This is a genomic window from Pseudooceanicola profundus (genome assembly GCF_054919315.1).
On record NZ_CM142898.1, the window covers coordinates 2,346,038 to 3,244,879 of the forward strand.

821 protein-coding genes, 11 tRNA genes, 7 pseudogenes and 1 riboswitch (2 of these 840 only partly in view) are annotated in these 898,842 nt (G+C 67.7%); of the genes and pseudogenes, 461 read left to right on the forward strand and 378 right to left on the reverse strand.

Annotated features, from left to right (window positions below; translation table 11 throughout):
• A protein-coding gene (locus tag ACX9MO_RS10745) for an AEC family transporter (RefSeq protein WP_222493678.1) crosses the window boundary here: on the reverse strand, positions 1–99 show its 5' portion. It extends 783 nt beyond the left edge of the window; the window shows 99 of its 882 coding nt (coding positions 1–99); the start codon lies at positions 97–99; its stop codon lies off the left edge, out of view.
• An 84-nt stretch (positions 100–183) separates the two neighbouring features.
• Between ACX9MO_RS10745 and hspQ the strand changes: the two genes are divergently transcribed.
• A complete protein-coding gene (gene hspQ / locus ACX9MO_RS10750) occupies positions 184–510 on the forward strand; it encodes a heat shock protein HspQ (RefSeq protein ID WP_222493675.1) in 327 nt (108 codons plus the stop codon).
• Positions 511–610: 100 nt separating this feature from the next.
• On the opposite strand, the gene ACX9MO_RS10755 is transcribed toward hspQ, so the two are convergent.
• From ACX9MO_RS10755 to dapE, 3 genes are all read right to left on the reverse strand, one after another.
• Positions 611–2,113 (reverse strand): lytic murein transglycosylase, encoded by a 1,503-nt coding sequence (locus tag ACX9MO_RS10755; RefSeq protein WP_462211837.1) that lies wholly within the window; start codon positions 2,111–2,113, stop codon positions 611–613.
• 313 nt (positions 2,114–2,426) lie between these two features.
• Complete coding sequence (gene rnr, locus ACX9MO_RS10760; RefSeq protein ID WP_462211838.1) at positions 2,427–4,733, reverse strand: ribonuclease R; 2,307 nt, start codon at positions 4,731–4,733, stop codon at positions 2,427–2,429.
• Between the two features lie 353 nt (positions 4,734–5,086).
• Positions 5,087–6,250, reverse strand: a complete 1,164-nt coding sequence (dapE, locus tag ACX9MO_RS10765) for a succinyl-diaminopimelate desuccinylase (protein ID WP_462211839.1) — start codon at positions 6,248–6,250, stop codon at positions 5,087–5,089.
• Positions 6,251–6,470: 220 nt separating this feature from the next.
• On the opposite strand from dapE, the gene ACX9MO_RS10770 reads away from it, so the two are divergent.
• The gene (locus ACX9MO_RS10770) at positions 6,471–7,538 is read left to right on the forward strand and encodes a Hint domain-containing protein (protein ID WP_462211840.1); all 1,068 of its coding nucleotides are present in this window, start codon (positions 6,471–6,473) and stop codon (positions 7,536–7,538) included.
• Between the two features lie 232 nt (positions 7,539–7,770).
• On the opposite strand, the gene ACX9MO_RS10775 is transcribed toward ACX9MO_RS10770, so the two are convergent.
• From ACX9MO_RS10775 to dapD, 3 genes are all read right to left on the reverse strand, one after another.
• Positions 7,771–8,151: a hypothetical protein gene (locus ACX9MO_RS10775; protein WP_462211841.1), complete on the reverse strand. Its 381-nt coding sequence runs from the start codon at positions 8,149–8,151 to the stop codon at positions 7,771–7,773.
• A gap of 204 nt (positions 8,152–8,355) precedes the next feature.
• Positions 8,356–8,607 carry a GlsB/YeaQ/YmgE family stress response membrane protein gene (locus tag ACX9MO_RS10780; RefSeq protein ID WP_222493665.1) on the reverse strand — a complete coding sequence of 84 codons (252 nt, stop codon included), beginning with the start codon at positions 8,605–8,607 and terminating at the stop codon, positions 8,356–8,358.
• 203 nt (positions 8,608–8,810) lie between these two features.
• Positions 8,811–9,638 carry a 2,3,4,5-tetrahydropyridine-2,6-dicarboxylate N-succinyltransferase gene (gene dapD / locus ACX9MO_RS10785; RefSeq protein WP_222493750.1) on the reverse strand — a complete coding sequence of 276 codons (828 nt, stop codon included), beginning with the start codon at positions 9,636–9,638 and terminating at the stop codon, positions 8,811–8,813.
• Between the two features lie 141 nt (positions 9,639–9,779).
• On the opposite strand from dapD, the gene ACX9MO_RS10790 reads away from it, so the two are divergent.
• Positions 9,780–10,625, forward strand: coding sequence for an LOG family protein (locus tag ACX9MO_RS10790; RefSeq protein WP_222493663.1), 846 nt, complete (start codon positions 9,780–9,782; stop codon positions 10,623–10,625).
• A 134-nt stretch (positions 10,626–10,759) separates the two neighbouring features.
• Here ACX9MO_RS10790 and lpxK read toward each other — a convergent pair whose 3' ends face one another.
• The 5 genes from lpxK to ACX9MO_RS10815 all read right to left on the reverse strand — a co-directional run bounded on the left by lpxK (position 10,760) and on the right by ACX9MO_RS10815 (position 15,705).
• Complete coding sequence (lpxK, locus tag ACX9MO_RS10795; protein ID WP_462211842.1) at positions 10,760–11,758, reverse strand: tetraacyldisaccharide 4'-kinase; 999 nt, start codon at positions 11,756–11,758, stop codon at positions 10,760–10,762.
• Positions 11,758–12,975 carry a 3-deoxy-D-manno-octulosonic acid transferase gene (locus ACX9MO_RS10800; RefSeq protein WP_222493659.1) on the reverse strand — a complete coding sequence of 406 codons (1,218 nt, stop codon included), beginning with the start codon at positions 12,973–12,975 and terminating at the stop codon, positions 11,758–11,760. Before ACX9MO_RS10800 ends, lpxK begins: the two co-directional genes overlap by 1 nt.
• Before the next feature lie 6 nt (positions 12,976–12,981).
• The gene (locus tag ACX9MO_RS10805; RefSeq protein ID WP_224819129.1) at positions 12,982–13,227 is read right to left on the reverse strand and encodes a DUF4170 domain-containing protein; all 246 of its coding nucleotides are present in this window, start codon (positions 13,225–13,227) and stop codon (positions 12,982–12,984) included.
• Between the two features lie 344 nt (positions 13,228–13,571).
• A complete protein-coding gene (locus ACX9MO_RS10810; protein WP_222493657.1) occupies positions 13,572–14,372 on the reverse strand; it encodes an inositol monophosphatase family protein in 801 nt (266 codons plus the stop codon).
• Positions 14,359–15,705: a TldD/PmbA family protein gene (locus ACX9MO_RS10815; protein ID WP_462211843.1), complete on the reverse strand. Its 1,347-nt coding sequence runs from the start codon at positions 15,703–15,705 to the stop codon at positions 14,359–14,361. The genes ACX9MO_RS10810 and ACX9MO_RS10815 overlap by 14 nt, the downstream gene beginning before the upstream one ends.
• Before the next feature lie 671 nt (positions 15,706–16,376).
• On the opposite strand from ACX9MO_RS10815, the gene ACX9MO_RS10820 reads away from it, so the two are divergent.
• Positions 16,377–17,132 (forward strand): SDR family oxidoreductase, encoded by a 756-nt coding sequence (locus tag ACX9MO_RS10820; RefSeq protein WP_462211844.1) that lies wholly within the window; start codon positions 16,377–16,379, stop codon positions 17,130–17,132.
• Positions 17,129–17,734 carry an enoyl-CoA hydratase/isomerase family protein gene (locus tag ACX9MO_RS10825; protein WP_462211845.1) on the forward strand — a complete coding sequence of 202 codons (606 nt, stop codon included), beginning with the start codon at positions 17,129–17,131 and terminating at the stop codon, positions 17,732–17,734. Before ACX9MO_RS10820 ends, ACX9MO_RS10825 begins: the two co-directional genes overlap by 4 nt.
• On the opposite strand, the gene ACX9MO_RS10830 is transcribed toward ACX9MO_RS10825, so the two are convergent.
• Positions 17,731–18,042 carry an HNH endonuclease gene (locus ACX9MO_RS10830; protein ID WP_222493653.1) on the reverse strand — a complete coding sequence of 104 codons (312 nt, stop codon included), beginning with the start codon at positions 18,040–18,042 and terminating at the stop codon, positions 17,731–17,733. The genes ACX9MO_RS10825 and ACX9MO_RS10830 overlap by 4 nt on opposite strands.
• A 37-nt stretch (positions 18,043–18,079) precedes the next feature.
• Here ACX9MO_RS10830 and ACX9MO_RS10835 point away from each other — a divergent pair, with 37 nt between their 5' ends.
• Positions 18,080–19,240: a TIGR03862 family flavoprotein gene (locus ACX9MO_RS10835; protein WP_462211846.1), complete on the forward strand. Its 1,161-nt coding sequence runs from the start codon at positions 18,080–18,082 to the stop codon at positions 19,238–19,240.
• 313 nt (positions 19,241–19,553) lie between these two features.
• Here the strand turns inward: ACX9MO_RS10835 and ACX9MO_RS10840 are convergent, their stop codons facing one another.
• From ACX9MO_RS10840 to leuS, 4 genes are all read right to left on the reverse strand, one after another.
• A complete protein-coding gene (locus ACX9MO_RS10840) occupies positions 19,554–20,162 on the reverse strand; it encodes a glutathione S-transferase family protein (protein ID WP_222493650.1) in 609 nt (202 codons plus the stop codon).
• 93 nt (positions 20,163–20,255) lie between these two features.
• Positions 20,256–21,281, reverse strand: a complete 1,026-nt coding sequence (holA, locus tag ACX9MO_RS10845; protein WP_462211847.1) for a DNA polymerase III subunit delta — start codon at positions 21,279–21,281, stop codon at positions 20,256–20,258.
• A 4-nt stretch (positions 21,282–21,285) separates the two neighbouring features.
• Entirely contained in the window at positions 21,286–21,810 is a 525-nt protein-coding gene (locus ACX9MO_RS10850; RefSeq protein WP_222493646.1) for a twin-arginine translocation signal domain-containing protein, read from the reverse strand.
• Positions 21,797–24,343 (reverse strand): leucine--tRNA ligase, encoded by a 2,547-nt coding sequence (gene leuS / locus ACX9MO_RS10855; protein WP_462211848.1) that lies wholly within the window; start codon positions 24,341–24,343, stop codon positions 21,797–21,799. Before leuS ends, ACX9MO_RS10850 begins: the two co-directional genes overlap by 14 nt.
• Before the next feature lie 163 nt (positions 24,344–24,506).
• Between leuS and ACX9MO_RS10860 the strand changes: the two genes are divergently transcribed.
• The gene (locus ACX9MO_RS10860) at positions 24,507–25,751 is read left to right on the forward strand and encodes a glycosyltransferase (protein WP_462211849.1); all 1,245 of its coding nucleotides are present in this window, start codon (positions 24,507–24,509) and stop codon (positions 25,749–25,751) included.
• A 77-nt stretch (positions 25,752–25,828) separates the two neighbouring features.
• Here the strand turns inward: ACX9MO_RS10860 and ACX9MO_RS10865 are convergent, their stop codons facing one another.
• Entirely contained in the window at positions 25,829–26,320 is a 492-nt protein-coding gene (locus ACX9MO_RS10865) for a DUF3576 domain-containing protein (protein WP_222493640.1), read from the reverse strand.
• 588 nt (positions 26,321–26,908) lie between these two features.
• On the opposite strand from ACX9MO_RS10865, the gene ACX9MO_RS10870 reads away from it, so the two are divergent.
• Complete coding sequence (locus tag ACX9MO_RS10870) at positions 26,909–27,781, forward strand: porin (RefSeq protein WP_462211850.1); 873 nt, start codon at positions 26,909–26,911, stop codon at positions 27,779–27,781.
• Positions 27,782–27,966: 185 nt separating this feature from the next.
• A complete protein-coding gene (locus ACX9MO_RS10875) occupies positions 27,967–28,614 on the forward strand; it encodes a YggS family pyridoxal phosphate-dependent enzyme (RefSeq protein ID WP_462211851.1) in 648 nt (215 codons plus the stop codon).
• A gap of 48 nt (positions 28,615–28,662) precedes the next feature.
• Here the strand turns inward: ACX9MO_RS10875 and ACX9MO_RS10880 are convergent, their stop codons facing one another.
• The 10 genes from ACX9MO_RS10880 to ACX9MO_RS10925 all read right to left on the reverse strand — a co-directional run bounded on the left by ACX9MO_RS10880 (position 28,663) and on the right by ACX9MO_RS10925 (position 40,339).
• Positions 28,663–29,409, reverse strand: coding sequence for a gamma-glutamyl-gamma-aminobutyrate hydrolase family protein (locus ACX9MO_RS10880; RefSeq protein WP_222493634.1), 747 nt, complete (start codon positions 29,407–29,409; stop codon positions 28,663–28,665).
• The gene (locus ACX9MO_RS10885) at positions 29,406–30,386 is read right to left on the reverse strand and encodes an amidoligase family protein (RefSeq protein WP_462211852.1); all 981 of its coding nucleotides are present in this window, start codon (positions 30,384–30,386) and stop codon (positions 29,406–29,408) included. Before ACX9MO_RS10885 ends, ACX9MO_RS10880 begins: the two co-directional genes overlap by 4 nt.
• Before the next feature lie 61 nt (positions 30,387–30,447).
• Entirely contained in the window at positions 30,448–31,635 is a 1,188-nt protein-coding gene (rlmN, locus tag ACX9MO_RS10890; protein WP_222493630.1) for a dual-specificity RNA methyltransferase RlmN, read from the reverse strand.
• A 171-nt stretch (positions 31,636–31,806) separates the two neighbouring features.
• Positions 31,807–32,334, reverse strand: coding sequence for an invasion associated locus B family protein (locus tag ACX9MO_RS10895; RefSeq protein WP_222493628.1), 528 nt, complete (start codon positions 32,332–32,334; stop codon positions 31,807–31,809).
• A 318-nt stretch (positions 32,335–32,652) separates the two neighbouring features.
• Complete coding sequence (locus ACX9MO_RS10900; protein ID WP_462211853.1) at positions 32,653–34,050, reverse strand: M16 family metallopeptidase; 1,398 nt, start codon at positions 34,048–34,050, stop codon at positions 32,653–32,655.
• Positions 34,047–35,402 (reverse strand): M16 family metallopeptidase, encoded by a 1,356-nt coding sequence (locus tag ACX9MO_RS10905; RefSeq protein WP_462211854.1) that lies wholly within the window; start codon positions 35,400–35,402, stop codon positions 34,047–34,049. The genes ACX9MO_RS10900 and ACX9MO_RS10905 overlap by 4 nt, the downstream gene beginning before the upstream one ends.
• 452 nt (positions 35,403–35,854) lie before the next feature.
• Complete coding sequence (locus ACX9MO_RS10910; RefSeq protein WP_462211855.1) at positions 35,855–36,361, reverse strand: DUF3035 domain-containing protein; 507 nt, start codon at positions 36,359–36,361, stop codon at positions 35,855–35,857.
• A gap of 69 nt (positions 36,362–36,430) precedes the next feature.
• On the reverse strand, positions 36,431–36,901 hold the full coding sequence (gene lspA, locus ACX9MO_RS10915) for a signal peptidase II (RefSeq protein ID WP_222493749.1): 471 nt from the start codon (positions 36,899–36,901) through the stop codon (positions 36,431–36,433).
• Between the two features lie 88 nt (positions 36,902–36,989).
• A complete protein-coding gene (gene purH / locus ACX9MO_RS10920) occupies positions 36,990–38,579 on the reverse strand; it encodes a bifunctional phosphoribosylaminoimidazolecarboxamide formyltransferase/IMP cyclohydrolase (protein WP_462211856.1) in 1,590 nt (529 codons plus the stop codon).
• Positions 38,580–38,602: 23 nt separating this feature from the next.
• The gene (locus ACX9MO_RS10925; RefSeq protein WP_222493617.1) at positions 38,603–40,339 is read right to left on the reverse strand and encodes a heparinase II/III family protein; all 1,737 of its coding nucleotides are present in this window, start codon (positions 40,337–40,339) and stop codon (positions 38,603–38,605) included.
• A gap of 198 nt (positions 40,340–40,537) precedes the next feature.
• Between ACX9MO_RS10925 and ACX9MO_RS10930 the strand changes: the two genes are divergently transcribed.
• A complete protein-coding gene (locus ACX9MO_RS10930; RefSeq protein ID WP_462211857.1) occupies positions 40,538–42,703 on the forward strand; it encodes an esterase-like activity of phytase family protein in 2,166 nt (721 codons plus the stop codon).
• Between the two features lie 141 nt (positions 42,704–42,844).
• Here ACX9MO_RS10930 and ACX9MO_RS10935 read toward each other — a convergent pair whose 3' ends face one another.
• The 10 genes from ACX9MO_RS10935 to ACX9MO_RS10980 form a co-directional block, all read right to left on the reverse strand.
• Positions 42,845–44,197, reverse strand: coding sequence for an aspartate aminotransferase family protein (locus tag ACX9MO_RS10935; protein ID WP_462211858.1), 1,353 nt, complete (start codon positions 44,195–44,197; stop codon positions 42,845–42,847).
• A gap of 11 nt (positions 44,198–44,208) precedes the next feature.
• Complete coding sequence (locus ACX9MO_RS10940) at positions 44,209–45,282, reverse strand: phosphotransferase (RefSeq protein ID WP_462211859.1); 1,074 nt, start codon at positions 45,280–45,282, stop codon at positions 44,209–44,211.
• 61 nt (positions 45,283–45,343) lie between these two features.
• A complete protein-coding gene (locus tag ACX9MO_RS10945; protein ID WP_462211860.1) occupies positions 45,344–46,777 on the reverse strand; it encodes an amidase in 1,434 nt (477 codons plus the stop codon).
• A gap of 5 nt (positions 46,778–46,782) precedes the next feature.
• The gene (locus ACX9MO_RS10950; RefSeq protein WP_462211861.1) at positions 46,783–48,150 is read right to left on the reverse strand and encodes an aspartate aminotransferase family protein; all 1,368 of its coding nucleotides are present in this window, start codon (positions 48,148–48,150) and stop codon (positions 46,783–46,785) included.
• 78 nt (positions 48,151–48,228) lie between these two features.
• Entirely contained in the window at positions 48,229–49,839 is a 1,611-nt protein-coding gene (locus tag ACX9MO_RS10955; RefSeq protein ID WP_462211862.1) for an ABC transporter ATP-binding protein, read from the reverse strand.
• A gap of 1 nt (position 49,840) precedes the next feature.
• The gene (locus ACX9MO_RS10960; RefSeq protein ID WP_222493605.1) at positions 49,841–50,680 is read right to left on the reverse strand and encodes an ABC transporter permease; all 840 of its coding nucleotides are present in this window, start codon (positions 50,678–50,680) and stop codon (positions 49,841–49,843) included.
• The gene (locus ACX9MO_RS10965; protein WP_222493603.1) at positions 50,677–51,645 is read right to left on the reverse strand and encodes an ABC transporter permease; all 969 of its coding nucleotides are present in this window, start codon (positions 51,643–51,645) and stop codon (positions 50,677–50,679) included. Before ACX9MO_RS10965 ends, ACX9MO_RS10960 begins: the two co-directional genes overlap by 4 nt.
• An 86-nt stretch (positions 51,646–51,731) precedes the next feature.
• A complete protein-coding gene (locus ACX9MO_RS10970) occupies positions 51,732–53,300 on the reverse strand; it encodes an ABC transporter substrate-binding protein (RefSeq protein ID WP_462211863.1) in 1,569 nt (522 codons plus the stop codon).
• 248 nt (positions 53,301–53,548) lie between these two features.
• Complete coding sequence (locus tag ACX9MO_RS10975) at positions 53,549–54,517, reverse strand: LysR family transcriptional regulator (protein ID WP_222493599.1); 969 nt, start codon at positions 54,515–54,517, stop codon at positions 53,549–53,551.
• A 185-nt stretch (positions 54,518–54,702) separates the two neighbouring features.
• The gene (locus ACX9MO_RS10980) at positions 54,703–55,947 is read right to left on the reverse strand and encodes a M20 family metallo-hydrolase (protein WP_222493597.1); all 1,245 of its coding nucleotides are present in this window, start codon (positions 55,945–55,947) and stop codon (positions 54,703–54,705) included.
• 279 nt (positions 55,948–56,226) lie between these two features.
• On the opposite strand from ACX9MO_RS10980, the gene ACX9MO_RS10985 reads away from it, so the two are divergent.
• From ACX9MO_RS10985 to ACX9MO_RS10995, 3 genes are all read left to right on the forward strand, one after another.
• Positions 56,227–56,826 (forward strand): LysE/ArgO family amino acid transporter, encoded by a 600-nt coding sequence (locus ACX9MO_RS10985; RefSeq protein ID WP_462211864.1) that lies wholly within the window; start codon positions 56,227–56,229, stop codon positions 56,824–56,826.
• A gap of 127 nt (positions 56,827–56,953) precedes the next feature.
• The gene (locus tag ACX9MO_RS10990) at positions 56,954–57,904 is read left to right on the forward strand and encodes a DMT family transporter (protein WP_462211865.1); all 951 of its coding nucleotides are present in this window, start codon (positions 56,954–56,956) and stop codon (positions 57,902–57,904) included.
• 126 nt (positions 57,905–58,030) lie between these two features.
• Positions 58,031–58,282 (forward strand): YdcH family protein, encoded by a 252-nt coding sequence (locus tag ACX9MO_RS10995; protein WP_462211866.1) that lies wholly within the window; start codon positions 58,031–58,033, stop codon positions 58,280–58,282.
• Here ACX9MO_RS10995 and ACX9MO_RS11000 read toward each other — a convergent pair whose 3' ends face one another.
• Positions 58,283–59,680 carry a helix-turn-helix domain-containing protein gene (locus ACX9MO_RS11000; protein ID WP_462211867.1) on the reverse strand — a complete coding sequence of 466 codons (1,398 nt, stop codon included), beginning with the start codon at positions 59,678–59,680 and terminating at the stop codon, positions 58,283–58,285.
• A gap of 185 nt (positions 59,681–59,865) precedes the next feature.
• Positions 59,866–61,089 carry a multidrug effflux MFS transporter gene (locus tag ACX9MO_RS11005; protein WP_222493588.1) on the reverse strand — a complete coding sequence of 408 codons (1,224 nt, stop codon included), beginning with the start codon at positions 61,087–61,089 and terminating at the stop codon, positions 59,866–59,868.
• A 190-nt stretch (positions 61,090–61,279) separates the two neighbouring features.
• On the opposite strand from ACX9MO_RS11005, the gene ACX9MO_RS11010 reads away from it, so the two are divergent.
• The 7 genes from ACX9MO_RS11010 to ACX9MO_RS11040 all read left to right on the forward strand — a co-directional run bounded on the left by ACX9MO_RS11010 (position 61,280) and on the right by ACX9MO_RS11040 (position 67,306).
• Positions 61,280–62,812, forward strand: a complete 1,533-nt coding sequence (locus ACX9MO_RS11010) for an acyl-CoA carboxylase subunit beta (RefSeq protein ID WP_222493586.1) — start codon at positions 61,280–61,282, stop codon at positions 62,810–62,812.
• 4 nt (positions 62,813–62,816) lie between these two features.
• Entirely contained in the window at positions 62,817–63,185 is a 369-nt protein-coding gene (locus ACX9MO_RS11015) for a hypothetical protein (RefSeq protein ID WP_222493584.1), read from the forward strand.
• A 7-nt stretch (positions 63,186–63,192) separates the two neighbouring features.
• On the forward strand, positions 63,193–63,579 hold the full coding sequence (locus ACX9MO_RS11020; RefSeq protein WP_462211868.1) for a DUF6497 family protein: 387 nt from the start codon (positions 63,193–63,195) through the stop codon (positions 63,577–63,579).
• 217 nt (positions 63,580–63,796) lie between these two features.
• A complete protein-coding gene (locus ACX9MO_RS11025; RefSeq protein ID WP_222493580.1) occupies positions 63,797–63,937 on the forward strand; it encodes a hypothetical protein in 141 nt (46 codons plus the stop codon).
• Between the two features lie 114 nt (positions 63,938–64,051).
• Positions 64,052–64,462 carry a hypothetical protein gene (locus ACX9MO_RS11030; protein ID WP_462211869.1) on the forward strand — a complete coding sequence of 137 codons (411 nt, stop codon included), beginning with the start codon at positions 64,052–64,054 and terminating at the stop codon, positions 64,460–64,462.
• Between the two features lie 394 nt (positions 64,463–64,856).
• Positions 64,857–65,069: a hypothetical protein gene (locus ACX9MO_RS11035; protein ID WP_222493577.1), complete on the forward strand. Its 213-nt coding sequence runs from the start codon at positions 64,857–64,859 to the stop codon at positions 65,067–65,069.
• 191 nt (positions 65,070–65,260) lie between these two features.
• Entirely contained in the window at positions 65,261–67,306 is a 2,046-nt protein-coding gene (locus ACX9MO_RS11040) for an acetyl-CoA carboxylase biotin carboxylase subunit (protein ID WP_462211870.1), read from the forward strand.
• Positions 67,307–67,436: 130 nt separating this feature from the next.
• On the opposite strand, the gene ACX9MO_RS11045 is transcribed toward ACX9MO_RS11040, so the two are convergent.
• Positions 67,437–67,931, reverse strand: coding sequence for a DUF4174 domain-containing protein (locus ACX9MO_RS11045; protein ID WP_222493573.1), 495 nt, complete (start codon positions 67,929–67,931; stop codon positions 67,437–67,439).
• Positions 67,932–68,100: 169 nt separating this feature from the next.
• On the opposite strand from ACX9MO_RS11045, the gene ACX9MO_RS11050 reads away from it, so the two are divergent.
• Both ACX9MO_RS11050 and scpA read left to right on the forward strand, forming a co-directional pair.
• Positions 68,101–69,048 (forward strand): hypothetical protein, encoded by a 948-nt coding sequence (locus tag ACX9MO_RS11050; RefSeq protein WP_462211871.1) that lies wholly within the window; start codon positions 68,101–68,103, stop codon positions 69,046–69,048.
• Positions 69,020–71,149: a methylmalonyl-CoA mutase gene (scpA, locus tag ACX9MO_RS11055; protein ID WP_222493569.1), complete on the forward strand. Its 2,130-nt coding sequence runs from the start codon at positions 69,020–69,022 to the stop codon at positions 71,147–71,149. Before ACX9MO_RS11050 ends, scpA begins: the two co-directional genes overlap by 29 nt.
• A gap of 257 nt (positions 71,150–71,406) precedes the next feature.
• On the opposite strand, the gene ACX9MO_RS11060 is transcribed toward scpA, so the two are convergent.
• Positions 71,407–72,051 carry a pyrimidine 5'-nucleotidase gene (locus ACX9MO_RS11060; protein ID WP_222493557.1) on the reverse strand — a complete coding sequence of 215 codons (645 nt, stop codon included), beginning with the start codon at positions 72,049–72,051 and terminating at the stop codon, positions 71,407–71,409.
• A gap of 110 nt (positions 72,052–72,161) precedes the next feature.
• On the opposite strand from ACX9MO_RS11060, the gene ACX9MO_RS11065 reads away from it, so the two are divergent.
• Positions 72,162–72,809 (forward strand): GntR family transcriptional regulator, encoded by a 648-nt coding sequence (locus tag ACX9MO_RS11065; RefSeq protein WP_462211872.1) that lies wholly within the window; start codon positions 72,162–72,164, stop codon positions 72,807–72,809.
• Here ACX9MO_RS11065 and ACX9MO_RS11070 read toward each other — a convergent pair.
• Positions 72,760–74,694 carry a glycosyltransferase family 2 protein gene (locus tag ACX9MO_RS11070; RefSeq protein ID WP_462211873.1) on the reverse strand — a complete coding sequence of 645 codons (1,935 nt, stop codon included), beginning with the start codon at positions 74,692–74,694 and terminating at the stop codon, positions 72,760–72,762. The genes ACX9MO_RS11065 and ACX9MO_RS11070 overlap by 50 nt on opposite strands.
• 222 nt (positions 74,695–74,916) lie before the next feature.
• Complete coding sequence (gene carA / locus ACX9MO_RS11075) at positions 74,917–76,080, reverse strand: glutamine-hydrolyzing carbamoyl-phosphate synthase small subunit (protein ID WP_222493554.1); 1,164 nt, start codon at positions 76,078–76,080, stop codon at positions 74,917–74,919.
• A gap of 311 nt (positions 76,081–76,391) precedes the next feature.
• Between carA and ACX9MO_RS11080 the strand changes: the two genes are divergently transcribed.
• Entirely contained in the window at positions 76,392–76,853 is a 462-nt protein-coding gene (locus ACX9MO_RS11080; protein ID WP_222493553.1) for a GatB/YqeY domain-containing protein, read from the forward strand.
• 279 nt (positions 76,854–77,132) lie between these two features.
• Here ACX9MO_RS11080 and ACX9MO_RS11085 read toward each other — a convergent pair whose 3' ends face one another.
• Entirely contained in the window at positions 77,133–77,534 is a 402-nt protein-coding gene (locus ACX9MO_RS11085) for a GFA family protein (protein ID WP_462211874.1), read from the reverse strand.
• 416 nt (positions 77,535–77,950) lie between these two features.
• Here ACX9MO_RS11085 and ACX9MO_RS11090 point away from each other — a divergent pair, with 416 nt between their 5' ends.
• The 5 genes from ACX9MO_RS11090 to ACX9MO_RS11110 all read left to right on the forward strand — a co-directional run bounded on the left by ACX9MO_RS11090 (position 77,951) and on the right by ACX9MO_RS11110 (position 84,628).
• The gene (locus ACX9MO_RS11090; RefSeq protein ID WP_462211875.1) at positions 77,951–78,940 is read left to right on the forward strand and encodes an AraC-like ligand-binding domain-containing protein; all 990 of its coding nucleotides are present in this window, start codon (positions 77,951–77,953) and stop codon (positions 78,938–78,940) included.
• Positions 78,941–79,150: 210 nt separating this feature from the next.
• Positions 79,151–80,491 carry an 8-oxoguanine deaminase gene (locus ACX9MO_RS11095; protein ID WP_462211876.1) on the forward strand — a complete coding sequence of 447 codons (1,341 nt, stop codon included), beginning with the start codon at positions 79,151–79,153 and terminating at the stop codon, positions 80,489–80,491.
• 380 nt (positions 80,492–80,871) lie between these two features.
• The gene (locus tag ACX9MO_RS11100; RefSeq protein WP_462211877.1) at positions 80,872–82,248 is read left to right on the forward strand and encodes an aminotransferase; all 1,377 of its coding nucleotides are present in this window, start codon (positions 80,872–80,874) and stop codon (positions 82,246–82,248) included.
• A gap of 20 nt (positions 82,249–82,268) precedes the next feature.
• Positions 82,269–83,717, forward strand: a complete 1,449-nt coding sequence (locus ACX9MO_RS11105) for an aldehyde dehydrogenase family protein (RefSeq protein WP_462211878.1) — start codon at positions 82,269–82,271, stop codon at positions 83,715–83,717.
• Positions 83,718–83,719: 2 nt separating this feature from the next.
• Positions 83,720–84,628, forward strand: coding sequence for an ABC transporter ATP-binding protein (locus ACX9MO_RS11110; RefSeq protein WP_462211879.1), 909 nt, complete (start codon positions 83,720–83,722; stop codon positions 84,626–84,628).
• A gap of 351 nt (positions 84,629–84,979) precedes the next feature.
• On the opposite strand, the gene ACX9MO_RS11115 is transcribed toward ACX9MO_RS11110, so the two are convergent.
• On the reverse strand, positions 84,980–85,417 hold the full coding sequence (locus tag ACX9MO_RS11115; protein ID WP_462211880.1) for a VOC family protein: 438 nt from the start codon (positions 85,415–85,417) through the stop codon (positions 84,980–84,982).
• Positions 85,414–86,949: an ABC transporter permease gene (locus ACX9MO_RS11120; RefSeq protein ID WP_462211881.1), complete on the reverse strand. Its 1,536-nt coding sequence runs from the start codon at positions 86,947–86,949 to the stop codon at positions 85,414–85,416. Before ACX9MO_RS11120 ends, ACX9MO_RS11115 begins: the two co-directional genes overlap by 4 nt.
• 578 nt (positions 86,950–87,527) lie before the next feature.
• Here ACX9MO_RS11120 and ACX9MO_RS11125 point away from each other — a divergent pair.
• From ACX9MO_RS11125 to ACX9MO_RS11165, 9 genes are all read left to right on the forward strand, one after another.
• On the forward strand, positions 87,528–88,517 hold the full coding sequence (locus ACX9MO_RS11125) for an ABC transporter substrate-binding protein (RefSeq protein ID WP_462211882.1): 990 nt from the start codon (positions 87,528–87,530) through the stop codon (positions 88,515–88,517).
• Between the two features lie 12 nt (positions 88,518–88,529).
• Positions 88,530–89,645 carry an NADH:flavin oxidoreductase/NADH oxidase gene (locus ACX9MO_RS11130; RefSeq protein WP_462211883.1) on the forward strand — a complete coding sequence of 372 codons (1,116 nt, stop codon included), beginning with the start codon at positions 88,530–88,532 and terminating at the stop codon, positions 89,643–89,645.
• A gap of 94 nt (positions 89,646–89,739) precedes the next feature.
• Positions 89,740–90,765, forward strand: coding sequence for an aldo/keto reductase (locus tag ACX9MO_RS11135; RefSeq protein ID WP_462211884.1), 1,026 nt, complete (start codon positions 89,740–89,742; stop codon positions 90,763–90,765).
• A gap of 171 nt (positions 90,766–90,936) precedes the next feature.
• Positions 90,937–91,980 carry an AI-2E family transporter gene (locus tag ACX9MO_RS11140; RefSeq protein ID WP_222493529.1) on the forward strand — a complete coding sequence of 348 codons (1,044 nt, stop codon included), beginning with the start codon at positions 90,937–90,939 and terminating at the stop codon, positions 91,978–91,980.
• Between the two features lie 109 nt (positions 91,981–92,089).
• Complete coding sequence (locus tag ACX9MO_RS11145) at positions 92,090–93,388, forward strand: extracellular solute-binding protein (protein WP_462211885.1); 1,299 nt, start codon at positions 92,090–92,092, stop codon at positions 93,386–93,388.
• A 102-nt stretch (positions 93,389–93,490) separates the two neighbouring features.
• Positions 93,491–94,459 carry an ABC transporter permease subunit gene (locus ACX9MO_RS11150; protein ID WP_315900515.1) on the forward strand — a complete coding sequence of 323 codons (969 nt, stop codon included), beginning with the start codon at positions 93,491–93,493 and terminating at the stop codon, positions 94,457–94,459.
• A gap of 4 nt (positions 94,460–94,463) precedes the next feature.
• The gene (gene ugpE, locus ACX9MO_RS11155) at positions 94,464–95,306 is read left to right on the forward strand and encodes a sn-glycerol-3-phosphate ABC transporter permease UgpE (RefSeq protein WP_222493740.1); all 843 of its coding nucleotides are present in this window, start codon (positions 94,464–94,466) and stop codon (positions 95,304–95,306) included.
• Positions 95,306–96,379 (forward strand): sn-glycerol-3-phosphate import ATP-binding protein UgpC, encoded by a 1,074-nt coding sequence (locus ACX9MO_RS11160; RefSeq protein ID WP_462211886.1) that lies wholly within the window; start codon positions 95,306–95,308, stop codon positions 96,377–96,379. Before ugpE ends, ACX9MO_RS11160 begins: the two co-directional genes overlap by 1 nt.
• Positions 96,376–97,347: an endonuclease/exonuclease/phosphatase family protein gene (locus ACX9MO_RS11165; protein WP_462211887.1), complete on the forward strand. Its 972-nt coding sequence runs from the start codon at positions 96,376–96,378 to the stop codon at positions 97,345–97,347. The genes ACX9MO_RS11160 and ACX9MO_RS11165 overlap by 4 nt, the downstream gene beginning before the upstream one ends.
• Before the next feature lie 154 nt (positions 97,348–97,501).
• Here the strand turns inward: ACX9MO_RS11165 and ACX9MO_RS11170 are convergent, their stop codons facing one another.
• The gene (locus tag ACX9MO_RS11170; RefSeq protein WP_462211888.1) at positions 97,502–98,161 is read right to left on the reverse strand and encodes a GntR family transcriptional regulator; all 660 of its coding nucleotides are present in this window, start codon (positions 98,159–98,161) and stop codon (positions 97,502–97,504) included.
• Positions 98,162–98,293: 132 nt separating this feature from the next.
• Between ACX9MO_RS11170 and ACX9MO_RS11175 the strand changes: the two genes are divergently transcribed.
• The 7 genes from ACX9MO_RS11175 to ACX9MO_RS11205 all read left to right on the forward strand — a co-directional run bounded on the left by ACX9MO_RS11175 (position 98,294) and on the right by ACX9MO_RS11205 (position 106,629).
• Positions 98,294–99,808, forward strand: a complete 1,515-nt coding sequence (locus tag ACX9MO_RS11175; protein WP_462211889.1) for an ABC transporter substrate-binding protein — start codon at positions 98,294–98,296, stop codon at positions 99,806–99,808.
• A gap of 83 nt (positions 99,809–99,891) precedes the next feature.
• The gene (locus tag ACX9MO_RS11180; RefSeq protein ID WP_222493520.1) at positions 99,892–100,809 is read left to right on the forward strand and encodes an ABC transporter permease; all 918 of its coding nucleotides are present in this window, start codon (positions 99,892–99,894) and stop codon (positions 100,807–100,809) included.
• 3 nt (positions 100,810–100,812) lie between these two features.
• A complete protein-coding gene (locus tag ACX9MO_RS11185) occupies positions 100,813–101,724 on the forward strand; it encodes an ABC transporter permease (protein WP_222493519.1) in 912 nt (303 codons plus the stop codon).
• A 3-nt stretch (positions 101,725–101,727) separates the two neighbouring features.
• The gene (locus tag ACX9MO_RS11190; RefSeq protein WP_462211890.1) at positions 101,728–103,377 is read left to right on the forward strand and encodes a dipeptide ABC transporter ATP-binding protein; all 1,650 of its coding nucleotides are present in this window, start codon (positions 101,728–101,730) and stop codon (positions 103,375–103,377) included.
• Positions 103,378–103,495: 118 nt separating this feature from the next.
• Positions 103,496–103,837: a RidA family protein gene (locus ACX9MO_RS11195; protein WP_462211891.1), complete on the forward strand. Its 342-nt coding sequence runs from the start codon at positions 103,496–103,498 to the stop codon at positions 103,835–103,837.
• Between the two features lie 9 nt (positions 103,838–103,846).
• Complete coding sequence (locus ACX9MO_RS11200) at positions 103,847–105,079, forward strand: NAD(P)/FAD-dependent oxidoreductase (protein ID WP_462211892.1); 1,233 nt, start codon at positions 103,847–103,849, stop codon at positions 105,077–105,079.
• Between the two features lie 35 nt (positions 105,080–105,114).
• The gene (locus tag ACX9MO_RS11205; RefSeq protein ID WP_462211893.1) at positions 105,115–106,629 is read left to right on the forward strand and encodes an amidase; all 1,515 of its coding nucleotides are present in this window, start codon (positions 105,115–105,117) and stop codon (positions 106,627–106,629) included.
• 128 nt (positions 106,630–106,757) lie between these two features.
• On the opposite strand, the gene ACX9MO_RS11210 is transcribed toward ACX9MO_RS11205, so the two are convergent.
• Complete coding sequence (locus ACX9MO_RS11210) at positions 106,758–107,573, reverse strand: metallophosphoesterase (protein WP_462211894.1); 816 nt, start codon at positions 107,571–107,573, stop codon at positions 106,758–106,760.
• A 441-nt stretch (positions 107,574–108,014) separates the two neighbouring features.
• Here ACX9MO_RS11210 and ACX9MO_RS11215 point away from each other — a divergent pair, with 441 nt between their 5' ends.
• The gene (locus ACX9MO_RS11215) at positions 108,015–108,917 is read left to right on the forward strand and encodes a cation diffusion facilitator family transporter (protein ID WP_222493508.1); all 903 of its coding nucleotides are present in this window, start codon (positions 108,015–108,017) and stop codon (positions 108,915–108,917) included.
• Positions 108,918–108,997: 80 nt separating this feature from the next.
• On the opposite strand, the gene ACX9MO_RS11220 is transcribed toward ACX9MO_RS11215, so the two are convergent.
• Positions 108,998–110,413, reverse strand: a complete 1,416-nt coding sequence (locus tag ACX9MO_RS11220) for an amidase (RefSeq protein ID WP_462211895.1) — start codon at positions 110,411–110,413, stop codon at positions 108,998–109,000.
• A gap of 473 nt (positions 110,414–110,886) precedes the next feature.
• Between ACX9MO_RS11220 and ACX9MO_RS11225 the strand changes: the two genes are divergently transcribed.
• The 7 genes from ACX9MO_RS11225 to ACX9MO_RS11255 all read left to right on the forward strand — a co-directional run bounded on the left by ACX9MO_RS11225 (position 110,887) and on the right by ACX9MO_RS11255 (position 118,570).
• Positions 110,887–111,963, forward strand: a complete 1,077-nt coding sequence (locus ACX9MO_RS11225; RefSeq protein WP_462211896.1) for an ABC transporter ATP-binding protein — start codon at positions 110,887–110,889, stop codon at positions 111,961–111,963.
• Positions 111,964–111,967: 4 nt separating this feature from the next.
• On the forward strand, positions 111,968–112,882 hold the full coding sequence (locus ACX9MO_RS11230; protein WP_462211897.1) for an ABC transporter permease: 915 nt from the start codon (positions 111,968–111,970) through the stop codon (positions 112,880–112,882).
• Complete coding sequence (locus ACX9MO_RS11235) at positions 112,875–113,675, forward strand: ABC transporter permease (protein ID WP_222493501.1); 801 nt, start codon at positions 112,875–112,877, stop codon at positions 113,673–113,675. The genes ACX9MO_RS11230 and ACX9MO_RS11235 overlap by 8 nt, the downstream gene beginning before the upstream one ends.
• A gap of 32 nt (positions 113,676–113,707) precedes the next feature.
• Positions 113,708–114,736 carry an ABC transporter substrate-binding protein gene (locus tag ACX9MO_RS11240; RefSeq protein WP_462211898.1) on the forward strand — a complete coding sequence of 343 codons (1,029 nt, stop codon included), beginning with the start codon at positions 113,708–113,710 and terminating at the stop codon, positions 114,734–114,736.
• Positions 114,737–114,813: 77 nt separating this feature from the next.
• Positions 114,814–116,475: an amidohydrolase gene (locus tag ACX9MO_RS11245; RefSeq protein ID WP_462211899.1), complete on the forward strand. Its 1,662-nt coding sequence runs from the start codon at positions 114,814–114,816 to the stop codon at positions 116,473–116,475.
• Between the two features lie 269 nt (positions 116,476–116,744).
• Positions 116,745–116,999, forward strand: a complete 255-nt coding sequence (locus ACX9MO_RS11250; RefSeq protein WP_462211900.1) for a YjhX family toxin — start codon at positions 116,745–116,747, stop codon at positions 116,997–116,999.
• Between the two features lie 266 nt (positions 117,000–117,265).
• Positions 117,266–118,570, forward strand: coding sequence for an MFS transporter (locus ACX9MO_RS11255; RefSeq protein ID WP_462211901.1), 1,305 nt, complete (start codon positions 117,266–117,268; stop codon positions 118,568–118,570).
• 131 nt (positions 118,571–118,701) lie between these two features.
• Here the strand turns inward: ACX9MO_RS11255 and ACX9MO_RS11260 are convergent, their stop codons facing one another.
• Together ACX9MO_RS11260 and ACX9MO_RS11265 are read right to left on the reverse strand one after the other, a co-directional pair.
• Positions 118,702–119,748, reverse strand: coding sequence for a phosphotriesterase family protein (locus tag ACX9MO_RS11260; RefSeq protein ID WP_462211902.1), 1,047 nt, complete (start codon positions 119,746–119,748; stop codon positions 118,702–118,704).
• 1 nt (position 119,749) lies between these two features.
• Complete coding sequence (locus ACX9MO_RS11265; protein WP_462211903.1) at positions 119,750–121,045, reverse strand: aspartate aminotransferase family protein; 1,296 nt, start codon at positions 121,043–121,045, stop codon at positions 119,750–119,752.
• Between the two features lie 168 nt (positions 121,046–121,213).
• Here ACX9MO_RS11265 and ACX9MO_RS11270 point away from each other — a divergent pair, with 168 nt between their 5' ends.
• Positions 121,214–121,945, forward strand: coding sequence for a TetR/AcrR family transcriptional regulator (locus ACX9MO_RS11270; protein WP_462211904.1), 732 nt, complete (start codon positions 121,214–121,216; stop codon positions 121,943–121,945).
• Between the two features lie 83 nt (positions 121,946–122,028).
• Here ACX9MO_RS11270 and fabI (ACX9MO_RS11275) read toward each other — a convergent pair whose 3' ends face one another.
• Both fabI (ACX9MO_RS11275) and ACX9MO_RS11280 read right to left on the reverse strand, forming a co-directional pair.
• Positions 122,029–122,793 carry an enoyl-ACP reductase FabI gene (fabI, locus tag ACX9MO_RS11275; RefSeq protein ID WP_462211905.1) on the reverse strand — a complete coding sequence of 255 codons (765 nt, stop codon included), beginning with the start codon at positions 122,791–122,793 and terminating at the stop codon, positions 122,029–122,031.
• 240 nt (positions 122,794–123,033) lie between these two features.
• The gene (locus ACX9MO_RS11280; RefSeq protein WP_462211906.1) at positions 123,034–123,795 is read right to left on the reverse strand and encodes an IclR family transcriptional regulator domain-containing protein; all 762 of its coding nucleotides are present in this window, start codon (positions 123,793–123,795) and stop codon (positions 123,034–123,036) included.
• 130 nt (positions 123,796–123,925) lie between these two features.
• On the opposite strand from ACX9MO_RS11280, the gene ACX9MO_RS11285 reads away from it, so the two are divergent.
• From ACX9MO_RS11285 to pcaF, 3 genes are read left to right on the forward strand one after another with little or no spacing between them, the layout of a single operon-like run.
• The gene (locus tag ACX9MO_RS11285) at positions 123,926–124,633 is read left to right on the forward strand and encodes a 3-oxoacid CoA-transferase subunit A (protein ID WP_462211907.1); all 708 of its coding nucleotides are present in this window, start codon (positions 123,926–123,928) and stop codon (positions 124,631–124,633) included.
• Complete coding sequence (locus ACX9MO_RS11290) at positions 124,633–125,307, forward strand: 3-oxoacid CoA-transferase subunit B (RefSeq protein WP_462214446.1); 675 nt, start codon at positions 124,633–124,635, stop codon at positions 125,305–125,307. Before ACX9MO_RS11285 ends, ACX9MO_RS11290 begins: the two co-directional genes overlap by 1 nt.
• 12 nt (positions 125,308–125,319) lie before the next feature.
• Positions 125,320–126,519: a 3-oxoadipyl-CoA thiolase gene (gene pcaF / locus ACX9MO_RS11295; protein WP_462211908.1), complete on the forward strand. Its 1,200-nt coding sequence runs from the start codon at positions 125,320–125,322 to the stop codon at positions 126,517–126,519.
• Positions 126,520–126,720: 201 nt separating this feature from the next.
• On the opposite strand, the gene ACX9MO_RS11300 is transcribed toward pcaF, so the two are convergent.
• From ACX9MO_RS11300 to ACX9MO_RS11310, 3 genes are all read right to left on the reverse strand, one after another.
• Positions 126,721–128,667 carry a MacB family efflux pump subunit gene (locus ACX9MO_RS11300; protein WP_462211909.1) on the reverse strand — a complete coding sequence of 649 codons (1,947 nt, stop codon included), beginning with the start codon at positions 128,665–128,667 and terminating at the stop codon, positions 126,721–126,723.
• A 1-nt stretch (position 128,668) separates the two neighbouring features.
• On the reverse strand, positions 128,669–129,844 hold the full coding sequence (locus tag ACX9MO_RS11305) for an efflux RND transporter periplasmic adaptor subunit (protein WP_462211910.1): 1,176 nt from the start codon (positions 129,842–129,844) through the stop codon (positions 128,669–128,671).
• Between the two features lie 170 nt (positions 129,845–130,014).
• On the reverse strand, positions 130,015–131,142 hold the full coding sequence (locus ACX9MO_RS11310; RefSeq protein ID WP_462211911.1) for a THUMP domain-containing class I SAM-dependent RNA methyltransferase: 1,128 nt from the start codon (positions 131,140–131,142) through the stop codon (positions 130,015–130,017).
• Between the two features lie 468 nt (positions 131,143–131,610).
• Between ACX9MO_RS11310 and ACX9MO_RS11315 the strand changes: the two genes are divergently transcribed.
• The 8 genes from ACX9MO_RS11315 (at position 131,611) to ACX9MO_RS11350 (ending at position 141,181) form a co-directional block, all read left to right on the forward strand.
• The gene (locus ACX9MO_RS11315) at positions 131,611–132,672 is read left to right on the forward strand and encodes a dipeptidase (protein WP_462211912.1); all 1,062 of its coding nucleotides are present in this window, start codon (positions 131,611–131,613) and stop codon (positions 132,670–132,672) included.
• Between the two features lie 51 nt (positions 132,673–132,723).
• The gene (locus tag ACX9MO_RS11320) at positions 132,724–134,325 is read left to right on the forward strand and encodes an ABC transporter substrate-binding protein (RefSeq protein WP_462211913.1); all 1,602 of its coding nucleotides are present in this window, start codon (positions 132,724–132,726) and stop codon (positions 134,323–134,325) included.
• Positions 134,326–134,463: 138 nt separating this feature from the next.
• Positions 134,464–135,396: an ABC transporter permease gene (locus tag ACX9MO_RS11325; protein ID WP_462214447.1), complete on the forward strand. Its 933-nt coding sequence runs from the start codon at positions 134,464–134,466 to the stop codon at positions 135,394–135,396.
• Positions 135,393–136,328 (forward strand): ABC transporter permease, encoded by a 936-nt coding sequence (locus ACX9MO_RS11330; protein WP_462211914.1) that lies wholly within the window; start codon positions 135,393–135,395, stop codon positions 136,326–136,328. Before ACX9MO_RS11325 ends, ACX9MO_RS11330 begins: the two co-directional genes overlap by 4 nt.
• Positions 136,325–137,182 (forward strand): ABC transporter ATP-binding protein, encoded by an 858-nt coding sequence (locus tag ACX9MO_RS11335; protein ID WP_462211915.1) that lies wholly within the window; start codon positions 136,325–136,327, stop codon positions 137,180–137,182. The genes ACX9MO_RS11330 and ACX9MO_RS11335 overlap by 4 nt, the downstream gene beginning before the upstream one ends.
• Entirely contained in the window at positions 137,179–137,931 is a 753-nt protein-coding gene (locus tag ACX9MO_RS11340) for an ABC transporter ATP-binding protein (protein WP_462211916.1), read from the forward strand. The genes ACX9MO_RS11335 and ACX9MO_RS11340 overlap by 4 nt, the downstream gene beginning before the upstream one ends.
• 437 nt (positions 137,932–138,368) lie before the next feature.
• Positions 138,369–139,031, forward strand: coding sequence for a DUF1236 domain-containing protein (locus tag ACX9MO_RS11345; protein ID WP_222493471.1), 663 nt, complete (start codon positions 138,369–138,371; stop codon positions 139,029–139,031).
• Positions 139,032–139,384: 353 nt separating this feature from the next.
• Positions 139,385–141,181, forward strand: a complete 1,797-nt coding sequence (locus ACX9MO_RS11350; protein ID WP_222493469.1) for an ABC transporter transmembrane domain-containing protein — start codon at positions 139,385–139,387, stop codon at positions 141,179–141,181.
• A gap of 60 nt (positions 141,182–141,241) precedes the next feature.
• Here ACX9MO_RS11350 and ACX9MO_RS11355 read toward each other — a convergent pair whose 3' ends face one another.
• The 6 genes from ACX9MO_RS11355 to ACX9MO_RS11380 all read right to left on the reverse strand — a co-directional run bounded on the left by ACX9MO_RS11355 (position 141,242) and on the right by ACX9MO_RS11380 (position 149,726).
• On the reverse strand, positions 141,242–142,441 hold the full coding sequence (locus ACX9MO_RS11355; RefSeq protein ID WP_462211917.1) for a UbiH/UbiF family hydroxylase: 1,200 nt from the start codon (positions 142,439–142,441) through the stop codon (positions 141,242–141,244).
• A gap of 119 nt (positions 142,442–142,560) precedes the next feature.
• Positions 142,561–142,800: a hypothetical protein gene (locus ACX9MO_RS11360; protein WP_222493466.1), complete on the reverse strand. Its 240-nt coding sequence runs from the start codon at positions 142,798–142,800 to the stop codon at positions 142,561–142,563.
• Positions 142,801–143,523: 723 nt separating this feature from the next.
• Positions 143,524–146,418: an isoleucine--tRNA ligase gene (ileS, locus tag ACX9MO_RS11365; protein WP_462211918.1), complete on the reverse strand. Its 2,895-nt coding sequence runs from the start codon at positions 146,416–146,418 to the stop codon at positions 143,524–143,526.
• Between the two features lie 355 nt (positions 146,419–146,773).
• Complete coding sequence (locus ACX9MO_RS11370; RefSeq protein WP_462211919.1) at positions 146,774–147,826, reverse strand: YcjF family protein; 1,053 nt, start codon at positions 147,824–147,826, stop codon at positions 146,774–146,776.
• Positions 147,823–148,314 (reverse strand): GNAT family N-acetyltransferase, encoded by a 492-nt coding sequence (locus tag ACX9MO_RS11375; protein ID WP_315900514.1) that lies wholly within the window; start codon positions 148,312–148,314, stop codon positions 147,823–147,825. Before ACX9MO_RS11375 ends, ACX9MO_RS11370 begins: the two co-directional genes overlap by 4 nt.
• The gene (locus ACX9MO_RS11380) at positions 148,311–149,726 is read right to left on the reverse strand and encodes a YcjX family GTP-binding protein (RefSeq protein ID WP_462211920.1); all 1,416 of its coding nucleotides are present in this window, start codon (positions 149,724–149,726) and stop codon (positions 148,311–148,313) included. Before ACX9MO_RS11380 ends, ACX9MO_RS11375 begins: the two co-directional genes overlap by 4 nt.
• Positions 149,727–149,886: 160 nt before the next feature.
• Here ACX9MO_RS11380 and truA point away from each other — a divergent pair, with 160 nt between their 5' ends.
• Positions 149,887–150,654 carry a tRNA pseudouridine(38-40) synthase TruA gene (truA, locus tag ACX9MO_RS11385; protein WP_462211921.1) on the forward strand — a complete coding sequence of 256 codons (768 nt, stop codon included), beginning with the start codon at positions 149,887–149,889 and terminating at the stop codon, positions 150,652–150,654.
• Here the strand turns inward: truA and ACX9MO_RS11390 are convergent.
• A complete protein-coding gene (locus ACX9MO_RS11390; RefSeq protein WP_222493461.1) occupies positions 150,651–151,271 on the reverse strand; it encodes a TetR family transcriptional regulator C-terminal domain-containing protein in 621 nt (206 codons plus the stop codon). The genes truA and ACX9MO_RS11390 overlap by 4 nt on opposite strands.
• A gap of 237 nt (positions 151,272–151,508) precedes the next feature.
• Here ACX9MO_RS11390 and ACX9MO_RS11395 point away from each other — a divergent pair, with 237 nt between their 5' ends.
• The 9 genes from ACX9MO_RS11395 (at position 151,509) to ACX9MO_RS11435 (ending at position 162,013) form a co-directional block, all read left to right on the forward strand.
• Positions 151,509–152,759, forward strand: a complete 1,251-nt coding sequence (locus ACX9MO_RS11395; RefSeq protein WP_462211922.1) for a Zn-dependent hydrolase — start codon at positions 151,509–151,511, stop codon at positions 152,757–152,759.
• A 114-nt stretch (positions 152,760–152,873) separates the two neighbouring features.
• Positions 152,874–154,334, forward strand: a complete 1,461-nt coding sequence (gene hydA / locus ACX9MO_RS11400; RefSeq protein ID WP_462211923.1) for a dihydropyrimidinase — start codon at positions 152,874–152,876, stop codon at positions 154,332–154,334.
• A gap of 97 nt (positions 154,335–154,431) precedes the next feature.
• Complete coding sequence (locus ACX9MO_RS11405; RefSeq protein WP_462211924.1) at positions 154,432–155,214, forward strand: ABC transporter ATP-binding protein; 783 nt, start codon at positions 154,432–154,434, stop codon at positions 155,212–155,214.
• A gap of 342 nt (positions 155,215–155,556) precedes the next feature.
• The gene (locus ACX9MO_RS11410) at positions 155,557–156,474 is read left to right on the forward strand and encodes an ABC transporter permease (protein ID WP_462211925.1); all 918 of its coding nucleotides are present in this window, start codon (positions 155,557–155,559) and stop codon (positions 156,472–156,474) included.
• Positions 156,471–157,316 carry an ABC transporter permease gene (locus ACX9MO_RS11415; protein WP_222493452.1) on the forward strand — a complete coding sequence of 282 codons (846 nt, stop codon included), beginning with the start codon at positions 156,471–156,473 and terminating at the stop codon, positions 157,314–157,316. Before ACX9MO_RS11410 ends, ACX9MO_RS11415 begins: the two co-directional genes overlap by 4 nt.
• 48 nt (positions 157,317–157,364) lie before the next feature.
• The gene (locus ACX9MO_RS11420) at positions 157,365–158,354 is read left to right on the forward strand and encodes an ABC transporter substrate-binding protein (RefSeq protein ID WP_222493451.1); all 990 of its coding nucleotides are present in this window, start codon (positions 157,365–157,367) and stop codon (positions 158,352–158,354) included.
• Positions 158,355–158,585: 231 nt separating this feature from the next.
• A complete protein-coding gene (locus ACX9MO_RS11425) occupies positions 158,586–159,092 on the forward strand; it encodes a histidine phosphatase family protein (protein ID WP_462211926.1) in 507 nt (168 codons plus the stop codon).
• 115 nt (positions 159,093–159,207) lie between these two features.
• Positions 159,208–160,020: a TIGR00282 family metallophosphoesterase gene (locus ACX9MO_RS11430; protein ID WP_222493449.1), complete on the forward strand. Its 813-nt coding sequence runs from the start codon at positions 159,208–159,210 to the stop codon at positions 160,018–160,020.
• A 214-nt stretch (positions 160,021–160,234) separates the two neighbouring features.
• Positions 160,235–162,013, forward strand: coding sequence for an SLC13 family permease (locus ACX9MO_RS11435; protein WP_462211927.1), 1,779 nt, complete (start codon positions 160,235–160,237; stop codon positions 162,011–162,013).
• A gap of 4 nt (positions 162,014–162,017) precedes the next feature.
• Here ACX9MO_RS11435 and ACX9MO_RS11440 read toward each other — a convergent pair whose 3' ends face one another.
• The gene (locus tag ACX9MO_RS11440; protein WP_462211928.1) at positions 162,018–163,793 is read right to left on the reverse strand and encodes an SLC13 family permease; all 1,776 of its coding nucleotides are present in this window, start codon (positions 163,791–163,793) and stop codon (positions 162,018–162,020) included.
• A 377-nt stretch (positions 163,794–164,170) separates the two neighbouring features.
• Here ACX9MO_RS11440 and ACX9MO_RS11445 point away from each other — a divergent pair, with 377 nt between their 5' ends.
• The 3 genes from ACX9MO_RS11445 to ACX9MO_RS11455 all read left to right on the forward strand — a co-directional run bounded on the left by ACX9MO_RS11445 (position 164,171) and on the right by ACX9MO_RS11455 (position 167,885).
• Positions 164,171–164,911, forward strand: a complete 741-nt coding sequence (locus ACX9MO_RS11445) for a YebC/PmpR family DNA-binding transcriptional regulator (RefSeq protein ID WP_462211929.1) — start codon at positions 164,171–164,173, stop codon at positions 164,909–164,911.
• 313 nt (positions 164,912–165,224) lie between these two features.
• Positions 165,225–167,006, forward strand: a complete 1,782-nt coding sequence (gene aspS / locus ACX9MO_RS11450; protein WP_222493443.1) for an aspartate--tRNA ligase — start codon at positions 165,225–165,227, stop codon at positions 167,004–167,006.
• Positions 167,007–167,114: 108 nt separating this feature from the next.
• Positions 167,115–167,885, forward strand: a complete 771-nt coding sequence (locus ACX9MO_RS11455; protein ID WP_462211930.1) for a BglII/BstYI family type II restriction endonuclease — start codon at positions 167,115–167,117, stop codon at positions 167,883–167,885.
• A 159-nt stretch (positions 167,886–168,044) separates the two neighbouring features.
• Here ACX9MO_RS11455 and ACX9MO_RS11460 read toward each other — a convergent pair whose 3' ends face one another.
• The 3 genes from ACX9MO_RS11460 to ACX9MO_RS11470 all read right to left on the reverse strand — a co-directional run bounded on the left by ACX9MO_RS11460 (position 168,045) and on the right by ACX9MO_RS11470 (position 169,642).
• Positions 168,045–168,677, reverse strand: coding sequence for an MT-A70 family methyltransferase (locus tag ACX9MO_RS11460; protein WP_462211931.1), 633 nt, complete (start codon positions 168,675–168,677; stop codon positions 168,045–168,047).
• 199 nt (positions 168,678–168,876) lie between these two features.
• A complete protein-coding gene (locus ACX9MO_RS11465; RefSeq protein WP_222493438.1) occupies positions 168,877–169,356 on the reverse strand; it encodes a hemerythrin domain-containing protein in 480 nt (159 codons plus the stop codon).
• A 124-nt stretch (positions 169,357–169,480) separates the two neighbouring features.
• Complete coding sequence (locus tag ACX9MO_RS11470; RefSeq protein ID WP_462211932.1) at positions 169,481–169,642, reverse strand: hypothetical protein; 162 nt, start codon at positions 169,640–169,642, stop codon at positions 169,481–169,483.
• A 180-nt stretch (positions 169,643–169,822) separates the two neighbouring features.
• Between ACX9MO_RS11470 and ACX9MO_RS11475 the strand changes: the two genes are divergently transcribed.
• Positions 169,823–170,542 carry a GNAT family N-acetyltransferase gene (locus ACX9MO_RS11475; protein ID WP_462211933.1) on the forward strand — a complete coding sequence of 240 codons (720 nt, stop codon included), beginning with the start codon at positions 169,823–169,825 and terminating at the stop codon, positions 170,540–170,542.
• Positions 170,543–170,618: 76 nt separating this feature from the next.
• On the opposite strand, the gene ACX9MO_RS11480 is transcribed toward ACX9MO_RS11475, so the two are convergent.
• Both ACX9MO_RS11480 and ACX9MO_RS11485 read right to left on the reverse strand, forming a co-directional pair.
• Entirely contained in the window at positions 170,619–171,494 is an 876-nt protein-coding gene (locus tag ACX9MO_RS11480; protein WP_462211934.1) for a branched-chain amino acid aminotransferase, read from the reverse strand.
• Between the two features lie 399 nt (positions 171,495–171,893).
• On the reverse strand, positions 171,894–172,382 hold the full coding sequence (locus ACX9MO_RS11485) for a VOC family protein (RefSeq protein WP_462211935.1): 489 nt from the start codon (positions 172,380–172,382) through the stop codon (positions 171,894–171,896).
• A 279-nt stretch (positions 172,383–172,661) separates the two neighbouring features.
• Here ACX9MO_RS11485 and ACX9MO_RS11490 point away from each other — a divergent pair, with 279 nt between their 5' ends.
• The 4 genes from ACX9MO_RS11490 to ACX9MO_RS11505 all read left to right on the forward strand — a co-directional run bounded on the left by ACX9MO_RS11490 (position 172,662) and on the right by ACX9MO_RS11505 (position 176,378).
• A complete protein-coding gene (locus ACX9MO_RS11490; protein ID WP_462211936.1) occupies positions 172,662–173,948 on the forward strand; it encodes a lipoprotein-releasing ABC transporter permease subunit in 1,287 nt (428 codons plus the stop codon).
• Complete coding sequence (locus ACX9MO_RS11495) at positions 173,941–174,633, forward strand: ABC transporter ATP-binding protein (RefSeq protein ID WP_222493428.1); 693 nt, start codon at positions 173,941–173,943, stop codon at positions 174,631–174,633. The genes ACX9MO_RS11490 and ACX9MO_RS11495 overlap by 8 nt, the downstream gene beginning before the upstream one ends.
• Positions 174,633–175,352, forward strand: coding sequence for an alpha/beta family hydrolase (locus tag ACX9MO_RS11500; protein ID WP_462211937.1), 720 nt, complete (start codon positions 174,633–174,635; stop codon positions 175,350–175,352). Before ACX9MO_RS11495 ends, ACX9MO_RS11500 begins: the two co-directional genes overlap by 1 nt.
• 87 nt (positions 175,353–175,439) lie before the next feature.
• Positions 175,440–176,378, forward strand: a complete 939-nt coding sequence (locus ACX9MO_RS11505) for an MYG1 family protein (RefSeq protein WP_462211938.1) — start codon at positions 175,440–175,442, stop codon at positions 176,376–176,378.
• A 515-nt stretch (positions 176,379–176,893) separates the two neighbouring features.
• Here the strand turns inward: ACX9MO_RS11505 and ACX9MO_RS11510 are convergent.
• The 16 genes from ACX9MO_RS11510 to ACX9MO_RS11585 all read right to left on the reverse strand — a co-directional run bounded on the left by ACX9MO_RS11510 (position 176,894) and on the right by ACX9MO_RS11585 (position 195,816).
• The gene (locus ACX9MO_RS11510) at positions 176,894–178,468 is read right to left on the reverse strand and encodes a gamma-glutamyltransferase (protein ID WP_462211939.1); all 1,575 of its coding nucleotides are present in this window, start codon (positions 178,466–178,468) and stop codon (positions 176,894–176,896) included.
• 2 nt (positions 178,469–178,470) lie between these two features.
• Positions 178,471–179,712 (reverse strand): MFS transporter, encoded by a 1,242-nt coding sequence (locus ACX9MO_RS11515; protein WP_462211940.1) that lies wholly within the window; start codon positions 179,710–179,712, stop codon positions 178,471–178,473.
• A 34-nt stretch (positions 179,713–179,746) separates the two neighbouring features.
• Positions 179,747–180,490 carry an SDR family NAD(P)-dependent oxidoreductase gene (locus ACX9MO_RS11520; RefSeq protein WP_462211941.1) on the reverse strand — a complete coding sequence of 248 codons (744 nt, stop codon included), beginning with the start codon at positions 180,488–180,490 and terminating at the stop codon, positions 179,747–179,749.
• Positions 180,487–181,497: an ABC transporter ATP-binding protein gene (locus ACX9MO_RS11525; protein WP_462211942.1), complete on the reverse strand. Its 1,011-nt coding sequence runs from the start codon at positions 181,495–181,497 to the stop codon at positions 180,487–180,489. Before ACX9MO_RS11525 ends, ACX9MO_RS11520 begins: the two co-directional genes overlap by 4 nt.
• Positions 181,494–182,549, reverse strand: a complete 1,056-nt coding sequence (locus ACX9MO_RS11530) for an ABC transporter ATP-binding protein (protein ID WP_462211943.1) — start codon at positions 182,547–182,549, stop codon at positions 181,494–181,496. Before ACX9MO_RS11530 ends, ACX9MO_RS11525 begins: the two co-directional genes overlap by 4 nt.
• Positions 182,546–183,388, reverse strand: a complete 843-nt coding sequence (locus ACX9MO_RS11535) for an ABC transporter permease (RefSeq protein ID WP_222493414.1) — start codon at positions 183,386–183,388, stop codon at positions 182,546–182,548. Before ACX9MO_RS11535 ends, ACX9MO_RS11530 begins: the two co-directional genes overlap by 4 nt.
• Positions 183,385–184,389, reverse strand: a complete 1,005-nt coding sequence (locus tag ACX9MO_RS11540; RefSeq protein WP_222493412.1) for an ABC transporter permease — start codon at positions 184,387–184,389, stop codon at positions 183,385–183,387. Before ACX9MO_RS11540 ends, ACX9MO_RS11535 begins: the two co-directional genes overlap by 4 nt.
• Positions 184,390–184,520: 131 nt before the next feature.
• Complete coding sequence (locus tag ACX9MO_RS11545; protein WP_462211944.1) at positions 184,521–186,074, reverse strand: ABC transporter substrate-binding protein; 1,554 nt, start codon at positions 186,072–186,074, stop codon at positions 184,521–184,523.
• A gap of 114 nt (positions 186,075–186,188) precedes the next feature.
• On the reverse strand, positions 186,189–187,079 hold the full coding sequence (locus ACX9MO_RS11550) for a polysaccharide deacetylase family protein (RefSeq protein ID WP_462211945.1): 891 nt from the start codon (positions 187,077–187,079) through the stop codon (positions 186,189–186,191).
• A gap of 12 nt (positions 187,080–187,091) precedes the next feature.
• Positions 187,092–187,841: an SDR family NAD(P)-dependent oxidoreductase gene (locus ACX9MO_RS11555; RefSeq protein WP_462211946.1), complete on the reverse strand. Its 750-nt coding sequence runs from the start codon at positions 187,839–187,841 to the stop codon at positions 187,092–187,094.
• Positions 187,838–189,850: a hydantoinase B/oxoprolinase family protein gene (locus ACX9MO_RS11560; protein ID WP_462211947.1), complete on the reverse strand. Its 2,013-nt coding sequence runs from the start codon at positions 189,848–189,850 to the stop codon at positions 187,838–187,840. Before ACX9MO_RS11560 ends, ACX9MO_RS11555 begins: the two co-directional genes overlap by 4 nt.
• Positions 189,840–191,897 carry a hydantoinase/oxoprolinase family protein gene (locus tag ACX9MO_RS11565; protein WP_462211948.1) on the reverse strand — a complete coding sequence of 686 codons (2,058 nt, stop codon included), beginning with the start codon at positions 191,895–191,897 and terminating at the stop codon, positions 189,840–189,842. The genes ACX9MO_RS11560 and ACX9MO_RS11565 overlap by 11 nt, the downstream gene beginning before the upstream one ends.
• On the reverse strand, positions 191,897–192,700 hold the full coding sequence (locus tag ACX9MO_RS11570; protein ID WP_462211949.1) for an IclR family transcriptional regulator: 804 nt from the start codon (positions 192,698–192,700) through the stop codon (positions 191,897–191,899). Before ACX9MO_RS11570 ends, ACX9MO_RS11565 begins: the two co-directional genes overlap by 1 nt.
• Before the next feature lie 323 nt (positions 192,701–193,023).
• Positions 193,024–194,289 carry a TRAP transporter large permease gene (locus ACX9MO_RS11575; RefSeq protein ID WP_462211950.1) on the reverse strand — a complete coding sequence of 422 codons (1,266 nt, stop codon included), beginning with the start codon at positions 194,287–194,289 and terminating at the stop codon, positions 193,024–193,026.
• Positions 194,286–194,828: a TRAP transporter small permease gene (locus ACX9MO_RS11580; RefSeq protein WP_462211951.1), complete on the reverse strand. Its 543-nt coding sequence runs from the start codon at positions 194,826–194,828 to the stop codon at positions 194,286–194,288. Before ACX9MO_RS11580 ends, ACX9MO_RS11575 begins: the two co-directional genes overlap by 4 nt.
• A gap of 1 nt (position 194,829) precedes the next feature.
• Positions 194,830–195,816, reverse strand: coding sequence for a TRAP transporter substrate-binding protein (locus ACX9MO_RS11585; RefSeq protein ID WP_222493397.1), 987 nt, complete (start codon positions 195,814–195,816; stop codon positions 194,830–194,832).
• Between the two features lie 355 nt (positions 195,817–196,171).
• Between ACX9MO_RS11585 and ACX9MO_RS11590 the strand changes: the two genes are divergently transcribed.
• Together ACX9MO_RS11590 and ACX9MO_RS11595 are read left to right on the forward strand one after the other, a co-directional pair.
• Positions 196,172–196,507, forward strand: coding sequence for a hypothetical protein (locus ACX9MO_RS11590; RefSeq protein ID WP_462211952.1), 336 nt, complete (start codon positions 196,172–196,174; stop codon positions 196,505–196,507).
• A gap of 55 nt (positions 196,508–196,562) precedes the next feature.
• The gene (locus ACX9MO_RS11595; protein ID WP_462211953.1) at positions 196,563–198,917 is read left to right on the forward strand and encodes a calcium-binding protein; all 2,355 of its coding nucleotides are present in this window, start codon (positions 196,563–196,565) and stop codon (positions 198,915–198,917) included.
• A gap of 546 nt (positions 198,918–199,463) precedes the next feature.
• Here ACX9MO_RS11595 and ACX9MO_RS11600 read toward each other — a convergent pair.
• The 3 genes from ACX9MO_RS11600 to ACX9MO_RS11610 form a co-directional block, all read right to left on the reverse strand.
• Positions 199,464–199,538, reverse strand: a tRNA-Gln gene (locus ACX9MO_RS11600).
• Between the two features lie 142 nt (positions 199,539–199,680).
• The gene (locus ACX9MO_RS11605; protein ID WP_462211954.1) at positions 199,681–201,087 is read right to left on the reverse strand and encodes a mechanosensitive ion channel domain-containing protein; all 1,407 of its coding nucleotides are present in this window, start codon (positions 201,085–201,087) and stop codon (positions 199,681–199,683) included.
• A 181-nt stretch (positions 201,088–201,268) separates the two neighbouring features.
• Positions 201,269–201,811, reverse strand: a complete 543-nt coding sequence (locus ACX9MO_RS11610) for an SH3 domain-containing protein (RefSeq protein ID WP_462214448.1) — start codon at positions 201,809–201,811, stop codon at positions 201,269–201,271.
• Positions 201,812–202,087: 276 nt separating this feature from the next.
• Between ACX9MO_RS11610 and ACX9MO_RS11615 the strand changes: the two genes are divergently transcribed.
• The 3 genes from ACX9MO_RS11615 to thpR are packed head-to-tail and all read left to right on the forward strand — an operon-like array spanning position 202,088 to position 204,445.
• On the forward strand, positions 202,088–203,074 hold the full coding sequence (locus ACX9MO_RS11615) for a 2-hydroxyacid dehydrogenase (RefSeq protein WP_222493393.1): 987 nt from the start codon (positions 202,088–202,090) through the stop codon (positions 203,072–203,074).
• A gap of 7 nt (positions 203,075–203,081) precedes the next feature.
• Positions 203,082–203,891 carry a hypothetical protein gene (locus tag ACX9MO_RS11620; RefSeq protein ID WP_462211955.1) on the forward strand — a complete coding sequence of 270 codons (810 nt, stop codon included), beginning with the start codon at positions 203,082–203,084 and terminating at the stop codon, positions 203,889–203,891.
• Positions 203,888–204,445 (forward strand): RNA 2',3'-cyclic phosphodiesterase, encoded by a 558-nt coding sequence (gene thpR / locus ACX9MO_RS11625; RefSeq protein ID WP_462211956.1) that lies wholly within the window; start codon positions 203,888–203,890, stop codon positions 204,443–204,445. Before ACX9MO_RS11620 ends, thpR begins: the two co-directional genes overlap by 4 nt.
• On the opposite strand, the gene ACX9MO_RS11630 is transcribed toward thpR, so the two are convergent.
• The 5 genes from ACX9MO_RS11630 to ACX9MO_RS11650 form a co-directional block, all read right to left on the reverse strand.
• Complete coding sequence (locus ACX9MO_RS11630; RefSeq protein ID WP_462211957.1) at positions 204,442–205,158, reverse strand: hypothetical protein; 717 nt, start codon at positions 205,156–205,158, stop codon at positions 204,442–204,444. The two genes, thpR and ACX9MO_RS11630, sit on opposite strands and share 4 nt — an antisense overlap.
• 2 nt (positions 205,159–205,160) lie before the next feature.
• On the reverse strand, positions 205,161–205,733 hold the full coding sequence (locus tag ACX9MO_RS11635; protein WP_462211958.1) for a cob(I)yrinic acid a,c-diamide adenosyltransferase: 573 nt from the start codon (positions 205,731–205,733) through the stop codon (positions 205,161–205,163).
• Between the two features lie 4 nt (positions 205,734–205,737).
• Entirely contained in the window at positions 205,738–205,938 is a 201-nt protein-coding gene (locus ACX9MO_RS11640) for a twin transmembrane helix small protein (RefSeq protein WP_462211959.1), read from the reverse strand.
• A 93-nt stretch (positions 205,939–206,031) separates the two neighbouring features.
• Entirely contained in the window at positions 206,032–206,859 is an 828-nt protein-coding gene (locus tag ACX9MO_RS11645) for an SDR family NAD(P)-dependent oxidoreductase (RefSeq protein WP_462211960.1), read from the reverse strand.
• Positions 206,860–207,064: 205 nt separating this feature from the next.
• On the reverse strand, positions 207,065–207,724 hold the full coding sequence (locus ACX9MO_RS11650) for an SH3 domain-containing protein (RefSeq protein ID WP_222493379.1): 660 nt from the start codon (positions 207,722–207,724) through the stop codon (positions 207,065–207,067).
• A 163-nt stretch (positions 207,725–207,887) separates the two neighbouring features.
• Between ACX9MO_RS11650 and ACX9MO_RS11655 the strand changes: the two genes are divergently transcribed.
• From ACX9MO_RS11655 to ACX9MO_RS11690, 8 genes are all read left to right on the forward strand, one after another.
• Positions 207,888–210,209 carry a DNA topoisomerase IV subunit A gene (locus ACX9MO_RS11655; protein WP_462211961.1) on the forward strand — a complete coding sequence of 774 codons (2,322 nt, stop codon included), beginning with the start codon at positions 207,888–207,890 and terminating at the stop codon, positions 210,207–210,209.
• Between the two features lie 399 nt (positions 210,210–210,608).
• Positions 210,609–211,958: a 3-phosphoshikimate 1-carboxyvinyltransferase gene (gene aroA, locus ACX9MO_RS11660; RefSeq protein WP_222493376.1), complete on the forward strand. Its 1,350-nt coding sequence runs from the start codon at positions 210,609–210,611 to the stop codon at positions 211,956–211,958.
• Between the two features lie 3 nt (positions 211,959–211,961).
• Entirely contained in the window at positions 211,962–212,501 is a 540-nt protein-coding gene (locus tag ACX9MO_RS11665) for a hypothetical protein (protein WP_462211962.1), read from the forward strand.
• A 5-nt stretch (positions 212,502–212,506) separates the two neighbouring features.
• Entirely contained in the window at positions 212,507–213,118 is a 612-nt protein-coding gene (locus ACX9MO_RS11670) for a (d)CMP kinase (RefSeq protein WP_222493723.1), read from the forward strand.
• Positions 213,119–213,266: 148 nt separating this feature from the next.
• Positions 213,267–214,745: a UbiA family prenyltransferase gene (locus tag ACX9MO_RS11675; RefSeq protein ID WP_462211963.1), complete on the forward strand. Its 1,479-nt coding sequence runs from the start codon at positions 213,267–213,269 to the stop codon at positions 214,743–214,745.
• Positions 214,742–215,155, forward strand: a complete 414-nt coding sequence (locus ACX9MO_RS11680; RefSeq protein WP_222493372.1) for a GtrA family protein — start codon at positions 214,742–214,744, stop codon at positions 215,153–215,155. Before ACX9MO_RS11675 ends, ACX9MO_RS11680 begins: the two co-directional genes overlap by 4 nt.
• On the forward strand, positions 215,152–216,468 hold the full coding sequence (locus ACX9MO_RS11685; protein WP_462211964.1) for an FAD-binding oxidoreductase: 1,317 nt from the start codon (positions 215,152–215,154) through the stop codon (positions 216,466–216,468). Before ACX9MO_RS11680 ends, ACX9MO_RS11685 begins: the two co-directional genes overlap by 4 nt.
• The gene (locus tag ACX9MO_RS11690) at positions 216,465–217,202 is read left to right on the forward strand and encodes an SDR family oxidoreductase (RefSeq protein ID WP_462211965.1); all 738 of its coding nucleotides are present in this window, start codon (positions 216,465–216,467) and stop codon (positions 217,200–217,202) included. The genes ACX9MO_RS11685 and ACX9MO_RS11690 overlap by 4 nt, the downstream gene beginning before the upstream one ends.
• A gap of 73 nt (positions 217,203–217,275) precedes the next feature.
• On the opposite strand, the gene ACX9MO_RS11695 is transcribed toward ACX9MO_RS11690, so the two are convergent.
• The 4 genes from ACX9MO_RS11695 to fsa all read right to left on the reverse strand — a co-directional run bounded on the left by ACX9MO_RS11695 (position 217,276) and on the right by fsa (position 220,869).
• Positions 217,276–217,968, reverse strand: coding sequence for a CDP-alcohol phosphatidyltransferase family protein (locus ACX9MO_RS11695; protein WP_222493720.1), 693 nt, complete (start codon positions 217,966–217,968; stop codon positions 217,276–217,278).
• A gap of 44 nt (positions 217,969–218,012) precedes the next feature.
• Positions 218,013–218,948: a tyrosine recombinase XerC gene (locus ACX9MO_RS11700; protein WP_222493366.1), complete on the reverse strand. Its 936-nt coding sequence runs from the start codon at positions 218,946–218,948 to the stop codon at positions 218,013–218,015.
• Positions 218,948–219,658 carry a DUF484 family protein gene (locus ACX9MO_RS11705; protein ID WP_222493364.1) on the reverse strand — a complete coding sequence of 237 codons (711 nt, stop codon included), beginning with the start codon at positions 219,656–219,658 and terminating at the stop codon, positions 218,948–218,950. The genes ACX9MO_RS11700 and ACX9MO_RS11705 overlap by 1 nt, the downstream gene beginning before the upstream one ends.
• A gap of 557 nt (positions 219,659–220,215) precedes the next feature.
• Entirely contained in the window at positions 220,216–220,869 is a 654-nt protein-coding gene (gene fsa / locus ACX9MO_RS11710) for a fructose-6-phosphate aldolase (protein ID WP_462211966.1), read from the reverse strand.
• Positions 220,870–220,959: 90 nt separating this feature from the next.
• Here fsa and ACX9MO_RS11715 point away from each other — a divergent pair, with 90 nt between their 5' ends.
• Positions 220,960–223,155, forward strand: a complete 2,196-nt coding sequence (locus tag ACX9MO_RS11715; protein ID WP_462211967.1) for a primosomal protein N' — start codon at positions 220,960–220,962, stop codon at positions 223,153–223,155.
• 251 nt (positions 223,156–223,406) lie between these two features.
• Here ACX9MO_RS11715 and ACX9MO_RS11720 read toward each other — a convergent pair whose 3' ends face one another.
• Positions 223,407–224,015: a TlpA disulfide reductase family protein gene (locus tag ACX9MO_RS11720; RefSeq protein ID WP_462211968.1), complete on the reverse strand. Its 609-nt coding sequence runs from the start codon at positions 224,013–224,015 to the stop codon at positions 223,407–223,409.
• Positions 224,016–224,037: 22 nt separating this feature from the next.
• Here ACX9MO_RS11720 and argH point away from each other — a divergent pair, with 22 nt between their 5' ends.
• The 5 genes from argH (at position 224,038) to ACX9MO_RS11745 (ending at position 230,129) form a co-directional block, all read left to right on the forward strand.
• Positions 224,038–225,429 (forward strand): argininosuccinate lyase, encoded by a 1,392-nt coding sequence (gene argH, locus ACX9MO_RS11725; RefSeq protein WP_222493357.1) that lies wholly within the window; start codon positions 224,038–224,040, stop codon positions 225,427–225,429.
• Positions 225,426–225,632 carry a hypothetical protein gene (locus ACX9MO_RS11730; RefSeq protein WP_222493355.1) on the forward strand — a complete coding sequence of 69 codons (207 nt, stop codon included), beginning with the start codon at positions 225,426–225,428 and terminating at the stop codon, positions 225,630–225,632. Before argH ends, ACX9MO_RS11730 begins: the two co-directional genes overlap by 4 nt.
• Positions 225,629–225,943, forward strand: coding sequence for a DUF2834 domain-containing protein (locus tag ACX9MO_RS11735; protein ID WP_462211969.1), 315 nt, complete (start codon positions 225,629–225,631; stop codon positions 225,941–225,943). The genes ACX9MO_RS11730 and ACX9MO_RS11735 overlap by 4 nt, the downstream gene beginning before the upstream one ends.
• Before the next feature lie 235 nt (positions 225,944–226,178).
• Positions 226,179–227,444, forward strand: coding sequence for a diaminopimelate decarboxylase (gene lysA / locus ACX9MO_RS11740; protein WP_462211970.1), 1,266 nt, complete (start codon positions 226,179–226,181; stop codon positions 227,442–227,444).
• Between the two features lie 33 nt (positions 227,445–227,477).
• Positions 227,478–230,129, forward strand: coding sequence for a TIGR02302 family protein (locus tag ACX9MO_RS11745; RefSeq protein WP_462211971.1), 2,652 nt, complete (start codon positions 227,478–227,480; stop codon positions 230,127–230,129).
• A 380-nt stretch (positions 230,130–230,509) separates the two neighbouring features.
• Here the strand turns inward: ACX9MO_RS11745 and ACX9MO_RS11750 are convergent, their stop codons facing one another.
• Entirely contained in the window at positions 230,510–231,523 is a 1,014-nt protein-coding gene (locus ACX9MO_RS11750) for a zinc-ribbon domain-containing protein (RefSeq protein WP_462211972.1), read from the reverse strand.
• 243 nt (positions 231,524–231,766) lie between these two features.
• Here ACX9MO_RS11750 and ACX9MO_RS11755 point away from each other — a divergent pair, with 243 nt between their 5' ends.
• Genes ACX9MO_RS11755 through ACX9MO_RS11770 form a run of 4 tightly spaced genes read left to right on the forward strand, consistent with a single transcriptional unit; the run spans position 231,767 to position 234,666 of the window.
• Entirely contained in the window at positions 231,767–232,444 is a 678-nt protein-coding gene (locus ACX9MO_RS11755) for a cell division ATP-binding protein FtsE (RefSeq protein ID WP_222493346.1), read from the forward strand.
• A gap of 29 nt (positions 232,445–232,473) precedes the next feature.
• Complete coding sequence (locus ACX9MO_RS11760) at positions 232,474–233,346, forward strand: cell division protein FtsX (RefSeq protein WP_222493718.1); 873 nt, start codon at positions 232,474–232,476, stop codon at positions 233,344–233,346.
• Positions 233,346–234,074 (forward strand): lysophospholipid acyltransferase family protein, encoded by a 729-nt coding sequence (locus tag ACX9MO_RS11765; RefSeq protein ID WP_462211973.1) that lies wholly within the window; start codon positions 233,346–233,348, stop codon positions 234,072–234,074. The genes ACX9MO_RS11760 and ACX9MO_RS11765 overlap by 1 nt, the downstream gene beginning before the upstream one ends.
• Positions 234,061–234,666, forward strand: a complete 606-nt coding sequence (locus ACX9MO_RS11770; RefSeq protein ID WP_462211974.1) for a pyridoxamine 5'-phosphate oxidase family protein — start codon at positions 234,061–234,063, stop codon at positions 234,664–234,666. Before ACX9MO_RS11765 ends, ACX9MO_RS11770 begins: the two co-directional genes overlap by 14 nt.
• Positions 234,667–234,871: 205 nt before the next feature.
• Here ACX9MO_RS11770 and ACX9MO_RS11775 read toward each other — a convergent pair whose 3' ends face one another.
• The 10 genes from ACX9MO_RS11775 to mdh form a co-directional block, all read right to left on the reverse strand.
• On the reverse strand, positions 234,872–235,678 hold the full coding sequence (locus tag ACX9MO_RS11775; protein WP_462211975.1) for a glycosyltransferase: 807 nt from the start codon (positions 235,676–235,678) through the stop codon (positions 234,872–234,874).
• Between the two features lie 401 nt (positions 235,679–236,079).
• Positions 236,080–237,474 (reverse strand): dihydrolipoyl dehydrogenase, encoded by a 1,395-nt coding sequence (lpdA, locus tag ACX9MO_RS11780; protein ID WP_462211976.1) that lies wholly within the window; start codon positions 237,472–237,474, stop codon positions 236,080–236,082.
• A gap of 124 nt (positions 237,475–237,598) precedes the next feature.
• Complete coding sequence (locus ACX9MO_RS11785) at positions 237,599–238,012, reverse strand: MAPEG family protein (protein ID WP_462211977.1); 414 nt, start codon at positions 238,010–238,012, stop codon at positions 237,599–237,601.
• Positions 238,013–238,019: 7 nt separating this feature from the next.
• The gene (locus ACX9MO_RS11790) at positions 238,020–238,409 is read right to left on the reverse strand and encodes an MAPEG family protein (protein ID WP_462211978.1); all 390 of its coding nucleotides are present in this window, start codon (positions 238,407–238,409) and stop codon (positions 238,020–238,022) included.
• A gap of 183 nt (positions 238,410–238,592) precedes the next feature.
• A complete protein-coding gene (gene odhB, locus ACX9MO_RS11795; RefSeq protein WP_462211979.1) occupies positions 238,593–240,113 on the reverse strand; it encodes a 2-oxoglutarate dehydrogenase complex dihydrolipoyllysine-residue succinyltransferase in 1,521 nt (506 codons plus the stop codon).
• Positions 240,114–240,118: 5 nt separating this feature from the next.
• Positions 240,119–243,079 carry a 2-oxoglutarate dehydrogenase E1 component gene (locus ACX9MO_RS11800; protein WP_462211980.1) on the reverse strand — a complete coding sequence of 987 codons (2,961 nt, stop codon included), beginning with the start codon at positions 243,077–243,079 and terminating at the stop codon, positions 240,119–240,121.
• On the reverse strand, positions 243,076–243,576 hold the full coding sequence (locus tag ACX9MO_RS11805) for a DUF805 domain-containing protein (RefSeq protein ID WP_222493328.1): 501 nt from the start codon (positions 243,574–243,576) through the stop codon (positions 243,076–243,078). Before ACX9MO_RS11805 ends, ACX9MO_RS11800 begins: the two co-directional genes overlap by 4 nt.
• A 106-nt stretch (positions 243,577–243,682) precedes the next feature.
• Positions 243,683–244,567 (reverse strand): succinate--CoA ligase subunit alpha, encoded by an 885-nt coding sequence (gene sucD, locus ACX9MO_RS11810; RefSeq protein ID WP_222493326.1) that lies wholly within the window; start codon positions 244,565–244,567, stop codon positions 243,683–243,685.
• A gap of 4 nt (positions 244,568–244,571) precedes the next feature.
• Entirely contained in the window at positions 244,572–245,765 is a 1,194-nt protein-coding gene (gene sucC / locus ACX9MO_RS11815) for an ADP-forming succinate--CoA ligase subunit beta (RefSeq protein ID WP_222493324.1), read from the reverse strand.
• Between the two features lie 675 nt (positions 245,766–246,440).
• Entirely contained in the window at positions 246,441–247,403 is a 963-nt protein-coding gene (mdh, locus tag ACX9MO_RS11820) for a malate dehydrogenase (RefSeq protein WP_222493320.1), read from the reverse strand.
• A gap of 174 nt (positions 247,404–247,577) precedes the next feature.
• On the opposite strand from mdh, the gene ACX9MO_RS11825 reads away from it, so the two are divergent.
• Entirely contained in the window at positions 247,578–248,336 is a 759-nt protein-coding gene (locus ACX9MO_RS11825) for a sulfite exporter TauE/SafE family protein (protein WP_462211981.1), read from the forward strand.
• Between the two features lie 8 nt (positions 248,337–248,344).
• Here ACX9MO_RS11825 and ACX9MO_RS11830 read toward each other — a convergent pair whose 3' ends face one another.
• Positions 248,345–248,656 (reverse strand): hypothetical protein, encoded by a 312-nt coding sequence (locus tag ACX9MO_RS11830; protein WP_462211982.1) that lies wholly within the window; start codon positions 248,654–248,656, stop codon positions 248,345–248,347.
• 324 nt (positions 248,657–248,980) lie between these two features.
• On the opposite strand from ACX9MO_RS11830, the gene ACX9MO_RS11835 reads away from it, so the two are divergent.
• The 29 genes from ACX9MO_RS11835 (at position 248,981) to ACX9MO_RS11975 (ending at position 277,770) form a co-directional block, all read left to right on the forward strand.
• On the forward strand, positions 248,981–249,841 hold the full coding sequence (locus tag ACX9MO_RS11835) for an HpcH/HpaI aldolase/citrate lyase family protein (protein ID WP_462211983.1): 861 nt from the start codon (positions 248,981–248,983) through the stop codon (positions 249,839–249,841).
• A gap of 67 nt (positions 249,842–249,908) precedes the next feature.
• Positions 249,909–250,454 (forward strand): NnrU family protein, encoded by a 546-nt coding sequence (locus tag ACX9MO_RS11840; protein ID WP_462211984.1) that lies wholly within the window; start codon positions 249,909–249,911, stop codon positions 250,452–250,454.
• A gap of 4 nt (positions 250,455–250,458) precedes the next feature.
• Entirely contained in the window at positions 250,459–250,662 is a 204-nt protein-coding gene (locus ACX9MO_RS11845) for a DUF1737 domain-containing protein (RefSeq protein WP_222493311.1), read from the forward strand.
• Entirely contained in the window at positions 250,662–251,693 is a 1,032-nt protein-coding gene (locus ACX9MO_RS11850) for a MaoC family dehydratase (RefSeq protein WP_462211985.1), read from the forward strand. The genes ACX9MO_RS11845 and ACX9MO_RS11850 overlap by 1 nt, the downstream gene beginning before the upstream one ends.
• Before the next feature lie 379 nt (positions 251,694–252,072).
• Positions 252,073–252,462, forward strand: coding sequence for a succinate dehydrogenase, cytochrome b556 subunit (sdhC, locus tag ACX9MO_RS11855; protein ID WP_462211986.1), 390 nt, complete (start codon positions 252,073–252,075; stop codon positions 252,460–252,462).
• A gap of 11 nt (positions 252,463–252,473) precedes the next feature.
• A complete protein-coding gene (sdhD, locus tag ACX9MO_RS11860) occupies positions 252,474–252,845 on the forward strand; it encodes a succinate dehydrogenase, hydrophobic membrane anchor protein (protein ID WP_222493306.1) in 372 nt (123 codons plus the stop codon).
• 25 nt (positions 252,846–252,870) lie between these two features.
• The gene (gene sdhA, locus ACX9MO_RS11865; RefSeq protein WP_462211987.1) at positions 252,871–254,679 is read left to right on the forward strand and encodes a succinate dehydrogenase flavoprotein subunit; all 1,809 of its coding nucleotides are present in this window, start codon (positions 252,871–252,873) and stop codon (positions 254,677–254,679) included.
• Between the two features lie 10 nt (positions 254,680–254,689).
• The gene (locus tag ACX9MO_RS11870) at positions 254,690–255,469 is read left to right on the forward strand and encodes a succinate dehydrogenase iron-sulfur subunit (RefSeq protein WP_222493302.1); all 780 of its coding nucleotides are present in this window, start codon (positions 254,690–254,692) and stop codon (positions 255,467–255,469) included.
• A 182-nt stretch (positions 255,470–255,651) separates the two neighbouring features.
• Complete coding sequence (locus tag ACX9MO_RS11875; RefSeq protein WP_222493300.1) at positions 255,652–255,798, forward strand: hypothetical protein; 147 nt, start codon at positions 255,652–255,654, stop codon at positions 255,796–255,798.
• Between the two features lie 422 nt (positions 255,799–256,220).
• A complete protein-coding gene (locus ACX9MO_RS11880) occupies positions 256,221–257,675 on the forward strand; it encodes an NAD(P)-binding domain-containing protein (RefSeq protein ID WP_462211988.1) in 1,455 nt (484 codons plus the stop codon).
• Complete coding sequence (locus ACX9MO_RS11885; RefSeq protein ID WP_222493296.1) at positions 257,669–258,691, forward strand: hypothetical protein; 1,023 nt, start codon at positions 257,669–257,671, stop codon at positions 258,689–258,691. The genes ACX9MO_RS11880 and ACX9MO_RS11885 overlap by 7 nt, the downstream gene beginning before the upstream one ends.
• A 103-nt stretch (positions 258,692–258,794) precedes the next feature.
• Complete coding sequence (locus ACX9MO_RS11890; protein WP_222493716.1) at positions 258,795–259,829, forward strand: ABC transporter substrate-binding protein; 1,035 nt, start codon at positions 258,795–258,797, stop codon at positions 259,827–259,829.
• A gap of 83 nt (positions 259,830–259,912) precedes the next feature.
• On the forward strand, positions 259,913–260,692 hold the full coding sequence (locus ACX9MO_RS11895) for an ABC transporter ATP-binding protein (protein WP_315900511.1): 780 nt from the start codon (positions 259,913–259,915) through the stop codon (positions 260,690–260,692).
• On the forward strand, positions 260,689–261,459 hold the full coding sequence (locus tag ACX9MO_RS11900) for an ABC transporter permease (RefSeq protein WP_222493292.1): 771 nt from the start codon (positions 260,689–260,691) through the stop codon (positions 261,457–261,459). The genes ACX9MO_RS11895 and ACX9MO_RS11900 overlap by 4 nt, the downstream gene beginning before the upstream one ends.
• Before the next feature lie 9 nt (positions 261,460–261,468).
• Entirely contained in the window at positions 261,469–262,443 is a 975-nt protein-coding gene (locus ACX9MO_RS11905; protein WP_462211989.1) for a substrate-binding domain-containing protein, read from the forward strand.
• Positions 262,444–262,474: 31 nt separating this feature from the next.
• Positions 262,475–263,356: a polysaccharide deacetylase family protein gene (locus tag ACX9MO_RS11910; RefSeq protein ID WP_462211990.1), complete on the forward strand. Its 882-nt coding sequence runs from the start codon at positions 262,475–262,477 to the stop codon at positions 263,354–263,356.
• Positions 263,356–263,676: a hypothetical protein gene (locus ACX9MO_RS11915; protein ID WP_462211991.1), complete on the forward strand. Its 321-nt coding sequence runs from the start codon at positions 263,356–263,358 to the stop codon at positions 263,674–263,676. The genes ACX9MO_RS11910 and ACX9MO_RS11915 overlap by 1 nt, the downstream gene beginning before the upstream one ends.
• Positions 263,677–263,683: 7 nt before the next feature.
• Positions 263,684–264,643 carry a CobW family GTP-binding protein gene (locus tag ACX9MO_RS11920; protein WP_462211992.1) on the forward strand — a complete coding sequence of 320 codons (960 nt, stop codon included), beginning with the start codon at positions 263,684–263,686 and terminating at the stop codon, positions 264,641–264,643.
• Positions 264,640–265,629, forward strand: coding sequence for an asparaginase (locus tag ACX9MO_RS11925; protein WP_462211993.1), 990 nt, complete (start codon positions 264,640–264,642; stop codon positions 265,627–265,629). Before ACX9MO_RS11920 ends, ACX9MO_RS11925 begins: the two co-directional genes overlap by 4 nt.
• Before the next feature lie 262 nt (positions 265,630–265,891).
• A complete protein-coding gene (locus tag ACX9MO_RS11930; protein WP_462211994.1) occupies positions 265,892–267,373 on the forward strand; it encodes a 4-hydroxyphenylacetate 3-hydroxylase family protein in 1,482 nt (493 codons plus the stop codon).
• A 4-nt stretch (positions 267,374–267,377) separates the two neighbouring features.
• Positions 267,378–268,553, forward strand: coding sequence for an amidase (locus tag ACX9MO_RS11935; RefSeq protein ID WP_462211995.1), 1,176 nt, complete (start codon positions 267,378–267,380; stop codon positions 268,551–268,553).
• Positions 268,550–269,464: a polysaccharide deacetylase family protein gene (locus ACX9MO_RS11940; RefSeq protein ID WP_462211996.1), complete on the forward strand. Its 915-nt coding sequence runs from the start codon at positions 268,550–268,552 to the stop codon at positions 269,462–269,464. The genes ACX9MO_RS11935 and ACX9MO_RS11940 overlap by 4 nt, the downstream gene beginning before the upstream one ends.
• Positions 269,461–270,939: an amidohydrolase family protein gene (locus tag ACX9MO_RS11945; protein WP_462211997.1), complete on the forward strand. Its 1,479-nt coding sequence runs from the start codon at positions 269,461–269,463 to the stop codon at positions 270,937–270,939. The genes ACX9MO_RS11940 and ACX9MO_RS11945 overlap by 4 nt, the downstream gene beginning before the upstream one ends.
• On the forward strand, positions 270,936–271,460 hold the full coding sequence (locus ACX9MO_RS11950; protein WP_222493264.1) for a flavin reductase family protein: 525 nt from the start codon (positions 270,936–270,938) through the stop codon (positions 271,458–271,460). Before ACX9MO_RS11945 ends, ACX9MO_RS11950 begins: the two co-directional genes overlap by 4 nt.
• A gap of 18 nt (positions 271,461–271,478) precedes the next feature.
• Complete coding sequence (locus tag ACX9MO_RS11955; RefSeq protein ID WP_462211998.1) at positions 271,479–272,225, forward strand: maleate cis-trans isomerase family protein; 747 nt, start codon at positions 271,479–271,481, stop codon at positions 272,223–272,225.
• 117 nt (positions 272,226–272,342) lie between these two features.
• Positions 272,343–272,543, forward strand: a complete 201-nt coding sequence (locus ACX9MO_RS11960; protein ID WP_462211999.1) for a hypothetical protein — start codon at positions 272,343–272,345, stop codon at positions 272,541–272,543.
• 254 nt (positions 272,544–272,797) lie between these two features.
• Complete coding sequence (locus ACX9MO_RS11965; RefSeq protein WP_462212000.1) at positions 272,798–273,967, forward strand: type III PLP-dependent enzyme; 1,170 nt, start codon at positions 272,798–272,800, stop codon at positions 273,965–273,967.
• Between the two features lie 260 nt (positions 273,968–274,227).
• On the forward strand, positions 274,228–275,160 hold the full coding sequence (locus ACX9MO_RS11970; RefSeq protein ID WP_462212001.1) for an ABC transporter transmembrane domain-containing protein: 933 nt from the start codon (positions 274,228–274,230) through the stop codon (positions 275,158–275,160).
• Positions 275,161–275,361: 201 nt separating this feature from the next.
• A complete protein-coding gene (locus ACX9MO_RS11975) occupies positions 275,362–277,770 on the forward strand; it encodes a mechanosensitive ion channel family protein (protein ID WP_462214449.1) in 2,409 nt (802 codons plus the stop codon).
• Positions 277,771–277,807: 37 nt separating this feature from the next.
• Here the strand turns inward: ACX9MO_RS11975 and ACX9MO_RS11980 are convergent, their stop codons facing one another.
• The 5 genes from ACX9MO_RS11980 to ACX9MO_RS12000 all read right to left on the reverse strand — a co-directional run bounded on the left by ACX9MO_RS11980 (position 277,808) and on the right by ACX9MO_RS12000 (position 284,933).
• Positions 277,808–278,818, reverse strand: coding sequence for an NAD-dependent epimerase/dehydratase family protein (locus ACX9MO_RS11980; protein ID WP_462212002.1), 1,011 nt, complete (start codon positions 278,816–278,818; stop codon positions 277,808–277,810).
• A 140-nt stretch (positions 278,819–278,958) separates the two neighbouring features.
• Positions 278,959–280,113 carry an ABC transporter permease gene (locus tag ACX9MO_RS11985; RefSeq protein ID WP_462212003.1) on the reverse strand — a complete coding sequence of 385 codons (1,155 nt, stop codon included), beginning with the start codon at positions 280,111–280,113 and terminating at the stop codon, positions 278,959–278,961.
• Positions 280,110–281,099, reverse strand: a complete 990-nt coding sequence (locus tag ACX9MO_RS11990; RefSeq protein ID WP_409996987.1) for an ABC transporter permease — start codon at positions 281,097–281,099, stop codon at positions 280,110–280,112. The genes ACX9MO_RS11985 and ACX9MO_RS11990 overlap by 4 nt, the downstream gene beginning before the upstream one ends.
• Before the next feature lie 35 nt (positions 281,100–281,134).
• Positions 281,135–283,132: an ABC transporter substrate-binding protein gene (locus ACX9MO_RS11995; protein ID WP_462212004.1), complete on the reverse strand. Its 1,998-nt coding sequence runs from the start codon at positions 283,130–283,132 to the stop codon at positions 281,135–281,137.
• Positions 283,125–284,933 (reverse strand): dipeptide ABC transporter ATP-binding protein, encoded by a 1,809-nt coding sequence (locus ACX9MO_RS12000; protein WP_462212005.1) that lies wholly within the window; start codon positions 284,931–284,933, stop codon positions 283,125–283,127. Before ACX9MO_RS12000 ends, ACX9MO_RS11995 begins: the two co-directional genes overlap by 8 nt.
• 333 nt (positions 284,934–285,266) lie before the next feature.
• On the opposite strand from ACX9MO_RS12000, the gene ACX9MO_RS12005 reads away from it, so the two are divergent.
• The 8 genes from ACX9MO_RS12005 (at position 285,267) to ACX9MO_RS12040 (ending at position 293,303) form a co-directional block, all read left to right on the forward strand.
• Entirely contained in the window at positions 285,267–285,758 is a 492-nt protein-coding gene (locus ACX9MO_RS12005; protein ID WP_222493246.1) for a class I SAM-dependent methyltransferase, read from the forward strand.
• Positions 285,759–285,884: 126 nt separating this feature from the next.
• Entirely contained in the window at positions 285,885–287,159 is a 1,275-nt protein-coding gene (locus tag ACX9MO_RS12010) for a nucleotide sugar dehydrogenase (protein ID WP_222493710.1), read from the forward strand.
• A 32-nt stretch (positions 287,160–287,191) separates the two neighbouring features.
• Complete coding sequence (locus ACX9MO_RS12015; protein WP_462214450.1) at positions 287,192–288,409, forward strand: glycosyltransferase family protein; 1,218 nt, start codon at positions 287,192–287,194, stop codon at positions 288,407–288,409.
• Positions 288,406–289,740: a glycosyltransferase gene (locus ACX9MO_RS12020; protein WP_462212006.1), complete on the forward strand. Its 1,335-nt coding sequence runs from the start codon at positions 288,406–288,408 to the stop codon at positions 289,738–289,740. Before ACX9MO_RS12015 ends, ACX9MO_RS12020 begins: the two co-directional genes overlap by 4 nt.
• Positions 289,737–290,822: a glycosyltransferase family 4 protein gene (locus ACX9MO_RS12025; protein ID WP_462212007.1), complete on the forward strand. Its 1,086-nt coding sequence runs from the start codon at positions 289,737–289,739 to the stop codon at positions 290,820–290,822. Before ACX9MO_RS12020 ends, ACX9MO_RS12025 begins: the two co-directional genes overlap by 4 nt.
• Positions 290,819–291,406 carry a histidine phosphatase family protein gene (locus ACX9MO_RS12030; RefSeq protein ID WP_462212008.1) on the forward strand — a complete coding sequence of 196 codons (588 nt, stop codon included), beginning with the start codon at positions 290,819–290,821 and terminating at the stop codon, positions 291,404–291,406. The genes ACX9MO_RS12025 and ACX9MO_RS12030 overlap by 4 nt, the downstream gene beginning before the upstream one ends.
• Positions 291,403–292,533 carry a glycosyltransferase family protein gene (locus ACX9MO_RS12035; RefSeq protein WP_462212009.1) on the forward strand — a complete coding sequence of 377 codons (1,131 nt, stop codon included), beginning with the start codon at positions 291,403–291,405 and terminating at the stop codon, positions 292,531–292,533. The genes ACX9MO_RS12030 and ACX9MO_RS12035 overlap by 4 nt, the downstream gene beginning before the upstream one ends.
• Positions 292,530–293,303, forward strand: a complete 774-nt coding sequence (locus ACX9MO_RS12040) for a polysaccharide deacetylase family protein (RefSeq protein WP_462212010.1) — start codon at positions 292,530–292,532, stop codon at positions 293,301–293,303. Before ACX9MO_RS12035 ends, ACX9MO_RS12040 begins: the two co-directional genes overlap by 4 nt.
• Positions 293,304–293,530: 227 nt before the next feature.
• Here ACX9MO_RS12040 and ACX9MO_RS12045 read toward each other — a convergent pair whose 3' ends face one another.
• Positions 293,531–294,121 carry a GNAT family N-acetyltransferase gene (locus ACX9MO_RS12045; protein ID WP_462212011.1) on the reverse strand — a complete coding sequence of 197 codons (591 nt, stop codon included), beginning with the start codon at positions 294,119–294,121 and terminating at the stop codon, positions 293,531–293,533.
• 92 nt (positions 294,122–294,213) lie between these two features.
• Positions 294,214–294,507, reverse strand: coding sequence for a GNAT family N-acetyltransferase (locus tag ACX9MO_RS12050; RefSeq protein ID WP_462212012.1), 294 nt, complete (start codon positions 294,505–294,507; stop codon positions 294,214–294,216).
• 95 nt (positions 294,508–294,602) lie between these two features.
• Between ACX9MO_RS12050 and ACX9MO_RS12055 the strand changes: the two genes are divergently transcribed.
• On the forward strand, positions 294,603–295,451 hold the full coding sequence (locus tag ACX9MO_RS12055; RefSeq protein WP_462212013.1) for an urea carboxylase-associated family protein: 849 nt from the start codon (positions 294,603–294,605) through the stop codon (positions 295,449–295,451).
• Positions 295,452–295,614: 163 nt separating this feature from the next.
• Here the strand turns inward: ACX9MO_RS12055 and deoD are convergent, their stop codons facing one another.
• From deoD to ACX9MO_RS12080, 5 genes are all read right to left on the reverse strand, one after another.
• Positions 295,615–296,319 carry a purine-nucleoside phosphorylase gene (gene deoD, locus ACX9MO_RS12060; RefSeq protein WP_222493230.1) on the reverse strand — a complete coding sequence of 235 codons (705 nt, stop codon included), beginning with the start codon at positions 296,317–296,319 and terminating at the stop codon, positions 295,615–295,617.
• On the reverse strand, positions 296,316–297,386 hold the full coding sequence (locus tag ACX9MO_RS12065; protein WP_462212014.1) for a LysR family transcriptional regulator: 1,071 nt from the start codon (positions 297,384–297,386) through the stop codon (positions 296,316–296,318). Before ACX9MO_RS12065 ends, deoD begins: the two co-directional genes overlap by 4 nt.
• An 18-nt stretch (positions 297,387–297,404) precedes the next feature.
• Positions 297,405–297,950 carry a polyhydroxyalkanoate synthesis repressor PhaR gene (gene phaR / locus ACX9MO_RS12070; RefSeq protein WP_222493228.1) on the reverse strand — a complete coding sequence of 182 codons (546 nt, stop codon included), beginning with the start codon at positions 297,948–297,950 and terminating at the stop codon, positions 297,405–297,407.
• 186 nt (positions 297,951–298,136) lie between these two features.
• Positions 298,137–298,580, reverse strand: coding sequence for a phasin family protein (locus tag ACX9MO_RS12075; RefSeq protein ID WP_222493227.1), 444 nt, complete (start codon positions 298,578–298,580; stop codon positions 298,137–298,139).
• 134 nt (positions 298,581–298,714) lie between these two features.
• Positions 298,715–300,526: a PHA/PHB synthase family protein gene (locus tag ACX9MO_RS12080; RefSeq protein ID WP_222493226.1), complete on the reverse strand. Its 1,812-nt coding sequence runs from the start codon at positions 300,524–300,526 to the stop codon at positions 298,715–298,717.
• Positions 300,527–300,634: 108 nt separating this feature from the next.
• On the opposite strand from ACX9MO_RS12080, the gene phaZ reads away from it, so the two are divergent.
• Entirely contained in the window at positions 300,635–301,903 is a 1,269-nt protein-coding gene (phaZ, locus tag ACX9MO_RS12085) for a polyhydroxyalkanoate depolymerase (RefSeq protein WP_462212015.1), read from the forward strand.
• Between the two features lie 81 nt (positions 301,904–301,984).
• On the opposite strand, the gene ACX9MO_RS12090 is transcribed toward phaZ, so the two are convergent.
• Positions 301,985–302,449, reverse strand: a complete 465-nt coding sequence (locus tag ACX9MO_RS12090; RefSeq protein ID WP_222493223.1) for a methylated-DNA--[protein]-cysteine S-methyltransferase — start codon at positions 302,447–302,449, stop codon at positions 301,985–301,987.
• Between the two features lie 150 nt (positions 302,450–302,599).
• Here ACX9MO_RS12090 and purU point away from each other — a divergent pair, with 150 nt between their 5' ends.
• Complete coding sequence (gene purU / locus ACX9MO_RS12095; RefSeq protein ID WP_462212016.1) at positions 302,600–303,484, forward strand: formyltetrahydrofolate deformylase; 885 nt, start codon at positions 302,600–302,602, stop codon at positions 303,482–303,484.
• Between the two features lie 91 nt (positions 303,485–303,575).
• On the opposite strand, the gene ACX9MO_RS12100 is transcribed toward purU, so the two are convergent.
• A complete protein-coding gene (locus tag ACX9MO_RS12100; protein WP_462212017.1) occupies positions 303,576–304,145 on the reverse strand; it encodes a PAS domain-containing protein in 570 nt (189 codons plus the stop codon).
• Positions 304,146–304,236: 91 nt separating this feature from the next.
• Here ACX9MO_RS12100 and ACX9MO_RS12105 point away from each other — a divergent pair, with 91 nt between their 5' ends.
• The 10 genes from ACX9MO_RS12105 to ACX9MO_RS12150 all read left to right on the forward strand — a co-directional run bounded on the left by ACX9MO_RS12105 (position 304,237) and on the right by ACX9MO_RS12150 (position 315,710).
• Positions 304,237–305,412 (forward strand): acetyl-CoA acetyltransferase, encoded by a 1,176-nt coding sequence (locus ACX9MO_RS12105; RefSeq protein ID WP_462212018.1) that lies wholly within the window; start codon positions 304,237–304,239, stop codon positions 305,410–305,412.
• Positions 305,409–306,917 (forward strand): AMP-binding protein, encoded by a 1,509-nt coding sequence (locus ACX9MO_RS12110; protein ID WP_462212019.1) that lies wholly within the window; start codon positions 305,409–305,411, stop codon positions 306,915–306,917. The genes ACX9MO_RS12105 and ACX9MO_RS12110 overlap by 4 nt, the downstream gene beginning before the upstream one ends.
• Positions 306,918–307,238: 321 nt before the next feature.
• Positions 307,239–308,219 carry a TRAP transporter substrate-binding protein gene (locus tag ACX9MO_RS12115; RefSeq protein ID WP_462212020.1) on the forward strand — a complete coding sequence of 327 codons (981 nt, stop codon included), beginning with the start codon at positions 307,239–307,241 and terminating at the stop codon, positions 308,217–308,219.
• A 10-nt stretch (positions 308,220–308,229) separates the two neighbouring features.
• Entirely contained in the window at positions 308,230–308,595 is a 366-nt protein-coding gene (locus tag ACX9MO_RS12120) for a cupin domain-containing protein (RefSeq protein ID WP_462212021.1), read from the forward strand.
• A gap of 168 nt (positions 308,596–308,763) precedes the next feature.
• Entirely contained in the window at positions 308,764–309,333 is a 570-nt protein-coding gene (locus ACX9MO_RS12125; RefSeq protein WP_222493210.1) for a TRAP transporter small permease, read from the forward strand.
• Positions 309,330–310,607 carry a TRAP transporter large permease gene (locus ACX9MO_RS12130; protein WP_462212022.1) on the forward strand — a complete coding sequence of 426 codons (1,278 nt, stop codon included), beginning with the start codon at positions 309,330–309,332 and terminating at the stop codon, positions 310,605–310,607. The genes ACX9MO_RS12125 and ACX9MO_RS12130 overlap by 4 nt, the downstream gene beginning before the upstream one ends.
• Before the next feature lies 1 nt (position 310,608).
• On the forward strand, positions 310,609–311,349 hold the full coding sequence (locus ACX9MO_RS12135; RefSeq protein ID WP_462212023.1) for an IclR family transcriptional regulator: 741 nt from the start codon (positions 310,609–310,611) through the stop codon (positions 311,347–311,349).
• On the forward strand, positions 311,346–313,421 hold the full coding sequence (locus ACX9MO_RS12140) for a hydantoinase/oxoprolinase family protein (RefSeq protein ID WP_462212024.1): 2,076 nt from the start codon (positions 311,346–311,348) through the stop codon (positions 313,419–313,421). The genes ACX9MO_RS12135 and ACX9MO_RS12140 overlap by 4 nt, the downstream gene beginning before the upstream one ends.
• Entirely contained in the window at positions 313,418–314,971 is a 1,554-nt protein-coding gene (locus ACX9MO_RS12145; protein WP_462212025.1) for a hydantoinase B/oxoprolinase family protein, read from the forward strand. The genes ACX9MO_RS12140 and ACX9MO_RS12145 overlap by 4 nt, the downstream gene beginning before the upstream one ends.
• A complete protein-coding gene (locus ACX9MO_RS12150) occupies positions 314,958–315,710 on the forward strand; it encodes an HpcH/HpaI aldolase family protein (RefSeq protein WP_462212026.1) in 753 nt (250 codons plus the stop codon). The genes ACX9MO_RS12145 and ACX9MO_RS12150 overlap by 14 nt, the downstream gene beginning before the upstream one ends.
• Before the next feature lie 81 nt (positions 315,711–315,791).
• Here ACX9MO_RS12150 and ACX9MO_RS12155 read toward each other — a convergent pair whose 3' ends face one another.
• The 5 genes from ACX9MO_RS12155 to ACX9MO_RS12175 form a co-directional block, all read right to left on the reverse strand.
• Positions 315,792–316,724 carry an AEC family transporter gene (locus ACX9MO_RS12155; protein WP_222493198.1) on the reverse strand — a complete coding sequence of 311 codons (933 nt, stop codon included), beginning with the start codon at positions 316,722–316,724 and terminating at the stop codon, positions 315,792–315,794.
• A 39-nt stretch (positions 316,725–316,763) separates the two neighbouring features.
• Entirely contained in the window at positions 316,764–317,105 is a 342-nt protein-coding gene (arsC, locus tag ACX9MO_RS12160; protein WP_315900509.1) for an arsenate reductase (glutaredoxin), read from the reverse strand.
• The gene (locus ACX9MO_RS12165) at positions 317,102–318,160 is read right to left on the reverse strand and encodes a quinone-dependent dihydroorotate dehydrogenase (RefSeq protein WP_462212027.1); all 1,059 of its coding nucleotides are present in this window, start codon (positions 318,158–318,160) and stop codon (positions 317,102–317,104) included. The genes arsC and ACX9MO_RS12165 overlap by 4 nt, the downstream gene beginning before the upstream one ends.
• The gene (locus tag ACX9MO_RS12170; protein ID WP_462214451.1) at positions 318,157–318,495 is read right to left on the reverse strand and encodes a DUF952 domain-containing protein; all 339 of its coding nucleotides are present in this window, start codon (positions 318,493–318,495) and stop codon (positions 318,157–318,159) included. Before ACX9MO_RS12170 ends, ACX9MO_RS12165 begins: the two co-directional genes overlap by 4 nt.
• A 115-nt stretch (positions 318,496–318,610) precedes the next feature.
• The gene (locus ACX9MO_RS12175) at positions 318,611–318,832 is read right to left on the reverse strand and encodes a hypothetical protein (RefSeq protein WP_222493194.1); all 222 of its coding nucleotides are present in this window, start codon (positions 318,830–318,832) and stop codon (positions 318,611–318,613) included.
• Positions 318,833–318,903: 71 nt separating this feature from the next.
• Here ACX9MO_RS12175 and ACX9MO_RS12180 point away from each other — a divergent pair, with 71 nt between their 5' ends.
• Together ACX9MO_RS12180 and ACX9MO_RS12185 are read left to right on the forward strand one after the other, a co-directional pair.
• The gene (locus ACX9MO_RS12180; RefSeq protein ID WP_462212028.1) at positions 318,904–319,530 is read left to right on the forward strand and encodes a TetR/AcrR family transcriptional regulator; all 627 of its coding nucleotides are present in this window, start codon (positions 318,904–318,906) and stop codon (positions 319,528–319,530) included.
• Between the two features lie 136 nt (positions 319,531–319,666).
• Complete coding sequence (locus ACX9MO_RS12185; RefSeq protein ID WP_462212029.1) at positions 319,667–321,223, forward strand: bifunctional metallophosphatase/5'-nucleotidase; 1,557 nt, start codon at positions 319,667–319,669, stop codon at positions 321,221–321,223.
• Positions 321,224–321,475: 252 nt separating this feature from the next.
• Here the strand turns inward: ACX9MO_RS12185 and ACX9MO_RS12190 are convergent, their stop codons facing one another.
• Entirely contained in the window at positions 321,476–321,976 is a 501-nt protein-coding gene (locus ACX9MO_RS12190) for a DUF4405 domain-containing protein (protein ID WP_222493188.1), read from the reverse strand.
• A gap of 153 nt (positions 321,977–322,129) precedes the next feature.
• On the opposite strand from ACX9MO_RS12190, the gene ACX9MO_RS12195 reads away from it, so the two are divergent.
• Positions 322,130–322,444, forward strand: a complete 315-nt coding sequence (locus ACX9MO_RS12195) for a DnaJ family domain-containing protein (RefSeq protein WP_462212030.1) — start codon at positions 322,130–322,132, stop codon at positions 322,442–322,444.
• A 14-nt stretch (positions 322,445–322,458) separates the two neighbouring features.
• Here the strand turns inward: ACX9MO_RS12195 and ACX9MO_RS12200 are convergent, their stop codons facing one another.
• Positions 322,459–322,902: a hypothetical protein gene (locus ACX9MO_RS12200; protein ID WP_462212031.1), complete on the reverse strand. Its 444-nt coding sequence runs from the start codon at positions 322,900–322,902 to the stop codon at positions 322,459–322,461.
• 222 nt (positions 322,903–323,124) lie between these two features.
• On the opposite strand from ACX9MO_RS12200, the gene ACX9MO_RS12205 reads away from it, so the two are divergent.
• From ACX9MO_RS12205 to ACX9MO_RS12215, 3 genes are all read left to right on the forward strand, one after another.
• Entirely contained in the window at positions 323,125–323,451 is a 327-nt protein-coding gene (locus tag ACX9MO_RS12205; RefSeq protein ID WP_222493182.1) for an ElaB/YgaM/YqjD family protein, read from the forward strand.
• Between the two features lie 6 nt (positions 323,452–323,457).
• Positions 323,458–323,826 carry a phage holin family protein gene (locus tag ACX9MO_RS12210; RefSeq protein ID WP_462212032.1) on the forward strand — a complete coding sequence of 123 codons (369 nt, stop codon included), beginning with the start codon at positions 323,458–323,460 and terminating at the stop codon, positions 323,824–323,826.
• A gap of 229 nt (positions 323,827–324,055) precedes the next feature.
• Entirely contained in the window at positions 324,056–326,395 is a 2,340-nt protein-coding gene (locus tag ACX9MO_RS12215) for a penicillin acylase family protein (protein WP_462212033.1), read from the forward strand.
• 415 nt (positions 326,396–326,810) lie between these two features.
• Here the strand turns inward: ACX9MO_RS12215 and ACX9MO_RS12220 are convergent, their stop codons facing one another.
• Genes ACX9MO_RS12220 through ACX9MO_RS12235 form a run of 4 tightly spaced genes read right to left on the reverse strand, consistent with a single transcriptional unit; the run spans position 326,811 to position 330,495 of the window.
• Positions 326,811–327,575 (reverse strand): IclR family transcriptional regulator, encoded by a 765-nt coding sequence (locus ACX9MO_RS12220; RefSeq protein ID WP_462212034.1) that lies wholly within the window; start codon positions 327,573–327,575, stop codon positions 326,811–326,813.
• A 54-nt stretch (positions 327,576–327,629) separates the two neighbouring features.
• Positions 327,630–328,898, reverse strand: coding sequence for a TRAP transporter large permease (locus tag ACX9MO_RS12225; RefSeq protein ID WP_462212035.1), 1,269 nt, complete (start codon positions 328,896–328,898; stop codon positions 327,630–327,632).
• A 50-nt stretch (positions 328,899–328,948) separates the two neighbouring features.
• Positions 328,949–329,485 carry a TRAP transporter small permease gene (locus tag ACX9MO_RS12230; RefSeq protein ID WP_462212036.1) on the reverse strand — a complete coding sequence of 179 codons (537 nt, stop codon included), beginning with the start codon at positions 329,483–329,485 and terminating at the stop codon, positions 328,949–328,951.
• A complete protein-coding gene (locus ACX9MO_RS12235) occupies positions 329,482–330,495 on the reverse strand; it encodes a TRAP transporter substrate-binding protein (RefSeq protein WP_462212037.1) in 1,014 nt (337 codons plus the stop codon). Before ACX9MO_RS12235 ends, ACX9MO_RS12230 begins: the two co-directional genes overlap by 4 nt.
• 152 nt (positions 330,496–330,647) lie before the next feature.
• Between ACX9MO_RS12235 and ACX9MO_RS12240 the strand changes: the two genes are divergently transcribed.
• Complete coding sequence (locus ACX9MO_RS12240) at positions 330,648–331,115, forward strand: MarR family winged helix-turn-helix transcriptional regulator (RefSeq protein WP_462212038.1); 468 nt, start codon at positions 330,648–330,650, stop codon at positions 331,113–331,115.
• A gap of 18 nt (positions 331,116–331,133) precedes the next feature.
• Here the strand turns inward: ACX9MO_RS12240 and ACX9MO_RS12245 are convergent, their stop codons facing one another.
• The gene (locus ACX9MO_RS12245) at positions 331,134–331,634 is read right to left on the reverse strand and encodes a flavin reductase (RefSeq protein ID WP_222493168.1); all 501 of its coding nucleotides are present in this window, start codon (positions 331,632–331,634) and stop codon (positions 331,134–331,136) included.
• Positions 331,635–331,933: 299 nt separating this feature from the next.
• Here ACX9MO_RS12245 and ACX9MO_RS12250 point away from each other — a divergent pair, with 299 nt between their 5' ends.
• From ACX9MO_RS12250 to ACX9MO_RS12265, 4 genes are all read left to right on the forward strand, one after another.
• Positions 331,934–332,431 (forward strand): N-acetyltransferase family protein, encoded by a 498-nt coding sequence (locus ACX9MO_RS12250; RefSeq protein ID WP_462212039.1) that lies wholly within the window; start codon positions 331,934–331,936, stop codon positions 332,429–332,431.
• 62 nt (positions 332,432–332,493) lie between these two features.
• Positions 332,494–333,186 carry a molecular chaperone DjiA gene (locus ACX9MO_RS12255; RefSeq protein WP_222493164.1) on the forward strand — a complete coding sequence of 231 codons (693 nt, stop codon included), beginning with the start codon at positions 332,494–332,496 and terminating at the stop codon, positions 333,184–333,186.
• Positions 333,186–334,211, forward strand: coding sequence for an endonuclease/exonuclease/phosphatase family protein (locus tag ACX9MO_RS12260; protein ID WP_462212040.1), 1,026 nt, complete (start codon positions 333,186–333,188; stop codon positions 334,209–334,211). Before ACX9MO_RS12255 ends, ACX9MO_RS12260 begins: the two co-directional genes overlap by 1 nt.
• Before the next feature lie 39 nt (positions 334,212–334,250).
• The gene (locus ACX9MO_RS12265; protein ID WP_462212041.1) at positions 334,251–334,664 is read left to right on the forward strand and encodes a hypothetical protein; all 414 of its coding nucleotides are present in this window, start codon (positions 334,251–334,253) and stop codon (positions 334,662–334,664) included.
• A 106-nt stretch (positions 334,665–334,770) separates the two neighbouring features.
• On the opposite strand, the gene ACX9MO_RS12270 is transcribed toward ACX9MO_RS12265, so the two are convergent.
• The 4 genes from ACX9MO_RS12270 to ACX9MO_RS12285 form a co-directional block, all read right to left on the reverse strand.
• Positions 334,771–336,327 carry a Ppx/GppA family phosphatase gene (locus ACX9MO_RS12270; RefSeq protein ID WP_462212042.1) on the reverse strand — a complete coding sequence of 519 codons (1,557 nt, stop codon included), beginning with the start codon at positions 336,325–336,327 and terminating at the stop codon, positions 334,771–334,773.
• An 83-nt stretch (positions 336,328–336,410) separates the two neighbouring features.
• Positions 336,411–338,585: an RNA degradosome polyphosphate kinase gene (locus tag ACX9MO_RS12275; RefSeq protein WP_462212043.1), complete on the reverse strand. Its 2,175-nt coding sequence runs from the start codon at positions 338,583–338,585 to the stop codon at positions 336,411–336,413.
• 63 nt (positions 338,586–338,648) lie between these two features.
• Positions 338,649–339,332, reverse strand: a complete 684-nt coding sequence (locus tag ACX9MO_RS12280; protein ID WP_222493154.1) for a P-loop NTPase family protein — start codon at positions 339,330–339,332, stop codon at positions 338,649–338,651.
• Position 339,333: 1 nt separating this feature from the next.
• The gene (locus ACX9MO_RS12285) at positions 339,334–340,404 is read right to left on the reverse strand and encodes an AI-2E family transporter (protein ID WP_222493152.1); all 1,071 of its coding nucleotides are present in this window, start codon (positions 340,402–340,404) and stop codon (positions 339,334–339,336) included.
• A gap of 156 nt (positions 340,405–340,560) precedes the next feature.
• Here ACX9MO_RS12285 and proS point away from each other — a divergent pair, with 156 nt between their 5' ends.
• The 3 genes from proS (at position 340,561) to ACX9MO_RS12300 (ending at position 344,416) form a co-directional block, all read left to right on the forward strand.
• Entirely contained in the window at positions 340,561–341,913 is a 1,353-nt protein-coding gene (proS, locus tag ACX9MO_RS12290) for a proline--tRNA ligase (RefSeq protein WP_462212044.1), read from the forward strand.
• Between the two features lie 705 nt (positions 341,914–342,618).
• Positions 342,619–343,764, forward strand: a complete 1,146-nt coding sequence (locus ACX9MO_RS12295) for a M20 family metallopeptidase (RefSeq protein WP_462212045.1) — start codon at positions 342,619–342,621, stop codon at positions 343,762–343,764.
• Between the two features lie 274 nt (positions 343,765–344,038).
• The gene (locus ACX9MO_RS12300) at positions 344,039–344,416 is read left to right on the forward strand and encodes a hypothetical protein (protein WP_222493146.1); all 378 of its coding nucleotides are present in this window, start codon (positions 344,039–344,041) and stop codon (positions 344,414–344,416) included.
• A 155-nt stretch (positions 344,417–344,571) separates the two neighbouring features.
• On the opposite strand, the gene ACX9MO_RS12305 is transcribed toward ACX9MO_RS12300, so the two are convergent.
• From ACX9MO_RS12305 to ACX9MO_RS12315, 3 genes and pseudogenes are all read right to left on the reverse strand, one after another.
• Entirely contained in the window at positions 344,572–345,675 is a 1,104-nt protein-coding gene (locus tag ACX9MO_RS12305; protein WP_462212046.1) for a tyrosine-type recombinase/integrase, read from the reverse strand.
• A gap of 231 nt (positions 345,676–345,906) precedes the next feature.
• Complete coding sequence (locus tag ACX9MO_RS12310; protein WP_462212047.1) at positions 345,907–346,422, reverse strand: HNH endonuclease signature motif containing protein; 516 nt, start codon at positions 346,420–346,422, stop codon at positions 345,907–345,909.
• A gap of 34 nt (positions 346,423–346,456) precedes the next feature.
• Positions 346,457–346,767 (reverse strand): annotated as a pseudogene (locus ACX9MO_RS12315) (transposase); the annotation flags it as partial.
• Between the two features lie 152 nt (positions 346,768–346,919).
• Between ACX9MO_RS12315 and ACX9MO_RS12320 the strand changes: the two are divergent.
• Positions 346,920–347,330: a hypothetical protein gene (locus ACX9MO_RS12320; RefSeq protein WP_462212048.1), complete on the forward strand. Its 411-nt coding sequence runs from the start codon at positions 346,920–346,922 to the stop codon at positions 347,328–347,330.
• 80 nt (positions 347,331–347,410) lie between these two features.
• Here ACX9MO_RS12320 and ACX9MO_RS12325 read toward each other — a convergent pair whose 3' ends face one another.
• The 3 genes and pseudogenes from ACX9MO_RS12325 to ACX9MO_RS12335 form a co-directional block, all read right to left on the reverse strand.
• Positions 347,411–348,427, reverse strand: coding sequence for a hypothetical protein (locus ACX9MO_RS12325; protein WP_462212049.1), 1,017 nt, complete (start codon positions 348,425–348,427; stop codon positions 347,411–347,413).
• Positions 348,424–348,738, reverse strand: coding sequence for a hypothetical protein (locus ACX9MO_RS12330; RefSeq protein ID WP_462212050.1), 315 nt, complete (start codon positions 348,736–348,738; stop codon positions 348,424–348,426). Before ACX9MO_RS12330 ends, ACX9MO_RS12325 begins: the two co-directional genes overlap by 4 nt.
• Positions 348,739–348,892: 154 nt before the next feature.
• Positions 348,893–349,414 (reverse strand): annotated as a pseudogene (locus ACX9MO_RS12335) (transposase); the annotation flags it as partial.
• 56 nt (positions 349,415–349,470) lie between these two features.
• Here ACX9MO_RS12335 and ACX9MO_RS12340 point away from each other — a divergent pair.
• A complete protein-coding gene (locus ACX9MO_RS12340; RefSeq protein WP_462212051.1) occupies positions 349,471–349,647 on the forward strand; it encodes a transposase in 177 nt (58 codons plus the stop codon).
• A pseudogene (locus ACX9MO_RS12345) lies at positions 349,596–349,901 on the forward strand (IS3 family transposase); the annotation flags it as partial. The gene ACX9MO_RS12340 and the pseudogene ACX9MO_RS12345, both read left to right, overlap by 52 nt.
• Positions 349,902–350,146: 245 nt before the next feature.
• Here ACX9MO_RS12345 and ACX9MO_RS12350 read toward each other — a convergent pair.
• Positions 350,147–350,221 (reverse strand) — tRNA-Thr (locus ACX9MO_RS12350).
• 241 nt (positions 350,222–350,462) lie between these two features.
• Here ACX9MO_RS12350 and ACX9MO_RS12355 point away from each other — a divergent pair.
• From ACX9MO_RS12355 to ACX9MO_RS12435, 17 genes and pseudogenes are all read left to right on the forward strand, one after another.
• Complete coding sequence (locus tag ACX9MO_RS12355) at positions 350,463–350,648, forward strand: hypothetical protein (RefSeq protein WP_222493144.1); 186 nt, start codon at positions 350,463–350,465, stop codon at positions 350,646–350,648.
• Between the two features lie 6 nt (positions 350,649–350,654).
• Positions 350,655–351,923 carry a UDP-N-acetylglucosamine 1-carboxyvinyltransferase gene (murA, locus tag ACX9MO_RS12360; RefSeq protein ID WP_222493142.1) on the forward strand — a complete coding sequence of 423 codons (1,269 nt, stop codon included), beginning with the start codon at positions 350,655–350,657 and terminating at the stop codon, positions 351,921–351,923.
• Positions 351,920–352,390, forward strand: coding sequence for a DUF2948 family protein (locus ACX9MO_RS12365; RefSeq protein WP_222493140.1), 471 nt, complete (start codon positions 351,920–351,922; stop codon positions 352,388–352,390). The genes murA and ACX9MO_RS12365 overlap by 4 nt, the downstream gene beginning before the upstream one ends.
• Before the next feature lie 98 nt (positions 352,391–352,488).
• On the forward strand, positions 352,489–353,793 hold the full coding sequence (gene hisD, locus ACX9MO_RS12370; protein WP_462212052.1) for a histidinol dehydrogenase: 1,305 nt from the start codon (positions 352,489–352,491) through the stop codon (positions 353,791–353,793).
• Positions 353,794–353,796: 3 nt separating this feature from the next.
• Positions 353,797–354,276, forward strand: coding sequence for a UPF0262 family protein (locus tag ACX9MO_RS12375; RefSeq protein ID WP_222493136.1), 480 nt, complete (start codon positions 353,797–353,799; stop codon positions 354,274–354,276).
• A gap of 66 nt (positions 354,277–354,342) precedes the next feature.
• A complete protein-coding gene (locus ACX9MO_RS12380; protein WP_462214452.1) occupies positions 354,343–354,738 on the forward strand; it encodes an arsenate-mycothiol transferase ArsC in 396 nt (131 codons plus the stop codon).
• Positions 354,739–354,788: 50 nt separating this feature from the next.
• A complete protein-coding gene (locus ACX9MO_RS12385) occupies positions 354,789–355,184 on the forward strand; it encodes a ketosteroid isomerase-related protein (protein ID WP_462212053.1) in 396 nt (131 codons plus the stop codon).
• Complete coding sequence (locus tag ACX9MO_RS12390; protein WP_462212054.1) at positions 355,181–355,762, forward strand: GNAT family N-acetyltransferase; 582 nt, start codon at positions 355,181–355,183, stop codon at positions 355,760–355,762. Before ACX9MO_RS12385 ends, ACX9MO_RS12390 begins: the two co-directional genes overlap by 4 nt.
• Positions 355,763–355,876: 114 nt before the next feature.
• On the forward strand, positions 355,877–356,749 hold the full coding sequence (locus ACX9MO_RS12395; RefSeq protein WP_462214453.1) for a carbon-nitrogen hydrolase family protein: 873 nt from the start codon (positions 355,877–355,879) through the stop codon (positions 356,747–356,749).
• A gap of 79 nt (positions 356,750–356,828) precedes the next feature.
• A complete protein-coding gene (infA, locus tag ACX9MO_RS12400; RefSeq protein ID WP_010137880.1) occupies positions 356,829–357,047 on the forward strand; it encodes a translation initiation factor IF-1 in 219 nt (72 codons plus the stop codon).
• Between the two features lie 85 nt (positions 357,048–357,132).
• A complete protein-coding gene (locus ACX9MO_RS12405; protein ID WP_462212055.1) occupies positions 357,133–357,711 on the forward strand; it encodes a Maf family protein in 579 nt (192 codons plus the stop codon).
• Positions 357,708–358,742, forward strand: a complete 1,035-nt coding sequence (locus tag ACX9MO_RS12410) for a ribonuclease E/G (RefSeq protein ID WP_462212056.1) — start codon at positions 357,708–357,710, stop codon at positions 358,740–358,742. The genes ACX9MO_RS12405 and ACX9MO_RS12410 overlap by 4 nt, the downstream gene beginning before the upstream one ends.
• The gene (locus ACX9MO_RS12415) at positions 358,739–358,957 is read left to right on the forward strand and encodes a DNA gyrase inhibitor YacG (RefSeq protein ID WP_222493124.1); all 219 of its coding nucleotides are present in this window, start codon (positions 358,739–358,741) and stop codon (positions 358,955–358,957) included. Before ACX9MO_RS12410 ends, ACX9MO_RS12415 begins: the two co-directional genes overlap by 4 nt.
• A 101-nt stretch (positions 358,958–359,058) precedes the next feature.
• A tRNA-Phe gene (locus ACX9MO_RS12420) sits at positions 359,059–359,133 on the forward strand.
• Between the two features lie 154 nt (positions 359,134–359,287).
• Positions 359,288–360,343, forward strand: a pseudogene (locus ACX9MO_RS12425) (tyrosine-type recombinase/integrase); the annotation flags it as partial.
• A 91-nt stretch (positions 360,344–360,434) separates the two neighbouring features.
• A complete protein-coding gene (locus tag ACX9MO_RS12430) occupies positions 360,435–361,031 on the forward strand; it encodes an HsdM family class I SAM-dependent methyltransferase (protein WP_462212057.1) in 597 nt (198 codons plus the stop codon).
• Positions 360,989–362,033, forward strand: a pseudogene (locus ACX9MO_RS12435) (IS3 family transposase); the annotation flags it as partial. The gene ACX9MO_RS12430 and the pseudogene ACX9MO_RS12435, both read left to right, overlap by 43 nt.
• 56 nt (positions 362,034–362,089) lie before the next feature.
• Here the strand turns inward: ACX9MO_RS12435 and ACX9MO_RS12440 are convergent.
• Both ACX9MO_RS12440 and nikR read right to left on the reverse strand, forming a co-directional pair.
• A complete protein-coding gene (locus tag ACX9MO_RS12440) occupies positions 362,090–363,664 on the reverse strand; it encodes a M10 family metallopeptidase (RefSeq protein WP_462212058.1) in 1,575 nt (524 codons plus the stop codon).
• A gap of 317 nt (positions 363,665–363,981) precedes the next feature.
• The gene (gene nikR, locus ACX9MO_RS12445) at positions 363,982–364,479 is read right to left on the reverse strand and encodes a nickel-responsive transcriptional regulator NikR (RefSeq protein ID WP_462212059.1); all 498 of its coding nucleotides are present in this window, start codon (positions 364,477–364,479) and stop codon (positions 363,982–363,984) included.
• 229 nt (positions 364,480–364,708) lie between these two features.
• Between nikR and ACX9MO_RS12450 the strand changes: the two genes are divergently transcribed.
• The 5 genes from ACX9MO_RS12450 to ACX9MO_RS12470 are packed head-to-tail and all read left to right on the forward strand — an operon-like array spanning position 364,709 to position 368,087.
• Complete coding sequence (locus tag ACX9MO_RS12450) at positions 364,709–365,476, forward strand: DUF4198 domain-containing protein (protein ID WP_462212060.1); 768 nt, start codon at positions 364,709–364,711, stop codon at positions 365,474–365,476.
• Between the two features lies 1 nt (position 365,477).
• On the forward strand, positions 365,478–366,110 hold the full coding sequence (cbiM, locus tag ACX9MO_RS12455; RefSeq protein WP_462212061.1) for a cobalt transporter CbiM: 633 nt from the start codon (positions 365,478–365,480) through the stop codon (positions 366,108–366,110).
• Positions 366,107–366,667 carry a cobalamin biosynthesis protein CbiL gene (locus ACX9MO_RS12460; RefSeq protein ID WP_462212062.1) on the forward strand — a complete coding sequence of 187 codons (561 nt, stop codon included), beginning with the start codon at positions 366,107–366,109 and terminating at the stop codon, positions 366,665–366,667. The genes cbiM and ACX9MO_RS12460 overlap by 4 nt, the downstream gene beginning before the upstream one ends.
• Positions 366,664–367,374 (forward strand): cobalt ECF transporter T component CbiQ, encoded by a 711-nt coding sequence (cbiQ, locus tag ACX9MO_RS12465; RefSeq protein WP_462212063.1) that lies wholly within the window; start codon positions 366,664–366,666, stop codon positions 367,372–367,374. Before ACX9MO_RS12460 ends, cbiQ begins: the two co-directional genes overlap by 4 nt.
• Entirely contained in the window at positions 367,371–368,087 is a 717-nt protein-coding gene (locus tag ACX9MO_RS12470; protein WP_462212064.1) for an energy-coupling factor ABC transporter ATP-binding protein, read from the forward strand. Before cbiQ ends, ACX9MO_RS12470 begins: the two co-directional genes overlap by 4 nt.
• Positions 368,088–368,135: 48 nt before the next feature.
• On the opposite strand, the gene ACX9MO_RS12475 is transcribed toward ACX9MO_RS12470, so the two are convergent.
• Positions 368,136–369,479 (reverse strand): hypothetical protein, encoded by a 1,344-nt coding sequence (locus ACX9MO_RS12475; protein ID WP_462212065.1) that lies wholly within the window; start codon positions 369,477–369,479, stop codon positions 368,136–368,138.
• A 312-nt stretch (positions 369,480–369,791) separates the two neighbouring features.
• Entirely contained in the window at positions 369,792–370,523 is a 732-nt protein-coding gene (locus ACX9MO_RS12480; RefSeq protein ID WP_222489022.1) for an SDR family NAD(P)-dependent oxidoreductase, read from the reverse strand.
• A 504-nt stretch (positions 370,524–371,027) separates the two neighbouring features.
• Here ACX9MO_RS12480 and ACX9MO_RS12485 point away from each other — a divergent pair.
• Both ACX9MO_RS12485 and ACX9MO_RS12490 read left to right on the forward strand, forming a co-directional pair.
• Positions 371,028–371,990, forward strand: a complete 963-nt coding sequence (locus ACX9MO_RS12485) for an NAD(P)-dependent oxidoreductase (RefSeq protein ID WP_462212066.1) — start codon at positions 371,028–371,030, stop codon at positions 371,988–371,990.
• A 207-nt stretch (positions 371,991–372,197) separates the two neighbouring features.
• On the forward strand, positions 372,198–373,358 hold the full coding sequence (locus ACX9MO_RS12490) for an ABC transporter substrate-binding protein (RefSeq protein ID WP_462212067.1): 1,161 nt from the start codon (positions 372,198–372,200) through the stop codon (positions 373,356–373,358).
• 651 nt (positions 373,359–374,009) lie between these two features.
• On the opposite strand, the gene ACX9MO_RS12495 is transcribed toward ACX9MO_RS12490, so the two are convergent.
• The gene (locus ACX9MO_RS12495) at positions 374,010–374,576 is read right to left on the reverse strand and encodes a hypothetical protein (RefSeq protein ID WP_462212068.1); all 567 of its coding nucleotides are present in this window, start codon (positions 374,574–374,576) and stop codon (positions 374,010–374,012) included.
• Between the two features lie 340 nt (positions 374,577–374,916).
• Here ACX9MO_RS12495 and ACX9MO_RS12500 point away from each other — a divergent pair.
• Positions 374,917–375,207 (forward strand): annotated as a pseudogene (locus ACX9MO_RS12500) (methyl-accepting chemotaxis protein); the annotation flags it as partial.
• A 39-nt stretch (positions 375,208–375,246) separates the two neighbouring features.
• Positions 375,247–375,438: a hypothetical protein gene (locus ACX9MO_RS12505; protein WP_462214500.1), complete on the forward strand. Its 192-nt coding sequence runs from the start codon at positions 375,247–375,249 to the stop codon at positions 375,436–375,438.
• Between the two features lie 492 nt (positions 375,439–375,930).
• On the opposite strand, the gene ACX9MO_RS12510 is transcribed toward ACX9MO_RS12505, so the two are convergent.
• The 9 genes from ACX9MO_RS12510 to atpD are packed head-to-tail and all read right to left on the reverse strand — an operon-like array spanning position 375,931 to position 382,763.
• Positions 375,931–376,779 (reverse strand): F0F1 ATP synthase subunit gamma, encoded by an 849-nt coding sequence (locus tag ACX9MO_RS12510; protein WP_462212069.1) that lies wholly within the window; start codon positions 376,777–376,779, stop codon positions 375,931–375,933.
• On the reverse strand, positions 376,776–378,392 hold the full coding sequence (locus ACX9MO_RS12515) for a F0F1 ATP synthase subunit alpha (RefSeq protein ID WP_462212070.1): 1,617 nt from the start codon (positions 378,390–378,392) through the stop codon (positions 376,776–376,778). Before ACX9MO_RS12515 ends, ACX9MO_RS12510 begins: the two co-directional genes overlap by 4 nt.
• The gene (locus ACX9MO_RS12520; RefSeq protein ID WP_462212071.1) at positions 378,382–379,128 is read right to left on the reverse strand and encodes a F0F1 ATP synthase subunit B family protein; all 747 of its coding nucleotides are present in this window, start codon (positions 379,126–379,128) and stop codon (positions 378,382–378,384) included. The genes ACX9MO_RS12515 and ACX9MO_RS12520 overlap by 11 nt, the downstream gene beginning before the upstream one ends.
• A 7-nt stretch (positions 379,129–379,135) precedes the next feature.
• On the reverse strand, positions 379,136–379,384 hold the full coding sequence (locus ACX9MO_RS12525) for a F0F1 ATP synthase subunit C (RefSeq protein ID WP_222489029.1): 249 nt from the start codon (positions 379,382–379,384) through the stop codon (positions 379,136–379,138).
• The gene (locus tag ACX9MO_RS12530; protein WP_462214454.1) at positions 379,381–380,094 is read right to left on the reverse strand and encodes a F0F1 ATP synthase subunit A; all 714 of its coding nucleotides are present in this window, start codon (positions 380,092–380,094) and stop codon (positions 379,381–379,383) included. The genes ACX9MO_RS12525 and ACX9MO_RS12530 overlap by 4 nt, the downstream gene beginning before the upstream one ends.
• Positions 380,091–380,378, reverse strand: coding sequence for an N-ATPase subunit AtpR (locus ACX9MO_RS12535; RefSeq protein ID WP_261397882.1), 288 nt, complete (start codon positions 380,376–380,378; stop codon positions 380,091–380,093). The genes ACX9MO_RS12530 and ACX9MO_RS12535 overlap by 4 nt, the downstream gene beginning before the upstream one ends.
• Complete coding sequence (locus tag ACX9MO_RS12540) at positions 380,375–380,758, reverse strand: AtpZ/AtpI family protein (protein ID WP_462212072.1); 384 nt, start codon at positions 380,756–380,758, stop codon at positions 380,375–380,377. Before ACX9MO_RS12540 ends, ACX9MO_RS12535 begins: the two co-directional genes overlap by 4 nt.
• Positions 380,755–381,339 (reverse strand): F0F1 ATP synthase subunit epsilon, encoded by a 585-nt coding sequence (locus ACX9MO_RS12545; RefSeq protein ID WP_462212073.1) that lies wholly within the window; start codon positions 381,337–381,339, stop codon positions 380,755–380,757. Before ACX9MO_RS12545 ends, ACX9MO_RS12540 begins: the two co-directional genes overlap by 4 nt.
• The gene (atpD, locus tag ACX9MO_RS12550; RefSeq protein ID WP_462212074.1) at positions 381,336–382,763 is read right to left on the reverse strand and encodes a F0F1 ATP synthase subunit beta; all 1,428 of its coding nucleotides are present in this window, start codon (positions 382,761–382,763) and stop codon (positions 381,336–381,338) included. The genes ACX9MO_RS12545 and atpD overlap by 4 nt, the downstream gene beginning before the upstream one ends.
• 325 nt (positions 382,764–383,088) lie before the next feature.
• Between atpD and ACX9MO_RS12555 the strand changes: the two genes are divergently transcribed.
• Positions 383,089–383,283: a hypothetical protein gene (locus ACX9MO_RS12555; protein WP_222489031.1), complete on the forward strand. Its 195-nt coding sequence runs from the start codon at positions 383,089–383,091 to the stop codon at positions 383,281–383,283.
• A 198-nt stretch (positions 383,284–383,481) separates the two neighbouring features.
• Positions 383,482–384,777: an RsmB/NOP family class I SAM-dependent RNA methyltransferase gene (locus ACX9MO_RS12560; RefSeq protein WP_462212075.1), complete on the forward strand. Its 1,296-nt coding sequence runs from the start codon at positions 383,482–383,484 to the stop codon at positions 384,775–384,777.
• Positions 384,778–384,871: 94 nt separating this feature from the next.
• Here the strand turns inward: ACX9MO_RS12560 and ACX9MO_RS12565 are convergent.
• Positions 384,872–384,945 (reverse strand) — tRNA-Cys (locus ACX9MO_RS12565).
• A 331-nt stretch (positions 384,946–385,276) separates the two neighbouring features.
• Here ACX9MO_RS12565 and ACX9MO_RS12570 point away from each other — a divergent pair.
• The 5 genes from ACX9MO_RS12570 (at position 385,277) to ACX9MO_RS12590 (ending at position 392,817) form a co-directional block, all read left to right on the forward strand.
• Positions 385,277–386,575 (forward strand): HlyD family efflux transporter periplasmic adaptor subunit, encoded by a 1,299-nt coding sequence (locus tag ACX9MO_RS12570; RefSeq protein WP_462212076.1) that lies wholly within the window; start codon positions 385,277–385,279, stop codon positions 386,573–386,575.
• 13 nt (positions 386,576–386,588) lie between these two features.
• Positions 386,589–388,640: a glycosyltransferase gene (locus ACX9MO_RS12575; RefSeq protein WP_462212077.1), complete on the forward strand. Its 2,052-nt coding sequence runs from the start codon at positions 386,589–386,591 to the stop codon at positions 388,638–388,640.
• Positions 388,641–388,829: 189 nt separating this feature from the next.
• Positions 388,830–389,480: a protein-L-isoaspartate O-methyltransferase family protein gene (locus ACX9MO_RS12580; RefSeq protein WP_462212078.1), complete on the forward strand. Its 651-nt coding sequence runs from the start codon at positions 388,830–388,832 to the stop codon at positions 389,478–389,480.
• Positions 389,481–389,565: 85 nt separating this feature from the next.
• Entirely contained in the window at positions 389,566–390,981 is a 1,416-nt protein-coding gene (locus tag ACX9MO_RS12585; RefSeq protein ID WP_222489039.1) for a TolC family outer membrane protein, read from the forward strand.
• A 165-nt stretch (positions 390,982–391,146) separates the two neighbouring features.
• On the forward strand, positions 391,147–392,817 hold the full coding sequence (locus tag ACX9MO_RS12590) for a hypothetical protein (protein WP_462212079.1): 1,671 nt from the start codon (positions 391,147–391,149) through the stop codon (positions 392,815–392,817).
• Between the two features lie 401 nt (positions 392,818–393,218).
• On the opposite strand, the gene ACX9MO_RS12595 is transcribed toward ACX9MO_RS12590, so the two are convergent.
• Both ACX9MO_RS12595 and ACX9MO_RS12600 read right to left on the reverse strand, forming a co-directional pair.
• On the reverse strand, positions 393,219–394,676 hold the full coding sequence (locus ACX9MO_RS12595; RefSeq protein ID WP_462212080.1) for a cobyric acid synthase: 1,458 nt from the start codon (positions 394,674–394,676) through the stop codon (positions 393,219–393,221).
• 184 nt (positions 394,677–394,860) lie between these two features.
• Entirely contained in the window at positions 394,861–395,181 is a 321-nt protein-coding gene (locus tag ACX9MO_RS12600) for a DUF6280 family protein (protein WP_028093509.1), read from the reverse strand.
• Positions 395,182–395,394: 213 nt separating this feature from the next.
• On the opposite strand from ACX9MO_RS12600, the gene efp reads away from it, so the two are divergent.
• Positions 395,395–395,958, forward strand: a complete 564-nt coding sequence (efp, locus tag ACX9MO_RS12605) for an elongation factor P (RefSeq protein WP_222489041.1) — start codon at positions 395,395–395,397, stop codon at positions 395,956–395,958.
• 93 nt (positions 395,959–396,051) lie between these two features.
• On the opposite strand, the gene ygfZ is transcribed toward efp, so the two are convergent.
• The gene (ygfZ, locus tag ACX9MO_RS12610) at positions 396,052–396,783 is read right to left on the reverse strand and encodes a CAF17-like 4Fe-4S cluster assembly/insertion protein YgfZ (RefSeq protein ID WP_462212081.1); all 732 of its coding nucleotides are present in this window, start codon (positions 396,781–396,783) and stop codon (positions 396,052–396,054) included.
• A gap of 66 nt (positions 396,784–396,849) precedes the next feature.
• On the opposite strand from ygfZ, the gene ACX9MO_RS12615 reads away from it, so the two are divergent.
• Positions 396,850–397,398: a glycosyl transferase gene (locus ACX9MO_RS12615; protein WP_462212082.1), complete on the forward strand. Its 549-nt coding sequence runs from the start codon at positions 396,850–396,852 to the stop codon at positions 397,396–397,398.
• A 10-nt stretch (positions 397,399–397,408) separates the two neighbouring features.
• Here ACX9MO_RS12615 and ACX9MO_RS12620 read toward each other — a convergent pair whose 3' ends face one another.
• Together ACX9MO_RS12620 and ACX9MO_RS12625 are read right to left on the reverse strand one after the other, a co-directional pair.
• On the reverse strand, positions 397,409–399,382 hold the full coding sequence (locus ACX9MO_RS12620; RefSeq protein WP_462212083.1) for an ABC transporter ATP-binding protein: 1,974 nt from the start codon (positions 399,380–399,382) through the stop codon (positions 397,409–397,411).
• Complete coding sequence (locus ACX9MO_RS12625) at positions 399,382–400,065, reverse strand: tyrosine-protein phosphatase (RefSeq protein WP_462212084.1); 684 nt, start codon at positions 400,063–400,065, stop codon at positions 399,382–399,384. Before ACX9MO_RS12625 ends, ACX9MO_RS12620 begins: the two co-directional genes overlap by 1 nt.
• A 146-nt stretch (positions 400,066–400,211) precedes the next feature.
• Between ACX9MO_RS12625 and ACX9MO_RS12630 the strand changes: the two genes are divergently transcribed.
• On the forward strand, positions 400,212–401,408 hold the full coding sequence (locus ACX9MO_RS12630; protein ID WP_222489046.1) for a pyridoxal-phosphate-dependent aminotransferase family protein: 1,197 nt from the start codon (positions 400,212–400,214) through the stop codon (positions 401,406–401,408).
• Between the two features lie 243 nt (positions 401,409–401,651).
• Here the strand turns inward: ACX9MO_RS12630 and ACX9MO_RS12635 are convergent, their stop codons facing one another.
• The gene (locus tag ACX9MO_RS12635; protein ID WP_462212085.1) at positions 401,652–401,852 is read right to left on the reverse strand and encodes a histidinol phosphate aminotransferase; all 201 of its coding nucleotides are present in this window, start codon (positions 401,850–401,852) and stop codon (positions 401,652–401,654) included.
• Between the two features lie 77 nt (positions 401,853–401,929).
• A complete protein-coding gene (locus tag ACX9MO_RS12640; protein ID WP_462212086.1) occupies positions 401,930–403,057 on the reverse strand; it encodes a pyridoxal phosphate-dependent aminotransferase in 1,128 nt (375 codons plus the stop codon).
• Between the two features lie 162 nt (positions 403,058–403,219).
• Here ACX9MO_RS12640 and ACX9MO_RS12645 point away from each other — a divergent pair, with 162 nt between their 5' ends.
• Complete coding sequence (locus ACX9MO_RS12645) at positions 403,220–404,008, forward strand: crotonase/enoyl-CoA hydratase family protein (protein ID WP_462212087.1); 789 nt, start codon at positions 403,220–403,222, stop codon at positions 404,006–404,008.
• Between the two features lie 200 nt (positions 404,009–404,208).
• Here the strand turns inward: ACX9MO_RS12645 and ACX9MO_RS12650 are convergent, their stop codons facing one another.
• On the reverse strand, positions 404,209–406,974 hold the full coding sequence (locus ACX9MO_RS12650; protein ID WP_462212088.1) for a hypothetical protein: 2,766 nt from the start codon (positions 406,972–406,974) through the stop codon (positions 404,209–404,211).
• A 162-nt stretch (positions 406,975–407,136) separates the two neighbouring features.
• On the opposite strand from ACX9MO_RS12650, the gene ACX9MO_RS12655 reads away from it, so the two are divergent.
• A complete protein-coding gene (locus ACX9MO_RS12655) occupies positions 407,137–407,829 on the forward strand; it encodes a thiamine diphosphokinase (RefSeq protein ID WP_462212089.1) in 693 nt (230 codons plus the stop codon).
• On the opposite strand, the gene ACX9MO_RS12660 is transcribed toward ACX9MO_RS12655, so the two are convergent.
• From ACX9MO_RS12660 to ACX9MO_RS12670, 3 genes are all read right to left on the reverse strand, one after another.
• Positions 407,750–408,706: a DMT family transporter gene (locus ACX9MO_RS12660; protein ID WP_462212090.1), complete on the reverse strand. Its 957-nt coding sequence runs from the start codon at positions 408,704–408,706 to the stop codon at positions 407,750–407,752. The genes ACX9MO_RS12655 and ACX9MO_RS12660 overlap by 80 nt on opposite strands.
• Positions 408,707–408,844: 138 nt before the next feature.
• The gene (locus ACX9MO_RS12665; protein WP_222489053.1) at positions 408,845–409,456 is read right to left on the reverse strand and encodes a cysteine hydrolase family protein; all 612 of its coding nucleotides are present in this window, start codon (positions 409,454–409,456) and stop codon (positions 408,845–408,847) included.
• A gap of 89 nt (positions 409,457–409,545) precedes the next feature.
• The gene (locus ACX9MO_RS12670) at positions 409,546–410,397 is read right to left on the reverse strand and encodes a GntR family transcriptional regulator (RefSeq protein ID WP_462212091.1); all 852 of its coding nucleotides are present in this window, start codon (positions 410,395–410,397) and stop codon (positions 409,546–409,548) included.
• Between the two features lie 152 nt (positions 410,398–410,549).
• On the opposite strand from ACX9MO_RS12670, the gene ACX9MO_RS12675 reads away from it, so the two are divergent.
• The 7 genes from ACX9MO_RS12675 to ACX9MO_RS12705 are packed head-to-tail and all read left to right on the forward strand — an operon-like array spanning position 410,550 to position 417,647.
• Positions 410,550–411,722 (forward strand): FAD-dependent oxidoreductase, encoded by a 1,173-nt coding sequence (locus ACX9MO_RS12675; protein WP_462212092.1) that lies wholly within the window; start codon positions 410,550–410,552, stop codon positions 411,720–411,722.
• Positions 411,719–412,441 carry an SDR family NAD(P)-dependent oxidoreductase gene (locus ACX9MO_RS12680; protein ID WP_462212093.1) on the forward strand — a complete coding sequence of 241 codons (723 nt, stop codon included), beginning with the start codon at positions 411,719–411,721 and terminating at the stop codon, positions 412,439–412,441. Before ACX9MO_RS12675 ends, ACX9MO_RS12680 begins: the two co-directional genes overlap by 4 nt.
• Positions 412,442–412,451: 10 nt before the next feature.
• Positions 412,452–413,942, forward strand: coding sequence for an aldehyde dehydrogenase (locus ACX9MO_RS12685; RefSeq protein WP_462212094.1), 1,491 nt, complete (start codon positions 412,452–412,454; stop codon positions 413,940–413,942).
• A gap of 50 nt (positions 413,943–413,992) precedes the next feature.
• Positions 413,993–415,003, forward strand: a complete 1,011-nt coding sequence (locus tag ACX9MO_RS12690; RefSeq protein ID WP_462212095.1) for a TRAP transporter substrate-binding protein — start codon at positions 413,993–413,995, stop codon at positions 415,001–415,003.
• Positions 415,004–415,014: 11 nt separating this feature from the next.
• Complete coding sequence (locus ACX9MO_RS12695; protein ID WP_222489059.1) at positions 415,015–415,560, forward strand: TRAP transporter small permease; 546 nt, start codon at positions 415,015–415,017, stop codon at positions 415,558–415,560.
• 6 nt (positions 415,561–415,566) lie between these two features.
• Positions 415,567–416,880, forward strand: a complete 1,314-nt coding sequence (locus tag ACX9MO_RS12700; RefSeq protein ID WP_462212096.1) for a TRAP transporter large permease — start codon at positions 415,567–415,569, stop codon at positions 416,878–416,880.
• Positions 416,871–417,647, forward strand: a complete 777-nt coding sequence (locus tag ACX9MO_RS12705) for a maleate cis-trans isomerase family protein (protein ID WP_462212097.1) — start codon at positions 416,871–416,873, stop codon at positions 417,645–417,647. The genes ACX9MO_RS12700 and ACX9MO_RS12705 overlap by 10 nt, the downstream gene beginning before the upstream one ends.
• A gap of 361 nt (positions 417,648–418,008) precedes the next feature.
• Here ACX9MO_RS12705 and ACX9MO_RS12710 read toward each other — a convergent pair whose 3' ends face one another.
• From ACX9MO_RS12710 to ACX9MO_RS12755, 10 genes are all read right to left on the reverse strand, one after another.
• Complete coding sequence (locus ACX9MO_RS12710; RefSeq protein WP_462212098.1) at positions 418,009–419,379, reverse strand: L-serine ammonia-lyase; 1,371 nt, start codon at positions 419,377–419,379, stop codon at positions 418,009–418,011.
• A gap of 601 nt (positions 419,380–419,980) precedes the next feature.
• Positions 419,981–421,408, reverse strand: a complete 1,428-nt coding sequence (gene xylB, locus ACX9MO_RS12715; protein WP_462212099.1) for a xylulokinase — start codon at positions 421,406–421,408, stop codon at positions 419,981–419,983.
• 8 nt (positions 421,409–421,416) lie between these two features.
• A complete protein-coding gene (locus ACX9MO_RS12720; protein WP_462212100.1) occupies positions 421,417–422,988 on the reverse strand; it encodes an FGGY-family carbohydrate kinase in 1,572 nt (523 codons plus the stop codon).
• A 14-nt stretch (positions 422,989–423,002) separates the two neighbouring features.
• Positions 423,003–423,671 carry an HAD family hydrolase gene (locus ACX9MO_RS12725; protein ID WP_462212101.1) on the reverse strand — a complete coding sequence of 223 codons (669 nt, stop codon included), beginning with the start codon at positions 423,669–423,671 and terminating at the stop codon, positions 423,003–423,005.
• Position 423,672: 1 nt separating this feature from the next.
• Positions 423,673–425,148: a mannitol dehydrogenase family protein gene (locus tag ACX9MO_RS12730; protein WP_462212102.1), complete on the reverse strand. Its 1,476-nt coding sequence runs from the start codon at positions 425,146–425,148 to the stop codon at positions 423,673–423,675.
• 57 nt (positions 425,149–425,205) lie between these two features.
• Positions 425,206–426,207: an ABC transporter ATP-binding protein gene (locus ACX9MO_RS12735; protein ID WP_462212103.1), complete on the reverse strand. Its 1,002-nt coding sequence runs from the start codon at positions 426,205–426,207 to the stop codon at positions 425,206–425,208.
• 11 nt (positions 426,208–426,218) lie between these two features.
• Positions 426,219–427,049 carry a carbohydrate ABC transporter permease gene (locus tag ACX9MO_RS12740; RefSeq protein ID WP_222489068.1) on the reverse strand — a complete coding sequence of 277 codons (831 nt, stop codon included), beginning with the start codon at positions 427,047–427,049 and terminating at the stop codon, positions 426,219–426,221.
• 280 nt (positions 427,050–427,329) lie between these two features.
• Positions 427,330–428,202 carry a carbohydrate ABC transporter permease gene (locus ACX9MO_RS12745; protein ID WP_222489069.1) on the reverse strand — a complete coding sequence of 291 codons (873 nt, stop codon included), beginning with the start codon at positions 428,200–428,202 and terminating at the stop codon, positions 427,330–427,332.
• 136 nt (positions 428,203–428,338) lie between these two features.
• The gene (locus ACX9MO_RS12750) at positions 428,339–429,655 is read right to left on the reverse strand and encodes an ABC transporter substrate-binding protein (protein ID WP_462212104.1); all 1,317 of its coding nucleotides are present in this window, start codon (positions 429,653–429,655) and stop codon (positions 428,339–428,341) included.
• 404 nt (positions 429,656–430,059) lie between these two features.
• Positions 430,060–431,013 carry a sugar-binding transcriptional regulator gene (locus ACX9MO_RS12755; protein ID WP_462212105.1) on the reverse strand — a complete coding sequence of 318 codons (954 nt, stop codon included), beginning with the start codon at positions 431,011–431,013 and terminating at the stop codon, positions 430,060–430,062.
• A 190-nt stretch (positions 431,014–431,203) separates the two neighbouring features.
• Between ACX9MO_RS12755 and ACX9MO_RS12760 the strand changes: the two genes are divergently transcribed.
• Entirely contained in the window at positions 431,204–432,124 is a 921-nt protein-coding gene (locus ACX9MO_RS12760) for a carbohydrate kinase family protein (RefSeq protein ID WP_462212106.1), read from the forward strand.
• 263 nt (positions 432,125–432,387) lie between these two features.
• Here the strand turns inward: ACX9MO_RS12760 and ACX9MO_RS12765 are convergent, their stop codons facing one another.
• Positions 432,388–434,016: an AMP-binding protein gene (locus ACX9MO_RS12765; protein WP_462212107.1), complete on the reverse strand. Its 1,629-nt coding sequence runs from the start codon at positions 434,014–434,016 to the stop codon at positions 432,388–432,390.
• A 188-nt stretch (positions 434,017–434,204) separates the two neighbouring features.
• On the opposite strand from ACX9MO_RS12765, the gene ACX9MO_RS12770 reads away from it, so the two are divergent.
• A complete protein-coding gene (locus tag ACX9MO_RS12770; RefSeq protein ID WP_222489074.1) occupies positions 434,205–434,849 on the forward strand; it encodes a sulfotransferase family 2 domain-containing protein in 645 nt (214 codons plus the stop codon).
• Between the two features lie 287 nt (positions 434,850–435,136).
• A complete protein-coding gene (locus tag ACX9MO_RS12775; protein WP_462212108.1) occupies positions 435,137–435,796 on the forward strand; it encodes a Hint domain-containing protein in 660 nt (219 codons plus the stop codon).
• Between the two features lie 236 nt (positions 435,797–436,032).
• Here ACX9MO_RS12775 and ACX9MO_RS12780 read toward each other — a convergent pair whose 3' ends face one another.
• The 7 genes from ACX9MO_RS12780 to ACX9MO_RS12810 all read right to left on the reverse strand — a co-directional run bounded on the left by ACX9MO_RS12780 (position 436,033) and on the right by ACX9MO_RS12810 (position 443,643).
• On the reverse strand, positions 436,033–438,222 hold the full coding sequence (locus tag ACX9MO_RS12780; protein ID WP_462212109.1) for a 3-hydroxyacyl-CoA dehydrogenase NAD-binding domain-containing protein: 2,190 nt from the start codon (positions 438,220–438,222) through the stop codon (positions 436,033–436,035).
• 11 nt (positions 438,223–438,233) lie between these two features.
• On the reverse strand, positions 438,234–439,445 hold the full coding sequence (locus ACX9MO_RS12785) for an acetyl-CoA C-acetyltransferase (RefSeq protein WP_222489077.1): 1,212 nt from the start codon (positions 439,443–439,445) through the stop codon (positions 438,234–438,236).
• Positions 439,446–439,696: 251 nt separating this feature from the next.
• Positions 439,697–440,335, reverse strand: coding sequence for a glutathione S-transferase family protein (locus tag ACX9MO_RS12790; protein WP_222489078.1), 639 nt, complete (start codon positions 440,333–440,335; stop codon positions 439,697–439,699).
• An 18-nt stretch (positions 440,336–440,353) separates the two neighbouring features.
• Positions 440,354–440,566 (reverse strand): hypothetical protein, encoded by a 213-nt coding sequence (locus tag ACX9MO_RS12795; RefSeq protein WP_462212110.1) that lies wholly within the window; start codon positions 440,564–440,566, stop codon positions 440,354–440,356.
• Between the two features lie 165 nt (positions 440,567–440,731).
• Positions 440,732–442,510: an acyl-CoA dehydrogenase C-terminal domain-containing protein gene (locus tag ACX9MO_RS12800; RefSeq protein ID WP_462212111.1), complete on the reverse strand. Its 1,779-nt coding sequence runs from the start codon at positions 442,508–442,510 to the stop codon at positions 440,732–440,734.
• A 42-nt stretch (positions 442,511–442,552) separates the two neighbouring features.
• The gene (locus ACX9MO_RS12805) at positions 442,553–442,960 is read right to left on the reverse strand and encodes a MerR family transcriptional regulator (RefSeq protein ID WP_222489081.1); all 408 of its coding nucleotides are present in this window, start codon (positions 442,958–442,960) and stop codon (positions 442,553–442,555) included.
• A 305-nt stretch (positions 442,961–443,265) separates the two neighbouring features.
• Entirely contained in the window at positions 443,266–443,643 is a 378-nt protein-coding gene (locus tag ACX9MO_RS12810) for a MerR family transcriptional regulator (protein WP_222489082.1), read from the reverse strand.
• A gap of 178 nt (positions 443,644–443,821) precedes the next feature.
• Between ACX9MO_RS12810 and ACX9MO_RS12815 the strand changes: the two genes are divergently transcribed.
• The 10 genes from ACX9MO_RS12815 to ACX9MO_RS12860 all read left to right on the forward strand — a co-directional run bounded on the left by ACX9MO_RS12815 (position 443,822) and on the right by ACX9MO_RS12860 (position 454,694).
• A complete protein-coding gene (locus ACX9MO_RS12815; protein ID WP_462212112.1) occupies positions 443,822–444,265 on the forward strand; it encodes a PaaI family thioesterase in 444 nt (147 codons plus the stop codon).
• Positions 444,262–444,774 carry a PaaI family thioesterase gene (locus tag ACX9MO_RS12820; protein WP_462212113.1) on the forward strand — a complete coding sequence of 171 codons (513 nt, stop codon included), beginning with the start codon at positions 444,262–444,264 and terminating at the stop codon, positions 444,772–444,774. Before ACX9MO_RS12815 ends, ACX9MO_RS12820 begins: the two co-directional genes overlap by 4 nt.
• A gap of 13 nt (positions 444,775–444,787) precedes the next feature.
• Positions 444,788–446,149 carry an MATE family efflux transporter gene (locus ACX9MO_RS12825; protein ID WP_462212114.1) on the forward strand — a complete coding sequence of 454 codons (1,362 nt, stop codon included), beginning with the start codon at positions 444,788–444,790 and terminating at the stop codon, positions 446,147–446,149.
• Positions 446,150–446,438: 289 nt separating this feature from the next.
• Positions 446,439–447,320: a LysR family transcriptional regulator gene (locus ACX9MO_RS12830; RefSeq protein ID WP_462212115.1), complete on the forward strand. Its 882-nt coding sequence runs from the start codon at positions 446,439–446,441 to the stop codon at positions 447,318–447,320.
• A gap of 94 nt (positions 447,321–447,414) precedes the next feature.
• Complete coding sequence (locus ACX9MO_RS12835; RefSeq protein ID WP_462212116.1) at positions 447,415–447,900, forward strand: formate dehydrogenase subunit gamma; 486 nt, start codon at positions 447,415–447,417, stop codon at positions 447,898–447,900.
• Complete coding sequence (locus ACX9MO_RS12840; protein ID WP_462212117.1) at positions 447,897–449,423, forward strand: formate dehydrogenase beta subunit; 1,527 nt, start codon at positions 447,897–447,899, stop codon at positions 449,421–449,423. The genes ACX9MO_RS12835 and ACX9MO_RS12840 overlap by 4 nt, the downstream gene beginning before the upstream one ends.
• Before the next feature lie 117 nt (positions 449,424–449,540).
• The gene (fdhF, locus tag ACX9MO_RS12845; protein ID WP_462212118.1) at positions 449,541–452,441 is read left to right on the forward strand and encodes a formate dehydrogenase subunit alpha; all 2,901 of its coding nucleotides are present in this window, start codon (positions 449,541–449,543) and stop codon (positions 452,439–452,441) included.
• Positions 452,442–452,550: 109 nt separating this feature from the next.
• Complete coding sequence (gene fdhD, locus ACX9MO_RS12850) at positions 452,551–453,330, forward strand: formate dehydrogenase accessory sulfurtransferase FdhD (protein ID WP_462212119.1); 780 nt, start codon at positions 452,551–452,553, stop codon at positions 453,328–453,330.
• On the forward strand, positions 453,320–453,550 hold the full coding sequence (locus ACX9MO_RS12855; protein WP_462212120.1) for a formate dehydrogenase subunit delta: 231 nt from the start codon (positions 453,320–453,322) through the stop codon (positions 453,548–453,550). The genes fdhD and ACX9MO_RS12855 overlap by 11 nt, the downstream gene beginning before the upstream one ends.
• A 349-nt stretch (positions 453,551–453,899) precedes the next feature.
• Positions 453,900–454,694 (forward strand): ion transporter, encoded by a 795-nt coding sequence (locus tag ACX9MO_RS12860; protein ID WP_462212121.1) that lies wholly within the window; start codon positions 453,900–453,902, stop codon positions 454,692–454,694.
• Between the two features lie 57 nt (positions 454,695–454,751).
• Here ACX9MO_RS12860 and ACX9MO_RS12865 read toward each other — a convergent pair whose 3' ends face one another.
• Positions 454,752–455,876: a helix-turn-helix transcriptional regulator gene (locus ACX9MO_RS12865; protein ID WP_462212122.1), complete on the reverse strand. Its 1,125-nt coding sequence runs from the start codon at positions 455,874–455,876 to the stop codon at positions 454,752–454,754.
• Positions 455,877–456,432: 556 nt separating this feature from the next.
• On the opposite strand from ACX9MO_RS12865, the gene ACX9MO_RS12870 reads away from it, so the two are divergent.
• Positions 456,433–457,068 (forward strand): invasion associated locus B family protein, encoded by a 636-nt coding sequence (locus ACX9MO_RS12870; RefSeq protein WP_462212123.1) that lies wholly within the window; start codon positions 456,433–456,435, stop codon positions 457,066–457,068.
• 51 nt (positions 457,069–457,119) lie between these two features.
• Here ACX9MO_RS12870 and ACX9MO_RS12875 read toward each other — a convergent pair whose 3' ends face one another.
• From ACX9MO_RS12875 to ACX9MO_RS12890, 4 genes are read right to left on the reverse strand one after another with little or no spacing between them, the layout of a single operon-like run.
• Positions 457,120–457,905 carry a heme ABC transporter ATP-binding protein gene (locus tag ACX9MO_RS12875; RefSeq protein ID WP_462212124.1) on the reverse strand — a complete coding sequence of 262 codons (786 nt, stop codon included), beginning with the start codon at positions 457,903–457,905 and terminating at the stop codon, positions 457,120–457,122.
• A gap of 2 nt (positions 457,906–457,907) precedes the next feature.
• Complete coding sequence (locus ACX9MO_RS12880; protein ID WP_462212125.1) at positions 457,908–458,978, reverse strand: FecCD family ABC transporter permease; 1,071 nt, start codon at positions 458,976–458,978, stop codon at positions 457,908–457,910.
• Entirely contained in the window at positions 458,978–459,841 is an 864-nt protein-coding gene (locus ACX9MO_RS12885; RefSeq protein ID WP_462212126.1) for a heme/hemin ABC transporter substrate-binding protein, read from the reverse strand. Before ACX9MO_RS12885 ends, ACX9MO_RS12880 begins: the two co-directional genes overlap by 1 nt.
• Positions 459,842–459,843: 2 nt before the next feature.
• The gene (locus ACX9MO_RS12890; protein ID WP_462212127.1) at positions 459,844–460,908 is read right to left on the reverse strand and encodes a hemin-degrading factor; all 1,065 of its coding nucleotides are present in this window, start codon (positions 460,906–460,908) and stop codon (positions 459,844–459,846) included.
• A gap of 265 nt (positions 460,909–461,173) precedes the next feature.
• Here ACX9MO_RS12890 and ACX9MO_RS12895 point away from each other — a divergent pair, with 265 nt between their 5' ends.
• A complete protein-coding gene (locus ACX9MO_RS12895) occupies positions 461,174–463,132 on the forward strand; it encodes a TonB-dependent receptor domain-containing protein (RefSeq protein ID WP_462212128.1) in 1,959 nt (652 codons plus the stop codon).
• A 195-nt stretch (positions 463,133–463,327) separates the two neighbouring features.
• On the opposite strand, the gene ACX9MO_RS12900 is transcribed toward ACX9MO_RS12895, so the two are convergent.
• Both ACX9MO_RS12900 and ACX9MO_RS12905 read right to left on the reverse strand, forming a co-directional pair.
• Positions 463,328–464,644 (reverse strand): surface lipoprotein assembly modifier, encoded by a 1,317-nt coding sequence (locus ACX9MO_RS12900; RefSeq protein ID WP_462212129.1) that lies wholly within the window; start codon positions 464,642–464,644, stop codon positions 463,328–463,330.
• 226 nt (positions 464,645–464,870) lie between these two features.
• Positions 464,871–465,554 (reverse strand): hypothetical protein, encoded by a 684-nt coding sequence (locus ACX9MO_RS12905; RefSeq protein ID WP_462212130.1) that lies wholly within the window; start codon positions 465,552–465,554, stop codon positions 464,871–464,873.
• A 215-nt stretch (positions 465,555–465,769) separates the two neighbouring features.
• On the opposite strand from ACX9MO_RS12905, the gene ACX9MO_RS12910 reads away from it, so the two are divergent.
• The 8 genes from ACX9MO_RS12910 to ACX9MO_RS12945 all read left to right on the forward strand — a co-directional run bounded on the left by ACX9MO_RS12910 (position 465,770) and on the right by ACX9MO_RS12945 (position 475,538).
• Positions 465,770–468,067 carry a sensor histidine kinase gene (locus ACX9MO_RS12910; RefSeq protein ID WP_462212131.1) on the forward strand — a complete coding sequence of 766 codons (2,298 nt, stop codon included), beginning with the start codon at positions 465,770–465,772 and terminating at the stop codon, positions 468,065–468,067.
• Positions 468,068–468,071: 4 nt separating this feature from the next.
• The gene (locus ACX9MO_RS12915; RefSeq protein WP_222489101.1) at positions 468,072–468,716 is read left to right on the forward strand and encodes a LuxR C-terminal-related transcriptional regulator; all 645 of its coding nucleotides are present in this window, start codon (positions 468,072–468,074) and stop codon (positions 468,714–468,716) included.
• Positions 468,717–469,060: 344 nt separating this feature from the next.
• Entirely contained in the window at positions 469,061–469,849 is a 789-nt protein-coding gene (gene rpiA / locus ACX9MO_RS12920) for a ribose-5-phosphate isomerase RpiA (RefSeq protein WP_222489102.1), read from the forward strand.
• 9 nt (positions 469,850–469,858) lie between these two features.
• Entirely contained in the window at positions 469,859–471,217 is a 1,359-nt protein-coding gene (gene gor, locus ACX9MO_RS12925) for a glutathione-disulfide reductase (RefSeq protein ID WP_462212132.1), read from the forward strand.
• A gap of 58 nt (positions 471,218–471,275) precedes the next feature.
• Entirely contained in the window at positions 471,276–472,445 is a 1,170-nt protein-coding gene (hflK, locus tag ACX9MO_RS12930) for an FtsH protease activity modulator HflK (RefSeq protein WP_222489104.1), read from the forward strand.
• Complete coding sequence (hflC, locus tag ACX9MO_RS12935; protein ID WP_462212133.1) at positions 472,445–473,551, forward strand: protease modulator HflC; 1,107 nt, start codon at positions 472,445–472,447, stop codon at positions 473,549–473,551. The genes hflK and hflC overlap by 1 nt, the downstream gene beginning before the upstream one ends.
• Positions 473,548–473,745, forward strand: a complete 198-nt coding sequence (locus ACX9MO_RS12940) for a DUF2065 domain-containing protein (protein ID WP_222489106.1) — start codon at positions 473,548–473,550, stop codon at positions 473,743–473,745. The genes hflC and ACX9MO_RS12940 overlap by 4 nt, the downstream gene beginning before the upstream one ends.
• A gap of 323 nt (positions 473,746–474,068) precedes the next feature.
• Entirely contained in the window at positions 474,069–475,538 is a 1,470-nt protein-coding gene (locus ACX9MO_RS12945) for a DegQ family serine endoprotease (protein WP_462212134.1), read from the forward strand.
• Between the two features lie 87 nt (positions 475,539–475,625).
• Here ACX9MO_RS12945 and ACX9MO_RS12950 read toward each other — a convergent pair whose 3' ends face one another.
• Positions 475,626–476,186: a peptidoglycan-binding domain-containing protein gene (locus tag ACX9MO_RS12950; RefSeq protein WP_261397797.1), complete on the reverse strand. Its 561-nt coding sequence runs from the start codon at positions 476,184–476,186 to the stop codon at positions 475,626–475,628.
• Between the two features lie 377 nt (positions 476,187–476,563).
• On the opposite strand from ACX9MO_RS12950, the gene ACX9MO_RS12955 reads away from it, so the two are divergent.
• Both ACX9MO_RS12955 and ACX9MO_RS12960 read left to right on the forward strand, forming a co-directional pair.
• Complete coding sequence (locus tag ACX9MO_RS12955) at positions 476,564–476,887, forward strand: 2Fe-2S iron-sulfur cluster-binding protein (protein ID WP_462212135.1); 324 nt, start codon at positions 476,564–476,566, stop codon at positions 476,885–476,887.
• Positions 476,884–477,627 carry an FG-GAP repeat domain-containing protein gene (locus ACX9MO_RS12960; protein WP_462212136.1) on the forward strand — a complete coding sequence of 248 codons (744 nt, stop codon included), beginning with the start codon at positions 476,884–476,886 and terminating at the stop codon, positions 477,625–477,627. Before ACX9MO_RS12955 ends, ACX9MO_RS12960 begins: the two co-directional genes overlap by 4 nt.
• Positions 477,628–477,791: 164 nt before the next feature.
• Here the strand turns inward: ACX9MO_RS12960 and ACX9MO_RS12965 are convergent, their stop codons facing one another.
• Both ACX9MO_RS12965 and purD read right to left on the reverse strand, forming a co-directional pair.
• On the reverse strand, positions 477,792–478,511 hold the full coding sequence (locus ACX9MO_RS12965) for a hypothetical protein (protein WP_462212137.1): 720 nt from the start codon (positions 478,509–478,511) through the stop codon (positions 477,792–477,794).
• Between the two features lie 190 nt (positions 478,512–478,701).
• Positions 478,702–479,967 (reverse strand): phosphoribosylamine--glycine ligase, encoded by a 1,266-nt coding sequence (gene purD, locus ACX9MO_RS12970; RefSeq protein ID WP_222489111.1) that lies wholly within the window; start codon positions 479,965–479,967, stop codon positions 478,702–478,704.
• Positions 479,968–480,315: 348 nt separating this feature from the next.
• Between purD and xseA the strand changes: the two genes are divergently transcribed.
• Complete coding sequence (gene xseA / locus ACX9MO_RS12975; protein WP_462212138.1) at positions 480,316–481,896, forward strand: exodeoxyribonuclease VII large subunit; 1,581 nt, start codon at positions 480,316–480,318, stop codon at positions 481,894–481,896.
• Between the two features lie 57 nt (positions 481,897–481,953).
• Here the strand turns inward: xseA and ACX9MO_RS12980 are convergent, their stop codons facing one another.
• Both ACX9MO_RS12980 and ACX9MO_RS12985 read right to left on the reverse strand, forming a co-directional pair.
• On the reverse strand, positions 481,954–482,409 hold the full coding sequence (locus ACX9MO_RS12980; protein ID WP_462212139.1) for a hypothetical protein: 456 nt from the start codon (positions 482,407–482,409) through the stop codon (positions 481,954–481,956).
• A gap of 149 nt (positions 482,410–482,558) precedes the next feature.
• On the reverse strand, positions 482,559–483,590 hold the full coding sequence (locus ACX9MO_RS12985) for an alkane 1-monooxygenase (protein ID WP_462212140.1): 1,032 nt from the start codon (positions 483,588–483,590) through the stop codon (positions 482,559–482,561).
• Between the two features lie 240 nt (positions 483,591–483,830).
• On the opposite strand from ACX9MO_RS12985, the gene ftsY reads away from it, so the two are divergent.
• The 3 genes from ftsY to ACX9MO_RS13000 all read left to right on the forward strand — a co-directional run bounded on the left by ftsY (position 483,831) and on the right by ACX9MO_RS13000 (position 487,084).
• Entirely contained in the window at positions 483,831–485,228 is a 1,398-nt protein-coding gene (gene ftsY, locus ACX9MO_RS12990; RefSeq protein WP_462212141.1) for a signal recognition particle-docking protein FtsY, read from the forward strand.
• A 256-nt stretch (positions 485,229–485,484) separates the two neighbouring features.
• Positions 485,485–486,390 (forward strand): DMT family transporter, encoded by a 906-nt coding sequence (locus tag ACX9MO_RS12995; RefSeq protein WP_462212142.1) that lies wholly within the window; start codon positions 485,485–485,487, stop codon positions 486,388–486,390.
• Between the two features lie 28 nt (positions 486,391–486,418).
• The gene (locus ACX9MO_RS13000) at positions 486,419–487,084 is read left to right on the forward strand and encodes an inner membrane-spanning protein YciB (protein WP_222489117.1); all 666 of its coding nucleotides are present in this window, start codon (positions 486,419–486,421) and stop codon (positions 487,082–487,084) included.
• Positions 487,085–487,187: 103 nt separating this feature from the next.
• On the opposite strand, the gene ACX9MO_RS13005 is transcribed toward ACX9MO_RS13000, so the two are convergent.
• Entirely contained in the window at positions 487,188–489,491 is a 2,304-nt protein-coding gene (locus ACX9MO_RS13005; RefSeq protein ID WP_462212143.1) for a sensor histidine kinase, read from the reverse strand.
• A gap of 13 nt (positions 489,492–489,504) precedes the next feature.
• Positions 489,505–489,963, reverse strand: coding sequence for a response regulator (locus tag ACX9MO_RS13010; RefSeq protein ID WP_462212144.1), 459 nt, complete (start codon positions 489,961–489,963; stop codon positions 489,505–489,507).
• Between the two features lie 385 nt (positions 489,964–490,348).
• Between ACX9MO_RS13010 and ACX9MO_RS13015 the strand changes: the two genes are divergently transcribed.
• Complete coding sequence (locus ACX9MO_RS13015) at positions 490,349–491,833, forward strand: SulP family inorganic anion transporter (protein WP_462212145.1); 1,485 nt, start codon at positions 490,349–490,351, stop codon at positions 491,831–491,833.
• A gap of 10 nt (positions 491,834–491,843) precedes the next feature.
• On the forward strand, positions 491,844–492,698 hold the full coding sequence (locus ACX9MO_RS13020) for a universal stress protein (protein WP_462212146.1): 855 nt from the start codon (positions 491,844–491,846) through the stop codon (positions 492,696–492,698).
• A 227-nt stretch (positions 492,699–492,925) separates the two neighbouring features.
• Here the strand turns inward: ACX9MO_RS13020 and ACX9MO_RS13025 are convergent, their stop codons facing one another.
• The gene (locus ACX9MO_RS13025; protein ID WP_462212147.1) at positions 492,926–493,630 is read right to left on the reverse strand and encodes a glutathione S-transferase N-terminal domain-containing protein; all 705 of its coding nucleotides are present in this window, start codon (positions 493,628–493,630) and stop codon (positions 492,926–492,928) included.
• Positions 493,631–493,795: 165 nt separating this feature from the next.
• Positions 493,796–493,872: riboswitch (SAM riboswitch) on the forward strand.
• 78 nt (positions 493,873–493,950) lie between these two features.
• Here ACX9MO_RS13025 and metZ point away from each other — a divergent pair.
• Entirely contained in the window at positions 493,951–495,132 is a 1,182-nt protein-coding gene (gene metZ, locus ACX9MO_RS13030; protein ID WP_462212148.1) for an O-succinylhomoserine sulfhydrylase, read from the forward strand.
• Positions 495,133–495,163: 31 nt separating this feature from the next.
• On the opposite strand, the gene ACX9MO_RS13035 is transcribed toward metZ, so the two are convergent.
• The gene (locus ACX9MO_RS13035) at positions 495,164–496,351 is read right to left on the reverse strand and encodes an aminotransferase class III-fold pyridoxal phosphate-dependent enzyme (protein ID WP_462212149.1); all 1,188 of its coding nucleotides are present in this window, start codon (positions 496,349–496,351) and stop codon (positions 495,164–495,166) included.
• Between the two features lie 273 nt (positions 496,352–496,624).
• Between ACX9MO_RS13035 and folE2 the strand changes: the two genes are divergently transcribed.
• The 13 genes from folE2 (at position 496,625) to ACX9MO_RS13100 (ending at position 506,307) form a co-directional block, all read left to right on the forward strand.
• Positions 496,625–497,719 carry a GTP cyclohydrolase FolE2 gene (folE2, locus tag ACX9MO_RS13040; protein ID WP_222489125.1) on the forward strand — a complete coding sequence of 365 codons (1,095 nt, stop codon included), beginning with the start codon at positions 496,625–496,627 and terminating at the stop codon, positions 497,717–497,719.
• Positions 497,720–498,031: 312 nt separating this feature from the next.
• Complete coding sequence (locus ACX9MO_RS13045; RefSeq protein WP_462212150.1) at positions 498,032–498,694, forward strand: urease accessory protein UreD; 663 nt, start codon at positions 498,032–498,034, stop codon at positions 498,692–498,694.
• A gap of 1 nt (position 498,695) precedes the next feature.
• Positions 498,696–498,998: an urease subunit gamma gene (locus tag ACX9MO_RS13050; RefSeq protein ID WP_222489126.1), complete on the forward strand. Its 303-nt coding sequence runs from the start codon at positions 498,696–498,698 to the stop codon at positions 498,996–498,998.
• Positions 498,999–499,020: 22 nt separating this feature from the next.
• The gene (locus tag ACX9MO_RS13055; RefSeq protein WP_462212151.1) at positions 499,021–499,143 is read left to right on the forward strand and encodes a PA1414 family protein; all 123 of its coding nucleotides are present in this window, start codon (positions 499,021–499,023) and stop codon (positions 499,141–499,143) included.
• Complete coding sequence (locus ACX9MO_RS13060; protein ID WP_462212152.1) at positions 499,140–499,445, forward strand: urease subunit beta; 306 nt, start codon at positions 499,140–499,142, stop codon at positions 499,443–499,445. The genes ACX9MO_RS13055 and ACX9MO_RS13060 overlap by 4 nt, the downstream gene beginning before the upstream one ends.
• A gap of 137 nt (positions 499,446–499,582) precedes the next feature.
• On the forward strand, positions 499,583–500,155 hold the full coding sequence (locus tag ACX9MO_RS13065; protein WP_462212153.1) for a hypothetical protein: 573 nt from the start codon (positions 499,583–499,585) through the stop codon (positions 500,153–500,155).
• Between the two features lie 4 nt (positions 500,156–500,159).
• Positions 500,160–500,564: a lysozyme inhibitor LprI family protein gene (locus ACX9MO_RS13070; RefSeq protein ID WP_462212154.1), complete on the forward strand. Its 405-nt coding sequence runs from the start codon at positions 500,160–500,162 to the stop codon at positions 500,562–500,564.
• 27 nt (positions 500,565–500,591) lie between these two features.
• Entirely contained in the window at positions 500,592–502,340 is a 1,749-nt protein-coding gene (gene ureC, locus ACX9MO_RS13075) for an urease subunit alpha (RefSeq protein WP_222489130.1), read from the forward strand.
• 260 nt (positions 502,341–502,600) lie between these two features.
• Entirely contained in the window at positions 502,601–502,813 is a 213-nt protein-coding gene (locus ACX9MO_RS13080) for a hypothetical protein (protein WP_222489131.1), read from the forward strand.
• 37 nt (positions 502,814–502,850) lie between these two features.
• A complete protein-coding gene (locus ACX9MO_RS13085) occupies positions 502,851–503,459 on the forward strand; it encodes an urease accessory protein UreE (protein WP_462212155.1) in 609 nt (202 codons plus the stop codon).
• Positions 503,449–504,090, forward strand: a complete 642-nt coding sequence (locus ACX9MO_RS13090; RefSeq protein WP_462212156.1) for an urease accessory protein UreF — start codon at positions 503,449–503,451, stop codon at positions 504,088–504,090. The genes ACX9MO_RS13085 and ACX9MO_RS13090 overlap by 11 nt, the downstream gene beginning before the upstream one ends.
• Positions 504,091–504,103: 13 nt before the next feature.
• A complete protein-coding gene (gene ureG / locus ACX9MO_RS13095; protein WP_462212157.1) occupies positions 504,104–504,730 on the forward strand; it encodes an urease accessory protein UreG in 627 nt (208 codons plus the stop codon).
• Between the two features lie 128 nt (positions 504,731–504,858).
• Complete coding sequence (locus ACX9MO_RS13100) at positions 504,859–506,307, forward strand: TrkH family potassium uptake protein (protein WP_462212158.1); 1,449 nt, start codon at positions 504,859–504,861, stop codon at positions 506,305–506,307.
• A 406-nt stretch (positions 506,308–506,713) separates the two neighbouring features.
• On the opposite strand, the gene ACX9MO_RS13105 is transcribed toward ACX9MO_RS13100, so the two are convergent.
• On the reverse strand, positions 506,714–508,510 hold the full coding sequence (locus tag ACX9MO_RS13105; protein WP_462212159.1) for a serine protease: 1,797 nt from the start codon (positions 508,508–508,510) through the stop codon (positions 506,714–506,716).
• Positions 508,511–508,706: 196 nt separating this feature from the next.
• On the opposite strand from ACX9MO_RS13105, the gene ACX9MO_RS13110 reads away from it, so the two are divergent.
• The 9 genes from ACX9MO_RS13110 (at position 508,707) to glmM (ending at position 520,732) form a co-directional block, all read left to right on the forward strand.
• A complete protein-coding gene (locus ACX9MO_RS13110) occupies positions 508,707–509,651 on the forward strand; it encodes a glycine--tRNA ligase subunit alpha (protein ID WP_222489137.1) in 945 nt (314 codons plus the stop codon).
• Positions 509,648–510,181 (forward strand): DUF6446 family protein, encoded by a 534-nt coding sequence (locus ACX9MO_RS13115; RefSeq protein ID WP_462212160.1) that lies wholly within the window; start codon positions 509,648–509,650, stop codon positions 510,179–510,181. Before ACX9MO_RS13110 ends, ACX9MO_RS13115 begins: the two co-directional genes overlap by 4 nt.
• 412 nt (positions 510,182–510,593) lie before the next feature.
• Entirely contained in the window at positions 510,594–511,466 is an 873-nt protein-coding gene (locus ACX9MO_RS13120; protein ID WP_462212161.1) for a DUF1206 domain-containing protein, read from the forward strand.
• 243 nt (positions 511,467–511,709) lie between these two features.
• On the forward strand, positions 511,710–512,162 hold the full coding sequence (rpiB, locus tag ACX9MO_RS13125) for a ribose 5-phosphate isomerase B (protein WP_222489140.1): 453 nt from the start codon (positions 511,710–511,712) through the stop codon (positions 512,160–512,162).
• A gap of 260 nt (positions 512,163–512,422) precedes the next feature.
• The gene (gene glyS, locus ACX9MO_RS13130; RefSeq protein WP_462212162.1) at positions 512,423–514,648 is read left to right on the forward strand and encodes a glycine--tRNA ligase subunit beta; all 2,226 of its coding nucleotides are present in this window, start codon (positions 512,423–512,425) and stop codon (positions 514,646–514,648) included.
• A 296-nt stretch (positions 514,649–514,944) separates the two neighbouring features.
• A complete protein-coding gene (locus ACX9MO_RS13135; protein WP_222489142.1) occupies positions 514,945–517,479 on the forward strand; it encodes a putative PEP-binding protein in 2,535 nt (844 codons plus the stop codon).
• A gap of 155 nt (positions 517,480–517,634) precedes the next feature.
• Entirely contained in the window at positions 517,635–518,249 is a 615-nt protein-coding gene (locus ACX9MO_RS13140) for a cell wall hydrolase (protein ID WP_222489143.1), read from the forward strand.
• A gap of 129 nt (positions 518,250–518,378) precedes the next feature.
• The gene (gene folP / locus ACX9MO_RS13145; protein ID WP_462212163.1) at positions 518,379–519,389 is read left to right on the forward strand and encodes a dihydropteroate synthase; all 1,011 of its coding nucleotides are present in this window, start codon (positions 518,379–518,381) and stop codon (positions 519,387–519,389) included.
• Positions 519,389–520,732, forward strand: coding sequence for a phosphoglucosamine mutase (glmM, locus tag ACX9MO_RS13150; RefSeq protein WP_462212164.1), 1,344 nt, complete (start codon positions 519,389–519,391; stop codon positions 520,730–520,732). Before folP ends, glmM begins: the two co-directional genes overlap by 1 nt.
• 63 nt (positions 520,733–520,795) lie before the next feature.
• Here glmM and ACX9MO_RS13155 read toward each other — a convergent pair whose 3' ends face one another.
• Positions 520,796–521,683: a LysR family transcriptional regulator gene (locus ACX9MO_RS13155; protein ID WP_462212165.1), complete on the reverse strand. Its 888-nt coding sequence runs from the start codon at positions 521,681–521,683 to the stop codon at positions 520,796–520,798.
• A 103-nt stretch (positions 521,684–521,786) separates the two neighbouring features.
• Here ACX9MO_RS13155 and ACX9MO_RS13160 point away from each other — a divergent pair, with 103 nt between their 5' ends.
• On the forward strand, positions 521,787–522,803 hold the full coding sequence (locus tag ACX9MO_RS13160) for a YeiH family protein (protein WP_462212166.1): 1,017 nt from the start codon (positions 521,787–521,789) through the stop codon (positions 522,801–522,803).
• Positions 522,804–522,897: 94 nt separating this feature from the next.
• On the opposite strand, the gene ACX9MO_RS13165 is transcribed toward ACX9MO_RS13160, so the two are convergent.
• Positions 522,898–523,326, reverse strand: coding sequence for a c-type cytochrome (locus tag ACX9MO_RS13165; protein WP_462212167.1), 429 nt, complete (start codon positions 523,324–523,326; stop codon positions 522,898–522,900).
• 216 nt (positions 523,327–523,542) lie between these two features.
• Positions 523,543–524,565 carry a ketol-acid reductoisomerase gene (ilvC, locus tag ACX9MO_RS13170; protein WP_222489148.1) on the reverse strand — a complete coding sequence of 341 codons (1,023 nt, stop codon included), beginning with the start codon at positions 524,563–524,565 and terminating at the stop codon, positions 523,543–523,545.
• 147 nt (positions 524,566–524,712) lie between these two features.
• Between ilvC and ACX9MO_RS13175 the strand changes: the two genes are divergently transcribed.
• Together ACX9MO_RS13175 and ACX9MO_RS13180 are read left to right on the forward strand one after the other, a co-directional pair.
• Positions 524,713–525,168: an Lrp/AsnC family transcriptional regulator gene (locus tag ACX9MO_RS13175; RefSeq protein WP_222489149.1), complete on the forward strand. Its 456-nt coding sequence runs from the start codon at positions 524,713–524,715 to the stop codon at positions 525,166–525,168.
• A gap of 28 nt (positions 525,169–525,196) precedes the next feature.
• Positions 525,197–525,664, forward strand: coding sequence for an Lrp/AsnC family transcriptional regulator (locus ACX9MO_RS13180; RefSeq protein ID WP_222489150.1), 468 nt, complete (start codon positions 525,197–525,199; stop codon positions 525,662–525,664).
• A gap of 552 nt (positions 525,665–526,216) precedes the next feature.
• On the opposite strand, the gene trmD is transcribed toward ACX9MO_RS13180, so the two are convergent.
• From trmD to ACX9MO_RS13245, 13 genes are all read right to left on the reverse strand, one after another.
• Complete coding sequence (gene trmD, locus ACX9MO_RS13185; protein WP_462212168.1) at positions 526,217–527,014, reverse strand: tRNA (guanosine(37)-N1)-methyltransferase TrmD; 798 nt, start codon at positions 527,012–527,014, stop codon at positions 526,217–526,219.
• A gap of 92 nt (positions 527,015–527,106) precedes the next feature.
• Positions 527,107–527,892, reverse strand: a complete 786-nt coding sequence (locus ACX9MO_RS13190) for a sulfotransferase (RefSeq protein ID WP_462212169.1) — start codon at positions 527,890–527,892, stop codon at positions 527,107–527,109.
• 3 nt (positions 527,893–527,895) lie between these two features.
• The gene (rimM, locus tag ACX9MO_RS13195) at positions 527,896–528,399 is read right to left on the reverse strand and encodes a ribosome maturation factor RimM (protein ID WP_462212170.1); all 504 of its coding nucleotides are present in this window, start codon (positions 528,397–528,399) and stop codon (positions 527,896–527,898) included.
• Between the two features lie 25 nt (positions 528,400–528,424).
• Entirely contained in the window at positions 528,425–528,565 is a 141-nt protein-coding gene (locus ACX9MO_RS13200) for a hypothetical protein (RefSeq protein ID WP_462212171.1), read from the reverse strand.
• A gap of 17 nt (positions 528,566–528,582) precedes the next feature.
• A complete protein-coding gene (rpsP, locus tag ACX9MO_RS13205) occupies positions 528,583–528,948 on the reverse strand; it encodes a 30S ribosomal protein S16 (protein WP_222489154.1) in 366 nt (121 codons plus the stop codon).
• Between the two features lie 58 nt (positions 528,949–529,006).
• The gene (locus tag ACX9MO_RS13210; protein ID WP_222489155.1) at positions 529,007–529,327 is read right to left on the reverse strand and encodes a chorismate mutase; all 321 of its coding nucleotides are present in this window, start codon (positions 529,325–529,327) and stop codon (positions 529,007–529,009) included.
• Complete coding sequence (locus ACX9MO_RS13215) at positions 529,320–529,922, reverse strand: GNAT family N-acetyltransferase (RefSeq protein ID WP_222489156.1); 603 nt, start codon at positions 529,920–529,922, stop codon at positions 529,320–529,322. The genes ACX9MO_RS13210 and ACX9MO_RS13215 overlap by 8 nt, the downstream gene beginning before the upstream one ends.
• Complete coding sequence (locus ACX9MO_RS13220) at positions 529,919–530,425, reverse strand: GNAT family N-acetyltransferase (protein WP_222489157.1); 507 nt, start codon at positions 530,423–530,425, stop codon at positions 529,919–529,921. Before ACX9MO_RS13220 ends, ACX9MO_RS13215 begins: the two co-directional genes overlap by 4 nt.
• 70 nt (positions 530,426–530,495) lie before the next feature.
• Positions 530,496–531,038: a GNAT family N-acetyltransferase gene (locus tag ACX9MO_RS13225; RefSeq protein ID WP_462212172.1), complete on the reverse strand. Its 543-nt coding sequence runs from the start codon at positions 531,036–531,038 to the stop codon at positions 530,496–530,498.
• The gene (locus tag ACX9MO_RS13230) at positions 531,035–531,565 is read right to left on the reverse strand and encodes a GNAT family N-acetyltransferase (protein ID WP_462212173.1); all 531 of its coding nucleotides are present in this window, start codon (positions 531,563–531,565) and stop codon (positions 531,035–531,037) included. The genes ACX9MO_RS13225 and ACX9MO_RS13230 overlap by 4 nt, the downstream gene beginning before the upstream one ends.
• The gene (locus ACX9MO_RS13235) at positions 531,562–532,089 is read right to left on the reverse strand and encodes a GNAT family N-acetyltransferase (protein ID WP_462212174.1); all 528 of its coding nucleotides are present in this window, start codon (positions 532,087–532,089) and stop codon (positions 531,562–531,564) included. The genes ACX9MO_RS13230 and ACX9MO_RS13235 overlap by 4 nt, the downstream gene beginning before the upstream one ends.
• Before the next feature lie 81 nt (positions 532,090–532,170).
• Complete coding sequence (gene ffh, locus ACX9MO_RS13240; RefSeq protein ID WP_462212175.1) at positions 532,171–533,703, reverse strand: signal recognition particle protein; 1,533 nt, start codon at positions 533,701–533,703, stop codon at positions 532,171–532,173.
• Between the two features lie 549 nt (positions 533,704–534,252).
• Positions 534,253–534,450: a hypothetical protein gene (locus ACX9MO_RS13245; protein ID WP_222489162.1), complete on the reverse strand. Its 198-nt coding sequence runs from the start codon at positions 534,448–534,450 to the stop codon at positions 534,253–534,255.
• Between the two features lie 248 nt (positions 534,451–534,698).
• Here ACX9MO_RS13245 and ACX9MO_RS13250 point away from each other — a divergent pair, with 248 nt between their 5' ends.
• Together ACX9MO_RS13250 and ACX9MO_RS13255 are read left to right on the forward strand one after the other, a co-directional pair.
• Positions 534,699–535,589 (forward strand): LysR family transcriptional regulator, encoded by an 891-nt coding sequence (locus ACX9MO_RS13250; protein ID WP_462212176.1) that lies wholly within the window; start codon positions 534,699–534,701, stop codon positions 535,587–535,589.
• Positions 535,586–536,536 carry a DMT family transporter gene (locus tag ACX9MO_RS13255; RefSeq protein ID WP_462212177.1) on the forward strand — a complete coding sequence of 317 codons (951 nt, stop codon included), beginning with the start codon at positions 535,586–535,588 and terminating at the stop codon, positions 536,534–536,536. Before ACX9MO_RS13250 ends, ACX9MO_RS13255 begins: the two co-directional genes overlap by 4 nt.
• Here the strand turns inward: ACX9MO_RS13255 and ACX9MO_RS13260 are convergent.
• Complete coding sequence (locus tag ACX9MO_RS13260; protein WP_462212178.1) at positions 536,533–536,901, reverse strand: ArsR/SmtB family transcription factor; 369 nt, start codon at positions 536,899–536,901, stop codon at positions 536,533–536,535. The genes ACX9MO_RS13255 and ACX9MO_RS13260 overlap by 4 nt on opposite strands.
• A 192-nt stretch (positions 536,902–537,093) precedes the next feature.
• On the opposite strand from ACX9MO_RS13260, the gene ACX9MO_RS13265 reads away from it, so the two are divergent.
• The 6 genes from ACX9MO_RS13265 (at position 537,094) to ACX9MO_RS13290 (ending at position 540,538) form a co-directional block, all read left to right on the forward strand.
• Positions 537,094–537,615: an OmpA family protein gene (locus ACX9MO_RS13265; RefSeq protein ID WP_222489166.1), complete on the forward strand. Its 522-nt coding sequence runs from the start codon at positions 537,094–537,096 to the stop codon at positions 537,613–537,615.
• A 228-nt stretch (positions 537,616–537,843) separates the two neighbouring features.
• Positions 537,844–538,203, forward strand: a complete 360-nt coding sequence (locus tag ACX9MO_RS13270) for an AtpZ/AtpI family protein (protein WP_222489167.1) — start codon at positions 537,844–537,846, stop codon at positions 538,201–538,203.
• Positions 538,204–538,205: 2 nt separating this feature from the next.
• Positions 538,206–538,964: a F0F1 ATP synthase subunit A gene (locus tag ACX9MO_RS13275; RefSeq protein ID WP_222489168.1), complete on the forward strand. Its 759-nt coding sequence runs from the start codon at positions 538,206–538,208 to the stop codon at positions 538,962–538,964.
• Positions 538,965–539,082: 118 nt separating this feature from the next.
• Complete coding sequence (locus ACX9MO_RS13280; protein ID WP_222489169.1) at positions 539,083–539,319, forward strand: F0F1 ATP synthase subunit C; 237 nt, start codon at positions 539,083–539,085, stop codon at positions 539,317–539,319.
• 78 nt (positions 539,320–539,397) lie between these two features.
• Positions 539,398–539,970, forward strand: a complete 573-nt coding sequence (locus ACX9MO_RS13285; RefSeq protein WP_222489170.1) for a F0F1 ATP synthase subunit B' — start codon at positions 539,398–539,400, stop codon at positions 539,968–539,970.
• Between the two features lie 4 nt (positions 539,971–539,974).
• Positions 539,975–540,538: a F0F1 ATP synthase subunit B gene (locus tag ACX9MO_RS13290; RefSeq protein ID WP_462212179.1), complete on the forward strand. Its 564-nt coding sequence runs from the start codon at positions 539,975–539,977 to the stop codon at positions 540,536–540,538.
• Positions 540,539–540,649: 111 nt separating this feature from the next.
• Here the strand turns inward: ACX9MO_RS13290 and ACX9MO_RS13295 are convergent, their stop codons facing one another.
• Positions 540,650–541,084, reverse strand: coding sequence for an acyl-CoA thioesterase (locus ACX9MO_RS13295; RefSeq protein WP_462212180.1), 435 nt, complete (start codon positions 541,082–541,084; stop codon positions 540,650–540,652).
• Positions 541,085–541,308: 224 nt separating this feature from the next.
• On the opposite strand from ACX9MO_RS13295, the gene gap (ACX9MO_RS13300) reads away from it, so the two are divergent.
• The 4 genes from gap (ACX9MO_RS13300) (at position 541,309) to ACX9MO_RS13315 (ending at position 546,235) form a co-directional block, all read left to right on the forward strand.
• Positions 541,309–542,340 carry a type I glyceraldehyde-3-phosphate dehydrogenase gene (gene gap / locus ACX9MO_RS13300; RefSeq protein WP_462212181.1) on the forward strand — a complete coding sequence of 344 codons (1,032 nt, stop codon included), beginning with the start codon at positions 541,309–541,311 and terminating at the stop codon, positions 542,338–542,340.
• Positions 542,341–542,522: 182 nt separating this feature from the next.
• Complete coding sequence (cueR, locus tag ACX9MO_RS13305) at positions 542,523–542,918, forward strand: Cu(I)-responsive transcriptional regulator (RefSeq protein ID WP_222489174.1); 396 nt, start codon at positions 542,523–542,525, stop codon at positions 542,916–542,918.
• A gap of 75 nt (positions 542,919–542,993) precedes the next feature.
• Positions 542,994–544,640: a glycerol-3-phosphate dehydrogenase gene (glpD, locus tag ACX9MO_RS13310; RefSeq protein WP_462212182.1), complete on the forward strand. Its 1,647-nt coding sequence runs from the start codon at positions 542,994–542,996 to the stop codon at positions 544,638–544,640.
• Positions 544,641–544,957: 317 nt separating this feature from the next.
• Entirely contained in the window at positions 544,958–546,235 is a 1,278-nt protein-coding gene (locus ACX9MO_RS13315) for an NAD(P)/FAD-dependent oxidoreductase (protein WP_462212183.1), read from the forward strand.
• Between the two features lie 36 nt (positions 546,236–546,271).
• Here ACX9MO_RS13315 and ACX9MO_RS13320 read toward each other — a convergent pair whose 3' ends face one another.
• From ACX9MO_RS13320 to ACX9MO_RS13335, 4 genes are all read right to left on the reverse strand, one after another.
• Entirely contained in the window at positions 546,272–546,745 is a 474-nt protein-coding gene (locus ACX9MO_RS13320; RefSeq protein ID WP_462212184.1) for an aminoacyl-tRNA deacylase, read from the reverse strand.
• Positions 546,742–547,098 (reverse strand): DUF4186 domain-containing protein, encoded by a 357-nt coding sequence (locus tag ACX9MO_RS13325; protein ID WP_222489178.1) that lies wholly within the window; start codon positions 547,096–547,098, stop codon positions 546,742–546,744. The genes ACX9MO_RS13320 and ACX9MO_RS13325 overlap by 4 nt, the downstream gene beginning before the upstream one ends.
• Positions 547,095–547,442 (reverse strand): YigZ family protein, encoded by a 348-nt coding sequence (locus ACX9MO_RS13330; RefSeq protein WP_462212185.1) that lies wholly within the window; start codon positions 547,440–547,442, stop codon positions 547,095–547,097. The genes ACX9MO_RS13325 and ACX9MO_RS13330 overlap by 4 nt, the downstream gene beginning before the upstream one ends.
• Positions 547,443–547,603: 161 nt before the next feature.
• Positions 547,604–548,518 (reverse strand): LysR substrate-binding domain-containing protein, encoded by a 915-nt coding sequence (locus tag ACX9MO_RS13335; protein ID WP_462212186.1) that lies wholly within the window; start codon positions 548,516–548,518, stop codon positions 547,604–547,606.
• Between the two features lie 146 nt (positions 548,519–548,664).
• Here ACX9MO_RS13335 and amaB point away from each other — a divergent pair, with 146 nt between their 5' ends.
• The 13 genes from amaB (at position 548,665) to ACX9MO_RS13400 (ending at position 562,326) form a co-directional block, all read left to right on the forward strand.
• On the forward strand, positions 548,665–550,188 hold the full coding sequence (amaB, locus tag ACX9MO_RS13340; protein ID WP_462212187.1) for an L-piperidine-6-carboxylate dehydrogenase: 1,524 nt from the start codon (positions 548,665–548,667) through the stop codon (positions 550,186–550,188).
• A 375-nt stretch (positions 550,189–550,563) separates the two neighbouring features.
• Positions 550,564–551,886 carry a tyrosine-type recombinase/integrase gene (locus ACX9MO_RS13345; protein ID WP_462212188.1) on the forward strand — a complete coding sequence of 441 codons (1,323 nt, stop codon included), beginning with the start codon at positions 550,564–550,566 and terminating at the stop codon, positions 551,884–551,886.
• A gap of 371 nt (positions 551,887–552,257) precedes the next feature.
• Positions 552,258–552,452 carry a helix-turn-helix transcriptional regulator gene (locus tag ACX9MO_RS13350; protein WP_462212189.1) on the forward strand — a complete coding sequence of 65 codons (195 nt, stop codon included), beginning with the start codon at positions 552,258–552,260 and terminating at the stop codon, positions 552,450–552,452.
• Between the two features lie 121 nt (positions 552,453–552,573).
• Positions 552,574–553,824: a hypothetical protein gene (locus ACX9MO_RS13355; protein WP_462212190.1), complete on the forward strand. Its 1,251-nt coding sequence runs from the start codon at positions 552,574–552,576 to the stop codon at positions 553,822–553,824.
• Positions 553,817–554,227 carry a DUF6074 family protein gene (locus ACX9MO_RS13360; protein ID WP_462212191.1) on the forward strand — a complete coding sequence of 137 codons (411 nt, stop codon included), beginning with the start codon at positions 553,817–553,819 and terminating at the stop codon, positions 554,225–554,227. The genes ACX9MO_RS13355 and ACX9MO_RS13360 overlap by 8 nt, the downstream gene beginning before the upstream one ends.
• Positions 554,220–554,942, forward strand: a complete 723-nt coding sequence (locus ACX9MO_RS13365) for a hypothetical protein (protein ID WP_462212192.1) — start codon at positions 554,220–554,222, stop codon at positions 554,940–554,942. The genes ACX9MO_RS13360 and ACX9MO_RS13365 overlap by 8 nt, the downstream gene beginning before the upstream one ends.
• Before the next feature lie 74 nt (positions 554,943–555,016).
• Positions 555,017–555,424, forward strand: a complete 408-nt coding sequence (locus ACX9MO_RS13370; RefSeq protein ID WP_462212193.1) for a hypothetical protein — start codon at positions 555,017–555,019, stop codon at positions 555,422–555,424.
• Positions 555,424–556,020: a hypothetical protein gene (locus ACX9MO_RS13375; protein WP_462212194.1), complete on the forward strand. Its 597-nt coding sequence runs from the start codon at positions 555,424–555,426 to the stop codon at positions 556,018–556,020. The genes ACX9MO_RS13370 and ACX9MO_RS13375 overlap by 1 nt, the downstream gene beginning before the upstream one ends.
• Before the next feature lie 420 nt (positions 556,021–556,440).
• Entirely contained in the window at positions 556,441–557,256 is an 816-nt protein-coding gene (locus ACX9MO_RS13380; RefSeq protein ID WP_462212195.1) for a hypothetical protein, read from the forward strand.
• A 65-nt stretch (positions 557,257–557,321) separates the two neighbouring features.
• The gene (locus ACX9MO_RS13385; protein WP_462212196.1) at positions 557,322–557,732 is read left to right on the forward strand and encodes a hypothetical protein; all 411 of its coding nucleotides are present in this window, start codon (positions 557,322–557,324) and stop codon (positions 557,730–557,732) included.
• Entirely contained in the window at positions 557,722–558,219 is a 498-nt protein-coding gene (locus ACX9MO_RS13390) for a hypothetical protein (protein ID WP_462212197.1), read from the forward strand. Before ACX9MO_RS13385 ends, ACX9MO_RS13390 begins: the two co-directional genes overlap by 11 nt.
• A 976-nt stretch (positions 558,220–559,195) precedes the next feature.
• Positions 559,196–559,594: a hypothetical protein gene (locus ACX9MO_RS13395; RefSeq protein ID WP_462212198.1), complete on the forward strand. Its 399-nt coding sequence runs from the start codon at positions 559,196–559,198 to the stop codon at positions 559,592–559,594.
• 1,616 nt (positions 559,595–561,210) lie between these two features.
• Positions 561,211–562,326 (forward strand): hypothetical protein, encoded by a 1,116-nt coding sequence (locus tag ACX9MO_RS13400; protein WP_462212199.1) that lies wholly within the window; start codon positions 561,211–561,213, stop codon positions 562,324–562,326.
• 510 nt (positions 562,327–562,836) lie between these two features.
• Here ACX9MO_RS13400 and ACX9MO_RS13405 read toward each other — a convergent pair.
• On the reverse strand, positions 562,837–563,736 hold the full coding sequence (locus ACX9MO_RS13405) for an EF-hand domain-containing protein (RefSeq protein ID WP_462212200.1): 900 nt from the start codon (positions 563,734–563,736) through the stop codon (positions 562,837–562,839).
• A gap of 251 nt (positions 563,737–563,987) precedes the next feature.
• Between ACX9MO_RS13405 and ACX9MO_RS13410 the strand changes: the two genes are divergently transcribed.
• Complete coding sequence (locus ACX9MO_RS13410; protein ID WP_462212201.1) at positions 563,988–564,344, forward strand: nucleotide-binding protein; 357 nt, start codon at positions 563,988–563,990, stop codon at positions 564,342–564,344.
• A gap of 17 nt (positions 564,345–564,361) precedes the next feature.
• Here ACX9MO_RS13410 and ACX9MO_RS13415 read toward each other — a convergent pair whose 3' ends face one another.
• Positions 564,362–564,913, reverse strand: coding sequence for a thermonuclease family protein (locus ACX9MO_RS13415; protein ID WP_462212202.1), 552 nt, complete (start codon positions 564,911–564,913; stop codon positions 564,362–564,364).
• Positions 564,914–564,972: 59 nt separating this feature from the next.
• On the opposite strand from ACX9MO_RS13415, the gene ACX9MO_RS13420 reads away from it, so the two are divergent.
• Positions 564,973–565,410 carry a hypothetical protein gene (locus ACX9MO_RS13420; protein WP_462212203.1) on the forward strand — a complete coding sequence of 146 codons (438 nt, stop codon included), beginning with the start codon at positions 564,973–564,975 and terminating at the stop codon, positions 565,408–565,410.
• Positions 565,411–565,457: 47 nt separating this feature from the next.
• Here the strand turns inward: ACX9MO_RS13420 and ACX9MO_RS13425 are convergent.
• The 4 genes from ACX9MO_RS13425 to pobA all read right to left on the reverse strand — a co-directional run bounded on the left by ACX9MO_RS13425 (position 565,458) and on the right by pobA (position 569,372).
• Positions 565,458–565,531: transfer RNA gene (locus ACX9MO_RS13425), tRNA-Gly, on the reverse strand.
• A gap of 379 nt (positions 565,532–565,910) precedes the next feature.
• Positions 565,911–567,251, reverse strand: coding sequence for a sulfatase-like hydrolase/transferase (locus ACX9MO_RS13430; RefSeq protein ID WP_462212204.1), 1,341 nt, complete (start codon positions 567,249–567,251; stop codon positions 565,911–565,913).
• Positions 567,252–567,437: 186 nt separating this feature from the next.
• Positions 567,438–568,106, reverse strand: coding sequence for a class I SAM-dependent methyltransferase (locus ACX9MO_RS13435; protein WP_462212205.1), 669 nt, complete (start codon positions 568,104–568,106; stop codon positions 567,438–567,440).
• Positions 568,107–568,163: 57 nt separating this feature from the next.
• The gene (pobA, locus tag ACX9MO_RS13440) at positions 568,164–569,372 is read right to left on the reverse strand and encodes a 4-hydroxybenzoate 3-monooxygenase (protein WP_462212206.1); all 1,209 of its coding nucleotides are present in this window, start codon (positions 569,370–569,372) and stop codon (positions 568,164–568,166) included.
• A 134-nt stretch (positions 569,373–569,506) separates the two neighbouring features.
• Between pobA and ACX9MO_RS13445 the strand changes: the two genes are divergently transcribed.
• Positions 569,507–570,388, forward strand: coding sequence for a helix-turn-helix domain-containing protein (locus ACX9MO_RS13445; protein WP_462212207.1), 882 nt, complete (start codon positions 569,507–569,509; stop codon positions 570,386–570,388).
• 147 nt (positions 570,389–570,535) lie between these two features.
• On the opposite strand, the gene ACX9MO_RS13450 is transcribed toward ACX9MO_RS13445, so the two are convergent.
• The 3 genes from ACX9MO_RS13450 to ACX9MO_RS13460 form a co-directional block, all read right to left on the reverse strand.
• Complete coding sequence (locus tag ACX9MO_RS13450) at positions 570,536–570,799, reverse strand: DUF6525 family protein (protein ID WP_462212208.1); 264 nt, start codon at positions 570,797–570,799, stop codon at positions 570,536–570,538.
• A 32-nt stretch (positions 570,800–570,831) separates the two neighbouring features.
• A complete protein-coding gene (locus ACX9MO_RS13455) occupies positions 570,832–572,049 on the reverse strand; it encodes a GTP-binding protein (protein ID WP_462212209.1) in 1,218 nt (405 codons plus the stop codon).
• A gap of 293 nt (positions 572,050–572,342) precedes the next feature.
• Positions 572,343–572,837, reverse strand: coding sequence for a MarR family winged helix-turn-helix transcriptional regulator (locus ACX9MO_RS13460; RefSeq protein ID WP_222489197.1), 495 nt, complete (start codon positions 572,835–572,837; stop codon positions 572,343–572,345).
• A gap of 166 nt (positions 572,838–573,003) precedes the next feature.
• Between ACX9MO_RS13460 and ACX9MO_RS13465 the strand changes: the two genes are divergently transcribed.
• The 10 genes from ACX9MO_RS13465 to ACX9MO_RS13510 all read left to right on the forward strand — a co-directional run bounded on the left by ACX9MO_RS13465 (position 573,004) and on the right by ACX9MO_RS13510 (position 584,780).
• Complete coding sequence (locus tag ACX9MO_RS13465; RefSeq protein WP_462212210.1) at positions 573,004–573,807, forward strand: enoyl-CoA hydratase/isomerase family protein; 804 nt, start codon at positions 573,004–573,006, stop codon at positions 573,805–573,807.
• A 143-nt stretch (positions 573,808–573,950) separates the two neighbouring features.
• Entirely contained in the window at positions 573,951–574,619 is a 669-nt protein-coding gene (locus ACX9MO_RS13470; RefSeq protein WP_462212211.1) for an ABC transporter ATP-binding protein, read from the forward strand.
• Complete coding sequence (locus ACX9MO_RS13475) at positions 574,616–575,632, forward strand: ABC transporter ATP-binding protein (protein WP_462212212.1); 1,017 nt, start codon at positions 574,616–574,618, stop codon at positions 575,630–575,632. Before ACX9MO_RS13470 ends, ACX9MO_RS13475 begins: the two co-directional genes overlap by 4 nt.
• A gap of 23 nt (positions 575,633–575,655) precedes the next feature.
• On the forward strand, positions 575,656–577,182 hold the full coding sequence (locus ACX9MO_RS13480; protein ID WP_462212213.1) for an ABC transporter substrate-binding protein: 1,527 nt from the start codon (positions 575,656–575,658) through the stop codon (positions 577,180–577,182).
• Positions 577,183–577,249: 67 nt separating this feature from the next.
• The gene (locus tag ACX9MO_RS13485; RefSeq protein WP_462212214.1) at positions 577,250–578,170 is read left to right on the forward strand and encodes an ABC transporter permease; all 921 of its coding nucleotides are present in this window, start codon (positions 577,250–577,252) and stop codon (positions 578,168–578,170) included.
• Positions 578,167–579,072 carry an ABC transporter permease gene (locus ACX9MO_RS13490; protein WP_462212215.1) on the forward strand — a complete coding sequence of 302 codons (906 nt, stop codon included), beginning with the start codon at positions 578,167–578,169 and terminating at the stop codon, positions 579,070–579,072. The genes ACX9MO_RS13485 and ACX9MO_RS13490 overlap by 4 nt, the downstream gene beginning before the upstream one ends.
• A 65-nt stretch (positions 579,073–579,137) precedes the next feature.
• On the forward strand, positions 579,138–580,238 hold the full coding sequence (locus tag ACX9MO_RS13495) for a M24 family metallopeptidase (protein ID WP_462212216.1): 1,101 nt from the start codon (positions 579,138–579,140) through the stop codon (positions 580,236–580,238).
• 90 nt (positions 580,239–580,328) lie between these two features.
• Positions 580,329–581,843, forward strand: a complete 1,515-nt coding sequence (locus tag ACX9MO_RS13500; protein WP_462212217.1) for a malonate--CoA ligase — start codon at positions 580,329–580,331, stop codon at positions 581,841–581,843.
• 182 nt (positions 581,844–582,025) lie between these two features.
• The gene (locus ACX9MO_RS13505) at positions 582,026–583,567 is read left to right on the forward strand and encodes an acetolactate synthase large subunit (protein ID WP_462212218.1); all 1,542 of its coding nucleotides are present in this window, start codon (positions 582,026–582,028) and stop codon (positions 583,565–583,567) included.
• Positions 583,568–583,697: 130 nt separating this feature from the next.
• Positions 583,698–584,780 carry an Ldh family oxidoreductase gene (locus ACX9MO_RS13510; RefSeq protein ID WP_462212219.1) on the forward strand — a complete coding sequence of 361 codons (1,083 nt, stop codon included), beginning with the start codon at positions 583,698–583,700 and terminating at the stop codon, positions 584,778–584,780.
• Positions 584,781–584,946: 166 nt separating this feature from the next.
• Here ACX9MO_RS13510 and paoC read toward each other — a convergent pair whose 3' ends face one another.
• Genes paoC through paoA form a run of 3 tightly spaced genes read right to left on the reverse strand, consistent with a single transcriptional unit; the run spans position 584,947 to position 588,744 of the window.
• Positions 584,947–587,145 (reverse strand): aldehyde oxidoreductase molybdenum-binding subunit PaoC, encoded by a 2,199-nt coding sequence (paoC, locus tag ACX9MO_RS13515; RefSeq protein ID WP_462212220.1) that lies wholly within the window; start codon positions 587,143–587,145, stop codon positions 584,947–584,949.
• Between the two features lies 1 nt (position 587,146).
• A complete protein-coding gene (locus ACX9MO_RS13520) occupies positions 587,147–588,097 on the reverse strand; it encodes an FAD binding domain-containing protein (RefSeq protein WP_462212221.1) in 951 nt (316 codons plus the stop codon).
• The gene (paoA, locus tag ACX9MO_RS13525; protein ID WP_462212222.1) at positions 588,094–588,744 is read right to left on the reverse strand and encodes an aldehyde dehydrogenase iron-sulfur subunit PaoA; all 651 of its coding nucleotides are present in this window, start codon (positions 588,742–588,744) and stop codon (positions 588,094–588,096) included. The genes ACX9MO_RS13520 and paoA overlap by 4 nt, the downstream gene beginning before the upstream one ends.
• 398 nt (positions 588,745–589,142) lie before the next feature.
• Between paoA and ACX9MO_RS13530 the strand changes: the two genes are divergently transcribed.
• The gene (locus tag ACX9MO_RS13530) at positions 589,143–590,336 is read left to right on the forward strand and encodes a PQQ-dependent sugar dehydrogenase (protein WP_462212223.1); all 1,194 of its coding nucleotides are present in this window, start codon (positions 589,143–589,145) and stop codon (positions 590,334–590,336) included.
• A 358-nt stretch (positions 590,337–590,694) separates the two neighbouring features.
• A complete protein-coding gene (locus ACX9MO_RS13535; protein ID WP_462212224.1) occupies positions 590,695–592,101 on the forward strand; it encodes a calcium-binding protein in 1,407 nt (468 codons plus the stop codon).
• 424 nt (positions 592,102–592,525) lie between these two features.
• Here the strand turns inward: ACX9MO_RS13535 and ACX9MO_RS13540 are convergent.
• Positions 592,526–592,615: transfer RNA gene (locus ACX9MO_RS13540), tRNA-Ser, on the reverse strand.
• A 933-nt stretch (positions 592,616–593,548) separates the two neighbouring features.
• Here ACX9MO_RS13540 and pdxA point away from each other — a divergent pair.
• The 10 genes from pdxA to ACX9MO_RS13590 all read left to right on the forward strand — a co-directional run bounded on the left by pdxA (position 593,549) and on the right by ACX9MO_RS13590 (position 602,079).
• Positions 593,549–594,556 (forward strand): 4-hydroxythreonine-4-phosphate dehydrogenase PdxA, encoded by a 1,008-nt coding sequence (gene pdxA / locus ACX9MO_RS13545; protein WP_462212225.1) that lies wholly within the window; start codon positions 593,549–593,551, stop codon positions 594,554–594,556.
• Positions 594,556–595,230: a beta/alpha barrel domain-containing protein gene (locus ACX9MO_RS13550; protein ID WP_222489233.1), complete on the forward strand. Its 675-nt coding sequence runs from the start codon at positions 594,556–594,558 to the stop codon at positions 595,228–595,230. Before pdxA ends, ACX9MO_RS13550 begins: the two co-directional genes overlap by 1 nt.
• 382 nt (positions 595,231–595,612) lie before the next feature.
• Entirely contained in the window at positions 595,613–595,777 is a 165-nt protein-coding gene (gene hemP, locus ACX9MO_RS13555; protein ID WP_222489234.1) for a hemin uptake protein HemP, read from the forward strand.
• Entirely contained in the window at positions 595,774–596,262 is a 489-nt protein-coding gene (locus ACX9MO_RS13560) for a hypothetical protein (protein ID WP_462212226.1), read from the forward strand. The genes hemP and ACX9MO_RS13560 overlap by 4 nt, the downstream gene beginning before the upstream one ends.
• A gap of 27 nt (positions 596,263–596,289) precedes the next feature.
• A complete protein-coding gene (locus ACX9MO_RS13565; protein ID WP_222489236.1) occupies positions 596,290–597,570 on the forward strand; it encodes an imelysin family protein in 1,281 nt (426 codons plus the stop codon).
• A gap of 124 nt (positions 597,571–597,694) precedes the next feature.
• Entirely contained in the window at positions 597,695–597,988 is a 294-nt protein-coding gene (locus ACX9MO_RS13570; protein WP_222489237.1) for a (2Fe-2S)-binding protein, read from the forward strand.
• Positions 597,936–598,421, forward strand: a complete 486-nt coding sequence (gene bfr, locus ACX9MO_RS13575) for a bacterioferritin (protein WP_222489238.1) — start codon at positions 597,936–597,938, stop codon at positions 598,419–598,421. Before ACX9MO_RS13570 ends, bfr begins: the two co-directional genes overlap by 53 nt.
• Entirely contained in the window at positions 598,393–599,970 is a 1,578-nt protein-coding gene (locus tag ACX9MO_RS13580) for a di-heme oxidoreductase family protein (protein WP_462212227.1), read from the forward strand. The genes bfr and ACX9MO_RS13580 overlap by 29 nt, the downstream gene beginning before the upstream one ends.
• Positions 599,970–600,995, forward strand: a complete 1,026-nt coding sequence (locus tag ACX9MO_RS13585; RefSeq protein WP_462212228.1) for an imelysin family protein — start codon at positions 599,970–599,972, stop codon at positions 600,993–600,995. The genes ACX9MO_RS13580 and ACX9MO_RS13585 overlap by 1 nt, the downstream gene beginning before the upstream one ends.
• Before the next feature lies 1 nt (position 600,996).
• Positions 600,997–602,079, forward strand: coding sequence for a DUF1513 domain-containing protein (locus ACX9MO_RS13590; protein WP_462212229.1), 1,083 nt, complete (start codon positions 600,997–600,999; stop codon positions 602,077–602,079).
• 394 nt (positions 602,080–602,473) lie between these two features.
• Here the strand turns inward: ACX9MO_RS13590 and ACX9MO_RS13595 are convergent, their stop codons facing one another.
• The 5 genes from ACX9MO_RS13595 to rplS all read right to left on the reverse strand — a co-directional run bounded on the left by ACX9MO_RS13595 (position 602,474) and on the right by rplS (position 607,228).
• A complete protein-coding gene (locus ACX9MO_RS13595; protein WP_462212230.1) occupies positions 602,474–603,883 on the reverse strand; it encodes a pyridoxal phosphate-dependent decarboxylase family protein in 1,410 nt (469 codons plus the stop codon).
• 299 nt (positions 603,884–604,182) lie between these two features.
• Positions 604,183–604,992, reverse strand: coding sequence for a division plane positioning ATPase MipZ (locus ACX9MO_RS13600; protein ID WP_462212231.1), 810 nt, complete (start codon positions 604,990–604,992; stop codon positions 604,183–604,185).
• A 123-nt stretch (positions 604,993–605,115) separates the two neighbouring features.
• Complete coding sequence (locus ACX9MO_RS13605) at positions 605,116–606,327, reverse strand: APC family permease (RefSeq protein ID WP_462212232.1); 1,212 nt, start codon at positions 606,325–606,327, stop codon at positions 605,116–605,118.
• A gap of 284 nt (positions 606,328–606,611) precedes the next feature.
• Positions 606,612–606,833 (reverse strand): 50S ribosomal protein L31, encoded by a 222-nt coding sequence (rpmE, locus tag ACX9MO_RS13610; RefSeq protein ID WP_222489245.1) that lies wholly within the window; start codon positions 606,831–606,833, stop codon positions 606,612–606,614.
• Positions 606,834–606,844: 11 nt separating this feature from the next.
• Positions 606,845–607,228, reverse strand: a complete 384-nt coding sequence (rplS, locus tag ACX9MO_RS13615) for a 50S ribosomal protein L19 (RefSeq protein WP_462212233.1) — start codon at positions 607,226–607,228, stop codon at positions 606,845–606,847.
• Positions 607,229–607,847: 619 nt separating this feature from the next.
• On the opposite strand from rplS, the gene ACX9MO_RS13620 reads away from it, so the two are divergent.
• The 6 genes from ACX9MO_RS13620 (at position 607,848) to plsY (ending at position 614,031) form a co-directional block, all read left to right on the forward strand.
• Positions 607,848–609,731: an acyl-CoA synthetase gene (locus ACX9MO_RS13620; RefSeq protein WP_462212234.1), complete on the forward strand. Its 1,884-nt coding sequence runs from the start codon at positions 607,848–607,850 to the stop codon at positions 609,729–609,731.
• Between the two features lie 324 nt (positions 609,732–610,055).
• Entirely contained in the window at positions 610,056–611,003 is a 948-nt protein-coding gene (locus ACX9MO_RS13625) for an aspartate carbamoyltransferase catalytic subunit (protein WP_222489248.1), read from the forward strand.
• The gene (locus ACX9MO_RS13630; RefSeq protein ID WP_462212235.1) at positions 611,003–611,629 is read left to right on the forward strand and encodes an aspartate carbamoyltransferase catalytic subunit; all 627 of its coding nucleotides are present in this window, start codon (positions 611,003–611,005) and stop codon (positions 611,627–611,629) included. The genes ACX9MO_RS13625 and ACX9MO_RS13630 overlap by 1 nt, the downstream gene beginning before the upstream one ends.
• The gene (locus ACX9MO_RS13635) at positions 611,626–612,165 is read left to right on the forward strand and encodes a hypothetical protein (RefSeq protein ID WP_462212236.1); all 540 of its coding nucleotides are present in this window, start codon (positions 611,626–611,628) and stop codon (positions 612,163–612,165) included. The genes ACX9MO_RS13630 and ACX9MO_RS13635 overlap by 4 nt, the downstream gene beginning before the upstream one ends.
• The gene (gene pyrC, locus ACX9MO_RS13640) at positions 612,162–613,421 is read left to right on the forward strand and encodes a dihydroorotase (RefSeq protein WP_462212237.1); all 1,260 of its coding nucleotides are present in this window, start codon (positions 612,162–612,164) and stop codon (positions 613,419–613,421) included. Before ACX9MO_RS13635 ends, pyrC begins: the two co-directional genes overlap by 4 nt.
• Before the next feature lies 1 nt (position 613,422).
• Positions 613,423–614,031, forward strand: coding sequence for a glycerol-3-phosphate 1-O-acyltransferase PlsY (gene plsY, locus ACX9MO_RS13645; protein WP_222489252.1), 609 nt, complete (start codon positions 613,423–613,425; stop codon positions 614,029–614,031).
• A 126-nt stretch (positions 614,032–614,157) separates the two neighbouring features.
• Here the strand turns inward: plsY and rodA are convergent, their stop codons facing one another.
• The 5 genes from rodA to ACX9MO_RS13670 form a co-directional block, all read right to left on the reverse strand.
• Complete coding sequence (gene rodA, locus ACX9MO_RS13650; RefSeq protein ID WP_222489253.1) at positions 614,158–615,297, reverse strand: rod shape-determining protein RodA; 1,140 nt, start codon at positions 615,295–615,297, stop codon at positions 614,158–614,160.
• Positions 615,294–617,246 (reverse strand): penicillin-binding protein 2, encoded by a 1,953-nt coding sequence (gene mrdA / locus ACX9MO_RS13655; protein ID WP_462212238.1) that lies wholly within the window; start codon positions 617,244–617,246, stop codon positions 615,294–615,296. Before mrdA ends, rodA begins: the two co-directional genes overlap by 4 nt.
• Position 617,247: 1 nt before the next feature.
• The gene (locus tag ACX9MO_RS13660) at positions 617,248–617,793 is read right to left on the reverse strand and encodes a rod shape-determining protein MreD (RefSeq protein WP_222489255.1); all 546 of its coding nucleotides are present in this window, start codon (positions 617,791–617,793) and stop codon (positions 617,248–617,250) included.
• Entirely contained in the window at positions 617,786–618,697 is a 912-nt protein-coding gene (mreC, locus tag ACX9MO_RS13665; RefSeq protein WP_222489256.1) for a rod shape-determining protein MreC, read from the reverse strand. Before mreC ends, ACX9MO_RS13660 begins: the two co-directional genes overlap by 8 nt.
• A gap of 79 nt (positions 618,698–618,776) precedes the next feature.
• Positions 618,777–619,823, reverse strand: coding sequence for a rod shape-determining protein (locus tag ACX9MO_RS13670; protein ID WP_315900393.1), 1,047 nt, complete (start codon positions 619,821–619,823; stop codon positions 618,777–618,779).
• A 158-nt stretch (positions 619,824–619,981) separates the two neighbouring features.
• Here ACX9MO_RS13670 and rlmJ point away from each other — a divergent pair, with 158 nt between their 5' ends.
• Entirely contained in the window at positions 619,982–620,752 is a 771-nt protein-coding gene (gene rlmJ / locus ACX9MO_RS13675; protein WP_222489257.1) for a 23S rRNA (adenine(2030)-N(6))-methyltransferase RlmJ, read from the forward strand.
• A 122-nt stretch (positions 620,753–620,874) separates the two neighbouring features.
• Here the strand turns inward: rlmJ and ACX9MO_RS13680 are convergent, their stop codons facing one another.
• The 3 genes from ACX9MO_RS13680 to ACX9MO_RS13690 all read right to left on the reverse strand — a co-directional run bounded on the left by ACX9MO_RS13680 (position 620,875) and on the right by ACX9MO_RS13690 (position 626,488).
• Positions 620,875–623,916, reverse strand: a complete 3,042-nt coding sequence (locus ACX9MO_RS13680; protein ID WP_462212239.1) for an efflux RND transporter permease subunit — start codon at positions 623,914–623,916, stop codon at positions 620,875–620,877.
• Complete coding sequence (locus ACX9MO_RS13685; RefSeq protein ID WP_462212240.1) at positions 623,913–625,088, reverse strand: efflux RND transporter periplasmic adaptor subunit; 1,176 nt, start codon at positions 625,086–625,088, stop codon at positions 623,913–623,915. The genes ACX9MO_RS13680 and ACX9MO_RS13685 overlap by 4 nt, the downstream gene beginning before the upstream one ends.
• Before the next feature lie 329 nt (positions 625,089–625,417).
• Complete coding sequence (locus ACX9MO_RS13690) at positions 625,418–626,488, reverse strand: efflux RND transporter periplasmic adaptor subunit (protein ID WP_462212241.1); 1,071 nt, start codon at positions 626,486–626,488, stop codon at positions 625,418–625,420.
• Positions 626,489–626,611: 123 nt separating this feature from the next.
• Between ACX9MO_RS13690 and ACX9MO_RS13695 the strand changes: the two genes are divergently transcribed.
• Positions 626,612–627,280, forward strand: a complete 669-nt coding sequence (locus tag ACX9MO_RS13695; RefSeq protein WP_462212242.1) for a TetR/AcrR family transcriptional regulator — start codon at positions 626,612–626,614, stop codon at positions 627,278–627,280.
• Here ACX9MO_RS13695 and ACX9MO_RS13700 read toward each other — a convergent pair.
• Positions 627,268–628,326 carry a YeeE/YedE family protein gene (locus tag ACX9MO_RS13700; RefSeq protein ID WP_462212243.1) on the reverse strand — a complete coding sequence of 353 codons (1,059 nt, stop codon included), beginning with the start codon at positions 628,324–628,326 and terminating at the stop codon, positions 627,268–627,270. The two genes, ACX9MO_RS13695 and ACX9MO_RS13700, sit on opposite strands and share 13 nt — an antisense overlap.
• Positions 628,327–628,475: 149 nt before the next feature.
• Between ACX9MO_RS13700 and ACX9MO_RS13705 the strand changes: the two genes are divergently transcribed.
• The 4 genes from ACX9MO_RS13705 (at position 628,476) to ACX9MO_RS13720 (ending at position 632,624) form a co-directional block, all read left to right on the forward strand.
• Positions 628,476–629,711: an MFS transporter gene (locus ACX9MO_RS13705; RefSeq protein WP_462212244.1), complete on the forward strand. Its 1,236-nt coding sequence runs from the start codon at positions 628,476–628,478 to the stop codon at positions 629,709–629,711.
• Positions 629,698–631,059, forward strand: a complete 1,362-nt coding sequence (locus tag ACX9MO_RS13710; protein WP_462212245.1) for an MATE family efflux transporter — start codon at positions 629,698–629,700, stop codon at positions 631,057–631,059. Before ACX9MO_RS13705 ends, ACX9MO_RS13710 begins: the two co-directional genes overlap by 14 nt.
• Positions 631,060–631,193: 134 nt before the next feature.
• Positions 631,194–632,066, forward strand: coding sequence for a 50S ribosomal protein L11 methyltransferase (locus ACX9MO_RS13715; RefSeq protein ID WP_462212246.1), 873 nt, complete (start codon positions 631,194–631,196; stop codon positions 632,064–632,066).
• 201 nt (positions 632,067–632,267) lie between these two features.
• Positions 632,268–632,624: a hypothetical protein gene (locus ACX9MO_RS13720; protein WP_462212247.1), complete on the forward strand. Its 357-nt coding sequence runs from the start codon at positions 632,268–632,270 to the stop codon at positions 632,622–632,624.
• Between the two features lie 152 nt (positions 632,625–632,776).
• On the opposite strand, the gene ACX9MO_RS13725 is transcribed toward ACX9MO_RS13720, so the two are convergent.
• Entirely contained in the window at positions 632,777–632,986 is a 210-nt protein-coding gene (locus ACX9MO_RS13725; RefSeq protein WP_462212248.1) for a DUF1127 domain-containing protein, read from the reverse strand.
• Between the two features lie 431 nt (positions 632,987–633,417).
• Here ACX9MO_RS13725 and ruvC point away from each other — a divergent pair, with 431 nt between their 5' ends.
• From ruvC to ACX9MO_RS13820, 19 genes are all read left to right on the forward strand, one after another.
• Positions 633,418–633,912, forward strand: a complete 495-nt coding sequence (gene ruvC / locus ACX9MO_RS13730; protein WP_462212249.1) for a crossover junction endodeoxyribonuclease RuvC — start codon at positions 633,418–633,420, stop codon at positions 633,910–633,912.
• A complete protein-coding gene (gene ruvA / locus ACX9MO_RS13735; protein ID WP_462212250.1) occupies positions 633,909–634,607 on the forward strand; it encodes a Holliday junction branch migration protein RuvA in 699 nt (232 codons plus the stop codon). Before ruvC ends, ruvA begins: the two co-directional genes overlap by 4 nt.
• A gap of 34 nt (positions 634,608–634,641) precedes the next feature.
• On the forward strand, positions 634,642–635,670 hold the full coding sequence (ruvB, locus tag ACX9MO_RS13740) for a Holliday junction branch migration DNA helicase RuvB (RefSeq protein ID WP_222489270.1): 1,029 nt from the start codon (positions 634,642–634,644) through the stop codon (positions 635,668–635,670).
• Between the two features lie 3 nt (positions 635,671–635,673).
• Positions 635,674–635,985, forward strand: a complete 312-nt coding sequence (locus tag ACX9MO_RS13745; RefSeq protein WP_462212251.1) for a pyrophosphohydrolase domain-containing protein — start codon at positions 635,674–635,676, stop codon at positions 635,983–635,985.
• On the forward strand, positions 635,982–636,647 hold the full coding sequence (locus ACX9MO_RS13750) for a hypothetical protein (protein ID WP_462212252.1): 666 nt from the start codon (positions 635,982–635,984) through the stop codon (positions 636,645–636,647). Before ACX9MO_RS13745 ends, ACX9MO_RS13750 begins: the two co-directional genes overlap by 4 nt.
• 168 nt (positions 636,648–636,815) lie before the next feature.
• A complete protein-coding gene (locus ACX9MO_RS13755; protein ID WP_462212253.1) occupies positions 636,816–637,898 on the forward strand; it encodes a Hint domain-containing protein in 1,083 nt (360 codons plus the stop codon).
• A gap of 89 nt (positions 637,899–637,987) precedes the next feature.
• Complete coding sequence (gene ybgC, locus ACX9MO_RS13760; RefSeq protein ID WP_222489274.1) at positions 637,988–638,377, forward strand: tol-pal system-associated acyl-CoA thioesterase; 390 nt, start codon at positions 637,988–637,990, stop codon at positions 638,375–638,377.
• Positions 638,378–638,514: 137 nt separating this feature from the next.
• A complete protein-coding gene (tolQ, locus tag ACX9MO_RS13765) occupies positions 638,515–639,210 on the forward strand; it encodes a protein TolQ (RefSeq protein ID WP_222489275.1) in 696 nt (231 codons plus the stop codon).
• 3 nt (positions 639,211–639,213) lie between these two features.
• Complete coding sequence (tolR, locus tag ACX9MO_RS13770; RefSeq protein WP_222489276.1) at positions 639,214–639,705, forward strand: protein TolR; 492 nt, start codon at positions 639,214–639,216, stop codon at positions 639,703–639,705.
• Between the two features lie 7 nt (positions 639,706–639,712).
• A complete protein-coding gene (locus ACX9MO_RS13775) occupies positions 639,713–640,900 on the forward strand; it encodes an energy transducer TonB (protein ID WP_462212254.1) in 1,188 nt (395 codons plus the stop codon).
• A gap of 53 nt (positions 640,901–640,953) precedes the next feature.
• Entirely contained in the window at positions 640,954–642,234 is a 1,281-nt protein-coding gene (gene tolB / locus ACX9MO_RS13780) for a Tol-Pal system beta propeller repeat protein TolB (RefSeq protein ID WP_462214455.1), read from the forward strand.
• A 76-nt stretch (positions 642,235–642,310) separates the two neighbouring features.
• On the forward strand, positions 642,311–642,844 hold the full coding sequence (gene pal, locus ACX9MO_RS13785; RefSeq protein WP_222489279.1) for a peptidoglycan-associated lipoprotein Pal: 534 nt from the start codon (positions 642,311–642,313) through the stop codon (positions 642,842–642,844).
• A 24-nt stretch (positions 642,845–642,868) separates the two neighbouring features.
• Entirely contained in the window at positions 642,869–643,720 is an 852-nt protein-coding gene (gene ybgF / locus ACX9MO_RS13790) for a tol-pal system protein YbgF (RefSeq protein ID WP_462212255.1), read from the forward strand.
• A complete protein-coding gene (tilS, locus tag ACX9MO_RS13795; RefSeq protein WP_462212256.1) occupies positions 643,717–644,970 on the forward strand; it encodes a tRNA lysidine(34) synthetase TilS in 1,254 nt (417 codons plus the stop codon). Before ybgF ends, tilS begins: the two co-directional genes overlap by 4 nt.
• An 81-nt stretch (positions 644,971–645,051) precedes the next feature.
• Positions 645,052–646,959 carry an ATP-dependent zinc metalloprotease FtsH gene (gene ftsH, locus ACX9MO_RS13800; protein WP_222489281.1) on the forward strand — a complete coding sequence of 636 codons (1,908 nt, stop codon included), beginning with the start codon at positions 645,052–645,054 and terminating at the stop codon, positions 646,957–646,959.
• Positions 646,959–647,741 carry a methyltransferase domain-containing protein gene (locus tag ACX9MO_RS13805; RefSeq protein WP_462212257.1) on the forward strand — a complete coding sequence of 261 codons (783 nt, stop codon included), beginning with the start codon at positions 646,959–646,961 and terminating at the stop codon, positions 647,739–647,741. The genes ftsH and ACX9MO_RS13805 overlap by 1 nt, the downstream gene beginning before the upstream one ends.
• Positions 647,742–647,957: 216 nt before the next feature.
• Positions 647,958–648,563 (forward strand): MOSC domain-containing protein, encoded by a 606-nt coding sequence (locus tag ACX9MO_RS13810; RefSeq protein WP_462212258.1) that lies wholly within the window; start codon positions 647,958–647,960, stop codon positions 648,561–648,563.
• Between the two features lie 203 nt (positions 648,564–648,766).
• Positions 648,767–650,443, forward strand: a complete 1,677-nt coding sequence (locus tag ACX9MO_RS13815) for a formate--tetrahydrofolate ligase (RefSeq protein ID WP_222489284.1) — start codon at positions 648,767–648,769, stop codon at positions 650,441–650,443.
• Positions 650,443–650,754, forward strand: a complete 312-nt coding sequence (locus tag ACX9MO_RS13820; RefSeq protein ID WP_462212259.1) for a chorismate mutase — start codon at positions 650,443–650,445, stop codon at positions 650,752–650,754. The genes ACX9MO_RS13815 and ACX9MO_RS13820 overlap by 1 nt, the downstream gene beginning before the upstream one ends.
• A gap of 217 nt (positions 650,755–650,971) precedes the next feature.
• On the opposite strand, the gene ACX9MO_RS13825 is transcribed toward ACX9MO_RS13820, so the two are convergent.
• From ACX9MO_RS13825 to ACX9MO_RS13840, 4 genes are all read right to left on the reverse strand, one after another.
• Entirely contained in the window at positions 650,972–651,397 is a 426-nt protein-coding gene (locus tag ACX9MO_RS13825) for a PaaI family thioesterase (RefSeq protein WP_462212260.1), read from the reverse strand.
• Positions 651,398–651,417: 20 nt separating this feature from the next.
• Complete coding sequence (gene pdeM / locus ACX9MO_RS13830; protein ID WP_222489286.1) at positions 651,418–652,080, reverse strand: ligase-associated DNA damage response endonuclease PdeM; 663 nt, start codon at positions 652,078–652,080, stop codon at positions 651,418–651,420.
• A 160-nt stretch (positions 652,081–652,240) separates the two neighbouring features.
• Positions 652,241–654,685 carry a ligase-associated DNA damage response DEXH box helicase gene (locus ACX9MO_RS13835; RefSeq protein ID WP_462212261.1) on the reverse strand — a complete coding sequence of 815 codons (2,445 nt, stop codon included), beginning with the start codon at positions 654,683–654,685 and terminating at the stop codon, positions 652,241–652,243.
• Between the two features lie 149 nt (positions 654,686–654,834).
• Positions 654,835–655,413 (reverse strand): MarR family winged helix-turn-helix transcriptional regulator, encoded by a 579-nt coding sequence (locus tag ACX9MO_RS13840; RefSeq protein WP_222489288.1) that lies wholly within the window; start codon positions 655,411–655,413, stop codon positions 654,835–654,837.
• A 271-nt stretch (positions 655,414–655,684) separates the two neighbouring features.
• Here ACX9MO_RS13840 and ACX9MO_RS13845 point away from each other — a divergent pair, with 271 nt between their 5' ends.
• Positions 655,685–657,220, forward strand: a complete 1,536-nt coding sequence (locus ACX9MO_RS13845) for an MDR family MFS transporter (protein ID WP_462212262.1) — start codon at positions 655,685–655,687, stop codon at positions 657,218–657,220.
• 534 nt (positions 657,221–657,754) lie between these two features.
• On the opposite strand, the gene ACX9MO_RS13850 is transcribed toward ACX9MO_RS13845, so the two are convergent.
• Positions 657,755–659,071 (reverse strand): ATPase, encoded by a 1,317-nt coding sequence (locus ACX9MO_RS13850; RefSeq protein ID WP_462212263.1) that lies wholly within the window; start codon positions 659,069–659,071, stop codon positions 657,755–657,757.
• Between the two features lie 205 nt (positions 659,072–659,276).
• Complete coding sequence (locus ACX9MO_RS13855) at positions 659,277–659,606, reverse strand: hypothetical protein (RefSeq protein WP_462212264.1); 330 nt, start codon at positions 659,604–659,606, stop codon at positions 659,277–659,279.
• Between the two features lie 31 nt (positions 659,607–659,637).
• Here ACX9MO_RS13855 and ACX9MO_RS13860 point away from each other — a divergent pair, with 31 nt between their 5' ends.
• Positions 659,638–660,810, forward strand: a complete 1,173-nt coding sequence (locus ACX9MO_RS13860; protein ID WP_462212265.1) for a hypothetical protein — start codon at positions 659,638–659,640, stop codon at positions 660,808–660,810.
• Positions 660,811–660,944: 134 nt separating this feature from the next.
• On the opposite strand, the gene ACX9MO_RS13865 is transcribed toward ACX9MO_RS13860, so the two are convergent.
• From ACX9MO_RS13865 to ACX9MO_RS13920, 12 genes are all read right to left on the reverse strand, one after another.
• Positions 660,945–661,439 (reverse strand): prepilin peptidase, encoded by a 495-nt coding sequence (locus ACX9MO_RS13865; protein ID WP_222489292.1) that lies wholly within the window; start codon positions 661,437–661,439, stop codon positions 660,945–660,947.
• Between the two features lie 8 nt (positions 661,440–661,447).
• Positions 661,448–662,305, reverse strand: coding sequence for a tetratricopeptide repeat protein (locus ACX9MO_RS13870; protein ID WP_222489293.1), 858 nt, complete (start codon positions 662,303–662,305; stop codon positions 661,448–661,450).
• Positions 662,306–662,346: 41 nt separating this feature from the next.
• The gene (locus tag ACX9MO_RS13875; RefSeq protein ID WP_222489294.1) at positions 662,347–662,928 is read right to left on the reverse strand and encodes a tetratricopeptide repeat protein; all 582 of its coding nucleotides are present in this window, start codon (positions 662,926–662,928) and stop codon (positions 662,347–662,349) included.
• A gap of 4 nt (positions 662,929–662,932) precedes the next feature.
• Positions 662,933–663,907 carry a type II secretion system F family protein gene (locus ACX9MO_RS13880; protein ID WP_222489295.1) on the reverse strand — a complete coding sequence of 325 codons (975 nt, stop codon included), beginning with the start codon at positions 663,905–663,907 and terminating at the stop codon, positions 662,933–662,935.
• A gap of 10 nt (positions 663,908–663,917) precedes the next feature.
• On the reverse strand, positions 663,918–664,883 hold the full coding sequence (locus ACX9MO_RS13885; protein ID WP_222489296.1) for a type II secretion system F family protein: 966 nt from the start codon (positions 664,881–664,883) through the stop codon (positions 663,918–663,920).
• A gap of 5 nt (positions 664,884–664,888) precedes the next feature.
• Positions 664,889–666,394, reverse strand: a complete 1,506-nt coding sequence (locus tag ACX9MO_RS13890; RefSeq protein WP_409996959.1) for a CpaF family protein — start codon at positions 666,392–666,394, stop codon at positions 664,889–664,891.
• Positions 666,395–666,455: 61 nt separating this feature from the next.
• Positions 666,456–667,700 carry an AAA family ATPase gene (locus tag ACX9MO_RS13895; RefSeq protein WP_222489297.1) on the reverse strand — a complete coding sequence of 415 codons (1,245 nt, stop codon included), beginning with the start codon at positions 667,698–667,700 and terminating at the stop codon, positions 666,456–666,458.
• Positions 667,701–667,918: 218 nt separating this feature from the next.
• Positions 667,919–668,566 (reverse strand): OmpA family protein, encoded by a 648-nt coding sequence (locus tag ACX9MO_RS13900; protein ID WP_462212266.1) that lies wholly within the window; start codon positions 668,564–668,566, stop codon positions 667,919–667,921.
• Between the two features lie 20 nt (positions 668,567–668,586).
• Complete coding sequence (locus ACX9MO_RS13905) at positions 668,587–670,005, reverse strand: type II and III secretion system protein family protein (protein ID WP_222489299.1); 1,419 nt, start codon at positions 670,003–670,005, stop codon at positions 668,587–668,589.
• A gap of 191 nt (positions 670,006–670,196) precedes the next feature.
• Positions 670,197–671,063, reverse strand: a complete 867-nt coding sequence (cpaB, locus tag ACX9MO_RS13910) for a Flp pilus assembly protein CpaB (RefSeq protein WP_222489300.1) — start codon at positions 671,061–671,063, stop codon at positions 670,197–670,199.
• Between the two features lie 282 nt (positions 671,064–671,345).
• Positions 671,346–671,525 (reverse strand): hypothetical protein, encoded by a 180-nt coding sequence (locus ACX9MO_RS13915; protein ID WP_222489301.1) that lies wholly within the window; start codon positions 671,523–671,525, stop codon positions 671,346–671,348.
• Between the two features lie 106 nt (positions 671,526–671,631).
• Positions 671,632–671,817: a hypothetical protein gene (locus ACX9MO_RS13920; protein WP_222489302.1), complete on the reverse strand. Its 186-nt coding sequence runs from the start codon at positions 671,815–671,817 to the stop codon at positions 671,632–671,634.
• A gap of 367 nt (positions 671,818–672,184) precedes the next feature.
• Here ACX9MO_RS13920 and ACX9MO_RS13925 point away from each other — a divergent pair, with 367 nt between their 5' ends.
• Positions 672,185–673,048: a lytic transglycosylase domain-containing protein gene (locus ACX9MO_RS13925; RefSeq protein ID WP_462212267.1), complete on the forward strand. Its 864-nt coding sequence runs from the start codon at positions 672,185–672,187 to the stop codon at positions 673,046–673,048.
• Positions 673,049–673,331: 283 nt separating this feature from the next.
• On the opposite strand, the gene ACX9MO_RS13930 is transcribed toward ACX9MO_RS13925, so the two are convergent.
• From ACX9MO_RS13930 to tldD, 5 genes are all read right to left on the reverse strand, one after another.
• Complete coding sequence (locus tag ACX9MO_RS13930) at positions 673,332–673,955, reverse strand: CoA transferase subunit B (protein ID WP_462212268.1); 624 nt, start codon at positions 673,953–673,955, stop codon at positions 673,332–673,334.
• Positions 673,955–674,659, reverse strand: a complete 705-nt coding sequence (locus ACX9MO_RS13935; protein ID WP_462212269.1) for a CoA transferase subunit A — start codon at positions 674,657–674,659, stop codon at positions 673,955–673,957. The genes ACX9MO_RS13930 and ACX9MO_RS13935 overlap by 1 nt, the downstream gene beginning before the upstream one ends.
• A 302-nt stretch (positions 674,660–674,961) precedes the next feature.
• A complete protein-coding gene (topA, locus tag ACX9MO_RS13940) occupies positions 674,962–677,619 on the reverse strand; it encodes a type I DNA topoisomerase (RefSeq protein WP_462212270.1) in 2,658 nt (885 codons plus the stop codon).
• A gap of 394 nt (positions 677,620–678,013) precedes the next feature.
• A complete protein-coding gene (gene dprA / locus ACX9MO_RS13945; protein ID WP_462212271.1) occupies positions 678,014–679,333 on the reverse strand; it encodes a DNA-processing protein DprA in 1,320 nt (439 codons plus the stop codon).
• Between the two features lie 111 nt (positions 679,334–679,444).
• Positions 679,445–680,866: a metalloprotease TldD gene (gene tldD / locus ACX9MO_RS13950; RefSeq protein ID WP_222489308.1), complete on the reverse strand. Its 1,422-nt coding sequence runs from the start codon at positions 680,864–680,866 to the stop codon at positions 679,445–679,447.
• 213 nt (positions 680,867–681,079) lie between these two features.
• Here tldD and coxB point away from each other — a divergent pair, with 213 nt between their 5' ends.
• The 11 genes from coxB to ACX9MO_RS14005 all read left to right on the forward strand — a co-directional run bounded on the left by coxB (position 681,080) and on the right by ACX9MO_RS14005 (position 691,513).
• The gene (coxB, locus tag ACX9MO_RS13955) at positions 681,080–681,919 is read left to right on the forward strand and encodes a cytochrome c oxidase subunit II (protein ID WP_222489309.1); all 840 of its coding nucleotides are present in this window, start codon (positions 681,080–681,082) and stop codon (positions 681,917–681,919) included.
• A 123-nt stretch (positions 681,920–682,042) separates the two neighbouring features.
• Positions 682,043–682,981 carry a heme o synthase gene (gene cyoE, locus ACX9MO_RS13960; RefSeq protein WP_222489310.1) on the forward strand — a complete coding sequence of 313 codons (939 nt, stop codon included), beginning with the start codon at positions 682,043–682,045 and terminating at the stop codon, positions 682,979–682,981.
• A gap of 2 nt (positions 682,982–682,983) precedes the next feature.
• Positions 682,984–683,145 carry a hypothetical protein gene (locus tag ACX9MO_RS13965; RefSeq protein WP_261397807.1) on the forward strand — a complete coding sequence of 54 codons (162 nt, stop codon included), beginning with the start codon at positions 682,984–682,986 and terminating at the stop codon, positions 683,143–683,145.
• The gene (locus ACX9MO_RS13970; protein WP_222489312.1) at positions 683,142–683,726 is read left to right on the forward strand and encodes a cytochrome c oxidase assembly protein; all 585 of its coding nucleotides are present in this window, start codon (positions 683,142–683,144) and stop codon (positions 683,724–683,726) included. Before ACX9MO_RS13965 ends, ACX9MO_RS13970 begins: the two co-directional genes overlap by 4 nt.
• A 30-nt stretch (positions 683,727–683,756) precedes the next feature.
• Positions 683,757–684,557, forward strand: a complete 801-nt coding sequence (locus ACX9MO_RS13975; protein ID WP_222489313.1) for a cytochrome c oxidase subunit 3 — start codon at positions 683,757–683,759, stop codon at positions 684,555–684,557.
• Between the two features lie 113 nt (positions 684,558–684,670).
• A complete protein-coding gene (locus ACX9MO_RS13980; protein WP_462212272.1) occupies positions 684,671–685,402 on the forward strand; it encodes an SURF1 family protein in 732 nt (243 codons plus the stop codon).
• The gene (gene thrC, locus ACX9MO_RS13985) at positions 685,399–686,787 is read left to right on the forward strand and encodes a threonine synthase (RefSeq protein WP_462212273.1); all 1,389 of its coding nucleotides are present in this window, start codon (positions 685,399–685,401) and stop codon (positions 686,785–686,787) included. Before ACX9MO_RS13980 ends, thrC begins: the two co-directional genes overlap by 4 nt.
• Positions 686,788–686,837: 50 nt before the next feature.
• Entirely contained in the window at positions 686,838–688,046 is a 1,209-nt protein-coding gene (locus ACX9MO_RS13990; protein ID WP_462214456.1) for a M16 family metallopeptidase, read from the forward strand.
• Positions 688,046–688,630, forward strand: coding sequence for a GNAT family N-acetyltransferase (locus ACX9MO_RS13995; RefSeq protein WP_222489317.1), 585 nt, complete (start codon positions 688,046–688,048; stop codon positions 688,628–688,630). The genes ACX9MO_RS13990 and ACX9MO_RS13995 overlap by 1 nt, the downstream gene beginning before the upstream one ends.
• 543 nt (positions 688,631–689,173) lie before the next feature.
• Entirely contained in the window at positions 689,174–690,034 is an 861-nt protein-coding gene (locus tag ACX9MO_RS14000) for an MBL fold metallo-hydrolase (protein WP_462212274.1), read from the forward strand.
• 45 nt (positions 690,035–690,079) lie between these two features.
• Positions 690,080–691,513, forward strand: coding sequence for an FAD-binding oxidoreductase (locus tag ACX9MO_RS14005; protein WP_462212275.1), 1,434 nt, complete (start codon positions 690,080–690,082; stop codon positions 691,511–691,513).
• Between the two features lie 123 nt (positions 691,514–691,636).
• On the opposite strand, the gene ACX9MO_RS14010 is transcribed toward ACX9MO_RS14005, so the two are convergent.
• On the reverse strand, positions 691,637–692,851 hold the full coding sequence (locus tag ACX9MO_RS14010; protein WP_462212276.1) for a DegT/DnrJ/EryC1/StrS family aminotransferase: 1,215 nt from the start codon (positions 692,849–692,851) through the stop codon (positions 691,637–691,639).
• A gap of 268 nt (positions 692,852–693,119) precedes the next feature.
• Between ACX9MO_RS14010 and ACX9MO_RS14015 the strand changes: the two genes are divergently transcribed.
• Positions 693,120–693,908, forward strand: coding sequence for an inositol monophosphatase family protein (locus ACX9MO_RS14015; RefSeq protein WP_462212277.1), 789 nt, complete (start codon positions 693,120–693,122; stop codon positions 693,906–693,908).
• Positions 693,909–693,985: 77 nt separating this feature from the next.
• Here ACX9MO_RS14015 and ACX9MO_RS14020 read toward each other — a convergent pair whose 3' ends face one another.
• Complete coding sequence (locus tag ACX9MO_RS14020; protein ID WP_462212278.1) at positions 693,986–694,732, reverse strand: rhomboid family intramembrane serine protease; 747 nt, start codon at positions 694,730–694,732, stop codon at positions 693,986–693,988.
• 142 nt (positions 694,733–694,874) lie between these two features.
• Here ACX9MO_RS14020 and ACX9MO_RS14025 point away from each other — a divergent pair.
• Positions 694,875–694,960 (forward strand) — tRNA-Leu (locus tag ACX9MO_RS14025).
• Between the two features lie 423 nt (positions 694,961–695,383).
• On the opposite strand, the gene ACX9MO_RS14030 is transcribed toward ACX9MO_RS14025, so the two are convergent.
• Both ACX9MO_RS14030 and ACX9MO_RS14035 read right to left on the reverse strand, forming a co-directional pair.
• Positions 695,384–695,635, reverse strand: a complete 252-nt coding sequence (locus ACX9MO_RS14030; RefSeq protein WP_462214457.1) for a tyrosine-type recombinase/integrase — start codon at positions 695,633–695,635, stop codon at positions 695,384–695,386.
• A 275-nt stretch (positions 695,636–695,910) separates the two neighbouring features.
• Positions 695,911–696,186, reverse strand: coding sequence for a DUF2312 domain-containing protein (locus ACX9MO_RS14035; protein ID WP_462214458.1), 276 nt, complete (start codon positions 696,184–696,186; stop codon positions 695,911–695,913).
• Positions 696,187–696,432: 246 nt separating this feature from the next.
• On the opposite strand from ACX9MO_RS14035, the gene ACX9MO_RS14040 reads away from it, so the two are divergent.
• The gene (locus ACX9MO_RS14040) at positions 696,433–696,645 is read left to right on the forward strand and encodes a DUF2312 domain-containing protein (protein ID WP_462212279.1); all 213 of its coding nucleotides are present in this window, start codon (positions 696,433–696,435) and stop codon (positions 696,643–696,645) included.
• Positions 696,646–697,000: 355 nt separating this feature from the next.
• On the opposite strand, the gene ACX9MO_RS14045 is transcribed toward ACX9MO_RS14040, so the two are convergent.
• The 5 genes from ACX9MO_RS14045 to ACX9MO_RS14065 all read right to left on the reverse strand — a co-directional run bounded on the left by ACX9MO_RS14045 (position 697,001) and on the right by ACX9MO_RS14065 (position 699,219).
• Positions 697,001–697,213 carry a hypothetical protein gene (locus ACX9MO_RS14045; protein ID WP_462212280.1) on the reverse strand — a complete coding sequence of 71 codons (213 nt, stop codon included), beginning with the start codon at positions 697,211–697,213 and terminating at the stop codon, positions 697,001–697,003.
• A gap of 79 nt (positions 697,214–697,292) precedes the next feature.
• Positions 697,293–697,709: a hypothetical protein gene (locus tag ACX9MO_RS14050; RefSeq protein WP_462212281.1), complete on the reverse strand. Its 417-nt coding sequence runs from the start codon at positions 697,707–697,709 to the stop codon at positions 697,293–697,295.
• Positions 697,706–697,999 carry a hypothetical protein gene (locus ACX9MO_RS14055; RefSeq protein ID WP_462212282.1) on the reverse strand — a complete coding sequence of 98 codons (294 nt, stop codon included), beginning with the start codon at positions 697,997–697,999 and terminating at the stop codon, positions 697,706–697,708. The genes ACX9MO_RS14050 and ACX9MO_RS14055 overlap by 4 nt, the downstream gene beginning before the upstream one ends.
• Positions 698,000–698,170: 171 nt before the next feature.
• Entirely contained in the window at positions 698,171–699,070 is a 900-nt protein-coding gene (locus tag ACX9MO_RS14060) for an IS3 family transposase (protein WP_462212283.1), read from the reverse strand.
• Entirely contained in the window at positions 699,067–699,219 is a 153-nt protein-coding gene (locus tag ACX9MO_RS14065) for a hypothetical protein (protein ID WP_462212284.1), read from the reverse strand. The genes ACX9MO_RS14060 and ACX9MO_RS14065 overlap by 4 nt, the downstream gene beginning before the upstream one ends.
• A gap of 321 nt (positions 699,220–699,540) precedes the next feature.
• Between ACX9MO_RS14065 and ACX9MO_RS14070 the strand changes: the two genes are divergently transcribed.
• Together ACX9MO_RS14070 and ACX9MO_RS14075 are read left to right on the forward strand one after the other, a co-directional pair.
• On the forward strand, positions 699,541–700,200 hold the full coding sequence (locus ACX9MO_RS14070) for a hypothetical protein (RefSeq protein ID WP_462212285.1): 660 nt from the start codon (positions 699,541–699,543) through the stop codon (positions 700,198–700,200).
• A 299-nt stretch (positions 700,201–700,499) separates the two neighbouring features.
• On the forward strand, positions 700,500–700,652 hold the full coding sequence (locus ACX9MO_RS14075) for a hypothetical protein (protein ID WP_462212286.1): 153 nt from the start codon (positions 700,500–700,502) through the stop codon (positions 700,650–700,652).
• A 204-nt stretch (positions 700,653–700,856) separates the two neighbouring features.
• Here ACX9MO_RS14075 and ACX9MO_RS14080 read toward each other — a convergent pair.
• From ACX9MO_RS14080 to ACX9MO_RS14095, 4 genes and pseudogenes are all read right to left on the reverse strand, one after another.
• Positions 700,857–701,009: pseudogene (locus ACX9MO_RS14080) on the reverse strand (integrase core domain-containing protein); the annotation flags it as partial.
• A gap of 185 nt (positions 701,010–701,194) precedes the next feature.
• Positions 701,195–703,222 (reverse strand): calcium-binding protein, encoded by a 2,028-nt coding sequence (locus ACX9MO_RS14085; RefSeq protein ID WP_462212287.1) that lies wholly within the window; start codon positions 703,220–703,222, stop codon positions 701,195–701,197.
• Between the two features lie 827 nt (positions 703,223–704,049).
• The gene (locus tag ACX9MO_RS14090; RefSeq protein ID WP_462212288.1) at positions 704,050–705,705 is read right to left on the reverse strand and encodes a calcium-binding protein; all 1,656 of its coding nucleotides are present in this window, start codon (positions 705,703–705,705) and stop codon (positions 704,050–704,052) included.
• Positions 705,706–705,926: 221 nt separating this feature from the next.
• Positions 705,927–706,802, reverse strand: coding sequence for a c-type cytochrome (locus tag ACX9MO_RS14095; protein WP_462212289.1), 876 nt, complete (start codon positions 706,800–706,802; stop codon positions 705,927–705,929).
• 347 nt (positions 706,803–707,149) lie between these two features.
• Here ACX9MO_RS14095 and ACX9MO_RS14100 point away from each other — a divergent pair, with 347 nt between their 5' ends.
• Positions 707,150–708,247: an efflux RND transporter periplasmic adaptor subunit gene (locus tag ACX9MO_RS14100; protein ID WP_222489324.1), complete on the forward strand. Its 1,098-nt coding sequence runs from the start codon at positions 707,150–707,152 to the stop codon at positions 708,245–708,247.
• Positions 708,244–711,321 (forward strand): efflux RND transporter permease subunit, encoded by a 3,078-nt coding sequence (locus ACX9MO_RS14105; protein ID WP_462212290.1) that lies wholly within the window; start codon positions 708,244–708,246, stop codon positions 711,319–711,321. Before ACX9MO_RS14100 ends, ACX9MO_RS14105 begins: the two co-directional genes overlap by 4 nt.
• A gap of 51 nt (positions 711,322–711,372) precedes the next feature.
• Here the strand turns inward: ACX9MO_RS14105 and ACX9MO_RS14110 are convergent, their stop codons facing one another.
• The 4 genes from ACX9MO_RS14110 to ACX9MO_RS14125 all read right to left on the reverse strand — a co-directional run bounded on the left by ACX9MO_RS14110 (position 711,373) and on the right by ACX9MO_RS14125 (position 715,786).
• Positions 711,373–711,705, reverse strand: coding sequence for a hypothetical protein (locus tag ACX9MO_RS14110; RefSeq protein ID WP_462212291.1), 333 nt, complete (start codon positions 711,703–711,705; stop codon positions 711,373–711,375).
• Positions 711,702–712,634: a DnaJ C-terminal domain-containing protein gene (locus tag ACX9MO_RS14115; RefSeq protein WP_462212292.1), complete on the reverse strand. Its 933-nt coding sequence runs from the start codon at positions 712,632–712,634 to the stop codon at positions 711,702–711,704. The genes ACX9MO_RS14110 and ACX9MO_RS14115 overlap by 4 nt, the downstream gene beginning before the upstream one ends.
• 78 nt (positions 712,635–712,712) lie before the next feature.
• Positions 712,713–714,680 carry a hypothetical protein gene (locus ACX9MO_RS14120; protein ID WP_462212293.1) on the reverse strand — a complete coding sequence of 656 codons (1,968 nt, stop codon included), beginning with the start codon at positions 714,678–714,680 and terminating at the stop codon, positions 712,713–712,715.
• Positions 714,677–715,786: a phosphatase PAP2 family protein gene (locus ACX9MO_RS14125; RefSeq protein ID WP_462212294.1), complete on the reverse strand. Its 1,110-nt coding sequence runs from the start codon at positions 715,784–715,786 to the stop codon at positions 714,677–714,679. The genes ACX9MO_RS14120 and ACX9MO_RS14125 overlap by 4 nt, the downstream gene beginning before the upstream one ends.
• A gap of 237 nt (positions 715,787–716,023) precedes the next feature.
• Here ACX9MO_RS14125 and ACX9MO_RS14130 point away from each other — a divergent pair, with 237 nt between their 5' ends.
• Entirely contained in the window at positions 716,024–717,619 is a 1,596-nt protein-coding gene (locus ACX9MO_RS14130; RefSeq protein WP_462212295.1) for a hypothetical protein, read from the forward strand.
• A gap of 497 nt (positions 717,620–718,116) precedes the next feature.
• Here ACX9MO_RS14130 and ACX9MO_RS14135 read toward each other — a convergent pair whose 3' ends face one another.
• From ACX9MO_RS14135 to ACX9MO_RS14160, 6 genes are all read right to left on the reverse strand, one after another.
• Positions 718,117–718,512, reverse strand: coding sequence for a (R)-mandelonitrile lyase (locus tag ACX9MO_RS14135; RefSeq protein WP_222489331.1), 396 nt, complete (start codon positions 718,510–718,512; stop codon positions 718,117–718,119).
• A gap of 23 nt (positions 718,513–718,535) precedes the next feature.
• Entirely contained in the window at positions 718,536–719,171 is a 636-nt protein-coding gene (locus ACX9MO_RS14140) for an NADPH-dependent F420 reductase (RefSeq protein ID WP_462212296.1), read from the reverse strand.
• Between the two features lie 309 nt (positions 719,172–719,480).
• Positions 719,481–720,236: a carboxymuconolactone decarboxylase family protein gene (locus tag ACX9MO_RS14145; RefSeq protein WP_462212297.1), complete on the reverse strand. Its 756-nt coding sequence runs from the start codon at positions 720,234–720,236 to the stop codon at positions 719,481–719,483.
• Positions 720,237–720,400: 164 nt separating this feature from the next.
• Entirely contained in the window at positions 720,401–721,330 is a 930-nt protein-coding gene (locus ACX9MO_RS14150; RefSeq protein ID WP_261397809.1) for a LysR family transcriptional regulator, read from the reverse strand.
• A 72-nt stretch (positions 721,331–721,402) separates the two neighbouring features.
• Entirely contained in the window at positions 721,403–722,434 is a 1,032-nt protein-coding gene (locus ACX9MO_RS14155) for a PQQ-dependent sugar dehydrogenase (RefSeq protein WP_462212298.1), read from the reverse strand.
• Positions 722,424–722,873, reverse strand: a complete 450-nt coding sequence (locus ACX9MO_RS14160) for a (R)-mandelonitrile lyase (protein WP_462212299.1) — start codon at positions 722,871–722,873, stop codon at positions 722,424–722,426. Before ACX9MO_RS14160 ends, ACX9MO_RS14155 begins: the two co-directional genes overlap by 11 nt.
• Positions 722,874–723,247: 374 nt before the next feature.
• On the opposite strand from ACX9MO_RS14160, the gene ACX9MO_RS14165 reads away from it, so the two are divergent.
• The 3 genes from ACX9MO_RS14165 to ACX9MO_RS14175 are packed head-to-tail and all read left to right on the forward strand — an operon-like array spanning position 723,248 to position 726,254.
• Positions 723,248–723,694: a (2Fe-2S)-binding protein gene (locus ACX9MO_RS14165; RefSeq protein ID WP_462212300.1), complete on the forward strand. Its 447-nt coding sequence runs from the start codon at positions 723,248–723,250 to the stop codon at positions 723,692–723,694.
• Between the two features lie 11 nt (positions 723,695–723,705).
• Entirely contained in the window at positions 723,706–725,883 is a 2,178-nt protein-coding gene (locus ACX9MO_RS14170) for a xanthine dehydrogenase family protein molybdopterin-binding subunit (protein WP_462212301.1), read from the forward strand.
• An 8-nt stretch (positions 725,884–725,891) separates the two neighbouring features.
• Positions 725,892–726,254, forward strand: coding sequence for a c-type cytochrome (locus ACX9MO_RS14175; RefSeq protein WP_462212302.1), 363 nt, complete (start codon positions 725,892–725,894; stop codon positions 726,252–726,254).
• 157 nt (positions 726,255–726,411) lie between these two features.
• Here the strand turns inward: ACX9MO_RS14175 and ACX9MO_RS14180 are convergent, their stop codons facing one another.
• The gene (locus tag ACX9MO_RS14180) at positions 726,412–727,275 is read right to left on the reverse strand and encodes an aldo/keto reductase (protein WP_462212303.1); all 864 of its coding nucleotides are present in this window, start codon (positions 727,273–727,275) and stop codon (positions 726,412–726,414) included.
• A 369-nt stretch (positions 727,276–727,644) separates the two neighbouring features.
• Complete coding sequence (locus ACX9MO_RS14185) at positions 727,645–727,842, reverse strand: hypothetical protein (RefSeq protein ID WP_222489337.1); 198 nt, start codon at positions 727,840–727,842, stop codon at positions 727,645–727,647.
• Between the two features lie 513 nt (positions 727,843–728,355).
• On the opposite strand from ACX9MO_RS14185, the gene ACX9MO_RS14190 reads away from it, so the two are divergent.
• Positions 728,356–730,383, forward strand: a complete 2,028-nt coding sequence (locus ACX9MO_RS14190; RefSeq protein ID WP_462212304.1) for a bifunctional DedA family/phosphatase PAP2 family protein — start codon at positions 728,356–728,358, stop codon at positions 730,381–730,383.
• 53 nt (positions 730,384–730,436) lie between these two features.
• Here ACX9MO_RS14190 and ACX9MO_RS14195 read toward each other — a convergent pair whose 3' ends face one another.
• Together ACX9MO_RS14195 and ACX9MO_RS14200 are read right to left on the reverse strand one after the other, a co-directional pair.
• The gene (locus tag ACX9MO_RS14195; RefSeq protein ID WP_462212305.1) at positions 730,437–731,996 is read right to left on the reverse strand and encodes a hypothetical protein; all 1,560 of its coding nucleotides are present in this window, start codon (positions 731,994–731,996) and stop codon (positions 730,437–730,439) included.
• Between the two features lie 359 nt (positions 731,997–732,355).
• A tRNA-Thr gene (locus ACX9MO_RS14200) sits at positions 732,356–732,431 on the reverse strand.
• Between the two features lie 307 nt (positions 732,432–732,738).
• On the opposite strand from ACX9MO_RS14200, the gene ACX9MO_RS14205 reads away from it, so the two are divergent.
• Both ACX9MO_RS14205 and ACX9MO_RS14210 read left to right on the forward strand, forming a co-directional pair.
• On the forward strand, positions 732,739–733,233 hold the full coding sequence (locus ACX9MO_RS14205; RefSeq protein ID WP_261397811.1) for a hypothetical protein: 495 nt from the start codon (positions 732,739–732,741) through the stop codon (positions 733,231–733,233).
• A gap of 75 nt (positions 733,234–733,308) precedes the next feature.
• A complete protein-coding gene (locus tag ACX9MO_RS14210; RefSeq protein WP_462212306.1) occupies positions 733,309–735,864 on the forward strand; it encodes a methyl-accepting chemotaxis protein in 2,556 nt (851 codons plus the stop codon).
• Positions 735,865–736,188: 324 nt separating this feature from the next.
• Here ACX9MO_RS14210 and metG read toward each other — a convergent pair whose 3' ends face one another.
• On the reverse strand, positions 736,189–737,901 hold the full coding sequence (gene metG / locus ACX9MO_RS14215; RefSeq protein WP_462212307.1) for a methionine--tRNA ligase: 1,713 nt from the start codon (positions 737,899–737,901) through the stop codon (positions 736,189–736,191).
• Positions 737,902–738,051: 150 nt separating this feature from the next.
• Positions 738,052–739,272: an MFS transporter gene (locus ACX9MO_RS14220; protein ID WP_462212308.1), complete on the reverse strand. Its 1,221-nt coding sequence runs from the start codon at positions 739,270–739,272 to the stop codon at positions 738,052–738,054.
• A 499-nt stretch (positions 739,273–739,771) separates the two neighbouring features.
• On the opposite strand from ACX9MO_RS14220, the gene ACX9MO_RS14225 reads away from it, so the two are divergent.
• Together ACX9MO_RS14225 and ACX9MO_RS14230 are read left to right on the forward strand one after the other, a co-directional pair.
• Positions 739,772–740,815, forward strand: coding sequence for an aldo/keto reductase (locus ACX9MO_RS14225; protein WP_462212309.1), 1,044 nt, complete (start codon positions 739,772–739,774; stop codon positions 740,813–740,815).
• A 77-nt stretch (positions 740,816–740,892) separates the two neighbouring features.
• Positions 740,893–741,795 carry an EamA family transporter gene (locus ACX9MO_RS14230; protein WP_462212310.1) on the forward strand — a complete coding sequence of 301 codons (903 nt, stop codon included), beginning with the start codon at positions 740,893–740,895 and terminating at the stop codon, positions 741,793–741,795.
• Between the two features lie 21 nt (positions 741,796–741,816).
• Here ACX9MO_RS14230 and ACX9MO_RS14235 read toward each other — a convergent pair whose 3' ends face one another.
• Both ACX9MO_RS14235 and ACX9MO_RS14240 read right to left on the reverse strand, forming a co-directional pair.
• The gene (locus ACX9MO_RS14235; protein WP_462212311.1) at positions 741,817–742,509 is read right to left on the reverse strand and encodes an NUDIX hydrolase; all 693 of its coding nucleotides are present in this window, start codon (positions 742,507–742,509) and stop codon (positions 741,817–741,819) included.
• A 205-nt stretch (positions 742,510–742,714) separates the two neighbouring features.
• Positions 742,715–743,116, reverse strand: a complete 402-nt coding sequence (locus tag ACX9MO_RS14240) for a DUF983 domain-containing protein (RefSeq protein ID WP_462212312.1) — start codon at positions 743,114–743,116, stop codon at positions 742,715–742,717.
• Positions 743,117–743,440: 324 nt separating this feature from the next.
• Here ACX9MO_RS14240 and ACX9MO_RS14245 point away from each other — a divergent pair, with 324 nt between their 5' ends.
• From ACX9MO_RS14245 to ACX9MO_RS14260, 4 genes are all read left to right on the forward strand, one after another.
• Entirely contained in the window at positions 743,441–744,166 is a 726-nt protein-coding gene (locus tag ACX9MO_RS14245) for an EF-hand domain-containing protein (protein ID WP_222489347.1), read from the forward strand.
• 225 nt (positions 744,167–744,391) lie between these two features.
• Positions 744,392–744,991, forward strand: coding sequence for an RNA polymerase sigma factor (locus ACX9MO_RS14250; protein ID WP_462212313.1), 600 nt, complete (start codon positions 744,392–744,394; stop codon positions 744,989–744,991).
• Entirely contained in the window at positions 744,984–745,469 is a 486-nt protein-coding gene (locus tag ACX9MO_RS14255) for a hypothetical protein (protein ID WP_462212314.1), read from the forward strand. Before ACX9MO_RS14250 ends, ACX9MO_RS14255 begins: the two co-directional genes overlap by 8 nt.
• 3 nt (positions 745,470–745,472) lie before the next feature.
• Positions 745,473–746,027 (forward strand): periplasmic heavy metal sensor, encoded by a 555-nt coding sequence (locus tag ACX9MO_RS14260; RefSeq protein WP_462212315.1) that lies wholly within the window; start codon positions 745,473–745,475, stop codon positions 746,025–746,027.
• 174 nt (positions 746,028–746,201) lie between these two features.
• On the opposite strand, the gene ACX9MO_RS14265 is transcribed toward ACX9MO_RS14260, so the two are convergent.
• Positions 746,202–746,891: a GGDEF domain-containing protein gene (locus tag ACX9MO_RS14265; RefSeq protein ID WP_462212316.1), complete on the reverse strand. Its 690-nt coding sequence runs from the start codon at positions 746,889–746,891 to the stop codon at positions 746,202–746,204.
• On the reverse strand, positions 746,816–747,895 hold the full coding sequence (locus ACX9MO_RS14270; protein ID WP_462212317.1) for a response regulator: 1,080 nt from the start codon (positions 747,893–747,895) through the stop codon (positions 746,816–746,818). The genes ACX9MO_RS14265 and ACX9MO_RS14270 overlap by 76 nt, the downstream gene beginning before the upstream one ends.
• Positions 747,896–748,001: 106 nt before the next feature.
• Here ACX9MO_RS14270 and ACX9MO_RS14275 point away from each other — a divergent pair, with 106 nt between their 5' ends.
• Complete coding sequence (locus ACX9MO_RS14275; RefSeq protein ID WP_222489351.1) at positions 748,002–748,286, forward strand: DUF3572 domain-containing protein; 285 nt, start codon at positions 748,002–748,004, stop codon at positions 748,284–748,286.
• A 329-nt stretch (positions 748,287–748,615) separates the two neighbouring features.
• Here the strand turns inward: ACX9MO_RS14275 and ACX9MO_RS14280 are convergent, their stop codons facing one another.
• Complete coding sequence (locus ACX9MO_RS14280) at positions 748,616–749,077, reverse strand: MarR family winged helix-turn-helix transcriptional regulator (RefSeq protein WP_222489352.1); 462 nt, start codon at positions 749,075–749,077, stop codon at positions 748,616–748,618.
• A gap of 427 nt (positions 749,078–749,504) precedes the next feature.
• Here ACX9MO_RS14280 and ACX9MO_RS14285 point away from each other — a divergent pair, with 427 nt between their 5' ends.
• The 4 genes from ACX9MO_RS14285 to ACX9MO_RS14300 all read left to right on the forward strand — a co-directional run bounded on the left by ACX9MO_RS14285 (position 749,505) and on the right by ACX9MO_RS14300 (position 754,206).
• Entirely contained in the window at positions 749,505–750,215 is a 711-nt protein-coding gene (locus tag ACX9MO_RS14285; protein WP_462212318.1) for an HAD family hydrolase, read from the forward strand.
• Between the two features lie 457 nt (positions 750,216–750,672).
• A complete protein-coding gene (locus ACX9MO_RS14290; RefSeq protein WP_462212319.1) occupies positions 750,673–752,460 on the forward strand; it encodes a hypothetical protein in 1,788 nt (595 codons plus the stop codon).
• Positions 752,461–752,605: 145 nt separating this feature from the next.
• Positions 752,606–753,178: a heme NO-binding domain-containing protein gene (locus ACX9MO_RS14295; protein ID WP_222489355.1), complete on the forward strand. Its 573-nt coding sequence runs from the start codon at positions 752,606–752,608 to the stop codon at positions 753,176–753,178.
• Positions 753,175–754,206 carry a diguanylate cyclase domain-containing protein gene (locus tag ACX9MO_RS14300; protein ID WP_462212320.1) on the forward strand — a complete coding sequence of 344 codons (1,032 nt, stop codon included), beginning with the start codon at positions 753,175–753,177 and terminating at the stop codon, positions 754,204–754,206. Before ACX9MO_RS14295 ends, ACX9MO_RS14300 begins: the two co-directional genes overlap by 4 nt.
• 203 nt (positions 754,207–754,409) lie before the next feature.
• Here the strand turns inward: ACX9MO_RS14300 and ACX9MO_RS14305 are convergent.
• The 4 genes from ACX9MO_RS14305 to ACX9MO_RS14320 all read right to left on the reverse strand — a co-directional run bounded on the left by ACX9MO_RS14305 (position 754,410) and on the right by ACX9MO_RS14320 (position 760,533).
• Positions 754,410–754,484: transfer RNA gene (locus ACX9MO_RS14305), tRNA-Gly, on the reverse strand.
• Positions 754,485–754,951: 467 nt separating this feature from the next.
• Positions 754,952–755,026 (reverse strand) — tRNA-Gly (locus ACX9MO_RS14310).
• Between the two features lie 660 nt (positions 755,027–755,686).
• Positions 755,687–759,130, reverse strand: a complete 3,444-nt coding sequence (locus ACX9MO_RS14315; RefSeq protein WP_462212321.1) for a pyruvate carboxylase — start codon at positions 759,128–759,130, stop codon at positions 755,687–755,689.
• A 263-nt stretch (positions 759,131–759,393) separates the two neighbouring features.
• The gene (locus tag ACX9MO_RS14320; RefSeq protein ID WP_462212322.1) at positions 759,394–760,533 is read right to left on the reverse strand and encodes an alpha-hydroxy acid oxidase; all 1,140 of its coding nucleotides are present in this window, start codon (positions 760,531–760,533) and stop codon (positions 759,394–759,396) included.
• Between the two features lie 301 nt (positions 760,534–760,834).
• On the opposite strand from ACX9MO_RS14320, the gene ACX9MO_RS14325 reads away from it, so the two are divergent.
• Together ACX9MO_RS14325 and ACX9MO_RS14330 are read left to right on the forward strand one after the other, a co-directional pair.
• Positions 760,835–763,201 carry an ATP-dependent helicase gene (locus tag ACX9MO_RS14325; RefSeq protein ID WP_462212323.1) on the forward strand — a complete coding sequence of 789 codons (2,367 nt, stop codon included), beginning with the start codon at positions 760,835–760,837 and terminating at the stop codon, positions 763,199–763,201.
• Between the two features lie 261 nt (positions 763,202–763,462).
• On the forward strand, positions 763,463–763,906 hold the full coding sequence (locus ACX9MO_RS14330) for a phosphotriesterase family protein (RefSeq protein WP_462212324.1): 444 nt from the start codon (positions 763,463–763,465) through the stop codon (positions 763,904–763,906).
• A 1,068-nt stretch (positions 763,907–764,974) separates the two neighbouring features.
• Here ACX9MO_RS14330 and ACX9MO_RS14335 read toward each other — a convergent pair.
• Complete coding sequence (locus tag ACX9MO_RS14335; RefSeq protein ID WP_261397813.1) at positions 764,975–765,190, reverse strand: DUF1127 domain-containing protein; 216 nt, start codon at positions 765,188–765,190, stop codon at positions 764,975–764,977.
• Positions 765,191–765,443: 253 nt separating this feature from the next.
• Between ACX9MO_RS14335 and ACX9MO_RS14340 the strand changes: the two genes are divergently transcribed.
• The 10 genes from ACX9MO_RS14340 to ACX9MO_RS14385 all read left to right on the forward strand — a co-directional run bounded on the left by ACX9MO_RS14340 (position 765,444) and on the right by ACX9MO_RS14385 (position 778,288).
• On the forward strand, positions 765,444–766,535 hold the full coding sequence (locus ACX9MO_RS14340; protein WP_222489361.1) for an Mrp/NBP35 family ATP-binding protein: 1,092 nt from the start codon (positions 765,444–765,446) through the stop codon (positions 766,533–766,535).
• A 1,580-nt stretch (positions 766,536–768,115) separates the two neighbouring features.
• The gene (locus ACX9MO_RS14345) at positions 768,116–768,601 is read left to right on the forward strand and encodes a division/cell wall cluster transcriptional repressor MraZ (protein WP_462212325.1); all 486 of its coding nucleotides are present in this window, start codon (positions 768,116–768,118) and stop codon (positions 768,599–768,601) included.
• A 3-nt stretch (positions 768,602–768,604) separates the two neighbouring features.
• Complete coding sequence (rsmH, locus tag ACX9MO_RS14350) at positions 768,605–769,597, forward strand: 16S rRNA (cytosine(1402)-N(4))-methyltransferase RsmH (RefSeq protein WP_462212326.1); 993 nt, start codon at positions 768,605–768,607, stop codon at positions 769,595–769,597.
• A complete protein-coding gene (gene ftsL / locus ACX9MO_RS14355) occupies positions 769,594–769,962 on the forward strand; it encodes a cell division protein FtsL (RefSeq protein WP_222489364.1) in 369 nt (122 codons plus the stop codon). The genes rsmH and ftsL overlap by 4 nt, the downstream gene beginning before the upstream one ends.
• On the forward strand, positions 769,959–771,740 hold the full coding sequence (locus ACX9MO_RS14360) for a peptidoglycan D,D-transpeptidase FtsI family protein (RefSeq protein WP_222489365.1): 1,782 nt from the start codon (positions 769,959–769,961) through the stop codon (positions 771,738–771,740). Before ftsL ends, ACX9MO_RS14360 begins: the two co-directional genes overlap by 4 nt.
• 65 nt (positions 771,741–771,805) lie before the next feature.
• Entirely contained in the window at positions 771,806–773,293 is a 1,488-nt protein-coding gene (locus tag ACX9MO_RS14365; RefSeq protein ID WP_462212327.1) for a UDP-N-acetylmuramoyl-L-alanyl-D-glutamate--2,6-diaminopimelate ligase, read from the forward strand.
• The gene (locus ACX9MO_RS14370) at positions 773,290–774,774 is read left to right on the forward strand and encodes a Mur ligase family protein (protein ID WP_462212328.1); all 1,485 of its coding nucleotides are present in this window, start codon (positions 773,290–773,292) and stop codon (positions 774,772–774,774) included. Before ACX9MO_RS14365 ends, ACX9MO_RS14370 begins: the two co-directional genes overlap by 4 nt.
• A 15-nt stretch (positions 774,775–774,789) precedes the next feature.
• The gene (mraY, locus tag ACX9MO_RS14375; RefSeq protein ID WP_222489368.1) at positions 774,790–775,872 is read left to right on the forward strand and encodes a phospho-N-acetylmuramoyl-pentapeptide-transferase; all 1,083 of its coding nucleotides are present in this window, start codon (positions 774,790–774,792) and stop codon (positions 775,870–775,872) included.
• A 13-nt stretch (positions 775,873–775,885) separates the two neighbouring features.
• Complete coding sequence (gene murD, locus ACX9MO_RS14380) at positions 775,886–777,280, forward strand: UDP-N-acetylmuramoyl-L-alanine--D-glutamate ligase (RefSeq protein WP_462212329.1); 1,395 nt, start codon at positions 775,886–775,888, stop codon at positions 777,278–777,280.
• 72 nt (positions 777,281–777,352) lie between these two features.
• Positions 777,353–778,288: a 2-hydroxyacid dehydrogenase gene (locus tag ACX9MO_RS14385; protein WP_462212330.1), complete on the forward strand. Its 936-nt coding sequence runs from the start codon at positions 777,353–777,355 to the stop codon at positions 778,286–778,288.
• A 117-nt stretch (positions 778,289–778,405) separates the two neighbouring features.
• On the opposite strand, the gene ACX9MO_RS14390 is transcribed toward ACX9MO_RS14385, so the two are convergent.
• Positions 778,406–779,407, reverse strand: coding sequence for a polyprenyl synthetase family protein (locus ACX9MO_RS14390; RefSeq protein WP_462212331.1), 1,002 nt, complete (start codon positions 779,405–779,407; stop codon positions 778,406–778,408).
• A 56-nt stretch (positions 779,408–779,463) separates the two neighbouring features.
• Here ACX9MO_RS14390 and ACX9MO_RS14395 point away from each other — a divergent pair, with 56 nt between their 5' ends.
• The 3 genes from ACX9MO_RS14395 (at position 779,464) to ACX9MO_RS14405 (ending at position 780,756) form a co-directional block, all read left to right on the forward strand.
• Positions 779,464–779,679: a putative signal transducing protein gene (locus tag ACX9MO_RS14395; protein WP_222489372.1), complete on the forward strand. Its 216-nt coding sequence runs from the start codon at positions 779,464–779,466 to the stop codon at positions 779,677–779,679.
• On the forward strand, positions 779,672–780,469 hold the full coding sequence (locus tag ACX9MO_RS14400; RefSeq protein ID WP_462212332.1) for a tRNA1(Val) (adenine(37)-N6)-methyltransferase: 798 nt from the start codon (positions 779,672–779,674) through the stop codon (positions 780,467–780,469). Before ACX9MO_RS14395 ends, ACX9MO_RS14400 begins: the two co-directional genes overlap by 8 nt.
• 116 nt (positions 780,470–780,585) lie before the next feature.
• The gene (locus ACX9MO_RS14405) at positions 780,586–780,756 is read left to right on the forward strand and encodes a YdcH family protein (protein WP_222489374.1); all 171 of its coding nucleotides are present in this window, start codon (positions 780,586–780,588) and stop codon (positions 780,754–780,756) included.
• A 416-nt stretch (positions 780,757–781,172) separates the two neighbouring features.
• Here the strand turns inward: ACX9MO_RS14405 and phbB are convergent, their stop codons facing one another.
• The 3 genes from phbB to ACX9MO_RS14420 form a co-directional block, all read right to left on the reverse strand.
• Complete coding sequence (phbB, locus tag ACX9MO_RS14410; RefSeq protein ID WP_462212333.1) at positions 781,173–781,895, reverse strand: acetoacetyl-CoA reductase; 723 nt, start codon at positions 781,893–781,895, stop codon at positions 781,173–781,175.
• A 221-nt stretch (positions 781,896–782,116) separates the two neighbouring features.
• Positions 782,117–783,292: an acetyl-CoA C-acetyltransferase gene (locus ACX9MO_RS14415; RefSeq protein WP_462212334.1), complete on the reverse strand. Its 1,176-nt coding sequence runs from the start codon at positions 783,290–783,292 to the stop codon at positions 782,117–782,119.
• 644 nt (positions 783,293–783,936) lie between these two features.
• Positions 783,937–784,773: an EAL domain-containing protein gene (locus ACX9MO_RS14420; RefSeq protein ID WP_462212335.1), complete on the reverse strand. Its 837-nt coding sequence runs from the start codon at positions 784,771–784,773 to the stop codon at positions 783,937–783,939.
• A 330-nt stretch (positions 784,774–785,103) separates the two neighbouring features.
• Here ACX9MO_RS14420 and ACX9MO_RS14425 point away from each other — a divergent pair, with 330 nt between their 5' ends.
• Entirely contained in the window at positions 785,104–785,694 is a 591-nt protein-coding gene (locus ACX9MO_RS14425; RefSeq protein ID WP_222489378.1) for a DNA-3-methyladenine glycosylase I, read from the forward strand.
• Here ACX9MO_RS14425 and ACX9MO_RS14430 read toward each other — a convergent pair.
• The 4 genes from ACX9MO_RS14430 to groES form a co-directional block, all read right to left on the reverse strand.
• A complete protein-coding gene (locus tag ACX9MO_RS14430; protein ID WP_462212336.1) occupies positions 785,691–786,842 on the reverse strand; it encodes an alpha-D-ribose 1-methylphosphonate 5-triphosphate diphosphatase in 1,152 nt (383 codons plus the stop codon). The two genes, ACX9MO_RS14425 and ACX9MO_RS14430, sit on opposite strands and share 4 nt — an antisense overlap.
• 38 nt (positions 786,843–786,880) lie before the next feature.
• A complete protein-coding gene (locus ACX9MO_RS14435; protein ID WP_462212337.1) occupies positions 786,881–787,363 on the reverse strand; it encodes a GNAT family N-acetyltransferase in 483 nt (160 codons plus the stop codon).
• Between the two features lie 379 nt (positions 787,364–787,742).
• Positions 787,743–789,386, reverse strand: a complete 1,644-nt coding sequence (gene groL, locus ACX9MO_RS14440; protein WP_462212338.1) for a chaperonin GroEL — start codon at positions 789,384–789,386, stop codon at positions 787,743–787,745.
• A gap of 43 nt (positions 789,387–789,429) precedes the next feature.
• Positions 789,430–789,717 carry a co-chaperone GroES gene (gene groES / locus ACX9MO_RS14445; protein ID WP_222489382.1) on the reverse strand — a complete coding sequence of 96 codons (288 nt, stop codon included), beginning with the start codon at positions 789,715–789,717 and terminating at the stop codon, positions 789,430–789,432.
• Positions 789,718–790,109: 392 nt separating this feature from the next.
• Between groES and cysS the strand changes: the two genes are divergently transcribed.
• The 5 genes from cysS to ACX9MO_RS14470 all read left to right on the forward strand — a co-directional run bounded on the left by cysS (position 790,110) and on the right by ACX9MO_RS14470 (position 796,343).
• Positions 790,110–791,507, forward strand: coding sequence for a cysteine--tRNA ligase (gene cysS, locus ACX9MO_RS14450; protein WP_462212339.1), 1,398 nt, complete (start codon positions 790,110–790,112; stop codon positions 791,505–791,507).
• Between the two features lie 119 nt (positions 791,508–791,626).
• A complete protein-coding gene (cimA, locus tag ACX9MO_RS14455) occupies positions 791,627–793,255 on the forward strand; it encodes a citramalate synthase (RefSeq protein ID WP_462212340.1) in 1,629 nt (542 codons plus the stop codon).
• A 130-nt stretch (positions 793,256–793,385) separates the two neighbouring features.
• Positions 793,386–794,189: a squalene/phytoene synthase family protein gene (locus ACX9MO_RS14460; RefSeq protein WP_462212341.1), complete on the forward strand. Its 804-nt coding sequence runs from the start codon at positions 793,386–793,388 to the stop codon at positions 794,187–794,189.
• 150 nt (positions 794,190–794,339) lie between these two features.
• The gene (locus ACX9MO_RS14465) at positions 794,340–795,389 is read left to right on the forward strand and encodes a lipoyl protein ligase domain-containing protein (RefSeq protein ID WP_462212342.1); all 1,050 of its coding nucleotides are present in this window, start codon (positions 794,340–794,342) and stop codon (positions 795,387–795,389) included.
• A gap of 498 nt (positions 795,390–795,887) precedes the next feature.
• Positions 795,888–796,343, forward strand: a complete 456-nt coding sequence (locus ACX9MO_RS14470) for a GNAT family N-acetyltransferase (RefSeq protein WP_222489386.1) — start codon at positions 795,888–795,890, stop codon at positions 796,341–796,343.
• Positions 796,344–796,374: 31 nt separating this feature from the next.
• On the opposite strand, the gene ACX9MO_RS14475 is transcribed toward ACX9MO_RS14470, so the two are convergent.
• The 6 genes from ACX9MO_RS14475 to ACX9MO_RS14500 all read right to left on the reverse strand — a co-directional run bounded on the left by ACX9MO_RS14475 (position 796,375) and on the right by ACX9MO_RS14500 (position 802,237).
• Positions 796,375–797,592 carry an MFS transporter gene (locus tag ACX9MO_RS14475; protein WP_462212343.1) on the reverse strand — a complete coding sequence of 406 codons (1,218 nt, stop codon included), beginning with the start codon at positions 797,590–797,592 and terminating at the stop codon, positions 796,375–796,377.
• A 76-nt stretch (positions 797,593–797,668) separates the two neighbouring features.
• The gene (cobA, locus tag ACX9MO_RS14480) at positions 797,669–798,520 is read right to left on the reverse strand and encodes a uroporphyrinogen-III C-methyltransferase (RefSeq protein ID WP_462212344.1); all 852 of its coding nucleotides are present in this window, start codon (positions 798,518–798,520) and stop codon (positions 797,669–797,671) included.
• Positions 798,521–798,822: 302 nt separating this feature from the next.
• Positions 798,823–799,332 carry a bactofilin family protein gene (locus tag ACX9MO_RS14485; RefSeq protein WP_222489389.1) on the reverse strand — a complete coding sequence of 170 codons (510 nt, stop codon included), beginning with the start codon at positions 799,330–799,332 and terminating at the stop codon, positions 798,823–798,825.
• Entirely contained in the window at positions 799,322–800,653 is a 1,332-nt protein-coding gene (locus ACX9MO_RS14490) for a DUF5930 domain-containing protein (protein WP_462212345.1), read from the reverse strand. The genes ACX9MO_RS14485 and ACX9MO_RS14490 overlap by 11 nt, the downstream gene beginning before the upstream one ends.
• Positions 800,654–800,853: 200 nt before the next feature.
• Complete coding sequence (locus tag ACX9MO_RS14495; RefSeq protein WP_222490518.1) at positions 800,854–801,648, reverse strand: ferritin-like domain-containing protein; 795 nt, start codon at positions 801,646–801,648, stop codon at positions 800,854–800,856.
• 127 nt (positions 801,649–801,775) lie between these two features.
• Positions 801,776–802,237, reverse strand: a complete 462-nt coding sequence (locus ACX9MO_RS14500) for a peroxiredoxin (protein ID WP_462212346.1) — start codon at positions 802,235–802,237, stop codon at positions 801,776–801,778.
• A gap of 113 nt (positions 802,238–802,350) precedes the next feature.
• Between ACX9MO_RS14500 and ACX9MO_RS14505 the strand changes: the two genes are divergently transcribed.
• The 5 genes from ACX9MO_RS14505 (at position 802,351) to lpdA (ACX9MO_RS14525) (ending at position 810,414) form a co-directional block, all read left to right on the forward strand.
• Positions 802,351–805,692 carry a YhdP family protein gene (locus ACX9MO_RS14505; protein WP_462212347.1) on the forward strand — a complete coding sequence of 1,114 codons (3,342 nt, stop codon included), beginning with the start codon at positions 802,351–802,353 and terminating at the stop codon, positions 805,690–805,692.
• 50 nt (positions 805,693–805,742) lie between these two features.
• A complete protein-coding gene (gene queA / locus ACX9MO_RS14510; protein WP_462212348.1) occupies positions 805,743–806,795 on the forward strand; it encodes a tRNA preQ1(34) S-adenosylmethionine ribosyltransferase-isomerase QueA in 1,053 nt (350 codons plus the stop codon).
• 114 nt (positions 806,796–806,909) lie between these two features.
• Positions 806,910–808,187: an MFS transporter gene (locus ACX9MO_RS14515; protein ID WP_462212349.1), complete on the forward strand. Its 1,278-nt coding sequence runs from the start codon at positions 806,910–806,912 to the stop codon at positions 808,185–808,187.
• 99 nt (positions 808,188–808,286) lie between these two features.
• Entirely contained in the window at positions 808,287–808,865 is a 579-nt protein-coding gene (locus ACX9MO_RS14520) for a DUF924 family protein (protein ID WP_222489395.1), read from the forward strand.
• 154 nt (positions 808,866–809,019) lie between these two features.
• On the forward strand, positions 809,020–810,414 hold the full coding sequence (gene lpdA / locus ACX9MO_RS14525) for a dihydrolipoyl dehydrogenase (RefSeq protein WP_462212350.1): 1,395 nt from the start codon (positions 809,020–809,022) through the stop codon (positions 810,412–810,414).
• Positions 810,415–810,523: 109 nt separating this feature from the next.
• On the opposite strand, the gene ACX9MO_RS14530 is transcribed toward lpdA (ACX9MO_RS14525), so the two are convergent.
• A complete protein-coding gene (locus tag ACX9MO_RS14530) occupies positions 810,524–810,886 on the reverse strand; it encodes a rhodanese-like domain-containing protein (protein ID WP_462212351.1) in 363 nt (120 codons plus the stop codon).
• A gap of 163 nt (positions 810,887–811,049) precedes the next feature.
• Between ACX9MO_RS14530 and uvrA the strand changes: the two genes are divergently transcribed.
• Complete coding sequence (gene uvrA / locus ACX9MO_RS14535) at positions 811,050–813,908, forward strand: excinuclease ABC subunit UvrA (protein ID WP_462212352.1); 2,859 nt, start codon at positions 811,050–811,052, stop codon at positions 813,906–813,908.
• Positions 813,909–814,024: 116 nt separating this feature from the next.
• On the opposite strand, the gene ACX9MO_RS14540 is transcribed toward uvrA, so the two are convergent.
• The 8 genes from ACX9MO_RS14540 to ACX9MO_RS14575 all read right to left on the reverse strand — a co-directional run bounded on the left by ACX9MO_RS14540 (position 814,025) and on the right by ACX9MO_RS14575 (position 821,026).
• A complete protein-coding gene (locus ACX9MO_RS14540; RefSeq protein WP_222489399.1) occupies positions 814,025–814,489 on the reverse strand; it encodes a hypothetical protein in 465 nt (154 codons plus the stop codon).
• Positions 814,490–814,784: 295 nt separating this feature from the next.
• Complete coding sequence (locus ACX9MO_RS14545; RefSeq protein ID WP_462212353.1) at positions 814,785–815,237, reverse strand: excinuclease ABC subunit A; 453 nt, start codon at positions 815,235–815,237, stop codon at positions 814,785–814,787.
• Between the two features lie 137 nt (positions 815,238–815,374).
• Positions 815,375–815,578 carry a YgaP family membrane protein gene (locus ACX9MO_RS14550; protein WP_222489400.1) on the reverse strand — a complete coding sequence of 68 codons (204 nt, stop codon included), beginning with the start codon at positions 815,576–815,578 and terminating at the stop codon, positions 815,375–815,377.
• A gap of 178 nt (positions 815,579–815,756) precedes the next feature.
• On the reverse strand, positions 815,757–816,629 hold the full coding sequence (gene mmsB, locus ACX9MO_RS14555; RefSeq protein ID WP_462212354.1) for a 3-hydroxyisobutyrate dehydrogenase: 873 nt from the start codon (positions 816,627–816,629) through the stop codon (positions 815,757–815,759).
• An 85-nt stretch (positions 816,630–816,714) separates the two neighbouring features.
• Positions 816,715–817,746 carry a 3-hydroxyisobutyryl-CoA hydrolase gene (locus tag ACX9MO_RS14560; RefSeq protein ID WP_462212355.1) on the reverse strand — a complete coding sequence of 344 codons (1,032 nt, stop codon included), beginning with the start codon at positions 817,744–817,746 and terminating at the stop codon, positions 816,715–816,717.
• Between the two features lie 3 nt (positions 817,747–817,749).
• Complete coding sequence (locus tag ACX9MO_RS14565; RefSeq protein WP_462212356.1) at positions 817,750–818,892, reverse strand: acyl-CoA dehydrogenase family protein; 1,143 nt, start codon at positions 818,890–818,892, stop codon at positions 817,750–817,752.
• Between the two features lie 148 nt (positions 818,893–819,040).
• Positions 819,041–819,460, reverse strand: coding sequence for a hypothetical protein (locus tag ACX9MO_RS14570; RefSeq protein WP_222489404.1), 420 nt, complete (start codon positions 819,458–819,460; stop codon positions 819,041–819,043).
• Positions 819,461–819,526: 66 nt separating this feature from the next.
• Positions 819,527–821,026, reverse strand: coding sequence for a CoA-acylating methylmalonate-semialdehyde dehydrogenase (locus ACX9MO_RS14575; RefSeq protein ID WP_462212357.1), 1,500 nt, complete (start codon positions 821,024–821,026; stop codon positions 819,527–819,529).
• Between the two features lie 100 nt (positions 821,027–821,126).
• Between ACX9MO_RS14575 and ACX9MO_RS14580 the strand changes: the two genes are divergently transcribed.
• The 3 genes from ACX9MO_RS14580 (at position 821,127) to coaD (ending at position 823,144) form a co-directional block, all read left to right on the forward strand.
• Positions 821,127–822,017, forward strand: coding sequence for a LysR family transcriptional regulator (locus tag ACX9MO_RS14580; protein ID WP_462212358.1), 891 nt, complete (start codon positions 821,127–821,129; stop codon positions 822,015–822,017).
• Between the two features lie 62 nt (positions 822,018–822,079).
• Positions 822,080–822,514 (forward strand): CBS domain-containing protein, encoded by a 435-nt coding sequence (locus ACX9MO_RS14585; protein WP_462212359.1) that lies wholly within the window; start codon positions 822,080–822,082, stop codon positions 822,512–822,514.
• Between the two features lie 132 nt (positions 822,515–822,646).
• A complete protein-coding gene (gene coaD / locus ACX9MO_RS14590; protein ID WP_222489408.1) occupies positions 822,647–823,144 on the forward strand; it encodes a pantetheine-phosphate adenylyltransferase in 498 nt (165 codons plus the stop codon).
• Positions 823,145–823,168: 24 nt separating this feature from the next.
• Here the strand turns inward: coaD and ACX9MO_RS14595 are convergent, their stop codons facing one another.
• The 4 genes from ACX9MO_RS14595 to tkt all read right to left on the reverse strand — a co-directional run bounded on the left by ACX9MO_RS14595 (position 823,169) and on the right by tkt (position 827,823).
• Positions 823,169–824,110, reverse strand: coding sequence for an alpha/beta fold hydrolase (locus tag ACX9MO_RS14595; protein ID WP_462212360.1), 942 nt, complete (start codon positions 824,108–824,110; stop codon positions 823,169–823,171).
• Between the two features lie 21 nt (positions 824,111–824,131).
• Positions 824,132–824,275, reverse strand: coding sequence for a hypothetical protein (locus ACX9MO_RS14600; protein WP_462212361.1), 144 nt, complete (start codon positions 824,273–824,275; stop codon positions 824,132–824,134).
• A gap of 81 nt (positions 824,276–824,356) precedes the next feature.
• Positions 824,357–825,361: a type I glyceraldehyde-3-phosphate dehydrogenase gene (gene gap, locus ACX9MO_RS14605; RefSeq protein ID WP_222489411.1), complete on the reverse strand. Its 1,005-nt coding sequence runs from the start codon at positions 825,359–825,361 to the stop codon at positions 824,357–824,359.
• Positions 825,362–825,807: 446 nt separating this feature from the next.
• The gene (gene tkt, locus ACX9MO_RS14610; RefSeq protein WP_462212362.1) at positions 825,808–827,823 is read right to left on the reverse strand and encodes a transketolase; all 2,016 of its coding nucleotides are present in this window, start codon (positions 827,821–827,823) and stop codon (positions 825,808–825,810) included.
• A 391-nt stretch (positions 827,824–828,214) separates the two neighbouring features.
• On the opposite strand from tkt, the gene ACX9MO_RS14615 reads away from it, so the two are divergent.
• The 4 genes from ACX9MO_RS14615 (at position 828,215) to ACX9MO_RS14630 (ending at position 830,429) form a co-directional block, all read left to right on the forward strand.
• Complete coding sequence (locus tag ACX9MO_RS14615; protein WP_222489413.1) at positions 828,215–828,781, forward strand: hypothetical protein; 567 nt, start codon at positions 828,215–828,217, stop codon at positions 828,779–828,781.
• Positions 828,781–829,200, forward strand: coding sequence for a cell division protein ZapA (locus ACX9MO_RS14620; protein WP_222489414.1), 420 nt, complete (start codon positions 828,781–828,783; stop codon positions 829,198–829,200). Before ACX9MO_RS14615 ends, ACX9MO_RS14620 begins: the two co-directional genes overlap by 1 nt.
• On the forward strand, positions 829,200–829,544 hold the full coding sequence (locus ACX9MO_RS14625) for an MliC family protein (protein WP_222489415.1): 345 nt from the start codon (positions 829,200–829,202) through the stop codon (positions 829,542–829,544). Before ACX9MO_RS14620 ends, ACX9MO_RS14625 begins: the two co-directional genes overlap by 1 nt.
• 342 nt (positions 829,545–829,886) lie before the next feature.
• Entirely contained in the window at positions 829,887–830,429 is a 543-nt protein-coding gene (locus ACX9MO_RS14630) for a CHAP domain-containing protein (RefSeq protein ID WP_222489416.1), read from the forward strand.
• 137 nt (positions 830,430–830,566) lie between these two features.
• Here the strand turns inward: ACX9MO_RS14630 and grxD are convergent, their stop codons facing one another.
• The 4 genes from grxD to ACX9MO_RS14650 all read right to left on the reverse strand — a co-directional run bounded on the left by grxD (position 830,567) and on the right by ACX9MO_RS14650 (position 834,972).
• Positions 830,567–830,938: a Grx4 family monothiol glutaredoxin gene (gene grxD / locus ACX9MO_RS14635; protein ID WP_222489417.1), complete on the reverse strand. Its 372-nt coding sequence runs from the start codon at positions 830,936–830,938 to the stop codon at positions 830,567–830,569.
• Between the two features lie 182 nt (positions 830,939–831,120).
• Positions 831,121–831,357, reverse strand: coding sequence for a BolA/IbaG family iron-sulfur metabolism protein (locus ACX9MO_RS14640; RefSeq protein ID WP_222489418.1), 237 nt, complete (start codon positions 831,355–831,357; stop codon positions 831,121–831,123).
• A gap of 121 nt (positions 831,358–831,478) precedes the next feature.
• Positions 831,479–833,638: a phosphoribosylformylglycinamidine synthase subunit PurL gene (purL, locus tag ACX9MO_RS14645; protein ID WP_462212363.1), complete on the reverse strand. Its 2,160-nt coding sequence runs from the start codon at positions 833,636–833,638 to the stop codon at positions 831,479–831,481.
• A gap of 428 nt (positions 833,639–834,066) precedes the next feature.
• Positions 834,067–834,972, reverse strand: coding sequence for a LysR family transcriptional regulator (locus ACX9MO_RS14650; protein ID WP_222489420.1), 906 nt, complete (start codon positions 834,970–834,972; stop codon positions 834,067–834,069).
• Positions 834,973–835,172: 200 nt separating this feature from the next.
• On the opposite strand from ACX9MO_RS14650, the gene ACX9MO_RS14655 reads away from it, so the two are divergent.
• The 10 genes from ACX9MO_RS14655 to ACX9MO_RS14700 all read left to right on the forward strand — a co-directional run bounded on the left by ACX9MO_RS14655 (position 835,173) and on the right by ACX9MO_RS14700 (position 846,963).
• Entirely contained in the window at positions 835,173–838,601 is a 3,429-nt protein-coding gene (locus tag ACX9MO_RS14655; protein ID WP_462212364.1) for an indolepyruvate ferredoxin oxidoreductase family protein, read from the forward strand.
• A 65-nt stretch (positions 838,602–838,666) separates the two neighbouring features.
• A complete protein-coding gene (locus tag ACX9MO_RS14660) occupies positions 838,667–839,572 on the forward strand; it encodes a lysophospholipid acyltransferase family protein (RefSeq protein ID WP_222489422.1) in 906 nt (301 codons plus the stop codon).
• Between the two features lie 7 nt (positions 839,573–839,579).
• Positions 839,580–840,392 (forward strand): glutamate racemase, encoded by an 813-nt coding sequence (locus ACX9MO_RS14665; RefSeq protein WP_222489423.1) that lies wholly within the window; start codon positions 839,580–839,582, stop codon positions 840,390–840,392.
• Positions 840,393–840,470: 78 nt separating this feature from the next.
• The gene (gene argC, locus ACX9MO_RS14670) at positions 840,471–841,499 is read left to right on the forward strand and encodes an N-acetyl-gamma-glutamyl-phosphate reductase (RefSeq protein ID WP_222489424.1); all 1,029 of its coding nucleotides are present in this window, start codon (positions 840,471–840,473) and stop codon (positions 841,497–841,499) included.
• A 24-nt stretch (positions 841,500–841,523) separates the two neighbouring features.
• Entirely contained in the window at positions 841,524–841,994 is a 471-nt protein-coding gene (ccmE, locus tag ACX9MO_RS14675) for a cytochrome c maturation protein CcmE (RefSeq protein WP_222489425.1), read from the forward strand.
• 62 nt (positions 841,995–842,056) lie between these two features.
• Positions 842,057–842,671, forward strand: coding sequence for a holin-associated N-acetylmuramidase (locus ACX9MO_RS14680; protein ID WP_462212365.1), 615 nt, complete (start codon positions 842,057–842,059; stop codon positions 842,669–842,671).
• On the forward strand, positions 842,662–843,177 hold the full coding sequence (locus ACX9MO_RS14685) for a holin family protein (RefSeq protein ID WP_462212366.1): 516 nt from the start codon (positions 842,662–842,664) through the stop codon (positions 843,175–843,177). The genes ACX9MO_RS14680 and ACX9MO_RS14685 overlap by 10 nt, the downstream gene beginning before the upstream one ends.
• Before the next feature lie 361 nt (positions 843,178–843,538).
• Positions 843,539–845,506, forward strand: coding sequence for a heme lyase CcmF/NrfE family subunit (locus ACX9MO_RS14690; protein ID WP_462212367.1), 1,968 nt, complete (start codon positions 843,539–843,541; stop codon positions 845,504–845,506).
• 47 nt (positions 845,507–845,553) lie between these two features.
• Entirely contained in the window at positions 845,554–845,988 is a 435-nt protein-coding gene (locus tag ACX9MO_RS14695) for a cytochrome c-type biogenesis protein (protein ID WP_462214459.1), read from the forward strand.
• A 198-nt stretch (positions 845,989–846,186) separates the two neighbouring features.
• The gene (locus ACX9MO_RS14700; RefSeq protein WP_462212368.1) at positions 846,187–846,963 is read left to right on the forward strand and encodes an enoyl-CoA hydratase-related protein; all 777 of its coding nucleotides are present in this window, start codon (positions 846,187–846,189) and stop codon (positions 846,961–846,963) included.
• 152 nt (positions 846,964–847,115) lie between these two features.
• On the opposite strand, the gene ACX9MO_RS14705 is transcribed toward ACX9MO_RS14700, so the two are convergent.
• From ACX9MO_RS14705 to gltX, 3 genes are all read right to left on the reverse strand, one after another.
• Positions 847,116–847,541 (reverse strand): GFA family protein, encoded by a 426-nt coding sequence (locus tag ACX9MO_RS14705; protein WP_462212369.1) that lies wholly within the window; start codon positions 847,539–847,541, stop codon positions 847,116–847,118.
• 196 nt (positions 847,542–847,737) lie between these two features.
• Positions 847,738–849,033: a citrate synthase gene (gene gltA / locus ACX9MO_RS14710; RefSeq protein WP_222489432.1), complete on the reverse strand. Its 1,296-nt coding sequence runs from the start codon at positions 849,031–849,033 to the stop codon at positions 847,738–847,740.
• Positions 849,034–849,114: 81 nt separating this feature from the next.
• Positions 849,115–850,527, reverse strand: a complete 1,413-nt coding sequence (gene gltX / locus ACX9MO_RS14715) for a glutamate--tRNA ligase (RefSeq protein ID WP_462212370.1) — start codon at positions 850,525–850,527, stop codon at positions 849,115–849,117.
• Positions 850,528–850,668: 141 nt separating this feature from the next.
• Here gltX and ACX9MO_RS14720 point away from each other — a divergent pair, with 141 nt between their 5' ends.
• Entirely contained in the window at positions 850,669–852,801 is a 2,133-nt protein-coding gene (locus ACX9MO_RS14720; RefSeq protein WP_462212371.1) for a ComEC/Rec2 family competence protein, read from the forward strand.
• Here the strand turns inward: ACX9MO_RS14720 and lexA are convergent.
• The 4 genes from lexA to ACX9MO_RS14740 form a co-directional block, all read right to left on the reverse strand.
• Positions 852,795–853,502, reverse strand: a complete 708-nt coding sequence (lexA, locus tag ACX9MO_RS14725; RefSeq protein ID WP_462212372.1) for a transcriptional repressor LexA — start codon at positions 853,500–853,502, stop codon at positions 852,795–852,797. The genes ACX9MO_RS14720 and lexA overlap by 7 nt on opposite strands.
• Positions 853,503–853,719: 217 nt before the next feature.
• The gene (locus ACX9MO_RS14730) at positions 853,720–853,968 is read right to left on the reverse strand and encodes a tail fiber assembly protein (protein WP_462212373.1); all 249 of its coding nucleotides are present in this window, start codon (positions 853,966–853,968) and stop codon (positions 853,720–853,722) included.
• Positions 853,965–854,294, reverse strand: a complete 330-nt coding sequence (locus ACX9MO_RS14735; RefSeq protein ID WP_462212374.1) for a hypothetical protein — start codon at positions 854,292–854,294, stop codon at positions 853,965–853,967. The genes ACX9MO_RS14730 and ACX9MO_RS14735 overlap by 4 nt, the downstream gene beginning before the upstream one ends.
• Positions 854,295–854,305: 11 nt before the next feature.
• The gene (locus ACX9MO_RS14740; RefSeq protein WP_462212375.1) at positions 854,306–855,247 is read right to left on the reverse strand and encodes a hypothetical protein; all 942 of its coding nucleotides are present in this window, start codon (positions 855,245–855,247) and stop codon (positions 854,306–854,308) included.
• Between the two features lie 37 nt (positions 855,248–855,284).
• On the opposite strand from ACX9MO_RS14740, the gene ACX9MO_RS14745 reads away from it, so the two are divergent.
• Positions 855,285–855,569, forward strand: a complete 285-nt coding sequence (locus ACX9MO_RS14745) for a ParB N-terminal domain-containing protein (protein WP_462212376.1) — start codon at positions 855,285–855,287, stop codon at positions 855,567–855,569.
• 211 nt (positions 855,570–855,780) lie between these two features.
• On the forward strand, positions 855,781–856,488 hold the full coding sequence (locus ACX9MO_RS14750; protein ID WP_462212377.1) for a LexA family transcriptional regulator: 708 nt from the start codon (positions 855,781–855,783) through the stop codon (positions 856,486–856,488).
• Positions 856,489–856,877: 389 nt separating this feature from the next.
• Here the strand turns inward: ACX9MO_RS14750 and ACX9MO_RS14755 are convergent, their stop codons facing one another.
• From ACX9MO_RS14755 to ACX9MO_RS14765, 3 genes are all read right to left on the reverse strand, one after another.
• Positions 856,878–857,888, reverse strand: a complete 1,011-nt coding sequence (locus tag ACX9MO_RS14755; protein WP_462212378.1) for an O-methyltransferase — start codon at positions 857,886–857,888, stop codon at positions 856,878–856,880.
• The gene (locus tag ACX9MO_RS14760) at positions 857,885–859,345 is read right to left on the reverse strand and encodes an ATP-binding protein (protein WP_462212379.1); all 1,461 of its coding nucleotides are present in this window, start codon (positions 859,343–859,345) and stop codon (positions 857,885–857,887) included. The genes ACX9MO_RS14755 and ACX9MO_RS14760 overlap by 4 nt, the downstream gene beginning before the upstream one ends.
• Positions 859,346–859,444: 99 nt before the next feature.
• Positions 859,445–860,560, reverse strand: coding sequence for a DNA cytosine methyltransferase (locus ACX9MO_RS14765; RefSeq protein WP_462212380.1), 1,116 nt, complete (start codon positions 860,558–860,560; stop codon positions 859,445–859,447).
• Positions 860,561–861,163: 603 nt separating this feature from the next.
• Between ACX9MO_RS14765 and ACX9MO_RS14770 the strand changes: the two genes are divergently transcribed.
• The 3 genes from ACX9MO_RS14770 to ACX9MO_RS14780 all read left to right on the forward strand — a co-directional run bounded on the left by ACX9MO_RS14770 (position 861,164) and on the right by ACX9MO_RS14780 (position 863,269).
• Positions 861,164–861,325 carry a hypothetical protein gene (locus ACX9MO_RS14770; protein WP_462212381.1) on the forward strand — a complete coding sequence of 54 codons (162 nt, stop codon included), beginning with the start codon at positions 861,164–861,166 and terminating at the stop codon, positions 861,323–861,325.
• A gap of 255 nt (positions 861,326–861,580) precedes the next feature.
• Positions 861,581–862,120 carry an HNH endonuclease gene (locus tag ACX9MO_RS14775; protein ID WP_462212382.1) on the forward strand — a complete coding sequence of 180 codons (540 nt, stop codon included), beginning with the start codon at positions 861,581–861,583 and terminating at the stop codon, positions 862,118–862,120.
• 105 nt (positions 862,121–862,225) lie between these two features.
• Positions 862,226–863,269 carry a hypothetical protein gene (locus tag ACX9MO_RS14780; protein WP_462212383.1) on the forward strand — a complete coding sequence of 348 codons (1,044 nt, stop codon included), beginning with the start codon at positions 862,226–862,228 and terminating at the stop codon, positions 863,267–863,269.
• A gap of 741 nt (positions 863,270–864,010) precedes the next feature.
• On the opposite strand, the gene ACX9MO_RS14785 is transcribed toward ACX9MO_RS14780, so the two are convergent.
• From ACX9MO_RS14785 to trpD, 8 genes are all read right to left on the reverse strand, one after another.
• The gene (locus ACX9MO_RS14785) at positions 864,011–864,706 is read right to left on the reverse strand and encodes a YoaK family protein (protein ID WP_462212384.1); all 696 of its coding nucleotides are present in this window, start codon (positions 864,704–864,706) and stop codon (positions 864,011–864,013) included.
• 113 nt (positions 864,707–864,819) lie between these two features.
• Positions 864,820–865,839 carry an LLM class flavin-dependent oxidoreductase gene (locus ACX9MO_RS14790; protein WP_222489436.1) on the reverse strand — a complete coding sequence of 340 codons (1,020 nt, stop codon included), beginning with the start codon at positions 865,837–865,839 and terminating at the stop codon, positions 864,820–864,822.
• A gap of 408 nt (positions 865,840–866,247) precedes the next feature.
• On the reverse strand, positions 866,248–867,486 hold the full coding sequence (gene pepT / locus ACX9MO_RS14795; RefSeq protein ID WP_462212385.1) for a peptidase T: 1,239 nt from the start codon (positions 867,484–867,486) through the stop codon (positions 866,248–866,250).
• Between the two features lie 359 nt (positions 867,487–867,845).
• Positions 867,846–869,018 (reverse strand): molybdopterin molybdotransferase MoeA, encoded by a 1,173-nt coding sequence (locus tag ACX9MO_RS14800; RefSeq protein ID WP_462212386.1) that lies wholly within the window; start codon positions 869,016–869,018, stop codon positions 867,846–867,848.
• Positions 869,015–869,491, reverse strand: a complete 477-nt coding sequence (gene moaC / locus ACX9MO_RS14805) for a cyclic pyranopterin monophosphate synthase MoaC (RefSeq protein ID WP_222489439.1) — start codon at positions 869,489–869,491, stop codon at positions 869,015–869,017. Before moaC ends, ACX9MO_RS14800 begins: the two co-directional genes overlap by 4 nt.
• The gene (gene trpC / locus ACX9MO_RS14810) at positions 869,491–870,306 is read right to left on the reverse strand and encodes an indole-3-glycerol phosphate synthase TrpC (RefSeq protein WP_462212387.1); all 816 of its coding nucleotides are present in this window, start codon (positions 870,304–870,306) and stop codon (positions 869,491–869,493) included. The genes moaC and trpC overlap by 1 nt, the downstream gene beginning before the upstream one ends.
• Positions 870,303–870,983: a uracil-DNA glycosylase gene (locus ACX9MO_RS14815; protein WP_462212388.1), complete on the reverse strand. Its 681-nt coding sequence runs from the start codon at positions 870,981–870,983 to the stop codon at positions 870,303–870,305. The genes trpC and ACX9MO_RS14815 overlap by 4 nt, the downstream gene beginning before the upstream one ends.
• 7 nt (positions 870,984–870,990) lie before the next feature.
• Complete coding sequence (trpD, locus tag ACX9MO_RS14820) at positions 870,991–872,016, reverse strand: anthranilate phosphoribosyltransferase (RefSeq protein WP_462212389.1); 1,026 nt, start codon at positions 872,014–872,016, stop codon at positions 870,991–870,993.
• A gap of 272 nt (positions 872,017–872,288) precedes the next feature.
• Between trpD and ACX9MO_RS14825 the strand changes: the two genes are divergently transcribed.
• Entirely contained in the window at positions 872,289–874,196 is a 1,908-nt protein-coding gene (locus tag ACX9MO_RS14825; RefSeq protein WP_462212390.1) for a divergent polysaccharide deacetylase family protein, read from the forward strand.
• 312 nt (positions 874,197–874,508) lie between these two features.
• On the opposite strand, the gene ACX9MO_RS14830 is transcribed toward ACX9MO_RS14825, so the two are convergent.
• From ACX9MO_RS14830 to fabI (ACX9MO_RS14845), 4 genes are all read right to left on the reverse strand, one after another.
• Positions 874,509–876,347, reverse strand: a complete 1,839-nt coding sequence (locus tag ACX9MO_RS14830) for a SurA N-terminal domain-containing protein (RefSeq protein ID WP_462212391.1) — start codon at positions 876,345–876,347, stop codon at positions 874,509–874,511.
• A 468-nt stretch (positions 876,348–876,815) separates the two neighbouring features.
• The gene (locus ACX9MO_RS14835) at positions 876,816–877,997 is read right to left on the reverse strand and encodes an aminotransferase (RefSeq protein WP_462212392.1); all 1,182 of its coding nucleotides are present in this window, start codon (positions 877,995–877,997) and stop codon (positions 876,816–876,818) included.
• A gap of 195 nt (positions 877,998–878,192) precedes the next feature.
• A complete protein-coding gene (gpt, locus tag ACX9MO_RS14840; protein ID WP_462212393.1) occupies positions 878,193–878,696 on the reverse strand; it encodes a xanthine phosphoribosyltransferase in 504 nt (167 codons plus the stop codon).
• A gap of 29 nt (positions 878,697–878,725) precedes the next feature.
• The gene (gene fabI, locus ACX9MO_RS14845; protein ID WP_462212394.1) at positions 878,726–879,532 is read right to left on the reverse strand and encodes an enoyl-ACP reductase FabI; all 807 of its coding nucleotides are present in this window, start codon (positions 879,530–879,532) and stop codon (positions 878,726–878,728) included.
• 143 nt (positions 879,533–879,675) lie between these two features.
• Here fabI (ACX9MO_RS14845) and pdxH point away from each other — a divergent pair, with 143 nt between their 5' ends.
• The 5 genes from pdxH (at position 879,676) to ACX9MO_RS14870 (ending at position 882,435) form a co-directional block, all read left to right on the forward strand.
• Positions 879,676–880,281 carry a pyridoxamine 5'-phosphate oxidase gene (pdxH, locus tag ACX9MO_RS14850; protein WP_462212395.1) on the forward strand — a complete coding sequence of 202 codons (606 nt, stop codon included), beginning with the start codon at positions 879,676–879,678 and terminating at the stop codon, positions 880,279–880,281.
• Between the two features lie 197 nt (positions 880,282–880,478).
• The gene (locus ACX9MO_RS14855; RefSeq protein WP_222489448.1) at positions 880,479–880,994 is read left to right on the forward strand and encodes a cold-shock protein; all 516 of its coding nucleotides are present in this window, start codon (positions 880,479–880,481) and stop codon (positions 880,992–880,994) included.
• A complete protein-coding gene (locus ACX9MO_RS14860; RefSeq protein ID WP_462214460.1) occupies positions 880,994–881,512 on the forward strand; it encodes a DUF192 domain-containing protein in 519 nt (172 codons plus the stop codon). The genes ACX9MO_RS14855 and ACX9MO_RS14860 overlap by 1 nt, the downstream gene beginning before the upstream one ends.
• 231 nt (positions 881,513–881,743) lie before the next feature.
• Positions 881,744–882,343, forward strand: a complete 600-nt coding sequence (locus tag ACX9MO_RS14865) for a P-loop NTPase family protein (protein ID WP_222489449.1) — start codon at positions 881,744–881,746, stop codon at positions 882,341–882,343.
• 15 nt (positions 882,344–882,358) lie between these two features.
• Positions 882,359–882,435: transfer RNA gene (locus ACX9MO_RS14870), tRNA-Pro, on the forward strand.
• 113 nt (positions 882,436–882,548) lie between these two features.
• On the opposite strand, the gene ACX9MO_RS14875 is transcribed toward ACX9MO_RS14870, so the two are convergent.
• Both ACX9MO_RS14875 and ACX9MO_RS14880 read right to left on the reverse strand, forming a co-directional pair.
• Positions 882,549–883,259, reverse strand: coding sequence for a hypothetical protein (locus ACX9MO_RS14875; RefSeq protein WP_462212396.1), 711 nt, complete (start codon positions 883,257–883,259; stop codon positions 882,549–882,551).
• A gap of 3 nt (positions 883,260–883,262) precedes the next feature.
• Positions 883,263–883,913 (reverse strand): hypothetical protein, encoded by a 651-nt coding sequence (locus ACX9MO_RS14880; protein WP_222489451.1) that lies wholly within the window; start codon positions 883,911–883,913, stop codon positions 883,263–883,265.
• A gap of 285 nt (positions 883,914–884,198) precedes the next feature.
• On the opposite strand from ACX9MO_RS14880, the gene ACX9MO_RS14885 reads away from it, so the two are divergent.
• Entirely contained in the window at positions 884,199–885,692 is a 1,494-nt protein-coding gene (locus tag ACX9MO_RS14885; protein WP_462212397.1) for a caspase family protein, read from the forward strand.
• Here ACX9MO_RS14885 and ACX9MO_RS14890 read toward each other — a convergent pair.
• Both ACX9MO_RS14890 and ACX9MO_RS14895 read right to left on the reverse strand, forming a co-directional pair.
• The gene (locus tag ACX9MO_RS14890) at positions 885,689–887,077 is read right to left on the reverse strand and encodes a methyltransferase (RefSeq protein ID WP_462212398.1); all 1,389 of its coding nucleotides are present in this window, start codon (positions 887,075–887,077) and stop codon (positions 885,689–885,691) included. The two genes, ACX9MO_RS14885 and ACX9MO_RS14890, sit on opposite strands and share 4 nt — an antisense overlap.
• Positions 887,078–887,172: 95 nt before the next feature.
• Positions 887,173–889,287, reverse strand: coding sequence for a serine/threonine-protein kinase (locus ACX9MO_RS14895; protein WP_462212399.1), 2,115 nt, complete (start codon positions 889,285–889,287; stop codon positions 887,173–887,175).
• Between the two features lie 108 nt (positions 889,288–889,395).
• Here ACX9MO_RS14895 and tssH point away from each other — a divergent pair, with 108 nt between their 5' ends.
• From tssH to tssG, 8 genes are all read left to right on the forward strand, one after another.
• Positions 889,396–892,137, forward strand: a complete 2,742-nt coding sequence (gene tssH / locus ACX9MO_RS14900) for a type VI secretion system ATPase TssH (RefSeq protein ID WP_462212400.1) — start codon at positions 889,396–889,398, stop codon at positions 892,135–892,137.
• A gap of 219 nt (positions 892,138–892,356) precedes the next feature.
• A complete protein-coding gene (locus ACX9MO_RS14905; protein ID WP_462212401.1) occupies positions 892,357–893,490 on the forward strand; it encodes a type VI secretion system protein TssA in 1,134 nt (377 codons plus the stop codon).
• Positions 893,491–893,511: 21 nt separating this feature from the next.
• The gene (gene tssB, locus ACX9MO_RS14910) at positions 893,512–894,051 is read left to right on the forward strand and encodes a type VI secretion system contractile sheath small subunit (protein ID WP_222489457.1); all 540 of its coding nucleotides are present in this window, start codon (positions 893,512–893,514) and stop codon (positions 894,049–894,051) included.
• Between the two features lie 3 nt (positions 894,052–894,054).
• The gene (gene tssC, locus ACX9MO_RS14915; protein ID WP_222489458.1) at positions 894,055–895,563 is read left to right on the forward strand and encodes a type VI secretion system contractile sheath large subunit; all 1,509 of its coding nucleotides are present in this window, start codon (positions 894,055–894,057) and stop codon (positions 895,561–895,563) included.
• A gap of 30 nt (positions 895,564–895,593) precedes the next feature.
• Positions 895,594–896,103 (forward strand): Hcp family type VI secretion system effector, encoded by a 510-nt coding sequence (locus ACX9MO_RS14920; protein WP_222489459.1) that lies wholly within the window; start codon positions 895,594–895,596, stop codon positions 896,101–896,103.
• A gap of 35 nt (positions 896,104–896,138) precedes the next feature.
• Positions 896,139–896,861, forward strand: a complete 723-nt coding sequence (tssE, locus tag ACX9MO_RS14925) for a type VI secretion system baseplate subunit TssE (protein ID WP_462212402.1) — start codon at positions 896,139–896,141, stop codon at positions 896,859–896,861.
• Positions 896,861–898,738, forward strand: coding sequence for a type VI secretion system baseplate subunit TssF (gene tssF, locus ACX9MO_RS14930; protein ID WP_462212403.1), 1,878 nt, complete (start codon positions 896,861–896,863; stop codon positions 898,736–898,738). The genes tssE and tssF overlap by 1 nt, the downstream gene beginning before the upstream one ends.
• Positions 898,702–898,842, forward strand: the beginning of a protein-coding gene (gene tssG, locus ACX9MO_RS14935; RefSeq protein ID WP_462212404.1) for a type VI secretion system baseplate subunit TssG. 924 nt of this gene lie beyond the right edge of the window; the window shows 141 of its 1,065 coding nt (coding positions 1–141); it begins with the start codon at positions 898,702–898,704; its stop codon lies off the right edge, out of view. The genes tssF and tssG overlap by 37 nt, the downstream gene beginning before the upstream one ends.

The following is an 898,842-nucleotide window of genomic DNA, read 5'->3' on the forward strand; positions in this document are numbered from 1 at the left end:
GATTCGATACTCATGTCCCGATTTGACCCAGACGTATCCGAAGGCTGCGAGCAGGAAGACGGGAGCGACGGTCTGGAGGACTGTCAGAACAAGGTTCACAAACTGTTTCTTTCGGTTTTTTGATGGCGGTTGGACAACCACCCGCGCTTCACGGTAGTAATGGGGTTAATGGGCTGCAAGATTATGATGACAACACGCGCGAAATATTCCCTGGGACAGGTGGTACGCCATCGGAAACACCCATTTCGTGGTGTGATTTTCGACGTCGATCCTCAGTTCAACAACACCGAGGAATGGTATGCCGCCATTCCCGAGGAAAGCCGTCCGTCCAAGGAACAGCCGTTCTATCACCTGCTGGCCGAGAACGAGCAGAGCTACTACGTGGCCTATGTCTCGGAGCAGAACCTCGTCGCGGACTACTCGGGCGAGCCGGTGGACCATCCGGACATCCCCGATCTCTTCGGTCCGTTCGAGGATGGCTCCTATCCGCTGCACTTCCAGCTGAACTGAGACCGGGCCTGACTGAGACCGGGCCTTCCGACGCAACGAAAAAGCCGCCCCCAGGGGCGGCTTTCGTCTGTTCGGGCGTCTGCTCGGGGCAGGGGCGCTTTCAGCGCCGCAGCCGTTCCAGCAGTGTCAGCGAGGCATAGCCATCGGGCACGAGCCCGACGCTCGACTGGAAGGAGCGGATCGCGGCCTGCGTATTGGGCCCGATGATGCCGTCGGGCGTGCCCGCGCCGTGGCCCTTGCGGCCCAGAAGGGCCTGCAATTCCTTGCGTTCGTCCCGTTTCAGCCCGCGTTCGTCCTGCGGCCAAGCGGCCACGAAGGGCCCCGCGCCGCCGATCCGGTCGCCGAGGTGCCCGACGCCGAGCGCATAGGCATCCGAGGGGTTGTAGCGGCGGATCACGTCGAAATTCTTGAACACGAGGAAGGCCACGCCATTGGCCCCCGCAGGCAGCAGGATGCGGGCCGACCCGAAGTCGGGCACCGGGTCGCCTGCCACGTTGCGCACGCCGAGCGCCGCCCAGTCGGAGGGCATCTTCTTGCGCCCGTCGGCCTGGGCATAGTCGAAGCCCGCGGGCAAGCGCACTTCCACGCCCCAGGGCTGGCCTGCGATCCAGCCGAACTTGGCGAGGTAGTTGGCGGTGGAGGCAAGCGCGTCACTGGGGTTGTCGTCCCAGATGTCGCGGCGTCCGTCGCCGGTGAAGTCCACGGCGTATTCGAGGTAGGAGGAGGGCATGAACTGGGTGTGCCCCATGGCCCCGGCCCAGCTGCCCTTCATCCGTTCCGGCGTGGTGTCGCCCGCGTCGAGGATCTTCAGCGCGTCGACCAGCTGCGTCTCGAAGAAGCTGGCGCGACGTCCCTCGAAGGCCAGCGTGGCCAGCGAGGAGACGACGCCGTTGCCGCCCCGGTAGGAGCCGAAGTTCGTCTCCATCCCCCAGACGGCCGCCACGATGTCCCGGTCGACGCCGTACTGGGCCTCGATCCGGGTCAGAGCGTCCTTGTGCCGTGCCACCGCGGCACGGCCATTGCTGACGCGGGTGTCCGAAACGGCGGTGGAGAGGTAATCCCCGATGGTCTTGGTGAATTCCGACTGGCTGCGGTCAAGCTCGATCACCTTGGGCAGGAACTCGGCCCGGGCAAAGGCGCGATCGAAGGTGGCGGGCGAAATGCCCTGCGACAGCGCGCGCGGCCGGAAGCCCTGCACCCAGCGGTCGAAGCCCGCGGGGTTCGAGACCGGCTGTGGCGTGGCCTGTTCCGCCGGGGGCGCTGCCGGCGTCGCGAGGCTGAGCGAGGCGGGACGGATGCGGGGCCGCAGGCTGCGGGCGGGGCTGCCGCTGTCTTCGCCGATCGCGGCCACCGCGGGCTGTGGCGCGAGGCTCGGGGCGGTCGCCGGGGGCGTCGGCGAGCTGCGCGGGGCGCTCTCGACGTCGGCCAGTGCCGCCGTCACCTGTGCCACTGTCGCGGCGACGAGGTCCAACTCGACACCCGCGGGCGGGCTGATCATGGCGGGACGCGCCATGGGCCGCAGGGACCGCTCCACCGATCCGGTGGCGGTCATCGTCTCGACCGATCCGGTTGCGCTCACTGCCACCACGGGCAGCGAGACCATGGGCAAAGAAATCAGTACGGCCGGGAAAATGCGTTTCATCGGGTGCCTGCTCGCCTTCATGACGTTTTCCGTATCCTACCCGGAAACAGTGTGAATCGGAAGGATCGTGGCACGAGGCGGCGGGGAGACGCGGAAAACCGCCCCACAGCGCCGCGCAGGAGGCAGGGCCACCCCCGGCCGCGGGCCTGTCGGCGCCGTTCGGCCGGGCGCAAAAAATTCTTCGAAGAATTTTCCCAAGAATTTTCGAAAATTCTTGTGGCGCGCCGGCGAGGGGTCTCGGAGGCGGCGGCCCCTGAGAGGCCGCCGCCCGGGATCAGCTGCGCCGGGTGCGGGTGACCTTGCGCTTGGTCTTGGCGGTCTTCTTCTTCGCCTTGGCCAGCTTGCGCTTGGGCGAGGTGCCGGGGCGCTTGCGGCCGGGCTTGAAGCCGCCCTTGCGGCCCTGCGATCCGCCGCCGCCGGGCATCTCCTTGTCCTCGAGGGTCAGCAGTTCCAGTTCCAGCCCCCCGGTGACGGGGGCGGCCTGCACCAGCTTGACCATGACCCTCTGGCCGGGTGTGATCACCACGCCGCTGTCGGCGCCCATCAGGGTCATCTCCTCGCGGTCGTGGTGGAAGTACTCGCGCCCGAGCGAGCGGATCGGGATCAGACCGTCGGCGCCGGTCTCGTCCAGCCGGACGAAGGCGCCGAAGCGCGCCACGCCCGAGATCCGGCCCGGGAACTCGCTGCCCACCCGTTCCGAGAGATAGGCGGCGAGGTAGCGGTCGGTCGTGTCCCGCTCGGCCATCATCGAGCGGCGCTCGGTCTCGGAAATATGGGCGGCGGTGTCTTCCAGCCGCTCCACGTCCTCTTCCTTCAGCCCGTCATCGCCCCACTTGTGCGAGGAGATCAGCGCCCGGTGCACGATCAGGTCGGAATAGCGCCGGATCGGCGAGGTGAAATGCGCGTAATTCGCCAGTGCCAGCCCGAAGTGACCGAAGTTCACCGGCGAGTAATAGGCCTGCGTCATGGACCGCAGGGTCGACATGTTGATCAGCTCGGCCTGTTCGGTGCCGGCGGCGGCGTTCAGCAGGTCGTTCAGGTGCCGGGTGCGGATCACCTGACCCTTGGCGAGGTTGAAGCCTGCCGCCTGCGCGGTTTCGCGCAGCGCCTCCAGTTTCTCCGCCGGCGGTTCCTCGTGGACGCGGAACAGCAGGGGGGACTTCTTGGCGATCAGCGTCTCGGCGGCGGCCACGTTGGCGAGGATCATGAACTCCTCGATCAGCCGGTGCGCGTCGAGGCGGTCGCGGAAGTTGACCGAGGTGACCTCGCCCTCCTCGCTCAGCACGATGCGGCGTTCCGGCAGGTCGAGGTCGAGCGGCTGACGGTCCTGCCGGGCGCTGCGCAGGGCGGCATAGGCGCCGTAGAGCGGCTTGATGACATCCTCGAGCAGCGGGCCGGTGCGGTCGTTGGTCTGGCCGTCCATGGCGGCCTGCACCTCGGCGTAGTGCAGCGAGGCGGCGGAGCGGATCAGCACCCGGTGGAAATCATGGCCGATCTTGTGCCCCTGCGCGGTGATCCGCATGCGCACGGCAAGGGCGGCGCGCGGTACGCCCTCGTGGAGCGAGCAGAGATCGCCGGAGAGGCGGTCGGGCAGCATCGGCACGACGCGGTCGGGGAAATAGGTCGAGTTGCCGCGCTTGCGCGCCTCGCGGTCGAGGGCGGAGCCGGTCTGCACGTAATGGGCCACGTCGGCGATCGCGACCCAGATCACCCAGCCGTCGCGGTTGTCCTCGGCGCTGTCCGCCTCGACATAGCAGGCGTCGTCATGGTCACGCGCATCGGAGGGATCGATGGTGACGAAGGGCATCTCGCGCAGGTCCTCGCGCCCCTTGAGGCCCGCGGGTTTCATGCCATCGGCCTCCTCCACGACGCGGTCGGGGAAGGCATCGGGGATGCCGTGCTGGTGGATCGCGATGAGCGAGACGGCGCGCGGCGCGGTGGGGTCGCCGAGGCGGGCCACGACACGGGCCCGCGGCAGCCCCATGCGGGAGCGCGGCCCGGCCTGTTCGGCCTCGATCAGCTCGCCGTCCTTCGCGCCGTGGATCGCGCCGGCCGGCACCAGCCATTCGAGGTCGGCGCCCTTGTCGATGGGCACGATGCGCCCGCCCTCGGCGGTCTTGCGGAAGATGCCGAGGATCCGGCGCGGGTTGGTGCCGATCTTGCGGATCAGGCGCGCGTCATACTGGTGATCGCCGATGCGCTCGTCCTCCTCCAGCAGGGTGAGGCGGGCGAGGATGCGGTCGCCGGGCCCGAGCGCCGGGTCGGAGTTGCGCAGGAGCACGTGGATCTCGGGCTCCGGTCCCTCGCCTTCCCACTCCAGCGGGCGGGCGGTGAGGTCGCCGTCATCTGTCGTCTCGCCCACGAGGAGGACGGAGACCGGCGGCAGCCTGTCGGGATCGCGGTAGGTCTTCTTGCGCTTCTCCAGCAGGCCTTCGTCCTCGAGCTCCTTCAGCAGGCGCTTGAGGTCGATCCGGGCGGCGCCCTTGATGCCGAAGGCCTTGGCGATGTCGCGCTTGGCCGTCTGGGTCGGGTTGTCCGAGATGAACTTGAGGATCTCGGCCTTGCTGGGGATATCTGTCATGCGCCAGCGGTAGCACGGGGCGCAGAGGCGCGGAAGAGGGCGCGCACGGGCGGGAGGCCGGCACCGCCGGGGGCTCGGGGCGATCTGGGCCGGAGCCGGGGGCGCGTGGGGCGCATCACGTGGGCCGCATCAAGTGGGCCGCATGACCTGATGGTCGCCTGCGGCGACGCGATGCCCGGCCGCGCGGGGCGCGGCCTGACAGTCACGCCCCTGCGGGCGTGGGCCCTGCCCGGCCCGGGCAGGGCCGGGGCTGTCTGCCCCCCTTGGCCCGCGGGGCGCGGGCCAATCCCCCCGTGAGTGCTTGGGGAAAGATGAAGGGCGGCAGACGGGATCAGGCGGCCCGCCCCTTCGGCTCAGGCGAAGTAGTCGCTGAGGATGCGGCTGTAGATCCGCCTGAGCTGGGTGATCTGCTCGGTCTCGATCCGTTCGTCGACCTGGTGCATCGTCTTGCCGACGAGGCCGAATTCCACCACCGGGCAATGGTGCTGGACGAAGCGCGCGTCCGAGGTGCCGCCGGAGGTGGAAAGCTCGGGGGTGACGCCGGTCTCGGCGGTGACGGATTTCGCGATCAGCTCCGAGAGCGGGCCCGGCGGGGTCAGGAAGGCCTCGCCGGAGATCTTGACCTCCATGTCCACCTTCACGCCGAAGGCAGTGGCGATCTGCTGGGCCTCGCGCTGCATCCAGGCCGAGAGGCTGGCGCCGGTGTGGGTGTCGTTGAACCGCAGGTTCACCGTCGAGCGGCACTGCGCCGGGATCACGTTGGTGGCCGGGTTGCCGGTGTCGATGGTCACCACGGCGAGGGTGGAGGCATCGAAGTGGTCGGTGCCCTCGTCCAGCGTTTCGGAGGCGAGGCGGTCCATCAGCCGTGCCATGGCGGGCAGCGGGTTCAGCGCCCGGTGCGGATAGGCGGAATGGCCCTGCTTGCCGGTCACGGTGAAATGCGCGTTCAGCGAGCCACGGCGGCCGATCTTCATCATGTCGCCCATCACCTCGGGGCAGGTCGGCTCGCCCACGAGGCAGTCGGTCATCGCCTCGCCATTGTCCTGCATCCAGTCAAGCAGCGCCGTGGTGCCGTCGAGCGCCGGGCCTTCCTCGTCGCCCGTCAGCGTGAGGATCACCGCGCCGTCGGGAGGCGTCGTCCGGACGAAATCGATGGCGGCGGCCACGAAGGCGGCGACGCCGGATTTCATGTCGGTCGCACCGCGGCCCCAGAGCACGCCGTCCGCGTCGATGTCCCCGGAGAAGGGCCCGTGGGTCCAGGCGGCCGCGTCCCCCACGGGGACCACGTCGGTGTGGCCATTGAAGCCGAAGCTGCGGTTCGCGCCCTTCAGGCCCCAGCGGGCGAAGAGGTTGGACGTGCCGTTGCGGTCGACCCGGGTGCAGGTGAAGCCGGCCTCGGTCAGCATGCCCTCGAGCAGGGTCAGCGCGCCGCCTTCCTCGGGGGTGACCGAGGGGCAGCGGATCAGCGCCTGGGTCAGGGCGACGGGATCGGTTTCGGTGGGCGCAGCAACGGGCATCATGCCTCTCCTTCGGGTGGCACCCGCAGGCGGGGCGGGCGGGGCGGAGACCATGACAATTGCGCGACGCTGTCAAGCGGCCAGCGGCGGTGCAAAGGCAGGGTTTCCCATGGGGAAATGGGATGTATTCCGGCCAAGTGTCTGTTTCCGGTTGGGGATTTCGCAGTATATAGGGGAAGAGGCGGCGCAGACCGCCATATCTGTTGCAGGACGAGGGCATATGGGCTGGTTGGCCGTTTCACCGCTGGACGAGGGGCAGGATGGCCCCCTCTTGCGGGCGGATGCGCCGCAGCTGCTGACCTCGGGCAGCCTCGTGCTGGAGGCCCTCTATCGGCCGGGCAGCGGGGGCGCGCGTCTCTTCACCGTGAAACACAAGCGTCCGTGGTCGGGCGGGCTCGAGATCCGGCTGTTGCCCGGGGCCCGGGTCTCGCTGCGGCTGACGCAGGAGCAGCGCGTCTGGGAGGCCGAGGCGGCCCTGCCCGACGCCGACCGCGAGGAGCTGCTGCGGCTGAGCTATCTCTGGCATGCGCCGGCGCGGATGGGGCGGCTCTGGGTCGAGCGCCCGGACCGGGACATGCCCGCGCTCTGCGTGGACCTCGCGGGGCCGCCGCCGCTGCCGACGCTGGCGCTGGCCGAGGAGGTGGCGGGGGTGCGCGGCCATGCGCTGGGCGGGCGGACCGACTGGGCCGCGCTCTCCGACCGGGTGGAGCCGGTGGGGCCGATGCCGCTGCTGACCGGGATCGTCCCGGTGGAGATGGCCGATGGCCAGCTGCGGCAGCTGGACCGGCTGAAGCTGGGCGACCTCGTGCGCACGGCGCAGGGCGGGGTGGCGCCGGTGCTGGGGCTCTTCTCTCACACGGTGCCAGCGCGCGGCCGGTTCCGGCCCCTCGTGCTGCGCCGGCCCTACCTCGGGCTCCAGCGCGACCTCGTGGTGGGGGCGGGCCAGCGGCTCGAAAGCGCGGGCGCCGCGGTGGATTACCTTTTTGGCTGCGAAAGTGTGCTGGTGGAGGCGCGGCACATGCTGCATGGCGCGGCCGCCCTGCCGGCGCCGACGCAGGCGGTGATGCGCTACTGGCAGGTGCTGCTGCCCGCCCGCGAGGCCCTGGAGGGCGCCGGGATCGGGCTCGAGAGCCTCGCCATCGGGCGGATGCGGATGCGCAAGGGCCTGTGGTCGGCGAGCCTGCTGGCGGGCGTGCCGCGCGGACGGCTGCCGGATCACGGATCGGTGGCGAAACGGGTGCTGGACCGGCACGAGGCGGTCACGCTGGCGGCGCAGCGTGTGGCCTGAGCCGGTGGTCTGGCGCGCCGACTGAACGGGCCGGAGGCGGCTGGCGCAGGTCGACAGGTGCAGAGATGGCTGTGGGGCCGTTTGGGGCCCCTTGCCGGGACGTCTCTCGGGCGCGGTTCAACAGATGGCGTGGACTGTCAGGGGCCAGGTGACGCCGTCAGGCCCTGCCGGAGAGGCGGACCCGGGCAATGCGTCCGGGAGGGGGCGGCCAGAGGGCAGGGACGCCGGGCGCTCAGTTCGGCGCCTCGTCCTCGTCCTCCATCGATTCCTCGCCGTGGTAGAAGGGCGTCATCTGCGCCACGATCACCGCGTTCTCGTCCAGCGCGCGCTGCATCAACTCACGCTCGTCCGCGTCGATCTCGTGATTCTGCGCGATCCGGTCGTCGAGCGTGCCATAGCCGGTGACGTCGAGCGGGTTCAGGTCGGCCTGTTTCAGCACCGCCACCGTTTCGCGCACCGCCTCGGCCTCGTCCACGCCGGAGGCATAGCAGAGCAGCCCGGCGCCAGTGGCCTTCTCCGGCAGCCCGTCGCCGTCGCGGCGGCCGACCTGCACCAGCAGCGTATAGACCTGCTGACGGGAGGGCTTCTTGGGTTTCTTGGTCTCGCCGGACATTCTTTTACCCTCTTTTCCCATGACTGGACCCCGCAAAGGCGGGGCCGGGAGTGGCTGTCTTCCGGAGGTCTCAGAATTGCGGGCGGCTGTAAAGGGGGCGGGCAGGGCGGAACGCGAAAACGGGACGCCGTGGGGCGCCCCGCTTCGTGTCTTGTGTCGAGCTTTGAGGCGGGGCCCCGGGCTCCGCGGAGGCTCAGGCCCCTCTCAGGCCCTGCGCAGCATCCGGTACCCGGCGATCAGCAGGCAGGCGCCGATGATCCCGATGATCAGCTGGCCGACAATGCCGCCGAGGGTGCTGCCGACGATGGCGAGCAACAGGAAGTTCAGCACCACCGCGCCGATGATCCCCAGCACGATATTGGTCAGCAGCCCGTGATCGGCCCGCATCAGTTTCTCTGCGATCCAGCCCGCGAGGGCGCCGACGATGATGGCGGCAATCCAGCCCAGTCCTTGCATCTCGTATCCTTTCCGTTTGGTTGCCGGGACAACGGGGAAAGGGGGCGTCAGGTTCCCGCAGGTGTGCGTCGGCCAGCACAAGGCCCGCCATGCAGCCCCATCGCGCAAGGCCCGAGGGCCCACGAAAAAGGGGCCCACGAAAAAGGGGCGCGGCCTGCGCCACGCCCCTGTCGATACTGTCTGCGATACGCTTCGCGACGCGATCAGTCGCGCAGCAGCTCGTTCACGCCGGTCTTGGAGCGGGTCCGCTCGTCCACGCGCTTCACGATGACGGCGCAGTAGAGGTTCACGCCGTTCTTCGAGGGCATGGTGCCCGCGACGACCACCGAGTAGGGCGGCACTTCGCCGTAGGAGACGGTGCCGGTCTCGCGGTCGACGATCTTGGTCGACTGGCCGAGGAACACGCCCATGCCGAGGACCGAGCCCTCGCGCACGATCACGCCTTCGGCCACTTCCGAGCGCGCGCCGACAAAGCAGTTGTCCTCGATGATGACGGGGCCGGCCTGCAGGGGCTCCAGCACGCCGCCGATGCCCGCGCCGCCCGAGATGTGGCAGTTCTTGCCGATCTGCGCGCAGGAGCCGACGGTGGCCCAGGTGTCGACCATGGTGCCGCTGTCGACATAGGCGCCGAGGTTCACGAAGGAGGGCATCAGCACCGCGCCGGGCGCGATGTAAGCCGATTTGCGCACGACGCAGTTGGGCACGGCGCGGAAGCCCGCGGCCTTCCACTGGTTGTCGCCCCAGCCCTTGAACTTGCTGTCGACCTTGTCCCACCAGCCGGAGCCCTGCGGGCCGCCGTCCTGCAGTTCCATGTCCTTGATCCGGAAGCCGAGGAGCACGGCCTTCTTGGCCCACTGGTTCACCTGCCAGTTGCCGTCGGCCTGCTTCTCGGCCACGCGGAGCTGACCGCTGTCGAGCGCGTTCAGCGTGTCCTCGATGGCCTCGCGGGTTTCGCCGGTGGTGGCGGAGGTGATCGTGTCGCGCGCGTCCCACGCGGCTTCGATGGCGGTTTCCAGACCCTTGGTATCCATGGTGCTCCTCGTCTGCATGTCTTTTGCTTGGCGACGGTCATAGCAGATCGGGGGAAGGGTGCAATTGCGCAGGGGAAAGCAGGTGGAACTGGCCGAGCGTCCCGCGCCGGGCTAGGTTGAAGGCAAAGAAGGAGAGAGCGGATGAGTGACGACCGCCACAGCCGGTTCCGTGATGCCGGTTCCGACTACGAGGCCGCGCAGGAGGCACGCGGCACCGAGCAGACCCGGAGCCCGTCCTACCGGCTGGCCTATGCCGACGAGGACTTCCTGCTGCGCGACGAATTGCGCCCCGTGCGCCTGCAGCTGGAACTGCTCAAGCCCCAGATGATCCTCGACGAGCGCAAGGTGGAATCGACCATCGTGCTCTTCGGAGGGGCCCGCATCCCGCGCCCCGAGAAGGCCGGCGAGGCCCGGACCCCGCGGCTGGCGGAACTCTCGGGCCAGTACGAGGAGGCGCGCCGCTTTGCCCGCATGGTGACGGAACGCTCGCTGGCGGGCGGCTGCCAGCATGACGTGATCTGCACCGGCGGCGGACCGGGCGTGATGGAGGCCGGCAACCGCGGCGCGGCCGAGGCGGGGGGCTGTTCCATCGGCCTCTCCATCGTGCTGCCGCACGAGCAGGAGCCGAACGAATACGTGACGCCCGAGCTGACGTTCAACTTCCACTACTTCGCCATCCGCAAGATGCATTTCCTGATGCGCGCCAAGGCGATCTGCGTCTTCCCCGGCGGCTTCGGCACGCTGGACGAACTCTTCGAGAGCCTCGTGCTGATCCAGACCGGGCGGATGGAACAGGTGCCGGTGCTGCTCTTCGGGCGCTCCTTCTGGGAAGAGGTGGTGAACTGGCAGGCGCTGGCCGATGCGGGCACGATCTCGCAGGAGGATCTCAAGCTCTTCCGCTTCGTCGAGACCGCCGAGGAGGCGCTGGAGGCGATGGACAATTGGGACGGTGCCGGGACCAAGCGGTCGCGCATTCCGGGCCGCTGATTTGGCCGCCGGTTGAGCCTCAGATTCAGACGTTGCCGCGACCGGTGAATGCGCCGCAGCGGGGCACCCTGCCGGGGCGCTGACGGCGGCCCCCTGGTAGTACCTGCCGCCCGGCCTGCCTCGCGGCGGGCAGGTCAGCCGGCGGCGAAGATCCGGTCGAGCGCGGCCTCCAGCGCAGTGTCATCCGCGAGGCTGAGCCGCACCGGAAGCGACAGCACCTGCGACCGCATGGCCGGGGGCAGGCGCACGGCATCCTTCTCGGTCGTCACCATCTGCGCCCCGAGGCGGGCAGCGTCCCGTTCCAGCCGGGTCAGCAGCGCGGACCCGAAGGCCTGATGATCGCCAAGCGCATGGGTCGCCACGAGATCGGCGCCGAGCGCGCGCAGCGTGGCAAAGAACTTCTCGGGATGGCCGATGCCCGCAAAGGCGAGGACGCGCTGCCCGGCCCAGTCCATGCCGGTCTCCAGCGGGGCGAGGGCGCCGGTCAGGTGCGGCAGGGCAATGCTGTCGCCCCAGGCCCGGGCAAAGCTCTCCTGCGCGGCATCGGGCCCGATCGACAGCAGCAGGTCGGCGCGGGCCAGGCCCTTGGTCACCGGCTCCCGCAGGGGGCCTGCCGGCAGGCAGCGCCCGTTGCCGAAGCCGCGCGCCGCATCCACCACGATGAGCGAGAGGTCCTTGTGCAGGGTCGGGTTCTGGAACCCGTCGTCCAGCACGATGGCCTGCGCGCCCTCTGCCACGGCGGCGGCGGCACCCGCGGCGCGGTCCCTCGCGATCCACGTGGGGGCGAAGGCGGCCAGCAGCTGCGGCTCGTCGCCGGTCTCTGCCGCGCTGTGGCGCTGCAGGTCGACCTGCACCGGCCCTTCTAGGGTGCCGCCATGGCCGCGGCTGACCGCATGGGCGCGGATGCCGCGGGCCTGCAGGCGCATCAGCATGTCGATGGCCGTCGGGGTCTTGCCGGTGCCGCCCGCGTTGAGGTTGCCGATGCAGATCACCGGCACGCCCGGGGCGATGCCGGGCCCCTGCGCCAGGCGGCGCGCCGTCGCCCCGGCATAGAGCTGTCCCAGCGGCGCCAGCAGGCGGGCGCGCCAGTCGGGCCGTGCGGGCGGGGTGAACCAGAATCGCGGTGCGTGCATCATGCCTCCGGCCGCAGGTCCATCAGGTCCTGCACCAGGTCGAGGACCCGGTCAGTGACTTCGGCGCCCTCGGTGGCCACGGTCCAGGCCGCATGGGCCATGGCCGCGGCCCGGTCGGGCGCGGTGAGCTGCGAGACGGCGGCCGAGAGCGTGTCGGCGTCGCGCACGATACGCGCGCCCATAGCCTGCGCCAGGCGGGAATAGGCGTCGAGGTGACGGCTGACATTGGGGCCGTAGAGGATGGCGGAGCCGAGCGCCGCCGGCTCGAACGGGTTGCGCCCGCCGTGGCCCGGCGTCAGCGAGGAGCCCATGAAGGTGATCGGCGCCAGCCGGTACCAGAGCCCCATCTCGCCCCGGGTGTCGGCCAGCAGGATCTGGGTGTCCTCGCGCAGCACGTCGCCCTCGGACCAGACCCCGAGGCGCCAGCCCTCGCGCCGCAGCTGTGCCGCCAGCGCCGGTCCCTCGTCCTCGTCGTCGGGCACGACGATCAGCAGCAGGCGGTGGGCATAGCGGTTGGCCTGCCGGTGGGCGCGGGTCACGGTTTCCAGCTCGTCCGGCTGGATGCGGGCGGCCAGCCAGACCGGCCGGGTGCCCAGTTCACGCGCCAGCGACTCGCGTTCGCCCATGTCGCAGGGCAGGGCGGTGCCGCCCTCCAGCATCGGGCCGGTGATCGCGATCCGCGCCGGATCGACGCCGAGCCGGCGCAGCCGCCGCGCAGCCCCCTCCGAGGCGGTCAGCATGGCATGGAACGGCGCCATGACCGAGCGGCCCATGGCGGGAAGCCAGCGCCAGCGAAGCTCGTCGAAGGCATCTTCCTCCGCATCCACGAGGATCAGCGGCAGGCCGGTCTTGCCGGCATGGGTGATCAGCGCTGGCCGCAGGTGGCCACTGGTCCAGAGCCCGACACTGGGGCGCCAGTGGCTCAGGAAGCGGGTGATCGCCTCGGTGTTCTCGGGCGGGGCGGGGGCCCAGATCAGCCCGGGTTTGAGCCGGGCCGGGGGCCGGATGCCCTCGGCCGCGGTAAGGACCATCGAGAGGTCCGGGCGCTGTGCGATCAGGCGCTGGCCGAGTTCCGCGAGCGCGGGCAGGCTGCGCCCGCGGGCGGCATGGCCCCAGATGACAGGCCCCTCGGGCCGGTCAGGACCGGGATCGTAGCCCTCGCGGAGGCCACGCCCCGCCAGCGCCATGTAGGCAGCCAGACTGACGGAGCGGCTCATGCTGGATCAGTTACCCAGCTCTTCGGTCGAAGAGGCAGCCATCTCCTCGTCGCGCAGCCGGTGCAGGTGGGCGATGTAGTAGCGGGTGTGGGCGTCGTCGACCGTGCGCTGTGCCTCGGCCTTCCAGGCGTCGTAGGCGGCGGCGTAGTTCGGGTACATGCCGACGATGTGGAGGTTCTCGACGTCCTTGAAGACGTTCTTCGACGGGTCGACGAGTTCGCCCCCGAAAACCAGATGCAGGCGTTGGGTCATGGCACTTCCTTTCCGGCAGAGTAGGCGCAGTCCGCGCGGGGCTGGCCCGGGATCAAGCGATCTGCGGCCTCCCCGCCCGCGTGGCGCTTCTGGCGCCAAAATATCCGTCCGGGCCGGGGGCGCAAGGCACGCCGAGGCCTTCACAGGCGAGAGGCGCGGGATTCTTGGGAAATTTCCCGTGCGCTGCCGTTGCGGCAGGGTGTGAAACAGGGGGCGGACGTCCTTTGCCCCGGACGCTGAAAATTCTTCGAAGAATTTTCCCAAGAAGTTTCGAAAATTCTTGGCTGCGGGCCAGTGGCGTCTCGCGCCCCGGCGCCGTCCGCCAGGCGTCAGCCAGTGACCGATCAGGGCGTCAGCGCCGACAGGAGGGCGGCGTGCAGGCCGGGGGCGGAGGCCACGACGCCCTTCACCTGCGGATGCGGATTGTTGAAGCGCAGCGTGCCTCCGCGCCGGTCCGAGGTGGTGGCGCCGGCTTCGCGCAGGATCAGGTCGCCCGCGGCGATGTCCCATTCCCAGCTGTCGCGCAGCGTGAGCATCGCATCGAAGCGTCCCTCGGCCACCAGCGACAGCCGGTAGGCCAACGAGGGCCGGTAGTGGCGGATCAACTGCGGCACGGCCCCGCGCCAGTGCTGCGGATCCCAGGCCGGTTTCGCGGCCAGCAGCGTGGCCCCGTCCAGCGAGTCGCGCTCCGAGGCGCGCATCGGCCGGTTGTTGATCCGCGCACCCTGGCCCCGGGCGGCGGCATAGAGCTTGCCCTTCACCGGCAGGTAGACGACGGCGGCCACCACCTCGCCACGCTCCGCCACGGCCAGCGAATGCGCCCAGGAGCCGGAGCCCTCGATGAAGCTGCGGGTGCCGTCGATCGGATCGACGATGAAGACGCGGTCGCGGTGCAGCCGCGCCTCGCTGTCGGTGCTCTCTTCCGAGAGCCAGCCGTAGTCGGGACGCGCCCCGCGCAGCTCGCGCTCCAGCATCTCGTTCACGGCCATGTCGGCCTCGGTCACGGGGCCGAGGTTGCCGGGCTTGTCCCAGGCCCGCGCCGTGGGGCCGGTGTATTGCAGGGCCACCCGGCCTGCCTCCCGCGCGGCCTCGGCCAGCAGGGTCAGGTCGGCGAGATCCCGGGCGGTGGGGTCAGGTGCCTGCAATCGTCAGCCCCTCGACCAGCAGCGAGGGCACGACCCGCGACAGGTGCGCCCGCGCGTCGTTCGCAGGCACGATCCGCTTGAGCATGTCGCGCAGGTTGCCTGCGATGGTGCATTCCTGCACCGGGTAGGCGATCTCGCCGTTCTCGATCCAGAAGCCAGAGGCGCCGCGGGAATATTCGCCCGTGTTGGCGTTGATGGTGGAGCCGATCATCGAGGTCACCAGCAGCCCGGTGCCCATCTGCCGGATCAGCTCCTCGCGGGTCACGCTGCCCTGGGTCAGTTCCAAGTTCCACGTGCTGGGCGAGGGTGGGGCCGAGAGGCCACGCGCCGCGTTGCCCGTGGAGGACAGGCCCAGCTTGCGCGCCGTGGCCAGATCGAGCGTCCAGCCGGTCAGGCGGCCGTTCTCGACGATGGTGCGCCGGGCCGTGGGCAGCCCCTCGGCATCGAAGGGGCGCGAACCGGAGGTCCGCTTGCGCAGCGGGTCTTCCACCAGCGACAGGCTCTCCGGCAGCACAACCTCCCCGAGCGCATCGCGCAGGAAGGAGGCGCCGCGGGCGATGGCCTGTCCGTTCACGGCGCCCAGCAGATGGGCGATGAGCGAGCCCGCGATGCGCTCGTCGTAGAGCACCGGGTAGCGGCCCGTGGCGGGACGGCGGGCGTTCAGCATGGCGGCGGCGCGTTCACCGGCGCTGCGGCCGATGTCCTCGGGGCTGCGCAGGTCGGACTGGATCAGCCGCCCGTCGCCGTCCCCGTCGCGCTGCATACCCGCGCCGTCTCCCGCGATGGCCGAGCAGTAGAGCGAGCGCTGCGTGCGGCTGTAGCCCCCGGCGAACCCGTTGGTGGCGGCGATGAAAATCTCGGTCCGGCCATAGCCTGCGGAGGCACTGTCGATCTTGGTGACGCCCGCGACTTCCATGGCGGCGGCCTCGGCCCGGGCGGCGTCATCCTGAAGGGTTTCGGGCGCGGGCTCGGGCGCATCATCGGCCAGTTCGAGGCCTTCGGCGTCGCGCCGGGCGGACAGCTGGTCGGGATCGGCGAGGCCGACATAGGGGTCCTCGGGGGCTTCCTTCGCCATGGCGACGGCACGGGTGGCCATGGCCTCCAGCGTGTCGGGGCGCGTGTCCGAGGCCGAGACGCAGGCCTGCCGCTGGCCGATCAGGACGCGCAGGCCGATTTCGGTGGCTTCCGACCGTTCGGCATGTTCCAGCGTACCGCCCCGCATGTCGACGGCGAGAGCGGTGCCGGACCGCGCCATGGCGTCGGCGGCATCGGCGCCCGCGGCCTTGGCCGCGGCGAGGAGGGCCTGCGTGAGATCGGAAAGCGCTTGCGTCATAGGGGGGTCCTTTCGGCCTTGCGGCATTGATTTCCCCTACCGGATGCGCGGTGGACGGGCAAGGGAGGGGCGTCCCGCGGCGCTGCGTCTCTGGGGCGGTGCTGTGGGAGTGTGCCGTGAGAGCGGGCAGGGGGGCGGTTCCGGGCAGGAGGGGGGTGGCGCGCGGTTTGCTTGCTGGATGGCTGGTAAATGCCCCGGCGCGCCCCTTGCCTCTGGATGAACCTTAGGCGCCATCCTCTCGACATGTCCCGCCCGGCCGATAGGCCGGGCAGCGCCGACCCGCCCCCCGTCGCCATTGGGGCTCGAACCAATGGCGCACCAATGGCGACCGGCGCTATTGCGCCACCCCGTGGGCCGGCGCTGCCCTGCGTGGGTGCCGGATAGGGGCATGGAAGGGACCTGTCGGGTGCGCGCCATCCAAGGCCGTGGCGCCCGGCTGCCCGCCGGGCAGATGCGCGTGAGTGGCGTGTGCGGACGCAGGTCAAGCGACGTGACGGCGAACCGTCAGACCCATCCGCGTCCTCTTTCCCGCTCAGACCCTCCCTCGCCCCCGCGTTGCAGCGCCCTTGATCATCCGGCGCGTCGCCACATCCCCCTCGCCGCCCGGGCTCTGGACCCTACCTTCTCTCCAAGCTACCAAAGACCCGATCCGCAGCGCGAAGGAGGAGCAGATGACGCAGTTCGAAGGCAAGGTCGTGATGATCACCGGTGCGAGCCGTGGCATCGGCGAGGCCGCCGCCCGGCTCTTTGCCGAGGCCGGCGCCAAGGTTGCCCTGCTGGCCCGCGGCCGGGACGAGATCGCCCGGATCGCCGGCGAGATCGGCCCCGATGCCATCGCCGTGCCCTGCGACATCTCGCGTTACTGGGAGGTCGAGGCCGCGGTGAACGCCTGCCTGCAGGCCTTCGGCAAGCTCGACATCCTGATCAACAACGCCGGGGCCCTGAAGCCCATCGCGCCGCTGATCGAGGCCGACCCCGAGGAATGGGGCCACGTTCTCGACGTGAACACCAAGGGCGTCTTCAACGGGATGCGCGCGGCGATGCCGGTGATGCTGGCGCAGGGCGGCGGCACGGTGATCACCATCAGTTCCGGCGCGGCCCACCGCCCGCTGGAAGGCTGGAGCGCCTATTGCACCTCCAAGGCGGGCACGGCGATGCTGACCCGCGCGGCGCACCTCGAAAACGCGGACAAGGGCCTGCGCATCATGGGCCTCTCGCCCGGCACGGTGGCGACGCAGATGCAGCGCGACATCAAGGCCAGCGGCGTGAACCCGGTGAGTCAGCTCGACTGGGAGGATCACGTGCCCCCCGAGTGGCCCGCCAAGACGCTGATGTGGATGTGCACCCCCGCCGCCGATGGTTACCTCGGCGAGGAGATCAGCCTGCGGGAGGAGGAGGTCCGCCGCACCGTGGGGCTCATCGCATGATCCGCCTTGAGAAGGACGGCGGCTTCTGGACCCTGACCATCGACCGGCCGGAGAAGGCAAACTCCCTCACGCGGGAGATGCTGACCGAGTTGGCGGATATCGCCACCGCGGCGGCCGAGGCACAGGTGCTGGTGATCACCGGAACGGGCAAGGTCTTCTCCGCAGGCGCCGACCTCGACGAGGCCCGTGCGGGGCTGGCGACCGATCCGGTCTGGGAGCGTCTCTCGGGTGGGGTGGCGGCGCTGCCCGGCCTCACCATCGCGGCGCTGAACGGCACGCTGGCGGGCGGGGCCATGGGGATGGCGCTGGCCTGCGACCTGCGCCTCGCGGTGCCGGGGGCGAAAGTCTTCTACCCCGCGATCAAGCTCGGCTTCCTGCCGCAGCCCTCGGACCCGGTCCGCATGGCGCAGCTGATCGGGCCTGCGCGGACCAAACTGATCCTCATGGGCGCGCAGAAGCTGACGGCGGAGGAGGCCTATGCCTTCGGGCTGATCGACCGGATCGTCGAGGGTGACGTTCTGGCGGCGGCGCGGGAGATGTCCGCGGACGTGCTGGCCGCCGATCCGAAGGTCACGGCCGGGATCAAGGCCCTGTGCCGCTAACGGCGCCCCCTCCGCGGGCCGGCCGTGCGGGCGTGAAACTCCGGCGGGCGCCTGGCGATCCAGCGCAGGAACCCCTGCAGATCGGGGTGGGCGCGCAGCGCCTCGGGCGTGTTCAGATCGCGGGCCAGTTCGGCCTCGGTGAAGGTCTTGTGGATCGTCGTGTGACAGATCTGGTGCAGCAGCACCTTGGGCCCGTGGGTGCCGCCCTTCAGCCGCGGCACGAGGTGATGCAGGCTCTGGCGCGCCTGCGGCGGAATGGGCCGCAGGCAGAGCGGGCAGATCGGGCTGGCGTCGCTGTCCTCCGTCATGGGGCTAATCTGGCCGAGGGGCCGGGAAAGGCAAGACGTGGCTGAGATCTGGGTGATCGGTGCGGGCCCCGCGGGGCTGATGGCGGCAGAGGCCGCGGCGGGGCAGGGCCATCGGGTCGTGCTGGCCGAGGCGATGCCCTCGCCTGCGCGCAAGTTCCTGATGGCCGGCAAGTCCGGGCTGAACCTGACCAAGGACGAACCCTTCGACCGGGTCCTCGCAGCCTATGGCGGGGCGGCGCCCGTGCTGCGCCCGATGCTGGAGGCCTTCGGTCCGCGCGACGTGCAGGACTGGGCCGACGGGCTGGGACAGGCGCTCTTCACCGGCTCCACCGGGCGGGTCTTCCCGAAGGTGATGAAGGCCTCGCCGCTGCTGCGGGCCTGGCTTGCGCGGCTCGACGGGCTGGGGGTGGTGCTGCACCGGCGCTGGCGCTGGACCGGCTGGGGCGACAGCCCGCGCGCCCTGCGCTTCGACACGCCCGAGGGGCCGCGGGAGGTGACGCCCGACGCGGTGGTGCTGGCCTGCGGCGGGGCCAGCTGGGCGCGGCTCGGCTCCGACGGGGGCTGGGCGGCGTGGACCGGGCCGGTGGCGCCCTTCCAGCCGGCGAACTGCGGTTTCCTCGTGGACTGGACCGAGAAGATGGCACCCCAGTTCGGCCGCCCGGTGAAGGCCGTGGCGCTGCGCGCCGGGGACCGGGTGAGCCGTGGCGAATTCGTGATCTCGGCCCGGGGCATCGAGGGCGGGGCGGTCTATGCCCTGGCCGACCGTCTGAGGGAGGGCGTGCCGTTGCTGCTGGACCTCGCGCCCGACCTGGGCCTCGAGGAGGTGCGGGCCCGGCTGTCACGCCGCAGGCGCGGGGATTCACTGGCCAGCCACCTGCGCAAGGCGCTGAAGTTCGACCCGGCGAAACGGGCGCTTCTGATGGAATGCGCACGTCCCCTGTCGGAGGACGTGGCGGGCGCGATCAAGGCGCTGCCCCTGCCGCTCGCGGGTCCGCGGCCGATGGACGAGGCGATCTCCGTCGCGGGCGGGCTGCGGTTCGAGGGGCTGGATGCGGAGCTTGGCGTCGTGGCGCGGCCGGGCGTCTTTGCCTGCGGCGAGATGCTGGACTGGGAGGCCCCTACCGGAGGCTACCTGCTGACCGCCTGCCTTGCGACCGGTCGCTGGGCCGGCCTTGCCGCAGCGCGCGCCTGCGCCTGAGGCCCAGTCCGGAAAATGCACATTTTCCGGTCCGTTTTCTTCGAAGAAAACGGGCAGGGCCGAGGGGCTGCAGGTCGTTCCGGCCGGGCGCGGAAAATTCTTCAAAGAATTTTCCCAACAATTTTCGAAGATTCTTGGGTGGGTGCCGGGGCCTGTGCGCTTGGGGACATGCTGGAGGGGGGCTGTCTGCCCCCCCGCCGCTGGCGCGGCCCCCCCGAGGATATTTCTGCAACGGAAATGAAGGGCCCCGGCGCGCGATGTGGCGGGGCCTTCTTTATCGGGGCGGTGCTTAGGCGGGGGGAGGCGGCGCTGGTCAGGCGGCCTGGGCCGTCTTTTCCGAGGTGACCGCGCGCTTGTAGCCGGGGCGGGCGCGCAGGCGGGCGGCATAGGCGGCCAGCGGCGCGGGCGGTTCCGGGAAGCGGGCGGCGGCGGCCCAGTTCAGGCAATGCAGTGCCAGGATGTCGGGCACGGTCATCTCCTCGCCCGCGAGGTAGGGCTGATCCGCGAGGCGCGTGGCGAGGCTGGTGAGGTTCTTCTCGTACTCCCATCGCAGCGCGGGCTTGATGTCGGGCACGCGGCGCTCCTCGGGCAGGATGAAGGTATGGCGGGCGGCGGTCCAGATCAGCGCTTCGATCTCGTCCAGCACCTGGTGGGTCAGCGCGTCCTGCCGGGCGCGGGCCAGCGTGCCTGCCGGATGGGTCAGGCCGCCGTGGCGATCCGCGAGATAGGTCAGGATTGCGACGGAATCCGTCACCGGCTCGTCATCCACCAGAAGGATCGGCACCTTGCCGAGGGGCGAGAGGGCACAGACCGCGGCGGAGCGCGGCTGTTCGATCTGGCGGGTGTAGGGCTGCTCCAGTTCCTCCAGCGCCCACAGGACGCGGAAGGTGCGGTTCATCGGGCTGCCGATCAGCGTGTACATGTCTGTCCTCCTCCTCGGGCACGGCTCCTCCACCGGCCCATGGCGTCAGCAGAGCCGAAAAGCGGCAGCGCGTAAAGGGGAGGCGGATGAGCCCTAGCGGCGCGCCAGCATGGAGAGCCGGATCAGCGCACGCTCCACGAGGGCCTGCTGCGGGGCGCTCTGCCCGGCGGAGCGCAGGGCGAGGTCGGTGTCCGTGAGCAGGGTGATCGCCTGTTCCAGGCGCTGCGGGTCCCAGCCCTGTGCCTGTCGCAGCACCTTGTCGCGGCGCGGTCCGAAGACCGGCGGGCGCAGCCGGCCGATGCCCTCCTGCGGGCCGCCGGGCGCGGAGGAGACGGTGTAGAGCGTGCGGAAATGGCGCATCGCCCCGATGCAGAGCGTCACCGGCGCCACGCCCTGACCCTGCAGGCGGCGCAGCACCATGCCGAGGTCCCTGGCGCGGCCCTCGGCCACCACGTCGAGCGCATCGTCGAGGGCCGCCTCGATCGAGCGCGGGGCGACCTCGGCGATGTCCTGCGCGGTGACCGGCGTATCGTCGCGGAACTTGTAGAGCGCGAGCTTCTCCAGCGTCTGGCGGAAGTCGCCGGGATCGAGCGTCTTGGCGAGGTCGGAAAGATCGCGCAACGCCTCGGGCGGCAGGGTCTTGAGGCCCGCGCGCTTCAGGTCGGCCTCGATCTCCTCCTGCGTGGGCGGGTTGTCGTAGATCGCGGCGCAATAGGCCGAGCGGTGGTTCTCGAAGGCCTTGCGGATCTTGGAGGTGGGCTTCAGCTGGCCGGCGGTGATCACGATCTGCGCGTCGCCGGGGCGCCAGTCCTCCAGCGCGGTGAGGATCGCGGGGGCGGCGGTCTCGTTCGCCTCTTCCACGAAGGCCACGCGCGGGCCGGGGAAGAACCCCTGCGCCTTGATCGCGTCGATAAGCTGCGCCGGGTCCTTGCGCAGGTCGCCGCCCTGCATCCGGGTTAGGCGCATCTCGGCCTCGCCCTCGTGGCCGATCAGGGCCGCGATGACCTCCTGCCGCTTCAGGGCCACGCGCATGGCGTCGGGCCCGTAGATCAGCAGGCCCGTGGCCTCGGGATCGGGCCGGGCGAAGTAGCGCGGGGCGTCGCGAGGCGAGAGTTTCATCGGCTCAGACCGCCGACGGGTCGGCGGGTAAATCGGGGGCGATGGCGTAGAGCCGGGTGGCGATCCGGTCGGCGAGGATGGTCATCAGCCGTTCGCGGGCGTCCATTGCGGCGGATTGCGTCGCCACGGTGGAGCCGGTGGCGGAATAGCCGGTGAAGCTGGAGACCTCGCCCGAGGTGATCACGTCCCCCGTGGCCACGGCCGTCAGGGTGAACATGGCCGCGCCGGTCACGTTGATCCGGGTCGCGATGTTCGAATCGGTGATCGCCATGCGCTCCTCGTCTACCCGCAGGGTCAGGTCGAGGAAATAATCCGGGTTGCCCGACCGGCCGAAGAGCGTCTCAAGGTGGCTGACGACGTCATAGGCGTCGCCGTCGCGCGGCGCCTCGATCTGCATCCGGTTCACCAGCCGGGTGGCCCCGCCCTGCGGCGCATAGGCGGGGGTGAAGCCGCAGGCGGCAAGGCCGCCCACGGATGCGCCCGCGGCTGCGAGCAGGGTCAGAAACCGGCGTCGGTCAGACAACGACATTCACGATCCGTCCGGGGACGACGATGATCTTCTTGGGCTGGGCCCCGTCCAGCGTCCGGATCACAGCTTTGCTGGACATCGCCAGCTTTTCAACCTCGTCCTTCGGCATGTCGCGCGGCACGGTGATTTCGCCCCGGCGCTTGCCGTTCACCTGGATCGGCAGGGTGACCGTGTCCTCGACCAGCATCGCCTCGTCGGCCTGCGGCCAGGGCGCGTCTGCGATCAGGCCCTCGCCGCCCAGCAGGGACCAGACCTCTTCCGCGAGGTGCGGGGTCATCGGCGACATCAGCTGGGCCAGAACCAGCGCCGCCTCGCGCTTGGCCGCGCCCCCGGCCTTGGACTTGCCGAGCGCGTTTGTGAAGGCATAGAGCCGCGCGATGGAGGCGTTGAAGCCGAAGCTCTCGATCCCCAGCGTCACGTCGCGCACGGCCTTGTGCATCTCGCGCAGCAGGGCCTCGTCCTCGGTCGCATCCGCAGGCGCCGCAGCGTCGATCTCGGCCGCGATGCGGTAGACCCGCGAGAGGTGCCGGTGCGCAGCCTCGGCGCCGGCGGCGGTCCATTCCACGTCCCGTTCCGGCGGGCTGTCGGAGAGCACGAACCAGCGCGCGGTATCCGCGCCGTAGGCAGAGATGATCGAGACGGGGTCGACCACGTTCTTCTTCGACTTCGACATCTTGGCCGAGGGGATGATCTCCACCTCGGTGCCATCGGCCAGCTTGCCGTCGGTCACATCCTCGGGGAAGTGATAGACGGGGCGGTCGTTGGCGTCCTTGGTCTGGTAGATCTCATGGGTCACCATGCCCTGCGTGAAGAGCGCGTTGAACGGCTCCTGCGCGGTGGAGGGCAGGTGCCCGCAGATGTGCATCGCCCGGGCGAAGAAGCGCGAGTAGAGCAGGTGCAGGATCGCGTGCTCGATGCCGCCGATGTACTGGTCGACGTTCATCCAGTAGGCGGCCTCGGTCATGTCGATGGGCACATCGGCGCGCGGCGAGGTGAAGCGCGCGTAGTACCACGAGCTGTCCACGAAGGTGTCCATCGTGTCGGTCTCGCGACGGGCGGGCTTGCCGCAGGTCGGGCAGCTGCAGTCGCGCCACGTCGGGTGCCGGTCCAGCGGGTTGCCGGGCGTGTCGAAGGTGACATCGTCGGGCAGCCTGATCGGCAGGTTTTCCTTCTTCTCGGGCACGACGCCGCAGTCGGCGCAATGCACGACCGGGATCGGGCAGCCCCAGTAGCGCTGACGGGACAGGCCCCAGTCGCGCAGGCGGAACTTGGTCACGCCGCGGCCCACGCCGTTGGCCTCGCAGAAGTCGATGGCGGCATCGACGCCCTGTTCGCCGGTCTGGATTTCTTCGCCCGCGAAGCCGCGCACGTAGCGGACCTTCTCGGACTTCAGCGGCACGAAGGCCTCGCCCGCCGGATACTCGCCCTCGACCGGTTCGAAGGTGGTGACGATGGGCAGCTCGTACTTCGAGGCGAACTCGTAGTCGCGCGGGTCATGGGCCGGGCAGCCGAAGATCGCGCCCGTGCCGTAGTCCATCAGGATGAAGTTCGCGATGTAGACCGGAAGTTCCCATGCGTTGTCAAAGGGATGGCGGGCCTTGAGGCCGGTGTCATAGCCCAGCTTCTCGGCGGTCTCGATCGCCTCTTCGGTGGTGCCGCCCTTGCGGCATTCCTCGCAGAAGGCGGCGATCTTCTCGTCCTTCGCGGCCAGTTCCTTGGCCAGCGGGTGATCGGCCGAGATGCCGACGAAGGAGGCGCCCAGCAGGGTGTCGGGGCGGGTGGTATAGACCTCGACCCGGTCATGGCCGAGCTCTTCCTCGCCCTCGACGAGGCCGAAGGAGAATTGCAGGCCGCGCGACTTGCCGATCCAGTTGGCCTGCATCAGCTTGACCTTGGCGGGCCAGTCGTCGAGCCCGTCGAGCGCCTCGAGCAGGTCCTCGGAGAAGTCGGAGATCTTGAAGAACCACTGGGTCAGCTCGCGCCGTTCGACCAGTGCGCCCGAGCGCCAGCCGCGCCCGTTCTCGACCTGCTCGTTCGCCAGCACGGTCATGTCGACCGGATCCCAGTTCACCACGGCGTTCTTGCGGTAGACGAGGCCCTTGTCGAGGAAGTCGAGGAAGAGCGCCTGCTGCTGGCCGTAGTACTCCGGATCGCAGGTGGCGAATTCACGCGACCAGTCGATCGACAGGCCCAGCGGCTTCATCTGGCCGCGCATGTCGGCGATGTTGTTGTAGGTCCACTCCTTGGGGTGACCGCCCGAGGCCATTGCGGCGTTCTCGGCGGGCATCCCGAAGGCGTCCCAGCCCATCGGGTGCAGCACGTTGTGCCCGGTGGAGGACTTGTAGCGCGCCACGACGTCGCCCATCGTGTAGTTGCGCACGTGGCCCATGTGGATGCGCCCCGACGGGTAGGGGAACATCTCGAGCACGTAGTACTTCGGTTTGTCCTGCGCCACTTCGGCGCGGAAGATGCCGGCCTTGTCCCAGGCCTCTTGCCACTTGGCTTCGATTTCGGCGGCGGAATAGCGCGACATGCGGCGTCCCCTGCGGTTTGAATGCTTGGGAGGCGTGATATGCGCCCGCGCCGGGCGGGTCCAGAGGATATCCCGTGGAATTGCGGCATTGGCGGGTCTTCCCCGGCGGTCTCGGACCGGTATAACGGGGACCAGAGGCAGGAACGGTGCAAGGGCGGGCAGAATGAAGATATTGGTGATCCACCAGAACTTTCCGGGGCAGTACAAGCATCTCGCCCCGGCCCTGGTGCGGGCCGGCCACGAGGTGACGGCGCTCACGCTGCGGGTCGAGAAGCCGGTGGTCTGGAACGGCGTGCGGGTCATTCCCTACAAGATCGGGACGAAGGCGAAGCAGCAGACCCACCCCTGGGTGCTGGATTTCGACAGCAAGGTGACCCGGGGCGAGGCCTGTTTCCGCGCGGCCCGTGCCCTGCGCGAGACCGGCTATACGCCCGATGTGATCCTCGCCCATCCCGGCTGGGGCGAGTCGATGTTCCTCAAGGACGTCTGGCCCGGCGCGCGACTGGGGCTCTACTGCGAGCTCTATCACCTGGCCGAGTATCCGCACACGCAGTTCGATCCCGAGTTCACCAGCAAGGACCCCGAGGCGGACAAGCTGCGCCTGCGCCTGAAGAACCTGAACAATCACCTGCAGTTTCCCTTTGCCGATGCAGGCATCAGCCCGACCGCCTTCCAGGCGGATACCTTCCCGCCGGAATTCCGCGACAAGATCAGCGTGATCCATGACGGTATCGACACCGATGCCCTTCAGCCCCGACCGAGCGCGACCTTTACCCTGCCGGGGGGCCGCGTGCTGAGCCGCGAGGACGAGGTGATCACCTTCGTGAACCGCAACCTCGAACCCTACCGCGGCTACCATGTCTTCATGCGGGCCCTGCCGGAGCTTCTGCGGCGGCGCCCGGGGGCAGAGATCCTCGTGGTCGGCGGCGACGGCGTGAGCTACGGCGCGCAGCCCCCCGCGGGCAAGACGTGGAAGCAGATCTACATCGACGAGGTCCGCGGGCAGATTTCCGATGCCGACTGGGCCCGGGTGCATTTCCTCGGCCGCATTCCCTATGACCGGTTCGTCGCGATGTTGCAGCTCAGCCGGGCGCATATCTACCTGACTTATCCCTTCGTGCTCAGCTGGTCGATGCTCGAGACGATGAGCGTCGGTGGCGCCCTCGTGGCCAGTGCGACCGCGCCGGTGCAGGAGGTCCTGACCGACGGCGAGACCGGGCTGCTGGTCGATTTCTTCGACGGTGCCGGGCTGGTGGACCGGGTGGAGGAGCTGCTGGAGGACGAAGGCCTGCGCCAGAGGCTCGGGGCAGCGGCGCGCGAGGTGGTCGTGGGCGGCTATGACCTCAAGCGGCATGGCCTGCCGCGGCAGATGGACTGGGTGGCCACATTGGCCGGGCATCCGCTCTGAACCCGGGCGGGGAGACGGCATGAAAAAGGCGCCCTGCGGGGCGCCTTGTCATGTCCGGAGCGGCGTGGTGCGCCGGCTCACCGTTTGCCGTCGGCCACGCGCAGCTGGCGGGCGCGGGTCAGGATCGCATCCTCGACCGCACGCTGCGTGGAGGTGGCGACCTGCCGACCGGAGCGATCCATCAGTGCCACGTGCAGCGAGCGCGCCTCGAGAGCCGGGTCGCTGACGAGGATCGTCGCGCGGTAGGCCTGACCGCCGCCCGGGGGCACGCCATAGCCGGTGGTGATCACCCCTGTGAAGGGGTCGACGGACTCGACCGGCAGGAAGCTCAGCACGTCGAGGGAGGCATTCCAGAGGTAGCGATTGACCGCCACGGTGGTGCCGTCGTCGCGCTGCCGGAAGAGATCCCAGATGGTGCTGCCGCCCAGACCTTCGGGGTTGGCGCCGGTGGTGCGGATCCGCTCCATGGTCGCGTCATTCTCCGCGGTCGGGGCGCTGCCAACGCCGCAGCCGGTCAGGAAAATCGTGGCCGTCAGGCCCAGAACAGCGGTGGTGCGCGTCAGGTTCATGCGAGGATCCCGTTCCAGTCGTCTGCACCGATGTACCGAAGCCGGGAACGCGGGGCAAGCGCCTTTCCCCCGCCGCCGCGGGCCCTGAACCAGCCGTGACCGCTGCTGCGCCGCAGGGGGAGTGGCCGATCCCGAAACCTGTGCCGGCGCCCCGGCTACTATAGACTCGCTCCATGCGATCCGGGCGGCGGGACAGCTTGCCTGCCCAGTCAGGCAGGGCACCCGGCCCGGGTGGACGCCAGCCGGGGCCCTCCCGGCCAGCCTTGGGCGGGTCCTCTTCGCCCGTCGATCCGGGCCGGGCGGGCGCGGGCCGCATCGGTGCGCCGCGCCACATGGCGTCCGCATCCTGCCGCCTGCCCTGCCTGATCCTCGCGGCGGCTGCCGTTGCATCTGTCCGCCCGTCTGACCCAGAGCAGGCCGTCGCTGGCCGGGGGCTGCGGAAACTGTGGCACCTTTGCACCAATTGCGGCGCCGGTTTGTCCCCCCCTCGGCGGCAGACTTGCAATGAAAGGGTGAAAAGAGCGAAAGACGCTGCATACCCAATCCGGATTCTCCGATTGGGGCACTCTGAGAAACCGAGGGAAACACATGAAAAAGATTCTCTTCGCGTCGACTGCCCTGGCCCTGACCGCCGGCGCCGCCGCAGCAGAAACCAGCATCGCAGGCTATGGCCGTTTCGGTGTTGTCTACGACGAGTCGCGTGCTGACGAGACCTACATCGAGCAGCGCTTCCAGCTGACCTTCACCGGCACCACCACTGCCGACAACGGTCTGGTCTTCGGCGGCAAGATGCGTATCCGTTCGCAAGAATCGGGCGACGTGACCCTGGACTCGACCGCAAACGCGGCTCAGATGTTCATCAAGACCGGCGGCCTGACCCTGCAGGTTGGCAACGTTGACTGGGCATTCGATAACATGCCCGGCGCTTCGTTCAACACCACCATCGGTCTGCAGAACTTCGAAGGCCCGGCCGGCATCAGCGCGTACTCCTCGCGCGGTTCGTCGAACACCGGCGTTGCGCTGATCTACTCGATGGCTGGCTTCACCGGCCACATCTCCTACGACGTCAACACCGACGACGTGGACGGCGTGATCTCGTACGAAACCGGCGGCTACACCTTCGCTCTGGGCCTGTCGGACTACGACGACGCACTGGGCGCACCCGAGTGGATCCTGACTGCTGGCGGCACCGTCGGCATGTTTGACTTCTCGGCTGGCTACACCGGCTACGACGACTACGGCTTCTGGTCCGTGTACGGCGGCACCGACGTCGGCGCAGCAACCAAAGTCCGTGGCTTCCTGGGCTACGACGACGACGCAGAAGAGTGGGCATACGGCGCAGACGTTGCACACGACCTGGGCGGCGGCGCTGCTCTGAAGGCCGGCGTCTTCGACAAGTACAGCCGTTCGCTCGGCGACCGTTACACCGAGGCCGACCTCGGCGTGACCTTCAGCTTCTAATTCTTAGAAGCCGGGTTACTCGGTACAAGGGGGCGGTTCCGCAAGGAACCGCCCTTCTTCTTTTCCGCGCTCGGCCCTCTCCGCCGGCGTGCCGCCCGGACCCGCGTCCGGGTGTTTTCGTTTCCGGGTCTTTTCATTTCGGGCGCCATGTTGTTCCTTGGCGCAGAACTGCAAGAGGCCCGTCCATGTCCCTGTCCGAGATCCGCACCCGTATCGCCAAGGCCGAGGCCGACGCCGGCCGCCCCGCGGGCGATGTCACCCTGATCGCCGTGTCCAAGATGCAGCCCGACGACCGCGTCGAGGAGGTTCTGAAGGAAGGCCAGCGGGTCTTCGGCGAGAACCGCGTGCAGGAGGCCGCCGGCAAGTGGCCGATGTTCCGCGAGACCTACGACGGGATCGAGCTGCACATCATCGGCCCGCTCCAGACCAACAAGGCGCGGCAGGCGATGGAACTGGCGCAGGCGATCCATTCGGTGGACCGGCCCAAGCTGGCCACGACGCTGGCCCGTCTGGCGCAGGAGACCGGCAGCTGTCCCGAGCTCTACATCCAGGTGAACACCGGCGAGGAGCCGCAGAAGGCCGGCATCCTGCCCGCCGACGCCGATGCCTTCGTGGCGGAGTGCCGCGGGCTCGACCTGCCGGTGCAGGGCCTGATGTGCATCCCCCCGGTGGAGGAGGAGGCCGCGCTCCACTTCGCCCTGCTGGCCAAGATCGCCGAACGCAACGGGCTGGCCGGTCTCTCCATGGGAATGAGCGGCGATTTCGAGAAGGCGATCAGCTTCGGGGCCACCCATGTGCGCGTGGGCTCTGCCATCTTCGGCGCCCGCGACTGACATGGCACGCCGGGGCCTGACGCCCCGGACCGGCGCAATCGGACAGTCTCACAGCGGGCGCAGGGCCTCCGCCACGGCGTCGAGCTGCGCGCCCGGCTCGCCCTCGGGCGCGGCGCGGCCGGTGCGGGCGGCGGTCACCAGCGCGCGGAACAGCGCGCGCTGGCGATTGGCATAGAAGAGATGTTCCGGGTGCCATTGTACGCCCACGGCGAAGGGCGGCGCCGCCCGTTCGATGGCCTGGATCATCCCGCCCTCGTCCCGGGCCGCCACGCGCAGCCCTTCGCCGAGGCAATCCACCGCCTGCGTGTGCAGGGCGTTGACCTTCATCGGTGCCTCGCCCGCGATCAGCGACAGCTGCGTGTCGGGCTGTATCTGCACGCGCTTGCGGGGCAGGATGGTGCGGATGTGCCGGCTGTCCATGTAGCGGCCATAGGCGTCCTGTTCCAGCGTGCCGCCGAGGGCGACGTTCAGCATCTGGCTGCCCCGGCAGATGCCGAGCACCGGCTTGAACGCGGCCTGTGCCTCCTCGACCAGCCGCCGCTCCAGCGCATCGCGGGCGGCATCGAAACGGGCCGAGGCCACGAGGGCACCGCCGTAGAGATCGGGCGAGATATCGTCGCCGCCCCCGATGACGATCCCGTCCACGAGGCCCACGTGGGCGGGCCGTCCCGCACCCCAGCGGACCGCCTGACCGCCGGCCAGCCAGATGTTCAGCGCCACGAGCGGAAAGATCCGCCAGCCCGACCGGGCGGAGGTGGTGACCCCGATCAGGGGCCGCCCATCGGTTGAGGTCATCGCGGCAGCTCCAGCCCGCTTTCATGCAGCAGCGCACCGCAGCGCCGGGCCCAGTTCTGGCGGCTCAACGTGATCGGCCCGTGGCTGCCGAGCCACGCGTTCGCCAGCCGTTGGAGGAGGACCGTGTCCTCGGCGATCCGTTCCACCAGCAGCCAGCGGTTCCATTCATCCGCGAAGGACCAGCGCGGATCGTCGATCCGGCAATCGGGCAGGCGGAAGTGGAACGCGGGCCGTGCACCGGTGCCATGGTCCGGCCCCAGCGCCCGCTCCACCGTCTGCGGATCGCGCCACGCGAAGATCGGCAACATGTCGAGGCCGAAGTTCCGGCTCTGCAGATGCTCGAGGTAGGTGCCCTGCACCCTGTCGGGCGTGGCGTCCGGCCCGAGGCGGGCAAGGTCGGCCACCAGGCGGGTGGGATAGGGCGCGGTGAAGGGCAGCACCTTGCGGCTGTCGTCGATCGGCAGGGCGCGGCGCATCCAGTCCTCGATCAGCGCATAGGCCAGCAGCGGCCGGGTGATCCCCGCCGCATCCTCCGAGGCGATCTGGATATTCAGGTGCAGGCCGAAGCCATAGAAGACATGGGCCGAGGAGCCCTGCGCCCCCTCGCGGCGCATCGGGCCCCGCAGCGCGTCCAGCGCCTCCAGCCCGGCGAGGTCCAGCGGCTCGGTCACGATCTCGACCGGGATCACCTCGCGGCCCAGCTCCATGCCGGCGACCCGCACGGTGCGCGAGGCTGACTTGCGCAGGGCGGTGTCGAGATAGATCTCGATCTTGCCCAGCTTGGAGCCGGTGATTTCCCAGTCGGTCTCGTCGGTGCAGCGGGCCTTGCCACCCAGTTCGCGGGCCAGCAGGCGCGCGGTCTCACTCTCGGTCAGGCCGGTGAATTCGATCTCCACGCCGCAGAGGCGCGGATCGCCCTCCGGCGTCTGAGGCCGGGGAAGGGGGGTAAAGCGGTTCAGGGTCGTGCGCTCGGTCATCGGTGTCTCAACCTCGTGATCGTTGCGTCGGTTCCCTTTCTGACCGGTTTTGCCCGTTCTGTCAGCCCTGCGAGGCTTCCGCCTCGATCTGGGCGCGCGACTTGCGGGCGCGTTCCGTGGCCGATTTCAGCTGCCCGCAGGCGGCCATGATGTCCTCGCCCCGCGGGGTGCGGATCGGCGAGGCATAGCCCGCCTTGTGGACGATGTCGGCAAAGGCCTCGATCCGCGACCAGTCCGACCGCTCGTAGGGGGCGCCGGGCCATTCGTTGAAGGGGATCAGGTTGATCTTGGCCGGGATGCCCTTGATCAGGTTCACGAGGCGGCGCGCGTCGGCATCCGTGTCGTTCACGTCCTTCAGCATCACGTATTCGAACGTGATCCGCTCGCTGTTGGAAAGGCGCGGATATTCCTTCAGCGCGGCGATCAGCGTCTCGATGTTCCAGCGCTTGTTGATCGGCACCAGCTTGTTGCGCACCTCGTCGGTGGTCGCGTGGAAGGAGACCGCCAGCAGGCAGCCGATCTCTTCCGCGGTCTTCGCGATCTCGGGCACGACGCCGGAGGTCGACAGCGTGATGCGGCGGCGCGACAGGGCGATGCCCTCGCCATCCATGGCGATCTTCATCGCGTCGCGCACGTTGTCGAAGTTGTAGAGCGGCTCGCCCATGCCCATCAGCACGATGTTGGACAGCAGGCGGGTCTCGTCCTTCGGCTCGCCGGGCTTGGGCCATTCGTTCAGGTCGTCGCGCGCCAGCATGATCTGGCCCACGATTTCGCCCGCGGTCAGGTTGCGGACCAGCTTCTGGGTGCCGGTGTGGCAGAAGGAGCAGGTCAGCGTGCAGCCCACCTGCGAGGAAATGCACAGCGTGCCCCGGTCGCTTTCGGGGATATAGACCACCTCGACCTCATGACCGCCGGCGATCCGGACGAGGTACTTGCGCGTGCCATCGGCCGAGACCTGCTTCGACACTATCTCGGGCAGGTCGATGGTGAAGGTCTCCGCCAGCAGGGCGCGGTAATCCTTGGAGAGGTTCGTCATCTCCGCGAAGTCACGCACGCCCCAGTGATAGACCCACTGCCAGACCTGGTTGAGCCGCATCTTGATCTGCTTCTCGGGCGTGCCCGCCTCGATCAGGGCCGCGCGCATCGCGTCCCGCGTCAGGCCGACGAGGTTCAGCTTGCCGGTTTCGGGCAGCTTGCGCGGGATGGTCATCACATCCTGCGTGATGGGCGCGGTGGCGTCATTGGGCATCGGAAAGGTCCGGTCTGTCAGGCAGATATCAGGGCGATAGGGCATATAGGGCCCGTCGAAGCGCAGATAAATAGCGGATTCGCGGGCAAAAGGAAACAGCGCCGTTCGCGCGGCGCTGTCGGGGGCCGTGCTGGCCCGGTTTGCAGTGGCCGGGGCAAGCCCCGGGCCGGATCAGTTGGTGCAGCGTTTCTCGGCTTCTTCGACCATCGCGGTGAAGCCCAGAAGCGAGAAGGTGTCCTTGGTCGCGGTGCCGCGGCCCGAAACGCCGGTGACGACGGCAGAGGAGCCACGCTTCATCGCGGTCAGGATCTTGCTGTCCTCGGAGGGGGAGGCGGGCCAGGCCCACTCGCCCTCGGTGAAGAGCTCGAACTCGGTGCCGTCGACGTTCAGGTTCACGGTCGAGCCATCGCGGAACGGGTAGCCGCCGGTGAAGGTGATCTGGCCAGCCACTTCCGCGCCGGGGCGGAAGAAGGCCATCAGCAGGATGTCCCCGCGGCGCACCGAGACGGTCCGGCCGTCCTTGGTGTTCACCGTCTCCTTCGGCGCCGAAACGGCCCAGCATTCGCGGGGTTCGCTGCCTTCGAAGACACTCCAGTCCGTGCGCTCGGCGACTTGATTGTCGCTGACCTGCTGCGCAACTGCACCCGAAGCGGCCAGGGCGATGTAGCCGGCCACGGCGAACGCAATTCGTGATTTCATATGTCCAGCCTCCAAGCTGTCCTTGCCCCTGAGGGCGCCTCAATCGGCCCCGCCCGCGTTCAACCGCCTGTTCCGGCATCGGGCCATTTTGCACTCGACAGTGCAATATTAGCTCGAATTCCGCCACAGGCGAAAGGGCGATTGGCAAAAAATCGCGTAGCTGTGAGGCCCTGTCAGAGCGCCCTTCGCAGCCTGCCGCGCCGCAGGGGCGTGCCGGTCACCGGCGCCGGGCACGGCTTGTCCGTCCCAAGGGGGAGGGCCATGAAAAAGGGGCCGCCGAATGCTCCGGCGGCCCCGTCCGATCCCGTGATCCGCGGCTCAGTTCGAGGTCTCGAGCGGCACTGCGTCGGGCGTGGTTTCGGTCTCTGCCTCCGCATCTGTAGTGGCGGGCGCGATCACCGGCGCATCGTCCAGCCCCTCGGGCTGGCCGACCACGACGAAGCTCAGCTTCTCGGGGTCCATCAGCTCGCGCGCCACGCGGTTCACGTCGTCCAGCGTCACGGCCTCCACCTTGGCGTTGCGGGTGGCGATGTAGTCGATCGGCATCCCCGACATCTGCATCCCCACGAGGATGTTCGCGATCGGCCCGTTGCCGTCGAAGCGCAGCGGGTAGGCGCCGGTCAGGTACTTCTTGGCCGCGGAAAGCTCCTCCTCTGTCACGCCCTCTTCGCGGGCCTTGCGCCACTCGTCCCGCACGAGGCCCACGGCCTCGGCCACGCGGTTGTTCGCGGAGGCGAGCGAGCCCATCCAGACCTTTGCCTGGTCGCGGTCCACGAGGTAGGAGTAGACGCCGTAGGTCAGGCCGCGCTTGACGCGCACCTCCTTCATCAGGCGGCTTTCGAAGCCGCCGCCGCCGAGGATCGTGTTCAGCAGGTAGGCGGCGAAGAAGTCCGGATCGTCCTGCCCCATGCCGGGCTGGCCGAAGAGCACGACCGACTGCGGCGTGTTGAACGGCACCTGACGCACCTGCCCGTCGAAGGCCGGGTTGGCCGGACCGGGCAGGGGGGCGCCGGCGGTGGGCAGATCCCCCAGCAGGTCGTCGAGCAGGGTCTTCAGCTCGTCCGGGGTGATGTCGCCCACGGCACCGACATAGAGCCGGTCCTGCGCGAGGGCATTGTGCTGGGCATGGATCAGGTCCTCGCGGGTCAGGGCGCTGACGCTCTCCTCGGTCCCCTCCATGGCGGTGCCGTAGGGGTGCATCCCGTAGGTCTGCCGGGCAAAGGCCTCGCCGGCGATGTCATTCGGGTCCTGCGCGTTGGAGCGGATGATCGAGAGCACCTGCGCCCGCACCCGGGTGATCGCATCCTCGTCGAAGCGCGGCTCGGTCAGGGACTGGTGCAGCAGGTCGATCGCCTCGTCCCGGTTCTCGGTCAGGAACTTGGCCGAGACGGAGAGCGTGTCATCGCTCACGTCGTAGCTGAAGGAGGCGGCGAGGTTCTCCCGCGCGCGGGTGAAATCCTGCGCGTCCATGTCGCCGGAGCCTTCCTCGAGCAGGCCGCTCATCAGGTAGGTCGCGCCGCGCTTGCCGGGTTCGTCCAGCGAGGCGCCGCCCCGGAAGCGGAGCTCCAGCGCGGTGAAGGGGATCGAGTGATCCTCCACCAGCCAGGCGGTGATGCCCCCGTCCGAGGTCACCTCCTGGATGTTCACCTCGGCCCGCAGCGGCAGGGCCGCAAGCGAGAGGGCGATCGGGGCCATCAGGCGGAACAGCATGGTCATTGGGTCACCTCTTCGCCGGTCAGCCAGCCGGTGACGGCGCGATCCCGGTTCAGGACCTCCCGCGCGGCAGCCATGATGTCGTCCTCGGTCACGTCCTGCAGGATCTGCGGCCAGTCCTGCACGTCCTGCACCGTCAACCCCTGTGTCAGCGCCGAGCCGTAGCGCCGGGCGAGGGCATCCACGTCGTCGCGGGCATAGATCTGCGAGGCGCGGATCTGCATCTTGATCCGGTCCAGTTCCTCGGTGTCGACGCCGTCTTCCATGAAATCGGCCAAAGCCTGGTCCAGCGCCGCCTCGCCCTCCTCGAGGGAGACCCCCTGCGAGGGTACGATGTAGACCCCGAAGAGCGTGTCATCGAGCGAGGTGCCGTCGTAGTAGGCCGAGGCATAGACCGCGGTCTGGCTGTCGTACTGCAGCTTTTGCGTCAGGTAGGAGGTCTGCCCGCCGCCCAGAAGCTCCGCCAGCAGCGTCAGCGCGGCGGCCTCGGTCTGCTCGCCCGCGTCCCGCTCGGGGGCAAGGTAGGTGCGGCTGACATAGGGCTGCGCGATGCGCGCGTCGCGATAGGTCAGGCGGCGCTCGGCGGTCTGGGGCGGCTCCTGCGGGCGCACGCGCTCCGGCAGGTCGGGAGTGGCCGGCAGCACGCCATAGTACTTCTCGGCCAGCTCCTTCACGCCCTCGGGGGTCACGTCGCCCGACACCACGAGGATCGCGTTGTTCGGCGCGTAGTAGGTCTTGTAGTAGTCGAGCGCGTCCTGCCGGCTCAGGGCCTCCATCTCGTGACGCCAGCCGATCACCGGGATGCCGTAGGGAGAGTTCAGGTACTGCGCCGCCATCGCCTGCTCGCGGTAGAGCGCCTGCGGGTTGCTCTCGGTGCGCTGGTTGCGCTCCTCGATGATCACCTGCCGCTCGGTGGCGATGTCGTCCTCGGAGAGGTTCAGGTTGACCATCCGGTCACTCTCCATCTTCATCATCAGTTCCAGCCGGTCGGCGGCGACGCGCTGGAAATAGGCGGTGTAGTCCTGCCCGGTGAAGGCATTGTCGGTCCCGCCGTTCTCGGCCACGGTCTTGGACAATTCGCCCGAGGCCATGGTCTTGGTGGCCTTGAACATCAGGTGTTCCAGGAAATGCGCCACGCCGGAGACGCCGGGCGTCTCGTCGGCGGCGCCGTTGCGGTACCAGACCATCTGCTGCACCACCGGCGCGCGGTGATCCTCGATCACCACCACCTCCATGCCGTTCGACAGGGTGAAATCCGTCACCAGGTCGTTCAGCCCCGGTTCCGCCGCGCCGGCGGCAACGGGAAGCGCGGCTCCCAGCCCCAGCGCCAGCAGGGGCCCGATTACACGTTGCATGAAAGTTCCTTTCCCCATGGGCTCGCCCAGCAAGATACGCCAGTGGCCCAACCCTGCAAGACACCTGACGGGGATGTGACAGCCGGAGACCGGCGCCCCGCCGCCTTCATCCACTGTTCCCAAATATCCCGGGGGGACACGCCGCAGGCGTGGCGGGGGCAGCGCCCCCTCTGCCGCGCAAGGACAGCCCCCGGCCCGCACGGACACGCACAGCCCGAACCGCTGCCCGTTTTCTTCGAAGAAAACGGACCGGAAAATTCGAATTTTCCGGGGAGCGCCGCACTGTCTCGGCTTGGGCTGTCTCGGCGTGGGCTGTCGGGGCTTGGACTGTTGCCGTCTGCCCGGCGAAAGCGCGCGCGCTTCAAGGCGCGCCCTGCACGGGACCTGCCCGGTTCACGCTGCCACGGTGAAGACTGCGCCGGACCACACGGTCATGGGGGCTCGGCCGGGGGTTACTCGGCCGGCGGGCTGGTGGGCGTTTCCGCGCCGGCGGTACGCCATTGCCAGGCGGTGCCACGGCCGTTCAGGGACTCGTCCCCGTAGGCCTGGTAATAGCGGTCCACGTGGAACAGGCGGATCTTGGTGAACCGCTGTTTGCGCTCGCGGAAGTTCTGGTCTTCCTGCGCCAGTGTCTGGCGGATGTCCGGCTGCACGCCGTTGCGCGTCGCATGCGCGACGAGCTGGCCTTCGTCCGAGGGCACGCCCTGCTGGGCCAGCGTGGCGCGGCTGCCGCCGAGGGCGGCCACGGCGTCGGCATTGGGGGTCTGGTCCGTGCGGTTGCTGCCGCCGGGGGTCGGCGTCGGCAGGCTGGCATAGCTCTCGGGCTGCTGCAGTTCCTTGCCGGGCAGGATCGCAAATTCCTCGGGGCCGTCCGACGAGTTCTTGAAGGACCGCAGCTGGGTCACGCCCTCGGGCGTGCCGGAGCAGGCCGCGAGAGCCAGAACCGAAATCAGAAGCATGCCGCGCGTCAGGTGCATCGGGTCCCCCTTGCTCACTTTCGCCCTGTGTAACGGATCACGCGACCGAGGTCACGCGCCCTTTTTCCGGGCCGGCAGCAGCACCAGCGCCAGCGCGCCGATGAAGATCGTGATGTCGGCCACGTTGAAGGCATAGGGGTTCTCGATCCCGCAGCAGGACATGTTCAGGAAGTCCGCCACCGCGCCGTAGAGCAGCCGGTCGACGACATTCCCCAGCGCCCCGCCGATCAGCAGGCCGGCGGCGATCATGCCCCAGCGGCCCGGGCGTTCCTTGCGCGTCCACAGGAAGACCGCCACGCAGATCACCAGCGCCAGCCCGATCAGCACCCAGCGGCCAAGGTCGGCGCTCTGCGAGAAGAGGCCGAAGTTGATGCCGTAGTTCCACGCCATGCGGAAGTTCAGCAGAGGCGGCAGAACATCGATCTCGCCCAGGGTCCGGAGGTCCATCATGTGCACCACCACGTACTTGCTGACCTGGTCGATGAGGAAGGTCCAGAAAGCCGACCAGAAGAGAATGCGCATCCGCATCGAGGCGTGACCTCTTTCGCTGTCGTTGAAAAGGGCGGGGCGGCCCGAGACAGGCCGCCCCGCGTGTTCATCTTGTCCGGGATCAGTGCCGGAAGTGGCGCATGCCGGTCATGACCATGGCGAGGCCGGCCTCGTCCGCGGCCTTGATCACCTCGTCATCGCGCATCGAGCCGCCGGGCTGGATCACCGCGGTGGCGCCGGCCTCGGCCGCGGTCAGCAGGCCGTCGGCGAAGGGGAAGAACGCATCCGATGCCACGACCGAGCCCTGCGTCAGCGGCGTGGAAAGCTCCAGCGCCTCGGCCATGTCCTGGCTCTTGCGGGCGGCGATGCGGCAGCTGTCGACGCGCGACATCTGGCCCGCGCCCACGCCCACGGTGGCGCCGTCCTTGACGTAGACGATCGCGTTCGACTTGACGTGCTTGGCGACTTTCCACGCGAAGAGCAGGTCCTTCATCTCCTGCTCGGTGGGGGCGCGCTTGGTCACGACCTTCAGGTCGTCCTCGGAGATGAAGCCGTTGTCCTTGTCCTGCACCAGCAGACCGCCGGACACCTGCTTGTAGGCCAGCGCGGCCTCGGCGGGGTTGGCAAGGCCCGGGGTGACCAGCAGGCGCAGGTTTTTCTTCTTGGCGAAGATATCCAGCGCGTCGTCATGGACGCCGGGGGCGATGACCACCTCGGTGAAGATCTGGCTGATCTCTTCCGCCGTCTCGCGGTCGAGGCGGTGGTTCAGCGCGATGATGCCGCCGAAGGCCGAGGTGCGGTCGCAGTCGAAGGCCCGCTGGTAGGCTTCCTTCAGCGTGGCCGCCTTGGCGACGCCGCAGGGGTTGGCGTGCTTGATGATCGCGCAGGCCGGGCCGTTCTCGGGCAGGAATTCCGACACCAGCTCGAAGGCCGCATCGGTGTCGTTGATGTTGTTGTAGGACAGTTCCTTGCCCTGCAGCTGCTTGGCGGTCGCCACGCCCGGACGGTTGGAGCCGTCTGTGTAGAAGGCCGCACGCTGGTGCGGGTTTTCGCCATAGCGCAGGTTTTGCGCCAGCGTGCCGGCGAAGGCCCGGCGGCGGGGCGAGGTCTGTTCCAGTGCGCCCGCCAGCCAGGTCGAGACGGCGGCGTCATAGGCGCCGGTGCGGGCATAGGCGGTCAGCGCCAGCTGCTTGCGGTAGCCGAGGCGGGTCTTGCCGCCGTTGGCCTTCAGTTCCTCGATCAGCGTGGCGTAGTCCTCGACGTCGGTGACGACGTTGACGAACTTGTGGTTCTTGGCCGCGGCGCGGATCATCGCGGGGCCGCCGATGTCGATGTTCTCGATGCAGGTGTCGTAGTCGGCACCCTTGGCGACGGTTTCCTCGAACGGGTAGAGGTTCACGACCAGCAGGTCGATGCCTTCGATCCCGTGCTGGTTCATCGCCGCCACATGCGCCTCGTCATCGCGCAGGGCCAGCAGGCCGCCGTGGACGTTGGGGTGCAGCGTCTTCACGCGGCCGTCCATCATCTCGGGGAAGTTGGTGATCTCGGACACGTCCTTGACCGTCAGACCCTCGGCGCGCATCGCCTTGGCCGTGCCGCCGGTGGACAGAAGCTCGATGTCCATCGCGGCCAGCTCGCGGGCCAGGTCGATCAGTCCGGTCTTGTCGGATACGGAAAGGAGCGCGCGGCGCACGGGGTAAAGGTCGGTCATCGGGTCGGTCCAGTTATGTTGCGTCAGCTTCCGGCGTCGCCGTCGTCCCGGTGCAGGTCCCGGATGGATATAGGGGTGTCCTGCGCCTTGGCCAGCGACCAGCGGATGCGGGTCGCATAAAGCATCGCGCGGGAGGATAGAACGATTTGTTTGGTCGCGCGGGGCTTCAAACGGTTCTTTTCGAGATAAACCGAGGGGTCGAGGCGCAATTCGGCCTTGCCGTCGTGCCGGAAGACCCACAATTCCCCCGATTTCAGCGCCAGCGAGACCGCAGCCCCCCCCATGTCGATCTGCGCTTCGACGTCCGGATGCAGGTGAAAGCGGATCTGGTATGGGATTCCCGCGAGGCTGGACGAATCCATCGCCTTGTCGAACCGCTTCTTCTCGCGGTCCTCGATCGCCAGCATCAGGTCCTCGCCCGCCATGCCGCGCCCGTCGAAGGTCAGCTCCAGCGTGCGGGCGTGGGTCAGGCCGTGCGAGCGCAGGTAGCCGTCGTGTCCACCTTGGAAACGCAGCCCGTCGGGGGCCTGCGACATGCGGATCGGCACTTTCCTCGGCCCGTCGATCAGCGGCTCGCCCTTGGCGGTGGCCGGGCCCAGCCGGGCGGAGGAGAGCCCCTCCAGCGCCAGCGTCGAATGCGAGGGCGTGGCCCGCCCGGCGCGGCGCCAGTCCAGCCCGAAGCTGATGCCCGAGCCACAGTTCACCACCACGGGACGGCGGCCCGAGGTCAGTTCGAAGGCCAGTGTCGAGGCATGGGCGTTCATGCTGGCCTTGCCCTCGGGCGGGGCGGCGGCGTCCACGATGACCGAGGTGCGCCCGGCGGAGAGCCGGGCATAGCCCATCGAGAGCCCGTCCGGGTGCCGGGTCTTCACCCCCGAGGCCGCAAGCGCATGGTCGAGCCGCCCCTCCGCGCCACGTCCGCCGCCGTGGAACCGGGCCAGGCTGCCGTCCGCGTGGCGCAGGGTGCGCAGGGTGGGGGCGATGCGTTCGATCGCGCCCAGATGCTCCTGCCCGGGCGTCTGCCCGGTGTCCGTCAGCGCGGAGGCGGCCCAGGACAGCAGAGTGAAGACCTCCAGCAGCTCCTCGGGGTTGCGGGTCGGCAGGCCGCCCTGCGCGTCGATCTGGGTGGCGCATTCCCGCGCCAAGGCGCGGGCGGCGGGGCCGACATGCTTTTCCATCCCCTGCAGGGCGAGGCCGGCATAGACCATGCCGGTCAGCGCCTCGAACCGGGGCAGGCCGGGGGCCGCGCCCTTCCAGCGGCGCGAGAGGAAGATGGTCTGCCGCGCCAGCGAGCGGAAGAAGGCGTCCGAGGCCGCCTTGTCCTGGCCGCGCATCACGAAGAGCGCGTGGTTGATCCAGCGGATCAGCCGCCGACCGGCGAGGTCCGGTGTCCAGCCCGGCCCGCCGCCGCGCCCGTAGCGGTCGATCCAGAGCCAGAGCCATTCCTGCGCCTTGGCGCGGGTGCTCTGATCGCCCACCGCCGCGAGGTCGTCGAGCCATGAGAAGCCGTGGATCTCGTTCAGGAAGGCCGGGTCGGGCGCCGGCAGGTCCCAGAGCGGCGCGCTGCTCTGCTCCACGAGGTGCCCGGCAAAGAGGTAGTTGCCCGCCACCAGCTGCCGTCCGCGGGCAAAGGAGCCGATGGTGCGGGGCTCGGGCTGGGAGGTGAAGGCGGTCGCGGGACGGGCCAGACCCGACAGGCGGGCATGGAACCGGTTCAGCAGCCTCGTGCCGCGCGCCTCCCTCGTCTCCGATGCCGTCATGCCCTGCCTTTCACGCTCTTTTGGCGTTGCCACGGCACCTTAGCCGCGCCCTTCCCCAAAGTCATGGCCCAAAGCCGCGGCTTCGTCCATGGCCTCGCGCCCCCCGGCGCACCGGACTTCACGGCGTCGTCACGAAACCGTCATCCAACTTTTGCAAACAGGGCGCAGTGCCTTCCGCAGAACCTATGGGGAGTTTCCATGTCCAAGTCTCTTTTGACGGCTGCCTCTGTCCTCGCGCTCTGCGCAGGCGCGGCTCAGGCCGAGATGAACTTCAACCGCATCGCCTCCTTCGCGACCCCGGACAACATGGCCGAGGGTGAGGATCGCACCCGCGAGACCAGCGCCGAGATCATTGCCGCCACCGCGGACGGCATGACGCTGATCTACACCGACAGCCCGCTGGAAAGCGTGGGCCGGATCGACATCACCGATCCTGCCAATCCGCAGCCGATGGGCAACGTGGAGATGGGCGGCGAGCCGACCTCGGTTGGTGTCATCGGTGAAACCGCCTACATCGGCGTCAACACCTCCGAGAGCTTCACCAATCCCTCGGGCAAGCTGGTCGCGCTGAACGTCGCCATCGGCGAGGTTCTGGGCGAATGCGACCTTGGCGGTCAGCCCGATTCGGTCGCCGTGGCCAAGGACGGCAGCTTTGTCTCCGTCGCCATCGAGAACGAGCGCGACGAAGACCTCGGCGACGGCCGCGTGGGTCAGATGCCGGCGGGCTACCTCGCCATGGTCCAGCTGACCGACGGCGCGATCGCCTGCGACACGCTGAACAAGGTCGACCTGACCGGCCTGACCGAGATCGCCCCCGAAGACCCCGAGCCCGAGTTCGTCGACATCAACAGCCTCGGCGAGACGGTGATCACGCTGCAGGAGAACAACCACCTCGTCATCGTCTCGAAGGACGGTGAGGTGACCGCGCATTTCTCTGCCGGGGCCGTGGATCTCGAGGGCATCGACGCCACCGACGAACGCGCCGCGCTGATCTTCGACGAGAGCCAGCCGGGCCGCAAACGCGAACCCGACGCGGTGAAATGGATCGACGACGATCACTTCGCCATCGCCAACGAGGGCGACATGGACGGCGGTTCGCGTGGCTGGACGATCTTTGCCAAGGACGGCACCGAGGTCTATGAATCCGGCACCTCCTTCGAGCAGGCGCTGATCATGATCGGCCACTACCCGGACAAGCGTTCCGACGCCAAGGGCGTGGAGCCCGAAAGCATCGAGACCGCCACCTTCGGCGGCACGCCGATGGTCTTCGTGGGCTCCGAGCGCGGTTCGGCCGTGGGCGTCTACGACGTGACCGATCCCGCCGCTCCGGTGCTCAAGCAGGTGCTGCCCTCGGGCATCGGGCCGGAAGGCTACGTCGCCATCCCCGCGCGCAACCTGCTGGTGTCCGCCAACGAGAGCGACCTGATCGAGGATGGCGGCGTGCGCGCCCATGTCATGCTCTTCGAATATCAGGACGCACCGGCGGCCTATCCGACCCTGACCTCGGAAGGCATGGACGAGCTGACCGGCTGGGGCGCGATCTCCGGCATGGTGGGCGACGCGGAGCAGCCCGGCATCCTCTACGCCGTGAACGACAGCTTCTATGGCTACCAGCCCACGATCTTCACCATCGACGCCACGTCGACGCCCGCCAAGATCACCCGTGCGCTGCGCGTTACCCGCGGCGGTCAACCGGCGCAGAAGCTGGACATGGAAGGCATCACGCTGGACGGCAAGGGCGGCTTCTGGGTCGCCTCCGAGGGCCGCACCGACCGTCTGGTGCCCCATGCGCTCTACAACGTGAACGCCAAGGGCGAGATCAAGAAGGAGATCGCCCTGCCTGCCAGCCTGCTGGCGGTGGAGAAGCGCTTCGGCTTCGAAGGGGTGACCCGCGTCGGCGACACGCTCTGGATGGCCGTGCAGCGCGAATGGGCCGATGACGAGAAGAACCACGTCAAGCTCGTCTCCTACAACATCGAGACCGGGGAGTGGGGCGCCGTGCTCTACGAGAAGGCCGCCCCCGCGACCGGCTGGACCGGCCTGTCCGAGATCACGGCCCACGGCGATTACTTCTACGTGGTCGAGCGCGACAACCAGATCGGCGCCGCCGCCGTGACCAAGAAGATCTACCGCATCCCCGCCGCCGAGATGGTGCCTGCACCGCTCGACGGGGAACTGCCCGTGGTCAGCAAGGAAGAGGTCCGCGACCTGATCCCCGACCTGAAGGGCTGGGGCGGCTATGTCGTCGACAAGGTCGAGGGGCTGGCCGTGGATGCGGCGGGCGAGGTCTTCGTCTCCACCGACAACGACGGCGTGGACGACAGCTCGGGCGAGACCTTCTTCTGGTCGATCGGCAAGTTCTGAGCCCATTCCCGCGATGACGGGGCCCTGCGACGTGGGGCCCGGCAATAAGGAAAGCCCCGGCACATGTGCCGGGGCTTTCTCGTTGAGCGCCAACGCGACGGGCAGCGGCTGGGGAGGGGGCCGGCGGCCGGCCCCGGCCCCTCAGATCTTGGAGAGGACCTTCTCGACCGTGCTCAGCAACCGGTCGACATGCGCCTCGGTGAAGATCAGCGGCGGGCGGATCTTGAGGATGTTCGCATCCGGCCCCGTGGCCGAGATCAGCACCCGCTCCTCGCGCATCCCGTTGACGCAGGCCCCGGCGGTCGCCGCGTCGGGCGTCTTGGCCGCGTGGTCGGTCACGAATTCGCAGGCCACGTAGAGGCCCGCGCCGCGCACGTCGCCGATGCGGCCATCCTTCTTGGCGATCGCCTCCAGCCCCTCGCGCATCAGCGTGCCCATCTTCAGCGAGTTCTCCTGCAACTTCTCGTCGCGGATCGTGTCGAAGACCGCCTGCGCCGCGGCCACTGCCACGGTGTTGCCGCCGAAGGTGTTGAAGTAGCGCGTGTCGGCGCCGAAGCCCTCGATCACCTCGTGCCGGATCGCCATGCCCGCCACCGGGTAGCCGTTGCCCATGGGCTTGCCCATCGTCACGATATCGGGGTCGAGCCCGTGGCGCTGATAGCCCCACATCGCCTCGCCCGAGCGGGCAAAGCCCGACTGGACCTCGTCCGCGATGTAGAGACCGCCGTGTTCGCGCACCACCGCGGCCACCGGGGCCAGCAGGTCGGTGGGATGGGAATAGATCCCGTCCGAGGAGAAGAGCCCATCCGCAATGAAACAGGCGATCCCGTCGCCATGGCGTTCCAGTTCGAGGATCTGCGCCTTCACCTCGGCGGCCATCTTCTGTCCCAGCGTGGCGGGGTCATGGCGATAGCTGTCCGGCCCGGCCACGCGGCGCACCCAGGTTCCCAGTGGCGACTTGCCCCCCAGCGAGGGAGAATAGCCCGCCGTCAGGTGCGAGTTGCCGTGATAGGCCTCGGCGGTCACGATCACGCCGCGCTTGCCGGTCTTGTGCATCGCGATCCGCGTGGCGAGGTCATTCGCCTCCGAGCCGGTGCAGGTGAACATCATGTGCCCGTCCCGCGCGATCGTGCCGCCGAAGGAGGGCAGCATCGTCTCGGCCAGCGTCAGGATGCTTTCCTGCACATAGCGGGTATGGGTGCAGAGCACGCCCAGCTGTTTGGTGATCGCCTCTACCACGCGGGGGTGCGAATGGCCCAGCGACACCACGTTGTTGTAGGCGTCGAGGTAATCGTTGCCCTCGGGATCGAAGAGCAGCGCGCCCTCGCCCCGGGCCACGGTCAGCGGCTCCTTGTAGAATAGGCGATAGGCCGGTCCCAGCAGACGCTGCCGCCGCTCGATCCGGTCCGCGAGGACGGGGTCGAGGTCGCGGGTCGTGCCGGGGTCGAAGCTGTTGACCATCTTGCCGCCGGAGGGGGCGCTCTGGGTGTTCATGGCTATGTCCTTCAGGTGGGGCAGGGCAGGAGAAGGGCCGAGATCTCCTCGACCGGGCGCGCGATGAACCATGCCAGCTGTCCCCAGCTGGGCCCGGAATTGCGCAGGATGTACTCGCGGTTGTTCGGCATCAGGGCAGCGCGCCATTCGTTCATCACCGCGCGCAGCAGCACGCGGGCCATGACGAGGTGCGGCACCATGGCCAGCTCTTCCTCGCCGATGGGGGCGTGGGCAGCATAGCCCTCCACCACCGCGCGGGAGGGGGCGAAGATGTCGGCCTCGGGCGGGAAATCCCGCAGCATCTGGTTCATCACGGCGGTGGAGAGGTCGATGGCCACCGCGGTTTCCACCACGTCGCCGAAGTCGATGATGCCGGTGATGAACTGCGGCGTGGCGGGATCGCCGACGAGGTTGTTGCCGCGGAAATCGTTGTGCACCACCTGCCGGGGCAGCGCGTCGATGCGCGGTTGCAGCGCGGCCAGCCGGTCAAAGACCGCCTCGGCCAGGGCGACGCGCTCGGGCGTGGTGTCGATCTGGGTCAGCAGCGGGCGCAGGATGCCCGCGTGACGCACATCCCAGGCCAGCACGCGGCCCTGCGCGGGATGCGAGAAGGCGGCGAGCGCCAGGCGCAGCTCGGCAAGGGCACGGCCGTAGTGATACCGCTGGTTGGCGTCCAGCCCGGCATCCTCGACCATCTCGCCCTCGACATAGGTCATCATCCGCACCAGCCGGTCGGAACCGGCAAGCCGCGCGATGTAACCGCCCGCTTGCAGCGGTACGGCGCGGGGCACGTCGATGGGGAAGCCGGTCTCTTCAAGGTGTCGCAGGGCGGCGAGTTGCAGGTCCAGCTCGCTCTCGGCCTCGTCGGGATTGGCCACCTTGAGGATGAAGCGGCCCTGATCCGTGGTCAGGCGGAAGGTATCGTCCTTCTCGGTGTCAAGCCGGTCGAGCGGGCCCTCCATCCCGTAGAGATCGCGGCAGATGCCTGCGGCCTCCTCGGCGGTCAGCCGGGTGAAATCGGTGGCAAGACCACCTTGCCCGGCCAGCTCCAGCGCCCGGGTCAACGCTGCATCGCGTTCAGTCATTCTTTTCTGCTTTCGCTGTCGGCCGGGCCCGTGACGGGGCCCGGCCTGTTGCCTTGAGGCCTCAGCCGCGCGGGGCCGAGGGGAAGGCCTCGGGGTGCATGGCCTGGTAGGCGGCGGCGAGGGCCAGAACGGTCTCGTCCTCGAACCAGCGGCCCACGAACTGCAGGCCGATCGGCAGGCCGTCCGCATCGAAGCCGCAGTTCACCGACACGGCGGGCTGCTCCGTCATGTTGAACGGATAGGTGAAGGGCGACCAGTCGGTCCACTCGGTCATGCCCGAGTCCCGCGGTACGTCCACACCGGCCTCGAAGGCCACCAGCGGCATCGTCGGCAGCATGAGCGCGTCGTAGGTCTGGTGGAACTTCGCCATCGTGACCTTGAGCTGCGCGCGGACCTGATCGGCGGAGATGAAATCGCGGGCCGACAGCAGGCGCCCCTGCTCGGTGATCGAGAGGAAGCCGGGGTCCATTTTCTCGCGCTGCTCGGGCGTCGGGTTCGCCTGTTCGACGGCCCAGGCCTGCGCGGCGTACCAGAGGTCCAGCAGCGCCTTCTGCGGCGAGGCGAAGCCGGGATCGGCCTCCTCGACGATGGCGCCCATGGCAGCCATGCGCTCTGCCGCGCGGTCCACGGCAGCGGCGACCTGCGGGTCGACCGGTGCGCCGGCCAGCGTGCGGGCATAGCCGATGCGCATGCCCTTGATGCCCTCGGGCCCCTTGCGGCAGGCCGCGGCAAAGTCCGGCACCTGTGCGGGCGAGCGACCGTAGAGCGCGTTGACCGAGGGACCGGCGACCGCGTTCAGGAAGAGGCCCGAGTCCTCGACCTTGCGGGTCAGCGGGCCGCGGTGGGCCAGCTCAGCGAGGCCGGTGGGGCCGGTGGAGGGCACCCAGCCGAAGGTCGGCTTGATGCCGAAGACGCCGCAGAAGGACGACGGAATGCGGATCGAGCCCGCCCCGTCGGAGCCTTCGTGCAGCACGCCCATGTTCAGCGCCGCCGCGACGGCCGCGCCGCCCGAGGAACCGCCCGAGGCCCGCGTGGTGTCCCAGGGGTTCACGGTGTTGCCGCCCACGGGGCCGTGGGTCAGACCCTTCCAGCCGAATTCCGGCGAGGTGGTGGTGCCGAGGATCGGCGTGCCGGCCTCGCGCAGTTTCACCACGATCTCCAGATCGGTCTCGGAGGGTTCCGTCTCGCCGAGGATCGACCCCTTGCGGAAGGGGATGCCCTTCACGCGGGTCAGTTCCTTGATCGTCGCCGGCACCCCGTCGATGGGCGACAGCGGCTTGCCCGCCTTCCAGCGTGCCTCCGAGGCGCGGGCCTCGGCGATCGCCTCGTCCGCAACCACGGTGACGAAGGCGTTGACTGCCCCGTCGAACGTCTCGATCCGTGCCAGCGCCGCCTGCACCGCCTCGACCGGCGAGGCCGTGCCCGCGGCATAGGCCGCGGTCAGCTCGGTGGCGCTCATTTCGCCCAGATCGGTCTTTTCCATCACGTCGGCCATGGGTCTCAGGCCTCCTCAGCCAGCTCGGCGGCCAGATCGTCCAGCGCGCGCTCGACTGCGTCGAACATGTCGTTGATCTGCTCTTCGGTGATGATCAGCGGCGGGCAGAAGCACAGCGCGTCGCCGATGGCGCGGCAGATGACGCCCTGCTTGAGCAGGTGTGCCTGCGCCTTCGGCCCCATCAGGCCCGGCTTCTCGCCCGGCTTGAGCTCGATCGCGCCGATCAGGCCCACGCCGCGCGACCAGAGGGTCTGGCCGTGGTCTTCCAGCTTCTTGAGACGCGCGAGGAAGGGTTTCTCCATCCGCGCGGCATTGCCGACGAGGTCCCGCTCTTCGATGATCTTGACGTTCTCAAGGCCCACGGCGGTGGCGACGGGGTGGCCCGAGGCGGTGAAGCCGTGGCCGAAGACGCCCAGACGGTGGCTTTCCTCGGCGATCGGCGCGTAGAACTCCTGGCTCATCAGGATGGCCGAAAGCGGCATGTAGGAGGAGGACAGCTGCTTCGAGGTGGTGATGACGTCGGGCTTGATGCCGTAGGTCTCGCAGGCGAACATCTTGCCGGTCCGGCCAAAGCCGCAGATGACCTCGTCCGCCACCAGCAGGATGTCGTATTTCTTCAGCACGGCCTGGATGCCGTCCCAGTAGCCCTTCGGCGGAACGATCACGCCGCCCGCGCCCATGACCGGCTCACCGAACATGGCGGCGATGGTCTCGGGGCCTTCGGCGAGGATCAGGTCTTCGAGCGCCTGTGCCATGCGGGCCGAGAACTGCTCCTCGGTCTCGCCCTCGAGGTGATCGCGGGGGTAGTCCGGGGTTTCGGTGTGGATCATGCGATCCAGCGGCAGGTCGAAGCTGGTGTGGTTCGGCGCGAGGCCGGTGACGGAACCGGCTGCGATGGTCACGCCGTGGTAGGCCTTCTTGCGGCCGATGATCTTCTTCTTCTCGGGCTTGTTCAGCGCGTTCGAGCGGTACCAGATCATCTTGACGATCAGGTCGTTCGCTTCCGAGCCGGAGGAGGTGAAGTGCACCTTCTTGATGTGCTCGGGCGAGATCTCCACCAGCTTCTCGGCGAGGTCCACGGCGGGGCCCACGGCCTTGTAGTTGAAGTTGTGGTAATAGGGCAGCTTGCGCATCTGCTGGTAGGCCACGTCGGCGAGGCGCTCCTCGTCGAAGCCCACGGCCACGGACCACAGACCGGCAAGGCCTTCGATGTACTTGTTGCCGGCGTTGTCGTAGACGTAGATCCCCTTGCCCTTCTCGATGATCAGGCCGCCCTCGTCCTCATAGCGCTTCAGGTCGACGGAGGGGTGCATGTGGTAGGCGATGTCGCGCGCCTCGGGCGAATTCGGTGCGGGTTTGACCTTCGCATCCATGGGAGAGTTCCTTCACTGGTGGTGTCCCCGCCCGTCCTGCGGGCGGGGTATGCTGATATACCTGTCGCGGGACGGCCCTCAGGCCGCCTCGGCGTCCCAGTCCTTGCCCGGGATCGCCTCGATGAGGGACCGGGTGTAGGGGTGGCTGGGGTTGTCGAAGACCTGCGAACCCGGGCCGATCTCGACGCATTCGCCCTTCTGCATCACCATCACGCGGTCACAGATCTGGGCTGCGACGCGCAGGTCGTGGGTGATGAAGACCAGCGAGAGGTCGAGCTCGCGCTTGAGTTCGTCGAGAAGCTCCAGCGCCTGCGCCTGGATCGACACGTCGAGCGCCGAGACGGCCTCGTCCGCGACGATCACCTGCGGCTTGAGCGCAAGCGCACGGGCAATGCCGATCCGCTGCCGCTGACCGCCCGAGAACTCGTGCGGATAGCGTTTGCCGGCGCCGGGCAGACCCACCCGTTCCAGCAGGGCATCCGCCTCGGCCATGGCCTGCGCCACGGGGGTGCCGTGGGCGATGGGGCCGTCCGCGATGGTGCGGCCCACCCGGATGCGCGGATTGAGCGAGCTGTAGGGGTCCTGGAAGATCATCTGGACCTTGGCGCGCAGTTCCTGAAGGTCCTTGCCCTGCGCCTTGGTGATGTCCTGATCGCCCAGCAGGATCTGGCCCTCGTCGGTGTCCTGAAGCCGCACGAGGCAGCGCCCGAAGGAGGACTTGCCCGAGCCGCTTTCGCCCACGATGCCGATGGTTTCCCCCCGGCCGATGGTCAGGTTGATGTCCTTCACGGCGTGCACTTCGCGCACCGGGCGGAAGAGGCCACCGCCGGAGCGGTAGGTCTTGGAGACGCCCTTCACTTCCATCAGCGGCTCGCGCGCGGGGGCGGCGGCGCGCCCGGCGCGCAGCTTGGGGATCGCGTCGATCAGCTTGCGGGTATAGGGGTGCTGCGGGTTGGACAGCACCGTGGCTGCGGGGCCTTCCTCGACGATCTTGCCAAGCTGCATCACGGTGACATGGTCCGCGATCTCGGCCACGACGCCGAAGTCATGGGTGATGAACATCACGGCCATGTTCCGCTCGACCTGGAGGGTGCGGATCAGTTCGAGGATCTGCGCCTGCGTCGTCACGTCGAGCGCGGTGGTCGGCTCGTCCGCCACCAGCACTTCCGGCTCCAGCGCGAGCGCCATGGCGATGACCACACGTTGCCGCTGCCCGCCCGAAAGCTGGTGCGGATAGGCCCGTGCGGCGCGGGCCGGATCGGGCAGCCCGACCTCGGTCAGCAGCTCCACGGCGCGCTTCTTGCGCTCGGCAGGTTTCAGCAGGCCATGGGCCTCGAAGACCTCGGCGATCTGGTCCTCGATCCGCATCAGCGGGTTGAGGGCCGACAGCGGCTCCTGGAAGATCATCGCGACGCGGCGGCCGCGCAGGTCGCGCATTTCCTCGTCGGTCAGGCCGACAAGGTCGCGGTCGCCCAGGCGGATACGCCCGTCGGAGACATGGACGCCCTCGGGCAGCAGACCCATCAGCGCGTTGGCCGACATGGACTTGCCCGACCCGGACTCGCCCACCACGCAGAGGATCTTGCCCGGGAAGAGGTCGAAGCTGCAGGTGTCCACGGCGTAGGGCCGGTCCGCCCCTTCGGGCAGCGCGATCTTCAGGTTTTCGATACGAACGATCGGATCGGTCATCTCAGCCCCTCCGTTTGGCAAGGCGCGGGTTCAGGGCGTCGTTCAGCCCCTCGCCGATCAGGTTGAAGGCAAGCACGGTCAGCAGGATCGCAACACCGGGGAAGAAGCTGATCCACCACGCCTGTTGCAGCACGGTCCGGCCAGCGCCGATGATGTAGCCCCAGCTCATCACGTTCGGATCGCCAAGGCCCATGAAGGAGAGCGCGCTTTCGGTCAGGATCGCAGTGGCGACCATCATCGAGGCCAGAACGATCACCGGAGAGATCGTGTTGGGCAGGATCTGACGGGTGATGATCGTGAAGCCCGACTGGCCCGACAGCTCGGCCGCCTCGATGAACTCGCGGTGTTTCAGCGACATCACCTCGCCGCGCAGCAGACGGGCCACGGGGGGCCAGCTGACGACGGCGATGGCGACGATCATGGAGGTGATCGAGGGCTCGAAGATCGCGACCAGCACGATGGCGAAGGCGAAGGAGGGGATCACCTGGAAGAACTCGGTGATCCGCATCAGCACGTCATCCACCCAGCCGCCGAAGTAGCCTGCCGCGGCGCCCAGGGGGATGCCGATGCAGAGGCTGACGATGGTCGAGACGAAGCCCACCAGCAGCGAGATGTAGGCGCCGTGGGCAAGGCCCGAGGCGATGTCGCGGCCCAGCGTATCGGTGCCGAGCGGCACGGAGCTGTCCACGCCGGGCGCCATGAAGGGCATGTTGACCATGTCCCAAGGCGAGGTGGTGTAGAGCATCGGGGCAAAGATGCTGGCCAGCAGGACGATCGCGAGGATGACGAGACCGACGACGGCGCCCTTGTTGCCTTTGAAGGTTGTCCAGAAGTTGCTCATTTCAGGCGGATCCTCGGGTCGACGATACGGTAGGTGAAGTCCGTGATCAGGTTGAACATCAGCACGAGCGCGGCCGAGACGGTGAAGACGCCGAGCAGGACGTTGTAGTCACGGCTCTGAAGCGCTTCGAACATCAGCCGGCCGATGCCGGGCCATGCGAAGACGGTCTCGATGAGGACCGCGCCACCGACAAGCTGGCCGGCATGAAGACCGGCAAGGGTGACGACGGGCAGGATCGCGTTGCGCAGCACGTGGCGGCGCTGGATGACCGAGGGTTTCAGACCCTTGGCGCGGGCCGTCTTGACGAAGTCGAGGCGGTTCACTTCCAGCATGGAGGCGCGGGTGATCCGCACGTAGGTCGCCATGAAGAAGAGGCCCAGCACGACCGACGGCAGGATCAGGTGGTGCGCGATGTCCAGCATCCGGGCAAGGCCCGTCATGTCGGAGGCCGCGGTCTCGTAGCCGAAGGCAGGCATCCAGCCCAGCTGGACCGAGAAGAGCAGCACCGCCATCAGCGCCATCCAGAACAGCGGCGTGGCGTAGAACAGTAGCGCGATGGTCGAGATGATGCTGTCGGAGGCCTTGCCCTGACGGGCAGCGGCGATGACGCCGGCCACGACGCCGAGGATGAGGGAGATCAGGAAGGCCGAGATCGACAGCAGCAGGGTCGCGGGCAGGCGGTCGAGGATCAGTTCGCTGACCGGCATCTGCTGGCGATAGGAGAAGCCGAGGTCGCCGGTGGCGAAATGGCTGACATAAGTCCAGAGCTGCACGATGAACGGCTTGTCGAGGCCGAATTGGGCGCGCAGGTCTTCGATGAATTTCGGGTCGGCATCGCCGGCTTCCCCGGCCATGACAAGCGCGGGATCGCCCGGCGCCATGTGAATCAGGCAGAAGTTCAGGATGGTAATGGCCAGGAGGATCAGAGCGATCTTGACCATCCGTCCCAGGATGAATCGGAGCATGGGTCAGGTCCCGTGGTCGGGGGTAGTGAGGGAGCCGGATGCGTGGAGGGCACGCACCCGGCTGGGGAGAAAACGATCAGGAAGGGTTACTTCTTGATCCAGGTCTCGCCGAGCGAGTTGCCGATGCCGTTGGCCGTCGCGACGAGGCCCTGCACCGAGCAGTCGTAGAGGGTCGGGAAGCTGAGCTCGGTCAGCCATGCGACCGGCACGTCTTCCTGCAGGATTTTCTGCACCTCGGTGTAGGCTGCCTGACGCTCCTCGTCGGAGGGGGCAGTCGCCGCCTTGGCAAAGAGTTCGTCAACCTTCGGGTTCGAGTAGCCCTCGACGTTGTTGAACGGGTTGCCGAGCGCGATCTGGCTGGTGATGTAGTTCCGCGCCACGCCGATTGCCGGGTCACCGTTCTCGTAGAGGTAGGTGAAGGCGAGGTCATAATCCCACTGCGAGGTCTTCTGGTTCCAGCCGGCAACGTCGGTGGATTCGATCTCGACCGGGATGCCGACGGCCTTGAGGTTCTGTTTCACGACCTCGGCCCAACGCTGCCAGGTTTCGCCGTAGGGCAGCGGCAGCAGGCGCAGTTCCTTGCCGTCGTAGCCGATCTCTTCGAGCAGCTCCTTGGCCTTCTCGGGGTTGTACTCGTAGGTCGGCTCGACCGCGTCGTAGAACGGGATGGTCGAGGTGATCGGGCCGGTGGCAACCTTGCCATAGCCGTTCCACAGCACCTTCAGCATCATCTCGCGGTTCATCGCGTACATGATCGCCTGACGGAACTTCTTGTTGTCCATCGGTGCGGTGCGGTTGTTGATCCACATCCACGACAGGGGCGCGTTGTATTCCCAGCCCTTCTCGGTGGTGCAGACGCCTTCTTCGGCGGCCAGACGCGGGATGTCGAAGTTCTCGACCGAGCCGCCGGGCAGCACGGAGACGACGCGGGTCTCGAAGGCCGTGGCGCGCGAAGCGGCATCGGGCACGACGTGATAGACGACGTCATCAAGGTAGGGCAGGCCCTCGCGCCAGTAGTTCGGGTTCGCGTCCAGCTCGATGTAGGAGCCGCGCTTCCACTCGGCCAGAACGTAGGGGCCGGTGCCGATCGGGGTGTCGTTGGCCGGGTTGGTCGCGTATTCCGTGCCCTCGTAGACGTGGGCGGGGACCATCGGGGCCACGTTGTAGCTGAGCGAGCGGATGAAGGGGCCGAAGGGCTCTTTCATGGTCACGACGACGGTCATGTCGTCGGGCGCGGTCACGTCGGCGACCGGCTCCATGATGGCGCGCCACTTGGACTTCGTCTCCATGAGGAAGTCCTTCATGGTGAAGACGACATCTTTGGAGGTGAAGGGCTCACCGTCGGAGAAGGTCACGCCTTCCTGCAGGTGGAACGTGTAGGTCAGGCCGTCCTCGGAGATCTCCCAGCTCTTGGCCAGCGAGGGCATCGGCTCGAGGTTCTCGTCGTAGCGCAGCAGGCCTTCGTAGATCGAACCGCCGACCAGCAGGCTGGGCCCGTTGGTGGTGATGCCGATCATCAGGCTGGTGGGTTCGGGCTGCACCACGAGGTCAAGCCGGCCGCCCTTGACGGGCGTTTCCTGGGCCATGCCGGAGGTGGCAGCAATCGAGCAAGCGGCAGCGATCGCCGCGCGTCGCATCGCGGTCGTTGAAAGCATCTTGTAGACCTTCCTGTTGAAGTGGCCGTGTGTCCGGCCTTGTCTGGGTGAGCGCGTCCCGGTGGGAGGCGCCAGAGGTTTCAGGACATCTGTCGTCCTGCTTTCAAGACTGCGAAGCGCGTTCCACTATGTCGAATTATAATCACGAATAGATCGCATTACCCCCTGCTATGCAGGCCCATGACACGGGGATATGCGCCCCCGGCCCGCGGCGCGGGGTCGTCATAATTCCCTTACAATGCTGAATTTTATCGCTGCAGCGGGCTGTGCTGTCCGTAGACGCGCGCCTCGGGCGGGCGCTTGTCCGCCTGTTCCGCGAAGGCGCGGTGCAGTTCATTTTCTATGCGACTGCGCAGCGACGGCGGATGGGTGACGAAGTAGATCTCGGCCCGCGGGGTGCTTTCGAAGGGCGGCAGGCGCCAGAGTCGCCCGGCCAGAACGTCGGCTTCGACGCAGTGCACGGGCAGGGGGCCGATGCCGAATCCCGCGATCACCATGCGCTTGACCTCTTCGAGGTTGTGGGAGGTGCCCACAACCACGGGGTTCAGCCCGGTGCGCAGGCGCAGCGCGGCCAGTTCCCGCATCGCCTGATCACTGCGTTCGGTCAGGTAGCCGACGCTGTCCTGCCCGGCCAGATCGGCCATGGTCAGGTCACTCCGGCCATAGAAGGGGTGCGTCGGCCCGCAGTAGAGGCCGAAGTGTTCCTGGAAGAGGAAGTTGTACTCCAGCTGCGGGTTGCGCTCGCCGATCAGGCAGATCGCCATCTCGGCCTTGCGCGCGGCCACCATGGCAAGCGCCTCCCGGGAGGCTTCGACCTGCAGTGTCAGGCGGACCTGCGGATGGCGGCGGTGGAAGGCCTCGAGCCCGGCGTCAAACTCGTCACAGGTGATGTGCGAGGCCATGACGATGGTCGCCTCGCCGGTCAGCACCTTCTCGGCGGCGCCGAGGCTGGCGGGCAGACGCGACACCGCGGCGGTGATCTCCAGCGCCTCCGCCAGCAGGCTGCGCCCGGCGGAGGTCAGCTCGAACATGGTCGAGGAGCGTTCGATGAGCCGGTGGCCGACCTGCTCTTCCAGCCGTTTGAGGCTGACAGACACTGCCGGCTGCGTCAGGTGCAGCCGCTGCGCGGCATCGGTGATGGAATTCGACTGCGCGATCGTCACGAAGGTGCGCAGCAGATTCCAGTCGAGGTGGGAAAACCCAACGTCCCGCATCATGATCCTCATGTCAGGTGGCCCGGCCGGTGTCTCAGCCTAGGGCCGCCCCGGGGGAAAGTCCACCGATCAGGCGCCGCCTTGAAGGTCAAGCGCCTGTGAGGGCCGCGGGCAAACTGCGCCGCGGCTGCGGGAATTTCAGGCGGATTGCCCGTCGGAACGGGCAATCCCGAGGCATCTGCCGGGGCTCAGGCCGCCGCGTCGCGGACCATCGCCAGAAGCAGCTCCGCCCCCTTGGCGGCCTGCTGTGCCGTGCACCATTCCGCCTCGCTGTGGGAGACGCCGCCCCGGCAGGGCACGAAGATCAGAGCCGTGGGGCAGCGCGACGACAGGGTCAGCGCGTCATGGGCCGTCAGCGTGGGCATGGTCTTGCAGGCAAGGCCCATCTCCGCCGCCTTCGCCGCGCCCGCCGCGATCAGGTCGGCGTCGAAGATGCAGGGCTCGCGGTAGTGCTTGTGCTCCAGCGCGATGTCGAGCCCGGTCTCCGCGGTGATCCGGGCGACCTCGGCCTCGATCCGCGCCACGATCTCGTCGCGGCCCGCCGGGTCCATGTGGACGACCGCCCAGCTGAGCTTGGTCAGGTGCGGGATGTTCACCCGGTTGTTGGGCCAGTTCTCCACCACGGAGGCGCTGACCATCCCCTCGGGGGCGACCGAGGCACCGATCGCCTCGATGGCGAGGATCATCTGCGCGGCGGCGACGAGGGCATTGCGGCGCAGCGGCATGGCCAGCGTCTGCGTATGGCCGTTCTGGCCGTTGATCGTGGCATAGCCGGAACACATGGCCGAGGACCGGGTGACCATGGCCACGTCCAGCCCCTCGGCCTCCAGCTCGGGCCCCTGTTCGATGTGCAGCTCGTAATAGGCCTCGGGCGCGTCTCCGGGTACCGCGGCGTCGCCCGCCTGACCGGTGCGCTCCAGCTCCGCCCCCAGCACGCGGCCCTGCGGGTCGGTGCGGGCCAGCGCCTCCTCCAGCGCCAGCGTGCCGGCATGCACGGCCGAGCCCATGACGCCGGGCTGGAAGCGGGCGCCTTCCTCGTTGGTCCAGTTCACCACCTCGATCGGGCGCGTCGTCTCGACCCCGGCGCGGGTCAGCGCGCGGCAGACCTCCAGCCCGGCCAGAACTCCCAGCACGCCGTCGAACTTGCCGCCGGGCATCTGGGTGTCGAGGTGGCTGCCGATCATCACCGGCTTTGCCGTCGGGTCTGTTCCCGGGCGGCGGGCGAAGATGTTGCCGATCCGGTCGGTGCGCAGCTCCAGCCCGGCCTCCTGCGCCCAGTGGCGGAAGAGCGCGCGGCCTTCCCGGTCCGCATCCGACAGCGCGGGCCGCATGGAGCCGCCACCCGCCGTGCCGCCGATGGCACCCATGGTCATTAGGTCGGACCACAGCCGCGCCTCGTCGATCCCCTGCCGCATGTCCTGCGCTGCATCCATCTGTCTTGATCCCTGTTTTTCTGTTGTGTCGATCCTGCCGGGCCCATGGGCCGCGCGCCCGGTCCCGGGACGCAGGCGTCCGTTCCGGGTGAGCGAAGCACGCCGCGCGGAGGCTGACCAATAAAAGCTGGCGATATGGCACATGCCCCGGATCTATGCGCCGGGGCACATTCCGGGTGGGGCCCTGAAAAACAAGGCTTGGGTCGCACCACCGTGCGGGATAGGAAGGCCCTCCGGGGCCGCAGGCAGCGGTCGGGTGTGCGCAAGGAGCAGGCAGGGATGCAGGCATATCTGGCAGGGTTCGGGCTGGGCCTCTCGCTCATCGTGGCGATCGGGGCGCAGAACGCCTTCGTGCTGCGGCAAGGGCTGCGGCGCGAGCATGTCTTCTGGATCTGCCTTGTCTGCAGCCTCTCCGATGCCCTGCTGATCGGCGCCGGCGTGGCGGGCTTCGGCGCGCTGACGGCCCGGGTTTTCTGGCTGGAGCCGGTGATGACATGGGGCGGGGCGGCCTTCCTGCTGGTTTACGGTGCCATGGCCTTCCGCAACGCGTGGCGCGGCGGCGAGGTGCTGGAGGCCGCGGGGCAGGGCGGGCAGAGCCTTGGCCGGGCGCTGGCCACCTGCCTGCTGCTCACCTGGGGCAATCCGCATGTGTACCTCGATACGCTGGTGCTGATGGGGGCCGTCTCGGCGCCCTATGACAAGCTGGGCTTCGCCGCGGGCGGGATGAGCGCCTCGCTCGTCTTCTTCTTCTCGCTGGGTTACGGTGCGCGCCTGCTGGCGCCGCTCTTTGCGCGGCCGGTGGCGTGGCGGGTGCTCGACGTCCTCGTGGGGCTGGTCATGTGGAGCGTCGCCTTCAGCCTCCTGCGCGGGCAGTTCTGAGCCCGCCCGTTCGCGGCCTTGCCGGTGTCCCGGGCCGCACTTCAGTCTGGCTTCGTCCGTTTCATTTTCAACTCTGGGGGGTTGTCGGAATCGGGCGTTACTGTATGCAGATGTCATGGATATGCGTATGTCAAAGACCTCTCGCCGCGCAGCGGTCAGTCCCGTGCCCCCGGCGCCGAAGGCGAAACCGGAGCAGCGCCCGGTCCTTGGCGTGGCCTACATGGTCATGGCCGGGTTGCTCTTCGTCGGTGTGACGGCGGGCGTGCGCTACATCGGGACCGGCCTGCCGGCCGCGCAGGGCGCCTTCATCCGCTACGCCTTCGGCATCATCCTGACGATCCCGGCGCTCTACGTGCTGGCACGGCAACAGCTGACCCGGCGCCAGTGGGGCATGGCGGGACTGCGCGGTGTGGTGCATTCGGCGGGCGTGATCCTGTGGTTCTACTCCATGGCCCGCATCCCGCTGGCCGATGTGACGGCGCTTGGCTACCTGACGCCGATCCTCGTGACCATCGGGGCCGCGCTCTTCATGGGCGAGCGGCTGGCCGTCCGCCGGATCGTGGCCGTGGTCGTGGGTCTGATCGGGGCCTGCATCATCCTGCGTCCCGGCCTGCGCGAGATCGGGCCCGGCCATCTGTCGATGCTGGTGGCGGCGATGCTCTTCGCGGTCTCCTACTCGGTCGCCAAGGTGATGACCGACGATATCGGCCCCGTGCCGGTGGTTGCGCTGATGTCCCTGACCGTGACCATCGGGCTGGCCCCGGCGGCGATCCCGGTCTGGCAGGCGCCCACGGGCGAGCAATGGGCGGTGCTGGCCTTCGTGGCCTGCGTGGCGACGGCCGGGCACTACCTGATGACGCTGGCCTTCCGCGAGGCGCCGATCACGGTGACCCAGCCGGTCACCTTCCTGCAGCTGGTCTGGGCGGTTCTGCTGGGCGTGCTGGTCTTTGGCGAGCCGATCGACCCCTGGGTGGTCTTCGGCGGTGTGGTGATCATCTCGGCGGTGTCCTTCATCACCTGGCGCGAGAGCCGGCTGAAGCGCCGGGTGACCCCGCCCGCGCCCGCGACCAAGCTCTGAGCGATCGCATCCCGACGGGGCGGGCCGCTTTGTCGCAGGGCGGGGCGGCGTGACTTGATCCCTGTCAAAGAAGGGTCTGCGACATGGGTCTAGCCTCTCCTCAAAGCAACAGGAAAGGGAACGCCAATGTCCAAGGCTCCGCACCAACTTCATGACGACTTCCCGGAATATGCCGCCACGATCACGGCACTGAAGACGCAGGACACGCATTTCGCGCGGCTGCTGGCCGAATACGCCGAGGCGAACGACAAGATCCACCTGGCCGAAACCAACGTGACGCCGATGGATGACCTCGCCATCATCGAGTTGCGCAAGCAGCGGAGCGCCCTGAAGGACGGGCTTTTCGCCCTCCTGAAGGCCGCCCAGCCCGCGGGCTGATCAGCCCACGTCGTAGGGCAGCACGTCCCGCGTGTTCACATCAATGGTCAGCCGCCGCTCCAGCGGCGGCACCGACCGTTGGTGGCAATGCACCCGCTCGCAGATCCGGCAGGAAATCCCGATCGGTTCGAAGGCCTTGGGCTTGTTCAGGTCGAGGTCATCCGCGTAGACGAGCGCCGGCGCATGGGCCACCTCGCAGCCGAGCGCGATGGCGAAGCGGCGCACCGGTGCCCCGAAACTCCCCCCCGATTTCGACACGTCCCGCGCGAGGTTGATGTAGCGCACCCCGTCCGGCGTCTCCGCCAGCTGGCGCAGGAAGCGGCCCGGCGTCTCGAAGGCGCGGTGCACGTTCCAGAGCGGGCAGGCCCCGCCGAAGCGCGCGAACTGCAGCCGCGTGGCCGAATGGCGCTTGGTGATCGTGCCCGCCTGATCGACCCGCACGAAGAAGAAGGGAATGCCCTTCGCCCCCGGCCGCTGCATCGTCGAGAGCCGGTGCGCCACCTGTTCGATGGAGGCCCCGAAGCGCGTCGCCAGCAGCTCCAGGTCGTGGCGCACCTCCTGCGCGGCATGGAGGAAGGCGGTATAGGGCATCAGCGCCGCCCCGGCGAAGTAGTTCGCCAGCCCGATCTTGGCGATGGCGCGGCTTTCGGAGGACTGGAAGCGGGCGAGGTCCAGCGTGGCCTCCAGCAGCTTGTCCTGTTCGAGCAGCGCCACCTGCAAGAGCAGTTGGAAGGTCTGCGTCTCGGGCGCTGCGCGGTGCGAGAGGGTCAGCACGCCCGCCTCGACGTCGAAGCGGCGCAGCACCGGCGTTTCGGCGAAGTCCACCGTGATGCCCCGCGCGCCGAGCGCGGTGACGGCGCGGACGCGGATATTGTGTTCCGGCCCCGTTGGGTTGGCAAAGCGTTCCGCCGCGCGGTCCACCGCGTCAATGTAGTTGTCGCAGTAGTGGAAGAAATCGCGCACCTCGTCCCAGGGCGAGGTCTGGCTGCGGGCATCGTCGCGGCCAAGCGCCTCGTCCAGCGAGGCGAGGCGTTCATGGGTCTGGCGATAGGCGCGGTGCAGTTCGAGGAAAGCCCGGGCGAGGGCGGGCGCGTTGGATGCGGTCAGCCGCAGGTCCGCCAGCGGCGGGGCGACCTCGGCCAGCACGGGATCGGCCATGGCCTCGCGCATGTCGCTGACCAGCCGCTCGCTGTCGCCGGTCGACAGCTCTGTCACGTCGAAGCCGAACTCCTGCGCCAGCGACAGCACGACCGAGGTGCTGACGGGCCGGTTGTTGTTCTCCATCTGGTTCAGGTAGGGCAGCGAGACGCCGAGCTTGGCGGCGAAATCCTTCTGGGTCAGCCCCAGCCGCTGCCGCGTCTCGCGCAGCTTGGCCCCGGCATAGAGTTTCTGCGCCATGTCCTGTCCCCTCCGCCGCGGGTGGTGCCGCGTCCTGTCGTCCGGGGATGGCTTTGCAGATTTGCTGCGCCCCGGGTGCCGGAGACGCTAGCTTTGCAAACTGTGGTTAACAAGCTGTTTTGACGGCCTGCCTGCGGTCGCAATGGCTGTCGCGCCCGCCGTTGTAGCTGCCGTCGTAGCCGCGGTCACAGGCCGGCGGCGGCAAGGCTCTTTTCGCGCCGGATCACGAGGTAGATCGCCACCAGCCCCGCGAGGCCACAGCCCATCTGGAGCCAGAGCAGGGGGAAGGGCGCCTCGGCCCCCTGCAGCAGCACGCCCGCGAGGATCGAGAGCATCGCGCCGCCGCCGATCATGATCGTCCCGCCGAGGCCGGAGGCCGTGCCTGCAAGGTGCGGCCGGACCGAGAGCATCCCGGAGGTGGCATTGGGCATGGTCAGCCCGTTGCCCATGCCGACAAAGATCATCGCCCCGAAGAAGACGAAGGGCCCGCCCAGCCCGATCGCGTGCAGCAGGATCGACCCTGCAAGGCCGCAGGCCATGATGACCGAGCCCCAGATGATCAGCAGGTTCACCCCCACCTTCGCTGCCATCCGCGCGGTGGTGAAGTTGCCGACGAAGTAGCCGATGGCCGGGGCCCCGGTGAACATGCCGAAGACCGCGGGCGTCAGGTGATACATCTCGGTCCCGATGTAGGGCGCGCCGCCGAGGTAGGCGAAGAACGCCCCGGCCGAGAGCGCGGAGGCCATGCAATAGCCCCAGAACCGCGGCGAGGTCAGCAGTTCGGGGTATTCGCGGAACTGCTGGACGAGGGTCAGTCCGCTGCTTTCCTTGGTCTCCCCGAGATCGAGGTAGACCACGGTGAAGAGTCCCAGCCCCATCAGCAGCAGGGCCCAGAAACAGGCCTGCCAGCCGAAGGTCTGATCGAGGAAGCCGCCGATCATCGGCGAGAGCATCGGCACCAGCGACATGCCCATGGTGACATAGCCCAACATCGAGGCGGCCTTGTCGCGGGAGTAGATGTCGCCCACCACGGCACGGGACAGCACCAGCGAGGCGGCGATGGTGGCCTGCATCATGCGGAAGATCAGGAAGACCGTGATGTTCGGCGCCGCAAGGCAGCCCGCCGTCGCAAGGCAGAAGAGCGCGATCCCGCCAAGGGCCACCGGGCGGCGCCCAAACTTGTCCGAAAGCGGGCCGATGAAGATCTGCATCACCGCATTGGTGGCGAGGAAGAGCGCCACCGCCAGTTGCATCACGGAATACTCAGCCCCGAAATGCACCGCCATCGCGGGCAGCGACGGCAGGAAGAGGTTGATCGCCATGGCCGAGGCCCCGGCCATCAGGATCAGGGTCGAGATATGCGGCGCTGAACGCCGGTCGAGGTACCGCGATTTAGATGCGTCTGTCATGCAATTCTCGTATGGCGCGGCTGGCGTCTTGTCTATCCCCTGTAGGCGCGGGCACGGGCCGACTTTGCATCTTTGCAATTTGCAAAAGCCGCATTGCCAATGATTTGCAAATATGCCGGATTCTTCTTTGAGCGCGCGCGCTGCTCCACTATGGTCCCGGAAAATCGCACTAGAGCCATGGGGACCCATCATGAAGGATATTCTTCAGGAACTCGACGATCGCCGCAAGATTGCGCGGCTGGGTGGCGGCGAACGGCGCATCGCGGCGCAGCATGCCAAGGGCAAGCTGACCGCGCGCGAGCGGATCGAGCTGCTGCTGGATGCGGACAGTTTCGAGGAATTCGACATGTTCGTGGCCCATCGCTGCACCGACTTCGACATGGAGAAGGATCGCCCCTACGGCGACGGTGTCATCACCGGCTGGGGCACGATCAACGGCCGCATGGTCTATGTCTTCAGCCAGGATTTCACCGTCTTCGGTGGGTCGCTGTCGGAAACCCACGCCCAGAAGATCTGCAAGATCATGGATATGGCCGTGCAGAACGGCGCGCCGGTCATCGGCCTGAACGACTCGGGCGGGGCCCGCATCCAGGAAGGCGTCGCCTCGCTCGCGGGCTATGCCGAGGTCTTCCAGCGCAACGTGCTCGCCTCGGGCGTGGTGCCGCAGATTTCCGTCATCATGGGCCCCTGTGCCGGCGGCGCGGTCTATTCGCCCGCCATGACCGACTTCATCTTCATGGTGAAGGACAGCTCCTACATGTTCGTCACCGGCCCCGACGTGGTGAAGACCGTGACCAACGAGGTCGTCACCGCCGAGGAGCTGGGCGGGGCGTCGACCCACACCAAGAAATCCTCGGTCGCGGACGGCGCCTTCGAGAACGACGTCGAGGCGCTGGCCGAAGTGCGCCGCCTCGTGGACTTCCTGCCGCTCAACAACCGCGAGAAGCCGCCGGTGCGTCCCTTCTTCGATGAAGTGGACCGGATCGAGGCCAGCCTCGACACGCTGATCCCGGACAACGCCAACACCCCCTACGACATGAAGGAACTGATCCTGAAGGTCGCGGACGAGGGCGATTTCTACGAGATCCAGGAAGACTACGCCAAGAACATCATCACCGGCTTCATCCGCCTTGAAGGTCAGACGGTGGGGATCGTCGCCAACCAGCCGATGGTGCTGGCGGGCTGCCTCGACATCGACAGCTCCCGCAAGGCGGCACGCTTCGTGCGCTTCTGCGATGCCTTCGAGATCCCGATCCTGACCTTCGTCGACGTGCCGGGCTTCCTGCCGGGCACCGGTCAGGAATACGGCGGCGTCATCAAGCACGGGGCCAAGCTGCTCTTCGCCTATGGCGAGGCGACGGTGCCCAAGGTGACCGTGATCACCCGCAAGGCCTATGGCGGCGCCTATGACGTGATGGCCTCCAAACACCTGCGCGGCGATTTCAACTACGCCTGGCCCACCGCCGAGATCGCGGTGATGGGCGCCAAGGGCGCGACCGAGATCCTCTATCGCTCCGAACTGGGCGATGCCGAGAAGATCGCGCGCCGCACGCAGGACTACGAAGACCGCTTTGCCAACCCCTTCGTCGCGGCCGAGAAGGGCTTCATCGACGAGGTGATCCAGCCCCGCTCGACCCGGCGGCGCGTGGCGCGGGCCTTTGCCAGCCTGCGTGGCAAGAAGCTGCAGAACCCCTGGAAGAAACACGACAACATCCCGCTCTGATCCCATGTCCCGGACCCGTTGGCATATCCTGCGGCAGGACGGCGCGCTGACACTGGCGCGCCAACTGCCCGCGCGCTTCGACCTGCAGGCGGAAACGCGTCTGCCGGGCGGGTCGAAGACCGCGATCGCGCACCAGGTCCGGCAGGACCTGTGGCGCGCGCTGCAGCATCTGCGCGGCTTTTCGCCGGTGGTGCGGGTCGAGGATACGGGCGAGGGCCTGCGGGTCACCGCCGGCGGGCGGGTCGACGGGGCGTTCGGACGCGCCGCGGCCGAGCAGGCGGTTGCCGCGCTGCTGGCCAGCCCCGCGCATCGCGCGCGGTGGGTGCGCCACGCCGGTCGTGGACGCCGTGACGGGGAGCGGTCCGATGCTTAGGGCCGCCATGACATCTGCCGTTCTCGGAGGGGCCCTCTTTTGGGCGACGGCACCGGTCGCGGGGCAGGAGGACGCCCCGACCGTTCCCTCCGGTCTGACCCTGCATCTGCAGGAGATCAGGCTGGACGACGCCTCGGAGGGGGGCGTCGTCCGGTTCAGATACGTGGCGGACGGGCTGACCGATGCCGCCTATGACCGGGTCGAAGGCGACTTTGCCGCGCTCTGCGAGGGGCAGGTTCTGCCCTGGGCGGCGGGGCAGGGGGACCTGCCCGGACAGGCGATCATCTCGCTTGCTTCCGACGCGGTTGATTTCGGTGTTTCGGCGCCCGATGTGACGCAGTATTTCGAGGCGTTCCGCCTCGAAGAAGGCCGCTGCATCTGGGAGATGTTCTGATGACCGCACCACATATTGAGAGACCCTGCCGGGCCCCCCGGCGGGATGATGCTTTACCACCACAGGCCGCAGGCACGCTGTGTGCCGGATATGAAATTTGCCCGAACTCCGCTATGTTGTCGGAAGGTCGCGATCATGTGACCTCAAACCCGTGGTCGGGGTTCCGGGCCCCAGAGGCCGCGGACTACCCGCCCCAGCAACGAAGCAGGAGTATTGGATGTCCAAGAGCATCAAGAGCATCCTCGTTCTCGGTCTGGTCGCCGTCGCAGGCGCCTGTGCCCAGCCGGAGGAAGAATACGTCGTGGTCCAGCCCGAGCCGATCTCGATGGAACCCGTCTACACCGGCAAGTACAAGTAAGCCGCGTGTGAAGACACCGGGTCCGGCCCTGCGGCCGGACCCGATCAAGCAGGCCCGTGCGCGACTGGTTTCCGGTCTGCCGATCTCCGCCCTCCTGATGTCTGGAGGTGCAGCATGATCAAGCATCGTGGCTTCCCGGGCCGTCTGCCCGGTACGGATTTCCAGTTCACCATCCGCCGCGCCAACCCCAAGGGCGTGACCCCGATCACCAAACGGGAACGGTATCGTGACCGCAAGGCCGCCGATCGCCGTGCGGATGCAGGCTTCATGGCGGCGCTCTGGGAGCATTTCGGCGCCGAGCCTTTCGAGCGCGGCAACCTCGACGCCGGTCGCCTGTCGTGGCTCTTCGGCCGCGAGGTCGTGGCCGTGGAGGATCCCTTCGATCCCAAGAGCTACGATGCGCTGCTCGTCATCGACGAAGCCGTGGCGCGCCGGTCCTTCCCCGATGTCTTCGCGGATGACGCCGAAGACTGGGACGACGAGGAGGATGACGACTGGGGCGACGACGAAGACGGGGAGGAATAGGCGTGAATCTGCCGCTGACCCCCCTTTTCCGGCAAGGAATGGCCCACGCAGTTGCGCCCCGCATTTCAATCTTGGCGGGAGCGATTCTGACGGGCAGCATCAAGAATGCTGCAGGGCGGTTTTCCTTGTCCGATCAGGACCTGCGTCCAGCGGCGTGTCTATACCGTTACCCTTCCCCTTATGGGCGGCCCGGTTCCCCCAACAACCGGCCGCCCGCCTTTTTCCCGGACATCCCGCGCGGGTACTCCGCTCCTGCCACGTCACGTGGCGGCTTCACGCCGGTGGCCCGCCGGGCTGCGGCGGTTTCCCGCCGCGTCGTGATCAAAGCTATGGAACCGGCGGTGCGTTCGCGTGTTCTATCCCCCAGATACGCAAACATTTGGGGTGAGATACGATGCTCAAGAACAGCAAGAAATGGATCCTGGCAACCGCACTTCTGGGCGGCCTCGCAGCCTGTGGCGACACGCTCGGTGAACAAGCCGTCCTCGGCGCCGGTGTCGGCGGTGCAGGCTCGGCCGTCGCGGGTGGCAGCCTGGCAACCGGCGCCCTCGTCGGTGCTGCGGCCAACGTCGCCTACTGCAACCAGTATCCGCATCGCTGCAACTGATCGCGCTCCGGCCCCCCGGTCGGAACCCGGTCCTGCACGACAAAATCCGAACGCCATCGCGGTGCCTGCCGCGGTGGCGTTTTCGCGTCTAACGGGTGCCCGCTGGCCGGGTCTCCGGAGGGCAGGACACACCACGCCGGGCGCAGTGGCGCCGGGCCGGGACACGAACCAAGACCGGGAAGGGGCATGACATGTTCGACAAAATCCTGATCGCCAACCGGGGCGAGATCGCCTGCCGCGTCATCAAGACCGCGCGCAAGATGGGCATCAGCACCGTGGCCGTCTATTCCGACGCCGACCGCAACGCCTTGCACGTTGCCATGGCCGACGAAGCCATCCACATCGGCCCGCCCCAGGCGAACCAGTCCTATATCGTGATCGACAAGATCATGGAGGCGATCAAGAAGAGCGGCGCGCAGGCGGTGCACCCGGGCTACGGCTTCCTGTCGGAGAACCCCAAGTTCGCGCAGGCGCTGGAGGCCGCGGGCGTGGCCTTCGTGGGCCCGCCGGTCAAGGCCATCGAGGCCATGGGCGACAAGATCACCTCGAAGAAGATCGCGCAGGAGGCCGGTGTCTCCACCGTGCCCGGCTACATGGGGCTGATCGAGGACGCCGAGGAGGCGGTGAAGATCTCCGGCGAGATCGGCTATCCGGTGATGATCAAGGCCTCCGCCGGCGGCGGGGGCAAGGGCATGCGGATCGCGTGGAACGACACCGAGGCACGCGAAGGCTTCCAGTCCTCCAAGAACGAGGCCGCGAACTCCTTCGGCGATGACCGGATCTTCATCGAGAAGTTCGTCACCCAGCCGCGCCACATCGAGATCCAGGTGCTCTGCGACAGCCACGGCAACGGCATCTACCTGGGCGAGCGGGAATGCTCGATCCAGCGCCGGAACCAGAAGGTCGTCGAAGAGGCACCCTCTCCCTTCCTCGACGAGGAGACCCGCAAGGCGATGGGCGAACAGGCCGTCGCACTGGCCAAGGCCGTGGGCTATGCCTCTGCCGGGACGGTCGAATTCATCGTCGACGGGTCCAAGAACTTCTACTTCCTCGAGATGAACACCCGCCTTCAGGTGGAACACCCCGTGACCGAGCTGATCACCGGTGTCGACCTTGTCGAGCAGATGATCCGCGTCGCGGGCGGCGAGCCGCTGACCATCACGCAGGACGACGTCACCCTGACCGGCTGGGCGATCGAGAACCGGCTCTATGCCGAGGACCCTTATCGCAACTTCCTGCCCTCCATCGGTCGCCTGACCCGCTACCGTCCGCCCGAGGAGCAGGCCGCCGGCCCGCTCCTGGTGAACGGCAAGTGGCAGGGCGATGCGCCCGCGGGCGACACGGCCGTGCGCAATGACACCGGCGTCTACGAGGGCGGCGAGATCTCAATGTACTACGACCCGATGATCGCCAAGCTCTGCACCTGGGCGCCGACCCGCGAGGCGGCGATCGAGGCGATGCGCATCGCGCTCGATCGGTTCGAGGTCGAGGGCATCGGGCACAACCTGCCGTTCCTCGCCGCCGTGATGGACCATCCGAAGTTCGTCTCCGGCGACATGACCACGGCCTTCATCGCCGAGGAATACCCCGAGGGCTTTGACGGCGTGACCCTACCGGAGGCCGAGCTGAAGCGCGTGGCCGCCGCCTGTGCCGCGATGAACCGCGTGGCCGAGATCCGCAAGACCCGCATCTCGGGCCGGATGGGCAACCACGAGCGTCAGGTGGGCGACGACTGGAACGTCGCGCTTCAGGGCGCCAGCTTCGACGTGAAGGTCGATGCCTCGCCCGACGGCGCGACGGTGACCTTCGACGACGGCACCGCGCTGCGGGTGGCCGGCGACTGGACCCCGGGCGACCAGCTGGCCGAGATGACGGTCGAAGGCGCGCCGCTGGTGATGAAGGTCTCCTACATCTCGGGCGGGTTCGCGGTGCGGATGCGCGGGGCCGACATGAAGGTCCACGTGCGCACGCCGCGTCAGGCCGAACTGGCCCGGCTGATGCCCGAGAAGCTGCCGCCCGACACCTCCAAGATGCTGCTCTGCCCGATGCCGGGCCTCGTCGTGAAGATCGACGTGGAAGAGGGGCAGGAGGTGCAGGAAGGCCAGCCGCTCTGCACCATCGAGGCGATGAAGATGGAGAACATCCTGCGCGCCGAGAAGAAGGCCGTGGTGACCAAGATCAACGCGGCTGCGGGCGCAAGCCTCGCGGTCGACGACGTGATCATGGAATTCGAGTGATCTTCGGGGCCGTCATACCGCCTGCGGGGCCCTGTGCCCCGTGGGCCGGACGGCCCGGAATGGCCGGTCCTGAACTGGCTTGTCCTGAACTGGCTGGCCCTGAACTCGCGGGTCCGGGGGCGCTGCAATCCTATTGCAGCAGCCGCCGTTCCTGCAGTTCCTGCCGCCGCAGCGGCGTCTTGTCGATGGTGGCGGACAGCTCGCGCACGGTCAGCGGCTGCGGCTTGCGCAGCGTGACCTGCCCGTTCTTGTCGATCAGCACCACGTTGAACCCGCGCGGGCGCAGCTTGCGCCGCAGCGGGCCGCTGGCGGCGGGATCGGTATCGGTCAGCACGATGACATCGCGGTCCAGCAGTTCGGCCGGGCGCTCTTGGAGGTTCTCGATCTGGCGCCGGTACTGCGGGTCATTGGGCGTGTCGGCAAAGACCACCACGGGGCGTTTTTCCCAGAGGAAGCTGTCGAGGTCCGGTGTCTCGCCGGTCCAGAACACGCTCTCTTCCACTGGGGTTTCCACGGGCGCGTCCGGCGCCGCCGCGTCGGGAACGCTGGTCGCCTGCTGCGCGGCGGCACCGAGCGGCGCAAGCACGAGCAACAGGGCGCTTAGGCATGTCTTCACTGATGTCATGGCCCCTCCTGTCCGTCCGGATATAAGCGCAGACCACGAAAATACTACGAAAATCCTTTGTGACATTGCGACAAATCCGCAGGTTAAGCCTCTTCTCACGTCTCCCCGCGCAGGGTTGCGGGGACGGACCGTCGCCCTCCGGGCGCGGCAGCAGAAGGGGCGCAGAGGAATGGAGATCATCCTGCACGCGGGGGCGCATCGCACCGCTTCCACCACGTTTCAGGCCTATCTGGCAGGCAATGCCGCGCAGCTGGCGGGCCATGGCATCGGTGTCTGGGGCCCGCCGCGGACCCGGCGCGGGCTGCTGGCGGGTGTCAACGGCGGGCCGGGGGCCGCGCGGGCGCGGGGGCGGATCGCCCTCAACCTCGAGGCTGCGCGGCGTGATGGTGTCCGGTGGCTGATCGTCTCCGACGAGAACATGCTGGGCGCGCCCCGCGCCAACCTGCGCGAGGCCACGCTCTACCGTGACGCGGGCGAGCGGATCGCGCGCCACGTCGCTGCCTTCGGGTGCCGGCCCCGGCGTATCGCGCTGTCGATCCGGGCGCAGGCGCCGTACTGGGAATCCTGCCTCGCCTTCGCGGTGATGCGGGGCCACCGCCTGCCCGACGCCGCCCTGCTGGACCGGCTGGTAACCCAGCCGCGCGGCTGGCGCGCGGTGATCACGGATATCGCGGTGGCGGCTGGCGGGGCCGAGGTACTGGTGCTGCCGCATGAGACCTATGCCGGGCTGCCGGAAACACGCCTGTGGCACATGGCATGCCATGCCGTGCTGCCGCCGCTGACCCATGCGCGGGAGTGGCTGCACCGCCGCCCCGACCTGCCCGCCCTGCGCGGCGCGCTGAGGGATCGCGGTGCCGATCCGGCGCGGCTGCCCGGGGGGCAGGGGCCTTGGCGGCTCTTCGACGACAGCCAGCGGGCGGCGCTGGAGGCCGCCTACAGGCAGGATCTCGACTGGTTGCGCGCCGGGGCCGACGGCCTTGCGCGGCTGGTGCAGGAGGATTGGGCCGGGACATTCCTGGTCAGACAGAAGGAGGCGCGGCAGGCGGGGACAACATCCGCCGCGCGGCGAGAGACAAGAGGACAAGCACATGGCACAGACGAAGGACGCGTGGCGTAACCTGGCCGAGAAGGAGCTGAAGGGCAAAAGCCCCGACAGCCTCGTCTGGGACACGCTGGAAGGAATTCCGGTTCAGCCGATCTATACCGCCGAGGACACGGCCGAGCTGCCGCACATGGGCACGATGCCGGGCTTCGGCCCCTTCACCCGCGGGGTGAAGGCGACGATGTACGCGGGCCGGCCCTGGACGATCCGGCAATATGCGGGCTTCTCCACGGCGGAGGAATCGAACGCCTTCTACCGCCGCAACCTCGCCGCCGGTCAGCAGGGCGTCTCGGTCGCCTTCGACCTCGCGACGCACCGCGGCTATGACAGCGACCACCCCCGCGTGGTGGGCGACGTGGGCAAGGCCGGCGTGGCGATCGACAGTGTCGAGGACATGAAGATCCTCTTCGACGGCATCCCGCTCGATCAGGTCTCGGTCTCGATGACCATGAACGGCGCGGTGATCCCGATCCTGGCCTCCTTCATCGTCACCGGTGAGGAGCAGGGCCACGACAAGGCGCTGCTGGCGGGCACGATCCAGAACGACATCCTCAAGGAGTTCATGGTCCGCAACACCTACATCTATCCGCCCGAACCCTCGATGCGGATCATCTCGGACATCATCGAGTACACCTCGAACGAGATGCCCAGGTTCAACTCGATCTCGATTTCCGGCTACCACATGCAGGAAGCGGGCGCGAACCTCGTGCAGGAGCTGGCCTATACGCTGGCGGACGGGCGCGAATACGTGAAGGCCGCGATCGAGGCCGGCATGGACGTGGACAAGTTCGCGGGCCGGCTGTCATTCTTCTTCGCCATCGGCATGAACTTCTTCATGGAGGCCGCCAAGCTGCGCGCGGCACGGACGCTCTGGCACCGCGTCATGACGGAGTTCGACGCCAAGTCCGAACGCTCCAAGATGCTGCGCACCCACTGCCAGACCTCGGGCGTGAGCTTGCAGGAGCAGGACCCCTACAACAACGTCATCCGCACGGCGTACGAGGCGCTGTCGGCGGTCCTCGGTGGCACCCAGTCGCTGCACACCAACGCGCTGGACGAGGCCATCGCCCTGCCGACGGACTTCTCGGCCCGGATCGCGCGGAATACCCAGCTCATCCTGCAGGAAGAGACCGGGATCACCAACGTGGTGGATCCGCTGGCAGGCTCCTACTACGTCGAGAGCCTGACCGCCGAGCTGATCGAGAAGGCCTGGGCCCTCATGCAGGAGGTCGAGGAGATGGGCGGCATGACCAAGGCCGTGGCCTCGGGCATGCCCAAGCTGCGGATCGAGGAGACCGCGGCGACCCGGCAGGCGATGATCGACCGGGGACAGGAGGTGATCGTCGGGGTCAACAAGTACCGTAAGGACAAGGAAGACCCGATCGACATCCTCGACGTGGACAACGTGAAGGTCCGCGAAAGCCAGATCGCCCGGCTGACCTCGATCCGCGACACCCGCGATCAGGCGGCCTGCGATGCGGCGCTGGACGAGTTGACGCGCCGCGCGCGCGAGGGAGGCAACCTGCTGGAGGCCGCGGTCGAAGCCGCGCGCGCCCGCGCCACCGTTGGAGAGATCAGCATGGCGATGGAGAAGGAATTCGGACGTCACCGGGCCGAGGTGAAGACCCTCGCCGGGGTTTACGGGGCCGCCTACGAGGGCGACGAGGGCTTTGCCGCGATCCAGAAGGCGGTCGAGGACTTCGCCGAGGTCGAAGGCCGCCGCCCGCGGATGCTGGTGGTGAAGATGGGGCAGGACGGCCACGACCGAGGGGCCAAGGTCATCGCCACGGCCTTTGCCGACATCGGTTTCGACGTGGACGTGGGCCCGCTGTTCCAGACCCCGGACGAGGCCGCGCAGGATGCCATCGACAACGACGTGCACGTGGTCGGCATCTCGTCGCAGGCGGCTGGCCACAAGACGCTGGCTCCGCAGCTGATTGCCGCGCTGAAGGAGAAGGGCGCCGAGGATATCCTCGTGATCTGCGGTGGGGTGATCCCGCAGCAGGATTACGACTTCCTCAAGAAAGCCGGCGTGAAGGCGATCTTCGGCCCCGGCACCAACATCCCGCAGGCGGCGCAGGACATCCTGAAGCTGATCCGCGAAGCCCGCGGCTGAGCCTCGCCCGGCAGGGCCACCCCAGTGGCGGCCCTGTCCGGAAAATGCGCATTTTCCGGTCCGTTTTCTTCGAAGAAAACGGGTAGGACCGGGAGGAAGACGCCTTGCAATGGCGACGGGACAAGAGAAGGGCGGCCTGCGCGAGACGCGGGCCGCCCTTTGACGTGACAGGTCGTTGCCGACTGGCTGCGATGACCGGCTGCTGTGACAGGCTGCCATAACCGGGGGATGGGGCTCCGATCCCGGTCGCGGTTCGCTCAGGTCAGCCGGTGCAGGAAGCCCGCGAGGTCATCGGTGTGGAAGTGGATATGTTCCGCCTCCATCGGCTCCTCTGCGACATAGACGGTGCGCATCCCCAGCCCGTGGGGCACGGCGAGGTTGCGGGGGTCGTCCTCGAACATCGCCGCCGTCTCGGTCTGGACCCCGTCCAGCTCGAAGACCTTGGCAAAGGCGCCGGCCTCGGGCTTGGGCAGGAAATCGGCATGTTCCACGCCGTAGACCGCATCGAAAAGCCCGTTCAGCCCGCGGGCCGCGATGACCCGCTCGGCATAGGGCGCGCAGCCGTTGGTGTAGACGATCTTGCGGCCGGGCAGGGCGCGGATGCCCTCGGCCAGCTGCACGTCCACCTCGAGGTGGCTCATGTCGATCTCGTGCACATGGGTCAGGTAGGGCCCGGGGTCCACGTCATGCAGGCGCATCAGCCCGGCCAGCGTGGTGCCGTGCTCGCGCCAGTAGAGCTTGCGCAGGCGGTCGGCCTCGGCGGCATCGACCTTCAGCGCGTCCATCACGTATTGCGTCATCCGCGCCGATATCTGGTCAAAGAGCCGGGCGGCGGGGGGATAGAGCGTGTTGTCGAGGTCGAAAACCCAGGTCGTGACGTGGGTGAATGCATCTTTTGCCATGGGCCGGACCATACGCCCGGGCGCGGGGCTGGACAAGCTGTCGCCTTGCCCCTGACGCGGCGGCGCACTAACGTGCCCCGATGGACGGAACGATCAGAGAGAAACGCCCCATGAAGCCGGCTCAGAAGGATGCCTATACGCTCATCCTCGAGGCGATCGACGTGGGGCTCTACCGCCCGGGCGACCGGCTGGTGGAAAGCGAGCTGGCAGAGCGTTTCGGCGTGTCGCGCACGCCGATCCGCGAGGCGTTGCAACGGCTTGAGACCCAGTCGCTGCTGACCCGGGACGGGCGTTCGCTGATCGTGGCCTCGCTGGATCATTCGCAGCTGGCCGAGCTCTATGCCGTGCGGGCCGAGCTCGAGGGGCTGGCCGCCGGTCTCGCCGCGCGCCATGCCTCGCCCGAGGAGATCCGCGTGCTCTTCGACATGGTCGACGAGGACCGCACCCTGATCGGCGATCCCAAGGCGCTGTCGCGGGCCAACAAGCGGTTCCACAAGCAGCTGCACCTCGCCTCGCACAATCGCTACCTCGTGCAGCAGCTCGACCTCGTGCACCGGACCATGGCCCTGCTGGCGACAACTTCGCTGGCCGCCGAGGGGCGCGATGCCACCGCTCTGGCGGAGCATGAGGCCATCGTGCAGGCGATCTCGGAGCGGGACGAGGCCAAGGCCTCCGCCGCGCTGCGCGATCACATCTCCAAGGCCTTCATCACCCGTCTGAAGATCGACAGCGGCGAGATCGGGACGACCGGAAACTGAGCGCCGGGCGCGGCGCGGAATGGCCGTGCTGGGTCTTGTCCCAGTAGAAGGGCATGACCACCAGTTCGAAGAGCGCCTTGTAGGCCGCGAGACATCCCAGCGGGAAATAGAGCATCAGGCTGGGCACCCACGGGGCCAGGTGCCGGTGGGCCGGGCCCGAGACGGCGATCAGGCTGACGAGGGCAAAGAAGGCCTCGAACGTGAAGAAGCTGTAGACGAAGACCTGAAAGAGACCCTCGTCCGTCATACGTTGCAGAGGATGTGACAGGCCGAAGGGGATGAACCACATGCACCAGAACACCGGCGCCAGGAGGAATTGGGACAGCGCGCTGACGAAGTGCGCGTTGAATCCAAGGAACGGCCAAGTCCCCAGTTCGCGGTGGAGCCGCGCCGGTTGGCGCATGTGGACGAGATAGGTCACCATGTAGCCCTTGAGCCATCGTGAGCGCTGCTTGATCCAGCGGATCGGGAAGCAGTTTGCCTCTTCCCGCGTGGTGCTCTGCAGGATCTCGGTTTTGTAGCCACGTCGGTACAGCCGGTACCCGAGGTCTGCATCCTCGGTCACGTTATGCGCATCCCACGCGCCGATCTCCTCCAACACCTGCCTGCGGATGAAAAGCGTCGTCCCCCCGAGGGGGAGACCAAGGCCCAGCCTCGCGAAGCCGGGCAGGATCAGCCGGAACCACGTCGCATATTCGATGGTAAAGCAGCGCGCCATCCAGTTCTGGCGCGGGTTGTAGTAGTCGAGCGCCCCCTGCAGGCAGGCAACCTGCGGCGCGGCGGCCTGAAAGTGCAGGGCGACTTTCATCAACTGATCTGGGTCGGGGGCATCTTCTGCGTCGTAGATGCCGATGATCTCGCCCTCGCAGAAGTCGAGAGCATAGTTCATGGCGCGCGGTTTCGTCTGGGGCGATCCGCGCGGCACCACGACCTGCCGGAACCACGGTGGCAGGGCGGTCCGTGCCGCGGTCTCGCGGGTGAGGGTATCATCTTCCTCGAGAACAAGTACGATCTCGAGCAGTCCGCGGGGGTAGTCGAGTTTCTGAAGCCGAATGAGAAGGGTCTCCGCGATCATGGCCTCCCGGAACAGCGGCACGAGGATCGAGATCATCGGCAGTTTCGCATCTTGCGGAACCGCTGTTAACGCGGGATCGCAGTTGAGCAGCGGGTCGTCCGGGGCGCGCCGTGCCGCGATGGCCCAGGCGATCAGAGCCGAGGCCCGCAGCCCGGCGGCCAGCACCAGCGTGAAGAGCGCCCAGACTGTGAGTGCGGTGAAGAGCGCCCCAGGCAGGATGCCGAGGCCCGCCAGCAGCACTGCGGGCATTCCGATGGCATAGAACTTGCGGCGACGGCCCTTGTCCTGCCATGTCCGGCAACTCAACTCGGCTGGCGTGCGGGTGCTCATGGCGTCGGTCAGTGCCCCGCGATGGTGCCTGGACAGGGCCTCCCGTATCGCCTGCCGCGCCCCGATGCGCAGCGGCAGGCTGCGGCAACTGGCGGGCAGGTCGCAGCCCATGCGAAGCAAGCGGTCGGGGTCTGGCGTGACGAGGACGAGCGCGCCTTCGGTTTCCAGATACGGCATGAAACAGTGTTTGAGGCATAATCGGACCGGCAGTTCCGGCAGGTCCGTCACGCAGCCCGAGTCCGGTCGCCAGAGCGTTAGCCCGTAGTGCGCCGCGGTGATCTCAAGCAGCTTGGTTTCGGGGAGGGCGGTCTCGCGCAGTAGCAATGTCTGGAAATCGGACCTCTGCCATGTCAGCTTCTGGCGGACACGGATCACGTCGGAGGCCGTGAGCCCGCCCTCAGTGATCAGGCGCCGGCTGAACGAATGCAGCTGCGCAGCGCCGCGACCTGTCTCTATCAGCTTTAATTCGGTCGGTGCCATGACCCGTCTCCGCAGATGAACCGCAGAGGATCAGGCGCTGTCTTGGCTAATTAAACGCAAACGGATGGTAAAGGAGGCCTTAATGGCCGATCCGGGTCAGAGGTCCGAGGGAGCGTCCTGTACCGCGCGTGGAGGCCGAACGCGAAGAAGCCCCCAAATATGGGGGCTTCTGGTTAACGCGCGCCCGGCAGCATTGGGCGAAAATCTGGGCGAAATTCGAGGTCAGCTGACCTTCGCGTTGTCCATCGAGGCGGCGAACCGCTCGAACAGGTAGAAGCTGTCCTGCGGGCCCGGGCTGGCCTCGGGGTGGTACTGCACCGAGAAGACCGGCCGGTCGGTCATGCGAATGCCGCAGTTGGAGCCGTCGAAGAGCGAGACATGGGTCTCTTTCAGCCCCTCGGGCAGGGTCTGGCTGTCGACCGCGAAGCCGTGGTTCATCGAGGTGATCTCGACCTTGCCGGTTTCGAGGTCCTTCACCGGGTGGTTCGCCCCGTGGTGGCCGTGGTTCATCTTGACCGTCTTGGCACCGAGCGCGAGGGCCAGCATCTGGTGGCCGAGGCAGATGCCGAAGACGGGGATCTGGGTCTTGGCCATCACGTCCTGGATCATAGGCACGGCGTAGACGCCGGTCGCGGCGGGGTCACCGGGGCCGTTCGACAGGAAGAGCCCGTCGGGATTGTGGGCCAGCACGTCCTCGGCGGTCGCGGTGGCGGGCAGCACGGTCACGTCGCAGCCGGCGGAGGCGAGGCAGCGCAGGATGTTGCGCTTGGCGCCGTAGTCGATGGCGACGACCTTGTGGCGCGGGGCCTCCTGCTTGCCGAAGCCGTCGGGCCAGGCCCAGCGGGTCTCGTCCCAGCGGTAGGACTGGGCACAGGTGACCTCCTTGGCGAGGTCCATGCCTTCGAGGCCGGCGAAGCCCCGGGCGCGGGCCACGAGGCCGGCGATGTCGAAGTTGCCTTCGGGATCATGGGCGAGGGCGGCATGGGGCGCGCCCTGCTGGCGGATCGCCCGGGTCAGGCGGCGGGTGTCGATGGACCCGATGGCGATCCGGCCGCGGCTGGCGAGCCAGTCGCTCAGGCGTTCGGCGGCGCGCCAGTTCGACGGCTCGGTCGGGTCCCATTTCACCACCATGCCCGCGGCCACCGGATCGGCGGTCTCGTCATCCTCGGCGTTGACGCCGACGTTGCCGATGTGCGGGAAGGTGAAGGTCACGATCTGCCCGGCATAGGAGGGATCGGTCATGATCTCCTGATAGCCGGTCATAGCGGTGTTGAAGCAGAGCTCGGCCTGGGTCTCTCCGGTCGCGCCGAAGCCCTTGCCGTAAAAGATGGTCCCGTCCGCCAGTGCGAGGCAGGCAGTCGGCTTCTTTCCATAAGTATGGGGCATGGAGATTCTCCGGCGATGGTGAGGGGCGGCAAATTGGCGCGAAACTATGCAACAGTGCCCGGAGGGTCAAGGGGAGGCGCGGCTGGAACTTGACCCTGCTGCATTGCGGCGTGTAAGGGCGCGCGGCTGCACGGGTTGACCGGGGGCAAGCCCTTGATAACCCATGTTTTGCGGGGCTTTCGCGGCCTGCTTGCGGCCGGCTTTTGACGGGTCCGCGGCCCCGCTGCCGTGCTGCGCTGCCGCAATTGGTTGCCGGAGCCATGCCTTTCGAGTAGGGTGGGGCTTCCGATTTTGCCATGGGGATGGGATGTATGGAACTGCGTGAACGGGTCAATTCGGCCCTGAAACAGGCTATGCGCGATCGGGCAGCAGACAGGCTCTCCACTCTGAGACTGATCAACGCTGCCATCAAGGACAAGGATATAGAGGCCCGCGGCGACGGCAACGAGGACGGGGTCGGGGATGCAGAGGTTCTCGCGATCCTCGGCAAGATGTCCCGCCAGCGTCAGGAAAGCGCCCGGGTCTACGAGGAAGGCGGTCGCATCGACCTCGCCGAGCAGGAGCGCTCGGAGATCGAGGTGATAGAGGAATTCCTGCCGCGCCAGCTCAGCGACGAGGAAGTCGCCAAGGCGATCGAATGCGCGATCAAGGAAACCGGCGCGGATTCGATCCGCGACATGGGCAAGGTGATGGGCTCGCTCAAGTCCAAGTACACCGGCCAGATCGACTTCGGGTCCGTGGGTCCGCAGGTCAAGGGGCGCCTCACCGCCTGAGAGACGGCCTGTGACCGCTCGCTTGCCAGCCATTTGCCAGCCAAGTGCGGGCTGTCGGTCCGGATCAGGGGCATGACAGGGCGCGGGACAGGGTCCGATCAAGACAAGAGCGAGAACAAGACAAGGGACGCCTTCGGGCGTCCTTTTTCGTTCAGGCGGTCCTGAGCCTGTCGGACCTGACGGTCATCTCGCCCGCGCCATTTGCCGTCGGATGGCTGCGTGACCGAGCGGGACAGGGCGTCCGGGTACGGGTTACGTGACCGCGGACCGGCGGGACGCTCATTCCGACAGGACCGGCCCGCTGCGGCCCTGCCTGTGGGCCTCCTCGGTCACCGACATCGTGGGGCCGCCGGTGCCGTGGCTGATTTCCAGCGTGGCGATGTCGAAGTCTTCGAGGCAGGTGGCGTTCACCCCGTATTGCGTCGGGTCCGAGCGGCGCTGGTGGAAGGTGTAGATGCCGCAGGTCGGGCAGAAGAAGTGCCGCGCGACGCCGGTGTTCCACCGATACTCGCTGAGCGCCTCCCACGGGGTGTCGAGCGTCAGTTCCTCGATGGGGACCGTCGCCATGATGGCGTTGCGGCGCCGGCAGAGCGAACAGTTGCAGGTGCGCGCCTCTTGCGGGGCGCGGGCGAGGCGGAAGCGGACCTGGCCGCAGTGGCAACTGCCGTGGATCTCGGTCATTGGTGTCTCCTGTCGGGGGCGAGGATACCCGCCACGGGCACAGGGACAAGGGCCGGGAACATGTGGGCCGGGTGCGGATCGGGGACTTGAGGAAGGTGCGGGCGCAGGCATGGCCACCGCGCGCGCCGGCAGGGCTGCCTGCCCCCTGGTGCAGTGGCCGTACCGGCGGCCTCTCTCTGGTCAGCGGTCAAATTTTCAGCGTGACGCGGCGGCGGGGGCCGGGCTCCGTGCCGGCTTGCTTGACAGGGTCGAAACCGGGTTCCTACGCTGAAGGGACAAGGCCGGCTGCAAGGGACGAAAGCGTCTGGCGCCGGAACGCACCGCGGGGGCCCGCATTTCGATGGCCCCTCGCGTACAGCATCACTCACGGACGACATGACTGCCGGCCCCACTCCCGGGCCGGATCGGAGACCTGTATGACCGAGGCCCTCAGTGCCGCCGGGGCCCGCCCGGCCCATGGCTGGAACCTGCTGCGCACCGAGGGCATCGCGCCCGGTGAACGGCTGGAGTTCTGGCGCCATGCCACCAGCACGCTGTTCCCGCCGACACAGGTGCGGCGGGCCAGCGGCGAGGGCTTCTATGGTCGCATCTCGTGGCAGGAGTTCGGGCGCGTTACGCTGGCGGATATCGTCTCGACCGATATCGAGGTGTCGCGCACCGAGGCGCAGATCGCCAGTGGCGACGACTGGTACGAGGTGAACCTGCAGGTCGAGGGTACCACCGCCTTCGCGCAGGGCGGGCGCGACGTGATCGCCCGCCCGCGCACCATGCTGCTCTATGACAGCCGGCAGCCCTACCGCATGCTCTTCGAGGGGCATTACCGGCAGCTCTCGCTCAAGGTGCCGCGGCAGGCGCTGCGCGACCGGGTGCCGGGGATCGACCTGCTGATCGCGCGCCCGATCCCCGCGGAAACCCTGCCGGGCCGCTTCCTCTATGACTTTGCCACCACGCTCTGCGATCTGGGGCAGGAGGGGCAGGCACAGGCCTTTGCCGGGCGGATCGAGGCCCATGTAATCGACCTGCTGGCCACCGCGCTTTCCGGTCTGGGGGAGGGTGTGCCGCTCTCGGCCGGGCGGCAGGCGCAGCTGGGGCGGGTGAAATCCCATGTCCTCGCCCAGCTCGACGATCCGGACCTGACCCCCGCCGCCATCGCGCAGGCCCAGCAGATCTCTCTGCGCTCGCTGTACGAGCTTTTCGAGGGCGAACCGCATCAGGTGGCTCAGTGGATCAAGCTGCAACGGCTGGACCGCATCCGCGCCGATCTCTGCGATCCGCTGCAGCAGGGGCTGCCGATCACCACCATTGCCCTGAAGCGGGGGTTCAAGGATTTCTCGCACTTCAGCCGGGCGTTCCGGGCCCGCTACGGGATTTCCCCGCGGGCATTCCGCAAGAGCCAGCTGCACTGAGCGGCAGGAGCGCCGCGCCCTGCAGCGGGCGCTCGCCCGGGCGCGCGGGGTGGCCGAGCCCCTCCGCTGACGGTCAACCTTTCCCGCAGGGGCGGCCATGTTCCGGCTCTGGCTGTGGCGCCGGGCGGGCTGTCTAATCCGCTGGAAACGCGGCGGTCCGGGGCAGGTCTCGCCGGTCTGTCCTGACCGCCCCACTGAACGGAGCTCCCCATGCGCCTCTGGATCAAGTCGCCGCTGGCCATGCTGGCCGATGCCGCCCCGGGCGGGCTGGTGGTCGAGGACGGGCGGATCGCCGAACTGGTCGGCGCGCAGGGGCCCGCCGCGCCCGTGGACGAGGTCTTTGACGCGTCGCGCCATGTCATCCTGCCGGGCCTCGTGAACACCCATCACCATTTCTTCCAGACCCTGACCCGCGCCCACCCGGAGGCGATCAACAAGGAGCTCTTTCCCTGGCTCAAGGCGCTCTATCCGCTCTGGGGGCAGCACCTGAACCGGGATAGGTTCCGCCTTGCGGTACGGCTGGCGCTGACCGAGCTGCTGATGTCGGGCTGCACCACCGCCTCGGATCACCTCTTCGTCTTTGCCGCCGACATGCCCGATGCCGTGGATATCGAGGCCGAGGAAGCGGCGACGCTGGGGATGCGGGTGGCGCTGACGCGGGGGGCGATCAACCTTGGCACCAAGTCGGGTGGCATCGCGGATGAGCGCCTGATGCAGGACTACGACACGGTGCTGTCGGACTGCGAACGGGTGCTGGGGCGCTACCACGATACCTCTCACGGGGCGATGACCACGGTGGCGCTGGCGCCCTGCGCGCCCTTCAACGTGACGAAACAGCTGATGAAGGACACGGCCCTGCTGGCCGAGACACACGATTGCCGCCTGCACACCCATCTGGGCGAGACCCATGACGAGGACGACTTCTGCCTGCACCATTTCGGCTGCCGTCCGCTCGATTACCTCGAAGAGGTCGGCTGGCTGTCGGACCGGGTCTGGCTGGCCCATGGCATCCACTTCGACGCGGGCGAAATCGAGAGGATAGGGCGGCATCGGATGGGGGTCTGCCATTGTCCGACCTCCAACATGCTGCTGGCCTCGGGGCAGTGCCGGACGAAGGACCTGGAGGCCGCTGGCGCCGTGGTGGGGCTGGGCGTGGATGGCTCTGCCTCCAACGACAATTCCAACATGATGGAAGGCGTGCGGCAGGCGCTGCTGCTGGGGCGGCTGACCTATGGCGCGGCGGCGGTGACCCATCACGATGTGCTGCGCTGGGCAAGCGAGGGCTCGGCGCACTGCCTCGGGCGCAGGGATATCGGCAAGATCGCGGTGGGGTATCAGGCGGATCTGGCGCTCTTCACGCTGGACGAATTGCGCTTCTCCGGGGCGGGGGACCCGCTGGCGGCGCTGGTGCTCTGCGGGGCGCATACGGCGGACCGGGTGATGGTGGGCGGCGACTGGCGGGTCGTGGATGGCCAGCCGGTGGGCGTGGATCTGATGCGGCTGCGCGAAGAGCATGGCGCGGCTGCGCGGGCGTTTCTGGAGGCGGTGTGAGGGGGCGGGCATGAGCTGACCTGTCTGGTGCAACGCTTGTGACCCACACGGAGGGCAGCGCCGTCCCGCGGGGTGGCGCATAAGCGCCGCCCCAGGGGGGCGGGTCGGCGCTGCCCGGCCTGCGGCCGGGCGGGACGTCATTTTGATGTGGGCACTCTGGTGCGGTGAGGACAGGTGCCGTGGCCGCTCCCGGGGGCTGCTGGATGTCCCTGTTGCACACAGCCCGCGGGCCCCCCGCCAGACATCCCCCGCACGGGCGGACAAGTTTTGCCGCGGTCCCGTCCCAGCCCGCCATCTGGCCCCCCGCCGGTGCCGATGGGACACTGCCGCATCCGTCCGAAGCACCGGCGCTTACCGGGCGGTGCAATCCGGATGACCCCATGAACAGCCCGCAGCGCAACACGCAGGAATGGCAGGTTCTCGACCGCGCCCATTACATGCATCCCTCCACCGACCATGCCGCCTTGCGCCAGACCGGCGCCCGCGTGGCGATGCACGCCGAGGGCATCCATGTGTGGGACAGCGACGGCAACCGGATGATCGACGGGCTCTCCGGGCTCGGCAACGTGAACCTTGGCTATGGCCGGACCGAGATCGTGCAGGCCGTCGCGGCCGAGATGCAGGATCTCTCCTACTGCCAGTCGTTCTTCAACACGACCCACCCGGCGGCGGTGCTGCTGGCGCAGAAGCTCTCGCAGATGCTGCCGGGCGACCTGAACCACGTCTTCTTCCAGTGCTCCGGCTCCGAGGCGAACGAGACCGCCGTGCGCGCCGTGCGCCGCTACTGGGACCTGAAGGGCCAGCCGGAGAAGCGCCTGCTGATCGCCCGCGAACTGGCCTACCACGGCTCGACCCACATGGCGGCCTCGCTGACCGGCATCCTGCCGATGCACGGGGCCGGGGGAGACATCCCGCTGCCTTCGGTCCACCGGATCAGGACGGCCTACCAGTATCGCAACGGCCCGGACATGACGGAGGAGGACTTCGGCCGCCTCGCCGCCAGCTGGCTTGAGGAGAAGATCCTCGAACTCGGCCCCGAGAATGTCGCGGCCTTCGTGGCGGAGCCTGCCCAATCCGCGGGCGGGGCGATCTGCCCGCCGATGACCTACTGGCCCGAGATCCAGCGCATCTGTCGCAAGTACGACGTGCTCCTCGTCCTCGACGAGGTGGTGATGGGCTTTGGCCGCACCGGGCAGTGGTTTGGCGCGGACTACTACGGCATCCAGCCCGACCTGATGCAGCTCGGCAAGGCGATCACCTCGGGCTACATGCCGCTCTCGGCCTGTGTCCTGTCGGACCGGGTCGCGGATGTGCTGATCGACCGGGGCGGCGAATGGGCGCATGGCTACACCTACTCGGGCCACCCGGCCAGCTGCGCCGCCGCGCTGGAAAACATCCGCATCCTCGAGGCGGAGGGCATCGTCAGCCGGGCGGGCCAGACGCTGGCGCCCTATTTCGCCGCGAAAATGGAGAGTTTCGCCGATCATCCGCTGATCGGGGACATCCGCCACGTGGGCCTGATGGGCGGGATGGAGATCGTCCGCGACAAGACAACCCGCGCGGCCTACCCCTACGAGGCGAGGATCGGGGCCTTCTGTTCCGAGGAGGCGGGCAAACGCGGTCTGGCCTTCCGGGCCAATGGCGATACGATGAGCCTCATGCCGCCCCTGATCATCACCGAGTCCCAGCTGGACGAGGTGTTCGACATCGCCCGGGAGGCGCTTGATGCCACGGCCAAGGCCTTTGGCGTGATCTGAACTTCCGAGACCGGACCCGAATGCCCGACAAAGCTCTCTTCTATATCGACGGCCTGTGGGTTGCCCCCACCGGCCCGCAGTCCATCCCCGTCGTGAACCCCGCCACCGAGGAGGTTGTCGCCCGCGTCGGCGCCGGCACGCCAGAGGACGTGGACCGCGCCGTCGCCGCCGCGCGGAGGGCCTTCCCGGCCTTCGCCGCCACCTGCAAGCGGGGCCGCGCCATGCTGCTGCGCCGGATCGCCGATGTCTTCGAGGCCCGGCAGGAGGAACTGGCCGCCCTCGTCACCATGGAGATGGGCTCCCCCCGCGATCTCTCCATGTGGATGCAGACCGGCGCCTCGATCACCTATTTCCGCGAGGCGGCGAACATCCTCGACGGGTTCGACTTTGCCCCCGAGGGGCAGGGCATGGCCGAGACCTCGCGCCTGCGGCTGGAGCCGATCGGCGTCGTGGGGCTGATCACGCCGTGGAACTGGCCTCTGAACCAGATCGTGACCAAGCTGGCCCCGGCACTGGCGGCGGGCTGTACCGTGGTGCTGAAGCCGTCCGAGATCTCGCCGCTCTCGGCGCTGCTGCTGGCCGAGGTGCTGGAGGAGGCGGGCGTGCCGCCGGGGGTCTTCAACCTCGTGAATGGCACCGGGCCGGACGTGGGCTCCGCGATCTCGAAGCACCCGGGCATCGACATGGTCTCCTTCACCGGCTCGACCCGGGCGGGCGTGCAGGTGGCCATCGACGCGGCCCCCACGGTCAAGCGGGTGCATCAGGAACTGGGCGGCAAATCCGCCAATATCGTGCTGGCGGATGCGGACCTCGACCTGGCCGTGACGGACGGGCTGGCGCGGATCTTCATCAACTCGGGTCAAAGCTGCATCGCCCCCAGCCGGATGCTGGTGCCCGAGGCGCTGAAGGACGAGATGCTGGCGCGGCTGGTGGCCGGGGCCGCCAATGTCGTCGTCGGCGATCCGACCGAGGCCACGACAACCATGGGGCCGGTCAGCAATGTCGCGCAATACGACCGGGTGCAGGCGATGATCGGCAAGGGGATCGACGCGGGTGCGACGCTGGTGCTGGGGGGCCTCGGCAAGCCCGAGGGGCTGAACCGCGGCTTCTATGTCCGGCCCACGATCTTTGCGGATGTGACCAACGACATGGAGATCGCCCGGCAGGAGATTTTCGGCCCCGTGCTCTCGGTGCTGACCTATGCGGACGAGGACGAGGCCGTCGAGATCGCCAATGACAGCGACTATGGCCTTGCGGGCTATATCTATTCCCGCGACGTGGGCCGGGCCAATGCGCTTGCCGACCGGCTGCGGGCGGGGCGCATCTTCCTCAACAACCCGCCCTTCGATTTCAACGCGCCCTTCGGCGGCTACAAGCAGTCCGGCAACGGGCGCGAGCTGGGCGAATTCGGGATGCGCGATTTCCTCGAAGTGAAGGCCGTGCTGGGTGCGCGCCCGGTGGAGGGCTGAGCTTGGCCAAGGCGCCAGCCGACCACGGGCCCGATGAGGTCAGGCGCGATGAGGCTCTGCCCGATGAGGTTAGCCCCCGCGAGGGCCGTCTCGATGACGCCGGGCTCCTTGACGCCGGACCCATTGAAGTCAGCCCCGCCGATCTGGTGATCGAGAACGCGGGCAAGACCTTCGCCACGCCGCAGGGTCCGTTGCAGGCGGTGGCGCCGGTGAACCTGAAGGTCGCGCGCGGCTCCTTCGTGGCGCTGATCGGGCCATCGGGATGCGGCAAGTCTACCCTGTTGCGGATGATCGCGGGGCTCGAGACGCCCGACGCGGGCGGCGGTCTGCGCATCCGGGGCAAGCAGCCCGAGGTCTTCCGCGCCGAGGGCGGGCTTGGCATCGCATTTCAGGACGCGGCCCTGCTGCCGTGGCGCTCGGTCTATGCCAACGTGGCCTTCCCGTTGCAGGTGCTGGGCCGCAAGGTGAAGCCCGAGGACGCCCGGATCCGCGAGATGATCGCCCTTGTCGGCCTCGCGGGCTACGAGGAGGCGCTGCCGTCGCAACTCTCGGGCGGGATGCGGCAACGGGTGGCGATCGCGCGGGCGCTGGTGACGCAGCCCTCGGTCCTGCTTCTGGACGAGCCTTTCGGGGCGCTCGACCAGATCCTGCGTCGGACGATGAACATCGAGTTGCAGCGGATCTGGGCCGCGCAGCGGACCACGACGCTGCTGGTGACCCACGGGATCGACGAGGCGGTCTTCCTCGCGGACGAGATCGTGGTGATGGCCGCCAAGCCGGGCCGGATCGCGGAGGTGGTGAAGGTGCCCTTCGCACAGCCCCGCGGGCCGGAGCTTTTCGCCGCGCCGGAGTTTCACGCGCTCTGCGAGGCGCTGATGCACAAGCTGCACCCGGAGGTGGCGGGGGGGTGAGGGGCTCAGGTTATGCCTGCACCCAAGCCAAGCCCGAGAGATAGGGCCGCCCCTAGGCCGTAGATCAATCTGAACTGGCATTGCAGTGCATGCGAGGCTAGGTGCTGAGCTCCCGCGAAACCCGAGGGCCGCGCCCGCACTGGGGTCGGAGGGCGTCTCGCAAAGGCTCCGGGGGAGCCTTTGAGCCCCGAGAGGGCGACAGCCCCGGTGCGCAGAGCGCACCCGCCCCTGGGGCAGGGCGGGCGCGGCCCGGACGCGGGGCGTCCTGTCGGTGATTTGCAGAGAGCGAGGGGCTTGGGGCGGGCAGAGGGGACTTTGCTGCACTTTGCCGGAGGGGGCGGCTGTCCCGCGTCAGCCTTGGCCCTTCAACCACTCGATCTCGACGAAGGCCCCGCCCGGCACCTTCAAATAGGCCGCGCGGCCGCCGGGCCAGTCGATTGGCGCGCCGATGACCTCGGCCCCGGCCTCCGCGCACGCCCGTAAAGCCGCGTCGAAATCCGCCACGTGGAAGGCCACATGCCCCGCGCCGGGCCGCCATGGCGCGGCGTCCGCGGCCATCGCCCCGCCCGCGCGGTGAAAGCAGATCACCTCCAGCACCACGCCGCCCGCCGGCCCGCGCATCTGGACGAAATCGCAGCTCAGCCCGGCCTCGCCTGCCATCACGGCGATGTCGGTCATGCCGTCCTCGCGGACCTCGACGGCGTAGCCGAAGACCGTCTCGAAGAAGGCCACCGCCGGGTCCAGCGCCGCCACGCTGAGCGAGGCGTGATGCAGCCGCGCGCCGATCACACGCGCACCCGGCGTTCCAGCGCGCCCACGATCTCGTAGACCGCGACCGAGATCACGATCGAGACCACCGCTCCGGCCCAGACCATCTCGTAGTCCAGCCGTGCGCGCGCCATGTTCAGAAGGTTCCCCAAGCCGATCCCCGACAACAGCCACTCCGCCACCATGACCCCCAGCAGCGCCTGCGGCGCCACCAGCCGGGCGGCGGCAAAGAGATAGCTGATCGAATAGGGAATGGCGACATGCACCAGCTGCTTCATCCTCCCGCCGCCATAGACCTGCACGAGGTCATTGGCCGCCCGCGGAATGGTCGAGAAGCCCTGGTTCAGCAGCACGTAGGCCGGAAAGAAGACGACCAGCACCGCCATGAAGACCGAGGCGGTGACTCCGCGCCCGAACATCAGCACCACGAAGGGGACGAGCGCCACCAGCGGCATGTTCTGCAACACCATCGCCACCGGCAGAAGCGCCCGCGCCAGCGTCGGCGCGAGGATCGAGAGCGCCGCGAGGACAAAGGCGAAGCCCAGCCCCGCCAGCAGTCCCAGCCCCGCCATGGGCAGGGTCTGGCCGAGGGCAGCGAAGAGATCGCGCCAGCCGCCGTCGAGCACGAAGTCCAGCGTGCGCAGCGGGCCGGGTGCGACGATCGGGTTGATCCCCGTGAGCCACAAGCCGAGGGACCAGAGCACGAAGGGCAGGACGGCGGCCACGAGCGCCAGCGCCCAGACCCGCCAGCGGTCGCCGGGGCTGGGCAGGGTGGGGCGAGCGGCGGCCATGGTGACGGCGGAGGTCGAGGACGCCAGCCGCCGCGCGGGCAGCAGGAAGGCCACGAAGCCTGCAAGCGCGATCAGCGAGGTGGCGATGCCGATACCCCAGAGCCGCGCGGGAATGCCCTGCGGCAGGGCGGCAAGGAGGAAGGTGCCGAAGCCCCAGCGGGCGCCGGAGCCGAACTCCCCCAGCACCGCCCCCAGCACGGCGAGGGGGGCGGCCACCCGCAACCCGGCCAGCAGCGAGGGCAGGGCCCCGCGCAGCCGTACGTGGCGCATCAGCTTGCCCGGCCCCCCGCCATAGACGGCGACAAGGTCGGCCAGCCGCGGGTCCACCTCCTTCAGCCCCAGCAGGCAGGTCGACATGGCGGGGAAATAGACCATCAGCGCGGCAAGGATGATCTGCGGCCAGTTGCCCTGAAAGAAGATCACCAGCAGCGGGCCGATGACGATGGCGGGCATGGCGAAGATCGCGATGTTGAGGCCCCGGAACGCCAGCTCCAGCGCGGGGGAGAGGCAGAAGACGAAGGCCGCCAGCAGGGCAGCGGCGGTCCCGATCAGGAACCCCAGCCCGGCCGAGCGCAGGGTGCTTAGACCGTGGAGCCAGTAGAGCTCCCGGTCCGTCCAGAACTGCGCAAGAATGCGGTCCGGCGGCGGCAGGATGAAGCGGCCCCACTCGGTCGTATGGCCGACGTATTCCCACAGCGCGAAGAGCGCGAGCGTCCCGATCAGGATGCGGAGCGGGGCCTGCCGGTCGCTGCTGGGAGTCATGGATCGTCCTTTGCCTGAGACGCGCCGCCAGCCTGCCATCGCCCGCAGTGCAGGGCAATCGGGGCGAGGGAAGGCAGGCTGGCCGCGCATGGGAAAAGTGAAGCCTGTTGCTTGATCAGACGCCAGTTGGGGCACTGGTCCGGCGTGGCGCAAAAATATGCCTGTCCGTGCGTGGGTTTGGCGGGCGCGTGGGGACCGGGCAGCGCGGGCCGGAAAGCGGTGATTGCCTGCGGAAGGAGGGCCGCTGCGCGCGCCCTGGACAGTGAAGGGTGGGGAGGCGCGTTGAGCGAGCTTCTGAAAAATAAATGTAAGTCAGCGTGTTAGCATATGTTGTCCCGGGCTCTCCGCGCGGGGGCGCCCGTTGTCCGAGGCGCACCGGCTTGCCGCCCGCGCCCGTTGTTTCGGGAGGACGCGATCGTGCATCAGGCCGGCCCGAACCACCCGGGGCGGCCCCTGTCCCGCCTCTCGCGGTTTTGTTGACTTGGCCCCCGGCGGCTTTCCTAATCAGCCCGGAGAATGCGCAGGCCACCCGTCGGAACCGGGAGAGCACGGCGCCATCCGTCACAGGGAGAGACCCGATGAAATCCATGATGTCCCGCCGCGCCTTCACGCGCACCGCGCTCGCCGGCCTTGCGGCTGCGCCCTATGGCGGGCTGATCCGCCCCGCCCGTGCCGCCGACCTGACCGAGGTCTCGTTCCAGTCGATCTGGATCAACGACCCGGAGTTCAGCGGCTACTACATCGCCATGCAGGAGGGCTACTACGCGGAGGAGGGGCTCGAGATCAATTACCTGCCCGGCGGGCCCGACGTGATCCCGCAGGCCTCGCTGCTGACCGGCAAGGCGGATATCGCCCTGACCTCGACCATCGAATGCGCTGAGGCGATCGTCAACAAGGGCGCCAGGTTCAAGGTCGTGGGAGCGCAGTTCCAGAAGAGCCCGGACAGCATCATCAGCCTCGAGGAGACCGGCATCAAGACGGTGCAGGACCTCGTCGGCAAGACCGTCGCCTGCCCGCCGCTGAACGCAGGCCCCTTCGAGGTGCTGCTGGAACTGAACGGCGTGGCCAAGAGCGACGTCACCATCGTGCCCTACACCTTCGACCCCACGCCGCTGGCCACGGGGCAGGTGGATGCGGTCATCGACTTCATGACCTCGCTGCCCTTCATCGTCGAGCAGACCTCGGGCAAGAAGACCTCCTTCATCCTCTTCTCCGACGCGGGCATGGCCTTCGGGCAGGACCTCGTCACCGTGAACGAGGAGTACCTCGCCGAAAACCGCGAGACGGTGGTGGGCTTCCTCCGTGCCAGCCGGAAGGGCTGGGAGGACGAATTCGCCGATCCCGAGAAATACGGCAAGATGTTCGAAGAGACCTGGTACAAGGGCAACGGCTATACCCCCGAGGCGACCAAGTTCCACGCCAATATCCAGATCCCGCTGATGGATCACCCGGGCGGTGTCTTCTCCATGGATGATGCCTGGATAGACGCCTCCATCGCCTCGCTGGCGAAGATCGGAATGGAGGCGCCCCGGGACATGTTCGATCCTTCCCTGCTGGACGAGATCTGATAACAGATCTGCATGACTGATACATCCTCTGCCCTCTTCATGCCCTTCACCACGCGGGGCGTGACCTTCAAGAACCGCATCGTCGTTTCGCCCATGTGCCAATACGCGGCCGTGGACGGCCACGCGACGGACTGGCACTTCGAGCACTATGCGCGCCTCGCCCTCGGCGGGGTGGGCGGCTGCGTCGTGGAAAGCACCGGGGTGCTGCCGCAGGGGCGGATCACGCCCGGCTGTCTGGGCATCTGGTCCGATGAGCATGTGGGCGGCCTGTCGAAGATCGTGGAGAGCTTCAAGCGGCAGGGTGCGGCCATCGGGCTGCAACTGGGCCATGCCGGGCGCAAGGGCTCGTCCGCGACGCCGTGGGACGGCGGGCGCGGCCTGCCGGAGGGCGATCCGCAGGGCTGGACCTGCGAGGCGCCTTCGGCCATCTCCTACGACGGCGAACGCCCCGCGCCCCATGCGCTGACGGTCGAGGAGATCGCCGGCATCGTCACCGCCTTCGCCGAGGCCGCGAAACGCGCCGTGGCGGCGGGCTTCGACTTCGTCGAGCTGCACGGCGCCCATGGCTACCTGATCCACTCCTTCGTCTCGCCGGTCTCGAACACGCGCGACGACGCCTATGGCGGCAGCGCTGAGAACCGGATGCGCCTGCCGCTGGAGATCGCCGCCGCCGTGCGCGCGGCGCTGCCGGAGGAGATGCCGCTCTTCTACCGGGCCTCCTGCATCGACCGGCTGGGGGATGAGGGCATCCAGCTGGAGGATACCGTCGAACTGGCCAGGCGGCTGAAAGCCGTGGGCGTCGACGTGATGGACTGTTCCGGCGGGGGCGTGCTGCTGCGCACCAATCCCGGCCAGATCAAGGAAGGCCCCGGCTTCCAGGTGGGCTTCGCCGAACGCATCCGCGCCGAGGCGGGCATCGCGACCATGGCCGTGGGCGGGATCACCGATCCCGCGCAGGCCGAGGAGATCGTGGCGCAGGGTCGGGCGGACCTCTGTGCGCTGGGCAAGGAGATGCTGGCGGACAGCAACTTCGCCCACCGCGCGGCGCTGGCGCTGGACATCGAGAAGCCGGATTTCGTCCTGCCGCAGCGCTACGCCTTCTACCTGCAGTTCCGGCCCCGGGCATGATCCCGCGGCCCCTCGGAGGGATGGGGGCGGTGACGCTCTGCCGGGCGCTTGTCCCCGGTGTTTCGAACGGGAGTGTTTCGATCGGGGGCAGGGGATGAGCGCGCCGGTCGCAGGGCTGCCCTCCGCGCCGCTTGGGCGGACGGGGCTGACGGTCTCACGGATCGGCTTCGGCTGTGCGCCGCTGGGGGATTTCTTCGACCGGCTGGACGAGCGCCAGTGTCTCGACACGGTGGCGGCCGCCCATGCGGCGGGCGTCACGCTCTTCGACGTGGCGCCGCACTATGGCAACGGGCTGGCAGAGCACCGGCTGGGCACCGCCCTGCGCGGGATGGACCGGGGGCGGATCGTGCTGTCCTCCAAGGTCGGGCGCTACATGGTGCCGCAACGCGGGGCGGGGCCCGCGCGGGGCTTTACCGGCGGTCTGCCGCACCGGGCCGTCTTCGACTACAGCCACGACGGCACCCTGCGCGCGGTGGAGCAATCGCTGCTGCGGCTGGGGACGGACCGGCTGGATCTCGCGCTGATCCACGATGTCGACGACTGGACCCACGGGGTCGAGGGTGCCGAGGCGCGTTTTGCCGAGGCCATGCAAGGTGCGGTGCCCGCGCTGGAGCGGCTGAAGGCCGAGGGCGTGGTGGGCGCGATCGGGCTGGGGCTGGATGATCACGTCTTTGCCGAGCGTTTCCTGCGAGCGGGCGATTTCGACGTGCTGCTGCTGGCGGGGCGTTATTCGCTGCTGGAACAGCCCGCTGCCGCGACGCTGCTGCCGCTGGCGGCGGCGCAGGGGGTCGGCGTGATCCTCGGCGGGGTCTTCAACTCCGGCATCCTCGCCACCGGGGCGGTGGCGGGCGCGCGCTACAACTACGACCCGGCGCCGGAGGAGATCATGTCGCAGGTGGCGCGGATCGAGGCCGTCTGCGCGGCCCACGGCACGCCGCTGCCGGTGGCGGCGCTGCACTTCGCCCTCGGCCATCCGGCGGTGGCGAGCGTGGTGCTGGGCGCCGTGCATCCGCAGGAGGTGACCCGCAACATCGCCGCGCTGGATGCCGTGCCGCCCGCCGCGCTCTGGTCCGATCTGCGGGCCGAGGGGCTGATCTCGGAGACGGCCGTCCTGCCATGAGCGGCGCCCGGGGTGACGTGATGCCGGCTTGCGTCAGGCCGATCCTGTCGCGATGCTGTCAGAACGATCATCTTTGCGCGAGCGGATCGGCGGAGATCTGCTCTTCCCTTTCCTGTGCGCCCCGGATCGGTAAGGTGTTCCCCGTCCGATAAGGGGGGAACCGCAGGCAGCATGAATGTCGAGCTGAGGAATTTCACGTATATCACGGCGCTCGTGCTCATGCTCGGCTGGCTTCTCCACATCGGCAAGGCGGTGCTGCTGCCGGTGATGCTGGCCATGATCGCCCTCTACATCGTCACCTCCGCCGCAAGCCGCCTGCAACGGGTGCCGCTGATGGGGCGGCTGTCTGCGCCACTGCGCCGGGCGCTGGTGCTGCTGCTCTTCGCGGCCATCGTGGGGCTGGTGATCACCTACCTCGTCAGCACGCTGAGCCAGGTCGCCTCGGTCCTGCCGCGCTACGAGAGCAACCTGAACGCGCTCGTCACCCGCACCGCGCGTATCCTCGGTGTGGATGACGAACCCACGTGGGAGACGATCCGCGATGCGACGCTGGGGCAGATCAGCCTGCAGCAATGGGTCACCCCGGTGATTTACTCGGTGCAGGGCCTCAGCGGGATGCTCTTCCTCGTGGTGCTCTACTCCTTCTTCTTCATGGCCGAACGGGGGCGTATGGCCTCGAAGTTGCTGCTGGCGCTGAACGATCAGGAGAAGGGCAAGCGGGCGCTGGCGATCCTGGCGCGGATCAATGCGCGGGTCGGTGAATACCTGTCGGTGAAGACCGTGGTGAACATCATCCTCGGCGTGCTCTGCTTCGTGATCATGTATCTCTTCGGGCTGGAGTTCGCGCTCTTCTGGGCGATCCTGATCGGGCTGCTGAACTACATCCCCTACATCGGCTCGATGATCGGGGTGATCTTCCCGGTGCTGCTGAGCCTCGCGCAGTTCGGCAGCTTCGGCTGGGCGGGCGCGCTGGCGATCCTGCTGACCACGGCGCAGATCGGCGTGGCCTCCTACCTCGAGCCGATGATGATGAGCCGGGCCTTCAACCTCTCGCCCTTCGTGGTGCTGCTGGCCCTGGCGTTCTGGAGTGCGCTCTGGGGGCTTTCGGGCGCGATGCTGGCGGTTCCGCTGACCGCGACGCTGATCATCGTGCTGGCCGAAATCCCGCCGACGCGGCCCGTGGCGATCATGCTTTCGGCAAACGGCAAGGTGTAGCCGCACATATTTTCCTTACGCAGGGGTGGTTTACAAAACTGTCACCCAAGCGTCATCCATGCATCACCGAACGCGCTGATACCTCCGACAATCTTTTCAGGAGGCAATCATGCTCAAATTCGCGACGGTTTCCACGATCGCATTCTCGACCATCGCCGGCTCGGCCATGGCTCAGACCGACATCAGCTGGTGGCACGGGATGGGCGGCCGCAACGGTGAGGTCATCAACGAGATCTCCCAGCAGTTCAACGACGCGCAGGATGCCTGCAAGCTGACCCCGCTGTCGCGCGGCACCTACGAAGAGGCGCTGTCCTCCTCGATCGCGGCCTTCCGCTCGGGCGAGCAGCCCAACATCGTGCAGGTCTTCGATGCCGGCGCTGCCACCATCATGAACGCCCCCGGCGCCGTGATCCCCGCCGAGGACCTGATCCTCAACGCGGGCGAAGAGTTCAGCCGTGATGCCTTCATCGCCGGCGTGCGGAACTTCTACGCCGACAGCGAAGGCAAGTTCGTGGGCATGCCCTTCAACTCCTCCGCGCCGATCATGTACATGAACACCGAAGCCTTCGAGAAGGCCGGTGTCGAAGCGCCCAAGACCTGGGAAGACTTCGAGGCCATCGCGCCCAAGCTGAAAGACGCCGGTTACATCCCGATGACCGCCTCGCAGCTGACCTGGATGATGGTCGAGAACTTCAAGTCGCGGAACAACCAGCAGTTCGCCACGAACAACAACGGCTATGACGGCGTCGACGGCACCCAGCTGATCGTCAACGACGAGAACACCGTGATGATGTTCGACAAGCTGAAGGCCTGGGCCGACGATGGCCTGTACGGCTTCTACGGCGCAGGCTGGGGTGACAACCTCAAGCCCTTCGAAGAAGGCAAGGTTGCCATGTGGATCGGCTCTTCGGGCTCCTTCGGTGGCCTGCAGAAGTCGGCCCAGATGCCCTTCACCGCCGATTTCATGCCCTACTGGGGCTCGATCGAAGGCGCCGGCACCCAGTCGTTCATCGGCGGCGCAGCCCTCTTCGCCATGGCGGGCAAGTCGGACGAAGAGAACGCCTGCACCGCGCAGTTCTTCTCCTTCCTGACCTCGCCGGAAGTGCAGGTCTACTGGCACGAGAACACTGGCTACGTGCCGATCACCGAGGCCGCCTACGAGCTGGCCAAGGAAGAAGGCTACTACGACGAGAAGCCGGTTGCCGAGGTTGGCATCAAGCAGCTGATGCTGCCGGGCGGCGAATGGTCCAAGGGCTACCGCCTGGGCTTCTACCCGCAGATCCGCTCGGTGATGGAACGCGAGTTCAACCGCATCTTCTCGGGTGAGACCACCCCCAAGGCCGCCTTCGACACGATCCAGCAAGAGGGCGACGCCCTGCTGGCCCGTTTCGCCAAGACCAGCGGCTGATCTGACGATCTCACACGAGGGAGGGCTCCGGTGACCGCACCGGGGCCCTTCCGGCATTCCGAAAGGGCCGCGCGACGCGGCCAGACGCAAAGGCGCTGCCCCGTGACCGACACTCCGATGACATTGCCGCCGAGCCCGGGCCTGATGGCGCGGCTGCGCGGCTTCTGGGAGGGCTCCTCCCGCAATCCCGCCAAGCGGGTCCAGTTCGACCGCCCGCTGACGCCGTGGCTCTTCGTGCTGCCGCAGCTGCTGATCGTGGCGATCTTCTTCTACTGGCCCTCCGTGCAGGCGGTGACCTCCTCCTTCTACCTCGAGGATCCCTTCGGCTTCGGCTCCACCTTCGTGGGGATGGACAATTACACCGATGCGATCTCCTCGCGGGAATACCGCCGGATCGCGGGCTTCACGGCCTTCTTCGCCGTGATGGTCACCGCGTTGTCGCTGTCCATCGGGCTGCTGCTGGCGGTGAAGGCGGACAAGGTCATCCGCGGGGCCTCTGCCTACAAGACGGCGCTGATCGCGGTCTATGCCATCGCGCCGCCGGTGTCGGGGCTGATCGGGATGATGTTCTTCGACATGCACATGGGCCCCTTCACCGAGATGGCCGCATGGTTCGGCTACGAGATGAAGGTGGGCATCAACTACAACGACACCGCCTTTGCGCTGATCCTCGTCGCGGTGTGGAAGCAGATCCCCTACAACTTCATCTTCTTCCTGTCGGGCCTGCAATCGGTCCCCGTCTCGGTCCGCGAGGCGGCGCTGATCGACGCGCGCTCGGGCTGGCGGCGGTTCAAGGACATCGTGCTGCCGCTGCTGGCACCGACGGCCTTCTTCCTGCTGATCATCAACATCACCTATTCGCTCTTCGACACCTTCGCGATCATCGACGTGATGGTGAAGGACAAGCCGGCGAACAACCCGATGACGCTGGTCTACAAGGTTTACCTCGACGGGTTCAAAGGCAACGACATCGGCGGCTCCTCCGCCCAGTCGGTGATCCTGATGGTCGTGGTGGCCGCGCTGACCGTGGCGCAGTTCCGCTTCCTCGAACGCCGCGTGCACTACGGGTGACATCATGCAGAGACTAAAACCCTTCGACCACCTGATCCTGATCCTCGGCGCGCTCTTCCTGTGCATGCCGGTGGTGATGGCCTTCGCCTCTTCGACCCACACCGCGATCGACATCCATTCCAACGGGCTTTACGTGACGCCCGGCAGCAACGGGGCCGAGACCTATACCAAGGTCCTGACCCAGCGCGGCGGCTTCACCGGCGAGGTGACCGGCCTGACCATGCTGATGAACTCCATGATCCTCGGCGTCGGCTTTGCCGTGGGCAAGATCGTGCTCTCGATGATGGCGGCCTATGCGCTGGTCTACTTCCGCTTCCGCTTTGCCACGCCGATCTTCTGGGTGATCTTCACCACGCTGCTGCTGCCGCTGGAGGTGCGGATCATGCCCTCCTATCAGGTCATGTCCGAGCTGAAGCTGCTGAACACATACCAGGGCCTGATCGTGCCGCTGCTGGCCTCGGCCACGGGCACCTTCTTCTTCCGCCAGTTCTTCAAGTCCGTGCCGGACGAACTGCTGGAGGCCGCGCGCATCGACGGGGCCGGGCCGGTGAAATTCTTCATCGACATCCTCGTGCCGCTGTCGCGCACCATGATGGCGGCCATCTTCATCATCATGTTCATCTATGGCTGGAACCAGTACCTCTGGCCGATGCTCATGACCACGGACGAGAGCTTCTTCACCCTGATGCGCGGGATCAAGACGATCCTTCAGGTCTGGGTCGGCAGCCAGATCCCCGACTACAACGAAGCCTTTGCCCTTGCCGTGCTGGCCATGGTGCCGCCCCTCGTGGTGGTGCTGGTGTTCCAGCGCATGTTCATCAAGGGCCTGACGGAAAGCGACAAGTGATGGGACAGATTTCCTTCAAATCCGTGGGCAAGACCTACGCCGGTGGCGTGACCGCCGTCTCTGACGTGACCCTCGACGTGGCCGAGGGCGAGTTCATCGTCCTCGTCGGCCCCTCGGGCTGTGGCAAGTCCACCCTGCTGCGCATGGTGGCCGGTCTCGAAGAGATCACCGACGGCGAGATCGACATCGCCGGCCGCGTGGTCAATCGGCTCGACCCGGCGGATCGCGACATCGCCATGGTGTTCCAGAACTACGCGCTCTACCCGCATATGACGGTGAAAGAGAACATGGCCTATGGCCTGAAGAACCGGCGCACCCCCAAGGCCGAGATCGAGACCCGCGTGGCCGAGGCGGCCCGGATGCTGGAGCTTCAGCCCTATCTCGACCGCAAGCCGCGCGCCCTTTCGGGCGGTCAGCGCCAGCGGGTGGCCATGGGCCGGGCCATCGTGCGCCAGCCTGCCGCCTTCCTCTTCGATGAACCGCTCTCGAACCTCGACGCCAAGCTGCGCGTCTCGATGCGGATGGAAATCCGCAAGCTGCAGCGCCGGATCGGGACCACCTCGCTCTACGTGACCCACGACCAGCTGGAGGCCATGACGCTGGCCGACCGCCTCGTGGTGCTGAACGGCGGCAAGGTGGAGCAGATCGGCAAGCCGCTGGAGGTGTATCACCGCCCGGCCTCGACCTTCGTGGCCAGCTTCATCGGCTCGCCCGCCATGAATCTGCTCGACGCCCGCGTCGAGGGCGGGCAGGTCTGGCTCGGCGGCGCCGCCATGGGGCCCGCCGGTCGCGCCGAGGGGCCGGTCACGCTGGGCATCCGGGCCGAGGACCTGCGCTCCGCGCCCGCCTCGCAGGGCGTTGCCCTGAAGGTGGAGCATGTGGAGGAACTGGGCTCGGGCCGGGTGGTGCATGGCCACGTGGACGGCCAGACGCTGGCCGTGGCCATGGCGCCGGGTCTGCCCATCGGGGACGCGCTGCACGTGGGCGCCGCGCCCGAGGCGCTGCATCTCTTCGACACCACCACCGGGCGGCGGATCGAGACCCGCACCCGCGCGGCGGAGCTTGTCCAGTGATCACCAACACCGTGGCGGAGCTTCAGGCGCCGCCCCTGCCGGACCTCTCGGGCGTCACCCGCGACGTGCCGACCCATGACGCCCTGATCGCCGACCTGCCCTGTTTCCAGACGCTTGAGGCCGGCGGCAGCGCGCCCTCGGCGCCGCTGGCGCTGCCCGTCACCGTGGGGGCGTGGAACCTTGAGCGTTGCCTCTTCCCGGAGGCTTCGGCGCTGAAGGTGGCGGATTGCGATCTGCTGCTGCTCTCCGAGATGGACAGCGGCATGGCGCGGACCAAGCAGCGCAATACCACCGCCGCCGTGGCCGAGGCCAATGGCTATGCCTACGCCTACGCGCTGGAGTTCCTCGAAATGGGGCTCGGCTCGCCCATCGAGCATGAGTTCTGCGACGACGACCACAACCTGTCGGGCTTCCACGGCAATGCGGTGGCGGCGCGGACCACGCTGGTGCGGCCCTTCGCGCTGCGGCTCTCCGGCCATCGCCAGTGGTTCACCGACGCCGAGCAGCCCCGTCTGGGCGAACGGGTGGCCGTGGGCGCGGTGGTGGAAACCTCCGCCGGGCCGCTGCTCGCGGTCTCTACCCATCTGGAAAGCGCGGCGGGGCAGGGGCACCGGCGCGACCAGATCGCCGGGCTGATTGCCTCGCTCGATGACGCCTTTCCGGGGGTGCCGGTGCTGATCGGGGGCGACCTGAACACCGGGAACCACAGCGACGGCACGTGGCGGGACGAGGAACTCTTCGACGTGGCCCGGGACTCGGGGTTCATTGTCCATGGCGGGCCGGAAGAGCAGATGACCACGCGGCCCTCGCTCATCACCCGCTGGCCCGACCGGGCGATGAAGCTGGACTGGTTCCTTGCGCGCGGTGTCACGCTGGAGGCGGTGGAGATCCGCAGCTCGCTCGACCCCAATGGCACGCCGCTCTCGGATCACGACGCCATCGTGGCGCAGATCACCGGGCTCGGTTGAGCCCTCGCAGTCGGGCGCGCAGGCGCCCGGATGTCTTTCGCTGGCGCGAAAAACTCTTATTGTACAATGGACAAGATGCGGAAAACGTTGTATAATTCCGCCTATTGATTGAGCAGTCGCCCCCTTTGACCCGCCCGAAATGGGGGGCTTGCTGTCAGGAACGGGCTTGGCGGAACGCTTCGTAGAACTCGCTCTGAACCTGGACGTGGCGACGGATGAGTTTGCTGGCGCGATCCGGGTCATGGTCAATCAACGCATCCAGAATCGCCCGGTGTTCGGTCATGGATTTGACCATCCGGCCATCGTGTCCCAGCTGAATGCGTCTGTATGAGGCAAGCCGCTCCTGCAATTTGCGCGTTTCTTGTGCAAGAAATGCGTTGCCGGAAGCTTCGTAGATCAGCGCATGAAAGGCCGCGTTTTCCGTGTAGTAGGTGGCAACGTCCGCTGCGCGGAAAGCGGTTTCGCAGCGCACGAGGTGGTCCTCCATCAGGATCAGCTGGGCGCGGGTCGCGCGGAGCGCGGCAAGGCGGGCGCACCAGGCCTCCATCTCTGACATTACCTCAAACATTTCAACTACTTCGCTGAATTTCGGCAGGCGCACGAATGCCCCCCGGTTGCGCCTGATTTCAACGTGGCCGCGGGCTGAAAGCAGGCGGAAGGCTTCGCGCACTGGGGTGCGGGAGGTGTTGAATTTCTGTGCCAGCCGATTCTCGTCGAGCCGTTCGCCATCTTCGAAGCCACCAGCGGCAATGAGCTGCTCCAACTGGTCGCAGACCTGCTCTGATGTGCTCATTTTTTCATCAACCGCGGACATGGACAGGTTCCCTCGCATACTTTTGCGGGGAATTGTATGTAATCCGGCGATCCCATGGAAGAAGCATTGATCCCGAGCGGGCCGGTAAGGTTCACTCTCACGCATCAAAAACAAACCGACAGGGATGACATTATGAGCCTGAAGCGTTTCCTCTCAGCAGGGGCCATCGCACTTGCACTGCCGGCGACCGCCTCCTACGCGGACAAGGCAAACGACACGGCTGAAATCGTGTTTATGCGAGATCTCGACAATCCGGATCTGTACTACTCGACTGCGCGTTCCGCGGTGATCGCCGGTTTCCAAGCCTTCGACACGCTGTTCTACCGCGACACCGAAACCGGTGAATACGTCGGCAACCTCGCCACCGAATGGGAATGGACGGACGACGTGACCCTCAAGGTCGTCCTGCGCGAGGGCGTGACCTTCCACAACGGCGAAGCCTTCAACGCCGATGACGTGGTCTTCACCTTCGAGCATTTCGGTGGCCCTGATGGCGTCGCCAAGGGCCGTCCGGGCTTCAACTGGATCGAGTCCGTGGAGAAGGTGGATGACTACACCGTCATCTTCCACGCCAAGGCACCGTTCCCGGCCGCCATGGCCTACCTCGCCATGTCGAACTACATCTACCCGAACGAGTACTACGCCGAAGTCGGCTCGTCGAAGTTCGCCGAGAAGCCCGTTGGCACCGGCCCCTACATGTTCGACAGCATCGATCCGGGCAAGGGCTACGTTCTGAAGGCAAACCCGAACTACTTCGAGGGGCCCAAGCACAAGGCGCAGATCGGCACGATCAACGTCCGCACGATCCCTGACGTGAACACCCAGCTCGCCGAGATGATCGGTGGCAACGCGGACTTCCTGTGGAACATCCCGGAAGACCAGGCGCAGAAGCTGCAGTCCTCGGGCCGCGCCGAGATCATCAATGCGGGCGCCGTGCGCATCGGCTATATCACCATGGACGCGGCAGGCCGGACCGATCCCGAAGGCCCCTTCACCAAGAAGGAAGTCCGTCAGGCGGTGTCCTATGCCATCGACCGCCAGGCCATCAAGCAGGCGCTTCTGTCGGAGGCCAACACGGTCATCGACTCGGCCTGTAACCCGGTTCAGTTCGGCTGTGAAACCGACGTGACGAAGTACGAGTACAACCCCGAGAAGGCCAAGGAACTGCTGGCCGCAGCGGGCTACCCGGATGGTTTCACGACCAAGTTCTACGCCTACCGCGACCGTCCGATCACCGAGGCCATGCTGAACATGCTGGCCGAAGTGGGCATCAAGACCGAGCTGACCTACATGCAGTACGCCGCAACCGCGGAAGCGCATGGCAAGGGCGAGATCCCGATCACCTTCCTGACCTGGGGTTCGGGCTCGATCACCGACGTTTCGGCCATCACTTCGCGCTTCTTCAAGTTCGAGAGCCGGGATGACGCCCGTGACGAAGAGGTCAAACAGTGGCTGGACGAAGGCGACTCCTCGGTCGACCCGGAAGTCCGCAAGGCTGCATACTCCAAGGCGCTGAAGAAGATCGCAGACGAAGCCTACTGGCTGCCGCTCTGGACCTACTCGATCAACTACGCCCTGTCCGACGAGCTGGACTTCGTCCCGACCGAAGACGAAGTCGTCCGCTTCTACGACATGAGCTGGAAGTAATCGCACCACCGATGCCGGGCCGCGTCAGCGCGGCCCGGTGTTGCACATAATAAGACCCTAGAAAAGGGAAGGCAGAGGGACAGATGGTCCGGTTTATCCTGACAAAACTCGTTATGGCCGCCATGGTGGCGCTGACGGTTTCCATTATCAGCTTCGGGCTGGTCTACATGGCCGGCGATCCTGCGATCGCCCTGGCCGGCGAGACCGCAACCGACGAGGAAATCGCCGTCATCCGGGAACAATACGGCTTCGACCGTCCGATCCCCGTGCAGTACCTCGACTGGCTGGGCAACGCCGTGCGCGGCGATTTCGGCATCAGCTACTATTACAACATGCCCGTGTCGGACATGATCTTCAGCCGGCTTGGCACCACGGTGACCCTCGGCCTCTGCGCGATCAGTTTCGCGCTGCTGATATCGCTTCCGATGGGGGTGCTTTCGGCGATCAAGCCGAACTCCCTGCTCGACCGGGTGGCCGTGTTCATCGCGGTGGTGGGGGAGGCGATCCCCAGCTTCTGGTTCGGCCTGCTGCTGATCGTCCTGTTCTCGATCAACCTCGGATGGCTGCCGGCCTCCGGCTCCGACAGTTGGCAAAGCTTCATCATGCCGACGATCGTGCTTGGCTACTACGCCACGCCCGCCCTGATGCGACTGACCCGCGCGGGCATGATCGACGTGCTGTCCTCCGACTACATCCGGACCGCCAAGGCCAAGGGCCTGCGGCCGCGCAAGGTGCTGTTCAAGCACGCGCTGCGCAACGCGGTCATTCCCGTGGTTTCGCTGGCGGCGGTGCAGATGGGCTTCATGCTCGGCGGCTCCATCGTGACCGAGACGGTCTTCGCGCTGCATGGCGCAGGCTTCCTCGCCTGGCAGTCGATCTCGCGCAACGATCTGTCGACGATGCAGGCGCTGATCCTGATCTTCTCGATGTTCTACATCGTCTTCACCTTCCTGGCCGACGTGCTGAACGCCTGGCTCGACCCCCGTCTGCGGAGCGGCTGATCCATGTCCACCACCGATACTTCTGCCTCTGAAGGCAAGACCGTGACCCAGAAGAAAGAAATCACTCCGCGTCAGGCGCTGATGAAGCGCGCGCTCAAGAACCGCAACCTCATGGTGTCGGGCGGCATCCTGCTGCTGATCGTGCTGATCGCGATCTTTGCGCCGCTTCTGGCGCCCCATGACCCCTACAAGCAGAACCTGCTCGCCCGCATGGTCCGTCCCGCCTTCATGGGCGGTGACAGCACCCACCTGCTGGGCACCGACGCGCTTGGCCGCGACATGCTTTCGCGTCTGCTCTACGGGGCCCGGGTCTCGCTCGGTGTTGGCCTGCTGGCCACGCTGATGTCGGGGATCATCGGCACCACCATGGGCCTGCTGGCCGGCTACTTCGGCGGCCGTATCGACCAGGTCGTCCAGTTCCTGATCAACGTCCGCCTCGCGCTGCCCGCGATCCTCGTGGCGCTGGCCTGCGTGTCGCTCTTCGGTGGCTCGATCACCGTGGTGACCGTGACGCTGGGCCTGCTGCTCTGGGACCGCTTCGCCGTCGTGATCCGCGCCGCCACCATGCAGCTGCGCAACATGGAGTACGTCTCGGCGGCGGAAGTGCTGGGCGCCCGGATGCCGCGCATCCTGCGCAAGGACATCCTGCCCAACGTCACCAGCCAGCTGGTCGTGATCGCCTCGCTCGAGATGGCCTCGGCCATCATGCTGGAAGCGGGCCTGTCCTTCCTTGGCCTCGGCGTTCAGCCGCCCACGCCGTCCTGGGGTCTGATGATCTCGGAAGGCAAGGAGATGCTGCTCTTCGAAAGCTGGCTGATCACGATCCCGGGTCTGTGCCTCTTCGTGCTCGTCTTTGCCATCAACGTCTTCGGCGACGGTATCCGCGATATCTCGTCCCCCGAGGGAAGGAACTGATCCATGAGCGACACGCAAGACACCGTCCTCTCGATCCGCAATCTGACCATCGACCTGCCGGAAGGCGGCGACCGGCCCCATGCGGTGGAAAACCTGAACCTCGACGTGAAGCGCAATGAGATCGTCTGCATCGTGGGCGAATCCGGTTCGGGCAAGTCGATTACCTCCTTCACCACCATGGGGCTGCTGCCCCGGGTGCTGAAACCCTCGCAGGGCGAGGTGCTCTTCGAGGGCACCGACGTGCTCAAGCTGTCGGACAGGCAGCACTCCAAGCTGCGCGGCAACCGCATGGCGATGATCTTCCAAGAGCCGATGTCGGCCCTAAACCCCTGCTATACGGTGGGGGACCAGATCGAGGAGGTCTTTGCCACCCATTCCAGCATGTCGAAGTCGGAGCGCCGCGCGCGCACGATCAAGCTGCTGGACGAGGTGCACCTGCCCGAGCCGGAGCGGATCTACCATTCCTTCCCGCACCAGCTCTCGGGCGGTCAGCGTCAGCGGATCGTCATTGCCATCGCCCTTGCCATGGACCCGGCACTGCTGATCGCGGACGAGCCGACTACCGCGCTCGACGTGACGACGCAGGCGCAGATCCTCAGCCTCTTCAAGCAGCTGAAGGAGACGCATTCGGCCGGCATCATGTTCGTGACCCACGACTTCGACGTCGTGGCCGAGATCGCCGACCGCGTGGTCGTGATGCAGAAGGGCCTCGTGGTGGAGCAGGGGACGGCGGACGAGGTCCTGAACCGGCCCAAGCACCCCTACACCCGTCAGCTGATCGACGCGGTGCCGCGCCGCACCCGCGAGGCCCCGCCCTCGATCGAGGGCAACGAGGTGGTGATGAAGGTCGTCGCGCTGGAAAAGACCTTCCACACCGCGCGCACGCTCTTTGCGCCGGCCCGCACCGTGAAGGCGGTGCAGGACGTGAACCTCGCGATCCGCAAGGGGGAGACCCTGGGCATCGTGGGCGAATCCGGGTCGGGCAAGTCCACGCTGGTGCGCTGCCTGATCCGCCTGACCGACATCGACGATGGCGCGGTCTGGATCGGCGGCAAGGAATTCTCACGCATTCCGCGCGGGCAGCTCCATGACTGGCGCAAGAAGATCCAGATCATCTTCCAGGACCCCTACGGCTCGCTCAACCCGCGCCGCACGATTGGCGACCAGCTGGTCGAGGGGCCGGTGAACTTCGGCGTGCCCCGCAAGGTGGCGATGCAGAAGGCCCGCGAGCTGCTGCGCATCGTGCGGATGGAGCAGGACGCGCTGCACCGCTATCCGAACCAGTTCTCGGGGGGCCAGCGTCAGCGGATCTGCATTGCCCGCGCCCTGATGGTGGAGCCGGAAATCCTGATCGCGGATGAAAGCGTCTCGGCGCTGGACGTGTCGGTGCAGAAGGAAGTTCTGAACCTGCTGGCCGAGATCAAGGAAGAGATGGGCCTGACCATGCTCTTCATCACCCACGACCTGCGCGTCGCGGCCCAGGTCAGCGACAACATCGTGGTGATGAACAAGGGCCAGATCGTGGAACGGGGCAACTCGGACCAGGTCTTCTCGAACCCGCAGAACGAGTACACCAAGAAACTGCTTGCCGCGATGCCGGGCCAGGGGTGGGAAGTTCCCGACATCGCCGCATTGGAACGGGCGGGGGCCTGACACAGCGCCCCCGGTCGGGGGCAGTGTCACGCGCTTGCCGGTTCCCGCCCGTCCAACCAAATCCCCTCGGGGCGCGGCCTTGGCTGCGCCCCAACTTACGACAGTGAAAGGAAAATCAATGTCTGTCCCTCTTTCCAAGGTCCGCAAGCTCGGCAACACCTACTACCTCTCGGGTGAGCTCGGCTTCTCCGCGCCCGGCCTTCTGGCCGAAGGCGGCGTTGCCGGTCAGACCAAGCAGTGCCTGGAAAACATCAAGGCCACGCTGGCCGGTGAAGGCCTGAGCCTCGACGACGTGGTCACCGCCACCTGCTACCTCGTGAACCCCTCCGACTTCGGCGCGTTCAACGAGGTCTATGCCTCCTACTTCGGCGATCCCAAGCCCTCGCGCACGACCGTCGGCATCGAGCTGATGCTGCCCGAGGCGCTGGTGGAAATCACCGTCATCGCCGAGGGGAAGTGATCCCCGCCCATGGCTGACGTCATCGTTCTCGGCGCCGGCATGATCGGCGTGTCGACCGCACTGGCCCTGCAGGCCCGCGGTCGCGATGTGCTCCTGATCGACCGCAAGGCGCCCGGGCGCGAGACCAGCTATGGCAACGGCGGCCTCATCCACGGTGAGGCCGCCGAACCCTATCCGATGCCGCGGGACCTCTCCGCGCTGTGGAACGTCGCGCTGCGGCGCGACAACAACATTCACTGGACCTTCGACGCGCTGCCGTCGCAGGCCCGCGCGCTCTTCGCCTACTGGTGGCACTCGCAGCCCGCGCGCCACATGGAGCTGTCGAAGACCTACCACGCGATCACCGCGCGCTCGCCCGCGGACCACCACGGGCTGATCGAGGCGTCGGGCGCCTCCGACATCATTCGCCACAAGGGGTACCGTACCGGCTTCGGCAGCAAGGACGGGTTCGACGGGGGCCGGGCGGAGGCGCAGGCGGTGGCCGATCGCTGGGGCCTGAAGCTGCGGGTGCTGAGCGGCGACGAACTGGCCGCCGAGGAGCCCGCGCTGACCCGCCGCTACGCCGGGGCGATCGAATGGCAGGATGCGATCTCCTGCACCGATCCCGGTGCGCTCGTGCAGGCCTATGCCGATCTCTTCACCCGTCGCGGCGGCAAGGTCGAGAAATCCGAGATCTCCGCCATCGCCCCGATCGGGGCCGGCTGGCGCGTCCATGGCTCTGCCGGGACCCATGAGGCCGGCGACCTGGTGCTCGCCGCCGGGCCCTGGACGCCGCGCCTGATCGCGCCGCTGGGGTATCGCCTGCGCATGGTACGCAAGCGCGGGTATCACCTGCATTTCAAGGGCGGCACCGCGCTCGACATGATCTTTGCCGATGCGGATCGCACCGGCGTGCTGATCCCCACGCGCATGGGCACCCGCCTGCTGACCGGGGCGCAGGTGGTGCGGGAAGGCGCCGCGCCGAACCCTGTGCAACTGGCCAAGGTCGAGGCCCAGACCCGTGAGTTCATCGACCTTGGCCGACGGGTCGAGGCCCAGCCCTGGCACGGCGACCGGCCCTGCATGCCGGACATGCTGCCGGTCGTTGGGGCGCTTTCGAAACACAGGGGCCTGTGGCTGAACACCGGCCACGGGCATCAGGGCTTCACGCTGGGGCCGACCACCGCCGAACTGCTGGCGGACGACATGCTGACGGGACAGACCGCCCATCCGGTTCTGCGCCCGGCACGATTGGGGCTCTGACCTGCGGGTCGGGCCGGATGACAGGAGAAGACGAGATGACCGATACGCCGAAACTGGCCACCGATCCCGCGGACCTCAGCGCGATCGAGGCCCGCAGCCTGATTGCCCGCCGCAAGCTTTCGCCGGTGGAACTGGCCGAGGCCTGCATCGCGCGGACCGAGGCGGTGAACCCGGCCGTCAACGCGCTTGTGGACTACGACTTCGAGCGCACGCTGGCCGAGGCCAAGGCCTCCGAGGCGCGGGTCGCCAAGGGCGAGACGCTGGGCCTCGTCGAGGGGCTGCCCTTCGGCGTGAAGGACATGATCGACGTGACGGGCCTCAAGACGACCCTCGGCTCGACCATCTACAAGGACAATGTCGCCACCAAGGACGACGCCATCGTGGCCGCCATGCGCGCCGCCGGGGCAGGGGTGCTGGGCAAGACCAACAACCCCGAGTTCTCGGCCGGGGCCAACACCCGCAACGCGGTCTACGGGGTCACCGCCAACCCGCATGACCTGACCAAGAGCTGCGCCGGCTCCTCGGGCGGGTCTGCCGTGGCACTGGCCACCGGCATGGCACCGCTCTGCACCGGCTCGGATACCGGCGGCTCGCTCCGCAACCCGGCCGCCTTCTGTGGCGTCGTGGGCTATCGCCCGACCCCCGGCGTGGTGCCCGGCAATACCCGCGGCCCGGCGCTGATCCCGCTGCCGACCTCGGGCCCGATGGCCCGCACCGTGGCCGATGCGGCTCTGATGCTGGCGGTGCTGGCGCGGCCCGACCGCGATGATCCCTACACCTATGTCTCCGGCGGCAAGACGCCCTGGGACCCGATGGCCTTCACCAACCTGCCGCGGGTCGACCTGACGACGCTGAAGTTCGCGATGACCGAGGACTACGGCTTCACCCTGACCGAGAACATCGTGCGCCGGGCCTTCCAGAAGACCTGCAAGGGCCTCGCGCCCTATCTCGGGCAGCTGGACGAGGGCACGCCGGACTGCACCGATTGCGACCGGATCTTTGCCGTGCTGCGCGCCGTGATGATGATGGCCGGTCACGAGGACCGGATGAAGCATCACGCCGACCAGATGGGCCCGAACGTGACCGCCAACTGGGAAGAGGGGCTGGGGTATTCCGGTCTCGACGTAGCGCAGGCACTGACCCAGCAGGGGGCCTTCTACCGCCGCTGGCAGGCCTTCTTCGAGACCACCGACTACGTGCTCTCGCCCGCCGTCACCATCTCGCCGCGCAACTGGCGCGAGCTCTACCCCGAGGAGATCGACGGCCAGAAGACCGAGAGCTACTACCACTGGCTGTCGCTGGCCTATGCCTCGACCGTGGCGGGCCATCCGGCGATCACCATCCCCGTGGGCCGCGACGAGGCGGGCATGCCCTTCGGCCTGCAGATCGTCGGCAAGCGCGGCGACGACCTCGGCGTGCTGGCCGTGGCCGCCGAGATCGAGGCGCTCTTCAAGGATGATGCCGAGTTCGGGATGCCCAAGGTGGACATCGCAGCCCTCAAGGCCGCGCCGAAACTCTCGGAGGCCGACGGTTTCTTCGGGTTCGCCTGAGCGGCAGGCTTCGCGCCCCTGTCGGGCGTGACGCCGTGAGTATTTTCGGAAAGATGAAGCCCCGGGGGACACCTCCCGGGGCTTTGTCGTGTCCGGCGCGGGCTATCGACGGAAGGGCAGGCCGCGCCTCAGGAAAAAGCCCGCAGGCGTTCCATGGGGATTTCCTTGATCGGGCGGGGTTCCTCCAGCGGGACGAAGGTCACCTGAAGCCCGGCCTCCTGCAGGTCGCAGATGGCGAAGCTACTGCCCTCCACCACCGAGAGCGCATCGGTCCGGGTCAGGTCCACCGTCGACTGGTGGCCGCTGGTGATCACCACCGGCACCCCGTGCCAGAGGCTCATCCGGTTGTAATGCACGTGACCGGAGAGGATGCAGAGCACCTGCCGGTCCGCGATCAGGGTCTGGAGGCGTGCGCTGTCCTCGGCGCTCAGCGTGGCCCAGGGCAGGCCGCCGTTGCCGGGGATCGTCTTGGGCGGGTGGTGCAGGACGAGGATCTTCGGCAGGTCGAGGTGCCGCCCGAGCGCGCGTTCGAGGACGGCGAACTGCGCCTCGTCCAGTGCGCCACCCACCTTGCCGGGCACCGAGGTGTCCAGCGCGATGACATGCAGCCCCGCGTGCACCGCCTCATGGTCCACCGGGCCGTCCGGGGCGGTGGCGTAGCCCTCGAAGACCGCGTGGAACGGGCCGCGCCGGTCGTGGTTGCCCAGGGTCAGCACCACCGGCATGTCGAGCCCTTCGAGAATGCGCTGCACGTGGCGATAGCTCGCCTCGTCGCCCACGTTGGTCAGGTCGCCAGAGGCGATGACGAGGTCGGGCGCCGGGTGCAGGCGGTTGGCGATCTCCACCAGCCGGCGCAGGACCGCCTCGGTGTCGCCGTGGCGCTCGGGGTCGTCGGTCTCCGGGGCGGAGACATGCAGGTCGGTGATGTGCAGGAAACGGGTCATCTTCTGTCCTTCGGAACGACGGGCGGGCCGCGTCCTCCACGCCACGCGCCCTGCCGGGAATTCTCTGCCCCGGCCCGGACCAGCATCCGCGCGGGCGGGCAAACGTCAAGGCCGGGTCCGGGTGGGCGGGCGAGGGTGGGCGCGGCGCAGGGGGGCGTCCCTCTCCTAGGCAGGGGCTGTGACGCTTCCGTGACGCCGGGGCGTGACGCCCGGGCAGGCACCCGGGGCAGGGTGAGTCGCCCGCCTGACGGCGGAAGGGGACCACGCGGGTCAGGGAGGTGCTGGCCAGGGCGTGCTGCGCTGCGGCGATTTTCATTGTGTGGCAAGGGGTTGCAGTGCGGCGCGCGCTGCCTTTGCAAGTCATTCTTATTAATAAAAACAAGGGCTTGCGTGATCCTGGATCGGGGCTATGTTGCGCGCCCAAGCCAAGAGGACCGCCCCATGACCAACACGATGAAACTCGCCATCGGCTCGCTGGTGGTCGGGGTGGCCGTCCTTCTCCTGAAGTCGATTGCCTATTGGATGACCGGGTCCGTCGCGCTGCTCTCTGACGCGCTGGAGAGCACGGTAAACGTGGCCACGGCCATCGCGGCGCTGGTTGCGATCCGGGTCGCCGCGCGGCCCGCCGATGACAACCACCCCTACGGCCACCACAAGGCGGAGTTCTTTGCCGCCGTCTTCGAGGGGGTGATGATCGTCATCGCCGCGCTGCTGATCCTGCGCGAGGCCTGGCATGGTATCCAGGAGCCGCGCGTGCTGGACACGCCCTTCGGCGGCCTTGCGATCAACCTGCTTGCGACGGCGGCGAACGGGTTCTGGGCCTGGATGCTGATCACCCGCGGGCGGCGCCAGAAGAGCCCGGCGCTGGTGGCCGACGGCAAGCACCTGATGACCGACGTGGTGACCTCCTTCGGCGTGGCCATCGGCCTGCTGCTGGCGGTGTCGACGGGGATCTGGATGCTTGACCCGATCATGGCGATCCTCGTGGCGCTGAACATCCTGTGGTCCGGTGCCAAGGTGATCCAGGAGAGCCTCAGCGGCCTGATGGACGAGGCCGTGCCGGAGGAGATGCTGTCCAAGCTGCGCGACATCATCGCGGCGGAATCGAACGGCGCGATGGAGGCCCACGACCTGCGCACCCGCCACGCCGGGCCGGTGACCTTCATCGACTTCCACCTTGTCGTGCCGGGGACCATGTCGGTCTTCAAGGCGCATGAGATCTGCGACCGGATCGAAAGGGAGCTGGAGCGCCAGATCGGCGACACCAAGGTGACGATCCACGTGGAGCCGGACCACAAGTCCAAGTACGACAACCCGCAGGAACAGGTGATCCTGCCGAAGTGATCCGGCCAGGGTTATCCTGCCAGGGTTATCCTGCCAGAGTTATCCTGCCGAAGTGATCCGGCAGGACCGGCCCTGTGGGTTCAGAACCCGATCGGATCGATCGGCGCGATGGCCCCGATGGCGCGTTCCAGCACGGCGCCGGCCTCCAGCAGGCGCTTGTCCTGGAACCGGTCGGAGAGCAGCTGCACCCCCATCGGCTTGCCGGGCGCGGAGCCGACCGGCACGGAGAGCCCCGGCAGCCCGATGATCGGCGTGCCCGAAAGCGGCGCACAGATGCCGTAGAACCACGCGGCATCCGCGTCCTCCGAGACATCGTAATCGTCGATCATCGGTTTCGCCCATGTGGTGGCGGTCAGCACCAGAGGGAATTTCTGGAAGAACATCTGCCAGTCCACCAGCAGGGCGGAGCGCCTGGTCAGCGCCTTGAGGAAGGCGTCGCGGCTGTCGAGTTCGGGCACCCCTTCGAGCAGCAGGTCGATGGATTTCTTCATCTTCCAGTCGCCGTTGTCCATCATCAGCCCCTGAAGGCCCGCGCGCATCTCGTTGCCGAGGATCAGGCGCCAGTAGTCCATCAGTTCGGCAAAGGAGGGCGGGGTGACCTCTTCCACGGTGTAGCCCGCATCGGCGAGGATCGCGCCGGCCTGCCGGATCGCGGCGCTGACCTCGGGGTCGACCGGGGCCTCGTCGGTTTCGGCCAGCATGGCGACCTTGCAGGGCGCGTGGCCCAGGGGGCCGAAGATGTCGCCTGCGGGCACCTGCCAGATGTCGCGCGGATCATGGCCCGAGAGGGCGAGCGCGCCGAGGCGGATATCCTCGATCGAGCGCGCCAGCGGCCCCTGCACCGAGGCCATCTGCGAGACGATCATCCGGTGCGGCACGCTGGGCGAGGTGGCGGCCAGCAGGCCCGAGGTGGGGCGCAGGCCGTAGACCCCGCAGGCATAGGCCGGGTAGCGGACCGAGCCGCCGATGTCGTTGCCATGGCCGATGGCGCCGATCCCCGCCGCCGTGGCCGACCCCGCCCCGCCGGAGGAGCCGCCGGGGGTCAGCGCCTTGTCATGCGGGTTGTAGGTCGCGCCGTGCAGGTCGTTGTTGGTAAAGGCGCGCATGGAATAGCAGGGCGTATTGGTCCGCCCTAGGATCACCGCGCCCGCGGCCTTCATGTTCTGCACCACCGACCCGTCGGAGGCGGCGATATTGTCCTTCTGCGCCACGACCCCGTTGGTGGTGGCCCGCCCGCCGTAATCGACGTTGATCTTCACCGTGACCGGCACGCCGTGCAGCGGGCCGCTGGGGCCCGAGGTGCGCAGGGTGGCATCGGCCGCGCGGGCGGCCTCCATGGCCTGCTCCTCCAGCGGGTCGACCACGGCATTCAGCGCCGGGTTCACCTGCGCCATGCGGGCCAGTGCGCTTTCCGTCGCCTCGACGCTGGTGATGCGGCCAGCGGCGATCCCGTCCGCAAGCTCGGCTGCGGTCCATTTCCAGAGGTCGGTCGTCATGGGAGCTCTCCTTGATCCGGGGGCAGGGCGGCCCCGCACGCAGGGGCAAGCTAGGCCGCAGCCAGCGGACAGAGCAATTCCCCCATATGGTGTAAAATGGAGGGGCGGCGGCATGGGCCCCCCGGGATATCGGCTCATTGCCCGATTTTTGGGCGCTGCGCCCGGGCCCGCGCCGCAGCGTCACGATCCGCCTGTTCAGGCTCCGGGCCCGCTGGGCCTAGGTCATTTGTAGGCAAACTACCTCCGGTGAGCTGTCAAGGAATTGTTAATCGTTGATTTTGTGTCGGGAGTTTGCCGCAATGCCGGCAGGAGCGGGCCCGTGGCGGCCCTCCATTGGGACAGGCGGGGCCGGATTGCGCGCCTGTCGCGCGCGGCGGCGGACCCGCCGTTGGAACCAGTGCCGGAGCCAGAGTCGGGGCCCGATCCGGGACCAGGGCTGGGACCCGAGCAGAGACCGGAAAGGACATGTGCCGATGATCGAGATCGAAAACGTCACCAAGATTTACGGCGAAGGCAAGAGCGCCTTCCGCGCCCTCGACGACGTGTCGGTCACGATCAAGGATAACGAGTTCTTCACCCTGCTGGGGCCCTCGGGCTGCGGCAAGACCACGCTTCTGCGCACCATCGCGGGTTTCGTCGATCCCTCCAGCGGGTCGATCCGGCTGGGTGGCAAGGACATCCTGCAAAGCCCGCCCTACAAGCGCCCGGTGAACACGGTGTTCCAGAATTACGCGCTCTTCCCGCACATGACCGTCGCGCAGAACATCGCCTTCGGCCTCGAGATGCTGGGCAAGCCCAAGCGCGAGGTGAAGGCCACCGTCGAGGAGATGCTGGAACTGGTGCGGATGACGCCCATGGCGGACCGCCAGACCGGCCAGATCTCGGGCGGGCAACAGCAGCGGGTGGCGCTGGCCCGGGCGCTGGCCCCGCGTCCACAGGTGCTGCTGCTGGACGAGCCGCTCTCGGCACTCGACTTCAAGCTGCGCAAGGACATGCAACTGGAGCTGAAGCGCCTGCAGACCGAAACCGGGATCACCTTCGTCTTCGTCACCCACGATCAGGAAGAGGCGCTGACCATGTCCGACCGGATCGCCGTGATGAACGCGGGTGAGATCCGGCAGATCGGCGGCGCGCGTGACATCTACGACCAGCCGGCCGAACGCTTCGTGGCGGATTTCATCGGGGATACGAACTTCCTCGACGTCGAGGTGCTGGAGATCACCGGCGACGCCGCCCGCGTGCGCCTTGCCGGAGGGGCCGAGACCACGGCGCGCGGGGCCGCCGAGGCGGGCACCGGCATGGGCGCGGCCACGCTGGCGACCCGGCCGGAACATGCGCGCCTCGTCCCGGCGGGGCAGGGGGTGATGGAGGGGCTGCTGTCGCAGGTGGTCTATTTCGGCACCGATACCCATTACCACGTCACGCTGGCCGATGGCGCGGCGTTCACCCTGCGCCAGCAGAACACGCCGGACATGGCCCATGCCTTCACGCAGGGCGACCGGGTGGGCATCCACCTCGCCCCCGGCGTCGGCCAGCTGCTGAAGGATTGAGGCCATGAGCGACCTGTCCGCCGCCCGCCGCGCCACGGAACGCCGCAACCGCTGGCTTCTGCTCAGTCCGGCGCTGCTGATCCTGATCTTCGCCGCCGCAGGCCCGCTGCTGATCGTCGTGGTCTATTCCTTCCTCACGCCGGGCGACTACGGCGGGGTGAAGCCAGACTTCTCGTGGAACGCGTGGTTCTCCGTGGTGATGGAGCGGGACTTCTTCACCGAGGAGCTGACCTTCGCCGATGCCCACCTGTCGATCTTCTGGCGCTCGCTCAAGCTGTCGCTGATGACCACGGTGGCCGCCTTCGTCTTCGGCTTCCCGACGGCCTATTTCATCGCGACGCGGCCCAAGCGCAGCCGGGATGCATGGATGCTGCTGATCATGATCCCGTTCTGGACCAACCTGCTGATCCGCACCTTCGCGATCATGGAACTGATCCGGGCCGAGGGCACGGTGAACACGCTGCTGCTGTGGCTGGGGATCATCGACGCGCCGATCCAGATGCTCTTCACCGAGTTCTCGATCATGCTGGGCATGGTCTATGTCTACCTGCCGTTGATGGTCCTGCCGATCTACGCCTCGATGGAGCGGTTCGACTTCTCGCTGGTCGAGGCGGGCTATGACCTCTACGCGACCCGGTGGAAGGTCCTCTCCAAGGTGATCGTCCCGCTGGTGAAGCCGGGCGTCATCGCGGGCTCGATCCTCGTCTTCGTGCCCTGCCTCGGGGCCTATGTGACGCCCCGCGTGCTGGGCGGCGGCAAGAACCTGATGCTGGGCAACCTGATCGAGCTGCAGTTCGGACAGGGCCGCAACTGGCCGCTGGGGGCCGCGCTGTCGCTGACGCTGCTGGCGATCGTCATGGTGGCGCTGCTCTTCTACGTGCGTGCCGCCGGTCAGGACGGGGAGAAGAGCCATGGCTAAACCCTTCGACATCCGCAAGCAGACCGGGTTCACGCCCCTCGCCATCCTCTGCTTCGTGCTGCTTTACCTGCCGATCATCCTGCTGGTGGTCTATTCCTTCAACGCCGGCTCCTCCATCGCGCTGTGGGAGGGCTTCTCGCTGCGCTGGTACGCAAGCGCGTGGGAAAACGAGGCCGTGCAGGCGGCCACCATCCGCTCGGTCGTCATCGCCTCGGCGGCCTCGGCGCTGGCGACCACGGCGGCGGTGCTGGCGGCGCTGGCCACCACGCGGGTCAAGCCGTGGCGCGGGCAGGGGGCGGTCTTTGCCCTGATCAACCAGCCCCTCATGGTGCCCGAGATCGTGACCGCCGTGTCGCTGCTGATCTTCTTTGCCATGATCAAGGTCCAGACCGGCTACACCGGGTTGTGGTACCTGATCCTCGCCCACGCGGCCTTCTGCATTCCCTTCGCCTACATGCCGATCCGGGCGCGGCTGCAGGGCATGGACCTGACGCTGGAACAGGCGGCCTCGGACCTCTACGCGACGCCGTGGCAGACCTTCCGCCGCATCACCCTGCCGCAGCTGTTCCCGGGCATCCTCGCCGGTGCCATGCTGGCCTTCGTCATCTCGCTGGATGACGTGGTGATCACCGAATTCGTGAAATCCGCCGGGCAGGACACCCTGCCGACCTACATGCTGGGCCAGCTGCGGCGGAACATCACGCCCGAGGTCAACGCGATTTCCACCGCGTTGCTTGCCGCCTCCATCATTCTGGTGGTGGCCTTCTTCTTCCTCAGCCGGACGCGAAAATGATCCGGTCCAACCATCCAACTGGGAGTAACCACATGAAACGGACGCTGCTTCTGTCCACTGCCGCCGCCATCGGCCTGACCGTTCCGGCCCATGCCGAAGGGGTGCTGAACCTCTACAACTGGGGCAATTACACCAGCCCCGAGATGATCGAGAAGTTCGAGAAGGAATTCGACGTCAAGGTCACGATCACCGACTACGACAGCAACGACACCGCGCTGGCCAAGATCAAGGCCGGTGGCCACGGCTTCGACATCGTCGTGCCCTCGGGGACCTATGTGCCGATCTTCATCGAGGAAGGTCTGCTGATGGAGTCCATGCCGAGCGAGATGGAGAACTTCAAGAACATGGACCCGCAGTGGGTCGACGTGCCCTTCGATCCGGGCCGCAAGTACACCGTTCCGTGGCAATGGGGCACCGTCGGCATCACCGTGAACACCGCGGTCTATGGCGGCGACATCAACACCGCCGACCTGATCCTGAACCCGCCGGAAGAGCTGAAGGGCAAGATCAACGTCGTCCCCGAGATGATGGACGTGATGCGTCTCGCCATCTTCGCGCTTGGTGGGGAGCAGTGCACCGGCGACAAGGAGGTGCTGATGAAGGTGCGCGACACCCTCGTCGAGGCCAAGAAATCCTGGCTCTCCATGGACTACGGCAACATCGAGAAATACGCCAAGGGCGACCTCGCCGCGGGCGTGAACTGGAACGGTGCCTCGCTGCGGGCGCGGCTCCAGAACGAGGACATCGCCTTCGGCTATCCCCAGACCGGCTACCCGATCTGGATGGACAACGCCGCGATCCTCGCCGACGCGCAGAACGTGGAGAACGCCAAGCTGTTCCTGAACTTCATCATGGACCCCGAAAACGCGGCCATGCTGTCGAACTTCGCCCGCTATGCCAACGGCATCGCCGGGTCGGAGCAATACATGGACGAGGTCATGTCCGCCGCGCCCGAGGTGGTGGTGCCGGACGAGCTGAAGGCCGCCGGTGTCGTGTCGATCGTCTGTCCGCCCGAGGTGCAGAAGATCTACACCGCCATCTGGACCGAACTGCAGAAGTGATCTTCTGATGTATCTGGGGGCGCAGGGCCACGGTCCTGCGCCCCGTCTCGTCTGCCCCTACCTTGACGGAGCGCCCCATGCAGACCCCCGACCTGATCATTGCCAACGGCCGCCTCATGACCTTCGACCCGGCGCGCCCCATGGCCGAGGCGCTCGCCATCGCGGATGGCCGCATCATGGCCGTCGGCACGACCGACGCGATCCGCATGCTGGCCGGGCGCGGCACCCGGATCGTGGACGCGGGGCAGGCGACGGTGCTGCCCGGCATCATCGACAGCCATGTGCACCTCTTCGGCGGCTCGGCCGAGCTCGACTACCTCGACCTCTTCGGCGTGACGGGCTTCGACGCGGTGACCGAGAAGGTCCGCGCCTATGCCGAAACCTGCCCGGCGGGCGAGGTCGTCTTTGCCATCATGGCCGAGTACGCGATCTTCGGGGCGGGGCATCAGACCACGCGCCACGATCTCGACCGGGTGCTGCCCGACCGGCCCTTCGCCATCTTCGCCCCGGATCATCACACCATGTGGGCCAATACGAAGGCGCTGGAGATGGGGGGCGTCCTGCAGGGCGGTGCGGTCGAGAAGGGCTCGGAAATCGTCATGGGCGCGGACGGACTTGCCGCCGGCGAGCTGCGCGAATCCGGGGCCTTCGGGCCGGTGCTGCGCTGCACCCGCTATGGCGGGCGGGAGCTGATGGGCATGGTGACCGGCGCGGACCCCGAGGGCGCGGGCCCGGCGGAACGCGCGATGGACCGCGACGTGCTGGCGCGCGGGCTGAAACACTGCGCCCGTCAGGGGATCACCGGGCTGCACAACATGGACGGCAATTTCTACACTGCCGAGTTGCTGCAGGATCTCGACGCCGACGGGCGGCTGCTCTGCCGGACCGAGATCCCGTTCCACTACAAGAATTTCGATCCCCTCGACCGGTTCGAGGAGGCCGCGGAAATGCGCCGCCGTTTCACCGGTGACCGTGTCTGGTGCAACCGGGTGAAGTTCTTCATGGATGGCGTGGTGGAGAGCGGCACCGCGCTGATGCTGCGGCCCTATCCGAACAGCGAGAGCATCGGCGACGCGATCTTCGAGACCGATCACTTCAACGCGGCGATTGCCCGGGCCGATGCGGCGGGCTTCCAGATCGCGGTCCATGCCATCGGTGACCGGGCCGTGCGCCAGACCCTCGATGCCTATGAGGCCGCGCAGGCGGCCAACGGGGTGCGAGACAGCCGCCACCGCATCGAACATGTCGAGACGCTGCGTCCCGACGACCTGCCGCGCTTCGCGGAACTGGGTGTCGTGGCCTCGATCCAGCCCGGCCATGCGCCGCGCGGGGGCTACTTCCCGCCCCACGGTCTGGATGAGCGGCTGCACGCGGATCAGATCCCGCTGGCCTTCGCGTGGCAGGACATCCGCGAGAGCGGCGCGCGGGTCTGCTTCTCGACCGACTGGCCGGTGATCCCGGTGGACGTGATGCGCACGATCAAGGCCGCCGTCGCGCCGCTTGCGATGCCCGCGCCGTGGAAGGACCAGCGCCAGTCGCTCTTCGACACGCTGAAAAGCTACACCGCCGACAACGCCTGGGTCGGGTTCCAGGAGGATCGGCTGGGGCAGCTGAAGCCCGGGATGCTGGCAGACGTTGTGATGCTCTCCCACGACCTCGAGGCGCTGGACCCCGAGGAGATCACCAAGGCCAGTGCCCAGCTGACCCTCTGCGGCGGGCAGGTGACCTGGGAGGCCTGAGGCCTGATGCCGGGGGGCGCGCGCCGCGGGGCGGGCCGCGATCCGCCCTGCGGCCAGCTGCCGCGCTTGACCGGGGCAGGGGGGCTGCCCATCTTGGCACCAGACACCGCCGGCGCCCGCCATCGGGGCGCGGCCTGCATGGAATTGTAGATGTTGGAGCTTGTTCAGACCCGCTGAGTTTCCGGAAAGACCGGGAACGCCAGCCGCACAGCGCCCCGGCGAGGCCGGGTGTGCCCGTGCCCCCATCGCGTCTGACACAGGCAACCATCATGAACATATCACGACAGGAACAGCGCGTGCTTCACGTGCTGGCACAGGGCGGCTGCATCCGCCATGAACGCGAGGGTGCACGCATTGCCGCCGTCCTCTGCTTCACCCGCGACGGTTTCGTCCTCGCGGATTTCACGCTCGAGGTCTTCGGCAAGCTGCGGCGCAAGAGGCTGATCGCCTCGACCAACGCGCAGCCTTACCGGATCTCGGACCGGGGCCGGCGCGCAGTGCGCAGCCAGCCCGACAACCGCTGAGCCGCCGCGCGGAAGCGCCGGGGCCCGGCAGAGCGGGAGGCAGGCGTTGGGCTTGCCTCCCAGCTGTTGGCCGCCCCGATCCACCCGGAACAGCCCCCGCCCCGCGAAATGCCGCCCCATGCCCCGTGCAGGCTGCGGCGTTTTGCGCAACCCCGTTATGCGACGGCAATTTTCATGCGCTATACGGGTTACAGGCGTTCCAACCTTGCGTTAACGAGCCGTGTTTCCGCAATGGATACGACTTTAACGAAACTGGAATCCCTCCCATGCCCAACGGTACCACCCTCGAGGTGCCCGCTGGTGCGGCAAGGACCGCGACGCCGTCCAACTCCCCGGCCCGCGTCCTGCTGGCCAGCCTCATCGGCACCACCATCGAATTCTTCGATTTCTACGTCTACGCGACCGCCGCCGTGCTGGTCTTCCCGTCGCTGTTCTTCCCCAACAGCGATCCGATGACCGCGCTTCTGGCCTCCTTCGCGACCTTCTCCATCGCCTTCTTCGCCCGTCCCTTCGGCGCGATCGTCTTTGGCCACTACGGCGACCGCATCGGCCGCAAGGCCACGCTGGTCGCGGCCCTGCTGACGATGGGCATCTCGACCGTGGTGATCGGCCTGCTGCCGACCTACGAAACCATCGGCGTCGTCGCGCCGCTGCTGCTGGCGCTCTGCCGCTTCGGCCAGGGCTTCGGCCTCGGCGGGGAGTGGGGCGGCGCCGTGCTGATGGCGACCGAAAACGCCCCCGAGGGCAAGCGCAGCTGGTACGGGATGTTCCCGCAGCTCGGCGCGCCCGTGGGCCTCTTCCTGTCCTCCGGCATGTTCTGGATCCTGCTGCACTTCATGCCGCAGGAAGACCTGCTGTCCTGGGGCTGGCGCGTGCCCTTCCTGTCCTCGATCGTGCTGATCGTGGTCGGCATGTGGGTGCGTCTGTCGATCACCGAAACGCCGGACTTCCAGAAGGCCATCGAGAAGGAAGAGCGGGTCTCCGTGCCCGTGGTCGAGGTGTTCAAGAACCACAAGGTCAGCCTCGTGCTGGGGACCTTCGTGGCGCTGGCGACTTTCGTACTGTTCTACATCGGCACCGCCTACCTGCTGTCCTACAACGTCAAGGTCGTGGGCATTCCCTTCCTCGACGCGCTGGAAATCCAGCTCTGGGGGGCGATCGTCTTCGGTCTCTTCATCCCGGTGGCGGGCAAGCTGGCAGATCGCTTCGGCCGTCGTCAGGTGCTGACCGTGACCACGATCCTGATCGCGCTCTTCTCCTTCCTCGTGCCGGTGCTGATGACCGACAACGAAGGCCGCATCTTTGCCTTCGTGACGCTGGCGATGCTGCTCATGGGCCTGACCTACGGCCTGATCGGGACCGCGCTTGCCGCGCCCTTCCCGACCCATGTGCGCTACACCGGCTCGTCGATCACCTTCAACTTCGCGGGGATCTTCGGGGCCTCGCTGGCGCCCTACATCGCGACCTACCTGCAGTCGAACTACGGCATGGCCTACGTCGGCTACTACCTGCTGGCCGCCGCGCTGATCACGCTGCTCTGCATCTTCGCCTCGGCGAAGGGCAAGGTGTGATCCGGGCCTGACTGCGGGCCCAGTTCCAGGCCCGACAGGTCGAGACAAACAGAAAGGCCGCCCCCCGGGGCGGCCTTTTGCGTCTTGGCCGCATGTCGTCCGATGACAACCGACGCCTGCCCGTGCCGGGCTCAGGCGAAGGTCAGCAGCCTGCGCGGCGTATCGACCATGATCCGGGTGATCTCCGCCTCGGTGAAGCCGCGCCGCCGCATCAGCGGCAGGACGTTGGCAAAGATATGCTGGAAACCATGCCCGCCGAACCGCTCCAGCCGCCCCTTGGTGCAGATGTCGTGGCTGATCAGGATCTGGTCGAGGTGCCCGCGCGCGATCAGCTTGCGCAGCCATTTCAGGCGCACGCCGTCGTTGGGCAGGTCGATGTCCGGGTTGGGCCAGTAGTAGGTCGTCTCCCAGCCGAAGAGATCGTATTCGATCACCACGCCTGTATCGGCGAGACGGAAGAGCGTGTCCTCGTCGAAGATCGTCCGGTCGATATGGCTGAGGATCACGCGGCCCATCGGCGCGCCCCGCGCGGCGCAGAAGGCGGCCACCTCCTGCGGCTGATCCTTCATCCGCCCCGGGTGGACGTTGAGCGCGGCCCCGGTGGCCGCCTGCGCCGCAAGCGCGCCCTCCATCACCAGCTTCTCCTGACCGGTCCAGGGTGTCTGGCAGCCGATCTCGCCGATGATGCCCGCCCGGGCACTGTCGCCCCAGGCGCGATCGAGGATCTGGCCGGTGATCTCCTCCGCGAAGCTCTCGGCCGACCGGTCGGCATTGGCCGCGTCCTGGTAGGCGTTCACATAGTGGCCCGAGCCCATGACGATCGGCAGCCCGGTGCGCTCCGACACGGAGCGCAGCATGGCAGGCCGGGGGCCGAGGCCGCCGACGGTCAGATCCACCACGGTGCGCCCGCCTGCCTTCTTCATCTCCGTCAATTCGGCGACGACGATGTCCTCGCTCTCGATCCGGAACTCGTCCGAGAAGAACTCCTGCCCGTAGCGCGCCCGGAAGCAGTTGCAGATGTCGAGCGGCTCGTGCCGCATGTCTTCCTGCGCCAGATGCGGCGGCGTCAGGTCGATGAAGAGATGCTCGTGCATCAGCACCTGCCCGAGGTCGTCGGGGTCGATCAGCCCGGTGACGGTCTGGACCTTGCCGGTCAGGTCGGAACGGGTCAGCGCCATCTCAGGCCTCCTCTGTCAGCATGTCGCGGTGGCTCAGCAGGAAGGCCTCTGCCGCCGCAAGAAATCCCTGCGTCTCTTCCTGACCCAGCGGCAGCGAGAGCGCAATGAGCCCGCGCGCGGCGAAGTAGTAGCCCGCCTCCAGCATCTCGAACTGGAGCAGCCGGCGCAGCATCTCGGCGCGTTCGGGCAGGGCCGCGACGCCGTGGATGTTCATGATCGAGCCGAGGCCCGAGACACGGTATGGCGCTGCATGGCGCGTGAAAAGCTCTGACAGGGCGGTGCGGAAGGCCTCGCCCCGGTTGAAGAGGGCCTCCAGCGCCTCACCCGTCAGCAGGTGGTCGCAGGCGGCGATCCCCGCCGACATGGTCAGCGTGTTGTTGTTGAAGGTGCCCGCGTGGGGCAGGGCGCCGGGCTGCGCGGGATCGAAGCGGGCCATCAGATCCCGTCGCCCGCCGAAGGCGCCGAAGGCCAGCCCGCCGCCGAAGAACTTGCCGATGACCGTCAGGTCCGGGGTGATTCTCAGCCGGTCCTGCATCCCGCCAAGCGCCATCCGCGCGGTCTGCACCTCGTCGAAGATCAGCACCGCCCCGGCCTCGGCCGTCAGGCGCCGCGCCGCTTCGAGAAACGCCCGTGTGGCGGGAATGCAGCCGCCCGCGCCCAGCATCGGCTCCACCACCAGAGCGGCGATCTCCGGCCCCCCCTCGAAAGCAGCCTCCAGCGCGGCGACGTTGTTGAAAGGCAGCACCAGCCAGTCATGGGGGGCGTTCACGGGCGACCCGCCGCCGCCGAAGCTCATCAGCCCGCCGTGGTAGCCGCCGTCGAAGACCACGATGCGGCCCCGCCCGGTCACGGCCTTGGCGAGGGCCACGGCCATCAGGTTGGCCTCGGTCCCCGAATTGCAGAAGCGCAGCAGCTCCATCGAGGGGAAGCGCGCCACCAGACGCTCCGCCAGCCCGATCTCGGCCTCGCTGTGGGAGGAGAGGCTGATGCCCTTGTCATGGGCCTCGGCCACCGCCTGTGCCAGCAGGGGCGAGGAATGGCCGAAGATGCCGGCCGTGAACTCACCGAGGAAATCGACGAAGCTGTGGCCGTCCACATCGGTCAGCCGGCAGCCCTCCCCGGAGGCGATGCAGAGCGGGAAGGGGCCGGACCAGAGCGAGGAGCGGGTATTGCCCCCGGGCATCACCGCGCGGGCCTGCTCCAGTCGCGCATGGCTGGTGGCGCGGGTGTCCTCGTAGCACGCCTGTGCAGCACTGAAGGCGCGGCCAAGGGCGCTGTTGGGCAGGGATGCTGTCATACCGGGACCTCTCACTGGAAAAACAGGGCGATCCCTCATCGCTATACGGCGTATATTGTTCTGGCAATCCCCTTTGACGCCATAGCGCGACACATGGCGCTAGACTTGCATCAATTGCGGCCATACCCTGTAGACTTGGGGAAAATACGACCATGAAGGGGGAGCTCCATGGCGGATGGAACGGGGACGGGCGTCGGCGACGCCGGGCACGACGGGATGCGCAAACGCGCCGGGCGTGCAGAACTATCACCGGAAAAGGTGCTGGCGAAGGCGATCGAGGTGATCGACAGCGACGGGCTGGAGGCCTTCTCGATGCGGCAGCTGGCCAAGGGTCTGGGCGTGACGCCCATGGCGCTCTACTGGCATTATCCCAAGCGGCACGACCTCGTGCGCGCCGTGGTGGCCGAGGTGCTCTCGGACGTGGTGCCGGCGCATGCGCCGCATTGGGAAGACTGGCTGCGGGACTACATGCACCGCTTCCGGGCGGCCATTGCGCGGCATCCGAACGTGGCGCCGCTGATCGGCGGGCAGCTGATCTCCAATGTCTCCGGCAACCTCGACATGATCGAGGCCCTGCTGACCCGGCTGGAAGAGGCGGGCGTGCCGGAGCATCGGATGGTGCAGGCCTACAACAGCGTGATGGGCGGCATGGTCGGCTTCGTGACGCAGGAGTTCGCCCTCGTGCCCGCGCAGTCGGACGCGGGCTGGGACAGCCGCATGAAGGAGGTCCTCGGCGGGATCGACGCCGAGCGGCATCCGCATCTGCACGCCATGCGGTCGCGGATGGAGAACCGCAGTTTCATCCTGCGGTGGGAAAACGGCGCGACCAAGCCCATGGACGACAGTTTCGACACCTTCACGGAGGTGATGATCGCGGGCATCCGGGCCCTCACGGTCTGACACCATCGGTCTGAACAAGGACGGCCCGGACCTCGCTGGTCCGGGCCGTTTGTCGTTGCGTGCGATGGTCGCGCGGCGTCGGGTCAGCCGACGATGTGATAGCCGCCGTCGATGTAATGCACGTCGCCGGTGATCGTCTTGGCCCCGTCCGAGGCGAGGAAGGCCGCATAGGCCCCCACGTCGTCCAGCGTGGCGAGGTGGTGCATCGGCACCTTCTCGGCGTTCTGCGCCAGCAGGTCGTCGAAATGGCCGATGCCGCTGGCCGCGCGGGTCTTCAGCGGGCCGGGGGAGAGGGCGTTCACCCGGATGCCCTTTTCGCCCAGTTCGGCGGCCATGTACTTGGTGACGGATTCCAGCGCGGCCTTCACCGGGCCCATGACGTTGTAGTTCTCCACCACCTTCTCGGCCCCGTAATAGCTGACCGTCATACAGCTGCCGCCCGCGGTCATCAGCGGCTCGGACTTGCGCACGAGATGCAGGAAGGAGCCCACGGAGATGTCCATCGCGGTCTGGAAGCCCGCGCGCGAGCAATCGGTGACACGGCCGTGGAGGTCCTCCTTCGGGCAGTAGGCGATGGAATGCAGCAGGATGTCGAGCTGTCCCCACTCCGCCGTCAGCGTATCGAAGAGCGCGTCGATCTGGGCCTCTTCGGTCACGTCGAGCGGGGCGATGACCTTGGCGCCCAGGGCCTCGGCCAGGGGGCGGACATGGGGCTCGGCCTTGGCGTTCAGGTAGGTCACGGCCAGCTCGGCGCCGGCCTCCTTCAGCGCCTTGGCGCAGCCCCAGGCGACCGACTGGTCGTTTGCGATACCGACGATGAGCGCCTTGCGGCCTGCGAGCGAGAACATGGGGGACCTCCGGACTGGCAACTGACAGCCCCTGTGTCGCGCGCGGCGGTGACAAACGCGTAAAGAAAAATGCCGCAACGCGGCGTAAGTCTGCGGCGGGCCCGCGGGCTGCCGCTTTCCGGGGCGGGTTGCTGCCTGCTGAAGCAGTTCGGGGCGTCCCGGTATCTTCGCTGTCTCTTCCGGGCGTTCCGCAGGAAGGGCGTCCGTCCGAGGCAGGGGGCTACTGCGGGCCGCCTTGGCTCAGGGCAGTACGCGCCGCAGCCCCGCCTGCACCTTCAGCAGCGGCGGCAGGAACTCCGCCACCACCGTCTCGGGCCCGTCCTGGGTGGCGGCAAAGCCGGTGTTCAGCGCCGCCACGACCCGGCCCGCGCTGTTGTAGAGCGGGATCGCCAGCGACCGCAGGCCCAGTTCGATCTCCTGGTCGATGACGGCATAGCCCTCGGCGCGGACCTGCGCCAGCCGGGCCATGATCTCTTCCGGGTCGCTGAGCGAGCGCGGCGTGCGCGGGCTGAGGTCGGAGCGTTCGATCACCGCGCGGGCCTCCTCCTCGGGCAGGGCGGCCAGCAGGATGCGCCCCATCGAGGTGCAATGGGCGGGCAGGCGCGAGCCGGGCATCAGGCCGATCGACATCACCCGGCGCTGCGCCGCACGGGCGAGGTAGACGATCTCCGTCTCGTCGAGGATCGAGACCGAGGTGGATTGTCCGATCTGGTCCGAAAGCTGGTCCAGCCACGGCTGCACGATATGGGGCAGGGGCAGGGCGGCCAGCGCCCCCATCCCCAGCCGCATCACCCGGGGTGTCAGCTGGAAGAACTTGCCGTCGTAATCCGCATAGCCCAGCCGGTGCAGCGTCAGCAGGCATCGCCGCGCCGTGGCCCGGTCGAGCCCCGTCGACTCGGCCGCCTCCGAGATGGACAGCCGGGGGTGATCGGCGCTGAAACACTCGATCACCTGCAGCCCTTTCGCCAGCGAGGCGATGAAATCGGTCGACTTGTTCACCATGCGCACAAACGAAGCCGCAGTATGAACAAATGTCAATATGCGCACGGGAGCGATGGTCATGGCGCTGCGACGCGGCTAGCAACATGCCGCTGCGGCGGCCTTCCGGGCGGCCGCGACAGAGGAGAATGCCATGGACAAGACACTCGCCACCCTGGCGGAGACCGTCGCGGATATCCCCGACGGCGCCACGGTCATGATCGGCGGCTTCGGCGGCTCCGGCGCGCCGGTAGAGCTGATCCACGCCCTGATCGACGCCGGTCCCAAGGACCTGACCGTGATCAACAACAACGCAGGCACCGGCCGGATCGGGATCGCCGCGATGATCGACGCCGGCATGGTGCGGAAGATGATCTGCTCCTTCCCCAAGTCGTCGGACCCGCGCGCCTTCACCGAGCGCTACCTCGCCGGCGAGATCGAGCTGGAGCTGGTGCCGCAGGGCACGCTGGCCGAGCGTATCCGCGCCGCGGGCGCAGGGATCCCGGCCTTCTACACGCCGACCTCCTACGGGACCGAGCTGGCCGAGGGCAAACCGGTCCACGAGTTCGACGGGCGGCCCTATGTGCAGGAACGCTGGCTCAAGGCCGACTATGCGCTGGTCAAGGCCGAGCTGGGCGAAGCCATGGGCAACCTGACCTACCGGCTGGCCGCGCGGAACTTCAACCCGATCATGTGCATGGCGGCGACCACCACCATCGCGCAGGTGTCCAAGATCGTGCCGGTCGGCGGGATCGACGCCGAGCAGGTGATCACCCCCGGCATCTTCGTCAACCGCGTCGTCGAAGTGCCGAACCCGCAGCAGGAAGAACAGCTGATCCGTTCGGGAGCGACCTACGCATGATGGACGATATCAAACTTTCCAACGACCAGATCGCCTGGCGCGCCGCGCAGGACATCGAGGACGGCGCCTACGTGAACCTCGGCATCGGCTTCCCCGAGAAGGTGGCGCAATTCACCGTCGAGGGCCGCGAGCCGGTGTTCCACTCCGAGAACGGTGTGCTGGGCTTCGGTCCCGCGCCGAAACCGGGCGAAGAGGACTGGGACCTGATCAACGCCGGCAAGAAGGCCGTGACGCTGAAGCCGGGCGCTGCCTTCTTCCACCATGCCGACAGCTTCTCGATGGTGCGCGGTGGCCACCTCGACGTGGCGATCCTCGGCGCGCTGCAGGTGGCCCAGACCGGTGACCTCGCCAACTGGCGCGTGGGCAACAAGGGCGTGCCCGCCGTGGGCGGGGCCATGGACCTCGTGCACGGGGCCCGGCGCGTGGCGGTGATCACCGATCACGTCACCAAGAACGGCGATCCCAAGCTGGTCGAGACCTGCACCTTCCCGCTGACCGGCGTGCAATGCGTGACCCGGGTCTACACCTCGCTCGCCGTGGTCGACATCGAGGACGGCCATTTCGTCCTGCGCGAGAAGCTGCCGCAGATCAGCTTCGACGAGCTGCAGGCCGTCACCGGGGCCGAGCTGAAGACCCAGGGCGAGGTCGGTGACCTCGTCGTGCCGGAACTCTGAGGAGGAGTAGAGATGACCGACGTTTACATTTGCGCCTATACCCGCACCCCCATCGGCCGCTTCGGCGGCACGCTGGCCCCGGTGCGGGCCGATGACCTTGGGGCGGTCCCGCTCAAGGCCCTGATGGCGGCCCATGACTTCGACTGGACCGCTGTCGACGAGGTGCTCTTCGGCTGCGCCAACCAGGCCGGCGAAGACAACCGCAACGTGGCGCGCATGTCCTCGCTGCTGGCGGGCCTGCCCGAGAGCGTGCCCGGCGGCACGATCAACCGGCTCTGCGGCTCCGGCATGGATGCGATCATCACCGGCGCCCGCGCGATCAAGGCCGGCGAGGCCGAGCTGATCGTGGCCGGCGGCGTCGAAAGCATGACCCGCGCGCCCTTCGTGATGCCCAAGGCCACCACCGCCTTCAGCCGCTCGAACGAGGTCTTCGACACCACGATCGGCTGGCGCTTCGTCAACCCGCTGATGAAGAAGCAGTACGGCGTGGATTCGATGCCCGAGACGGGCGAGAACGTGGCCGAGGACTTCAACATCTCGCGCGAGGACCAGGACGCCTTTGCCCTGCGCTCGCAGCAGAAGGCCGCCGCGGCCATCGCCTCGGGCCGTCTGGCCAAGGAGATCACCCCGGTGACCATCCCGCAGCGCAAGAAGGACCCGATCGTCTTCACCACGGATGAGCATCCGCGCGAGACCACGCTGGAGAAGCTGGCCAAGCTGCCGACACCCTTCCGCGAAGGCGGGTCGGTGACGGCGGGCAACGCCTCGGGCGTGAACGATGGCGCGGCTGCGCTGATCCTCGCCTCGGAAGCCGCGATCAAGAGCCACGGGCTGACCCCGATCGCCCGCGTCCTCGGCGGGGCCACCGCCGGTGTCGCGCCGCGCATCATGGGCTTCGGTCCCGCGCCTGCCTCGAAGAAGCTGATGGCGCGCCTCGGCCTGAAGATCGACGACTTCGACGTGATCGAGCTGAACGAGGCCTTCGCGTCCCAAGGTCTTGCCACGCTGCGCGACCTCGGCGTGGCCGACGATGATGCCCGGGTGAACCCCAACGGCGGCGCCATCGCGCTTGGCCACCCGCTCGGCATGTCGGGCGCCCGGATCACCGGCACCGCCGCGCTCGAGATGAAGCTGAACGGCGGCAAGCGGGCGCTGGCCTGCATGTGCATCGGCGTGGGCCAGGGCATCGCCATCGCGCTGGAAGCCGTCTGAGGCACGCCTCACGGACTGGGAAAAGGCCCCGGGAAACCGGGGCCTTTTGCGTTTCCCTCTCCATTCGGCATCCAAGAATTTTCGAAAAATCTTGGGAAAATTCTTCGAAGAATTTTCCGCGCCCCGGGCGGGCGGCCCGCGCCCCTGACCGGAAAATGCGCATTTTCCGGACCGTTTTCTGCGCAGAAAACGGCGGGCACCTCACTCGCGGCTCAGCGCCTCCACCGGGTCGAGTTGCGCGGCCGAGCGGGCGGGCAGGAAGCCGAAGGTCACCCCGATCAGCGTCGAGGAGAGGAAGGCCGCCAGCATCGCCACCAGAGAGAAGCTGAGCCGCAGGTCGGCGTTGAGCTCGCTCACCAGCGCACCGCCCGCAAGCGCGGCCAGTACCCCCAGCACCCCGCCCACGAGGCAGACCAGAACCGCCTCGATCAGGAACTGGCTCACGATGTCCGAGCGCCGCGCGCCGATGGCGATCCGCACGCCGATCTCTTTCGTCCGTTCGGTCACCGAGACCAGCATGATGTTCATCACCCCGATGCCGCCCACGATCAGCGAGATCACGGCGATCATCGCCACCAGCAGCGTCATGGTCTGGGTGGTGGAGGTGATCGTCGCGCGGATCGTGTCGGAGTTCTGCAGGAAGAAGTCCTTGGTCCCGTGCCGCTGCAACATCAGCGCCTCGATCTGCGCCTCTGCGGTGGCCATGTCGTAGTCGTCCGAGACCCGGACGCCGATGCTGTCCACGTTGTCCTGTCCGGTGATCCGCGACATCGAGGTGGTATAGGGCACCCAGACGTTCAGCGAGGAGGGGCCGAAACTGGCCCCGGAGGAGCGCACCACCCCGATCACCCGCACCGGCACCCGGCCCAGCAGGAGCACCTCGCCGATAGGGTCCTGCCCGCTTGCGAAGAAGGTGTCGCGTGTGTCCTCGTCGATCACCGCGACCTGTGCCCGGTCGGTCACCAGCGCGGCGTCGAAGACGCTGCCGGTGACGGTCTGGTAGGAATGCACGTCGAAGTAGTCGCCGCTGACGCCGTTGATCGTGGCCGTGGCCTCGGTATTGCCGTAGATCACCGAGGCCGAGGAGGAGACCGCAGGCGAGACGCCGAGCGCATAGTCCTGAAGGCTCAGCGCATCCGCATCCGCCGGCACCAGCGTCTTGATCCGGCTGGCCCCCCGCGCGCCGAAGCCACTGCCCGCCCGCACGGTGATCGTGTTGGTGCCGAGCGAGGAGATGTCCTCGAGGATCTTCTCCTGGCTCCCGGTGCCGAGCGCAACCACCAGCACCACCGAGGCGATGCCGATGATGATCCCCAGCATGGTCAGGAAGCTGCGCAGCCGATGCGCCAGCATGGCGCGCAGCGACATGGTCGCGGCCTCCTTCAGGCGCAGCAGCCCGGCCATCGGGCCGCTCGTCCGGGGCCTTCGGGGCAGGCGCTCGGGCTGGGCCGGGGCGTCGCCCTGCTTGCGGGTGTCCGCGGTGATGCGCCCGTCGCTGATCTCGATCACCCGGTGGGCGTGGGCGGCGACCTCGGGGTCGTGGGTCACCATGACGATCGTGTGGCCGCGGGCGTTCAGGTCCAGCAGCAGGGCGATGAGTTCGGCGCTCGACTTGGTGTCGAGCGCGCCGGTGGGCTCGTCCGCGAGGATCACCTCGCCGCCGTTCATCAGCGCCCGCGCGACGGACACTCGCTGCTGCTGGCCGCCCGACAGCTCCGAGGGGCGGTGGTCGAGGCGGCTTTCCAGCCCCAGTTGCGCCAGCAGGTCGGCGGCGCGGTCACGGCGGCTGGCGCGGGTCTCGCCGGCGTAGATCGCGGGCACCTCCACGTTGCCCACGGCGTCGAGATCGGGCAGCAGTTGATAGCGCTGGAAGATGAAGCCGAAATGCTCGCGCCGCAGCCGGGCCAGTTCGTCGGGCTCCAGCCGGGATACGTCCTGCCCGTCGAAGTGGTAGGTGCCGCTGGTGGCCCGGTCGAGACAGCCGAGGATGTTCATCAGCGTCGACTTGCCCGAGCCGGAGGCCCCGATGATCGCCACCAGTTCGCCGGGATGAATGTCGAGGTCCACGTCGCGCAGCACGGTGATCGTCTCCGATCCCGCCTGGAAGCTGCGGGTGATGCCGCGGACGGAAATCAGCGGATCGGTCATGTCAGAACCCCATCGGGCGCGGGCCCCCGCGGCTCGACGATGTGCTGCTGGCCGCTGCCACGGCCGCGCCGGTCACCACGCGGTCGCCCTCGGAGAGGCCGGAGGTGATCTGCGCCGTGACCTTGTTGTTCAGCCCGACCTCGACCGCCACGCTGCGCGGTGCGCCGGTTGCCGGGTCCACCACCTGCACCGTATAGCCGCTGCGGGCCGAGCCCTTCAGCGCGGCGGCGGGCAGGGTCAGCGCGCCCTCGGCGCGGTCCAGCACGATGGAGACTTGCGTCGTCATCCCGATCCGCAGGGTATGATCCGGGTTCTCCACGTCGAAGAGCCCGTTGTAGTAGATCGCCTCGTCGGTCGAGATCGTGTCGCTGTCCTTGATCTCGGAAGGTGCGGGTTCCACGTCGCGCACGGTGGCGGTGAACTGCTGCTCCGGCTCGCCGAGGATGGTGAAGCGCACCTCCTGACCGGCGCGCACATGGACCACGTCGGCCTCCGAGATCTCGGCCTTCACGACCATCTGGTCGAGGTTGGCCAGCTTCACGATCGTCGGTGCATCTGTGTTGGCGTTCACCGTCTGGCCCTCGTTCACCACGATGGCGACGACGGTGCCAGTGATCGGCGCGGTGATCCGGGTGCGGTCCAGTGCGATCTGCGCGGTGGAGACGGTGACCTCGGCCTTGTCCTTCTGGGCGGCGAGCGCGGCCAGATCGGCCTTGTAGACCTGCACGTCGGCGGTCGCGCTCTCCACGTCCACCTGCGAGGTATAATTCTGGGCCTGCAGCTTTTCGGCCCGCTCCAGCAGCAGCTGCGCCTTGCGCAGGTTGGCTTCGTTCGCGGCGATCTGGGCCTCGATCTGGGCGAGGTCCGCCTTGGCCTGAAGCACGTCGTTCTGCTGGTCCTGATTGTCGATCTGGGCGATCAGGTCGCCTTCCTGCACCTGCTGGCCCAAGGTCACGGCCAGCGTCTCGACCTGACCGGAGACCCGCGCCCCGACCGAGATCAGCTGCTGCGCCTCGATGATCCCGGAGGCAAGGACGGTTTCCTCGACGGTGCCCCGGGCGACGGGCGCGGTGGTCAGCTGTACCGGCGGCTCAGGCTTGAAAAACTGGCTCCAGACGGCATAGCCGCCGCCCCCGAGAAGCAGCAGCACGATCGCGATTTTCAGATATTTGGGCATCCGGCAGCCTTTCCCCGCGTTCCGGTTCCATCGTGACGTGACACGCAGGGCGGGGCGTATTCCGTCGGAACCGTGACGCCGCGTCACGGGACGCGGCGGGGGTGGAGTGCTGAACGGTAGGGCTGAGACGTGGCCAAGTCGGGCCGTATGACGCCCGGATCAGGCAAGCATCAGGGCAGGGGATCGGTGCGGAACAGCGTGACCTTCAGCCCGCCATGGGCAATCGGCGCCTGCGTGGGCAGGAAGGGCAGGGCGGTGGCCTTGGCCAGCCCCGCGTCCGAGGTCACGATGCCCACGCGCCAGCCGCTGAAGCGTTCCTTGAGCACCGTGCCCATGGCGCCGTGGAGTGCGAAGAGCATCTTCCGGTTGCCGATCCGCGTGCCGTAGGGCGGGTTGATCATGACGAGGCCCGGCGGGCCCTCGGGGCGCTGCACCTCGCTGAGGGGCGCGCAATGGAACCGGGTGATCCCGGCCACGCCCGCGCGCTCTGCATTGGCGGTGGAGGCCCGCACCGCGCCCTGATCCCGGTCGGAGCCGTAGAAGACCTGCGCCGTGTCGCGCGCGGGGCCGCTGCGGCGCAGGGCCTCGCAGGCGGCGGCGTCATAGGTGGCGAGGTCCTCGAAGGCGAAGCGCCGGGCGCGGCCGGGCTGAAGCCCGAGCGCGATTTCCGCCGCCTCGATCGGGAAGGTGCCCGATCCGCACATCGGGTCCAGCACCGGCTCGTCCCCGGTATAGCCGCAGCCGCGCAGCAGCAGGGCGGCCATCGTCTCGCGCATGGGGGCCTTCACCACCGCCGTCTTGTGGCCGCGCTTGTGCAGCCCCTCGCCGGAGGTGTCGACGCTGAAGGTCACGAGGTTGTCGTCGATCCGCACCTTCAGCACCAGCGACGCCTCGGGAGAGATCGTGGCGCCGAGGCTTTCCTTCAGCGCGGTCTCGATCCGCTGGGTCGCGGCCCCGGCGTGGTAGATCTTGGACTTCTGCGTCGTCGTCTCCACCCGCAGCGGCACATCGGCGCGCAGCACGTCCGCCCACGGGAATTTCCGCGACCGCTTGTCGAGCTGGGCAAGGTGGAAGGCGCGGAACTCACCGATCCGCACCAGCACGCGGCTGGCGCCGCGCAGCTCGAGGTTGGCGCGCCAGACCTCGGGCCAGCCGCCCCGGCAGGTGACGCCGCCGGGCAGCTGCGTGGCGCCCTTGAACCCCGCCTCGCGCACCTCGTCGAGCAGGAGCGCCTCCAGCCCCGGCGGGCAGGAAAGGAAGATCTTGTAATCGGTCGGGGCGGTGGCGGTCTGGGTCATGGGGCCTTCTATCCGGTTGCGGGGCAGGGGGCGAGAGGGAAACGCCTGCCCGGATCGGTCGCAGGTACATGCCTGTCGCATGTTTTTTCCGCCCCGCCCCCTTGGCAAGGCATCCCGCGCCGATAGGCTGGCCCGCAGCGAGTCCCGCGCCCGCGCCCCGATCCCCTGTCCGGTCGGGGCAGGACGCCCCTGCGCAGGAGACCCCTATGGCAGACCACATCACCGGCCCCTCCGTATCTGCTGCGGACCGGGAGACCCGACCGGTTCGTCGCGCCCCGCCGGCCGCGAAAACGCCTCCGGGCGGGGTGCGCCGCGCCTGTCCCGGCGCGTCCGGGCCCGGTTTGCCGGCGGCTCCGGCCTGACAACGGGTTTTGCCTGAACGTCACGACGACCGCAGCCGCGACGTCATCTTTGCATCGGTCAAAAGGCCGGTGCCACATTCCCCCACCACGCGAAAGTCTGAACAAAATGCCCACCGACGCCACCCAGCCCCTCATCTTCGACGGCCACAATGATCTCGTCCTGCGCTTGCTGACCGGCAAGGTCACCGCCGCACAGGTCGCCGAAGGCCTCGAAGACGGCCACATCGACCTGCCGCGCAGCCGCGTGGGCGGCTTTGCCGGCGGGTTCTTCGCGATCTTCGTGCCCAGCCCCGCCGACAACTCGCTGGCGAAGGACGCGATGCGCGCGGCGGAATACGACCTGCCGCTGCCCGCGATGCTGGACCAGCAGATGGCGCTCAAGGAAACGCTGAAGGGGTTCGATCACTTCGACGAACTGGAAGCGGCGGGGGTCATCAAGACCTGCACCACGGTGGCCGAACTGGAAGCCGCGCTGCCGGGCGATGCCATGGCCTGCGTGCGCCACATCGAGGGCGCCGAGGCGATCGGCCCCGACATGGAGGCGCTGCACCAGCTTCATGCCCGCGGCCTGCGGTCGCTGGGCCCGGTCTGGAGCCGCCCGACGATCTTCGCCGAGGGCGTGCCCTTCCGCTACCCGTCCTCGCCGGACATCGGCGGCGGGTTGACCGAGGCCGGCAAGGCGCTGGTGAAGGAGTGCAACACGCTCGGCATCATGCTGGACCTGTCGCATATGAACGAGAAGGGCTTCGACGACGTGGCGGCCCTGTCGGATGCGCCGCTGGTGGCGACTCACTCCAACGCCTGGGCGATCTGCCCCCATGCCCGCAACCTCACGGACCGGCAGCTTTCGGTCATCGCGGAAAGCGACGGCATGGTGGGCATCAACTTCGCCTCGGGCTTCCTGCGGCCGGATGGCCAGATGGATGGCGACTTTTCCCTTGACGTGATGATGCAGCATCTTGACCATCTGATCAAAATGCTGGGCGAGGACCGTGTCGGCATGGGCTCGGACTTCGACGGCGCCACCATTCCGGAGGGGATCAAGGATATCGCGGGGCTGCCCGCCCTGCGCGAAGCGATGCGGGCCCACGGGGTCGACGCGGCGCTGATAGACAAGCTTTGCTACGGCAACTGGATGCGCGTTCTCAGGAAAACCTGGGGCGCATGAGAAAACCGTAAAGGTTTCACCAAAACCCGACAAACCACAGGGAGAGTACCAATGAAAACGTTTACCACCTTCGGCAAGGCGGCGCTGGTCGCCACGCTGCTCGGCAGCGTCGCGATGCCCGCCTTCGCGGAAACGCCGCCGAACATGCTGGTGATCGCGAACCGGATCGACGACATCAAGACCTTCGACCCGGCGGAAAGCTTCGAGTTCGCGGGCGCCGACGTGTCGCGCAACGTCTACGAGAAACTGGTGAACTTCGACCCGCTCGACCTCGACGCGGGCTATGCGCCGCAGCTGGCCGCCAGCTGGGAGGTCTCCGAGGACGGCAAGACCATCACCTTCACCATGTCGGAGGGCCATGTCTTCGCCTCCGGCAACCCGGTGACGGCCAAGGACGCGGAATTCTCGCTGCGCCGCGCGGTGCTGCTGAACAAGACGCCCTCGTTCATCCTGACCCAGTTCGGCTTCACCGCCGACAACGTCGAGGACACGATCAAGGCGACCGATGACAAGACCCTCGTCATCACGCTCGACAAGCAATACGCGCTGTCCTTCGTGCTCAACTGCCTGACCGCCACCATCGGCGGCATCGTCGACAGCGAAACCGTCATGGCGAACGAGACCGACGGCGACATGGGCAACGCGTGGCTGCGCACCAATACCGCCGGCTCGGGCCCGTACAAGGTCATGGACTGGAAGCCGAACGAGTCGGTCATGATGGACCTGAACCCGAACTACGGCGGCGACGAGCCGGCGATGAAACGGGTGATCGTGCAGCACATCCAGGAATCCGCCACCCAGCGTCTGCAGCTGGAACGCGGTGACATCGACATCGCGCGCAACCTCTCGCCCGAAGACGTGGCCGGCCTCGAAGGCAACGCCGACGTCAAGGTCGTGGACGAGCTGCGCGGCCGCCTGATGTACTGGTCCGCGAACCAGAAGGTCGAGGCGCTGACCGATCCCAAGGTCCTCGAGGCGATGAAACTCGCTGTCGATTACAAGGGCATGGCCGACAGCTTCCTCAAGGGGCAGTACACCGTGCACCAGGCCTTCCTGCCGCTGACCTTCCTCGGCGCGCTGGAAGACAAGCCCTTCAGCTTCGACATCGAGAAGGCGAAATCGCTGATGGCCGAAAGCGGCTATCCCGATGGGTTCGACCTGAAGATCTCGGTGCGCGAAGCGCAGGAGCGGATCGACATCGCGCAGTCGCTTCAGAACACCTGGGGCCAGATCGGCATCAACGTGGAACTGATCGTCGGCACCGGCGCCCAGACCCTCGACCGCTACCGTGCGCGCGAGCATGACATCTACGTCGGCGCCTGGGGCCCGGACTATCCCGACCCCAACACCAACGCCGGCACCTTCGCCTACAACCCCGACAACGCGGATGAAGCGGGCGCAACCGGCCTGCTGGCATGGCGTAACGCCTGGGGCATCCCCGAGATGAGCGAAGAGACCCTCGCCGCCGTGGTCGAGAACGACACCGAGAAGCGGAAAGAGATGTATCTCGAGCTTCAGAAGGAGTTCCAGCAGGTCAGCCCCTTCGGCATGATGTTCCAGCAGATCGAACAGAACGCCATGGCCGCCAACGTGGAGAACTTCGTGGCCGGTGGGGCAACCACCGCCGTCTCCTACTGGGTCATCACGAAGTAAGTCGCAGAGACAGTGGCACAGACAACATCCCAGACGGGCGGGCAGCGCAGGCTGCCCGTCCCCTCGTGGCTCCGCAAGACGCTGACCACGTTCGCGACCGTGGCGATCACGCTGCTCGGTCTTCTTTTCGTGACATTCATGATCGGGCGCGTCATGCCGATCGACCCGGTTCTCGCCGTCATCGGCGAGCGGGCCACACAGGCGCAATACGACGAGGCCTACCTCGCGCTCGGGCTCGACAAGCCGCTGCTGGTGCAGTTCGGCATCTACGTGACCGACGTGCTGCAGGGCGACTTCGGCACCTCGATCCGCACCGGCAAGGACGTGAGCGAGGACATCGCCCGCGTCTTCCCCGCCACGCTGGAACTGGCCACGCTGGGCACGCTGATCGGCGTCGTCCTCGGCGTTCCGCTGGGCGTGCTGGCCGCAGTCTACCGCGGCAGCTGGATCGACCAGATCTCGCGCTTCGTCGGCCTCATCGGGTATTCCATGCCGATCTTCTGGCTTGGCATGATGGGCCTGCTGATCTTCTACGGCATCCTCGGCTGGGTCGCGGGACCGGGCCGTCTGGGGGTCTTCTACCAGGGCCTCGTGCCCGACCGGACCGGCCTGCTGCTGATCGATGCGCTGATCGCGGGCGACTGGACCGTCTTCAAGGACGCGCTCTCGCATATCATCCTGCCGGCCTGCCTGCTGGGCTACTACTCGCTGGCCTACATAAGCCGGATGACACGCTCCTTCATGCTGGAACAGCTGAACGCCGAATACGTCACCACCGCGCGGGTCAAGGGCCTGAGCGAATGGGACGTGGTCTGGAAACACGCCTTCCGCAACATCGCCATTCAGCTGATCACGGTGATCGCGCTGGCCTATGCCAACCTGCTCGAAGGCTCGGTCCTGACCGAGATCATCTTCGCATGGCCCGGCATCGGCAGCTACATCACCACCTCGCTGCTTTCCAATGACATGAACTCGGTGCTGGGCGGCACGGTGGTCATCGGCACGGTCTTCGTGGCGCTGAACATCTTCTCCGACCTGCTGTACCGCTTCTTCGATCCGAGGGCGAAATGACACTGCCCACAGCAAAACCCCAAGAGACCCTCGGCTGGCGTGCCTGGCTGACGGCGGATGTGCCCGCCTCTCGCGCGCAGGCGCGGGCGGCGGCCTGGTTCAACGGCTGGCTCCGCTTCCGGTCCAACACGCTGGCGATGGTCGGGCTGGTCATCCTGCTCTTCATCATCCTCTGCGCGGTCTTCGCACCGCTGCTGGCGACGCATGATCCCTTCGTGCAGAACCTCGGCAACCGGCTTCAGCCGCCGGGCGCGGACGGCCATATCTTCGGCACCGACAGCCTGGGCCGAGACATCTACTCGCGGCTGCTCTTCGGGGCCCGGATCTCGATCTACATCGTGCTGCTGGTGGCCCTCGTGGCGCCGCTGCTGGGGCTGATCGTGGGCACCATCGCGGGCTATGCCGGCGGCTGGGTGGACGTGACCCTGATGCGGTTCACCGACATCTTCCTCGCCTTCCCGCGGCTGATCCTGGCGCTCGCCTTCGTGGCCGCGCTCGGGGCCGGGATCGAGAACGCCGTGCTGGCGATCTCGATCACCGCCTGGCCACCCTATGCGCGGATCGCCCGGGCCGAGACGCTGACCATCCGCAACTCGGACTTCATCCACGCGGTACGCCTTCAGGGGGCAGGTCCGGTGCGGATCATCATGCGCCACATCTGGCCGCTCTGCATCTCCTCGCTGGTGATCCGGGTCACGCTGGACATGGCGGGCATCATCCTGACCGCGGCGGGCCTCGGCTTCCTCGGCCTCGGCGCACAGCCGCCGAGCCCGGAATGGGGCGCCATGATCGCCGAGGGACGCAAGTACATCCTCGACTACTGGTGGGTCGCCACGATCCCCGGTCTCGCCATCTTCTCGATCTCGCTGGCCTTCAACCTTCTGGGTGACGGGCTGCGCGACGTGCTGGACCCGAAGGAGGCCGGACGATGAGCCATCTTCTGGACGTTGAAAACCTCTGGGTGAAATTCCCGACCCGCAACGGCGTCTTCGACGCGGTGCGCGGCATCTCCTTCTCGCTGGGGCGCGAGCGCCTCGGCATCGTGGGCGAGTCCGGTTCGGGCAAGTCCATGACGGGGCGGGCCGTGCTGCAGCTGATCCGCAAGCCCGGCCGGGTCGAGGCCGACCGGATGGAGATGAACGGCACCGACCTGCTAGGCGCTTCCGACAAGGCGATGCGCAAGATCCGGGGCCGCCATATCTCGATGATCATGCAGGATCCGAAGTATTCGCTGAACCCGGTGATGAGCGTGGGCCAGCAGATCATCGAGGCCCTGCGCACCCACGAGAAGGTCTCTCAGGTGGAGGCCCGCAAGCGCGCGCTGGAGATGCTGGACGCCGTGGCGATCCGCGATCCCGAGCGGGTCATGGGGCTCTACCCGCACGAGGTGTCGGGCGGCATGGGGCAGCGGATCATGATCGCCATGATGCTGATCCCGAACCCCGAGATCCTGATCGCGGACGAACCCACCTCGGCGCTGGACGTCTCGGTCCAGCTTCAGGTGCTCGAGATCATGGACAAGCTGGTGAAGGACCGGGGCATGGGGCTGATCTTCATCAGCCATGACCTGAACCTCGTCTCCAAGTTCTGCGACCGTGTCGTGATCATGTATGCCGGGCGGATCGTGGAGGTCTGCGAGGCTTCCAAGCTGCACGAGGCCAAGCATCCCTATACCCAGGGCCTGCTGAACTCGGTGCCCGATCTCGTCCATCCCCGCCCGCGGCTGGAGGTGCTGACGCGCGATCCGGCCTGGCGCGAAGCCCCATCGGTGAGTGCCCTGCTATGAGTGCGATCGACATCAACGCGCTGAACGTCTGGTTCGGCGAAGGCGACGACCGCAACCACGCGGTCAAGAACGTCTCTCTCAAGATCGCCAAGGGCGAGAGCTTCGGTCTGGTGGGCGAATCCGGGTCCGGCAAGTCCACCGTGCTGCGCACGCTGGTCGGCCTCGTGGATGACTGGGACGGCCGGATGGAGGTCGACGGCAAGGTGCTGGGCCGCAAGCGGGACGGGGCCTTCTACAAGACCGTACAGATGGTCTTCCAGGACCCCTACGCCTCGCTGCATCCGCGCATGACCGTGGACCAGGTGCTGAGCGAAGTGCTCAAGCTCCATGGCTTCAAGGACGTGAACGACCGGGTGAACCGCCTGCTGGAGCAGGTGGGCCTCGGCGGCGGGTTCCGCTTCCGCTATCCGCACCAGCTGTCCGGCGGGCAGCGGCAGCGGGTGGCCATCGCGCGGGCGCTGGCGTCCGAGCCGCGCATCCTGCTGCTGGACGAACCGACCTCGGCGCTCGACGTCTCGGTGCAGGCGGAGATCCTGAACCTGCTGACCGACCTGCGGGCGGAGTTCGGGCTGACCCACCTGATGGTGTCGCACGACCTCGGCGTGATCGGGCACATGTGCGAGCGGATCGCGGTGATGCAGTTCGGCGAGATCGTCGAGGAACTGGACGTGGAGAACATGCGCAAGCTGAGCGCGGGCCACGCCTACACGCAGCACCTGCTGGAAAGCTCGCTGGGCAGCGTGCGCTGAGCGGCGAAGAGAGACACCGAAAGGGCCGTCCGGGAGACCGGGCGGCCCTTTTGGCTTGAAGGAGTGCCCTTGGGTGGCGGCCCCTTTCGCGGGGACCTGCTCCAGAAGCCGGTCCGCCCGGCGCGCTCTGCTCACCGTGTCCTGCCCGGGCTGTGTCGCACGGCCTGTGGCCATCGTACCGGGCGGCCCGCCGTAACGACCACGTCGGGACGTGCCGCATCAGACCGCGCCGCTGAACCTCCTAAAGTTCCACGCAAAATTCGCCTGCGCGCGCTCCCGCCTGTTTCTGCGCTCCCTCTCAGCGCCTAATCGCCTGAGCCCCGGTCCCGCCAGAAAAGGGGGGAACAGACCGCGCCGGCCGCCGTTCTCCCCTCACGATGCCGGCGGCGAGGAGGCCCCGGCCAGCCAACGAAGACTTGTCTGAAGAGGAGACACCCATGTTCGGTAAACTCGTTACCCTCACCACCGCCGGCGTTCTGGCGACGACCACCGCAGCCTTCGCAGCCACCGATGCGACTGCCGTCACCGATCTGAACCTGCGCGCAGGCCCCTCGTCGCAATCCGCCGTCATCGGCGTGATCCCGAACCAGTCCCCCGTGTCGATCACCGAATGCTACGGCACCGGCGAATGGTGCGAGGTCAGCTACAACGGCCAGGAAGGCTGGGCCTACAGCCCCTACCTGACCGCGTCGATGAGCGGCACGCCGGACCCGGTCGTGGTCTATGACAACCGTCAGGCACTCGACATCCAGACCGTCGAGAAGGACGGCACCAAGGAAGAGGGCGCGCTGGTCGGCGGTGCCGCAGCCGGTGCCCTTGCCGCCTCGCTGGCCGCCGGCCCGATCGGCGTCGCGGGTGCCGCCATCGCGGGTGCCGTTGCGGGCTCCGCCTCGCAGCCCGGTGACGAGGTGACGACCTACGTGCGCCAGAACCCGACCCAGCCGGTCTACCTGAACGGTGAAGTGGTCGTGGGCGCAGGCGTGCCGCAGGAAGTCCAGCTCCAGCCCGTGCCGGAGAGCGATTACTCCTACGTCTACATGAACGGCGTGCCGGCGATCGTGAATCCCGCTGACCGCACGGTGGTGCAGGTCGTGCGCTAACCGCACGCGATCGCAAGTCGTGCGCTAACCGCACGCGATCGCAAGTCGTGCGCTAACCGCACGCGATCGTAAGTCGTGCGCTAACCGCACGCGACAGCAGGTCGTGCGCCCCGCGGGCGCTCCCGGCCTCTGACGACCCGGACGCCGCGCCCGGACGGCGTGCAGGGCCCGGTCCGCATAGCGGGCCGGGCTCTTTGCATCTGTTGGGCCACGGCTGGGCCATGTGGCGGCCGGGCAAACCCGCGTGAGCGGCATGCTGTCCCCTTGACCCGCGTGGCCCCGCCCTGCATGACAGCCGCGCACAGGCGGGCGGGGGCGTCCTCCTGTTCCGTGAAGCAGGGGAGACAGTGAATATGGCGCGCAGACCCGTGGACCCGGCCGCAGCCGACCGGGACAAGTCCCGCAACGTGGGCGCCCTGCGCGAGCTCTGGCCCTACATCGCCCCCTATCGCCGGCTGATGGCCGGCGCGATCCTCGCCCTTGTGCTCACAGCCTGTGTCTCGCTGATCCTGCCCATGGCCGTGCGCCGGGTGATCGACAACTTCGGCGCGGGCGAGACCCAGATCCTCGACATCTACTTCGGCGCGGCCATCGGCATCGCCGCACTTCTCGCGCTTGGCACCGGGCTGCGCTATGCGCTTGTCACCCGTCTTGGCGAGCGGGTGGTGGCCGATATCCGCAAGGCCGTCTTCGGCCGTGTCATCGGCATGAGCCCCACCTTCTACGAAAGCCACATGACCGGCGAGGTCCTGAGCCGGATCACGACGGACACGACGCTGATCCAGTCGGTCATCGGCTCCTCTGTCTCGATTGCGCTGCGCAACATGCTGATCTTTGCGGGCGGCATGGTGCTGATGCTCTTCACCTCGGCCAAGCTGACCGGGCTGGTGCTGCTGATCGTCCCGCTGGTGATCGTGCCGATCCTCGTGCTCGGCCGCCGCCTGCGGGCGCTCAGCCGCGAGAACCAGGACTGGATCGCGCAATCCTCCGGCAATGCCTCCGAGGCGCTTCTGTCGGTGCAGACGGTGCAGGCCTTCACCCACGAGGCGCCCTCGCGCGCGGCCTTCGACACGGTGACGGAGCAGAGCTTCGACGCCGCCCGCCGCCGCATCTCGACCCGGGCGTTGATGACGGTGATCGTGATCTTCCTGATCTTCACCGGCGTCGTCGGCGTGCTCTGGATCGGGGCCCATGACGTGCGGGCGGGCACCATGTCCTCCGGCGCGCTGGTGCAATTCGTGATCTATGCGGTCATGGTCGCGGGCGCGGTCGGCGCGCTTTCCGAGATCTGGGGCGAGCTGCAGCGCGCCGCCGGTGCGACCGAACGTCTGGTGGAACTGCTGCGGGCGCAGGACAGTGTTACCGATCCGGTGAGCCCTGTCGCGTTGCCCGCGCCGGTGCGCGGCGGTCTGAGGTTCGAGAGCGTCAGCTTCCGCTATCCCTCGCGCCCGACGCAATCGGCGCTGGAGGACATCGACCTGACGATCCAGCCCGGCGAGACGGTGGCCTTCGTCGGCCCCTCGGGGGCGGGCAAGTCGACGATCATCCAGATGATCCTGCGCTTCTACGACCCGGCGGCAGGCCGCATCACCCTGGATGGCACGGATATTTCCGAGATCACCCGCCACGAACTGCGCCAGTCGCTGGCGCTGGTGCCGCAGGACCCGGTGATCTTTGCAGCCTCCGCGCGGGAGAACATCCGCTTCGGTCGCCCCGGTGCCTCGGATGCCGAGGTCGAGGCCGCCGCGCGCGCTGCCGCGGCCCATGACTTCATCGTGGCCCTGCCGCAGGGCTACGACAGCCCGGTGGGCGAACGGGGCGTCATGCTCTCGGGCGGGCAGAAGCAGCGCATCGCCATCGCGCGAGCGATCCTGCGCGACGCCCCGGTGCTGCTGCTGGACGAGGCGACCTCGGCGCTGGATGCCGAGAGCGAGCGGCTGGTGCAGCACGCGGTGGACGAACTGTCGAAGGACCGCACCACGCTGATCGTGGCGCACCGCCTCGCGACGGTGAAGAAGGCCGACCGCATCGTGGTGATGGAAGAGGGCCGCATCGTGGCACAGGGCTCGCACGATCAACTGGTCACGCAGGACGGTCTCTATGCCCGCCTCGCGCGGCTGCAGTTCACCGACGGCATCGCCGCGGAGTGATCCCCGGCACCTTGCCGGACCGTTCTGTCGAAGACGTGAAAAGAGGCTGAGGGGAGACCCTCAGCCTTTTGCACCAAGACCCATCTGCATCAGCATCCGCCGCACAGGGGCCGCGCCATAGAGCGCCCCCAGCGTTGCAGCGCGCAGGTCGCGCAGGGGCTGCGCGTGGATTTGCGAGGCGCGGTTCAGCATGTCGATGCCGGCGGCCCGCAGCGTTACCTCGCCATGGCGGGCGCGGTGGTAGTCCTCCATCATCTGCCGGTCGCCCAGACCCGCCGGGCGCGCCACCGCAAGGTCGCGCAGGCAGCGCAGGTCGCCGAGGCTCATGTTCAGCCCCTGCGCCCCGATGGGCGGCACGACGTGGGCGGCCTCGGCCATCAGGGCGACCCGCTGGCCCGACATGCGATCCGCGACCTGAGAGATGATCGGCCAGACCGAGCGCCGCGTCAGCAGGGTCAGCGGCCCGAGAATCCCGGTGGAGCGCTCCATCATCGCGGCCTCGAACGCCTCGACGGGCAGCTGTGCCAGCCGGTCGACCTCGGCCCCGTCCTCCATCCAGACGATGGCCGAACAGGGGCCGCCGTCGCGGTCGGGCAGGGGGACCAGCGTGAAGGGCCCGCCGGAGCGGTGCACCTCGGTCGAGACATTCTCATGCGGGACGGGATGCGACACGGCGAAGGCGAGGGCCTTCTGCCCGTAGCGGATCGTCTTCGCGCCGATGCCTGCCGCCTGCCGCATGGGCGAGTTGCGCCCGTCCGCGGCCAGCACCAGCTTCGTGCGGATGCGGCTGCCGTCGGTCAGGCGCACGAAGGCTTCCGTCTCGCGGGTCAGCAGGCTCTCTGTCCCCGTGCCGGGGCGGAAGGTGACGTTGGCGAGCTCCTCGATCCGGGCCAGCATCTCGCGCCGCAGCAGCCAGTTGGGCAGGTTCCAGCCAAAGGGCAGGTCGCCCAGATCCGAGGCCTCGAAGTCGCGCACGAGGCGGGCCGTGGGCTCGGTCCCGCCCGCGTCCACGATGCGCATGATCTGCAGCGCCGCCGCATGGGGATCGAGCCGCGTCCAGAGGCCCGCCTCCTCCAACAGGGAGCGGGCCGGTTGCAGGAAGGCGGTGGTGCGCAGGTCCGCGCCCTCGGCCCCGCCATCGGTGACGGGTGGGGCGGGATCGACGCAGAGCACGGAGAACCCGGCCGCGCCCATGACGCAGGCCGCGGTCAGGCCCGCGACGCCGCCGCCGGAGATGAGGATGTCGTAACGCTGGTCCATCGGCGCTGCCTCCGCTTGGCGCCCCGATGCGGGCGCAGGTGGCCCCGCCCCCATGCGGGGCGGCCTGGCCCCTATCTAGGGCGCGGGGCGGGGAGGGGAAAGCGGCAAAGCGGCGCGGGCTACTTGCCGACGGTGATCAGGATCAGGATCGTGAACATCACCGGCACCATCGCGAGCGCGGTGAGCCCGAGGGCGACGAGGCCCCAGGTCTTGATCGCGAGGATCAGCAGCGTGGCGAGGATGACGAGCAGGTAGGGCGCATTGCCCTTGAAGTCGCGGGCGAGGTCACGGGCGAACCAGCCGATGACGGGGATCGAATAGACGAGGCCACGGGGGGCCGGGCGGGAGGCGTCGGTCATTGAGGGCTCCGGAATGAGAAGATGTGGGGGAAATGGGGGTTTCTGCCGCGTCGCGCAAAGCGACATTCCGTCCCGCTGCGGCGGGCCGCCGCAGGGATGCGAGGCGGTGGGCGGAGGTTTGCCGTTGGGGAGGGAGGACGCGCAATCTGGCTCTGGACGCCCCGGGCGTCGAGCGACATCTCTCCCCGAGACCCCGAGACCCCGAGACCCCGAGACCCCGAGACCCCGAGACCCCGAGACCCCGAGACCCCGAGACCCCGAGACCCCGAGACCCCGAGACCCCGAGACCCCGAGACCCCGAGACCCCGAGACCCCGAGACCCCGAGACCATGCGCGGGTGAGGCGGCCCGCCGGGTGTGTGATGCGTTCTTGTTATTGGGCCGACTTCGCTTCGCCGCGCCCCCTCTCGCCAGCGTTGCCGGTCAGCGAGCCGTCCCCTCTGAAGGCCCCGCCCGGCCTCAGGCCGGGCAGCGCCGTCCCGCCCCCCGTCGCCATTGGTGCTCGGACCAATGGCGCACCAATGGCGACCGGCGCTATGCGCCACCCCGCGGGACGGCACTGCCCTTCGTGGCAATTCGGGCCGTTGGAAGGGGACGGCACATGGGCACAAAGAAAAACCCCGCCGAAGCGGGGTTTTCGAACTCGTCTCATCAGGCTTGTGCGAGGGCCCTGATCATAGGCCCAGTCACCGGTCCCGGCCACTGGCCCTGATCACCGGTCCTGTCAGCCAAGTGCCTCGTCGCAGCGCTTGCAGACATGGGCGTGGGCGTGGGTCCCCACGTCCGGCAGGATCTTCCAGCACCGCTGGCATTTCTCGCCCTCGGCCTTCTCGAAGACCACGCCGACGCCCGGCACCTCGGAGAGACGGAAGGCCTCGGCCGGGGCCGCGTCGCCGGTCAGCGACAGGTCGGAGGTGATGCAGATATCCTCGAAGGACACCGACTTCAGCGCCGCCAGCATCTCTGCATCCTCGATGTGGACCACCGGGGCGGCCTCCAGCGAGGCGCCGATGACCTTGTCGGTGCGCTGCACCTCCAGCGCGGCGGTCACCACGCGGCGGGCGGCGCGGACCTTGGCCCATTTCGCCGCCAGCGCATCGTCGCGCCAGTCGGCGGGGCTCTCGGGCATGTCCTGCAGGTGGACCGAGTTGTCCTCGCCCGGGAAGCGGGACAGCCAGACGTCCTCCATCGTGAAGACCAGCACCGGCGCCAGCCAGGTGGTCAGGCGGTGGAACAGCAGGTCCAGCACGGTGCGGGCCGCATGGGCGCGCGTCGTCTCGCCGTCGCAGTAGAGCACGTCCTTGCGCACGTCGAAGTAGAAGGCCGAAAGCTCCACGGTGCAGAAGTTGAACACCGCCTGGAACACGCCCTGGAAGTCGAAGCTGCGATACCCCTGGCGCACGACCTCGTCGAGCTCCGACAGGCGGTGCAGCACCCAGCGTTCCAGTTCCGGCATGTCGGCGGGCGCCACGCGGTCCTCCTCGCGGAAGTCGCTGAGCGAGCCGAGCATGAAGCGCATGGTGTTGCGCAGCCGGCGGTAGCTGTCGGCGGTCCCTTTCAGGATCTCCGGGCCGATCCGCTGGTCGGCGGTGTAATCGGCCTGCGCCACCCAGAGCCGCAGGATGTCCGCACCGTATTGCTTCACGACCTCCTCGGGGACGATCGTGTTGCCGAGCGACTTGGACATCTTGTTGCCCTTCTCGTCCAGCGTGAACCCATGGGTGACCACGTTGCGATAGGGCGCGCGGCCGGTGGTGCCCACCGATTGCAGCAGGGAGGAGTGGAACCAGCCGCGGTGCTGGTCGGTGCCTTCCATGTAGACATCCGCGATGCCGTCCTCGGTCCCGTCGGGACGGTCGCGCAGCACGAAGCTGTGGGTCGAGCCACTGTCGAACCACACGTCCAGCACGTCATAGACCTGCTCGTAGGCCTCGGGATCGGCGGCGTCGCCGATGAAGCGGGCCTTGGCGCCGTCCTCGTACCAGCAATCCGCGCCCTCCACCTCGAAGGCCTCGGCGATGCGGGCGTTCACGGCCGGATCGCGCAGCAGGAAGTCCGGGTCGGTCGGCAGCCTGTCCTTCCGGACGAAGCAGGTCAGCGGCACACCCCAGGCCCGCTGGCGCGAGAGCACCCAGTCGGGGCGGCTTTCCATCATCGAATAGAGGCGGTTGCGGCCCGACTGCGGGGTCCACTTCACCTGGTCGATGCAGGTCAGCGCCCGCTGGCGGATCGTCTTGCCGTTCTGGTCCTGCCCGTCGTTCACGTCACGGTCGATCGCGGCGAACCACTGCGGCGTGTTGCGGAAGATGACCGGCGCCTTGGAGCGCCAGGAGTGCGGGTAGGAGTGCTTGACCCGGCCGCGCGCGATGATGCCGCCGGCCTCGACCAGCTTGGCGATCACGGTGGTGTTCGCCTTGCCTTCCTTGCCCTTGCGGTCAAAGACCTGAAGGCCCGCGAAGAACGGCACATGGGGCAGGAACTCGGATTCCTCGCCCACGTTGTGGGTCATCCGGTCGATCCAGTTGCGTTTGACGAAGCATTCGTAGTCGTCGGCCCCGTGGCTGGGCGCGGTATGGACGAAGCCCGTCCCGGCGTCGTCGGTCACGTGGTCGCCGTCGATCATCGGGACCTCGTAGTCCCAGTAGCCGTCCGCGCCGTCGAGACCGGCGAAGGGGTGTTTCATGACCGAGGCGGCAAGGTCCTCGACCGCCACGTCGCCCACACGGGTCCACATGCCCTGCTCGAGCCGCGCCTTGCCGAGGGTCTCCTCTGCCAGCGCATCGGCCAGCAGGTAGCGGTCGCCCACGGCGCACCAGCATTCCTCGGGCGTGCCCGTGACCTCGTAGAGGCCATAGGCGATCTTGGGGTTGTAGGCGACGGCCTTGTTGGACGGGATGGTCCAGGGCGTTGTGGTCCAGATCACGGCCTTCGCGCCCGAGAGCGGACCGGAGACCACCTCGAACGGCACCCAGATCGTGTGGCTCTGGTGATCGTGGTACTCGATCTCCGCCTCGGCCAGCGCGGTCTTCTCGACCGGCGACCACATCACGGGTTTCGAGCCCTGGTAGAGCGTGCCGTTCATGAGGAACTTCATGAACTCCTCGGCGATCACCCGCTCGGCATGGAAGTCCATGGTCAGGTAGGGATCGTCCCAGTTGCCGGTGATCCCGAGACGCTTGAACTCCTCGCGCTGGATCTCGACCCAGCCCTCGGCGAACTTGCGGCATTCCTGCCGGAAGTCGACGATGTTCACCTCGTCCTTGTTCTTGCCCTTGGCGCGGTACTGCTCCTCGATCTTCCACTCGATCGGCAGGCCGTGGCAGTCCCAGCCGGGAACATAGCGCGCGTCATGGCCCATCATCTGGTGCGAGCGGACGATCATGTCCTTGATCGTCTTGTTCAGCGCGTGGCCGATGTGCAGGTGGCCGTTGGCATAGGGCGGGCCGTCATGCAGCGTGAAGGGCGTGCGGCCCTCCTTCTCGCGCAGGCGGTCGTATACGCCGATCTTCTCCCAGCGGGCCAGCCATTCCGGCTCGCGCTTGGGAAGCCCTGCGCGCATCGGAAAGTCGGTTTCGGGGAGGTTCAGCGTGGTCTTGTAGTCAGGCGTCTCGGCGGACATGGATGGTCTGTCCTTCGTCGAATTGGGAAAATGAGGATGAGGGCGGCGCGGCAGCCCATGCGCCTTGTCCCGGCCGCTCCGAGGTCTCAGAGCGCCGGGCGACTAATTCGAATGATCAGCGCCGGTATCCGTGTCATGGGCGCCTTATAGGCAAAGCCCCTGCGATGGTCCAGCACCCAGCGGGGGGCATGGCCGCAGCACCTCATCTTTCCCCAAGTACTCCGGGGGCGCCCGCCGCAGGCGGGCGGGGGCAGCGCCCCCGCCGGGCTGTCGCAGACAGCCCGCACGGACTTTTGCAAAAGTCCGGTCCGGAAAATTCGAATTTTCCGGGGGCCCAGCCGTGGCCTCGCCCGCCTCAGGTCTCCCGGTCGAAGAGCCCGGTCAGCGCCCGTTGCAGCACGTTCGTCACCCGCGGCTTGCGCAGCCGGTCGAAAGGCAGGGGGCGGCAGACCTCCATGGCGGCGATGCCCACGCGGGCGGTCAGCGCCCCGTTCACCACGCCCTCGCCGAAGCGGCGCGACAGTTTCGTCAGCAGGTGCCCGCCCGCGACCGAGCCGATCAGGTCATCGCCCACCGCCACGGCGCCGGTGGCCACTAGGTGTGTCATCACCGCCCGCGTCAGCCGGAGCGAGCCCAGCGTGCCCGACCGCCCGCCATAGATCTCGGCAATGCGCCGGATCATCCGCAGGTTCGCGGTCAGCGCCGTGACCACGTCGGCCAGTGCCAGCGGCAGCAGCGCGGTCACCGTGGCGACCTGCCGGGCCGCGGCCTCCACCTCGCGCCGGGCGGCAGCGTCGAGCGGGGCCATCAGCTGTGCCTCGGTCAGGCCCAGCAGGGCGGCGGCATCGAACTGCTCCGGCCCCTGCCGGGCGAGGGTCTCGCGTGCGAGGGTCAGCTCGGGCCCGTGGCCATAGACCCCCTCGAGCTGCTTCACCAGCTTGCGGGCGCGGCCGAGGTCGGCCTCGGCCAGCGTGGCCACGGCCTCCTCGTGCAGCCGGTCCATCCGCGCGAGGCGCGAGAAGGCGGCGATCTCCTTGACGGCGATCGCCAGCAGCACCAGCACGAAGGCGGCAAAGAGCACTGCCACCGCGAGCCCCAGCAGGGGCACCTGCGCGATCAGCCCGGTGACGAAGCTCCAGGCCGCGACCGAGATCACCACACCGATCAGCGTGACCAGCAGCGACCAGAACCACCGCGCCAGCCGCGAGGGGCGGCGTGCGGCCAGCGTGGCGACGGTCTGCATCGCGCGGCCCTCGGGGGCGGGGGCCACGGGATCGGGGACCGGCGGTGCGCTGTCGGGTCCGGGCCGGGCCTCGCCCTCGTCCAGTTCGAAAAGCCGTGGCCCGCGGCGGGGCCCGCGCGGGGACCTGTCGTCGTCGCTCTTGTCGTCACGCGTGTCGGGGCTCATTCCTGCGCCTCCCTCGTCCAGACCATCTTGATGTCGGGCAGGGCCTCGTCGTTGCCCTCGCCCATGCCGCGTCCGGCCTCGGTAAAGCCTTGGGCGGTGTAGAAGGCGCGCGCGGCGGCATTGGCCTCCAACGTCCAGAGGATCAGCCGGTCGCTCTCGCGCTTGGCCTCCTCCAGCAGGCGCCCGCCCAGACCCCGGCGGCGGGCGCGGGGATGGACGTAGAGCGCGTGGATCACCTCGCCCTGCCGTGCGATGAAGGCGACCACGCCGCGGCGGTCGCGGATATGGCGCACCCAGCCGTCGCGCACGATGCGATGCATGACGCGCAGGTCGGTCCGGCGGCTGCGCACCTGCGGCAGCCAGGGCGTCGCGCGGGTGAAGGACCACAGCACCCGCGTCAGCGCGGGCGTATGCCAGACCCGCGCGCGGCGCGGCGCACCGGCCCGCAGGGCCTCGGGCGGGCCTTTCGGCCGCGCGGGGCGGGTCACAGCCGGTCCCCGATCAGGAATTGCGCCGCCTGGTCGAGGCGGATGTGCGGCGGTCCCTCGCCGGGTTTCAGCCGCAGGGGCGCCGGGGCAAAGCCCATGATCTGGTAATCCCCGTCGAGCCACTGCGCCTCGCCGGCCCGCGCCGGGTTCAGCAGGCGCGCCGGGTCGTCCGGCAGGTCGCCGGGATAGAGCGCGGCCAGCTTGCCGGTCTCCATAAGTCGCCCGCGCACGCAGTCGAGGCTTTCGCCCTCGTGGGTCATCGTCTCTTCCACCGTGGCGCGCAGGGCGGCGATGGCCATGGCATGTGTCTTCGCGCCCGCGAAATTCGCACGGTCGGCGGCATCGCGGACCAGCGCCTGCATGATCCCGGTCAGGCGGCCATGCTGGGAATGGTGCAGGTGATCGGCCTTGGTGGCGGCGAAGAGGATCTTCTCCACCCGCTTGCCCATGAGGATGCGGGTCAGGAAGGCGTTCCGCCCGGGCCGGAAGGCCCCGAGGATGTCGGACATGGTGCGGCGCAGGTCCTCGACCGCCTGCGGCCCCTTGTGGATCGCGCCGAGCGCATCGACCAGCACCACCTGCCGGTCGATCCGGGCGAAGTGATCGCGGAAGAAGGGCTTCACCACCTTGGACTTGTAGGCCTCGTAGCGCCGCTCCATCTCGCGCCAGAGCCCGCGGCGGGGGGCGTCGCTTTCGGGCGGCAGCGGCGCGAAGGTCAGGACCGGAGAGCCCTCCATCTCGCCCGGCAGCAGGAACCGGCCCGGCGTCAGGTCGGAGAACCCGGCCTTGCGCGCGCCTTCAAGGTAAGTGGTGAACCCGCGGGCGAGGGCCTGCGCATCGGCCTCCTCCCAGTCGCGTCGGCCCGACATCCGGGCGGCCTGCGCAAGGAAGGCCTCGGCCGCGGGGCGGGAGGCGATCCGGTCCAGCGCCTCCTGCGACCACTCCGCATAGGATTTCTCCAGCAGGCCGAGGTCGAGCAGCCATTCGCCGGGATAATCCACGATGTCGAGATGCACGGTGCGCGGCCCGGACAGGCCGCCGAGCAGGCCGGTGGGGCGCACCTTCAGGGAGAGGCGCAGCTGGCTGACGGTGCGGGTGCTGTCTGGCCAGTGCGGCTCGGCGCCCGTCAGGGCGGCCATGTGGGCCTCGTAGTCGAAGCGAGGCAGCGTGTCGTCGGGCTGTGGTTGCAGGTAAGCGGCGGCGATGCGCCCGTCACCCGCTGCGGCCAGCTGCGGCATCCGCCCGCGGTCCAGCAGGTTGGCCACCAGCGAGGTGATGAAGACGGTCTTGCCGGAGCGCGCAAGCCCCGTGACCCCCAGCCGGATCACCGGCTCGAAAAAGGTCTCCGAGACCCGGTCGCCCACTGCCTCGACCGAGCGGCTCACGCCCTCGGCCATTGCCCCGATCACCACTTGCCGTACCCTGCCGTCCTGTCCATTGACCTCAAGATAGGGGCGCACGGGGCGTGTGACCAGTGTCAGGACCCGCAGCAGGGGCGCGGGGCCGGGGCGGGGAGGGGCGCAGGGGGCCATGGCCCTTGCCGGGCAGGGCCGCTTCGCGCTATCGGGCGCCATGCCCAGATATGCCCTGAAAGTCGAATACCACGGTGCGCCCTTTGCCGGATGGCAGAGGCAGGCCGACCAGCCCTCGGTGCAGGGGGCGATCGAGGCCGCGCTTGCGAAGCTGGAGCCGGGGCCGCACACGATTGCCGCCGCCGGGCGGACCGACGCGGGCGTCCATGCCACGGGGCAGGTGGCCCATTGCGACCTGCAGAAGGACTGGGACCCGTTCAAGCTGGCCGGGGCGCTGAACTATCACCTGAAGCCTTCGCCGGTGGCCATCGTGGCCTGCGCCGAGGTGGCGGAGGACTGGCACGCCCGTTTCTCGGCCATGGAGCGGCGCTATTTCTTCCGGCTGCTGATGCGCCGCGCGCCGGCCACGCTGATCGACGGGCTGGTGTGGCAGGTGGCGCAGCAACTGGATGCCGAGGCGATGCGCGCGGGCGCGGCCCACCTGATCGGGCATCACGATTTCACCACCTTCCGCAGTTCCATCTGCCAGTCTGCCAGCCCGGTGAAGACGCTGGACGAGATCACCATCGAGGAGGTCGAGGGCCAGTGCGGGCCCGAACTGCATTTCCGCCTGCGGGCGCGCAGCTTCCTGCACAACCAAGTCCGTTCCATCGTGGGCACGTTGGAGCGTGTCGGCGCGGGCTCATGGGCGCCGGAGCGGGTGAAGGACGCGCTTGAGGCGGCGGACCGCAGCCGCTGCGGCCCGGTGTGTCCGCCGCACGGACTTTACCTTGCGGGAGTGGGCTACCCCGACGATCCCTTTGCCTAGGGTTTAAGCGCCAGCATCCGGGTGAAGAGCGTGATCACGTAGTCTTCGGCCTCGGGGAAGGGGTCGGTGTCGCCGCTGCCGAGCACCGCACGCACCTGCACGTCGAAATCCGCGTAGTGCTGCGTAAGCGACCAGATCGAGAAGATCAGGTGGTAGGGATGGACCCGCTGAATGCGCCCTTCCTCCATCCATCTGCTCAAAACCTTGGCTTTTTCGTCCACCAGATCCTTCAGTTCGCCCTCTAGCGTGGGCAGGATATGGGGCGCGCCCTGCACGATCTCATTGGCGAAAAGACGTGATTCGCGGGGGAAATCGCGGCTCGCCTCCAGTTTGCGGCGGATATAGGCGAGGATTTCCTCCAGTGGATCGCCCTCCGGGTCCATCTCGCGCAGCGGGTCGAGCCATGTGTCCATCAGCGTGGCCAGAAGGTGCTGGTGGATCGCCTCCTTGGAGGGGAAATAATACAGCAGGTTGGGCTTCGACAGGCCCGCCGCCTTGGCGATCTGGTCGACGGTCGCGCCGCGGAACCCATTGGCGGAAAACACTTCCAGGGCAGCTTCGGTGATGGCCGCTGTATTGCGCCGCTGGATACGCGTGGTGCCGGCGGTTTGGTTCATGAAAACTTGTCTCGTCTTCTAATCTTAATGTGGGCAATTGTTCCGGGCGGGGAGGGGCTTGTCCAGACTGATCACAAATTGATCACTTGCCCCGGTGGCGGACCGTTCCGTCCGGCGCGGCGGCGATTTTCTTGACTGGCTACTGCCCTTTGATAGCGTGACTTTGACCGTTTGGTCAAATGCGACAGGCCGGCGTACCTTTGGGGACGACCGGCCGGAACGACAGGAAGGACGATCATGCCAGCCCCCGGTGAGAATTTCAGGATCAATGCGGACAGGCTGTGGGACAGCCTCATGGAGATGGCGAAGATCGGCCCCGGTGTCGCGGGCGGCAACAACCGCCAGACCCTGACCGACGAGGACGCCGAGGGCCGCGCCCTGTTCCAGACATGGTGCGAGGCCGCGGGCTGCACCATGGGCGTCGACAAGATGGGCACCATGTTCATGACGCGCCCCGGCACCGACCCCGACGCGCTGCCGGTCTACGTGGGCAGCCACCTCGACACCCAGCCCACGGGCGGGAAATACGATGGCGTTCTGGGGGTGCTGGCCGCGTTGGAACTGGTGCGCACGCTCAACGACATGGAAGTCCAGACCAAGCATCCGATCGTCATCACCAACTGGGCGAACGAGGAAGGGGCACGTTTTGCCCCGGCGATGATGGCCTCGGGCGTTTTCGCCGGTGAGATCGACATGGATTATGCCTATGGCCGCACCGACCTCGAAGGCGCGTCCTATGGTGACGAGCTGAAGCGCATCGGCTGGGTCGGTGACGAAGAGGTCGGGGCGCGCAAGATGCACGCCTATTTCGAATACCACATCGAACAGGGGCCGATCCTCGAGGCAGAGGAGAAATCCATCGGCGTCGTGACACATTGCCAGGGCCTGTGGTGGCTGGAGTTCACCCTGACCGGGAAGGAAGCGCACACCGGCTCGACCCCGATGGAGATGCGGGTGAACGCGGGTCTCGCCATGGGGCGGATCCTCGAGATGGTGCAGGAAGTGGCCATGGCCGCCCAGCCCGGCGCCGTGGGCGGTGTCGGCCAGATGAAATTCACCCCGAACTCGCGCAACGTGCTGCCGGGCAAGGTGGTCTTCACCGTCGACATCCGCACCCCCGACCAGGCCAAGCTGGACCGGATGCGGGCCGAGATCGAAACCCGCGGGGCGGCGATCTGCGAGGAACTGGGCGTCGGCTGCGCGATCGAGCCGGTCGGCCATTTCGACCCGGTGACCTTCGCGCCCGAACTCGTCTCGCGGGTGCGCAGTGCCGCGGAAACGCTGGGCCACAGTCACATGGATATCATTTCCGGCGCCGGGCACGATGCCTGCTGGGCCGCCAAGGTGGCGCCGGCGACGATGATCATGTGCCCCTGCGTGGGCGGGCTCAGCCACAACGAGGCCGAGGAGATCAGCAAGGAATGGGCCGCGGCGGGCGCCGACGTGCTGCTGCACGCGGTGGTCGAGACGGCGGAGATCACCGCCTGAGGCCTCGGGGGAGGGGGCTCTGCCCCCGCCGCCTGACGGCGGCCCCCCGGGATATTTGGGAACAGTGGATGACAGGGGCGGCAAACGCCCCGGCGGACATCAGGGAGACAAGAGATGAGCAAGGTGATCAAGGGCGGCATCGTCCTGACCGCGGACCGGCAGCGCGCAGCGGACGTGCTGATCGAGGGCGAGACCATCAAGGAGATTGGCGAAGACCTGAAGGGCGACGAATATATCGACGCCTCGGGCGCCTACGTGATCCCGGGCGGGATCGACCCGCATACCCACCTCGAGATGCCCTTCATGGGCACCACGGCGGCGGAGACCTTCGAGACCGGCACCTGGGCCGCCGCCGTCGGCGGGACCACGATGCTGATCGACTTCTGCCTGCCGGGCGAGGACGGGTCGATCAAGAACGCGATCCAGGAATGGCACCGCAAGTCGGCGCCGCAGATCTGCTCCGACATTGGCTATCACATGGCGATCACCGGCTGGAACGAACAGATCTTTGCCGAGATGAAGGATGCCGTGGACGCGGGCGTGAACTCCTTCAAGCACTTCATGGCCTACAAGGGCGCCCTGATGATCGAGGACGACGAGATGTTCGCCTCCTTCGCGCGCTGCAAGGAACTGGGGGCGCTGCCCATGGTCCATGCCGAGAACGGCGACCTCGTGGACCTGATGCAGAAGAAGTTCCTCGCCGAGGGCAAGACTGGGCCGGAATGGCACGCGCGCTCGCGCCCCGCCGAGTTCGAGGGCGAGGCCGCGAACCGGGCGATCACCATCGCCGATGCGGCGGGCGTGCCGCTCTATATCGTGCATGTCTCCTGCGAACAGGCGCATGAGGCGATCCGGCGCGCGCGCCAGAAGGGGATGCGCGTCTACGGCGAGCCGCTGGCGCAGTTCCTGACGCTGGATGAGGACGAGTACCTGAGCGAGGACTGGCTGCATTCTGCCCGCCGGGTGATGTCGCCGCCGTTCCGCGGCAAGGAGCATCAGGACGGTCTCTGGGCAGGCCTCCAGTCCGGCTCGCTGCAGGTGGTGGCCACCGACCACGCGGCCTTCTCCTCGAAGCAGAAGATGATGGGGCTCGACGATTTCACCAAGATCCCCAATGGCACCAACGGGCTGGAAGAGCGCCTCGCCGTGCTCTGGACCCGGGGCGTCGAGACCGGACGCCTGACGCCCGAGGAATTCGTCGCCGTCACCTCGACCAACGTGGCGAAGATCCTGAACATCTATCCCAAGAAGGGCGCCATCGTCGAAGGCGCGGATGCGGATATCGTGGTCTGGGACCCCAAGATCACCAAGACGATCTCGGCCTCGAACCACCATTCGATCCTCGATTACAACGTCTTCGAGGGCATGGAGGTCTCGGCGCAGGCGCGCTTCACCCTCTCGCGGGGCGAGGTGATCTGGGCCTGGGGCCAGAACTCGCAACCGCAACCGGGCCGGGGCCGCTTCGTGCCGCGCCCGGCCTTCCCCTCGGCGCACAAGGCGCTGTCGAAGTGGAAGGAGCTGAACTCGCCCCGCTCGGTCCAGCGCGATCCGCTGAACATTCCCGCCGGTATCTGAGCCGGACGCAGTGCAATATCCGGGTCCGCCAGCACGGGCCCGGCAAGAACCGACCGGCCAGACCCGCAGGGGCATTGCCGGCACAAGGGAGACAGGCGTGAGCCAAGCCACTGTCATAGAAGCGAAACATCTCGACCTCACGTTCCAGACCGCCGACGGGCCGGTGCAGGCGCTGCGGGACGTGACCCTTTCCATCGACCAGGGGGATTTCGTCAGTTTCATCGGGCCTTCGGGCTGCGGCAAGACCACCTTCCTGCGCTGCGTGGCGGCGCTGGAGACGCCCACGGGCGGCAGCCTGACGGTGAACGGGATGACCCCGGACGAGGCCCGGCGCAAGCGCGCCTACGGCTATGTCTTCCAGGCGGCGGGGCTCTACCCGTGGCGGACCATCGCCAAGAACATCAAGCTGCCGCTGGAGATCATGGGCTTCTCCAAGGCCGAGCAGGAGGAGCGCGTCGCGCGGGTCCTCGACCTCGTCGACCTCGCGGGCTTCGGCGGCAAGTTTCCGTGGCAGCTGTCGGGCGGGATGCAGCAGCGGGCCTCGATCGCCCGGGCGCTGGCCTTCGACGCCGACATCCTGCTGATGGACGAGCCCTTCGGCGCGCTGGACGAGATCGTCCGCGATCACCTCAACGAGGAACTGCTGAAGCTCTGGGCCCGCACCGGCAAGACCATCGGCTTCGTCACCCATTCGATCCCTGAGGCGGTCTACCTCTCCACCAAGATCGTGGTCATGTCGCCGCGCCCGGGCCGGATCACCGACGTGATCGAGAGCCCACTGCCGAAGGAACGCCCGCTCGACATCCGCGATACGCCGGAATTCCTCGAAATCGCCCACCGCGTCCGCGAGGGCCTGCGCGCGGGGCATGCCTATGACTGATCGCTTCGCTCCGAGTGCGACCTGCTGCGTCTCTGGGCCATCTGCCTGCTCCACGCGCCAAAGGGGAAACAGCGCCCGCGCTGTCGCACCCGCTGCGGCCCGAAGTGTGCCGGTAGCCCGGCGCACCCCGGTGCCGCCCCGCGCTTTGGGTGGGGAGGCGGGCTCCGCCTTCACCTTTCACGGTCATCGGCTCTCCAGCCTGTACCGCCCGCCCATGAAACGCGACAATCCTTTCATCTTTCTAAAAATACTCACTGCGCAGGCCCTGCCTCGGGCGCAGCGCAGTGAGTACTTGGGGAAAGATGAAGCCCGGTGGGCTACCTGCGCCGCGGGGGCTGTCTGATGCGCTCCATCGTTCCCGTTCTCACCGTCGTGGCGGTGATCATCGCGCTCTGGTACGCGGCCTGCGTGCCGATGAACATCAAGTTCGCCCTGACCATGGCCGAGCGTGAGGGCGCCGTCGTCGAGCCCGAGGGGGCCGCCGCGCGGCGTGACCTCTCGGCCATCGGGCTGGCGCTGCGCAATCCGGATCAATGGGGCGACACGCTGGCACAGGACAAGCCACGGCTGCCCGCCCCGCACCAGGTGCTGGTGGAGCTCTACGATACGGTGATCGACAAGAAGATCACCTCCAAGCGCAGCCTTGTCTTCCACGGCTGGGTCACGCTGTCGGCCACGCTTCTGGGGTTTGCCATCGGTACGGTCGGGGGCATCGTGCTGGCGGTGGGGATCGTCCACAGCCGGGCGATGGACATGTCCGTGATGCCCTGGGCCATTGCCAGCCAGACCATCCCGATCCTCGCCATCGCGCCGATGATCATCGTGGTGCTGAACTCGGTCGGCATCCAGGGGCTGCTGCCCAAGGCCTTCATCTCGGCCTACCTGTCGTTCTTCCCGGTGGTCGTGGGCATGGTGAAGGGGCTGCGCAGCCCGGACCAGATGCAACTCGACCTGCTCAAGACCTATTCCGCCAGCAAGGGCGCGGTGTTCTGGAAGCTGCGGCTGCCGGCCTCGGTGCCCTATTTCTTCGCCTCGCTGAAGATCGGCATCGCGGCGAGCCTCGTGGGGGCCATCGTGGGCGAACTGCCCACCGGCGCGGTGCGGGGCCTCGGTGCGCGGCTGCTGACGGGCAGCTACTACGGGCAGACGATCCAGATCTGGTCGGCGCTCTTTGCCACGGCGATCCTAGCGGCGCTCCTGGTGGCGGTGATCTCGGGCCTCGAGAGGGGCACGCTGAAACGGATGGGGCTGGGCCGATGACCCTGGTGATTGCAGCTCTCCTCCTCTGGGCGCTCGCCTGGGCGCTGAACGTGAAACTGGCCAACGGCCCGGGCGCGGAGAGCGCGGGCGTGAAACTGGCGGTGCCGGTGATCTTCGGGCTGACCCTGCTGGCGGTCTGGGAATTGCTGGTGCGGGGCCTCGACATCCCGCTTGTGATCCTGCCCGCCCCCAGCGTCATCGCCGCGCGGTTCCTGAGCGAGATCCCGACCCTCTGGGCCGATTTCGTGCAGACCTTCGTGAAGGGCGCGCTCTCGGGCTATGTCATCGGCTGCCTTGCGGCCTTTGCCACGGCGATCCTCGTGGACCGGAGCGATTTCCTGCGCCGCGGGCTGCTGCCGGTGGGCTCCTTCGTGGCGGCGCTGCCGATCGTGGGCACCGCGCCGATCCTCGTGATGTGGTACGGGTTCGACTGGCAGTCCAAGGCGGCGGTGGTCGTCGTCATGGTCTTCTTCCCGATGCTGGTGAACATCGTCGCCGGGCTGAACGAGACCTCGGCCATGCAGCGCGACCTGATGAAGACCTATGCCGCCTCCTACTGGCAGGGCTTCTTCAAGCTGCGCCTTCCGGCGGCCATGCCCTTCCTCTTCAACGGGCTGAAAATCTCATCGACGCTGGCGCTTATCGGCGCCATCGTGGCGGAATTCTTCGGATCGCCCATTGTGGGCATGGGCTTCCGCATCTCAACATCCGTGGGGCAGCTCGCGCTCGACATGGTCTGGGCCGAGATCGTGGTGGCCGCCATTGCCGGCTCTGCCTTCTACGGGACCGTGGCCCTGATCGAGAAGCGGGTCACCTTCTGGCATCCCTCGCAAAGAGGGTAACGACACCCCGCAAGAGCGGGGGACTAGACCAACCATGGGAGTAACATGATGAAGACGTTTCTGACCGGTGCCGCGACGGCGCTCGCCCTGGCCGCGCCGGGCATGGCCTTCGCCGCCGACGAGGTGAAGCTGCAGCTGCAGTGGGTCACCCAGGCCCAGTTCGCGGGCTACTACGTGGCGCTGGAGAAGGGCTATTACGAAGAGGAAGACCTCGACGTGACGATCCTGCCCGGCGGCCCCGACATCGCGCCGCCGCAGGTGCTGGCAGGCGGCGGGGCCGACGTGATGCTGAACTGGATGCCCTCCGCCCTGGCCGCCCGTGAAAAGGGCCTGCCGGTGGTGAACATCGCGCAGCCGTTCAAATCCTCCGGCCTGATGCTGACCTGCTGGAAGGACACCGGCATCACCGGCCCGCAGGACTTCAAGGGCAAGACCATCGGCGTCTGGTTCTTCGGCAACGAATATCCCTTCCTGTCGTGGATGAGCCAGGAAGGCATCTCGACCGACGGCGGCGATGACGGCGTGACCGTGCTGAAGCAGGGCTTCAACGTCGATCCGCTGATCCAGCGTCAGGCGGACTGCATCTCGACCATGACCTACAACGAGTATGGCCAGGTTCTGGACGCGGGCGTCTCCGAGGATGAACTGGTGACCTTCAAGTACGAGGATCAGGGCGTCGCCACGCTGGAAGACGGCATGTACGTGCTGGAAGACAACCTCTCGGACCCGGCCTTCAAGGACAAGATGGTCCGCTTCGTGCGCGCCTCCATGAAGGGCTGGAAATGGGCCGAGGAAAACCCGACCGACGCGGCAGAGATCGTGCTGGACTACGATGAGACCGGCGCCCAGACCGAAGCGCACCAGGTCCGCATGATGAGCGAGATCGCCAAGCTGACCGCGGGCTCCACCGGCGCGCTGGACGTGGACGACTACCAGCGGACCGTCGACACGCTGCTGGCCGGCGGTTCGGACCCTGTCATCTCGAAGGCCCCGGAAGGCGCCTACACGCTCGACATCACCGATGAGGCGCTGAAGTAATCACGCCCCCCTCGGGGCGACGCAACGGGCCGGGGTTTCCCGGCCCGTTTTGCGTTGGCGTGACCCGGTGCCCGTCCGCCTCGGCCTCGCGCGGTCTGGCACAGCAGGGGATCGCGGCCCCGCCCCGGTCCACGGCGGATCAGGGTCTAAGGACTGGATTTTCGCGCGGCCCCTGCGTTACCCTCGAGCCTTGAAAGGGGCCGTGGCCCCGGTGTTGCGAGGGAGGGGGCGATGGTATCTCGCCGGAGGATCATCCGCATGGCCGCGGGGTTCGGGCTAGTCGGGGCGGCAGGCTGCGCCCTGTCCGGGCGGGAACGGATGGCGCCCGACAGCCGGCTCATCGTGTTGCGCCACGCCGACCGTGCGGGCGAGGTCCTGACCGACAAGGGTGAGGCCCGGGCCCGCGCGCTGGTGACCGCGCTGGAGGGGCTTCCCGTCGATGCGATCTATACCCCCGGCATTCACCGCAACGAGCAGACGGCCGCCCCGCTGGCCGCGGCCCGCGGGCTGCCGCTTGAGACCCTCAGCGTCGAGGACCCCACGGCCGAGCTGATCCGACGGGGCGCGGGCCGGAGCGTGGTCTGGGTCGGCAACAAGAACAACCTCGCCGTGATCTGGGATACGTTGGCGCAGCCGGATCCGCCGCCGGTCGACTACGGCGATCTGTTCATCCTCGAAAGTGACACCGAGGGCCGGGTGCAGCTGGAACGCCGCCATGTGGCGGCAGAGGGCGGGTGAGGCGATGGCCTCCATGCCCGTCATGGCCGTCGCGGGCCGGTCACGGCACCCGCGACGCGATGGCAGCGGCCGCGAGGCTCTTGCCCCGGGCGGTTCTGCGACGTAACGCTGTGCCATGAGACTTCTATTTCTAGGTGACGTGATGGGCCGGGCCGGCCGCGCCGCGGTGGTCGAGAGACTGCCCAAGCTGCGCGAGGACTGGCGGCTCGACTTCGTGGTGGTCAACGGCGAGAACGCCTCGAACGGGGCCGGGTTGACCGGGGACCACGCCAAGCTGCTTCTGGACGCGGGCGCGGACTGCCTGACGCTGGGCGACCATGCCTTCGACCAGAAGGACATGCTGCAGTACATCGAGAAGGAGCCGCGCATCATCCGGCCCCTGAACTACGCCAAGGGCGCCCCCGGCAAGGGCTTCCGCGTCTTCGAGGCGCGGGGCGGGCGCAAGGTGCTGGTGACACAGGTGCTGGGGCAGGTCTTCATGAAGCGGCCCTTCGACGATCCCTTCTCGGCCATGGAGACGGTGCTGAAGACCCACCCGCGCGGCGGGCTGGTGCAGGCCTCGATCGTGGACGTGCACTGCGAGGCGACCTCCGAGAAGATGGCCATGGGCCACTACTGCGACGGCAAGGCGAGCCTCGTGGTGGGCACCCACACCCATGTCCCCACGGCGGATGCGCAGATCCTGCCCGGCGGCACGGCGCTGCTGTCGGACGCGGGCATGTGCGGCGACTACGACAGCGTCATCGGGATGGAGAAGGCCGAACCCCTGCGGCGTTTCATCACCGGGATGCCCAAGTCCCGGTTCACCCCCGCGGCGGGCGAGGCCACGCTGTCGGGTGTCTATGTCGAGACCGACGACCGCACCGGTCAGGCCACGCGCATCTGCATGGTGCGGCAGGGCGGGCGGCTGGAACAATCCGGGCCGTGACAGGGACTGCCGGCCGGGCGCGCGCCCGGCCATGGCCCCGTCTCTCCGGGGCCGGCGGCCGCTGCGCGGCCCGACATCCGACCCCTGCAAAGACCTCCCCGTGCCGCGTTTTGTCCGCGTCCTCCGCAGGTTGCATGCTTCCGGCACTGAAAAGGTCGCTTGAAAGACAGGGGGCTCGCCCAATAGAACCGTCTGAGGGGAGCCGGAGTCTGACATGAACCTGTTCGAGATGTCGCAGAACGGCGAGGCGATCCTCGCGCTGCTGGTCGTGGGCGCGATGTTCGTTCTTTTCGTGCGGGAAATCTATCCCACCGAGGTCGTGGCGCTTGCCGGGGTCTGCGTCCTGCTGCTCACGGGCGTGCTGCCCTATGACGCGGCGGTGGACGTTCTGTCGAATCCCGCGCCATGGACCATCGCGGCGATGTTCATCGTGATGGGCGCCCTCGTGCGGACCGGCGCGCTGGATGCCTTCACCCGGACCGCCGAGAAATACGCCGAAACCCATCCGCGCCTTGCCATCGCGGCGATGATGACCTTCGTCGTGGCGGCCTCGGCCGTGGTGTCGAACACGCCGGTGGTGGTGGTCATGATCCCGGTCTTCGTGCAACTGTCCCGCAAGCTCGGCATCATGGCGTCCAAACTGCTGATCCCGCTCAGCTACGGCGCGATCATGGGCGGCACGCTGACCCTGATCGGCACCTCGACCAACCTGCTGGTGGACGGCGTTGCGCGGGCGCAGGGCCTCGCGCCCTTCTCGATCTTCGAGGTGACGCCCATCGGCCTGATCGTCGTGGCCTGGGGCATGGTCTACCTGCTGACCGTCGGCCGATGGCTGCTGCCGAACCGGGACAGCATGGCCAGCCTGCTGTCCGACAAGTCGAAGATGAAGTTCTTCACCGAGGCGGTCATCCCGCCGGAATCGAACCTGATCGGTCGCGAGGTGACCTCGGTCCAGCTGTTCAAGCGCGAGGGCGTGCGGCTGATCGACGTGATCCGGGGCGACGACTCGCTGCGGCGCAACCTGCAGGGCGTGATCCTGCAGGTCGGCGACCGTGTCGTGCTGCGCAGCCGGATCACGGAACTGCTGAGCCTGCAGCGCAACAAGGGGCTCAAGCGCGTTGACCAGGTGGCCGCGATCGAGACCACCACCGTGGAGGTGCTGATCGCGCCGGACTGCAAGATGGTGGGGCGGACGCTGGGCTCCATGCGGCTGCGCCGGCGCTTCGGGGTCTATCCGCTGGCCGTGCACCGCCGGAACCAGAACATCGGCCGGCAGCTCGACGACCTCGTGGTGCGGGTGGGCGACACGCTGCTGCTGGAAGGCGCGCCGGACGACATCCGCCGCCTGAGCCAGGAGATGAACATGGTCGACGTCTCCAAGCCGGACGTCCGGGCCTTCCGCCGCGGCCATGCGCCGATCGCGATCCTCTCGCTCTTCATGATCGTAGGCCTTGCCGCCGTCGGCGTGGCGCCGATCCTGATGCTGGCCGTCTTCGCCGTGGCCGCCGTGCTGCTGACCCGCTGCATCGACGCGGACGAGGCCTTCTCCTTCGTCGATGGCCGGCTGCTGGCGCTGATCTTCTCGATGCTGGCCATCGGCGCGGCGCTGGAGGCCTCCGGGGCCGTGGAGCTCATCGTGAGCGCGATCGCGCCCCTGTTGCAGAACCTGCCCGGCGTGGTGGTGATCTGGGCGATCTACCTGCTGACCTCCGTGCTGACGGAACTGGTGTCGAACAACGCCGTCGCCGTGGTGGTGACGCCCATTGCCATCGGCCTCGCGCAGGCCATGGGCATCGACCCGCGCCCGCTGGTGATGGCGGTGATGATCGCGGCCTCCGCCTCCTTCGCCACGCCCATCGGCTACCAGACCAACACGCTGGTCTACGGCCCGGGCGGCTACAAGTTCTCGGACTTCCTGAAGGTCGGCATTCCGCTCAACCTCTCCATGGGGGTCATCGTCTCGGCGCTGATCCCGGTGTTCTGGCCGCTCTGAGGGCTCAGAACCCCCAGACCAGCAGGATCGTCGGGATCGAGACCGCCACCACGAGGATCTCCAGCGGCAGGCCGATGCGCCAGTAATCCCCGAAGTGATAGCCCCCGGGGCCGAGGATCAACGTGTTGTTCTTGTGCCCGATCGGCGTCAGGAAGGCCGAGGAGGCCGCCACCGCCACAGCCATCAGGAAGGGATCGGCCGAGACATCCAGTGCCTGCGCCATCTGGATGCCGATCGGGGCCGCGACGATGGTCGTGGCGGTGTTGTTCAGCACGTCCGACAGCGTCATCGTCACCAGCATCAGCGCGGTCAGGATCGCCCATGCGGGCCAGCCCTGCGTCAGCTGCACCAGCCAACCGGCGATGAGCTGCGTGCCGCCGGAGGCCTCCAGCGCCGAGCCGAGCGGGATCATCGAGCCCAGCAGGACCACGACCGGCCATTCGATGTGATCGTAGAGTTCGTTGATCGGCACGATGCGCAGCAGAAGGTAGCTGATCACCACGAGGCCAAGCGCAATGGGCAGGCTCAACAGGCCGAAGCTGGCAATCGCCACCGCCCCGGCGAAAAGCCCGATGGCCGCCCACGTCATGCGGTCCTGCGTCACGGCGAGGCCCCGGCTGGCCAGCGTGAGGCAGCCCAGCCAGTCGATCACGTCGGGGCCGGTGTCCTTGGGTACCAGCAACAGCAGGATGTCGCCCGGCTGCACCTCGGTCTTGCGGACCTGTTCGGTGATGCGGCGACCCTGCCGCGAGATGCCCAGCAGGACGGCCCGCTGGCGCCAGCTCAGCCCGATCTCCTGCGCGGTGCGCCCGTTGATCCGCGCCTCGGCGGGGACCACGACCTCCAGCATGTCGAGCCCCTCGCCATCGGCACGCAGCAGCTCCTCGCGCTTCTCGTCCGAGAAGGTCAGCGCAAGCGCGGAGCGGAATTCCTCCAGCGCGCCGGGCGTGGCCTCCAGCACCAGCGCGTCGCCTGCCTGAAGCAGGTTGTGGCGCGCGTTGCCGTAGAGCCGCCGGTCGTTGCGGATCAGGCCGATGATGGCCACGTCGGCCTTGTCGGCGATCTCGGTCAGCTCGGCCACGCGCTTGCCGATCTGCTTGTTGCCCTCGGGGATCGTCAGCTCGGCCACGTAGGGCTTGAGGTCGCCGCTGCCCGCGGCACTCGCGTCCTCGCGGGTCGGGATCAGGCGCCAGCCGATCAGCGCCACGAAGGCCAGCCCGGCCAGCGCGGTGAGCCCGCCCACCGGGGCGAAGTCGAACATCCGGAAGGACTCGCCGAGCGCCTTCTCGCGGTAGGAGGCGATGATGATGTTGGGGGGCGTGCCGATCAGCGTGGCCATGCCGCCGAGGATCGTGGCGAAGGACAGCGGCATCAGGCTGAGCCCCGGGGAGCGGCCCGCCTTGTGCGCGGTCTGGATGTCCACTGGCATCAGCAGCGCGAGGGCGGCGACGTTGTTCATGAAGGCCGAGAGAACCCCGCCGATCCCGCCCATGATCGCGATATGGGTGCCGAGCCGCCGGGAGCTGTCCACCAGCGTCCGGGTGATCAGGTAGACCGCGCCGGAGCGCACCAGCCCGGCCGAGACCACGAGGACGAGGGCCACGACGATGGTCGCCTCGTGGCCGAAGCCGGTGAAGGCGTCCTCCTCCGGCACCACGCCAAGGGCGACCCCCGCCATGAGCGCGGTGAAGGCCACGAGGTCATAGCGCCAGCGGCCCCAGAGCAGCAGGGCGAAGACGGCGAAGAAGATGGCGAAAAGCGTGGTCTGTTCGTAGGTCATGGGCGCCCTGAAAGTGAAGCCGTATCCCGCGGCACGGCATCCAGAGCGTAGCGCGGCCCGGGCGCCGGGCAAGGGCCGCGGTCCCGTGGCCCCGTCGGCGGCGGAAGACCCGCGGGCCCCGTCCAGGGGGCTTCCGGGCGGCGTCGAGACGGGCGGCGGCGCGCTAGGTCCGGTACAGGTCGCCCGGCCAATCGAGGGGGCAGGACCGGTGCCGAGCCGTGCTGCAGGTGGTTTCAGGGCGGAATATCCCCGGTTTCCTGCGCTTCCCGGGCGGCGGACCCCCGCGGGATATTGCAGGCCGGCCCCCGCATGGGATATGGACGCGCGAACTGCACGACAATCCTGATACCAGATCTAACAGACGACGGAGGGCAGCCATGGCGGGCCATTCTAAGTGGGCGAACATCCAGCACCGCAAGGGGCGGCAGGACGCCGCCCGGTCGAAGCTCTTTTCCAAGCTCTCGAAAGAGATCACCGTGGCCGCCAAGATGGGCGACCCCGATCCTGACAAGAACCCGCGCCTGCGCCTCGCGGTGAAGGAAGCCAAGTCGAGCTCGGTCCCCAAGGACGTGATCGAACGGGCGATCAAGAAATCGCAGGCGGGCGACGGCGACGACTACGAGGAAATCCGCTACGAGGGCTATGGCCCCAACGGCGTGGCGATCATCGTCGAGGCGATGACCGACAACCGCAACCGGACCGCCTCGAACGTGCGCTCGACCTTCTCCAAGAACGGCGGCAACCTCGGCGAGACCGGCTCGGTCGGCTTCATGTTCGAACGCAAGGGCGAGGTGGTCTACCCCGCCAGCGTGGGCGATGCCGATGACGTCATGATGGCGGCCATTGAGGCCGGCGCCGAGGACGTGGAAAGCTCCGAGGACGGGCACGTGGTCTACTGCGCGGACACCGACCTCGCGGCGGTGGCCAACGCGCTGGAGGAACAGCTGGGCGAATCGGATTCGACCAAGCTGATCTGGAAGCCGACCACCACCACGGACATGGACCTCGAAGGCATGCAGAAGCTGATGAAGCTGATCGATGCGCTCGAGGATGACGATGACGTGCAGCGCGTCACCGCGAACTTCGAAGCCTCCGACGAGGTGATGGAGCAGCTCTGAGGGCTGCCCCGGACCGGCCCGCCGCCCACGCGGGGCAGGCGGGTCTGACCCGACGGCGCGCCTGCGGCGCACACGATGTTTTGCCCGGCCCCTCCTGCGGAGGGACCGGGCGGCCTCCGGCGGGGAGCGTTGACGCAAGAAAACGATTTCGGCGTCCCCGCGCCCTCCGAGGCAGGGTCCCATACCTTTTCTTGCCGCAAATATCCCCGCCGGAGGCTTGGCCCGCAGGGCCAATCCTTGACTTTCCGCGCGCATCCATGTGTATCGGCCCCTGTTCCGAACCGCGTTTCGCGCCATCCCGAAGGAAGAGACCATGCACGCCTTTCGCAGCCATACCTGCGCCGCTCTGACCAAAGCCAACGTGGGCGAGACCGTCCGCCTTTCGGGCTGGGTGCACCGGGTGCGCGATCACGGCGGCATCCTCTTCATCGACCTGCGCGACCACTACGGCACCACGCAGGTCCTCTGCGATCCCGACAGCCCGGTCTTCGCCGAGGTGGAGAAGGTGCGCTCGGAGTGGTGCATCCGGATCGACGGCGAGGTGAAAGCCCGTGCCGAGGACCTCGTGAACCCCAAGCTGCCCACCGGCGAGGTCGAGGTGTTCGTCCGCGACATCGAGGTGCTGGGCGCCGCGAAGGAACTGCCGCTGATGGTCTTCGGCGATCAGGAGTACCCGGAAGAGACCCGGCTGCGCTATCGCTACCTCGACCTGCGCCGCGAGGTGATGCAGAAGAACATGACCCTGCGCTCGGACGTCGTCGCCTCGATCCGCAAGCGGATGTGGGACAAGGGCTTCCGCGAGTACCAGACGCCGATCATCACCGCCTCCTCGCCGGAAGGCGCGCGCGACTTCCTCGTGCCCTCGCGTCTGCACCCGGGCAAGTTCTACGCGCTGCCGCAGGCGCCGCAGCAGTTCAAGCAGCTGCTGATGGTCTCGGGCTTCGACAAGTATTTCCAGATCGCGCCCTGCTTCCGCGACGAGGACCCGCGCGCCGACCGTTCGCCGACCGACTTCTACCAGCTCGACATGGAAATGAGCTTCGTCACCCAGCAGGACGTTTTCGACACGATCTCGCCGGTTCTGGCGGGCGTCTTCGAGGAGTTCGGCGGCGACAAGACCGTCGACGCCCCCGAGAGCTGGCCGCAGATTTCCTATGCCGATGCCGCGCTCTGGTACGGAACTGACAAGCCCGACCTGCGCAACCCGATCAAGATGCAGGTCGTGAGCGAGCATTTCGCAGGCTCCGGCTTTGCCATCTTCGCCAAGCTGCTGGAGCAGGAAGGCACCGAGATCCGCGCCATCCCCGCCCCCAAGGGCGGCAGCCGCAAGTTCTGTGACCGCATGAACGCCTTCGCCCAGAAGGAAGGTCTGCCGGGCATGGGCTACATCTTCTGGCGTGACGGCGCCGACGGCATGGAAGCCGCCGGTCCGCTGGCCAAGAACATCGGCCCCGAGCGCACCGAGGCGATCCGCCAGCAACTGGGCCTCGGCGTGGGCGACGCGGCCTTCTTCCTCGGCGGCAAGCCGAAGTCCTTCCAGACCGTCGCGGGCAAGGCCCGGACCGTCATCGGCGAAGAGCTGGGCCTGACCGATCTGAACCGGTTCGCCTTTGCCTGGATCGTGGACTTCCCGATCTACGAGAAGGACGAGGAAACCGGCAAGCTGGACTTCGAGCACAACCCCTTCTCGATGCCGCAGGGTGGCATGGAGGCGCTGCAGGGCGATCCGCTGGAGGTCAAGGGCTTCCAGTACGACCTCGCCTGCAACGGTTACGAGCTGGTCTCGGGCGCGATCCGGAACCACAAGCCGGAGATCATGTTCAAGGCCTTCGAACTGGCGGGCTACCCGAACGAGGAAGTGATCAAGCGCTTCGGCGGCATGGTCAACGCCTTCCAGTACGGCGCCCCCCCGCACGGCGGCTGCGCCACCGGCATCGACCGCGTCGTCATGCTGCTGGCCGAGGAGCAGAACATCCGTGAGGTGATCCTCTTCCCGATGAACCAGCGGGCCGAGGACCTGATGATGGGCGCGCCCTCCGAGCCGACGCCGGAGCAGCTGATGGAACTGAACCTGCGGGTCATCCCGCAGGAATGATCCGCGCCGTGGCGTCCTGCGCCAGATGAGGATTAAGCTCTCAAGGCCGGCCCCGATTTCGCGGGTCGGCCTTTTTCACAGGATTTGCACCACGCGCGGGGACAGCCCATGTTCGATGCCCTCCGGGATGCCGGGTTCGATGTTCTGACCAAGAACCACGCCGAGGCGATCCTCAGCGTGGATTTCCCCACCGAGACGGCGGAGCTGATCGGCGCCCTGATGCGGGTGTCGATCCCGGCGGCGGAGCTGATCGCCTCGGGCGGGGGCGAGGCGAAATCGACCCAGCGGATGCGGCGCGAGCTGTCCTCTGCCGGGTGGGCCAAACACAACTTCCGGATCGAGACCACGGTGGACGGCGTGCCCGTCGGCGATGGCACCAGCCACGAGATCGACCATATTCGCCGCGGGCCCAAGGGGCTGCTGGCGCTGGAGATCGAGTGGAACAACAAGGACCCGTTCTTTGACCGGGATCTCGAGAACTTCCAGCGGCTGCACGCGCAGTCGATCATCTCGGTCGGGATCATCGTGACCCGGGGGGCGGCGCTTCAGGCCGCCATGGCGGGCACGGTGGAGGGCTTCCTCAAGCGGGCGGGCATCTCCTCGGAGGAGGGGCTGCTGGCCTACGGCATGAAGGAGCGCACCGCCCGGCAGCGCAATTTCGTCGCCAAGGCGCAGGCGCAGGGCGATGACTTCGCCACGGCCTTTGCGCGGTTCTTCGTGATGGACAAGTACGGGCCGTCCTCGACCCACTGGTCCAAACTGGAGGCCCGGGTGGCCCGCGGCGTGGGCAATCCCTGTCCGCTGCTGCTGATCGGCCTGCCGGAGGGCACGGTGCGCGAGGCCGCGGAGGCCCCGGAGGAGGAGCCGCGGCTCTTCTGAGGCGCGCGCTCCGCGGCGGGCGTCAAGGCGGGGTTTTCCGACGGGACTGACGGGACCCTGCGAGGGAGGCCTCGAGGCGGGGGCCGAGGCGGGGGCATTGAAACACGCGCGGGTCATGCGCCCCGCAGGGCGGCGCGAGGCCCTCCGGCGCGGGCGGGTTTATTCCGCCGCCACGCCCGAGTTGTAGGAATAGGTCTTCCAGTTCGGCTTGTAATCCGCATCCGCCTGGTTGCCCCAGACCGTCCAGCCGTCGCGCACGCCCCGGCCGAAGAGTTCGAGGTAGGGGCCCCAGGAGCAGCTCTCGATCAGCTCGTACTGTTCGTCCGGCTTGCGCGAATGTTCGCGCTTGCGGGTCTGGAGCATGTTCACCTGGCTGCGGCCCGGTGGCAGGGTGCGGGCGTTCTTGCCCCGGGTGCCGAAGAGCAGAAGCTCGGTCACGTTGCGGAAGTAGAAGCCCACGCCGCGCCCGTCCGAGCCGCCGTCCTTGCGGATCTTGTGCCAGACTATGTTGGACTTGTACTCGAACCCCCAGGCGGAGAGCACCTGAAGCCCTTCGGGCAGCAGGGCATTGGGCACCCACATGTAGCAATGCGCCCGGTCCTCGAGATACTCCTCGACCGGCAGGGCACAGATGTCCTCCAGCGTCATCGTGGGATAGCGCGACAGCCGCTTGTGTTCCGGAGCGACCTTGCCGGTCCGGTTGGCGAACCGCCACGGCGGATCGGCCATGACGCAGGCGAACCGATCCTTGCCAAGGAAGTCGCGCAAATCTTGAGAGGGGGTGCTGGACATGTCCTAGATATAGCCCGGCCTTGGGGAAGCTGTCATCCGGGAACGATAGGGGAACACGCCGGTCACGGCAACCGGCTTGGACGTCCGTGACGCGCGATTGCGCGAAAAAGCAGTGGAAAAGTCCGGCGCGGTGGGGCGCGGCCCCGCGCGACGGCACACCCCCGGCCGGTTCAGGCCGGAGGCGCCAGTCGGACATGGCTCAATCGTCGTGCAGCGCGTCTTCGCGTTTCTTCTCGACGAGCTTCTCCTCGGTCGCCTTGTGGTCGAGGAATTTCTTGCCGAAGGCGTCATTGTGCTCGGCCCCGATCACCTTCTTGGCGCGGGTGAAGACCTCGTCTTCCTCCTCTTCCATATGGTGTTCGTAGTCGTGCTTGAGGGTCTTGAAGCGGGTCAGCCAGCCGGGCGAGGACATGTCCATCTCGCGCAGCTCTTCGAGGATCTCGTCCATCTCGGCATGCTCATGGACCGAGTGGCGGGCGGCGTCCTGGCCCCAGGTGTCCTCCATCAGCTTGGAGTAGAAGGTCTCTTCCTCCGCGGCCGAGTGGGACTTGATGTCGTTGTAGAAGGCATCCCAGGCCTCGCGGCGGGTGTCACTGTCGCCCGAGGTTTCGGCGATCGTGTTCAGCCACTCGCGATGGCGGTCGTGGTCTTCCTTGATGGCGTCGTAGATGGACGGCATGGGCCCCTCCTGTCGGTTGCTGTCTGTCGGGCAACGGAGGAGGGGGGCGTTCGGTTCCGGATAAAGGGCGCGGCGTGGGCATTCTGCCCGCGGTGTCTTCTGAACGGGCCGGCCTTGCTCCGGGTCAGGTCTGGCTGAGCAGCACGATGGCGTAGATCAGCGAGAGTGCTCCGGCAGCAAGGATGACGGTGTCGATCCCAATACGGGGAAGGCGACGGCCGTTGCTGCCAAATTGCTTCATAACATTATCCTCTTTAAATCTGACAGCCTGCTTATCGGCGCGCATTGTGGCGGCATTGGGGAGGATTTGCGCCGGGGATCGCGTCTTTTGCGGGCGCGGTGGAGGGCGCCTCTTCCGCCCGGTTGCGGCGCTGATAAGGTGGCGCGAAATCCGGGGCCGGAGGGCCCCGACAGACTAACCCGGAGGCCCGACGGCCCCGAGAGACCGTAGAGAAGGATGCCGAGAATGCGTGAGGACCGCCCCCGCGGGCCCGTCGTCGAGGGCTGGCAGGTGCCGCTCGCCCCGCCCGCCGACCTTGTGCTGGAGGGCCGCTGCGTCCGGCTGGAACCGCTGCAGGCCGAGCGTCACGCGGCGCTGCTGCATGACCAGTTCGACGGGCAGGACTGGATCTGGGACTACATGGGCTATGGTCCGTTCCATTCCGCCGCTGCCTATCACCGCTGGATGCACGGGGTCGAAGACGGGACCGATCCGAAGTTCTTCGCGCTCTGGGAGCTTGAGACGAAAGCCTGCGTCGGCGTCACCTCCTACCTGCGGATCGCGCCCGAGGCCGGGTCCATCGAGGTCGGCAACATCCACTATGCGCCCGCCCTGCAACGCACCCGCGCCGCGACCGAGGCGATGGCGCTGATGATGCAATGGGCCTTCGATGCGGGCTATCGCCGCTATGAGTGGAAATGCGATGCGCTGAACATGCCCTCGCGCCGGGCGGCGCAGCGGCTGGGGTTCAGCTACGAGGGCACCTTCCGCAAGCACCTGATCGTCAAGGGTCGCAGCCGTGACACCGCGTGGTTCGCCATCACCGATGACCAGTGGCCCGCGCTGAAGGAGGCCTACGACGTCTGGCTCTCGCCCGCGAACTTCGATGGTGAGGGCCGCCAGCAGGAGAGGCTGGGCGATCTGACCCGCCTCGTGCGCGTCTCGGGCGATCCGCTTCAGGGCTGAAGCTCAGGTCCGGGGAAACGCAAACGGCCCGCGTCTGGCGAGACGCGGGCCGCTGTCATTCGGTCGGGGGCGTGGATCAGACCTTCAGGTCACCCTGCGCCCAGTCCCAGTAGAGCTCCCGCGCGCGCTTGGTCACCGGGCCGATCTGGTACTGGCGATCCTCGAAGGCACTGACCGGGGTCACCTTGTTCAGGTTGCCCGAGAGGAAGACCTCGTCCGCCGCTTCGAAATCGGCATAGGACAGGACGGTCTCGGTCACCGTGAAGCCATCGGCACGCAGGTTCTCGATATGCCGTGCGCGGGTGATGCCCGACAGGAAGGTGCCGTTGGCGATCGGGGTGAAGACCTCGCCGTCGCGCACCATGAAGACGTTGGCGGTGGCGCTTTCGGCCACGTTGCCCATGGCATCGGTCACAAGGGCATTGGCAAAGCCGCGGGCGCGGGCCTCGCGCAGCATCCGCCCGTTGTTGGGGTAGAGCGCACCGGCCTTGGCGTTGCAGACCGCATCGGCCAGCACGGGGCGGCGGAAGGAGGTCTTGCACAGGGTCGTGGCGGCCTCGGCCGGGGCCATGGGGATCTCCTCCAGCGCGATGGCAAAGCCGGTGGCATCCTCGGTGTGCTTGGGCACCAGAACGGTCTCGTCACCATCGGTGGCCCAGTACATCGGGCGGATGTAGACGGCGGCGCCCTTCGGATAGGCGCGCAGGCCTTCCAGCGCGATCTCGACCATCTCCTCGGGGGCGACGGTGGGCTTGATCCACATCGACTCGGCCGAGCGGTTCACCCGGGCGCAGTGCTTGGCGAGGTCCGGGGTCAGACCGTCGAAGAGCCGCGCCCCGTCGAAGACGCTGGAGCCCTGCCACATCGCGTGATCGCTTGCGCCGAGGACGCGCACGTCGCCTTCGTGCCAGGTGCCGTTGTAGTAGGTGCGGATACCGGTTCCGGCTGCCATCGTCTTGCTCCTTCTTGTCGCGCGCCCCTTATGACAAGAGGCGGCGGCAGGGGGAAGGCCCCCCGGGCGGGAGGCCGAATTGCCCCCGGCGCGGGGCCGGGGGCGTTCGATGATGAAATCGGCAGCAAGAATGACCGGGGGCCACCGGACGCGGTGGCCGGAAATCACCGGCAAGCACCTGCGGGCCTTGCCGTATTTGTGCTGGGGACACGAGCGCGGGGCAGGCAGGGCGGTGCAGAGGCATGCGGGCCACCGGCACGCTAGGGGCTCTTCGTGACGGATCGGTGGCGGCCCGGTAACGGCAAGATGAACGTTTCATGGCAGGCGGCGGGCGCACCGGCGCGTCGAGCCGGGGTCTGGCCGTCGTCTGGTCGCCGTCTGGCCGCAACCCACCCGGCTTCAGTCAGCCTCGGCCAGAAGCGCGTCCAGATCGAGGCGCCGGGTGAACATCACCAGGTCACCGGCCTCGTCCCGGGGCCAGTCTGCCTGCGGCCGGTCCCAGTAGAGCTCCACCCCGTTGCCATCGGGATCGCGGAGGTAGAGCGCCTCGCTCACCCCGTGGTCCGAGGCACCGTCGAGGGCGACGCCCTTGGCCCGCAGCTGTTTCAGCACATTCGCGAGGTCGCGGCGCGTGGGGTAGAGGAAGGCGGAGTGGAAGAGGCCCGGGTAGTGCTCCGGCGCCGGTTCGCTGCCCTCGCTGTGCCAGGTGTTCAGGCCGATGTGGTGGTGGTAGCCCCCGGCCGACAGGAAGGCGGCCTTGGCGCCGTAGCGCTGTTGCAGTTCGAACCCCAGCACGTCGCCGTAAAAGGCAATCGCGCGGTCGAGGTCGGAGACCTTGAGGTGGACGTGGCCGACGCGGGCGCCGGCAGGGGCGGTATAGGAAGTCATCGTCTTGTCCTTTCTCGGGTGGGCCCGCGCGCCTTCGTGGGGCGCGGCCGTGTCGTTTCGCCGTAGGGTCCCGGCCTGTGTTGACGCAAAGGTAGGGGCCCCGCGTCTGCCGCACCATTCCGCAATTCCGGACCTATTCTGTGCAGGACCGCGCGAAGCGGGCCCGCGCCGATGACGCCGGTTTGAGGCTGCAAGGCCCCGCCCGCGCTTGACCTTCCCGTGCGCAGACGACACCTTCCGCCCGGATCAAGCACCAGACCCGGCGGAGCCACGGACCAGATGCAGAGCAGAGTTTCCCCCTTCGCCCCCTTCGAATGGCTGATCGCCTGGCGCTACCTGCGGGCCCGGCGCTCGGAAGGGGGTGTTAGCGTGATGACATGGATCTCGCTGATCGGGATCACGCTGGCCGTCTGGGCCCTGATCGCCACGCTGGCAGTGCGCTCTGGCTTCCGCGAGGAATTCGTCGATACGATCCTGGGCGCGAACGCCCATGTGACAGTCTATTCCGCCGGGGTCCGCACCGAGAGCGGCTATGTCGACCGCACCCTGCCTGACTACGAGGAGATGGCCGAGCGCGTCCGCGCCGTGCCCGGCGTCAGCCGCGTTGCCCCCCTCGTGCGCAGCCAGGTGATGGCCAACGTGCGAGGCCGCAACGCGGGCGTCGAGGTCTTCGGCATCACGCCCGAAAACCTCTCGACCGTGCCGCGTATTGCCGAGCCGCTGGAGGCGCGCGGCGACTTCTCCCGCTTCGGCGAGGGGATCGCGATCGGCTCGGGCGTGGCGCGGGAACTGGGCGTGGACGTGGGCGGCAAGGTCAAGCTGATTTCGCCCGACGGGGTCAAGACGGCCTTCGGCACCTCGCCCCGGACCAAGGTCTACGAGGTCACCTACATCTTCACCGCCGGGCGCTACGACATCGATCGGACGCGGGTCTACATGCCCTTCGCCGAGGCGCAGACCTTCTTCAACCGCGACGGCGTGGCCGATGAGCTGGAGGTCATGGTCGACGACCCCGAGACCGTCGACAAGCTCGACACCGCGCTCCTGGCCGCGGCCGGGGACAAGGCGCTGCTCTGGACGTGGCGCGATGCGCAGGGCGGCTTCCTCCGTGCCCTCGACGTGGAGGACAACGTGATGTTCATCCTCATGTCGATCCTCGTGCTGATCGCGGCGATGAACATCGTTTCGGGCCTGATCATGCTGGTGAAGAACAAGGGCCGCGACATCGGCATCCTGCGTACCATGGGTCTGACCGAGGGCTCGGTCCTGCGGGTCTTCTTCATCTGCGGCGCCTTCACCGGGCTGATCGGCACCGCGGTGGGCGTCGTGCTGGGCTGCCTCTTCGCGATCTACATCGACCAGATCTTCACCGTGGTGAACTACATCGCGGGGGGCGGGGTCTGGGATCCGGCGATCCGCGGCATCTACCAGGTGCCCGCCAAGCTGGAGCTGAACGACGTGCTCTCGGCCGTTGGCCTGTCGCTGGGGCTGTCCTTCATCGTCACCATCTTCCCCGCGCGCCGCGCCGCCCGGATGAACCCCGTGGAGGCCCTGCGCTATGAGTGAACCGGTTCTGGAACTGACAGGGATCGAGAAGACCTACAACACCGGCCAGCCGAACGAGATCGCGGTGCTGCGCGGCGTCGACCTCGTGCTGCAACCGGGCGAGGTGGTCGCGCTCGTGGCGCCCTCGGGCTCGGGCAAGTCGACGCTGCTGCATATCGCGGGGCTGCTGGACACGGCGGATGCCGGGTCTGTCAAGATCGGCGGCGAGGAGATGACCGGCCTCTCCGACCGGCGCCGCACCACGGCGCGGCGGCAGGACGTGGGCTTCGTCTACCAGTTCCACCACCTGCTGCCCGAGTTCACGGCGCAGGAGAACGTGACCCTGCCGCAGCTGGCCAATGGCACCGCACCCCGCCTGGCGCAGGAGCGCGCGCGCGGCCTGCTGGAAAGCGTGGGCGTGGCGGCGCGGGCGGATCACCGCCCCGCGGCGCTTTCGGGCGGGGAACAGCAGCGGGTGGCCTTCTGCCGGGCGCTCGCCAATGCGCCGCGCCTGCTGCTGGCGGATGAGCCCACCGGGAACCTCGACCCCGCCACCTCGGACCGGGTGTTCGACGCGCTGATGACGCTGGTGCGCGATACCGGCCTCTCGGCGCTGATCGCGACCCACAACCTTGATCTTGCCGCCCGGATGGACCGGCAGCTCTACCTCGAGGACGGCCGGCTGGTGCCGGGGCCCCGGGGCTGATGACCGGGCGGGATACCGCAGCGGACACTGCGCCCCACACCGGCCCCGACGCGGAGTCTGGCACGGGGCCTGACTTCCGGATCGACGGTGCGGGCCCGGGGCGGACCACCGTGCTGCTGGCCCATGGGGCGGGGGCGGCGATGGACACGCCCTTCATGACCGCGGTGGCGGACGGTCTGGCCGCCCGCTGCCTGCGGGTGGCGCGGTTCGAGTTCGCCTACATGTCCAGCCGCCGGACCGGCGGATCAAAGCGCCCGCCGCCCAAGGTGGACCTGCTGCAGGAGGAATTCCGCGCCGCCATCGACGCGCTTGCCCCTGAGGGGCCGCTGATCATCGGGGGCAAGTCCATGGGCGGCCGCGTGGCAAGCCTGATCGCCGGTGACCTGCATGCGCAGGGCCGGGTCGCCGGGCTGCTCTGTCTCGGCTATCCGTTCCACCCGACCGGCAAGCCCGAAAAGCTGCGCGTCGCGCATCTTGAGGACCTCGCGGTGCCGACCCTGATCTGTCAGGGCACCCGCGATCCCTTCGGCACCCGCGAGGAGGTCGCCGGCTATGCCCTGTCGCCGCAGATTGCCGTGACGTGGTTCGAGGACGGCGAGCACGACCTGAAACCGCGCAAGAGGCTGACCGGCCTGACCCAGCAGGACCACCTCGCCGCGGCCTGCGCGGCGATCGCGGGCTGGGCCGCGCAGCTGCCGGAGGCGGGTCCCGGGGCGTGAGGTCTGCATGTCCCCCGGATCGGGTGCTTTCGCAGCGCCGCCGGGAATGCTAGGGCCCGTGGGTCGCATCGCATCCGGGAAGCTTTCATGTCCATCACCCATCTTGTCACCCACTCCGGCGGTTTCCATGCCGACGAGCTGCTGTCCTCGGTCATCCTGACCCGGCTGCATCCGGAGGCGCGCATCCTGCGCACCCGCGATGCCGCGTGGATCACCCCGGCAGAGGGGCGGATCATCTATGACGTCGGTCTGGCCTATGACGCGGAAGCGGGCATCTTCGACCACCACCAGCGCGAGGCGCCGCTGCGCGAGGATGGCCAGCCCTACAGCTCCTTCGGCCTCGTCTGGCTGCACTTCGGCCGCGACTACCTGCGCGCGCTCGCCGTGCCGGAGGAGGACATCGACGGCGTGCACGCCTCCTTCGACCGGGGCTTCGTCCTGCCGGTCGACCTGATGGACAACGGCGCGCTGAGCGCGGGCGTCGCGGGGCCGCTGTCCGCGCTGACCCTGCCGGTGCTGCTGGAAAGCCTGAAACCGGTCTTCGACGACACGACGCCGGGCGCCGATGACGCGGCCTTCCACGCGGCGCTCGCGGTGGCCCGCTCCTTCGTCGAGGCCTCCATCGCCCGCAAGGCCGCCAAGCGGCGGGCCGAGTCGATGGTCATGGCCTCGATCGAGGCGGCGGGCGAGGGGCGCATCCTCGAACTGCCCATGGGCATGCCGTTCCGCGCCGGCGTCGAGAAGGCGGGGGCGGATCACCTGCTCTTCGTGGTGAACCCGCGCGGCGACGACTGGTCTCTGGGCGGCATCCGGCTGGGCGACGAGGGCTTCGAGCTGCGCGCGGACCTGCCCGCCGCATGGGCCGGTCTGACCGATGCGGCGCTGGAAGAGGCCTCGGGCGTGAAGGGCGCGAAGTTCTGCCACAAGGGCCGGTTCCTCGCCATGGCCTCGAGCCGCGAGGCGGTGATGGAAATGGCGCGGCTGGCGGTCGCAGAGGCGGAAGCCGAGGCGGCGAAGGCGGAGTGACGTCTTGTGAGCGATGAGGAGAGCCGGGCGCGTGAGGCGGCCCGGCTTTTTTCGTTTTGCGGAGTTGTTGGGGCGGGGGACTGCCGCAGCGTTGTCAGCATATGCTCTGATCGGAACGGAGCGCGCCCACATCTGACTTAGGACCGCGCACCACCTCTCGATCCACCACGCAGGGCAGCGCGGTCCCGCGGGGGGGGCGGGCCCCCGTGGGCCCCGCACAACATGGGGCAGGACCTTTCGATCCACCACGCAGGGCAGCGCCGTCCCGCGGGGTGGCGCAATAGCGCCGGTCGCCATTGGTGCGCCATTGGTTCGAGCCCCAATGGCGACGGGGGGCGGGTCGGCGCTGCCCGGCCTCACGGCCGGGCGGAACTTCAGTGGAGAGCGCGGGGAAAGAGGAGACGCCGCGCGGTCGCTTGAAACACAGGAACTGCACCGGGCCAGCGTTGTTCGCCTATCGGCCCCGTACCTCCGTACCCCCGTGTGCATCAAACTGGGAACACAGGCCCCAGCCCTCACACCTCCTCTTCGCGGATCGCATCGCCCCAGGGGGTCATGATCTCGGTCGCGCCGCAGTTCCGGCCCGCCTTGCGCATCACGCCCGCAGGCACCGCGAAGGCATAGGGATGCACCGTGCGCTTGGCCTTCTTCACCGGGCCGAGCGCCGCCAGCGCCTCACCCACCGCGCCGGGCAGGTCCTCGTCCACCACGGTGCCGCTGGCGCCCGAGGCGTCGATGCGGGGCGTGTGGATCGCCTCTTCGAGATCCATGCCGAAATCCGCGATGAAGCTGGTCAGATTCGTCACGGCAGGCAGGATCTTCCGCCCGCCCGAGGCGCCGATGGCGAACATCCGGTCGCCCGCCTGACCCACCGTGGGGCAGACATTCATCAGGCAGCGCTTGCCCGGCGCCAGCGAGTTCGGCTTGCCCGGTTCGGGGTCGAACCACATGATCCCGTTGTTCAGCAGCATCCCGGTCTGGGGCGACACGACGTGGCTGCCGAACATCGACAGCAGGGTCTGGGTCACGTTCACCATGTTGCCGTGCCGGTCCACCACGCTGAAGGTGGTGGTGCAGGCGGGGGCCTGCGGGCTTTCGCCGGAGTCGCCGCCATGCTCCAGCCGGTCGCGGTAGGCCGCGCCGAGCGAGGCCGCCATCACGGCATAGCTCTCGGGCGAGGGGGTGTCACCGGGGGTGAAGCCCGCCTCCATCGCCTCCAGCGCCTTGACCAGTTCGGCCCCGGCCGAGAGGCCCGAGGGCGCATGGATCACCGCGTCGCGGTAGTGGATCGTACGCGGCTCGGAGGCCACGGCGCGGTAGGCGGCAAGGTCCTCCAGCGCCAGCGATCCGCCCTTGGCCTGCACGTCCTCGACCAGCATCCGGGCGACCTCGCCCTCGTAGAAGTCCCGCGCGCCATGCTCGGCCAGCCGTTGCAGCGTGGCGGCATGGGCGGTCTGGTTCAGCCGCGCATCCGACAGGGCGGTCCAGCCCGCGATATTGGGCCACTGCCCGTCCACGAGGAAGAGATCGGCGGCGTCCTTGTCCTGCGCCAGCTGCCGGGTGGCGGAGGCGATCATCAGCGAGGCGTACCAGTCGATCAGCATCCCCTCACCGGCGAGGGCCACGGCGGGGGCCAGCAGCTCGGCCCAGGCCTTGCGCCCGTATTTGCCATGGGCCAGCTCCATCCCCGCGACGGTGCCGGGCACCGCGACGGCGGTGGCGCCATAGACGTTGCGGTCCCCCGTCACGCGGGTCCAGGGGAAGAGATCGCCGGCCTTGGCGCCGGGCTCCAGCGGGTAGTCCTCCAGTTTGAGGCCCGCGGGCGAACGCATCCCGAACTCGATCGTCTCGGCGCGCTCCTCGTCGGCGCGCCAGAGGGTCATCATGCCGCCGCCCATGGGCCCGGACATCCACGGCTCCACCACGCCCACGGCAAAGGAGGTGGCGACCGCCGCGTCGATGGCATCGCCGCCGGCCGCCAGCACGGCGGCGCCCACCTCGGCCGCCTTGCGGTGCTGCGAGGCGACCACGCCGCCCTCGGTCCAGATGACGTCCTTGTGGATTTTCTGGGTCTTGGAGAAGTTGCTCATGGTCAGCCTTTCGTCTTGTCATCGCGGCGCCGGCGGGCGCCGATCATCAGGGCGGTGCCGGCGAGAACGGGGGCGAGCCCCGAAATCACCAGCCCGGTGGCATAGCCTTCGGTGGCGGCGAACACGGTCTGGATCAGCACGGGGCAGAGGACATAGCCGCTGAAGAGGACGAAGGTCCCCGCGGCGGTGATCTCTCCCACGCGGCCCTCGGGGGCGGTTTCGGCCAGCCCGGTCAGGAAGACCCCGTTCCACGAGATCACCGTGATCCCGGCCAGAACCGAGAGCAGGACGATCCAGGCCACCGGGCTGTTCGGGCCGATGGTGGCCAGCAGCGCCATGGTGAGGCCCGAGACGAAGCACAGCCCCGAGAGCGCGCGCACCGGATCGCCGATCCGGTCCGAGAGCCAGCCCATGGTGATCCGACCGGCGACGCCCGCGCCCTGCAACAGGGCGAAACCCGCCCCGGCGGCGGCCAGCGACCAGCCCGCGTGGTCGGACAGGAAGACGGCATAGAAGGCCATCAGGATGCCCTGCGCCACGCCGAGGCAGAAGCCCGCCGCTGTCAGCAGCCGCAGCTGGCGGTCGCGCATCAGCAGGGCGATCAGCCGCACCGGCGCAAGCGCGAGGTCGCGGAAGGGCAGGGCGCGGGTCGGCGGCGGGCTGTCGTCCATCGCGCCCTTCCAGAGCGCGAGTGCCGCGGCAGAGCCGAGCGCGAGCACGCAGGCCGTGATCATCGCCGCCGGTACGCCACCGAAATGCAGCGCCACGAAGGGCAGCAGCAGCCCGGCGGCCAGACCGCCAAGCGGCACGCCCGCCTGCTTGACCGAGAAGATCGTCGCGCGCCGGGCCTTGGGCACCACCTTCATCAGCAGGTCCGCGCCCGCGGGCGTGGCGGTGCCATAGCCCAGCCCGATGACGAAACTGGCCAGCAGCATCGCCTCCCACCGGTTGAAGAGGCAGAAGAGCAGAGCCGCCGCCGAGGTGACGCACCCCAGTTGCAACTGTTGCAGCGAGGAGAAGTGCACCAGCGCCGTCGGCCCCCAGAGGAAGAAGCACATGGAGCCGAAGGCCGCCGCCGAGGACAGCTGTCCCACTGCCTCGGGCGGGACGCCGCTGGCCTGTGTCAGGGGCATCCCCAGCAGGGGCAGCACCCGGATCATCAGGGCCAGCACCGCCTGCACAAGGGTGACGGTCACCACGATGGGCACCCACGAGGGGGCGGTGGCGGTGCGGACGTCTGTCATGGCGGCTCCTTCAGGTGCGCTCACCGGCGGCGGGTCAGATCACCCATTGGAAACCGTCGATCTTGATGTCTTCGCCGGTCACGAAACAGGGTTCGCTCAGGGCAAGAAAGGCCACGACCTGTGCCACGTCGGCGGGCGTCCCGGTCCGCTGGAGGGAGATCCCGGATTGCAGTTCGTCCTTGCGGGCGCGGATCAGGTCGTTGGACCGTTCGGTTTCGATGATACCGGGGCAGACGGCATTGACCAGAACATGGGGGGCCATTTCCTTGGCCAAGGCCTTGGTCATGCCCAAAAGTCCAGCTTTGGCAGTGGTGTAGGCGAATTTCGAGACAGCCGACGTCACCCCGCCGGTATAGGCGTTGATCGAGGACATCATGACGATGCGCCCGGCCTGCGCCTGCATCATCCCCGGTGCCACGGCCCGGGTCCAGTTGAAGGCGCCCTTGAGGTTGATCGCGATGGTGCGGTCAAAGCTCTCCTCGGTGATCTCGCAGATGCCGTCGGTGTTCGACTTGCCCGCGTTGTTGACCAGCACGGCGATGGGGCCGGTCTGGGCCTCGACCTCGGCCACGATCTCCTGCGCGCGGGCAAAATCGGCCACGTCGGCCACATAGGTGCGGCAGCTCCGGCCCATGGCCTCGATCTCGGCCTTGGTGTTGGCGAGGTCCTCGGGGACCAGGTCGGCCAGAACGATGTCACAGCCCTGCCGGGCCAGTTCATGGGCGCAGCCGCGGCCAATGCCGCGACCGCCGCCGGTGACGATGGCTGTCTTGCTCATGCGGGGGTACTTTCCTTCGGAGTGGGGACGGGCGGGAAGACCTCGCCCGCGAAATGGCAGGCGACGGTCTGGGCGCCCACGGTGCGGTCGGCGGGGTCTTCCTGCCGGCAGATCGGTTTCACATGGGGGCAGCGGCCCTGGAACCGGCAGCCTGCCGGCAGGTTCGAGGCATCCGCCGGTTCGCCCTCAAGCCAGAAGTTTTCGGTCACGCGGGGGCCGTTGACCTTGGGGATCGCGGCCAACAGGGACTGCGTATAGGGGTGCTTGGGGCTGTCCATCAGCTCCTCCACCGGGCCCACCTCGACGATCCTGCCAAGGTACATCACCGCCACCCGGTGACACATGAGCCGCACCACCGAGAGGTCGTGCGAGATGAAGATGTAGGTCAGGTCGAAGGTCTCGCGCAGGTCGCGGAAGAGCCGCAGCACCGTCGCCTGCACCGAGACGTCGAGGCCCGCGGTCGGCTCGTCGAGGATCACGACCTCGGGGTTCAGCATCAGGATGCGGGCAAGGCCCACCCGGCGCTGCTGCCCGCCCGAGATCTCATGCGGGAAAAGGTCCGCGTGACCGGCCGGCAGGCCGACCGAGGTCAGGATCTCGCGCACCTTGGCCAGCCGCTCCTTGCGGGGCAGGTCGGTGTGAATGATCAGCGGCTCTTCCAGCGATTTGCCGATCTTCCAGCGCGGATCGAGCGAGGCGCCCGGATCCTGATAGGCATATTGCAGGCGGCGGCGCAGGGCGCGCGCCTCGCGCGGGGTACGGCCCGCGATCTCCTTGCCCTCGAAGGTGATGGAGCCGGAGGTGGGCGCCTGAATGCCCATCAGCGTCTTGCCGAGCGTGGACTTGCCGCAGCCGGATTCCCCCACGAGGCCAAGGATTTCCCCCTGCGCGAGGTCGAAGCCGATCCCGTCGAGGGCCTTGATCTCGCCCAGCTTGCGGGCGAAGGGGCCGCGGATCGGGAAGCGGACCGTCAGGTCCGACACGGTCAGGATCGGGGCGTCTGTCATGCCTGCACCTCCTTGAGCGGGGCGGCGGGGGTGGTCTGGAACAGCGGATGGGCGCAGCGCACCACATGGGCCGGCCCGGCCAAGTCGGGCGCGGGACGGATGCGGCAGGCCTCGGTCGCCCGGTCGCAGCGGGTCTGGAACCGGCAGCCGGGCGGCGGCGCGTAGAAGCTGGGCAACTCGCCGGGGATGCCGGTCATGCCGCCGCCGCCCTCGGGCAGCGAGGCCAGCAGCTTGGCGGTGTAGGGATGCGTCGGGCGGTTGAAGAATTCAGCCACCGGGGCGGCCTCGACGTCTTGACCGGCGTACATCACGGTGATCCGGTCGCAGATCTCATAGGCCGAGCCGAGGTCATGGGTCGTCAGCATCACCGCCACCCCCCGGTCGTTGGCGAGATTGCGCAGCAGGCCGAGGATCTGTGCCTGAATCGTCACGTCGAGCGCGGTGGTCGGCTCGTCCGCGATGATCAGGTCAGGCTCGGGTAGCAGGGCCATGGCGATCATCAGCCGTTGCCGCTGTCCGCCCGAGACCTCGTGCGGGTACTTCTTCAGCAGCTGTTCAGGCCGGGGCAGCTGAACGAGGTTCAGCATCTCCATGATCTTCTCGCGGTCCGCCTTGCGCCGGGCGCGGGGATAGGGCGTCAGCAGGGTCGGCGCACGCGAGGGCCCCACGGGGCGGCGCGGTGATTTCCACTTCATCAATTCCTCGATCTGCTGGCCGATGGTGAAGACCGGGTTCAGCGAGGTGAAGGGATCCTGCGGGATGAAGGTCACCCGGCGGCCCCGGACGGCCTGCTGCTGCGCGCCCTGCGCGGCATCCAGCATGTCGATGCCGTCGAAGCGGATGCGCCCGCCACGGATCTCCAGCGCGTGGCGCGGCAGCACGCCGAGGATGGCACTGGCCAGCGTGGTCTTGCCGCAGCCGCTTTCGCCCACGAGGCCCATGATCTCGCCCCGCTTCATGGTCATGTTGGCGCCGTCGAGGATATGGGCAAAGCCGCCATCCCCGCGGAACCCGAGAGACAGGCCCTCGACGGTCAGGAGCGCATCGGTCATCGGCTTCCCTTTCTCAGTTTCGGGTCGAGGATGTCGCGCAGGCCATCGCCCAGCAGGTTAAAGCCCATGACGACAAGGAAGATCGCAAGGCCGGGGGCGGCGGCGTACCACCAGGCTTCCGGCAGGAACTCGCGCGCCTCGGAAATGGTCCGGCCCCATTCGGGTGTCGGCGGCGGCGCGCCAAGGCCGAGGAAGCCGAGGGCGGCGGCGGTGAGGATCGTGGCCCCCATGCCGATCGAGGTCCGCACGATGATCGCGGAGGCGGTGTTGGGCAGGATGTGCAGCACCATCACCCGCCAGTCCGAAGCGCCAAGCGCGAGCGCCGCCTCGACGAAGGTCTGCGCCTTGAGCGACTTCGTCTCGGCGTAGACGAGGCGGGCCCAGAACGGCCAGTAGGTCAGCGACAGTGCGAGGATGACGTTCTCGACCGAGGGCCCGAGGGTCTGCGCGATGGCGATGGCCAGCACGATCTGGGGCACGGCGAGGAAGATGTCCGAGGTCCGCATCAGGAACCCGCCCGGGAAGCCGCCGTAGTAGCCCGCGATCAGCCCGATGGGCACGCCGATCCCGACCGAGACGCCCACGGCGATGACCGCGATGGTGATGGTGATCCGCGCCCCGAAGAGGATGCGCGAGAAGACGTCGGAGCCCATCCTGTCGGTGCCGAAGAGGTGGTCGGCCGAGGGCGGTTGCAGCCGTTCCGTCAGGTGGAAGGCGGTGACGTCCTCGGGGTAGGGGGCCAGCACGGGCGCAAAGATCGCGACGAGGATCAGGCCGAGGATGAGGGCGGCCCCGATGGTCGCGGCCCGGTCCGCCAGAAGCCGTTTCAGAGCGGTCATTTCAGGGTCCTCGGGTCGATGAAGGTGTGGATGATGTCGACGAGGAGGTTCACGCCGATGAAGACGACGCCGACGATGATCGAGAAGCCGAGGATCGCCTTGGTGTCCGATTGCAGGATCGACTGCACCGCGTAGGTGCCAAGGCCCGGCCAGTCAAAGACCGCCTCGACCACCACGGCGCCCGCAAAGAGCGAGCCGAAGATCAGGCCGATCTGGGTCACGGTGGAGATCAGCGCGTTGCGCAGCACGTATTTCCACGTGATCAGCGTGGTGGGAAAGCCCATGGCGCGTTCGTAGAGCACGAAGTTGGAGTTGATCACTTCCAGCACGCCCGCGCGGGTGAAGCGCACCAGCGTGGCGGCGGCTGGAAGGGCCAGCGTGATCGCGGGCAGCAGCATGTGGTGCAGCGTGTCCCAGAACGACGCCCAGTCCCCGGTGAGCAGCGAGTCGAGCAGGTAGAAGCCGGTGATCTCCTCCGGTCCCCAGCCGGCGATCCGGCCGTTGAGCGGCGTCCAGCCCAGCTTGGTCGAGAAGTACATCTGAAGCTCCATCGCCAGCCAGAAGCTGGCCACGGCGAGGCCCGAGACCGAGAGCACCCTGAGGGTCTGGTCGATCATGGAATTGCGCTTCACCGCCGAGATGACGCCGAGCGGCACGCCAAGGCCGATGGCGAGGACCATGGCGGCCATGGTCAACTCCAGCGTGGCGGGCAGCCGGTGCAGCAGGTCCTCGGAAATCGCCCGCTGGGTATAGAGGCTCTTGCCGAGGTCCCCTGTGGCGAGGTCGGCGACATAGCGGCCGAACTGGACGTGAAGCGGCTGGTCGAGGCCCATCTCGGCGCGCAGCGCCTGTACCTGTACCTCGGTCGCGTTCTCGCCCGCAATGATCCGCGCCGGGTCGGTCGGGATCACGTTGGAGATGAAGAAGACCACGAAGACGAGGCCGAAGAGGGTAGGAATGAACCAGACGAGGCGGGACAGGATGATTTCCAGTCTGCGCATGGAGGAAGCTCCGATCGGGCTGGGAAGGTCTTGCTGGGTGAAGAGGGCGAGGCGCCGTGACGGGGAGAGAGGCCGCGGCGCCCCGGTCAGGCCCCCCGGAGGGGGCCGTCAGAGGGGGGCGTCAGAGGGGATCACTCCTCGAGGTAGGCCCACCGCATGTCCTGGCCGTTGCCGACCGGGCAGAAGCGGACGTTCTTCACGTTGGAGGCATAGGGGCCGAACCACTTGGTGTTGTAGATCCAGATCCCGGCGGCATCCTCGTAGATCTGCGTGGTGGCGTCGGCGTAGAGCTGCGCGCGCGCGTCCTGATCGGTGATGATCAGGGCCTGCTCCAGCTTCTCGTCCACCGCGTCGTTGTGATAGTCCGAGACGTTCCGCGTCGGCGCATAGCGCGAGGCATAGAGCTCACCCACCCAGTTGTTCGGATCGACGTAGTAGGTCGACTTCCAGTAGGGCACCATGTCGGGCATCGTGTCGGGGTTCTGCATCGCCGAGGAGATCACCGGCCAGGGCGAGCTCTCGATCTCGACCTCGATGCCGAGCTGCGAGAGCCCGTTCTGCATCAGCGCCGCGGCCTGTTCGGTTTCCGAGAAGCCGGCCAGCGTGCCGATCTTGATCGTGCGGATGTCGTCGCCATGTTCGGCCTTGTAGGCGTCGAGGTATTCCTGCGCCTTTTCGAGGTCGTAGTCGTAGCCCGGCACGTCCGGTGCGCCCCAGAGGTTGCCCGGCATGATCGTGGGGTTGCGGGCGACGGTGCCCTGCATGATCTCGTTGATGTAGCCGTCGTAGTCGAAGGCATGCACCATCGCCATGCGGAAGTTCTTGTCGTCCAGGGGCGCGCGGCCGTTGTGCATCGCGATGTGGAAGACGCGCATGGATTCTTCTTCCATGATCTGCACATCTTCGTCGGCGCGCAGGCGTTCCACCTGGTCGGGCGCAAGGTAGCCGTCGAGGCCCTGGTAGTCGCCGCGCATCAGGCCCTGGATCCGGGTGTTCGTCTCCAGCACGGTGCGGAACTCGATCTCGTCGAAGTACTTCTCGCCCCAGCCGGCAAAGTGATCGGCAAAGCGTTCGCCGATGAAGCCGCGCGCCGGGTCATAGCGTTGCAGCATGTACGAGCCCGAGCCCGCGACGTGGTCGATCATGTAGGCCTGGCCCCAGTCGCCATCGACCTCGTTTTCCTGCACCAGCGTCGAGTTCACCACGAGGATATCGGGCACCAGCGCCGCGAAGATCGCGGAGGGTTCCTTGAGGGTGAAGGCGACGGTGGTGTCGTCCACGGCCACGGTCTGGCCCGGGTCGATCATCGGCAGGAAGAGCGAGCCCGCGCCACGCTTCAGCTCCAGCATCCGCTCGAAGGAATAGACGACATCCTCGGCGGTCATCTTGGTGCCGTCGTGGAAGGTCACGTCGTCGCGCAGGTTGAAGGTCCAGGTCAGCCCGTCCTCTGAGACCGAGTGATCGGTGGCCAGCCACGGGATCAGCTGCGGGGGATTGTCCACCCAGCGGTACAGCCCGTCGTAGAAGTTGAGCCGCGAGGCCACGCGGGCCACATCGCGCACGGTGTGCGGATCGAGCGTGTCATAGGCGGAGTTGTTGGCATGGACGTAACGGTCCTGTGCCACACCAAGGGTCGGCGTCATCAGCGCAAGTGCCGAGCACAGCGCCAGAACGGAATGTTTCATGACGTATCTCTCTGTTGGTTGATGTTGCAGTGTTTTCTTCGTTTTGGCCGCACCGGGGAGGGACCGGAACGGCAAGGGCCCGTGCGGGGCCGCGTGGGGATGACGGGGCGGGGGTCAGCCGTTGGCCTTCACCCAGTCCACGATCTCGGCATGGGTGGCGAACCAGACGTCGCCCTTTGCCTTTGCCAGCTTGATCAGCTCTTCGAAGATCCAGACCCGCGACCGGTAGCCGGTGATGTGCGGATGCATCGTGAGCTGGAACAGCCCGCCCTCGGCGTAGGCGGCTTCGAACTCCTTCGAGAAGATGTCGAAGACGGCCTCGGGCGGGGTGTAGGGCCGCAGCGCCGAGAAACGGTTCATGTTGAAATAGACGGCGTCGTCGCGGATCCATTCGACGGGCAGTTCCACCACGCCGGTGTCCGCGCCATCGAGCAGCAGGCGGTAGCAATCCACGTCCGCCATGAGCGAGCTGTCATAGGCCAGCCCCATGTCGCGGGTGATTTCCAGCGTGGCCTGCGAGAAATCCCACGACGGCGTGCGGATGCCCACCGGGCGCGCGCCGCTGATCTTTTCCAGCATATCGGCGGAGCGCATTTGCAGGTCGCGCTCCACCGGCTCGGGCAGGACCGAGTTGCGTTCGTGGATCCAGCCGTGGATGCCGACCTCGTGGCCCTCGGCCACGAACATGCGGGTCTCCTCGGGGTAGAGCTGCGCCACCACGGCGGGGACATAGAAGCTGGCCTTGATGTCGTGGCGGCGGATGATCTCCATCACGCGGGGGATGCCCTGACGGTTGCCGTACTGGCCCCGGCTCATGGCGCCGATGGACTGGCCACCGTCGCGCAGCTCATTCGTCTCGTGGTCCACGTCGAAGGACATGGCGACGGCGCATTTCGCGCCACCGGGCCAGGTGGCGGGCTTGAGGCTTTCACCGGCGCGCACGCGATCGACCTTGCCGCGCCAGACCTCTTCGGGCCATTCCCAGGGGTTTTCGGATATGCTCATGATCTCAGGTCCTTAGGGGAAGGGGTGGCCGGATACGGGCAGCACCTGCCCGGTGATGAACCCCGCCCGGTCCGAGGCGAGGAAGGCGCAGGCAGCGGCGATGTCGGCGGGTTCGCCCAGACGGCGCATGGCAATGTTCTCGACCATGCGTTTCTGGCCCTCCTCGCCGTAGCCCGCCCATTGCTTTTCATAGTCGGGCGAGGTGCGCAGGAAGCCCGGCGCGACGGAGTTCACGGTGATCCCGAAGGGCCCCAGCTCCAGCGCCATCTGGCGGGTCAGGCCGATCAGCCCGTGCTTGGCCGAGCAGTAGGACTGGATGCCGGTCAGGCTGGGTTTCAGCCCCGCACCCGAAGAGATCGTCACGATCCGGCCCGAACCGCGCGCCTTCATGGCCGGGATCACGGCGCGGATCAGGTTGAAGGCCGACATGACGTTGCCGTCATAGATCGACATCCATTCTTCATCCGTGACCTCTTCCAGCGGTTTCTTGGTGTTGCCGCGCACGCCGCCGGCGGAATTCACCACCACGTCGGGGGCCAGATCGCCGAAGCGCGCCTTGACCGCCTCGAAATCGCCAAGGTCGATCACCTCCGTCTCGACGCCCGGATGGGCGGCGGCAAAGGCGGCCAGTTCGTCGCCAAGGATATCGGCGGCCACGACGCGGGCCCCTGCCGCTGCGAATTCAGCGGCGATGCCCGCCCCGATGCCGCGGGCGGCCCCGGTCACGAGGACGGTCTGGCCGGAGAAGTCGAAGCTGATCATTCCGCCGCCTCCTGCACCTGCATCGACCGGGCGAGGCCGGGCACGCGGGTTTTCACGGCCTCCACGGCCTCCCAGACCTCGCTGCCGTCGCCCTTGCGGGCGGTTTCGGGCAGGGCCTCGATCCGGTCGAAGACCTCGCGTTTGACGAAGTGGCGCCAGTGCACCGGCATCATGGTCAGCGCCTGCGTCAGCGCGGCATAATTGGCATCGGTCCAGATCGCCTCGTAGGCGCGGCGGCTTTCGTTGTAGCTGAAGGTCGTGGGGGCGGGGGCCACATGGGCATCGCGCAGGGCCTTGGTTGCGGCCTCGTCCAGCACGCCCTCGCGATCCACGACGACGCCATAGCTGGCCTTGGCCTTCTCGGGCGTGACCGAGCCGCGCAGCACGTCGCGCACCACCAGATCCACCGGGCGCGCGAAGGGATCGCCGTAGCCCGCGCCGCCGCCCGAGGTCAGGTTGAACACGTCGCCCGGCCCCATGGTCACGACATCGGTATTGCCGAGGTTGATCTCCTCGCCTTTGGGCGTCACGCGGGTGAAGAGCGAGGGCGCGCCGGGCAGCCCGCCCGAGCCGCCCCATGCGGCAAAGATCGTGCGGTCGCGGTTGCGCGCGGTGATGACGGTGTCGGGGGTGAAGACCTCCACCTCCAGCTCTGTCGCCATGCCGCCCCGCGCGGTGCCGGGGCCGCCGCTGTCGGGCACGAGGCCATAGCGTCGGAACTTGATCGGCACCTCGACCTCGTTGATTTCGACCGGGGTGTTCTTGAGGAAGGCCGAGTTGGCCCCGGAGCCGTCGGTGCCATCGCCAAGCGCCGAGCCGCCCGCGCCGCCCGTCACCGGGTCGATCGAGGCCATGGAGAGCTTGCCGCTGGCGGCGTCGAAGGTCTTGACGTTCACGATCCCGCCGCCGCCCGCCGCGCCCACGGGCAGACGGTCCGGGGCGGCGGCGTGGAACGCCCCCATGATGACCCCCTGCAGCCGCCCGCAGGTGAGCGAGCGCATCCCGACTGCAGCAGGGTACTGGGGATTGAGCACCGTGCCCTCGGGCACGACGCAGGTCGCTGCCCTGAGGATGCCGCCGTTCAGCGGGATCGACGGGTCGAGCGTGTAGAGACAGTAGTTGTAGCCCACCATCAGCAGGATGTGCCGGGGGTTGCCCCCGGTGGGCATGTTGAGCGCGGATTTCAGCTGTGGGTCGGAGCCGGTGAAGTCCATGATGACCTCGTCCCCGCGCACCTTCAGCGTCAGTTCCAGCCGCACCGGCACGCCGCCCGGCCCGTCCTCGTCAAGGTAATCGACAAAGCGGTGGTCGCCGTCGGGCAGGCCCGAGATCACGGCACGCGCCCGCGCCTCGCCCACGTCTAGCAGGTCCTCGATGCCGTTCTTCACGGTCTCGACGCCGAACTTCCGGATCATCTCGTGCATCTTGGCTTCGCCGGTGTTCACGGCGGCGATCTGCGCGTTCAGGTCGCCCCGGTTCTGATCGGGCATGCGGACGTTCAGCATCATCGTCTCGATCAGCTGTTCGTTCATCACGCCGCGGCTGATCAGCTTGGTGGGGCGGAAGCGGATGCCCTCCTGATGGACCTCGGTATTGGCCCGCGACAGCGAGGCGGGCACCGCGCCGCCCATGTCGGTGTTGTGGATATGGCCGACGGCAAAGGCGATGATCTCGCCCTCCCAGAAGATCGGCTTCCAGATGTGCATGTCCGGCGTATGGGTGCAGACGAAGCCCGAGTAGGGGTCGTTCGTCACGCAGATGTCGCCCTCCTCGTAGTCGTCGATCATCTCCAGCGCGCCCTTGTAATCAAGGCCGATGAACCACGTGGCGCCAAGGTCGCGCGGGCTGGCGAAGGTCATGCCCGAGGGCGTGACGAGGCCGGTGGTGAAATCCTCGGTCTCTTTCACGAAGGTCGAATGCGCGGTGCGGAAAAGGGTGAAGGCCATGCTTTCGGCCACGGCCTGCGCGTGGTTCTCCAGCACTTTGAGGGTGACGGGATCAGTGCGCATCGGCGGTCTCCGCGAGGGTGAGGATCAGGTTGCCATGGCCATCGACCTCGCCGCTGAAGCCGGCGGGCACGATGGTGGTGGTGTCGTCCTGCGCGATGACGCAGGGGCTGACGAAGGTGGCACCGGGCGTCAGGTCGGTCCGCTTGAAAAGCGGCACCTCGCGGCGCGCGCCGTCCAGCCAGGCCGACATGCTGGCCTGCGCCGTCACCGTCTTCGGCTGGGGCGTGCTGCGCGGCAGGGTCGGCGTGGCCGAATGGCCGGTCACCACGAGGTTGATCGCGATGATCTGGATCGGCGCCTCGGGGTCGGCATGGCCATAGAGGCGGCGGTGCTCGGCGTGGAAGGCCTCGGCCACCGGGGTGATGTCGCCCTTGGCCAGCGTGGCAGGGTCGATGGGCACCTCGATCTCGAAGCTTTGCCCGCGGTAGCGCATCTCGCCCGAGGCGTGGAAGACGGGCGTGCCCTCGTAATGCTGCGCCTCGACCATCCAGCGGCGGGCCTTTTCGGTCAGCCGGGCGATGGTCTCGCCCATGCGCGGGGCATTGGCGGGGGCGAGGTCGTAGTAGGCGGTTTCGGTGAAGTCGTTGCGCACGTCCGCCGTCAGCCCGCCGAGCGCCGAAAGGACGCCGGGGGAGGGGGGCACGATCACGCGTTTCATGCCGAGGTCGCGGGCAAGGAAGCAGGCCATCATCGGGCCGCCGCCGCCGAAGGCCAGCAGGGAGAACTCGCTCACGTCGATGCCACGGCGCGAACACAGCTTGGACACCTCGCGGAACATGCCCGAGACGGCGATGCCCACGATGCCCTCGGCGGTTTCCTCCAGCGTGCTGCCAAGGCTGTCGGCCAGCGGCTGGATCACCTCGACGGCCTTGTCGCGGTCGACCGAGACCATGCCATAGCCAAGCGCCGAAAGGTCCAGCAGGCCCAGCGTCACGAAGGCATCGGTGATCGTCGCCTGCGTGCCGCCCCGGCCATAGGCCGCAGGCCCGGGGGTGGAGCCCGCGCTGTCAGGGCCAACGGTCAGCATCCCCGCCGCGTCGATCCGCGCGATGGAGCCGCCGCCCTCGCCGATGGAGGTGACCGAGACCGTGGGCACGAAGATCGGGAAATCGCCCACGACCTCGTTCATGCCATAGCCTGGCTGGCCGCCGGTGATGATCGCCACATCCGCCGAGGTGCCGCCGATGTCGAGGCTCAGCACCTTGTCTTCGCCGGCCTCGCGGGCCACGAAGGCCGCGCCCATGACGCCCGCCGCCGTACCCGACAGCAGCATCTCGACGCAGGCGGTCTTGCCGACCTCGACCGACATGATGCCGCCGTTCGACTTGGTGATCATCGGCTCGGGCGTCACGCCGATGCCGGACAGGGCCTCTTGCAGCGCGCCGAGGTACTGGGAGACGCGGGGCTGCACATAGCCATGGATCACGGCGGTGGAGGAGCGTTCGTATTCCCGGATGATCGGGCGCACCTCGTGCGAGGTGAAGACATGCAACTCGGGTGCGATTTCGGCGATCAGGCGTTTGGCCTGCTGCTCATGCGCGGGGTTGCGGTAGCTGTGCAGGAAGGAGATCACCACGCCCTCGGCGCCCCGTGCCTTGGCCGCCGCGACGGCGGCGCGCAGGCTGTCCTCGTCCAGCGGGCTGTCGACGGTGCCGTCGGCCAGCATCCGTTCCGCCACGCCGAAGACGAGGTCGCGGGTCACCAGCGGCTCGGGCCGGGAGGACAGCAGGTGGTAGGGATCGGGCATCTTGAGGCGCGCCAGTTCCAGCACGTCGCAGAAGTTCTCGGTGGTGAACATGGCAAGGCGGATGCCCTTGCGCATGATGATCGAGTTGATGCCCACGGTAGTGCCATGGGTGAAATACGAGATATCGCCGGGCGCGATGCCAAAGCGGTCTTCCAGCGCCTTCAGGCCGTCGATGACCTCCTGTCCCGGCTTGTCGGGGGTGGTCAGAACCTTGACGGTGCCCATGCTGCCCGCCGTTTCGTCGAATGCGCAGAAGTCGGCAAAGGTGCCGCCGATGTCCACGCCCACGCGATAACCCATCACGCGTCTCCTTGTGGTGTCAGTGTCTGGTTGTCTTCGGGGGCGGGCCGATAGCCGAGCCGCGTGCTGATACGGGCGGCGCCCTCCAGCACGGCGGCCAGCATCTCGTCCCGGCGCTGTTCGTAGCGGGCGGTCACGGTGGCCACGTCGATCACGGCCACGACGTTGCCTTCCGCGTTGCGGATCGGGGCGGCGATGCCGGCCCCGCCGGTGGCGTATTCGTCGACGATGGTGCCGAAGCCGTCGGCGCGGATCTGGGCGAGGGCCGCGCGGATCGTGGCCTCGTCCGTGGGGGTCCGGTCGTTGAAGGCGCGCAGCTCGGTCCGGGCGAAGTAGTCGTCGATCACCTCATCCGGCTGGAAGGCCAGCAGGACCCGGCCCATCACCGTGCCGTAGCCCGGCAGCGAGGATTGGTCCGAGGCGTCGTAGCGGATCGGCTGGCGGCTGACGGCCTTGGTGACCAGCCGGGCGTTCTGTTCCGGGGTGCGGACGCAGACGAAGACCGTCTCGTCCAGCAGGTCGCGCATCTCTTCCACCACCGGGGCCGCGACGGAGGTCAGGAAGCCCTCCAGCCCGCCGACCCAGCCGAAGCCCTGCCGGAAGGTTTCGACGATGGCATAGCGGTCGGCGCTGTCCTTCTTGACGTAGCCACGCGCCACGAGGGTCGTAAGCAGCCCGTAGGCCGAGGACTTGGGAAAGCCCAGCCGGGCCACAAGCTCGTTCAGGCGCATCGGTTCCGGCTGGCGGGAGAGCAGCTCCAGCACGTCGAGGACCCTTGCGGCGGACTTGACTTGGTTGTTCATGTATGTGAACCTTGTTCGCGTCTGTAACCAGTTGACGGAACGGCAGGGCCGTCTGTCAACACCCGTGTGGGTTGCGGCAGCGCAGCATCGGCCGCGCACGGCCAGAGGCCCGCCACGGTGCGAGGCACTGCGCGGGGCAGGTCGTCACAGACCTGTTACATCCAGTTGAGCGTTGTGGAATTGACCCCGGAGGCATCAAGCCGAGGGCGGATTTCACGCGCGGAGCGCACCCGTGAGAACGTAAAACGGCCCCTCAGGGGGCCGCGAAACTTTTTCTCAAATATGCACGCAAGATGGGCATCTGGCCGGGCAGGGGGCGCGAATCACGCCCCCGCGCGGGGTAAGAAGGCCAGCGGCACGAAGGCGATCAGCAGGTAGACCAGCACCAGCACCGCCAGATAGGGCAGCACGGCGCGGGTGATCCGCTCGATCGGCAGGCCCGAGGTGGTGGAGGCGACGAAGAGGTTGATCGCCACCGGGGGCGTGACCATGCCGATGGCGAGGCCCACCACGATGATGATGCCGAAGTGCACCGTCCCCAGCCCCAGCTGTGCCGCCAGCGGCAGCAGCATCGGCGTCAGGATGATCAGCGCCGAGGCCGTTTCGAGGAAGACGCCGGCCAGCAGGATCACCACCATGATGATCAGCAGCAGCACGTAGGTGTTCGACGAGAGCGACAGCGCGTATTCGGCGATCTGGTTCGGCACCTGCCAGCTCGACAGGGTCCAGCTGAGGACCGAGGAGGCGGCGATGACGAACATGATCACGGCAGTTGTGACACCTGCGCGGATCATGATCTGGTACAGCTGCTTCAGCGACATGTCGCGGTAGATGAAGAGCGAGACGAGGATCGCGTAGTTCACCGCGACGACGGCGGCCTCGGAGGGGGTGAACTGCCCCGAGAAGATGCCGCCGAGGATGATCACGGGCGCCATCAGGCCCCAGCTGGCGGAGAGGAACGTCCGCCCGATGGTGCGCAGGTTCAGCGCCGTGCCGCGCGGGTAGGCGCGCTTGTGCCCCTGCCACAGGGCCACGGCGATCAGGCCGATGCCCATGGCAACCCCGGGGATGAAGCCGTTGAGGAAGAGGGCGCGCACGCTTTCCTGCGCGATCACCGCGTAGATGATCATCGGGACCGAGGGCGGGATGACCACGCCGATGGTGCCCGAGGCGGCGATGAGCGAGGCGGCGGAGGCGGGGTCATAGCCCTTGCGCTTGAGTTCCGGCACGAGGCTGGCGCCCACGGCCGCCGTGGTGGCCGCCCCCGAGCCCGAGATCGCGGCAAAGAACATCCCCGCCAGCACCGAGACGATGGAGAGGCCGCCCTTGATGAAGCCGAAGAGGCTGTCGGCGAAGGCCACGAGGCGTTTCGAGATCTCCCCCTGTGCCATGATATCGCCCGCGAGGACGAACATCGGCACGGCGACGAGCGCGAAGGAGTTGATGCCCGAGAACATCTGCTGCGGCACCACCATCAGCGGCATGCCCGAGAGGTTCAGCGCCGTCATGGTGGCCGCGCCGATCACGATGGCGACCGGCAGGCCCAGCAGGAGGAAGAGAACGAAGAGACCGGCGAGAACGAGGCTCATGTGCGGTCCTCCGGGGCAAGGTCATGTTCCAGCGTCTCGTCCATCTCCACGTGGGCCTCGCGCAGCGGCAGGCCGGCGATCAGGCGGATCAGGTCGATCCCGGAAAGCCCGGCCATCACGAGGGCGGCGGCGGGCATGACGGCATAGACGTAAGTCATCTTGAGCCGCAGCGAGGGCGACTTCTGGAAGCTCTGCATGTTCATGTACTGCCAGCCGATCCTGGCCAGCGTCAGAAGGAACACGATCGCCACGAGGATCGCCACGCCGGAGGTGATCCGGCGCAGCATGGGGGGCAGGTTGTCCCGGAGCAGGGTGACGGCGATGTGCCGTCCCTGCTGCCAGGCCAGCGTGGCACCGATGAAGGTGATCCAGATCAGCAGGAAGCGCGCCACTTCCTCCGTCCAGCTGACGGAGGTGAAGAAGAGACGCGACACGATCTGCAGCGTGATCACCGCCGTCAGCCCGGCCATGCCGGCGAAGACGACGGGTTTCAGCACCGTGCCGACCATCCGGTCGATCCACGCCAGCCCCTTGAGCATCTTACTTCAGCGCCTCCTGGATGCGCGGCAGGTAGTCGCCGAACTTGGCGCCGTACTTCTCGTAGACCGGAGCGATGGCGGCGGAGAAGGCGGAGAGGTCGGGGTTCTCTTCCACGGTCATGCCGGCGTCCTTCAGCGCGGTCAGCTGCTCGGCGGCGGCTTCGGCGTTCAGGTCACGCTCGTACTGGGCCGCTTCGCGGGCGGCGTCGGTCACGATCTGCTGCACCTCTTCCGAGAGCTGGCCCCACTTCGGCATGCCCATGACGAAGACCGCGGGCGCATAGGTGTGGCGCGTCAGGGTCATGTTGGTCTGGGTCTCGTTCAGCTTGAAGGAGTAGACCACGTTCACCGGGTTTTCCTGCCCGTCGATGGTGCCCTGCTGCATCGCGGTCAGCGCTTCGGTCCAGGCCATCGGGATGGCGTCGGCGCCGAGTTCGCGGAAGGTGTCGATGTAGACGGGGTTTTCCATGACGCGGATGCGCAGGCCCTTCAGGTCCTCCGGCGTCGTCACGGCCTTCTTGGAGTTCGTCAGGTTGCGGAAGCCGCGTTCGGCATAGGCGAGGCCCTTGAGGTTCACTTCCGACAGCCGGTCCAGCAGTTCCTGGCCGATCTCGCCGTCGAGGACTTCATAGGCCTTCTCGGGGGAGGGGAAGAGGAAGGGCAGTTCGAAGACGGCCATCTCCTCGAGGAAGTTGGAGACCGGCCCGTTGGTGATCAGGCCCATGTCCACGGTGCCGATCTGCATGCCTTCCAGCAGCGTGCGCTCGTCGCCCAGCGTGGCGTTGGGGAAGATCTCGACGGTGATCGCCCCGTCGGAGGCTTCGCCGACCAGTTCCTGGAACTTTACGGCGGCAGCGTGGTAGGCGTCCTGCTCGTTCACCACATGCGCGAGGCGCAGGGTCACGGGCTTGATCTCGGCGGCCAGCGGCAGGGCCGAGCCGGCAAGCGTCAGGGCGGCCAGGGCGGCCGCTTTCACGTAGTAGGTCATGTATCCTCCCAAACGGGTCTGAGGGGCGCAATGGGGCAGCGCCCGGGGCAACAAACAATCGCGCACCCGCTCCCTCCCGTTGCTTTTGGTTCTCAGACGCCGGGCGGAGTGGCGATTTGTTGCGCTTATGGGATGGATACAGGGGGAATTGCAAGGCAGGGCGGGGAAATCGCGACCTTGCGCAGGCGGCGGGGGCCATTGGCGCGGATGGCTGCCACCGGGCGAGGGGCGATCGCACGGTCGCTCCGGCCCTGCCGCCTGTCCGGGGCCGGACCTTTCGCGACAGGACCGGGGGCCGTCCGACCGGGCGGCCCGTTCTCCATGTCTGGTGCCGGGGCCGAGCAGCCGACCGCCATTGGCCGCGCCGCTGCCCCGCGCCGCAATAGGCGGGCCGGGTAAAAATGCGCCGAAATGGTGCCGCGAAGTGCCCGTTGAAACCGAGGCGGCGGCGCGGATCGGGGGCGAGTTTCACCTGCGCCGGAAAAAAATCGGCTGTTGGGCGAAATTTTTTTCAGTTCCTGTTTGGCCCTCTGGGAATTATTCACGAAATCCGCACTTAAAGATACATTTCAAAACATTGTTTCAAATTCAGCACCTTACAGATTTAAACGGACAGTCTGTAAACAAGCCTTTGAAATTGAATGTTTTTTACTCACGCGGTCCTCACGCCGTCGTGACCGGAGACGTCTGAAACTCGACCCTTTAACGCTACGTGACTTCGGACGCAACCAACGGAGGAAATTGTTGTGGCCTATTTGGAACAGTCTTTTGAAGAGTTTCGCGCGTCGCTTTCGGGCGCCGCATCGACCTACACGGTCGACTTTGCAGCCCTGAATAATTCGGGCGTGCTCGGCAATGCCGTGCTGGCGCTCGGCGAGCCGCAGGAGGACGGCACGCAGCTTCTCACCGTTGCGGTGCGTGTGACCGGCATGGAGGCCGGCGCGCCGGTGCCCCAGCACATCCACGGCCTCTTTGACGAGGACGGCAACCCGATCGATTCGATGGCGCCGACCATTGCCAGTGACGCTGACGGCGACGGCATGGTCGAAGTGCTGGAAGGCGTGCCGAGCTATGGCGACGTCCTGCTGTCCATGGGGGCCGATGACGGCCTGCCCACCACCGAGGCCGACGGCAGCTTCACCTACATTCGCAGCTTCAACGTCAACGATGCCAGCCTGTTCGGCAGCCCGGTGACCGGCGCTGACTACGACGGTGCCGACATCATGCCGCTGGCCCTGCGCGAGATCGTCCTGCATGGCGTGAACGTCCAGCCGGGGATCGGTGAAGGCACCGGCGGCGAAATCGACGGCAGCCAGGATGGTTTCGTTCCGATCCTGCCCGCGGCAGCCGGCAGCATCGAGATCGCCCGCCTGGACGAGGCGCTTGAGGTGCTCGGCACGATGCAGGCCAGCCTCGGCGTGGAGGTCATGCTGGGCGATGACGGCAACGACGTCTCGGGCACCGAAGGTGACGACGTCATCGAAGGTGGCGCCGGTGACGACGTGATCGCAGGCCTTGCCGGGCGTGACATGCTGACTGGCAACGGCGGCATGGATGTCATCGACGGCGGCTGGGGTGACGACACGGTGATGGCCGGTGACGACACCAACATGGAAAACGGTGCCGACAGCGGTGCCTCGGGTGCCCTGCCGCTGAGCGAATATGACAATGGCTACGCCGGTGGCGCGGGCAACGACATGCTGGTCGGTGGCGCAGGCGATGACATCATCACCGGCGACGACGAAAGCCGCGTCTCCACCGTCACGGGCGAGACCTTCGATGCCGGCGCCGATGGCTCCGACACGATCTATGGCGGTGCCGGCAACGATGAAATCCACACCGGCAGCTGGGCCGATGGCGATGATGGCTTCGGCAACACCCACACCGGCATGATGGACGACACCGCCTATGGCGGCGACGGCGATGACATCCTGCGGGGTGCGGGCGGCAACGACTGGCTGTCCGGCGACGCGGGCAATGACAACATCGGCGGCGGCGGCGGCCACGACACCATCGCCGGTGGCATGGGCGACGACAGCCTCTTTGGCAACGCCGGCATGGACTTCGTCTCGGGTGGCATGGGCAATGACACGATCGAAGCCGGCAGCGGTGACGAGAACACGCCCACCCGGTCGGACTGGGGTGCTTCGGGGGCCCTGCCCATCGAAGACTATGACAACGGCAGCGCGGGCGGCGCAGGCGACGACCTGATCCGTGGCGGTGACGGCGATGACCTGATCACCGGGGACGACGACAGCCGCGTCTCGGCCCACACCGGCGAGACCTTCGACCAGATGGCCGATGGCTCTGACACGATCTTCGGCGGTGCCGGCAACGATGAAATCCACACCGGCAGCTGGGGCGATGGTGACCAGGGCCTTGGCAACACCAACTCGGGCATGATGGCCGATGTCGCCTATGGCGGTGACGGCAACGACATCCTGCGCGGCGCGGGCGGCAACGACCGTCTCTTCGGCGATGCGGGCAACGACAACATCGGCGGTGGCGGCGGGTCCGACACGATCATGGGCGGCACCGGTGACGACTTCCTGTTCAGCGGTGGCGGAGACAGCGACACGGCGGACATGTTCTATGGCGGTGCCGGGAATGACACCATCGAAGGGGGCGCCGGGAACGACGCCGCCTGGGGTGGCTCCGGCAACGACATGATCTCCGGCGGGGCCGGGTCCGACACGCTGGCTGGCAACGAAGGCAATGATGTCGTCAGCGGCGGCGCCCTCGCCGACTTCCTGTTCGGCGGGACCGGCGATGACTTCATCAACGGTGGCTTCGGCCATGATGAGTTGTATGGCGGCGCCGGGGCGGATCGGTTCTTCCACGCGGGAGCCGAAGGCCACGGCACTGACTGGATCGGCGATTACGACGCCTCGGAAGGGGACGTGCTGCTCTTCACCGCGGGCCAGACCGTCGACAACCTCGGGGTCAACTTCGCCAACTCGGGCGCAGGCGACGCGGGCACGGACGAGCTCTTCGTCAGTGACCTGACCACGGGCCAGACCCTCTTTGCGCTGGTGGACGGCGCCGACCTGACTTCGCTGAACGTGATGATCAACGGGTCGGAGTACGACCTCCTCGTCTGAGGCACGTCCTGCGACTGACCTCCGACGCGGGGCGACAGGAAAGGGGCCGGAGAGTTCTCCGGCCCCTTTCTCATGCGCGCAAGGGAACATGCGGCGCCCCGGTGCCGCGGCCACGACACTCTCCCTACTGGTGGGCCAACCGGGTCGGTTTCGGAGGAGCGCTGGCCAAAGTGGCCCGCTCGGCCGCCGTGACCGTGGCGGTGCTTCATCTGGCACGCGGGTTCAGAAGGGGCGCTCTCACAGGCCGCAGGCACGGAGGTCACCGCCTCTGCACTGGATGGGATAGGCACGTCTCGCGGGACGTGGCGGAGGCGTTGAGGAGAGAGGCGCGCCCTGATCCTGGGCGCGCGCTCAGCCAGGTGACTGTGATCTCGGTTCGGGTGCCTGCGAGGCGCTGCCAAGTCCCGCGGCCCTCACATGTCACCTCCAAGATCGCGGAGTTCGATACATCTGTGGAACTCTTCCGCTCACATGAGGCGGACGACCGTTCCCGGTGCGAAAACCCTGCACCGCTGACGCGGTCGATTTTCAGTTCTCAAGGAAAAATGGCTGGGGTGGTAGGATTCGAACCTACGGTACACTGTACCAAAAACAGTTGCCTTACCACTTGGCTACACCCCAACTGTGGGGCGCTGATTACTCTGAGCTTGCGGGCGGTTCAAGCCCCATTCCGGAAAAAAATCACCCGCCGGAGACGATTTTTGCGCCGGGCGTCGGGTGCCCTCGGGTCACCACCGTCGTGCCGCAGGGGAAGGCCCCTGCGTCACTCGGAGGGCGCGTCGCGGGTGAGGAGATTCTTGCCTGCCGCATCGGCCCGTTCATGCTCCACGATCCGTTCCAGCGCCTGGTCCGTGCCGGCGTCGAGGTCCGGGATGTCCGCGGTGCGCACCGCATCCGGGCGGGGCGTGTCGCGGGGCGGGAGGCGCTCTGCCCGTGTGCCGGACTGTGCGCCGGCCTGTGCGCCGGGCGGGGCTTCGGTCGGGGCGCCGGAGGGGACGACAAGGCCTGCGCCGCTCAGGCGGAAGCCGGGTTCGGGCATGGCGATTCCCTCGGCCGCGAAAACGAGCATCAGCTGGCGGATCGCCTCGCCGCGGGCGGCGAGCAGGCCGGTCTGCGTCTGGTCGACCCAGCCCTGCATCCGCAGGGTGACCGTGCTGTCGCCGGCCTCGTGGACAAAGGCCGTGGGGGCGGGCGTGGCCAGCGTGTAGGGCAGGGCGGCCAGCGTCTCCTCCGCGAGGGCCCGGGCGTGGGCGAGGTCGGTCTCCGGTGCGACGCCGAGGTCGAAGCTGAACCGCCGTTCGAGGTTGGTGGAATAGTTGACGATCCGGCTCTTGAAGACGGTGGCGTTGGGAATGCGGATCTGGTTGCCGTCGTAGGACAGCAGGATCGTTGCCCGGCTGGTCAGGCGGATGACCTTGCCCTCGTCGCCGTTGATCTCCACCGAGTCGTTGGGCCGGAACGGCTGGCGCATGGAGAGCATGATCGAGGCGATGAAGTTCTCGACTGTGTCCTTCACGGCAAACGAGATCGCCAGCCCGATGATCCCCGCCGCGCCGAGGATGGTCGACAGCAGGGCCGTCGCCCCGAGGATGTCGAGCGCCACGACGATCCCCGCGATGGTGAAGGCGAGGCGCAGGATCTGGCGATAGATGTCCGCGATGAAGGCATTGGGCGCGATCCGGTCCCAGGGCTGGCGCATCCGCGCCAGCAGCAGCCCCGCGCCGAGCACCAGCAGGAAGGCCAGCGCCGCCACCGCCAGCAGCGGCAGGTAGGCGATGGTCTGCCACGCCCGGTCGCGCATCCGCTGCACCGCGGGGTCGAGCCTGCGGATCACGTCCGTCGTCTCGATAACCTCGTTGCGGATCGCCACCACGCCCTCCACCCGCGCCGCCAGAACGTTCAGCCGCGCTAGGTCGGCCGCATCCAGCACGCTGCCGCGCAGGGTGACGATGCCCGAACTGACGGTCACGGTGACGTCGTCATAGCTCTCCAGCTCGTGCAGGATGTCGCGGATGCGCACGGCGATGGCGGCATCCTGGTCAGCGCTGTCGGTGACCGTGATGGTGCCGGAGGGCTGGTCGCTCTCCTGCGCGGAAAGCGGCGGCGCGGGGCAAAGCAGCAGCAGGACCAGCAACGGCAGCCACCGCGGATGCGGAAAGCGCATCGGCATGGGGGACAATTCCTTGGGCTCAAATCACCTGGCCCGAGGAAAGCACGCGCTGTGATGCCAGACAATAGGCGGGACTGCGGATGCGCGGGGGCGTCAAGCCCTCGTCGCAGGCCGTGTCGACGGCAGCGCCGGTTCCGGGCCCTTCGGTCGGGCGCCCCGGTCAGGTACCGCGTTCAGGCGATCAGTCGCGGACCTCGTCTGCGTCCACGCCCCAGAGCCCGTCCTTGTGGGCCCAGCCCTTGTAGCCCGAAACCGACAGGCGGCACCATTCGAGCGAGCAGTCGCCCAGCTTGGCCACCACCCCGCGCTGCAGCTTGGCCACCAGCGGGGCGCCGTCGTTGGCGCGGCTGTGCAGCGGGATCTCGTCGGCCTCCACCAGCACGGTACGCACGCCGGAGAGCAGCGAGTAATGCACCCAGCCGCCGAGGCCCTCGTGGTCACGGACCCGGCGCCAGTGGCCGAATTCCGCCGTGATCTCGAGCGGCTGGTCCTTGCGGACATAGACCCAGTCGATCTTGTGGGTGCGCGAGGGGCCGCGGCGGGCATTGCCCTTGCTGGCCTTCATCGAGACGTAGCGCGGCATCGGCAAGTTGGTGACCGGGCCGCGCTCGGGCTGGTCATGGCGCGGGCCGGCCTCGGGGATCAGCTGCGGATCGGGGACGCGCAGTGCAAGGTCCTCGCCCCGCTCGCCGGCATCGGGGCCGGTCAGGTCCGCCGGGCGCATCGGGGGGCGGATGCTGTCGAGCGGCGCGGCCTCCGTTGCGGGGGCCGTCTGGGCGGTCTCGGGGGCATCGGTATTCGCCTCGCCCATGCCGCCGGAGAGCGACAGGACGATGCCAAGCGCAAGCGCGCCGGATCGTGAGAAGCGCATGGGACGGCCTGTCCTTCTTCCTGCTCGAAATAATCTTGCTTTGCCTCTGCCGGGGTTCTTGTGCCCCGTGCTGTTCTGCGCCACTTTGCCCGTAACGTGCGCCGATTGGAAGCTTGTGGGAGGGGCGGAATGCCATCTGAACGTCTGAGTGTTGTCGTTACGCGACGCTTGCCCGAGCGTGTCGAAGCCCGGATGAAGGAGCTCTTCGACGTGCAGCTGGGTCCGGAGGATCGTCCGATGACCCGCGAAGAGCTTGTGCAGGCAGTGAAAACCGCCGACGTGCTGGTGCCGAACCTGCGTGACACGATCGACAGCGGTCTGCTGGCGCAGGCCGGGCCCAACCTGCGGCTGATCGCCAACTACGGCGCGGGCGTCGATCACATCGACGTGGCCACCTGCCGGCAGCGCGGCATCCTCGTGTCCTACACGCCCGGCGTGGTGACCGAGGACACCGCCGACATGACCATGGCGCTTGTGCTTGCCGTCACCCGCCGCATCCCCGAGGGACTGGCCCTGATGCAGGGCGGCGAGTGGGAGGGCTGGTCGCCGAACTCCATGCTGGGCGGGCGCATCGCGGGCCGCCGGATCGGCATCCTCGGGATGGGCCGCATCGGGCAGGCCGTGGCGCGCCGCGCCAATGCCTTCGGGATGCAGGTCCATTACCACAACCGCCGCCGCCTGCGCGAAGAGACAGAGCGCGCGCTCTCCGCGACCTACTGGGAGAGCCTCGACCAGATGGTCGCGCGGATGGACGTTCTGTCGATCAATTGCCCGCACACGCCCTCGACCTTCCACCTGATGAACGCCCGCCGTCTCAAGCTGATGAAGCCCGAGGCGGTGATCGTGAACACCTCCCGCGGCGAGGTGATCGACCAGAACGCCCTGACCCGGATGCTTCTGGCCGGTGAGATCGCGGGCGCGGGCCTCGACGTCTTCGAGAACGGCCGGGTCACCAACCCCGAGCTGAAGACCCTGCCCAACGTCGTCCTGCTGCCGCACATGGGCTCGGCCACCGTCGAGGGGCGGATGGAGATGGGCGAGAAGGTGATCATCAACATCAAGACCTTCGCCGACGGCCACCGCCCGCCGGATCAGGTCGTTCCCGGTATCCTGTGAAGGCATCATGAACCGATTTTTCTCGGGCTTCGGGTCGCTGCTTGCAGCGGCCCTTTGTCTTTTCCTCGCCGTCTCGCCCAAGGTGAACCCGCTGACCACGCAGGCGCAGGCCTTCCAGCGCGACATCGCCGTGGCCAGCGGCGCGACCTATATCTCGCTGCGCGCGATCAATGCCGCGCTCTCCTTCGCACAGGAGGTCGAGGTGGGCGCGACGCTGGGGGTCTCGGCCAACGTGCAGCCGCTGAAGTGGCTGGAGCCGGTGGATGACACGGTCGAGCGGGTCTCGGGCCTCGTCTTTGCCGTGGCGGTGCTGACGGGCGTTCTCTCCATGTCCATGGGGCCGGTGGCGGCGGTGGGCTTCCTGCTGCTGGCGCTTGGCCTGCTGGGGCGGTCGACCTGCGAGGCGACGGGCGGCTGGCACCGGGCGCCGGGGCCGTTCCGGCGCGCCTGTGGCGGCTGCGGGGGCTTGGGCTTTGCCATGGCGATCGGCGTGCCGCTGGCCTTCGTGCTGGGCATCTGGGGTGGCGAGGTCCTGACCGCCGAGGCCTGGGCGCAGTCCCACGCGGTGCTGGAGCGGATCGGCGGCGAGGCAGAGCAGCTGATCGGCACCGCCGATCTGGCGGAGGAGCGCAGCTGGCGCGAGGCGATCACCGCCTACACCAACGCGGCGCAGAGCTTCTGGGACAATGCCGATGACCTGCTCGATGCCTCGCTGACCATCACCGGCATCTTCCTGCTGCGGATGATCGTGCTGCCCTCGCTGGCACTGCTTGCCGTGCTGCGGCTGGTGAAGCATCTCTTCGGCGGGGCGGCGTGAGGCTCTTCCTCGCGCTTCAGCTGCCGGAGGCGGCGCAGGACGAACTGGACCGCGTGATGAGTGACCTCGGCGCCGGGCGGCTGATGCTGCCCGAGACCTACCACATCACTCTCTCCTTCCTCGGCGACCAGACCGAGGACGCGGCCGAGGCGGTCCACGAGGAGATGGAGGGCCTTGCCTTTGATCCCTTTCCGCTGGCTCTGGAGAGTTTCGGCACCTTTGGCGACAGCCCCTTCGTTCTCTGGGCCGGGGTGGGGGAGAGCGCCGCGCTGACGGCCCTTCAGCGGCAGGTGGCGGGCGCGGTGCGCCGTGCGGGCGTCGAGACCGAGCGGCGGCGCTTCCGGCCCCATGTCACCGCCGCGCGGTTCCGCAAGCGGATGGGCCCGGACGAGGCCATGGCGCTGGATCTTTTCCTCGCCCGCAACGCGGCCTTCCGGGGCACGCCCTTCGTGGTCGATCACGTGGCCTTCGTGCAGTCGACCCGGCTGTCGGACCGGGCCGTGCACGAGGTGTTGGCCCGTTACCCGGACGGGGACGAACTGGACGGGGGCTAGCTCTTGGGCGCCTTGGTCCTTGGGGTCTGTGCCGCGCAGGCGGCGTCCCGCACCACGTTGCGGCACTGGATCAGGCAATAGGCCGCGCCGATCACCGCGAGGCTGGCCACGATGCAGACGAAGGGCACGAGGAACCCGCCGCTCCACGAGGCGACAACCGCCACGGCAAGGTAGGTCGCCACGATGGCCGCGATGATCACCGGCTCTGCCATCAGGTTGGCATCGCCCACGTGGCGGCCCCGGTCGCGGCGGTTGCGGTGGTCCAGCAGCCAGCCCTCCCAATGGTAGAGATCGGGCGCGCCGTTGCCCGCGCTCGCGGCCCGGTGGTTGATCGCCGGGGCGAGGTGTTCGCGCATGTAGCGCGCCAGCAGGAAGGTCTGCTTGAAGCTGCCGCAGTAGATCACGAGGTAGGACAGGCAGATCAGCGCCACCGCCAGCGTGATGAAGGTGATCAGCGGCGCGGCGGTGCCGAGCGCGCCGAAGAGCCGCTCCAGCGTCGTGGCCCCGTCGGTCACCATCCGCGGCACGCCGGCGGTGGTGTTGTTCTTTACCGCGCCGCTGACGAACCCAACGGTGACCGGAAGTGCCACGCCCGCGACGGTGGTCGCGCGGACGGGCAGGGAGCGGCCATAGGCGATCTGTTCACGCTGCTCCGCGCGGAGGATTTCCATCTCGCGCAGCAGCGCCTCGTCGGCAAGGTCGAGTTCCGCCATCCTCAGCGGTTCGCACCGGGCACCCAGAGCACGTCCTGCGCCCCGTTGTCATTGGCGACGCGGCTGGCGACGAAGAACCAGTCCGACAGGCGGTTGAGGTACTTCACCGCCACCGGATTGCAGCCCTCGTCCGCCATCAGCGCCACGGTCAGGCGTTCGGCCCGGCGGCAGACGGTCCGGCACAGGTGCAGATGCGCGGCCAGCGCCGAGCCCCCCGGCAGGACGAAGCTGCGCAGCGGCGAGAGGTTGGCGTTCATCGCGTCGATCTCGGCCTCCAGCCGGTCGACCTGGCTCTGGACGGCGCGCAGGGGCGTGTACTCCGCCTCGCCGTCCTTCTCCATGTTCGGGCGGCAGAGGTCCGCGCCGAGATCGAAGAGGTCGTTCGAGATCCGTTCCAGAGCCTTGTCCATCTCACCCTCGGCGTGAAGGCGGGCCATGCCGACGGTGGCATTCGTCTCGTCCACAGTGCCATAGGCCTCGACCCGGACCGAGGGTTTCGGCACCCGGCTGCCATCGCCAAGCGCGGTGTCCCCGGCGTCGCCGCCGCGGGTGTAGATCCTGTTCAGTACGACCAAAACGTTATCCCTTGCTGCGCAGCCAGACGATGAGAACGATCACCGCCACGGCCACGAATTGCGCGATCACCCGCGCCTGCATCAGTTTGTTGGATTTCTTCCCGTCATTCTTGCCGGTGACGAAGCCGCCGATGCCGGTGAAGAGAATGCCCACCACCACCGCGAGCGCGATGACGATAAGGATGAAAAGCGGGTCCCGGGCCATGCGCCTCTCCCTGTTGAACGTCTGCGCCCCTTCGCATGAAGACGCGCGGAGGCACAGCCGCCAGATCGGCGCAGGCCCTCCCATGGGCGCACCCTAGCCCTTTGCGAGCAGCCAGTCCAACGCCCGCGTCGGCAGCAGCCGGCGCAGCGTTCCCATCGCGTGTGTCGGGAAGGTGACGTAGTACCGCGCCTTCGGGCGCGGCGCCTCCAGCGCGCGGGCCAGCACCTCGGTCACGGCAGAGGCCGGCAGTTCGAACCGGTCGGGCCCGCGCTCTTCATAGAGCCGTTTCAGCAGCTTGGCGCGGTATTGCTCGGCCCGGGGGGAGGCCTCCCAGTCGATCCACTTCTCGAAATGCGGGATCGAGTTGGCCCGGATGCGCGAGGTGATCGGCCCCGGCTCCAGCAGGATGACCTTGATCGGCGTGTCGCGCATCTCGACCCGCAGGGTATCGGTCAGCCCTTCCATCGCGAATTTCGATGAGACATATGCCGAGCGCCACGGCGCCGTCACCAGACCCAGCACGGAGGAGCAGTTGACGATCCGCCCATGGCCCTGCCGCCGCATCACCGGGATCACCCGTGTCGTCAATTCGTGCGGGCCGAAGAGGTTGGCCTCGAAGACGCTGCGCAACCCGTCGCGGGGCAGGTCCTCGTTGGCGCCCGGCAGGGCGAAGGCCCCGTTGTTGTAGAGCGCATCCAGCGTGCCGCCGGTGGCCTCCAGCACCGTGTCGAGGGCCGCGGCGATCGAGGCGCTGTCGGCGTAGTCGAGCTGCGGGCTTTCCAGCCCCTCGGCGCGCAGGCGGGCGCAGTCCTCCTCCCGGCGGCAGGAGGCGAAGACGCGCCAGCCCCGGGCCTTGAGCCCATGGGCGGCATCATATCCGATGCCCGAGGAGCATCCGGTGATCAGGATCGAACGTGTCATGCCGCCGTGATGCCCGCTGCGCGGCGCAGGGGCAATGGGGCGGGCCTTTGTAGGGGCGCAAAGCGTGGCGCGAAACCGCGTCCAGCCAGCGGATCGGGCAGGGGAGCCGGCAGCGGATCAGGCAGGGCAGGGATCGAAAAAAGGCCCAGCCTTTTGGCAGGGCCCAGAACCGGAACACGCTACCGGAACGCGCTCTGTGCGGGTGTCAGTCCGCGGCGCTGACGAGGTACTCGGCCATCCAGCCGATGCTGTTGCCCTTCACGGACTTCAGCTTAACCCAGCCGTTGCCGGGCTGTTGCAGCACCTCGACCTCGTCGCCACGGGTCAGCGAGGTCAGGACATTGTAGTTGGTGCCCGGGCCCATGCGCAGGTTCACGCGGTTGCCGCTGACGGTGCGGATGTCGCGGGCGGCGGCAGCAGGCTGCGCGGCGGCGTCCTCGCCCTCGGGGCGCAGGGCAGACCCGATGCCCATGTCGTTGAAGACCACCTCCGACACCGTGGCCCGCGGCAGGTCCGCGACCGAGGGGTCGAGCTTGGTGAGAATGTCGCGCTTGGGGGCCTCTATCACCTCGGCCAGCACCTTGGTCGGTGCCTTGGCGGCGTCGCTGCGGTTGATCACGGCCGGGGCAGGGGCCAGCATCGCCTCGTTCGCGGAGGCGACGGCCGGCATCACCTGGGCGGAGGAATCAGCGGCCTGCGCGGCGGCGATCAGGCCGCCAGACGGCTGGGGTTCAGCCTGCGGTAGGGCCGTGGTGGAGACCTCGGAGCCGGCCAGCTGGGCGCCGGGAACGAAGTCCTCGCCCCCGCTCAGCTCATAGAATGCCCAGGACAGGAAGAAGAGCGTGGCAAGAATGAATTTATACATAACGTGTCTCCGTGGCGGCAGCTGTGGGGAGAACGACTTGAAATTGAATAGGTTCCATCCTACCGCGATTCTGTCCGTGGGGGCAGTCGGCAATACTGCCCATGTGACCGGCGCGTGATCTGTCGGCTTTACGACTCTCACAGGCACAGGTATCACATTATCTATGAGCGATACCGTCGATGACCCCAACATGAGCCCCCGAGATTTGGCCGAGCCGCTGCGCCGGGCCATCGGGGAACGCTACCTGACCTATGCCCTGTCCACGATCATGAACAGGGCGCTGCCTGACGCGCGTGACGGGCTCAAGCCGGTGCATCGGCGGATTCTCTACGCGATGCGCGAACTTCGGCTCAGTCCGACGAGCCGCTTCCGGAAGTCCTCCAAGATCTCCGGCGACGTGATGGGGAACTACCACCCGCACGGCGACGCGGCGATCTACGACGCCATGGCGCGCCTCGCGCAGGACTTCAACGTCCGCTATCCGCTGGTGGACGGGCAGGGCAACTTCGGCAACATCGACGGCGACAACCCGGCGGCCAGCCGGTACACCGAGGCCCGCCTGACCGCCGTGGCCGAGATGATGATGGAAGGCCTGACCGAGAACGCGGTCGACTTCCGCGGCAACTACGACGGCACGCTGGAAGAGCCGGTGGTGCTGCCCGCCGCCTTCCCGAACCTGCTGGCGAACGGCTCCTCCGGGATCGCCGTGGGGATGGCCACGAACATCCCGCCGCACAACATCGCCGAGCTCTGCGATGCCTGCCTGCATCTGATCAAGACGCCGGATGCGCGCGACGACACGCTGCTGAACTTCATTCCGGGGCCCGACTTCCCCACCGGCGGCACGCTGGTGGAGCCGCCCGAGTCGATCGCACAGGCCTACCGCACCGGGCGCGGCTCGTTCCGGCTGCGCTCCAAGTGGGAGGTCGAGGACCTCGGTCGCGGCCAGTGGCAGATCGTCGTCACCGAGATCCCCTACCAGGTCCAGAAGTCGAAGCTGATCGAGAAGATCGCCGAGCTGATCCAGACCAAGAAGATCCCGATCCTCGCCGACATCCGGGACGAGAGCGCCGACGACATCCGCATGGTGCTGGAACCGCGCACGCGGACCGTGGACCCCGAGGTCCTGATGTCCATGCTGTTCCGGAACTCCGACCTCGAGGTGAAGTTCTCGCTCAACATGAACGTGCTGATCGACGGGCTGACGCCCAAGGTCTGCTCGCTCAAGGAGGTGCTGCGCGCCTTCCTCGACCATCGCCGCGACGTGCTGCTGCGCCGTTCGCAGCACCGGCTGGAGAAGATCGACCACCGGCTCGAAGTGCTGGAAGGCTTCATCATCGCCTTCCTGAACCTCGACCGGGTGATCGACATCATCCGCTACGACGAGGATCCCAAGCGCGCCCTGATGGCCGAGGACTGGGACCGCAAGGTGGCCCGCGCCACCTCCGAGGCGGATTACGTCTCGCCCCTCGCCGGCGGCTCGGTGCCGGAGGAGGACTACGGCCTCACCGAGGTGCAGGCCGAGGCGATCCTCAACATGCGCCTGCGGTCGCTGCGCCGTCTCGAGGAGATGGAGCTGATCCGCGAGCGCGACGCGCTCATGGCCGAACGCGCCACCCTCGAGGACCTGCTGGAAAACGAGGACGTGCAATGGGCCCGGATCTCGGACCAGATGCGCGAGGTGAAGAAGACCTTCGGCCGTAACACGCCGCTCGGCGCGCGCCGCACCGTCCTCTCCGAGGCGGTGGAGGTCGAGGAGGTCCCGCTGGAGGCGATGATCGACCGCGAGCCGATCACCGTGGTCTGCTCGCAGATGGGCTGGATCCGCGCCATGAAGGGCCATATCGCCCTCGACCAGGAGATGAAGTTCAAGGACGGCGACGGCCCACGCTTCGCCTTCCACGCCGAAACGACCGACAGGCTGCTGGTCTTCGGCTCCAACGGGCGCTTCTACACGGTCTCCGCGGCGAACCTGCCCGGCGGCCGCGGCATGGGCGAGCCCCTGCGCCTGATGGTCGACCTGCCCAACGAGGCCGAGATCGTGGACATGTTCGCCCATGTCCCGGGACGCCGCCTGCTGGTGGCCTCCACCGCCGGGGACGGCTTCGTGGTGCCGGAAGAGGACGTGATCGCCCAGACCCGGTCCGGCAAGCAGGTGCTGAACGTGAAGGACAAGGTCCGTGCGCTGCTCTGCAAGCCGGTCTCGGGCGACACGGTCGCCTGTGTCGGCGAGAACCGCAAGGTGCTGGTCTTCCCCGTCGCCGAACTGCCCGAGATGGGCCGCGGCAAGGGCGTGCGCCTGCAGGCCTACCGCGACGGCGGCCTCTCTGACGCCACGACCTTCACGCTGGCCGACGGCCTCAGCTGGCACGATCCCGCGGGCCGCACCCGCACGGAAACCGACCTCGCGGAATGGGCCGGCAAGCGTGCCTCCTCGGGCCGCATGGCCCCCCGCGGCTTCCCGCGCGACAACAAGTTCAACTGAATGGTCAGATGATCCGGAAGGGGCCCCACGGGGCCCCTTCTGCTGTCCGGCACAGCCCATCCACTGTTCCGAAGTATCCTCGGGGGAGGGCGCGCAGCGCCCGGGGGCAGACAGCCCCCTGCCGCCTTTCCTCCGCACCGCCCTCCGAGATCTGTCACAACCGATCCCCCCGACCCGGAATTTTCGAAAATTCCGCCCCGTTTTCTTCGAAGAAAACGGACAGCCCCTCCACCCGGTCACCCGCCCTCCGCCCGCGCCCAAGAATCTTAAGAAAAATTCTTGTGAAAAGTCTTGCGAAGACTTTTCCGCGCGACCGGCAGGGGCGGGCGCTCCACAGCGGCGTAGACGGCCCGGCGAGGCTGCGCTATCACCACCCGGAACGACAGAAAGGCGCCTTCCATGTCCGGCCACGGTCCCAAGATCCCGATGACCTCGCACGCCTCCGGCCCGCTTTCGGGCGAGGCCCATGTGCCGGGCGACAAGTCCATCAGCCACCGCTCGCTGATCCTCGGCGCGCTCTCGGTGGGCGAGACCCGGGTGACCGGCCTGCTGGAAGGGCAGGACGTTCTGGACACCGCCAAGGCGATGCAGGCCTTCGGCGCGCAGGTCGAGCGCACCGAGGCAGGCGAATGGATCATCCAGGGCGTGGGCGTCGGCGGCTTTGCCGAGCCCGACCATGTGATCGACTGCGGCAATTCCGGCACCGGGGTGCGGCTGATCATGGGCGCCATGGCGACCTCGCCGGTGACGGCCACCTTCACCGGGGACGCCAGCCTCAACAAGCGCCCCATGGCGCGGGTGACCGATCCGCTGGCGCTCTTCGGGGCGCAGGCCATGGGCCGCTCGGGCGGGCGGCTGCCGATGACGATCCAGGGCGCGGCCGATCCGATGCCGGTGCGCTACGTGGTGCCGGTGCCCTCGGCGCAGGTGAAATCCGCGGTGCTGCTGGCGGCGCTGAACGCCCCCGGCCAGACCGTGGTGATCGAGAAGGAGGCCACCCGCGACCATACCGAGCGGATGCTGGCGGGCTTCGGCGCCGAGATCACCACCGAGGTGACCGAGGAAGGCCGCGTCATCACCCTCACCGGCCAGCCGGAACTGACCGGCCAGACCATCGTCGTGCCGCGCGATCCCTCCTCGGCCGCCTTCCCGGTCTGTGCCGCGCTGATCGTGCCCGGCTCGGACGTGCTGGTGCCCAACATCGGGCTGAACCCCACCCGCGCCGGCCTCTTCGAGACGCTGCGCGACATGGGCGCAGACCTGACCTACGAGAACCCGCGCGAAGAGGGCGGCGAGCCCGTCGCCGACCTGCGCGCACGTTACTCACCGAACATGACGGGCATCTCGGTGCCCCCCGAACGCGCCGCCTCGATGATCGACGAATACCCCGTCCTCTCCGTCGTGGCCGCCTGCGCCACCGGCGTGACCGAGATGACCGGCGTCAAGGAACTGCGGGTCAAGGAAAGCGACCGGATCGACGCCATGGCCCGCGGCCTGCGCGCCTGCGGTGTGCAGGTCAAGGAGGGCCCCGACTGGTGGAGCGTCGAGGGCATGGGCGCGGGCAACGTCCCCGGCGGTGCCACCTGCGAGACCTTCCTCGACCACCGCATCGCCATGTCCTTCCTCTGCCTCGGCATGGCCTCCAAGGCCCCGGTCACGGTGGATGACGGCACGGCGATCGCCACCTCCTTCCCGATCTTCGGCCCGCTGATGACCCAGCTGGGCGCCAAGATCGACACCGCGGGCTGAGACTTGCTGCGCTGGAACCGCATCCGCTTCCTCGGAGAGGCGCTGGTGGTGCTGGCGCTGCTCGCGGCGGCCAATGTCTTCTGGACGGTGCCGCATCTCTCGCCGGTGGTGGAGGGCGTCACGCTGCGCCCCTTCGACATGCGCCTCGGGCGCTATGACACCGCGGATGCGCGGATCTACCTTCGGGCCCTCGGGCCCGAGGGCATTTCCTTCTACCGCAACGTGCAGCTGACGCTGGACCTGTTCCTGCCAGCGGCCATCTTTACCGCGGCGGCGCTCGCGGCACGGGCCTTCTATGCCCGCCCGGTCCGCCGCGCGGTGATCTGCCTTGCCATCGCGGCGGTGGGGGCGGATTACCTCGAGAATGCCGCGCTGGCGCATATGCTGGAGATGGGCCCGGCGGAGCTGAGCTCCGGCATTGTGGGCCCGGCCTCGGTGCTGACGCGGATCAAGCTGGTGCTCTACCTGCTGACGGCGCTGGCGCTCCTGCCCGGCGCGCTGATGTCGGCGGGAGAGGCCTTCGACAAGTGGAGACAATCGTGACCGACCTGACCCCTTTCACCATCGCCATCGACGGGCCTGCTGCCGCGGGCAAGGGCACGATCTCCAAGGCCGTGGCAGAGCGCCTCGGCGTGGCGCATCTGGACACCGGGCTGCTCTACCGCGCCACCGGCAAGCGCGTCACGCTGGGGGAGGCCCCGCTGGAGGCAGCGGAGAAGCTGACCGCCGAGGACCTCGCCGCGACCGACCTGCGGACCCCCGCCGTGGCACAGGCCGCCTCGCGCGTGGCCTCGATCCCCGAGGTGCGCGCGGCGCTGGTGGATTTCCAGCGCGCCTTTGCCCGCCGTGCGGGCGGGGCCGTTCTGGACGGGCGCGACATCGGCACGGTGATCTGCCCCGAGGCCGAGGTGAAGCTGTTCGTCACCGCCTCCGACGCGGTCCGCGCCGGGCGCCGCTACCGCGAGTTGATCGCGGGCGGCCACGCGGTGACCGAGGAGGAGGTGCTGGCCGACCTGCGCGAGCGGGATGCCCGCGACAGCGCGCGTGACACGGCCCCGCTGCGGCCCGCCGAGGATGCCGTCGTGCTCGACACTTCCGAGATGGAGATTGAGGCCGCCGTGGCCGAGGCCCTGCGCCTGATCGCCGCCCGCCGCGGCTGATCCCGGCGAAAGTGCTGAAAAAGGAAAGCAAAACGGGCCTTTCGGGGCCCGTTTTCGTTGTTTGACCCGGCGGGCTCGTCTATCCTGTCAAGGCAGGGCCACAATCGGCACATAGACCGGGCCCGCATGGCGAGAGCAGGAGCCGGACATGAGCGCGACGACACCCGCGATGTCTCCCGTGGAGGAGACCCGCGCGGCGGAAGGGATTCCGCCGGTGGTTTTGGTATGCGATCTGGACGGCACGCTGATCCGCTCCGACATGCTGGACGAGACCTTCTGGGCCGCGCTCTCGGTCGACTGGCGCAGTTTCTTCGGGGCGATCGGGGCGCTGGCGCGGGGCCGCGCCGCGCTCAAGGCCTATCTCGCCGGTCGCGTCGACATCGACCCCGCCACCTTGCCCTACGTGGAGCCGGTGCTGGAGCGTCTGCGCGCGCATCGGGCGGCGGGCGGGCGCACGGCGCTGGTGACGGCGGCGGATGCGCAGGTGGCGCAGGCCATTGCCGATCACCTCGGCCTCTTCGACGAGGTCCATGGTTCGGACGGCACCAACAATCTCAAGGGCCCGGCCAAGGCGGCCTTCCTCGCGGATCATTTTGGGGCAGGGGCCTATGATTACATCGGCGATGCGCCGGCGGACCTGCCGGTCTGGGCGGGTGCGCGCGAAGCGGTGACCGTCGGCGCCGATCCGGGCCTGCGGGCGCGCGTCGTCACGCAGGGCGGGCCCGTGCACCACATCGACCCGCCGCAGCCCGGCGCGCGTCTGGCGCTGAAGGCGATGCGCCCGCACCAGTGGCTGAAGAACGTGCTGATCTTCCTGCCGTTGCTGGCGTCCCATGCGCTGTCCCTCACGACGCTGACGCAGACGCTGCTGGCTTTCGCCTGCTTCAGCCTGACCGCCTCGGGCGTCTACGTGCTGAACGACCTGCTCGACCTCTCCGCCGACCGGGCGCATCCGCGCAAGCGCCGCAGACCCTTCGCCTCGGGCGATCTGCCGCTGCGCCGGGGCATGGCGCTGATGCCCGCGCTCTTCGGCGCGGCCCTTCTGATCGCGCTGCTGCTGGGCCCGCTCTTCCTCGCGGTGATGCTGGTCTATTTCGTCACCACCATGGCCTATTCCATGTGGCTCAAGCGGCGCGCGGTGATCGACATCTGCGTGCTGGCCGGGCTCTATACCCTGCGCATCGTCGCGGGCGGGGCGGCGGCGGACATTCCGCTCTCGGTCTGGCTGCTGGCCTTCTCGACCTTCTTCTTCTTCTCCCTCGCCGCGGTGAAACGTCAGGCAGAGCTGCGCGACACGCTGATGGCGGGCGGCGAGAAGGCGGCGGGCCGCGGATACGAGGTGGGCGACCTCGAGATCGTGACCATGATGGCGCTCGCCTCGGGCTACGTGGCGGTGCTGGTGATGACGCTCTACGTCAACGCGCCCAATGTCACCGCGCTCTACCCCGCGCCGCAGGCGCTCTGGGGCATCTGCGCGGTGTTGCTCTACTGGATCAGCCGCATGGTGATGCTGACGCACCGGGGGCGGATGCATGACGATCCGGTCGTCTTCGCCGCCACCGACCGGGTGAGCCAGGTCTCCTTCCTTGCCTGCCTCGTCTTCTTCATCGCCGGGGCACAGTTGTGAGCGGGCTGCGGCTGGTCGCGGTCTATGCCGCCTTCGCGGTGCTGGCGACGCTGGCGAACCTTGCCGCGCAGCGCGTGGTGCTGGGGCTGACCGGGCCCTGGGGCTACTGGGCGGCGCTGGTCACCGGCACCGGCGTCGGGCTGGTGGTGAAATACGCCCTCGACAAGCGCTACATCTTCGTCGACCGCGCTACGGGGCTGGCGGCGCATTCGAAACGGTTCTCGCTCTACACCCTCATGGGCGTCGCCACGACGGCGATCTTCTGGGGGTTGGAAAGCCTCTTCTGGTACCTCTTCGCGACCGACACAGCGCGGGAGGCGGGGGCGATCCTCGGTCTCGCCATCGGCTACGTGGTGAAATACCGGCTCGACCGGGCCTATGTCTTCACCCCCGACCGGAGGCTGGCATGAGGCGCGAACTCTCCGGCTGGGGCCGCTTCCCCCGCGTCGACTGCGCGGTGACCGCCCCCCGGGACGAGGCCGCCCTGCGCGCCGCCATCGCCACCGGCCCGGTGATCGCGCGGGGCAACGGGCGCGCCTATGGCGATGCCGCCACCCAGAGCCGCGGCACGATCGAGATGCGCCATTTCAACCGTCTCCTCGCCTTCGATCCCGAGACCGGGCAGGTGGCGGCGGAGGCCGGCGTCCTGCTGGCCGACCTGATCGAGGCCTTCCTGCCGCGCGGCTGGTTTCCGTGGGTCACGCCGGGCACCAAGTTCGTCACCCTCGGCGGGGCCATCGCGGCGGATGTGCACGGCAAGAACCACCGCCGCGACGGGGCCTTCCGCAGCTGTCTCGACTGGGTCGAGGTGATGCAGCAGGACGGCAGCGTGGTGCGCGCCGAGCCGGGCGATGACCTTTTCGAATGGACCGTCGGCGGCATGGGGCTGACCGGGGTGATCCTGCGGGCGGGCCTGCGGCTGCGCCCGGTCTCCACCGGCTGGATCCGCCAGCAGATGGTGCCCGCCCCCGATCTCGCCACCGCGATGGAGGTCTTCGAGCGCGACACCGGCACCTATGCGGTGGCGTGGTTCGACTGCCTGGGGCAGGGGGCCAGCCTGGGCCGGTCGCTGGTCATGCTGGGCGATCACGCCACGCCAGAGGACCTGACAGAGGCACAGAGCGCAGCCCCCTTCGACATTCCGCGCCGGCGGCGGCTGAAGGTGCCGATGGATGCGCCCGCCTTTGCGCTCAACCGCTTCACGCTCAAGGCCTTCAACGCGCTCTATTGGCGGGCGGGCCTGCGCAATGCGGGCGAGAGCCTCGTGGACTGGGACAGCTACTTCTACCCGCTCGACACCATTGCCGAGTGGAACCGCATCTACGGCCGTCCCGGTTTCGCGCAGTTCCAGTGCGTGCTGCCGCTGGCGACCGCCCGGCCGGGGCTGGAGGCACTGCTCAAGGCGATCTCCGCCTCGGGGCAGGGCTCCTTCCTCGCGGTGCTGAAACGGCTGGGCGCGCAGGAAAGCCGCTTCTCCTTCCCGATGGAGGGCTACACGCTGGCGCTCGACTTCCCCATCTCGCCCAAGGCGCTGCAGCTGCTGGAGCGGCTGGACGCGATCACCGTGGATCACGGCGGGCGGTTCTACCTCGCCAAGGACAGCCGGCTGCGGTCGGATACATTGCGCGCCAGCGACCCGCGGGTCGGCGCCTTCGTCGAGATGCGCGAGACCGGGCCGCGCTATCGCTTCGCCTCCGGGCAGTCGGAAAGGATCGGCATATGAGCAACGGAACCCTCCTCGTCCTCGGCGGGCGGTCCGACATCGGGCTGGCCACGGCCCGCGCCTTCGCGGCCGCGGGCTGGGACGTGCAACTGGCCGCCCGCGACGCCACGACGCTGGAGGCCGAGGCCAAGGACATAGCCCTGCGCCACGGGGTCGCCGCGACCTGTCACGAGATGGACGCCACCGACCTCGACAGCCACGCCGCCTTCTACGACAGGCTCAGCCCCTTTCCGCAGGTGGTCGTCTGCGCCGTGGGCGCGCTCGGCGATCAGGCAAGGGACGAGGCCGATGTCGCCTCCGCCACCGCTGTGATGCGCGCGAATTTCGAGGGTCCCGCCAGCCTTCTGGCCCATGCCGCCAACCGGATGGAGGGATCGGGCACCAGCACGATCGTCGGCATCTCCTCCGTCGCGGGCGACCGGGGGCGGGCGTCGAACTACATCTACGGCAGCGCCAAGGCGGGGTTCACGGCCTACCTCTCGGGGCTGCGCAACCGGATGACCGGCAAGGGCGTCCACGTGGTGACGGTGAAGCCCGGCTTCGTGGCGACCCGGATGACCGAGGGCATGGACCTGCCGCCCGCGCTGACCGCCACGCCCGATGCGCTCGGGCAGGCGATCTTCACCGCCGTCGCCAAGCAGCGCGACGTGGTCTACGTCAAGCCGGTCTGGCGCCTCGTCATGGCGGTGATCCGCGCCATCCCCGAGGCGCTGTTCAAGAAGATGTCGATCTGAACCCGCGAGACGACAAAGGGGGCCGCAGCCCCCTCCTTCATCTTTCCCGAAATACTCAGATCCGACCCCTCGGTCAGCGCCGCTCGGGGATGATCTGCTGCGCGATCCCGGCAAAGAGCAGGTAGATCGACGTCAGCAGCAGCCCGTAGTGGGCCCAGCTTTCGGGGTGGAAGTCGACCCATGCGGCCCAGCCAGCAAAGAAGGTCCAGATCAGCGCGATCGGCAGCGAGAGCTTGCGCCAACGGGCGGTACGCACCGGGTGGATGAACTTCAGCGGCAGGAACATCGCCACCGCCAGCACCGTCACGATGCTGAGGATCACCCAGAAGTTCGGCGCCCAGGCAAAGAGTACCAGCACCAGCATGTTCCAGCAGCCCGGGAAGCCCGAGAAGGAGTTGTCCTTGGTCTTCATCCGCGTGTCCGCGAAATACATGGCCGAGGCGAAGGTGATGACGATGATCGCGATCCAGCCCGTCCAGCCCGGCAGCAGGTCGCTCTTGAAGAGCGCGAAGGCCGGGATAAAGACATAGGTCAGGTAGTCGATGATCAGGTCCAGCAGCACCCCATCGAAGGTGGCCGCGTTCTTCTTGACGTCGTACTTGCGTGCCAGCGGCCCGTCGATCCCGTCGACGAAGAAGGCGACGACCAGCCACAGGAACATGAGCGACCATTTCCCGTCCACGGCGGCCAGCATGGCCAGCATGGCAAAGACGGCGCCGGTTGCAGTGAGAAGATGGACGGAGAGGGCTTTGGCATGCAATGTCATCTGCTCGTCATGAAGCATCATGCCGCACGTTGCAACGCCCGTGATCAGCTGTCCTGCGATTGGGCGCGCGGGTGGGCGGCGCGGTAGACCTCCATCAGCCGCGCGGCGTCCACGCCGGTATAGGCCTGCGTGGTCGAGAGGCTGGCATGGCCCAGCAATTCCTGGATCGCACGCAGGTCTCCGCCCGCGTTCAGCAGGTGGGTGGCAAAGCTGTGGCGCATGGCGTGCGGCGTGGCCGAGGCGGGCAGGCCCAGTTGCGCCCGCGACCGTTCCATCGCCTTCTGGATCGCCCGCGGGTTCAGCGCCCCGCCGCGGGTGCCGCGAAAGAGCGGCTGGCCGGGCTCCGCCGGGAAGGGGCAGAGCGTCACGTAGTGGTCCACCGCCTCGCGGGCGGCCGCCAGCAGGGGCACGATCCGCTCCTTGCCGCCCTTGCCGGTGATCCGCAGGCTGCGCCCCAGCGGCAGCACGTCCCCGGTGAGCGAAAGCGCCTCGGAGATCCGCAGCCCGCATCCGTAGAGCAGCGTCACCACCGCCATGTCGCGGGCCGAGATCCAGCGGTCCTCGCTTTGCATGCCGACCGTCTCGATCATGTCGCGGGCGGCGTCCTCGGGCAGGGGGCGGGGCAGCTTGCGCTGGTACTTCGGGGCGCGGGCCGACAGCACGGCGGTCGGATCGAAGTCCTCGCGCTCCGCGAGGTAGCGGTAGAAGGTCTTGACCGAGGAGAGCTTGCGCGCCATCGAGCGCGCGCCGATGCCATGGCCCCGGGTGAAGGCCATCCAGCTGCGCATGTCCGAGACGGTCACCTGCATCAGCGGGCCGATGCCCTGTGCAGCGCCCTTGTGATCCCCCATGAAGGCGAGGAACTCCGCCACGTCGCGCTGATAGGCGGTGATCGTGTTCTCGGCCGCGCCCTTCAGCGCGCGCTCCGCATCGATCCAGCCTTGCAGCGCGTCACGGGCGGCGGGCGAGATCAGCGCCATCAGTTCAGCCAGCGGCGCATGGTCCGTTCGAAGACACCGGCGAAGAAGGAAAGCAGGTCCGTCCCCTGCTGCGGCGTGAACTGGTGCGGGTCCTCGGAGCCCATGACCAGCATGCCCGGCAGGCGGCCGCGCCCGAAGTCGAGCCGCAGGCAGGCCTCGGAGCGCACGAAATCGGCCATGTCGCCGTAGATCTCGGGGTTGCCGGCCTGGATCTGGCGCAGGGTGACCTGACGGGCGGGGACATTGCGCCCGCCCTCGATGTAATCGCCCACGAAGCCGACCTGCACCACGCGCAGCACGTTGCCGAGCCGGTTCACCACCGGATCGTCGTCGGTCTGCACGCTTTCCAGCACGAGGTGGATCTGGTCGACGCCGAGGATCTCGGCCACTTCGCCGCCGAGGCCGCGCAGGAAGGTCTCGAATTCCATCGGGTCCAGCATGCGCAGCAGGGCGCGGTGAACCTGGTTGGTGCCGGCGAGGTTCTCGTAAGCCGCCGCGATGACCGAGCGGTGGGTGTCCTCCAGCCGGTCGAGCCGCGCCTCGAGCCGCTCCATGGCGATGCCGCGCAGGTCGATGATATTGCCGCCCATGGCCTTTTCATTGGCGGCGACGAGGGCGCGCATGACGTCCTGATCATCGAGAATGACATCGGGCTCCGCGATGATCTTCGCGCGCAATTCGTCTTCGATCTTGGGTTGGCTGCTGCTCATGGACCGCTCGTTTCGTCTTTTTCTGAAGAATAGCAGAGCGATTCCGTCAATGCTTCCCTTTTCTGGACCGGAAGGGCGGAAATGCGCCCATGGGTGGTGCGAAGGAGTCACGCGTTGGCGGAGGGGTTGATGTCTGGATAGGGGAGGGGCGGCACCCAAGGCGGCCTGCGCTGCGAGACCATTTCGACGATCAGTCCGCCCACCCGCCGGTCAATCGGCATATCCATGTCTCTGGCCCTGTCGAAACAACGAGGCTCTCGACAAAGCGCCCTTGCTCGGTCCCCTCGAAGTATCCCGCCCGGCCGAGAGGCCGGGCAGCGCCGACCCGCCCCCCTGGGGCGGCGCTTTCGCGCCACCCCGCGGGACGGCGCTGCCCTTTGCTAAAGCCGGTGGGGTTTGATTCCGCGGCAGGATTGGGCGTGGCGCAATACATCTGGGCAAGCCGGAGCCAGACCAGACTTATCTAAAGCACACCCTTGGTCCTCAGCCCCGTGAGCGACCCAACGAAAAAGGGCCGCACCCAAGGTGCGGCCCTTCAAACCTCAAGTCGACCCGTCTTACAGGATCGACTGACCGGTCTTCGCCCAGTCCTTCATGAAGGCGTCGAGACCCTTGTCGGTCAGCGGGTGGCTGGCCAGCGACTTGATCACGGAGGGCGGCGCGGTGATCACGTCGGCACCGATCAGCGCGCTTTGCGTCACGTGGTTCACGGTCCGGATCGAGGCCGCGAGGATCTGCGTCTCGAAGCCGAAGTTGTCGTAGATCGTGCGGATGTCCTGGATCAGGTCCATGCCGTCGAGGTTGATGTCATCCAGCCGCCCGATGAAGGGCGAGATGAAGGTCGCGCCCGCCTTGGCCGCCAGCAGCGCCTGGTTGGCCGAGAAGCACAGCGTCACGTTGACCATCCGGCCCTCGTCCGAGAGCACCTTGCAGGTCTTCAGACCGGCCCAGGTCAGCGGCACCTTCACGGTGATGTTTTCCGCGATCTCGGCCAGCTTGCGGCCCTCGGCGATCATCGCGTCCGCCTCCAGTGCCACGACCTCGGCGCTGACCGGGCCGTCCACGATGCCGCAGATCTCCTTGGTCACCTCGAGGATGTCGCGCCCCGATTTCAGGATCAGCGAGGGGTTGGTGGTCACACCGTCCACCATGCCCAGATCGTTCAGTTCACGGATCGCATCCACATCCGCGGTATCGACAAAGAATTTCATGACAGCCCCTCCGCCGGGTTTGACTTTCTCGCCCCGGCTTTAGCGCATAGTGTGGCCTCCCGAAACCCCCTCACCGCCCGGGAGCGACAGGTGGACCAGCCCGAATTCTATGCCGAAGGCGCGCTCGTCAACGTGCTGACGACGCAACCGCTCGACCGCACGCTGGATTACCGCGCGCCCGAGGGCGGCTGCGCACAGGGTGCCTACGTGCAGGTGCCGCTGGGACCGCGGCAGGTGCTGGGCGTGGTCTGGGGCCCGGGGCGGGGCGATTTCGACTATGCCAAGATCCGTCCCGTGACCCGCGTCCTGAACGTCGCTCCGATGCGGGACGAACTGCGCGAATTCCTGATCCGCGCCGGGGAATACACGCTGACGCCGATCGACTCGATGCTGCGGCTGGCGACCCGGGTGCCGGGCCTGTCTGATCCGCCTTCGATGCAGAAGGTCTATCGCCTCGGCGACCAGACGCCGGACCGGATGACCGATGCCCGCGCCCGCGTGCTGGCGGTGCTCGAGGACTACGGCGGGCTTGCCTTCACGCTGAAGGAACTGGCCGACATGGCCGGCACCTCCTCCTCCGTCGTCAAGGGCCTCGTCACCCAGGGCGCCGTGCTGGAAGAGGCCACACCCCGCGACGCGCCCTATCCCGCGCTCGATCTCGACCGCTCCGGCAAGCCGCTGACCGGGGATCAGGAGAACGCCGCCACCCGGCTGCGCGCGGGCCTCCAGTCCGAGAGCTACGGCACCACGCTGCTGCGCGGCGTCACAGGCTCCGGCAAGACCGAGGTTTACCTCGAAGCGGTGGCCGAATGCCTCAAGCTCGGCCGGCAGGCCCTCGTGCTGCTGCCCGAGATCGCCCTGACGGCAGAGTTCCTGACCCGGGTCGAGGCCCGCTTCGGCGCCCGTCCCGCCGAATGGCACTCCGGCGTGACGATGACCGAACGGCGCCGGGCGTGGAAGATGGTCGGGCAGGGCGGCGCGCAGCTGGTGGTCGGCGCGCGCTCCGCGCTCTTCCTGCCGTACCGCGACCTTGGCCTGATCGTCGTCGACGAGGAACACGACAATTCCTACAAGCAGGAGGACGGCTCGCTCTACAACGCCCGCGACATGGCGGTGCTGCGGGCCGCGATCTGCGGGGCGCGGGTCGTGCTGGCCTCCGCCACGCCCAGCCTCGAAAGCTGGGCCAATGCCGAGGCAGGCAAGTACGAACGCATCGACATGACCGACCGCTTCGGTCCCGCGATCCTGCCCGACATGGACGCGATCGACATGCGCTCCGAGGCGATGAGCTCCGGCAAGTGGATCTCGCCCTCGCTGCAGGGCGAGGTCCGCCAGCGGATGGAGAAGGGCGAGCAGGCGCTCCTCTTCCTCAACCGCCGCGGCTATGCGCCGGTGACCCTCTGCCGGGCCTGCGGCGAGCAGATCGAATGCGAGCATTGCTCCGCCTCCATGGTGGAGCACCGCTTCCTCAAGCGCCTCGTCTGCCACCAGTGCGGCGAAAGCCGCCCGATGCCGGAAAAATGCCCCTCCTGCGAGGCGGAAGGCACGCTCGCCCCCATCGGCCCCGGCGTCGAACGCCTCGCCGAGGAAGCGGCCGAACTCTTCCCCGACGCCCGCATCGCCACGCTGTCGTCAGACCTCTTCGGCTCGGCCCGCGCGCTGAAGGCGGGGATCGAGGCCATCGCCCAGGGCGGGGCCGACATCATCATCGGCACCCAGCTGGTGGCCAAGGGGCACAACTTCCCGCTGCTCACGCTGGTGGGGGTCATTGACGCGGACCTCGGGCTTCAGGGCTCCGACCTGCGCGCGGCGGAGCGCACCTTCCAACTGATGCGGCAGGTTGCGGGCCGGGCGGGGCGGTCCGAGCGCAAGGGCGCGGCGCTCCTGCAAACCTACCAGCCCGAGCACCCGGTGATCCGTGCGATCCTCGATGGGGACGAGGAGAGCTTCTGGCGCGCCGAGGCCGACCAGCGCCGCGCCGCGGGCATGCCGCCCTACGGACGCCTCGCGGGCATCATCCTCTCCTCCCCCGATCCGCAGGCGCCGTTCCAGTTCGGCACCACTCTGGCCCGCCACGACGACGCCCTGCGCGAGATCGGCGCCCAGCTCTTCGGCCCCGCCGCCGCTCCCATCGCCCGCATCCGCGGCCGCCACCGTGTCCGCCTGCTGGTGAAGGCCCCCAAGGGCGCGCCCCTGCAACAGGCGATCACGAAATGGCTCGCCCCCGCGCGCCTGCCCAGGGACATGCGCCTCGCGGTCGACATCGATCCGCAGAGCTTCTACTGACCATCTTTCGCTCGAAAATATCCCCGGGGGGACTGGCCCCGCCAGGGGCCAGGGGGGGCAGGCAGCCCCCCGGAAAAGTCTTTCAGAAAGACTTTTCCCAAGAATTTTCCTTAAAATTCTTGTTCGCTCACCCAGCCGGCCCGCGAATGCGCAGCCACGGGCGAGACCTCACCGCGTGAACCGGCCGCCGAGCCGGACCAAGGCCGGATGCTTCGTGGACATGGCCCTGACCACCCGGTCAGCCACACCGCTCACTCACCCTCGATCAGCGCCGAGACGATCGCCCGCGCGCTCTCCGAATGCCAGTCGGCGGGCCCCGTCAGCCGGGCGATCTCGCGTCCCTCGGGGTCGAGGATCATGGTCACCGGCAGGCCCATCACCCCCACGCCCCGCGCGGTCTTGGACCGGGGGTCGCGCAGCACCGGCAAGCCCTCCACACCGATCTCGCCGAAGAACTTCTTGATCGCGGGCGGCGCATTGGGCCCCGAGGCCAGTGTCACCACCGCGAAGTCCTCGCCCCCGAATTCCTCATTCAGGGCCGCCAGCGTCGGCATCTCCTCGCGGCAGGGCGCGCACCAGATGGCCCAGAAGTTCAGCAGCACGTACTTGCCCCGGTAGTCCTCCAGCGAGGCACCGTCCTCCAGCACCTCCACGGGCACCGGCTTCGGCTCCGCATGGAAGGACAGCCCCTTCAGGGAGCCTTCGCGCAGCGCCTCCAGCGCGCCCCTCTCGGGCGCGGCCATGGCGGGCAGGGGGCCCAGCAGGGCAGCATTTGCGCCGAGCGCCAGAGCCGTATAAAGAACCGCCCTGAACGAGACGTTATTGACTTTCTCCTGCCATCTCCGATGCAGCGTGACCATCTTTCCTCCGAAGGCGGACCTCATGACCCAGAAAACCTCGAACCAGATGTGGGGCGGCCGTTTCGCCGCCGGGCCCGATGCGATCATGGAGGCGATCAACGCCTCGATCGGGTTCGACAAGCGCATGGCCGCGCAGGACATCGCCGGTTCGCGGGCCCATGCCGCGATGCTCGCGGCGCAGGGCATCATCAGCGATAAAGATGCCGAGGCGATCCGGGAAGGCCTTCTCACGATCTTGTCAGAGATCGAGGCGGGCGATTTCACCTTCTCCACCGCGCTCGAAGACATCCACATGAACGTCGAGGCCCGCCTGAAGGAGGTCATCGGCGAACCCGCCGGGCGGCTCCACACCGGGCGCTCGCGCAACGACCAGGTGGCGACCGACTTCCGCCTCTGGACCCGCGACCAGGTCGACGCGGCCATCGAGGGGCTCAAGGCGCTGATGCAGGCGCTCCTCGCACAGGCCGAGGCCGGCGCCGACTGGGTCATGCCCGGCTTCACCCACCTGCAGACCGCGCAGCCCGTGACCTGGGGCCACCACATGATGGCCTATGTCGAGATGTTCTCCCGCGACCTCTCGCGCTTCACCGACGCGCGCGCGCGGATGAACGAATCGCCCCTCGGTGCGGCGGCCCTGGCCGGCACTTCCTTCCCGATCGACCGCCACATGACGGCCGAGGCGCTCGGCTTCGACCGCCCGGCGGCGAACTCGCTCGACGCGGTCTCGGATCGCGACTTCGCGCTGGAATTCCTGTCCTGCGCCTCGATCTGCGCCATGCACCTCAGCCGGATGGCCGAGGAGCTGGTGATCTGGTCCTCCGCGCAGTTCCGCTTCGTCGTGCTCTCGGACCGGTTCTCGACCGGCTCCTCGATCATGCCGCAGAAGAAGAACCCCGACGCGGCCGAGCTGATCCGCGCCAAGATCGGGCGGATCTTCGGGGCCAATGTCGCGCTGACCATGGTGATGAAGGGGCTTCCGCTGGCCTATTCCAAGGACATGCAGGAGGACAAGGAACAGGTCTTCGACGCCGCCGACAACCTGATGCTGGCGCTCGCCGCCATGACCGGCATGGTCGGCGACATGACCGCCAACCGCCCGGCCCTGGAAGCCGCCGCCGGCGCGGGTTTCTCCACCGCGACCGATCTCGCCGACTGGCTGGTCCGCGCCCTCGGCATGCCGTTCCGCGATGCGCACCATGTCACCGGCTCCCTCGTCGCCAAGGCGGAAGCGAAGGGCTGTGACCTGCCCGATCTCTCGCTGGCCGAGATGCAGGAGGTCCACGGCGCCATCACCGACGAAGTGTTTACCGTCCTGGGCGTGCACAATTCGGTCGCATCGCGTATGTCTTACGGCGGCACCGCGCCCGCGCGGGTGCGCGAACAGATCGCCCGCTGGAAGGACACATTGTCATGACTCGCCCCACTCTCCGTCTCATCCCCGCCCTCGCGGCGCTCGCCGTCGTGGCGGCCTGCGGCGTGAACGGCCCCCCGAAGGAGCGCGAGCAGATCATCCGCCCGACCTCGGCCAACGGCATGGACATCGAGCTCGGCGCCGACACCCGCAGCGGTGTCACGGTGTCGGGCAATGCCCGCTTCGGCGTCGTCACCCGGCGATGAGCCCGCTCCGGCTGGCCTACCTCGGCCTCGCCCTCTGGGGCGCGGTCCATCCCATGATCCACTTCGCCGGGTGGATTGCCGAACACGGTCTCAGCCTCGCGGGCCTCACCGCGGGCTGGACCGCCAATGCCGCCAGCACCGGGCTGATGTGGGACCTGATCATCGCCGCCGTGGCGCTGACACTCTGGATCTTGGCCGAGGTCGCGGTGCGCCGCAACTTCACCGCCCTGATCGCGATCCCCGCGACCTTCCTGATCGGCGTCAGCTGCGGCCTGCCGCTCTACCTCTTCCTGCGCACGCGCCCGATTTGACGGCCCCATCTGACGGCCCCATCTGACGGGCCCATCTGACAGCCCGAGCCCCCGCCGCCGCGCACCCCGCCGTCCCCCTCATCCACTGTTCCGAAATATCCCGGGGGTCCGGGGGCTGGCCCCCGGGTCTTCCCCGGGTCCCGCCCTTGCGCACAAGCGCCAATTGCGCCGCGCCGCCACCCCGTGTAGACCGCTGCAAGCCCTGACCTGCAGGCCATATCTACCGGGAGCGACCATGGATCATTTTCTCTACCGCGATGGACAGCTTTACGCAGAGGACGTGCCCGTGGCCGAGATCGCGGCCAAGGTCGGCACCCCGGTCTACATCTATTCCACCGCCACGCTGACCCGGCACTTCCGCCTCTTCGACGAGGCGCTCGATGGCATGCCCCACGTGGTCTGCTACGCCATGAAGGCCGCCAGCAACCAGGCGATCCTCAAGACGCTGGCGCAGCTCGGCGCGGGCATGGACGTGGTCTCGGGCGGGGAATACGCGCGGGCCAAGGCGGCGGGCGTGCCGGGTGACCGGATCGTCTTCTCCGGTGTGGGCAAGACCCGCGAGGAGATGCGCGCGGCGCTCGAGGGCGGCATCCGCCAGTTCAACGTCGAGTCGGAGCCCGAAATGCAGGCACTCTCGGAGGTCGCCTCGGAGATGGGCGTGATCGCGCCGATTGCCGTGCGCGTGAATCCCGACGTGGATGCAAAGACCCACGCCAAGATCGCCACCGGAAAGTCCGAGAACAAGTTCGGCATCCCGATCTCCCGCGCGTCCGAGGTCTATGCCACCGCCGCCGCCCTGCCGGGGCTGGAGGTCGTGGGCATCGACGTGCACATCGGCTCGCAGCTGACTGATCTGGAGCCCTACCGCCTCGCCTTCACCAAGGTGGGCGAGTTGGTGGACCGGCTGCGCGCGGACGGCCATGACATCCGCCGCCTCGACCTTGGCGGGGGCCTCGGGATTCCCTACACCCGCGGCAACGAGGCGCCCCCGCTGCCCGTCGAATATGGCAACCTCATCAAGGAGGTACTGGGCGACAAGGGCTGCGAGATCGAGATCGAACCGGGCCGGCTCGTGGCGGGCAACGCCGGTATCCTCGTCTCCGAGGTGATCTACCTCAAGCAGGGCGAGGGCCGCGATTTCCTCATCCTCGACGCCGCCATGAACGACCTGATCCGCCCGGCCATGTACGAGGCGCACCACGACATCGTCCCCGTGGTCGAGCCCGAGGCCGGCGCCGAACAGGCCGCCTATGACGTGGTGGGCCCGGTCTGCGAAAGCGGCGACACCTTTGCCAAGCAGCGCAGCCTGACGACGCTCGCGGCGGGCGACCTCGTCGCCTTCCGCTCCGCCGGGGCCTATGGCGCGGTGATGGCGAGCGAGTACAACACCCGGCCGCTGGTCCCTGAAGTTCTTGTTAAAGATGATCACTTCGCTGTCATCCGTGAGCGACCGAGCTTTGAGGAAATCATAAATCGCGATACCCTTCCGGAATGGCTCTGACGCGATGCCCGTGTCAGGCCGCTGGACCGGAAGATGCCTGAACAGACACCGCTGACCCAGACCCTGCGCCAGCTGGCGCCCGCCCTTCTGCTCACCCGCGCCGGTATGCTGGCCGAACGCCTGACCCGCGCCTTCTGGCCGCTGTGGTCCGTGGTGATCGCCGTGGCCGGGGCGCTGATGCTGGGCCTGCAGGACATCGCCCCGCTGGAGCTTGTCTGGGCCGTGGCCGTGATCGCCCTCGTGGCGGTGGTCTGGTTCCTCTGGCGCGGGGTCCGGCGCTTCCATTTCCCCTCCGCCGCCGAGGCCGAGGCGCGGCTCGATGCCTCGCTGAAGGGCCGTCCGCTGCAGGCGCTGCGCGATGCGCAGGCCATCGGTGGCGAGGACGCGGCCTCTGCCGCGATCTGGGCCGCACACCAGACCCGCATGGCCCGCGCCGCCGAAGGCGCCCATGCGGTGAAGCCCGACCTGCGCATGTCCACCCGCGATCCCTTCGGCCTGCGCTACATTGCGCTGATGGGCTTTGTCACCGCGCTGATCTTCGGCTCGGTCTGGCGGGTGTCCTCGGTCACCCAGATGACGCCGGGCACCGGCGGGGCCGCACTGGCCGCCGGTCCCTCGTGGGAGGGCTGGCTTGAGCCGCCCGCCTATACCGGCCTGCCGGTGCTCTACCTGAACGATATCCAGCCCGGACAGCTCACCGCCGTCACGGGCAGCCGCGTCACCCTGCGGCTCTACGGCGCCCCGGGCGAACTGGTGGTCAACGAGGCGGTCTCGGGCCGCCCGGTGGAGGCCACGGGCGAGGAGGGCGCGGCGCTGAGCCAGGACTTCACCATCTCGCAGGACGGTGCCATTGCCATCGAGGGCCCGGGCGGCCGGGCGTGGAAGATCGCCGTGATCCCCGACCTGCCGCCGCAGATCGGTGTCACCTCGCTGGCCGAGGCCTCGGCCGAGGGCGAGATGACCCTGCCGTTCAAGGCCATGGACGACTACGGCGTCATCGGGGGGCGTGCGCTGATCGCGCTCGACATGGCCAATATCGACCGCCGCTATGGCCTCGCGCCCGAGCCGGAGGACGAGACCGTCATCGAACTGCCGCTGCCCCTGCCGATCGCCGGCAACCGGGCCGAATTCGAGGAGACGCTGATCGAGAATTTCTCCAAGCATCCCTGGGCCAATCTTCCGGTCGTGGTGCAGCTGGAGGCCGAGGACGCCGCCGGCCAGACGGGCATCTCGGAACGGCAGGCCATGCGGCTTGCCGCGCGCACCTTCTTCGATCCGCTCGCCGCCGCGGTGATCGAGCAGCGCCGTGACCTGCTCTGGAACCGCGACAGCGCCCGCGACATCGTGCAGGTGATGCGCGCGATCTCGTGGCAGCCGGAGGGGCTCTTCGATGACGAGACGACCTACCTGCGCTACCGTCACGTGCTGCGCCGCCTCGACACGATCACGCAGTACGCCCGCCTGACCGATCCGCAGCGCGACGAGATCGCCGAGGCCCTGTGGGACCTCGCCCTGCTGCTCGAGGAGGGCGACATCGGCGACGCCATGGAGCGGATGCAGCGCGCCCAGGAACAGCTGACCGAAGCGATGAAGCGCGGTGCCTCGGAGGAGGAGATCGCCCGCCTGATGCAGGAGCTGCGCGATGCCACGCAGGATTACCTGCGCCAGCTGTCGCGGCAGGCCCAGCAGGAAAACCAGGACGGCCAGCAGAACCAGCAGATGTCCGAGAACGCCATGCGCATGACGCAGGATGACCTGCAGCGCATGATGGACCGCATCCAGGAGCTGATGGAAGAAGGCCGCATGGCCGAGGCCCAGCAGGCGCTGCAGGAACTCCAGCAGATGATGGAGAACATGCGCGTCACCCAGGGCGAGGGCGGCGGCCAGCAGAGCCCCGGCCAGCAGGCCATGGAGGGGCTCGCGGAAACGCTGCGCGATCAGCAGGGCCTCTCGGACCATGCCTTCCAGGACCTGCAGCGGCAGTTCAACCAGGGTCAGCAAGGCCAGCAGGGGCAACAGGGCCAGCAGGGTCAGGGCCAGATGGGCCAGAACGACGACGGCCTGCCGCAGGCGCCCGGCCAGCAGGGGCAGGGCGGCCAGCAGGGCCAGCAACCCGGCCAGCAGCAGGGACAGGGCGGCCAGCAGGCCCAGCCCGGGCAGGGCCAGGGTGACGGTCAGAGCGGCGACCCGCGCGAGAACCTCGCCGAGCGGCAGCGCGCCCTGCGCGACGAGTTGAACCGCCAGCGCGGCAACCTGCCCGGCGCGGGCTCCGAAGCCGGTGACGCGGCCCGCGAGGCGCTGGAACAGGCCGAACGGGCCATGGAAGGCGCCGAGGAAGCCCTCCGGCAGGACGATCTGGCCGAGGCGATCGACCGCCAGTCCGAGGCGATGGAGGCGCTCCGCGAGGGGATGCGCAACCTCGGCGAGGCCGTGGCCGAAGAGGAACGCCAGATGCGCGGCCAGCAGGGTCAGGCACAGGGCAATGCGGGTGGTGAACAGAACGATCCGCTGGGCCGCAACGCCGGCTCGAACGGGTCGCTGGGCAATCAGGAAGAGATGTTGCAGGGCGAAGACGTCTACCGCCGCGCCCGCGATCTCCTCGACGAGATCCGCCGCCGCTCCGGAGAGGGGGATCGCCCGCAGGAGGAACTCGACTACCTGCGCCGCCTGCTGGACCGGTTCTGAGCCCCTACGTCTGACCGGTCGCTGAGAGGCCCAAGGGAAAGCTCTCTGTAAGGCCCTGCCTTGGCGGCGGGGCCTTTCTCGTCAAGGGCGGTCTGATCCGGTGAAAGGCGCTTGCGCGGCGGCTGCCTTCGCAGCACCGCTGTCCGAGCCGAGCCGAGCCGAGCCGAGCCGAGCCGAGCCGAGCCGAGCCGAGCCGAGCCGAGCCGAGCCGAGCCGAGCCGAGCCGAGCCGAGCCGAGCCGAGCCGAGCCGAGCCGAGCCGAGCCGAGCCGAGCCGAGCCGAGCCGAGCCGAGCCGTTTCGTGCGCAGGGGCGGAGACGAAGACGGCCAGCAGGACGCTGGCCGTGGATCAGGAGAGGGCGGGCGCGGCGGCTGGAGGGCTCAGGCGCCGTCGGACTCCAGCCAGGCCAGCAGGTTCGCCACCTTGGTGTCGAGCCAGCGGCGGCCTTCGTTCACGTTGGTCTGATAGCTCTGCAACGTCGGCGCGACGGGCGGATAGCGCAGGGCGAGCTTGTCCGCATTGACGTAGACGATGATCGCCAGTGCCGTCACCATCAGCGTCAGGCCAAAGCCGATCCGGAAGCCGCGGCGCTGTTCGCGGGCGGTGTCGGCATCGGCGGCGGGCGTGCTGGCGGCGCGGCGCTCGCCCTTGCTGCGCAGGGTCGAGTTGATCTCCTCGATGTCCGGCAGCAGGTCGCGGCGCGAGGTGGCCTCGGCAGTGGCAGCATCCTCGATGGCGGCAGGGGAGGCGGTGGCGCGGGGCGTCGTCTCGCCCTTCACCTGTGCCATGCGGCGGCGCGCGGTCTCGGCCCGGTCCTTGGGGTCCTCGGAGGGCTGCGTGAGCCCGAGGTCCGGCTGGCTTTCGAGCCCGGTCTGCTGTTCGGCGGCCCGGCGGCGGGCCTCGTGCTCCGCCTCCTCGCGCAGCACGTTCTGAACGCCGGGGTCCAGCCGGCGCGACCGGGCGGGAACGGCGGGCGGGATGATCGCATCCTCGGGCTCGTCGTCCTCGATGATGTCACGGTCGGGATCATGGGCCGGCGCCGGGAAATCGTCGAAGCCGTCGTCGGCCTCCGCGGTCTCGCGGACAGGCGTCGTGTCGGCGTCCCCCGCTGTGTCGTCTGCCGCGTCCTCCGCATGGACGGGGTTTGCGGCTTCCTCTGGCACGGTTGCGCCCTTGGCCCCGGTTGTGTCCTCGGGGATGTGGCCTGAGGCGGCGACGGGCGCTGCCTCGGGGGCGAGCGCAGCCTCGTCCGCCTCGAGGGCAGGCGCATGGGACGGGTGATGCTGGAACCAGGTGTCGCCGCAGGCGGAACACTGCACATCGCGCCCGGCCTCGGGGATCACCTCGTCGGGCACCTCGTATTGCGCGCCGCAGTTCGGGCAGACCAGCCGCATGTTATCCCTTTCGTTTCCCTCGGATGCCTCGCTCCGTTCCGCCTAGCATATGGTCTCCGGGCGGCGGAAAAAAGTCCCAAAGACAGGCGGGTTTGCACGCCGGATCAAAGCCGTGGCCCGGGGGCCGCCGACGGGACCCCGGAGATTGAAACCGGCGCCGCTCTCGTGCAAAAGGAAGCATCATCGCGGCACCATGCAGCCGCGGCATCACGCGGGTCCGCCGGGCCCGAAGAGGGGCAAGCCGTGATCGAACTGGAAAACGTGGCCTATAGCTATGGCGGGGGCGAACTGCTGAGCGAGGTCTCGCTGAAGCTGTCGCCCGGATCGTTCCACTTCCTCACCGGGCCCTCGGGCAGCGGCAAGACGACCTTCCTGCGGCTCTGCTACGGCGCGCTGACGCCGACCGCGGGCCATGCGCAGCTCTTCGGCCGCGACGTGCGCGACATGACCCGCGACGATGTCGCCATGACCCGGCGCCGGATCGGCGTGGTGCACCAGGACTGCCAGTTCCTCGACCACCTGCCGCTGGCCGAGAACGTGGCCCTGCCGCTGATCGTCTCGGGCCGGGACACGCTGCAGGAGCAGACCAACCTCAAGGACCTGCTGGGCTGGTGCGGGCTCAGCCACCGCGCCAAGGCCCTGCCGCCGGAGCTGTCGGGCGGCGAGCGGCAGCGTGCGGCCCTGGCCCGCGCAGTGATCATGTCGCCGGACGTGATCCTCGCGGATGAGCCCACGGGCAACGTCGACTACGAGATGTCGCAGCGCCTGATGACCCTGCTGATCGAGCTGAACCGCATGGGCAAGACCATCATGATCGCCACCCACGACCTCGGCATCATCCGCTCCACCAAGAGCCAGGTGCAGGCCCGCGTGCTGCGGATCGTGAACCGGCGGCTGCAACTGGCGGGGGCGGACCTGTGAAGGCGCTGCGCGACCGTTTCAACACGCTGATGTCGGGCGAGGGCCCGGCGGACCGCGTGGTGCCGCCCACGGGATTCACCGCCTCGCTGACGCTCTTTGCCTCGGCGGTCATGGCCTTCCTCGCGGTCTTTGCCCTGGCACTGTCGCTGGCGACGGGGCGGCTGGCCCATGACTGGGGCGCGGAGCTGGCGCGCTCCGCCACGCTGCGGATCTCGGCCCCCGAAGACCAGATCGAGGCCCAGACCCAGGCCGCCCTGCGGGTGCTGGAGACGACCGAGGGGGTCGCCACGGCCCGTGCGCTCGGCTCGGACGAGCAGCGCGCCCTGCTGGCGCCGTGGTTTGGGCCCGACCTGCCGGTGGACGAGCTGCCGATCCCGCAGCTGATCGAGATCGTGGAAGAGCCCCAGGGCTTCGATGCCGCGGGCCTGCGCCTGCGCCTTCAGGCCGAGGTGCCGGGCGCCGTGCTCGACGATCACAGCCGCTGGCGGCGGCCCCTCGTGCGGGCGGCGGAACGGTTGCGCGCGCTCGGCTGGCTGTCGATCCTGCTGATCGGCGGGGCGATGGGGGCGGTGATCACCCTGGCCGCCAATGCCGCCCTTGCCGCCAATGCGCAGGTCATCACCGTGCTGCGCCTCGTGGGCGCGCGCGACGTCTTCATCGCCCGCGCCTTCGTGCGCCGCTTCACGATCCGGGCCCTCGTCGGCGCGGGGATCGGGATGATCGCGGGCTGTCTCGCCATCCTGGCGCTGCCCGCGGCGCAGGACGAGGGCGGCTTCCTCACCGGCCTCGGCTTCCAGGGTCTGCAATGGCTCTGGCCGCTTGTGGTGCCCCCGGTGGCCGCCGCCGTGGCCTTCTGGGCCACCCGCAGCGCGGCCAACCGTACGCTGAAGGACCTCGCCTGATGCAATACATCCGCTCGGTGATCTTCGTGGTGCAGATGTACCTCGCCATGGTGGTGGCGGCGCTTGTCTTCGGGCCCTGGGCGCTCTTCAGCCGCACCGGCGCCTACAGGGGCGTGAACACCTATTGCCGCTATGTCCGCTGGACGGCGCGGGTGATCTGCGGGCTGCACTCGGAACTGCGCGGGCCGGTGCCCCATGCGGAGGTGCTGATCGCCTCCAAGCACCAGAGCTTCTTCGACATCATCATCCTGTGCAGCGAGCTGCGCCGCCCCAAGTTCATCATGAAGGACGAGCTGCGCTTTGCCCCGATCCTCGGCTGGTACGCGCAGCGCATCGGCTGCGTGCCGGTGAAACGGGGCAAGCGGGCCGCGGCGATGCGCAAGATGGTGCAGGAGGTGACCTCGGGCACCGCGCCCGCCGGGCAGCTGGTGATCTACCCGCAGGGCACCCGCGTCGCGCCCCGGGTCAAGATGCCCTACAAGACCGGTACCGCAGTGCTCTACCACGAAACCGGCCAGCCCTGCGTGCCCGCCGCCACCAACGTGGGCCTCTTCTGGCCGCGCCGGGGAATGCTGCGCAAGCCGGGGCTCGCGGTGGTGGAATTCCTCGAGACGCTGCCCCCGGGCCTGCCCCGGGCCGAGTTCATGGCAACGCTGGAAGACCGGATCGAGACGGCCTCGGACCGGCTCATGGATGCAGCGGAAGGACGGACCGATGGAGTTCATTGACAGCATCGAGGCGCTGGAGGCGCACTACGGCACGCCCGGCGCGGCGGCCATGCGCAAGGTGGCGGACCGGATGACGCCCCTCTACCGCCAGTGGATCATGGCGAGCCGCTTCTGCGTCGTTTCCACCGTTGGGCCCGAGGGCACCGACGGCAGCCCGCGCGGCGACGACGGCCCCGTGGTGACCGAGCTGGACGAGACGACGCTGGCGCTGCCGGACTGGAAGGGCAACGACCGGATCGACACGCTGCGCAACATCGTGCGCGACCCGCGGCTGTCGCTGATGTTCCTCGTGCCCGGCTCCAACAACGCGGTGCGGGTCAACGGCACCGCGAGGATCACCGCCGATCCCGCGCTGCTGGCGCGGTTCGAGTTCAAGGGCAAGCAGCCCCGCACGGTGATCGTGATCTCGATCGAGGAGATCTACAGCCAGTGTGCCCGCGCCCTGATGCGCGCCCGACTCTGGACCGCCGGCGACGAAAGTGCGGGGCTGCCCACGGTGGGCCAGATCCTCGCCGAGATGACCAGTGGCGAGGTCGGCGGCGCGGACTATGACCGCAGCTGGCCCGAGCGCGCGGCCAAGAGCCTCTGGTAACATCATCTTTCCCGAAATACTCCGGGGGAGCCGCCCCTCGGGCGGCGGGGGCAGAGCCCCCCAAAAGTCTTGAAACAAGACTTTTGCGAAGAATTTTCCTTAAAATTCTTATAGGTCCCTGTCTGAGGGGTGTGCCCGGCAGCGGGCCTTGCCCGTTTTCTTCGAAGAAAACGGACCGGAATTTTCGAAAATTCCGGCTGGAGCCTCACCAGGTGCGCGCCAGCCGATCCGCCACGAAATCATAGAAGGCGCGCCCCTGTCCCTCGGCCGCGTAGGCCGCATTCAGCGCGGCCTTGTCCCGGAACACCCGCGCCGCGCGGTGCGCCATCTCCGGCGGCAGGTCCGAGGCCTCGAAGGCGCGCGCGTAGGCGGCATAGGCCGCGGCGACCCGGGCGGAGAAATCCTCCTGCGCGGTCGTACTGTCGCAGCGCAGGTGCAACTCGTAGGTCGCCTCGCCCAGCGGGGCGCTGCCGCCGAGGCGGGCCAGCAGGTCCACCGCATGGGCCACGTCCTGCGCGGGCAGGTCCGGGAAGGGCCGGGCGAGGGCGGCGGCCATCACCGGGTGAAAGCTTGCCCCCGTGGTGCCGAAAGTCTCCAGCGTGATCTCCGCGCGGGCGGTGCCCGGCAGGTCCAGCGCGGGCGCCGTGCCGCGCAGGATGCGCGTCCGCCCGAAGGCGGCGCCATGGGCCTGTGCCAGCGGCAGGAGCGCGGCGAGGTAGCCGGGCGCCCATGTGTCATCCGCATCGAGGAAGGCGTGCCACGCGCCCCGTGCGGCGGCGCGGGCGCGGTTGCGCGTGGCGCCCGGCCCGCTGGCCACCGGGCCGGGGGGCAGGCAGCGCAAGCCCGGCGTCTGGGACAGCAGGTCGCCATAGGCCTGCCCGTCGTCGGGGGCGAGGACGATCTCCACCGCCTCCGGGGGCAGGCCGCAGGTGGCGATGGAGCGCAGCGCGGCGGGCAGCGTCGCCGCGGCGTGGTAGGCGGGGATCAGGACGGAGACGAGTGGATCAGGCATCGGGCTTTTGGCTGGGGCGCCACAGGCGGGCCTGCAGGGCGACAGGACGGCGTTCCCCGGAAGCTAGGACATTTGCCGGGGGAGGCGAAGACTTTCGCGCGACATGGCGGTGGGCATGGTGCGGTACCCGTGGGGGACGGTGCAGGGGCGGTTTGCGCATGACCCTGTGCAGGGGAGCGCGAGGGGCCACGTGTAGGGGCGGCACGGGCAAGACGCGGCGCGGGGCAGCCCGCGCATGACCCGGTGCAGGGGGACAGGACGTGACCCGGTTGCCGAGCCGGTAGGGGCGGGAACCGACGTAGCGGGTGAACGAACGGATCGTTGTCCGCCACGAAAAAGGGCCGCCCTGTGCGGGCGGCCCTTCAGACCCTTGGTGCCGGAGACGCCCCCGGGGCAGGCGATCAGACGTGGATCGCGCCGTCGCCACAGGCGAGTGCTGCTTCGCGCACCGCTTCCGAGTAGGTCGGGTGGGCGTGGCAGGTCAGGGCGACGTCCTGCGCCGAGGCGCCGAATTCCATCGCCACGCAGATCTCGTGGATCATGTCGCCGGCTGCCGGCCCGATGATGTGGGCGCCGAGCACGCGGTCGGTGTCCTTGTCCGCGATGATCTTCACGAAGCCCTCGGAGGCGAAGACGGCTTTGGCGCGGGCGTTGCCCATGAAGGGGAACTTGCCGACCTTGTAGGCGCGGCCCTCGGCCTTCAGGCTCTCCTCGGTGGCGCCGACGGAGGCGACCTCGGGGTGGGTGTAGATCACGCCGGGGATGACCGAGTAGTTCACGTGGCCATGCTTGCCCGCGATGACCTCGGCGACGGCCATGCCTTCGTCCTCGGCCTTGTGGGCGAGCATCGGGCCGGTGATCGCGTCACCGATGGCATAGATGCCCTTCACGTTGGTGGCCCAGTGGGCGTCGGTCTTGACCTGACCGCGGTCGGTCATCTCGACACCGAGGTCGGCCAGGCCGAGGCCGTCGGTATAGGCCTTGCGGCCGGTCGCCACGAGCACGCAATCGGCGTCGAGCGTGTGCTCGCTCTCGTCCTTGCGCAGCTTGTAGGTCAGCTTGGCCTTGGTCTTGGTGGTCTCGACCGATTGCACGGCGGCGCCCAGGATGAACTCCATGCCCTGCTTCTTGAGGATCTTCTGCAGGTTCTTCTGCACCTCGCCGTCCATGCCGGGGGTGATGTTGTCGAGGAATTCGACCACCGTCACCTCGGCGCCGAGGCGCTTGTAGACCGAGCCCAGTTCGAGGCCGATCACACCGGCGCCGACCACGATCATCTTCTTTGGGATCTTCGGCAGCGCGAGCGCGCCGGTGCTGTCCACCACGAGGCCGGCCTCGTTGTCCACGGTGATCCCGGGCAGGGCGGAGGGCACGGAGCCGGAGGCCACGATGATGTTCTTGGCCTCGTGGGTTTCCTCACCGACCTTGACCTTGCCGGCGGCAGGGATAGAGCCCCAGCCCTTCAGCCAGTCGATCTTGTTTTTCTTGAACAGGAACTCGATGCCCTTGGTGTTCCCGTCCACGACCGACTGCTTGTACTCCTGCATGGTCGGCCAGTCGACGGAGGGGGATTTGCCCTTCAGGCCCATGGTGGCGAAGTTGTGCTCTGCCTCGTGCAACTGGTGCGTGGCGTGCAGCAGCGCCTTGGAGGGGATGCAGCCCACGTTCAGGCAGGTGCCGCCGAGGGTCTCGCGGCCTTCGACAACGGCGGTCTTGAGGCCGAGCTGCGCGCAGCGGATGGCAGCGACATAGCCGCCGGGGCCTGCGCCGATGACGATGACGTCGTATTGGGCCATGAGAGGTCTCCTTTGTCTTTGCGGCGCCTCTGCGCCGGATCGGTCTGGTCTGGGCCGGGGAGGGGGCGCTGCCCCCGCCGCGCATGGCGCGGCCCCCCGGAGTATTTCGGGAAAGATGAGGGCCCTAGAAGAGGGCCGCCACCAGCATGATGACGGTGGCCAGAAGGCCGAGCGCCCAGAGGTAGGACCTCCAGGGGGCCCAGCCGAAGGCATAGGCCGGAATATAGAGCACCCGGGCGGCGAGGTAGAGCCAGCCCATGGTGACGGTGAGGGGGCTGGCCGCCTCGCCCAGCACCACGACGAGCGTGGCGATGGTGAAGAGGATCAGCGCCTCGAAGTGGTTGTTCATCGCCCGGTGCAGGCGGCCCGTACGGCGCGACATCAGCAGATAGGGATTGCCCTGCGGCGCATCCTGCGGATCGCGCGGGCCCGTGGTGGTCTTCGTACCCAACTCAAGGTTCGCGGGCACCGCCATCAGGACGATCTGGCCGACCTGAAGCAGGGCCGCGAGGGCGAGAATTGTGAGATGCGGTTCCATCGCGGCCTCAGAGCACCGCGGCGACATACATCGCCGCCGTTGCGAAGAAGCCTGCGGAGAAGATCATCGAGCGCCAGGGCGCCCAGCCGTACTTGTAGGCCGGGATGTAGAGCCCGCGGGCCACGACGTAGATCGCGGCACAGAGCGCGGTGAACCAGCTGGCGCTGTCGGAGAGCAGCACGCAGACCACGGCCCCGATGAAGAGCGGGAAATTCTCGGTATGGTTGGCAAGTGCGCGGCGCAGGCGCATCGTGTCCTCGGCCAGCGGCGGCAGGTCGTCGCGCGGGCCGGCGTTGCCCTCCATCCCGACATCGCGGGTCAGCAGCTTCTGCGACCAGAAGACGAGCACGGCGTGTTCGACAGCCACGAGGGCGAGGGCGAGGAGTTCGGGTGTCATGTGAGGTCCTCCGTAAAGGTCTTCACCTGATCCGGAAGTCCATGAAGGCAAGAGCGGAAAACGGGCGCTGCGGCCGGTCGGGCGCAGGCAGAAAGAAGCGGGGCCCGGCGACACGCCCCTCCGCCGACGGCAGGAAGCCTGCCACCGGACGGAGACGCCGTTCTGCCGGGCCCCGTCATGATCTTACAGGTCCATCAGCAGGCGACGGGGATCTTCCAGCGCTTCCTTGACGCGCACGAGGAAGGTCACGGCGCCTTTGCCGTCGACGATGCGGTGGTCGTAGGACAGGGCGAGGTACATCATCGGGCGGATTTCCACCTTGCCGTTGATGGCCATCGGACGGTCCTGGATCTTGTGCATGCCGAGGATACCGGACTGCGGGGGGTTCAGGATCGGCGAGGACATCAGCGAGCCGTATACGCCGCCGTTCGAGATCGTGAAGGTGCCGCCCTGCATTTCCGCCATGGAGAGCTTGCCGTCCCGGGCGCGGGCGCCCTTCTCGGCGATGGCCTTCTCGATGTCGGCAAACGACATGGCATCGGCGTCACGGATGACGGGCACGACGAGACCGGTGGGCGTGCCCGCGGCGATGCCCATGTGCACGAAGTTCTTGTACACGATGTCGGTGCCGTCGATCTCGGCGTTGACCTCGGGGACCTCTTTCAGCGCGTGGCAGCAGGCCTTGGTGAAGAAGGACATGAAGCCGAGCTTCACGCCGTGTTTCTTCAGGAACAGGTCCTTGTACTCGTTGCGCAGCGCCATGACCTCGGTCATGTCCACCTCGTTGTAGGTGGTCAGCATGGCCGCGGTGTTCTGGCTGTCCTTCAGACGGCGGGCGATGGTCTGACGCAGGCGGGTCATCTTGACGCGCTCTTCGCGGGCCGCGTCGTCGGCGGCGACGGGCGCGCGCGGTGCGGCGGCCGGGGCGGGCGCTGCGGCGGCGGAGGTGCCGGCGGCGATGGCCTTGGCCACGTCTTCCTTCATGATGCGACCGTCACGGCCGGAGCCCGAGACCTGACCAGCCGAGAGGCCGGCCTCTGCCATGGCCTTCTTGGCCGAGGGCGCGTCCTCGACGTCCTTGCCCGACGATGCCGGCGCGGACGTGGTGGCGGCCGGAGCGGCAGCAGCGGCGGGGGCCGCGGCGGCGGCACCTTCGCCCGAGGAGATCACGGCCAGTTTGGCGGTGGCGTCGACGGTGGTGCCTTCGGGCGCCACGATCTCGGTCAGGGTGCCGGCTGCGGGCGAGGGCACTTCGACGGAGACCTTGTCGGTCTCCAGTTCGCAGAGCATCTCGTCCTGGGCGACGGTGTCGCCGACCTTCTTGAACCAGGTCGCCACGGTGGCTTCGGTCACGGATTCACCCAGCGTGGGGACCATGACGTCGACCGAGGCACCACCGGCGGCGGCGGGGGCCGCTGCGGCTTTCTCTTCGGCCTTGGGCTTCACTTCCTCGGGGCCGGCGTTGCCTTCTTCCGAGATGTTGCCCAGCAGGGCGTCGACGCCCACGGTCTCGCCTTCGGCGGCGACGATGTCGGCCAGCACGCCCGCGGCGGGGGAGGGGACCTCGACGGTCACCTTGTCGGTTTCCAGCTCGCAGAGCATCTCGTCCACGGCCACGGCATCACCGGGTTTCTTGAACCAGGTGGCCACCGTCGCTTCGGTGACGCTTTCACCCAGGGTGGGGACACGAATTTCGGTCGTCATGCGTCTTAGTTCCCTTTGACTGTCAGCGCGTCGTCAACGAGCGCTGCTTGCTGTGCTTTGTGCTGTGCGGCCAGGCCCGTTGCGGGCGAAGCCGAGGCGGCGCGGCCGGCGTAGACGGGCCGCTTGTGCTTGGCGTCGATGCGGCCCAGCACCCATTCGATGTTGGGCTCGATGAAGGTCCAGGCGCCCTGGTTCTTGGGCTCTTCCTGGCACCAGACCATCTCGGCGCCCTTGAAGCGTTCCAGCTCCTTGACCAGCGAGATCGCCGGGAAGGGATAGAACTGTTCGATCCGCAGCAGGTAGACGTCGTCGATCCCACGGGCGTCACGCTCTTCCAGCAGGTCGTAGTAGACCTTGCCCGAGCACATGACGACGCGCTTGATCTTGTCGTCCGCGGCCAGCTTGGTCTCCGAGTTGCCGTATTGGGCGTCATCCCAGAGCACGCGGTGGAAGCTGGAGCCGGTGGTGAAGTCCTCGGCCTTGCTGACCGCCAGCTTGTGGCGCAGCAGCGACTTCGGCGTCATCAGCACCAGCGGCTTGCGGAAGTCGCGGTGCAGCTGGCGGCGCAGGATGTGGAAGTAGTTCGCCGGCGTCGAGCAGTTGGCGACGATCCAGTTGTCCTGGCCGCACATCTGCAGGAAGCGCTCAAGGCGGGCCGAGGAGTGTTCCGGGCCCTGGCCTTCGTAGCCGTGGGGCAGGAGCATCACGAGGCCCGACATCCGCAGCCACTTCGATTCACCCGACGAGATGAACTGGTCGAACATGATCTGCGCGCCGTTGGCGAAGTCGCCGAACTGGGCTTCCCACATCACCAGCGCGTTGGGTTCGGCCAGCGAGTAGCCGTATTCGAAGCCCAGCACCGCGTACTCCGACAGCATCGAGTCGATGACCTCGTAGCGGGCCTGACCCTCGCGGATGTTGTTGAGCGGGTAGTAACGCTCTTCCGTCTCCTGGTTGATCAGGGCCGAGTGGCGCTGCGAGAAGGTGCCGCGGGTCGAGTCCTGGCCGGCCAGGCGAACCGGGTAGCCCTCGGTCAGCAGCGAGCCGAAGGCCAGTGCCTCACCGGTGGCCCAGTCGAAGCCTTCGCCGGTTTCGAACATCTTGGACTTGGCATCCAGCAGACGCTCCACCGTGCGGTGCAGCGGGTAGCCGGCGGGCGCGGAGGTCAGCGACTTGCCGATGTCCTGCATGGTCTCGGGCGCGATGGCGGTTTCGCCACGCTGGTACTCGTCCTTCTCGCGGTCGAGGCCCGACCACTTGCCGTCCAGCCAGTCAGCCTTGTTGGGCTTGTATTCCTTGCCGGCCTCGAACTCCTCGTTGAGGTGGGCCTGGAACGCGGCCTTCATGTCCTCGATCTCGCCCTCGGGGATGAGCCCGTCCTTCACGAGGCGATCAGTGTAGAGCGAAAGGGTCGTCTTATGACCCTTGATGTTCTTGTACATGATCGGGTTGGTGAACATCGGTTCATCGCCTTCGTTGTGACCGAAGCGGCGATAGCAGAAGATGTCGATGACCACGTCCTTGTGGAACTTCTGACGGAACTCGGTGGCCACCTTGGCGGCGTGCACCACGGCTTCCGGATCGTCCCCGTTCACGTGGAAGATCGGCGCCTCGACCACCAGGGCGTTGTCGGTGGGGTAGGGCGAGGAGCGCGAGAAGTGCGGCGCGGTGGTGAAGCCGATCTGGTTGTTCACGACGATGTGGATCGTGCCGCCGGTGCGATGCCCGACGAGGCCGGAGAGGCCGAAGCATTCTGCCACGACGCCCTGACCGGCGAAGGCCGCGTCACCGTGCAGCAGGATCGGGATCACCGCGGTGCGATCAGCGTCGTTCAACTGGGCCTGCTTGGCGCGGGCCTTGCCGAGGACCACCGGGTTCACCGCCTCGAGGTGCGAGGGGTTCGCCGTCAGCGACAGGTGGACGGAGTTGCCGTCGAACTCGCGGTCGGAGGAGGCGCCGAGGTGGTATTTGACGTCGCCGGAGCCGTCCACGTCCTCGGGCTTGAAGGAGCCGCCCTGGAATTCGTTGAAGATCGCGCGGTAGGGCTTGCTCATCACGTTGGCCAGCACCGAGAGGCGGCCGCGGTGAGGCATCCCGACCACGACTTCCTTGGCGCCGAGGTTGCCGCCCCGCTTGATGATCTGCTCCATCGCCGGGATCAGGGCCTCGCCGCCGTCGAGGCCGAAGCGCTTGGTGCCCATGTACTTGACGTGCAGGAACTTCTCGAAGCCTTCGGCCTCGACCAGCTTGTTCAGGATGGCGCGGCGGCCTTCACGGGTGAAGGTGATTTCCTTGCCGTAGCCCTCGATGCGCTCCTTCAGCCATGCCGACTGCTCGGGATCCGAGATGTGCATGTACTGCAGGGCGAAGGTGCCGCAATAGGTGCGCTTCACGATGTCCATGATCTGGCGCATCGTGGCGATCTGCAGACCCAGCACGTTGTCGATGAAGATCGGGCGATCCATGTCGGCATCGGTGAAGCCGTAGGACTTCGGGTCGAGCTCGGGGTGGGGGGTCTTGTCGCGCATCCCCAGCGGGTCGATGTCGGCGATCAGGTGGCCGCGGATCCGGTAGGCCCGGATGATCATCAGGGCGCGGATCGAATCCAGCACGGCGCGTTTCACAGCGTCGTCGGAGACCTCGACACCCTTGGCGGCGGCCTTTTCCTTGATCTTCTTGCCGGCGTCCTTGGCTTCCGCGGGGGCGGGCCACATCCCGTCGAGCGCGGCGGTCAGGTCGTCATTGGGCGTCGGCGGCCAGTCGGCGCGATCCCAGGAGGCGCCGGCGGCCTCTTTCTTCACATCGGTCCCGTCGTCACCGAGCGAGCTGAAGAAGGCCTGCCAAGCTTCGTCCACCGACGCGGGGTCGTTGGCATAGCGGGCATAGAGTTGTTCGAGGTATTCGGCGTTCTGCCCCTGCATGAAGCTGGAAGCATGGAAAATGTCGTTTGGAGACTGCTCGGTCATGAGGAGACCTCTTTGGGATTGGCGCCATATTGATTGGCGCCGGGTTGCGACGGGCGGGTGAGCCACCACAGGACGATCAGCGGTGACAGGATGAGGACGATCACGGCAAAGATCATGACGATGCCGAGGAGGCCGGTGAACAGGCCTTCGAAATTGCCGGTCGAGAGCGCATCGGCGGCGCCCATCATGGTGGCAAAGCTGATCACGCCCACGAGGGCGATCAGCGGGTAGAAGAGGTAGAGACCGGAGCGGCCGGTGTCGTGCATCCGCCGGAACCCTGCGGAAAGCATCGGGAGGAAGACGAAAAGCGACGCCAGGACGCTGGCGGGGCCGTCGCTGTCGGGTGAGACGCCGAAGACGGCCTTGTCGATGATGCTGGCAGCGAGGCCCAGCAGCAGCGTGAAGAGAAAGAAATACCAATACTCCGGCCGCGAGGCGCGTCCGGAGAACGTCACATACTTGCGCAGGCAGGTTCTGATGGCGTCAGAAAAACCCATGACCTTGGCTTTGCTTCGCTTCGTTGCGGATCTCCCGGCCCGGCGGTCCCGGATCGGGTCGTGCGTGGGGTGTCCCGGCCACAATATGGGGCCGGGACGCGAGAGGTCAGCCCTTGATGGCTTTCATCACGGCTTCGCCCAGAGTGGCGGGGCTGTCGGCAACGACGATCCCGGCCGACTTCATGGCCTCGATCTTCGATTCCGCGTCACCCTTGCCACCGGCGACGATGGCGCCGGCGTGGCCCATGCGGCGGCCCGGAGGGGCGGTGCGGCCCGCGATGAAACCGGCGGTCGGCTTCCAGCGGCCCTTCTTCTTCTCGTCCGCGAGGAACTGTGCGGCTTCCTCTTCGGCCGAGCCACCGATCTCGCCGATCATGATGATCGACTCGGTTTCCGGGTCCTTGAGGAACATTTCCAGCACTTCGAGGTGCTCGGTGCCCTTGATCGGGTCACCGCCGATGCCGACTGCCGAGGACTGGCCCAGACCGATGTCGGAGGTCTGCTTGACCGCCTCGTAGGTCAGGGTGCCCGAGCGCGACACGACGCCGACCGATCCACGCTTGTGGATGTGGCCGGGCATGATGCCGATCTTGCAGGCGCCGGGGGTGATGACACCGGGGCAGTTCGGGCCGATCAGGCGCGAGTTCGAGGTGCGCAGCGCGGCTTTCACCTTCATCATGTCCAGCACCGGGATACCCTCGGTGATGCAGACGATGAGCGGGATTTCCGCGTCGATCGCTTCCAGGATCGAGTCGGCCGCGAAGGGCGGCGGAACGTAGATCACGGTGGCATTCGCGCCGGTCTTCTCGACCGCCTCGGCCACGCCGTCGAAGACGGGCAGGCCCAGGTGCTCCATGCCGCCCTTGCCGGGGGTCACGCCGCCGACCATCTGGGTGCCATAGGCGATTGCCTGTTCGGAGTGGAAGGTGCCTTGCGAGCCGGTGAAGCCCTGGCAGATCACCTTGGTGTTTTCATCAACGAGAACTGCCATGGTTTCAGCCTTTCACTGCTTTGACGATTTTTTCGGCGCCGTCGGACAGGTTGTCTGCCGCGATCACGTTGAGGCCGGAGTTGGAGATGATCTCCTTGCCGAGCTCGACGTTGGTGCCTTCGAGGCGCACGACCAGCGGAACCTGCAGGCCGACCTCTTTCACCGCGGCGATCACGCCCTCGGCGATGACGTCGCAGCGCATGATGCCGCCGAAGATGTTCACCAGGATGCCCTTCACGTTCGGGTCCGAGGTGATGATCTTGAACGCTTCGGTCACTTTCTCCTTGGTGGCGCCGCCACCAACGTCGAGGAAGTTCGCGGGCTCTGCACCGTAGAGCTTGATGATGTCCATCGTCGCCATGGCGAGGCCTGCGCCGTTCACCATGCAGCCGATCTCACCGTCGAGCGCGATGTAGTTCAGGTCGTACTTGGAGGCCGCCAGTTCCTTGGCGTCTTCCTCGGTCTCGTCGCGCAGGGCGGCGATGTCGGCGTGGCGGTAGATCGCGTTGCCGTCGAAGCCGACCTTGGCGTCCAGCACCTTGAGGTTGCCATCGGGCATGACGATCAGCGGGTTGATTTCCAGCTGCTCCATGTCCTTGTCCATGAAGGCCTTGTACAGCTGGCCGATCAGCTTCACGCACTGCTTCATCGCCTGGCCTTCGAGGCCCAGCGAGAAGGCGACCTTGCGGCCGTGGAACGGCTGGTAGCCGGTCGCGGTGTTGATCGAGAAGGAGAGGATTTTCTCCGGGGTCGACGCGGCGACTTCCTCGATGTCCATGCCGCCCTCGGTGGAGCAGACGACGGACACGGAGGAGGTCTGACGGTCCACCAGCAGCGCGAGGTACAGCTCACGCTCGATGTCCGAACCCGCTTCGATGTAGATGCGGTTGACCTGCTTGCCCGCCGGACCGGTCTGGTGCGTCACCAGCGTGCGGCCGAGCATCTTCTTGGCTTCCTCGGCGGCTTCTTCCACCGACTTGGCAAGGCGGACACCGCCCTTTTCGCCAGCGTCGGCTTCCTTGAAGTGGCCCTTGCCGCGGCCGCCGGCGTGGATCTGCGCCTTGACCACCCAGAGCGGGCCGTCGAGCTCGCCTGCGGCCGTCTTGGCCTCCTCCGCTTTCAGTACTGCACGCCCGTCGGACACCGGCGCACCGTATTCGCGAAGCAGCGCCTTCGCCTGATATTCATGGATGTTCATGAACTCCGTCCCTCGTTGCTACGATTGCACCCGGTATAGCCACATCCTTGACGGGGGATGAACGGTTTTTTCCGCAGTACCGGGGAATTTCGCCGATTTTTCCGGGTTTGTGATCACACGCGAAAATGGTGTGATCACAAATGCCGTGGCGCCTCACTCCGGCGTGAGTGCCTGTGTCGAAAAGGTGGGCAAATCACCCTAGCGGGGCGAGTCGGTTCCCGATGTCTGCCCCGAGTCGCCCGTCGCCGCCCCTGATCCGGCCCAGTGGTAAACCCGCCCGGCACCGTCCTTCTCGCCCGTGTCGGTCACCCCGGGCAACTGGCCGGCGCGGACCGCGTCGAGGAAGGCGTGGCCCGACTGGACCTTCTCGCCGATGGGCAGCCCGGTCCAGTCCGGGCGCAGTTCGGCATAGTGGAAGGGCCGGGCGCGCGGCTGCCCAGGCGTCTGAGAACCTGTGCGAACCTTTCCTCCATGCCTCTCTCCTCTCTCCGGGGGCGACCCGCGGCGCAGCGTCTTCGAAAGTCGCCAAGACCCTCGCAAATGAAGGCCGCGCTGTCACCATCGGATTTGGCCGTGGCACCCACCCGGGGCATGCATGGCGGTCGCGGCAGGCGAAGCGCACGGAAAAAGGCGCCGGACAACCGGCGCCTTTTCCATTCGGACTGTGGTCGAGGCTTACGCCAGCGAACCGTCGATGCCCTTGCAAGCGTCGACCAGGCCTTTGACCGCGTCGACGGACTTGTCGAACATGGCCTGCTCTTCCTTGGTCAGCTTGATCTCGATGATCTTCTCGATGCCGCCGGCGCCGATCACGGTGGGCACGCCCACGTACATGTCCTTCACACCCAGCTCGCCGTCGCAGTAGGCGGCGCAGGGCAGGACGCGCTTTTGGTCTTTCAGGTAGGATTCAGCCATTTCGATGGCCGAGGTCGCGGGCGCGTAGAAGGCGGAACCGGTCTTCAGCAGGCCGACGATCTCTGCGCCGCCGTCCCGGGTGCGCTGCACGATGGCGTCCAGCTTGTCCTGGGTGGTCCAGCCCATGTCGACGAGGTCGGGCAGGGGGATGCCGCCGACGGTCGAGTAACGGACCGAGGGAACCATGGTGTCGCCGTGGCCGCCGAGCACGAAGGCGGTGACGTCCTTCATCGACACGCCGAACTCGACCGACAGGAAGTGACGGAAGCGGGCGGAGTCGAGGACACCGGCCATGCCGCAGACCTTCGAGGCCGGCAGGCCCGAGAACTTCTGCAGGGCCCAGACCATCGCGTCGAGCGGGTTGGTGATGCAGATGACGAAGGCGTCGGGGGCGTATTTGCCGATGCCTTCACCGACGGACTTCATGACCTTCAGGTTGATGCCCAGCAGGTCGTCGCGGCTCATGCCGGGCTTGCGCGGCACGCCGGCGGTCACGATGCAGACGTCTGCGCCTGCGATGTCCTCGTAGGACTGCGTGCCCATCAGCGACGCGTCGAAGCCCTCGGAGGGGCCGGACTCGGCGATGTCGAGTGCTTTGCCTTCGGGGGTCCCTTCAGCGATGTCGAACAGAACGACGTCGCCCAGTTCCTTCAGTGCAGCGAGGTGAGCGAGCGTGCCACCGATCTGACCTGCGCCGATCAGAGCAATCTTGGGTCTGGCCATTGGATTTCATCTCCGGTCCGGTTGAAAATCGCGGCAAGGCGTAGTCCCTTCCCCCTTGGTGCGCAAGGGTTTCACGCGGACGTTACGGCAGGAACCGCCCTAGACCACCTCCGCCGTTAGCGCTAGATCCGCGCTATTGCCCTGAAACCTGCCGTCCGGAGGCCCGCTTTTTTCATGCTCGATCTGACCCCGGCCTTTTTCGCCTTCGCGGTTCCCGCGGTGATCTTTTCCGGCATGTCGAAGGGGGGATTCGGGGGTGGTGCAGCCTTCGCGGCCTTAGCGATTCTGGCGCTCTACCTGCCGCCGCCGGTGGCGCTGGGGCTGATGCTGCCGCTCTTGATGCTGATGGATGTGACTGCGCTGCCGGGCTACTGGCGGCGCTGGAGCTGGCCCGACGCGGCCCCAATGCTCATGGGCGCTCTGCCCGGTGTGCTGCTGGGGGCGCTGCTGATGAAACACGCCGATCCAGATGTGTTCCGCCTGCTGATCGGGGTGATCTGCATCGCCTTCGTGGCCTGGCGTCTGGCGCAGGGGGCGGGGCTGATCCGGCTGGCGCGGATCGACCAGCCGCACAGGGGCTTCGCCGGGGCCGCGGGGATGGCGGTGGGCTTCACGTCCTTCATCAGTCACGCGGGCGGCCCGCCGGCGGCGGTCTACCTGCTGTCCCGCGGTCTCGACAAGATGACCTACCAGGCGACGACAGTGCTGCTTTTCTGGGCGGTCAACCTGATGAAAGTGGGCTTCTACGCCGGGGCCGGGGTCTTCAGCCTGTCGACGCTGACGGCCGATCTGATCCTCGCCCCGGTTGCGATGGTGGGCGTGGTGATCGGGATCAAGGCCCACAAGGTGGTATCCGAGACGCTCTTCTTCGGCATCACCTACACGCTGCTGACCTTCACCGGCATCCGGCTGATCTGGGTCGCTCTGGCCTAGGGCGGCCCCTAGGTGTCCTCGTCCTGCACGGGCAGCGCCTCTGCCAGCGTCTCGTAGGATTCGCCGCTCGCCACGAGGCAGGTGAGCCCGGAGGTCATCGTCACCGTGATGGTCCAGGTCCCGCTGTCGTCGGACGCAAAGACCTCCATTACCCCGTTGTTGGAGCCGAGGCCGATCGCGCGGCGCGTCTCTCCGTAGGTCGTGGCCAGACGGTCGAGCACCCTGTCGCGGGGGGCGCAGTTGCCCGCCTGCGCCGCGGCAGGCGCTGCCGTGAGAAGTAGGAGACAGGCGCCGAGCCCGCCGGGAGTACAGAGTTTCATCGTCAGTCCTTTCCGGTCCTGAAATGCGGGCCCTTGCAGGAGCAGGCGGACGTCCGGTCAGCCCCGCTCCGTGGCGACGACCTGCCTCCTCGATGGGGAGGGCCGGGCCGCGATGGTTCCGGGGGCCGGGCGGGCGACGGGGCCCTCCATTCCCTGTCAGCCTGCCTGACAAGGGACGAAGACAAGGTTAATGTCGGGGGCGTTGCTGCGCCTGCCGTCGAATTTCTCTGCGCTGCGGCAGAATTTCTCTTGAACAATTGAGTTAAAAAGTGCCAAACCCGCGCAAGATTATTGCCGAGACATGGCGATCCCAGGAGGAACCCGATGACACTTGACGCCACGACCCGTCCCTATCGCTCCGTGCTCTACATCCCCGGCTCGAAGGAGCGGGCGCTCGACAAGGCGCGGTCGCTGCCGGTGGATGCGATCATCTTCGATCTCGAGGATGCGGTGACGCCCGATGCCAAGGCCGAGGCGCGCGAGACGCTGAAGGCGGCGCTGGCCGAGGGGGGCTATGGCGCCAAGGCCAAGATCATCCGGATCAACGGTCTGGACACCGACTGGGGCGCAGACGACGTGGCCACGCTGAAGGACAGCGGGGCGGATGCCTTCCTGCTGCCCAAGGTGAATTCCGCCGCCGACATCCAGGCACTTTCGGACATCCTCGGTACCGAAACGGCGATCTGGGCGATGATCGAGACGCCGCTCGGCGTGCTGAACGCGCTGGAGATCGCGGCCCATCCGCAGCTGACCGGCTTCGTCGCGGGGACCAACGACCTCGCCAAGGAGCTCAACTGCCGCGGCCGGGCGGATCGCTTGCCGATGATGTTCGCGCTGCAGCAGATGCTGCTGGCCGCGCGCGCCCACGGGGTGATCGCGGTGGATGGGGTCTACAACCAGTTCAAGGACGAGGAAGGCCTGCGCATCGAATGCGACCAGGGCCGCGACCTCGGCTTCGACGGCAAGACCCTGATCCACCCGGCGCAGGTCGAGGTGACCAATGCCGCCTTCGCCCCCTCCGACGCCGAGGTGGACCTGGCGAAACGCCAGATCGCCGCCTTCGAGGAGACCGAGAAGGCCGGGCAGGGCGTGGCCGTGGTGGATGGCAAGATCGTCGAGAACCTGCACGTGGAAACCGCCCGCAAGACTCTGGCCAAGGCCGAGGCGATTGCACAGCTGGGCTGAGACCGTCAGGGTGGGGGCGAGCGCGGGCTGAGCCCCGCCGCAACCCCTCTGGCAGCAGGTGCTCCTCATGATCCTCCTCATCCTTGGTATACTTCTCTGGGTCCTCGCCCATCTCTTCAAGCGCATCGCCCCCGAGAAGCGGGCGGCGATGGGCGCGAAGGGGCGCGGCCCCGTCGCCATCGGTGTCGGGCTGGGGCTGATCTGCATGATCCTCGGCTATCGCTGGGCGCCCTTCGTCAATGTCTGGTACCCGCCTGCCTTCTTCACCCACATCAACAACCTGCTGATGCTGCTGGCAGTTTTCGCCTTCGCGATCAGCGAATCGAAGGGCGCGCTGAAGGCCAGGTTCCGGCATCCCCAGCTGAGCGCGGTGATCCTCTGGGGGATCGCGCACCTGATGGTGAACGGCGATCTGGCCTCGATCCTGCTCTTCGGCTCCATGCTTCTCTGGGCCGTGGCCGAGATCGTGCTGATCAACCGTGCCGGCCCATGGGAGCGCCCCGCCGCAGGGTCGCCCAAGCGCGACCTCATCACCCTGGCCGCGACGATCGTGGCCTTTGTCGTCATCACGCTGATCCACGGCTGGATCGGCCCGTCACCTTTCCCGGGATAATCTCATGAAAGCCTATCGTCTCCTGACCGAAGTCGACACCTCCGCCTTCTGCCACAAGGTTTCCGAAGCCCTGTCCAAGGGCTGGGAGCTTTATGGCGATCCCTCCTATGCCTTCGACGCCGCGGCGGGCGTGATGCGCTGTGCGCAGGCGGTGACCAAGGAGGTCGACGCGGAATACACCCCCGACACCAAGCTGGGGCAGCTGTGATGAGCAAGACCAATCCGGGACGTTTCTTCGAGGATTACGCCGTCGGTCAGGTCATCGACCACGCGGTGCCGCGCACCGTCGGGCAGGGGGAGCGGGCGCTCTATCATGCCCTCTACCCGGCGCGCCACGCGCTCTATTCCTCCGACGCCTTCGCGCAGGCCTGCGGCCTGCCGGCCTCGCCGCTGGATGACCTCGCGGCCTTCCACGTGGTCTTCGGCAAGACCGTGCCGGATGTCTCGCTCAACGCGGTGGCGAACCTCGGCTATGCCGAGGGCCGCTGGCTGAAACCGGTCTGGCCCGGCGACACGCTGCGCTCCCGCTCCGAGGTGATCGGGCTCAAGCAGAACTCAAACGGCAAGTCCGGCGTGGTCTATGTCCGCACCTCCGGTCTGAACCAGCACGGCGAGACCGTGATGGACTACGTCCGCTGGGTCATGGTGCGCAAAGGCGACCTCGACGCGCCCGCGCCCGAGACGGTGCTGCCGGAGTTGAAGCCGGTTCTGGCGGCGGAGGACCTCGTGATCCCCGAGGGGCTAGACTTCACCGGCTACGATTTCACGCTGGCCGGTGAGCCGCACCGCTGGGGCGATTACGCGGTAGGCGAGGTGATCGACCACGTCGATGGCGTCACCATCGAGGAGGCCGAGCACATGATCGCCACGCGCCTCTGGCAGAACACGGCCAAGGTGCATTTCGACGCGACTTTCCGGCCCGACGGGCAGCGGCTGATCTATGGCGGGCACATCATCTCGATGGCGCGGGCGCTGTCCTTCAACGGGCTGGCGAATGCGCAGATGATCGTCGGGCTGAACGGCGGGGCCCATGCAAACCCCTGTTTTTCCGGGCTGACCGTCAAGGCGTGGTCCGAGGTGCTGGACAAGGCCGAGACCCCGGCCCCCGGCGTCGGCGCCCTGCGCCTGCGGCTGGTGGCGACCACCGGCGCCCCTGCCGGTGCGCTGAAGGGCGAGGACGGAAAGTACCTGCCCGAGGTGCTGCTGGACCTCGACTACTGGGCCCTGATCCCGGTCTGAGGATCGGCGGGCGGGCCCTGTAGACGGGGCCCCGGGCCACCGCCTGCGCGACGGCACGAAACACCACGGCTAGGGCGGCGACGGGCCGCCCGCCAGCGGTCAAGGACCGCCCGGAACGCGCCCGACGCTTGCGGGAAAGGCCGCCAGCCGTTCAAATGACAACAAGAATCAACGCGTAAAACCTAGCAAATCACTCGGAATTCACGCTCTCGGATTTGTTGCACATTTTGTGATCACACAAATAAAATCTGTGATCACAACTCGAAAATTATTTATGTGCCACTGTCAAATTCTTGGGACTGCGACCCCCGGAGAGGATGACAAGCGGGGGCGCTTCTGCGTAAACCGATGCCCGAGGGAAATACGGAAAGGACATCTCATGGCTGATGTGAACCGTGGCAATCGCCCACTCTCCCCTTTCATGCTCGGGCAGTACTACCGCCCCCAGATGACGTCGATCTCGTCCATCATGGTCCGCATCACCGGCATCGCGACGCTTGGCTTCGCTTTCCTGCTGGTCTGCTGGTTCCTTGCTGCGGCCAGCTCGCCCGAGGCCTTCGCGGTCGCGGACGGCCTGCTGACCAGCTGGTTCGGTGACCTGCTGATGCTGCTGGCGACCTGGGCCATCTGGTACCACATGCTGGGCCGCCTGCGGCACGTGATCTGGGATCTGGGCTATTGCATCGAAATTCCGGTGTCGGAGAAAATGGGCTGGGGCATGTTCATCGGCGCCACCGTTCTGACGCTCTTCACGATCATCGTGGTGTAAGGAGACAGCTCATGCGATTTCTGACTGACCGCAAGCGCGCACAGGGTCTGGGCTCCGGCCGGACCGGGACCGAACACCACTGGAAAGCGATGATCAGCTCGGCCGTGATGGTCGTGCTCGTGCCGCTCTTCGTCTTCACCTTCGGCGCGGGCCTTGGCGGCAGCTACGAAGAGGTCCTCGCCTACTTCGGGCGCCCCTGTCCGGCGATCATCACCGCGCTGACCGCGATCGTGGTGATCCTGCACTGCAAGGGCGAAGCAGACGAGGCCATCATCGACTACGTCCACGGCACGCCGGGCAAACTGCTGCTCGTCGCCGTGCAGGCGTTTTCCTACGCCATGATCGTCGCGGTGCTCTTCGCGCTGGTCAAACTGGCACTCTAATTCGCGGGTTGAAGGAAAAGAAAACATGACGGCAGCTTACCAATACGAGACGCATGAATATGACGTCGTGGTCGTCGGGGCTGGCGGTGCAGGGCTGCGCGCGACCCTCGGCATGGCCGAACAGGGCCTGCGTACGGCCTGCGTGACCAAGGTCTTCCCGACTCGATCCCACACCGTCGCCGCACAGGGCGGCATTGCCGCGTCGCTGTCCAACATGGGCCCCGACAACTGGCAGTGGCACATGTACGACACCGTGAAGGGCTCCGACTGGCTCGGCGACACCGACGCGATGGAATACCTCGCCCGCGAGGCGCCCAAGGCGGTCTACGAGCTGGAGCACTACGGTGTGCCCTTCAGCCGGACCGAAGAAGGCAAGATCTACCAGCGTCCCTTCGGCGGTCACACCACCGAATTCGGTGAAGGCCCGCCCGTGCAGCGCACCTGCGCCGCGGCGGACCGGACCGGCCACGCCATCCTGCACACGCTCTACGGCCAGTCGCTGAAGAACAACGCAGAGTTCTACATCGAGTATTTCGCGATCGACCTGGTCATGTCGGACGACGGCGTCTGCCAGGGTGTGGTCTGTTGGAAGCTCGACGACGGCACGATGCACGTCTTCTCGGCCAAGATGGTCGTTCTGGCCACCGGCGGTTACGGCCGGGCCTACTTCTCGGCCACCTCGGCGCACACCTGCACCGGTGACGGCGGCGGCATGGTGGCCCGTGCGGGCCTCGCGCTGCAGGACATGGAATTCGTCCAGTTCCACCCGACCGGCATCTACGGTTCGGGCTGCCTCATCACCGAGGGCGCGCGCGGCGAAGGCGGGTACCTGACCAACTCCGAAGGCGAACGGTTCATGGAGCGCTATGCGCCCCAGTACAAGGACCTGGCGCCCCGCGACTACGTCTCGCGCTCCATGACCATGGAGATCCGCGAAGGCCGCGGCGTGGGCGAGCATGGCGACCACATCCACCTGAACCTCTCGCACCTGCCTGCCGAGGCGCTCGCCGAGCGTCTGCCGGGCATCTCCGAGAGCGCGAAGATCTTCGCCGGCGTGGACGTGACCAAGGAGCCGATCCCGGTTCTGCCGACCGTGCACTACAACATGGGCGGTATCCCGACCAACTACTGGGGTGAGGTGCTGAACCCGACCGCAGAGAACCCCACCGGGGTCGTGCCCGGCCTGATGGCCGCGGGCGAGGCGGGCTGTGCCTCGGTGCACGGCGCGAACCGTCTCGGCTCGAACTCGCTGATCGACCTCGTGGTCTTCGGCCGGGCCGCCTCGATCCGTGCCGGCCAGATCGTCGATCCGTCCAAGCCGAACCCGACGCTCAACAAGGCGTCGATCGACAAGGCCTTCGACCGGTTCGATTACTTCCGCAACGCCAAGGGTGGCGTCACGACCGCAGAACTGCGGCTGGAGATGCAGCGCACCATGCAGGCCGACGCGGCGGTGTTCCGGACCGACAAGACGCTGAAGGAAGGCGTCACCAAGATGACCGAGATCGCCAAGAAGCTGCCCGACGTCTCCGTGACGGACCGGTCGCTGATCTGGAACTCGGACCTGATGGAAACGCTGGAACTCACCAACCTCATGCCGAACGCGATGGCCACCATCGTTGGGGCAGAGGCGCGCAAGGAAAGCCGCGGGGCGCACGCCCACGAGGACTATGCCACCCGCGACGACGAGAACTGGCGCATCCACTCGGTGGCCCATGTCGATGGTGCAGACGTGAAGCTGACCTACCGGCCGGTGATCGTCGACCCGCTGACCACCGAAGACGAGGGCGGCATCTCGCTCAAGAAAATCGCGCCCAAGGCGCGGACGTTCTAAGGAGGACGATATGGTACAATTCTCGCTCCCCAAGAACTCGAAGCTGAAGACCGGCAAGACCTGGCCCAAGCCCGAGGGTGCCACCAATGTCCGCAAGTTCCAGGTCTATCGCTGGAGCCCGGACGACGGTGAAAACCCCCGTGTCGACACCTACTTCCTCGACATGGACAAGTGCGGCCCGATGGTGCTGGACGCGCTGATCAAGATCAAGAACGAGATCGACCCGACGCTCACCTTCCGGCGCTCCTGCCGGGAGGGGATCTGCGGCTCCTGCGCGATGAACATCGACGGGATCAACACGCTGGCCTGCATCTACGGTCTCGACGAGATCAAGGGCGACGTGCGGATCTACCCGCTGCCGCACATGGCGGTGGTCAAGGACCTGATCCCCGACCTGACGCATTTCTACGCGCAGCATGCCTCGATCATGCCCTGGCTCGAGACCAAGACCAACCGCCCCGCCAAGGAGTGGAAACAGTCGATCGAGGATCGCAAGAAACTCGACGGTCTCTACGAGTGCGTGATGTGCGCCTCCTGTTCGACGGCCTGCCCGTCCTACTGGTGGAATTCCGACCGCTACCTCGGCCCGGCCGCGCTGCTCCACGCCTACCGCTGGATCATCGACAGCCGCGACGAGGCCACCGGCGAGCGTCTGGACGAACTTGAAGACCCCTTCAAGCTCTACCGCTGCCACACGATCATGAACTGCGCGAAGACCTGCCCGAAGGGTCTGAACCCGGCAAAAGCGATCGCGTCGATCAAGCAGATGATGGTGGAACGCGCGGTCTGATCCGCGCAGGTCCCCTTGGAAAACAAGGTAAAGCCCCGCAATCGCGGGGCTTTTCTGCATCTGCGAGATACCTTTGCACCTGCAGCATAACGGCTTTGAGAGATTGGCCGATGTCAGGGCGCGGATCCTGCCGCATATTCCCGGTCAGGGAGGGGGCCGATGATAGACCTGAGGCACCCGATATGGACGCACAGAACTACACCCCCGCCGAGGCTCTGGCCATTCTGGAAGATGCCTTTGCCTACTACACCCCGGAAGCGCCGGCCGTGACCGCGCAGGACGACGCACCTGCCGAAGACGCCTACGTGGACTACGCGAACGCCGCCTGAGCGCGCCCGTTTCCCGGTTTCGAAAAGCCCTGCCGTTTGGCAGGGTTTTTTCGTTTGTGAGGGGCGCTTCGGGGCGGCGCCTGCGGCGGACTGGGAGAGCGCCTGCGGCGGGTCAGGCCTGCGCCTGCGGCGGGCGGGGAGGGGGGCTGTCTGCCCCCCGTCGCGTGCCGCGACTCCCCCCGAGGATACTTCGAAGCGAAAGATCAATGGGTCGCCTGCAAATTGAGCGGGAGGTGGATGTCTGGCGATTTTTCAGGCGGTCGGGTTCGGAAGCCGGCCTGGAGAGTGGGAGGGGCTTGGCTGGGTGCATCGGGCTGGCTTTAGTGGGTGGGACGCTTTGAGAACCGTAAGATCGGGTCAAGCACCGCACCACCGGGGAAACCCGGCGCGATCCTTCAGAACCCCGTTTCCGGAGCCCGTCCATGTCCTCTGCCCATCTGGATGCCCTGACCGCACGGGCGCGCGAAGACCTCGCGCGGCTGAGCTATCCTGCGCGGGCGTGGGTGCCAGCGCGGACGGTGGGTGGCCGGCCCGTGCGGGACGTGGTCATCGTGGGCGGCGGGCAGAGCGGCATGACGATCGCCTTCGGACTGGCCCGCGAGGCGGTGCAGAATGTCGAGGTGCTGGATCGCAATCCGGCGGGGGCGGAGGGGGTCTGGCGGCGCTTTGCACGGATGGAGACGCTGCGCACCCCGAAACACGTGATCGGCCCCGACCTCGGCGTACCCTCGCTGCTGCCGCAGGCCTGGTACGAGGCGCGGTTCGGCGCCGGAAGCTGGGACGGGGTCGAGAAGATCCCCCGGATGCTCTGGCATGACTACCTGCTCTGGCTGCGCTCAGTGCTGGACCTGCCGATCCGCAACGGGATCAGCGTGGAGGATATCGCGCCCGTCAGTGACGACCTGCTGGAGGTTACGACCCGCGATGCGCGGGGGGTGGCGAAGATCCTCACCCGGTCCGTCGTGCTGGCCAGCGGGATCGAGGGCGCGGGCGTCTGGACCGTGCCGGACATGATCGCGGCGGCGCTGCCGCGCGGGCTGTATGCCCATACCTCAGAACCCATCGACTTTGCCGCCCTCAGGGGCCGCCGGGTGGCGGTGCTGGGGGCCGGAGCCTCGGCCTTCGACAATGCGGCGGAGGCACTGGCGGCGGGGGCGGCGTCGGTCGACCTCTTCGCGCGGCGCAGCCGGTTGCCCGCCGTAAATCCCTACCGCTGGATGGAGTTCGCGGGCTTCCTGCGCCATTTCGGCGAACTGCCGGATGCGCTGAAATGGCGCTTCATGCGGCGCATCTTCACCATGAACCAGCCGCCGCCACAGCCGACCTATGACCGGTGTGCCATGTATGACGGGTTCCGGGTGCACCTGGGCTGCCCCTTCCTGTCGCTCCGCGAGGGGCCCGGCGGGATTGCCATCGAGACGCCGAAAGGCGTGGTGGAGGCGGATTTCCTAATCGTCGGCACCGGCCTGCGGGTCGATTTCGCCGCCCGGCCCGAGCTGGCGCGGATGGCGCCCCATGTGGCGCTCTGGGGCGACCGCTTCGAGGCGCCGGCAGGGGAGGATGATCCGGTGCTGGAGAGCTTCCCCTACCTGGGCCGCGATTTCGCCCTGCAGGAGAAGGTGCCGGGCAGCGCTCCCTGGGTCAGCCGGGTGCATTGCTACACCTTCGCCGCCATGCCGAGCCTGGCGGGCTCTGCCGGGATCTCGGCGCTGAAATTCGGGGCCGAGCGACTGGTGCGCGGCCTGACCGAGCGATTGTTCCTCGAGGATGCGGAGGCCCATCTTGCCGCGCTCGAGGCCTATGATGAACCCGAACTGAACGAGGCCGCAGCCCGGGGCGAGACCCGAGCGCTGGCCGGGGAGGACCGCAGATGCTGAACACCGTCACCACCGATGACCGCGAGACCCGGATCACCGAGAGCCGCGAGAAGATCCAGAAGCCCTTCGAGCTCGACCCGACGCTGTGCCTCTACTCGCCGCAGGACAATGTCGACAGCCTCGAACATCCGCGCATCGCCCAGTGGATCGACTACATCCTGCACCGTTACGAGCCCGCGCTGCCGCAGGCCGAGAAGCGGGTGCTGCTGATGATGCCCTGCACCAAGACCAAGCCCTATCCCTTCTCCTCCGAGCACCAGGCGATCAACAGCCGCCTGCTGGCCGAAGGCTTCGCGCCGGTGGGGCAGAGCTATCTGCCCGAGGAACTGCAGGACCGGCTGGAGCCGCCGTTTCCGCGCGACGTGCTGAACCTCTCGGTCCTGTCGAACGGCAAGGGGACGGTGATCCACCGCGCCGTGATCTCGGAGCCGATGGCGCTGGTACCCTACGAGAACATCGCGGAGTACGAGGATCGCCCGTCGCCCGCGACCGCCTATGACGATCCCGGCCTCTTCGAGAAACGCGGCAACGCGGTGGCGCCCTGGCGGGCCGATTCGACCGCGACGCGGGTTTCGGCCACGCGCTGGAAATGGGGCGAGGAGGAGAAGCGGGCCTATGTGCTGATGCACAACGAAATGGCGCGGATCCTCGCCGACAGCCTGAAGCGCATCGGCGGCTGTTATACCGACCGGATCGCCTGGGTCGCGCCGGGGCTGACGCACCGGTCCTTCGTGCTGGGCCGCGAGGAGCGCAGCGCCCACAACGTGCCCGCCTATCGCAAGGTGGGCGACGCGCGGCTCGACCTCGTGGGGGCGAACGACCACCTGCCCGAGGGGCTCAAGATCGAGGCGCTGCCCACGACCGACCAGTGCAAGGACGCGATCCGCCGGCTGGCGGAGCGGCTGGGAACGGACGAGTCGAAGGTCGGCGGTGTCTATTCGCGCGGCGGTGCCAATGCCACGCCGCTTGCCCTACCGGAATTGCTGGACGTTCTCGTCTCGCGCGTGTCTGGTTGATTCATGCAGGGGCGGGGATGTCCTCGCCTGCATCCGGACCGGGGGGCACAATCCCGGACGGCAAACGACTGATGTCAAAGACAACATGGAGACAAACAAGATGATGATTTCGCGCCTTTCCCGCGCCGTTCGCACCGCTGCCGGTGCGGCGGTTGGCCTTGGGCTTGCCCTGAGTGCCGGAATGGCCTCGGCCCAGACGCCGATCAAGTTCTCGCTGGACTGGAACTTCGAAGGACCTGCCGCGCCCTTCCTCGTCGCACTGGACAAGGGCTACTTCAAGGAAGAGGGCCTCGACGTCACCATCGACACCGGCGCCGGCTCGGTCGAGCCGTTGAACCGACTGGCCTCGGGCACCTATGACATGGCCTTCGGCGACATCAACTCGCTGATCAAGTTCCTCGATGCCAACCCGGCGACCCCGATCAAGGCGGTCTACATGCTCTACAACAACCCGCCCTTCTCGGTGGTGGGTCGCAAGAGCCTTGGCGTGACCACGCCCAAGGACCTCGAGGGCAAGACGCTGGGCGCACCCGCCCCGGACGGGGCCTATGCCCAGTGGCCGATCTTCGTGGCAGAGAACGACATCGACGCCTCCAAGGTCACCATCGAGAACGTCGGCTTCCCGGTGCGTGAGCCGATGCTGGTCTCGGGCCAGGTGGACGCCATCACCGGCTTCGCCTTCTCGACCTACCTCTCGGTGCGCCGCAACGTGGAAGACCCCGAGGACGTGAGCGTCTTCTTGATGTCGGACTACGGTGTCGATCTCTACGGCAACACCATCATGGTCACCCCGGCCTTTGCCGAGGAGAACCCGGACGCGGTGAAGGGCTTCCTGCGCGCCTTCACCAAGGGTCTGAAGGACGTGGTGGCCGATCCCGAGGCCTCGCTCGAATCCGTGCTGTCGCGCAACCCGGTCGCCAAGAAGGACATGGAACTGGAGCGCCTGACCTATGCGCTGGAAAACAACATCGTCACCGATGAAGTGAAGGCCAACGGCTTTGGCAAGGTCGACATGGACCGCCTGACGCATTCCATCGAACAGCTGGGCCTGACCTACGACTTCCAGGCCACCCCGGAGGCGGCAGCGATCTTCGACAGCTCCTTCCTGCCCTCGGACGAGGACCTGGCCGTCGAATAATCCCGCAGCGGGACGCAAGACCTCTCGGGGGGCCGCATGTCGGCCCCCCGATGCAAGACCGGCACCGACTAGAGGGGGACAGGGTGCAACCATTTATCGAATTCGACGGTGTGGATCACGGCTATGGCGCCGAGGGGCCGCTGGCGGTCCAGGACCTGCATGTCTCCATCGGCGAAGGGGAGTTCGCCGCCGTCGTCGGGCCTTCGGGCTGTGGCAAGTCCACCTTCATGAAACTGACCACCGGGCTTCAGTTCCCCCGCGCCGGCACGATCACCGTGGCGGGCGAGCGCGTGACGAAACCGGTGCGCATGGCGGGCATGGCGTTCCAGGCGCCGAACCTGCTGCCGTGGCGCACAACGATAGAGAATATCCTGCTGCCGCTGGAAATCGTGCCCCCGCACCGGCAGCAGTTCCGCGCCAAGAAGAAGGAATACCGCGAGCGGGCCGAGGCCCTGCTGGAGCGCGTGGGCCTGAAGGGCGCGGGCGACAAGCACCCGTGGGAACTGTCGGGCGGGATGCAGATGCGCGCCGCCTTGTGCCGCGCGCTGATCCACCAGCCCAAGCTGCTGATGCTGGACGAACCCTTCGGCGCGCTTGATGCCTTCACCCGCGAGGAACTGTGGTGCGTGATCCGCGACCTTCATGCCGAGACCGGCGTGACCGTGATCCTCGTCACCCATGACCTGCGCGAGGCGGTCTTTCTCGCCGACCGCGTCTTTGCCATGTCGGCCCGTCCCGGCCGCATCCTCGCCGAGCGGCGGATCGAGCTGGAGCGCCCGCGCGACCTCGAACTGACCTACACGGCAGAGTTCCAGTCCCTCGTGCACGAGCTGCGCGAACATATCGTGACGGCGCGCAAATGAACCGACAGAGCCTCTTCCTCCGCATCTCGCCCATTGCCTCGCTGATCATCGTGCTGGCGCTCTGGGAACTCACCGTCATCGTCTTCAACATCCCCGGCTACCTGCTGCCGAAGCCGTCGACCATCTTCGCGGCCATCGTGGAATACTGGCCCGCGATCCTGCGCGAGAGCACCTATACGCTGGTCACCACGATGGTGGGCTTCGGCCTCGCGGTGGTCTTCGGCCTCGCGCTGGGGCTGCTGGTGGGCTACTCGGCCACGATCTATGCCGGGCTCTATCCGCTGATGGTGGCCTTCAACGCCATCCCCAAGGTCGCGGTGGTACCGATCCTGGTGCTGTGGTTCGGCATCGGCGCGGTGCCGGCGGCACTGACGGCCTTCCTGATCTCCTTCTTCCCGATCGTGGTGAACGTGGCCACCGGCCTCGCCACCATCGAGAGCGAGCTGGAAGACGTGCTCAAGGCGCTGGGCGCCTCCAAGCTGGACATCATGCGCAAGGTCGGCATCCCGCGCGCGCTGCCCTATTTCTTCGGCTCGCTGAAGATCGCCATCACGCTGGCCTTCGTGGGATCGGTCCTGTCGGAAAGCGTCGCCTCGAACCATGGTATCGGCAAGTTCATGATGATGGCGCAGGCACAGTTCCAGGTGCCGCTGATCTTTGCCGGTCTCTTCGTCCTCGGGTTCATGGGCATCGCGATGTACCTCGTGATGGCCTGGATCGAGAAGCGGATGACCGGCTGGGCCCACCGCTCGGGTTTCTCGAACTAAGGGAATGACATGACGATCAAACTCACCTTCGGCGTCAGTGAAAGCGACCGCATGGGCCCGCTCTTGGATGGCACCGTGCCCATCGAGGGGGTCGAGGCCACGTGGAACGTCCACGGGGTGCAGGCGCTCTTCAACAAGCAGCTGTCGGACCACGCATACGACGCCTGCGAATTCCCGCTGGGCACCTACCTGCGCGACATGGAAGGGGCGCGGCGCTACCTCGCCGTGCCGGTCTTCCCCTCGCGCCATTTCCGCCTGTCCTGCGTCTTCACCCACCGCGATGCCGGGATCAGCAAGCCTGCGGACCTCGCGGGCAAGCGCATCGGCATCCCCGTCTGGGACATGGCCGCCGCCGTCTGGCTGCGCGGGATGTTCCAGGATTACTACGACCTGCCGCGCACAGCGCCGATCTATGTCACCAACGGGCTGGAAGAGGCCCGCACCGGGGACGAACACCCGCAGTTCTATCCCGACGGCTTCCAGATCGAGCATTCCCATGCCGAGGGCGGTCTTGCCGGGATGCTGGCGCGGGGCGAGATCGACGCGCTCTACACCGCCCGCGCGCCCTCGACCTATGTCGAGGGGGGCAGCGTGACCCGGCTCTTCGACGATCCCATGGCCGCCGACATGGCCTATTACGAGATGACGGGCATCTATCCCCCGATGCATGTGCTCTGCGTGAAACGCGAGATCGCCGCGGCAAACCCCGGTCTGACCCGCGCGCTCTTCGATGCCTTCACCAAGGCGCAGGAGGAGGCGCGCGCCCGGCTCTATGACAGTGCCGCGCTCAGCGTCATGCTGCCCTGGGCGCTGGAGCATCTGACCATGACCGAGCGCAAGCTGGGCAAGGATTACTGGTCCACCGGGCTGGCCCGGAACCGCGATACGCTGGACACGATCATCCGCTACACGCGCGAGGACGGGCTGATCGAGGGCGCCTTCAGCGCGGCGGACCTCTTCGACACGGATATGGCTGACACCTGAAACAGAGACACCTGAAAGGGGAGAACGACCAATGGCGAAGGAGATACTGGTAGGGTTCGGCGTCGACGTCGACGCGGTGGCGGGCTGGCTCGGCTCCTACGGTGGCGAGGACAGCCCGGACGACATCTCGCGCGGGCTCTTTGCCGGTGAGGTGGGCGTGCCGCGCCTGCTGAAGCTCTTCGAGCGCGAGGGGATCAAGACCACCTGGTTCATCCCCGGCCATTCGGTCGAGACCTTCCCGGAGCAGACCGCCGCCGTGGTCGCCGCGGGCCACGAGATCGGGATGCATGGCTACAGCCACGAGAACCCGATCGCCATGACGCCCGAGCAGGAAGAGGCCGTCCTCGACAAGTGCATCGCCCTGATCACCGAGGTCTCGGGCAAGTCGCCGCGCGGCTACGTCGCGCCGTGGTGGGAGTTCTCGAACGTCACCAACGAACTGCTGCTGAAGAAGGGCATCAAGTACGACCACTCGCTGATGCATGACGACCACACGCCCTACTACGTGCGGGTCGGCGACACATGGACCAAGATCGACTACACCGCGCAGCCCGAAACCTGGATGAAACCGCTGGAGCGCGGCGAGGAGACCGACCTGATCGAGATCCCGGCCTCGTGGTACCTCGACGACCTGCCGCCGATGATGTTCATCAAGGGCTCGCCCAACAGCCACGGCTTCGTCAATCCGCGCGATATCGAGCAGCTCTGGACCGACCAGTTCGACTGGGTCTACCGCGAGATGGATTATGCCGTCTTCCCGATCACCATCCACCCGGATGTCGCGGGGCGGCCGCAGGTGCTGATGATGCTGGAACGGCTGATCAAGCACATCAAGAGCCACGAGGGCGTGCGCTTCGTCACCATGGAAGAGATGGCCGACGATTTCGCCAAGCGCTGTCCGCGGAAGGGCTGATGTGCGCGCTCTGCGGCATCCTCGGCTGTGACGACCACTGGACGGCCGCCGTGGCGCGGGAGGGCGTCTATTCGCGCCTGACCTCGCCACAGGCCCACCGGGCCGAGGCCGCCGCCCGCGCGCGGGTGGTGAACCGGGCGCTGGCGCCTTTGCGGATCACCTTCGGGGACTGGCAGAAACGCTCTTACGTGCTGCGCGGCCCCACCGGCAAGACGGCGATCTTCGAGGGGCTCAATCACCTCTGGGCCGAGGCAGAGACGCTGGCCGGGCGCGAGATAGACCCGCTCGATCCCGCCTATCTCGACCGCCTCGAAGGCTGAGCTTGCGATGATCCCCGTCACCCTGCTGACCGGTTTCCTCGGCTCCGGCAAGACGACGCTGTTGCAGCGGATGCTGGGGGATCCCGCCATGGCGGGCACCGCCGTGTTGGTCAACGAATATGGCGAGGTGGCGCTGGATCATCACCTGCTGGAGCGGATCGACGAGACGGTGATGCTGATGAAGTCCGGCTGCATCTGCTGCACGGTGCGGGGCGAGGTGGCGCAATCCATCCTCGACCTGATCGCGCTGCGGGGGCAGGGGCGGGCCGCCTTCGACCGGATCGTGATCGAGACGACGGGGCTGGCGGACCCCTGGCCCGTGCTCTCGACCCTGCGCGCTCATCCGGTGCTGCAGAGCCAGGTCCGGGCCGGGGGCGTCATCACCACCGTGGACGCGGTGAACGCGCCTGCCATGCTTTCGGGCGCCACCCGGCGCGAGGCGCTGCGCCAGATCGCGGCGGCGGATGTGCTGGCGCTGACCAAGACGGACCTCGCCCCCGCGCCCGGCCTGCCGCTGCAACTGGCCGCGCTGAACCCCACGGCCCGGATGCTGGATGCCCGCACCGATCCGGTGGCCGAGATCGCGTTGGCCGCCCGCGAGGGCCGGCAGGTGCCGCCGCTGGAGACGCACCATGACCATGGCGCGGGCTTGACCTCCACCACCATGGTCTTCGAGGAGGAGATCGACTGGACCGCCTTCGGTGTCTGGCTGACCCTCTTGCTCAATCGGCACGGGGACCGCATCCTGCGGGTGAAGGGTATCCTGAACCTGAAGGGCGAAGAGCGCCCGGTCGCCATCCACGGGGTACAGCGGCTGGTCCACCCGCCGCACCACATGACAGACTGGCCCGATCAGGACCGCCGTTCGCGCCTTGTTTTCATCATGGAGGGGATCGAGCCTTCCCTCTTGCGTCGATCCTTCGATCTGTTCCAGAAGATCGGCCAAAGACAGGAGACGACATCATGAAACGCGTGGTCTGGATTTCGACCGGCGGCACCATCGCCAGCAAGGCCCAATCCCCCGGCGGTCCCGTGTCCGCGGCGATGGACGGCGCCGCCCTGATGGAGATGCTGCACGAACGCCCCGAGGGCATCGAGGTGGAGCTGGTGAACTTCCCCTCCGTGGGCTCCGGCGCGCTGACGATCCCCGACGTGACCGCGATCTGCCGCGCGATCTCGGAGGCGGTCGGACGCTCGGAGGTGCACGGGGTGATCGTCACCCATGGCACCGACACGATGGAGGAAAGCGTCTTCCTCGCCGAGACGCTGGTGGGGGGCGAAAAGCCGGTGGTCTTCACGGGGGCGCAGCGCCACGCGGGCGATCCCGACACCGACGGGCCGCGCAATATTGCCGACGCCCTGCGGGTGGCCGCCAGCGACCGCGCCATGGGACTGGGGGCGGTGATCCTCTTCGAGGGCGACATCCACGCCGCCGCCACGGTGACCAAGGTCCACGCCTCGCGCACCGATACCTTCCGCTCGCCGGGCCTCGGCAAGCTGGGCGAGGTGGATCAGGGCCGCGTGCACATCTACCGCAAGCCCGCCCATCGTCACCGGGTGGCACTGGCCGCCGACCAGCAGCCGGAGGAGCGCGTGGATTACGTGCGCCTCGCCCTCGGCATGACGCCCGACATCCTCGACTGGTTCGCGGAACGCGGCACCCGGGGCGTGGTGATCGACGCCTTCGGACGCGGCAATGGCCCGCGGGGCTGGGGCGCGGCGGTGAAGCGTCTGACCGAGAAGGGCGTGCCCGTGCTGATCTGCTCGCGCTGCGCCGAAGGCCAGACCGGCGCGATCTATGGCGAGGACGGCGGCGCCGTGACCTTCGTCAAGAACGGGGCGATCCTCGCGGGCGCCCTGTCGGGCGTGAAGGCGCGGCTGCTGCTCTCGGCGCTGCTGGGCCGCGGCGCCACGAAGATCGAGATCGAACAGGCCATCGGCGCCTACCAGTAAGGCCGCGCCGCCGTTTGACGTCACAACAGGCGCTGCCCATTCCTTGGGCGGCGCCTTTTTCCATTCCAGGGCGGGTGGGGCGCTGGCTTGACCTCCGCCGCGCCCCGCCGATAGCGTGAGCGCAAGAGACGGGACCGGCACAGGTCTGACCCTAAGATGGGCAGCCGCCGGCCACCGGGTTTCAGACAGATACGTGACGGCAGGCTGCAAGGGGTCATCGGATCCGGCGCCGGTCTCAGACCCAGCTCTCGGAGTATCCGACATGACGAAGGACGGCGCGTCCCACCTTGCCTCGCTGCGCGACGGGCGGAGCATCTTCATCGACGGGAAGAAGGTGGAGGACGTCACCACCTCGCCCGCCTTCCGCAATGCCTGCGCCTCGGCCGCGCAGCTCTACGACTACCAGGCCGCGCCCGAGAATATCGAGGCGATGACCTTTGCCTCGCCCAAGACCGGCGAGCGGGTGAACAAGTCGTGGATGCTGCCGCGCAGCCCTGCGGAGCTGGTCGAGCGGCGCAAGTCCATCGAACTCTGGTCCGCCCAGACCTGCGGCATGCTGGGCCGCTCGCCCGATCATGTCGCCTCGACCTTCGTGGGCTTCCGCATGGGGCTGGACGTCTACAGGGAGAACGATCCGAAGCGGGCAGGCGCGCTGGAAAGCTACTTCGACTACATCCGCGACAACGATCACTTCCTGTCCTACGTGATCATCAACCCGCAGGCGGACAAGAACAAGACCGCTGGCGGACAGGCCGATCCGCATCTCGTGGCCTCCATCGTGGACGAGGACAGCGAGGGCATCACCATTCGCGGCGCCAAGATGCTGGCCACCTCGGGCGTGCTGGCGAACGAGATCATGGTCTCGGGCTTCCAGGCGATCCAGGCTGGGGACGAGGCCTATGCCTTCACCTGCGCCCTGCCGATCGGCACCAAGGGCCTGCGCATGCTGTCCCGCCGCTCCTACGAGGCCGAGGCGACATCGACCTTCGACTACCCGCTGTCCTCGCGCTTCGACGAGAATGACGCGGTGGTGCATTTCGACGATGTGAAGGTGCCGTGGGACCGGGTCTTCGTGCACAAGGACCTGAAGATGGCGCAGGCGCAGTGGCATGACACCCGCGCCCACGTCATGCAGAACTACCAGTGCATGATCCGCCTCAAGGTGAAGCTGAAGTTCCTCCTCGGCCTTGCGCGCAAGATCGCGGAACTGAACAACATCATCAACTTCCCGCAGGTGCGCGAGACGATGGGGCATCTGGCGGCCAAGGTCTCCAACATCGACGCGCTGATCATCGCCATGGAGGCGCAGGGCGAGCACTACAACGGCTACTATGTGCCCGACCGGTCGATCCTGTGCACCGCGCAGGTGATCGCCCAGACGACCTACCCGGAGGTGGTGGAGCAGATCCGCGTGCTCTCGGGCGGGGGCATGATCATGGTGCCGTCGTCCTATGCCGACTTCGAGAACCCCGAGACGGCGGCGATCATCGGCAAGACCCAGCGGTCCCCCATCGCCAACAGCGAGGAGCGGGTGAAGCTGATGAAACTGGCCTGGGACGCGGTTGGGTCCGAATTCGGCTCGCGCCATCTGCAGTACGAAATGTTCTATTCCGGCGCGACCTTCGTGACCCGGGGCAATTCCTACCGCTTCTTCGACTGGGGCGAGGTGAAGGATTTCGTCGACGGCTTCATGGGCACCTATGGGCTGCCGGGCGAGAATGCCCTGAGTTCCGCGGCGGAGTGAGGCCATGAAGGACATCGACCACATCCGCCAGCAGGCCTTCGTCGACCATGGGCCCGCGCCCTTCCGCATGACGCAGAGCGGGACCCTCTCGGACCTCAGCTTCGCGGTGAAGGATCTCTTCGACATCGCGGGCACCGTTACCGCCTGCGGCAATCCCGACCGGCTGGAGGGCACGCCTGCGGTGGCCACCGCGCCCTCGGTCCTCGCCGTGCTGGCGCAGGGGGCGGAATGCATCGGCAAGACCCACACCGACGAGGTTGCCTGCGGCATGTTCGGCACCAACGAGTTCTTCGGCACGCCCGTGAACCCCGCCGCGCCCGACCGGGTGCCGGGGGGCTCCTCCTCGGGCTCCGTTTCGGCGGTGGCGGCGGGGCTGTGCGATTTCGCACTGGGCTCGGACACCGGCGGGTCGGTGCGCGTGCCGGCCAGCTTCTGCGGGGTCATGGGCCTGCGCACGACCCATGGCCGGATCAGTACGGCGGGCGTCATGGCGATGGCGCCCAGCTTCGACACCGTGGGCTGGTTCGCCCGCGAGGCGGAGGTGCTCAAACGCGTGGGCACCGCCTATTTCGGAGAGATCGCCGAGGCGACGGGCACCCGTCTGCTGCTGGCGCGCGATGCCTTCGACATTCCCCGCGCCGACATCGGCGCGGCCCTGCTGCCCAAGGCCCGCGCACTGGGGCCCGAGGCGGAGGTGACGCTCTACCAACAGGGCATCCAGCACTGGCTGGCGACCTTCCGACCGCTGCAACTGGGCGACCTCTGGGCGACCCTTGGCGACTGGTCCGAGGTGCCGGGCCGCCGGGTGAGCGAAAGCATCGCCGAGCGCATGGCGCTGGCGAAATCCATCCCCGCCGAGGCGATCGCCGCCGCGATCCCGCAGCGCGAGGCGCTGACCGCCTACCTGACGGACCTGCTGGGCGAGGATGGCGTGATCATGATCCCCACCGCCCATGACCTGCCCCCGGTGCGGCAGGCCCCGCTGGAGGCGCTGATCGAGTTCCGCGAGAAGACGCTGGCCCTGACCTGCGTCGCCAGCCTCTGCCGCCTGCCGCAGCTGAACCTGCCCGCCACCACGGTGGAGGGCGTGCCCGTGGGCCTCAGCTTCATCGCCGGGCCGCGCGGGGACGAGCGCCTGCTGGCCATGGCGACGCATTGGGCGAAGGGCCTTGCCGCATGAGCGGGCCCGTGCGCGACTTCGCGGGCTACGGACAGCACCCGCCGGTGACCCATTGGCCGGGCGGCAAACGGCTGGCGCTGGTGGTGGTGGTGAACTTCGAGGAGGGGGCAGAACCCTCGATCCCCGACGGCGACCCGGCGACCGAACTGGCCCTGACCGATGGCATCCCCGGCGAGGTGCCCTCCGGCACCCGCGACCTCGTGGCGGAGAGTCTCTTCGAATACGGCTCGCGCGTGGGGTTCTGGCGGCTCTACGAGATGTTCCGCGAGACCGGCGTGCCGCCGACCATGGGGCTCTGTGCGCAGGCCATGCGCCGCAACCCGGAGGCGGCGGAGGCCATTGCCGAGGCGGGCTATGATATCTGCTGTCACGGCGACCGGTTCGCCCGTCACTTCCTGATGGAGGAGGCCGAGGAGGCCGCCACCATCGCCCGTGCCATTGACGGGCTGACGGAGATCATGGGCCGCGCGCCTTCCGGCTGGCAGAGCCGCTATGCCCCCTCGATCCACACCCGCCGCCTGCTGATGGGGCATCCCTCGATCCTCTACGATGCGGACAGCTATGCCGACGATCTGCCCTACTGGGTGGACTGCGAGGGCACGGACCGGCTGGTGGTGCCCCATACCTTCACGCTCAACGACAACCGCCTGCCGTCCGGCAAGCTGGGCACTGCGGAGGATTTCCTCGACCACCTCTCGTCGGCCTTCCGGGTGCTGCATGCGGAAAGCGCGCGTATCCCGCGCCTGATGACGATCAGCCTGCACAATCGGATCAGCGGCCAGCCTGCGCGCTTCGATGCGATCCGGCGGTTCCTCGACCATGCCCTTTCGCACGAGGACGTCTGGTTCGCCTCGCGCGGGGAGGTTGCCCGCCACTGGGCCGCGCATCACCCGCCGGAGGGCGCGGCATGAGTGCGCTTCTTGTCCGGGGCGGGCTGGTCTGCACGGCGGGCGAGGCCCCGCGCCGTGCCGACATCCTGATCGCCCATGGCCGCATACTGCGGGTGGCCCCCGACATCGACGCGCCCGAGGCGCAGGTGATCGACGCCAGCGACCGGATCGTCATGCCCGGCCTCGTGAACAGCCACACCCACGGCCATGCCAACCTCGCCAAGGGCGCGGCGGACCGCTGGACGCTGGAGGCCTCGCTGACGAACGGCCCGTGGATGGGCGGCGCGCGGGACGAGGAGACGGTCTATCTCTCCACACTGCTCGGCGCGGCGGACATGCTGTCGAAGGGCTGCACCGCCTGTTTCGACCTCGTCTACCTGCTGCCGGGGCTGGAGCCCGCGCATATGGCGGCCGTGGCGCGGGCCTATGCCGATGCGGGCATGCGCGCGGTGCTGGCGCCCATGGTGGCCGACCGCAGCTTCGTGGAGTCCATTCCCGGCCTGATGCAGGCGCTGCCCGCCGACCTTCAGGCCGAACTCACCGGCCCGCCGCCGCAGGCCGAGGACATGTTGGCCCGCCTGAAGGAGATCCTTGCCGAGCCGCTGCCGGAGGGGATTTCCTGTGCCGTGGCGCCCACGATCCCGCACCAGTGTTCCGACCGGCTGATCACCGGCTGCGCCGAGCTTGCGGCGGGCCATGACATCCCGCTGCACATGCATATCGCGGAATCGCGCCTTCAGGCCGAGGTCGCGCGGCAGGTCTACGGCGTCTCGCCCATTGCGCATCTCGACGACCTCGGCGTGCTGGGGCCGTCCTTCGTGGCGGCCCATGCCATCTGGCTCGACGGCGATGACCTCGACCGGCTGGCTGGGGCCGGGGCGGCGGTGGCCCATATCCCGGCCTCGAATTTCCGGCTGGGCACCGGCATCGCGCCGCTGGGGCAGATGCTGGACCGCGAGATGCGGGTGGGGCTGGCGACGGACGGGGCCAATTCCTCCGACGCGCTCAACATGTTCGAGGCGATGCGCCTTGCCTCCGACGCCTCGCGGGTCTGGGGTACGCCACGTGCCGACTGGCTCTCCTGTGCCGAGGCCTTCCGGCTGGGCACCGAGGGCGGGGCCGATGTGCTGGGCCTGACCAACGCGGGCCGGATCGCCGCCGGAGAGGATGCGGACCTCGTTCTGCTCGACCTCGGCTCGGTGAACTTCCTACCGCTGACCGACCCGGTGGCGCAGCTGGTGACGGCCGAGAACGGCGCCTCGGTCACCGATGTGATCGCGGCGGGCCGCGTGGTGATGCGCGAGGGCCGGCTGACGACGATCGACATGGCCGACCTGCGCGCTCGTATCGAGAACAAGCTGCCCGCGTGGCATGCGGCCACCGCCGAGGCCCGCGCGCTCTCTGCCCGGATGGAGCCGCTGATCGTGGCCCATGTGGAGGGGCGCGCACAACCCGACCTCGGCTTCACCCGCATGGTGGGGGAGGGGCCGCGATGAGCGCGATCGCCCCGAAGGAATTCCGCACCGCCTGTTCGCGCTTTGCCACCGGCGTGACGATCATCACCACCACCGACGGGACCACCCGCGCGGGGCTGACCGCGAACAGCTTCTCTTCCGTCTCGGTGGAGCCGCCGCTGGTGCTCTGGTCGCTGCGCCTGCGCTCCCGCGCCCGTGCCGTCTTCGAGCGGGCCGGGCGTTTTGCCGTCAACGTGCTGGCGGCGGAACAGGAGCACCTCGCCCGCCATTTCGCGCGCGGTCACGACGATCCGTTCCATGGCCTCGCCCTCGAAGGTCCGGCCCGGGCCATCGCGGGGGATGCGGCGCAGCTGCCGCTGATCCCCGGTGCCCTTGCGCAGCTCACCTGCCGGACGGACCAGATCGTGACGGCGGGCGATCACCTGATCTTCATCGGCGAGGTCGAGGCGCTCACCCAGCGGCCCGGCGCGCCGCTTCTCTTCTACGCGGGCGGCATGGCCGACGGTGCCCCCGCCCTCTGTCAGCCCGAACCCGGCGCCTGACCAGCCAGAGAGCCCCCCATGACGCTTCCCTATCCTTATCCCGATCCTGCCACGCTGCTGCGCGTGGGCCATATCATGCCCTCCTCGAACACCTGGGCCGAGCCGCTGACCTACGCGATGAACATGCCGGTGGCGGATCGCGTCTCGCAGCATTTCAGCCGGACGGAGGTGCAGACGCTGGCCCTGAACGAGGCCTCCAACGCGCATTTCCAGAATGCGCCCATGGTGGCGGCGGCCCGGCTGCTGGCGGATGCGCCGTTGAACGCTCTGGTCTGGAACGGCACCTCGGCCAGCTGGCGGGGGGTGGAGACGGATCAGCTGCTCTGCGAGGCGCTGACCGAGGCGACCGGCGTGCCCGCCACCACCGCGACGCTGGGCTTCTACGAGACCTACCGCCGCTTCGGCTTCAAGGACATCGCCCTTGCGCTGCCCTATACCGCCGACGTGTCGGAGCAGATCGTGGCCGAGTACCAGCGGCAGGGCTACTGCGTGCCCAAGGCGGCCTACCTCGGCATCGCCCGCAACGTCGAGATCGGCAACACGCCCGCCGACCGGATGCGCGCGCTGCTGCGCGACGCGGCCGAGAAGGGGGGCGACTGCATCGCGGTGGTCTGCACCAACTTCCCGGCCACGGCACTGGTGGCGGAGATGGAGGACGAGCTGGGCCTGCCCATCGTCGACTCGATCGCCGTGACCTTCCTCGAGGCCTGCCGCGTCGCGGGCTTCACGCCGAGTTGTCCGGGCTGGGGCAGAATCCTCGCCTAAGCGCCTTGCCCGCTGCAATGCAGCATGTCAGATCCGGGGCATGACGACGCTGCCCCCACATGATCTCGCCTGCCCGCACCCGGGTCGCTCCGGGGACGCTGCCGGAAAGGGGGCGCGATGCTCTTCGTGATCCTCATCCCCGTGGTTTTCGTGCTGCTGGCCATCTACGCCAAGCGCGAGACCCGCGATTGCCGCTGGCGCGCCGACCGCACCCGCGACACCGACGAAGGTGCGCTTTTCCACTGCATCCACTGCGGGGCGGAGATGCGGACCGCGGATGGAAAACCGCCAAAGGTCTGCAGTCAGCCCGAGGCCTGAGGCAGGCTGGAATGTGAGCGATAACGGCCCTGTGCTAAAAGGGGTGCCCCTGCGGCAGGTCGGGAGCGGAAAAAATCGTATCGCGGATGAAAATACCCTCTTGAAGTGAATCGGCAAAAGCCCGATATGCCCGCTCAAGACGCCAACGCACGCGCCTCTGGCGAGAGGGCTTCAGCCCTGCGGTTTACGTAGCGACGGTAACGTCTCCCTTGGAACTGAGCGGTCATATATGGCCGGGTCTATTGGAGATGACCATGAACGCTTACGTCGCCGAATTCTCGGCCCGCACTCCCGTGCACGCATCGCGCGTCGAAACCTTCATCCGTTCGACCACCTTCGACCGCCCGACGCTGGTGCTCGACGTGGATCGCGTGGCCGATCAGTACCACGCGCTCAAGGCAGGCCTCGGCCGTGCCCGCATCCACTACGCCGTCAAGGCCAACCCGACCCGCGAGATCGTGGAGCGCCTGGTCGAGGTCGGCTCGGGCTTCGATGCCGCCTCGCGTGCCGAGATCGAACTCTGCCTCTCGCTCGGCGCCCGTCCGGACCACATCTCCTTCGGCAACACCGTGAAGAAGCCGCGCGATATCGAATTCGCCTTCCACGCCGGTGTGACCCTCTTTGCCGCTGACGCCGAAGAGGAGCTGGAGAAGATCGCGGCCCATGCCCCCGGCGCCTCGGTCTACATCCGTCTGATCGTCGATGCGTCGGAGGCCGACTGGCCGCTGTCGCGCAAGTTCGGCTGCACCCGCGAGAAGGCCATCGGCCTGATGGACATGGCGCGCGGCCTCGGCCTCAAGCCGGTCGGCCTGTCGTTCCACGTCGGCTCGCAGACCAAGCGCGCCACCATGTGGACCACCACGCTCGACCAGGTGGCCGCCGTCTGGCACGCCGCCCGCGCCGCCGGTCATGACCTCACGCTGCTGAACATCGGCGGCGGTTTCCCCGCCTACTACGGCGAGGAGATCGAAGGCCCGACGCCCTATGCCGCCAAGGTGATGTCGCTCATCACCGAACGCTTCGGCGACGTGCCCGACGTGATGGCAGAGCCGGGCCGTGGCCTCGTGGCCGAGGCCGGCATGATCGCCGCCGAGGTGCTGCTGGTCTCGCGCAAGTCGGACAACGACCTGCACCGCTGGGTCTACCTCGACATCGGCAAGTTCTCGGGGCTCGCCGAGACGATGGAAGAGGCGATCCGCTACCAGTTCACCACGGATCGCGACGGTGATCCGATGGGGGCCTGCATCCTTGCCGGTCCCTCCTGCGACAGCGCCGACGTGCTTTACGAGAAGCGCCCGGTGGAACTGCCGCTGACGCTGAAGGCCGGGGATCGCTTCCTCATCCGCAACTGCGGGGCCTACACGTCCTCCTATGCCTCGGTCGGCTTCAACGGCTTCCCGCCGCTGGACGTGGTCGTCATCTGACAAAAAGCAGGACAGGGAACCCCGGCGGGATCAATCGCCGGGGGCCGGGCCGCGCACACACGGTCCGACCCTGCGATGCGACCAGACCTAGCAGGCCGGGCGCGGAGGTTGAGGGGCCTCCGCGCCCGATTTGCGTTTTCGCGGGCGAGGGGCGACTGCGCCCGCCCGCGTCACGACAGGGCTTTACGCGGGCGGGAACACCCGCCAGATTGTCCTGCACTCAGACATGATGATTGCCCGCGGGGCAGCAGGACGGCGCGATGCTTCGGCTTTATTCCCTGATCTGGCGGCTGACCGGCCCGCGCCAGATATTCCTGATCATCGTCTCCTTCCTGATCGCGGGCCTCGCGGCGGCGCCGCTGAAGTTCCAGCAGGACATCATCAACATGCTGACCGACGGCACCGGCACGGCGGACCGGCTGCTGCTGAACGGTGCCGGCATGATGTCGGTGATCCTGCTCAGCCTCGGGCTCAAGTGGGTGCTGGGCTACAGCTCGGGCATCCTTGGCGAGGACGTGATCCGCACGATCCGCAAGCGCCTGCTGCATTCCGCCAGCGAGCACGAGGCCGATCCGCACCATGTCTCGGCCGGCACGCTGTCCACCGCGATCTCGGCGGAGGCGGAGGAACTGGGCAGTTTCATCGGCGGCGCCTTCTCGGAACCGGTGATGCAGATCGGCACGCTGGTCAGCGTGATCGGCTTCGTCACGGCGACCCAGCCCCGGCTGGGTCTGGTGGCGCTGGCCATGGTGCTGCCGCAGGTGCTGATCGTGGTCTTCACCCAGCGGCAGGTGAACCGGCTGGTGGGCGAGCGTGTCTGCACTCTGCGCGGGGCCACCGACAAGCTGACCGCGGAGTTGCTGGAGGATGTCGAGGAGGCGGTGACGGCGGATTTCGACCGGATCTACGGCTTCCGGCAGAAGATCTTCGTCTGGAAGCTCTCGACCAAGTTCCTGCTGAGCACCATCAGCGGCGTCGCCACGGTGACGGTGATCCTGCTGGGGGGCTGGCTGGTGCTGGAGGGGCGCAGCGACGTGGGCACGCTGGTGGCCGCGGTGGCCGCGCTTGGCCGTCTTCAGGGGCCGACCAGCGTGCTGATCACCTTCTTCCGGCAGCTGAGCGTGAACCGGGTGAAGTTCGACCTGCTGCATTCGCTGATGGGACCGTCCCGGGCCACGCAGCCAATCCGCTAGCCCGCGACAGGCGCCGTGGAGAGACGGCAACGGGCCCGCGCGCGGCCTGTGTCCTGACGACACGCAGCGAAAACTCCCTGACGTCAGGAGATTGACCGGCGCACCACGCTTGCTAGGCTGCCGGAACGGTAGCGCAGCCCGGCCTCTGGCGCGGGCTTGCCACCGGTCCCGGGTCCGGTTCGGAGGAAGTGTCGAGTGATCATGCGGTGTGTTGCGGGCCTGCTGGCCCTTTGTCTTGCCTTGGCGCTCGGCCCGACGCCGGCCGAAGCGCAGGCCCAGCTGATCCTCGATGCCACGCGCGGCGCGGAAACCGACGCCGAGAGCGGCACCGGCGGCGTCAAGGTCATCCTGATCGACGAGAACGGCGAGGTCTCGGTGATGGAGAAGGGCGAGGCGATCACGCCGACGACCCGCGTACCGGGGCAGGGCGGCGGCATGGGCCGTGCCCGCAACCCGGACGAGATGGGCTCCATGCTGATGGATGCGCAGGCGGGGGCCAATGCCTTCTGGAAGACCGTCGGCGAACGGCTGGGCGCGCTGCCCGTCGCCTACAACGAGGTGCTCTACATCCTGCGGGCATCCTCGCCCGATGGCACGCTCTGGGCCTTTGTGCGGATCTTCCTGCTGTCCAGCATCGTGCTGGTTCTGGGCACGATCTTCGAACACCGGGTCTTCGTGCGGCGGCTGGCAAAGCGGCTCGTGGTGTCGCGGGTCCGGGACCGGCCCGAGGGCTACCTCGAGAAGATGCCCTTCCTCGTCTTCCGCTTCTTCATGGGGGCGCTCGGCACTGCGGTCTCGATGCTCGTGGGCTTCGTGGCGGGCGTGCTGCTCTTCGGCCGGGCCGAGGATACGGCGGCGCAGTTCACCGTCACCGTCATCTTCGTGGCCTATTTCCTGTTCCGCATGGTCTCGTTGCTGTGGCGGATGGTGCTCTCGCCCTTCCTGAGCCAGTATCGCATCCCGTATTTCTCGGACCGTGATGCCCGGCGTCTGTTCTACTGGTTGACCATCGGGGCCTTCCTGACGATCTTCACGCAGATGCTGGCGATCTGGGTGCTGGAACTGGGCCTGAACGAGGACATCCACCTTGTCATGGTGATGATCTCGACCGGCATCGTGAGCATCTACAACATCGTGCTGATCTTCGCGAACCTGCGCCCGATCACCGAGGCGATCCGGGGCGGGCGGCCGGTCCACGCGGTCAGCAAGAACATCAAGTGGGCCTCCTACCTCTGGGCGCCGCTGGCCCTTGGCTACATCGTGCTCTCGCTGGTGAAGGGGGCGATCTATTCCGTGCGCGGCGAGGCGACTTCGGTGCCCTTGGTGTCGGGGGCCTATGCCACCGTGCTGACGGCGCTGATCGTCTTCGCCACCTTCGCCTATTTCATCGAACGCTACGCGGCCCGGGCGCGGGAAATCCGCCGCCTGAACGAGGCGGCCGAGGCCGCCGCCGCGGACGAGAAGACCACCACGGTCATCGACGGCGTCGAGGTCGAGGTGACGGGCCCGGCAGAGGCCGCCGCCGCCGCCGCGACCATCCGCCGGCAGTATGCCGTGCAGACCTTCGAGGGGCTGGCCTACCGCGTGGCGGGGATCATCGCCCTCGTGGGCGGCATCTGGGCCTGCCTCGTGATCTGGGGCGTGAACACCGATTTCACCCGGACCCAGAGGTTCGAGCGGCTGATGGACATCTCGGTGATCCTCTTCATCGGCTATATCGTCTACCAGACCTTCCGGGTCTGGATCGACAGCAAGATCGCCGAGGAACAGCCCGAAGGGGGAGATGCGGAACTGGGGGACGAGGGCGGCCATGGCAGCGCCAGCCGACTGGGCACGCTTCTGCCGCTGTTCCGCAACTTCATCCTGATCGTGATTGCCGTGTCGATCCTGCTCATCGTGCTGATGGAGGTGGGGATCAACGTCAGCCCGCTCTTCGCCGGTGCCGGGATCGTCGGCCTGGCGGTCGGCTTCGGGGCGCAGGCGCTCGTCCGTGACATCTTCTCGGGGGCCTTCTTCCTGATCGACGACGCCTTCCGCAAGGGCGAGTATATCGACGTGGGCGACGTGAAGGGCACGGTCGAGAACGTCTCGGTCCGGTCGTTCCAGCTGCGCCATCACCTCGGCGCGCTGCACACGATCCCCTATGGCGAGATCAAGTCGCTCACCAACTATTCCCGCGACTGGGTGATCATGAAGCTGAAGCTGCGCCTGACCTACGACACCGATGTCGAGAAGGTGCGCAAGCTGGTCAAGAAACTGGGGCTGGACCTGCTGGAGGATCCGGATCTGGGGCCCTGCTTCCTGCAGCCGCTGAAATCGCAGGGCGTGATCGAGATGCAGGATTCCGCGATGATCCTGCGGGTCAAGTTCATGACCAAGCCGGGCGACCAGTGGATCGTGCGCAAGCGCGTCTACCAGGAGATCCGCGAGCTCTTCGCCCGCGAGGGCATCCGCTTCGCCAACCGCGAGGTCACGGTGCATATCGCCGACGAGCGCTCGGACAAGAGCGCGCCGCTCACCGAGGAGCAGAAGCGCAAGATTGCCGGTGCGGCGCTCGACATGGACGAGGACGGCGAGGAGGGCGGCATGCCCCCGGGCGACGACCGCTGAGTGCCGTCCGCAGGCGCAGACGTCGTGATCAGCGGCCTCAGAGGCCGTAGTAGCCGCGGTACCATTCGACGAAGGCGCTGACGCCCTCGGGCACGTCGGTGTCGGGGCGATAGCCGGTGAGCCGGTGCAGCAGGGTCGAATCCGCCCATGTCACCGGCACGTCGCCGGGCTGGATCGGCATCAGGTTCCGTTTCGCCGTGCGCCCGGTGGCCCGTTCGATCGCGGCAATGAAATCGGTCAGCGGCACCGGGGCCGAATGCCCGATGTTCAGCACCCGGAAGGGCGCCACGGGTGACAGGCCGAATTCCTCGGCCTCGGCGGCGTCCTGCGGCACGGCGGGGGGCAGGTCGATCAGCCGGCGCAATGCCTCGCAGAGGTCCGCGATATAGGTGAAGTCGCGCCGCATCTCGCCGTTGTTGAACACGTCGATCGGCTCCCCGCGCAGGATCGCCCGGGTGAAGATCGACATCGCCATGTTGGGTCGCCCCCAGGGTCCGTAGACGGTGAAGAAGCGGAACATGGTCGTCGGCAGGCCGAAGAGATGGGCATAGGAATGCGCCATGTTCTCGGTCGCCTTCTTGGTCGCGGCGTAGAAGGACATCTGCGTGTCCGTGCGCTCACTCTCGGTATAGGGGATCGCGGCATTGGCGCCGTAGACCGAGGAGGAGGAGGCCAGCAGCATGTGCTTGGGCGGATGGGCCCGGGCGGCCTCCAGCAGCTCGTAGGTGCCGATGATGTTCGCATCGAGGTAGGAGCGCGGGTTGTCGATCGACTGGCGCACGCCCGCCTGCGCGGCAAGGTGCACGACGATCGCCGGGCGCTCGCTGGCAAAGAGGTCCCGCAGCAGGTCCGGCGCCTCGATCTTGGCGCGCAGGCCGCGATAGTTGGGATGCGCCAGCAGCTGCGCCTCGCGGTCGCGTTTCAGCTCCGCATCGCCCATGTCGGTATGGGCATCCACGCCCACGACACGGAAGCCCTCGTCGAGCAGGCGGCGGCTGATGTGATAGCCGATGAAGCCGGCGGACCCGGTGACGAGGACAGTGCGCATGAGACCTCCGGACGACTGACGGCCATCGGGCTATACGCTGCGCCCGGGGGATGCAAGGCGAAGCGCCTGCGGGGCAGGGGCAGGGGGCGATGCTGCGGCCGATGCCGGGGGTGATGCTGGGGCCGTGACGCCCCGGGGGCTCAGCTCCGGTGCGGGTCGAGCGCGTCGCGCAGACCGTCCCCCATGAAGGAGAAGGCGAGGACGACGATGATGATCGGCAGCATCGGCAGCGCGGTCCACGGGTAGATCTCGATCGAGGAGAGGTGCTGCGCGTCGTTCAGCATCACGCCCCAGCTGACCGCGGGGGCGCGCAGGCCGAGGCCGAGGAAGGAGAGCGCGGTTTCGCCCAGGATCATCGAGGGGATCGACAGCGCCGCGGAGGCGATCAGGTGGCTGCGGAAGTTCGGCAGCAGGTGACGCCGGATGATGCGGGAGGGCTTGGCGCCCATCATCTCCGCGGCCTGCACGAAGTCCTCCTCGCGCAGCGAGAAGAACTTGGCCCGCACGGCCCGCGCCAGCCCCGGCCAGTCCAGCAGCCCGAGGATGATCGAGATCGCGAAGAAGACCGAGACCGGCCCCCAGTGCGAGGGCACCGCCGCCGAGAGCGCCAGCCAGAGCGGCAGTTCCGGGATCGAGCGCAGGATCTCGATCAGGCGCTGGATCGCGTAGTCGAGGCCGCCGCCGAAATAGCCCGCGATGGAGCCGAAGAAGATGCCGAGCCCCATCGAGATCGCGATGCCCACGAGGCCCACGGTCAGCGAGAGCTGCGCCCCGTAGAGGATGCGCGAGAAGACATCGCGCCCCAGCCGGTCGGAGCCCCAGAGGAAGACGGTCTTGCCCTCGGGGGCGCAGAAGAGGTGGGTCGTCGAGGGGATCAGCCCGGCAAGGCTGTAGGGATCGCCGGGGCAGAACCACTGCAGTGTCTGGGGCGCCGCCCGGTCGGGGGTGTAGTCCCAGCGATACTCGGCCAGGTTGGCCTCGCCGCGCAGCGGGTAGATATAGGGCGCAGTAAGCCCGCCCTCGTCGAAGACCCGGACAAGCTGCGGCGGGGCAAAGATGTGCTCCGCGTCGCGGGTGTTCGGGCCATAGGGGGCGATGAAGCCCACCAGCGGCAGCAGCAGGTAGCAGGTCAACAGGAACAGCGCCGAGATCAGCCCCAGACGGTGCTGCGCGAACCGGCGCAGTGTCAGGCGGCTGAGCGAGAGGCGGGCCTCCGGCGTGTCGGCGAGGGTGGCCGCTTCCTCGGGGCTGTCGTCTTCGGGCGCGACGTAGCGGCCGTCTTCGAGGCGGATCACTTGCGTTTCTCCCCGATGCGGATGCGCGGGTCCAGCAGGGCCAGCAGCACGTCCGAGATCAGCGTGCCCACCAGCGTCAGGAAGGCCACGAAGACGAGGATGAAGGCCGAGAGGAACAGGTCCTGCGTCTTGAGCGCGGTCAGCAGGGCCGGGCCGATGGTCTGCAGGCCGAGGACGACCGACACGAGGACCGAGCCGGAGATCATCGCCGGCAGCAGCGTGCCGATATCCGCGACGAAGGGATTGAGCGCGGCGCGCAGCGGGTATTTCACCAGCATCCGCGCCGGCGGCATCCCCTTGGCGATCGCCGTCTCCACGTAGGGCCGGGACAGTTCATCGAGGAGCGAGGCGCGCAGCCTCTGCATCATCGCCGCCGCCCCGGAGGTGCCCACCACGAAGGTCGGGATGATCAGGTGGACCAGGATCGAGCGGGCCTTCTCGACGCTCATGGGTTCGTTCTCGAACTCGGGCGCCATCAACCCGCCGATCGGCAGGTCGAGGTACTTGTGGCCGTAGTAGAACAGGATCAGCGCCAGCAGGAAGTTCGGCGTGGCCAGCCCGAGGTAGCCGATGAAGGCGGTGGAGTAGTCGATCCACGACCGGGCCTTCACCGCGGCAATGACGCCGAGGGTCAGCGCCATCACGTAGACGAAGACGAGGGTCGCGACGTTCAGCAGGATGGTCAGCCAGAGCGCCTCGCCGACGATCTCGCTGACCGGGGCGGAGAATTCGAAGGACCAGCCGAACTGGCCCTGCAACAGCCCGTTGAACCCATGCGGGCCGGGCGCCGCTCCGAGCCAGATCAGGTATTGCCGCCACAGCGGCTGGTCGAGCGCGTATTCGTGGCGCAGGAACTCGGCCTTGGCGATGCCGGCCTCCTGGCCGGTGGCGCGCAGCTCCGCCAGCTGGTTGGTCAGGTAGTCGCCCGGCGGCAGGTTGATGATCAGGAAGATCAGCGCCGAGACCACCAGGAGCGTCATCAGCATGGAGGCCGTACGCGACCCGATGTAGAGCAGCAGTTTCAATTCATTGCCCCCGCGGCGCCGGGTGCGAAGAAGAAGCTGTCGGGATGGTAGACGCCGAAATGCGCCCCCGGGTCCCAGGCCCAGAGACCCTCGACCGGCACGTTGTGCAGGTCCTGGTTCACCACGATGGGCTGCGGCGCCCGGGTGATCAGCCCGATGGCAAAGAGCTGGTCGGCATGGATGTCGACGATCTCCTGCCAGGCGGCGGCCCGGGCCTCGCGGGTGGACGCGGCCTCCCAGATGTCGGCCAGCTCCATCAGGCGCTGCGCCGCGGGCAGGTCGGGGGCTTCTCCGGCCTCGCCATGGGTCTGGAAGTACTGGCCCCACATCGGCCAGCTGAAGAATTCCTGCTGCTGCGGCACGGCGAAATCCGGGGGCGTATCGGGCTGCGGCAGCCCGTTGTCCCAGCCGTACCAGACCGCGGCCATGGTCAGCCCGGCGAAGACACGGTTGCGCAGGATGTCCCGGTCCAGCGGGCGCTGCACCAGCTCCACCCCGATGTCGCGCCAGGTGTCCGTGAGGATCTGGAGCGCGTCCTCCACCTCGGAGCGCTCGCCCGCGGTCTCGATCACGATGCGCAGCGGGCGGCCGTCAGGCAGCAGGCGGATGCCGTAGGGCGTGCGGTCGGTCAGGCCGATCTCGTCCAGCAGGGCGTTGGCCTCCGCCGGATCGTAGGTCGCCCACTTGGTCAGGTTCTCGGGCCTGTAGAAGGGGCTCTGCGGCAGCACGGTCATCCCGCCCTCGGCGGCGAGACCGAAGTAGAGCGCCCGGTTGACCATGTGCCGGTCGATCCCGAGCGACAGCGCCCGGCGGAAGCGCACGTCCCGGAACAGGCTCCGGAAGGCCGGATCGGCGTAGTTCAGGTTCGGATGGATCGCGATCTGCGAGGCGGTGCCGTTCTCCCACAGGCGGGTGGCGTAGTTGCCGCCGTCCATCTCGCCCTTCTTGAGGACGGCGATGTCCTTGAACGACAGCCCGCGGGCCTGCAACTGGGTTTCCCCCGCGTTGGCCTTGGTCGCCACGAGGCCGCCGCTCGCCACCAGCATCTCGACCGCGTCGAGGTAGGGCAGTTGCTGCCCGGTGGCGTCGACCCGGTGGTAGTAGGGGTTCCGCTCGAAGACGAAGCGCGACTTGCCGCCCTCGGTTGCCAGCACCCAAGGCTGAAGGCTGGGCAGGCCCGGGTTGTCGCATTCGTACATGTTGTCGAACTTGTTGTGCAGCGCGGCCCAGCTGGCGACCTTGTAGGTTGCCATCTCCGCCTGCAGCGAGGCGGGATCGGTGTAGCGGGCGTGGTAGGTCTTCAGGTAGTGCGCCGGGCGATAGATGAACGGCGGACGGGCCTGCGCCAGCGTCTGGAGGAAGCGCGGATTGCGCACCGGCCAGTCGTAGACGACCGTTTCGGCATCCGGGAAGGTGACGGTGGGCAACTCGCCCTGCGGACGCAGGAAGGGCTCTGGTCCCGCGGGCGTCAGGTCGGGGTTGTTGACCACGTCTTCCCAGTAATAGCGGAAATCCTCGGAGGTGAAGGGCGCCCCGTCCGACCACTTGTGCCCCTTGCGCAGGTGCAGGGTGAAGCGGCGGCCGTCCTCCACCTCGACGCTTTTCAGGATGTCGGGCTGAAGCTCGTAGTTTTCGTCATAGCCCATCAGCCGGGCATATCCGTAGACCGTCATCTGCCGGGTGTCCTTGCGGCGCCCGATCAGCGTGGTGAGCGTCCCGCCGTACTGGCCGGTCTCCTTGCCCATGGCGGGCAGGTCGACCACCAGCGGCTCTGCGGGCAGGCGCTCTGCCAGCGGGGGCAGGCTGCCGTCGGCGACCTTCTCGGCGAAGGCGGGCACCGGCACCAGCCGCGCGGGCAGGCCGGACTGGGCGGTGGCGGGAAGCGGCAGGCCCGCCAGCAGGGCAAGGGCCGCGGCGCGCAGCGTGGCGCGGAACGATCCGGCCGGAGAAAGAGGACGCGTCAGGGCAGGCTGGCAGAGATGGACGTCAGGCATGGGCTCGGACCCGGTGGGGGCCCTCCACCGCGCGCAGCGGCGGTAGGGCGTTGTTGTCGAGGCGATAGGCCGCCGGCCAATTGGCTGGATCGCCGGCACCGCGCGCCACGGCGTCAAGGTCGATGGGGCGCTGCAGGTCGGGCTCCGGCTGGGCGGCGATCAGGGCGCAGGTATAGGGATGGCGGGGATTGTTGAACAGCATCGCCGGCGGCCCCTGTTCCACGATCACCCCCTGCCGCATCACGGCCACCTCGTCCGCAATCTGCGCGATCACCGCGAGGTCATGGGAGATGAAGAGATAGGACAGCCCCAGCCTCTGCTGCAGATCCGCCAGCAGGTCCAGCACCTGCGCCTGCACCGAGACGTCGAGCGCCGAGGTCGGCTCGTCACAGACGAGGAACTCGGGGCCGATCATCAGGGCGCGGGCAATCGACAGCCGCTGCCGCTGACCGCCGGAGAAGGCGTGCGGATAGCGCCCCAGCATGTCGCCGGACAGGCCGACCCAGCCGAGGACCTCCTCGGCCCGCGCCAGCCGCTCGGCCGGGGTGCCGAGGCCGTGGATCTCCATCGGTTCGCAGAGTGCCTCGCGGATGCGCATCCGGGGGTTGAGGGTGGAATAGGGGTCCTGGAAGACCATCTGCGCCAGCCGCTGGAAGGGCATCCGGTTCTCGGCCGTCAGGGTATGCACGGCGATCGGATCGCCGGTGCGGGGGCGGTAGGTCACGGTCCCGCCGGGATCGGGCGCCAGGGCGCCGAGGGCGATCCGGGCGCAGGTGGTCTTGCCCGATCCGCTTTCGCCCGCGATGGCGACGGTGGCGCCGCGCGGCACGGTCAGGTTGAAATCACTCACCGCCGCGAAGGTCTCCTTGCGGGCCCAGGGAAGCTTGCTGCGCAGCATGAAGCTGCGCGAGACGTTGCGCATCTCCAGCAGCGGGGCGTCCTGAGTCGGAACGGCGGTCTCCGCGGGCGCCTCCGGTTCGGACGGGATCTCGGGGGCGGCCGCGATCAGGCGCCGGGTGTAGGAATGCCACGGGCTGCCGAGGACGAGCGCGGCAGGCCCGCTCTCCACCACGCGGCCCTTCTTCATGACGGTCACGTCATCGGCCATGTTGGCGACGACGCCAAGGTCATGGGTGACGAGGACCAGCGCCGCGCCGGTTTCGGCCTGAAGCCGCTTCAGCAGGCCGAGCACCATTGCCTGCGTCGTCACGTCGAGCGCGGTGGTCGGCTCGTCCGCGATGATCAGCCTGGGCCTGTTGATCGTCGCCATGGCGATCATCGCCCGCTGGCGCATCCCGCCCGACAGCTCGAACGGGTAGGACCGGTAGACCCGCTCGGGATCGGTGAACCCTACGGTTTCGAAGGTTTCCAGCACCTTGGCGCGGACCTCGCGCGGGGACAGGTCGCTGTGCAGGCGCAGGACCTCCCCCACCTGATCGCCGGCGGTATGCATCATCGAGAAGGCGTGCATCGGCTGCTGGAAGATCATCGACACATCATTGCCGCGGAACGCCCGCAGGGCCCGCGGTGTCAGCTTCAGCGGCTCGACCTCGTCCCGGCCATCCCGGTAGACGATCGTGCCGGAGCGCACCTGGGCCACCCCGGGCAGCAACTTGAGGATCGCGCGGCAGGACAGCGTCTTGCCGGACCCGCTTTCCCCCACCAGCGCCAGCGTACGTCCGGGCTGGACCGAGAAGTTGACGTCATGCAGCACGTTCTTGCCCGGCGCGAAGCCGATTGTAAGCTCCCTGACCTCGAGGATCGGGGCGGTCTGGGGGGCGTCCGGAATGGCGGTCATCATGGAAGAAGCGGAGCAGGTTTTCCGCGCACTGGCAAGATGAATCACGGCCTTTCCGGGGGGACGCGTGGCCGCTATGCGCCCTGCCGCGGGGTCCTTCATAATGCTGCTGCCGCGGCATTCGGACCCGTCCGTGCCGTGTTTCCCGGGAAACCACGCGGCCCTCCCCGCGGGGGCGGGCGCGGGGCCCGCAACCTGATGCGCGCAGGCCACTTGACGCGGCGAAAGCGGGGGCATGCCTGCCGCAGGGCAGAAAATGCCGGGGGGCGGGGGTTTTCTGCCCCTGCAGAAAGTGCATAGACTGCGCCAGTTGTGACAGGGCGAGAAGGACATGCCATGAGCCGTCTGGACAGATTTATCGAACGGATGGTGTCCCAGCGGGCCAGCATCGACTTCGCCCTCGCGGAAACCGCCGGTCTGGGCGGCCCGATCCTCGAGCTTGGCCTCGGCAACGGGCGCACCTACGATCACCTGCGGGAAAAGGCCGGGCCCGAGACGATCTATGTCTTCGAGCGCGCCGTGGCGGCCAATCCCCTGTCGATCCCCGAGGACGAGATGCTGATCCTCGGCGAGGTGACGGAGACGCTGCCGCAGGCCTTCGCGCGCTTCGGGGCGACGGCGCGGCTGGTGCATTCCGATCTCGGCGCGGGCAACGCACAGGAGAACCTCAAGTTCTCGCGTGCGATCTCTCCGCTGATCGAGCCGCTGGTGGCGCCGGGCGGGATCGTGATCGCGAACGACCCGATGTATTTCGACACCCTCGAGCCGCTTCCGCTGCCCGAGGGCGCGATCCGGGATCGCAGTTTTCTCTACCGGCGCCCGGCCTGACAGGGCCTGACGCGCGGCCCCGCCGCCTTGGACGTGGCCGGGACAGAGAGGCTGCGCGGGACGCAGCCGGGGACAAATGGTCGTGCCAGATGCGGCCGGTGACACAGACAAACGAAGCAATGAATGATGGTCAGTGTGAGTGATACAATCGCAGTGATCGGCATGGGGTATGTCGGTCTGCCGCTTGCGGCGGCTCTGGCCCGGGCCGGCGCGCCTGTCGTGGGCTTCGACGTGAAACGCAGCCATATCGACAGCCTCCGGGAGGGCATCGATCCCAATGGCGAGGTCAGCAGCGCCACGCTGAAGGCCGCCGCCATGCGGTTCACCGACGATGCGGCGGACCTGTCCGCGGCCAGCATCTACATCATCGCCGTGCCGACCCCGGTGACCGAGGCCAAGGTGCCCGATCTGGGCCCGATCCGCGCCGCCTGCGCCGCGATCGCGCCGAACCTGTCGCGGGGCGATCTGGTGGTGGTGGAAAGCACCGTCTACCCGGGCGTGACCGAGGATGTCTGCGGCGCCGAACTGGAAGCGGGCTCGGGCCTGCGCAGCGGTACCGATTTCGTGCTGGGTTATTCGCCCGAACGGATCAACCCGGGCGACGCGGAACATTCGCTGGAGAAGGTCGTCAAGATCATCGCCGCGCAGGATGCCCCGACCCTCGACCGGATGGAGGCGCTCTATACCCCCGTCGCGCGCGGCGGGCTCTACCGGGCCTCCTCGATCCGCACCGCCGAGGCGGCCAAGATCATCGAGAACACGCAGCGCGACCTGAACATCGCGCTGGTCAACGAATTCTCGCTGATCTTCTCGCGCATGGGGCTCGACACGCTGGAGGTTCTGGAGGCGGCGGGGACCAAGTGGAACTTCCTGCCGTTCCGGCCCGGCCTCGTGGGCGGCCACTGCATCGGCGTCGATCCCTATTACCTGACCTATGCCGCCGAGAGCCTCGGCTACCACCCGGAGGTGATCCTCTCGGGGCGGCGCATCAACGACCGCATGGGCCGTCACGTGGCGCGCAGCCTCGTGAAGGAGATGCTGGCGCGCGGGATGCGCCCGGGGGAGGCCCGGGTGCTGGTGCTGGGCTTCACCTTCAAGGAAGACTGCGCCGACATCCGCAACACCCGCGTGGCGGACATCGTCGACGAGTTGCAGGAGTTCTCGGTCACGGCGGAGGTCTATGACCCCCGCGCCAGTGTCGAGGCGATCCGCGAGTCCTACGGGATCGAGGCGCTCGACGCGCTGCCCGAGGGGCCGTTCGACGCGGTTGTCCTCGCGGTTGCCCATTCCGAGTTCCGCGCGCTCGGGTCGCAGGGCGTGCGGGCGCTGCTCGGCGACAAGGGGCTTGTGTACGACGTAAAGGGCCTTTTTGATAGGTCCGAGGCAGAACTCCGACTTTGAGGACAGCGGCGTTGGTATTGAGGGACTTGAAGATCGCGGACCGCCTGACTGCCTTTGCCGAGGGCGCGGGCGAGGCGCCGCGCGTGTTGTTCTACAGCCATGACACCTTCGGCCTCGGCCACCTGCGGCGTTCGCGGGCGCTGGCGACGGCGATCACCGAGACCTATCCCTCGATTTCCTCGATCATCCTGACGGGGTCGCCGGTGGCGGGGCGGTTCACCTTCCCGGCCGGGGTCGATCACGTGCGCCTGCCCGGCGTGACCAAGAACAGCGCGGGGCAATATGTCTCGCAGACCGCGGGCCTCGACATCGATCAGGCGACGGAGCTGCGCTCGGGCATCATCCGCTCGGTGACGGAGAGTTATCGCCCCGACCTGCTGATCGTCGACAAGGAGCCCACGGGCTTCCGCGGCGAGCTTCTGCCCGCGCTCGAGTGGCTGCAGGAGAACACCCAGTGCAAGCTCGTGCTCGGGCTGCGCGATGTCCTCGACAGTCCCGAGACGCTGCGCGCCGAATGGGCCCGCAAGGGCGCGACCGAGGCGACGGAAAAGTTCTACCACGAGATCTGGATCTACGGGCTGCAGGACATCTACGACCCGACCGAGGCGCTGCCGCTCTCGCCCGCCTGCCGGGCGCGGATGCACTGGACCGGCTACCTGCGCCGCGACACCGTGCCGGTGGCCGCGCAGGAGGGCGATCCCTATATCCTCGTCACCACCGGCGGGGGCGGCGATGGCGCGAACCTCGTGGACATGGTGATCTCGGCCTATGAGCAGGACCCGACGCTGGAACCCCGCGCGGCTCTGGTCTACGGGCCGTTCCTGTCCGGTCCCGTGCGCGAGGATTTCGAGCGGCGCATCGCGCGGCTTGACGGACGGGTGCGTACGGTCGGCTTCGAGAGCCAGATCGAAAGCCTCTATGCCGGGGCGCAGGGGGTGATCGCCATGGGTGGCTACAACACTTTCTGCGAGATCCTGTCCTTTGACAAACCGGCGGTCGTCGTGCCGCGCACCTTCCCCCGGATGGAGCAGTACATCCGCGCCAGCCGGGCCGAGGCGCTCTCGCTGATCCGGATGCTGGACGAGCACCGCGACGGTTTCACGCCCGAGGCGATGATCGCGGCGATCCGCGGGCTGGCGACCCAGCCGCCGCCCTCGGCGGGGCATTACGAGGGCCTGCTCGGCGGGCTGGAGGAAGTGACGCGGCGCACCGGCGTGCTGCTGCCGCAACTGGCAAAGGCGGCGCCATGAAGGATACGACCCACGAAGAGGCCCACGGCACGACGCCGGAGGGGCCGGAGGGGCCGCGCCTCGCCGTTGTCGTGAAGGGCTGGCCGCGCCTGTCCGAGACCTTCATCGCGCAGGAACTGGTGGCGTTGCAGGAGGCCGGGCTGGCCTTCGACATCTGGTCGCTGCGCCACCCGACGGACACCAAGACCCACCCGCTGCATGACCGGATCACCGGCGCGCTGCGCTACCTGCCGGAATACCTGCATCAGGAACCCGGGCGGGTGCTGCGCGGGCTTGGCGCCGCGCTGGTCATGCCGGGCTTCGGTCGGGCGTTGCGGCTGTGGCTGGCGGACCTGCGCCGCGATCCCACCCGCAACCGGGTGCGTCGTTTCGGGCAGGCCTGCGTCATGGCGCGGGAACTGCCGCCGGGGACCCGGGCGCTCTATGCCCATTTCCTTCATACGCCCGCCTCTGTCACCCGCTACGCGGCGGTGATGCGCGGGCTGCCCTGGGCCGTGTCGGCCCATGCCAAGGACATCTGGACCTCGCCCGAGTGGGAGAAGCGCGAGAAGTTGACCGCCGACACGGCGGGGGCGGAGTTCCTCGCCACCTGCACCGGCGTGGGGGCAGAGCACCTCGCCGGGCTGGCCGACGATCCGGCCCGCGTGCGGCTGATCTACCACGGGCTCGACTTCGCGCGCTTCCCCGCGCCGCCGGAGCGGGACTGGGCCGCGACCGGCCCCTGCCGCATCCTCTCCGTCGGACGGTTGGTGGAGAAGAAGGGCTTCGACCGGCTGATTGCCGCGCTTGCGTTGCTGAAGGACGCGGAGTGGGAGTGGCACCACATCGGCGGCGGTGCGCTGAAGGAGACGTTGCAGGCGCAGGCCGAGGCCGCCGGGATCGGCGACCGGATCGTCTGGCACGGGGCGCAGAACCAGCCCTTCGTGATCGAGGCGATGCGGCAGGCCGACATCTTTGCCCTGCCGAGCCGGATTGCCGAGGACGGTGACCGCGACGGCCTGCCCAACGTGTTGATGGAGGCCGCCTCGCAGATGCTGCCGATCCTCTCGACGCCCGTCTCCGCCATCCCCGAGTTCATCGACACCGGCGTCCATGGGGTGCTCAGCGATGACGCGCCCGAGGCGCTCGCCGCCGCGCTGCAGGAGATGATCGCCCACCCCGACAAGCGCCGGGCCTATGCCGAGGCCGCCTATGCGCGGCTCAAGGCGGAGTTCTCCATGGCGCCGGGGATCGCGGATCTCTACACGCGCCTCGCCGCCATGACGGGGCAGGAGCGAGGGCAAGGCCATGCAGCGGCGGTGCGGGAGGCCGCGCCGGACAGCCGCCCATGACTGCGATCGCCTTCTATGCGCCGATGAAATCGCCGCGCCACCCGGTGCCCTCGGGCGACCGGGAAATGGCGCGCGGTCTGCTGGCTGCGCTTGCGGGGCTGGGGCAGGGCGGCACGGCGCTGGTGTCGGAATTCCGCAGCTACGAAGGGCAGGGCGATCCCGCCGCGCAGGACCGGCTGCGGGTGGAGGCGGAGGCAGAGGCCGCCCGCCTGATCCAGCGGGGCCGGGCCGAGGGCTGGCGCCTCTGGGCCACCTATCACAACTACTACAAGGCGCCCGACCTGCTGGGCCCCGTCGTCTCCGAGGCGCTCGGCATTCCCTATGTCCTCTTCGAGGCGAGCCGCGCCGACAAGCGGCTGGCGGGACCCTGGGCGGGCTTCGAACAGGCGGCGGGCAGGGCCTGCGACCGGGCGCAGGTGATCTACTGCCTGACGGCCCGGGATCGCGAGGCGCTCGCCGCGGCGCAGCCCCCAGGGCAGGCGCTGGTGCTGCTGCCGCCCTTCCTGAACCGCGAGGCGCTGCCACCGGCGGCCCGCCCGGTGCCGGGGCGGCTGATCACCGTGGCGATGATGCGTGCGGGCGACAAGCTGGCCTCCTATCGCCAGCTGGCCGCGGCGCTTGCCCTTGTGCCCGGGGCGTGGAGCCTCGACGTGATCGGCAGCGGCGCGGCAGAGGCGGAGGTGCGGGCGCTGCTCGCCCCCTTCGGCGCGCGGGTGCGGTTCCTTGGCGCCCTGCCGCCCGAGGGTGTCGCCGCGGCGCTTTCCGAGGCGGCGGTCTACGTCTGGCCGGGGGTCAACGAGGCCTTCGGCATGGCCTATCTCGAAGCCATGGCGGCCGGTGTCCCGGTGATCGCAGAGGACCGCCCCGGCCTGCGGGAAATCGTGCGCGAGGCGGGTCTGGTGCCCGCGGGCGATGCCGCCGCCTTTGCCGGGCGCATCGCCGCATGGCTGGGGCATGAACCGGATCGCGCGGCCCGGGCCGAGGCAGCCCGTGATGAAGTCGCCGCCCGCCATCTGCTGCCTGCCGCCCGCGCGGCGATCCGCGCGGCGCTGCCGGTGATGCAAGGGGAGGCGGGCGCATGATCCGGCTCGGCCTGCTGCGCCACGGGCATACGGAGTGGAACCGCGCCGGGCGGATACAGGGCGCCTCCGACATCCCGCTCGACCCGGACGCGCGGGCGCAGCTGGCGGCCCAACGCCTGCCCGCCGGATGGGATGCTGCGACGCTCTACGCCAGCCCGCTGCACCGCGCGGTCGAGACCGCGGAACTGGTCGCGGGCCATGCGCCGCAGATAGCCCCCGCGCTGCGCGAGATGAGTTGGGGCGAGTGGGAAGGACAGCGCGGCGCAGACCTGCTGGAGGCCGCGACCACCCCGCGCTATCGCCATATCGAGGACTGGGGCTGGCACTACCGCCCGCCCGCCGGGGAGAGCCCCGCAGACCTGCGTGCCCGCCTGCTGCCCTGGCTGGACAGGCTGACCGGAGACGCGGTGCTCGTCACCCATATCGGCGTGATGCGGGTGCTGCTGGCGCTTGCGCACGGCTGGGACTTCTCCGGCGCAGCACCCTTCGCGGTGAAGCGCAACCGGCTCTTCGTGGTGGACTACGAGGCGGGCGTGCTGCGCCCCGGAACGCCGCCGGTGGTGCGGCTGGAGGCCCGCGCATGAAGATCCTGATCGCCGTCACCCACCTGCTCGGCGCCGGGCATCTGACCCGCGCTGCCGCCCTCGCGCGGGGCTTCGCCGGGGCCGGGCATCGCGTCGTCCTCGTCAGCGGCGGGATGCCCGCGGCCCATATCGCCCTCGACGGGCTGGAGGTGGTGCAGCTGCCGCCCGTCCGCTCCGACGGGACGGATTTCACCCGTCTGCTGACGCCCGACGGCCCTGCCGATGCCGACTACCTCGCGCGCCGCGGGGTGGCGATGGAGGAGGCCGCCCGTACCCTTGCCCCGGACGCGGTGATTACCGAACTCTTCCCCTTCGGCCGCCGCATCCTCGCCGCGGAATTCCGCGCCCTGATCGCGGCCGCCCGGCAGGCCAATCCGGCGGTCCGGGTGCTCTGCTCGATCCGGGACATCCTTGCCCCGCCATCGAGCCAGAAGAAGGCCGACCGCATCGCCGCCCTGCTGAGGGAGCTCTACTACGCAGTGCTGGTGCATTCCGACCCGGCCATCGTGCCGCTCTCGCTCAGCTGGCCCATCACGCCCGAGGTGGAGGCCAAGCTGCGCTACACCGGCTTCGTCGTGGCCGGGGCCGAGGCCCCCGCGCCGCAGGCGCGCGGCCGCGAGGTGCTCGTGAGCGCGGGTGGCGGCAGCGTCGGCCGCCCAGTCTTCGAGGCCGCCGTCCCCGCCGCGCGCCTTGCCCCCGATCTCGACTGGCGCCTGCTGGTCGGTGGCGCGGATGCGGGGCAGGTCTGCGCGGCCCTCGCGCAGGACGCCCCGGCCAACCTGCGGGTGGAGCCCGCCCGGCCCGACTTCCGCACCCTGCTGGCCCGGGCCGGGGCCTCCGTCAGCCTCGCGGGCTACAACACCGCGATGGACCTGATCCTGACCGGCGTGCCCGCCGTGCTGGTGCCCTTCGACGCGGGCAGCGAAACCGAGCAGGGCCTGCGGGCCGAGGGCCTCGCGCAACTGCCCGGCGTCACGGTGCTGCGCGCGGCAGAGGTCACGCCCGCGGCGCTCGTCGCCTCCGTCCGACACGTGATGGCCGACACGCCCCGCCCGCGCGGCGGCTTCGCCCTCGACGGGGTGGGGGAGAGCCTGCGGATCGTCACGCAGATGGGAGAAACGTCATGAGCCTCTGGTCCGGTGTGCGTCGCGAACTGGCGCTCTGGGGCGAGGAGGGCCGCGTGCTGCCGGTCTGGTGGCGCGATGACGACGCGGTGGCCGCCACGCCTGAGCTCGACCAACTGGCGCAGGAGGCGCGCGCCTTCGGCCTGCGGATCGACCTCGCCGTGATCCCCGCCGGGCTGGAACCGACGCTGGCCCCCGCCGTGGCGGAGGGGCCGTTCCGCGCCCTCGTGCACGGGTTGCACCATGCAAACCATGCTCCCGCCGACCGCAAGAAGGCCGAGTTCGGCGACACCCGCCCGCTCTCCGACCGGCTGGTCGAGGCGCATCAGGGCCTGGCCACGCTGCGTGCCCGCCTCGGGGGCAGGCTGCTGCCGGTCTTCGTGCCGCCGTGGAACCGGATCGGGGCGGACATGGCGCCGGGTTTGGCGCAGATCGGCTATCGCGGCCTCTCGACCTTCCGCCCGCGCGCGGCGGTCGAGGCGGCGCCCGGCCTGTTGCAGCTCAACACCCATCTCGACCCGATCGACTGGCGCGGCACCCGCAGCGCCGTCGCGCCCGAGGCCTTCGCCGCCCAGACGCTGCGCTTGCTGGAGGACCGCCGCACGGGCCGCGCCGATGCCGAGGAGCCCTTGGGCCTGCTGACCCACCACCTCGTCCACGACGCGGCGATCTGGTCGCTGGTCCGCGCGTATTGGGAGGTGCTGATGGAGGGGCCGGTGCAGCCGGTCGCGCTGGAGGATTACCTCCCGCAGGGGCCCACGCCGACGCCCTGATCGGCCCCTCGATCCGCCGTCAGAGCGCCTGTCTAAATTACCGTCCAAATCCCCGACCAGATCTCTGCCCTGTCCAGCCGCGCAGGCTCAGACGCAGGGGTTCAGGGCTGGGGCTTGCAGGGGCGCGCAGACGCCGTGTTCAGGGGGCAGGGACCTCCCTCCGGCAGGTCCATTGCCTCCCACGGCGAGGGCTTCCCGGCGGGGTCATCAGGCCGCAGCCTGTCCCCTCATCCCGCGCCAAGCGGCTTGGTGATCAGGATCCACTCCGCCACCTCGCTCTCCCAGCCATCTTTCTCGCAGGGCCGCCGCGCCACCTCGCCATATCCGTGCCGGTCATAGAGCCGCCGCGCCCCGGTGTTGCTGTCCGCTACGATCAGGCTCATCAGCCCCAGTCCCTCCGCCCGGGCCCAATCCTCGGCGACCCCCAGAAGGCCGCTGCCCAACCCCCGGCCACGATGGCCCGGGTAGGTCGCCAGCACGTTCACGTACCAGCTGTCCGGGGCGAGGTTCTCCAACTCCTGCAAGGGGCGGAAGAGCGCGGGCATGTCGTCGGGGATCGGCTCGGGATCGGGGCCGATGACATAGCCGGTGAGGCCCGCAACCGCATGCCCGTCGTGATCCGCCACGATGATCTCGCCCGCCGCGGCCTTGGCGGCCTGCCGCCGTCGGCCGACCTCCCAGGGGTCCTCGACGGGGCCTGCCAGCCCCTGCCAGACGACGAGGGGCAGCCCCTCGCCGGCAAAGAACACGAGGTCGGCCAGCTGGGCCGCATCCTCGGCGGTGGCGAGCCTGTAGGGCTCGTGCAGGGTCAGGGTCATGTCCGGCTCTCCTCCCGGTCGCGACAGGCACGCCGCCGGGCCAGCATAGCAGGTTTCCCCGCGCGCCGCGCCTGCCGTGACGGGGCGGGCGGTCAGCCGCCGTCGCGCACGTCCGCCCATTCGGGGTGACGCCGGAACTGCGCCGCCGCGAAGGGGCAGAGCGGCAGGATCTTCCAGCCGCCGGCCCGTGCGTCCTCCACCGCCCGTGTCACCAGCGCCAGCCCGATGCCCTGCCCGCGGAAGGCATCGGGCACCCCGGTGTGGTCGAGGATGATCAGCCGCGCGCTGGCGCGGGAATAGGTCATCTCCGCCTCGTGGCCGCCGTCGCGGTAGAGGTAGCGCCCCTTGCTGCCGGTCTCTTCCAGTTCGATCCGTCCGCTGTCCATGCTCGTTCTCCTGATCGCGCGGCCCCAGCCTGCGCGCCCGGCGCCGATGTCGCAATCTGCTTGATCGCACAGGCGCTGCGCGACATCTTTCCGCCATGACCCAGACCCATGCCCCCCTCGATGCCGAGCTGCGCCGCGCCATCGCGCCGGTGATCTGCTATCCCACCGACAGCCTGCCGCAGCCGGACCTGCCGCTCTATGCCCGGGCCCGCGCCACGGCCACGAAGGCGGCCGAAACCCTCGTGCCCGCCCGCGACGGCGGCAGCTTCGAGGTGCCGGCGGGCAGCTTCTTCCGGATCACCTGCACCGGTGGCCCGCAGGTGGGCGACCTCAACCTCTGGAATGCCCATGACCTCTCTGAGGGGTTCTACTCCGGCAAGACCCGCGCCCTGCATGGCACCCACCTGACGGTCGGCGACCGGCTCTGGTCGCGCTTCCCGCACCTGCGCCCGATGGCGACGATCACCGCCGATACGCTGGACTGGTACGGCACCGATCCTCACGGCGGCCGGGTGCACGACGTGATCGGCACCCGCTGCGATCCCCATACCAACCACCTGCTGACCGGCCAGCACTACCACCACTGCTGCCAGTCCAACTTGACCCGCGCCCTGGCCGCCGCGCGGGGCCTGCCCCTTGCGGAGGCCGAGGTGACCACCCACGACGTGCTCAATGTCTTCATGTGTACGGGCTTCACCCCGGAGGGGCGCTACTTCATGAAGGCCAGCCCCGTGCGCCCCGGCGACTACCTCGAGTTCTTCGCCGAGATCGACCTGCTGGGTGCGCTCTCCGCCTGCGCGGGCGGGGACTGCAGCGCGGAACATTCCTCCGACACCGCCCCCTGCCACCCGTTGCTGGTCGAGGTATTCACCCCCGATCCCGCCAGCCTCGCCGGCTGGTCCAGCCCCGCGCGCAATGGCTACGATGGCACCCACGGCACCTGACGCAGCTGCACCGCCTGCCAAACGGACGCCCGCTCTGGTTTCCGTTTCGCAAATATCCTCGGGGGGAATTGGCCCCGCAGGGGCCAAGGGGGGCAGACAGCCCCCTTATCTGCTCCCTTTCCCGGCCCCCAGACAGGGCGCCGCAGAGGCGGCGCCGCCGGGCTCAGGCGAAGGCCGCCTCCAGCGCGATTTCCACCATCTCGCCAAAGCTCGACTGCCGGTCCGCCGAGGGCAGCGCCTCGTGGCGCAGCAGGTGGTCCGAGACGGTCAGCACGGCAAGCGCCCGGCAGCCGAAGCGCGCGGCGACGGTGTAGAGCTCGGCGGCCTCCATCTCCACGGCGAGGATGCCATGCCGGGTCATCTGCTCGTTCAGGTCGGGGCGTTCGTCATAGAAGACATCGGCCGAGTAGATCCCGCCCGCGTGGACCCGCGTGCCCTTGGCCTGCGCCGCGGCCCAGGCCGCCTGCAACAGACCGTAATCCGCGCAGGGGGCGAAGTTCAGCTCCTTGAAGAAGCCCTTCGACGGGGTCGACATCGTGCTGGCCGTCATGGCGAGGATCACGTCGCGCAACTGCACCGCCTCCTGCATCGCCCCGCAGGAGCCGATGCGGATCAGGGTCTTGGCGCCGAGGTCGCGGATCAGTTCGTTGGCATAGATCGAGAGCGAGGGCATCCCCATGCCGGAGCCCTGGATCGTCACCCGGTTGCCCTTCCACGTGCCGGTGTAGCCCAGCATGCCGCGGACCTCGTTCACCAGCTTCACGTCGTCGAGGAAGGTCTCCGCGGCCCAGCGGGCGCGGTAGGGGTCGCCGGGCATCAGGACGGTTTCGGCGATGTCCTGCGGTTCTGCGCCGATATGGATGGTCATGAGGGGCTCTTCTCCGTGATCGCCTTCGGGGTGGCGGGATCATCGGCGCGCGCGGAGGCTTTGTCCATCCTCGCCCCGCCGTCAGCCGTTCCCTCGGCGGCGCCATGCAGGGTCACGCTGCCGGCCAGCACCGGGTGGGCGGCAAGCGCGGGGGCCAGGACCTCGCTCTGGAGCAGGGCGCGGGTCTCGGCGGCCAGCTCCGCGGGCAGATCCCCCAGAACGCCCTTGCGGGCCGAGAGGACGATGCGGCGCGAGAGCGGCGCGAAGGGCAGGGGGTGGACCTCGAGATCGGGCATCAGCCGTCGGGCGCGCATCAGGGCCAGCGGCGGCAGGATCGTCCAGCCCGCACCGCGCGAGACGATGGCGAGGATGGCGTGGTAGCTGTCCAGCTCGAACCGGTGCGAGAGCGTGAGGTTCTGCTGCGCCAGATGGGTCTGGATCAGCCGCCCCATGTAATGCCGCGTGGTGTAGAGCACGAGCGGGCGCGCCTGAAGCTGCGGCAGCAGCGGCGCCTGCGTGTCGAGCGCACCCCGGGCGGCGGCCACGACGAAGCCCTCGGTCAGCAGCGGATGCCGCTCGGCCCAGTCCTCGGTCCCGCCCATCTCGGCCGCGACCACCAGATCGAGCGCCTCGGATTCCATCTGGTCATGCAGGTAGTGGCTGGCCCCGGTCTCCAGCAGGAACTGGCAGCCGGTCAGCCGGTCGGCCATACGGGTCAGCAGGGCAGGGGTGACGTCGGCCTCCAGGTCCTCGATCATCCCCAGCCGCAGCCGGGTCAGGCGAAAGCGCCCGGCCTGTGCCAGTTCCGCGCGGGCCTGAGCGGCCTCGTTCAGGATCGACTGTGCCCGTCGGCGAAAGACCTCGCCCTCGGGGGTCAGCTCCAGCGGCCGCGCGGAGCGGATCATCAGCGTGACCCCGAGCGCGGCCTCGAGGTTGGTCAGCTGCTGGCTGACGGCCGAGGGGCTGGCCCCCAGCCGTCGTGCCGCGACCGAGATCGACCGCTCCTCGACCGTGGCCACGAAGACCTCGATCCCCCACAGGGTGATCCGTCCGGCGGGCGCGGTCATGGGCAATCCCTCTCGGGGTTACTCGTCCATGTCGGACAGTTTCTTCTGCAACTCGGCGAGCTGTTTCTTGATCGCGGAGAGGTCGTCCTTCTCCTCGGTCTTCTCGTCCTCGCGGCCGGGGCCGGACCAGTTCTGGGCGAAGCCGCTGGTCATGGCCTTCAGGAAGGCCTCCTGCTGCGCCTGCATGGCCTCGAACCCGGGCATCTTGGCCGCCATCGGATTCATCTCGATCATCTTGGACTGTCCGTCGCGCAGCATCTCGAAGGAGGCGGCGAGGAACTGGGGCACCACCGATTGCGCCTGGGTGGTGTAGCTGCGCACGAGATCGGTCAGCACGGCGAGCGGCAGGACGTTCTCGCCACGGCTCTCATGCTCGGCCACGATTTGCAGAAGGTATTGCCGGGTCAGGTCGTCGCCGGATTTCAGGTCGACGATCTGGACTTCGCGGCCCTCGCGAATGAAGCCCGCGATATCTTCGAGCGTGACGTAATCAGACGTCTCCGTATTGTAGAGACGGCGCGAGGCGTAACGCTTGATCAAAAGAGGCTTGCTGGTATCTGCCACGGAAATCCCTCCCAAATGCAGCACTGCAGCAAAGCTTAAGTCAGCTTAGATAAAAAAGAAAGGGCGGGCACATGGCCCGCCCAATCATCTGGCGCCCCTGATCAAGGGGGAGGAGCTACCGGGGCGCCGAGAGCGTTCCGGCCCTTCGCATCCGTATGGAGCGGAAAGCCGGAGTGCTGTCGCGACTTACTTCGCTGCCGCTTTCTTGGCTGCGGTCGTCACGTCCTTGGTCGCCTTCTGAACGGCGGCCGAGGCTTCCTCGGTCATGTCCTTGCCGGCTGCCATCATCAGTTCGACGGTTTCCGACTGCAGCTTCTTTGCGATTTCTGCAAAGGCCGACATGTATTCCGAGGTTGCTTCGGCTTGGGCCGAGGCGAAATCGGTCATCGCTTTGGCGTAGTCTGCGGGCTCCGACTTGGCCTTGGACAGGTCTGCCAGCTTGGTCAGGGTGTCCTTGGTCCACTTGGTCGAAACTTCGGCCGACTTGTCGGCGGCTTCCAGAGCCACTGCCGACATTTTCTCACCCAGCGATGCTTGGGTTTTGAAGGCGTCGTCCATGACCGACATGTCCACGGGGAAGGCCCCCATCATGTCTTTCATCATGGTGGTGAAATCTTGGGTCTTAGCCATTGGTCTTTCCTCTCTTCGCTGTCCGGGCGGGCGGTCCCGGGGGTCATTCGCTGTTGAGAGGAATATGAATGCTGCGGCGCAGAAAATCAAGTCTTTCTTGCTGCGTCGCAGAATATTTACAGGGCCCGGGGGCCTCAGCCCGCCGCCGTCAGGGTGACATACTTGCCCGGCGCGGGCCCGATCGGCGGGTGGTTTTCATCGCCAGGTTCCCTTGCGGCAACCATTTTTCCCGATTTCTTGGCCAGCCACTCGGACCAGCGCGGCCACCAGGAGCCCTCGTTGTAAGTCGCCCCGGCCAGCCAGCCATCGGCCTCCTGCGAGAGGTCGTCGTTGGTGTAGTGGCCGTATTTCTTCTTCGAGGGCGGGTTCACGATCCCCGCGACATGCCCCGATTCGGAGACGATGAAGGTCCGGTCGCGCGACTTGGTCATCCGGTAGCCGCGGTAGCTGTCCTTCCACGCCGCGATGTGATCGCGCTCGCAGGTGACCGAGAAGGTCGGCACCGAGATGTCACTGATATGCAGCGTCTCGCCGAAGAGCTCGATCCCCGTGGTGGTGAACTCGTTGCCCTGGCAGAGCTGGCGCAGGTACTGGATCGCCATCTTGGCCGGCAGGTTGGTGCCGTCCCCGTTCCAGTGCAGCAGGTCGAAGGCGGGCGGGGCCTCGCCCAGCATGTAGCTGCGGATCGCCGGGCCATAGATCAGGTCGTTGGAGCGCAGGAAGGAGAAGGTGCGCGACATGATATGGCTGCGCAGGATACCTTTCTCCCTGACTTCCGCCTCGATGGCATCGACGAAATCGTTCTGCAGGAAGGGCGTGAACTCCCCCTGTTCCGAGAAGTCGGTCAGCGTGGTGAAGAAGGTCGCCGACTTCACCGACTTGTCGCCGCGCTTCTTCATCAGCGACAACATCAGGCTCGTGGTCGTGCCCGCGATGCAGTAGCCCACCACGTTCACCTGCTTCTGCCCGGTGATCGCCTTGGCCTCGTTGATCGCGGTGAGGAAGCCCTCTTCTATATACTCCTCCATCCCGACGTCCCGGTAGCTTTCGTCCGGGTTGATCCAGGACACCACGAAGAGCGTGAAGCCCTGATCGGTGATGTACTTGATCAGGCTGTTCTGCGCCTTCAGGTCGAGGATGTAGAACTTGTTGATCCACGGCGGGAAGATCACCAGCGGGATCGCGTGCACCTGTTCGGTGGTCGGCGTGTACTGGATCAGCTCCATCATCCGGTTGCGATAGACGACCTCGCCCTTGGTGGAGGCGATGTTCTCGCCCATCTTGAAGGCCTTGTCGTCGGCCAGCTTCACGACGAACTGGCCCTTGTTGGCCTCGATGTCGCTGACGAGGTTCTCGTATCCCTTCACCAGCGACTCGCCCTCGGTCTCGATCGCGCGTTCCAACGCGTCGGGGTTGGTGGCGAGGAAGTTGGTCGGCGCCATCATGTCGATGATCTGGCGCGCGAAGTACTGCAGGCGGCGCTTCTCGATCGGGTCGAGATCCTCGGCGTCTTCGACCGCCCGGGAGATTGCCTGAGCGTTCAGCATGTACTGCTGCTTGATGAAGTTGAAGTAGGGATGGGTCTTCCAGAGCGGGTTGGAAAACCGCCGATCCTCGGGAGTCGAGTCGGGCGGAGCCTCGAATTTGCCCTTGGCCAGCGTTTGCTGGGCCTCAAGAAAATGTTTTACGGACTGCCCCCAGAACTCCAGCTGGTGCTCGAAGATGCGCGCCGGGTTCTCCATCGACTGGGCCCAATAGGCGTTTGCTGCATCTGCGAAAAGCGCGGTGTCCGGGGCGTTTAGCCCCGGGTTGGGCTGGTCGCGATTGGCCACGGCGGTGAACAGCCGCTGCGTAAGCGCCTCCACCTTGGCGAGGTTTTCGTCGATCCGTTCAACGGTATCCGACGGGACGTCGCCTTTACCCTCGGACGAGTGATCGGTTGCCATAGTGCCAAATCCCCCCTATTTTTCTGCCATGCAGCAAACGCAGTCGCGGCGCCAGCTCGGGGGAGCACCGCTGACAGCGCGGGGCTTGCCCGAACAAGGAGACGCATTATGCGCTTTATGGCAACCTACGACCTTATGGAGACCATTCGCAACACGAACCAGTGGATGGCCTCCTCCGCCTCTTCGATTACGTCTTATCCCGCCTTCGCCGCGATCCCGAACCCGGCGCTGAAACTCTTCGGGGCGTGGGGCGAGGTGATGGAACGATCCTACAAGCGGATGGTGACCAAGCCGAGCTGGGGCATCTACACCGTAACCTGTGCAGACGGGCGCGATCACGTCGTCTCGGTCGAGACAGTGCTCAAGCGGCCCTTCGGTGACCTGATCCATTTCCGGGTGCAGGGACGTGAAGAGAAAAAGCGGAAAATCCTGCTCGTCGCGCCGATGTCCGGCCACTACGCGACGCTTTGCCGCTCCACGGTGATGAGCCTCCTGCCCGATTGCGAGCTCTACGTGACCGACTGGCACAACGCGCGCGACATTCCCGTCTCCGAGGGCAAGTTCGACGTCGAGGATTACACCCTCTACCTCGTCGACTTCATGAAGGAGCTTGGCCCCGATACCAACGTCATCGCGATCTGCCAGCCGGCCCCGCTGACGCTGGCCGCCGTTGCCTACCTTGCCGAGGACGCGCCCGAGGCGCAGCCCGCGACCATGACGCTGATCGGCGGCCCGATCGACCCGGACGCCACCCCGACCGAGGTGACCGACTTCGGCAACCGCGTGACCATGGGCCAGCTCGAAGAGACGATGATCCAGCAAGTCGGCTTCAAGTATGACGGCGTCGGCCGCAAGGTCTATCCGGGCCTGCTTCAGCTGACGTCCTTCATCGCCATGAACGCCGACCGCCACGCCTCGGCCTTCGTGGACCAGATCTTCCGCGTCGCCCGCGGCGAGGCCTCGGACCACGATCACCACAACCGCTTCTACGACGAGTATCTCGCGGTGATGGACATGACGGCGGAATTCTACCTCTCGACGGTGGAGCGGATCTTCAAGAACTGCGAGATCGCCAAGAACGAGTTCACCGTGAACGGCAAGAAGGTCGACATCGGCGCGATCACCACCGTCGCCGTGAAGACCGTCGAGGGCGAGAAGGACGATATCTCGGCCCCCGGCCAGTGCGTCGCCGCGCTTAAGCTGATGACCGGCGTGCCGGACAGCAAGAAGAGCGAACACCTCGAACCGGGCGCGGGCCACTACGGCATCTTCGCCGGCTCGTCGTGGCGCAACAACATCCGCCCGCTGGTGCTGGAGTTCATCGACGCCAACGCGCGCAAGCCTGCCTCCAAGCCGCAGCTCGTCATCAACGAGTGACGCGGCAGGCCCTGCCTGAACTCTTTGACGGCCGCCCCCGGGGGCGGCCGTTTCGCGGTGCGGCCCGGGGCAGGGTGGCCCTCAGATCAGGAGCCCGGCGGCCCCTTCGTGGCGCAGCAGCGCGACCTTGGTCTCGATCCCGCCCGCGCCGGAAAACCCGCCCAACCCGCTGGCCCCCAGAACCCTGTGGCAGGGGATGATCACCGGGATCGGGTTGCCGCCACAGGCCTGCCCGATGGCCTGTGCGGGCCGTCCCAGCCGTTTCGCCAGATCGCCATAGGTCCGGGTCTCACCGAAGGGGATCGCCGCCATCTCGGCGCAGACCGCCTGTTGCAGCGCCGATCCCGCCACACTCAGCGGCAGGTCGAAGCCCTCCCGCCTGCCCTCGAAGTAGGCCGAAAGCTGGCCGGCGGCCTCCTCCAGCAGGGCTGCATCGGCGTCATCGCCCGCGCTCTCGGGCAGGCTGTCCCAGCCCAGCCGGGTGATCGCGCCCTCCCGTGCCTCCAGCACGAGACGGCCGACGGGTGTATCGAGCGCGCGCAACATCGGGGCATCCTGCCCCTTGCGCAGGGGGGCGGCAAGGGCCAAGGGAAGGGCGCGGGTCGCAACGTCTTCCGGGAATGTCGTTTCCGGCGCTGACGCAGGCCCGCAATCCGGCACATTGCCTGCAACACCGCCAGTTCACGAGGACCCTCCATGACCAGCATCGCCCTGACCGTCCAATGCGAAAGCCGCCGCGGCATCGTCGCCGGTATCTCGGGCTTCCTCGCCGAACATGGCTGCAACATTTCCGACAGCCACCAGTTCGACGATCAGGAGACCGGCCAGTTCTTCATGCGCGTCACCTTCGCCAGCGAGACCGGCGCCACCCAGCCCGATCTCGAGGCCGCCTTCGCCCCGCTGGCGGAAGACTTCGGCATGACCTTCGCCTTCCATGACCAGTCGGAGAAGATGAAGGTCATCATCATGGTTTCGCGCTTCGGCCACTGCCTGAACGACCTGCTCTACCGTTGGCGCATCGGGGCACTGCCGATCGACATCGTGGCGGTGATCTCGAACCACATGGACTACCAGAAGGTCGTGGTGAACCATGACATTCCCTTCCACTGCATCAAGGTGACGAAGGAGAACAAGCCGCAGGCCGAATCCGCGATCATGGACGTGGTCCGCGAAACCGGCGCCGAGCTGATCGTACTGGCCCGCTACATGCAGATCCTCTCGGACGAGATGTGCCAGAAGATGTCGGGGCGGATCATCAACATCCACCACTCCTTCCTGCCCTCCTTCAAGGGCGCCAACCCCTACAAGCAGGCCTACGAGCGCGGCGTGAAGCTGATCGGCGCGACGTCCCACTACGTGACCGCCGACCTCGACGAGGGTCCGATCATCGAGCAGGACACCGTGCGCGTCACCCATGCGCAATCGCCCTCGGACTACGTCAGCCTCGGCCGCGACGTGGAGGCCCAGGTGCTGGCCCGCGCGATCCACGCGCACATCCACCACCGCGTCTTCCTGAACGGCAACAAGACCATCGTCTTCCCGGCCTCGCCGGGCGGCTATGCCTCTGAACGCATGGGCTGAGGCGGCGTCGGATGTGAGTATTTGGGGAAAGATGAAGCCCCGGGGCCTTCCTTTCCGTTTCCCAAATATCCCCGCCGGAGGCTAGAAACTCTCAGCCTCCGGTGCCGATCTCGGGCAGCCCGCTCAGGCGCGCCACGCATTCGGCGGTGTTCTTCGTCCCCATCTTCTCGTTCAGCTTCGCCCGGTGCGCCTCGACCGTGCGCGGCGAGATCGCCAGCAACCGGGCGATGTCCTTCGAGGTCCGCCCCTCGGTCAGCAGCATCGCCACCTGCCGCTCCCGGCGGGTCAGCTGCACGAGCGGACGGCTCTCCGAGATATCCGTCATGCACCAGACCGCGCGGGCGAAGGGATCGCCGGGCGTGAGCGAGCGGCCCTCGACCCGGCACCAGAAGTGGCCGCCGTCGCGGCGGCGCATGATCCGGGTGTCGCCGTAGCGCCCGGTCTCGCGCATCTCGGCCTGTCCGATCTCGCCGATGCGGCGGTATTCCTCGGCAGAGGGATAGAGCCGCGACAGCGACTTCCCCGCGAGGTCGGCGGGCGCATAGCCGAAGATCGCGGCGAATTCCCCGTTGCAGGTCTCGATCTCCCGGTGCCGTGTCACGGCAAGGCCCACGGGGGCGAGGTCGAAGGCGAGGCGCATCGCCTCCAGCCGGTCGGTCACGCAGCACCTCCTCCGAAACCGCGTAGTTTTCCCAATGGGCCTTGGCGGCCCCTCGGGTCTACTATGACCGTCAGCAAGTGGAGGAGACAAGATGGACACCAAGGACGCCTGCATCGTCGGCTGGGGGCACACCCCCTTCGGCCGCCGCGAGGAAGACCTGGAGGGGCTGATCGGCCTCGCCGTGACGGAAGCGATCGAGAGCGCCGGGATCGAGGCCGCGCAGATCGACGGGATCTGGCTGGGGCATTTCAACGCCGGCATGGTGCGCGACGGCTTCGCCTCCTCGCTGGCGCTTCAGGTGGATGACGCGTTGCGCTTCACCCCCGCGACCCGCTGCGAGAATGCCTGCGCCAGCGGCTCGGCCGCGCTCCATGCGGCGCGCAACGCGATCCGGGCCGGTGATGCGAAGGTGGCGCTGGTGATCGGGGCGGAGAAGATGACCGCGCTGGACACCGCCGGCGTGACCGATGCGCTGATGCAGGCGGGCTATGCCAAGGAGGATGACGGGCAGAGCTTCCCGATGATCTTCGCCCGCTTCGCGGAGAGCTATTTCCAGCGCTACGGCGATCATTCCACGACGCTGGCCAGGATCGCCGCCAAGAACCACCGCAATGCGCTTGCGAACCCGCTGGCCCACCTGCGCAAGGACCTGGGCGAGGAGTTCTGCAACACGGTGAGTGAGAAGAACCCGATGATCGCGCCGCCCTTGCGGATGAGCGATTGCTCCCTGATCTCGGACGGGGCGGCGGCGTTGATCCTCGTGGCCGACGACATGGCCGAGGAGTTCGACCACGCCATCGGGTTCCGCGCAGCGGTGCAGGTGAACGACTACCTGCCCATGTCCCGGCGCGAGTTGCTGGACTTCCCCGGCCCGGCCGAGGCCTTCCGCCGCGCCTATGCGGCCGCGGGTGTGGGCGTGAACGACCTGTCTTTCGCCGAGGTGCATGATTGCTTCACCATCGCCGAGCTGCTCAGCTACGAGGCCATGGGGCTGGCGCCCAAGGGGCAGGGCGCGCGCGCCATCGAGGAGGGCACCGTGCTGAAGGGGGGCGCCCTGCCGGTGAACGTCTCGGGCGGGCTGAAGGCCAAGGGGCATCCGGTGGGGGCCACCGGGGTCTCGATGCATGTGCTGGCCGCGCGGCAGCTGGCGGGGCAGGCGGGCGAGATGCAGCTGCCCGGGGCCGAACTGGGCTGTGTCTTCAACATGGGCGGCTCGGGCGTGGCGAACTACGTCTCGATCCTCGAAAGGGTCGGGGGCAAGGCATGAACCCGGCCGAATGGCTGGCCCGCAGTGCCGCGCGCGATCCCGCGCGCCCGGCGCTGCTGGCGGGGCGGGAGGTCGTCGCGGATTACGGCGCCTTCGCTGTCCGGGCGGCGGCCGTGGCCGGGGGGCTTGCGGCGCGCGGGATCGGGCCGGGTGACCGGGTGGCGGTCTTTGCCAAGAACTGCCCCGAGTACCTGATCGCGCTTTACGGCATCTGGTGGCGGGGCGCCGTGGCGGTGCCGGTGAATGCCAAGCTGCACCCGCGCGAGGCGGCCTTCATCGTGGAGGATGCGGGCGCGGCGCTGGTCCTGTGTGACGCAGGACATGCGGCGGGGCTGGAGGCGCTGTGCCCGGGCAGCGCGGTCGTCGCCATCGGCGGGGCGCAGTGGCAGGCGCTGGAGGCCGGGCCGCCGCAGGCGCTGCCCCATGCCACGGCGGCGGAGGAGTTGATCTGGCTCTTCTACACCTCCGGCACCACCGGCAAGCCCAAGGGCGTCATGCTGGAGGCGCGGCATCTGGAGGCGATGGCCTTGGGCTATTTCGCGGACGTGGACGCGGTGACGGTGGAGGATGCGGCGCTCTATGCCGCGCCGATGTCCCACGGGGCCGGGCTCTACAACTTCATGCATGTGATGATGGGCGCGCGCCATGTCATTCCGCCCTCGGGCGGGTTCGACGCGGGCGAGGTCCTGGAACTGGCGGCGGATCTGGGCAATGTCTCGATGTTCGCAGCCCCCACGATGGTGCGGCGGCTGGTGGACGCGGCGCAGGCGCAGGGCAGCCGGGGCGAGGGGCTCAAGACCATCGTCTACGGCGGCGGGCCGATGTACGTGGCCGATATCACCGAGGCGGTGGAGCTGATGGGGCCGCGCTTCGTGCAGATCTACGGGCAGGGCGAATGCCCAATGGCGATCACCGTGCTGGGCCGGGAGGAGGTGGCGGACAGGAGCCGCCCGGACTGGCGTGCAAGGCTGGGTTCCGTCGGGCGGGCGCAGAGCACCGTGCGGGTGCGGGTGGCCGATGCCGAGGGGCGCGACCTGCCGCCGGGCGAGGTGGGCGAGATCCTCGTGCAGGGCGCGCCGGTGATGCGGGGCTACTGGCGCCGGGCCGAGGCCTCGGCCGAGACGCTGAAGGGCGGCTGGCTCTGGACCGGGGACATGGGGGCGCTGGACGGTGCGGGCTACCTGACGCTGCACGACCGTTCGAAGGACGTGATCATCTCGGGCGGCACGAACATCTACCCCCGCGAGATCGAGGAGGCGCTGCTGGAGCATCCGGCGGTCACCGAGGTCTCGGTCATCGGGCGGCCCGATCCGGAGTGGGGCGAGGTCGTGGTGGCCTACGTGGTGGGCGCGGCGGAGCCCGGGGCGCTGGATGCGCTCTGCCTTGAGCGGATCGCGCGGTTCAAGCGGCCCAAGGCCTATGTGTTCCTGCCTGCCCTGCCGAAGAACAACTACGGCAAGGTGCTGAAGACCGAACTGAGGGCGATGGACGCGGAGAGCGTCTGAGCTGCGTTCGGCGGGACGAGGTTGCGCCTGCGGCGGGACGCGATTGCGCCTGCGGCGGGCGGGGAGAGGGGGCTGTCTGCCCCTTCTTGCGGGTCTGCGACCCGCAATTCACCCCCGAGGATATTTTCGAGCAAGAGATGGAGAGTGGCCGGGCCACCCAGGTGGGCCTGTCTTTTTTGTTTTTTATCAATGGGATGTAGGGGTGGTGCAAATGGCACAAGCGGATCGTTGACAGAATCTGATTCGCGGTGTTTCATTATTGTATAGCGTGTTTTGAGGAGTGAAACAACGCGCTTTGACATAAAGGGGAGGAGGCCCTTCATGAAACTGTTCAGTCTGACGGCTGTGCTTGCCTGTGCCTTGCCGGTTGCGGGGATGGCGCAGGAGGTGACGATCAAGATGGGGCATGCCGCCTCGTCGAAACATATCTTCCAGCAGGGTCTGGAAATCTTTGCGGAAAAGGTGGCGGAGAAGACCGATGGCGCGGTCAAGGTAGAGGTCTATGGCGACCGCCAGCTGGGCGACGACAAGCAGCTGCTGGAGGGGCTCCAGATCGGGCTCATCGACGGGGCGCTGGTGTCTTCGGCGACCTTGCCGCTGGTGCTGGGCACCGCGGGCTTCGACGCGCTGCAGCTGCCCTTCGTGGTGGACAGCTACGCGCAGCTCTCGGAGGTGCTGACCTCGGACCTGGGCGACACGCTTCTGGCGACGCTGGAGGACAGCGCGATCAAGGGCGTGGGCTTCGTCGAGGCGGGGCAGCGGCACTTCCTGACCCGGGGCGAGGCGGTCACCGAGACTGCCGGCTTTGCCGGGCTGAAGACCCGGATCGTGCCGATCCCGCTGCACAAGGCGATCTGGGAGGGCATCGGCGTCAACCCGATCGGCATGGCCTATGGCGAGGTCTATTCGGCGCTGGAGACCGGCACGATCGACGCGGTGGAGATCAACCTCTCCTCGATCCAGTCGGAAAGCCTCTATGACGCGGCCAAGAACGTGACCATGACCGGCCATTACTTCTGGCCCGGGGTGATCATGCTGTCCGGCATGACCTGGGACAAGCTGAGCGACGACCAGAAGGCCGCGGTGGAGGCCGCGGGCAAGGAAGCCACCACCGAGGCCTATGCCCTCGCCGCCAGCCAGGAGGCCGATACCCGCGCCTACCTGGAGGAGAACGGCGTGACGGTGTCGGAGCTCTCGGACCTCGACAAGATGCAGGCGGCGACTGCCTCGGTCGTCGAGGACTGGACCGCCAAGGACCCGCTGATCGGCGAGTTCGTGGCGGCCTTCCGGTCCGAGAAGTGAGGGGGCAGGGATGAGCACGAATGTCTACCGCTGGACCGAACTGCCCCGCGAGGACGTGCGCCCGGGGGTGTCCCGGACCGCGTTCCGGGGCGACGGGGCCATCATGGTCATGAACTGGCTGGAGCCGGGCATGGAGAAGAAACCCCATTCCCACCCCTTCGAGCAGCTCGCCTATATCCTGCAGGGGCGCGTGCGCTTCGAGATCGGCGAGGACGTTGTCGAGGTGGGGGCGGGCGAGGTCGTGCGCATCCCCCCCGACGTGGTCCATGCCGGCGAGGCGCTGGGCGAGGAGGTTGCGATCAACCTCGACGTCTTCGCGCCCGCACGGGCCGACTACCTGCACCTGACGGCCTACCAGGAGAAGGACTTCTCCTGACCTGATCCGTCGCGCGGGCGGCCCGGCTGCCCGCGCCATCCAGAGTTTCAACAGACCGTCCCGCGAGCGCTGCGCGGGGACGGGCCCGCGCGGCCTGTCCCCCGGTGCCCTGCACCCCGGCGCCCCGCGCCTGCAAGACCCGGCGCCCGAGCGCCTGAAGGAGGAAGAATGACCCATATGTCCATCCAGAGGCCGTTCCGCATGGCCCTGCGTTGGCTTCTGGTCACGCTGGTCGGCGCGCTGCTGACGCTGATGATCGTGCAGGTCGTGCTGCGCTACGGGTTCAATGCCTCGCTCCTCTGGGCCGAGGAGATGTGCCGCTACATGCTGATCTGGCTGTCGTTCCTGGCCGCCGTGCTGGCCTTCGAGCGGGGCGAGGTCGCCTCGCTCACCTTCCTGGCCAATGCCCTGCCGCGGGTGCCCGCGCTCCTGCTGGCCGCACTCTGCGCGGCGCTTTCCATGGGGCTGTGCCTGCTGCTGGTCTGGTACGGCTGGCTCTATGCCGAGCGGGCGGGGCGGGCGGTGATCCCCGCGATGCGCTTCATCCTCGAGGATATCTTCGGCGAGAATGCCCCGCAGGCGCCCGGCACCTTCTGGGTCTATATCGCGCTGCCGGTGGGCATGGGCCTGCTGGCGCTGCGGCTGCTGGGGGACCTCGTCCTCTGCCTTGCGGCGATCCCGCGGGGCGAGACGCTGGGCCAGGTGCTGGAGCGCGGGCAGGAGGGGCTTGTCGAATGACCCTCTACCTCGTGATCTTCGTGGGCGCGATGGTGCTGGGCATTCCCATCGCCTTCTCGCTGGGGCTGTCCTCGGTGGTCTACCTTCTGGCCTTCGACCGCTGGCAGCTGATGATCGGCTTCCCGCAGAAGATGATCGCCGGCATCGACAATTTCGTCCTGCTGACGATCCCCTTCTTCATTCTGGCCGGAAACCTGATGAATTCGGCAGAACTGACGCGCCAGATCGTGCGCTTTGCGCAGATGCTGGTGGGGCGCGTGAAGGGCGGGCTGGCCGTGGTGAACGTGGTCGCCTCGATGATGTTCTCGGGCGTGTCGGGGGCGGCCACGGCCGAGGCCTCGGCCATCGGCTCGATCATGATCCCGGCCATGGTGCGCGACGGCTACAAGGCGGCCTATGCGGCGGCACTGACCGCAACGGGCTCGATCCTCGGGCCGCTGGTGCCCCCCTCGCTGTCGCTGATCCTCTATGGCGTGCTTACGGGCACCTCGATCTCCGACCTGTTCCTCGCGGGCATCGTGCCGGCCTTCGCGCTCTGCGCCCTGCTGATCTGCTATGCCCTGTGGCGCGCCAAGGTCGAGGACCACCCGCTGCCCGAGGCGATCCCGGCGCAGGAACGCAAGGGGCTGGCCATCAAGGCGCTGCCCGCGCTGCTGCTGCCCGTGATCATCGTGGGTGGCATCCGCAGCGGGGTCTTTACCCCGACCGAAGCCGCCGCGGTGGCCGCGCTCTATGCGCTGATCATCGGCGGGCTGCTGTATCGCACCCTCAGCGCGGCCAAGATCGCGCAGGCCTTCTATGACACGGCGACCATGACGGCGGGGGTGATGCTGATCGTGGCCATGGCCTCGATGACCGCCTTCATCCTTGGGATTGAGAACATCCCGCGCGCCATTGCCGCCGCCCTGCGCGGGGTGAGCGAGGAGCCCTGGGTTCTGATCCTGCTCCTGAACCTCGTGCTGCTGGTGCTGGGCCTGTTTTTGGAACCGCTGGCCGCACTGGTGCTGGCAATGCCGATCCTGAACGAGATCTTCCCGCTGCTTGGCATCGACGCGGTGCAGTTCGGGATCATGGTCGTGCTGAACCTGATGATCGGGATGATCACGCCGCCGGTGGGGCTGTGCCTCTTCATCGTGTCGGCCATCGGGAAACAGCCGCTGGAGAAGGTCGCGCTGGCGATCCTGCCCATGATCGCGATCTGCCTGATCACGCTGCTGCTGGTGGCCTTCGTCCCGGCGCTGACCCTCAGCCTGCCCGCGCTTCTAGGAGGATAACATGGGCGATATTTCCAACTCCAACACGACGAACCAGTCCACCGTGGCGGCTTTTGCCATCCTCGAGGAAATGGCCCGGGTGGCCGAACCCGCGCGGGTGACGGACCTTGCCAACGGCCTCGGGATGCCGCGGGCGCGGATCTACCGCTACCTGCAAACGCTGGTGACGCTGGGCTATGTCCGGCAGGACCCCGAGACGGAGCGCTACCGGCTGACGCTGAAGCTCTTCCACCTCGGGCAGGCGATTGCCGACGGCACCCAGCTGACCGCTGCCGCGCGCCCGATCATGCAGGCGCTGCGCACGCAGGTGCAGCAGACCGTCACCCTCTCGATCCCCGAGGCGAGCGGCATGCGCGTCCTCGATATTTTCCGGGTCGAGACGCCGGTGCAGATCGTCACCAAGCCCGGCGCGGTCCTGCCGCTGGAGACCTCGGCGCAGGGCAAGCTGGCGCTCGCCTTCTGGTCCGCCGTGGCGGGCCGCGATCTGCCGGAACCGCTTGCCTCGCAGGTGGCCGAGGCGCGGCGCAGCGGCTGGGCCGTGGCCCCTCAGGAAACCCTGCCGGGCGTGAACGCCGTCTCGGCCCCGATCTTCGACATCGAGGGACGCTTCGTGGCGACGGTGACCATCGTCGGCTCGGTGCAGCACCTCACCCCGGAACCGGCGGAGGCCTTCGTGGCTGCCGTCACGCGCGCGGCCCGCGAGATCTCGGCCGATCTTGGATGCATGGAGTACCCCGTATGACCCGATATTCCCTCGCCATCGACATCGGCGGCACCTTCACTGATGCCGTTCTGCTGGCCGATGATGGCCGCAGCTTCGTCGACAAGACCCTGACCACGCACAACAATCTTCTGGAAGGCTTCTTCCGCGGGGTGGAGCTGGTCACCGGCCATGCGGGCATCGCACCCACCGACGTGGACGACGTGGTGGTCCATGCCACGACCGTGGTGACCAACGCGCTGATCGAGCGGAAGGGCCCGCCGGTCGGCCTGATCCTGACCGAAGGGTTCCGCGACATCCTCTATATCCGCGAGGAACACCGCTATGACATGTACGATCCGCAGATCGAATTCGCCGAGCCGCTGATCCCGGCGGAGCGGACCTTTACCCTGAAGGAACGCACCTTTGCCGACGGCACGGTGGGCACGCCCGTGGACCGCGACGAGGTCCTCAAGGTCATCGCCGATTGCCGGGCCAAGGGCATCGTGTCGGTCGCGGTCTGCCTGCTGAACGCCTATCGCAACGGGAAGAACGAGGAAGAGGTGCGCCGCATCTTCGCCGAGGAAGCGCCGGACATCTATGTCTCGATCTCCTCCGTCATCGCGCCGCAGATGCGGGAATACCTGCGCGCCTCCACCACGGCGATCAACGCCTACACGGTGCCGATCACGCGGCCCTACCTGACCGCGCTGATTGCCGAGCTGAAGGACCGCGGCTTCAAGCAGCAGCCGCTGATCATGCTGTCCAATGGCGGGGTGATCGGGGCGGAACGCGCCTCGACCATGCCGGTTCGGATGATCGAAAGCGGCCCGGCGGCGGGGGCTCTGGTGGCCTGCTACTTCAGCCGCATCTTCGGGATCCCCGACCTCATCAGCTTCGACATGGGCGGGACCACGGCCAAGGCCTGCATGGTGCAGAACCATGAGCCGCTGGTCACCGGCACCTTCGAGGTCGACCGCCGCTATCGGTTCAAGCCCGGCTCGGGCATGCCGATCACCGTGCCTTCCATCGACATGATCGAGATCGGGGCCGGGGGCGGCTCCATCGCCTGGGTGAACGACCTGGGCCTGCTCAAGATCGGGCCGGAATCCGCGGGCTCCATGCCCGGGCCGGTCTGCTATGGCCGGGGCGGCGAAGACCCCTGCGTGACCGATGCCGACCTCGTGCTGGGCATCCTGAATGCCGACCGCTTCCTTGGCGGGGACATGAAGCTGAACCTCTCGGGGGCCGAGGCCGCCTATGATCGCCTTGGCGAGACGCTGGGCCTGAGCCGCGAAAAAGCAGCCTGGGGCGTCTTCGAGGTCGTCTGCGAACAGATGGCCGCCGCGACCCGGACCCACGCCACCGAACGGGGCATCGACTATCGCGGGCAGCCGCTTTTGGCCTTTGGCGGGGCGGGGCCGGTGCATGCCTGCATGGTGGCCGAACTGACGGAAAGCCCCAAGGTGATCTATCCGCCGCTGGCCTCGGTCCTGTCGGCCTTTGGCACGCTGGTGACGCCGGCGCAGATCGACCTCGTGCGCAGTCATGTGGCGACGCTGGACACGATCGACTGGTGCGGCGTGGATAAGGTGCTGGACAGCATGATCGTTGAGGGCTCCACCGCACTGGCCGAGGCCGGTATCCGCGAGGAGGAGTTCACCTTCACCTTCGCGGCCGAGATGCGCTACCTCGGGCAGCAGTCCGAGGTACGGATCGACCTGCCCGCAGACCCGCGCAAGATGCGCGACGCGCAGGCGATCAAGGACATCTTCGAGGCAGAATACGACAAGCAGTACGGCCTCAAGCTCGACGGGATGGAGATCGAGATCGTCAACTGGCTGGTCACCGCCTCGGGCCGCCAGCCGAAACGCGATCCCGGCCAGGCGGGCCTTGACGGGGACCGGGGCGAGGAGACGCGCCCCGTTCACATCAAGGGCGAGGCGCAGGAGGTGCCGGTCTGGCAGCGCCGCGCCATCAGCGAAACGGACCGCATCGCCGGTCCGGTCATCATCGAAGAACGCGAAACGACGATCTTTGTCCTCGGCGGCTGGGTCGTGACACGCCACGAGAGCGGCAGCCTCGTGGCCGAGAAGACGGGAGAAGCAGCATGAGCATGGATGGCGTCGAACTTCAGATCCTCTGGTCCAACCTGATCGGGATCGTCAGCGAACAGGCCCGCGCGTTGCAGCGCATCGCCTTTTCCCCCATCGTCCGCGAGGCGGGCGATCTGGCCAACGGTCTCTTCGACGAACAGGCGCGCATGGTGGCGCAGGCCGTGACCGGCACTCCGGGGCACATCAACTCCCTTGCCGCCGCCGCGCGCAACCTGCTGGAAAACTGCGACCGCGACAGCCTGAAGCCGGGTGATGTCTTGATCACCAACGACCCGTGGATGTCGGCGGGTCACTTCTTCGACATCACCGTGCTCTCGCCGATTTTCCGGGGCGAGCGGATCATCGGCTATGCCGGGTCCACCATCCACCACGCGGATATCGGCGGCTATGGCATCGGGTCCGGCGCGCGGGACATCCACGAGGAGGGGCTCTGGATCCCCACGATGAAGCTCTACGAGGCGGGCAAGCCGAACGAGACGCTGTTCCAGATCATCCGCCGCAACGTGCGCACGCCCGATGCGCTGATGGGCGATCTGGGCGCGCAGGTGTCCTCGGGCATCATCGCGTCGGACCGGCTGAACGCGCTGTGTGACCGCTATGGCCTCGACGATATTGCAGACCTGTCCGAAGAGATCATCGACCGGTCCGAAAAGGCCACGCGGGACGCGATCCGCAAGCTGCCCGGCGGCACCTATCACGGTGCCTCTACCTTCGATGTGCCGGGGGGGCAGACGATCACCCTCAAGACCGCCGTCACCGTGGATGCGGACAAGGGCGAGATCGTGGTGGATTTCGAAGGCTCCTCGCCGCCGTCCTCCATGGGGATCAACGTCGTGCCCGCCTATACCCACGCCTATGCGACCTTTGCCGTGCGCTCGTCGCTGAACCCGGACCTGCCGAACAACGCGGGTTCGCTGGCGCCGATCCGGCTGAAGCTGCCCGAGGAGTGCGTGGTGAACGCCAAGTATCCCTCGCCGGTGAACGCGCGCCACGTGGTCGGCATGTACGTGCCCTTCCCGATCCTCAAGGCGCTCGCGCAGGTGATCCCCGACAGCGTGGTGGCCGAAGGCTCGGGCGCGGTCTGGACGGTGCAGATTCAAGGCAAGGACAAGGAGGGGCGGCCTTTCACCTCCTCCATGTTTAACTATTCGGGCGGCATGGGCGCGCGGGCGTCCAAGCCCGGCATCTCGGCGGTGTGCTATCCCACCGGCGTCTCGGCCGTGCCGGTGGAGGTGCTGGAGGCGACCTATCCCATCGCCTTTACCTGCAAGGAACTGGAACATGGCTCGGGCGGGGCAGGGCGGCAGCCCGGCGGCGATGGCCAGCGGATCGGCTACAGGATGCGCACCGGGCGGCCCTGGCTGCTGAACACGATCCCGTCGCGGCTGAAGTCGGGGCCCGAGGGCTTGCTCGGGGGCTGCGACGGCAAGCCGGGCGTGTTCCAGATCAACGGCGAAAGCGTCGAGGACACCCGCAAGCGCGAGATGCAGCCGGATGACGAGGTCTTCATGATCACCCCCGGGGGCGGTGGCTATGGACCCGCGTGAGGCCTTTGCCCGCCGCCTGCGCGCGGGCGATCCGCTGACCGGGACCTTCGTGAAATCGCAGGACCCGGCGACGGTGGAAATCCTCGGGCAGGCGGGCTTCGACTGCCTGATCCTCGACGCGGAGCACGCGCCCTACGACCGGGGCACGCTGGCGCTGATGCTGATGGCCGCGCGGGCGGCCGGCATCGCGGCGCTGGTCCGGGTGCCCTGCGAGGTGCCGTGGATCGCCACCGCGCTGGATGCGGGCGCGGCGGGCGTGATGGTGCCGCAGGTGCGCGACGCGGATCACGCACGCGCCCTCGTGCGGGCGATGCGCTTTGCGCCCGACGGCGAGCTCGGCTTCTCGCCCTCGACGGCGGGGGCGGGCTATGGCGCGCGGGGAATCGCGCGCCACCACGCGCAGCAGCAGAAGGAAGCGGTGCTGATCTGCCAGATCGAGGATCCGGCGGCGGTGGAGAACGCAGGCTGGATCGCCTCTGTCCCCGGCGTCGATGCGCTGCTGGTGGGGCCTGTGGACCTGGCCGTCTCCGCGGGGGAGACCGATCCCGCCGCACCTGCCGTTCAGGAGATGTGCCGCAAGGTGATCTCGGCGCAGGGGGCGGCGACGGGGCTGTTCCTCGGCCAGCCCGGACAGGCCGGGCAATGGCGCGAGATCGGGGCCAGCCTCTTCATCCTCGGCACCGATCAGGGGTTCCTGATGCAGGCTGCGCGCGGGGCGGTGACGGCCTTCCGCGGCTGAGACGGGCCTGACAAAGGGCGTGCGACGAAGGCGACTGTCGGGGCGCGCCGTCACGATGCCACGGCGCGGGTGGTTCCGGCGTCAATGCGTCACCATCCAGATCACGGCGCTGACCGTGATGAAAGACAGCGCGGTGGCCACCACCACGGCCGAGGCGGCGGGCATCTCGGCCCCATGGCGCCGGGCGAGGATCGGAAAGATCGTCAGCATCGGCAGGGCGGCAAAGACGATGCCGATGCGCCGCATCTCGGGATCGATGCCGGGCAGCAGGCCCAGCATCAGGGCGGCGGCTGCGGGGTGCACCACCAGCTTGACCAGCGTCAGCACCGACACCCGCCGCCAGACGCCATGGACCTCGTACATGGCGATGGTCCCGCCCACGATCACCAGCGCCGCACCGGGCGCGACAGAGGCCAGCATGTCGATCGAGGTCTGGAGCGGCGTCGGGATCCGGACCCCAAGCGCCACGACCAGCAGGCCGCTGGCGAGGGCGATCACCAGCGGGTTGGTCGCCAGCCCCTTGCCGATCTGGGCCGCGGCAGCCGCAAAGCCCGAGCCGTGGGAATGCAGGTAGTCCGACACGATCAGCGCCACGGGCAGCACCACGAGGTTCTCGACGATGAGGATCGAGGCGACGACCGGGGCGGCCGCATCCCCAAAGACCGCCGACGAGATCGGGATGCCAAGGAAGGACGTGTTCGAGACAGCGGCCCCCAGTGTCATGATCATCGCCTGGTTCGGGGGCTGCTTGAGCCACAGCCGCATGACCGTGAACAGCACCGCCATCGAGATCAGCGAGCCGATGGCGTAGGCGAGGATGAAGACCGGGCTCATGCCGCCGCCGCTGGCGCCCTTGACCACCGCCGAGAAGATCAGCACCGGCAGGCTGACGCGGACGACGAACTGGCTGACCGCGCCCATGTGTTCGCCGGGGAAGTAGTTGGTCTTCACGATCCCGAACCCCAGCACGATCAAGGCGTAGAGGGGAACGATAAGCAGCAGGATGTCGATCACGGCGAGGAGGCTCCGTCAGGCCCGGTAGCGTGGGGCCGGTCAATCGAAGAGGCGCAACACCTCTTCCGGCGGACGCCCCAAGGCGGCCCGCCCGTTCTGGAACACCACCGGCCGTTCGATCAGCTTGGGGTGTTCCGCCATTGCAGCCAGCAGCGCCTCCTCATCGGCACCGGCCAGGTTGAGTTCCTTGAAAAGCGCCTCCTTGCGGCGGATCATCTGCTCCGCCGGCAGGCCAAGCGCCTCCCGTGCCGCCCTCAACTCGTCGAGTGTGGGCGGGTCGTCGAGGTAGCGGCGCACCTCGGGGGTGATGCCGCGCGCCTCCAGCAGGGCCAGCGTCTCGCGCGACTTGGTGCAGCGCGGGTTGTGCCAGATGACCGTCACAGCCAGTCCTCGATGCCGGTGCCCACGGCCTCGGCCACGGTGGCAAAGCCGTCCTGTTCCAGCAGCCGGTCGAGGCCCCGGGCGATGTCACCCGCCAGCGACAGGCCGCGATAGGCCAGCGCCGAGTAGAGCTGCACCGCCGAGGCGCCCGCGCGGATCTTGGCATAGGCCTCGCCAGCCGAGCTGATGCCGCCGACGCCGATCAGGGGCACACGGCCCTCGGTCAGCTTGGCCAGACGGGCCAGTTGCCGGGTCGAGAGGTCGAAGAGCGGCGCGCCGGAGAGGCCACCGGCCTGATCCTTGTGGCGGCTCAGCAGCCCGTCGCGGCGCAGGGTGGTGTTGGTGGCGATCACCGCGTCCACCGGCGCGCTCAGGGCGACCTCGGCCACGTCGGCCAGTTCCTCGGTGCTCAGATCGGGGGCGATCTTCAGGAAGATCGGGATCGGGCGGGGCAGGGCATCTCGCGCCTCCAGCACCCGCGCCAGCAGCGCCGAGAGGGCGGCCTTGCCCTGAAGGTCACGCAACTTCTCGGTGTTGGGCGAGGAGACGTTGACCGTGGCGAAGTCGAGATGCGCCGCGCAATGCTCCAGCACCTTCACGAAGTCGCCGGGCCGGTCCTCGCTGTCCTTGTTCGCGCCGAGGTTCAGGCCGATCACCGCATCGCGGGGGCGCTGCGCCAGGCGGGTGCCGACCACCTCCATGCCCTCGTTGTTGAAGCCGAAGCGGTTGATGACCGCATTGTCCTCGGTCAGGCGGAAGAGCCGGGGCTTGGGGTTGCCGGGCTGGGGCCGGGGCGTCACGGCGCCGACCTCGAGGAAGCCGAAGGCCGCGCGGGACAGGGGCGAGAGCGCCTCGGCGTTCTTGTCGAACCCGGCGGCGAGGCCCACGGGATTGGCAAGGCTCAGCCCCGCCACCTGCGTGCGCAGGCGCGGCGAGGTCACGAGGCCGGAAAGCGGCACGGCCCCGGTGCGCAGCGCCAGCAGGGCCAGCTTGTGCGCGCGTTCCGGATCCATCCGTTGCATGACGCCAAGGCCGAGGCTTTCCAGCGGGTTCATTGCATCGCCTCCGGAAAGACATGCGCGCCGTCGACCAGCGGCAGCGGCGCGTGCCACGCGACGTCCGACAGCTTCAGCCTGCGGTAGAGATGCGGGAAATCGGCCCCGCCGCGCGAGACCTCCCACTTCAGCGCGTCGCCAAGCGCATCGGCCTCCACCGCGGCGAGGATCAGCCCATCGGCCCCGGCGAAATGCTTGGCCGCGGTCTCGGCGGCCTGCGTGGCGGTGGAAAAGTGGATGAAGCCGTCGGCGAGGTCGACGGGCGCGCCCTCGGTCTCTCCCGCAGCTTCGAGCGCCTGCCATTCGGCGGCACGGAAAATCTTGTAGATCAGCATGAGGCGAGCCATGCCAGCCCCCCGCCGCAAGGTCAATCCACCTTGCGCGGCGAGGGCGCAAGGCGAGGGCGGGTGCCCGTTTTCTGATCCGGAAAACGGGCACCCGAACAGGGTGTTACAGCCAGCGGTGGCAGTGGCGGTGAATGCGCGGGATGATCACGTAGACCATCGAGAGCACGACCATCGGGACGATGATCAGCGTGCGCTGCCACATCTGCCAATCGGGCGTCAGGGGCCCGGCAACGTAAAGCAGCGTCGTCACCAGCGGGTAGACGACAAGGAAGACAAAGAGCGAGAGGCGGATGCGGGAAGGGGCTTTACCGGTGGGGGAGGACATGCGAAAACTCCTATCGAAACGGGGCGTACAGGTTATATGTACGATGCGTTTCGTTTTGTAAAGGGGGGACGATGACCAAGGCGGACGAGAGCGGGGGCCCGGCGCGGCGCCAGACCAGCCGGCATTCCATCGGCGCGCGCCGCAATCCCGAGACGGAGGCGGCGGTGCTTGCGGCGGCAGAGGTCCTGCTGCGGGAGAAGGGCGCGCGCGGCCTGACGATGGAGGCGGTGGCGAGACGGGCCCGGGCCTCCAAGGCGACGCTCTACCGCTGGTGGCCCAGCCGGGGCGCGCTGCTGCTGGCGGTCTACAACCGGATGAAGGGCGAGATCGACTATCCCGACACCGGCAGCCTGCTCGACGACATCGGCATCTTCTACGACCTCGTGCAGCGCCACTGGCAGGCCAGCGGCGGCATCGTCTTTGCCCAGATCATCGCCGAGGCGCAGGGCGACCCGGGCGTGGCCGAGGCGCTGAACACCTATCGTCGGGAGCGGCAGGTACAGCTGATCAAGGTGGTCGAACGTGCCATCGGACGTGGCGAACTGCGCGCAGGGGCCGAGGCCGAGGCCCTGAGCGATGCGATCATCTCGCTCATGTGGGTGCGCCTGCTGACCGGGCGGGTGGGGCAGGACGGCCATGTCATGGCGCGCGGCCTGCTTCAGGGCTGGATCCGCGACCCGAATGTAACAGGTGTGTGACAGTTTGATGACAGCTTAAGCGGCGGTGAGCAGCCTGCCGCTTCGTCATGAAGGTGACTCAGAGATCGGTTTTGACTCATGCCCGGGGCCGGGGCAGCATTCCGGCACATCATACCGTTATCGAAGGGATATAGTGATGCCTGTCCGTCTTCTGACGAGCGCCGCCGTGCTGGCTCTCAGCGCCGGCGCAGCAATGGCAGATTACAACCTGACCATTCTGCACACGAACGATTTCCACGCCCGTTTCGAACCGATTTCCAAATATGACTCGGGCTGCTCGGCCGAGGACAACACCGAGGGCAAATGCTTCGGTGGTTCCGCCCGCCTCCTGACCGCGATCGAGGCGGCGCGCGCCGGCTCCGACAATTCGATCCTCGTGGATGGCGGCGACCAGTTCCAGGGCACGCTGTTCTACACCTATTACAAGGGCAAGCTCGCCGCCGAGATGATGAACAAGATGGGCTACGACGCGATGACCGTGGGCAACCACGAATTCGACGACGGCCCCGAGGTTCTGCGCGGCTTCATGGATGCCGTCGATTTCCCCGTGCTGATGTCCAACGCCGATGTCTCGGGCGAGCCGCTGCTGGCCGACGTGCTGATGAAATCCACCGTCATCGAGAAGGCGGGCGAGAAGATCGGCCTCATCGGCCTGACGCCGCAGGACACCGACGAACTGGCCAGCCCCGGCAAGAACGTGATCTTCACCGATCCCTCCGATGCCGTGCAGCACGAGGTCGACAAGCTCACCGCCGAGGGCGTGAACAAGATCATCGTGCTCAGCCACTCGGGCTATGGTGTCGACAAGACCGTGGCCGAGAAGACCACCGGCGTGGACGTCATCGTGGGCGGCCACACCAACACCCTGCTGGGTGACATGGATGGCGCCGAGGGCCCCTATCCGACCATGGTGGGTGATACGGCCATCGTCTCGGCCTATGCCTACGGCAAGTTCCTGGGCGAGCTGAACGTCACCTTCGACGACGAGGGCACGCTCATCGAGGCCTCGGGCCAGCCGCTGATCATGGATGCCGCCGTGACCGAGGACGAGGCGGTCAAGTCGCGCATCGCCGAGGCCGCAGCCCCGCTGGAGGAAATCCGCAACAAGGTCGTCGCCGAGACCGCCGAGGCCATCGACGGCGAGCGCGGCTCCTGCCGGGCGCAGGAATGCACCATGGGCAACCTCGTGGCCGACGCCATGCTGGACCGGGTGAAGGATCAGGGCATCGACGTGGCGATTGCCAACGGCGGCGGCCTTCGGGCCTCCATCGACGCGGGTGAGGTCACCATGGGCGAGGTTCTGACGGTGCTGCCGTTCCAGAACACGCTGGCGACCTTCCAGGTGAAGGGCATGACCCTGAAGGAGGCGCTGGAGAACGGCGTCAGCCAGATCGAGGAAGGCGCAGGCCGCTTCCCGCAGATCGCCGGGATGGCCTTCACCTATGATCCCGCCGCCGAGCCGGGCAGCCGCGTGGTCGAGGTGACCGTGGGTGGCGAGGCGCTGGACCCCGAGAAGGTCTATGGCGTGGTGTCGAACAACTACATGCGGGGCGGCGGTGACGGCTACAAGATGTTCATCAACGCGATGAACGTCTACGACTTCGGCCCTGACCTGGCCGATGTCACGGCCGAATACCTGGCGGTGAACGCGCCTTACCAGCCCTACACCGACGGCCGCATCAAGACGAAGTGAGCCGCGGATCGGGCGGCGGCGTTCCGTGGGCATCCCTCCCGGGCGTGACCGCCCGAACGTCTGATCATCGGGCGTGACCGCCCGGACCGTTGACCCCCGGGCGTGACCGCCCGGACGTTTGAGCAGCGGGCGCTTCTGCCCGGGTCACGGATCATCGGGCGCGATGCGCTCCACAAGAGACATGCGCCCCGCCCGGTCCCTCAACCGGGCGGGGCGTCTCCTTCGGCGCGGTCCCTGCCTTGAGGGGCGGGATCAGTCGCGCGCGAAGGCGACCTGCAGCGCCTGTCCGTTCAGCGCGCGGTCGTTTCCGGTCATCTGCGCGATCGAGGTCTCGGGCGAAGCGGCAAAGCCGCGGGCCTGAAGCGCCGCGACGAGGGTTTCGGGCGTCTTGCCCACCACCTGCGCCACCGCCGACAGCGGGGCCTCCTGCAGCGCGCGGAACATCATGCCGGGGTTCACCCCCGTCGCCTGCGCCCCGGTGAGGTTGACCGAGGTGATCACCGTGGCCAGCACGCCTGCGCCAAGGATGCCGACCGCCAGAGGCTTGCGGAAATAGCCCTTCAGCGGGCGCCAGTTCATCGCGATGTGGAAACCCGCGGCCGCCATGACGGCAAAGCCGATCCACTCGTGCGCCACCCGCGACAGGGTGCCTCCGGTGTGGAAGAAGAGTACGACGCCGGTCACGGCGACGATCAGGAAGGTGGCGGCGGTCAGGGGCGTGGCCCATTTGCGCAGGTTCAGGGTGGCGGACATGGCTGGTTCCTCGTTGGCGTGTCACGAAGGGTTCTACGCCGTGGTCGGAACGTTCCGTCGCAGGGGGGCTATTTAGGATGTTTCGATGTCGCAGGGCGTTCTCCCGCAGGGCGGGGACGCCTATATTGAGGCCAGCGACAAGGAGCGCTTGAGATGGATCACCCCCTGATCGACCTGATCAATGCCCGGATCGCCCAGGCCGAGGCCGAGGGCGCCTTCGACAACCTGCCCGGTGCGGGCAAACCGCTGCCGGCCTGCGATGACCCGGAGAATGCCCTGCTGAACCGGATCGCGAAGGAACAGGGCGCGACGCCGGAATTCGTCAGCCTCTCGCGCGAACTGGCCAAGCTGCGCGAGGAACTGCGCGGCGAGGGCGACCGCACGGCGCGTCACGCGCTGATGAAGGATATCTCGATGATGGAAGCGCGGGTCGACATCGCCCGGCAGGCCTTCACGCGCAGCCGCTGAGGGCGGGGCCTGCCTCAGTTCGGCTGAAGCAGGTCGCTGCTCGTGTAGGTGTAATCCACCTCGTCATCGAGGCTGCCATAGCTCATGTACCCGTAGGACGAGTAGTTGCTGCTGCTGCCGTAGAAGGTGGTGTAGCGGCTGCTGGTCACATCCAGCGTCTGGCTCGAATAGCCGTAGACGGTGCTGACGCTCCAGGAGCCGTTGCTGGCCCGGACGCTCAGCGAATAACCGGTGAGGTTGTTGAACTCGATCCGGTCGCCGCTGGCGACATGGGTGAGGATCGGGAACCAGGCCGCGCCCAGCCAGTAGACCGTATGCGTGGTGCCCGAGTAGGTGAATTCCTCGGACCCGCCGCCACCGCCGCCACCGCCACTGCCCCGGGCGAGCAGGGGCGTCGTACCGAGTGACGTCAGGATCACGGCAATGGCCGGGACGGTCAGAGATTTCAGCTTGGGCATGACGGGCGGTGCCTCGAAATGATGACGGTGTTTTGGTCAGCTTTGTTTCTTAGTCTGCCATTCGGGCAAGAATGAGGCTTGTCTCCGGCGCTCGGCGGGTGATCTGGCGGCACTGCACTTTTTCATGCGGCGGCCCGTCGCAGATGCAGAAAGTTCTGGAACCATGAGCGGGATCCCGCGTTTGCTACAGGAAGACGGAACACATACTGCTAGGAGCACATCATGGTTCGCGCTGTCGAGAACACCAAGACCGAAGCTTCCACCGAAGAAATCCAGGCCCAGCTCGAAGCGCTGCGCGCCGATGTGGCCGGCCTGACGAAGGCCATGGGAGACTACGGTCGCGCGCAGGGTGCCAACCTGCGGGACGCCGCCTCCGAGACGGCAGCCACTGCACAGGCCCGCGCGCAGCAGCAGCTGACCGACGCCGAAGCGCAGCTGAAGTCGGCCTATTCCTCGGCCGAAGCCTCCGTGCGCGAGAACCCTGCCATGGCGCTTGGTCTGGCGGCCGGCGTCGGCTTCCTCGTCGGGCTGCTGACGCGCCGCTCGTAAGACCGGATGTTCGGTTACGTCCAATGGCGCCTCGGTGTGGCGCTGAAGAAATCGGCCCTCGGGGCCGTTGGGCTGGTCCTCATGCTTGTGGGGCTGGCCTTTCTCACCGTGGCGGGATGGATCCTGCTGGCCACCACCTATGACACGCTGATCGCCGCAACGGTCATCGGCTGCGTCTATTTCGGGCTCGGCCTCGTGTTCCTCGGCTTTGCCATGCGCCGTCCGCGCGTGCCGGTGCCGCCCGCGCCGGTGGCCGCGCCCATGGCCGCGATGCCCGGGCTGATGGGGGCCTTCCTGCAGGGGCTCAGCGCCGGGCGCGCCGCCCGCAGCACGCCGCCGCCGCCGCCACCCCCGCCGCCGCAATCGCACTATTGAGCCCCCCGGCTCTCTCTCTGCCGCCCCGCGTGCCGCCCGGCCCGCGGGGCGGTGCCGTTTTGGGGGCAGGGCTTCGCGGGCAGGGTTAGGGGCTGGCCCATCCAAAGCGCGGTTTCCTGACAGGGGTTCTGGACTCGCGGCCCACTTCGCGCAAAAATCAATGCATTCGTATCGTCAGGCGATACGGGTCTGATTTCTGCCCCGCGCGGGGCCATCCATGGGGACGCACATGCCGCACGACACTTCGACAGACCATTCGCTTCAGGGCCTCGACGGCCCGGTCGAGATCAAGGTGGACGAACACGGCGTCGCCCACATCCGCGCGGGCTCCAAGGGCGATCTCTTCTTCGCGCAGGGCTTCAACGCGGCCCGTGACCGGCTGTGGCAGATCGACCTCTGGCGCAAGCGGGGCCTCGGGCTGCTGTCGCAGGATTTCGGCCCCGGCTACATCGAGCAGGACCGCGGCGCGCGGCTCTTCCTCTATCGCGGCGACATGCAGCCGGAATGGGACGCCTACGCCCACGATGCCGAGGAGATCTGCGAGGCCTTCGTGCGGGGCATCAATGCCTATGTCGACGAGGCCATCGCAGGCCGCGCCGTGATGCCGCCCGAGTTCGCGCTGGCCGGGACCCAGCCGTCGCACTGGCAGGCGGCGGACGTGGTCCGTATCCGGACCCACACGCTGACCCGCAACGTGCTGTCCGAACTGGTGCGCAACCATCTGATGGGGCAGGCCGACGCCAAGGTCGACCGCCTGCGGACCGAGCTGAACCCGCCCGTCGCCCCCGCCTATGACGACAGTGTGCCGCCGGGATCGCTGCCGCTGTCCGTGCTGAACGATTTCAAACTGGCCTGCGGCCCGGTGCGCTTCTCCGAGGAGCGCCTGAATGCCCCGCTGGAGGAGGCCGAGCGCTGGACGCAGGTCACCCCCCTTGGTGACGTGGTGCTGGCAGCGGAAAGCGAAGGCTCCAACAACTGGGTCATCTCGGGCGACCGCACGGCGACGGGCCGCCCGATCATGGCGACCGACCCGCACCGCACCCACGCGCTGCCCTCGCTGCGCTACGTGGTGCATCTGACCGCGCCGGGCATCGACGTAATCGGCATGGGTGAGCCCTCGGTCCCCGGCGTGATGATCGGCCACAACGACGCCATCGCCTTTGCGCTGACGATCTTTGGTGCGGATCAGGAAGACATCATGGTCTATGACCTCGATCCCGAGAATCCGCTGCGCTACCGCTACAAGGACGGTTGGGCCGAGATGGAAGTGGTGACCGAGGTGATCCCCGTGAAGGGCGCCTCCGACCAGACCCGCGAGCTGCATTACACCTGCCACGGCCCGGTGATCAGCCGCGACGGCACCCGCGCCTATGGCATCAAGACCGCGTGGAGCGAACCGGGCTCTGCGCCCTACATGGCCTCGCTGGGGATCATGCGGGCGCGGGATCATGACAGCTACATGCAGGCGGTGCAGGGCTGGGGTACGCCCTCGGTCAACCACATCTACGCGGACCTCACCGGCAAGATCGGCTGGCAGACCCTCGGCGTGACCCCGATCCGTCCGAACTGGAACGGCTTGCTGCCGATGCCGGGCGACGGGCGCTATGAATGGGCAGGCAAACTGACGGTCGAACAGCTGCCGCATTCCGTGAACCCCGCACGCGGTTATGTCGCCACGGCAAACGAGAAGCGCACCCCTGACGACTGGGATCACGACGCCCATATGGTGACCTTCGAGTGGACAGACGGCAGCCGTGCGGCCCGCATCCACTCGGTGCTGGACGAAGACGACGCCCATACGATCGAGGCCGCCTGCAAGTTGCAGAACGATGTCTTCTCGGACCCCGCGCGCCGCTGCAAGGCCGTGCTGGAAGGGCTGAGCTTCGACGGCCCGGCGGCGGAGGCGGCGGCACTGCTGGCAGGCTGGGATTGCCACCTGACGGCGGACAGTGCGCCGGGGCTCTTCTACGAGTACTGGATGGCCAAGCATCTGGTGCCGGCCATCGCGCGGGAGTTCGGCGCCGGCGACAAGGCCATCGGCCTCGTCGGCACCGGCGCACCGCAGACGGTGCTGGCGATCCTCGAAACGCCGGCCGACTGGTTCGACGGCGGGGCCGCGACCCGCGACCGGCTGCTGGCGGAAAGCCTCGCCTCCGGCTGGGCGGACTGCAAGACACGCTTCGGTGTCGATGCGGCGGGCTGGGCCTGGGGCGATCTCCACACGCTGCCGCTGCCCCACGCGCTCGCAGGCGCCTATCCCGAGGCCGAGGGCTGGTCGATCCCCGCGATGCCCCTTGGCGGCTCCGGCTCGACCCCGAACATGGCGGTCTACCGGGCGGGCGATTTCCAGACCTTCACCGGGCCGTCCTGCCGGATCGTCATGGACGTGGGCGACTGGGACAACTCGGTCTTCGTGAACCTGCCGGGGCAGTCGGGCGATCCGCGCTCGCCGCATTACACCGACATGAAGACCGAATGGCTGACCGGTGGCTATCGTCCGCTGCTCTATACCGCCGCGGCTGTGGATGCGGCGACGGAAGCGGTGGTGACACTGACGCCCGCAGGGTGATCTGGGGCACATGACAGGACGAGGGGCCGTCTGCGCGCGCAGGCGGCCCTTTCCTGTGTCTGGTACTGCACCCTCTCCACCTGCCTCGCGCCCGACACTCGGAGAGGCGCAAGGCGCCCTCCCCGTGGGGGAGGGTCGGGCGCGGCCCGCGCAGCGCGGGCTGGTGGCAGGCGGTCGGGGGACGGGGCGCGCCAGTTGGAATGCTTGGTTTGCGGATACGCAGCGCGGCCGGGTGGGGGAGTTGGGGCCGCGCGGGTGCACGAAGTGCGACACCCTCTCCACCTGCCTCGCGCCCGACACTCGGGGCGGCGCAAGGCGCCCTCCCCGGGGGGGGGGAGGGTCGGGCGCGGCCCGCGCAGAGCGCGGGCTGGAGAAGGACGGATGGTGTGGGTGGGTGACGGCAGCGGTTGGGATCTTAGCCCGACAGCGCATCCGCCGCGGCGATCGCGTGGGGCGCGAAGCGGCGCCGGTACTCCGCCTCGGACCACTCCGCCAGCGTCCCCGCGATATGCACCGCAGCCACCGGGCGGCCCGCGCTGTCCGTGACCGGGGCGGCCACCACCACCTCGCCCAGAAGCGTTTCCTCCATGACGCAGGCATAGCCCTGCTCGCGCGCCTCGCGGACCTTCTCCAGTACCGCGGCCGGATCGGTCAGCGTCTTGCGGGTCCGCGCCACCAGGTCCGACCGGGCGAGCAGCCGTTCGACCGCCGCATCGCTCATCAGCGCCATGCAGGCCCGCCCGCCGGAGGTGCAGAAGGCCGGCAACCGCCGCCCGGGCAGGGTGGCAAAGAAGGCCTCGCGCCGCGATTGCAGGCGCAGGGCATAGAGGATCGTCGTGCCGTCGAAGAGGCTCAGGTCCACCCGCTCGCCGCAGGTCTCGCGCAGGGTGGCCAGCACCGGGGCGGCGCGTTCGATCAGGGGCGTGATCCGCAGGTAGTCGAAGGCCCGGTCCAGCGCGCGCTTGCCCGGCACCAGCCCGCCCGGCGCGCGTTCGAGATAACCCAGACCCACCAGCGTCTGGCAGATGCGCTGCGCCGCGCTCTTGTCGATGCCCGCGGCCTTGGCGATCTCGCCCAGCGACAGGGCGCGCGGCTCGGCGCTCCAGACCTCCAGCACGGCAAAGGCCCGCGCCACGGAGCGCAGGAACAGCCTTTCGTCGATCTCTCCGGTCTCGGACATGCGCGTCTCTCCTGTCGGGTCGAGCGTATCGCAGGCCGATACCGTCGGGAAGGCTTACATGGAGTTCGGCAGGGCCAGCACCAGCACCGGGAAGGCGATGATCAGCGCTACGCGGACGATGTCCATCGCCACGAAGGGCAGCAGCCCGCGGAAGATCGTGCGCAGCTCCACGTCCTTCACGACTGAGCGCAGGACGAAGGCGTTCATGCCCACCGGCGGGGTGATGTAGCTGATCTCGGTGATCACCACGACGAAGACGCCGAACCAGATCAGGTCGAAGCCCTGTGCCGCCACGACCGGGTAGAAGATCGGCACCGTCAGCATGATCATCGACAGCCCCTCCAGCACGCAGCCGAGCAGCAGGTAGATCACGAGGATCGTCAGGATCACATGCAGCGGCGTGTCGCCGAAATAGGTCACGAACTGCTGCATGTCCTGCGTCATGCCGCTGAGGTTCACGTAGTTGGTGAAGGTCAGCGCGCCGAAGAGGATGAAGAACATCATCGCCGTGGTCTTGGCCGCGTCGAAGAGCGTGGCGAAGGTGGTGGCGAGGGAGAACTTGCCCGACAGCATGGTCAGCAGCAGGGCGCCCGCCGCCCCCATGCCCGCGCTTTCGGTGGGGGTGAAGACGCCGAGGTAGATGCCGCCCATGACGAAGACGAAGAGCACGATGGCCCCCAGCGTGCCGCGCAGGGCGCGGAAGCGCTCGGCCAGCGGCAGCTTGGGTTCGGCCACCAGCTCGATCCCGCGCAGCCGGATCGAGAGCGCAACGGCCAGCGTGTAGCCGAGAATGCCGAGCAGGCCAGGCACGATCCCCGCGAGGAAGAGCTTGCCGATGTCCTGCTGGGTCATGATCCCGTAGAAGACGAGGATCACCGAGGGCGGGATCAGGATGCCCAGCGTGCCGCCCGCCGCGATTGAGGCGGTGGAGAGGTCATCGGGATAGCCGAAGCGCCGCATCGAGGGCAGGGAGATCCGCGTCATCGTCGCCGCCGTCGCCATCGACGACCCGCAGACCGAGGAGAAGCCGCCGCAGGCGATCACGGTCGCCAGTGCCAGCCCGCCGCGGCGGTGGCGCAGCCAGGCATGGGCCGCGTCGTAGAGGTCGCGCGCGATTCCCGATTGCACCACGAAGTTGCCCATCAGCAGGAAGAGCGGCAGCACCGAGAGCGAGTAGTTCCGACCCTGGTCGAAGAAGGTGGTGCCCAGCAGGGACAGCGCGGGCGTCCAGCCGATGATGGAGACGGTGCCCAGCACCCCGATCAGCGTCAGCGCGATGGAAATCGGCAGGCCCACCAGCAGCAGCCCGAAGAGGGCGACCATGCCCAGGGGCCAGGAAGAAAGAAACGACATCGGCATCCTCGGGGGAAGTCTCAGCGGCGCAGAACGTCGCGCAGGGCCACGTAGAGCGTGACGGCAACCGCCACGAAGGTACAAAGCGCACAGAGCCAGGTCACGGGCGCGACCGGCAGGCGCAGGGAATTCGTCACGCCGTTGTAGCTGGCGATCTGCGATCCGTAGACCCACAGCCGCCAGCCCACCACCGCCAGCACGGCGGAGGTGACCAGCGCCAGCACCAGCTTGCGCCAGGGCTGCACCCAGTCCGGCAGGCGCGAGGTCAGCAGGTCCACGGTGACATGTTCATCGTCCAGCGACACGGCGGGCAGTCCGATGAAGACCACCGCCGCCAGCAGCAGCTCGGTCAGTTCGGTGGCGCCGACCAGCGGACTGTTGAAGACATAGCGGCCGATCACGTCCACGACGGTCAGCCCCATCATCACCAGCAGGATCACCCCGCAGAGCACCGCAAGCACGCGGCGCGGCCAGGAGGCGCGGACGACGGAGCCGGGGGCCGGAGACGTTGCCGTCTCCGGGTCTTTCGCGAAATGTTCCGCCGCGTGGGGGCTCATTCGCTCTCCTTGGCGATCTCGGCCTTGAAGAGCTCGAGCGCGGCCTGCGCGTCGATGCCGGTCTCGGCCGCTTCGTCCAGCTTGGCCTGAACGATGGGGGCGAGCTGCTCTTCCCAGCTGGAGACCTGCGCCTCGGTGGCCGGGGTCACGGTGATCTTGCCGTCCATGGCCGCAAGGCCCTTGGCATCCTGACGGTCCCACATCTGGCCGGCCATCCGGGCCAGGGCCTCGCCGGTCACGCCGTCGATCTGGGCCTGTACCTCGGCCGGCAGGCTGTCCCACTTGGCCTTGTTCATGACGATGTAGAACGAGGTGTTGTAGAGCCCGTTCGGCACCGAGATCGCATCGGTCAGCTGCGGGATCAGGCCGAAGAAGTTCACCGACTCGTAGGGGAAGAAGATCCCGTCCGCGACGCCCTGGCTGAGCAGTTCGTAGGTCTTGGAGGAGGGGCCTTCCACCGGCACGGCGCCGAGGGCGCTTGCGATTTCGTGGACGATACCGCCGCCGACGCGGATTTTCTGGCCCTGCATCACGTCGGGCGCGCTGACGTCGCCGCCCTTCAGGAAGATCTCGCCAGGACCGTGGGTGAAGACGGCGAGAACCTTGACCTGGTCATATTCGCCCGCGTCCTTAAGCATCTCGTCGAAGACGCGCCAGTAGGCGACCGAGATCGCCTCGGCACTTTCGCCGAGGAAGGGCAGCTCGACAAGATTGGTGGTCTTGAAGCGGCCCGGCGAATAGCCCTGCACGCCGAAGGTGATGTCGGCCACGCCGTTGACGGCGAAATCGAAATGCGCCGGCGGCGGCCCGAGGGGCGCGGGCAGGATGTTCGCCACGACCTCGCCGCCGGTGGCTTCCTTGATCTGCTCGGTCATGGGCACGATCACCTCGGACACCAGCGGATGCGAGGGCGGCAGCCAGTTGGCCACGGTCAGCGTGGTCTGGGCCATGGCAGAGCCGGCCAGCGTCACGGCGGCCGCGGTCGACAGCATCAGTCGTTTGAGGAACATTTTTCTTTCCCTGTTGTTGAGGTCGTGCGGAGTGAAAGCTCCGGAATTCACATGAACATTCTTCTTATTTGCATATAACCGCCAAGACACTCTCGCATCGCAGGGCCGCGTTGCCTAAAGAAGCGGAAATCTTGGACAAGAAAAGAGGCATAATGACTAGCCTGCCAGACGACGCGACTGGAATGGAAGGGCAATTCCGCAAGACCGAGTGGCCTTTCTACTGGATCACCCGCACATCCGCCCGCTATTTCATGGCGTTGGAGAAGCGGCTCAAGCCCATGGGGCTGGACGTGCCCCGCTGGCGGGTGCTCATGTCGCTCTACGAGGACGAGCATCTGAGTGTCTCCGAGATTGCCGATGTCTGCATCATCAAGCTGAACACGGCGACGAAGATCATTCAGCGCATGGTGGCGGACGGGCTGGTGACGACGCGGTCGCGGCCCACGGATGGCCGCGTGACCGAGGTCGCGCTGACCGCCAAGGGGGACGCCAAGCGGCGCGAGGCGCGGGCGATCGCGGACAGTGTCTTCGAGGCGGCCTTCTCGGACCTCACGGTGGAGGAGCGTCAGCTGCTCAACGGCCTGACGGAGCGGGTGTTTCACCGGCTGGGCGATCTCTGATCCCGCGCCCGGCACGCCTCAGAGTGCCTTGAGCGCGTGAAAATCGCGGCCGAACCAGATCAGCGTCTCGGCCTGACCTTCGGCCAGCTCCATCGCCTGCACCTCGCAGAAGAAGACGGTGTGGGAGCCGACGGGGCTGCTGTCGGTGATCTTGCAGTCGAAGGCGACCGAGGCATCGGCCAGCACCGGGGCGCCGGTGGCCAGCGAGCGCCAGTCGCCGGTGTCGAACCGGTCGGCGTCGCCCTTGCCCGCGAAGGCGGTGGACAGGGCCTGATGCCGCCCGGCCAGCACGTTGACCGCCACGACGCCGTTCTGCTGGATGATGTCGTGGCTGCGCGACGTGCGGTTCACGCAGATCAGCAGGGTGGGGGGCGTGTCGGTCACCGAACAGACGGCAGAGGCGGTCATCCCGTGCTTGCCCGCCGGGCCATCGGTGGTCAGCACCGTGATGGCCGCCCCCATGCGGGCCATGCCTTCGCGGTAGACCTCTGTCCGGATCGGGTCGGTCTGCTCGGTCATCTCGTCCTTCCTCTGGCTGCGCGCCTCTCTGCGCGGTGCCTGCCACGACTTCGTGCGGATCCGGGCCAAGGTCAAGCATCGGGCCGCGGATTTCCTGCCACGTCCTTCGTGCAGCCCTGCACAGTCGAGTTTGCGCGGGCCGGTCCGTGGCCGGCCGCCTGTCCCCGTGCTGCCCGCCCGTGCGGCACCCGGCTGGCATCGCGGGGCCGTTGGCGGGACCGCCCGGGGCTTTCCGCGCGGTTCGCCCTTGCCCTTGGCGCGCCTTGGGCGGAGGAAGGGGCAAACCACCGAGGCCCGCCATGACGATCACCCTGCGCCCCGCCGCCCTGCCTGCCGACACCGATGCGATCCTCGCGATCTGGACGCCGGTCATCCGCGAAACCACGATCACCTTCGCCAGCGAGCTGAAGACGCCCGCGACGCTGGTCGAGTATGTCGAGGGCCGCCGCGCCCGCGGCCGGGAGTTCTTCGTGGCCGAAGAGGCAGGCGCCATGCTGGGCTTTGCGACCTACGACCAGTTCCGCGGCGGCGACGGCTATGTGCACGCGATGGAGCATACGATCATCCTCGGCCCGCAGGCGCGGGGCCGGGGCGTGGGCCGTGCGCTGATGGCGGCGGTCGAGGACCACGCCCGCGCCGCCGGGGCCCATACGATGGTGGCCGGCGTCAGCGGCGAGAACGAGATCGGCATCGCCTTCCACGCGGCGCTTGGCTATGACCACGTCGGGCGGATGCCGCAATCGGGGCGCAAGTTCGACCGCTGGCTCGACCTTGTTCTGATGCAAAAAATCTTGTGACTCCTTGACACATTCTGCGATGCCGCACTGACAGCGGGGATCGCAGCCGATAGGATGGTGCCATGTCTGTCTGGTCCCGCATCAAGGAAGCGCTGAAGGCCCTGGCCGGGGGGGAACCCCTGAGCGAGGTTTTCGACCGTCTGCGCACCCCGCCCGAACGCTCGGTCGCCTTCACCATCGCGGTCATCGCGCTCTCGGCCAAGATGGCCAAGGCCGATGGCATGGTCACCCGCGACGAGGTCACGGCCTTCCGCGAGGTGTTCCAGATCGCCCGCGAGGACGAGGCCGACGCGGCCCGTGTCTTCAACCTCGCCCGGCAGGACGTGGCGGGCTACGAGGTCTATGCCCGCCGTATCGCCGAGATGTTCCGCGACCAGCGCGGCACGTTGCTGGACCTGATGGAGGGGCTCTTCCACATCGCCGTGGCAGACGGGCACTACAACCCGCTGGAGGACGAATTCCTGCTCAGCGTGTCGCGCATTTTCGGCCTGCCGGATGCAGAGTTCCGGGTGCTGCGCGAACGCTTCGCGCCCGGTGTCGCGCGCTGCTGCGATCCCTATGCGGTGCTGGGGCTGGAGCCGGGCGCCACCATGGCCGATGCCCGCAAGGCGTGGCGTCGCGCGGTGCGCGAGAGCCACCCGGACCAGATGATCGCCCGCGGCGTGCCCGAGGAGGCCATCAAGATGGCCGAGAAGCGCATGGTCGACATCAACCGCGCCTGGGAAGAGATACAGGCCAGCCGACAGCCGGCCTGATGCGGATCGCCACCTACAACGTCGAGTGGTTCAACGCGCTCTTCGACGATCAGGGTGGGCTCTTGATGGATGATCGCTGGTCCGCCCGGCATGACATCACCCGCGCGCAGCAGATCGAGGCGCTCGGCCTCGTGTTCAGCGCGCTCGATGCCGATGCGATCATGGTGATCGAGGCCCCGGACCAGAACTCCCGCCGGGCCTCCGTCCCCGCGCTGGAGACCTTCGCCCGGGCCTTCGATCTGCGGGCGAAGTCGGCGATCATCGGCTTTCCCAACGACACGCAGCAGGAAATCGCGCTGCTCTACGATCCCTACCTGATGGACGTGTGCCACGATCCGCAGGGCGACCCCACGGGCAAGAAGGGCGCGAGCGAGGCGCCGCGCTTCGACGGGGTGTTCCGGATCGACCTCGACATCGACGCGACGGAGGACCTCGTGCGGTTTTCCAAGCCGCCGCTGGAACTGGCGGTGCGCACGATGGGCGGGTTCGAGTTCCGCATGATCGGGGCGCACCTGAAGTCCAAGGCGCCCCATGGCGCGGTGAGCGAGGACGATGTCATGCGGCTCTCGATCGCGAACCGGCGCAAGCAGCTGGCGCAGGCGATCTGGCTGCGCCAGCGGATCGCGGCCCATCTGGCCGAGGGCACGCCGCTGATGCTGATGGGGGACCTCAACGATGGTCCCGGCCTTGATGAATTCGAACATCTCTTCGGGCGCTCCTCGGTCGAAATCCTGATGGGGCTGCCGGGGGAGTTGCAGATATTCGATCCCAATGCCCGCCGGGCACTCGCCGCGAAGCTGAATGCCGCGCCGACCTCGGCCCGGTTCTGGATCGAGAGCGAGCACCGCTACCTGCAGGCGCTGCTCGACTACATCATGATCTCGCCCACGCTCACGGCGAAACATCCGAAGTGGCGGATCTGGCATCCCTTCGACGATCCCGGCTGCTGGTCCAAGCCGGAGCTGCGCGATGCCTTGCTCATGGCGTCGGATCACTTCCCGGTCACGCTGGATATCGACCTCTAGGGTCTATGCGCGGGCAGGGGGCGGGCCTATATTGAGCCCATGAGACATCGCCTGACGCTTCCGCTGTCCCTTGTCATGGGTCTTGCCCTGCTGCCCGGTCCCGGCGCGGCCGAGATCGTCGAACCCGATCCGACGCCCGAGATGGAAGAGGCCGAGGACGGCGCGGGCCTTATGGGGCGGGGGGCGCAGCTCTTCTTCCGGGGCCTGCGCGACGAGATGGCGCCCGCCATCGAGGGGCTCGAGGATTGGGCCCGCGACGTAGGGCCGGGCATGAAGTCCTTCATGGAGGAGATGGGCCCGGCATTCCGTGACCTGATGGGCGACATCAAGGACTTCAGCCAGTACCACAAGCCCGAGGTGCTGCCGAACGGCGACATCATCCTGCGCAAGCGCCAGCCGGGCGAAGAGCCCGAGGCGGAGGCCGAGACGGAAAGCGGGCCGATCGACCTCTGATCTGCTATTGCGCGGCGACAAGACGCCGACACGGTGAAGACCGACCGCTGCGTCGACAGGGGCGTCCCCTCCGGCCTACCGCTGTCCTCCGCACTGACCTGCGGGCTCAGTCCCGCACGTCGATCTGCGTCGTCGCGTTCAGCGAGGAGGCCAGCGAGGCAAAACGCGCCTGCGCCACTTCCCCGAAGAGCGGCCAGGCCGCGCGGCTGAGCTTCAGCGTCAGGTGCCGCTTCTTGGGCTGCCAGACCAGCTCGCCCGGATCGGCGTCCTTCTCCAGCCACAGCATCGCGCCGAAGCGCATCGCCTTGCCCAGAACCTCCGCCTGCAGCAACTCCTTCTCGTCGAGGAAGTCGTAGAGGTTCTCGAAATGGGTGCCCGAGCGCTTGTTCTTGTAGCGGTGCAGCAGGGCCACGCCGAGGAAGACCCGTTCGGGGTGGTTCATGCCGCCGAGGTTGGCACGGGTGGCGGTCTCGAAGCAGACCTCGGCCCGGTAGTCGGGATGGGCACGCCAGTTTACGTCATGCATCAGGCAGGCGGCCTTCACGAGGCGCTGCTTCTCGGGCTTGGCACCGTTGAAGAGTGGCTTGATGAAGGTATAGAGCACCCGCCCGAAGCCGGGGATGCGGCTGTCCTTGTTGTCGGAGAACCGCGCGGCCTCGATCAGCGGGTCGCGGTCGCGCAGCGCCTGCGGCATCTGGCCGTAAAGCAGCCCCTCGCGGATCCCGTAGGAGGAAATCGCGATGTCATGGGGCCGGAAGGCGCGCACGACCTCCAGCAGCACCTCGGCCGCCAGCGGCACGAGGGACATCCGCGCCGAGGAAATCCCGCAGCGGCTGCGCAGGTCGGAGGTGTCGCTTTCCTCGATGAATTTGACCGTCTCGCGGACCGAGGTCGCGGTCATCCGGTACTCGTGCAGGACGTGCATCGGGTAGCCCTGCCGCTCCATGTCGATCCGCGCGATCGCCCGCCACGAGCCACCGACGAGGAACATCCGGTTGCGCTGTGCGCCGAGCGCTTCCTGAAGCTTGGCGATCTCGGCCTTGATGTGGGCGCGGCGGCCCTTCTTGCCGCCCTTCACGTCGGCCAGCTTCAGTGGCCCGAGCGCCGAGGTTTCGGCCCGGCCCACTTCTCCGCCCGCGATCTCGGCCAGTTCCATGGAGGAGCCGCCGATGTCGCAGATCAGCCCGTAGGCCCCGGGCCAGCCCAGCAGGACGCCCTGCGCCGAAAGCCGCGCCTCCTGTTTGCCGTCGATGACATGGACGCGGACGCCGGTCTGCTTCTCGACCTCGGCCACGAAATCGGCGCCGTCCTCGGCCTCGCGCACGGCAGCGGTGGCGACGGCGGTCAGGGGCGTGGCCCCCATGCCGCGGGCCAGCAGCTGGAACCGGTGGATCGCGGCAAGCGCGCGGCGGCGGCCCTCGGGGTTCAGCCGTCCGGTGTCGGACAGGCCCGCGCCGAGGGCGCACATGATCTTTTCATTGTAGAAATAGGCCGGCGAGCGGGCCGCCCCGTCGAAGACCACGAGGCGGACGGAGTTCGAGCCCACGTCCACCACGCCCACGCGGCTGAGCGCGCGCGCGGCGGCATCGTTGAAGAGCGGCCGACCGAAGGGGCCCCAATCCGGCTCACCGGCATGTGCGGCGGGTTCGTTGTTGGCGTCCATGGTTCTTTCCGTCTTCTAACCCACGTCAGGCCAGACCCTTATGCGGGGCGCGGCCTCTCCCGGTCAACCGTCACGCAGCCGTGTCAGTTCCGCTCGTGTGTCAGCTGTGGCACGTCGGAGGCCCCTGCCGAGCCCCGGCCCGAGAGCGAGGGGTTTTCCATGAAGAAGCGGTGGCAGTTGAAGGCGAAGGCATGCTCGGGCAGCTCCGCCCGCAGGAATTTCCCGTCCGGCTGCATGACCCAGCTCTGTGCCTGATCGTGCAGGTTTGCGGCCATGATCTGGCTCGTGATCTGCGCTTTCACAGTGGGATTGGTCACCTCCACCAGCGTTTCGACCCGGCGGTTCAGGTTCCGGCTCATCCAGTCGGCGGAGGAGAAGAACACCCGCGCCTTCTGATGCGGCAGCCCGTGGCCGTTGCCGAAGCACACGATCCGCGAATGTTCGAGGAAGCGTCCGACGATGGATTTCACCCGGATGTTCTCGCTCAGCCCCTTGATGCCGGGGCGCAGCCCGCAGATGCCCCGGATCACGAGGTCGATCTCGACCCCCGCCTGGGAGGCGGCATAAAGCGCGTCGATGATCTTGGGTTCGATCAGCGAGTTCATCTTGGCCCAGATCACGGCCGGACGGCCGGCGCGGGCATTTTCGGCCTCGGCCTCGATCATCTCGATCAGGTCGTCCTTCATCCAGTGGGGCGAGATCGAGATGTTCTCCAGCTTCTCGGGCAGCACGTAGCCGGAGAGGTAGTTGAACATCTTCGTCGCATCCCGGCCAAGCGCCGCGTCACAGGTGAAGAAGCTGAGGTCGGTGTAGATCCGCGCGGTGATCGGGTGGTAGTTGCCCGTGCCGTAGTGGGTGTAGGTCACGAGGTTGTCGCCCTCGCGGCGCACCACGGTCGAGACCTTGGCGTGGGTCTTCCAGTCGACGAAGCCATAGACCACGTGGGCGCCCGAGCGTTCCAGCCGGCGTGACTGGCGGATGTTGGCGGCCTCGTCGAAACGGGCCTTCAGTTCCACCAGCGCCGTGACCGACTTGCCCTCTTCCGCCGCCTCGCAGAGCGCCTCGACGATGGGGGAGTTCTTGGAGGTCCGGTAGAGCGTCTGCTTGATCGCCACCACGTCCGGGTCGCTGGCGGCCTGCCGCAGGAAGCGGACCACCATGTCGAAGGTCTCGTAGGGGTGGTGCAGCAGCATGTCCTTCTGGCGGATCGCCGCGAACATGTCGCCGTCGTGGTCCTGCACCCGTTCCGGCACCCGCGGCGCGAAGGAGGGCCACAGCAGGTCGGGCCGGCTGTCGAGCACCAGCTCCGAGAGCATGGCGATGCCGATCATGCCGTCGACCTCGACCACCTCGTCCTCGTGGACGTGGAGCTCGCGCATGATCATGGACTTCAGCGCATCCGGCGCGTTGGCCGAGATCTTGAGCCGCACCACCTCGCCGCGGCGGCGGCGCTTCAGGGCGGTCTCGAACTCGCGCACGAGGTCCTCGGCCTCCTCCTCGACCTCGAGGTCGCTGTCGCGCAGCACGCGGAAGGCGCAATGGCCCGTGGTCCGGTAGCCGGGGAAGAGCTGCTCGATGTTCTCGAGCAGCAGCTCCTCCAGCGGCAGGAAACGGTTCTGCCCCCCTTCGGAGGGCAGGGGCACGAAGCGGTCGATCTGGTGCGGGATCGGCAGCAGCGCCATCAGCGGGCGGCGGTCCTTCTTGCGCTCCAGCGCAAGGGCGAGGGCAAAGCCGGTGTTCGGGATGAAGGGGAAGGGGTGCGCCGGGTCGATCGCCAGCGGCGAGAGCACCGGGAAGACCTTCATCAGGAAGATGTTGTCGAGGTAGTCGCGATCGCCCTGGGTCAGCCCGTCGCGCAGAACGACGGTAATCCCGGCCTCCTGCATCAGCCCGCGCAGAACCCCCAGCACCTTCTGCTGGCGCTCCATCAGCTGGCGCGCGTCCTCGTTGATCAGCTTGAGCTGTTCCACCGGCGTCAGCCCGTCCTGCGCGGGGGTGGTGTTGCCCTCTTTCGCCAGTTCGCGCAGGCCCGCCACGCGGACGGTGTAGAATTCGTCGAGGTTGTTGGCCGAGATCGACAGGAAGCGCAGCCGTTCCAGCAGCGGCACGCGGGGGTTCTCGGCCTCTTCCAGCACCCGCCAGTTGAAGCCCAGCCACGACAGTTCACGGTTATAGAACCGTCCCGGGCCCTCGCGGACAAGCTCGGGCAGGTCGACGGGGGCGGGGAGCGGGTCGTTCAGGAAGTCTGCGGAAATCATGGGGCTGATATGGTCTAACGCTGTAACGGAAACATGTCGGAATTGACTGTCGTTAGAGCGAAATCATGCGCCCTGCAACTCGCCCCTGTCCAGAAACTCCTTGGCCAAGCCGCGGGTGACGGGGCGTTGCCGGGCCAGCGAATAGGCATCCAGCCCCGAGACCACGCGCCGCGCGCTCTCGAAGGAGCGGTCCATGCGGCGCAGCAGGTAGGGCAGCAGGTTCGGCGGCGGCGAGAGTTGCCGGTCGGCGAAGAGCTTGACCAGGATCATCTGGAGCAGCGCGTCGTCCGGCGCCTCGATCACCGCGGCCTGCGTGCCCTGCATCCGGCTTTGCAGGTCGGGCAGGGTCAGGCCCCAGCGGGCGGGCGTGCCGGTGCCGGTGACCAGCAGCGTGTGCCCCTCGGCAAGGACGAGGTTGTGGAGATGGAAGAGCGCGGCCTCCGCGTCGCGGTCGCCCGCGATGCCGGGCACGTCCTCCACCGCCACGGGGCCGCGGGCCAGCATGGGCACATCGGCGCGCGACAGGCCATCGGCCGGCAGGATCGTCGCGCCGGAGCGGGCGGCCCAGACGTGGGCGAGGTGGGTCTTGCCGGCGCCGCGCGGCCCCACGAGGGCCAGCTTGGAGCCGGGCCAGTGCGGCCACAGGTCCACCAGCGCCTTGGCCATGGCATTCGAGGGGGCGGTAAAGAAGTCCTCCGGTGCCCTTGCGGTGCGCACGGGCAGGTTCAGGCTCATCTGCCGCTCCATCTCAGGCAGCCTCGTCGTCCTGATCGAGGCCCCGGTAGAGGCGGCTGTCCTTGTACTGGTCGATCATGAAGCGCGCCAGCACGCCGAGGGCGGCGGCCAGCGGCACCGCGACCAGCATGCCGACAAAGCCGAAGAGCGAGCCGAAGACCGAGAGCGCGAAGATCAGCCAGACCGGGTGCAGGCCGACGGAATTGCCCACCAGCTTGGGCGTCAGGAAGTTGCCCTCGACGATCTGGCCGGTGACGAAGATGCCCGCGACCAGCGCGATCTGGACCCATTCGCCCCAGAACTGGAACAGCGCCAGCCCGATGGCGAGCGCGCCGCCGGTGAGCGAGCCCACGTAGGGAATGAAGGTGACCAGCCCCGCGAAGGCCCCCACGACGAGGCCGAACTGGAGCCCCACCAGCATCAGCGCCGCGGCGTAGAAGGTGCCAAGGATCAGGCAGACGGTGCCCATGCCGCGGATGAAGGCGGCCAGCGTGCCGTCGATCTGGCGGGCCAGCTTGCGGATCGTGGGCGCGTGGTCGCGCGGCAGCAGCCCGTCGATGTCGGCCACCATCCGGTCCCAGTCGAGCAGGAGGTAGAAGGCCACCACCGGCACGATGACGAAGAGCATGATGATGTTGATCAGCGAGCCCACCGAGGTCAGGGCGGTGTTCAGCAACTCTCCGCCCTTGGACTGGATCGTCTCACCGATGCTGGTGAGCGACTGGTGCACGATCGAATCCTGCCGCAGCAGGTCCGGGAAACGTGTCTCGATGAAGGTCTGGAGATCGTCGAAGAGCTTGGGCGCCATGTCGAAGAGCGAAATCGCCTGATCGATCAGGGTCGGGATGACGAGAAGCGCCATCAGCACGAAGATCAGGATCGCGGCCAGCGTGATCGTCACCGTCGCCATGACGCGGCTCAGCCCCGCAGCCTCCAGCCGGTCCGCGACCGGATCGAGGAAATAGGCGACGGCGGCGCCCAGCACGAAGGGCAGGATCACGTCGCCCAGCCACCACAGGGCCAGCACGAAGACCGCCGCGGCGACACCCCAGTATTTCATCTGGTCCCGGACGGGCAGGCCCATGGCGGATTCTCCTTGTTTCCCCGGTATCTTGGGGCAGGGGGCGGCGGATTCAACCTAAAAGCCCGGTTTTGCACGGGATCCCCTCCCTTGCCAAGCGGTCTCACTTGCCGCACAACGCGGAGCCACGTGAACACGCCAAGCCACAAAGGGTCCAAGATGCGTCTGAGCCGTTATTTCCTGCCCGTCCTCAAGGAGACGCCCTCGGAGGCGCAGATCGTCAGCCACCGCCTGATGCTGCGGGCCGGGATGATCAAGCAACAGGCCGCAGGCATCTATTCCTGGCTGCCGCTCGGCTTCAAGGTGCTGCGCAACATCGAGAAGATCGTCCACGAGGAGCAGCAGCGCGCGGGCCATATCCCGATGCTGATGCCGACGCTGCAGTCGGCCGACCTCTGGCGCGAATCCGGCCGTTACGACGCCTACGGCCCCGAGATGCTGCGCATCCGCGACCGGCATGACCGCGACATGCTCTTCGGCCCGACCAACGAGGAGATGATCACCGACATCTTCCGCAGCCACGTCAACAGCTACAAGAACCTGCCGCTGACGCTGTACCACATCCAGTGGAAATTCCGCGACGAGGTCCGCCCCCGTTTCGGCGTGATGCGCGGCCGCGAGTTCCTGATGAAGGACGGCTACAACTTCGACCTGACCAGGGAAGACGCGCTGCACGCCTACAACCGGCACCTCGTCTCCTACGTGCGCACCTACGAGCGGATGGGCCTTCAGGCGATCCCGATGCGCGCGGATTCGGGCCCGATTGGCGGCGATGACACCCACGAATTCCTCGTGCTGGCGGAAACGGGCGAGTCGGAGGTCTTCTACGACAGCGCCGTCACCGACATCCGTCTCGGCGACCGCGAGATCAACTATGACAGCGTCGAGGAGTGCCGCGCGGTGATGGAGGAGTTTACCTCGCTCTATGCCCGCACGGACGAGACCCACGACGCCGCCGCCTTCGAGCAGATCCCCGAAGAGCGCCGCCGCACCGCCCGTGGCATCGAAGTGGGGCAGATCTTCTACTTCGGCACCAAGTACTCCGAGCCGATGGGCGCCACGGTTCAGGGCCCCGACGGCAAGCCGGTGCCGGTGCACATGGGCTCCCACGGGATTGGCGTCAGCCGTCTGCTGGGCGCGATCATCGAGGCGAGCCACGACGAGAAGGGCATCATCTGGCCCGAGGGCGTCACGCCCTTCCACGTGGGTATCGTGAACCTCAAGCAGGGCGACGCCGAGGCGGATGCCGCCTGTGACGCGCTCTACGACAGCTTCGGCGCGCTGGGGCTGGAGGTGCTCTACGACGACACGACCGAGCGGGCGGGTGGCAAGTTCGCCTCCATGGACCTGATCGGCCTGCCGTGGCGCATCACCGTGGGCCCGCGCGGCCTGAAGAACGGCGTGGTCGAACTGGCCTGCCGCCGTACCGGCGAGAGCGAGGAACTGCCGCCCGAACAGGCGGTCGAGAAAGTGGCTGCGATCTACCGCGCCCACGGCATCGGCCGGGTCTGAGGCCCGCACCGGCCCCTCGGGGCTCACCAAGATCAGGACACCGGCCCCTCGCGGGCCGGTTTTCTTTTGGGGCGGCGGGGCAATCGGTGTTGTGGCCTGTGAGGGGGCAGGCCTGTCCGGTTCAAAGTCTGCGAGGGGGCGGGGGACGCCTTTCTCTGATGGATCGTTCCCTCACGGCTCGAGGCCATCGCTGCGCTTAACGCCCCAAATTCTTCGCCGCACCACGCAAAGCCGCGCATCGACGGCGCGCGCGGGGGCGATCCAGCCCTCTCTGGCGGGCAGTTTATCTCAGCCGCACTTATCGTGTTCCATCGAGGGACCGCCCAGCCTCACCAAATCGCCGCCGCGTGGGGGCCTGCCTGCGATGCGCGGCGGCCTGCGGCCTTGTCCCGCGCGGGTGGCGCTCTGTGGGGGGGAGGGCTGGGTTGAAGAGATGTCAGTCGCGGGCTCGCGGCAGATGTGTTGAGGGGCCGCCGTGGCTTGGTGGTGCCCTGACATCGTGGGTAACGCTGGCCCTACTGGCCCATCGGCGAAGGGCCCCGCGATGCCATGTCCGTCGCGCTCCCCGACAGGCGCTGCCACTTCCTGTGCACTGCCCTCAAACCCGGGGCGCCCGCCGGCGCCTCTGCCGCTTTCAATTGTACATCCGACAATAACCCGTGCAGTCTCCGGCCCGACAGTTTCGCAACAGGAAAGACCCCTCAGATGACCCAGAAGACGCTCGACTGGCTGGCCGCGCACGAGGCCGACATGCATGCGCTGCTCGAGGCGCTCGTGAACACGGACAGCAATTCCCATGACCGCGAGGGCGTGAACCGGGTCAAGGACCAGATCGAGGCCTTCCTGACCGAGAAGGGGCTGACCACCTCCACCACGACCCTCGGCCCGGGCGGCGACGCGCTGCACGCCCGTCTCGCCTCCGGCACCGGCAACCGCCCGGTGCTGATGATGGGCCACATGGACACAGTCTTCCCCACCGGCGAAGCCGCGAAACGGCCCTTCACGGTCGAGGACGGCATCGCCTCGGGCCCCGGCTGCGCCGACATGAAGGCAGGCCTCGTGATGAACGCTTTCGTCATGGCCGCCTTTGCCGCCACCGGCGAAAGCCCGGTGCCGCTGCATGCGCTCTTCACCCCGGACGAGGAAATCGGCTCGCCCGCCTCGGCCCCGGTGATCGAGGCCGCGGCCGCGGATGCCCGCGCGGTCTTCAACTCGGAACCCGGCCGGGTCAGCGGGAACGTGGTGAATGGCCGCCGCGGCGGGGCCTTCTACAAGGTCACGATCACCGGTCGCGCGGCCCATGCGGGCCAGAATCCCAAGGATGGCCGCAGCGCCATCGACGAACTGGCCCGCAAGACGCTGGCCTGGCACGCGCTGCCGGAGCAGGACAGCTGGGACATCAACGTGAACGTGGGCCTCGTCTCGGGCGGGCAGTCGGTCAACACCATCGCGCCCTACGCGGAGTGCCAGATCGACCTGCGCTATGCCACCAAGGAGGAATACGAGCAGGCCGAGGCCGCGATCAAGGAGATCGCACTGACCTGCCGCGAGGACGGCGTCAGCGCCACCTTCGAGCGGCTCGGGGCCTTCCTGCCCATGCTCCAGACCGACGGCAGCGCCGACCTGACCGCGGCCTACCTGAAATCGGCCCATGACCTTGGCCAGACCACGCAGGCGGAATTCACCCGCTCCTGCGCGGACAGCGGCATTGCCTCCTACACCGGGACGCCGACGCTCTGCGCCACGGGCCCGCGCGGCGGCAAGGGCCATTCGCCCGAGGAGTTCCTCGACATCGGCACCATGGTGCCCCGCGCACAGGCCATGGCGCTGACCATCCTGCGCATGGTCTGAGGCCGTGATTGGCCCGCGGTCCCGGAAGCGGGGCCGCGCGGCCGGACCGGAACGGCGTGTGTAGGTGCAGGCCGGGCGGCCCGCGTCACATAAAATTCACGCGCGAGGCGCTATTCTTTAGGATAGGAACGCCTCTTTGCGGTAGACTTGCTGGACGTCGCACCTCGGCCCTAGTCATTTTGCCAAGGGAAATGCGGGGGGCGTCAAAGTGTGGGGGCCGGGCCGGTGCTTCAGGGGATATGAAGCAAGGGCCGTTTTGGTTGAGACGTTTTGAATGCTGTATTTCATATGCGCGGCGGGGGTAGCCGCAGTTGCAGCCTTTGTGCTGGTCCGGTGCCTGCGAGCGCCAAGCCTTCCGGATGAGCTGGATGTCATTCCCGTAGGGCAGATCCTGGAGTTCTGCGCACTGGAGCGTGGAACTGTCTCGGTCGAACTGATCGACCCGTCGGGCAGGCCGGTCGATGACCTGGGCCAGTTCGATCAGCCGTGCAAGGCCGTCAGGGCGCTGCAGGCCGCGTTTCGCAAGGCGAATGTCAGGGCCGTCCGGATTTGCGAAAGCCGTCCGCGCCTCTTCGTCGTTCACAGCCTGGCCGAGGTCGACGCCCGCGCCGCGCATCGCCTGGGCGGTGCCGTCCTGCGCAGCTGCGACTGAGGGGCGCGGCTGGCATCCGCAGACCGGAAGGCAGGCACGCCACGGAAACCGCATGCGCTCGCCGCGTTGCCGGCTAGATGATCTTTCATCGGGGGGAGTGGAATGGTGCTGCTGGACAGGATTGAACTGTCGACCTCTCCCTTACCAAGGAGGTCCTAAATTTTTGATTTCCTACCTGTTTTCAATGCGGTGACCTTGCCTCTGTTTTCACGCTGTACGCGATTTGTACGGATCGCGGCGCGTACTGCGGCCTCATCCGCCTCGACGTGAGCGTAGACCGAGTCCGGAAGATCGGCCTTCGCCCACCGTCCCATTGCTGCCGCTGTGATGGGGTCAACGCCTTGGCGGACGCGCAGCTCGGTGTAGAAGCCGTGGCGGCCGGCGGCATGCGGGGACCGGTAATCGACGTCAGCCTTCTTGCACGCGGTGCGCAGGGCGGACGTGAAGCCGCTTCGGTCACCATACCCAAACACGCGATACGGCAGCAGCTTGTCGGTCTTGCGATTGTGTGGCTGTCGCGGCGGCAGGTTGGCGAGCGTTACCATCATCTCGGCGCTAATGGTCACCCATTGGGCGGGGTGGCCCTTCTGGGCGATGATCCAGACGCGCCTGTTCTTCAAGTCCAGGTCTTTCGGGCGGATGGCGACAAGCTGGCCGATGCGTGCGCCGGTCTCGAACATGAACTCCACACCGGCGATGATGTAGGGATTGGCCGAGCCGCGAAGGCTGTCGATCCATTCCCAGTCCCCGGCGACCTTTCTCGGGCGGCTCTGCTTTCCTCGCTTCTCGTCCTGAGCGACGCGTTGCGCTGAGGTGAAGCCTTTGATGCGGATCGGGGGGCACTTGCCGAGGTCGTGCGCGTTGTTGATAACTGCGCTCACCGGCGTGATCACCTGCCGCTTCCAGGTGTCGGTCGAGGCGTCGGGGTAAATCTTCGGGCAGAGGTCTCGGACCAGTTGCGGGGCGATGTCGCTGATCAACTGGCCCGTTAGGTGGGGGTGGACCTTCAGTAGGAACCCGGCATCTGCTGTCTTGGCGTCGTAAAGCAGGATCGCGTCGTCCCAGGTGAAGGACCGCTCTTCCCCGATTATGTGAGTTCGGATCGCTCGTGTCGTGGTCTCGACTATGAATGCTTGCGCGCCTGTTTCTGAAGATGCGCCAGTGCTGATCCGGAGATAGTCCGAGATGGGGCGTCCTTCAAATTCGATACGACCTTTGACCCACCAGACGGTGCCGCGTTTGTACGGTGTGAGCGGCATGAGCGCGCCTCCAGAATCTTGTCCAGTTGGTCGGGTGTAATGAGCATGCCGCCGTGTCCGATGATGTGGCAAGCATCGAGCTTGCGCGCCAGTGCTCGCAGGGTTCTCGCTGATACGGTGATGCCGCGCTCGCTGAACTTCGTAGCCCATTCCTCCGGCGTCCGGGCGCTGTCAAGGATCTCTGATCCGGTCATCACTCCCTCCATTCCGGGCGCTTTGCCGCCGGCCGGTTCATGCCGTGCCCTTCTTCTTCTCGCGCAGCGCATGCTCCAGCTTCGCCGTTGCCATGATCGTCGGCTTCAGTTCCGCCGGCGCGTCGTCGTAGCCTCGCCCGAAGCGGCCATTGAGCCGTGGGGCGAGCGCCATCGGGATGGCCTCCCAATTCGATGGATCGCAGTTGGTCTTGTCGCCGTCCAGGCTCTTGAGGCGGTGGCCATCCGGCACGGGGCCGTTGGCCTTCTCCCAGAGGTAGCGATGCTTGTGCACCGGTCTGGTCGTGCCTCCCGTCCATGGGTTCGGCTCATCCAGGATAAGGATGACGTAGCCGTCCTTGCTGTCGATCCGCTCATGTCCGGCGCCCTTGTAGGTGTGGGGCGTGTTGCCCTTCTTGAAGCGGCCCTTCTCGCTGCCTGGCGGGTTGAACGGCTTTCCCTTGTTGTGCGGCTCGCCGCCCTTGGCGAAGTGCCCGGTGCGGCCGGTCTTCCAGCCCTTCCGCTTGCGGAGAGCATGCAGGTTGGCCGCTGACACGTCATCGCGTCCGAAGGCTTCGGAGAAGGCGCGGTGACGCGGCGCGATGGGCCTTCAGATAGGTGGTGTCGATCATCACTGTCTTTTTCTCACCGTGCTGAGCGGTCAGGCCAGCCATCATCTGCGCAAAGATGCCCTTGTCACTCCATCGCTTTCAACGACTATAAAGCGTCTTGTGCGGACCATACTCTTACGGTGCATCGCGCCAACGTAAGGCATTGCGATTGATGGATATAATTCCACTCAAGGCACGGATGTCATCGACACGAGGCTTGCCGTGGGCTTCGGGAAATGGGGCTCCAACCGCGCCATCTGCGCGTCGGTCAGCCAGAAGAGATCAGGCATGTTCACCGCTCGTTCTCGAGTCGTGAATCACGCGATAGACCTGAAATCAGCGGGCCCTGACCCTAGGGCCCTATCGAACGCTCCCAAGACCGGCGCCATTCCCTTGGCCGCAGGTCTCGGCGGGACCATCATAGCGGCCCGAAGTATGAGCCATGAAAGCTATCCTTCTCGCCGCTGCTGCAGTGTTCTTCGTCGTGTCCGCACAGGCCAACCCCAGCTGCGCCGCGCGTCCCTTTTTGAGCTGGAAACGCTTGGCAAAGACTTCGGTTAGGCCGGCTAGTTTGTGGGGATGGGGAACGGTGCCGTGGTCGAGATGTTCGTCAACCTCAACACCGGGGGCATGGACGACCATCGTTACCTGCCCGGATGGCGTCACCTGTGTGGCTGCGGCAGGGGAAGCCTTCGAGCGGGTGGAAAAGGCGGCTTCGGCTACCATGTTAGGGTCACTCGTGACGCGGGCCGCGCTCAACCATGTTACCAGCAGGCATTTGCAACATCAGGTTGGGCGTCCCGCGTCCTTCCACCTCAACGAGGTGCACCTTGATCTTTCCATCATCGGCTGAGATATGGTCGCGGCAATCGCCATTTTTAGATGCAAACGCGCCGAAAATCTTCCATTTTTCTCTCCTTCTCTGGCCTCGCCCTAACCGGCGGGGCCTTTTGTGTTCTGGGGTTGTAATCTACGGACGACAAAACCGCCGATTTCCATCACTACCCGGAGATCATCGGTCACGGGCAGAGACCCCTTGATGTGGTCATTCTTGAGCTGGCTTTTCGAGTTCCGGGGGCGGATCACCCGGACGGAAACACTGCCGTTCGCGGATCTCACCGGGGACACCAGCCCCCAAGAGACAAACCAAAGCGGGCGTTTCACATCAAAGAAGCCATTATCGAACCGCTGAACGATCTTGTTGCTGCCTCGAAATTCTAGGGCCGCGTGGGTCTGCGCCATGTTGAGGGACACGCCCAGCACCTCAAAGTCGCTGCCATCACCCAGCGCGATCTGGACCGTCTCATCTTCCATGAGTCGCGAAAAAGCCTTGGTGGTGAGACTGGTGGACCGTTCGATTTTCTCTCCTACGTCGCAGTTAATCACATGGATGGGGCTTGCTGTAGAAGATGGCGATGGAACTGCATCAAGGGCGCGGCAGGCGGAAATGATTTCCTCCGCAATTAGTGCCGAGAACTCCACCGTAGGGTGGTTCCCGTCGCGCCATAGGTCTTTGGCCGGGCCGTGGTTAGCTGCCAGCGCGGCTACGTCGATGTAGTCCACCCCCATCTTGGCGCAAATCTCGCGCCACCGATCAACGGAGCCTCGGTTCAACTCCCCTTCAGGGTTGAGGTTGGGTAGCAGCAAAACGACCGGTGCGGCGCCAGAGCGCGCGCAGTGGTCGCGAAAGTGGGTCAGCATCGGTTCGGAGATTCCAACGTTGAATAGGCCCTTTGCGTCGGCGCGCTGCTCGTTAACACACATATCAAGCACGAAGGCATCGCAGTCGGCTTTAGGATCATCCTCAAGTAGCGCGAAGGGGATGACGGTGGGATGGCTAGATCCGATCGACAGGTTTTGCACCACGTCAACGCCGTCTATGCCCTTGAGAGCGTCCGCGTAGCCGCCGGCGATAATACCGTTCGATGTGCCTAGAATCTTGAGTTTCACGGTTCACCCTTGCCTTTCGTGGCCGGTCCCTTGGGATGGTTGGTCTTGATCCAATCCATCAAGGCATCCAGCGACCCGTTCACGCTCGGGATGCTGGATGCCTCAACGGCGGTGAGAAGGCGACCCATGGACAGCGCCCATTCGTCGGCCTCGCGTTCAAGCGATTCTATGGGGTCTGCCGCTGCCACCGTATACTCGGCTGATGACTCAAACAGAGCGCGGGGATATGCCCCGAGCGAATTGTCTTTCAGCGCGGCGGCTGATATCCTCACGTCGTCTGGCAGGTCGTGGTTCTCTGTCTCTTCAAGCATTTGGTGGGCATTTTGCGTTTGGGTTTCTTGATTGGGTTTTGATTGTGCGCTGGCGCACAAGTGAGCGTCAAGGCTTGAGTGGACTTGCCCGGGTTTGGTGGGGTGACTTTAGCTCACTTCCTGGGCCTTTTGCTCGAAGGCAATGGGGCTTAGGTTAAGGGCCGACTCTGGTGCACAAATCAGGTGATGTCCGAGGTTTCCTTTTACCTGGAGGGACTTGTCCCACAGCTTCCGTGACGGGTATGCCGAGCGCGGTGTCTCCGCTCAGGACGGCGATGCGGACCTGGAGCTTAGCGACCTGACGGTCGAAGCCCCGCGCCATAAGGCGCTGCCCCGGCAACTTTTCACGGTGCATCTTTGTCTCGACGCGGCTTCGGCGGTGGTATTCGCCCCATCGCCGCCAGAGCGCGCGGCCCAGGTATTTCGCCGCGCGCAGGGGCTCGTTTTGCGCCTCGGCTCCGGCGGTGATGGTCTTCCAGGGCTTCGCGTTCTTATGGGGCGGCATGACGGCATGGGCGCCGCTGTCGGCTATGCCGTCGTGGCATTTGCGTATGTCGTACGCACCGTCGGCGGTGACGCTGCCGATCCGTTCGTCCGCCGCGATCTGACCGAGCAGGTCGGGTAGCACCGGGGCATCACCGATGTGGCGCCCAGTGATCTCGAGAGCGCGGACTGAATAGCCCCGTGTATCGTGGACGCCTTCTTCGCTAATTTTGAGGCAAGGAGGCCATGATGAGCAGCAGCAAGTTCAGCGACGATTTCAAGAGAGACGCCGTGGCGCAGATCACGGAGAGGGGCTACCCGGTCAGGGAGGTGGCTGAGCGGCTGGTGGCAAGCCCTCGGTCGTGGTCAACAACACCTTGGATCAGGGCAGCCAGTTCACGAGTATCGACTGGGCCACTTTTCTGAAGGCCCACGATCTCGAGCACTCCATGAGCCGGCGCGGCAATTGTCACGATAACGCGGTGGCGGAGAGCTTCTTCAACTTGCTGAAGCGTGAGCGGGTCAGGCGAAGGACCTACCGCACCCGAGAAGAGGCCAAGCGGGATGTGTTCGACTACATCGAGATGTTCTACAACCCGAAGCGCAAGCACGCGCTCAACGGAATGCTGTCGCCCGTCGACTTCGAGCGGCAGCAAAAACTGAGACAAAAAGGCGTCTAAGAAACGCGGGGCTATTCATCGCATGGCTACGCAGAGACGCTGGAGGCGGGGCTGGAGGAGGTCAGGCGCCGTGCGACGGATGATCTGACGGCGGCGGTGCAGCGGGTGCGGTAATTTTTCGCCTGTACGGGATTTGTACGAATTCAGGTGGTTTCTCGCCGCGTGTTGCCTGCTTGTTCTTGCATGGCTGGCCGGTTGGTACTTCGGCGCGCTGGCGTATTTCCGAATTAATTCAGGAAGTTGTATGGTGCTGCTGGACAGGATTGAACTGTCGACCTCTCCCTTACCAAGGGAGTGCTCTACCACTGAGCTACAGCAGCACTATGTTCCAGTTTCTGGCGGCGGTGAGTACCGTCCGAACCGGGCACTGGCAAGACCCTTTCTGTCGTTTCCCGCCTTCCCTCGCGTCGGCGCTTGTGTCGCGATCCGAGGGGCCCATCGCCGGGCGGTGCGGTCAGCTGCGGGCGTGCCCGTCAGGCTGTGGGCGGCTGATTAGACGCATTCGACGCGGGGCGCAAGCGCAATCTGGACCCTTTTTTGCGTCTGAAGTAGAGAAGGGGCATGACCGACAAATCCCGTACCTCTCGGCTGAAGGGCCAGGACCGTCAGGACAGGCTGAAAGCCGCGCTGAAAGCCAACATGGGCCGCCGCAAGGCGCAGGCCCGTGCCCGGCAAGCCGCTGACGCCACTGGCGAAGAGAAACGGACAGAACAAGCCGGCGACACCGGCACACGCGAAGAGGACTGAGAGCGGATGGATTCGATTCTCGTCACCGGCAACGGTGCACTGAACGGGCAGATTCCCATTGCGGGGGCCAAGAACGCCTGCCTGACCCTGATGCCGGCGACGCTGCTCAGCGATGAACCGCTGACGCTGACCAACGCGCCGCGGCTGTCGGACATCAAGACGATGACCCTGCTGCTGCAGTCGCTGGGGGCGGAAGTCTCGGCGTTGCAGGACGGCAAGGTGCTGGCCCTGTCGAGCCACGACCTGACCAGCCACAAGGCGGAATACGACATCGTGCGCAAGATGCGCGCCTCGATCCTCGTGCTGGGGCCGCTGCTGGCGCGCTATGGCGAGGCGATCGTCTCGCTGCCCGGCGGCTGTGCCATCGGCGCGCGGCCCGTGGACCTGCACCTCAAGGCGCTGGAGGCCATGGGCGCGGAGCTGGACCTGCGCGAGGGCTATGTCTTTGCCAAGGCCCCCGGCGGGCTGAAGGGCGGCACCTATGAATTCCCCATCGTCTCGGTCGGAGCGACGGAAAACGCGCTGATGGCCGCGACGCTGGCCAAGGGCACCACGGTGCTCAAGAACGCGGCCCGCGAGCCCGAGATCGTCGATCTGGCCCACTGCCTGCGCAAGATGGGCGCCCAGATCGAGGGGGAGGGGACCTCGACCCTCACCATTCAGGGTGTCGAGCGCCTGCATGGCGCGACCCACCCGGTCGTCACCGACCGGATCGAACTGGGCACCTACATGCTGGCCCCCGCCATCGCGGGTGGCGAGGTGGAGTTGCTGGGCGGGCGCATCGACCTCGTCGGCGCCTTCTGCGAGAAGCTGGATGCGGCCGGTATCTCGGTCACGGAGACGCCGACCGGTCTGGTCGTCGCTTGCAAGAACGGCCGTATCCGCGCCGTGGACGTGATGACCGAACCGTTCCCGGGCTTCCCGACCGACCTTCAGGCGCAGATGATGGCGCTGCTCTGCACCGCCGAAGGCACGTCGGTGCTGGAGGAGAAGATCTTCGAGAACCGCTTCATGCACGCACCGGAGCTGATGCGCATGGGGGCCAAGATCGACGTGCACGGCGGCACCGCCAAGGTGACCGGCGTCGAGCGGCTGAAGGGCGCGCCGGTGATGGCGACCGACCTGCGGGCCTCGGTCTCGCTGATTCTGGCCGGTCTGGCAGCAGAGGGGGAAACGCAGGTGAACCGCGTCTACCACCTCGACCGCGGCTATGAGCGGGTCGAGGAGAAGCTCTCGGCGGTCGGCGCAAAGATCGAAAGGATCCAGGGCTCATGACCGAAGACGCACGTTTCGAAGATGGGCGCGAACGCCCGCTGAACCTCGGAGCGGAGGATGGCGAGGACCTCAAGGTCATCGCCGCCCTGACGCAGGACGCGGTGCTTGAGGCCAAGGACGTGTCCTGGCGGCCCAAGGAGCGGCGGCTGGCGCTGCTGGTGAACCGCTTCCGGTGGGAAGATCGCGGGATGGAGCGTCACGGGCCCGAGCGGGTGCGCTCGCTCCTCGTCATCGAGAACGTGCTGAAGGTTGCGAGCCAGGGCATCGACCCCAAGGACCGCGAGATGGTTCTCTCTCTGCTCTCCATCGGCTTCGAGGCCGACGCGGAGCCGCCCTCGGGCGCGGTGCTGCTGACCTTCGCGGGCGACGGCGCGCTGCGGCTGACGGTCGAGGCGCTGGATGTCAGCCTGAAGGACGTGACCCGGCCCTACCGCGCGCCCTCGGGCAAGGTGCCGAGCCACGAGTGACGCGCCTGCGGGCGCGGGCCTCAGGCGGGCCTTGAAACGCTGCCGCTTGAGGGTGCCGGACACAGGTATTATGGGATGGGCAACCAAGGAGTTGCCCAATGCCCCAGTTTCTCGACACGACCGAGCCGGATTTCGAAGCCCGCTTTGCCGCCCTGCTGTCGGCCAAGCGCGAGGACAGCCCGGATGTCGATCATGTGGTGGCCGGGATCATCGCCGACGTGCGCGCCCGGGGCGATGCCGCGGTGCTGGAGCTGACGGCGAAGTTCGACCGGCTTGAGCTGACCCCCGAAACCATGGCCTTCTCCGCCGAGGAGATCGATGCCGAGATCGCCAAGGTGCCCGCTGGTGAACGCGAGGCGCTGGAACGCGCGGCGCAGCGCATCCGCGCCTACCACGTCCGCCAGATGCCCGAGGACGCGCTCTGGACCGATCCGGACGGGGCGACGCTGGGCTGGCGCTGGACGCCGGTGTCGGCGGCCGGCATCTACGTGCCGGGCGGTCTGGCCTCCTATCCCTCCTCCGTGCTGATGAACGCGATCCCCGCCAAGGTGGCGGGTGTCGAGCGTCTCGCCATGTGCGTGCCCACGCCCGGCGGCGTGGTGAACCCGCTGGTCCTGCTGGCCGCGCGCATCGCGGGGGCCGACGAGGTCTATCGCGTGGGCGGGGCGCAGGCGGTGGCGGCACTGGCCTATGGCACCGACACGATCGCGCCGGTGGACAAGATCACCGGCCCCGGCAACGCCTTCGTCGCCGCCGCCAAGCGTCGTGTCTTCGGCAAGGTGGGCATCGACATGATCGCGGGCCCCTCCGAGATCCTCGTCATCGCGGATGCGGACAACAATCCCGACTGGCTGGCGCTGGACCTGCTGAGCCAGGCGGAACACGACCCCGTGGCGCAATCCATCCTGATCACCGACGATGCCGCCTTTGGCCGCAAGGTGGCCGAGGCGGTGGACAACCGCCTCAAGACGCTGGAGCGGCGCGAGATCGCGGGCGCCAGCTGGGCCGACTACGGCGCGGTGATCGTGGTGCGTGACCTAGACGAGGCGGCAGAGCTGTCGAACCGCGTGGCGCCCGAGCACCTCGAACTCTGCGTCGCCGATCCGCGCGGGCTGGCGGAAAAGACCGTCCACGCCGGTGCCATCTTCCTTGGCGGCTGGACGCCCGAGGCGATCGGCGACTACGTCGGCGGCCCCAACCACGTGTTGCCCACGGCACGCTCGGCGCGTTTTTCCTCCGGTCTGTCGGTTCTGGACTTCCTCAAACGCACCACTCTGGCAGAAATGACCCCGGCGGCGCTGAAAGCCATTGGCCCCGCTGCGGAAACGCTGGCACAGTCGGAGAGCCTGGAGGCTCACGGCCTGTCGGTGCGTGCCCGTCTGGACCATCTGAATGAGGAATGAGCGATGTCCCGGATCAGCCTGATCGAGCTGGATGACAGCAACCTGCCGCCTCCGACACCGGAGATCGAGCAGGAGCGCAAGGTGGCGATGTTCGACCTCCTGGAGGAGAACAGCTTCACCCTGCCGAAACGGGACGAACGCGAGGTGCCCGCCGGGCCCTACCACGTCGGCCTGTCGATCCGCGAGCGCAGGCTGGTCTTCGACATCAAGACCGAGGATGAACAGCCCGCGGCGCAGTTCCTGCTGTCGCTGGGGCCCTTCCGGCAGGTGGTGAAGGATTACTTCGCCATCTGCAAAAGCTACTTCGACGCCGTGAAGAACCTGCCGCCCGCGCAGATCGAGACCATCGACATGGCCCGGCGCGGCATTCACAACGAAGGTGCCCGGGTCCTGATCGAGCGCCTGGAGGGCAAGGCCGAGGTCGACAACGACACGGCGCGCCGTCTCTTCACCCTGATCTGCGTCCTGCACTTCGGGGGCTGACGGGTGCCCGACAAGCTGCCGCATTCGGTTCTCTTCTGCTGCGACCACAATGCCGTGCGCTCGCCCATGGCGGAGGGCATCATGAAGAAGCTCTACGGCCCCGGCGTCTACGTCCAGTCCGCGGGCGTCCACAACGACCTGGAAATCGACGGTTTCGCGATCACGGTCTGCAAGGAGATCGGGGTGGAGCTGGAGCGGCACCGCTCGCGTTCCTTCGACGAGATGCAGCAGCTGGGGGACGACCTGTCCTCCTTCGATCATATCGTGGCGCTGTCCCCCGCCAGCCAGCACCGTGCACTGGAGCTGACGCGGTTCTTCCACCTGACGGTGGATTACTGGCCGATCATGGACCCGACCGGCCTGGGCGAGACCCGCGAGACCAAGCTCAACGCCTATCGCCAGAGCCGCGACCAGATCCTGCGGCACCTGACCGAACGCTGGGGCCCCGCCCGCCAGGGCTGACCGCCCCGGCCCGCCTTCCTGCCACCTTCAAAGCCAGTTCAGAGGACAGAATGAACGACACGATCCGTGCCTATTTCGCCGCCTTCAACGCGGGCGATACCGAGGGAATGCTGGCCTGTCTGACCGAGGACGTGGCGCATCACGTCAACGAGGGCCAGGTGCGCGTGGGCAAGGCGCTCTTTGCCGAATTCTGCGCCCACATGGAGCGCTGCTACCGCGAAGAGCTGACCGACATGGTGATCTTCGCCAACCCGGACGCCACCCGTGGCGCGGCGGAGTTCATCGTGAACGGCACCTACCTCGTGACCGATGCGGGCCTGCCGGAGGCGAAGGGGCAGACCTACCGCCTGCCGGGCGGGTCCTTCTTCGACCTGAAGGATGGCAAGATCGCCCGGGTGACGACCTACTACAACCTCGCGGACTGGATTGCGCAGGTTTCGGCGTGATCGAGACGCGGGTCCTGACCGGAGAGGCGCTTGGCGCCGCGCTCGACGACGTGGCGCGGCTGCGAATCGCCGTCTTCCGGGACTGGCCCTATCTCTACGAGGGCGACCTCGACTACGAGCGGCGCTACCTCGACGTCTATACCACCGAAACGGCGGTTGTCGTGGCGGCGCTCGACGCGGGCCGGGTCGTCGGTGTCGCCACCGGCATGGGGATGGAGGAGGCGGACGCGGATTTTGCCGCCGCCTTCGCGGGGCGGACAGAGAAAGCGGGCGAGGTCTTCTATTGCGCCGAATCCGTCCTGCTGCCGGAGTACCGGGGTCAGGGGCTGGGCCATGCCTTCTTCGACCTGCGCGAAGCCCATGCCCGCGCCCTGGGGCGGCGCTGGTCGGCCTTCTGTTCGGTGGTGCGGCCCTCGGATCACCCGGCGCGGCCCGAGGGGTATCGTCCGCTGGATGTCTTCTGGCGCGGGCGCGGTTATGCGCCGGTCGAGGGGGCAGTGGCGCGCTACCACTGGACCGACGTGGGCGCGGCCGAGCAGACTGGCAAGGATTTGCAGGTCTGGATGCGGGCGCTCTGAGCCTTTTCGGCAGAGTGCGCCTGCGGCGGGCGGGGAGGGGGGCTGTCTGCCCCCCATGTGCCTGCGGCACACTCCCCCCGAGGATATTTTGGAGCGAAAGATGGTGAAGCCATGGTGAAGATCGCGGCGGCGGCCTATCCGCTGGACTGGTTCGAGAGCTGGGAGGCCTATGTGGCCAAGCAGGAGGCCTGGGTGGCCGAGGCTGCGGGTGAGGGCGCGGAACTGCTGCTCTTCCCGGAGTACGGCGCGATGGAACTGGCCTCGCTGGCAGGTGACGCGGCGACGGACCTGGACGTGGCAACCCGCGAGGTGGCGCGGCGCATGGGCGACGCGGTGGCCGTGGCGCAGCGTTTGGCGGCGCGGCACGGGGTGTATATCGTGGCGGCCTCGGGGCCGGTCTTCGACGGCGAGGTCCTGGTGAACCGGGCGCACCTGGTGGCGCCCTCGGGCGCGGTGGAGTTCCAGGACAAGGTGATCATGACGCTCTGGGAGCGCGATCCCTGGGGTGTCGTGGGGCAGGGGCCGCTGAAGGTCTTTGACACCGCCCTCGGCAAGCTGGCGATCAATATCTGCTATGACAGCGAGTTTCCGCTGCTGGCGCGGGCCCAGCGGGAGGCGGAGCTGCTGCTGGTGCCGTCCTGCACCGAGGCCGAGGAAGGCTATTGGCGGGTGCGGATCGGCAGCCAGGCGCGGGCGCTGGAAGGGCAATGCGTGGTGGCCATGGCCTCGACCGTGGGGGCCTATCCCAAGGTGCCCGCGGTGGAGGCAAACACCGGCATGGGCGGGATTTTCGGCCCGCCGGACGCGGGGTTTCCGCCCAATGGCGTGCTTGCGGAGGGGCGACTGGGGCAGCCCGGCTGGACCTACGCGGAGGTCGATCTGGCACAGGTTGCGGAGGTCCGTGCCAACGGCCATGTGCGCAACCTTCGGGACTGGGACGAGCAGCCCGCAGATCACATTTCGCCCGAAGTCATCGCCTTGCGCTGAATCCCCCTTGAAAATCGCGCGCATTGGGACCATTTAGGCGCATCCGTCCCCGAAGGGGGCGCCACTTAAAGGAGACCCCATGGCCAAGGAAGACATTCTCGAATTCCCCGGCGTCGTGAAGGAACTCCTGCCCAACGCGACATTCCGGGTCGAGCTCGAGAACGGCCATGAGATCATCGCGCATACGGCAGGCAAGATGCGGAAAAACCGCATCCGGGTTCTGGCCGGCGACAAGGTGCAGGTCGAAATGACCCCCTACGATCTGACCAAAGGTCGGATCAACTACCGCTTCAAGTAACATCCCGCGCGCGCCCCTGTCCGGGGCGCGCCGGTTTCTTTTCGACCGCCACCGTTCCGGCGGTGGCCTTCTGGCGGGGAGTGCCATGAAACTCATCCTCGGCTCCGGAAGCCCGCGCCGGCTGGAATTGCTGGCGCAGCTGGGCCTCACGCCCGACGCCATCCGCCCCCCTGACATCGACGAGACGCCCCTGAAGGCCGAGCTGCCGCGCCCCTATTGCGCGCGCATGGCCCGGGAGAAGGCGCAGGCCGTGCCCGCGGGCGCGGGCGAAGTGGTGCTCTGTGCGGATACCACCGTGGCGCTTGGCCGCCGTATCCTCGGCAAGCCGGTCGATGCGGGCGAGGCCGAGGGCTTCCTTCGGCTCATGTCCGGGCGGCGCCACAAGGTGATCACCGCCGTGGCGGTGACCTGCGAGGGCCGCCTGTGGGAGCGTGACGTGGTCACCACCGTGCAGATGAAACGCCTCTCCGAGGCCGAGATCGCGGGCTATGTGGCCAGCGGCGACTGGCAGGGCAAGGCAGGCGGATACGGGATACAGGGGCCTGCAGGTGCCCTGATCCCCTGGATTTCAGGCTCGTTCACTGCCGTGGTGGGCCTGCCATTGGCCGAGACCGCGGCGCTGTTGCAGGCGGCAGGCCTGCCGATCTGGAAGGACGCGACATGAAGGGTGCAGAGATTCTGCTGGGAGAATGGCAGGGCCGCGAGGCCGCCGCGCTGATGCGCGACGGGCGGCTCGAGGACCTGCTGATCGACGGGGATGCGCCGCGCCCCGGCTCCATCTACCGGGCCCGGACCGACCGGCCGGTGAAGGGGCAGGGGGGCATGTTCCTCGCCACCCCCGATGGGTCCGCCTTCCTGCGGCAGGTGAAGGGCCTCGCCCCCGGCGTGCCGCTGCTGGTGCAGGTCACCGGCTATGCGGAACCCGGCAAGGCGATCCCGGTGACCCAGCGGGTGCTCTTCAAGAGCCGCTATGCGATCGTCACGCCCGAGGCCCCGGGCCTCAACGTCTCGCGCGCGATCCGCGACGAGGAGATTCGCGACGATCTGCTGGCCACCGCCCATGAGACCTGGGCCGAGGCCGGCGCGCCGGAGGGGGCGGGGCTGATCCTGCGCTCTGCCTGTGCCGAGGCCTCCGCCGAGGAGGTCATCGAGGACATCCTCGCCATGGCCGCGCTGGCGACACAGGTGCTGGCCGATGTCGAGGGCGCGCCGGAGTTGCTGGTGGAAGGCGATGGCCCCCATGCGCTGGCCTGGCGCGACTGGTCCGAACCCGCCCAGGTCACCGAAGGCGCCGATGCGCTGGAGCGGGACGACGTGGCCGGTGCGATCGAAGCCCTGTCCGAGGCGGAGGTGCCCCTGCCCGGTGGCGGCACCATGGTGGTCGAACCCACCAAGGCCTTCGTCGCTGTCGACGTGAACACCGGGGGCGACACGAGCCCCGCCGCGGGCCTCAAGGCCAATACGGCTGCCGCTCGCGAACTGCCGCGCCAACTGCGCCTGCGGGGGCTGGGCGGGGTGGTGATCCTCGATCCCGCGCCGATGCCCAAGAAAGACCGCCGCGGCTTCGAGGGCAGCCTGCGCGCCGCCTTCCGGGCTGACGACGTGGAGACCAACCTCTCCGGCTGGACGCCGCTGGGCAACTACGAACTGCAGCGCAAGCGCGCCCGCCTGCCGCTGGCAGGGGGAACCGCATGAGCTGCCCGATCTGCGGCAAGGACGTGGATGCGAAGTATCGTCCCTTCTGTTCGCGCCATTGCGCGGACGTCGACCTCGGACGCTGGCTGAAGGGCGGCTATTCGGTGCCCTCGACCGATCCGGAAGACATCGAGGAGGCGCTGGACGCGCTGGAAAAAGGCCTCGGCGAAGAGGGCGCCGAGCCCGGTTTCGGGACCCGCGGGAAACCTCACTGAAGACGCCGTAGGGGCAGGCAAATATTTTGCCGAAACCCTCTGGACACCTCCGCGGCGCTGCCATAAAACGCCGCAACCCGAGCGGCTCAGCCGCTCCCCGTGCCCGGGTAGCTCAGGGGTAGAGCAGTGGATTGAAAATCCTCGTGTCGGTGGTTCGATTCCGCCCCCGGGCACCACTTAAACATCCGAGACAGCACAGAGTAGTTCGCTCAAGGGGTGGAATCCCCCTGTTTGTTGAGACTCTTGTCCGAAGACGTTCAGCATCAGTTCGTGACAGCAGATTTGTTTGGGGGTATTTTTGGGGGTATCCGGTTTCGACGGGAGGTTCCCATGACCCTTACAGACAGCGCGATCCGAAACGCCAAGCCTTCGGATAGCCCTTACAAGCTCTTCGATGGTGGCGGGCTGCACCTCCAGATTACGCCCCAAGGCTCGAAGCTCTGGCGGCTCAAGTACCGGTACGATGGGCGCGAGAAGCTCCTCTCATTTGGCCCTTACCCTGTCACTGGACTCAAGAAGGCCCGGCTGAAACGTGACGAGGCGAAGGCTAAGCTGCTCGACGGCATCGACCCAAGCCATGCGAAACGCGCCGCGCGACGCGAAGCCCAGCTGGAACGGGCAAACACATTTGAAGCGATCAGTCAGGAGTATCTGGCGAAGCTGGAGAAGGAAGGTCGGGCGGCAATGACGCTCAAGAAGACCAAATGGCTTCTCGACTTTTCCAAGAACCATTTCGCAAACCGACCCATCAGCGAGATTGAAGCACCCGAGATTTTAGCGTTGCTTCGCGAACTTGAGGCGACCGGAAAATATGAAACCACGCGGCGGTTGCGCTCGCTGATCGGCTCGATCTACCGCTACGCCATTGCGACCGGCAGAGCATCGGTTGACCCGACTTACTCGCTCAAAGGTGCGCTGATCGCGCCGAAGGTTGCCTCCCGCGCTGCTATCACCAACCGCGGAGGCCTTGGCACCCTATTGCGATCTATAGATGCTTTTGATGGGCAACCGACCACCAAGACAGCGCTTCAGCTCCTCGCGCTACTCGCGCCTCGCCCGGGCGAGTTGCGAAAGGCTGAGTGGACGGAGTTCGACTTTGGGGAAGCCGTCTGGCGCATACCCGCCGAGCGGATGAAGATGCGCAGGCCGCACCGAGTTCCGCTGCCGAACCGAGCGGTTGCCCTGCTGAAAGAGCTTCGGCGCATTAGTGGAAAGTCTCCGCTAGTGTTCCCTTCGGTCCGTTCGCTGCGGAAACCGATTTCCGAGAACACGCTCAACGTCGCAATTCGACGGATGGGTTTCAGCAAAGAAGAGATGACTAGCCACGGCTTTCGCGCAACTTTCAGCACGCTCGCCAATGAATCTGGGCTCTGGAACGCGGACGCCATCGAGCGCGCGCTGGGCCATGTTGAAACCAACGATGTGCGCCGGGCCTATCTTCGCGCCGAGTACTGGGATGACGGTCAACCTCAACAAGATGAACCTCGCCGTCCACGGCCTGTCGGGCGATGTCCGCGAGGCCAACACCTACGCGACCGACCTGCGCGAACTGTTCCCCCGCGTCTTTGCCGAGGGCGGCTTCGATTTTGTCATGGCCAACCCGCCCTTCAACGTCTCCGGCGTCCGCAAGGAAGACCTGGAGGGCGACTGGCGCTTTCCCTTCGGCATCCCTAAGCCCGACAACGCGAACTACCTTTGGATTCAGTTGTTCCATTCCGCGCTGAACGATCAGGGACGCGCGGGCTTCGTCATGGCGAACTCGGCGGGCGATGCGCGGGGGAGTGAGCAGTTGATCCGGCAGAAGCTGGTCGAGGACGGCAGCGTGGATGTCATCGTCTCGGTCGGGCCGAACATGTTCTACACTGTCACATTGCCCTGCACGCTGTGGTTCTTTGACAAAGCGAAGCGCGGGGCGGATCGGGGGGGCAGCGTGCTCTTCCTCGATGCCCGGTCGCTCTATCGCCAGATCGACCGCGCGCACCGGGACTTCCTGCCCGAACAGACCGAGTTCCTTTCGAACATCGTGCGGCTCTATCGCAGCGAGGCGGTCGAGGATGGGGGCGACGAGGAATGAGATATCCCGCCTCCGAGAAGCTCGAGATCATCCGGCAGGTGGAGCAATCGCACCTGCCGGCGAAGCGGACGCTGGACATGCTGGGCATCCCGCGTACGACCTTCTACCGCTGGTATGACCGCTATTTGTCGCTTGGCGCCGCCGGGCTCGCAGACCGGCCCTCGCGCCCTGCGCGGGTCTGGAACCGGATCCCAGACAAGGTGCGCAAGCAGGTCGTCGATCTGGCCCTCGAGCAGCCCGAGCTGTCACCCCGGGAGCTCGCCGCCCGCTTCACCGACACTCAGCGTTACTTCGTGTCGGAAGCCAGCGTCTACAGGGTTCTGAAGGCGCATGACCTAATCACCAGCCCGGCCTTCGTGGTGATCAAGGCGGCAGAGGAGTTCCACGAGAAGACGGTCCGGCCGAACCAGCTCTGGCAGACCGACTTCACCTACCTGAAGGTCATCGGTCACGCCGGAGGCGTGCCTTCGGCACGACGGCTGGTTCTACCTCTCGACCATCCTCGATGATTACAGCCGCTACGTCATCGCGTGGCGGCTCTGCACCACGATGAAGGCGTCGGACGTGACCGCAACGCTGGAAGATGCCTTAGTCGCCTCGGGTTGCGACCAGGCCACAGTCGCCCACCGGCCTCGGCTGCTGAGCGACAATGGCAGCAGTTACATCTCCGGGGAACTGGCCGACTGGCTTGCCGGCGAGGGGATGGATCATGTCCGCGGTGCTCCTCGGCACCCTCAGACACAGGGCAAGATCGAACGCTGGCACCAGACCCTCAAGAACCGCATCTTGCTCGAGAACTATTTCCTGCCGGGCGCTCTGGAGCAGGCGATCGGCGACTTCATCGACCACTACAACCAGCACCGCTACCACGAGAGCCTGGGCAACCTCGCGCCCGCCGACGTCTATCTCGGCAGGGCCGAAGCTATTCTGAAAACACGAAAGGAGATCAAAGCCAAAACCATCGAGAAGCGCCGCTTGCTGCATCGCCAGACCGCGGCATAGACTGAAACCACAACGAGCCAGGCCCTCCGTTCTCGATCAGGCCCTCGTGTCCCAAATCATCTGACGACGGACACTGAGAGGAAAGCGGAGATGTCGAACACATCAGTCCCCGCTCCTCCATCAAAAACGTTATCGGGGGATAGCGTCCCGCCATTGAAACCGAGATTGTCATCTCCTTCACCGCCGAGGAGCGTGTCGACGCCGCCATTCCCTCTTAAGGTATCGTCCCCATTGCCACCTTCGAGTCGGTTGCTCTGGAAGTTTCCTTCAAGTATGTCCGCGCCACTACCAGAAACCACGGTCTCAATTGACGAAACTGCTGCAACGGCCGCCCCGCTTGCAAGCGTTCCTGCCGTCAGATAAAGGACATGATCCTCGGTGAGCCCGGATAGGTTGAGCGTGTCGCTCCCCGCCTGGCCTGCATAAGTTTCGCCATTCTCGATCGGAGCATCGGGAAAAAGCACGTCGTCATTCGCGCCGCCATAGAGGGAATCAACGCCCGTCCCGCCACCAAGCGTATCGTTCCCTTCATTGCCATAGAGCTCGTTTGCTGCCTCATTCCCGACCAGGCTATCATTTCCGCTGCCACCGATCGCGTTCTCGATCAGGGACCGTGTATCGCCATCATGTAGCAAGGCGTTGAATATGTTGCCGCGCGAGTAGTTGCTGTCGCCGAGTGAGGCAAGTTGATCGGAACTGAAAACAGAATGCTCACCGGGAGTAAGGTTGACTGAAACACCGGTCGTATAGGCGCTCAGGTCGTAGGTATCGATTCCCCCGCCGTCCCAGATCGTCGCGAAAATTCGATTGGCACCCGGGGCGATCGATATCAAGCCGTCCACGACAGTGTTGCCGGAACCGGGATTCCAAGAGTATACTGTATCTCCTGCATTTGTCGTGTAGTCCGCACCGTACATTTCCTGAAGGGCGGCGATATCCGCCATCATCCAGGTTTGAGCGAACCCCCACTGTTCGTTGCTATATCCGCCGTTTAACGGGTCTCCGACGTATGACCGATACGTCATGATAGAGTATTCCATCGAATCCCTATCTGCAGGCAGCGCCGTGTCGCCGCCGGTTCCGCCCACGTTGTGACCGTGCTTCAGTCCGAGTGCGTGCCCAAGTTCATGGATATGAGTGAGCCAAGCGTAATTTCCAGCCTGGGGTGTGCGAAGGTCGGAAAGCGAGCCGGCGTAGGCGACGCCAAACCATACATCTCCGTTGTCATCGACCTCAGAGGTCAAGTAGTTTCCCGGAAAATCGGACACTCGCGCTGTGTTGACTAGGGTCGATGTGGTTTCGGCAATCCGAATATGCTCTGGCACAGTCGAACTGGCTATCACGTTTTCTACAAGCCCCAGCTGCGTGAACCCTTCGACCGAAAAGCCCAAGGTACCGGAGATGCTGGCGTCCCCCTCCAGTGCGCGGCGAATGGCGGTTTGTTGCGCTGTCGAAACCGTATTGAAGTTGTTGGGCAGGTATGTGTTGGTGGAGTAGCTATAAACCGTATTGCTCGTTGGAAATGAGAAGTAGACGATCGGATCAGCCCAGCGAGTCCCCGTCATAACCCCGTCGACAAAGGCATTTCCGGTACGTGCAATGGTCGTCGTCGTGGCTGCGGTTCCACTCATGTTGTCGCTCCTTTTTCCCGCCGTCGGACACTACTCCGCGGGGACAAAAACTGATTTGAACTAAATTCAGGAATTAATGGGTAATCCGCCGAATGACGGCGTGGATGATTGACGAAGCTTCATCATTTGGCTGCATGAGATCAAGCTTCTTCTCGATCATGGGCGCTGGCTTTTCTTGAGCCGATAGGTGCTAGCTGAAAAGACCAGACCTCTGCGGACCTCGTGACGCCCGGCGAGGGCATCCGGCCTCGCGACGAGCGAGACATGTCCACGCGGGACTGCCGCCGACGCCGCGACGGTGCCCTCCATGCCACCCGTTACTCGCCGGTCTTCGCCCCCGCGAAGCTCGACTGGACCTCGATATGGCGGTGCGGGTGGCGGTCGTCGCCATGGTCGTGGACATGGGTCGCGTGGCTCTCGGCCACGGGCACGAGGGAGAGCGCCCCATGCGCGACGCCGCGTTCGAGGAACAGCGCCTCTGCCGTGGAGCTGATCTCGCCCAGCCGGCCGCGCAGGACTTCGATTTCCAGCGCGGTCGAGTGGTCCAGCGGCACGGAGAGCGCCGCCACATGGCGGTCGTGGGCGTCGAGCCGGCGTTGCGCCAGCCGTGCGCCGAGGTTCCGGGTGGTCTGGTCGACGGTATAGGATACCACGCCGAGGCAGGGGGCCTCCGACGGGCCGTCGGGGCGTTGCAGCATGGCGCGCCGCACGAGGTCGCGGATCGCCTCGGACCGGTTCTGCGCGCCGCTGTCCTGCATGTAGTGATCGAGGGCGCCGGCGATGTCATCCGACAGGGTGATCGTGATGCGCTTCATGAACGCCTCCTTTCCGGGCATGGACCGAGAGTTACCGGCGCGACGGTGGAATTCAATCCCGAGTTTGGCCGGTGGCCGGTCCGTGGATGGTGCAGGTTTGGTCAGTGGATGGGCGCGCGCCACGCGAGGGACGTCAGGCCGGGGCCAGATCTGCAAATCCAAATTGCAGCGATGGCGCTCGTATGATTTTTTCCGAAATGAATCATACTGACGCTGAAGAGGTCCCCCGATGACACCTGTCGCCCGCGCCCTTGCCGCCTGCACGCTCATCTGCGCCGTAACGGGACCGGCCCGCGCGCATTTCCAGGAGATCATCCCCTCGACCGACGTGCTGCCCGACGGGGGCGAGGTGACGCTGGACCTCGTCTTCACCCATCCCTTCGAGGGCGGGCCGGTCATGCCCATGGCGCGGCCGGTGGCCGTGGGGGTGTTGCAGAACGGCGAGAGGACGGACCTGCTGGGCGATCTGGTCGAGGCGCCGCAGGACGGGGCCATGGCCTACAGGCTCACCCATGGGCTGGAGGCCCCGGGGGCTGCGCTCTTCTACATCGAGCCTGCGCCCTACTGGGAGCCCGCGGAGGGGAAGTACATCGTGCATTACGCCAAGGTGGTGGTGGACAGCTACGCCTCGGGCGAGGGCTGGGACGCCAGCCTGGGCTTCCCGGTCGAGATCGTGCCGCTGAGCCAGCCCACCGGGCTCTGGACCGGGAACCTCTTCACCGGCGTGGTGACCAAGGGCGGTGCGCCGGTGCCCTTCGCGGAGGTCGAGGTCGAGTTCATCAACGACCACGGCATCACAGCCCCGAGCGACGCCTACATCACGCAGGTGATCAAGGCCGATGCCAATGGCACCTTCTCCTATGCCATGCCGGTCTCCGGCTGGTGGGGCTTTGCCGCGCTGATCGAAGGCGACGCGTCCATGACCTCGCCCGACGGCGAGGCGGTGCCGGTCGAGGAAGGCGCGCTGATCTGGGTCAACGCGAAGCCGGTGCAGTAGCATGGCCCATATCCCCGATGGTCTCCTCTCGCTGCCGGTGCTGATCGGCGGCAGCACGCTGGCCGCGGCCGGTGTTGCGGCCGGGCTGCGCCGGCTGGACGACCGGGCGATCCCGCGGGTGGCGATCCTCTCGGCGGCCTTCTTCACCGCCTCGCTGGTGTCGGTGCCGGTGGGCCCCTCCAGCGTGCACGTGCTGCTCTCGACGCTGATGGCGCTGATGCTGGGGCCGGGGGTCTTCCCGGCGGTGCTGGTGGCGCTGATACTGCAATCGGTGATGTTCGGCTTTGGCGGACTGACGACGCTGGGGGTGAACACGCTCAACATCGCCCTGCCGGGCTACCTCGTGGCGCTGCTGATCGGGGGCGCGGTGCGCGGCGCCGGCAGGCCGGCGACGGCGGGGGTGATCGGGGGCATCGGGGCGGCGGTGGCCGTCTTCGGGACCGGGGCCATGGTGGCGCTGGCGCTCTGGCTGTCGTCCTCGGCCTATGTTCCGGCGGCGCGGATCCTGCTGGTGACCTACCTGCCGCTGGCGGCGGGCGAGGCGCTGATCTGTGGCATGGTGCTGACCTTCCTCGCCCGCGCCGCGCCGGAACTCCTGCTGCCGCGGCTCGCGGCAGGGGAGCCGGTCGCATGAGGCGCCTGCTGACGGCGCTCCTGCTGGTGCTGGGCCTTGCGGGCCCGGTGCTGGCGCACAGCCTGCGGGTCTTCGCCACCGTCGAGGGGGCGGAGGTCACGGGCTACGGCTTCTTCGTCGGCGGCGGGCGCCCGCAGGCGGTGACCTGGACCGCCACCATGGCCGGGCGCGACATCGCGCAGGGCCAGACCGACAGCGCGGGGGGCTTTGCCTTCCCCGTGCCTGTGCCGGTCGAGGGCACGGTCACCGTCACGATCAACTCCGGCGAGGGGCATATCGCCTCGCGCGCCTTCGGGCCGGAGCGGTTCGGCGCGGCGGCACCGCCGTTGCAGGCCGAGGCCGCGCCTGAGCCCGCGGGCGCTTCGCCCACAGCCGAGGTCACGCCTGAAATGATCCGGACAATGACCCGGACCGCCGTCGCCCAAGAGGTTGCGCCGCTGCTGGAGCGGATCGAGGCGATGGATGCGCGGATGCGCCTGACCGATGTCATCTCGGGGCTGTGCCTGATCTTCGGCATCGCGGGGATCGCCCTCTGGGCCCGGGGGCGGCGGTCGTGATCCTGCCTGCCGATCTGCGCCTGCGCCTCGTGGCGGTGCTCGGCGTGCTGATCCTCCTGTCCTCGCTGACCCATCCGGGGGCAGGGCTGGTCTGGCTCTGCGCGGCGGCCCTTCTGGTGCTGGCCGATCCCGCGCCCTTTCCATGGCGCAGGCTTCTGCATCTGGAGGCCTTCCTCGTGCTGCTGCTGATCACGTTGCCGCTGACCATGCCCGGCACGCCCGTGCTGGAGCTCTGGGGGCTGAGCGCCAGCCACGAGGGCCTTGCGCGGGCGCTGCTGGTGGCGGCGAAGGTGACCGCGGCGATGCTGGTGCTGACCGTGGCCTTCGCCCGGGTGGAGCCGGTGCGTCTGGGACAGGCGCTGCGCGGCCTGCGCTGTCCCGAGAGCCTCGTGCGGCTGCTGCTCGGGGCGGTGCGGTATCTCGGCCTGATCCGGTCCGAGGCGGCGCGCCTGCAGGAGGCGATGCGGATGCGGTCCTTCGCACCGCGCTCGACGCTGCACACGTGGCGCAGCTATGGCAACCTGATCGGCATGGTCCTGCTGCGCGCCATGGCCCGTGCCGACCGGGTGGAGGAGGCGATGCGCCTGCGCGGCTATTCCGGCCGCGTGCCCGTCATCGACCTGCCGCCGGTGCCGCGCGGGGATTGGCTCCGGGGCGCGCTGATCCTCGGCGCGGCGCTCTGCCTTCTGATATGGGACCTGTCATGACCCTGCTTGTCGACGCCGATGCGCTGACCGTTCACCGCGATGGCCGCCCGGTGCTGCGGGAGGCCGGCCTTGCGCTCGCCCCGGGCGAGCGGCTGGCCATCGTCGGCCCGAACGGCGCGGGCAAGACCACGCTGTTGCGGGCCCTCGTGGGGCTGGAGCCTCTGGCGGGCGGCAGGCTGACGCTCTTCGGCAGCCCCTGCCGCCGAGAGGCGGAGTTCCGCGTGGCCCGCCGCCGGATCGGCTTCCTGTTTCAGGACAGCGATGATCAGCTCTTCTGTCCGACCGTGCTGGAGGACGTGGCCTTCGGGCCCCTGAACCTCGGTCAGAGCCGGGCCGAGGCGGAGGCCACCGCCCGCGCGGCGCTGGAGGGTCTGGGGCTTCTCCATCTGGCAGAGCGCCTGACCCACAAGCTCTCGGGCGGGGAGAAACGCCTCGTCTGCCTTGCCGGGCTCTTTGCCATGGCGCCCGATGTCATCCTCCTCGACGAGCCCACCAACGGGGTCGACGCCGCCAATGGCGCGCGGTTCGAGGCCGCGTTGAGCGGCTTTGCCGGGGCGATGATCCTCGTCTCCCATGACGATGGCTTCGTGACCCGGATGGCGACCCGCGGGATGCTGCTGGAAGAGGGGCGGCTGGTCCCAGCCGAGATCCATTCCCACCGTCACAGCCATGCGCATCCCCATATGCATCGCGCCCATGGGGCCAGCGACTGAGGTCAGGCGGGGCAGGGGCGAGACGCGCCCGGGCCCGACTTGCCGCGCTCACTCCCCGTAGGTCATGAACCGGAGCACCCGGTTCATCATCGAAATCGAACTGACCGGCATTTCGTGCCAGGACGTGAAGCGGTAGGCCGCGATGTCCGATGCCGCGACACTGCGCCCGCGCCAGGCGCCGCTGTCGAGCATCTCGGCGAACTTCACCGATTCCTCGCGGTAGCGACTGTCCGCGTCATTCTGCTGTGCAACGCAATCGGCGGGCATCGTCTGACCGGCGGCGTTCTCGTAGGGCAGGTAGGGCAGGCTGCCGCCCGAAATCTTCCAGTTGTCCCGCCAGACGCAGGGCACCGTGCCCTCGTAGCCGGCCTGCCTCGGATCGTTTCCGGAACCCGCCAGCCCGTAATCGGTGTTGGTGATGAAGGTCAGGGTGGGGGCCGTGTCGGGCAGGTCCCGCAGGGCGTCGAGCAGCGCGGCGGTCTTGGCCTTGAAGGCCGCCGGATCGGCGAGGACATAGGGGTAGGGATAGTCGATCACGGTGCTCGCGAGGGACAGCGGCCTCCGGTCCCTGTCCTCCGCCATGATCCGCCCGAAGGGCAGGAGCACGTCTTCGATCAGGTCGCCCGTCGCCCCGGCCGATTTCAGCGCGGGCCGACCGCCGAGCGCCCAGTTCGGCAGGTTGAACAGCAATCCCATCCGGACCGAGAGCCCGCTGGCGGTCGTTGTCTTGTGGGCATCGACCCTGTCGCGCAGGCGCTTCATGTAGGCATGCACCGCCGTGGCGGTCTGCCGTCCCGAATAGCCGCTGCGGGCCTGTCCGACGGCGCAGCTGAACGCCTTTCTGGAGTTGGTGATCAGGCGCAGGAAGGGGCCGTCCACGTCGATCCTCCGGATCGGGATGCCCGCGTCGAGCAGCCGTTTCAGCGCGGTCTCGAATTCCCAGTCCGCGGCCTCCCGGCCGAGGGTTGCCGGATCGTCACCGGGCCCGCAGCCGGTGCCGCCAAGCCCGTAGCCCGCAACATAGGTGACGTGGAAATCGTCCGCCGTGCCCGGCCCGCGGTTCATCGTCTCCCGGACCTGCTTCAGTGCCGGACCGGCGAGGTAGGTGCCATCGGGGCGGCTGCTGTGATCCGGCGCCCGCGGAGAGACCATCCCCTGCGACAGGACCACGCCCCGCAGGCCCGCGGCATAGAGATCGTCCCACATCTTGGCGCGCGTGGCATTCGACCGGTCGAAGACCTTGTCGAAATCGATGGAGCGCAGCCCGGGTCCGAACTCGACCTCGCGGGTGTGGCCTGGAAGGGGCTGCACCAGCAGCAGGGTGGCGGCCAGGCAGATCGCGGTGGACAGACGTCGGACCTGCGATGACAGGCTCAGGGGGAAACGGGTCATGCGGAGCCTCCGTGCTGAGGAAGGGCAGGCGCCGGAAGATCGCGGGTCGGGGCGGCACCGTCGTCCTCAGGATAGGCTGGGCCGCGGCGCGATCAACCGAAAGGCGCGCCCACACGCGGCTGTGACGCGCCGTGGCTGACCGCGCCGTCACAGGGGATGACATATGAGCCGGTTTGCCCTGATCCGGACGTCCTGGGGGTGTGCTTTGGCGCGATGCCGGGCGGGACAGGCGCGGCGTGTCTGGTCGGGGGCAAGCAGGGTGGGGGCGAGATGCCCGAACGACCCTTCGCGCGGCCGGATGGCGCCCTCCGGTCAGGCGTGCTGACCACCGTTTACATCCACCGAGGCGCCATTCACGTAAGATGCCTGCTCGGAACACAGGAAGAGCACGACCCGCGCGACCTCGTCGGGTTTGCCGAGGCGGCGCAGCGGGATCACGTCGGCCATCTTCTCGGTGCCGGGCGAGAGGATCTCGGTCTCGATCTCGCCGGGGGTGACCATGTTGACCCGCACGCCGCGCGGGCCGAGCTCCGCGGCCGCTTCCCGGGTCAGCGCCTCGAGCGCGGCCTTGGAGCAGGCGTAGGCGGCCCCGGCATAGGGGTGGACCTGCTTGCCGACGATCGACCCCACGTTGACCACGGCGCCCTTGGCCTGTGCCAGCTCGGGCAGCAGGTCGCGCATCAGCGCCGCCGGGCCCAGCAGGTTGACGCCAAGCACCTGGTGCCAGATCTCATCGCTGCTGTCGGCAATGCCGAGCCGCGCGCCGCCCTCGCCCTTGGGCGAGATCCCGGCGTTGTTGACGATGGCATGAAGCCCGTCGGGGCCGAGGCTGTCGCGCACCCGGGCCACGAGATCGGCGCGGGCCCCCGCATCGGAGAGATCGCCCTCGAAATGATCGGTGGACCCGGCATGCCACGGGCAGCGGGCGTCGAAGGCGGTGCGCGATACGGTCAGCACGCGCCAGCCCGCGGCCTGGAAGACCTTCACGGTCGCATGGCCGATACCGCGGCTTGCACCGGTCAGAAGCAGCGTTTTCTGGGTCATGGCTCTCGTCCTCCCGGGGCGTTCCCGGGACGTTCGTCCGGGTGGTTCCGACTTAGGAGGCCGCGCGGCGGGCTGCAAGCCCGCGTCTTGCGTCGATCCCCCGGCGGCGGGGGCTGGCCGGGACGGGCGCCTGATATTTCGCCACCTCGGTCGCGGCAGGAAAGGCGCCGCGGCGTCCCTCTTCAGTGCGGCGGCGGGGGGATGGCGGGCCCACCATGGGTCTGTCTCGACGGTTTCGAGCGCGCCAGATCGCGCCTGCATCCCGCCTGCACCGATCCGGCACCGGGTCCACGACCGCGCCCGGAGCGTGCCGCCCCGCAAACGGTGCCCGCTTTCTGGGCGGAACCGCGCATTTACGCCGTAAGGGCCCCGCTGACCGGCCTGGGGCCGCGCGAAACGACGGCGCGGTCTTTCCCTTCGCGCCGCTCCGGCCTAGACGGGGCGCCGAAACGACAAGGAGACACCGATGGCGACCCTCAACGACATCGCACGCGGGGCCCGCGCATGAGCGGCCCGGTCATCGTCAACCACATCGGCCCCGAGGTGAGCGAAGCCCTCAAGGCGCACCCGAGCCAGCCCCGTGTTCTGGATGATTTCGAGCCCAAGACCCCGGGTGACCTGCCCGAGGACGTGGAGATCGTCCTGACCCGAGCCCTCGCGGAATGGCGCCAGTGCTGGGAGGATAGCGATGCGCCCGCCCATGGCCTGCCGAACCTGAAGTGGGTACAGACCTTCTCGGTCGGGGTGGACCGCTATCCGCCGTGGCTGCTGGAAGGGCGCATGGTCACCAACGGCCGCGGCATGACCGCCCGCGCGATCGCCGAATTCACCCTCGCCGCCATCCTCCTGCGGGAGAAGCCACTGGTGAAAGTCTCTGCCACCAGCCGCGACACCTGGGACCAGAAGGCCTTCCCGGGCCGGGTCAACGGCAAGACGCTCGGCATCTTCGGCTATGGCGCCATCGGGCAGGAGATCGTCAAGCGCGCGCTCGCCTTCGAGATGGACGTGGTGGTCTGCCGTCGCTCGGCGCCGCCCGCCGATGCGCCCGCGGGCATGCGCTATGTCACCTCGCTGGACGAGATGATCGGCCAGTGCGATCACCTCGTGATCTCCGCCCCGCTGACCGACGAGACCCGCGAGATCGTCAACGCCGCGATGCTGGCCAAGGCCGCCAAGGGGCTGCACCTGATCAACGTCGCCCGCGGCGCGCTGATCAACGAGGCCGACCTGCGCGGCTGGCTCGACAGCGACCCGGAGGCCTTTGCCACCCTTGACGTGACATGGCCCGAGCCGCCGGTGGAGGGCGATCCGCTCTACACCCATCCGCAGGTGCTGCTGACGCCGCACGTCTCGTGGTCCGGCGACACGATCATGCCGCTCTTCGTGGAGAAGGTGCTCAAGGGCCTCGACGCCTACGTGGCCGGCCAGCCGCCCGAGGGGCAGGTCGACCTCAAGCGCGGCTACTGAGCCACGCCACAGGACAAGGGCCCTTCCGTCCGGCGGGAGGGCCCGCGCCCCGCAGGGGCCAGCGGCTCCGCCGGGCGCAGGCCCGAGGGCGCAAGGTTTCATTAGGGATGTTGGCGGGTTTTCCGGGGATTTGGGTGGCGCCTAAGTCTTTGGAAAGGTCTTCCGTGACATGGCTTCTTCCGACGGACACATCGGAAGGACCCTGCCATGCTACAGCATCTTCTGGGGGCGGCCTGCCTCCTCGCCCTGTGGTCCCTGACGCCCGCCCGGGCGGATCAGGGCATCACCGATACCACGGTCACCTTCGCGCAGGTCGCGGCCTTCGACGGGCCCGCCGCGGCGCTGGGGCAGGGGATGCGCACGGGGATCGAGGCCGCCTTTGCCGAAGCGAACCGGGGCGGCGGTATCCATGGCCGGACCCTCGTGCTGGACACCGTCGATGACGGGTACGAGCCTGACCGCTCCATGACGGAGGAGCGCGGCATCATCGCCGGGGATGCCCATATCGGCCTGATCGGCCCGGTGGGCACGCCGACCTCGCAGGCGACCCAGCCGCTGGCCACCGCGGCCGGGCTGCCCTTCATCGGCCCGTTCACCGGCGCGGGCTTCCTCCGCGATCCGGCGCTCACCAACGTGATCAATATCCGCGCCACCTACGGGGCAGAGACGGCGGTCTGGATCGACCACCTTGTCGGGGGGCTGGGGCTGGAGCGGATCGCGATCCTCTATCAGGACGACGGTTTTGGTCGCGTCGGGCTGGAGGGCGTCAGCGCCGCCATGGACGCCCGCGGCATGTCGCTGGTGGCGCAGGGCACCTACACCCGGAACACCGTGGCGGTGAAGACCGCGCTGCTGGAAATCCGCAAGGCTGACCCGCAGGCGGTGGTCATGGTCGGAGCCTACAAGCCGATCGCGGAGTTCATCCGTCTTTCGCACAAGATGAAGATGGACCCGGTCTTCGTGAACATCTCATTCGTGGGCTCCGATGCGCTGGCCGCCGATCTGGGTACAGAGGGCGAGGGCGTGATCATCAGCCAGGTGGTGCCCTTCCCCTGGGACGCCAGCCTGCCGCTGGTCGCCGACTATCAGGCCGCGCTGACGGCCTCGGACGCCTCTGCCGCCCCGGGCTTCGTCTCGCTCGAAGGCTACATCACCGGACGGGTGGCCATCGAAGCGCTGCGGGCGGCAGGGCCGGAGCTGACCCGCGCAACCTATCTTTCCGCGCTGGCCCGCCTTGGGACGCTCGATCTCGGCGGTTTCACCCTGACCTATGGGGCCGGGGACAATCAGGGCTCGGAGGTGGTTTTCCTCACGCAGATCAACGCGGACGGCAGCTTCACCCCGGTGCCTGTCGGGCAGGGGGGCTGAGGACATGGCGGCGGCATGTGGAGGCGTACAGGCGATGCCGGGGAACCGCGCATGACTGCCGCAGTGGACGGGTCCGGGACGGACCTCGGGCGGGGGGCGTCGGGCTGGCCTGACGTCTTCGGCAGCGTGCTGGCGCGACTTGTCCTGCTGCTTGGCGCGATGACGGGTATGACCGCTGCGGCGGTGCTCGTCGGCTGGACGGTCTTTCAGGCCATCGCCACGGAGGTGGACCAGTTGACCGAAGCGCGGCTGCCGCAGATGGAACAGCGCGCAGCCGTGGCGGAGTCGGCAGAGGCCCTCAGCAAGGTCCTCAAGGATATCCTCGCGGCACCAGACCTGGCCGCGCTCTCCTCTGCCTCCGGCGACGGGGAAACCCACTTCGCGGAGGCCGAGACACGGATCGCGGCGCTGGAGGGTGACACGGGCCGGGCCCTTGCGCCGGAACTGACCCGCGTCACCTCCGCCCTGCGCGCCTTGTCCGCCGCCCGCCGCGTCCAGTTCGAGCGCGGGGCCGAGATCGCGCAGGCCGTCTCCCGTGCGGCAGAGATCGACACGGACCTCTCCGCGGCCCTGGCGACGGTCGCGGATGATGCCTATTTTTCCCTGTCGCTGAGCGGCGAGAGCACGGTCGAAGGGGTCGACACGCGGCTTTCAACGCTTGTCGGGCGCGACGTGGCGCTGCTCTCGGCCGCGCTGCACAGCCGGGCCGAGATCAACCTCGTCAGTGGCCTCGCCCTTGCGGCGGCGCGTACCACGGACCCCGCGACCCTCTCCATCCTGCGCGATCTCGCGCTTTCCTCCGGCCAGGCGCTCAAGGGTCTGGCAGAGGCGCTGACCCGCGATCCGGAAACCGCCTCCGTCGCGGTGGCGGTTCTGGCCGCCCGTGACGGGATGGCCACTGCCTTCGAACCTGTTTCGCTGGCGCGCAAGCCGGATCTCGACACGCTGCTCGAACTGCGGCGCGGGGCCGAGACGGAATTGGCCAGCAGCCTGGACAACATCACCTTCGAGCTGGAGATCCGGACCGAGGACACGAAGGACGGCAATTCCGCCGCGATCCGCCGCCTGCTGGAGGAGCAGGTGACGCGGATCATGGAGATCGGCACGCTCGACACGGCGGCAAAGGGCGTCTTCGCCCTCGCGCTTCAGGCTGTGCTGGCCCGCGACCCGGGAGAGTTGGCGCGGCGACAGGCCGCCCTGCGGGTCGAGGCAGACCACCTGCAGGCGCTGGGCGCGGAGGAAGCGCCCGAGTTGCAGGCCGCGATCGCCGCCATGGTGGCCCTCGCGGATGCCCAGACGGGGCTCGCCCCCCTGCGGTCCGCCGTGTTGGAGGCGCAGGCTGCGGCCACGGAGGCGGCCGAGACCGCGACCGCGGCGGTCACCACGATCCGCGACCTGATCGCCCGGTCAAACGCGCAGGCCCGCGGCGCGATCCGCGGCGCGGCCTCCGCCATCGCGGGCAGTATCGCGGAGGCGCGCCAGACGCTGTCGCTGATCGGGGGCGCGAGCCTTGGGCAATATCGAGGGGTCGTCGAAGCAGATCAGCCGGATCACCGCCGTGATCGACGACATCGCCTTCCAGACCAACCTGCTGGCGCTCAACGCCGGGGTCGAGGCCGCCCGCGCCGGCGATGCGGGCCGGGGCTTTGCCGTCGTGGCGCAGGAGGTCCGCGCCCTGGCGCAGCGGGCCTCGGAGGCCGCGAGCGAGATCAACCGCATCATCGGCGAGTCCACGGCACAGATCGCCAGCGGTGTCAGTTCGGTGGGGCAGGTCGGTCAGGCGCTCGAGACCATCGTCGCCTCGGTCGCCGAGATCTCGGATCATGTAGGTCACATCGCCACCTCGGCCGGCGAGCAATCCATCGGCATCGGAGAGATCAACACCGCCGTGGGTCAGCTGGATAACGCGACCCAGAAGAACGTCGCGATGTTCGAAGAGACCACTGCGGCCTGTGCCGCGCTGGAACAGGAGGCGCAGCAACTCTCGGGCGTGGTGGAGCGCTTCACGGTCGCCCCGCCCGCGACGGGCCCGTCGCATTGGGAGGAGACGCCGCCTACGCCGGACGCCAGCGTGGCCTGAACCAGGTGGTGTCTCAGAGGCAGGGGGCTGGCGCGAGCGCCTGCGAAGGGGGCCGCGCAAGCAGTCGGACGGTGCATGTGCATCGTGCCTGAGGTCAAAGAACTATTGAACGGTTCGTGCGACGCGCGTTCCTTCACTGAGGACTGAGGACTGAGGACTGAGGACTGAGGACTGAGGACTGAGGACTGAGGACTGAGGACTGAGAACGCGAGAGCTTTGGTGGAAGGAGGGCCAGGATAGGGGAGAGGGAGGCTGCAATGCGACAGAGGTTTGCGTTGCCCCGTGTATGCTGGACGCCTCCTTTGCTGATTTTAGGGCTAGGAGGCCATGATAGGTCGCATCAGGTTCAGCGAGGATTTCAGGAGAGATGCCGTCGCGCAAGTCAGGTAAACGGGCGACCCGGTCAGGGAGAGGGCCGGGAGCCGAGACGGAAAGTGACGGCGGGGTCTCGCGGTGGCGGGGCGCGTCGGCCGAGCGTGTCAGCGACGCGGTTCAACCCTGTCGGTGCCCGGCGGCAAGCTCCACGATCTCTTCGGTGATCTCTTCCTGTCGCAGGCGACGGGACTGGGCCACGAGGCTGTCGAGGGTCTGGGTGACATTGTCATGGGCGGCGATCATCGCGTGCATCCGCGCGACGTTCTCGGCGGCGAAGGCCAGCATTACCGCCTCGACCAGTTCGGCAACGATGTACTCCTCGACCAGCCGGGCCAGCAGTTGCTCGGCGGGCAGGGTGAGGCGCGGCGCGGCGCCGTGGGGCGCACGGGGGAAGCGGGCGTAGTCGAAGGGCACGAGACGCTTGGTGATGACCTCGAAACTGCCCGCGCCCACGGGCGTGGCATGGACGACGCTGACGCGCGGGGTCTCGGCCTCGGCGAGCATGGCGAAGAGCGCATCGGTCAGGCCGGTTACCAGTGAGACGGCCTGCGCGGGATGGGCGATCATCGTGTCGGTCCAATGCAGCGCATGGTGGCGTTCCGCGGCGACAAGCGCCCCGCGATCGCCCACGAGGAACAGGTCGGGTGTGCCCTCCAATAGCGGGGCCGCGGCGTCGAAGACCTGCTCGTTGTAGGTCCCGGCAAATCCCTGCTCGGCGGTCAACAGGATCACCGCGTGGTGGCTGGCCGGCGCCGCACCCTGCCCATCGCGCCCGGGGTCGGGCAGCAGGGCCATGGCTTCCGCGATGGCGTCGCCGATGGTCTGGGCATAGGCCCGGATCGCCGTCACGTGCTGGTTGGCGTCCTGCACCCGGGCGGTGGCGATGCCGCGCATGGCGCCGATCACGGACCCCAGTTTGTGCACGGTGCTGATCCGGGCCTCGACCTCCGAGAGGCGGCCGGTCACGGCGCGGCTCCGGTGTCGGCCCCGGCCTCCGTACCAGCGCTGGCGCTGTCCTCGGCGGGGGCCCCTGTCGTATCCGCAGTCCTGTCCCCGGCCCTGTCGCGCGCCATGTCCCGGACGAGGGCGGCGACGGCCTCCGTCAGGGCCTTGCGGGTCTCGGGCGGCAGTTGGCCGGTCTTGCGCAGGGCGGTCACGGCGTCTTCGGCATGGCCGTCGAGCCAGCGGCGCAGGCGGGCCCGCAGCGCGGGGATCTGCGCCGGTGTCACGCTGTCGAGCGCCCCGTCTGCATGGGCCGCCAGCAGGGCGACCTGTTCGACCATCGTCATGCCGGCAAAGCGCGCCTGCGTCAGCAGCGCCCGGATGCGTTCGCCCTGCGCGATCTGCTTCTGCACCCGGGCGTTGGTGACGCCGCCGAACCGGGTGAACATCTCCAATTCCTGGAACTGCGCATAGTCGAGCCGGACCCGGCCGGAGACCTGACGCAGCGCGGGCCATTGCGCCTTGCCGCCGACGCGGCTGACCGAGAGGCCCACGTCCACGGCGGGCCGGTGGTTGGCGGCGAAGAGGCTGGTGTCCAGCACGATCTGCCCGTCGGTGATCGAGATCAGGTTGGTCGGGATATAGGCCGAGAGGTTGCCGGCATCGGTCTCGGCGATCGGCAGCGCGGTGAGGGAACCGCCGCCCCGCGCCTGCGACAGCTTGGCGGCGCGTTCCAGAAGCCGCGCGTGGAGGTAGAAGATATCGCCCGGATAGGCCTCGCGGCCCGGGGGCTCACGGGTCAGCAGCGCCAGTTCCCGGTGCGTGGCGGCATGGCGGGTCAGGTCGTCGATGACGATCAGCGCGTGCTGGCCCCGGTCGCGGAAATGCTCGGCGATGGACATGCCCGCGAAGGGCGCGATCCATTGCAGGCCGGGGCTGGCCGCGGCGCTGCCGACGACGAAGATGCACCGCTCGATGGCGCCGTGGCTGCGCACGGCCTCGATCACCCGCTGCACCGCCGAGGCGGGCTGGCCCACGGCGACGTAGACGCAGATCACGTCGGTGTCGCGCTGGTTGACGATGGCATCCACCGCGAGCGCGGTCTTGCCCGTGGCGCGGTCGCCGACGATGAGTTCGCGCTGCCCGCGTCCGAGGGAGAAGAGGCTGTCCACCACCAGCACGCCGGTCTCCACCGGTTCGGTCACCTCGTCGCGGTCGATGATCGTGGGCGCCGGGCGTTCGACCGGCAGGGTCTCGCGGGTGTCGGGGGCAGGGCCGCTGTCCAGCGGGCGGCCCAGCGGGTCGATCACCCGGCCCAGCAGCGCCTCGCCCACCGGGACCTCCAGCACGCCGCCGGTGTCGATCACCCGTGCGCCCGCCTCGATGGCGGAGGCGGCGTCGCAGATCACGGCGTCGATCTCCTCGGCCCCGAGGCTGTGGGCAAAGCCCATCTGCCCGCCCTCGAAGCGCAGCAGTGCGCCAAGCGCCACGTCCGGCAGGCCCGAGACCTGCGCGATACCGTCTGCCACCCGCTCGACCCGCCCGACCGAGAGCGCCTCGGGGGCGAGCCGGGCCTGTGCCACGGCGGCGCGGCTGCGGTCGCGCCAGCCTGCGGCGCTGTCCTGATCACTGCTCATGGGCGTTTTCCTCGGCGAGTCCCGCCGCGATCCGGTCTAGATCGGCGCGGAAGGTGTTGCGGACAATGGCGTGGGGGGTGTGCAGTTCGAGCCCGGCCACGAGGGCGGGGTCGGTCTCGACGCGCAGCTCGACCGGGCGCCCCAGTGCGGTAGTGAGCCGGGCGCGGGCCTCGGCCTCTTCCGGTTCGCTCAGCGGCTGCGCGGCGCGCAGGATCACCGGACCCTCGGTGCCGATGCGGGCGCGGCTTGGCCCGGGCAGGTCGTCCAGCGCGCTGATCAGCCCGTCGAGGAAGGCGGCGGAGTGCACCCCGCCGGGCAGGCGCGACAGCAGGCGGGCGGCCATCTCCACGGCCAGATCCCCGGCCTCGGCGTGCCAGTGATGCGCCTCCTGCGCGCGCCTGCGGGCGAGGTCGGCCTCGGCCCGGGTGCGGGCGGCACGCGCCTCGGCCTCCGCTGCGGCCAGCAGGGCCTGCTTCTGCCGCGCGGCCTCCTCCTGCGCGGCCGCGATCCGTGCGGCACGATCGGCGGCGGTGGCGTCGCGCACCTCCTGCGCCTCCGCGAGGGCCCGGGTGGCGGCATCCCGGGCGGCCTCGGCCTCGTCGAGGGCGACATGGGCGGCGGCCTGCCGCTCCGCGAGGATGCGGCTCACCGGGCGGAACAGGAACCGCGCCAGCAGCCAGATGAGCACCAGCGCGTTCACGGTCTGCAGGGCGAAGGTCCACCAGTCGAAGCTCATGGCGCGATCAGACGAAGGGGTTGGCGAAAAGCACCAGCAGCGCGATCACGAGCGTGTAGATCGCCATCGTCTCGATCATCGCGAGGCCGACGAAGAGCGTCCGGCTGAGGGTGCCCGCCGCTTCGGGCTGGCGGGCGATGGCATCCATGGCGGCGGCCACGGCGCGGCCCTCGGCGAGGGCGGGGCCGATGGCGCCGAAGCTGACGGCGAGCGCCGCCGCGAGGATCGAGACGACTTCGATCAGGTTGTCGGTCATGGCTGGGGGTCCTTCTTGTCGGTCTGGGAGGAGGGGGGCGCTTGCGGGGCATCCTCGCCCGCCGCCGCGCCGATGAAGACGGTGGCCAGCACCGCGAAGATGTAGGCCTGAACGGCACCGGTCAGCAGGTCGAGCGCCATCAGCGGGATCGGGACGAAGAGCCCGGCCAGCGACAGCACGATGCCGACCACGAAGACGCCGCTCATGACATTGCCGAAGAGGCGCACGACGAGGGAGAAGCTGCGGGTGATCTGCTCGATCAGGTTGAGCGGGATCATCACCCAGGACGGCTCCGCGAAGGTGCCGAGGTAGCCCTTCAGCCCGCGCCCGCGTATGCCGTAGAAGATGGTCGCGGCCAGCACGATGACCGCGAGCGCCGCATCGGTTTCCAGATGCGCGGTGGGCGGTTCGATCCCGGGCAGCAGGGCGCTCCAGTTCGCGACGAGGACGTAGGCGAAGATCGTGCCGATCAGGGCGCGGTAGGGCGCGGGATCGCGTTGCATCGTGTCGCGGACCTGATCGTCGATCACGGTGACGAAGAGTTCCAGCACGGTTTGGGTGCGCCCCGGCCTGAGCGAGAGCCTGCGGGTGGAGAGGAAGCTGAGCAGCCCCAGCCCGGCCATGATGGCCCATGTCACCACCACCGGCGCGGTGATCCCGACCGGGCCGAGGTGGAAGAGCGTGTCGAGGCTGAGCGGGGAGTCCATCAGCGGGCCTCGCGGGTGCGGCGCAGGACGATGGCCCGACCGAGCAGCAGGCCGAGCGCGCCTGCCAGCAGGGGCAGGGCGCCTGCGAGGGCGCAGAGGACAAGGGCCGCCGCCAGCACCGCGAGGCGCGCCAGCTGCAGCGCGAGTGGCCGCCAGAGCGCACCGCCCGAGAGGTAGAGCTCGGTCACCCGGCGCAGGGTGCCGAAATGCACGAGCCCGAGCAGCAGCCCCGCGACGAGTGCCGCGATGGCGGCTGGCACCGGATGGGCGGCGAGGAGGCTGGTCATTGCTGGTGCATCCATTTCCAGGCGGCATGCAGGCCGATGGCTGCGCCGATGAAGATCGCCGGCGCGGTGAAGAACACGCCGGTGTCGAAGGTCCGGTCCGCCAGCCGGCCCAGCACGACGCCCAGGAGGATCGGCGTCACGATGGCCCAGCCGAGGATGCCGATCTGCCCCAGCCGGCTGCCGACCGAGGGTTCGGGGGCGTCGCGGGCCATCTGCTCCCGTTCGGCGGATCGGCGGGCCGCCCCGGCGGTGCGGTCGGTGTCGGTCTGCGGGGTGTAGGGGTTCGCGAGGGGCGGTGGCGCATCCTGCCCGGAGGGGGACGGGGTGGCCTCCGGCGCGCCGGGCGTGTCCTCGGGGCGATCTCCGGACGGCGGGGTCATCGGTGCCCCCCGCTGCCGCCCGACACCTGTGGCGGATGGTCGAAGGCGCCGGGCCGGTCCGGGCGGAGGTAGCGGATGATCTGGCGCACGGCGCGGGAGTGGAGCCGGGCCTGTTCGATCCGGGCACTGCGGTCCGCGTCGGTCTCCTGCCTGCGGAAGGCGGCGATCCGCGCCACGAGGTCGTCCAGATTGTCGCCGAGGATGCCCTCGCGGCAGGAGACGGACACCACGGTTCCCACTGTCACGGTCCCTCCCGGCAGTGTGCCCTCTGCCACGGCCCCCTCTGCGATGGTCCCCTGCGTCACGGGCCCCTCCGTCAGGCGCCCCTCCGTCGCGGAGGCCGGCGAGAGGCTCCCCTGTGTCACGGTCAGCACGCCCGCGCGCAGGGCGCAGTAGCGTGTCGCCCCCCCGGCCTCGTGCCACCGCAGGACGGAGGCGGGCAGGGCGGTCAGGTAGTCCTCGTGCCCGGGCAGGATGCCGAAGGCGCCGCTCTCGTCCTCGGCGCGCAGCCCGCGGACCGTGGTGCTGTCCACGAGCACCGCCATCGGCGTGGTGATCCGCAGGTGCAGCACCCGGCTCATGCGACCGCCTGCTGGTCGCGCGCCGCAGCTTCCTTGGCGCGCGCCTCCTCGAAGGTGCCGATCATGTAAAGCGAGCTCTCCTCCCAGTCGTCCGCCTCGCCGGCGAGGATCGCCTTGCAGCCCGCGATCGTGTCGGCGATCGAGACCGAGCGGCCCTCGATCCCGGTGAAGGCCTCGGTCACGGCGAAGGGCTGGGTCAGGAACCGCTGCAGGCGGCGGGCCCGGGCCACGGCCTGCCGGTCCTCGCGGCCCAGCTCCTCGACCCCGAGGAGCGAGATCACGTCCTGCAACTCGCGGTAGTGTTCGATCGTGCGCCGCACCTGGTTGGCGACGGCCACATGGTCCTCGCCCATGACGGCGGGGTCCAGCAGGATGGAGGTGGAGGCGATCGGATCGACGGCGGGATACATGCCGTCGGCCGCCATGGCGCGGCTGAGCACCACGGTGCTGTCCACGTGGGAAGCGATGGTGGTCACGGCGGGATCGGTGAAATCGTCCGCGGGCACATAGACCGCCTGGATCGCGGTGATTGCCGCGTTGCCGCGCCCGGCGATCCGCTCCTGCAGTTCGGCCACCTCGGTCGCCAGTGTCGGCTGATAGCCCACGCGGCTGGCCATGCGGCCCAGTAGCCCCGAGACCTCGGCCCCGGCCTGCACGAAGCGAAAGACGTTGTCCATCAGCAGCAGGACGTTGCGCTGCTGCTCGTCCCGGAAGTGTTCCGCGATGGCGAGGGCGGTCATCGGGACCCGCCAGCGGGCGCCCGGCGGTTCGTTCATCTGGCCGTAGACCAGCACGGTCCGGTCCAGCACCCCGGCGCCGGTCATGTCCGAGAGCATCTCGTGCCCCTCGCGGGAGCGTTCGCCCACGCCGCAGAAGACGGAAATCCCCTCGTAGCGCGCCACCATGGCGTGGATCAGCTCCATCACCAGTACGGTCTTGCCCACGCCGGCGCCCCCGAACATCGCCGCCTTGCCGCCCTGCGAGAGCGGCGCCAGCAGGTCCACGACCTTGATGCCGGTGCGGAAGATCTCATGCCCGCCCGACTGGGCGGAGAGCGGAGGCGGTGCCGCGTGGATTGGGCGGCGCGGCGTGTCCTCGGGCAGGGGGGCGCCGGTGTCGCCCACGGTGCCCGTGATGTCGAGCAGACGGCCGAGGACGGCATCGCCCACCGGCACCACGACCGGACCGCCGAGCGCCCGCACCGCGGCACCCCGACGCAACCCGTTGGTGGGGCGCAGGGCGATGGCGCGGGCCGTGCGGCTGTCGAGGTGGGCCTGCACCTCGGCCATGAAGCTGGGGCCTGCGGCGGTCTCGATCTCCACCGCGTCGTTGATCGGGGGCAGGGTACCGGGCGGGAAGGCGATGTCGAGCACCGCTCCCCGGATGGCCACGACCCGGGCGCCCTCCTGTGCTGTGCTTTCCATGTAATCCTGTCCCGCTCCTGCCAGATGCCGACCCGTCGAGACTACTCTGCCCCCCGGGCCGGAACAGGATCCAGATCAAAGTGCCGCAAGGGAAGGCGGGACGTTGCGTGCCGATCCGGCGCGGCGCAAGCGCTGCTGCCGGATCAGGCAGGGGGATCGCTTTGGGGTATCGGGGTGGGACGGGCAGAGCGCAGCGGACCTGCGCGCCGCGAGGGCCGCCTTCTCCGGCCCTCGCGCCTGAGAGCCTTGCTTCACCGGGGCCGCCCAGCCTAGGCTGCTCCCGTTGTCCAAAGCTCCTTTTGTCCCCAGCGAGGGAAGTAACCCCATGCGTCTTTTCATTGTTCTTGCCCTTGCGGGCACGGCACTGGCCGGCTGCGAACGCTGCAATCCGCGCCCGAATGCAAATCTCAACATCGGTCTGGGCACCGGCGGTGTGCGCACCGGCCTGAACATCGGCCAGAGCTGCGGGCCGCTCTATGTCGGGGTTCGCGCGGGCGAGTATTATCACCCCTACTGGTGAGCGCAGGCACCGGTGCGGTCCGCGGGCGGGCGACCTCGCCCCGCTGCGCGCCGGAAAATCCCGGTTTCCAAAGACGGGGGCTCTGAGTAAACACGCCCCGTGGCCGCGGGGCCTCTGGTGGCTGGCCCCAAGGGGCAGGCCGTGGCCAGGCGTGCCGCCCCGGTCGCAGCTGCAACCCTTCAGCCCGATTGTCTGCCCGTGACCCCTGCTGCCCGCCTTCTCGACACCCTCGACCTCCTGAGCGACATCGATCGCCTCGCCCGCCCGGCGGATGCCGTGATCTCCGCCTGGGTCCGCGGCCGTCGCAAGATGGACGATGACGACCGGGGGGCCATCCTCGACCGCCTCTATGCCCTCATGCGGCATCGGGCACGGCTGGCCTGGTGGCTGGACCGGCACGGGCGCGAGGATACGTCGCGCAACCGCCTTCTGGCCTGGCTGGCCCTGGCAGAGGGCCGAAGCCCCGAACAGGTGAAGCGCCTCTGCTCCGGCGGGGCCCATGCGCCCGCGCCCCTGACCCGTGCCGAGCAGACGCTTCTGGTCAAGCTACAGGGCAGCGAGATCGAGCATCCCGACATGCCCGAAGAGGTGCGCGTCGAATGCCCGGGCTGGGCGGTCGAACCGTTGCGCCGCCGGTTCGGTGCGGATTTCGGTGTCGAGATGGCCGCCCTGCTGACGCAGCCCGCGCTCGACCTGCGGGTCAATACGCTCAAGGCGACCCGCCCGGTCATGCTGCGCGCGCTGAAGACGCTCGACCTGCCGGCCGCGCCTTCGGAACTGGCGCCGCAGGGGATCCGGCTCAACCAGCGCCTGTCGCTGGGGCGGCTGGCTCCGCTGAAGAGCGGCGAGCTCGAGATCCAGGATGAAGGGTCGCAACTGGTGGCGCTGCTGGTCGGCGCCGGCCCGGGCGACCGCGTGGTCGACTTCTGTGCCGGGGCCGGGGGCAAGACCCTCGCCATCGCGGCCCAGATGGCCAACAAGGGCCGGATTATCGCCTGCGACGTCAACGAGGGCCGACTCAAGCGTGCCTCCGAGCGGTTCCGCCGCGCCGGGGTGCACAATGCCGAAACCCGCCTGCTGGCCAGCGAGACGGACCGCTGGGTCAAGCGCCACAAGGTCAGTTTCGATCGCGTTCTGGTCGATGCGCCCTGCAGCGGCACCGGCACATGGCGCCGCAACCCCGATGCCCGCTGGCGCCCCGAGGACGATCAGGGGCTAGCGACTCTCGTGGCGCTGCAGGGCCGTATCCTGACCAGCGCCGCCCGCCTGGTGAAACCCGGTGGCCGGCTCGTCTACGCCACTTGCTCGATGTTGACGGAAGAGAACGAGGACTGCGTTTCGACCTTCCTCGCAGCGCATCCCGAGTTTCGCGTGGTGCCGCTGCGGGAAGTCGCGCCACAGGTCACCGGATCGGCCCATGACAGCTACCTGTCCCTGACGCCCGCGCGCCACGGGACGGACGGTTTCTTCGCGGCGGTCCTGCAGCGCGGCTGATGGCGGACGCGTAACGGTCCGCGAGACGGGCGTTAGTGTTCGGGAAACTGTGAGCAGATGCACCGAGCCCGACAGAGTGGGGTCGGCGTCATATTGGAGGCGAGTACCGGAATCGAACCGGTGTACACGGATTTGCAATCCGCTGCGTCACCACTCCGCCAACTCGCCATCCGTGGTGTGTGCTCGGCGTTTAGCCGAAGGTGGACGTGGGTGCAAGAGGCTCGATGCGTGACGTGGGGCAGGGCGGATGTCTGCGAGCGGTGGGCGCGCGCGAAGGAGGGCCCGGGGTGGGGCGGCCGGGGGGCTCGGTAGGGCCGGACCTCTGCCGGAACGCCAGCCTGTGGAGAAGCGTGAACAATTCGTTTCCAAACCATAATTTCGCCCCGATTGGGCGCTAGCTTCGGTTTCGACGGGGGCACAACGGCGTGCCGAGGGCTGCGGCCCGACCCGGCAGTCTGAAACCCCTGACCAGCGTATCCTCAGCCGCGGAGAAACCGCCATGCCCCTGACCGTCTTGAGAGTGTCCGCCGCCGCCGTGCTCGTCGCCTCTGTCGCGACTGCCGTCGTGCCTCACCTGACGGACTACATCTCCACCAATGCCATCGTGAACGCACCACTGGTTTCGGTGAATGCGCCCTTCGACGGTGTGGTCGACATGCCCAGCCTCGGCCCCGCACGCGCGGTCCGGAAGGGCGACGTGATCGTCGAACTCCGGGAAGACCGGAATCAGAGCAGCGGCGTCCGGGCGCTCAACAGCGAGGTGGAGACGATTTCGGGCGAAATCATGGCCCTGCAGATGCAGAGGAACCGGCTGCGCGTGCTCTCGGAGGACCTTGAGGCGCGCCGCGTGTCGCAGATCGAGGCGCGGGTCGCCTGGTACGAGGTGCGCCTGCAGGAGGCGCAGGCGGATGTGGCGAGCGCCGAGAGTGCCGTGAGCCGGGCCGAGGCGATTGCCAACCGGGCCGAACGGCTGCAGGAGCGTGGGAACATCGCCGAGAGCGACGTGATCGAGGCCCTGGCCGATCTGGCCGAGGCCCGGGCGGCGCTGGCCCGTCAGCAGGCGGTGATCTCGCGGATGGAGATCGAGCGCGAGTACCTCGCCGGGGGCGACGTCATCGACCTCTCCACCAATGATATCGAGCGGGTGGACTACCGGATCGACGAGCTGGCGGTGCGGGATGCGGATCTCGATGCGCAGCTGCTGTCGCGTCAGACGCGGCTGGCCGCGCTCAAGCGCGAGATCGACGCCCTGCAGGTCGAAAAGCTGCGCAACGAGCGGTTCCGCCCGGTCGCGGCCGCCGAGGGCGTGATCTGGGAATCCTCCGGGCAGAAGACCGCCGCGGTTGCCACCGGGGAACAGGTGGTCCAGATGCTGGACTGTTCGCGCCGCTTCCTCGAATTCATCCTGCCCGAGCGCTACTTCGAGGCGATCACGCCCGGCACCCCGGTGTCGGTGCAGTTGAAGGGCTCCGACGAGACTTTCGAGGCCGAGATTTCCGCCGTCTATGGCGGCGGCGCGCGTCCGAACCTGAAGATGCAGGCGGCACAGCCGCGGCTCGACAACCGCGAAGGGCTGCGCGTGATCGTGCGGATGCCGGCGGTGGATGTGTCGCAGGTGACCGTGGCCCGTGGCTTCTGCGATGTGGGCCGGTCCGCCGAGGTGCGGTTCCGCGGCAAGTCCGAGACGCTGGTAGCCGGGATCCTCGACCGCGTGAAGGACGTGACGGGCCTCTTCCCCGAGGCGGTGGCCCTCGACAGCCGCAGCGACGGGGCGCCGGACGCGCCCGTCACCAACTGACGGAGCGGCCGGAATGCCCGAACACCTGATCCCCCTCGCGCTGGTCGCGGCGGTGCTTCTGGCCGTGCCGCGGCGCTGGCTCAGCGGGCCGGGCCTGCGCAACGGTGCGGTGACGCTGCTTCTGGTGGCGGTGGCCCTTCTGGTCCTGCGCTACCTCGTCTGGCGCGTGACCGAGACCTTGCCGGTCGCGGGGACCCCGCTGGGCGAGGCGGCCTTTGCCTGGGGGCTCTTCGCGCTCGAGATGGTGATCTGGTTTGATACCGCGCTGCTCTTCGCCATGCTTTCGCGCCGACGTGACAATTCCGCGGCCGCCGACGCGGGCGAGGCGCGCCTGCGCGCGACGCCTGCGGCAGAGTTGCCGACTGTTGATGTCTTCATCGCCACCTACAACGAGGAGCTGGAGGTGCTGGAGAAGACCATCGTCGGGGCGCTGGCGCTGGACTGGCCGGCGGATCGGTTGCGGGTGGTGGTGCTCGACGATGGCAAGCGGGACTGGCTGCGCGATTTCTGCGCCGCCAAGGGGGCGGATTACTTCACCCGCGCCGACAATGCCCATGCCAAGGCCGGCAACATCAACGCCGCGATCAAGCGCACCGATGGCGAGTATTTCATGGTGCTGGACGCGGACTTCGTTCCGCAGCACAACTTCCTCTACCGTGCCATGGGGCTCTTCGAGGATCCCAAGGTGGGGATCGTGCAGATCCCGCACTCCTTCTACAACGCCGATCCGATGCAGACGAACCTGCGGATGCGCCACACGCTGCCGGACGATCAGCGGTTCTTCTTCGGGACGATCATGGCCGGACGTGACGGCTGGGATGCGGCCTTCTGCTGCGGCTCGAACTCGATCACCCGGCGCGCGGCGATCGAGGCGGTGGGCGGCGGGCTGCCCTCCGGCTCCATCACCGAGGACATGCTGCTGACCCTCGCGCTGCTGCGCAAGGGCTACGTCACGCGCTACCTGAACGAACGGCTCGCCATCGGGCTGGCGCCGGAGTCGCTCTCGGCGATGTACGTGCAGCGGGCGCGGTGGGCGCGCGGGGCGATCCAGATCCTCTTCCTCCGGCAGGGGCCTCTCGGGCCCGGGCTGGCGCTGCACCACCGGCTGTTCTTCCTGCCGCTGCACTGGATGCTGCAGCCGATGATGGTGCTGGCGACGCTGACCGTCCCGGCAATCTGTCTCTGGACCGGCTGGTCGCCGATGCCGATGATCCCGGTGCGCGAGTTGGTGAACTTCCAGCTTCCGGTGATCCTCGCGACGCTGGGAACGCTGCGTCTTGTGGCGCCGGAGGGGTTCTTCCCTCTGGCCTCCACGGTGCACGCCGCGCTTCAGGCCCCGCGCATCCTGCCCACCGTGATCACCACGCTGATCCAGCCCCATGGCCATGCCTTCAAGGTGACGCCCAAGGGCAGCGCCGCGGCGGACGGGGCAATCGACCGGGTGATGATTTTCGCGCCCGCTGTCCTGATGCTGTTGACCGCACTCGGCTTCAGCTTCAACGCCAATATCAACACCCGTATCCTCGACAGCGTGGAGCAGCTGCCGCTGATGGCCTTTTGGGCCGGCTACGCGATGATGGTGCTGCTGGTCGTGCAGGTGGTGGCAGTCTCCACCGGGCGGCCCCACAGCGAGGAGCGCTTCTTCGTCGAGATGCCCTGCAAGGTCGGGAACCGTCCGAGCAATGCGGTCGCCGCGCGGATCGACTGGCTCTCTCTCTCGGCGGCGGGGGTGACGCTGCTGGAACTGGACAAGATCGGGCACAACCTGCGGTGGGTCGAGCTTCGAATCCCCGGCGTCGGCCCGGTCGCTGCCCGTGTCGTGCGTCAGGAGGATGCCGAGCTGCGCCTGTCCTTCGAGATCACCTCGGAGGCGCGGCGCGACGAGTTGATCCGCAAGCTCTTCACCACCGGGCTGGAGAACCGCATTTCGAGCCGGTGGGCGCTGAACGTGAGCCTCGGGATGGTGTCGCGCGCCTTCCTGCGCACCCGGCGTGCGCGTCCCATGGCCCCCGCAACGGCGCATCCGCAGCCGCCCGCATGGCTGCTGGAGGCAACCGCAGGCTGAGGCGTCGGACCCCCGCGATCCTTTCCCGAAAGTGAAGATTTACGGGCCAATTCACTTGTTTTTGGCCATTTTCAGGGCAGACCGTGACCCCCGTGACCCAGCGTCGGAAAAACCGCCCGCTCAGCCGTTGCCGGGCGCAGGCAATTGTGGCAAAACCCCACTCAAGTTTTCCGAACTCACGAGTTTAGTATGACCGACTTCGCCGCCCGCCGCACAATGATGGTCGATGCACAGGTTCGCCCTGCGGATGTGACCAAGTTCCCGATTATCGACGCGATGCTCGCGATCCCGCGGGAGGCCTTCGTGCCGGGCGAGAAACGCGAGGCCGCCTACCTTGGCGACAATATCGACCTCGGCGGTTCGCGCGTGATGCTGGAGCCCCGCACCCTCGCCAAGATGCTCGACGCGCTCGACATCCAGCCCGATGAACTGGTGCTCGACCTCGGCTGCGCGCAGGGCTACTCCGCCGCCGTCATGTCGCGCCTCGCCGAAGCGGTGATTGCCGTGGACAGCGAAGAGATGCTGGGCGACGCGCAGGCGACCCTCTCGGACGTCGGCGCGGACAGCGTGGTGGTTCAGGCGGGCGATCTGACCGCCGGCGCGCCGGAACACGGCCCCTACGACGTGATCGTGCTGGAAGGCGCGGTCGAGGTGCTGCCTGAGGCGCTGACCGATCAGCTGAAGGAAGGCGGCCGCATGGCCGTGCTCTTCGCCGAAGGCGCGCTCGGCACCGTCAAGGTGGGTTACAAGATCGACGGACAGATGAGCTGGCGCTTTGCCTTCAACGCCGGTGCGCCGGTGCTGCCGGGCTTCGAGCGTCACGCAGCTTTCACGTTGTAAGTGAATACAGCCCGCGAGGGCTGACGGCAGGATAACAAAAAGTGACCTCGGCCTCGATGGCCGCAAAGGGACATGAGGGACGAGCATGAAAGCACTGGCAGGCAAGACCAAAGGGATCGCACTTGCGGCGGGCATCGGGCTCCTGGGCCTCTCCCCGGCAAGTGCGGAAACGCTGACCGATGCCCTGGTCAGCGCCTACGAGACCTCGGGGCTTCTGGAACAGAACCGCGCGTTGCTGCGGGCTGCGGACGAGGATGTGGCGCAATCGCTGGCGCAGCTGCGCCCGATCATCGGCTGGTCGGCGGACGTGACCCACACGGCGTCGGAATCGGCGACAGCCTCTACCAGCTACCGCATGGTGAACAACAACTCGAGCTCGGCCTCGATCGGTCTCTCCGCGCAGTTGCTGGTCTTCGATTCCGGCCAGACCCGTCTGGGCGTCGACGTGGCCAAGGAAACCGTGCTCTCGACCCGTCAGTCGCTGATCGCGGTGGAACAGTCGGTGCTGCTGAACGCGATCACCGCCTATCTGAACGTCCAGCTGAACCAGGAAATCGTGAAGCTGCGCCAGAACAACGTTCGCGTGCTGGGCGAGGAACTGCGCGCCGCACGGGACCGGTTCGACGTGGGCGAGGTGACCCGTACCGACGTGGCACAGGCCGAATCCTACCTCGCACAGGCCCGCGCCTCGCTGACCCTCGCTCAGGGCGACCTGACCGACGCCCGCCTGACCTACATCAACGTGGTCGGCCATGCGCCCGGCAACCTCGCCAACGTGAATGCCGCGCCGATGCTGCCCAACTCCTCCGACCAGGCGGTGCAGGTGGCCCTCGCGGCGCACCCCTCGCTGATCCAGGCGCAGAAGTCCGTCACCATCGCCGAGCTTCAGGTCGAGATCGCGCGCCGTTCGGTTGCGCCCACCGTCTCGCTGAACGGCTCGCTGGGGGCCTCGCGCAGCCTCGACAGCGATGCGAAGTCGAACTCGGCGACCATCGGTCTGAGCGTTTCGGGCCCGATCTACTACGGCGGCCAGATCGCCTCGCTGCAGCGTCAGGCGATGCAGAGCCGTGACGCGGCCCGCGCGAACCTGCTGCAGGTCAGCGACGACATCCGCGAATCCGCCGGCTCTGCCTATGCGCAGATCTCCGTGACGGCCTCCTCCCGCTCGGCCAGTGCCGAGGCGGTGCGCGCCGCGCAGGTCGCCTTCGAAGGTGTCCGCGAGGAAGCTTCGCTCGGCGCACGGACCACGCTGGAAGTGCTCGACTCCGAGCAGGACCTTCTGGATGCCCGCGCCAACCAGATCTCGGCCGAGGTGAACCAGCGTCTCGCCGGCTATGCCCTGCTCTCCGCCATGGGCAAACTGACTGCCAAGGACCTGAACCTGCCGGTCACGCTCTACGATCCGACCGACTATTACAACATGGTCAAGGGCGCCCCCGCCGCGATCTCCGCGCAGGGCCGGAGCCTCGATCGCGTGCTTCGCTCGATCGGAAAACAGTAAAACAGCGCCTATCCGTTGTGTGAACTGGGGCCTCGCGGTACACTCGACCGCGAGGCCCAAAGCAGTGCGAGAATTATGCCCGATCCCGTAACGAATCTTCAGATTGAGGACGTACTGTCCTCCATCCGTAAGCTTGTGTCCGAAAACAACCGGGCAGAGGCGGGGATGTCCGCCGCCGCGAAAACCGCCAGGCGCGAATCGGAGGCCGCCGCTACAAGCACAGCGGGTGTCGCCGCCGGCGCGCAGCAGGCCCCTGACAGGCTTCTCCTGACGCCCTCCCTGCGGGTCGAGGATCAGGCCGAAGACGAGGGCGAGGAGGCCGGGGACTTCGATCTCGAAGCGGCCCTTGCCGAAGCGGAAGCAGACACCGAGGACAGTGTCAAAGTGGCCGCGCCCGAGGAGGATGCGGACGACTTCGACCGGGATCACTTCGCCTTCTCTGCGGACCAGCTGGCCGATCATATTGCCGAGGATATCGCAGCCGCGCTTGCCGCCAGCCAGACTGCGTCCTCTGCGCCCGAGGCTGCCGAACCGGCCCGTCGCCAGACGCCCGAGGCCGGGCGCCGCCGGGCGCCGCTGTTCCCCCGTCTCGGCGGGGAGGCCGCCGCCAAGGCGCCCTCGGCCAAGCCGGAGCCTGCACCTGTCGCATCCGATCTGAGCGCCGAACCGGATGCAGATGGTGCCGACGACGCACAGTCGGCCCATGCTGCCGAAGAGGCGGTGGTCACCGATATCATGTCGCTGCTCAGTGCCGCGCGCTCGGCGCTCGATGCCGTGACGCAGGACAAGGTGACAGAGGCAAAGGACCCGCTGCAGCGGGCGCAGGAAGAACTGCGCCGTCTGTCGGCCACCGTGGCGCCGCTCGCCTCCGTGCCGCAGGCCGCGCGCCGCGCCGCGCCCGTCCAGCCTGAGGTCGTTCAGCCTGAGCCCGGGCAACCAGAGGCCGCACAAGCCGTCGAGGCGGAGCTGGAAGACCATTCCGCCGAGGCCGACAGCTACGTGGCCGAGGAAGACTACGCCGACGACTACGGGGCAGACGGCTACGAGGATTTCTGGGACGGCAACACCGCCCTGCGCGAAGATGATGACAGCGCCGCCGAGGTGCTTTCGGTCGCCGCACGTGCCCCGGTGCGCGACGGCTCGCTCGAGTCCCGGATTGCCGAGCTCGAAGCCGCGATCGCCCATCGGGACGACGAGTGGGAGCCCGACGGCACCGAAGAGGGCGCCGAAGAGGATGTGCTGCCGTGGAGCGGCCAGTTCGATCCGGACGAAGTGCTGGCAGAAGCGGCCCGCGAGGCCGCGGCGAAGCGGGCGGCCGAGGATGAGGCCGACGAGGTCGAGGCGCCCTTCATCGAGGTCACCGAGGAGACTGTCTTCGAGGCCGAGATCGTCCAATGGGATGCAGAGGTCGAGGACGAGACCGAGGCAGAGGACGACGCCTGGGAAGACGTGATCCCCGAGGCGGCCATGGCGCAGGGCTCCGCGGAGGCGCTCGACAGCGAGGATGACTGGCAGGACGCCGACGACGGGCTGACCCGCGCGATCGGGGATCAGGCCGCCGCCGCGGCCTTTGCCGCGGCCTACAGCGCCACCGTCGATGCGGTGGAAGGGGGGCTGGACCACGCCCACGCCCCCGTTTCACGCGAGGTGGCAGAGGCCCCTGACGCCGCGCCCCTGCTGAGCGGTGCCATCGACCGCGAGGAACTGCGGGAGTTGGTGAGCGAAATCGTCCGGCAGGAGCTTCAGGGCGCGCTCGGCGAGCGGATCACCCGCAATGTGCGCAAGCTGGTGCGCCGCGAGATCCACCGTGCGCTGATCTCGCAGGACCTGATCTGACCGGACCTTATCTGTAGGCGAGGCGATCTTTAAGCAGGGCGCCCGGCTACGCCGGGGCCCGCCCAACTGTGGCTTTGCATCGGTTGTGGCTCTGGCCCGGTGCTATCCGGTACGATGCGATCCGGGCCGATCCAGACCGCACACGCCCAGCCAGCCCCTCGTGGCCAGCCCGGTGCTCAGCCGGTCTGAGCATTTCGCTTTAGCTTCGCCAGAGCCAGCTCGAGCCGCGCGGTTTGTTCCGGGCCACCGTTTGCCTGACCACGCACCGTCCCCAGTTGCGTAGACCTTGCCGCCGCGTCGGTCTCCCGCTGTCAGCGGGGAGACCTCCTCCTGTCTTCCGGTCGCGCGGCGATGGGGCATTCCGGCCTTCGCGTGCGGTCTCGCTGGCGCAGCGTGCGTCTTCAGCCGGTCGGCATCTCCCGCGCGAGGGTCCAGAGGTGGTCGAGGTCCAGATGCGCCTCCAGATGCGCGGCGAGCGCATCCAACGTGTCCTCCACCCCGGTCTCGTAGCCCGGCTGCGACGCGGCACCGATCCCGGCGAGGTAGGCCGCGCGGAAGCCATCGGCGGCAAAGAGCCCGTGCAAGTAGCTGCCGCGCACCTGGCCCGAGGCGCTGCTGGCTCCCTCGGCCCGTGCGCCGACCGAAAGCCACGCCCGCCCGCAATCGGGGCCCGTGGTCTCGCCGAGGTGAATCTCGTAGCCATCGAGCGCCGTGTCGCTCTCGGGATGGTGCGCCTGCACCAACCCCAGCCGCTTGGCCGGCCGCATGACGGTCTCCACATCAAGCAGACCCAGCCCCTCGACGCTGGACGGCGCGCCCTCCAGCCCCTCCGGGTCCGAGACCTGCCGCCCGAGCATCTGGTAGCCGCCACAGAGCCCCAGCACATGCCCGCCGCGCCGCACATGGGCTGCAAGGTCGATGTCCCAGCCCTCGGCCCGGAAGGCGGCGAGATCGGCTATGGTGGACTTGCTGCCGGGGATCAGCACGAGCGCTGCATCGCCGGGCAGGGGCTGGCCCCGGCGGATCAGCTGCACCTCCACCCCGGGCTCCGCCACCAGCGGGTCGAGATCATCGAAGTTGGCGATCCGGGGCAGGCAGGGCACGGCGATCTTCACCGCGCCGCCCGGCCGCTGGACGAGGTCCAGCACATCCTCCGCCGGCAGCCTCCAGGCCGGCTCGAACCACGGGACGACGCCGAGGGAGGGCCAGCCCGTCGCCTCTTCCACCACCCGCAGCCCGCCATCGAAGAGCCGCGGATCGCCCCGGAACTTGTTCACCGCGAAGCCCGCGATCATCGCCGCGTCCTCGGGTGCCAGAACCGTCTGGGTGCCCACCAGCTGCGCGATGACGCCACCCCGGTCGATGTCCCCCATGAGGATCACCGGCACCCCGGCGGCCCGGGCAAAGCCCATGTTCGCGATGTCACCCGCGCGCAGGTTCACCTCTGCCGGGCTGCCCGCGCCCTCGACCACCACGAGGTCGGCCTGTGCCGCGAGCCGGTGAAAGCTCTCCAGCACCTGCGGAAGCAGGCTCTGCCGCCTGCCGGTGAACTCCCGCGCCTCCCAATGGGCCAGACGCTGCCCGCGCAGGACGATCTGCGCGCCGGTCTCGCTCTCGGGTTTCAGGAGGACGGGGTTCATGTCGACATGGGGCGCGACCCGCGCCGCCCGGGCCTGCAGCGCCTGTGCGCGGCCGATCTCGCCGCCCTCGGGGGTCACGGCGGCGTTGTTTGACATGTTCTGCGGCTTGAAGGGACGCACCCGCAGCCCACGGTTCGCGAAGGCCCGGGCGAGCCCCGCGACGATCATCGACTTGCCGGCGTTGGAGCCGGTTCCCTGGATCATGAGTGCGCGGGCCATGGCAATCCTCCTGCCGCCCGTCTTGGCGGGGCAGGGGGCGCGGTGCAATGGCAATTTAAGGGGCAATTTGGGGGGGCAATCTCGGGGACACGCGCAGGGGCAACCCGGGAGGGCGTGCCGGCCAAGAAAAAACGCGCCCCGCTTGGGGGCGCGTCTTTGTTGGAGGGCTCTTCGTCTGTTCGGATCAGGCCGCTTCGGCCTGCTCGGCGGCGTGCCGGCGTTCGCTTTCCTCGCGCGAGAGGGCGACGGAGGTGCGGACACCCTTGGACACGAATTCCATCAGACCGGACACGACCCGTTCGTTCGGATCGATACCGGCGCAGCTTAGAACTTCCCGACCATCGCGCGACCGGGCCCAACGAGCGATCTGCTCCGGACCGTTGCCGTATTTCTTGTCATCCGCGATGGCGTCGTCGAGTGCAGCCAGTACAACGGCTGCGAACAGTTTACGAGCACGGTTGCCCTGTTCATTATTGAAGGCCGTGCCGTCAACGAAATCTTTCATGATTCGTCCTTTTGTTTTTGCTCTTGTGCTTCTGGGGCGACGCGCTTTATGGCGAATTAGATGCGATTCGGATAGCGTCCTGACGCAAGTCCGTCATGCTTTATTTGCATGGCACGGGAGGGGCGTCGCATATCTCCGGTCTCCTTGCCAGTGGCTCTGCCCGGATATATAGGAGGCACGAATTTTCTATCAACCAGAGCAGCGGTATCCGGCATGCCCAAGATCAACGGCAATGAGATTCGCCCCGGCAACGTGCTGGAGCATAATGGCGGCCTCTGGGCCGCAGTGAAGGTCGACCACGTGAAGCCCGGCAAGGGCGGCGCCTTCGCGCAGGTCGAGATGAAGAACCTGCGCAACGGCTCGAAGCTGAACGAACGCTTCCGGTCCGCGGACAAGGTCGAGCGCGTGCGCCTCGAGCAGAAAGACCAGCAATTCCTCTACGAAACCGACGGGATGCTGGTGTTCATGGACACGGAAACCTATGAACAGATTGAACTTCCTGCAGATCTTCTGGGCGAGCGTCGCCCGTTCCTGCAGGACGGCATGACCATCGTGGTGGAATTCTACGACAGTGAGGCGCTCAACGCGTCCCTGCCGCAGAAGGTCACCTGCAAGATTGTCGAGACCGAGCCGGTGGTGAAGGGGCAGACCGCTGCCAACTCCTTCAAGCCCGCGACCCTCGACAACGGCGTGAAGGTCATGGTGCCCCCCTTCATCGGTCAGGACGAGGACATCATCGTCAACACCGAAACCATGGAATATTCCGAGCGCGCCTGACGCTGCGTCACGGGAATCGAAAAGGCCGGGTCCCTGCGACCCGGCCTTTTTCATGTCACGCAGACGTGACCGATGGGGGAGGGGCTGCGGGCCTCACTCGGCCTTCGCGACCGTCGCATCGCCCGCCCGCATCTCGCCTTCGGCCCGGTCGAAGCGCAGCCAGGCGATGGCGCGGTCGCCCGAACGGGTCATCAGGACGCCCGCGACCTTCTCGCCCGCGGTAATCTCGGTCCCCGGCTCGGCCGGGCCCTCGACGGTCACCAGGGCGAGGCCCTTGCGCAGTTCCGTCTTGTGCTTCATCCGCGCGGTGACCTCCTGACCCACGTAGCAGCCCTTGCGGAAGTCGACGCCGTGCAGCCGCTCGAAACCGTTTTCGAGGATATAGCTCTCCGGCGTCAGTTCGATCCCGGTCTCGGGGATGCAATGGGCCACGCGGATCGCGTCCCAGTCGCTGCCGTCATCGCCGCCCTCGGCACCGTAGAGCCGCCAGCCGAGCGCGTCGTGCCGGGGATCGGCCACCGCGCCCTCGGGCGCCGGGCCGGTGCCGCGTTTCACCTGCAGGTCGGTCTCCTCGATCTCGACCTTGGCGCGCAGCTTGTACATCTTCAGCCGTTGCAGCAGCCCGGGGGCCAGTGCGCTGTCCACGTCCAGCAGAACGGCCTCGCCCTGCGCCACGAGGAAGAAATCCGCGAGGTACTTGCCCTGCGGCGTCAGCAGCGCGGCATAGACCGCGCCCCGGTCGAGCCCCGCGATGTCATTGGTGACCAGCCCCTGAAGGAAGTCCCGGGTCTCGGGGCCGGTGAAGCGGAGGATGCTGCGCGTCATGTCGTCTTCCTTTCCTGCTTGGCACCGTAATATAGGGTTGGGGCGCAGGGACAACAGGGGCCGACCATGCCAGCAGCCATCAGTGTCATCATTCCCGTGGCCAACAGTGCCCGCAGCCTGCCGGGCTGCTGTGCAGCGCTCATGGAGGGGCTGGAGGAAGGCCTGCTGCGCGAGCTTCTGGTGGCCGACATGGGGAGCGAGGACGACAGCCTTCGGATTGCCGACGCCATGGGCGGCGAGGCCGTGCTCGGGCCGAAGGCGCTTGGCGATGCGGTGGCGCAGGCCAAGGGGCAATGGCTGCTCCTCCTGCGGCCTGAGACGCGGCTGGCGCGGGGCTGGACGGTACCGGTGGCCGATCACCTCTCGGCCGGGCAGCGGCCCGTGCATTTCCGCATGGTGCAGGACGCGCCGGGCCTGAGGGTGCGGCTTTCCGCATCACTCATCAACCTGCGCAGTGGCCTGTCCGGCCGCGCCGTGCCGCTTCAGGGCCTGCTGGCGCCGCGTCGCGTGGTCGAAAAGGCCGGCGTGCCCGGCGGTGGCGATCCCATGGCCGGGCTCTTTCGCCGGGTGCGGGGCACGGGCAGCCTGCCTGCGGAGATCCGCGTGACGGGCTGACCGCCTCCGATCAGCCGCGCCGTCCGAAGACGCCCGTCGCCAGCCGGCGCCAGAACCCTGCCTCGGCCCGGTCGCCCGCTGCCTCCTTCGCGGCCCGCGCCCGTGCGGCCTTGTCCCGGGCCATGGCATCCGCGGAGGGCCCGTCGGTGCGGAACTGCAGGTCATGCAGCTTGGCATAGATGCCACCGCGCGCCAGCAACTCCTCGTGGCGGCCCTGATCCACCACCTGCCCGCGGTCCATGACCACGATCTTGTCCGCACTGCGCACGGTCGAAAGGCGGTGCGCGATCACCAGCGTCGTCCGGCCCTTGGCCAGCTTCTCCAGCGCGCCCTGCACCACGGCCTCGCTCTGCGCATCCAGCGCCGAGGTCGCCTCGTCCAGCAGCAGCACCGGCGTGTCGCGCAGCAGCGCCCGCGCGATCGCCACCCGCTGCCGTTGTCCGCCGGACAGCGCCGAGCCGCGCGGCCCCACCGGCGTTTCCAACCCGAGCGGAAGATTGGCCACGAAATCGGCCACGTGGGCGGCCTCCAGCACCTCCTTCAGCCGGGCCTCCGAGATATCGGTGCGTCCCAGCAGGATATTCTCGCGCAGAGTCTCGTCGAAGAGCGCGGCATCCTGCGATACGACCGAGAAGCGGTCACGCAGATCGCCGAGTGCCATCGCCGAAACCGGCACGCCGCCCAGCTCCACCTTGCCCGAGGCCGGGTCCACCAGCCGCGTCAGCAGGTTGAAGATCGTCGATTTCCCCGCGCCCGAGGCCCCGACCAACGCCGTGGTCTGGCCCGGTTCGGCGGTAAAGCTCGCGCCGCGCAGCACCTCCGTCTCGCCGTAGGAGAGGCGAACGTCATCCAGCACCACGCCCGGCACGCCCGTGGGGGCGGGCACCGGCTTGGCGGGCGAGACGATGGAGGGCTTGGTCTCCAGCAGTTCGCGCAGCCGCTCCATGGCGGCGGCGGCCACCTGCCACTGGCCGCTGACGGCCCCGAGGCGCCGCAGCGGCTCGAAGGCAAAGCCGATGGCGGTGAAGAAGGACATGAACTGGCCCACGGTCTTCTCGCCCGCGATGATCTCTCCGCCGCCGAAGATCAGCACGCCGACGAAGCCGACGCCGGCCATGATGTCGATCAGCCCGGGGATCGAGGCGGCCCCAAGCGTGGCGCGCACCTCGGCCCGCACCAGCTGGTCGGTCAGCGCGCCGTAGCGTTCGGACTGGTAGCGTTCCAGCCGGTTCAGCTTCACCGGCACGATGCCGTGGAACACCTCGTCCAGCCGGGTGGCCAGCTTGGCACCCAGATCGCGCGCCTCCCGCGCCCGGCGGCGCACGAACTTCTGCACCACCGCCGAGGGGGCCACCATGACCGGCGCGCCGATGCAGGCGATCAGGGTCCAGCGCCAGTCGACCGAGACGGCCACGCCCATCAGGATCACCAGCGCCACCGCGTCACGTCCCGCCCCGGTCAGCACCGAGGACCAGACGTTGTTGATCTGCTGCACGTCGCTCTGCACCCGCTGGATCAGGAAGCCGGGCGGGTGGCTCTGATGGAAGGAGCCGTCCTGCGTCATCAGCCCGTCGAGCAGATCGCGCCGCATCTTGGCCGAGGATTTCTGCGAGATCGTCGCCAGCAGGCCCTTCTGCGCGACCGAGGCCACGGCCCGGGTCAGGAAGATCGCGAGGATCGCCAGTGCCACGCCGGTCATCGCACCGGTGTTCCCGTCGAGGAAGACCTCGTCGAACATCGGCTTCATCATCCAGCTGAGCGCGCCCAGCATGGAGCCCTCCAGCCCCATGAAGATCACCGCGAGAACGAGCAGCAGGATGTGGTGGCGCAGGTAGCCCTGCCAGAGCCACGTCAGCAGCCCCTTGCCATGGTCCACCGCAAGGGTTGGCGGCGCTGCGGAGGCCGTGGAGGCAGGCGGCGCTGGCGTCCTGTCCGGTGTCTTCCCGGCGGGCGGGGCAGGCGGGGGTGTTTCGGTCTCGGCCATCAGAACAGCTTCTTCGGCGCTTTCTCGAAGGAGGCCTGAGCTGCCTCCTGATCATATTCGGTGGCGACCCACTCCTCGAAGCTGATCGCGCGATGCGCGTTGCGCGCGGCGTAGAGGTCGAGGATGTGGTCCAGCACGCCGGTCTTGGTCCAGCGGAAGTGGACGTATTTCACCGACAGCATCCGGCGCGCCTCTTCCACGGGGCGGCCCTCGACCACCATGAGGTAGACCGCCGACGCAAAGCCTGCGCGGTCGGCGCCCGATTTGCAATGCATCACGAAGGGCGGCTCGATCTCCCGGAGCGCGGCGATCAGGGCCAGCAGCTCGGTGCGGGAGGCGGCCTTGCGGGCATAGAGCCGGGTGGAAATGAGCTTCAGGCCGAGCTGCTCGCAGGTTTCGGCCTCGGTCAGGTAATGCGCCTGGGTGCCGGAGCCGCGCAGGTTCAGCACCGTACGGATCCCCATGGCCTTCATCTTCGCGAACCGCTTCCGCGTCGGGTGGTTCGACCGCCAGACGCCCGGTGAAATCTGGAAGAAGTTGGTCCAGACGCAGCGCAGGACGGCATGATCGAACCAGAGGTTGTAGATCTCTGCCCTGCGGCGGTTTTCCGGCGTCGACAGGTCGGTGTTGTAGGAGCGTCGCAGCTCCTTCTCCCAGCGTTGCAATCTGGCGAAGGGGTTCATGTGGAGTCCCGTGGCTGCTTCTGCCCGCTGAAGGGCCGCAACCATCTAAGCAAGGCTTCCCTGCATGGCAAGCATGGCGCGGGCGATTGACGCGGCGCTTCATCGGGCTAATGGTGTCCGCGCTCCATGATTTCCACGAGGTTGAAATGTCTCTTGCCAACGGCCGCACGCATCTTGCCATTCCGGGCCCCTCGATCATGCCCGATGCGGTGCTGCAGGCCATGCACCGTGCCGCGCCCAATATCTACGAAGGTGATATCGTCACTCTCGTCGAAGGGCTGATCCCCGACCTGCGCAAGGTGGCGCGCACGGAACATGCGGCGACGATCTATATCGGCAACGGTCACGCGGTCTGGGAGGCCTCGCTCTGCAATGTCATCAACCCCGGTGACAAGGTTCTGGTGGCGGCCACCGGGCGCTTTGGTCACGGCTGGGCCGGGCAGGCCGCGGGCGTGGGGGCCGATGTGCAGGTGCTCGACTTCGGGCTCAAGTCTCCGCTCGATGCCCAGAAGATCGAGGACGCGCTGCGCGCAGACACCAACCACGAGATCAAGGCCGTGCTGGTGAACCACGTAGACACCGCCACCTCGATCCTGAACGATGTGCCCTCGGTCCGCGCCGCCATCGACGCCGCCGGCCACCCGGCGCTGCTGATGGCCGATTGCATTGCCTCCATGGGCTGCGACCGCTTCGAGATGGACGCCTGGGGCGTGGATATCGCGATCACCGGGTCCCAGAAGGGCCTGATGGTGCCCCCGGGGCTCGGCTTCGTCTTCTTCGGCCCCAAGGCCAAGGCAGCGCGCGAGACGGTCGAGCGCGTGTCGCTCTACTGGGACTGGAAACCGCGCTCCGAGCCGTCCTACGTGGCCGAATACTTTGGCGGCACCTCGCCCACCCACCACCTCTTCGGCCTGCGCGCCGCGCTCGACATCATGCATGGCGAGGGGATCGAGAATGTCTGGGCCCGCCACGACAGCCTTGCCCGCGCCCTCTGGGCCGCCTGCGATGCCTGGGGCCAGGGTGGCCCGCTTGCCATGAACGTGGCGGATCCCGCGCACCGGTCCCGCGCGGTGACGGCACTGTCGCTCGGCGGTGACAATGGAGAACGGCTGCGCAAATGGTGCGCGGAGGAGGCGGGCCTGACGCTGGGCATCGGTCTGGGCATGGCACCGCGCGGCAGCGCCGAGGCGGCGGGCTTCTTCCGCATCGGCCACATGGGGCACCTGAACGCCCATGTCATGCTGGGCACGCTGGGCACGATCGAGGCCGGTCTCACCGCGCTCGACATCCCCCACGGCACAGGCGCGCTGAGCGCCGCCGCCAAGGTCATCGCCGCCGGCTAAACGCAGAGAGGGGGCACGCCGCCCCCCTTCATCTTTCCCGAAATACTCCGGGGGAATTGCGCCGCCCGCGGCGCAAGGGGGCAGAGCCCCCCGGAATTTTGCAAAATTCCGGACCGGAAAATGCGCATTTTCCGGAGACACCCGCGAGGGTGCGCCCCACTCACCCGAGGCGCAGAAAAGTCTTCAAAGAATTTTCCGAAGAATTTTCCGAAGAATTTTCGAAAATTCTTGGTGTCGCAGGCCTCAGCCGCGCGCGGACCGGCGGCGGTCCAGCAGGGTGATGAGGTGGTTCAGCCCCAGCCCGGCCAGCAGCAGCCCCGGCAGGCCCCAGAGCGCAGAGATGACGCCGAGAATCCAGAGCAGGTTGATGAACCCCATCCAGAGGGTCGCGGTGGTGTAATCGGGGGCGGAGACGTGAGAGGAATCGGGGTAGGAATCGTGCATGGCCGGACTTTCGCGGGGAGAGCCCGATTGAAGCCCGCAGACGGCCCCGGATCAAGCGCCGGGGCTGCGCTGATTGCTCAGGTCCGTTCTGCGGTCCGCGCATGGCGCGCGGTGTCCAGCGCGCCGGGCAGGGCCTCGGCCAGCAGGTCCATCTGGGCGGGCGTGCCACAGGAAATCCGGATGCAGCGGTTCTGCGGCGCCACGAAGGGCATCCGCACGAAGACCCCCTGCGCCACCAGCGCGTCCAGCACGGCCTTGGCAAAGGCCCCGTCCGCGCCGCAGTCCACGGCGACGAAGTTTGTGGCCGAGGGCAGGGCGCTTAGCCCGTTCGCGGCCGCGATCTCGCCGATCCGCTCCCGCGACGTGGCGACGGCGGCGCGGGTCTGCGCCAGCCGCTCGGCATCCTGCAGGGCCGCGAGGGCCCCGGCCTGCGCGGCGCGGTTCATGCCGAAGTGGTTGCGGATCTTGTCGAAGCTGCGGATCAGCTCCGCTGCGCCGAGGGCATAGCCCACCCGGGCGCCTGCCATGCCATAGGCCTTGGAGAAGGTGCGCATCCGGATCACCCGCGGATCGTCGATCGGCAGGGGCAGGGCGGCGTCCTCGGGGGCGAATTCGCCATAGGCCTCGTCGAGGATCAGCAGCGTGTCCTCGGGCAGGGCGGCCAGTGCCTCGGCAATCTCCGCGCCGGGCAGGTAGCTGCCCATCGGGTTGTCGGGGTTGGCGAAATAGACCAGCTTGGCCTTCACCTCGGCGCCGCGTGCGATCAGGGCGCGCAGGTCCTCGCTGTCGCCCAGGTAGGGCACCATCTCCAGCGTCCCGCCAAAGCCGGTGACGTGGTAGTTGAAGGTCGGATAGGCACCCTGCGAGGTCACCACCATGTCGCCCGGGCCCACCAGCAGCCGCACGAGGTATCCCAGCAGCGCGTCGATGCCTTCGCCCACGACGATGTTCTCGACCCCGCACCCATGGTGCGCGGCCAGCGCCTGCCGTAGCTCCCAGGACAGCGGATCGCCGTACATCCAGATCTCGCCCGAGGTCGCCTGCATCGCGGCAATCGCCTTGGGCGAGGGGCCGAAGACGTTCTCGTTCGCGCCCAGACGGGCGGTGAAGGGCGCTCCGCGCAGGCGTTCCATCTCCTCGGGGCCGACGAAGGGCACGGAGGCGGGTAGGGCGGAGACCAGATCGGTATAGCGGGGTCCAGACATGGCAGGCGCGATACGCCCGAAGCTCCGTTCCGGGCAAGCAGATTCTTCCCCTGCTATGTTCACATTCTGCAACAAACCGTTCTGCCGTCACGTCCCGGTGGACCGCCCGGCGGGGCGCGTGACAGGCTCCGGCCACCAGGCGCCATCAGGAGGAGGACCCAGATGCCCCGCGTTTCCGTCGAGATCACCGATCACGTCGCCCATGTCACCCTGACCCGGGGCGACAAGATGAATGCCGTCGACAACGCCATGGCGGAGGCCATCGTCGAGGCCGGCGAGGCGCTGCTGCCGCGGGGCGACATCCGCGCCGTGGTGCTCTCGGGCGAGGGGCGGGCCTTCTGTGCCGGGCTCGACGTGGCCTCCTTCGGGGCGGCGCTGATGCGGGACAGCTCCGACTGGCTGATGCCGCGCAGCCATGGCGCCTCGAACCTGATGCAGCGGGTGGCGATGGTCTGGCACGAGATGCCGGTGCCGGTGATCGCGGCGCTGCAGGGCGTGGCCTTCGGGGCGGGCTTCCAGCTGGCGCTCGGCGCGGACATCCGCATCGCCCATCCCGCCTGCAAGCTCGCGGTGATGGAGATGAAATGGGGCCTCGTGCCCGACATGGGCGGCATGGTCCTGCTGCCGCGGCTCTGCCGCTCGGACGTGATCCGCCGTCTGACCTACACCGCCGATCCGGTGAGCGCAGAGCAGGGCCTCGCCATGGGGTTGGTGACCGAACTGGCCGAGGATCCGCTGGCCGCCGCCCGCACCATGGCCACGGGCATCGCCGGGCGCAGCCCCTCCGCGATCCGCGCGGCCAAGGCGCTGATCGGCCACGCCGAGGGCGGGGCCGGGATGGAGGAAGTGCTGCTTGAGGAGAGCCGCGCGCAGGTCGGCCTCATCGGTGGCAAGGATCAGCGCGAGGTGGTCGCCGCGAACATGGCCGGGCGCGCACCGGTCTTCGGCTGAGCCCTGAGCACCCTGCGGTCAGCGGGGCTCTGCCCCTCTGCGCGAGACAACCACGTGACTGGCCGTGCCCCCGCATCGGCTGGAGCCCGGGACCGGGCCCCGGGGAGACCCCAAACGAAAGGGCGCGCCCGGCAGGACGCGCCCTTTCGTGTCTGGGAACCGTGTCCGGGACCTGAGCGGGCCCGGGGCCTGCGGGCAGATCAGCCCGCGGCGCGTTGGTCGGGGCGGAAGCTGATCCGGTCGGAGACCGTGAACCGGCCGCCCTTGACCTTCCGAATCTTGCCTTCGCGCAGCAGCTGTCCGAAGGAGCGCAGCCCGTCCTCGCGCGAGAAGCCTTCCATCTCCAGCTGGCGGACCTTGGTCATCAGCTGCGGCCGCGAGAACTGATCGCGCCCTTCCACGAAGGAGAGGTAGGACGCCGCGGCCTCCAGCACGTCGGGCAGGGCCACGGCGCCCATGCTCTCGGCGAACTCCGAGAAGGAGCCGGCCTCGGCGGCGCTTGCGGCGACATCGCCGCGGGGCTCTGCCTCGTTGTCATCCTCGACCCGGCGGGCGAGGTCGGCCATGGTCACGCGGCGCGGACGCACCGGGGCCATCTGGCTGACGTCGGTGGTGTCGATGCGCTGCTCGGCCACCAGCTTCAGCGGCGCGGGGCGATCCTCGGCGCGGCGCGTGGGCGTCTGGCCGGAGGGGCGGGCGCGGCGGGGGCGCACGACCTGGGCCAGGTCCTCGCGGTAGGCATCGGTCTTCTTGGGCGCGGCGCCAAGCTCGGAACCGGCCTGCTTCTCGGCGCGGGTCGCGGCCACGGCGGCGCGCAGGTGGGCGATCGCGCTGCGGCGACGGTTGCCTTCGCTCTCGCCCAGCTGGTTGTTGGTCTCGGCGAGGATACGGTCCATGTCGCCTTCGGTGGCGGCTTCGTTCAGGCGGGCGCGGCGGGCCAGAACCGGGCGGCGCGGGGACACCGGGGCAGCTTCTTCGACAGCAGCCTCGTCCTCTTCCGCAACGTCGACCTCCGCGACCGTTTCGTCGTCGGCCTCATAGGCGACCTCATCGGCGGCCTCATCCTCTGCGAGGCTCTCGTCCTCAAAGGCCTCCTCTGCGGTGGCGTCCTCCTCGACGCGCGCCTCGGCGAGGGCTGCGGGTTCCAGAACGTAGGGCGCCTCCTCCTCGAAGGTCTCCTCTTCCGCGGAGACGGCCTCTGCCTCGTCGAAGGCCTCTGCGGTGATCGCGTCCGCCTCGTGCTCTGCCGCTTCGGCCTCGTCCTCGGCGACCAGATCGTCCTTCTCGTCGGAGAGGTCATCCGCGTCATGCGCGGTCAGGTCATCCGCCTCGGCGGTGGCGCTGATCGAGTCCTCGTGGATGTCGCGCAGGGCCGCCCGCAGGTCCGCCTCATCCTCGGAGGACAGTGAGCTCTCGTCGGCGTCGTAGCCGTCGAAATCCTCGGCCTCGTAGGTGTCGTCCTCGGCGTAGGCGGCCTCGTAGGCCTCCTCCTCGAAGCTCTCGTCCAGCTCAAGCGCAGGGGCAGCGTCAGACATCTCGATGGCGTCGGAGGCGTCGTCGATCTCTGCTGCATCCTCGAAGGTGTCGGGCGCCTCGACCATCTCGACCTCGACGGCTTCGGGCTCATCGACCATGTCGAGGGTGTCCGGCATGGCGGTCATCTCGATCTCGGTCTCTTCGATCTCGTCAGCTGCTGCGGCCACAGGGGCAGCGGCAGCCGGGGCGCGCAGGGGCGTCGCGGCGTCGTCCTTCACCACGGAGGCGAGCGAGCGGGCGGCGGGGCGCGGGCCGCCTTCCAGATCGGAGCGCTTGACCTTCATCACGCGGGCCCAACCGGTCGCGGGCTCTTCCGCCGGTGCGGGGGCCTCCTCGGCAAAGGCCACGTCTTCCTCGTAGTCCGCCTCGGCTTCGACCTCTTCGTAGGCCTCGGCGTCGAAGGCGTCCTCGACAAGGGTGTCCTCGTCTTCGTCCTCCGCGTCGAACGCCATCTCCGCGTCATCGGCCTCGTCTTCGGCGACGAAGTCCGTCTCCTCGACAGCGTGCAGCGCGGCGATGTCGATCTCGGCGGTCTCGACCCCGGCGTCCTCGTCCTCGAAGAAGGCGTCTGCGTCGACGATCTCGGCCGGCTGGCGCGAGACGACGGCGCGGATGCGCTGCAGCTTGGCGGCGACGGAATTGTCCATGGCGGGGGCGGCGGGCGTGTCGGCCACGGCCTCGGCGAGGAGGTTTTCTTCCTCGGCATCATCCTCGTCGTCGAAGTAGGACAGGACGGCCTCTTCGTCGGCGTCGGTGTCCTCCTCCGCGGGATGGGCCAGGGCGTCATCCCAGAGGTTGTCGGTGCTCTCGTTCAGCGCGTCCTCGATGGCGGCGCTCAGCAGGCTGTCCTCTTCGGCGGTGTCCTCGGCCACGTCCGCTTCAAGGTCGGTCGCTTCAAGCTCTGCCACTTCGGGCGCCTCGGCCTCCAGCTCCTCCGCCTCGGCAACCACGGGGGCATCCTGCAGCGGGATCTCGACCTCTGCGATCTCCTCGACGGCGACCTCTGCGGCCTCTTCCTCGGCCTCGGGGGCTTCGGCGACCGGCGTTGCGGGGGCAGATTGGGCGGGGGTAGATTGGACGGGGGCGGATTTGACGGGCGCCGCCTGAACGGCCTCTTCCGCGACATCCTCGGCCACGGCCTGCGCCATGGGAGCGGCGGCGGCGGCAGGTGCGGCGGCCAGACCCGGACGCAGCAGGATGCCGCCTTCCTGGGCGCGGGCCTCGACGCGGTGGCCGTCACGGGCCGCGATGCGGGCGATCAGCTCGGGGTCGGGGGTCGGGGGTTCGGCACCGAAGTAGCGGTCATCGGCCGCCAGATCGCGGAAGTATTCCGCGATGGACTTCATCATGTCGAAGGCGTCGTCAAACCCCTCGAGGGTGCAAGAGAACGTGCCATAGGACACCGTGAGGATCTTGTTCGACTCTACCACTGTTCAATCTCGCTTCTAATGCGTTTCTTGGAACAATCCGCGACTTCTACGTCCGGTTTCGATAGCGAGGACAATGCTGTCCAACCTGCCCGAATCTATGGTGCATCCGGTGTCATTTTGTGACGATATTGTGTTTCGAGTCCATTGAGGGCAGGAAGGGCCATGCCCAACGTGATCGTGACCTCTGACCGGCCCGTCGCCCTTTTCGGCGGCGCCGGTGCCGAAAAAGAAGTGGTTAACGCTGTTCTGGCGCTCTGTGGCCGCGTGGCGGCCGCCGATGGCGGGGCCGATGTGGCGCTGGCCCACGGGATCGTGCCGCAGGCGGTCATCGGCGACATGGACAGTCTAAGTGCCGCCGGACGTGCCGCAATTCCGCCGGGATCGATTCACGGAATCACCGAGCAGGAGACCACGGACTTCGACAAGGCGCTGCGCAGCATCGCTGCGCCGCTGATCATCGGCGCCGGATTCCACGGCGCGCGGATGGATCACCAGCTGGCCGCGTTTACCGTGCTGGCGCGCCACGCGGACCGGCGCTGCCTGCTGGCCGGGCCCGAGGACTGCGTCTGCCTGATGCCGCCGCGGATCGAGCTGCAGGCGACGCCGGGCGAGTTCCTGTCACTGTTTCCACTGGGGCCGGTAATGGGCCGCTCCGAGGGGCTGGAGTGGCCCATCGACGGCATTGCCATGACGCCCGCCGGGCGCGGTGGCACCTCGAACCGGGTGACGGCGGACCGCGTGGTGATCGAGGTCGACGCGCCGCTGATGCTGCTGATCAGGCCGCGGGCGGCGCTGGCGGGATCGGCGCGGGCGCTGATGGCCGCGTCCGCGCGATGGCCCGCTCCCGCCAGATGACGTAGAGACCGGCCCCCACGGTGATCGCGATCCCGAGGGCCGCCAGCCCATCCGGCAGGTCGCTGAACAGGATCAGCCCGTAGAGCGTGGCCATCGGGATCTCGAGATACTGCATCGGCGCCAGCGTCGCCGCGGGGGCGAATTTCAGCGAGCCGGTCATCAGCAGGTGCCCGCCGGTGCCCAGCAGACCCAGCAGCAGGATCAGCCCGGCGGTTCCCGCCTCGGGCATCGGCATCGCAAGCGCCTCGATCCCGAAGAGGTTGCCTGCCAGCACCGGCGGCAGCGTCACGAGGCAGGCAATCCAGCCCGAGACGACCTGCAGCGTCACGGCATCCGTCTGTTTCGCCACCTGCCGGGTCACCAGCATGAAGAGCGCAAAGCTTACCGCCACCCCCAGCGGCAGCAGGGCGATCAGCCCGACCTCGGCAAAGCTGGGCTGGATCACCAGCAGCGTGCCGGCAAAGCCCACGGCGCAGGCGATCAGGCGGCGCGGGCCGACTTCCTCGTTCAGGAAGACCTTGCCGAGCAGCAGCAGGATGAAGGGCATGACGAAGGCAATCGCGATCGTATCGGCCAGCGGCATGTAGCGCAGCGCGATGAACATCATGGTGATGCCCGCGATATGTAGCAGGGTCCGGATCACCGAGAGCTTCAGCAGCCGCTCCCGGTAGCGCCAGTCGCGCCCGGTGATCAGCACCACGGGCGTGAGGAAGACCGCCTGCAGGAAGAACCGCAGGAAGACCAGCGGCCAGAGCGGCGCATAGGCCCCGAGGATCTTGGCAAGCGCATCGCCGAGCGGCGCAGTGATGCAGAAGCCCAGCATCAGCAGGATGCCGAGCAGCGGGCGGTCTTCGGTCTGGGTGGGGGTTTGGCTCATGGCCGGGACGCTAGGCAGGGCGCGGGGTTTTGGCAATCCGCATCCTGGGGGCAGGGCGGTCGGCCCGGCGGGCCGGTCTCTGGCCTTTCCCGCGGCGGGCCGGGGCCCCGCGCAGGGCCCGGGCCTTCGCCGGCGGTGTCAGGCGGCGGCGATCTTCTCCACCGCCTCGGCGCAGGTCATCACGTCGGTGACCGACCCCAGCGAGACCAGCGTCGCGTCATGGACCTTCTGCGAGAAGGCCGCGCAGCCGTCCGAGAGCAGCACCGTGTGGATGCCGCGCAGGTGCGCGTCGCGCAGGGTCGAGGCGACGCCGCCGTTGGTGACGATCCCGCCAACGATCAGAGTGTCCACCCCGATGGCCTTCAGCACGTATTCCAGCCGGGTCTGGTAGAAGGCGGAGTAGTTGATCTTCTCCACCGTGAAATCGGCGGGCTTGAGGCTGTCGACGAGGTCATGGCCAAAGCTGCCCGGCTCGAAATCGCCCCGGCCGAGGAAGGGGCGCAATTCCTTCAGGTGCGGGGCGATCAGCGGCTCGCGCCCGTGGTGCGGCACCAGCGTGAACTGGGCCGAGACATAGCTGCCCCCCTTGGCCCGCAGCGCGTCGATCACCGGTTTCACCTTGTCCGGCAGGGCGGCGATCTCGGGCGCGCTCTGACCGCCGCGGCCATAGGCGCCCTCGGGATGGAGGAAATCGTTCTGCAGATCGATGGTCAGCACGGCGGTGCGGGCCGGGTCGATGGGGTGGCTCATGGTCGGGGTCCTTGTTGGGAGAGGCGTTTTTCGTGGCCGCGCGTTGTGGCGCTGCGCCCGGAAGACGCGACGCCCCTGGCGCGGACCGGTTATGGCGTCTTGGGGGCCTTTGCCGCGGGCGCGCCCGGGCGGTCGGGGCGTCCCTCCGGGCGTCCGGTGGGGCGGGGCACCCAGGCGGCGCCGTTGTCGCCCTGCACCCGGCGCATCGCCACTTCGATCTGGTAGAGCTCGGGCCGGTAGAGCACCCGGATGAATTCCACCGCGCGGTCCTGTGCATCGAAGACGACGCGCCGCGTGTCGATGAGCGGGGCGCCCATCGGCACGTCCAGCGCGGCGGCACTGAGCGCATCGGCCAGCGTGGCGGTGATCGTCTGGGTGGCCGAGCTGACGGAAATGCCCGCGCGCTCCAGCTGCAGCAGCATCGGCGTCGGGCTTTCGGCCTCCAGCGCGGCGCCCTCGGCCACCTCTTCGGGGATCCAGGCCTCGAGGAAGGAGACGCTCTGATCGTTCAGCGAGCGGACGCGGCGCGATTGCAGCGCTCGCGCGCCCTCGGGCAGGTTCAGCGCCGCGCGGATTTCAGGCGGGGCGGGCATCAGGGCCGAGGAGAGGACGCGCACGGAAGTGTTGCGCCCCATCTCGCCGACCTTTTCCAGCAGGCCGTCGATACTGGCCTTCAGCGGTTGCGGCGGCAGCCGGTCGGTCACCCGCGTACCGCTGCCGCGCTTGCGGATCACCAGCCCGGTATCGGCCAGTTCGTTGAGCGCCCGCTTGGCCGTGATCCGCGACACGTCATAGGCCTCGCAGAGCTCTGCCTCGCCCATGATCTTGTCGCCGGGCCGCAGGGCGCCGCCATGTATCTGGCTGCGCAGCAGGAGGTAGAGCTGCTGGTAAAGCGGGACCGGAGAGCCCGGATCGAGGGTGGCGCTATTTTGGGCTGTCACGATCTGTCCCTGCTGAAGCTGTCTGCCGGTGTCATCTTTATCGTTGACATAATGATATATCTATAGGCCAAATGAAATGGCTTATTGGCATAACATTATGACAAACGGGCGCCGGCCCTGCCGGATGCCCGAAAAATAGAGGAAAGAGGCCCTTGGCGCAGAAGACAATCCTGATCGTGGGCGCAGGGCCGGTGGGGCTGACCCTTGCATGGCGTCTGGTCGAGGCCGGGCTCGACGTGAAGGTTTTCGAGGCAGATGCCGAGATTTCCGACCAGCTCCGTGCCTCCACCTTCCATCCGCCGACGCTGGACATGCTGGCCCCTGCCGGAATCACGCAAAAGCTGATCGACAAGGGGCGCATCACGCCGACCTGGCAGATCCGCATGCAGTCCACCGGCGAAAAGGCCGAGTTCGATCTTGCCGTGCTGAAGGACGACACCGATCACCCCTATCGCCTGCAATGCCGTCAGGCCGAGCTGAGCCGCGCCGTCCACGCCCTGCTGCCCGAAGGCACGGTGCAGTTCGGTGCCGAGGTGACGGAGGTGTCGCAGGATGCCTCGGGCGTGCGGCTGACGGCCAATGGCGAAGAGTATCGTGGCTGGGCCATCGTGGGCTGCGACGGGGCGCGCAGCCTCGTGCGCAAGGCCGTCGGCGCCGGGTTCGAGGGCACGACCTATCCCGAAAGCACGATCCTAGTGACCACGCATTTCCCGTTCGAAGAGCACCTCGAAGGTCTGTCGGGCGTGAACTACATCTGGAAGCCGGGCGGCACCTACTCGCTCCTGCGGCTGCCCGATCTCTGGCGCGTCTCCCTGCACCCGCAGGAGGGACAGGAGGTCGAGGACGCGCTCTCCGACGAGTCCATCCGCGCCCAGACCCGCGCCGTGGTGCCCGAGGCCGGGGATATCGACATCGAGGAGAAGCGCGTCTACCGCGTCCACCGTCGCGTCGCCTCGACCTATCGCAAGGGGATGATGTTCCTTTGCGGGGATGCGGCGCACCTCAACAGCCCGAAGGGCGGCATGGGGCTGAACGGCGGCGTACACGATGCCTTCAACCTCGCCGAGAAACTGGCCGCGGTGGCGGGGGGCGAAAGCGACGCGCTGCTTGACCTCTACGAGGCGCAGCGCCGACCCATCGCCCGGGATGACATCCTTGCACAGGCGGATGAAAACCGCCGCCGCATGAACACCACCGACCCGGAAGAGCGTATCAACCACCTGCGCCGGCTGCAGGGCATTTCGGCCGACCCGACGAAGGCGCGGGAGTTCCTGCTGCGCTCCTCCATGATCAGCGGGCTGCGCCGCATGGCAGAGCTGGCATGACCCGCGCACTGGCCATCCTTGGCGGCTGCGGCGGGATCGGGCGCCAACTGGTGCACGACGCGCAGGCGGCGGGCTATACGCCGATCGTGCTGGACCTGCCGCGCTCGATCGAGGCGCATCCGCTGGAGGGCGTGACCTGCATCGCCGTCGATGCCACTAGCGAGGACAGCCTCGCCGCCGCCGCCGCGCAGCTGCCGAAACTGGCCGGGGTGGTGAACCTCTGCGGCTACGTGACCGAGGCGCTGCCGGTGATGGATCACGCGGCCTCCGACTGGGCCGCGGCGATGGAGGGCAACCTGCACTCGGCCTTCCTCGCGGCGAAGGCGCTGGTGCCCCATATCGCGCCGGGGGGCGCGCTGGTGATGACCGGCTCGGGCCTTGGCCATTTCGCGCGCCCGGGCTACGGGCCCTATGCGCTGTCCAAGGCGGGCGTCGCCATGCTGACCAGGCAACTGGCGCTGGAACTGGCGCCCGAGGTGCGGGTCAACTGCGTCGCGCCCTCGGCGGTGGAAACCGCCTTCCTCACCGGCGGCACGGGCCGCTCGGATGAGGACGCGCCCAGCCGGTTCGATACCACGGCCTACGGCGCCAACATTCCCATGGGCCGCATCGCGCAGCCCGCGGACATCACCCAACCCATTCTCTTCCTGCTGTCGGATGCGGCTGGCTACATCACGGGCCAGATCCTGCACATCAACGGCGGCGCCTACATGCCATGAAAGACCTGACATGAGCTTCGATCTTCCCATCCAGCCGCCCGAACGCATCACCGGCCTCGTCAACGGGACGGCCAGCCTTGGGGGCGGCATCGACCTGCCGGTCTTCTACCCGGCCACCGGCGCGCAGATCGCCACGCTGACCGAGGATGACGAGACCGCAGTCGCCTGTGCGGTCGAAGCCGCCCGCGCCGCCTTCGACAAGGGCCCCTGGCCTGGCCTGAGCACGGCCAAGCGGATCGAGGCGCTGGAGGCCTGCCGCGAGACGATCCTTGCCAACGTGGACGAACTGGCACGGCTGGAATGCGCGGCCACCGGCCTCGTCCTGAAGGAACTGCGCGCCCGCCACATGGTCCGCGCGGCCTACAACTTCCGCTTCTTCGCCGAATACATCAGCCAGTCGGCGGGGCAGAGCTACACCCAGACCGAAGGCTACCTGACCACGGTCACCCGCGAGCCGGTGGGCGTCGCTGCCCTGATCGCGCCGTGGAACGCGCCGGTGGCGCTGGCCACGATGAAGATCGCCGCAGCCCTCGCCTTCGGGAACACGGCCGTGTTGAAACCGTCCGAGCAGACGCCGATGGCGCTGGCCCGGCTGGTCGAACTGTTGCAGGAGGTGCTGCCCGAGGGCGTGCTGAACATCGTCAACGGGCGCGGCACCGTCACCGGGGCCGCGCTGGTGGCCCATCCCGGGGTCGATCTCGTCAGCTTCACCGGCGGGACGGAAACGGGCCGGGCGATCATGTCCTCCGCCGGGCGCAACCTCGTGCCCTGCACGATGGAACTGGGCGGCAAGTCGGCCAATATCATCTTCGCCTCGGCCGATCAGGACCGGGCGCTGGACGGCGCGCTTCAGGGCATCTTCTCCAACAACGGCCAGCAGTGCCTCGCGGGCTCGCGCGTGCTGCTCGAACGCACGGTCTTTGACGATTTCGTGGGCCGGTTCCGGGAACGGGCGGCCAAGGTCCGCGTGGGTGATCCGCTTGCCGATGACACCGAGGTCGGGCCGCTGGCCTCGCTGGCGCATATGAACCGGGTGCTGGGCTTCGTCGACAAGGCGCGCGAGGACGGCGGGCAACTGCTGGTGGGCGGCACGCGGCGCGAGGACCTGGGCGAGGGTTACTTCATCTCGCCCACGGCGGTGCTGGCGCATTCCAACGCTGACCGCTGCGCGCAGGACGAGATCTTTGGCCCCTTCGCCACCTTCATTCCCTTCGACACGGCGGACGAGGCCGTGGCGATCGCCAATGACACGGCCTTCGGGCTGGTCAGCTATGTCTGGTCGGATCACCTGCCGACGGTCATGGCAACGACCCCGCGCCTGCGCTCCGGCGTGGTCTGGGTCAACACGCCGATGATGCGCGAGCTGCGCGCACCCTTCGGCGGCTACAAGACCTCCGGCGTGGGCCGCGAGGGCGGCGCCTCCTGCGAGGCGTTCTACACGGAAGAAAAGACCACGACCATTCCGACGGCCCCGCCGGCGCTGCGGCGCTTCGGGGCCTGAGGCCGGGTTGATCGGAAGACCTCATAAATAACCAACAGGGAAACGAAACAATGTCTTACTTCAAAACCTTCGCGGGCTCCGTCGCCCTTGCGGTCGCGGCCATGTCCACGCCCGTCGTCGCCGCCGACATGATCAAGGTCGGTGCCTTCGTGCCCGAGCAATCCACCGGCGTGGCCAAGGTCATCAAGCCCTGGCTCGAAGCCGTTCAGGCCGAGGCGGGCGACACGGTCAAGATGCAGCCCTTCTGGGGCGGCACGCTGGGCAAGGACCCGTTCAAGCAGTTCGAACTGGTGCAGAACGGCGTGGCCGACGTGACCTGGGTGCTGCCCGGCTACACCGCGGGCCAGTTCCCGGAAATGGGCCTCTTCGAGCTGCCCTTCTTCTTCCGCACCGCGCAGGAAGCCTCGGCCGTGGGCTGGAAGCTGAACGAGATGGGCCTGCTGACCGGGTTTGACGGCGTCCATGTCGTCGGCTTCTTCGCCGCCGAACCCAACGCGATCTTCATGAAGACCACGGTCGACAGCCTCGACGGGCTCGCCAACCTCAAGGTCCGCTCGGCTGGTGCGATCCAGGCCAAGTGGCTGGAAAGCCTCGGCGCGGCGCCCCAGACGCTCAGCTCGGCCGAGTTCAACGAGGGCATCTCGCGCGGGACGGTCGATGGCGCGATCCAGGGCTGGACCGGTATGAAGACCTTCAAGTCGCTGCCGCTGGTCGATCAGGCGATCGAAGCGCCTGCCGGCGCGATCCCCTTCCTGCTGCTGATGAACGAGCGCAAGTGGGAAGGCCTCTCGCCCGAACTGCAGGAGATCGTCATGAAGCACGGCGGCATGGCCTTCGCCGAGGCCGGTGGTGAGGCCTATGCCTCTGCCGGGGCCGCGATCCGTGAAGAGGTCAAGGCCGAGGGCCGGATCGCGATCATGGAGTTGAGCGACGAAGAACTTGCCAAGTACGAAGAGGCCGCCAAGCCGATCCACGACGAGTGGATCGCCAGCACCCCCAACGGGCAGGCGGTCTATGACGCGGCGGTCAAGCTGCTGGCCGACATGCGCGGCGAAAGCTGAGAGAGGGCGTCATGAACACCGCTCAGAAGATCGACCGGATCACCCAGAACGCGGCCGTCATCGGCTTTTCCGGGCTCGTGGTCATGGCGCTTCTCATCACCTGGGACGGGGCGGCACGCTACCTGTGGCTGCCCCGGATCTCGGGCTTCTCGGACTATGGGGAGGTCGTCTTCCCCATCGTCATCGCAAGCTGTTTCCCGGCCGGTCTGCTGCGCCAGACCAACGTCACCGTCCGGGTCTTCGGCACGCTGGGCGGACCGCGCCTGCACGCCGCGTTGGAAGCTTTCGGCGCGTTGCTGACGCTGGCCTTCTTCGGCCTGCTGACCTGGCAGTTCATCCGCCTCACCGGCCAGTTCGAAAGCGGCGGGCGCACGACCCGCACCATCGGCCTGCCGCTGGCGCCCTACTGGTACGTCGTCACGGCGATCATGGCGGTCTGCGTGCCGGTGCAGGTCTACGTCGCATGGTCGTGGATCAAGGCCGCGCTGCGCGGTGACACGCCCGACATCGCCGCCCTGCGCGATGGCGAAGAAGACCTTGCCGATTTCGAAGGATAAGCCCTCATGTTTTCCGATCCATTCGTGACCGGCCTGCTCGGGCTGGCTGCCATGTTCGCGCTGATCGTCCTGCAGGTGCCCGTGGGCATCGCCATGGGGCTGACCGGCGTGGTGGGCTGCGGCCTGATCATCGGCTTCGGCCCCGCACTGACCCTGCTGGCGACCGAGCCCTCCTCGGCCATGTCCTCCGAGGGCTATGCCGTGATCGCCATGTTCCTGCTGATGGGCAACTTCGCCCATGTGGGCGGCCTCTCGCGCGAACTCTACAAGCTCGCCTATGTCTACCTCGGCCACCTGCGTGGCGGCCTCGTCTTTGCCACCGTCGGGGCCTGCGCCGGCTTCGGCGCGATCTGCGGCTCCTCCGTGGCGACGGCGGCGACCATGGCGCGCATCGCGCTGCCCGAGATGCTGGAGCGCGGCTATGCCAAGTCGCTGGCCGCGGGCTCCATCGCCGCCGGCGGGACGCTTGGGATGATCGTGCCGCCCTCGGTGGTGATGATCCTCTACGGCATCCTGACCGAAAACTCGATCATCGCGCTCTTCCTCGCGGCCATCGTGCCGGGGGTCATCGCCGTGGTCTTCTACTTCATCGCCGTCTTCATCGTCGTGCGCCGCAACCCCGAGGCCGCGCCCGTGGGCGAGAAGGCCCCCTGGGCCGAACGCCGCCGGGTCACGATCCAGAGCTGGGCCGTGGTCCTGCTGGCGGTCATGGTTTCGGGCGGGATCTACTCGGGCATCTTCACCGTGTCCGAAGCCGCCTCCGTCGGGGCCTCCGTCGCGCTGCTGCTGGCGATCTTCCGGCGCCGCCTGACGGTGAAGAACTTCCTCGCGGCGCTTGGCGACACGGCAGCCAACACCGGTATGATCTTCGTCATGATCATCGGCGCCTCGGTCTTTTCCTACTTCGCCACGCTGTCGGGCCTGCCCGCGGCAACGGTGGACTGGATCCAGGGCCTCGGCCTGCCGCCCTTCCTCGTGCTGATGCTGCTGATGGTCTTCTACCTGATCCTCGGCGCGATCTTTGACACGATCGCCGCCATGGTGCTGACGCTGCCCTTCGTCTACCCGCTGATCCTCGGCCTCGGCTACGATCCGGTCTGGTGGGGCGTGGTCAACATCGTGGTGATCGAGCTGGGCATGATCACCCCGCCCATCGGGATCAACGTCTTCGTCCTGCACGGCATGGCCAAGGATCTGCCGCTCAGCACGATCTTCCGGGGCGTGGTGCCCTTCATCTTCGCTGACGTCGCGCGTCTGGTGGTCCTGATCACCTTCCCGGCGCTCAGCCTCTGGCTTCCGGGAGCAATGGGATGGCTGTGAGAGAATATGGCAACGCGGGCACCATCGGGGTCCTGACCCCGCAGGCCAACACGACGGTCGAGCCCGAGCTCTGGTCCCTGCTGCCTGCGCACTGGTCGATGCTGAACGCGCGGCTGACCTCGGACAAGGACACGATCGAGAAGCGGCTGGTGGACTACACCACCAAGTTCACCGAGACCTCGGGCCAGTTCGCCAACGCGCCGGTCGACGTGCTGGCCGCGGCCTGCACCGGGGCCTCCTACCTGATCGGCGGCGCGGAAGAGGCCAAGCGTGTCGATGAGGTCCAGACTGCCCGTGGGCTGCCGTTCCTGACGGCAGCGCTCGCCTCGGTCGCGGCGCTGCGCGAGATGGGGGCGAAGAAGATCGCCCTGCTGACGCCGTACCCCGAGAGCCTGAACGAGAAGTCCACGCCCTACTGGGAGAGCTTCGGCTTCGAGGTGGTGGCCAAGTCCGGCCCCGCGCTGGAGACCGAGGCTTTCCACCCGATCTATGCCATGACCGGCCCGGGGGTCCTGCAGGCCTACCGCGAGCTGTCGCGCAGCGGCGCCGATGCGGTGCTCATGCTGGGGACCGGCATGGCCACGCTCAACCCGATGATCGCCGGGGCGGAGGAGGGGCTGATCCCCTCGGTCTCGTGCAACGTGGCGCTGGTCTGGGGCTGCGTGCAGTGCAAGCCGTGGGAAGAGCTGTCGGGCCATGACCTCGAAGGCTGGACCACGGGCAAGCTCTGGCGCGAGCGGCTGGAGCTGATGTTCCCTGCGGGATAGGGGCAGGATAGGGGCAGGATAGGGGAGGAGCCGCCGTCAGGGACGCTGACCCCTGACGGCGGGTTTCACTCTTTGCGGGGACCGCCGGCGGCGGGTTTCAAGGTTTGCGAGCCTCCCTGACGACGGGTTTCCGGCGCCTCGCGATACTGACTGCGGCAGAGGCGACGGGCCGTGACACCTCCAGCCTCACCAACCACGCTGAGCTTTCCAGATGCCGCCCGCCCGGCCTCAGGCCGGGCAGCGCCTGCCTGCCCCCCGGCAGGCGCTTTGCGCCTCCCCAGGCAGGCGCCGCCCTTCGTGGGGGATTGCCCTGTTGGCGGCATGAGGGGCCGCGCGTTCAGTGGCTCAGTGGCTCAGTGGTTCAGCAGTTCGGCACGTTCACCGCGAGACCGCCCAGCGAGGTCTCCTTGTACTTCTCGTGCATGTCCTGACCGGTCTGGCGCATGGTCTCGATCGCCGCATCCAGCGGGACGAAATGCGTGCCATCGCCGCGCATCGAGAGGCTCGCCGCGGAGACCGCCTTGATCGCCCCCAGCCCGTTGCGCTCGATGCAGGGCACCTGCACCAGACCCTTCACCGGATCGCAGGTCATGCCGAGGTGATGCTCCAGCGCGATCTCCGCCGCGTTCTCGATCTGCGCGGGCGAGCCGCCCAGTACGGCGCAGAAGCCCGCCGCCGCCATGGCCGCGGCCGAGCCGACCTCGGCCTGACAGCCCGCCTCGGCGCCCGAGATCGAGGCGTTGAACTTCACCAGCCCGCCGATGGCCGCCGCGGTCAGCAGGAACTCGGGCACGCGGGCCTCGGTCGCGCCGGGGACGTGGTCCAGCCAGTAGCGGATCACCGCGGGCACCACGCCCGCCGCGCCGTTGGTGGGGGCGGTCACGACCTGCCCGCCGGCGGCGTTTTCCTCGTTCACCGCCATGGCATAGGCCGAGAGCCAGTCGTTCACCACATGGGGCGCCGAGAGATTCATGCCGCGCTCGGCCAGCAGCGACTCGTGGATGCCGCGCGCACGGCGCTTCACGCCCAACCCGCCGGGCAGGATGCCCTCGCCCTCGAAGCCGCGGTTGATGCAGTCGCGCATCACTTGCCAGACCCGCTGGATACCGGCGTCGAGGTCGCGCGCCCCCCGGGCGACCTCGTTGGCGCGTTTCATCTGGGCGATGGTCAGGCCGGAATGGGCCGACATCTCCAGCATCTCGGCGGCGGACTTGAACGGGTAGGGCACCGGTGCGCCCTCGTCGGTGTCCTTGCCGGCGGCCAGTTCGGCCTCGGTCATGACGAAGCCGCCGCCGATGGAATAATAGGTCTCCTGAAGGATGACGTCGCCCTGCGCATCGGTGGCCATCAGCACCATACCATTGGCGTGGCCGGGCAGGGCGGGGCCGAAATCGAAGACCAGATCGCTGTTGGGATCGAAGGCGAGCACGCCCAGACCCTCGGGCCGGACCTCGCGGGTCTCGTTGATGAGGGCGAGGGCCTTCTCCGCCTCTTCCGCGTCATAGGCCAGCGGCGTGAACCCCGCGAGGCCGAGGATCGAGGCCCGGTCGGTGGCGTGGCCCTTGCCGGTGAAGGCGAGCGAGCCGTGCAGCCGCACCTTGAGGCCCTTCGCGCTGAAGGGCGCGGCGCGCAGCCGGTCGAGGAAGCGCGCGGCGGCGACCATGGGGCCCATGGTGTGCGAGGAAGAGGGGCCGACGCCGATCTTGAAGACGTCGAAGACGGAGAGGAACATGCGGGGCCTCCGGGGAGCAGTTGGGCCCATCACGCGCAGATCAGGGCTGGGGGTGCAAGGCCGGGAACGACGCTTTCGGCGGATGGGACGACGTTGGGGGGATGACTGGGGGAAGGCGATCTCGGCGAGGTCGGTGGTGGATGCGCCGGGGGAGCTGCGTCGCGATGTCCCCGTTCCTCTGCCGCGCCGCGTAAGGTGCAGCGATTGCCAAATGCCGCATGGCTGCGGTGGTAATCAAGGTTTGCGGTGTGTGCGAACCTGTCGGCTCTCCACGCGCCTGGATCAGCGTCAGATCGCGGTGCGCCATCCATCTATCACCCGCCCGGCCGATAGGCCGGGCAGCGCCGACCCGCCCCCCCGTCGCCATTGGCGCTCGGACCAATGGCGCACCAATGGCGACCGGCGCTTTGGCGCCACCCCGCGGGACGGCGCTGCCCTCGTCGACTGGCGGTTGTGTTAGTTCTTGCAGCTCGGATCTTCGTTGGGCGGCGGCTCTTACACACCAGAACGCAAGGACGCTGGCACATGGAAAGCACCTTGAGTGCGCTCGCAAGCGGCATGCCTGTGCCCAACCGACCCGCTCTTGAGGCTCAACGTGCTTTCACCGCAACCCGCGGAACCGCTCCAAGGCCTCCGCAAACGCCGGCTGCACCGCTGCCACGGGGGCGATCACCTCTGCCGTCGCGGGCCGGGTGCAGACCTCCTCGACCGACCGTCCCGCCGCCATGGCCCCCAGCCGCGCGGCCCCGAAAGCCGCGCCGTAGTCGCCGTCCGCCGGGATCTCGACCGGCAGGTCCAGCACCGTGGCGATCATCTCGAGCCAGTAGCGCGACCGGCTGCCGCCTCCCACGGCGGTGAGCGAGGTCAGCTCGGTTCCGGCCTGCCGCAGGGCCCGCTGGTTGTCGGCAAGGGCAAAGGTCACGCCCTCCAGCACCGCGCGGGTCAGCGCGGCGCGATCGGCGGAATGCGACAGCCCGTGGAACGATCCGCGCAGGGCGGCATCGTTGTGCGGCGTCCGCTCGCCCGAAAGATAGGGCAGGAAGGTCACCGGCCCGGGGGCCTGAAGCGCGCCGCCGAGGTCCCCGGTCAGCGCTTCGGGCGACTGGCCGACAAGCCCCGCGTACCACGTGATCGCGGAGGCGGCCGAGAGGATCACGCCCATCTGGTGCCAGCTGTCCGGCAGGGCGTGGCAGAAGGCATGGACCGCGCTCTCGGGCAGGGGGGCAAAGCCGTCGGAGGCGGCGAAGATCACCCCCGAGGTGCCCAGTGACACGAAGCCATGGCCCGGCGTCACGATCCCGGTGCCGACACCTGCTGCCGCATTGTCACCCGCGCCGCCCGCCACCACGGTGCCGGGGCTCATGCCCCAGCGGCCCGCCAGCTCGGCCCTGAGCCCGCCGAAGGGGGCGGAGCCCTCGACCAGCGCGGGCATCTGGGCGCGGTCCATGCCGCTGGCGGCCAGCAGGTCGTCCGACCAGTCCCGCGCGCCCACGTCGAGCCAGCTGGTGCCCGAGGCGTCCGACATCTCCGAGACATGCTCGCCGGTGAGCCAGAGCCGCAGGTAATCCTTGGGCAGCAGCACCTTGGCGACGTGTCCGAAGACCTCGGGCTCATGGGCCTTCAGCCAGACCAGCTTGGGCGCGGTGAACCCGGGGAAGACGAGGTTGCCCGAGACCTTGCGGAACAGCGGATCGGCGTCCAGCGCGGCCGCCTCGACGTGGGCGCGGGTGTCGTTCCACAGGATGCAGGGGCGCAGCACCTCATCCGCCGCATCCACCAGCGTGGCCCCGTGCATCTGGCCCGAGAGGCCGATGCCGGTCACGGCGGCAAGTGCTGCAGGGGCCTCGGCCTTCAACGCGTCCAGCGCGGCCTCGCAGGCGGCGATCCATGCGGCGGGGTCCTGCTCCGACCAGCCGTCATGGGGGCGGGAAACGTCGAGCGGCGCGGTGCGCGAGGCGACGGCGCGCTGCGTGTCGTCGATCAGGAGCGCCTTCACGCCCGAGGTTCCGAGGTCGATGCCAAGATACATGGGAGGTCTCAATTCATCTGCGCCAGCTCCGCCCGATGCGCCTGCATCCGCCGGAAGATGGCATAATCGCGGTCGTAGATCGCCTGCCGCCCCGGATCGGGCGAGAGGCTGCGGCAGTGGCCCTGCATGGCCTGTGCCGCGGTGGAGAGATCGGGCGCCAGCCCGCCGGCCATGGCGGCGGCGATGGCACTGCCGAGGAGGACCCCGTCAGGCGCGTCGCGCAGGTGCACCTCGCGGCCCGTCACATCGGCATAGAGTTGCAGCAGCAGGGGCGACCGGGTGTGCCCGCCGGTGATCATCAGCCGGCGCACGGGCGTGCCCGCGCCCTCCATCTGCTCGATGATCTGGCGCAGGCCGAGGGCGATGGCCACGGAGGCGCGCCAGTAGACGCGGAGCAGTTCGTGCCCCGTGGTGTCCAGAGACAGGCCCGAGAGCACGCCGCGCAGCAGCGGGTCGGCCAGCGGCGTCCGGTTGCCGTTGAAATCGGGCAGCACGTGCAGGTCGCGGGCGAAGGCGGCGCCCTCGCGCTCCAGCGCCTCGGTCAGCTGCGCCATGACCCGGTTGTGGGCCGAGATCGTGGTGGCCTTGTCGGGGGTTTTTTCGGGGGCAAAGACCCGCAGGACGTGGTCCAGCAGGGCGCCGGTGGCGGATTGTCCGCCCTCGGCCACCCATGCGCCGGGCAGGATCGCCTCGTGGTAGGGGCCCCAGATGCCGGGCGCCTGCCACGGCTCGGGCGTCAGCGCCATGATGCAGGAGGACGTCCCGGCAATCAGCGCCAGATCGCCCGAGCCCGCAGGCTGGCCGCCCAGCACCCCGAGCGCCCCGGCGAAGGCGTCGATCATGCCCGTGGCCACCTGGCAGGTCTCGCTCAGCCCCAGCTCTGCCGCCGCCTGTGCAGTGAGCGGCCCGAGGGGGGCGCCCACTGGCGTGCCAAGGTCGGGCAGGGCGGCCCGGGCGCGCATGTCTTCGAGGCCCATGGCGTCGAGGAAATCCGCCTGCCAGCCGCCGTCATGGGCGAGGTAGGTCCATTTCGCCGTCAGCGTGCAGAGCGACCGGGCATTGCTGCCGCTGGCCCGCCACGTGAGGAAATCGGTCAGGTCCCGGGCCGCGCCGAGGCGGGACCACAGATCGGGGCGCGCCTGCTTCAGCCACATCAGCTTGGGGACCTGCATCTCGGGCGACATGGCGCCGCCGATATGGTCCAGCACCCGGTGACCGGAGGCGGTGCAGCGCGCGGCCTGCGCCACGGCGCGGTGATCGAACCACGCGATGGTGTCCTGCCCCTCGTCGCCAAGCGGCAGCGGCGCGCCGTCCCGGTCGTGCAAGACCAGCGAGCAGGTGGCGTCGAAACCGATGGCGCAGATCGCCTCCGGGGCCACCCGCGCACCGGTCACCGCGTCGCGGACCGCCGCGCAGACCGCGCGCCAGATGTCATCGGAGGCATGTTCGCCGCCGCCGCCGGGTTTTTCCCAGAGCGCGATGGGGCGGACATGGTGGGAGAGGGCCGTTCCGTCCGTCGTGAAAACAGCCGCCCGAGCAGAGCGCGTCCCGACATCGACGGCACAGACATAGCGATCCATTTGGGGCTCCCGGATCAGAACTGCGCCTGCAGACTGTCGGGCAAGTCACGCATCTTGTCCAGCAGGGCGGCGGGGCCCAGCGGGCGGATGCGGTCGGCCAGCCGCGCGGGCCCGGCATGGCCCCCGCCGGTGAAGGCGAAGACGGGCATGCCCGCCGCCTGTGCCGCGCTCACCCCGGCGAGGCTGTCCTCGACCACGGCGCAGGCTTCGGGCGCAACGCCCATTTCACGCGCGGCGTGCAGGAAGAGATCGGGGAAGGGTTTGCCCCGTTCCACCATCGTGGCCGAGAAGACATGCGGCCCGAAAAGCGGCGCCAGCCCGGTCAGCTCCAGCGAGAGGCGGATGCGTTCGGGCTGCGACGAGGAGGCGACGCAGACCTTGCAGGGCAGGGCGCGGATCGCCTCTGCCATGCCCTCGATCGGGCGCAGGTCGGTGCGGAACCGGGCATAGAGCTTCTCGCGCATCTGCGCGAGGTGCGCCTCGGTCAGCTCCATGGCGAAATCGTCGCGCAGCACCTGCAGGGTGCTGGTCAGCGACCGGCCGAGGAAGCGATCATAGATCGTGGCGGCGTCGACGGGGCATCCGGCCTCGGCCAGCACCTCTGCGAGGACCTCGGTCGAGATCGGCTCGCTGTCGACGAGGACGCCGTCACAATCGAAGATCACCAGCCCCGGCCATGCCATGTCAGAGGGTGTCCTCGACATAGCGGGTCAGCACCGCGGCGGTGCCCTCGGACCAGAGCGCGGTCAGCGCATTGGCGAAGGCGGCGGCAAAGACCGGATCGCTGCCCAGATCGCCGTAGATGTCGCGCATCTCCAGCCAGGCCTGCGGACGGTCCCTGGCCTCTTTCGCCACCGGTTGCAGCCGGTCCCAGTTGGGATCGTTCGGCGCGATCTCGGCCCCGCTGTCGGAGACCCCGGCGCAGTAGCGGCACCAGAGCGCGCTTTCCAGCGCCAGCCCGGTGATCTTGCCCTTCCGCTTCAGCGCATCCGCGATGGAGGGGATGATGAACTTGGGCTGCCGGTTGGAGCCGTCGAGGCACAGCCTGCGGATCGTGTCGCCGATCTTGGGGTTGGCGAAGCGCGAGGCGATCAGGTCGTAATAGGCCGAGGTATCCGTATCGGGCACCGGCGGCACGCCGGGGATGATCTCTTCGCGCTCGATCTTGTCGAGGAAGGCGCGGATCAGCGGATGTTCCATCGCCTCGTGGACGAAGTGGATGTCCATCAGCCCGCCGGGGTAGGCGATGACCGCGTGGCCGCCGTTCAGGATGCGCAGCTTCATCAGCTCGTAGGGCGTCACGTCGGGGACGAACTGAACGCCGGCCTGCTCCAACGGCGGGCGGCCTGCGGGGAAGTCGTCCTCCAGCACCCACTGGATGAAATTCTCGCAGAAGACCGGCCATTGGTCGGCCACGCCGAATTCGTCGCGCGCGATGCCGCGTTCCCGGTCCGAGGTGGCGGGGGTGATCCGGTCCACCATCCCGTTCGGGAAGGCGACGCTGTCCGCCACCCAATCCGCAAGCGCCGGGTCCGAGAGGCGTGCCAGCCCGGTCAGCGTGCGCTTGGTCACCGAGCCGTTGTGGGGGATGTTGTCGCAGCACATGATGGTGAAAGGCGCATGGCCCGCGTCGCGGCGCGCGCGCAGCCCCTTCAGGAGCAGGCCGAAGACCGTCTTGGGCGCATCCGGCGCGGCGGCATCGGCCACGATGGCCGGATGTGTCGGGTCGAAGTTGTCGTCGCTGTCGAGGAAATAGCCGCCCTCGGTGATCGTCAGCGACACGATGCGGATCGCGGGATCGGCCATGGTGGCGGTGAGCCGGTCGATATCGCCGGGCGCGATGTAGTCGATCATCGCGCCGGTGACGCGGGCGGTCGACAGCGTCGCCTCCTGCTCCACCACGGTGGTCAGGTAGTCCTGCGCCTTGAGGATCTCACGCGCCTTGGCATCACCCGGCATGACGCCCGCGCCGACGATGGCGAAGTCGCGGCCTTCGCCTTGGGTGAACAGCCGGTCGAGATAGACCGCCTGATGCGCCCGGTGGAAGTTGCCGACGCCGAAATGCAGGATGCCGGCGGTCAGGTCCTCGCGGGCATAGCCCGGACGGGCGACCGCGACTGGCAGGTCGGGGAGAGTGGAGAGGGAAAGCTCGGGTGCCATGGAAGGGGTCCTTGGACGGGGTCTTTGGGCGAGGTCTGTAGCGGGGGCGGGTACGCGTCAGCGCAGCGCCAGCCCCCCGGCATCGAAACGGTGGATCTTGGAGGGATCGGGGCTGAGGAAGACGGTGTCGCCGTACTTGACCTTCACGTCACCGATGGCGCGCACGGTCAGTTCCCCCAGCGAGCCCGCATCGACCCGCAGGAAGGTGTCCGAGCCGAGGTGTTCGGCCAGACCGACCTTGCCCTGCCATGCGCCGCTCTCGGTCGAGATGGTCAGATGCTCGGGCCGGATGCCGATGGTGTGGGCGTCATGCTGGGCCGCCTCGGGGCCTTCGATGAAGTTCATCCGCGGGCTGCCGATGAAACCGGCCACGAACTTGTTGCGCGGCGTCTCATAGAGCTCCAGCGGGGCGCCGACCTGTTCGATCTTGCCCGCCTGAAGCACCACGATCTTGTCGGCCATGGTCATGGCCTCGACCTGATCGTGGGTGACGTAGATCATCGTGGTGTCCAGCGTGCGGTGCAGCTCGCTGATCTCGGCGCGCATGTTGACGCGCAGCGCGGCGTCGAGGTTCGACAGCGGCTCGTCGAAGAGGAAGGCCGCAGGTTCCCGCACGATGGCCCGCCCGATGGCGACCCGCTGGCGCTGACCGCCCGACAGCTGGCCGGGCCGGTGGTCGAGGTACTCGGTCAGGTTCAGCACCTTGGCGGCGTTGGTGACCTTCTCGTCGATCTCGGACTGGCTCTTCTTGGCCATCTTCAGCGGGAAGGCGATGTTCTTCTTCACCGACATGTGCGGGTAGAGCGCGTAGGACTGGAACACCATCGCAAGGCCACGCTTGGCGGGGGCGGCGAAGGTGACATCCTCGCCGTTGATGCTGATCTGGCCCGAGGTCACGTCCTCAAGGCCCGCGATCAGCCGCAGCAGGGTGGACTTGCCGCAGCCCGAGGGACCGACGAAGACGACGAATTCGCCTTCGTTGATCTGAAGGTCCAGCGGCGGGATGACTTCCTTGGGACCGAAGGTCTTGGTGATCTGGGAAAGAGTGATGCTGCCCATGACAGGTGTCCTTATTTCACGGCGCCGAAGGTCAGGCCCCGGACCAGCTGTTTCTGGCTGAACCAGCCAAGGATCATGATCGGCGCGATGGCCATGGTGGAGGCGGCCGAGAGCTTGGCGTAGAAGAGCCCCTCGGGCGAGGAATAGGAGGCGATGAAGGCCGTCAGCGGCGCCGCCTTGGCGGCGGTCAGATTCAGCGTCCAGAAGGCCTCGTTCCAAGCAAGGATGACGTTCAGCAGCAGGGTCGAGGCGATGCCCGGCACCGCCATCGGCGTCAGAACGTAGAGGATTTCCTCGCGCAGGCCCGCGCCGTCCATGCGGCTGGCCTCGAGGATCTCGCCGGGGATTTCCTTGAAGTAGGTGTAGAGCATCCAGACGATGATCGGCAGGTTGATCAGCATCAGCACGATCACGAGGCCGATGCGGGTGTCGAGCAGACCGAGGCTGCGGAAGATCAGGTAGATCGGGATCAGCACGCCCACGGGCGGCAGCATCTTGGTCGAGAGCATCCACATCAGCACGTCACGGGTCCGCTTGCCGGGCACGAAGGCCATGGCCCATGCGGCGGGCACGGCGATGATCACGCCCAGCAGGGTGGAGCCGACCGAGATCACGACCGAGTTCCAGAAATGCCGCCCGTAGTTGGAGCGCTCCTGCACGGTGGCGTAGTTCTCCAGCGTCCAGTCGAAGTTGAACCAGACCGGCGGATCGGCGATCGCCACGGCCTCGGTCTTGAAGGAGGTCAGGACGGTCCACAGGATCGGGAAGAAGAGCAGAAGCCCCACGGCCCAGGCCAGGACGGTCATCAGCGCCTTGCGGCGGGTCGAGCTGCGGCGGGACATCAGCGGTCTCCCTCGATCAGCGAGAATTGGACGGGGGACGCCGCGGAACGGGGCAGGGCCCTTGCCGACTGGTATGTCGGCTGCGTTCCGGACTGCGCCGGGTCTTCCCCAGCAGACGGCGCAGCAGCGCCCCCGTTTTGCCGGGCCTGTGCCCCTGCGGCGGCAGTCGCGCGGAGGAGGTCCGCGGGTCTGCCCAGCGTAGCCGACAGGAAGCCGATCCCGGCGATATGGATCGTCAGAGAAGTCATCGTCAGAGAAGTCATGGAAGGCGCCTGCATGATCATGCGTCCAGGTTCTTGCCGATCATCCGCATCAGGAAGATCGCGACGATATTGGCCAGCACCACCGCGACGATGCCGCCCGCAGCGCCCCCGCCCACGTCGAACTGCAGCAGCGACTGCGCGTAGACGAGGTAGGTGATGTTGGTCGAGGCATAGCCCGGCCCGCCGTTGGTGGTGACGAGGATCTCGGCAAAGACCGAGAGCAGGAAGATCGTCTCGATCAGCACGACCACGGTGGCGGCGCGGCTGAGGTGCGGCACGGTGATGTAGAAGAAGCGGGCAAGCGCGCCTGCGCCGTCCATCTCGGCCGCCTCGATCTGCTCGCGGTCGAGCGACTGCAGCGCGGTCAGCAGGATCAGCGTGGCGAAGGGCAGCCAGGTCCAGCTGACCATCCAGACGATGGAGAAGAGCGGCGCCTGGCCCAGCCAGTCGAAGGGCTCCAGCCCGAGGGCCTGGAAGAGATAGGCGAAGAGGCCGTTCACGGGGTTCATGAACATGTTCTTCCACACCAGCGCCGAGACGGTCGGCATGACGAAGAAGGGCGCGATCGTCAGGATGCGCACGATGCCCTGGCCCCAGAAGTCCTGATCCAGCAGCAGCGCCAGCAGCACCCCGCCGATGGTGGTGATCAGGAGGACCCCGCCCACCAGCAGCAGCGTGTTCTTGAAGGCGGCGTAGAAGGCCGGATCGGTCAGGAAATAGCGGTAGTTGTCGAGCCCGGTAAAGCTCTCCATCCCCGGCATCAGCAGGTTGTAGCGCAGCAGCGAGAAGTAGATCGTCATGCCGAGCGGCACGAGCATCCAGCCCAGGAGCAGAAGAACTGCGGGCGAGATCATCAGGCGGGCTGCGGTTTTGGAGTGGGCGGTCGCCATCGGGACCTCCTGCAAGGCGGGGAAGGACGGGGCCGGTCGCGCGCGGGCGACCGGCCCCGGGGTGTTTGAAAGGGACTAACGAATTGCGGGGGCCCGGCTCACGGTGGAGTGGGTGCTGGCCCCCGCAAGGCGGCGCTTACTTGATGTAACCGCTCTTGCGCATCTCACGCTCGGTCAGAGCCTGTGCGCTTTGCAGGGCCTGTTCGCCCGACACGGTCCCGGCGAGGGCCGCCGAGAATTGCTGACCCACCGCGGTGCCGATGCCCTGGAATTCGGGGATCGAGACGAACTGTGCACCGGAGTAGGGGATTTCCTTGACCGAAGGCGCCGAGGTGTCGACCGCGTTGATCGAGTTCAGCGTCATTTCCGCGAAGGGCGCGGCGGCCTGGTAATCGGCGTTTTCATAGAGCGAGGTGCGGGTGCCCGGAGGCGCCGCGCGCCAGCCTTCTTCCTCGGCCACGATCTCGGTGTAGTGCTTGGAGGTCGCCCAGGCCACGAAGGCCTTGGCAGCCTCCTCGTTCTTGGTGCCCGCGGGCACGGCAAGGTTCCACGACCACAGCCAGTGGCCGCGGTTGTCCATGCCGTCCTGTGCCGGGAACTGGGCGAAGCCCACGCTGTCGGCCACGGTCGAATCCTTCGGGTCGGTCACGAAGGAGGCCGCCACGGTGGCGTCGATCCACATGCCGCACTTGCCCTGCTGGAACAGCGCGAGGTTCTCGTTGAAACCGTTCGAGGAGGCACCCGGCGGGCCGTAGTTGGTCATCAGGTCGAGGTAGTCGGTCAGGGCCGCGGTCCATTCCGGGCCGGTGAACTCGGGCTTCCAGTCCATGTCGAACCAGCGCGCGCCGTAGGAGTTCGCCATGGCGGTGATGAAGGCCATGTTCTCGCCCCAGCCGGCCTTGCCGCGCAGGCAGATGCCGTAGATGCCGGCGTCCTTGTCGGTCATGGCCTCGGCGGCGGCCTTGATCTCGGCCCAGGTCGGGGCGTCGGAGATCGTCACGCCGGCCTTCTCGACCAGGTCCTTGCGGTACATGACCATGGCGCTTTCGCCATAGAAGGGCGCGGCGTAGAGCGTGCCGTCGACCGAGAGGCCGCCTGCGATGGCGGGCAGCAGGTCATCGGCGTCGTAGTCGTCGCCCATGTCGGTCAGGGGGACGAGCCAGCCCTGTTTCGCCCAGATCGGCACCTCGTAGTTGCCGATGGTCATCACGTCGTACTGGCCGCCCTTGGTGGCGATGTCGGTGGTGACGCGCTGGCGCAGGACGTTCTCCTCCAGCGTCACCCACTCCAGGTCGATATCCGGATGGGACGCGGTGAAGTCCTCGGTCAGGCCCTGCATCCGGATCATGTCGCCGTTGTTCACGGTGGCGATGGTGATCGTCTCGGCATGGGCCGCCGCGGCCAGAGCGCAGGTGGCAGTGGCGCCCATGAGGGCGCGGGTCAGCTTGTTCATGGAACTCCTCCCGAAGCATTTGAGCAATGGCTAATTGCTTGGGCAAATGTTCACATTGAGCCGTGCCAAGTCAACAGCCAAGCGCCTAGCCGCAGTGCAGAACTGCGGATGTATCTTTTTAAGATATTGATTAAACGTTGTTTAATCGCCGTGTGGCAGGCGGGGTTGTGCCGCGGCGCAGCGTCGGCGCTTGTCGCCCAGATGGGGAAAGTCCCGGGATTTCGCAGGGGTCTGGCGGTGGTTTTCGTGCCGCAGCGCGGCATCCCGGGGGCGTGCCGGTTGTTGACTGGCGAATCAACGCGGGCCGGTCGGGCCAGCAGGGGGGGAGCGGCAGGGGCCAGCCCATATGGTCCGGCAAACATGCTCAGGCCGACAGGGCCAGTCCCCGCGGATCGTGCCGATGGTCAGGCCAGCAGGGCGGTGGCCGTCTCCTCGTCGGTGACGAGCCCGTTGAGCAGGCCGCCCTCCAGCGCGCCCCGGATTGCAGGCAACTTGCCGGCGCCGCCCGCCACGCCGAGGATCTGGCGCCCCTCGGCCCCGCCCGCCCAGAGATCGGCTGCCGAGACGCGGTCGTTCATCAGGCCGGGGATCACCTTGCCCTTGGCATCGAAGGCCCAGCCGAGGATCTCGCCCACGGCACCGGCGGCGCGCAACTCGTCCAGCTCGGCCCGGGTGATGAACCCGTCCAGCAGCAGCGGCGCGGCGGCGTCCATCTGGCCCACGCCGACCACGGCAAGGTCGGCCCGCGCGGCAAGGTCGCGGGCGGCGGCGATGGTCTTCTGGGTCAGCAGCATGTCGCGTTCCGCGGCGCTGGCCGCGATGACCGGCATCGGCAGCGGGTAGGTCGGCGCGGTGACCTTGTCGGAGATCGAGAAGAGCACGTTGTAGAAGGCCGTGGAGCCGTCGGGCGCGATGTTCCCGGTGAGCGAGACGATCCGGTGCTGCGGGCAGTCGATCCGGGGCAGGGCCTCGATCGCCGCGCGCAGGGTGCGCCCGGTCCCCAGCCCCATGACGCCGGCCTCGGGCCGCAGGAGCCAGCGTTCGATCACATCCGCCGTGGCATGGGCCACCGGCAGCGAGGCGTCGCTGCCCGGCAGGCTGGGCACCACCTCGCAGAGCGAGAGGCCGAAGCGTTCGCTGAGCGCCGCGGCCAGCGACATGCACTGGCCGATGGGATGGTCGATCCGTACCTTCACGAGGCCCGAGGACATGGCGAGCGAGACCATCCGCTGCGCCGACTGGCGCGAGACGCCGAGGATGCCCGCGACCTCGTCCTGCGTCTTGCCCGCGATGTAGTAGAGCCACGCCGCCCGCGCCGCATCGTCAAGCCGCTTGGTCGCGCGGTCGGGCATGTCCATGGTGGTCCTCCTCCTTGACGCAGGAGACCCCGCGGCGGCGTCCAATGTCCCCGCGCAGGGCCGACCCTGTCAAGGCTGCGGAGGGCATGGCTGCTGCGCGTGACGTGCAGGAAACCTCTGGACAGCGCGGGGGCGAAGCCTTTATGCGCGCCGCAACAGGACGATAGCGCAAACATCGAGGGAGGGGCCCATGATCCTCTGCGCGGGCGAGGCTTTGATCGACATGATCCCGGCGGAAACCACCGCCGGGGAAACGGGTTACGTGCCCCGGGCGGGGGGCGCGGTCTACAATACCGCGGTCGCCCTCGGCCGGTTGGGGGCGCAGGTGTCGCTGGCCACAGGGCTCTCCACCGATGCCTTCGGGGCCCTGCTGGAGGAGGTCGCCGGCGCCTCGGGCGTGGACTGCGCGCCGTCGCCGCGGGTGAACCGTCCGACGACGCTGGCCATGGTGACCCTCAGCGGCGGGCAGGCCAGCTATGCCTTCTACATGCGCGGCACGGCGATGAACGACCTCACCGGGGCCGAGTTGACCGCGCCCGATCCGCTGCCCGAGATGGCGGTTTTCGGGGGCATCTCGCTGATGGCGGAGCCCTGCGGCGCGGCTTTCGAGGCGCTCTGTCTCTCGCTGGTGGCCAAGGGGGTGCCGATTTTCCTCGATCCCAACATTCGCCCCGGCTTCATCGCCGACGAGGCCGCCTACCGCGCCCGGCTGGCGCGGATGATGGCGGTGGCGGACATCGTGAAACTGTCGGACGAGGACCTGCTCTGGCTGGCGGGGCCCGATGCGGCGCCCGGGGACATCCTTGCGCAGGGGCCTGCGGTGCTCTGCCTGACCCGGGGCGCGGAGGGGGCCGAGGCCGTGACCGCGCGCGGCACGTTGCATGTGCCCGCCCGGGCGGTGACCGTCGCGGACACCGTGGGCGCGGGCGACACGTTCAACGCGGGCGTGCTGGCGAGCCTTCAGGCGCAGGGCCTGCGCGGGCGCGATGCGGTGCGCGGCGCCTCGGACGCGGCGCTGGAGGCGGCGCTGAGCCTGGGGATCGCGGCGGCCTCGGTCACCGTCTCGCGGGCGGGGGCGAACCCGCCGTGGCGGAGCGAGCTGCCCGCCTGACCGGGGGCAGGTTCTCGGGGGGGGGGCGAGCAAGAATTTTCGAAAATTCTTGCCAAAATTCTTCGAAGAATTTTGGGGGGCAGCCGGGAGCGGGGGGCTGGACGCAACCGGAGATCGGACAATGCGCATTGTCCGGACCGGGTTTTTCGAAAAATCCGGGGTGGGGCGCTGCCCCCTTGGCCCCTGCGGGGCCAATTCCCCCGGAGTATTTGGGGAAAGATGAAGGGGGGTGGTGTGCCCCCCTTGGTCTGTTCAGCGCCGGGTCAGAGGTCCTTGGCGAGCTTGCGAAGTTCGAACTTCTGGATCTTGCCGGTGGAGGTCTTGGGCAGCTCGGCAAAGACCACCTTCTTGGGGGTCTTGAAGCCCGCAAGGCGCGCGCGGGCGAAGGCGATCAGCTCTTCCTCGCCAGCGGAATGGCCCTCCTTCATTTCCACGAAGGCGCAGGGCACCTCGCCCCATTTCTCGTCCGGCTTGGCCACCACGGCGCAGAGCATCACGTCGGGGTGGCCCATGAGCACGCCCTCGACCTCGACCGAGGAGATGTTCTCGCCGCCCGAGATGATGATGTCCTTGGCCCGGTCGGAGATCTGGATCCAGCTGTCGTCATGCTGCACGGCGATGTCGCCGGAGTGGAAATAGCCGCCCTTGAAGGCCTCGCGCGTGGCGCGCGGGTTCTTGAGGTAGCCCTTCATCACGCCGTTGCCACGCATCATGATCTCGCCCGCCGTGGCGCCGTCGCGGGGCACCGGGGCCAGGCCCTCGTCAAGCACGACCACCTCTTCGCAGCCGGGCATCGGCACGCCCTGGCGGGCCTTGATCGCCGCGCGGGCCTCGCCCTCGAGGCCGGACCAGCGGCTGTCGTCCCAGTAGCATTCGGTGGCCGGACCATAGGTTTCTGTCAGGCCGTAGACCTGCGTGACGTTGAAGCCCATGGGCTCGATCGCGGCCAGCGTGGCGGGGGCAGGCGGGGCACCGGCGGTGAAGACCTCGACCACGTGATCGAAGGCGCGCTTCTGGTCTTCGGGCGCATTCACCAGCAGGTTCAGCACGATGGGCGCGCCGCCGAAATGGGTGGCCTTCTCGTCCGCGATGGCGTCGAAGATCGCCTTCGGCGTGATGTCGCGGCAGCAGATCTCGGTCCCGCCGAGGAGCGGCATCAACCAAGTGTGGCACCAGCCGTTGCAGTGGAACAGCGGCACGATCGTCAGGTAGCGCGGGTGCAGCACCATCCGCCACGAGATCACCTGCCCCATGGCGTTCAGATAGGCGCCGCGGTGGTGGTAGACCACGCCCTTGGGCCGCCCGGTGGTGCCGGAGGTGTAGTTGAGCGCGATGCTCTCCCATTCATCCTCGGGCAGGATCCAGTCGAAATCGGGATCGCCGGTGTCGAGGAAGGCCTCGTATTCCATGTAGTCGCCGTAGGCGTTCACGCCGGCATGGGGATCGGCCACCTCGATCACGAGGGGCGGTTCGTTCTCCATGTCCTCCATCGCGGCGACAAGGACCGGGATGAACTGCGGGTCGCAGAGCACCACCTTGGTGTCCGCGTGGTCGAGGATGTAGGACAGCGTGTCCGCCTCGAGCCGGGTGTTGATCGTGTTCAGCACCGCGCCGCAGGCGGGCACGCCGAAATGGGCCTCGGCCTGGGCCGGGATGTTGGGCAGCAGGGTCGAGACCACGTCGCCCGGCTCCACCCCCGCCTTTGCAAGCGCCGAGGCCAGCCGCGTCACGCGGGCGTGGTATTCGGCATAGGTCTTGCGGTGGGGGCCATAGACGACGGCCAGGTGGTTCGGCCAGATGTCCCGCGCACGGATCAGCCAGGACAGCGGGGTCAGCGGTACGTGGTTCGCTTGTGTCCGTTCAAGTCCCGTCTCGTCCTTCAGCCAGCCCATGGGCCTCTCCTCCTTGTGTCCTCGGATGGCACGGTATGCCGCCGCGCGGCCTGTCACAAGGGCCAGCCTGACGCAGGGTCGCAACGTTCCGCCCATGGGATTATCGTGACGGGGCAGGGGGCTGGCGGGGACCTCCGGCGCGCACGGGGCTCTGGATCGGGCGCGGGGGATCGGCTAGCGTCCGCCCCATGATCCTGTCGCGCGGCCGCCGCTATATCTTCATCCACATCCCCAAGACCGGCGGTACGGCCATGGCGCTGGCGCTGGAAGACCGGGCGATGAAGGATGATATCCTGCTGGGCGACACGCCCAAGGCCAGGAAGCGCCGGCACCGGGTGAAGGGGCAGGCAGCGGCCGGGCGGCTCTGGAAACACTCGACCCTCTCGGACATTCGCGGCCTGGCGAGTGACGCGGAGATCGCGCGGTTCTTCACCTTCACCCTCGTGCGGAACCCCTGGGACCGGGCGGTGAGCTACTATCACTGGTTGCAGGGCCAGAGCTTCGACCACCCGGCGGTGACGCTGGCGCAGACGCTCTCCTTCCCCGCCTTCCTGCGCCACCCGGTCATTGCGCGCGGCTTCGCCGACACCCCGGCGCGGGCCTACATGCGCGGGCCGGACGGCTTCGAGCGGGCCTCGCTCTATATCCGGATCGAGCATCTGGAGGCCGATGCGCAGCGGCTTTGGGACCATCTGGGCTTCGAGCTGGAACTGCCCCGGGCCAATGCCTCGGAGCGGGATGCGGACTACCGGCGCTACTATACGCCGGAAGACGCGGGCCTTCTGGGGCGGCATTGCGCGGAAGACATCGCCCGCTTCGGCTATCGCTTCTGACAACCACAGGGAGATTCGCCCGCAGAGCGAACGGACCGCCAAAGGGCGGTTTCCGCGCGGCGGAAACGCCAGCTGATTGGGCGAGGAACGTGGGCAATCCCTGCCTCACAGGCGGGATTGCGTAAATTGCTACATCAATATTCCCCTATTCGGCCGGCTGCCATGATCCTGCCGCAATAGGTCGCAATGGATGACCCGTCTCCCCCGGCAGGGGAAATCCGGGAGAGGTGGGGCAGGACGCCCCGGACAAAGGACAGACGTAGGGACGAACAATGCTGCAGGGATGGATGCGGGGACACGAACGGTCGCGGAACGAGGACTTCCTGACCACCGGCCCCGCCGCGGCGGAAGAGGTGACCGGGGTCACCACGGGACTGGCCGAAGGCACGCGGGTGGCCACCGCCGTCGGCTGGCAGCGGATCGAGACGATCCGCGCCGGTGACGCGGTGCTGACCTTCGACAACGGCCTGCAGACGGTGCGCGCGGTCTATGCCGATCCGCTCTGGTCCGGCAGCCATGGGTGCCCGGATCGGTTCTGCCCGCTGCATGTGCCCGCCGGGGCCATCGGCAACAGCGAGGAACTGCTGGCGCTGCCGCAACAGGGCGTCATGGTCGAAAGCGATATCTCGGAGGCGCACTACGGTGATCCCTTCGCGCTGATGCCCGTGCACCTGCTGGAAGGCATCTGCGGGATCGAGCGCGTGCTGCCCGACACGCCGGTGAAGGTTTACATGCTGCAATTCGACAATGACGAGATCCTCTTTGCCGCCTCGGGCGCCATGTGTGTCTGCCCGGCAGCCGGGGACATGGTGCATCGCGCCTTCGACGCGGCGCCGGCCTATCGCCTGCTGTCGGGGGAAACCGATGGCGTCATGGTGGAGAGCATCCGCGACGAACTGGTCACCCAGTGGCACAAGCGGCTCGCCAGTCGCCGCGCGGAGAGCTGACAGGTTTCAGCCCGGCGGATGCGGCGGGCTGAACGGAAGGGAGTGGATGGTCGCCCGCAGCCCGGTTGCGCCGCCGCCCCTTCCCCCCTCGGGGAGGAGAGGGGAGAAAGGCGCGGGTCCCTACGGCCCCGCGCCTTTGCTTTTGTCGTCACCCTGCAAGAGACGCCGCCCAACCGGGGCCCAACCGGGGCCCGACCGCCGCCCGACCGGTGCCGGACAGCGGCAGGACCGGTGGCTCAGGCCGCCTTGGCCTGCGGGCCGAAGCGCTTGTAGAAGCTCTCGTTCCCCTCGGCCATCTCGCGCAGCAGCGCGGGCGTGGTGAAACGCGGGCCATAGGTCTCGGCCAGCCGGTCGCAGGTCTCCGCCGCAAACGGCGTGCCCACGATGTCGAGCCAGCTGAACGGACCGCCCGACCACGGCGCGAAGCCCCAGCCGAGGATCGCGCCCACGTCGCCCTCGCGGATGTCCTCCAGCACGCCTTCCTCCAGCGCGCGGACCGCTTCCAGCACCTGCGCGAACATCAGGCGGTGCTGTACCTCGATCACGTCGGGCTGGTCCTCCGCCAGCGGGTATTTCGCCGCCAGACCCTCCCAGAGACCGGTGCGCTTGCCCTTTTCGTCGTAGGCATAGAAGCCCGCCTTGGACTTCCGCCCCAGACGGCCCTCGTCATAGAGCCAGAACATCAGGTCATCGACACCCTTGGCATCGGCCGGATAGGCGTCGCCCATGGCCTGCTTGGTCGCCTTGGCGATCTTCACGGCGAGGTCGATGGAGGTCTCGTCGATCAGTTGCAGCGGGCCCACGGGCATCCCCAGCATCCGGGCGGCATGTTCCACCAGCGCCGGGCTGATGCCTTCGCTGACCATCCGCGCGCCCTCGTTGAGGTAGGGGATGATGCAGCGGTTGGCATAGAAGAACCGCGCGTCGTTCACGACAATCGGCGTCTTGCGGATCTGACGCACGTAGTCGAGCGCCTTGGCCACGGCCCGGTCGCCGGTCTGCTTGCCCTTGATGATCTCCACCAGCAGCATCTTCTCGACCGGCGAGAAGAAGTGGATGCCGATGAACTGCTCGGGCCGCGAGGAAGCCTTGGCCAGCCCCGAGATCGGCAGGGTCGAGGTGTTGGAGGCAAAGATGCATTCCTCGGGGATCACCGCCTCGACGTTCCTGGTGACTTCGGCCTTGACGCCCGGGTCCTCGAAGACTGCCTCGATGATCAGGTCCGCGTCCTTCAGCGTGTCGTAATCCGTGGTCGCGGTGATGCGCGACAGGACGGCTTCCTTCTGCTCGGGCGTGGTCTTCTTCCGGGCGATGCCCTTGTCGAGATAGGCTTCGGTATAGGCTTTGCCCTTGTCCGCGGCCTCCTGCTTCTGGTCGATCAGCACCACCTCGATCCCGGCCTGCGCCGAAACGAGGGCAATGCCCGCGCCCATCATGCCCGCGCCCATGACGCCCAGCTTCTTGACGCGCTGATCCGGCGCCTCGGGCCGGTTCGCGCCCTTTTCCAGCGCTTCCTTGTTGAGGAAGAGCGACCGGATCATCGCGCCCGACGAGGGGTTCATGATGATATGGGTGAACCAGCGCGCCTCGATCTTGAGCGCAGTGTCGAATGGCACCTGCGCGCCCTCGTAGATTGCCGAGAGCATCGCCTTGGGCGCGGGGTAGGCGCCCCAGGTCTCGGCCATGATCATCGCATTGGCGCCCACCATGGTCTGGAAGCCCGCCGGGTGATAGGGCGCGCCGCCGGGCATCTTGTAGCCCTTGGCGTCCCACGGCTTGACGATATCCGCGTCCTTGGCGCCCAGCACCCACGCCTTGGCGGCCGCCACCGGATCGGCGGCGATCTCATCCACCAGACCGGCGCCCTTGGCCTTCTTCGGGTCCACCAGCTGGCCCTGCAGCAGGAAGGGGGCCGCGGCCATGACGCCCAGCTTGCGCACGACGCGGGTGGTGCCGCCCGCGCCGGGGAATATGCCGACCTTGATCTCGGGCAGGCCGAACTTGGCCTTGGGGTTGTCGGCCACAAAGATGCGGTGGCAGGCCAGCGGCAGTTCGAACCCGATACCGAGGCCGGTGCCGGGCAGGGCGGCCGCGATCGGCTTGCCGCCCTTCAGGGACTTGGGGTCCATGCCCGCGCGCTCGATCTTCCGCAGGATCCTGTGCAGCGACATGATCCCTTCGAACACGCCCTCGGCCCCGTTCTTCTGGAAGTCGGCCAGGATGTTCAGGTCCATTCCGGCCGCGAACGTGTCCTTGGCGGAGGTGATGACGATGCCCTTCACCGCCTCATCGGCGAGCGCGTCGTCGATGAACCCGTCGAGGGTGGCCGCGCCCTCCATCGACAGGACGTTCATGCTCTTGCCCGGGACGTCCCAGGTGATCACGGCGACGCCGTCGGCGCCTTTCTCCATCGTGAAATCGGTCATTGTCCCCTCCCTTACACGCGTTCGATGATCGTGGCGGCACCCATGCCGGAGGCCACGCAGAGCGTCGCCAGTCCGACCTCCTTGTCGGTGCGCTCCAACTCGTCCAGCAGCGTGCCGATGATGATCGCGCCCGAGGCCCCCAGCGGGTGGCCCATGGCAATCGCGCCCCCGCAGCTGTTCACCCGGTCCATGTCCACGCCGAAGGCCTGGATGAAGCGCAGCACCACGGCGGAAAACGCCTCGTTCACCTCGAAGAGGTCGATGTCGCCGATGCCCATGCCGCTCTCGGCGAGGATCTTCTCGGTCACCGGTACCGGGCCGGTCAGCATGATGGTCGGATCGGTGCCGATCTTCGCCGTCGCCCGGATGCGGGCCCGCGGCTTGAGGCCAAAGGCCTCGCCGAATTCCTTCGAGCCGACGAGCACGCCCGCCGCCCCGTCCACGATGCCCGAGGAGTTTCCGGCGTGGTGGATGTGGTTGATCTTCTCCAGATGCGGGTACTTCAGCATCGCCACCTTGTCGAACCCGGGCATCACCTCGCCCATCTCCTTGAAGGCCGGCTTCAGCCCGCCAAGCGCCTGCATGTCAGTGCCGGGGCGCATGTATTCGTCATGGGCGAGGATCGGCAGGCCGTTCACGTCGCGGATCGTCACGATAGACCTGTCGAAGCGCTTCTCCTCCCAGGCCTTCGCCGCCAGCGCCTGCGAACGCACGGCGAGCGCATCGGCGTCGTCCCGGCTGATGCCGTATTCCGTCGCGATGATGTCCGCGGAAATGCCCTGCGGCACGAAATACCGCTCCATCGCCACGGTCGGGTCGACCGCCACGGCGGCCCCGTCGGATCCCATGGCCACCCGGCTCATGCATTCCACGCCGCCCGCGATATAGGCCTGGCCGGCCCCGCCGCGCACCTGGTTGGCAGCGAGGTTCACCGCCTCCATGCCACTGGCGCAGAAGCGGTTGATCGACAGGCCGGGAATGCTCTCGTCCAGATCGGACGCCAGCACGGTGGTCCGCGCCAGGCAGCCGCCCTGTTCGAAGGCCTGGGTCGCGTTGCCCCAGATCACGTCCTCGACCGCGTGGCCCTCCAGCCCGTTACGGTCCTTCAGCGCGTTCAGCATCTGCTTGCCGAGCGCGACCGCGGTCACCTCGTGCAGCGACCCGTCGGGGCGCCCCTTGCCGCGCGGGCTGCGCACGGCGTCGTAGATATAGGCGTCGGTCATGGTGTCCTCATCCTTTCCGGTCCAGTGGCGGGGCCTCCACCCCGCCGGGACAGGTCCTCCCCCATCCCATTTCCGTTTCTCAAGTATCCTCGGGGGGAATTGGCCCGTCAGGGCCAAGGGGGGCAGACAGCCCCCGTACCCGCCCGCAACGCGGGCCCCTCTGCGGGCCCCGCGCGACGCTTCCGGTCGGAGCCCCCTTTCAGGCCCCCTCGTCAGAGGCTTCAATCAGGGGCCCGATTCAAAGCCCCCGTTCAAAGCCCCCGATCAGACGGGCGCCCCGGCATCAGGTCGTAGGGGTGTTTCCACCCCGGCAGGCTCTCGATGTTCGACAGCCAGCGGTCGATGTTCGGCCAGTCCTTGCGCTCGAAGGTGAAGGGCTCCGGGTAGAACAGGTAGCCGCAGTTCGAGAAATCCGCGTGGGTCGGCCCGTCGCCCACCAGCCAGTCGCGCCCCTCCAGCCCGGCGTCGAGCACCTTGAAGGCGGCCTTCAGCCGCGCGGCGATGAAGCCGATCACCTCGGCCGAGCGGTTCGCCTCGGGCAGGAAGTTCATCTGGAAGCGCAGCATCCCGCATTGCGACGACATCTTGTGGTTGTCGAAGAACACCCACTTCATCACGTTGCGGGCCTCTTCCGGGGTGGCGCCGCCGAACTTGCCGGTCTTCTCGGTGATGTACATCTGGATCACGCCGGACTGCGACAGGGTCACGTCGCCGTCCACCAGCACCGGGACCTCGCCCATCACGTTCATGGCGGTGTAATCCTTCGAGCGGTGCGCGCCGCCGAAGAAGTCCACCTTCTCGGGCGCCCAGTCGAGGCCCGAGAGCTCCAGCGGCAGGGCCGCCTTGTAGGCATTTCCGCTCTCGCCGAAGCAATAGAGTTTGATCGTCATCTTTCTCTCCCCTTGGGATCAGCGCTTGCGCGCGTCCAGTTCCGAATTGAACAGCCGAAGCCTGTGCGTGAGGTTGTCCTCATCGGTGACGGAGTCAAAGTTTTCGAACAGGAAAGAGAGCGACTCTCCCTCGTCGAGGCCGGCGTCGCGGGCGAATTTCTTCAGCCGGCGATAGCCGTCTTCGGTCATGGCGACGGGGATGCGCCGCGTCAGGCGGAAGCGTTTGGGCATCTCTGCTCCTCCTCCTCGGGCCGGGGCCCGCGCTGTTGGCCGCACCCGGACCGCCTGAAAATAGGGGCGGTCCGGGCGCTTCGGAGCCCCGCGCGTGGCGCGCGGCTCCGCCGTGAGTGGGGGCCGAACCCCCTGTCGGTTCCTATGGCGCGGGTTGATCCCGGCTCAGAAGTTGGCCGCGTCCAGCGCCATGACCGGATCGGCACCCGAAAGGATGCGCTGCAGGTGCATGGCCGTCGCAGGCAGGCGACGGGACATGTAATAGCGCCCCGTCGCGATCTTCGTCTCGTAGAACGCAGCGTCCCCGGTCCCGGAGGCGAGCGCTTCCTTGGCGGCAATCGCCATTTTCGACCACATGTAGCCAAGGCAGACATGGCCGAAGAGGTGCAGGAAGTCGGTGGAGCCCGCAAGCGCGTGGTTCGGGTTCTTCATGCCGTTCTGCATGAAGTACATCGCCGCTTCCTGAAGCTGCTTCGAGGCGGTCTTGAGCGGTTCGATGAACTGCTTGGCGATCTCCTCGTCGTCGGCGTTCTCCTTGCAGAAGGTCTTGATCATCTCGAAGAGCGCCATGGCGGGCTTGCCGCCCTCGGCAGCCAGCTTGCGCCCGACGAGGTCCAGCGCCTGAATGCCGTTGGCGCCCTCGTAGATCATGGCGATACGGGCGTCGCGGGTGAACTGCGACATGCCCCATTCCTCAATGTAGCCGTGGCCGCCATAGACCTGCTGGGCCTGCACGGTGCAGGCAAAGCCCTCGTCCGTGAGGAAGCCCTTCAGCACGGGGGTCAGCAGCGAGATCACGCCCTCGGCCGCCGCATCCTCGGAGCGGCGCGCCTGGTCGATCATCTGCGCGCCCCAGAGCGCGAAGGCACGCGCGCCTTCGACGAAGCTCTTCTGGTCCATCAGCGCGCGGCGGATGTCGGGATGCACGATGATCGGATCGGCGGGGCCGTCGGGGTTCTCGGTGCCGGTGACGGCACGCCCCTGCAGCCGGTCCTTGGCGTAGATCACGGCGTTCTGGTAGGCCGCTTCGGAAACGGCGAGGCCCTGCATGCCGACGCCGAGACGGGCTTCGTTCATCATGGTGAACATCGCGCGCATGCCCTTGTGTTCGGTCCCCAGCAGGTAGCCGGTGGCCTCGTCGTAGTTCATGACGCAGGTGGCATTGCCGTGAATGCCCATCTTCTCTTCCAGCTTGCCGACGCTGACGCCGTTGCGCGCGCCGAGGCTGCCATCCTCGTTCACGAGGACCTTGGGCACGATGAAGAGCGACACACCCTTGATCCCGTCCGGGCCGCCGGGAATTTTCGCCAGCACGAGGTGGATCACGTTGTCGGACATGTCGTGATCACCGGCGGAGATGAAGATCTTCTGGCCGGAAATCCTGTAGCTGCCATCCTCCTGCGGCTCGGCCTTGGTGCGCATCAGCCCAAGGTCGGTGCCGCAATGCGGCTCCGTCAGGTTCATGGTGCCGGTCCACTCGCAGGAGACCATCTTGGGCAGATAGGTCTGCTTCTGCTGGTCGGTGCCGTGGATGTGGATCGCGGAATAGGCCCCGTGGGTCAGGCCCTGGTACATGGTGAATGCCATGTTGGCGGCGGTGAACATCTCACCTGTCGCCACGCCCATCACGTAGGGCATTCCCTGCCCACCGAAGTCGGGATCGCAGTCCAGACCGGTCCAGCCGCCCTCGCGGAGCTGATCGAATGCCGCCTTGAACCCTTCCGGCGTGTGCACCACGCCGTTCTCAAGACGACAGCCCTGCTGATCCCCCACCGGATTCAGCGGCGCCAACACTTCCGACGCGATCTTGCCGGCCTCTTCGAGGATGGCAGAGGTAAAATCGCGGTCCAGCTCGTCATAGCCGGGGATGGCGCTTTCAGAGGCTTTCAGCACGTCGTGAAGGACGAATTGGAAATCCTTCACGGGGGCGGTGTAACTCGGCATGTCTCTCTCCCTAGACTTCGATGGGCGAGGCGGCCGGGTTGGTTATTCGGCCACCTTCTTGGGCGTGCGCAGCGAGGTGATCATCTGTTCCCCCCACCGCATCTGTTCGGACAGCTCCTCGATGGCCTTGTTCAGCTCATCGCGTTGCTTTTCCATTTCTTCCATGCGCTTCTGGGCAACCTCATAGGTGCGCTCCAGCTGGGTCAGCTGTTGGTCACCCTTGTCATAGAGGTTAAGAAGCTGGCGGATCTCCTCGAGGCTGAAGCCAAAACGCTTGCCACGCAGGATCAGTTTCAGCCGGGCCCGGTCACGCCGGGTAAACAGCCGCTTCTGGCCTTCGCGGATCGGGAACAGCAGTTCCTTGGCCTCGTAGAACCGCAGGGTGCGCGGCGTCACCTCGAAGGCGTCGCACATCTCGCGGATCGTCATTGTCTCCGTTCGTTCGGTCATGGTTAACCCATCCTGATTTTTGATCAGGCGGTAAAAACATTTCTTGACCCACGGTTACAATGGGAAACGAAGTTGACGTAACACAAACGTCACGTCACTTTCGCGGTGACGTAAGATCATGAAAAGTGACGCCGGGTAAAGGAAATTTCGTTTCGTTTTGGCGCGGTTTGAAGTGCTTTATTTCACAGGGAAATCACATAAAGGAACAGACGCTCAATAGCGTCTGTAACAATTGCCTTCGGGGCAGCTTTTCGGGGGCTCTTCGGGACCCTGTGGACAGGATTGTCCGCGGTCAGGTGCCCGACTCAGGTGCCCGAATCGAGGTCCTTCGCCACGCCGTCGCGCAGGTCCTTCAGCTCGGCCATGGCCTCGTCCAGCTGGCGGCGCTGTTCGGCCAGTTCGAGGAGCTGCTTGTCGGCCATCTCGACCCAGTTGCGCATCTGCACCTCGGTCCCGTCCTTCTCGTAGATCTGGAGCCACTGGCGGATGTCCTCCAGCGCGAAGCCGAACTTGCGGCCGCGCAGGATCAGCGTCATCCGGGCGATTTCCTTGGGCCCGTAGTAGCGCGAGCGGCCCTGACGCTCCGGTGAGAGCAGCTCGATATACTCGTAGTAGCGCAGGGTCCGCGGCGTCACCTCGAACCGCTCGCACATTTCCTTGAAGCTCAGGGTCGTTTCGCTCATGGCTGTCTACTCGATAAAGTCACGGGAGAGCGGATCCGGGGGGATCCTTGCGTGGGCCGGAGGTTAGGACCCTCTGGTCGCAAGGGCAACCACCGTCAGGGCCGCAGCTGTCCGTTTGGGCTGGCTTGAAAGCTCCGGGCTTTTCCAATCATATACGGGCCAAAGGATCGAGGGCGCGATGAACAAACCAGACCTGGATTTCGTCAAGGAGCATTTCGCGAAAGAGCTCCCCTACGTGGCGGCCCTGAACATGCGCTTCGACGATCTGACCGCAGGCGTCGCCGTGATGACGATGCCCTACGACTCGCGCCTCGTGGGCGATCCCGAAAGTGGCGTGATCCACGGCGGCGCGGTGTCGGCGCTGATGGACACCACCTGCGGCGCGGCCGTCTTCTCCCACCCCGAGGCCTCGATGGGGACGGCGACGATCGACCTGCGGATCGATTACATGCGCGCGGCCAAGCCGGGCTGCGCGATCACCGCGCGGGCGGAATGCTACCACGTCACCCGCTCGGTCGCCTTCGTGCGCGCCACCGCGACGGACGGGGAGGGGGACACGCCCGTGGCCACCGCCACCGGGGCCTTCACGGTCGAACGCTCCGCGCAGGAGGGCAAGGCATGAACCGGCGTCCCCCCGAACCCGTGCAGGTCGTCAAGCAGCGCCGCGATGCGGCGCTGGCCGCGCTCCTGGGCTCCGTGCCCTTCATCTCCTTCCTCGGTGTCACCTTCGACCGCCGGGGGGATGAGCTGACCGCGATCCTGCCCTATCGCCGCGACCTGGTCGGCAACCCGATGCTGCCCGCGCTTCATGGCGGGGCCACGGCGGGCTTCCTCGAGATCACCGCACTGATCGGGCTCAGCTGGGGGATGCTCTGGGAGCAGGTGGAAACCGGGGCGGTCGATGCCGCCGCGCTGGGCGAGGGCTGGTGCCCGAAACTGCCCAAGACCATCGACTTCGCCACCGATTTCCTGCGCTCGGGCCTGCCGCGTGACGCCTATGCCCGGGCCGAGATCACCCGCTCCGGCCGGCGCTATGCCTCGGTACGGGTCGAGGCCTGGCAGGACAACCGGCAGCGGCCCCACGCGCAGGCCATCGGGCATTTCGTGATGCCGCAGGGCCCCATGGCATAACGCAGGCCAGACCGTGACCGACACCACCGTGACCGACACCACCGGGCCCGAGGCCCTCACTCACCGCCGGGTGCTGCGGATCGCGGTTCCGATCGTGCTTTCCAACGTCACCGTGCCAATCCTCGGCGCGGTGGATACCGGCGTCGTCGGCCAGATCGCCGAGGCGCAGCCGATCGCGGCCGTGGGCCTCGGCGCGGTCATCCTCTCGGCGATCTACTGGATCTTCGGCTTCCTGCGCATGGGCACCACGGGCATGACCGCCCGCGCGGCGGGGCAGGGCGACCGGGGCGAGGTCGCGGCCCTGCTGACCCGCTCACTGATGTTCGGGCTGGGGGCGGGGGCGGTGATCGTCGCGCTGCAATGGCCGATCTTCGCGGGCGCCCTCGGGCTGGCCCCGGCGAGCGCCGAGGTGGAAGAGATGTCGCGCGCCTACATGGGCATCCGCATCTGGTCGGCCCCGGCGGCGATCGGGCTCTACGGTCTGACCGGCTGGCTCATCGCGCAGGAGCGCACGATGGCGGTGCTGGCGGTGCAGTTGCTGATGAACACCGTGAACATCGCGCTCGACCTCTGGTTCGTGCTGGGGCTCGGCTGGGGTGTCGAGGGCGTGGCGACCGCCACCTTCATCGCCGAGTGGAGCGGTCTGGCGCTGGCGCTCTACCTCTGCCGGGCGGCGTTCCGCGATCCGGCGTGGCGCGACTGGGGGCGGGTCTTCGACCGGGTGGCGCTGATCCGGATGGGCGTGGTGAACGCCGACATCCTCGTGCGCTCTCTGCTGCTGAAGGCCACCTTCCTCTCCTTCATGTTCCTCGCCGCCGATTTCGGCGACGTGCAACTGGCGGCGAACCAGGTGCTGTTGCAGTTCCTCGAGATCACCGCCTTCGCCCTCGACGGTTTCGCCTTCGCGGCCGAGGCCTTCGTCGGGCAGGCCATGGGGCGTGGAGACCGCGCGGGCCTGCGGCGCGGGGCGCTGCTGACCAGCGGCTGGAGCATCGCGATCTGCGTGCTGCTGGCGCTCTTCTTCGCGCTCGCGGGCGGCTGGCTGATCGACGTGATCACCAAGGCGCCCGAGGTGCAGCTGGCCGCGCGGACCTACCTGCCGTGGATGGTCGCCGTGCCGGTGCTGGGCGTGGGGGCGTGGATGCTGGACGGGATCTTCATCGGCGCGACCCGCTCGCGCGACATGCGCAACATGATGGCGGTGAGCTTCGTGGTCTATGTGGTGGCGGCGGTGGCACTGGTGCCGCCTTTCGGCAACCACGGCCTCTGGGCGGCCTTCCTGATCTCCTTCGTGGCGCGCGGCGTCACCCTGCTGATCCGTTACCCGGCGCTGGAGGCCGAGGCGGATCAGGTGGCGGTGGCCAAGGCGGCGTGACGGCGGGGCGGGTAGAGTGAGGTGGCGTTGCTAACCACGCTGCGTCTCTCGCTTGCGCAAAGTTCGCAAAGCTCGGGATATCGCGCGATCCCACTTTGCGCTCTTTCTCGCTACCTTCACCGTCCCGCGTCTGCCCGTGCTTTGCACGGGCGCGCCCGAACCGCCCCCACGGGGCGGGCGCAGTGCGCCCACCCCTCGGTTCGGGCGCGGCAGGGCCGGATAAGTCGAGGAGGCCCCACCGCTTGCCCTTGCCCCCGCAACCGGGCCAGATACGGCCAAGGGGGATCCCATGATCGAAAAGCTGGAAATGCTCATTGCACTCGCCCGGGAGGAGCACTTCGGCCGCGCGGCCGAAAGCCTCGGGATCACCCAGCCCAGCCTCTCCACCGGGATCAAGCAGCTTGAGGCGCAGCTTGGCGTGCAGCTGGTCTGGCGCGGCTCGCGCTATCTGGGGCTGACGCCGGAAGGGCAGCGTGCGCTTTACTGGTCCCGGCGCATCGTCGGCGATGCCCGCACCTTCCGGGAGGAGATGCGCGCCGTGCACGCGGGCCTCTCCGGGGCGCTTCGCCTTGCGGTGATCCCTACCGCGCTCACCACCGCGGCCCATCTGACCCACCGGTTTTCCGCCGATCACCCGGGGGTCTCGCTCTCGGTCTATTCCCGCAGTTCCGACCAGATCCTCACGATGATCGAGAACCTCGAGGCCGATGCGGGGATCACCTACCTCGACAATGAACCGCTGGGGCGGATGACGGCGATCCCGCTTTACCGCGAGAGCTATCACCTCGTGGTGCGGCGCGGCACGGCGCTGGCCGGGCGGGCGACGCTCGACTGGGCTGACCTTGCCGATCAGCGGCTCTGCCTGCTGACGCCCGACATGCAGAACCGGCGGATCATCAACCTGATGCTGCACAAGGCCGGCGTCGATCCCGAAGCGGGCGTCGAGAGCAATTCCACCGTCGTCCTGATGACCCATGTGGAGGAGGGCGGATGGGCCACGGTGCTGCCTGCCCAGATGGCCCGCTTCCTCGCTGCCGGGCGCGACGTGGTCTCGATCCCGATCCGGCAGAGTAATGCGCCCTCCGTCGGCCTCATCGCGCCATGGCGCGAGCCTCATACCCCGGTGCTGGAGGCGCTGCTCTCTGCCGCGCGCAAACAGGCGGAGGTGTGATGCGCGATAGGTGATGCCTATCGAATGACGGAAAGCTGATATTGATATCGTATGCCACGGTGTGCCAGACCCCGATCACTACGGGAGGACGCCAATGACATCGACACCAGCCCCCTCCGTCGCCCCGGCCGAGGCCGAGATCGACGCGCTCATTGCTGCGCAGCTGCATCTGGAGGGGCCGCTTCTGCCGATCTTCCACGCGCTGCAGGAGGCCTATGGCCATGTCCCGCAGGCGGCGCTGTCGCGCATCGCCGAGGCGCTGAACCTGACCCGGGCGGAAGTGCACGGGGTCATGTCCTTCTACCACGATTTCCGCAGCGCACCGGCGGGCCGCCACGTGCTGAAGATCTGCCGGGCCGAGGCCTGCCAGTCCATGGGCGGCGCGGCGCTGGCCGACCGGCTGCTGGCGAAGCTGGGCCTCGACTGGCACGGCGCCACGCCGGACGGGAAGGTCACGGTGGAGCCGGTCTATTGCCTTGGCCTCTGCGCCTGTGCGCCCGCCGCCATGGTGGACAACAAGGTGCGCGGGCGGCTGGATGACGCCGCCTGCGACGCGCTGATCGCGGAGGTGCGGGCATGAAGATCTATGTCCCCGGAGACAGCGCGGCCAAGGCCGTTGGCGCCGATGAGGTGGCCGCGGCGGTCGCGCGCGAGGCGGCGGCGCGGGGCCTCGATGTCGAGGTGATCCGCAACGGCACCCGCGGCATGATCTGGCTGGAGCCGCTGCTGGAAGTCGAGCGCGCCGAGGGCCGCACCGGCTTCGGCCCCGTCACGGCGGCGGATGTGCCCGCGCTCTTCGACGCGGGCTTCGGTGCCCATCCCAAGGCGCTCGGCCCGGTGGAGGAGATCCCCTTCTTCGCCCGCCAGACCCGCCTGACCTTCGCCCGCTGCGGGCTGACCGATCCGCTGTCGATGGCGGCGTACGAGGCCCATGGCGGCCTTGCCGGTCTGCGCCGCGCGCTGGAGATGACCGGCGAGGCAATCGTCGACGAGGTCAAGGAAAGCGGGCTGCGCGGGCGCGGCGGCGCGGGGTTCCCGACCGGCATCAAGTGGGACACCGTGCGGCTGGCCCATGCGAACCAGAAATACATCGTCTGCAATGCCGACGAGGGCGACAGCGGCACCTTCGCCGACCGGATGATCCTTGAGGGCGATCCCTTCTGCCTCTTCGAGGGCATGGTGATCGCGGGCCTCGGCGTCGGCGCGACGAAGGGCTACATCTACCTGCGCTCGGAATATCCCGACGCGGTCGAGATGACGCGGCGGGCGCTCGACGTGGCCTACCGGGCGGGTCTGCTGGGGGATGTGCTGGGCTCCGGTCGCCGCTTCGATCTTGAGCTGCGGGTGGGCGCGGGCGCCTATGTCTGCGGCGAGGAGACCTCTCTGCTGAACTCGCTGGAAGGCAAGCGTGGCGTGGTCCGCGCCAAGCCGCCGCTGCCCGCGCTGGAAGGCTTCATGGGCCGGCCCACCGTGGTCAACAACCTGATCTCGCTGGCGACCGTGCCGGTGATCTTTGCCAGGGGCGGGGCCTTCTACCGCGACTTCGGCCTGGGCCGGTCGCGGGGCACGATCCCGGTGCAGATCGCGGGCAACGTGAAATACGGCGGGCTTTTCGAGACCGCCTTCGGCATGTCGCTGGGTGAGCTGGTCGAGGATGTGGCCGGCGGCACGGCCACGGGCCGTCCGGTGAAGGCGGTGCAGGTGGGCGGCCCTCTGGGGGCCTACATGCCGGTGTCCAAGTTCGCCACGCCCTTCGGCTACGAGGAATTCGACGGGCAGGGCGGGCTGATCGGCCACGCCGGCCTCGTGGTCTTCGACGACACCGCGGACATGCTGGGCATGGCGCGGTTCGCGATGGAATTCTGCGCGGTGGAGAGCTGCGGCAAGTGCACGCCCTGCCGGATCGGCGCGGTGCGCGGGGTCGAGACGCTGGACCGGATCGCGGGCGGCGACGCGGCGGCGGTCGACCTGCTGGAGGACCTCTGCGAGACCATGAAGGATGGCTCGCTCTGTGCGCTTGGCGGGCTGACGCCCATGCCGGTGATGTCCGCGCTGACGGGGTTTCCCGACGATTTCGCGCGCTCGAAGAAAGCGGCGGAGTGAGATGGGCGGCGCATCGATGCAGGTGTCGTTCCGTGGGGCCGCTGGATGCGCAGCGGGGGCCAGCCCCCGCACCCCCGGGAGTATTTTCGGAAAGATGAAAGGCGAGGAGGCGCGGCCATGAAGGATTTCATTATCCCCCCCAAGGACTGGGACATGGGCACCCCGCTCTCCCGCTCCACCAAGACCGTCACGCTGAGCGTGGATGGGTTCGAGGTCACAGTGCCCGAGGGCACCTCCGTCATGCGGGCGGCGATGGAGGCGGGGATCAAGATCCCGAAACTCTGCGCCACCGACAGCCTCGAGGCTTTCGGGTCTTGCCGTTTGTGCGTGGTGGAGATCGAGGGGCGGCGTGGCACGCCGGCCTCCTGCACCACGCCGGTGGCGCAGCACATGAAGGTCCACACCCAGACGCCCAAGGTGAAGAAGCTCCGCAAGGGGGTGATGGAGCTCTATATCTCCGATCACCCGCTGGATTGCCTCACCTGTTCGGCCAATGGCGACTGCGAATTGCAGGACATGGCGGGCATGGTCGGCCTGCGCGACGTGCGCTACCAGGCGCCGGAAGGGGCGCCGCTGGCGAACCACTTCACGCCCCGCGACACCAGCGGCGCGGCGAACCCGGACTGGACGCCCAAGGACGACAGCAACCCCTATTTCACCTACGACCCCGCGAAATGCATCGTCTGCAACCGCTGTGTCCGGGCCTGCGAAGAGGTGCAGGGCACCTTTGCCCTGACCATCGAGGGACGGGGCTTTGACAGCCGGGTCAAGGCGGGCGCGCCGGGGGATGACTTCCTCGCCTCCGACTGCGTCAGCTGTGGGGCCTGCGTGCAGGCCTGCCCGACCGCAACCCTGCAGGAGACATCCGTCATCGAGATGGGCACGCCCGACCGCTCGGTCATCACGACCTGCGCCTATTGCGGCGTCGGCTGCTCCTTCAAGGCAGAGCTGAACGGCGACGAACTGGTCCGCATGGTGCCCTACAAGCACGGCAAGGCGAACCGGGGCCATTCCTGCGTCAAGGGCCGCTTTGCCTATGGCTACGCCAAGCACAAGGACCGCATCCTGAACCCGATGATCCGCGACACGATCGAGGAGCCGTGGCGCGAGGTGTCCTGGGACGAGGCGTTGAAGTTTGCCGCCACCAGGATGCGCGGGCTTCAGGAGACCTACGGCCGGAAATCCGTGGGTGTCATCACCTCCAGCCGCTGCACCAACGAGGAAACCTACCTCGTGCAGAAGCTGACCCGCGCGGTCTTTGGCAACAACAACACCGACACCTGCGCTCGCGTGTGCCATTCGCCCACCGGCTATGGCCTCGGCCAGACCTTCGGCACCTCGGCGGGCACGCAGGATTTCGACAGTGTCGAGGACACCGACGTCGTCATCGTCATCGGCGCCAACCCCACCGACGGCCACCCGGTCTTTGCCTCGCGGCTGAAGAAGCGGCTGCGGCAGGGCGCCAAGCTGATCGTCGTCGACCCGCGCCGGATCGACCTCGTGAAGACCGCCCATGTGGAGGCGGCGCACCACCTCGCCCTGCGGCCCGGCACCAACGTGGCCGTGGTCACGGCGCTGGCCCATGTGATCGTGACCGAGGGGCTCTTCGATCAGAGCTTCATCCAGGAACGCTGTGACTGGGACGAGTTCCAGGAATATGCCGAGTTCGTCTCGAACCCGCGCCATGCGCCCGAGGCGGTGGAACTGCTGACCGGCGTGCCCGCCGAGGACCTGCGCGCGGCGGCCCGGACCTTCGCGACCGGGGGCAACGGGGCCATCTACTACGGCCTCGGCGTCACCGAACATTCTCAGGGTTCCACCACGGTCATCGGCATCGCCAACCTCGCCATGCTGACCGGCAACATCGGGCGCAAGGGCGTGGGCGTGAACCCGCTGCGCGGCCAGAACAACGTGCAGGGGTCCTGCGACATGGGGTCGTTCCCGCACGAACTGCCGGGCTATCGCCATGTGAAACACCCCGAGGTCCGCGCGGTCTTCGAAGAGGTCTGGGGTGTCGAGATCGACGCGGAGCCGGGCCTGCGCATTCCCAACATGCTGGATGCCGCCGTGGAGGGGACCTTCAAGGGGCTCTACTGTCAGGGCGAGGACATCCTGCAATCGGACCCGGACACCAAGCACGTGGCCAAGGGCCTTGCCGCGATGGAATGCGTCATCGTCCATGACCTTTTCCTGAACGAGACGGCAAACTACGCCCATGTCTTTCTGCCCGGCTCGACCTTCCTCGAAAAGGACGGGACCTTCACCAATGCCGAGCGTCGCATCAACCGCGTGCGCAAGGTCATGGCGCCGCTCAACGGCTATGCCGACTGGGAGGTGACGCAGATGCTGGCCAATGCCATGGGCGCGGGCTGGCACTACACCCACCCGGCGCAGATCATGGAGGAGATCGCCGCGACGACCCCCAGCTTTGCCGGGGTCACCTATGACCTGCTGGAGGAGAAGGGCTCGGTCCAGTGGCCCTGCAACGAGGCGCACCCCGAGGGCACGCCGCTGATGCACGTCGATGGCTTCGTGCGCGGCAAGGGGCGGTTTATCGTCACCGAATACGTGGCCACGGACGAGAAGACCGGCCCACGCTTCCCGCTGCTGCTGACCACGGGGCGTATCCTCAGCCAGTACAACGTCGGCGCCCAGACCCGGCGCACGGAGAACACCGTCTGGCACGATCAGGACGAGCTGGAGATCCACCCCCACGACGCGGAAGTGCGCGGCGTGAAGGAAGGCGACTGGGTCAAGCTGGCCTCGCGTTCTGGCGAGACGGCGCTGAAGGCCACGCTGACGGACCGGGTCAGCCCGGGCGTGGTCTATACCACGTTCCACCACCCGACGACGCAGGCCAACGTGATCACCACGGATTACTCCGACTGGGCCACCAACTGCCCGGAATACAAGGTGACGGCGGTACAGGTCTCGCCCTCGAACGGGCCCACGGACTGGCAGGAGGACTACGAGGCGCAGGCCCGCCGCGCGCGTCGCATCCTGCCGGCGGCAGAGTGACATGGGGCCCCTTCGCACAGGGCCCCTTGGTACGGGCCCCCTTGGTACAGGTCCGCGCGTCCACGAAAGCCGGGCGGGCCTCGCCCGGCGCGACGGGCAGGTCCGCGCCGTGACCCGGCTGTTGCCCGACGAGGTGCCGGTGGCGCTGAGCTATCAGGGCACGACGCAGGCGGTGATGATGGCCAGCCCCGCCGATCTGGAGGATTTCGCCGTGGGCTTCACCCTCTCCGAGGGGATCGTCGCGGAGATCGGCCAGATCGAGAGCCTCGACATCCTGCACCACGATCAGGGCATCGAGGCGCAGATGTGGCTGGCGGGCGACCGGGCGGATGCGCTCTCGGCCCGGCGCCGGGCCATGGTGGGGCCGGTGGGCTGTGGGCTTTGCGGGATCGACTCGCTGGAGGAGGCCTGCCGCGCGCTGCCCGTGGTGCCCGATGCGGCCCTGCGCTTCACCGAGGCGGAGATCGGCGGGGCGACCGAGGCGCTGCGAGATCACCAGCCGCTGCACGATCTGTCCCGGGGCCTTCATGCCGCCGGGCTGATGCTGCCGGGGCAGGGGATCGTTCTGGCGCGCGAGGACGTGGGCCGCCACAACGCGCTCGACAAGCTGATCGGCGCCATGGCGCGGCGCGGCCTCGACGGGCGGGGCGGCGCGGTGGTGCTGACCTCGCGGGTCTCGATGGAGATGGTCCAGAAGACTGCCGTGGCGGGTATTCCCATGATCATCGCCGTCTCTGCCCCCACCGCCTATGCCGCGCGGCTGGCGGAGGAGGCGGGCATCACGCTGGCGGCCTTTGCCCGCGGCGGGGCCTATGACCTTTACGCCAATGCCGGACGTCTGGGCGCCGCCCGTCCCGGCCCGGAGGGGGAGCACACCGATGTCGCATGACAAGCTGATCTACATGGCGAACCAGATCGCCACCTTCTTCGAGACCCAGCCGGGCAGCGATCAGGCCGAGCACGTGGCCGATCACCTGAACGATTTCTGGGAGCCCCGGATGCGGGCGCAACTGCTGGCGATGGTCGCCCGGGGCGAGGCCGAGGGCCTGCGCCCGCTGGCCCGCGCGGCGATGGCGCACGTCCGCGCCCCCGCTGAGCAGGCCGACTGAGGGTCTCCGCCCGCGGGCCGCTGGCCGATGCGCTCGCCTGAGGCCGCCGGCCAAGGCCACCGACCAAGGGCCCCGGGGCGACGGTCTCTGCCCGATGCCTGAAGGGTGACGGCCCCGTCAGACGGCTTTCTTTGGACACCCGCAGCCCGAGGTACGGCGCGGCGGGCGTGCCACGGGCAGGACATGCCACCGCCTGTCCGCAGCTGCCTGTCCCCAGGGCAGGGGGCCGCGCATCCGTCGGGGCAGGGACAGTCCCGGGATCCCCTGTCACCCGACGCCGGTTTTCAAGACGTTGACAGCCCCCGTCTCTCACGCCAGCTAGACCGCGATTTGCGCAACGGTGGGACCCATGGCAGCTCTCAAGACCTTCATTGAATCGCGAACCTTCGAATGGGCGATCACCGCCCTCATCGTGATCAACGCGATCACCTTGGGGCTGGAGACCTCGCCGCGGGTCATGGCGGTGGCGGGTGACCTGCTGCTGACGCTGGACAAGCTGGTGCTGGCGGTCTTCGTCATCGAGCTGCTGGCCCGTTTCGCGGTCTATCGTACGAAGTTTTTCCATGACCCGTGGCGCATCTTCGACCTCTTCGTGGTGGGCGTGGCGCTGGTGCCGGCGACCGGCAGCCTCTCGGTCCTGCGGGCGCTCAGGATGCTGCGGGTGCTGCGGTTGATCTCGGTCGTGCCCTCGCTGCGCCGTGTGGTGGGCGGGCTGATCTCGGCCCTGCCGGGCATGGGCTCGATCGTGGTGCTGCTGGGGCTGGTGTTCTACGTCTTCGCCGTCATGGCGACCAACCTCTACGGCGCCAGCTTCCCCGAGTGGTTCGGCGACATCTCCTCCTCGGCCTACACGCTGTTCCAGATCATGACGCTGGAAAGCTGGTCCATGGGCATCGTGCGCCCGGTGATGGAGGCGCACCCGCTGTCCTGGACCTTCTTCATCCCCTTCATCATCGCCACGTCCTTCACGGTGCTGAACCTCTTCATCGGTATCATCGTCTCCGCCATGCAGGAGGAACATGAGGCCGCCGCCGAGGACGAGCGCAGCACCGCCGCCGACAACCAGCGCCTGCTGTTGCAGGAGGTCCGCGCCCTGCGGGCCGAGGTGGCGCGCCTCTCGGAGCGCACGGGCGCCACGGACTGAGGCCGCGCGCCTCGCGCCCGCGTCGCCGCGCGCGTCACGTCTCTGCCGATGCGCGTCTCACTCCCGCTCGGCGGCGAAGAGGCGCACCAGTTCCGCCTGCCTGCGGGTGCCGGTCTTCTCGAAGATCCGGGTCAGGTGGGTGCGCGCGGTCGAAACGGTGATCCCCAGCCGCGAGGCCGCGGCATCGCGGCCGTCGCCGCGCAGGATCTCGATGGCCAGCGTCGTCTCGGCGGGGGTCAGCTGGAAGTCCTCCTGCATCCGCCGCCGCAGGGCCGCGATCCGTGCCCCCTGATCGGTGAAGACCAGCAGCGCCGCGACCCGGTGCAGGCGCAGGGGCGTGCCGCCGGGATCGGGGCAGGGCAGGGCCTCGACGGTGACCGTGCCGCGCCCATCCGGATCGTAGGAGAGCCGCCCGCCCCGGGGCCGCTCCAGCCGGCGCTGGCCCGCGCAATTGGCGATCAGCCCCTCCAGCCGGGTGGTGAGCGCGGAAGTGGGCAGGGACAGGCGCCCGCCCGAGAGCCGCACCCCGCGCGGCAGGCCCGCCCGGTCCAGCGGTGCACCGAGGTCGGTGATCGGGCGGGCGTCCATGTCCACCGCCAGCGTGATCGCATCGGGCCGCCCGGCCCCCACGCCCAGCAACAGCGTCTCCATCGACAGCCGACGCATCCGCTGCTCCAGCTCCACCGCGCGCACCAGGTGCGGCAGCAGGAGCCCGAAGCGGCCCGCCGCCTCGGTGCCGATCTCGTCCGCGCGCTGGCTGGCCTGAAGCACCATCGAGGCAAAGCTGGGCCCCTGTTCCATCAGGTTCGCCGCAAGGCGTTCGATCCCCAGCCCGGATTTCGCCCAGTAGTCGTTGTGGAATTCGGACCCGGTGAAGGTCTCGCGCCCGGTGTCCTCGATCGAGGTGATCCGCCCGATCCCGGCCCCGGCCGTGGCCTTGACCGTGGGGTCCAGCCGCCACCAGCCGTCCTGCTCATAGGCGCGCACGACCTCCGGGTCGGCGCGCGGTGTCAGGACGGAGGAATACTGGGTCTCGGGGTCCACGACCACCAGCGCCGCATTCTCCACCGCGCAGAGATCGGCGATATGCACCAGCACGTCGGACCAGTCGAGCTGGCCGGCGGCGGCGGCATAAATCTCGTCTATGACACCCAGAAGATCGGTGCCCGGCGGTGTCCGCATCTCGAATAGCTCCCGCGTACGGCGGCTCGGCGGCGGGACTGAAATTGACCTGTTCAAAATAACGCAGAGACGCCGAGACCGCGCGTGATGCCCTTTATCATAAGGGGGAAATGGCCCCTGCGAAGAGGGAAACACTCTGTTCACCAAAAAAGATCGCCATATCGGACGTTGGTATGACGCAAGGTCATTTTCTGCGCTCTAGCCTGTGCTTGCGGCTAAGCCGGACGACCTGAATTTGATGAAGTTATTTCACCCCGGAGGAGAGCGCCCGCAGATTTCCCCAAATGTCGGCTCCATGCTGTGTCCGTGAGTGTGTGGAACAGGCTTTCTTCTGCGGGGGCTCTCCTTCCGAATGTGATAGCGCTGACATCGCCCGTAGTTCGGCCGCGTGTATTTTGACGCGGACCCGGTCGCGGGGCGCGTACGGTCAGCGGTGACGCCGCTCCGTCCTTGCCTGCGTGCCCGCTCCTTCCTGCCTCTCTTCGCCGTGGTCATCCTGCCCTCTGCCATGCTTCAATGGCGCGGGCGCGTTCCGCGTGATGTCAGGGGAAAATGCATGAGACCGAGTTGTCGAGCAGCGCCGTGGATCACGGGCCTCGCCGGGCTGCTCTGCGCGGCGCTTCAGGCTGCGCCACTGGACGCGCAGGCCCGACCGCCGGAACCGGCACGTCCGGCATCGCCTGCGGCACCGCCCTCGGCGGCACTGCCGGCGCGCCCGGCCAGCCCCTTGCGGCCGCCCGCGCCGCCGGTGCCGGAAACCGGGGTCGAGGGGCTGGGCTTCGGTCCCTGGACCGTGGCCTGCGATCTCTTCGACACGGCGGAGGAGGACTGCGTGCTGACCCAGCGGATCGGCTGGGTGTCTGACCGGCTGCGCCCGGTGGAGTTGCGCGCTTTCCCGGGGCCCGGGGGGCAGGCGGTGCTCTCGCTGCTGGTGCCGCCGGGGGCAGCGCTGCGGTCGGAGGTCCGGCTGGAGAGCGCGGCGGGCACAGCGCTGTCGCTGCCGTGGCAGTCCTGCGAATTCAGCTATTGTGAGGCGGCGGCATGGCTGCCGGTTGCCGCGCTTCAGGCGCTGGAGGGCCAGCCGCTCATCGGCCGCTACCGGCCCGAGGTGGACGGGCGGGAGGTGCGGTTCGAGGTCCGGCTCGACGGGATTGGCGCGGGGTTGGACGCGCTGCGGGCCGCGCGCTGGTGATAGCCCGCAGACAGCAGCAATGCGGCCGCTGCGGGCCCCGGGCGTCCTTGGCTATTCCGCTGCCGCGCGGGCGGCATGGGGCAGCAGGTAGGTCTGCGCCACCGGCGGCGTATTGACCCGGATCGGACAGGCATAGGCGTCGGACAGCAGCGCGTCGGTCAGCACCGCCTCGGGCCGGTCCTGCGCCATCACCCGCCCCTGAGCCAGCAGGGCCACGCTGTCCGAGAACATCGCCGTCAGGTTCAGGTCATGCATCACCGCCACCACGCCGCCGCCCGCATCGGCGAAGTCGCGGGCGATCTGCATCACCTGCAACTGGTGCCCGATGTCGAGGGAGGAGACCGGCTCGTCGAGGAAGAGCCAGCGGGCCGCGCCATGGGCCGTCGGCTCCCAGACCTGCACGAGGACGCGGGCCAGCTGCACCCGTTGCTGCTCGCCGCCCGACAGCTCCTGATACATCCGCCCGGCAAAGCCGCCGAGGCCGACGCGGGCGAGCGCCCGCTGGCTCAGGTCCGGCCCGCCCGCGTCGAGGCCGCCCTGCTGGCCAAGGCGCACCACCTCGCCCACGGTGAAGGGGAAGGAAAGCGGCGTGGCCTGCGGCAGCACGGCCCGCAGGGCCGCCAGCCGCCAGGGCTTCGTCTGCGCGACCTCGTGGCCGTTCAGCATGACCGAGCCCTCGTAGGCCAGTTCACCGGTCAGGGCCCGCAGCAGCGTCGTCTTGCCCGATCCATTGGGCCCGACGATGGAGGTCAGCGCACCGGGGCGGGCGGTGAAGCCTGCCTCCGACAGGATCGCGCGGCGGCCGAGGCGCAGGGTCAGGTCTTGGGCGATCAGCATGGTCAGAGCTCCAGCAGGCTGCGGCGGCGCAGCAGGATCCACAGGAAGAACGGCCCGCCGAGGGTGGCGGTGACGATCCCGATGGGCAGTTCGGCGGGGGCGATGATCACCCGGCTGATCACGTCCGCCGCCAGCAGCAGCGCCGCGCCCAGCAGGGCGGAGTTGATCAGCAGAGGCCGGTGATCGGGGCCCGAGACGAGGCGCAGCAGATGCGGCACCACGATGCCGACGAAGCCGATGCCGCCGCTGACCGCCACCGCGGCGCCCACGGCGCCCGCGACGGTAAGGATGGCGGTGCTCTTCAGCCGCTGCACGTCCTGTCCCAGATGCGCCGCCGCCGCCTCGCCAAGGGCGAGGGCGTTGAGACCGCGGGCCAGCGTCGGGGCCGCCGCGAGGGCCAGCAGCATCAGCGGGGCTGCGGTCAGCACCTTGGCCCATGTTGCCCCGGCGATGGAGCCCATGCCCCAGAAGGTCAGGTCGCGCAGCTGCGTGTCATCGGCCATGTAGACCAACACCCCGGACAGCGCGCCCGCAACCGCGCCGAGGGCGATGCCCGCCAGCAGCATGGTGGCGACCGAGGTGCGCCCGGAACGTGTGGCGATGGCATAGAGCAGCAGGGTGGAGACCCAGCCGCCGAGGAAGGCCGCCACCGGCACGGCGTACTGGCCCAGCGTCGCCGCCAGCCCGGCGGGCAGGACGCCCCCCAGCACGATGGCGGTGATCGCCCCCAGACCGGCGCCCGCGCTGACGCCCACAAGGCCGGGATCGGCCAGCGGGTTGCGGAAGAGCCCCTGCATCACCGCGCCCGACACGGCGAGCGAGGCGCCCACCAGCATCCCCATCGCCAGCCGGGGCAGGCGGATGTCGAAGAGCACGACCCGGTCGCGCAGCGAGAGTTCACGCCCGGCCAGCAGGTCGCCCCCGATCTGGCGCAGCGAGATGCCCGAGGCCCCCACCGTCAGGCTGGCGGCGCTGACCGCCAGCAGCAGGAGCACCAGCAGCAGGGTGACGCGCCGGGCGAGGCCCCGGCGGTCGCCGGTCGGGGCGGCGGCGGGTTCGCTGAGCGCCACCATCAGCTGTCGTGCCCCGCGCTTTGGAGTGCTGCGCTCAGCTCGGTCACGGCCTCGCCGACGCGGGGGCCGAAGCCGAGGAGCAGCATGCCGTCTATCCGCACCACCGCGCCGGATTGCCCGGCGGGGGTGATGGCGAGCGCCGGGTGGGCGAGCGCCTGATCGGCGGTGCCATGGCCCGCGTCGGCCGCCCCGCCGCGCGACATCATCAGGATGACATCGGGGCCGGCGGCGGCGATGGCCTCGTCCGTCACCGGCTTGTAGCCAGAGAAGGCGGTCAGCGCATTCTCGGCCCCGGCGAGGGTGATGATCCCCTCGGCCGAGGTGTCGCGCCCGGCGGCGAGGATACGCCCGCCCTGCATGGAGAGGATGAAGAGCACCTTCTTGGCGGGCCTGCCGTGGGCGGCCTCGGCGGCGGCGGCCAGCTGGGCATCGACGCTGTCGGCCAGCACCTGCGCGGCCTCGGGCACCTCCAGCGCCGCGCCCACGGCGAGGATCTTGGCGCGCACCGCCTCGGCGGTATGGCCGCCGGGCACCTCGATCATGGGGATCGCGGCGGCGCGCAGCATCTCCACCGCCTCGGGCGGGCCCGCGCCGTCCTCGGTCAGGATCAGGTCCGGGTCCACCGACATCAGCCCCTCGGGCGAGAGGGCGCGGATATAGCCCACGTCGGGCAGCGCCTCCGCCTCGGGCGGGTAGGTCGACGTGGTGTCCCGTGCCACCAGCCTGTCCTGCTGGCCGAGGGCATAGACGATCTCGGTCACGGAACCGCCGATGGAGGCGATGCGGCTGGCAGGCTCGGCCCAGAGGGCCGGGCCGACGAGGGCGAGGCAGGCGGCAAGCGCCGTGGAGCGCAGCAGGCCCATGGTCACGCCTCCGCCGTCTCGGTGGTGAGATCGGCCAGCAGGGCCTCCCACGCGGGGTAGTGATCGGCATCGGGTTTGCGCAGGCCGAACATCTGGAAGATCACCGTGCCCTCGGCGTCGAAGGCCTCGACCGAGATCGCCATGCCGCGGCGGGTGGGTTTCTCCACCAGCCAGACCTCGGCCACGTGATCGGCGCGCAGGTGCAGGTTGAACGTGGGATCGAGCACGTTCAGCCACGGGCCCATCGGCTTGATCGTGTTGAGCGGGCCGGAGTGGATCTGGATGCAGCCCTTGTTGCCCACGAAGATCATCACCGGCACCTGCGCCTCGGCCACCCGCTCGAAGAGGTCAGGCACGATCCGGGGCGAGAGGGGGCGCGCCAGCGGGGCACCGGCCACGCGGTAGGCGCCGAGGCGGTTCATCTTGAGCTTGGACACCAGCCCGAGGAACTGGTGCGAATCCGTCATGTTGTTCCAGAACTCGCGCAGCTTCTCGGCCTTCTCCGGGTCTGACTTCGGCGCTTCGGGGGCGCGGCGGGCCTCGACCGTCATCTCTTCCGACTGCTCGGGCAGGGCGAGGTCCGCGGCGATCCGGGCAAAGGCCGCCACGTCCGACCCCTCGCGGGAATAGATCTTGTGCACGGCGTCGCCCGCTGCATCGAAGATCATCAGCGCGGGGCGCCCACCGCCGAGGCCCGCCTCGGGGGTGACGGCAAAGGCATGAACCCAGAACTTGGGGAAGATGCGCAGGTCGATCTCGCCGTTCAGCACCATCGAGGCATGTTGCCCGCCGCGGTAATGATCGTAATGGCCGATCTTCTCGTGCACGCAGCTTTCGGTGCGAGTCAGGGCCATGACCTCGCCCAGTTCGGCCACGCGGGGCACCAGCTGGTCGGGATCGGCGCTGATCCGGGTCACGCCATGGCCCGTGAAGGCCGCGACCAGCTGGCCTTCGGTGATCTTCAACTGGTGGGCGAGGTCACGGATGCGCAGCTTGTCATGCGCCTTGCGGGCGGCGCGGATCGCCTCGGGCGAGAGGACAGCGGAGGGGGACGAGAGATCCTGCATGAGGGGCTCCTTCAGGGACAGCGTGTGAGGGGAATGCACCTGGCTGTCGCCGGAAGGGCGGCATGGCTGGATTGCAACAGTCATGAATCGGCGGCGTCAAAAGTGCCGCGAGATTTCTTGACAGATTTAATCGGGTTAGGTAGGCGACGCAAGACCGCGCTGCCCTCGGCGCGTCGCCAATCCGAAAATTTGAACGTGCCAGCCCTTTCGCCAGCCATGTTTCGCGCATGTCCAGAAAGGGACCCCGATGACCGCTTCCTCCCGAATGCGGGCCCTGTTGCTGTGCTCCACGGCAACGGCCCTCGTGCTTGGCGCCATGCCTGCCTCTGCGCAGGACAGTGACGCCCCCATTGTCCTCGATGAAATCAGCGTCGCACAAAGCAAGCGCGGCGTGCGCACCGACACCGCCACCGCGATCACCGTGGTGGAGCAGGAAGAGATGGAGGACCGGCAGGCCTCGACCGTCTCGGAGCTGGTGGATTCGGTCCCCGGCGTCACCCTGCTGAACAGCGGCACGCCGGTGGGCGCAGGCATCAACATCCGCGGCTTCGGGGCCAACGGCACCTATGGCACCGACCAGAAGGTGCTGATCATGATCGACGGCGCCACCGTGGGGAGCGAGGAGCTCTACCGCATCGGCACCCAGCTCTATACCGATCCCGAGCTCTACAAGCAGGTCGAGGTGGTGCGCGGCATGGCCGGCACCTTCGAATACGGCTCCGGCGTGATCGGGGGGATGCTGCGCCTCGACACCAAGGACGCCTCTGACTTCACCGGCGGCGAGGTCGGCTTCCGTGCGCGCCAGACCCTGCAATACGGTTCCAACGGGGACGAGATGGTGTCCTCCTCCATCCTTGCGTGGCAGCCGACGAAGAACGTCGAGTTCCTGGGCAACTACACATGGCGCCAGATGGACGTGCAGGAGGACGGCGCGGGCAATGACATCGGCTCCGAGGGCTACGAGCTGCCCTCTTGGATGGTGAAGGGCAAGGTGACCTTCGGCGATGGCGACAACCAGACGCTGACGCTGTCCTACACCGACACCCAGACCGACGAGCGGGACGTGCCCTATGACAGCTTCGGCTTCACCAGCGGCATCTTCGGCAATGTCGACCGGCAGACCCATTCCAAGACCGCGGCGCTGAAGTACTCCTACGACAGCCTCGACACCGACCTGATCAACCTGACGGCCATCCTCTCCTATGCCGATCAGGAGATCGAGAGCGAGGGCGTCAGCGGCCAGACCGGCGGGTTGGCCGACATCGTCAATGCCGACAACCAGTACGAGACCACCAAGCTGACCGTGAAGAACGAGGCGCTCTTCAGCACCGGCCGGCTGAGCCACAGCCTGCGCACCGGGGTCGAACTGATCCACAAGAAGCGGTTGGAGGCCTCCTCCGCGCCGGGCGGCACCGACAAGCGCTTTGCCGTCTTCGCGGTGGATGACATCGACTTCGGCAACGGGCTGCTGCTGACACCCGCGCTGCGCTACGAGACCCAGTCCATCGAGGGCGATGCCTACGACAGCTACGACAACGACGCGCTGATGGGCGGGCTGACGGCGCGCTATGCCTTCGGCAACGGCTGGGCGGTCTTCGGCTCTGCCGCCTATACCGAAAGCCTGCCGATCATCGACGACCTTGGCACCCCCGGCTACATGACCCAGCCCGAGAAGGCACGCAGCTACGAGCTCGGCTTCTCCTATGACCGCGACGGGCTCTTCGCCGCGGGCGATGCGCTGCGGCTGAAGGTGAATGCCTACCACACCGAGATCTGGGACATCACCTCCTACTCGGGCATCACCGATGCGCGGATGCAGGGGGTCGAGCTGGAGGCCGGCTACAGCCTCGCCTCGGGCTACTACATGGATGTGAACGCCAACCTCGTGCATGGCGAGGATGCCACCCCGGGGGCCAGCGACGATTACTGGGACGGCACGCCGGCGGATGAGCTGCGGGTCACCTTCGGCAAGCGCTGGGGTGAGATGGTGGACGTGAGCTGGGAAGTCGTGGCCGACGCGGAGATGGATCGCTCCTCCTCGCCGTCGGATGGATTTGTCGTCCACAACTTGCGCACTACCTATCGCCCGCAGGAGGGCGTCCTGCGCGGAACCGAGATGCGCTTCGGGGTCGAGAATGTCTTCGACACCGAGTACACGCCGCATCTCTCCACCCGGCCGGCCGCCGGGCGGACCTTCAAGGTGACGCTGGCCAAGACATTCTGATGCCTCATTTCTGTGAGGTACTGACTTTCTGAGCCGTTTCCCTCGGCACTCAGAGGCGGGTCGGGTCCCATGTGGCCCGGCCCGTTTCTGTTTTCAGGGGCCTTATTTTGGGCTCTGGTTTCGGGGTCCCTTTTCAGGGCGCGTTCGGGGCGCGCGCTTGGGGGGCGGTGTCGGGCCCGCCTCGGCCGCCGGGGGTCAGAACTCCCGCGTCAGCCCGAGGGAGGCGGCGAAGTTCTCGTAGCCGTAGAACCCGACCGAGGAGGTCTGCCGCTCGGCCTCCAGCTCCAGCACCGGGGCGAAGCCGCGGAGCGTCAGCCGCCGGTGCAGCAGGCGCAGCGTGGCGGTCACGCGTTCCTCCTTGCGGGTCGCACCGAAGAGCGGGGCCGGGGCATCGTAGTCCGCCCGGCGGAGGCCAAGGTCGAACGAGGCCATCACCCCGCCCCGGAAGGCATAGCTCGCCCCCAGTGTCAGCTCACCCGCTGTCAGGGAATAGCTGGCCACCTCTGCCGCCGTCCGCTCGCCGCGCAAACCGACGCGCAGCAGCAGTTGCGGCGTCACCGCGTGGCTGTAGCCGAGGAAGAGCAACATGCGCGGCCCGTCGAGCGCGGTGAAACGATCGTGGTCATGCCACTCCACCGTCGCCGCGGCCTCGATCCGGCCGCGCTGGCTGAGCATCCGCGCGTAGCCGAGCGTCACGCCCGGCGCCATGGAGAAGCCGCGCCCGTCGATCCAGCGCCGGGTGTAGCTGAGGCTCGCCTTGCTGCGCCCGCTCTCCAGCGCGCCATGGAGCAGCCCGACCTCGGCCCGGGCCTGCACATCGTTGGGGGCGTAACCGTCATAGAGCGTCGCATCGAACGAGAGCGCCAGCCGCGCCCGGGTGGCGGGGGCGACGAGAGGGGCATAGGCCAGCCCGGCCTCGATCCCCAGCCCTGTGGCCGCGCGGGCCCGGGCGCTGTCGCGCAGGGTGAACTCCCGCCCGTCGATCACCACCGTGCGGTCGCTCGTGGCCTTGAACGGGTTGCTCTCCGGCTCGAGGCTGAAGGCGAGGTGTCCGCTCCAGACCCGCCCCTGATCGAGGCCCGACAGGCTGCGCTGGACCCGGTCGCGCTGATCCGCGGTCAGGGTGCCGCCGCCCGCCTGCCGCAGGTGGAAGGCCGCACGCTCGTCCTGCCCGAGGCTCTGCAGCACCTCGCCGAGGGCGAGGCGGAAGGCGCCCACGTCGGGCCGCGCGGCGACCAGCGGTTCGAGGTAGCGCAGGGCCTCCTCCGGGCGGCCGGTGTCGCGCATGAGCACGGCGAGGGCCCAGAGCCGTTGATGCTCCTCGGCGCGGCTGGCGGGGCGCCAGGCCATCAGAAGGGCCTCCGCCTCCTCCGTGCGGCCGGCCTGCATCAGGGCCCGCGCCGCGCCGTAGGTCGTGGCGGCGGTGCCGGACGGGGTGGCGGTCTCTGCCCGATCGGGGATCGGGGCCCCGTCCTGGGCGCGGGCGACAGAGACCGCCGGGAGGCCAAGCAACAGTGCGACGAGGATGGGCCACGCCCCACTGCGCCGCCTTTCGCGCCGTCCCGCAGGCGACGGGGACCGGGGGCAGCCGGGCTGCCCGGTCTCCGACGCGCAGCGGTCGGCGGAAGGGGATGAAAAGGGATTGGTCATTGCAAAAGGGATTTTCGGGGACAGGGCGATCCCAGGCTGTCTCGGGGTGCAACCGGGGACCTCCCTGTCCACGCGCGCTGCGCTGGGCTCAGCGTTCGACGTAGAAGGTGCCGGCGCCCTGGATGTCGCCGAAGCCGTTCGTCGTGTCGAACCAGACCGCCTGCGCCGGGCCGACGATCGCCTGGCCTTCGGAGCCCAGGAACGTCCCGCCGAGGCTGAGCAGAACGTCATCGGCATTGCCGTCGACCTCGAGGTTGCCGACCAGGCTGACCGAGGCCGCGCCCGCAGCCACGTCGACACTGCCGCCGGTGGGCAGCGGGATGGTCTGGACCGTGCGGCTGACGGTGCTGGGGAAGCTGTTGGCCTCGGCCTCGGCGACGGTCATGGTGCCGTTGGCCGCGAATTCTGCCCCGTCAAAGGTACCGCGCACGTTCTGCGCGGTGCCGGACCAGGGGGTGCCGGCCTGTCCATCGGTCCAGTCAAGGTCAAGCGCGAGATCGGCGAAGGCCTCGCCCCGGTTCGCGCCCGAGGTGGTGTCGACCAGATCGACCCGTGCCGCGCCGGTGAAGCTGGCATCCAGCCGGGTCGGCATGTCGCTGGTGGGGGCCTGTCCCGAGACCCGGTCGAATTCGGCCTGGAAATCGGCGGCGGTGACCGGCGCCGTGGTGCCGCCGCCGCTGCCGGAGCCGCCAGAGCCGCTGCCCAGGCAGCCGGCGACCGAGAGGCTGGCCAGCGACAGGGCAGAGAGGCGGAAAATGCCTTGAATAGTCATTGCGTCAAACTCCTTCGGACCGGGGTATCGTCCCGGGTGGATGGATAAGAGAGTAAGCAAGCCACACCGTCGCCCCCCTGAACGGGGGGAGGACCGGAAGCCGTTGCTTTGAAAGGCATTCGAGGCCAATCTGCGGGTATTTCGCCGCTTCGCGGTAAATAATTGATTAATGCAGCTCGGGTCCGGTTTCCGCGTGCCCCGGGTGGGAGGGGAATATGTTCAGGTCACCGGTTCAGACGATGCTGGCCATGGTCGCGCTCGCCTGCGCGATCACGGCTGTGGTGGTGGGGCTCGCGCTGCGTGAACCCTACCTTGGAGTGGACCTGCGGGCCGGGGCGGCCGCGGCCTCCGGCGAGGGCGTCACCGTGGCCCATGTCACCGCAGGCGGACCCGCCGCGCAGGCCGGCCTCGTGGCGGGCGATGTCCTGGTAGCGCTGTCGCCTGTGTCGGGCGGTTCGGGCGCGGGGCTGCGCCTGCCGTTGCGGCCCGTCGACCTGATCGAGGAACCCGACGCCCTGCCCACCGTCACCGCGATGCGGGGCTTCTTCGCAGAGCAGGGCGCGCGTCACGGGCTGCTCTCCGCGGGACCGGTCGCGCTGGAGGTGCGGCGCGGGGGCGAGAGCCTGCGCCTCGTGGCGGAGCCCGCCGGCCACCGTCCGGTGGGCGACCTGCCGTGGGTTTTCTGGACCCAGCTCTTCGTGGGCTTCGCGGCGGTCGTCCTGGGAGGCTGGGCGCTGTCGCTGCGCGGGAGCGAACCCGGGGTGGTCTGCCTCGCGCTCGCCGGTGTGGCGCTCTCGCTCTCGGCCAGTGCGGCGGCGCTCTATTCGACCCGCGAACTGGCCCTGCCGGAGGCGCTCTTCGCGCGGGCCTCGGCGGTGAACACCCTGGGCTCGATCGGTTTCGGCATCGCGATGATCTGCCTCTTCCTGCTGTTCCCGCGCCGCTACCTGCCACGCTGGGTCGTGGGCGCGGTGATCGCCGTCTTCGGCACATGGATGGTGCTGGCGGTGACCCGCGCGCTGGAGCCGGTGGCGATGATCATCCACATCCCCGTGCTGGTCGAGATGATCTGCATCCTGCTGGCGGCCGGCGGACAGGTCTGGGCCACCCGGGGCGATCCCCATTCCCGCGCCGCGCTGCGCTGGTTCGGGCTCTCTGTTTTGCTGGGGGCCGGGGGCTTCGTGGGAATGGTGGCCCTGCCGCAGGCGCTCGGGCTGGCGCCGCAGATGTCGCAGGGGCATGCTTTCCTGCTCTTCCTGCTGATCTACGTGGGCCTCGCGCTCGGGGTCGCGCGCTACCGGCTCTTCGAGCTGGAACGGTGGGCCTATGACATCCTGTTCTACGCCGGTGGCGTGGCGATCCTGCTGCTGCTCGATGCGGCGCTGATCTGGGCGGTGGCGCTGGACCAGCTGCCCGCCTTCTCGCTGGCGCTGATGGCGGTGGCCTTCCTCTACCTGCCGATGCGCGAGCGGCTGGGGCGGATGTTGTCCTCGACCCCGCAGCTGCGGACCGAGGAGCTCTTCGACCGGATCGGCGCGGTGATCCTCTCGCCCGGCGGGCAGAGCCAGTCGGAGCGGATGCGCCAGCTGCTGACCGACCTCTTCCATCCGCTGCACATCGCCGAGGCGCCGGGGCCGGTGCCCGTCGCGCGGCTGCTGGATGGCGGTGCGGTGCTGGAGGTGCCGGGCGTGGACCAGGCGCCGCCGCTGCGGCTGCACTGGGCCCGGCGCGGCAAGCGGCTGTTCTCGCCCCGTGACGTGGATCGCGTGCGCCAGATCCTGCAGATGATGACCCAGGCGGTGGAGCGTCTGCGGGCCTACGACGCGGGCGCCGAGGAGGAGCGCAGGCGCATCAACCGCGACATGCACGACAACATCGGCGTGCAGTTGCTGGGCGCGCTGCACAGCGCCGATCCGCAGCGCAAGGACGCGCTGATCCGCCAGACCCTGACCGACCTGCGCGAGATCGTGTCGAGCCCGGCCGGAGAGCCGGTGCTGCTGGACGACCTGCTGGGCGACATGCGCGCGGAGATTGCCGACCACCTCGGCGCGGCGGGGATCGCGCTGAGCTGGGAGGCGGCCCCGGCGCCGGCACAGGAGGTGGCGCCCCATGTGGCGAACTCGATCCGGGCGATCCTGCGCGAGGCGGCGGGCAACGTGCTGCGCCACGCGGATGCCACGGCGGTGACCGTGCGCATCGGCCTTGCGCTGACCGGGGAGGGGGTGCTGGACCGGGTGATCCTAGAGGTGACCGACGACGGGCGCGGGCCGGCACGCGCCCGTGCCGAGGCGGAGGGACCGGGGCCGGGGCAGACTTCGGGGCAGACTTCGGAACCAGCTTTGCGCCGGGGCTCGGGCAACGGGCTGCGCAACCTGCGGGGGCGGACGGAGGCCCGGGGCGGGCAGTTCGCCTTCGGTGCGGGGCCCGGCGGGCAGGGTGCGCGGCTTCGGGCGGTGCTGCTGAACGAGGCCGTGGCCCCCCTGCGCGAGGGCCTGCGGGATGCGGGGGAGTAGGGCCATGAGACGGGTGCTGATCCTCGAGGATATCGCCGAAACGCGTGACTGGCTCTGCGCGCTGGTGGCCGCGGCCTTCGACGGGGTGGAGATCGAGACCGCGGGGATGCTGCGGCAGGCGCGGGGGCTGCTGGGGCGGCCCTACGACCTTGCGCTGATCGACCTTGGCCTGCCGGACGGGTCGGGGCTCGACTTCCTGCGTCAGATGCGGGTGCAGTCGCCCGGGACGATCTGCGTGGTGACCACGGTCATGGGCGATGACGCCACGGTGGTGGGCGCGCTCTCGGCGGGGGCGGAGGGCTACCTGCTGAAGGAGAACCCGGCCGAGGTGCTCTCGCGCCAGCTCCGGCAGATCGGCGACGGGGTGCCCGCGCTCTCGCCCGCGATCGCCCGGCGCATCATGGAGCATTTCCGCTACACCGGCCCGAGCGCGGGCGAGGAGCAGCAGTTGACGGAGCGCGAGCGCGAGGTGCTGGCGCTGATCGGCCGCGGTCTGCGCAACGCCGAGGTGGCCCGCGAGCTTGGCATCGCGGAGACCACGGTGGCGGGCTACATCAAGGCGGTCTACCGCAAGCTGGGCATCTCCTCGCGGGCCGAGGCCGCCTGGCACGCCGCGCGGCTGGGGCTGCGCCCGTCGGAGGGGGCCTGACTGGCTCTTGACCGGGCGCGGGAGATGACCTGCCGGAGGCGCTGACGCGCCACATGATGTTTTGCGGCCCGGTCCCCGGGCCGCGCGTCCCCTGCGGGGACGGGGGCGGGGATGGGAACCGGGCCGGGCAGGAGAGCGCGAGGAGGACGGGGGCAGGTCGCACGCCTCCGCGCGAACTTCAGTGCGGGCATCCGCCCCGGCACCGACCCTGAGACCGCGCCTCCGATCTGCCCTGACATTTGCGTCAGGAGGGCCCCGGACGGGGCTGCGTGCGGATTTCCGCTCTCGCATCCCGGCGGTGGCTTGCCTATAACCGGAGGCGAGCGCTTATCTGGAGTCGACCGATGCCCGGTGAACTGTCCCCGATCGACAAGGCGAAATTCGTCGCCGCCCGCAAGGCCGTCGACTATGTCGAGGATGGCATGCGCGTCGGTCTCGGCACCGGGTCCACCGCCGCGTGGATGGTCCGTTGCCTGGGCGAGCTGGTCCGGGAAAACGGCCTGCGCATCAAGGGGGTGCCGACCTCCACCCGCACGGCGGAACTGGCGCGGGAACTGGGCATCGACGTGATCTCCCTCGACGAGGCGAAGTGGCTGGACCTGACGATCGACGGTGCCGATGAATTCGACAGCGACCTCAACCTGATCAAGGGCGGCGGCGGCGCGCTGCTGCAGGAGAAGATCGTGGCCACCGCCAGCGACCAGATGATCGTCATCGCCGATGTCGCCAAGGAGGTGGAGACACTGGGCGCCTTTCCCCTGCCGCTGGAAGTGATCCCCTTCGGCTGGCAGACGACGCAGGCGCTGATCGAGGAGATGCTGATCTCGCTCGACGTGATGGGCCGGGAGACCAGCCTGCGCATGAACGGCCCGCGTCCCTTCATCACGGACGAGGGCAACTACATCATTGACCTCCACCTGAACCGGATCGGAAACGCCCGCCAGCTGGCGATGGCCGTGAACCAGATGCCGGGGGTGGTTGAAAACGGGCTTTTCATCGATATCTGCGACGTGGTGATCGTCGGGCACGGCAACGGCAAGGTCGAAGTGCGCGACATCAACGAGGGCACGGTCGAGGAGAGCCGGCTCGATTTCCTGGAGGAGGAAAACCTGTTCTCGGATCTGGGCGAGTAAGGAGCATCCATGACTTTCGACTACGACCTCTTCGTCATCGGCGGCGGCTCCGGCGGGGTGCGCGCGGCGCGCGTGGCTGCCGGTGAAGCAGGCGCCAAGGTGGCGCTGGCTGAGATGGACCGTTACGGCGGCACCTGCGTGATCCGCGGTTGCGTGCCCAAGAAGCTGATGGTCTTCGCCAGCGAATATTCCGCCATCGCGGAAGAGGCCTCCTCCTACGGCTGGTCCGTGGGCGAGATGTCCTTTGACTGGGACACGTTCAAGACGCGGCTCAACAAGGAACTGGACCGGCTGGAAGGCGTCTATCGCAAGCTGCTGGCGGGCTCCGGCGTGACGACCTTCGATGCCCGCGCCAAGGTGAAGGACGGCCATACGGTCGTGCTCTCCACCGGCGAGGAAATCACCGCCAAGCACATCCTTGTCGCCACCGGCGGCCGCCCCGTGCGCCCCGAGATCCCCAATGCCGAGCTTGGCATGGTCTCGGACGACGTGTTCCACATGGACAGCCTGCCGAAGTCGATCCTGATCGTCGGCGGCGGCTATATCGCCAGCGAATTCGCGGGCATCTTCAACGGGCTCGGCGTCGAGGTGACGCAGTTCTACCGTGGGGCGCAGATCCTGCGCGGCTTCGACGACGAGGCCCGCGGCCTGATCGCCGAGGAGATGCAGCAGAACGGCATCGACCTGTCGCTGGGCACCAACATCGAGACGATGGAACCCGTCGAGGGCGGCATCCGCGTGAAGGCCACCACCGGCGAGGAGAAGGTCTTCGAGAAGGTGCTCTTCGCCACCGGCCGCGACCCGAACACATGGGACATGGGGCTGGAAGAGGCGGGCGTGACGCTGGGCCGTCGCGGCGAGATCGTGGTGGATGCCTATTCGCAGACCACCGTGCCCTCGATCTATGCCATCGGCGACGTGACCGACCGGGTCAACCTGACCCCCGTCGCGATCCGCGAGGGCATGGCCTTCGTCGAGACCGTCTTCAAGGGCAACCCGGTCAGCCCGGATCACGACCTGATCCCGACCGCGGTCTTCACCCAGCCGGAATTCGGCACCGTGGGCCTGTCGGAAGAGGCGGCCCGCGACCTGGAGCCGATCGAGGTCTACACCACGTCGTTCCGGCCGATGCAGACCTCGTTCGCGGATCGGCCCAACCGGGTGCTGATGAAGCTGATCGTCAGCCAGGAAAGCCGCAAGGTGCTGGGCTGTCATATTGTCGCGCCGGGCGCGGGCGAAATGATCCAGCTGGCGGGGATTGCCGTTAAGATGGGTGCGACGAAAGAGGATTTCGACCGCACCGTGGCGGTACACCCCACGATGTCGGAAGAGATCGTGACGATGCGCAACCCGACGCGCAAATCTTGAATCCTTGCCCTCAACTGCACAGGTTGAGGGCAGACATGTTTATCAGGGAAGGAAGTTCATGGCTGGCAATTCTGGCGGCCCCTGGGGGGGAGGCTCTTCGGGAGGCGGCGGCGGCGGACGCCCACCTGGCCCGCAGGGTGGTGGAAACGGCGGCGGACGGCGCCCGGACGGTGACGGGCCACAGATTCCGGACATCGACGAACTGGTCCGCAAGGGCCAGGATCAGCTGCGCGTCCTCATGGGGGGCCGCGGCAACAACGGTGGCCGCAACGGCGGCAACGGCAACGGACCCCGCGGTTCGGGGCCGATGTTCACGCGCTCGACCATCGGGCTGGGCATCCTGGGTGCGGTCGCGCTCTGGGCCTTTGCCAGCTTCTACACGGTGAAGCCCGAGGAACAGTCGGTCGAACTCTTCCTCGGCAAGTATTCCTCCACCGGTCAGCCCGGTCTGAACTTCGCGCCCTGGCCCTTCGTGACCTACGAAGTCGTGCCGGTGACCAGCGAACGGAACGAGGAGATCGGCGTCGGCGGGCAGGGGACCAACGCGGGCCTCGTGCTGACCGGCGACGAGAACATCGTCGACATCGACTTCCAGGTGGTCTGGAACATCTCGGACCCGGCGAAATTCCTGTTCAACCTGCGCGACCCGCGTATGACCATCCGGGCCGTGTCGGAATCCGCCATGCGCGAGATCATCGGCCAGTCGGACCTGTCGCCGATCCTCAACCGGGACCGTGGCCTGATCGCGGGCCGCCTGCAGGACCTGATCCAGAGCTCGCTCGACAGCTATGACAGCGGCATGAACGTGATCCGCGTCAACTTCGACAAGGCCGACCCGCCCGCGCAGGTCATCGACGCCTTCCGCGAAGTGCAGGCCGCCGAGCAGGAGCGCGAGCGCCTGACCAACCAGGCCGACGCCTATGCCAACCGCGTTCTCGCCGGGGCCCGCGGTGAAGCCGCGCAGGTGCTGGAGGAATCCGAAGGCTACCGCGCGCAGGTGGTCAACGAGGCCGAGGGTGACGCAAGCCGCTTCACCGCCGTCCTTCAGGAATACCAGCGTGCGCCTGACGTGACCCGCCGCCGTCTCTACCTCGAGACGCTCGAAGCGGTGTACGGCGACGTGGACAAGATCATCATCGACGAAGGCGCCACCGGCGGTTCGGGCGTGCTGCCCTACCTGCCGCTGAACGAGCTGCGCCGAACCACCACCGAAGGAGGGAGCAACTGATGCGCAAGGCAAGTGTCATTCTCCCCGCCGTCGTCGTCGCCATCGTGATCTTCCTGTCCTCGGTCTTCATCGTGGACGAACGCGAAAAGGTGCTGGTGCTCCAGTTCGGCCGGATCGTGGACGCGAAGGAAGAGCCCGGTCTCGCCTTCAAGATCCCGCTGATCCAGGAAGTGGTGCGCTACGACGACCGGATCCTCAGCCGCGACATCGACCCGCTCGAAGTCACGCCGCTGAACGATCGCCGTCTCGTGGTAGATGCCTTCGCGCGCTACCGCATCGTGGACCTCTACCAGTTCCGGCAAGCTGTCGGCACCGGTGGCATTCCCGCCGCGGAATCGCGTCTGGACTCGATCCTGCGTGCCCAGACCCGCGAAGTGCTCGGCTCCGTCACCTCGAACGAGATCCTCAGCCTGAACCGGGATGAGCTGATGGGCCGTGTCCGTCAGGGCGCCCTGGCCGAGGCCCGGGAACTGGGCATCGAGATCGTGGACGTCCGCCTGAAGCGCACCGACCTGCCGCGCGAAAACCTTGACGCGACCTTTGCCCGGATGCGGGCCGAACGGGAACGCGAAGCGGCAGACCTCGTCGCCCGCGGGAACGAAGCGGCCCAGCGTATCCGCGCACAGGCCGACCGGACCCAGGTCGAGATCGTCTCGGATGCCAACCGTCAGGCCGAGATCGTCCGCGGCCAGGCCGATGGTGAGCGCAACAGGATCTACGCTGAAGCCTATGGTGCGGACCCGGAGTTCTTCCAGTTCTACCGCTCCATGTCCGCCTACCGTGCCTCCCTGAAGGGCGAGAACTCGACCATGGTGCTGTCGCCGGACAGCGAGTTCTTCACCTACTTCAAGGACGATGGTGCGGCCAACGCCCCGGTGCCCATGGCGGCCCCGGCCGAGGACGCAACTGCCGTGGAGACGCCGGCGGACGCTGCGCCCGCGATCGAAGGCGGTGCCCCCGTGGCGCCTGATGCGCCTGCGGCCGCGCCCGAGGCAGAGACTGCGACAGAGCCTGAGGCAGAGCCAGAGGCGCCGGTGACCGCCGCGCCCGAGGCTCCGGCCGATGCGGCCCCGGCAGAGGCTGAGACCCAGCCGGCCGGGCAATGATCGCAAACCTGTTCCTGGCCTTCGGGCTGGTACTGATCGTGGAGGGGCTGGCCTATGCGCTGGCCCCTTCGCTTGTGGAGCGCCTGCTGGAGGCGCTGCGCGCGCTCGACGAGGGGCAGCGCCGCCTGCTGGGGCTGGCGGCCATGGCCGTCGGCCTTGTCTTCGCCTGGGCGGCGAGACATCTCGGGGCGTGATGTCCGGCGGCTGATCAGGTGGTCAGAAGGGGTGCGACCCCGTGCCCTACGGCCCGGACGGGCAGCCCCCGCGGGGCGCGCTGAAAATCCTTTGAAGGATTTTCCCACGAATTTTCCAAAATTCTTGTTTGATATCGGGGCCGCTCGGCGGTCCCTCGCCAGTAGCGGCGGGAAAGCCGCACCTGCGTTACAGATCTCTCACGCCCTCTTGACACAATGAGATAGGCTTTGAGTTGCGGGTTCTGCACCCTAGATTACAAATGACAGCAGGTCCTCCGGCGACGCCGGGGGGGTACATTCCGGGAAAAAGGAGAAATACGGGTATGAAACATCAGGCAGTTTCCTCCCCATATCAGGATCGCAGCGGTCCCATGAAGGCCCTCTGGGTCGCCATGGTCGCGACCGTGCTGGTTCTGGTGCAGGCCATGCAGGCCTCGGCCCGGCCCGACAGTTTTGCCGACCTCGTCGACAAGTTCAGCCCGGCCGTCGTCAATATCACCACCTCCACCGTGGTGACCGGTGCATCGGACGACTCGCCCATCCTGCCCGAAGGCTCGCCCTTCGAGGATTTCTTCCGCGAGTTCCGTGACCGCAACCAGGAGCGTGACCGTCCCCGCCGTTCGGGCGCCCTCGGCTCCGGCTTCGTGATTTCCGAGGACGGCTACATCGTCACCAACAACCACGTCATCGAAGGTGCCGACGAGATCGGGGTGCAGTTCTTCAACGGTCTCGAACTGGACGCCACTGTCGTGGGCACCGACCCGAACACCGACATCGCCCTGCTGAAGGTCACGGCCGATGCGCCGCTGCCCTTCGTCAGCTTCGGCGACAGCGACGTGGCCCGCGTGGGCGACTGGGTCCTCGCCATGGGCAACCCGCTGGGGCAGGGCTTCTCGGTCTCCGCCGGGATCGTCTCGGCCCGCGGCCGTGCCCTGTCGGGCACCTATGACGACTTCATCCAGACCGACGCCGCCATCAACCGCGGCAACTCGGGCGGTCCGCTCTTCAACGTGGACGGCGAAGTCATCGGCGTGAACACCTCGATCCTCTCGCCCACCGGCGGCTCGATCGGGATCGGCTTCTCGATGGCCTCCAACGTGGTCAGCAACGTGGTCGATCAGCTGCGCGAATACGGGGAAACCCGTCGCGGGTGGCTCGGTGTCCGCATCCAGGACGTGACCGACGAGCTGGCGCAGGCGATGGATCTGCCCGAAGCGCGCGGCGCCATGGTCACCGACGTGCCCGATGGTCCCGCAGCCGAAGCCGGCATGAAGCAGGGCGACGTGATCCTGAGCTTCGACGGCAAGGACGTGGACGACACCCGGGGCCTCGTGCGCCAGGTGGGCAACACCGCCGTGGGCAAGGCCGTCCGTGTCACCGTCTTCCGTGATGGCAAGAACGAGACGCTGCGCGTCACGCTCGGCCGCCGCGAACAGGCCGAAGCGGCGATCCCCGCCGCCCAGCCGAAGGCCGAAGGCGAAGAGCCCTCCGAGAAGGAAGTCATGGGCATGACCCTTGGCGCCCTCACCCCGGAGGTGGCCGAACAGCTCCAGCTCGACGCCAATGCCACCGGTCTCGTGGTGATGGATGTCGACGAGATGTCCGACGCCTACGAGAAGGGCATGCGCGCCGGTGACGTGATCGCCGAGGCCGGCCGCGAGAAGGTCGAGACCCTGGCCGATCTCGAGACCCGTCTGGACGAGAGCCGCGAGGCAGGCCGCAAGCTGATCATGCTGCTGGTCCGCCGTGACGGCGATCCCCGCTTCGTGGCCCTGCCGATCAGCGAAGACTGAGACCCCTTCACTTTCTCAGAGTGAACCAGCCGCCGGTGCGCCATGCGTACCGGCGGTTTGTCGTTCGGGGGCGCAGGGGCCCGGGCCTCAGCCCTCGATCGGCAGCACCGGGATCACGTCGCCCACCAGCGGCTCGGGGGCCTCCTCCACGGCCAGCAGGCCGAACTGCCGGGCGACCGCCAGCGAGAGCAGGCCGCTGTCGAGGCCCCGGGGCCGCTGGTAGCGGCGCAGCGCGGCGCGGGTGGCATTGTCCATCACGCCGGTGGCGGGACCGGAATAGACCTGCCGCGCCGCGAGGGCCCGTTGCAGCGAGGCGATGAACTCGGGCGTCAGCTCGTCATCGCAGGGGGTGCGGAACCAGACCTCGCGGCGCTCCTGCACGATGGTCTGGCGCACATCGGTGCGATAGCCTGCGGGCCGCGTAACGGTGCCGTCCTCGTCGCGGACCTCGGGGGCGGCCAGCACCTGCTCGGTCACGGTCTCGATCACGGCGGGGGTGAAATCGCGTTTCCAGCAGCTGCCCTCGGGCGCCCCCGGGGGCGCCTCGGAGCGGACCTGCGTCACCTCCGGCTCCCCTAGCCCGGGCACCGGGATGCCGGTGCAGGCCGCCGTCGCGCAGAGCAGTGTTAACGCCGCCAGCCGTGCCAAGCCCCTCGCCGGGCGGTGCGATGCGGCGCGCAGGGGGGCAGGTGCAGGGGGCAGGGCGGGGATCGCGGCAGGGATCGTGTCAGGGATCGCGTCAGGCCGGGGCGCCGGTACCCCCACGACGGGATCGGAAGGCCAGGACAAAGGGCCATGCGGCCGCGGGATCGCGGGGGGCTGGTGGCGCATTCGGGGGGCCTCTGCTTTTCTTGCCTCGGGCGGAGGGTGCCCGCACCTTTGCCCGGCAGAGTAACCGCTTTGCGGGCAGCGCGAAACCCTGAGGGCTGCAGGCCCGGCGTGCCGCGCAAAAGCACTGGCGGCCCGCGTCCGGCTTGGCTAGGAACGCAGGGGAGAATGACGGCAAGACCGGAAGAGGATACGCCATGGCCAAGATCACCTATATCGAGCACAACGGCACCGAACACGTCGTGGACGTGCCCAACGGCCTGACGGTGATGGAAGGCGCGCGCGACAACGGCATTCCCGGCATCGAGGCCGATTGCGGCGGGGCCTGCGCCTGCTCCACCTGCCACGTCTACGTGGACGCCGCCTGGGTCGAGAAGCTGCCCGGCAAGGAGGAGATGGAAGAGGACATGCTCGACTTCGCCTTCGAGCCCGATCCCGCCCGCTCGCGGCTGACCTGCCAGCTCAAGGTGACCGACGCGCTGGATGGGCTCGTCGTCACCATGCCGGAACGCCAGATGTGATCCGCGCGGCGGCTCTCCTCGCAGGCGCGCTCGCCCTCGCAGGCGGCGTGGCACGGGCGCAGGAGGGCTGCCACATCGTCGGGGCCAGCTACACGGCCCCGACTGACCGCTACCCCCACGGCGCCCTTGGCGACCCCTATGAATGGGGCGCGATGGACTGGCGGACCTCCTGTGGCCGGACGCTCGCCATCACCCTGCCGGAGGAGCTGGTCTTCGAGGACACCGCGCCACGGCTCGCCGATCTGGATGGCGACGGCGCGCCGGAGGTCATCGTGGTGGAAAGCCACCGCGATCTCGGCGCCCGGCTCGCGGTCTGGGCGCAGACGCCCGACGGCCCCCTGCGCCGCGCCGCCACCCCCGCCATCGGACAGCGCAACCGCTGGCTCGCGCCCCTCGGCACGGCGGACCTCGACGGCGATGGCCACGTGGAACTGGCCTACGTGGACCGCCCCCACCTGGCCCGCATCCTGCGCGTCTGGCGCTACCTGCCGGGGCAGGGGCTGGAACCGGTGGCGGACCGCCCAGGCCTCACGAACCATCGCTACGGCGAGACGGCGATCGAGGGCGGCCTGCGCGACTGTGCGGGCGAGGTCACGCTTGTGCTGGCGGATGCGGACTGGCGTCAGATCATGGCGGTCACGCTGACGGGGGCGGGGCAGGGGCCGGGGCAAGAGCTGGATGCCCGACCGGTCGGGCGCTACACCGCCGCGGCGCTGGAGGCCGCCCTGCGCTGCAATTGATGCGGCGCGATCCGCCCAGCCTTTCGTGATATCGCCCCGTTGCCGCGCCACGCGGCCATGCGCCCCCGGTGAGACACAGCGCAGGGCAATCACAGGCCTGCAAGTCACCCGATCACGCCCCCGCTTCCCGGCCCACAGTGTAGAGGCAAAGCCCCCCGAGGACGTCAGTGCAGGCTGTGACCGCTCTTCGCCACGCGGCGCCGCGGCGTCTCGGCGTCCCCGGTCTTGGCGGCGTTTTCGGCAGGTGCCTCGTCCGCCTCGGTCCCGCGCTTGATCCCGAGCGCCTTGCTCGCATCCTCGACCGTCAGGGTACCGGCGAGATAGGCCAGCACCGGCGGCAGGGTGCGCAGCGGGACGATGTGGGGCTCTTTCGTGGGGCGATACTTCCACGCCACCACGCCGCCGAAGGCCGCCATGGCCAGCACCAGAGGCCCGTAGGTGAACAGCCCGTCGACCCCGCCGGGCCGGCTCAGCAGCACCGCGACGGTCCCGAGCGCGATCAGCACGCAGAGCACGCCGACCCCGGACATGATCCAGCGCGACCACCCGGTCTCGGAGAGGGTCACGGGCATTTCGGGGTCATGGTCCAGCAGGTGATCCACCACCGCCCCCACGAGCGCGAGATGGGTCGTCATGTCCTCGTCACTGCGCGAGGTCGCCTGTTCGCCGGTGATGGGGATCTGGTCGCGGTTGCGGCCCCGGAACACGTCCATGCGGCGGATCAGGCGACCATGCTGCTTGTGCTGCACCAGTTGAAGCCGGGTCACGTCGGCCAGTCGGACGCGCATGCCCAGTGGGCCCATCAGCATCCCGCGACGCAGGCTGTAGGTCACCGGCCGCTTCAGCGGCGCGGGCTTGTAGGTGAACTCCTGCCCTTCGCTCATCTCGCCTTCCCTCGTGGCACCGCGACTTGCCGCCCCCGCGCGGGAGAGGCGCGGCGGGACGGTCGGGTCGCGCGGTCGCGCACCCCCGTTCCATGATGTCTCATTTCCGTCGGGGAATTTCTATCCCCCTGCCGCGCAAAAGATGCGGATCAGGCGCAATTTGACGCGAAAGCGCTTCGCCCGGGCTGGATCAGCCCAGCATCCGCCAGCCGATGTCGCTGCGGTAGAAGCCCTCGGGCCAGTCGATGCGCGCGGCCATGGCATAGGCGCGGTCGCGGGCCTCCTGCAGGCTGGCGCCCCGTGCGGTGACGTTCAGAACGCGCCCGCCCGTGGCCAGCACCTTGCCGCCCTCCGCCTTGGTCCCGGCATGGAAGCACATCTCGAAGGCGGTCTCGGGCAGGGCGTCGAGGCCGCGGATCTCCGTGCCCTTCTCGTAGGCGCCCGGATAGCCCCTGGCGGCCAGCACCACGGTCATCGCGTGATCGTCGGCCCAGTTCACCCGGGCCTCGGCCAGGCGGCCATCGGCTGCGGCATGCATCAGGTCCAGCGCCTGCGCGCCGAGGCGCAGCATCAGCACCTGGCATTCCGGATCGCCGAAGCGGACGTTGTATTCCACCAGCCGCGGCTGGCCGTCCTTGATCATCAACCCGACGTAGAGCACGCCCTGGTAGGGGGTGCCGCGCTTCGCCATCTCGCGCAGCGTCGGGCGCACGATCTGCTCCAGCGCCTTCTCCGCGATCTCGTCGGAGAGGACGGGGGCGGGGGAATAGGCGCCCATGCCGCCGGTGTTCGGGCCCTCGTCGCCGTCGAAGGCGCGCTTGTGGTCCTGCGCGGTGCCGATGGGCAGGGCGGTCTCGCCGTCGCAGAGCACGAAGAAGGAGGCCTCTTCGCCCTCCATGAACTCCTCGATCACCACTTCCGCGCCGGCCGCGCCGAATTCGCCGCCGAACATGTCGTCGATGGCGTCCAGCGCCTCGGCCTCGGTCATGGCCACGATGACGCCCTTGCCCGCGGCGAGGCCATCGGCCTTGACCACGATCGGCGCCCCCTCGGCGCGGATATAGGCCTTGGCGGGCTCGGCCTCGGTGAAGCGCGCGTAGCCCGCGGTCGGGGCCTGGGCCGCGTCGCAGATCTCCTTGGTGAAGCCCTTGGACGCCTCGAGCCGCGCGGCCGCCTGGCTGGGGCCGAAGACGAGGAAGCCCGCCTCGCGCAGCCGGTCGGCCACACCCTTCGCCAGCGGGGCCTCGGGGCCCACGATGACGAAGTCGATGGCGTTCTCCTCGGCGAAGGTCACGACCGCGCCACCATCCTCGATGTCGAGCGTTGCGCATTCGGCGATCAGCGCGATGCCGGCGTTGCCGGGCGCGACGATGAGCTTGTCGCACTTCGGGTTCTGAAGCGCGGCCCAGGCCAGCGCATGTTCGCGACCACCGCCGCCGAGAATGAGAATGTTCATGAGCGCCGCTCCCCTTGGTTCCGGCCCGCCTTGGGTTTGCCGTCACATAGCGGCGCCCTGACCGGGGGGCAATCCCCGACGGGCCCGCCTTTGCCGGCCTGCGCGTCTCCGCACCAGAACGCTGTCGGCGTGCCCTTGTCATCTCTTGTTCAAAAATATCCTCGGGGGCGGGCCGCAGGCCCGGTGGGGGCAGACAGCCCCCGTGCCCCGCGTCGCGGGGCATTTCCGCCGGCAAGGCAGGGACAGAGGGCCCGACAGGGAGCTGAACACAGACCGTGACGGAGCAAGGAGTGTTTTCATCCCGGCGGCGGAACGGTAGGGAGGGAGGACGACAAGCGGAGCGGGCAGATGGATCTCTTCGAAGGGGCGGACAACACGCCGGAATTCTCGGTCTCGGAGATCTCGGGCGCGGTGAAACGCGTGATCGAGGGCGAATTCTTGCATGTCCGCGTGCGCGGCGAAGTGGGCCGCGTGGTGATCGCCCGCACCGGCCACATGTATTTCGACCTGAAGGACGACCGCTCGGTCATCGCCTGTGTCTCGTGGAAGGGGCAGGTGGCCAAGTTCCAGCATCGCCCCGAGGAGGGGATGGAGGTCATCGTCACCGGGCGGATGACCACCTTCGGCCCGCAGTCCAAATACCAGCTGAACGTCGAAGCGGTGGAACCCGCAGGGGCGGGCGCCCTGATGGCCATGCTGGAGAAACGGCGCAAGGCGCTGGAGGCCGAGGGGCTCTTCGCCCCCGAGCGCAAGCGCCCGCTGCCCTGGCTTCCCGAGGTGATCGGCGTCGTGACCTCGCCCCAGGGCGCGGTGATCCGCGACATCCTGCACCGCCTGCGGGACCGGTTCCCGCGCAAGGTGCTGATCTGGCCCGTGGCCGTGCAGGGCCAGAATTGCGCCCCCGAGGTCGCCCGCGGGATCGAGGGCTTCAACCGCATGACGCCGGGCGGGGCGCTGCCGCGGCCCGACGTGATCATCGTCGCGCGGGGCGGCGGCTCGATCGAGGACCTCTGGGGGTTCAACGAGGAGATCGTCGTGCGCGCCGCGGCAGCTTCGCAGATCCCGCTGATCTCGGCCGTGGGCCACGAGACGGATACCACGCTCATCGACCACGCCGCCGACCGGCGCGCCCCGACGCCGACCGCCGCGGCCGAGATCGCCGTGCCGGTGCGGGCCGAGCTGATGGCCTGGCTGGCCGATCAGGAGGCCCGGCTGATCCGGGGCGGGTCGCAGGCTCTGGTGCTGCGCGGGCAGCGGCTGCGCGACCTCTCGCGCGGCCTGCCACGGGTCGACAGCCTGCTGGAGGGGCCGCGCCAGCGGCTCGACGTCTGGTCCGACCGGCTGCCCAATGCGCTGCACCGGGGCGTGCAGCTGCGCCGGGTCGCGCTCTCCGAGGCGGCGGGCACCCTGCGCCCGGCCCTGCTGCGCCGCCTGATCGAGGGCGAGCGGCGGCGGCTGGAGCAGGGCGGCGGGCGGATCGCGCCGGCGCTTTCGCGGGCCGTGGCCCAGAAGCGCGAGGCCTATGGCCGCCGCGCCGACCGGCTGCGCCCGCAGGCGCTCCAGGCCGAGATCGCCCGGCAGGCACGGGACCTCGACCGTCTCGGGCGGCGGCTCTCCGATGCGGGCGCGCGCCAGATCAGGGGGCTGAGCGACCGGCTGGAGGCACTGGACCGGCTGCGGCTGACGCTGGGCTACGAGGCGACGCTGGACCGGGGCTATGCCGTGGTCCGTGATAGCGCGGGCGCCGTGCTGACCCGCAAGGCCGAGGCCGAAGCCGCAGCGGGGCTGGAGATCCAGTTCGCCGACGGCACGATGAAGATCGGGGGCGGCACGGCGACGCGTAAGGCGAAGGCCTCTCCGCCCGAGAGCAAGCCCGGGGACGACAAGGACACCGACGGCGGCCCCGGCGGTCAGGGCAGCCTGTTCTGAGGGACAAGCCTTCGGACGGCGTCGCGCCCTGCTGACGGCCCTTTTTGCGCTTGCGCCTCAGACGCCCACTTCCGGGCCGAGGCAGGTCATCGGCTGGTCGCTGTTCTGCACCTCGTAGAGCACCGTCTGGGCCGGATCATTCTCGAACCGGGCGATCAGCCCGCCGGCGCCGAGGTAGAAGCTCCAGCATTGCGGATCGCCGTAATCCTCGTAGACGAAACAGATCATCTGGTTCTCCTCGTACCAGCGCCCGTCCTGACATTTCCCGTCGAGGAAGGACCAGCGCACCCGTCGGTTGTCGAGGTATTCCTCGACGCCATAGGCTTCGCCCTGGGCGCCGTAATAGAAGGTCTTGCCCCGCGAATAGGCGTCGAATTCCGCCGCGGTCATGGGGTGTGCTCCATCCGGCGCGCCATCCTGGGCGGCCCCGGCCACCGGGGCCAGGACGGAACTGGCCAGAAGCGAGGACAGCAGCAACGGCTGGAGGGTGCGGGAGAGGAGGCTCTGTGTCATGGGGGCACTCTGTCAGAGCCGCCCCGGGCGGGCCATTCAAATCCGCATGAGCGCGCGGCCATTGTCCGCCCCGTGCAGGCAGACCAGCCGTCGCGGCCCCGGATCGGGCAGTCTTTCCCCTGTGCTCCTGCCGATGGCGTGACCCGCCCTCAGGCCGCGCCCTCCACGGCAAGGCGATCCAGCTCCCGGTGCATCACCCGGAACCAGAGCGGCGGGATCATGGCGAGGGTCGCCATCACCGGCATCGAGTAGGGCAGCACCGGCATCACGACGCGGTCCAGTTGCAACGCGGGATAGTCGCGGGCCGGATGGACGTGGTGATCGGAATGGCGCGGCGCGTTCAGCATCATCGCGGCGCTGAGGGCCTGGGCGGCGTTCCAGCTGTGCTCCGGCCCCACGGGGCGGCGGCGGCCGGCCTCGGTCCAGCCCCGGGCGAGGCCGTAATGCTGTACGTAGTCGGAGAGCAGGATCTGCCCCTGCGCGAAGAGCGCCAGCCCCAGCAGCACCGCGAGCCCGCCCCAGCCCGCCAGCAGCAGCGAGAGCCCGACCATCGCGACCGCCCCGCCGACGTAGCCGACATAGGGGCTCTTCCAGCGGCTGCGGCCCGCACGGGACAGTGCTGCCAGTTCCGCCGCGCGGCCGCGCCGGAAGGAGCCGCGCCAGGCCCGCAGGAAATAGCGATAGAAACTCATCCCGCGCGGGGCGGTGTTCGGGTCGTCCTCGGTCGCCACGTGGGGGTGATGCACCCGCAGGTGGGCCGAGGCGTGATGCCCGAAGAGCATCGTCGTGTAGACCAGCGCCCCCAGCCGCCGGGCGCGGCGTTTCGGCTGGTGGATCAGCTCGTGGGCATTGGGGTGGGACACCTGCCCGAAGAAGACGCCGGTCCCCAGGGCTGCCGGGATCACCGCGAGCCCCTCGGCCCCGCCCGGCCCACCGAGATACCGCAGGGCGAGCACCAGCAGCACCAGATGCGCCAGCCCGAGCACGACGGAGAGCCCCCGGCTCACCGGGAATTCCTGTGCCGGATCGCGGTTCTCCCAGTCCGCGGGCGCCAGATGATCCACCGCGGCGGTGAACAGCGTGAGGTAGAGCAGGGCGCCCCAGCCCCAGGGACCGCCAAGAGAGACGGCCAGCACCAGCAGCACGACCGGCAGAAGCGTGGCGAATGCAAAGAACTTCATGGCATTGTCATCCTTTCGGAAACGATACTGCCGCCGCATTGGGGCAAAACCGGGGGCGAACTCCGGCGTTCGCGAGGCTTCAAGGCCGCACGGGCACAGGGGACGGGGCCGTCTGGCGGGCCTGTAACGGCCCCCTAACGGGATAGAGCCTGTCTTCCCCTTGCCTGCAAGGGCGGGCAGACACTTCCATCCCGGTCCGTTCCGGATTAGGTGAAGGAAACCCCGCATCGGAGCGCAGACATGGCCTTCTTCTCGAAACTCAAGGACCGGCTCTTCAAATCCTCCTCGAAGCTCGAGGAAGGACTGGATGCGATCGTCTCAGAGGGCGGAACGGCCGAGCCGGAAGAGCAGCCCACCCCGGCCCCGCAGGAGGTGCCCGCCGCGCCCACGCCGGAGCTGCCGCCTGCGCGCGATCCCGAACCGGCCCCCGCGCCGGAGCCCGAGGTGCCCTCCGAACCAGAGCCGGCGCCCGAACCCGAGCCCAGCCCCCGGCCCGCGCCCAGCCCGGAGCCGGAGCCCCGCCCGGAAGCGCCCGTCGAAGTGCCGCCCGTGCCCGCACCGGCGCCCGAACCCGCGCCGCCCGCCGAGATGCCGCGCTACGACGATCCCGCGCCCACGCCGGCGCCCGCGCCGGAGATCCCCTCGGACAGCCAGCTGGCCGCCCGGACCGCACCCACGCCCGCACCCATGCCCGCGTCCACGCCTGCGGCCCCTGCGACAGCTCCGGCCGCGGCCAAGCCGAAATCCGTCCTCGGACGTCTCTTCGGCGGCGGGGCGGCCGCGCAGCCGGACGCCCCGGTCCTACGCCGCACGCTCGATGACGAGATGCTGGAACAGCTCGAAGAGCTGCTGATCGCCTCGGACATGGGCGTCGACACCGCCCTGCGTGTCACGGCCAACATGGCCGAGGGCCGCTATGGCCGGCGCCTGTCCACGAACGAGATCAAGGCGCTCATGGCGCAGGAGATCGCCCGGGTGATGGAGCCCGTGGCCCGCCCGCTGCCGCTCTACGCCAAGAAGCCGCAGGTGGTGCTGGTGGTCGGGGTGAACGGCTCCGGCAAGACCACGACCATCGGCAAGCTGGCCTCGCAGTTCCATGCCGCCGGCAAGAAGGTGATCATCGCCGCGGGCGACACCTTCCGGGCGGCTGCCGTGGAACAGCTTCAGGTCTGGGGCGACCGCGCCGGCGTGCCGGTGATGAAGGCCGCGCAGGGCGCGGACCCGGCCGCGCTGGCCTATGACGCCATGGTGCGGGCCGAGCAGGAAGGCGCGGACCTTCTGATGATCGACACCGCGGGCCGCCTGCAGAACCGTGCCGACCTGATGGAGGAACTGGCCAAGATCGTCCGCGTGATCCGCAAGAAGGACCCCGACGCGCCGCACAACACGCTGCTGGTGCTGGACGCCACCACGGGCCAGAACGCGCTGAGCCAGGTCGAGACCTTCCGCAAGATGTCCGACGTCTCGGGCCTGATCATGACCAAGCTCGACGGCACCGCCAAGGGCGGTGTCCTCGTGGCGCTGGCGGACAAGTTCGGCCTGCCGATCCACGCGATCGGCGTGGGCGAGCAGATCGACGACCTCGCGCCCTTCGACCCGGAAGACTTCGCCCGGGCTCTGACGGGGGCGGAGAGCTGAACCGCGCCGTCACCCGGCCCGCCTTCATCTTTCCCCAAATACTCAGGGGGGCCACAGCCCGTGCGGCAGAGCCCCGCACGCCAGTCCCGCGCGCACCGGCCCCACGTTGCGCGACACTCCGCTGCACGCCCCATGTCGGACAGTCCGTGACCGCCTCCCGCGCAACGGTCCCCGGACTTTTCGAAAAGTCCGGTCCGGAAAATTCGAATTTTCCGGGCAGCCCCGCCCTGTCCCCGCTGCTTCGGAAAGGGCACCCATGAGCGACTGGATCTACGAGCTTGAAGGCACCGAGGCCGGGCATCAGGCGGCGCTGCTGCTGGCGCTCTCCGCGGCGCTGCTTCATGCGATCTTTGGCTCGCTCCAGAAGGGCAAGGTCGATCCCTGGCTCTCGCGCGGGGCCATCGACACGGCGCTTGCGGTGATGAGCGCGCCCATGGCGCTCTTCCTCGTGCCCTGGCCCGAGGGCAGCCAGTGGCTGCTGATGGTCGGCGCGATGGTGATCCACTTCGCCTACAAGCTCGGCATGGCGCTGGCCTATTCCAAGGGCGCCTACACGGTCGTCTACCCGGTGGTGCGCGGCATGGGGCCGTTCTTCACGGTCATCGGCGCCTACTTCATCTTCGGCGAGGTCTTCACGCTGGGCCAGTGGCTCGGCGTGCTGGTGCTGATGGGCGGTATCCTCGGCCTCGCGCTCTACAACCTGCGCCACATCGACGTGGACCGGGAAACGCTGGTGCCCGCGCTCTGGCTCGCGGTGATGACCGGGGGGCTGGTGGCGCTCTACACCACCTATGACGCCTATGCGATCCGCGCGATGGAGCCCTTCACCTTCCTCGCGTGGTTCTTCTTCCTCACCGCGCTCGACTTCCCGCTGCTCATGGTCTGGCGCTGGCGGCGGATGAGCGGCACCCGGCCCGCGATCGGGCAGATGGTGCGGATCGGCATTCCCGGCGCACTGGTGGCCTATGGCTCCTTCGGCACGGTGATGCTGGCCACGCGGCTCGACAAGGTGGGGGAGGCCGCGGTGCTGCGCGAGACCTCGACCGTCTTCGCGGCGGTCATTGGCTGGGTCATCCTGAAGGAAACCGTGGGCCCGCGACGGATCGCGCTGATGTCAATGATTGCGATTGGCGCCGTAATCGTCGAAATGGCAGGGAAATAGTTCAGAACATTTGCAGGAGCCGCCCGATATGGCCCAACACCCCGCCGGAAAAACTGGCCCGAAGAAGATCAATCCGCTGGTGAAGACCGGCCTCGAACTGGGGCCGATCATCCTCTTCTTCGCGGCCTACATCTGGCTCAAGGACCGGACCTTCCTGATCGGCGGGCGCGAGTACGAAGGTTTCATCCTCGTGACCGCGGGCTTCATTCCTCTGATGCTGATCTGCACCGGCATCCTGTGGAAGCTGACGGGCCACCTCTCCAAGATGCAGATTGTCACCGCGGTGCTGATCACCGTCTTCGGCGGGCTCTCGGTCTGGCTCAACGACGACCGCTTCTTCAAGATGAAGCCGACGCTGATCTACCTGCTCTTCGGCGGGGCGCTTGGTGTCGGGCTGCTGCGCGGTGAAAGCTGGCTCGCGCTGGTGATGGAGGAGGTGCTGCCGCTGAAGCCCGAGGGCTGGATGGTGCTGACCCGGCGGCTCTGCGCCTTCTTCCTCGGCCTCGCGGTGCTGAACGAGGTGATCTGGCGCACCATGAGCACGGAAAGCTGGGTCTACTTCAAGACCTTCGGCCTGACTGCGGCGATCTTCGCGTTCTTCATCACCCAGAACAAGGTCTTCACCGAATACGCCCTCGAGGAAGAGGGCGGGGACGCGGACAAACCGGGCGGCAAGGGCTCGGACGCGTCCTGATAGGGCGCGGGGCAGCCCGGGTTTCCGCGCGGTCCGGTCGCGGCGCGACTGGACCGTGAGTGTCCCCGCGCCGGGCTGATGCCATGGGCGGGCCTGTCAGCCGTCACGCCGCAAGGCCGGTCTCGGGGTCATGACGATCCTTCGGGTCCTGCAGGTCCGCCGGCAGCGACAGGCGCAGACGGGTGCCGCGGTTCGGGGCGTCCTCGATTTCCAGACATCCCCCCCAGCGGGCGGCGATCTTGGCCACGAAGGCGAGGCCGAGGCCGCTGCCGCCGCCCTCTTCGCGGGTCTTTCCGGTGCGCAGGGGCAGCATCAGCCGCGCGCGGTCGGCCTCGGGGATGCCGGGGCCGTCGTCCTCCACCTCCAGAACGATGCTGTTGCGCGGGGAGAGCAGACGGATCGTGATCTGGCCGTCCTGCCGGTCATGATGCTGGATCGCGTTCTGCAGCAGGTTGCGCAGGGCGATCTCGAACTCGGTCGGCACCATCCGCACCGTCGCGGGCAGGTCGGGCGCCTCGATCCGGAACCCGGCCGGCGGCGAGAGCGTGGCGACGATCCGGGCCACCACCGGGGCCGGGTCGAATGTTTCTGCGCCGCGTCGGTCGCGGCCGATCAGGGAATAGGTCAGCAACCCGTCCACGAGTGCCTCCAGCCGCGTGGTCTGGGCCCGCATCTCCGACAGATGCGCGGCCAGCGGACCATGGATCGCGCCGAGGTCCTCCTCGATCCATGTCGGCAGGACGCAGAGCGCGCGCAGCGGCGTCTTCAGGTCGTGGGCGGCGGCGCGGGCGAAATCCTCAAGCTCCCCGTTGGAGCGCCGGAGTTCCGTATTGGCGATCTGCAGCAGGTTCTTGGCCCGCGTTTCGCGCGACAGGGTGATGTGCAGTTGCGCGGTCATCTGGTTCAGGGCGCGGGCAAGACGGCCGACCTCGTCGCGGCCCTGAACCTCGATCGCGACCCCGCGGTCCCCGGCGGCGAGCCGGTCCGCGATCTCGGACAGGTCGGTCAGGCGTCGCGTCGTGCCGTGGATCAGCAGCAGTGCGCAGCCCGCCGCCAGCAGGGCGATGCCGGCGGTGACGGCCCCGGTCCGGAGGAGGTCCGTGCCGCCGAGGGCGTGGCGGACCTCCGTCGGCAGCGCCACGACGAGGAGCCAGCGGCGCGGCACGACGCCCTGGGAAAGGACGATCCAGCTTGCAGCCGCGTCGTAGGAACGCGCGCCGGCGGTGAGGGTCAGAAGCTCGATCTCCGGCGCGTCCTCCCTGGTCTCCGAGGTGGGTCGGAGGGGTGCTGGCGGTGCGGCGCCGGAATCAGGGCCGGGCCGGGCCGCCGCCGCGTCGGGGCCGGGGCGCGCCCCGGCCGATTGGGGCGGGGGCGTCGCGACACCCGTGGTGGGGCCAGATGGCGCGAGGTGATCGGTGTCGGGCAGGGTGATTCCGGTCGAGACCGGGCGGGCGGTGGCGGACGGAGTTGTCTGGCCGGCCTGCGACGGTTTTGTGGGCGAAGGTGGGGGCGAGGGCCCTTCGGCAGCCTTGTCGGCGCGCGCAACAGGCACCGGAGGGCCGGGTGTGACGGTCTCTCGACGGGTGAGGGCTTCGGTCGGGGGCGCGGGCCGTGCGGCGGTTGCCCGGGACTGGACCACGGACTGAAGGCGCCGGGGGGGCGGAGCGGGGAGGGGGATCCCGAATTCGGCCATGAAGTCGTAACCGCTGTGCAGCTCCTGCCCGTGGAGCCACCCGTCCTCCGGATGGACGAGGTAGCTGCCGGTCTCGTCCGTCATCCGCAGGGTGACACTGCCGAGCCGGGCCGGCGGCAGCAGGGCGGTGCCGCGCAGGTTCAGCACGAGGACGCCACGGCGGCTGCCATTGGCATCGATGAGCGGGGCGGCAAGGCGCAGCGTGGACACATGGGGGACCTGGATCACCCCGCCCTCGCGGTTCAGGTCGAGGCGCGAGATGTAGATCTGCCCGCGCGGCAGGGCGAGGGTCCGCAGCACGTAGTCGCGCCCGGATTTGTCCTGCAGCTCATCGGCTGGGCGGATGCGCAGGACATCATCGGTGCGGTCAATGCGGACACGCTCCCGCCCATCGGCATCGATGAGCCGGGCCTGCAGCAGATCGGGCGAGGCCGCCGCCTGCGCATGGAGCCGCAGCGTGAGCTGGCCGAGCGCCCCCGTGGCAAGGTATTGCGCAACGGCGGGTCCCCGCAGCAGCGCGTGGAGCTGGGTCAGATGCGTGTCGACGGTGTCCTGCACCAGCTGGGCATGGTGGCCGACCCGTGCGGCGAGGGAGGCGCCGATGCTCTGCTGCAGGCGCTGGTCGGTCCGGTAGGAGACAAAGGCCAGCACGAGGATCGAGGTCGCCAGCACGCTGCCGATGGCGATCAGCTGGATGCGGGCGGTCAGCGTCATGCGGGCGTCCTGCTCAGAACCCGGCCCCGGGGCCGCTGTCCTCGGGCGCGTGCCATGCCGGCCCCGCGGGGGAGCGCGCGCGCGCTGCCTCCTGCGGAAGATCCACCAGGCCGGCATAGCGGCTCAGCAGGTCGACCTTCTCGACGAAGGCCTCGTAGGAGCTGCTCTTGGTCAGGTAGCCCGCGACGTTGAAGCCGTAGGCGCGCTGCACGTCCGCCGGATCGCGCGAGGTGGTCAGGACGAAGACGACATGATCGCGCAAATCGGGGTCCGCGCGCAGCTCCTGCAGGAACTCGAAGCCGTCCATGAGCGGCATGTTCAGGTCGAGGATGATCAGGACGGGGCCATCGATTGTGCCGCCCGGTACCCGCCGCCGCAGGCTGTCGAGCGCCCGGCGCCCGTTTTGGGCCACGTGAACCGGACAGGTGAGCCCGACCTTGGAAGCCGCCCGCTGGAAGATCGTCGCATCCATCCTGTCATCTTCGACAAGCAGGAAATTGGGTCCTGAGCCGCTGGCCATCTTGCCTTGCCTCCCGCTCTGCCTCGATTCCGTCCTTGTGTGCCCCATGGCCGTTTCTAGCGGCGGGGGCATGAAGGAAGCGTTACCCGGTGCTTAAGAACCCGTCGAAGCGGACAGTCGCACGGCCCCGGCCCCCCCCCCCGGCGACAGGGCCATCGGCGTGCGATGGAGGGGGCAGGGCAGCTGCGCCGGCAGGCCGCGCCGGGAACCCCCGCCATTGCTGCAATGCAGCGCCTGCCCTGTTGCGCCATGGTCCTGATGGCCTATAAGGCGGGGGATCCCTTTGCGTGCAGGGTTTTGCGCGCACCCAATCCACCCTCAGACGAACCGGACGCACATGATCGATTTCGCCACCTATCGCCAGCAATGGACGGGGTCCATTCGTCCCGACATCCTCTCGGGGCTTGTCGTGGCACTGGCTCTCATCCCCGAGGCCATCGCCTTCTCCATCATCGCGGGGGTCGACCCCAAGGTCGGGCTCTACGCCTCCTTCTCCATCGCCGTGATCTCGGCCATCACGGGGGGACGGCCTGCGATGATCTCGGCCGCGACGGCGGCCACGGCGGTGATCATGGTCGGCCTCGTGCGCGATCACGGGCTGGAGTACCTGCTGGCCGCGACCATCCTGACCGGCGTGTTGCAGGTCCTCGCGGGGATGCTGAAGCTGGGCTACGTCATGCGCTTCGTCTCCTCCTCGGTGATGACCGGCTTCGTCAACTCGCTGGCGATCCTGATCTTCATGGCCCAGCTGCCGGAGCTGATCGGGGTGCCGCCGCTGACCTACGTGATGGTCGCGGCCGGCCTTGCGATCATCTACCTCTTCCCGCTGGTGACCCGTGCGGTGCCCTCGCCGCTGGTCTCCATCGTGGTGCTGACGGCGATCACGCTGACCTTCGGCTTCGACCTGCGCACCGTGGGCGACATGGGCGAACTGCCCGATGCCTTCCCGGTCTTCCTGCTGCCGGACGTGCCTCTCAACCTCGACACGCTGCTGATCATCCTGCCCTATTCGGCCGCGATCGCGGCGGTGGGCCTGCTGGAAAGCCTGATGACCCAGCAGCTGGTGGACGACCTGACCGACACCACCACCTCGCGCAACCAGGAGTGCATCGGCCAGGGCGTGTCGAACTTCTTCACCGGCTTCATCGGCGGCATGGCGGGCTGTGCCATGATCGGCCAGTCGATGATCAACGTGAAGTCGGGCGGCCGCGGGCGGCTGTCGACCTTCGTGGCGGGCATCGTGCTGCTGTTCCTGATCGTGGTGCTGGGCGACATCGTGGCGCGCATCCCCATGGCGGCGCTGGTGGCGGTGATGATCATGGTCTCGATCGGGACCTTCTCGTGGTCGTCGATCAAGACCCTGCGCACCCATCCCAAGAGCTCCTCCATCGTCATGCTGGCGACCGTGGTGATCGTGGTCTGGACCCACAACCTCGCCATCGGGGTGCTGGTGGGCGTGCTGCTCTCGGGCATCTTCTTCGCCTGGAAGATCGCACAGCTCTTCCGGGTCACGTCGGAGATCACGGCGGACGGGCGGCACCGGACCTACCGGGTCGAGGGGCAGCTCTTCTTCGCCTCCTCCGAGGACTTCATGAAGGCCTTCGACTTCCGCGAGGCGCCCGAGAAGTTGACCATCGACGTGAGCGATGCGCATATCTGGGACATTTCCTCGGTTGCGGCGCTGGACATGGCCGTGCTGAAATTCCGCAGGGAAGGGGCCGAGGTGGAGATCAAGGGGCTGAACAAGGCCTCCGCCACCATCGTCGACCGCCTGGCCGAGCACGACAAGCCCGGCGCCATGGACAAGATGCTGAGCCACTGAGGGGACTGACATGACAACGATACTCGCACTGGTCGACGGCTCGGCCTATTCGGAAAGCGTCTGCCGCCACGCGGCCTGGATCGCCGCGCGCAGCGGGGCAGGGGTGAAGCTCTACCACGTGCTCGGCCGCCGCGAGGCGCCGGACCGCGGCGACCTCTCGGGGCAGATCAGGCTGGGCGCCCGCACCCGGCTGATGGAGGAACTGGCGACGCTGGACGAACAGCGCGCCAAGCTGACCCATGCACAGGGCCGCGCGATCCTCGAGGATGCGCAGGCGCTGGTGCAGGAGGCCGCCGAGGGCGTGGCGGTGGAGAGCCGCCTGCGGCAGGGCGACATCGTCGAGACCGTGACCGCCAAGGAGGACCAGGGCGACCTGATCGTCATCGGCAAGCGCGGCGAGGCGGCGGATTTCGCCAAGCTGCACCTCGGCTCGAACCTTGAACGGATCGTGCGGGCGGCGACGAAGCCGGTCTTCGTGGCGAACCGGGCCTTCAAGCCGATCAAGAAGGTCGTGATCGCCTACGACGGCGGGCCCTCGGCGATGAAGGCGGTGGACCTCGTGGCGCGCAGCCCGCTCTTTGCCGGGCTCGACTGCCTCGTGGTGACCGTGGGCGGCGAGACGCCGAAGATCGCGGAAGGCCTGCGCGATGCCAAGGCGACGCTTGCGGCGGGCGGCCACCAGGCCGAGACGCTGGTGGTCGAGGGGCAGCCCGAGACGGCGCTGGCCGAACTGGTGGAGAAACAGGGCGCCGATCTGCTGGTCATGGGGGCCTGGGGCCACAGCCGCATCCGCAACCTGATCATCGGCTCGACCACGACCGAGATGATCCGCTCCTGCAAGGTGCCGGTGCTGCTGATCAAGTGAGCCGAAGGCGTCCCGGTGTCCGGGACGCCGGGACGTTCGCTCCCGAGGTCCTGACCCCGGGGCGCAGCCCCGCCGTTTTCTTCGAAGAAAACGGACCGGAAAATTCGAATTTTCCGGTCATAGCCGCGGGGCCCGTGACCGTCGGACACGAAAGAGGGGGCCGCAACGCTGCGGCCCCCAAATTTCTTCTAAGAGATTTGCCAAGATTTTTCGAAAAATCTTGGGCGTTACCCTTTCTGGCCGAAGAGGATTTTCTGCTCTTCCTTGGTCCGGATGCCGCCGCGCTGGTCCTCGGCCACGGCGCGGCCCTTCTGGACGCCCTCGCGGGCGGCGACGAGGTCCAGCCAGCGTTGCAGGTTCGGCTTGTCCGAGATGTCCTGCTGCTGACCCTCCCAGAGGCTCGCCCAGGGCCAGATCGCCATGTCCGCGATGGAGAAGAAATTCCCCGCCACGTATTCGGCCTGGCCCAGTTGCGTGTCCAGCACCCGCAGCAGGCGGGCGACCTCGTTGCGGTAGCGGTCCTGCGCGTAGGGCAGTTCCTGCGGCGGGTCCATCAGGGGCGCATACTTGAGGAAGTGATGCGCCTGACCGGCCATCGGCCCAAGCCCGCCCATCTGCCACATCAGCCACTGGTCCACCGCGATGCGGTCGCGCTCGGTCGGGCCGCCGAACTGGCCGGTCTTGCGGGCGAGGTACTGCAGGATCGCGCCGCTCTCGAAGATCGCGATCGGGGCACCGTCGGGGCCCTCGGGATCGATGATGGCGGGCATCCGGTTGTTCGGCGCGATCTTCAGGAACTCGGGGTCGAACTGGTCGCCCTTGCCGATGTTCACGAGGTGGAGCCTGTAGGGCAGGCCCATCTCCTCCAGCGCGATGGTGATCTTCCAGCCGTTCGGCGTGGGCCAGTAGTAGAGGTCGATCGGTGCGGTCATGTGCTCTCTCCCCATGTGGGTGCCTGCGGCGGGCCTGCGCCCTCCATCCGGGGTCACATGATGCGGCAATGACGGGCGGGGGCAAGGGGCGCGGCCCCCGATCCGTGCCGCCGCCGGCAAATCCGCCGCGCGGGCCCGTCTTGACGCAGGGGGCTTGCGGGACTAGGGGAGGGACGTGGCGATTTGATACCGGATTGCGGGCCACGTTAAACATTCCGCTAAAAGGTCAGGACAAAGGGACCCCCTTTCGCTTGACCGCGTCTGGGGGTTTTTATTTGGGGCCGGGGCGGCGCGGGCCGTCCGATCCCGGGAGAAGTGCAATGACCGATGCGTGGAAAAAACAGACCAAGGCCGTCCATTCGGGCAGCCGCCGCTCGCAGTATGGCGAGGTGAGCGAGGCGATCTACCTGACGCAGGGCTTCGTCTACGACACCGCAGAGCAGGCCGAGGCCCGCTTCGTCGAACTGGGCGAGGACGAGTTCATCTATGCCCGTTACGGCAACCCGACCACCCGCATGTTCGAGGAACGCATCGCCGCGCTGGAAGGCGCCGAGGATGCCTTTGCAACGGCCTCCGGCATGGCGGCGGTCAACGCGGCCCTCGTGGCGCCCCTGAAGGCAGGCGATCACGTGGTGGCAGCGCGGGCGCTCTTCGGCTCCTGCCTCTATATCCTCGACGAGATCCTGCCGCGCTTCGGCGTGGAGCTGACGCTGGTCGATGGGCTCGACCTCTCGGCATGGGAAGCGGCGCTGCGCCCCGACACCAAGCTGGTCTTCTTCGAATCCGTCTCGAACCCGACGCTGGAAGTGATCGACGTGGAAGCGGTCTCCAAGCTCGCCCATGCGGTCGGCGCGCTGGTGGTGGTGGACAACGTCTTTGCCACCCCGGTCTATTCCCGCACGCTGGAACTGGGCGCCGACGTGGTCGTCTATTCCGCGACCAAGCACATCGACGGGCAGGGGCGGACGCTGGGCGGCGTGATCCTCGGCACGCAGGAGTTCGTCCGCAAGGTGGCGGAACCCTACCTCAAGCATACCGGTGCGGCGATGAGCCCCTTCACCTCCTGGGTGATGCTCAAGGGCCTCGAGACGATGGAACTGCGCGTGCGCGCGCAGGTCGCCTCGGCGGAGGCGCTCGCCTCCGCCCTCGTAGGGCACCCGAAACTTGCCCGCGTGATCTACCCGGGCCATCCGTCCCACGCGCAGCACGGCCTCGTGCTGGAGACGACCGGCAAGGGCGGCACCGTGGTCTCCATCGACCTCGCCGGCGGGCAGGAGGCGGCGTTCCGCTTCCTCAACGCGCTGGAGATCGGGATCATCTCGAACAACCTCGGCGATGCGAAGACGCTGCTGACCCATCCGGCCACCACGACGCACCAGCGTCTGCCGGAAGAGCAGAAGGTCGAACTGGGCATCACCCCCGGTCTCGTCCGGATCTCGCTGGGGATCGAGGCAACCGAGGACCTCGTGGCCGACGTGCTTCAGGCGCTCGACAAGGCGTAAGGGGGGCATAAGCGGGGCGTCAGCGTCAGCGTCAGCCCGCCGCCTGCCTGCGGACCTCTTCCACGACGATTGCGAGGGCGGCCATCAGGTCGCCCTCTTCCATGACGAGCGGCGGGGAGAGCGTCAGGATGCCCCCGGAGGTCTTGAAGGCCAGCCCACGCGCCATGCAGGCGGCGCAGATCGCCCGCGCCCGGGCCGGATCGTCCAGTTCCACCCCGAAGAGCATCCCGCGTCCGCGGATATCCACCACGCCCGGCCCCCCGGCGAGGTCGGCGGTCAGCTGTGCCACGGCCTGCGCGCCCAGACGGGCGGCGCGGGCGGGCAGGGCGTCTTCCTCCAGCACGTCGAGCGTGGCGAGGCCGGCGGCGGCCAGCACCGGGTTCTTCTCATGGGTGAAATGGCCGAGGTCATGCGCGGCGGCCACGTTCAGCCGTGCATCCGCCAGCACGGCGGCCAGCGGCAGGATACCCCCGCCGAGCGCCTTGCCCAGCAGGGTGATATCCGCCACCACCCCCTCATGCTCGCTGGCAAAGACCCGCCCCGTCTTGCCAAGGCCGGTGGGGATTTCATCGAAGATCAGCAGCGTGCCGGTGCGGTCGCAGAGCGCGCGCACCGCCTGCCAGTAGCCCTCCGGCGCGATCCGGGGCGTGGCGCGCAACGGCTCGGCAAGGAAGGCCCCGGTCTCGCGCCGCTCCAGCACCGCGGCAACCTCCTCCAGCGGGGCGAACTGCGCCACGTGGCGCGCGCCCTCGCGCATCGGGCCGAGCCCCCGGAAGGTCGGATCGCCCCCGGCAGAGGCGGCGGCGAAGGTGGTGCCGTGATAGGCGCCCTCGAACCCCAGCGTGCCCGCCCGCCCGGTGACGGCGCGGGCCAGCCGCAGGGCGATCTCCACCGCGTCGGAGCCGGAGGGGGCGAAGAGCACCCGGGTCTGCGCCGTGGGGGCCAGCGCCGCCAGCCTCTCGGCCAGCGTCACGGCGGGATCGTTGGTGTAGCGCCGGGGCGAGAAGGGCAGGGCGTCGAGCTGCGCCGCGATGGCGGCCTTCACGCGCGGATGGCCGAAGCCGAGGTGATGGGCCGTGTTGCCGTGGAAATCCATCGAGCGCCGCCCGTCCGGCGCGGTGAGCCAGATCCCCTCGGCCCCGGCAAGCGGCCAGGCGACGGGGGAGGAGGAGGACTGGTGCAGGAAGACGGCGGCGTCGCGGGCAAGCAGGTCGGTCATGTCGGGCAGGGGGCCTCACGGCTGGGATCGGGGCGAGTATGACCGCTCCGCCGCGCGGCGCAAAGCCGGGAACCCGGGGCGCGCGAAAGACTTGTGACCCCGGGGCGACCTGCGCTAGGCCCCCCGGAAGGCGGCCGCCCCCCGGAAACGACGCATTCGACGGGTGATCCGCCGCGCGGGGAACGGCGTATCCCGGATGAACAATGGCAAAAGTTGCCCCGGCACCCTATGTTATGGGCTGCAAGGAGCACCCCGGCACCGGGAGAGGACGCGATGAACATTCACCCCAAGGACATGGACCAGACGCTGGACCGCGAAGGCGCGAAGTCGGCGCTCGAAAGCTTGCGGAAATGGGCCGCGAAAGCCTCGGACGCCGAGATCCTCGCACTCGATCCCGCCGTGGCGCGCCTGCTGCCCGGTCAGGCGGAGTATCCGCTGCTGTCGCGCGACTATCCCGAGGGGTTCGCGGCCGATGCCGCCTACCGCGAGACGCTGCCCGATCTGCAGAACGGCCCCGCCAGCCTGATCCGGGGCGCGCGGACTCAGATCCAGCACGTCGGCATCTCGAACTTCCGCCTGCCGATCCGCTACCGCACCCGCGACGCGGGCGAGATCATGCTCGAAAGCTCGGTCACCGGGACGGTCAGCCTCGAGGCGGACAAGAAGGGCATCAACATGTCCCGCATCATGCGGTCCTTCTATACCCACGCCGAGAAGACCTTCTCCTTCGAGGTGATCGAACACGCGCTGGACGACTACAAGACCGATCTGGACAGCCTCGATGCACGGATCATGATGCGGTTTTCGTACCCTGTGCGCCGGGAGTCCCTGCGCTCGGGCCTGTCGGGCTATCAGTATTACGATATTGCCCTCGAGCTGGTAGAGAAGGACGGGGTGCGCAAGAAATTCGTCCACCTCGACTATGTCTACTCCTCGACCTGCCCCTGTTCGTTGGAACTGTCCGAACATGCCCGCCAATCCCGCGGCCAATTGGCGACGCCCCATTCGCAGCGCTCCGTCGCGCGGATCTCGGTCGAGGCCAGTGGCGCGCGCTGTCTCTGGTTCGAGGACCTGATCGACATGGCGCGCGTCGCGGTGCCGACGGAAACGCAGGTCATGGTCAAGCGTGAGGACGAACAGGCCTTCGCCGAGCTGAACGCCGCCAACCCGATCTTTGTCGAGGACGCGGCACGGCTCTTCTGCGAGCAGCTGCAACGGGACGACCGGATCGGTGATTTCCGCGTGGTGGCGAGCCATCAGGAAAGCTTGCACAGCCATGACGCGGTCTCGATCCTGACCGAAGGCCCGACCTTCGCCACGGAAAGCGTCGATCCGCGGCTCTTCCCGAGCCTGTATCACGTCGGCTGAGGCCTAAAGTCCTGACTGTGCTGAGGATTGCGGCGCGCGCTTCGGTGGGCGCCGCGTCAAGCTGCAGCTGCACAATCTTTCCTCTCCCATTTCCGAAAAAGATGCGTCAAGCTCGCGGGGAAGGAGGATTGCGCCATCAACGCCGAAGCTGCCCGCTCCCTTGCAGATGCTGCGCCGCGCGCTCAACGCGCGCGCGGAGAGCTTGTCCTGTCGGCCAAGCAGGCCCGGGGCCGGTCCCGGATTTCCGACCTGCGTGTCGGTGGCTCCCTCAAGGCGCTCTTCCCCCACACCCGTGAGACGGCGTTGCAGGCGGTGTTCCTGAACACGGCCGGCGGCATCACCGGCGGGGATCGCTTCTCGCTCGCCGCGGCGGCCGAGGCGGGGGCGCACCTGGTGATGACCTCGCAGGCTGCGGAACGCATCTACAAGGCGCAACCCGGCGAAACCGGGCGGATGACGACGCGGCTCGACGTGGGTCCGGGCGCGCGGCTCGACTGGCTGCCGCAGGAAACCATCGTCTTCGATCAGGCGCGGTTGCAGCGCCGGATCGACGTCTCGCTGGCCGAGGATGCGCGTTTCCTCGCGGTGGAGCCCCTGCTGATGGGGCGGCTCGCCATGGGCGAGATCGTGACGGCGGCCCATCTCGAGGACCAGTGGCGCATCCGGCGCGGCGGTCGTCTGATCTTCGCCGACAATCTGCGCCTCTCGGGCCGGATCGACGACATTCTCGCCCGCCCCGGTGTCGCGCCGGGCTGCCGGGCCATCGCCACGCTGATCTTCGCCGCCCTCGATGCCGAGCTGAAGCTCGCCCCCCTGCGCGCGGCGCTGGGGCAGGCGGGATCGGCCAGCCTCGTGCGGCCCGGATTGCTCTTCGCCCGCGCCATCGCGCCGGACGGATTTGACCTGCGCCGGAACCTGATCCCCGCGATCGAGGTTTTGTCCGGTACCTCCCTGCCAAGAACATGGACGATCTGACATGCAACTGACCCCCCGGGAAAAGGACAAACTGCTGGTGGCCATGGCCGCCGAAGTGGCCCGCAAGCGGCTGGCGCGCGGCGTCAAGCTGAACCACCCGGAGGCGATCGCCCTGATCACGGATGCCGTGGTCGAGGGCGCCCGCGACGGACGCTCCGTCGCGGACATGATGCAGGCCGGCGCCCAGGTGATCACGGCAGAGCAATGCATGGAGGGGGTGCCCGAGATGATCCACGAGGTTCAGGTCGAGGCGACGTTCCCGGACGGGACCAAGCTCGTCACCGTCCACAATCCGATCCGCTAACTGTCCGAGAAAGGAACAGAGAATGCATGAACTGATCCGGAAACTGGCAGAGGCCCTCGGCCTTGCACCGCAACCGCAGCTCAGGCCGATCCCGGTGCGAGTGCCCGCGAAATCGCGCAACGACTTCCTTCAGGGCCGCAAATGATCCCCGGCGAACTGTTTCCGGCAGAGGGCAGCCTGACGCTGAATTCCGGCAAGGAGGCGGTCACGCTGATGGTCGCCAACACCGGCGACCGTCCGGTGCAGGTCGGCAGCCACTACCACTTCGCCGAGGCCAACGAGGCGCTGGACTTCGATCGGGGCGTGGCCCGCGGCATGCGGCTCGACATCGCGGCGGGCACGGCCGTGCGGTTCGAGCCGGGCCAGCGGCGCGAGGTCTCGCTGATCCCCATCGGCGGGGCGCGGAAGATCTACGGGTTCAACCAGAAGGTCATGGGCGACCTCTGACACGGACAGGCCGGCGCCCCGGGGGCGGCGGCCTGTGACGCGGGGCACCCGGCGGGCGCAGACACCGGCAGACTGGCTGTAAGGACCGCTGCCAGCCCCGCGGGGCAGCATAACGGGACAACTACGGAGGGACGGCGATGTATTTCCTTGGAACGGCGATGAGCCTGCAGACCGCGATGTTCCGGGCCGCGGCACGGCAACTGGAGCACAACCTGCGCACCGGCCAGAGCATGATGCGCACCGCCATGCGCGCGCATCCGGTCATGATGATGCGGAGCCTCGTGGTCGAGACCTCCGCGGACGCGCCCGCAGACGCGCCCGTCGAGGCGCCCAAACCCGCACGGGCCAAACGCGCCGCACCCACCCGCAAGCCCGCCGCCCGCACGGCCCCGCGCAAGGTGGCCAAACCTGCGGCCCCGAAGCCTGCAGCGAAACCCGTGGCGAAAGCCGAAGCCGCGCCTGCGAAAGCGGCACCCGCCAAGGCCCCGAAGGCCGAGAGCGCCACTGCGAAAACGGCAGCCTCCACGACGTCGAAGTCGGAGGCCGCGCCCGCGAAGGAGACGCCGCCCGCAACGGCAAAGCCTGCGGAAACGACGGCCAAACCCGCCGCGCCGCGCACGCCCGCGAAGACGGCGGCCAAGGCCTCGCCCCGCCGCCGCGCGCCCACTCCGCCGCCGGCGATGCCGCCGAAATCCTCGGACGACAGCTGATCGCATGACTGTCTGCCGCGTTCTCCTGCCCGGGGCCATGGCTCTCGTGCTCTCGGCCCTTGCATCTGCGGGGCGGGCGCAGGATTGCAGCGCGCCCGTCACCCAGATCGACATGACCACCTGCGCGGGGCGCGCGTTCGAGACGGCGGATGCCGCGCTGAACGCCGCCTACAAGCAGGCCATGGCGCTTGCAAAGGATCGCGGCCCCGTGCCCGCCGGACAGGACACGGACGCCGACCTGCTGCGCGCGGCTCAGCGCGCGTGGATCCCCTTCCGCGATGCCGCCTGCGAGGCCGAATCCACGCTGGCCCGGGGCGGGTCGCTCCAGCCGATGCTCAAGTTGAACTGCCTCGAACGGCTGACACGTCAGCGCACCGAGGACCTCAAGATATTCAGCGGGCTCAACTGAGCGACCGCGACGCCCGAAGGAGACGACATGCCCACCCAAATCTCGCGCGGTGACTATGCCGCGATGTTCGGCCCCACCACCGGCGACCGCCTGCGTCTGGCCGACACCGACCTGATCATCGAGGTGGAGCGCGACCTGATCGCCGAATATGCCGGCATGGTCGCGGGCGGCAACAGCCCCTACTACGGCGAAGAGGTGAAGTTCGGCGGCGGCAAGGTGATCCGCGACGGCATGGGCCAGAGCCAGGCCACCCGCGCGCAGGGCGCCGTGGACACCGTGATCACCAACGCGCTGATCGTGGATTACACCGGCATCTACAAGGCCGACGTGGGCCTGCGCGACGGGCGCATCCACAAGATCGGCAAGGCGGGCAACCCGGACACCCAGCCCGGCATCGACATCATCGTGGGCCCCGGCACCGAGGTCATCGCGGGCGAGGGCAAGATCCTTACCGCCGGTGGCTTTGACAGCCACATTCACTTCATCTGTCCGCAGCAGATCGAGGACGCGCTGCATTCCGGCCTGACCACCATGCTGGGCGGCGGCACCGGCCCCGCGCACGGGACGCTGGCCACCACCGTCACCCCCGGCCCCTGGCATATGATGCGCATGATGCAGGCGGCCGATGCCTTCCCCATGAACCTCGCCTTTGCGGGCAAGGGCAATGCCTCGCTGCCCGCCGCGCTGGAGGAACAGATCCGCGCGGGCGCCTGTGCGATGAAGCTGCACGAGGACTGGGGCACCACACCTGCCGCCATCGACTGCTGCCTCTCGGTCGCGGATGACTACGACGTGCAGGTGATGATCCACACCGACACGCTGAATGAAAGCGGCTTCGTCGAGAACACCGTGAAGGCCATGAAGGGCCGCACGATCCACGCCTTCCACACGGAAGGGGCAGGGGGCGGCCACGCGCCGGACATCATCAAGATCTGCGGCGAAAGCTTCGTGCTGCCCTCCTCGACCAACCCGACGCGGCCCTTCACGCGCAACACGGTGGACGAGCACCTCGACATGCTGATGGTCTGTCACCACCTCGACAAGTCGATCCCCGAGGACGTGGCCTTTGCCGAGAGCCGCATCCGGCGCGAGACCATCGCCGCCGAGGATATCCTGCACGACATGGGCGCCTTCTCGATCATCGCGTCCGACAGCCAGGCCATGGGCCGCGTGGGCGAGGTGCTGATCCGCACCTGGCAGACCGCCGACAAGATGAAGAAGCAGCGCGGCCGCCTGCCCGAGGAGACGGGGGACAACGACAACTTCCGCGTCCGCCGCTACATCGCGAAATACACGATCAACCCGGCCATCGCGCACGGGCTCTCGCATCAGATCGGCTCCATCGAAGAGGGCAAGCGCGCCGACCTCGTGCTCTGGTCGCCCGCCTTCTTCGGGGTGAAGCCCGAGATGGTGCTGCTCGGCGGCTCCATCGCCGTGGCGCAGATGGGCGATCCGAACGCCTCGATCCCGACGCCGCAGCCGGTCTATTCCCGGCCCATGTTCGGCGCCTATGGCCGCGCGGTGGAAAACTCCGCCGTGGTCTTCGTCTCCGCCGCCGCCCAGGCCGAGGGTGTGGGCGAACGCTATGGCCTCGCGAAAGAGACCGTCGCCGTGCTCAATACCCGGCAGATCGGTAAGAAGGATCTGAAGCTCAACGACGCGCTGCCGCATATCGAGGTGCATCCGGAAACCTACGAGGTGCGTGCGGACGGCGAGCTGCTGACCTGCGAGCCGGCGACCGAACTTCCGATGGCGCAGCGCTATTTCCTGTTCTGAGTCGCCCGGGATCCTGCGCCGGTACGCCCACGAGAAACGGACAGTCATGTCGGTCGAGCAAGAAAAATCACGTCCTGCCGGGGCAGGGCGCAAAGAAATTTCCCGTTCATTTCGCAAGCGCAGCAATATCCGTGCTGCGATGCAGCAAATGCATGGCGGGGCTGTCGCATTGGAGGTACTCATGTCACCGCTGCTGACCTACTTTGGAGGCCAAGGGGAACACACCCGCAACCATCCAACGGACTTCAAAGAGGCACAAAATGGCACTCGCAACCAACGCCGCACCGGCACGTGGCAAACTCGACAACTTCTTCGCCGCCATCGGCCAGGGCTTCAACGCCTACCTGGAACGCCGCGCACGGATCGACCAGATCCACGCTCTGAACCAGAAATCGGACGACGAGCTGGCCAAGCTGGGCATCACCCGCGACGAGATCCCGGCCTACGTCTTCCGCGACCTGTTCTATCTCTGAATTCAGGCCGACCTGACCTTCGGATGGGGGGCACGGCGTGAGCCAGCTGCCCCCCGCCCGCTCCGTCCTGCGCGCCGTTGCCGCCGACACGCCTGTCGCTGACACGGTCACGCTCGACTACGAGGCTCGCTTCCTGCGCCGCAAGGTCCTGACGACCGAAGGCGGGGCCCGCGTCCTCATTGATCTTCCGGAAACGATGTCCCTCGATGAAGGGGATTGTTTCGAAATGGAAGATGGCGCGCTGATCCGCGTCCTCGCCGCCCCCGAACCGCTGATCGAGATCCTGGCCGAGCCTGCCGCGCTCGTGCGGCTCGCATGGCATATCGGCAACCGGCACACCCCCTGCCAAATCGAACCCACCCGCCTGCTGATCCGCGAGGACCGGGTGATGGCCGACATGCTCTCGCGTCTCGGCGCGCACATGCATGGGCTGACCGCGCCCTTCACGCCCGAGGGCGGGGCCTATGGCATGGGCCGGACCCATGGTCATTCCCACGGTGAGGATCACGCTCACAGCGATTCCCATTCCCATTCCCATTCCCATTCCCATTCCCATTCCCATGCGCACAGCCATGCCGGTCATTCCCATGGCCACGCGCACTCCCACAGCCATAGCCACGCCCACGACCACAGCCATGACGACTGACGCGGCCATGCTGCTGCACCAGTGGCTCTCACCGGCCTTCCCGGTGGGGGCCTTCGCCTATTCCCACGGGCTCGAATATGCGGTCCACGCGGGCGAGGTCTCGGACCGCGCCACGCTGGAGGGCTGGCTGGAGACCGCGCTGCGGCTCGGGGCAGGGCGGTCGGACGCGATCCTGCTGGCCCATGCCTACCGCGCCGCTCCGGCAGAGCTGGCGGAGATCGCCGAGCTTGCCGCCGCGCTTGCCCCCTCCGCCGAACGCCTGCTCGAGACCGAGCAACAGGGCCGCGCCTTTGCCGAGACCGTCAACGCGCTCTACGGCTACGACCTGCCGCCGATGCCCTATCCGGTGGTGCTCGGTGCCGCGGCGGCCCGGCAGGGCCTGCCGCTGGCCGAGACGCTGCGGCTCTCTCTGCAGGCCAACGCCGCCAATCTCGCCTCCGCCGCCGTGCGCCTCGTGCCCCTCGGCCAGACCGACGGGCAGCGCGCGGTCATGGCGCTGCTGCCCACCTGCGCCGCACTTGCCTCCGAGGCCGAAACCGCCCCGCTGGACGAGATCGGCAGCTGCGCGCTATCCATCGACATCGCCGCCATGCGTCACGAGACGCAGGCGACCCGCCTCTTCCGGTCCTGAAAGGAACTCTCTCATGTCCTCGCCCCACGGTCCTCTCCGCATCGGCCTCGGCGGCCCCGTCGGCGCCGGCAAGACGACGCTCACCGCCAATCTCTGCCGGGCGCTGCGCGATCACCTCTCCATCGCGGTGGTCACCAATGACATCTACACGCAGGAGGATGCCGAGGCGCTGGTGCGGATGCAGGCGCTGACCTCGGACCGGATCATGGGCGTCGAGACCGGCGGCTGCCCCCATACCGCGATCCGCGAGGATGCCTCGATCAACCTCGCCGCCATCGCCAAACTGCGCGAGACCTTCCCGGACCTCGACGTGGTGCTGGTGGAATCGGGCGGCGACAACCTCTCGGCCACCTTCTCGCCGGAGCTGGTGGACCTGACGATCTACGTCATCGACGTGGCCGCCGGCGAGGAAATCCCGCGCAAGGGGGGGCCGGCGATCACCAAGTCCGACATCCTCGTCATCAACAAGACCGATCTCGCGCCCTACGTGGGCTCCGACCTCTCGGTGATGGAGCGCGACGCGAAGATCCAGCGCGGAGCGCGTCCCTTCGTCTTCACCAACCTCAAGACCGGTGAGGGCCTCCGCGAGGTCCTCCGCCTGATCGAGGAGATCGGCGGCCTCGCCCCGCTGCCCGCCTGATCCATCCACTGTTCCCAAATATCCTCGGGGGGAGGGGCCTGTGGCCCCGGGGGGCAGACAGCCCCCACCTCCCGCGCAGCCCACGCGCCGCTTGACCTTTCCCGCCAACAGCTCCAACCCTGCCCTTCATGTTTGATATCAGACCCGTCGGATACGTGATCGGCCTTCTGCTGGCCTGCCTGGGCGTCACCATGCTGCCCCCGCTTGCGGTGGACATCGCCGAGGGGCGGGGCCACTGGCCCGTCTTCGCGGAATGCGCGGTGCTCACGCTGCTCTCGGGCACGGTGCTGGCGCTCGCCTGCCAGAACTCCAAGAAGGAGGGGCTGACGCTGCAGCAGACCTTCCTGCTGGCGACGCTGGTCTGGATTGCCCTGCCGCTCTTCGGCGCGCTGCCCTTCATGCTGGGCGCGACCGAGGCGCGCTTCGTCGATGCCTTCTTCGAGGCGATGTCGGGCATGACCACCACCGGGTCCACCGTCTTCTCGGGGCTCGACGACCTGCCCAAGGGGCTCCTGCTCTGGCGGGGCATCCTGCAATGGCTGGGCGGCATCGGGATCATCGTCGTGGCGATGGTCTTCCTGCCGGAACTGCGCGTCGGCGGGATGCAGATCTTTCGCTCCGAGGCTTTCGAGACCATGGGCAAGATCCTGCCCCGGGCCACGGCGATCGCGGGCCAGATCTCGGTGATCTACGTGGGCATCACGCTGGCCTGCGCCTTCACCTACCTGATTATGGGCATGGGGGCCTTCGATGCCTCGGTCCATGCGCTGACCACGGTCTCCACCGGCGGCTTCTCGACCCGCGACGCCTCCTTCGGGGCCTTCTCGGGGCCGATGGAATACGCGGCCTCGTTCTACATGATCCTCGCGGCGCTGCCCTTCGTGCGCTACGTGCAGATGATCAACGGCCACGGCTGGGCGATGTTCGAGGACGTGCAGGTGCGCGGCTTCGCCTGGACGATCTTCGGGCTGACAGGGATGCTCTTCCTCGTGCTGCTGACGATCTTCCCGCAGCACTGGGAGCAGAGCCTGCGCGAGGCGCTGTTCAACATCGTCTCGATCCTGTCGGGCACCGGCTTTGCCTCGGTCGACTACATGGCCTGGGGCGGGTTCGCGATCACGCTCTTTTTCTTCGCCGGGCTGATCGGCGGCTGCGCGGGCTCCACCGCCTGCTCGGTCAAGATTTTCCGCTACCAGATCCTGCTGGCCTCGCTACGGGCCCAGTTCCGCCGCATCCACACGCCGCACGGGGTCTTCATCGCGCGCTACGATGGCCGCCCGATCCCCGAGGACGTGCTCTCCTCGGTGATGTCCTTCTTCGTCTTTTTCACCGTGACGCTGGGGGTGCTGACTGTGGCGCTCGGCCTGACCGGGCTCGACTTCGTCACCGCGCTGAGTGGCGCGGCCACGGCGCTGGCGAACATCGGCCCGGGGCTGGGGGACACGATCGGACCGGCGGGCAACTTCTCCACGCTCAACGACACGGCAAAATGGCTGCTGGCCATCGCGATGCTGGTCGGACGGCTGGAGTTGATGGTGGTCTATGCGCTGCTGACGGTGAATTTCTGGCGCGCGTGAGCGCTGGAGGCCACCCGCACCACAACTCCACAACGCAGTCCTCCCTGTCTGTCCCGCCCGGTCGACAGGCCGGGCAGCGCCGATCCGCCCCCCGTCGCCATTGTGGCGCGGACCAATGGCGCCCCAGTGACGACCGGTGCTACTGCGCCACCCCGCGGGCCGGCGCTGCCCTGCGCCTGAGGGTGGCGGCACGGGCCGATGAGCAGAGCACCGCGAGGTTTTGGTTGAACGCGAGTTGCCCCTGTCCCGTTGTGAACGGGGAAAGTGATGGGTCAGAAGGCGCCTGATCCTGCCCTCCACAACTTGCGACCCATCCCGGCAGGGCCCGCCTCGCCAGACACCATACCAATCGCCGCAACGAAAAAGGGCGGCCCGAAGGCCGCCCCGTTTCCGTCTTGTCGCGAGCTCACTTCCAGCAGGAGACCAGAGCCGTCAGCCCGGTTGCCTGCGTGGTCAGGTCTTCCGGCGGAACGATCCCGCCCGCGGTCGCGGCTTCCACCGTGACGCCGGCCTGTGCGAGGGCCGTGCGCAGCGCATCGCCGTCGACCGCGAAGCTTACGTTTTCAGGCAGCTGCCGGGTGCCGTCGCCCGCGGGCAGCAGCATGCCGATCACCGCGCCGCGTTCGTCCAGCACCGGACCGCCCGCATCGCCGGGGCGGGTCTCGAGCGAGAGGCGGCTCACACCGGCCTCACCGTCGAGGCCGCGCACATCCGCCAGCTTGCCGAAGGTGAGCGTCGGCGCGCCGAGCACGCCCTCGTAGGAGTAGCCGGCCGCCGCGACCGTGGATTGCAGCCGCGCCGGGCCCTCGGCAAAGGCGGCCACGGCGATCGGGGCCAGCCGTTCCTCGGGCTTCAGCAGGGCGATCTGGCCGCTGGCATCGGTCGCCACGATCCGCGCCGGGTGGTCGTAATCGAGGGTGATCCGGCCGCAGGCCGCCAGCGGCGCGGCGGCGGTCACCACGCTGCCCGCGCCATCCACGAAGAAGCCGGACTGCGACAGCGCGGGGCGGCGGATTTCCAGCCCGCTGACAAGGTCGATGTCCTGCACCGCCTCGTTGCCGGCGGCGGCATCCAGCACGCCGGGCAGGCGGGCGAAGCTCGGGGTCATCTCCTGCAGCATCCGGGTCCGGCGGGTTTCATCCCCCACGGGCCAGACGAGGATGAAGCCCTTGATCTCCCCGTCCTGCAGCGTCGCCTGCACGTAGGTCGTGATCTCGCTGTTGGTGCCCTCGATGGAGAAGCTGCTGCTGCCGCGCTCGCGCGGGCCCTCGACAGGCACGATCGCCAGCGTCTGCAGGATGTCGTAGAGGCCGAAGAGCGTGTCCTGCGTGTCCTCCTGCGAGATCAGCACGACCTTCTGCGGGCCGCCGTCGGTGGCCTCGAAGTGGACGAAGGGGGCCTCGTAGCGGTCGAAGGCCACCATGGCGGTGGGCATCTTCAGGGCAATGCCCGCGCGTTCGTCGCGCACCACCTGCAGGTCCAGCCCTTCGAGGATGGCGTAGTAGTCGCGCAGCAGCGCCTCGCGCTGACGGGTGGTCAGAACGCCGGTCACCTCGTAGCCCTGCGCCGCCTGCCACGAGGCCATGGCGTTGCGGGTGCCGTTGCCGAAGGCGCCGTCGATGGTGGAATTGTAGTGGCCCGCGTCGCGCAGGGCGATCTGGAGTTCCTCGCGCTCGACCCGGGTCAGCAATTGCTCGCTCTGGCGTGCCTGCCAGACGGTTTCCTCGGCCGGGACGGGTTCGGGCTCTGGTTCGGGGGCGACGATGGCCGGGGTCTCGGCGACCTCGGGCTCCAGCGGGGCCGTGTCGACGGTCTCGGAGGGGGCAGGGGCCACAGGGGTCTCCTGCGGCAGATCCTGGGTCAGGGCGCCGCCGCCCACGGGATAGAACCGGTCGCGGTAGTTCGAGGTGAAACCGATATAGCTGTCCCGCGGGATCTGGCCGCGGCTGCGCAGCACGCGCAGCGTCTCGCCCGCCTGATCGCGGGTGTACGGCCCCAGGGCGATGGCGTACCAGCCGCTGCCGAGCGCGAAGCCGTTCACGTCGGGCAGGCGGGCGGCATAGCCTCTCGCCACCTCCAGCGCGCGGTTCAGGCTCGGCTGGGCCTCGATCTGGACCCAGACCTCCGCGTTCGGAGACTGGGCCGCGGCCGGGCGCACGAAGAGCGTCACCGCCACGAGCAGGGTGAGAAGAAATCGGATCATGGAAAAGGGCCTCTGCTCAGCGTCTTTTTACAAGTGTTGATCCCGGTTCTACCAAATCTCCCCCCCTGTGCGACCAAATAATGCGTGAGCGGCTGATTGACCCGGACCGCGCTGCCCAATAGGTAGGGCGGCGATAATTTCCCGCGCGGATGCGGCCCCCGAGGCCCCGCCGCGCCCCCGGTGAAGGTGGCATCAGATGGCGGCAAGCAGCGACAAACCCCGCTCGTTCCAGGAGATCATCCTGCGGCTTCAGGGTTACTGGGCGTCCAAGGGCTGCGCGATCATGCAGCCCTATGACATGGAGGTCGGCGCCGGCACGTTCCACCCGGCCACCACGCTGCGCTCGCTCGGCTCGCGGTCCTGGGCCGCGGCCTATGTCCAGCCCTCGCGCCGTCCGACCGATGGCCGCTATGGCGAGAACCCGAACCGGCTGCAGCACTACTACCAGTACCAGGTGCTGATCAAACCCAGCCCGCCGGACCTTCAGGACCTCTACCTCGGCTCGCTCGAAGCCATCGGCATCGACATGGAGATGCACGACATCCGCTTCGTCGAGGACGACTGGGAGAGCCCGACGCTGGGCGCATGGGGCCTCGGCTGGGAAGTCTGGTGCGACGGCATGGAAGTGTCTCAGTTCACCTATTTCCAGCAGGTCGGCGGCCATGACTGCCATCCTGTTTCCGGCGAACTGACCTATGGTCTGGAGCGCCTCGCGATGTACGTGCTCGGCATCGACCACGTGATGGACATGCCCTTCAACGATCCGCAGGCGCCGATCGCCCTGAAATACGGCGATGTCTTCCGTCAGACCGAGCAGGAATATTCCCGCTGGAACTTCGACGTGGCCAACACCGAGATGCTGCTGAAGCACTTCGAGGAGGCCGAGGCCGAATGCGAGGCGATCCTGTCGCAGGACTACGACGACCCCAAGACCGGCAAGCGCATCGTCATGGCCCACCCGGCCTATGACCAGTGCATCAAGGCCTCGCACCTGTTCAACCTGCTGGACGCGCGCGGGGTGATCTCGGTCACCGAGCGGCAGGCCTACATCGGCCGCGTCCGGGCACTGGCAAAGAAATGCGCCGATGCCTTCGTGCAGACCGAGGCGGGCGGCTGGACCCCGGAGGGGACCGCCGCGTGACCGGCAAGATCCTTGCCGCGATCATCGTGATCTCGGCCCTGCTGGTGGGTGGCGGCGTCTACTACGCGCAGGTCTATGCCTTCTATGAAGAGGTGGTGCCGAACGGTGTCGACGACGTGGTGATGACCACGCCGGCGGGTGCCGTGCAGCCGGTGGCCTATTCCGACTACCGCGCCATCGACGCGGGCAGTTCGCCGATCCGCTACCGGGCCTGCTTCATCCTCGATGAGCCGGTCGAGGGGCTGGACGCGCGCTACCAGGCCTACCCCTCCGCGGACCCGCTGGTCGCGCCGGGCTGGTTCGACTGCTACGACGCCGAGGAGATCGGCGCCGCGCTGGAGAGCGGGCGGGCCAAGGCCTTCCTGTCGCGCAGCGACATCCACTACGGCATCGATCGGGTGATCGCCGTCATGCCCGACGGGCGCGGCTATTCCTGGCAGCAGATCAATGCCTGCGGCGCCGTGGTCTTCGACGGTGAGCCCGTGCCCGCCGGCTGCCCCACGCCGCCCGAGACCCCGCGCAAGCCCTGAGGCCCCGTGGCCGCAGGGCCCTGAGGCCCCGTAGCCGGGGTGAGCTCTGAGGAGCGGGCCTGTGGTGCGCATCCGTGGCCGAGACGCCGGTTGTGGCGGGACGCGGCCTTCTGGTCTCCACGGCCCTTTCCTGCCTGCCGCTTTCCTGCCAGCCCTGTATCGTCTCCTCATGCCACGGTTTTCCCTGCATCGAGGCGGGTGAACCGCGCCGCGCCGGGGCCGAACCGACCGGTGGACCGTGTCCCCGCACCGGCCCGGTCGTTCCGCCGGAGGGAACCGGGCGGGGCTCCCGATCATTGTCTCCCCAAGATCACCAGACCAGCACGGGCCGCGCAGGCTTTGCCGCCGACCGTGTTCCGCGCATCCGCGCCAGACCGCGCCCGTCCGGGGCGCCGATCGGAGGAGACGTCTCATGTCCCAAGACCGCGCCCCCGCATGGGTCGTGCCCGCCATGCGCTTCGGCTATTCCGCCCGTGGCCTCACCTATGCCCTGCTGGGCGGCCTCGTCTTCACCGCTGCGCTGACCGGCGGGCAGACCGACGACACCCAGTCCGCCCTCGCCAGCCTGCGCGGCGAAAGCTTCGGCCCGCTGCTGCTGTGGATCCTCGGCGCGGGCTTTGCCGCCTATGCCGTCTGGCGGTTCATCTGCGCCTTCATGGACCTCGAACGCCGTGGCCATGACCTGAAGGGGATCGTCGCCCGGCTCGGCCAGACCTTCTCGGGTGGGGTGTCCGCCGGTCTGGCGGTGACCTCGGTCCGGCTCGCCATGGGGGCGGGCGGCGGCGGGGGCGACAGCGCGCGCACGCTGGCCTCCTGGCTGCTGCAACAGCCCTTCGGCAAGTGGCTGGTCATGGGGGCGGGCCTCGTGGCGATCGGGGCCGGGGGCTACTACGGCCTCAAGGCGATGAAGGAGAAGTACAAGGAACACATGCGCGCCACCCCCACCAGCCGCAAGCTGGACCCGGTGGTGAAGGCGGGGCTCATCGCCCATGGCATCGTGATCGCGATCATCGGCGGGTTCCTCGTCTACGCCGGCTGGACCTCCGACCCCAGCGAGGCGGGCGGCATGACGACGGCCTTCGAGGCCGTCCGGGCCCAGCCCTACGGGCAGGTGCTGCTGGCGGCGCTGGCGCTCGGCCTCGTGGCCTTCGCGGTCTATTGCTTCGTCGAGGCGCGCTATCGCGTCGTGCCCGCCCGTGCCGGCGACGATGTCACGACGCTGGCCGCCCGCGCCCGGGCCAAGGCCGAAGGCGCGACCCGGCAGATGGCGTCGCAAGTCGGGTGAGCACGCGTCGGCCCAAGCACGCGCCACCGGGGCTTCGGGAAGGCGGGCCGCAGGCCGACGGTGCGGGCGTCAGGCCGGGCCGCGCCGCGATGCCGCAGCGCCGCCGGATGCGAGAAAGCGCGAGATTGCTGGCGCGACGCGTCCCGATGCGCTAGGCGGCGCGGGAGGAAGACCCGCAGCGCCGCGCCTGTCTGGCCGGACGCCGGGTCTTCCGCAGACATCAGCTGACACCGGGGGCCCCTCGTGACCGTATCCAAACGTATCGTTCTTTCCAGCGACCACGCCGCGATCCCGCTGCGGCAGGCGATCGCCGCCCATATCACCGCGCAGGGCTGGGAGGCCGTCGACATCGGCCCCACCACGCCCGAGAGCACCCATTACCCCAAGCATGGCGCCGCCGCGGCGCGCAAGGTCGCCTCGGGCGACTGCCGTCTGGGGATCATCCTCTGCGGCACCGGGCAGGGGATCATGATGGCCGCCAACAAGGTGCCCGGCATCCGCTGCGGCGTCTGCTCCGACACCTTTTCGGCCAAGATGATCCGCGCGCACAACGACGCGCAGATCCTGTCCCTCGGCGCGCGCGTCGTGGGGGAGGGGCTGGCGCTGGAGATCGTCGATGCCTTCCTGAACACCGAGTTCGAAGGCGGCCGTCACGCCACCCGCGTCGACATGATCGAGGCCCCCGAGGCCGAGTGACCCCACTGGCCGCGGCGGGGCAGGGCCGTGCGCCCGCCTGCCGCGCCCCATCGGGTCTGGTGGAAGGCGGCCCCCCCCGTGCAACTCTCGCACGGACCGGGCCGCGCCGGGGCTGCAGGGCCTCTCGGGGCCGTTCCGCGGCAGATGCGCCGGGAGAGCGCGGGATTTTCCGCGCCGGTCTCTGGACGCTCCGCGCCCCCTTCGCTATTCCCGTCCGCAACGCGCCCCCGGGGCGCCCCACGCAGGCTGGATGAACCGACATGCCCGATCTCCTGATCGAACTCTTCTCCGAGGAAATTCCCGCGCGGATGCAGGCTCGCGCCGCCGAGGACCTGAAGAAACGCGTGACCGATGGTCTCGTCGAGGCCGGTCTGACCTATGCGGGCGCCGCCGCCTTCCACACCCCGCGCCGCCTGACGCTGGCGCTGGACGGGCTGCTGGCCGAAAGCCCCACCCGGCGCGAAGAGCGCAAGGGCCCGCGCGTCGACGCCCCGGAAAAGGCGCTGGAGGGCTTCCTGCGCGGCGCAGGCGTGGCCCGCGAGGACCTGAAGGTTCAGGACGACAAGAAGGGGCAGGTCTACGTCGCCGTGATCGAGACCCCGGGCCGCCCGGCGGCCGAGATCGTGGCCGAGGTGCTTGAGGCAACGATCCGCAACTTCCCCTGGCCCAAGTCGATGCGCTGGGGCGCGGGCACGCTGCGGTGGGTGCGCCCGCTGCATTCGATCCTGTGCATCCTGACCGACGAGGCCGGCGCCTCTGTCGTGCCGATGGAGATCGAGGGCATCCAGACCGGCAACAGCACCCGCGGCCACCGTTTCATGGCGCCCGCCAGCTTCACCGTCACCTCCTTCGACGACTATGCCGCCAAGCTGAAGCGCGCCTTCGTCGTGCTCGACGCGCAGGAGCGCGCGGATCACATCTGGCAGGAGGCCACCAACCTCGCCTTCGCGCAGGGCCTCGAGGTGGTGGAGGACAAGGGCCTGCTGGCCGAGGTCGCGGGGCTCGTCGAATGGCCCGTGGCGCTGATGGGCGAGATCGGGGCGGATTTCCTCGCCCTGCCGCCCGAAGTGCTGCAGACCTCCATGAAGGAACACCAGAAGTTCTTCTCGGTGAAAAACCCCAAGACCGGGCGGATCGAACGCTTCGTCACCGTGGCCAACCGCGAGACTGCCGACAACGGCGTGACGATCCTCGCGGGCAACCAGAAGGTGCTGGCGGCGCGGCTGTCGGACGCCAAGTTCTTCTGGGAAAACGACCTGCGGGTCGCCAAGGCCGGCATGACCGACTGGCTCGACCAGCTGGAAAACGTGACCTTCCACAACAAGCTGGGCTCGCAGGCCGACCGCGTGCGCCGCATCGCGGCGCAGGCGGGCGAGATCGCACCCTTCGTGGGCGCGGACCCGGCACTGGCCGAGCAGGCGGCGAAGGTCGCCAAGGCCGACCTCTCCTCCGAGATGGTCTATGAATTCCCCGAGCTTCAGGGCCTCATGGGCCGCTACTACGCCGAGGCCGCGGGCCTGCCGGCCGAGGTGGCCGAGGCCTGCGAGACCCACTACCAGCCGCTCGGCCCCTCCGACGCGGTGCCCGGCGGTGCCGTCGCACAGGCAGTGGCGCTGGCCGACAAGCTGGACACGCTGACCGGCTTCTGGGCCATCGACGAGAAGCCCACCGGCTCGAAGGACCCCTTCGCGCTGCGCCGTGCCGCCCTCGGCGTGATCCGCATCCTGCTGGAATCGCAGGCCCGCATGGCGCTTGAGCCGCAGTTCGGCGCACAGCTGGTGCGGCACGAGATCAAGCAGGCCAACGGCGCGGCGGCGGCGGAACTGGCCGCGCTGGAAGACCTCGTCGAGGAGATCGCCAAGCACGGCGTCTTCGGCGCGGCACTGCACACGGTGATGGAGCGCCTGAGCGGCGAGGCGCCGCTCCTCGACACGCTGAAGGCGCGCGTTCCGGATGCGGCCGCCGACCTGCTCTCCTTCTTCCACGACCGTCTCAAGGTGCACCTGCGGGATCAGGGCCTGCGCCATGACGTGATCGACGCCTGCCTCGCCATGCCGGGCAACGACGACCTCGTCGGGCTGGTGAAGCGGGCCGAGGCGCTCGGCGCCTTCCTCGCCACCGAGGACGGGGGCAACCTCGTGCAGGGCTTCAAGCGGGCGAACAACATCCTGACCCAGGCCGAGGAGAAGGACGGCGTCTCCTACGAGTTCGGGGCCGACGTGAAATTTGCCGAGACCGACGAGGAAAAGGCGCTCTTTGCCGCGCTCGACGGGGCCAGGGGCAAGATCGACACGGCCGTGGCGGCGGAAGATTTCGAAGGCGCGATGCAGGTCATGGCCGACCTGCGCGCCCCGATCGACGGCTTCTTCGAGGCGGTGCAGGTGAACAGCGACAACCAGGTCGTGCGCCGCAACCGGCTGAACCTGCTGTCCACCATCCGCTCGACCGTCCTGGCGGTGGCCGACCTGACGCGCATCGAGGGCTGACCGCCCGTCTGCCGGGGAAAGCCGCCCGGCCGGGCCGAGCGGCGAGGCCTCGCGCTGCGGGACGGGGCCCATGTGGGGCCCATGCGGGGCTGGCGTGGGCCCGCGTGAGGCCGCAACCCGGTGAGATGGGGGGCTGTCTGCCCCCCTTGTCCCGCGCGGGGCGCGCGGGACAATTCCCCCCGAGGATATTTCGGAACAGTGGATGAGGCGGGGGCACCGCGGGGAGTTTTCCTTGCCTCGTGACGCGCGGCGCGTATTCTGCGCCGAAAAGAGGTGCCGCAGTGCAGCAGCCCGAGATGACCCTGATCACCCCGACCGCGCCCCTGACCGTGGCGCAGCATGGCGGGCGTGCGAAATGCCTGCAGCGCCTCGTGCGCCTCGACCTGCCTGTGCCGCTGACGGTCGCGCTCTCCTTCGACGAGGTGCACCGGATCGCGGCGGGCGACCTGCCTGACATCGACCGTTTGCTGGCGCCCTTCGGGCCGGCGCCGCTGCTCTGCGTGCGGCCCTCCTCGGAGGATCCGGACTGGGGCGGGCCGGGGGCGGTGCTGAATATCGGCATCAATGACGACCGCCACGCCGCGCTGTGCGAGAAGCTGGGCGAACCGGCGGCGACGGGCATCTACATCCGCTTCGTGCAGGCCTATGCGATCCACGTCGCGCGTCTGGACCCGGACATGTTCGACGGGCTGGAGATGGAGGGCCCCGAGGGGCTGAAGGCGGTGCTGGAGGCCTACGAGGAAGAAACCGAGGAGGTCTTCCCGCAGGATCCGGGCGTGCAGCTGGCGGCGGTCCTGCGCTCCATGGCGCGGGCCTGGGAAGGCACCACCGCACGGCTGCTGCGGCAGGCCAAGGGCGCGCCCGCCGATGCGGGTCTCGGGCTCGTGGTGCAGGAGATGGCGCTGGGGCTGGGGCAGGGGGAATGCGGCTCGGGCGTGATCCAGCTGGTGAGTTCTGCCACCGGGCGGCCCAAGATCACCGGACGCTACCTTAGCCAGAGCCAGGGCCGGGAAGCGCTGGCGGGCGGGGCCTCCTCCCTCTTCCTCGCAAGGGACCCGCGCGGGCCCTCGCTGGAGGAGCTGGCGCCGGAGGCCTTCGACCAGCTGATCGCGCATACGCGGCTGATGCGGATCAAGCTGCGCGAGGAGATGCAGACCGAATTCACCATCGAGAACGGGCAGGTCCATGTGCTCGACGGGGTGCGCATTCCGCGTTCCTCCCGCGCCGCGGTGCGGATCGCGGTGCAACTGGCACAGGAGGGGATCATCCCCCGGCAGGAGGCGCTCCTGCGGGTCGAGCCGCGGGCGCTGAACGAGATGCTGCACCGGCAGGTGGACCCGGACGCGCCGCGCGACGTCATCGGCCACGGCATCGCCGCCAGCCCCGGGGCGGCCGCCGGGCGCATCGTCTTCTCCGCCGCCGAGGCACAGGCCGCCGCCGCCCGGGGCGAGCCCTGCATCCTCGTGCGCCGCGAGACCTCGCCGGAGGACATCCGGGGCATGCATGCGGCGGTGGCGGTGCTGACCGAACGCGGCGGGATCACCAGCCACGCGGCAGTGATCGGCCGGGGCCTCGGCCTGCCCTGCGTGGTGGGGGCGAGCGACCTGAAGTTCAACCTCGTCAAGGAGCAGCTCTTTGCCGGGGACGGGCGCCGCTTCCGCGCCGGCGACGTGATCACGGTCAACGGCACCAACGGGCAGGTTCTGGCCGGGGAGGCGCCCCTGCTGGAGGCCGCGCAGGACGAATCCTTCCAGGCGCTGATGTCCTGGGCCGAGGCGGAGAGCGACATCGGCATCCGCGCCAACGCCGACACGCCTGCCGACGCGCAGACCGCGCGCAACTTCAACGCCGAGGGCATCGGGCTCTGCCGGACGGAGCACATGTTCTTCGAGGCCGATCGCCTGACCGTGATGCGCGAGATGATCTTCGCCGACCGGCCCGAGGACCGGCGCACCGCGCTGGACCGGCTTCTGCCGATGCAGCGGCACGATTTCATCGAGCTCTTCCGCATCATGCAGGGGCTGCCGGTCTGCATCCGGCTCTTCGATCCGCCGCTGCACGAGTTCCTCCCCTCGGACCGCAACGGGCTCCGCGAACTGGCGGAGGCGCTGTCGCTGCCGCTCTCGACGGTGACCCGCCGGGTGGAGGGGATGGGGGAGTACAACCCCATGCTGGGAATGCGCGGCGTGCGCCTCGGGATCACCATCCCCGAGATCTACGACATGCAGGCCCGTGCCATCTTCGAGGCGACGCTGGCGGCCAGCCGCGAGGGCGCCCCGGTGGTGCCCGAGATCATGATCCCGCTGGTCTCGGCCAAGCGCGAGGTGGAGCTGGTGAAGACCCGGATCGACGCCGTCGCCGCCGCCGTGCGGACCGAGCGCGGGCGTGACTTCACCTACCGGCTGGGCGTTATGGTGGAGACCCCGCGGGCCGCCCTGAGAGCGGGCGAGATCGCCCCCCATGCAGCCTTCCTGTCCTTCGGGACGAACGACCTGACACAGATGACCTACGGGCTCTCGCGCGATGACGCGGGGCGCTTCATGTCGGCCTACGTACAGCAGGGGGTCTACCCGGAGGATCCCTTCCACACGCTCGACACCGAAGGTGTGGGAGAATTGCTCGAGATCGGGGCCGATCGCGGCCGTGCAGCACGAAAGGATCTTGTGCTTTCCATATGTGGTGAACACGGCGGTAACCCCGAATCAATCGCCTTCTGCCGGAAGGCCGGATTCAACTATGTGTCGTGTTCGCCTTTCCGGGTTCCCGTCGCACGCCTTGCCGCCGCCCAGCTGGCCCTGCGATCCGTGGGCGAAAATACGCCTACGAATTGAAAGCAGATTCAATGGGTTGTCTGTGTAAACGCATGATGACGCAACGAGTTCCCAAGGTTTAAAAAGTCTCAAGACTCGACGGTATGGTCCATTTCCTTTAGGGCATCTCGACGATTGCCGCCTTGGGGACCGCGGCTGCTTGGGAACGGGACGCGATGCGACTGAAAATTCTGACGGTACTTCTCTGCGTTTTCGCAGGTGCGGCGACGGCTGAAACGGCTGTGGACGGGCTCGTGAAGCAGGAGCAATCGGCGCTGAACAAGCTGTCGACCGGCAAGCTGAGTGACCTGCTTAAAAAACCGGCAAAGTCCAAGGTGGAGTATTCCCGCGACTGGCTGGCGAAGCAGCCCAAGGCCGCAGGCGACGCCGAATGGCAGTGTCTCTCGGAAGCGCTCTACTTCGAGGCCCGCGGCGAGAGCGTGAAGGGTCAGTTCGCCGTGGCGGAAGTGATCCTGAACCGGGTCGACAGCCCCGATTTCCCGAACACCGTCTGCGGTGTCGTGAAGCAGGGCACCGGGCGCAAGTATGCCTGCCAGTTCACCTACACCTGCGACGGCAAGTCCGACGCGATCCGCGAGCCCAAGGCCTATGTCAACGTGGGCAAGGTGGCCGAGGCCGTCCTCGCCGGCGCCCCCCGGGAACTGACCGGCGGTGCCACCTATTACCACACCCGCGCGGTGAGCCCGAAGTGGTCGCGCAAGTTCGCCAAGACCGCGACGATCGGTGTGCATTTCTTCTACAAGGCCCCCACGCGCGTCAGCGTGAACTGACCGCCATCGCCGTGCCGCCGCGCCCTTCGCAGGGCAGGGTGCCGCGCTGACGGCAACGTATGGCCGGAGCGCGCGACGCGGGGCCCGGCTGCCCTTGCCAAGGCCGCCTGTTTCGCGCATTCAACGGCCATGACCCCCTGTTACCGGCCAATCCCTTTCCAGGGCCTCGCCCGGCCCGGCACCGCGGTGCCCCTTGCCGGCGGACCGCTGTTCTTCGACCGTGCCGAGCGGCTGCTGCCCGACGGCAGCCGGGAACTGGTGCCGGTCTCCGAGGTCCCGTCCGACCTGCTTGAGCGCCTGACCGCGCCCCGCGCGCCGCTGGCCCGGATCGACTGGGCACAGCCGCGGATCATGGGCATCCTTAACGTCACCCCGGACAGCTTCTCGGATGGCGGCCGCCACAACGACCTGCCGCGCGCGGTGGACCATGCCCGGGCCATGCAGGCCGCAGGGGCCGACATGCTGGACATCGGCGGCGAGAGCACGCGCCCCGGCGCCGATCCGGTTGACGAGGCAGAGGAGGAGGCGCGCACCGCCCCCGTGATCGCCGCGATCCGGGCCGAGACCGATGTGCCGATCTCCATCGACACCCGCCGCGCGGGGCCCGGCGTGGCCGCCATGGCGGCGGGCGCGGACCTGATCAACGACGTGGCCGCCCTGTTGGACGATGCCGCGCTGGAAGAGGCCGTGGTGGCAAACCGCTGGCCGGTCAGCCTGATGCACATGAAGGGCACGCCGCAGACGATGCAGAAGGACCCGCGCTACGATCACGTGGTGCTGGAGGTCTTTGCCCATCTCGAGGCCCGCATCGCGGCGCTGGAGGCCAAGGGCCTGCCACGCGCGTGCATCATGGTCGATCCCGGCATCGGCTTTGCCAAGACGGTGGATCACAACCTCGCGCTGCTGCGCGACATCTCGGTCTTTCACGGGCTGGGATGCCCGATCCTGCTGGGCGTCTCGCGCAAGCGGTTCATCGGGGATATCGGACAGGCCGCGGAGGCGCGCGCGCGCTTCCCCGGCTCCATGGCCGTGGCACTGGCCGCCCTGGGGCAGGGGGTGCAGATGCTGCGGGTACATGACGTGGCCGAGACCGCGCAGGCGGTTCGGCTCTGGCAGAAGGTCACATTCGGGGGAGCGTGATGGGACGACAATTCTTTGGCACCGACGGCGTGCGGGGGCGGGCGAATTCCGCGCCCATGACGGCCGAGATGGCGCTGCGCATCGGCGCGGCGGCCGGGCGCTACTTCCGGCGTGACAACAGCCGCGCGCATCGTGTGGTGATCGGCAAGGACACCCGCCTCTCGGGCTACATGTTCGAGAACGCGCTGACCGCCGGGCTGACCTCGACGGGGATGAACGTGCTGCTGCTCGGCCCGGTGCCGACGCCTGCCGTGGGGCTGCTGACGCCCTCGATGCGCGCCGACCTCGGCGTGATGATCTCGGCCAGCCACAACCCGGCAGAGGACAACGGGATCAAGTTCTTCGGCCCCGATGGCTTCAAGCTGTCCGACGAGGCCGAGGAGGAGATCGAACGTCTCGTGCTGGAAGGCGTCGAGCCCGCGCAGGCGCAGAACATCGGCCGGGCCAAGCACATCTACGACGGGCGCTTCCGCTACAACGAGCGGCTCAAGACGACGCTGCCGCACGGCATGCGGCTCGACGGGATCAAGGTGGTGATCGACTGCGCCAATGGCGCGGCCTATCGCACCGCGCCCGAGGTGCTCTGGGAACTGGGCGCCGACGTGATCCCGCTGGGGGTGGACCCCAACGGCACGAATATCAACGCCAACTGCGGCTCGACCCACCCTGAGGCGGCGGCGGCGGCCGTGGTCGCCCATGGTGCGGACCTCGGGATCTGCCTCGACGGGGATGCGGACCGGGTGATCCTGATCGACGAGACCGGCGCCGTGGCCGACGGCGACCAGATCATGGCGCTGCTCGCGGCCCGCTGGGCCGAGGAGGACCGCCTGAAGGGCGGGGCGCTGGTGGCCACCGTGATGTCGAACCTCGGGCTGGAGCATTTCCTCGAAGGCCGCGGCCTGCGTCTGGAACGCACCAAGGTCGGCGACCGCTACGTGGTGGAACGGATGCGTGCCGGGGGCTTCAACCTTGGCGGCGAGCAATCGGGCCACATCGTTATGACCGACTACGCCACGACCGGCGACGGGCTGATGGCCGCGCTGCAGGTGGTGGCCGAGATGGTCCGCTCGGGCCGCCCGGCGTCGGAACTGGCCAAGCAGTTCGAGCGCGTGCCGCAGGTGCTGAAGAACGTCCGCTTCACCGCGGGGTCCACCCCGCTCGAAGCCGAGAGCGTGCAGGCCGCCATCGCGGCGGGTGAGGGGCGCCTGACGGGCAACGGGCGGCTGGTGATCCGCAAGTCCGGGACCGAGCCGCTGATCCGTGTCATGGCCGAAAGCACCGATGCCGTCCTCATGGAAGGCGTCGTGGACAACATCGTGGCGGCGGTCGAAGCGGCGGGCTGAGGCCCGCGCTGCCATCGGAGCGGGCGGCTTCCTGTCCGGCCGAGGCCGATCACGGGCCGGCGCTCATCCCGCGCGGATCACCTCCAGCAGGGCCTCTGCCGCGCGGGTCCTGTGCCGCTCGGGATGCGAGAGCACCGCGAAGGGCCGCGCGGGGCGCGGGGCCCATGTGACCCGCCGGATGGCCAGCCCGCGCGCCCGGGCCGCCGGCACCGCCCGGTGTGAAAGCATCGCCACCGCGCCCCCCGTGGCCACCCCCGCCAGCACCGCCTCGTTCGACGGCAGGTCGAGCGCCACCGAGAGCTCTGCTGCGCGCAATCCCATCGCCGCGAGATGTGCCTCGAAGACCGACCGCGTGCCGGAGCCGTCCTCGCGCAGCAGCCATGTGAAGCGCCGGTAGTCCTGCGCGGTGAAACCCCTCTGCCGCGCCGCAGGATGCTGCCGCGAGAGCACAAGCACCAGCTCATCCCGCGCCACCACCTGCCGCCGCAGCGGACTGTCGGGCAAGTCACCCTCGATGAAGCCGAGGTCCGCCGCACCTTCCTGCACCGCTGTGGCCGCCTGCGCCGTATTGCCGACGGCGAGGGAGAGCGTGACCTCCGGGTGCATCTCGTGAAACTGCATCAAGCGGGGCGGCAGCCAGTAGCTCGCGACCGTCTGGCTGGCGAAAAGCCGCAGGCTGCCGCGCGTCTCGACCGAGAGATCGGCCAGCACCAGCGCCGCGGTCTCGGCCTGCGCCAGCACGGCGCGGGCGGCGGGCACGAAGGTCTCGCCCTCCTGCGTCAGGGCAATGCCGCGTGCGACCCGATCGAAGAGCCGCACGCCATGCTGCCGCTCCAGCGCCGCGATGGCGGAGGAGACGGCGCTCTGCGTCATGTTGAGTTGCGCCGCCGCGCGGGTGACATGGCGCAACTCCGCCACGCACAGGAAAATCCGGATCTGATCGAGGGTCATGGATCATTCATCTAAAATTCCGAACGGAATGACAAATACATTCGGTTGGAGTGATTGGTGGATGCGGATCATATTCCGGTTCAGCCCCCGGAAGGAGAACGGAATGCCCAGCCTCAGCCAGATCGCCCCTGTCGCGCGCCCCGATGGCCTGCGGCGGCTGCTTCCGGGGCTGGCGCTGGTCCTGGGTCTCGCCCTCGCGGCGATGGTGCTGCAACGGGCCACGGGGATCGCCGCCCTCAGCCCGATGGTGGTGGCGATGGTGGCGGGGATCGGCCTGCGCAACCTCGCGCCGCTGTCGCCCGCGCTGACCCCGGGGATCGCCTTTGCCATGCGCCGGCTGCTGCGGGCGGGGATCGTCCTGCTGGGCTTCCGCCTGACCTTCGGGCAGGTGGCGGAGGTCGGGCTCTCCGGCCTTGCCGTCATTGGCGGAACGCTGGCGGCCACCTTCCTCTTCACCAAGGCGGCGGGGCGGGTCCTCGGCGTCGACCGGCAGTTGAGCGAGCTGATCGCGGCGGGGACGTCGGTCTGCGGCGCCTCTGCCGTGCTCGCGGTCAACACCGTGACCCGGGGCCGGGACGAGGACGTGGCCTATGCCATCGCCTGCGTCACGATCTTCGGCACGCTCTCGATGCTGGCCTATCCGCTGCTGGCGGGGCCGCTGGGGCTCGACGCTGCCGCCTACGGGCTCTGGACCGGGGCCAGCCTGCACGAGGTGGCGCAGGCGGTGGGCGCGGGGTTCGCGCGGGGCGAGGCCGCCGGGCAGGTCGCCACCATCGCCAAGCTCAGCCGGGTGATCCTGCTGGCGCCGCTGATCTTCGCGCTCGGGGCCTATGCCCGGGCGAGGGGGCAGGGCGCAGGCGGGGCGGCACCTGTGCCGTGGTTCGTGCTCGGCTTCGTGGCGGCCATCGCGGTGACCTCGCTGGTGCCGCTGCCCGCCGTGGTGCTGGAAGGGGCGCAGGGAGCCTCGACCCTGATGCTGACCATGGCGCTGGCGGCGATGGGGCTGGAAACCCACATCGGGCGCCTCCGGGCCAAGGGGCTGCGGCCGCTGGCCCTTGGCGCGCTTGCATGGCTCTTCGTTTCGGGGCTGGCGCTCGGGCTGGTCTGGCTGACGGGGTGACGAGCCCCGCGCCCTCCGTGACCGGGGGCGGGGCCTGCCTCTGCGCTGACTGGTGCGTTGACTGGAGCGCTGATTGGCACGCTGACCGGGGCGCTTACTCCTGAATGCTTTCGAGGTAAGCCAGCAGGGCAGCCAGTTCGCGCGGGGTGGGCGTCAGCACGCCGTCGATTTCCACCGGCACGAGGTCTTCCGCCATGGCGCCGCCGAACTCGGGCATGACCCGGGCGAGGTGGCCCTGCACCGGGTCTCCGTAGATATAGGCAAGGGCCTGCGCCTCGGGGAAGGTGCCGCCGTTGGCCGCCGCAAGCTTGGTCAGATCGGCCGGCGCCGTGGCCAGCCCGGAGGCCAGCGGGCCATTGCCGCGCCCCTCGGGGCCATGACAAGAGGTGCAGTTCGCGGCGAAGAAGGCGGTCCCGTCCGCCCGGTCGGGCATCCGCGCCTCGGTGCAGGCCACGAGGCCCAGTGCAAGCGCCGCCGCCGCGGCGACCCCGGTATAGCTGTTCGACATGTTACCCTCGATCACTCGTTTGCCTGTTGCCGCGCAGGGCCCCGGCCGGGGCTGTGTCGCGGTTTGCGCCCAGATGATCACAGCGCCGTGGGGATGAAAAGGGGCGGATGGCGGTGCGGGCGCCGCTGTTCGAGGGGCGGGAACCGGGGGCCATTCAGGTTGCGAGGAAAAAGGGCCCGGTCACGCGGACCGGGCCCTTTCCGATGTCGATCCGGCCGGGGCCGGAGGCGATCAGTTCTTGGCCTTGTCGACCATCTTGCCGGCCGAGATCCAGGGCATCATGCCGCGCAGCTTGGCGCCGGTGGCTTCGATCATGTGCTCGTCGTTGGCACGGCGCGAGGCCTTGATGGTCGGCTGGCCGACGGCGTTTTCCAGCATGAAGTCGCGGACGAACTTGCCCTGCTGGATGTCGGTCAGGACGGCTTTCATCGCGGCCTTGGTCTGCTCGTAGGGCAGGATGCGCGGGCCGGTCACGTACTGGCCGTACTCGGCGGTGTTCGAGATCGAGTAGTCCATGGTCGCGATGCCGCCTTCGTAGATCAGGTCCACGATCAGCTTCACTTCGTGCAGGCACTCGAAATAGGCCATTTCGGGCGCATAGCCGGCTTCCACGAGGGTCTCGAAGCCGCAGCGGATCAGCTCGACGAGGCCACCGCAGAGAACGGCCTGCTCACCGAAGAGGTCGGTTTCGCATTCTTCGCGGAAGTTGGTCTCGATGATGCCCGAGCGGCCGCCGCCGATGGCGGAGCAGTAGGACAGGCCGATTTCCAGCGCGCGGCCGGAGGCGTCGTTGTTCACGGCCACGAGGCAGGGCACGCCGCCGCCCTTGGTGTACTCGCCGCGCACGGTGTGGCCGGGGCCCTTGGGGGCCATCATGATGACGTCGACGCCGGGCTTCGGCTCGATCAGGCCGAAGTGCACGTTCAGACCGTGGGCGAAGGCGATGGCCGCGCCGTCCTTCAGGTTGTCGTGGACGTATTTCTTGTAGGTCTCGGCCTGCAGTTCATCGGGCATGGTGAACATGATCAGGTCGCACCAGGCGGCCGCTTCCGCAATGCCCATGACCTGGAGGCCTTCGCCTTCGGCTTTCTTAGCCGAGGGGGAGCCTTCGCGCAGCGCCACGACGACGTTCTTGGCACCCGAGTCGCGCAGGTTCAGCGCGTGGGCGTGGCCCTGCGAGCCGTAGCCCAGGATGGCCACTTTCATGTCCTTGATCAGGTTAATGTCGCAATCGCGGTCGTAGTAAACGCGCATCGGGGTGATCCTTCCGTTGTTGGGGGCTCCTCCGGCCCCTGATGCGCGTAAGATAGCGGGGATTCGGTGATTTGGTTTTCAAATCTTGTAGATATTGGCCTGTATGGTAGATTTCTATTCGTCAAATATGGATATGATTGAAAATCAATGCTCGATGACACCGACAGGCGTATCCTGCGCCAGTATATGGCAGACCCGGCGATCCGGGCCGCGGACCTGGCTGCGCGCACCGGGCTCAACGCCGCGACCTGCTGGCGCCGGATCGAACGGCTCAAGGAACGCGGCATCCTGCGCGGCAGCCGCGCGGTGATCGACTGGCGCAAGCTGGGCTACGAGGTGGAGGTCTCGCTGCGGATTTCCCTCGACAAGTCGGTGCCGCGGGCCTTCGACGAATTCGCGGCGGAGGCGCGGCTGATCCCCGAGGTGATGGAGATCCAGACCCTGCTGGGGCAGGTGGACATCCGCATCGGCCTGATCGCCCGCGACATGGCCCATTACCAGGAGATCTATCGCAACCGCATCCTGACCCTGCCGCATATCACCGAGCTGGACGCGCTGATGCATGTCGCCCGGATCAAGACCGACGAGACGGTGCCGGTGTGATGAGACCTGTGGGCAGGAGGACCAGAGCATGAGCGCCCCCGTCATCGACCTCGACGAGACCGACCGGGCCATCCTGCGCGCACTTGTGGAGGATGCGGAGCAGAGTTCCGGCACGCTGGGCAAGCGGCTTGGCCTGTCGCAGCCCGCGACGTGGCGGCGGATCAAGCGGATGGAGGAGGCGGGCGTGATCCAGGGCCGGCGGCTGGACCTCGACTTCGCGGCGCTCGGCTTTGGCGTCACGGTCTTCCTCGGCGTGAAGCTGGGCCGGACCCGGCGCGTGGGGATCGAGGATTTCGAGCGCGCGGTCTCGGCCATCCCGGAGGTGCAGACGGTGGAGCACGTGCTGGGGCTCTACGACTACCGGCTGCGGGTAACGGCGCGGGACATCCCCGATTTCGAGCGCGTGCTGCGGCGGCGGATCATGACGCTGCCGGGTGTGGGCAGCGTGGATGCGAACGTGATGCTCTCGGAGGAGCGGCTGCCGGGGCCGATCTGAGGGGGGCGGCAAGTCGGGGCAGTGGAGGCTTGGCCGCCGATGGCACGGAGCCGCGGTACAGGGTCGGTGGAGGTCGGGCATGGGGCCGGGGAGGTTGAGGCCGGGGATGTTGAGGCCGGGGATGTTGAGGGCCGGGAGCTTCAGGGCGGGTGCGCCTGTAGCGTTGGGCGCGGCGGGGCCGCCGGGGCGGGCTCGGGCGCGACCGAGGAGGCGGCGCTCGACCGATTGGGCAGTCCTTTGCCCAGCCACGAAGCCGTGCATCGACGGCGCGCGCGGGGGCGATCCTGTCCGTGCTGGCGAGCAGTTTATCGCAGCCAAGCATGTCGCGTCCCATCGAGGGACCGCCCAGCCTCACCAAATCGCCGCCGCGTGGGGGCGCGCCGGCGATGCGCGGCGGCCTGCGGCCTTGTCCCGCACGGGTGGTAGACGGGAAGGGCTTGTGCGGGGATCGTCGGCGGTGAAGCTTGGCGCTTGGCGCTTGGCTCTTGGCTCTTGGCTCTCGTGCCTAGACCTGAGGGTCGCGGAACACGTCAGCCGAACGCGGCCCGCGCCTCACCCCTTCCGCTTCGCCTCGTAGGTCTCCCAGAGGTCCGGGCGGCGTTGGCGGGTGATCTCTTCGCTGGTCTGCTGCCGCCATTGCGCCACCTTGGCGTGGTTGCCGGAGGTCAGCACCTCGGGAATCGTCAGCCCCTGCCATTCGGCGGGGCGGGTGTATTGCGGATGCTCAAGCAAACCGTTGGAGAAGCTCTCCTCCACCGCCGACTCTGCATTCCCCAGCACGCCGGGCAGCAGCCGCACCGTGGCGTCGATCATCGCCTGCGCGGCCAGCTCGCCGCCGGTCATGACGAAATCGCCGAGGCTCACCTCCAGCACGTTGTAATGATCCAGCACCCGCTGGTCGACGCCCTCGAAGCGGCCGCAGATCATGGTCAGCCCGTCGGCCCGCGCAAAGGTCCGCGCCATCTGCTGATCGAACCGCCGCCCGCGGGGCGAGAGGTAGATCAGCGGCCATGTCCCGCGCGCCCCGCGCATCGTGTCCTCGATCGCGCGGCCCAGCACATCGGCCCGTAGCACCATGCCGGCGCCACCGCCCGCGGGCGTGTCATCCACGTTGCGGTGCCTGCCCTCGCCGTAGGGGCGCAGGTCGGTCGTCTCCAGCTGCCACTTGCCGTCCTTCAGGGCCTTGCCGGTCAGGCTCTCCCCCAGCACGCCGGGAAAGGCCTGCGGGAACAGCGTGATGATCCGGGCGGTCCAGATGCCCGCCAGCCGCGGGTTGCTGTTGAGCAGCTCCTGCGGTTTCAGGCTGGCTTGAATCGATTTGCGGCCGTGGGAGCGGGGTGTCTCTGTCATGGCGCGCTGATAGGACGTTTCGCGGGCTTTGCAAAGCGCCTCGCGCCAGGCTGAGGCGGAGCGGGCCCCCGGGTGCGGCAGGCGTGGGGCGCTCAGCCCTCCTGCGTCCGGCGGATCAGTCGCTTCTTGCGCCGCTTGAGGGTCTCGCCGTCCCAGTCGCTTTGGTTCATCTGGAGCAGCCGGGCCAGCACCTCGGCGGGCAGCGAGGGGTTGGCGGTGGGCTGCGGGACGATCCGGGCGCGCAGGGCCTCCGGCAGGGCGACGAGGTCGAGGAGGGGGGCGAGCGGCCCGAGGGGGAGGTGGCCCACCGCCTCCAGCGCCGCGCGGTGCAGGGGCAGGGGGGCGATCGCTTCGGCCACGGCATCGGCCACGGCGGCGAGGTCCGCGTGGGCCAGGGCGCGGCGGCGGTAGCTGTCGAGGTCGAGGCGCATCCGCGTGGCCTGAAGGTGCTGCGCGTGGCAGCTTTTCACCCAGGCCTCGGGGCTGCGGGTGGAGAGGTAGACGACAGGCTCCGCCGTGGGCTGCGCCAGATGCAGGCTCTCGGTCAGCAGGGCCAGAAGCTCGGGCGCTGCGTCGTAGCCGGTGAGGCCCCGGCGGAAGGGCATGTGCCCGGCCAGATCCTCGGCCGAGATCAGAAGCGGGCGCGGATCAGAGGCATCAAGCGCGCCGAACGCCTCCTGCGCCTCGTAGCGCAGGAGCCCGCGGTGCAGATCGTCGCGATGTTCGGAAAAGGCGCGGCAGGCCTCGGTCAGGGGGCGGATGTCGGGCTTGAGCCAGATCCGCAGGCCCGGCGCCAGCAGGCCCCGGTTGGCGGCAAGCACGGCCTGCACGCTGGAGGTCCCGGTCTTGTGGAACCCGGCGTGCAGCACGACGCGCATCGCTCAGAGCAGCCCCTCGGGCGGATCGGCGATGATGCGGCCACTCTCCAGATCGACCGTGGGCACGACGGCGAGGGTGAAGGGCAGCAGGATGGATTGCTTGAGACCCGGGCCCATCACCTCGAGCAGGTCGTCGGCGCCGTGGTTCAGCACCGCCTTCACCTTGCCCAGAACGGTGCCGCCGGTGTCGAGCACCGTCAGGCCGATCAGGTCGGAATGGTAATATTCGTCGTCCGGCAGGTCGGGCAGCCGGTCGCGGGCAACAAAGAGCCGCACGCCCTTCAGGGCATCGGCCTGTTCCTTGGTGGCCACGCCGCCCAGACGGGCGGCGAAGCCGTTGTTGATCGGGCGGGTCAGCGTGACCGAAAAGGTCCGCGCACCATCCTCGGTCGAGAGGGGAGCGTAATCCGCGATGTCGGAGGGCTCGGCGCAGTAGCTTTTCAGCCGCACCTCGCCATTGACGCCGAAGGCGCCGCCGATGGAACCGACACAGATCATCTCATCCATTCTGCTCTCTCCGCCCACAGGCCGGTCATGGGACCTGGCACAGGATATCATGCAACGCGCCGGTGACGCGCAAGCAGCGTTCGGCCTGCTGATTTTTCTCCCAGATGACCCCCGCCACGAAGGCGAGGGCCATGAGGATCAGGAACCGGACGGGCCGGAACAGCATGACCTAACCCCAGCGGATTATTCCGCTGCGGCTTCCTCGGAGGCTTCGGCTGCCTTGGCGGCCTTGGCTTCTGCGCGCTCTTGAGCGGCCTTGCCGGGGGTGCCTTTTTTCGGGTTCGAGCGGGTCTTCTTCTCGACGACGCCGGCAGCTTCGAGGAAGCGCGACACGCGGTCGGTCACCTGGGCGCCCTGGCCGATCCAGTACTGGATGCGCTCGACGTCCATTTTCACGCGCTCTTCGCTGTCTTTCGGCAGCAGCGGGTTGTAGGTGCCCAGCTTCTCGATGAAGCGGCCATCGCGCGGCATGCGCGAGTCAGCTGCGACGATGCGGTAGAAGGGGCGCTTCTTGGAGCCGCCGCGGGCGAGACGGATTTTCATAGCCATGTGAGTATCTCCTTTGAATGGCGTGGTATGACGGGACCTGGTCCTGGACAGGCCGCCGTCAGGATTGGTGTTTCTTGTGGTGGCGAATGACTTCCTGAATGATGAAGTTCAGGAATTCCTTGGCGAATTCAGGATCCAGGTCGGCCTGAACCGCAAGCTCTTGCAGGCGCGCGATCTGGGTTTCCTCGCGCGCGGGATCGGAGGGCGGAAGGTCGTGGACGGCCTTCAGTCTGCCCACGCCCTGCGTGTGCTTGAACCGTTCCGCCAGCGTAAAGACGAGGATCGCGTCCAGCCGGTCGATGCTGGCGCGGTGCTCTTTCAGAAGCTCGGCTGCGCGGGCAGCCGTTTCGGCGGTGAGGTCTGTGCTGTGGTCAGTCAAGGGCGTAACCTTCGGGTTTGAACAAAGGGTCGGTATAGGACGCGATCTCGAGCGCGATGCCGTCCGCGATCTGGGACGAGACCAGATCGGCAGGCGCAGGATGGCGGTAGCAGACGTCGTTGCCGTCCACCGTGGCGGCGCCATCGTCGCGTTTCGCCCCCAGCCGTTCGGCGAGGCGAATCGAGTCGAGATTCTTGGGGTCGATGTAACTGACCGCGCCGTCCCATCCCAGCGTTTCATAGAAGTGGCGCCGGGCGGCATTGGTGGCCTCCAGCGCGTAGCCACGGCCGGCGACCTCGGGCCAGATGATCCAGGCGATCTCGCGCTCGGGCCACTGGGCCGGGAACCAGCCGCCCGCCATGCCGAGGGTGCGGCCGCTTTCGCGGTCGTGGATCATCCACATGCCATAGCCCCGGATCTGCCAGTGGCCGATCTCGGCCGCGTAGAGCATCCAGGATTCATAGGCGTTCAGCGGCCCGCCCATGAAGCGCGAGCGGTAGGAGGAGAAGGTCGCCTTGAAGTTCGGGTAATCCTGCGGCTCGGGGCCGCGCAGGATCAGGCGCTTCGTTTCCAGCACGGGGATCGTCGTCGTCATGCGGCGGCCTCCTCGTGGTAGCGGTAGACCACGTCGCCCGCGTCGAAGATCACGGCGGCCGGGTCCAGCGTCGCACCCAGCCGTTCCGCGAGGCGGATCGAGCGGGTGTTGTCGCGATGGATGTAGCTGACGAGCGTCGCGGTGTTCGGCTGGGCAAAGGCCCAGTCCCGCGCCAGCACGCCCGCGGCATAGGCCAGACCGCGGCCCTCGAAGCCGTCCAGCAGGAACCAGCCCAGTTCCCGTTCCGGGAAATGTGGCGGCTGGGTCACGGCGATCTGGCCGGCAAGCGCGCCGTCCGGCGTCTCGATGGCCCATCCGCCCTGACCGACGAGGTCCCAGCTTCCCACTTCGGAGGCGAACCCGTACCAGGCGTTGCTCGCATCTGCGGGCACGTCCATGTACTGCGCACGCGGCGAGCGGAAGAACGCGCAATAGGCGTCGAAATCCGACTGGCGGTGCGGGCGCAGGGTCACCTTGTCCGACGTGAGAAGGGGGGCGGTCATGCGCAGGCCCTCCAGCCGCGCAGGTGGGCCTGTGCGGTCTCGATCACCGGGAAGAGATCGCGGCGGACGCTCATGCGTAGGCCTCCATCCCGCCATCGGCGAGCGCCTCGGGCGCGGGGTGGCGCCAGACCTGCAGCGCGCCCCAGCGTTCGTGGGTAAAGTCGCTGTCGTGCCACGCGCCAAGGCGTGCGCAGACCCGGGCGGAGGGCGTGTTGGCGGGCTTCACGAGGCTGATCAGCGTGGTCAGGCCGACCTCGCCATAGGCATAGGCGCGCGCGGCGGCGCCGGCCTCGGTGGCATAGCCCTTGCCCTCGGAGCCCTCGAACAGGTCCCAGCCGACCTCGGGCTCGGGGAAGCCGTCGGGGCACCACAGGCCGACCATGCCAATGGTCCGGCCAGTGGTGGTTTCATCCACCATCCAGCGGCCAAAGCCGCGCAGCTGCCAGTGGCCGATTTCGGTCGCCAGTTGGCGCCACGTCAGTTCGGCGGTCATCGGGCCGCCAACGAACTTGGACCGGTCGGAGGCGTAGAAGGCGGTGAGCGCATCGAAATCCGACAGCGCGGGGGCGCGCAGGGTCAGTCGTTCGGTGGTGAGCGTCGGTATCGTGATCATGCTGCCCCCTTGGCCGTGATGGCCGTCAGATCGAAATCGTAATGTACCCAGTTGGCGTGGTTCGCCGCGCTGTGGCCCAGCACCCCGCCCAGCTTCTCCGCCAGCCGGCGGGAGCTCTGGTTGTCCTCGTGGGTATGGGCCGCAACGGCGGTCCAGTCACAGTCCTGTGCAAGGTGACGGATCACCTCGCGCCCGGCTTCCAGCGCAAGGCCACGGCCCGCGTCGGCGTCGGACCAGAGGGTCCAGGTCAGCTCCGGCCCCACGGCGGGGTCGTGATCGACGGGCCCGAAGAAGCCCATGGGGCGGTCGCTGCCCGGCTCGGCCATGATGTAGCGCCCGAAGCCGCGCGCCTGCCAGTGGCCGACGAAGGACAGGAACTTCTCGGTCGCGGCGCGGGTGGTCATCGGGCCGTTCAGATAGGTCATCCGGGGCCCGGTGGCGAAAGCCATGTAGGCGGGCAGGTCGTCCAGGGTCGGACGACGCAGCACCATCCGGGCAGTGCGCAGGGTGTCGGCGGTGCGGGTCATGCGCGCAGCCCTCCCGGGGCGTGACGCCAGATGCGCATGTCGCCGGTCATCGGGTGGTTGAACAGCCCCTCGCGGGTCGCGCCCAGTCGGATCGCCATGTTGGTGGAGGCGACATTGTCGTCGCCCACCAGCGAGATGCAGGAGGACCAGCCGAGATCGTCAAAGACCCAGTCGAGCACGCGCCTAGCCGCCTCGGTGGCATAGCCGAGCCCCTCGCAGCCTTCGAGCAGGTGCCAGGTCAGCTCCGGCTCGGGCCAGTTGCGGGGATACCACGGGCCGACGAGGCCGAGCGGCACGCCGGTGGCCTTGTCGAGCAGGGCGAAGTGGCCGTAGCCGCGCAGGTGCCAGTGGCCCACGATGGTCGCCACCGACCACCACGCCGCCTCGTCCGTGGCCTGCCCGACGAAACGCGGCGCGCCTTCCATCAGGAAGGCCGCCGTGGCGTCGAACCCGGGGCCGACGGGGGCCACGAGGCGCAGGCGCTCGGTCTCGAGCTCGGGGTGGACGGGGGCCACGTGCTTCATGCGCGCACCTCTTCCGGCCCGGTCGCGCTTTGCGAACGGGGGCTCTTGGCCATGGAGGAGGGGTGGGCGCGCCGCATCGGTTTACTTCTTCTTCCCGAAGCCGCCGAGACCGCCGAGACCCGGCAGGCCGCCTGCGCCACCCATGCCGCCCAGACCACCGGGGAGGCCGCCGGGCAGACCCTTGGCCGCGCCCATCTGCTTGGCCGCCGCTTCGAGAGCCTTGGGATCCATCTGGCCGGGGTCCATGCCCTCGGGCATGCCGCCCTTGCCGAACATCTGGCGCATGGCCTGTTTCATCATGCCGCCTTTGCCCATCTTGCCCATCTTCTTCATGACGTCGGACATCTGGCGCTGCATCTTGAGCAGCTTGTTCAGCTCGGACACCTCCAGCCCGGCACCGGCGGCGATGCGCTTCTTGCGCGAGGCCTGCAGCAGCTGCGGGTTGGCGCGCTCCTTCTTGGTCATCGACTGGATCAGGGCGATCTGGCGGCGGATCATCTTGTCGTCGTAGCCGGCGTCCTGCACCTGCTTGGACATTTTGCCCATGCCAGGCATCATCCCCATGATGCCTTCCATGCCGCCCATCTTCATCATCTGCTCAAGCTGCATCTTCAGGTCGTTCATGTTGAACTGACCCTTCTGGAAGCGCTTCATCATCCGCTCGGCCTGTTCGGCCTCCAGCGTCTGCTGCGCCTTCTCGACCAGGGCGACGATGTCGCCCATGCCGAGGATGCGGCCCGCGATGCGTTCCGGCTCGAAGGTCTCGATGGCCTCCATCTTCTCGCCGAGGCCGACGAAGCGGATCGGCTTGCCGGTGACGGCGCGCATCGAGAGCGCGGCACCGCCGCGCCCGTCGCCGTCCATCCGGGTCAGCACGACGCCCGAGACGCCGATCTTCTCGTCGAACTCCTGCGCCACCTCGACGGCAACCTGACCGGTCAGACCGTCGACCACCAGCAGGGTCTCGCGCGGGTTCACCACGTCGCGGACGTCGGCGGCCTGCTGGATCAGTTCCTGATCGATGTGCAGCCGGCCCGCGGTGTCGAGCATGTAGACGTCATAGCCGCCGAGCGCCGCCTGCGTCTTGGCGCGCTTGGCAATCTGCACCGGGTCCTCGCCCTTGACGATCGGCAGCGTGTCGACGCCGATCTGCTGGCCGAGGATCTGCAGCTGCTCCATGGCCGCCGGGCGGTTCACGTCGAGCGAGGCCATCAGCACGCGCTTGCCCTCGCGCTCCTTCAGGCGCTTGGCGAGCTTGCCGGTCGTGGTCGTCTTGCCCGAGCCCTGAAGGCCGACCATCAGGATCGGCGCGGGCGGGTTGTCGATCTTCAGCTTGCCGGGGTCTTCGGAGCCGGTCAGCGTGGCGACCAGCTCGTCATGGACGATCTTCACGACCTGCTGGCCGGGGGTGATCGACTTCGTCACCGCAGCACCGGTGGCCTTGTCGGTCACCGCCTTGATGAAGCTGCGCGCCACGGGCAGCGACACGTCGGCCTCCAGCAGGGCGACGCGCACTTCGCGCAGGGCGGTCTTGACGTCCTCCTCCGACAGAGACCCCTGTTTTGTGAGCCGGTCGAAGACGCCACCAAGGCGTTCGGACAGATTTTCAAACATGGCGGCCCTCCGTCAGGTCCGTTAATTCTACGATAGCCGCGATATCGTTACCGACAGCTCAAACGACAAGCGCCCCCGTGGGCGAACACTCGCTGACGGGGGGCGATCCCGACGCGCCGCCGGGACCGGAAGTTGTCTCACTTCCGGAATTTGGGCCCGAGCTACGCCGCGCAGGCCCAAATGTCAAGTTTCAAGGGACATTCTGCCCGGAGGCCCGGGCGATTTCTTCGAGCGATTTCTTGGCGCCTCCCCGGGGGAGGCCCGCCGGTCGCGGATCGGGGCCATCTCGGTCTCCTGCGATCCTGTTGCGGCGGTGCGCCCTCCCGGGTCGTGCCGTGTACCTCTCCCATGGCCGCAGCCGGCCCGTTGGAGAGGGGTCGCGAAGGGGGATGTCCGAACCTGTTCCGAGGTCCGGCCCCGTCGCGGCGTGTTCGCCCGATGTCGTTCCTTCGAGAAGGTCCTCGGGGCGGTGCGCCTCCCACCGGGTGCGGGGGGCGCGGGTGTCGTCCGGAACGCGCGATCTGCTTTCCTTGTTTCAGGCCGGCAAGCTCAAACGGGCAGAGCCGGTCCATCGCCCATGTGGGCGCGGGGCAGATCGGGTTCATTCTCGGCCGCGGCCTCGCTGACCTCCTCGTGACCTTGCTGGCTGCGGGCCGGGCACCATGCCTTGGCCATCGCACCCCAGTAGATCATCCAGGGGTTCATCGTGCAGGCGGCTTCGAACCAGGGGTTGATGTGTCTGGTCATCTCGGCCTCCTCTCTGAACACACCATCAAGATGGGGATCGCGCGCCCGCGCGTGAAGGGGGCGGGATGAAAAGCACGGCGCGCCCGGGCCCTCGACGCGGTGCGTCATGTGCAGGGTTGCAGAGGTTTCTCTTGCATCTCCGCACAGATGGCGCATTGATGCCGGAAAAGGTTCCTCACCGCACAGGGGCGGGGAAACCGGAACACAGACGCAGGGTCCGGCCGGCGGCCGGGCGCAGAGGCTTCGCGATGGACAACTGGGACGAGATCAGAACGGCATACCAGGTGGCGCGGCTTGGCACCGTGTCGGGCGCGGCAGAGGTGCTGGGTGTGCACCATGCCACCGTCATACGCCACATCGACGCGCTGGAGCAGCGGCTGGGGGTGAAACTCTTCCAGCGCCACGCCCGGGGCTATACAGCGACCGAGGCGGGGCAGGACCTGCTGCGCGTGGCGCAGGCCACCGATGACCAGTTCAGCCAGCTGGCGGGGCGGCTCAAGGGCCGTGGCAACGAGGTGTCGGGCGAACTGGTGGTCACCACGCTCAGCGGGCTGAGCCAGCTGCTCGTGCCGGTGATGGCGGATTTCCAGAAGGCCTACCCGGATGTGCAACTCAGCTACCTGACCTCGACCCGGCTGTTCCGGCTGGAATACGGCGAGGCCCACGTGGCGATCCGCGCCGGGGCCGTGCCCCAGCAGCCCGACAACGTGGTGCAGCCCTTCCTGACGCTGAAGTACAAGATCTACGGCTCGCGCGAGTATATAGAGAGGCATGGCCGGCCCGAGGGGCTGGAGGACCTGGTGAATCACCGGTTCGTCGGCACCGACAACAGCCAGAGCCGCGCCCCCTTCGCCCGCTGGATGAGCGAGAACATCCCGGCCCGGCAGGTGGTCTTCCGCTCGGGCGATCTGACCTCGGTCCGGCAGGCGATCCTCTCGGGCGTCGGGCTCGGCTTCCTTGCGGATTACGAATGCGGCACCCATCCGGAACTGGTCGAGGTCTACGCCGCCCCGGATGAATGGGCGACCTCGCTCTGGCTGGTGACCCACATGGACCTGCACCGGACGACGAAGGTGCAGACCTTCCTGAAGTTCCTCAAGGACGAGACCAGGCACCTGCGCGCGGCTGCACCGGAATGAGCGCGGTGCCCCCCGAGGCGCAGGGGCAGGGCAGGGCGACCGCCGTGCGGGGTGCCCCGAGCGAGACCCTGCGCGGCCACCTGGCGATGCTGCTGTTCTCGATCCTCGTCGCGGGCAGCTTCTCCCTCGGCGGGCTGGCAGCGCCCCATGTCTCGGCGCTGGCGCTGAACGCGGTGCGCTTCATGCTGGCGGTCGCGCTGCTGGGGATCGCTGCGCTGCTCACCACCGGGCTGCCGCGCAGCGCGCTTGCCGCGCCGTGGCGCTACCCGCTGCTGGGGGGCATATACTCGCTCTACTTCGTGCTGATGTTCGTGGGCCTGAAGACGGCGCATCCGGTCTCGGCGTCGGCGGTCTTCACCCTGATGCCGCTGATGGCGGTGGTCACTGGCTGGCTGATCATGCGGCAGGTGGCCGGGCCAAAGGTCCTGCTGGCGCTGATGATCGGGGCGCTTGGCGCGATCTGGGTGATCTTTCGCGGCGACCTGTCCGCTTTGGCCCGGCTCCAGATCGGGCAGGGGGAGGCGATCTACCTGCTGGGCTGCGTGGCCCACGCCACCTACACGCCCATGGTGCCCTGGCTGAACCGGGGCGAGCGCCCGCTGGTGTTCTCCTTCTGGGTGCTGCTGGCGGGGGCCGTGCTGGTCACCCTGATCGGCTGGGGCGACATCCGCGCGACGGACTGGGCGGCGCTGCCGGCCATCGTCTGGATAACAATCGTCTATACCGCGGTCTTCGCCACGGCGATCACCTTCGTGCTGATGCAGTATGCCTCGCTTCGCCTGACCGCGGCCAAGGTACTCGCCTACACCTACCTGACGCCGACCTGGGTGATTCTGTGGGAGCTCGCGCTCGGCCACGGGGCGCCACCGCTGCTGTCGGTCGGCGGGATCCTGCTCAGTTTCGTGGCCATCGCGATGCTGCTGCGCGGCGACCGGCGGGGCGTCTAGGCGGTTTCGTCCGGATCCTGCGGGGCGCGCAATTCGACGGCAAGGAAGCGTTCGAAGGCCTCGAGGTTCACCGGCTCGAACTGGCCGAAGCCCTGCATCCAGACCGAGGCCGCGCGCAGCGCATCGGGTTCGAGCTGGCACCATTTGACCCGGCCGCGCTTGTCCTGGCTGATCAGCCCGGCCCGGGTGAGGATCGAAAGGTGCTTGGAAATAGCGGCCAGAGACATCTCGAAGGGGGCGGCGACATCGGTCACGGCCATGTCGTCCTCCAGCAACATCTGCAGGATCGCGCGCCGCGTGGGATCGGCAAGCGCGGCAAAGATCACGTCCAGATCGGGCGCGGTGTCGGAGGGACGGGCGTTCATAAGGCGGTTAAGCCTTGAGCGAATTTCTCCGTCAAGCGTTAAACTTGGGCTAGAGGTTGGCGCAAACGGGACACACCCCGGCAAAAAGTCCGCCAAATTGCTGCGCTTGCAATTTTTCCGGTAACAAGGCATGTAATTTAGCATTGGTAAAACACACCCCTGAACGCCTATTTTGGAACGGAGTTTTCCCCCATGCAACGCGCTCGCAAGTTTCTTGCCACCCTCGCCGTCGCCGCGGCCCTTCCCACGGCCTCCATGGCCCAAGACCCCTGCGGCGCAGTCGTGTACTTCCCGCTGGACGTGTCCGCCCTGAACACCGACGTGCGCACCGCCGTGCAGCAGGTCATGGCTCAGGCCCCCACCGCAACGGTTGACGTGACCGGCTACGCCGACGCCATCGGCGCAAGCTCGTACAACGCCGTCCTGTCGGGCAAACGTGCCACCAACGTGGCCGACTACATCAAGGAAGTGGCGCCCGGCGCGACCATCAACCAGGTCATCGCCGGCGGCGAAGTCCCCGGCACCGGCGCCAACCCCGCCGACCGTCGCGTTGAAATCCGTCTGCCGAACTGCACCGCAGCCGCTCCGCTGCCGGGTGGTCTGGACGCCGCGACCATGGCCGCTCTGGCCGCAGGTGCCGCCGTCATCATCTTGCTGACCGACGACGACAGCTCCGACACCACCACCACCACGACCGGCGCCACCGACAGCTGATCGTGACGGCCCGCACCCGCAGCGCCTAATTCAACCGATGAGTTGAATATGGTGCCAGCAGAGCGAAACGGGCCCCACTGGACGAAACTGGAAAACCCCGCCCGAGAACGGCGGGGTTTTTCTTTTGTTTTACAGTGGCTTAGCTTGCGGCGTTTGGGCGTTTACGGCTTATTGACTCAGGCCCCCTCACCGCATAGCAACGTCGCAACGAACCGATGGGGACCCCCAGTGAGCGATCAAGACCACAAGGCGCGTATGGCCGCGCTTGAGGCCAAGATCGCCGCCGCCAAGAAGGCGGTGGAACCTCCTGCACCCTCGGAAAGCCATTACAATCAGGCGCAGGTCGCCTGGCGAATGGTGACGGAACTTGTGGCCGGGCTCGGGCTCGGCTTCGCGATCGGCTTCGGGCTGGACACCCTCTTCGGGACCAAGCCCATCCTGCTGGTCGTATTCACTATGCTCGGCATGGCCGCAGGTGTGCAGACGATGATCCGCACCGCGCGCGAGCTGGAGCGAAAGCATGCGGCCGAAACGGCCGGAACGAACGACGAGAGCGGGCAGAGCCCGCGAGACGGTGAGGGACACTGACAATGGCGACGGAAGCGGCACACGGCGAAGGCAGCTCTCTGGTTTTCCACCCGATGGATCAGTTCATGGTCACGCCCCTGTTCGGCGATGGCCCGGTCCACTGGTACACGATCACCAACGTGACCCTCTGGATGGCGATCACCGTGCTGGGCGTTCTGGCCCTGCTGGTGCTGACCACTTCCAAGCGCGCCACCGTGCCGACCCGCGGCCAGTCCATGGCCGAACTGTCCTACGGCTTCATCTACAAGATGATCGAGGACGTGACCGGCAAGGACGGCCTGAAGTACTTCCCCTACGTGATGACGCTGTTCATGTTCATCGTGTTCTCGAACATGCTGGGCCTGCTGCCCCTGTCCTTCACCACCACCAGCCACATCGCCGTGACCGCCGTTCTGGCGCTGCTGGTCTTCGGCTTCGTGACCGTCCTCGGCTTCGTGAAGCACGGCACCCATTTCCTCGGCCTCTTCTGGGTCACCGCGGCACCGCTGCCGCTGCGCCCCGTGCTGGCCGTGATCGAGCTGATCTCGTACTTCGTGCGTCCCGTCAGCCACTCCATTCGTCTTGCCGGTAACATGATGGCAGGCCACGCGGTGATCAAGGTTTTCGCAGGCTTCGCCGCCATCGCCGCCGTCTCGCCGGTCTCGGTCATCGCGATCACCGCCATGTACGGCCTCGAGGTCATGGTGGCCTTCATTCAGGCCTACGTGTTCACGATCCTGACCTGCGTGTACCTCAAAGACGCGCTGCACCCGGCACACTGACCCTTTACCGCGGGGCGGGCTTCGGTCCGCCGCGCAGGCAGCCTGGCTGCCAGAACGATCACCGGCGGACCCTTCCGTCAGAACAAAGACTTCCAATTCCATCGTAAGGAGAGACATCATGGAAGGCGATATCGCAGAACTCGGCAAGTACATCGGTGTTGGTCTGACCGCCATCGGCATGGGCGGCGCAGCAATGGGTGTGGGCAACGTGGCAGGCAACTACCTGTCGGGCGCGCTCCGCAACCCCTCGGCCGCTGCTTCGCAGACCGCCACCCTCTTCATCGGCATGGCCTTCGCAGAAGCCCTGGGGATCTTCTCGTTCCTCATCGCTCTGCTGCTGATGTTCGCCGTCTGATCCTGCAGGACCATCCTTACGCGCGGGTGGGTTCCTGAGCGGACCCACCCGTAGTAATTAAGGTTCCAGGGGGACGACATGGCAACAGAAACGCACACTGCCGAAGGCCAGGGGCTGGCGGACGCGATTGGTGTCTCGGGCGATCACGCCGGTGCATCCGCCGCGGGTATGCCGCAGCTGGACCTGTCGCATTTTCCGAACCAGATTTTCTGGCTTCTGGTCACGCTCGTCGTGATCTACCTGGTGCTGTCCCGGATCGCGCTGCCGCGCATCGGGGCCGTTCTGGCCGAACGGGCCGGCACGATCACCAATGACATCGCCGCCGCCGAGGACCTGAAGCAAAAGGCCGTCGAGGCCGAGGACGCCTATAACAAGGCCCTCGCAGACGCCCGCGCCGAAGCAAACCGGATCGTCGCCGAGACCAAGGCTTCCATCCAGGCTGACCTGGACGAAGCCATCGCCAAGGCCGACGCCGAGATCGCCGCCAAGGCCGCCGAAAGCGAAAAGGCAATTGCCGACATTCGCGCCGGTGCCGTGGAAAGCGTTCAGATCGTCGCAAAGGACACCGCTGCCGCCATCGTCTCCGCCCTCGGCTTCGAGCCCAAGGCAGAGCAGATCGACGGTGCCGTCGACAGCCGGGTGAAGGGGTAAGGACATGCGCAAACTTGCACTGACCACCACCGCTGCTGCCCTGCTGGCGTCGCCCGCAATGGCTGCCACGGGTCCGTTCTTCTCGCTGCACAACACGAACTTCGTGGTGCTGCTGGCCTTCATCCTCTTCGTTGCGGTCCTTGTGTACTTCAAGGTTCCCTCGACGATCGGCAGCCTGCTGGACAAGCGCGCCGACGGGATCAAGTCCGAGCTCGACGAAGCGCGCAAGCTGCGGGAAGAGGCCATGGCCCTGCTGGCCTCCTACGAGCGCAAGCAGAAAGAGGTCTCCGCCCAGGCAGAGCGCATCGTCGCTTCCGCCAAGGACGAGGCCACCGTCGCCGCTGAACAGGCCAAGAAGGACCTGCAAGTCTCGATCGCGCGCCGTATGGCCGCTGCCGAGGAGCAGATCGCTTCCGCCCAGGCTAGCGCCGTGAAAGAGGTCCGTGACCAGGCTGCTGCCGTGGCCGTCGCCGCGGCCCGCGAGGTGATCGCCGATCAGATCACTGCGACCGAAGCGAACAAGCTGATCGACTCTGCGATCAGTGAGGTCGAGACCAAGCTGCACTGAGCCCCAGGCTTCAGTTACCAGTCAGAAGACCCGGCCCAAGTGGCCGGGTCTTTTCGTTTATGCGGCGTCTGATCCTGTCCATCTGTGCCGGTCCCGCGGGTGACCGCCACCTCAGGCAGGCTGGCGCAGGGCGAGGCGTTCCAGTTCCGCCCGGATCGTGCCGGTGATCGGCTGCGGCCGCCGGGTCTCATCGGAAACCTGCACCATGATCGTCCGGCCCGTCGCACAGCAGGTGCCATCACGATAGATCGCATGCGCCATGGTGACGGAGGAGGTGCCGATCTCCTCGATCCCGGTGCAGATGGTGATCTCGTCCGGCCAGAGCAGTTCATGGCGGAAGCCGATCTGCAGGTCGGCCACCACGAAGGACACACCGCCCTCCAGCCCGCCGGTGCGGGCCTTGTAGAGCATGTGGGCGCGCCCCTCCTCGAGGAGGGAGGCGTAGACGGCATTGTTGATATGGCCCTGCCGGTCGGTGTCGCCATAGCGCAGACGGCTGGCAAGCTGATGCGGGAAGGCCGCCTGGGGCGGAGGAAGCTGTTTCATCCCTCTCCGATAGGCAGCGACGGCCCTGCGGGCAAGCCGGACCCTGCTGTTTCGCCGCGTCCGCCGCTGTTCGGGCGGGGCGGATGCCCGCCGCCCGGGCAACTGCCCTTGGCTTCCGTCTGCACGATGTGCTACCCCTAACGGCGTTAGCGCTAACGAATCCCGCATGGGGATGCGGGAAGGCGCCGGCCCCGGGGGAGGGGCCGCGCAGCGGAGGGAAAGAAATGACCGGCACAGCACCTTCGGGAACAGTGAAACTGGCGATCAACGGCTTTGGCCGGATCGGCCGCATGGTCCTGCGGGCGTGGATCGAATCCGGGCGGCAGGACGTGGAGATCGTGGCCATCAACGATCTGGGCCCGATCGAGACCAATGCCCACCTGCTGAAATACGACAGTGTCCACGGCCGCTTCCCGGCTGAGGTCGAGCTGCGCGACAACGCGATTGTCGTGAACGGCCACGAGATCCGGGTGACGGCAGAGCGCGATCCCGCCGCCCTGCCGTGGAAAGACGTGGACATCGCGCTGGAATGCACGGGTCATTTCACCAAGCGCGAGGCCGCGGCGGCGCATCTGAAGAACGGGTCGGCCAAGGTCCTGATCTCGGCCCCGGGGGACGGTGTGGACCGCACGGTGGTCTTCGGCGTGAACGACGCGGAACTGAAGGGGGAGGACGTCATCGTCTCGAATGCCTCCTGCACCACCAACTGCCTCGCCCCTGTGGCCAAGGTGCTGGACGCGACCTTCGGGATCGAGACCGGCTACATGACCACGGTGCACGCCTATACCGGTGACCAGCCCACGCTGGATACGCTGCACAAGGATCTTTACCGCGCCCGGGCGGCGGCCATGTCGATGATCCCGACCTCGACCGGGGCCGCCAAGGCCGTGGGCCTCGTCCTGCCGCAACTGAAGGGCAAGCTCGACGGCTCCGCGATCCGGGTGCCGACGCCCAATGTCTCGGTCGTGGACCTGACCTTCATGCCCGCCCGGCCTGCCACGGTGGAGGAGGTGAACGCCGCCATCCTCGCCGCAGCCAATGGCGCGATGAAGGGCGTGCTGGCCGTGACGGAGGAGCCGCTGGTTTCGATGGACTTCAACCACCAGCCCGCCAGTTCCACCTTCGCCACCGGGCAGACCCGGGTGACCGAGGGCGGCATGGTCCGCGTGCTGAGCTGGTACGACAACGAATGGGGCTTCTCGAACCGGATGCTCGACACGGCCACGGCCATGGCCGCAACCGGCTTCCCGGCCTGATCCCTGCCGCGCCGCCGCCACGGGCGGCCAAGAATTTTGCGGAAAAATTCTTGGGAAATTCCTTCCTCAAGGAATTTCCGCGCCTGGCGGCGGGGCGGCGAACCTTCCCAAGACTGGAACCCTCTGGCCCCTGCGCCTATATCTGGTCCAGCGATCAGGATCAGTGGGTCAGGGAGACAGCCATGAACATCGGCGACGTGGCGGAGGCCAGCGGGCTTTCGGCCAAGACCATCCGCTATTACGAGGACATCGGCCTGATCCGTCCGGGCCGGGGCGAGAACGGCTATCGCCGCTTCTCGGACACCGACCTGCACAAGCTCAGCTTCCTGTCGCGGTCGCGCTCGCTGGGCTTTTCCATCGACGACTGCCGCGCCCTTCTGGCGCTCTACGAGGACCGGGAGCGGGCCAGCGCCGACGTGCGGTCGGTCGCGCAGCAGAACCTCGCGCGGGTCGAGGCCAAGATCGCCGAACTGGAGAGCCTGAAGGCCACGCTCTCGGAGCTGATCGGGCGCTGTCACGGCGACACGCGGCCCGATTGCCCGATCCTCGCGGACCTCGCGGCTGCGCCACAATCTTGACCCGTCCGGGCCTTTGGCACGCCTTTCTCGCCGCCTAACCTGTGGCGGGGACAACGGAACAGTCATGGGTGGGCTATGGGCAACGACGAGCAGATCGCGCCGGAGCATTTCGAACTTTTCATTATCGGCGGCGGCATTCACGGCTGCGCCATCGCGCGCGACGCGGCGGGCCGGGGGCTCTCGGTCGCGCTGGCGGAAAAGGATGATCTTGCCAGCGGCAGCTCCAGCGCCTCCACCAAGCTGCTGCAGGGCGGGGTGGACCGCCTCGAAACCCTGCGCTTTTCCGAGATCCGCGAGGCCCTGCTGGAACGCAACGGCCTGATGGAGGCCGCGCCGCATCTGGCGCGCCATCTGCGCCTCGTGGTGCCGCTGGCCCCCGAGGTGCCGATGACGACCCACAGCGCCGCGACACGGCTGGTCGCGCGGTTCCTGCCGTGGATCGGGATGAAACGCCCGGCCTGGCTGATCCGGATGGGATTCAAACGATATGACCGCATGGCAGGTGGTCTGGCCTCCACGCCCGTCGACCTGTCGGCGACGGCCCCGCTGGGCCGGGTCCTGCGCAACGCCGCACCGCTGGGGTACGAGGTCTCGGAGGCAATGGTGGACGATGCCCGCCTGACGGTCGTCACCGCCGCCGACGCCGCCGCGCGCGGCGCCCGGATCTGGACCCGCACCCGGGTCCACGCGGCCCGGCGCGAGAAGAACCACTGGCGCATCACGCTGCAGGACCAGATGACCGGCACGCTCCGCGAGGTGACCGCAAACGCGGTGATCAACGCCGCCGGGCCCTGGGCCGGGCAGGTGCTGGCGCAGGGGCTGAACCGCCCCGCGAAACAGGCGCAACGCCTGATGCGCGGCAGTCACATCGTGACCCGCCGGCTCTACGATCACGATCGGGGCTACATCTTCGAGGCGCCGGACCGCAGCCTGCTCTACATCCTGCCGTTCGAGGACGACTACACGCTGATCGGTTCCAGCCGGGTCGAGCATCTGGGCCCCGACGTGCCCGCCGCCTGCAGCCGGGACGAGCGCGACGCGCTCTGCGCGCGGGTTTCGGCGCTTCTCGACCGCGAGTTGACGGGCGATGACGTGCTCTGGAGCTACTCCGGGCTGCGCCCGATCCCGGCGGAGGAGGAGGCCGACAGCTGGCGCCGGCCCGACTTCGCCCTCGAAGAAGGCGCGGGCGCCCCGCTGCTGACGCTGCACGGGGGGCGCCTGACGACACACCGGCGCACCGCGGAAGAGGCGGTCGACCGGATCTGCGCCTCGCTCGAAATCCAGACCAAGGGGTGGACGCAGCGCGTGGCCCTTCCCGGGGGAAACCTGCCGCCTGTCGGGCTCGACAGCATCGTCTCGCGCCTGCGTCGCCGCTTCCCCTTCCTCAGCGACAGCTGGGCGCGGCGCCTCGTACGCAGCTACGGGATGCAGGCTTTCGACATGATGGCGACGGCGGCCAGCCCGCAGGACATGGGCCGCGATTTCGGCGCGACGCTCAGCGAACGCGAGGTCCGCTGGCTGATGCAGAACGAGTTCGCCCGCACGGCGGAAGACGTGCTCTGGCGGCGCGGCAAGCTCGGCCTGCGCATGGCTCCCTCCGAGGTTTCGGCCCTTCAGGGGTGGATGACCGGACCGCTGGCGCAGATGCCCTTTGGCGCGCCCGCTGCGCCGCAGGCAGGGACCGCCGCGGCAGAGACCACGGACATCGCCGGCGCGGCCTGAGAGAGGAGGCCGCGGGGACTGTCGGGCTCTCCGTGATCGTTTTCCCTGCGCTGCGCGCGGAGGGGCATATCCCTCCACGGGGCTTGATAGCCCCCAAATCTCCCGGTGCAGGCTGCCCGGAACTGGGTAGACCGACAGCTCCTTCTGACCCCTGCATGCCTGTTCACCGCGCGACGCGATGAGGTTGATTCACTCACCTCTCGCGGCCCACCGCAGGCGCCCGCGCCGGGCGCACGATCGGCTCTGGCATGTCCCGGCGCGCGCGCCTAGTCTCTCGCAACCCAACTCTCCCAACGGGCACAGGAAAGGTCGGCGACATGGCGGGCACGGCAGGCAGCAAAGGCAATCTCTGGTCGGCGACAGCGGGTCCCGCGGTCGAGACCGCACCGCTCAGCGAGGACCTGACCGTCGATCTTCTCGTGGTGGGGGGCGGCTTTACCGGCCTCTCCGCCGCGCTCCACGCGGCGCAGAGCGGGGCCAAGGTCTGCGTGCTGGAGGCCGAGGAAGTGGGCCACGGCGGCTCGGGCCGCAACGTGGGTCTCGTGAACGCGGGGCTCTGGCTGCCGCCGGGCGAAGTGGCGAAGATCATGGGCGAGCGGGCCGGCGCCCGGCTCAACGCGATCCTCGCGGGCGGGCCCGACCTCGTCTTCGACCTGATCGAGCGGCACGACATCGCCTGCGAGGCGGTGCGCAACGGGACGCTGCACTGCGCCCATGCCCCCGCCGGGCTGAGCGATCTCGAGCGGCGCCATGCCCAGCTGACCGCGATCGGCGCGCCGGTCACCCTGCTCTCGGCCGAGGAGGCCCGCGCCCGGACGGGCAGCCCCTCGGTCCATGGCGCGCTCTTCGATCCGCGTGCCGGCACGGTGCAGCCCAAGGCCTATGCCCGCGGCCTTGCCCGGGCGGCGCAGGCGGCGGGCGCGATCATCGTGCAGGGCCTGCCCGCGGGCCGGCGCCAGTCCACCGGCGATCGCTGGGTGGTGGAGGCCGGCGGCCACCGGATCACCTCGCGCGCGCTGATCGAGGCCACCAATGCCTACGGCCAGACGCCGGGCCGGTTCACGCCGATGCACTTCTTCCAGATGGCCACCGCGCCGCTGCCCGAGGAGCTGCTGAAGGACGTCCTGCCGGGGCTGGAGGGCTGCTGGGATACGGCGCTGGTCATGTCCTCCTTTCGGCGCGATGCGGCGGGGCGGGTGATCGTCGGGGCCATCGGCGCGCTCGACCATCTGGCCAGCGGCGTGCACCAGGCCTGGGCGCAGCGCAAGCTGGCCCGGCTCTTCCCGCAACTCGCCGGGCAACCGCTGGAGCACGCCTGGCACGGGCGCATCGCCTCGACGGCGGATCACCTGCCGCGGATCGAACGGTTCGGCGTGCGCGGCTATGCCGCCTACGGCTATTCGGGACGCGGCATCGGGACGGGCACGCTCTTCGGCAAGGCCCTCGCACAGGCAGCGCTGAGCGCGGAAGAGGCGGCCCTGCCGCTGGTGCCCGTGCCCGCCTATGCCGAGAAAATGACCGCTGCGCGGGCGCTCTACTACGAGACCGGCGCGGTGACGATGCACGGGCTGGAACTGGCCGGCGTGAAGGGCTGAGGCGACGCGCGCCGGCTGCGGGCGGGGGGCCTCGCGTCAGGCGATGAGCGCCGCCGCCCGGCCGCCGCTCGCGGCCAGGGCATCGGAGGGCGCCAGTGCCACCATCAGCCCGCGCTGCCCGCCGTTCAGCACGATCTCCTCCGCCACCATGGCGCTTGCCTCGAAGAGCACCGGCACGCGCTTCTTCTGGCCGAAGGGGCTGATCCCGCCGGTGCGGAAGCCGGTCAGCCGTTCGGCCTTGGCCGGGTCCATCATCTGCGCCGACTTGCCGCCGAAGCCCGCCGCGACCCGTTTCATGGAGAGGCTCTGGTCCGAGGGGATCACCGCGCAGCAAGGCTTGCCGTCGACCTCCACCATCAGGGTCTTGAGGACGCGGGTGGCCTCCACCCCGATCGCCTGCGCCGCATGGAGGCCGATCTTGTCCTGCCCCGCGACGTAGTCATAGGCGATCCGCCGGAAGGCGACCTTTGCCCGGTCCAGCGCGAGGGTGGCCTGCGTGCCCTTGCTCATCCGCGATACCCCATTTCCCGGTCAATCCAGCGCAGGATCACCTGCACCACCTCTGCCTGTTCGGCGTCGCTCAACGCCCGCCCGGTGGAGAGCCCGTGCCATTTCGCAAGACAGCCCCGGCAGCAGCAGGCCGTCGCATGTTGCGCCACGAAGACCGGGTGGCCGCGCATGGGGGTCTGCTTGCCGTCGTTGCGCGGTTGCGCGGGCGCCAGCCGGTCGCGGATGAAATCCTGCGCATGGGAGAGGATCACCGCGCGCCCCTTCTGATCCGCATAGGCGCGCTCCTTCGGGCCGAGGTGGAACCGGCTGCGGAAGGGGGACCGCGCCAGACGGGCGAAGAGCGCGTCGCTCACAGCCCCTCCAGGTAGATGCGCACGGCCTCCTGCACGTGGCGGAACCGGTCCCCGCCGAGGTGCTTGCCGCCGTACCACCGGGTCACCACGACGATATGGTCATGGAGGCCCTCGCGCTCCAGCATCCGCAGGATCACCATGCCCGCGCCGCTTTCGCCGTCATCGTTCTTGATCGGCGCGTCGCGGGTCAGCAGGCCCCATGTGTTGTGGGTCGCCTTGGCGAACTTCTTCTTCCGGCAGAGCGCCTTGATGAAGGCCTTGGCCTCCTCCTCGGAGGTGCAGGGCCCGCCGGAGACGGCGTATTTCGACCCCCGGTCGGAGATGATGTTCTCGATCACGCGCATGGGAAAGGGGGTAGGGCAGCTCGCCGCCGGGATCAAGGGCAGGCGGGTCTTGCAGCGGGCACCGGGGGCGGCACGGCCGATGCCGATGCCGATGCCGATGCCGATGCCGATGCCGAGGACCGCATGGCCGTCGCGGGACCCTGTGGGCGGGGCGCCGCCGCTCAGCCCTGCGCCAGCGGGCGGAACCGGACCTCGCCCACCAGCCAGTCGCGGAAGGCGGCCACGAGCGGCGCATCCCCATGCCCTTCCGGCGTGACGATCCAATAGGCGAGGTCGGTGGCATGGGGCTGGTCCAGCATGACCTTCAGCGCGCCGCTCTCAAGCTCGGCCTCAATCAGGTATTGCGGCAGCAGGGCATGGCCCATGCCCGCAAGGGCCGCCTCGATGGTGAGCGAGAACTGGTCCATCCAGTGCCCGCGCAGCGCCTCCGCGCCCTCGATCCCCTGCGCCGCGAACCAGTCGGGCCAGAGACCGGGCCGGGTGGTCAGATGCAGCAGGTCGCGGCCGATCAGGTCCTCAGGGCGGGCAATGGGCGGCCCGTCGCGCAGGGCGCCACCCGCCACCGGCAGGACGATCTCGGAGCAGAGATAGGTGCAGCTGCCGCCGGGCCAGAGAGGCTGACCGAAGTGGATCGCCAGGTCACAGCCGCTGCGGGAGAAGTCGAAGAGCTCGCGCTTCGTCGTCAGGTCGACCCGCAGGCCGGGATGGGCCGCGAGGAAGCCGGGCAGGCGCGGCATCAGCCAGCGGCTGGCAAAGCTGGGCAGGGCGTTCACCGCCAGCACCGCCTCGCCCGCGGGCCCGGCGAGCGCGTGGCGCATGGTGGCCTGCGACAGCGAGAGCAACCGTTCGACCTGTGGCAGCAGGCTGCGCCCGGCCTCTGACAGCACCACGCGGCCCTTCAGCCGGTCAAACAGCACCTTGCCGGTCTGGTCCTCCAGCTCCTTGATCTGGCGGCTGACGGCGCTCTGGGTCAGGTGCAGCTCTTCGCCCGCACGGGTGAAGGAGCCATGACGGGCCGCAGCCTCGAAGGCCTGAAGGATGCGCAGATCGGGAACAAGGCGGCGGGGCGCGGTCATGGGGGCCTCTGGGCGGGCAGGTCAGGCCCACTCTAGCCGATGTCATGCGAGATCGGAATGACCCCTTGCCGATTCATGGTTCGAAATTCATGGCCCCCGCTGATAGAGTCGCGCCAAACCGACAAGATCACCACAGGAGAGCCCGGATGCTGAACCAGAGCCTCGACAGCCTGACCAAACAGACCATGGAAAACTGCGGCGCCACTGCCGCGCTGAACGTCGAGGGCGGCATGACCGTCGTCTCGCCCGTGACCGGCGAGCAGGTGGCCAGCCTCGCGCCCCATTCCGCCGCCGATGCGCAGGCGATGATCGACACCGCCAGTGCCGCCTTCCGCAAGTGGCGCATGGTGCCCGCGCCGCGCCGTGGCGAACTGGTGCGCCTCTTCGCCGAGGAACTGCGCGCCGCCAAGGAAGACCTTGGCCGCATGGTCTCGATCGAGGCGGGCAAGTCGCCCTCCGAAGGTCTGGGCGAAGTGCAGGAGATGATCGACATCTGCGATTTCGCGGTAGGCCTCTCGCGTCAGCTTTACGGCCTGACCATCGCCACCGAACGCCCCGGCCACCGCATGATGGAAACCTGGCACCCGTTGGGGGTCGTGGTCATCATCACCGCCTTCAACTTCCCTTGCGCGCCCTGGTGCTGGAACTCGGCGCTGGCGCTGGTCTGCGGCGACCCGGTGCTGTGGAAACCCTCCGAGAAGACCCCGCTGACCGCGCTCGCCTGCCAGGCGGTGCTGGACCGCGCCATCGCACGCTTCGGCGAGGATGCGCCCGAGGGGCTGAGCCAGGTGCTCGTCGGCGGGCCCGAGGTGGGCGAAGTGATGGTCGACAGCCCCAAGGTGGCGCTGATCTCGGCCACCGGCTCGACCCGCATGGGCCGCATCGTGGGCCCCAAGGTTGCCGCGCGTTTCGGCAAGTGCATCCTCGAACTGGGCGGCAACAACGCCGGCATCGTCTGCCCCTCGGCCGATCTGGACATGGCCCTGCGCGCGATTGCCTTCGGCGCCATGGGCACCGCCGGCCAGCGCTGCACCACCATGCGCCGTCTCTTCGTACACGAGAGCATCTATGACCAGATCGTGCCCGCGCTGAAGAAGGCCTATGCCAGCGTCACCGTCGGCAACCCGCTGGAGAGCGCGGCGCTCGTCGGTCCGCTGATCGACAAGGCGGCCTTCGACGGCATGGGCGTGGCACTGGAAGAGGCCAAGGCGCTTGGGGGTACCGTGCACGGTGGCGAGCGCGTCTCGGTCGGGCCCGACACCTCCTACTACGTGAAGCCCGCCATCGTGGAGATGCCGGAGCAGGGCGGCCCCGTCCTGCGCGAGACCTTCGCGCCGATCCTCTACGTGATGAAATACAGCGACTTCGACGCCGTTCTTGAAAACCACAACAACGTCGGCGGCGGGCTGTCTTCGTCGATCTTCACCACCGACCTGCGCGAGATGGAAACCTTCCTCTCGGCGCGCGGCTCGGATTGCGGGATCGCCAACGTGAACATCGGCACATCTGGCGCCGAGATCGGCGGCGCCTTCGGCGGTGAGAAGGAGACCGGCGGCGGCCGCGAGAGCGGGTCGGACGCATGGCGCGCCTACATGCGCCGGGCGACGAACACGATCAACTACTCCAAGGAGCTGCCGCTGGCACAGGGCGTTGTCTTCGACATCGACTGATCCCGCGCAGATCGGAAAATGACAAGGGCCGCCCGGATCGGGCGGCCCTTTCGCGTCGAAAAGGTTCGATTTCGGAAATCCGATGACAGGACGTCGGGACGCGAAATCACCCCATGAAAGGGCTGCGTGGTCTGATCTGAGAGGGGAAGCTGGAGCGGGTAGCGGGCGCCAACTGCAGGTTGTTGTTTGTTGCAACCTGTATAAATTACGGCAACTCTTCAGTAACTTAGCCGAATTTCTGGAAGCACCCTCTTGCAATAAGTTTCACGTTGTATCAAAATTTATGGCTAGCGGGATGGCGCGCGTGGTTTCTTGAGAGAGCTCTATGCCTGCTTCGCGCGCCACTCGTAGGGGCTGAAGTGATCGGAGAACGACATGCCGAAGAGGGCGAAGGAGTTCGGGCCGCTGGACATCAAGCGTGCGGCCCACAGCGGAGACCGTGACCGGAATGAATGGCAAGCGGTCGGCGGCGTTTCTGGGCTCCTGCTCCAGATCACGCCAGGTGGTGCGAAATCCTGGCTCTTGAGGACCATGATCGGGGGGCAGCGCAGGAGCATCGGCTTGGGCGCCTATCCCGAGGTGTCGCTTGCTGATGCGCGAGACCGCGCGAGGCAGGCAAAGACCAAGATCAGCGAAGGCATTGACCCGCTTGAGGAGAAGAAGGCCGCGCGGGCTGCTTTGGCAGCGGCCCGAGCGCGGCACCTTACCTTCGCGGATGCTGCGGACAGGTGGATCAAGGCGAAGATGACAGACCGCCCGGAGAAGTCGCAGAAGGCGGTCAGATCGACACTGACCCGCTATGCGTTCCCCGAAATCGGCGCGATGGTAGTTCAGGACGTAACCACGCAAGACGTTCTCCGCGTCCTGCAGCCCTTGTGGTCGGTGAAGCCTGATACCGCCCAGAAGCTGCGCACGTACCTTGAGGGGATTATGGCATGGGCGACCGTGGCTGGGCACCGTTCAGGAGACAATCCTGCGATGTGGCGGGGCAACCTGAAGGAATTGTTGCCCGCACCTTCGAAGGTCGCCAAGGGTAAGTCGGGCAATTTCCCTGCGGTCCCGGTCGATCAGCTCGCAAACTGGTGGGAAGAGCTGTCGCGTCGGGATGGCATGGGCGCACTGGCTCTTCGTTTCGCCACCCTTTGCGCGAGCCGGTCGGGCGAAGTTCGCGGTGCAACATGGGATGAAATCGACCTTAAGGCCGGAACATGGGTTATCCCGGCGAGCAGGATGAAGGCCGGAGCGGAGCACCGAGTGGCCCTTTCACCAGCGGCCATCGACCTGCTCAAAGGAGTGCCGAGGATGGCCGATGTTCCTTATGTCTTCCCAGCAGTCAGAGGGGGGATGCTCTCAGACATGTCGATTTCTGCCGTCATGCGGCGCATGCAGGCGGACGCAGAGGAAGCTGCCAAGGCTGCTGGAGAAGACCCTGAAAAGGCCGGGTGGCGCGATGCACGTTCTGGCCGTCCGGCTGTCCCGCACGGGCTCCGGTCGAGCTTCCGGGATTGGGCCGCCGAACGTGGCTATGATCGAGACCTTGCCGAGTTGGCGCTCGCGCACACAGTTGGGTCCAAGGTCGAACGCGCTTACCGCCGGTCGGATATGTTCGAGCGCCGCCGGGCTCTAATGACCGCGTGGTCCGATTTCCTGTACGGAAAGGACGCTGGCGTCGTTGTGGCGTTCCCGGCTCTGGCATGATCTCTGTGGGCGGTTTTTTCTCGTGATCGCAAGCGGATAGAGCTGCAATCAGCAGCGATCTGTAAAAAACGCGATTTTCCGTATTGCAAACTGTTAAAGGAGGCCCAATTGTGGGCCTACCGGCGAAAAGCTCCGCGCCGGTTTGAAGACCCCCGCAAAGTGCCGGGCTGAATTGACACGGTGGCGACTAGCCATGGAGCGTCAATCGTCTCTCGTTTTCGAGAGAGGTCTCGGGGGCAAATATGCCTACTTCAAATGCGCCTACAGGCGCTTTCTCCACCCTGCGTGCGCAGGGTCATGTTGTCATTGCACGCGGCGGTGACGATCATCTGACAGCGTTCGCGCTTGTCCTTGGGGTGGAGGGCTGACGAATGGGAGTCTTCCTAACAGACAAGCAAGTTGGCGAGCGCTACGGCGTGTCGAGGGTCACGATCTGGCGCTGGAAAAAAACCGACCCGACCTTCCCCAATCCGGTCAATCTGTCTCCGGGCTGCGTCCGCTTCCGCATCTCCGACCTTGAGGCCTGGGAGGCCTCGAAAGCGAATGTCGCGGAGGCAGAAGTATGATCGTAACGGAAAACCCCGGCGCGCGGGGCTGCGCGACCGGGGCACATGGGAACATTGAGCACCGCCACGCTACTGCCGGTGCAGGTCTCGGACAAGCGCTGAGTGGCCGGGAGGTGCGGGTATGACCGGCACAACGTCGAAAACGAAGCGGGCCGCGCGAAAATTTGAATGGCTCGCGGCAATCCGCAAGAACGGGGTGCGTGATGGTGTCACGAGGCTCGATCTCTGGGTGGCGCTCGCCCTGCTGGACTGGCTTGACGATGACCTGACCTGCTACCGGGCGCACGCTGACATTGGGAAGGATGTCGGCTGTTCCGAAACTTCTGCACGCGCTTCTACTGCACGCCTCCGGAAGGCTGGGTTTTTGTCCGTTTCGGATGCTCCGAAGCGCACCGGGAAGCGCCCCAACGGTGGGCGGCTGGCGACGACATATGTGCTGAAGTTCCCGGACGGTTTCCGCAAGCCAGCTTGCGGAAACGATGAGGAGGTTTCCGCAACTCGGGGCGCGGAAACTGTGGGTGTTGAAGCCAAGCAAGAACATGGGGTTTCCGCAAGCCAGCTTACGGAGGTTTCCGCAAGCCAGATTGCGGCCATACCCTTGGAGGATCCCGTAGAGAGCGGGAGCGCCCTTGGGCGCGCTCCCGCTTATTCTATCGACGCGGTTTCCATTTCTTCGGATGACGTCGCCATCGAGGCCGAGGGCAGCCCGGATGATCGGGGGGACGGGACACAGGGGCCTAATGCCCCTGTGCCCGATCCCCTGTCCCAGCCCCTTGATCCAATGTCGGCGGCGGTTTCTGAGCTCGCCCATGCGCTCGGCGATGAAGACTTGGCGCGCGAGGTCATGCGCGGTTCGATCATGGGTCTCGCGGGCTTTGATCGGGGATTGAGGAAATCTTGTGCCCAGAACCTGCGGCGAATTACTCGCGGCGGTCAGATGGCATGGGGCGACTTGCACGCCCACATTGTCGCTATAGTCGAGGCCAACGGCGGTGATGGTAGGGCCGCTGCCGCGAGGGCTGAGGCGGACATGGTAGCTCTCGACTGTGAGGTTGACGCGGTTGGCGACGCCCTTGGCGACTTGCACGCCGGGCTGGATGGGAAACAGCTTGCTGAAGCTATCCTGTCTGGCGTCATGCACGACGATGCTGCGGCGTTCCAGTGGGCGGCGGTCGCGGTCCTAGGTGCGATCCAACGCGGCGAACCCGGAACAGCAAGCGCGTCGTTCAATAGGCACAACGAACTGGTTTCGGCGCTGATCGGTGCTGACGGTGCCGGGCAGTTCATGGCCAACGTCATGGCTGTGAAAGCTGCTCGTTCCGGAGGAGAGCAACGTTTCATTTTGGCAAGGGGAGCGAAGTGCAATGGCTGAGATTTTCCGATTTCCTGAGAGCGCGAAGGCAGACCCGGAGAGGCGCATCCCCGTCTGGCAGCATATGGGCGCGGGGCCCTCGGCAGAGTTGGTCGCGACCGGCGAAACCTTGGTTCGATGGTTCCGTTTCTGCCCACGCGATGCCGCTGTGCTGGGTTGCGCGATTAGGGACCGCGCAGAAACGGTCGCATGGTGGCGCGCGCACCTCGCCGAGGTGCGCGCGCACATGCGGGCCAGCGGGCTGCCCTCGGGCCGCATTGATGAGGTGGTGAAGGACTACACCGCACTCGTGCGGGCGGAGGTTGCAGTCTTTCGCAACGCGAAGATGAGCGCCGATGAACTGCGCCGCGCCGGTTGTTTGGCGGCGATCCACGACCGGAAGCAGGTGGGCGACGATGCTTGACCTCGCCTTGAACCCCGACCGCGATTGGCTCCTCTGGCAAGGCGCGGTGAACGACGATCAGCCGAGCGCGGCCCGGCCCGGCGCTGGCCGAGGCGACCGGCAGCACGAGGCCGAGCCGTATATCTCAATCGACAGCAGGGACCTTTCGGAACCGTTCACCGCTCCGTGGTTTGAGCGCCCGTCCCTTTGGGGCGTCCTCCTCCCCGTGAACAGCGAAGACTTCGCCGAAGATGATCCGTCCCGTCTGGCAGGCTCTGGGCCGCTGCCGGTTGCCACGGCGATGATCCTCGGTTCCGAGGCGCTGGAGACGCATCCGCTGCGTGAGGTTCGAGAGCTGGGCGGGAGGCTGCGACAGTACATCGAGGGGGAGCACTACCGTGAGATGACGCTCGACCGTTTCATTGGCTTCCGGGTGAGCGGGATGCGCCCTTTCGATTATAGGGAGAAGGTGGCACGGAGAGACGCATTGGTCGTCGCGTTGGCGGCGAATGAGATGTACGCCGATTTAGGGTGCTCATCGACTGCGGAGGCGATCCGCAAGGGCTTTGACGGCTATTTCACCGATGTATGGCAACGTCGGAAAGACACCGCTCCGATCCCGACAAAAGAGCCAAAATTGACCTTCTGGCGCATCGCGCAGATTGGCCTGACGGCGCCGATGCCGAACGTCCAAACGATTACAGGCATGATCCGTAAGGTCCGGGGTCTCGATTAATTCGAGGTACCCCGGTTCTCGGATTATCGAGAAGGGGCGATCTTTGGCTCAGACATTGGAGCCGAGGATCGCGCATGAAGACCGAGAGCATTGAATTCGACCCCACCCGCCTGCTGGCGCTCGACCGTATCAGGCGGGAAGCGCGGGCGCGGCAGGGAGGCGCCTACGAAGAGTACCAGACAGCGCGCGAGCGTCGTCAGGAGGCGCAAGGCCGCGCCAACCTGCTGCGCAAGCGTTCGATTGATGAGGGCCCGGATGGTCGCGCCCGCGCCCTCGATCAGGCCGAGCAGGCCGAGAAGGAAGCCGCCGAGTTCACCCGCCAAATGGCCGACCGGCAGGCGGAGGGCGACGCCCACCGCACTGAGTTGGGTCGGGCGGGAACGCTCCTCACGCAATGCCTGAAATTCGCCGTGGATACCGGCATGTCGATCCCGCCTGAACTGGAAGCCAAGGCCGCGAAGGTCAGCGGGGGAGCGATCTGATGCAAATTCCCTTTCTGAAATCGCTCGCCGCAAGCCGCGACGCCGCCGCCGAAGCTCGCCAAAATATCGATGCTCTTCGCGAGGAAATCGCCGAGGTCAAAAACACGATCTCGCGCCTTCGCAGCGCGCCGCAGCCGGTCGCCGAGGCGATGGAGGCCTTTGATCGCTGGTCGGAAAAAGTCGCGGATGCGGGTGTAGCCGCAATGCATCCGGAGCACCTTCTACAGCCCGAAGCCGCCGCACGTGGGCTGCGGCTTCCCTACGCGACGGTCAATGTGGAGGGGGAACGGCATACCAACTTCGACCGCGTGGACGAAGTACTTCTGGGCCTTGTGCTCGCAGCCTCGATGCCTGCCCTTCGCGAGATAGTGGAGGGCCAGCTTGATGGGCTGGTAGAAGGTCGCGAGACCCTGAGCGCGGATGCCCGGGCCGAACGGATCGCTGAGGCCGAGGACGATCTTCTCCAGCTGGAACTTACCGAGGAAGCCGCAGTGCGCTCGATGGAGGCGGCAGGCGTCGTGATCGCGCGTCGTGCCGATGCTGACCCCCGGGCCATACTCGCGTCCGACGCCTCGTTGGCCACGCTGGTCGGGTAATGGAACACCGTCCGCGTTCGTTCCCAACGCGGCGGGATAGGCGGCGGGTCTTGCGGTCAGCCCGCCGCCGCGTAACCGCCCGCCTGACCGGCCACCCGGTCATGGGAGGGGGGACCCTAGGGACCGTCTCCCTGCGGGCCTAGCGCGGGGCTTGGACCGCCCGACGGTTCGCCGATTTCCTGATCCCGAGATTTTGCGTTTGGTTGGCAAATCAAAGGCTTACCGAGCCCGCGAAAATCACCCCTCCCGAACCAGCCCCGGACCCGGCCCCGGATGGGGCAATCCGAACACGAAAGGCTCGAAAATTGACCGAGAAATCTCCCCCTGAGAAGCCGATGAGCGAGGCCGCCAAGATGCTTCTGGCGCGCGCCGCCGCGAAGCTCGACCCCAACAAATCCGATGAAGGAAAGGATCACCGCGATGACCGCAAAGCCGATTGAACTGGACCGCTCGCCTGCCGCTATAAGGCGCCGCGACGACAAGATTGCTGACCGCATGAGCGGTGTATCAATGTCCGCGCCGACAGCCGAACGCGCCGCCGCCCGGAAGCGGGCGACGGAAGTCGTGGAAGCCGAGGAACTGGCGGAAGCGCAGGCTGCCGCCATCGCAACGGAGGCCGAGGCCGAGCGGGCCCGGATCTCGGCCATCGTCGCAACGGGCACGGACATGGGGCGGCCCCGGCAGGCCTTGCGGCTGGCGCTTCTGGGTCCTGTGAGCCCGGCACAGGCTGGCGCAATCCTCGGTGCGCTGCCGCTCGATGCTGATCCTGCCGCCGCGACCGACCTCCCCACGGTCGGCGCCTTCGGTGGTTCGGCGGCGCAGGCCGAACGCCGCCGGATCGCTGGGATAATCGGCCATGCCGCCGCCGGGGGACGTTTCCGGTCGGCCTGCGCCATCGCATTGGAAGGCGACGCGATGGACATCGCGACCGCTACCGCGCTTCTCGCTGGCCTTCCCAAAGATGTCGCGCCGGGCAACGGCAAGAGCGAGATCGAGCAGCGCGCCGAAGGTCTGGCGGAGTTCGGCGACGATGCCTTCGGCGGCCCCATGTCTAAGTCAGAGCGGATCGCGCAGGGCTGGGCCAAGGCTGCCGCTGCCGCGAACCAGATGATCGGCGCGGGTGATGCCGCGCCGGTTCAACCGCAATCCAGCGGCGCGACCACGATGGACGAGGATCCGACGTTCGGCCTGACCGATGCGGCCCGCGCCGCAGCGCTGCGGGGTGCCCGGACGTGACCGGTCAGCCCGGCGATGAGTGTTCGACTGCGGATGCGGCCCGCCTCCTTAACATCTCGGACGAAATGTTCAGGAAGGTGGCCTCGGCAGGCTTCATCGACCGCCACCGCCGTGGCCGCACCACGGTGTCGGGCGCCGTGCGGGGGTACGCTCAATTCCTCCTGTCCGGGGCCGAAAGGTCCGACGCGAACGCGAGCCAGTCGCGCTCGCACCGCGCCAAGGCGGAGAAAATCCGCCGCGCCACGGCGCGCCGCCGTCGCGGACTTGTGGAGTGCGGCGAGGTCGAGGCGGTCATCGACATGACGGTGGACCGGGCCGTCGAGCGCCTGCGGGCGGTCGATCTAGGCGGCCTGATCGACGGTCCCACCGCCGAGACCTTTGCTGCCGAGGTCGAGGCTGCCGTGGCACGGATCGGCGCGGCGCGCGACCGGGCCGTGGCCGATCTGTGGGGCGAGGAGGTCGGCGATGACGGGTAAACCTCCGGAGCAGGTCCACGTCCCTATCTCCACCCTGCGGCGGATCACGGGGGCGGAGCCGGGCCAGATTGAGGTCCTGATCAAGGCGCGAGCCATCTCGCAGAAGGACGGGCACGTCCCCTTGGTGGCTGGCGTGCGGGCCTTCATCGAAGCCATCCGCGTTCAGGCGCGGGAGGCCTCGCTTACGGCTGCCCGCGACGAGGCCCGGGACGCCCGTGCCGAGGCGGCAGAGCTGGACCTGCTGCTCGATGAGCGCGGCCTCGTTCCCGAGGAAGACGCGCAAGACGCGCTCGCGGCCGTCTGCGGGGCGATCACGTCGGAGCTTAACATCATCGCGGCTCGGACAACCCGCGATATCTCCGTCCGGCGGGTGGTCGAAGACGTGCTGCATGAGCTCCAACGCGATCTGGCGCAGGAGATTTCCCTAGAGGCGGAGGCCGAACGCGCCCGAAGCGGGGGCCGAAAGCGGAAGAGGACGGGCCAATGACCGCCTACATGATCGACTTCGCCACCGCCCCGGAGCTCGGGACGCGGCTACCGTATTTTAGTGGCGTGACCCTCACGTTGATCGCTTCTGCCCCATATCGCCGCCGAGACGGAAAGCTCTCGGCGCTGCTCGAATGGTCGGCTCCCGATGGCCGCGTGGGAGTGTCAGGGCTGCGGGCCAAGTCAGTCCGTTGGGGTGCCACGGTGGCCGACACGCTCCGCCGTTCTGCCGAGGCTCGGGCCGCTGAGGTCGAATAGGGCGAAGGTGGAGCGTGGTTGGCACCAAAGGGACTCGACTGTACTCAGGTCGAAGTGGTTGCGAAATAACCGCACGGATATCCGTGCGCTTGTCCGCTCAAATATTGGACGCCACGTGCGGGCACGAAGGCCGATAGGTGTTGGCCAAAAAAAGAAAACACGCAGGACGGATGAAGGCTAGACCCGACCAGATGGTGCGGATCGCATAGACAACACCCAGCGCGGCGCCCTTCTGGAAACGCAAGGCAGTGCTGGGAATTGTCAGATGCGGCTTCCCTCAGGTCGATGAGACCGAGCAAGAAGGCGGTGGCCAGCCCCCAGAGCAGGGCTCACCGGGAACCGCGATTTGTGCGGACGGGATCAAGCTCGACAGCTGCCCCTTGCTCCACCAAAGTTGTGGAGAAAATGGGTTGCCAGCGGCACTACAAAAAACGACGATATAGAAGCCAACATTCATTGGTTGTGCGTCACTGTAAGTTACAGGGCAGCGGGGCTAATCACTTTGGTGGGTAAGGGGAGCTTTGAGCGGACTAAGGCTCTGGCCATGTTTGAGGGTGCGTGCGGTGTTCGGATCACATTTAAGACAAGGTGATGAAGTAGGGTTAGCGATAAGGAATTCGCTCGCCTCAGTTTCAGTGGGAACATCGCTTTATTGCCCTGAGCTGGGATTTTCTCCGAATCGAACGTTTCTCTTGGAGCCTTATGTTTTAGGATACTCCATGTCCTTTATGGGGCTTTTCCGAAATATCATCCTGAGAGGTTCAAAGTGGTCCGCGCGCAAATCTGGGGAGTATATGATTCGAGCGTTTGCCGAGCTTCAGAGAGATACAGATGCACTGGGCATGACCCAAATAAATGATGCTATCTCTAGGTGCCGAGAGCATCCCGAATTTGAGCAAGGCGTGAAGCATGCCGAGCTAAATTTTGGCGCAATGTTTGGTCTTATTAAGGCGACGGACGCGGATCCAATTGTCGTGAAGGCGAGGATGTTGGCAAGAGACTTTCAGATGATTTCTTCCGGTCCTTCGTCGGAGGGCGATCCGGATGCGGGCTTTAAAATCGCGGTGGCAAATTTGACGGTTAGGCAAAAACTCCAAGAAATGTACCCGCAGGTGTAGAGTAGAGTGCTGCGTGGCCCGATCGACGCCGGGTAAGGCGCCAAAAGTGACGATGGAGTTTTGATAGCGTTTTCTACGCTTGGCTTTTCCCGCAGAATCAGGACGCACATTGTCGCCGGTCGCTACGCCGCCCAAGATGAGTCAGATTGCTTTATTGCGCAGTGCTTCAGAAAAGGACGCCTCAGCTAGGTGCGGTATGTCATAAGGGGGAAGTTAATAACGCCAGTGCGATATCTTGTTAGTGCGAGCTAGAAAAACAGAAGGAGTTCCTGTGCTACTGTCTAGATTTTCTATATCAAATTTGGTTCGGTGCACCAGTCTTCTTGGCGTCCTATTAATGCCTTGCTCTGTTACTGGGCAATCCGCATCTGAGAGTGCATCGGAGGTCAATGGTGGTGATTTTGTTAGGGCTTTTCTGGGGAACTGCGCGCAAAATGCAGGCGATTTCGATGTCGTTGTGAGAGCGGCAGAAGCCTTGGGCTTCGCTGAGCTTCCCGAAGAGATGACCCCACTTCTAGCGCCCAAAGACCCTCAAGCCGAATTCGTTGGGTTTTATGTCCAATCAGGTGTTGGCGCCCCATATCTATTGGGGGTCTCCAAGGGCAATCTGGAAGGGCAGCCCTTTATAAATTGTTCCATTGCGAACCCCTACATAGAAACCGCCCAAGTTGTGCTGGCTTTAGAGCAGTTTGCGAGGCTCAGTGTTCCAGGGCATGATGAAGCAGCAATGGGTCAGAGGTATAGGGTTTGGTTTGTCGACGTGTGGGGGCAAGGTGCCTTCATATCGTTGACGGATGCGGAGCCTATGGGACTTGGCGGAGCTACTCTTTCAATATCCGCGCCATCGGTGCCCTAGAAGTGTGGAAAAGGGGATTTTGTGTGTTTAGAGAGGTTTGGGACTTCATGACAGGTGCATTAGGAGTCGTAGCATGGATTTTGGTTGCTGTGGGTGGGCTCTATTGGCTTTGGGTCGCTATTCAGCTCGGGAGCTTTTTCATGTTTGTGCTCGGAGTGTTTCCGATAACAGCAATACTTCTGGCAGCGCCTGTGGGTGCATGGTCTCTTCTGTTTGGTGTTCCGGATTGGGTTGTCAACTTATTTGGGTAATTTTTCCGGGGTGGGCCTGTTGAACTTGCCCCAGAGGAATATTGAATCCGGGAGTCCTGAGATTGGAGTCGCTGGCATGTGGAAACCTTCATTGTTCTATATCGCGCGTCAAACCGGTCGGACAATAAAGCGTCTATGAAGAGTTGAACACCATGTCCATCTGCTTTGATGCCCAGATGTAGCGAAGGGAGCGCGGTCTGAGAAGGGATCGGTGAGCCGTTCGCATTCCTAGTAGGACCGTTCAGGGCAGCAAGTGGAGTTTCGCTGTATGTTTCTCTACTGTTTGCAGTACTGACGAAGCTGCCGTCGGTCCTGCAAATTTTAAGAGCGGCCTTGTGAGCTTCTGGACGATAGAAAAACGGTGTACAAGCGGCAGGGCTGATATTCGCTGTCTGAGGAGGTAATGTTGATGGTGGTTAGGATGCTTACATTCATAATGTGCAGCCAGTGGCGTCCGCCGCCTGAGGTGATAGGGTCTCGTCCAGTATTGAATTACAAGGAGATTATTGGTGATTAGGCGCGTACTGGTATTTGGCTTCTTGGCCTTCCTGCAGGCATCTGTTGCTGCTGCCGGCAATCTTCGTGCCACGCCGGATATTCCCGACTGCGATTTCCTTTTTTCAGGTATCGTTGAGGTCGGTGACGCTAAGCAGATCGAAAACACCATTCGCCCGTCCTCTGAAGGTGTTGTTTTGTGTCTGGAGAGTCCCGGAGGCAACTTTGTCGAAGGCATTCGGATGTTCTACGCGATCTGGTACAAAGATTCGATCGAGACACGAGTCCGGAAAGGTAACTCCTGCCATTCTGCTTGCGCGCTTGCTTTCCTGGGAGGTTCGCGGGTTGTCGGCACCGGTACCATCAGGGGCAAGTTCGCCTCTATCGAACCTGGGGCGCGTCTCGGGTTTCATGCGCCAAGGCTGGTGCTTCCGGACGACGAGCGGTTTTCGCCAGAGACCGTAGAGGCTGCCTATAATGAAGCCATATGGGGCGCATCGCAGCTTTTCCTGATGTCTCGCATGGAGGAACATTCCGCCCGGGGCATGTCCGATTTCCTGTACGCAAACACTTTGGCGACGCCGCCGGACTCCATGTACGAAATCGATATGATCGGAAAGGCAAGTCTCGCCGAAATAGGTGTGCGTAACGTACCGATGCCGGAAATAACTTGGCGCGGTATCCGCAATGTCTGCGAGACCGCACTGATCATGACCGAAGGCCGCTTGTCTGTACAAGCGGACTTCGCAGATGCATTTGAGGAGTTTACGGATGTGGGCGATGACGGCACCGGACGTCCGATCGCGCTTCAGGATCGCTTTTGGAGCTGGTCCACGGAATTCACAGCGAACTTTGTGGTTCGCGGTTACCCGGCGCCGCACAAGAACGAGCGTTTCTGCAAAGTATCTCTGAGCAAATTTGCCCTGCAGCGAGAACTCGGTCTGCCTCTGGAGCAGCGTGACGTGTCATCTCAATGGTTCTCGGTGACGCTCTGGGACGATGCATACGCTCCTATTGACCTTTCCTTCAGTCAGTACGCAGAGGCCAGCACCAAGGTTGACGAAACGGCATCAGTGCCGTGGACCGCACTATGGGATCCTATGACGCCGCTCGCGAACTTTGCACATTGATCTTTCTATGACAGAACAACTGTCGTTCATCGCGAAATCGGTAAGAAGCAACTTGCTGCGCTGCAGATGCTGCATCAGGGCCCAGAACTGACTCTTGCTATTTTTTTCAAGAGGGATCGAAGTGGGTTGTCTCTTCCATCACCCAAGTCGGCCCTATTCGCTTCTCTGCCATTGGCATAGGGTGCGTCATCCGCCACTCAAGGCTCAGAATAGCCCTTCGTCACGCACGGATAATCGCAGCTTTAGGCTGTTCGAACCCTTTCCGGGCCTAGCGTGACCGGAAGCCGAAGATCTCCACTCACTGAGGCATAGCTACCGGCGCCACGCTCGTGGGAGCCCCTTAGGTAGCGGCTCGCCGTCGGCGCAACGCGCAAACAAGTCAGATCAGACAGGGATCGTTTACTCGGCATCGCGGGCGACAGGCTGGCAGTGGTTTCGCTTGGCCCGTATCGCAAGGAGTGTCGGTTCTGGCCGTAGAGGAGCACCCGGCGTGCGAACTGGGTAGGGCGGTTACTGCATCAGTATCTTCATAAGCATGGGCAATTGGCCTAGTGTCTCAAACGGTATCTTGTCTGTAAGGCCTGTGACGTCCGCTTCCGAGCTTAGCACCGGAGCTATGTTGCCGAGGTCAGTCATGAGTTCCTGCAAGCTGACACCTCCCGAGCCATCATAGTCGAATTGTGCTGCAAGGCTGAAACCGACGAGTGGTAATGTGGGCAGAACGGCGAGTGTCATCCCGTAGGACTGTTCGTCCATTCCGTTGGTCGCGATCCGTTCTCCGAGTCCGGAGAGCAAGCCGATCCGCATCCCACGCGCCAGCTCCGCTGGCCGCAGTTCACCGTCGGCTGCCACATCAAGGAACGAAAATAGCGACATAATGCAGGTCTCGCCGCCAGCAAGACAGTCGTTAAGAACACTGCTTTCATGGAACGTGATCAGTTCGGCAAACGGGAGCGCGAGTTGCATTGGCGCTGTGTCGCAGCCTGTATAGCTGAGCGGATCCAGTCCTTCAAAGGTGGAAGGGGCGCCTGCGCTACTCGGTGTCGCATTGTCATCACTCGTGTAATAGGAGATCAGCTTCCCGGCATCGAGGCGGATGAACTCGCGTGCATCCGGAGGATGAGATAGTTGGAGCCAACCGTCAATCTCGGGGACGTCGCTGTAGACCTGCGTGTAGAAGGTCCTCATTTCAGGTTCTTTTTGCGCTTTGATAAGAAGGTCGGAGGTTTGGCCAATTACTCGGAACTCATTGGTGGGGTCTGCGCAGCTGTCCGGGTTTTCGGATAGTACCCAAACGCCCTGCAAGCTTTCTGGGAGCTGTGGCTTGGGCTTGCTGATCTGAGCAATTGCCGGACTTGACGCGACGATTGCGAGGGCCAATCCAGCAATCCTCTTCCCGATAGTTTTCATCTTGATTTCCCCGATCTGACAGAAGCGCCCCTTTCAGCTTGCAACTTTTTTCTATGTTTCAGCAAAGAATTTATGAAGCCAGTAAGCAGCCGTGATGCGGAGTATGCAGGCGTTAGTGTGATTGAGTGGCGTAGCTTGACTGCCATGGTCGGATGTCGGTCGGAATGTCAGGTAGTATCAAAGATCACCACTTAACGATGTTCTTACGAGGGCGTAGGCTAGGTCAAACATCCTAACGGAACGAGTTTTCCATGCGATACATTGCACAGCTTCTCATTGCGGTGGCACTTGCCCTGTCCCTCGCCGTCTCCGCGCAAGCCGAGACAATACCCCCGAAGGAGGCTGCTTACTATGTCGGGCAGGCCGTGACAGTCGAGGGTGTCGTCGCCCAAGTCTCGTCCAGCAGGGGAACGACTTTCATCAACTTTGGCGGGCGCTATCCGAACCACGTATTCTACGCCGTGGTTTTCAAGGGCGATGCAGGGCGTTTCGCCGGATTGCAGGGGCTAGAGGGAAGGGTCGTGGAAATCAGTGGGACCATTGAGCTATACAAGGGTAAGCCGCAGATCATCCTAAAATCGCCGGGCCAAATCTCGGTGGGGAACTAACGGGCATCGGAGCCGCGTCACTGTCCGCTCCGCCAGACCCATGGCATGATGAATCGGCTCGCCCATATGCCCCGTTTCGCCGCCTTAGCCTCATCCTCTTCAAGAACGTAGTCTTGCCCATATTGGCGGTAGGCAACCGCCCAGCCTTCGGCCACGAGCCATGCATTCAGGTCCTCGCCCTTCTGGTAGCATTTCGCCACGAAGCGGCCATAGAGGTCCGTGTAGATTACATGGCATTGGACCGTGGTACTCTCAATTTTGTCGGCAAGCGCATTAGCTGCATCGGTTCCGCATCGCCATTCTGTTCCGTCGGGGCGAAGGCAGCGTTGACGCCATTCGATTGCGTCAATGGCGTGAAGTCTGATCCGGTCTCCATGGATTTCCAGAGTATCGCCGTCGATCACGCTGGCGATACCCGTAAGGACACGTTCAGAGGCAGCGTAGGCTTCCGGCGAAGCAAAGAATGCAGAGAGTAGGGTTAGGATCGCCCAAAGCTCTTTCCCGCGCTTTGGTGGGGTTGAGTGGATTGTCTGGGCGCGATGGCCGTCGTGGCGCGCGGACTGGTACATTGGGAGCGGGCCTCCTCGGGACTGTTGTGGCACAGGATGGGTGATTGCCGGAGGCCAGCATGACGGAGAATACCACAGCAGTCGTCGCCATTGATATGAGCCAAGCTCGGCTGGAAGCCACGCCAGTCGAGCATGCCATCACCCGCCATCCCTTGTTACCGGATGCTGACGTCTATGTCGTCAGGGGGAAACCTGACCCGGCCCGCTGCGACGGTCAAGGCACTGAAATTGAGGGCTCGTGCCTAGACGTGGAGGCTGGAATGAGGGTGCCAGAAATTTTGTTGGCTCCTCGGCGCACTACGGGCCTGCTGGCCGAAACCGCCGGGCCTTGTTGGCCTTTACGGGCCGTTGCGTATGTTCAGGGCTTCTTCCTCTTGCTGGCGCAAGAGCTCTGCATCGCACGCTGGGCATCGCGCCTGTTTTGCGGTCTGCAGCACGTTTCCAGAAGTTTCATCGTGTATCGCAAGGGTTGGCTAGCGGCTCGGCTATTTGGCTGATTGTTGGTGGAATTTATGTTTTGAAATCAAATATTTAGATGATTTCTTGGAGCGGGTAGCGGGAATCGAACCCGCACGACTAGCTTGGAAGGCTAGGGCGCTACCATTACACCATACCCGCGCTCCGAGGACGTGGTTTAAGTCACGCGAGCGCGGCGGTCAACCGGCTACGGCGGGGAAGCGCTGTCGATTGTCCGGCCCCATAAGGCAAACGCCCATGGCAAGAGGGCCGCCTCCGCGGAGGCGGCCCTTTCGGCGTTCGTGGCGTCGCAGGCTCAGCCGGCGGCTGCGGCCCCGGCCGTGGCCCGTGAGGCGTCATAGGGGGCGCCGTTCTCCTCCATCCAGCCAGCGGCATTGTCGAGAAATCGCCGGGCCATGCGACAGGCTTCTCGAAGGCGTTCCAGTCCTTCATCGCCGAGTATTGCCGGGGCGCGGGCTGGGCCGTCGATCAGGCGGGCCGTCCGCTGACGACATGACACCGTCCCGGCGTGGTGTAGCGGCTATTCCGCCGCCTGCGCCATGCCGGGCTCCATCCCGTACTCTCTCCGGCAGAGGTCATGGGCGGCCCGTATCCGGGCCCGGTCCGGGTGGTGCCACCGCAGGGGGCGGGTCTGCCACCAGTCGTCCTCGACATCGTAGAATTCGCTCGACCCGTCGCCGTAGAGGATGTGCCGGTAGCGCCCCTTGCGGATCGCGCTCGCGTCCTTGTGGAACGTCGGAACGGCCCGGTCCGGCGCCGAGGCGCCCTCCATCTGGGGCTTCAGGGATTGCCCGACGCTGCCCGGGATGGGCGGCTGGCCGAGGAAATCCATCACCGTGTTGCCCACGTCGATGAGGCCCACGGGATCGCGCACCACCTGCGCCTCCGGGGCCCGCGGATCGTGGATGATCAGCGGCACATTCGCGATCTGCTCCCACAGTCCGCCCTTGGTGAACCGCTGCCGGTCGCCGAGGTGCAACCCGTGATCGGCAAGGATGACGACCAGCGTGTCCTTGGCATGGGGCGAGGCCTTCAGCGCATCCCAGACCCGCCCGATCTGGTAATCGGCATAGGTGAGCGAGGAAAAGTAATTCCGCACGCTTTTCTTCCAGTAGCGCGCGCGGTTGGTATCGAAACTCTTGGGCGAGAGGGCTTCTCCGGCCTCGCTTTCGGGAAATCCGCCTTGCCACGCCTCGGGGCGTCGGAATTGCCGGACATCGTAGATATCCTTGAAATGGCGCGGCGTGATCCACGGGCCATGGGGGCTCTGGAAACCGACACCGCGATAAAACGGCACGGCGGGATCGTGGCTGCCCAGAAAGGCCATCGCCCGGGTGGCGACCTTGTTGCAATAGAGCTTGGCATCACCCTTCGGCGTCACGCTGGCAAGGCCGCTGCGGAAGCCGCCCATCTCGATGAGGCCGGGCACCTTGCGGTCGGGATAGAAGCGTTTGCGCCGGGTGGGGTTGTAGCCGGTGCGCGGATCAGAATGCAGGATCTCGTGGGCCCAGGCGGGCAGGGCGCGGTAGCCGCGCACGACCTTGCCGCCGGTCGAGCTGTAAAAGCCGTTCTGTTTCAGGGCGTAAGGCCAGAGGTTCCGGGGGCCGAACGCTTCGAGGTAATCGGCGTTGCGCTTTACGATGCCGGTCTGGTGCGGGGACAGGCCCGACATGAAACTGGCCCGCGAGGGGCTGCAGACCGGGGCCTGGCAATAGGCCGCCTCGAACCGGGTGGACTGGGCGCATATCCTGTCGAGGTTCGGGGTCTGAAGTGGCTGGCCAAAGGCGGTGCGGTAATGCCAATAGGCGACCGCGTCATCGAGGCAGATCAGCAGGACATTCCTGAGGTGTCGGGATGTCAATTTATGAAACCAATGCTCAATAGGGGCGCGGGCTAATCGCGCATTTTTCCTATTGGTAGGATTGAATTTCCGCTGATGCAACTGACAGGGGGCGATTTCGCGGGATCACCGGGGAGTGGTGGCAATTTCCGCAGCGTCATCGATCAGGGTGCAAAGGCATTCGGCACCAAGGCCCGCCTGATCACCTTATCCCTGCCGGGGGCGCGCCGTGAAGAGGACCTGCCCGCGGGGCAGCATCACGTCGCTCCGCGCGATCTGCCAGTATCCCTGCCCGGCGAGGTGGACCACGTCCTCCTCCAGCAGGTGATAGGGAGCGCGGGTGTCATGGGTCACCACCCCGTCGGGCTGCCGGTAGGGGGTGAGGGCGGTTTCGGCATCGGGGGCGAGGAACACCGTGAAGAGGAAGCTCTCCAGCCGCGGGAAACGCTCCAGCCGGGTGAGGGCGCGGCGCAGGTAGACCATCGGCAGATGCGGAAAGACCGCGAAGGCGATCGCATGGGTGATCGTCTCGGGCACGCCCGGGAAATCGAAGCGCGCATCCTCGATCAGTTGCGCGGGGTCGAGGCGCGAGGGATCCTCCAGTTCGGCCCGGTGCCCGGCCAGAAGGATGGCGCGCGAGGCATCGGTTGCCCAGTAGTGCCCGGGATCGAGATAGGGCACCGCCTTGCAGCCGAGCCGCAGCGACCCGGCCCCGATGTCGAGCAGGTGGTGATGGGGCAGCAGCCCCGCGTCCCGCAGGATCGCCATCTCGGCCCGGCCGGTTTCATCCCAGCGGCCGCCCACGATGTCGCGATGACGCCCGTTGCGGATCGCGGTTTCGTAGAAACCGGCCTTTTCATAGGGGTTCGAAGACAAGGCCGGGATCCGTGCTGAGGGGCTCAGGCGCCCCTTTCGCGCCCACGCCCGCGCAAGTCAAGCCTGCAGCGGGCGCGGGAGCGGCCTCTCCAGCGGCAGCCCCACGTAATTCTCGGCAATGCTGCGCGAGGCGGTCTCGGAGCTGACAAGGTAGGCGAAGTCCGCCCGTTGCATCTGCTTGGCGAAGGCCCCGTCCTCGGGGAACTGGTGCATCAGCATCGACAACTGCCAGGAGAAGCGTTCGCATTGCCAGACCCGGGCGAGGGCCTGCGCGGAGTAGGCCTCGATGCGGGCGTCGTTGCCCTCGTAGTGCGCTGTGAAGGCGCGGGCAAGCAGCCGCACATCCGCCACGGCGGCGTTCAGCCCCTTGGCGCCGGTGGGGGGCACGATATGGGCCGCATCGCCGGCAAGGAAGAGCGCGCCGTAGCGCATCGGTTCGGCCACGAAGGAGCGTAGCGGGGCGATGGACTTTTCGAACGAGGGGCCGGTCTTGAGATCGGCCGCCGCCTCGGGCCCGAGGCGGGTTGCGAATTCCTTCCAGAAGCGGGCATCGCTCCAGTCCTCGACCCGGTCGGTGAGATCGCACTGCACGTAGTAGCGCGAGCGGGTGGCCGACCGCATGGAGGCGAGGGCGAAGCCACGGGCGTGGTTGGCGTAGATCAACTCGTGGTTCACCGGCGGCTGGTCCACGAGGATGCCGAGCCAGCCGAAGGGATAGACCCGCTCGTATGTCTTCAGCACATCCGCCGGGATCGCCCGCCGCGAGACACCGTGATAGCCGTCGCAGCCCGCGATGTAGTCGCAGGTGACCTCGACCGCCTCGCCGTCCTTGGTGAAGCGCACCTGCGGCATGCCGCTCTTCAACCCGTCGAGGGTGACGTCCTCGACGTCGAAGTGGAAGGCCTGACCCTCCTCGAACCGCTTGTCGAAGAGGTCCTTCGTCACCTCGGTCTGGCCGTAGACCATCACCGACTTGCCGGTCAGCCCCTTGAGGTCGATGCGATGGCGCTGCCCGTCGAAGGCCAGTTCGAACCCCTCGTGGGGCAGGCCCTCGCGGTGCAGGCGCCCGGCGACGCCGGCCTCCTCCAGTGCGGTCACGGTGCCCTGTTCCAGCACGCCCGCGCGGATGCGCCCCTCGATATAGGCGCGGTCCTTGCGGTCCAGCACGATGGTGTCGATCCCGGCATTGGCCAGAAGCTGCGACAGCAGCAGCCCGCTGGGCCCTGCGCCGATGATGCAGACCTGTGTCTTCAGTGTTCGGGTCATCGCGGCTCCTCCCTCCAATGATGGGCCGAGGATAGCTGTTCCGGCGCGGCGGGGAATGACGGTGATGCGCAAAGAGTTGGAGTATCCGATCATTTCGGGGCATGAAGGGGCACGCTGCAAGGGACCGCCTCACCATGTCTCGCCTGATCCCGACCTATGAACTCTATGGAGAGCTCCTGTCCGGCGCGCTGTCCGACCCGGTGCACTACGAGACGATCTATGAGCGGAGCAGCAAGCTGGATTGGACAATCCGACTTCACCGCCATGGCCGGCTATTACAGGTCTTCCTGTTTCGCACGCCGGGGGTGCGGTTCCGGGCGGGCGATGTGGATCATCGCACGGCAGAGCCCTTCCTGCTGGTGGTGCCGCCCCATGTGCCCCATGGCTTCCGCTTTCCCGAGGACATGAACGGCGACGTGCTGACGATCCCGGTGACCGAACTGCCGGAGGATGTGCTGGGCCGGGTGCAGCAGGTGACGGGCGGCGTGGCCGGTCTCCTCGCGCGGTCCGCCACGGCCCGGTTCGACGATCTGGAGGCGCTCATGGGGCAGCTGCGCGGGGCCTATGGCGCCATGGGCAGCGAGCGGCCCGCGCTGCTGTCGGCCCTGAGCCACGCCATCGTGCTGACCCTGATCGAGGAGTTGCGCCGCACGGCGCGGGTCGACGCCGGGCCCGCCCCGGCAGAGCTGAGCCGCCACGAGGCGCAGGCACAGGCCTTCTGCGAGGCGGTGGAGCGCCGCTTTGCCGGGCCTGCCACCGTCGAGGACTATGCCCGGGAGATCGGTGTCTCGGCGCCGCATCTGACGCGCCTGTGCAGGCGGGTGCTGGGCACCTCGCCGAACGAGTTGGTGCGGCGGCGGCGGATGCTGGAGGCCAAGCGCCTGCTGAGCTACACCCGGCTCTCCGTCAGCGATATCGCGCATCGTGCCGGTTTTGCCGATGCGGCCTTCTTCAGCCGGACCTTCAAGGAGGCCTTTGGCGTGACGCCCTCGGAATACCGCCGCCGCTCTGACTGAGCCGTCGGACGGGGCCGGCCTCGCGCTGGCCTTCCCGATGGTGATCCTTACGCGAGATGCTCTCGGCCGGGGCGATCGGCGGGGCGCTGACGCGATCCCTCGAAGGGGGGCGGAGCAGACCGCCCGGCCCGTCGCCGTCGGGGGTACCTAGCTCCAGACGTCCGCATCCCGCGCCAGCTGCCTGCATTCGACCTGGGACAGGTAGCCTGCGGCCGCGGCGGCATCGCCGCCATTGGCCCGCAGGGCGCGGCGCCAGAGCCGCAGGGCCGAGCAGGGCGACCACGGCAGGGCGGCCTGCGCCAGCCAGTGCCGCAGTTCGGCCGGCAGCTGGTCGAAGGCGGCCATGGGATCGCCACGGCGCCGGCGTCGCCGCAGCCCGCTGCGGGTGTTGCTGTCCCGTCTGCGCATCATCTGCCCCGTCGGCTGTCTTGGGCTCTCCGGCCTCATGCCGCCTGCGGTGCGCGGCGCCAGCCCGGGAAGGGATCGGGCAGGTCTTCCCAGAGCTGGGGCAGGAACGCCTCCTCCGGGACAAGCGCCGCGTCGAGCCGCGCGGTGATGGCGGCGCGGTCCATGCCGGCACCGATGAAGACCAGCTCCTGCCGCCGGTCGCCGAAGGGCTCCTGCCAGTGCTGCGCGAGGTAGGCCCGGGCCTGCGGGTGATCCGGGCGGCGCTCTTCGGGGACGGTCGCCCACCAGTTGCCGAGGGGCCGCACGCTGCTCAACGCGCCGGCGAGCGAGAATTCCGCCAGCCAGTCGGGCCGGGTGGCGATCCAGAAGTGCCCCTTGGCGCGGATCACCCCCGGCAGGTCGCCGTTCAGCACGTCGTGGATCTTCTGCGGATGGAAGGGGCGCCGCGCACGGTAGACGAAGGACGAGACGCCGTATTCCTCGGTTTCGGGGACGTGATCCGCAAAGCCGTAGAGCTCCTTGGCCCACATCGGGTGCAGGTGCGCCTTCTCGAAGTCGAAGAGCCCGGTGTCGAAGATCTGGTCTCCCGGCACATGGCCGTAGTCAGTCTCCACGATGCGCGCGTCGGGGTTCAGCGCGGTGACGATCTTGCGCGCGGCGTCCAGCTTCCCGGGGCCCGCGTCGGAGACCTTGTTCAGGACCACCACGTCGGCAAACTCGATCTGGTCCACCAGCAGGTCCACCAGCGTGCGCTCGTCCTCCGGGCCGAGAGACTCGCCGCGGTCGCGGAGGAAGTCGTGGCTGGCGTAGTCCTTCAGCAGGTTCACCGTGTCGACCACGGTCACCATGGTATCAAGCCGCGCCACGTCGCTCAGGCTGGCGCCGCTCTCGTCCCGGAAATCGAAGGTCGCGGCGACGGGCAGGGGCTCGGCGATGCCGGTGCCCTCGATCAGCAGGTAGTCGAAGCGGCCCTCCGCGGCGAGGCGGCGGACCTCGATCAGCAGGTCGTCCCGCAGGGTGCAGCAGATGCAGCCGTTGGTCATCTCGACCAGCTTCTCCTCGGTATGGCTGAGGTCGGCCCCGCCGTCGCGCACGAGGTCCGCGTCGATGTTCACCTCGGACATGTCATTGACGATCACCGCGACACGGCGCCCGTCACGGTTGTTGAGCACGTCGTTGAGCAGCGTGGTCTTCCCGGCGCCGAGAAAGCCGGAAAGGACGGTGACGGGCAGGCGGGGATCCGGGGCGGGCATCTGAAACTCCGTTATGATATGTTATATCGTAACGTATAGGGGCGGAGCGAAGGGCTGTGCAACCCGAAATGCCGGGGCAATCGCGCATAGGGGGCGGTCGCCGCCCACCTCGCCAACGTGTTCAAATCTGAGCGGATGAGGTCCCGTGCTTGCTGGGGGGCGCCGATGACCGGCGCGGCAGAAGCGGTTCAGGCGCCCTGCAACGTCTGCCGAAGGGGGGCGCCACCCTAGGGCCGGGGGATGCCATCTCCGGCCTCGTCTGACCGGAGGTGCTGCGGGCGGCGTATCCCGGGCTAGACAGACGGCAGCGCATCGGCGCTGTCGTGGGCCGAGCGCAGGAGCTTGTCGAGGGTGGTGTTCAACAGCGCGATCTCCGACGGGTCGAGCACCGACAGGATACGCTCTTCGTTCTTGCGCGCGCGATGGATGATGGCGCGATAGATCTCCTTGCCGGAGGGCTGCAGCACCAGGTTCTTGCTGCGCTGATCGCCCGGGCTGGTCATCTGCTCCACATGGCCCTTCTTCTGCAGGCTGGCGATCGCCCGGCTCACGTTCATCTTGTTCATGCCGAAGACGTCGCAGATCTGTCTCGCGGTCACGCCGGGCAGGGCGTTGATGACCAGAATCACCCGCCATTCGTTCAGCGTCAGGTCAACTTCACTGGCGGTTCGCGCGTGGAATGGCGCGGAGATCAGGTTGTTGAGTGTGATCAGCCGCGCGAAGACGGACCGCCCGTGAACAAAGGCTTCCAGTTCGCTTGACGGGGCTTCGAGGCTCGGCCGATCCATTTTTGTCCCACTTCCCAATAGGTTCTGTCGCCTCTTTTTTAGGCGAGCGATCCGGCTGAGGCGAGCGGAAAAAAATGTTGACTAAATTTTTCAACCCGACATAGTAACAAATGTTACCAAGTTGCAGTTGTTGAAGTTGCAGCCCCCCTCAGGACGGAATCCAAAAGTGGCGATTGTCGAAACCGAGAAACGTGGCGAAGTCTTCATACTTCGTCTGAACCGGCCGGAGCGGCTGAACGCGCTCAACGCAGGCCTGTGGAGCGCGATGGCGGATGCCTTCCTCGCCTTCCAGGAGTGTCGCGAGACCGAGGTCGCGATCCTGACGGGGGCTGGTCGTGCCTTCTGTGCGGGCGAGGACCTGAAGGAAGCGCACGAGCTGGGCAAACCCGGGGGCCGGGGCCCGCGTGCCGACGATCCGTTCTTCTGGCGCCGGATGGAAAAACCGGTGATCGGGGCGCTCAACGGGCACGCCATGGGCGGTGGCTTCATGCTGGCGGAGCGGACCGATCTGCGTCTTGCCGTGCCGGGCGCGCTGTTCGAGGTGTCGGAAGCGAAACGCTGGCTGGTGGGCGGCTTCGAGCATGGCCACATCGCCAATCTTCCCCATGCCATCGCGACCGAGATGGCTTTGGGCTTCCGCTTTCCTTCGGAACGTCTATATGAACTCGGGTTCATTAATCGCATCGTCGCCCCGGAGGCCCTGATGGGGGCCGCGATGGCCATGGCGCAGCAGCTTCTCGATCTGCCGCCGGCCTCCCGGGTCAACACGATGCACATGATGCGTGAACTGCGGCCTGCCCTCACTGCGGACCAGAAGACGCTCGGCGCCGAGCTGAAAAACCACGGCGCCAAGAGCGATCTCGTGGAAATCCGCGCGGCGTTCGTCGAGAAGAGGCGGCCGAATTTCAAGGGCTGGGACCGGCCCGAAGACCGTTACGAGTTACCCGTGCTGAAGAAGACCACTGTCTGACGCAGCGGGGGAGGAGTTGAGTATGAAACCGGAAGACAGAACGGGTCCGCTGTGCGGACTCCGGGTCATCGACCTGACCGAGGTGATGGCCGGACCCCTGTGCACCATGGTGCTGAGCGACATGGGCGCGGAGGTCATCAAGATTGAGCGCCCGGGGCGCGGGGATCCGTGCGCACCGCAATGTCTCCCGCAAGGAGGCGATCGACCTGGCCGCCGACCTGCTGAACAAGGTGCACATCCCGTCACCGCGCCAGCGACTGAAGGAATACCCGCACCGGATGTCGGGCGGGATGCGGCAGCGGGTGATGATCGCGATGGCCATGGCCTGCGAGCCGCGCCTCCTGATCGCCGATGAACCCACGACCGCGCTGGACGTCACGATCCAGGCCCAGATCCTCGATCTGATCGAGGAGCTGAAGGCGGAAACCGGCATCGCGGTGCTGATGATCACGCACAACTTCGGCCTCGTGGCCGAGACCGCGCAGCGCACGGCGGTCATGTATGCCGGCCGGATCGTCGAGGATGCCCCGACGAAGGACCTGTTCCGGGCCCCCACGCATCCCTACACCCGCGGCCTTCTCAAGGCGATGCCGCGCCTGGGGAGCAAATCGGCCGCCACGCGCGGGAAGCTGCCCGAGATCCCGGGCATCGTGCCCAAGCTGACCGGCGATCTGCGCGGCTGTGCCTTTGCGCCCCGCTGCCCCCATGCGACGCAGACCTGCTGGTCCGACGCCCCCCTCCCGATCGAAGTCGCGCCCGGACATCTCGTGCGGTGCCGCCCCGATCTGATTGCCAGCGAGTATCCCCAATGACCCAGCCGCTTCTCGAAGTCCGCGACCTGAAAAAGAGCTTCACGGTCAAGACCGACCTGTTCGGGCGGCCCACGGCCCAGGTGAAGGCGCTTGATGCCGTGTCCTTCACGCTCAACGCCGGCGAGACGCTGGGGCTGGTGGGGGAATCCGGCTGCGGCAAGTCGACGACCGGCCGCGCGGTGCTACGGCTGATCGAGCCCGACAGCGGCAGCGTGCGCTTTGACGGCAAGGAGGTGACCTCCCTCAGCCCCGCGGAGATGCGCCCGCTGCGCCGCGAGATGCAGCTGGTGTTCCAGGATCCCTATTCCTCGCTCAACCCGCGCATGACGATCCGGCAGATCCTCGAGGAGACCTACATCGTGCACGGGGTGGGGACGCGTGACGAACGCCGCGACCGCATCGAGTCTGTGCTCGACAGGGTGGGCATCCGTCCCGACCAGATGGACCGGTTCCCGCACGAGTTCTCGGGCGGGCAACGGCAGCGGATCGGCATTGCCCGCGCCCTGATGCTGAACCCCAAGTTCATCGTAGCGGACGAACCGGTCTCGGCGCTTGACGTGTCGATCCAGGCGCAGGTGCTGAACCTGCTGACCGACATCCAGGACGAGTTTGGCATCGCCTTCCTGTTCATCGGCCATGACCTTGCCGTGGTGGAACATATCAGCCACCGGATCGGCGTCATGTACCTCGGGCGGATGGTCGAGCTGGCCTCGGACACGGATCTCTACGCCACTCCGCTGCATCCATATACGCAGGTCCTGCTCGAGGCGATCCCCTCCATGGATCCCAACATCAAGCCGGCGCGCGCCAGCCTGCGCGGCGAGGTGCCCAGCCCGCTGTCGCCGCCCAGCGGATGCCACTTCCACACCCGCTGCCCGCACAAGAAACCGATCTGCGAACAGCTTGCCCCGCCGCTGGCCGAAGCCGCCCCGGGCCACATGGTCGCCTGTCACCTTTATTCAACCGCCACCGCATCGCCCGTGATCGAGGAAACATCGACCGAGCGTGCGTGATCTCAGAAGCAGGGAGGAACCACATGAAAATCCGCAAGAGACTACTGTCCAGTGTCGTGGCCAGCATGGTCGCGCTGTCCGCAACGGCGAGCCTCGCCGAGGGACCCAAGAGCGGGGGCAACCTCGTCTACCTGACGGGGACCGATGCGCAGACGCTCGACGCGCATTTCGCCGCAGACAGCATTTCCGGCCGCGCGCTGGTGCTGATCCACGAACCGCTGGTCTTCCCCGACGAGGAAGGCGTGGCGCAGCCTTACCTCGCGGAGAGCTGGGAACTGGGCGAGGACAACGTCACCTGGACCATGAAACTGCGTCAGGGCGTGACCTTCCATGACGGCACGCCGTTCAACGCCGAGGCGGTGAAGTACAACTTCGACCGCATCATGGACGAGAAGACGGGATCGCCGCGCCGGGCCCGGTCGCTGGTGATCAAGGAAATCAAGGTGATCGACGACTACACGATCACCTTCGAGACCCACGAGCCCTACGCCCCCTTCATCAACTACCTGACCGGCTACAACCTCGCGATGATGAGCCCGGCGGCGCTTGCGGAACACGGCGACCAATACTCGCGCCATCCCGCCGGCACCGGGGCCTTCAAGCTGAAGTCCTGGACCTCCGGCGAGTTGATGACCCTCGAACGCAACCCCGACTACTGGGGTGGCGAGGTCTACCTCGATACCGTCGAGATCAAGATCGTCCCCGAGGATTCCTCCCGCGTCATCTCGCTGATGGCAGGTGAGGCGGACGTGGTGGCGAACGTGCCGCCGATCCTGCTGAAGCGCCTGCAGAACGACGAGAACGTCAAGGAAGTCCGCGCCGATGGCTTCCGCACGATGTATCTCGGGCTGAACAACACGCTCCCGCCCTTCGACAACCGGCTGGTGCGCGAAGCGATGCAATATGCCGTCGATGCAGATGCACTGGTCAAGGGCGTCCTCGGCGGTGTCGGCCGCACCGGCGGCACCTTCTTCTCGCCCGCGCTGCCCGGCACCATCGACCTGCCGGCGACGACCTACGATCCCGAGAAGGCCAAGGCCCTGCTGGCCGAGGCTGGCTACCCCGACGGGTTCGAGACCACCTTCTATGCGCCGACCGGCCGCTACCTGATGGACCGCCAGATTTCCGAGGCGATCCAGGCCCAGCTGGCCGAGGTCGGCATCAAGGCGCAGATCCAGTCGCCTGACTTCGCCGCCTTCCTGGCGACGCTGCGCGAGGGCGAGAAGGCCGCGATGTTCTTCATCGGTCTGGGCAGCCCGACCGGCGATCCCGGCCTGTCGCTCGACGGCGTGCTGAAGTGCAACGCCGGGTCGAACTTCTGGAAGTACTGCAACGCCGAGCTTGATGCGCTGATGCTGACCCAGCGGGACGCGATGGACTTCGACAAGCGCGAAGCGATCCTGACCGAGGTGTTCAAGAAGGTGCGCGAGGAAGTGCCCTCCGTCGTCCTCTACTACGAAGAGCAGGTCTTTGCTGCGCGCAAGAACGTGCACGGGGTGCAGGTTCTCGGGAACGAGGACATCGTCCTGAGAAGCGCCTGGAAAGACTGATCTGCCTGTTCGGCCGGCCGGCCTCAGGCCGGCCGCCTCCAACCTCTCCAACCGTGGTCCCTCCCAAATGACAACGTTTCTGTTACGCCGCATCCTGCAGCTTGTTCCTGTTCTCTTCGGGGTCTCGATCGCGGTCTTTGCAATGATCCATGCGATCCCCGGCGATCCGGCCGAAATGGTCGCGGGGATTGATGCAACGCCCCACGACGTCGAGATCGTGCGCCAGCGTCTCGGCCTCGACCAGCCGCTGCTGCAGCAATACCTGATCTTCGTCGGCAACGCGCTGACCGGCGACTTCGGCACCTCGTTCCGCACCGGCCTGCCGGTCTCCGAGGAGATCATGCCGCGCTTTTACAACACGATGGTCCTGAGCGTTGCTGCCCTGATCATCTCCGTGGTGGTCGGCTTCGTCTCCGGCGTCGTGTCGGCGGTCTGGAAGTTCTCGATCTTCGACAACGTCAGCCTGCTGGTCTCGCTGATCGGCCTCTCCATGCCGCCGTTCTTCCTCGGCCTCGTGCTGCTGATGGTGTTCTCGGTCGATCTGGGCTGGTTCCCGATGTCCGGCATGGGCGACTGGCGCCACCTGGTGCTGCCGGCGGTCACGCTGGGCCTGCCGAGCGGCGCGGTCGTCGCCCGGATGACCCGGTCGAGCCTGATCGACGTGCTGGATCAGGACTACATCCGCACCGCCCGGGCCAAGGGCCTGCCCGAATATACCGTGGTAAACAGCCATGCCGTGCGCAACGCGCTGATCCCGGTGATCACCATCGTCGGCCTGCAGATGGGCTTCCTCCTCGGCGGTGCCGTGGTCTGCGAGTCGGTCTTCGCCTGGCCCGGCATCGGACGCCTGACGGTGCAGGCGATCCTCGCCCGCGATTTCCCGGTGATCCAGGCCTCCGTCCTGCTGCTCGCCGTCATCTTCGTCGTCGTCAACTTCCTGACCGATCGTCTCTACGGCGTCTTCGACCCAAGGATCAAAGTCCAATGAGCAACGCTGTCCTCTCGGCCGCCAAGGCCAAGCCCGCCGCCCGCCCGCTGTCGCCGCGCATGGCCTCTTGGCGCCGCACCTTCCGCCAGCTGCGCCGGTCGCGCCTCGCCATTCCGGCCGGCTGTGTGCTCCTCGTCTTCGTGCTGGTGGCGCTCTTCGCCCCGCTGATCGCGACCCATGACCCGTTCAAGAATGACCTCGCCAATGCGCTCCTGACCCCGAGCAGCGCGCATTGGATGGGCACCGACGAACTGGGCCGCGACCTGTTCTCGCGGATCGTCCACGGCGCGCGGCTGTCCTTCATGGCCGGCATCGCCTCGGTCGCGATCTCGATGCTGATCGGCGTGCCGCTGGGGATGATCTCCGGCTATGTCGGGGGGCGCGTCGATGCGGTGATCATGCGCGTCATGGACGTCATCCTGGCCTTCCCCGGCGTGCTGCTGGCGATCGCGATCATCTCGATCGCCGGGGCGACCTTCACCAACGCCGTCATCGGCGTCGCGGTCAACACCGTGCCGATCTTTGCCCGGGTGGCCCGCGGCAGCACGCTGTCGGTGAAGGAAGAGGCCTATATCGAGGCCTGCCGCGCCCTGGGGACCAGTGATTTCCGGATCATCTGGCGTCACATCCTGCCCAACATCAGCGCAAGCCTCTCGGTGCTGGCGACGCTGCGGGTCGGGATCTCGATCCTCGTGGTGGCCTCGCTCAGCTTCCTCGGGCTCGGGGCGCAGGCACCGCTGCCGGAATGGGGCGCAATGCTGTCCAACGGCCGCACCTACCTGTTGATCGCGCCGCATCTGGTGCTCTTCCCGGGCGTGGCGATCATCGTCCTCGTGCTGGCAATCAACCTCTTCCAGGACGGGCTGCGCCTCGCGCTCGACCCGAAGTCCGCAAACCGCTGACCCTCCACCCTACCTCCAACGGCCCGGGTTTCGGGCCAACCTACGACACTTGCAGGAAAGTACTCATGGCAAACGCACGCCTTCAGCACCTCAAAGACCTCACCCGCGACGCGGGGCTCGACTACTTCGTGCTCTTCATCGGGCCGAGCCTGCGCTACTTCACCGGTCTTCAGAAGAAGATGACCGAGCGCCCGACCTTCTACATCGTCAACCCGAACGGCAAGGATGCGCTGTTCATCTCCGTGCTCGAGCGTGACTATGCCCGCAACGTCCTGGGCGACGATTGCGAGTACCACTTCTACACCGACCTTAGCGGTCACGCCGGGCCCTTCGCCGAGTTCGCCGAGGCCATCGGTTTCGACGGCAAGCAGCTGGCGATGGAGTACATGCACAGCCGTGTTTTCGAGCACCAGATGATCATGGGCGAGGCGCCCAACGCCCGGATCGTCGATGGCGCGCATCTCACCGCCGAAGTGCGCATGTGCAAGGATGCCTCCGAGATCGAGAAGATGCGCCGCGCCATCGAGATCACCGAGGCGTCGATCAACGCGATCCTGCCGCTGATCAAGGAAGGCGCGACCGAGCGCCAGATCTCGCTGGCGAACATGAACGAGATGATCAGCCGCGGCAGCGAATTGACCTGGAAGTTCCCCAGTGTGATCTCGGGCGCGCGCTCGGCCGCGCCGCACAACCGCACCTCGGACCGCCCCTTCGAAAAGGGCGACATCGTGATGATCGACACCGGTGCCGTCTACGAGGGCTACACCGCCGACATCACCCGCACCTTCGCCCTCGGCAGCATCGATCCCGAGCTGGAGAAGGCCTATGAGGTCGTGAAACAGGCAAACGAAGCCGTCATGACCCTCAAAGCCGGCGGCATGACTGCAAGTGTTCTGGACCAGACCGCGCGGGATATCCTCGTGGGCAGCGGCTACGAACACGCCATCATGCACCGGACCGGCCACGGCATCGGCATGGAAGGCCACGAAGCCCCCTACATCGCGATCGGCAACGAGATGGTGCTGCGCGAAGGCTTCATGTTCACGGTCGAACCCGGCCTCTACTTCCAGGGCAAGGGCGGCATCCGCATCGAGGACAACGTGGTGATCGCCAATGGCGGCCTCGAGCAACTCACCACCTTCACCAAGGATCTCATGATCCTCTGAGACGGCAAAAGTGGCACCGGGGGCGCAGCCGTGCCCCCGGTGTGATCCCGCGCGCCCGCGCCATCCCCCCCAACCTCCGGCAGCACCCTCATGACCAATATCCTGTTCGACGGCCTTTTCGCCGCGCATGCAGACGCCACCACGCCCTTCCTCCACCTTCCCGGCGGAGAGGTCCGGACCCACGCCGACGTCCTGCGGGCTGCCGCCCGCTACGCCAACGCCATCGCCGCGCTCGGGGCACAGCCGGGCGACCGCGTGGCGCTGCAGGTCGAGAAGTCGCCCGAGGCGCTGGAGGTCTACGCGGCCTGCGTGATGGGTGGCTTCGTGTTCCTGCCGCTGAACACGGCCTATACCGCGGCCGAGATCTCCTACTTCGTGGCGGACTGCGCGCCGCACCTGCTGATCTGCGATCCCGCCCGCCGCGAGACGCTCGCCACGGCGCTGTCCGAGACCGACATCCGGCTCGAGACGCTCGATGCCTCCGGTCAGGGCTCGCTCAGCGATCTGGCCGCCGCGGCGCCGGAGACCTTCACGCCGGCGGAGCGCGGCACCGACGATCTGGCGGCGTTGCTCTATACCTCGGGCACCACGGGCCGCTCCAAGGGCGCGATGCTGAGCCATGGCAACCTGCTCAGCAACGCCGAGACGCTGACCCGGCTCTGGCGCTTCACCGGCGAGGACCGGCTGCTGCACGCGCTGCCGATCTTCCACAGCCACGGGCTCTTCGTGGCGACCAACGTCATCCTCAAGGCGGGGGCCGCGATCGAGTTCCTGCCGGGCTTCGACCGGGATGCGGTCATCGAGGCTCTGCCGCGCTGCACGGCGATGATGGGCGTGCCCACCTTCTACACCCGCCTTCTGGGCGACCCGCGCTTCACCCGCGATCTGGCCAGCCACATGCGGCTCTTCATCTCGGGCAGCGCCCCGCTGCTTGCGGAAACCCACGATGCCTTCTCGGAGCGCACCGGGCACCGCATCCTCGAGCGCTACGGCCTCACCGAAACCAGCATGAACACCTCCAACCCCTACGACGGCGAGCGGCGTCCGGGGACCGTCGGCTTCGCGCTGCCGGGCGTCGATCTGAAGATCACCGATCCGGAGAGCGGCGCGACGCTGGAGCAGGGCGCCATCGGCATGATCGAGGTCCGCGGCCCCAATGTCTTCAAGGGCTACTGGAACATGCCCGAGAAGACCGCGGAAGAGCTGCGCGCTGACGGGTTCTTCATCACCGGCGACCTCGGGCGTATCGACGAGGCGGGCTATGTCCATATCGTCGGGCGTCAGAAGGACCTGATCATCTCGGGCGGCTACAACATCTACCCCAAGGAGATCGAGACCCTGCTCGACGGTCTGCCGGGGGTTCTGGAAAGTGCCGTCGTCGGGGTGCCCAACGCCGATTTCGGGGAATCCGTGCTGGCGCTGATCGTCGCGAAGGACGGCTGCCAGCCCGACGTCGACCTGCTGACCCACAGCGTTGCCGCCAACCTTGCCCGTTTCAAGCATCCGCGCCGCATCGTCGTCGTGGACGAATTGCCCCGCAACACGATGGGCAAGGTGCAGAAGAACATCCTGCGCGACACCTACAAGACCGCCCTCGACGCCTGACCCGGCCTTGGGGCCGCGTCTTTCGGGGGGCTCCCAAGCCGCTCCCCGGACCGGGTCCGACCCCTGCGGGGGACGGCCCGGCAAGGGCGGCCTCATGCGCGCGGGGCAGGGCGGGCGGATAAACCCGGTCGCCCCGGCGGTGGCAGGCTCCTCTTATTGACCTACTGGGAAGACACTGACTGATGAATGGCGCTGAAAGCCTCGTAAACACCCTCCTTTCCTCCGGTGTCGACACCTGTTTCGCGAACCCGGGCACCAGCGAGATGCACTTTGTCGGTGCGCTCGACCGGATCCCGGGGATGCGCTGCGTCCTCGGATTGCAGGAGAACGTCGTCACCGGCATGGCGGATGGCTACTACCGGATCGCGGGCAAGCCGGCCTGCACGCTGCTGCACTGCGGGCCGGGGCTCTCGAACGGGATGGGCAACCTGCACAACGCCCGCAGGGCACGGGCGGGGATCGTCAACATCGTCGGGGATCAGGCGACCTATCACCGTCCCTTCGACGCGCCTCTCACGGCCGATACCGAGGGCATGGCCCGTACGGTGTCCCATTGGGTGCGTACCACGACCCGGGCCGAGGATGTCGGGCGCGACGCGGCTGCGGCGGTCCAGGCGGCCAGTGCCCTGACCGGGCAGATCGCAACGCTGATCCTGCCGGCGGATGCCTCCTGGGGGCAGGGCGGGGCCGTGGCCGGGAAACTGCCGGTTCCGGCGCCCGCGCCGATCGACCCGAACGCGGTGGAGACCGCCGCGCGCCTGCTGCGCAGCGGCGAGAACGTCCTGCTGCTGCTGGCGGACCGGGCCACCCATGCCCCGGCGCAACGGCTGGCCTGGCGGGTGGCCGTGAAGACGGGCGCCAAGCTTCTTGGCAGCTATTCGAACGCGCATATGCAGCGCGGGCGTGGCCGGCTGGCGCTGGACCGGATTTCCTACGGGGTGGATGCGGCGATCAGTGAACTGGCGTCGTTCAAGCACATCATCCTCGTCAATGCGGTGCCGCCCGTGGGGTTCTTTGCCTATCCCGACAAGCCCTCCACCCAGTATCCCTCCGACGCAACGCTCCATGTCCTGTCCCGTCCCGATCAGGATCCGGTCGCGGCGCTCGAGGCGCTGGTCGAGGCTTTGGGGGCAAGCGATGTCGCGCTCCCCGATCCGGGCCCATGCCCCGAGGTCGTGACCGGTGCGCCGACGCCGGAAGGTCTGGCGCGGGTCGTCGCCGCCGTCATGCCGGAGCAGGCCATCATCTCGAATGAGAGCATCTCCTTCGGGCGCGATTTCGACCGGTTTACCCATGCGGCGCCGGCCCATGACTGGCTCAACCTCGCGGGGGGCGCGATCGGGGACGGTCTGCCGGTCGCCACCGGTGCCGCGATTGCCGGCGGGCCCGACCGCCGCGTGATCAGCCTGCAGGCGGACGGCTCGGCGATGTATTCGCTTCAGTCGCTCTGGACCCAGGCGCGCGAGAACCTGCCCTGCACGACGGTCCTGCTGAACAACCGCAAGTACAATATCCTGATCGGGGAATACAAAAACGTCGGCGCGACGCCGGGCAAGACCGCGATGGACATGCTCGATCTGGGGAACCCGGACATCGACTGGGTTCGGATCGCCACCGGCATGGGGGTCGAGGCCGCCCGCGCCACGACCCTCGAGGAGTGCGCCGCGCTGATGAAGACCAGCTTCACGCGCAAGGGGCCCTTCCTGATCGACCTGGTGATCTGAGGCCGCCCCGACACCTGCCCGGCAGCCGCCCGGCGCTCCCGCAAGCGCCCCGGGCGACTGGCGGTGCGCATCCATCTGGAACCACGGCCGGACCATGCGAGGGTCCGGCACAAGCTCAAGGAGATATCCCATGGCGTCACAAGAGATGGCGAGCGCCGCTGCGCGGACCTACGAGGCTAAGGCGCTGGACCGGTTCCTGCGCGCGGCACTGCAGGCCGCGGGCGCCGATACGGCGACGACCGATGCCGTCACCCGCGCGCTGATGCACGGCTCGCTCTTCGGCATGGACACCCACGGGGTGCGGCTGCTGCCGCATTACCTGCGGGCGATCCGGGGCGGGCGCGTGAACGCGACGCCGTCCCCGGCACTGGTGGAGGATTTCCATGCCGTGGGCGTGCTCGACGGGGATGACGGGCATGGCGCCCTCAACGCCTATGTCGCGGCCGATATCGCGATCGACAAGGCCCGGCGCTTCGGCATCGGCGCGGTCTCCATCCGCCGCAGTTCGCACTTTGGACCTGCGGGCGCTTTCGCCCTGCACATCGCCGAGGCGGGGATGGTCGGGCTCGCCATGTGCAATTCGGATTCGTTCATGCGTCTTCAGGACGGGGCGCAGCGGTTTCACGGCACCAACCCGCTGGCCGCCGCAGCGCCGGTTGCGGGCGGGCATCCGTGGCTGCTCGACATGGCGACCAGTTCGATCCCCTTCAACCGGGTCCGGCTGATGGCCAGCCTCGGCCTGGACCTGCAGCCCGGGGTCGCCTCGGACCATGGCGGCGTCGATACGACCGACCCGCACAGCGCCGTCATGCTCGCCCCCATCGGCGGGCCGCAGTACGGCTACAAGGGTGCCGGCATCGCCGGGCTGGTGGAGATCCTCTCGGCCGTGCTGGGGGGCGCGCTGCTGAGCCCGCAGATCGCGCCGATGGTGTCCGATGACATGAGCACGCCGCGCAATGTCGGGGCCTTCGTGCTGGCCATCGACCCGGAGGCTTTTGGCGGGCGGGAGGTGTTCCTGACCGCGATGCAGACCTACCGGGACCTGCTGCGTGGCTCGGCGACTGTCGAGGGCGGGACCGTGCGGGCGCCGGGCGACCGCGCGTTTGGCGACGCCGATCGCCGCCCCCGCGACGGTGTGCCAGTCGACCCCGATACGATCGCGGCCTTCGCAGAGATCGCGCGCACATACGGCCTGCAGGCGCCGCAGGGCTGACCCGCGCGGGATGTCCGGCAAGCTGGCTGGTCCTCGCGACTTTCGATCCCGCAGGCCGGCCCGGTTCCCCGGGCCGGCCTATTCGTGTCCTGTCGGTCGTGTGACGAACAAAGGGCGCGACCCCGAGGCCGCGCCCTTGCATGGCGTCCGGGTCTGGGGCCGGAGGTCAGACCTCCGGCAGGTCGGAAATGTACTTGTCCAGCGTCATCGGGTAGCTGCGCACCCGCACGCCGGTCGCGTTGTAGACCGCGTTGGCAATCGCTGCGGCAACGCCGCAAAGGCCCAGTTCGCCCACGCCCTTGGCCTTCAGCGGGGTCGAGACCGCATCCGCCGTATCGAGGAAAATGACCTCCTGCGCAGGGATGTCCATGTGGACGGGCACCTCGTAGCCGGCAAGGTCATGGGCCGGGAAGAACCCGCGCCCGGTGTCGATGGCAAGGTCTTCCATCATCGCCGCGCCGACGCCCATCACCATGCCGCCGATGACCTGGCTGCGCGCGGTGGTGGGGTTGAGGATGCGGCCCGCGTCACAGGCCGCCAGCATCCGGCGCAGGCGGATCTCGCCGGTGCCCGCATGGACCGCCAGTTCGACGAAATGCGCCGCGAAGGTCGACACCACGTGTTCGCTGCGGAAGTCCCCGAAGGAGATGCTGTCCTCGGCCACGATCTCGCCCTCGGCGGCAACGGCGGAGAGCGCGGTCGTGTTGTCACCGCTCACCACCTGTCCGCCCTCGAAGGTGAGGGCGTCGGGCTGGTTCACGCCGAGGCGCTGCGCGATCTCGGCCCGGAGCGCCACGGCGGCGGCATAGACCCCGGCGGTGGAGGAGGCCGCGCCCCATTGCCCACCCGAACCGGCAGAGGCCGGGAAGCGGCTGTCGCCGAGGCGCACCTCCACATCCGCCACCTCGAGCCCGAGGCATTCGGCGGCGGTCTGCGCGAGGATCGTGTAGGAGCCGGTGCCGATGTCGGTCATCGCGGTTTCCACGATCAGCCGGCCCGAGGGTTGCAGTCGCAGCCGCGCCCCCGAGGCCATGGCCGGACCACCGCGATAGGCGCCCGCCATGCCGTGCCCGATCAGCCATTGGCCGTCCCGCATGCCCCCGGGGGTGGTGTTGCGGCTGTCCCAGCCGAAGGCCGCGGCGCCCTCGCGCAGGCACTCGACGAAATGCCGGTCCGAGTAGGGCTTCGACGGGTCTTCCGGATCGACCTGTGTATCGTTCACCGCGCGGAACTCGACCGGGTCCATGCCCAGTTTCTCGGCCATCTCGTCCATGGCGATTTCCAGCGCCATGAGGCCCGAGGCCTCGCCCGGCGCGCGCATGGCGTTCGCCTCCGGCAGCTGCATTTCAGCGAGGTGGTTGACGATCAGGCGGTTCTCGCCGGCATAGAAGCTCTGGGTCTGCGCGGTGGCGTTCTCACCGCTGCCGCCGGGCTGGGTGTAGGAAATCGCCTCGTGGGCAATGGCGGTGATCCGGCCGTCCGTGCCCGCACCGATGCGAATGCGCTGGATCGTCGCCGCGCGGTTCGAGGTGTTGTTCATCACCATGGGCCGGGGCATGGCCACCTTCACGGGACGGCCCAGACGGCGTGCGGCCTGTGCGGCGAGGATGGCATCCGCGCGCAGCATCAGCTTGGCACCGAAACCGCCACCGATGTAGGGGCTGGTGGCGACGACATCTCCTTCGTCAAGGCCGAAGGTCTTGGCGAGGGCCGCGCGGGCCCATTCGATCATCTGGTTCGAGGTCCAGATGTGCAGCTTGCCATCCTCCCATCGGGCGATGGTTGCCGGGGGCTCCATCATCGCGTGGCTGTGCGGCGGCGTGCGGTACTCGGCATCGAGTTGCACCGCGGCGGCCTCGAAGGCGGTCTCGAAGTCGCCCACCCGCGACACGGGATCGGAGCGATCCTCGCGCACGCGCGCCCAGACGGTTTCGAGGTCATAGTTGCCCTCCTCGGCGTCGTAGTCCACCTGCACGAGGGCGGCGGCGGCACGGGCCTGCTCGAAGCTGTCGGCCACCACCACGGCAATGGCCTGATGGTAGTGGGCGATCCGCGCGCCCCCGAAGAGCGGAGCGGCGTTCAGCTCGCTCGGCTTGGGCATTTCGCCCACGTCCAGCGCGGTGATGACATCCACGACGCCGGGCGCGGCCTTGGCCGCCTCCACCGCCATGCCGGTGATCCGGCCCTCGGCGATGGTGGCCAGCACGGGGTAGCCCACCAGCTGCCCCTCCGTCACGTCGTGGCGTTCATAGGCATAGGGGGCGGTGCCGGTGACCTTCAGCGGGCCATCGACGCGCGGGGTGGCCTTGCCGACGACCTTGGCGGTGTCGAAGAGGTTGGTGCCTGCGGGTTCATTGAACTGCATCTCAGGCCTCCTTCAGCATGGCGGCGAGCGTGCGCTCGGCAAGGGTGATCTTGAAGGCGTTCTCCTCGGTCGGGCGGGCGCCGTCGAGCAGGGCTGCGATCACGGCCCGGGCGCCGTTGGGGAGCGCGGCATCCGCCTCGGCCCGGCGCCAGGGCTTGGGGGCCACGCCGCCAAGGGCCACACGTCCGGTGCCATCCGCCTGTCGGATCAGCGCGACGGAGACGAGGGCAAAGGCATAGGAGGCCCGGTCACGGACCTTGTGATAGGCCTGGGTGCCGCCGACGGGGGCGGGCAGGGTGACATGGGTGATCAGCTCACCGGGCATCAACGCGTTTTCCATCTGCGGCGTCTCGCCCGGCAGGATGTGGAACTCCTCCAGCGGGATCTGGCGGGTCATGCCGGTGGGGGTCACCGTCTCGACCACCGCGTCCAGCGCCCGCATGGCCACGGCCATGTCGGAGGGATGCGTGGCGATACAGGCCTCCGAGGTGCCGATCACGCCCAGCTGACGCGAGAAGGCCCCCTCGCTCAGCGCGCCGCAGCCGGAGCCGGGGGCGCGTTTGTTGCAGGGCATCGCCGTGTCGTAGAAATAGGGGCAGCGGGTGCGTTGCAGCAGGTTGCCGCCCGTGGTGGCCTTGTTGCGCAGCTGGCCGGAGGCACCGGCGGCGATGGCCCGCGTCAGCAGCGGATAGTCGCGCCGGATGCGGGCATCGGCGGAGAGCGCGGTGTTGCTCACCAGCGTGCCGATGCGCAGCCCGCCCGCCTCGGTCTCGGTGATCTCGTCAAGGCCAAGGCCGTTCACGTCGATCAGGTGGACCGGCGTCTCGATTTCGAGTTTCATCAGGTCGAGGAGGTTGGTCCCACCTGCGATGAACTTGGCGCCCTGCACCTCGGCGGCGCGGGCGGCGGCGGCGGCCGGATCGGTGGCGCGTTCGTAGCTGAACTGTCTCATGTCCGGTCTCCTTGGGCGCTGTCCTCTGCGACCTGGGTGATGGCGGCGAGGATGTTGGCATAGGCCCCGCAGCGGCAGATGTTGCCCGACATCCGTTCGCGGATCTCGGCATCGGTCACGGCGATCTCGGCGCTCAGGTCCCCGGTGACGTGGCTGGGGATGCCGGCGCGGATCTCCTCGATCACGGCGCGGCCGGACTGGATCTGGCCGGGCGTGCAGTAGCCGCACTGGAACCCGTCGTTCTCGACGAAGGCGGCCTGCATCGGGTCCATCTGCTCGGGCGTGCCGATGCCTTCGATGGTCTCGATCTCGTCGCCTTCGTGCATCACGGCGAGGCTGAGGCAGGAATTCACCCGCGTGCCGTTCACGGTGCAGGTGCAGGCGCCGCACTGGCCGTGATCGCACCCCTTCTTGGTGCCGGTGAGATGCAGCTCCTCGCGCAGCAGGTCCAGAAGGGTGGTGCGGTTGTCGACCTCGACCTCCTGCGGCTGGCCGTTGACGGTGAGGGAAACGCGGGTTAGGTCGCTGCCGGCGGTGGCAGCCTCCTGCGCGGCGGCAGGGGTGCCGGTGCCTGCGTTCATGGCGAGTGCGGCCGAGCTGGCAAGGAGGGTCCGGCGGCGGAGTTCGAAGGCAATGGGAGGTGGCATGGCTCTCTTCCTGTGCGGTCTGGCGGCACGCGGGAGGGACGCGTGCGGCTTGTGATCAGGTAGAGTTAAGCTAGGCAGCAGGGGGGCTCTGACTATGCCGCTCCACTGCAAGGTCTTATGAATCAGCGGTATGGAACCGGATCGGGGAGGGCGCTGAACGCGGTATCGGGCCCCGGATGATCGCTCGCGACGGCAGCGGCAGGATCGCCCGGTCATCAGAGTTGCGAGGGAGGCGATGCCCCAGATCGGTGCCGCACTGACGAGAACTTGTTTCGCCGGCGCGGGGCGCGGTCCTACCATCTGCCACGGGTTCGCCCGCCGCAGAGGCGCTGACCCTGACCCGGAGTGTGACCCAGACCTTCACCACGACACCTTTCGACCGACGAGGACTTCCGACAATGACCGTTGCACGTCTCGCCAGCTCGCTGCTGGCTGCCGCCTGTCTCGCCACCCCCGGTGCCGCGCAGGATTTCAACGCCGCCCCGCCCAACGCGCCCGATCAGCGCCCGGCCTTCGAGGGCCAGACCCGCGCCCCGGTGATCAACGAGGACCTCACCCTGCGGCGCGAGATCGTCGTGGACGGGTTGCAGAACCCATGGGGGCTGGACCAGCTGCCCGACGGCAGCTGGCTGGTGACGGAACGGCCCGGACGGATGCGCCTGATCGGCACCGACGCGGTGATCGGGCCGGCCATCGGCGGGCTGCCGCAGGTCGACAGCCGCCGTCAGGGCGGGCTGCTGGACGTGCTGGTGGGCGACGATTTCGCAGACACCCGGCGCGTCTGGTGGAGCTATGCCGAACCCCGCGATGGCGGCGAGACCGGTACCGCCGTGGCCACCGGAGTACTCTCTTCGGACGGGACGCAGATGGAGGAGGTGGAGGTGATCTTCCGCCAGATGCCGGGCTGGACCTCGACGATGCACTATGGCTCGCGGCTGGTCTTCGGGGCGGATGGGGCGCTCTTCGTCACCACCGGAGAACGCTCCCTGCCGGAACCGCGGCAGCTGGCGCAGGATGTCTCGACCCATCTGGGCAAGGTGCTGCGGATCGACCCGATGGGCGGCGCGGCCGAGGGCAATCCCCGGATCGCGGGCGGCCAGCCCGAGATCTGGTCCTACGGCCACCGCAACATCCAGTCGGCGGCACTCGGCCCCGACGGGGCGCTCTGGACCATCGAGCACGGCGCGCGCGGCGGGGATGAGCTGAACCGCCCCGAGGCGGGCAAGAACTACGGCTGGCCGGTCATCACCTACGGCGAGGACTACAGCGGCCGGCCCATGGGCGACGGGATCACCGAGTCCGCCGGGATGGAGCAGCCGCTCTACTACTGGGACCCGGTGATCGCCCCCAGCGGCATGGCCTTCTATGACGGCGACCTGTTCCCGGGCTGGCAGGACAGCATCCTCGTCGGCGGTCTGGCGGGGCAGGCGCTGGTGCGGCTGGAACTGGACGGCACCAAGGTGACCGGCGAGGCGCGCTACCTGCAGGGCCGGGGCCGCGTGCGCGCGGTGGACGTGGCCGCCGACGGTGCGGTGATGATCCTGACGGATGCCCGCAACGGCGCCTTGATCCGGCTGACGCCGGCGGAGTGAACGGCGCATCGCGCCGTTGCGGAGCTGTTGGCCCGCCGAGGGCCAGCGGCCTGCGCAGTTTCCTGCGCAGTTTCGCGTTCGGGCGGTCGTGGACGTTCGCCGTCGCACCGCCATAGATCAGACAGCCGCAGCCGGTGATGGTGCCACCTGCCGGGCCCGTGACGAGCGCGGCAGGAACGACCGCTCCGTTCTGCGCGCCGATCAGGTCGACGATGCAACCGTGCACCGCCCGGGCGGTGTGGCCCTCGATCTCGGCGGTGAACTGGCTTCCGCAAATGCGCTGTATTTCGCAAGACCTGTAGGTGGGGGACTGCTACCGTAGCCCTGATCGTCCCCCTTGGCCTTTGCGAGCAGAAATATGGCAGTGTTCCAATTCAATCAGCCGGTAGACCTCGTGTCAGGCGTAAGCATCTACTACGGCGTGGTTTCTTCATACGACAGAAGCCAGATCACGATCACCTCTGGGAACCTGAGGGCCCAATATCGTGGTGATTTTTCCTATGACGAGCTTGGCAACGTTTATGGCCGCCTGAACGCCTACTATGCTTGGGCATCAGGCGTGCAGACCGGCGCCGCAACTCAACTCGATTTGAATGCAAATACGTTCTATCGCCTGCTGGCCGCAGACAATGTTGATGGCCTGTTGGCTCTCGCCTTTGGAAGATCCGATAGGATAACGGGCTCCTACGGTGCCGACCGACTTGCAGGTTTGGATGGAAACGATCTGATCTACGGAGGTGATGGCAGGGATACCCTCTATGGTGGCAATGGGTCGGACACGTTGGGCGGCGGCTCGGGAAACGATCTCTTGTATGGGGACGCAGGTGATGACCGCTTTCTGGAGAGTGGCGGTGATGATTTTGCGGTAGGTGGTTCCGGGACGGACACGGTGGTGCTGTCTGTCTCGTCAGAGACCGTCAGCGTTCGGCTGTCGGCTGGAGAAGTTGAACTCCAGTCTGCCTTGGGTACCGATCGCTATACGGGAATTGAGTACTTCCAGTTCTCGGATCGCACCGTTGCGGTCTCAAACTTGTCATACCTGACCCTTGACCCACCGAGCCGGTGGCAAGGCACCGAGTACAACGATAGCTTCACAGGGGGCTCAGGTTCGGACACCATTATAGGCTACGGTGGAAATGACACGCTGCGCGGTATGGATGGCGCGGACGAGATCCATGGCGGCTACGGTGACGACTTCCTCTATGGCGGCGGCAGCCAAGCCGACCTTCGTGATCTCATCTTCGGGGATGCAGGTAACGACTCCATACAAGGCGGCTATGGAAACGATGAACTCCACGGAGGCTTTGGGAACGATACCATCGATGGCCAGCAGGGAGCGGATTGGCTCATCGGGAATGAAGGGGATGACGTGCTGTCCGGAGGAGCTCTCTCCGACCTGATCTATGGCGGCGCGGGGTCTGACTTCATCAGCGGGGGGGTCGGGTTCGACCGATACAATGGTGGGGCTGGTGCCGACCGGTTCTTCCACTTCGGTGTTGCCGGGCACGGCACGGATTGGGTGCAGGACTACGATGCCGACGAACTCGACACCCTGTTGTTTGGAATTGTTGCCGCCGACGGAAATGACTTCCAGGTAAATTATGCCTATACGCCTAACGCAGGCGCTTCCAATGTAGCCGAAGCCTTCGTGATCTATCGTCCCACTGAGCAGATTATCTGGGCATTGGTTGATGGTGCGGCTCAGGAAGACATTTTCGTTCAGATCAACTACAACGGCACGAATACTCTTTATGATGTCGCTTAGATGGTTGAGGTGGGGACACAGCATGAGCTGTATCGCGCGACCTCAATGTCACACAGTGCTTTGCGTCCGCTGGTTGCTGAGGCCAGCCTGAAGAAGCCGATGGGCCCCTCAGGAAAATCAGAGATCGATTCGCACCTGGCTGGGTAACCGGACTCGTCCGCAATCTAAAATTCTCAGATCGCTTACGGGGCGGTCTGAGGGGAGGGCGCGTTGTCAGCTCTCCCATGCGCTATCTGTGGCTTGCAGGCTGCCTGAGCACTCGCCCTGTCAACTGACGGAACCTCGCATTTCGAAAAGGAGACGTGGCCGAGCAGTGATTGAAGGCGCTTCCAATTGTCGTGCCGGACAAGTGGGGCATATCTGCGTGGTCAACCTGTGTGGTCAGGTTGGCGCAAGCCATTGATACGCATAATATATGAAGTGATGGCGGAGACGATGGGATTCGAACCCACGAGACCCTTTCGGGCCTACTCCCTTAGCAGGGGAGCGCCTTCGACCACTCGGCCACGTCTCCGTCGACCCGTATAGCGGCGCAAGCATAGGGAATACAAGGCGAAATTGCCGATCTCGCGAAACTTCGTGTGATGCGGGTCAAACCCTTGAATTGGCACCGAAAGGCACCGAATGGCGGCCAGTTTGGGCAAGATTTGGTCAACCGATATCTGACCCTCATGAGCCCTCAGAGGTGATTCACGCCACTGTCTGGGTGTGCGGCCCAATCCGGCCAAGGATAAGCCAGACAGGATTTCCGCGTCAGGATTATCGGTCCGACCTCCTTCTGGAGGAGGCCTCATGAGCGAAGCCCAACGGATAGGAACCACTCCTGCACCATCCAGCGACGGTTTTCGGCACCTTGGAAATAGAGCAGGCGACCTCCTTGGTTCCCCATAGGGGCCGCCGCAGCTCGCGATGCAGCTCGGAAGGCTGATCCGGAGAAAGCCCCACGATCCTCCATAACACGGGCCACGTGGGCTCGTCTTTTCGAGCGTGATGGGCAAGATTTGGGAAACCAAGATGAACGCAACAAAAAAGCCGCTGAATTTCAGCGGCTTAACCAAAGAGTATGCGGCCTTAGCAGGGGAGCGCCTTCGACCGCTCGGCCACGTCTCCGTCGACGCGTATAGCGAAGGGCGCGCGGGGACTACAAGGCGAAACTCGCCTTCAAGGGAAACTTTCCGCCACGCCACCTAAGAGGCGGGCCTGTCCGCTGCACAAGGCGCGGGGACGCGGCCTGGCCCTGACGCCGTATGCCCCCGGTGGCGAACCGAGTACCGCTTGTTCGGCCCGGGCAAGCAAGTGCAGATCGGCCGAATGCCGCGACAGGTTTGAACCGGCAGGGGCCGGTGCGAACAGGTCGAGCCCCCGTCGGCCCACGATGCCGCAGGAATTTCCGCCCGTCCCGCGTGATCCGGCTGTGCGGCGCGGCGGCCTCTGCTACTCTCCTGCCATGACCGAGTCTCACCTCCACCCGCCTCTTGCCGTCACCCTCGGCGATCCCGCCGGGATCGGCCCCGAGATCACCGTCCGCGCGCTCACCGCGCCCGGTGCGCCGCCCGCCGTCGTGCTGGGCCACGGCTCTGCGTTGGAGCGGTCCCTGGCTCTGGTGGCGCCTGGCTGGCGCATCCAGCCTGTGACCGGGCCCGAGACACCGGCGGCGGAGAACGCCTTGCGCCTGATCGACACCGCCCCGGGGCAGCCGGCACCGGCCTATGGCGCGGTGGCCGCGGCGGCGGGGCAGGCGGCCTATGACGCGATCCGCGCGGCCATCGATCTGGCCAGGGCGGGGCGTGTCGCCGGGATCGTCACGGCGCCGATCCACAAGGAGGCGCTCTCCGCGGCGGGGGTGAAATTCCCCGGCCATACCGAGATGCTGGCGACCTACGGCGGCGCCGGCAAGGTCGCCATGATGCTGGCCAATGACGAGATCCGCACCGTGCTGGTCACGATCCATGTTGCGCTGCGCGATGCCATCGAGGCGGCGGATTTCCCGGCTCAGATGGATGCGATCCGTCTGGCCCACGCGGGCGCCAAGGCGCTCGGTATCACGGCGCCAAGAGTGGCCGTGGCCGGCCTCAATCCCCACGCGGGCGAGGGCGGGCTCTTCGGCCGCGAGGAGATCGAGATCATCCGCCCCGCCATCGAGGCTGCCCGGGCCGAGGGGATCGACGCCTCGGGCCCCTGGCCGGGCGACACGGTCTTCATGATGGCGCGCAAGGGCCGCTTCGACGTGGTGGTGGCCCAATACCACGACCAGGGGCTGATCCCGGTGAAATACATGGGGCTGGAAAGCGGCGTGAACATCACGCTGGGGCTGCCTTTCGTGCGCACCTCGCCCGATCACGGCACCGCCTTCGACATCGCGGGGCAGGGGGTGGCGGAGCCCGACAGCATGGTGACCGCCCTGCGCTACGCGGTGCAACTGGCCGCAGCCCGCCGCGTGACAGAGGAGGCGTGATGGATTTCATCTTCATGCTCACCCGCAACGACCGCACCGTCGAGGATGCCGCGCATCATCTCGACGTGGCACTGGCCCACGGGCTCCGGCACATCGGCTTCAAGGACGTGGGGCTGCCGATACCCGCTCTGGCGGAACTCGCACGGCGCATCCGGGCCGGCGGGGCCACCAGCTACCTCGAGGTCGTCTCGGAGGACCGCGAGAGCGAGATCGCCTCGGCCCGCGCGGCGGTGGAGATCGGCGTCGACATCCTTCTGGGCGGGACCCATGCGCAGGACGTGCTTCCAGTGATCGCGGGCACGGCGCTGCGCTACTACCCCTTCCCGGGCCGGGTCACGGGCATTCCCAGCGTGCTGCACGGGCCGTCGGAAGCGATCGTCGCCTCGGCCCGCGCCCTTGCCGAGATGGACGGGGTCCACGGGCTCGACCTGCTGGCCTACCGTTTTGCGGGCGACGTCGAGGCGATGATGGAGGCGGTCTGCGCCGCGACCGAGAAGCCGGTGATCATCGCGGGCTCCATCGACAGCCCGGACCGGATCGCCCGCCTGCGGGCCTGCGGAGCGGCGGGCTTCACCATCGGCACCGCCGCCCTCGACGGTGTCTTTCCCGCCAGCGGCCCCGCGCTCGACGCGCAACTCGACGCGATCCGCGGCGCCTGCACCCCGCAGGCCTGAAGCCGGCACGGGCCTTTCCTGCCGCCCGCCCCATTTCCGTTTCGAAAATATCCTCGGGGGGAATTGGCCCGTCAGGGCCAAGGGGGGCAGACAGCCCCATTTTGCCCCATTCCTGCCCCCCCATTCCTGCCCCCCCATTCCTGCCCCCCCATTCCTGCCCCCCCCCATTTCTGCCTGCAGTCCACAGGCTGCCCTCAGACGGGCAGGGCGCGGCCTATCCGTGCCGGCTCAATACCCTACCAAAAGAATCGGATTGACGAAGCTGAGTGCTTTTGTCAGGTATAGGCCCATGCCAGCCACCCCTGACCGGAGCCGCATCCCTCGCGCGCCTCGGCCGGTCCATGGGGAAGCCGGGCGCATCGGACGAGAAGAAAGTGAACCCATGTCTACCAATACGGTTGCGACCCAGACGCTGGCGGCCTTCGACGGCCCCGTTCACAGCGCGGAGGAGTTGACGGGCCCCGATGGTCTCGCGCTCATCCGCCTCGGGGATCAGGTTTACACCCTGCGCATCACCCGCGCGGGCAAGCTGATCCTGACGAAATGACCCTGCGGTCGCCCTCCGACCGGTCCAGTGGCGGACCCACGCCGCGGGGCGGGGCCTCGGTCGGACAGCTGACCGACCTTGATGCTGTCGCCGCGGGCGCGGTGCTCTGCCTGCGCGGCTGGTGCCACAGCCCGGAAAGCCGGGCGCAGACGCTGCGCGATTTCATCGACACCCTCGGCCCCGACCTCGGCGGAGAGGCGGCGGCGGCACTCGACGAGATCTGCGCGCTCTGCCAGAGCCACGGCCGGCGCCCGCTGATGCGCCATCACCTCAACTGCACCTGCCTCGGCGGGGACGAGGCCTGTTTCGGCCATTTCATCGCCGCCGCCGCCGAAGGCGCGCGCGAGGATGCCATGATGTTTGCAACCCTCATTGCCCGGCCCGACATGGCGCCGTGCCTGCTGGGCCTGGCCGAGGGGCTGGGGCTGGCCCTCACCCGCATGGCGCGACAGCCCCGCCGACCGGCGGACGCGCGCCTCCACTGACACCCACCTTTCGTTCAAGGACCGACCATGACGACATTCAGCAAGCTTGCCGCCGCGGCCCTCAGCACCACCGCGCTCTCCCTGTCGCTCGCCTCTGCCGCGCAGGCGCAGGAGAAGGCCGAGGTTCTCACCACCTACGCGGATATCGCCGCCGCCGCCTACGGCGACAGCCTGATCACCGCGCAGGCCCTGCAGGAGGCCGTTGCCGCCCTCGTGGCCGATCCCTCGGACGCCACGCTGCAGGCCGCCAAGACCGCATGGCTTGCCGCGCGCGTGCCCTACCAGCAGACCGAGGTCTTCCGCTTCGGCAATGCGATCGTGGACGACTGGGAAGGCAAGGTGAACGCCTGGCCGCTGGACGAGGGGCTGATCGACTACGTGGATGCCACCTATGGCGGCCCCACGGACGAGAATGAATTCGCCGCGCTGAACGTCATCGCCAACCCGACCTTCACCCTCTCGGGCGAAGAGGTGGACGCCTCCGAGATCACGCCCGAGCTGATCGGCGAGACGCTGCACGAGGCCGACGGGGTCGAGGCCAACGTCGCCTCCGGCTACCACGCCATCGAATTCCTGCTCTGGGGTCAGGACCTGAACGGCCACGCCCACGGCGCGGGCAACCGGCCCTTCACCGACTACGCTGCGGGCGAGGCCTGCACCAACGGCAACTGCGACCGGCGCGGCGCCTACCTGACTGCGGTGACCGACCTGCTGGTGTCCGACCTCGAATGGATGGCCGGCCAGTGGGCCGAGGGCGGCGAGGCCCGCGCCGCGGTGATGGAGAACGAGGACGCCGGCATCTCGACCATGCTCACCGGCATGGGCTCGCTCTCCTACGGCGAGCAGGCGGGCGAACGGATGCGTCTCGGCCTGATGCTGAACGATCCCGAGGAAGAGCACGACTGCTTCTCGGACAACACTCACAACAGCCATTACTACGACGGTCTCGGCATCCAGAACGTCTACCTCGGCAATTACGTGCGTGCGGATGGCTCCATCGTCTCCGGCGCCTCGCTCTCCGACCTCGTCACCGAGGTGAACCCGGAGCTCGACGCCGAGATGAAGATGAAGCTCGCCAACACCATGCGCGCGCTTGGCCAGATCAAGACCGCGGCCGAGGCAGGCTTCTCCTACGACCAGATGCTGGAACGCGGCAACGCGGGCGGCGAGGCGCTGATCATGGGCGGGGTCGACGGCCTCGTGGACCAGACCCAGACCATCGAGCGCGTGGTGGTGGCCCTTGGCGCCGACGCCATCGAGTTCGAAGGCTCCGACAGCCTCGACAACCCCGGCGCCGTCTTCCAGTGACGCGCCCCCGGCGCTCTGCGCCGGACCCAGACCTCTGGCGCTCTGCGCCGGGTCCTGAATTCCGGTGCGGGCCCCACGGGCCCGCGCCCACCCCAAGAGCCACGAATGTCATTGGATCGCAGCCATGATCGTCTGCCACTGCCAGAACATCTCCGACAAGGACATCGACGCCGCCATCGACTGGATGCGCGCCGCCGATGAAACCACCATCGTGACGCCGGGCAAGGTCTACCGTGCCCTCGGCAAGGCGGCGGATTGCGGCGGATGCATGCCGCTTTTCCTTGCAACCATGCGCAAGAACGACAACTTTGAGGTTCCAATGCAATTGCGTGGTCTGCGGACCCCGGCGACACAGGAGACCTCCGATGAAGGGCGATCAGAAGGTTATCGAGTATCTCAACACGGCGCTCAGAAGTGAACTGACTGCGGTCAGCCAGTACTGGCTGCACTACCGCCTGCAGGACGACTGGGGCCTCGGCCACATGGCCAGCAAGAGCCGCGAGGAAAGCATCGAGGAGATGAACCACGCGGACAAGCTGATCCAGCGCATCCTCTTCCTTGAAGGGCATCCGAACCTTCAGAAACTCGACCCGCTCCGCATCGGGCAGACCCCGAAGGAGACGCTGGAAGCCGACCTCGCCGCCGAGCAGGAGGCCGCCGCGCTCTACAAGGAAGCCCGCGAATACTGCAACACGGCCGGTGACTACGTGTCCATGAAGCTCTTCGAAGAGTTGCTGATGGACGAGGAAGGGCATATCGACTTCCTCGAAACCCAGCTGGACCTGCTGGAGAAGATCGGCCCCGAGAAATATGCCCAGCTCAATGCCTCCACGATGGACGAAGCCGAGTAAGCCTTCCGCGCTTGCCGCCACGTTTGCCGCCGCCCTTGCCATCACCGGCGGGGCGGGGGCCCATGCCAAGGACGCGGCGACCGTCGCCGCAGGCGTCACGCTCGAGGACCTGCACCTCGACATCCAGCCGCGCAGCGAGGACGAACTCGCCCGCATCGCGCAGGTGACGGCGCCCACCACGGATTTCTCGAAGCCCGAGACATTCGAGGCGCTGCCCGGCGGCGCCGCTTCCGTGCGCCTGCGCCAGAACGCCGATGCCTTCTCGCAGCCCTCCGGCAACATCAGCTTCGAGGGCGAGCTCGACTTCAAGGTCGGCAACGGGCTGTTCAAGAAAATCTGGGTGTCTGCACCCTCGTCGACGCTGGCCTCCGACGGGTTGGGGCCGCTCTACAACGCGCGCTCCTGCCAGCGGTGCCACCTGAAGGACGGCCGCGGCCACCCGCCCGAGGGGCCGACCGACAGCAATATCTCGATGTTCCTGCGCGTCTCGGTTCCCGGCGGGCCGGAAGAGGCCGAGATCGAGGACTTCATCGCCACCGCGCCCGAGCCGCACTACGGCACCCAGTTGCAGGACTTCTCTCTCGCCGGGTTGCCCGCCGAAGGGCAGATGCGGATCGACTACGAGGAGATCCCCGTCTCCCTCTCCGATGGCGAGACCGCCAGCCTGCGCAAGCCGACCTACCGGGTCGAGGACCTCGGCTATGGCCCGATGGCCGCGGACGTCATGCTCAGCCCCCGGGTTGCAGCGCAGATGATCGGCCTTGGCCTGCTGGAGGCGATCCCGGTTGAGGACATCCTTGCCCATGCGGACCCCGACGATGCCGATGGCGATGGCATCTCGGGCCGGGCCAACGTCGTGCGCTCCGTCGAATTCGATGTGCCGATGCTGGGCCGCTTCGGGCTCAAGGCCGGCGCGCCCACGATCCGTCACCAGTCCGCCGCCGCCTTCGACGGCGACATCGGCATTTCCAACCCGCTCTTCACCGGGGCTTACGGCGAATGCACCGACCTGCAGGCGGGCTGCCGCGAGGCGCCCGACGGGCGCGACATGGACAAGGGCGGCTACGAGATCGACGAGACCGGCCTCGACCTCGTGACCTTCTACTCCCGCAACCTCGCCGTGCCGGAACGGGTCGATCTGGACGACCCGCAGGTGCTGCGCGGCAAGGAGGTCTTCTACTCCGTCAACTGCCAGTCCTGCCACGTGCCGAAATTCGTGACCCACCGGATGCAGGGCCGCCCGGAGCAGAGCTTCCAGTTGATCTGGCCCTATTCCGACCTCCTGCTGCACGACATGGGCGAGGGGCTGGCCGACGACCGCCCCGAGGCCCGCGCCACGGGTCGTGAATGGCGCACCGCGCCGCTCTGGGGGATCGGTCTGACCGAACGTGTGTCGGGCCACACCTATTTCCTGCATGACGGGCGGGCCCGCTCGATTCTCGAGGCCGTCCTGTGGCATGGAGGCGAGGCGCAGGCCGCCCGCGATGCCGTCGTCTCGATGCCCGCACCCGACCGCGCCGCCCTGATCCGCTTCCTGGAGAGCCTTTGATGCGACATACCCTCCGCACCGCCCTTATCCCGCTGGTCTTCGTCCTGATGCCGCCGGGGGCAGGGCAGGCCGGAGAGTACGACGCGACGGTGACCGACGTGGTCGAGAACCACATCCTGCCGCGTTTCGACGCGCTCGCCGGGGCCTCCGAGGCGCTGGATGCGGCGGCGCTGGCCGATTGCACCCCCGGGCCCGCCCTGCAAGAGGCATGGGGCGCGGCCTTCGATGCGTGGATTTCCGCCAGTCACCTGCGCTTCGGCCCGACGGAGGCCGACAACCGCGCCTTCTCGCTGGCCTTCTGGCCCGACAGCCGGGGCGCCACGCCCAAGGCGCTCTCGGCGCTGATCGCCGACAGCGACCCCGCGGTCGAAAACGCCGAGGACTTCGCGCAGGTCTCCATCGCGGCGCAGGGCTTCTACGCGCTGGAATACATGCTCTACGACGACCAGTTCGCCGAGATGGGCACGCCGGCGTACCGCTGCGCGCTGATCCGCGCCATGACCGGCGACATCGAGCGCACCACGCTGGCGATCGCAACCGACTGGCACGAGACATGGGCGGGCTACCTGCTGCCACCACCCTCCGGCCCCTACCGGGACGAGGACGAGGTGCTGGGAGAGCTCTTCGGCGCCCTGTCGCAGGGGCTGCAATTCACCTCCGACACCCGCCTCGGACGGCCCATGGGCACCTTCGACCGCCCCCGCGCCACCCGGGCCGAGGCCCGCCGCTCCGGCCGCTCGCTGCGCCATGTGGAACTGTCGCTCGCCGCGCTTCGCGATCTGGCCGAGCGGCTTTCGGGCGATGATGCGGAGCTGCGCGCGCAGGTGGACGAGGGCTTCCAGACCGCGCAGGACCTTGCCGCCGGTCTGGACGATCCGGTCTTCGCGGGGGTGGACGATCCCTCGGGCCGACTGCGGGTCGAGATCCTGCAACAGGCGGTCGACCATATCCGCCAGCAGGAGGCGGCCAATGTCGGCGCGCGCCTTGGCGTGAGCGCCGGCTTCAACGCACTGGATGGAGACTGACATGACCTCTCGCCGGACCTTCCTGGCCGGGATGCTGGCCGCGGGCGCATTGCCCACGCCCACCTGGGCCGAGGCGGGTGATCCCGCCTTCCTCTCCGCCGCCCGCGCGCCCGACGGGGCCTATCGCCTCTGCGGTCTGGACGCCCGGGGGCAGGTGCTCTTCCAGCAGCCGCTGCCCGCGCGCGGCCACGCCGCCGCCGCCCATCCGACCCGCCCCGAGGCCGTGGCCTTTGCCCGCCGTCCCGGCACCTTCGCCCTGGTGGTCGATTGCCGCTCGGGCCGGATCGCGGCCCGGCTAGACAGCCCCGAGGGGCGGCATTTCTACGGTCACGGTGCGTTTTCCGACGATGGCGCGCTGCTCTTCACACCCGAGAACGACTACGAGGCGGGGCAGGGCGTGATCGGTGTCTGGGACGTGGCCTCCGGCTATACCCGCGTGGACGAGGTGCCCTCGGGCGGGGTGGGGCCGCATGACATCCTGCGCCTGCCGGACGGGTCCTTCGTGGTGGCAAACGGCGGGATCGAGACCCACCCCGACGCGGGCCGGGCCAAGCTGAACCTGCCGGTGATGCGCCCGAACCTGACCTACATGAGCGCCGCCGGGTCGATCCGCAGCCAGATGGAGCTGCCCGAGGAGATGCACCTGAACTCGATCCGCCACCTCGCACTGTCGGACGACGGTCTGGTGGCCTTCGCGATGCAGTGGCAGGGCGACGACTACGAGGCACCCGCGCTGCTGGGGCTGCACCGCGAGGGGCAAGAGCCCCTGCTGGCCATGGCCGAGGGGCCGCTGCATGACGCGATGCAGGGCTACGCGGGTTCCGTCGCCATGGATGCCGCGGGGACCCGCGCGGCGATCTCCTCGCCCCGGGGCGGGCTGGTGCAGATCTTCGACACGGCGACGGGTGAGCTGGTGGAGCAGGTGGCCGAGGCGGATGCCTGCGGGCTCTCCTGCGGGGCCGGGGGCTTCGTCATCACCTCGGGCATCGGCCATGTGATCGGCTATGACACCGGCAGCGGGCGCAGCGACTGGCAGGCCGCCTCCGAGATGCAGTGGGACAATCATCTGGTGCGGATCGGGTGATCGCGGGGGCGAGGCTGGTTCGCCCTATGAATTGGAAAGGCCGCCCTGCCAGGGCGGCCTTTCTCATGTGAGGTTGGTTAATGGCCCCAAACGGCTTCGACCTCCACCCGGCGCGGGACAAGGCCGCAGGCCGCCGCGCATCGCAGGCAGGCCCCCACGCGGCGGCGATTTGGCGAGGCTGGGCGGTCCCTTGACCTGACACGATATGCCGGGCTGGGATAAACTGCTCTCCATAGAGGTCCGGATCGCCTCCGCGCGCGCCGGCAATGCGCGGCTCCGCGCTTCGGGGCAGGGAGGTAGCGAGTGGATGTCGCGCCAGTTCCTGAGGAAGAGGCGATGGAGGACACCTCGGGGGGGCCTCCACCGTGCAGCGCCGCTAACCGCCCGCCCGGCGTCACAGCCCCCGCGCGATCTCCCGGATCACCTCACCGGCGAGGATCACGTCCGCCTCGGTGCAATCCCATTGCCCGGCCTGGAAGCGGAGCGCGATGCCATCCGCCACCTGCGTCTGCGTCAGGTAGATCCGCCCGTCGTCGTTGATCGCCTGCACCAGCCGCTGGTTCAGCGCGTCGAGATCGTCTGCGCCCTCCGGCGTGTAGCGGAAGGTGAAGAGCGAGAGCACCGGCTCGGTCACGATGGTGAAATCAGGCTCGCCCCGCAGCCCCTCGCAGAGCGCCTGCGACCAGGTGACGTGGTTGCGGATCATGGTGCGCAGGGTCTCCAGCCCGTAGGCGCGCAGCAGGAACCACAGCTTCAGCGCCCGGAAGCGCCGTCCCAGTGGCACCGACCACTCGGAATAATTGATGATCCCGTCCGCGCCGTGGGTCTTGAGGAACTCGGGCCGGTAGGCCAGCGTGCGGGTCAGGTCCTCGGGCGAGCGGATGAAATGGGCCGAGCAGTCGAACTGCACGCCCAGCCACTTGTGGGGGTTGAAGACGACCGAGTCGGCGCGCTCCACCCCGGCCCAGAGGGGGCGGAACTCCTCGCAGATCATCGCCGAGCCCGCCCAGGCGGCATCCACGTGGAGGAAGAGGCCTTCAGCCTCGGCGATGTCGGCAAGGGCCGCGATGTCGTCGGAGCCGCCGGTGGAGGTGCCCCCGGTCGAGCCGATGATGCCTGCGGGGAGCAGGCCCGCCGCGCGGTCCTCGGCAATGGCGGCGCGCAGGGCGGCGGGGTCCATGGCGCGGGTCGGGCCCTGCGTCGGGATGCGGCGCAGGTTGTCCGAGCCGATGCCCGCGACCCAGATCGCCCGGTCGACGGAGGTGTGGACCTCGCCCGAGCAGTAGATGCGCACCGGGGCATGGGCGCTGAGCCCCTGCTGGTTGCCGGCCCAGTTCAACGCACGCTCGCGCATGACCAGCACGGCGGCCAGCGTGGCGGAGGAGGCGCTGTCCTGTATGACCCCATGGAAACTTTCGGGCAGGGCGATGGCATCGCGCAGCCACTCCATCATCCGGGTTTCCATCTCGGTCGCGGCCGGGGAGGTCTGCCAGAGCATGCATTGCGGCGACATGGCCGCGATCAGCGTGTCGGCCAGCACCGCGGCCGGGGAGGCGTTGGAGGGGAAGTAGGCGAAGAACCGGGGGTGCTGCCAATGGGTGATGCCGGGAACGACGAGGGATTCGAAGTCCGCGATCACCTGCTCCATGGGCTCGGGCGCCTCGGGGGCATGGGCGGGCAGGGCGGCCAGCACGGCACCGGGGGTGGAGCGGGCGCGCACGGGGCGGTCGCGCAGGCCCGCGTGGTAGCCCGCGGCCCAATCGGCCATCCATCGGCCCCACTTCGGAAAATCTGTCCAGCGCATCGCGTCCTCCCTGTCCTGACCGGGTTTGGGTAGCACGCTGGCGGTGCGGCCGGGAGAGGAAGAATTTTCGAAAATTGTTCCCAAAATTCCCCCGAGGAGTCTGCGAAGAGTTTTGGCGGCGATGCGGAGGGGCAGGAGGTTTGCTGCAGGCGGTGGTCCCCGGAAAATTCGAATTTTCCGGACCGGAATTTTGGAAAATTCCGGAGGCACCGCGAGGGAGGCGCGCGCCTCGGGGGCGGTGGGGGCGCTGCCCCCGTCGCTGTGCGACTCCCCCGGAGTATTTCAGGAAAGATGAAGGGTCAGAAGTCGACGGTGACGCCGGGCAGGTCGAGGGCCTTGATCAGGTCACGCAGTTCCTGGCGGGCGGCGATGTTGGAGATGTTGAGCTGCTGGACGCCCACGTCCTTGAGGTCGAGCAGGGTCAGCCCGCGCGGGAAGAGTTCGCGGAAGATGACCCGCTCGGAGAAGCCGGGGGCGAGGCGGAAGCCGATCCGCTTGGAGAGCCGCGCAAGGGCGTCTTCCATCTTCTTCTTGTTCACCATCTGCTGGGCGCCGAGGCGGTTGCGCAGCACGACCCAGTCGATCGGCTTGAGCCCGGCCTGCGCGCGCAGCTGGCGGGCGTTCCAGACCATCTCGGAGTAAACCGAGGGACCGAGGATCTTTTCGCCGTCGTTGTCCACATGGGCCAGCAGGTCGAAGTCGACGAAGCTGTCGTTCAGCGGCGTGATCAGCGTGTCGGCCAGCGAATGCGCCACCTGGCTCAGGCGGGTGTGCGAGCCGGGGCAGTCGATCAGGATGAAGTCGTTCTCGGCCTCCAGCGCCGAAACGGCGGCGGAGAGGCGGTGGTCATAGATGTTCTCGCCGGGGCGCAGCGCCGATTGCTCGACCTGCGGCAGATCGTGGTACTCGGGCGAGGGCAGGGTGATGCCTTCCCGCTCGAGGTAGGCGACGCGGTTGGTCACGTAGCGGCCCACGGTCTTCTGGCGCAGGTCGAGGTCCAGCGCGGCGATCTTGTGGCCCATCCGGGCCAGCGCCGTGGCCACATGCATGGAGACGGTGGATTTGCCCGCTCCGCCCTTTTCGTTTCCGACGACGATGATATGTGCCATGCGCGATCCTTCCCCCGACGGCTATCGCGGGTCAATTTCTTCCCGCCACCATATGTTGTGGCCGTCCCCAAGGGAAGCGGTGTTGCCGGGAAAACCCGTCCCTGTGGCATTGGCGCGACGGGATCAGCCCTCGACCGGCTGACCCATGAGGGTGATCGCGGCGCCGAGCAGGGCGAGGGCGAGGGCCCCTGCGGCTTTCGCCCGCTTGCCGCGGCGCCGGGCGGAGAGGGCGGTGAGGGTGCATTGCAGCGTGTAGTAGAGCGCGAAGGCCCGCGAGGCGTAGGAGATGATGTGGAAGACATCCGCGCTCCACGTCAGGGCAAGGCCGACGAGGGTGAGCAGCGCATAGCCCTGCCGGGGCGAAAGCCGCTTGCCCGTGAGCTCCGCCAGCAGCCCGCCGGAGCCGCCGGTGTCCGCCACCGCGGCCGAGAACTGCGCCGCCAGCGCGGCCCCCACCAGCATCAGCGGCAGCACGGGCGCGACGATCGCCATCATGTCGATGATCGCCGTCTCGCTCACGGCGGCGCCGGTGCGCGGGAAGGCATAGGCGATGAGGCCGATGTAGACCATGTAGATCGCGGTGGAGAGGGCCTGCGCCCATTTCATGCTGCGGATGCGGGTCGCGGCATCGTATTCCGCGCCGAGGTAGCGCGAGGTCTCGAAGCCCTGAACCGTGACGAGGAGCCCGAAGGCCAGCGTCACCGCGCCCCAGCCGGAGGTGGTGACGGGGTTGAGCAGCAGCGCGCCCTCTGCGGCGCGGGCGCCCACGTACCATGTGAGCCCGGCCAGCAGCCCCGCGATGATCGCGAGCTTGAGCGTCACGCTGGCGTATTCCATCCGCTCCAGCAGGGCGAAGCCCCGGGTCCAGCCGGTGACGAAGATCAGCAGGAAGACCGTCGTGGTCACCCCGCGGCTGACGCCGGGCGTGTCGAAGGGCGTCAGCGAGGTGGCGAAGCTGCCCAGCAGGTTCAGGTAGTAGGCGACCGAGATCATGTAGGCGAAGGCGAGGGCGGCGGAGGCACCTGTCTCGACCCGCGTTTCCGCGATGGGGCGCGGCACCGGGGGCTCCGCGGGCTGGTCGCCGATCTCGGCGATGTTGTAGCGCACGGCGGCGCCGAAGCCATAGGCCGCAAGGCAGAGCCCGGCCATCACCAGCGGCGCCCAGAGTCCATAGGCATTCTCCAGCACCGGACCGAGGACGAGGAAGCCCGAGCCGATGATCGAAGCCAGCGGCGTCGTCATCGCGGTCCAGGCCGGGATACGGCGCAGGCGGGGGGACCAGAGCAGCAGCCCGGTCAGCAGGGCGGTGGCGAGGATGAGGACAGTCAGGGCCATGTCAGCGGCTTAACGTACCGGGCCGGAAAGAAGAATGGCTGACGCGCAGGGCGGGGGCGCGCGCCGCGCCGTGCAGGCGTGGGGCGTGGCCCCGGAGGCACGCCCCGAGGTCGCGGTTTTGGCCTGACCTGTCGCGGGGCCTAAACAAGGGGCTGAACAGGGGGCTGTCGCGGGGCCCGAAACGAGGTCCGCGGGGCGGCCCGCAGCAGGAGCTTTAGCCGGGCCCAAACGCAGAACGCCGCCCCGGGGGGGGCGGCGTTCGATCTCGTCAACCGGGGGAAGGCTCAGAAGCCCAGGCCGGCGTACTTGTTCTTGAACTTCGACACGCGGCCGCCGGCGTCCAGCAGGCGCGACGAACCGCCGGTCCATGCGGGGTGCACGGTGGGGTCGATGTCGAGCGACATGGTGTCGCCTTCTTTGCCCCAGGTGGACCGCATCTGGATCACGGTGCCGTCGGTCATCTTGACGTCGATGAAGTGGTAGTCGGGATGGATGTCTTTTTTCATCTGACTGTTCCTTACGCTTCAGCGCCGGATTTCGGCTTGTAGTTGCTGACCTCGGCGATACGCGCCGATTTACCGCGACGCGAGCGCAGGTAGTACAGCTTGGCGCGGCGGACGCGGCCACGACGGACAACTTCGATCGACTCGATGTTGGTCGAGAAGAGGGGGAACACACGTTCCACGCCTTCACCGAAGGAAATCTTGCGGACGGTGAACGAACCGGCGATGCCCGCACCGTTCTTGCGCGAGATGCAAACGCCCTCGTACATCTGAACACGGGTCCGGGTGCCTTCGGTCACCTTGTAGCCGACGCGAATGGTGTCGCCGGCCTTGAAGTCGGGAATGGTCTTCCCGAGGGAGGCGATCTGTTCCGCCTCCAGCTGTGCGATCAGGTCCATCTGATCATCTCCTATCTGGCTCGCGGTATTCCGCGAAGGTTTGTTGCCGTCCCAGAGCTCTGTGTCTTCACCGGGTCCCGCGCATGGCGGCCCGCCAGAGGTAAGTCGTCGTTTCTTGCGTCAGACCCCGGGGTCCCGGCAGGAGGGCAGAAGAATGCGCCTCCGGTGCTGCCGGACCGCCCGTGGCGGGTCCTTTCCGGGGGCCGTGAGGGGCGTCCTGCCACGTGCGACAGGGGCGCCTGCCCGATGGCAGAATCCCGGATGCCGCCGTGTAGGGGGTTTCGCCGAGGAAATCAAGGCTCGCATCGGCCCTCTGGTGCCGTTTCCGGGCCGGTTGCCAGGGCCTGGTATCGGGCCCCGGTGTCGGGCCGCGGTGTCGGGCCGCGTCGCCCGGGCCGTGCCGCGGGGCTCTGGCCTTGCGCCGGGCAGGGGGATAGACCCGGACGGAGAGGGCGTCAACGCCCCCCGGGCGGGGCGCGGGTGACGTGACGGCGCGGGGGCGGCTCGCCGCTTCCTACGTTCCGTCAAACTTGCCAGACGCCGGTTTCGCCCGCATTTTCAGCGGGAGGGGCCATGCCCGGGGCGACGTGCCGGGGCGTGGAATAAGGGAGGATACCTGATGAGTTTCGCATCGGTTCAGGATGCACTGGAGATCGAGCGTGAAATGCCGTGGCAGGAGCGTGACGTGCCCGCCACGCTCTACGGCCAGCTTGCACGCACCGCCGAGAAGTTTCCCGCACATGACGCGGTTTCGTTCCAGCTGACCTCGGGGCCGAAGGACCCGGCGCAGACGCTGAACTGGGCCGAACTGCACCGCGAGGTCTGCCGCGCGGCGAACCTCTTCCGCAGCCTCGGCATCGGCGAGACCGACGTGGTGGCGCTGGTGATGCCGAACTGCCTCGAGATGGCGGTCTCGATCATGGCCGGGGCCGTCGCGGGGATCGTGACGCCGATCAACCCGCTGCTGGAGCCGGAACAGATCGGCTCGATCCTGCGCGAGACCGGCGCGAAGGTCGTGGTGACGCTGAAGGCCTTCCCCAAGACCGACATCGCCCAGAAGATGAACGAGGCCGTGCGCCATGCACCTGCCGTCCACACGGTGCTGGAGGTTGACCTCAACCGCTACCTCAGCCCGCCGAAAAGCTGGATCGTGCCGCTGATCCGGCCCAAGGTCGCCGGCAAGCACCACGCGGACATCCGCAGCTACACCGCGGAGGTCGCCAAGCAACCCGCCGCGCTGAGCTTCGAGGACAGCAAGGGCGACCGGGTCGCGGCCTATTTCCACACCGGCGGCACCACGGGCATGCCCAAGGTGGCGCAGCACAAGTATTCCGGCATCCTCTACAACGGCTGGCTGGGGGCGACGCTGCTTTTCAACGAGGATGACAACGTCATCTGCCCGCTGCCGCTGTTCCACGTCTTCGCCTGCCACGTGATCATGATGGCCATGGTCTGCTCCGGCGGGCACGTGGTCCTGCCCACGCCCGCGGGCTATCGCGGCGACGGGGTCTTCGACAACTTCTGGAAGCTCTGCGAACGCTGGAAGGTCACCTTCATCATCACGGTGCCCACCGCCGTCTCGGCCCTGATGCAGCGCCCGGTGGATGCGGATGTCTCGACGGTGAAGACCTCCTTCTCGGGCTCGGCGCCACTGCCGAAGGAGCTGTTCCACCGCTTCGAACGCCAGACCGGCGTGACCGTCATCGAGGGCTACGGCCTGACCGAGGCCACCTGCCTCGTCTCCGTCAACCCGGTGGACGGCGAGAAGAAGATCGGCTCGGTCGGCATTCCCTTCCCCTATACCGAGGTGCGCATCCTCCATGCCGGGCCCGACGGGCCGGTGGAATGCGCCGTGGACGAGGTGGGCGAGATCTGCGTCGCCAACCCCGGTGTCTTCGAGGGCTCGACCTACACCGAGGCGGCGAAGAACCACGATCTCTTCCACTACGAGCGCTACCTGCGTACCGGGGACCTCGGGCGGATCGACGCGGACGGCTATCTCTGGATCACGGGCCGCGCCAAGGACCTGATCATCCGCGGCGGCCACAACATCGATCCGGCGGAGATCGAGGAAGCCCTGCTGACCCACCCGGCGGTGGCCTTTGCCGGTGCCATCGGCCAGCCGGACAAACACGCGGGCGAGCTGCCTTGCGCCTATGTGGAACTGGTCGACGGGGCCGAGGTCACGGCGGAGCAGCTGATGGAGCACGCCCGGCTGCACATCCACGAACGGGCCGCCTATCCCAAGCATATCGAGGTGCTGGACGCGCTGCCCAAGACGGCCGTGGGCAAGGTTTTCAAGCCCGACCTGCGCAAGTCCGCGATCAAGCGGGTCTACAATGCTGCGCTGGAGGAGGCGGGCGTGCCCGCCCACGTGGTCGAGGTGGTGGATGACAAGAAGACCGGCCTCACCGCCGTGATCCGCGCCGATGGCGAAGCCGACCGCGCCGCCGTCAACGCGCTGATGGGCAGCTACACGCGGCCCTACGTCTGGGAAGACTGATCCCGCGCCGGATGGCAGAGGGGGAAGGGGGCCTGCGGGCCCCCTTTTGCGTGCCGGATCGGCGCGTCAGACCGGCGCGTCAGACCGGCGCGTCAGACCGGCGCGTCAGGCCGGCGCGTCAGACCGGCGCGTCAGACCGGCGGGGCAGGCGGTCTCCGCCGTGGAAAGGCCGGGCAACACGCCGCGCGGCACCCCGCAGAGGGGCCCGTCGCGGTAGCTTTTTGTGCCCCTGCGCCCGGGGCCGGCGGGGCGCCCCCCGCGAAGGGTGGCTTGCCCCGCCCCGATGCCCTACCTATAAGCGGCGCGAGGCCACGGGAGCGCACAATGACCTTCAGGCAGGACCACCTTCTGGGTATCGAGCCGCTGGCTCAGGACGAAATCCTTTCCATTCTCGATCTGGCAGACGATTACGTCGCCCTCAGCCGCTCGCGCGAGAAACACGCCGATGCGCTGCGCGGGCTGACCCAGATCAACATGTTCTTCGAGAACTCCACCCGCACCCAGTCCAGCTTCGAGCTGGCGGGCAAGCGGCTTGGGGCGGACGTGATGAACATGTCGATGCAGGCCAGCTCGATCAAGAAGGGCGAGACGCTGATCGACACGGCGCTGACGCTCAACGCCATGCGGCCCGACCTGCTGGTGGTCCGCCATCCCCATTCCGGCGCCGTGGACCTGCTTGCGCAGAAGGTGAACTGCGCGGTGCTGAACGCGGGCGACGGGCGCCACGAACACCCCACGCAGGCGCTGCTCGATGCGCTGACGATCCGCCGCGCCAAGGGCCGGTTGCACCGGCTCAACATCGCGATCTGCGGCGACATCGCCCACAGCCGCGTGGCGCGGTCGAACCTGATCCTGCTGGGCAAGATGGAAAACCGCCTGCGCCTGATCGGCCCGCCGACCCTGATGCCCGCGGGCATGTCCGAGTTCGGCTGCGAGGTCTACGAGGACATGGAGGAGGGCCTGAAGGACGTGGACGTCGTCATGATGCTGCGCCTCCAGAAGGAGCGCATGGACGGCGGCTTCATCCCGTCGGAGCGCGAGTATTACCACCGCTATGGCCTCGACGCCGAGAAGCTGGCCTTCGCCAAGCCCGACGCCATCGTCATGCACCCCGGACCGATGAACCGCGGCGTCGAGATCGACGGCACCATCGCCGACGACATCAACCGCTCGGTCATCCAGGAGCAGGTGGAGATGGGCGTCGCGGTGCGCATGGCTGCCATGGACCTGCTGGCCCGCAACCTGCGCGCCAAGCGCGAGGCCGCGGCCTGATGGCACGCGGCCCGGGCACCAGGCACCGTGCCACCGGCGACGGATGGGACGGGATTCTGGCCCCGGGCGAGACGATCCTGTGGCAGGGCCGCCCCGGCAAGGGCGCATGGATCACCAAGGGCCGCGTCTTCAAGGCGATCTTCGGCGCGATCTTTGCGGGCTTCGCGGCGGTCTGGATGATCCTCGCCTCGCAGGCGGGGGGCTTCTTCTGGGCCTTCGGGCTGATCCATTTCTCGGTCGGGCTCATGGCCATGGGCGGCGCGCTCTTCGGCCCCGAGCTGCTGCGCCGCTACAGCTGGTACACGCTGACCGACCGCCGCGCCTTCATCGCCACCGACTACCCGCTCGCGGGACGGCGGCTCATCTCCTATCCCGTGGGCCCGGGCAGCTACCTGCGCCGCGCCCACGAGGATCCCGACGCCGTCTATGTCGCGCAGCGCGAACGCAAGGGCACCGAGGGCCACCGCCGCGAGGGCGAGACGGTGCGCCACTGGAGCACCTTCTCCGAGATCGGCTTCGAGAACCTCACGCCCACGGAGGCGGACCAAGTCTACCGGCTGGCCCGGGGCCTCGTGCATCCGCCCGAAACGCCCACCCGACAGGATGCGGAAAGGAGCTTCGCATGACGATCCCCGCCGGACCCTATGACACCGTTCATGTCTTTGCCGCCGACCTCGACGACGGCGCTTTCTGGGACTTCCTCCAGCCCGAGCCCGAAACCGGCCGCTGGGAACTGCCCGCAGCCCTTGGCGCGCCCGCGCTGGAGGCCAGTCACGTGGACGGCACCGACGTGGCGGACCTCGACGGCATCGGCCTCTCCGCCTTTCTGATCGAGGGGCAGGGCGTCGATCCGGCCGCCCTTGCGCCGGACCGGGCGCGCGTCGACGCGCTCACCGGTCATGTCATCATCCTGCGCCCCGGCGCGCTGCCCGAAGGGACCGAGACCCTCGACCCGCGCCCGCCGCTGCGCCATGTCGGCAGCTACGCGCTGCCCGAGGCCCCGGTGACCATCGAACCCCTGACCGCCGTCATGGCGGAGGGCGACATGGGCCCGCCGCCGCCCAGTGAATTCCCCGCCGAAGCACCGCGCTTCCCGCGCAGCTACGGCTGGATCCTCGCCATCCTCGTCCTGATCGTCCTCTTGGTCGGAGTCTTCCTGTGATCACCTTCCGCAACGCCCGCCTGATCGACCCCGAAACCGTAGAGGAGCGCCAGGGCGACCTCCACGTCGTCGATGGCCTGATCTCCGATACGCCCGCCCCGGGGGCCGAGGTGATCGACTGCAACGGCGCCTGCCTCGCGCCCGGGATCGTCGATATCGGCGTGAAGGTCTGTGAGCCGGGCGAACGCCACAAGGAAAGCTTCCGCTCCGCCGGGCTTGCGGCGGCGGCGGGCGGGGTGACCACCATGGTCACGCGTCCCGACACCGACCCGCCGATCGACAGCCCCGAGACGCTGGAATTCGTCACCCGCCGCGCGCGGGAGGTGAGCCCGGTGCGCGTGCTGCCCATGGCCGCGCTGACCAAGGGCCGCGCCGGGCGCGAGATGACCGAGATCGGCTTCCTGCTGGATGCGGGCGCCGTGGCCTTCACCGATTGCGACCACGTGATCGAGAACACCAAGGTCGCGCAGCGCTGCTTCATGTATGCCCGCTCGCTCGGCGCCCTCGTCATTGGCCACGTGCAGGAGCCGGGCCTCTCGAAGGGGGCCGCCGCCACCTCGGGCAAGTTCGCCTCGCTGCGCGGCCTGCCCTGGGTCTCGCCCATGGCCGAGCGCATGGGCCTCGACCGCGACATCGCGCTGATCGAGATGACCGGCGTGCGCTACCACATCGACCAGGTGACCACCGCGCGGGCCCTGCCGGCGCTGGAACGCGCCAAGGAGAACGGCTTCGACATCACGGCGGGGGTCTCGATCCACCACCTGACGCTGAACGAACTCGACGTGGCCGACTACCGCACCTTCTTCAAGGTCAAGCCGCCGCTGCGCGCCGAGGAGGACCGCAAGGCCGTGGTCGCCGCCGTGGCCTCGGGGCTGATCGACATCATCTCCTCCATGCACACGCCGCAGGACGAGGAGAGCAAGCGCCTGCCCTTCGAGGAGGCCGCCTCGGGCGCCGTGGGGCTGGAGACGCTGCTGCCGGCGGCCCTGCGCCTCTACCACGCGGGCGAGATGGACCTGCCGACCCTCTTCCGCGCGCTGTCGCTGAACCCGGCCAAGAGGCTGGGTCTGGGGCAGGGGCGGCTGAGCGCGGGCGCGCCCGCCGACCTCGTGCTTTTCGATCCGGACGCGCCCTTCGTGCTCGACCGGTTCAAGCTGAACTCGAAATCAAAGAACACGCCCTTCGACGGCGCCCGGATGCAGGGCCGCGTGCGCGGCACCTGGGTCGGCGGCGCACGGGTCTTCGGAGACGCCTGACATGCCGATCCTCACCTCCACCACGACCGAGCTGATCCTCTGGGCCGTGCTCGGCTACCTTCTTGGCTCGATCCCCTTCGGCGTCCTTCTCTCACGCGCCTTCGGGCTCGGCGACCTGCGCAAGGTCGGCTCGGGCAATATCGGCGCCACCAACGTGCTGCGCACCGGCAACAAGGGCGCGGCGGCGCTGACGCTGCTGCTCGACGGCGGCAAGGGGGCGGTGGCGGTGCTGCTGGCCCGCGCGCTCGCCGGGCCCGATGCGGCACAGCTCGCCGGTCTCGCGGCCTTCATCGGACACTGCTTCCCGGTCTGGCTGCAGTTCCGCGGCGGCAAGGGCGTGGCGACCTACTTCGGCCTGATGCTGGCGCTCTACTGGCCCGCGGGGCTGCTGGCCTGCGCCACCTGGCTGGCGGTGGCGCTGGTGATGCGGATCTCCTCGCTCTCGGCCCTCGTGGCGGCGCTGCTCGGCCCGCTCTGGCTCTGGGTGATGGGGGCGCCGCAGATGACGCTGCTGGCCACGGCCCTCGGGGTGCTGATCTTCCTCCGGCACCACCAGAACATCGCGCGCATCCTCGCCGGAACCGAACCGAAGATCGGCAAGAAGACCTGACACCGCCCTCAGGCCCGAGACAGAAAACCCCGCGGCAGTCCCCGCGGGGTTTTTCCTTGTCCGGACCTGAAAGGCGATGCGGGCCCCCGCTTCATCTTTCCGAAAATACTCACATCCGACGCCGCCTCAGCGCGGGCGGTGGATATGGGCCGACTGCACGAGGCCGAAGGCCGCCAGAAGCACGATCATCGCCGAGCCGCCGTAGCTCACCAGCGGCAGCGGCACGCCCACGACGGGGGCAAGGCCCATCACCATCGACATGTTCACCGCGAAGAACAGGAAGAAGGTCGTCGTGATGCCGAAGATCAGCAGCGAGGAATAGCGGTCCTTGTTCGCCATCGCCGAGGAAATGCAGAACAGCAGGATCAGCGCGTAGAGGATCAGCAGCGACGCCCCGCCGACGAAGCCGAACTCCTCGGCAAGCGTGGTGAAGATGAAGTCGGTGTGCTTCTCGGGCAGGAAGTTCAGCCGCGACTGGGTGCCCTGCATGTAGCCGCGCCCGGCCCATCCGCCCGAGCCGAGGGCGATCTTGGACTGGGTGATGTGGTAGCCCGCGCCGAGCGGATCGTTGGAGGGATCGAGGAAGGTGTCGATCCGGCGGAACTGGTAGTCCTTGATCAGCTGCCACGAGGTGCCGCGCGACTGGAAGACCGTGGCGACGAGGCCGATGGCCGCCCCGATGACCACGGCGAAATAGCCCCAGTGGACGCCCGCGAGGAACATCACCGCGCCGCCGCCCGCCATCAGCAGGACAGCAGTGCCGAGGTCGGGCTGCTTCAGCACGAGGTAGGTGGGCACGAGGATCATCAGCACCGGCACCAGCACCCAGAGCGGATGCGAGACCTTGCGCGTGGGCAGCCAGTCGTAATAGGCGGCCAGCAGCATCACGAGGGCGATCTTCATCAGTTCCGAGGGCTGCAGCCGCATGAAGCCGATGTCGATCCAGCGCTGTGCGCCCATGCCCACGGTGCCGAAGAACTCCACGAAGATCAGCAGCACCAGCGTGCCCGCATAGGCCACGCCCGAGAGGTTGCGCCAGAACCAGATCGGCACCATGCCGATGACGAACATCGCGATCATGCCGATGGCAAAGCGCTTCATCTGCGGTTCGGCCCAGGGATTGAACGAGCCGCCGGCGACTGAGTAGAGCATCAGGAAGCCGACCGAGGCCACCGCCGTCAGCAGCAGCGCCAGAGGCCAGTTCACGTAGAAGATCTTGCGCAGGCCGGAGGGGACCGTCTTGACCGAATACTCGAGGTAGCTCATGCGCGGGACTTCCGTTCCGTGATCTCGGGCGGGCGCATCTCGCGCAGGCGTTCCTGCTGGACGCGGATCTTCTCGCGGTCCTTGGCGGGGTAGATGTCGAGCGGCGGATCGCCCTGGAAGAGCGCCTGAAGCGTCACGTCCCGCGCGATCGGCGCCGCGACGGAGGAGCCGCCGCCGCCGTGTTCCACCACCACGGCGGTGGCGACCTGCGGATCGTCATAGGGTGCGAATTCGACGAAGAGCGCGTGGTCGCGCCGGTTCCACGGCAGGTCCGCGTTCGAGGTTACGCCCGCACGCCGTTCGGCGGCGGTGATGTTGCGCACCTGGCTGGTGCCGGATTTCCCCGCGAGCCGGATCGTGTCCGAGATCACCCGGCTGCCATAGCCGGTGCCGCGCCGGTCGTTCGACACGGCGTACATCCCCTTGCGCACGAGGCGCAGGTGGTTCTCGTTGATGTCGAGGGGCACGTCGCCAATGATCGGCTGCTCGACCCCGTTGATGCTCTTGATCAGCCGCGGGTCCAGCGCCTTGCCGGAGGCGATCCGCGCGGTCATCAGCGCCAGCTGCATCGGCGAGGCCAGCACGTAGCCCTGTCCGATGGCGGCGTTCACGCTGTCCCCGATGCGCCATTCCTCGCCACGGACCTCGCGCTTCCACGCCTTCGTGGGGGTCAGGCCCTGCGCCACGGCGGACATCGGCAGGTCATGGCGCACGCCGAGGCCCAGCCGGTTCGCCATGTCCGAGATCTTCTCGATCCCGATCCGCATGGCCAGTTCGTAGAAATAGACGTCGCAGCTTTCCCGCAGCGCACCCTCGAGGTTCAGGTGCCCGTGACCGCCCCGTTTCCAGCAGTGGAAGCGGCGGCCCGACACGTCGAGGTGGCCGGGGCAGTAGAAGGTGCTCTCGGGGCCGATCTCACCGGATTCCAATCCCGCGAGCCCCACCACCATCTTGAAGGTGGAGCCGGGCGGATAGGTGCCCTGCACGGTCTTGGAGGCCAGCGGGCGGTGGTCGTTTTCCGTCAGCAGGCGGTAGTCGGAGACGGAGATGCCGCGCACGAAGAGGTTGGGATCGAAGGCCGGGGCCGAGCCGATGCCCAGAAGGTCGCCGGTCTTGCAGTCCACCACCACGGCGGCGGCACTTTCGTTGCCCAGTCGGGCAAGGATGTAGTTCTGCAGCCGGTGGTCGATGGAAAGCTGCAGGTTCGCCCCGGCCTCGCCCTCGCGGCGCGACAGCTCGCGCATGACGCGGCCCACCGCGTTGACCTCGACCCGCCGGGCGCCGGCCTTGCCGCGCAGCTGGTCCTCCATCTTGGATTCCAGCCCGACCTTGCCGATCTGGAACCGCGGGATGCGCAGCAGCTGGTCCGGGTCCTCGATCCGCTCGAGATCGTAATCCGACACCGGGCCGACGTAGCCCACCACATGGGCGAAGTCCTGCTTCATCGGGTAGGACCGCGACAGGCCGACCTCGGGCGTGATGCCGGGCAGGGCAGGGGCGTTGACCGCGACCTTGGAGACGTCTTCCCAGGTCACCCGGTCCGCCAGCGTGATCGGCAGGAAGGGGGCAGAGCGTTTCGTCTCGGCCAGCGCGCGCTCCAGCTCGTCCGGGTCCAGCGGCACCAGCTCCTTCAGCCGGGCGATGACCTCCTCCACGTCGCCCGCGTCCTCGCGCACGATGGTGATCCGGTAGGCCGGTTCGTTGCTGGCGATCGGCACGCCCATGCGGTCGAAGATCTCGCCCCGCGCGGGCGGGATCAGGCGGATGTTGATCCGGTTCTCCTCGGCCAGCAGGCGGAACTGGTCCGCCTGATCGACCTGCATGTAGCGCATGCGCAGGGCCAGCAGGCCCATGAACCCGGCCTGCATCCCGCCGAGGATCAGGCCGCGGCGGGTGAACTTGCCCTTGGAGGTGGCGTTGTCGCGGGGATTGCGGGGGGGCCGGGCCATGTCAGCGGAACTCCAGCGAGTCGGTGTCGCCCGGTCCCTGCTTGCGCAGCCCGAGAAGGGCCTGCAGCAGCAGCACGACGACCGGGTAGGCGAGGATCGTGGCGAGCGCGCGGATCGCCGTCATGGTCAGCGGCGGCGTGTCGATCAGGAAGAGCGAGAGCGAGAGCCGGAAGCCCCCCAGCACCAGCACAACGCCGAGGCCGGCCGCCAGCCATTCCACCGGGAAAGGCAGTTCGCGCAGGCCGCGGGCGCGGTACTTGAGGTATTCGCAGGCCAGCACGGTCACAGCGGCCATCAGGCCGGGCGGGCGCTGGAACAGCAGGTCGGCCATGAAGACCACGAGCCCCACGAGGACCGGCGGCGCGTAATCGGGCCGCCGCAGGGTGAAGCCGATGCAGAGCACGAGGATCAGGTCCGGCCCGGCCCACTTGCGCGGCAGCGTCTCCAGCGGCATCAGGTTGAAGAGCATCACCACGAGGGCCAGCAGCACGAAGACCCCCCGCATCACCCAGAGGCGGGAGGCCGGGGTGATCGTGACCTCAGCCATCGGGCGTCTCCGCCGTCGTGGCGGCTTCCTCGGCCATGTGGCCGGGCAGCAGCGGCCCCACGATCCCGCCGGGATCGCGCAGCGGATCGGAGCCGAGGTGGCGCAGCACGCGCAGGAACTCCAGCCGCTCGTAGTCGGCGGCGAGGCGCACGCGCAGGCGCCCGCCCGGGTCCTCGGCCACCTGGCCGACCAGCAGGCCGGCGGGGAAGACCCCGCCATCGCCCGAGCTGATCACCCGGTCCCCGGGCCGCACGAGGTCCTTGTCCTCGAGGAAGTCGATATGGGGCGCCACGGTATTGTCGCCCATCAGCATCGCGCGTTGCCCCGAAGGCTGCACCGTCACCGGCACGCGGGAGGAGGTATCGGTCAGCAGCACCACCCGCGAGGTGGCACTGCCCACGCCGCTGATCCGCCCGACGAGGCCGATGCCGTCCATCGCGGCCCAGCCGTCGACGATCCCGTCGCGGGCGCCCACGTTCAGCAGCACCGACTGCCGGAAGGGCGAGCCGCTGTCGGCCATGACGACGCCGGTGATATAGGTCAGCCGCGGGTCGAGCCGGACATTGTTGAGGTCCAGCAGGCGGGCGTTCTCCTGCTCCAGCTGGAGCGCGGCCTCTTTCCACGCCTTCATCTGCTGCAACTCGCGCCGCAGTTCCTGATTCTGTTCGTGGATGCGCCGGTAGGACTGGAAATCCCGCAGGATGTTCACGGTCGCGGTGACGGGCGCCATGGCCCAGTCGAAGGAGGGGACCACCTTGTCGACGACCTGTGCGCGGAAGCGTTCCACGCGCGGGCTGTCGATCCGCCAGACGAGGAACACCGCGATCAGGCAGAGCACCACGACGCTGGCCAGCAGGCGCCGCAGCGGGGTGACATAATCCTCGTCTTGCCGGTTTCTGGCCAAGGGACCCTCTCCCGATACCTAGAGGCGGGCCGCCGCGACTGCGGTGGGGCAGCGCGACCGCCCCACCAGCGTGGGCAGATCAGCTGTCGTAGTCAATCGCGTGGCGGAGTTGCTTTTCGTACTCCAGCGCCTTCCCTGTGCCAAGCGCGACGCAGTTCAAGCTTTCGTCAGCGATGGAGACCGCAAGGCCGGTCTGCTCGCGCAGGGCGAGGTCCAGATCGCCCAGCAGGGCGCCGCCACCGGTCAGCATCACGCCGCGGTCGACGATGTCCGCCGCCAGATCCGGGGGCGTGGCTTCCAGCGCGGTCATCACCGCTTCGCAGATCTGCTGCACCGGTTCGCTGAGGGCCTCGGCCACCTGGGCCTGGGTGATCTCGGTTTCCTTGGGTACGCCGTTCAGCAGGTCGCGTCCGCGGATCACCAGCGAGGCACCGCGCCCGTCGTCGGGCATCCGGGCGGTCCCGATGGAGGTCTTGATGCGCTCGGCGGTCGATTCGCCCACCAGCAGGTTCTGCTGGCGCCGCAGGTAGGAGATGATCGCCTCGTCCATGCGGTCACCGCCGACGCGGACCGACCGGGCATAGACGATGTCGCCCAGCGACAGGACGGCCACCTCGGTGGTGCCGCCGCCGATGTCGACGACCATGTTGCCGGTGGGATCGGTGATCGGCATGCCGGCCCCGATGGCCGCGGCGATCGGTTCCGCGATCAGGCCCGCACGGCGCGCGCCTGCGGACAGCACCGACTGGCGGATCGCGCGTTTTTCAACGGGCGTGGCGCCATGGGGCACGCAGACGATGATCTTCGGCTTCGAGAAGGTCGAGCGTTTGTGCACCTTGCGGATGAAATGCTTGATCATTTCCTCCGCCACGTCGAAGTCCGCGATGACGCCTTCGCGCATCGGGCGGATCGCCTCGATCGAGCCGGGCGTCCGGCCCAGCATCAGTTTCGCGTCCTCGCCCACGGCGAGCACTTTCTTGACGCCGTCCTTGACGTGATAGGCCACCACTGAAGGTTCCGAGAGGATGACACCCCGGCCTTTCACATAAACAAGCGTGTTGGCGGTTCCGAGGTCAATCGCCATATCCGACGAAAAGAGCCCCGGCATCGTGTCGAAAATTCCCATGATGTCCTGCTGCTGTCCCGCATAACCCCAAGCCCCCGCGACTCTGCCGAGCGGGGGGCCGTGGGCCCTTATAGGAAAAGGCTCTGCGCAGGAAAAGGCCCATGCCGGGCGCGATGGGCGCTATTCCGCTTTTCTGCGAACACGGATATGAGAGCGCCATGCTGTCGTATCAACACGCCTATCACGCGGGCAATCCCGCAGACGTCCACAAGCACGCCCTGCTGGCCTCGGTGCTGTCCTACCTCTGCGGCAAGGACAAGCCCCTCACCTACATGGAAACCCATTCCGGGAGAGCCCTTTACCGCCTCGACGGGGCCGAGGCGCTCAAGACCGGGGAGGCGGCACAGGGGGTGGGGCGGCTGCTCGACGCGCTGCCGGCGGATCACCCCTATCTGCGGGCGCTGGCGGCCGTGCGCGCGGCCGAGGGCCCCGAGGCCTATCCCGGCTCGCCCCGGATCGCGGCGGAGTTCCTGCGTCCCGATGACCGGATGCACCTCGCGGAGCTGCATCCGCAGGAGTTCGAGGCGCTGCGCGAGGCGATGAAGGGCAGGGGCGCGAAGCTGCACCGGCAGGACGGGTTCGAGATGGCGCTCTCCGTGGCGCCGCCAGAGCCGCGCCGCGGCCTGCTGCTGATCGACCCGAGCTGGGAAGTGAAGTCGGATTATACCAGCCTGCCGATCTTCCTCTCGAAGCTGCACCGGATCTGGAACGTGGGCGTGGTGCTGCTGTGGTATCCGATCCTGCGCGACGCGGTGCATCTGCCGATGCTGCGCGCCATCGAGGCGCAGGACTTCCCCGGGGCGATCCGCCACGAGGTCCGCTTCCCGCCTGTGCGCGAGGGGCACCGCATGGTGGGTTCCGGCATGTACGTGATCAACGCCCCCTGGGGGACCGAGGCCGCGCTGAAGGACATCGACCGCCTGTTCTGAGGGGGCGGCCTGGGCGCCGCGCCGCTCCGGCGGCGGGTGCGGCGCGCGTGCTGCCAAGGGCTGGGGCGCGGCATCGCCGGGGCAGGGGCTCAGGCCCGGGGCGGGCCCGGCTCAGCTTCGACTCAGGCCCCGGCCTCTTCCTTGACCCGGAAGATCGCGATGTAGAGCGCCGGCACGAAGAGCAGCGTGATCAGCGTCCCCGCGATGATGCCGCCCATCATGGCATAGGCCATCGGCCCCCAGAAGATCTGCCGCGCGATCGGTATCAGCGCGAGGCTCGCCGCCGCCGCCGTCAGCAGGATCGGGCGCGCCCGGCTGTCCGAGGCGGTGAAGACCGCATCCCAGCGGCTGAGGCCCGCGTGGCGCTGGTTCTCCACCTCGTGCACGAGGATGATCGAGTTGCGGATCAGGATGCCCACCAGCGCCAGCACCCCGAGGATCGCCACGAAGCCGAGCGGCGCCCCCGAGAGCAGCAGCGCCGCAGTGACGCCGATCAGTCCGAGCGGCGCGGCGGCCAGCACGATCAGGCTGAGCCGGAAGCTCTGCATCTGGATCATCACCAGCGTGACCATGAGCAGCAGCATGAGCGGCACCACCGCGGCGATGGGCCCGGTGCTGTCGCCGGTGCTTTCCGCCGTGCCGCCGGCCTCGACCCGGTAGCCGAGCGGCACCTCGGCGGCAAAGGCCGCGACCTCCGGGGCGAGGTCCTCGACCACCGAAAGCGGCTGGTCATCCCCGGCCATGGCGGCCTTGACGGTGATCGTGGGGCGGCGGTTGCGCTGGTAGATCACCGGCTGTTCGGTGCTGTAGACCAGAGTCGCGAGGCTGGAGAGCGGGATCGGCGTGCCGTCCGAGCTTTGCAGCTGGAGGTTGGCCAGCGCCGAGACATCCGTCCGGTCGCCCGGCTCGCCCCGGGCCACCACGTCCACGAGGTAGGTCGCATCGCGCAGCTGGGTCACGGTCTTGCCCGAGAAGACGGAGTAGAGCGCGCCCGAGACGTCCCCCACCGCCACGCCCAGCTGGCGGGCCTTGTCCTGATCCACCTCGACGCGCACCACCCGGGCCGGTTCGTTCCAGTCCGGCGCGATGGCGGTCAGCCGGTCATCGCGCGCGATGAGCGAGGTCAGCTCGCGCGCGATGCGGCGCACCTCGCCAGTGTCGGGGCCCGAGACGCGGTACTGCACCGGTTTGCCCACCGGCGGCCCGAGTTCGAGCAGCTTGGGGAAGAGCTCGACCCCCGGGAAGTCCGCCTGAAGGGCATCGATCTTGGCGCGGACCCGGTCGCGGGCCTCGATGTCCTTTGCCTGGATCACCAGCTGCCCCATGAAGGGGCCGGGCGTCGGTACGTCCAGCGTCAGCAGGAAGCGCGGCGCGCCGCGGCCGATGTAGGCCGTCCAGTGTTCAATGTCCTCGTCCCCGGCAAGGTGGCTTTCCAGCCGGGCGATGGTGCGGGTCGTGTCCTCGATGGCGCTGTTCTGGCGGGCGTTGATGTCCACCAGAAGCTCCGGCCGGTCGGAGGCGGGGAAGAACTGGAATTCGACGTGCTTCATGCCCCAGAGGCTGGTGGCGAAGATCGCCAGCGTGGCGAGGATCGCGAGGTAGGGATGGCGCATCGTGGTCTTCAGCGCACCGTGGAAGCCACGGCGCAATCGGCCGGGCTCCGGGTTGTGGTGCTTCATGGTCTTGGGCAGGAAGGTCACACCCAGAAGCGGCGCGAAGAGCACCGCCACGAACCACGACAGCATCAGCGAGACCGCGATCACCACGAAGAGCGAGAAGGTGTATTCCCCCGCCTGCGAGGCGTTGAGCCCGATGGGGATGAAGCCCACCACCGTCACCAGCGTGCCCGAGAGCATCGGGAAGGCGATCGAGGTCCAGGCGAAGGAGGCGGCCTTGGTCAGGCTGTCGCCCACCTCCAGCCGCGATATCATCGTCTCGATGGCGATCATCGCGTCATCCACCAGCAGGCCGAGGGCGATGATCAGCGCCCCGAGGGACACCCGTTGCAGGGTGATGCCCCATTGTTCCAGCACCACGAAGGTCAGCGCCAGCACCAGCGGGATCGAGAGCGTGACCACGAAGCCCGCCCGCAGGCCGAGGCTGACGAAGGTCACGGCGAGGACGATCACGATGGCCTCGACGAGGGCGCGGACGAATTCGCTCACCGCGTGATCCACCACGTCGGGCTGATCCGCGACAAGATGCATCTGGATGCCCACCGGCAGGTTGGCCTGCACCCGCGCCATCAGCGTCTTCAGCTCTTCGCCGAAGTCGAGGATATTGCCGCCCTCGGCCATGCCGATGGTCAGCGCCATGGCCTCCTGCCCGTTGAGGTGGAAGACCGACGAGGGCGGGTCCTCGTAGCCGCGGGTGATCGTGCCGAGGTCGGAGAGATTGAAGAAGCGCTCGCCCACCCGCAGGTTCACGGCAGAGAGGCTGGCCGCATCCTGGAACTGCCCGCCGACCCGGACGAGGACCTGCTCCTGCCCGGTGTCCACGATGCCCGAGGGCGAGATCGCGTTCTGGTCCTGCAGGGTCGAGATCACCTGAGACTGGTCGAGCCCGAGGGCCGCAAGCTTGCGGGTGGAGAACTCGAGGTAGATCACCTCGTCCCGGGTGCCCAGAAGCTCGACCTTGCCGGCGTCGGGCAGGGCCTGCACCTCGGTGCGGATCTCCTCGAGATAATCGCGCATCTCTCGGGGCGAGAAGCCGTCGGAGGTGAAGGCGTAGATGTTGCCGAAGACGTCGCCGAAGGAATCGTTGAAGCTGAAGCCCTGGAACTCGCTGGGGAAGTCGGCGCGGATGTCGGACATCATGTTGCGGACCTGCTGCCAGATCCGCGGGATCGCGGGCCCCCGGGTGGTGGGGGCAAGGTCGACATAGACCACCGTGGTCCCCGGCGCGGTGACCGAGCGGGTGGCGTCGAGTTCGTCCAGTTCCTCCAGCTTCTTCTCGATCCGGTCTGTGACCTGTTCACGCATCTCCTCGGTCGAGGCGCCGGGCATCGAGGCGGAGATCACCATGGTCTTGATGGTGAAGGAGGGATCTTCCTCCCGCCCGAGGCTGATGTAGCTGAGCGCGCCCGCGACCAGCGAGGCGATCATGAGATACCAGACGAAGGAGCGGTGCCGCAGCGCCCAGTCGGAGAGGTTGAAACCCGTCATTGCTGCACCCGTGCGCCGACGCTGTCGCCGTCCTTCAGTGAATTGACGCCCTTGGCGACGATCTCGTCCCCGATCTCGAGGCCGGAGAGCACCCGCAGCGTGCCGCCGGGCTCGTCCTCCGTCTCGATCTCCACGGCGCTGACGGTGCCCGTGTCGCCGTCGCCGTCGCGGGTGATGCGCCAGACCGTCGGCGTGGCGCGGTCGCGGATCAGCAGGGCGGGGGGGATCGTCAGCCGTTCCTCCCGCCCGCCGGTCAGCCGCACCACGACGAGCGCGCCGAGGCGCATCCCCTCGGGCGGGCTGTCGAGCGCGATATGGGCGCGGCGGGTCAGCGTAGTGGCATCGGCCACCGGGTCGATCTCGGTCAAGGTGCCGGTGGTGCGGATGCCCGGCGTCACGCGGGAGCTGACCTCGAAGACGTCACCGGGGCGCAGCACGCGGGCGGCGGCCTCGGCCACGTCGATCACGGCCTCGCGCTCGCCGGTGGCGGCGATGTGCAGCACGGCCTGACCGGCGCTGACGACGGTGCCGGGCTCCTCGTAGGTCTCGGTGATGACGCCGTCGCGGGGGGCCTTCAGCTCGGTATGGGTCAGCGCGTCCTCGGCCCGTTTCAGGGCGGCCCGGGCGCGGGCCCGCTCGGCCTCGGCGGCGGCAAGGCCGCGCTGGGCTTCCTCGAGGTCGGACTGGCTGGCCACGCCGCGCGCCTGCAGGGCGGACACCCGGTCGAGCGTATGCTGGGCGGTCTCCAGCTGCACCTCGGCGGCGCTGACGCCGGCGGCGGCGGAGCGGCGCGTGTTCTCGAGGTCGGAGCCGTCGAGGCTGGCGAGCAACTCGCCCGCGCTGACCGTGTCGCCGACCGAGGCGGGGCGCGTGATGATCCGGCCCGCGGTCAGGAAGCCGAGGTCGCTCTCGGTCGCGGCGGTGACGGTGCCGGTAGTGCCGCGTGCCTCGATGGTCGAGGGCGTGACGAGGATCGAGACAACGGGGCGGGGGCCATAGTCTAGCGGGGCCTCCTCCTTGCAGGCGGCGAGGAGGGGGATCAGGGCGAGGGCGAGGAGGGCCTTGGGGAGGAAGGGTAGTGCTGGCTTGGGATTGCCTTTGTGGCGATGCGACAGGGGGCAGTGCCGGGGCGTCGCGCTGCCATGCGCTGCGGTCGTGGTGGCAGCGGTCATGTCGTCACGTCTGTAAGGTATGCGAAGGGCAGCGCCGTCCCGCGGGGTGGCGCGATCGCGCCGCCCCATGGGGGCGGGTCGGCGCTGCCCGGCCTGCGGCCCGGCGGAACCTTCTTGAGAGGTTTGGTGCGCGGTCAGGAGAGACCGGGTGCTTCTATGTGTTCCATCGACACGATGAGTTCTGTCGATGGCCGCGAGGGAGGACACGTCAGGCCATACCGTGCAACGCGTACCCCCAACCATGCCCTTCGGCATCGTCCCCGCCCGGCGCGCGCCCGCACCAAACCACTGCGACTCGAAAAAGCGCGACCCGAAAAACCGCATCCCCATCACTCGCCCTCCACCACGCGCAGGGCCCGGCCCGGGAACACCAGATGCGCCCCCTTCACCACGACCTCCGCGCCTTCGGTCACGCCGTCCGAGATCAGCACCCGGTCGGTCTGGTAGCGCTCCACCGTCACCGGCGTCAGCGACGCCGTCCCGTCCGGGCCCATCACCCAGACCGCAGGCCCGCTCTCGTCCGAGGTCAGCGCCTCCCACGGCAGGGCGGCGGTGTCGGGGATATCGAAGAGCACCGTCCCGCTGATCGCCGCCCCCAGCGGGATCGCCGCCGGGCCCGCGTCCAGCGCCACCTTCACCGCGACCGAGCCGTTGGTCGGGTCGATCATCGGCGAGATCTCGGACACGGTGCCGGTGATCGGCAGCGCGGGTTCGTCCAGCAGGCTGAAGCTCATCTCGCGGGCATGGACGGCCTCGTCCACATAGCCCTCGGGCGTGTAGAACAGCGCCACAACGCCGCGATCCGCCGCCAGCTCCAGCACCGCCGTGGCGGCGCCGACGATCTGGCCGGGATCGGCATTGCGGGCGGTCACCGTGCCGTCGAAGGGCGCGGTCAGCCGGGTCTCGTCAAGGGTGATCTGCGCCTGCTCGACGCTGGCGCGGGCCTGTTCGACACTGGAGACGGCGGTGCGGAAGCTTTCGCGCGCGCTGTCGAGCGTTGCGCCGGTGGTCACGCCCCGGTCGTACATGGCGCCCTGTCGGGTGTACTCCTGCTCGGCCCGGTCGCGGTTGGCCTCGGCCGCGCGCAGCTGCGCCTGCGCCTCGCGCAGCGCCTCCTGCGCCTGCCGGTCGTCGATCCGGCCAAGCTCCTGCCCCTCGGTGACACGGTCGCCCACGTCCACCGCAAGCGCGACGATGCGCCCGCCGTCGCGGAAGGCCATGTCGGCGCTGTCCTTCGCCTCGGTCACGCCGGTCAGCGTGGCGCTGATCGTGACCGGGGCGAAATCGGCGCGCACCACGGTGACGGGCAGGGCGCCTGCCTCCTGCGCCACGGCAAGGCCGGGCGCACACACCAAGAAGGACGACAGAAGAAGACGCGGCAGGCGGGGAGCAGGGGGCATGATCGGACCCTTTCGCGGCAGGAGTGCCGACGTGGTAGCAGCCGCGCCCCTCTGCATCAACAGTTTTGGAACGATCGTTTCAAATTCGTTGCCGCCCCGGGCGGTGCTCTGGTATGACGGGGCATGACCGGCTGCCCCTTCTCCCCCGCCCGGCCCGAGCGCCAGCAGGCGCGCAGCGAGGCCAAGCGCACCCGCCTGATCGAGGCGGGCATCGCCGCTTTCGGCACCCATGGCTACGAAGGCGCCAGCCTGCGCGACATCGCCAGGCGCAGCGGGGCGGGGCTGGCGGCGGTCTCCTACCACTTCGGCGGCAAGCGGGAGCTCTACCTCGCCTGCGCGGGGCAGATTGCCGAGAACGTCCGCGGGGTGACGGCCAACGTGCGCAGCGCGCTCTCCACGCAGGCCCCGCCGCTGGCCCGGGTCGAGGCGGCGCTGGAGGCGACCGTGCGCAATATCCTGCAGGAGAAGCCGCAGCAGGACTGGCCGCGCTTCTTCATGCGCTGCGAGGCGGAGGACGCCGAGGCCTTTGGCATCATCTTCGAGGGCGCGCTCTCCGAGATCATCGCGGGTCTGGCGCAGGCGCTGTCAGAGACGCCCATGGCGCGGCTGGGGGAGGATGAGCTGCGGTTCCGCATCGGGGCGCTGATCATCATGTGCTTCAGCCTGCGCAGCCACTCCAACTTCGGCTTCGCCGCACTGGGGCAGGGGCCGGACGAGAGGGACCGGCCCGAGGCGCTCGCCCTGCGGCTGAAGCGGCTCTACCTGCCGGAACTGATGGATCAGGCCACCTGAGCGCGACGCTGGTCGATCAGCAGGTCCGTCGCCATCGCCCCGATCCACATGCAGAAGAGCGCAAGCCACGCGGTGCCCGCGAGGATCGAGGTGCCGGTAACGCCCGCGCCGATGGCGCAGCCCCCCGCCAGCATCCCGCCGAAGCCCATCAGCGCGGCCCCGGTCAGGGCGCGGCGCATCGGGCCTTCACCCTCGAACCCCTGAAAGCGGAATTCGCCCGCCAGCAGCGAGGCGGCGAGCGCCCCGATCACCACGCCGGGCACGAGGCCGATGTCGAACTCCAGCATCCGCGCCCGGTCCAGCAGGAACATCAGGGTGTGGGCGGAGGGGCCGGTGAAGGTGACGCTTTCCACCTGCATCGGCTCGAAGCTGACCGAGGCGAGGGTGAAGGTCAGCACCCAGCCCACGGCGACCGAGAAGCCGACGCCCGAGGCAAAGACGAGCCGCGCTGCCCCGATCCGGTTGCGCCGGGCGATCCCGAGGGCAGCGGCCGCGAAGATCAGCCCGAGGGCGAGCCCGCCCCAGTCGGGCAGATGCAGCGCTGTGCCGAGGTCGAGGTTGCGGCCGCCGGTCGTGGTCCATAGAGCGGCCAGCCGGTCGCGCAGCGGGCTGAGCACGCCGCCGAGGCTCATCTGCGCCACCACGGCGAAGACGAGGCCCGAGACCAGCGAGCGCAGGTTGCCCGTCGAGGCCAGCACCAGCAGCCGGCCCGAGCAGCCCCGCGCCATGACCATTCCCGCGCCGAAGATCAGCCCGCCGATCACCGCGCCGGACCAGCTGCCCGGCACGGCCATCATGCGCGCCTCCTCGGTCCGCATCAGCCCGGCCAGCTGCGCGCCCTGCACCCAGACGAGTGCGGTGGAGAAGGTCAGCAGCCAGACAGCGACCTTGTCGCCCATGGCGCCGCGGGCGAATTCCACCGTCGCGGCCCGCAGGCAGAAGCGCGAGCGCTGTGCCGCGACGCCGAAGATCAGCCCGGTCAGCAGCCCCAGCACCGCGGCCGAGGGCCGCTCTCCGATGCTTTCCACCAGCGTGACGATATCCATGGCATGCCTCCTTGGGCCTCGCCGGGCCTCCCCCGCCCGCTTTGGCGGGTGTCTCCATGGGGCAGGGCTATGCCATGCTCATATTCATATTGCATTGATTCAGATCAGCGCCACTCGCCAAGTCACAATCCCGCGCGTAAACGTCTCGCATGACCCAAGCGACTCACCCCACGGCCCCCTCGGCCGCGCCCCGCTGGAAGCAGCCCATCGTCCTGCTCTTCGTCATGGCCGCCGCCATGCCGATCTCCTTTGCCACATGGTCCGCGCTGCTGAACAACTTCGTCATCGACGTGGCGCAGTTCGATGGCTCGGACATCGGCTGGCTGCACACGGTGCGCGAGATCCCGGGCTTCCTCGCCATCGGGGTGATCGTCCTGCTGCTGCTCTTCAAGGAACAGTTCCTCGGCCTGCTGTCGCTGCTGCTGTTGGGGGTGGCGACGGCGGTGACGGCGTGGTTCCCCACCTTCGGGGGGATCATGATCATCACGCTACTCTCCTCCATCGGGTTCCACTACTACGAGACGGTGAACCAGTCGCTGCAACTGCAGTGGCTGCCCAAGAAGGACGCGCCCCGGATCATGGGCAAGCTGCTGGCGACCGGCTCGGCGGCGACGCTGGTGTCCTACGGGCTGATCGTCGTGCTCTGGGACCCGCTCGGGCTGACCTACAACATCGTCTACATGGTCGCGGGCGGGGTCACCTCGGTGATCGCCATTGCGGCCATGGTGCTCTTCCCCAGCTTTGCCGCGCCGAACCCGCAGCTGAAAAAATTCGTGCTGCGCCGGCGCTACTGGCTCTATTACGTGCTGCAATTCATGGCGGGCGCCCGGCGGCAGATCTTCGTGGTCTTCGCGGGCTTCATGATGGTCGAGCGCTTCGGCTTCGACGTGCACGAGGTGACGGGGCTCTTCCTGATCACCCTGACCTCGAACGTCTTCATCGCGCCGCTGATCGGCCGCGCCGTGGGCCGCTTCGGCGAGCGCCGCACGCTGCTCTTCGAATACTGCGGGCTGGTCACGGTCTTCTCGCTCTACGGCGGGATCTACTACTTCGGCTGGGGCGTGGTGATCGCCTCCACCCTCTACGTGATCGACAACCTGCTCTTTGCCATGGCGCTGGCGCTGAAGACCTACTTCCAGAAAATCGCCGATCCGCAGGACATCGCGCCGACCGCGGCCGTGGCCTTCACGATCAACCATATCGCGGCGGTCTTCCTGCCGGCGGGCCTCGGCTACCTCTGGCTGATCTCGCCCGCGGCGGTCTTCGGCCTCGCCGCCAGCTTTGCCGCCGGCAGCTTCTGCCTCGCGCTGCTGATCCCGCGCCACCCCGAGCCGGGCTTCGAGACGATCTTCCAGCGCCGCCTGATGACCGGTGCCGCAGAGTAAGCCCCTGGCCGCACCGCCGGCCCGCTTCCTGACCGGCTCCACCATGCGGCACGTGGTGGTCATGACGCTGTCCGGCTCGCTGGGTCTCAGCTTCATGTTCCTCGTGGATTTCATGGCGCTGTTCTGGGTCGGCCAGCTGCGGGTCGAGGCGCTGGTCGCGGCCATAGGCTATGCCTGGACGATCCAGTTCTTCCTGATGTCGATCTCCATCGGCATGAACATCGGGGCCAATGCGCTCGTCTCGCGCGCCCTTGGCGCCGATGACCGGGCGCGGGCGCGGCGCATCGCCACCAGCGCGATGATCTACATGGTCCTCACCATGGCGACGCTCGCCGCGGCGGCCTGGCTGCTGCGCCGCCCGCTGCTGGAGGCCTCCGGCGCGCAGGGCGAGGTGCTGGAGGTGGCCTACCGCTTCCTCGGGATCTCGCTGCCCTCGCTGCCGATGATCGCCGTCGGCATGTGCTCGGGCGCGGTGCTGCGGGCGCTTGGCGATGCCTGGCGCACCATGGCCACCACGCTGGCGGGCGGGATCGTGGCGATCCTGCTGGACCCGGTGCTGATCCTCTGGGCAGGCTGGGGCGTGGACGGGGCGGCCTTCTCGATCGTGGTGTCGCGCGGGATCGTGGCGGGGCTCGGCTTCTGGTGGGTGGTGCGCCACCACGACATGCTGGCGCCGCCCTCGCTGCGCAACATGCGCAACATGATCGGGCCCTACGTGGCCATCGCCGTGCCCGCGCTGCTGGCGCAGATGTCCAACCCCTTCGGCAACTGGGCCCTGACCCGCGCCATGGCCGAGCAGGGCGACAGCGCGGTCGCAGGTCTCGGCGTGGTGCTGCGGCTGATGATCCTCGTCTTCGGGGGGATCTTCGCGCTCTCCGGGGCGATCGGCGGCATCTTTGGCCAGAACTACGGCGCCCGCCGGCTGGACCGCGTGGCCACGGCCTATCGCGATGCTCTGATCTTCTGCGTGCTCTACGCGCTCGTGGCCTGGGTGCTGCTCTTCGCGGCCAGCGGGGCCATCGTCCGGGGCTTCGGCCTGTCCGAGGAGGGCGCCGAGGTGGTGCTCTTCTTCTGCCGGATGACCGCATGGTCGCTTGCGCTCGCCGGGGCGGTCTACGTGGCGGGGGCGGCATTCAACAACCTCGGGCGGCCGATCCTCTCGACGGCCTCCGCCTGGACCCGGGACGCGGTGATCACGCTGCCCGCGGCCTTCTGGCTGGGCCATGTCGCCGGGGCGGAGGGCGTGCTGGTGGCGCAGCTTCTCGCGAATGTCTCCATCGGGCTGCTGGCGGGCTGGCTCGGCTGGCGCCACATCGCCCGTCTGCGTCGGACCTTCCCGGCGGTCTGATCCGGCCGGCAGCGCTGTCCGCCTGGCCCGGGCGTCGGACTCCCGGAGGCCGGGGCAGGGGCGCCGCCACCCTCACGCCCCTTGACCTTATGGCTCGCGCCGCCTAACCGGGCCGAAACCCGCAGGAGCACGCCATGACCACCTTCACCGCTTTCACCACCCTTCCCGGCAAGGCCCAGGCCGAGGGCCTCGGCGAAGCCATGGAGCGTCTGGACCCGGAGCCTTACGGTGTGGGCGTCTTCGAACTGGAAGATGACTCCGGTCTCTGGGAGGTGGGCGGCTATTTCACCGAGGCCCCCGACGAGGCCGGTCTCGCCGTGCTGGCCGCGGCCTTCGGGGCGAAACCCTTCGCCGTCTCCGAACTGCCCGAGACCGACTGGGTCGCCAAGGTGAAGCGTGAACTGGCCCCGGTGCAAGCCGGTCGCTTCTTCCTCTATGGCTCGCACGACGCCGACAAGGTCCCCGAGGGCGTCGAGCCCCTGCTGATCGAGGCCGCCATGGCCTTCGGCACCGGCCACCATGGCACCACGCTGGGCTGCCTGCGCGCGCTCGACCGTCTGGCGACCGAGGGTTTCTCGACCGACCGCACCGCCGACATCGGTTGCGGCACCGCCGTGCTGGCCATGGCCGCCGCGCGGATCTGGCCCGGGGTGCCCGTGGCCTCCGACATCGACCCGGTGGCCGTGGACGTGGCCGAGGCGAACCTCGCCGCCAACGACATGGCCGGGACCGTGACCTGCCTCGAGGCCACCGGCTTCGACCATCCGCGGATCGCCGAGGGCGCGCCCTATGGCCTGATCTTTGCCAATATCCTCAAGGGCCCGCTGGTGGACCTGGCGCCCGACCTCTCGGCGCATCTGGCACCCGGCGGCTATGCGATCCTCTCGGGCATCCTGAACGAGCAGGCGGACGAGGTGAAGGCGGCCTATGGCGCGCAGGGCTGCGCGCTGCACTTCGAGGAAGTCATCGGCGACTGGACCACGCTGACGCTGATCAAGGCCGCCTGATCCGGCACAGGTTGAGCCGGCGTGGGCAGTTCCCCTGCGGGCCGATCCCGCAGGGGCCGATCCCCTTGGCTGGGGTCCCGCAGGGGCTGACGCCGATCCGATTCAGGGCCTCTCCGATCCCTAATTTGGCCGCATTCCTCGCGGATAACCCTCGCTGACCGGTGGGGGCCGGCTCGGAGAGGTCAACTCGGAGAAGTCACAATGGGTAGTGTCAAAGTGCGGTCCTTCGAGGACCGCGTCCGGTCCATCGACCGCAAGCGCCAGACGATGGACAGCAACGGATATCGCGCCGTGCTGGGCCGCGACGGGCTTCTGGAAATGAAAGCAAAGCGGCGGTTGCCGCGGCTTTTGCTGCCGCTGCGCCTGCTGCTGGCGGTCGCGGTCATGATGACCGTGTTCAAGGTCTTCCTGATGCTGCGACTGGGGGAGGCCAGCTACGTGGCCCATCTCGACAGCCTGCGCGCAGGCGGCCTGATCGAACGTGCCGGTGCCTGGGTGATGCAGGCGGATGTGGTCACGCTCTGGCTCGCGCAGCTCTTTGCGTCGCTTGGCGGCTGATCGTCACGTTTCGTCCCGCAGGGCCGCCGATGGGCCGTCTCGTGAGACATCAAAAAAGCCGCGTCCCTGGTGGGCGCGGCTTTTTCGGATCCGGGGGGCCATCTGAGGTGGCGCTATCCGGTTATCTGCCTGTCGGTCCTGCGGACAGACCATCAGCGGAAAACGCTGACGCGGTCGATGTCGCGGCGGGTCAGGCCGATATCGTCGAGTTCACGATCCGAGAGCTTCGACAGGGCGTTGCGGGTCACACGGGCGTCGTTCCAGTCGGAGATCGCGGCGAGCAGCGTCGAGATGGCGCGGCCCATGCGGCCGTAGAGGGCAGTGGCGTCGGTTTTCGGGGCAGCAATGTAGAAGGCACCCATGGTGTCAGTCCTTGTATATGGGGTTGATCATTCGTCTGATCGGCAAATATTTCGAGCGTGCACAAAAAACAAGCGGAGGCATTTGCAAAGCCCCGTTGCAGTCAGTGCATAGCTCATTTCTGCTATAAATATCTGAAAAAGTTATGAAAACTTTGTGCAATGCGGATGAACTCCGTGTCGCAAATTCGTTGCATGGGGTCGGTTTCGAGGGGTGTCACGCAAGATTTCACCGGATTTCGGGGTAAAATGGCGGAAATTTGCTTGACAGGCTTTGTGGCGCATCGGGCTTGGCGCGTGTTCTCCTTTCGTGCTACTTCTGGCGCAGAGCAGAGAAGATGTTGCGAAACCGCCGCAGCTCGGGCCGTCCCGGGCGTGGGATTCGCAGCGCGACAGCCGGAATCGGCGGACAGCGACGGACAGGGGCAGGTGCGATGCGTGTGATGGGAATCGATCCCGGTCTCAGGAACATGGGCTGGGGCATGATCGAGATGGAGGGCAGCCGCCTGCGCCACCTCGGAAACGGCATCTGTCACGGCGAGGGGACCGAGATGGCCCAGCGTCTGCATGCGCTGCACATCGGCCTCACCGCCGTCATCGCGGAGTACCAGCCCGAGGCGGTCGCGATCGAGAATGTCTTCGTCAACAAGGACGCCGTGGGCACGCTGAAACTGGGACAGGCGCGGGGGATCGCGCTGCTGGTGACGGCGCAGGCCGGGCTGCCGGTCGGTGAATACGCCCCCAATGCCGTCAAGAAGACCGTGGTCGGCGTCGGCCACGCCCAGAAGGAGCAGGTCGCCCACATGGTCAAGGTGCAGCTTCCCGGCGTTCACCTGGCCGGGCCCGATGCGGCGGATGCGCTCGCCATCGCGATCTGCCATGCGCACCACATCGGCTCGGCCCGGGCCGCGCTGAGGATCAGGGCATGATCGGGCGGATCGCCGGGCGGCTGGATTACCGGGCCGACGATCACGTGCTGATCGACGTGAAGGGCGTGGGCTACCTCGTCTATTGCTCCGACCGGACGCTCGCCGCCCTGCCGGGGCCGGGGGAGGCGGTGGCGCTCTATACCGATCTTCTGGTGCGCGAGGACCTGTTGCAGCTCTTCGGCTTCCCGACGCTGGTGGAGAAGGAATGGCACCGGCTGCTGATGTCGGTGCAGGGGGTGGGGGCCAAGGCCTCGCTCGCGATCCTCGGCACGCTGGGGGCGGAGGGCGTCAGCCGCGCCATCGCGCTTGCCGATGCCAATGCGATCAAGGCGGCCAAGGGCATCGGCCCCAAGACCGCGCAGCGCGTGGTGATCGAGCTGAAGGACAAGGCGCCCTCCGTCATGGCACTGGCCGGGCGCGGGGCCGCGGCCTCGCCCGCCATGCCCGATCCCGACGACATGCTGATCGAACCCGCCGAACCGGCGAAGCCCAGGCCGGCGCGCAAGCCTGCCGTGCCCTCGGCGGCCCAGACTTCCGCCGCGGCCCAGTCCGAGGCCCTGTCGGCGCTCTCCAATCTGGGCTATGCCCCCTCCGAGGCCGCCGCCGCCGTGGCACAGGCGGCGCAGGAGACCGAGGGCGCCGAGACCTCGGCCCTGATCCGCGCGGCGCTGCGCCTGCTGGCGCCGAAGCAATGAGCGCGGGCCCGACGACCGCCTGCAGGAGAGCCCCATGACCGAGCCCGACCCGACGCTGCGCCCCGAGAGGCTGCCCGAGGACGATGGCCGTGCCCTGCGCCCGCAGGGGCTGGACGAGTTCATCGGCCAGGCCGAGGCGCGCGCCAATCTCAAGATCTTCATCCAGTCTGCCCGGCAGCGCGGCGAGGCGATGGACCACACGCTGTTCCATGGCCCTCCGGGCCTCGGCAAGACGACGCTGGCACAGATCATGGCGCGCGAGCTGGGGGTGAACTTCCGCATGACCTCCGGCCCGGTGCTGGCCCGTGCCGGCGATCTGGCGGCGATCCTCACCAACCTTGAGGCGCGCGACGTCCTTTTCATCGACGAGATCCACCGGCTGAACCCGGCGGTGGAAGAGGTGCTCTACCCCGCGATGGAGGATTTCGAGCTCGACCTCGTCATCGGGGAGGGGCCCGCCGCGCGTACCGTGCGGATCGAGTTGCAGCCCTTCACGCTGGTCGGGGCGACCACGCGGCTCGGCCTTTTGACCACGCCGCTGCGCGACCGCTTCGGCATTCCCACGCGGCTTCAGTTCTACACGGTGGACGAACTGCACGAGATCGTCACCCGCAACGCCCGCCTGCTCGGCGCGCCCGCCGACGACGCGGGCGCCCATGAGATCGCCCGCCGCGCCCGGGGCACGCCCCGGATTGCGGGTCGCCTGCTGCGCCGGGTGGTGGATTTCGCCGTGGTGGAGGGCGATGGGCGGATCACGCAGGCCCTGGCCGACAACGCGCTGACCCGTCTGGGCGTCGATCAGTTGGGCCTCGACGGGGCCGACAGGCGTTACCTGCGGATGATCGGCGAAGGCTACCAGGGCGGGCCGGTGGGCATCGAGACGCTGGCCGCCGCCCTCTCGGAGAGCCGCGATGCGCTGGAAGAGGTGATCGAGCCCTACCTGCTGCAGCAGACGCTGATCCAGCGCACGCCGCGGGGCCGGATGCTGGCGCAGCGTGGCTGGCAGCACCTTGGCCTGACACCGCCGCGCCCGCCGGGGCAGGCGGATTTCTTCGACGGATAGGTCATGGATATCGCCACGCTCTCCGCCCGCGCCGTCGCGGTGAACCACCTGTATGTCGAGGCCTTCGGGGTGGAGCGAGACGGGCTCTTCCTCCTCGGCAAGCTCTCGGAAGAGGCGGGCGAGGTGGCGGGCGCCTATCTCAAGCTGCACGGTCGCGCCCGGGGCAGCGATGCGGCTCCCGAGGCCCTGCGCGCCGATCTCGCGGCCGAGATGGCGGATTTGCTGGGGTTCCTGCTCTGCCTCGCGGCGGAGGAGGGGGTGGACCTCGCCACGGCTTTCGAGGAGAAGTGGGGCCGCTATCTGGAGGCCCCATGATCGACCCACGTCCGACCCCCGAAGAGGTCACCGCGCTTTTCACCGCCGCTGACGGCAGCTTCCGCTTTGCCCGCTGGGAGCGGCCCATCGTGCCCGTGATCATGGGCGTCGATGACGAGAGCCTGCCGGTACTCAAGGGCGCGATCGAGGCGGTGGTGGCCAGTGCCGGGCACAAGATGTCCGACATGGACCCGGAACTGGGCGTGAACCTGATGGTCTTCTTCCTGCGCGACTGGCAGGAACTGGCCGCTCTGCCTGACCTGCACCACCTGATCCCCGGTCTCGACGATCTGCTGGGGCGGTTGGAGGCGGCGGATGCCAAGCAATACCGCCTGTTCCGGTTCGAGAAGAGCGGCGCGATCCGCGCGGCCTTCGTCTTTGTCCGCCTGACCGGCGAGATGGCCGAACAACCGGCCGAGACGCTGGCACTCGACCAGGCGCTGCGCGCGCTGATGCTCTGGTCCGAGACGGCCTTTGCCGAGCAGAGCCCGCTGGTCGCCGATCCGCAGGGCAACGCGCTGCTGCGGCCCGAGATCGCGGCGGTGCTGGCCTCTGCCTACGATCCGCTGCTGCCCTCGGCCTCCGAGGACCCCAGCCACGCCATGCGGCTTTCGGCGCGGGCGACGCTGAAGCTCGCGTCGGCAGACTGGGAAGACGAATAACCTTTCTGCACCATTCGCGTTGCTGCGCTGCAGCGCAGGCTGGCCAAAGCGGACAGAATGTGCTCTCTGTGCTCAGAAGGGGCGCCCGGGTAGAGTGTGGGCGTCGGGTTAAAGAGTATCTTTGTTGTTTCGACCCAGACCTGAAAACAGGCAGGCAGAGACACAGGCATGGCTTACCGGATCCTGGGGTACGACCTCGCGGATGTGCAGATCGTTTCGGGCGCAGACCCGTTCGCGGATGACGTCAACCCCAATGACAGCGCCGTCGGCAGCGTCTTTCGTCTCAACGCCGGGGCGACGCCGGACGTGATCGAGGTCATCGACGATGATGACACTTTCGACGACGGCGATACGGATCAGGACCTGCGTGACAGCCTCACGCAGGATGGCGGGACGGCCCCCGCCGGAGAGCGGATCACGCCGGAGTACTCCTATGTGATCCGGCCCGTGGGCTCTTCCGATCCGGCGGACAACATCACGATCTACGTCTATGAACTGGGCCTCGACGGCGACGGCGACGGCTTTGCCTCCACCGCGCGGATCAAGCCGGGCGTGGACTACCAGATCATCGCCGTGGATGACGACCATCCCAGCGTGGCGGCCAGCGACCTGTTCGTCTGCTTCGCCGCCGGCACCCGCATTCGGACCCCGCAGGGCGACGTCCCGGTCGAGCAGCTGCAGCCCGGCGATCTGGTCATGACGCTGGACGAGGGCCCGCAGCCCCTGCGCTGGAGCGGCGCGCGGCGGATCGGCAAGAAGCGTCTCGCGGAGGCGCCGGAGGCCTGCCCGGTGAAGATCCGGCGCGGTGCCCTTGGCGGCGGTCTGCCGAAGCGGGCGCTCGTGGTTTCCCCGCAGCACCGGCTGATGGTCCGTTCCGCCATCGCGGGCCGCATGTTCGGTGCGCAGGAGGTGCTGGTGGCCGCGGTGCAGCTGGTCGGCCTGCCGGGGATCGAGCGGTACAGGCCGAAGCATGGCGTGCACTACGTCCACCTGCGTCTTGATCGGCACCAGATCGTGCTTGCCGAAGGCGCGCCGGCCGAGACGCTGCTCTTCGCGCCCGGGTCTCTTGCGGCGCTCTCGGTCGCGCAGCGCGTCGAGTTGCGGGCGATCTTCCCGCACCTCTCCGCCTTCTTCTGCGGTGCCTCCGAGGTGCCGGCACGGCCGCTGGCGCCGGGCCGCCGGGGGCGCAACCTGCGGGCGCGCCATGCGGGGGCGGGGCGGCCGGTGCTGTTGCAAATGCCCCACCGCTGAGAGGGCAGGGCGCGGGCCGTCTTGCAGTGGCAGCGTGGGAGTGGTTCCTTGGCCGCAAAGCAGAGCTGAACCAGACGAGGATCCCGCCCATGGCCCATCTCTTCCCGCTGCGCGTCTACTACGAGGACACCGACCTCGCGGGGATCGTCTACTACGCCAACTACCTGAAATTCATCGAAAGAGCCCGGACCGAATGGGTGCGGACCCTCGGCGTGGACCAGACCGCGCTGAAGCAGGAGGAGGGCATCGTCTTTGCGGTGCGCCGGGTCGAGGCCGACTACCTGAGCCCCGCGCATTTCGATGACGAACTGGTGGTTGAGACCACGGCGGAACAGGTCTCGGGCGCGCGGATCGTGCTGCTGCAGGAGGTCAAGCGCGGCGGCGACGTGCTCTTTACCTCCCACGTGACGCTGGTTGCCCTGACGGAGACCGGTCATCCCACGCGTCTGCCGGCAAATATCCGCCTGTTGCTGCATTAAACAGCCTGCTCCGGCCCCGGCAGGGGGCCGCCGCCACACGGCAATGTGTTGGCCTTTTGACCAGATATGCGCTAGTTTCGCTGCAAACAGAGCCATAAACGGCCAACGCATAACAGGCCGAAGCAAAGAGCAGGCGGATGGAAGCAGAAACTCTCGCGGCAGCGCAGGGCATGGATTTCTCCATGTGGGCGCTTTTCGCACGTGCGACCCTGACAGTGAAACTGGTGATGATCATGCTGATCCTCGCCTCGTTCTGGTCTTGGTCGATCATCATCCAGAAAATCACCACCTACCGCGCCGCCCGGCGCGAAGCGGCGCGTTTTGATCGGGCCTTCTGGTCCGGTGAGCCGCTGGACGACCTCTATGAACAGATCGGTGCCGATCCCTCGGGGCGGGCGCAGCGCATCTTCGCCGCCGGCATGACGGAATGGCGGCGCTCGCATCGTGACGATGGCGGGCTGATCGCCGGGGCGCAGGCCCGGATCGACCGCGCCATGGACGTGGCCATCGCCCGCGAGGCCGAGGGGCTTCAGGCCGGTCTGCCGGTGCTGGCCACCGTCGGCTCGGTCACGCCCTTCGTGGGTCTCTTCGGCACGGTCTGGGGCATCATGCATGCCTTCATCGGTATTGCCGAACAGCAGAACACCAACCTCGCCGTCGTGGCGCCGGGGATCGCCGAGGCGCTTCTTGCCACCGGCCTGGGCCTGCTGGCGGCCATTCCCGCGGTGATCTTCTACAACAAGATCAGCACCGACGCGGACCGGATCATCGGCGGCTACGAGGCCTTTGCCGACGAATTCTCGACCATCCTCTCGCGCCAGCTGGACGCCTGAGCCATGGGCGCGGGTGTCATGCAAAAGGGCGGCGGCGGAGGCCGCCGGGGACGGCGTCACGGGGGCCGTGCGCGCCCCATGGCCGAAATCAACGTCACGCCCTTCGTGGACGTGATGCTGGTGCTGCTGATCATCTTCATGGTCGCAGCCCCCCTGATGGTGGTCGGCGTGCCTGTGGAATTGCCCAAGACCGCCGCCGAGGCGCTGCCCGGCGAGCAGGAGGAGCCGCTCTCGGTCACCGTGACCGCGGCTGGCACCGTGATGATCCAGACCACCGAGGTGCCCCGGGACGAGCTGATCGACCGGCTGCGCGGCATCGCCGCCGAACGCGCCTCGGACCGGGTCTACCTGCGGGCGGACGGGACGGTGCCCTATGCCGAGATCATGCAGGTCATGGGCGCGATGAACCGCGGCGGCTTCAGCAACATCGGCCTCGTGACCGATGGCAATGGTCCGACGCTCGACAGCCCCACCGGGGCCGCGGGTTCGAACTGACCTTTCCATGAACACGGGACAGATCATATCCGGCGTGGGCCATGTAGGGCTCATCGGCTGGCTGCTTTTTGGCGGCATCTCGCCCGCGCGCCCGCCCGAGGTGGTGACCGAGGTTTCGGTCGTCACATCGGAGGAATTCGCGCGGTTGTCCGGCCAGACCGCCCCCGAGACGGAGACCGAGGCCCCCACGCCCGAGGGCCCGGCGGAGCCTGCCGTGACCCCCGACCCGGAGCCGGCGCCCGAACCCGCCGCGGAACCCGAACCTGCGCCCGCACCGGAGCCCGAGCCTGAGCCGGAACCGGCCCCAGAACCTGAGCCGGCGCCCGAACCGGAGCCCGCCCCGCAGCCGGAACCGCCCCAGCCGGAGCCGATGCAGGAGGTGGCCACACCTGAACCTGCGCCCGAGCCGGTGCCCGATCCGACGCCGCCCGCGGCGCCGCGCGTGGCCTCGCGCCCGCAGGAGCGGCCCAGCATCGACGCCGCGCCTGCCGAGATCGTGCAGCGGGAAACCACGCCTGAGCCCGCCCCGGAGGTGGAGCCCGAACCCGTGCCCGAGGTCGAGGAAACCGCGCCCCCCGAGGCGACGACCGAGATCGTGACCGAGGCGGAGCGCCCGCAGAACGCGGCGCCCACCACCTCGCTGCGCCCGCAGACCCGCCCGCAGCGGCCCGCCGCCGCGCCGAAGCCCGAGCCGACCCAGACCGCCGAGGCCGAGCCCGAGCCGAAACCCGAACCGAAACCGGAGCCCAAGACCGAGCCCAGACCGCAGAGCAACTCCAACAGCTCCGCGGTGGAGGATGCCTTGGCCAAGGCGCTCGCCGGTGGCGAGACGCCCGCGGAAACCCCGGCCGCGCCCCAGCGGCCCGCCGGCCCGCCGATGACGGCGAGCGAGCGCGAGGCGCTGCGCGTCGCAGTCTCGTCGTGCTGGAACGTGGGCTCGCTCTCCTCCGAGGCGCTGCGCACCACGGTCATCGTGTCCCTCGCGATGAACGAGAACGGCACGCCACAGGGCGAGACGATCCGCATGGTGTCCTACAGCGGGGGCGGCGAAGCGGCGGCGCGGCAGGCGTTCGAGGCCGCGCGGCGGGCAATCATCCGCTGCGGTGCGCGCGGATTTGACCTGCCGCGTGACAAGTACAGTTCGTGGCGTGACATTGAAATGACATTCAACCCGGAGAAGATGCGGTACAAATGAGCAAGATCACCGGACCCCTCACCGGCCTTTTGGCCGCCGCCAGCCTCGCGCTGATGACCCCCGCCGTGGCCTCCGCCCAGTCGGGCCCCCTCAGGATCGAGATCACCGACGGCGTAATCGAACCGATGCCCTACGCGGTGCCGGATTTCGTGCCCGAAAGCGGCGCGGCCACGGAGATGGCGCAGCAGTTGGCCCGCGTCGTGGCCGATGACCTCAGCGGCACGGGGCTGTTCCGGGAAATCCCGGCAAGCGCCCATATCTCGCGGATCACCAGCTTCTCCTCCCCGGTGCAATATGCCGACTGGAAGGCGATCAACGCGCAGGCACTGATCACCGGCGCCGTCTCGGTGCAGGGCGACCGGGTGACCGTGAAGTTCCGCGTCTACGACGTCTTCTCGGGCAAGGAACTGGGCTCGGGCCTGCAATTCGCGGGCACCACCGCCGGCTGGCGCCGCATGGCGCACAAGGTGGCCGATGCGGTCTATTCCCGGATCACAGGCGAAGGCGGCTATTTCGACAGCCGCGTCGTCTACGTGGCCGAGACCGGGCCCAAGGACGACCGCCGCAAGCGTCTGGCGATCATGGACTACGATGGCGCCAACGTGAAATACCTGACCGAGAGCGGCTCCATCGTGCTGGCGCCCCGGTTCTCGCCCACCGGCGACCGGGTGCTCTACACCAGCTACGAGAGCGGCTTCCCCCGGATCTATGTCCTCGACGTGGCCAACGTGGGCCGGCGCGAGTTGCAGACCCAGGGCGGCAACATGGCCTTCTCGCCCCGCTTCGCGCCCGACGGGCGCACGGTGCTCTACTCGCTGGAAACCGGCGGCAACACCGACATCTACGCCCTCGACAGCGCGACCGGGCAGAGCCGCCGGCTGACCGATGCCCCTTCGATCGAGACCGCGCCCAGCTTCTCGCCTGACGGCACGCAGGTGGTCTTCGAAAGCGACCGCTCGGGGAGCCAGCAGCTCTACGTCATGCCGGTGACAGGTGGCGAGGCCACGCGGATCAGCTTCGGGCAGGGCCGTTACGGCACGCCCGTCTGGTCGCCCCGCGGCGACCTGATCGCCTTCACCAAGCAGAACAAGGGCCGGTTCCACATCGGCGTCATGCGCACCGATGGCTCGGAGGAGCGTCTCCTCACGGCCTCGTTCCTTGACGAGAGCCCGACCTGGGCCCCGAATGGCCGGGTGATCATGTTCACCCGTGAGACCCAGGGCGCGCAGGGCCAGTCCTCGCTCTATTCCGTCGATATCTCGGGCCGCAATCTCAAGCGCGTGCGGACCGAGGGCGGCGCCTCGGACCCGTCCTGGGGCCCGCTGCAACCGTAACGCCGCTTGCATTCCTTCGGGTTGGCTGCTGTGCTAGCATCAACCCGAAAAGCATAAGAACGAGGCACGAGACGACATGAATTTCTCTACAAAAGCGGCACTTCTGCTGGCTGGCCTCTCGCTGGCCGCCTGTACCAACCCGGACCGGTTCGACAACGTCGACGGCTATGGCAATGGCGCCGGCGGCTATGGTGCCGGGGCAGGGGCCTATGGTGACGGATCGGCCAGCGATCCCAGTTCGCCCGCCTACTTCCAGCAGACCGTGGGCGACCGCGTGCTCTTCGCCGTGGACCAGTCGACGATTTCCGCCGAGGCGCAGTACACCCTCGACGGGCAGGCCGACTGGCTGATGCGCAACACCGACTACGTCTCGGTGATCGAAGGCCACGCGGACGAGCAGGGCACCCGGGAGTACAACCTTGCCCTCGGCGCGCGCCGGGCCAACGCGGTGCGCGAGTACCTGATCTCGAAAGGCGTCTCCGCTGCGCGGCTCAAGACCGTGAGCTACGGCAAGGAACGCCCGATCGAGATCTGTTCGGAGGAAGCCTGCTATGCCAAGAACCGTCGCGCGGTGACCACCATCGCCGCCGGGGCCATGGGCACCAGCTAACCTCAGCCAGTCAAGGAGACGTCGATGCGGCCTTTCGCCGGTCTGATCCTCGGGTTTGCCATCGTCCTGTCGCCGGCCCTGCCGGCGGCGGCACAGGACAGGACCGAGACCCTCGCCGATATCCGACAGGAGATGTCGGTCCTCTATGTCGAGGTGCAGAAGCTCAAGCGCGAGCTCTCCACCACCGGGGCGAGCGGGTCGCTCAACACCGGCGGCTCCGCGCTGACCCGCATCGACTCGATCGAGAGCGAGCTGCAGCGGCTGACCAACAAGACGGAGGAGCTGGAGCACCGCATCGACCGCGTGGTGACCGATGGCACCAACCGGATCGGCGATCTGGAGTTTCGGCTTGTGGAGCTCGAGGGCGGCGACGTCTCCAAGCTGGGTCAGACCACGACGCTGGGGGGCGGCGCCATGCCCGCCACCAGCGGCGGCGGCGGCCCGGCCCCCGCGCCTGCAGGCGGCGCGTCCTCCGCGCAGGGCAGCGAACTGGCGATTGGGGAAGAGGCCGATTTCCAGCGGGCGTCGGAGGCGCTCGCCAATGGTGACTTTCGCGGCGCCGCGGACCTCCTTGAGACCTTTGGCGCGACCTACCCGGGCTCGCCCCTAGAGCCCGAGGCGCGGGTCAAGCGCGGTGAGGCGCTGGAGAAGCTGGGCGAGCAGACCGAGGCCGCGCGCTCCTTCCTCGCGGCCTACACGCTGGCCCCCGACGGTCCGCTGGCACCCGGTGCGCTCTTCAACGTCGGTCGCCTGCTCGGCCAGCTGGGCAAGGCGCAGGACGCCTGTGTCACGCTGGGGCAGGTCAGCGTCCGCTATCCGGAGGCCGCGGCAGCAACCCGCGCGAACGCGGAGATGCAGTCGCTGGGCTGTTCGTGACGCAGCATGAAGAGCTGCTGAAAGAAGTCGTCGGCGGGGCCTTCCTGCCGAAGACCCCCGACCGGATCGGCATCGCCGTGTCCGGGGGCGGGGACTCGATGGCGCTGATGGTCATGCTGGCGGAGCTTCAGGCCTGCCTGCGGACCGAGCTCTTCGCCGTCACCGTGAACCACGGGCTGCGCCCGGAGGCGCGGCAGGAGGCGCTGCTGGTGGCGGAAACCGCCGCGGACCTCGGCATCAAGCATGACATTCTCACGTGGTCGGGCTGGGACGGGCAGGGCAACCTGCAGGACCGGGCCCGGCGCGCGCGCTACGACCTGCTGGCTGACTGGGCGCGGCGCAGGGGCATCCCCGTCATCGCACTGGCCCATACCGCCGACGATCAGGCCGAGACGGTGCTGATGCGGCTGGCGCGGGCCTCGGGGGCGGACGGGCTCTCGGCGATGTCGGCCCGGCGCCGTCTGGATGGCGTCACGCTGGTGCGCCCGATGCTGACGTTGCGTCGCTCCGATCTGCGCGATTTCCTGCGGGTGCGTGGCCGGACATGGGTCGAGGACCCGTCGAATTCCGACAGCCGCTATGAACGCGTCCGCATCCGCGAGGCGATGACGCTGCTGGAGCCGCTGGGGCTGACCGTGCCGGCACTCTGCAATGTGGCCGACAACCTGTCGTCGATCCGCGAGACCCTGAATTGGTACACGTTCACCGAGGCCCGCGGGCTGGTCGGCTTCGAGGCCGGCGACCTGCTGATCGCCCGGGCCGGGTTTCGCCTGCTGCGCCCTGAAATCGCCCGCCGCCTGCTGCAACGGGCCCTGATGTGGGTGGGCGGCGCGGAATATCCGCCCCGCCGCACCGCGATGCACCTGCTGCAGGAGGCGATTTCCGCCGGCACCGGCATGACCCTGATGGGCTGCCGGATCACCGTGGACACGCAGGCCATCCGGATTTTCCGGGAATTCAACGCGGTCGCACATCTCTCCGCCCCCGTGCGCGAGACATGGGACGGGCGCTGGAAACTGGACGGACCGTGGCCAGATGCTGCCGAGATCGCAGTTTTGGGGGAGGCAGGGCTTGCCGAATGCCCCGCATGGCGCGACACTGGGCTGCCGCGCGCGTCGCTGCTCGCCTCCCCAGCCGTCTGGCGCCGGGGTGTGCTGATCGCAGCGCCGCTGGCGGGACGCGCCGAGGGCTGGACCGCCACCCTCGTGAGGGACACAGAGAGTTACTTTGCCGCGCTGCTCACGGATTGAACCTGACGGCGTGAAGCTTATTTAAACCGGATAGCCCCTGTGATACGAGCCGGGGGCAACCGGAATTTGGGGAGACCTTCCTTGGGCACTGCGAAAAACTTCGCCTTCTGGATCGTGCTACTGATGCTGATCGTGGCGCTGTTCAATCTCTTCAGCGGGTCGGGCAGCACCATGCAGAGCCGCGAGATCAGCTACTCGGACTTCGTTTCGGCTGTGAATGACGACCGGGTCAGCTCGGCCACGATCGACGGCGAGCAGGTGCGGTACCGCGGGACCGACGGTCAGGACTACGTGACGATCAAGCCGGAAGACGGTGAAGTCACGCAGCTGCTTCTCGACAACAACGTCCCCGTGACCGCCAAGTCGCAGGAAGAAAGCGGCTTCCAGGCGTTCATCATCTCGCTGCTGCCGATCCTGCTGCTGATCGGCGTGTGGATCTATTTCATGAACCGGATGCAGGGCGGTGGCAAAGGCGGGGCCATGGGCTTCGGCAAGTCGCGCGCCAAGCTGCTGACCGAGAAGCACGGCCGCGTCACCTTCGACGACGTCGCCGGCATCGACGAGGCCAAGGAAGAGCTGGAGGAGATCGTCGAATTCCTCCGCAACCCGCAGAAATTCTCGCGTCTCGGCGGCAAGATCCCCAAAGGCGCGCTGCTGGTGGGCCCTCCGGGCACCGGTAAGACGCTGCTGGCCCGGGCCATCGCGGGCGAGGCGGGCGTGCCCTTCTTCACCATCTCGGGCTCCGACTTCGTCGAGATGTTCGTGGGTGTCGGTGCCTCCCGTGTCCGCGACATGTTCGAACAGGCCAAGAAGAACGCGCCCTGCATCGTCTTCATCGACGAGATCGACGCCGTGGGCCGTCACCGTGGCGCAGGCTACGGCGGGGGCAACGACGAGCGGGAGCAGACCCTCAACCAGCTGCTGGTGGAGATGGACGGCTTCGAGGCCAACGAGGGTGTGATCATCCTCGCGGCGACCAACCGCCGTGACGTTCTCGACCCCGCGCTGCTGCGTCCGGGCCGCTTCGACCGTCAGGTCACCGTGCCCAACCCCGACATCAAGGGCCGCGAGAAGATCCTCGGCGTCCACGCCCGCAAGACCCCGCTGGGCCCCGACGTCGACCTGCGCATCATCGCGCGCGGCACCCCGGGCTTCTCCGGTGCGGACCTGTCGAACCTCGTGAACGAGGCCGCGCTGATGGCCGCCCGTGTCGGCCGCCGCTTCGTGACCATGGTCGATTTCGAGAACGCCAAGGACAAGGTCATGATGGGGGCCGAGCGTCGCTCGATGGTCCTCACGCAGGACCAGAAGGAAAAGACCGCTTATCACGAGAGTGGCCACGCCGTCGTCGGCCTGACCCTGCCCAAGTGCGATCCGGTCTACAAGGCGACGATCATCCCGCGCGGCGGTGCCCTCGGCATGGTGGTCTCGCTGCCCGAGATCGACCGCCTGAACTGGCACAAGTCCGAGTGCGAGCAGAAGCTGGCCATGACCATGGCGGGCAAGGCCGCCGAGATCATGAAGTACGGCCCTGACGAAGTGTCGAACGGCCCCGCCGGCGACATTCAGCAGGCCTCCAGCCTCGCCCGTGCGATGGTGCTCCGCTGGGGCATGTCGGACAAGGTCGGCAACGTGGACTACGAACAGGCCCACGAAGGCTACATGGGCAATGGTGCCGGCGGCTTCTCCGTCTCGGCCCATACCAAGGAGCTGATCGAGGAAGAGGTGAAGCGCCTCATCGACGAGGCCTACGAGTGGGCCTACAAGATCCTCGAAGAGCAGAAGGACGAGTGGGAGCGCCTCGCGCAGGGCCTGCTGGAATACGAAACCCTGACCGGTGACGAGATCAAGCGCGTCATGAAGGGTGAGCCTCCGCAGAGCCCGGACGAGGACGACAGCTCCGACACCGGCAGCACCTCGGTCACGGCGATCCCCAAGACCAAGCCGCGCGGCAAGCCCGGCGGGATGGAGCCGGAACCCAGCGTCTGATGACCGACACTGCGAAAGATTGGAGTCCCGGGGCCTATGACAGGTTCCGGGACGTTCGTTTGAGGCCCGCGCTGGACCTGCTGGCCCGCCTCGCGCGGCCCGAGGGGCCGGTGGTGGACCTCGGCTGTGGATCGGGGGCCGCCGGGCCCGCGTTGCGCGCACTGGCAGGGCAGGCGCGGCTGACCGGCCTCGACAGCTCTCCCGCCATGCTGGCCAAGGCCGAGGCCACGGGCGCCTATGACGCGCTGGAGCAGGCCGACATCGCGCTCTGGCAGCCAGAGGTTCCGCCCGCGCTGATCTTCTCCAACGCGGCGCTGCATTGGCTGGGGGCCCATGCCACGCTGCTGCCGCGCCTTGCGGGGCTGCTGGCGCCGGGCGGCACGCTGGCGGTGCAGGTGCCGCATCAGAACAACGCCCCCTCGCATCGGATCTGGCATTCGCTGGTGGAAGAGCATTTCCCCGGCCGCTTCGATCCCGCCACGGCGCCCGGCATCGAGCGCCCCGCGACCTATCACGCGATGCTCTCGCCGCTGGGGCAGCTCGACCTCTGGGAGGTGGACTATTACCAGGTCCTGCCCAAGGCGGAGGAGGGCCACCCCGTGCGGCTCTTCACCCAGTCGACCTTTGCACGCCCGGTGCTGGACAGCCTGCCCGAGGACGAGCAGGCGCAGCTGGTCGCGCTCTACGACGAGGTGATCGAGGCGGCCTATCCGCGCTCGGCCGATGGCTCGGTGCTGTTCCCGTTCCGGCGGCTCTTCTTCACCCTGCGGCCCAGGGCCTGACGGGCAGAGACCTGGGCCTGGGGGTTGGGCCTGCGGGAACGCCGGCCTGCCGTGTCACGTTCTGGAGCATTTCCGAGGGGCGCAACCGGTGCCGACGGTCCACACGGGCAGGGAATTGATCACAAGGCAGCCTCCTGCCTGAGCGCAGGGCGGGGGTTGACACTCCGGCCCCCGTACCGGTTCATCGGGCCTTATTCCACCGCCTGAGGACAGGACATGCCCGCGCTCAAACCCACTGATTTCTCCGCCCGTATCGTCTGGCTTGGCCGCGTGCCGTCGCGCGAGGCGGCGCTCGACTCGCAGCCGGTGCAAACGCTGGCGCTGAGTTTCGCGGGGCCGGAGGGCGAGGATCACGGCGGGCTGACCCGCCCGTCCTGCAGCCGCGTCCTGTCGCAATACCCCCGCGATACGGAGATCAGGAACGTCCGGCAACTCTCGGTGATCTCTCAGGAAGAACTGGAAGCGATCGCCACGGAGATGGGCCTCGCAAGCCTCGATCCGGCGTGGCTGGGGGCGACGCTGGTGATCGCGGGCATCCCCGACTTCACCCTCGTGCCGCCGTCTTCGCGGCTACAGGGGGCACACGGGGCGACGATCACCCTTGATATGGAAAACCGCCCCTGCCAACTTCCGGCCAAGGTCATCGCCGCGCATCACCCGGAGCAGGCCCGCCTCTTCAAGCGGGCGGCGACGGGACGGCGCGGCGTGACGGCATGGGTGGAGCGGGAAGGGACGTTCACTCTCGGAGAAGAACTGCGCCTGCATGTGCCGGACCAGCCGGTCTGGCCTCATATGCAGGCGGCGCGGGGGGCTCTCGTCTGACCTCAGCCGAGCAGAAGCGCGGCGCCGAGAAGGGTCAGGGCGAAAGATGCGTGGATAACGAGCGTTGCGGCTTTCATCTTGTGTCTCCCTTTGTCATCTGTCCCCCCAACGCGCCGAAGCGACCGCGGGTTCCATGAGTCTCCGATCCGGGAGGCCGCCATGGCCCGAATGCCCCCCTCGCGAGGCGTCAGAAGGACAGGAACATGACTGCGAAGACCGACATTGAAATCGCCCGCGCCGCCAGCAAGCAGCGCATTCAGGCCATAGGTGCCAAGCTGGACATTCCCGAGGAGGCGCTGCTGCCCTATGGCCATGACAAGGCCAAGATCGCGCAGGACTTCATCGCCGGGCTCGCCGACAAGCCCGATGGCAAGCTGATCCTCGTGACCGCGATCAATCCCACGCCCGCGGGCGAGGGCAAGACGACGACCACCGTGGGTCTGGGCGACGGGCTCAATGCCATCGGCAAGCGGGCGGCGATCTGCATCCGCGAGGCCAGCCTCGGCCCCTGCTTCGGCATGAAGGGCGGCGCGGCTGGTGGCGGGCATGCGCAGGTCGTGCCGATGGAGGAGATGAACCTCCACTTCACCGGCGATTTCCATGCCATCACCTCGGCCCACAATCTGCTGGCGGCCATGGTGGACAACCACGTCTACTGGGGCAATGAGTTGGAGATCGACACCCGCCGGATCACGTGGCGCCGGGTCATGGACATGAACGACCGGGCGCTGCGCGACGTGGTGACCTCGCTGGGCGGTGTCGCCAACGGCTATCCGCGCCAGAGCGGCTTCGACATCACCGTGGCCTCCGAAGTCATGGCGATCCTCTGCCTCGCCACCTCGCTGGACGATCTTCAGGCACGCCTCGGGCGGATCATCGTCGGCTATCGCCGCGACCGGACCCCGGTGACGGCGGCGGACGTGAAGGCCGATGGCGCTATGACGGTGCTGCTGAAGGACGCGATGCAGCCGAACCTCGTCCAGACGCTGGAGAACAACCCGGCCTTCGTCCACGGCGGGCCCTTCGCCAATATCGCCCATGGCTGCAACTCTGTCATCGCGACCCGGACAGCCCTGAAGCTGGCCGATTACGTGGTGACCGAGGCTGGTTTCGGCGCCGACCTCGGGGCAGAGAAGTTCTTTGACATCAAGTGCCGCAAGGCCGGGCTGGAACCGGCGGCGGTTGTGCTGGTGGCCACGGTCCGGGCGCTGAAGATGAACGGCGGCGTGGCCCGCGCGGACCTCGGCGCCGAGGACGTGGCAGCGGTGCGGGCCGGATGTGCCAATCTGGGGCGCCATATCGAAAATCTGCAAGGCTATGGCGTGCCCGTCGTTGTGGGCATCAACCATTTCACCGGCGATACCGAGGCGGAAGTTGAAGAAGTGAAAGTCTTCTGCGCCGAACACGGGGTCGAGGCGCTGCTTTGCACCCACTGGGCCGAGGGCTCCAAGGGGATCGAGGCGCTCGCTGAGACCGTGGCGGCGCTGGCCGATGGCGGCACCGCAGAGTTCGAGACGCTCTATCCCGACGCGATGCCGCTGGCCGAGAAGATCGAGACCGTGGCCAAGCGGATCTACCGCGCGGGCAGCGTCCAGATGAGCGATGCGATCCGCAAGCAGCTGGCGGAATGGGAAGAGGCCGGGCACGGCGACCTGCCGGTCTGCATGGCCAAGACGCAATACAGCTTCTCCGCCGATCCGACCCTGCGCGGCGCGCCCGACGGGCATGACCTGCCGGTGCGCGAGGTGCGCCTTTCGGCCGGGGCGGGCTTCGTGGTGGCGATCTGCGGCGAGATCATGACCATGCCCGGACTGCCGTCGAAACCTGCCGCCGAAGCCATCCGCCTGAACGACATGGGCCAGATCGAGGGGCTGTTCTGATGCGCCTGACCCGCAAGACCCCCGCCGAGGTAGAGACCATGCCCGAGCTGCGGGCGCAGATCGACGACCTCGACCGGGAATTGATCGCATTGCTCGCGGAACGTCAGCGCCACATCGACCGGGCGGCGCAGCTCAAGCCCGCGCTCGGCTGGCCGGCCCGGATCGACGAGCGGGTCGAGGAAGTGGTGGCCAAGGTCGAGGCGACGGCAGAGGAGTTGGGCTTCGATCCGGCCCTGGCTGGCGCGCTGTGGCGGCAGATGATCGACGAGGCGATCGCCCGCGAAGAACGGCTGATGGCCGGGCGGCGCTGAGCGCCGGACCCGGGCGGGGCTGCGCGCCGAGGTCTGCCGAACCTGATCGGGCGTCGCCGTGGCGGCGCCCTTTTTCGTGCTTTTTCGTGCCGGGCGTGGCGGCCCGGTCCGCTCTCGTGGAGTGTCAGAGCCGCGGAGGGGACGACATCCCCACCTCGCATGCGCCCTTGCCTGTCCCGTGCACTGTGGCCCCCCCGGGCGGGGGCGTCGCGCCGCGTCAGCCCGCGGGGACCGGCGTGCAGGTGCCCTGAAGCAGGGCGATCAGCTTCTCCTGGCCGTCCTTCACCGCCATGACCTCGGCTGAGACCACGACGAGGCGGCGTCCGGCATGGACCACGCGCCCCCGGGCCACCAGCCGGTCGCCGATGCCCGGCCGCATGAGGTTGATCTTCATCTCGGAGGTCACGACCTCCATCGTCTCGTCCATGGTTGTCAGCGCCGCGTAGCCCGCCGCGCTGTCGCCGATGGCAAAGGCGAGCGCCGCATGGGCAAAGCCCTGCTGCTGCTGCGATCCGGGCAGGATCGGGGCAGTGATCACCACCGCGTCCGGTGCGGCGCTCTCCAGCTCCGCCCCCAGCGTTGTCATCATGTTCTGCCGGTCGAAGCTGGCGCGGATGCGCACGGTGAGGGCGTGGTCGGTCATGGTCTCTCCTGGCCTCTGTCTCAGCGGGGCATGGGAATGGGGCGAGGCGTGTCGCCGGTGAGGATGGCGAGCGCCTCGGGGCGCATGAGGCCGGTGAGGGCGGCGTCGGAGCTGTGCAGCCCGCCGGTATAGGTGCCGTAGGCGGGCAGGATCAGCCGGTCGCTGTCGAGCAGGAAGGCCCGGCGTGTGACGGTCCGTCCCCCGGCGCTGATCCGCGCCTTGGGGTGGTAGTGCCCCGAAACCTCGCCCGAGGCGCGCGCCTGCGCGATATGGCGGAAGGTCAGCGGCGGGGCGGGCAGGGCGTTCAAATGGCTGCCGCCCATATCCACGGGGCCCGGATCGTGGTTGCCCTCGATCCAGACCCAGCGGCGGCCGGCCTGCAGGCGGGCAATCCAGGCGCGGGTCTTGTCGTCGAGGGCGCGGGCGGCCTCGGTATCGTCGAAACTGTCGCCGAGGCAGATCACGGTGGTGGCCTGGGTGAGGGTCAGGTCCCGGTCGAGCCGGGCCAGCGTGTCGATCGTCTCGTAGGGGGGCAGGGTGCTGCCGCCGCGCCGGGCCGTGCGTTCGGACTTGCCGAGGTGGAGGTCGGAGACGCAGAGCAGCCGCCGGTCGGGCCAGTGGAGGGCGCCGGAGCCAAGCGCCGCGAGGCGCGCGCCGGCAAGGGTGAAAGCGTAGGGGCTCATGGGGTCCTTGTTGGCGGGCGGTGGGGGATTTGGCAAGCGGGACGGGGCGTTGCGGAGGCGTGGTGGTCTGCCGAGGGCGAGGTTGGGGGGCTGTCTGCCCCCCTTGGCCCTGACGGGCCAATTCCCCCCGAGGATATTTGGGAAACGGAAAGGGGGCGGGTCAGGTGGGGGGGGAGAGGCCGGCCTTTGCCATGAGGCGGCGGGTTTCTTCCTCTTCGAGGCGGTCGCTGCCGGCGCCATCGATGGGGATCCGGCCCATCTCGAGGAAGAGGGGCGCCGCGAAGGGGGAGACGCGGGAGAGCGGGACGTGGTCGATCCGGCCGGCGGTTCGGGCTGCGAGGTCCTCCAGCCGGGCGAAGTCGATCAGCCCGCGCATGGCCTCGGTCCGGGTGATGCGCAGGAGCAGGTGGTCGGGGTCGTATTTCGCCAGCGTGTCGTAGAGGATGTCGGAGGAGAAGGTCGCCTGCCGCCCGGTCTTGCGGGCCTGCGGCGTGTTGCGCTGGATCAGCCCCGCGATCTGGGCGCTGTCGCGGAAGGTGCGTTTCATCACCGCGTTGGTGGTGAGCCACTGGTCGAGCCCTTCACGCAGCCGGGCGAGGTCGAAGAGCGGCGCGGGATCGGGCGTGGCCTCCAGCCCCCAGATCAGCGTGGCGTAGTCGGTGGCGACGAAGCCGAGGGGGGCGAGCCCCATCTCCTCCATTCGCTTGGTGAGCAGGAGGCCGAGGGTCTGTTGCGCGTTGCGGCCCGCGAAGCCATAGGCCACGAGGTGGGCGCGTCCGTCATGGGGGAAGGTCTCGATCAGCAGGCGGCCCGGTTCCGGCAGGCGCGAGACCGCGCGCTGGAGGGTGAGCCATTCGGCGGTATGGGCGGGCAGGTTGGGCCAGCTCTCCTGTTGCAGGAGGCGCAGGATACGTTGCGAGAGCTGGGTCGAGGTGGCGAACTTGGTGCCCGCGAAGGTGGCGACCTTGGGCTTGCGGGCGGCGTTGCGGGTGACCTCTACGGTGGTTTCGCGCAGGCCTTCGTAGCGCACGATCCGCCCGCCGATGAGGAAGGTATCGCCCGGCGAGAGGGAGGCGGCGAAGCCTTCCTCGATCTCTCCCAGCGGACGGCCATGGGTGGATTTGAGCCGGACCTTCAGGAGGTCATGGTCGATGATCGTGCCGATGTTCATGCGGATCAGTTGGGCCGCGCGGGGGTCGCGCAGCTGCCAGTCGCCGTCGGCGCGCTGTTGCAGGCGCTGCCACTGGTCGTAGGCGCGCAGGGCGTAGCCGCCGGTGGCGCAGAACGTGAGGCAGGCGTCGAAGCTCTCGCGGGGCAGGGCGGCGTAGGGCCCGGCCGTGGTGACCTCGTGGTAGAGTGTATCGGCGTCGAAGGGCCCGGCGCAGGCGCGGATCAGGATATGCTGGCAGAGCACGTCGAGGGGCCCGGGGCCGCGCGGCTCGCCATCGAGGTCGTGGTCCCGCACCGCCTCCAGCGCCGCCTCGCATTCCACCACCTCGAAGCGGTTGGCAGGCACCAGCAGCGCCTTGGAGGGCGCGTTGTAGCGGTGGTTCGCCCGCCCGATCCGCTGGACGAGGCGCTTGACGTTCTTGGGCGCGCCGATCTGGATCACGAGGTCCACGTCGCCCCAGTCGATCCCGAGGTCGAGCGAGCCGGTGCAGACCACCGCGCGCAGTCGCCCGTGGGCCATGGCGCGCTCCACCCGTTCGCGCTGCGTCCGGTCGAGCGAGCCGTGGTGGATGCCGATGGGCAGGCCCTCCTCGTTGGCGAGCCAGAGGTTGTGGAAGAAGATCTCGGCCTGGGCGCGGGTGTTGTGGAAGATCAGCGTGGTACGGTGCTGGCGGATCTGGGCCAGAACCTCGGGGATCGCGTAGGCCGCGCCGCCGCCGGACCAGGGCGGAGGGGCCTCGACCTGCAACATGCGGATGTCGGGATCGGGGCCGGGATCGGCGGTGAGGATCTCGCACGGGTCCGGATGGCGGGCGAGAAGGCGCGCAACGGATGCCGGGTCCTCCACCGTGGCGGAGAGGCCGACGCGGCGCAGGTCGGGACAGAGCGCCTGAAGCCGCGAGAGGGAGAGGAACAGTTGATCGCCGCGCTTGCTTTCGGCGAGGGCGTGGATCTCGTCGATGACGACCCGTTGCAGGCCCGCGAAGATCCGCGGCGCATCCTCGTAGGAGGTGAGCAGCGCGAGGCTCTCGGGCGTGGTCAGCAGGATATGCGGCGGATCGGCCCGCTGGCGCTTCTTGCGGCTGGCGGGCGTGTCACCGGTGCGGTCTTCCACGCGGATCGGCAGGCCGGCCTCCTCGATCGGGGTCGAGAGGTTACGGCGGATATCGGCGGCGAGCGCCTTGAGAGGCGAGATGTAGAGCGTGTGGAGGCCCTTGTGCCCGCCGTCAGCCAGCTCGGCCAGCGTGGGCAGGAAACCCGCCAGCGTCTTGCCGCCGCCGGTGGGGGCGATGAGCAGCAGGGCGGGGTCCGTCGCGCGGGCGAGCATGTCGCGCTGGTGCGGATGCATCTGCCAGCCCCGGCGGGCGAACCAGCCGGAGAGCGCCTGCGGCAGCAGGGGATCGGAAGAGGCGTCAGGCAGCGGCGCATCGGACATGGGAGAACATTTAGGGAATATCCCGCAGAGGTCCAGTGTGCTCTCCGTGGCCTCCGGCAGCCGTGATCGGCATGCGGCGCGAGGGGCCCCGCCGGAGGTCCGGTGGGGGCTGCCTTTCGATGCCGGTTTTTGACGCGGGCGCGGGGCGGCTACTTCAGCTTGCGGGCCAGATCGCGCGCGAGGGCCTCGATCTCGGGGTGCAGGCGTTCGGCCGAGGCATCGCCCGAATCGTCGACCCAGGCAAAGAACCGGTCCATCAGGGGCAGGAAGGTGTCGATCTCCTCCTGCGACCAGCCGGTGAGGAACTGGCCCATGATCAGGAACTTGATCGTGCGCACCGCATCGACGATGGCGCGGCCCTTGGGCGTCAGGGCGACGATGGTGCGCCGGGCGTCCTGCTGGCTGACGCCGCGTTCGGCATAGCCCAGCGAGATCACCTCGCTCACCAGACGGGAGGCGCGGGAGGGGTCGATGTTGAGCCGGGTCGCCACGGTGGAGACCATGGTTTCCTGACCCGCCTCGTGGCCGAACTCGTTCCGGGGGCCGGCGATGGCAAAGAGGACGTCCATTTTCGGCAGGTCCAGCTCCAGGCCCAGCTCGCGCAGGGCCATGCGGCCCAGTTCGCGTTTCTGCACCTGCCGGCGCCACCGCTGCACGATGGCGTCGATGGCCAGGGCGCGATCCGTCACCTCGGGGGAAATGCCCGCCTCGGAGAGGAAGCGCTTCATCTGGGTTTCTGCCGTCTCTATCGTCCCATCCTCCGGTGACCGGGTGTCGTTGCGGGACGCGCCATGGCGGCCCCGGTGTCGGCATTGAAGCCGCGTTATGTCCCTGTTGCAATTACGGGACGTGCCACGCAACACAAATTTCCGAAAGTGTGTAATTGACATGTATATGTGACTGTCACATATATGGTGCAATTGCATGTATCAGAGTTCGACGCTGCCGCGGGACCCGAGGGGTCTGCGACCGGCGCCGTCGGCGTCTTAAGGAAGCATTATGTCGGAGAGCCTCCCCAATTCGGAGCCCGGCTGGGACGAGATACCGCGGCTGAAGATCATTATCGCCGCCGTGGCCTGTTGTCTTTTCCTTGCCTCGCTGGGCAACACCATCGTCACCACCGCGTTGCCGCTGATCGTCAGCGATCTGGGCGGGCTGGAGCATATCAGCTGGGTCGTGACGTCCTACCTGCTGGCCACCACCATGGCCGCCCCGATCGCGGGCAAGCTGGGTGACATGTTCGGACGCAAGATCGTCCTGCAGATCGCCATCGGTGTCTTCATCATCGGCGGCATGATCTGCGGCCTATCCCAGAGCATGTCGATGCTGGTCGGCGGACGGCTGGTGCAGGGGCTCGGCGGCGGCGCGCTGCTGGTGGTCTCCATGGCCGTGGTGGCGGACATCCTGCCGCCGCGCAAACGCTCCTCGGTGCAGGGGGCCTTCGGCGCGGTCTTTGGCATCTCCACCGTGATCGGCCCGCTGGTGGGTGGGTTCGTGGTCGAGGTGCTGAACTGGCACTGGATCTTCTTCCTGCCGGTGCCGGTGGCCCTGCTGGCCGCCACCGTGCTGACCATCGCGCTGGACAGCCCGCAGCAGAAGCCGCACACCATCGACTTTGCCGGTGCGGGCCTGCTGGCCGTGCTGCTGACCTCGATCATCGTGGTGGCCAATATCGGCGGCACCATGGTGCCCTGGGCCTCGACACCGGTCTACCTGCTGGCCGGGATCATCCCGCTGGCCTTCGTCTTCTTCATCTTCGTGGAGCGCCGGGCCGCCGAGCCGGTGCTGCCGATGATGCTGTTCCGGATCAACAACTTCGTCGTCTCCAACGTGGTGGGCTTCTGCGTCGGGGTCTGCATGTTCGGCACCATCGCCTTCCTGCCGATGCTGTTGCAGGTCGTGAAGGGCCTCGAGCCGGTGGAATCCGGGCTCTACCAGATCCCGATGATGCTGGCGCTCTTCGCGACCGGCTTCACCTCGGGGCGGTTCATCACGGCGACCGGACGCTACAAGATCCTGCCGACGATCTCGACCGGGGTGCTCTGCGTCGCGACCCTGCTGATGACGACCGTCACGCGGGAGACCCCCAACTGGCTGATCGTGATCTACGTGATGCTGATCGGCGTGGGCATCGGCCCGGTGATGACGGTCAATATCACGGCGATCCAGAACTCGATCCCGCGGTCCTTCATGGGCGTCGGCACGGCGAGCGCGAACATGTTCCGCCAGATCGGCGGCTCGCTGGGGACATCGGTCTATGGCGCGATCTTTGCGGCCGGGCTGGTGAGCCACCTGCACGGAATGCTGCCCGCGGGGTTCAGCGGCGCGGTGACGACCCAGACCATCGCGGCCCTGCCGACGGAGATGCAGGGTGCGGCGCTCGATGCCTTCGCAGCCGCACTGCGGCCGACCTACCTCGTCTCGGTGATCGCGGCGGGGATCGCCTTCCTTGTGTCGCTGCGGATGATCGAGAAGCCGCTGTCCGATACGCTGGCCCCGATGGAGCCGACGCGGCAGCAGACCCCGGCGGAGTAAGACTTCTCGTGACGTGAAGAGCGGCCCCGGCAATGTCCGGGGCTGTTTTCGTTTCGGGTCGCCGCTGGCGGGATCTGACATCTCTTACATCTCAGCCGATGCGGATGCTCGCCCGCGCGGAACAAGGCCGCAGGCCGCCGCGCATCGCAGGCAGGCCCCCACGCGGCGGCGATTTGGTGAGGCTGGGTGGTGCCTTGAGGGGACACGATATGTGTGGCTGAGACAAACTGCTCGCCAGAGAGGTTCGGATCGCCTCCGCGCGCGCCGTCGATGCGCGGCTTTGCGTGTGAGGGTAGCGGGTAGGCGAGGCTGAGACGGCGGAGGCATCCAGCGGCGCGGCTCGAAGCCCGAAAGGGCTCGCCCTCACGATGGCAGGCGCCCCCTAAACCGCCAAGGGTTTCGGGACGGGTGGCCCGGCTGCGAGCAGCAGGAACCGGACCACCCTGACCGGGACTGGCAGGTCCCGGGGCCCTGTCCGCAGCGCGCGTCTCACGCGACATTCTGCGGCGCGCGGCCCTCGGGCCGCACGGTGTCTCATTTGACGATCAGCTCGTCCTTCACGAACATGTTGGCCCAGGCCCGGTCGATCAGTTCAGGCGACATCTGGTAGGGGATGCCTTCGAACTTGCAGATCGAGATCATCTGGTCGATCAGGAAGACCGGCTGGTAGTTGGCGAATGTGTTGTTGATCGTCGGATACTTGTTCTTCAGCAGGTGGACAAGCGCCGGCTCCGACAGCGGCATCTTCTTCTTCCGCGCCACGAGGGCGAAGATTTTCAGGAAGTTCTCCTGGCTCGGGCCGTCGATCTTGATCTTGAAGAAGATCCGGCGCAGCGCGGCCTGGTCGAAAATCTCGTTCGGGTGGAAGTTGGTCGAGAAGACCACAAGCGTGTCGAAGGGCACCTCGAACTTCTCGCCCGATTGCAGGGCGAGGATGTCGCGGTTTTCCTCCAGCGGGACGATCCAGCGGTTCACCAGCTTCTGCGGCGGCTCCGCCTGGCGGCCAAGGTCGTCGACGATGAAGACGCCGCCGGTGGCCTTGAGTTGCAGGGGCGCCTGGTAGGTGCGCGCGGTGGGGTTGTAGACGAGGTCCAGCATGTCCAGCGACAACTCGCCCCCGGTGATCACCGTGGGCCGCTCGCAGCGGACATAGCGGCTGTCGAACCGGTTGGCAGACCGGCGCAGCTGGGTCGGATCGTCTTCCTGCTCCTCGGCGGCGGTGTGCACGATGGGATCGTAGACGGTGATGATCTGGCCCGAGTACTCGATCGCGCGGGGCACGTATATCCGATCCCCGATGGCGTCGCGGATGCCGTTCGAGATCGAGCTCTTCCCGTTGCCGGGCGGACCGTACATCAGGATGGACCGGCCCGCGCTGACGGCAGGGCCGAGGGAGGAAATCAGGTCGGGCGGCAGGACGAGGTCGCCCATTGCGGCGGTCAGGCGGTCGCGGGTGATCTGGATGTTGCGGATCGACTGGCGCTTCACCTGTTCGGCGTAGATCTCCAGCGGCACGGGCATCGGCCCGTAGTATTCCGACTGGGCGAGCGCATCGAGCGCCCGGGCGCGGCCGTTGTCCGTCAGCTGGTAGCCCATCTCGCCCGAGAGCTCTGCCCCCCGTTGACCGGTGGCCTCGATCAGGGCCTGTTCGCGGGCGAGGTCGATCAGCTCCTGCGTCACGGCCCCCGGCAGGCAGATGGCGCGCGCCACGCGGGGCACGGTATCGACGTTCTTGCGGAACATCGTCTTGAGCAGCACGTCGCGCATCATGACGATGGGCAAACGCATCTCTTCAAGGGTCCGCGGAGGTGGCGGAGCAAGAACGCCCGACGAGGGAGCCTGCATATTCATCGTCTTCTGCCTGTATCCAGCATTCTACCACGACCCGTTACCTTTGGGCCCGACACATTCGACCACATGCGCTGCGGTTCTTGTTTCACACGAGCGACGCTGCGCTGCAGCTTTCACGTGCATTGTCCACAGTGCGTCGTTAGGTTCGGTTAAAACGCAAGAGGGCAGTATGAACAGGGCAGCGCCACGGTTTTTTTGGGGCATTTTACTCGCATATATCCTGCTGCAATCTGTTCTTCTGTGGCTGCGCGGCGGTTTCTACGTGTCGTTGCACGAAGGCGACATGCTGCACCTCGCGGACATCCTGCTGCGGATGCACATGGGGCTGGTGCCGCACCTTGATTTCACCACGCCGCTGGGGGGCTGGGGCTTCCTGCCCATGGTGGCGCTGCTGGACCTGGGCCTGTCGATGGGCCGGGCGATGGTCTGGTCGCAGATCCTCGTGGCGCTGCTCCTGCTGCCGGCCATCGGCTGGGTCGCGCTTCGGCCCGGCGCTGGCGCTGGCCTTCGGGCTGGGGGAACTGGCGCTGGTCACCGGGCTGATCCATGGCGAAACCGCGGCGGGCGTGAGCCTGTCGATGCACTACAATCGCTGGGGCTGGGCCATCGGCTTCCTCGTCGCGGTGCTCGTCCTCCTGCCGCCGCGGGAGGGGGAGACATCGCGCAGTGCCCGGGTCGACGGTGTGCTGCTGGGGCTCGCCATGGCGGCGCTGGCCATGACCAAGGTGACCTATTGCGTCGCGCTCGCGGTGCCGGCGCTGATCCTGCTGCCGGTGACGGGCCGGGGCCGGGTGCTGGTCTGGGGGCTGGGCGTGTCGCTGGGGCTGCTGGCCATCGTCGCCGTGGTCGAGGGGCCCGGCTACTGGATCGCCTACGTGCAGGATGTCCTCGGCACCACCGGATCGGCGCGGAAATACCCCGGGCCTGCCTTCGCGGGCGTGGTCTTCTCCCCGGCCTATACCGGGGGCACGGCGGCCGCGGCCGTGGCGGTGACGCTGCTGGCGCGACGCGAGGAGACGCGCAACATGGCGCGGGGACTGTTCCTTTTCGTGGCAGGTTTCGTCGTCATCACGTGGCAAAACTTCGGCACCGATCCCTACTGGCTCGCCTTCGTGGCCCTGATCCTCGCGGCGCTGATCGAACGCGGTGTACTGCCGGGGCGGGGGGCCGCTGCGGCAACGGCGCTCGTCTCGCTGACGCTGCTGGCCCCGGTGCTGCTGAACCTCGTCTGGTCGCCGCTGCGGCACGCGACGGTCTCGAAGGAGGCCTACCAGCCCATGAGCGAGACCCGGGCCGAGGTGGCGGACCTCTACCTGCTCAGCGAGCGCGCCTCCGAGGTGAAGACCGAGCGGGTGCTGATCGATGATGACCCGGAGCCGCCCGTGACCTTCGAGGGCCGGACGCTGGAGACCTGCAACTACCGTGGGTCCATCGTGCGCCTTGCGCGGGCCGAGGTCGAGGACCTGGCCGCGGCGGGCTTCGACACCGGGGTGCAGCCGCTGGTGGCGGACCTCATCTCGTCGCACTGGGTGCTGTCGGGGCTGACGCCACTGCCGGGGGGCGCGCCCTGGACCTATGTCGGTGCGCCCGGCATCGCCGCTGCCACGCATCTGATGGTGCGCCGCTGCACCGTGGATGCCCGGGTGCAAACCCGCGTCCTAGACGCGGTGGAGGAGAGCGGGCGCAGCCTCAGCCTCGTGGAGGAGACGCCGCTCTTCCTGCTCTACGCGTTCGACTGAGGGCCGCGGTTCGGGCAACGCAGGGCCGGAGCGCGTGATCGAGGGCGACGGTTCGGACGGCGAGGGGAGGGGCCGGCGCGCGTGGAGGCGAGGGCCTCAGCCCGGGCAGGCGGGCGTGAGGGCCCGCGCCGCGTTCAGACCCCGTAGAGCGCGCCGAGGCCGAGGTAGATCACGAGGGCAGGCCCGAGGGCGAGGCCCATGGGGAAGTCCCGCGTGCGGTCCCAGCTCTCCCAGTCGGGGGCGAGCCGGCGCAGCGCCGTGCGCTTGGCGATGCGATGGGTGAGAAAGCCGGTGGCCAGCGTCACCGTGAGGATCGTCAGCACGAGGCGGATGTCGCCGGGCGCGATGAAGGGGGCGGCGGCGGCGATGAACTTGGCATCGCCCGCGCCGAAGAGACCCACCGCATTGGCCACCATCCCCGCCAGCAGCACGAGGACCAGCGTCAGCAGGCGCCAGCCGTAGGTCTCCAGCGGCAAGACGAAGGGCCCGACCGCCACGAAGACGGCGGCGATCAGCAGGACGGTCCGGTTCGAGATGCGCATCGCTGAAAGGTCGGTCCAGACCACATGGGCGCACAGAGGGAGGACGAAGGGCAGGAAGACGGCGGCGGCGAAGCTGGAAATCTCCATGTCGCCGGTCAGCCTGTGCCGTTGCCTTCCAGCGCGCGCAGCGAGCGCACGGCAGCTTCGAAATACTGCGGATGGGTGTCGATCGCCTCGCGCAGCAGGGCCTTGCCGGTCTCGACGTCGCCCTGCTTGATCGCGGTCAGCCCCATGGTGTGCAGCAGCTGCGCCCGCTCGACCTGGGTCATCTGCAGGACGGGCAGGCTGTAGTCACGCTGGGCGCCGCGGGCCATGACAAGGTTGTTCTTGGCGGTGAAGAGGGTGGGGTCCTGCTTGACCGCCTCGCCGAAGAGCTGCTCGGCGCCGGCGAAATCACCTCGGGTCAGCTTGGAATAGCCCCAGTTGTTCAGCACGCCCGCAGGCGTCGTGGTCAGGCCCACGGCGGTCTCGTAGAAGCTGTCCGCCTTCTGCCATTCCTTGTTGCTGTCGGCGACCATCGCCTCGAGCCGGTAGCGCTTGTAGGTCTCGAAGGTGGGCGGGATCGTGTCGAGCACGGCATCCGCCTCTTCCCACTTGTTCGACCGGATCAGCGCATCCGCGTAGTCGACGCTGTCCGCGTTGGTGGCGTCCTTGTGTTCAGTCACCTGTTTCCAGACCGGCACCGCCTCGACCCCGCGCTTGGCCCGCACGAGGGACGATCCCAGCCCGCGCATCAGGTCGATCCGCTCGGGGTTCTCGGCGAGGGTGCGCTGGAAGTAGGCGACCGCCTCGTTCGGGTCGCCGACGGTCAGCATGATGTCACTCAGGTTGCTCTCGTCGACGACGTTCACGTTGCGGAACGCGCGTTCGACCTCTGCGTCGCCACTGCGCGAACAGGCGGCGGTCAGGGACACGCCTGCCAGACAGATGGTCAGAATCAGGGGGTGGCGCATGTTCTGCGTCCTTTTACTGCCTCGGGCCTCGAACTCGATCGTCAGGGTGTCGCGCGGCTGATCAGGTATTCGCTGCTGCCCGTGCGCACCACATTATAGTTGGTGTCGTTTTGCTCGGGACTATACGAGTTTTCCTCCTGCAAGGCGAGCGCCAAGCGAAGATTGTCCCGGATTGCGTCACTTTCGCCATTGTCGAGTGCATAGGCCCGGCGCAGCACCAGCGCGGCCTCGGGGATGGCCCCCTTGGAGATCAGCACGACGCCGAGGTTGTTCCAGACCTGAGGCGTGGCGGTGCCGTGTTCGGCCACCCGGCGCAGCTGGCGTTCCGCCTGTCCGATCCGCCCCAGCCCGAGGTTTGCGGCACCCAGGCCGGCCAGGACCTCGTCGGTCATGCCCTGTTCGCCCGCCGCCCGGGTGAAGGCCTCCAGCGCCAGTTCGTTCTCGCCCGCCTCCAGCAGGCGGTTGCCCACGACAAGGCCGTCCACCGCCTCGCCACGCGCGGAAATCCCGGGGGCGAAGGGGCCGTTGTCGCTGCGCGCCAGACCCTGTTCGCCACACCCGGGAAGAGCGGCCAGAAGGCCGAGTACCAGAAGGGGAAAAGCCCGCCGGACCGGCGGGCGCATCCTGTCAGTTGCCAACACCTATCGAGCCCATGTTCATGATGCCGACGACAGACGGCCCCACAAGGATGATCAGAAGTGGCGGCACCGTCAACATCATCGTCGCCAGCGTCATCTTGGTGGGCAGCTTGTTGGCCTTTTCCTCGGCGCGCATCACGCGCTTGTCGCGCATCTCGGAGGCGTAGACCCGCAGGGCGTCCGCGATCGAGGTGCCGAAGGTGGCCGACTGGACCAGCACGGTCACGAAGGAGGAGATGTCCATCACGCCGCAGCGTTCGGCCATGTCGTTGAGCACGAGGCTCTTGTCCTTGCCGGCCTTGATCTCGTGGCTGACGATCTCGAATTCATCGGCCAGCGGCGGGTAGGAGGTGCGGAGTTCCTTGGCCACCCGGATGATCGACTGGTCCATGGACTGGCCCGCCTCGACGCAGACCAGCAGCATGTCGAGCGCATCGGGGAAACCGTCCTGGATCTGCTGCTGGCGTTCCTGCTGGCGCTTGGTCACCCAGTATTTCGGCAGCATGTAGCCGAAGGCGCCGGGGCCCATGACCCACATGATCGTCTGGGCGGTGGTGGGCTCCTGCTTGGAGATCACCAGCATGAAGTAGACCACGCCGATCAGCAGGCCCAGCAGGCCAAGCGCGAACTGCGCGAAGTGGAAGAAGCGCACCGCGTCCTTGGAGCGGTAGCCGGCCTGCAGCATCTTCATGCGCATGGCGGAGTATTCTTCCTCGCTCTTGGGTTCGAGGAAGGAGGAATACTTCTCCAGCTTGTCGTTGCGCGAGGAATTCCGCAGGCGGTCCTTCTTGTCGATCTTCGAGGCGTCGTTCTCGGCCTTCAGCTTGTCGAGCGGATCGACCTGCTTCTTCATCAGCACGGCGAGCGCCGCGAGAACCAGCAGCACACCGATGACACCGGCACCGGCGATCACGGGACCCATCGGCCCCATGGCCTGGGTGAGGAGTTGGACGAAGTTGGTCATGGTCGTGTCCTCAGACCTTGATGTCGACGAGCTTGCGCATGACGAAGAGGTTCAGCGTCAGCAGGACGCCCACGAAGATGCAGGCCGGAATGAAATAGGGATGGTCGTAGACCGCGTCGTAATAGTGCGGGTCCATCACGTTGATCGCGACGAGCGCGAGCAGGGGGAAGGCGGACAGGAACTTGCCCGACCACTGCGCCTCGGCGGTGATCGCCTTCACCCGGCGGAACAGGCGGAAGCGGGCGCGGATCACCGCGGCGAGGCCGGCAAGGATCTCGGCCAGGTTGCCGCCCGATTGCTGCTGGATGGTCACGGCGACGGCGAGGAAGCGGAGGTCCTGCAGGTCGATGCGTTCGGCCATGTCCTTGAGCGCCTCGCCCATGTCGCGGCCATAGGCGCTTTCATCCGCGATGACGCCGAATTCGGAGGCCAGGGGATCGGAGATCTCCTTGGACACGATGGAGATCGCGGAGGAGAAGGGGTGGCCGACACGCAGCGAGCGGACCATCAGTTCCACCGCGTCGGGCAGCTGTTCCTCGATCATCGCGGTCCGCTTGGCGGCCTTGCGCGAGACCCAGACATAGACACCGCCGACGCCGATGCCCACGGAGAGCGCGGCACGCACCGGAACCGCGGTCTCGGTGCCCAGGGTGAGCCCGGCAAAGGCCACGGCGGACAGCCCGGCCATGACCATGATCAGCTGTTGCGGCGTGAAGGCGATTGCGGCCTTCTGGGCCTTGGCGGCGAGCAGCGAGTAGAGCGGGATCTGCTTCGCGCTCATGTGCTGTTCCATCTCCTTGCGGAGTTTTTCCAGCACCTGTTCGCGGCCCGCGCCCTTTTCCATCATCTCCAGCCGGCGGTTCACGCGGCTGTTCAGGCTGATCGATTTGCCGAAGACGGTCAGGTAGACGCCCTCGACGAGGACGATCACCCCGACGAAGATCATGATGTAGATGATCGGTTCGATGGACAGCATGGCCGTTACTCCGCCGCGACGGGTTCGAAGATGGCAGCGGGCAGGTCATAGCCCCACATCCGGAACCGTTCCGAGAAGTGGCTGCGCACGCCGGTGGCCGTGAAATGGCCGATGATCTTGTTTTCCGGGGTCAGGCCCACGCGCTGGAAGCGGAACACTTCCTGCATCGAGATGACCTCGCCTTCCATGCCGGTGATCTCGGTGATCGAGGTCATGCGGCGCGAGCCGTCCTGCAGACGCGAGGCCTGCACGATGATGTGCACGGCCGAGGAGATCTGCGACCGCATGGCCTTCAGCGGCATCTCGATGCCGGCCATGGCGATCATGTTTTCCAGACGCGAGACACCGTCGCGGGCCGAGTTGGCGTGGATCGTCGTCATCGAGCCGTCGTGGCCGGTGTTCATGGCCTGCAGCATGTCGATGACTTCCTCGCCGCGCGTCTCGCCGACGATGATGCGGTCGGGGCGCATCCGCAGGGCGTTCTTCAGGCAGTCGCGAGGGGTGACCGCGCCCTTGCCCTCGACGTTGGGCGGACGGCTTTCCATCCGGCCCACGTGGACCTGCTGCAGCTGGAGTTCCGCCGTATCCTCGATGGTCAGGATGCGCTCGGAGTTGTCGATGAAGGAGGAGAGGGCGTTGAGCGTGGTCGTCTTACCGGAACCGGTACCGCCGGAGACGATGACGTTCAGGCGGCAGGCCACGGCGGCCTGCAGGTAGGCGGCCATCTCCTCGGAGAAGGCGCCGAACCGCACCAGGTCGTCGATGCCCAGCTTGTCCTTCTTGAACTTCCGGATCGAGACCAGCGAGCCGTCCACCGCGATCGGCGGGACCATGGCGTTGAAACGCGAGCCGTCGGAGAGACGGGCGTCGACATAGGGGTTCGATTCATCGACGCGCCGGCCCACGGCCGAGACGATCTTGTCGATGATCCGCAGCAGGTGACGCTCGTCCTTGAAGGTCACGTCGGACAGTTGCAGCTTGCCTTCGCGTTCCACGAAGATCTGATGCGGGCCGTTCACGAGGATATCGGAAACGGTCTCGTCCTTCAGGAGGCTTTCCAGCGGGCCCAGGCCCTTCACCTCGTCGTAGAGTTCCTGCACCAGCGTGGTGCGTTCCTCGCGGTTGAGGACGACGCCCTTCTCCTGCAGCACCTCGGTCGAGATCGCGGCGATCTCTGCGCGCAGGTCATGCTCCGTCGCCGTGTCGAGCGCGGCGAGGTTCAGGTTGTCGAGCAGGGCGCGGTGCAGCTCCAGCTTGATCTCGCCCAGCCGTTCCTTGCGCTTGCGGCCCTTGTCGGCGGCCTGCGCCTCTGCGGGCCTGGGCGCATTGGGCATCGGCTTGCGCATCACCGAGACCTTCTCGGCCGCAGGGGCCGGGGTGGGGTCGGCGGGCTTGGGCGCGGCGGTGGCAGCCGCGGGTGCGGCGGCCACGGGTTTCTTCATCACGGCGGGGCGCATGGCCTCCTTGGCCTGCTCGGTCCCGCTGGTCGGCTTCTTGTATTTCGAGAACATGCGTTTCTACCCCGTCTTTTGTTCCCAAGTCAGACCCGGCCATGCCGGGGGCCGTATGCTGTCAGGCGGCTTCGGCTTCGGCGTTTCCGATCGCGTGCAGGGATTGCGCCAGCTTGGCGATTTCCTTGCGCAGCGGGTTCTTGGCCGAGGACAGCGCCAGCGGCAGGCCATGGTCGCAGGCCTGCACCACTTGCCGCCCGCCATCGGGCAGCTGCAGCTCGATCGAGATGTCGAGGCTTTCGCCAAGGCGCTTGACCCGGGCCTTGCCCTGAAGATCGGTGAACTTCGGGGCGCGATTGAGGCAATAGCGCAATTTTTCCACCGGAAGGTCCTCGGCCTGGAAGGCGCGCTTGACCCGCTGGGTGTTCTGCGCCGACCGCATGTCGAGCTCGAGCGTCGCGAAGTAGACCTGCGCGGCGTTCAGCGCGGCCTCGGACCAGTTGACCATGGTCGAGGGCATGTCGATCACCACGTAGTCGAAGTGCGACCGCGCCATGTCCACGATGCGGTTGATGTCCTCCGAGCTCAGGATGTCCAGCGGCAGCACCTCGGAGGGCGAGGTCAGCACGTGCAGCTTGTCCTCGAAGGTCAGCAGCGCCTGCATGAAGGCCTCGTCGTCCATCACCTCGGTGTCGGACAGAAGCTCGTAGACGGCGTCACGGCGCGGCAGGTCGAGGTAGGTCGCGATCGAGCCGAACTGGAGGTCGAAGTCCAGCAGGCAGACCTTGGGCTGGGTGTCCTTGGGCTTGGCCACGGTGGCCAGCTCCCACGCGAGGTTCACGGCCAGCGTCGTGGCGCCGGTGCCCCCGGCGAGGCCATGGGTCACGAGGACCACGCCGTTGCGGTTGCCCTTGCGCGTCTTGCGCAGCGGCACGACTTCCTCGGCCGCCGGTTCCGGCTGGGCCTGAAGCCGGGCGATGGCCGCGGCCAGTTCCCCCTCGGGGAGGGGGTAGGGGACGAATTCATCCGCGCCCTGCCGCAGCAGCTGGTGCAGCGCGGAGGGGCTGACATCCTCGGCGATGAGGATGACCTTGATACCGTGATTGCGGGCCTGGGTGATCACTTCGCCGAGCAGGACGAGGTTTTCCTCGTCGTCGGCGTCGATCGCCATGGCGACGAATTCAAGCGTGTTGGCTTCGGGTTGGGTAAAGAACATCAGCGCCTCGGCAAAACCGAGATCGCCCCATTTCTCTCCAAGGGCAGCTTCCATGTCTTCGATCAGCAGATCGAAACTGTCCGGTTCCCGTCGGATCGTACAGGCCAGCAAGGGGCTCGGATCCGGTTGTACAGGTGCGCTCGCCGTCATTGCCTCAGTTCCCTACATTTCGGCTGTAACCTCTTGAGATCCTTTGATGATCCTTCGGGGTCGGACGGCCGGCGATTCTCTGTCGCCGAGTCGTCCGGATACAGCTCGTCTCTATAGAAACTGACACCCAACTTGGGCGACATTGGGGCCGAATAATCGTAATTGTTGGTCTTTTGGGGACGATATCGGGTCACGCCCATGGCGTGACCCGCGCGGCTTTATTCGCCGCCGGACGACTCGCTGAGGCTGGTGCCGGTCAGGGTCGACTGCGCCTGCGCCGAGGTGACGTAGTCGCGATAGACGATTTGCGCGTATTTCCCGTCGAGGACGAGCGGGTTGTTCGCCACGAAGCCGCGGACCTCGGTGACGGTGCGGCGGTTCTGGCGCTCGCGGCCCTGGGTCACGATCAGCGGCTGTGTTTCGCCGTAGGAAACGACCGCTTCCAGCCGCGACCGGCTGATGCCCTGCGCGATCAGGTAGCGCACCGCCGCATTGGCGCGGGCGAGGCCGAGCCGCTTGTTGTAGGCCGAGGAGCCGACGAGGTCGGTGTGGCCGTAGACGCGGAAGCGCACTTCCGGGAACTGTTTGATCCACGAGGCCTGCTGGCGCAGCACGGCCTGCGCCTCGGCGTCGAGGGCGGCAGAGTTGAAGGCGAAGGTGATCGTCGTCTTCACCTCTTCGTTGAACCGGTTCGCGAGGCCCTGAACATAGGGCTGATCCCCGTTCATCACCTGCGTGTTGTTCATCGTCGCGTTGCCGAAGCCGCCATCGTCGATGGTGGCGCCCGCTTCGCTGGTGAAGGCGGCGTAGCTGTCGACGCAGGCGGTGAGCGACAGCAGCGCCACCGCCGAGAGAATGGTCTTCATGTGGGCCCCAACCGCCATTGTCATTCCATCACGTAGCCATAGGAGCCGTTGAAGTCCTGCTTGGCAACCTCTCCGGCGGCGCCACGGAGCTTCCGCCCGTCACCGGCCACCTTGCCGAAGAGGAACAGGTCCTTCTCGGAGGGGGGCGTCACGCGGTCCGTGGGCAGGGCCAGCGCCTCGCCCCGGGTCGGGGTCACGAGATGCGCGGTGACGATGATCACCAGTTCCGATTGTTCACGCTGGTAATCCGCACTGCGGAAGAGCGCGCCCAGAACGGGGATGTCGCCCAGCCACGGAACCTGGCTGTTGTTGTCGATGAAGTCGTCCTTCAGCAGACCGGCGATAGCAAAGCTGTCGCCGTCGCGCATTTCGACCGTGCTGGAGGTCTCGCGACGCGAGAAGGCGTCGATGCGGAAGCCGTCGACTTCGTAGCCGTTGGTCGAGTCGATGGCCGAGACGGCGGCCTTGAGCTCGAGGTTGATCAGATCGTCATCCACCACGCGGGGGATGAAGTTCAGCTCCACACCGAAGGGCTTGAACTCGACCGCGACGGCGCCGTTGTCCTGCGCCACGGGGACGGGATATTCGCCACCGGCCAGGAACTTGGCCTCCTGCCCGGAGAGGGCCGTGAGGTTCGGTTCGGCCAGCGTGCGGGCCACGCCCTTGCTTTCCAGCGCCTCCAGCAGGACGCCCACTTCGACGGCGCCCGCGTTGAAGCCGAGCAGCATCGCGCCGGCGTTGTCGTTGGAGGAGGGCAGGGTGCCCGCGAGACTGTTGCCCTGCGAGCCGGAATTGGTGTTCGAGCCGGTGCCGCCGGAAAGGCCGAGGTCCCCGCCGAAGGCATTGCCGCTGAAGGCGAGCGAGGAGGACAGGGACTTCGACACGCTGCGCTGCATCTCGGCGAAGCGGACCTTCAGCATCACCTGCTGCACACCGCCCACGGCCATCAGGTTCGAGACCCGTTCGGGCGCATAGCGCTCGGCAAGGTCGAGGGCGCGCTGCAGCTTCTGCGACGACGACACGGTGCCCGACAGCACGATGCCGTCGTTGGCGGTGCGAACCTCGATCTTCTCGCTGGGGAGGATCTGGCGCAGCCGTTCCTTGAATTCGGTGATGTCCGCGGCCACGACCACGTCCACGTTGGTGATCAGCCGCCCGTTCTGGTCGAGCAGCGTCAGCGTCGTGGTCCCGGGGGCCTTGCCGAGCACGTAGATCGACCGGTCGGACAGCGAGGAGATATCCGCGATGGACGGGTTGGCGATGGAGAGTTCCGCGAAGGGCGTGTCACTCTCGACCACCACGGCGCGGTTCATGGCGACGGACAGGCGGCTGGATTGCCCCTGTTGCACGACACGCAGGGTCTCCGCGGCGGCGGGCAGGGCCGCAACGCCAAGCGACAGCCCGACAAGGGCCGCCGTCAGAAAAGTACATTTTCTCATGTGACCTGCCTCTCCGATCACGCCTCGATGACGGGTCTTGTTGCCCGGTCTTTCGCGGTATCCTGCGGCATCTCGGCTTTTATTGCAAGAATCAATGCCTTTGGCACCGACTTTGATGTGGATAACACGCAACAGGCCGGGCGATGGCCCGGCCTGGAAGGGAGGTGGTCTGCGCAGGGGACCGAAGGGCCTCAGTTGGTGCAGGCGATCTCGGTCTCGATGACCTCGGCGCCGCGCCGCGTCTTGATGGTGCAGCGTTCCTTGGGCTTGGCCTCGACGGTCTCGACCGGGGCCTGTTCCTCCACGAGGCCCAGCAGGCGGCGCTGGTCGACTTCGATCGACTTCGCGATCGTGTCGTCGCCGGCGCCCACGAGGGCAAGCGAGAGGCGGCCGGTGGACTGGGCCTGGGCCAGGGCGGCAACCTGGTCCGGCGTGACGGCCACGGTGACCGTGCGGGCGATGGTCGCCTGGGCGCTGTCGCCATTGGCGGTCTGGTCGACGGCGATCAGCTTGACCGCGCTTTCGATCAGCTTGGTGAATTCGCCGCGGTCGATGCCGCCGACGGCGCCAAGGCGGCCGGTCCAGTAGACGTCGACCTTGTCGCCCGGGCGCAGGAAGCCCGACACGCCCGAGGAGACGTCGACCTTGATGGCGAAGGCCCGCATGCCGCGTTCCAGCCGCGAGGTCAGGCCGGCATCCTCGCCGGGGGCGGTCACCTTGATGCCCATCACGGCCTCGTTCCGCTCCATCGAGCGCAGCACGAAGCGGGGCGGGGTGTTCTCGCTGCCGAACAGGTCGGAGGCGGCCGTGAAGACGCCCTCGGGGAGGGCGGCCTTGGGCCAGGCGACCAGGCGGACATCGTCCTTCGCGAGGACCTGGCCATATTGCAGCTGCTTGTCCGCCACGTAGACATCGACGGTTTCCACCGCGACGGGGCGGGCCGCACGCTCGCGGGCCAGTTGATCTTGATAGGCGTTCACGTAGCCTTGCACCATGTACACTGCGAAGCCGGCAAGCGCGACGCCGGCCAGCAGGACCAATCCGAATACCATGCGCATTTCTTACCTCATTATCTTTGTCACCCGTCTTTGCCCTGGCGCACTGCCTCATGGGCTGCGGGAGTTTCATGGTCCCAGCTTGCCGCGCAATTGTGTCCATTCTCGGGACAGTTCGCGGTTTCGCAGGGGCGATCTTCTGTTTGGCCTGCAAGGCTGTCCGGCAGCCCGGTCACAACGGGCCTGCCCGGAGGCGGGACCGTGCGGGGACTGCGTCAGGGATCGTCCTGCCACGCCGCTGTCACGACGCTCTCTCTTGGCGGGGCGATCCGGCGTGCGGGCGGATCAGAAGGTCCAGTCAGTCATGGTCGACACGAGGTCGTCCGTGACGCCAGTGGTTGCGGCGGTCATGCCCTGAATGGCAACGACAACAAGGGCAATGGCCATCGCGCAAAGGACGACCCAGTCGACCGTGACCGCACCGTCGTCCCTGTGCAGGAAACCGGAAAAGGCTCGCGTCTTCATCTGTGTCACATCTTTCCGATGGGGTTGGCTCCTTCTGGAGCATTTACAAAAGGCCGCGTCTTCTGGGACGCGGCCTTTCGTAGTCCTGCGATCAGGCGGAAAGGCCTTATTCGCTGCCCGCGGTGATCGAACCCATGTAGGTCGACACTTCGCCGGTCAGCTGGGTGGTGCCGGTCTTGATGGACGAGTAGGCGGCAACGCCCAGGCCCACGACGGCTGCGGTCAGCACAACCCAGTCAACGGTGACTGCGCCGGATTCGTCTTCGCGGAAGTTTTTGATGAACTTGATCATGGTGAGTCCCTCCAAAGGATCAGATTGCTTGTTTGTGATGTTCCGCTTCGGTGTGTTGGCAGCCCGCTCTCTCTTTCACGCTGCCGCCTCTGCGGTACGGGGACATATAGCCTCGGGAATGGGGCAGGAATTGGGCGCAGAAAGTGCAAAAAAGGAAAAGATTTAGGGCTATTTGATCGGATTGTTCAGCCGCCTGATTTTTCTGGGGAATCCACTGTCGGGGCCGTATGGACCCGGAAAAGCCCTGCGCAGCGGGGCGAAAATGTTGCTGATCGGCCACGGGCGCATTGCGGTGGCTGGCCGGATTCGGGCGATTCTGCCATATTAAGACCGCAGAGCAGTCCACAATTCCGGGCAGAGAACACGGATGCGGAACACAGGAATCTCCCACGGTGCCGTTTCGGCGCTGTTTCTCGCGCTGGTGCTGGCGCTTGGTGGTGGCCCGTCGCGGGCCGAATCGCCTGCCGCACTCGAGGATTTCACCTTCAAACGCGTGAAACCCCCGGGGCAGGGCACCAAGAAGCGGATCACGGTGCAGATCGACCCGGCGGAACAGGCCGCGCGACTCGCCGCGGCGCCCAAGCCGAAGCCCACGCCCGACACCACCTTCTCCCCCGCCGCCCCTGTGGGGCCACAGGGGCGCTATACGTGGTTCTGGGACAGTATCTCTCCCGAGATGGCGCAGAGCGGCCCCGGCCGCCTGGAACCCGCCCTGCTGGCGCTCAGCGAGCCGCCTGCGGGCACCGGCGTCTCGGCCCCGCGGCTGGATACGCTGATGGCGATCGCCCGGGCGCAGGGGCGCGATATCCTGATGACGACCGCGGGGACGCAGGTCTCGCCGGCGCTGGTGCTGGCGGTGATCGCCGTGGAAAGCGCCGGGCGGGCCGATGCGGTGAGCTCTGCCGGGGCGGCGGGGCTGATGCAGCTGATGCCCGCCACGGCGGAACGCTTCGGTGTCACCGACCGGCTGGTGCCGGCGCAGAGCATCCGTGGCGGCGTGGCTTTTCTCAACATGCTGATGCAGGAGTTCAAGGGCGATCCGATCCTCGTCCTTGCGGGCTACAACGCGGGCGAGGGCGCGGTGCGCAGCTACAAGGGCGTGCCGCCCTACGCCGAGACCCGCGACTACGTGCCCAAGGTGCTGGAGGCCTACCGCGTGGCCCGGGGCCTGTGCATGACGCCGCCCATGCTGATCAGCGACGGCTGCGTGTTCCGCCTGCCGAAGGCCTGACAGGGTCCCGCGGCGGTGCCCGGAAAATTCGAATTTTCCGGACCGGATTTTTCGAAAAATCCGGGAGGCGCATAAGGGCAGGTCGGGAAAAGGGGCGTGCTCTGTCCGCTGTGCGGAGGCGGGGGGCGTCCAAGAATTTTCGAAAGTTCCTGGGAAACATCTTCGAAGGCTTTTGGGGGCTCTGCCCCCTTGGCCCCGGTCCGGGGCCAATTCCCCCGGAGTACTTGAGGAAAGATGAAGTGCAGGGCCGCGCGTGGGGCGGCCCTGCGGTTAGTGTCCGGGATCAGACGATGGTTGCCTCGGTGGCGGCGCGCAGTTCGTCCTCGCTCACGCCCTCGGCCAGTTCGACGATCTTCAGGCCGCCCTCGACCACGTCCAGCACGCCGAGGTTGGTGATGATGCGGTTCACCACGCCCTTGCCGGTCAGCGGCAGGGTGCAGGCCTTCAGCACCTTCGACTCGCCGTGCTTGTTCTGGTGGTCCATCACCACGATGACCTTGCCGACCCCGGCCACGAGGTCCATGGCGCCGCCCATGCCCTTCACCAGCTTGCCGGGGATCATCCAGTTGGCGAGGTCGCCGTTCTCGGCCACTTCCATGGCCCCGAGGATCGCCGCCGCGATCTTGCCGCCGCGGATCATCCCGAAGGAGGTCGCACTGTCGAAATAGGCGGTGCGGGGCAGTTCGGTGATCGTCTGCTTGCCGGCGTTGATCAGGTCCGGGTCTTCCTCGCCCTCGAAGGGGAAGGGGCCCATGCCGAGCATGCCGTTTTCCGATTGCAGCGTGATGTCCTTGTCGCCCACGTAGTTCGCCACCAGCGTCGGGATCCCGATGCCGAGGTTCACGTACATGCCGTCTTCAAGCTCTTCCGCCGCGCGGGCGGCCATCTGGTTGCGGTCCCAGGGCATTACGCCTCCTCCTTCTTGCGCGTGGTGCGCTGCTCGATCCGTTTCTCGTGCTCGCCCTGGATGATGCGATGCACGTAGACGCCGGGCAGGTGGATCAGGTCGGGGTCGATCGAGCCGGTGGGCACGATCTCTTCCACCTCGACGACGCAGACCTTGCCGCACATGGCCGCGGGCGGGTTGAAGTTGCGGGCGGTCTTGCGGAACACGAGGTTGCCGGTCTGATCCGCCTTCCAGGCCTTCACGATCGAGAGGTCGGCGAAGATGCCTTCCTCGAGGATGTACTCCTCGCCGTTGAAGACCTTCACTTCCTTGCCCTCGGCGATCTGGGTGCCCACGCCGGTCTTGGTATAGAAGCCCGGGATGCCGCAGCCGCCGGCGCGCATCCGCTCGGCCAGCGTGCCCTGGGGATTGAACTCGAGCTCGAGTTCACCGCCGAGGTACTGGCGCATGAACTCCTTGTTCTCGCCCACGTAGGAGGACATCATCTTGCTGATCTGCTTGGTGTCGAGCAGCTTGCCGAGACCGAAACCGTCCACGCCGCAGTTGTTCGAGGCGACAGTGAGATCCTTCACGCCGCTCTCGACGAGGGCGTCGATGAGCAGCTCAGGGATGCCGCAGAGACCGAAACCGCCGGCGGCGATGAGCATGCCGTCGGTCAGCAGGCCATCCAGCGCCTCGGCGGCAGAGCCGTAGACTTTCTTCATGGGGGTCCTCCTTTGTTGCCAGATCTGTCGCGGATTGCCGGGCCTGTGTCAACGGAATGCCGCAGTGCGGAACGTAGCACAGGGGCCGCGGGAGGCCAGAGGGGGACGGGCGGGGCACCATGGGGCGCCGTGGGGCGTTCCGGGGCGCCTGGGGACGGAGCGCGGGCTGATCGTCGTTGCAGGACCCGGGGGGCGGTGTGCGTGGGTGGTGCGGTGGTGACCCATGAAAAAGGGGGGCTGTCTGCCCCCCTGCCGCCCCGGGGGGCGGCACCCCCCGAGGATATTTCCAAGCGAAAGATGGATCAGGCGTCGTCGGACGAGGCCGCCTTTTTCGCCGGGGCCTTCTTGGTCGTGGTCTTCTTTGCCGTGGACTTGGTGGCCGTCTTGCTGGCTGTCTTGGTCGCCGCCTTTTTCGGGGCGGCCTTCTTCTTGGGCGCCTTCTTGCCAGACTTGGCGGCCTTCTCCTCGATCAGTGCCATGGCGGCTTCCATGGTCAGCGTCTCGGGATCGGTCTCCTTGGGCAGGGTCGCGTTGATCTTGTCCCACTTCACGTAAGGGCCGTAGCGACCCTCCATGATCGAGACCGGACCGCCCGCATCGGGGTGATCACCCAGTTCCTTGAGCGTCTTGGCCGCGCCGCGGCGGGCGCCGCGGGCGGCGACCTTCTCGGCCAGCAGCTGCACGGCGCGGTTCATGCCGACGGACCAGACATCCTCGAGGGTTTCGAGGTTGGCATTGGTGCCGCCCCGGTCCGAGGTGGTCTCCGCGTGCTTGATGTAGGGGCCATAGCGGCCGATGTTCGCCCAGACGTTCACGCCGTCCTCGGGGTGCGGGCCGATCAGGCGCGGCAGCGAGAGCAGGCGCACGGCCTCCTCCAGCGTGACCTCTTCAGGGGCCCAGTCCTTGGGCACCGACTGGCGCGGCGGCTTCTTGTTGTCTTCCGTCATCTCGCCGCGCTGGCAGTAGGGGCCGAAGCGCCCCTTCATGACGTAGATATTGTCACCCTCGTCCTGGCCCAGCAGCTTGCCTTCGGGGGGGATGGCGCTGGCTTCCGCCTCGGGATCGGGCGGGCCGAAGGGACGGGTGTAGCGGCACTCGGGATATTCGGAACAGCCGATGAAGGCACCGCCGGAGCGCGCGGTGCGCATCGAGAGCCGGCCCTTGCCGCAGTTCGGGCAGAGCCGCGGGTCGGTCCCGTCCTCGGTCGGCGGGAAGAGATGCGGCTCCAGCACCTCGTTGATCTTCTCCAGCACCTCGGTGATCCGCAGCTCGGAGGTCTCGGCGATGGCCGCCGAGAAGTCCCGCCAGAAGCGCGAGAGCACTTCCTTGTAGTCGCGATCACCCGCGGAGACGTCATCCAGTTCCTCTTCGAGGTCGGCGGTGAAGTCGTATTCCACGTACTTGCGGAAGTAGTTCTCGAGGAAGGCAATCACCAGCCGGCCCTTGTCCTCGGGGATCAGGCGGTTCTTGTCCTTCAGCACATAGCCGCGGTCCTGGATCGTGGTGACGATCGAGGCATAGGTCGAGGGCCGGCCGATGCCGAGCTCTTCCATCCGTTTGACCAGCGTCGCCTCGGTGTAGCGCGGCGGCGGCTGGGTGAAATGCTGCTCGGGATTGATCGTGCGCTTGTCGGCCTTCTCGCCTTCGCTGATCTGGGGCAGGCGCTTGTCGTCATCGTCCACGACGGCGTCGTCGCGGCCTTCCTCGTAGACCTTCAGGAAGCCGTCGAAGAGCACCACCTGGCCGGTGGCGCGCAGGCCGACCTGGCCGTCCTTGCTGCCCACCTCGACGGTGGTCCGCTCGAGGCGCGCGCCTTCCATCTGGCAGGCCAGCGTGCGCTTCCAGATCAGGTCATAGAGCTTGCGCTGATCGGCGTCGGAGATGCGCAGGCTTTCGACGTCCGCCGCCATGTCGGTGGGGCGGATGCATTCGTGGGCTTCCTGCGCGTTCTTGGCCTTGTTCTTGTAGACCCGCGGGCTGGCCGGCACGTAATCCTTGCCGTAGCGGTCGCCGATGGCGTCGCGGCAGGCGGCCACGGCCTCGGGCGCCATGTCGATGCCGTCGGTCCGCATGTAGGTGATGTGACCGGCCTCGTAGAGCCGCTGGGCCGCGCTCATGGTCTGGCGCGCGCCCATGCCGAACTTGCGGCTCGCCTCCTGCTGGAGGGTCGAGGTCATGAAGGGCGGCGAGGGGTTGCGCGAGCCGGGCTTGGCCTCGACCGAGGTCACGGTCAGGTCGCGCGAGGTGATCGCCTGCACGGCCATCTCGGCCTGGGTCTGGTTCTCGATGTCGAACCGGTCGAGCTTCTTGCCCGCGAGCACCGTCAGCCGGGCCTCGTAGTCCTGACCGCGCGGCGTGGCGAGCAGCGCCTTGACCGACCAGTATTCCCGGGCACGGAAGGCCTCGATCTCCATCTCGCGCTCGACGATGAGGCGCAGGCAGACCGATTGCACACGGCCCGCCGACTTGGCGCCGGGCAGCTTGCGCCAGAGCACCGGCGAGAGGTTGAAGCCCACGAGGTAGTCGAGCGCCCGACGGGCGAGGTAGGCCTCGACCAGCGGCGCGTCCACCTGGCGCGGGTTCTTCATCGCCTCGGTCACGGCGGTCTTGGTGATCGCGTTGAACACCACGCGGGACACGGGGGTGTCCTTCTTGATGGCCTTGCGGTTGCGCAGCGCCTCCTCAAGGTGCCAGCTGATCGCCTCGCCTTCGCGATCGGGGTCAGTCGCGAGGATCAGGGCGTTGTCGTCTTTCAGGGCATCGGCGATCGCCTTGACGTGCTTCTTGCTGTCGGAGGCGATCTCCCACTTCATGTCGAAATCATGCTCGGGATCGACCGAGCCATCCTTCGGCGGCAGGTCCCGGACATGGCCGTAGGAGGCGAGAACGGTGTAATCGGACCCGAGATATTTGTTGATTGTCTTGGCCTTGGCAGGGGATTCGACAACGACAACGGGCATGAAAAGTCCTTTCGACTCTGGTCGAGCATATTGGCGGCGGACCATGTGGGGTCTGTCAGGGCAATGTCAATGCACGGCTCGTTGAGCGTCGTCAACGGTCCGCTGAAGCCGCGATGCCGCAGGGATGGGGCCGGGATGCGGGTTTTGCAAGGGCGGGATGCTGCGCTGCGGCAGATTGGGGCGTGGGGCAGGAGGGCCGCAGAGCAACGCGCAGGGCGGCTGACATAGGAGCCGTCGCTGGAGCCGATTGCGGGGCTGCCGAAGGGGCGGACAGTGCGGTCGTGAGGGGACGTATCGGCCGATGTGTCCGGGCGCGGGGGTGTCAGCCGCCCTGCGCCTGACCGGGGGAGCATGCGTCGGTGCACCGGGCCAGACCTCCGGGCCGGAAAACGGGTCAGCCGCCCGGTGGGTCCGGCACGAGGGTGAGCATGCCGCCCGGGCGGCGTTCGATCCGCTCTGAAAGCTCGAGGTCGAGCAGGGCAGGGGCGATCTGCGCGGCGGGGGCGTCGAGGTCGCGGATGAGCTGGTCTTCCTGCAGGGGCGCGCAGGAGAGCCGGGCGAGGATCGCCTCGTGCAGACGGGCCTGCGCGAGGGCCGCCGCCGCTGCTGGGGCGGGGCTCTCGGGCGGCTCCTCGATCAACGGGGTGTCCTCCGGCGGGCTGTCTGTCTCTGCGGCGGCGGGCGCAGGGGGGCGAAGGTCGCGGGTCGCGCGGGTCACGGGTGTGCCCCGGGTGAGGGCGAGAGCCATGTCGCGGGCGCGGTCCAGCGCCGTGGGCTTTGTGTCGGGCGGGGCCAAGGCAAGGTCGCGCTGCGCGGCGGGCAGGGGCGGCAGGGCCTCCAGCACGTCCTCGGCACTGCGCACGAGGCGGGCGCCGTCGCGCAGCAGCAGGTTGCAGCCGGCGGCGCGGGCGTCGAAGGGGTGGCCCGGTACGGCCATGACCTCGCGGCCCTGATCGAGGGCGTTGCGCGCGGTGATCAGGCTGCCGGATTTTGCCGCCGCCTCCACCACGACCACGACCTCGGCCATGCCCGAGATCAGGCGGTTGCGGCGCGGGAAGTCGCGGGCCTGTGCCACGTGGCCGAGGGGCCGTTCCGACACCCGTGCGCCATTCAACAGCAGTCGGTCGGCGAGATCGGCATTTTCGGCCGGGTAGGGGATGTCGGCCCCGCCCGCCAGGACGGCGACGGTACCGGTGGCCAGCGAGGCGCGGTGCGCCGCCGTGTCCACCCCGCGGGCGAGGCCGGAGACGATGACATAGCCCGCCGCGGCGAGGTCGGTGGCCAGCCTCTCGGCCATGCGGGTGGCGAGAGAGGAGGCGTTGCGCGCGCCCACGAGGGCGATCATCGGGCGCGAGAGGACCCGCGGCTCGCCGACCATCCACAGGAGGGGCGGCGGTTCGTCGAGGTCCATCAGCCGTCTGGGAAAGAGCGCGTCACCGGGGGTCAGCATCCGGGCGCGGGCGCCTGTCGCCCGGCGCAGTTCCTCTCGCGCGATGCCTTCGGGGCAGGGGCGGTAGGAGGGCACTCCGGCGCTGGCTGCAAGACCGGGCAGGGCCTCCAATGCGGCCTGAGCGCTGCCATGCTCGGCCATGAGCCTGTAGAAGGTGGAGGGCCCCACCCGGCGGGAGCGCAAGAGACGAAGCCACGCCAGACGGTCCTCTTCCGTGGTGGGTGGGAGTGGGGGGTGAGTGGAAGGTTGTGGTGTCCCGTCCATGATGACTCCGCCTCTTGCGGAATCAGATCTACCCCAGGCGCCGTTAACTATCCGTGAATCGCAGGGTTAACGGTGTCTTCAACTCTCCCACCCGCCAGAGGGGCAGCCCGATCAGCTGCCGGAGCCGCCCACGGTCAGCCCGCCGATCAGCACCGTCGGCTGGCCCACGCCCACGGGCACCCACTGGCCCTGCTTGCCGCAGTTGCCCATGCCCGGGTCGAGCGCCATGTCGTTGCCGAGCGCGCGGATGTGCTGCAGCGCGGTCGCCCCGTCGCCGATCAGCGTGGCGCCGGTCACGGCGCCCACGCGCTTGCCGTTCTTCACCCGGTAGGCCTCGGTGCAGGAGAAGACGAACTTGCCGTTGGTGATGTCCACCTGGCCGCCACCGAATCCCACCGCATGGATGCCATCCTTCAGGTCGGCCACGATCGACTCGGGGTCGGCATCGCCGCCCTCCATGATCGTGTTGGTCATTCGGGGCATCGGCGCATGGGCATAGCTTTCGCGCCGCCCGTTGCCCGTCGCCTCGACCCCCATAAGGCGGGCGTTCTGGCGGTCCTGCATGTAGCCCACGAGGATACCGTCCTCGATCAGCACGTTGCGGGCCGAGGGCGTGCCCTCGTCGTCCACGGTGATCGAGCCGCGCCGGTCGGGGATCGTGCCGTCATCCACCACGGTGACGCCGGGGGCGGCGACGCGCTGGCCCATGAGCCCGGCGAAGGCCGAGGTGCCCTTGCGGTTGAAATCGCCCTCGAGCCCGTGGCCCACGGCCTCGTGCAGCAGGATGCCGGGCCAGCCCGGGCCAAGCACGATGTCCATGACGCCCGCGGGCGCGGCCTCTGCCGTCAGGTTCACGCAGGCGATGCGCAGGGCCTCCTTGGCCTTGGCCTTCCAGTCCGCGGGATCGAGCAGACCGTCGAGGCCGACGCGCCCGCCACCGCCCGCGCTGCCGCTTTCGCGCCGCCCGTTCTCCTCGACGATCACCGAGACGTTGAGCCGGGTCATCGGGCGCACGTCCTCCACCAGCGTGCCGTCGGGGCGCAGGATGAAGACCTCCTGGCAGGAGGCGCCGATCGAGGCGCTGACCTGCACCACGCGGGGATCGAGGGCGCGGAGGTAGTCGTCGATCTCGCGCAGGGTCTCGACCTTCACGGGGAAGGGCTGGGCGCTGATCGGGTCGAGATCGGCATAGAGCTTGCGGTTGGTGGGGCGGGGGCCCTCGGCCAGTGTGCCGCCGCCGTCGCCCACGGCCAGCCGCGCGGTGGCCACGGCGCGCTTCAGGGCGCTCTCGCTGATCTCGGTCGCGTGCGAGTACCCGGCGACCTCGCCCTTCACGGCGCGCAGGCCGAAGCCCTCGGCCGCGTCATAGGAGGCGGTGCGGATGCGCCCGTCGTCGAGGGCCAGCATCTCGGAGCGGCGCCGCTCGAGGAACAGCTCTCCATCATCGGCCCCCGCGGTGGCCTCGCGCAGCAGGCGCAGCGCGCTGTCCTGGTCCAGCATGGTCTCGAAGGGGCGGAAGGCGGTGTCGGACATGCGGAAATCTCCATTAGGGGTGCGACGTTGATGCGGCTTCCAACACACCGAAATTTGATCTAAGTCAAAGTGAGCGTCTGTTTGCCGCAAGTGCCGTGATTGTCGTTGAGGCGAGAATATGGTCTTAAGCACAGACAAACAACGGGAGGAGGACGGGGGAAACCCGGCTTCCGTTTACAAATGACAGTGAAAGCCAAACGATCAGGGTGACCCATGCGTAAGATCTTCAGCCTCACGGCGCTTATGGCAACCTTCCTTGCCGCCCCGACCCTCGCCCAGGATGGGCTCGAGACCGTGGGCAAGCCGCATCACGGCGGGATGGGGTTCCAGACCGCTGCCACAGAACTGGCCCGCGACCTGCAGTGGCTGGATCACATGATCCTCTACATCATCACCGCGATCGTGATCTTCGTCTGCATCCTGCTGGGCCTCGTCATCGTGCGCTACAACAGCAAGGCGAACCCGACCCCGGCCAAGTTCACCCACAACTCGCCGCTGGAAATCGCATGGACCCTTGGCCCGGTGATGATTCTCGTCTTCATCGGGGCCTTCTCGCTGCCGGTTCTGTTCAAGCAGCAGGAAATCCCCGAGGGCGACATCCACATCAAGGTGACCGGCTACCAGTGGTACTGGGGCTACGAGTACACCGACCATGACTTCGGCTTCGAAAGCTTCCTGCTCCAGAAGGAACAGCTGGCCGAGTACGGCTACAACGACGACGAATACCTGCTCGCCACCGACACCGCCGTCGTGGTGCCCGTGGGCAAGGTCATCGTCATGGACGTGACCGGCGCCGACGTGATCCACAGCTGGACCATCCCCGCCTTCGGGGTGAAGCAGGACGCCGTTCCCGGCCGCCTCGCGCAATTGTGGTTCCAAGCCGAGAAGGAAGGCGTGTACTTCGGCCAGTGCTCCGAGCTGTGCGGCAAGGACCACGCCTACATGCCGATCACCGTGAAGGTGGTCAGCGAGGAAGCCTACGAAGAGTGGCTCACCGGCGCGAAGGAAGAATACGCGGGCGTGCCCCGCAGCTATCAGGTGGCCTCGAACTGAGGAACCTGCGGGCTGCGGCCCGTCCCGGCGGACGCAGGCCCGCCCATCATAGTGTGACCGGGCCCCGCCGCGTCGGGGCCTGACGTGAAGACGGGGGCGCCTGTGCCCCCGAGGAAAGACGAAATGACCGACGCCAGCATCAATCCACAAGCCAGCGAGGGCGAAGCCCGGTTCGGCGACTTTGTCGCCCTGCTGAAACCGCGCGTCATGTCGCTGGTCGTGTTCACCGCCGCCGTGGGCCTGCTGGCGGCACCGGTGCCCGTGCACCCGTTCATCGCCTTCTTCGCGGTGCTCTGCATCGCGATCGGCGGCGGGGCCTCGGGCGCGCTGAACATGTGGTACGACGCCGATATCGACGCGGTGATGAAACGGACCGCCAAGCGTCCGATCCCCGCCGGCAAGGTGACGCCGGGCGATGCGCTCGCCATAGGGCTGACGCTCTCGGGCTTCTCCTGCGTGATGCTGGGGCTGGCGGCGAACTGGGTCGCGGCGGGGCTGCTGGCCTTCACCATCTTCTTCTATGTGGTCATCTACACGATGTGGCTGAAGCGCTGGACGCCGCAGAACATCGTCATCGGCGGTGCCGCCGGGGCCTTCCCCCCGATGATCGGCTGGGCCGTGGCCACCGGGGGCGTGAGCGTCGAATCCGTGCTGATGTTCCTGCTGACCTTCATGTGGACGCCGCCGCACTTCTGGGCGCTCGCGCTCTTCGTGAAGTCGGACTACGACAAGGCCGGCGTTCCGATGCTGACCGTGACCCATGGCCGCCGCTCGGCGCGCCGCCACATCCTGGGCTACACCATCCTGCTGGCCGCCGTGGCCGTGGGCATCGGCTTCACCTCCGTGGGCGGGCCGGTCTACCTGGCCGTGGCCGTGGTGCTGAACGCGCTCTTCCTCAAGGGCGCGGTGGACATCCTGCGCCGCGACGAAGCCGCCTCCGAGGCGGATGGCTACAAGTCCGAAAAGAGCTTCTTCAAGCTCTCCCTGCTTTACCTCTTCCTCCATTTCGGCGCGATCCTCGCCGAGGCCGCCCTGCGGCCATGGGGTCTGGGAGGCTGGTGAAGATGTTCAGGGAGGAGCATGAACTTCACAAACGCCGCTGGGGCCGAAATCTCGGCCTCGGCATCGTACTGGCGATCTTCGTCGCGCTGGTCTTCGGACTGACCGTGGTGAAGGTGTCCCTAGAGGACTTCCGCACGCCTGCGGAAACGGGAGGAGAACAATGAAACGTCTGAGCGGACCGCAGAAGACCGTCGTCCTGACCCTTGGCACCGTGATCTTCATGGGTGCCATGGCCTGGGCTGCCGTGCCTTTCTATTCGTGGTTCTGCCGTGTCACCGGCTTCGGCGGGGTGACCAGCGTGGCGGAAGCCGGCTCTGACGTGATCCTCGACGAAACCATCAAGATCCGCTTCGATGCCTCGACCGACAAGGACATGCCATGGTCCTTCAAGCCGATGCAGAAGCAGATGGAGATGCGGATCGGCGAGACGGGGCTGGCCTTCTACGAGGCCTACAACCCCACGGACCGTGTCATCGCGGGAACGGCGGCCTACAACGTCGCCCCCTACGAGGCGGGTGGCTTCTTCTCCAAGATCGAGTGCTTCTGCTTCACCGAACAGGTGTTGCAACCGGGGGAGCGGGTGGAAATGCCCGTCACCTTCTACGTGGATCCGGAAATCGTCGAGGACCGGGACGCCAAGTTCGTCCATGTCATCACGCTTTCCTACACGTTCTACGAGACCGACCTGCCGACAACCGAAGAGCAGGCGGCGCTTGACCAACCGAAGTCGACTGACGTCAACTGATGACCAAAGGCTCCAACGAGGGACACACCGATGGCGCATGAAAAGAACCACGATTATCACATCCTGCAACCCTCCCTGTATCCCTTCCTGGGATCGGTGGGTGCCTTCGTCATGCTGTTTGGCGCAACGCTCTGGATGCATGACAGCGGCCCCTGGATCTTCATCCTCGGCCTCCTGATGGTGCTCTACACCATGTACGGCTGGTGGGCAGAGACGATTGCAGAAAACAAGGCGGGCGACCACACCCCGGTGGTGCGGATCGGCCTGCGCTACGGCTTCATCCTCTTCATCATGTCCGAGGTGATGTTCTTCGTCGCGTGGTTCTGGACCTTCTTCAAGCACGCGCTCTACCCGATGGGCCCGCAGTCGCCCGCCGTGGACGGTGTCTGGCCGCCCGCCGGGATCGAGACCTTCGACCCCTGGCACCTGCCGCTGATCAACACGCTGATCCTGCTCTGCTCGGGCGCGGCCTGCACATGGGCGCACCATGCGCTGGTGCATGAAAACAACCGCAAGGACGTCAAGAACGGCCTGATCATCGCGGTGCTGCTGGGCCTGCTCTTCACCTTCTTCCAGGCCTATGAATACAGCCACGCGGCCTTCGGCTTCTCGGGCAACATCTATGGCGCCTCCTTCTTCATGGCGACCGGCTTCCACGGCTTCCACGTGATCATCGGGACGATCTTCCTCTTCATCTGCCTCCTGCGCGTGATGAAGGGCGATTTTACCCCCGAGAACCACTTCGGCTTCGAGGCCGCCGCTTGGTACTGGCACTTCGTCGACGTGGTCTGGCTGTTCCTGTTCCTCTCGATCTACATCTGGGGCCAGTAAATCTGGGGCCAGTAAAGGCCGCAGGGGCAGGGTCCGGGTTGAACCGGACCGGCCAAACGGACTAAAGCAACGCGGGCGGGAAACCGTTCGCGTTCTTCGTTTCCGGGGGCACAATGCGCCGTATCCTTCTGCCGCTGATCTTCGGCCTTCTGGGCACCGCCGTGCTGGCATCGCTCGGTGTCTGGCAGCTGCAGCGGCTGGCCTGGAAGGAGAGCGTGCTCTCCGAGATCGAGGCCGCCATCGGCGCCGATCCGGTGCCGCTGCCCGACATCCCCGATCCCGAGCGTGACCGCTACCTGCCGGTCTGGGCCGAGGGCCACATGACCGGGCCCACCCTGCGCGTGCTGGTGAGCCAGAAGGAGAAGGGCGCGGGCTACCGCCTGATCACCCCCTTCGAGAGTGGCGACCGCCGGGTGCTGATCGACCGGGGCTTCCTGCCCGTCGACCGCCCCGTGCCCGAGACGCCGACGCGCGAGGTGACGGTGATCGGCAACCTGCTCTGGCCGGACGAGGTGGACGGCTACACCCCCGATCCCGACCGCGATCAGGGCCTGTGGTTTGCCCGCGACCTGCCGGCTCTGGCCGCCGAACTGGGGACCGAGCCGCTGCTGATCGTCCTGCGCGACGAGACCTTCGACGATGCCGGTGTCAGCCCGCTGCCCGTCAGCTCTGCGGGCATTCCCAACGATCACCTCGGCTATGCCGTGCAATGGTTCGGCATGGCCCTGATCTGGCTGGTCATGACCGGCATTCTGATCTACCGAAACCTGCGACCCCGTGATGACCCCCGTGAAGACCCCCGCAAAGGCACATCCGCCGGGGCCAAGAAAGGTGAGACGACGTGAAATACATCTCGACCCGTGGGCAGGCGCCCGTCCTGACCTTCGAAGAGGCGATGCTGACCGGGCTGGCCCGTGATGGCGGCCTCTACGTGCCGGAAACCGTGCCCCAGATGAGCGCCGAGGAGATCGCGGCGCTGGCCGGTCTCTCCTATGAGGAAACCGCCTTCCGCGTCATGCGTCCCTTCATCGGCGACACCTTCACCGACGAAGAATTCCGCGAGATCATCGCCAAGGCCTATGCCGGCTTCGGCCACGAGGCCCGCGCGCCGCTGGTCCAGCTGGCGCCGAACCATTTCCTGCTGGAGCTGTTCCACGGGCCGACGCTGGCCTTCAAGGACTTCGCCATGCAGCTCATCGGCCAGCTGTTCCAGGCAGCACTCGGCCGCTCGGGCAAGCGGGTGACCATCGTGGGCGCGACCTCGGGCGATACCGGCTCGGCCGCGATCGAGGCCTTCAAGGGGCTCGACAATGTCGACGTCTTCATCCTCTACCCCCACGGCCGGGTGTCCGAGGTGCAGCGCCGCCAGATGACCACCCCGTCCGAGGCCAACGTCCATGCCATCGCCATCGACGGGCATTTCGACGATGCGCAGGCGCGGCTCAAGGACATGTTCAACGACTTCGACTTCCGCGACGAAGTCCGTCTGGCGGGCGTGAACTCGATCAACTGGGCGCGGGTGCTGGCGCAGGTCGTCTATTACTTCTCCGCCGCCGTCTCCCTTGGCGCACCTGCGCGCAAGGTCTCCTTCACCGTGCCGACCGGCAACTTCGGGGACATCTTCGCGGGCTACATCGCCAAGAAGATGGGCCTGCCGATCGAGCAGCTGGTGGTGGCCACCAACCAGAACGACATCCTGCACCGCTGCCTGACCACCGGGGCCTACACGCCCGATGGGGTGATCCCCTCGATCTCGCCCTCGATGGACATTCAGGTGTCCTCGAACTTCGAACGTGCGCTCTTCGATGCCTACGGGCGCGACGGTTCCGCCGTGTCGCAGCTGATGGACGAGCTGAAGGCCGGGGGCTTCACCGTGTCGCAGGGCGCGCGTGAAGCCTTGGCCGAAAGCTTCACCTCGGGCCGCGCCTCGGAAGAGGAAACCTCGGCCACGATCAAGTCGGTCTTTGCCAGGGATGCGGAGCTTCTGTGCCCCCACAGCGCCGTCGGCGTGAAGGTGGCCGAAGAGACCCGCGATGCCGCCGTGCCGATGATCACGCTGGCCACCGCGCATCCCGCGAAGTTCCCCGACGCGGTCGAGGCCGCCACCGGCGAACGCCCGGGTCTTCCCCCGCGCATGGGGGATCTGTATGACCGGTCTGAACGGGTCACGCGGCTGCCCAACGATCTGGCCGCCCTCGAAACCTTCATTCGTGAGAAAATCGCCAAGTGACGACACAGGTTCATACGCTTTCCAACGGCTTCCGCATCGTGACGGAGCAGATGCCCGGCCTGCAATCGGCAGCCGTGGGCGTCTGGGTTGCCGCCGGGGGCCGGAACGAACGGCTTGAACAGAACGGCATCGCCCACTTCCTCGAACACATGGCCTTCAAGGGGACCAAGACCCGGTCGGCCCTGCAGATCGCCGAACAGATCGAGGACGTGGGCGGCTACATCAACGCCTATACCTCGCGCGAGGTGACGGCCTACTACGCCCGCGTCCTGAAGGACGACGTGGCGCTGGCCATGGACGTGCTGGCAGACATCCTGCAGAACTCGACCTTCGACGAGGCCGAGATCGAGAGCGAGCGCGGCGTGATCCTCTCCGAGATCGGGCAGGCGCTGGACACGCCCGATGACGTGATCTTCGACTGGCTGCAGGAGAAGGCCTATCCGGATCAGCCCATCGGCCGCACCATCCTCGGTCCGGCGGAGCGTATCCGCGCCTTCAACCGCGCCGACCTCGCGGGCTTTGTGGCCGAGCATTACGGGCCCGAGCAGATGATCCTCTCCGCCTGCGGGGCGGTGGATCACGACGAGATCGTCAAGCTGGCCGAGCGGCTCTTCGGCGGCATGGCGCGCCAGCCGCAGCAGGCCGCCAATCCTGCCCGTTTCCACGGCGGCGAGACCCGGACCGAGAAGCAGCTGGAGCAGGCGCATTTCGCGCTCGCCTTCGAAAGCCCCGATTACCGCGATCCGCTGAGTTACACCGCGCAGATCTATGCCTCGGCCCTTGGCGGCGGCATGTCCTCGCGGCTGTTCCAGGAGATCCGGGAAAAGCGCGGCCTCTGCTACACGATCTTCGCCCAGGCCGGGGCCTATTCCGACACCGGCATGACGACGATCTACGCCGGCACCTCGGGCGATCAGCTCAAGGGCCTGGCCGAGATCACGCTGGACGAGATGAAGCGCGCCGCCTCGGATATGTCCGAGGAAGAACTGGCCCGCGCCCGCGCCCAGATGAAGGCTGGCCTGCTGATGGGGCTTGAAGGCTGTTCCTCGCGCGCCGAACGCCTGGCCCGCATGGTGCAGATCTGGGGCCGTGTGCCGCCGCTGACCGAAGCGGTCGAGAAGATCGACGCCGTGACGCTGGCCGATGTGCGCAGCTATGCCGAGAAGATGGCGGTGCAGAGCCCGGCGGCGCTTGCGCTCTACGGTCCGGTGTCCGCCGCGCCGACCCTCGAGGCCCTGCAGGAGCGTCGCGCGGCCTGATGCTCGTCCCACGGCGCAAGTTGAAGATCGAGACCGAGCGGATGACGCTTCGGCCGCCGATCCATGCCGACTTCCGCCCCTGGACCGAGCTGCGCCGCGAGAGCCGCGAGTTCCTCTCGCCCTGGGAGCCGAGCTGGGCCGAGGATCACCTCTCGCGCCGGGCCTTCGCGAACCGGGTCTACTGGGCGCAGCGGTCCGTGGCGCAGGGCACCGCGCTGCCGCTGTTCCTGATCCGGCGCGAGGACGAGATGCTGCTGGGGGCGATCACGCTGGACAATATCCGGCGTGGGCCCGCCCAGACCGGCACGCTGGGCTACTGGACCGGCGAACGCTTCGCCCGGCGCGGCTACATGCGCGAGGCGATTTCGGCCGTTGTGCATCACGCGTTCCACCGGATGGACCTGAGCCGCATCGAAGCCGCCTGCCTGCCCGAGAACGCGCCGTCGCGCGGATTGCTGGAAAGCTGCGGGTTCAAGTACGAGGGCGTGGCGCAGAGCTACCTGCAGATCAACGGCCGCTGGCGGACCCACGTGCTCTACTCGGCGCTGCGGATGGACCGGCGCGGGCGCACCGACGCGGGGTAGGGGCTGGGGGCGCGGTGTAGGCCGGGTGGTCTGCGGACGGCTCGTTGCGCGACCGGCCGGAAGTGAAAGGCGACACCGCTCACCTTACTGCACACGCAAACAGGCCCCAAAAGGGCGGTGCACTTCTTACCTGAGCACAAACATTCGACCTCACCGAAACAAACCGCCCGGCCTCAGGCCGGGCAGCGCCGTCCCGCCCCCCGTCGCCATTGGCGCTCGGACCAATGGCGACCGGCGCTATAGCGCCACCCCGCGGGACGGCGCTGCCCTTCGCGTGAAACCGCAGCGTTGCTCCTCGCGACGAGCCGGCAATAGTCTCCTCAGCCTCAGCCTCAGCCTCAGCCTCAGCCTCAGCCTCAGCCTCAGCCTCAGCCTCAGCCTCAGCCTCAGCCTCAGCCTCAGCCTCAGCTCCTCAGTCCCGCACCAAAGCCAAGTCCCGCCTGCCTCACCCAAGGCATCCACGGCTTTGTGAACGCAGCACCTTCCGTTACGACACCCGTGCCCCGGAAGCCCCATGCTAGGCTTCGCGCAGGAGGTCGCCCCATGTTCCATGCCCCCCAGACGCCTATCCTCGCCGCGCCCCGGGCGCTGCTCACCCTGCCGCTGCTTGCGCTGCTCCCCGACACGGCGCCCGCGCAGGAGCGCCGGCCCTCACACTGCATCGCCATCGCCGATGCCACGCCGGGCCTTCAGTACATTCAGAAAGCCTCCTTCCGCGAACCGGTCGCCGAGTTCTCGGTCCGGCTGACCTACGTCAGCCACTCTTCCTACCTGCTGCAGACCCCGGGCGGGCTCTCGGCGATCACCGATTACGCGGGCTACCACGGCAACGTCGATTTCATCCCCGACGTGGTCACCATGAACCACGCCCATTCCAGCCACTTCACCTCCGCCCCCGATCCGGCGATCCCCCATGTGCTGCGCGGCTGGTCCGAGACCCGGGGCGCGGCCGTCGACCACCACCTCGACCTTGGCGAGATGCTGATCCGCAATGTCTCCACCGACATCCGCAGCTGGGACGGTGCCGAGGAGAACGGCAATTCCATCTTCGTCTTCGAGGTCGAGGGGCTCTGCATCGGCCACCTCGGCCACCTGCACCACGAACCCAACGACGACCAATATGCGGCGCTCGGGCGGCTCGACGTGCTTATGGTGCCGGTGGATGGCGGGCTGACGCTGGACACCGGCTCGATGGTGCGGGTGGTGGAGCGGCTGCGCTCCTCCATCGTGCTGCCGATGCACTGGTTCTCGGACCGCTCGCTCAGCGACTTCCTCGCGGGGGTGTCCGATGTCTTCGCGGTGGTGGACGAGGGCGAGAACGCGCTGGAGATCTCGCTGCGCGACCTGCCGTCGCGGCCCACGGTGCACGTGCTGCGCCCGGCCTACCTGCGCGAGGCGGAATAGCGTTTTCCGCTGGCGCCCGGGCGGCGCGGTGCTACAGATCCGGCCATGACCGATCAGCCCGCCGCCCCCGCTCTCGCCACGGATGTCCTCGACCAACTGCGCGCCGCGCTGCCCGGGAAGGTGTTCCGCCCGCTGCTGCCCGGCTACCTCGCCTGCCTGCGCGGCTATGGCGACAGCACCGGCGTGGCGCAGGTCCTCTCGCCCGAGAGCGCCGAACAGGTCTCGGCGATCCTGAAGATCGCCAATGCCCATGGCGTGCCGGTGATCCCCCACGGCGGCGGCACCGGGCTGGTCAGCGGTCACACCTACAGCGGCGAGACGCCCGCGATCCTCGTCTCGCTGGAGCGGATGACCGCGATCCGCCTGCTGAACGCGGACGAGAACGTGATGATCGTCGAGGCCGGCGCGATCCTCGAGGACATCCATTCCGCGGCAGAGGCGGTGGGGCGCATCTTCCCGCTGGCCATCGCGGCCAAGGGCTCGGCCCGGATCGGCGGCAATCTCTCGACCAACGCGGGTGGGGTGAACGTGCTGCGCTACGGCAATACGCGCGATCTCTGCCTCGGGCTGGAAGTGGTGTTGCCGGACGGGCGGATCTGGAACGGGCTGTCGCGACTGCGCAAGGACAACACCGGCTATGACCTGCGCGACCTCTTCATCGGGGCCGAGGGCACGCTGGGGATCATCACCGCGGCCTCGCTCAAGCTGTTCCCGAAACCGGCGGGCGAGGGCGTGGCCTACATGGTCGTGGACAGCCCCGCCACGGCGATCAAGCTGCTCTCCATGGCGCGCGACCACATGGGCGAGGCGATCTCGGCCTTCGAGCTGATCAACGGCACCGGCCTGCGCTTCATGAAAGCCGGGCTGCCCGACGTGCGCCAGCCCTTCGACACGCCGCCGGACTGGTGCGTGCTGATCGAGGTGGGGCTGGCCCGGGGCCTCGTGCCGTCCGAGGCTCTGGAGGGGCTCTTTGCCGAGGCCTTCGAGGCGGGGCTCGTCTCCGACGGGCTCGTGGCGCAGAGCGCGGGGCAGGCGGCGGAGTTCTGGAACGTGCGCGAGCATATCCCGGTGGCGAACCGCACCGTGGGGGCGATCTGCTCCAACGACATCTCGCTGCCGATCGACCTGATCCCTGACTTCCTGCCCCGTGCGCAGGCGGCGGTGAACCGGATCGCGCCCTTCCGCATCAATGCCTTCGGGCACCTGGGCGATGGCAACCTGCATTTCAACGTCTTTGCCCCCGAGGGCCGCACCAAGGCCGAGTTCGTGCACCTGCGCGAGGAGATCCAGACCGCCGTGCATGACGTGCTGCACGAGATGGGCGGCTCCTTCTCGGCCGAACACGGTGTGGGGCGGCTGAAGGTCGGGGACCTGGAACGCTATGGCGACCCGGTGAAGTTGCAGATGATGCGCGGGATCAAGGACCTCTTCGATCCCATGGGGATCATGAACCCCGGCGCGGTCCTGCCGAAGCGATAGGGCGCGGTCCCCCTCAGATTTGGAGGCCTCCGGCGGGGATATTTGGGAAACGAAAATGAGAAGGCCCCTCCCGGTCGGGAAGGGCCCTTTCTGTCTCACGTGTCTGTGGCGCCAGGTCCGGTCTCAGGTGCCGTAGGCCAGCGTCTCGCCCATGATCTCCTCCGCCGCGCCGATCAGGGCGCCTGCGATCAGGTCGAGCTCGGGCCGGGTCAGCCGGGCGGGCAGGCGGGTGTCGCAGGCCTTCATCAGCATGGCGCGGGTCTGGGGCAGTTCGGGGGTGTCGCCGAGGAACTGCCAGTTCCAGAAGGCACGGGCGTTGTCCGTGGACAGGCCGAAGACCTGCACCTTCACGCCGCGCGCCTCTGCCGCCTTGGCGAAGGCGCGGGTCTGGGCCTCGTCGAGGCCCTTGAGGTTGAACTGCAGGCTGTCGGGGGCGCGGTCCTCGGGGGCGAGTTTCGCGGGCACCTCTATCCAGGGCGAGCTTTCCAGCAGGCCGGCGACGTAGTCGTGGTTGGTGCGCCCGTCGCGCGCCCGGCGGGGCACTTCCCCCAGCTGCGGGCGGATGATGGCGGCGGCGAGGTTGGAGAGGCGCAGGTTGTAGAGCGGCAGGCGGTTCTGCCACCTGGCAAAGGCCTCCTCGAGGTCGGCGGTGTTCTCGCCGTGCGGGCCCTTGTGCTTGCGCCAGTTGTGTTCGTAGGCGCCGGACATGATCACGGCGCGGGCCAGCACCTCGGCGTCGTCGGTGATCAGGATGCCGCCCTCGCCGGAATTCACCAGCTTGTAGGACTGGAACGAGAAGCAGCCGATCCGGCCGATGGTCCCGATGTTCTTGCCGTGCCAGGTGGTGCCGAGGCTGTGGGCCGCGTCCTCGATCACCGGGATGCCACGTGCGCCACAGAGCGCCATGATCGCGTCCATGTCCGAGGTGTGGCCGCGCATGTGGCTGATGATCACCGCCTCGACGTCGTCCAGCTTGGCCTCGAAGTCGGCCATGTCGATGCGGTAGTTGTCGCCTACCTCGCAGAGCACCGGCACGCAGTTGGCGTGCACGATGGAGGAGGGGACGGCGGCGAAGGTGAAGGCGGGGATCATGACCTTTGCCCCGGGCTTCAGGTCGAGGGCCAGAAGCGACAGGAAGAGCGCCGCGGAGCAGGAGCTGACGGCGAGGGCGTACTTCGACCCCAGCATATCCGCGAACTCGCGTTCCAGCAGGGCCACGGGCGCATCCTCGGGCGCGGTGTAGCGGAAGAGGTCGCCGGTCTGGAGCAGGCGCTCAATCTCGGCACGGGCGGCTTCGGGGATGGGCTCGGCGTCGTAGACGTTCGGCGGAAGAGTCATCTTTTCGGCTTTCCTGAAACTTCTTTTCGGGATTTCTAAACGAAACACGGCCCGAGAAGAAATGAAAAATCCATGACGTGCCGATGACGGGCGCGTGACATCGACTGGTTTTGCCAAGCTTTATGGGGGGCTTCAGGGGGCCTCCGCCGGTGACGCTGCGTCCCTTTCGGGCCACGCGGGGGGCGTCCGGACCCGCACAGGCGCGCGCAAGGCTTGGCAAGCAGGGATACAGCGTCTATACGCGCGGCCTGATACAGGAGCCTTTCCCATGCCCGGCAGCGCTAATCTCAACATCATGCTCAAGGCCGCCCGCAAGGCCGGCCGCTCTCTCGTCAAGGATTTCCGCGAGGTGGAGAACCTCCAGGTCTCCATGAAAGGCGCGGGCGACTTCGTCAGCCGGGCCGACGTGGCGGCGCAGGAGATCCTCAAGGCGGAGCTGATGGGCGCCCGTCCGACCTATGGCTGGGTCGCCGAAGAGGGCAAGGAAACCATCGAGGGCCAGGACCCGACCCGGCGCTGGATCGTGGACCCGCTCGATGGCACCACCAACTTCCTGCACGGCCTGCCGCACTGGGCGATCTCCATCGCGCTTGAGCACAAGGGCCAGATCGTCGCCGGCGCAATCTACGACGCCGCCAAGGACGAGATGTTCTTTGCCGAGAAGGGCGAGGGCGCCTGGATGAACGAGAGCCGCCTGCGGGTTTCGGGCCGGAGCCGGATGATCGAGTCGATCTTCGCCACGGGCCTGCCCTTCGCCACCAGCCCGCATCTGCCGCGGTCGCTGCAGGACCTGGCCCGCGTACTGCCGGCCTGCGCCGGCGTGCGCCGCTTCGGCTCTGCCGCGCTCGACATGGCCTATGTGGCTGCCGGCCGCTACGAGGGCTACTGGGAACGCGGGCTGAATTCCTGGGACATCGCCGCGGGCATCGTCATCGTGCGCGAGGCCGGTGGCTTCGTCGAGGGGATCAACCCCGAGCAGGACCCGCTGGCCGGTGACCTGATCTGCGGCAACGAGGCGATCTTCAACAACTTCGCCAAGACCATCCGGAACAGCTGATCCGGGCGGCCCTTCGAGCCGCCCTTCGAGATGTCAGAAACGCCCGGGCCGGTGGTCCGGGCGTTTTGCGTTGCGCCTCACTTGCGGCGCCGGACCGTGGGCACCCGCGTGTGGCTGAGCTTGTAGGTCGCCGCCGGGTGGGGCGGCTGGCCGTGATTGCGGTTCCAGTAGGCCTGCGCGCCGAGGCGCCGGAAGGTGGGAAGTGCCAGCAGGAGCCCCACCACGAATCCGCCCGCATGGGCCCAGTAGGCCACGCCGCCCATGGTGGCATCCGCGCCCACCCCGTTCACGAGTTGCAGCGCGAACCAGAGCCCAAGCATGATCCAGGCCGGCACCGGGAAGACCTTGAAGAAGACGATGAAGATGATGAGGATATCGACCCGCGCCTTGGGATAGAGCAGCAGATAGGCCCCCATGACGCCCGCGATGGCCCCCGAGGCGCCGACCACCGGCACGGTGGAGTAGGGCGCCGAGACCAGCTGCACCAGCGCCGCCGCCACCCCGCAGGCGATGTAGAAGGCGAGGTAGCGCAGGTGGCCCATCTCGTCCTCGAGGTTGTCGCCGAAGATCCACAGGAAGAGCATGTTGCCGGCAAGGTGCAGGAAGCCGCCGTGCAGGAACATGGAGCTGACGAGCGTGTGGTAGCCGTCGCCGCTCATCACCCGGGCGGGGATCATCGCCCATTGGTCGAAGAAGGCCATCAGCGCGGCCTCGTCGGTGAAGAGCGCGAGGTAGCTGACGAAGACGAGGGTGTTGGCCACCATCAGCAGGTAGGTCACGTAGGGCGTGCGCCCCGAGGGATTATGGTCACGTAATGGAAACATGCCCTGACGCTCCCCGCAAAGCGGGCGAGCGTCAAGCGCCGCCTTCGGGGCAACCGTGCCGGCGGTGGGAACGTGCCGGCGCGGCAACAGGGCCCGCCACTGCTTTACACCGCCCCCGCAGCCGCTAATGTCTGCGGCGGTTGCCCGCGTGGTGGAATGGTAGACACAGGGGACTTAAAATCCCTAGGCCTTAGTGCCGTGCCGGTTCGAGTCCGGCCGCGGGTACCACATTGAAAAGTATCATTTTTTCTTAGTGGCCCTTGTGCGCAGGTCTGGCGCTGGTTTTCGACCGTTCACACAGAGCGTTCACACAGTCACGTTTTGTTTTTGTTCTGTTCTCTCACGATCTGAAGCAGGTCTGCCAGACTCTCCGCCTCGTAGATGGCCTCGCCGCACCACGTACCATCGTCTTCCTGCCAGTTCGCAGAATTTCGAACGGTGCCATAGGTTCCTCTGGCGCTTCATGTTTCGCCCTGGCTTCTGCAAGGCCTTGCTTATCGTGCCAGCAAACCCAGTAGCGCCCCTCAGTATCGTCGATCGCGGCATAGTTGTGCTGATGGAACATGGATATCCCGACGGCGCCTGCGCTCCTGACTTCCGATACAAGTTTGATGGCCTGTTCAAACGTCAGGTCCTCTCGGTGTTCGTGCATCACTTTCTCCTTTGCTGTGCAGCTTTTGAGAGCGCGCGCTTGTTCGCCCGCTTCCGGTAGTAGGCGACCATCTCCGCGCTCTGGCCTGTGACTGCCTGGATCTCTGCGTCTGACGCGCCGGCCTCTGCCAACTCGACGATCGCCAGTTTACGTAGGCCGTGTAGAGTGTACTTGGCCGCCCGCTCTCCGAGACCTTTCCGCCAAGATCTGAACGCTCTCTCGACCGCCTGGTAGCCCAGCGGTTCCCGCAGGTTCTTGGCGAGAAAGTGATCTCATGCCGGGGTCGTCATCGAGAATGACCTCGATCGCATCTTTCTCCGGCTTCAGGGCGCCGCCGAAGAAGGCCTCCTGCGCGACCGAAGACATCCCGATCCGGATGAGTTGACCGGTTTTCATCTGAGATACGGCGATGGTGACGCCGGAGCCACTGCTTGTGCCTGCGACATATGCCGCAACCTTCACTCTTGCCATCTTGCTTCTCCTGTCATCTGTCGCTGCCCCGGGGCCGCCGGGGCAGAAAGAGAGGTCAGGTCATCCCCAGCGCTTCTTTGTACATTTCGAGGATCGCCTCCTCCTCGGCGATGTCGTCCTTGTCGCGCTTGCGCAGGGCGATGACCTTCCGCATCACCTTGGTGTCGTAGCCGCGCCCTTTGGCCTCATCCATGACCTCCTTCTGCTGCTCGGCGATGTCCCTCTTCTCGGTTTCGAGCTGTTCGAAGCGCTCGATGAACTGGCGCAGCTCGCTCGCGGTGACGCGGTACGCGGCGTCCTTCACCTCGCGATCGGCGTCGGTCTCTTTCATGGGCAGGCGGGGGCCGGTGGCCGCGTCATCGAGCATGTGCAGGGTCCTTTCTTGGATCAGGGGCAGACGTGCCCGATGCAGACGGGGCAGGCGGGGCCTTCGAGGCCCACGCGCATGAGTGAAAGCGCGGCCAGAACAGCGATCTCAGTCGGCGCGCCAATGTGAAGTCCGCAGGCGCTGCTTCATTCGACAGGCGCTCGAGCTGCGCGAAGAGGTGGTTGTTCAGGTCAGAGAGCTTGTTCTTCATTGCGTGGCCTCATCGAGCGTTTCGAACGGCTCGAAACCGAGAAGAAGGACATCGCCGAGCAGCAGAAGGAGGTCATGGCCGAGGCCAAGGGCCGCGGCTACGACACCAAGGTGATGCGGAAGGTCATCGCCCTGCGCAAGCGCGACAAGGACGACATCGCCGAGGAGGAGGCGATCCTTGAGATGTACAAAGAAGCGCTGGGGATGAGCTGATGGGAAGCCACAGAGACAGCCTCCTCGCCGCCGCGAGCGCAGCCAGCGCCGCCACCACAGACATGATCGAGGCGGCGCGCGATGAAACCATCTCGCCATTAAGCGGCGTCGGAAGCGGGGAAGCGCTGACCGCCCTTGCCGACGCCATGCGCCTGCTGATGGACGCCAACCCGATCGTGGGCGACGATGCAAACCAGCTGAATGGCGCCGTGATCCGCTTCCTAGAACTGGCGCAGCTCGCCCGCGGTGACGCGGTACGCGGCCTCCTTCACCTCACGGTCGGCGTCGGTCTCTTTCATGGGCAGGCGGGGGCCGGTGGCCGCGTCATCGAGCATGGGCAGGGTCCTTTCTTGGATCAGGGGCAGGCGTGCCCGATGCAGGCGGGGCAGACGGGGCCTTCGAGGCCCACGTTGATCAGGGAAACGATGGTCAGAACCTCGGACATCGTGGTGCCGCCGATGTGGAGGCTGCAGCCCTTGCAGCGGGCCCAGGCGCGGGCCTCGCCGGTGCGCGCGGCGTCCTGCTGGCCGGTGATCATGTCGGGGGCCTTGCAGTAGGGGCAGTTCATCAGAGCCACCACGCGGCGAGACACACCGATAGGCCGCTCGCCGTGATCAGCGCTGTCGTGAAGCACCAGCGGGCGAGCATCATGCGGCCCTCTCGATGTCGGCCAACAGGGCATCGGCGCGGTCGCGCTCAAGGGCGTCCGGCGTATTTGTCGAGATGATCCGGCAGGCCCGGGCCAGCGCCTCCTCGGGAACGCACTTCTCGACGTTCCCGACGATCAGGCGCGCCCATGCGAGATCGCTTACAGTGCGGTCTTCCGCATCGCGCAGGGTCAGGGCAGCGGCCCGGAGCCAGCCGGCGATGACCTTGTCCTCGACGGGCGCCGTGGCGGTCACGCCGTGCAGTTCGAGGGCGAACATGCCGGGCGCATCGTCGCTGGCGCGGATGAAGTGCCCTCCGGTCTCGACGGCCTCCTGCATGAGGAGGTCGGCGTGGTCGGAAAATGGCCGGGCCTTGAGCGTGTCGAGGAAGCCGGAGAGACGGATGAGGTCGGTCATGCCGCGTCACCGCCGGTGCCATCATAGGGCGGCAGGCTGGGGAAGAGGGGCGCGCTGCGGCGGAGCTGAGACAGGATCGCCATGGTGCGGGCAGGGGGTGCCGGCAGGGCAACGACGCCATCGGGCCGCTTGCGGGCTTCCATCCGGGCGAGCCGGTCGCTGGTGATCGGGTGGCCCTGTTGCTCCTTCAGCTGGAGCCATGCGTCGGGGACCAGGGCGGGCTGGGTGCGATAGCGCCCGGCGTGCAGGACGCGGCTGCGGGCCGTGAGGTCATGAAGCTGGGGTTGCATGGTGCCTCCGCTGTTTGACAGTGGCTGGCAATATGCGTGCTGATACCATGCAATGTGGCTGCATATTGCCTTATGACATCAATTCAGTTGAGGAATTTTGGGGGAAGTAATGCCGTCATCTGACGAACTGCCGTTGCGCTGCCTGTATCGACCCAGCGGAATCTGCTAAGGTTAAGCCGCTAATCCGAATGCCTCGGCTGGCGTGCGCATGGCAAGGGCCTGATGAGGGCGGCGGTTGTTGTAGAAGCTGATCCAGTCTCCGAGGACCCGCACCGCATGCTGGATGCTCTCGAAGCGATGGCGGTGAACGCATTGCTCCTTGAGTGTCCGAATGACGCGCTCGACCATGCCGTTCTGCTGGGGGCAGTGGGGCGTGATGAACTCCTGCTTCAGGCCGTAGCTTCGGACCAGCGCCGTGAAGTGGCGGCTGGTGAAGACCAGACCGTTGTCGGACCTCAGCAGGAACGGCGCCTCGACGCGGCCGAGCGTGCCGAACCTGGCGATGAGCGCGTGTTCGAGGGCTGCGCTGGCAGTGCTTGCCTTGCGCGACCTCGACAGGTGCCATCCCAGTAACTCCCGGGTATGGCAATCGATCACGAGCGCCAGCGAGGCCCAGCCATCCCTGCCGGTCCAGATGCGGGCGATATCCGTGGACCAGCGTTCGTTCGGCGCCGTGGCGACGGATGGAACGGCCTGGATGCGGGGCCGCATGCCGACAGCCCGCTTCCGGACCCGTTGCCCGGCAGGCGCATGCGCAGCATGCGGCCGAAAGGGGCCAGCCCTTGAGCCGGAAGATCCGCTGCACCGTCGTTCGGCCCTCTCACTCGGACCAATGGCGTTCGGGGCCTCACTGTTGAAGCCCAGGAGCCAGGCTACGGTCCGATAGCCGAAGGAGGGCTCCTCCTCGATCATCGCCTTGATCGGCTCGGCGAAGCGCGGATCGATCCGCGGAGCGGCCTTCACCGGCTTATAGTAGACCGTGCGGCGCGGCACGCCGAACCAGGCACAGAGCCTGGCGATCGACACCGTGATGCCCTCGGCGCCGAGGCCCTGCTGAATGCGACGGATCAATTCCCGTCCTGCGCATCCAGCAGGGCCTGCACCTTTTTTCGCGCCCGGAGCTCCAGCATGGCCTCGCCGTAGGCCTCCTGAAGGTCCTTGAGCTGCTTCTCGTATTGCTCCCGAATGTCGAGCGGATTGACCCGCAGAGAGTTCTCCATCCCCCGCTTCGCGTCTTCGACCCAGCCCTCGATCTCGGAAGATGTGCTCTACGCGCGATTGGATGAACAATCGCATCGATGGTTTGGTAGCTTTAAAAGTACGGCGCCCCCGGGGAGGAGGGAGGAACCGCCGCGAATTTCCGGTTCCGCTGCTGTGATCCGTTGCCGGGCCGGGGGACACTTGCGCCCGACCTCATTCCGCAGCGTCTTGCTTGACCGACGGCTCGAGTTGGCGCCTCTTGGTTCCCCGACCTGCCTTTGCAGATGGCCATGCGTTCATGCGAAAATGCGGGATGCTCAAGCCAGCTTGGAACACCGCACATGAACAACCGTAACATTCCTGATCCGGCCAGCATCGCGGCCTGCATGGGCGCCTACCTCGTGATCGCGGCCTGCGTCGTGGGCCTCGACTGGGCCCGGCTCCCCGAAGGCGGCTCGCTTGCACGGGAAGGTGGCGGCATCGAGATGATCTCGATGCTGGGCTACCTCGTGGCCACGGTGGCCTATCTCAGGACCGCGCGGGCGCCGCTCTGGTCGGTCGTGTCGATCCTGCTCTTCATGGCTGCCCGAGAGCTCGATTTCGATAAAGCCTTCACCAGCGAAGGGCTCCTGAGCACCAAGATATTCGTCCGCGATACCGCGCTCTGGGAGAAGGGTCTCGCGCTCGGGATCTGGGCTTTGCTGGTTGCGACCCTGGTCTCGCTGGTTCGGCGGCGGGGCGCCACAATGCCGCGCGCCCTGCGCAGCGGCGAGGCCTGGGCCTGCGCCTTCGTGGCGGGCCTTGCTCTCGCCGTGGCCAGCAAGTCGATCGACGGGATTGCGCGCAAACTCGCGCCCTTCGGGATCCAGTTCGAAGAAGGCACCAGCGAGGGCTTTGAAGTCATTGAAGAAAGCCTGGAGATTCTGATCCCCTTCTTCTTCACCCTTGCGATCCTGCTGAGCGCACGGGCGGTGGCCCGCCGGGCCGGGGCGCCGAGGTAACAAACACCGGCCCGCTCCACTCGCAGGCCAGCACGCCCGGTGCGCGGCATTGCCAACCTATTGAGCGGTCGGCGCGGTCGGACGGAAGGGCGAATGTTAGGCGGTCATCTCGCGGGCGTAGCGACGCCAGAGGTCATGGGCATCGGACCTGGCATGGCGATCGGAGCTGGCAAAAAGTTGATAGCGGCGGGCCGAACGTGCCCGAACGCCCCTGCCGTCGAGAACCACCCGCTTGATTTTGCTACGATGTCGGGCAACCAATGGTGCATCGGAAATCAGAGCAACAGACGGAGAACAACGTGCTTAACAACATCGGCCTGCCGGGCCTCCTGCTTATTGTTCTTCTAGTCGGCTTGCCCATCTTTCTGATTGTTCGCTCTAGCAAGCGCAAAGCTGCCGAACGCAAGCGTATGTCAGATGCTTTGGAGGAGATCGCGAAAGCGAAGAAGTAGGTTACGGGCACCGGCGCGAGTGGCAGGACCGCCCAGACACCCCGTAGTGTTGGCTATTCATCCTGCTATCCAGAAGGCCCTGCGCAGCGCCGAGGAGTTGCCATTCGCAGCGCTGGTCGCGAACGACCGCAATGGGTCGAAAGCGTCGTAGTCAGCGACGACAATGCGTTAGCCGTGACCTGCTGCCCATAGAGCCCGCGTTTTTTAGCTCGCTCTGTTCAGGGTTTGGTCCTCTGCTGACCGTTGGTGATACTCCCACGGGGTGAGCCTCTCGAGGCTCGTGTGGGGGCGGTGATGGTTGTAGTCGTTGAGCCGGTCGGCGATCAACTCCCGGGCGTGGCGCAGGTTGGCGAATAGTGCGATGACGGAAAATCGAATGGCATGTCGGATGGTTGGATTTCCCTTCCGGTGTGAACAGTGGTGCGCGAACGAACTACAGATGAGTGTTCAGCGAAGTGAATTCCGTGGCAGGTCAGTTTGCAACAAGCGATGAAGGCCCGTCAGAAGCACAGGCGGGCCTTTTCTCAAGTTGATCGGCTAAATCAAGCGAGCAGGTCGAATTCAGTTCCTGCGATAGTGAGCATGATCCTGTCCTGCGCGCCACCATCCACCAGGGCCCAGAGGACCTGCCCCGTCGGGCGGTAGATGACGAAGGCTTCGGCTACGTCGGCCTGACCGGCCCCGGGGGTCTCGGCGAAGTTTACCTGGTAGTCGGAGAGCACTGCTGTTGGGGCCAGCACAAGAGTGTCGTCGGCGTCGGCATCGTAGTCCTGCACCCAGTCGGTGCCGTCGCCGGGCTCGCCCGCGTGGAAGAACCGGTCCGCCCCTGCGCCCCCGTGCAGCCTGTCGTGGCCGAAGCCACCGCTCAGGAAGTCATCGCCTGCGCCGCCGACAAGAACATCCCCAAGCGCGCCGCCTGAGATCACGTCATCGCCAGCCTCCCCGATCAACGTGTCGGCCCCGTCATGACCATCAAGCGTGTCGTGGTCCGCGCCGCCATAGACGAGATCGTTGCCGTAACCCGCGTAGATGAAATCATCCCCCGCACCGGCGTAGATCGTATCGGAAAGATCCGGGTGCGGCACCCCGGTTGCGAGCCCGCCGTAGATCGTGTCGTTGCCCGCGCCGCCGTCCAGAACGTCGGCCTGATAGCTGCCTTCGAGATGATCCGCTCCGTCGCCGCCACGCAGGGTGTCACTCGAGATGCCGCCGTCCATCCGGTCGTCTCCCGCCCCGCCCAGCATGCTGTCCCTGCCGCCGGCTCCGCCCAGCGTATCATCGCCGTCGTTTCCGATCAGCGTATCCGAATTGTTGCCGCCGGTGATCGCGTTTGCATTGGCATCACCGGTCAGTTGGTTGCTGACCGTGCGGAACCCCTCGAGGTGCTCGATGCCCTCGATCGCGACATCTCCCTCAAGCGGGCTGACGGAGAGATCGGCCTGCGCCGCGCGCAGCGTGTCCATACCCTCGCCGCCGTCGATCCGGTAGGTGCCGCCATCCAAGGTGAAGTGATCGTTCCCGGCGCCACCCATGGCCACGCCACCACCCCTGTAAAGCAAGAACTGGTCGTCGCCGTCGCCGCCCCGCAGCGTATGGTCATCCGTCGTGCCGCCGTCGCCGTCGAAGTCGACCGATATCGTGTCATTCCCGGCCTCACCGTCCACGCTGTCGGACCCGGTGCCAAGGCTGATCACATCGTCGCCGTCCCCGCCGAGCAGGGTGTCATTCCCCGAGGCGGGCAGGATTTGCCCCAGCGGAGTTCTGAGCTCGGTCAGGACGTCACTGCCTGCCCCGCCACTCAACAGGTCGTCGCCATCGCCGCCGCTGAGACTGTCGTTGCCGGTGTCGCCGAGAAGGCTGTCATTACCGATGCCGCCCGAGAGCGTGTCATTCCCGTCGCGTCCGGCAAGGCTGTCGTTGCCGGCTCCACCTGCGGCACTGTCGTCCGAAGCACTGCCGATGACGGTGTCATCTCCGCCAAGGGCATCGAAGGGCGCCATCAGGGGCACAAATTGCGCAAGATCATTGCCCTCCGTCGCAACGGGCACCAAATCGGCGTCAAGGTAACCTGCGAGGCTTTCAAGCGCGATCGTGGTGCCGGGCACGAACCGCTCGGTGGGAACGATCTGGCTGATGTCGATGAGGCCCTGCATCTCGTTGGCCGGAAAGTCGGCCAGATCGCTCTCCTCGATCAAATCGCCGTCCAGGTAGAAATAGTTTTGCGCCACGCCCGTATAGGGACTCTCGCCCGGGGCAGTCCAATGGCGTAACAGATAGGTCAGTTGGCTGAACGCCTCGCCCCAGCGCAGGGCGATCACATCAGCCTCACGCCCTTCGAGCGTCAGGCTGTCCTGCGACGTGGTGGCGGTGGGTCGGTCGTAGACACCGATACTGCTGTAGGTGATTTGCGCCCCGGCTTGCGCAAGGGTCACAGTGTCGTCGCCGATGATCAACTCGGGTGCGCCGGTGCCGCCTTCGAAGATCAGCCGCGCCGGGCCGGCCCAATGGCGGCCCGTGGCCGGACCGCTTGCGATGTAGACGAAACTCCACCCTTTGATTGAACCTGACATACCTGCCTCCTACTGCACACACCGATCACTCATAATCATCGCAGGGCAGCATACCGGGGCGCGGCTGGCTCGGATATGATCTGCGTCATCCCCGTCAGGATGTCACAGACAGGCAGAAGGTTCCGGCGCCCCCAAGGCCCGTGATGAGGTCATTCGCCGCGGTGCTCTGAATGCTTTCGGACGCCGAGGTACCGGCGATGGCTGCCATAGTTGTTCGTCCCGGGAAATGGGCTTTGGGGTATTGGGTCGAAGCGGGCTAACTCAACAAAAACAAGCGCTTCAGCCGAATTGACCAAGGCAAGAAAACGGCCATTTCTATGGGATGGCCGACCGGGGGGTGAGTGCAGGTACATTCTGAGGTGGCCCTCACGGGCTGACAGCTGCGAAAGGGGGATGGGCGGCGGAGCTGAGACACCCCCGACCCATCTAGAGGAGTTCATGAGGTGCGCGACCGACGATCTGACCGCGGCGGTGCGGCGGGCAACTTAGCTGCTACTCAGGCCTCATTCCCGCACAGATTACGCATCTTTGGCGGTAGTATGTTGAATTTCATAAGAACACTGGATCTGGCCGCGGGGGCTAGAGCTGACCGGCAGTGGCGCGCTGTCGGCGCCTCCTTTTCTCGACAAGACAGGAACGCATGGGTCACGCGTCATGCGTCGAGGTTGCCGGGAGACCTCGCTTCAGGCCGAAGCCGCGACGAGCCAGGGGCCCGGAACAGGGCAGGGGCCGGACCGGCCGGGCGCTCGCACGCCCGCCCGGGTGCCTACAATGCCGTAGGGGACGTCCGCCCGGGGCAGGCGGATCGCCAAGGCGCGCCGGGGGCCTCAGGCCAGCAGGTCGATCTCGGCGCCTCCGAGGCGCATCATGATCTGGTCCTGTGCGCCACCATCCACCAGGGCCCAGAGAATCTGGCCGGTGGGGCGGTAGATGACAAAGGCCTCCTGCACCCCCGCGGCACCGGCACTGGCCGTTTCGGTGAAGTTCACCTGGAAGTCGGCGGCGGTGGCGCTGCCGCCGCCGTAGACCAGCACATCGCCCTCCGCATCGGAGAAGTCCTGGATCCAGTCGGAGCCATGGCCCTCGACACCGAGGTGATAGAACTGGTCCGCGCCGGTGCCGCCGTTGACGCGGTCATGGCCGAAGCCCCCGTTGATGAAGTCACTGCCCGCGCCACCGAAGATCGCGTCGGACCAGGTCTGGCCGGTCAGCGCGTCATCGCCATCGCCGCCGATCACCGTGTCGGCGCCATAGCCGCCCTCGATCGTGTCGTTGCCGGCATCGCCGCGAAGCTCGTCGTTGCCATAGCCGCCGTCGATGTAGTCATTTCCGGCCCCGCCGAAGACGACGTCCCGCAGGTCGGCGTCGCTGTCGCCGCCGATGATGATGTCATCGCCCGCGTTGCCGGTCAGCGTGTCGGCCCCGTCGCCGCCATGCAGCGTGTCGCGCGCCGAGCCGCCGGTCAGACGGTCGGCGCCATTGCTGCCGTCGAACCGGACGGATTGCGACAAGCCGGCCGCGGTCATCGTGTCGTCGCTGTTGGTGCCGCGGACCTGGTCGATGTTCGAGACCTGGTCGGTATCGCCGAAGCCGTCGATGATGGTCCCCGCGGCAAGGTCCGCGATGATCCCCGCGCTGCCGCCGTAGTTCGCGTCCGAGCGGTAATCGGCGCGGTCCCAGCCAGAGGAACCGGTGATCGTGTCGTTGCCTTCCAGCCCGCGGAAGCTGAGGAATTCCTCGCTCTCGGAGCCGATGAAGAGATCCCCCTGCGCCGTGCCCCTGACGGCCTCGATCCCGGTGAAGGTGTCGGTGTCCCCGAACCCGTCGATCGCCCGGTGGGTCGCGAAGTTGACCGTGACGCCGCCGGTGCCGCCCTCCCAGTGATCGTTGTTGTAGAGCAGCTCGTCATAGCCGTCGCCGCCGTTGATCGTGTCATTGCCGCCGCTCGCGGCCCAGCCTTCCCAGTTCTCGTTCGCGGAGCCGTGGAAGGTGTCGTTCGACAGGGTGCCCGCGAAATAGTGGATGTAGGTGAAGGTGTCGTTCACCACCCCCTGGATGTTCGAGACGGCGGTGCCCGATCCGTTCGCGCCCACGGTGATCACGATGCCACCGCTGCCATCCACGTCTTCGTAGCTGAGGTCGGCACCCTCGCCGGTTGCGAACAGCCCCTGATGGCCGATGATCGTGTTGGAGCCCGCGCCCGGACGGATGAAGTCCCCGGCGCCCTGGCTCTCGCTCGATCCGGTCCCGGCATTCAGGGTGTCATTGCCATCGCCGCCGTAGAGGCTGTCGCGACCGTCGCCCCCGTCGAGGCTGTCATCGCCGTTGCCGCCGCGCAGCCGGTCCTGATCGGGCCCGCCGTAGATCGTGTCGTTGCCGTCCAGACCTTCGAGGGTGTCTTCCCCCGCAAGGCCGGAGATGAGGTCATCCGCCGCGGTGCCCTGAATGCTTTCGGACGCCGCGGTGCCGGTAATGGTCGCCATGAGTTTTCCTCCCGGGAAATGGGTTGTCTGGGTAATGGGTCGAGGGACGTTAATTCAATAAAAATAAGGGCTGGAGCCGAATTGACCAAGGCAAAAGAACCCCGCCATTTCGAAGCGTTGCGGGATTGGCGTGTCGTCTCGGGGGCGTCTCCGATCGTGGTCTGGCCCGTGCGGCCGGGGCGTCTGCAATGAGGGTCTCATCGCATCCCCCCGGCGCGGCATCACAGGTCGGGCTTGCCGGGGATCGAGCGCAGGTAGAGCACCAGCGCCTCCATGTCCTGGTCCGACAGCCGGCCGAAGTAGCCGTAGGGCATCGGCGGCAGCATCCGCGCCCCGTCGGGCCGGGTGCCGGTGCCGATGATCGCCGCCAGTTCCGCGTCGCTGTAGCCCGCCAGCCCGTCTTCGTGGTTGGTCAGGTTCGGCGCATGTGAGACCCCCCATGGACCGTGGAACTCCATCCCGCCGCGGGCAAAGCCCTCGCCCCAGTCCGGGCCCTGCGGCGTCATGGGCGAGTGGCACTCCATGCAATGCCCCAGTGCCGCGAGGTAGCCGCCGTAGTCTGCCGTGGCCCCTGCGGGCGGGGCCGTCACCGGCGTCTCCAGCGGCGGGCCATAGGCCGGGGGCAGGGGGATGGCATAGGTCGACTGGCCCGGATCGGCCTCGACCGCCGGAACGGAGCGCAGGTAGGTCACCACCGCCGCGAGGTCCTCGTCCGATATATCGCGGTAGGCGGCGAAGGGCATCGGCGGGCCGATGACACTGCCGTCGGGACGGATGCCCTCGCGGATCGCGCGGGCCAGTTCGGCGTCGGACCACTCCGCGATCCGGCCTGCGGGGGTGATGTTGGGGGCGATGGCGGTGAACATGTCGTTCTTGTCCACCAGCCGGCCCGAGAGGTCCTGCGACAGCACCGGGCCGTCGGGGCCCATCGGGGTGTGGCAGTTGCCACAGGCCATGATGCCCTGCACGAGGCTCTCGCCGCGCTCGACCGGCGTTTCGGCCCGGGCCGTCGCCGCAGCGGCAATCAAGGCGGCAACCACGGTGAGGGTGGCGATCAGGCCCCGCGAGGCGGCAGGCGGGGACAGCGTCAGGGGCATCGCCTGCACCCGGGCTGCGGTGTCACCACGGCGCGCGCCGGGGCGCCTGCGGGGGGCCGGTGATCTGCGGACATCTGTCATTTGGAAAACCTCCGGAACTGGCTCATGTGGCATTGGCTGGTCCGGGTCGACATGCGGACCCGACTGGAATGCTAGCAGGGGGCTCCTAATCGGGATAGAGGATATATGTTTTGTCCGTTTCGCCCCGCAGTTGCAGGGCGCATGGCTGGATCGGCGGCGCGGGCGATCACGAAATGTCATGCCGGGCAGTCATCATCGTTTCTTCACTTGCCGGAATTCAGGGCTGTATTCATTCTGCGGCACGGGGAGATATCGAAAGGCATTTGATGAAGCTGTTGCGCATCCTTCTTGGCGTCGTGCTGCTGGCGGGGGCCTCCTACGCCGGCTTCAAGCTGACCGACCAGATGCAGGCGGCCACCTCCCCTGCAGCGCAGGGCCCGCGCGGCCCCCGTGGCCCCGTGCGCGTGGTGACCGAACCGGTGCAGCAGCAGACCTTCGTCGAGACGGTTGAGGCCGTGGGCTCGACCCGCGCGCGCCAGTCCGTCACGCTGCAACCTTCTGCCGGCGGGCGGATCGTGCAGGTGCATATCACCCCGGGGCAGGAGGTCCGCCAAGACGACCTGTTGCTGGAGCTGGAAGATGCCGAGGCCCACGCCAGCCTCGCCGCCGCCGAGGCAACGGTGTCGGAGGCGCAGGCCGCCTTCGACCGCCAGCAGCGGCTGGAACAGAGCGGCAGCAGCTCCGAGGCCTCGCTTCAGGCCGCCCGCGCCACGCTGCTGCGTGCGCAGGCAGAACGCGACCTTGCCCTTGCCACGCTGTCGGACCGCGACCTGCGGGCGCCCTTCGACGGGGTGGTGGGCCTCACCGATGTCTCGCCGGGCCAGATCGTCACCACCACGACCGAGATCGCCACGCTGGACGATCTCTCGGTGGTGGAGGTCGCCTTCAACGTGCCCGAACGCTACCTCTCGCGGCTCGCGCCGGGGCAGGCGGTCAGCTTTACCACGCCGGCCTGGGCCGACGAGGCCTTTGAGGGCAGGATCTCTGCGCTCGACACGCGGGTCGATCCCTCGACCCGCTCCATCGCGCTGCGCGCCGAGGTGCCCAACGGCGACCGCCGCCTGCGGCCGGGCATGTTCATGCAGGCCGCGCTGGAACTGTCGCGCCGCGAGGGGCTGGCGGTGCCGGAACGCGCGCTGACCTCCGCCGGGACGCAGAGCTTCATCCACGTGGTGGAGGGGGACACCGCGCGCCGGGTGGAGGTGGTGACCGGCATGCAGCGCGGCACGCTGATCGAGGTAACCGGCGACCTGGCCGAGGGGATGCCCGTCATCGTCACCAACCTGCACAGCGTCAGCGACGGCACCCAGGTGGTGGCCGCCGAGGGGATGCAGGCCGCCAGCCTGACCCGCGTGTCGCCGTGAGCCTGCCCGATCTGTCCATTCGCCGTCCGGTTCTGGCCACGGTGCTGAACCTGCTGATCGTGCTGCTGGGGGCCGTGGCCCTGACGCGGCTGCCGGTGCGCGAACTGCCCCAGACCGAGGCCACGCGCATCACGGTCTTCGTCAACTACACCGGCGCCTCGCCCGACGTGGTCGACAGCCAGGTGGCAAGCGTCATCGAGGGCGCCCTTGCCGGGGTCAGCGGCCTTCAGAGCATGGACACCGAGAGCGAGCGCGGCCGCGCCCGCACGGTGCTGGTCTTCGATCCCTCCCGCGATATCGAGAGCGCCGCCAACGATGTGCGCACCGCCGTGGACCGCGCCGCCCGCGACCTGCCGGAGGGGGCCGACGCCCCCGTGGTGCGCAAGAACGACGATCAGGGCGACCCGGTGCTGCGGCTCTCCCTCTCGTCCAGCACCATGACACCGCTGGAGCTGTCGGACTACGCCGACCGCTACATCACCGACCGGCTGGCCCGGCTGCCCGGGGTGGCCAATGCCGCGCTCTACGGCGAGCGGGCTCCGGCAATGCGCATCTGGCTGGACGCCGGGCTGATGGCGGCCCATGGCGTGACCACGGGCGACATCACCTCGGCGCTGCAATCCAACAACATCGAACTGCCCGCGGGCGAGATCGAGACCGGCGCGCGGCAGCTGCAGCTGCTGGCGCGGACCCGGATGACCTCGGCCGCGGAATTCGCCCAGCTGGTGATCCGCGACGGCGGTGAACGGCCGCTGCGCCTCGGCGACGTGGCCCGGATCGAGCCGGGTCCGACCAGCAACGAAAGCCTCAACCGCGCCAATGGCGTGACCGGCCTTGGCATCGGCATCCAGCCGCAGGCGCAGGCCAATACCGTCTCCATCTCGCGCGCCGTGAAGGCCGAGCTGGAAAGGATGCGCCCGCTGCTGCCCGAAGGGATGCAGCTCGCCGTGACCTCGGACGAGGCGCTCTTCATCGAGACCACGCTGCACGAGGTCGGGCAAGTCTTCATCGAGGCCGTGCTTCTGGTGACGGCGGTGATCTTCCTCTTTCTCGGCTCCGCGCGGCTTTCCTTGGTGCCGGTGGTCACGATCCCTGTCTCGATCCTCGGCGCGGCGCTGGTGATGTCCCTGCTGGGCTTCTCGCTGAACATCCTGACGCTCTTTGCCATGATCCTTGCCATCGGCCTCGTGGTGGATGACGCCATCGTCGTGCTGGAGAACATTCAGCGCCACCGCGCCATGGGCGAGAGCCGCGCCGAGGCCGCGCGGCGCGGGGCCAACCAGGTGAACTTCGCCGTCATCGCCACCACCGCCGTGCTGATCGCGGTCTTCCTGCCGGTCAGCTTCATGGAGGGCCAGATCGGCCAGCTCTTTGCCGAATTCGGCATCGTGCTGGCGGTGGCGGTCTCTGTCTCGGGTTTCGTGGCGCTGACGCTGTCGCCGATGCTGGCGGCGCGGATGATGCCGCGCGACGACCGGCCCAACCTGCTGACGCGGGTGGTGAACGCCGTGATCGGCTGGGTCGAGCGCGGCTACCGCGCGGGCCTGCGTGCCGTGCTGAAGGCGCCGGAGATCCTGCTGGCCTTCGCGGGCTTCGTCGTGGCGGGCTCCGTCGCGCTCTACCTTGCGCTGCCCAAGGAGGTCACCCCGCCCGAGGATCGCGGCCAGTTCCGCATCTACGTGACCGCGCCGCAGGGGGCGAGCCTCGACTACACCGATGCCGCCGCCCGCGAGGTCGAGGCGCTGCTGGATCCGCTGCGCGCCGAGGGCGTCGTGGCCAACGTGACGGCCATCGTCGGGCTCTGGGGAGAGCTGCGCCGTGCGCTGCTCTTCGTGAACCTCGTACCCTGGGACCAGCGGGACCAGAGCGTGACCGAGGTCATGGCCGGGCTGCGCGGGCCGCTGTCGCAGATCACCGAGGTCCAGACCGGGATGCGCCCCTCCGGCGGGCTCGGCATCGGAAGCGGGCGCGGCGGGCTGCAATTCATGCTGGGCGCCCCCGACATCGACCGCGCCGCGGAGTGGGCGCAGGAGCTTGCCGTCACGCTGGAGGCCGATCCCGACCTCTCCAACGTCGAGGTGGGCTATGCCGCGAACCAGCCCGGCGCCACGCTGACCGTGGACCGGCTGCGCGCGCAGGACCTTGGCCTCGACGCCGAGACGGTCTCCTCCACCCTGCAAACGCTGGTCGCCTCGCGGACCGTGGGGGAATACACCTCCGACGGGCGGCAGTACCCGGTCGTGCTGCAGGCCGCGCCCGAGGACCGGGACAACCCGGCCGACCTGATGTCGATCCTGCTGCGCAACAGCCGCGGTGACCTGATCCCGCTGTCCTCCGTCGCCACGATCGAGACCGCCGCCACCGTACCCTCGATCGAACGCTACGACCGCGTGCATTCCGTCTCGATGGAGGCAGACCTGCCTGCGGGTGCGGACCTCGCGCAGGTCATGGGCCGGGTCGAAAGCGCCGTGGCCGCGCTGCCCGCCGGGGCCACGATTGCCTGGACCGGTCAGGCGGCGGATTACATCCGCGCCTCGGGCGGCATGACGATGGTCTTCGGCATGGCCATGGCGATCGTCTTCCTGGTGCTGGCGGCGCAGTTCGAAAGCTTCCGCACCCCGCTGGTGATCATGCTGACCGTGCCGCTGGGGCTGGGGGGCGCGGTGCTGACCCTCTGGCTGACCGGGCAGAGCGTGAACATCTTCAGCCAGGTCGGCCTTGTCCTGCTGGTGGGGCTGATGGCCAAGAACGGCATCCTGATGGTGGAATTCTCCAACCAGCTGCGCGAGGAGGGGCATTCCCTCCGCGAGGCGGCCATCGAGGGCGCGGTGACCCGGCTGCGGCCCGTGACCATGACCACGATCGCCACCGTGCTGGGGGCTGTCCCGCTGGCCACTGCCGCGGGCGCGGGCGCCGAGAGCCGTCAGGCCATCGGCCTCGTCATCACCGGCGGGCTCAGCTTCGCCTTCGTGCTGACGCTCTTCGTGACGCCGGTGATCTACCTGCTGATCGAAGGCCTGTTCCCGCGCCGGACCGGGGAAGAAGGCGGGGGCAGGGCGCAACCGGCGGAGTGAGCGCGGCCCCGCCTCCCGCGGGGGGCGGGATGGGCACCCATCGGCCCGGGCTCAGCCCCGCAACCGCTGCATCACCCGTCCCCGGACCTCGTCCGGTTCATCCCCGAGCGCGCGCATCAGCGCCGCGAGGTCGCCGCGGGTGCCATGGAGCTGGTCGATCAGCCCCATGACCATGGTGAGCGCCTCGTCGCCGAGGTCGAAGTCATCGCAGAGATCGCAGAGCAGCTCGATCCGGGCCACGTCGACCTGCCGGTAGACCTGCCCCCCCTCGGCATCGGCGGGGCGGATCACCTCGGCCCGCAGGAACCGCACGAGACGCGGGCGGTCCAGCCGCCCGACGATGGCGAGGACCTCCTCCTCGGAATAGAAACCGCTGGTGCTCATGGCGTGCCCTCCTTGCGGGGATCGTAGGCGTGGCCGTCGCGCCACGCCTCCATGAAGCGGGCGAGGTCGTCATCGACCTCCCCGGGCAGGGCGATGCGCAACTCGATCCGCTGGTCGCCCGCCGGACGGCCTGCCGCCGCGATGCCGCGGCCCTTCAGCCGCAGGATACGCCCGCTGCTGGTGCCGCGGGGCACGGTCACCTTGACCGGACCGGCGATGGTCGGCGCCTCGATCTTGGCCCCCAGCACGGCCTCGTAGAGGGTGATCGGCAGGCTGATGACGATATCGTCGCCCTCGCGGGTGAAGACCGGGTGCGGGCGGATCGAGAGCGTCACATAGGCGTCGCCGGGATCGCCGCCGCCATGGCCCGGGCCGCCCTTGCCGCGCAGACGCAGGGTCTGGCCCTCGTGCACGCCGCGGGGGATCTTCACCTCGAGCCCGCCACCGCCGGGCAGGGTGATCCGCATCGACCCGCCGTTGGCCGCGTCGAGGAACGGCACCTCGAGGGCGTAATGTGCATCCTCGCCGCGCGCCCGGTAGGCATGGCTGCGGAAGGAGGCGCCCTCGCGCCCGCCGTGGCGGCGCAGGAACTCGGCAAAGATGTCCTGCTCGTCGCCGAAGCCCTCGTAGCGCGGGCCCTGCCGGTAGGGATTGTCCGGCTGTTCGGCGAAGTCGCGGTAGAAGGTGCGTTCGGGCGGGCGTTCCTGCCCGCTGGCGTCGATCTCGCCCCGGTCATAGCGGGCGCGCGTCTCGGGGTCCTTCAGCAGGTCATGGGCGGCGCCGGCCGCCTTGAAACGGGCCTCGGCGGCCGCATCGCCGGGATGGAGATCGGGATGGCTCTCCTTCGCGATCTTCCGGTAGGCTTTCTTGATCTCCTCGGCCGTGGCGGTCTTCGGCACGCCGAGCACGTCATAGGGGTCTTCGCTCATCGCAGGTCCACCCGTGAGTCTTCCGGAACGATTAGACCGCCCCGCGGCCCGGCGCGCAACCGGCCATCCGGTCGCGCCTCAGCGCCGGGCGACGGCGCGGGCGGGCTGAAAGGCGTGGCGGCCCGCGCCGCCCTTGGCAGGCGCGATCGGTCCGTGGCGCCAGTGGCCCGCCGCCTCCTGCGCCGCGGCCTCCTGCGTGAGCAGCGTGCGGGCCTCCGCTGCCAGTCCTTCCGCAGGACCACCTGCAAGCCAGTGTTCCAGCACCCGCCGCGCCGCGCAGGCGCAGGAGAAACTGGTGCCGCGCAGGGCGAGGGTGGCGCCATCCGTCGCGCCCTCGGCGAGGATGCCGAAATGCGCGGGCCCGTCCTCCGAGGGCAGCAGCAGGTCGGGCCCGGGGTGGCCGCCGATCGCCGTGGCCGCCGCGCCGGTGGCGGAATAGCCCGCCGGGCGCCCGTCGCTGACCCGGAACCCGCCGACCGAGATCGCCCCCTCCGTCACCGCATAGGCGTTGAGCGTGCCATGGCGGTGCAGCGGATCGGGCCCGTCGAGATCGCGGGCCGATGCATCATAGGCATAGCTGTCCGCCGCCGCGCCGAGACTGTCGTGGGGCTGGTAGGCGGGGTGGTCGAAATAGGAGTGCCGCGCGCGTCTCAACCCCGGCAGCGTCGCCTGATCGGACTGGATATGGGCCCGCAGGCGGAGCGGGGCGGGGCCCGCGTTGCGCAGCCTGAGCCGCCACCGGCCCGCCGGCGCGGTGACGCCCGTCGCCCCGGGCCGGGTCGGGGCGAGGCAGATCTGGTGGCGATGGCGCAGCGCGCCGTCGGGCGCCGTGACCGCGTCGCAGTAGATCCGGCCTGCGCCGCCGGTCAGCGCCCGGCTTTGGCCCCCGTTCTGATCCGGTTGGGCGGCGGTGAAGCCCTGCGGGCCCTGTCCCGGCGGAACGAGGTCGAGGGCCAGCGGCACGGGATCGCCGGGGCGGCCGTCGGACCAGATCTCGACGATATTGGAGGTCTCGTCCTCGGGCTGGAGGTGCCAGTCGATCTCGGCCTCCGCGCCGGGGGCCAGCTCCAGCGCGGCGTGCCCGCGCGAGAGGTTGTCATTGCCCGCGGGCACGAAGAGCGTCAGGCGCGGCGGCGTGTCGGGCGTTTCGGAAAAGAGCGTGTCGAGCGCCATGACCTGCCGCAGCCATTCCTGCCCGGCATCGCGTGCGCCTGCCTGCTTGCCGAAGGAGACATTGACCGCCAGCGGCGGCGGCACGGTGAGCCCCGAGGCCTGCACGAGGGCGCGGTAGGTCTCGACGATCCAGCGCAGCCCGTAGCTGAGGTATTCGTCCAGCATCCCGCCACCTTCGCCATAGGCGCTGATCGGGGGCAGGCTGACGGCGAGGATGCGCACGTGCTCGGCAAAGGCCGGGTCGCGGGCGGGATCGGCCCCGGCCAGCAGGCTGAGGACATGGGTGCCATGGGCAAAGCGGCTTTCGAGCCCGTCGCAGCCCCGGGCCAGCGGATCGCTCAGCCCGAGGCTGCGGTTGAACGCCTCCGCGTCGAGCGGTCCCGTGGGGCCGGTGGGGCTATGCCGGGCGAGCGCCGCATCGATGTCCTGTTTCAGGCAGGCGCGGCCGAAGGGCAGGGGGCCCGCCGGGGCCGCGCCCTGTTGCCACGCGGCCAGCACGCGGCTGTCGCCCGCGGCGGTCCGAAGGCTGCGATGGCCAAAGCCGATGTCCACGTCGATGATCGCCGCGATGATGGTCTCGGACGTGATCGGCGGCAGGCAGGCCGGATCGGGGGCCAGCGACGCGCAGGCCTCGACCTGCGTCGGGCCGGGTGGGCCAAAGGCCGGGTTCGCCATGGCCACGGGCACCGGAAAGCGGGTCACCGGCGGCGGGCTGTCCTGAGGCCCGCACTGGTGCAGCTGCCAGAGCGACCGCGGGTCCGGCACGCGCACGAAGCGCGCGGGGTCGCCGTAGGCGGGATAGAGGCGATAGGCCCAGTCGAGGTAGGGCGAGGGATGCAGCCGCGCGTCGTCGCTCCACGGCTGCCAGCTCATGCGCCGGTCCCCTCCGCGGGCGCGGTGCGCCACTCGGCCACCGCATCGGCCCAGTACTGCCGCAGCACGGCGCTGACCGGTCCGGCGGGCGCCGGCAGGGCGTGGCCCGCGGTCAGCCCCGCGGCCATGGCGGCCCGGTCGAAGTCATCCGCGCCCTCGGGGGGGAAGGCCCCGTCGGGATAGGCATGGGCCACGGGCGTTTCCGCCCCGCCCGCAAGGGCGATCACCGCGCAGCCGATGGCACAGCCGAGCGCCGCCCCGGCAGCGGAATCCGCCGGGAAATGCACGCCCGCCACGGTGCGGTTCACCGCGATGCGATGCGCCAGCAGGAAGACCTGCGCGGGGGGCGCTGCGGCCTCGGCGGGCAGCTGCCCGGTGTCCAGGTAGTGCAGCACGGTGGCGAGCGCGAAGGATTCCGTCGCATGGCCCGAGGGATAGGTGCTGTGATCCGGCGTATCGAGGATCGGCTGCACCCGGTCCGAGAAATCCGCGGGGCGCGGCGCCCGGCAGAGGTGTTTCACCTGCATCTCCAGCAGGATGGTCAACTCCTGCGTCACCGCCAGCAGGTCCTGCGTGCGCGGCTTCTGCGGCGTGGCGAGGGGGCGGATCGCGGCGAAACCATAGAGCAGGTCGCCGGACTGGAGCAGGATCTCATGCGCGCGGTCCTCGCGCAGGTCCGCATAGGCGCGCAGCCAGGCCATCTGGCGGCCCAGCACCTCGACACCGGGGCGGGTGAGCGTGCAGATCACGGCCTCGCCCAGCAGGACCTCGGCCCCGATCCGATCCCCGCAGGCCGGGCGCACCGCGAAATGCCCCATCAGGCTGCCGAGCAGCAGATCGCGCCGCCGGTCGGGCGTCAGGTAGGACAGGCCGGTGTCGGGCGCGATGTCGGCCACCGCGCGGTTGTCCTCGGGCGGGGCCCAGTAGCCGGCGATGGCGTCATGGGTCGTCAGCCGTGCCTCGGCGACGAGGCCGTCGTCCTCCGGGCCGCCGCGACCGGAGCCCCGACCAGAACCACGGCCCGACCCGCGCCCTGATCCGCGACCGCTGCCGCGTCCGGAGCCACGGCCAGATCCGCGTCCGCTTCCCAGGTAGAGGTCCGACATTGCTATCCTCCTGCGATCCTTCGCTCAAAAACTATCTCTGAATTGATTTGCGCAAGTCAAGGAATGGCGCCGTGCCGGGCCTGCGCGTTCCCAGACGGTCTGCGCCATGCTAGGGTCCGGCGGGGAGCGGGCCCAGATTTTCGGGTCCAGAATTTCGGGTCCAGATATTCGGGCCCAGATATTCGGGCGTGGCATTTCGGGTCCATGACCTTGGGGTCGGGGAGGCGCGGGGGACCGATGGCAAAGGACACGGCGGGCAGGGTGACGCTCGATCTGGTCGGTCACTTCAGGGTGACGGGACCGGATGGCGCGGACTGCACGCCGGTCAGCCAGAAGGCGCAGGCCGTGCTGGCCCTGCTGGCCACGGGCGGCGGGCTGCGCCGAACCCGCGCCTGGCTTCAGGACAAGCTCTGGAGCGAGAGCGACCGCGAACAGGGCGCTGCCAACCTGCGGCAGGCGCTGGCCACGATCCGCCGCGCGCTGGGGCCGCATCGCGACCTGCTGCAGGCCAACCGGGTGTCGGTCTGGCTGGAGGCGGCGCAGGTCGAGCTTCGCCCCGCGCCGGCGCTCTGGCGCGGGGCCGCCTTCCTCGAAGGGCTCGACGTGCCCGACAGCGAATTCAACCTCTGGCTTCAGGGGCGGCGCGGAGAGGAGGGGGCCACGCCCGCCGCCGCTGCACCGCACACGCCGCCGCAGGGGTGGCACGTGGCGCTGCTGGGATGGGACGGGGCCACCGCCGAGGCCTTCCACCTGCAGAGCGAGTTCCTCGCGATCCTCACGCGCAACCTGTCCGAATACGGCGAGGTGCGGATCGGCTACGATGCCCCCGAGGTGCCCGATGCCCATACGCTCGTGGTCGAGGTCCGGGCCGCGCAGGCCGGGGGCGATGCGGGCATTTCCTTCCGCGCCACGGCCCGGCGCGCCCTGTCCGGCCACGTGCTCTGGACCGAGACGGCGCGGGTCGGCGGCGGATCGGATTTCCTCAGCTCCGACAGCCAGCTTCTGGGGCTGGCCTTCCGGGTGCAATCGGCGCTGGTGCAGGCAATCGAGCGTGACGCGGGGCGCGAGAACACGGGCTTCCTGCTGGGGCCCGTGATCGCCGGGGTCTTCTCGTTCCGGCCTGACCGGGTGAAGCAGGCCCGCGCTGTGCTGGAGAGCCACGAGGTGCCGGACCTCGCGGGGACGATCATGGGCTGGCGTGCGCAGACCTCGATCATCGAGCTGATCGAACGGTTCGAACCGGACGAGCAGCTCTGCGTCGAGCAGGGGCTGGAATATGCCGCGCGCGCCGTGGAGGCGGACACGATGAATTCCATGGTCCTCTCGGCGGCGGCCAATGCCAATGTCCTGCTGGGCTGGAATGCCGAGGCCGGGTCCGAGCTGGCCAGCATGTCGATCCGGGTGAACCCGTCGAACCCGCTGAGCTGGATCGCCTACGCGATTGCCGCGCTCTACGCGGACAAGCCGCGCATGGCCAAGGAGGCGGCGCAGACGGCGGCGAAACTGGCGCAGCGGACCCATCTCTATTTCTGGTGCGAGTTCCATGTCGGCCTCTCCGCGCTGCAGCTGAACGAGCTTGACGAGGCCTGCCGCTCCTTCGAGACGGTCGCGGCCCTTGCGCCCGAGTTCCGGCCGCCGCTGCGCTACCTGCTGGCGGCCTATGCCAGCCGCAGGGATTACGAGCGCGCGGGCCGGGTGCTGGCGCGGCTGCGCGCGCTGGAGCCCGATTTCACGCTGGAGGCCTTCGTCTCCGACCGGGAGTACCCTGTGACGTTGGCCCGTCGCCTGGGCCTGCTGGAGCCCGAGGCCTTCGCGCCCATGCTGCGCGCGTGATCCGGCACCCGCCGGGGTCGGCATGGCGTCGGCGGCGACGCGGTGCGTGGCGGGCAGGGCACGGGGGCTGCAGGCGGTGGTCTGTCGTGGGGAAAGTCCGAATTGCCCCGGCCACCCAGTTCCGATCTCTCGACATGTGCCTCCGCGGGACACGGCATGGCGACAGCCTGAGACCGTCTGAATGGTCCGGGGCAGGGGATGCTGAAATAACTTCATCTAGACTTTCGTATCGAAATGACCGCCCCGGGTCTGATGCCCGGGGTCGGACAAGACGATCCTGCGCCACCCTGCGTGATCGCAGCGTGAATCCGTGAGGCGTCAAGCGATTGACGGCTGTCTGGCTGATGGGGGGCGTCGTGCGGATCGTGCCTTGCGGCTGCCCGTGGCGATCCGGACGCGGTGTTGCCGGCCCCGGGTCTGGCGGTCGCAGGCCCGGCGCCGCGCGACGCGGACAGGAGGCGGGGGGCAGGGCGCGCGCGGTGCCCTGCCGGGACGGCTCAGCCGTTGTAGTCTTCGTCGGCGACCTTTTCCATCCAGGTGACGGGCGAGCCGTTGATGCTTTCCTGGATGGCGATGTGGCTCATCGCGGTCTCGGCCGAGGCCCCGTGCCAATGCTTCTCGTCTGCGGGGAAGAAGACCACGTCGCCCTGGGTCACTTCCTCGACCGGTCCGCCTTCGCGCTGCACGCGGCCGCGGCCGAAGGTGATGATGATGGTCTGACCCGCGGGATGGGTGTGCCACGCGGTGCGCGCGCCGGGCTCGAAGGTCACATGGGCGCCCGAGGTGCGGCCGGGTTCGTCCGCCTGGAACAACGGGTCGACGCGCACGGTGCCGGTGAACCAGTCCGCGGGGCCGGGGTTGGAGGGCGCGCTGCCGGAACGGATGATTTTCATGGGAAGGGTCCTTTCTCTGCGTCTCAGCGCAGTTTCGTGAATCTGTAGGTCCAGGACGCGGGGCCGGGCTGGACGTAGGCCAGTTCCACCGTCGCCATGGCGAAGGGTTCGACATAGCGGGCATTGCGCAGCCCACCGGTGTCCTGCGGGTCGAAGCCCACGTCGCTGGCAAGGGCGAAGGCCACCTCCTTGGCGCCTGCGTCGTCGCCGTAGATCATGACATGGGGTGGCTCGATCTGCCCCTTGCGGGCGTGGACCGGGAAGAAGCTCTCCGACGGCGTGGTCGAGAAGGCCGAGACCCAGCGGGCCCCGGGCCGCAGCTTCAGCAGCTCTTCCGCGCCCGAGGACGTCCGCCCCACCACGAGGTCGCGGTCGGCAGCGTCGAGCGGGATGCAGCAGTTGAGGACGATCTTGCCGTCGAGGTCACCGGCCTCGGCCAGCACCTCGGCGGTGCGGGACCAGTGGACCGCCAGCAGCAGGGCATCTGCCTCCGCGACCGCCTCGGCGATCGTGCCGGCCCGCGCGCCCGCCTCGCTGGCGAGCCGGTCGAGCTTCGTGCGGCTGCGGGCATAGGCAAAGGTCACGTCATGGCCCTCCGATGCCCAGATCTGGCCGAGTTTGCCGCCCATGAGGCCGGAGCCGAGGATACCGATCTTCATCTGTGTCGTCCTGTTCCGCGTGCGGGCCCGAAGACCGCCGCTGTCGTCATCTTCTGTGGTCTTGCGCGCCGCTCTCTCAGCAGCACGATAACGGGGATCTGGTCCTCTGTCCCCGGATCGTAAATGGCGCATCAAGGCAGGACAGTCATGAGGCCTGCTCATCTATTGCCGGTTTGTCGGGGCGGCGGGCCTGCCTCGGCCGAAGGTGAGCCGGGCCGTTCCGGGGCGCGCGTGCCCCGGACGGACAAAAAGGGCCCGCCGTGGCGGGCCCGGGAAAGGGCAGCGTATCTGCCGGAAAAACCTTTCGGATCAGCGGCTTTCGAAGACCTGCTTGGCCACGGGCATGGCCGAGAAGACCTTGGGCCAGCCGGCGTAGAAGGCGAGGTGCGAGAGCATGGCCCCTGCTTCTTCCTGCGTCAGGCCGTTGTCCATGGCGCGGTTCAGGTGGAAGGTCATCTGTTCGGGTTGACCGGCGGCGATCAGGGCGGCGACGGTCACAAGGCTGCGATCACGGGGCGCGAGGTCCGGGCGCAGCCAGAGGTCGTTGAAGAGGATGTCGCGGGTGGTGGCGACGACGCCGGGCGAGACATTGGCGAAGTTGCTTTGAACGGTCTCTTCGCGCGCGGCTTCGGCCTCTTCGTTCAGGGGCAGGAAGTCGACCTCGGCGCCGGGCAGGTCGGTGGCGGCAATGCCGCGGTCCTCGTAGATCGGGGCCATGGCCTCGGCGGCGGCGGTGGCATTGCCCCAGCCGGTGTAGAAGGCGAGGTGGGTGATCGTCTCGGAGAGTTCTGCAGGGGTCACGCCCGCATCCAGCGCCAGTTCGACGTAGGCGCCGAGGGACTCGGTCTCATGGCGGGTCATCAGCGCGGCGAAGGTCACCAAGGCGCGGTCCCGCACCGAGAGGGCCTCGTCGCTCCAGACCGCGCCCATGAGGTCATCGGTGCTGTAGGCTTGCAGTGCGGGGGCAACGCGGGCCACGGCGTCGGGAAAGGTGGTGGCCACGTCCTGCGCCTGTGCGCCGGTGGCTGCGAATGCGATGGCCGAAGCCGCGAGATGCTTTTTCATAGGTCTCTCCTGGATTGGTCGGTCGTGCGTCCAGAAGAGGTGGGGGCGATCCGCCGCAGGTTAATGCCGTGGCACCCGATGCCAGTCATGATGCATCTTCATCAATGGCTTAGTCCGGGGCTGAACGGCGCTCAGGTCGGCCCCTGGCCGGGGCCCGGCCGGGCTCAGCCGCGTTCGCGCAGCGCGTCCAGCACGATCTGGAAGGCCGAGGACGGCCGCTGCCGGCTGGGGTAGTAGAGGTGAAAGCCCGGGAAGGAGGGGCAGAAGGCATCGAGACAGGTGCGCAGCCGCCCGGCGGCCAGATCGGCCTCGGCCAGCCGCTCGGGCACGAGGGCGAGGCCATGGCCGTCCACCGCCGCCCGCAGCACCGGGTTGATCGTGTTGAAGCAGAGCTGACCGCTGACCTTCACCCGGATCTCATTGCCCTCTGCGTCCTCGAACTCCCAGGCGTAGAGCGCGCCATGGGTCGAGAGCCGCAGGTTGACGCAGCGATGTTCGGTCAGGTCCTGGGGCACCTCGGGTGCGCCCATCTCGTCGAAGTAGCCGGGCGCGCCGACGCAGATCATGCGCTCGTCCGGGCCGATGCGCATGGCGATCATCCCGTCGCTCACCTGGTCGCCGTAGCGCACACCTGCGTCGCATTGCGACGCGGCAAGGTCGGTGAAGCCATAATCCATGACCAGCTCGATGTTCACCGCGGGGTAGTCTTTCAGCACCGGCGAGAGCTTGGGCCAGAGCAGGCTTTCGATGGCATATTCCACGGCCACGATCCGCACCGTGCCGGTGGGCTGGTTGCGCGCATCGTTGAGGGCCAGCAGCCGGGCCTCGATCTTCTCGAAGCAGGGGTTGAGCGTGGCCAGCAGGTCCTCGCCCTCCAGCGTCGGCGCGACGGAGCGCGTGGTCCGCGTCAGCAGGCGCATCCCGAGGCGCTGTTCCAGCCCCTTGATCGTGTGGCTGAGCGCCGATTGCGAGACGTTGAGCCGCGCGGCCGCCTTGGTGAAGCTGCGCTCCTCGGCCACGGCAGCCAATGCGATGAGGTCGTTGATATTCTCGCGGAGCATGAGGGACGTCTCGATCTGGTTTCGGTGGATCATCTGTGTCCTGCCGAAAATAGATGTGCGACATTCATAAGTCTAATCATCTGATTGCGAGACGTCCCTTCAGTGTCAATCGAGCCGGATCAGCCGGTCATCGGACGGCCCGTCGCGGCGCGGCGAGCGGTTGGTGGTGATCGCGAAGATGCCCTGCGGGGTGACGAGGACGTCGCGGATGCGATCACCCACATCCTGCGCGGTCGAGACCGCGCCCTGAGGCGTGATCGCAAGCACGGCACCGGCGCGCAGGCTGGCCAGAAGCAGGTGCCCGTCCTGCCATGCGAGGCCGGAGGGCGCCCATGTGCTGCGCCCGGAATGGGCCAGCGGGCGCTGCATCCCGTCGCGGGTTTCGTCGCCCTCGATCAGGTGCCAGCCGTAGTTTCTGCCCGCTTCGATGCGGTTCACTTCGTCGTTGCCGGACTGGCCATGTTCCGCGGCATAGAGCTGGCCGCTGTCATCCCACGCAAGGCCCTGGGGGTTCCGGTGCCCCAGCGAGTAGACCGGCGAGCCCGGGAAGGGGTTGTCCCGTGGGACAGCGCCATCGGGCGTCAGGCGCAGGATCTTGCCCGCGAGGCTTTCCATGTCCTGCGGTCGGGCGCGGTTCTCGGTCCAGCCGGTGGTGACGTAGAGCATCCCGTCGGGGCCGAAGGCCACGCGGCCGCCGTTGTAGAGCGGGTGGCCCGGGATGTCGTCCAGCAGCACGCGGGTCTCGTGCCAGGCTCCGTCGCGCAGTTCCGCCTCGATCACCCGGTTGGTCCGGGCGTCGGGGGTACCGGTGTGGTGGTAGAGAACGACCCGGCGGCTCCGGGGGAAGTCGGGCCGCAGGGCCAGCCCCAGAAGCCCGCCGCCCCTGTGGTTCAGGATCGGCGCGCTGGTGCGGACCGGCAAGCGCTGGAACTGGCCGTCCTCGAGGATGCCGAGGGTGCCGGCCTTCTCGGTCACGTAGAGCGTCTGGCCCTCCGCCTCGATATCCCAGGGGTAGTCGAGCCCGTCGATCAGCGTCTCGCTCGCTTCGGCCCTGCCTGGCAGAGCGGCGCTGAGGCTGACACCGACAAGCGCGGCCCCGAGGAGGCCGCGCAGGAGGGGCGAGGGGTTACTCGCCATGATAGTCTTCGTCGGAGACATGGTCGCCCCATGTCACGGCAGAGCCATCGACATTGGCCTGGATCGCGTAGTGCGACATGGCGGTGGTGTCGGTGGCGCCGTGCCAGTGTTCGACACCGGGCGGGCACCAGACCACGTCGCCGGCCTGGATCAGGATCTTCTCCTGCCCGCGCTCCTGGGTCCAGCCGGTGCCGGAGGTCACGACCAGCTTCTGGCCCGCGGGGTGGGTGTGCCACGCCGAACGCGCGCCGGGCAGGAAGGTCACGTGGCCGGCGCTGACATCATGCATGTCGGGGCCGAAGACCGGGGCCACGTAGGCGGTGCCGGTGAAGGTCTCGGCGGCGCCGATCTGCCCGCCGAGCTCGGCGGCCTTGGTCACGGTCATCTCTTGCGCGACCGAGGCGGAGCCTGCGGCGATCAGGAGGGCGGTGGCTGTCATAAGGGATTTCATGTCTGGTCGTCTCCGTTCGTTTCGAGAGGCGGCCGAAGGGCCTGCGGGCGGGCGGTGCCGCCACACGAGTGTCATGTAGGGGGCTGGGCGGGCTGCATAATGTCCGGCATTCCGCTAGCGATCATGAGGCGGTTTCATGAGTGTCCCGTGCCGATGTTTGGGGACGGGCCGGTGTGCGCGGTCCCGGCACGGTCCCTGGCCGTCCTGCGCGTCCCGACGCCCCGCGATTGATGAGCCCGCTTCATCACGACTATCGGGCCGGGGCCGATAGTCCGCCGGCGGTGGCTCTGGGATACTGGCGCAAAGCCCATGTCCCCGGGAGAGGTGCGTCTGCCGCGGGACCAGCCAGAAGGATTTGACGCATGAAGCTGACCGTCAACGGTACCGCGCGCGACGTCGACGTGGACCCCGATACCCCGCTGCTCTGGGTGATCCGCGAGGAGCTTGGCCTCACCGGCACGAAATACGGCTGCGGCATTGCGGCCTGCGGTGCCTGCACCGTGTTGGTGGACGGCGTGGCCACGCGCTCCTGCGTGACGCCCGCCGACAGTGTCGAGGGACTGGAGATCAGGACCATCGAGACCGTTGAAGAGACCGAGATCGGCCGCCGCGTCGTCGAGGCCTGGGTCGAGAACCAGGTTCCCCAGTGCGGCTACTGCCAGTCCGGCCAGGTGCTGGCGGCGACCGCGCTGCTGTCGGAAACCCCGGACCCCAGCGACGCCGACATTGAAGCCGCGATGACCAACCTGTGCCGCTGCGGCACCTACAACAAGATCCGCGCGGCCGTCCGCGCAGCGTCGGAGGCGTGAGCATGACCCGCATGGACCGACCCGCACACCGGGGCCCGATCAACGTCTCGCGCCGCGGCTTCCTTGCCGGTGCCGGGGGCCTCGTGCTGGCGACTGCGCTGCCGACCCGTGGCGTAAAGGCACAGACCGCCACGGCCGCCGAAGGCCCTGCCGTACCCGCCTATCTCGAACTGCGCGCCGATGGCACCGCGCTTCTGCGCAGCCCCTTCATCGAGGGGGGGCAGGGCATCTACACCGCCATGGCCCAGATCGTGGGCGAGGAACTGGACCTCGACCCCGCGGTCTTCTCGGTCGAGATCGCGCCTGCAGGCGGCCCCTTCGCGATCATGGGTGGCTACCGCCTAACCGGGGGCAGCATGTCGACCCGCACCGCCTATCCGCTGATGCGTCAGCTGGGCGCCGCCGCGCGGGCGATGCTGGTGCAGGCCGCCGCCTCCGAATGGGAGGTGGATGCCGCCACCCTGACGACGGAACCCGGCTTCGTCGTCGATCCAGCAAGCGGCAACCGCGCCGCCTACGGTGATCTGGCCGGGGCCGCCATGGACCTGCCGGTGCCCGCCGATACGGCGCTGAAGGATCCCGCCGAATTCCGCTGGATCAAGACCCCGATCCCCCGTCTCGACGTGCGCGACAAGTCCACCGGCAAGGCGCGCTATGCCATCGACGTGGAGGTCGACGGAATGCTGCTGGCCGCCGTCCAGCACGCGCCCCGGCTGGGCCTGACGCCCGCTGCCGTCACCAACCTGTCGGAGATCGAGGCCATGCGCGGCGTACACTCCGTGCACCTTCTGGATGGCGCCGTCGCCGTGGTGGCCGAGAAGTTCTGGCAGGCCCGCCGCGCGGTCGAAGCCGCCGAGGTCGACTGGACCGAGGGTGAGGCCAAGTGGCCGATGCCGGCCGGTTTCTCCTCCGCCGCCTTCCGTGAGACGCTGGCCTCGGCCACCGGCTCCCCGGTGCAGGTGGAGGCCGAGGGCGATGCTGCCGCCGCGCTGGAGGCCGCCGCGACGGTGGTCGAGGCGACCTATGATGCGCCCTTCGTGGTTCACGGTCAGCTGGAGCCGCCCTCCGCCACGGCGCGGTTCAACGACGACGGGACGCTGGACCTCTGGCTGCCGAACCAGGCGCCCGAGCAGTTCACCGGCGCCGCCGCCGCCGCCGCGGGGATCGACCCTGCGCAGGTGCGGCTGCACTCGCAGATGCTGGGCGGCTTCTTCGGGCGTCACTTCCTCTACGAGACCGCGAACCCCTTCCCGCAGGCCATCGCGCTGGCAAAGGCCGTCGGTCGCCCCGTCAAGCTGCTCTGGACCCGCGAGGAGGACTTCCTGCGTGATGCCCCCCGTCCGCTGGGTCTTGCGCGGTTCCGTGGCTCCGTGGGCCCCGAGGGGGTCACCGCGCTGGAGGCCATCGTGGCAGGCGAGGGGCCGACGCAGCGCTGGTACAACGCGCCCGCGGGCAGCGATCCCTCCGCGACCGAGGGCATCTCGGGCAAGAGCTATGCCATCGCCGATCGTTTCGTCGGCCAGATCCCCGTCGCGAACCCGGCGGTAATCGGCTACTGGCGCGCGGTCGGCCACTCGATGCATGACTTCATGTACGAGGGCTTCCTTGACGAACTGGCCGTGGCCGGCGGGCTCGACCCCTACGAGATGCGGCGGAACATGTTGCAGGGCAATGCCCGTCTCACCACGCTGCTGGAACGCGTCGCAGCGCTCTCTGGTGGCTGGCAGCCGGGCCCCTACGAGGTGGAGGGCACGCCCCGCGCCCGCGGCGTCGCCATGGCCTCGCCCTTCGGGTCCGAGGCGGCCTGCATTGCCGAGGTCTCGCTCGACGGGGGCGAGGTGAAGGTGCATCAGGTCTGGGTGGCCATCGACCCGGGCCAGATCGTGAACCCCGGGGTGATCGAGGCGCAGGTGCAATCCGCCGTGGCGCTGGGCGTTTCCGCGACGCTGGTCGAGGAGCTCGTCTACAAGAACGGCGCACCGACCGCACGCAATTTCGACGTCTACGAGGTGCTGCGCCCGGACCAGATGCCCGAGGTGCATGTCGCCATCGTCGAGAGCGGCGCGGCGATGGGCGGGGTGGGCGAACCGGGCCTGCCGGCCGTGCTGCCTGCCATTGTCAATGCGGTGGCCTCGCTCACCGGGCAGCGCATCCGCAGCCTGCCGCTGTCGAAACACAACTTCGGATGAGAGGGGCCATGACGATGACACGGGCCCTTCTCGCCACGCTTGCCGTGCTTGCGGCGGGTCCCGTTGCCGCTCAGGACATCGCGGCAGGCGAGACGACCTTCCGCCAGCGCTGCGCCGCCTGCCACACGGTGGACGGCGCCAACCGGACCGGGCCGACGCTTCTGGGCGTGGTGGGCCGCGAGGCCGGCAGCGTCGAAGGCTTTCGCTATTCCGGCGCCCTTGCCGACAGCGGACTGACGTGGAGCGCGGAGTTGCTGGAACAATTCCTCGAGAACCCGCGCGACATGGTGCGCGGCACGCGGATGGTGCAGCGCCTGCCCTCGGCCGAGGACAGGACCAACGTGGTGGGCTACCTCGCCACGCTGGAATGACCGCCGGGCGCACGAGGAAAAAGGGGGCGTGGCCGCAGGGCCGCGCCCCTTTTTTCATGGGCCGCGGAGCGGGCGGGTGGACACGAAAACGGCCGGAACGCGGGGGGCGCACCGGGCGTCTCCTGTCAGCCGCCTTGCCCGCGTCGGGGCAGGGCGATCAGAGCTTGCCGCCGTAGACCGGGAAGACGCTCGCGTCGCCGTAGTCCTTGATCTGCTCGATGGTCTTCAGCGTTTCCATGTCCGCGTCGGAAATCACGAAGTCCAGCTCGGCGTTGGATTTCATATGCGCGGGCGTCGCGGTCTTGGGCAGCGCCACGCAGCCCAGTTGCAGCACGTAGCGGATGCAGAGCTGCGGCACGGTCACGCCGTAAGTGTCGGCCATGGCCTTGATCTCGGCATTGTCGAGGATCTTGCCGTGGGCGATGGGCGAATAGGCCTCGACCAGCAGGCCGTTCGAGGTGGTGTAGTCGATCAGCTCGAAGGGCGTGTTGCTGACGTGGGCGAGGATCTGGTTCACCATCGGCTTGACGGTGGCGTTCTCCAGCAGGTTCGCGAGGTCTTCCTTCTGGAAGTTCGACACGCCGATGGCGCGGATCTTGCCTGCCTCGTAGGCCTCTTCCAGTGCCTTCCAGGCCGCGAGGTTGCCCTCGAAGAAGCGGTCTTCGCCGGCGAACTCCATCCACGGCTGCGGCGAGTGGATGATCATCAGGTCGATATAGTCGAGCCCGAGCGCCTCGAGCGAGCCCTCGATGGCGGCCTTCGCACCTGCGTAGTCCTTCACTTCGGCGGCGAGTTTGGTCTGGATGAAGAGCTCTTCGCGGGCGACGCCGCTGGCCTTGATGCCTGCGCCGACGCCGCGTTCGTTCTCATAGGCCTGCGCGGTGTCGATATGGCGATAGCCGATTTCGATCGCGGTGCGCACGGCCTCTGCAGCCTTGTCGTCCTCGATCATCCAGGTGCCGAGGCCCAGCTTGGGCACGGAGACGCCGTTGGCGAGGGTATAGGTTTCATCGAAAATCATGGGTCTGTCCTTTCTGACCGGCCCGGAGGCCGGGCTGTGCCCCTTGTCGGGGCGGCTCATGTCAGGGGAGATAGGCCCAAGGCCCCTGCCGGATAATCGCCGGATTATTCACCCTACTCATGAGAGGGCTGCATGAAACAGGGGGCAGCCGGTGTGACGGCTAGCGGCAGGCGCGCGGCAAGCGGCTGCCGCGACCGGACGCGCAGGGGGCGAGAGGGGACCGGGCATCCGCCGGACAGCTTCAACGGCGCGGGGGCCGGACCATGCCGGGTGGCGAGACCGGGGAGGCCGTCAAACGGGAACGGGCGGCCAGAGGGCCGCCCGTGTGCATGCGTGGTCCGTGCCGTTGAAGGCGTCCGGCGGGTGCGCTCACTCGGCCGCGAAAACGGTCGAGAACTTGCCGCACCAGTCGCCCGACTTGACCACCGGCCAGAAGCCGCGGCTGTCGGCGTCCTTCTGGGTCACCGGCGGGTTGGCGCGGCACAGGCCCGCGTCATCCAGCTGATGCGCCGAATTGGCGACGTGATCTTCGTAGAATGCGCAGGTCTTGCACGCTGCAGTTGCCATGGCTGCCTCCTGGGTGGCTGGGTAAGCTGTTTCGGAGATGGCTGGCTGGCGGAAAGCTGGCGGGCTGTCTGCGGTGGATGGAGAGCTGGCTGGCGCGGGGCTGGCGGGCTGTCTATCTCTTGCCCCCTATCTAGGGAGGCGCGCTGCCGGCGTCAATGAAAAAATGAATTAAATCAAATGGTTGAGTGTTTTGATTTGGCTTTTCAATCCGACGGAAACGCTCGGATTTGGCCAAGGCGATACCGCCAGACCTCTGCGCCCACAGGCGACCCGGGGGCAGGGCCCGTCGACGAAACGTCCTGAGCCACCGCCCGCCCGAGGCGATCCGTGGCCTTGCCCGGCTCAAGAGGCAGGCGTGCCGTCGCGATCGACACCGACCCGCCGGGCGCCCGCGCAACCGTGACCGGAACGCCCTTGATCCGACCGGAGAAATCGCGAGGCTGAGCACCGTTCCGCCCCGGAGGCGACAGCCGCCGCGGGGTGATCCTCTCCCGCCCGACAGACCGGATGCCCATGCACAGCTTTCTCTCGCATATCCTGCCGACGCTCGAATCCCTCGGGGTCTGGTCCTACTGGATCGTCGGCCTCTTCGCATTGCTCGAGGGCTGGTGGGTGACCGGTGTCCTTGCCCCGGGGACGCTGGTGGTGGATGCGGGCGGTGCGCTGGTGCGGCTGGGATACCTCGATTTCCTCGACCTCCTGTGGTTCGTGGCGGTGGGTGCCATTCTCGGCGGCGAACTCAGCTGGCAGACGGGGCGGTGGCTGGGCGGGCGGCTGCGCCTGCCGCAGGGCCGGACCTTCGCGCGGGCACAGGACCTCCTGCAGCGGCGCGGGCCCTTCGCGGTGGTGCTGGCCCGGTTCCTCGGCCCGGTCTCGGGGCTGGCGGCGCTGGCCGCGGTGCTCTCGGGCATGGGCCGTCGCCAGTTTGCGCTCTGGAACATCGTCGGGGGCATCGCCTATGCCCTCGTCCATGTCACCATGGGCTATGTCGCGGGGGATATCCTCGCGCGGATCGCCCCCTACCTGCCAAGGGTCGCGCTGCCGCTTGGGCTCTTTGCCGTGATCGTGGCCCTGACATGGGTGGTGACCCGGCATATCCGGCGCGGCTGGCCGCTGATCGTCGAGACGCTGGAGGGGCTGGCGCGGCATCTGTCGGACTGGCCGCCGGTGCAACGGCTGGCCGCGCGCTACCCCAAGGCGGCCGCCTTCCTTGCGCAGCGCCTGCATCTGGCCCACGGCGGCGGCCTCATGACCACGGCCATCGTGGTGCTGCTGATCTACCTTGCCGGGGTGTTCGTCGACAACGCCTTCGACCTGACCTTCCTGCCCGAAACCGCGGCGCTTGATGCCCGGATCGCGAACCTCGTCCATGCCTACTGGAGTGACGGCGGGCTGGCGATCGCGGGCTGGTTGACGCAACTGGGCCATGTGCCCGTCGCGACGACCGTGGCCGCCGGTGCGGTGGCCTTCTTCGCCCTCTGGGGGCGACCTGCGGCGGCCATCGGCCTCGCGGTGTCCGTCGCGGGCGACGCGGTGACGGTGACCCTGCTGAAGCTCGCCTTCGGCCGGGCGCGGCCGGAGCTCGGCTATTTCCTCGAAACCAGCCACAGCTTTCCCTCCGGCCATGCCGCGATCTCGGTCGCGCTCTATGCCTGCCTCTTCGTGCTGCTCTGGCGCGAGCGGTTCATCGGGCCGACCCTCGCCCTGATCGGGGGAACGACCGTGGCAGTGGGGATCGGCCTGACACGCATCTACCTGATCGAACACTACCTCTCGGACGTGCTGAACGGCTGGATCATCGGGGGCATCTGGCTGGTGATCGGCTTTGGCGTGACGGACAGGCTGCGCCGGACGCGCCTGCCGGCCCGCGCACCGCACAGGGGCATGGCCCTCGGCGTGGCCGCCCTCGCGCTGATCGCCGCAGGTTGGCTGGCGGTGGAGAAACGACCGGTCCTGAAACACGCGCAGACCGCCCCGCAGACCGTGGTTGCCGATGTGCAGGCGGCGGTGACCGACGGGACACTGCCGCTGGAGGTCGTCACGCTGACGGGGGAGGCCCTGCCGCCCGTCACGCTGATCGTCGAGGGGGCATCGCCCGAGGCGCTTGCCGACCGGCTGGTGGCCGCAGGATGGACGATGGTGCCCGCGCCCGGCGTGGCCTCCGTCTTCGCGGCCGTGAGGGGGGAGTTCACGACGCGGGCCCGGACCGATGCGACGGCGCTTCCCGCCTTCCGCGACGCCTTGCCCGCCGCCGTGACCCTGCGCGCCCCCGGGGGAGAGAGTATCCTGCGGCTCTGGTCTGCGGGGCGGGGGCCGGGAGGGGAGGAGGCAGGAGAGGAGATCGTGGCCGGGGCCTTCTCACCCGAGGGCGATCCTCAGGCCTGGTCGGAGGAGAGGGTGCGCCGCGATGTACTCTCGTTGCTGCCCGGCGCGGTGCAGGGCGTGGCAACGGAGCCGCGGCACGGCCGGACCGACCTTCACGGCACGCCCTGGAGCACCGGGGGCCAGCTTGCGCTGCTCAGGCTGCCGTCCGATCCCTGACCCTCTGGCGCGACGGAGGGCGCGTCGCCTGACACGTCGCCGAGTCCCTGCCGCTAGGAGGACGGCGCGGCGTTGATGCGGTAGAGGTCGAAGCCCTCGTACGGGGGGCTGGAAAATATCTTCTCCCCGAGGATCGGGGGCGCGGCCTGCCCGGAGTAGGTCTCGAGCATCCGGACGTTCAGGGGCCAGTCCGCGAAATGCGTGGCGCCCACCGACCGAAGATACTGCGCCAGCCGGTGATCCTCGATCGCACGCTTCGCGTCGCCGTTCACCACCCCGTCAAGGTTCACCACGCGCAGCCCCGCCTTGGCGTATCGGGGGGCACCGGCCCACCATGTGAGCGCCCCCGATTGCATGGCGGCAATCGTCGCCCCCTCCGGCAACTGGTCGAGGATCTCGATGGCGTAGCGCGCATAGCCGCGGTCCGGGCGGTCTTCTGCGGTGCGGGAGAGCTCCCAGACCTGCGCGAGCGCGACCATGAGGACCGCCAGACCACCGGCAAGCGGCACGGCGCTGCGGCGCGAGCCGTCGGGACCGGACAGCGCCGCATGGCCGGCGAGGGACAGCAGCATGGCGCAGAACACGAAGACGGGAGACAGGTAGCGGTCAAAGAACCAATAGGCGGGCAGGTAGAAGGTGTAGAGCGTAATGAAGGACACCGCCGATAGGGCCAGAACCACGGACAGCGACAGCCGCGGCTGGCGCAGGCAGGCTGCGAGGGGGAGGGCCGGGGCCGCCACGATCACGATGGTCCCCACCACGGGCACATCCGGCAGCACGAAGCGTCCGAGCGCGGAGGACAGCGACGTCAGGACCTGTGGAAAGCTGCTCAGCCCGCTGGTCATGTGAAAGTCGACGATCTGCCTGACCGCTGCACCGCTTTCCGGCAGGGGACCGCCGAAACGCAGGCAATAGAGCACCCAGGGCGCCACGGTGATCGCCGCGACAAGGGCCGTGATCCCGGTGCGGGCCGGGCCGATGCGCCGCAGCCCCCAGAGCGCCGCGGGGATCAGCAGCAGGACGCTGTCGATCCGCGCCAGCAGCGACAGGCCGGCAACAGCGCCCATCAGCACGATCCGCGGCAGCGCCGACTGGCGATCGGACCCCTGCAGCAGCCAGATGACGCAAAGCATCATGACCGCGGCGAGGGTCGTCTCCAACCCGTTGAGCGCATTTGCCGTGGTGGCCGGTGACAACGCGACCAGCGTGCCCGAGATCAGCCCGGCCCGGAGGGAGGCGGTCTCGCGCAGGACGATCATGCCCGCGAGCGCCGCGGCCACCGCGCCGAAGACCGCCGAGATCAGCACCGCGCCGAGCGTCAGCCCGTCCGGGCCCGTCGACAGGAAGAACACCGGCAGTTGAAAGAGCACGATCAGCGGCTGGAACCCGGAGGTGGGAATAACGCCGTCCACGCTCGCGCCATGGCCCGCGAAGAGGCTCCGGGCGATCGACAGCGTGTAATAGGTGTCGTCGGGCAGGAAGCGCTCGTCGATCGACAGCAGTCCCCGCCCGAGAAACCCGGCGCTTGCGCAGAGCGACAGGATGACCGCACCGGCCGCGACTGTGCGCGCGTCGGAACGCGTTCCGCGTTGCCGTTCTCTCGACCTCGACATGTTCAAGCTGACCTGCGCTCCGTGTTGCTTTTGGTCCGGCGGCGGGGCCTCGACGCGTGGCGCCCGCGGTTTCCATCGCCACGGGCTCAATCCTTAGCGAAGACGCCGGGCGGTCTCCAGACCCGGGGCGGTCGACAGGAGATCAGGCTTTGGTCTTCGGGGGGCACCCGGGCGGTTGGGACCCACCAGAAGGCGGCGCGGGACGCCGAGCCAGATGATCAGGCGTCGTGCCCGCCGGAGCCTGCCGGGGGCCATCAACTGGAAATGCTTTTCGGGCGCGCGTCAGCCATAACAGAGACAGGCACCTATCTGGGCTGCCGGGGGCAACCCTCTGTTTCTCAGGCAATTTTTCGGATGTATGGTGCCGGCAGAGGGACTTGAACCCCCGACCCCGAGATTACAAATCACGTGCTCTACCAGCTGAGCTATACCGGCGGTAGCGGCCACCTAGCATTGCCGCGCGACGGAGACAAGCGCGAAGGTGATCCGCCGCGCGCCGCAGGCAGTCGACGGACCCGCAGAGGGCAGGCTGGTAGGGGCCTCCCAGTCGCATCGCGGGCCGGGCAGGACGTGAAAACGCGTCGAAAGCCGTCGTGGATTAATCGACTTGTAAGCCTTCGCGGCAATGCTCCTCCCGGAACCGCAACTGGATTGGAGCCGGGACGTGATACGCCGCCTCATCTGCGCCGGGGCCCTCGGGCTCGCGGCCTGTGCTGCCCAGGCAGGGCAATACGACGCCATCATGCGTAGCTACGTCGAGACGGAGGTGCGCCGATGGGCGTCCGACCCGCTGCTGGTGGCGGCGGTCAGCACCCAGAACGCCGTGACCGAAGGCTATGACCAGGCGCAGATCGACGCGCTGGAGGCGCAATGGGCGGCCCAGGCAGGCCAGTCCGACCAGCCGCTCATCGCGCAGGTGACGACGGGGCCGGCGGCAGAGTTCCTGCGCCAGCAGGTCACCGCTTCGGGCGGCATCCTTGCCGAGGTGATCCTGATGGATGCCCGTGGGCTGAACGTCGCCAGCAGCGGCGAGACGAGCGACTACTGGCAGGGCGAGGAGGCGAAATACCTCGAAACCTATCCCAACGGGCCCGGCGCCATGCATTTCGGGGAGGTCGAATTCGACGAGAGCGTGCAGGGCTATGTCGGGCAGGTGTCCTTTAGCTTCGTGGCGCCGGACAGCGGGCAGGTGATCGGGGCGATCACCGTCGGGTTGAACGCTGAGATGCTGTTCTGAGAACCGCCGGGCTGCCCGCACGGGGCCCGGCATATTTTGAGCGGACCTACGGGTCCGGGGCTGCAGGGGCAGAGCATGGACGAGACACAGACCACCCCGCGACGCTGGCGCTTCCTGCGGAGCACCTTCGTGACCGGCACATTGATCACCGCGATCTGCGTCCTGTTGGTCGTGACCACGACGGAAGTGATTTCGAAGCACCGGATCGAGGCGGTGATCCGCGAGGGCGTCGCGGAACGGGCCGTGGACACCACGCGCCTGCTGGCGAACCAGCTCGGCGGGGTGATCAAGTTCGAGAACCCGGGCCCGCTGCAGGATACGCTCGACCGGCTGGGGGAGGACAGCCACGGCGACATGGCGGGCGGCATCGTGCTGACCTCGGCGGGGCAGCAGCTGTTTGCCTCCGAGAGCGCGGGTTTCGATGCGGGGGCCGTCGAGGATGCCGCGCGGGTGGCCCTGCTGACCGGCCAGCCGGAAGCGGCCGCCGGGGGGCTGATCCGGGCCGTCCCGGTGCATTTCGGACCCGATGGCGCGACGGTCGGCGTGCTGGCGCTGCAATGGTCCCCGGCGCGCCAGTTGCTGCAGGCCCGGGCCCAGAGGCTGCGGTCCGCTGCCGTTGCGGGCCTCGTCTTCCTGGTGTCTCTGGCAGGCGTTGCGGCCTTCCAGTGGGCCTGGCTGTCGCGCCCGCTGCTGCGGGTTGCGCGGGCGATGCGGGCAGTGGCGGCCGATGACTTCGACGCGCCGATCCCCGCCCTGACGCGCGGCGACGAGATCGGCACGATGGGGCGTACGCTCGACAGGTTCCGGCAGGCCCTGCGCGCGGCCAAGGACACCCAGCGGGACGCGGCCTTCAAGAGCGCGGCCATCGGGGGCACCAGTGCGCCGATCATGCTGCTGGGGCCGGACTGGCGCATCCTGTTCGTCAACCGGGCCTGCCGCGATCTTCTGGGCGGGCAGCAAGCCTACCTGCGTCGGGACTGGCCCGGGTTTTCCGTCGACGACCTTGAGGGAGACACGCTCGACCAGTTCAGCGGTCTGCGGGAGTTCGCGTCGGACCTGCGTCGGGGGCAGCGTCCCCTGCCGGCCACCCTTGTCGCGCCCTGGGACGACGCGCGGCTCAAGGTGACCGTCGACGCGGTCCTCGATGAGGAGCGGGACGTCGTGGGCTACGTCGTAGAATGGGCCGAGGTCTCGGTGCAGGAAACGAACAGCACGGTGCTGCGGGCCATCGACCTGCAGCAGATGCGGGTGGAGATCCTGCCGCCCGGTGACGTCTCCTTTGCCAATGACGTCTTCCACAAGGTGACCGGCTACCGGAGCGGTCAGGTGATCAATGCCGGTGACCTGTTCCGGGGCGAGGGCTACAGCGAGGCCGAACATGCCCGGATGATCGAGCGGATCAAGGGCGGCGAGTCGATCTCGGGGTTCTTCTCGCTGCGCTGTCCGGATGGCCGGTTCTGCATGGCGATCGGCACCTTCTCCCCGATCATGGACGAGGCGGGGGAAATCGAGCGAACGGTCTTCCTCGGGACCGACATGACGGAGTCGCGCCGCCGCATCCGCGAGGTCGAAGCGGCACAGGAAGAGGCCGCGCAGCGCCAGCACGACGTGGTCGAGGCCCTGCGCGTGGCCCTAGGACGGCTCGCCGACGGCGACCTCACGGCGAGCATCACCACGCAGCTCCCGAAGGAATACGAGGCGCTGCGCCAGAACTACAACCAGGCGCTCGATGCGCTGCATGACGCGATGATCGCCGTGGTCCAGAACGCCGGGTCGATCTCGTCCGAAGCCGGCGAGATCACCAATGCGGCGGATGATCTGGCCCGGCGGACCGAGAAACAGGCGGCCACGCTGGAGGAGACGGCGGCGGCCCTGGACGAGCTGACCGCCTCGGTGAAATCCGCGGCGGAGGGCGCAGATGATGCCAGCCGCATGGCGAACAGCGCCCAGACCAACGCTGAAACCGGTGGCGCCGTCGCCCGGGAAGCGGTCTCGGCCATGGATGCGATCCGGGCATCGAGCCAGGAAATCTCGAAGATCACCAGCGTGATCGACGACATCGCCTTCCAGACCAATCTGCTGGCGCTGAACGCCGGCGTGGAGGCCGCCCGCGCGGGCGAGGCCGGGCGGGGGTTCGCGGTGGTGGCAACCGAGGTCCGGGCATTGGCTCAGCGCTCTTCCGATGCCGCGCGGGAGATCAACGAGTTGATCTCGGCCAGTGGCACCCATGTGAAGTCGGGTGTGGATCTCGTCAACCGGACCGGCGACGCGCTCGGGGCCATCGTGACCTCGGTCGCGGATATCTCCAAGCGGGTGGCGATCATCGCGGCCTCGGCGCGCGAGCAGTCGACGGGCCTGCATGAAATCAACATGGCCATGAACGAACTCGACCAGGTCACCCAGCAGAACGCCGCCATGTTCGAGGAGACCAACGCCGCCAGCCATGCGCTGACCACGGAGGCGGGATCGCTGGTCTCCGCGGCGGAGCGGTTCCGCCTCCGCGAGGGGACGCTGACCCGTTCCGGCCGGGACGAGCCACGCCGCGAGACCAAGACGCCCACCCGCAAGGCGGTGAACGCTCCCGGAGCGGACCGCGCGCCGGTTTCGCAGGAAGGCTGGGATGAATTCTAGGTCGCAGGTGCGCGCGGCTCAGCCCCGTGCCGGTGTACCACTCAGACCCAGGTGCCGGGGCGGAGCTTACCGTCGGGTGCAACGGCGCTACTCAGCCCGAGGTGCCGGCGCGGCTCCCCCTCACCTGAGGGTGAGCGGCCCACCCTCAGGTGATCACTCACCCTCAGGTCGTGGCGAGCCGTTCGTCCCTGTGCCTGCGCGCCGTTCAGCCCCGACGCCGGCAAGCGGTTTGGCCCGGTGCCGGTGCGCTGACCAGACCCGGTACCTCCATGCGGTTTGGCCCGGTGCAGGCGTATGCGTTCTTGCCAGGTGCTGGCGCGCGGCTCAGCCCCGGGTGCCGGCGAAGCGGGTCTGCCAGTCTTCGCGTTCCTCGTCCGTGATCTTGCGGAACAGGTTTTCCGGCACGGAGAAGGCGTGCCCCTCGGGCAGGGCGGCGAGGGCCGCCGAGGCACTCTCCGGCCAGCTGCGGTCCTCGACCGCGAGGGCGGTGCAGAGCGTGTCGGCGGCGTCCGGAATGAAGGGCGCCGAGATCACTGCATAGAGCCGAATCAGGTTCAGAGACAGGCGCACGATGGCCGCGGCCTGCGCCGGGTCTTCCTTGAAGGCGGCCCAGGGAGCAGCGCTCTGCAGGTACTCGTTCCCGGCGACCCAGAGGGCGCGCAACTCCTGCGCCGACTTGCGGACCTCCATCGCCTCCATGTGGGCCGTGTAGGCGGCGAGGCGGCGGTCGATCTCGGCGATCAGGGCCTCCTCGGCGGGGCCGTAGCTGCCGCCCTCGGGCACCGTTTCGCCGAACTTCGAACGGCAGAACTTGGTCACGCGGCTGACGAAGTTGCCCAGCACGTCGGCCAGGTCCTTGTTCACCGACGCCTGGAAGTTCTCCCAGGTGAACTCGCTGTCGGAGCTTTCCGGCGCGTGGGAGAGTAGCCACCAGCGCCAGTAATCCGAAGGCAGCACCTCCAGCGCCTGGTCCATGAAGACGCCGCGCCCGCGCGAAGTGGAGAACTGGCCGCCTTCGTAGTTCAGGTAGTTGAACGACTTGATGTAATCCACCAGCTTCCAGGGCTCGCCGGAGCCGAGGATCGTGGCCGGGAAGGAGAGCGTGTGGAAGGGCACGTTGTCCTTGCCCATGAACTGGGTGTAGGTCACGTCCTGCGCGCCCTTGTCGGTGCGCCACCAGCGTTCCCAGTCCGCGCCCTTGCCGGCATCGACCCATTCCTTGCTGCAGGCGATGTATTCGATCGGCGCGTCGAACCAGACGTAGAAGACCTTGCCTTCCATGCCGGGCCAGTCGTCCGCGCCCTTCTTCACCGGGATGCCCCAGTCGAGGTCGCGGGTGATGCCGCGGTCCTGCAGCCCGTCGCCGTCGTTCAGCCACTTCTTGGCGATCGAGGTGGTCAGCACTGGCCAGTCGGCCTTGCTGTCGATCCAGGCTTCCAACTCGTCCTTCATGGCCGACTGGCGCAGGTAGAGGTGCTTGGTTTCGCGCATCTCCAGATCGGTGGCCCCCGAAATGGTGGAATGCGGGTTGATCAGGTCGACCGGGTCGAGCTGCTTGGTGCAATTGTCGCACTGGTCGCCGCGGGCGCTGTCGAAGCCGCAGTTCGGGCAGGTGCCCTCGATGTAGCGGTCCGGCAGGTAGCGCCCGTCTGTGGGCGAATACATCTGCGTCTCGGAGACCTCGCGGATCAGCCCGCGCTCGGCCAGGACACCGGCGAAATGCTGGGTCAGCAGGTGGTTCTGCTGCGACGAGGAGCGACCGAAGTGGTCGAAGGAGAGGCGGAAGCCCTCGGCGATCCTGGCCTGCACCTCGTGCATCTCGGCGCAATATTCAGCCACGGGCTTGCCGGCCTTGGCGGCGGCAAGTTCGGCAGGCGTGCCATGCTCGTCCGTGGCGCAGAGGAAGAGCACCTCGTGCCCGCGACCGCGCTGGTAGCGCGCAAAGAGATCGGCGGGCAGCTGGCTGCCGACGAGATTGCCGAGGTGCTTGATCCCGTTGATGTAAGGGATCGCCGAAGTGATGAGATGCCGGGCCATGACATTCCTCTTTCCGCTGGATTGGCCCCCCCAATACAGATCGGGGCGGGTGAGTGCCAGAGGCAAGCGTAACTGGCCGTGGGGGGCTGCCTCACAGGGCCCGGACCTCGGGGTGCGCAACCTGCGGGGGCGCAGCCGGTTGGGGGCGTGTCACTCCTCCGGGGTGCGTCCGCGCCGGGTCAGTCGACCGATGGTGAAGGAGGTGCGCGGCGACCAGACGTAGCGGGTGCGAACCTCCGCCGGGCGCGCGCGCATCCGGGAGAGGGTGAAGCCCAGCAGGCCGACATGCCCCGCGCCCACCATGGCAAAGAGCGCGTTGGGACCGAAGGCAGTGATCAGTACCGAGGCGAGATAGGGCGCGACGATGGCCCCCACGGCGTAGAAGAAGAGCAGCGCGGCGGAGAGCTCGACCCGCTGGTCGTCGCCGGCAAAGTCATGGGCATGGGCGGCGGCGATGGAATAGACCGGGAAGGAGGCCATCCCGAAGAGGAAGGCGTTCACCAGCGCGGCCTCGGGCGAGGTGGCGGTCAGCGCGGTGGCGATGCAGGAGAGGATCGTGGCCACGGAGATGCCGGTCAGCACCCAGCGGCGGTCGAACCGGTCGGCGAGCAGGCCGACGGGATATTGCACGAGCGCCCCGCCGAGGATGAAGAGCGCGAGGAACCACGCGATCTGCTGCGGGTCGAGGCCGACTTCCTGCCCGTAGATCGGGCCGATCATCCGGAAGGTCGCGCCCGAGAGCGCCGAGACCACAACCGCGACGGTCGCAAGCGGCGAGCAGTCCCACGACAGCATCGGGCGCAGGCGCGGCGCGCTCGACATGGCGGGCTGGGGCGCGTTGGAGAGCGTGAGCGGGATCAGCGTCGCACAGCAGAGCAGGGCGAGCACGTTGTAGGAGACGTAGGAGGCGGGCTCCAGCACGCCGATCATCAGCTGCGCCGAGAGCGAGGCCCCCATGTCCGCAATCCGGTAGAGCCCGGTCACCCGGCCCCGCGTCTCCTTGGTAGACCGTGCCATGAGCCAGCCCTCGATCACCGTGTAGCAGCCCGCGACGCAGAGGCCGGAGGCGACCCGGAACAGCGCCCAGAACCACGGATCGTGGATCAGCGCGTGGGCGAGGATGCCGATGGCCCCCATGGCGGTGAAGGCCGCAAAGGCCCGGGAGTGGCCGACCCGTCCCATCAGGCGCGGCGCCCACCAGCAGCCCACGAAGAAGCCGAGGAAATGGGCCGAGCCAAGAAGGCCGATCTGCCCGCGGGAGAAGCCGAGCTCCAGCCCGGAGAGCGCATCCAGCGGCCCGACGCCCCCGGAGGACAGCTGCAGCAGGATGACGGAGAGGAACAGCGGGGCGAGGGTAAGCAGGAATCGCATGACGCGACCGTCATGCGCCGCGCGCGGGGGCGCTGCCTTCCGCTTTGCGACAGGCGGAAGGTCGATTTTGCGCCATCACTGCGACGGCTGTGCCGGGGCAGGGGCGCGGGCGCCGGGCCAGACGGGGTGGCCAGAGGGGTTGGGGCAGGGGCGTTTGCGGGAAAGGGATTGTGCCGAAGGGGGCCAAAGGAGTGGGGCCCCTCGTGCAGGGGGGCTCTTACGCGACCGGTGGGCCGAGGAGGCTGGAACGGCTGTGCCGATGCAGGCTCTGCCCATGACGGGGCCATGGCCCATCGCGCGAAACACGCTTGTCAGCGCCCGGCGCGGTGCGGCGATCCTGCCACCTCTTCGGGCATGCAGGGCACGCAATGGCGGGACTTCCTCTCACGGGGGTGACATCGGGCAAAGAATTCGTAAGGTTCGCGCGATAAGCGGGGAAGCGTCAGGCCGTCCGGGTCTGTCTAGTGCCCCCAGGCACCAGCCACAGGACGACGATCACATGCGCAGAACCCAGCTTGGCCGGACCGGTATCTCGGTCAGCAACTATTGCCTTGGCTCCATGACCTGGGGCAACCAGACCGACACGGAGGACGCGCATCGTCAGATCGACAGCGCGCTGGCCGCTGGAATCGACTTCATCGACACCGCCGAGATGTATCCGGTGAACCCGGTGCGCGCCTCCACCGTGGGCCGCACCGAGCGGGTGATCGGCCTCTGGCTGGAGAAGACCGGCAAGCGGGGCGACGTGGTGATCGCCTCCAAGCACAGCGGCGGCGGCAATCGCAACATCCGCGACGGTGCGCCGATCACGGCCAAGAGCATTCCCGAGGTGGTCGAAGGCTCGCTGCGCCGGCTCAAGACCGATTACATCGACCTCTACCAGTTCCACTGGCCAAACCGGGGCTCCTACCACTTCCGCCAGATCTGGGACTACGATCCCTCGGGCCAGAACCGCGAAGAGACCATGGCTCACATGGTCGAGACGCTCGAGGCGCTCCAGAAGCAGGTCGACCGTGGCACGATCCGGGCCTTCGGCCTCTCGAACGAGAGCGCATGGGGCACGACGCAATGGGCGCGCCTCGCCGAGGCGGGCCACGGCCCCCGCGTGGCCACGATCCAGAACGAATACTCGCTGCTCTGCCGGCAGTTCGACAGCGACCTGGCCGAGACCTGCCTGAACGAGGACGTGGGCCTGCTGGCCTATTCGCCGCTCGCCGCCGGCCTGCTGACGGGCAAGTACCAGGGCGGCGCCGTGCCCGAGGCGAGCCGCATGTCGCTGGTCCCCGAACTGGGCGGCCGCAAGACCGAGCGGGTCTTCCCCGCGGTCGACGCCTACCTCGCCCTGGCCGCGAAACATGGCCTCGACCCCGTGCACATGGCCCTGGCCTGGTGCGCACAGCGGCCGTTCATGGCCTCCGTCATCTTCGGCGCCACCACCCAGCCGCAGCTGGACCACATCCTTGCGGGTCTCGAGCTACACCTCTCCGACGAGGTGATGAAAGAGCTCGACACCGTGCATCGGTCGCATCCGATGCCCTTCTGAGCGGCGCGGCCCCCGCGGGGGCCACAGACGTCGCGCGGTGCCGGGGCAGGTCCCCGGCCGTTTCAAGGCGCAATGACATGCCAAGCTGGATTTGGTTCACCCTCGGCGCGGTCTCCTTCCAGACCGTGCGCTTCATGCTGCAAAAACAGCTCAGCCAGGTGGCGCTGGGCGCGGGCGGGGCGACCTTTGCGCGCTTCCTCTATTCCGCGCCGGTGGTGCTGGCCGGGCTGCTGATCTGGGTCGGCAGCACCGGCCGCGACTGGCCCGCGCTCACCCCGGCCTTCTGGCCCTACGTGCTGGCCGGCGGGCTGGCGCAGATCTTTGCCACGCTCTCCATGGTGGCCCTGTTCCGGACCCGCCATTTCGCCGTCGGCATCACCTTCAAGAAAACCGAGACGCTGCTGACCGTCTTCGTGGGCCTCATCGTGCTGGGAGAGACCATCAGCCTCGCGGGCTTCGCGGCGATCCTGCTGGGCATGGTGGGCGTGCTGATCCTCTCTGACAGCGGCGGGGTCGAGGTGCGCGGGCTGCGCCGGTTCTGGAACCGGGCGGCCGGGCTCGGCCTGCTCTCCGGTCTGCTGCTGGCGATGTCCGGGGTCTTCTACCGGGGCGCGACGCTTCAGGTGCAGACCGAGGACTCCATGCTGCGCGCGATCCTCACGCTCGCAGCGGTGGGGATGTCGCAGCTGATCGGCATGGGCGGCTGGATGGCGCTCTTCGACCGGGGCGAGCTGGTCCGCGTCACCCGGGCGTGGAAGACCGCCGGGTGGATTGGCCTGACCTCCATGGCGGGCTCGATCTGCTGGTTCAACGCCTTCACCCTGCAGACCGCGGCCTACGTGAACGCTGTCGGGCAGGTGGAGGTGGTGCTCTCGCTGCTCGCCTCGGTGCTCTTCTTCCATGAGAAGCTGAGCGCGCGGGAATATTGGGGCATCGCCCTGATCAGCGCCAGCGTGCTGGGGCTGATCCTGCTGCTCTAGTCCCGGCGCGGTGCCGCGGGATCAGTCCTGCGGCATCGGGCGGCCATGGAGCCGCTGAAAGGTCTGCTCCTCGTCCCGGTTCGAGAAGAAGGGGACGGAGGCCGGCGGGCTGGGATCGGCGGCCCGCTGCGCGATTTCGGCCAGCACCACCTGCGTGATGAAGGGCAACTTGAACTGGCGCACCTCGGTCAGCGGGATCCACTGGAGGTGTTCCAGTTCCTCGTCGTTGTCGCCGAAATCGTCGAGGTCATTGGCCACCTCGCCTGCATCCACGAGGAAGAACCGCGCATCGAAGCGACGGGGGCGGCCCGGCGGGGTGATGGCGCGGAAGACGAACTGCAGCGCTGCGGCCGAGGGGCGGAAGCCGGCCTGGGCAAAGCCCTGCCAGTCCTCGGGCGCGTCGTTCCATGTGCCCGGCTGGCCGAGGATCAGGCCGGTTTCCTCCCACAGCTCGCGGATCGCGGCGGCGGGCAGGATCTGCGCCATCTCGGGGGCGACACCTTCGCTGATCCGTCCGGCGCAGAGCGCGGGCAGGGGTGAGGCCAGCGGGATCGCACCATCGCCCGGGTCCACGGCACCGCCGGGAAACACGAACATTGACGGCATGAAGGCCGCCTTGGAGCCGCGCTGTCCCATCAGGACGCGGGGCGTGGTGGCGCGGTCGCGCAGGACGATCACCGTGGCGGCGTCGCGGATGGCTGTCTTGTCGGTCATGGTCGGTCTGGTCCTCCGCCGGGCAGACTAGGGGCGGGCGGAGGGCTTGCCAAGCGGAACCGCCCGTCAGGCGGGCAGGCGCGGCGGCCCGATGCATCTGCGCCGGGCCAGTGCCGGAGACCCGTGCCGGGCCCTTTCAGGGCCGGGCCCAAGCCGGGGGCGTTCCGGGCCACAACCGGGCCTGCTTCGGCCCGGCGCGCGCCGGTCAGTCGTTGCCGAAGCCGTGCATCAACCGCGCCCATTGCAGCGCGACGATCGCGCCCTTGAGGCGGGGCAGCAGGTAGAGCGAGAGCGCCACGGTGCCCAGGCCGAAGATGGTGAACAGCACCAGGGGCTCGGGCCGCCAGGTGGTGAAGACCACCAGCAGCAGCGGCGCCATCAGGTGCCCGACGATCAGGATCGTCAGGTAGGCCGGGCCGTCATCGGCGCGGTGGTGGCAATATTCCTCGCGGCAGACCGGGCAGTGGTCGCGCACGGTGAGGTAGCCCTTCATCAGCGGGCCCTGTCCGCAGTTCGGGCAGCGCCGGCGCCAGCCTTTCCACACCGAGGGCCAGAGCGGCCGCTCGTCGGCCTGGGGCGCCGCCTGAGGGTTCGTGTCGCACATCATGTTCGTCTCGCTCGTCCGGGAGGCGCCGGGGGAGGGGCCCGGCAGATGCCTCCGTCACTCAATTCAGACCGGAGGTATAGCAGTTTTGCCGCCACGGGCCTCCCGGGCGTTTGGCCGCAGGCAGGGCAGATGGGCGCTATGTCGCAGGGTGGCGCGTGTCGCGGTCATATTCAAGAAAACTATGACTTACATTCAATGGCTTGGTGCCGATGTGCGATTTTTCCGCCTGTCCGGCGACGGAAGCGCCGGGCCGCCCCGTATCAATCTTCAGAAGCGGCTAGAAAGGCCGGTTCGCCCAGCAGTCAACACATTGGAGACACCAATATGAAACGCGCAACTCTTCTGGCAGGGGCCGCCATCATCGCACTTGGCGCTGCCGCCGCCGGGGCCTACGCCCAGGACGGCAACGGGCCGCGCGCGGGCAAGGGCCCCCGTTTCGACATGTCGCAGATCGACACCGATGGCGACGGGACCATCTCGGCCGAGGAGCGCGAGGCGCATCGTGCGGCCCGCTTCGCCGAGATCGACACCAACGGTGACGGCACCGTCGATCAGGACGAGATCGTGGCCCACATGGAAGCCAAGCGCCAGGAGCGCATGGCCAACCGTGCGGCGCGGATGATCGAATGCCGCGACGGGGACAGCGACGGCAAGCTGACCATGGACGAGATGATGCCGAAGCCCGGCGCCGCTCTCTTCTCCAAGCTGGACGCCGATGGCGACGGCGTGATCTCCGAGGATGAATTCGCCAAGATGGCGGAGATGCGTCCCGAGCGGGGCCAGAAGGGCGACCGCATGGAGCGTCACGGCGGGATGGAGCGCAAGATGGATCAACGCGGCCCCAAGGGCGAGCGTGACCATGCCGAGCGTGGCGATCACGGCCCCCGCAAGGGTGACCACGGCCCGCGCGCGGCCCGCATGGGCGAGCGTGGCATGTTCGGCGGTCAGCGCATGGGCATGATGGGCGACTGTGGCGCGCCGAAGGGCGATGCACCGCAGGCCGGTGAGGCCCCGATGCCGCCGGCAGGCGAGGCCAAGCCAGCCGAGTGAGCCAATAGCGGGGGCCACGTCGTGGCCCCCATCGCAGGCATCCCGGACAGGAGCCCCCGGACATCAGAGTCTGGCCGGGGGTTCAATACGGGATCGGCCGGAATGCATCCCATCGTCTTCCGGCCACCTGCCCGGGCCCGTCGCGGCCCGGGCGCGCAACAGACCGCCCGGGCAGGGCCGCTCCCGATTGCCACGCCCGGATGAACAGGATACGCCGCGGACCATATGACCGATATGCCCCTCGACGCCCTCTCCACGCTGTCGGACGACGCGCTTCTGGTGCTCTTCTCGAACGGCGATCCGGCGGCGGCCCAGCTGCTGACGCGGCGCCTTGCGCCGCGGGTGCTGGCCCATGCCGCCCGGCTTCTGGGCGGGGACCGGGCCGAGGCTGAGGACGTGGCGCAGGAGGCCATGTTGCGGCTCTGGCGGATCGCGCCGGAGTGGCGGCAGGGCGAGGCACAGGTCACCACCTGGCTCTACCGGGTGACGGCCAACCTCTGCACCGACCGGTTGCGGCGGTCCGGGCGCCGGCGCCACGCCGCGCTCGACCAGGTGCCGGAGCCCGAGGACGACGCCGCCACCCCCGCCGAGGCCATGGAGGCCCGCGAGCGGGAGGCGGCGCTGCAGCAGGCGCTGGACGATCTGCCCGAGCGGCAGCGGCAGGCGGTGGTGCTGCGGCATATCGAAGGGCTCGGCAATCCCGAGATTGCCGAGATCATGGACATCTCGACCGAGGCGGTCGAGAGTTTGACGGCCCGGGGAAAACGGGCGCTGGCCAAGGCGCTTGCCGGGCGCAGGGATGAACTGGGGTACGATCATGGCTGACAAGATGCAGGACGACGATCTCGATCTCTTCTTTGCCGCGGCCCGGGACGGGGACCGCGCCCGCTTCGGCGCCGGGGCTGACGCGCCCGCATCCTTCGGGGCCGGCCCTGACAGGGGACAGGCCCCGGCGGGCATGGAGGCTTTCCTCGCCCGGATCGAGGCCGATGCCTTTGCCGCGCAGGCGGCCCGCACCGCGCCGCTGTCCGCCTCAGTGCCCGTGGCCGAAGCCGCTCCGGCCCGTGAGGGCTGGCTGGCGCAGCTCTGGTCCGCCATTGGCGGCTGGCCCTCGCTGGCCGGTCTCGCCACGGCGACGGTGGCCGGCGTCTGGATCGGGATCAGCCCGCCTGCCGCGCTCTCGGCGCAGGCGGCGGTTTTCACCGGGCAGGCCAGCGACAGCGCCTCGCTCGAAAGCGATCTTTACCTCGTGGACCTGATGCCGGGTCTCTACTACGAACTCACCTCCGCCACGGACGGATAGGACATGACCGAACAGACCCCCAAGACCCCCGGCACCGGCGCGAGCCCTGCACGGATGCGGCCCTGGCTGCGTGTCGTGCTGGTGGCGTCGCTGGCGCTGAACCTCGCCGTCGTGGGTGTCGTGGCCGGATCGGCGTTCAAGCCCGACCGCCGTCCGCCGCACCCGCCGCGCCTCGACCAGATGGCAGGCCCGCTGACCTTCGCGCTCTCCGAGGATGAGCGGCGCAGCATCGGCAAGCAGATCTTCGAGGAATACCGCAAGCAGGGCCGTCCCTCGCGCGAGGCGATCCGCGAGGAATACCAGGGTGTGATCGACGCGCTGCGCACCACGCCCTTCGATCCCACCGTGGTGGAGCAGAGCCTCGCCCGGCAGCGGGCGGCCGCGACCGACCGGGCCGAGGCCGGGCACCGCGTGCTGCTGGCCCATCTGGAGGGGCTCTCCGACACGGACCGGGCTGCCTTTGCCGACCGGCTGGAGGAAGGGCTGAATCGCTTCCGCGACGGCCGCCCGCCGAAAGACCGGGGCGATGGCCCGAAGGACGAGGAACGCCGTCCCTGATTGGGCGGAGGCGTCGCCGGGCCCCCACCGGGCCCCCACCGGGATCGCGTTCCTGGGGCATCCTGGTCGGTGCCGGACAGCGTCCGCGCGTGCGGTTCGGGAGGCGTCTGGTATCGCGTTCGGGTTGCTTGAATGACCATTCCCCCGAATGGCGCCTGACCTCGGGTTGGGGCCTCAGAGTCGCGCCCTGCGTGGCGCCCGGGCTGCGCCGGGGTCCAGGTCCGGGCTGCCGTCGGGCGTCTCGTCACCGGGGCTGACGCTGACCCTGTCACGACCGAGAGCCTTCGCCTCGTAGAGCGCCCGGTCCGCCCGGGCGATGAGGTGTTCGGCCGCGGCCTCAACGGCAGGCTGATGGGGCAAGGTGTCGCGTGGAGATGCCACGCCGAGGCCGGCCCCCCATCCGGAGGCGGGCGCGTGGGCTGCGGTCTGCACGGCGGTCGGGCATGTGGCCGACCTCGTGCGCGGCGCGGCGCCCTGCATCGCGCCCGGGCCATTGCCCTGGCCACTGCTTTGCTCACGACCCGGCCCGATACCCGGCGCAGGGGCGGCAACGGTATAGGAGAACGGGCCAGCGAGGGCCACCCCCAGGGACAGCGTGCAGTGCAGACGTTCCTCCCGCGCGGGCAGGGGGATCGGGGTTTCCGCAAGGCGGCCGCGCAGGCGTTCGGCGACGATCGCCGCCTCGGCGCGACCGGTGTCGGGCATGGCGATCAGGAATTCCTCGCCGCCGATGCGGGCCACCATGTCGCGGCTGCGCAGGTTGTCGCGCAGCAGGTCGGCCACGGCGATCAGGGCAACATCGCCCGCCGCATGGCCGAAGCGATCGTTGACCGTCTTGAAGTGGTCGATGTCGGCCAGGGCCACCGCGAAGGGCCGCCCCGTGCCCGCGGCATCCGCAATCCCGTGCCCGCGGCATCCGCAATCATGCGGGCAAGGTGGGACAGGGCGTAACGCCTATTGTAGAGCCCGGTCAGCGGATCGGTCACCGAGGCGCGCATGCCGTCTGCCAGGCGCTGCCGCAGCGCCGCGCCGGTGCGCTTGCGGCGCATGAGGATCTGCAGCCGCAGGAGCATTTCGGCGGGATCGAACCCCTCGGACATGAGTGCGCCGGCCCCGAGGTCGAGCGCATCGGCGGCGACCGGGGTGTCGCGGTCCCGGGTGAGGGCCAGCACTTCGGCGTGGCGGGTCTCCTCCCGCGCGCGGATGCCCGAGATCAGCGCCGCGACATCTGCCTTGTCGGCGGTGTCGATGTCGATGACGTAGACGTCCGGCGCGCTGCCGCGGGTGCCGCGCAAAGCCTCGGTGATCGAGAGCGCCGTGACCTCGTGGGTCGAATGCCGCGCGAGGGTGGCGGCCCAGTCCGCGGCCACGGCGGGCTGCCGGGTCACGACCACCACCCGAGCGGGCGGGGCGGGGCCGCGGAACGTCTCCGCCGTTTCCGCGAGGCCCAGCATGGTGCCGGTCGCATCGCGCAGCCGCAGTTCCTCGGCCGCGGCGCGGGCGCGCAGCAGGCTGCGCAGCCGGGCGTTGAACCGCCCCTCCCGCTCGCCGAGGGGCGCGACGTCATCGGCGCCGGCCTCCAGCAGGCGCGCGCGATGGCTGCGGCTGGCGTGCCGCGTCAGGGCCACGATCGCCGCGTGCTGCCCGGCCGGATCGGCGCGCAGCTGCGCGATCAGCTCCGCCGTGGGGACCGAGAGCAGCGTATCGCCGAGCAGGATCAGGTCCGGTGAGGGCCCGTCCCGCAGCGATTGCAGGCCCTCTTCGGCGCTGCGCGCCTCCCGCACGGTGGCATAGGTCAGCGCCAGCCGTGCCTTCAGCGCGATCCGCGACCTGGCGGAGGCGTCGATGATGAGGACCTTTTCCACCATGGTTTTGCGCTACCCTGGGATACCTTGCTGCCGAACAGTTTCGGTTGAGACTGGTTAAGAAATCCTTTCTCACTGCCGGGGAGACTGAGCGAGGGAGAGTGATTCCATGTCCATGACCAGAGAAGCAGCAGAGACCCTTGCCCTGCAATGCCTTGGTTGGCTGGCAGGGCAGGAGGACCTGATCGGGGTGTTCCTCGGGGCCTCGGGGGCCTCGACAGAGGACCTGCGCACCCAGGCGCAGGACCCGGAGTTCCTGGGTTCGGTGCTGGATTTCGTGCTGATGGACGACACCTGGGTGGTGCAGTTCTGCGACGCGGCGGGGTTGTCCTATCACCTGCCGATGACGGCGCGCGCGATGCTGCCGGGCGGCCAGCAGGTGCATTGGACCTGAGCGCGGCGGGTCTGTCTGGGCTGACGGGTCCCTGCTGACGGGGGCCCTGCTGACTGGGCCCTGCTGAGTGGGGCCGTATTGATTGGGGCCCTGCTGAATGGGGATGGGCTGATTGGGGCGGGAACCCCCTGAGAGCGTGCCGCATCTCGCCTCCCGTGTCACCACATCGTCGGCCGACCCGGAGCCTGTGGCTCAGTGCAGGCAATCCGCGGGGCAGGGCTCTGCCGTGTCGCCTCTGACGCGCGGCAGGAGAGGTCGGTCGGGAAAACCGGGAGGGCGTTGCCTCCTGCGTCGAAGCGCCCGGGCAGGCGCCTGCCTGTGCCGGTGGGTCAGAGCCCGGGCAGGGCGCGGTCCTCGGCGCGGGTGAGACGCTCCAGCAGGCGCTTGAGTTCCGCCTCTTCCTCCTCGGTCAGGCACTCGGACATGACCTCCGCGTTCTGCCGCGCGAAGGGCGTGCCCTGCACCACGGCGGCCCGGCCCTCGTCCGTCAGGCGGACCTGCCGGGTGCGGCGGTCGGCCTCGCCGGTGTCGCGGGCCAGCAGGCCCTTGCCCTCCAGCTGGCGCAGCGCGCGGGAGGTGGCGGTGCGGTCGATGCCGACGAAATCCGCGAGGTCTGACGGCTGGGTCAGCCCCTCGTTCGCCACGCCGAGCAGGAGGCACCAGGTCAGCCGGGTCAGGCCGATGGTGCGCAGCATGTCGTCGAAACGGCGTTCCTGGATGCGCGAGGCCATCGACAGGCGATAACCGAGGGAGTCGTGCAGGCGGTAGGGGGGCGGGCTGTCTGTCGTCATGACACCAGAGCGCCCTTGCCGGGCGGGCTTGTCAAGCCGGACGTGGAGGAGACCTGCGAGGGAGCAGGGCGGGATGGTGATCGACGAGGGGCCCTGTGGGGGCCGCGGGCAGGTGAGGGGCGGCGCTGCCTGGGCTGGAGCGGCCAGTGCAGCGCCCGCGGTCGATCGCTTGCGATCCGGTACCGCTCCGGTCTACCGGTGCCAGTGACATTGCTGCCCGTCATGGCACTCCCCGTCATGCCGCTGTCGGTCATGCCGCCCATGATGCCGTCGTGTGTGGCGCTCCGCCCGTGCCGCCGCTGCCGCGCAGACAGCCGGGAGAGGGCCCCCGTCGCCACAGCGCGGCCCCGCCCGGCAGAGAGGGCTTGCCATCCGGCCCCGCTGCCCCGATGGTCCGCCCGTCGCAGACCCAGAAGGACACGAGGCCATGATCGACGGAATTCTCTTCGACAAGGACGGGACGCTTTTCGATTTCGAGGCGACCTGGAGCCATTGGGCCTCGGACATCCTGCGCGAGCTCTCCGCGGGCGATGCGGCGCTGGAGGCGCAGATGGCTGCGCGGCTCGACTTCGACCTGGGGCAAAAGCGGTTCCGCCCGGGCAGTGTCGTGATCGCGGGCACCGGGGCCGAGGTGACGGAGCTGCTGGCGGATCTGGCCCCCGGCTACGGGCGCGACGCGTTGGAGGACTTCCTCTCGGACCGCGCCGCGGAGGCGCCGCAGGTCTCGCCGGTGCCGCTGGCGCCGTTGCTGGACGGGCTGCGCGCGCGCGGGTTGCAACTTGGGGTGATGACCAATGACGCGGAACGGGCCGCCCGGGCGCATCTGGGCCGCGAGGGCGTGCTGGATCGGTTCCGGGCGGTGATCGGCTTCGATTCCGGCTATGGCGGCAAGCCCGCGCCCGATCCCCTGCTGGCCTTTGCCGAGATCGCCGGCCTCGACCCGGCGCGCGTCGTCATGGTGGGGGACAGCCTGCATGATCTTGTCGCGGGCCGCGCCGCCGGGATGCGGCGGGTCGCCGTGCTGACCGGGGTCGCGGGGGCCGAGGAACTGGCGCCCCATGCCGAGACGGTGCTGCCCGATATCGGCCACCTGCCGGGCTGGCTGGACAGTCTCGCGGCTGGGGCGGTCACGGCCTGACCGGCAGACGGCAGGGGCATCAAGCTCACATTGCCTGTCATGCGGCAGGCCCGGTCGGGTGGCTGGGAGGCGCGCCGCGTCCGCCGTTCGGGATGTGCCCCGGGCGCGATGTCTGACCCGTTGCCCGTCCGCTTTGGCACATGCCTGCCGCCTGCGATGCGTGGCGGGTGCGAGGCCGGGGCATGATCTATGCGCCTTGGTCTGAGCACCACTTCTCCGCCTGCGGGACGTGACCGGGGCACGCCGCGCGTCATTTCGGCACTGCGCCCGGCAGATGACACCTGTGTCGCGCCCGTTCATCGGCCAACGCGCCCCGCCCGGCGGCTGACCGCGCCGCCCTTCATCCTCTGACGCCCCTTCAACCGGCGCGCCTTCGCCGGTCCGGGCGCCACGTGCCCTTGGGCGAGGTGGCCTCTGCCCGGGACGGCGGCTAGACTTCCCCTCCCGGAGGTGCCCGATGACCCAGACCCAAGACCCCCAGTCCCCGCCCGCCGCCGTGCCGGAGCCGCCCGCCAGCGGCCATCTTGCCATGGCGCTCGTGGGCCTCGCGGCGGGGCTGTCCTTCTGGACGCTGACCGACGTGCTGCCCGAGGTTCTGGGTACCGGGCGCCTGCTGCTCTGGCTGGCCTGTGTCGCGCTTGCGGGCTTCGTCTCGCTGCTGGCGCTCTCGGGGCCGGCGCGGATGCGGCAGGCGGGGCAGGCGGCGCTGATCCTCGCGCTGCCGCTGTCGGGGCTCGTGCTGCTGGCGAGCCTGCGCTACGACAGCGTCCGGGCCTTCGCAGAGAGCGGCTACTGGTTCGGCGCCTTCGCGATCGTGCTGGTGCCGGGCATGGCCTTCCTTGCCGCCGCCGTCACCCGGCCGGAGGGCTGGCGCGATCCGGCGCTGCTCTTCGATATCGCCTGGACGATCTTCCTGCGGCAACTGGTGGGGATCGCCTTCGCCGGGCTGGTCTGGCTGGTGGTGCTGCTCTCCTCCGCGCTGCTGGAACTCGTCGGAATCCGCGTCATCGACCGGCTGATCGACCTCGCGCCGGTGCCCTGGGCGCTGACCGGTCTGGCGCTCGGCCTCGGGCTTTCGGTCGCCCATGACCTGCGCGCGCATCTCTCGCCGCTGCCGGTGCTGCGCCTTCTGCGGCTGCTGGCGCCTGTGCTGCTGGTGGTGGTGGCCGTCTTCCTGCTGGCGCTGCCGCTGCGCGGGCTGGACGGGCTCTTCGGGCGGCTGTCGCCGGCGTTGCTGCTGCTCAGCGTGGCGGCGGGGGCGGTGACGGTGATCTCCGCTGCGGCCGACCGCGACGCGGCGGGTGCGGTGCGCGCTCCGCTCCTGCGGCGCAGTGCCATGGGGCTGTCGCTGCTCCTCGTGCCGCTGACCGGGTTGGCGATCTGGGCCATTGCGCTCCGGGTGCAGCAGTTTGGCTGGACCCCGGCGCGGCTGGCCGGGATGCTCTGCGGGCTGCTGCTGGCGGGCTATGCCGTGGCCTACACGCTGGCGGTGCTGCGCGGCGATTGGGATGGCGGCGTGCGGCAGGGCAACCGCTGGCTGGCGCTGCTCTCCATGGCCGTGGCGGTCCTCTGGCTGACGCCGCTGCTGAGCGCCGAGGCGATCTCGGCCCGGTCGCAGGCCGCGCGGCTGATGGCGGCGCAGGGCCCGGAACCGGACCTGGCGATGGAGGAGCTGGCCTTCGACTGGGGCCGCCCGGGCCGCACCGCGCTCGACCGCGTGGTGCAGGCGCGCGGGGCTGACGATCCCCTCGGCCAGCAGATCGCCGCCTTGCTGGAGGCCCCCGACCGTCGCACCGCCACCGAGGTGCGCCGCGCAACCGCGCGGGCCGAGACCTTCGCCACCCTGCAGGCCGCCCTGCCGCTCCGGCCCACGGGCATGACCCTGCCGGACGGCGCCTTTGACGCGGTCAACGACTGGCAGATCACCACATGGGCCGAGGCCTGCGCCCGGCTGGACGGGGCGGACCGCCCGGGCTGTGTCCTGCTGGAGGCGCCCTTCCAGCCCGATCGGGCGGAGCGCCAGTTCGCCATGCTGACCGACACCGGCTCCGGCGTCCTCGCGCTGCGCTACGTGCTGGAGGCGGGGCAGCTGCAGCCGGAGGGATCGCTCCGCCTCGAGGGCGCCAGCGGGGAACTCCTGAGCCGCGCGGATCTTGCCGCGGTGCAGGAGGGGCGTTTCTCCGTCACGCCGGTGCGCCGCAATGCCCTGCGCATCGGCGAGAGCCGCCTGAGTCCCGACAATTGAAAACGTTGGTTCTATCTTAATTCCGCTCCGCGATGCTGCACCCCGCGCCTCCCGACAGGCGGGCGGCGGGTCATCGCACCCATGGGACACATGTGTCTCATGGACAGGGCCGCCATGGGTCAGCAGCAGAAGGGGACCGGCACGGATGCACGGCCTGATCAACAAGGCGATACAGGTCTTCCTGCAGGACAGCTACGGCCCCGATCTCTGGTCGGAAGTGTTGCAGCGTGCCGATCCCGGGGTCTCGGGCTTCGAGGCGATGCTGCGCTACGACGATGCGGTGACGGAGCGGCTGGTGACCGCCGCCGCGCTCGCCCTCGACCGGCCGCCCGCCACGGTGCTGGAGGATCTGGGGACCTACCTCGTCAGCCACCCGCACATGGCCGGGCTGCGCCGCCTGCTGCGTTTCGCGGGCGTGGGATACGAGGATTTCCTGACCTCGCTTGATGACCTGCCGGACCGGGCGCGGCTTGCGGTGCTCGACCTCGACCTGCCGCAGATGGCCCTGAGGCAGGTCAGCCCCGGGCTCTTTACCCTGTCCTGTCGCGGCGGGCCGAAGGGATTCGCCTGGGTCATGGTCGGCGTGCTGCGCGCCATGGCGGATGACTACGGCGCCCTCGTCACGCTGGAGCGCCGCGGCGACACGATCGAGATCCGGCTGGTGGAACGGGACTTCTCCGAGGGCCGCGCCTTCGACCTCGGCGCGCGCACCGGATGAGCGGCGGGCTGCAGACCTTCGGCCCGCACGGGCCCGCCTTCGGGACGCGGGGGCTGTGCGACCTCGGGGGCGTCTTCGATGCGCTCTGCCCAATGCACCTGGTGCTGGACGAGACCGGGCACATTCGCCACGCCGGCCCCACGATCCAGAAGCTCTGGCCCGAGGCGCCGCTGACCGACGCCCGCTTCCTGGAGGTCTTCGAGCTGGCGCGCCCGGGGGCGGTGACCTCGATGCAGGCGCTGATGGCGACGGCGGGCCGCAAGCTGCACCTGCGGATGCGCGCCGCGCCGCGCACGGCGCTCAACGGCCTGCTGATCCCGCTGGAGGCGGGCGGCGCCGTGGTGAACCTCTCCTTCGGGCTGTCGGTGCAGGGGGCCGTGCGGGCGCACCACCTGACCGGGGCTGATTTCCCGCCCACGGACCTGACGGTGGAACTGCTCTACCTGCTGGAGGCGAATGCCATGGTGATGGATGCCTTCACCCAGCTCAGCCTGAGGTTGCAGGGCGCCATGATCGCGGCGGAGGAACAGGCCTTCACCGACACGCTCACCGGGTTGAAGAACCGGCGCGCCATGGATCATGTGCTGGCCCGACTGATCGCCCAGGGGGAGCCATTCGCGCTGATGCATGTGGACCTCGACTACTTCAAGGACGTGAACGATTCCCTTGGCCATGCAGCGGGCGATCACGTGCTGCAGCACGTGGCCCGCAAGATGCTGGAGGTGACCCGGGACGAGGATACCGTGGCCCGGGTGGGCGGCGATGAGTTCGTGCTGATCCTGCACAATCTCGCCACCCGCCGCCGGATCGAGGAGATCGCCCAGGCCCTGCTGGCCCGACTGCAAGAGCCGATTCCCTACCAGGGGCGGCCCTGCCGGATCGCCGCGTCGATCGGGATTGTCCTGTCGGGCGATTACACCGCGCCCGAGGCTGATCGCCTGCTGCACGACAGCGATACCGCGCTCTATGCGGCCAAGCGCGGCGGGCGCGCGCAGCATGTCTTCGCCGCGCCGGGCGAGGGGGCCTAGGGAGCGTTTCCGCCAATGAGGTCTGGCGTGAGGTGGGGCGCCTTCACGTGGGATGACGGCCTGCCCGCGGCGGCCCCGGGTGCGAGGTCAGATGGGAGGGCTGGACGGGAGATGCCATGGCCGACATGACGGTCACGGATAACCGGACTGCGTTTCCACCGGCCCCGGCGGATCGCTACCAATTTGTCTTGATGGAGAGAAATTGGAGCGGGCGATGAGATTCGAACTCACGACCCTTACCTTGGCAAGGTAATGCTCTACCCCTGAGCTACGCCCGCGTCCTTGGGTGGGGCTCATGTATTGTCTGGCGCCGAGACCCGCAAGGGGAAAATGCAGCGATCCGGGAAATTGCCGTATCGTCATCCCGCGCAGGGCGTTCGGACGCTGCGGCAAGCAGGCGGAGCGACCCGCTGGACAGGCGACATGGGGCCCGGAAGGGCGAAGCAGGGGGCCGGATCAGCGCCCGGGCGCAACTGGCGGGCAGCGCGTGCGGTGGCCACCAAGCCCGATGGGACGGAGAACTCGACAGAGAGGAGAGGGCGGGGTCTCACTGGCTGTGGTGAGGGCCAAGCCAGTGCCATCGGTCATCAGAGAGAATGGGCCCGAGGGCGACGCTGCGATGGGGCCGACACGGCGGCGCGGATAACGACGACCGGGTCCGGAATAACGCTGCAGAGGGGAATGTCGGGTGGCATCCGCCACCGTCCAAGGACGATCCGCTACCGATTTCAAACTGGAGAGAAATTGGAGCGGGCGATGAGATTCGAACTCACGACCCTTACCTTGGCAAGGTAATGCTCTACCCCTGAGCTACGCCCGCGTCCTTGGGTGAGGGATCATCTATAAGGGCGGGCGGCAGGCTGCAAGAGGAAAATGCGGCGCATCCGAAATTTTGTCGGCGGGGGAATTCAGCTCCGTCGGGCGCATGGCGCGCCCCGGTCTTCGATGGGCCAACGAAGCAAGGCCGTGGCCCTCGGGGCAGCGGGCGGGCGCGTCCTCCGGGGCGAAAATCCTGACGTTGCGGCAGGGAAACGGGCGCTGCAATCCGCGCTCCAGAGAGGCCGGCAGCCCCGGCGAACTCAGTCCCGCTGCGCCCCCTCCGGCGCGGGAAGCAGGCGCCCGGGCGGCAGGGACGAGGGAACCCAGGCCAGTCGCGCCTGAAGGTCGGCGAGGGCTGGCCCGCGCGGAACCGGCGCCGCGGGACGCCGCCCCGGCGCGGTGCCGTCTTCACGCGCCCCTGCGGTTTGCGGCGGCCCCGGCGGTCTGGCGCGCTTCGGCTGGGGGAGGGACCTGTCATGTGTGCTCATCCTGCCTTCCGGAGGGCTTCTGCCCGCCCGTCTCCGCTCGGTAACGCCGACCGGGATAGCAGTGCAGGGTGACCGCCCGGTTAACCGCACACTGGCGCCCCCGCAGCAAGACGCCCGCCCCAAGCGGGACGGGCGTCTTCATCTTTCCGAAAATACTCAAATCCCCGGTCGCCTCACTCGAATTCGACGAGCAGGTCCTTGGCGTCGATCTGTGCGCCCGGCGTCACATGCACCGCCTTGATCACCGCGTCACGGTCGGCGTGCAGGCCGGTCTCCATCTTCATGGCCTCGATGGTCAGCAGCAGGTCGCCTTCCTTGACGCTCTGCCCGGCCGAGACGCCGATGGAGGCCACGACACCGGGCATGGGCGCTGCCACGTGGTTCGGGTTGCCGGGATCGGCCTTGGGCGCGGCGGCCTTGGCGCCGGTTGCCTTGCGGTCGGGCACGCGGACGACGCGGGGCTGGCCGTTCAGTTCGAAGAAGACCCGCACCTCGCCGTTCTCCTGCGTGTCGCCCACGGTGACGAGCCGGATCTCCAGCGTCTTGCCGGGATCGATCTCGGCGGTGATCTCCTCCTCGGGCTCCATGCCATAGAAGAAGGTATGGGTCGGCAGGGTCCGCACCGGGCCATAGAGCGCGTGGCGCTTGCCGTAATCCTCGAAGACCTTGGGATACATGAGGTAGGAGTTCAGGTCCTCGTCGTCGATGGCGATGCCGTCCAGCTTCTCGCTGATCTCGCGGCGCTTTTCCTCCAGGTCGACGGGCGGCAGGTGCTTGCCGGGCCGTTCGAGGTTGGGCGCCTCGCCCTTCAGCGCCTTCTTGACGATCGCCTCGGGGAAGCCGCCCGGCGGCTGGCCGAGGTTGCCGCGCATCATGTCGATGACCGAGTCCGGGAAGGAGACATCCTTGGCCGGGTTCTCGACGTCCGCGCGGGTCAGGCCCTGGCTGACCATCATCAGCGCCATGTCCCCAACGACCTTCGACGAGGGCGTGACCTTCACGATGTCGCCGAACATCTGGTTCACGTCGGCATAGGTCTCCGCTACCTCGTGCCAGCGTTCCTCCAGCCCCATGGAGCGCGCCTGCGCCTTGAGGTTGGTGAACTGCCCGCCCGGCATCTCGTGCAGGTAGACCTCGGAGGCCGGGGCCTGCATGCCGCTTTCAAACGCCGCGTACTGGCCGCGCACCGCCTCCCAGTAGTTCGAGATCTCGCGCACGGCGGCGATGTCGATGGAGGAGGCCCGGGGCGAATGTTGCAGCGCCGCGAGGATTGAGCCGAAGGTCGGCTGCGAGGTGTTGCCCGAGAGGCTGTCCATCGCCGCATCCACGCAGTCGACCCCCTTGGAGGCCGCCATCAGGATCGTCGCGATCGACGCGCCCGAGGTGTCGTGGGTGTGGAAATGGATCGGCAGGTCGACGGCATCCTTGAGCGCGGGGAACAGAACCTCCGCCACGGGGGCGGTCATGACGCCGGCCATGTCCTTGATGCCAAGGACATGGGCGCCGGCGGCCTCCAGCTCCTTGGCCATCTTCACGTAGTAGGCGATGTCATACTTGGCCCGCGCGGGATCCAGCGCGTCGCCGGTATAGCAGATCGTGCCCTCGCAGATCTTGCCGCTGGCGCCGACCGCATCCATCGCGACGCGCATGTTCTCGACCCAGTTCAGGCTGTCGAAGACGCGGAAGACATCGACGCCGGTCGCCGCCGCCTGACGCACGAATTCCGCCACCACATTGTCGGGGTAGTTGGTGTAGCCCACGCCGTTGGAGGCGCGCAGCAGCATTTGCGTCATGATGTTGGGCATCTTGGCGCGGATGTCGCGCAGGCGCTGCCACGGGTCTTCCTGCAGGAAACGGAAGGCCACGTCGAAGGTGGCGCCGCCCCAGCATTCGACCGAGAAGAGCTGCGGCATGTTGGTGGCATAGGCGGGCGCGACCTTGATCATGTCGATCGAGCGCATCCGCGTGGCCAGCAGCGACTGGTGCCCGTCGCGCATGGTGGTGTCGGTGAAGAGCAGTTCCTTCTGCTCTTTCATCCACTTGGCCACGGCCTCGGGGCCTTCGGCGTCCAGCAGGGTGCGGCTGCCGGCGGGGGGCGTTTCCGAGCGCAGCTCGGGCATCCGCGGCGGCTTGAGGTCGGCGGCGGGCTTGGGACGGCCCTGCACTTCGGGGTGCCCGTTCACGGTGATATCCGCGATGTAGGTCAGCACCTTAGTGCCCCGGTCGGCGCGGGGGGCAAAGTCGAAGAGCTCCTCCGTCGTGTCGATGAACTTGGTGGTGTATTCGTTCGACAGGAAGGTCGGGTGTTTCAGCAGGTTCTCGACGAAGGCGATGTTGGTGCTGACGCCCCGGATGCGGAACTCGCGCAGGGCGCGGTCCATCCGGGCGATGGCCTTCTCGGGGGTCTGGGCGTGGGCCGTGACCTTCACCAGAAGCGAATCGTAGTAGCGCGTGATCACCCCGCCCGCATAGGCCGTGCCGCCGTCGAGCCGGATGCCCATGCCGGTGGCCGAACGGTAGGCGGTCAGGCGGCCATAGTCGGGGATGAAGTTGTTCTGCGGATCCTCGGTGGTGATCCGGGTCTGCAGCGCGTGGCCGTTCAGGCGCACGTCGCCCTGGCTGGCCTTGCCGGTGGCCTCGGCCAGCGTCTTGCCCTCACTGATGAGGATCTGCGCCTGCACGATGTCGATGCCGGTGACTTCCTCGGTGACGGTATGTTCCACCTGCACGCGCGGGTTCACCTCGATGAAGTAGAACTGGTCCGTCTCCATATCCATCAGGAATTCGACGGTGCCGGCGCATTCGTAGTTCACATGGGCGCAGATCTTGCGGCCCAATTCACAGATCTCGGCCCGCTGGGCCTCGGTCAGGTAGGGGGCAGGGGCGCGCTCCACGACCTTCTGGTTGCGGCGCTGGACCGAACAGTCGCGCTCGTAGAGGTGATAGATCTGCCCGTGGGTGTCGCCGAGGATCTGCACCTCGACGTGGCGGGCGCGGGTGATCATCTTCTCGAGGTAACCCTCGCCATTGCCGAAGGCGGCCTCGGCCTCGCGGCGGCCTTCCATCACCTTCTCTGGCAGTTCCTTGGCATTGGTGATCGGGCGCATGCCCCGGCCACCGCCGCCCCAGCTGGCCTTGAGCATCAGCGGGAAGCCGATCTCCTCGGCCTCCTTCGTGATCGCGGCCATGTCGTCGCCCAGCACTTCCGTCGCGGGGATCACCGGCACGCCGGCCGCGATCGCCACCTTGCGGGCCGAGGCCTTGTCACCAAGGGCGCGCATGGTCGCGGCCTTAGGGCCGATGAAGGTGATGCCCGCCGCGTCGCAGGCATCGACGAAATCGGGGTTCTCGGAGAGCAGACCATAGCCGGGGTGGATCGCATCCGCGCCGGACATCTTGGCTACGCGGATGATCTCGGGGATGCTCAGGTAGGCTGCGACGGGCCCCAGCCCCTCGCCGATGCGATAGGCTTCATCCGCCTTGAAGCGGTGGAGGCCCAGCTTGTCCTCTTCTGCGAAGACGGCAACCGTCTTCTTCCCCATCTCGTTCGCCGCACGCATGATGCGAATGGCGATTTCCCCGCGGTTGGCGATGAGAATCTTCCGGAATTCCGGCATGTGGTCGTGCTCCTTCCCTGACCGGGGTGCATGTCTCCTCTCACCCCGGCACTTGTGTGACCGAGAGGAAACGACATGCCGCGCCGCAGCGCAAGGAATGTTTTGCAAATTGCAAACTTTGCAGTTTGCTTTGGAAACTTTGCAAAGTTAGCCGGTAAGTTACCGTTAGCGCTAGACAAAGCCGGGCGGAGCGCTGGCCGGAGTGCAGGTCAGAGTACAAGCCGGGGCGCGGGCGAGCCCCCCCGGCAGGGGAGGCCGGGGCCTCAGATCGCGGGGAAGAGCACCTTGCCCCGGGCCTCGGCGGGCCGGGAAATTCCCATTTGCAGCAGGCAGGCCAGCAGGTCCTCGCGCAGGAGGTGCGCCACGTGGTCCACACCGGTCTGTCCGAAGGCCGCAGCCCCCCAGAGCCAGCCGCGCCCCAGCATGACCATGTCCGCGCCAAGGGCCACCGCCTTCAGCACGTCGAGGCCGGACTGGATGCCGCCATCCAGCATGACGGGGAAATCCGGCCCGAGGGCCGCGCGGATGCCGGGCAGCGCCTCGGCAGACCCGGGGGCGGCATCGAACTGGCGACCGCCGTGATTCGAGACCCAGATCCCGTCGCAGCCGAGGTCGCGCAGCATCACCGCGTCCTCGGGGATCAGCACGCCCTTGGCGACCATCTTGCCGGGCCATGCCTCCCGGATCTGCTTGAAGAACTCCAGATCCACGGCCCGGTGGCGGCCCAGTCCCACCTTGCCGTCGGCGCCCACTTCCTTGGGATATTTGTCCAGCGCCCGCACCCGGGGCATCCCCAGCGGCGCCATCGCCATGGCCCAGGCCGGGCGCATGGCCACGTGGGACAGCAGCCGCGGCGTGATCACCGGCGGCGTCTTGACCCCGCCGCGCCGCTGCCGTTCGCGCCGCGAGGCGCCGGGCGTGTCGACGGTCAGCACCAGCGTGTGGAAGCCCGCCGCCCGTGCCCGCTTCAGAAGGTCGAGCGATTCCTCCAGCTTCTCCGGCGGGTAGAGCTGGAACCAGCCCTGCTCGCCGATGTCGCCTGCCACGTCCTCGGGCGCGGCGGCGGCCACGGTGGACAGGCCGAAGGGCAGGTTCCGCTTCACGCAGGTCCGGGCCAGCAGGTACTCCGCCCTGGGCCAGAAGAGCCCCGCCATCCCCACCGGGGAGACGCCGAAGGGCATGTCATAGGTCCGCCCCATGAGGTCGACCGAGAGGTCCGCCTTGGGCGCGCCCTTCAGGACGGCGGGCCGCAGGACGACCTCCTCGAGCGCCTTGCGGGACCGCCGCACCGCATGTTCGTCACCGGTGCCGCTGTCGAGGTATTCCCATGCGAAATGGGGGATGCGCCGCTGGGCCCGGCGGCGCAGGTCGGCGAGAGAGGGGTAATCGTTATCCAGATCCATGGCGCGACACTGCTGCGGCCCGCGGGGAAGGGCAAGAGGGCGCGTGCGCTCGGGAGCTGGAGAGACAGGTATCGGGACGTTGTGTCCGCCTGACGGCATCGAGCGGCTCTCACCAAATGGCCCGCACCGAAGGGCCGGCCCCGAATGCCTGCGCCGGGCCCGCCCTGTGGCCCCCTGCGCCGCACTCCATGATTGCAGCCCTCCGCATCTTGAACCGCGCCCCGCGCCCCCGCGTCATGAAAGCAAGAACATCCCGTGAACAGCCCTTCCACCCGGCGCACCCAATTGCTAGATTGCGGCCATGAGCAGCCCTGACGAATTCGATGCCTTCGACAATGCGGCCGATCCCGCGCCGCGCGTACCCCTCTCGCAGCGGGCCGTCGCCGCGCGCCCGGCGCCCTATCTCGACGATCTGAACGCCGCGCAGCGCGAGGCGGTGGAGGCGCTCGATGGCCCAGTGCTGATGCTGGCCGGCGCCGGCACCGGCAAGACCAAGGCGCTGACCTCGCGGATTGCCCACCTGCTGACGCAGGGCAGGGCGCGCCCGAACGAGATCCTCTCGGTGACCTTCACCAACAAGGCCGCGCGCGAGATGAAGGACCGGGTCAGCCGCCTGCTGGGGCAGAGCGTCGAGGGCATGCCCTGGCTCGGCACGTTCCACGCGATCTGCGTCAAGCTGCTGCGCCGCCATGCGGAACTCGCCGGGCTGAAGTCCAACTTCACCATCCTCGACACCGATGATCAGCTGCGCCTGCTCAAGCAGCTGGTGCAGGCCGAGGGGATCGACGACAAGCGCTGGCCCGCGCGCCAGCTGGCCAATGTCATTGATGGCTGGAAGAACCGCGCCCTGACGCCCGAAAAGGTGCCCACCGGCGATGCAGAGGCCTACAACGGCAAGGGCGTGAAGCTCTACGCCGCCTACCAGCAGCGCCTGCGGGAGCTGAACGCCTGCGACTTCGGCGACCTGCTGCTGCACATGGTCACGATCTTCCAGGCCCATCCGGACGTGCTGGCCCAGTATCAGCGCTGGTTTAAGTATATCCTCGTGGACGAATACCAGGATACCAACGTGGCCCAGTACCTCTGGCTGCGGCTGCTGGCGGGCGGGCACAAGAACATCTGCTGCGTGGGCGACGACGACCAGTCGATCTATGGCTGGCGCGGTGCCGAGGTGGGCAACATCCTGCGCTTCGAGAAGGATTTCCCCGGCGCCCACGTGGTCCGGCTGGAACAGAACTACCGCTCCACCGCGCATATCCTGGCCGCCGCCTCCGGGGTCATCAAGGGCAACGAGGGCCGTCTGGGCAAAACGCTCTGGACTGCCGCGGAGGGCGGCGAGAAGGTCCGCCTCATCGGTCACTGGGACGGCGAGGAAGAGGCCCGCTGGATCGGCGAAGAGGTCGAGGCGATGCAGCGCGGCACCCGCGGCTTGCAGCCCTACAGCCTCGACGACATGGCGATCCTCGTGCGGGCCTCGCACCAGATGCGCGCCTTCGAGGACCGGTTCCTGACCATCGGCCTGCCGTATCGCGTCATCGGCGGCCCGCGCTTCTACGAACGGCTCGAGATCCGCGATGCCATGGCCTATTTCCGCCTCGTGATCAGCCCGGCCGACGACCTCGCCTTCGAGCGGATCGTGAATACGCCCAAGCGCGGCCTCGGCGACAAGGCGCAGCAGAAGATCCAGGTCGCGGCCCGGTCGAACGGCGTGCCGCTGGTCGAAGGCGCGCGGATCCTGCTGGAGCAGAAGGGGCTCACCGGCAAGGGCGCGGCGCAGCTGCAGCTGCTGGTGGACAACCTGCAACGCTGGGGCCGCATGGTGGGCGAGGCCGGGATCAGCCACATCGAGCTGGCGGAGCAAATCCTGGACGAATCCGGCTACACCGAGATGTGGCAGAACGACAAGACGCCCGAGGCGCCGGGCCGGCTGGAGAACCTCAAGGAGCTGGTCAAGGCGCTGGAAAGCTTCGAGAACCTCGAGGGCTTCCTCGAACACGTCGCCCTGATCATGGACAACGAGCAGGAAACCGACGGTGCCAAGGTCTCGATCATGACGCTGCACGGGGCCAAGGGGCTCGAGTTCCCGGCGGTCTTCCTGCCGGGCTGGGAGGACGGGCTCTTCCCCTCGCAGCGCTCGATGGACGAATCCGGTCTCAAGGGGCTCGAGGAGGAGCGCCGCCTCGCCTATGTGGGCATCACCCGGGCCGAGGAAGTCTGCACGATCTCCTTCGCGGGCAACCGCCGGGTCTTCGGCCAGTGGCAATCCGCGCTGCCCTCGCGCTTCATCGACGAACTGCCCGAGGAGCATGTGGAGGTGCTCACACCGCCCGGCCTCTACGGCGGCGGCTTCGGGGCCGCGGCGCAGCCCGCCTCCACCCTCCATGATCGCGCGGCGGAGGCGAATGTTTACAATTCGCCCGGCTGGAAGCGGATGCAATCGCGCGCCTCGGAGCGCCCGATCTCCCAGCCGCGCGAGACCCGCAGCCCGGTGATCGATCTCACCGCCACCTCCAGCCACACGGTGGGGGAGCGGGTCTTCCACCAGAAGTTCGGCTACGGCGCGATCCTCTCCATCGAGGGCGACAAGCTCGAGATCGCATTCGAGAAGGCCGGTACCAAGAAGGTCGTCGCCAAGTTCGTCATGGCCGCGGACGACATCCCCTTCTGAGGCCCTGCCGCCCCGCCCATCCACTGTTCCGAAATATCCTCTGGGGTGAATTGCGGGCAAAGCCCGCAAGAGGGGGCGGAGAGCCCCCTCCCGCCGTCCCTGCGTCCCACGCAGGGGCAGACCATGGACCGCTCCGCCCAAACCGTGGGCGTCTTTCCCGCGATCCTCCAAGGCGCGTCCGAATCCCCCTCCGCTCCCTGGTCATCCGGCGACCGTCGCCACAGGGTCTCGCCTCAGCCCCTGACAGCGTAGGGGACACCGATGACCGATCCCGACCGCGCCACGCAAGGCAGCGGGAGCCAGACCGTCCCCGGTCTGATCACGCCGGAGAAGTTCGGCCATCCGGTCGCCCATGGCGCCGATGCCACGCGGGTGATCCCGGACCACATGGAGCGGACGCACCTCGATCTCGGCCGCGTCCAGGGGCTGGCCGAGACCGGCTGCGTGCTGGAGTTCGACCTCTTCGGCTGGGAGATGGCCTGTTGCAACAGTCTTTCGGACATGTGCCTGCCCAATGGTGGCGGGCGGGTCCGGATCATCCGCCGGTTGATCGCGCGCGGCTATGGCGACCGGACCGTGCTGAGCCATGATGTCTGCAGGAAGACAAGGATGCACCGCTACGGCGGGCCGGGCTGTGGCCATATCTCCGGGGCGCTTCGTGCCGCTGATGCTGCGGCGCGGGATCACCCAGGCGCAGCTGGATGAGATGCTGCTCCACACGCCCCGGCGGCTGCTGACGATCGTCTGACTTCCCACCTCCCTCCAAGCGGGCATGGCGCCGGTCCGGGCCGGCGCCCGTCGATCTGCGCGCGTCACGCCCGTCCTTGAAACGAGGGCCTGAAAACGGGGGGGCCTGAAAACGGGGGCCTGAAATCGATGTCCTGAAAACGAAAAAACGGCGGTGCCAGGGAGGAGGAGAGGCACCGCCGTTCATTTCACGACATCCCAGGGAGGAGGAGAGGGACGTCGATCCGGTCAGGCCTTGCGGCCCTATGTGGGTTGCAATGTCGGTGATGCCAAGGAGGAGGAGAGGCATCACCGACTGTGCAACGTCGCGCTCAGGGAGGAGGAGAGAGCGCGCCGTATTCGCTGGGGCATCTGGCCCCGAAGAAGTTGCAGTGTCGGCGATGCCAGGGAGGAGGAGAGGCATCACCGACTGTGCAACGTCGCGCTCAGGGAGGAGGAGAGAGCGCGCCGTATTCGCTGGGGCATCTGGCCCCGAAGAGGTTGCAGTGTCGGTGATGCCAGGGAGGAGGAGAGGCATCACCGACTGTGCAACGTCGCGCTCAGGGAGGAGGAGAGAGCGCGCCGTATTCGCTGGGGCATCTGGCCCCGAAGAAGTTGCAGTGTCGGTGATGCCAGGGAGGAGGAGAGGCATCACCGACTGTGCAACGTCGCGCTCAGGGAGGAGGAGAGAGCGCGCCGTATTCGCTGGGGCATCTGGCCCCGAAGAGGTTGCAGTGTCGGTGATGCCAGGGAGGAGGAGAGGCATCACCGACTGTGCAACGTCGCGCTCAGGGAGGAGGAGAGAGCGCGCCGTATTCCGTGGGGCGTTCAGCCCCGAAAATCTCCGGCAAGGAAACGGCGGCGCCAGGGAGGAGGAGAGGCGCCGCCGTCTTGCCAACACCGGTCCAGGGAGGAGGAGAGGGCCGGCGTATGTCTGGGCCGTTCAGGCCCGGTATCAGGGTGCGGTGGTGCCAGGGAGGAGGAGAGGCACCACCGCAATGTCACAGAAGACCCAGGGAGGAGGAGAGGGCCTTCTGATCTCTCTAATCACACCGTGCGGTAGGCTTCCTCGTAGGCTACCGAGCGGATCATCGACCGGTTCATGCCCAGGTCGTTCAGTTCGCGGTTCGAAAGGGCCGACAGTTCCGCCACGCAGCGGCGGAAGGTGCGGTAGCGGCGCAGACGGGTCGCAATGCCGTCCACCATGCGACCCAGCGGGCCGGTGGCGCCATCTGCGGTGCGGGTGTTGGTCATCGTGGTCATCGTCTTTGCCTTTCGGTTCGTGCTGTCCTAAGTCTTCGCTTCGAGACGTTGGCAGCGTTGTTCGCTTCGTTGAGACCCAACATAAGCAAATGCTGCAGCTGCACAATGGATGAAGCGGCAACGCTGCCATGCAGAAAATGCATATGCTTTGTTGACCTAACGGTACTTGATTTTAAAGGGTTTTTCCGGGGCTCCCGTGCTGGCTGCACAAAAAAACATCGGTAACAGATGCAGGTTCTGAAGGGGTGACGCGATGAGCATCACACGAGACGAAATTGTTAACGCCCTCGGGCGACTCCCCCTGCCGGATGGCGGGACGTTGGTGTCGCGCGACATGGTGCGGGCGCTGACGGTCGAGGGCGGGGTGGTCCGCTTCGTGATCGAGGCGCCCTCGGCAGAGGCAGCGCGGGCCATGGCGCCGCTGCGCGAGGCGGTCGAGGTGGCCCTGAAGCGGCTGGAGGGCGTGAAGGACGTCTCCGTCGTGCTCACTGCGCCGACGGCGGCGGCCGGGCAGGCGGCCAAGCAGGCGGCCAAGCCCGCCCCCAGCCTCAAGATCGGCGGCCACCCCAAGCCGCAGGACGGGCCCATGAAGCCCTCGGGCGTGGACCGCATCCTCGCGGTGGCCTCGGGCAAGGGCGGCGTGGGCAAATCCACCGTCTCCTCCAACCTCGCGGTGGCGCTGGCGAAGCAGGGCCGCAAGGTCGGCCTGCTGGACGCGGATATCTATGGTCCGTCGCAGCCCAAGATGATGGGCGTGAACCGGCGCCCGGCCTCGCCCGATGGCAAGACGATCGAGCCGCTGCACGCCCATGGCGTCACGCTCATGTCCATCGGCTTCATGATGGAAGAGAACAAGGCCATCGTCTGGCGCGGCCCGATGCTCATGGGCGCGTTGCAACAGCTGATCTCGCAGGTGGCCTGGGGCGATCTCGACGTGCTGATCGTCGACCTGCCGCCGGGCACGGGGGATGTGCAGCTGACGCTCTGTCAGCGCACGGCGCTGTCGGGGGCGCTCGTGGTGTCGACGCCGCAGGACGTGGCGCTGCTGGATGCGATCAAGGCGATCGACATGTTCAACACGCTGAAGACCCCGGTGCTGGGACTGGTGGAGAACATGTCGACCTTCGTCTGTCCCCATTGCGGCGGCGAATCCCATCCCTTCGGGCAGGGCGGCGTCGCGGCCGAGGCCGACCGGATGGGGCTGCCCTTCCTCGGGTCGCTTCCGCTCGACCTCGACACGCGGCTGGCGGGCGACAGCGGCACGCCGATCGCCGCGGGTGATGGCCCTGTGGCCGAGGCCTTCGCGACACTGGCGAAGCGGCTGGTCGACGGCGGCATGGCCTGAGCCGGGTCTGAACTCGGCTCCGAGGTTGGCCAGAGATTTGGGCCAGAGATCGGACCTGACTGCGACCCCACGCGTCCCCCTGGCGCCCCATGCTTTCCCAGAACGCCTCTGCCCGGACCCCGGGTGGGGGCGTTTCTTTGTGTGCGGGCCTCTCTCTATATAGATGCGGACCTCTCTCTATAGATAGGAGAGGCGCTCCTCCTGCCTGCGAGGGAGCGTGTTCCCGACCGCTCCCATGATCTCCCGCGGCGTTTTGCGCGCAGATGAGGCTGTCGAGGCCGGGACGCTCCGGATCAATGCCATGACAGCGGCTCGCCCGATGGGATTCCATGGGAGGATTTGCCCAGTGTTGCTGACGGGATCGCGCGGCAGCGTCCGAGGGCGGTCCCTCGGGGGCTTTTCAGGGCGCGTCTTGCCCTCGGATCTCTGCCGGGGCAGGGGGAAGCTGGCCCGGGGGAGCCGGCGGTGCGGTCCGGACTGGGCGGTGGATGGGACGGCGTGGGACAAAGCCTGGGAACCCATGGGATAGGCCGGGCCCGCCCCGGTCGCGGCAGGAGTCTCCTTGGCCTTCTGTCCTCCCGGCGGCAAGAGCTGCGTCATCTACGGTTCGACCGCGCGCAAAGGGCGCTGACGGGGCGAGGATGGGATGGCATGGGACGAAACCTGGGATCGCATGGGACGCGCCGGTCCCGGCGCCGTCTCGGCAGGGAAATCCGCCATTTCCCGTCATCCACCCCCTGAAACCCGCAAAACCGGCGGCCCAAGGGCGTGGAAAGGGCCCTCTTGGGCCTGGGGTGGGATTACATGGGACAGAACATGGGACTGGATGGGACACATCTGGTCCGATTTGGGCGCTGCGCGGTTTTTGGCTGGGACTCCGGCGGGATTCACGGCAGAACCTCCCTCAATCGCGCAGAATCACGGCGCCGTGAGTCGTCACGATTCACGTGATCAGGGCATCGCGACGCGAAATTCCTCAAGATCGGGTTGCCTCGTGCCCCGAATTTGCCCTTATCCGAAAAAAAATCGCACCTCTGCTGGGATGCCATGGGTCCTCGCGGGACGCCGATTCCGGCGCAAGATGTGGTGCATTTGTCGAAATTGCGCACAGCATCGGCCATGAAGGCGCCGTGAGGCGCGGCGTGGGGTGGCTGCGCTGGACGGTTCTGTCCCGTCTCGGCCCAATTATTCCCCTTGATCGCCATGTGATCCCATGGCATCCCTTTCTCACGAGCAGAAGAAAGCGGAACTAAAGAAAAGGGTCAAAGAACCCTAACAAGACTTCCCAAGGCAGTGAGTAGTACAGGCACCCCCCTTTCTTCAAAAACCAAGGAGATCCGGCGCGCGAGCGAGCAGCATACCCCCCCCCAAGGAGCGCGCGCAGTCGGACGTACCCGGAGACGGGATGAGGGACGGCGGTTAGGACTATGGCAGCAGTCCTAACCGCCGTTTTTCGTTTCAGATCATGCCGTCCGGGCAGGAATACAGTCAAGGGGGGAACAGGATAGGGACCTCGGTCGGCAGTGACCCGCAGGCGTTTCATAGGCGAAGAGCATCTCAAGGTGGATGCGAAGGGGCGGATGTCTATCCCGGCCCCGTTTCGTCGTGTGCTGGACGCGGGTGATCCCGACCGCGAGAGCGGCTCCATGCCCTCCATGGTCATCGTGCAGGAAGACAGCCGCAAGGACTGCCTCCAGTGCTACACGGTGGAAGCCATGCAGGAGATCCAGGAGATGGTCGAAGAGATGCCCCTCGGCTCGGACGAGCAGAAGGTGATGGAGCAGATCTACTTCATGGGCGCGACCGAACTGACCATCGACGACACGGGCCGGATCGTCCTCAGCGCCAAGCTGCGCGACAAGATCGGCGTCACGCCGAACTCCGAACTGGTGCTGGCGGGCGCGGGCAAGAACTTCCGCATCTGGCGCCCCGAGGCCTACCAGGCCGAGCAGGTCGACACCGTCAAGGAATGGCTCGACGCGCAGCCCAAGGACTTCGATCCGCGCAGCCTGCTTCAGGAAATGCAGAAACAGCGCCGGCAACGCGACGCCGGCGGAGAGGCCTGATCCATGACCGGCGGTCCCAATACCCCCTCCGCCCCCCACATCCCCGTTCTGCTGCGCCCGCTCCTGAAGGAAGTGGGCGAGATCAGCGGCACGTGGATCGACGGCACGCTGGGGGCAGGGGGCTATACCCGCGGCCTGCTGGAGGCCGGCGCCGACCTCGTCATCGGGATCGATCAGGATCCGCTGGCCATCGGCATGGCGTCGGAGTGGGGCGCGCCCTACGGCGACCGGCTGAAGGTCGTGCAGGACAATTTCGCCAACATGGATGACCACGCCGAGCAGGTGCAGGGTGTCGTCCTCGACCTCGGCGTCTCCTCGATGCAGCTCGACCTGGCAGAGCGCGGGTTCTCCTTCCTGCGCGACGGGCCGCTCGACATGCGGATGAGCCAGCAGGGGCTGACCGCGGCGGACATCGTCAACGGGGCCGAGGAATCGGATATTGCCGACATCCTCTTCCTCTATGGCGAGGAACGCGCCAGCCGCCGCATCGCCAAGAACATCGTGAAGGCCCGCGCCACGGCGCCCTTCGAGACGACGCTGCAACTGGCCGAGGTGATCGAGAAGAGCCTGCCGCGCCCCAAGCCCGGCCAGTCCCATCCGGCCACCCGCAGCTTCCAGGCGCTGCGCATCGCGGTGAACGATGAATACGGCGCCCTCGCCGCCGGGCTGGAGGCCGCCGAGCGGGCCCTCGCCCCGGGCGGCAAGCTGGCGGTCGTCACCTTCCACTCGGTCGAAGACCGGATGGTCAAACGCTTCCTTCAGCAGCGCGGCGGCAAGTCGGGATCGGCCAACCGCTACGCGCCGCAGTTGGAGCAGGAGGCCCCGGCCTTCAGGATCCTGACCCGCAAGGCGGCGGGCCCGGACGAGGAAGAGCTGGAGCAGAACCCGCGGGCCCGCAGCGCCCGCCTGCGGGTCGGGGAACGGACCGAAGCGCCCGCGGGCGCGGTGGACCGGGGCGCATTGGGAATGCCCGTGTTCAAGGGGAAACTGCCATGAGAACGCTGCTTTACGTCCTCTCCGCCCTTGCCGTCATCGGCCTGGCCTTCTGGGCCTACCGCGAGAACTACACCACCCAGCAGGCCATCGAGGAAACCGAGGACCTGCAGGACGCCATCGGCAGCGCCCGGGCCAAGCTGAACGTGCTGAAGGCCGAATGGGCCTACCTGAACCGTCCCGACCGCCTGCGCGAACTGGCCGAGATCAACTTCGAGCGGCTCGGCCTTCAGGCCCTGCGCCCCGACCAGTTCGGCCGCGTGGCCGAGGTTCGCTTCCGCAGCGCCGAAACCTCCCGCGCGCTTGCCGTGACCGGCGCGATCGATGTCTTCTCGGGGAATGCCAAGAGCGGAGGGCAGAAACCATGATCCGCACGCCGCTCCGCCCGCTGGCCCGTATCCTCGACGCCCGCGCCAAGGGCGAGAACCCCGATGCCATCGAACGCGAGAACCTGCGCCTGCGTCATGAGGAGATGCGCGACCGCGCCCGCCAGCGGGCCGAGCAGCGGCTTCTCGTGCTGGGGGCGGTCTTCTTCTGCGCCTTCGCGGTCGTGGGCTTCCGCATGGGCACGCTGGCCAATTCCGAACCGCAGGAGCCGCGCACCAGCGTGGCGGGCGCCGCCGTCGCGGCCAGCCGGGGCGACATCGTTGACCGCTCGGGCCGTATCCTGGCCACGAACCTCGAAACCCATGCTCTCTACGTCCACCCGCACCAGCTGATCGACCCGGACCGCGCGGCCGACAAGCTGGTGGAGATCTTCCCCGATCTCGATGGCGACTACCTCAAGCGCACCTTCCATTCCGACGCCAAGTTCCGCTGGCTCAAGCGCCGCATCAGCCCCGAGCAGCAGCAGGCCGTCATGGACATCGGCGAGCCGGGCCTGCTCTTTGGCCGGCGCGAGATGCGGCTCTACCCGAACGGGCCCGTGGCCTCCCACATCCTCGGCGGCGCGGCCTTCGACAACGAGGGCGTCACCAGTGCCGACATCTACGGCGTGGCCGGGGTCGAGGCGCGGTTCAACGACTACCTCTCCGATCCCCAGAACGCGGATCATCCGCTGCAACTGTCCATCGACCTGACGATTCAGGCGGCGGTGGAGCAGGTGCTCGACAGCGGGATCAAGCTGATGAGCGCCAAGGGCGGCACCGCGATCCTGATGGATGTGCACACCGGCGAGGTGATCGCCGAGGCCTCGCTGCCCGACTTCGACCCGAACGACCGCCCGCCGCCCCCGACCGAGGGCCACCCCGAGGACAGCGTGCTCTTCAACCGCGGCGTGCAGGGGCGCTACGAACTGGGCTCCACCTTCAAGATCTTCGCGGTGTCGCAGGCGCTCGAACTGGGCCTCGTGACGCCGGACACCAAGATCGACGTGCGCGCGCCGATCCGCTGGGGCCGGTTCACGATCAACGACGACCACAAGTACGAGCCGGACATGTCCGTGACGCGGATCATCGCCAAGAGCTCGAACATCGGTACCGCGCGGATCGCCCAGATGATCGGCCCGGAACGGCAGCAGGCCTTCCTGACCTCGCTGGGGCTGACCACGCCCACCTCCTTCGAACTGCCCGACGCCAAGATCGCCTCGCCGCTGCTGCCGCAGCGCTGGAGCGAGCTGTCGATGATGACGATCTCCTTCGGCCATGGCCTCGCCGCCAGCCCGCTGCACCTTGCGGCGGCCTATTCCACCATCGCCAACGGGGGCACGCAGGTCCGGCCCACGCTGCTGCGCAAGGACGGCCCCCAGCATGGCACGCGCGTGATCTCGCAGCGCACCGCCGATCAGGCGCTCAGCATGTTGCGGCAGGTGGTCACCGACGGCACCGCCTCCATGGCCGAGGTCGAAGGCTACCGCGTGGCGGGCAAGACCGGCACCGCCGACAAGGCCAAGCCCACGGGCGGCTACTACGACGACCGGGTGATTGCGACCTTCGCCGGGGTCTTCCCCGCCGACGCGCCGAAATACGTGCTGATCACCACGCTGGACGAACCCTCCGAGAACTCGGGCCGGATGCCGCGCCGCACCGCCGGCTGGACCGCCGTGCCGACCGCGGCAGAGATCATCCGTCGCGTGGCACCGCTTCTGGGGCTTCGCCCCAAGATTGAACCTGTCCAGCTGGTTGATGTAAGCCTGTCGGCGAACTGAGCCGCTGTGCGGCGGCCCCGCGAGAGGCCCCGCATGCGCAGTCAAAAGCCGGGAAAGGGCAGATCATGGCCGAGAGGCAGGGCAAGTCATTGGCGGAACTCGGGCTGCGGGCCCGCGGTGGCGCGAATCCCGTGATCACGGGCCTCTCCGTGGACAGCCGCCGAGTCGCGCCGGGGCATCTTTTCGCGGCACTGCCGGGGGTACAGGTGCATGGCGCGAAATTCATCGCGCAGGTGATCGAGGCCGGGGCGACCGTCATTCTGACCGATGCCGAGGGCTATGCCATGGCCCGCGACCTGATCGACGGCAACGGGCTTTCCGTCGTGGTGGCCGAGGATCCGCGGCAGGTGCTGGCCTTTGCGGCCGCGCTCTGGACCGGGGCACAGCCCAAGGTCATGGCCGCCGTCACCGGCACCAATGGCAAGACCTCCGTCGCCACCTTCACCCGCCAGATCTGGATGGCGATGGGGCTCCAGGGCTGCAATATCGGCACCACGGGTGTCGAAGGCGCCTTCTCCGCGCCCTCCGCCCATACCACGCCCGAGCCGATCACCCTGCATGCCCTTCTGGGCCGCGCGGCAGAGGCCGGCGTGACCCATGCGGTGATGGAGGCCTCCTCCCACGGGCTCGCGCAGCGTCGTCTCGACGGGGTGCAGCTGATGGCGGCGGCCTTCACCAACATCACGCAGGATCACCTCGACTATCACCCGGATTTCGACAGCTACATGGATGCCAAGGCCGGGCTCTTCGAACGTGTCCTGTCGCCGGATGGCACCGCGGTGATCAACATCGACGGCCATGGCGGCGAGGAGATGGCGGCACGCGCCCTCGCCCGGGGGCAGCGGGTGCTGGCGGTGGGCCGCGGCCCGCAGGCGGACCTGCGCATCCTCGCGCAGCGCTACGATCCCGCCTCGCAGGTGCTGCGCTTCTCCTTCGAGGGGGCCGAGCATCAGGTCACCCTGCCGCTGATCGGCGGCTTCCAGGCCGAGAACGTGCTGGTTGCGGCAGGCCTCGCCATCGGCTGCGGCGCCGCGCCGGAGCAGGTCTTCCGCGTGCTGCCGGAGCTGGAGACGGTCCGGGGCCGGATGCAACTGGCCGCCGCGCGCGAGAACGGCGGCACGGTCTTCGTCGACTACGCCCATACGCCCGACGCGGTGGCCACGGCGCTGAAGGCGCTGCGTCCGCATGTGATGGGCCGCCTGATCGCCGTGATCGGCGCGGGCGGTGACCGGGACCGCACCAAGCGGCCCCTGATGGGGCAGGCGGCGGCGCTGAATGCCGACCTCGTCTTCGTCACCGACGACAACCCCCGCTCCGAGGACCCGGCTGCGATCCGGGCAGAGGTCATGGGCGGCTGCCCCGGGGCGACCGAGGTGGCAGACCGGGCCGAGGCGATCCTGCGCGGCGTCGATGCCCTTGGCCCGGGTGACGCGCTGCTGATCGCGGGCAAGGGGCACGAGACCGGCCAGACCATCGGCGACACGGTCTTCCCCTTCGATGACGTGGAACAGGCCAGTGTCGCGGTCTCGGCGCTGGACGGCGGCCGGGTATGAGCCTCTGGCCCGCCAGCGAGGCCGCGGAGGCCACCGGCGGGCGCGTCAGCGGGGTCTGGCAGGCTGCGGGCCTTTCGATCGACCCCGCCAACCTGCGCGCGGGCGATCTCTACCTCGCCATGCACGAGCCGCGCAGCGACGGGCTGGGGCGGGTGTTCGACGGGGATTCGGAAGAGGCGCTGCGCCTCGCGCTCTCCAACGGGGCCGTCGCTGCGATGATCGGCGAGGCGGCTGCGGGCGAACTGCCCAGCGACCTTGCCGCCGCGCTGCCGCTGCTGGTGGTCCGGGACGTGATCGGCGGGCTCTTCGCGCTTGCCCGGGCCGCCCGGGCGCGGTCCTCCGCCCGGCTGGTGGCGGTGACCGGCGCCGTCGGCAAATCCACGACGCTGGGGATGCTCTCGCTGGTGCTGGGCCATCAGGGCACCGTCTTCGCGGTGGAAAGCGAACGCGCGGCGGTCAACGGCGGGGCCGCGCTGATCCGCGCGCTGCTCAGCCTTGCCCATATGCCGCGCGAGACGGATTTCGCGCTGCTGGAGATCGACCCGGACGATCCCGCCCGTGCCGCCGCCCTTTCGGGGCTGGCGCGGCCGGACCTGCTGGTGATCACCACGATCCGCGGGGCGCAGACGCGGGCCGACAGTGCCGACCTGCCCGAGACGACGGCGCTTGGCGCGCTCGGCCCCGGCACGGCGGCGATCTTCAGCGGGGACCTGCCGCAGGCCCGCGTCCTGCGCGAGCGGCTGGCAGAGCAGGGGGCCCGTGCCCTGACCTTCGGCGAGGGCCCGGGCAACCACCACCGCCTGCTGCGCACCCAGCTGACCGAGGAGGCCACGATCTGCGAGGCCCGGGCCTGGCGTGGGCGGATGCTCTACAAGATTTCCGCGCCGGGCCGGCATTATGCCCGCGACGGGCTGGCGGTGCTGCTGACGGCCTTTGCGCTGAACCTCGACCGGGCCGTGGCGGTGAGCGACCTTGGCCGCTGGACGCCGCCGCCGGGCAAGGGCCTGCGCGAGCGCCGCCTGCTCGACGTGCTGAACGAGGCGGTCTCCTTCGACCTGATCGACGACGCGGGCATGGCCGATGCCGACAGCATGGCCGCCGCGCTCGACGTGCTGGCCGCCTCGCATCCCCGCAACCACCTCGGCCGGTTCTCGCGCGGGCGGCGGATCGCCATCCTCGGCGGGCTGGAGGACGTGGTCCCCGGTGCCGAGGACCGCGCGCAGGACCAGCTGGCCGAGCTGCCCGCCATGGCAGCGGTGGACCTCGTCCATTGCGTCGGGCAGGCGACGGAACATCTCTACCGGCAGTTGCCCTACGCCCGCCGCGGCCGCCATGTCGAAACTGCCGCGGAATTGGCCAAACAGGCCCGTCGGCTGGTTGATGCCGGTGATGTGGTGCTGGTGAAGGGCTCCGCCGACAGCCGGGTCAGCCTCGTGGTTGACGCGATGCGTAAATTGGGCCATCCGGCAGCCCAACAATGAAAGAGGCCAAACCCCATGCTCTATTGGCTGACCGCCCTCTCTGACGGGGGCGACGTCTTCAACCTGTTCCGCTACATCACCTTCCGTGCAGGCGGGGCCTTCATGACGGCGCTGATCTTCGGCTTCCTGTTCGGACGTCCGCTGATCGACGTGCTGCGCCGGACGCAGGGCAAGGGCCAGCCGATCCGCACCGACGGCCCCGAAGGGCATTTCGTCAAGGCGGGCACCCCCACCATGGGCGGCCTGCTGATCGTGGGCGCGCTGCTGACCTCGACGCTCCTCTGGGCGCGGCTCGACAATCCCTTCGTGTTGCTGGTGCTCTTCGTGACGCTGGCCTATGGCCTCGTCGGCTTCTGGGACGACTACGCCAAGGTGTCGAAGCAGAACACCGCGGGCGTCTCCGGCAAGGCGCGTCTCGCCATCGGCTTCGTCATCGCGGGCATCGCCGCCGTCTGGGCGACGTGGTTCCACCCGACCGAGTTGCAGGGCGAACTGGCACTGCCGGTCTTCAAGGACGTGCTGATCCACCTCGGCATCTTCTTCGTGCCCTTCGCCATGTTCGTCATCGTGGGCGCGGCCAATGCCGTGAACCTGACCGATGGCCTCGACGGGCTGGCGATCATGCCGGTGATGATCGCGGCCTCGGCGCTCGGCGTCATCGCCTATACCGTGGGCCGGGTCGACTTCTCGGATTACCTCGGCCTGCACTACGTCCCCGGCACCGGCGAGATCCTCGTCTTCGTTGCGGGCCTCGTGGGCGGGGGCCTCGGCTTCCTGTGGTACAACGCACCGCCCGCCGCCGTCTTCATGGGCGACACCGGCTCGCTGGCGCTCGGCGGGGCCATCGGCGCCATCGCGGTGGCCACCAAGCACGAGATCGTCCTCGGCATCGTCGGCGGCCTCTTCGTGGTCGAGGCGCTCTCGGTCATCATCCAGGTGCTCTACTTCAAGCGCACCGGCAAGCGGGTCTTCCTGATGGCGCCGATCCACCACCATTACGAGAAGAAGGGCTGGGCCGAGCCGCAGATCGTGATCCGCTTCTGGATCATCTCGCTGATCCTCGCCATGGTCGGCCTCGCCACGCTGAAACTGCGCTGAACGGAGGCAGGACATGATCCCGGTTCAAGGTTACCAAGGTCTCACCGTGGGCGTTCTTGGACTGGGGCGTTCCGGCCTCGCCACCGCCCGTGCCCTCGCCGCGGGCGGCGCGATCCCGCTGTGCTGGGACGACAACCCCGCCGCGCGCGAGACGGCCGAGGCCGAGGGCTTCGCCGTCGCGGACCTGACCCGCGAGATGGGCAGCCTTGCCACGCTCGTCGTCTCGCCGGGCATCCCGCATCTCTATCCCAAGCCGAACCCGGTGATCGCCGCCGCCTACGAGGCGGGCGTGCCGGTGGACAATGACATCGGCCTCTTCTTCCGCTCGCTGGGGCAGGGGGAGTGGATGATGCACGACACGCCGCCCAAGGTGATCGCGATCACCGGTTCGAATGGCAAGTCCACCACCACGGCGCTGATCCACCATATCCTTGAACACGCGGGCCGCGAGGCGCAGCTGGCGGGCAACATCGGCCGTGGGGTACTGGACATCGACCCGCCGGGCGATGGCGGTGTCGTGGTGCTGGAGCTCTCCTCCTACCAGACCGACCTTGCCCGCGCGCTGACGCCCGACGTGGCGGTCTTCACCAACTTCTCGCCCGACCACCTCGACCGGCACGGCGGCATCGGCGGCTATTTCGCCGCCAAGCGCCGTCTCTTCGCCGAGGGCGGGCCGGACCGCGCCATCATCGGCGTGGACGAGGCCGAGGGGCTCTATCTCGCCGACCAGTTGGCCGTGGCGCCTGCCGATGACCGGGTGATCCGCATCTCCGCGGCGCGCAAGCTGACCGGGCCGGGCTGGCAGGTCTTCGCGCGCAAGGGCTTCCTGTCGGAATACCGTAAGGGCAAGCAGGTCGCCTCCATCGACCTGCGCGAGGTCAAGGGCCTGCCCGGGGCGCACAATCATCAGAACGCCTGCGCGGCCTTTGCTGCCTGCCGGACTCTGGGCCTGTCGCCGCGCCTGATCGAGGAGGCCTTCGCCAGCTTCGGCGGCCTGCCGCACCGCTCGCAGCGCATCGCCGAGAAGGACGGCGTGGCCTATGTCAACGACAGCAAAGCCACCAACGTGGACAGCGCCGCCAAGGCGCTTCAGGCCTTCCACAACATCCGCTGGATCTGCGGCGGGCTGGAGAAGGAAGGCGGCCTCGGCCCGCTGCTGCCGCACACCGGCTCCGTCTCCAAGGCCTATGTCATCGGGCGGGAGGCGGCGCATTTCGCGATCCAGCTGACCGGGATCGAGGCCGAGGTCTGCACCGACATGGAAACCGCCGTGGCCCGCGCCATGGCCGAGGCCCAGCCGGGCGACACGGTGCTGCTGGCCCCGGCCTGCGCCTCCTTCGACCAGTACGACAGCTTCGAGAAACGCGGCGAGGATTTCACCAATCGCGTGCTGGCGGCGCTCGGCTGAGGGGACGCTCCCTTGAACCCGCCTTCGGGCGGGTCTAGGACTCGCGCCGACCCTCAACGGAACGGAGCCCCCATGCCGCGTATCCTCTTCGCCGCCGGCGACAGCCGCTGGCCGACCTACGAAGCCCCCCTGAAAGCCGCCCTCGCCGAGAAGGGGATCGAGGCCGAGATCGCGCTGGAGATGGCGCCCGAGACCGTCGATTACATCATCTACGCGCCGGGCAGCCCGCTGCAGGATTTCACCCCCTACACCAACTGCAAGGCGGTGATGAACATCTGGGCGGGGGTCGAGGCGATCGTGGGCAATCCGACCCTGACCCAGCCGCTGACCCGGATGGTTGATCACGGGCTGAAGCAGGGGATGCTGGAATGGGTCGTGGGGCAGGTCATGCGCCATCACCTCGGCCTCGACATCCACATTACCACGCAGGACGGCGTCTGGCGCCATGACACCACCGTGCCGCCGCTGGCCGAGGACCGACCGGTCACGATGCTGGGCCTTGGCGAACTGGGCATGGCTGCCGGCGAGGCGCTCGCCCGCATCGGCTTCCCGGTCACCGGTTGGAGCCGCAGCCCGAAGGAGAGCGACCTGATCACCACGCTGCACGGGGCGGAGGGGCTGAAACAGGCGCTCTCCACCGCGCAGATCGTGGTGCTTCTGGTGCCCTTCACGCCCCAGACCGAGAACCTGCTGAACGCCGAGACGCTCGCCCTGCTGCCCGAGGGTGCGGTGATCCTGAACCCCGGCCGCGGCCCGCTCATCGACGACAGCGCCCTGCTGGCCGCCCTCGACAGCGGTCAGGTGAGCCACGCCACGCTCGACGTCTTCCGTACCGAACCGCTGCCCGAAGACCACGCCTACTGGGCGCATCCCAAGGTCACCGTCTCGCCCCACATCGCCTCGGAAACCCGCGCCTCCACGGCGGCGCAGGTGCTGGCCGAGAACATCCGCCGCGGCGAGGCGGGAGAGCCGTTCCGCTTCCAGGTCGACCGCTCGCGCGGGTATTGAGCCAAGTCGGGGCCAAGTCGGGGACCGATCGGGGTCTGCGGGCCCCGACAGCCCTCGCCAGACACGAAAAAGCCGGGCCCGCGGGCCCGGCTTTTTTCATGTCCTGACGGGTGTGGATCAGCGCAGGCGCGCGACCACGTAGTCGGCCAGGTCGGCGAGGATGGTGCGCATCTCGCTCTCCGGCAGGGCCTCCAGCGCGGCGCAGGCGCGGGCCGACCAGTCGAGCGCGGTCTGCCGCGTGGTGCCGAGCGCATCGTACTTGGCCATGATCCGCAGGGCCTCCTCGAGGTCGCCGTCCTGCTGATCGCCCTTGGCGATGGTGCGGCTCCAGAAGGCGCGTTCCTCCGCGTCGGAGGCCGCATGGGCGCGGATCACCGGCAGGGTCACCTTGCGCTCGCGGAAGTCGTCGCCCACGTTCTTGCCGGTGGCCGCGCTGTCGCCGCCGTAATCCAGCAGGTCATCCGCGATCTGGAACGCGATGCCGAGTGCATCGCCGTAGTCCCGCAGGGCCTCGACGTGGGCGGCGGGCGCCTCGGCCAGTACGGCACCGGATTCGGTGGCGGCCGAGAAGAGCGCCGCGGTCTTGCCGCGCACGATCTGGGTATAGGTGTCCTCGGAGGTCGAGAGATCCTGCGCCGCGGTCAGTTGCAGCACCTCGCCCTCGGCAATGGTGGCGGCCGCGTTCGAGAGGATTTCCAGCACCCGCAGGTTGCCGGGTTCGACCATCAGCTGGAAGGCGCGGGCAAAGAGATAATCGCCCACGAGGACGGAAGACTGGTTGTCCCAGAGCAGGTTCGCCGTGGGACGGCCCCGGCGCTGCTGGCTCTCGTCCACAACGTCGTCATGCAGCAGGGTGGCGGTGTGGATGAACTCCACCGTGGCCGCCAGCCAGACATGGTAGCCGCCGGTGTAGCCACAGAGATTGGCCGCTGCCAGCGTCAGCATCGGCCGCAGCCGCTTGCCGCCGGCATCCACCAGATGCGCTGTGACTTCAGGGATGCGCGGGGCATGGCGCGAAGCCATCCTCTCGCGGATCAGCGTGTTGACGGCGTCCATGTCGCTGGCCAGAATTGCGGCGAGCGCATCATGCGGTTTGGTGGCGGCGTGATCCAAGCCCATCACTCTCTACGTCACAGGTCTCGACAACGGGTCGATCCTGCCCTTAAGTCCCCGGTATGAAACAGCTGCTGCGCACGACCGACCCAACGGTGATCGCCTTCGCCAAGGCCCTGCTTCAGGGCGAGGGTATAGACTGCTTCGAGTTGGACGTAAATATGAGCGTGCTCGATGGATCTATCGGGATCCTCCCCCGGCGCCTGATGGTGCCGGAGGCAGATCACGACGAGGCCAGCAAGGTTCTGACGGACAACGGTATTTCCCTCGATGGCTGACAGCGCGGAGTTGACCCGCGACCGGTTCCTGCGCGGATCTGCCCGCGGCGCGCTCTGGCTGCATCAGCCGCGCCGGGGCTACCGCGCGGGCGTCGATCCGGTGCTGCTGGCGGCCTCCGTGCCGGCGAAACCGGGGCAGAGCCTGCTCGACCTCGGCTGCGGGGTGGGGACCGCCGCGCTCTGCGCCGGGTGGCGGGTGCCGGGGCTGCACCTGACCGGGCTGGAGCGGCAGGAGGATCACGCGGCGCTCGCCGCGCGCAATGCCGTGGAGAACGGACTGGAGATGGAGGTGGTCACCGGGGACCTGAGCCTGATGCCCGCCGTCCTGCGGCAGCGCCAGTTCGACCATGTGATCGCCAATCCGCCCTACTTCCGCCGCGACGCCTCGACCCGCGCCGCGGTGCCCGCGCGGGAAGCCGCCATGGGCGAGGAGACGCCGATGGAGGCCTGGGTCGCCGCGGCGGCCCGGCGCTGTGCCCCGGGCGGCAGCGTGACCTTCATCCAGCGGGTCGAGCGGCTGCCGGAAATCCTGGCCGGCTTCACCGCGCACCTCGGTTCGGTCGAACTCAAGCCGCTGGTGCCCCGCGCGGGCCGCGAGAGCCAGCTTTTCCTGATCCGGGGGCGCAAGAACGGGCGGGCGGCCTTCCGGCTGCACGCGGGGCTGGTGCTGCACAGCGGCACGCAGCACGGGCAGGACCGGCCGGACTACTCCGATCTGGCCGAGGCGATCCTGAAAACCGGCGCGATTCTGCCGTTCGACAGCGGGTCTGCGAAAGACCCTGTCGGCTAAACCTCTGGTTCAGAAACGATACGCAAAGTTTCGCGTGTGCAGCGTGACAGAATTGTAAAACTGTGCTGCAATGAACACCTGTCCTATGTGACTGACAACCAGAGAGGAGTAAGTCCATGAACTTGAGTTCCCACGTGGAAGAACTGAAGAAAAAACACGCATCCCTCTCGGCCGCGGTGGAAACGGCACAGCGGTCCCCGAGCGTCTCCAGTCTTGAGATCGCTCAACTCAAGAAGCAGAAACTCCGCCTGAAGGAAGAGATTAGCCGGCTCGACAGCGTGCAGTAACGCCGCTCTCCAGCCGAAGCGCGCCAGGTATCGGTGACGGCCGCCAAGCGGGGCGGCAAGGTCAAGTTTGACGCGCGCCGGGGTCGCCGCCTGCAGGACGCGGGCGGGGCCGGACCAGAACGATTTTGGACCCTGCCAGGGCCGATCCCTCTCGGCCCTGGCACCCGATGGAAGAGGGGCGGCGCAGAGGCCGCAGCACGACCAGACCACAGCACAGTCGGCAAAACGGTCGGAGACCGGAACAGGGCCACCCATCGGGGTGGCCCGTTGCGTTTCCGGGGGCTGGCGGTCAGGGGGCGCCGAGGCTCGGATCTGGGTCCTCATCGGGGCGCGGATCGGGCGGGGCCGCGAAGGCCAGAACGCGAAAGGGCCGGTCCTCGGACCGGCCCCTGCAAGACTGCGTCGTCCCGATGGGATCAGACGAAGAACTGGCCACCGTTGGCGGAAATCGTCGAACCGGTGATGAAGCCCGCCTCGTCATCGGCAAGGAAGGCCACGCAGCGCGCGATCTCTTCCGGTTCGCCCAGACGGCCCACGGGGATCTGGCCGATGATCGCCTCGCGCACCTTCTCGGGCACGGCCATGACCATGTCGGTGCCGATGTAGCCCGGACAGATCGCGTTGGCGGTGATGTTGAACCGCGCGCCTTCCTGCGCCAGCGACTTCACGATTCCGAGGTCGCCTGCCTTGGTGGCGGCATAGTTCACCTGACCGAACTGGCCCTTCTGACCGTTGATCGAGGAGATCACGATGACGCGGCCGAACTTGCGCTCGCGCATGCCGGGCCAGGCCGGGTGCACGGTGTTGAACACGCCGGTCAGGTTGGTGTCGATGACTTCCTGCCACTGCTGCGGCGTCATCTTGTGGAACGGCGCGTCGCGGGTGATGCCCGCGTTGGCGACGATCACGTCGAGCGGCCCGAGAACCGCCTCCACCTTTTCGATCCCGGCCTTGGAGGCCTCGTAGTCCGCGGCGTTCCACTTGTAGGTCTGGATGCCGGTTTCCTCGGTGAACTTGGCTGCGGCTTCGTCGTTGCCTGCGTAGGTTGCGGCGACGTTATAGCCTTTGGCCTTCAGCGCCTTCGAAATAGCTGCGCCGATCCCGCGCGATCCGCCGGTGACCAATGCTGTGCGAGCCATGATTCTCTCCTCCGTTGGGAATTGTTCTTGTAACTCTGTTACTCATTAACTTGTGCATGCGCAATAATCTTGCGCTGTGGTTTTTGTCGCAGGGCGGCGAACGACCGCCCGGCGAAGGCCCGTACCTGTCCCCCATGCCCTAGGGTGTTGAGATGACAGGGGAATGACGGGGAAACGACGGGATAACAACGGGGGGCTGGGCCCCCCGTCATCACGTCAGATCAGGGGCGCTCGAGGCACATGGCGACACCCATGCCGCCGCCGATGCAGAGCGTGGCGAGGCCTTTCTTGGCGTGGCGGCGCTGCATTTCGAAGAGCAGGGTGTTCAGGACCCGGCAGCCCGAAGCGCCGATCGGGTGACCGATGGCGATGGCGCCGCCGTTCACGTTCACGATCGAGGGATCCCAGCCCATGTCCTTGTTCACGGCGCAGGCCTGTGCGGCGAAGGCCTCGTTGGCCTCCACGAGGTCGAGGTCCTCGGGTTTCCAGCCGGCTTTCTCCAGCGCCTTGCGCGAGGCGTAGATCGGGCCCACGCCCATGATCGACGGGTCGAGCCCGGCGGTGGCATAGGAGACGATCCGGGCCAGCGGGGTGAGGCCGCGCTTCTCGGCGTTCTCGGCGCTCATCAGCAGCACGGCGGCGGCGCCGTCGTTGATCCCCGAGGCGTTGGCCGCGGTGACCGAGCCGTCCTTGGTGAAGGCGGGGCGCAGTTTCTGCATCGCCTCGATGGTGGCACCGTGACGGATGTATTCGTCGGCGTCGACCACGGTGTCGCCCTTGCGGCCCTTCACGGTGAAGGGGATGATCTCGTCGGCGAACTTGCCGGCTTTCTGGGCGGCCTCGGCCTTGTTCTGCGAGGCGACGGCGAATTCATCCTGCTGCTCGCGGGAGATCTGCCATTTCTCGGCGACGTTCTCGGCGGTCTGGCCCATGTGGTAGCCGTTGAAGGCATCCCAGAGGCCGTCTTTGATCATCGAATCGATGTACTTGACGTCGCCCATCTTGTGACCGGCGCGCAGGTGGCTGACATGGGGCGAGAGCGACATGTTCTCCTGCCCGCCCGCGGCGACGATATCCGCATCACCCAGCATGACGTGCTGTGCGCCGAGCGCGACAGCGCGCAGGCCGGAGCCGCAGACCTGGTTGATGCTCCAGGCGGCGCTTTCGATCGGCAGGCCGGCGTTGATGTGGGCCTGACGGGCCGGGTTCTGGCCCTGACCGGCGGTCAGCACCTGGCCGAGGATGGTCTCGGACACTTCGCCCGGCTCGATGCCGGCGCGTTCCACGATGCCCTTGAGCACGGCCGAGCCCAGGTCATGGGCGGGCGTGGTGGCAAAGGAGCCGAGGAAGGAACCGACGGGGGTACGGCCCGCCGAGACGATTACGACATTGGTCATGATGTGGTCCTCCACTTTTGGGTGCGGAAGGCCCGGTCCGGCCAACGCCGGGTCGGACCACCCCGCGGCTGTTCCAAGGAGTAGTGCATCTGCCGCAGGGTCACAATGGCCGCGTCGCAGCAGAGCGTTTTGCCGCAGTGCAGAGTGCCCGGCGGGGCAGCGGGCGCGACCGGGGGGCGGAAGTCCTTGAAACATGGGGGATCCTGGTGCGGCGCAAGTGCTGCGCGCCTCTTCGGAGGGCATCCTGTCGCTACGGTGGAGTATGGATTGTGCTCTGTGCATGGCTCTGCCCATGGGCGAAGGACCGCCTGTCGCCTGACGGCGCGGCGACGGTCAGTGGCGATGTGCCGTTATGGAGCGGATATCGCGCAGAGTGGCTGGTTGAGAGGGGCCGGCGGATGGCCGGTTGAGGCGGTCCGGACCCCTGTCACGATCCCCTGTCACGAACCCCGTCACGATCCTGGTCACAGGGTCCGTCATGGCCCCGGTCGCGAGCGCAGCCCGCCTCGCAGTTCCGGCACCAGTCGGGGCCCCGTCCCGGCACCGGCCATGGCCGTGTCTCCGCGCCACGCAGGGGGCAGGGCAAGGCGCCACGCAAGGGGCAGGGCCACGCGCCGGACTGGCCGCGGGCCGCAGCCCGGCTGTCAGGTTCCAGTCCGCACCTCCGGGAGGTGCCACGGCGGACGCACGGTGGGGGCGCCGAAGTAGTAGCCCTGCAGGCAGTCCACGCCGGCCTCGCTCAGCCAGGCGGCGTCGGCGGCGCGTTCCACGGCCTCTGCCACGGTGAACATGTCGAACTGGCGCGCCACGTCGATCAGCGCCCCCACGAGCGCCTGGTTGTCAGCGTCGCGGGCGACGCCGCGCACGAAGGCACCGTCGATCTTGGCGATGCCGAAGAGGAAATCGCGGAAGTAGCGCAGTACGGTCACCCCGGTGCCGAAGTCGTCGAGCGCGAAGCTGATCCCCTGTCGCTGCAGGTCAGCCATGAAGGCGGTCACCAGTTCGGGCACCTGCATCACCGAGGGTTCGCTCATCTCGAGGATCAGGCGCGGGCCGACCGTCTCGTCCCGCATCAGCCCGGCGCGCAGCACCTGCAGCCAGCGGCGATAGCCGATGGAGCGCGCGGACATGTTGATGGAGAGGCGGATGTCGGGCTGCCGCGCCAGCACCTCCAGCCCCATCTCTAGGGCAAGGCAGTCGATCTCCCGGCCCGTGGGCGTGGCCTCCACCGCGGGGAGGAAATCGCCTGCGGGCACCGGGCGGCCCTCCGGGTCGAGGATGCGGATCAGCCCCTCGTAGAAGGCCACGCGCCGGGGATCGCGGGCATCGACGACCGGCTGGAAGGCCAGCAGCACGTCGCGCGCGGCCACGGCGCGGCGGACGACCTCGAGCGTCTGTGCATCGCGCCCGCCGATCGCGGCGGAGAGCGGATCACGTGCGCCCGCCGGTATATCCCTCAGGTCCCGTCGGCCTGCCTGCATGATCTGGCCCCCATGATCTGGTCCCTATGAATTGGCCCGCGTGACTGGGCCCGCGTGACGGGGTCCACACGATGTGGCCCGATGATCTGGCCGACGATGTGGCCCCGCTGAAGTTTCGCGCCGCCGACCTTGGCCCCGGTGAGTGCGACCCCATCGTTTCAGGCCCTTGCGTCGCATCGCTGGCTGCTCCCGAACACGCCGAACGACCTGTCCTCCTCATCTGGTCCCGCCGGTATTTTTCAGGCACATCTGTACCCGGCGCATCCTGCGCGTGATTGCTTAATTTTCCCTGACAGTTTCCCAGACTGTTGCACAGACGGAGAGCCCGCCATGTCCCAGACCCCCGATTTGCCGCGCTGTGCCTGGGTGGGGCAGGACCCGATCTACCAAGCCTACCATGACGAGGAATGGGGTGTGCCGGAGTGGGACGCCCGGGCGCTCTGGGAGAAGCTGATCCTCGACGGGTTCCAGGCCGGGCTCAGCTGGATCACGATCCTGCGCAAGCGGGAGGCCTTCCGCGAGGCCTTTGCCGGGTTCGCGCCCGAGGTCATCGCGGGCTGGGGGGAGGCGGATGTGCAGCGCCTGCTAGGCAATCCCGGGATCATCCGCCACCGCGGCAAGATCGAGGCCACCATCGGCAACGCGCAGGCCTATTGCGAGATCGCGGGCCGCGAGGGCTTCGACCAGTTCCTCTGGCGTTACGTGGATGGCGCGCCGCTTCAGCCGGGCTATGCCTCCCGCGAGGAGGTGCCGACCCAGACGCCGCTTTCGGTGCAGATGTCCAAGGACCTGCGCAAGGCGGGCTTCCGCTTCGTCGGGCCGACGATCGTCTATGCCTTCATGGAGGCGGTGGGGATGGTGAACGATCATGTCACCACCTGCCATTGTCACGAGCGGGTCAAGGCGATGGGGCAGCGCTAGGCGAGGAAGGCGGGCGCGGCCCCGGCGAGGTAGGTGATCCGGCCCGCGGCCAGCGTCGCCCCCACGCGGCCCGTCTCGCGGTCGATCACCGTGAGGTCGGCGCGCAGGCCGGGGGCGAGGGTGCCGCGGTCCGTGAGCCCGAGCAGGGCCGCCGGGCCGGAGGAGACGAGCGCCCATGCCGCCGCCAGCCCCAGCCGGGGCGCGAGGGCGAGCGCGGCCTGCCGCGGGGCGGGGTAGTGGTAGTCGGAGGCAAGCGCGCTCACCAGCCCCTCGGCCACGAGGTCGGCAGCGCTGATCTTGCCCGCATGGCTGCCCCCGCGCACCACGTTGGGCGCGCCCATGACGACGGGGCCCTGCGCGGCCATTGCGGCCTCGCGGGTTTCGGGGAACTCCGAAATCGGAACGCCGCGCGCGGCCCAGGTCTGGCGGTCCTCGACCGTCGCGTCGTCATGGCTTCCCAAGGCCACGCCCTCGGCATCCAGAGCGGCGATCAGCGGGGCGAGGGCCTCTGGCCACTGCGCCCGCGCCTCGTGGAGGGTCTGCATCAGCGCCAGGTGTGCCTCGGGCGAGCGGCCGCTCTTCAGCGCCTGACCGGTCAGGCGGGGCGGGCGTTTGCCCTTGTCCAGCGCCGCGTGGGGCAGGTGGTCGTTGAAGACGAGGTAGCGCACCCCGTGGCGCCGGATGATCTGCAGCACCCGCGCGTAATCCTCCACCAGCCCGACCTCCAGCCGCAGTTGCGCGCGCAGGTCGGTGGCGACCTGCGGCTGCACGCGGTCCAGCGCCTCCAGCATGGTGCAGGCGAACTCGGGGCTGCGCATGCCGCCCTCCCAGCTCCAGAACTGGGCCAGCGTGGCGGTGGTGATCCCGTTGGCGGCCAGCTCCGCCTCCGCGGCAAAGAGGCCCGAGTCGATATCCTTGAGCGCGCCGCGCCGGGGGGCGAGATGGCGTTCGAAGCCGTCGCCATGGGGATCGACGATCCCGGGCAGCACGCACCAGCCCGTCAGGTCGACAGCACGGCCCGGCGCCCCCTCGACGATCCGCTCGCCGCTCACCCCAAGGGGCGCCGCGCCGGGACCGGCAGGGTGCAGCACCTCGGCACCGGTGATGTGAAAAGGCGCGAGCGGGGGAAGGGGGGCGGCAGCTGACATACCCGCGTCATAGGCGTTGAGGCCGCGCGGCGGAAGCCTCAGAAACGGCTGAAGGCGTCGGCGTAGACCAGTTCCGCCTTGGTTCCGGCGGTGCCGGGGGCGATGGGATAGAGGCCCGTGTGTTCCGAGGGGTAGGGGGTCGAGAGATTCTCGGCCGCCTTATGGGTGAAGCCGAAGCGCCGGTAATAGGCGAGATCGCCGAGCACGGTCACGGCGGGCGTACGCGCCTGACGGGCGTAATCGAGCCCGTAGCGGATCAGCTCGGCCCCGATGCCGCGGCGCTGGTAGCGCGGGCGCACGGCCACCGGCGAGAGCGAATACCAGCCGCGCGGCTGATAGTGCCGGGCAAAGCCCACGTAGCCCACGATCTTGCGGTCCACGATCGCCACCAGCTCCAGCGCCATGTCGCCGCTGTTGCGCAGGGTCGAAACCAGTCGCGCCTCCGCATCGCCCTTGAAGGCTTCGGTCAGCACCTCGCTGATCGTGTCGCGGTCTTCGGGGAGGACAAATCTGAGAAGCATGTGCCTGTGGACGGGTGCCGGTTGAGGCCGAAACGGGCCCGGAATGGGGGATGTGACGATGTCATGACAGTGTCGCTGCATCGCGGCGCGATGCAAGCAAATATTTGGTAGCGTGGCACTTTTCGGCGGCATGCGTCCCATGAGCGTCGCCTGCGCCGGGGAAGAGCCGGGGCCGGGTTCGAGCGTGGACGGGGCGGGCGCAGGGCCATTGCAGGGGGGCAGTGCAGGGTCAATGCGGGGCGAGCGCAGGGCCAATGCAGCGCCAATGCAGGGCCTCTGCCGCGCGACGCGCGGCCCGGGCGGGCGCGCGCGACAGGTGGGGGCGCAAAAAGAAAGGGGCCCCGAAGGACCCCTTTCCCAATCCGGTAGGATCGGCAGATTACATCATGCCGCCCATGCCGCCCATGCCGCCCATGTCGGGCATGCCGCCGCCTGCGCCTTTCGGCTCGGGCTTGTCGGCAACCATGGCTTCGGTGGTGATCAGCAGACCGGCAACCGAAGCTGCGTCTTCCAGAGCGGTACGGACCACTTTGGCGGGGTCGATCACGCCGAACTTGAACATGTCGCCATATTCGTCGGTCTGAGCGTTGTAGCCGAACTTCAGGTCGTCGGATTCGCGGACCTTGCCAGCCACGACGGAACCGTCGACACCGGCGTTCTGTGCGATCTGACGCAGCGGAGCTTCGAGCGCCTTGCGCACGATGGTCACGCCGGCGTTCTGATCCGCGTTCGCGCCTTCGACGCCTTCCAGCGCCTTGGCACCCTGAACCAGGGCAACGCCACCGCCGACCACGATGCCTTCTTGAACGGCAGCGCGGGTTGCGTTCAGGGCGTCATCGACGCGGTCCTTGCGCTCTTTCACTTCGACTTCGGTCAGGCCGCCGACGCGGATGACAGCAACACCGCCTGCCAGTTTGGCAACGCGCTCTTGCAGCTTCTCACGGTCGTAGTCCGAGGTGGTTTCTTCGATCTGCGTGCGGATCTGCGAAACGCGTGCCTCGATCTCGGCTTTCGCGCCATGGCCGTCCACGATGGTGGTTTCGTCCTTGGTGATGGTGACCGTCTTGGCGGTGCCCAGCATGTCCATGGTCACGGACTCGAGCTTCATGCCGAGGTCTTCCGAGATCACCTGGCCGCCGGTCAGGATCGCGATGTCCTGCAGCATGGCCTTGCGGCGATCGCCGAAGCCCGGTGCTTTCACGGCTGCGATCTTCAGGCCGCCGCGCAGCTTGTTGACCACGAGGGTCGCGAGCGCTTCGCCTTCGACGTCTTCCGCGATGATCAGCAGCGGCTTCTGCGACTGGATCACTTGCTCCAGCAGGGGAACCAGCGGCTGCAGCGACGAGAGTTTCTTCTCGTGCAGCAGGATCATGCAGTCATCCAGCTCCGCGACCATCTTGTCGGGGTTGGTGACGAAGTAGGGCGACAGATAGCCGCGGTCGAACTGCATACCTTCGACGACATCGGTCTCGGTCTCGAGGCCTTTGTTCTCTTCGACGGTGATGACGCCTTCGTTGCCGACTTTCTGCATCGCATCTGCGATCTGACGGCCGATTTCGGCTTCGCCGTTCGCGGAGATGGTGCCGACCTGAGCGACTTCAGCGGAGTCGTTCACGGGGCGTGCAGCGGCCTTGATGGCTGCCACGACCTTGGCGGTTGCCATGTCGATGCCGCGCTTCAGGTCCATCGGGTTCATGCCAGCTGCGACAGCTTTCATGCCCTCTTTGACGATGGCTTGCGCCAGCACGGTTGCGGTGGTGGTGCCGTCGCCGGCTTCGTCGTTGGTGCGGGAAGCAACTTCCTTCACCATCTGGGCGCCCATGTTCTCGAACTTGTCTTCCAGTTCGATTTCCTTGGCGACCGAGACACCGTCCTTGGTGATGCGCGGGGCGCCGAAGGACTTGTCCAGAACAACGTTACGGCCTTTGGGGCCGAGGGTCACTTTCACGGCGTCTGCCAGAATGTTGACGCCCTTGAGCATCTTGTTCCGTGCGTCCGTGTCGAATTTCACTTCCTTAGCCATGTGGCTCACTCCTCAAAATGGGGTGGATGGAGAAAAGGCGAGATCAGGCGATGATGCCCAGGATGTCGCTTTCCTTCATGATCAGCAGTTCCTGGCCGTCCAGCGTGATCTCGGTGCCCGACCATTTGCCGAACAGGACCTTGTCGCCTTCTTTCACGGACATCGTGATCAGTTCGCCGCTGTCCTTGCGCGCGCCTTCACCCACGGCGATGATTTCGCCTTCTGCGGGTTTCTCTTTCGCGCTGTCGGGGATGATCAGGCCGCCGGCGGTTTTAGCTTCGCTCTCGACGCGCTTGACCACAACGCGGTCATGAAGCGGTTTGAATGCCATCTCTGAGGCTCCTTGGCTCACAGGTTACTCCCTTGACCGGCCGGGGCAGGGCCCCTTCGGTCGTTATCACTCACCGGTGGCGAGTGCTAATGGCGGAGAGTTAGGCAGCGCGGACTTCTGTGTCAAGCACCCCGTTCCCTGAAAAATGCGCCGATTTTCACTCTCGGCGGGGGAGGGCTCACGGTCCGTGCGCGGGCCTCCGGGGGTGGTGGGGACATAGGGACTTGGCAGACGGGGTGCAATGGGCTAAGCCCCGGGACCATGAACGACGCCCGCATCATCATCTGCTGCATTATTACCTGCTGACATCGTCACGCGGGCCAACGCATCGTTCCCCTTCCCAACGATCCTGACGAGCCCGCGGCGCGAGTGACGCTGAGGAGTGAGATCCTATGTCCGAGACCCTGATCCGGCTGCACAATTCCAAGTCGCGGGCGAAGGAGGACTTCGTCCCGATCGACCCGGAGAATGTCCGCATGTATGTCTGCGGGCCGACGGTCTATGACCGGGCGCACCTCGGCAATGCACGGCCCGTGGTGGTCTTCGACACGCTCTACCGCCTGCTGCGCCACGTCTACGGGGAGGACCACGTCACCTACGTGCGCAACTTCACCGACGTGGACGACAAGATCAACGCCACCGCCCTTGCGCGCAAGGAAGCGGGTGCGACGGGGACGCTGGAAGAGCTGATCGCCGAGCGGACCGAGGAGACGATTTCCTGGTATCATCAGGACATGGATGCGCTCGGCACCCTGCGCCCCACGCAGGAGCCCCGCGCCACCGCCTTCATCGGCCAGATGGTCGCCATGATCGCGGACCTGATCGAGAAGGGCCACGCCTATGCCGCCGAGGGCCACGTGCTGTTCTCGGTCGAAAGCTACAAGGCCTATGGCGCGCTCTCGGGCCGGTCGGTGGACGACATGATCGCGGGCGCCCGGGTCGAGGTCGCGCCCTACAAGCGCAACCCGATGGATTTCGTGCTGTGGAAGCCCTCGTCCGATGACCTGCCGGGCTGGGACAGCCCCTGGGGCCGGGGGCGTCCGGGCTGGCACATCGAATGCTCGGCCATGAGCTACGAGCTGCTCGGCGCCTCCTTCGACATCCACGGCGGGGGCAACGACCTGCAGTTCCCGCACCACGAGAACGAGATCGCGCAGAGCTGCTGCGCCCACCCGGAGGGACAGTTCGCCCGGTTCTGGCTGCACAACGAGATGCTGCAGGTCGAGGGCAAGAAGATGTCCAAGTCGCTGGGCAACTTCTTCACGGTGCGGGATCTGCTGGACCAGGGCGTGCCGGGCGAGGTGATCCGCTTCGTGTTCCTCGGCACGCATTACGGCAAGCCGATGGACTGGACCGCGAAGAAGGCGGGCGAGGCGGAGGCCGTGCTGCGCAAGTGGCATGCCTTGGTTGAGGGCGTCGAGGCGGCGGCGCCGTCCGATGAGGTGATCGCGGCCCTTGCGGACGATCTGAACACGGCGGGCGCCATCTCGGTGCTGCACCGTCTGGCCGGGGCCGGGGAGGCCGCGGTGCTGAAGGGATCGGCGCAGATGATGGGCCTGCTGCTTCCGGAGATGGGCGACTGGGCCGCACTGCCGGCGGCGGACCTTTCGGGGCTGGCGGACAAACTGGCGGGGCTGCGGGCAACCGCGATGGAGACAAAGGACTTCGCCCCTGTCGATGCGCTCAAGGCGGCGCTGATCGCGGCGGGGGTCGAGGTGCGGATGTCCAAGGCGGGTGTCGAGCTGGTGCCCGGTGCGGGCTTCGATCCGGCGAAGCTGGACGGGCTGTGATCATGGCCGGGGGGATGCGCCTGCGGCGGGCGGGGCGGGGCTGTCTGCCCCCCTTGGACCGCGCTGCGGTCCAATTCCCCCCGAGGATATTTTGAAACAGTGGATGGGAGGGGCGCGTGATGCGGGAGAGGCTCTGGCTTTACGATACGACGCTGCGGGATGGACAGCAGACCCAGGGGGTGCAGTTCTCGACGCCGGAGAAGATCCGCATCGCCGAGGCGCTGGACCGGCTGGGCGTCGATTACATCGAGGGCGGCTGGCCCGGGGCGAACCCGACCGACAGCGCGTTCTTCGACGTGGCGCCCGAGACCCGGGCCCGGATGACGGCCTTCGGCATGACCAAGCGGGCCGGGCGCTCTGCCGCCAATGACGAGGTGCTGGCGGCGGTGATGAACGCGGGCACGGCCTCGGTCTGCCTCGTGGGCAAGACCCATGATTTCCACGTCACCGCGGCGCTGGGGATCGCGCTGGAGGAGAATGTCGAGAACATCCGCGCCTCCATCGCGCATATCGTGGCGCAGGGGCGCGAGGCGCTGTTCGACGCGGAGCATTTCTTTGACGGCTGGAAGGCCAACCGGGACTACGCCCTGACCTGCCTGCGGGCGGCGGAAGCGGCGGGGGCGCGGTGGATCGTGCTGTGTGATACCAATGGCGGCACGCTGCCCGCGGAGATCGGGCAGATCGTGTCGGAGGTGATCGCCGCGGGCATTCCGGGCGACCGGCTGGGGATCCATACCCACAATGACACCGCCAATGCGGTGGCGGGGTCGCTGGCGGCGGTGGATGCGGGCGCGCGCCAGATCCAGGGCACGCTGAACGGCCTGGGCGAACGCTGCGGCAACGCCAACCTCGTGACGCTGATCGCCACGCTGGCGCTGAAGGAGCCCTATGCCAGCCGCTTCGAGACCGGGGTGAGCCGCGCGGCGTTGCAGGGGCTGACGCTGCTGTCGCGGCAGCTGGATGACATTCTGAACCGCGTGCCGGTGAAACAGGCGCCCTTCGTCGGCTCCTCGGCCTTTGCCCACAAGGCGGGGCTTCATGCGAGCGCGATCATCAAGGACCCCTCGACCTACGAACATATCGACCCGGGGCTGGTGGGCAATGAGCGCATCATCCCGATGTCGAACCAGGCCGGGCAGAGCAACCTGCGCGCCCGGCTGGCCGACGCGGGCATCGTCGTGGAGAAGGGCGACCCGGCGCTCGGGCGGATCCTGACCGAAGTCAAGGCGCGCGAGGATCAGGGCTATACCTACGACAGCGCGCAGGCGAGCTTCGAGCTGTTGGCGCGCGGCGAACTGGGGCAGGCGCCCGCCTTCTTCGACGTGGAACGCTACAAGGTGACCGTGGAGCGGCGGCGCGACGACAAGGGCCGCTTGGTCACGCTCTCCGAGGCGGTCGTGGTGGTCTGGATCGACGGCGAGAAGCTGCTCTCGGTCTCAGAGAGCCTCGACGAGATGGGCACCGACCGGGGGCCGGTCAACGCGCTCTCCAAGGCGCTGTCGAAGGACCTGGGCCGCTACCAGGCGGTGATCGACGACATGCGGCTGGTCGACTTCAAGGTGCGCATCACCCAGGGCGGCACCGAGGCCGTGACGCGGGTCATCATCGACAGCGAGGATGGCGCGGGGCGGCGGTGGTCGACGGTGGGGGTCTCGGCGAACATCGTCGATGCCTCCTTCGAGGCGCTGCTGGACGCGGTGCGCTGGAAGCTGATGCGCGACTGCGCGGCGGCGCGGGCGGCGGAATAGGCACCTGCGCCGGGGCCCTTGTGCAGGGTCTCCTGCGGGGCGGGGGTTTTCCCCGCCCGCCGCAGGGGCTATCTGACGGCCAAGGCGGGCGCGATTGGCGCCCGCGACAGCCATCCGGAGGTCCGCGCGCGTGTCAGAACCCAAGTCCGAAACCGCCAGCGGGTTTTCCGAGGATCTGACCGCCTGTGCCGCGCTCGTGGAGCGGGGCGATGCGGAGCGGTTCCGCGTGGCCATGGCCGCGCCGGTGGCCGCGCGCGCCGTGCTCTTCCCGCTCTATGCCTTCAATATCGAGGTCAGTCGCGCGCCCTGGGTGACCAAGGAGCCGATGATCGCCGAGATGCGCCTGCAGTGGTGGCGCGACGCGCTGGAGGAGATCGCCTCGGGCGGGTTCGTGCGGCGCCACGAGGTCGTGACCCCGCTGGCGCTGGTGCTGGATGCGGAGGGCGCGCGGCTGCTCGACGGGCTGGTCGCCGCGCGGCGGTGGGATATCGAGAACGAACCCTTCACCGATGGGGCGGCCTTCACCGCCTACCTCGATGCCACCAGCGGGCATCTGACCTACGTGGCGGCCCGGGCGCTTGGCCCCGTGGACGAGGCGGTGGCGCGGGATGCGGGCTTTGCCCTCGGGCTGGCGAACTGGTTCCGGGCGATCCCGGACCTCGAGGCGGCGGGCAAGCGGCCCCTGCCGGACGGGCGGGCCCACGCGGTGCGCGACCTGGCGGACGAGGGGCTGAAGCGGTTGAAACGGGCGCGGGCCGGGCGGGCGCAGGTCGCGCCCGAGGCGCGTCCGGCGCTTGCGGGCGTGGGCGCGGCGGAGGCGGTGCTGCGGCAGGTGCGCGCGCGGCCCGGGGACGTGGCGGCGGGCGCCATCGCCGAGCGGCCGTTCCGGGCGCGGGCCGGGCTGGCGTGGCGCGTGGTCACGGGGCGCTGGTAGCGGACGGGGCAGCGAGACGCGGGACAATGGGCCCCGGATGCGCGGGTGTCGGCGCGCCGACGGGGCCGCCGACCGGCCGACAGGCCGGTGGGCAGATGGATAGTCAGACGGACACTCAGGCGGACACTTATACGGGCAAGGAGCAGGCGGATGCACGGCGAATACAAGGTTCACGGCGGCAAGCTGGTGGTGGCGGATCTGGAGGTCCGCGCCGGCAAGCTGGCGGAGGTGCAGATCACCGGGGATTTCTTCCTCGAACCGCCCGAGGCGCTCGACGATATCCGCGCCGCGCTGAACGGGTTGCCGGCGGAGACCGCACCCGAGGGGATCGAGGCGGCGGTGACGCGGGGCCTGCGCCCCGGTGCGGCGCTGATGGGCTTCTCGGCCCACGCGATCGCCATCGCCGTGCGCCGGGCGCTTGGCGTCAGCAAGTCGTGGCGTGATTTCGAATGGCAGGTGATCGACAGCGAGGCGGTGAGCCCGGCGATGCATCTGGCGCTCGATGACGTTCTGGCGCGCGAGGTCGCCGCGGGGCGGCGCGGGCCGACCCTGCGCTTCTGGGAATGGGAGCGGCCCGCGGTGGTGATCGGCAACTTCCAGTCGGTGAAGAACGAGGTCGACGAGGAGGCGGCCGCGCGGCTCGGCATCGGGATCGTGCGCCGGGTGACCGGTGGCGGGGCCATGCTGGTGGAGCCGGGCGCGACCATCACCTATTCGCTCTATGCGCCGGGGGAGCTGGTCTCGGACATGGACTTCGGGGCCTCCTATGCCTTCCTCGATCAATGGGTGCTGAAGGCGCTGAACGATCTGGGGATCGATGCGGTCTACAAGCCCCTGAACGACATCACCTCCTCCAAGGGCAAGATCGGCGGCGCGGCGCAGAAACGCTATGCCGGGGGCACGGTGCTGCATCACGTGACCATGGCCTATGACATGGATGCCGACGTGATGACGCAGGTCCTGCGGATCGGGCGCGAGAAGATCTCGGACAAGGGGATCACCTCGGCGGCGAAGCGGGTGGACCCGGTGCGCAGCCAGACCGGGATGGAGCGGCGCGATGTGATCGAGCGGATGAAGGCGACGTTCCACGACCTCTATGGTGGTGGCGTGGGGGCGATCACGGCCGAGGAATATGCCAAGGCCGAGGAATTGGCAGCGCAGAAGTTCGAGACGCGGGAGTGGCTCTATCACCTGCCGTGAGGCGGGGGCGCCCTGACGAGATCAAGCCAGCGAGCCGCCACGGGGAAACCTCTGGCGGCTTTTCCGTTGCTGACGAAAACACCTGCCCGGACGCCCCGCGCCCGGGCCGGGCCCGTCCCGCCCCTTGGGCGGGCGCGCTGCGCGCCCCCGGCGCTATCGCCCCCTTGCGGGCTCAAAGGCTCCGCCGGAGCCTTTGCAAGACGCCCCCCGGCCCCGGGGACGGGCGCGGCCCTCTGTTGCGGTCATGTTCGCGGCGGCGGGTGGTCTTGGCATGCATTTGGAAACCCCACGTGGCCTGAGGGGGAGGCTGGCAAGCGGAAAGGACATGCGGCTCATCCAGCCCTGAAGGCAACGACTGCCCGGGCGCGGCCCTCTGTCCGGCAGGGGCCTGCGCTATTGCGGGGCATCTTCAACGCCGCAGGCGCTTCGCCACCGTATAGCGCGTGACAACCCCGCGCCGCCGTGCCACCGATAGCCCACCACAGAAGGACGCCGCCCATGACCACGCCCCCCGTCACCTTCCGCGAGGCCACCGCCGCCGACGTGCCCGCCATCGTCGCCCTCCTCGCCGAGGACCTGCTGGGCGCGCAGCGCGAGAATGCGGAACCGGAGGTCTATGCCGCGGCCTTCGAGGCGATCCTCGCGCAGCCCCACAACCGGGTCTACGTGGGCGAGAGCGGGGGCGAGGTCGTCGCCTGCTACCAGCTGACCATCATCGCGAACCTCTCGCTCATGGCCTCGACCCGGGCCCAGCTCGAGGCGGTGCGCGTGGCCTCGAAGATGCGCGGGCAGAAGCTGGGGCAGGCGCTGATGGAGGACGTGGACCGGCGGGCCCGGGACGCGGGCGCGGCACTGGTGCAGTTCACCTCGAACAACGCCCGCAAGGACGCGCATCGCTTCTACGAGAGACTGGGCTATGCGCCCAGCCACGTGGGGTTCAAGAAGACCTTCTGAGCAGGGCGGGGGCGGGCGCCCCGGCGCGTCCTCAGAGCGCCTTGGGCCGGAAGGCCAGCCAGATCAGCGCGCCGCCCGCCAGCATCAGCATCGGTGCCATGGCCATGTTGACCGCGTTCCAGCCATCCACGGGTGAGCCGCCCGAACAGTTCATCAGCCCGCCGGAGGAGAAGGAGGCCAGCGTCACGCCGCCGAAGACGATGAGGTCGTTGAGGCCCTGCACCCGGCCGCGCTCCTCGGGCTTGTAGGCGCCCGCCAGCATGGTCGTCGCGCCGATGAAGCCGAAGTTCCAGCCGATGCCCAGCAGGATCAGCGCGCCGAAGAAGTTCTCCAGCTCGACCCCCTCCAGCGCCACCACGGCGGCCCCGGCGAGGATGACGAGCCCGCTGGCCATGATCTTGCGCACGCCGAAGCGGTTGATCAGGTGGCCGGTGAAGAACGACGGGATATACATCGCCAGCACGTGCGAGGAGACCACATTCGCCGCGTCGCCCTGCTGGAAACCGCAGCCCACGACGGCCAGCGGCGTCGAGGTCATCACGAGGTTCATCAGCGCATAAGAAACCATGGCCACGATGATTGCCACGGCGATCTTGGGCTCGGCCAGCAGCTCGCGCCGGGTCCGGCCCGCGGGGGCGTCGGCGGCGGGCTTGGGCGGCTTGGGAATGTCGAGGAAGGTGAAGAGCAGCGAGCCGAAGACGTTGATCGCGATCACGGCGAGGTAGGTGCCGAGGAAGGGGATCACCAGCGCCTCGGAGGTCACCTTGACCAGCTGTGGCCCGATGATCGCGGCCAGAAGCCCGCCCGCCATCACGTAGGAGATCGCCTTGGGGCGGAAGCTCTCGCTGGCGGTATCCGTCGCGGCGAAGCGGTAGAACCCCTGCGCCGACATGTAGATGCCGGTGAAGAGCGAGCCGAGGATGTAGATCCCGAAGGAGCCGGAGTAGAGCCCGTAGGCCCCGATGACCGAGCCCAGCACCCCGCCGCCCGCGCCGAGGAAGAAGCCCGCCTTGCGCCCGTATTTCTGCATGATCGCGGAAATCGGTGTCGCGGTCAGCATCGAGCCCAGGACGATCATCGTGATCGGCAGGGTCGCGAAACAGGGGTTGGAGGCCAGCGATTGCCCGGCCAGCCCGCCGATGGTGAAGATCATCGGCATCTGCGCGCCCATGATGGCCTGCGCCATCACGAGGATCACGACATTGCGCCGGGCGCGGGAATCGTCGGGGATGTAGGTGGTGCTGCTCATGCCCTCTGCCGTAGTGCCCGCCCTTGGGGCAGGCAAGATGACAAAAGGTTCATTTATGCACGTATGATCCTGTCACTTACGTGACTTCGGCAGGCTTTCCGCGTCCGAGGGGATCGAGGTTGCGGGGCGGCTCGCCGCGGAGCATCCCCTGCCAGTCAAGCACCTGACGCATCAGGACGGATTTGCCGACGCAGAGGATCGCGGGCGGCTCCATCCCGGCGGCCTCGATGTCGGACACGAGGGTGGAGAGCGTGCTTTCCAGCACCCGCTGGTCGGGTGTGGTGGCCTGCGAGACGACGGCCACCGGCTCCTGCGGATCGCGGCCCGCGGCGAGCAGTTCGGTGGCGATATGCTGCGCGTGTTTCATGCCCATGTAGATCACGATCACCTGGCTGCCGTCCGAGATCGCCTGCCAGTTCAGCGAACCGGTGGCCGCGCCGGTCTGGTCGTGTCCGGTGACGAAGGTGACGGACTGGTTCACGTCGCGGTGGGTGACGGGGATGCCTGCGTAGGCCAGCCCGCCTATACCTGCGCTGATGCCGGGAATGATCCGCACCGGCACGCCGTGCTGGACGAGGGTCTGGGCCTCTTCACCGCCGCGTCCGAAGACGAAGGGATCGCCGCCCTTGAGCCGCAGCACCCGCTTGCCCGCCCGCGCCAGGTCGACGAGGCGGAGCGAGATGTCCCTCTGCTTGGCCGAGGGCTTGCCGCCGCGCTTGCCGGCATAGATCATCTCGGCCTGCGGGGCCCAGGCGAGGATCTCCTCGTGGACGAGCGCATCGTAGACGACGACCTCCGCTTGGCGCAGGGCGTTGAGGGCGTGAAGCGTCAGCAGCCCCGGATCGCCGGGGCCCGCACCGCAGAGCCAGACCCAGCCGGGCGAGAGCTCCGGCCAGCCGTCGGCGAGGGGGGGCAGGGTGGTGGTCATGCCTGATATGTGGCGGGGCAGCGCGCGTCTGGCAAGGGTGTTACGTGCGGCGCGGTATGGCGCGCGGGGGAAAGCCGTCCGTCTTGGCTGCGGCCTGCGGGAAAATGTTGCGGGTCGCGGGGCGGTTTGGGCCGGGGTTGCGAATTTGGTCCGCGCAGAGCGATGCCGGACCTATTTGCGAGCCATGCCTCCGCCGAGAGCGGGCGCGCCGTCGCTGACCGCCGCGCCGGAGAAGGCCCCCCACTGCGCAACAAAAAAGGCCGGGTCTCCCCGGCCTTCCGTATGCGAACTGTCGGACCTGATCAGGCCTGGCCACCGGCGGGCTTGGGCGCTGCCGGGGCAGCGGGTGCCTTGCCCTTGGCCGAGAGCGGATCGTCCTGACGCTGGACCGAGCCCTCGAAGTGGGCGCCGCTTTCGATGGCGATCGTCTTGTGGATGATGTCGCCTTCCACCCGGGCGGTGGAGGTCAGGCGCACCTTGATGCCACGCACACGACCGATGATGCGGCCGTTGATCACCACGTCGTCGGCGGTGACTTCACCGCGGATCGTGGCGCCTTCGCCGATGGTCAGCAGGTGGGCGCGGATGTCGCCGTCAATCGTGCCCTCGACCTGGATGTCGCCGGTGGTCTTGAGGTTGCCGGTGATGTTCAGGTCCGAGGAGAGCACCGATGCCGGCGGCTTGGCCTTGGGCGCGGTGGGCTTGTAGTCGGAGGTCGGTGCAGGCTTGGGCGCGGGCGCTTCCGAGGCAGCCGGAGTGGCACCTTCAGTGGCTTTCGGGCCGGGCTCTTGGATTTTGCTCTTAGAAAACATCTCTCGCTGCCTTGATATATGTCATCGGATTGATGGCTTTACCGCCAATGCGCACCTCGTAGTGCAGATGCGGGCCGGTCACACGCCCGGATGCCCCCATATCACCGATACGGTCCCCGCGCGAGACCCTTTGTCCCTTCTGGACCCGGATACGGCTCATGTGTGCATAGCGCGTCTCGATTCCGAACTCATGCTGGATCTTCACGAGGCGACCATAACCCGAAGACCAGCCGGCGTGAATCACGACACCGTCACCGGTGGCATAGAGCGGCGTGCCCACGGGGCCCGCGAAGTCGACGCCCGCGTGCATCCGGCGGCCGCCGGTCTTGGGGTCGCGGCGGTAGCCGAAGTTGGAGGTGAAGCGGTAGTTGGCATGCACCGGGTTGGCGAAGGGCGCCTTCTCGGCGGCGATGCGGTAGAGGTTCAGCCGGTCGAGCTGGTTGAGGATCCGGTTCGCACGCGCGGCGTCGGGCGAGGGCTCCTCGCCCATGGTCGAGAGCGAGATCGGCGTCAGCGGGCCGCCCTGGCCGGAATAGCCGCGACGGACCTGGTTGATGATGCTGTCGGTGTTCATGCCCGCGTTGCGGAACATCTTGTCGAGCGGCGCGATCGAGACGGTCATCGCCTCTTCCAGCTGGCGGAAGATGGCGTCGTTCTGGTCGCGCATCAGGGCCAGTTCGGTGGCCATCTCGTCGGCGGCCAGCAGGGCGTCCTGTGCATCGTTGGAAATCGTGTCGCGCTCCACCGCGGTATCGGCGAGGGCGGAGGTCAGGAAGGACATGGTCGCGTCGTCCGGCGCGCCCTTGCCACCTGCGCCGCCACCGGCCTCGGCCATGGTCAGCTTCAGCTGGGCGGCCTCGTCGCGTGCGGTGTCGCGTTCCTTGACGGTCTTGCGCAGCGTGGACTGGATCACGCCGATCCCGGTCTCGAGCTCCCGCAGGCGGGTTTCGGAGGCGAGCAGCTGGGACTGCATCACGGAAATCTGGTCGAGGGCGGAGGTGAAGCGGTCCTGCGCGGCGAGCGCCTCGTCAGCGCGGGCATCGCGGTCCTCGGCCATGGCGTTCAGGCGTTCCTGGTAGATCGTCTGATCGCGCATCGCCTGGTCGCGGTAGTTGCCGGAGCCGATGCTGTCCATCAGCAGGATCGCCGTGGCGATGATCGCCCAGGCGACGACCGCGGCGCCCCCGGCAAAGGCCATCAGCTGCGTGCCGGGCTTCAGGCGGATGAACCGCGTGTCCGTGTCGGAGCGAAGGAAAAGTCGGCGTTCCGGAAAGTGACGCTCGAGCAGAGCGTGCATGCGAATTGCAAGACGTGTTCTCACGAAGACGTGTCCCTTTAGTCCCATCCCAAGACGCCTCAAATTACCCCAACGAGACGTTTCCGAAGGGTTTACCGGCCCCTCCGACACCGGGCAAGAATTTTGAGAGGCCGATTCGCAACACTGCACGGAATCTTGCCGATTGGGCGGGAACTTGCCGACGATCCTCTTGTGAATCGGCGAAAATTAGGTCTTGGCGCCGGTCAGGAGAGGTTTTCGGTTAACGGCCAGTAAAAGTCCGGCGGCAGCCCGGCTTCGGCCCGTTTCTCCTCGTTGAAGGGCGGGCGGAGCGGTCCGTGGAAGTATTTCCGGACCAGTTCGTGGAAGAACGGCTGCGGGTCGCGGTTCTCGCGGCCGCAGAGGAAGTGGAACCACTTGGAGCCATAGGCGACGTGGCCGACTTCCTCGGCATAGATCGTCTCCAGCGCCGCGATCGCACCGTCGTCACCGGCCTTGCGGAAGATCTCGATCATTCCCGGCGTCACGTCGAGGCCGCGCGCCTCCAGCACCATGGGCACCACGGCGAGACGGCCGAAGATGTCCTCCGCCGTGCCCTCGGCGGCGCGCCACATGCCGGCGTGGGCGGGCAGGGCGCCGTAGTGCGAACCGTTCGCCTCGAGGCAGTCGCACATCAGGTTGAAGTGCTTGCTCTCCTCGTCCGCCGCCTTGACCCAGTCGTCGTAGAAGCCGAGCGGCATGGGAACGTGGCCGAAGCGGGCGATGATGTCCCAGTGCAGGTCGACGGCGTTCAGCTCGATATGCGCCACCGCATGGAGGATCGCGCGGCGTCCCTCGGGCGTGCCGGGGCGGCGGCGGGGGACTTCGCGCGGGTCCAGCAACTCGGGCCTGTCGGGCCGCGAGGGGCGCATCGGCGGGTTGGCCGTGCCCACGGGCGGGGTGCCGCCGTCCTCGCGGGCGGCCCGCCAGAGGGCGGCATATTCATGCGAGAGCGCGGTCTTCTCCCGCCCACCGGCGGTGGTCAGAACGTCGACGGCCATTTCGGCCAGCGGTTTGGGCAGGTTGGTCACGTGGCGTCCCGGTCTTTGCTGTTTCCAAGTCGCGGGAGGCTACCACGGGCGGGGCGGGCTCTGCCAGCCCGCACCCTCGGGGGCGGTGCCCCTGCGGTCAGAGCGCCTTGACGGCCTCCAGCACCTCCTCGGCGTGGCCGGGGACCTTCACCTTGGGCCAGGCCCTGGCGATCTTGCCCTCGCCGTCGATCAGGAAGGTGGCGCGGGTGATGCCCATGAAGGTCTTGCCGTACATCTTTTTCTCGCCCCAGACGCCGTAGTCCTCGCAGACGGTGCCGTTCTCGTCCGACAGCAGCGTGGTGGCCAGCTCGTGCTTGGTCACGAACTTCTCGTGGCTGGCGACGCTGTCCTTGCTGACGCCCAGAAGCTGGGCACCCGCGGCCTCGAACTCCGCCCTCAAGGCGGTGAAATCCTTGTTCTCCGTGGTGCAGCCCGGCGTGTCGTCGCGCGGGTAGAAGAAGAGCACCACCGGTGCGGGCTTCAGCGCCGAGAGCGTCACCTCGCCGCCTCCGGCCTTGGGGAGGGTGAAATCCGGAGCGTTTTCGCCGACGTCGGGCATTGCGTTTGCCTTTCCTGTATCGTCCATGTGAGGAGGATATTAAGCTGCATGTGGCGAGAGAAAAGAGCGGTTGCACCAGAAGGTGCGCCCGTCCTCATGAACACCCTCGTCCCATGACCGACCCCGCCGCAGAGCGAACAGAGATGACACAGGCCCCGCCGCCGGCGCCGGAGCAGACCCCCGACGAGACGAGCCGCCCCCGCAGATCGCGGGGCCGCAAGGCCCTGCGCGGCGTGGGCGCGGGCTGTCTCGTCCTCTCGCTGTGCGTCCTTGCGGTGCTGGTGGGCCTGCTGCTGACCCGCGGGCGCACGATGGACGTGCCGCCCTGGGTCGAGGCACGGATCGAGCAGAAGATCAACGCCGGCCTGATGGGCGCCCATGTGGAGATTGCCGGGCTCGACCTCGTGGTGACGGACGACTGGCAGCCGCGTTTCCACCTGCGCGACCTCCGCCTGCGGGACCGGGCGGGGGCCGAGGTGCTGCTGTCGGACGTGGAAAGCACGCTGGCGCTGCGCCCGCTGCTGCAGGGGCGGCTGGCGCCCTACGGCATCTATGTCAACGGGGCGATGCTGCGGCTGCGGCGCAATGCGGAGGGGCGGTTCGACCTCGACATCGGGGGCGACGGCCGGTCCACCGATCTGGCCCAGACGATGCAGACCCTCGAAGACCTGCTGGCCGCGCCCGCCTTCGCCGACATGGGGCGGATCGAGGCGCGGGCGCTGACGCTGACCTACGAGGACGTGCCCTCGAACCGGACGTGGACGGTGGATGGCGGGCGCATCCTGCTGCAACGGCGGAACGCGGACCTGAGCCTGCGCGGCGATTTCGCCCTTCTCTCTGGACAGGACTATGCCACGACGCTTGGGATCTCCTACGACACCCGCATCGGCGAGGGCGGGGCGCGGCTGGCGGTGCAACTGGACGAGATGCCCGCCGCCGACATCGCCACCCAGAGCCCGGCCCTCGCGTGGCTGGCCGGGGTGCGGGCGCCGATTTCGGGCGCGCTGCGGGTCACCATCGACGAGCGCGGGCGGCTGGGGCCGCTGGTGGGGACGTTGCAGGCGGGGCAGGGCGTGATCCAGCCGACCGACACCGTCTCGCCCATTCCCTTCGACAGCGCGGTCTCCTACTTCCGCTATGATCCCGGCGCGCGGCGGCTGCGCTTCGACGAGCTTTCGGTGCAGAGCCCGTGGCTCTCGGCGCAGGCGGAGGGCGAGCTGCGGCTGCTGGGGGACAACCTGCTGCAACCCTCGACGATGACCGGGCAGCTGTCGCTGTCGAGCTTCGTGGCCAACCCGGCCGATCTCTATCCCGCGCCTGTCAGCCTCGACGCGGCCAAGCTCGACATCCGTCTCGCGCTCGATCCCTTCGAGGTCACGCTGGGGGACCTGAGCCTCGTGCACCGGGAAGACACGCTGCGCCTCTCCGGCTGGGCCCGGGCGCGGCCCGAGGGCTGGGACGTGAGCGTCAGCGGCGGCATGGGGCACCTGACGCCGGGCGACCTGCTGTCGTTCTGGCCCGCGGGGGTGAAGCCCAAGACGCGGGAGTGGATCGAGAGGAACATCGCTTCCGGCCAGATGCAGGACCTGCAACTGGGCCTGCGGTCGAAGCCGCAACAGAAGCCCGAGGTCTCGCTCGGGTTCAATTTCGCCGGGCTGACGGCGACCTTCATGAAGCACATGCCGCCGATCACCAACGGCATGGGGCACGCCACGCTGCAGGACAACCGCTTCGTCGTGGTGGCCGAGGGCGGCGAGGTGCGCGCGCCGCAGGGCGGGGTCGTGGGGGTGCGGGGCACCAGCTTCATCATCCCCGATGTGCGCATCAAGGGCGGCCCGGCCGAGGTGCGGCTTCAGACCGACAGCACGATCACCGCGGCGCTTGCCCTGCTGGACCGCGAGCCGCTGAACGTGATGCAGAAGGCGGGCAAGCCGGTGACGCTGGCCGACGGGCGGGTCAAGCTGGAGGGGCGGCTGAACTTCCCGCTCAAGAAGGGCACCCCGCCGAGCGAGGTGCACTACGACGTCAGCGGCCAGATGGCGAACCTGCGCAGCGAGGAGATCGTGCCGGGCCGGGTGCTGACGGCAAGCGCGCTCCGGATGACGGCGAACAATACGGCGCTGACGATCACCGGCACCGCCCGTCTGGGCGATGTGCCCGTGGGGGGCACATGGCGTGCCGAGATGGGAGACGACGCGGGCGGGCGCAGCCGGCTGGAGGGCTGGGTCGAACTCTCCGACCGGTTTGCCGACGAATTCCGCATCGGCCTGCCGCCGAATACCTTCTCGGGCCGCGGGCGGGGCGACGTGGAGATCGACCTCGCCAAGGGGCAGCCTGCGCAGTTCCGCCTGACCTCGGACCTCGCGGGGCTCGGCCTGCGGGTCGACAGCCTCGGCTGGTCGCTGAGCGAGGGCGGCACCGGGCAGCTGGCGGTGGCCGGGCGCCTCGGCGCGCCGCCGCAGGTCGACAGCCTGACGCTGCAGGCGCCGGGGCTGACCGCCGAAGGGTCGCTGCGGCTCGGCGCGGACGGGCAGCTGGCAGGCGGCACCTTCAACCGGGTCGCGGTGGGCGACTGGCTGCGCGGCACGGTGGAACTGCAGGGCCGGGGCGCGGGGCGCAAGCCGCTGGTGCTGGTGACCTCGGGCACGCTCGACATGCGGCGGCTGCCCACGGGGATGGGCAGCGGCGGCGCGGGCGGCGGGCAGGGCGGCGACAGCACGCCGGTCTCGCTGGCGCTGCAGGAACTGCGGATTTCCGATGCCATCGCGCTGACCGACTTCCGGGGCAATTTCACCACCCGGGGCGGGATGCAGGGCAGTTTCGAGGGTCGCATGAACGGCGGTGCCGCCGTCGCGGGCGAAGTGGTGCCGCAGGGCGGGCGCTCGGCGATCCGGCTGACGGCGCAGGACGCGGGCAGGGTCATGGCGGCCGCGGGGCTGATGAAACAGGGCCACGGCGGGCAGATGACCCTGACCCTGCGCCCGGTCACCGAGGCGGGCAGCTATGACGGCGACCTCCGGATCAAGGACCTCTGGATTCGCGATGCCCCCGCCATGGCGGAGTTGCTGAACGCGATCTCGGTCGTGGGCCTGCTGGAGCAGCTCTCGGGCGATGGCATCCTCTTCTCCGACGTCGAGGGCAAGTTCCGCCTGACCCCCGATCAGGTGATCGTGACGGAAAGCAGCGCCACCGGCGCCTCGATCGGGTTGTCGCTGGATGGATACTATGGCCTCAAGTCGCGCCGGATCGACATGCAGGGCGTGGTCTCGCCCTTCTACCTCGTGAACGGCGTCGGCTCGCTCCTGACCCGCAAGGGCGAGGGGCTGATCGGCTTCAACTACACCCTGAAGGGCACGGCGGATGCACCGCAGGTCTCGGTAAACCCGCTCTCGCTGTTGACGCCCGGCATGTTCCGCGAGATTTTCCGCCGTCCCGCGCCCAAGGTCTCGCAGTAGGGACCGGCGAGGGGTATGGCGGTGACGCCAGCCTTCGAAGGAGCCCGCCCGTGCAACTGTCCGATTTCGATTTCGATCTGCCCGAGAGCCTGATCGCCACGCGGCCCGCCAAGCCGCGGTCCTCCGCCCGCCTGCTGGTGGCCGAGGGCGACGCGATCACCGACGCGGTGGTGACGGACCTGCTGCAGTGGCTGCGCCCGGGAGACCGGCTGGTGCTGAACAACACCCGGGTGATTCCCGCGCGGCTGTCCGGTGTCCGCCACCGCGACGGCGAGGCGGGGCCGTCACAGTCGAAGATCGAGGTGACGCTGCTGGAGCCGCGGGCCGACGGGACATGGTCCGCGCTGCTGAAGCCGCTGCGCAAGATCCGCGAGGGCGAGGTGCTGGTCTTCTCCGACGCGCTCTCCGCCACGCTGACGGCGAAGGAGGAGGGGCAGGGGCTGCTGGCCTTCAACCTCGCGGGCGAGGATTTCGACGCGGCCCTCGCCGAGGCCGGCGCCATGCCGCTGCCGCCCTACATCGCCGCCAAGCGCGCGGCGGATGCGCAGGACAAGGAAGACTACCAGACGATCTTTGCCCGCCACGCGGGCGCCGTGGCCGCGCCGACGGCCTCGCTCCACTTCGACACGGCGCTGCTGCAACGCATCGTCGACATGGGCGTGGGCCTGACCGAGGTCACGCTCCACGTCGGCGCGGGCACCTTCCTGCCGGTGAAGGTGGAGGACGTGACCACCCACAAGATGCACGCCGAATGGGGGCAGGTGACCGAGCAGGCCGCGGCCGAGATCGCCGCCACCAAGGCCGCCGGGGGCCGGGTGATCCCCGTGGGCACCACTGCCCTGCGCCTGCTGGAAAGTGCGGCCCGGGCCAGCGGCCAGATCGCGGCCTGGGAGGGGGAGACCGACATCTTCATCTATCCCGGCTTCGACTTCCGCGTGGCCGATGCGCTGATGACGAATTTCCACCTGCCGAAATCCACCCTGATGATGCTCGTCTCGGCGCTCATGGGGCCGGAGCGGGTGAAGCGGATCTACGCCCATGCCGTCGAGGAAAACTACAGGTTTTTCTCGTATGGAGATGCCTCGCTGCTGATCCCCGCTTGATCGCGGGCCCGGCCCGTGCGACCGGGGAGGTGAAAGAGGAACGCGACGCCCGAGAGGTCGTTTTCAGCAAGCCCGGTGTCCGGCCTGCAGGGCCGTGTGGGCAGGAAGGACGAGATGCTACAGGTATTGGGCAGCGCGTGGGCGCTTCTGCTGGGTCTGATGCTGCTGATGGTCGGGAACGGCCTGCAGGGCACGCTGCTGGGTGTGCGGGGCGAGTTGGAGGGGTTCTCGACCTTCGAGATGTCGATCGTCATGTCGGCCTACTTCGCCGGCTTCCTTGGCGGCTCGCGCATGGCACCCGAGATGATCCGCCGGGTCGGCCACGTGCGGGTCTTCGCGGCGCTGGCCTCCTTCATCTCGGCGGTGCTGATCCTCTATCCGACCTTTGCCCATCCCGCCGCCTGGGCCATCGGGCGGGTTGTGATCGGCTTCTGCTTCTCGGGGGTCTACGTCACGGCGGAAAGCTGGCTGAACAACGCGGCCACCAACGAGAACCGCGGCAAGGCGCTGTCGCTCTACATGATCGTGCAGATGCTGGGCATCGTCTCGGCGCAGGGGCTGCTGCTGGTCGCGGATCCGTCGGGCTACGTGCTCTTCGTGATTCCCTCGGTGCTGGTCTCGATCTCCTTCGCGCCGATTCTCCTCTCGATCTCGCCCACGCCGGCGTTTGACACCACCAAGCCGATGTCGCTCAGGCAACTCTACGGCATCTCTCCGCTGAGCTGCGTGGGGGTCTTCATCCTCGGCGGGGCCTTCTCGGCCCAGTTCGGCATGGCCGCGGTCTATGGCGGGCAGGCGGGTCTGAGCCTGCCGCAGATCTCCATGTTCATCGCGGCCTTCTATGTCGGCGCGACCATTGCCCAGTACCCGCTGGGGTGGCTGTCGGACCGGATGGACCGGCGCCAGCTGATCCTGATCGTGGCGGCCGTGGGCGGCGTGGGGGCGATCCTCGCGATGCTGGCGGGCAGCAGCTTCATCGCCCTCCTGCTGGCGGCGATGATCGTGGGTGGCACGTCCAACCCTCTCTATTCGCTGCTGATTTCCTACGCGAACGACTTCCTCCAGCCCGAGGACATGGCCGCGGCCTCCGGGGGCATCCTGTTCATGAACGGGCTTGGCGCCATCGCAGGACCGCTGATCACCGGCTGGATCATGACCGCCTTCGGGCCCTCCGGTTTCTGGCTGTTCATCGCGGTCCTGCTGCTCGCCATGGCGGCCTACGCGGGCTACCGGATGACCCAGCGACCCGCGCCGACCTCGGACTTCAGCGGGGCCTATACGCCGGTCATGATGTCCGCCACGTCGGTCGCGGTGGAAGCCGCACAGGAGTGGGTGATCGAAACCGCGCAGGAGGAAGAAGCGCAAGCGCAGGAGGCAGCGGATCGCCTGTGATCGCTAACGTCTTGTCAGACCACGAATTCCCCCTGTTGCGAATATAAAACTTATGTAACGATGGGGGCAGGTGCGACAGAGACCACAGGAGGATCCCCCATGGTTGCCCCGCGAGACATCCTGAACTTCTGGCTGGACGAGGTAGGACCCTCGGGCTGGTACGAGGCCTCGGATGCCCTTGATCAGGAAATCCGCGACAAGTTCGGCGACGCCTGGCAGGCCGCCGCCGATGGCGCTTATGGCTTCTGGCTGACGCACCCGAACGGTGCGCTCGCCTATGTCATCCTGATGGACCAGTTTCCCCGCAACATGTTCCGCGGCGAGGGCAAGGCCTTCGCGACCGACGGCGTGGCGCTTGCGGCGGCGAAGCTCTCCATCGACAACGGCTGGGACCTCAAGGTCGAGGAACCGGCGCGGCAGTTCTTCTACCTGCCGCTGATGCACAGCGAGAGCCTCTGTGATCAGGATCGCTGCGTGCGCCTGATGGCGGAACGGATGCCGATGACCGGCGAGCCGAACCTGCTGCACGCCAAGGCCCACCGCGAGGTGATCCGCAAGTTCGGCCGTTTCCCCTACCGCAGCGAGGCGCTGGAGCGCAGCGTCACCAAGCCGGAACAGGCCTTCCTCGACCAGGGCGGCTACGGCGCGACGATCCGGCAGCTTCAGGCGGCGGAATAAGGCCGTGCAACAGGCGGGGACGGGGACATAACCGTCCCGCATTTCAACGGATTACAGAAGGCCTCGCGGCAATACGCTGCGGGGCCTTTTTGCTGCGTTGAAGGGCTTTCCAAAATAGTTTAACGTCAAACTATCTTGCGGAACGGAGGGGGCCATGGCCACCAAATCTTATGACATGATCGTAATCGGAGCAGGTCCGGGCGGCTATGTGGCGGCGATCCGCGCAGCACAGCTGGGCCTGAAGACCTGCATCGTGGAACGCGAAAACCTCGGCGGCATCTGCCTGAACTGGGGCTGCATTCCGACCAAGGCGCTGCTGCGCTCGGCCGAGGTCTTCCACATGATGGAGCGGGCCAAGGACTACGGGCTCTCCGCCGACAAGATCGGCTATGACCTCGACGCCGTGGTGAACCGCTCGCGCGGGGTCGCCAAGCAGATGGAAGGCGGGGTCAAGCACCTGCTTAAGAAGAACAAGGTCGAGGTCGTCATGGGCGAGGCGAGCCTGCCCGCCAAGGGCAAGGTCTCGGTCAAGACCGACAAGGGCACCGAGGAGCTGACCGCCAAGGCCATCGTTCTGGCGACCGGCGCGCGGGCCCGCGAACTGCCCGGCCTCGAGGCGGACGGCGACCTGGTCTGGACCTACCGCCACGCGCTGAAACCCTCCCGGATGCCCAAGAAGCTGCTGGTCATCGGCTCGGGCGCCATCGGCATCGAATTCGCCAGCTTCTACAACACGCTCGGCGCCGACACGACCGTGGTCGAGGTGATGGACCGCGTGCTGCCCGTCGAGGATGCGGAGATCTCCGCCTTCGCCAAGAAGCAGTTCGTCAAGCAGGGCATGAAGATCATGGAGAAAGCCATGGTCAAGAAGCTCGACCGCGCCAAGGGCAAGGTCACCGCGCATATCGAGGTGGGCGGCAAGGTCGAGACGCAGGAGTTCGACACGGTCATCTCGGCCGTCGGCATCGTCGGCAACGTCGAGGGGCTGGGGCTCGAGGGTCTGGGCGTCAAGGTGGACCGCACCCATGTCGTCACGGATGAATTCTGCCGGACCGGCGTCGAGAGGCTCTATGCCATCGGCGACATCGCCGGCGCACCCTGGCTGGCGCACAAGGCCAGCCACGAGGGCGTCATGGTGGCGGAACTGGTCGCGGGCGGCCATCCGCATCCGATCAAGCCGGGCTCCATCGCGGGCTGCACCTACTGCCATCCGCAGGTGGCCTCCGTCGGCATGACCGAGGCCAAGGCCAAGGACGCGGGGTACGAGGTGAAGGTCGGCAAGTTCCCCTTCATCGGCAACGGCAAGGCTGTGGCCCTGGGCGAGCCCGATGGCATGGTGAAGACCGTCTTCGATGCCAAGACCGGCGAGTTGCTGGGCGCCCACATGGTCGGCGCGGAAGTGACCGAGCTGATTCAGGGCTATGTCATCGGCCGCCAGCTGGAGACCACGGAAGAGGACCTGATGCACACGGTCTTCCCGCACCCCACGCTGTCTGAGATGATGCACGAGTCCGTGCTCGACGCCTACGGTCGCGCGATCCACTTCTGATCGCTGCCGCCGCAAAAGGCGCCCAAGAATTTTCGAAAATTCTTGGGAAAATTCTTCGAAGAATTTTCCGCGCTCGCCTCGGCGGGCGCGGTTTCGTCTCTAGCGGTGGTCAAACCTTCACGACCTGTCCCCCGGCCCGCGCCCAGTGCCCCAGCCCGCCGATGTTGTGCACGTCGCGGTAGCCCAGCCGGTCCAGCACCCGCACCGCCGAGGCAGACCGGCCGCCGGAGGCGCAGTAGACCGCCACGGTCTTCTCCGGCGAGATCTGGGGCAGGTGGTCGGGGTGGGCGGGATCGGCCCGGAAGGCCAGCATCATCAGCGGCACATGCACCGAACCGGCGGCCTGGCCGGTTTCTGCCACTTCCGCAGACTCGCGCACGTCGATCACCACGACCTCGCCTGTCGCCACCCCGCGGATCGCCTCGGCGGCGGAAAAGCGGTGGCGGGCATTGCCTTTAAGAAATCCGAACATATCTGTCCCTCGCCCGGGCCTCATGCCCGATGCGGCAGAAATAGCATTCATGACTTTGAATGTGAATGGGGCGGTGCAAATGTTCCGCCTTCGTTCTCATTTTTCGGTTGGACGCCGGGCCGCGCTCTATTAAGTTTTCGGCAATACCCCCCGGGAGTCTGTCATGGCGGATCTGAAGAAGATCGAAGTGCGCGGCGCGCGCGAGCACAATCTGAAGGGCATCGACGTGGATATCCCGCGCGACCAGCTGGTGGTGATCACCGGCCTGTCGGGCTCGGGCAAGTCCTCTCTGGCCTTCGACACGATCTATGCCGAAGGGCAGCGGCGCTATGTCGAGAGCCTCTCGGCCTATGCGCGGCAGTTCCTCGACATGATGGAAAAGCCCGACGTGGATCATATCAGCGGCCTCAGCCCCGCGATCTCGATCGAGCAGAAGACCACGTCGAAGAACCCGCGCTCCACCGTGGGCACGGTGACCGAGATCTATGACTACCTGCGCCTGCTCTTCGCCCGTGCGGGCACGCCCTACAGCCCCGCCACCGGCCTGCCCATCGAGGCGCAGCAGGTGCAGGACATGGTCGATATCGTCATGGCCATGGAGGAGGGCACCCGCGGCTACCTTCTGGCCCCCATGGTGCGCGACCGGAAGGGCGAGTACCGCAAGGAATTCCTCGAGCTGCGCAAGCAGGGCTTCCAGCGGGTGAAGGTGGATGGCGAGTTCTACGAACTCGACGAGCCGCCGACGCTGGACAAGAAGTTCCGCCACAACATCGACGTCGTGGTGGACCGGATCGTTGTGCGCGAGGGGATGGAAACCCGCCTCGCCGACAGTTTCCGCACCGCGCTCGACCTCGCCGACGGGATCGCGATCCTCGAAACCGCCCCGCGCGAGGGCGATCCCGAGCGCACGACCTTCTCCGAGAATTTCGCCTGCCCGGTCAGCGGCTTCACCATCCCCGAGATCGAACCGCGGCTGTTCTCCTTCAACGCGCCCTTCGGGGCCTGCCCGGAGTGCGACGGCCTCGGCGTGGAGCTCTTCTTCGACGAGCGCCTCGTGGTGCCCGACCAGACGCTGAAGATCGCCGACGGGGCGCTCGCGCCGTGGCGCAAGGGCAAGTCGCCCTATTTCCTCCAGACCATCGAGGCCATTGCCAAGCACTACGAGTTCAAGAAGAACGCCCGCTGGAAGGACCTGCCCGCGCACGTCCAGCAGGTCTTCCTCTATGGCTCCAACGGCGAGGAGATCGATTTCCGCTACGACGAGGGCGGGCGGGTCTACACGGTTTCGCGGCCCTTCGAGGGCGTGATCCCGAACATGGAGCGCCGCTACCGCGAGACCGACAGCAACTGGGTCCGCGAGGAATTCGAGCGCTATCAGAACAACCGGCCCTGTGGTGCCTGCGACGGCTATCGCCTGAAGCCCGAGGCGCTCGCGGTCAAGATCGCGGGCGTCCACATCGGGCAGGTGGTGCAGATGTCGATCCGCGAGGCCCATGCCTGGTGCGAGACGGTGCCCGCCAGCCTGACCTCGCAGAAGAACGAGATCGCCCGCGCCATCCTCAAGGAAATCCGCGAGCGCCTCGGCTTCCTGAACAATGTCGGCCTCGACTACCTCAGCATGTCGCGCGCCTCGGGCACGCTGTCCGGCGGTGAGAGCCAGCGTATCCGGCTCGCCTCGCAGATCGGCAGCGGGTTGACCGGGGTGCTCTACGTCCTCGACGAACCCTCCATCGGCCTGCACCAGCGGGACAACGGGCGGCTTCTGGATACGCTGAAGAACCTGCGCGATCAGGGCAACTCGGTCCTCGTGGTGGAACACGACGAAGAGGCGATCCGCGAGGCGGATTACGTCTTCGACATCGGTCCCGGGGCTGGTGTCCACGGTGGGCAGGTGGTGGCACAGGGCACGCCGGCCGAGATCTGCGAGGACCCGGCCTCGATGACCGGGCAATACCTGTCGGGCAAGCGCGAGATCGCCGTGCCCGCCGAACGGCGCAAGGGCAACGGCAAGGCGATCACCGTGGTCAAGGCCACCGGCAACAACCTCAAGGAGGTGACGGCCGAGTTTCCCCTTGGCAAGTTCGTCTGCGTCAGCGGCGTGTCCGGCGGCGGCAAGTCGACCCTGACGCTGGAGACCCTGTTCAAGACCGCCTCCATGCGGCTCAACGGCGCGCGGCAGACGCCTGCGCCCTGCGAGACCGTGAAAGGGCTGGAGCTGCTCGACAAGGTCATCGACATCGACCAGCGGCCCATCGGGCGCACGCCCCGGTCGAACCCGGCCACCTATACCGGGGCCTTCACGCCGATCCGCGACTGGTTCGCGGGCCTGCCGGAGGCCAAGGCGCGCGGCTACAAGCCGGGCCGCTTCTCCTTCAACGTGAAGGGCGGGCGCTGCGAGGCCTGTCAGGGGGACGGTGTCATCAAGATCGAGATGCACTTCCTGCCCGACGTCTATGTCACCTGCGAGACCTGCAACGGCGCGCGCTACAACCGCGAGACGCTGGAGGTGAAGTTCAAGGGCAAGTCCATCGCCGACGTGCTGGAGATGACCGTCGAGGATGCGCAGGAGTTCTTCCAGGCGGTGCCGAGCATCCGCGAGAAGATGGATGCGCTGATGCGCGTGGGCCTCGGGTACATCAAGGTGGGCCAGCAGGCCACGACGCTCTCGGGCGGCGAGGCGCAGCGGGTGAAACTGTCCAAGGAACTGGCGCGCCGCTCGACCGGCAAGACGCTCTATATCCTCGACGAGCCGACCACGGGCCTGCACTTCGAGGACGTGCGCAAGCTGCTGGAAGTGCTGCACGAACTGGTGGATCAGGGCAATACGGTGGTGGTGATCGAGCATAACCTCGACGTCATCAAGACCGCCGACTGGATCATCGACATCGGCCCCGAGGGCGGCGATGGCGGTGGCCAGATCGTGGCCGAAGGCACGCCCGAGGAGGTCGCCAAGGTCGAGCGCAGCCACACCGGGCGCTACCTGATCGACATGCTCAAGCCGCGCAAGGTCGCGGCGGAATGACGAAACGGCCCGCCTTGGCGGGCCGTTTTCGCATGGAGGGATGGGGACGGCGGTTTGCAGGCCGGGCCCGGGCCAGAGGCGCACCCGTCAGTGGGGGACGGCTCTGCTGTGCGGGTTCAGAACGCGGCGTTGGTCTGGTCCGTCACGCGCTCCAGCACTTCGCGGCTGTGGATCATGACGCGGTAGACCTCCCCCTCGACCCGGAAATAGGCCCAGCCGTCCTGCGGCGCGGGCAGGCCGTAGCGCTCGGTGTTCAGCAGGATCATGTATTGATCGGGCAGGGTACTTCCGGGCGCGAGGACAGGTCCACGGGCCCCGGTGGGGCGCTGTGGCGTGTTGTAGGGGCGAGGCACCGCGGGAACCAGCCGCGCGCCGCCCGCGATGCTGCGCACCTGCGGCAGCGCCTCCCGCGTCCCGCCGCCAGCCTGCCCGGCACTGCTTTCGCTGAAACCCGGCGCCACATTGGCGCTGTCCGCCGTCACACAGCGGGCGCCCGCAAGTTCCATCCGGCAAGCCGCTGCGGGACCGGCCCACAGGAGGAGGGCTGGCAGCAGCGGCAGGACAAGACGGGTCGGGGACATCGGGCAAACTCCGGTTGGGTCCAGTGTGGCCCGAGTCGCGGGCCTCGGCAAGCGAGCGGCGCCGGGTGGGGCGTGCTGAGGTGCTCTGGCCTTAGGACCGGGCAGAAGCCTCCTCATCGGGCCTCCTGATCCGGGCGTTGCACAGACCGAGATCTGGCCGATGATCCGGGCCCAAGCCAGCCCGGAGGGCGCGACCGGAGGCATGAAAGAGCCCGGCACCGCGTAGGCGCCGGGCTGGAACGGCAGGTCAGGGCTTGCTGGCCTGACTTATCGGACTTGGCTTATCGGGCCAGTCTTATTGGGACAGGATGCCCGCAAGACCCATCAGGGCGACGATTTCCATCGTGTCGCGGTCGAGCCGGAACAGCTGGTTGTCATCGCGGTAATAGCGGTAGTTCGGGTCCAGACCGTAGCGGCCCGGATCGCGGATCACGACGTAGTCGCCCCGGTCGGGATAGAACCGGTCGCCCACGTGATAGCGATCGACGCGGACGTAATCGCGGTCGTCACGGCGTTCCTCGTAGCGGCGCACCTCGTGGCGCGGCGCCTGTTTCTTGGCGAGGCCCGGCGGGTTGCAGCCGTTGCCCTTCTTGGCAAGCCCCGGCGGGCAGCCATTGCCTTTGACGTTGATCGCCAGGGTCTGCAGCGTCTCGGCGGCGGTGCTCCACGGGCTGGCCGAGGCGGCCATGGGAAGGGCGAGGCCACTGGCAAGGGTGACCAGGGCGGCAGCTTTGGTCATGCGGTTCATGGAAGTCTCTCCTTCAATGTCTTGGCGATTTAACCCGCCAAACCGGGGGAGGTTCCAGAACCGACGCAGGCGAGCCCGGCGCCGGGCAGGTTTCCGCCGGGCGTCCCGGAGAGCTGCCGCCGTCCAAGTCCCGTCTCTCAGCGCCTGTCCAGCGGGCAGGTGTTGATGCCGAGGATCGTGTAGAGCGGGCAGGAGCCCATCAGCCCCGTGATCAGCGGGACGACCCCGATCAGGAAGATCCAGGCATAGGCCCAGCTGCTGAGGAAGAAGGCCGCGATCAGCGCCAGCCCCACCACCACGCGGATCACCCGATCCGCCGTTCCTTCGTTCTTGGCAAACATCTCAGGTCCTTTCCGGCGTCCTCCGCCGACACATAAGGAAACTAGTATATGTTTACCACGACGCGGGGCTGACTGTCTGCGGCAAATTGGCCGGCAGGATGGCGTGACTGTAGTGCCGGACAATGCGCCGGGGGCAGGGCAGGCGCGGGGGCCGCGCCTGCCGTTCGATCGGGTCAGGTTATCCCCGGTGCCGGGACTCGAAGCGCGGCAGCATGGCCGAGAAATCGCGCCCCTTGCCGTCTTCCTCCTCGACGAAGGTGGCGTAGAGCGCGGCGGCGGCGGCCCCCATGGGGGTATCCGCATCGGCGGCCTCGGCGGCCTGCTGGCTCAGCCGCAGGTCTTTCAGCATCAGCTCGGCTGCGAAACCGGGGGTGTAGCCATTGTCCGCCGGGCTTTGCGGGCCGACGCCGGGGGCCGGGCAATAGGCATTCATGGTCCAGCTGTAGCCCGAGGAAGTCGAAACCACGTCGAACATCGCCTGCCGGTCCAGCCCCAGCTTGTCGGCGAGGGCAAAGGCCTCGCAGGTGGCGATCATGGTGACGCCAAGGATCATGTTGTTGCAGATCTTGGCGGCCTGCCCGTTGCCCGAGGGGCCGCAGTGCACCGCCTTCTGGCCCATGATGTCGAAGAGCGGCCTGGCGATGGCAAAGGCATCCTCGGTGCCGCCGACCATGAAGGTCAGCGTGCCCGCCTGCGCCCCGCCGATCCCGCCCGAAACCGGGGCGTCCAGCGCCTTCAGCCCGGCTGCCATGGCGTCCTCCGCCACGGCGCGGGCGCTTTCCACGTCCACGGTGGAGCAGTCCAGCAGCACTGCGCCCGCCTGCATCGCGGGGATCACCTCTGCCGCCACGCTGCGCAGGATGTCGCCGTTGGGCAGCATGGTGATCACCACGTCCTGCCCGGTGGCGGCCGCTGCGGCCGAGCCTGCGGTGGCCGCGCCCTCCACGGTGATCGCCGCGGTGTCGAAGCCGGTCACCTCGTGGCCTGCCTTGACGAGATTGGCCGCCATGGGCGCGCCCATGTTCCCCAGCCCGATAAATCCGATCTTCATGTTGTCCTCCCTTGATCCCGTCCTGAATGCGTCCCGCACGCCGGTCCTGAAGACCGTGGCCCGGCTCTCCCCCGGGGCCGGCGGTTCAGATCGCCAGCTCCGCCTCCAGCGGGGCCAATAGCGCCGCGCCGGCGCCGGGCGGCAGGCTGTCGATGCTGTTGCGCCACTGCGGGTTGCGGTCCTTGTCGATGAGCTGCGCCCGCACGCCCTCCAGGAAATCGCCTTCGCGGAGAGAGCGGTAGGTGGCGCGGTATTCGAGCGCGAGCGCCTCGCGCACGCTGTGGCCGCGCTGCAGCTCCAGCAGGGCGAGCGTCGTGTCCATGGCGAGGGGCGAATTGCGCCGGATCGCCTTGGCCGTGCCCTCGGCCAGGGGGCCGTCGGAGGCGGTGACCTGCGCGAGGATCGTGGGCAGATCACCGCCGAGGGTCGCATCCATCCAGGGCTGCTCTGCCGCCAGCGGACCGGCGGGCGGCACCTGAGCTGCGTCCCGTACGTCATTGACTTCGCCGCTGTCTTCCAGCGCCGCGATGACGCCGGGCCATGTGCTTTCGGGGATGAAGAGATCGGCAAAGCCCGCGTGGATCGCATCCCCCGGACCCATCCGCCCTGCGGTGAGCGCGAGGTAGCGGCCCATCAGCCCCGGCGCATTGGCCAGCAGAAGCGAGCCGCCCACGTCGGGGATCAGCCCGATCCCGACCTCGGGCATGGCCATCTGCGTCGTCTCCCCCACGATGCGGTGCGAGACGTGACAGCCAAGCCCCACGCCGCCGCCCATGACGAAGCCCTGCATCAGCGCCACGATGGGCTTGGGATACTCGGCCAGCTTGGCGTTCAGCCGGTATTCGTCGCGCCAGAAACCGCAGCCGTAGTCGTAATCGCCCGCTGTTCCACGACGGTGGATCTCGGCCACGTCGCCGCCTGCGCAGAAGGCGCGGTCGCCCTCGGCATCGATCACCACGACGGCGACGCTGTCATCCGCGGCCCAGGCGTCCAGCGCCGCCTCGATGTCGAGGCACATCTGCCAGCTTAGCGCGTTCAGCGCCTTGGGCCGGGTCAGGGTGATCCGCCCGGCGCGACCCGCGGTGCGGATGTTCAGATCGGGGGTGGTCTCGGTCATGTCTCAGCGCTCCGCCAGTAGGGTGCGGGCCGTGATGACGCGCATGATCTCGTTCGTGCCTTCGAGGATTTCATGCACGCGCAGGTCACGGACCAGTTTCTCGATACCGTAGTCCGAGAGGTAGCCGTATCCACCATGCAGCTGCAGGCAGGTATTCGCCACCTGGCTGCCCGCCTCGGTCACGAAGGCCTTGGCCATGGCACAGAACTTGGTGGCGTCGGGGCTCTTCTGGTCCAGTTTCCACGCCGCCTGCCGCAGCAGGACGCGGGCGGCCTGAAGCTGGATTTCCATGTCCGCCAGCTTGAACTGGAGCGCCTGGAACTGGTCGATGCTCTGCCCGAAGGCCTTGCGTTCGCCCATGTAGGTGAGCGTCTTGTCCAGCGCGGCCTGTGCGCCGCCGATGGAACAGGCGGAGATGTTCAGACGGCCGCCATCCAGCCCCATCATCGCATATTTGAAACCCGAGCCCTCTTCTCCGACCAGATTGCCGGCCGGAATGTCGCAATTGTCAAACTGGACCTGCCGGGTCGGCTGGGCCTTCCAGCCCATTTTCTGCTCCAGCCCGCCGAAGGAAAGCCCCTCGGTGCCCGCCGGCACGTAGAGCGTGGAGACCCCGCGCGGGCCGTCGCCCCCTGTGCGGGCCATGACGACGTAGCCGTCGGAATATCCCCCGCCAGAGATGAAGGCCTTGGTCCCGTTCAGGCGGTACCCGCCCTGAACCGCCTCGGCCCGGGTCTTCAGCGCCGCCGCGTCGGAGCCCGATCCCGGCTCCGTCAGGCAGTAGGAGAGCACGGTCTCCATCGAGATGACGCCGGGCAGCACCCGGGCGCGCAACTCCTCCGAGGCGAAGCTGTCGAGCATCCGGGCGCACATGTTGTGGATCGAGAGGAAGGCCGCCACGGCCGGGCAGGCCATGGAGAGCGCCTCGAAGACCAGCGTGGCATCCAGCCGGCCGAGACCCGCGCCGCCGTTCTCCTCGCTGACGTAGAGCCCGCCGAAGCCCAGGGCCCCCACCTCGGGCCAGAGGCTCTTGGGGATGTCGCCCTCGGCCTCCCACTGCGCCGCATGGGGCGCGATGCGGTCCTGCCCGAAGGCATAGGCCATGTCGAAAATGGCCTGCTGTTCCTCGCTGAGTGCGAAATCCATGAAATCTCCTCCTCCCTGACCGGCCCGTGCAGGCCGGGCCCGACGCGCCGGGCCTCCCAACCCTCGCGTCTAAAATGGCGCCGCGCGATGCGGCAGATCCGCCGGGCCGGTGCCCTTGGATCACGCGGCCCCCGCGACGGGGGCCGGCTCAGACCGGCTGTTCCACCAGTTCCGCGACGGAGCGTTCGGGCAGGCCCAGCATCTCCAGCGCGTCTTCCTCGCTCTGCACCACGCGGTGCAGCATGCCCGGTATCCCGTCCCAGCTGCGCAGGATCATGGCCACCAGTTTCAGCGACATGAGGCTCGGGCAGATATAGACCAGCGGCGTGGCGTTCGGCGCGGGGCGGAACACGTCGACCTTGCGGGCATGGACCTTCATCACCTCCACGTGCTGCGCCTGAAACCCGGTGACGGCGCTGAGATCGATCAACTGGCGGATCTCGGGGTGGCCGTCCGGGTCATTCATGAAGTCGGCGAGCGCCGCCATGCTGTCCTCGGGGCGGACGAAGCCGCTGAAACGGACGTAGACGAGGTCGCGGCGCGGAAAGATCTGATAGGTGACAGGCATGGCATCAGGGTCCGGTGGAGGCCGGGAAACCCGGCCCTCACCAACCTGTGTACCAGCCCGGGGACCTTAGTCCATGGCCTTGAAGTTGAACTCGCCGCCTTCCTTGATGCCCGAGGGCCAGCGGGAGGTGACCGTCTTCGTCCGTGTATAGAATTTGATCGAATCCGGGCCGTGCTGGTTCAGGTCGCCGAAGGCCGATTTCTTCCAGCCGCCGAAGGTGTGGTAGGCCAGCGGCACCGGGATCGGCACGTTGATGCCCACCATGCCGATGTTGATCCGGCTGGCGAAGTCGCGGGCCGCATCCCCGTCACGGGTGAAGATCGCGGTGCCGTTGCCCATCTCGTGGTCCATGGCCAGGCCGATGGCCTCTTCGTAGGAGCCCGCGCGCACGGTCGAGAGGACCGGGCCGAAGATCTCCTGCTTGTAGATGTCCATGTCGGGCGTGACATTGTCGAAGAGGTGCGGGCCGACGAAGAAGCCGTCCTCGTAGCCTTGCAGCGAGAAGTCGCGGCCGTCGATCACCAGCTTGGCGCCCTGATCCACGCCCGACTGCACGAGGCCGAGGATCTTCTCCTTGGCGGCAGCGGTCACCACGGGGCCGTAGTCCACGTCCTTGCCGGCGGTGTAGGGGCCGACCTTCAGTTTCTCGATGCGGGGCACGAGGGCCTCGATCAGGCGGTCCGCGGTCTCTTCGCCCACGGGGACGGCCACGGAGATCGCCATGCAGCGTTCACCAGCCGCACCGTAGCCCGCGCCCACGAGCGCGTCTGCCGCCTGATCCATGTCCGCGTCGGGCATGATGATCATGTGGTTCTTGGCGCCGCCGAAGCATTGCACGCGCTTGCCGTTGGAGCAGCCGCGGCCATAGATGTATTCCGCGATCGGGGTGGAGCCCACGAAGCCGATCGACTGGATCACCGGGTGATCGAGGATCGCGTCCACGGCTTCCTTGTCGCCGTTGACGACCTGAAGGATGCCCTTGGGGGCGCCGGCCTCTTCCAGCAGTTCCGCCAGCATCATCGGGCAGGAGGGGGCGCGTTCGGAGGGCTTGAGGATGAAGGCGTTGCCGCAGACGATGGCGGGCGCGAACATCCACATCGGGATCATGGCCGGGAAGTTGAACGGCGTGATGCCCGCGCTGACACCCAGCGGCTGGCGCATGGAGTACATGTCGATGCCCGGGCCCGCGCCGTCGGTGTATTCGCCCTTCAGCAGGTGCGGCGCGCCGATGCAGAACTCGACCACTTCGAGGCCGCGCTGCACGTCACCGGCGGCGTCGGGCAGGGTCTTGCCGTGTTCGCGGCTGATCGCCTCGGCCAGCTTGTCCATGTCGCGGTTCAGCAGGTCGACGAACTTCATCATGACCCGTGCGCGGCGCTGCGGGTTCACCGCGGCCCATGCGATCTGTGCCTCGGCAGCAATCTCGACGGCCTTGCCGATCTCCTCGGTCGAGGCCAGCGGCAGCTTGCCCTGCACTTCGCCCGTGGCGGGGTTGTAGACGTCTGCGAAGCGGCCCGAGGTGCCCTTCACATGGGCGCCTCCGATGAAATGGGTGAATTCGGTCATGGGTACCTCCGTGAATTTGCGGGCACGTTAGACTTGCAAAATTCACGGGAAAAGAGGCAAGTCTCCAAATCAGTTTTGCAAAAATGCAAAGGTCGAGGTCATGCACTGGGACGATCTGAAGGTATTCCTTGCCGTTGCGCGGGGCGAGAGCCTGTCGGCGGCAGGCCAGCGGCTCAAGATCGATCCGGCCACGGCGGGGCGCCGCGTGCAGCGGTTGGAGGAGGACCTCGGTGCGGCGCTCTTTGCCCGCTCGCCGCAGGGCTATGCGCTGACGCAGGCGGGACAGCGGCTGATGGATCACGCGGTGCGGGCGGAACAGGCCATGGCCGGGGCGGAGGCCGAGATCTCGGGGCAGGCGGGGCAGCTGTCGGGGCAGATCCGCCTCGGCGCGCCGGACGGGGTGGCGAATTTCCTGCTGCCGCAGGTCTGCGCCGCCATCGTGGCGGAGAACCCCGACCTCGAGGTGCAGATCGTCGCCCTGCCGCGGGTCTTCAACCTGTCGCGGCGCGAGGCCGACATGGCGGTGAGCGTCTCGCGCCCCACCGCCGGGCGGCTGCTGGTGCAGAAGATCAGCGATTATCGCCTGCACCTTGCCGCCTCGGAGGGCTACCTTGCCACCCACGGGCCGCTGACCCGGATGGAGGACCTGCGCGGGCGGCAGGTGATCGGCTATATCCCCGACATGATCTTCGACAAGGAACTCGACTACCTCGGCCAGACCGGGGTGGAGCGGGTCGCGCTCGCCTCGAACTCGGTCGCGGTGCAGTTGCAGTGGATCCGGCAGGGGGCCGGGGTGGGCATTGTCCATGACTTCGCGCTGCCCTCGGCCCCGAACGTGCGCCGGGTGCTGGCGGACCAGCTGTCGTTGCAGCGCAGCTTCTACCTCGTGCGCCACGTCGACGATGCCCGGCTGGAGCGGATGCAGCGTTTCGCCGCCGCCCTGGCCGATGGCATCCGGCGCGAGGTCGCGCGGCTGGAAGCGGCGACTTGACAGAATGTTGCCGCTCGGTGAGGCTTGAAGCGAGGGGGAGGCAGAGCAAGGAGGAGGAACCGATGCTCGTCCAGCAGATCCTGAAGACTAAGGCCGTCGGCGGCGTGTTCACCGTGGAGCCGGGCGTGTCCGTGCGGGAGGCCGCCGAAGTGCTGGCCTCGAAGCGTATCGGGGGCGTGGTGGTGTCCAGCGATGGCGAAACGCCGGAGGGCATCCTGTCCGAACGCGATATCGTGCGGACGCTGGCCACGCAGGGGCCGTCCTGCCTTGATCAGAAGGTGAGCGCCCTGATGACCCCCGATCCGAAATGCTGCCAGCCCGAGGACAGCGTGGAATCGGTGCTGCGCCGCATGACCGACGGTCGCTTCCGGCACATGCCGGTGACCGAGGGGGGCAAGCTGGTGGGCATCGTGACCATCGGGGATGCGGTCGCCGCGCGGCTGTCGCAGCTCGCGATGGAGAAGGATGCCCTCGAAGGCATGATCATGGGCCATTGAATTGCGCCATCAGGGCCTTTCGTGAAATAATCGTAAATATTCACGCTTTCGGCGGGTAATCGCGCGGAAGGCCTTGAAATCCCCGGCGTAATATTGTTGCGTGCGCCTCAGTGTGACGCGGAGGAGTGCGCGATGCGTGTCGGTCTTTACCCGGGAACGTTCGACCCGATCACCCTGGGCCATCTGGATATCATCCGGCGGTCCACGCAGATCGTGGACAAGCTGGTGATCGGGGTTGCCATCAACCGGGACAAGGGCCCTCTGTTCCGACTGGAAGAGCGCGTGGCCATGATCGAGTCCGAGGTCTCGCAGCTGCAGGAAAGCACCCAGACCGAGATCGTGGTGCATCCCTTCGAGAACCTGCTGATCCACTGTGCCCGCGATGTCGGCGCCAACGTGATCCTGCGCGGCCTGCGCGCGGTGGCGGATTTCGAATATGAATACCAGATGGTCGGCATGAACCGGGCGCTCGACAGCTCGGTCGAGACGGTCTTCCTCATGGCGGACTTCAAGACCCAGGCCATCGCCTCGAAGCTGGTGAAGGAAATCGCCCGGCTCAACGGGGATGTCTCGCGCTTCGTCTCACCGGCGGTGAACGAGAAGCTGCTCAAGAAATTCGGGGATCGCTGAGGCGGTCCCCTTTCCGCATCGCGCTTACTTCATGGCCAGCGAGGCGCGCCGGATGAAATCCGCACAGCGCAGCGGCTGGGTGAGCGGCAGCATGTGTCCGCCCGGCACCTTCACGAGGCCGAACTGCGGCACCCGGGCGATCAGCGTATCGCCGTGCAGCGCCGGATCGAGCAGATGGTCATCCTCGCCATAGAGGATGCGCACGGGAATCGTGAAATCGCCATAGCGCTCCGCCAGCCCGCGCAGGTCCCGGCCCGAGGCCTGGTAGTCGCGCGAGGTCTGCAGGAAGTTCCACGGCCGCAGCGCCAGCAAACCGCCGCCCCTGGTGGCGTATTCGGGGGGAATCGCCTCGGGGCCGAAGACCACGTCGCTGAGGATCTCGGGCTTGGAGCGCGCCATGGTGACCCAGAACACCCAGGCCACGATCCGGCGCAGCAGGGGGCTCTGGATCTCGTAGGCCTTGAAGGCGGGCGAGGGATCGCGCACCGGCAGGGTCAGCGGAGAGATCAGCGCCAGCCCGCGCAGGTCGTCGCCGAAGTCCGCGGCAAGTGCCAGGGCCACGGCGCCGCCCAGGGAATGCCCGACCACGAGCGGCCGGCGAATCTTCAGCGCGTTGAGCGCCTCGCGCACCTGCACGGCCTGCGCCCGCACGTTGGCGGGAATGTCATCCGTCCGGTCGGAATAGCCCGAACCGGGCCGGTCGATGGCAATGACCCGGTGATCCCGGGCCAGCTCGTCGATCAGGCCGAGGTCGAAATTGCCAAGATTGCCGCCGAGCCCGTGGATCAGCACCACGACCGGGCCGCGCCCGCAGTCGATGTGATGCAGCCGCCCGGTCGAGATCTCGATGAAGGAGCCCCGGGGCGGGACCTGCTTTTCCACCTGTCGCGAAATCCACCAGCTCCGCACCGCGAAGCCCACCAGCACCAGCGCAAGAACGGCCGCTGCAATACCCACCGGACCCATCGTGTCACATACCCCTGAACGTTAACGCCAGAATGCCATCCATTCTATGAGACCCGTCAGTTTCTTGGCCAGAAACAACGCGTTGGCCCAGTCGAACATCACGGCATCCAACGTTAGGAGTGCCACGATCAGCAGCGCCAGTACAATGGCAATCCGGTTTGTCATGGGGCTCCCGCAACGAAAAGGCCCCCGCAGGAATGCCTGACGGGGGCCGTTCGATCAAGTGTCTTGCAGGGGGCAGGCGCCTCAGTTGACGAGGCGGCCCATGGCGGCGGCAACGTCGGCCATCCGGCAGGAGAAGCCCCACTCGTTGTCGTACCAGGCCAGGACGCGCACGAGGCGGCCGCCGATGACCTTGGTCTGGTCGGGGGCGAAGATCGAGGACTGCTCGGTATGGGTGAAGTCGATCGAGACCTTGGGCTCGGGATCGTAGCCCATGACGGCGCCCATGTGGCCGGCGACGGCTTCGCGCACCACCTCGTTCACGTCCGCTTCGGTCACGTCCTTCTTGGCGACGAAGGTCAGGTCCACGGCCGAGACGTTCGGGGTGGGAACGCGGATCGACGAGCCGTCGAGCTTGCCTTTCAGTTCCGGCAGCACCTCGCCGAGCGCCTTTGCGGCCCCGGTGGAGGTGGGGATCATCGACATGGCCGCGGCGCGGGCGCGGTAGAGGTCCTTGTGGCGGCGGTCCAGCGTCGGCTGGTCGCCGGTGTAGGAGTGGATCGTGGTCATGATGCCGCTTTCGATCCCGATGGTATCGTTCAGCACCTTGGCCAGCGGCGCGAGGCAGTTGGTGGTGCAGGAGCCGTTCGAGATCATCGTGTCACCGGCGACGAGGTCGCGGTGGTTCACACCGTAGACGATGGTCTTCTGCACGTTCTTGGCGGGTGCCGAGATCAGCACCGACTTGGCGCCGCGCGCCTGGTGGATCTTGGCCTTCTCGCCGTCGTTGAACTTGCCGGTGCACTCGAGGACCACGTCGCAGCCGGACCAGTCCAGCTCTTCCGGGTTGTAGGTCGAGAAGACCTCCATCGGGCCGCGCCCGAGGTCCATCGTGTTGCCCTCGACCTTGACCGTGCCGGCAAAGCGGCCGTGCACGCTGTCGTACTTCAGCAGGTGGGCGTTGGTTTCGATCGGGCCGGTGGCGTTGATCTTCACCACCTGCACGTCGTTGCGCGCGCTCTCCGCGATATGGGCGAGAGTGCAGCGACCGATGCGGCCGAAACCGTTGATGCCAAGGGTGATGGTCATGCCGGGGGCTCCTGATACGAAACGTGTTCGACCGGGATATAGCCGTGCCTGACCGAAAAATTAAGGCGAAAAACGACGATTTCTCAGTGTGTTAGCGTTAACCTGCGGTTTGCTGCCGCTGGTTGCGCTAACCGTTTTGACGGGTTCGCGCTAACAGCAGGCACCGGTCGCCCCCGGTTTGCCGCAGCGCAGAATCACTGCCGCCTGCGGGACAGGGGCGAGGGTCTCCGGAAAATTCGAATTTTCCGGTCCGTTTTCTTTGAAGAAAACGGGCAGGGCGGAGAGGCGGGCGCGCTCGGAGACGGGCAGGATGGCCGGAGGGGAGGGACCAAGAATTTTCGAAAATTCTTGGGAAAATTCTTCGAAGAATTTTCGGCGCCTTGGGCTGGCAGATATGCGAACGGGCCCGCGTGGGGCCCGTTGCAGATGTCGGAAGGGGGCGGCGCTCAGAGCAGGGCCTTGGCCTTCTCCGCCACGTTGGCCGCGGTGATGCCGAACTTCTCGTAGAGCACCTCGGCCGGGGCGGAGGCGCCGAAGCTGTCCATGCCCACGAAGTCGGACTTCGCCTCGCGGCCACGCTCGCCGAGCAGCCAGCGATCCCAGCCCTGGCGCACGCCGGCCTCGACCGCCACGCGCACGGCGCCTGCGGGCAGGACGCGCTTGCGGTAGCTTTCGTCCTGCTGGGCGAAAAGCTCCATGCAGGGCATCGAGACGACGCGGGTGCCGATGCCTTCGGCCTGCAGCAGGTCACGGGCGGCCAGCGCGATCTCCACCTCGGAGCCGGTGGCCAGCAGGATCACCTGCCGCTTGCCCTCTGCGTCCGCGAGGACATAGCCGCCCTGCGCCACGAGGTTCTTCTGCTTGTGCTCGACCCGCACGGTGGGCAGGTTCTGACGCGTCAGCGACAGCACCGAGGGCGTGCCCTTCTGGGTCAGCGCGATCTCCCAGGCTTCCGCGGTCTCGACCGTGTCGGCGGGGCGGAAGACCAGAGTGTTCGGCGTTGCGCGCAGCATGGCCAGATGCTCGACCGGCTGGTGCGTCGGGCCGTCTTCGCCCAGACCGATGGAATCGTGGGTCATGACGTAGACCACCGGCTGCTGCATCAGGGCCGAGAGACGCATCGCGGGGCGCGCGTAGTCGGTGAAGCACATGAAGGTGCCCGAGTAGGGGCGCACCATGCCGTGCAGCGCCATGCCGTTCATCGCGGCGGCCATGCCGTGTTCGCGGATGCCCCAGTGGATGAAGCGGCCGCCACGGTTGTCCACGTCGAAGATGCCGAGGTCTGCGGTCTTGGTGTTGTTCGAGCCGGTGAGGTCGGCGGAGCCGCCCACGGTTTCCGGCAGGATCGGGTTCACCACTTCCAGCACCATCTCGGAGGACTTCCGGGTGGCGACCTTGGGCGTCTCTTCGCTGATCTGCTTCTTCAGCGCCTTGATCGTGGCCGAGAGTTTCTTGGGCGCCTCGCCCTCCAGCTCACGGGTGAAATCGGCCTTCTTGCGGTCGGAGAGCGCGTCGAAGCGTTCCTGCCAGGCGAAGCGGTCGGCGGCGCCACGGCGGCCGATCTCTTCCCACTGCGACTTGACGTCGGCGGGGATCTCGAAGGGACCGTAGGACCAGCCGTAGCCTTCCTTGGCGGCGGCCAGCTGGCCCGCATCGGTGAGCGCGCCGTGGCCCTTGGAGGTGTCCTGTGCCGCGTGGCCGAGCGCGATATGCGTCTTGCAGGCGATCATCGAAGGCTGCTTGGATTTCTTGGCGGCGGTGATGGCCGCGTCGATGGCCGCCGGATCGTGGCCGTCGATTTCCTGCACGTGCCAGCCGGAGGCCTTGAAGCGCGCCACCTGATCGGTGCGGTCCGACAGCTCGACCGTGCCGTCGATGGTGATGTTGTTGTTGTCCCAGAAGACGATGAGCTTCGACAGCTCATGACGCCCGGCAAGCGCGATCGCTTCCTGGCTGACGCCTTCCATCAGGCAGCCATCGCCGGCGATGACATAGGTGTGGTGATCCACGACCTTCTTGCCGTGACGGGCGCGCAGGATTTCCTCGGCCATGGCGAAGCCGACCGAGTTGGCGATGCCCTGACCCAGCGGGCCGGTGGTGGTCTCGATCCCGTCGGCGAGGAAGTTCTCGGGGTGGCCTGCGGTGCGGGCGCCCAGCTGGCGGAAATTCTTCAGCTCCTCGATCGGGAACTGCTCGTACCCGGTCAGGTGCAGCAGCGAGTAGATCAGCATCGAGCCGTGACCCGCGGAGAGGATGAACCGGTCGCGGTCGGGCCAGTTCGGAGCGGCGGCATCGAACTTCAGGTGCTTCTCGTAGAGCACGGTGGCGACGTCGGCCATGCCCATCGGCATGCCGGAGTGGCCGGAATTGGCGGCAGCCACGGCATCGAGGGTCAGCGCACGGATGGCGGCGGCCTTCATCCAGTGGTCGGGATTGGCAGAGCGGAGGGCAGCGATATCCACGGGTGGCAGTCCTTGATCTGAAGCGTTTTCGCAGCCTCCCTTACCAGCCGGGCCCGGAATATCAAGTATTCTGGGCCTCCGAGGCGCTGCGATCCCCCCTCGCAAGTGGCCCTGCGTGTTAGCGATAGCGGGCAAGCCGTGCCCGGTCAGGGGCTTGCGGGTCGCAGTTGCCGCTGGCGGGAAACCGCATTCAGAACCCCCCGCAACCCCCGGTGGGGTTTGGGAAACCTCTCTTTCTTGGGTAGAGTTGCCGAAAATCGGCGGCTAAGGTCCGATTCGGATGGCGCGGTCCTCCGGCAGGCGGTCCCCCGTACCGCGGCCCGGTCCCGGGAGCGTCCCGAACGACCCGCGCCCCCAGCGGCTGAGAGACAAGTGAGGATCCCCCGAGGCAATGAGTGAGAGCGAAACCCAGATCAAGGAGCTGCAGCGGCGCATCACCGCGGCCATGCTGCGCATCGACCGCGGGCTCGAGACCCTCTCCACCCCGGCGACCTCCGAGGCCGATGTCCTGCGCCTGACCGCGGCGCTCGACGAGGAACGCCTGGCCAATGCGCAGCTCGAGGAGCGGGTGCGCGCGATCAAGGCCCGGCAGGACGAGAGCGTTTCCAAGCTGGAACAGGCCGTGAAGGATCAGGCCGAGGCAGCACGGCGTCTCGATGGCGCGTTGCAGCAGCTTCAGGCCGCCAATGCGCAGCTGCGAGAGAACAACGCGGCCCTGAGGGCGGCGAACGCGCAAGGGGTGGGCGATCCCACGCTGATCAACCGCTCGCTTCAGGCCGAGGTCGAGGCCCTGCGCGCCGCGCGGATCGCCGACCGGGCCGAGGCCGATGCGATCCTCGGCGCGCTCGGCCCGCTGGTGGCGGGCGGCACGCCGGTGCCCGCGCTCGACGGCGCGATGCCCACCGATGCCACGCCCGGGGACGACGGGTTCGTCGCCGGCCTGACGGAGGACAAGTGATGCCCGAAGTGGAAATCGAGATCGGCGGCCGGACCTTCGAGGTCGCCTGCCAGCCCGGCGAGGAACATTTCCTGCAATCCGCGGCGCGGATGCTGGACACCGAGGCCTCGACGCTCGTCGACCAGATCGGGCGCATTCCCGAGGGGCGGATGCTGCTCATGGCGGGGCTGATGCTGGCCGACCGGACGGCGGGCATGGAAGACAAGCTGCGCGAGGCCGAGGCCGAGATGGCCGAGTTGCGCGGTCAGATCTACGAGCTTCAGACCCGACCGGCCCCCGCGCCGGAGCGGGTCGAGGTGCCGGTGGTGCCGCGCAGCGTGAGCGATGCGCTTGCCGACCTCGCCGCGCGGGCGGAATCCATGGCCGACGCCGTGGAAGACCGCGTGGCCACGCTGCCCAAACCGGCCGAGACCTCCTGATGCGGGCCACGCTCGCCCTGCCGGTCCTGCTCTGCGCGGCGCTGCCGGCGTGGGGCAAGACCGACATCATCCAGACGCAGTACCTCTGCGAGCGCGACGTGCTGATCCCTGTCGTCTACGTGAACGACGGTGAGGGCGGGGGGCAGGCGATCCTCGTGGCCGAGGGACAGCAGGTGATGCTGGGCCGGGCGGTCAGCGGATCGGGCGCACGCTACGCCGCACCGGAGGGTGTCTCGGGCTACACATGGTGGTCCAAGGGCGACACGGCGATGCTCGGCTGGTTCGACGCGGACATCGGCGAAGAGGTCACGCTCTTCGCCCATTGTCTCGAATCCGGCGACTGAGCGCCGCGTCTCCCCGGAAATCTCCACATCAGCTTCGGGTGGCAAGAGGCCGGAATCCCTGCGATTCCGATCGCGCTTCCGCTACGTCATCTGCTTTTTTGACAGGCAGGATGGAACCCGACGGGCGAATTATTGCCAAGTCGTAAACTCCTCACTTCCCATCACGCAAAAATTTCAGGAATGTCACACCGGGCCGAGTCAGGCAGTTCGGCACCACCACTCGAAGTCAAAACACTCGAATAAAAAACTGTTTGGGGACAGATCAGCGTGAAACGCGCACTATCGTCGAAGATCGGCCTGCCACTGCTGTGCGCGGCCCTGATCACTACATCCGCATGCTCCATGAATCCGAACGACTCCTCGCGCAAGTTCGCGGGGGATGAGGTCTCGATGCTCGACCCCGAGCGTCAGGAACTCGCCGTCGCCACCGCCGAGGCGCTGCGCGCCCGGGGCGGTCGCGTCTGGTGCGTGCCCTTCGCGCGCAACGCCAGCGGCGTCGAGATCCGCGGCGACGCCCGGACCTGGTGGCGCCAGGCCGAAGGCAAGTTCGACACCAGCCACACGCCGCAGATCGGCGCCGTCATGGCCTTCAAGGCAACCCGCGGGATGCCCCTTGGCCATGTCGCCGTGGTGTCCAACGTGGTTTCGGAGCGCAAGATCCTGATCGATCACGCCAACTGGCACCGTAACCAGGTGTCGCTGGCCATGGGCGTGATCGACGTGTCCGAGAACAACGACTGGTCCAAGGTCCGGGTCGAGAGCGCCCCCGACAGCTATGGCAGCGTCTATCCGATTTCGGGGTTCATCAACCCCAGCATCGCGCAGGAACAGGAGCCCAAGAAACGTGGCTGGCTGCGCGAAGTCGTCTCGACCAAGGGCAGCTGAGCCGGGGCGAGCGACGGGCCAAAGGCAGAGACCTGACCGGCCAAGTTCAACGAGGGACAAGAAAGAGCCCCGCGGTCCGGAAGGATCGCGGGGCTTCTCTTTGCTGCTGCGGGCGCACGAGGGGCCCGGCGACAGGATCAGGCGTTCGCGGCCCGGATCTTCTCGGCTGCGTCCTTGTCGTAGGTGACGCCGCTGGTGTCGAAGAGCGTGTCGAGTTCGCCCGACAGGGTCATCTCGGTGACGATGTCGCAGCCGCCCACGAATTCGCCCTTCACGTAGAGCTGCGGGATGGTCGGCCAGTCGGAGAAGTCCTTGATCCCCTGGCGGATGTCGGCGTCCGCGAGGACGTTCACATCCTTGAAGTCGACGCCCATGTAGTTGAGCACGCCGGCCACACGGGAAGAGAAGCCGCACTGCGGCATTTCCTTGGTGCCCTTCATGAACAGCACCACGTCGTTCGCGCCGATGGTCTCGGCAATCACGCTTTGCGCGTCAGTCGTCTCGGTCATGTCTGGTTCCTTGGTTCGTTCTGGCAGGGCCTTCTGGCACAGCTCCTGCCGGTGTTCGCTGGCTTTCCGCTGGCGCACCGGCTCCCCTTGGCGCGCATAATCGCACAAAGGGATGCATGTTTCCAGCGCGACGCAAGGCCGCTGCCAGAGGTGTCCTGCAGGGGCGCCGGTCGGGGCAGGGATCAGGCGGGCGCGCGTGTCGTCAGCGCGAGGGCGTGGAGGTCTCCGTTGGAGCCGTCCATCTTGCCCTTCAGCGCGGCGTAGACGGCGCGCTGCTGCTGGACGCGGTTTTGCCCGCGGAAACTCTCGTCGACGACCACGGCGGCGAAATGCTGACCGTCGTCGCCCTGCACCTCGATCTGGGCCTGCGGGAAGCTCTCGCGCAAAAGGGCCTCGATTTCATGGGCTTGGATGGGCATGGCTGTCTCCGTTCCTGGGCTTGGTCAAATGTAAATCCTCGCAGCCTGCACGACAAGAGGCAGCGGCCCGCCCCGGTGAGGGGCGGGCCGCGAAGAGCCGGATGCAGAACTGCGGAAAAGGTCAGTCGAAGGCGGCGCCGAAGGCCCCGCGATAGAGCGCGGCCAGTTCCTCCAGCGGGGCCGAGACGCCGCCGAGGGTCACGTCGCTGCCACCGAACTTGCCGACGGTCTTGAGTTGCACGCCCGCCTGACCGGCGGCCACCATCAGTGCCTCTGCGGCGTCGAAGCTGCAGGCGATGAGGTAGCGCGCCTGATCCTCGCCGAAGAGCTGACCCATGTCCGCCTCGTCGATCGTGACGCCGGTGCCCGCGGCCTCGGCCATCTCGAAGGCGGCAAGGGCAAGCCCGCCGTCGGAGAGGTCGGTGCAGGCCCGGATCCACGCGCGGTTCTCGCGGATGAAGTCACCGTTGCGGCGCTCGGCCTCGAGGTCCACGGCAGGGGCGTCGCCCTCGGCACGGTTGAAGACTTCCGCCAGCAGGGCCGACTGGCCGAGGTGGCCCGCCGTCTCGCCCACGAGGATGGCCACGTGGCCTTCGCGTGCGGTGCCGGTGATCGCGTCCTCGGCCTTCTCGATCAGGCCCACGGCGCAGATCGTCGGCGTCGGCAGGATCGCGGAGCCGTCGGTCTCGTTGTAGAGCGAGACGTTGCCCGAGACGATCGGCGTGTTCAGCGCGGCCACGGCCTCGCCGATGCCTTTGATGGCGCCGACGAACTGGCCCATGATCTCGGGCTTCTCGGGGTTGCCGAAGTTCAGGTTGTCGGTGGTCGCGAGGGGCAGGGCGCCCACGGCGGTCAGGTTGCGGTAGGCTTCCGCCACCGCCTGCTTGCCGCCCTCGACCGGGTTCGCCTTGACGTAGCGCGGGGTCACGTCCGAGGTGAAGGCGAGCGCCTTCTCGGTGCCGTGCACGCGGATGATCCCGGCGCCGAGGCCCGGGGTGCGCATGCTGTCGGCCATGACCATCGTGTCATACTGCTCGTAGACCCACTGCTTCGCCGCGTAGTTGACGGAGCTGACAAGCGCCTTGAGCCCGTCGATGGGATCGACCGCCGGCACCTCGGCCAGCGGCTCGGCCGCGGGGGTCTCGACCCAGGGGCGGTCGTATTCCGGGGCGGAGGAGGAGAGTTTCGACAGCGGGAGGTCGGCCTTGGTCTCGTTGCCGTGCAGGATGAGGAAGCGGTCTTCGGCGATGGTCTCGCCGACGATGGCGAAGTCGAGGTCCCACTTGTCGAAGACGGCCTTGGCTTCGGCCTCCTTCTCGGGGCGCAGCACCATGAGCATCCGCTCCTGGCTCTCCGACAGCATCATCTCGTAGGCGGTCATGGCCTGTTCGCGGCAGGGGACGGCGTCGAGGTTCAGCACGATGCCAAGCTCGCCCTTGTCGCCCATCTCCACGGCGGAACAGGTCAGGCCCGCGGCGCCCATGTCCTGGATCGAGATCACGGCGCCGGTCTGCATCAGCTCCAGCGTCGCCTCCATCAGGCGCTTCTCGGTGAAGGGATCGCCGACCTGAACGGTGGGGCGCTTCTCTTCGATGGTCTCGTCGAATTCGGCCGAGGCCATGGTCGCGCCGCCGACACCGTCACGGCCGGTCTTGGCGCCGAGGTAGACCACGGGCATGCCCACGCCCGAGGCGGCGGAGTAGAAGATCTTGTCCGCATCGGCGAGGCCCGCGGCAAAGGCGTTCACGAGGCAGTTGCCGTTGTAGGCCGGATCGAAGCGCACTTCGCCGCCAACGGTCGGCACGCCGAAGCAGTTGCCGTAGCCGCCGATGCCCTCGACCACGCCATGCACCAGCTGGCGCGTCTTGGGGTGGTCGATCGCGCCGAAGGAGAGCGAGTTCATCGCGGCGACCGGACGGGCGCCCATGGTGAAGACGTCCCGCAGGATGCCGCCCACGCCGGTGGCCGCGCCTTGGTAGGGCTCGATGTAGGAGGGGTGGTTGTGGCTCTCCATCTTGAAGATCACGGCCTGTCCGTCCCCGATGTCCACGACGCCCGCGTTCTCGCCGGGGCCGCAGATGACCTGCGGGCCCTCGGTGGGCAGGGTGCGGAGCCACTTCTTGGACGACTTGTAGGAGCAGTGCTCGTTCCACATCGCCGAGAAGATGCCGAGCTCGGTGAAGGTCGGTTCGCGTCCGATGATCTCGAGGATACGGTCGTATTCCTCGGGCGAGAGCCCGTGGCTCGCGATCAGGTCGGGCGTGATGGCCGGTTCTTGCATGGAGATCCCCCGGGGAAAAGCTGGTCGGGCCTCCTTTACGACAGCTTCGGCTGCGGGGGAAGGGGCGGACCGGCCCCCGGTTGGGCCCACGTCACATAGGCGTCACACCTATTACACGCGAGCGTGCGCGTTTAGCGTGATTCTCGTGAAGTGCAAGGGGGAAACGGCCGCTGCGGCGCAGAAAGCCAAAAAAAAGGCCGAGCACGAAGCTCGGCCAAGTCCAACAGGGAGGTATGAAGATGATGCGCTGTTAAGCGGCCATCACCGTCGAGGGCTGAAATAAGCGTCGAAATTGAATCGCACAAGGGATTCTTTGCCGCAGTGCGCACATGGCCGCTATGCAGTCGCCGCAAGTCGGCGTTGAATACGGGAATTTTCCCCGAAAACGCAGTCTCCGGGAGCGTGCCTGTTTTTTGTGCGGGAGGGTCTCAGTCCGGGGCGCGTTCCTTGATCCGGCGCCGGTGCGCAATCACCTCGTCCTGCACGAACTCGCGGAATGCGGAGATTCGCTTGGAGTGACGCAACTCTTCCGGGAATGCGAGGAAGACGGGAACCTCGTTCGATTCGATATCCGGCAGCACGCGTTCCAACTCGGGGAAGTCATCGGTCAGGTAGTCGGGCAGGACCCCGATGCCCAGATCCGCGATCACCGCCTGCAGCACGCCGAAGTAGTTGTTCACCGTCAGCAGGGAGGGCACGTCATAGGTCATGAGGTGCTGCACGAGGCTGGCGCCCGCCGCGACCTGCGCCGAGTTCGGGTTCTGGCAGATCAGGCGGTGGGTGCCCACTTCCTCGATCTCCTGCGGGCGTCCGTGGGCGTCGAGGTAGGCGGGGCTGGCATAGAGCCGCATCCGCACCGACATCAGGCGCTTGCGGATCAGGTCCGCCTGGCTCGGCTCCTTCATGCGGATCGCCACGTCGGCCTCGCGCATGGGCAGGTCGAGCACGCGTTCCTCGAGCATCAGGTCGATCTTGAGATTGGGGAACTTCTCGTAGAGCTTCGGCAGGCGCGGGGCGAGCCAGAGCGAGCCGAAGCCCGTCGTCGTGGTCACCTTCAGCTCACCGAAGACCTCTTCCTCGCTGTCGCGAATCCGCGCGGTGGCGGTGTCGAGCCGTTTCGACATGGCGCGGGCCGCGTCGAACAGAAGCTCGCCCTGTTCCGTCAGGATCAGCCCGCGCGCGTGGCGGTGGAAGAGGGTGGTGTTCAGGCTTTCCTCGAGCGCCCGGATCTGTCGCGAGACAGCCGATTGAGACAGGTGGAGAACATCCCCCGCATGTGTCAGGCTGCCCGCATCCGCGACCGCGTAGAAAATCCTAAGTTTGTCCCAGTCCATACCGTCTCTTTCGCCCGAACCCCCGGTACACGGAGGCCGTCTCACCGGGCCTCGCGCGCGTCTTGCCCGATACTGATTTTTCGGGCGCTTGCTAGACCTTTAGCATGGTCACGGACAGGGGGCAGGGAAAAAATCGGTTTGTGGGTCAGGTATTATTACCTAGTATTGATATATAACTAGGCAGAGGAGGTAACGCGACGATGACCCTACAGGATGTCTCGCTCAAGGACCGCTTCGACCTCACCAAATCGCCCGTTCTGCTGAACGGGACGCAGGCGCTGGTCCGGTTGATGCTTATGCAGAAGGAACGGGATCGCGCCGCCGGGTTGAACACCGCCGGCTATGTCACCGGTTACCGCGGCTCTCCCCTGGGCGCCGTCGACATGCAGATGACCCGCGCGGCCAAGCTCTTGGCCGAAGCGGATGTGACCTTCCACGAAGGCCTCAACGAGGACCTCGCGGCCACGGCGCTCTGGGGCGCGCAGCAGGCCGAGCTTCGTGGAGAGGGCAAGTACGACGGGGTCTACGGGCTCTGGTACGGCAAGGGGCCGGGGGTCGACCGCTCCGGTGACGTGATGCGCCATGCCAACATGGCCGGCACCTCGCCGAATGGCGGCGTGATCATGGCCATGGGCGATGACCACACCGGCGAAAGTTCCACCGTGCTGCACCAGTCGGAATGGGCGATGGTCGATGCCTACATGCCCGTGGTCAGCCCCGCAGGCGTGCAGGAAATCCTCGACATGGGGGCCTATGCCTACGCGCTCAGCCGCTTTGCGGGCGTCTGGGTCGGGCTGAAATGCGTCAAGGACACGGTCGAGGCCACGGCCGTCGTGGACGGCGATCCGCACCGCATGTCCTTCGTCACCCCGGACTTCCAGATGCCCGAGGGCGGGCTGAACATCCGGCTGGGCGACAGCCCGCCGGAGCAGGAAGCGCGGATGCTCGACTACAAGCGCTACGCGGCCGAGGCGTTTGCCCGCGCCAATGGCATCGACAAGCGCATGTGGGGCAAGCCGGGGGCCCGGATCGGCCTCGTTTCGGCGGGCAAGAACTGGCTCGACGTGGTCCACGCGCTCTCTCTGCTCGGCATCGACGAGGCCGAGGCCGAGCGGCTGGGGATCACCACCTACAAGGTGGGGCAGGTCTGGCCGCTGGACATGCAGGGCTTCCACGACTGGGCCGAGGGGCTCGACCTGATCATCGTCGTGGAAGAGAAGCGCAAGCTGATCGAGGTCCAGATCAAGGAGGCGATCTTCGACGACCGGCGCGGGCGCCGGGTCTGGGGCGCCTTCAAAGGCGGCGGCGTGGGCGCGACCCATGGCGAGGTGCTCTTCCCCGCCAAGATGGCGCTCGACCCGGTGATGATCGCCGAGAAGCTGGGCACCATCTTCATCGACGAGGGCCGCGACAGCGAGGCTCTGCGCGCAGCCCTCGACAGCCTCGCGGAGGTGCGTCGCAACGACAATGTCGAGGATCTGGCCGCCCGGCTGCCTTATTTCTGTGCAGGCTGTCCTCACAATACCTCGACCAAGGTCCCCGAGGGGAGCCGCGCCTACGCCGGCATCGGCTGCCACTACATGGTCCAGTGGATGGACCGGGAGACCAGCGGCTTCACCCACATGGGGGCCGAGGGCGCGAACTGGATCGGCGAGGCGCCGTTCTCCACCACGAAGCACGTGTTCCAGAACATCGGGGACGGGACCTACAACCACTCCGGCATTCAGGCGATCCGGGCCGCCGTCGCGGCGGGCACGACGATCACCTACAAGATCCTCTACAACGACGCCGTCGCCATGACCGGTGGCCAGCCCAACGACGGCGGCATGGACAGCTATCGCCTCGCGCGGGAGTTGGAGGCGATGGGGATCCGGAACCTCGCCCTCGTCTACGACGAGAAGGAAGAGATCGAGCTCGACGGCTATCCCAAGGCCTTCAAGCGGGCCGAGCGCGCCCATTTGCAAAGCGTGCAGGAAGAGTTTGCAAAGACCGAGGGCGTCTCGGCGATCCTCTATATCCAGACCTGCGCCGCCGAGAAGCGCCGTCGCCGGAAGAAGGGCAAGTTCCCAGATCCCGATCGGCGGGTCTTCATCAACACCGATGTCTGCGAGGGCTGCGGCGACTGCGGGGTGCAGTCGAACTGCGTCGCCATCGTGCCGGAAGAGACGGAGCTGGGGCGCAAGCGGGCGATCGACCAGTCGGCCTGCAACAAGGACTTCTCCTGCCTCAAGGGCTTCTGCCCCTCCTTCGTGACCCTGAAGGGCGCCACGCCCAAGAAGGCCGAAGCCTCGGCCGAGCTGGACCTGCCGCATCTGCCGATGCCCGAGCTGCCCGTGATCAAGGGCACCCATAACATCGTGCTGACCGGCGTCGGCGGCACCGGCGTCGTGACGCTGGGGGCCGTGCTGGCGCAGGCCGCGCAACTCGACGGCAAGGGCGCGGGGATGATGGAGATGGCGGGGCTGGCCCAGAAGGGCGGGGCAGTGCACATCCACCTGCGTCTGGCCGAAAAGCCCGAGGACATCAGCGCGATCCGCGTTGCCACCGGCGAGGCCCATGCGCTGATCGGCGGTGACCTCGTCGTCTCGGCGGGCTCCAAGACGCTGGGGCTGACCCAGACCGGCCGCACCGGCGCCGTGGTCAACAGCCACGAGATCGTGACCGGCGACTTCACCCGCGATACCGAGTTCCGCCTGCCGAGCGAACAACTGGCCCTGACGCTGGAGGCGCGGCTGCGCGAGGGGCTCGCGCTGTTCGACGCGACCGAACTGGCGCGCGCGGTCATGGGGGATTCGATCTACTCCAACATGATGATCATGGGCGGCGCCTGGCAGCGCGGGCTGATCCCGATCACCCTCGAGGCCATCACGCGCGCGATCGAGATGAACGGCGCAGCGGTGGAGCGCAACAAGCGCGCCTTCGACGTGGGTCGCTGGGCCGTGCTGCATCTGGAGGAGGCCCGCCGGCTGGCCAAACCGGCCGAGGTCATCCCGCTGCCCAAGTCGCTGGACGAGAAGGTCTCCTTCCGCGAGACCCATCTGATGTCCTACCAGGGCAAGGGGCTCGCGAAGAAATACCGCAAGATGGTCGACAGCGTGGAGGACCCGCGCCTGCGTGAGGCGGTGGCGAAGGGCTATCACAAGCTCTTGTCCTACAAGGACGAATACGAGGTCGCACGGATGCATCTCGACACCCGCGCCAAGGCGAAGGAGCAGTTCGAGGGCGACTTCGAGATGACCTTCCACCTCGCGCCGCCGATCATGGAGAAGGAAGGCGACGATGGCCGCCCGCTCAAGCGGACCTTCTCGGAGAAGACCATGATGCGGCTCTTCCCGCTGCTGGCGAAGATGAAGGGCCTGCGCGGCACGCCGCTCGATCCCTTCGGGCGCACGGCGGAGCGCAGGATGGAGCGCGCCCTGATCGACCAGTATGAGAAGGACATGGCCGAGGTGCTGCCCCATGTGGGCGATGCCACCCTCGACATCGCCGTGGCGCTGGCCGAACTGCCGCTGCAGATCCGCGGCTATGGCCCGGTGAAGCTTGCCAACGAGCAGAAGGCCGCGAAGCAGCGCGAGGCCCTGCTGGCCAGCTTCCGCTCCGGTGGCGGGATGGCGCGCGCCGCCGAGTAGGGGGCCACGTTCAGACTGGATTGAGACCTCCTGCGGCATTATCTGTGCCGCAGGGGAGCAACCAGATGACGACCGACCACCGCCAGATCGCAAGGGACATCAGCTATTCCGGCTCCGCTGCCTCGCGCGGGGGCAGGGCGCTGATCAAGATGATCGAGAACATCACCGGCCGCCCGTCGCTGATCCGCCGGGCCGAGGGCTATGACACCGAGGTCGCGGCGGGCCGCGACTTCTGGTCGGTCATGGTGGAACGCTATGGCCTCTCGCTGCATGTCAGCGGCGGCGCGCTGGAGAATATCCCGGCGCAGGGCCCGCTGATCGTGATCGCGAACCACCCTTACGGCGTGCTCGACGGGCTGATGATGGGCCATATCCTGCACCGGACCCGGGGCGATTTCCGCATCCTTGCCAACCGCGTCTTCCAGAAGGCGCGCGATCTGGACGAGGTGCTGCTGCCGATTTCCTTCGACGAGACGAAGGAGGGCGTGGCCCAGAACCTCGAAACCCGCCGCCGGACGCTGGCCTACCTCGCCGCCGGCGGCTGCGTGGGCATCTTTCCGGGCGGCACCGTGTCGACCGCGCTCAAGCCCTTCGGCCAGCCGATGGACCCGGGCTGGCGCGGCTTCACGGCGCGGATGATCGCGCGCTCCGGCGCGACGGTGGTGCCGGTCTTCTTTGCCGGCCATACCTCGCGGCTCTTCCAGCTGGCGAGCCATGTCCATGCCAACCTGCGCCTCGGCCTGCTGCTGAAGGAGTTCCGCGCCCGGGTCGACAGCCCGGTCGAAGTGGTCATCGGTGCCCCGATCCCGCCCGAGGAAATTGCTGCAAGGGCGAAGGACACCAAAGCAATGATGGATTTCCTGCGCAAAGCGACGTATGAGCTTTCCCCGAAGCCGTTGAAAAGTTACGAATACGGCTTTGAATTCGAGGAACGGCACCGCACGGCGCGGGACCGGAAAACACAGGACTGACAAAGGGATGGCGGTTGGCATCTTTGATAGCGGCCTTGGCGGGCTGACCGTTCTGGATGCAGCGTCGCGGCAATTGCCCGACGTGCCCTTCGTCTATTACGGCGACAACGCGAACGCGCCCTACGGCGTGCGCGACGCCGATGACATCTACGAACTGACGACCCGGGGCTGTGCGCGGCTCTTCGAGGCGGGCTGCGATCTGGTGATTCTGGCCTGCAACACGGCCTCCGCGGCGGCCCTGCGCCGGATGCAGGAGGGCTGGGTGCCCACCGACAAACGCGTGCTGGGGGTCTTCGTGCCGCTGATCGAGGCGCTGACCGAACGCCAGTGGGGCGACAACTCGCCCCCGCGCGAGGTGGCGGTGGAACACGTGGCGCTCTTCGCCACCCCCGCGACGGTTGCCAGCCGGGCCTTCCAGCGCGAACTGGCCTTCCGTGCCATCGGCGTCGATGTCGAGGCGCAGGCCTGCGGTGGTCTCGTCGATGCGATCGAGGAGGGCGACCTGATCCTCGCCGAGGTCCTCGTGCGCGGTCATGTGGATGCGCTGCGGCGCAAGATGCCCCGGCCGCAGGCTGCGATCCTCGGCTGCACCCACTACCCGCTGATGCTGGACATTTTCCAGGAAGAGCTGGGGCCCGACGTGACCGTCTACTCGCAGGCCCAGCTGGTGGCCGCCTCGCTTGAGGATTACCTCAAGCGGCATCCCGCCATGGTCGGCCCGGGGCAGGAGCGCCTTTTCCTGACCACCGGCGACACGCGCAAGGTCTCGAACAACGCGACGCAGTTCCTGCGACGACAGATCACGTTCCTGCCAGCCTGACCCGTCCCCGTGGACGTCCCCCAAGACTTATTCTAAATTCTGAATGCCCCATACGGGCTATCGAGAGGGCCTGACCCAATGGCAAAGCAAATCGCAATCCTCGGCGCATCCGGGTACACCGGGGCGGAACTCGTCCGCCTGATCGCCTCGCATCCGGACATGGAAATCGCGGCCCTCGCGGCCGAGCGCAAGGCCGGCATGTCGATGGCCGAGGTATTCCCCTTCCTGCGCCACATGGACCTGCCCGACCTCGTGAAGATCGAGGAGATCGACTTTTCCAAGATCGACCTCGCCTTCTGCGCCCTGCCGCACAAGACCTCGCAGGCGGTGATCCGGGAATTGCCCAAGGATCTCAAGATCGTGGACCTCTCGGCCGATTTCCGGCTGCGGGACGCGGCGGAATACGAGAAGTGGTACGGCAACCCGCATATCGCGCTCGAGCAGCAGGCCGAGGCCGTCTATGGCCTGACCGAGTTCTACCGGGACGAGATCGCCGGCGCGCGTCTGGTTGCCGGCACCGGTTGCAACGCGGCCACCGGCCAGTTCACCCTGCGCCCGCTGATCAGCGCCGGGATCATCGCGCTGGATGACATCATCCTCGACATGAAATGCGCCGTCTCCGGCGCGGGCCGCTCGCTGAAGGAGAACATCCTCCACGCCGAGTTGAGCGAGGGCTACAACGCCTATTCCGTCGGTGGCAAGCACCGGCACCTCGGCGAGTTCGATCAGGAGTTCTCGAAACTCGCGGGCGAGCCGGTGAAGGTGCAGTTCACGCCCCACCTGATCCCCGCAAACCGCGGCATCCTGTGCACGGCCTACGTAAAGGGCGCGCCGCAGGCTGTCTTTGATGCACTTCAAGGCGCCTATGCGGAAGAGCCGTTTATCGAGGTGCTGCCCTTCGGCGAAACGCCGTCCAGCCATGACGTGCGCGGTTCCAACTTCGTGCATATCGGCGTGACGGCGGACCGGATCGAGGGGCGGGCGATCATCGTCACCGTGCTCGACAACCTGTGCAAGGGGTCGTCCGGTCAGGCGATCCAGAACGCCAACCTGATGCTGGGTCTGGACGAGACCGCGGGCCTGATGCTCGCGCCGCTCTTCCCGTAAGACCGCACTGCAAGAGAGGGTCCGATGAAGGGGCTGAAGAAGAAACGTCGCATCCAGATCATCGCGCTCGCGGTGGTGGCCCTCGTGATCTCCACGGGGCTGATCGGCTACGCGATGCGCGACGGGATCAATTTCTTCCGCTCCCCCTCGCAGGTGGTCGAAGCGCCGCCCTCCGCCTCCGAGACCTTCCGCCTCGGCGGGCTAGTGGAGGAGGGCAGCCTGCAGCGCGGGCAGGGCGACGTGATCCGCTTCGCGGTGACCGATGGCGGGGCCACGGTGCCGGTGGTCTACAACGGCCTGCTGCCCGATCTCTTTGACGAGGGACAGGGCATGATCGGCACCGGCCGCTGGGTGAACGGCGTCTTCGAAGCGACCGAGATCCTTGCCAAACACGACGAGAGCTACATGCCGAAAGAGGTCATCGACGCGCTGAAGGAACAGGGCGTCTACGAGGACCCGAACAAGCCGTCGACCAAGGGGGCGAGCGGTAGCTGAGCGATCCGTTAACCCTGCAAACGCAAGCTGACCCCCGTGTACATCGCACGGGGGTTTCGTTTATGGCAAGGGATGTGCGGCAACTGGCCGAGGAGATCGTGGCCCGCGAAGGCGGCTACGTCGATGATCCGGATGATCCGGGCGGGGCGACCAACCACGGGGTGACGATCCACACGCTGCGGCGGCTGGGGCGGGACCTGACCGGCGATGGCCGGGTGGACCGCGCCGACGTGCGGGCGCTGAGCCGGGCGCAGGCGGTCGAGATCTTCCTGACGGACTACTTCGAGGCGCCGGGGCTGGGGCAACTGCCCGAGGTGCTCTGGCCAACGGTCTTCGACATGTATGTCAACGCGGGTGCGCAGGCGGTGAAGATCCTGCAACGGCTGCTGTGCCAGATGGGCTGGCCCGTGGCGGTGGACGGGGTGATCGGCCCGCAGACGGCGGCGGCGGCGCAGGCGGCGGCCGGGGCCGCGCCCGAGCATATCGCCGACGCCTACGGCATCGCGCGGCGCAACTACTACTTCCAGATTGCCGACCGGCGCCCTGCCAGCCGCAAGTACGCCCGCACCCGCGCGGGCGGCAAGGGCGGCTGGATCCGCCGGGCGGAGGCGTTCATCGCCCCGCGCTATCACCTGAGCGACGCCGACTTCCGGGCGCGGGTGGCGGCATGGGGATGATCGACCGCCTGCTGGGGCTGCCGCTGGGGCGCGGGGCCAATGTCCTGCGCGAGACGATCGAGGTCTTTCGCGAGAACACCGAGGCGGGCGCCCTGCGCGACCACGAGGGCCGGGCCGCGGCGCTGGAACAGTTCGCGGCCGAGTTCACGCCGCGCCGCACCGCCTTCGACAGCGTGATCGACGGGCTGAACCGCCTGCCGCGCCCGTTGCTGGCGCTCGGCACCATCGGGCTCTTCGTCTCGGCCATGGTCAGCCCTGCGTGGTTCGCCACGCGGATGGAGGCCCTCGCCGCCGTGCCCGAGGCGCTCTGGTGGCTGATGGGGGCGGTGATCTCCTTCTACTTCGGGGCGCGGCACCAGTGGCAGGGGCAGGCGTTCCAGCGTGACCTTGCCGCCTCGGCCCTGCGGCTCGGGCTTCAGGCGCGGGATGCGTCGGGTGAGGACGCGCCCGGGAAGGACGCCGCCCCGAACCCCGCACTGGAGGCGTGGCGGCACCAGCGGAGATAGGGGAGGCGGCGCGGCGGGCCTGGGCGCAGGTAGGTGTGCATGACGCCGGCCTCCGGCGTGGGGGCAGCGAGGTCGGGCCAGAGAGAGCCGCGCGAGTGAGTGCACGCCGAAGGAGGGGTCACGGATGGGTTTGCCCAGAAAGGTTCGCCCATAATGGGCTGGCCTGACACGTGTGCCCTGCGAGGCCCGGTCGGAGCGCTTGGAGCAGAGACGCAGGGCCAGAACCGTCGGGCCAGAGAGGTTTAACCCTCAAGGCTGCACCAGAGACGCCCATCCGCATCCCCCAAGCCGCGACAATGTGAACGACCGCGCGCGCGGAAAGCGTTTTACCGCCGAGCCCCGCTGGCCCTATAAGCGGGACATGTTTACGGAACTCGGTCACTTCGCCCTCGTGCTGGCCTTCGCGGTCGCGCTGTTTCAATCCATCGTGCCGCTGATCGGCGCGGCGCGGCGCGTGCCCGGCTGGATGTCCGCCGCGGAACCGGCGGCAAATGCCCAGTTCCTGCTGATCGCCTTCAGTTTCGCGGCGCTCACCTATGCCTTCGTCACCTCGGATTTCTCGCTGCTGCTGGTGGTGAACAACTCCCACTCGCTCAAGCCGATGCTCTACAAGGTGACCGGCGTCTGGGGGAATCACGAGGGCTCGATGCTGCTCTGGGTGCTGATCGTGGCGCTCTTCGGGGCGGCGGTCTCGTGGTTCGGATCGAACCTGCCGCCGACGCTCAAGGCCCGCGTGCTGGCGGTGCAGGGGATGATCGGCGCGGCCTTCCTCGCCTTCCTGCTCTTCACCTCGAACCCGTTCCTGCGCCTCGCGGTGCCGCCCTTCGACGGGCATGACCTGAACCCGCTGCTGCAGGACCCGGGCCTCGCCTTCCATCCGCCGTTCCTCTACCTCGGCTATGTGGGCCTCTCGATGTCCTTCTCCTTCGCCGTTGCGGCGCTGATCGAGGGGCGTGTCGACGCCGCATGGGGCCGCTGGGTGCGGCCCTGGACGCTGGCTGCGTGGATCTTCCTGACCATCGGCATCGCGCTCGGCTCGTGGTGGGCCTATTACGAGCTTGGCTGGGGCGGCTTCTGGTTCTGGGACCCGGTCGAGAACGCCTCCTTCATGCCCTGGCTGATCGCAGCGGCGCTGCTGCATTCCGCCATCGTGGTGGAAAAACGCGAAAACCTGAAGGCGTGGACCGTGCTGCTGGCGATCATCGCCTTCGGCTTCTCTCTGATCGGGGCCTTCATCACCCGCTCGGGCGTGATCACCTCGGTCCATGCTTTCGCCAATGACCCCGAGCGCGGCGTCTTCCTGCTGCTGATCCTCGCGGTCTTCATGGGCGGGGCGCTGACGCTCTTTGCCTTCCGGGCGGATGTGCTCTCCTCCCGCGGGGTCTTCAGCCTCGTCAGCCGGGAAAGCGGCCTCGTCTTCAACAACATCCTGCTGGGCGTGGCGGCCTTCGTGGTCTTCGTGGGCACGATCTGGCCGCTGGTGGCGGAACTGGCCTTCGGGCGCAAGCTGTCGGTGGGCGAGCCGTTCTTCAACATGGCCTTCACGCCCTTCATGATCGCCATCGGGGTGATCCTGCCCTTCGGTGCGCTGCTGCCGTGGAAGCGCGGCAAGCTGGGCCGGATCGCGAAAATGCTGGTGCCCGCCATGGTGCTGGCCGTGGCCGTCGGTGCGCTGACATGGGCGATGCAAAGCGAGCGCAGCGCGCTTGGGCCCATCGGCCTGATGCTGGGATCGTGGCTTGTCGCTGGCAGCCTCGTCGACATCTGGTCGCGCACGGGCCGGGGCGGGGGCCGCCTGGGCCGCCTGCGCCGCCTGCCGCGCGCGGACTGGGGCAAGGCCGTGGCCCATGCCGGGCTTGGCGTCACGATGATGGGCATCGCGGGCATGCTGGCCTGGCAGCTCGAGGACATCCGCGTGGTGCAGGAGGGCGACACCTACGAGGTCGGCGCCTATGCCCTGACGCTGGAAGGCGTTGAGCGGGTGCAGGGGCCGAACTACGTCTCCACCATGGGGCACATCCGGATCGAGAAGAACGGCCGCACCGTCGGCATGCTCGACCCCGAGAAACGCTTCTACCCCGTGGCGCGGATGCCCACGACCGAGGCCGGGATCGACAACGGTTTCCTGCGCGACATCTACGTCGCCATCGGCGATCCGCAGGCAGGCGGTGGCTGGGCCATGCGCTCCTACGTGAAACCGCTGGCAAACTGGATCTGGCTCGGCGCCTTGCTGATGGCCTTCGGGGGCGCGCTCAGCCTCTCCGACCGGCGCTACCGCGTGGCGGCAGGCGCCCGCAAGGCCGCGCCGCAGGGGGTGCCCGCGGAATGAAACGTCTGCTTGCCACCCTGACGCTCTGCCTCTCGCTTGGCCTGTCCATGGGCCTGTCACTCACGACGCCGGCGTTTGCCGTCCAGCCGGACGAGATGCTCTCCGACCCGGCGCAGGAGGCGCGGGCCCGCGAGGTCTCCAAGGACCTGCGCTGCCTCGTCTGCCGGAACGAGAACATCGACGACAGCAACGCCGACCTCGCCCGCGACCTGCGCCTGCTGGTGCGCGAACGGATCGTGGCCGGGGACAGCAACGAGGAGGTGAAGGACTTCCTCGTGGCGCGCTACGGCGAATACGTGCTGCTGAACCCCACCAAGGGCGGGGCCAACTGGCTGCTCTGGGGCGCCGGGCCGCTGATGCTGATCGCGGGGCTGGGGATCGCGGGCGTGTTCCTGCGCCGCCGCTCCACCGCCGCCGCCACGGCCGAGGCCGGGCTCTCCGCCGAGGAAGAGGCGCGTCTCAAGGAACTTCTCAAGGACTGAGGACGGGGCGGAAGTGACGCCCCGTTCCGTCCCGGCCCCCCTTGGCCGCGGGCGCGGAATGCGCTTGGATGCGGTGCAGCCCGCGGGGCCGAGGGCGGCGCGGCAACGAGAGGCCGGGCCGCCAGCCGCCCCGCAGGGAGGGGCCGAGCGGCAAGTGGCGCGGCAATCAGAGGTCGGGCAATTTAAGGGAGGACATCAATGGATTACGAGACGATCACGCTGACCGTGACGGACGGGGTCGCCGTGGTGCGGCTGAACCGGCCGGAGGTGATGAACGCGCTCAACGCGCGGATGCGGGCAGAGATCACCCATGCCTTCGGCGCCGCCGAAAAGCAGGCCCGGGTGGTGGTGCTGACGGCCTCGGGCCGGGCCTTCTGCTCTGGTCAGGATCTGTCCGACAGCTCCGACATCGCGAACCCGGATCTGGAGCGCACCCTGCGCGACGAATACGCGCCGATGCTGCGGGCGATCGCCAATTGCGCCGTGCCGACCATCGCGGCCGTGAACGGGGCCGCCGCCGGGGCGGGGGCGAACCTCGCGCTCTGCGCCGACGTGGTCATCGCGACCGAAAGCGCCTACTTCATGCAGGCCTTCACCCGGATCGGGCTGATCCCCGACGCGGGCGGCACCTACTGGATGCCGCGCTCCATGGGCGGGCCCAAGGCCATGGGGGCCGCGCTTTTCGCCGAGAAGATCAGCGCGCAACAGGCCGACGCCTGGGGCATGATCTGGGAATGCGTCGCCGATGACACCTTCGAGGCCCAGTGGCAGGCGCGCGCCGCCCACCTCGCGCAGGGACCGACGCTGGCCTACGGCTTCGTGAAACAGGCGATCCGCGAGAACTGGGGCCATGATCTGGAGGCGCAGATCGCGCTGGAGGGCAAGCTGCAGGGCACCGCCGGCAAGAGCCGTGACTTCAAGGAGGGCGTGGTGGCCTTCCTCGAAAAGCGCCCCGCCAAGTTCGAGGGCCGCTGAGGCGCGGCGCCGAGGCCCCGTAGAAGGATCAGGAACGCCCCCGCCGCTGGCCGGGGGCGTGTGTCGTTTCAGGGCCCGGGGCGGGCTGAAGCCGAACACAGGCCGAACATAGGCTGGGGGCAGGCCGGGGACAGGCCCGGACCTGGGCGGGCTCAGGATGAAGGTTCGAACCGCAGGATGCCCGCCACGCGCGGCCCGCCAGTGCCGTCCGAGGGGTGCGAGACCCCGTCCATCACCGGCACCTCGGGGAAGTCGAAGGGGCTGACGCCCTCCAGCACGGCGACATTGATCCCGAACTGATGCGGGTTCGAGCGCCGCTGGTGATGGGTGTAGATCCCGCAGGTCTTGCAGAAGTGGTGCTTCGCCGTGCCGGTGTTGAACTGGTAGAGCGCGAGATTGTCCGCGCCGGCGAGGAACTCGATATCCTCCAGCCGGGCCGAGACGGCGATGGCCCCCCGCATCCGGCAGTAGGAGCAGGTGCAGCGCCGGGCGCTGTCAAAGCCGCTTTCCAGCCTTACTCGGAAGCGGACCGTGCCGCAGTGACAGGCCGCCGCCTGCCAGGGTCTGTCGTCGCTCATGTCCGGCCCTCCATGCCGTGGATGGCGTGACGGTAGGGCGGGGCGCGGGGCGCCGCAACGGGGTTGGACCGGGGCGTGAAGGACCGCGGCGTGCGGGGCAGGGGCAGTGCTGTGCCGGGTCCAACGAAAAAGCGCCCCGCAAGGGGGCGCTTTCCGATCTCGTTCAGGGGCTGGCCGGAGCCAGCCTTCGGGCCGCTCAGCGGTTCTCGACGTCCACGTAGGGGCGTTCCGAGGCACCGGTGTAGAGCTGACGGGGACGGCCGATTTTCATCTGCGGATCCTCGATCATCTCTTTCCACTGCGAAATCCAGCCGACGGTGCGCGACAGCGCGAAGATCGGGGTGAACATCGCGGTCGGGAAGCCCATCGCCTCGAGGATGATGCCCGAGTAGAAGTCGACGTTCGGGAACAGCTTCTTGGAGACGAAGTAATCGTCCTCCAGCGCCTGACGCTCGAGCTCCTTGGCGACCTGAAGCGTCGGGTTGTTCTCGACACCCAGCAGTTCCAGAACCTCGTCCGCCGACTCTTTCATGACCTTCGCCCGCGGGTCGAAGTTCTTGTAGACGCGGTGGCCGAAGCCCATCAGGCGGAACGGATCGTTCTTGTCCTTGGCGCGGGCGATGTACTCGGGGATCTTGTCGACCGAACCGATTTCGCGCAGCATTTCAAGGCAGGCCTGGTTGGCGCCGCCGTGGGCCGGGCCCCAGAGGCAGGCGATACCCGCTGCGATACAGGCGAAGGGGTTCGCGCCCGAGGAGGAGGCCAGACGCACGGTCGAGGTCGAGGCGTTCTGCTCGTGGTCGGCGTGCAGGGTGAAGATCCGGTCCATCGCGCGGCTCAGGATCGGGTCGACCTGGTATTCCTCGGCCGGCACGGCAAAGCACATGCGCAGGAAGTTCGACGCATAGTCGAGGTCGTTGCGCGGATACACGAAGGGCTGGCCGATGGTGTACTTGTAGGCCATGGCCGCGATGGTCGGCATCTTGGCGATCATGCGGATCGAGGCGACTTCACGCTGCCACGGGTCCGAGATGTCGGTGCTGTCGTGGTAGAAGGCCGACATGGCGCCGACGACGCCGGTCATGATGGCCATCGGGTGCGCGTCGCGGCGGAAGCCGGTGAAGAACCGGTGCATCTGCTCGTGCACCATGGTGTGGCGCGTGACGCGAGTTTCGAAGTCTTCCAGTTCGGCTGCGGAGGGCAGGGCGCCGTAGAGCAGCAGGTAGCAGACTTCGAGGTAGTGCGACTTGCCGGCCAGATCGCTGATCGGGTAGCCGCGGTGCAGAAGCACACCTTCCTCGCCGTCGATGAAGGTGATCGAGCTGTCGCAGGATGCGGTGGAGGTGAAGCCGGGGTCGTACGTGAAGACGTTCGCCTGGCCGTACAGTTTACGGATGTCGATGACATCCGGCCCTTCCGTCGGCGACAGCACTGGCAGTTCGTAGGTTTTCCCGTCGAGCGTCAGCGTTGCCGTTTTGTTCGTATCTGTCATGTACTTCCCTTCCTCTAATCCCGCATGCCCCGGGGGAAAAGGGGCATGACCCGCAATAATGGCCGCTACCTTGCGACAGGGTTAATCCTGTCCTCCCTTCGCGGCGTCGGTCAGCCGGGCGAGGGTTTCCTCCTGCCCGAGGACCATCATCATATCGAACACGCTGGGGGTAGCGGCCCGGCCCGCGAGGGCGGCGCGCATGGGCCCGGCCATCTTGCCGAACTTGATGTCGTGCGCAGCGGCGAAGTCGTTCGCAGCTGCCTCCAGTGCGTCCCGCGTCCAGCTAGCACTTTGCAGGTGCGGCGTCAATTCCGACAGCAGTGTCCGCCCCTCTGCATCCAGTTGTTTTGCGGCCTTTTCTTCCGGTTCGATCGGCCTAGTTGACAGTGCAAAGTATGCCTTTTCAAGGAGTTCCGGATAGGTCTTGGCCCGCTCTTTGAGGACCGGCATCGCGGCTCCGAGACGCTCCAGATGGACCCCTTCGGGCACCGGTTGACCGGTCGCGACAAGGAATTCCTGCACCTCGTGCAGCAGCGCAGCATCTTCCGTCGCGGCAATGTGATGACCGCAGAGATTTTCGAGTTTCTTGAAGTCGAACCGCGCCGGGGACTTGCCGATGCCGTCGAGGTCGAACCACGCCTGCGCCTGCGAGTCGGTAAACACCTCGTCGTCGCCGTGGCTCCAGCCGAGACGAGCGAGGTAGTTGCGCATACCCGAAGCCGGGTAGCCCATCTGCTGGTATTCCTCGACGCCGAGCGCGCCGTGCCGCTTCGACAGCTTCTTGCCGTCCGGCCCGTGGATCAGCGGGATATGCGCATAGGTCGGAAGGTCCCAGCCCATGGCGGTGTAGATCATCATCTGCCGCGCGGCATTGTTCAGGTGGTCGTCGCCCCGGATCACGTGGGTGACGCCCATGTCGTAGTCGTCCACCACCACGGCGAGCATGTAGACCGGCGTGCTGTCCGAGCGCAGCAGCACCATGTCGTCGAGCTGGTCATTGCGGATCGTCACGTCGCCCTGCACCTTGTCGGCGATCACCGTGGCGCCCTCGCGCGGGGCCTTCAGGCGCACCACGTAGGGCGCGTCCGGGTAGGTCGCGGGATCGGCATCGCGCCACGGGCTGCGGTAGAGCGTCGAACGGCCCTCGGCCTTGGCGGCCTCGCGGAAGGCCTGGATTTCTTCCTGCGTGGCAAAGCACTTGTAGGCGTGGCCGGCCTCCAGCATCTGCAGCGCCACCTCGCGGTGACGGTCGGCGCGCGCGAACTGGCTGACCGCATCGCCGTCATAGTCGAGGCCGAGCCACTCGAGGCCCTTGAGGATCGCGGCGGTCGCCTCGGGGGTCGAGCGTTCGCGGTCGGTGTCCTCGATGCGCAGCAGGAAGGTGCCACCGTGGCCCCGGGCATAGAGCCAGTTGAAGAGCGCCGTCCGGGCACCGCCGATGTGCAGGAAACCGGTGGGCGAGGGGGCGAAGCGGGTCACGACGGGTGCGGACATCGGGGCGAATTAACCTCTCGGTAACCAACGGGGTCTAGCGTTCGGGGCCTGTCTATCGGCGCGGCGGAGGGGTGACAAGTGCCCGGGACGCGAGGCGGGAATCGCAGGCTGTCAGGGGCGCGTCCGGTGCGGGGCGCGGCCGTGGCGCCGACGCCCGCAGCCGAGGCGGACGAGGGGCAACCGGGGCGCGGCACGACGGGGCGCCCCGGGGCGGAGCATCAGCGCCGGGCAGGGGCCGTGCGCTGGCTCCGCTGGCCCGTAGAAGGGGGCGCACGCTGCCTGCTGGAACAGCGCGGCCATCTGTTCCCCTGGGCGCCGGTCTGTGTCGCGGCGGGGATCGGCTGCTACTTCGGCCTGCCAGTCGAGCCGCCGGTCGAGGCGCTCGCCATGCTTGGCCTCGCCTGCCTCGCAGGCCTGCTTCGGGCGCTGCGGCTGGAAGGGTCCCATCGTCATGTCGCCTTTGCCCCCTTGGTCTGGGCTCTGGTTCTCTTCGCAGGCGGGCTCGGCTGGGCCGGGGTGCGGGCGCATCTGGTGGCCGCGCCGGTGCTGGAGGCCCGAACCTACGGGCCGGTGCAGGGGCGCATCGTGGCCATGGATCGCTCTGCCTCCGACGCGCTGCGGCTGGAACTGGACCGGGTCATCCTTGCCGGGCGCGGTCCGGACCGGACGCCGGAGCGGGTCCGCATCGCCCTGCATGGCCAGCAGGACGGGCCCCGGATGCACCCGGGCGCGACGGTCCTCGCCACGGCGCATCTTGCGCCGCCCGGCGGCCCGGTGGAGCCCGGCGGCTTCGACTTCCGCCGTCATGCCTGGTTCGCGGGGCTGGGGGGGCTCGGCTACACCCGCGTGCCGGTGGTGACCCTGCTGCCGCCCGAGCCGCGCGCGCTACGGGTGTTCCGCTGGCGCATGGCCATCGCGGATCATGTCCGTGCGACGATCCCGGGCGAGGCCGGGGCCTTCGCCGCCGCCGTCACCACGGGGGACCGCTCCGGCATCGGGCAGGAGACGCTGGAGGCGCTCCGCCGCAGCAACCTCGCCCATCTGCTCGCGATCTCGGGGCTGCACATGGGGCTGCTGGCGGGGGTGGTCTTCGCCGGGCTCCGGCTGGCGCTCGCTCTCGTGCCTTGGGTGGCGCTGCGCTGGCCCTGCCGCTCCATCGCGGCGGTGGGGGCGCTTGCGGCGGCGGCGGTCTACCTCGCGCTCTCGGGCGGCAACGTGGCGACGGAACGTGCCTTCATCATGGTCGCGGTGGCCCTCGTGGCGCTGCTCTTCGATTGCCGGGCGCTCAGCCTGCGGGCGGTGGCGCTTGCGGCGCTCATCGTCCTGACCCTGCGGCCCGAGGCGCTTCTGGGCCCCGGCTTCCAGATGTCTTTCGCCGCCACCGTGGCGCTCGTCGCGGTCTTCGCCCTGCTGCGGGGACGGGACAGCCCGCTGCCGCGATGGACCCGCCCGGTGGTGGCGCTGGTGATCTCCTCCGCCGTGGCGGGCGCGGCGACCGGGCCGGTGGGCGCGGCGCATTTCAACCAGATGGCGCTCTACGGACTGCCGGCGAACCTGCTGTCGGTGCCGGTCATGGGGCTGCTGGTGGTGCCCTCCGCCGTGGTGGCCGCCCTGCTGACGCCGCTCGGGCTCGAGGCGCTGCCGCTCTGGTGCATGGGGCAGGGGCTCGACTGGATTCTCCTCGTGGCGCGGGAGGTCAGTACCCGCCCCGGTGCGGTCGCGGGCGTGGTCACGCCGCCGCCCGCCGTGCTGCCGCTGCTCGCGTTCGGCGGGCTGATGCTGGCGCTCTGGCAGGGGCGCGGCCGGCTGGCGGGGCTGGGGCCGGTCTGCGTGGCGCTCTGGTTCTGGTCCGGGGCGGAGCGCCCGCTGCTTCTGGTGGAGGCGGAGGGCCGTCTGGTCGGGCTCATGACCGCCGAAGGCCGGGCGCTCAGCCGCGATCGCGCGGCCGGCTTCGCCGCCGGGGTCTGGCTGGAGAATGACGGTGACCTGTCATCGCGGCGCGAGGCGGCGGCGCGGTGGCAGGACCCGCGCCTGCCGGACGGGCGGCTGATCCGCCATGTCACCGGCAAGGCCACGGTCGCGGGGCTGCGCTGCACGGCGGGCGAGATCGTCGTGGTGAACGCCAAGCCGCCGCCGGGGCTGCCCTGTGACACGCTGGACCCCGCCGCCTTGCGGCGCGGGGCCCTGCTGTATCGCGATGGCCGGTGGATCGGCGCGGATGATGGCTCGGACGAAAGAGCGGCGCGGCTCTGGACGCCCCGGCGCCGTCAATAGCTGCGGATCAGCCCGACGAGGCGGCCCTGCACCTTCACCGCATCCGGGCGCAGGATGCGCGGCGGATAGGCCGGGTTCGCGGCCACCAGCTCCACCATGCCGTTGCGGCGGTAGAGCCGTTTCAGCGTCGCCTCCTGCCCCTCGACGAGGGCCACGCAGATGTCGCCGTCATTGACCGAGGGCGTTTCGCGGATCACCACCACGTCGCCGTCGTTGATCCCGTCCTCGATCATCGAGTCGCCGCGAACCTCCAGCGCGTAGTGCTCGCCCCGGCCCGAGAGCATGGAGCCCGGCACCGCCACGTGATGCGACACTTCCGAGATCGCCTCGATCGGGACACCGGCGGCGATCCGGCCCATGACGGGCAATTCCATCGCGTGGATCGGTTCGACCGGCTGGACATTCGCGGGACGCGGCGCGGCCGCCTGTGCACCGCCCTCGATCACCTGCGGGGTGAAGCCGGTCTCGGGGGGGCTGTCGGCGAGGGCCTCGGGCAGTTTGACGATCTCGATCGCGCGGGCCCGGTGCGCCAGCCGGCGGATGAAGCCGCGTTCCTCAAGCGCCGTGATCAGCCGGTGAATGCCCGACTTGGAGCGCAGGTCCAGCGCCTCCTTCATCTCGTCGAAGGAGGGCGGCACGCCGTCACGCTGCACCCGTTTGTGGATGAATTCCAGCAGGTCGAGCTGTTTCTTGGTGAGCATCTCTCGCCCTCGTACGCGGTTTCGTTCCGCTTTGTTCTACATCCGTTCCCGTTTTCTGTCAAATGTTCCGATTTTGGTCCCGTTTGCTCAACAGGGGGTGTAGTGTAGCGTGACAAACGAACTTGCAGGAATTTACACGCAAACTTTCAGCAAACGATTTTTCGGGAACGGGGCGTTTATGGCCCCGTTCAACGGTCGCTGAACGGGGCCTTCAACTTCACTCTCCCGGCGCCACCGGCCAGACCGGCGCGGCGGGGTCCACCACCGTCTCCGGGAGATCGCGCAGTGCCTGACGATAGCTCTGCCAGCTCGCCGTCCCGCCCGGCGGGGTCACATCCGGCATCATGGTCCAGTCACTGGCAGCCAGGCGGCGATCTCGCTCCGCTCTCAGGGCCTCAGTCGCGTCTGAGAGTGCAGTTGCCTGTCTCGCCTCGGCCGTGATTACTTTGCTCCAGTCAATGTTCATTCCTGGACCTCCTCTTCAGGTGCGGGCATGTCGTAGAGGGGCAGGGCCACCGTGCCGTCCTCTACGTCGGTCATCGGGGCCGGGAAGCGCGTCGCTTCGGGGGCGTTGGGGCCGTGCGGTAAGATCATCGGCACGGTGAGCACGCCGCTTTCGTCGCGGCTGACATCGCCCGAAATCCATTCGCAGGTGATCGCCTCCTTCGGGAGGGTGGCGCCGGTGGGCAGAGCGGTGAAGTCGAAGGTCTCACCGTTCAGCGTGAGAACGTCACCGCTCTTGGATACGGCGAGAACGGGCAGCCCGGCGACAGGCGAAAACGTGATGTTCATCTTCTTGCTCCTTAGAACCAGCGGCCGATCGCCATGAAGCGAACCGGTACGTTTGATTGAGTGTTAAGATGGGACATCACGTAGCAACTAGCGGAGCCGGAGAATGTCCCGACAGCTGGCCAGCAGTTGACGTTCCCAAGGCTCGCGAAGACGTTCAGTGATGTCGTGGCTGAGACGAAGGAGACCGGATAGGTCCAGCTTATTTGTGCTGAGTCTCGATAGACATTCCCGGCGGCAGTTGCGATGGCGCCAGATGTGAATGTCGGTGAGAACGCGAGCATCGTCCCATCGGCAAATTTCACATATTCCCCATTGGTGTTGCTGCTGCGCTCAATGATTTGGCCCGTCGGCACCCCGCCGTCTTCCGAAACCGTCCCCAAGATGCCGTACTCTCGCGTCAAGACGCGGTTCCAGACAATGCTCCCGTCAGCGGCCTGAGATCCGGTCCAGATCCGCGGCTCCGCTGGGGAACTGCCGTCCCGCCAGCACAAGAGATGCCGCCGGCCCGAGCTGCTCTTCGAAACCTGCAGCACGTAGAAATATGCCGATGTCTCTGGTCCGCCGGGGGTGTCAGAACCGACGAACATGTATATACCCGAGCCAAGGTCGCGTTCGGCGAGCGGCGTCGCACCGGTGATATTGATCGCCTCCCCGCCGCACCCAAAGGCCCCCACCTTCAGGAGCTTGCCGCTGGTGGCGTCGGACAAGCTGGACTGCACGGCCGATCCGGTGATCGGCACATCGACCTGCATAGCACTGGACCCCAGCAGCACCCGCCGCACGCCATTGGTCGAGAACCCGAAGGACCGCGCGCGGCACGTCTGCGCGCAGTCTGGAAATCTATCTGCGAGGCAGAACGGGCCTTCTCTGAAAGCCTCTGGGGTGACCTTCTGGGCGGCCTCTGCTTCGCCCTTCTCGTGGTCGGGCTGATCTACGGCGCGGGGATACTTCAATGAGCCACAACCCTGATCACCAAAAGGGGGCGTTCGCATGAAGTTCCTGCACGGTGGCAACGTTCAACGCATTGCTCTGGATCACATCGAGGTGTCCAGCCGTTTGCGAGAAGTGCGTGATGCCTTTGTCGAAAACCTCATCGTCATGGCCGAGGACACGGGCATCACGACACCCATCCACGTTCGCAAATCCAAGGCTGGATACATCCTGATAGACGGCGCCCACACCCCTTTGAACGAGGTCTTCTGCGAGCAGGTGAAAAGCGACTTCCTCCGCCTCTCCTGCCCCTCCTTCACCAGTTGCCGGCACGGATGCGCTTGAAGAGCCGAGCATGGCTTCCAGTGATCTTGTTGGAGATCGTTGCCTCACTTCGGTTCATGAAGGCGCAGTAAGCCTCGACAAGGCGTATCAGGTCGTTGAGTTCCATCTGCCCACCGTGGATTTTTCCATCAGATTAATAATGGATATATACACTAGATGGAAAAATCAAGGGAAGCTTGCGTGAGGCTGCGCTTTAGTGCATTTTTCCACTATGGATCGCGCCAAGTTTCTCTCTCTGGTCGAAGACCGGCGTCAGGCGCTCGGCTATTCCATGGCCGAGCTCTCGGAGCGCGCCTTTGGCTCGCGTAAGGTCACCGCAGTCCAAGATTTGAAGCGCGGGAGTTCACCCAGCATCGAGCGCATATCCGCACTCTGTGAGGCTCTCGACCTAGAATTCTATATCGGGAAGAAGCGCGACTCTGGCGTGATCAATGTTGTGATGCCTGCGGGCGACTTGGAGCACGACTACGCCCTTATCAGCAGTACCAATGCTGAAGCTGCGGCCGGGGCAGGGCGCTATGTGTCGGAACTCGAGGAACGCGAGCCCCTCGCGTTTCGTCGCGACTGGCTCGCCAAACTTGACGTAACGCCCAGTCGTGCCGTTCTGCTCCGCGCCCGTGGTGAGAGCATGGAGCCGCTGATCTGGGACGGCGACGTGATGATGATCGATACCGACCGGACAGAGCCGCGCGTGCGGCCTGAGGGGCGTTCTGTCGGACGCGGTTTCCAGGACGAGATCTTCGTGCTGCGCCTTGGCGACGATCTCCGTGTGAAGGCGGTTCGTCGCCCGAGCCAGGACAAGGTCGTCCTATATTCGGAGAATCGTAGCCGCTACGAGCCCGAGGTTCTGACGGGCGCGGACCTGAAGGAGTTGGCCATCATTGGTAAGGTGGTCTGGTGGGGCCACGTCTCAAACTGAGCTAGGGGTGTTGTGCTGTTTTCGCTTGCAGCCTAGCCGCTCTACTCTGAGCCAAAGAACGGGGTTTGCAACGTGTAGGTGGTGGCGAGGTTTAACTAGTGACCTTGCCCACGATCGGTGCTCCCGGCCATCAACGGTTCACTGCACGAGATCAAATGCCCCGATGAAAGGGCGGGGAGCCGACTTTCGCCGCGCACTGCTCGAATGACCTAGAAGTGCACGAAGCTACCGCCTCGCGCGCATCGCGGGACCTTTCGGAGGGCGAAGGTGGCCTGCAACTACTGCGACGTCTCGCCGAAGAACGCACCGGTCGCTAACGGAAAACGAATGAGCAATGATTGCGGTAGTTCGTCTAGCCGCCACTTGGCGGCATAAATGCCGACCAGAGCCTAAGTCAGAGAAATAAAGTCCGGATAAAAGCGGACGAGATCACGGTAGCGCTCAAAATGCGCGACAGGGTCTGGTAATCCTGGCAGGTCATCAATGCCCATTTCCTTCAAAATATCAGCAACAGGAGTGCTCGGCAGCTTACGCTCGAGATGATCACGCTCGCGCGAAGTCAGAGCCTGCACTTGAAGATCGTGAATATCGTCCCATTCCTCCGATGCGAGCGGCCAGCTTTCGAGATTTGCCTTGGTCCGTGGGTCGTACGAGATTTCTGCCTTATCAGATGGTTGCGGGGTAATCGCGAGAGTGACCGAAACCATCTGTGTCCCGTCGGAATATGAAACGGAAGAGAGGCAAACGGTGCGCCGACGGCGGCCTGCCGCACGTGTCGAGATTCGACCGATCGCCCTCGCCAAAATCCGAGGAAGACCTACGTACTCATTCGGGTCGTCTCCGCCAAAGTCGGAAGGGTCGAGGATACTCTCTAAGCGACGCCGCTTCCTATCTTCTTCTGTCAAATCCTCGCCAGAGTCTTTTGCCAGAGGTAGGTTTCGCGGCTCCGCATTCAGGGTGATCCTAAGAACGTCTCCGGGGGCTGAACTTGCAACCAATTGTCCGAAAGCCGACAGATCATCCCTGAGGCGTTTTGGCGTCGTAAAGTCGAACCATACGATGCGCCCAACGGTTGGTCGGATGCCCCATTCCAAGAATAGACCATCCATATCTTCAGCTATATCTTTGGCAGAAGCTCTCCTAACCTCCGCGGCGTCGGTCGGCCTGTTGAATTCCGCTCGCTTGACGGTGCTTGGGCATATGTCAAACGAAACCAATGTTTTCAAACCGAGCACGCGCGAGACACGTGCGTGGTCCGACATAGTATAACCGCCCATTGAAACGTAAGCGCAATTTTCAAACGAACGCCACCTTTCGAGGCGGCGCAAAAGTTCAACGAATAGGGCTCTATCAGCAAACTTTCCGCTGCGCAGATGATACGCCAGGTCAGCAGCGCTCATTTCCCGGAAGCCTTCTTGGCTCGAATAACAGCCTCGTTCCAAGCCTTCCCTAAAGTCGCAGTCCAGGGCGCTTCTTCGTCAATTCCATAGTACTTGGAGACGGCTAGTCCTTCGTCGTCATCAAGTAGAAGGCAAGTCCGCTTAGCGCGCTTGACCTTGGTAGTTGGCAGCTTCGGAACGCTACGTTCAACTCCTGTCACCTTTCGAACGGGATTGAATGAAAGACTCGAGATATACTCGGAGCGAATGCTCGAGAGTGTTGCTGGTGCGGCTCCCTTCATCGGCACAGATCTTTGCTCGGCGGTTTTCCAATCGTTAGTAAATTTAATGAATGGTTGGATGGCATCTTGCATGAGAGTCATCACTTCCGCGTAGACCGAAGAGTTTAGGTCGATCCCGCGCTTAGTAGTCGTCAAGGGCAGAGAAGATACATCGTCTGATCTCATGAACGCATACCCTGCTATCACAGAGTACTGCCCATGATAAGACGGGATCGGGCTACGCCCCCAACCCGTCAAGTGTGTCCGGTCATGACTCACCACCACTCGATCATTACAGACTACCGTCCAACCAGCCTTCACATCGCTCGCCGTGTTCTCGCTGTCGTGATCAGCCTCTTCCATGGATTTTGGTGGAGCAATTAGTCCGGCAATGATTTCAATTTGAACGCCTGAAACTAAACCCCTATAAATGGCTGGCGCAATTCTAGTGCCATCCTCAAGTGCTGTGTCTGAAAGATAGGTCGTCATACGAATAGGCTGGACAGCTTCCGGAGTGCCTCCCGCAAATCCTATTTTTACTTCGAATCCCTTGGAGAGCAAAATAGAATAGTGCTCGCCGACATAGCTAGAAAAGGATTTCACCCAATCTGGATCAGAAAAGGCATCCGAGACTGAATCTAGAAGACTCTCAACGGATATTTGAGTTCCGCCCTTCACCTCTCCTTCGTAATATGGCTTTAAATCAAAGTCATCCCATTCCTCGGATTCAAGCCATTCCTGCCCTATGTCAACCGTGAACGGATCATCGCCCGCTGATGTGACTTTGATGCTTGATCCGAACTTGAATAGAGCCCTTTTCATGCCGATGCCATAGACACCCACTGTCCCGCGATCACCCTCGCTTTGCGCGACGTCCGGGCGACCCATTCGAAATGCGCGTTCAGCCGCAAGCTTGATCGGAATGCCTCCGCAGTTGTCGGAGATCTTAAAGCAGTCCTTGGAAAAATGAATTTCCGCGCGAAATCCCTTATAGGGCAAAAGCTCATCGGGTTTCGATCCTCTAGCGCGTAGTACGCGCGCCGCACCATCTAGGCAGTTGTCGAGCAAGTCCAGGACTGCGTCGTCAAGCGCGATATCCCGCGTGAGCATCTTAATAAAGAAAGATTTGGTGGGTTTTGTTGAGGCTGTCCGATTTGGGCTTTGCGCTCCCGCCTCATCATCTTTTGTGATGCCCATGAAATTTCTCGCTACTTAGGTCTAGTTTTTTTCGGTGGCGCATCAGGTCTTCAGGACCAATAGCTATAGCCTTTTGCCGCCAACAACTATGTCCAATCTTCATTCAGCGGCTAGAGTCGCTGATGCGGTTTCAGAGCGGCTGATACCATCTGCGATCCAAGATAGTACGGCTGCTCCCAAATGGGGTGGCACGCTGTTGCCGATCATGCGGAAGCTATGCCATACTGTGGGGTGAAATAGATGTGAATCCGGAAAACCCTGAAGGCGCGCTGCTTCACGAACAGTGATAACGCGTGGTTCGGAGGGGTGAATCGGGCGAACAGACTGGTAAGAGCCCTTGTCGGATCCTGTCCCCGCTCGGAGCGTCGGTGATTTACCTTCCCAACAGAGTCTTTGGTGTCGCCCGACGGGGTCCACACGGCCCTGCGGGACTTTAACGAAGCGATCTACAACAGCTTGACTGTGAGCTGTCACTCGATGACCCGTAAACTTGAGGTCATCTGCAGCAAGGCTTGCGGCGTAGCTGCCAGCAGATGGCGATTCTTTCATCTTCCAAATGTCGAACCTGTCGGACGTGCCGATTTGAATGGACGCGGAAAGGCCCTCAAAAGCATCACGTACAGTTGATTGTTTGTCTTGGGCAAGCGCTCGTGAAAAAAGAAAATTCGGGTCAAGTGACGAAATCTGAGTTGGATCATAACCAACAACAAAAACACGATTTCGATTGGTTGGTGTGCCATAGTCAGCAGCATTTAAAAGCATCGGCTCAAGGATGCGGTAGAGCGCTGGAATTTCTTCGAGTGCAGCGTCCAAGAATGGCCTGTTTCGGTCGAACAAGAGGCCGCGAACATTCTCAAAAATGAAAAATGCAGGCCGCAGCTCCGCGATGCGACGACAGAAAACGGTCAGTAGTGTACGTCTGGGGTCGGCTTCGTCCATTCGTCCGATCTCGCTGAAGCCTTGGCACGGAGGTCCTCCGATCATTCCAAATGGCTCCTCGAGACGGAGAGAATCGACGGAAATTTCGTTCAAATCTCCGGTGATAAGATCAACGCTAGGGAAATTTCGCATGTAAGAAGCCGAGAGGTTACGATCAATCTCGACTGCCTTTGCGGTTCGAAACCCAGCCATATGAGCACCTAGTGTCAGTCCTCCTCCGCCCGAGAACACGTCAATGAGGGGCATCTTCAGAGGGACTTCGTTATGATTTGACATGGCTGGTCTCGTTGCGCCGCCAAACGCGGCAGGCTCTTGCAGTCATTTGGCATAGGCACCCACCAAATGTCGACCATTCAGTTGGCAGGTGAGTCGAGTCGGGCCGGACCTCGCCCACGGTCCGACTGGCAGCTCCCCCTGGCTACTCAGTTGTTCATGCGGCGCACGATCAATGTCAGGTTACGGGCTGGGACCGGTTACTCGCCGAGCGTTGCTCGAAAGGCATGTCTAGGCTGGCTACGGTCATCGGCTGCGCCTGGCATGAATGACGGCTCAGGGCCGATGAGCGATCCAGGACCTATCGGGCGGAGTGCTGACCTTCGCCGCGTCCGGCGTGAGCGGCAGTGGCGGCTAGGGAGCGGAAGCGGCAGTCGACGTGTTTCTGTTTGGGCCCGCGGCCGGCCCGTAGCCGACGTCGAGCGGCAGACCTCATTGCTGCCGTCGCTGCTCGCCTTCCGGACATTCGCCGCAGGCCAAAGCTCCCGCACAGCGCTGTAAGCAGGCCTCGTGAGCCAGTCGCGTCCTGTGTCGTTCCGGTATTGGCCGAGGACCGCGTGAGGGTTGCACATGGGCAGCCAGTCAAACATCTGGTGCCCACCTTCAATGTGGGAAGTTCCAATTTTGATCTGGGCCTTTTGCATCGCAGCTGACCTGAAGACTCCGAACCCGCAAGGCATGGTGCCGCCGAAAGATGAGACCGAGGCGTTCGCCCTGATCGGCGACCCGGACACCAACCTATATGCTCTTTTGCCTGACAGCGCTTGAGTGGATCGGCGACAGAAATATATGGTGGGATCGGCGCTGACCGGCGAACAATGCCGACATGGCCGAGAAAAAGCGAAACCCCGATTGGATGCGAGACGAGCATCTCGTCGCCCTGGACTACTATCCTGACAATCGGGGCGACTACTTTTCGCCCACTGGCGGGGCGTTCTGGAATTGGCGGACGACATTAGCAAGGTTGCCAAGGCACTCGGCTTGACCGGATCTGACACCTTTCGGAACCCTTCCGGAGTCTCGATGAAGTTGCTAAATTTCCGATCCCACGACCCGCAGCACGACACAAAGGGTCTGCCTCAGGGCAACAAGCTGGAGCAGATCGTCTGGGACGAGTTCGCCGAAAAACCGATAGTGTTGAAAAAGGTTGTCACTAACATCTTGAATGTAACCAGCGCCGCGATGGCGGGCGACACCCCCGTTCCGCCAGATGATGATGCTGCCGAGGCCCGCGAGGGCCAGTTACTTACACGCTTGCACCGCTATCGCGAGCGCAAAGCGGCCATCGTTAAACGCAAGAAGGCGTCTTTCTTCAAGAAATACGGGCATTTATGCTGTGAGGCATGTGGTTTCGACTTCCTGAAGGTCTATGGCGAGCGCGGCGCTGGGTTCATCGAGTGCCACCACACCAAACCAGTGTCCGAACTCACGGCTGGGGAGACCACGAAACTGGCCGACTTGGTCCTGCTCTGTGCGAACTGCCACCGTATGGTTCAAGCGGCGCGACCCTGGTGGACGTTGGAGGAGCTATCTGCTTCAATCAATCAAAAGGGGTGGAGTTGAAGTGCCATGTATTTTTCCGTTGTATTCCCGCTTGCCGATTTTCGGAGCTTACACCGCGATAGGGCCGGGCGCTTGGACCGTCCCGCATGGGGTCAAGCGGACCCGATGGCCGAGTTTGCTCGTGGTTTCGGGGAAATTCACACAAGGACGAAGTCGGGTGCGGGTTATGCTGGCGAGAACTACTACGCTGACTGTGACAATGCGGTTAAGTACCCGTCTCAATATTTTTTGAAGCCAATTCCCGGATCGCAGCGTTCCATCCTAGCATACCCCATATACCGCCGTTTCTATTTCGACGGACACATGGCTGGCCGCTTCGAGCTAGGCTTTCGTCTGAATGAGGGCTCCATTCACGAGATTGCCGAAACCGAAGGTAGGGTTGAGTACAGTGCTTCGGAACTTGCCGCACAGATCTTGCAAAACGACCTAAGGGTTGAGTTGCTTGATGGTCGAGAAATTACTCAATCCTTTTCCGACGCGGAACGGGCTCTTCGGGATGGCTGGCTACTCAGCAGTACGAGAACCAAGGACCTCAGCACTTACGACATAGAATCCGTCGGCTCTAGGTATGTCGGAGTTGGCGCTCCATTCATCTTCATTCGATCTGGCCGAGAAACGAGTCTAAAGGCGGAGAGGCAGAAGCGCGACTTGTTTCGGGACGGCGAGTTTGAACTCTTCCTTACCAGGTCCGGCAGGCAGGGTCAGGCCTTCGATGTGGCGGTGATCCCGTCCGTTGCTTCGCTTTCGGCGGAGGCGTCGAGGGAGCGGTTGGCACGTCTATTCTACACCCAAATTCGCGTGCTTGCTTACGCGCACTCATTTTACATTCGACAGGTGGCGGCCGGGAAAATTTCAGGACCAAAGTCGCTTGAAGCAGCGATACAAGCACTGCTGGAGCGACTGTCGAGTTTGGAACCCGCCGAAGGCGACAAGGTGGATGAATTGGCCTGCCATGAGATGTCCGAAATACTGCGGCGAACGGACTTGAGCCCTGCCCAACTCGCTAACGAAATCGAGCAACTTGTAAAGCCAGGCATTCTGCGCCGCTGGTTCGGTGGCTTTTTAGGTTATGCTGATAGAAAGGTCGACGTAGCGATAGAGGCCGCTGCAGGAACTGCTACAACGCATCTCCTAGGCAGCGGCTCCTAAAAATATTGGGCAGCACCGAATGCTTAGCCCGTCTATGCCGTTGGGGACTGATGTTCCCTTACTGTGACAGATAGTTCAGCCCAGAACACCAGTCAAGACCTCAGCGAAAGATCAGTAGAGGCCGAGAGACGCTTGCATTTGAAGGCTTCTAGCTCGCGGTGGTGGCACTGCGCTATCTCGGGTATGCTGCATTAGCCGCCAATCCGTTCGCGAACGCAGCGAGCTTCCGCTTCCCGCCCTTCGTGTTGATACCAACCTAGCGGTGGTGGGAAGGCATGGGCCTGCTCCTGACTATGCTCTAGAAGAGCCCTGGCGCCGAGTAAGAATTGGGTCCCACTTTTTGTCTCGGTTGCATCGCGTTCATTCAGCTCAAGGGGCTGAAATCACGTCGAAAAGTCGCTAACTGGGCCGAGCCCCACAAAGTTGACGGCTTGGGTCCCGCTTTCTGGGCCAGCCGCCTGCTCCACGGTGGGTCATTGAAGGTGCGCTAAACGCCGATTTATACCGTGTTGAACGAGGCTTAGCGCCATCAGGCCCCGACCTTCCCAAACTGAACATAAGTGGCCTTCTACGAAGAACTGGTAACGTTCATCGTTTCAATGAAGGTTCACCCCACGCCGAGAAACGGCGCTTCAAGGCACGTGGAGAAGGCTTGTTCGCGAGTGTGTCCGGCTCCTTCCGTCATCGGCCTGGCTCTTCCTGCCTCCTAGTAAGATCACCCGTCAACTAACAAGCGGCGCGTCATCTAACAGCCGGCAAGGCCACGGCCAGCAGGAGCCCGGCCACGCCGAGGAAGAGCAGCGGCCCCGCCAGGGCATAGCCCCAGGCCCCGATCACCCCGCCGCCGAAGAAGGCGCCGAGGGTCGCGGCATGGAGGATCAGCCGGCTGGCGGTGGCGCGGGTGGCCGGGTCGCGTCTCGCGCCATGGGGACGCAGCAGGGCGGCGAGTTCCAGCCCGATGTCCGTGGCGATGCCCGAGACATGGCTCGTGCGGACACGACCGTCGGAAATCCGCGTGGTGGCGGCGTTCTGCAGGCCCATGATCGCGCTGAGCCCGAGCAGCATGAGATGCACCGCCCGGTCGCTGGGCCAGAAGACCTCCATCAGGGCGACAAGGATCAGCAGCGCCGCCTCGAGGAGGATGCTGTAGGCATAGATGCCCCGGACGCCGCGCCTCTGGCCTTCCTCGATCAGCAGGCCCGAGATGAGCGCCCCGAGGATGAAGGCGAGGAGCAGGGAGAAGAACCACAGCGCCAGCCACAGGTCGCCGCTGGCCAGCCCCTCGGACATCGAGGACACATTGCCGGTCATGTTCGCGGAGAAGAAGCCGAGCGCCCGGAACCCCGCCGCGTTCACCGCGCCCGCCGCGAGCGAGAGCCAGACGGCGAGCTGCAGGTCGAAGGTGACGGGCCGATCCCGTCCGGCATGGATGAGCAAGGCGCGCCTCCCCGGGAAATCCTGCCGCTACAGTCGGACGGACGCGGCGCAAGGGCAAGGGGGCGGATGGGGGGGCGACACGTCGCCCCCCCTTGAGAGGTCCTGCGAGGGCCTCAGCGCCAGCCGAGGTCCGGGGCCACGTGGGTCAGGATGCTCTCGATCACGTGGACGTTGTAGGCCACGCCCAGCATGTTCGGCACCGTCAGCAGCAGGGTATCGGCCTCGGCGATGGCCTCGTCCTCGCGCAGTTGGTCGATCAGCCGGTCGGGGGTATCGGCATAGCCGCGCCCGAAGATCGAGCGGGTCTTGTCGATGAAGCCCACCTGATCCGCGTCCTTGCCGCCCTGGCCGAAATACATCCGGTCCTTGTCGTTCATCAGCGCGAAGATCGAGCGGCTGACCGAGACGCGCGGCGTCCGTTCGTGGCCCGCGGCCTTCCAGGCCTCGCGATAGGCGCGGATCTGCTTGGCCTGCTGGATGTGGAACGGCTCGCCGGTCTCGTCATCCTTCAGGGTCGAGCTCTGCAGGTTCATGCCCATCTCGGCGGCCCAGCGGGCGGTCGCGTCGGAGCCAGCCCCCCACCAGATCCGCTCGCGCAGGCCCTCGGAATGGGGCTCCACCCGCAGGAGGCCCGGGGGGTTGGGGAACATCGGGCGCGGGTTCGGCTCGGCAAAGCCCTTGCCCTCCAGCTGGCTCAGGAAGATCAGCGCGTGGCGCCGGGCCATGTCGCTGGCGTCCTGACCCTCTTCAGGGCCATAGCCGAAGTAGCGCCAGCCATCGACCACCTGTTCGGGGCTGCCGCGCGAAATGCCGAGCTGCAACCGCCCGTTCGCGATCAGGTCCGCCGCGCCCGCGTCCTCGGCCATGTAGAGCGGGTTCTCGTAGCGCATGTCGATGACGCCGGTGCCGAGCTCGATCTTCGAGGTCCGCGCGCCCATGGCGGCGAGCAGCGGGAAGGGCGAGGCGAGCTGCCGGGCGAAGTGGTGCACCCGGACATAGGCCCCGTCGAGCCCCAGCTTCTCGGCCTCGACGGCGAGGTCGATGGACTGGAGGAGCGCATCCTGCGCGGTGCGCACCTGCGAACCGCGGTCCGGTGCCCAGTGGCCGAAGGAAAGGAAACCGATGGTCTTCATGTGGGTGCTCCCGAATGGAAAGAGGCGGCGCGCCGGGGCGGCCACCCTGTTGCGCCTTACCTAGGGAGCCAGTGCCCCCCGCTGCAAGGGCGGCGGCCGGGGCCCGGGGGCGCAGGCTCTGTGCGCGGGTGCAGGGGTGATGTGCAGAGGCGGTATGCGGAGGGCGGCAGAGCGGGCGCGCAGCGAGGGGCGGTGCAGGCAGGCAGAGGAGGGGCAGAGTGGGCGCGAAGAGGGGGCAGAGGCGGGAGGAGGGGCGCTCTGCGCGCGGGCGGCCGGGACCGGTCGCTGCCGGCCGTCATGCCCCGGCGCAGCGGGGCCGCCTGCGTGGCCCGGGCAAGGCGTGCGTCCGGGCCAGAACTATTCCCGGTAGGGGGCCGCCCGGGACCAGGCCAGCCCCCTGCCAGGAGGTCAGCCCCTGGCGGCCTGCTCCACGAGCGTCAGGCAGACCTCCGTCGCGCGGCGCATGTCCTGCACCGAGATCCATTCCAGCGGCCCGTGGATGTTCTGCATCCCGGTGAAGATGTTCGGGGTCGGCACGCCCATCTCGGTCAGGCGGGAGCCGTCGGTGCCGCCGCGGATCGGGACCGAGGTCGGCTCTATCCCATGGGCCCGGGCCGCGTTGCGGGCCAGCTCCACCGGGGTCATGTCGGTTTCGAGCCAGTAGCGCATGTTGCGGTACTGGGGCGTGATCTCGCAGGTGATCCGGGCGCGGGGCTCGCCCGCCTGCACCGCTTCGCAGACCTTGCGCAGCAGATCGCCCTTGGCCGCCAGCCCGTCGCGCTCGAAATCGCGCAGGATGAAGGTCAGCTTCATCTCGGAGGAGCCGCCGGTCATGTCGGTGGCATGGATGAAGCCCTCGCGCCCCGCGGTCGTCTCGGGCGTCAGGGTCACATGGGGCAGGGTGTCCACGATCTTCGAGGCGAGGTGGATGGCGTTCACCATCTTGTCCTTGGCCCAGCCGGGATGGATCGAGACGCCCGTCACGGTGACATGGGCAATATCGGCCGAGAAGCTCTCGTACTCGATCTCGCCGACCGCGCCCCCGTCGAAGGTATAGGCGAAATCGGCGGCGAGGTCCTTGGGCAGGGCGGCGGCCACGCCGCGGCCGATTTCCTCGTCCGGGGTGAAGGCGAGGCGGATGGGCCCGTGCGGGATCGACGGATCCGAGAGCAGCCTGCGCGCCGCGGTCATCAGGATCGCCACGCCCGCCTTGTCGTCCGCACCGAGCAGCGTGAGGCCCGAGGCGGTGATGATATCCTCGCCCTGTTTCTCCGCGAGGTAGGGAAATTCCTCGGGCGTGAGCACGAGATCGGGGGCATCGGGATAGGTGATCGCGCCGCCGTTGTAGCCCTTGATCACGCGCGGCTTCACACCCGCGGCGTTGAACTGCGGGGCGGTGTCCACATGGGCGAGGAAGCCGATGGTGGGGCCTGCGGCGGTGCCGGGGATCGTGGCCAGCACGGTGCCATAATCGGTCAGCGTGACCTCGGCCGCGCCCATCTCCTCCAGCTCCTGCTTCAGCAGGTGGAGCATGCCGAACTGGATTTCGGTGCTGGGGGAGCTGGGGGAATTGGCGTCGCTCTGGCTGTCGATCGCGGCATAGCGCAGGAGACGGGCCTCGAGCTCGGGGTCGAAGGGATGGGTCATGGGCGCTCCTTTCTGTTGCGCGGCAGGAGGCGCCGGGGCGGGGGGAGAGTCAAGCCTGCCGCCGGGTGGGGCGGGCCCCGGGAGCGTGGCGCTGAGTGGGCCGGGCCGCCGGCGGAAGAGGGGGCGGAAAATACGTGTTTTCCGGGGGGCTTGGAGAAAGAGGGCAAGGGGAGAGGGGGGCTTGCGGGGCGCGCGTCGGGCGGGCCGGGACCAAGGCGTTTCGAAAGTTCTTGGCAAAATTCTTGGAAGAATTTTGAGGGGGCTGTCTGCCCCCTCTTGCGGGCTGCGCCCGCAATTCACCCCCGAGGATACTTTCGGAAACGAAAATGAGGGAGGGGCTTCGGGTGCGTTCCGGGGCCCTAGAGGGGAAGGTAGGAGACCGTGGTGCCGGCCTTGGCGGCAGGGGCCTGAGGCGGGCGGACGAGGAGGGCGTCGGCGGCGCCGAGAATGGAGAGCAGCGCGCTGTCCTGGCTCTCGAAGGGGGTGATGCCCTCGGGTGTGAGGCGGGCACGCATGTAATGCGCGCGGGGGCCGTTGGCGCCGATGTCGGCGGCGAGCGTGGTTTCCAGCAGCGGGCGGGGGACGGCGGGCAGGCCCTGCATCGCGTCGATCACCGGCAGCAGGAAGACGTGGCCGCAGACCATGGCCGAGACCGGGTTGCCGGGCAGGCCGATCATCGGCACCCCGCGCAGGCGGCCCGCCATCAGCGGTTTGCCGGGGCGCATGGCGACCTTGTAGAAGCTCTGCTCCATCCCGAGGTCGCGGGCCACGGGGCCGACGAGGTCATGATCGCCCACCGAAGCGCCGCCGATGGTGACGATGAGGTCGGCATCCATGGCGAGGTCGAAGGTGGTGGTCAGGCTTTCGACGGTGTCGCGGGCGATGGGGAGGATGCGGGCCTCGGCGCCGTTGGCCTCCAGCAGGGCCGCGAGGCCGAAGGTGTTGGAGGCGACGATTTGGTCGGGCCCGGGCCTGTCGCCGGGCAGGACGAGCTCATCCCCGGTGGAGATCAGCGCGACCCTGGGGCGGCGGGCCACGGTGAGGGAGCCTGCGTTCATCGAGGCGGCAAGCGCGATCTCGGCCGGGCGCAGGCGGCGTGGGGCGGGGATCGTCTGGCCCCTGGTGAAGTCGATGCCGGCGCCGCGGATGTGCGTGGCGCTGTCGAGCCGGTCGGAGAGGGTGATCGTGGCACCCTCGCGGGTCACGTCCTCCTGGATCACGACGCGGGTGGCGCCCGGCGGCACCGGGGCGCCGGTGAAGATGCGCACGGCCTCGCCGGGGGCGACGCTGCCCGCGAAGGCCCGGCCCGCGGCGGCCTCTCCGGTGACCGTGAAACGGGCGCCGGGGCGGACCTCGTCGCCGATCACCGCATAGCCATCCATCGCGGAGGCCGGGAAGGGGGGCTGGTCGCGCAGCGCGGTCACCGGGGCGGTCAGCACGCGGCCATTGGCGCGGGCGAGCGGCACCTCCTCGGAGCCGAGCGGCTCTGCCAGGGCGAAGAGCTGCTCCAGCGCCTCGGCGACGGAGATCATGCCTCGTACCGCCCGGATTTGCCGCCGTCCTTCAGGGTCACGCGGACCCCGCCGATCTCCATGGATTTCTCGGCCGCCTTCAGCATGTCGTAGACCGTCAGCGCGGCGGTGGAGACGGCGGTGAGCGCCTCCATCTCGACGCCGGTCTGGCCGGTGGTCTTGACCGTGGCGGTGATCCGCACGCCGGGGAGGCCCTCGTCCGGGGTCAGTTCCAGCGCGACCTTGGTGACGGGCAGCGGATGGCAGAGCGGGATCAGGTCGGCGGTGCGTTTCGCCCCCATGATGCCGGCGAGCCGGGCCACGCCCAGGACATCGCCCTTCTTGGCGCGGTTCCCGGTCACGAGGGCCAGCGTCTCGGGCTGCATCTTCACCCAGCCCTCGGCGGTGGCGACGCGCGCGGTCACGGCCTTTTCGGAGACGTCGACCATATGGGCCGCGCCGCTCTCGTCGAAATGGGTCAGTTTCTGGGTCATCAGGCGGTGGCCTGCGCCGGAACCGGATCGGCCAGCAGGGTCTTCGTCGCCTGCGTCACGTCGGCCTGCCGCATCAGGCTTTCGCCGATGAGGAAGCTGCGCACCCCGTAGCCCGCCAGATCGGCGAGGTCGGCGGGGGTGAAAAGGCCGCTTTCGCCCACCACCATGCGGTCGGCGGGCACCCGGGGGGCCAGCGTGCGGGTGGTGTCGAGCGAGGTCTCGAAGGTCTTGAGGTTGCGGTTGTTGATGCCGATGAGGGGCGATTTCAGCTGCAACGCGCGGTCGAGTTCCTCGCCGTCGTGGACCTCGATCAGGGCATCCATGCCCCAGGAAAGCGCGGCATCCTCGAGCTCGGCCGCCTGCGCGTCCGAGACGGAGGCCATGATGATCAGGATGCAATCCGCACCAAGCGCCCGGGCCTCGGCCACCTGGTAGATGTCATACATGAAATCCTTGCGCAGCACGGGCAGCGTGACGGCGCCGCGGGCCTCCTGCAGGAAGGGTTTCGCGCCCTGGAAGGACGGCGTGTCGGTCAGGACGGAGAGGCAGGTGGCGCCCCCGGCCTCGTAGGCGGCGGCCAGCGTCGCGGGGTCGAAGTCTTCGCGGATCAGACCCTTGGAGGGGGAGGCCTTCTTGACCTCGGCGATCAACCCGTAGCCGGTCTCCTGCGCCTTGATCAGCGCGGCGCCGAAGGGGCGCACGGGGGAGGCGGCCTGTGCGGCGGCCTCGACCTCGGCATAGGGAACGGCGGCCTTGTCGGCGGCGATCTCCTCGAGCTTGTAGGCCTTGATGCGGTCCAGAACGGTTCCGGTCATGTGCCCTCCGGCGTGGTCCAGTTGATCTCGTCTTCGCCCCTTTCCCTAAGCCAGTTGTTCACCGTTGAAAATGGCCGGGAGCCAAAAAAGCCGCGCCGGGCGGAGAGCGGCGAGGGGTGGGGGCTCTCGACGATGAGGTGCTTCGGCTGGCCGAGTGCCGGGCCGGTGATGTACCTGGCATAGCCCTGCGCCGGGCGGCCCCAGAGCAGGAAGGCGCGGGGGCTGTCGGCGAGGTGGCCGATGACCTCTGCGGTCAGGCGGGACCAGCCGAGCTTGGCGTGGCCGCCCGCATCGCCCGCGGGAACGGTCAGCGCGGTGTTGAGCAGCAGCACCCCCTGGCGGGCCAGAAAGCGCAGGTCCGCATTGGGCGGGCAGGCGCCTAGGTCCTCAACCATCTCCTTGTAGATATTGCCGAGGGAGCGTGGCAGCGGGCGCACGTCGGCCTCGGCCGAGAAGGCGAGGCCATGGGCATGGCCCGGCGTCGGGTAGGGGTCCTGCCCGAGGATGACGACCCGCACGTCCGCGGGTTGCACCATCTCCAGCGCGGCAAAGACCTGACCGGCGGGCGGCAGGATCGTGCGGCTGTCGGCGGAGAGTTTCTCGGCAAGGGCCGGGTAGGCCTCGCGGAAGAAGGGCAGGGCGGACCAGCCGCCCAGCCGGGAGGTATCGGGGATCATGGCGGCGTCAGGTGGCGTCGGCGGCGGTTATCGCGGCCAGTTTCTGCACGCAGTCCATGGCCCGGCCCGAGTCGATGCTCTCACGCGCGATGGCGACGCCTTCCTTGAGGTCGGCGGCCTTGTCCGCCAGCGTCAGCGCGGCGGCGGCGTTAAGCAGCACCGCGTCGCGGTAGGCGTTCTGCGCCCCCTCCAGCAGGGCCTTGAAGGCGCGGCCATTCTCGGCAGGGGACCCGCCGACGATCTCCTCGAAGGGGTGGACCGGCAGGCCGAAATCCTCGGGGTGGAGTTCGATCTCGCGCACGGAGCCGTCGAGTTCCAGCGCCGCGACCCAGCTGATGCCGGTGATCGTCATCTCGTCGGTGCCGTCGGACCCGTGGACCAGCCATGCGCGTTCCGAGCCGAGCTGGCCCAGCGTTTCGGCCATCGGGCGGCAGAGCGACCGCGCGAAAGTGCCGGTGAGTTGGCGCTTGACACTGGCCGGGTTGGTCAGGGGCCCGAGGATGTTGAAGATCGTCCGCGTGCCCAGTTCCTGCCGCGCGGGCCCCACATAGGCCATGGCGGGGTGGTGCATCGGCGCCATCATGAAGGCGATGCCCGCCTCTTCCAGCGCCTTTTCCACCACGTCGGCATCGACCATGACGTTCACGCCCATCTGGGTGAGCGCATCGGCCGAGCCGGACTTGGACGAGAGGTTGCGGTTGCCGTGCTTGGCCACGGGCACGCCCGCGCCCGCCACCACGAAGGCCGTGGCGGTCGAGATGTTCAGCGTGCCCTTGCCGTCGCCGCCGGTGCCGACGATGTCGATGGCCCCCGCGGGCGCGGTCACGGGGCGGCACTTGGCGCGCATGGCGGCGGCGGCCCCGGCGTATTCCTCGACCGTCTCGCCGCGCACCCGCAGGGTCATCAGCAACCCACCGATCTGCGCGGGCGTGGCCGATCCCTCGAACAGGATGTCGAAGGCGGTCCGGGCCTCGGCGCGGGTCAGCGGCCGGTCGACGGCGGCGGCGATCAGGGGTTTCAGGGCGTCACTCATGGGGGTCCTCCGGCGCGGTCTGGCCCGCGGCTTGGTCTGTGGCCATTACCGGGCCGGGCAGGGGCTCACCAACGGATGGGCCGGGGGCCGGTCATGTGTTAGGCTATTTCAATGGATTGGCCCGCTCTCCCCTGCCGATAAGGCTGGAGACACCGGGCGCGGTCGCGCTATACATGCCCAAGGGGGGCAGGCAGCGTCAAGAGGCGCGCCCGTCCCGCGGGGATGCCGCAGGCACGGCACCCGATCGGGCTGGCAGAGGAAGAGGCAGGGCAGTGGTTCGCGGACTTATCGCAGGGATTTTCTGGGGCGTGATCATTTCGGCGCTTGCCGTCGCGGTCACCTCGCTCAACGGCACGGCCCATCAGCGGCAGGGGGCAGGCGCCCCCGCCGAGGAAGCCGCCGACCCCGAGCCGGGGTCCACATCGGGATCCGAGCCGGTCTCGGCACCGGGTGAGGGTTCGGCCAGCGGGACGGGCGCGGAAACGGCCGAGGTGCCCGAGGCGCCGGTCGAGGCTGCGGCGCCGTCCGGAGACATGGCCTCTGAGCCGCCGGAGAGCCCGGATGCAGGCGCGGCACCTGCGGTCGCGCCCGAGGGGGCTGACGCCTCCGCAGAGCCCGAAGCCGCACCTGACACCGCCGGTGACAGCGCGGCGACCACGTCGGAGCCGGAGCCGGCCGAGGAGGACGCCACGCAGGCCACGATGCCGGAGACGGCCCCGGCCGAAGAGGCCTCCACGTCGCCGTCCGCGCCCGAGGCCACGGCACCGCCCGCCCTCACCGCCACCGCTCCGGCGATCCCCGACAGCCTGCCCGAGGCCCCGGCCTCGCCCGCCGAAGGCGCCACCCCCGAGGCGCCCGCCACGGCGGATGCGCCGCTGGCGGCACCGCAGCCGGTCGACCTGACCTCGCCCGGCAGCGAGAGCACGCCGGGACAGCCCGATCTGCCGGCCCGCCCCGAAACCGATCTCGCCGCGCCCGAGGCGCCCGCTGGCACCGCGACGGCAGAGCAGGGGGCCACCGGTCTGGCCGCCGCGCCGGCCGTGACGACCCCGGCCCCCGATCTGCCCGCCGCCCCCGGCCAGCCGTCCCCGGATCAGGACGCCACCCGCGATCCTGCGCCCGCCCGCCCGCAGGTCGACACCGCGCCCGGCATCGCGGGGGCGCCCGCCCTTGCACAAGCCGCGCCCGCCCTGCCGGGCCGTGACAGCGTAGCACTCCCCGAGGCGACCCCGGGCCTGCGTCCGGCTGCCCCCGAGGGCGAGCAGATGGCCGAGGCCCAGACCGACACGCCGCCTCCGCCCGCGCCGCGCGTCCTGCCGCGCACCACGGATGACACCACCGCAGGTGTCCCCCGCCTGCCGGGCGCGCCCGCCGGCACCCTGTCGAGCCGCATGGCCGAGGGCGTGACCGGAGGCCGCCTGCCGGCGGTCGGCTCCGCCGAGGCCCCGGTCGCGGACACGCCCGACGTGGCCGCCGACCCGACGCCCGCCGCCGAGGACGGCCCGGCGATCAACCGCTTTGCCGCCGCCTTCGCGAACCCCGAGGACAAGCCGCTGATGTCCATCGTCCTGATCGACGACGGCTCCAGCCCCATCGGCCTCGCGGCGCTCGCCAACTTCCCCTATCCGCTCAGCTTCGCCATCGACCCGGCCTGGTCCGGCGCGACCGAGGCGATGGAGCGCTACCGCGCGGAAGGCTTCGAGGTGATGATCCTCGCCAACCTGCCCGAGGCCGCCACCGCGATGGATGCCGAGACCGCCATGGAGGACTGGCGCCGCAGCCTGCCGCAGGCCGTGGGCGTGATGGAGGGCGACGGCACCGGGGTGCAGGCCAGCCGTGCCGCCGCCGACCAGCTGACCGGCATCGCCGCCGGGGACGGGCTCGGGCTGCTGCTCTATCCCAACGGGCTCGACACCGTGCGCAAGATGGCGGTGCGCGAGGGCGTGCCCGCCGCCACGCTGTTCCGGGATTTCGACGACGACGGGCAGGACGCCACGGTGATCCGCCGCTTCCTCGACCACGCGGCCTTCCGCGCGGGGCAGGAGGGCGCGGTGATCATGGTGGGCCGGATGCGGGCCGACACGATCTCGGCGCTGCTGCTCTGGGGGCTTCAGGACCGCGCCAGCCGCGTCGCCCTCGCGCCGGTCTCCGCCGCGCTGAAGGCCGGCGGGGTGGAGTGATCCGGCGCTGACGCCTGCGTGAGCTGCCCTCTTCAGGGCTCTCGTCACGGCCCTGGCCCGGACCCTCGCCAAGAGCCTCGCCAATATCCCCGTCACGTCCCTGACCACGTCCCGGCGGAGCAGGTTGGCACCGCCCGCCGCCTTCCATGACGTGCACGATGCCAACAAACGCCCGCACCTCTGACACCGGCACGCAAAAAGGGCGCCCCAAGGCGCCCTTTCTCTCATTCGATGTCCGCTTGCCGTGGTTCAGTCGACCTCGTGGCGGTCCAAGTTGTGCCGGGCTGCCGGTTTCCCGTCCGGCGCCAGTCCTCAGCGGAACTGGGCGTGGACCGCGTCGATGGCCGTGCGGTTGATCTTGATCCCGGCCCGGTCGCGCAGGTCGGCGGCATAGGCGCTGTAGAGATCCTGCGCCAGAGAGCCGTCGGTCTGGGCGGCCAGCTGCTGCCGCATCTGGGCGACCTGCGGGTCGTCCTCCGCCGGGGGCAGCACCTCGTCGAGACGGATCACGATGACCGAACCGAAGGCCGACCGGGTGATCACGTCGCCGGTCTCCATGCCGAAGATCGCCTCGGTGATCGCTGCGGGCATGCCGAGGATCGTGTCGCCGCGCATCAGGCCGTCCTGCGACTGCGCGGTCAGGCCGGCGGCCTCGAAGGTCGCGCCTTCCTGCATCCGGCCGATGGCACCTTCGGCCCGCTCGGTCAGAATCTGCACGGTCTGATCCGCTTCCCATGCGCCGGTGAGACGCGATTTGACGTCCTCGAAGGGCTCGGGCGCCGGGGGCAGGGTCTCGTCGAGGCGCATGGCAAAGATCGTACCATCGTCGAGGACATGGATCTCGGGGTAGTCATCGGCGGTCAGCTCGGCGGCATAGGTGTCGAAACCGCCGTAGGCCGCGATGCCTTCGCCCATGCCGTCGTACCAGTCGATCGTGCCGAGGGTCAGCGCGGTCTCCTCCACCAGTTCCTCCAGCGTGGCGCCGCCCGCAAGGAGGTCCTCTGCGGGTTCGGCCTCGCCTTCGGCCTGACGGCGGGCGCGGTCCAGCGCGAGGTCTTCGCGGATGATCAGACGGGCGTTCTCCAGCGGGGTCTGCTGCGCGGGCAGGATGCCGTTCACGCGGAAGAGCGCGGGGCCGAGGTCGGTCTCGGCCGGGCCCACCACGTCGCCGGAAGCGGCGGCGAAGACCGCTTCGGAGGCCGCGCCGAGGTCGCCCGCGGTCACGTCGCCCATGTCCACGTCGGACATGGTCAGGCCGCGGTCGGCCACGAGGCCGTCGAAATCGGTCTCGCCCGAGGTCACCCGGTCGAGGGCGGCCTGCGCGGTGGCCTCGTCGAGGAAGACCAGACGCTCCACTAGCCGGCGCTCGGGGCGGTTGAACTCGTCGGCGCGCGCCTCGTACTGCTGCTGGATCAGGTCGTCGTCGATCTCGACCGTATCGACGAGGTCCTCGGGCGTCAGCATGGCGTAGGTGATGCGCTTCTTCTCGGGCGCGGTGTACTGGTCGATATGCGCGTCGTAGAAGGCCTTGAGGTCTTCGTCCGACGGCACCGGCAGGCCGGTGGTGATGTCGCTCTCGGTCAGCCGGGCGAAGGTCACGTTGCGGCGCTCGGCCACGTGGTTGACGATCGTGTCGGCATAGGTCGCGGGCATCTTCACCCCGGTCGCCACGGCCGCCTGCAGGATGGTGCGGGTGGTGTCGTCGCGCAGGCTCTTCTCGAACTCGCTTTCCGACAGGCCCGACTGTTGCAGCGCGAAGCGGTAGGCGTCGCGGTCGAAGTTGCCGTCGAGCCCCTGGAAGGCCTGGATCGTCACCAGCTGGTCGCGCAGGGTCTCGTCGCCCACCGAGACGCCGAGGCGGGCGGCCTCGTTGTCGAGTGCCTTGTCCGCGATCAGCTTCTGCAGCACGCCTTCGGTCAGGCCGAATTGCTCTGCCTGCTCGAAGCTCAGCGCCTGTCCGGTCTGGGACTGGATCGCGCGCAGCTCGCCCTGAACGGCGCGGGCATATTCGTTGACCGTGATCTCGTTGCCGCCGACGGAGCCGACGGAGCGCGGTCCGGTGCCGATACTCGTCGCGCCGAAGCCCCCGAGGCCGAGGATCAGCAGGCCCATCACGACCCACATTGCGACGTTGGATTTCTTGGTTGCCATGATCCACTCCCTTTGGCGCCGGAACTGTCTAGTCCGGGCCGGGGCGGGGAACAAGGGGGCGAGGGCGCCGGGCAGGCCCGGGCGGGATCACGAGCGGGTCAGGTGGGGGGCAAGGTGGGGTGGCAGGTCGGTTCAGCGGCGCGCGGCCCGACAGCGGTTGGCGCGATGCTGACAAAATCATCGCAGGTCCGAGGTCTGGAGCGCGGAGCTTCAGGGGGCTGCTGGCACGCGCGTAGGTCCCAATGGCCTCCGACCGCAGATGAGGACGTGCAGGGCGGCGACACGGCAAATGGGACCGGGCATTGTCACAGCCCCCTCTGCCTGTCCCGCCCGGCCGAGAGGCCGGGCAGCCCCCGCCGCCAGTGCCGCTCGAACCAATGGCGCACCAATGGCGACCGGCGCTCATGCGTTACCCCGCGGGACGGCGTTGCCCTCATCTCTTGAGATCGGCATTTCGGGGAAGAGGCCTCAGCCCCCGTGGGCCGCCAGCCTGCGGGCCAGTTCCGCGATGCCGTCACGGTCGACGTTGGCGAAGGCCACGCGCATCTGGCGCCTGCCCGACAGGTCGTCGGTCGGCATGAACATCGTGCCCGGCAGCATCAGCACGCCCGCCTCGCGCACCAGCCGGGGCGCCAACTCGTCCGAGGGCGTGTCGGACCCATGTGCCATGTAGGCGAAATAGGCCCCGCAGCCGAGCAGCGACCAGCCGCCGCTTTCCAGCACCGGGCGCGCCTCTTCCACGGCGCGGCGGCGGGCGAGGATCTCCTCGCGCTCGCCCGCGGCCCACTGGTCGAGGTTGCGCAGCCCCCAGAGCGCCGCGATCTGCCCCAGTTGCGCCGGGCAGATGGTGACCGTGTCGAGGTATTTCTCGATCTCCGCCAGCCGCGCGACACTTGTGGCCACCGCGCCCACGCGATGCCCGGTCAGCCGGTAGCTCTTGGAGAAGGAATAGAGGTGAATCAGCGTGTCGTCCCAGTCGGGATCGGTGAAGAGATCATGGGGCGCGCCGGGCAGGGAGTGGAAATCGCGGTAGGTCTCGTCCAGGATCAGGGCGAGGCCCTTTTCCCGCGCGAGGTCGCGGAAGGCCGCGATCAGCTCGGCCGGGTATTCCACGCCGGAGGGGTTGTTGGGCGAGACCAGCACGATCACCCGGGTCCGGTCGGTGATCAGGGCCCGGGCCATCTCGGGATCGGGCAGCAGGTCGTCGCCGGTCTTCAGCGGCACGGTCTTGGCCCCGATCATGTCGAGCCACATCTTGTGGTTGAAATACCACGGCGTCGGCAGCAGCGCCTCGTCACCCTCGCCCAGCAGGGTGGAGGTCACGGCGCAGAAGGCCTCGTTGCAGCCCGAGGTGATGGCGATCTGACCGGCCGAGACCGCGCCGCCATAGCGCCGCATGATCGAGGCGGCCAGTTCCTCGCGCAGGGCGGGCAGGCCGAGAACGGGGCCGTAGAGGTGGGCCTGCGGATCGTTCAGCGCGGCCTCGGCGATCACCTCGCGCAGGGCCAGCGGCGGCAGGTCCACCGGCGCGGCCTGGCTGACGTTCAGCAGCGGGCGCTCGGGCGGGAAGGTCACGCCCTCGATCCAGCGGCGGCTTTCCGGCACCGGCGGGGAAAAGGTGGTGGCGGTGCGGGGCAGCGGGCGGATCATGACGGTCTCCGGCGTGAGGAATGGCCTTGGGGACGGGAGGGGGGCTGTCTGCCCCCCGGCCCCTGGAGGGGCCTCCCCCCGAGGATATTGGGCAGCGAAAGATGGCAGGGGCGCGCAATGGCGGCTTTCATCTTTCCCCAAATACCTCCGGGGGACTTGCGCGTCAGCGCAATGGGGGCAGGGCCCCCTGCGGGGTCAGTCGGTCCCGCGGTAGGGTTTGACGTATTGCATCGCCATGTCCCAGGGGAAGAAGATCCAGGTGTCCTGGCTCACTTCCGTGATGTAGCTGTCGACCTGCGGCCGGCCCTTGGGCTTGGCATAGACGGTGGCGAAATGCGCCTTGGGGTACAGCTTGCGCACCAGTTCCAGCGTCTTGCCGCTGTCCACGAGGTCGTCGATCACGAGGATGCCGGTGCCGTCGCCCATCAGCTCGGCGTCGGGGGCGTTCAGCACCACGGCGTCCATCTGCTGCTGGTGGTTGTAGCTCTTGACCGAGATCGTATCGACCGTGCGGATGTCGAGCTCTCGGGAGATGATCATCGCGGGGGCCATGCCGCCGCGGGTGATCGCGACGACGGCGCGCCAGTTGCCGTCATCGGGCCCGTGGCCGTCCAGCCGCCACGCAAGCGCGCGGCTGTCGCGGTGAATCTGGTCCCAGCTGATGTGGAACCCTTTCTCGTGGGGCAGTTTGTCCATCACTGGTCCTCCTGCGGGGCCGCGCGCGGCCCTCAGCTCTTCTCGATATCGGGCGCGTCGACGGCCTTCATGCCGACCACGTGGTAGCCCGCGTCCACGTGCAGGTTCTCGCCGGTGGTCCCGCGGCCCAGATCGGACAGCAGGTAGAGCGCGGCATTGCCGACATCCTCGATCGTCACGTTCCGGCGCAGCGGCGAATTCAGTTCGTTCCATTTCAGGATGTAGCGGAAATCGCCGATGCCGGAGGCCGCCAGCGTCTTGATCGGCCCGGCCGAGATCGCGTTCACGCGGATGCCGTCCTTGCCGAGGTCCTCTGCCAGGTACATGACGGAGGCTTCCAGCGCGGCCTTGGCGACGCCCATCACGTTGTAGTGCGGCATCACCTGTTCGGCGCCGTAGTAGGTCAGCGTCAGCATGGACCCGCCGTTGGGCATCAGCTTCTCGGCGCGTTTGGCCACGGCGGTGAAGGAGAAGACCGAGACGTCCATCGTCATCTTGAAGTTGCCGCGGCTGGTGTCGACATAGCGCCCGCGCAGCTCGTTCTTGTCGGAGAAGCCGATGGCGTGGACGATGAAGTCGATCGTGCCCCAGTCCTTCTCGAGCGCCGAGAAGCAGGCGTCGATGCTCTCGTCCGAGGAGACGTCGCAATCGTAGAGGTGTTCCACCCCCAGTTGTTCCGCCAGCGGGATCACCCGCTTCTTGAACTGGTCCCCCATGTAGCTGAACGCCAGCTCTGCACCCGCGTCGGCGCAGGCCTTGGCGATGCCCCATGCGATGGACTTATCGTTTGCAAGGCCCATGATAAGACCGCGCTTGCCTGCCATCAGGTTGTTGGACATCTGCTCTTCTCCGACCTGTCATTCCCGGTGGAAATCCTTTAGGCGATTGGCGATGGGGCATCAAGACCGGCGCTTTAACTTTGCCGGTGCCGGCTCTTCAGCCCCGCACTGGCGCCTATGTGATTTTCGGAAAGGATAGCAGGATGAGCGACAGGGACGGAATTTTTGCGGGCGATGATCCCTTCGCACTGGCCCGCAGCTGGCTGGCCGAGGCCGAGAAGACCGAGCCGAACGACCCCAACGCGATCGCGCTTTCGACGGTCAATGCCGAGGGTCTGCCCAACGTGCGCATGGTGCTGCTGAAGGAGATCGAGGACGCGGCCTTCGTGTTCTACACCAACTATACCAGCGTAAAGGCTCAGGAAATCGACGGCGCCGGCAAGGCGGCCTTCGTCTGGCATTCCAAGACCCTGCGGCGCCAGATCCGCGTGCGCGGCACGGTCACCCGGGAGGACGGCGAACAGGCGGATGCCTACTATGCCTCGCGGTCGCTGAAGTCGCGGCTGGGGGCCTGGGCCTCGCAACAGTCGCAGCCGCTGTCGTCGCGCGGCGCCCTGATGGCCGAGGTCGCAAGAATTACGGCGCAGAAGGGAACCAATCCCCCCCGCCCGGCGTTTTGGGGGGGGTACCGGCTTGCCCCGGTCGAAATCGAATTCTGGGCCGATGGGGCATTTCGTCTTCACGATCGCTTCCGTTGGACCCGCACCAACAAGGAAGATCCGTGGTCAACTATTCGTCTGAACCCTTGACGAGGCTCGAACCAGGCTCGTGCATAAGGCGATAGCAAGCAAGCTAAGGCAAAAAAGTCACTTAACGTGACGATCTCATGCAGCCATGTCGCGCTGAGCACTGATTCAAGAGTACTTTCCCCCGGCTTACGGTGGGAGATGTGAGCCAAGAAAAGAAGGTAAAAGGATTGACGGAACGCGGAACTGAAATCCGTAGGATGACGGGGGTGGTTAAGTGGTTTGATCCGGCGCGTGGCTTCGGATTTGTTGTGTCTGACGAGGGTGGCCCCGACATCCTGCTTCATGCAAACGTCCTGAGAAACTTCGGGCAGAGCACCATCGCGGATGCGGCGCGGGTCACCATCATGGCCCAGCTGACCGCGCGCGGCGTGCAGGCGACCGAGCTTCTCGACATCGAGATCCCGCAGAGCCAGTCGGCGCTGCTCGAGGATTTCCAGAGCATCCCGCCCGAGGAACTCGCGGCGGCGCCCTTGGAGCCTGCGCGGGTGAAATGGTTCGACAAGGTGAAGGGCTTCGGCTTTGCCAACGTCTTCGGCCGGCCCGAGGATGTCTTCATACATGTCGAAGTGCTGCGCGCCTCGGGTCTTGCGGACCTGCAGCCGGGCGAGGCCCTGGCGATGCGCATCATGGAAGGTCGGCGCGGCCGCATGGCGACGCAGATCTTCGCCTGGGAAGCCGCCACCAAGGAAGCCTCGGAGGCCGCCAGCGCATGATGCCTGCGCGGCTCTTCACGGTGGCCCGCAGGGGCGCCCTCGCGATTGGGCTCGCGATCGGCGGTCTTGGCGGCCTGTCCCCCATGCAGGCGGCCGCGCAGACGGCCCCTGCCTGCCGGGCGGAGGCGGTGCAGCTGCGCGGTGACTGGGGGGCGGCGCGCTTCTCGGTCGAACTGGCGCAGACGCCCGCGGAACGGGCCGAGGGTCTGATGAACCGGCCCTCGATGCCGATGGGGCAGGGGATGCTCTTCGTCTACGAGCGGCCCCAGTCCTCGGTTGCCTTCTGGATGCGCAATACGCTCATCCCGCTCGACATCATCTACATGGACGAGACCGGCACCGTGCAGCGCATCGCCGCCGAGGCCAAGCCGCTGGACGAGACCCCGCTGCCCGGCGGCAGCGGCATCCAGTTCGTGCTGGAGATCAACGGCGGGCTGGCCGCGGCCATGGGCATCGCGCCCGGCACCCAGTTGCGCCATCCGGCGATCCCGCAGGACAAGGCCGCCTGGCCCTGTTGATCCAGTGCGCGCCGGAAGGCGGCGCCGACGGGACATCAGGTGGCGGAAACGCCGCCACGACAGAATGCACAGGGCGGCCACGGGCCGCCCTTCGCGTTTCCGCCCCGTTCCCGTCCGTCGTGCGCCCGTGATCAAAGCCTGTGATCGACGCCTCTGATCGCGCGTTTCCTGCAAGGCCGCCGCGACGTCTTCGCACTTGCAGCATGGCCGGGCCGGATCTATCAAATTGTCATGTCTTACGAGCCCCGCATATACCTGACCGGCGCGGCCTGCTCCGGTGTGACGACCCTCGGACGGGGGCTCGCGGAGACATGGAACGTCCGGCATCTGGACGTGGACGACTACTTCTGGCTGCCCACCGATCCGCCCTATACCCGCCGCCGCCCGGTGCTGGACCGCATCCGCGCGATCGAGGCCGACATGGGGCAGGGCGGCTGGGTGATCAGCGGCTCCTTCGACGGCTGGGGCGACCCGCTGATCGCGGAGGCCGATCTGATCGTCTTCCTCTGCACGGCGACTCATGTCCGGCTGGCCAGGCTCGACCGGCGCGAACGCGCGCGGTTCGGTGCGCGGCTCGACCCGGGGGGGGACATGCATGACATCCACGTGGGGTTCCGGGACTGGGCGGCCCGCTACGATGATCCCGCCTTCCACGGGCGCAGCCGCTACCGCCATGAACTCTGGCTGCTGCAGCAGGATTGCCCTGTGCTGCGACTCAACGGCGGGCGCTCGCTGTCGCGGCTGGTCTCGCTCGCCTCGAAGGCGCTCACGCTCGAGGTGCCCGCAGCGGCAGGCGAGATCGCGCTTTTCAAATCGCTGCCGGGAGGTTAGAGACCTTCCACGGTCCGGGGCGTAGCGCAGTCTGGTAGCGCACCTGTTTTGGGTACAGGGGGTCGTGAGTTCGAATCTCGCCGCCCCGACCATTTTCCTGCAAGAGATCGGCCTGCGGGCCCGAAGGCGGCTTTGGTGGTCGCATCGCGCCTGCGACGGGCCCGTGGACCATGGCGTTTGCCCGCCGCCGTCAGACCGCTTCCGCTCAGATCGCCCGCAGCAGGATCGTGCCGGTTTCCATTGCCGCCGAAATCCGCTGGAATTGCGCCCGCCTGCGCTCGGAGTTGCCGGCGGAGCGCAGGAGAACGGTCTGTGCCTCCTCCACGATGGCCGCGGCCTGCTCCTTGAGCTGGGGCAGGCGCTCCGGCGCGACGGGCACGAGGGCGCGCGTGGTGCGCCTTGCCTCCGCGCCGGTGCTGCGCGCCCGGCCTGCCGGCAGGGTCGAGGACTGGTTGGCCTTGGCGAGCGCCTTCAGCTTGGCCGCCGTATCCGCAAGCGTCTTCTGGACCTCGGCGTAATCCCCGGTCCGCGGCAGCTGTTCCGAGATCTGCCAGTATTCATAGGCCAGGCAGTCGATCTTGTAGGCGTCCACGGTCAGGGCATTGCAGAAACTCGTGGAGCGTCCAAGCGCGTTGGAGATCTTCTGGGTCTCTGCCGCGCTCGCCTCGGCGGCCGAGGTCAGCAAGGCAGCGCCCGCGACACTGCCCCCGAGGACGCCGGTCAGCGGCGGGATGACCGTCAGGTCGGGGGAGGGAATGACCGGGCGGTGGTTGAACGGCACGTAGTTGTAGCCGCCCTCGACCACGGGGCGGTCGCCGGCCAGAACGGGCAGCCCGCCAAGCAAAGCCCCGAGCAGGGCCCCGAGCAAGGCTTTGCGCGGGACGGAGAGGGCGGGGACGATGAGAATGGGACGCATCGGTCAGCCTCCGAAAGCTTTGGGGAAGAGGTAGTTGATACTGAACACGCCGCGGCGGTCCCCCAGCTCGTCGGTGAAATCGACCAGCGAGGCGGTGACGCTGAGGTTTCTGCGGGTGGGCGGCGACCACGACACGCCGAGGGTCCCGTATTCCCCGAACCACGACACGCTGGCGGCCAGCGACGGCGTCAGGCCGACGCCGACGCCGGCAAAGAAGCCGGGCTTGGTGTAGCTGTCGCGCAGGTCCGTGCCGTAGCCCACGGTGAACATGATCGGGGTCGGGATCGCGCTGCCGGTCTCGAAGAGGTGGAACCCCGTCAGTGCCACGTCGACATTGACGTCGTTGTTCTCGGCATCGCCCCAGGGCGCGATGTTCCCGACCGAGGCGCCGAGGTAGAGCGGCGTCCTGCCCTCGGTGATCCGGGTGGCGGCCTTCAGGTCGAAGTAGCCCGAATCCGCGAAGGAATCGGTGAGGGAGACAATTTCGGCGGTGACCTGAAAGCCGATGCCCTCGTTCATGTCCCCCAGCCCGAAGCCGAGCGCGAGAGAGCCGTCGCCATCGTTGTCGCGGGTCGCGACGCGCTTGGTGCTATAGGCGAGCGAGGCAAAGAACGACCCGTGCGGGGCCGTGGTCGCGGAGGGAATACCGAGCAAGGTCAGATGCTTGGTCAGTCCGCTTGAATCCTGCGCCGCGGCCGGGGTCACGCAGGCGGCGGCAAGAAGAAGGCTTGCAGTGAGTGTACGTCCTGAAAATGATGTCGGCATAAAAAGACCTTTCCGAGCAAAAGCAACACTGGGCAGGTACCCTTCAGCTTGCCGAACACGTGGGCGTTTTCCTAATCTTTTCTGCAACCCCTGCGCGCTATTCCGCGAAATCGGTCGCTCCGCTATAGTGGGGACACCGTTGCAGATGCTGCTCCAGCCGCAGGGATGTTTCCTATGTTGAGGTTGCTTGTCGTCGCCCTGATCCCCGCTCTCGTCCTCGGCTCCGCGCCGCTCAGGGCGGCGGAGCGGGTGGCCCTCGTCATCGGCGTGGCGGACTACGAGGCGATCACGCCACTGGCCAACACCAGCAATGATGCGGGCGGCATTGCCGAGACGCTGGACCGGATCGGCTTTGCCGTCACCACCCTGATCGATCCGCCGCTGAGCGAGATGACCGAGACGTTGAAGCGCTTCAGCTTCGAGGCGGAAACGGCCGATCTTGCGCTGATCTACTTCGCGGGGCACGGCGTGGAAGTGCAGGGCGAGAACTACCTGATCCCCGCCGATGCCCGGGTGCAGTCGAACCGGGATATCCTCGCCCAGTCCCTGTCGCTGGATGACCTGCTGGCCGCCGTGGACAGCGCCCGGAAGATGCGGATCGTCATCCTCGATTCCTGCCGCGACAACCCCTTCGGCGACGTGATCTCGCAGGAGGGCGGTCCTGCTGCGGCGTCCTCCGGCACGGGGGAACCCACGGCGTCGCGCGGCTTCGGCGGGCTGGCAGAGCCCGCGCCGGACCGGGGCACGCTGGTGGCCTTCGCCGCGAAGGACGGCAATGTCGCGCTGGACGGCAAGGGGGATCACAGCCCCTTCGCCACTGCGCTGATGGACAAGCTCGCGCAGCCCGGGCTGGAGATTTCGCTGATGTTCCGGCAGGTGCGGGACGAGGTGCTGGCCCTGACCGGGAACCGGCAGGAGCCGCATACCTACGGCTCTCTCTCCGGCATTCCCTTCTACATCGCCGGTGGCGGCACGGCCGAGCCTGACCCGACGCTGGCGTGGTCGTCGCTGCGCCCCGACGACGAGGCGCAGCTGGTCGCTCTCGCGGAGGAGGGCAACACGCGCTCGCTTCTGGGGCTGGCCTACATGCGTCTTAATCCCAGTGACGCGCGTTTCGATCCGGCGCAGGCCGTGGGATACCTGCAGCGCGCCGCCGATGCGGGCTCGGCCGAGGCGCAGTACGAACTGGGCATCCAGTACGAGACCGGCAAGGGCGTCACGGCGGACAACGCGCGGGCGCTCGATTACTACATGGCGGCGGCGCGACAGGACTACCCCGATGCGCTCAATGATCTCGGGTTCTTCTACTATCAGGGCATGCTGGGGCTGCCGGCCGATCCCCAGAAGGCGCTGATCTACTTCGAACGCGCCGCGGATCAGCGGCATCCGCAGGCGATGTACAACTTCGCCGCGCTGATCGATGACGGGCTGATCGGCGGCAAGGGACCGGAGGAGGCGGCGGGCTATCTTTATCAGGCGCTGCGGATCGGCAATGCCGAGGTGCTGAAGGTGCTGACGGAACACCCGGACCAGTTCAAGCCCGCGACCCGCCGCGCCCTACAGGCCAAGCTGCGGGACAATGCCTTCTATGCCGGTGCGCTCGACGGTGACTTCGGGCCCGGCACGCGGCGGGGGCTGCGCGCGGCCTACGGGGTGACAGAGAACTAGGTCGGGGAGGCCTGGGCCGTCAGCCCGATCTGGCCCAGCCAGTCCAATTGTTCGGGCGTGCCGGTGTCGAGGCCAAAGCCCACCCGTTGCAGCGCTTTCGGCACGATCACCACACCGCCCGTCTGCGCAGAGGCCAATCCGGGCAGCAGGTTGCGGCCTGCCTCCAGATGGTGCTTGGCCACGGCGTTGAAGGCCCGGGCGCCGTCCTGCGCCGCGGCGGCCTCCTCCGGCGGGCGGACCACCAGCAGGTTGCCCCGGATCAGCTGCACCAGAACCGCCTGCAGCCCATGCTGCGCATCAAGGTCGAGACCATCCACGAGGGTGCCGATCGGATGTGGGCCATCCTGCGACAGGGCCGCGATCTGCGCCGTGATCTCGGGCGTGGCGACCGGGGTGTCCTTCACCGGCAGGTCCGAGATCAGGCCAAAGCCGCGCTCGCGGTCCCATCCGATGACGGGCAGCGCGTGCAGCGCCTCGATCATCTCGCGCGTGGTCAGGCGCAACGCGCCCCGGTGGAAGAGATCGGCCCGGAAGGTGCGCACATAGGCCAGATCGCGGGCGGTCTGGGTCCAGCCCTGTGCCGTGCCCGCGCGAATGAAGTCGAGCCGCGCCCCGTCGAGGAACAGCGCGTCGAATTGTTCGTGCAGCTCGCAGGGGCAGGCAAAGGCCATCTTGGCCGGCGCCATGTCCCGCACGAGGTCCGAGACCCAGACCTCGGCCCCGTGCTTGGCGCCGAGCTCATGGGCCAGGAACCCGTCCGATTGCCGCGAGAGCTGGGCCCAGAAGGCCTCGAGCGCCGGTGTCTGGCTGTAGGATAGCCAGTCCGCGACGGCGGCCCGGGCCGGGCCATAGCGGTCCTCGGCGGGGCCGGCGGGGGCCTCGCGGAAGATCTGGCGGATCGGGGCGGCGGCGGCCCAGCCCGCGGCGCAATTGTAGCCGTTGTAGCACAGCGCGCCGGGGGCCAGCCATCGCCCCAGCAGCTCGACGATGGTGGCGCGGGTCTCCGGGTCGACCCAGCTCCAGACGCCATGCATCGCGGCATAGTCATAGGGCGCCTCGGGCGGGGTCGCGGCGAGATCGGCGAACCCGGCCTCCTCGACGCGGATGTTGCTCAGGCCGATCTCGGAGATCAGGGCGCGGGCGCGCACCACGTGTTCCGGCATGAAGTCGATGCCGAGAAACTCCGCCTCCGGGTAGCAGGCGGCGAGGGCGATCAGCGTGTGGGCCGAGCCGCAGCCCAGTTCGAGAAAGCGGAACCGCCGTGCGGAGGGCGGGGCAAAGCGCGCGGTCAGCAGCGCGGGCCGCCAGCGGAAGGGCGAGATCTCGGGCTGCATCGTGTCGAAATAGGCCGTGTCGACGGGGTAGCCTCGCGACCAGTCGGACATGTCAAATCTCTCTCTGAAATGAGGGTATCGTGGCAGAGCGACGGTCGCCGGGGAAGTCTTTTCGGCGCGGGGCCCGCCGGGACCGGCCCGGGCGGCTAGGGCCGTGCATCGATGATGCGCGAGGCGATGCCGATCACCACGTCCGCGCGTCCGTCCAGCGTTTCGGTCAGAGCCTCCGCCACCGAGGCCACGCTTTCATCGCGCGGGCGGCGCAGGTCGAAGAGCGGCTCGCGCGAGACGATGGCCACGATCTCCGAGGCGCCGTAGTCGCCGTCCGTCACCTGCATGGCCAGCCGTGTCGGGTCCTCGGCGAGGGCGGAAATGGGCCAGAGTACGCGGATGCGCCGGATGCCGTCCTCGACAATGCCCAGCTGATCCACGGCGGTTTCGGGCGCGTTGATGTTGGGCAGGATGTGGAAGACCTTGCCGGTCGTATCCACCACCATGACCCAGAGCGAGGCCCCGGTCATGTCGGCGGGCAGCTGGATCTCGGCCACCGGGTTTTCCCCGGTCCGGTAGACGCCCGTCAGCACGGGCTGCCCGGTGGCGCCATTGCCCAGCCAGATCGACACCGGACCCGGGGGCGTGTTCGGCATCACCGCGCGGATCGCGCAGAGATCGGCGTTCAGCACCCGGGTTTCCATCCGCAGGGTCCGGTCCCCGATGGAGGAGGAGAGATCGGCGCGAATGCCCTCGGCCACGATCTCGTCCGAGATGTCGCCGGTGATCGTGATCGTGTCGAAGAGCGCATAGGTGACATCCGGCCCGTCGAGCTGTTGAAGCGGTCCGCAGTCGGAATGCCCGGCGAGGACGGTTTCGAGGGCGGAAGCCGCCAGCTTTTCGGGTCCCGCGACCAGATCTGCCGAGAGCGAGAGCCCGCCTTCGCGCGCCGAGAGCGCCTTTTGCAGGGCGTCGCGGCTGGCACGGCTGGGGGCCAGCCCGGTCAGCTGGGCGGCCCCGTCGGTCACCTCCAGATCCCATCGCTGAAGCGGCGCGAGGCGCTCGATCAGGGCGGCGATCTCGGTGGGCCAGTCGTCGAAGGGCAGGCCGGTTGCCAGCGTGAGGCCCGTCGCGGGCGCGCTGTCGCCCGTGGCCGTTGCATAGGCGGCGCGCAGACGCTCCGCGGCGGGATCGTCAGGCACGTGGCCGGTCAGCGTGGGCGGTCCGTCGCCGTGCCGGGCCGTCATCCGGTAGGGCGCGGCATGGGGCGGGGGCGGCGGGAAGAGCGCATCCAGCGCACCGCTCTGCCACAGGCCGCCCCCGGCGGCGGCCAGAAGGACCACGGCCGCAACGGCCAGCAGGCCCCGGCGCCTGCCGCGCGACTTGGCGGGGGCCGCGCTGGTGAACGGTTTGAGCCAGTGGTCGAGACGCTCCAGCGCCTCGGTGGCGGTCTGCGGGCGCTGCGCGGGGGCGGGGGCGGTGAGCCAGTCGATCAGGTCCTTCAGGGGCGCTCCGACGCCGGAGGTGTCGAGCGGCTTGGCCTTGAAGCGGACCACCTCGCCGGGGTTGGTGCCGACATCGGGCACCTCCCGGTGCCAGGCCGCCAGCAGCGAGGCCCCGAGGGCGTAGAGATCGGCCGGATAGTCCGCCTCGCCATCAAGCTGTTCGGGGGCGGCATATTCGTACTTGCCGGCGAACTGCTTGCCCACGATGGTGCGCGCCCCGGCGGCGGTGTCCTTGGCGATGCCGAAATCGATGATCGTCGCTTCCTCGGCGCGGCCACCGCGCAGGATGATGTTGTCGGGCGACAGGTCGCGATGGACGATCCCCTGCGCATGGGTGGCGCGGAGCCCCTCCAGCACCCGGTGGGCGATGATCAGCAGCTCGCGATCCTCGAGCCGCCGCTCGCGCATCACGTCATGCAGCGAGGTCCCGTCGACGTAGTCCATGACGAGGAACACATGCCCGTCGTCGGAGCGCGAGCAATCGGAGTAGCGCACGACCGCGTCATTGAGGATGCTGCGCATCTGCTCTTCGCGCTTCATCAGCTCGATATACTCGGACTGTCCCGAGAACCGCGCATTCAGCGCCTTGATCGCCACCCGGCGTTCCGAAATCTGGTTGGTCGCGAGGTAGACCTCGCCCGTCCCGCCGCGCCCAAGCACGCCGAGGATCTCGTAGGTGTTGTTCAGCACCTGACCGGTCGAAAAGATGTCTGTCGCGAGCGGGTCCTTGAGCACGATGGGTTCCTCGTGGCCGGAGATCGCCAAAGCGGTCGATTTGAAAACGAAATTGAGTTACTCTGATCTCATAAAACGAGACTGATTATTTCATTCCCGGCCCTGCCGGACAATATATTTTGCCGGAGGACCCCTCCCATGGCCACACGCGGATCGCATGAAACGATCAAGCGCAAGGAACTTGTCGGCAAGCTCAACCCGGTTTGCCTGAAGGCTTTTTCAGAGGCGGCGCAGGCCGCGAAACGGCGCGGGAATCCCTACGTCGAACTGGTGCATTTCCTCACCGCGCTCGCCGATACGGAGTATTCGGACCTGTCGATCCTCTTCGATGCGGCGGGAGTCGACCGGCATCGCTTCGACGGGGATGTCCTCAAGGCAACCGATGCGCTGCCCCACGGGGCAAGCGCGGTCGAGGAGTTCTCGGACCATATCTTCCGCGCGATACAGGAGGCCTGGAGCCTTGCGTCGCTGGACTATGGCGAGGATACGGTGCGCTCGGCCTATATCCTTCTGGCCGCGCTGAAGCTGCCCGTGCTGGAGGGGCTGCTCTACAAGATCAGCCTCGAGTTCGACAAGATCGACCCGGGGGCCATGGCGTCGCAGCTGGATACCCTGCTGGTGGACAGCATCGAGCGCGCGCCCTCCGCGCCCGAGGAGGCGCCGAAGGGCAAGCCCGCGCCGGGGGGGAAGACGGCGCTTTCGCAATTCGCCACCAATCTCACGGAACGTGCGCGGGCGGGCAAGATGGACCCGGTTGTGGGGCGCGACCCGGAAATCCGCCAGATCGTCGATATCCTGCTGCGTCGCAAGCAGAACAACCCGATCCTGACCGGCGAGGCGGGGGTGGGCAAGACCGCCGTGGTCGAGGGCTTTGCCCAGAGGCTTGCCCGCGGCGACGTGCCGCCGCAGCTGCGCAACGTCGATCTCCACATGCTCGACATCGGGCTGATGCAGGCGGGGGCCTCGGTGAAGGGTGAGTTCGAGAAGCGCCTGAAGGCGGTGGTCGACGAGGTGCAGAGTTCGGACACGCCGATCATCCTCTTCATCGACGAGGCCCATACCCTGATCGGGGCGGGCGGCGCCGCCGGCACCGGTGATGCGGCCAACCTGCTGAAACCGGCACTGGCCCGGGGTGAACTGCGCACCATCGCGGCCACCACCTGGGCGGAATACAAGCAGCATATCGAACCGGACCCGGCGTTGACCCGCCGCTTCCAGACCGTGATCGTGGATGAGCCGGACGAGGCCAAGGCCGTTCTGATGTGCCGCGGCATTGCCGGGGTGCTGGAGAAACACCACAAGGTCGAACTGCTGGATGAAAGCATCGAGGCGGCGGTGAAGCTCTCGCATCGCTACATCCCCGCGCGGCAGCTGCCCGACAAGGCGATCAGCCTGCTCGACACCGCCTGCGCCCGCGTGGCGGTCAGCCAGCACGCGACCCCGGCCGAGGTGGAGGATTGCGAGCGCCGCCTTGCCGCGCTGGAGATCGAGGAGGGGATCATCGAGCGCGAGGAGGCGATCGGAATCGACGTCACCGAGCGCGCGCGCGACGTCTCGGCGGCGCTGGAGGATGCGCGGGCCTGCCTTGAGGCCGCCACTGCCCGCTGGGAGGCGGAGAAGGCCATCGTGGCCGAGATCCTCGACCTGCGCGCGCAGCTGCGCGGGGCAGGGGCGCAACTCGACGGCACCGGGGAGATCGGCGACGTGGCCCCCGAGGAGGCCGCGCCACTGGCAGCCGAGGCCGCAGACGGTGATGTCGCGGTCGCGGAGCCGCCGGTGGCGGCCTTCGACCGGGCCGAGGCGCTGGCGACGCTGCGCGCGCGGATGGCCTCTCTCAGCGAGGCGCAGGGCGAGGCACCGCTGATCCTGCCCGCGGTGGATGCCATGGCGGTTGCTGCCGTGGTGCAGGACTGGACCGGCATTCCCATGGGGCGGATGCTGGCCAGCCAGACCGAGCGCGCCCTCTCCCTTGCCCGCCATCTGGGCGCACGCGTGGTAGGACAGGATCACGCGATGGAGATGATCGCCAACCGCATCCAGACCTCTGCGGCCGGGCTCAAGCCGCCGGAGAAGCCGGTCGGGGTGTTCCTGCTCTGCGGGCCCTCCGGCGTGGGCAAGACCGAGACGGCGCTGGCCCTGGCCGAGCTCATGTACGGCGGCGAGGACAATCTCATCTCGATCAACATGAGCGAGTACCAGGAGGCGCACACCGTCTCGACGCTGAAGGGGGCCCCGCCGGGCTATGTCGGCTATGGCAAGGGTGGCGTGCTGACCGAGGCCGTCCGTCGCAGGCCCTATTCGGTGGTCCTGCTGGACGAGGTAGAGAAGGCCCATTCCGACGTCCACGAGATCTTCTTCCAGGTCTTCGACAAGGGCATGATGGACGACAGCGAGGGGCGCCGGATCGACTTCAAGAACACGCTGATCCTGCTGACCTCCAACGTCGGCTCGGACGAAATCATGCGCCTGACGCAGGACGGGACGGTGGCGGTGGAGGAGCAGGTGCTCTCCGATGCGCTGCGTCCGCCGCTGCTGAAGGTCTTCCCGGCCGCGTTGCTGGGGCGGGTGGTGACGATCCCCTACTACCCGCTGTCCGATACGATGATCGAGGCGATTGCCGGCCACAAGCTGCGCGGGATCGAGAAACGGCTGAGCGAGGGCTATGGCGCCGAGCTGGTGATCGCGGATGGCGCGATGCAGGTGATCAAGGACCGCTGCACCGAGATCGAAAGCGGGGGCAGGATGATCGACGCGATCCTGACCAATACCCTCCTGCCCGAGTTGAGCCGGCAGCTGCTGGCGCGGCAGCTGGAAAAGTCGGCGCTGACGCGGGTCACGGTCACCGGAGGGCCGGAGGGATTCGGTTACACCTTCGAATGAGCGGCGAGGGAAAATGTCAGCCGCTTGCGCGCGCGTGTCGCTGGCTGACGCTCAACTTTGGCATGTGCCCCGATCTATCGGTTTGATCCGGCGGGATTCTTTCGCCGGGTCCCCGTGTTGAGCTGAAGTTGACCATGGGGCAGTTAAGAATGTTGCCAGAATCGCCTTCATCTGCGACGCTAAGTTTCATTATTTTATCGTTTTTCGAGGCAATTTGTGATGGAAGTCGTTTCGCTTCTGGCGCCTGTTGAAGGCGGTCAGCCTTCCGGTGTCGAGTTGAGGAACGACGGAAGGTTTCATGCACTCGAGCGCCTGCTGGATGCTGCGGACAGTTCTGTTCGCCTTAAGGGTGATGGAACCATCAATGAGGCTGCCCCGGCGGTGGCCTGGCAACAGATCATGGACGAGGGCCGGGCGCTGTCTGCCGACGGTCGTGACCTGCGTCTGCTGGTCATCCTTGTCCGGGCCGCCTACGGGACGGAAGGGTTCGAGGGGCTGCGCGACGGGCTCGATCTGCTGACCCGCACGCTGAGCGATCACTGGGACACGCTGCATCCGGCACTGCGCGACCGGCCCGATCCGAAGATGGCGGTGCTGCCCCGGTCGAATGCGCTGCGCCAGCTGGAGAACGACGAGAACGGTCTGCTGGGGGACCTGCGCTGGGGCTTCGTGCTGACACCCCGGGGCATCGGGCCGATCAGCGGCGATGACCTCGCCAAGGCTGGGCTGAACGATTTCGAGATGCTCAACCGCGCCGCGTCGGGGCTCAGCCAGGCCGAGAAGGACGCGCTGGTGTCCCGGCATGGCCAGAGGGTCAACCGGGTGAGTGCCGCGACCCGCGCGCTGGCCACCGAGGAGGCCGAGCGCGCAGATGCGCTGATCGCGGTGATCGCCGCCTGCGAGGCGGGCCTCCGGTCGCTCTGCGCGGCCTTCGACAGTGGCGCCGGTCTGCCGGAGGGGCAGGGGCTGATCCTGCCCGAACTGCTCGATTTCCTCGAACGCGCCCGCGCCAGCCTTGAGGCGGGGCGGGCGGCCGTGGCGGGCAGTGCCGCCCCGGAGGCCCCCGCCACGACGCCCGCGACGATGCCTGGGGCGGCGGGCGCCGCGGCACCGGCCACAGCCGCGGTGCCGGCGGTCGACGGCGCGATCCGCAACCGGTCCGATGTCGAGACGGCGCTCGACCGGATCGTCGAGTTCTACGAACGGACCGAGCCGTCGAGCCCGATCCCGCATCTGGCCCGGCGGATGCGGCGGATGGTGGCCATGGATTTTCTGGAATTGATGGAAGAGATCGCCCCCTCGGGACTGAAGGAATTCCGCAATATCGCAGGGGTCGACGACAAGAAGAAATAGCGACACAGGAAAGGTATTTTGATGGCCGACAGCAAGCAGAAAGTCATTGAACGAAACCGGGCCCCCCGGGTCCAGATCGCCTATGACGTCGAGCATTACGGAAGTCCCACGACGATCGAACTGCCCTTCGTGATGGGGGTCATGGCCGACCTTTCCGGCGCCTCCGAAACCCCCGAGGCCAAGAAGCCGATCGGCGATCGCAACTTCGTCGAGACCGACGCCGGGCGCTTCAACAAGTTCATGGAGGCGCTGGCCCCGCGGGTGAAGGCCCGGGTCCCGAACACGCTGCCCGCCGCCGACGGCGCCGAGGCCGACGAGGAGATCTTCGTCGACCTGAGCTTCAAGAGCATGAGCGATTTCGCCCCCGACAAGATTGCCGAGCAGGTGCCGGCGCTGTCCGAACTGCTGACCATGCGGCGCAAGCTCGAGGAGCTGCTCAGCTACATGGACGGCAAGGTGGATGCGGAGAAGCGGATCGCGCAGCTGCTGACCAACGAGCCGCTGCTGGCGCAGGCCGCCGAGCAGGCGATGGCCGCGCAGGCCGATAGCAAGGAGGACTGACGCATGGCCGAAGAACAGAAGACAGAGGCCGCCGGCACCGCCGAAGCCGAAGCGCTCGATCTGGGTGAGTTCTCCTCGCTGCTGGAGAAGGACTTCCGGGTCAAGGACGCCGAGGGCGAGAAGCTGCAGTCGCTGGTGGCGAACCTCGCGGTGGCCGCGAAGGAGCGCTCCGGGACGGCGACGATCTCGGGCAACGCGGTCAAGTCGATCAAGTCGCTGATCGGCGGGATCGACCAGATGCTCTCGAAGCAGATGAACGAGATCCTCCATGCCCCGGAGGTGCGCGAGATCGAGGGTACCTGGCGCGGGCTGCATTACCTTGTGAACAACACCGAGACGGATCAGAAGCTGAAGATCCGGGTGATGAACATGAAGAAGGACGAACTGGCCGATCACCTCGAGGACTACGAGGGCCAGATGTGGGACCAGTCCGCCGTCTTCAAGAAGATCTACTCGGACGAGTACTCGATGTTCGGCGGCGAGCCCTTCGGCGCGATCGTGGGCGCCTACGAGTTCAGCCACAAGCCCAAGGACGTCGGCATGCTGCGCAATCTCAGCGGCATCTGCGCCTCGGCCCATGCGCCCTTCATCGCGGCCGCCGCGCCACAGCTCTTCCGGATGGAAAGCTGGCAGGAACTGCCCAACCCGCAGGACCTCGAACAGATCGTGTCGAGCCCGGAATACGCCAGCTGGCAGTCGCTGCGGGAATCCGAGGATTCACGCTACATCGGCCTGACCATGCCGCGGGTGCTGGGGCGGCTGCCCTATGGCGCCGAGACGGTGCCGGTGAAGGGCTTCGACTTCGAGGAGGAACTCGACGGCAAGCATGACCACTACGTCTGGATGAACGCGGCGTTTGCGATGGGCGTGAACATCAACCGCAGCCACAAGGTGTCCGGCTGGGGGACGCAGATCCGGGGCGTGGAATCCGGCGGCACGGTGATGAACCTGCCGGTGCATACCTTCCCGACCGACGATGGCTCGGTGGCGATGAAATGCCCGACCGAGATTGCCATCGACGACCGGCGCGAGGCGGAACTGGCCAAGCTGGGCATGATGCCCATCCTGCACCGCAAGAACACCGACGTGGCGGCCTTCATCGGGGCGCATTCCTTGCAGGACGATGAAACGCGGGCCGGCAGGCTGGTCGACCCGGACGCGCAGGCGAACGAACGCCTGTCCGCGAACCTGCCCTATCTCTTCCCGGTCAGCCGGTTCGCCCACTACCTGAAAGCCATCGCGCGCGACAAGGTCGGGAGCTTCAAGGAACGCGCTGATATGCAGGTTTGGCTGGGAGAGTGGATTAACCGCTACGTTCTCGCCAATCCGGCCATGGCCGACGACAAGGCCAAGGCCAGGAGACCGCTTGCCGCCGCTGAGGTGCAGGTGGACAGCGTCGAGGGGCGCCCCGGGTATTACAACGCCCGGTTCTACCTTCGGCCGCATTACCAGTTGGAGGGGATCAACGCGAGCCTGCGGCTCGTTTCGGAGCTGCCCTCCGTCAAGTCATAGAACTGATTTTTAAGCAAATGGAGAGGTCGAATGGCATTTACCGGCTATCTGAAAATCCCGGATATTGATGGCGAGTCGCAGCGCGCCGACCACGAGGACGAGATCGACATCACCGACATCATGTGGGGGGTCGAGCAGGCGGCGACGGCGCAGACCGGCCGCGGCCGGGCGCGCTCCCGGGCGGAGGTCTCCTCGCTCTACTGCAAGAAGGTCTATGATGCCTCCTCGCCCTATATCGCGCTGGCCGCGATGCAGGCGAAGAGCTTCAAGGACGTGATCGTGACGGTGCGCCGGGATTCGGGCGATGCCCATCTCGACTACCTCACCATCACCATGACCAACACGATCATCTCGAAATACGAGATCAACGGCGTCGGCCGGATCACGGATTCCGAGGGCAAGGAGCGTGAAGGCCAGGAACTGCAGGAAGCCATCGGCTTCGCCTTCGAGAACATCAAGATCAAGTATGTCGTGCAGGAGGAGGATCACTCCGCCGGCGACGAACACGAGGTCGAGTTCGACATCGCGATGGGTGCCTGACCCGGGTGCCCGAGTTGCAGCAATGAGAATGCCAGATGCCCGAGACTAGCAAGTCGCAGGCGGTTTCCCGGCAGGAAGTTGTCCAGCCGTCCCTCTGGGATCGGCTGGTCAACGAGTTGCCCGGCGTCGTGGCCGAGGCCGATGCGCTCGGCCGGGATCTGGCCGCCACGCTGGGATCGGCGGAGGCGGTTGCCGCGCTGCTTGACGGTGGTCTGCGCGGCATCGAGCTGAGACAGGACCTTGGCGAGGAGACCCGCATCCTCGCACGGCGCCTCTTCGGGCTGAGAAGCCGGCAGAGGATGCTGGAAGACAGCGGGATCGTCGTCACCTCGGACGTGCTGCGCGAAGCGGTGCGCCGCGACATCGAGATACTGTTCAATACAGAGCGGCTGGAGGCGGACTTCTTGCTCACAGAGCGCGAAATACTGGACTACCAGAGCCCGGGAGAGCTGCTTGCGGACTATCCCGAGGTGCGCCGCAGCGTGCTGAACTACGGGGTGCCGTCCTTCTCGGGCCGCAATGGCCTCGACTTCGAGCCGGACGCCCTGTCGCGCGAGTTGAAGATGGTGTTGAACACCTTCGAGCCGCGCCTGAAACGCGACAGCGTCAAGGTCCGGGTGGAGCGGTCGGCCAAGGCGGGGCTGGTGATCCGGATCGAGGGCACGCTGATGCTCTCGCCGGTGCCCGAGCGGCTGCGTCTCTCCACCACCATCGACCTCGACAACGGGAACGCCCGCACCACGCTGGAGGACCGCTGATGGATGCTGTCTTCCTCGACTACTACGAAGAGGAACTGGGCCACGTGCGCGGGCTGGCGCAGGAATTCGCGGCGCTGCATCCCAACGTGGCGCGCAACCTCGCGCTGGACGCTGTGCCCTGTCCCGATCCCTACGTCGAGCGTCTGCTGGAGGGGGTGGCCTTCCTCGCGGCGCGCACCCGGCTCAAGGTCGATGCCGAGGCCAGCCGCTACGTGCGCAACCTGCTCGACATGCTCTATCCCGATCTGGCGGGGCCTTCGCCCGCCATGTCCATGGCGCGGATGGGCCCCGGTCCGCAGGTCGAGCGGATGCTGGATGGCTACCGGATGAAGCGCGGCACGCGGCTTGTCTCGGGCCTGCGCGAGGGGGTGCAGACGCGCTGCACCTACACCACGGCGCAGGAGGTTCACCTCTGGCCCATCAAGCTGGGCGCGGCGCGCTACCTGCCGGATCGTGGGGCGCTTGCGCAGGCCGGTGTCAGCCAGGGCCTCGCCCGGGACGCCGCGGCGGGCCTTCTCTTCGAGATCGAGCGGCAGGGCGCGGGCACATTGTCGGAACTCTCGCTGGACCGGCTCGATCTCTACCTCGGTACCGGGGCGCGGGGCGGGGCGCTCTTCGACGCGGTCTTCGGCTTCGGCGCGGGGGCGGCGGCGCGGCCCGCCGACGGGCGCACGGCCTTCCGGGCGATCGGCGCACCGCAGATGGTGGGGCTCGCGGACGAGGAAGGCCTGCTGCCGCGGGTGCGTCCCTCCTTCGAAGGGTACCGCCTGCTGCGCGAGTATTTCCTGATGCCCGAACGCTTCCACTACCTGCGGCTCGACGGGCTGGCCCCCGTGATCCGCGCGTGCAGCGCCGGCAAGGCCGAGGTCGTGGTGCTTTTGCGCGAGGAGCGCAGCGATCTGGCCAGCACCTCGGCACAGGACCTGTCGCTCTTCGTGAGCCCGGTGGTCAATCTCTTCGAACACGAATGCAACCTCGTCGAACTGCGCCGCAACCGGTCCGCCCATATCGTGCAGGCGGATCGCACCCGGCCGAAGGATTACGAGATCTACCGCCTGCTGCGGGTCGAGGACGCCGAGACCGAGGGCGCGCAGGCGCGGGTGAAGCCGCTCTTCTCGACGGAGGTCAGCGCAGACAGCGGCTATGTCTATTCCGCCGAGCGCCGCCCGCGGCTGCCCGACACCGACGAGGTGCGCCGCGGGCAGACCCGGTCGAGCTATTCCGGCGATGACTTCTATGTCTCGATCGGTCGCCCGGCGGGCAGCAGCCCCGCCAAGCCGTTGCTGCGCCTCGACGTGCGGGCGCTTTGCACCAACCGGGACCTGCCGCTGCTCGACGACATGCCGCGGCTCACCCTCGACAGCGGCGATCCGGTGCAGGACATCACCCTGTTGCGCAACATGCGCCGTCCACGGCCCTCGCTGCGGGCCAGCCTGCCCAACGGGGCGGGCAGCGACAAGCAGCTCGACCACCTGACATGGCGCTGGATCTCGCAGCTCAGCCTGAACCACATCTCGCTTGCGGACAGCACTGCGGGCGCCGAGCCGCTGCAGGCGCTGATCGCGCTCTACGCCGATCGTGGCGACCCCAGCCTGCGCCGCCACGGCCAGAGCGTCGAGGGGATCGAGGCGCGCTCGATCGTGGAGCGGCTGGAGCGCGGCGGGCCGGTCTGCTTTGGCCGCGGAACCGAGATCACGCTTCTGGTCAATGATCAGGTGCTTGCGGGGGGCAGCGACCTCCTGCTCTCGGCGCTGCTGGCGCGGCTCTTCTCGCGGCACGCGGCGATCAATTCCTTCGTGCGGACCCGCACCAGACTGACCCATCAGCAGACGGAGGTGACATGGCCGATGACGCCGGGCACACGCGCGCTGATCTGACCCAGCCGCCCCCTTCGGCGGAGGATATCGCCGAGATGGACTTCTTCGAGTTGCTGCGCCAGCTCGAAACCGAAGAGCGCCGCTTCGGCCGGTCGGGTACGGCG

Excerpts from the sequence above, each read along its gene's own strand:
- ACX9MO_RS14170 (WP_462212301.1), top strand. The coding sequence starts at position 723,706 with ATGGACCGACCCGCACACCGGGGCCCGATCAACGTCTCGCGCCGCGGC.
- ACX9MO_RS11885 (WP_222493296.1), top strand. The coding sequence starts at position 257,669 with ATGCTGAACACCGTCACCACCGATGACCGCGAGACCCGGATCACCGAG.
- ACX9MO_RS11745 (WP_462211971.1), top strand. The coding sequence starts at position 227,478 with ATGCCTGAACAGACACCGCTGACCCAGACCCTGCGCCAGCTGGCGCCC.
- ACX9MO_RS14045 (WP_462212280.1), bottom strand. The coding sequence starts at position 697,213 with ATGAACTGCCCCTACTGCAAGGCCCCCGACATGATCACCGGCCAGCAG.
- ACX9MO_RS11335 (WP_462211915.1), top strand. The coding sequence starts at position 136,325 with ATGAGCCATCTTCTGGACGTTGAAAACCTCTGGGTGAAATTCCCGACC.
- ACX9MO_RS10895 (WP_222493628.1), bottom strand. The coding sequence starts at position 32,334 with ATGAAATCACGAATTGCGTTCGCCGTGGCCGGCTACATCGCCCTGGCC.
- ACX9MO_RS14685 (WP_462212366.1), top strand. The coding sequence starts at position 842,662 with ATGGGGATGATCGACCGCCTGCTGGGGCTGCCGCTGGGGCGCGGGGCC.
- ACX9MO_RS11645 (WP_462211960.1), bottom strand. The coding sequence starts at position 206,859 with ATGACACGTTCGATCCTGATCACCGGATGCTCCTCGGGCATCGGATAT.
- ACX9MO_RS12040 (WP_462212010.1), top strand. The coding sequence starts at position 292,530 with ATGAGCCTCTGGTCCGGTGTGCGTCGCGAACTGGCGCTCTGGGGCGAG.
- ACX9MO_RS13175 (WP_222489149.1), top strand. The coding sequence starts at position 524,713 with ATGCTCGATGACACCGACAGGCGTATCCTGCGCCAGTATATGGCAGAC.
- ACX9MO_RS13475 (WP_462212212.1), top strand. The coding sequence starts at position 574,616 with ATGACCCAGCCGCTTCTCGAAGTCCGCGACCTGAAAAAGAGCTTCACG.
- ACX9MO_RS12830 (WP_462212115.1), top strand. The coding sequence starts at position 446,439 with ATGATCGAAAAGCTGGAAATGCTCATTGCACTCGCCCGGGAGGAGCAC.
- ACX9MO_RS14065 (WP_462212284.1), bottom strand. The coding sequence starts at position 699,219 with ATGGAGAACTCTCTGCGGGTCAATCCGCTCGACATTCGGGAGCAATAC.
- ACX9MO_RS12005 (WP_222493246.1), top strand. The coding sequence starts at position 285,267 with ATGAGCCGTCTGGACAGATTTATCGAACGGATGGTGTCCCAGCGGGCC.
- scpA (WP_222493569.1), top strand. The coding sequence starts at position 69,020 with ATGGCACAGACGAAGGACGCGTGGCGTAACCTGGCCGAGAAGGAGCTG.
- pcaF (WP_462211908.1), top strand. The coding sequence starts at position 125,320 with ATGACCGACGTTTACATTTGCGCCTATACCCGCACCCCCATCGGCCGC.
- aspS (WP_222493443.1), top strand. The coding sequence starts at position 165,225 with ATGCACGCCTTTCGCAGCCATACCTGCGCCGCTCTGACCAAAGCCAAC.
- ACX9MO_RS14145 (WP_462212297.1), bottom strand. The coding sequence starts at position 720,236 with ATGAAAAAGCATCTCGCGGCTTCGGCCATCGCATTCGCAGCCACCGGC.
- ACX9MO_RS13685 (WP_462212240.1), bottom strand. The coding sequence starts at position 625,088 with ATGACCGCTGCCACCACGACCGCAGCGCATGGCAGCGCGACGCCCCGG.
- ACX9MO_RS11070 (WP_462211873.1), bottom strand. The coding sequence starts at position 74,694 with ATGGCACCGACCGAATTAAAGCTGATAGAGACAGGTCGCGGCGCTGCG.
- ACX9MO_RS13695 (WP_462212242.1), top strand. The coding sequence starts at position 626,612 with ATGACCGGCTGCCCCTTCTCCCCCGCCCGGCCCGAGCGCCAGCAGGCG.
- ACX9MO_RS12895 (WP_462212128.1), top strand. The coding sequence starts at position 461,174 with ATGCGGGCCCTGTTGCTGTGCTCCACGGCAACGGCCCTCGTGCTTGGC.
- ACX9MO_RS11250 (WP_462211900.1), top strand. The coding sequence starts at position 116,745 with ATGAACATATCACGACAGGAACAGCGCGTGCTTCACGTGCTGGCACAG.
- ACX9MO_RS11530 (WP_462211943.1), bottom strand. The coding sequence starts at position 182,549 with ATGACCGATGCGCTCCTGACCGTCGAGGGCCTGTCTCTCGGGTTCCGC.
- lspA (WP_222493749.1), bottom strand. The coding sequence starts at position 36,901 with ATGCGCATTCTCTTCTGGTCGGCTTTCTGGACCTTCCTCATCGACCAG.
- ACX9MO_RS13605 (WP_462212232.1), bottom strand. The coding sequence starts at position 606,327 with ATGGCCCTGACTGTCCTCATCCTCGCCACCGCCCTGCTGACCGGGCTG.
- ACX9MO_RS13180 (WP_222489150.1), top strand. The coding sequence starts at position 525,197 with ATGAGCGCCCCCGTCATCGACCTCGACGAGACCGACCGGGCCATCCTG.
- ACX9MO_RS14570 (WP_222489404.1), bottom strand. The coding sequence starts at position 819,460 with ATGCCTGTCACCTATCAGATCTTTCCGCGCCGCGACCTCGTCTACGTC.
- ACX9MO_RS13225 (WP_462212172.1), bottom strand. The coding sequence starts at position 531,038 with ATGATCACGATACCGACGCTCACCACCGAACGACTGACCCTGCGCGCC.
- ftsL (WP_222489364.1), top strand. The coding sequence starts at position 769,594 with ATGAGAACGCTGCTTTACGTCCTCTCCGCCCTTGCCGTCATCGGCCTG.
- ACX9MO_RS14860 (WP_462214460.1), top strand. The coding sequence starts at position 880,994 with ATGCCTGCGCGGCTCTTCACGGTGGCCCGCAGGGGCGCCCTCGCGATT.
- ACX9MO_RS13840 (WP_222489288.1), bottom strand. The coding sequence starts at position 655,413 with ATGAAGCGCTTCCTCTCCGAGGCGGGCATTTCCCCCGAGGTGACGGAT.
- ACX9MO_RS12300 (WP_222493146.1), top strand. The coding sequence starts at position 344,039 with ATGCTGTATTTCATATGCGCGGCGGGGGTAGCCGCAGTTGCAGCCTTT.
- ACX9MO_RS14630 (WP_222489416.1), top strand. The coding sequence starts at position 829,887 with ATGAATCCGAACGACTCCTCGCGCAAGTTCGCGGGGGATGAGGTCTCG.
- sdhD (WP_222493306.1), top strand. The coding sequence starts at position 252,474 with ATGCGATTTCTGACTGACCGCAAGCGCGCACAGGGTCTGGGCTCCGGC.
- ACX9MO_RS11700 (WP_222493366.1), bottom strand. The coding sequence starts at position 218,948 with ATGGCGCTGATCTCGCCCGCCGCCCGTGACGCGCTGCAAGGCTGGATC.
- ileS (WP_462211918.1), bottom strand. The coding sequence starts at position 146,418 with ATGTCCGCCGAGACGCCTGACTACAAGACCACGCTGAACCTCCCCGAA.
- ACX9MO_RS14865 (WP_222489449.1), top strand. The coding sequence starts at position 881,744 with ATGTCTTACGAGCCCCGCATATACCTGACCGGCGCGGCCTGCTCCGGT.
- ACX9MO_RS14335 (WP_261397813.1), bottom strand. The coding sequence starts at position 765,190 with ATGACCACGATGACCAACACCCGCACCGCAGATGGCGCCACCGGCCCG.
- ACX9MO_RS11210 (WP_462211894.1), bottom strand. The coding sequence starts at position 107,573 with ATGACCCGTTTCCTGCACATCACCGACCTGCATGTCTCCGCCCCGGAG.
- ACX9MO_RS12870 (WP_462212123.1), top strand. The coding sequence starts at position 456,433 with ATGAGACCGAGTTGTCGAGCAGCGCCGTGGATCACGGGCCTCGCCGGG.
- ACX9MO_RS12860 (WP_462212121.1), top strand. The coding sequence starts at position 453,900 with ATGGCAGCTCTCAAGACCTTCATTGAATCGCGAACCTTCGAATGGGCG.
- purU (WP_462212016.1), top strand. The coding sequence starts at position 302,600 with ATGACCAGCATCGCCCTGACCGTCCAATGCGAAAGCCGCCGCGGCATC.
- ACX9MO_RS13810 (WP_462212258.1), top strand. The coding sequence starts at position 647,958 with ATGCCCGCGCTCAAACCCACTGATTTCTCCGCCCGTATCGTCTGGCTT.
- ACX9MO_RS11555 (WP_462211946.1), bottom strand. The coding sequence starts at position 187,841 with ATGATCAGCTTCGACTTCTCCGGCCAGACCGTCCTCGTGACCGGGGCC.
- ACX9MO_RS12965 (WP_462212137.1), bottom strand. The coding sequence starts at position 478,511 with ATGAGCGAAGGGCAGGAGTTCACCTACAAGCCCGCGCCGCTGAAGCGG.
- ACX9MO_RS13775 (WP_462212254.1), top strand. The coding sequence starts at position 639,713 with ATGAACACGGGACAGATCATATCCGGCGTGGGCCATGTAGGGCTCATC.
- ACX9MO_RS14160 (WP_462212299.1), bottom strand. The coding sequence starts at position 722,873 with ATGACAGCCACCGCCCTCCTGATCGCCGCAGGCTCCGCCTCGGTCGCG.
- ACX9MO_RS13705 (WP_462212244.1), top strand. The coding sequence starts at position 628,476 with ATGACCCAAGCGACTCACCCCACGGCCCCCTCGGCCGCGCCCCGCTGG.
- ACX9MO_RS10780 (WP_222493665.1), bottom strand. The coding sequence starts at position 8,607 with ATGCAAGGACTGGGCTGGATTGCCGCCATCATCGTCGGCGCCCTCGCG.
- ACX9MO_RS13360 (WP_462212191.1), top strand. The coding sequence starts at position 553,817 with ATGGCTGAGATTTTCCGATTTCCTGAGAGCGCGAAGGCAGACCCGGAG.
- ACX9MO_RS14495 (WP_222490518.1), bottom strand. The coding sequence starts at position 801,648 with ATGGCCGTCGACGTTCTGACCACCGCCGGTGGGCGGGAGAAGACCGCG.
- ACX9MO_RS14285 (WP_462212318.1), top strand. The coding sequence starts at position 749,505 with ATGATCGACGGAATTCTCTTCGACAAGGACGGGACGCTTTTCGATTTC.
- ACX9MO_RS11880 (WP_462211988.1), top strand. The coding sequence starts at position 256,221 with ATGTCCTCTGCCCATCTGGATGCCCTGACCGCACGGGCGCGCGAAGAC.
- purL (WP_462212363.1), bottom strand. The coding sequence starts at position 833,638 with ATGCAAGAACCGGCCATCACGCCCGACCTGATCGCGAGCCACGGGCTC.
- ACX9MO_RS11915 (WP_462211991.1), top strand. The coding sequence starts at position 263,356 with ATGTGCGCGCTCTGCGGCATCCTCGGCTGTGACGACCACTGGACGGCC.
- ACX9MO_RS11015 (WP_222493584.1), top strand. The coding sequence starts at position 62,817 with ATGTCCCGGACCCGTTGGCATATCCTGCGGCAGGACGGCGCGCTGACA.
- ACX9MO_RS11605 (WP_462211954.1), bottom strand. The coding sequence starts at position 201,087 with ATGCCGATGCGCTTTCCGCATCCGCGGTGGCTGCCGTTGCTGGTCCTG.
- ACX9MO_RS13725 (WP_462212248.1), bottom strand. The coding sequence starts at position 632,986 with ATGGGTGCCTTCTACATTGCTGCCCCGAAAACCGACGCCACTGCCCTC.
- ACX9MO_RS14290 (WP_462212319.1), top strand. The coding sequence starts at position 750,673 with ATGACCCAGACCCAAGACCCCCAGTCCCCGCCCGCCGCCGTGCCGGAG.
- ACX9MO_RS13745 (WP_462212251.1), top strand. The coding sequence starts at position 635,674 with ATGGATATCGCCACGCTCTCCGCCCGCGCCGTCGCGGTGAACCACCTG.
- xseA (WP_462212138.1), top strand. The coding sequence starts at position 480,316 with ATGGATCTCTTCGAAGGGGCGGACAACACGCCGGAATTCTCGGTCTCG.
- ACX9MO_RS12285 (WP_222493152.1), bottom strand. The coding sequence starts at position 340,404 with ATGGGCCTGCCCGTCCGGGACCAGATGAAATACTGGGGTGTCGCCGCG.
- ACX9MO_RS11205 (WP_462211893.1), top strand. The coding sequence starts at position 105,115 with ATGACCGATACGCCGAAACTGGCCACCGATCCCGCGGACCTCAGCGCG.
- ACX9MO_RS11310 (WP_462211911.1), bottom strand. The coding sequence starts at position 131,142 with ATGACCCAGACCGCCACCGCCCCGACCGATTACAAGATCTTCCTTTCC.
- ACX9MO_RS11650 (WP_222493379.1), bottom strand. The coding sequence starts at position 207,724 with ATGTATAAATTCATTCTTGCCACGCTCTTCTTCCTGTCCTGGGCATTC.
- ACX9MO_RS12580 (WP_462212078.1), top strand. The coding sequence starts at position 388,830 with ATGACCGACTTCGCCGCCCGCCGCACAATGATGGTCGATGCACAGGTT.
- fabI (WP_462212394.1), bottom strand. The coding sequence starts at position 879,532 with ATGTCCAACAACCTGATGGCAGGCAAGCGCGGTCTTATCATGGGCCTT.
- ACX9MO_RS12515 (WP_462212070.1), bottom strand. The coding sequence starts at position 378,392 with ATGAGCAGTGATCAGGACAGCGCCGCAGGCTGGCGCGACCGCAGCCGC.
- ACX9MO_RS11135 (WP_462211884.1), top strand. The coding sequence starts at position 89,740 with ATGAGCGCGCCGGTCGCAGGGCTGCCCTCCGCGCCGCTTGGGCGGACG.
- ACX9MO_RS13870 (WP_222489293.1), bottom strand. The coding sequence starts at position 662,305 with ATGCGCCACCCCCTGATTCTGACCATCTGTCTGGCAGGCGTGTCCCTG.
- ACX9MO_RS12720 (WP_462212100.1), bottom strand. The coding sequence starts at position 422,988 with ATGGATCGCTATGTCTGTGCCGTCGATGTCGGGACGCGCTCTGCTCGG.
- ACX9MO_RS12710 (WP_462212098.1), bottom strand. The coding sequence starts at position 419,379 with ATGTTCCTCTCCGTCTTCGACGTCTTCAAGATCGGCGTCGGCCCCTCT.
- rsmH (WP_462212326.1), top strand. The coding sequence starts at position 768,605 with ATGACCGGCGGTCCCAATACCCCCTCCGCCCCCCACATCCCCGTTCTG.
- ACX9MO_RS14325 (WP_462212323.1), top strand. The coding sequence starts at position 760,835 with ATGAGCAGCCCTGACGAATTCGATGCCTTCGACAATGCGGCCGATCCC.
- ACX9MO_RS13295 (WP_462212180.1), bottom strand. The coding sequence starts at position 541,084 with ATGAAACAGCTTCCTCCGCCCCAGGCGGCCTTCCCGCATCAGCTTGCC.
- ACX9MO_RS12225 (WP_462212035.1), bottom strand. The coding sequence starts at position 328,898 with ATGGTCGCCCTCTTCGGGCTGCTGCTGGTGGGCCTGCCGATTTCCATC.
- ACX9MO_RS11990 (WP_409996987.1), bottom strand. The coding sequence starts at position 281,099 with ATGCTGATGACGCTCCTGGTGGTCTCGGCGCTGATCTTCCTGATCATC.
- ACX9MO_RS11285 (WP_462211907.1), top strand. The coding sequence starts at position 123,926 with ATGGACAAGACACTCGCCACCCTGGCGGAGACCGTCGCGGATATCCCC.
- ACX9MO_RS13415 (WP_462212202.1), bottom strand. The coding sequence starts at position 564,913 with ATGTACCAGTCCGCGCGCCACGACGGCCATCGCGCCCAGACAATCCAC.
- ACX9MO_RS12050 (WP_462212012.1), bottom strand. The coding sequence starts at position 294,507 with ATGGACAGCGGACGGATCGAACTGGAAGAGACCGGCAGCAAGGGGCGC.
- ACX9MO_RS12615 (WP_462212082.1), top strand. The coding sequence starts at position 396,850 with ATGCCAGCAGCCATCAGTGTCATCATTCCCGTGGCCAACAGTGCCCGC.
- ACX9MO_RS14560 (WP_462212355.1), bottom strand. The coding sequence starts at position 817,746 with ATGACCGAGACCACCCCCGATCTGAACATCCGCACCGCGGGTCGCGCC.
- ACX9MO_RS14425 (WP_222489378.1), top strand. The coding sequence starts at position 785,104 with ATGTCCCAGACCCCCGATTTGCCGCGCTGTGCCTGGGTGGGGCAGGAC.
- gltX (WP_462212370.1), bottom strand. The coding sequence starts at position 850,527 with ATGTCCGCACCCGTCGTGACCCGCTTCGCCCCCTCGCCCACCGGTTTC.
- ACX9MO_RS12835 (WP_462212116.1), top strand. The coding sequence starts at position 447,415 with ATGACATCGACACCAGCCCCCTCCGTCGCCCCGGCCGAGGCCGAGATC.
- ACX9MO_RS12735 (WP_462212103.1), bottom strand. The coding sequence starts at position 426,207 with ATGGGCAGCATCACTCTTTCCCAGATCACCAAGACCTTCGGTCCCAAG.
- ACX9MO_RS13890 (WP_409996959.1), bottom strand. The coding sequence starts at position 666,394 with ATGTTCTCGAAATACAAGAAGCCGACCAGCGGGACCGAGCAGGCCAAG.
- ACX9MO_RS11395 (WP_462211922.1), top strand. The coding sequence starts at position 151,509 with ATGCCAGCCCCCGGTGAGAATTTCAGGATCAATGCGGACAGGCTGTGG.
- gltA (WP_222489432.1), bottom strand. The coding sequence starts at position 849,033 with ATGACAGATACGAACAAAACGGCAACGCTGACGCTCGACGGGAAAACC.
- ACX9MO_RS12430 (WP_462212057.1), top strand. The coding sequence starts at position 360,435 with ATGAACCTCGCCGTCCACGGCCTGTCGGGCGATGTCCGCGAGGCCAAC.
- ACX9MO_RS12375 (WP_222493136.1), top strand. The coding sequence starts at position 353,797 with ATGTCCCGGATCAGCCTGATCGAGCTGGATGACAGCAACCTGCCGCCT.
- ACX9MO_RS10980 (WP_222493597.1), bottom strand. The coding sequence starts at position 55,947 with ATGGATGCAGCGCAGGACATGCGGCAGGGGATCGACGAGGCGCGGCTG.
- ACX9MO_RS12220 (WP_462212034.1), bottom strand. The coding sequence starts at position 327,575 with ATGTCCGAGACCGGAGAGATCGACGAAAGGCTGTTCCTGCGCTCCGTG.
- ACX9MO_RS14430 (WP_462212336.1), bottom strand. The coding sequence starts at position 786,842 with ATGTCAGCTGCCGCCCCCCTTCCCCCGCTCGCGCCTTTTCACATCACC.
- ACX9MO_RS13670 (WP_315900393.1), bottom strand. The coding sequence starts at position 619,823 with ATGGGAATTTTCGACACGATGCCGGGGCTCTTTTCGTCGGATATGGCG.
- ACX9MO_RS10940 (WP_462211859.1), bottom strand. The coding sequence starts at position 45,282 with ATGACTGAACGCGATGCAGCGTTGACCCGGGCGCTGGAGCTGGCCGGG.
- ACX9MO_RS12055 (WP_462212013.1), top strand. The coding sequence starts at position 294,603 with ATGACCCAGACCCATGCCCCCCTCGATGCCGAGCTGCGCCGCGCCATC.
- ACX9MO_RS11655 (WP_462211961.1), top strand. The coding sequence starts at position 207,888 with ATGAGCGATACCGTCGATGACCCCAACATGAGCCCCCGAGATTTGGCC.
- ACX9MO_RS14470 (WP_222489386.1), top strand. The coding sequence starts at position 795,888 with ATGACCACGCCCCCCGTCACCTTCCGCGAGGCCACCGCCGCCGACGTG.
- rplS (WP_462212233.1), bottom strand. The coding sequence starts at position 607,228 with ATGGACCTGATCGCACAGCTGGAGGCGGAACAGATCGCCTCCCTCGGG.
- ACX9MO_RS10925 (WP_222493617.1), bottom strand. The coding sequence starts at position 40,339 with ATGACGGCATCGGAGACGAGGGAGGCGCGCGGCACGAGGCTGCTGAAC.
- rpiA (WP_222489102.1), top strand. The coding sequence starts at position 469,061 with ATGCCCGGTGAACTGTCCCCGATCGACAAGGCGAAATTCGTCGCCGCC.
- ACX9MO_RS13280 (WP_222489169.1), top strand. The coding sequence starts at position 539,083 with ATGGAAGGCGATATCGCAGAACTCGGCAAGTACATCGGTGTTGGTCTG.
- ACX9MO_RS11060 (WP_222493557.1), bottom strand. The coding sequence starts at position 72,051 with ATGGCAAAAGATGCATTCACCCACGTCACGACCTGGGTTTTCGACCTC.
- ACX9MO_RS11390 (WP_222493461.1), bottom strand. The coding sequence starts at position 151,271 with ATGAACCAAACCGCCGGCACCACGCGTATCCAGCGGCGCAATACAGCG.
- ACX9MO_RS13990 (WP_462214456.1), top strand. The coding sequence starts at position 686,838 with ATGCCCGGCCTGCAATCGGCAGCCGTGGGCGTCTGGGTTGCCGCCGGG.
- ACX9MO_RS14110 (WP_462212291.1), bottom strand. The coding sequence starts at position 711,705 with ATGAGCACCAGCGGTTTCTATTCCGAGGAGGAGGTCCTCGCCATCGTC.
- ACX9MO_RS11675 (WP_462211963.1), top strand. The coding sequence starts at position 213,267 with ATGAGCGCGACGACACCCGCGATGTCTCCCGTGGAGGAGACCCGCGCG.
- ACX9MO_RS11005 (WP_222493588.1), bottom strand. The coding sequence starts at position 61,089 with ATGACAGACGCATCTAAATCGCGGTACCTCGACCGGCGTTCAGCGCCG.
- plsY (WP_222489252.1), top strand. The coding sequence starts at position 613,423 with ATGCCGATCCTCACCTCCACCACGACCGAGCTGATCCTCTGGGCCGTG.
- ACX9MO_RS11415 (WP_222493452.1), top strand. The coding sequence starts at position 156,471 with ATGACCCTGGTGATTGCAGCTCTCCTCCTCTGGGCGCTCGCCTGGGCG.
- ACX9MO_RS11320 (WP_462211913.1), top strand. The coding sequence starts at position 132,724 with ATGAAAACGTTTACCACCTTCGGCAAGGCGGCGCTGGTCGCCACGCTG.
- ACX9MO_RS11180 (WP_222493520.1), top strand. The coding sequence starts at position 99,892 with ATGGTCCGGTTTATCCTGACAAAACTCGTTATGGCCGCCATGGTGGCG.
- ACX9MO_RS12105 (WP_462212018.1), top strand. The coding sequence starts at position 304,237 with ATGGACACCAAGGACGCCTGCATCGTCGGCTGGGGGCACACCCCCTTC.
- ACX9MO_RS14095 (WP_462212289.1), bottom strand. The coding sequence starts at position 706,802 with ATGCCCCTGACGCTGTCCCCGCCTGCCGCCTCGCGGGGCCTGATCGCC.
- ACX9MO_RS13500 (WP_462212217.1), top strand. The coding sequence starts at position 580,329 with ATGACCAATATCCTGTTCGACGGCCTTTTCGCCGCGCATGCAGACGCC.
- ACX9MO_RS11245 (WP_462211899.1), top strand. The coding sequence starts at position 114,814 with ATGCAGACCCCCGACCTGATCATTGCCAACGGCCGCCTCATGACCTTC.
- ACX9MO_RS11095 (WP_462211876.1), top strand. The coding sequence starts at position 79,151 with ATGCGCCTCTGGATCAAGTCGCCGCTGGCCATGCTGGCCGATGCCGCC.
- ACX9MO_RS12760 (WP_462212106.1), top strand. The coding sequence starts at position 431,204 with ATGATCCTCTGCGCGGGCGAGGCTTTGATCGACATGATCCCGGCGGAA.
- ACX9MO_RS14270 (WP_462212317.1), bottom strand. The coding sequence starts at position 747,895 with ATGGTGGAAAAGGTCCTCATCATCGACGCCTCCGCCAGGTCGCGGATC.
- ACX9MO_RS12130 (WP_462212022.1), top strand. The coding sequence starts at position 309,330 with ATGACCCTCTACCTCGTGATCTTCGTGGGCGCGATGGTGCTGGGCATT.
- ACX9MO_RS12780 (WP_462212109.1), bottom strand. The coding sequence starts at position 438,222 with ATGACCGATTTCACGATGGAGAAAGGCGCCGACGGCGTCGCCGTGATC.
- fsa (WP_462211966.1), bottom strand. The coding sequence starts at position 220,869 with ATGAAATTCTTTGTCGATACCGCGGATGTGGATGCGATCCGTGAACTG.
- ACX9MO_RS12940 (WP_222489106.1), top strand. The coding sequence starts at position 473,548 with ATGATCGCAAACCTGTTCCTGGCCTTCGGGCTGGTACTGATCGTGGAG.
- ACX9MO_RS11370 (WP_462211919.1), bottom strand. The coding sequence starts at position 147,826 with ATGAGCCCCGACACGCGTGACGACAAGAGCGACGACGACAGGTCCCCG.
- fabI (WP_462211905.1), bottom strand. The coding sequence starts at position 122,793 with ATGTTCTCGCTCGCAGGCCGCAAGGCGCTCATCGTCGGTATCGCAAAC.
- ACX9MO_RS11620 (WP_462211955.1), top strand. The coding sequence starts at position 203,082 with ATGAACCGATTTTTCTCGGGCTTCGGGTCGCTGCTTGCAGCGGCCCTT.
- ACX9MO_RS11480 (WP_462211934.1), bottom strand. The coding sequence starts at position 171,494 with ATGGCAGCCGGAACCGGTATCCGCACCTACTACAACGGCACCTGGCAC.
- ACX9MO_RS11120 (WP_462211881.1), bottom strand. The coding sequence starts at position 86,949 with ATGACTCCCAGCAGCGACCGGCAGGCCCCGCTCCGCATCCTGATCGGG.
- ACX9MO_RS13820 (WP_462212259.1), top strand. The coding sequence starts at position 650,443 with ATGCGCCTGACCCGCAAGACCCCCGCCGAGGTAGAGACCATGCCCGAG.
- ACX9MO_RS12790 (WP_222489078.1), bottom strand. The coding sequence starts at position 440,335 with ATGACGATCAAACTCTATTGCTTCGGCGAGAGCGGAAATGCCTACAAG.
- ACX9MO_RS14360 (WP_222489365.1), top strand. The coding sequence starts at position 769,959 with ATGATCCGCACGCCGCTCCGCCCGCTGGCCCGTATCCTCGACGCCCGC.
- ACX9MO_RS12230 (WP_462212036.1), bottom strand. The coding sequence starts at position 329,485 with ATGAGCCCCCACGCGGCGGAACATTTCGCGAAAGACCCGGAGACGGCA.
- pal (WP_222489279.1), top strand. The coding sequence starts at position 642,311 with ATGAATTTCTCTACAAAAGCGGCACTTCTGCTGGCTGGCCTCTCGCTG.
- tolB (WP_462214455.1), top strand. The coding sequence starts at position 640,954 with ATGACCCCCGCCGTGGCCTCCGCCCAGTCGGGCCCCCTCAGGATCGAG.
- ACX9MO_RS13490 (WP_462212215.1), top strand. The coding sequence starts at position 578,167 with ATGAGCAACGCTGTCCTCTCGGCCGCCAAGGCCAAGCCCGCCGCCCGC.
- purH (WP_462211856.1), bottom strand. The coding sequence starts at position 38,579 with ATGACCGACCTTTACCCCGTGCGCCGCGCGCTCCTTTCCGTATCCGAC.
- ACX9MO_RS11940 (WP_462211996.1), top strand. The coding sequence starts at position 268,550 with ATGAGCGGGCCCGTGCGCGACTTCGCGGGCTACGGACAGCACCCGCCG.
- ACX9MO_RS14690 (WP_462212367.1), top strand. The coding sequence starts at position 843,539 with ATGTTTACGGAACTCGGTCACTTCGCCCTCGTGCTGGCCTTCGCGGTC.
- ACX9MO_RS13980 (WP_462212272.1), top strand. The coding sequence starts at position 684,671 with ATGCGCCGTATCCTTCTGCCGCTGATCTTCGGCCTTCTGGGCACCGCC.
- ACX9MO_RS11575 (WP_462211950.1), bottom strand. The coding sequence starts at position 194,289 with ATGAGCCTCGTTCTCGCCGGTCTCTTCGTTCTCTTCCTCCTGCTGGGC.
- ACX9MO_RS13585 (WP_462212228.1), top strand. The coding sequence starts at position 599,970 with ATGCGACATACCCTCCGCACCGCCCTTATCCCGCTGGTCTTCGTCCTG.
- ACX9MO_RS13880 (WP_222489295.1), bottom strand. The coding sequence starts at position 663,907 with ATGACCAACTTCGTCCAACTCCTCACCCAGGCCATGGGGCCGATGGGT.
- tssF (WP_462212403.1), top strand. The coding sequence starts at position 896,861 with ATGGATGCTGTCTTCCTCGACTACTACGAAGAGGAACTGGGCCACGTG.
- pdxA (WP_462212225.1), top strand. The coding sequence starts at position 593,549 with ATGACCGAGTCTCACCTCCACCCGCCTCTTGCCGTCACCCTCGGCGAT.
- ACX9MO_RS10830 (WP_222493653.1), bottom strand. The coding sequence starts at position 18,042 with ATGACGGAGGACAGCGACGCCAGCCCGATCTGCCCGCTCTGCCTGCGG.
- ACX9MO_RS11455 (WP_462211930.1), top strand. The coding sequence starts at position 167,115 with ATGTTCGATGCCCTCCGGGATGCCGGGTTCGATGTTCTGACCAAGAAC.
- ACX9MO_RS12730 (WP_462212102.1), bottom strand. The coding sequence starts at position 425,148 with ATGGCACCCGAGCTTTCCCTCTCCACTCTCCCCGACCTGCCAGTCGCG.
- ACX9MO_RS14655 (WP_462212364.1), top strand. The coding sequence starts at position 835,173 with ATGACCCTACAGGATGTCTCGCTCAAGGACCGCTTCGACCTCACCAAA.
- cimA (WP_462212340.1), top strand. The coding sequence starts at position 791,627 with ATGCGGGAGAGGCTCTGGCTTTACGATACGACGCTGCGGGATGGACAG.
- ACX9MO_RS12725 (WP_462212101.1), bottom strand. The coding sequence starts at position 423,671 with ATGGCATGGCCGGGGCTGGTGATCTTCGATTGTGACGGCGTCCTCGTC.
- ACX9MO_RS10985 (WP_462211864.1), top strand. The coding sequence starts at position 56,227 with ATGCAGGCATATCTGGCAGGGTTCGGGCTGGGCCTCTCGCTCATCGTG.
- ACX9MO_RS11260 (WP_462211902.1), bottom strand. The coding sequence starts at position 119,748 with ATGGCGCTGACCCGTTCCGACCTGACCGGCAAGGTCCAGACCGTCACC.
- ACX9MO_RS11350 (WP_222493469.1), top strand. The coding sequence starts at position 139,385 with ATGGCGCGCAGACCCGTGGACCCGGCCGCAGCCGACCGGGACAAGTCC.
- ACX9MO_RS11540 (WP_222493412.1), bottom strand. The coding sequence starts at position 184,389 with ATGCGCAGACTGGAAATCATCCTGTCCCGCCTCGTCTGGTTCATTCCT.
- ACX9MO_RS14830 (WP_462212391.1), bottom strand. The coding sequence starts at position 876,347 with ATGGCAACCAAGAAATCCAACGTCGCAATGTGGGTCGTGATGGGCCTG.
- ftsY (WP_462212141.1), top strand. The coding sequence starts at position 483,831 with ATGGCCTTCTTCTCGAAACTCAAGGACCGGCTCTTCAAATCCTCCTCG.
- ACX9MO_RS12415 (WP_222493124.1), top strand. The coding sequence starts at position 358,739 with ATGAGCTGCCCGATCTGCGGCAAGGACGTGGATGCGAAGTATCGTCCC.
- ACX9MO_RS13355 (WP_462212190.1), top strand. The coding sequence starts at position 552,574 with ATGACCGGCACAACGTCGAAAACGAAGCGGGCCGCGCGAAAATTTGAA.
- ACX9MO_RS10885 (WP_462211852.1), bottom strand. The coding sequence starts at position 30,386 with ATGACCGAGCGCACGACCCTGAACCGCTTTACCCCCCTTCCCCGGCCT.
- ACX9MO_RS11560 (WP_462211947.1), bottom strand. The coding sequence starts at position 189,850 with ATGCGCACTGATCCCGTCACCCTCAAAGTGCTGGAGAACCACGCGCAG.
- ACX9MO_RS14320 (WP_462212322.1), bottom strand. The coding sequence starts at position 760,533 with ATGGATCTGGATAACGATTACCCCTCTCTCGCCGACCTGCGCCGCCGG.
- ACX9MO_RS12035 (WP_462212009.1), top strand. The coding sequence starts at position 291,403 with ATGAAGATCCTGATCGCCGTCACCCACCTGCTCGGCGCCGGGCATCTG.
- ACX9MO_RS13620 (WP_462212234.1), top strand. The coding sequence starts at position 607,848 with ATGAGTTTCGCATCGGTTCAGGATGCACTGGAGATCGAGCGTGAAATG.
- mrdA (WP_462212238.1), bottom strand. The coding sequence starts at position 617,246 with ATGGCCCGGCCCCCCCGCAATCCCCGCGACAACGCCACCTCCAAGGGC.
- ACX9MO_RS13250 (WP_462212176.1), top strand. The coding sequence starts at position 534,699 with ATGGACAACTGGGACGAGATCAGAACGGCATACCAGGTGGCGCGGCTT.
- ACX9MO_RS13260 (WP_462212178.1), bottom strand. The coding sequence starts at position 536,901 with ATGAACGCCCGTCCCTCCGACACCGCGCCCGATCTGGACGTGATCTTT.
- ACX9MO_RS10950 (WP_462211861.1), bottom strand. The coding sequence starts at position 48,150 with ATGGATGCGAAGGTCAAACCCGCACCGAATTCGCCCGAGGCGCGCGAC.
- ACX9MO_RS11030 (WP_462211869.1), top strand. The coding sequence starts at position 64,052 with ATGATCAAGCATCGTGGCTTCCCGGGCCGTCTGCCCGGTACGGATTTC.
- ACX9MO_RS13715 (WP_462212246.1), top strand. The coding sequence starts at position 631,194 with ATGACCACCTTCACCGCTTTCACCACCCTTCCCGGCAAGGCCCAGGCC.
- sucC (WP_222493324.1), bottom strand. The coding sequence starts at position 245,765 with ATGAACATCCATGAATATCAGGCGAAGGCGCTGCTTCGCGAATACGGT.
- lpxK (WP_462211842.1), bottom strand. The coding sequence starts at position 11,758 with ATGCACGCACCGCGATTCTGGTTCACCCCGCCCGCACGGCCCGACTGG.
- ACX9MO_RS13065 (WP_462212153.1), top strand. The coding sequence starts at position 499,583 with ATGTATTTCCTTGGAACGGCGATGAGCCTGCAGACCGCGATGTTCCGG.
- ACX9MO_RS13970 (WP_222489312.1), top strand. The coding sequence starts at position 683,142 with ATGAAACGTCTGAGCGGACCGCAGAAGACCGTCGTCCTGACCCTTGGC.
- ACX9MO_RS12215 (WP_462212033.1), top strand. The coding sequence starts at position 324,056 with ATGCCGCACGACACTTCGACAGACCATTCGCTTCAGGGCCTCGACGGC.
- pdxH (WP_462212395.1), top strand. The coding sequence starts at position 879,676 with ATGAGCGACAGGGACGGAATTTTTGCGGGCGATGATCCCTTCGCACTG.
- ACX9MO_RS14420 (WP_462212335.1), bottom strand. The coding sequence starts at position 784,773 with ATGCAGGCAGGCCGACGGGACCTGAGGGATATACCGGCGGGCGCACGT.
- ACX9MO_RS11010 (WP_222493586.1), top strand. The coding sequence starts at position 61,280 with ATGAAGGATATTCTTCAGGAACTCGACGATCGCCGCAAGATTGCGCGG.
- ACX9MO_RS13600 (WP_462212231.1), bottom strand. The coding sequence starts at position 604,992 with ATGGCACATATCATCGTCGTCGGAAACGAAAAGGGCGGAGCGGGCAAA.
- ACX9MO_RS11345 (WP_222493471.1), top strand. The coding sequence starts at position 138,369 with ATGTTCGGTAAACTCGTTACCCTCACCACCGCCGGCGTTCTGGCGACG.
- bfr (WP_222489238.1), top strand. The coding sequence starts at position 597,936 with ATGAAGGGCGATCAGAAGGTTATCGAGTATCTCAACACGGCGCTCAGA.
- ACX9MO_RS14180 (WP_462212303.1), bottom strand. The coding sequence starts at position 727,275 with ATGATTTTCGATGAAACCTATACCCTCGCCAACGGCGTCTCCGTGCCC.
- ACX9MO_RS14790 (WP_222489436.1), bottom strand. The coding sequence starts at position 865,839 with ATGAAGACCATCGGTTTCCTTTCCTTCGGCCACTGGGCACCGGACCGC.
- xylB (WP_462212099.1), bottom strand. The coding sequence starts at position 421,408 with ATGTATCTTGGCATCGACCTCGGAACCTCGGGCGTGAAGGCGCTCCTG.
- trpC (WP_462212387.1), bottom strand. The coding sequence starts at position 870,306 with ATGACCGGAACCGTTCTGGACCGCATCAAGGCCTACAAGCTCGAGGAG.
- ACX9MO_RS13510 (WP_462212219.1), top strand. The coding sequence starts at position 583,698 with ATGGCGTCACAAGAGATGGCGAGCGCCGCTGCGCGGACCTACGAGGCT.
- ACX9MO_RS10930 (WP_462211857.1), top strand. The coding sequence starts at position 40,538 with ATGTCCAAGTCTCTTTTGACGGCTGCCTCTGTCCTCGCGCTCTGCGCA.
- tolR (WP_222489276.1), top strand. The coding sequence starts at position 639,214 with ATGGGCGCGGGTGTCATGCAAAAGGGCGGCGGCGGAGGCCGCCGGGGA.
- ACX9MO_RS14330 (WP_462212324.1), top strand. The coding sequence starts at position 763,463 with ATGACCGATCCCGACCGCGCCACGCAAGGCAGCGGGAGCCAGACCGTC.
- ACX9MO_RS11890 (WP_222493716.1), top strand. The coding sequence starts at position 258,795 with ATGATTTCGCGCCTTTCCCGCGCCGTTCGCACCGCTGCCGGTGCGGCG.
- ACX9MO_RS13995 (WP_222489317.1), top strand. The coding sequence starts at position 688,046 with ATGCTCGTCCCACGGCGCAAGTTGAAGATCGAGACCGAGCGGATGACG.
- ACX9MO_RS11500 (WP_462211937.1), top strand. The coding sequence starts at position 174,633 with ATGACCGGGCGGGATACCGCAGCGGACACTGCGCCCCACACCGGCCCC.
- ACX9MO_RS13375 (WP_462212194.1), top strand. The coding sequence starts at position 555,424 with ATGCAAATTCCCTTTCTGAAATCGCTCGCCGCAAGCCGCGACGCCGCC.
- ACX9MO_RS13390 (WP_462212197.1), top strand. The coding sequence starts at position 557,722 with ATGACGGGTAAACCTCCGGAGCAGGTCCACGTCCCTATCTCCACCCTG.
- ACX9MO_RS14540 (WP_222489399.1), bottom strand. The coding sequence starts at position 814,489 with ATGTCCCCGACCCGTCTTGTCCTGCCGCTGCTGCCAGCCCTCCTCCTG.
- lpdA (WP_462211976.1), bottom strand. The coding sequence starts at position 237,474 with ATGGCCCAATACGACGTCATCGTCATCGGCGCAGGCCCCGGCGGCTAT.
- ACX9MO_RS12275 (WP_462212043.1), bottom strand. The coding sequence starts at position 338,585 with ATGATTTCCGCAGACTTCCTGAACGACCCGCTCCCCGCCCCCGTCGAC.
- ACX9MO_RS13000 (WP_222489117.1), top strand. The coding sequence starts at position 486,419 with ATGGCCCAACACCCCGCCGGAAAAACTGGCCCGAAGAAGATCAATCCG.
- ACX9MO_RS12570 (WP_462212076.1), top strand. The coding sequence starts at position 385,277 with ATGCCCCTGACCGTCTTGAGAGTGTCCGCCGCCGCCGTGCTCGTCGCC.
- ACX9MO_RS12955 (WP_462212135.1), top strand. The coding sequence starts at position 476,564 with ATGGCCAAGATCACCTATATCGAGCACAACGGCACCGAACACGTCGTG.
- ACX9MO_RS12340 (WP_462212051.1), top strand. The coding sequence starts at position 349,471 with ATGAGCAGCAGCAAGTTCAGCGACGATTTCAAGAGAGACGCCGTGGCG.
- truA (WP_462211921.1), top strand. The coding sequence starts at position 149,887 with ATGCCCAGATATGCCCTGAAAGTCGAATACCACGGTGCGCCCTTTGCC.
- ACX9MO_RS11220 (WP_462211895.1), bottom strand. The coding sequence starts at position 110,413 with ATGACGACCGACCTCTGGAAATGGACCGCAGCCGAGCTTGCGGACGGG.
- ACX9MO_RS11000 (WP_462211867.1), bottom strand. The coding sequence starts at position 59,680 with ATGGCGCAGAAACTCTATGCCGGGGCCAAGCTGCGCGAGACGCGGCAG.
- ACX9MO_RS12025 (WP_462212007.1), top strand. The coding sequence starts at position 289,737 with ATGACTGCGATCGCCTTCTATGCGCCGATGAAATCGCCGCGCCACCCG.
- pepT (WP_462212385.1), bottom strand. The coding sequence starts at position 867,486 with ATGACCCATCCCTTCGACCCCGAGCTCGAGGCCCGTCTCCTGCGCTAT.
- cbiM (WP_462212061.1), top strand. The coding sequence starts at position 365,478 with ATGGCCCATATCCCCGATGGTCTCCTCTCGCTGCCGGTGCTGATCGGC.
- ACX9MO_RS11960 (WP_462211999.1), top strand. The coding sequence starts at position 272,343 with ATGCTCTTCGTGATCCTCATCCCCGTGGTTTTCGTGCTGCTGGCCATC.
- ACX9MO_RS11200 (WP_462211892.1), top strand. The coding sequence starts at position 103,847 with ATGGCTGACGTCATCGTTCTCGGCGCCGGCATGATCGGCGTGTCGACC.
- ACX9MO_RS11265 (WP_462211903.1), bottom strand. The coding sequence starts at position 121,045 with ATGACAGCATCCCTGCCCAACAGCGCCCTTGGCCGCGCCTTCAGTGCT.
- ACX9MO_RS11330 (WP_462211914.1), top strand. The coding sequence starts at position 135,393 with ATGACACTGCCCACAGCAAAACCCCAAGAGACCCTCGGCTGGCGTGCC.
- infA (WP_010137880.1), top strand. The coding sequence starts at position 356,829 with ATGGCCAAGGAAGACATTCTCGAATTCCCCGGCGTCGTGAAGGAACTC.
- ACX9MO_RS13405 (WP_462212200.1), bottom strand. The coding sequence starts at position 563,736 with ATGAAAACTATCGGGAAGAGGATTGCTGGATTGGCCCTCGCAATCGTC.
- ACX9MO_RS12380 (WP_462214452.1), top strand. The coding sequence starts at position 354,343 with ATGGCGGAGGGCATCATGAAGAAGCTCTACGGCCCCGGCGTCTACGTC.
- ACX9MO_RS12045 (WP_462212011.1), bottom strand. The coding sequence starts at position 294,121 with ATGACCCTGACCCTGCACGAGCCCTACAGGCTCGCCACCGCCGAGGAT.
- ACX9MO_RS11765 (WP_462211973.1), top strand. The coding sequence starts at position 233,346 with ATGCAATACATCCGCTCGGTGATCTTCGTGGTGCAGATGTACCTCGCC.
- ACX9MO_RS14010 (WP_462212276.1), bottom strand. The coding sequence starts at position 692,851 with ATGACTCTTCCGCCGAACGTCTACGACGCCGAGCCCATCCCCGAAGCC.
- ACX9MO_RS12010 (WP_222493710.1), top strand. The coding sequence starts at position 285,885 with ATGGTCAGTGTGAGTGATACAATCGCAGTGATCGGCATGGGGTATGTC.
- ruvB (WP_222489270.1), top strand. The coding sequence starts at position 634,642 with ATGACCGAGCCCGACCCGACGCTGCGCCCCGAGAGGCTGCCCGAGGAC.
- ACX9MO_RS10825 (WP_462211845.1), top strand. The coding sequence starts at position 17,129 with ATGATCCGCCTTGAGAAGGACGGCGGCTTCTGGACCCTGACCATCGAC.
- carA (WP_222493554.1), bottom strand. The coding sequence starts at position 76,080 with ATGCCCCATACTTATGGAAAGAAGCCGACTGCCTGCCTCGCACTGGCG.
- ACX9MO_RS12195 (WP_462212030.1), top strand. The coding sequence starts at position 322,130 with ATGGATCACCCCCTGATCGACCTGATCAATGCCCGGATCGCCCAGGCC.
- ACX9MO_RS13895 (WP_222489297.1), bottom strand. The coding sequence starts at position 667,700 with ATGACGGCGAGCGCACCTGTACAACCGGATCCGAGCCCCTTGCTGGCC.
- ACX9MO_RS10770 (WP_462211840.1), top strand. The coding sequence starts at position 6,471 with ATGGGCTGGTTGGCCGTTTCACCGCTGGACGAGGGGCAGGATGGCCCC.
- ACX9MO_RS14755 (WP_462212378.1), bottom strand. The coding sequence starts at position 857,888 with ATGAGCGCTGCTGACCTGGCGTATCATCTGCGCAGCGGAAAGTTTGCT.
- ACX9MO_RS12150 (WP_462212026.1), top strand. The coding sequence starts at position 314,958 with ATGGACCCGCGTGAGGCCTTTGCCCGCCGCCTGCGCGCGGGCGATCCG.
- ACX9MO_RS13350 (WP_462212189.1), top strand. The coding sequence starts at position 552,258 with ATGGGAGTCTTCCTAACAGACAAGCAAGTTGGCGAGCGCTACGGCGTG.
- ACX9MO_RS14625 (WP_222489415.1), top strand. The coding sequence starts at position 829,200 with ATGCGGGCCACGCTCGCCCTGCCGGTCCTGCTCTGCGCGGCGCTGCCG.
- ACX9MO_RS11520 (WP_462211941.1), bottom strand. The coding sequence starts at position 180,490 with ATGAGCAAGACAGCCATCGTCACCGGCGGCGGTCGCGGCATTGGCCGC.
- ACX9MO_RS11630 (WP_462211957.1), bottom strand. The coding sequence starts at position 205,158 with ATGGCGGAACTCGACCTTGCCGACGAGGCGCTGCTGCGCGAGATGGAA.
- ACX9MO_RS11970 (WP_462212001.1), top strand. The coding sequence starts at position 274,228 with ATGCTTCGGCTTTATTCCCTGATCTGGCGGCTGACCGGCCCGCGCCAG.
- ACX9MO_RS14565 (WP_462212356.1), bottom strand. The coding sequence starts at position 818,892 with ATGGATTTCGCACTCAGCGAGGAACAGCAGGCCATTTTCGACATGGCC.
- ACX9MO_RS10900 (WP_462211853.1), bottom strand. The coding sequence starts at position 34,050 with ATGACCATGCTGTTCCGCCTGATGGCCCCGATCGCCCTCTCGCTTGCG.
- ACX9MO_RS11360 (WP_222493466.1), bottom strand. The coding sequence starts at position 142,800 with ATGACCGACGCCTCCCGCCCGGCCCCCCGTGGCCTCGTCTATTCGATC.
- ACX9MO_RS13450 (WP_462212208.1), bottom strand. The coding sequence starts at position 570,799 with ATGATGCGCAGACGGGACAGCAACACCCGCAGCGGGCTGCGGCGACGC.
- ACX9MO_RS12740 (WP_222489068.1), bottom strand. The coding sequence starts at position 427,049 with ATGTCCCGCCGCAGCTCGACCCGCCGCAAGGCGCTGATGACCGTCCTG.
- ACX9MO_RS12645 (WP_462212087.1), top strand. The coding sequence starts at position 403,220 with ATGCCCCGCGTTTCCGTCGAGATCACCGATCACGTCGCCCATGTCACC.
- coxB (WP_222489309.1), top strand. The coding sequence starts at position 681,080 with ATGCGTAAGATCTTCAGCCTCACGGCGCTTATGGCAACCTTCCTTGCC.
- ACX9MO_RS12785 (WP_222489077.1), bottom strand. The coding sequence starts at position 439,445 with ATGACCGACGCCTATATCTACGACGCCGTGCGCAGCCCGCGCGGCAAG.
- ACX9MO_RS11280 (WP_462211906.1), bottom strand. The coding sequence starts at position 123,795 with ATGGTGAACAAGTCGACCGATTTCATCGCCTCGCTGGCGAAAGGGCTG.
- ACX9MO_RS13560 (WP_462212226.1), top strand. The coding sequence starts at position 595,774 with ATGACCCTGCGGTCGCCCTCCGACCGGTCCAGTGGCGGACCCACGCCG.
- cueR (WP_222489174.1), top strand. The coding sequence starts at position 542,523 with ATGAACATCGGCGACGTGGCGGAGGCCAGCGGGCTTTCGGCCAAGACC.
- ACX9MO_RS12250 (WP_462212039.1), top strand. The coding sequence starts at position 331,934 with ATGACGATCACCCTGCGCCCCGCCGCCCTGCCTGCCGACACCGATGCG.
- ACX9MO_RS12520 (WP_462212071.1), bottom strand. The coding sequence starts at position 379,128 with ATGAGCTTCGACTGGTGGACCTTCGCCCTGCAGACCGTGAACGCGCTG.
- ACX9MO_RS13345 (WP_462212188.1), top strand. The coding sequence starts at position 550,564 with ATGCCGAAGAGGGCGAAGGAGTTCGGGCCGCTGGACATCAAGCGTGCG.
- glpD (WP_462212182.1), top strand. The coding sequence starts at position 542,994 with ATGGGCAACGACGAGCAGATCGCGCCGGAGCATTTCGAACTTTTCATT.
- ACX9MO_RS14665 (WP_222489423.1), top strand. The coding sequence starts at position 839,580 with ATGGCGGTTGGCATCTTTGATAGCGGCCTTGGCGGGCTGACCGTTCTG.
- ACX9MO_RS14695 (WP_462214459.1), top strand. The coding sequence starts at position 845,554 with ATGGGCCTGTCACTCACGACGCCGGCGTTTGCCGTCCAGCCGGACGAG.
- ACX9MO_RS14465 (WP_462212342.1), top strand. The coding sequence starts at position 794,340 with ATGCACGGCGAATACAAGGTTCACGGCGGCAAGCTGGTGGTGGCGGAT.
- ACX9MO_RS14920 (WP_222489459.1), top strand. The coding sequence starts at position 895,594 with ATGGCATTTACCGGCTATCTGAAAATCCCGGATATTGATGGCGAGTCG.
- ACX9MO_RS11640 (WP_462211959.1), bottom strand. The coding sequence starts at position 205,938 with ATGGCCCGGGACCCGCTTTTCATCCTTATCGTCATCGCGCTCGCGGTG.
- ACX9MO_RS11020 (WP_462211868.1), top strand. The coding sequence starts at position 63,193 with ATGACATCTGCCGTTCTCGGAGGGGCCCTCTTTTGGGCGACGGCACCG.
- ACX9MO_RS12210 (WP_462212032.1), top strand. The coding sequence starts at position 323,458 with ATGTTCGGTTACGTCCAATGGCGCCTCGGTGTGGCGCTGAAGAAATCG.
- ACX9MO_RS12180 (WP_462212028.1), top strand. The coding sequence starts at position 318,904 with ATGACCAAGGCGGACGAGAGCGGGGGCCCGGCGCGGCGCCAGACCAGC.
- ACX9MO_RS12590 (WP_462212079.1), top strand. The coding sequence starts at position 391,147 with ATGTCCGCCGCCGCGAAAACCGCCAGGCGCGAATCGGAGGCCGCCGCT.
- ACX9MO_RS11240 (WP_462211898.1), top strand. The coding sequence starts at position 113,708 with ATGAAACGGACGCTGCTTCTGTCCACTGCCGCCGCCATCGGCCTGACC.
- ACX9MO_RS12030 (WP_462212008.1), top strand. The coding sequence starts at position 290,819 with ATGATCCGGCTCGGCCTGCTGCGCCACGGGCATACGGAGTGGAACCGC.
- ACX9MO_RS13495 (WP_462212216.1), top strand. The coding sequence starts at position 579,138 with ATGGCAAACGCACGCCTTCAGCACCTCAAAGACCTCACCCGCGACGCG.
- ACX9MO_RS14500 (WP_462212346.1), bottom strand. The coding sequence starts at position 802,237 with ATGCCCGACGTCGGCGAAAACGCTCCGGATTTCACCCTCCCCAAGGCC.
- argC (WP_222489424.1), top strand. The coding sequence starts at position 840,471 with ATGGCAAAGCAAATCGCAATCCTCGGCGCATCCGGGTACACCGGGGCG.
- ygfZ (WP_462212081.1), bottom strand. The coding sequence starts at position 396,783 with ATGACGCGCAGCATCCTCCGCTTCACCGGCCCCGAGACCCGGGACTTC.
- ACX9MO_RS12485 (WP_462212066.1), top strand. The coding sequence starts at position 371,028 with ATGAGCGGCCCGGTCATCGTCAACCACATCGGCCCCGAGGTGAGCGAA.
- ACX9MO_RS13700 (WP_462212243.1), bottom strand. The coding sequence starts at position 628,326 with ATGGATATCGTCACGCTGGTGGAAAGCATCGGAGAGCGGCCCTCGGCC.
- ACX9MO_RS12185 (WP_462212029.1), top strand. The coding sequence starts at position 319,667 with ATGCCTGTCCGTCTTCTGACGAGCGCCGCCGTGCTGGCTCTCAGCGCC.
- ACX9MO_RS11935 (WP_462211995.1), top strand. The coding sequence starts at position 267,378 with ATGAAGGACATCGACCACATCCGCCAGCAGGCCTTCGTCGACCATGGG.
- ACX9MO_RS13365 (WP_462212192.1), top strand. The coding sequence starts at position 554,220 with ATGCTTGACCTCGCCTTGAACCCCGACCGCGATTGGCTCCTCTGGCAA.
- ACX9MO_RS11695 (WP_222493720.1), bottom strand. The coding sequence starts at position 217,968 with ATGACATTGCATGCCAAAGCCCTCTCCGTCCATCTTCTCACTGCAACC.
- ACX9MO_RS13630 (WP_462212235.1), top strand. The coding sequence starts at position 611,003 with ATGGCACGCGGCCCGGGCACCAGGCACCGTGCCACCGGCGACGGATGG.
- ACX9MO_RS14210 (WP_462212306.1), top strand. The coding sequence starts at position 733,309 with ATGGACGAGACACAGACCACCCCGCGACGCTGGCGCTTCCTGCGGAGC.
- ACX9MO_RS11905 (WP_462211989.1), top strand. The coding sequence starts at position 261,469 with ATGACGATCAAACTCACCTTCGGCGTCAGTGAAAGCGACCGCATGGGC.
- trmD (WP_462212168.1), bottom strand. The coding sequence starts at position 527,014 with ATGACAGAGACACCCCGCTCCCACGGCCGCAAATCGATTCAAGCCAGC.
- grxD (WP_222489417.1), bottom strand. The coding sequence starts at position 830,938 with ATGACCGAGACGACTGACGCGCAAAGCGTGATTGCCGAGACCATCGGC.
- ACX9MO_RS14905 (WP_462212401.1), top strand. The coding sequence starts at position 892,357 with ATGGAAGTCGTTTCGCTTCTGGCGCCTGTTGAAGGCGGTCAGCCTTCC.
- ACX9MO_RS12980 (WP_462212139.1), bottom strand. The coding sequence starts at position 482,409 with ATGACACAGAGCCTCCTCTCCCGCACCCTCCAGCCGTTGCTGCTGTCC.
- ACX9MO_RS12280 (WP_222493154.1), bottom strand. The coding sequence starts at position 339,332 with ATGGAGCGGCAGATGAGCCTGAACCTGCCCGTGCGCACCGCAAGGGCA.
- ACX9MO_RS11870 (WP_222493302.1), top strand. The coding sequence starts at position 254,690 with ATGGTACAATTCTCGCTCCCCAAGAACTCGAAGCTGAAGACCGGCAAG.
- ACX9MO_RS13200 (WP_462212171.1), bottom strand. The coding sequence starts at position 528,565 with ATGCTGTTCCGGCCCGTCCGGTTCCTGATCCTCATGGCCCTCGCCTTC.
- ACX9MO_RS14315 (WP_462212321.1), bottom strand. The coding sequence starts at position 759,130 with ATGCCGGAATTCCGGAAGATTCTCATCGCCAACCGCGGGGAAATCGCC.
- ACX9MO_RS10965 (WP_222493603.1), bottom strand. The coding sequence starts at position 51,645 with ATGCTCCGATTCATCCTGGGACGGATGGTCAAGATCGCTCTGATCCTC.
- ACX9MO_RS14275 (WP_222489351.1), top strand. The coding sequence starts at position 748,002 with ATGTCCATGACCAGAGAAGCAGCAGAGACCCTTGCCCTGCAATGCCTT.
- ACX9MO_RS11355 (WP_462211917.1), bottom strand. The coding sequence starts at position 142,441 with ATGGACCAGCGTTACGACATCCTCATCTCCGGCGGCGGCGTCGCGGGC.
- ACX9MO_RS13915 (WP_222489301.1), bottom strand. The coding sequence starts at position 671,525 with ATGAAGACGCGAGCCTTTTCCGGTTTCCTGCACAGGGACGACGGTGCG.
- ACX9MO_RS12855 (WP_462212120.1), top strand. The coding sequence starts at position 453,320 with ATGTCGCATGACAAGCTGATCTACATGGCGAACCAGATCGCCACCTTC.
- hemP (WP_222489234.1), top strand. The coding sequence starts at position 595,613 with ATGTCTACCAATACGGTTGCGACCCAGACGCTGGCGGCCTTCGACGGC.
- ACX9MO_RS12120 (WP_462212021.1), top strand. The coding sequence starts at position 308,230 with ATGAGCACGAATGTCTACCGCTGGACCGAACTGCCCCGCGAGGACGTG.
- ACX9MO_RS11705 (WP_222493364.1), bottom strand. The coding sequence starts at position 219,658 with ATGAGCAGCAGCCAACCCAAGATCGAAGACGAATTGCGCGCGAAGATC.
- ccmE (WP_222489425.1), top strand. The coding sequence starts at position 841,524 with ATGAAGGGGCTGAAGAAGAAACGTCGCATCCAGATCATCGCGCTCGCG.
- ACX9MO_RS11910 (WP_462211990.1), top strand. The coding sequence starts at position 262,475 with ATGGCGAAGGAGATACTGGTAGGGTTCGGCGTCGACGTCGACGCGGTG.
- ACX9MO_RS11835 (WP_462211983.1), top strand. The coding sequence starts at position 248,981 with ATGACACTTGACGCCACGACCCGTCCCTATCGCTCCGTGCTCTACATC.
- purD (WP_222489111.1), bottom strand. The coding sequence starts at position 479,967 with ATGAACATTCTCATTCTCGGCGGCGGTGGTCGCGAACATGCGCTGGCC.
- ACX9MO_RS10945 (WP_462211860.1), bottom strand. The coding sequence starts at position 46,777 with ATGGCCGACGTGATGGAAAAGACCGATCTGGGCGAAATGAGCGCCACC.
- mdh (WP_222493320.1), bottom strand. The coding sequence starts at position 247,403 with ATGGCCAGACCCAAGATTGCTCTGATCGGCGCAGGTCAGATCGGTGGC.
- cysS (WP_462212339.1), top strand. The coding sequence starts at position 790,110 with ATGTCCGAGACCCTGATCCGGCTGCACAATTCCAAGTCGCGGGCGAAG.
- ybgF (WP_462212255.1), top strand. The coding sequence starts at position 642,869 with ATGCGGCCTTTCGCCGGTCTGATCCTCGGGTTTGCCATCGTCCTGTCG.
- ACX9MO_RS12075 (WP_222493227.1), bottom strand. The coding sequence starts at position 298,580 with ATGGCTAAGACCCAAGATTTCACCACCATGATGAAAGACATGATGGGG.
- ACX9MO_RS13120 (WP_462212161.1), top strand. The coding sequence starts at position 510,594 with ATGTCCCAAGACCGCGCCCCCGCATGGGTCGTGCCCGCCATGCGCTTC.
- ACX9MO_RS14405 (WP_222489374.1), top strand. The coding sequence starts at position 780,586 with ATGAACTTGAGTTCCCACGTGGAAGAACTGAAGAAAAAACACGCATCC.
- ACX9MO_RS11340 (WP_462211916.1), top strand. The coding sequence starts at position 137,179 with ATGAGTGCGATCGACATCAACGCGCTGAACGTCTGGTTCGGCGAAGGC.
- ACX9MO_RS14370 (WP_462212328.1), top strand. The coding sequence starts at position 773,290 with ATGAGCCTCTGGCCCGCCAGCGAGGCCGCGGAGGCCACCGGCGGGCGC.
- ACX9MO_RS10755 (WP_462211837.1), bottom strand. The coding sequence starts at position 2,113 with ATGGTCTCGCTGCCCGTGGTGGCAGTGAGCGCAACCGGATCGGTCGAG.
- ACX9MO_RS11775 (WP_462211975.1), bottom strand. The coding sequence starts at position 235,678 with ATGCCTGATCCACTCGTCTCCGTCCTGATCCCCGCCTACCACGCCGCG.
- ACX9MO_RS11955 (WP_462211998.1), top strand. The coding sequence starts at position 271,479 with ATGACGCTTCCCTATCCTTATCCCGATCCTGCCACGCTGCTGCGCGTG.
- ACX9MO_RS14395 (WP_222489372.1), top strand. The coding sequence starts at position 779,464 with ATGAAACAGCTGCTGCGCACGACCGACCCAACGGTGATCGCCTTCGCC.
- ACX9MO_RS12065 (WP_462212014.1), bottom strand. The coding sequence starts at position 297,386 with ATGACCGCGCCCGCCGGACGGATCACCCTGTGGGGGATCGAGGTCTTC.
- ACX9MO_RS11515 (WP_462211940.1), bottom strand. The coding sequence starts at position 179,712 with ATGACAGACGTCCGCACCGCCACCGCCCCCTCGTGGGTGCCCATCGTG.
- ACX9MO_RS11485 (WP_462211935.1), bottom strand. The coding sequence starts at position 172,382 with ATGACTTCCTATACCGCCCCTGCCGGCGCCCGCGTCGGCCACGTCCAC.
- ACX9MO_RS14530 (WP_462212351.1), bottom strand. The coding sequence starts at position 810,886 with ATGTTCGGATTTCTTAAAGGCAATGCCCGCCACCGCTTTTCCGCCGCC.
- ACX9MO_RS12885 (WP_462212126.1), bottom strand. The coding sequence starts at position 459,841 with ATGGGCCTGCTGCGCTCCACGGCGCTTGCCGCCTGCCTCGCCCTCGTC.
- ACX9MO_RS11255 (WP_462211901.1), top strand. The coding sequence starts at position 117,266 with ATGCCCAACGGTACCACCCTCGAGGTGCCCGCTGGTGCGGCAAGGACC.
- ACX9MO_RS13885 (WP_222489296.1), bottom strand. The coding sequence starts at position 664,883 with ATGCTGTCCATCGAACCGATCATCTACATCATGATCTTCGTCGGGGTG.
- ilvC (WP_222489148.1), bottom strand. The coding sequence starts at position 524,565 with ATGCGCGTTTACTACGACCGCGATTGCGACATTAACCTGATCAAGGAC.
- ACX9MO_RS14245 (WP_222489347.1), top strand. The coding sequence starts at position 743,441 with ATGAAACGCGCAACTCTTCTGGCAGGGGCCGCCATCATCGCACTTGGC.
- ACX9MO_RS10905 (WP_462211854.1), bottom strand. The coding sequence starts at position 35,402 with ATGCAACGTGTAATCGGGCCCCTGCTGGCGCTGGGGCTGGGAGCCGCG.
- ACX9MO_RS11510 (WP_462211939.1), bottom strand. The coding sequence starts at position 178,468 with ATGAGCAACTTCTCCAAGACCCAGAAAATCCACAAGGACGTCATCTGG.
- ACX9MO_RS10955 (WP_462211862.1), bottom strand. The coding sequence starts at position 49,839 with ATGACCGATCCGATCGTTCGTATCGAAAACCTGAAGATCGCGCTGCCC.
- ACX9MO_RS14385 (WP_462212330.1), top strand. The coding sequence starts at position 777,353 with ATGCCGCGTATCCTCTTCGCCGCCGGCGACAGCCGCTGGCCGACCTAC.
- ACX9MO_RS12170 (WP_462214451.1), bottom strand. The coding sequence starts at position 318,495 with ATGCTGATCTACAAGATTTTCCGTGCCGCCGAATGGCAGGCGCTCGAA.
- ACX9MO_RS12135 (WP_462212023.1), top strand. The coding sequence starts at position 310,609 with ATGGGCGATATTTCCAACTCCAACACGACGAACCAGTCCACCGTGGCG.
- ACX9MO_RS11050 (WP_462211871.1), top strand. The coding sequence starts at position 68,101 with ATGGAGATCATCCTGCACGCGGGGGCGCATCGCACCGCTTCCACCACG.
- ACX9MO_RS14600 (WP_462212361.1), bottom strand. The coding sequence starts at position 824,275 with ATGACAAACCGGATTGCCATTGTACTGGCGCTGCTGATCGTGGCACTC.
- ACX9MO_RS14815 (WP_462212388.1), bottom strand. The coding sequence starts at position 870,983 with ATGATCCCCGATACCTCCCGGCTGGGCGGCTGGTCCGCCCTGCCCTTC.
- ACX9MO_RS13930 (WP_462212268.1), bottom strand. The coding sequence starts at position 673,955 with ATGCCCTGGGACCGCAACCAGATGGCCGCCCGCGCGGCGGAAGAGCTT.
- ACX9MO_RS13935 (WP_462212269.1), bottom strand. The coding sequence starts at position 674,659 with ATGAAGAAAGTCTACGGCTCTGCCGCCGAGGCGCTGGATGGCCTGCTG.
- ACX9MO_RS11785 (WP_462211977.1), bottom strand. The coding sequence starts at position 238,012 with ATGGAACCGCATCTCACAATTCTCGCCCTCGCGGCCCTGCTTCAGGTC.
- ACX9MO_RS11565 (WP_462211948.1), bottom strand. The coding sequence starts at position 191,897 with ATGGGTTATCGCGTGGGCGTGGACATCGGCGGCACCTTTGCCGACTTC.
- ACX9MO_RS13245 (WP_222489162.1), bottom strand. The coding sequence starts at position 534,450 with ATGACCAGACACATCAACCCCTGGTTCGAAGCCGCCTGCACGATGAAC.
- ACX9MO_RS10995 (WP_462211866.1), top strand. The coding sequence starts at position 58,031 with ATGTCCAAGGCTCCGCACCAACTTCATGACGACTTCCCGGAATATGCC.
- ruvC (WP_462212249.1), top strand. The coding sequence starts at position 633,418 with ATGCGTGTGATGGGAATCGATCCCGGTCTCAGGAACATGGGCTGGGGC.
- ACX9MO_RS14485 (WP_222489389.1), bottom strand. The coding sequence starts at position 799,332 with ATGTTTTCTAAGAGCAAAATCCAAGAGCCCGGCCCGAAAGCCACTGAA.
- ACX9MO_RS13090 (WP_462212156.1), top strand. The coding sequence starts at position 503,449 with ATGACGACTGACGCGGCCATGCTGCTGCACCAGTGGCTCTCACCGGCC.
- ACX9MO_RS13625 (WP_222489248.1), top strand. The coding sequence starts at position 610,056 with ATGACCTTCAGGCAGGACCACCTTCTGGGTATCGAGCCGCTGGCTCAG.
- ACX9MO_RS12680 (WP_462212093.1), top strand. The coding sequence starts at position 411,719 with ATGACCCGCGCACTGGCCATCCTTGGCGGCTGCGGCGGGATCGGGCGC.
- ACX9MO_RS14595 (WP_462212360.1), bottom strand. The coding sequence starts at position 824,110 with ATGGGTCCGGTGGGTATTGCAGCGGCCGTTCTTGCGCTGGTGCTGGTG.
- metG (WP_462212307.1), bottom strand. The coding sequence starts at position 737,901 with ATGGCCCGGCATCTCATCACTTCGGCGATCCCTTACATCAACGGGATC.
- rodA (WP_222489253.1), bottom strand. The coding sequence starts at position 615,297 with ATGAGCTACCTCGAGTATTCGGTCAAGACGGTCCCCTCCGGCCTGCGC.
- phaZ (WP_462212015.1), top strand. The coding sequence starts at position 300,635 with ATGCGCTTTATGGCAACCTACGACCTTATGGAGACCATTCGCAACACG.
- ACX9MO_RS13550 (WP_222489233.1), top strand. The coding sequence starts at position 594,556 with ATGGATTTCATCTTCATGCTCACCCGCAACGACCGCACCGTCGAGGAT.
- ACX9MO_RS14515 (WP_462212349.1), top strand. The coding sequence starts at position 806,910 with ATGCTACAGGTATTGGGCAGCGCGTGGGCGCTTCTGCTGGGTCTGATG.
- ACX9MO_RS12450 (WP_462212060.1), top strand. The coding sequence starts at position 364,709 with ATGACACCTGTCGCCCGCGCCCTTGCCGCCTGCACGCTCATCTGCGCC.
- groES (WP_222489382.1), bottom strand. The coding sequence starts at position 789,717 with ATGGCATTCAAACCGCTTCATGACCGCGTTGTGGTCAAGCGCGTCGAG.
- ACX9MO_RS13595 (WP_462212230.1), bottom strand. The coding sequence starts at position 603,883 with ATGCGCTGGACAGATTTTCCGAAGTGGGGCCGATGGATGGCCGATTGG.
- ACX9MO_RS14295 (WP_222489355.1), top strand. The coding sequence starts at position 752,606 with ATGCACGGCCTGATCAACAAGGCGATACAGGTCTTCCTGCAGGACAGC.
- ACX9MO_RS12480 (WP_222489022.1), bottom strand. The coding sequence starts at position 370,523 with ATGACCCAGAAAACGCTGCTTCTGACCGGTGCAAGCCGCGGTATCGGC.
- ACX9MO_RS14835 (WP_462212392.1), bottom strand. The coding sequence starts at position 877,997 with ATGATCCGCCCGCTGCCCCGCACCGCCACCACCTTTTCCCCGCCGGTG.
- ACX9MO_RS13035 (WP_462212149.1), bottom strand. The coding sequence starts at position 496,351 with ATGACCGACCTGCTTGCCCGCGACGCCGCCGTCTTCCTGCACCAGTCC.
- amaB (WP_462212187.1), top strand. The coding sequence starts at position 548,665 with ATGCTGAACCAGAGCCTCGACAGCCTGACCAAACAGACCATGGAAAAC.
- ACX9MO_RS14435 (WP_462212337.1), bottom strand. The coding sequence starts at position 787,363 with ATGCTTCTCAGATTTGTCCTCCCCGAAGACCGCGACACGATCAGCGAG.
- ACX9MO_RS13835 (WP_462212261.1), bottom strand. The coding sequence starts at position 654,685 with ATGTCCGATGCGCCGCTGCCTGACGCCTCTTCCGATCCCCTGCTGCCG.
- ACX9MO_RS11305 (WP_462211910.1), bottom strand. The coding sequence starts at position 129,844 with ATGCCCAAATATCTGAAAATCGCGATCGTGCTGCTGCTTCTCGGGGGC.
- ACX9MO_RS14475 (WP_462212343.1), bottom strand. The coding sequence starts at position 797,592 with ATGAGCAGCACCACCTACATCCCCGACGATTCCCGCGCCCGGCGCAAT.
- ACX9MO_RS11875 (WP_222493300.1), top strand. The coding sequence starts at position 255,652 with ATGGACGCACAGAACTACACCCCCGCCGAGGCTCTGGCCATTCTGGAA.
- ACX9MO_RS13100 (WP_462212158.1), top strand. The coding sequence starts at position 504,859 with ATGTTTGATATCAGACCCGTCGGATACGTGATCGGCCTTCTGCTGGCC.
- ACX9MO_RS14585 (WP_462212359.1), top strand. The coding sequence starts at position 822,080 with ATGCTCGTCCAGCAGATCCTGAAGACTAAGGCCGTCGGCGGCGTGTTC.
- paoC (WP_462212220.1), bottom strand. The coding sequence starts at position 587,145 with ATGCAGTTCAATGAACCCGCAGGCACCAACCTCTTCGACACCGCCAAG.
- ACX9MO_RS13750 (WP_462212252.1), top strand. The coding sequence starts at position 635,982 with ATGATCGACCCACGTCCGACCCCCGAAGAGGTCACCGCGCTTTTCACC.
- ACX9MO_RS11950 (WP_222493264.1), top strand. The coding sequence starts at position 270,936 with ATGAGCGCGATCGCCCCGAAGGAATTCCGCACCGCCTGTTCGCGCTTT.
- ACX9MO_RS13255 (WP_462212177.1), top strand. The coding sequence starts at position 535,586 with ATGAGCGCGGTGCCCCCCGAGGCGCAGGGGCAGGGCAGGGCGACCGCC.
- ACX9MO_RS14775 (WP_462212382.1), top strand. The coding sequence starts at position 861,581 with ATGAAGTTGCTAAATTTCCGATCCCACGACCCGCAGCACGACACAAAG.
- ACX9MO_RS14235 (WP_462212311.1), bottom strand. The coding sequence starts at position 742,509 with ATGACCGACAAGACAGCCATCCGCGACGCCGCCACGGTGATCGTCCTG.
- ACX9MO_RS11570 (WP_462211949.1), bottom strand. The coding sequence starts at position 192,700 with ATGAACAACCAAGTCAAGTCCGCCGCAAGGGTCCTCGACGTGCTGGAG.
- cpaB (WP_222489300.1), bottom strand. The coding sequence starts at position 671,063 with ATGCGCATGGTATTCGGATTGGTCCTGCTGGCCGGCGTCGCGCTTGCC.
- ACX9MO_RS11300 (WP_462211909.1), bottom strand. The coding sequence starts at position 128,667 with ATGACCGATCCGCTGATTTCCGTCCGCGGCATCACCCGCAGCTTCCAG.
- ACX9MO_RS11170 (WP_462211888.1), bottom strand. The coding sequence starts at position 98,161 with ATGTCCGCGGTTGATGAAAAAATGAGCACATCAGAGCAGGTCTGCGAC.
- ACX9MO_RS12235 (WP_462212037.1), bottom strand. The coding sequence starts at position 330,495 with ATGTTCCTCAAACGACTGATGCTGTCGACCGCGGCCGCCGTGACGCTG.
- ACX9MO_RS14365 (WP_462212327.1), top strand. The coding sequence starts at position 771,806 with ATGGCCGAGAGGCAGGGCAAGTCATTGGCGGAACTCGGGCTGCGGGCC.
- ACX9MO_RS11925 (WP_462211993.1), top strand. The coding sequence starts at position 264,640 with ATGAAACGCGTGGTCTGGATTTCGACCGGCGGCACCATCGCCAGCAAG.
- ACX9MO_RS14195 (WP_462212305.1), bottom strand. The coding sequence starts at position 731,996 with ATGTCGAGGTCGAGAGAACGGCAACGCGGAACGCGTTCCGACGCGCGC.
- ACX9MO_RS11440 (WP_462211928.1), bottom strand. The coding sequence starts at position 163,793 with ATGACCTACGAACAGACCACGCTTTTCGCCATCTTCTTCGCCGTCTTC.
- ACX9MO_RS13720 (WP_462212247.1), top strand. The coding sequence starts at position 632,268 with ATGGGTAGTGTCAAAGTGCGGTCCTTCGAGGACCGCGTCCGGTCCATC.
- deoD (WP_222493230.1), bottom strand. The coding sequence starts at position 296,319 with ATGACCATCCATATCGGCGCAGAACCGCAGGACATCGCCGAAACCGTC.
- ACX9MO_RS13535 (WP_462212224.1), top strand. The coding sequence starts at position 590,695 with ATGGCAGTGTTCCAATTCAATCAGCCGGTAGACCTCGTGTCAGGCGTA.
- murD (WP_462212329.1), top strand. The coding sequence starts at position 775,886 with ATGATCCCGGTTCAAGGTTACCAAGGTCTCACCGTGGGCGTTCTTGGA.
- ACX9MO_RS11065 (WP_462211872.1), top strand. The coding sequence starts at position 72,162 with ATGAAGCCGGCTCAGAAGGATGCCTATACGCTCATCCTCGAGGCGATC.
- ACX9MO_RS14660 (WP_222489422.1), top strand. The coding sequence starts at position 838,667 with ATGACGACCGACCACCGCCAGATCGCAAGGGACATCAGCTATTCCGGC.
- ACX9MO_RS13005 (WP_462212143.1), bottom strand. The coding sequence starts at position 489,491 with ATGACGCTGACCGCCCGCATCCAGCTGATCGCCATCGGCAGCGTGCTG.
- ACX9MO_RS12490 (WP_462212067.1), top strand. The coding sequence starts at position 372,198 with ATGCTACAGCATCTTCTGGGGGCGGCCTGCCTCCTCGCCCTGTGGTCC.
- ACX9MO_RS11090 (WP_462211875.1), top strand. The coding sequence starts at position 77,951 with ATGACCGAGGCCCTCAGTGCCGCCGGGGCCCGCCCGGCCCATGGCTGG.
- ACX9MO_RS13850 (WP_462212263.1), bottom strand. The coding sequence starts at position 659,071 with ATGAATATGCAGGCTCCCTCGTCGGGCGTTCTTGCTCCGCCACCTCCG.
- ACX9MO_RS13565 (WP_222489236.1), top strand. The coding sequence starts at position 596,290 with ATGACGACATTCAGCAAGCTTGCCGCCGCGGCCCTCAGCACCACCGCG.
- ACX9MO_RS12810 (WP_222489082.1), bottom strand. The coding sequence starts at position 443,643 with ATGAGCGAAACGACCCTGAGCTTCAAGGAAATGTGCGAGCGGTTCGAG.
- ACX9MO_RS14875 (WP_462212396.1), bottom strand. The coding sequence starts at position 883,259 with ATGCGTCCCATTCTCATCGTCCCCGCCCTCTCCGTCCCGCGCAAAGCC.
- ACX9MO_RS11420 (WP_222493451.1), top strand. The coding sequence starts at position 157,365 with ATGAAGACGTTTCTGACCGGTGCCGCGACGGCGCTCGCCCTGGCCGCG.
- ACX9MO_RS13920 (WP_222489302.1), bottom strand. The coding sequence starts at position 671,817 with ATGATCAAGTTCATCAAAAACTTCCGCGAAGACGAATCCGGCGCAGTC.
- ACX9MO_RS12695 (WP_222489059.1), top strand. The coding sequence starts at position 415,015 with ATGAACACCGCTCAGAAGATCGACCGGATCACCCAGAACGCGGCCGTC.
- ACX9MO_RS13480 (WP_462212213.1), top strand. The coding sequence starts at position 575,656 with ATGAAAATCCGCAAGAGACTACTGTCCAGTGTCGTGGCCAGCATGGTC.
- ACX9MO_RS14780 (WP_462212383.1), top strand. The coding sequence starts at position 862,226 with ATGGCCGAGTTTGCTCGTGGTTTCGGGGAAATTCACACAAGGACGAAG.
- gap (WP_462212181.1), top strand. The coding sequence starts at position 541,309 with ATGACCGGCACAGCACCTTCGGGAACAGTGAAACTGGCGATCAACGGC.
- ACX9MO_RS14615 (WP_222489413.1), top strand. The coding sequence starts at position 828,215 with ATGAGTGAGAGCGAAACCCAGATCAAGGAGCTGCAGCGGCGCATCACC.
- ACX9MO_RS14000 (WP_462212274.1), top strand. The coding sequence starts at position 689,174 with ATGTTCCATGCCCCCCAGACGCCTATCCTCGCCGCGCCCCGGGCGCTG.
- ACX9MO_RS10910 (WP_462211855.1), bottom strand. The coding sequence starts at position 36,361 with ATGCTTCTGATTTCGGTTCTGGCTCTCGCGGCCTGCTCCGGCACGCCC.
- hydA (WP_462211923.1), top strand. The coding sequence starts at position 152,874 with ATGAGCAAGGTGATCAAGGGCGGCATCGTCCTGACCGCGGACCGGCAG.
- ACX9MO_RS13155 (WP_462212165.1), bottom strand. The coding sequence starts at position 521,683 with ATGACCCTCGATCAGATCCGGATTTTCCTGTGCGTGGCGGAGTTGCGC.
- ACX9MO_RS14745 (WP_462212376.1), top strand. The coding sequence starts at position 855,285 with ATGAAGTTCCTGCACGGTGGCAACGTTCAACGCATTGCTCTGGATCAC.
- ACX9MO_RS14575 (WP_462212357.1), bottom strand. The coding sequence starts at position 821,026 with ATGACCGAATTCACCCATTTCATCGGAGGCGCCCATGTGAAGGGCACC.
- tssE (WP_462212402.1), top strand. The coding sequence starts at position 896,139 with ATGCCCGAGACTAGCAAGTCGCAGGCGGTTTCCCGGCAGGAAGTTGTC.
- dprA (WP_462212271.1), bottom strand. The coding sequence starts at position 679,333 with ATGGACGGGACACCACAACCTTCCACTCACCCCCCACTCCCACCCACC.
- ACX9MO_RS12775 (WP_462212108.1), top strand. The coding sequence starts at position 435,137 with ATGCGGGGACACGAACGGTCGCGGAACGAGGACTTCCTGACCACCGGC.
- ACX9MO_RS12535 (WP_261397882.1), bottom strand. The coding sequence starts at position 380,378 with ATGACCAGCCTCCTCGCCGCCCATCCGGTGCCAGCCGCCATCGCGGCA.
- ACX9MO_RS11140 (WP_222493529.1), top strand. The coding sequence starts at position 90,937 with ATGAATGTCGAGCTGAGGAATTTCACGTATATCACGGCGCTCGTGCTC.
- ACX9MO_RS11850 (WP_462211985.1), top strand. The coding sequence starts at position 250,662 with ATGAGCAAGACCAATCCGGGACGTTTCTTCGAGGATTACGCCGTCGGT.
- ACX9MO_RS13055 (WP_462212151.1), top strand. The coding sequence starts at position 499,021 with ATGCATGAACTGATCCGGAAACTGGCAGAGGCCCTCGGCCTTGCACCG.
- ACX9MO_RS10880 (WP_222493634.1), bottom strand. The coding sequence starts at position 29,409 with ATGACCTCAACCGATGGGCGGCCCCTGATCGGGGTCACCACCTCCGCC.
- ACX9MO_RS12985 (WP_462212140.1), bottom strand. The coding sequence starts at position 483,590 with ATGAAGTTCTTTGCATTCGCCACGCTTCTGCCGGTCGTGCTGCTGGTG.
- ACX9MO_RS11980 (WP_462212002.1), bottom strand. The coding sequence starts at position 278,818 with ATGCGCACTGTCCTCGTCACCGGGTCCGCCGGCTTCATCGGCTATCAC.
- ACX9MO_RS11465 (WP_222493438.1), bottom strand. The coding sequence starts at position 169,356 with ATGCCGTCCATCTACGACGCCATCAAGGAAGACCACGACCGCCATCGC.
- ACX9MO_RS14260 (WP_462212315.1), top strand. The coding sequence starts at position 745,473 with ATGACCGAACAGACCCCCAAGACCCCCGGCACCGGCGCGAGCCCTGCA.
- ACX9MO_RS11685 (WP_462211964.1), top strand. The coding sequence starts at position 215,152 with ATGAGGCGCGAACTCTCCGGCTGGGGCCGCTTCCCCCGCGTCGACTGC.
- ACX9MO_RS13680 (WP_462212239.1), bottom strand. The coding sequence starts at position 623,916 with ATGACGGGTTTCAACCTCTCCGACTGGGCGCTGCGGCACCGCTCCTTC.
- ACX9MO_RS12140 (WP_462212024.1), top strand. The coding sequence starts at position 311,346 with ATGACCCGATATTCCCTCGCCATCGACATCGGCGGCACCTTCACTGAT.
- ACX9MO_RS11550 (WP_462211945.1), bottom strand. The coding sequence starts at position 187,079 with ATGAGCATATCCGAAAACCCCTGGGAATGGCCCGAAGAGGTCTGGCGC.
- ACX9MO_RS12090 (WP_222493223.1), bottom strand. The coding sequence starts at position 302,449 with ATGTTGCGCGCGCTCGATACACCCGTCGGCCGTCTCGTGCTGGAGGCA.
- ACX9MO_RS13660 (WP_222489255.1), bottom strand. The coding sequence starts at position 617,793 with ATGGCTGAGGTCACGATCACCCCGGCCTCCCGCCTCTGGGTGATGCGG.
- ACX9MO_RS12995 (WP_462212142.1), top strand. The coding sequence starts at position 485,485 with ATGAGCGACTGGATCTACGAGCTTGAAGGCACCGAGGCCGGGCATCAG.
- ACX9MO_RS13135 (WP_222489142.1), top strand. The coding sequence starts at position 514,945 with ATGACCCTGATCACCCCGACCGCGCCCCTGACCGTGGCGCAGCATGGC.
- ACX9MO_RS12690 (WP_462212095.1), top strand. The coding sequence starts at position 413,993 with ATGTCTTACTTCAAAACCTTCGCGGGCTCCGTCGCCCTTGCGGTCGCG.
- ACX9MO_RS13445 (WP_462212207.1), top strand. The coding sequence starts at position 569,507 with ATGTCTCGCCTGATCCCGACCTATGAACTCTATGGAGAGCTCCTGTCC.
- ACX9MO_RS10850 (WP_222493646.1), bottom strand. The coding sequence starts at position 21,810 with ATGTCGTTGTCTGACCGACGCCGGTTTCTGACCCTGCTCGCAGCCGCG.
- ACX9MO_RS11435 (WP_462211927.1), top strand. The coding sequence starts at position 160,235 with ATGAACCTGTTCGAGATGTCGCAGAACGGCGAGGCGATCCTCGCGCTG.
- ACX9MO_RS14550 (WP_222489400.1), bottom strand. The coding sequence starts at position 815,578 with ATGTTTGCCAAGAACGAAGGAACGGCGGATCGGGTGATCCGCGTGGTG.
- ACX9MO_RS14225 (WP_462212309.1), top strand. The coding sequence starts at position 739,772 with ATGCGCAGAACCCAGCTTGGCCGGACCGGTATCTCGGTCAGCAACTAT.
- ffh (WP_462212175.1), bottom strand. The coding sequence starts at position 533,703 with ATGTTTGAAAATCTGTCCGAACGCCTTGGTGGCGTCTTCGACCGGCTC.
- ACX9MO_RS10865 (WP_222493640.1), bottom strand. The coding sequence starts at position 26,320 with ATGAACCTGACGCGCACCACCGCTGTTCTGGGCCTGACGGCCACGATT.
- ACX9MO_RS14735 (WP_462212374.1), bottom strand. The coding sequence starts at position 854,294 with ATGAACATCACGTTTTCGCCTGTCGCCGGGCTGCCCGTTCTCGCCGTA.
- rpmE (WP_222489245.1), bottom strand. The coding sequence starts at position 606,833 with ATGAAAAAAGACATCCATCCCGACTACCACTTCATCGACGTCAAGATG.
- ACX9MO_RS12620 (WP_462212083.1), bottom strand. The coding sequence starts at position 399,382 with ATGGCCGAGACCGAAACACCCCCGCCTGCCCCGCCCGCCGGGAAGACA.
- ACX9MO_RS11475 (WP_462211933.1), top strand. The coding sequence starts at position 169,823 with ATGCGTGAGGACCGCCCCCGCGGGCCCGTCGTCGAGGGCTGGCAGGTG.
- tldD (WP_222489308.1), bottom strand. The coding sequence starts at position 680,866 with ATGTCCGACACCGCCTTCCGCCCCTTCGAGACCATGCTGGACCAGGAC.
- ACX9MO_RS11215 (WP_222493508.1), top strand. The coding sequence starts at position 108,015 with ATGACCAACACGATGAAACTCGCCATCGGCTCGCTGGTGGTCGGGGTG.
- ACX9MO_RS12655 (WP_462212089.1), top strand. The coding sequence starts at position 407,137 with ATGCCCAACGTGATCGTGACCTCTGACCGGCCCGTCGCCCTTTTCGGC.
- ACX9MO_RS14640 (WP_222489418.1), bottom strand. The coding sequence starts at position 831,357 with ATGCCCATCCAAGCCCATGAAATCGAGGCCCTTTTGCGCGAGAGCTTC.
- ACX9MO_RS11175 (WP_462211889.1), top strand. The coding sequence starts at position 98,294 with ATGAGCCTGAAGCGTTTCCTCTCAGCAGGGGCCATCGCACTTGCACTG.
- ACX9MO_RS12750 (WP_462212104.1), bottom strand. The coding sequence starts at position 429,655 with ATGAACAAGCTGACCCGCGCCCTCATGGGCGCCACTGCCACCTGCGCT.
- ACX9MO_RS11585 (WP_222493397.1), bottom strand. The coding sequence starts at position 195,816 with ATGACCTACTACGTGAAAGCGGCCGCCCTGGCCGCCCTGACGCTTGCC.
- moaC (WP_222489439.1), bottom strand. The coding sequence starts at position 869,491 with ATGACCCAGAAACTGACCCATTTCGACGAGAGCGGCGCGGCCCATATG.
- ruvA (WP_462212250.1), top strand. The coding sequence starts at position 633,909 with ATGATCGGGCGGATCGCCGGGCGGCTGGATTACCGGGCCGACGATCAC.
- ACX9MO_RS10790 (WP_222493663.1), top strand. The coding sequence starts at position 9,780 with ATGAGTGACGACCGCCACAGCCGGTTCCGTGATGCCGGTTCCGACTAC.
- ACX9MO_RS13215 (WP_222489156.1), bottom strand. The coding sequence starts at position 529,922 with ATGACGACGACGATCCCCGTGCTGGAAACGAAGCGCCTGATCCTGCGC.
- ACX9MO_RS11720 (WP_462211968.1), bottom strand. The coding sequence starts at position 224,015 with ATGGTCACGCTGCATCGGAGATGGCAGGAGAAAGTCAATAACGTCTCG.
- ACX9MO_RS12190 (WP_222493188.1), bottom strand. The coding sequence starts at position 321,976 with ATGTCCGCCACCCTGAACCTGCGCAAATGGGCCACGCCCCTGACCGCC.
- rlmJ (WP_222489257.1), top strand. The coding sequence starts at position 619,982 with ATGCTGTCGTATCAACACGCCTATCACGCGGGCAATCCCGCAGACGTC.
- ACX9MO_RS14140 (WP_462212296.1), bottom strand. The coding sequence starts at position 719,171 with ATGAAGATCGGTATCCTCGGCTCCGGCCTCATGGGCGGCAAACTCGGC.
- ACX9MO_RS12165 (WP_462212027.1), bottom strand. The coding sequence starts at position 318,160 with ATGAACCCGCTGGAAAGCCTCGGCCTTGGCGTCATGCAACGGATGGAT.
- ACX9MO_RS14015 (WP_462212277.1), top strand. The coding sequence starts at position 693,120 with ATGCCCGGCAGCGCTAATCTCAACATCATGCTCAAGGCCGCCCGCAAG.
- ACX9MO_RS10840 (WP_222493650.1), bottom strand. The coding sequence starts at position 20,162 with ATGTACACGCTGATCGGCAGCCCGATGAACCGCACCTTCCGCGTCCTG.
- ureG (WP_462212157.1), top strand. The coding sequence starts at position 504,104 with ATGTCCTCGCCCCACGGTCCTCTCCGCATCGGCCTCGGCGGCCCCGTC.
- ACX9MO_RS11930 (WP_462211994.1), top strand. The coding sequence starts at position 265,892 with ATGACGAAGGACGGCGCGTCCCACCTTGCCTCGCTGCGCGACGGGCGG.
- ACX9MO_RS11770 (WP_462211974.1), top strand. The coding sequence starts at position 234,061 with ATGGAGTTCATTGACAGCATCGAGGCGCTGGAGGCGCACTACGGCACG.
- ACX9MO_RS12800 (WP_462212111.1), bottom strand. The coding sequence starts at position 442,510 with ATGCCGAGTTACACCGCCCCCGTGAAGGATTTCCAATTCGTCCTTCAC.
- ACX9MO_RS11900 (WP_222493292.1), top strand. The coding sequence starts at position 260,689 with ATGAACCGACAGAGCCTCTTCCTCCGCATCTCGCCCATTGCCTCGCTG.
- ACX9MO_RS12270 (WP_462212042.1), bottom strand. The coding sequence starts at position 336,327 with ATGGACGCCAACAACGAACCCGCCGCACATGCCGGTGAGCCGGATTGG.
- ACX9MO_RS12875 (WP_462212124.1), bottom strand. The coding sequence starts at position 457,905 with ATGCTGATCGCCCAAGACCTGACCCTGCGCCTCGGCCGCCGCGCGATC.
- ACX9MO_RS10870 (WP_462211850.1), top strand. The coding sequence starts at position 26,909 with ATGAAAAAGATTCTCTTCGCGTCGACTGCCCTGGCCCTGACCGCCGGC.
- ACX9MO_RS13845 (WP_462212262.1), top strand. The coding sequence starts at position 655,685 with ATGTCGGAGAGCCTCCCCAATTCGGAGCCCGGCTGGGACGAGATACCG.
- ACX9MO_RS13025 (WP_462212147.1), bottom strand. The coding sequence starts at position 493,630 with ATGACCGCACCGATCGACCTCTACTACTGGCCCACGCCGAACGGCTGG.
- ACX9MO_RS11445 (WP_462211929.1), top strand. The coding sequence starts at position 164,171 with ATGGCGGGCCATTCTAAGTGGGCGAACATCCAGCACCGCAAGGGGCGG.
- ACX9MO_RS12145 (WP_462212025.1), top strand. The coding sequence starts at position 313,418 with ATGAGCATGGATGGCGTCGAACTTCAGATCCTCTGGTCCAACCTGATC.
- ACX9MO_RS14250 (WP_462212313.1), top strand. The coding sequence starts at position 744,392 with ATGACCGATATGCCCCTCGACGCCCTCTCCACGCTGTCGGACGACGCG.
- ACX9MO_RS13485 (WP_462212214.1), top strand. The coding sequence starts at position 577,250 with ATGACAACGTTTCTGTTACGCCGCATCCTGCAGCTTGTTCCTGTTCTC.
- ACX9MO_RS12770 (WP_222489074.1), top strand. The coding sequence starts at position 434,205 with ATGATCCTGTCGCGCGGCCGCCGCTATATCTTCATCCACATCCCCAAG.
- ACX9MO_RS14520 (WP_222489395.1), top strand. The coding sequence starts at position 808,287 with ATGGTTGCCCCGCGAGACATCCTGAACTTCTGGCTGGACGAGGTAGGA.
- ACX9MO_RS11195 (WP_462211891.1), top strand. The coding sequence starts at position 103,496 with ATGTCTGTCCCTCTTTCCAAGGTCCGCAAGCTCGGCAACACCTACTAC.
- ACX9MO_RS11425 (WP_462211926.1), top strand. The coding sequence starts at position 158,586 with ATGGTATCTCGCCGGAGGATCATCCGCATGGCCGCGGGGTTCGGGCTA.
- ACX9MO_RS13105 (WP_462212159.1), bottom strand. The coding sequence starts at position 508,510 with ATGATCCGATTTCTTCTCACCCTGCTCGTGGCGGTGACGCTCTTCGTG.
- mraY (WP_222489368.1), top strand. The coding sequence starts at position 774,790 with ATGCTCTATTGGCTGACCGCCCTCTCTGACGGGGGCGACGTCTTCAAC.
- ACX9MO_RS14705 (WP_462212369.1), bottom strand. The coding sequence starts at position 847,541 with ATGAGCGACGACAGACCCTGGCAGGCGGCGGCCTGTCACTGCGGCACG.
- ACX9MO_RS11580 (WP_462211951.1), bottom strand. The coding sequence starts at position 194,828 with ATGCTCAAGGGGCTGGCGTGGATCGACCGGATGGTCGGCACGGTGCTG.
- ACX9MO_RS13285 (WP_222489170.1), top strand. The coding sequence starts at position 539,398 with ATGGCAACAGAAACGCACACTGCCGAAGGCCAGGGGCTGGCGGACGCG.
- aroA (WP_222493376.1), top strand. The coding sequence starts at position 210,609 with ATGTCCGGCCACGGTCCCAAGATCCCGATGACCTCGCACGCCTCCGGC.
- ACX9MO_RS13380 (WP_462212195.1), top strand. The coding sequence starts at position 556,441 with ATGACCGCAAAGCCGATTGAACTGGACCGCTCGCCTGCCGCTATAAGG.
- ACX9MO_RS13815 (WP_222489284.1), top strand. The coding sequence starts at position 648,767 with ATGACTGCGAAGACCGACATTGAAATCGCCCGCGCCGCCAGCAAGCAG.
- ACX9MO_RS14680 (WP_462212365.1), top strand. The coding sequence starts at position 842,057 with ATGGCAAGGGATGTGCGGCAACTGGCCGAGGAGATCGTGGCCCGCGAA.
- ACX9MO_RS12625 (WP_462212084.1), bottom strand. The coding sequence starts at position 400,065 with ATGAACCCCTTCGCCAGATTGCAACGCTGGGAGAAGGAGCTGCGACGC.
- ACX9MO_RS11235 (WP_222493501.1), top strand. The coding sequence starts at position 112,875 with ATGGCTAAACCCTTCGACATCCGCAAGCAGACCGGGTTCACGCCCCTC.
- gor (WP_462212132.1), top strand. The coding sequence starts at position 469,859 with ATGACTTTCGACTACGACCTCTTCGTCATCGGCGGCGGCTCCGGCGGG.
- ACX9MO_RS12200 (WP_462212031.1), bottom strand. The coding sequence starts at position 322,902 with ATGCCCAAGCTGAAATCTCTGACCGTCCCGGCCATTGCCGTGATCCTG.
- ACX9MO_RS13900 (WP_462212266.1), bottom strand. The coding sequence starts at position 668,566 with ATGAAGACCATTCTCTCGGCGGTGGCGCTGCTGTCGCTCACCGCCTGC.
- ACX9MO_RS11160 (WP_462211886.1), top strand. The coding sequence starts at position 95,306 with ATGGGACAGATTTCCTTCAAATCCGTGGGCAAGACCTACGCCGGTGGC.
- ACX9MO_RS11100 (WP_462211877.1), top strand. The coding sequence starts at position 80,872 with ATGAACAGCCCGCAGCGCAACACGCAGGAATGGCAGGTTCTCGACCGC.
- ACX9MO_RS10820 (WP_462211844.1), top strand. The coding sequence starts at position 16,377 with ATGACGCAGTTCGAAGGCAAGGTCGTGATGATCACCGGTGCGAGCCGT.
- ACX9MO_RS12125 (WP_222493210.1), top strand. The coding sequence starts at position 308,764 with ATGACCCATATGTCCATCCAGAGGCCGTTCCGCATGGCCCTGCGTTGG.
- ACX9MO_RS13050 (WP_222489126.1), top strand. The coding sequence starts at position 498,696 with ATGCAACTGACCCCCCGGGAAAAGGACAAACTGCTGGTGGCCATGGCC.
- ACX9MO_RS11945 (WP_462211997.1), top strand. The coding sequence starts at position 269,461 with ATGAGTGCGCTTCTTGTCCGGGGCGGGCTGGTCTGCACGGCGGGCGAG.
- ACX9MO_RS12575 (WP_462212077.1), top strand. The coding sequence starts at position 386,589 with ATGCCCGAACACCTGATCCCCCTCGCGCTGGTCGCGGCGGTGCTTCTG.
- ACX9MO_RS14230 (WP_462212310.1), top strand. The coding sequence starts at position 740,893 with ATGCCAAGCTGGATTTGGTTCACCCTCGGCGCGGTCTCCTTCCAGACC.
- ACX9MO_RS12295 (WP_462212045.1), top strand. The coding sequence starts at position 342,619 with ATGACCCAGAAGACGCTCGACTGGCTGGCCGCGCACGAGGCCGACATG.
- ACX9MO_RS13320 (WP_462212184.1), bottom strand. The coding sequence starts at position 546,745 with ATGAGCAAGGGCACGCAGGCCACCCTCGCGCTGGACCGGGCAAAGGTC.
- lysA (WP_462211970.1), top strand. The coding sequence starts at position 226,179 with ATGGATCATTTTCTCTACCGCGATGGACAGCTTTACGCAGAGGACGTG.
- uvrA (WP_462212352.1), top strand. The coding sequence starts at position 811,050 with ATGGCGGATCTGAAGAAGATCGAAGTGCGCGGCGCGCGCGAGCACAAT.
- ACX9MO_RS12110 (WP_462212019.1), top strand. The coding sequence starts at position 305,409 with ATGAACCCGGCCGAATGGCTGGCCCGCAGTGCCGCGCGCGATCCCGCG.
- ACX9MO_RS14130 (WP_462212295.1), top strand. The coding sequence starts at position 716,024 with ATGGCAAAGGACACGGCGGGCAGGGTGACGCTCGATCTGGTCGGTCAC.
- ACX9MO_RS14050 (WP_462212281.1), bottom strand. The coding sequence starts at position 697,709 with ATGACCGACCTCATCCGTCTCTCCGGCTTCCTCGACACGCTCAAGGCC.
- ACX9MO_RS11040 (WP_462211870.1), top strand. The coding sequence starts at position 65,261 with ATGTTCGACAAAATCCTGATCGCCAACCGGGGCGAGATCGCCTGCCGC.
- ACX9MO_RS14765 (WP_462212380.1), bottom strand. The coding sequence starts at position 860,560 with ATGTCAAATCATAACGAAGTCCCTCTGAAGATGCCCCTCATTGACGTG.
- ACX9MO_RS12245 (WP_222493168.1), bottom strand. The coding sequence starts at position 331,634 with ATGACCGAGCAGACCGACCCGATCCGGACAGAGGTCTACCGCGAAGGC.
- ACX9MO_RS13265 (WP_222489166.1), top strand. The coding sequence starts at position 537,094 with ATGCAACGCGCTCGCAAGTTTCTTGCCACCCTCGCCGTCGCCGCGGCC.
- ACX9MO_RS14760 (WP_462212379.1), bottom strand. The coding sequence starts at position 859,345 with ATGGGCATCACAAAAGATGATGAGGCGGGAGCGCAAAGCCCAAATCGG.
- ACX9MO_RS12640 (WP_462212086.1), bottom strand. The coding sequence starts at position 403,057 with ATGTCTGGACCCCGCTATACCGATCTGGTCTCCGCCCTACCCGCCTCC.
- ACX9MO_RS11190 (WP_462211890.1), top strand. The coding sequence starts at position 101,728 with ATGAGCGACACGCAAGACACCGTCCTCTCGATCCGCAATCTGACCATC.
- ACX9MO_RS14020 (WP_462212278.1), bottom strand. The coding sequence starts at position 694,732 with ATGTTTCCATTACGTGACCATAATCCCTCGGGGCGCACGCCCTACGTG.
- topA (WP_462212270.1), bottom strand. The coding sequence starts at position 677,619 with ATGCCCGTTGTCGTTGTCGAATCCCCTGCCAAGGCCAAGACAATCAAC.
- ACX9MO_RS13080 (WP_222489131.1), top strand. The coding sequence starts at position 502,601 with ATGGCACTCGCAACCAACGCCGCACCGGCACGTGGCAAACTCGACAAC.
- ACX9MO_RS13825 (WP_462212260.1), bottom strand. The coding sequence starts at position 651,397 with ATGACCGACCACGCCCTCACCGTGCGCATCCGCGCCAGCTTCGACCGG.
- ACX9MO_RS14280 (WP_222489352.1), bottom strand. The coding sequence starts at position 749,077 with ATGACGACAGACAGCCCGCCCCCCTACCGCCTGCACGACTCCCTCGGT.
- ACX9MO_RS14545 (WP_462212353.1), bottom strand. The coding sequence starts at position 815,237 with ATGAACCGCATGACCAAAGCTGCCGCCCTGGTCACCCTTGCCAGTGGC.
- ACX9MO_RS12255 (WP_222493164.1), top strand. The coding sequence starts at position 332,494 with ATGTCTGTCTGGTCCCGCATCAAGGAAGCGCTGAAGGCCCTGGCCGGG.
- ACX9MO_RS14115 (WP_462212292.1), bottom strand. The coding sequence starts at position 712,634 with ATGAGCGAAGACCCCTATGACGTGCTCGGCGTGCCGAAGACCGCCACG.
- ACX9MO_RS12475 (WP_462212065.1), bottom strand. The coding sequence starts at position 369,479 with ATGACCCGTTTCCCCCTGAGCCTGTCATCGCAGGTCCGACGTCTGTCC.
- ACX9MO_RS14340 (WP_222489361.1), top strand. The coding sequence starts at position 765,444 with ATGAGCATCACACGAGACGAAATTGTTAACGCCCTCGGGCGACTCCCC.
- ACX9MO_RS12410 (WP_462212056.1), top strand. The coding sequence starts at position 357,708 with ATGAAGGGTGCAGAGATTCTGCTGGGAGAATGGCAGGGCCGCGAGGCC.
- ACX9MO_RS11105 (WP_462211878.1), top strand. The coding sequence starts at position 82,269 with ATGCCCGACAAAGCTCTCTTCTATATCGACGGCCTGTGGGTTGCCCCC.
- ACX9MO_RS12880 (WP_462212125.1), bottom strand. The coding sequence starts at position 458,978 with ATGGTGGCGCTCAGCGAACCCGCCGCCGCCCCGACCGGCGACCGCCGG.
- ACX9MO_RS12945 (WP_462212134.1), top strand. The coding sequence starts at position 474,069 with ATGAAACATCAGGCAGTTTCCTCCCCATATCAGGATCGCAGCGGTCCC.
- ACX9MO_RS11965 (WP_462212000.1), top strand. The coding sequence starts at position 272,798 with ATGAACGCTTACGTCGCCGAATTCTCGGCCCGCACTCCCGTGCACGCA.
- ACX9MO_RS12545 (WP_462212073.1), bottom strand. The coding sequence starts at position 381,339 with ATGAGCCGGGTGCTGCACCTGCGGATCACCACGCCGATGGCGGTGCTC.
- ACX9MO_RS10990 (WP_462211865.1), top strand. The coding sequence starts at position 56,954 with ATGTCAAAGACCTCTCGCCGCGCAGCGGTCAGTCCCGTGCCCCCGGCG.
- ACX9MO_RS12205 (WP_222493182.1), top strand. The coding sequence starts at position 323,125 with ATGGTTCGCGCTGTCGAGAACACCAAGACCGAAGCTTCCACCGAAGAA.
- ACX9MO_RS14205 (WP_261397811.1), top strand. The coding sequence starts at position 732,739 with ATGCGTAGCTACGTCGAGACGGAGGTGCGCCGATGGGCGTCCGACCCG.
- ACX9MO_RS13865 (WP_222489292.1), bottom strand. The coding sequence starts at position 661,439 with ATGGAGATTTCCAGCTTCGCCGCCGCCGTCTTCCTGCCCTTCGTCCTC.
- ACX9MO_RS13570 (WP_222489237.1), top strand. The coding sequence starts at position 597,695 with ATGATCGTCTGCCACTGCCAGAACATCTCCGACAAGGACATCGACGCC.
- ACX9MO_RS14300 (WP_462212320.1), top strand. The coding sequence starts at position 753,175 with ATGAGCGGCGGGCTGCAGACCTTCGGCCCGCACGGGCCCGCCTTCGGG.
- ACX9MO_RS11430 (WP_222493449.1), top strand. The coding sequence starts at position 159,208 with ATGAGACTTCTATTTCTAGGTGACGTGATGGGCCGGGCCGGCCGCGCC.
- ACX9MO_RS12910 (WP_462212131.1), top strand. The coding sequence starts at position 465,770 with ATGTTCAGGTCACCGGTTCAGACGATGCTGGCCATGGTCGCGCTCGCC.
- ACX9MO_RS12685 (WP_462212094.1), top strand. The coding sequence starts at position 412,452 with ATGAGCTTCGATCTTCCCATCCAGCCGCCCGAACGCATCACCGGCCTC.
- ACX9MO_RS11490 (WP_462211936.1), top strand. The coding sequence starts at position 172,662 with ATGCAGAGCAGAGTTTCCCCCTTCGCCCCCTTCGAATGGCTGATCGCC.
- ybgC (WP_222489274.1), top strand. The coding sequence starts at position 637,988 with ATGGCCCATCTCTTCCCGCTGCGCGTCTACTACGAGGACACCGACCTC.
- rlmN (WP_222493630.1), bottom strand. The coding sequence starts at position 31,635 with ATGCCCAATGACGCCACCGCGCCCATCACGCAGGATGTGATGACCATC.
- ACX9MO_RS14120 (WP_462212293.1), bottom strand. The coding sequence starts at position 714,680 with ATGAGCTGGCAGCCGTGGAGCGACGACGCGCGGCTGCATCCCTCGCCC.
- ACX9MO_RS12805 (WP_222489081.1), bottom strand. The coding sequence starts at position 442,960 with ATGACCGAACGAACGGAGACAATGACGATCCGCGAGATGTGCGACGCC.
- cyoE (WP_222489310.1), top strand. The coding sequence starts at position 682,043 with ATGACCGACGCCAGCATCAATCCACAAGCCAGCGAGGGCGAAGCCCGG.
- sdhA (WP_462211987.1), top strand. The coding sequence starts at position 252,871 with ATGACGGCAGCTTACCAATACGAGACGCATGAATATGACGTCGTGGTC.
- ACX9MO_RS14055 (WP_462212282.1), bottom strand. The coding sequence starts at position 697,999 with ATGCAACCCCAGCTTCATGACCTCACGGCCCGCAGCCGCGTCCTGCAC.
- murA (WP_222493142.1), top strand. The coding sequence starts at position 350,655 with ATGGATTCGATTCTCGTCACCGGCAACGGTGCACTGAACGGGCAGATT.
- ACX9MO_RS13755 (WP_462212253.1), top strand. The coding sequence starts at position 636,816 with ATGGCTTACCGGATCCTGGGGTACGACCTCGCGGATGTGCAGATCGTT.
- ACX9MO_RS12540 (WP_462212072.1), bottom strand. The coding sequence starts at position 380,758 with ATGACCCCGCCGTCCGGAGATCGCCCCGAGGACACGCCCGGCGCGCCG.
- ACX9MO_RS14390 (WP_462212331.1), bottom strand. The coding sequence starts at position 779,407 with ATGGGCTTGGATCACGCCGCCACCAAACCGCATGATGCGCTCGCCGCA.
- ACX9MO_RS14185 (WP_222489337.1), bottom strand. The coding sequence starts at position 727,842 with ATGGCAACTGCAGCGTGCAAGACCTGCGCATTCTACGAAGATCACGTC.
- ACX9MO_RS12700 (WP_462212096.1), top strand. The coding sequence starts at position 415,567 with ATGTTTTCCGATCCATTCGTGACCGGCCTGCTCGGGCTGGCTGCCATG.
- ACX9MO_RS12890 (WP_462212127.1), bottom strand. The coding sequence starts at position 460,908 with ATGCAGGATCTCTCGTCCCCCTCCGCTGTCCTCTCGCCCGAGGCGATC.
- ACX9MO_RS12595 (WP_462212080.1), bottom strand. The coding sequence starts at position 394,676 with ATGGCCCGCGCACTCATGATCCAGGGAACCGGCTCCAACGCCGGCAAG.
- ACX9MO_RS13530 (WP_462212223.1), top strand. The coding sequence starts at position 589,143 with ATGACCGTTGCACGTCTCGCCAGCTCGCTGCTGGCTGCCGCCTGTCTC.
- ACX9MO_RS14855 (WP_222489448.1), top strand. The coding sequence starts at position 880,479 with ATGACGGGGGTGGTTAAGTGGTTTGATCCGGCGCGTGGCTTCGGATTT.
- ACX9MO_RS12585 (WP_222489039.1), top strand. The coding sequence starts at position 389,566 with ATGAAAGCACTGGCAGGCAAGACCAAAGGGATCGCACTTGCGGCGGGC.
- ACX9MO_RS14165 (WP_462212300.1), top strand. The coding sequence starts at position 723,248 with ATGAAGCTGACCGTCAACGGTACCGCGCGCGACGTCGACGTGGACCCC.
- ACX9MO_RS13015 (WP_462212145.1), top strand. The coding sequence starts at position 490,349 with ATGATCGATTTCGCCACCTATCGCCAGCAATGGACGGGGTCCATTCGT.
- ACX9MO_RS13925 (WP_462212267.1), top strand. The coding sequence starts at position 672,185 with ATGCGGAACACAGGAATCTCCCACGGTGCCGTTTCGGCGCTGTTTCTC.
- ACX9MO_RS12115 (WP_462212020.1), top strand. The coding sequence starts at position 307,239 with ATGAAACTGTTCAGTCTGACGGCTGTGCTTGCCTGTGCCTTGCCGGTT.
- ACX9MO_RS13235 (WP_462212174.1), bottom strand. The coding sequence starts at position 532,089 with ATGAAGCACGTGGCCCCCGTCCACCCCGAGCTCGAGACCGAGCGCCTG.
- pdeM (WP_222489286.1), bottom strand. The coding sequence starts at position 652,080 with ATGAGCCCCTACGCTTTCACCCTTGCCGGCGCGCGCCTCGCGGCGCTT.
- ACX9MO_RS11730 (WP_222493355.1), top strand. The coding sequence starts at position 225,426 with ATGACTCGCCCCACTCTCCGTCTCATCCCCGCCCTCGCGGCGCTCGCC.
- efp (WP_222489041.1), top strand. The coding sequence starts at position 395,395 with ATGCCCAAGATCAACGGCAATGAGATTCGCCCCGGCAACGTGCTGGAG.
- ACX9MO_RS14035 (WP_462214458.1), bottom strand. The coding sequence starts at position 696,186 with ATGAAAGAGACCGACGCCGATCGCGAGGTGAAGGACGCCGCGTACCGC.
- hisD (WP_462212052.1), top strand. The coding sequence starts at position 352,489 with ATGCCCCAGTTTCTCGACACGACCGAGCCGGATTTCGAAGCCCGCTTT.
- ACX9MO_RS10800 (WP_222493659.1), bottom strand. The coding sequence starts at position 12,975 with ATGAGCCGCTCCGTCAGTCTGGCTGCCTACATGGCGCTGGCGGGGCGT.
- hflC (WP_462212133.1), top strand. The coding sequence starts at position 472,445 with ATGCGCAAGGCAAGTGTCATTCTCCCCGCCGTCGTCGTCGCCATCGTG.
- groL (WP_462212338.1), bottom strand. The coding sequence starts at position 789,386 with ATGGCTAAGGAAGTGAAATTCGACACGGACGCACGGAACAAGATGCTC.
- ACX9MO_RS10775 (WP_462211841.1), bottom strand. The coding sequence starts at position 8,151 with ATGTCCGGCGAGACCAAGAAACCCAAGAAGCCCTCCCGTCAGCAGGTC.
- ACX9MO_RS13140 (WP_222489143.1), top strand. The coding sequence starts at position 517,635 with ATGCGACTGAAAATTCTGACGGTACTTCTCTGCGTTTTCGCAGGTGCG.
- proS (WP_462212044.1), top strand. The coding sequence starts at position 340,561 with ATGCGTCTGAGCCGTTATTTCCTGCCCGTCCTCAAGGAGACGCCCTCG.
- ACX9MO_RS12365 (WP_222493140.1), top strand. The coding sequence starts at position 351,920 with ATGACCGAAGACGCACGTTTCGAAGATGGGCGCGAACGCCCGCTGAAC.
- ACX9MO_RS13020 (WP_462212146.1), top strand. The coding sequence starts at position 491,844 with ATGACAACGATACTCGCACTGGTCGACGGCTCGGCCTATTCGGAAAGC.
- ACX9MO_RS14005 (WP_462212275.1), top strand. The coding sequence starts at position 690,080 with ATGACCGATCAGCCCGCCGCCCCCGCTCTCGCCACGGATGTCCTCGAC.
- ACX9MO_RS12555 (WP_222489031.1), top strand. The coding sequence starts at position 383,089 with ATGCGTCTTTTCATTGTTCTTGCCCTTGCGGGCACGGCACTGGCCGGC.
- ACX9MO_RS11535 (WP_222493414.1), bottom strand. The coding sequence starts at position 183,388 with ATGACCGCTCTGAAACGGCTTCTGGCGGACCGGGCCGCGACCATCGGG.
- ACX9MO_RS11800 (WP_462211980.1), bottom strand. The coding sequence starts at position 243,079 with ATGACCGAGCAGTCTCCAAACGACATTTTCCATGCTTCCAGCTTCATG.
- ACX9MO_RS12820 (WP_462212113.1), top strand. The coding sequence starts at position 444,262 with ATGAACCGGCGTCCCCCCGAACCCGTGCAGGTCGTCAAGCAGCGCCGC.
- ACX9MO_RS10975 (WP_222493599.1), bottom strand. The coding sequence starts at position 54,517 with ATGATGCGGGACGTTGGGTTTTCCCACCTCGACTGGAATCTGCTGCGC.
- ACX9MO_RS13905 (WP_222489299.1), bottom strand. The coding sequence starts at position 670,005 with ATGAGAAAATGTACTTTTCTGACGGCGGCCCTTGTCGGGCTGTCGCTT.
- ACX9MO_RS11270 (WP_462211904.1), top strand. The coding sequence starts at position 121,214 with ATGGCGGATGGAACGGGGACGGGCGTCGGCGACGCCGGGCACGACGGG.
- ACX9MO_RS14240 (WP_462212312.1), bottom strand. The coding sequence starts at position 743,116 with ATGATGTGCGACACGAACCCTCAGGCGGCGCCCCAGGCCGACGAGCGG.
- ACX9MO_RS12630 (WP_222489046.1), top strand. The coding sequence starts at position 400,212 with ATGTCTCTTGCCAACGGCCGCACGCATCTTGCCATTCCGGGCCCCTCG.
- ACX9MO_RS13460 (WP_222489197.1), bottom strand. The coding sequence starts at position 572,837 with ATGGATCGGCCGAGCCTCGAAGCCCCGTCAAGCGAACTGGAAGCCTTT.
- ACX9MO_RS11760 (WP_222493718.1), top strand. The coding sequence starts at position 232,474 with ATGTCGGGCGAGGGCCCGGCGGACCGCGTGGTGCCGCCCACGGGATTC.
- trpD (WP_462212389.1), bottom strand. The coding sequence starts at position 872,016 with ATGAGTGACGCCCTGAAACCCCTGATCGCCGCCGCCGTCGACCGGCCG.
- ACX9MO_RS12905 (WP_462212130.1), bottom strand. The coding sequence starts at position 465,554 with ATGACTATTCAAGGCATTTTCCGCCTCTCTGCCCTGTCGCTGGCCAGC.
- ACX9MO_RS13070 (WP_462212154.1), top strand. The coding sequence starts at position 500,160 with ATGACTGTCTGCCGCGTTCTCCTGCCCGGGGCCATGGCTCTCGTGCTC.
- ACX9MO_RS11410 (WP_462211925.1), top strand. The coding sequence starts at position 155,557 with ATGCGCTCCATCGTTCCCGTTCTCACCGTCGTGGCGGTGATCATCGCG.
- ACX9MO_RS11615 (WP_222493393.1), top strand. The coding sequence starts at position 202,088 with ATGCCATCTGAACGTCTGAGTGTTGTCGTTACGCGACGCTTGCCCGAG.
- ACX9MO_RS14100 (WP_222489324.1), top strand. The coding sequence starts at position 707,150 with ATGAAGCTGTTGCGCATCCTTCTTGGCGTCGTGCTGCTGGCGGGGGCC.
- ACX9MO_RS14190 (WP_462212304.1), top strand. The coding sequence starts at position 728,356 with ATGCACAGCTTTCTCTCGCATATCCTGCCGACGCTCGAATCCCTCGGG.
- dapD (WP_222493750.1), bottom strand. The coding sequence starts at position 9,638 with ATGGATACCAAGGGTCTGGAAACCGCCATCGAAGCCGCGTGGGACGCG.
- ACX9MO_RS11315 (WP_462211912.1), top strand. The coding sequence starts at position 131,611 with ATGCCCACCGACGCCACCCAGCCCCTCATCTTCGACGGCCACAATGAT.
- ACX9MO_RS11290 (WP_462214446.1), top strand. The coding sequence starts at position 124,633 with ATGGACGATATCAAACTTTCCAACGACCAGATCGCCTGGCGCGCCGCG.
- ACX9MO_RS13580 (WP_462212227.1), top strand. The coding sequence starts at position 598,393 with ATGCCTCCACGATGGACGAAGCCGAGTAAGCCTTCCGCGCTTGCCGCC.
- tssB (WP_222489457.1), top strand. The coding sequence starts at position 893,512 with ATGGCCGACAGCAAGCAGAAAGTCATTGAACGAAACCGGGCCCCCCGG.
- ACX9MO_RS11525 (WP_462211942.1), bottom strand. The coding sequence starts at position 181,497 with ATGACAGACGCCCCGATCCTGACCGTGTCGGACCTGACGGTCCGCTTC.
- ACX9MO_RS11825 (WP_462211981.1), top strand. The coding sequence starts at position 247,578 with ATGCTCGATCTGACCCCGGCCTTTTTCGCCTTCGCGGTTCCCGCGGTG.
- hspQ (WP_222493675.1), top strand. The coding sequence starts at position 184 with ATGATGACAACACGCGCGAAATATTCCCTGGGACAGGTGGTACGCCAT.
- odhB (WP_462211979.1), bottom strand. The coding sequence starts at position 240,113 with ATGACGACCGAAATTCGTGTCCCCACCCTGGGTGAAAGCGTCACCGAA.
- paoA (WP_462212222.1), bottom strand. The coding sequence starts at position 588,744 with ATGCCACCTCCCATTGCCTTCGAACTCCGCCGCCGGACCCTCCTTGCC.
- ACX9MO_RS10935 (WP_462211858.1), bottom strand. The coding sequence starts at position 44,197 with ATGAACACCCAGAGCGCCCCCTCCGGCGGCAAGATGGTCAACAGCTTC.
- ACX9MO_RS11840 (WP_462211984.1), top strand. The coding sequence starts at position 249,909 with ATGATCCTCCTCATCCTTGGTATACTTCTCTGGGTCCTCGCCCATCTC.
- rimM (WP_462212170.1), bottom strand. The coding sequence starts at position 528,399 with ATGGATGAGATGATCTGTGTCGGTTCCATCGGCGGCGCCTTCGGCGTC.
- ACX9MO_RS12635 (WP_462212085.1), bottom strand. The coding sequence starts at position 401,852 with ATGCACGATTCCTACCCCGATTCCTCTCACGTCTCCGCCCCCGATTAC.
- pobA (WP_462212206.1), bottom strand. The coding sequence starts at position 569,372 with ATGACCCGAACACTGAAGACACAGGTCTGCATCATCGGCGCAGGGCCC.
- holA (WP_462211847.1), bottom strand. The coding sequence starts at position 21,281 with ATGAAACTCTCGCCTCGCGACGCCCCGCGCTACTTCGCCCGGCCCGAT.
- fdhF (WP_462212118.1), top strand. The coding sequence starts at position 449,541 with ATGAAGGATTTCATTATCCCCCCCAAGGACTGGGACATGGGCACCCCG.
- tssC (WP_222489458.1), top strand. The coding sequence starts at position 894,055 with ATGGCCGAAGAACAGAAGACAGAGGCCGCCGGCACCGCCGAAGCCGAA.
- ACX9MO_RS11460 (WP_462211931.1), bottom strand. The coding sequence starts at position 168,677 with ATGTCCAGCACCCCCTCTCAAGATTTGCGCGACTTCCTTGGCAAGGAT.
- ACX9MO_RS14400 (WP_462212332.1), top strand. The coding sequence starts at position 779,672 with ATGGCTGACAGCGCGGAGTTGACCCGCGACCGGTTCCTGCGCGGATCT.
- ACX9MO_RS12755 (WP_462212105.1), bottom strand. The coding sequence starts at position 431,013 with ATGGACATGCCCGACCGCGCGACCAAGCGGCTTGACGATGCGGCGCGG.
- ACX9MO_RS13805 (WP_462212257.1), top strand. The coding sequence starts at position 646,959 with ATGACCGACACTGCGAAAGATTGGAGTCCCGGGGCCTATGACAGGTTC.
- ACX9MO_RS14800 (WP_462212386.1), bottom strand. The coding sequence starts at position 869,018 with ATGATCTCCGTCGCCGAGGCGCTGGAGCAGCTCTTCGCCCTGGCAGAG.
- ACX9MO_RS13875 (WP_222489294.1), bottom strand. The coding sequence starts at position 662,928 with ATGCGCCCGCCGGTCCGGCGGGCTTTTCCCCTTCTGGTACTCGGCCTT.
- ACX9MO_RS13335 (WP_462212186.1), bottom strand. The coding sequence starts at position 548,518 with ATGACCGCGCCCCGCCGCCTTGTTCCCGATCTGCGCATCCTTCAGGCC.
- ACX9MO_RS13690 (WP_462212241.1), bottom strand. The coding sequence starts at position 626,488 with ATGCCCCCTGCTCCCCGCCTGCCGCGTCTTCTTCTGTCGTCCTTCTTG.
- ACX9MO_RS14505 (WP_462212347.1), top strand. The coding sequence starts at position 802,351 with ATGACCGACCCCGCCGCAGAGCGAACAGAGATGACACAGGCCCCGCCG.
- ACX9MO_RS13395 (WP_462212198.1), top strand. The coding sequence starts at position 559,196 with ATGTCCTTTATGGGGCTTTTCCGAAATATCATCCTGAGAGGTTCAAAG.
- rnr (WP_462211838.1), bottom strand. The coding sequence starts at position 4,733 with ATGACAGATATCCCCAGCAAGGCCGAGATCCTCAAGTTCATCTCGGAC.
- ACX9MO_RS13635 (WP_462212236.1), top strand. The coding sequence starts at position 611,626 with ATGACGATCCCCGCCGGACCCTATGACACCGTTCATGTCTTTGCCGCC.
- ACX9MO_RS13975 (WP_222489313.1), top strand. The coding sequence starts at position 683,757 with ATGGCGCATGAAAAGAACCACGATTATCACATCCTGCAACCCTCCCTG.
- cobA (WP_462212344.1), bottom strand. The coding sequence starts at position 798,520 with ATGACCACCACCCTGCCCCCCCTCGCCGACGGCTGGCCGGAGCTCTCG.
- ACX9MO_RS14770 (WP_462212381.1), top strand. The coding sequence starts at position 861,164 with ATGTGGGAAGTTCCAATTTTGATCTGGGCCTTTTGCATCGCAGCTGAC.
- ACX9MO_RS11690 (WP_462211965.1), top strand. The coding sequence starts at position 216,465 with ATGAGCAACGGAACCCTCCTCGTCCTCGGCGGGCGGTCCGACATCGGG.
- ACX9MO_RS11130 (WP_462211883.1), top strand. The coding sequence starts at position 88,530 with ATGACTGATACATCCTCTGCCCTCTTCATGCCCTTCACCACGCGGGGC.
- ACX9MO_RS12440 (WP_462212058.1), bottom strand. The coding sequence starts at position 363,664 with ATGAGTGGAACCGCAGCCACGACGACGACCATTGCACGTACCGGAAAT.
- ACX9MO_RS10805 (WP_224819129.1), bottom strand. The coding sequence starts at position 13,227 with ATGACCCAACGCCTGCATCTGGTTTTCGGGGGCGAACTCGTCGACCCG.
- ureC (WP_222489130.1), top strand. The coding sequence starts at position 500,592 with ATGCCCACCCAAATCTCGCGCGGTGACTATGCCGCGATGTTCGGCCCC.
- ACX9MO_RS11735 (WP_462211969.1), top strand. The coding sequence starts at position 225,629 with ATGAGCCCGCTCCGGCTGGCCTACCTCGGCCTCGCCCTCTGGGGCGCG.
- ACX9MO_RS13520 (WP_462212221.1), bottom strand. The coding sequence starts at position 588,097 with ATGAGACAGTTCAGCTACGAACGCGCCACCGATCCGGCCGCCGCCGCC.
- ACX9MO_RS11495 (WP_222493428.1), top strand. The coding sequence starts at position 173,941 with ATGAGTGAACCGGTTCTGGAACTGACAGGGATCGAGAAGACCTACAAC.
- ACX9MO_RS14415 (WP_462212334.1), bottom strand. The coding sequence starts at position 783,292 with ATGACCAATGTCGTAATCGTCTCGGCGGGCCGTACCCCCGTCGGTTCC.
- ACX9MO_RS11790 (WP_462211978.1), bottom strand. The coding sequence starts at position 238,409 with ATGACACCCGAACTCCTCGCCCTCGCCCTCGTGGCTGTCGAACACGCC.
- ACX9MO_RS11230 (WP_462211897.1), top strand. The coding sequence starts at position 111,968 with ATGAGCGACCTGTCCGCCGCCCGCCGCGCCACGGAACGCCGCAACCGC.
- ACX9MO_RS14730 (WP_462212373.1), bottom strand. The coding sequence starts at position 853,968 with ATGAACATTGACTGGAGCAAAGTAATCACGGCCGAGGCGAGACAGGCA.
- ACX9MO_RS14650 (WP_222489420.1), bottom strand. The coding sequence starts at position 834,972 with ATGGACTGGGACAAACTTAGGATTTTCTACGCGGTCGCGGATGCGGGC.
- ACX9MO_RS13385 (WP_462212196.1), top strand. The coding sequence starts at position 557,322 with ATGTTCAGGAAGGTGGCCTCGGCAGGCTTCATCGACCGCCACCGCCGT.
- phbB (WP_462212333.1), bottom strand. The coding sequence starts at position 781,895 with ATGGCTCGCACAGCATTGGTCACCGGCGGATCGCGCGGGATCGGCGCA.
- ACX9MO_RS13160 (WP_462212166.1), top strand. The coding sequence starts at position 521,787 with ATGCCCAGCCTCAGCCAGATCGCCCCTGTCGCGCGCCCCGATGGCCTG.
- lpdA (WP_462212350.1), top strand. The coding sequence starts at position 809,020 with ATGGCCACCAAATCTTATGACATGATCGTAATCGGAGCAGGTCCGGGC.
- ACX9MO_RS12660 (WP_462212090.1), bottom strand. The coding sequence starts at position 408,706 with ATGAGCCAAACCCCCACCCAGACCGAAGACCGCCCGCTGCTCGGCATC.
- ACX9MO_RS13590 (WP_462212229.1), top strand. The coding sequence starts at position 600,997 with ATGACCTCTCGCCGGACCTTCCTGGCCGGGATGCTGGCCGCGGGCGCA.
- lexA (WP_462212372.1), bottom strand. The coding sequence starts at position 853,502 with ATGCTCACCAAGAAACAGCTCGACCTGCTGGAATTCATCCACAAACGG.
- coaD (WP_222489408.1), top strand. The coding sequence starts at position 822,647 with ATGCGTGTCGGTCTTTACCCGGGAACGTTCGACCCGATCACCCTGGGC.
- ACX9MO_RS14620 (WP_222489414.1), top strand. The coding sequence starts at position 828,781 with ATGCCCGAAGTGGAAATCGAGATCGGCGGCCGGACCTTCGAGGTCGCC.
- ACX9MO_RS14885 (WP_462212397.1), top strand. The coding sequence starts at position 884,199 with ATGTTGAGGTTGCTTGTCGTCGCCCTGATCCCCGCTCTCGTCCTCGGC.
- ACX9MO_RS13220 (WP_222489157.1), bottom strand. The coding sequence starts at position 530,425 with ATGACCGCCCCCCTTCTCACGTCGGACAAGGTGACCCTGCGCCCGCAC.
- ACX9MO_RS12305 (WP_462212046.1), bottom strand. The coding sequence starts at position 345,675 with ATGCCGCTCACACCGTACAAACGCGGCACCGTCTGGTGGGTCAAAGGT.
- ACX9MO_RS13010 (WP_462212144.1), bottom strand. The coding sequence starts at position 489,963 with ATGGATGCGACGATCTTCCAGCGGGCGGCTTCCAAGGTCGGGCTCACC.
- ACX9MO_RS12355 (WP_222493144.1), top strand. The coding sequence starts at position 350,463 with ATGACCGACAAATCCCGTACCTCTCGGCTGAAGGGCCAGGACCGTCAG.
- ACX9MO_RS11185 (WP_222493519.1), top strand. The coding sequence starts at position 100,813 with ATGTCCACCACCGATACTTCTGCCTCTGAAGGCAAGACCGTGACCCAG.
- ACX9MO_RS13505 (WP_462212218.1), top strand. The coding sequence starts at position 582,026 with ATGAATGGCGCTGAAAGCCTCGTAAACACCCTCCTTTCCTCCGGTGTC.
- ACX9MO_RS11225 (WP_462211896.1), top strand. The coding sequence starts at position 110,887 with ATGATCGAGATCGAAAACGTCACCAAGATTTACGGCGAAGGCAAGAGC.
- ACX9MO_RS10860 (WP_462211849.1), top strand. The coding sequence starts at position 24,507 with ATGAAGATATTGGTGATCCACCAGAACTTTCCGGGGCAGTACAAGCAT.
- argH (WP_222493357.1), top strand. The coding sequence starts at position 224,038 with ATGACCCAGAAAACCTCGAACCAGATGTGGGGCGGCCGTTTCGCCGCC.
- ACX9MO_RS11805 (WP_222493328.1), bottom strand. The coding sequence starts at position 243,576 with ATGGGTTTTTCTGACGCCATCAGAACCTGCCTGCGCAAGTATGTGACG.
- ACX9MO_RS13275 (WP_222489168.1), top strand. The coding sequence starts at position 538,206 with ATGGCGACGGAAGCGGCACACGGCGAAGGCAGCTCTCTGGTTTTCCAC.
- ACX9MO_RS12020 (WP_462212006.1), top strand. The coding sequence starts at position 288,406 with ATGAAGGATACGACCCACGAAGAGGCCCACGGCACGACGCCGGAGGGG.
- ACX9MO_RS14890 (WP_462212398.1), bottom strand. The coding sequence starts at position 887,077 with ATGTCCGACTGGTCGCGAGGCTACCCCGTCGACACGGCCTATTTCGAC.
- ACX9MO_RS11035 (WP_222493577.1), top strand. The coding sequence starts at position 64,857 with ATGCTCAAGAACAGCAAGAAATGGATCCTGGCAACCGCACTTCTGGGC.
- ACX9MO_RS12840 (WP_462212117.1), top strand. The coding sequence starts at position 447,897 with ATGAAGATCTATGTCCCCGGAGACAGCGCGGCCAAGGCCGTTGGCGCC.
- ACX9MO_RS13420 (WP_462212203.1), top strand. The coding sequence starts at position 564,973 with ATGACGGAGAATACCACAGCAGTCGTCGCCATTGATATGAGCCAAGCT.
- ACX9MO_RS14345 (WP_462212325.1), top strand. The coding sequence starts at position 768,116 with ATGTCTATCCCGGCCCCGTTTCGTCGTGTGCTGGACGCGGGTGATCCC.
- ACX9MO_RS12470 (WP_462212064.1), top strand. The coding sequence starts at position 367,371 with ATGACCCTGCTTGTCGACGCCGATGCGCTGACCGTTCACCGCGATGGC.
- ACX9MO_RS13370 (WP_462212193.1), top strand. The coding sequence starts at position 555,017 with ATGAAGACCGAGAGCATTGAATTCGACCCCACCCGCCTGCTGGCGCTC.
- nikR (WP_462212059.1), bottom strand. The coding sequence starts at position 364,479 with ATGAAGCGCATCACGATCACCCTGTCGGATGACATCGCCGGCGCCCTC.
- ACX9MO_RS14125 (WP_462212294.1), bottom strand. The coding sequence starts at position 715,786 with ATGTCGGACCTCTACCTGGGAAGCGGACGCGGATCTGGCCGTGGCTCC.
- ACX9MO_RS13965 (WP_261397807.1), top strand. The coding sequence starts at position 682,984 with ATGTTCAGGGAGGAGCATGAACTTCACAAACGCCGCTGGGGCCGAAAT.
- ACX9MO_RS12240 (WP_462212038.1), top strand. The coding sequence starts at position 330,648 with ATGACTAGCCTGCCAGACGACGCGACTGGAATGGAAGGGCAATTCCGC.
- ACX9MO_RS13455 (WP_462212209.1), bottom strand. The coding sequence starts at position 572,049 with ATGCCCGCCCCGGATCCCCGCCTGCCCGTCACCGTCCTTTCCGGCTTT.
- ACX9MO_RS12405 (WP_462212055.1), top strand. The coding sequence starts at position 357,133 with ATGAAACTCATCCTCGGCTCCGGAAGCCCGCGCCGGCTGGAATTGCTG.
- ACX9MO_RS14150 (WP_261397809.1), bottom strand. The coding sequence starts at position 721,330 with ATGATCCACCGAAACCAGATCGAGACGTCCCTCATGCTCCGCGAGAAT.
- ACX9MO_RS12260 (WP_462212040.1), top strand. The coding sequence starts at position 333,186 with ATGCGGATCGCCACCTACAACGTCGAGTGGTTCAACGCGCTCTTCGAC.
- ugpE (WP_222493740.1), top strand. The coding sequence starts at position 94,464 with ATGCAGAGACTAAAACCCTTCGACCACCTGATCCTGATCCTCGGCGCG.
- ACX9MO_RS12795 (WP_462212110.1), bottom strand. The coding sequence starts at position 440,566 with ATGCCCAAACGCTTCCGCCTGACGCGGCGCATCCCCGTCGCCATGACC.
- ACX9MO_RS11830 (WP_462211982.1), bottom strand. The coding sequence starts at position 248,656 with ATGAAACTCTGTACTCCCGGCGGGCTCGGCGCCTGTCTCCTACTTCTC.
- ACX9MO_RS10875 (WP_462211851.1), top strand. The coding sequence starts at position 27,967 with ATGTCCCTGTCCGAGATCCGCACCCGTATCGCCAAGGCCGAGGCCGAC.
- ACX9MO_RS12665 (WP_222489053.1), bottom strand. The coding sequence starts at position 409,456 with ATGAGCCACCCCATCGACCCGGCCCGCACCGCCGTGCTGACCATCGAT.
- ACX9MO_RS12865 (WP_462212122.1), bottom strand. The coding sequence starts at position 455,876 with ATGCGGACACCGCCGGGCACCGATCTTCTGGGTGTCATAGACGAGATT.
- ACX9MO_RS12460 (WP_462212062.1), top strand. The coding sequence starts at position 366,107 with ATGAGGCGCCTGCTGACGGCGCTCCTGCTGGTGCTGGGCCTTGCGGGC.
- hflK (WP_222489104.1), top strand. The coding sequence starts at position 471,276 with ATGGCTGGCAATTCTGGCGGCCCCTGGGGGGGAGGCTCTTCGGGAGGC.
- ACX9MO_RS12705 (WP_462212097.1), top strand. The coding sequence starts at position 416,871 with ATGGCTGTGAGAGAATATGGCAACGCGGGCACCATCGGGGTCCTGACC.
- ACX9MO_RS12000 (WP_462212005.1), bottom strand. The coding sequence starts at position 284,933 with ATGATGACCGCCATTCCGGACGCCCCCCAGACCGCCCCGATCCTCGAG.
- ACX9MO_RS11750 (WP_462211972.1), bottom strand. The coding sequence starts at position 231,523 with ATGCGGCTGGTCTGCCCGAACTGCGGCGCGCAATACGAGGTGCCCGAC.
- atpD (WP_462212074.1), bottom strand. The coding sequence starts at position 382,763 with ATGGAAAGCACAGCACAGGAGGGCGCCCGGGTCGTGGCCATCCGGGGA.
- ACX9MO_RS10960 (WP_222493605.1), bottom strand. The coding sequence starts at position 50,680 with ATGAGCAACTTCTGGACAACCTTCAAAGGCAACAAGGGCGCCGTCGTC.
- ACX9MO_RS11325 (WP_462214447.1), top strand. The coding sequence starts at position 134,464 with ATGATCGGGCGCGTCATGCCGATCGACCCGGTTCTCGCCGTCATCGGC.
- ACX9MO_RS13330 (WP_462212185.1), bottom strand. The coding sequence starts at position 547,442 with ATGCGCGTGATCGAGAACATCATCTCCGACCGGGGGTCGAAATACGCC.
- ACX9MO_RS12815 (WP_462212112.1), top strand. The coding sequence starts at position 443,822 with ATGAACAAACCAGACCTGGATTTCGTCAAGGAGCATTTCGCGAAAGAG.
- tssH (WP_462212400.1), top strand. The coding sequence starts at position 889,396 with ATGGCCACACGCGGATCGCATGAAACGATCAAGCGCAAGGAACTTGTC.
- ACX9MO_RS12385 (WP_462212053.1), top strand. The coding sequence starts at position 354,789 with ATGAACGACACGATCCGTGCCTATTTCGCCGCCTTCAACGCGGGCGAT.
- ACX9MO_RS13315 (WP_462212183.1), top strand. The coding sequence starts at position 544,958 with ATGGCGGGCACGGCAGGCAGCAAAGGCAATCTCTGGTCGGCGACAGCG.
- folP (WP_462212163.1), top strand. The coding sequence starts at position 518,379 with ATGACCCCCTGTTACCGGCCAATCCCTTTCCAGGGCCTCGCCCGGCCC.
- ACX9MO_RS14135 (WP_222489331.1), bottom strand. The coding sequence starts at position 718,512 with ATGAAAATCATCCGTTCCGGCAGCGCGCCCTCCAACCCCGGCCCCGCG.
- ACX9MO_RS11505 (WP_462211938.1), top strand. The coding sequence starts at position 175,440 with ATGTCCATCACCCATCTTGTCACCCACTCCGGCGGTTTCCATGCCGAC.
- ACX9MO_RS12080 (WP_222493226.1), bottom strand. The coding sequence starts at position 300,526 with ATGGCAACCGATCACTCGTCCGAGGGTAAAGGCGACGTCCCGTCGGAT.
- ACX9MO_RS11920 (WP_462211992.1), top strand. The coding sequence starts at position 263,684 with ATGATCCCCGTCACCCTGCTGACCGGTTTCCTCGGCTCCGGCAAGACG.
- ACX9MO_RS11080 (WP_222493553.1), top strand. The coding sequence starts at position 76,392 with ATGGAACTGCGTGAACGGGTCAATTCGGCCCTGAAACAGGCTATGCGC.
- leuS (WP_462211848.1), bottom strand. The coding sequence starts at position 24,343 with ATGTCGCGCTATTCCGCCGCCGAAATCGAAGCCAAGTGGCAAGAGGCC.
- ACX9MO_RS13410 (WP_462212201.1), top strand. The coding sequence starts at position 563,988 with ATGCGATACATTGCACAGCTTCTCATTGCGGTGGCACTTGCCCTGTCC.
- dapE (WP_462211839.1), bottom strand. The coding sequence starts at position 6,250 with ATGCCCGTTGCTGCGCCCACCGAAACCGATCCCGTCGCCCTGACCCAG.
- ACX9MO_RS12175 (WP_222493194.1), bottom strand. The coding sequence starts at position 318,832 with ATGTCCTCCCCCACCGGTAAAGCCCCTTCCCGCATCCGCCTCTCGCTC.
- ACX9MO_RS12265 (WP_462212041.1), top strand. The coding sequence starts at position 334,251 with ATGAGACATCGCCTGACGCTTCCGCTGTCCCTTGTCATGGGTCTTGCC.
- ACX9MO_RS12525 (WP_222489029.1), bottom strand. The coding sequence starts at position 379,384 with ATGACCGACAACCTGATCGAAGTCGTCTCGATCCTCGCGGCGGCGCTC.
- gap (WP_222489411.1), bottom strand. The coding sequence starts at position 825,361 with ATGACCATCACCCTTGGCATCAACGGTTTCGGCCGCATCGGTCGCTGC.
- ACX9MO_RS11975 (WP_462214449.1), top strand. The coding sequence starts at position 275,362 with ATGCGGTGTGTTGCGGGCCTGCTGGCCCTTTGTCTTGCCTTGGCGCTC.
- ACX9MO_RS13060 (WP_462212152.1), top strand. The coding sequence starts at position 499,140 with ATGATCCCCGGCGAACTGTTTCCGGCAGAGGGCAGCCTGACGCTGAAT.
- ACX9MO_RS13190 (WP_462212169.1), bottom strand. The coding sequence starts at position 527,892 with ATGCGCGTCGTGCTGCACGCCGGGTTCCACAAGACCGGGACCTCCAGC.
- ACX9MO_RS14255 (WP_462212314.1), top strand. The coding sequence starts at position 744,984 with ATGGCTGACAAGATGCAGGACGACGATCTCGATCTCTTCTTTGCCGCG.
- glmM (WP_462212164.1), top strand. The coding sequence starts at position 519,389 with ATGGGACGACAATTCTTTGGCACCGACGGCGTGCGGGGGCGGGCGAAT.
- ACX9MO_RS14155 (WP_462212298.1), bottom strand. The coding sequence starts at position 722,434 with ATGGCGAGTAACCCCTCGCCCCTCCTGCGCGGCCTCCTCGGGGCCGCG.
- ACX9MO_RS14580 (WP_462212358.1), top strand. The coding sequence starts at position 821,127 with ATGCACTGGGACGATCTGAAGGTATTCCTTGCCGTTGCGCGGGGCGAG.
- ACX9MO_RS10970 (WP_462211863.1), bottom strand. The coding sequence starts at position 53,300 with ATGCTTTCAACGACCGCGATGCGACGCGCGGCGATCGCTGCCGCTTGC.
- ACX9MO_RS10815 (WP_462211843.1), bottom strand. The coding sequence starts at position 15,705 with ATGACGCAAGCGCTTTCCGATCTCACGCAGGCCCTCCTCGCCGCGGCC.
- ACX9MO_RS11045 (WP_222493573.1), bottom strand. The coding sequence starts at position 67,931 with ATGACATCAGTGAAGACATGCCTAAGCGCCCTGTTGCTCGTGCTTGCG.
- ACX9MO_RS11025 (WP_222493580.1), top strand. The coding sequence starts at position 63,797 with ATGTCCAAGAGCATCAAGAGCATCCTCGTTCTCGGTCTGGTCGCCGTC.
- tolQ (WP_222489275.1), top strand. The coding sequence starts at position 638,515 with ATGGAAGCAGAAACTCTCGCGGCAGCGCAGGGCATGGATTTCTCCATG.
- ACX9MO_RS14090 (WP_462212288.1), bottom strand. The coding sequence starts at position 705,705 with ATGGCGACCATTACCGGCACCGCGGCGTCCGAAAGCATTCAGGGCACC.
- ACX9MO_RS12745 (WP_222489069.1), bottom strand. The coding sequence starts at position 428,202 with ATGGCGACCGCCCACTCCAAAACCGCAGCCCGCCTGATGATCTCGCCC.
- ACX9MO_RS11845 (WP_222493311.1), top strand. The coding sequence starts at position 250,459 with ATGAAAGCCTATCGTCTCCTGACCGAAGTCGACACCTCCGCCTTCTGC.
- glyS (WP_462212162.1), top strand. The coding sequence starts at position 512,423 with ATGCCCGATCTCCTGATCGAACTCTTCTCCGAGGAAATTCCCGCGCGG.
- rpsP (WP_222489154.1), bottom strand. The coding sequence starts at position 528,948 with ATGGCTATGAAAATCCGTCTCGCCCGCGGCGGCTCCAAGAAGCGCCCC.
- mmsB (WP_462212354.1), bottom strand. The coding sequence starts at position 816,629 with ATGAAGATCGGATTTATCGGGCTGGGGAACATGGGCGCGCCCATGGCG.
- ACX9MO_RS12600 (WP_028093509.1), bottom strand. The coding sequence starts at position 395,181 with ATGAAAGATTTCGTTGACGGCACGGCCTTCAATAATGAACAGGGCAAC.
- ACX9MO_RS14220 (WP_462212308.1), bottom strand. The coding sequence starts at position 739,272 with ATGCGATTCCTGCTTACCCTCGCCCCGCTGTTCCTCTCCGTCATCCTG.
- ACX9MO_RS13290 (WP_462212179.1), top strand. The coding sequence starts at position 539,975 with ATGCGCAAACTTGCACTGACCACCACCGCTGCTGCCCTGCTGGCGTCG.
- ACX9MO_RS13230 (WP_462212173.1), bottom strand. The coding sequence starts at position 531,565 with ATGACCCGCACCGCCGACACCCTGCGCACTGCCCGGATGGTGCTGCGT.
- ACX9MO_RS14700 (WP_462212368.1), top strand. The coding sequence starts at position 846,187 with ATGGATTACGAGACGATCACGCTGACCGTGACGGACGGGGTCGCCGTG.
- sucD (WP_222493326.1), bottom strand. The coding sequence starts at position 244,567 with ATGGCAGTTCTCGTTGATGAAAACACCAAGGTGATCTGCCAGGGCTTC.
- ACX9MO_RS14750 (WP_462212377.1), top strand. The coding sequence starts at position 855,781 with ATGGATCGCGCCAAGTTTCTCTCTCTGGTCGAAGACCGGCGTCAGGCG.
- ACX9MO_RS11470 (WP_462211932.1), bottom strand. The coding sequence starts at position 169,642 with ATGCGCGCCGATAAGCAGGCTGTCAGATTTAAAGAGGATAATGTTATG.
- sdhC (WP_462211986.1), top strand. The coding sequence starts at position 252,073 with ATGGCTGATGTGAACCGTGGCAATCGCCCACTCTCCCCTTTCATGCTC.
- ACX9MO_RS12330 (WP_462212050.1), bottom strand. The coding sequence starts at position 348,738 with ATGCTTGAAGAGACAGAGAACCACGACCTGCCAGACGACGTGAGGATA.
- ACX9MO_RS11545 (WP_462211944.1), bottom strand. The coding sequence starts at position 186,074 with ATGAAACATTCCGTTCTGGCGCTGTGCTCGGCACTTGCGCTGATGACG.
- ACX9MO_RS12765 (WP_462212107.1), bottom strand. The coding sequence starts at position 434,016 with ATGGGCTGGCTGAAGGACGAGACGGGACTTGAACGGACACAAGCGAAC.
- ACX9MO_RS12915 (WP_222489101.1), top strand. The coding sequence starts at position 468,072 with ATGAGACGGGTGCTGATCCTCGAGGATATCGCCGAAACGCGTGACTGG.
- ACX9MO_RS11125 (WP_462211882.1), top strand. The coding sequence starts at position 87,528 with ATGAAATCCATGATGTCCCGCCGCGCCTTCACGCGCACCGCGCTCGCC.
- metZ (WP_462212148.1), top strand. The coding sequence starts at position 493,951 with ATGACCGATGCGTGGAAAAAACAGACCAAGGCCGTCCATTCGGGCAGC.
- ACX9MO_RS11145 (WP_462211885.1), top strand. The coding sequence starts at position 92,090 with ATGCTCAAATTCGCGACGGTTTCCACGATCGCATTCTCGACCATCGCC.
- folE2 (WP_222489125.1), top strand. The coding sequence starts at position 496,625 with ATGAACATTCACCCCAAGGACATGGACCAGACGCTGGACCGCGAAGGC.
- ACX9MO_RS12320 (WP_462212048.1), top strand. The coding sequence starts at position 346,920 with ATGAAAGCTATCCTTCTCGCCGCTGCTGCAGTGTTCTTCGTCGTGTCC.
- ACX9MO_RS14070 (WP_462212285.1), top strand. The coding sequence starts at position 699,541 with ATGAACAACCGTAACATTCCTGATCCGGCCAGCATCGCGGCCTGCATG.
- ACX9MO_RS11085 (WP_462211874.1), bottom strand. The coding sequence starts at position 77,534 with ATGACCGAGATCCACGGCAGTTGCCACTGCGGCCAGGTCCGCTTCCGC.
- ACX9MO_RS13110 (WP_222489137.1), top strand. The coding sequence starts at position 508,707 with ATGGCGGCAAGCAGCGACAAACCCCGCTCGTTCCAGGAGATCATCCTG.
- ACX9MO_RS14085 (WP_462212287.1), bottom strand. The coding sequence starts at position 703,222 with ATGTCAGGTTCAATCAAAGGGTGGAGTTTCGTCTACATCGCAAGCGGT.
- ACX9MO_RS14175 (WP_462212302.1), top strand. The coding sequence starts at position 725,892 with ATGACGATGACACGGGCCCTTCTCGCCACGCTTGCCGTGCTTGCGGCG.
- ACX9MO_RS11995 (WP_462212004.1), bottom strand. The coding sequence starts at position 283,132 with ATGCCTGACGTCCATCTCTGCCAGCCTGCCCTGACGCGTCCTCTTTCT.
- ACX9MO_RS11610 (WP_462214448.1), bottom strand. The coding sequence starts at position 201,811 with ATGCGCCCGGCGGACCTGACCGGCCCCGATGCCGGCGAGCGGGGCGAG.